This is a genomic window from Sphingomonas sp. BLHR8 (assembly GCF_056821725.1).
Window position 1 is genome coordinate 277,228 of record NZ_JBPDIM010000001.1, and the last position, 907,250, is coordinate 1,184,477.

The 907,250-nt window shown below is 67.1% G+C and carries 865 protein-coding genes, 20 tRNA genes, 3 other RNA genes, 6 pseudogenes and 4 riboswitches (2 of these 898 only partly in view); of the genes and pseudogenes, 468 read left to right on the forward strand and 426 right to left on the reverse strand.

Annotated elements, in window-relative coordinates; translation table 11 throughout:
- Positions 1–536, reverse strand: the 5' portion of a protein-coding gene (dapB, locus tag ACRYJK_RS01415) for a 4-hydroxy-tetrahydrodipicolinate reductase (RefSeq protein WP_482665807.1). 199 nt of this gene lie to the left of the window's left edge; 536 of the gene's 735 nt are visible here — the first part of the coding sequence; its start codon is at positions 534–536; the stop codon falls past the left edge of the window.
- A gap of 370 nt (positions 537–906) precedes the next feature.
- On the opposite strand from dapB, the gene ACRYJK_RS01420 reads away from it, so the two are divergent.
- Entirely contained in the window at positions 907–2,082 is a 1,176-nt protein-coding gene (locus ACRYJK_RS01420; protein ID WP_482665808.1) for a sulfotransferase family protein, read from the forward strand.
- Between the two features lie 20 nt (positions 2,083–2,102).
- On the opposite strand, the gene ACRYJK_RS01425 is transcribed toward ACRYJK_RS01420, so the two are convergent.
- From ACRYJK_RS01425 to ACRYJK_RS01465, 9 genes are all read right to left on the reverse strand, one after another.
- Positions 2,103–2,465 carry a HesB/IscA family protein gene (locus ACRYJK_RS01425; RefSeq protein ID WP_482665809.1) on the reverse strand — a complete coding sequence of 121 codons (363 nt, stop codon included), beginning with the start codon at positions 2,463–2,465 and terminating at the stop codon, positions 2,103–2,105.
- The gene (locus ACRYJK_RS01430) at positions 2,465–2,959 is read right to left on the reverse strand and encodes an SUF system Fe-S cluster assembly protein (RefSeq protein WP_482665810.1); all 495 of its coding nucleotides are present in this window, start codon (positions 2,957–2,959) and stop codon (positions 2,465–2,467) included. The genes ACRYJK_RS01425 and ACRYJK_RS01430 overlap by 1 nt, the downstream gene beginning before the upstream one ends.
- Positions 2,956–4,167 (reverse strand): cysteine desulfurase, encoded by a 1,212-nt coding sequence (locus tag ACRYJK_RS01435; RefSeq protein ID WP_482667368.1) that lies wholly within the window; start codon positions 4,165–4,167, stop codon positions 2,956–2,958. Before ACRYJK_RS01435 ends, ACRYJK_RS01430 begins: the two co-directional genes overlap by 4 nt.
- A 101-nt stretch (positions 4,168–4,268) precedes the next feature.
- Positions 4,269–5,018 (reverse strand): SufD family Fe-S cluster assembly protein, encoded by a 750-nt coding sequence (locus ACRYJK_RS01440; RefSeq protein ID WP_482665811.1) that lies wholly within the window; start codon positions 5,016–5,018, stop codon positions 4,269–4,271.
- Positions 5,006–5,479 carry a hypothetical protein gene (locus ACRYJK_RS01445; RefSeq protein ID WP_482665812.1) on the reverse strand — a complete coding sequence of 158 codons (474 nt, stop codon included), beginning with the start codon at positions 5,477–5,479 and terminating at the stop codon, positions 5,006–5,008. Before ACRYJK_RS01445 ends, ACRYJK_RS01440 begins: the two co-directional genes overlap by 13 nt.
- Positions 5,476–6,219 (reverse strand): Fe-S cluster assembly ATPase SufC, encoded by a 744-nt coding sequence (gene sufC / locus ACRYJK_RS01450; protein ID WP_482667369.1) that lies wholly within the window; start codon positions 6,217–6,219, stop codon positions 5,476–5,478. The genes ACRYJK_RS01445 and sufC overlap by 4 nt, the downstream gene beginning before the upstream one ends.
- A gap of 2 nt (positions 6,220–6,221) precedes the next feature.
- A complete protein-coding gene (locus ACRYJK_RS01455) occupies positions 6,222–6,605 on the reverse strand; it encodes an endonuclease domain-containing protein (RefSeq protein ID WP_482665813.1) in 384 nt (127 codons plus the stop codon).
- Between the two features lie 158 nt (positions 6,606–6,763).
- Positions 6,764–8,248 (reverse strand): Fe-S cluster assembly protein SufB, encoded by a 1,485-nt coding sequence (gene sufB, locus ACRYJK_RS01460; protein ID WP_482665814.1) that lies wholly within the window; start codon positions 8,246–8,248, stop codon positions 6,764–6,766.
- On the reverse strand, positions 8,245–8,679 hold the full coding sequence (locus ACRYJK_RS01465; protein WP_482665815.1) for an RrF2 family transcriptional regulator: 435 nt from the start codon (positions 8,677–8,679) through the stop codon (positions 8,245–8,247). The genes sufB and ACRYJK_RS01465 overlap by 4 nt, the downstream gene beginning before the upstream one ends.
- Before the next feature lie 272 nt (positions 8,680–8,951).
- On the opposite strand from ACRYJK_RS01465, the gene ACRYJK_RS01470 reads away from it, so the two are divergent.
- The 8 genes from ACRYJK_RS01470 to queE all read left to right on the forward strand — a co-directional run bounded on the left by ACRYJK_RS01470 (position 8,952) and on the right by queE (position 18,590).
- Positions 8,952–10,019, forward strand: coding sequence for a quinone-dependent dihydroorotate dehydrogenase (locus ACRYJK_RS01470; RefSeq protein WP_482667370.1), 1,068 nt, complete (start codon positions 8,952–8,954; stop codon positions 10,017–10,019).
- A 31-nt stretch (positions 10,020–10,050) separates the two neighbouring features.
- A complete protein-coding gene (ggt, locus tag ACRYJK_RS01475) occupies positions 10,051–11,868 on the forward strand; it encodes a gamma-glutamyltransferase (protein ID WP_482665816.1) in 1,818 nt (605 codons plus the stop codon).
- A gap of 71 nt (positions 11,869–11,939) precedes the next feature.
- On the forward strand, positions 11,940–13,706 hold the full coding sequence (locus ACRYJK_RS01480) for an AMP-dependent synthetase/ligase (RefSeq protein WP_482667371.1): 1,767 nt from the start codon (positions 11,940–11,942) through the stop codon (positions 13,704–13,706).
- A gap of 248 nt (positions 13,707–13,954) precedes the next feature.
- Positions 13,955–15,145: an acetylornithine transaminase gene (locus ACRYJK_RS01485; RefSeq protein ID WP_482665817.1), complete on the forward strand. Its 1,191-nt coding sequence runs from the start codon at positions 13,955–13,957 to the stop codon at positions 15,143–15,145.
- Entirely contained in the window at positions 15,142–16,068 is a 927-nt protein-coding gene (argF, locus tag ACRYJK_RS01490) for an ornithine carbamoyltransferase (protein WP_482665818.1), read from the forward strand. The genes ACRYJK_RS01485 and argF overlap by 4 nt, the downstream gene beginning before the upstream one ends.
- A 63-nt stretch (positions 16,069–16,131) precedes the next feature.
- Positions 16,132–17,073, forward strand: coding sequence for an Hsp33 family molecular chaperone HslO (locus ACRYJK_RS01495; RefSeq protein ID WP_482665819.1), 942 nt, complete (start codon positions 16,132–16,134; stop codon positions 17,071–17,073).
- Between the two features lie 165 nt (positions 17,074–17,238).
- Complete coding sequence (gene queC / locus ACRYJK_RS01500) at positions 17,239–17,940, forward strand: 7-cyano-7-deazaguanine synthase QueC (protein WP_482667372.1); 702 nt, start codon at positions 17,239–17,241, stop codon at positions 17,938–17,940.
- Positions 17,937–18,590 (forward strand): 7-carboxy-7-deazaguanine synthase, encoded by a 654-nt coding sequence (queE, locus tag ACRYJK_RS01505; RefSeq protein WP_482665820.1) that lies wholly within the window; start codon positions 17,937–17,939, stop codon positions 18,588–18,590. The genes queC and queE overlap by 4 nt, the downstream gene beginning before the upstream one ends.
- A gap of 23 nt (positions 18,591–18,613) precedes the next feature.
- On the opposite strand, the gene ACRYJK_RS01510 is transcribed toward queE, so the two are convergent.
- Positions 18,614–19,027 carry a hypothetical protein gene (locus tag ACRYJK_RS01510; protein ID WP_482665821.1) on the reverse strand — a complete coding sequence of 138 codons (414 nt, stop codon included), beginning with the start codon at positions 19,025–19,027 and terminating at the stop codon, positions 18,614–18,616.
- 32 nt (positions 19,028–19,059) lie between these two features.
- Positions 19,060–19,713: a lipoyl(octanoyl) transferase LipB gene (gene lipB / locus ACRYJK_RS01515; protein ID WP_482665822.1), complete on the reverse strand. Its 654-nt coding sequence runs from the start codon at positions 19,711–19,713 to the stop codon at positions 19,060–19,062.
- Between the two features lie 124 nt (positions 19,714–19,837).
- On the opposite strand from lipB, the gene ACRYJK_RS01520 reads away from it, so the two are divergent.
- Entirely contained in the window at positions 19,838–20,629 is a 792-nt protein-coding gene (locus ACRYJK_RS01520) for a hypothetical protein (protein WP_482665823.1), read from the forward strand.
- A gap of 36 nt (positions 20,630–20,665) precedes the next feature.
- Here ACRYJK_RS01520 and hemF read toward each other — a convergent pair whose 3' ends face one another.
- Positions 20,666–21,577 carry an oxygen-dependent coproporphyrinogen oxidase gene (gene hemF, locus ACRYJK_RS01525; RefSeq protein WP_482665824.1) on the reverse strand — a complete coding sequence of 304 codons (912 nt, stop codon included), beginning with the start codon at positions 21,575–21,577 and terminating at the stop codon, positions 20,666–20,668.
- Positions 21,578–21,831: 254 nt separating this feature from the next.
- Here hemF and petA point away from each other — a divergent pair, with 254 nt between their 5' ends.
- From petA to ACRYJK_RS01540, 3 genes are read left to right on the forward strand one after another with little or no spacing between them, the layout of a single operon-like run.
- Positions 21,832–22,395, forward strand: coding sequence for a ubiquinol-cytochrome c reductase iron-sulfur subunit (gene petA / locus ACRYJK_RS01530; RefSeq protein WP_482665825.1), 564 nt, complete (start codon positions 21,832–21,834; stop codon positions 22,393–22,395).
- An 11-nt stretch (positions 22,396–22,406) separates the two neighbouring features.
- Positions 22,407–23,741, forward strand: a complete 1,335-nt coding sequence (locus ACRYJK_RS01535; RefSeq protein WP_482665826.1) for a cytochrome b — start codon at positions 22,407–22,409, stop codon at positions 23,739–23,741.
- 16 nt (positions 23,742–23,757) lie between these two features.
- On the forward strand, positions 23,758–24,573 hold the full coding sequence (locus ACRYJK_RS01540; protein ID WP_482665827.1) for a cytochrome c1: 816 nt from the start codon (positions 23,758–23,760) through the stop codon (positions 24,571–24,573).
- Between the two features lie 441 nt (positions 24,574–25,014).
- On the opposite strand, the gene ACRYJK_RS01545 is transcribed toward ACRYJK_RS01540, so the two are convergent.
- A complete protein-coding gene (locus ACRYJK_RS01545) occupies positions 25,015–25,809 on the reverse strand; it encodes a DUF1134 domain-containing protein (RefSeq protein WP_482665828.1) in 795 nt (264 codons plus the stop codon).
- Positions 25,810–26,042: 233 nt separating this feature from the next.
- Between ACRYJK_RS01545 and ACRYJK_RS01550 the strand changes: the two genes are divergently transcribed.
- A complete protein-coding gene (locus tag ACRYJK_RS01550) occupies positions 26,043–27,566 on the forward strand; it encodes an acyl-CoA synthetase (protein WP_482665829.1) in 1,524 nt (507 codons plus the stop codon).
- On the forward strand, positions 27,563–28,384 hold the full coding sequence (locus tag ACRYJK_RS01555) for a crotonase/enoyl-CoA hydratase family protein (RefSeq protein ID WP_482665830.1): 822 nt from the start codon (positions 27,563–27,565) through the stop codon (positions 28,382–28,384). Before ACRYJK_RS01550 ends, ACRYJK_RS01555 begins: the two co-directional genes overlap by 4 nt.
- On the opposite strand, the gene ACRYJK_RS01560 is transcribed toward ACRYJK_RS01555, so the two are convergent.
- From ACRYJK_RS01560 to ACRYJK_RS01595, 8 genes are read right to left on the reverse strand one after another with little or no spacing between them, the layout of a single operon-like run.
- Positions 28,381–29,082, reverse strand: a complete 702-nt coding sequence (locus ACRYJK_RS01560) for an ATP12 family chaperone protein (RefSeq protein WP_482665831.1) — start codon at positions 29,080–29,082, stop codon at positions 28,381–28,383. The two genes, ACRYJK_RS01555 and ACRYJK_RS01560, sit on opposite strands and share 4 nt — an antisense overlap.
- A complete protein-coding gene (locus ACRYJK_RS01565) occupies positions 29,079–29,291 on the reverse strand; it encodes a hypothetical protein (RefSeq protein WP_482665832.1) in 213 nt (70 codons plus the stop codon). The genes ACRYJK_RS01560 and ACRYJK_RS01565 overlap by 4 nt, the downstream gene beginning before the upstream one ends.
- The gene (locus tag ACRYJK_RS01570; protein ID WP_482665833.1) at positions 29,288–29,956 is read right to left on the reverse strand and encodes an HAD-IA family hydrolase; all 669 of its coding nucleotides are present in this window, start codon (positions 29,954–29,956) and stop codon (positions 29,288–29,290) included. The genes ACRYJK_RS01565 and ACRYJK_RS01570 overlap by 4 nt, the downstream gene beginning before the upstream one ends.
- Positions 29,949–30,548, reverse strand: a complete 600-nt coding sequence (locus ACRYJK_RS01575; protein ID WP_482665834.1) for an FMN-binding negative transcriptional regulator — start codon at positions 30,546–30,548, stop codon at positions 29,949–29,951. Before ACRYJK_RS01575 ends, ACRYJK_RS01570 begins: the two co-directional genes overlap by 8 nt.
- The gene (locus ACRYJK_RS01580; protein WP_482665835.1) at positions 30,548–31,669 is read right to left on the reverse strand and encodes an RluA family pseudouridine synthase; all 1,122 of its coding nucleotides are present in this window, start codon (positions 31,667–31,669) and stop codon (positions 30,548–30,550) included. Before ACRYJK_RS01580 ends, ACRYJK_RS01575 begins: the two co-directional genes overlap by 1 nt.
- Entirely contained in the window at positions 31,666–32,034 is a 369-nt protein-coding gene (gene crcB / locus ACRYJK_RS01585; RefSeq protein WP_482665836.1) for a fluoride efflux transporter CrcB, read from the reverse strand. Before crcB ends, ACRYJK_RS01580 begins: the two co-directional genes overlap by 4 nt.
- Positions 32,035–32,088: 54 nt before the next feature.
- The gene (locus ACRYJK_RS01590; RefSeq protein ID WP_482665837.1) at positions 32,089–32,532 is read right to left on the reverse strand and encodes a PilZ domain-containing protein; all 444 of its coding nucleotides are present in this window, start codon (positions 32,530–32,532) and stop codon (positions 32,089–32,091) included.
- Between the two features lie 8 nt (positions 32,533–32,540).
- Positions 32,541–33,860 (reverse strand): FAD-dependent oxidoreductase, encoded by a 1,320-nt coding sequence (locus tag ACRYJK_RS01595; RefSeq protein ID WP_482665838.1) that lies wholly within the window; start codon positions 33,858–33,860, stop codon positions 32,541–32,543.
- A 181-nt stretch (positions 33,861–34,041) separates the two neighbouring features.
- Here ACRYJK_RS01595 and ACRYJK_RS01600 point away from each other — a divergent pair.
- The 14 genes from ACRYJK_RS01600 (at position 34,042) to ACRYJK_RS01665 (ending at position 49,784) form a co-directional block, all read left to right on the forward strand.
- Positions 34,042–34,115: transfer RNA gene (locus tag ACRYJK_RS01600), tRNA-Gln, on the forward strand.
- Positions 34,116–34,261: 146 nt separating this feature from the next.
- Positions 34,262–35,314 (forward strand): PAS domain-containing protein, encoded by a 1,053-nt coding sequence (locus ACRYJK_RS01605; protein WP_482667373.1) that lies wholly within the window; start codon positions 34,262–34,264, stop codon positions 35,312–35,314.
- A gap of 49 nt (positions 35,315–35,363) precedes the next feature.
- The gene (locus ACRYJK_RS01610) at positions 35,364–36,137 is read left to right on the forward strand and encodes an enoyl-CoA hydratase/isomerase family protein (protein WP_482665839.1); all 774 of its coding nucleotides are present in this window, start codon (positions 35,364–35,366) and stop codon (positions 36,135–36,137) included.
- A 65-nt stretch (positions 36,138–36,202) separates the two neighbouring features.
- Positions 36,203–37,129, forward strand: coding sequence for a non-homologous end joining protein Ku (gene ku, locus ACRYJK_RS01615; RefSeq protein ID WP_482665840.1), 927 nt, complete (start codon positions 36,203–36,205; stop codon positions 37,127–37,129).
- 6 nt (positions 37,130–37,135) lie between these two features.
- The gene (ligD, locus tag ACRYJK_RS01620; RefSeq protein ID WP_482665841.1) at positions 37,136–39,760 is read left to right on the forward strand and encodes a DNA ligase D; all 2,625 of its coding nucleotides are present in this window, start codon (positions 37,136–37,138) and stop codon (positions 39,758–39,760) included.
- A 144-nt stretch (positions 39,761–39,904) separates the two neighbouring features.
- Complete coding sequence (locus ACRYJK_RS01625; RefSeq protein WP_482665842.1) at positions 39,905–40,828, forward strand: DUF808 domain-containing protein; 924 nt, start codon at positions 39,905–39,907, stop codon at positions 40,826–40,828.
- Positions 40,829–40,836: 8 nt separating this feature from the next.
- A complete protein-coding gene (gene cysD / locus ACRYJK_RS01630) occupies positions 40,837–41,739 on the forward strand; it encodes a sulfate adenylyltransferase subunit CysD (protein WP_482665843.1) in 903 nt (300 codons plus the stop codon).
- A gap of 2 nt (positions 41,740–41,741) precedes the next feature.
- Complete coding sequence (gene cysC, locus ACRYJK_RS01635) at positions 41,742–43,547, forward strand: adenylyl-sulfate kinase (protein ID WP_482665844.1); 1,806 nt, start codon at positions 41,742–41,744, stop codon at positions 43,545–43,547.
- Positions 43,544–44,266, forward strand: coding sequence for a 3'(2'),5'-bisphosphate nucleotidase CysQ (locus ACRYJK_RS01640; RefSeq protein WP_482665845.1), 723 nt, complete (start codon positions 43,544–43,546; stop codon positions 44,264–44,266). The genes cysC and ACRYJK_RS01640 overlap by 4 nt, the downstream gene beginning before the upstream one ends.
- Before the next feature lie 68 nt (positions 44,267–44,334).
- Entirely contained in the window at positions 44,335–45,687 is a 1,353-nt protein-coding gene (locus tag ACRYJK_RS01645; protein ID WP_482665846.1) for a glycosyltransferase, read from the forward strand.
- Positions 45,684–46,613 (forward strand): glycosyltransferase family 2 protein, encoded by a 930-nt coding sequence (locus ACRYJK_RS01650; RefSeq protein ID WP_482665847.1) that lies wholly within the window; start codon positions 45,684–45,686, stop codon positions 46,611–46,613. Before ACRYJK_RS01645 ends, ACRYJK_RS01650 begins: the two co-directional genes overlap by 4 nt.
- Positions 46,583–47,806 (forward strand): bifunctional PIG-L family deacetylase/class I SAM-dependent methyltransferase, encoded by a 1,224-nt coding sequence (locus tag ACRYJK_RS01655; protein WP_482665848.1) that lies wholly within the window; start codon positions 46,583–46,585, stop codon positions 47,804–47,806. The genes ACRYJK_RS01650 and ACRYJK_RS01655 overlap by 31 nt, the downstream gene beginning before the upstream one ends.
- Positions 47,803–48,756 carry a glycosyltransferase family 2 protein gene (locus tag ACRYJK_RS01660; protein WP_482665849.1) on the forward strand — a complete coding sequence of 318 codons (954 nt, stop codon included), beginning with the start codon at positions 47,803–47,805 and terminating at the stop codon, positions 48,754–48,756. The genes ACRYJK_RS01655 and ACRYJK_RS01660 overlap by 4 nt, the downstream gene beginning before the upstream one ends.
- Positions 48,753–49,784, forward strand: coding sequence for a hypothetical protein (locus tag ACRYJK_RS01665; protein WP_482665850.1), 1,032 nt, complete (start codon positions 48,753–48,755; stop codon positions 49,782–49,784). Before ACRYJK_RS01660 ends, ACRYJK_RS01665 begins: the two co-directional genes overlap by 4 nt.
- On the opposite strand, the gene ACRYJK_RS01670 is transcribed toward ACRYJK_RS01665, so the two are convergent.
- The 5 genes from ACRYJK_RS01670 to ACRYJK_RS01690 are packed head-to-tail and all read right to left on the reverse strand — an operon-like array spanning position 49,733 to position 54,524.
- Positions 49,733–50,584 carry a hypothetical protein gene (locus ACRYJK_RS01670; protein WP_482665851.1) on the reverse strand — a complete coding sequence of 284 codons (852 nt, stop codon included), beginning with the start codon at positions 50,582–50,584 and terminating at the stop codon, positions 49,733–49,735. The genes ACRYJK_RS01665 and ACRYJK_RS01670 overlap by 52 nt on opposite strands.
- Before the next feature lie 4 nt (positions 50,585–50,588).
- Complete coding sequence (locus ACRYJK_RS01675) at positions 50,589–51,818, reverse strand: toxic anion resistance protein (RefSeq protein ID WP_482665852.1); 1,230 nt, start codon at positions 51,816–51,818, stop codon at positions 50,589–50,591.
- Between the two features lie 26 nt (positions 51,819–51,844).
- Positions 51,845–52,852: a bile acid:sodium symporter family protein gene (locus tag ACRYJK_RS01680; RefSeq protein ID WP_482665853.1), complete on the reverse strand. Its 1,008-nt coding sequence runs from the start codon at positions 52,850–52,852 to the stop codon at positions 51,845–51,847.
- Entirely contained in the window at positions 52,849–53,619 is a 771-nt protein-coding gene (locus ACRYJK_RS01685; RefSeq protein WP_482665854.1) for a TIGR02186 family protein, read from the reverse strand. The genes ACRYJK_RS01680 and ACRYJK_RS01685 overlap by 4 nt, the downstream gene beginning before the upstream one ends.
- Positions 53,610–54,524, reverse strand: coding sequence for a sulfite exporter TauE/SafE family protein (locus tag ACRYJK_RS01690; protein WP_482665855.1), 915 nt, complete (start codon positions 54,522–54,524; stop codon positions 53,610–53,612). Before ACRYJK_RS01690 ends, ACRYJK_RS01685 begins: the two co-directional genes overlap by 10 nt.
- Positions 54,525–54,618: 94 nt before the next feature.
- Here ACRYJK_RS01690 and ACRYJK_RS01695 point away from each other — a divergent pair, with 94 nt between their 5' ends.
- From ACRYJK_RS01695 to nhaA, 5 genes are all read left to right on the forward strand, one after another.
- Positions 54,619–55,740 (forward strand): ABC transporter permease, encoded by a 1,122-nt coding sequence (locus ACRYJK_RS01695; protein WP_482665856.1) that lies wholly within the window; start codon positions 54,619–54,621, stop codon positions 55,738–55,740.
- 5 nt (positions 55,741–55,745) lie between these two features.
- Positions 55,746–56,735: an ABC transporter ATP-binding protein gene (locus ACRYJK_RS01700; RefSeq protein WP_482667374.1), complete on the forward strand. Its 990-nt coding sequence runs from the start codon at positions 55,746–55,748 to the stop codon at positions 56,733–56,735.
- Complete coding sequence (locus tag ACRYJK_RS01705; RefSeq protein ID WP_482665857.1) at positions 56,735–57,679, forward strand: MlaD family protein; 945 nt, start codon at positions 56,735–56,737, stop codon at positions 57,677–57,679. Before ACRYJK_RS01700 ends, ACRYJK_RS01705 begins: the two co-directional genes overlap by 1 nt.
- The gene (locus tag ACRYJK_RS01710; RefSeq protein WP_482665858.1) at positions 57,679–58,296 is read left to right on the forward strand and encodes an ABC-type transport auxiliary lipoprotein family protein; all 618 of its coding nucleotides are present in this window, start codon (positions 57,679–57,681) and stop codon (positions 58,294–58,296) included. The genes ACRYJK_RS01705 and ACRYJK_RS01710 overlap by 1 nt, the downstream gene beginning before the upstream one ends.
- A gap of 88 nt (positions 58,297–58,384) precedes the next feature.
- Entirely contained in the window at positions 58,385–59,677 is a 1,293-nt protein-coding gene (gene nhaA, locus ACRYJK_RS01715; protein ID WP_482665859.1) for a Na+/H+ antiporter NhaA, read from the forward strand.
- A gap of 24 nt (positions 59,678–59,701) precedes the next feature.
- Here the strand turns inward: nhaA and ACRYJK_RS01720 are convergent, their stop codons facing one another.
- Together ACRYJK_RS01720 and ACRYJK_RS01725 are read right to left on the reverse strand one after the other, a co-directional pair.
- On the reverse strand, positions 59,702–60,649 hold the full coding sequence (locus ACRYJK_RS01720; RefSeq protein WP_482665860.1) for a glutaminase: 948 nt from the start codon (positions 60,647–60,649) through the stop codon (positions 59,702–59,704).
- A gap of 63 nt (positions 60,650–60,712) precedes the next feature.
- Positions 60,713–62,152, reverse strand: coding sequence for a sigma-54-dependent transcriptional regulator (locus ACRYJK_RS01725; protein WP_482665861.1), 1,440 nt, complete (start codon positions 62,150–62,152; stop codon positions 60,713–60,715).
- A gap of 178 nt (positions 62,153–62,330) precedes the next feature.
- Between ACRYJK_RS01725 and ACRYJK_RS01730 the strand changes: the two genes are divergently transcribed.
- Genes ACRYJK_RS01730 through ACRYJK_RS01755 form a run of 6 tightly spaced genes read left to right on the forward strand, consistent with a single transcriptional unit; the run spans position 62,331 to position 66,574 of the window.
- The gene (locus ACRYJK_RS01730; protein WP_482665862.1) at positions 62,331–62,450 is read left to right on the forward strand and encodes an aa3-type cytochrome c oxidase subunit IV; all 120 of its coding nucleotides are present in this window, start codon (positions 62,331–62,333) and stop codon (positions 62,448–62,450) included.
- Positions 62,451–62,454: 4 nt separating this feature from the next.
- On the forward strand, positions 62,455–63,576 hold the full coding sequence (locus ACRYJK_RS01735; protein WP_482665863.1) for an NAD(P) transhydrogenase subunit alpha: 1,122 nt from the start codon (positions 62,455–62,457) through the stop codon (positions 63,574–63,576).
- 44 nt (positions 63,577–63,620) lie between these two features.
- Positions 63,621–63,902 (forward strand): NAD(P) transhydrogenase subunit alpha part 2, encoded by a 282-nt coding sequence (locus ACRYJK_RS01740; RefSeq protein WP_482665864.1) that lies wholly within the window; start codon positions 63,621–63,623, stop codon positions 63,900–63,902.
- A 58-nt stretch (positions 63,903–63,960) separates the two neighbouring features.
- Positions 63,961–65,400 carry an NAD(P)(+) transhydrogenase (Re/Si-specific) subunit beta gene (locus ACRYJK_RS01745; RefSeq protein ID WP_482667375.1) on the forward strand — a complete coding sequence of 480 codons (1,440 nt, stop codon included), beginning with the start codon at positions 63,961–63,963 and terminating at the stop codon, positions 65,398–65,400.
- A complete protein-coding gene (locus tag ACRYJK_RS01750) occupies positions 65,397–65,855 on the forward strand; it encodes a GNAT family N-acetyltransferase (protein ID WP_482665865.1) in 459 nt (152 codons plus the stop codon). The genes ACRYJK_RS01745 and ACRYJK_RS01750 overlap by 4 nt, the downstream gene beginning before the upstream one ends.
- The gene (locus ACRYJK_RS01755) at positions 65,855–66,574 is read left to right on the forward strand and encodes an aspartate/glutamate racemase family protein (RefSeq protein ID WP_482665866.1); all 720 of its coding nucleotides are present in this window, start codon (positions 65,855–65,857) and stop codon (positions 66,572–66,574) included. Before ACRYJK_RS01750 ends, ACRYJK_RS01755 begins: the two co-directional genes overlap by 1 nt.
- A gap of 21 nt (positions 66,575–66,595) precedes the next feature.
- On the opposite strand, the gene ACRYJK_RS01760 is transcribed toward ACRYJK_RS01755, so the two are convergent.
- Positions 66,596–67,045, reverse strand: coding sequence for a DUF2147 domain-containing protein (locus ACRYJK_RS01760; RefSeq protein WP_482665867.1), 450 nt, complete (start codon positions 67,043–67,045; stop codon positions 66,596–66,598).
- A gap of 148 nt (positions 67,046–67,193) precedes the next feature.
- Between ACRYJK_RS01760 and ACRYJK_RS01765 the strand changes: the two genes are divergently transcribed.
- The 24 genes from ACRYJK_RS01765 (at position 67,194) to gcvPB (ending at position 95,629) form a co-directional block, all read left to right on the forward strand.
- Positions 67,194–67,550 (forward strand): hypothetical protein, encoded by a 357-nt coding sequence (locus ACRYJK_RS01765; RefSeq protein WP_482665868.1) that lies wholly within the window; start codon positions 67,194–67,196, stop codon positions 67,548–67,550.
- 38 nt (positions 67,551–67,588) lie between these two features.
- Complete coding sequence (locus tag ACRYJK_RS01770) at positions 67,589–68,347, forward strand: motility-associated ABC transporter substrate-binding family protein (RefSeq protein ID WP_482665869.1); 759 nt, start codon at positions 67,589–67,591, stop codon at positions 68,345–68,347.
- Positions 68,348–68,546: 199 nt separating this feature from the next.
- Positions 68,547–69,053, forward strand: a complete 507-nt coding sequence (locus ACRYJK_RS01775; protein ID WP_482665870.1) for a division/cell wall cluster transcriptional repressor MraZ — start codon at positions 68,547–68,549, stop codon at positions 69,051–69,053.
- Complete coding sequence (rsmH, locus tag ACRYJK_RS01780) at positions 69,050–70,033, forward strand: 16S rRNA (cytosine(1402)-N(4))-methyltransferase RsmH (RefSeq protein WP_482665871.1); 984 nt, start codon at positions 69,050–69,052, stop codon at positions 70,031–70,033. Before ACRYJK_RS01775 ends, rsmH begins: the two co-directional genes overlap by 4 nt.
- Positions 70,030–70,458, forward strand: a complete 429-nt coding sequence (locus ACRYJK_RS01785; protein WP_482665872.1) for a hypothetical protein — start codon at positions 70,030–70,032, stop codon at positions 70,456–70,458. The genes rsmH and ACRYJK_RS01785 overlap by 4 nt, the downstream gene beginning before the upstream one ends.
- Complete coding sequence (locus tag ACRYJK_RS01790) at positions 70,455–72,320, forward strand: peptidoglycan D,D-transpeptidase FtsI family protein (RefSeq protein ID WP_482665873.1); 1,866 nt, start codon at positions 70,455–70,457, stop codon at positions 72,318–72,320. Before ACRYJK_RS01785 ends, ACRYJK_RS01790 begins: the two co-directional genes overlap by 4 nt.
- 29 nt (positions 72,321–72,349) lie before the next feature.
- Positions 72,350–73,780, forward strand: a complete 1,431-nt coding sequence (locus ACRYJK_RS01795; protein ID WP_482667376.1) for a UDP-N-acetylmuramoyl-L-alanyl-D-glutamate--2,6-diaminopimelate ligase — start codon at positions 72,350–72,352, stop codon at positions 73,778–73,780.
- Positions 73,777–75,168: a UDP-N-acetylmuramoyl-tripeptide--D-alanyl-D-alanine ligase gene (locus tag ACRYJK_RS01800; RefSeq protein ID WP_482665874.1), complete on the forward strand. Its 1,392-nt coding sequence runs from the start codon at positions 73,777–73,779 to the stop codon at positions 75,166–75,168. The genes ACRYJK_RS01795 and ACRYJK_RS01800 overlap by 4 nt, the downstream gene beginning before the upstream one ends.
- Positions 75,168–76,238 carry a phospho-N-acetylmuramoyl-pentapeptide-transferase gene (gene mraY / locus ACRYJK_RS01805; protein ID WP_482665875.1) on the forward strand — a complete coding sequence of 357 codons (1,071 nt, stop codon included), beginning with the start codon at positions 75,168–75,170 and terminating at the stop codon, positions 76,236–76,238. The genes ACRYJK_RS01800 and mraY overlap by 1 nt, the downstream gene beginning before the upstream one ends.
- Complete coding sequence (gene murD, locus ACRYJK_RS01810) at positions 76,235–77,569, forward strand: UDP-N-acetylmuramoyl-L-alanine--D-glutamate ligase (RefSeq protein WP_482665876.1); 1,335 nt, start codon at positions 76,235–76,237, stop codon at positions 77,567–77,569. The genes mraY and murD overlap by 4 nt, the downstream gene beginning before the upstream one ends.
- On the forward strand, positions 77,566–78,813 hold the full coding sequence (locus ACRYJK_RS01815; RefSeq protein WP_482665877.1) for an FtsW/RodA/SpoVE family cell cycle protein: 1,248 nt from the start codon (positions 77,566–77,568) through the stop codon (positions 78,811–78,813). The genes murD and ACRYJK_RS01815 overlap by 4 nt, the downstream gene beginning before the upstream one ends.
- Complete coding sequence (murG, locus tag ACRYJK_RS01820; protein ID WP_482665878.1) at positions 78,810–79,985, forward strand: undecaprenyldiphospho-muramoylpentapeptide beta-N-acetylglucosaminyltransferase; 1,176 nt, start codon at positions 78,810–78,812, stop codon at positions 79,983–79,985. Before ACRYJK_RS01815 ends, murG begins: the two co-directional genes overlap by 4 nt.
- On the forward strand, positions 79,982–81,409 hold the full coding sequence (murC, locus tag ACRYJK_RS01825; protein WP_482665879.1) for a UDP-N-acetylmuramate--L-alanine ligase: 1,428 nt from the start codon (positions 79,982–79,984) through the stop codon (positions 81,407–81,409). The genes murG and murC overlap by 4 nt, the downstream gene beginning before the upstream one ends.
- Positions 81,410–81,509: 100 nt before the next feature.
- The gene (murB, locus tag ACRYJK_RS01830) at positions 81,510–82,412 is read left to right on the forward strand and encodes a UDP-N-acetylmuramate dehydrogenase (protein ID WP_482665880.1); all 903 of its coding nucleotides are present in this window, start codon (positions 81,510–81,512) and stop codon (positions 82,410–82,412) included.
- Positions 82,409–83,335 (forward strand): D-alanine--D-alanine ligase, encoded by a 927-nt coding sequence (locus ACRYJK_RS01835; RefSeq protein ID WP_482665881.1) that lies wholly within the window; start codon positions 82,409–82,411, stop codon positions 83,333–83,335. Before murB ends, ACRYJK_RS01835 begins: the two co-directional genes overlap by 4 nt.
- The gene (locus ACRYJK_RS01840) at positions 83,332–84,270 is read left to right on the forward strand and encodes a cell division protein FtsQ/DivIB (RefSeq protein ID WP_482665882.1); all 939 of its coding nucleotides are present in this window, start codon (positions 83,332–83,334) and stop codon (positions 84,268–84,270) included. Before ACRYJK_RS01835 ends, ACRYJK_RS01840 begins: the two co-directional genes overlap by 4 nt.
- 4 nt (positions 84,271–84,274) lie before the next feature.
- The gene (ftsA, locus tag ACRYJK_RS01845; protein ID WP_482665883.1) at positions 84,275–85,525 is read left to right on the forward strand and encodes a cell division protein FtsA; all 1,251 of its coding nucleotides are present in this window, start codon (positions 84,275–84,277) and stop codon (positions 85,523–85,525) included.
- Between the two features lie 106 nt (positions 85,526–85,631).
- Positions 85,632–87,434, forward strand: a complete 1,803-nt coding sequence (ftsZ, locus tag ACRYJK_RS01850; protein WP_482665884.1) for a cell division protein FtsZ — start codon at positions 85,632–85,634, stop codon at positions 87,432–87,434.
- Positions 87,435–87,512: 78 nt separating this feature from the next.
- Entirely contained in the window at positions 87,513–89,561 is a 2,049-nt protein-coding gene (locus tag ACRYJK_RS01855; RefSeq protein ID WP_482665885.1) for a tetratricopeptide repeat protein, read from the forward strand.
- Between the two features lie 10 nt (positions 89,562–89,571).
- Positions 89,572–90,753, forward strand: a complete 1,182-nt coding sequence (locus ACRYJK_RS01860; protein WP_482665886.1) for a deoxyguanosinetriphosphate triphosphohydrolase — start codon at positions 89,572–89,574, stop codon at positions 90,751–90,753.
- Between the two features lie 71 nt (positions 90,754–90,824).
- Positions 90,825–90,912, forward strand: a riboswitch (glycine riboswitch).
- Positions 90,913–91,021, forward strand: a riboswitch (glycine riboswitch).
- A gap of 73 nt (positions 91,022–91,094) precedes the next feature.
- Positions 91,095–92,246 carry a glycine cleavage system aminomethyltransferase GcvT gene (gene gcvT / locus ACRYJK_RS01865; protein ID WP_482667377.1) on the forward strand — a complete coding sequence of 384 codons (1,152 nt, stop codon included), beginning with the start codon at positions 91,095–91,097 and terminating at the stop codon, positions 92,244–92,246.
- Positions 92,243–92,614, forward strand: a complete 372-nt coding sequence (gene gcvH / locus ACRYJK_RS01870) for a glycine cleavage system protein GcvH (protein ID WP_482665887.1) — start codon at positions 92,243–92,245, stop codon at positions 92,612–92,614. The genes gcvT and gcvH overlap by 4 nt, the downstream gene beginning before the upstream one ends.
- A gap of 19 nt (positions 92,615–92,633) precedes the next feature.
- Positions 92,634–93,992 carry an aminomethyl-transferring glycine dehydrogenase subunit GcvPA gene (gcvPA, locus tag ACRYJK_RS01875; RefSeq protein ID WP_482665888.1) on the forward strand — a complete coding sequence of 453 codons (1,359 nt, stop codon included), beginning with the start codon at positions 92,634–92,636 and terminating at the stop codon, positions 93,990–93,992.
- Positions 93,989–95,629 (forward strand): aminomethyl-transferring glycine dehydrogenase subunit GcvPB, encoded by a 1,641-nt coding sequence (gcvPB, locus tag ACRYJK_RS01880; protein WP_482665889.1) that lies wholly within the window; start codon positions 93,989–93,991, stop codon positions 95,627–95,629. The genes gcvPA and gcvPB overlap by 4 nt, the downstream gene beginning before the upstream one ends.
- 10 nt (positions 95,630–95,639) lie before the next feature.
- On the opposite strand, the gene ACRYJK_RS01885 is transcribed toward gcvPB, so the two are convergent.
- Positions 95,640–96,098: a methyltransferase family protein gene (locus tag ACRYJK_RS01885; protein ID WP_482665890.1), complete on the reverse strand. Its 459-nt coding sequence runs from the start codon at positions 96,096–96,098 to the stop codon at positions 95,640–95,642.
- 85 nt (positions 96,099–96,183) lie between these two features.
- Here ACRYJK_RS01885 and ACRYJK_RS01890 point away from each other — a divergent pair, with 85 nt between their 5' ends.
- Complete coding sequence (locus ACRYJK_RS01890) at positions 96,184–97,041, forward strand: TonB family protein (protein WP_482665891.1); 858 nt, start codon at positions 96,184–96,186, stop codon at positions 97,039–97,041.
- Here ACRYJK_RS01890 and ACRYJK_RS01895 read toward each other — a convergent pair.
- Complete coding sequence (locus ACRYJK_RS01895) at positions 97,038–97,952, reverse strand: DMT family transporter (RefSeq protein ID WP_482665892.1); 915 nt, start codon at positions 97,950–97,952, stop codon at positions 97,038–97,040. The two genes, ACRYJK_RS01890 and ACRYJK_RS01895, sit on opposite strands and share 4 nt — an antisense overlap.
- A 41-nt stretch (positions 97,953–97,993) precedes the next feature.
- A complete protein-coding gene (locus ACRYJK_RS01900; protein ID WP_482665893.1) occupies positions 97,994–98,824 on the reverse strand; it encodes a class I SAM-dependent methyltransferase in 831 nt (276 codons plus the stop codon).
- Positions 98,825–98,985: 161 nt separating this feature from the next.
- Here ACRYJK_RS01900 and ACRYJK_RS01905 point away from each other — a divergent pair, with 161 nt between their 5' ends.
- Genes ACRYJK_RS01905 through ACRYJK_RS01915 form a run of 3 tightly spaced genes read left to right on the forward strand, consistent with a single transcriptional unit; the run spans position 98,986 to position 100,348 of the window.
- Positions 98,986–99,180: a hypothetical protein gene (locus ACRYJK_RS01905; protein ID WP_482665894.1), complete on the forward strand. Its 195-nt coding sequence runs from the start codon at positions 98,986–98,988 to the stop codon at positions 99,178–99,180.
- Between the two features lie 2 nt (positions 99,181–99,182).
- The gene (locus tag ACRYJK_RS01910; protein ID WP_482665895.1) at positions 99,183–99,857 is read left to right on the forward strand and encodes a M15 family metallopeptidase; all 675 of its coding nucleotides are present in this window, start codon (positions 99,183–99,185) and stop codon (positions 99,855–99,857) included.
- The gene (locus ACRYJK_RS01915) at positions 99,857–100,348 is read left to right on the forward strand and encodes a group III truncated hemoglobin (protein ID WP_482665896.1); all 492 of its coding nucleotides are present in this window, start codon (positions 99,857–99,859) and stop codon (positions 100,346–100,348) included. The genes ACRYJK_RS01910 and ACRYJK_RS01915 overlap by 1 nt, the downstream gene beginning before the upstream one ends.
- Here ACRYJK_RS01915 and ACRYJK_RS01920 read toward each other — a convergent pair.
- The 9 genes from ACRYJK_RS01920 to ACRYJK_RS01960 all read right to left on the reverse strand — a co-directional run bounded on the left by ACRYJK_RS01920 (position 100,345) and on the right by ACRYJK_RS01960 (position 109,927).
- A complete protein-coding gene (locus tag ACRYJK_RS01920) occupies positions 100,345–101,862 on the reverse strand; it encodes a TadA family conjugal transfer-associated ATPase (protein WP_482665897.1) in 1,518 nt (505 codons plus the stop codon). The two genes, ACRYJK_RS01915 and ACRYJK_RS01920, sit on opposite strands and share 4 nt — an antisense overlap.
- Positions 101,863–102,061: 199 nt before the next feature.
- Positions 102,062–102,313, reverse strand: coding sequence for an ATP synthase F1 subunit epsilon (locus tag ACRYJK_RS01925; protein WP_482665898.1), 252 nt, complete (start codon positions 102,311–102,313; stop codon positions 102,062–102,064).
- A 49-nt stretch (positions 102,314–102,362) separates the two neighbouring features.
- On the reverse strand, positions 102,363–103,847 hold the full coding sequence (gene atpD, locus ACRYJK_RS01930) for a F0F1 ATP synthase subunit beta (RefSeq protein ID WP_482665899.1): 1,485 nt from the start codon (positions 103,845–103,847) through the stop codon (positions 102,363–102,365).
- A 32-nt stretch (positions 103,848–103,879) separates the two neighbouring features.
- Positions 103,880–104,764, reverse strand: coding sequence for a F0F1 ATP synthase subunit gamma (locus ACRYJK_RS01935; protein ID WP_482665900.1), 885 nt, complete (start codon positions 104,762–104,764; stop codon positions 103,880–103,882).
- A gap of 76 nt (positions 104,765–104,840) precedes the next feature.
- Complete coding sequence (gene atpA, locus ACRYJK_RS01940) at positions 104,841–106,370, reverse strand: F0F1 ATP synthase subunit alpha (protein WP_482665901.1); 1,530 nt, start codon at positions 106,368–106,370, stop codon at positions 104,841–104,843.
- Between the two features lie 8 nt (positions 106,371–106,378).
- On the reverse strand, positions 106,379–106,933 hold the full coding sequence (locus tag ACRYJK_RS01945) for a F0F1 ATP synthase subunit delta (protein WP_482665902.1): 555 nt from the start codon (positions 106,931–106,933) through the stop codon (positions 106,379–106,381).
- Positions 106,934–107,104: 171 nt separating this feature from the next.
- On the reverse strand, positions 107,105–108,178 hold the full coding sequence (locus ACRYJK_RS01950) for an acyl-CoA dehydrogenase family protein (RefSeq protein ID WP_482665903.1): 1,074 nt from the start codon (positions 108,176–108,178) through the stop codon (positions 107,105–107,107).
- A 41-nt stretch (positions 108,179–108,219) separates the two neighbouring features.
- A complete protein-coding gene (locus ACRYJK_RS01955; protein WP_482665904.1) occupies positions 108,220–109,419 on the reverse strand; it encodes an acyl-CoA dehydrogenase family protein in 1,200 nt (399 codons plus the stop codon).
- 205 nt (positions 109,420–109,624) lie between these two features.
- Positions 109,625–109,927 (reverse strand): hypothetical protein, encoded by a 303-nt coding sequence (locus tag ACRYJK_RS01960; protein WP_482665905.1) that lies wholly within the window; start codon positions 109,925–109,927, stop codon positions 109,625–109,627.
- 243 nt (positions 109,928–110,170) lie between these two features.
- Between ACRYJK_RS01960 and ACRYJK_RS01965 the strand changes: the two genes are divergently transcribed.
- From ACRYJK_RS01965 to ACRYJK_RS01985, 5 genes are read left to right on the forward strand one after another with little or no spacing between them, the layout of a single operon-like run.
- Positions 110,171–111,334 (forward strand): isovaleryl-CoA dehydrogenase, encoded by a 1,164-nt coding sequence (locus ACRYJK_RS01965; protein WP_482667378.1) that lies wholly within the window; start codon positions 110,171–110,173, stop codon positions 111,332–111,334.
- Positions 111,331–111,639: an alkylphosphonate utilization protein gene (locus tag ACRYJK_RS01970; protein ID WP_482665906.1), complete on the forward strand. Its 309-nt coding sequence runs from the start codon at positions 111,331–111,333 to the stop codon at positions 111,637–111,639. Before ACRYJK_RS01965 ends, ACRYJK_RS01970 begins: the two co-directional genes overlap by 4 nt.
- Positions 111,636–113,225, forward strand: a complete 1,590-nt coding sequence (locus ACRYJK_RS01975; protein ID WP_482665907.1) for a carboxyl transferase domain-containing protein — start codon at positions 111,636–111,638, stop codon at positions 113,223–113,225. Before ACRYJK_RS01970 ends, ACRYJK_RS01975 begins: the two co-directional genes overlap by 4 nt.
- A gap of 10 nt (positions 113,226–113,235) precedes the next feature.
- Entirely contained in the window at positions 113,236–113,583 is a 348-nt protein-coding gene (locus ACRYJK_RS01980; RefSeq protein WP_482665908.1) for a DUF3088 family protein, read from the forward strand.
- 6 nt (positions 113,584–113,589) lie between these two features.
- The gene (locus ACRYJK_RS01985; RefSeq protein WP_482665909.1) at positions 113,590–115,440 is read left to right on the forward strand and encodes an acetyl/propionyl/methylcrotonyl-CoA carboxylase subunit alpha; all 1,851 of its coding nucleotides are present in this window, start codon (positions 113,590–113,592) and stop codon (positions 115,438–115,440) included.
- Here ACRYJK_RS01985 and ACRYJK_RS01990 read toward each other — a convergent pair.
- Together ACRYJK_RS01990 and ACRYJK_RS01995 are read right to left on the reverse strand one after the other, a co-directional pair.
- On the reverse strand, positions 115,437–116,924 hold the full coding sequence (locus tag ACRYJK_RS01990) for an FGGY family carbohydrate kinase (protein ID WP_482665910.1): 1,488 nt from the start codon (positions 116,922–116,924) through the stop codon (positions 115,437–115,439). The genes ACRYJK_RS01985 and ACRYJK_RS01990 overlap by 4 nt on opposite strands.
- Positions 116,921–118,333, reverse strand: coding sequence for an FAD-binding oxidoreductase (locus tag ACRYJK_RS01995; protein WP_482665911.1), 1,413 nt, complete (start codon positions 118,331–118,333; stop codon positions 116,921–116,923). Before ACRYJK_RS01995 ends, ACRYJK_RS01990 begins: the two co-directional genes overlap by 4 nt.
- A gap of 149 nt (positions 118,334–118,482) precedes the next feature.
- Between ACRYJK_RS01995 and ACRYJK_RS02000 the strand changes: the two genes are divergently transcribed.
- Positions 118,483–119,916: a DEAD/DEAH box helicase gene (locus tag ACRYJK_RS02000; protein WP_482665912.1), complete on the forward strand. Its 1,434-nt coding sequence runs from the start codon at positions 118,483–118,485 to the stop codon at positions 119,914–119,916.
- A gap of 49 nt (positions 119,917–119,965) precedes the next feature.
- On the opposite strand, the gene ACRYJK_RS02005 is transcribed toward ACRYJK_RS02000, so the two are convergent.
- The 3 genes from ACRYJK_RS02005 to ACRYJK_RS02015 are packed head-to-tail and all read right to left on the reverse strand — an operon-like array spanning position 119,966 to position 122,892.
- On the reverse strand, positions 119,966–121,531 hold the full coding sequence (locus ACRYJK_RS02005) for a hydrolase 1, exosortase A system-associated (protein WP_482665913.1): 1,566 nt from the start codon (positions 121,529–121,531) through the stop codon (positions 119,966–119,968).
- The gene (locus ACRYJK_RS02010; RefSeq protein ID WP_482665914.1) at positions 121,528–121,800 is read right to left on the reverse strand and encodes a phosphopantetheine-binding protein; all 273 of its coding nucleotides are present in this window, start codon (positions 121,798–121,800) and stop codon (positions 121,528–121,530) included. Before ACRYJK_RS02010 ends, ACRYJK_RS02005 begins: the two co-directional genes overlap by 4 nt.
- A 36-nt stretch (positions 121,801–121,836) precedes the next feature.
- Entirely contained in the window at positions 121,837–122,892 is a 1,056-nt protein-coding gene (locus ACRYJK_RS02015; RefSeq protein ID WP_482665915.1) for a GNAT family N-acetyltransferase, read from the reverse strand.
- Positions 122,893–122,954: 62 nt separating this feature from the next.
- Here ACRYJK_RS02015 and ACRYJK_RS02020 point away from each other — a divergent pair, with 62 nt between their 5' ends.
- The 12 genes from ACRYJK_RS02020 to ACRYJK_RS02075 all read left to right on the forward strand — a co-directional run bounded on the left by ACRYJK_RS02020 (position 122,955) and on the right by ACRYJK_RS02075 (position 138,390).
- Entirely contained in the window at positions 122,955–124,496 is a 1,542-nt protein-coding gene (locus ACRYJK_RS02020) for an acyl-CoA ligase (AMP-forming), exosortase A system-associated (RefSeq protein ID WP_482665916.1), read from the forward strand.
- On the forward strand, positions 124,493–125,734 hold the full coding sequence (locus ACRYJK_RS02025; RefSeq protein ID WP_482665917.1) for a pyridoxal-dependent decarboxylase, exosortase A system-associated: 1,242 nt from the start codon (positions 124,493–124,495) through the stop codon (positions 125,732–125,734). Before ACRYJK_RS02020 ends, ACRYJK_RS02025 begins: the two co-directional genes overlap by 4 nt.
- Before the next feature lie 108 nt (positions 125,735–125,842).
- Positions 125,843–126,490 (forward strand): XrtA/PEP-CTERM system exopolysaccharide export protein, encoded by a 648-nt coding sequence (locus tag ACRYJK_RS02030; protein WP_482665918.1) that lies wholly within the window; start codon positions 125,843–125,845, stop codon positions 126,488–126,490.
- Positions 126,491–126,518: 28 nt separating this feature from the next.
- Entirely contained in the window at positions 126,519–128,030 is a 1,512-nt protein-coding gene (locus ACRYJK_RS02035) for an XrtA system polysaccharide chain length determinant (protein WP_482665919.1), read from the forward strand.
- A 22-nt stretch (positions 128,031–128,052) separates the two neighbouring features.
- Entirely contained in the window at positions 128,053–129,105 is a 1,053-nt protein-coding gene (locus ACRYJK_RS02040; protein WP_482665920.1) for a P-loop NTPase family protein, read from the forward strand.
- Positions 129,102–130,802 carry a hypothetical protein gene (locus ACRYJK_RS02045; protein ID WP_482665921.1) on the forward strand — a complete coding sequence of 567 codons (1,701 nt, stop codon included), beginning with the start codon at positions 129,102–129,104 and terminating at the stop codon, positions 130,800–130,802. Before ACRYJK_RS02040 ends, ACRYJK_RS02045 begins: the two co-directional genes overlap by 4 nt.
- Before the next feature lie 15 nt (positions 130,803–130,817).
- On the forward strand, positions 130,818–131,843 hold the full coding sequence (locus tag ACRYJK_RS02050; protein ID WP_482665922.1) for an XrtA/PEP-CTERM system-associated ATPase: 1,026 nt from the start codon (positions 130,818–130,820) through the stop codon (positions 131,841–131,843).
- Between the two features lie 4 nt (positions 131,844–131,847).
- A complete protein-coding gene (locus ACRYJK_RS02055) occupies positions 131,848–132,726 on the forward strand; it encodes an XrtA system polysaccharide deacetylase (protein ID WP_482665923.1) in 879 nt (292 codons plus the stop codon).
- Entirely contained in the window at positions 132,723–133,751 is a 1,029-nt protein-coding gene (locus ACRYJK_RS02060) for a FemAB family XrtA/PEP-CTERM system-associated protein (RefSeq protein ID WP_482665924.1), read from the forward strand. Before ACRYJK_RS02055 ends, ACRYJK_RS02060 begins: the two co-directional genes overlap by 4 nt.
- Positions 133,748–134,944, forward strand: a complete 1,197-nt coding sequence (locus tag ACRYJK_RS02065; RefSeq protein ID WP_482665925.1) for a TIGR03087 family PEP-CTERM/XrtA system glycosyltransferase — start codon at positions 133,748–133,750, stop codon at positions 134,942–134,944. The genes ACRYJK_RS02060 and ACRYJK_RS02065 overlap by 4 nt, the downstream gene beginning before the upstream one ends.
- On the forward strand, positions 134,941–136,476 hold the full coding sequence (gene xrtA / locus ACRYJK_RS02070) for an exosortase A (RefSeq protein WP_482665926.1): 1,536 nt from the start codon (positions 134,941–134,943) through the stop codon (positions 136,474–136,476). Before ACRYJK_RS02065 ends, xrtA begins: the two co-directional genes overlap by 4 nt.
- 18 nt (positions 136,477–136,494) lie before the next feature.
- On the forward strand, positions 136,495–138,390 hold the full coding sequence (locus ACRYJK_RS02075; RefSeq protein WP_482665927.1) for an XrtA/PEP-CTERM system amidotransferase: 1,896 nt from the start codon (positions 136,495–136,497) through the stop codon (positions 138,388–138,390).
- Between the two features lie 6 nt (positions 138,391–138,396).
- On the opposite strand, the gene ACRYJK_RS02080 is transcribed toward ACRYJK_RS02075, so the two are convergent.
- Positions 138,397–139,722, reverse strand: coding sequence for a dicarboxylate/amino acid:cation symporter (locus ACRYJK_RS02080; RefSeq protein ID WP_482665928.1), 1,326 nt, complete (start codon positions 139,720–139,722; stop codon positions 138,397–138,399).
- A gap of 84 nt (positions 139,723–139,806) precedes the next feature.
- Positions 139,807–141,285 (reverse strand): S41 family peptidase, encoded by a 1,479-nt coding sequence (locus ACRYJK_RS02085; RefSeq protein WP_482665929.1) that lies wholly within the window; start codon positions 141,283–141,285, stop codon positions 139,807–139,809.
- A 250-nt stretch (positions 141,286–141,535) separates the two neighbouring features.
- On the opposite strand from ACRYJK_RS02085, the gene ACRYJK_RS02090 reads away from it, so the two are divergent.
- Positions 141,536–142,027, forward strand: a complete 492-nt coding sequence (locus ACRYJK_RS02090; protein WP_482665930.1) for a hypothetical protein — start codon at positions 141,536–141,538, stop codon at positions 142,025–142,027.
- 6 nt (positions 142,028–142,033) lie between these two features.
- Here ACRYJK_RS02090 and ACRYJK_RS02095 read toward each other — a convergent pair whose 3' ends face one another.
- Complete coding sequence (locus tag ACRYJK_RS02095) at positions 142,034–142,495, reverse strand: hypothetical protein (RefSeq protein ID WP_482665931.1); 462 nt, start codon at positions 142,493–142,495, stop codon at positions 142,034–142,036.
- A 343-nt stretch (positions 142,496–142,838) separates the two neighbouring features.
- Here ACRYJK_RS02095 and ACRYJK_RS02100 point away from each other — a divergent pair, with 343 nt between their 5' ends.
- The 9 genes from ACRYJK_RS02100 (at position 142,839) to ACRYJK_RS02140 (ending at position 146,607) form a co-directional block, all read left to right on the forward strand.
- Positions 142,839–143,876 (forward strand): DNA cytosine methyltransferase, encoded by a 1,038-nt coding sequence (locus ACRYJK_RS02100; RefSeq protein ID WP_482665932.1) that lies wholly within the window; start codon positions 142,839–142,841, stop codon positions 143,874–143,876.
- Positions 143,873–144,076: a hypothetical protein gene (locus ACRYJK_RS02105; RefSeq protein WP_482665933.1), complete on the forward strand. Its 204-nt coding sequence runs from the start codon at positions 143,873–143,875 to the stop codon at positions 144,074–144,076. Before ACRYJK_RS02100 ends, ACRYJK_RS02105 begins: the two co-directional genes overlap by 4 nt.
- A gap of 180 nt (positions 144,077–144,256) precedes the next feature.
- Entirely contained in the window at positions 144,257–144,604 is a 348-nt protein-coding gene (locus ACRYJK_RS02110) for a hypothetical protein (protein WP_482665934.1), read from the forward strand.
- A gap of 12 nt (positions 144,605–144,616) precedes the next feature.
- Positions 144,617–145,018, forward strand: coding sequence for a hypothetical protein (locus tag ACRYJK_RS02115; RefSeq protein WP_482665935.1), 402 nt, complete (start codon positions 144,617–144,619; stop codon positions 145,016–145,018).
- A gap of 5 nt (positions 145,019–145,023) precedes the next feature.
- Positions 145,024–145,554 (forward strand): hypothetical protein, encoded by a 531-nt coding sequence (locus ACRYJK_RS02120; RefSeq protein ID WP_482665936.1) that lies wholly within the window; start codon positions 145,024–145,026, stop codon positions 145,552–145,554.
- A gap of 61 nt (positions 145,555–145,615) precedes the next feature.
- On the forward strand, positions 145,616–145,870 hold the full coding sequence (locus ACRYJK_RS02125; protein WP_482665937.1) for a hypothetical protein: 255 nt from the start codon (positions 145,616–145,618) through the stop codon (positions 145,868–145,870).
- Positions 145,860–146,105: a hypothetical protein gene (locus tag ACRYJK_RS02130; RefSeq protein ID WP_482665938.1), complete on the forward strand. Its 246-nt coding sequence runs from the start codon at positions 145,860–145,862 to the stop codon at positions 146,103–146,105. The genes ACRYJK_RS02125 and ACRYJK_RS02130 overlap by 11 nt, the downstream gene beginning before the upstream one ends.
- Positions 146,102–146,506 carry a thermonuclease family protein gene (locus ACRYJK_RS02135; protein WP_482665939.1) on the forward strand — a complete coding sequence of 135 codons (405 nt, stop codon included), beginning with the start codon at positions 146,102–146,104 and terminating at the stop codon, positions 146,504–146,506. The genes ACRYJK_RS02130 and ACRYJK_RS02135 overlap by 4 nt, the downstream gene beginning before the upstream one ends.
- The gene (locus ACRYJK_RS02140) at positions 146,485–146,607 is read left to right on the forward strand and encodes a hypothetical protein (protein ID WP_482665940.1); all 123 of its coding nucleotides are present in this window, start codon (positions 146,485–146,487) and stop codon (positions 146,605–146,607) included. Before ACRYJK_RS02135 ends, ACRYJK_RS02140 begins: the two co-directional genes overlap by 22 nt.
- On the opposite strand, the gene ACRYJK_RS02145 is transcribed toward ACRYJK_RS02140, so the two are convergent.
- The gene (locus tag ACRYJK_RS02145) at positions 146,604–146,783 is read right to left on the reverse strand and encodes a hypothetical protein (RefSeq protein ID WP_482665941.1); all 180 of its coding nucleotides are present in this window, start codon (positions 146,781–146,783) and stop codon (positions 146,604–146,606) included. The two genes, ACRYJK_RS02140 and ACRYJK_RS02145, sit on opposite strands and share 4 nt — an antisense overlap.
- A 123-nt stretch (positions 146,784–146,906) precedes the next feature.
- Here ACRYJK_RS02145 and ACRYJK_RS02150 point away from each other — a divergent pair, with 123 nt between their 5' ends.
- The 4 genes from ACRYJK_RS02150 (at position 146,907) to ACRYJK_RS02165 (ending at position 150,981) form a co-directional block, all read left to right on the forward strand.
- Complete coding sequence (locus tag ACRYJK_RS02150) at positions 146,907–147,077, forward strand: YegP family protein (protein WP_482665942.1); 171 nt, start codon at positions 146,907–146,909, stop codon at positions 147,075–147,077.
- Between the two features lie 258 nt (positions 147,078–147,335).
- The gene (locus ACRYJK_RS02155) at positions 147,336–149,813 is read left to right on the forward strand and encodes a DNA polymerase III subunit beta family protein (RefSeq protein ID WP_482665943.1); all 2,478 of its coding nucleotides are present in this window, start codon (positions 147,336–147,338) and stop codon (positions 149,811–149,813) included.
- A gap of 62 nt (positions 149,814–149,875) precedes the next feature.
- Positions 149,876–150,511 carry an ATP-dependent DNA ligase gene (locus tag ACRYJK_RS02160; RefSeq protein ID WP_482665944.1) on the forward strand — a complete coding sequence of 212 codons (636 nt, stop codon included), beginning with the start codon at positions 149,876–149,878 and terminating at the stop codon, positions 150,509–150,511.
- 11 nt (positions 150,512–150,522) lie between these two features.
- Complete coding sequence (locus tag ACRYJK_RS02165; RefSeq protein WP_482665945.1) at positions 150,523–150,981, forward strand: hypothetical protein; 459 nt, start codon at positions 150,523–150,525, stop codon at positions 150,979–150,981.
- 138 nt (positions 150,982–151,119) lie between these two features.
- Here the strand turns inward: ACRYJK_RS02165 and ACRYJK_RS02170 are convergent, their stop codons facing one another.
- The 40 genes from ACRYJK_RS02170 to ACRYJK_RS02365 form a co-directional block, all read right to left on the reverse strand.
- Positions 151,120–151,923, reverse strand: a complete 804-nt coding sequence (locus ACRYJK_RS02170; protein ID WP_482665946.1) for a hypothetical protein — start codon at positions 151,921–151,923, stop codon at positions 151,120–151,122.
- Between the two features lie 3 nt (positions 151,924–151,926).
- A complete protein-coding gene (locus ACRYJK_RS02175; protein ID WP_482665947.1) occupies positions 151,927–152,304 on the reverse strand; it encodes a hypothetical protein in 378 nt (125 codons plus the stop codon).
- Positions 152,294–152,497, reverse strand: coding sequence for a hypothetical protein (locus tag ACRYJK_RS02180; protein ID WP_482665948.1), 204 nt, complete (start codon positions 152,495–152,497; stop codon positions 152,294–152,296). The genes ACRYJK_RS02175 and ACRYJK_RS02180 overlap by 11 nt, the downstream gene beginning before the upstream one ends.
- A complete protein-coding gene (locus tag ACRYJK_RS02185) occupies positions 152,475–152,873 on the reverse strand; it encodes a hypothetical protein (RefSeq protein WP_482665949.1) in 399 nt (132 codons plus the stop codon). The genes ACRYJK_RS02180 and ACRYJK_RS02185 overlap by 23 nt, the downstream gene beginning before the upstream one ends.
- Positions 152,870–153,304, reverse strand: coding sequence for an Ntn hydrolase family protein (locus ACRYJK_RS02190; RefSeq protein ID WP_482665950.1), 435 nt, complete (start codon positions 153,302–153,304; stop codon positions 152,870–152,872). Before ACRYJK_RS02190 ends, ACRYJK_RS02185 begins: the two co-directional genes overlap by 4 nt.
- Positions 153,301–153,528 carry a hypothetical protein gene (locus ACRYJK_RS02195; RefSeq protein WP_482665951.1) on the reverse strand — a complete coding sequence of 76 codons (228 nt, stop codon included), beginning with the start codon at positions 153,526–153,528 and terminating at the stop codon, positions 153,301–153,303. Before ACRYJK_RS02195 ends, ACRYJK_RS02190 begins: the two co-directional genes overlap by 4 nt.
- Complete coding sequence (locus tag ACRYJK_RS02200) at positions 153,521–154,141, reverse strand: glycoside hydrolase family 19 protein (RefSeq protein ID WP_482665952.1); 621 nt, start codon at positions 154,139–154,141, stop codon at positions 153,521–153,523. Before ACRYJK_RS02200 ends, ACRYJK_RS02195 begins: the two co-directional genes overlap by 8 nt.
- Positions 154,134–154,592: a hypothetical protein gene (locus ACRYJK_RS02205; RefSeq protein WP_482665953.1), complete on the reverse strand. Its 459-nt coding sequence runs from the start codon at positions 154,590–154,592 to the stop codon at positions 154,134–154,136. Before ACRYJK_RS02205 ends, ACRYJK_RS02200 begins: the two co-directional genes overlap by 8 nt.
- Positions 154,589–154,987: a hypothetical protein gene (locus tag ACRYJK_RS02210; RefSeq protein WP_482665954.1), complete on the reverse strand. Its 399-nt coding sequence runs from the start codon at positions 154,985–154,987 to the stop codon at positions 154,589–154,591. The genes ACRYJK_RS02205 and ACRYJK_RS02210 overlap by 4 nt, the downstream gene beginning before the upstream one ends.
- Complete coding sequence (locus ACRYJK_RS02215) at positions 154,984–156,534, reverse strand: SGNH/GDSL hydrolase family protein (protein ID WP_482665955.1); 1,551 nt, start codon at positions 156,532–156,534, stop codon at positions 154,984–154,986. The genes ACRYJK_RS02210 and ACRYJK_RS02215 overlap by 4 nt, the downstream gene beginning before the upstream one ends.
- Positions 156,535–156,547: 13 nt before the next feature.
- On the reverse strand, positions 156,548–158,839 hold the full coding sequence (locus ACRYJK_RS02220) for a hypothetical protein (RefSeq protein WP_482665956.1): 2,292 nt from the start codon (positions 158,837–158,839) through the stop codon (positions 156,548–156,550).
- Between the two features lie 3 nt (positions 158,840–158,842).
- Positions 158,843–163,582: a peptidoglycan DD-metalloendopeptidase family protein gene (locus tag ACRYJK_RS02225; protein ID WP_482665957.1), complete on the reverse strand. Its 4,740-nt coding sequence runs from the start codon at positions 163,580–163,582 to the stop codon at positions 158,843–158,845.
- A gap of 1 nt (position 163,583) precedes the next feature.
- On the reverse strand, positions 163,584–164,294 hold the full coding sequence (locus ACRYJK_RS02230; RefSeq protein ID WP_482665958.1) for a hypothetical protein: 711 nt from the start codon (positions 164,292–164,294) through the stop codon (positions 163,584–163,586).
- Positions 164,295–164,429: 135 nt separating this feature from the next.
- Positions 164,430–165,248, reverse strand: coding sequence for a hypothetical protein (locus ACRYJK_RS02235; protein ID WP_482665959.1), 819 nt, complete (start codon positions 165,246–165,248; stop codon positions 164,430–164,432).
- Between the two features lie 36 nt (positions 165,249–165,284).
- Positions 165,285–166,472, reverse strand: a complete 1,188-nt coding sequence (locus ACRYJK_RS02240) for a hypothetical protein (RefSeq protein WP_482665960.1) — start codon at positions 166,470–166,472, stop codon at positions 165,285–165,287.
- A 3-nt stretch (positions 166,473–166,475) separates the two neighbouring features.
- Positions 166,476–166,685: a hypothetical protein gene (locus tag ACRYJK_RS02245; RefSeq protein WP_482665961.1), complete on the reverse strand. Its 210-nt coding sequence runs from the start codon at positions 166,683–166,685 to the stop codon at positions 166,476–166,478.
- 20 nt (positions 166,686–166,705) lie between these two features.
- Positions 166,706–167,179, reverse strand: coding sequence for a hypothetical protein (locus tag ACRYJK_RS02250; RefSeq protein ID WP_482665962.1), 474 nt, complete (start codon positions 167,177–167,179; stop codon positions 166,706–166,708).
- A complete protein-coding gene (locus ACRYJK_RS02255; protein WP_482665963.1) occupies positions 167,176–167,514 on the reverse strand; it encodes a hypothetical protein in 339 nt (112 codons plus the stop codon). The genes ACRYJK_RS02250 and ACRYJK_RS02255 overlap by 4 nt, the downstream gene beginning before the upstream one ends.
- 3 nt (positions 167,515–167,517) lie before the next feature.
- Positions 167,518–167,772, reverse strand: coding sequence for a hypothetical protein (locus ACRYJK_RS02260; protein WP_482665964.1), 255 nt, complete (start codon positions 167,770–167,772; stop codon positions 167,518–167,520).
- 13 nt (positions 167,773–167,785) lie between these two features.
- The gene (locus tag ACRYJK_RS02265; protein ID WP_482665965.1) at positions 167,786–168,814 is read right to left on the reverse strand and encodes a major capsid protein; all 1,029 of its coding nucleotides are present in this window, start codon (positions 168,812–168,814) and stop codon (positions 167,786–167,788) included.
- Between the two features lie 23 nt (positions 168,815–168,837).
- Positions 168,838–169,227 carry a head decoration protein gene (locus ACRYJK_RS02270; RefSeq protein WP_482665966.1) on the reverse strand — a complete coding sequence of 130 codons (390 nt, stop codon included), beginning with the start codon at positions 169,225–169,227 and terminating at the stop codon, positions 168,838–168,840.
- Between the two features lie 12 nt (positions 169,228–169,239).
- Complete coding sequence (locus tag ACRYJK_RS02275; protein ID WP_482665967.1) at positions 169,240–169,800, reverse strand: hypothetical protein; 561 nt, start codon at positions 169,798–169,800, stop codon at positions 169,240–169,242.
- A 56-nt stretch (positions 169,801–169,856) separates the two neighbouring features.
- A complete protein-coding gene (locus tag ACRYJK_RS02280; protein WP_482665968.1) occupies positions 169,857–170,771 on the reverse strand; it encodes a S49 family peptidase in 915 nt (304 codons plus the stop codon).
- The gene (locus ACRYJK_RS02285; protein ID WP_482665969.1) at positions 170,768–172,426 is read right to left on the reverse strand and encodes a phage portal protein; all 1,659 of its coding nucleotides are present in this window, start codon (positions 172,424–172,426) and stop codon (positions 170,768–170,770) included. Before ACRYJK_RS02285 ends, ACRYJK_RS02280 begins: the two co-directional genes overlap by 4 nt.
- Complete coding sequence (locus tag ACRYJK_RS02290) at positions 172,423–172,686, reverse strand: hypothetical protein (RefSeq protein ID WP_482665970.1); 264 nt, start codon at positions 172,684–172,686, stop codon at positions 172,423–172,425. Before ACRYJK_RS02290 ends, ACRYJK_RS02285 begins: the two co-directional genes overlap by 4 nt.
- Before the next feature lie 10 nt (positions 172,687–172,696).
- Entirely contained in the window at positions 172,697–174,817 is a 2,121-nt protein-coding gene (locus ACRYJK_RS02295; RefSeq protein WP_482665971.1) for a terminase gpA endonuclease subunit, read from the reverse strand.
- Positions 174,753–175,421, reverse strand: coding sequence for a hypothetical protein (locus tag ACRYJK_RS02300; RefSeq protein ID WP_482665972.1), 669 nt, complete (start codon positions 175,419–175,421; stop codon positions 174,753–174,755). Before ACRYJK_RS02300 ends, ACRYJK_RS02295 begins: the two co-directional genes overlap by 65 nt.
- A gap of 124 nt (positions 175,422–175,545) precedes the next feature.
- A complete protein-coding gene (locus ACRYJK_RS02305) occupies positions 175,546–176,226 on the reverse strand; it encodes a hypothetical protein (protein ID WP_482665973.1) in 681 nt (226 codons plus the stop codon).
- Positions 176,226–176,426, reverse strand: a complete 201-nt coding sequence (locus ACRYJK_RS02310) for a hypothetical protein (protein WP_482665974.1) — start codon at positions 176,424–176,426, stop codon at positions 176,226–176,228. The genes ACRYJK_RS02305 and ACRYJK_RS02310 overlap by 1 nt, the downstream gene beginning before the upstream one ends.
- Complete coding sequence (locus ACRYJK_RS02315; protein WP_482665975.1) at positions 176,423–176,755, reverse strand: hypothetical protein; 333 nt, start codon at positions 176,753–176,755, stop codon at positions 176,423–176,425. Before ACRYJK_RS02315 ends, ACRYJK_RS02310 begins: the two co-directional genes overlap by 4 nt.
- Positions 176,748–177,773: a helix-turn-helix domain-containing protein gene (locus ACRYJK_RS02320; protein WP_482665976.1), complete on the reverse strand. Its 1,026-nt coding sequence runs from the start codon at positions 177,771–177,773 to the stop codon at positions 176,748–176,750. The genes ACRYJK_RS02315 and ACRYJK_RS02320 overlap by 8 nt, the downstream gene beginning before the upstream one ends.
- On the reverse strand, positions 177,770–179,197 hold the full coding sequence (locus tag ACRYJK_RS02325; protein ID WP_482665977.1) for a DnaB-like helicase C-terminal domain-containing protein: 1,428 nt from the start codon (positions 179,195–179,197) through the stop codon (positions 177,770–177,772). Before ACRYJK_RS02325 ends, ACRYJK_RS02320 begins: the two co-directional genes overlap by 4 nt.
- On the reverse strand, positions 179,197–179,628 hold the full coding sequence (locus ACRYJK_RS02330) for a hypothetical protein (protein WP_482665978.1): 432 nt from the start codon (positions 179,626–179,628) through the stop codon (positions 179,197–179,199). The genes ACRYJK_RS02325 and ACRYJK_RS02330 overlap by 1 nt, the downstream gene beginning before the upstream one ends.
- Positions 179,625–180,182 (reverse strand): hypothetical protein, encoded by a 558-nt coding sequence (locus ACRYJK_RS02335; RefSeq protein WP_482665979.1) that lies wholly within the window; start codon positions 180,180–180,182, stop codon positions 179,625–179,627. Before ACRYJK_RS02335 ends, ACRYJK_RS02330 begins: the two co-directional genes overlap by 4 nt.
- Positions 180,182–180,595, reverse strand: coding sequence for a hypothetical protein (locus ACRYJK_RS02340; RefSeq protein WP_482665980.1), 414 nt, complete (start codon positions 180,593–180,595; stop codon positions 180,182–180,184). Before ACRYJK_RS02340 ends, ACRYJK_RS02335 begins: the two co-directional genes overlap by 1 nt.
- A 181-nt stretch (positions 180,596–180,776) precedes the next feature.
- Positions 180,777–181,007, reverse strand: a complete 231-nt coding sequence (locus ACRYJK_RS02345) for a hypothetical protein (protein ID WP_482665981.1) — start codon at positions 181,005–181,007, stop codon at positions 180,777–180,779.
- A 177-nt stretch (positions 181,008–181,184) separates the two neighbouring features.
- The gene (locus ACRYJK_RS02350; protein WP_482665982.1) at positions 181,185–183,806 is read right to left on the reverse strand and encodes a DNA methyltransferase; all 2,622 of its coding nucleotides are present in this window, start codon (positions 183,804–183,806) and stop codon (positions 181,185–181,187) included.
- On the reverse strand, positions 183,803–183,931 hold the full coding sequence (locus tag ACRYJK_RS02355; protein WP_482665983.1) for a hypothetical protein: 129 nt from the start codon (positions 183,929–183,931) through the stop codon (positions 183,803–183,805). The genes ACRYJK_RS02350 and ACRYJK_RS02355 overlap by 4 nt, the downstream gene beginning before the upstream one ends.
- Positions 183,928–184,341 (reverse strand): hypothetical protein, encoded by a 414-nt coding sequence (locus ACRYJK_RS02360; RefSeq protein WP_482665984.1) that lies wholly within the window; start codon positions 184,339–184,341, stop codon positions 183,928–183,930. The genes ACRYJK_RS02355 and ACRYJK_RS02360 overlap by 4 nt, the downstream gene beginning before the upstream one ends.
- Before the next feature lie 208 nt (positions 184,342–184,549).
- Positions 184,550–184,759, reverse strand: a complete 210-nt coding sequence (locus ACRYJK_RS02365) for a hypothetical protein (RefSeq protein WP_482665985.1) — start codon at positions 184,757–184,759, stop codon at positions 184,550–184,552.
- A gap of 83 nt (positions 184,760–184,842) precedes the next feature.
- Between ACRYJK_RS02365 and ACRYJK_RS02370 the strand changes: the two genes are divergently transcribed.
- On the forward strand, positions 184,843–185,130 hold the full coding sequence (locus ACRYJK_RS02370) for a hypothetical protein (protein ID WP_482665986.1): 288 nt from the start codon (positions 184,843–184,845) through the stop codon (positions 185,128–185,130).
- Positions 185,131–185,382: 252 nt separating this feature from the next.
- Here the strand turns inward: ACRYJK_RS02370 and ACRYJK_RS02375 are convergent, their stop codons facing one another.
- Positions 185,383–185,592 (reverse strand): hypothetical protein, encoded by a 210-nt coding sequence (locus tag ACRYJK_RS02375; RefSeq protein ID WP_482665987.1) that lies wholly within the window; start codon positions 185,590–185,592, stop codon positions 185,383–185,385.
- Between the two features lie 42 nt (positions 185,593–185,634).
- Here ACRYJK_RS02375 and ACRYJK_RS02380 point away from each other — a divergent pair, with 42 nt between their 5' ends.
- The 17 genes from ACRYJK_RS02380 (at position 185,635) to ACRYJK_RS02460 (ending at position 196,121) form a co-directional block, all read left to right on the forward strand.
- The gene (locus ACRYJK_RS02380; RefSeq protein WP_482665988.1) at positions 185,635–186,420 is read left to right on the forward strand and encodes a S24 family peptidase; all 786 of its coding nucleotides are present in this window, start codon (positions 185,635–185,637) and stop codon (positions 186,418–186,420) included.
- Positions 186,421–186,481: 61 nt separating this feature from the next.
- Positions 186,482–187,246 (forward strand): hypothetical protein, encoded by a 765-nt coding sequence (locus ACRYJK_RS02385; RefSeq protein WP_482665989.1) that lies wholly within the window; start codon positions 186,482–186,484, stop codon positions 187,244–187,246.
- 86 nt (positions 187,247–187,332) lie between these two features.
- Positions 187,333–187,584, forward strand: coding sequence for a hypothetical protein (locus ACRYJK_RS02390; RefSeq protein WP_482665990.1), 252 nt, complete (start codon positions 187,333–187,335; stop codon positions 187,582–187,584).
- A complete protein-coding gene (locus tag ACRYJK_RS02395; RefSeq protein ID WP_482665991.1) occupies positions 187,581–187,934 on the forward strand; it encodes a hypothetical protein in 354 nt (117 codons plus the stop codon). The genes ACRYJK_RS02390 and ACRYJK_RS02395 overlap by 4 nt, the downstream gene beginning before the upstream one ends.
- Complete coding sequence (locus ACRYJK_RS02400; protein WP_482665992.1) at positions 187,931–188,080, forward strand: hypothetical protein; 150 nt, start codon at positions 187,931–187,933, stop codon at positions 188,078–188,080. Before ACRYJK_RS02395 ends, ACRYJK_RS02400 begins: the two co-directional genes overlap by 4 nt.
- Positions 188,073–188,462 carry a hypothetical protein gene (locus tag ACRYJK_RS02405; protein ID WP_482665993.1) on the forward strand — a complete coding sequence of 130 codons (390 nt, stop codon included), beginning with the start codon at positions 188,073–188,075 and terminating at the stop codon, positions 188,460–188,462. Before ACRYJK_RS02400 ends, ACRYJK_RS02405 begins: the two co-directional genes overlap by 8 nt.
- Positions 188,463–188,482: 20 nt before the next feature.
- Positions 188,483–189,259 carry a hypothetical protein gene (locus ACRYJK_RS02410; protein WP_482665994.1) on the forward strand — a complete coding sequence of 259 codons (777 nt, stop codon included), beginning with the start codon at positions 188,483–188,485 and terminating at the stop codon, positions 189,257–189,259.
- A gap of 30 nt (positions 189,260–189,289) precedes the next feature.
- Entirely contained in the window at positions 189,290–190,525 is a 1,236-nt protein-coding gene (locus ACRYJK_RS02415) for a recombinase RecT (RefSeq protein WP_482665995.1), read from the forward strand.
- A 92-nt stretch (positions 190,526–190,617) separates the two neighbouring features.
- Positions 190,618–190,998 carry a hypothetical protein gene (locus ACRYJK_RS02420; protein ID WP_482665996.1) on the forward strand — a complete coding sequence of 127 codons (381 nt, stop codon included), beginning with the start codon at positions 190,618–190,620 and terminating at the stop codon, positions 190,996–190,998.
- On the forward strand, positions 190,995–191,246 hold the full coding sequence (locus ACRYJK_RS02425) for a phosphopantetheine-binding protein (RefSeq protein ID WP_482665997.1): 252 nt from the start codon (positions 190,995–190,997) through the stop codon (positions 191,244–191,246). Before ACRYJK_RS02420 ends, ACRYJK_RS02425 begins: the two co-directional genes overlap by 4 nt.
- A 65-nt stretch (positions 191,247–191,311) precedes the next feature.
- A complete protein-coding gene (locus ACRYJK_RS02430) occupies positions 191,312–191,617 on the forward strand; it encodes a hypothetical protein (protein WP_482665998.1) in 306 nt (101 codons plus the stop codon).
- A complete protein-coding gene (locus ACRYJK_RS02435) occupies positions 191,614–191,757 on the forward strand; it encodes a hypothetical protein (RefSeq protein ID WP_482665999.1) in 144 nt (47 codons plus the stop codon). The genes ACRYJK_RS02430 and ACRYJK_RS02435 overlap by 4 nt, the downstream gene beginning before the upstream one ends.
- Positions 191,757–192,716, forward strand: a complete 960-nt coding sequence (locus ACRYJK_RS02440; RefSeq protein ID WP_482666000.1) for a phage Gp37/Gp68 family protein — start codon at positions 191,757–191,759, stop codon at positions 192,714–192,716. The genes ACRYJK_RS02435 and ACRYJK_RS02440 overlap by 1 nt, the downstream gene beginning before the upstream one ends.
- Positions 192,716–193,150: an ASCH domain-containing protein gene (locus tag ACRYJK_RS02445; RefSeq protein ID WP_482666001.1), complete on the forward strand. Its 435-nt coding sequence runs from the start codon at positions 192,716–192,718 to the stop codon at positions 193,148–193,150. Before ACRYJK_RS02440 ends, ACRYJK_RS02445 begins: the two co-directional genes overlap by 1 nt.
- 94 nt (positions 193,151–193,244) lie before the next feature.
- Positions 193,245–194,870 carry an ATP-binding protein gene (locus ACRYJK_RS02450; RefSeq protein ID WP_482666002.1) on the forward strand — a complete coding sequence of 542 codons (1,626 nt, stop codon included), beginning with the start codon at positions 193,245–193,247 and terminating at the stop codon, positions 194,868–194,870.
- Positions 194,867–195,052 carry a hypothetical protein gene (locus tag ACRYJK_RS02455; protein ID WP_482666003.1) on the forward strand — a complete coding sequence of 62 codons (186 nt, stop codon included), beginning with the start codon at positions 194,867–194,869 and terminating at the stop codon, positions 195,050–195,052. Before ACRYJK_RS02450 ends, ACRYJK_RS02455 begins: the two co-directional genes overlap by 4 nt.
- A gap of 22 nt (positions 195,053–195,074) precedes the next feature.
- Positions 195,075–196,121, forward strand: a complete 1,047-nt coding sequence (locus tag ACRYJK_RS02460) for a tyrosine-type recombinase/integrase (protein ID WP_482666004.1) — start codon at positions 195,075–195,077, stop codon at positions 196,119–196,121.
- A 24-nt stretch (positions 196,122–196,145) separates the two neighbouring features.
- Here ACRYJK_RS02460 and ACRYJK_RS02465 read toward each other — a convergent pair.
- The 10 genes from ACRYJK_RS02465 to nusB form a co-directional block, all read right to left on the reverse strand.
- Positions 196,146–196,221 (reverse strand) — tRNA-Phe (locus tag ACRYJK_RS02465).
- A gap of 95 nt (positions 196,222–196,316) precedes the next feature.
- Positions 196,317–196,514, reverse strand: coding sequence for a DNA gyrase inhibitor YacG (locus tag ACRYJK_RS02470; protein WP_482666005.1), 198 nt, complete (start codon positions 196,512–196,514; stop codon positions 196,317–196,319).
- The gene (locus ACRYJK_RS02475) at positions 196,504–197,460 is read right to left on the reverse strand and encodes a ribonuclease (protein WP_482666006.1); all 957 of its coding nucleotides are present in this window, start codon (positions 197,458–197,460) and stop codon (positions 196,504–196,506) included. The genes ACRYJK_RS02470 and ACRYJK_RS02475 overlap by 11 nt, the downstream gene beginning before the upstream one ends.
- Positions 197,453–198,025, reverse strand: a complete 573-nt coding sequence (locus ACRYJK_RS02480; protein WP_482666007.1) for a Maf family protein — start codon at positions 198,023–198,025, stop codon at positions 197,453–197,455. Before ACRYJK_RS02480 ends, ACRYJK_RS02475 begins: the two co-directional genes overlap by 8 nt.
- 88 nt (positions 198,026–198,113) lie before the next feature.
- Positions 198,114–198,359, reverse strand: coding sequence for a translation initiation factor IF-1 (infA, locus tag ACRYJK_RS02485; RefSeq protein WP_482666008.1), 246 nt, complete (start codon positions 198,357–198,359; stop codon positions 198,114–198,116).
- A 106-nt stretch (positions 198,360–198,465) separates the two neighbouring features.
- The gene (locus tag ACRYJK_RS02490) at positions 198,466–199,308 is read right to left on the reverse strand and encodes a transcriptional regulator (RefSeq protein ID WP_482666009.1); all 843 of its coding nucleotides are present in this window, start codon (positions 199,306–199,308) and stop codon (positions 198,466–198,468) included.
- On the reverse strand, positions 199,305–200,456 hold the full coding sequence (locus tag ACRYJK_RS02495; protein ID WP_482666010.1) for a GNAT family N-acetyltransferase: 1,152 nt from the start codon (positions 200,454–200,456) through the stop codon (positions 199,305–199,307). Before ACRYJK_RS02495 ends, ACRYJK_RS02490 begins: the two co-directional genes overlap by 4 nt.
- A gap of 140 nt (positions 200,457–200,596) precedes the next feature.
- Positions 200,597–202,714 carry a sodium-translocating pyrophosphatase gene (locus ACRYJK_RS02500; protein ID WP_482666011.1) on the reverse strand — a complete coding sequence of 706 codons (2,118 nt, stop codon included), beginning with the start codon at positions 202,712–202,714 and terminating at the stop codon, positions 200,597–200,599.
- A 313-nt stretch (positions 202,715–203,027) separates the two neighbouring features.
- Positions 203,028–203,927: a thiamine-phosphate kinase gene (gene thiL, locus ACRYJK_RS02505; RefSeq protein WP_482667379.1), complete on the reverse strand. Its 900-nt coding sequence runs from the start codon at positions 203,925–203,927 to the stop codon at positions 203,028–203,030.
- A complete protein-coding gene (nusB, locus tag ACRYJK_RS02510; RefSeq protein WP_482666012.1) occupies positions 203,924–204,430 on the reverse strand; it encodes a transcription antitermination factor NusB in 507 nt (168 codons plus the stop codon). Before nusB ends, thiL begins: the two co-directional genes overlap by 4 nt.
- A gap of 49 nt (positions 204,431–204,479) precedes the next feature.
- On the opposite strand from nusB, the gene ACRYJK_RS02515 reads away from it, so the two are divergent.
- A complete protein-coding gene (locus ACRYJK_RS02515; RefSeq protein WP_482666013.1) occupies positions 204,480–205,577 on the forward strand; it encodes a DUF2332 domain-containing protein in 1,098 nt (365 codons plus the stop codon).
- Here ACRYJK_RS02515 and ACRYJK_RS02520 read toward each other — a convergent pair whose 3' ends face one another.
- Genes ACRYJK_RS02520 through ACRYJK_RS02530 form a run of 3 tightly spaced genes read right to left on the reverse strand, consistent with a single transcriptional unit; the run spans position 205,578 to position 208,122 of the window.
- Complete coding sequence (locus ACRYJK_RS02520) at positions 205,578–206,924, reverse strand: low temperature requirement protein A (protein ID WP_482666014.1); 1,347 nt, start codon at positions 206,922–206,924, stop codon at positions 205,578–205,580. It abuts the gene before it with no gap.
- A complete protein-coding gene (locus ACRYJK_RS02525) occupies positions 206,921–207,847 on the reverse strand; it encodes an alpha/beta fold hydrolase (RefSeq protein WP_482666015.1) in 927 nt (308 codons plus the stop codon). Before ACRYJK_RS02525 ends, ACRYJK_RS02520 begins: the two co-directional genes overlap by 4 nt.
- The gene (locus ACRYJK_RS02530; protein ID WP_482666016.1) at positions 207,844–208,122 is read right to left on the reverse strand and encodes a BolA family protein; all 279 of its coding nucleotides are present in this window, start codon (positions 208,120–208,122) and stop codon (positions 207,844–207,846) included. The genes ACRYJK_RS02525 and ACRYJK_RS02530 overlap by 4 nt, the downstream gene beginning before the upstream one ends.
- Before the next feature lie 100 nt (positions 208,123–208,222).
- Between ACRYJK_RS02530 and ACRYJK_RS02535 the strand changes: the two genes are divergently transcribed.
- A complete protein-coding gene (locus ACRYJK_RS02535) occupies positions 208,223–208,795 on the forward strand; it encodes a molecular chaperone DnaJ (RefSeq protein ID WP_482666017.1) in 573 nt (190 codons plus the stop codon).
- A gap of 18 nt (positions 208,796–208,813) precedes the next feature.
- On the opposite strand, the gene ACRYJK_RS02540 is transcribed toward ACRYJK_RS02535, so the two are convergent.
- Positions 208,814–209,164, reverse strand: a complete 351-nt coding sequence (locus ACRYJK_RS02540) for a DUF1428 domain-containing protein (protein ID WP_482666018.1) — start codon at positions 209,162–209,164, stop codon at positions 208,814–208,816.
- A gap of 72 nt (positions 209,165–209,236) precedes the next feature.
- Between ACRYJK_RS02540 and cobS the strand changes: the two genes are divergently transcribed.
- The 3 genes from cobS to cobT all read left to right on the forward strand — a co-directional run bounded on the left by cobS (position 209,237) and on the right by cobT (position 213,334).
- Entirely contained in the window at positions 209,237–210,241 is a 1,005-nt protein-coding gene (gene cobS, locus ACRYJK_RS02545) for a cobaltochelatase subunit CobS (protein ID WP_482666019.1), read from the forward strand.
- A gap of 88 nt (positions 210,242–210,329) precedes the next feature.
- Entirely contained in the window at positions 210,330–211,448 is a 1,119-nt protein-coding gene (locus ACRYJK_RS02550) for a hypothetical protein (protein WP_482666020.1), read from the forward strand.
- A 53-nt stretch (positions 211,449–211,501) separates the two neighbouring features.
- A complete protein-coding gene (cobT, locus tag ACRYJK_RS02555) occupies positions 211,502–213,334 on the forward strand; it encodes a cobaltochelatase subunit CobT (RefSeq protein ID WP_482666021.1) in 1,833 nt (610 codons plus the stop codon).
- Positions 213,335–213,340: 6 nt separating this feature from the next.
- Here cobT and ACRYJK_RS02560 read toward each other — a convergent pair whose 3' ends face one another.
- Positions 213,341–215,722 (reverse strand): TonB-dependent receptor, encoded by a 2,382-nt coding sequence (locus ACRYJK_RS02560; RefSeq protein WP_482666022.1) that lies wholly within the window; start codon positions 215,720–215,722, stop codon positions 213,341–213,343.
- A gap of 165 nt (positions 215,723–215,887) precedes the next feature.
- Between ACRYJK_RS02560 and ACRYJK_RS02565 the strand changes: the two genes are divergently transcribed.
- Entirely contained in the window at positions 215,888–217,258 is a 1,371-nt protein-coding gene (locus ACRYJK_RS02565; protein ID WP_482666023.1) for a class II 3-deoxy-7-phosphoheptulonate synthase, read from the forward strand.
- Between the two features lie 25 nt (positions 217,259–217,283).
- Here ACRYJK_RS02565 and ACRYJK_RS02570 read toward each other — a convergent pair whose 3' ends face one another.
- The 4 genes from ACRYJK_RS02570 to ACRYJK_RS02585 all read right to left on the reverse strand — a co-directional run bounded on the left by ACRYJK_RS02570 (position 217,284) and on the right by ACRYJK_RS02585 (position 220,936).
- A complete protein-coding gene (locus ACRYJK_RS02570; protein ID WP_482666024.1) occupies positions 217,284–218,060 on the reverse strand; it encodes an enoyl-CoA hydratase in 777 nt (258 codons plus the stop codon).
- Complete coding sequence (locus ACRYJK_RS02575) at positions 218,057–219,145, reverse strand: enoyl-CoA hydratase/isomerase family protein (RefSeq protein ID WP_482666025.1); 1,089 nt, start codon at positions 219,143–219,145, stop codon at positions 218,057–218,059. Before ACRYJK_RS02575 ends, ACRYJK_RS02570 begins: the two co-directional genes overlap by 4 nt.
- On the reverse strand, positions 219,142–219,687 hold the full coding sequence (locus tag ACRYJK_RS02580) for a hypothetical protein (RefSeq protein WP_482666026.1): 546 nt from the start codon (positions 219,685–219,687) through the stop codon (positions 219,142–219,144). The genes ACRYJK_RS02575 and ACRYJK_RS02580 overlap by 4 nt, the downstream gene beginning before the upstream one ends.
- Positions 219,688–219,790: 103 nt before the next feature.
- Positions 219,791–220,936 (reverse strand): acyl-CoA dehydrogenase family protein, encoded by a 1,146-nt coding sequence (locus tag ACRYJK_RS02585; RefSeq protein ID WP_482666027.1) that lies wholly within the window; start codon positions 220,934–220,936, stop codon positions 219,791–219,793.
- 155 nt (positions 220,937–221,091) lie between these two features.
- On the opposite strand from ACRYJK_RS02585, the gene ACRYJK_RS02590 reads away from it, so the two are divergent.
- Positions 221,092–222,219, forward strand: a complete 1,128-nt coding sequence (locus tag ACRYJK_RS02590; protein WP_482666028.1) for an alcohol dehydrogenase catalytic domain-containing protein — start codon at positions 221,092–221,094, stop codon at positions 222,217–222,219.
- Positions 222,220–222,260: 41 nt separating this feature from the next.
- On the opposite strand, the gene ACRYJK_RS02595 is transcribed toward ACRYJK_RS02590, so the two are convergent.
- Positions 222,261–223,193 carry an acyl-CoA thioesterase gene (locus ACRYJK_RS02595; protein ID WP_482666029.1) on the reverse strand — a complete coding sequence of 311 codons (933 nt, stop codon included), beginning with the start codon at positions 223,191–223,193 and terminating at the stop codon, positions 222,261–222,263.
- Between the two features lie 114 nt (positions 223,194–223,307).
- On the opposite strand from ACRYJK_RS02595, the gene ACRYJK_RS02600 reads away from it, so the two are divergent.
- Positions 223,308–225,035, forward strand: a complete 1,728-nt coding sequence (locus ACRYJK_RS02600; protein ID WP_482666030.1) for a class I adenylate-forming enzyme family protein — start codon at positions 223,308–223,310, stop codon at positions 225,033–225,035.
- Positions 225,032–226,264, forward strand: a complete 1,233-nt coding sequence (locus tag ACRYJK_RS02605; RefSeq protein WP_482666031.1) for a TetR/AcrR family transcriptional regulator — start codon at positions 225,032–225,034, stop codon at positions 226,262–226,264. The genes ACRYJK_RS02600 and ACRYJK_RS02605 overlap by 4 nt, the downstream gene beginning before the upstream one ends.
- On the opposite strand, the gene ACRYJK_RS02610 is transcribed toward ACRYJK_RS02605, so the two are convergent.
- Positions 226,227–227,360 carry a S1C family serine protease gene (locus ACRYJK_RS02610; protein ID WP_482666032.1) on the reverse strand — a complete coding sequence of 378 codons (1,134 nt, stop codon included), beginning with the start codon at positions 227,358–227,360 and terminating at the stop codon, positions 226,227–226,229. The genes ACRYJK_RS02605 and ACRYJK_RS02610 overlap by 38 nt on opposite strands.
- Before the next feature lie 131 nt (positions 227,361–227,491).
- Here ACRYJK_RS02610 and ACRYJK_RS02615 point away from each other — a divergent pair, with 131 nt between their 5' ends.
- The 7 genes from ACRYJK_RS02615 (at position 227,492) to trxA (ending at position 238,878) form a co-directional block, all read left to right on the forward strand.
- Complete coding sequence (locus ACRYJK_RS02615; protein ID WP_482666033.1) at positions 227,492–229,807, forward strand: sensor histidine kinase; 2,316 nt, start codon at positions 227,492–227,494, stop codon at positions 229,805–229,807.
- Positions 229,804–230,256, forward strand: coding sequence for a tRNA (adenosine(37)-N6)-threonylcarbamoyltransferase complex ATPase subunit type 1 TsaE (gene tsaE / locus ACRYJK_RS02620; RefSeq protein WP_482666034.1), 453 nt, complete (start codon positions 229,804–229,806; stop codon positions 230,254–230,256). Before ACRYJK_RS02615 ends, tsaE begins: the two co-directional genes overlap by 4 nt.
- Positions 230,256–231,242, forward strand: coding sequence for an aminoglycoside phosphotransferase family protein (locus ACRYJK_RS02625; RefSeq protein WP_482667380.1), 987 nt, complete (start codon positions 230,256–230,258; stop codon positions 231,240–231,242). The genes tsaE and ACRYJK_RS02625 overlap by 1 nt, the downstream gene beginning before the upstream one ends.
- Positions 231,224–231,961, forward strand: a complete 738-nt coding sequence (locus tag ACRYJK_RS02630; protein ID WP_482666035.1) for a nucleotidyltransferase family protein — start codon at positions 231,224–231,226, stop codon at positions 231,959–231,961. The genes ACRYJK_RS02625 and ACRYJK_RS02630 overlap by 19 nt, the downstream gene beginning before the upstream one ends.
- Complete coding sequence (gene addB, locus ACRYJK_RS02635) at positions 231,954–235,010, forward strand: double-strand break repair protein AddB (protein WP_482666036.1); 3,057 nt, start codon at positions 231,954–231,956, stop codon at positions 235,008–235,010. The genes ACRYJK_RS02630 and addB overlap by 8 nt, the downstream gene beginning before the upstream one ends.
- Complete coding sequence (addA, locus tag ACRYJK_RS02640) at positions 235,007–238,495, forward strand: double-strand break repair helicase AddA (RefSeq protein WP_482666037.1); 3,489 nt, start codon at positions 235,007–235,009, stop codon at positions 238,493–238,495. Before addB ends, addA begins: the two co-directional genes overlap by 4 nt.
- Positions 238,496–238,557: 62 nt before the next feature.
- Positions 238,558–238,878 (forward strand): thioredoxin, encoded by a 321-nt coding sequence (gene trxA / locus ACRYJK_RS02645; RefSeq protein WP_482666038.1) that lies wholly within the window; start codon positions 238,558–238,560, stop codon positions 238,876–238,878.
- A gap of 115 nt (positions 238,879–238,993) precedes the next feature.
- On the opposite strand, the gene argJ is transcribed toward trxA, so the two are convergent.
- Positions 238,994–240,214: a bifunctional glutamate N-acetyltransferase/amino-acid acetyltransferase ArgJ gene (gene argJ / locus ACRYJK_RS02650; RefSeq protein ID WP_482666039.1), complete on the reverse strand. Its 1,221-nt coding sequence runs from the start codon at positions 240,212–240,214 to the stop codon at positions 238,994–238,996.
- 124 nt (positions 240,215–240,338) lie between these two features.
- On the opposite strand from argJ, the gene ACRYJK_RS02655 reads away from it, so the two are divergent.
- From ACRYJK_RS02655 to ACRYJK_RS02690, 8 genes are all read left to right on the forward strand, one after another.
- On the forward strand, positions 240,339–240,626 hold the full coding sequence (locus ACRYJK_RS02655; protein WP_482666040.1) for a hypothetical protein: 288 nt from the start codon (positions 240,339–240,341) through the stop codon (positions 240,624–240,626).
- Between the two features lie 98 nt (positions 240,627–240,724).
- Positions 240,725–243,472: a preprotein translocase subunit SecA gene (gene secA / locus ACRYJK_RS02660; RefSeq protein WP_482666041.1), complete on the forward strand. Its 2,748-nt coding sequence runs from the start codon at positions 240,725–240,727 to the stop codon at positions 243,470–243,472.
- Between the two features lie 50 nt (positions 243,473–243,522).
- Positions 243,523–243,810, forward strand: coding sequence for an exodeoxyribonuclease VII small subunit (locus ACRYJK_RS02665; RefSeq protein WP_482666042.1), 288 nt, complete (start codon positions 243,523–243,525; stop codon positions 243,808–243,810).
- Between the two features lie 66 nt (positions 243,811–243,876).
- Positions 243,877–244,743 carry a polyprenyl synthetase family protein gene (locus ACRYJK_RS02670; RefSeq protein WP_482667381.1) on the forward strand — a complete coding sequence of 289 codons (867 nt, stop codon included), beginning with the start codon at positions 243,877–243,879 and terminating at the stop codon, positions 244,741–244,743.
- A 19-nt stretch (positions 244,744–244,762) separates the two neighbouring features.
- Positions 244,763–245,266 carry a pantetheine-phosphate adenylyltransferase gene (gene coaD, locus ACRYJK_RS02675; protein ID WP_482666043.1) on the forward strand — a complete coding sequence of 168 codons (504 nt, stop codon included), beginning with the start codon at positions 244,763–244,765 and terminating at the stop codon, positions 245,264–245,266.
- 72 nt (positions 245,267–245,338) lie between these two features.
- Positions 245,339–246,073: a peptidylprolyl isomerase gene (locus tag ACRYJK_RS02680; protein WP_482667382.1), complete on the forward strand. Its 735-nt coding sequence runs from the start codon at positions 245,339–245,341 to the stop codon at positions 246,071–246,073.
- Positions 246,074–246,113: 40 nt separating this feature from the next.
- Entirely contained in the window at positions 246,114–247,139 is a 1,026-nt protein-coding gene (gene queA, locus ACRYJK_RS02685; RefSeq protein ID WP_482666044.1) for a tRNA preQ1(34) S-adenosylmethionine ribosyltransferase-isomerase QueA, read from the forward strand.
- A 59-nt stretch (positions 247,140–247,198) separates the two neighbouring features.
- A complete protein-coding gene (locus ACRYJK_RS02690; RefSeq protein ID WP_482666045.1) occupies positions 247,199–248,236 on the forward strand; it encodes a bifunctional transcriptional activator/DNA repair enzyme AdaA in 1,038 nt (345 codons plus the stop codon).
- Here ACRYJK_RS02690 and ACRYJK_RS02695 read toward each other — a convergent pair.
- A complete protein-coding gene (locus ACRYJK_RS02695) occupies positions 248,233–249,171 on the reverse strand; it encodes an L-threonylcarbamoyladenylate synthase (RefSeq protein WP_482666046.1) in 939 nt (312 codons plus the stop codon). The two genes, ACRYJK_RS02690 and ACRYJK_RS02695, sit on opposite strands and share 4 nt — an antisense overlap.
- 107 nt (positions 249,172–249,278) lie before the next feature.
- Here ACRYJK_RS02695 and ACRYJK_RS02700 point away from each other — a divergent pair, with 107 nt between their 5' ends.
- Together ACRYJK_RS02700 and ACRYJK_RS02705 are read left to right on the forward strand one after the other, a co-directional pair.
- The gene (locus tag ACRYJK_RS02700; RefSeq protein ID WP_482666047.1) at positions 249,279–251,018 is read left to right on the forward strand and encodes an acyl-CoA dehydrogenase; all 1,740 of its coding nucleotides are present in this window, start codon (positions 249,279–249,281) and stop codon (positions 251,016–251,018) included.
- Positions 251,008–251,814: a transglutaminase-like domain-containing protein gene (locus tag ACRYJK_RS02705; RefSeq protein ID WP_482666048.1), complete on the forward strand. Its 807-nt coding sequence runs from the start codon at positions 251,008–251,010 to the stop codon at positions 251,812–251,814. The genes ACRYJK_RS02700 and ACRYJK_RS02705 overlap by 11 nt, the downstream gene beginning before the upstream one ends.
- A gap of 14 nt (positions 251,815–251,828) precedes the next feature.
- Here the strand turns inward: ACRYJK_RS02705 and dinB are convergent, their stop codons facing one another.
- Entirely contained in the window at positions 251,829–252,911 is a 1,083-nt protein-coding gene (gene dinB, locus ACRYJK_RS02710; RefSeq protein WP_482666049.1) for a DNA polymerase IV, read from the reverse strand.
- Positions 252,912–253,002: 91 nt separating this feature from the next.
- Between dinB and ACRYJK_RS02715 the strand changes: the two genes are divergently transcribed.
- The 4 genes from ACRYJK_RS02715 to ACRYJK_RS02730 all read left to right on the forward strand — a co-directional run bounded on the left by ACRYJK_RS02715 (position 253,003) and on the right by ACRYJK_RS02730 (position 255,646).
- Positions 253,003–253,076 (forward strand) — tRNA-Gly (locus ACRYJK_RS02715).
- Positions 253,077–253,224: 148 nt separating this feature from the next.
- The gene (gene mscL, locus ACRYJK_RS02720) at positions 253,225–253,650 is read left to right on the forward strand and encodes a large conductance mechanosensitive channel protein MscL (protein ID WP_482667383.1); all 426 of its coding nucleotides are present in this window, start codon (positions 253,225–253,227) and stop codon (positions 253,648–253,650) included.
- Positions 253,651–253,670: 20 nt separating this feature from the next.
- Positions 253,671–254,014, forward strand: a transfer-messenger RNA (tmRNA) gene (gene ssrA / locus ACRYJK_RS02725).
- Positions 254,015–254,335: 321 nt separating this feature from the next.
- A complete protein-coding gene (locus ACRYJK_RS02730; RefSeq protein WP_482666050.1) occupies positions 254,336–255,646 on the forward strand; it encodes an amidase family protein in 1,311 nt (436 codons plus the stop codon).
- Here ACRYJK_RS02730 and ACRYJK_RS02735 read toward each other — a convergent pair.
- From ACRYJK_RS02735 to ACRYJK_RS02750, 4 genes are all read right to left on the reverse strand, one after another.
- Positions 255,643–256,071 carry an ASCH domain-containing protein gene (locus tag ACRYJK_RS02735; RefSeq protein ID WP_482666051.1) on the reverse strand — a complete coding sequence of 143 codons (429 nt, stop codon included), beginning with the start codon at positions 256,069–256,071 and terminating at the stop codon, positions 255,643–255,645. The genes ACRYJK_RS02730 and ACRYJK_RS02735 overlap by 4 nt on opposite strands.
- Positions 256,068–258,194, reverse strand: coding sequence for a GNAT family N-acetyltransferase (locus tag ACRYJK_RS02740; RefSeq protein ID WP_482666052.1), 2,127 nt, complete (start codon positions 258,192–258,194; stop codon positions 256,068–256,070). Before ACRYJK_RS02740 ends, ACRYJK_RS02735 begins: the two co-directional genes overlap by 4 nt.
- 39 nt (positions 258,195–258,233) lie before the next feature.
- Positions 258,234–258,306 (reverse strand) — tRNA-Thr (locus ACRYJK_RS02745).
- Between the two features lie 54 nt (positions 258,307–258,360).
- Positions 258,361–259,296 carry a hypothetical protein gene (locus ACRYJK_RS02750; RefSeq protein WP_482666053.1) on the reverse strand — a complete coding sequence of 312 codons (936 nt, stop codon included), beginning with the start codon at positions 259,294–259,296 and terminating at the stop codon, positions 258,361–258,363.
- Positions 259,297–259,325: 29 nt separating this feature from the next.
- On the opposite strand from ACRYJK_RS02750, the gene ACRYJK_RS02755 reads away from it, so the two are divergent.
- The 14 genes and pseudogenes from ACRYJK_RS02755 (at position 259,326) to ACRYJK_RS02820 (ending at position 270,645) form a co-directional block, all read left to right on the forward strand.
- Positions 259,326–259,907, forward strand: a complete 582-nt coding sequence (locus ACRYJK_RS02755) for a NifU family protein (RefSeq protein ID WP_482667384.1) — start codon at positions 259,326–259,328, stop codon at positions 259,905–259,907.
- A gap of 11 nt (positions 259,908–259,918) precedes the next feature.
- Entirely contained in the window at positions 259,919–260,518 is a 600-nt protein-coding gene (locus ACRYJK_RS02760) for a malonic semialdehyde reductase (protein ID WP_482666054.1), read from the forward strand.
- Positions 260,519–260,532: 14 nt separating this feature from the next.
- Positions 260,533–261,123: a tRNA (adenosine(37)-N6)-threonylcarbamoyltransferase complex dimerization subunit type 1 TsaB gene (tsaB, locus tag ACRYJK_RS02765; RefSeq protein WP_482666055.1), complete on the forward strand. Its 591-nt coding sequence runs from the start codon at positions 260,533–260,535 to the stop codon at positions 261,121–261,123.
- Positions 261,120–261,626 carry a GNAT family N-acetyltransferase gene (locus tag ACRYJK_RS02770; RefSeq protein ID WP_482666056.1) on the forward strand — a complete coding sequence of 169 codons (507 nt, stop codon included), beginning with the start codon at positions 261,120–261,122 and terminating at the stop codon, positions 261,624–261,626. Before tsaB ends, ACRYJK_RS02770 begins: the two co-directional genes overlap by 4 nt.
- A 42-nt stretch (positions 261,627–261,668) precedes the next feature.
- Complete coding sequence (locus ACRYJK_RS02775) at positions 261,669–262,133, forward strand: Ros/MucR family transcriptional regulator (protein ID WP_482666057.1); 465 nt, start codon at positions 261,669–261,671, stop codon at positions 262,131–262,133.
- Positions 262,134–262,226: 93 nt separating this feature from the next.
- Positions 262,227–262,640 (forward strand): annotated as a pseudogene (locus ACRYJK_RS02780) (Fur family transcriptional regulator); the annotation flags it as partial.
- Between the two features lie 127 nt (positions 262,641–262,767).
- Positions 262,768–263,571 carry a lysophospholipid acyltransferase family protein gene (locus ACRYJK_RS02785; RefSeq protein WP_482666058.1) on the forward strand — a complete coding sequence of 268 codons (804 nt, stop codon included), beginning with the start codon at positions 262,768–262,770 and terminating at the stop codon, positions 263,569–263,571.
- 11 nt (positions 263,572–263,582) lie between these two features.
- Entirely contained in the window at positions 263,583–264,911 is a 1,329-nt protein-coding gene (miaB, locus tag ACRYJK_RS02790) for a tRNA (N6-isopentenyl adenosine(37)-C2)-methylthiotransferase MiaB (RefSeq protein WP_482666059.1), read from the forward strand.
- Positions 264,908–265,903 (forward strand): PhoH family protein, encoded by a 996-nt coding sequence (locus tag ACRYJK_RS02795; protein WP_482666060.1) that lies wholly within the window; start codon positions 264,908–264,910, stop codon positions 265,901–265,903. The genes miaB and ACRYJK_RS02795 overlap by 4 nt, the downstream gene beginning before the upstream one ends.
- A complete protein-coding gene (gene ybeY / locus ACRYJK_RS02800) occupies positions 265,903–266,421 on the forward strand; it encodes an rRNA maturation RNase YbeY (protein WP_482666061.1) in 519 nt (172 codons plus the stop codon). The genes ACRYJK_RS02795 and ybeY overlap by 1 nt, the downstream gene beginning before the upstream one ends.
- A gap of 7 nt (positions 266,422–266,428) precedes the next feature.
- Positions 266,429–267,361, forward strand: a complete 933-nt coding sequence (locus ACRYJK_RS02805; protein WP_482666062.1) for a hemolysin family protein — start codon at positions 266,429–266,431, stop codon at positions 267,359–267,361.
- A 47-nt stretch (positions 267,362–267,408) separates the two neighbouring features.
- Complete coding sequence (locus ACRYJK_RS02810; protein WP_482666063.1) at positions 267,409–268,572, forward strand: glycosyltransferase family 4 protein; 1,164 nt, start codon at positions 267,409–267,411, stop codon at positions 268,570–268,572.
- A pseudogene (locus ACRYJK_RS02815) lies at positions 268,527–269,843 on the forward strand (replication-associated recombination protein A). The gene ACRYJK_RS02810 and the pseudogene ACRYJK_RS02815 overlap by 46 nt, the downstream one beginning before the upstream one ends.
- A 43-nt stretch (positions 269,844–269,886) precedes the next feature.
- Positions 269,887–270,645 (forward strand): metallophosphoesterase, encoded by a 759-nt coding sequence (locus tag ACRYJK_RS02820; RefSeq protein WP_482666064.1) that lies wholly within the window; start codon positions 269,887–269,889, stop codon positions 270,643–270,645.
- Between the two features lie 6 nt (positions 270,646–270,651).
- Here the strand turns inward: ACRYJK_RS02820 and hslU are convergent, their stop codons facing one another.
- The 6 genes from hslU to wecB all read right to left on the reverse strand — a co-directional run bounded on the left by hslU (position 270,652) and on the right by wecB (position 276,929).
- Positions 270,652–271,956 carry an ATP-dependent protease ATPase subunit HslU gene (gene hslU / locus ACRYJK_RS02825; protein ID WP_482666065.1) on the reverse strand — a complete coding sequence of 435 codons (1,305 nt, stop codon included), beginning with the start codon at positions 271,954–271,956 and terminating at the stop codon, positions 270,652–270,654.
- Positions 271,957–271,966: 10 nt separating this feature from the next.
- Positions 271,967–272,533, reverse strand: coding sequence for an ATP-dependent protease subunit HslV (gene hslV / locus ACRYJK_RS02830; RefSeq protein ID WP_482666066.1), 567 nt, complete (start codon positions 272,531–272,533; stop codon positions 271,967–271,969).
- 31 nt (positions 272,534–272,564) lie between these two features.
- The gene (locus ACRYJK_RS02835) at positions 272,565–273,638 is read right to left on the reverse strand and encodes a mannose-1-phosphate guanylyltransferase (protein WP_482666067.1); all 1,074 of its coding nucleotides are present in this window, start codon (positions 273,636–273,638) and stop codon (positions 272,565–272,567) included.
- Positions 273,635–274,375: a class I mannose-6-phosphate isomerase gene (locus tag ACRYJK_RS02840; RefSeq protein ID WP_482666068.1), complete on the reverse strand. Its 741-nt coding sequence runs from the start codon at positions 274,373–274,375 to the stop codon at positions 273,635–273,637. The genes ACRYJK_RS02835 and ACRYJK_RS02840 overlap by 4 nt, the downstream gene beginning before the upstream one ends.
- Before the next feature lie 141 nt (positions 274,376–274,516).
- Entirely contained in the window at positions 274,517–275,785 is a 1,269-nt protein-coding gene (gene wecC / locus ACRYJK_RS02845; protein ID WP_482666069.1) for a UDP-N-acetyl-D-mannosamine dehydrogenase, read from the reverse strand.
- Complete coding sequence (gene wecB, locus ACRYJK_RS02850; protein ID WP_482666070.1) at positions 275,766–276,929, reverse strand: non-hydrolyzing UDP-N-acetylglucosamine 2-epimerase; 1,164 nt, start codon at positions 276,927–276,929, stop codon at positions 275,766–275,768. The genes wecC and wecB overlap by 20 nt, the downstream gene beginning before the upstream one ends.
- A 132-nt stretch (positions 276,930–277,061) precedes the next feature.
- On the opposite strand from wecB, the gene ACRYJK_RS02855 reads away from it, so the two are divergent.
- The gene (locus ACRYJK_RS02855; RefSeq protein ID WP_482666071.1) at positions 277,062–278,336 is read left to right on the forward strand and encodes a nucleotide sugar dehydrogenase; all 1,275 of its coding nucleotides are present in this window, start codon (positions 277,062–277,064) and stop codon (positions 278,334–278,336) included.
- Positions 278,337–278,373: 37 nt separating this feature from the next.
- Here ACRYJK_RS02855 and asnB read toward each other — a convergent pair whose 3' ends face one another.
- The gene (gene asnB, locus ACRYJK_RS02860; RefSeq protein WP_482666072.1) at positions 278,374–280,308 is read right to left on the reverse strand and encodes an asparagine synthase (glutamine-hydrolyzing); all 1,935 of its coding nucleotides are present in this window, start codon (positions 280,306–280,308) and stop codon (positions 278,374–278,376) included.
- 157 nt (positions 280,309–280,465) lie between these two features.
- Between asnB and ACRYJK_RS02865 the strand changes: the two genes are divergently transcribed.
- On the forward strand, positions 280,466–281,527 hold the full coding sequence (locus tag ACRYJK_RS02865) for an EpsG family protein (RefSeq protein WP_482666073.1): 1,062 nt from the start codon (positions 280,466–280,468) through the stop codon (positions 281,525–281,527).
- A gap of 10 nt (positions 281,528–281,537) precedes the next feature.
- On the forward strand, positions 281,538–282,662 hold the full coding sequence (locus tag ACRYJK_RS02870) for a glycosyltransferase family 4 protein (protein ID WP_482666074.1): 1,125 nt from the start codon (positions 281,538–281,540) through the stop codon (positions 282,660–282,662).
- Here the strand turns inward: ACRYJK_RS02870 and ACRYJK_RS02875 are convergent.
- On the reverse strand, positions 282,659–283,936 hold the full coding sequence (locus ACRYJK_RS02875; protein ID WP_482666075.1) for a sugar transferase: 1,278 nt from the start codon (positions 283,934–283,936) through the stop codon (positions 282,659–282,661). The two genes, ACRYJK_RS02870 and ACRYJK_RS02875, sit on opposite strands and share 4 nt — an antisense overlap.
- Positions 283,937–284,064: 128 nt before the next feature.
- Here ACRYJK_RS02875 and ACRYJK_RS02880 point away from each other — a divergent pair, with 128 nt between their 5' ends.
- The 4 genes from ACRYJK_RS02880 to ACRYJK_RS02895 all read left to right on the forward strand — a co-directional run bounded on the left by ACRYJK_RS02880 (position 284,065) and on the right by ACRYJK_RS02895 (position 289,669).
- On the forward strand, positions 284,065–284,892 hold the full coding sequence (locus tag ACRYJK_RS02880) for a polysaccharide biosynthesis/export family protein (protein WP_482666076.1): 828 nt from the start codon (positions 284,065–284,067) through the stop codon (positions 284,890–284,892).
- Positions 284,889–287,093, forward strand: coding sequence for a GumC family protein (locus tag ACRYJK_RS02885; protein WP_482666077.1), 2,205 nt, complete (start codon positions 284,889–284,891; stop codon positions 287,091–287,093). The genes ACRYJK_RS02880 and ACRYJK_RS02885 overlap by 4 nt, the downstream gene beginning before the upstream one ends.
- A 63-nt stretch (positions 287,094–287,156) precedes the next feature.
- Positions 287,157–288,314, forward strand: a complete 1,158-nt coding sequence (locus ACRYJK_RS02890) for a tetratricopeptide repeat protein (RefSeq protein WP_482666078.1) — start codon at positions 287,157–287,159, stop codon at positions 288,312–288,314.
- Entirely contained in the window at positions 288,311–289,669 is a 1,359-nt protein-coding gene (locus ACRYJK_RS02895; protein ID WP_482666079.1) for an O-antigen ligase family protein, read from the forward strand. The genes ACRYJK_RS02890 and ACRYJK_RS02895 overlap by 4 nt, the downstream gene beginning before the upstream one ends.
- Here the strand turns inward: ACRYJK_RS02895 and ACRYJK_RS02900 are convergent, their stop codons facing one another.
- Positions 289,670–290,848, reverse strand: a complete 1,179-nt coding sequence (locus ACRYJK_RS02900; RefSeq protein ID WP_482666080.1) for a vWA domain-containing protein — start codon at positions 290,846–290,848, stop codon at positions 289,670–289,672.
- Positions 290,849–290,962: 114 nt separating this feature from the next.
- Here ACRYJK_RS02900 and ACRYJK_RS02905 point away from each other — a divergent pair, with 114 nt between their 5' ends.
- A complete protein-coding gene (locus ACRYJK_RS02905) occupies positions 290,963–292,366 on the forward strand; it encodes a methyl-accepting chemotaxis protein (protein WP_482666081.1) in 1,404 nt (467 codons plus the stop codon).
- Here the strand turns inward: ACRYJK_RS02905 and ACRYJK_RS02910 are convergent.
- The 5 genes from ACRYJK_RS02910 to ACRYJK_RS02930 form a co-directional block, all read right to left on the reverse strand.
- Positions 292,363–293,205, reverse strand: coding sequence for an AAA family ATPase (locus ACRYJK_RS02910; RefSeq protein ID WP_482666082.1), 843 nt, complete (start codon positions 293,203–293,205; stop codon positions 292,363–292,365). The genes ACRYJK_RS02905 and ACRYJK_RS02910 overlap by 4 nt on opposite strands.
- Positions 293,206–293,286: 81 nt before the next feature.
- Complete coding sequence (locus ACRYJK_RS02915; RefSeq protein ID WP_482666083.1) at positions 293,287–293,952, reverse strand: DUF6975 family protein; 666 nt, start codon at positions 293,950–293,952, stop codon at positions 293,287–293,289.
- A 196-nt stretch (positions 293,953–294,148) separates the two neighbouring features.
- Positions 294,149–296,200 (reverse strand): RNA polymerase sigma factor RpoD, encoded by a 2,052-nt coding sequence (rpoD, locus tag ACRYJK_RS02920; RefSeq protein WP_482666084.1) that lies wholly within the window; start codon positions 296,198–296,200, stop codon positions 294,149–294,151.
- A 90-nt stretch (positions 296,201–296,290) separates the two neighbouring features.
- Positions 296,291–298,126, reverse strand: coding sequence for a DNA primase (dnaG, locus tag ACRYJK_RS02925; RefSeq protein ID WP_482666085.1), 1,836 nt, complete (start codon positions 298,124–298,126; stop codon positions 296,291–296,293).
- A 41-nt stretch (positions 298,127–298,167) separates the two neighbouring features.
- Entirely contained in the window at positions 298,168–298,623 is a 456-nt protein-coding gene (locus tag ACRYJK_RS02930; protein ID WP_482666086.1) for a GatB/YqeY domain-containing protein, read from the reverse strand.
- Positions 298,624–298,779: 156 nt separating this feature from the next.
- On the opposite strand from ACRYJK_RS02930, the gene carA reads away from it, so the two are divergent.
- From carA to ACRYJK_RS02955, 5 genes are all read left to right on the forward strand, one after another.
- A complete protein-coding gene (carA, locus tag ACRYJK_RS02935; protein ID WP_482666087.1) occupies positions 298,780–299,955 on the forward strand; it encodes a glutamine-hydrolyzing carbamoyl-phosphate synthase small subunit in 1,176 nt (391 codons plus the stop codon).
- Positions 299,952–300,167, forward strand: coding sequence for a hypothetical protein (locus ACRYJK_RS02940; RefSeq protein ID WP_482666088.1), 216 nt, complete (start codon positions 299,952–299,954; stop codon positions 300,165–300,167). Before carA ends, ACRYJK_RS02940 begins: the two co-directional genes overlap by 4 nt.
- Positions 300,167–303,499, forward strand: coding sequence for a carbamoyl-phosphate synthase large subunit (gene carB / locus ACRYJK_RS02945; protein ID WP_482666089.1), 3,333 nt, complete (start codon positions 300,167–300,169; stop codon positions 303,497–303,499). Before ACRYJK_RS02940 ends, carB begins: the two co-directional genes overlap by 1 nt.
- A gap of 80 nt (positions 303,500–303,579) precedes the next feature.
- Complete coding sequence (gene greA, locus ACRYJK_RS02950) at positions 303,580–304,056, forward strand: transcription elongation factor GreA (protein ID WP_482666090.1); 477 nt, start codon at positions 303,580–303,582, stop codon at positions 304,054–304,056.
- Positions 304,053–304,670, forward strand: coding sequence for a rhomboid family intramembrane serine protease (locus ACRYJK_RS02955; RefSeq protein WP_482666091.1), 618 nt, complete (start codon positions 304,053–304,055; stop codon positions 304,668–304,670). The genes greA and ACRYJK_RS02955 overlap by 4 nt, the downstream gene beginning before the upstream one ends.
- Here the strand turns inward: ACRYJK_RS02955 and ACRYJK_RS02960 are convergent.
- From ACRYJK_RS02960 to ACRYJK_RS02980, 5 genes are all read right to left on the reverse strand, one after another.
- Positions 304,660–304,893 carry a DUF4170 domain-containing protein gene (locus ACRYJK_RS02960; RefSeq protein WP_482666092.1) on the reverse strand — a complete coding sequence of 78 codons (234 nt, stop codon included), beginning with the start codon at positions 304,891–304,893 and terminating at the stop codon, positions 304,660–304,662. The genes ACRYJK_RS02955 and ACRYJK_RS02960 overlap by 11 nt on opposite strands.
- 82 nt (positions 304,894–304,975) lie before the next feature.
- Positions 304,976–305,329 carry a hypothetical protein gene (locus tag ACRYJK_RS02965; RefSeq protein ID WP_482666093.1) on the reverse strand — a complete coding sequence of 118 codons (354 nt, stop codon included), beginning with the start codon at positions 305,327–305,329 and terminating at the stop codon, positions 304,976–304,978.
- A complete protein-coding gene (locus ACRYJK_RS02970) occupies positions 305,326–305,682 on the reverse strand; it encodes a hypothetical protein (RefSeq protein WP_482666094.1) in 357 nt (118 codons plus the stop codon). The genes ACRYJK_RS02965 and ACRYJK_RS02970 overlap by 4 nt, the downstream gene beginning before the upstream one ends.
- The gene (locus tag ACRYJK_RS02975; RefSeq protein ID WP_482666095.1) at positions 305,679–306,062 is read right to left on the reverse strand and encodes a phage holin family protein; all 384 of its coding nucleotides are present in this window, start codon (positions 306,060–306,062) and stop codon (positions 305,679–305,681) included. Before ACRYJK_RS02975 ends, ACRYJK_RS02970 begins: the two co-directional genes overlap by 4 nt.
- 2 nt (positions 306,063–306,064) lie before the next feature.
- Entirely contained in the window at positions 306,065–306,568 is a 504-nt protein-coding gene (locus ACRYJK_RS02980; protein WP_482666096.1) for a hypothetical protein, read from the reverse strand.
- A 185-nt stretch (positions 306,569–306,753) separates the two neighbouring features.
- On the opposite strand from ACRYJK_RS02980, the gene eno reads away from it, so the two are divergent.
- The 4 genes from eno (at position 306,754) to ACRYJK_RS03000 (ending at position 311,391) form a co-directional block, all read left to right on the forward strand.
- The gene (gene eno / locus ACRYJK_RS02985) at positions 306,754–308,040 is read left to right on the forward strand and encodes a phosphopyruvate hydratase (protein WP_482666097.1); all 1,287 of its coding nucleotides are present in this window, start codon (positions 306,754–306,756) and stop codon (positions 308,038–308,040) included.
- A 47-nt stretch (positions 308,041–308,087) separates the two neighbouring features.
- Positions 308,088–308,423: an FtsB family cell division protein gene (locus tag ACRYJK_RS02990; RefSeq protein WP_482666098.1), complete on the forward strand. Its 336-nt coding sequence runs from the start codon at positions 308,088–308,090 to the stop codon at positions 308,421–308,423.
- 506 nt (positions 308,424–308,929) lie between these two features.
- Positions 308,930–309,997: a pyruvate dehydrogenase (acetyl-transferring) E1 component subunit alpha gene (pdhA, locus tag ACRYJK_RS02995; RefSeq protein WP_482666099.1), complete on the forward strand. Its 1,068-nt coding sequence runs from the start codon at positions 308,930–308,932 to the stop codon at positions 309,995–309,997.
- On the forward strand, positions 309,997–311,391 hold the full coding sequence (locus tag ACRYJK_RS03000; protein WP_482666100.1) for a pyruvate dehydrogenase complex E1 component subunit beta: 1,395 nt from the start codon (positions 309,997–309,999) through the stop codon (positions 311,389–311,391). The genes pdhA and ACRYJK_RS03000 overlap by 1 nt, the downstream gene beginning before the upstream one ends.
- Before the next feature lie 21 nt (positions 311,392–311,412).
- Here ACRYJK_RS03000 and ACRYJK_RS03005 read toward each other — a convergent pair whose 3' ends face one another.
- From ACRYJK_RS03005 to ACRYJK_RS03015, 3 genes are read right to left on the reverse strand one after another with little or no spacing between them, the layout of a single operon-like run.
- Entirely contained in the window at positions 311,413–312,099 is a 687-nt protein-coding gene (locus ACRYJK_RS03005) for a TadE/TadG family type IV pilus assembly protein (protein WP_482666101.1), read from the reverse strand.
- Positions 312,090–312,632 carry a TadE/TadG family type IV pilus assembly protein gene (locus ACRYJK_RS03010; RefSeq protein WP_482666102.1) on the reverse strand — a complete coding sequence of 181 codons (543 nt, stop codon included), beginning with the start codon at positions 312,630–312,632 and terminating at the stop codon, positions 312,090–312,092. Before ACRYJK_RS03010 ends, ACRYJK_RS03005 begins: the two co-directional genes overlap by 10 nt.
- A 56-nt stretch (positions 312,633–312,688) precedes the next feature.
- Positions 312,689–314,602: a TadE/TadG family type IV pilus assembly protein gene (locus ACRYJK_RS03015; protein ID WP_482666103.1), complete on the reverse strand. Its 1,914-nt coding sequence runs from the start codon at positions 314,600–314,602 to the stop codon at positions 312,689–312,691.
- A gap of 108 nt (positions 314,603–314,710) precedes the next feature.
- On the opposite strand from ACRYJK_RS03015, the gene ACRYJK_RS03020 reads away from it, so the two are divergent.
- Together ACRYJK_RS03020 and ACRYJK_RS03025 are read left to right on the forward strand one after the other, a co-directional pair.
- On the forward strand, positions 314,711–315,322 hold the full coding sequence (locus ACRYJK_RS03020) for a hypothetical protein (protein ID WP_482666104.1): 612 nt from the start codon (positions 314,711–314,713) through the stop codon (positions 315,320–315,322).
- Between the two features lie 39 nt (positions 315,323–315,361).
- Positions 315,362–315,853 carry an EF-hand domain-containing protein gene (locus tag ACRYJK_RS03025; protein WP_482666105.1) on the forward strand — a complete coding sequence of 164 codons (492 nt, stop codon included), beginning with the start codon at positions 315,362–315,364 and terminating at the stop codon, positions 315,851–315,853.
- Here the strand turns inward: ACRYJK_RS03025 and trmFO are convergent.
- Complete coding sequence (gene trmFO, locus ACRYJK_RS03030; protein ID WP_482666106.1) at positions 315,850–317,187, reverse strand: methylenetetrahydrofolate--tRNA-(uracil(54)-C(5))-methyltransferase (FADH(2)-oxidizing) TrmFO; 1,338 nt, start codon at positions 317,185–317,187, stop codon at positions 315,850–315,852. The two genes, ACRYJK_RS03025 and trmFO, sit on opposite strands and share 4 nt — an antisense overlap.
- A 57-nt stretch (positions 317,188–317,244) precedes the next feature.
- On the opposite strand from trmFO, the gene ACRYJK_RS03035 reads away from it, so the two are divergent.
- On the forward strand, positions 317,245–317,892 hold the full coding sequence (locus ACRYJK_RS03035) for a lysoplasmalogenase family protein (RefSeq protein WP_482666107.1): 648 nt from the start codon (positions 317,245–317,247) through the stop codon (positions 317,890–317,892).
- 3 nt (positions 317,893–317,895) lie between these two features.
- A complete protein-coding gene (locus tag ACRYJK_RS03040; protein WP_482666108.1) occupies positions 317,896–318,870 on the forward strand; it encodes a CorA family divalent cation transporter in 975 nt (324 codons plus the stop codon).
- On the opposite strand, the gene ACRYJK_RS03045 is transcribed toward ACRYJK_RS03040, so the two are convergent.
- Together ACRYJK_RS03045 and gyrA are read right to left on the reverse strand one after the other, a co-directional pair.
- Positions 318,838–319,167: a DUF952 domain-containing protein gene (locus ACRYJK_RS03045; RefSeq protein ID WP_482666109.1), complete on the reverse strand. Its 330-nt coding sequence runs from the start codon at positions 319,165–319,167 to the stop codon at positions 318,838–318,840. The genes ACRYJK_RS03040 and ACRYJK_RS03045 overlap by 33 nt on opposite strands.
- Positions 319,164–321,926 carry a DNA gyrase subunit A gene (gene gyrA, locus ACRYJK_RS03050; protein WP_482666110.1) on the reverse strand — a complete coding sequence of 921 codons (2,763 nt, stop codon included), beginning with the start codon at positions 321,924–321,926 and terminating at the stop codon, positions 319,164–319,166. The genes ACRYJK_RS03045 and gyrA overlap by 4 nt, the downstream gene beginning before the upstream one ends.
- Positions 321,927–322,198: 272 nt before the next feature.
- Here gyrA and ACRYJK_RS03055 point away from each other — a divergent pair, with 272 nt between their 5' ends.
- Entirely contained in the window at positions 322,199–323,383 is a 1,185-nt protein-coding gene (locus ACRYJK_RS03055) for a hypothetical protein (protein WP_482666111.1), read from the forward strand.
- Between the two features lie 61 nt (positions 323,384–323,444).
- On the forward strand, positions 323,445–324,857 hold the full coding sequence (locus ACRYJK_RS03060) for a sensor histidine kinase (RefSeq protein WP_482666112.1): 1,413 nt from the start codon (positions 323,445–323,447) through the stop codon (positions 324,855–324,857).
- Position 324,858: 1 nt separating this feature from the next.
- Here ACRYJK_RS03060 and ACRYJK_RS03065 read toward each other — a convergent pair whose 3' ends face one another.
- Both ACRYJK_RS03065 and gltX read right to left on the reverse strand, forming a co-directional pair.
- The gene (locus ACRYJK_RS03065) at positions 324,859–326,145 is read right to left on the reverse strand and encodes a citrate synthase (protein ID WP_482666113.1); all 1,287 of its coding nucleotides are present in this window, start codon (positions 326,143–326,145) and stop codon (positions 324,859–324,861) included.
- Positions 326,146–326,232: 87 nt separating this feature from the next.
- On the reverse strand, positions 326,233–327,672 hold the full coding sequence (gltX, locus tag ACRYJK_RS03070) for a glutamate--tRNA ligase (RefSeq protein ID WP_482666114.1): 1,440 nt from the start codon (positions 327,670–327,672) through the stop codon (positions 326,233–326,235).
- 123 nt (positions 327,673–327,795) lie between these two features.
- Here gltX and ACRYJK_RS03075 point away from each other — a divergent pair, with 123 nt between their 5' ends.
- Positions 327,796–330,036 carry a ComEC/Rec2 family competence protein gene (locus tag ACRYJK_RS03075; RefSeq protein WP_482666115.1) on the forward strand — a complete coding sequence of 747 codons (2,241 nt, stop codon included), beginning with the start codon at positions 327,796–327,798 and terminating at the stop codon, positions 330,034–330,036.
- Here ACRYJK_RS03075 and lexA read toward each other — a convergent pair.
- Genes lexA through ACRYJK_RS03090 form a run of 3 tightly spaced genes read right to left on the reverse strand, consistent with a single transcriptional unit; the run spans position 330,016 to position 333,272 of the window.
- Positions 330,016–330,681, reverse strand: coding sequence for a transcriptional repressor LexA (gene lexA, locus ACRYJK_RS03080; RefSeq protein ID WP_482666116.1), 666 nt, complete (start codon positions 330,679–330,681; stop codon positions 330,016–330,018). The genes ACRYJK_RS03075 and lexA overlap by 21 nt on opposite strands.
- A 57-nt stretch (positions 330,682–330,738) precedes the next feature.
- Positions 330,739–331,335, reverse strand: a complete 597-nt coding sequence (locus tag ACRYJK_RS03085; RefSeq protein WP_482666117.1) for an anthranilate synthase component II — start codon at positions 331,333–331,335, stop codon at positions 330,739–330,741.
- A gap of 11 nt (positions 331,336–331,346) precedes the next feature.
- Positions 331,347–333,272 carry a peptidylprolyl isomerase gene (locus tag ACRYJK_RS03090; RefSeq protein ID WP_482666118.1) on the reverse strand — a complete coding sequence of 642 codons (1,926 nt, stop codon included), beginning with the start codon at positions 333,270–333,272 and terminating at the stop codon, positions 331,347–331,349.
- Positions 333,273–333,444: 172 nt separating this feature from the next.
- Between ACRYJK_RS03090 and tpiA the strand changes: the two genes are divergently transcribed.
- The 3 genes from tpiA (at position 333,445) to ACRYJK_RS03105 (ending at position 336,472) form a co-directional block, all read left to right on the forward strand.
- The gene (gene tpiA / locus ACRYJK_RS03095; RefSeq protein WP_482666119.1) at positions 333,445–334,188 is read left to right on the forward strand and encodes a triose-phosphate isomerase; all 744 of its coding nucleotides are present in this window, start codon (positions 333,445–333,447) and stop codon (positions 334,186–334,188) included.
- A gap of 95 nt (positions 334,189–334,283) precedes the next feature.
- Positions 334,284–334,736 (forward strand): preprotein translocase subunit SecG, encoded by a 453-nt coding sequence (secG, locus tag ACRYJK_RS03100; protein WP_482666120.1) that lies wholly within the window; start codon positions 334,284–334,286, stop codon positions 334,734–334,736.
- A 104-nt stretch (positions 334,737–334,840) separates the two neighbouring features.
- Complete coding sequence (locus ACRYJK_RS03105; RefSeq protein ID WP_482666121.1) at positions 334,841–336,472, forward strand: CTP synthase; 1,632 nt, start codon at positions 334,841–334,843, stop codon at positions 336,470–336,472.
- A 51-nt stretch (positions 336,473–336,523) separates the two neighbouring features.
- Here ACRYJK_RS03105 and ACRYJK_RS03110 read toward each other — a convergent pair whose 3' ends face one another.
- Entirely contained in the window at positions 336,524–337,021 is a 498-nt protein-coding gene (locus ACRYJK_RS03110) for an Hsp20 family protein (protein ID WP_482666122.1), read from the reverse strand.
- Positions 337,022–337,492: 471 nt separating this feature from the next.
- On the opposite strand from ACRYJK_RS03110, the gene ACRYJK_RS03115 reads away from it, so the two are divergent.
- The 5 genes from ACRYJK_RS03115 to ACRYJK_RS03135 are packed head-to-tail and all read left to right on the forward strand — an operon-like array spanning position 337,493 to position 345,134.
- Positions 337,493–338,743, forward strand: a complete 1,251-nt coding sequence (locus ACRYJK_RS03115) for a lipoprotein-releasing ABC transporter permease subunit (RefSeq protein WP_482666123.1) — start codon at positions 337,493–337,495, stop codon at positions 338,741–338,743.
- Positions 338,736–339,413, forward strand: a complete 678-nt coding sequence (locus ACRYJK_RS03120) for an ABC transporter ATP-binding protein (RefSeq protein ID WP_482666124.1) — start codon at positions 338,736–338,738, stop codon at positions 339,411–339,413. Before ACRYJK_RS03115 ends, ACRYJK_RS03120 begins: the two co-directional genes overlap by 8 nt.
- On the forward strand, positions 339,410–339,940 hold the full coding sequence (locus ACRYJK_RS03125; RefSeq protein WP_482666125.1) for a glutathione peroxidase: 531 nt from the start codon (positions 339,410–339,412) through the stop codon (positions 339,938–339,940). Before ACRYJK_RS03120 ends, ACRYJK_RS03125 begins: the two co-directional genes overlap by 4 nt.
- 10 nt (positions 339,941–339,950) lie before the next feature.
- Positions 339,951–343,499: a DNA polymerase III subunit alpha gene (gene dnaE / locus ACRYJK_RS03130; protein ID WP_482666126.1), complete on the forward strand. Its 3,549-nt coding sequence runs from the start codon at positions 339,951–339,953 to the stop codon at positions 343,497–343,499.
- Between the two features lie 30 nt (positions 343,500–343,529).
- A complete protein-coding gene (locus tag ACRYJK_RS03135; RefSeq protein WP_482666127.1) occupies positions 343,530–345,134 on the forward strand; it encodes a long-chain fatty acid--CoA ligase in 1,605 nt (534 codons plus the stop codon).
- A gap of 444 nt (positions 345,135–345,578) precedes the next feature.
- Here ACRYJK_RS03135 and ACRYJK_RS03140 read toward each other — a convergent pair whose 3' ends face one another.
- The 3 genes from ACRYJK_RS03140 to ACRYJK_RS03150 are packed head-to-tail and all read right to left on the reverse strand — an operon-like array spanning position 345,579 to position 347,992.
- The gene (locus tag ACRYJK_RS03140; RefSeq protein ID WP_482666128.1) at positions 345,579–346,661 is read right to left on the reverse strand and encodes a PA0069 family radical SAM protein; all 1,083 of its coding nucleotides are present in this window, start codon (positions 346,659–346,661) and stop codon (positions 345,579–345,581) included.
- A gap of 40 nt (positions 346,662–346,701) precedes the next feature.
- Positions 346,702–347,238: a 16S rRNA (guanine(966)-N(2))-methyltransferase RsmD gene (gene rsmD, locus ACRYJK_RS03145; protein WP_482666129.1), complete on the reverse strand. Its 537-nt coding sequence runs from the start codon at positions 347,236–347,238 to the stop codon at positions 346,702–346,704.
- Between the two features lies 1 nt (position 347,239).
- Positions 347,240–347,992, reverse strand: coding sequence for a pseudouridine synthase (locus ACRYJK_RS03150; protein WP_482666130.1), 753 nt, complete (start codon positions 347,990–347,992; stop codon positions 347,240–347,242).
- A gap of 334 nt (positions 347,993–348,326) precedes the next feature.
- Between ACRYJK_RS03150 and ACRYJK_RS03155 the strand changes: the two genes are divergently transcribed.
- Both ACRYJK_RS03155 and ACRYJK_RS03160 read left to right on the forward strand, forming a co-directional pair.
- Positions 348,327–348,767, forward strand: coding sequence for a response regulator (locus tag ACRYJK_RS03155; RefSeq protein WP_482666131.1), 441 nt, complete (start codon positions 348,327–348,329; stop codon positions 348,765–348,767).
- A gap of 49 nt (positions 348,768–348,816) precedes the next feature.
- Entirely contained in the window at positions 348,817–350,556 is a 1,740-nt protein-coding gene (locus ACRYJK_RS03160) for an AmpG family muropeptide MFS transporter (protein WP_482666132.1), read from the forward strand.
- On the opposite strand, the gene ACRYJK_RS03165 is transcribed toward ACRYJK_RS03160, so the two are convergent.
- The 6 genes from ACRYJK_RS03165 to radC all read right to left on the reverse strand — a co-directional run bounded on the left by ACRYJK_RS03165 (position 350,508) and on the right by radC (position 355,987).
- Positions 350,508–351,809: a bifunctional folylpolyglutamate synthase/dihydrofolate synthase gene (locus ACRYJK_RS03165; RefSeq protein ID WP_482666133.1), complete on the reverse strand. Its 1,302-nt coding sequence runs from the start codon at positions 351,807–351,809 to the stop codon at positions 350,508–350,510. The two genes, ACRYJK_RS03160 and ACRYJK_RS03165, sit on opposite strands and share 49 nt — an antisense overlap.
- Positions 351,809–352,666, reverse strand: a complete 858-nt coding sequence (accD, locus tag ACRYJK_RS03170) for an acetyl-CoA carboxylase, carboxyltransferase subunit beta (protein WP_482666134.1) — start codon at positions 352,664–352,666, stop codon at positions 351,809–351,811. The genes ACRYJK_RS03165 and accD overlap by 1 nt, the downstream gene beginning before the upstream one ends.
- Positions 352,667–352,698: 32 nt before the next feature.
- Entirely contained in the window at positions 352,699–353,373 is a 675-nt protein-coding gene (pyrF, locus tag ACRYJK_RS03175; protein ID WP_482667385.1) for an orotidine-5'-phosphate decarboxylase, read from the reverse strand.
- On the reverse strand, positions 353,370–353,726 hold the full coding sequence (locus ACRYJK_RS03180) for a lipopolysaccharide assembly protein LapA domain-containing protein (RefSeq protein WP_482666135.1): 357 nt from the start codon (positions 353,724–353,726) through the stop codon (positions 353,370–353,372). The genes pyrF and ACRYJK_RS03180 overlap by 4 nt, the downstream gene beginning before the upstream one ends.
- A gap of 56 nt (positions 353,727–353,782) precedes the next feature.
- Entirely contained in the window at positions 353,783–355,099 is a 1,317-nt protein-coding gene (purB, locus tag ACRYJK_RS03185; RefSeq protein WP_482666136.1) for an adenylosuccinate lyase, read from the reverse strand.
- Between the two features lie 189 nt (positions 355,100–355,288).
- On the reverse strand, positions 355,289–355,987 hold the full coding sequence (gene radC / locus ACRYJK_RS03190; protein WP_482666137.1) for a RadC family protein: 699 nt from the start codon (positions 355,985–355,987) through the stop codon (positions 355,289–355,291).
- An 89-nt stretch (positions 355,988–356,076) separates the two neighbouring features.
- On the opposite strand from radC, the gene ACRYJK_RS03195 reads away from it, so the two are divergent.
- The 5 genes from ACRYJK_RS03195 to ACRYJK_RS03215 all read left to right on the forward strand — a co-directional run bounded on the left by ACRYJK_RS03195 (position 356,077) and on the right by ACRYJK_RS03215 (position 358,774).
- Entirely contained in the window at positions 356,077–356,523 is a 447-nt protein-coding gene (locus ACRYJK_RS03195; protein ID WP_482666138.1) for an AtpZ/AtpI family protein, read from the forward strand.
- Positions 356,524–356,528: 5 nt separating this feature from the next.
- The gene (locus ACRYJK_RS03200; protein ID WP_482666139.1) at positions 356,529–357,311 is read left to right on the forward strand and encodes a F0F1 ATP synthase subunit A; all 783 of its coding nucleotides are present in this window, start codon (positions 356,529–356,531) and stop codon (positions 357,309–357,311) included.
- Between the two features lie 40 nt (positions 357,312–357,351).
- Complete coding sequence (locus ACRYJK_RS03205) at positions 357,352–357,579, forward strand: F0F1 ATP synthase subunit C (RefSeq protein ID WP_482666140.1); 228 nt, start codon at positions 357,352–357,354, stop codon at positions 357,577–357,579.
- A gap of 72 nt (positions 357,580–357,651) precedes the next feature.
- Positions 357,652–358,152 carry a F0F1 ATP synthase subunit B family protein gene (locus ACRYJK_RS03210; protein ID WP_482666141.1) on the forward strand — a complete coding sequence of 167 codons (501 nt, stop codon included), beginning with the start codon at positions 357,652–357,654 and terminating at the stop codon, positions 358,150–358,152.
- Positions 358,145–358,774: a F0F1 ATP synthase subunit B family protein gene (locus ACRYJK_RS03215; protein ID WP_482666142.1), complete on the forward strand. Its 630-nt coding sequence runs from the start codon at positions 358,145–358,147 to the stop codon at positions 358,772–358,774. Before ACRYJK_RS03210 ends, ACRYJK_RS03215 begins: the two co-directional genes overlap by 8 nt.
- A 15-nt stretch (positions 358,775–358,789) precedes the next feature.
- Here ACRYJK_RS03215 and ACRYJK_RS03220 read toward each other — a convergent pair whose 3' ends face one another.
- On the reverse strand, positions 358,790–358,960 hold the full coding sequence (locus ACRYJK_RS03220) for a hypothetical protein (RefSeq protein ID WP_482666143.1): 171 nt from the start codon (positions 358,958–358,960) through the stop codon (positions 358,790–358,792).
- A 79-nt stretch (positions 358,961–359,039) separates the two neighbouring features.
- Between ACRYJK_RS03220 and uvrC the strand changes: the two genes are divergently transcribed.
- A complete protein-coding gene (gene uvrC / locus ACRYJK_RS03225; RefSeq protein ID WP_482666144.1) occupies positions 359,040–360,953 on the forward strand; it encodes an excinuclease ABC subunit UvrC in 1,914 nt (637 codons plus the stop codon).
- Between the two features lie 129 nt (positions 360,954–361,082).
- Here uvrC and ACRYJK_RS03230 read toward each other — a convergent pair whose 3' ends face one another.
- Entirely contained in the window at positions 361,083–362,291 is a 1,209-nt protein-coding gene (locus tag ACRYJK_RS03230; protein ID WP_482666145.1) for a saccharopine dehydrogenase family protein, read from the reverse strand.
- Between the two features lie 64 nt (positions 362,292–362,355).
- Between ACRYJK_RS03230 and ACRYJK_RS03235 the strand changes: the two genes are divergently transcribed.
- Complete coding sequence (locus tag ACRYJK_RS03235; protein WP_482666146.1) at positions 362,356–363,339, forward strand: threonine ammonia-lyase; 984 nt, start codon at positions 362,356–362,358, stop codon at positions 363,337–363,339.
- A gap of 18 nt (positions 363,340–363,357) precedes the next feature.
- Here the strand turns inward: ACRYJK_RS03235 and hemA are convergent, their stop codons facing one another.
- Together hemA and murI are read right to left on the reverse strand one after the other, a co-directional pair.
- On the reverse strand, positions 363,358–364,572 hold the full coding sequence (gene hemA / locus ACRYJK_RS03240) for a 5-aminolevulinate synthase (RefSeq protein ID WP_482667386.1): 1,215 nt from the start codon (positions 364,570–364,572) through the stop codon (positions 363,358–363,360).
- Positions 364,573–364,631: 59 nt separating this feature from the next.
- Positions 364,632–365,432 carry a glutamate racemase gene (gene murI, locus ACRYJK_RS03245; protein ID WP_482666147.1) on the reverse strand — a complete coding sequence of 267 codons (801 nt, stop codon included), beginning with the start codon at positions 365,430–365,432 and terminating at the stop codon, positions 364,632–364,634.
- A gap of 125 nt (positions 365,433–365,557) precedes the next feature.
- Here murI and plsY point away from each other — a divergent pair, with 125 nt between their 5' ends.
- The 3 genes from plsY (at position 365,558) to topA (ending at position 369,971) form a co-directional block, all read left to right on the forward strand.
- Positions 365,558–366,163, forward strand: coding sequence for a glycerol-3-phosphate 1-O-acyltransferase PlsY (gene plsY / locus ACRYJK_RS03250; RefSeq protein ID WP_482666148.1), 606 nt, complete (start codon positions 365,558–365,560; stop codon positions 366,161–366,163).
- On the forward strand, positions 366,156–367,268 hold the full coding sequence (dprA, locus tag ACRYJK_RS03255; protein ID WP_482666149.1) for a DNA-processing protein DprA: 1,113 nt from the start codon (positions 366,156–366,158) through the stop codon (positions 367,266–367,268). Before plsY ends, dprA begins: the two co-directional genes overlap by 8 nt.
- A 96-nt stretch (positions 367,269–367,364) precedes the next feature.
- Positions 367,365–369,971 (forward strand): type I DNA topoisomerase, encoded by a 2,607-nt coding sequence (gene topA, locus ACRYJK_RS03260; RefSeq protein ID WP_482666150.1) that lies wholly within the window; start codon positions 367,365–367,367, stop codon positions 369,969–369,971.
- Between the two features lie 20 nt (positions 369,972–369,991).
- Here topA and era read toward each other — a convergent pair whose 3' ends face one another.
- The 3 genes from era to lepB are packed head-to-tail and all read right to left on the reverse strand — an operon-like array spanning position 369,992 to position 372,458.
- Entirely contained in the window at positions 369,992–370,912 is a 921-nt protein-coding gene (gene era / locus ACRYJK_RS03265) for a GTPase Era (RefSeq protein WP_482666151.1), read from the reverse strand.
- Complete coding sequence (gene rnc / locus ACRYJK_RS03270; RefSeq protein WP_482666152.1) at positions 370,909–371,598, reverse strand: ribonuclease III; 690 nt, start codon at positions 371,596–371,598, stop codon at positions 370,909–370,911. Before rnc ends, era begins: the two co-directional genes overlap by 4 nt.
- Positions 371,595–372,458: a signal peptidase I gene (lepB, locus tag ACRYJK_RS03275; protein WP_482666153.1), complete on the reverse strand. Its 864-nt coding sequence runs from the start codon at positions 372,456–372,458 to the stop codon at positions 371,595–371,597. The genes rnc and lepB overlap by 4 nt, the downstream gene beginning before the upstream one ends.
- A gap of 98 nt (positions 372,459–372,556) precedes the next feature.
- On the opposite strand from lepB, the gene pgi reads away from it, so the two are divergent.
- From pgi to alr, 12 genes are all read left to right on the forward strand, one after another.
- Positions 372,557–374,077, forward strand: a complete 1,521-nt coding sequence (pgi, locus tag ACRYJK_RS03280) for a glucose-6-phosphate isomerase (RefSeq protein ID WP_482666154.1) — start codon at positions 372,557–372,559, stop codon at positions 374,075–374,077.
- Positions 374,074–375,420: a glutathione-disulfide reductase gene (gene gor / locus ACRYJK_RS03285; protein WP_482666155.1), complete on the forward strand. Its 1,347-nt coding sequence runs from the start codon at positions 374,074–374,076 to the stop codon at positions 375,418–375,420. Before pgi ends, gor begins: the two co-directional genes overlap by 4 nt.
- A gap of 69 nt (positions 375,421–375,489) precedes the next feature.
- Positions 375,490–377,016 carry an acyl-CoA carboxylase subunit beta gene (locus tag ACRYJK_RS03290; RefSeq protein ID WP_482666156.1) on the forward strand — a complete coding sequence of 509 codons (1,527 nt, stop codon included), beginning with the start codon at positions 375,490–375,492 and terminating at the stop codon, positions 377,014–377,016.
- Positions 377,017–377,230: 214 nt separating this feature from the next.
- Positions 377,231–377,680 (forward strand): methylmalonyl-CoA epimerase, encoded by a 450-nt coding sequence (gene mce / locus ACRYJK_RS03295; protein WP_482666157.1) that lies wholly within the window; start codon positions 377,231–377,233, stop codon positions 377,678–377,680.
- The gene (locus tag ACRYJK_RS03300) at positions 377,677–378,465 is read left to right on the forward strand and encodes an enoyl-CoA hydratase-related protein (protein WP_482666158.1); all 789 of its coding nucleotides are present in this window, start codon (positions 377,677–377,679) and stop codon (positions 378,463–378,465) included. The genes mce and ACRYJK_RS03300 overlap by 4 nt, the downstream gene beginning before the upstream one ends.
- A 1-nt stretch (position 378,466) precedes the next feature.
- Entirely contained in the window at positions 378,467–380,677 is a 2,211-nt protein-coding gene (scpA, locus tag ACRYJK_RS03305; RefSeq protein ID WP_482666159.1) for a methylmalonyl-CoA mutase, read from the forward strand.
- A complete protein-coding gene (bioB, locus tag ACRYJK_RS03310; protein WP_482667387.1) occupies positions 380,677–381,687 on the forward strand; it encodes a biotin synthase BioB in 1,011 nt (336 codons plus the stop codon). The genes scpA and bioB overlap by 1 nt, the downstream gene beginning before the upstream one ends.
- A gap of 523 nt (positions 381,688–382,210) precedes the next feature.
- Entirely contained in the window at positions 382,211–384,256 is a 2,046-nt protein-coding gene (locus ACRYJK_RS03315) for an ATP-binding protein (protein WP_482666160.1), read from the forward strand.
- Positions 384,253–384,609: a tRNA-binding protein gene (locus ACRYJK_RS03320; RefSeq protein ID WP_482666161.1), complete on the forward strand. Its 357-nt coding sequence runs from the start codon at positions 384,253–384,255 to the stop codon at positions 384,607–384,609. The genes ACRYJK_RS03315 and ACRYJK_RS03320 overlap by 4 nt, the downstream gene beginning before the upstream one ends.
- A complete protein-coding gene (locus ACRYJK_RS03325) occupies positions 384,609–385,043 on the forward strand; it encodes a DUF488 domain-containing protein (RefSeq protein WP_482666162.1) in 435 nt (144 codons plus the stop codon). The genes ACRYJK_RS03320 and ACRYJK_RS03325 overlap by 1 nt, the downstream gene beginning before the upstream one ends.
- 77 nt (positions 385,044–385,120) lie before the next feature.
- Positions 385,121–386,734 (forward strand): MFS transporter, encoded by a 1,614-nt coding sequence (locus tag ACRYJK_RS03330; protein ID WP_482666163.1) that lies wholly within the window; start codon positions 385,121–385,123, stop codon positions 386,732–386,734.
- Complete coding sequence (alr, locus tag ACRYJK_RS03335) at positions 386,731–387,795, forward strand: alanine racemase (RefSeq protein ID WP_482666164.1); 1,065 nt, start codon at positions 386,731–386,733, stop codon at positions 387,793–387,795. Before ACRYJK_RS03330 ends, alr begins: the two co-directional genes overlap by 4 nt.
- Positions 387,796–387,866: 71 nt before the next feature.
- On the opposite strand, the gene ACRYJK_RS03340 is transcribed toward alr, so the two are convergent.
- Both ACRYJK_RS03340 and ACRYJK_RS03345 read right to left on the reverse strand, forming a co-directional pair.
- Entirely contained in the window at positions 387,867–390,818 is a 2,952-nt protein-coding gene (locus tag ACRYJK_RS03340; RefSeq protein WP_482666165.1) for a TonB-dependent receptor domain-containing protein, read from the reverse strand.
- 553 nt (positions 390,819–391,371) lie between these two features.
- Entirely contained in the window at positions 391,372–394,416 is a 3,045-nt protein-coding gene (locus ACRYJK_RS03345; RefSeq protein ID WP_482666166.1) for a TonB-dependent receptor domain-containing protein, read from the reverse strand.
- A 228-nt stretch (positions 394,417–394,644) separates the two neighbouring features.
- On the opposite strand from ACRYJK_RS03345, the gene phaR reads away from it, so the two are divergent.
- From phaR to ACRYJK_RS03365, 4 genes are all read left to right on the forward strand, one after another.
- Complete coding sequence (phaR, locus tag ACRYJK_RS03350; RefSeq protein WP_482666167.1) at positions 394,645–395,160, forward strand: polyhydroxyalkanoate synthesis repressor PhaR; 516 nt, start codon at positions 394,645–394,647, stop codon at positions 395,158–395,160.
- A 45-nt stretch (positions 395,161–395,205) separates the two neighbouring features.
- Positions 395,206–396,741, forward strand: coding sequence for an aminoacyl--tRNA ligase-related protein (locus ACRYJK_RS03355; RefSeq protein ID WP_482666168.1), 1,536 nt, complete (start codon positions 395,206–395,208; stop codon positions 396,739–396,741).
- 102 nt (positions 396,742–396,843) lie between these two features.
- Positions 396,844–398,196, forward strand: coding sequence for a M28 family peptidase (locus ACRYJK_RS03360; RefSeq protein ID WP_482666169.1), 1,353 nt, complete (start codon positions 396,844–396,846; stop codon positions 398,194–398,196).
- Positions 398,196–400,493 (forward strand): ribonuclease R family protein, encoded by a 2,298-nt coding sequence (locus ACRYJK_RS03365; protein ID WP_482666170.1) that lies wholly within the window; start codon positions 398,196–398,198, stop codon positions 400,491–400,493. Before ACRYJK_RS03360 ends, ACRYJK_RS03365 begins: the two co-directional genes overlap by 1 nt.
- Positions 400,494–400,497: 4 nt before the next feature.
- On the opposite strand, the gene ACRYJK_RS03370 is transcribed toward ACRYJK_RS03365, so the two are convergent.
- A complete protein-coding gene (locus tag ACRYJK_RS03370) occupies positions 400,498–400,959 on the reverse strand; it encodes a universal stress protein (RefSeq protein ID WP_482667388.1) in 462 nt (153 codons plus the stop codon).
- 91 nt (positions 400,960–401,050) lie between these two features.
- On the opposite strand from ACRYJK_RS03370, the gene ACRYJK_RS03375 reads away from it, so the two are divergent.
- From ACRYJK_RS03375 to ACRYJK_RS03385, 3 genes are all read left to right on the forward strand, one after another.
- Positions 401,051–402,376, forward strand: coding sequence for a pyruvate dehydrogenase complex dihydrolipoamide acetyltransferase (locus ACRYJK_RS03375; RefSeq protein WP_482666171.1), 1,326 nt, complete (start codon positions 401,051–401,053; stop codon positions 402,374–402,376).
- The gene (lpdA, locus tag ACRYJK_RS03380; protein ID WP_482666172.1) at positions 402,373–403,782 is read left to right on the forward strand and encodes a dihydrolipoyl dehydrogenase; all 1,410 of its coding nucleotides are present in this window, start codon (positions 402,373–402,375) and stop codon (positions 403,780–403,782) included. The genes ACRYJK_RS03375 and lpdA (ACRYJK_RS03380) overlap by 4 nt, the downstream gene beginning before the upstream one ends.
- Positions 403,783–404,359: 577 nt before the next feature.
- Positions 404,360–405,676, forward strand: coding sequence for a Xaa-Pro dipeptidase (locus ACRYJK_RS03385; RefSeq protein WP_482666173.1), 1,317 nt, complete (start codon positions 404,360–404,362; stop codon positions 405,674–405,676).
- A gap of 6 nt (positions 405,677–405,682) precedes the next feature.
- On the opposite strand, the gene ACRYJK_RS03390 is transcribed toward ACRYJK_RS03385, so the two are convergent.
- Complete coding sequence (locus ACRYJK_RS03390; RefSeq protein WP_482666174.1) at positions 405,683–407,902, reverse strand: coiled-coil domain-containing protein; 2,220 nt, start codon at positions 407,900–407,902, stop codon at positions 405,683–405,685.
- 164 nt (positions 407,903–408,066) lie between these two features.
- Here ACRYJK_RS03390 and ACRYJK_RS03395 point away from each other — a divergent pair, with 164 nt between their 5' ends.
- From ACRYJK_RS03395 to ACRYJK_RS03430, 8 genes are all read left to right on the forward strand, one after another.
- Positions 408,067–409,383: a hypothetical protein gene (locus ACRYJK_RS03395; RefSeq protein ID WP_482666175.1), complete on the forward strand. Its 1,317-nt coding sequence runs from the start codon at positions 408,067–408,069 to the stop codon at positions 409,381–409,383.
- Between the two features lie 183 nt (positions 409,384–409,566).
- Positions 409,567–411,015, forward strand: coding sequence for a histidine kinase dimerization/phospho-acceptor domain-containing protein (locus tag ACRYJK_RS03400; protein WP_482666176.1), 1,449 nt, complete (start codon positions 409,567–409,569; stop codon positions 411,013–411,015).
- Positions 411,016–411,064: 49 nt separating this feature from the next.
- A complete protein-coding gene (locus ACRYJK_RS03405; protein WP_482666177.1) occupies positions 411,065–412,033 on the forward strand; it encodes a polysaccharide deacetylase family protein in 969 nt (322 codons plus the stop codon).
- 62 nt (positions 412,034–412,095) lie between these two features.
- A tRNA-Ile gene (locus ACRYJK_RS03410) sits at positions 412,096–412,171 on the forward strand.
- 27 nt (positions 412,172–412,198) lie between these two features.
- Positions 412,199–413,077, forward strand: coding sequence for an HpcH/HpaI aldolase/citrate lyase family protein (locus tag ACRYJK_RS03415; protein ID WP_482666178.1), 879 nt, complete (start codon positions 412,199–412,201; stop codon positions 413,075–413,077).
- A gap of 853 nt (positions 413,078–413,930) precedes the next feature.
- Positions 413,931–414,506: a hypothetical protein gene (locus ACRYJK_RS03420; protein ID WP_482666179.1), complete on the forward strand. Its 576-nt coding sequence runs from the start codon at positions 413,931–413,933 to the stop codon at positions 414,504–414,506.
- 206 nt (positions 414,507–414,712) lie between these two features.
- Positions 414,713–415,585, forward strand: a complete 873-nt coding sequence (locus ACRYJK_RS03425; protein WP_482666180.1) for a sensor histidine kinase — start codon at positions 414,713–414,715, stop codon at positions 415,583–415,585.
- Entirely contained in the window at positions 415,582–416,232 is a 651-nt protein-coding gene (locus ACRYJK_RS03430) for a response regulator (protein ID WP_482666181.1), read from the forward strand. Before ACRYJK_RS03425 ends, ACRYJK_RS03430 begins: the two co-directional genes overlap by 4 nt.
- A gap of 318 nt (positions 416,233–416,550) precedes the next feature.
- Here ACRYJK_RS03430 and ACRYJK_RS03435 read toward each other — a convergent pair.
- Positions 416,551–416,627 (reverse strand) — tRNA-Pro (locus ACRYJK_RS03435).
- Between the two features lie 53 nt (positions 416,628–416,680).
- Entirely contained in the window at positions 416,681–417,139 is a 459-nt protein-coding gene (locus tag ACRYJK_RS03440; protein WP_482666182.1) for a JAB domain-containing protein, read from the reverse strand.
- Between the two features lie 142 nt (positions 417,140–417,281).
- Between ACRYJK_RS03440 and thyA the strand changes: the two genes are divergently transcribed.
- The 4 genes from thyA (at position 417,282) to ACRYJK_RS03460 (ending at position 422,020) form a co-directional block, all read left to right on the forward strand.
- Positions 417,282–418,214, forward strand: coding sequence for a thymidylate synthase (thyA, locus tag ACRYJK_RS03445; RefSeq protein ID WP_482666183.1), 933 nt, complete (start codon positions 417,282–417,284; stop codon positions 418,212–418,214).
- Between the two features lie 88 nt (positions 418,215–418,302).
- A complete protein-coding gene (locus ACRYJK_RS03450; RefSeq protein WP_482666184.1) occupies positions 418,303–419,610 on the forward strand; it encodes a thiamine pyrophosphate-dependent enzyme in 1,308 nt (435 codons plus the stop codon).
- Positions 419,611–419,669: 59 nt separating this feature from the next.
- The gene (locus tag ACRYJK_RS03455; protein WP_482667389.1) at positions 419,670–420,674 is read left to right on the forward strand and encodes an alpha-ketoacid dehydrogenase subunit beta; all 1,005 of its coding nucleotides are present in this window, start codon (positions 419,670–419,672) and stop codon (positions 420,672–420,674) included.
- 2 nt (positions 420,675–420,676) lie between these two features.
- Positions 420,677–422,020, forward strand: coding sequence for a dihydrolipoamide acetyltransferase family protein (locus ACRYJK_RS03460; protein ID WP_482666185.1), 1,344 nt, complete (start codon positions 420,677–420,679; stop codon positions 422,018–422,020).
- On the opposite strand, the gene ACRYJK_RS03465 is transcribed toward ACRYJK_RS03460, so the two are convergent.
- The 4 genes from ACRYJK_RS03465 to ACRYJK_RS03480 all read right to left on the reverse strand — a co-directional run bounded on the left by ACRYJK_RS03465 (position 422,017) and on the right by ACRYJK_RS03480 (position 429,741).
- Positions 422,017–427,041: a hypothetical protein gene (locus tag ACRYJK_RS03465; protein WP_482666186.1), complete on the reverse strand. Its 5,025-nt coding sequence runs from the start codon at positions 427,039–427,041 to the stop codon at positions 422,017–422,019. The genes ACRYJK_RS03460 and ACRYJK_RS03465 overlap by 4 nt on opposite strands.
- A gap of 57 nt (positions 427,042–427,098) precedes the next feature.
- Positions 427,099–428,193 (reverse strand): hypothetical protein, encoded by a 1,095-nt coding sequence (locus tag ACRYJK_RS03470; RefSeq protein ID WP_482666187.1) that lies wholly within the window; start codon positions 428,191–428,193, stop codon positions 427,099–427,101.
- 83 nt (positions 428,194–428,276) lie between these two features.
- Complete coding sequence (locus tag ACRYJK_RS03475) at positions 428,277–428,756, reverse strand: hypothetical protein (RefSeq protein WP_482666188.1); 480 nt, start codon at positions 428,754–428,756, stop codon at positions 428,277–428,279.
- Positions 428,746–429,741, reverse strand: coding sequence for a hypothetical protein (locus tag ACRYJK_RS03480; RefSeq protein ID WP_482666189.1), 996 nt, complete (start codon positions 429,739–429,741; stop codon positions 428,746–428,748). Before ACRYJK_RS03480 ends, ACRYJK_RS03475 begins: the two co-directional genes overlap by 11 nt.
- Positions 429,742–429,863: 122 nt before the next feature.
- On the opposite strand from ACRYJK_RS03480, the gene ACRYJK_RS03485 reads away from it, so the two are divergent.
- Together ACRYJK_RS03485 and ACRYJK_RS03490 are read left to right on the forward strand one after the other, a co-directional pair.
- Positions 429,864–431,042, forward strand: a complete 1,179-nt coding sequence (locus tag ACRYJK_RS03485) for an AI-2E family transporter (RefSeq protein WP_482666190.1) — start codon at positions 429,864–429,866, stop codon at positions 431,040–431,042.
- Positions 431,043–431,136: 94 nt separating this feature from the next.
- Positions 431,137–431,213, forward strand: a tRNA-Asp gene (locus tag ACRYJK_RS03490).
- Here the strand turns inward: ACRYJK_RS03490 and ACRYJK_RS03495 are convergent.
- The 4 genes from ACRYJK_RS03495 to ACRYJK_RS03510 all read right to left on the reverse strand — a co-directional run bounded on the left by ACRYJK_RS03495 (position 431,202) and on the right by ACRYJK_RS03510 (position 432,658).
- Positions 431,202–431,432, reverse strand: a complete 231-nt coding sequence (locus tag ACRYJK_RS03495) for a DUF2842 domain-containing protein (protein WP_482666191.1) — start codon at positions 431,430–431,432, stop codon at positions 431,202–431,204. The genes ACRYJK_RS03490 and ACRYJK_RS03495 overlap by 12 nt on opposite strands.
- The gene (locus ACRYJK_RS03500) at positions 431,429–431,971 is read right to left on the reverse strand and encodes a 5-formyltetrahydrofolate cyclo-ligase (protein WP_482666192.1); all 543 of its coding nucleotides are present in this window, start codon (positions 431,969–431,971) and stop codon (positions 431,429–431,431) included. The genes ACRYJK_RS03495 and ACRYJK_RS03500 overlap by 4 nt, the downstream gene beginning before the upstream one ends.
- 202 nt (positions 431,972–432,173) lie before the next feature.
- On the reverse strand, positions 432,174–432,485 hold the full coding sequence (gene zapA / locus ACRYJK_RS03505; protein ID WP_482666193.1) for a cell division protein ZapA: 312 nt from the start codon (positions 432,483–432,485) through the stop codon (positions 432,174–432,176).
- Positions 432,485–432,658, reverse strand: coding sequence for a hypothetical protein (locus tag ACRYJK_RS03510; protein ID WP_482666194.1), 174 nt, complete (start codon positions 432,656–432,658; stop codon positions 432,485–432,487). The genes zapA and ACRYJK_RS03510 overlap by 1 nt, the downstream gene beginning before the upstream one ends.
- A 135-nt stretch (positions 432,659–432,793) precedes the next feature.
- On the opposite strand from ACRYJK_RS03510, the gene tkt reads away from it, so the two are divergent.
- The 25 genes from tkt (at position 432,794) to ACRYJK_RS03635 (ending at position 458,494) form a co-directional block, all read left to right on the forward strand.
- Positions 432,794–434,779, forward strand: coding sequence for a transketolase (gene tkt, locus ACRYJK_RS03515; protein WP_482666195.1), 1,986 nt, complete (start codon positions 432,794–432,796; stop codon positions 434,777–434,779).
- Between the two features lie 5 nt (positions 434,780–434,784).
- Complete coding sequence (gap, locus tag ACRYJK_RS03520) at positions 434,785–435,795, forward strand: type I glyceraldehyde-3-phosphate dehydrogenase (RefSeq protein ID WP_482666196.1); 1,011 nt, start codon at positions 434,785–434,787, stop codon at positions 435,793–435,795.
- Between the two features lie 8 nt (positions 435,796–435,803).
- The gene (locus tag ACRYJK_RS03525) at positions 435,804–437,015 is read left to right on the forward strand and encodes a phosphoglycerate kinase (RefSeq protein ID WP_482666197.1); all 1,212 of its coding nucleotides are present in this window, start codon (positions 435,804–435,806) and stop codon (positions 437,013–437,015) included.
- Between the two features lie 22 nt (positions 437,016–437,037).
- Positions 437,038–437,943: a fructose bisphosphate aldolase gene (locus tag ACRYJK_RS03530; RefSeq protein WP_482666198.1), complete on the forward strand. Its 906-nt coding sequence runs from the start codon at positions 437,038–437,040 to the stop codon at positions 437,941–437,943.
- A 16-nt stretch (positions 437,944–437,959) separates the two neighbouring features.
- Positions 437,960–438,670, forward strand: coding sequence for a thiamine phosphate synthase (thiE, locus tag ACRYJK_RS03535; RefSeq protein ID WP_482666199.1), 711 nt, complete (start codon positions 437,960–437,962; stop codon positions 438,668–438,670).
- Positions 438,671–438,767: 97 nt separating this feature from the next.
- Positions 438,768–439,331, forward strand: coding sequence for an elongation factor P (gene efp / locus ACRYJK_RS03540; protein ID WP_482666200.1), 564 nt, complete (start codon positions 438,768–438,770; stop codon positions 439,329–439,331).
- A gap of 42 nt (positions 439,332–439,373) precedes the next feature.
- Positions 439,374–440,192: an inositol monophosphatase family protein gene (locus ACRYJK_RS03545; RefSeq protein WP_482666201.1), complete on the forward strand. Its 819-nt coding sequence runs from the start codon at positions 439,374–439,376 to the stop codon at positions 440,190–440,192.
- An 85-nt stretch (positions 440,193–440,277) separates the two neighbouring features.
- Positions 440,278–440,652, forward strand: coding sequence for an NADH-quinone oxidoreductase subunit A (locus tag ACRYJK_RS03550; protein WP_482666202.1), 375 nt, complete (start codon positions 440,278–440,280; stop codon positions 440,650–440,652).
- Positions 440,649–441,200 (forward strand): NuoB/complex I 20 kDa subunit family protein, encoded by a 552-nt coding sequence (locus ACRYJK_RS03555; protein WP_482666203.1) that lies wholly within the window; start codon positions 440,649–440,651, stop codon positions 441,198–441,200. Before ACRYJK_RS03550 ends, ACRYJK_RS03555 begins: the two co-directional genes overlap by 4 nt.
- Complete coding sequence (locus ACRYJK_RS03560) at positions 441,197–442,039, forward strand: NADH-quinone oxidoreductase subunit C (RefSeq protein WP_482666204.1); 843 nt, start codon at positions 441,197–441,199, stop codon at positions 442,037–442,039. The genes ACRYJK_RS03555 and ACRYJK_RS03560 overlap by 4 nt, the downstream gene beginning before the upstream one ends.
- Positions 442,039–443,265, forward strand: coding sequence for an NADH-quinone oxidoreductase subunit D (locus tag ACRYJK_RS03565; RefSeq protein ID WP_482666205.1), 1,227 nt, complete (start codon positions 442,039–442,041; stop codon positions 443,263–443,265). Before ACRYJK_RS03560 ends, ACRYJK_RS03565 begins: the two co-directional genes overlap by 1 nt.
- 162 nt (positions 443,266–443,427) lie before the next feature.
- A complete protein-coding gene (locus ACRYJK_RS03570) occupies positions 443,428–444,138 on the forward strand; it encodes a complex I 24 kDa subunit family protein (RefSeq protein ID WP_482666206.1) in 711 nt (236 codons plus the stop codon).
- Positions 444,135–445,439 (forward strand): NADH-quinone oxidoreductase subunit NuoF, encoded by a 1,305-nt coding sequence (nuoF, locus tag ACRYJK_RS03575; RefSeq protein WP_482666207.1) that lies wholly within the window; start codon positions 444,135–444,137, stop codon positions 445,437–445,439. The genes ACRYJK_RS03570 and nuoF overlap by 4 nt, the downstream gene beginning before the upstream one ends.
- The gene (gene nuoG, locus ACRYJK_RS03580) at positions 445,439–447,445 is read left to right on the forward strand and encodes an NADH-quinone oxidoreductase subunit NuoG (protein WP_482666208.1); all 2,007 of its coding nucleotides are present in this window, start codon (positions 445,439–445,441) and stop codon (positions 447,443–447,445) included. Before nuoF ends, nuoG begins: the two co-directional genes overlap by 1 nt.
- Positions 447,442–448,497: an NADH-quinone oxidoreductase subunit NuoH gene (gene nuoH, locus ACRYJK_RS03585; RefSeq protein WP_482666209.1), complete on the forward strand. Its 1,056-nt coding sequence runs from the start codon at positions 447,442–447,444 to the stop codon at positions 448,495–448,497. Before nuoG ends, nuoH begins: the two co-directional genes overlap by 4 nt.
- Entirely contained in the window at positions 448,494–448,979 is a 486-nt protein-coding gene (gene nuoI, locus ACRYJK_RS03590; protein ID WP_482666210.1) for an NADH-quinone oxidoreductase subunit NuoI, read from the forward strand. Before nuoH ends, nuoI begins: the two co-directional genes overlap by 4 nt.
- Before the next feature lie 90 nt (positions 448,980–449,069).
- Positions 449,070–449,678 (forward strand): NADH-quinone oxidoreductase subunit J, encoded by a 609-nt coding sequence (locus ACRYJK_RS03595; protein WP_482666211.1) that lies wholly within the window; start codon positions 449,070–449,072, stop codon positions 449,676–449,678.
- Positions 449,675–449,980: an NADH-quinone oxidoreductase subunit NuoK gene (gene nuoK / locus ACRYJK_RS03600; RefSeq protein ID WP_482666212.1), complete on the forward strand. Its 306-nt coding sequence runs from the start codon at positions 449,675–449,677 to the stop codon at positions 449,978–449,980. Before ACRYJK_RS03595 ends, nuoK begins: the two co-directional genes overlap by 4 nt.
- Positions 449,980–452,064, forward strand: coding sequence for an NADH-quinone oxidoreductase subunit L (gene nuoL / locus ACRYJK_RS03605; RefSeq protein ID WP_482666213.1), 2,085 nt, complete (start codon positions 449,980–449,982; stop codon positions 452,062–452,064). Before nuoK ends, nuoL begins: the two co-directional genes overlap by 1 nt.
- Positions 452,061–453,596 carry an NADH-quinone oxidoreductase subunit M gene (locus tag ACRYJK_RS03610; protein ID WP_482666214.1) on the forward strand — a complete coding sequence of 512 codons (1,536 nt, stop codon included), beginning with the start codon at positions 452,061–452,063 and terminating at the stop codon, positions 453,594–453,596. The genes nuoL and ACRYJK_RS03610 overlap by 4 nt, the downstream gene beginning before the upstream one ends.
- Positions 453,596–455,029, forward strand: coding sequence for an NADH-quinone oxidoreductase subunit NuoN (gene nuoN, locus ACRYJK_RS03615; RefSeq protein ID WP_482666215.1), 1,434 nt, complete (start codon positions 453,596–453,598; stop codon positions 455,027–455,029). Before ACRYJK_RS03610 ends, nuoN begins: the two co-directional genes overlap by 1 nt.
- Positions 454,918–455,775: a biotin--[acetyl-CoA-carboxylase] ligase gene (locus ACRYJK_RS03620; RefSeq protein ID WP_482666216.1), complete on the forward strand. Its 858-nt coding sequence runs from the start codon at positions 454,918–454,920 to the stop codon at positions 455,773–455,775. Before nuoN ends, ACRYJK_RS03620 begins: the two co-directional genes overlap by 112 nt.
- Before the next feature lie 14 nt (positions 455,776–455,789).
- Entirely contained in the window at positions 455,790–456,569 is a 780-nt protein-coding gene (locus ACRYJK_RS03625; protein WP_482666217.1) for a type III pantothenate kinase, read from the forward strand.
- A complete protein-coding gene (locus ACRYJK_RS03630) occupies positions 456,566–458,185 on the forward strand; it encodes a ribonuclease J (RefSeq protein WP_482666218.1) in 1,620 nt (539 codons plus the stop codon). Before ACRYJK_RS03625 ends, ACRYJK_RS03630 begins: the two co-directional genes overlap by 4 nt.
- A 9-nt stretch (positions 458,186–458,194) precedes the next feature.
- Positions 458,195–458,494 carry a DUF1467 family protein gene (locus tag ACRYJK_RS03635; RefSeq protein ID WP_482666219.1) on the forward strand — a complete coding sequence of 100 codons (300 nt, stop codon included), beginning with the start codon at positions 458,195–458,197 and terminating at the stop codon, positions 458,492–458,494.
- Here the strand turns inward: ACRYJK_RS03635 and ACRYJK_RS03640 are convergent.
- The 6 genes from ACRYJK_RS03640 to ACRYJK_RS03665 all read right to left on the reverse strand — a co-directional run bounded on the left by ACRYJK_RS03640 (position 458,430) and on the right by ACRYJK_RS03665 (position 463,929).
- The gene (locus ACRYJK_RS03640; protein ID WP_482666220.1) at positions 458,430–459,215 is read right to left on the reverse strand and encodes an ABC transporter ATP-binding protein; all 786 of its coding nucleotides are present in this window, start codon (positions 459,213–459,215) and stop codon (positions 458,430–458,432) included. The genes ACRYJK_RS03635 and ACRYJK_RS03640 overlap by 65 nt on opposite strands.
- Complete coding sequence (locus ACRYJK_RS03645; RefSeq protein WP_482666221.1) at positions 459,208–460,179, reverse strand: iron chelate uptake ABC transporter family permease subunit; 972 nt, start codon at positions 460,177–460,179, stop codon at positions 459,208–459,210. Before ACRYJK_RS03645 ends, ACRYJK_RS03640 begins: the two co-directional genes overlap by 8 nt.
- Positions 460,176–460,991, reverse strand: coding sequence for an ABC transporter substrate-binding protein (locus tag ACRYJK_RS03650; RefSeq protein ID WP_482666222.1), 816 nt, complete (start codon positions 460,989–460,991; stop codon positions 460,176–460,178). Before ACRYJK_RS03650 ends, ACRYJK_RS03645 begins: the two co-directional genes overlap by 4 nt.
- Positions 460,988–462,859 carry a TonB-dependent receptor gene (locus ACRYJK_RS03655; RefSeq protein WP_482666223.1) on the reverse strand — a complete coding sequence of 624 codons (1,872 nt, stop codon included), beginning with the start codon at positions 462,857–462,859 and terminating at the stop codon, positions 460,988–460,990. Before ACRYJK_RS03655 ends, ACRYJK_RS03650 begins: the two co-directional genes overlap by 4 nt.
- Before the next feature lie 95 nt (positions 462,860–462,954).
- A riboswitch (cobalamin riboswitch) is annotated at positions 462,955–463,144 on the reverse strand.
- A gap of 26 nt (positions 463,145–463,170) precedes the next feature.
- Entirely contained in the window at positions 463,171–463,752 is a 582-nt protein-coding gene (folE, locus tag ACRYJK_RS03660; RefSeq protein WP_482667390.1) for a GTP cyclohydrolase I FolE, read from the reverse strand.
- Positions 463,753–463,838: 86 nt separating this feature from the next.
- Positions 463,839–463,929, reverse strand: a tRNA-Ser gene (locus ACRYJK_RS03665).
- 119 nt (positions 463,930–464,048) lie between these two features.
- Between ACRYJK_RS03665 and ACRYJK_RS03670 the strand changes: the two genes are divergently transcribed.
- Entirely contained in the window at positions 464,049–465,008 is a 960-nt protein-coding gene (locus ACRYJK_RS03670) for a peptidylprolyl isomerase (RefSeq protein WP_482666224.1), read from the forward strand.
- On the opposite strand, the gene ACRYJK_RS03675 is transcribed toward ACRYJK_RS03670, so the two are convergent.
- Positions 464,993–465,133, reverse strand: a complete 141-nt coding sequence (locus ACRYJK_RS03675; protein ID WP_482666225.1) for a hypothetical protein — start codon at positions 465,131–465,133, stop codon at positions 464,993–464,995. The two genes, ACRYJK_RS03670 and ACRYJK_RS03675, sit on opposite strands and share 16 nt — an antisense overlap.
- A gap of 113 nt (positions 465,134–465,246) precedes the next feature.
- Here ACRYJK_RS03675 and ACRYJK_RS03680 point away from each other — a divergent pair.
- A tRNA-Thr gene (locus tag ACRYJK_RS03680) sits at positions 465,247–465,321 on the forward strand.
- Between the two features lie 29 nt (positions 465,322–465,350).
- Here ACRYJK_RS03680 and ACRYJK_RS03685 read toward each other — a convergent pair.
- Both ACRYJK_RS03685 and ACRYJK_RS03690 read right to left on the reverse strand, forming a co-directional pair.
- The gene (locus ACRYJK_RS03685; protein WP_482666226.1) at positions 465,351–465,587 is read right to left on the reverse strand and encodes a hypothetical protein; all 237 of its coding nucleotides are present in this window, start codon (positions 465,585–465,587) and stop codon (positions 465,351–465,353) included.
- 8 nt (positions 465,588–465,595) lie between these two features.
- Positions 465,596–467,020 carry a M20/M25/M40 family metallo-hydrolase gene (locus ACRYJK_RS03690; protein WP_482666227.1) on the reverse strand — a complete coding sequence of 475 codons (1,425 nt, stop codon included), beginning with the start codon at positions 467,018–467,020 and terminating at the stop codon, positions 465,596–465,598.
- A gap of 132 nt (positions 467,021–467,152) precedes the next feature.
- Here ACRYJK_RS03690 and ettA point away from each other — a divergent pair, with 132 nt between their 5' ends.
- Complete coding sequence (ettA, locus tag ACRYJK_RS03695) at positions 467,153–468,832, forward strand: energy-dependent translational throttle protein EttA (RefSeq protein ID WP_482666228.1); 1,680 nt, start codon at positions 467,153–467,155, stop codon at positions 468,830–468,832.
- Positions 468,833–469,006: 174 nt separating this feature from the next.
- Here the strand turns inward: ettA and ACRYJK_RS03700 are convergent, their stop codons facing one another.
- The 3 genes from ACRYJK_RS03700 to ACRYJK_RS03710 form a co-directional block, all read right to left on the reverse strand.
- Entirely contained in the window at positions 469,007–469,330 is a 324-nt protein-coding gene (locus ACRYJK_RS03700) for a hypothetical protein (protein WP_482666229.1), read from the reverse strand.
- Between the two features lie 77 nt (positions 469,331–469,407).
- Positions 469,408–470,163 carry an NYN domain-containing protein gene (locus ACRYJK_RS03705; RefSeq protein WP_482666230.1) on the reverse strand — a complete coding sequence of 252 codons (756 nt, stop codon included), beginning with the start codon at positions 470,161–470,163 and terminating at the stop codon, positions 469,408–469,410.
- Between the two features lie 40 nt (positions 470,164–470,203).
- A complete protein-coding gene (locus tag ACRYJK_RS03710) occupies positions 470,204–470,827 on the reverse strand; it encodes a carbonic anhydrase (RefSeq protein WP_482666231.1) in 624 nt (207 codons plus the stop codon).
- Between the two features lie 103 nt (positions 470,828–470,930).
- Here ACRYJK_RS03710 and lipA point away from each other — a divergent pair, with 103 nt between their 5' ends.
- Together lipA and ACRYJK_RS03720 are read left to right on the forward strand one after the other, a co-directional pair.
- Positions 470,931–471,878, forward strand: a complete 948-nt coding sequence (gene lipA / locus ACRYJK_RS03715) for a lipoyl synthase (RefSeq protein WP_482666232.1) — start codon at positions 470,931–470,933, stop codon at positions 471,876–471,878.
- Between the two features lies 1 nt (position 471,879).
- Complete coding sequence (locus ACRYJK_RS03720) at positions 471,880–472,392, forward strand: type II toxin-antitoxin system RatA family toxin (RefSeq protein ID WP_482666233.1); 513 nt, start codon at positions 471,880–471,882, stop codon at positions 472,390–472,392.
- On the opposite strand, the gene ACRYJK_RS03725 is transcribed toward ACRYJK_RS03720, so the two are convergent.
- Both ACRYJK_RS03725 and ACRYJK_RS03730 read right to left on the reverse strand, forming a co-directional pair.
- Positions 472,332–472,844, reverse strand: coding sequence for a CinA family protein (locus ACRYJK_RS03725; protein ID WP_482666234.1), 513 nt, complete (start codon positions 472,842–472,844; stop codon positions 472,332–472,334). The two genes, ACRYJK_RS03720 and ACRYJK_RS03725, sit on opposite strands and share 61 nt — an antisense overlap.
- Entirely contained in the window at positions 472,841–474,025 is a 1,185-nt protein-coding gene (locus ACRYJK_RS03730; protein WP_482666235.1) for a bifunctional 2-C-methyl-D-erythritol 4-phosphate cytidylyltransferase/2-C-methyl-D-erythritol 2,4-cyclodiphosphate synthase, read from the reverse strand. Before ACRYJK_RS03730 ends, ACRYJK_RS03725 begins: the two co-directional genes overlap by 4 nt.
- A 116-nt stretch (positions 474,026–474,141) precedes the next feature.
- On the opposite strand from ACRYJK_RS03730, the gene dusB reads away from it, so the two are divergent.
- The 5 genes from dusB to hflX all read left to right on the forward strand — a co-directional run bounded on the left by dusB (position 474,142) and on the right by hflX (position 480,786).
- Positions 474,142–475,143, forward strand: a complete 1,002-nt coding sequence (gene dusB / locus ACRYJK_RS03735; RefSeq protein WP_482666236.1) for a tRNA dihydrouridine synthase DusB — start codon at positions 474,142–474,144, stop codon at positions 475,141–475,143.
- A gap of 93 nt (positions 475,144–475,236) precedes the next feature.
- Complete coding sequence (locus tag ACRYJK_RS03740; RefSeq protein WP_482666237.1) at positions 475,237–477,423, forward strand: sensor histidine kinase NtrY-like; 2,187 nt, start codon at positions 475,237–475,239, stop codon at positions 477,421–477,423.
- Between the two features lie 18 nt (positions 477,424–477,441).
- Positions 477,442–478,815: a nitrogen assimilation response regulator NtrX gene (ntrX, locus tag ACRYJK_RS03745; protein ID WP_482666238.1), complete on the forward strand. Its 1,374-nt coding sequence runs from the start codon at positions 477,442–477,444 to the stop codon at positions 478,813–478,815.
- Positions 478,816–478,906: 91 nt separating this feature from the next.
- Entirely contained in the window at positions 478,907–479,413 is a 507-nt protein-coding gene (gene hfq / locus ACRYJK_RS03750; protein WP_482666239.1) for an RNA chaperone Hfq, read from the forward strand.
- A complete protein-coding gene (gene hflX / locus ACRYJK_RS03755) occupies positions 479,410–480,786 on the forward strand; it encodes a GTPase HflX (RefSeq protein ID WP_482666240.1) in 1,377 nt (458 codons plus the stop codon). The genes hfq and hflX overlap by 4 nt, the downstream gene beginning before the upstream one ends.
- Here the strand turns inward: hflX and mazG are convergent.
- From mazG to ACRYJK_RS03800, 9 genes are all read right to left on the reverse strand, one after another.
- Entirely contained in the window at positions 480,777–481,556 is a 780-nt protein-coding gene (mazG, locus tag ACRYJK_RS03760) for a nucleoside triphosphate pyrophosphohydrolase (protein ID WP_482666241.1), read from the reverse strand. The genes hflX and mazG overlap by 10 nt on opposite strands.
- Positions 481,557–481,708: 152 nt before the next feature.
- The gene (locus ACRYJK_RS03765; protein WP_482666242.1) at positions 481,709–482,641 is read right to left on the reverse strand and encodes a cation diffusion facilitator family transporter; all 933 of its coding nucleotides are present in this window, start codon (positions 482,639–482,641) and stop codon (positions 481,709–481,711) included.
- Positions 482,641–483,423 (reverse strand): MBL fold metallo-hydrolase, encoded by a 783-nt coding sequence (locus ACRYJK_RS03770; protein WP_482666243.1) that lies wholly within the window; start codon positions 483,421–483,423, stop codon positions 482,641–482,643. Before ACRYJK_RS03770 ends, ACRYJK_RS03765 begins: the two co-directional genes overlap by 1 nt.
- Positions 483,420–484,190, reverse strand: a complete 771-nt coding sequence (locus ACRYJK_RS03775; protein WP_482666244.1) for a TatD family hydrolase — start codon at positions 484,188–484,190, stop codon at positions 483,420–483,422. Before ACRYJK_RS03775 ends, ACRYJK_RS03770 begins: the two co-directional genes overlap by 4 nt.
- Positions 484,190–485,728 carry a methionine--tRNA ligase gene (gene metG, locus ACRYJK_RS03780; RefSeq protein ID WP_482666245.1) on the reverse strand — a complete coding sequence of 513 codons (1,539 nt, stop codon included), beginning with the start codon at positions 485,726–485,728 and terminating at the stop codon, positions 484,190–484,192. The genes ACRYJK_RS03775 and metG overlap by 1 nt, the downstream gene beginning before the upstream one ends.
- Before the next feature lie 39 nt (positions 485,729–485,767).
- Complete coding sequence (locus ACRYJK_RS03785; RefSeq protein WP_482666246.1) at positions 485,768–486,667, reverse strand: hypothetical protein; 900 nt, start codon at positions 486,665–486,667, stop codon at positions 485,768–485,770.
- Positions 486,664–487,302, reverse strand: a complete 639-nt coding sequence (gene tmk, locus ACRYJK_RS03790; protein ID WP_482666247.1) for a dTMP kinase — start codon at positions 487,300–487,302, stop codon at positions 486,664–486,666. Before tmk ends, ACRYJK_RS03785 begins: the two co-directional genes overlap by 4 nt.
- The gene (locus ACRYJK_RS03795; protein ID WP_482666248.1) at positions 487,299–488,162 is read right to left on the reverse strand and encodes a septal ring lytic transglycosylase RlpA family protein; all 864 of its coding nucleotides are present in this window, start codon (positions 488,160–488,162) and stop codon (positions 487,299–487,301) included. The genes tmk and ACRYJK_RS03795 overlap by 4 nt, the downstream gene beginning before the upstream one ends.
- Positions 488,146–489,240: a lytic murein transglycosylase gene (locus ACRYJK_RS03800; protein WP_482666249.1), complete on the reverse strand. Its 1,095-nt coding sequence runs from the start codon at positions 489,238–489,240 to the stop codon at positions 488,146–488,148. The genes ACRYJK_RS03795 and ACRYJK_RS03800 overlap by 17 nt, the downstream gene beginning before the upstream one ends.
- Positions 489,241–489,328: 88 nt before the next feature.
- Here ACRYJK_RS03800 and ACRYJK_RS03805 point away from each other — a divergent pair.
- Positions 489,329–489,418 (forward strand) — tRNA-Ser (locus ACRYJK_RS03805).
- A gap of 2 nt (positions 489,419–489,420) precedes the next feature.
- Here the strand turns inward: ACRYJK_RS03805 and ACRYJK_RS03810 are convergent.
- From ACRYJK_RS03810 to ACRYJK_RS03830, 5 genes are all read right to left on the reverse strand, one after another.
- Positions 489,421–490,068: a DUF2726 domain-containing protein gene (locus ACRYJK_RS03810; RefSeq protein WP_482666250.1), complete on the reverse strand. Its 648-nt coding sequence runs from the start codon at positions 490,066–490,068 to the stop codon at positions 489,421–489,423.
- A 61-nt stretch (positions 490,069–490,129) separates the two neighbouring features.
- Positions 490,130–490,206 (reverse strand) — tRNA-Arg (locus ACRYJK_RS03815).
- A gap of 101 nt (positions 490,207–490,307) precedes the next feature.
- On the reverse strand, positions 490,308–492,965 hold the full coding sequence (ppdK, locus tag ACRYJK_RS03820; protein WP_482667391.1) for a pyruvate, phosphate dikinase: 2,658 nt from the start codon (positions 492,963–492,965) through the stop codon (positions 490,308–490,310).
- A 112-nt stretch (positions 492,966–493,077) separates the two neighbouring features.
- The gene (glyS, locus tag ACRYJK_RS03825; protein WP_482666251.1) at positions 493,078–495,207 is read right to left on the reverse strand and encodes a glycine--tRNA ligase subunit beta; all 2,130 of its coding nucleotides are present in this window, start codon (positions 495,205–495,207) and stop codon (positions 493,078–493,080) included.
- Positions 495,204–496,109: a glycine--tRNA ligase subunit alpha gene (locus ACRYJK_RS03830; protein ID WP_482666252.1), complete on the reverse strand. Its 906-nt coding sequence runs from the start codon at positions 496,107–496,109 to the stop codon at positions 495,204–495,206. The genes glyS and ACRYJK_RS03830 overlap by 4 nt, the downstream gene beginning before the upstream one ends.
- Positions 496,110–496,274: 165 nt before the next feature.
- Between ACRYJK_RS03830 and ACRYJK_RS03835 the strand changes: the two genes are divergently transcribed.
- The 7 genes from ACRYJK_RS03835 (at position 496,275) to ACRYJK_RS03865 (ending at position 501,222) form a co-directional block, all read left to right on the forward strand.
- Complete coding sequence (locus ACRYJK_RS03835; RefSeq protein WP_482666253.1) at positions 496,275–496,478, forward strand: helix-turn-helix transcriptional regulator; 204 nt, start codon at positions 496,275–496,277, stop codon at positions 496,476–496,478.
- Entirely contained in the window at positions 496,456–497,109 is a 654-nt protein-coding gene (locus ACRYJK_RS03840) for a hypothetical protein (protein WP_482666254.1), read from the forward strand. The genes ACRYJK_RS03835 and ACRYJK_RS03840 overlap by 23 nt, the downstream gene beginning before the upstream one ends.
- Before the next feature lie 68 nt (positions 497,110–497,177).
- On the forward strand, positions 497,178–498,131 hold the full coding sequence (locus ACRYJK_RS03845) for a TraB/GumN family protein (protein ID WP_482666255.1): 954 nt from the start codon (positions 497,178–497,180) through the stop codon (positions 498,129–498,131).
- Positions 498,132–498,229: 98 nt separating this feature from the next.
- On the forward strand, positions 498,230–499,057 hold the full coding sequence (locus ACRYJK_RS03850; RefSeq protein ID WP_482666256.1) for a TraB/GumN family protein: 828 nt from the start codon (positions 498,230–498,232) through the stop codon (positions 499,055–499,057).
- Between the two features lie 122 nt (positions 499,058–499,179).
- Entirely contained in the window at positions 499,180–499,821 is a 642-nt protein-coding gene (locus ACRYJK_RS03855) for a 50S ribosomal protein L25/general stress protein Ctc (RefSeq protein WP_482666257.1), read from the forward strand.
- Positions 499,822–499,887: 66 nt separating this feature from the next.
- Positions 499,888–500,445, forward strand: a complete 558-nt coding sequence (gene pth / locus ACRYJK_RS03860) for an aminoacyl-tRNA hydrolase (protein WP_482666258.1) — start codon at positions 499,888–499,890, stop codon at positions 500,443–500,445.
- A gap of 60 nt (positions 500,446–500,505) precedes the next feature.
- Positions 500,506–501,222 (forward strand): hypothetical protein, encoded by a 717-nt coding sequence (locus ACRYJK_RS03865; protein WP_482666259.1) that lies wholly within the window; start codon positions 500,506–500,508, stop codon positions 501,220–501,222.
- A gap of 6 nt (positions 501,223–501,228) precedes the next feature.
- Here ACRYJK_RS03865 and ACRYJK_RS03870 read toward each other — a convergent pair whose 3' ends face one another.
- From ACRYJK_RS03870 to mutL, 3 genes are all read right to left on the reverse strand, one after another.
- Positions 501,229–502,794: an alkaline phosphatase D family protein gene (locus tag ACRYJK_RS03870; protein WP_482666260.1), complete on the reverse strand. Its 1,566-nt coding sequence runs from the start codon at positions 502,792–502,794 to the stop codon at positions 501,229–501,231.
- A gap of 87 nt (positions 502,795–502,881) precedes the next feature.
- Positions 502,882–503,982, reverse strand: a complete 1,101-nt coding sequence (ychF, locus tag ACRYJK_RS03875) for a redox-regulated ATPase YchF (protein WP_482666261.1) — start codon at positions 503,980–503,982, stop codon at positions 502,882–502,884.
- Between the two features lie 59 nt (positions 503,983–504,041).
- On the reverse strand, positions 504,042–505,835 hold the full coding sequence (mutL, locus tag ACRYJK_RS03880) for a DNA mismatch repair endonuclease MutL (RefSeq protein ID WP_482666262.1): 1,794 nt from the start codon (positions 505,833–505,835) through the stop codon (positions 504,042–504,044).
- Positions 505,836–506,001: 166 nt separating this feature from the next.
- Between mutL and ACRYJK_RS03885 the strand changes: the two genes are divergently transcribed.
- The 6 genes from ACRYJK_RS03885 to ACRYJK_RS03910 all read left to right on the forward strand — a co-directional run bounded on the left by ACRYJK_RS03885 (position 506,002) and on the right by ACRYJK_RS03910 (position 511,890).
- Positions 506,002–507,048, forward strand: a complete 1,047-nt coding sequence (locus ACRYJK_RS03885; protein WP_482666263.1) for a rod shape-determining protein — start codon at positions 506,002–506,004, stop codon at positions 507,046–507,048.
- 22 nt (positions 507,049–507,070) lie between these two features.
- Positions 507,071–507,961: a rod shape-determining protein MreC gene (gene mreC, locus ACRYJK_RS03890; protein WP_482666264.1), complete on the forward strand. Its 891-nt coding sequence runs from the start codon at positions 507,071–507,073 to the stop codon at positions 507,959–507,961.
- Positions 507,958–508,473, forward strand: coding sequence for a rod shape-determining protein MreD (locus ACRYJK_RS03895; RefSeq protein WP_482666265.1), 516 nt, complete (start codon positions 507,958–507,960; stop codon positions 508,471–508,473). Before mreC ends, ACRYJK_RS03895 begins: the two co-directional genes overlap by 4 nt.
- Positions 508,470–510,614 carry a penicillin-binding protein 2 gene (mrdA, locus tag ACRYJK_RS03900; protein WP_482666266.1) on the forward strand — a complete coding sequence of 715 codons (2,145 nt, stop codon included), beginning with the start codon at positions 508,470–508,472 and terminating at the stop codon, positions 510,612–510,614. The genes ACRYJK_RS03895 and mrdA overlap by 4 nt, the downstream gene beginning before the upstream one ends.
- The gene (rodA, locus tag ACRYJK_RS03905; protein WP_482666267.1) at positions 510,611–511,726 is read left to right on the forward strand and encodes a rod shape-determining protein RodA; all 1,116 of its coding nucleotides are present in this window, start codon (positions 510,611–510,613) and stop codon (positions 511,724–511,726) included. Before mrdA ends, rodA begins: the two co-directional genes overlap by 4 nt.
- An 88-nt stretch (positions 511,727–511,814) precedes the next feature.
- Positions 511,815–511,890, forward strand: a tRNA-Lys gene (locus ACRYJK_RS03910).
- 155 nt (positions 511,891–512,045) lie between these two features.
- Here ACRYJK_RS03910 and ACRYJK_RS03915 read toward each other — a convergent pair.
- A complete protein-coding gene (locus ACRYJK_RS03915) occupies positions 512,046–513,113 on the reverse strand; it encodes a polysaccharide deacetylase family protein (RefSeq protein ID WP_482666268.1) in 1,068 nt (355 codons plus the stop codon).
- Positions 513,114–513,274: 161 nt separating this feature from the next.
- Positions 513,275–513,381, forward strand: a riboswitch (SAM-I-IV-variant riboswitch).
- 76 nt (positions 513,382–513,457) lie between these two features.
- Here ACRYJK_RS03915 and ACRYJK_RS03920 point away from each other — a divergent pair.
- The 3 genes from ACRYJK_RS03920 (at position 513,458) to ACRYJK_RS03930 (ending at position 516,522) form a co-directional block, all read left to right on the forward strand.
- On the forward strand, positions 513,458–514,411 hold the full coding sequence (locus ACRYJK_RS03920; protein WP_482666269.1) for an alpha/beta fold hydrolase: 954 nt from the start codon (positions 513,458–513,460) through the stop codon (positions 514,409–514,411).
- Complete coding sequence (locus ACRYJK_RS03925; protein WP_482666270.1) at positions 514,408–515,565, forward strand: trans-sulfuration enzyme family protein; 1,158 nt, start codon at positions 514,408–514,410, stop codon at positions 515,563–515,565. Before ACRYJK_RS03920 ends, ACRYJK_RS03925 begins: the two co-directional genes overlap by 4 nt.
- Positions 515,566–515,667: 102 nt before the next feature.
- Positions 515,668–516,522 carry a SapC family protein gene (locus ACRYJK_RS03930; protein ID WP_482666271.1) on the forward strand — a complete coding sequence of 285 codons (855 nt, stop codon included), beginning with the start codon at positions 515,668–515,670 and terminating at the stop codon, positions 516,520–516,522.
- Positions 516,523–516,678: 156 nt separating this feature from the next.
- Here ACRYJK_RS03930 and ACRYJK_RS03935 read toward each other — a convergent pair whose 3' ends face one another.
- The gene (locus ACRYJK_RS03935; protein ID WP_482666272.1) at positions 516,679–517,515 is read right to left on the reverse strand and encodes an N-formylglutamate amidohydrolase; all 837 of its coding nucleotides are present in this window, start codon (positions 517,513–517,515) and stop codon (positions 516,679–516,681) included.
- A gap of 76 nt (positions 517,516–517,591) precedes the next feature.
- Here ACRYJK_RS03935 and ACRYJK_RS03940 point away from each other — a divergent pair, with 76 nt between their 5' ends.
- From ACRYJK_RS03940 to ggt (ACRYJK_RS03955), 4 genes are all read left to right on the forward strand, one after another.
- Positions 517,592–517,972 (forward strand): response regulator, encoded by a 381-nt coding sequence (locus ACRYJK_RS03940; RefSeq protein WP_482666273.1) that lies wholly within the window; start codon positions 517,592–517,594, stop codon positions 517,970–517,972.
- A gap of 52 nt (positions 517,973–518,024) precedes the next feature.
- Positions 518,025–518,099, forward strand: a tRNA-Val gene (locus ACRYJK_RS03945).
- A 611-nt stretch (positions 518,100–518,710) separates the two neighbouring features.
- Positions 518,711–521,638: a TonB-dependent receptor domain-containing protein gene (locus ACRYJK_RS03950; RefSeq protein WP_482666274.1), complete on the forward strand. Its 2,928-nt coding sequence runs from the start codon at positions 518,711–518,713 to the stop codon at positions 521,636–521,638.
- A gap of 2 nt (positions 521,639–521,640) precedes the next feature.
- A complete protein-coding gene (gene ggt / locus ACRYJK_RS03955; protein ID WP_482666275.1) occupies positions 521,641–523,428 on the forward strand; it encodes a gamma-glutamyltransferase in 1,788 nt (595 codons plus the stop codon).
- 135 nt (positions 523,429–523,563) lie between these two features.
- Here the strand turns inward: ggt (ACRYJK_RS03955) and ACRYJK_RS03960 are convergent, their stop codons facing one another.
- The 5 genes from ACRYJK_RS03960 to ACRYJK_RS03980 form a co-directional block, all read right to left on the reverse strand.
- Complete coding sequence (locus ACRYJK_RS03960) at positions 523,564–524,805, reverse strand: NAD(P)/FAD-dependent oxidoreductase (RefSeq protein ID WP_482666276.1); 1,242 nt, start codon at positions 524,803–524,805, stop codon at positions 523,564–523,566.
- A gap of 10 nt (positions 524,806–524,815) precedes the next feature.
- Entirely contained in the window at positions 524,816–525,472 is a 657-nt protein-coding gene (locus tag ACRYJK_RS03965) for a 3-oxoacid CoA-transferase subunit B (protein WP_482666277.1), read from the reverse strand.
- On the reverse strand, positions 525,472–526,179 hold the full coding sequence (locus ACRYJK_RS03970) for a CoA transferase subunit A (RefSeq protein ID WP_482666278.1): 708 nt from the start codon (positions 526,177–526,179) through the stop codon (positions 525,472–525,474). The genes ACRYJK_RS03965 and ACRYJK_RS03970 overlap by 1 nt, the downstream gene beginning before the upstream one ends.
- A gap of 114 nt (positions 526,180–526,293) precedes the next feature.
- Complete coding sequence (locus tag ACRYJK_RS03975) at positions 526,294–529,032, reverse strand: TonB-dependent receptor domain-containing protein (protein ID WP_482666279.1); 2,739 nt, start codon at positions 529,030–529,032, stop codon at positions 526,294–526,296.
- Positions 529,033–529,058: 26 nt separating this feature from the next.
- Positions 529,059–530,585, reverse strand: coding sequence for a hypothetical protein (locus tag ACRYJK_RS03980; RefSeq protein ID WP_482666280.1), 1,527 nt, complete (start codon positions 530,583–530,585; stop codon positions 529,059–529,061).
- A gap of 165 nt (positions 530,586–530,750) precedes the next feature.
- On the opposite strand from ACRYJK_RS03980, the gene ACRYJK_RS03985 reads away from it, so the two are divergent.
- A tRNA-Pro gene (locus tag ACRYJK_RS03985) sits at positions 530,751–530,827 on the forward strand.
- A gap of 96 nt (positions 530,828–530,923) precedes the next feature.
- Positions 530,924–531,538, forward strand: coding sequence for an NADPH-dependent FMN reductase (locus ACRYJK_RS03990; protein ID WP_482667392.1), 615 nt, complete (start codon positions 530,924–530,926; stop codon positions 531,536–531,538).
- Between the two features lie 13 nt (positions 531,539–531,551).
- On the opposite strand, the gene ACRYJK_RS03995 is transcribed toward ACRYJK_RS03990, so the two are convergent.
- From ACRYJK_RS03995 to ACRYJK_RS04010, 4 genes are read right to left on the reverse strand one after another with little or no spacing between them, the layout of a single operon-like run.
- Positions 531,552–532,370 carry an HTD2 family dehydratase gene (locus tag ACRYJK_RS03995; RefSeq protein ID WP_482666281.1) on the reverse strand — a complete coding sequence of 273 codons (819 nt, stop codon included), beginning with the start codon at positions 532,368–532,370 and terminating at the stop codon, positions 531,552–531,554.
- Positions 532,367–533,908, reverse strand: coding sequence for an acyl-CoA dehydrogenase family protein (locus tag ACRYJK_RS04000; RefSeq protein WP_482666282.1), 1,542 nt, complete (start codon positions 533,906–533,908; stop codon positions 532,367–532,369). The genes ACRYJK_RS03995 and ACRYJK_RS04000 overlap by 4 nt, the downstream gene beginning before the upstream one ends.
- Positions 533,901–535,097 (reverse strand): CoA transferase, encoded by a 1,197-nt coding sequence (locus tag ACRYJK_RS04005; RefSeq protein ID WP_482666283.1) that lies wholly within the window; start codon positions 535,095–535,097, stop codon positions 533,901–533,903. The genes ACRYJK_RS04000 and ACRYJK_RS04005 overlap by 8 nt, the downstream gene beginning before the upstream one ends.
- Positions 535,098–535,106: 9 nt before the next feature.
- Positions 535,107–536,279, reverse strand: a complete 1,173-nt coding sequence (locus ACRYJK_RS04010) for an acyl-CoA dehydrogenase family protein (protein WP_482666284.1) — start codon at positions 536,277–536,279, stop codon at positions 535,107–535,109.
- An 86-nt stretch (positions 536,280–536,365) separates the two neighbouring features.
- Here ACRYJK_RS04010 and galE point away from each other — a divergent pair, with 86 nt between their 5' ends.
- A complete protein-coding gene (gene galE, locus ACRYJK_RS04015) occupies positions 536,366–537,367 on the forward strand; it encodes a UDP-glucose 4-epimerase GalE (RefSeq protein ID WP_482666285.1) in 1,002 nt (333 codons plus the stop codon).
- Here the strand turns inward: galE and ACRYJK_RS04020 are convergent.
- From ACRYJK_RS04020 to fliE, 17 genes are read right to left on the reverse strand one after another with little or no spacing between them, the layout of a single operon-like run.
- Positions 537,364–537,726 carry a hypothetical protein gene (locus ACRYJK_RS04020; protein WP_482666286.1) on the reverse strand — a complete coding sequence of 121 codons (363 nt, stop codon included), beginning with the start codon at positions 537,724–537,726 and terminating at the stop codon, positions 537,364–537,366. The two genes, galE and ACRYJK_RS04020, sit on opposite strands and share 4 nt — an antisense overlap.
- The gene (gene fliD, locus ACRYJK_RS04025; protein WP_482666287.1) at positions 537,723–539,309 is read right to left on the reverse strand and encodes a flagellar filament capping protein FliD; all 1,587 of its coding nucleotides are present in this window, start codon (positions 539,307–539,309) and stop codon (positions 537,723–537,725) included. The genes ACRYJK_RS04020 and fliD overlap by 4 nt, the downstream gene beginning before the upstream one ends.
- 42 nt (positions 539,310–539,351) lie before the next feature.
- Positions 539,352–540,488: an EscU/YscU/HrcU family type III secretion system export apparatus switch protein gene (locus tag ACRYJK_RS04030; RefSeq protein ID WP_482666288.1), complete on the reverse strand. Its 1,137-nt coding sequence runs from the start codon at positions 540,486–540,488 to the stop codon at positions 539,352–539,354.
- A complete protein-coding gene (locus ACRYJK_RS04035; protein WP_482666289.1) occupies positions 540,485–541,270 on the reverse strand; it encodes a flagellar biosynthetic protein FliR in 786 nt (261 codons plus the stop codon). The genes ACRYJK_RS04030 and ACRYJK_RS04035 overlap by 4 nt, the downstream gene beginning before the upstream one ends.
- On the reverse strand, positions 541,267–541,536 hold the full coding sequence (gene fliQ, locus ACRYJK_RS04040) for a flagellar biosynthesis protein FliQ (RefSeq protein ID WP_482666290.1): 270 nt from the start codon (positions 541,534–541,536) through the stop codon (positions 541,267–541,269). The genes ACRYJK_RS04035 and fliQ overlap by 4 nt, the downstream gene beginning before the upstream one ends.
- Entirely contained in the window at positions 541,533–542,294 is a 762-nt protein-coding gene (gene fliP, locus ACRYJK_RS04045) for a flagellar type III secretion system pore protein FliP (RefSeq protein WP_482666291.1), read from the reverse strand. The genes fliQ and fliP overlap by 4 nt, the downstream gene beginning before the upstream one ends.
- The gene (locus ACRYJK_RS04050; protein WP_482666292.1) at positions 542,287–542,559 is read right to left on the reverse strand and encodes a flagellar biosynthetic protein FliO; all 273 of its coding nucleotides are present in this window, start codon (positions 542,557–542,559) and stop codon (positions 542,287–542,289) included. The genes fliP and ACRYJK_RS04050 overlap by 8 nt, the downstream gene beginning before the upstream one ends.
- The gene (gene fliN / locus ACRYJK_RS04055) at positions 542,556–542,876 is read right to left on the reverse strand and encodes a flagellar motor switch protein FliN (RefSeq protein WP_482666293.1); all 321 of its coding nucleotides are present in this window, start codon (positions 542,874–542,876) and stop codon (positions 542,556–542,558) included. Before fliN ends, ACRYJK_RS04050 begins: the two co-directional genes overlap by 4 nt.
- A complete protein-coding gene (locus tag ACRYJK_RS04060; protein ID WP_482666294.1) occupies positions 542,873–543,712 on the reverse strand; it encodes a FliM/FliN family flagellar motor switch protein in 840 nt (279 codons plus the stop codon). The genes fliN and ACRYJK_RS04060 overlap by 4 nt, the downstream gene beginning before the upstream one ends.
- Entirely contained in the window at positions 543,709–544,260 is a 552-nt protein-coding gene (locus ACRYJK_RS04065) for a flagellar basal body-associated FliL family protein (protein WP_482666295.1), read from the reverse strand. The genes ACRYJK_RS04060 and ACRYJK_RS04065 overlap by 4 nt, the downstream gene beginning before the upstream one ends.
- An 8-nt stretch (positions 544,261–544,268) precedes the next feature.
- Entirely contained in the window at positions 544,269–545,246 is a 978-nt protein-coding gene (locus ACRYJK_RS04070) for a flagellar hook-length control protein FliK (RefSeq protein ID WP_482666296.1), read from the reverse strand.
- A complete protein-coding gene (locus ACRYJK_RS04075) occupies positions 545,234–545,626 on the reverse strand; it encodes a hypothetical protein (RefSeq protein WP_482666297.1) in 393 nt (130 codons plus the stop codon). The genes ACRYJK_RS04070 and ACRYJK_RS04075 overlap by 13 nt, the downstream gene beginning before the upstream one ends.
- Positions 545,623–546,942: a FliI/YscN family ATPase gene (locus tag ACRYJK_RS04080; protein WP_482666298.1), complete on the reverse strand. Its 1,320-nt coding sequence runs from the start codon at positions 546,940–546,942 to the stop codon at positions 545,623–545,625. The genes ACRYJK_RS04075 and ACRYJK_RS04080 overlap by 4 nt, the downstream gene beginning before the upstream one ends.
- Positions 546,939–547,418: a FliH/SctL family protein gene (locus ACRYJK_RS04085; RefSeq protein WP_482666299.1), complete on the reverse strand. Its 480-nt coding sequence runs from the start codon at positions 547,416–547,418 to the stop codon at positions 546,939–546,941. The genes ACRYJK_RS04080 and ACRYJK_RS04085 overlap by 4 nt, the downstream gene beginning before the upstream one ends.
- A gap of 35 nt (positions 547,419–547,453) precedes the next feature.
- Entirely contained in the window at positions 547,454–548,464 is a 1,011-nt protein-coding gene (locus ACRYJK_RS04090) for a flagellar motor switch protein FliG (protein ID WP_482666300.1), read from the reverse strand.
- Positions 548,457–550,022, reverse strand: a complete 1,566-nt coding sequence (gene fliF / locus ACRYJK_RS04095) for a flagellar basal-body MS-ring/collar protein FliF (RefSeq protein WP_482666301.1) — start codon at positions 550,020–550,022, stop codon at positions 548,457–548,459. Before fliF ends, ACRYJK_RS04090 begins: the two co-directional genes overlap by 8 nt.
- Before the next feature lies 1 nt (position 550,023).
- Positions 550,024–550,338, reverse strand: a complete 315-nt coding sequence (fliE, locus tag ACRYJK_RS04100) for a flagellar hook-basal body complex protein FliE (protein ID WP_482667393.1) — start codon at positions 550,336–550,338, stop codon at positions 550,024–550,026.
- Between the two features lie 234 nt (positions 550,339–550,572).
- Here fliE and ACRYJK_RS04105 point away from each other — a divergent pair, with 234 nt between their 5' ends.
- Positions 550,573–551,382 carry a flagellin N-terminal helical domain-containing protein gene (locus ACRYJK_RS04105; RefSeq protein ID WP_482666302.1) on the forward strand — a complete coding sequence of 270 codons (810 nt, stop codon included), beginning with the start codon at positions 550,573–550,575 and terminating at the stop codon, positions 551,380–551,382.
- Between the two features lie 80 nt (positions 551,383–551,462).
- On the opposite strand, the gene ACRYJK_RS04110 is transcribed toward ACRYJK_RS04105, so the two are convergent.
- From ACRYJK_RS04110 to ACRYJK_RS04135, 6 genes are all read right to left on the reverse strand, one after another.
- Positions 551,463–552,176 carry a sigma-70 family RNA polymerase sigma factor gene (locus ACRYJK_RS04110; RefSeq protein ID WP_482666303.1) on the reverse strand — a complete coding sequence of 238 codons (714 nt, stop codon included), beginning with the start codon at positions 552,174–552,176 and terminating at the stop codon, positions 551,463–551,465.
- Between the two features lie 11 nt (positions 552,177–552,187).
- On the reverse strand, positions 552,188–554,260 hold the full coding sequence (flhA, locus tag ACRYJK_RS04115) for a flagellar biosynthesis protein FlhA (protein ID WP_482666304.1): 2,073 nt from the start codon (positions 554,258–554,260) through the stop codon (positions 552,188–552,190).
- A 2-nt stretch (positions 554,261–554,262) separates the two neighbouring features.
- Positions 554,263–555,063, reverse strand: a complete 801-nt coding sequence (locus ACRYJK_RS04120) for a transglycosylase SLT domain-containing protein (protein ID WP_482666305.1) — start codon at positions 555,061–555,063, stop codon at positions 554,263–554,265.
- A 112-nt stretch (positions 555,064–555,175) separates the two neighbouring features.
- Positions 555,176–555,418: a hypothetical protein gene (locus ACRYJK_RS04125; protein ID WP_482666306.1), complete on the reverse strand. Its 243-nt coding sequence runs from the start codon at positions 555,416–555,418 to the stop codon at positions 555,176–555,178.
- Positions 555,415–555,675 (reverse strand): flagellar biosynthesis anti-sigma factor FlgM, encoded by a 261-nt coding sequence (locus tag ACRYJK_RS04130; protein ID WP_482666307.1) that lies wholly within the window; start codon positions 555,673–555,675, stop codon positions 555,415–555,417. Before ACRYJK_RS04130 ends, ACRYJK_RS04125 begins: the two co-directional genes overlap by 4 nt.
- 38 nt (positions 555,676–555,713) lie before the next feature.
- Entirely contained in the window at positions 555,714–556,163 is a 450-nt protein-coding gene (locus ACRYJK_RS04135; protein WP_482666308.1) for a flagella basal body P-ring formation protein FlgA, read from the reverse strand.
- 117 nt (positions 556,164–556,280) lie between these two features.
- Between ACRYJK_RS04135 and flgB the strand changes: the two genes are divergently transcribed.
- From flgB to ACRYJK_RS04210, 15 genes are all read left to right on the forward strand, one after another.
- On the forward strand, positions 556,281–556,631 hold the full coding sequence (gene flgB, locus ACRYJK_RS04140; RefSeq protein ID WP_482666309.1) for a flagellar basal body rod protein FlgB: 351 nt from the start codon (positions 556,281–556,283) through the stop codon (positions 556,629–556,631).
- The gene (flgC, locus tag ACRYJK_RS04145; protein WP_482666310.1) at positions 556,628–557,029 is read left to right on the forward strand and encodes a flagellar basal body rod protein FlgC; all 402 of its coding nucleotides are present in this window, start codon (positions 556,628–556,630) and stop codon (positions 557,027–557,029) included. Before flgB ends, flgC begins: the two co-directional genes overlap by 4 nt.
- Positions 557,026–557,628 (forward strand): flagellar hook assembly protein FlgD, encoded by a 603-nt coding sequence (locus ACRYJK_RS04150; protein WP_482666311.1) that lies wholly within the window; start codon positions 557,026–557,028, stop codon positions 557,626–557,628. The genes flgC and ACRYJK_RS04150 overlap by 4 nt, the downstream gene beginning before the upstream one ends.
- A gap of 18 nt (positions 557,629–557,646) precedes the next feature.
- Positions 557,647–558,837: a flagellar hook protein FlgE gene (locus ACRYJK_RS04155; RefSeq protein WP_482666312.1), complete on the forward strand. Its 1,191-nt coding sequence runs from the start codon at positions 557,647–557,649 to the stop codon at positions 558,835–558,837.
- On the forward strand, positions 558,834–559,550 hold the full coding sequence (locus ACRYJK_RS04160; protein WP_482666313.1) for a flagellar basal body rod protein FlgF: 717 nt from the start codon (positions 558,834–558,836) through the stop codon (positions 559,548–559,550). Before ACRYJK_RS04155 ends, ACRYJK_RS04160 begins: the two co-directional genes overlap by 4 nt.
- A 20-nt stretch (positions 559,551–559,570) precedes the next feature.
- On the forward strand, positions 559,571–560,359 hold the full coding sequence (gene flgG / locus ACRYJK_RS04165) for a flagellar basal-body rod protein FlgG (protein WP_482666314.1): 789 nt from the start codon (positions 559,571–559,573) through the stop codon (positions 560,357–560,359).
- Complete coding sequence (locus tag ACRYJK_RS04170) at positions 560,356–560,925, forward strand: flagellar basal body L-ring protein FlgH (RefSeq protein WP_482666315.1); 570 nt, start codon at positions 560,356–560,358, stop codon at positions 560,923–560,925. The genes flgG and ACRYJK_RS04170 overlap by 4 nt, the downstream gene beginning before the upstream one ends.
- Positions 560,926–560,937: 12 nt before the next feature.
- Entirely contained in the window at positions 560,938–562,023 is a 1,086-nt protein-coding gene (locus ACRYJK_RS04175) for a flagellar basal body P-ring protein FlgI (protein WP_482666316.1), read from the forward strand.
- Positions 562,020–562,286 (forward strand): rod-binding protein, encoded by a 267-nt coding sequence (locus ACRYJK_RS04180; protein ID WP_482666317.1) that lies wholly within the window; start codon positions 562,020–562,022, stop codon positions 562,284–562,286. Before ACRYJK_RS04175 ends, ACRYJK_RS04180 begins: the two co-directional genes overlap by 4 nt.
- Positions 562,283–563,569: a FlgK family flagellar hook-associated protein gene (locus ACRYJK_RS04185; RefSeq protein ID WP_482666318.1), complete on the forward strand. Its 1,287-nt coding sequence runs from the start codon at positions 562,283–562,285 to the stop codon at positions 563,567–563,569. Before ACRYJK_RS04180 ends, ACRYJK_RS04185 begins: the two co-directional genes overlap by 4 nt.
- Positions 563,569–564,342, forward strand: coding sequence for a flagellin (locus ACRYJK_RS04190; protein WP_482666319.1), 774 nt, complete (start codon positions 563,569–563,571; stop codon positions 564,340–564,342). Before ACRYJK_RS04185 ends, ACRYJK_RS04190 begins: the two co-directional genes overlap by 1 nt.
- Positions 564,343–564,417: 75 nt before the next feature.
- A complete protein-coding gene (gene motA, locus ACRYJK_RS04195; RefSeq protein WP_482666320.1) occupies positions 564,418–565,284 on the forward strand; it encodes a flagellar motor stator protein MotA in 867 nt (288 codons plus the stop codon).
- Between the two features lies 1 nt (position 565,285).
- Positions 565,286–566,119 (forward strand): flagellar motor protein MotB, encoded by an 834-nt coding sequence (locus ACRYJK_RS04200; protein WP_482666321.1) that lies wholly within the window; start codon positions 565,286–565,288, stop codon positions 566,117–566,119.
- 229 nt (positions 566,120–566,348) lie between these two features.
- Positions 566,349–566,747 (forward strand): hypothetical protein, encoded by a 399-nt coding sequence (locus ACRYJK_RS04205; RefSeq protein ID WP_482666322.1) that lies wholly within the window; start codon positions 566,349–566,351, stop codon positions 566,745–566,747.
- Positions 566,744–568,921 (forward strand): hypothetical protein, encoded by a 2,178-nt coding sequence (locus ACRYJK_RS04210; RefSeq protein ID WP_482666323.1) that lies wholly within the window; start codon positions 566,744–566,746, stop codon positions 568,919–568,921. The genes ACRYJK_RS04205 and ACRYJK_RS04210 overlap by 4 nt, the downstream gene beginning before the upstream one ends.
- Before the next feature lie 69 nt (positions 568,922–568,990).
- Here ACRYJK_RS04210 and ACRYJK_RS04215 read toward each other — a convergent pair.
- Positions 568,991–569,080, reverse strand: a tRNA-Ser gene (locus tag ACRYJK_RS04215).
- Between the two features lie 149 nt (positions 569,081–569,229).
- On the opposite strand from ACRYJK_RS04215, the gene hspQ reads away from it, so the two are divergent.
- Positions 569,230–569,586, forward strand: coding sequence for a heat shock protein HspQ (hspQ, locus tag ACRYJK_RS04220; RefSeq protein ID WP_482666324.1), 357 nt, complete (start codon positions 569,230–569,232; stop codon positions 569,584–569,586).
- On the opposite strand, the gene ACRYJK_RS04225 is transcribed toward hspQ, so the two are convergent.
- On the reverse strand, positions 569,583–570,446 hold the full coding sequence (locus ACRYJK_RS04225; protein WP_482666325.1) for an ABC transporter permease: 864 nt from the start codon (positions 570,444–570,446) through the stop codon (positions 569,583–569,585). The two genes, hspQ and ACRYJK_RS04225, sit on opposite strands and share 4 nt — an antisense overlap.
- Before the next feature lie 98 nt (positions 570,447–570,544).
- Here ACRYJK_RS04225 and ACRYJK_RS04230 point away from each other — a divergent pair, with 98 nt between their 5' ends.
- The gene (locus ACRYJK_RS04230; protein WP_482666326.1) at positions 570,545–571,285 is read left to right on the forward strand and encodes a GcrA family cell cycle regulator; all 741 of its coding nucleotides are present in this window, start codon (positions 570,545–570,547) and stop codon (positions 571,283–571,285) included.
- 65 nt (positions 571,286–571,350) lie between these two features.
- Here ACRYJK_RS04230 and ACRYJK_RS04235 read toward each other — a convergent pair whose 3' ends face one another.
- The gene (locus tag ACRYJK_RS04235) at positions 571,351–573,423 is read right to left on the reverse strand and encodes a S9 family peptidase (protein WP_482666327.1); all 2,073 of its coding nucleotides are present in this window, start codon (positions 573,421–573,423) and stop codon (positions 571,351–571,353) included.
- 106 nt (positions 573,424–573,529) lie between these two features.
- On the opposite strand from ACRYJK_RS04235, the gene parE reads away from it, so the two are divergent.
- Positions 573,530–575,512: a DNA topoisomerase IV subunit B gene (gene parE, locus ACRYJK_RS04240; protein WP_482666328.1), complete on the forward strand. Its 1,983-nt coding sequence runs from the start codon at positions 573,530–573,532 to the stop codon at positions 575,510–575,512.
- Positions 575,505–576,839 carry a serine hydrolase gene (locus ACRYJK_RS04245; protein WP_482666329.1) on the forward strand — a complete coding sequence of 445 codons (1,335 nt, stop codon included), beginning with the start codon at positions 575,505–575,507 and terminating at the stop codon, positions 576,837–576,839. The genes parE and ACRYJK_RS04245 overlap by 8 nt, the downstream gene beginning before the upstream one ends.
- On the opposite strand, the gene apaG is transcribed toward ACRYJK_RS04245, so the two are convergent.
- The 3 genes from apaG to ACRYJK_RS04260 form a co-directional block, all read right to left on the reverse strand.
- Complete coding sequence (apaG, locus tag ACRYJK_RS04250) at positions 576,836–577,234, reverse strand: Co2+/Mg2+ efflux protein ApaG (RefSeq protein WP_482667394.1); 399 nt, start codon at positions 577,232–577,234, stop codon at positions 576,836–576,838. The two genes, ACRYJK_RS04245 and apaG, sit on opposite strands and share 4 nt — an antisense overlap.
- 106 nt (positions 577,235–577,340) lie before the next feature.
- Entirely contained in the window at positions 577,341–578,534 is a 1,194-nt protein-coding gene (locus tag ACRYJK_RS04255; protein ID WP_482666330.1) for a type III PLP-dependent enzyme, read from the reverse strand.
- Between the two features lie 134 nt (positions 578,535–578,668).
- Positions 578,669–579,859 (reverse strand): carboxynorspermidine decarboxylase, encoded by a 1,191-nt coding sequence (locus ACRYJK_RS04260; RefSeq protein ID WP_482666331.1) that lies wholly within the window; start codon positions 579,857–579,859, stop codon positions 578,669–578,671.
- An 81-nt stretch (positions 579,860–579,940) separates the two neighbouring features.
- On the opposite strand from ACRYJK_RS04260, the gene recO reads away from it, so the two are divergent.
- Positions 579,941–580,684, forward strand: coding sequence for a DNA repair protein RecO (gene recO / locus ACRYJK_RS04265; RefSeq protein ID WP_482667395.1), 744 nt, complete (start codon positions 579,941–579,943; stop codon positions 580,682–580,684).
- A gap of 74 nt (positions 580,685–580,758) precedes the next feature.
- Complete coding sequence (locus ACRYJK_RS04270) at positions 580,759–581,187, forward strand: MAPEG family protein (RefSeq protein ID WP_482666332.1); 429 nt, start codon at positions 580,759–580,761, stop codon at positions 581,185–581,187.
- Here ACRYJK_RS04270 and ACRYJK_RS04275 read toward each other — a convergent pair.
- Genes ACRYJK_RS04275 through ACRYJK_RS04295 form a run of 5 tightly spaced genes read right to left on the reverse strand, consistent with a single transcriptional unit; the run spans position 581,184 to position 586,503 of the window.
- Positions 581,184–582,251, reverse strand: coding sequence for a class I SAM-dependent RNA methyltransferase (locus tag ACRYJK_RS04275; protein WP_482666333.1), 1,068 nt, complete (start codon positions 582,249–582,251; stop codon positions 581,184–581,186). The two genes, ACRYJK_RS04270 and ACRYJK_RS04275, sit on opposite strands and share 4 nt — an antisense overlap.
- Complete coding sequence (locus ACRYJK_RS04280; RefSeq protein ID WP_482666334.1) at positions 582,248–583,579, reverse strand: NAD(P)H-hydrate dehydratase; 1,332 nt, start codon at positions 583,577–583,579, stop codon at positions 582,248–582,250. The genes ACRYJK_RS04275 and ACRYJK_RS04280 overlap by 4 nt, the downstream gene beginning before the upstream one ends.
- An 11-nt stretch (positions 583,580–583,590) precedes the next feature.
- Positions 583,591–583,923: a hypothetical protein gene (locus ACRYJK_RS04285; RefSeq protein ID WP_482666335.1), complete on the reverse strand. Its 333-nt coding sequence runs from the start codon at positions 583,921–583,923 to the stop codon at positions 583,591–583,593.
- Positions 583,920–584,861, reverse strand: a complete 942-nt coding sequence (locus tag ACRYJK_RS04290) for a 4-(cytidine 5'-diphospho)-2-C-methyl-D-erythritol kinase (RefSeq protein ID WP_482666336.1) — start codon at positions 584,859–584,861, stop codon at positions 583,920–583,922. Before ACRYJK_RS04290 ends, ACRYJK_RS04285 begins: the two co-directional genes overlap by 4 nt.
- Positions 584,836–586,503 carry an electron transfer flavoprotein-ubiquinone oxidoreductase gene (locus ACRYJK_RS04295; RefSeq protein ID WP_482666337.1) on the reverse strand — a complete coding sequence of 556 codons (1,668 nt, stop codon included), beginning with the start codon at positions 586,501–586,503 and terminating at the stop codon, positions 584,836–584,838. The genes ACRYJK_RS04290 and ACRYJK_RS04295 overlap by 26 nt, the downstream gene beginning before the upstream one ends.
- Before the next feature lie 118 nt (positions 586,504–586,621).
- Between ACRYJK_RS04295 and ACRYJK_RS04300 the strand changes: the two genes are divergently transcribed.
- Genes ACRYJK_RS04300 through ACRYJK_RS04320 form a run of 5 tightly spaced genes read left to right on the forward strand, consistent with a single transcriptional unit; the run spans position 586,622 to position 591,355 of the window.
- Positions 586,622–587,386, forward strand: coding sequence for a uracil-DNA glycosylase family protein (locus ACRYJK_RS04300; protein ID WP_482666338.1), 765 nt, complete (start codon positions 586,622–586,624; stop codon positions 587,384–587,386).
- Positions 587,383–589,140 (forward strand): lytic transglycosylase domain-containing protein, encoded by a 1,758-nt coding sequence (locus ACRYJK_RS04305; protein ID WP_482666339.1) that lies wholly within the window; start codon positions 587,383–587,385, stop codon positions 589,138–589,140. The genes ACRYJK_RS04300 and ACRYJK_RS04305 overlap by 4 nt, the downstream gene beginning before the upstream one ends.
- A 60-nt stretch (positions 589,141–589,200) precedes the next feature.
- Complete coding sequence (locus ACRYJK_RS04310) at positions 589,201–589,836, forward strand: glutathione S-transferase family protein (protein WP_482666340.1); 636 nt, start codon at positions 589,201–589,203, stop codon at positions 589,834–589,836.
- A gap of 16 nt (positions 589,837–589,852) precedes the next feature.
- Complete coding sequence (locus tag ACRYJK_RS04315; protein WP_482666341.1) at positions 589,853–590,959, forward strand: S-(hydroxymethyl)glutathione dehydrogenase/class III alcohol dehydrogenase; 1,107 nt, start codon at positions 589,853–589,855, stop codon at positions 590,957–590,959.
- A gap of 24 nt (positions 590,960–590,983) precedes the next feature.
- Positions 590,984–591,355, forward strand: coding sequence for a VOC family protein (locus ACRYJK_RS04320; RefSeq protein WP_482666342.1), 372 nt, complete (start codon positions 590,984–590,986; stop codon positions 591,353–591,355).
- A gap of 273 nt (positions 591,356–591,628) precedes the next feature.
- On the opposite strand, the gene rpmE is transcribed toward ACRYJK_RS04320, so the two are convergent.
- The 15 genes from rpmE to ACRYJK_RS04395 all read right to left on the reverse strand — a co-directional run bounded on the left by rpmE (position 591,629) and on the right by ACRYJK_RS04395 (position 606,080).
- Complete coding sequence (gene rpmE, locus ACRYJK_RS04325; RefSeq protein ID WP_482666343.1) at positions 591,629–591,859, reverse strand: 50S ribosomal protein L31; 231 nt, start codon at positions 591,857–591,859, stop codon at positions 591,629–591,631.
- Positions 591,860–591,966: 107 nt separating this feature from the next.
- On the reverse strand, positions 591,967–592,452 hold the full coding sequence (gene fabZ / locus ACRYJK_RS04330; protein WP_482666344.1) for a 3-hydroxyacyl-ACP dehydratase FabZ: 486 nt from the start codon (positions 592,450–592,452) through the stop codon (positions 591,967–591,969).
- Positions 592,453–592,482: 30 nt separating this feature from the next.
- Entirely contained in the window at positions 592,483–593,169 is a 687-nt protein-coding gene (locus ACRYJK_RS04335) for an OmpH/Skp family outer membrane protein (protein WP_482666345.1), read from the reverse strand.
- Positions 593,170–593,171: 2 nt separating this feature from the next.
- On the reverse strand, positions 593,172–595,841 hold the full coding sequence (gene bamA, locus ACRYJK_RS04340; protein ID WP_482667396.1) for an outer membrane protein assembly factor BamA: 2,670 nt from the start codon (positions 595,839–595,841) through the stop codon (positions 593,172–593,174).
- Positions 595,842–595,982: 141 nt separating this feature from the next.
- Entirely contained in the window at positions 595,983–597,098 is a 1,116-nt protein-coding gene (gene rseP, locus ACRYJK_RS04345) for an RIP metalloprotease RseP (RefSeq protein ID WP_482666346.1), read from the reverse strand.
- Positions 597,091–598,251 (reverse strand): 1-deoxy-D-xylulose-5-phosphate reductoisomerase, encoded by a 1,161-nt coding sequence (gene dxr, locus ACRYJK_RS04350; RefSeq protein ID WP_482666347.1) that lies wholly within the window; start codon positions 598,249–598,251, stop codon positions 597,091–597,093. Before dxr ends, rseP begins: the two co-directional genes overlap by 8 nt.
- Entirely contained in the window at positions 598,251–598,973 is a 723-nt protein-coding gene (locus tag ACRYJK_RS04355) for a phosphatidate cytidylyltransferase (protein ID WP_482666348.1), read from the reverse strand. Before ACRYJK_RS04355 ends, dxr begins: the two co-directional genes overlap by 1 nt.
- Entirely contained in the window at positions 598,973–599,668 is a 696-nt protein-coding gene (uppS, locus tag ACRYJK_RS04360; RefSeq protein ID WP_482666349.1) for a polyprenyl diphosphate synthase, read from the reverse strand. The genes ACRYJK_RS04355 and uppS overlap by 1 nt, the downstream gene beginning before the upstream one ends.
- Positions 599,665–600,222, reverse strand: coding sequence for a ribosome recycling factor (gene frr / locus ACRYJK_RS04365; RefSeq protein WP_482666350.1), 558 nt, complete (start codon positions 600,220–600,222; stop codon positions 599,665–599,667). The genes uppS and frr overlap by 4 nt, the downstream gene beginning before the upstream one ends.
- Before the next feature lies 1 nt (position 600,223).
- Positions 600,224–600,949, reverse strand: coding sequence for a UMP kinase (pyrH, locus tag ACRYJK_RS04370; RefSeq protein WP_482666351.1), 726 nt, complete (start codon positions 600,947–600,949; stop codon positions 600,224–600,226).
- Between the two features lie 156 nt (positions 600,950–601,105).
- Positions 601,106–601,978, reverse strand: a complete 873-nt coding sequence (locus ACRYJK_RS04375; RefSeq protein WP_482666352.1) for an SIMPL domain-containing protein — start codon at positions 601,976–601,978, stop codon at positions 601,106–601,108.
- A 135-nt stretch (positions 601,979–602,113) separates the two neighbouring features.
- On the reverse strand, positions 602,114–603,040 hold the full coding sequence (gene tsf / locus ACRYJK_RS04380) for a translation elongation factor Ts (protein ID WP_482666353.1): 927 nt from the start codon (positions 603,038–603,040) through the stop codon (positions 602,114–602,116).
- 111 nt (positions 603,041–603,151) lie between these two features.
- A complete protein-coding gene (gene rpsB, locus ACRYJK_RS04385) occupies positions 603,152–603,994 on the reverse strand; it encodes a 30S ribosomal protein S2 (protein ID WP_482666354.1) in 843 nt (280 codons plus the stop codon).
- A gap of 473 nt (positions 603,995–604,467) precedes the next feature.
- Positions 604,468–605,241 carry a CDP-alcohol phosphatidyltransferase family protein gene (locus ACRYJK_RS04390; protein WP_482666355.1) on the reverse strand — a complete coding sequence of 258 codons (774 nt, stop codon included), beginning with the start codon at positions 605,239–605,241 and terminating at the stop codon, positions 604,468–604,470.
- The gene (locus ACRYJK_RS04395; protein WP_482666356.1) at positions 605,241–606,080 is read right to left on the reverse strand and encodes a phosphatidylserine decarboxylase; all 840 of its coding nucleotides are present in this window, start codon (positions 606,078–606,080) and stop codon (positions 605,241–605,243) included. Before ACRYJK_RS04395 ends, ACRYJK_RS04390 begins: the two co-directional genes overlap by 1 nt.
- Positions 606,081–606,252: 172 nt before the next feature.
- Between ACRYJK_RS04395 and ACRYJK_RS04400 the strand changes: the two genes are divergently transcribed.
- On the forward strand, positions 606,253–607,473 hold the full coding sequence (locus ACRYJK_RS04400) for an NADP-dependent isocitrate dehydrogenase (RefSeq protein WP_482666357.1): 1,221 nt from the start codon (positions 606,253–606,255) through the stop codon (positions 607,471–607,473).
- 63 nt (positions 607,474–607,536) lie between these two features.
- Here the strand turns inward: ACRYJK_RS04400 and ACRYJK_RS04405 are convergent, their stop codons facing one another.
- Positions 607,537–610,404: a M16 family metallopeptidase gene (locus ACRYJK_RS04405; RefSeq protein ID WP_482666358.1), complete on the reverse strand. Its 2,868-nt coding sequence runs from the start codon at positions 610,402–610,404 to the stop codon at positions 607,537–607,539.
- Positions 610,405–610,469: 65 nt separating this feature from the next.
- Between ACRYJK_RS04405 and ACRYJK_RS04410 the strand changes: the two genes are divergently transcribed.
- Entirely contained in the window at positions 610,470–611,288 is an 819-nt protein-coding gene (locus tag ACRYJK_RS04410; RefSeq protein ID WP_482666359.1) for a carbon-nitrogen hydrolase family protein, read from the forward strand.
- Positions 611,289–611,414: 126 nt separating this feature from the next.
- Here ACRYJK_RS04410 and ACRYJK_RS04415 read toward each other — a convergent pair whose 3' ends face one another.
- Both ACRYJK_RS04415 and ACRYJK_RS04420 read right to left on the reverse strand, forming a co-directional pair.
- Complete coding sequence (locus ACRYJK_RS04415) at positions 611,415–611,669, reverse strand: hypothetical protein (protein ID WP_482666360.1); 255 nt, start codon at positions 611,667–611,669, stop codon at positions 611,415–611,417.
- Positions 611,670–611,895: 226 nt separating this feature from the next.
- Complete coding sequence (locus ACRYJK_RS04420; protein ID WP_482666361.1) at positions 611,896–612,729, reverse strand: NUDIX hydrolase; 834 nt, start codon at positions 612,727–612,729, stop codon at positions 611,896–611,898.
- 84 nt (positions 612,730–612,813) lie between these two features.
- Here ACRYJK_RS04420 and ACRYJK_RS04425 point away from each other — a divergent pair, with 84 nt between their 5' ends.
- On the forward strand, positions 612,814–613,461 hold the full coding sequence (locus ACRYJK_RS04425; RefSeq protein WP_482666362.1) for a DUF4126 domain-containing protein: 648 nt from the start codon (positions 612,814–612,816) through the stop codon (positions 613,459–613,461).
- Positions 613,462–613,478: 17 nt separating this feature from the next.
- On the opposite strand, the gene ACRYJK_RS04430 is transcribed toward ACRYJK_RS04425, so the two are convergent.
- From ACRYJK_RS04430 to ACRYJK_RS04470, 9 genes are all read right to left on the reverse strand, one after another.
- Positions 613,479–613,554 (reverse strand) — tRNA-Ala (locus ACRYJK_RS04430).
- A gap of 68 nt (positions 613,555–613,622) precedes the next feature.
- Positions 613,623–614,591, reverse strand: a complete 969-nt coding sequence (gene trxB / locus ACRYJK_RS04435) for a thioredoxin-disulfide reductase (RefSeq protein WP_482666363.1) — start codon at positions 614,589–614,591, stop codon at positions 613,623–613,625.
- Between the two features lie 23 nt (positions 614,592–614,614).
- Positions 614,615–615,361, reverse strand: coding sequence for a proteasome-type protease (locus tag ACRYJK_RS04440; RefSeq protein WP_482666364.1), 747 nt, complete (start codon positions 615,359–615,361; stop codon positions 614,615–614,617).
- On the reverse strand, positions 615,358–616,203 hold the full coding sequence (locus tag ACRYJK_RS04445) for a transglutaminase-like domain-containing protein (protein WP_482666365.1): 846 nt from the start codon (positions 616,201–616,203) through the stop codon (positions 615,358–615,360). The genes ACRYJK_RS04440 and ACRYJK_RS04445 overlap by 4 nt, the downstream gene beginning before the upstream one ends.
- 130 nt (positions 616,204–616,333) lie before the next feature.
- A complete protein-coding gene (locus ACRYJK_RS04450; protein WP_482666366.1) occupies positions 616,334–617,275 on the reverse strand; it encodes an alpha-E domain-containing protein in 942 nt (313 codons plus the stop codon).
- Positions 617,272–618,696, reverse strand: coding sequence for a circularly permuted type 2 ATP-grasp protein (locus ACRYJK_RS04455; RefSeq protein WP_482666367.1), 1,425 nt, complete (start codon positions 618,694–618,696; stop codon positions 617,272–617,274). The genes ACRYJK_RS04450 and ACRYJK_RS04455 overlap by 4 nt, the downstream gene beginning before the upstream one ends.
- A gap of 99 nt (positions 618,697–618,795) precedes the next feature.
- Entirely contained in the window at positions 618,796–620,292 is a 1,497-nt protein-coding gene (locus ACRYJK_RS04460; RefSeq protein ID WP_482666368.1) for an SPOR domain-containing protein, read from the reverse strand.
- Complete coding sequence (locus tag ACRYJK_RS04465) at positions 620,289–620,954, reverse strand: ribbon-helix-helix protein (protein WP_482666369.1); 666 nt, start codon at positions 620,952–620,954, stop codon at positions 620,289–620,291. Before ACRYJK_RS04465 ends, ACRYJK_RS04460 begins: the two co-directional genes overlap by 4 nt.
- Before the next feature lie 17 nt (positions 620,955–620,971).
- On the reverse strand, positions 620,972–621,697 hold the full coding sequence (locus tag ACRYJK_RS04470) for an AAA family ATPase (RefSeq protein WP_482666370.1): 726 nt from the start codon (positions 621,695–621,697) through the stop codon (positions 620,972–620,974).
- 179 nt (positions 621,698–621,876) lie between these two features.
- On the opposite strand from ACRYJK_RS04470, the gene ACRYJK_RS04475 reads away from it, so the two are divergent.
- Positions 621,877–622,860, forward strand: a complete 984-nt coding sequence (locus tag ACRYJK_RS04475; protein WP_482666371.1) for an SPOR domain-containing protein — start codon at positions 621,877–621,879, stop codon at positions 622,858–622,860.
- Here the strand turns inward: ACRYJK_RS04475 and serB are convergent.
- The gene (gene serB, locus ACRYJK_RS04480; RefSeq protein ID WP_482666372.1) at positions 622,850–623,713 is read right to left on the reverse strand and encodes a phosphoserine phosphatase SerB; all 864 of its coding nucleotides are present in this window, start codon (positions 623,711–623,713) and stop codon (positions 622,850–622,852) included. The two genes, ACRYJK_RS04475 and serB, sit on opposite strands and share 11 nt — an antisense overlap.
- Between serB and miaA the strand changes: the two genes are divergently transcribed.
- The 4 genes from miaA (at position 623,706) to ACRYJK_RS04500 (ending at position 627,260) form a co-directional block, all read left to right on the forward strand.
- A complete protein-coding gene (miaA, locus tag ACRYJK_RS04485) occupies positions 623,706–624,674 on the forward strand; it encodes a tRNA (adenosine(37)-N6)-dimethylallyltransferase MiaA (protein ID WP_482666373.1) in 969 nt (322 codons plus the stop codon). The two genes, serB and miaA, sit on opposite strands and share 8 nt — an antisense overlap.
- Positions 624,675–624,683: 9 nt before the next feature.
- Positions 624,684–625,697 (forward strand): ketol-acid reductoisomerase, encoded by a 1,014-nt coding sequence (gene ilvC / locus ACRYJK_RS04490; RefSeq protein ID WP_482666374.1) that lies wholly within the window; start codon positions 624,684–624,686, stop codon positions 625,695–625,697.
- A gap of 93 nt (positions 625,698–625,790) precedes the next feature.
- Positions 625,791–625,877: transfer RNA gene (locus ACRYJK_RS04495), tRNA-Leu, on the forward strand.
- Positions 625,878–626,042: 165 nt separating this feature from the next.
- Positions 626,043–627,260, forward strand: a complete 1,218-nt coding sequence (locus ACRYJK_RS04500; RefSeq protein ID WP_120717166.1) for a tyrosine-type recombinase/integrase — start codon at positions 626,043–626,045, stop codon at positions 627,258–627,260.
- On the opposite strand, the gene ACRYJK_RS04505 is transcribed toward ACRYJK_RS04500, so the two are convergent.
- Both ACRYJK_RS04505 and ACRYJK_RS04510 read right to left on the reverse strand, forming a co-directional pair.
- Positions 627,261–627,464: a DUF5818 domain-containing protein gene (locus ACRYJK_RS04505; RefSeq protein WP_120717167.1), complete on the reverse strand. Its 204-nt coding sequence runs from the start codon at positions 627,462–627,464 to the stop codon at positions 627,261–627,263.
- Positions 627,464–628,048, reverse strand: a complete 585-nt coding sequence (locus tag ACRYJK_RS04510; protein WP_234024754.1) for a lytic transglycosylase domain-containing protein — start codon at positions 628,046–628,048, stop codon at positions 627,464–627,466. Before ACRYJK_RS04510 ends, ACRYJK_RS04505 begins: the two co-directional genes overlap by 1 nt.
- Before the next feature lie 130 nt (positions 628,049–628,178).
- Here ACRYJK_RS04510 and ACRYJK_RS04515 point away from each other — a divergent pair, with 130 nt between their 5' ends.
- From ACRYJK_RS04515 to ACRYJK_RS04535, 5 genes are all read left to right on the forward strand, one after another.
- Positions 628,179–629,090 (forward strand): DUF7146 domain-containing protein, encoded by a 912-nt coding sequence (locus tag ACRYJK_RS04515; protein ID WP_482666375.1) that lies wholly within the window; start codon positions 628,179–628,181, stop codon positions 629,088–629,090.
- A 71-nt stretch (positions 629,091–629,161) separates the two neighbouring features.
- Complete coding sequence (locus ACRYJK_RS04520; protein WP_482666376.1) at positions 629,162–633,394, forward strand: strawberry notch-like NTP hydrolase domain-containing protein; 4,233 nt, start codon at positions 629,162–629,164, stop codon at positions 633,392–633,394.
- Between the two features lie 104 nt (positions 633,395–633,498).
- Positions 633,499–635,472 (forward strand): ParB/RepB/Spo0J family partition protein, encoded by a 1,974-nt coding sequence (locus ACRYJK_RS04525; protein WP_482666377.1) that lies wholly within the window; start codon positions 633,499–633,501, stop codon positions 635,470–635,472.
- 192 nt (positions 635,473–635,664) lie between these two features.
- The gene (locus ACRYJK_RS04530; protein WP_120717171.1) at positions 635,665–636,021 is read left to right on the forward strand and encodes a bleomycin resistance protein; all 357 of its coding nucleotides are present in this window, start codon (positions 635,665–635,667) and stop codon (positions 636,019–636,021) included.
- 141 nt (positions 636,022–636,162) lie between these two features.
- Positions 636,163–637,503, forward strand: a complete 1,341-nt coding sequence (locus ACRYJK_RS04535) for a dihydrolipoyl dehydrogenase family protein (protein WP_482666378.1) — start codon at positions 636,163–636,165, stop codon at positions 637,501–637,503.
- Here ACRYJK_RS04535 and ACRYJK_RS04540 read toward each other — a convergent pair.
- A complete protein-coding gene (locus ACRYJK_RS04540; RefSeq protein WP_057883273.1) occupies positions 637,500–637,904 on the reverse strand; it encodes a MerR family transcriptional regulator in 405 nt (134 codons plus the stop codon). The two genes, ACRYJK_RS04535 and ACRYJK_RS04540, sit on opposite strands and share 4 nt — an antisense overlap.
- Positions 637,905–638,053: 149 nt before the next feature.
- Between ACRYJK_RS04540 and ACRYJK_RS04545 the strand changes: the two genes are divergently transcribed.
- From ACRYJK_RS04545 to lpdA (ACRYJK_RS04570), 6 genes and pseudogenes are all read left to right on the forward strand, one after another.
- Positions 638,054–638,371, forward strand: a complete 318-nt coding sequence (locus tag ACRYJK_RS04545; RefSeq protein ID WP_482666379.1) for a hypothetical protein — start codon at positions 638,054–638,056, stop codon at positions 638,369–638,371.
- The gene (locus tag ACRYJK_RS04550; protein ID WP_120717174.1) at positions 638,371–638,598 is read left to right on the forward strand and encodes a GDCCVxC domain-containing (seleno)protein; all 228 of its coding nucleotides are present in this window, start codon (positions 638,371–638,373) and stop codon (positions 638,596–638,598) included. The genes ACRYJK_RS04545 and ACRYJK_RS04550 overlap by 1 nt, the downstream gene beginning before the upstream one ends.
- Positions 638,599–638,791: 193 nt before the next feature.
- A pseudogene (locus ACRYJK_RS04555) lies at positions 638,792–639,241 on the forward strand (ArdC-like ssDNA-binding domain-containing protein); the annotation flags it as partial.
- A gap of 327 nt (positions 639,242–639,568) precedes the next feature.
- Positions 639,569–640,204 carry a cation diffusion facilitator family transporter gene (locus ACRYJK_RS04560; protein WP_120717221.1) on the forward strand — a complete coding sequence of 212 codons (636 nt, stop codon included), beginning with the start codon at positions 639,569–639,571 and terminating at the stop codon, positions 640,202–640,204.
- Complete coding sequence (locus ACRYJK_RS04565; protein WP_482666380.1) at positions 640,201–642,156, forward strand: FTR1 family protein; 1,956 nt, start codon at positions 640,201–640,203, stop codon at positions 642,154–642,156. Before ACRYJK_RS04560 ends, ACRYJK_RS04565 begins: the two co-directional genes overlap by 4 nt.
- 102 nt (positions 642,157–642,258) lie before the next feature.
- Complete coding sequence (gene lpdA / locus ACRYJK_RS04570; protein WP_482666381.1) at positions 642,259–643,668, forward strand: dihydrolipoyl dehydrogenase; 1,410 nt, start codon at positions 642,259–642,261, stop codon at positions 643,666–643,668.
- 112 nt (positions 643,669–643,780) lie between these two features.
- On the opposite strand, the gene ACRYJK_RS04575 is transcribed toward lpdA (ACRYJK_RS04570), so the two are convergent.
- The 8 genes from ACRYJK_RS04575 to ACRYJK_RS04610 all read right to left on the reverse strand — a co-directional run bounded on the left by ACRYJK_RS04575 (position 643,781) and on the right by ACRYJK_RS04610 (position 656,571).
- Positions 643,781–644,374: a cation diffusion facilitator family transporter gene (locus ACRYJK_RS04575; protein ID WP_199504789.1), complete on the reverse strand. Its 594-nt coding sequence runs from the start codon at positions 644,372–644,374 to the stop codon at positions 643,781–643,783.
- On the reverse strand, positions 644,371–646,938 hold the full coding sequence (locus tag ACRYJK_RS04580) for a heavy metal translocating P-type ATPase (protein WP_199504788.1): 2,568 nt from the start codon (positions 646,936–646,938) through the stop codon (positions 644,371–644,373). The genes ACRYJK_RS04575 and ACRYJK_RS04580 overlap by 4 nt, the downstream gene beginning before the upstream one ends.
- A 34-nt stretch (positions 646,939–646,972) precedes the next feature.
- Positions 646,973–650,224 carry an efflux RND transporter permease subunit gene (locus ACRYJK_RS04585; RefSeq protein ID WP_199504787.1) on the reverse strand — a complete coding sequence of 1,084 codons (3,252 nt, stop codon included), beginning with the start codon at positions 650,222–650,224 and terminating at the stop codon, positions 646,973–646,975.
- A 91-nt stretch (positions 650,225–650,315) separates the two neighbouring features.
- Positions 650,316–651,512 (reverse strand): efflux RND transporter periplasmic adaptor subunit, encoded by a 1,197-nt coding sequence (locus ACRYJK_RS04590; protein WP_482666382.1) that lies wholly within the window; start codon positions 651,510–651,512, stop codon positions 650,316–650,318.
- Positions 651,513–651,522: 10 nt separating this feature from the next.
- Positions 651,523–652,752: a TolC family protein gene (locus tag ACRYJK_RS04595; protein ID WP_370592433.1), complete on the reverse strand. Its 1,230-nt coding sequence runs from the start codon at positions 652,750–652,752 to the stop codon at positions 651,523–651,525.
- Positions 652,753–652,978: 226 nt separating this feature from the next.
- Positions 652,979–653,326, reverse strand: a complete 348-nt coding sequence (locus ACRYJK_RS04600) for a hypothetical protein (RefSeq protein WP_199504784.1) — start codon at positions 653,324–653,326, stop codon at positions 652,979–652,981.
- A gap of 207 nt (positions 653,327–653,533) precedes the next feature.
- On the reverse strand, positions 653,534–654,934 hold the full coding sequence (locus ACRYJK_RS04605; RefSeq protein WP_131621726.1) for an aldehyde dehydrogenase family protein: 1,401 nt from the start codon (positions 654,932–654,934) through the stop codon (positions 653,534–653,536).
- Positions 654,931–656,571, reverse strand: coding sequence for an acetolactate synthase large subunit (locus ACRYJK_RS04610; protein WP_482666383.1), 1,641 nt, complete (start codon positions 656,569–656,571; stop codon positions 654,931–654,933). The genes ACRYJK_RS04605 and ACRYJK_RS04610 overlap by 4 nt, the downstream gene beginning before the upstream one ends.
- 487 nt (positions 656,572–657,058) lie before the next feature.
- On the opposite strand from ACRYJK_RS04610, the gene ACRYJK_RS04615 reads away from it, so the two are divergent.
- Positions 657,059–657,478: a CBS domain-containing protein gene (locus tag ACRYJK_RS04615; RefSeq protein WP_482666384.1), complete on the forward strand. Its 420-nt coding sequence runs from the start codon at positions 657,059–657,061 to the stop codon at positions 657,476–657,478.
- Between the two features lie 156 nt (positions 657,479–657,634).
- Here the strand turns inward: ACRYJK_RS04615 and ACRYJK_RS04620 are convergent, their stop codons facing one another.
- Positions 657,635–658,321: an NAD-dependent epimerase/dehydratase family protein gene (locus tag ACRYJK_RS04620; protein ID WP_370592431.1), complete on the reverse strand. Its 687-nt coding sequence runs from the start codon at positions 658,319–658,321 to the stop codon at positions 657,635–657,637.
- A gap of 219 nt (positions 658,322–658,540) precedes the next feature.
- Entirely contained in the window at positions 658,541–658,879 is a 339-nt protein-coding gene (locus ACRYJK_RS04625) for an ArsR/SmtB family transcription factor (protein ID WP_482666385.1), read from the reverse strand.
- 406 nt (positions 658,880–659,285) lie between these two features.
- Here ACRYJK_RS04625 and ACRYJK_RS04630 point away from each other — a divergent pair, with 406 nt between their 5' ends.
- From ACRYJK_RS04630 to ACRYJK_RS04685, 12 genes are all read left to right on the forward strand, one after another.
- Positions 659,286–660,443 carry a hypothetical protein gene (locus ACRYJK_RS04630; protein ID WP_160611831.1) on the forward strand — a complete coding sequence of 386 codons (1,158 nt, stop codon included), beginning with the start codon at positions 659,286–659,288 and terminating at the stop codon, positions 660,441–660,443.
- A gap of 59 nt (positions 660,444–660,502) precedes the next feature.
- On the forward strand, positions 660,503–661,852 hold the full coding sequence (locus ACRYJK_RS04635; protein ID WP_482666386.1) for a hypothetical protein: 1,350 nt from the start codon (positions 660,503–660,505) through the stop codon (positions 661,850–661,852).
- 8 nt (positions 661,853–661,860) lie between these two features.
- A complete protein-coding gene (locus tag ACRYJK_RS04640; RefSeq protein ID WP_202390390.1) occupies positions 661,861–663,120 on the forward strand; it encodes a serpin family protein in 1,260 nt (419 codons plus the stop codon).
- Positions 663,117–665,483: a hypothetical protein gene (locus ACRYJK_RS04645; protein ID WP_482666387.1), complete on the forward strand. Its 2,367-nt coding sequence runs from the start codon at positions 663,117–663,119 to the stop codon at positions 665,481–665,483. The genes ACRYJK_RS04640 and ACRYJK_RS04645 overlap by 4 nt, the downstream gene beginning before the upstream one ends.
- Complete coding sequence (locus tag ACRYJK_RS04650) at positions 665,476–666,687, forward strand: hypothetical protein (RefSeq protein ID WP_482666388.1); 1,212 nt, start codon at positions 665,476–665,478, stop codon at positions 666,685–666,687. Before ACRYJK_RS04645 ends, ACRYJK_RS04650 begins: the two co-directional genes overlap by 8 nt.
- Entirely contained in the window at positions 666,684–667,403 is a 720-nt protein-coding gene (locus ACRYJK_RS04655) for a hypothetical protein (protein ID WP_160611835.1), read from the forward strand. The genes ACRYJK_RS04650 and ACRYJK_RS04655 overlap by 4 nt, the downstream gene beginning before the upstream one ends.
- Positions 667,393–669,312, forward strand: a complete 1,920-nt coding sequence (locus tag ACRYJK_RS04660) for a hypothetical protein (RefSeq protein WP_160611836.1) — start codon at positions 667,393–667,395, stop codon at positions 669,310–669,312. Before ACRYJK_RS04655 ends, ACRYJK_RS04660 begins: the two co-directional genes overlap by 11 nt.
- On the forward strand, positions 669,309–670,145 hold the full coding sequence (locus ACRYJK_RS04665) for an META domain-containing protein (protein WP_482666389.1): 837 nt from the start codon (positions 669,309–669,311) through the stop codon (positions 670,143–670,145). Before ACRYJK_RS04660 ends, ACRYJK_RS04665 begins: the two co-directional genes overlap by 4 nt.
- The gene (locus ACRYJK_RS04670; protein ID WP_160611838.1) at positions 670,142–670,975 is read left to right on the forward strand and encodes a hypothetical protein; all 834 of its coding nucleotides are present in this window, start codon (positions 670,142–670,144) and stop codon (positions 670,973–670,975) included. Before ACRYJK_RS04665 ends, ACRYJK_RS04670 begins: the two co-directional genes overlap by 4 nt.
- Before the next feature lie 77 nt (positions 670,976–671,052).
- Positions 671,053–672,000, forward strand: a complete 948-nt coding sequence (locus ACRYJK_RS04675; protein ID WP_482666390.1) for a hypothetical protein — start codon at positions 671,053–671,055, stop codon at positions 671,998–672,000.
- 5 nt (positions 672,001–672,005) lie between these two features.
- Positions 672,006–672,449: a hypothetical protein gene (locus ACRYJK_RS04680; RefSeq protein ID WP_482666391.1), complete on the forward strand. Its 444-nt coding sequence runs from the start codon at positions 672,006–672,008 to the stop codon at positions 672,447–672,449.
- 635 nt (positions 672,450–673,084) lie between these two features.
- Entirely contained in the window at positions 673,085–674,287 is a 1,203-nt protein-coding gene (locus ACRYJK_RS04685) for a tyrosine-type recombinase/integrase (protein WP_482666392.1), read from the forward strand.
- Positions 674,288–674,419: 132 nt separating this feature from the next.
- On the opposite strand, the gene ACRYJK_RS04690 is transcribed toward ACRYJK_RS04685, so the two are convergent.
- The gene (locus tag ACRYJK_RS04690) at positions 674,420–676,525 is read right to left on the reverse strand and encodes a helix-turn-helix domain-containing protein (protein ID WP_482666393.1); all 2,106 of its coding nucleotides are present in this window, start codon (positions 676,523–676,525) and stop codon (positions 674,420–674,422) included.
- A 252-nt stretch (positions 676,526–676,777) separates the two neighbouring features.
- Positions 676,778–677,020: a hypothetical protein gene (locus ACRYJK_RS04695; protein WP_482666394.1), complete on the reverse strand. Its 243-nt coding sequence runs from the start codon at positions 677,018–677,020 to the stop codon at positions 676,778–676,780.
- A gap of 235 nt (positions 677,021–677,255) precedes the next feature.
- Between ACRYJK_RS04695 and ACRYJK_RS04700 the strand changes: the two genes are divergently transcribed.
- Positions 677,256–678,086: an HNH endonuclease gene (locus tag ACRYJK_RS04700; RefSeq protein WP_482666395.1), complete on the forward strand. Its 831-nt coding sequence runs from the start codon at positions 677,256–677,258 to the stop codon at positions 678,084–678,086.
- Positions 678,087–678,265: 179 nt separating this feature from the next.
- Here ACRYJK_RS04700 and ACRYJK_RS04705 read toward each other — a convergent pair whose 3' ends face one another.
- From ACRYJK_RS04705 to ACRYJK_RS04815, 23 genes and pseudogenes are all read right to left on the reverse strand, one after another.
- Positions 678,266–678,649 carry a DUF3768 domain-containing protein gene (locus ACRYJK_RS04705; RefSeq protein WP_482666396.1) on the reverse strand — a complete coding sequence of 128 codons (384 nt, stop codon included), beginning with the start codon at positions 678,647–678,649 and terminating at the stop codon, positions 678,266–678,268.
- Positions 678,646–678,834: a hypothetical protein gene (locus ACRYJK_RS04710; RefSeq protein WP_482666397.1), complete on the reverse strand. Its 189-nt coding sequence runs from the start codon at positions 678,832–678,834 to the stop codon at positions 678,646–678,648. The genes ACRYJK_RS04705 and ACRYJK_RS04710 overlap by 4 nt, the downstream gene beginning before the upstream one ends.
- 318 nt (positions 678,835–679,152) lie before the next feature.
- The gene (locus ACRYJK_RS04715; protein WP_482666398.1) at positions 679,153–679,362 is read right to left on the reverse strand and encodes a hypothetical protein; all 210 of its coding nucleotides are present in this window, start codon (positions 679,360–679,362) and stop codon (positions 679,153–679,155) included.
- A gap of 21 nt (positions 679,363–679,383) precedes the next feature.
- Entirely contained in the window at positions 679,384–682,416 is a 3,033-nt protein-coding gene (locus ACRYJK_RS04720) for a type I restriction endonuclease subunit R (protein WP_482666399.1), read from the reverse strand.
- A complete protein-coding gene (locus tag ACRYJK_RS04725; RefSeq protein ID WP_482666400.1) occupies positions 682,413–683,036 on the reverse strand; it encodes a retron system putative HNH endonuclease in 624 nt (207 codons plus the stop codon). Before ACRYJK_RS04725 ends, ACRYJK_RS04720 begins: the two co-directional genes overlap by 4 nt.
- Complete coding sequence (locus ACRYJK_RS04730; protein WP_482666401.1) at positions 683,033–684,280, reverse strand: AAA family ATPase; 1,248 nt, start codon at positions 684,278–684,280, stop codon at positions 683,033–683,035. The genes ACRYJK_RS04725 and ACRYJK_RS04730 overlap by 4 nt, the downstream gene beginning before the upstream one ends.
- On the reverse strand, positions 684,277–685,539 hold the full coding sequence (locus tag ACRYJK_RS04735; RefSeq protein ID WP_482666402.1) for a restriction endonuclease subunit S: 1,263 nt from the start codon (positions 685,537–685,539) through the stop codon (positions 684,277–684,279). The genes ACRYJK_RS04730 and ACRYJK_RS04735 overlap by 4 nt, the downstream gene beginning before the upstream one ends.
- Positions 685,536–687,545: a type I restriction-modification system subunit M gene (locus ACRYJK_RS04740; RefSeq protein ID WP_482666403.1), complete on the reverse strand. Its 2,010-nt coding sequence runs from the start codon at positions 687,543–687,545 to the stop codon at positions 685,536–685,538. The genes ACRYJK_RS04735 and ACRYJK_RS04740 overlap by 4 nt, the downstream gene beginning before the upstream one ends.
- Complete coding sequence (locus tag ACRYJK_RS04745) at positions 687,545–687,718, reverse strand: type II toxin-antitoxin system Phd/YefM family antitoxin (protein WP_482666404.1); 174 nt, start codon at positions 687,716–687,718, stop codon at positions 687,545–687,547. The genes ACRYJK_RS04740 and ACRYJK_RS04745 overlap by 1 nt, the downstream gene beginning before the upstream one ends.
- Before the next feature lie 216 nt (positions 687,719–687,934).
- The gene (locus tag ACRYJK_RS04750; RefSeq protein ID WP_482666405.1) at positions 687,935–689,998 is read right to left on the reverse strand and encodes a DUF262 domain-containing protein; all 2,064 of its coding nucleotides are present in this window, start codon (positions 689,996–689,998) and stop codon (positions 687,935–687,937) included.
- A 116-nt stretch (positions 689,999–690,114) separates the two neighbouring features.
- Entirely contained in the window at positions 690,115–690,867 is a 753-nt protein-coding gene (locus tag ACRYJK_RS04755; protein ID WP_482666406.1) for an ArdC family protein, read from the reverse strand.
- A gap of 31 nt (positions 690,868–690,898) precedes the next feature.
- A pseudogene (locus ACRYJK_RS04760) lies at positions 690,899–691,108 on the reverse strand (nucleotidyl transferase AbiEii/AbiGii toxin family protein); the annotation flags it as partial.
- A 4-nt stretch (positions 691,109–691,112) separates the two neighbouring features.
- Entirely contained in the window at positions 691,113–691,901 is a 789-nt protein-coding gene (locus ACRYJK_RS04765; RefSeq protein WP_482666407.1) for a type IV toxin-antitoxin system AbiEi family antitoxin domain-containing protein, read from the reverse strand.
- 165 nt (positions 691,902–692,066) lie between these two features.
- Positions 692,067–692,687 carry a thermonuclease family protein gene (locus ACRYJK_RS04770; RefSeq protein ID WP_482666408.1) on the reverse strand — a complete coding sequence of 207 codons (621 nt, stop codon included), beginning with the start codon at positions 692,685–692,687 and terminating at the stop codon, positions 692,067–692,069.
- Positions 692,668–693,813 carry a hypothetical protein gene (locus ACRYJK_RS04775; RefSeq protein ID WP_482666409.1) on the reverse strand — a complete coding sequence of 382 codons (1,146 nt, stop codon included), beginning with the start codon at positions 693,811–693,813 and terminating at the stop codon, positions 692,668–692,670. Before ACRYJK_RS04775 ends, ACRYJK_RS04770 begins: the two co-directional genes overlap by 20 nt.
- A gap of 183 nt (positions 693,814–693,996) precedes the next feature.
- Positions 693,997–694,242, reverse strand: a complete 246-nt coding sequence (locus ACRYJK_RS04780; protein ID WP_062900403.1) for a helix-turn-helix domain-containing protein — start codon at positions 694,240–694,242, stop codon at positions 693,997–693,999.
- A gap of 460 nt (positions 694,243–694,702) precedes the next feature.
- Positions 694,703–695,020: an ATP-binding cassette domain-containing protein gene (locus ACRYJK_RS04785; RefSeq protein WP_482666410.1), complete on the reverse strand. Its 318-nt coding sequence runs from the start codon at positions 695,018–695,020 to the stop codon at positions 694,703–694,705.
- An 80-nt stretch (positions 695,021–695,100) separates the two neighbouring features.
- Positions 695,101–695,388, reverse strand: a pseudogene (locus tag ACRYJK_RS04790) (ATP-binding cassette domain-containing protein); the annotation flags it as partial.
- The gene (locus ACRYJK_RS04795) at positions 695,385–696,482 is read right to left on the reverse strand and encodes an ABC transporter permease (RefSeq protein WP_482666411.1); all 1,098 of its coding nucleotides are present in this window, start codon (positions 696,480–696,482) and stop codon (positions 695,385–695,387) included. The pseudogene ACRYJK_RS04790 and the gene ACRYJK_RS04795, both read right to left, overlap by 4 nt.
- A 108-nt stretch (positions 696,483–696,590) precedes the next feature.
- Complete coding sequence (locus ACRYJK_RS04800) at positions 696,591–697,484, reverse strand: efflux RND transporter periplasmic adaptor subunit (protein WP_482666412.1); 894 nt, start codon at positions 697,482–697,484, stop codon at positions 696,591–696,593.
- A 20-nt stretch (positions 697,485–697,504) separates the two neighbouring features.
- Complete coding sequence (locus ACRYJK_RS04805) at positions 697,505–697,657, reverse strand: hypothetical protein (protein WP_482666413.1); 153 nt, start codon at positions 697,655–697,657, stop codon at positions 697,505–697,507.
- A gap of 184 nt (positions 697,658–697,841) precedes the next feature.
- On the reverse strand, positions 697,842–698,324 hold the full coding sequence (locus tag ACRYJK_RS04810; RefSeq protein ID WP_482666414.1) for a DUF4126 family protein: 483 nt from the start codon (positions 698,322–698,324) through the stop codon (positions 697,842–697,844).
- Positions 698,325–698,484: 160 nt separating this feature from the next.
- A complete protein-coding gene (locus tag ACRYJK_RS04815; protein ID WP_482666415.1) occupies positions 698,485–698,622 on the reverse strand; it encodes a hypothetical protein in 138 nt (45 codons plus the stop codon).
- Between the two features lie 797 nt (positions 698,623–699,419).
- On the opposite strand from ACRYJK_RS04815, the gene ACRYJK_RS04820 reads away from it, so the two are divergent.
- The 22 genes from ACRYJK_RS04820 (at position 699,420) to ACRYJK_RS04925 (ending at position 718,929) form a co-directional block, all read left to right on the forward strand.
- Entirely contained in the window at positions 699,420–700,676 is a 1,257-nt protein-coding gene (locus ACRYJK_RS04820; RefSeq protein WP_482666416.1) for a TonB-dependent receptor domain-containing protein, read from the forward strand.
- Between the two features lie 17 nt (positions 700,677–700,693).
- Positions 700,694–701,188, forward strand: a complete 495-nt coding sequence (locus tag ACRYJK_RS04825) for a hypothetical protein (protein WP_482666417.1) — start codon at positions 700,694–700,696, stop codon at positions 701,186–701,188.
- Between the two features lie 195 nt (positions 701,189–701,383).
- Positions 701,384–701,695: a YerC/YecD family TrpR-related protein gene (locus ACRYJK_RS04830; protein WP_482666418.1), complete on the forward strand. Its 312-nt coding sequence runs from the start codon at positions 701,384–701,386 to the stop codon at positions 701,693–701,695.
- The gene (gene hisG, locus ACRYJK_RS04835) at positions 701,692–702,579 is read left to right on the forward strand and encodes an ATP phosphoribosyltransferase (protein ID WP_482666419.1); all 888 of its coding nucleotides are present in this window, start codon (positions 701,692–701,694) and stop codon (positions 702,577–702,579) included. Before ACRYJK_RS04830 ends, hisG begins: the two co-directional genes overlap by 4 nt.
- Positions 702,576–703,841, forward strand: coding sequence for a histidinol dehydrogenase (hisD, locus tag ACRYJK_RS04840; protein ID WP_482666420.1), 1,266 nt, complete (start codon positions 702,576–702,578; stop codon positions 703,839–703,841). Before hisG ends, hisD begins: the two co-directional genes overlap by 4 nt.
- Positions 703,838–705,313, forward strand: coding sequence for an imidazoleglycerol-phosphate dehydratase HisB (gene hisB / locus ACRYJK_RS04845; protein WP_482666421.1), 1,476 nt, complete (start codon positions 703,838–703,840; stop codon positions 705,311–705,313). Before hisD ends, hisB begins: the two co-directional genes overlap by 4 nt.
- Positions 705,310–705,897 (forward strand): imidazole glycerol phosphate synthase subunit HisH, encoded by a 588-nt coding sequence (hisH, locus tag ACRYJK_RS04850; protein ID WP_482666422.1) that lies wholly within the window; start codon positions 705,310–705,312, stop codon positions 705,895–705,897. The genes hisB and hisH overlap by 4 nt, the downstream gene beginning before the upstream one ends.
- Complete coding sequence (locus ACRYJK_RS04855) at positions 705,894–706,625, forward strand: 1-(5-phosphoribosyl)-5-[(5-phosphoribosylamino)methylideneamino]imidazole-4-carboxamide isomerase (RefSeq protein WP_482666423.1); 732 nt, start codon at positions 705,894–705,896, stop codon at positions 706,623–706,625. Before hisH ends, ACRYJK_RS04855 begins: the two co-directional genes overlap by 4 nt.
- Positions 706,612–707,379, forward strand: coding sequence for an imidazole glycerol phosphate synthase subunit HisF (gene hisF, locus ACRYJK_RS04860; protein ID WP_482666424.1), 768 nt, complete (start codon positions 706,612–706,614; stop codon positions 707,377–707,379). The genes ACRYJK_RS04855 and hisF overlap by 14 nt, the downstream gene beginning before the upstream one ends.
- Entirely contained in the window at positions 707,376–707,984 is a 609-nt protein-coding gene (gene hisIE, locus ACRYJK_RS04865; RefSeq protein ID WP_482666425.1) for a bifunctional phosphoribosyl-AMP cyclohydrolase/phosphoribosyl-ATP diphosphatase HisIE, read from the forward strand. Before hisF ends, hisIE begins: the two co-directional genes overlap by 4 nt.
- Before the next feature lie 260 nt (positions 707,985–708,244).
- Positions 708,245–709,750, forward strand: a complete 1,506-nt coding sequence (locus tag ACRYJK_RS04870; RefSeq protein ID WP_482666426.1) for an anthranilate synthase component I family protein — start codon at positions 708,245–708,247, stop codon at positions 709,748–709,750.
- Positions 709,751–709,755: 5 nt separating this feature from the next.
- A complete protein-coding gene (locus ACRYJK_RS04875) occupies positions 709,756–710,370 on the forward strand; it encodes an anthranilate synthase component II (RefSeq protein ID WP_482667397.1) in 615 nt (204 codons plus the stop codon).
- Positions 710,367–711,431: an anthranilate phosphoribosyltransferase gene (gene trpD / locus ACRYJK_RS04880; RefSeq protein WP_482666427.1), complete on the forward strand. Its 1,065-nt coding sequence runs from the start codon at positions 710,367–710,369 to the stop codon at positions 711,429–711,431. Before ACRYJK_RS04875 ends, trpD begins: the two co-directional genes overlap by 4 nt.
- Complete coding sequence (gene trpCF, locus ACRYJK_RS04885; RefSeq protein WP_482666428.1) at positions 711,424–712,782, forward strand: bifunctional indole-3-glycerol-phosphate synthase TrpC/phosphoribosylanthranilate isomerase TrpF; 1,359 nt, start codon at positions 711,424–711,426, stop codon at positions 712,780–712,782. The genes trpD and trpCF overlap by 8 nt, the downstream gene beginning before the upstream one ends.
- Complete coding sequence (gene trpB, locus ACRYJK_RS04890; protein WP_482666429.1) at positions 712,779–713,966, forward strand: tryptophan synthase subunit beta; 1,188 nt, start codon at positions 712,779–712,781, stop codon at positions 713,964–713,966. The genes trpCF and trpB overlap by 4 nt, the downstream gene beginning before the upstream one ends.
- Positions 713,963–714,751 carry a tryptophan synthase subunit alpha gene (gene trpA / locus ACRYJK_RS04895; RefSeq protein ID WP_482666430.1) on the forward strand — a complete coding sequence of 263 codons (789 nt, stop codon included), beginning with the start codon at positions 713,963–713,965 and terminating at the stop codon, positions 714,749–714,751. Before trpB ends, trpA begins: the two co-directional genes overlap by 4 nt.
- Positions 714,752–714,820: 69 nt before the next feature.
- Positions 714,821–715,156, forward strand: coding sequence for a polyhydroxyalkanoic acid system family protein (locus ACRYJK_RS04900; RefSeq protein ID WP_482666431.1), 336 nt, complete (start codon positions 714,821–714,823; stop codon positions 715,154–715,156).
- Positions 715,157–715,202: 46 nt separating this feature from the next.
- Positions 715,203–716,222, forward strand: coding sequence for an NAD-dependent epimerase/dehydratase family protein (locus tag ACRYJK_RS04905; RefSeq protein WP_482666432.1), 1,020 nt, complete (start codon positions 715,203–715,205; stop codon positions 716,220–716,222).
- A gap of 3 nt (positions 716,223–716,225) precedes the next feature.
- Positions 716,226–717,026, forward strand: coding sequence for an undecaprenyl-diphosphate phosphatase (locus ACRYJK_RS04910; protein ID WP_482666433.1), 801 nt, complete (start codon positions 716,226–716,228; stop codon positions 717,024–717,026).
- Between the two features lie 224 nt (positions 717,027–717,250).
- Entirely contained in the window at positions 717,251–717,688 is a 438-nt protein-coding gene (locus ACRYJK_RS04915) for a DUF2059 domain-containing protein (protein WP_482666434.1), read from the forward strand.
- 62 nt (positions 717,689–717,750) lie between these two features.
- Positions 717,751–718,212, forward strand: a complete 462-nt coding sequence (locus ACRYJK_RS04920; protein ID WP_482666435.1) for a hypothetical protein — start codon at positions 717,751–717,753, stop codon at positions 718,210–718,212.
- Between the two features lie 45 nt (positions 718,213–718,257).
- Positions 718,258–718,929, forward strand: coding sequence for a glutathione S-transferase family protein (locus ACRYJK_RS04925; RefSeq protein ID WP_482666436.1), 672 nt, complete (start codon positions 718,258–718,260; stop codon positions 718,927–718,929).
- 3 nt (positions 718,930–718,932) lie between these two features.
- On the opposite strand, the gene ACRYJK_RS04930 is transcribed toward ACRYJK_RS04925, so the two are convergent.
- Positions 718,933–719,127, reverse strand: coding sequence for a hypothetical protein (locus tag ACRYJK_RS04930; RefSeq protein ID WP_482666437.1), 195 nt, complete (start codon positions 719,125–719,127; stop codon positions 718,933–718,935).
- Between the two features lie 95 nt (positions 719,128–719,222).
- Positions 719,223–719,960, reverse strand: a complete 738-nt coding sequence (gene ubiG / locus ACRYJK_RS04935; RefSeq protein ID WP_482666438.1) for a bifunctional 2-polyprenyl-6-hydroxyphenol methylase/3-demethylubiquinol 3-O-methyltransferase UbiG — start codon at positions 719,958–719,960, stop codon at positions 719,223–719,225.
- Positions 719,961–720,087: 127 nt separating this feature from the next.
- On the opposite strand from ubiG, the gene ACRYJK_RS04940 reads away from it, so the two are divergent.
- A complete protein-coding gene (locus tag ACRYJK_RS04940) occupies positions 720,088–721,344 on the forward strand; it encodes an aspartate kinase (RefSeq protein ID WP_482666439.1) in 1,257 nt (418 codons plus the stop codon).
- A gap of 48 nt (positions 721,345–721,392) precedes the next feature.
- Here ACRYJK_RS04940 and ACRYJK_RS04945 read toward each other — a convergent pair whose 3' ends face one another.
- Positions 721,393–721,761 carry a UrcA family protein gene (locus tag ACRYJK_RS04945; protein WP_482666440.1) on the reverse strand — a complete coding sequence of 123 codons (369 nt, stop codon included), beginning with the start codon at positions 721,759–721,761 and terminating at the stop codon, positions 721,393–721,395.
- 221 nt (positions 721,762–721,982) lie between these two features.
- Between ACRYJK_RS04945 and ACRYJK_RS04950 the strand changes: the two genes are divergently transcribed.
- The 8 genes from ACRYJK_RS04950 to ACRYJK_RS04985 all read left to right on the forward strand — a co-directional run bounded on the left by ACRYJK_RS04950 (position 721,983) and on the right by ACRYJK_RS04985 (position 732,203).
- A complete protein-coding gene (locus ACRYJK_RS04950; protein WP_482667398.1) occupies positions 721,983–722,960 on the forward strand; it encodes an NAD(P)H-dependent flavin oxidoreductase in 978 nt (325 codons plus the stop codon).
- Between the two features lie 96 nt (positions 722,961–723,056).
- Entirely contained in the window at positions 723,057–724,031 is a 975-nt protein-coding gene (locus ACRYJK_RS04955; RefSeq protein WP_482666441.1) for a hypothetical protein, read from the forward strand.
- 79 nt (positions 724,032–724,110) lie between these two features.
- Entirely contained in the window at positions 724,111–726,399 is a 2,289-nt protein-coding gene (gene ptsP / locus ACRYJK_RS04960; protein WP_482666442.1) for a phosphoenolpyruvate--protein phosphotransferase, read from the forward strand.
- Between the two features lie 123 nt (positions 726,400–726,522).
- Complete coding sequence (locus tag ACRYJK_RS04965; protein ID WP_482666443.1) at positions 726,523–727,458, forward strand: helix-turn-helix domain-containing protein; 936 nt, start codon at positions 726,523–726,525, stop codon at positions 727,456–727,458.
- A gap of 18 nt (positions 727,459–727,476) precedes the next feature.
- Positions 727,477–728,433 (forward strand): tetratricopeptide repeat protein, encoded by a 957-nt coding sequence (locus ACRYJK_RS04970; RefSeq protein WP_482666444.1) that lies wholly within the window; start codon positions 727,477–727,479, stop codon positions 728,431–728,433.
- Positions 728,414–729,373, forward strand: coding sequence for a tRNA lysidine(34) synthetase TilS (gene tilS, locus ACRYJK_RS04975; protein WP_482666445.1), 960 nt, complete (start codon positions 728,414–728,416; stop codon positions 729,371–729,373). The genes ACRYJK_RS04970 and tilS overlap by 20 nt, the downstream gene beginning before the upstream one ends.
- Before the next feature lie 144 nt (positions 729,374–729,517).
- Positions 729,518–731,401, forward strand: coding sequence for an ATP-dependent zinc metalloprotease FtsH (gene ftsH, locus ACRYJK_RS04980; RefSeq protein ID WP_482667399.1), 1,884 nt, complete (start codon positions 729,518–729,520; stop codon positions 731,399–731,401).
- A 223-nt stretch (positions 731,402–731,624) separates the two neighbouring features.
- Positions 731,625–732,203, forward strand: a complete 579-nt coding sequence (locus tag ACRYJK_RS04985; RefSeq protein WP_482666446.1) for an outer membrane protein — start codon at positions 731,625–731,627, stop codon at positions 732,201–732,203.
- A gap of 103 nt (positions 732,204–732,306) precedes the next feature.
- Here the strand turns inward: ACRYJK_RS04985 and ACRYJK_RS04990 are convergent, their stop codons facing one another.
- Complete coding sequence (locus tag ACRYJK_RS04990) at positions 732,307–734,988, reverse strand: TonB-dependent receptor (protein ID WP_482666447.1); 2,682 nt, start codon at positions 734,986–734,988, stop codon at positions 732,307–732,309.
- A 388-nt stretch (positions 734,989–735,376) separates the two neighbouring features.
- Here ACRYJK_RS04990 and ACRYJK_RS04995 point away from each other — a divergent pair, with 388 nt between their 5' ends.
- Complete coding sequence (locus ACRYJK_RS04995) at positions 735,377–738,388, forward strand: TonB-dependent receptor (protein ID WP_482666448.1); 3,012 nt, start codon at positions 735,377–735,379, stop codon at positions 738,386–738,388.
- A 55-nt stretch (positions 738,389–738,443) separates the two neighbouring features.
- Here ACRYJK_RS04995 and ACRYJK_RS05000 read toward each other — a convergent pair whose 3' ends face one another.
- A complete protein-coding gene (locus ACRYJK_RS05000; protein WP_482666449.1) occupies positions 738,444–738,653 on the reverse strand; it encodes a DUF1674 domain-containing protein in 210 nt (69 codons plus the stop codon).
- 29 nt (positions 738,654–738,682) lie between these two features.
- On the opposite strand from ACRYJK_RS05000, the gene ACRYJK_RS05005 reads away from it, so the two are divergent.
- Positions 738,683–740,005: an RsmB/NOP family class I SAM-dependent RNA methyltransferase gene (locus ACRYJK_RS05005; protein WP_482666450.1), complete on the forward strand. Its 1,323-nt coding sequence runs from the start codon at positions 738,683–738,685 to the stop codon at positions 740,003–740,005.
- Here ACRYJK_RS05005 and ACRYJK_RS05010 read toward each other — a convergent pair.
- Complete coding sequence (locus ACRYJK_RS05010) at positions 740,002–741,522, reverse strand: replicative DNA helicase (RefSeq protein ID WP_482666451.1); 1,521 nt, start codon at positions 741,520–741,522, stop codon at positions 740,002–740,004. The two genes, ACRYJK_RS05005 and ACRYJK_RS05010, sit on opposite strands and share 4 nt — an antisense overlap.
- A gap of 98 nt (positions 741,523–741,620) precedes the next feature.
- Between ACRYJK_RS05010 and ACRYJK_RS05015 the strand changes: the two genes are divergently transcribed.
- Genes ACRYJK_RS05015 through ACRYJK_RS05040 form a run of 6 tightly spaced genes read left to right on the forward strand, consistent with a single transcriptional unit; the run spans position 741,621 to position 745,809 of the window.
- Positions 741,621–742,106, forward strand: a complete 486-nt coding sequence (locus ACRYJK_RS05015) for a UPF0262 family protein (protein WP_482666452.1) — start codon at positions 741,621–741,623, stop codon at positions 742,104–742,106.
- Between the two features lie 10 nt (positions 742,107–742,116).
- A complete protein-coding gene (locus ACRYJK_RS05020; protein WP_482666453.1) occupies positions 742,117–742,806 on the forward strand; it encodes a GH25 family lysozyme in 690 nt (229 codons plus the stop codon).
- Positions 742,803–743,246, forward strand: coding sequence for a cytidine deaminase (locus ACRYJK_RS05025; RefSeq protein WP_482666454.1), 444 nt, complete (start codon positions 742,803–742,805; stop codon positions 743,244–743,246). Before ACRYJK_RS05020 ends, ACRYJK_RS05025 begins: the two co-directional genes overlap by 4 nt.
- Positions 743,246–743,800 (forward strand): dCTP deaminase, encoded by a 555-nt coding sequence (gene dcd / locus ACRYJK_RS05030; protein WP_482666455.1) that lies wholly within the window; start codon positions 743,246–743,248, stop codon positions 743,798–743,800. Before ACRYJK_RS05025 ends, dcd begins: the two co-directional genes overlap by 1 nt.
- Before the next feature lie 16 nt (positions 743,801–743,816).
- Positions 743,817–744,992 (forward strand): saccharopine dehydrogenase family protein, encoded by a 1,176-nt coding sequence (locus ACRYJK_RS05035; protein WP_482666456.1) that lies wholly within the window; start codon positions 743,817–743,819, stop codon positions 744,990–744,992.
- 4 nt (positions 744,993–744,996) lie between these two features.
- A complete protein-coding gene (locus ACRYJK_RS05040; protein ID WP_482666457.1) occupies positions 744,997–745,809 on the forward strand; it encodes a thioesterase family protein in 813 nt (270 codons plus the stop codon).
- A 42-nt stretch (positions 745,810–745,851) separates the two neighbouring features.
- Here the strand turns inward: ACRYJK_RS05040 and ACRYJK_RS05045 are convergent, their stop codons facing one another.
- Positions 745,852–746,403 carry an EF-hand domain-containing protein gene (locus ACRYJK_RS05045; RefSeq protein ID WP_482666458.1) on the reverse strand — a complete coding sequence of 184 codons (552 nt, stop codon included), beginning with the start codon at positions 746,401–746,403 and terminating at the stop codon, positions 745,852–745,854.
- A gap of 149 nt (positions 746,404–746,552) precedes the next feature.
- On the opposite strand from ACRYJK_RS05045, the gene ACRYJK_RS05050 reads away from it, so the two are divergent.
- Genes ACRYJK_RS05050 through ACRYJK_RS05070 form a run of 5 tightly spaced genes read left to right on the forward strand, consistent with a single transcriptional unit; the run spans position 746,553 to position 749,684 of the window.
- Positions 746,553–747,155: a LemA family protein gene (locus ACRYJK_RS05050; protein WP_482666459.1), complete on the forward strand. Its 603-nt coding sequence runs from the start codon at positions 746,553–746,555 to the stop codon at positions 747,153–747,155.
- Positions 747,156–747,170: 15 nt separating this feature from the next.
- Positions 747,171–748,001: a TPM domain-containing protein gene (locus ACRYJK_RS05055; protein WP_482666460.1), complete on the forward strand. Its 831-nt coding sequence runs from the start codon at positions 747,171–747,173 to the stop codon at positions 747,999–748,001.
- On the forward strand, positions 748,001–748,684 hold the full coding sequence (locus tag ACRYJK_RS05060) for a TPM domain-containing protein (protein WP_482667400.1): 684 nt from the start codon (positions 748,001–748,003) through the stop codon (positions 748,682–748,684). Before ACRYJK_RS05055 ends, ACRYJK_RS05060 begins: the two co-directional genes overlap by 1 nt.
- Positions 748,681–749,232: an NUDIX hydrolase gene (locus ACRYJK_RS05065; protein WP_482666461.1), complete on the forward strand. Its 552-nt coding sequence runs from the start codon at positions 748,681–748,683 to the stop codon at positions 749,230–749,232. The genes ACRYJK_RS05060 and ACRYJK_RS05065 overlap by 4 nt, the downstream gene beginning before the upstream one ends.
- A 17-nt stretch (positions 749,233–749,249) precedes the next feature.
- Positions 749,250–749,684 carry a hypothetical protein gene (locus ACRYJK_RS05070; protein WP_482666462.1) on the forward strand — a complete coding sequence of 145 codons (435 nt, stop codon included), beginning with the start codon at positions 749,250–749,252 and terminating at the stop codon, positions 749,682–749,684.
- Positions 749,685–749,694: 10 nt separating this feature from the next.
- Here ACRYJK_RS05070 and ACRYJK_RS05075 read toward each other — a convergent pair whose 3' ends face one another.
- The 14 genes from ACRYJK_RS05075 to ACRYJK_RS05140 all read right to left on the reverse strand — a co-directional run bounded on the left by ACRYJK_RS05075 (position 749,695) and on the right by ACRYJK_RS05140 (position 762,017).
- Entirely contained in the window at positions 749,695–749,973 is a 279-nt protein-coding gene (locus ACRYJK_RS05075; protein WP_482666463.1) for an ETC complex I subunit, read from the reverse strand.
- Positions 749,974–750,005: 32 nt separating this feature from the next.
- Positions 750,006–751,016, reverse strand: coding sequence for a polyprenyl synthetase family protein (locus ACRYJK_RS05080; RefSeq protein WP_482666464.1), 1,011 nt, complete (start codon positions 751,014–751,016; stop codon positions 750,006–750,008).
- A 39-nt stretch (positions 751,017–751,055) separates the two neighbouring features.
- Positions 751,056–752,384: a sensor histidine kinase gene (locus ACRYJK_RS05085; protein ID WP_482667401.1), complete on the reverse strand. Its 1,329-nt coding sequence runs from the start codon at positions 752,382–752,384 to the stop codon at positions 751,056–751,058.
- A gap of 58 nt (positions 752,385–752,442) precedes the next feature.
- Positions 752,443–753,108 (reverse strand): response regulator transcription factor, encoded by a 666-nt coding sequence (locus tag ACRYJK_RS05090; protein WP_482666465.1) that lies wholly within the window; start codon positions 753,106–753,108, stop codon positions 752,443–752,445.
- Between the two features lie 70 nt (positions 753,109–753,178).
- Positions 753,179–753,613, reverse strand: a complete 435-nt coding sequence (locus tag ACRYJK_RS05095; protein WP_482666466.1) for a hypothetical protein — start codon at positions 753,611–753,613, stop codon at positions 753,179–753,181.
- 125 nt (positions 753,614–753,738) lie between these two features.
- A tRNA-Val gene (locus ACRYJK_RS05100) sits at positions 753,739–753,813 on the reverse strand.
- A 258-nt stretch (positions 753,814–754,071) separates the two neighbouring features.
- Positions 754,072–754,344, reverse strand: a complete 273-nt coding sequence (locus ACRYJK_RS05105) for an HU family DNA-binding protein (RefSeq protein WP_482666467.1) — start codon at positions 754,342–754,344, stop codon at positions 754,072–754,074.
- A gap of 181 nt (positions 754,345–754,525) precedes the next feature.
- Positions 754,526–756,922: an endopeptidase La gene (gene lon / locus ACRYJK_RS05110; RefSeq protein ID WP_482666468.1), complete on the reverse strand. Its 2,397-nt coding sequence runs from the start codon at positions 756,920–756,922 to the stop codon at positions 754,526–754,528.
- A gap of 160 nt (positions 756,923–757,082) precedes the next feature.
- Positions 757,083–757,418, reverse strand: a complete 336-nt coding sequence (locus ACRYJK_RS05115; RefSeq protein ID WP_482666469.1) for a YbaB/EbfC family nucleoid-associated protein — start codon at positions 757,416–757,418, stop codon at positions 757,083–757,085.
- A gap of 15 nt (positions 757,419–757,433) precedes the next feature.
- Positions 757,434–759,161 carry a DNA polymerase III subunit gamma/tau gene (locus ACRYJK_RS05120; RefSeq protein WP_482667402.1) on the reverse strand — a complete coding sequence of 576 codons (1,728 nt, stop codon included), beginning with the start codon at positions 759,159–759,161 and terminating at the stop codon, positions 757,434–757,436.
- Between the two features lie 181 nt (positions 759,162–759,342).
- Positions 759,343–759,440: signal recognition particle sRNA small type (gene ffs / locus ACRYJK_RS05125), an RNA gene on the reverse strand.
- A 37-nt stretch (positions 759,441–759,477) separates the two neighbouring features.
- The gene (locus ACRYJK_RS05130; protein ID WP_482666470.1) at positions 759,478–760,545 is read right to left on the reverse strand and encodes a serine hydrolase; all 1,068 of its coding nucleotides are present in this window, start codon (positions 760,543–760,545) and stop codon (positions 759,478–759,480) included.
- A gap of 54 nt (positions 760,546–760,599) precedes the next feature.
- Positions 760,600–760,935, reverse strand: coding sequence for a 2Fe-2S iron-sulfur cluster-binding protein (locus ACRYJK_RS05135; protein WP_482666471.1), 336 nt, complete (start codon positions 760,933–760,935; stop codon positions 760,600–760,602).
- Complete coding sequence (locus ACRYJK_RS05140; RefSeq protein WP_482666472.1) at positions 760,932–762,017, reverse strand: cysteine desulfurase family protein; 1,086 nt, start codon at positions 762,015–762,017, stop codon at positions 760,932–760,934. Before ACRYJK_RS05140 ends, ACRYJK_RS05135 begins: the two co-directional genes overlap by 4 nt.
- 117 nt (positions 762,018–762,134) lie before the next feature.
- Here ACRYJK_RS05140 and ACRYJK_RS05145 point away from each other — a divergent pair, with 117 nt between their 5' ends.
- Entirely contained in the window at positions 762,135–762,791 is a 657-nt protein-coding gene (locus tag ACRYJK_RS05145) for an alpha/beta hydrolase (RefSeq protein WP_482666473.1), read from the forward strand.
- 5 nt (positions 762,792–762,796) lie between these two features.
- On the opposite strand, the gene ACRYJK_RS05150 is transcribed toward ACRYJK_RS05145, so the two are convergent.
- Together ACRYJK_RS05150 and ACRYJK_RS05155 are read right to left on the reverse strand one after the other, a co-directional pair.
- The gene (locus ACRYJK_RS05150) at positions 762,797–762,964 is read right to left on the reverse strand and encodes a hypothetical protein (protein WP_482666474.1); all 168 of its coding nucleotides are present in this window, start codon (positions 762,962–762,964) and stop codon (positions 762,797–762,799) included.
- 42 nt (positions 762,965–763,006) lie between these two features.
- Entirely contained in the window at positions 763,007–763,300 is a 294-nt protein-coding gene (locus ACRYJK_RS05155; protein ID WP_482666475.1) for a hypothetical protein, read from the reverse strand.
- A 240-nt stretch (positions 763,301–763,540) separates the two neighbouring features.
- Between ACRYJK_RS05155 and rpiB the strand changes: the two genes are divergently transcribed.
- The 5 genes from rpiB to ACRYJK_RS05180 are packed head-to-tail and all read left to right on the forward strand — an operon-like array spanning position 763,541 to position 766,736.
- Positions 763,541–764,002, forward strand: a complete 462-nt coding sequence (gene rpiB / locus ACRYJK_RS05160; RefSeq protein WP_482666476.1) for a ribose 5-phosphate isomerase B — start codon at positions 763,541–763,543, stop codon at positions 764,000–764,002.
- Positions 763,999–765,312: a serine hydroxymethyltransferase gene (glyA, locus tag ACRYJK_RS05165; RefSeq protein ID WP_482666477.1), complete on the forward strand. Its 1,314-nt coding sequence runs from the start codon at positions 763,999–764,001 to the stop codon at positions 765,310–765,312. The genes rpiB and glyA overlap by 4 nt, the downstream gene beginning before the upstream one ends.
- Positions 765,313–765,315: 3 nt before the next feature.
- On the forward strand, positions 765,316–765,528 hold the full coding sequence (locus tag ACRYJK_RS05170; protein WP_482666478.1) for a hypothetical protein: 213 nt from the start codon (positions 765,316–765,318) through the stop codon (positions 765,526–765,528).
- Positions 765,529–765,543: 15 nt separating this feature from the next.
- The gene (nrdR, locus tag ACRYJK_RS05175) at positions 765,544–766,005 is read left to right on the forward strand and encodes a transcriptional regulator NrdR (protein ID WP_482666479.1); all 462 of its coding nucleotides are present in this window, start codon (positions 765,544–765,546) and stop codon (positions 766,003–766,005) included.
- Complete coding sequence (locus ACRYJK_RS05180; RefSeq protein WP_482666480.1) at positions 766,002–766,736, forward strand: RNA methyltransferase; 735 nt, start codon at positions 766,002–766,004, stop codon at positions 766,734–766,736. Before nrdR ends, ACRYJK_RS05180 begins: the two co-directional genes overlap by 4 nt.
- A gap of 130 nt (positions 766,737–766,866) precedes the next feature.
- Here the strand turns inward: ACRYJK_RS05180 and ACRYJK_RS05185 are convergent, their stop codons facing one another.
- Positions 766,867–767,196 (reverse strand): chorismate mutase, encoded by a 330-nt coding sequence (locus ACRYJK_RS05185; protein WP_482666481.1) that lies wholly within the window; start codon positions 767,194–767,196, stop codon positions 766,867–766,869.
- Positions 767,197–767,404: 208 nt separating this feature from the next.
- On the opposite strand from ACRYJK_RS05185, the gene rpsD reads away from it, so the two are divergent.
- The 7 genes from rpsD to ACRYJK_RS05220 all read left to right on the forward strand — a co-directional run bounded on the left by rpsD (position 767,405) and on the right by ACRYJK_RS05220 (position 774,672).
- A complete protein-coding gene (gene rpsD / locus ACRYJK_RS05190) occupies positions 767,405–768,016 on the forward strand; it encodes a 30S ribosomal protein S4 (RefSeq protein ID WP_482666482.1) in 612 nt (203 codons plus the stop codon).
- Between the two features lie 143 nt (positions 768,017–768,159).
- Positions 768,160–769,881 (forward strand): M28 family metallopeptidase, encoded by a 1,722-nt coding sequence (locus ACRYJK_RS05195; protein ID WP_482666483.1) that lies wholly within the window; start codon positions 768,160–768,162, stop codon positions 769,879–769,881.
- A gap of 5 nt (positions 769,882–769,886) precedes the next feature.
- Positions 769,887–770,867: an agmatine deiminase family protein gene (locus tag ACRYJK_RS05200; protein WP_482666484.1), complete on the forward strand. Its 981-nt coding sequence runs from the start codon at positions 769,887–769,889 to the stop codon at positions 770,865–770,867.
- A gap of 30 nt (positions 770,868–770,897) precedes the next feature.
- Positions 770,898–772,109, forward strand: coding sequence for a hydrolase (locus ACRYJK_RS05205; protein ID WP_482666485.1), 1,212 nt, complete (start codon positions 770,898–770,900; stop codon positions 772,107–772,109).
- Positions 772,110–772,122: 13 nt separating this feature from the next.
- Positions 772,123–773,139 carry an arginine N-succinyltransferase gene (locus ACRYJK_RS05210; RefSeq protein ID WP_482666486.1) on the forward strand — a complete coding sequence of 339 codons (1,017 nt, stop codon included), beginning with the start codon at positions 772,123–772,125 and terminating at the stop codon, positions 773,137–773,139.
- Positions 773,136–774,401, forward strand: coding sequence for an N-succinylarginine dihydrolase (locus tag ACRYJK_RS05215; RefSeq protein ID WP_482666487.1), 1,266 nt, complete (start codon positions 773,136–773,138; stop codon positions 774,399–774,401). Before ACRYJK_RS05210 ends, ACRYJK_RS05215 begins: the two co-directional genes overlap by 4 nt.
- A gap of 40 nt (positions 774,402–774,441) precedes the next feature.
- The gene (locus ACRYJK_RS05220; protein WP_482666488.1) at positions 774,442–774,672 is read left to right on the forward strand and encodes a hypothetical protein; all 231 of its coding nucleotides are present in this window, start codon (positions 774,442–774,444) and stop codon (positions 774,670–774,672) included.
- Between the two features lie 20 nt (positions 774,673–774,692).
- Here the strand turns inward: ACRYJK_RS05220 and ACRYJK_RS05225 are convergent, their stop codons facing one another.
- From ACRYJK_RS05225 to dapA, 5 genes are all read right to left on the reverse strand, one after another.
- Positions 774,693–776,066: an L-serine ammonia-lyase gene (locus tag ACRYJK_RS05225; RefSeq protein WP_482666489.1), complete on the reverse strand. Its 1,374-nt coding sequence runs from the start codon at positions 776,064–776,066 to the stop codon at positions 774,693–774,695.
- A 40-nt stretch (positions 776,067–776,106) separates the two neighbouring features.
- Positions 776,107–778,542, reverse strand: a complete 2,436-nt coding sequence (locus tag ACRYJK_RS05230; protein ID WP_482666490.1) for a hybrid sensor histidine kinase/response regulator — start codon at positions 778,540–778,542, stop codon at positions 776,107–776,109.
- A 45-nt stretch (positions 778,543–778,587) separates the two neighbouring features.
- Entirely contained in the window at positions 778,588–780,666 is a 2,079-nt protein-coding gene (locus ACRYJK_RS05235; RefSeq protein ID WP_482666491.1) for a M13 family metallopeptidase, read from the reverse strand.
- Between the two features lie 99 nt (positions 780,667–780,765).
- Positions 780,766–781,248 carry an SsrA-binding protein SmpB gene (smpB, locus tag ACRYJK_RS05240; RefSeq protein ID WP_482666492.1) on the reverse strand — a complete coding sequence of 161 codons (483 nt, stop codon included), beginning with the start codon at positions 781,246–781,248 and terminating at the stop codon, positions 780,766–780,768.
- The gene (dapA, locus tag ACRYJK_RS05245; RefSeq protein WP_482666493.1) at positions 781,248–782,123 is read right to left on the reverse strand and encodes a 4-hydroxy-tetrahydrodipicolinate synthase; all 876 of its coding nucleotides are present in this window, start codon (positions 782,121–782,123) and stop codon (positions 781,248–781,250) included. The genes smpB and dapA overlap by 1 nt, the downstream gene beginning before the upstream one ends.
- A 130-nt stretch (positions 782,124–782,253) precedes the next feature.
- Here dapA and ACRYJK_RS05250 point away from each other — a divergent pair, with 130 nt between their 5' ends.
- Positions 782,254–784,269, forward strand: coding sequence for a lytic transglycosylase domain-containing protein (locus ACRYJK_RS05250; protein ID WP_482666494.1), 2,016 nt, complete (start codon positions 782,254–782,256; stop codon positions 784,267–784,269).
- A gap of 2 nt (positions 784,270–784,271) precedes the next feature.
- Positions 784,272–784,766 carry a transcription elongation factor GreB gene (gene greB / locus ACRYJK_RS05255; RefSeq protein WP_482666495.1) on the forward strand — a complete coding sequence of 165 codons (495 nt, stop codon included), beginning with the start codon at positions 784,272–784,274 and terminating at the stop codon, positions 784,764–784,766.
- Between the two features lie 18 nt (positions 784,767–784,784).
- Here greB and ACRYJK_RS05260 read toward each other — a convergent pair whose 3' ends face one another.
- From ACRYJK_RS05260 to aspS, 4 genes are all read right to left on the reverse strand, one after another.
- Complete coding sequence (locus ACRYJK_RS05260) at positions 784,785–785,717, reverse strand: hypothetical protein (protein ID WP_482666496.1); 933 nt, start codon at positions 785,715–785,717, stop codon at positions 784,785–784,787.
- Between the two features lie 8 nt (positions 785,718–785,725).
- Positions 785,726–786,514, reverse strand: coding sequence for a polyphosphate kinase 2 family protein (locus ACRYJK_RS05265; protein ID WP_482666497.1), 789 nt, complete (start codon positions 786,512–786,514; stop codon positions 785,726–785,728).
- Positions 786,511–787,374, reverse strand: coding sequence for an alpha/beta fold hydrolase (locus ACRYJK_RS05270; protein ID WP_482666498.1), 864 nt, complete (start codon positions 787,372–787,374; stop codon positions 786,511–786,513). Before ACRYJK_RS05270 ends, ACRYJK_RS05265 begins: the two co-directional genes overlap by 4 nt.
- Before the next feature lie 66 nt (positions 787,375–787,440).
- Entirely contained in the window at positions 787,441–789,249 is a 1,809-nt protein-coding gene (gene aspS, locus ACRYJK_RS05275; protein WP_482666499.1) for an aspartate--tRNA ligase, read from the reverse strand.
- Positions 789,250–789,353: 104 nt separating this feature from the next.
- On the opposite strand from aspS, the gene rnd reads away from it, so the two are divergent.
- Together rnd and ACRYJK_RS05285 are read left to right on the forward strand one after the other, a co-directional pair.
- A complete protein-coding gene (gene rnd, locus ACRYJK_RS05280; protein WP_482666500.1) occupies positions 789,354–790,556 on the forward strand; it encodes a ribonuclease D in 1,203 nt (400 codons plus the stop codon).
- A 2-nt stretch (positions 790,557–790,558) separates the two neighbouring features.
- Positions 790,559–790,873 (forward strand): I78 family peptidase inhibitor, encoded by a 315-nt coding sequence (locus ACRYJK_RS05285; protein ID WP_482666501.1) that lies wholly within the window; start codon positions 790,559–790,561, stop codon positions 790,871–790,873.
- Here the strand turns inward: ACRYJK_RS05285 and ACRYJK_RS05290 are convergent.
- The 4 genes from ACRYJK_RS05290 to ACRYJK_RS05305 are packed head-to-tail and all read right to left on the reverse strand — an operon-like array spanning position 790,870 to position 796,390.
- Positions 790,870–792,348, reverse strand: coding sequence for a Ppx/GppA phosphatase family protein (locus ACRYJK_RS05290; protein ID WP_482666502.1), 1,479 nt, complete (start codon positions 792,346–792,348; stop codon positions 790,870–790,872). The genes ACRYJK_RS05285 and ACRYJK_RS05290 overlap by 4 nt on opposite strands.
- Positions 792,341–794,446 (reverse strand): RNA degradosome polyphosphate kinase, encoded by a 2,106-nt coding sequence (locus tag ACRYJK_RS05295; RefSeq protein ID WP_482666503.1) that lies wholly within the window; start codon positions 794,444–794,446, stop codon positions 792,341–792,343. Before ACRYJK_RS05295 ends, ACRYJK_RS05290 begins: the two co-directional genes overlap by 8 nt.
- Complete coding sequence (locus ACRYJK_RS05300) at positions 794,446–795,108, reverse strand: P-loop NTPase family protein (protein WP_482666504.1); 663 nt, start codon at positions 795,106–795,108, stop codon at positions 794,446–794,448. The genes ACRYJK_RS05295 and ACRYJK_RS05300 overlap by 1 nt, the downstream gene beginning before the upstream one ends.
- A gap of 7 nt (positions 795,109–795,115) precedes the next feature.
- A complete protein-coding gene (locus ACRYJK_RS05305; RefSeq protein ID WP_482666505.1) occupies positions 795,116–796,390 on the reverse strand; it encodes a heavy-metal-associated domain-containing protein in 1,275 nt (424 codons plus the stop codon).
- A gap of 63 nt (positions 796,391–796,453) precedes the next feature.
- Here ACRYJK_RS05305 and purM point away from each other — a divergent pair, with 63 nt between their 5' ends.
- The 3 genes and pseudogenes from purM (at position 796,454) to ACRYJK_RS05320 (ending at position 799,220) form a co-directional block, all read left to right on the forward strand.
- Complete coding sequence (gene purM, locus ACRYJK_RS05310) at positions 796,454–797,569, forward strand: phosphoribosylformylglycinamidine cyclo-ligase (RefSeq protein ID WP_482666506.1); 1,116 nt, start codon at positions 796,454–796,456, stop codon at positions 797,567–797,569.
- Positions 797,562–798,137, forward strand: a pseudogene (gene purN / locus ACRYJK_RS05315) (phosphoribosylglycinamide formyltransferase); the annotation flags it as partial. The gene purM and the pseudogene purN, both read left to right, overlap by 8 nt.
- A 114-nt stretch (positions 798,138–798,251) precedes the next feature.
- Positions 798,252–799,220 (forward strand): NAD(P)H-dependent flavin oxidoreductase, encoded by a 969-nt coding sequence (locus ACRYJK_RS05320; RefSeq protein ID WP_482666507.1) that lies wholly within the window; start codon positions 798,252–798,254, stop codon positions 799,218–799,220.
- Between the two features lie 58 nt (positions 799,221–799,278).
- Here ACRYJK_RS05320 and ACRYJK_RS05325 read toward each other — a convergent pair whose 3' ends face one another.
- From ACRYJK_RS05325 to ACRYJK_RS05370, 10 genes are all read right to left on the reverse strand, one after another.
- Positions 799,279–801,228: a potassium transporter Kup gene (locus tag ACRYJK_RS05325; protein WP_482666508.1), complete on the reverse strand. Its 1,950-nt coding sequence runs from the start codon at positions 801,226–801,228 to the stop codon at positions 799,279–799,281.
- Between the two features lie 8 nt (positions 801,229–801,236).
- Positions 801,237–801,872: a tetratricopeptide repeat protein gene (locus ACRYJK_RS05330; RefSeq protein WP_482666509.1), complete on the reverse strand. Its 636-nt coding sequence runs from the start codon at positions 801,870–801,872 to the stop codon at positions 801,237–801,239.
- Positions 801,869–802,300 carry a cytochrome c-type biogenesis protein gene (locus ACRYJK_RS05335; RefSeq protein ID WP_482666510.1) on the reverse strand — a complete coding sequence of 144 codons (432 nt, stop codon included), beginning with the start codon at positions 802,298–802,300 and terminating at the stop codon, positions 801,869–801,871. Before ACRYJK_RS05335 ends, ACRYJK_RS05330 begins: the two co-directional genes overlap by 4 nt.
- Positions 802,297–802,827, reverse strand: coding sequence for a redoxin family protein (locus ACRYJK_RS05340; RefSeq protein ID WP_482666511.1), 531 nt, complete (start codon positions 802,825–802,827; stop codon positions 802,297–802,299). The genes ACRYJK_RS05335 and ACRYJK_RS05340 overlap by 4 nt, the downstream gene beginning before the upstream one ends.
- Complete coding sequence (locus ACRYJK_RS05345) at positions 802,824–804,758, reverse strand: heme lyase CcmF/NrfE family subunit (protein WP_482666512.1); 1,935 nt, start codon at positions 804,756–804,758, stop codon at positions 802,824–802,826. Before ACRYJK_RS05345 ends, ACRYJK_RS05340 begins: the two co-directional genes overlap by 4 nt.
- The gene (gene ccmE / locus ACRYJK_RS05350) at positions 804,755–805,207 is read right to left on the reverse strand and encodes a cytochrome c maturation protein CcmE (RefSeq protein WP_482667403.1); all 453 of its coding nucleotides are present in this window, start codon (positions 805,205–805,207) and stop codon (positions 804,755–804,757) included. The genes ACRYJK_RS05345 and ccmE overlap by 4 nt, the downstream gene beginning before the upstream one ends.
- Before the next feature lie 5 nt (positions 805,208–805,212).
- A complete protein-coding gene (ccmD, locus tag ACRYJK_RS05355) occupies positions 805,213–805,350 on the reverse strand; it encodes a heme exporter protein CcmD (RefSeq protein ID WP_482666513.1) in 138 nt (45 codons plus the stop codon).
- A gap of 5 nt (positions 805,351–805,355) precedes the next feature.
- A complete protein-coding gene (gene ccmC / locus ACRYJK_RS05360) occupies positions 805,356–806,072 on the reverse strand; it encodes a heme ABC transporter permease CcmC (protein ID WP_482666514.1) in 717 nt (238 codons plus the stop codon).
- An 87-nt stretch (positions 806,073–806,159) separates the two neighbouring features.
- Positions 806,160–807,209, reverse strand: coding sequence for a Leu/Phe/Val dehydrogenase (locus ACRYJK_RS05365; RefSeq protein WP_482666515.1), 1,050 nt, complete (start codon positions 807,207–807,209; stop codon positions 806,160–806,162).
- Between the two features lie 106 nt (positions 807,210–807,315).
- Positions 807,316–807,392, reverse strand: a tRNA-His gene (locus ACRYJK_RS05370).
- Between the two features lie 106 nt (positions 807,393–807,498).
- Between ACRYJK_RS05370 and ACRYJK_RS05375 the strand changes: the two genes are divergently transcribed.
- Entirely contained in the window at positions 807,499–808,167 is a 669-nt protein-coding gene (locus tag ACRYJK_RS05375) for a prolyl hydroxylase family protein (protein WP_482666516.1), read from the forward strand.
- Positions 808,168–808,171: 4 nt separating this feature from the next.
- Here the strand turns inward: ACRYJK_RS05375 and ACRYJK_RS05380 are convergent, their stop codons facing one another.
- Positions 808,172–808,900: an SIMPL domain-containing protein gene (locus ACRYJK_RS05380; protein WP_482666517.1), complete on the reverse strand. Its 729-nt coding sequence runs from the start codon at positions 808,898–808,900 to the stop codon at positions 808,172–808,174.
- A gap of 125 nt (positions 808,901–809,025) precedes the next feature.
- On the opposite strand from ACRYJK_RS05380, the gene ACRYJK_RS05385 reads away from it, so the two are divergent.
- The 3 genes from ACRYJK_RS05385 to ACRYJK_RS05395 all read left to right on the forward strand — a co-directional run bounded on the left by ACRYJK_RS05385 (position 809,026) and on the right by ACRYJK_RS05395 (position 812,674).
- Positions 809,026–810,816 carry an ABC-F family ATP-binding cassette domain-containing protein gene (locus tag ACRYJK_RS05385; protein WP_482666518.1) on the forward strand — a complete coding sequence of 597 codons (1,791 nt, stop codon included), beginning with the start codon at positions 809,026–809,028 and terminating at the stop codon, positions 810,814–810,816.
- 77 nt (positions 810,817–810,893) lie between these two features.
- Entirely contained in the window at positions 810,894–811,463 is a 570-nt protein-coding gene (locus ACRYJK_RS05390; RefSeq protein WP_482666519.1) for a helix-turn-helix domain-containing protein, read from the forward strand.
- A 17-nt stretch (positions 811,464–811,480) separates the two neighbouring features.
- A complete protein-coding gene (locus ACRYJK_RS05395) occupies positions 811,481–812,674 on the forward strand; it encodes a glycosyltransferase (RefSeq protein ID WP_482666520.1) in 1,194 nt (397 codons plus the stop codon).
- Here the strand turns inward: ACRYJK_RS05395 and mmsB are convergent.
- From mmsB to ACRYJK_RS05410, 3 genes are all read right to left on the reverse strand, one after another.
- Complete coding sequence (gene mmsB, locus ACRYJK_RS05400; RefSeq protein WP_482666521.1) at positions 812,655–813,518, reverse strand: 3-hydroxyisobutyrate dehydrogenase; 864 nt, start codon at positions 813,516–813,518, stop codon at positions 812,655–812,657. The genes ACRYJK_RS05395 and mmsB overlap by 20 nt on opposite strands.
- Before the next feature lie 16 nt (positions 813,519–813,534).
- Entirely contained in the window at positions 813,535–815,070 is a 1,536-nt protein-coding gene (locus tag ACRYJK_RS05405; RefSeq protein ID WP_482666522.1) for a CoA-acylating methylmalonate-semialdehyde dehydrogenase, read from the reverse strand.
- 226 nt (positions 815,071–815,296) lie between these two features.
- Positions 815,297–815,980: a DUF937 domain-containing protein gene (locus tag ACRYJK_RS05410; protein ID WP_482666523.1), complete on the reverse strand. Its 684-nt coding sequence runs from the start codon at positions 815,978–815,980 to the stop codon at positions 815,297–815,299.
- Positions 815,981–816,122: 142 nt separating this feature from the next.
- Here ACRYJK_RS05410 and ACRYJK_RS05415 point away from each other — a divergent pair, with 142 nt between their 5' ends.
- Positions 816,123–816,503 carry a DUF3597 domain-containing protein gene (locus ACRYJK_RS05415; protein ID WP_482666524.1) on the forward strand — a complete coding sequence of 127 codons (381 nt, stop codon included), beginning with the start codon at positions 816,123–816,125 and terminating at the stop codon, positions 816,501–816,503.
- Between the two features lie 53 nt (positions 816,504–816,556).
- Here the strand turns inward: ACRYJK_RS05415 and ACRYJK_RS05420 are convergent, their stop codons facing one another.
- Both ACRYJK_RS05420 and ACRYJK_RS05425 read right to left on the reverse strand, forming a co-directional pair.
- Positions 816,557–817,084, reverse strand: a complete 528-nt coding sequence (locus tag ACRYJK_RS05420) for a GNAT family N-acetyltransferase (RefSeq protein WP_482666525.1) — start codon at positions 817,082–817,084, stop codon at positions 816,557–816,559.
- Between the two features lie 8 nt (positions 817,085–817,092).
- Complete coding sequence (locus ACRYJK_RS05425; protein WP_482666526.1) at positions 817,093–818,679, reverse strand: phosphoenolpyruvate carboxykinase; 1,587 nt, start codon at positions 818,677–818,679, stop codon at positions 817,093–817,095.
- 224 nt (positions 818,680–818,903) lie between these two features.
- Here ACRYJK_RS05425 and ACRYJK_RS05430 point away from each other — a divergent pair, with 224 nt between their 5' ends.
- Genes ACRYJK_RS05430 through ACRYJK_RS05455 form a run of 6 tightly spaced genes read left to right on the forward strand, consistent with a single transcriptional unit; the run spans position 818,904 to position 822,607 of the window.
- A complete protein-coding gene (locus ACRYJK_RS05430) occupies positions 818,904–819,341 on the forward strand; it encodes an HPr kinase/phosphorylase (protein ID WP_482666527.1) in 438 nt (145 codons plus the stop codon).
- A 9-nt stretch (positions 819,342–819,350) separates the two neighbouring features.
- The gene (gene rapZ, locus ACRYJK_RS05435; protein ID WP_482666528.1) at positions 819,351–820,310 is read left to right on the forward strand and encodes an RNase adapter RapZ; all 960 of its coding nucleotides are present in this window, start codon (positions 819,351–819,353) and stop codon (positions 820,308–820,310) included.
- 12 nt (positions 820,311–820,322) lie between these two features.
- Positions 820,323–820,748 carry a PTS sugar transporter subunit IIA gene (locus tag ACRYJK_RS05440; protein WP_482666529.1) on the forward strand — a complete coding sequence of 142 codons (426 nt, stop codon included), beginning with the start codon at positions 820,323–820,325 and terminating at the stop codon, positions 820,746–820,748.
- A complete protein-coding gene (locus ACRYJK_RS05445; RefSeq protein WP_482666530.1) occupies positions 820,745–821,020 on the forward strand; it encodes an HPr family phosphocarrier protein in 276 nt (91 codons plus the stop codon). The genes ACRYJK_RS05440 and ACRYJK_RS05445 overlap by 4 nt, the downstream gene beginning before the upstream one ends.
- A 4-nt stretch (positions 821,021–821,024) precedes the next feature.
- A complete protein-coding gene (locus tag ACRYJK_RS05450; protein WP_482666531.1) occupies positions 821,025–821,852 on the forward strand; it encodes a TrmH family RNA methyltransferase in 828 nt (275 codons plus the stop codon).
- A 26-nt stretch (positions 821,853–821,878) separates the two neighbouring features.
- Positions 821,879–822,607: an META domain-containing protein gene (locus ACRYJK_RS05455; protein WP_482666532.1), complete on the forward strand. Its 729-nt coding sequence runs from the start codon at positions 821,879–821,881 to the stop codon at positions 822,605–822,607.
- 6 nt (positions 822,608–822,613) lie between these two features.
- Here the strand turns inward: ACRYJK_RS05455 and ACRYJK_RS05460 are convergent, their stop codons facing one another.
- The 4 genes from ACRYJK_RS05460 to yajC are packed head-to-tail and all read right to left on the reverse strand — an operon-like array spanning position 822,614 to position 827,061.
- The gene (locus ACRYJK_RS05460; RefSeq protein ID WP_482666533.1) at positions 822,614–824,023 is read right to left on the reverse strand and encodes a DNA recombination protein RmuC; all 1,410 of its coding nucleotides are present in this window, start codon (positions 824,021–824,023) and stop codon (positions 822,614–822,616) included.
- Between the two features lie 51 nt (positions 824,024–824,074).
- Positions 824,075–825,052, reverse strand: coding sequence for a protein translocase subunit SecF (secF, locus tag ACRYJK_RS05465; RefSeq protein WP_482666534.1), 978 nt, complete (start codon positions 825,050–825,052; stop codon positions 824,075–824,077).
- 13 nt (positions 825,053–825,065) lie between these two features.
- Positions 825,066–826,670: a protein translocase subunit SecD gene (gene secD, locus ACRYJK_RS05470; RefSeq protein ID WP_482666535.1), complete on the reverse strand. Its 1,605-nt coding sequence runs from the start codon at positions 826,668–826,670 to the stop codon at positions 825,066–825,068.
- Between the two features lie 52 nt (positions 826,671–826,722).
- Positions 826,723–827,061: a preprotein translocase subunit YajC gene (yajC, locus tag ACRYJK_RS05475; protein WP_482666536.1), complete on the reverse strand. Its 339-nt coding sequence runs from the start codon at positions 827,059–827,061 to the stop codon at positions 826,723–826,725.
- A 226-nt stretch (positions 827,062–827,287) separates the two neighbouring features.
- Here yajC and ACRYJK_RS05480 point away from each other — a divergent pair.
- The 3 genes from ACRYJK_RS05480 (at position 827,288) to ACRYJK_RS05490 (ending at position 829,118) form a co-directional block, all read left to right on the forward strand.
- Positions 827,288–827,364, forward strand: a tRNA-Pro gene (locus ACRYJK_RS05480).
- 109 nt (positions 827,365–827,473) lie between these two features.
- Positions 827,474–828,232, forward strand: a complete 759-nt coding sequence (locus ACRYJK_RS05485) for a histidine phosphatase family protein (protein ID WP_482666537.1) — start codon at positions 827,474–827,476, stop codon at positions 828,230–828,232.
- Positions 828,225–829,118 carry an NAD(P)H-hydrate dehydratase gene (locus tag ACRYJK_RS05490; protein ID WP_482666538.1) on the forward strand — a complete coding sequence of 298 codons (894 nt, stop codon included), beginning with the start codon at positions 828,225–828,227 and terminating at the stop codon, positions 829,116–829,118. The genes ACRYJK_RS05485 and ACRYJK_RS05490 overlap by 8 nt, the downstream gene beginning before the upstream one ends.
- A 23-nt stretch (positions 829,119–829,141) precedes the next feature.
- Here the strand turns inward: ACRYJK_RS05490 and ACRYJK_RS05495 are convergent, their stop codons facing one another.
- From ACRYJK_RS05495 to ACRYJK_RS05520, 6 genes are all read right to left on the reverse strand, one after another.
- A complete protein-coding gene (locus tag ACRYJK_RS05495) occupies positions 829,142–830,002 on the reverse strand; it encodes a CheR family methyltransferase (RefSeq protein WP_482666539.1) in 861 nt (286 codons plus the stop codon).
- The gene (locus ACRYJK_RS05500; protein WP_482666540.1) at positions 829,999–831,105 is read right to left on the reverse strand and encodes a chemotaxis protein CheB; all 1,107 of its coding nucleotides are present in this window, start codon (positions 831,103–831,105) and stop codon (positions 829,999–830,001) included. The genes ACRYJK_RS05495 and ACRYJK_RS05500 overlap by 4 nt, the downstream gene beginning before the upstream one ends.
- A gap of 2 nt (positions 831,106–831,107) precedes the next feature.
- Positions 831,108–831,473 carry a response regulator gene (locus tag ACRYJK_RS05505; protein WP_482666541.1) on the reverse strand — a complete coding sequence of 122 codons (366 nt, stop codon included), beginning with the start codon at positions 831,471–831,473 and terminating at the stop codon, positions 831,108–831,110.
- Positions 831,474–831,548: 75 nt separating this feature from the next.
- Positions 831,549–831,989, reverse strand: coding sequence for a chemotaxis protein CheW (locus ACRYJK_RS05510; RefSeq protein ID WP_482666542.1), 441 nt, complete (start codon positions 831,987–831,989; stop codon positions 831,549–831,551).
- The gene (locus ACRYJK_RS05515; protein ID WP_482666543.1) at positions 831,986–834,061 is read right to left on the reverse strand and encodes a chemotaxis protein CheA; all 2,076 of its coding nucleotides are present in this window, start codon (positions 834,059–834,061) and stop codon (positions 831,986–831,988) included. The genes ACRYJK_RS05510 and ACRYJK_RS05515 overlap by 4 nt, the downstream gene beginning before the upstream one ends.
- A gap of 54 nt (positions 834,062–834,115) precedes the next feature.
- Complete coding sequence (locus ACRYJK_RS05520; RefSeq protein ID WP_482666544.1) at positions 834,116–834,763, reverse strand: histidine phosphotransferase family protein; 648 nt, start codon at positions 834,761–834,763, stop codon at positions 834,116–834,118.
- 102 nt (positions 834,764–834,865) lie between these two features.
- Between ACRYJK_RS05520 and ACRYJK_RS05525 the strand changes: the two genes are divergently transcribed.
- The 4 genes from ACRYJK_RS05525 to mtgA all read left to right on the forward strand — a co-directional run bounded on the left by ACRYJK_RS05525 (position 834,866) and on the right by mtgA (position 837,882).
- Entirely contained in the window at positions 834,866–835,813 is a 948-nt protein-coding gene (locus ACRYJK_RS05525) for an RluA family pseudouridine synthase (protein ID WP_482666545.1), read from the forward strand.
- Between the two features lie 67 nt (positions 835,814–835,880).
- Entirely contained in the window at positions 835,881–836,786 is a 906-nt protein-coding gene (gene rpoH / locus ACRYJK_RS05530; RefSeq protein ID WP_482666546.1) for an RNA polymerase sigma factor RpoH, read from the forward strand.
- A gap of 15 nt (positions 836,787–836,801) precedes the next feature.
- Entirely contained in the window at positions 836,802–837,155 is a 354-nt protein-coding gene (locus ACRYJK_RS05535) for a DUF3147 family protein (protein WP_482666547.1), read from the forward strand.
- Positions 837,156–837,225: 70 nt separating this feature from the next.
- Positions 837,226–837,882: a monofunctional biosynthetic peptidoglycan transglycosylase gene (gene mtgA, locus ACRYJK_RS05540; RefSeq protein WP_482667404.1), complete on the forward strand. Its 657-nt coding sequence runs from the start codon at positions 837,226–837,228 to the stop codon at positions 837,880–837,882.
- 51 nt (positions 837,883–837,933) lie between these two features.
- On the opposite strand, the gene ahcY is transcribed toward mtgA, so the two are convergent.
- The gene (gene ahcY / locus ACRYJK_RS05545; protein ID WP_482666548.1) at positions 837,934–839,352 is read right to left on the reverse strand and encodes an adenosylhomocysteinase; all 1,419 of its coding nucleotides are present in this window, start codon (positions 839,350–839,352) and stop codon (positions 837,934–837,936) included.
- Positions 839,353–839,448: 96 nt separating this feature from the next.
- Positions 839,449–840,012: a YqgE/AlgH family protein gene (locus tag ACRYJK_RS05550; protein WP_482666549.1), complete on the reverse strand. Its 564-nt coding sequence runs from the start codon at positions 840,010–840,012 to the stop codon at positions 839,449–839,451.
- Between the two features lie 120 nt (positions 840,013–840,132).
- Between ACRYJK_RS05550 and ACRYJK_RS05555 the strand changes: the two genes are divergently transcribed.
- From ACRYJK_RS05555 to ACRYJK_RS05565, 3 genes are read left to right on the forward strand one after another with little or no spacing between them, the layout of a single operon-like run.
- Complete coding sequence (locus ACRYJK_RS05555) at positions 840,133–840,612, forward strand: redoxin family protein (RefSeq protein WP_482666550.1); 480 nt, start codon at positions 840,133–840,135, stop codon at positions 840,610–840,612.
- A 38-nt stretch (positions 840,613–840,650) separates the two neighbouring features.
- Positions 840,651–842,108: an AMP nucleosidase gene (locus ACRYJK_RS05560; RefSeq protein WP_482666551.1), complete on the forward strand. Its 1,458-nt coding sequence runs from the start codon at positions 840,651–840,653 to the stop codon at positions 842,106–842,108.
- Positions 842,109–842,139: 31 nt separating this feature from the next.
- Entirely contained in the window at positions 842,140–842,973 is an 834-nt protein-coding gene (locus ACRYJK_RS05565; protein WP_482666552.1) for a MipA/OmpV family protein, read from the forward strand.
- Positions 842,974–842,983: 10 nt separating this feature from the next.
- Here the strand turns inward: ACRYJK_RS05565 and ACRYJK_RS05570 are convergent, their stop codons facing one another.
- The 8 genes from ACRYJK_RS05570 to ffh all read right to left on the reverse strand — a co-directional run bounded on the left by ACRYJK_RS05570 (position 842,984) and on the right by ffh (position 851,214).
- Positions 842,984–843,757: an alpha/beta fold hydrolase gene (locus ACRYJK_RS05570; RefSeq protein ID WP_482666553.1), complete on the reverse strand. Its 774-nt coding sequence runs from the start codon at positions 843,755–843,757 to the stop codon at positions 842,984–842,986.
- A gap of 2 nt (positions 843,758–843,759) precedes the next feature.
- Positions 843,760–844,785 carry an aspartate-semialdehyde dehydrogenase gene (locus ACRYJK_RS05575; RefSeq protein WP_482666554.1) on the reverse strand — a complete coding sequence of 342 codons (1,026 nt, stop codon included), beginning with the start codon at positions 844,783–844,785 and terminating at the stop codon, positions 843,760–843,762.
- A 51-nt stretch (positions 844,786–844,836) separates the two neighbouring features.
- Complete coding sequence (locus ACRYJK_RS05580; protein ID WP_482667405.1) at positions 844,837–847,095, reverse strand: DPP IV N-terminal domain-containing protein; 2,259 nt, start codon at positions 847,093–847,095, stop codon at positions 844,837–844,839.
- A gap of 237 nt (positions 847,096–847,332) precedes the next feature.
- Positions 847,333–847,713, reverse strand: a complete 381-nt coding sequence (rplS, locus tag ACRYJK_RS05585) for a 50S ribosomal protein L19 (RefSeq protein ID WP_482666555.1) — start codon at positions 847,711–847,713, stop codon at positions 847,333–847,335.
- Positions 847,710–848,456, reverse strand: a complete 747-nt coding sequence (gene trmD, locus ACRYJK_RS05590) for a tRNA (guanosine(37)-N1)-methyltransferase TrmD (RefSeq protein WP_482666556.1) — start codon at positions 848,454–848,456, stop codon at positions 847,710–847,712. Before trmD ends, rplS begins: the two co-directional genes overlap by 4 nt.
- On the reverse strand, positions 848,453–848,920 hold the full coding sequence (gene rimM, locus ACRYJK_RS05595) for a ribosome maturation factor RimM (protein ID WP_482666557.1): 468 nt from the start codon (positions 848,918–848,920) through the stop codon (positions 848,453–848,455). The genes trmD and rimM overlap by 4 nt, the downstream gene beginning before the upstream one ends.
- A gap of 200 nt (positions 848,921–849,120) precedes the next feature.
- Positions 849,121–849,660: a 30S ribosomal protein S16 gene (gene rpsP, locus ACRYJK_RS05600; RefSeq protein ID WP_482666558.1), complete on the reverse strand. Its 540-nt coding sequence runs from the start codon at positions 849,658–849,660 to the stop codon at positions 849,121–849,123.
- Between the two features lie 45 nt (positions 849,661–849,705).
- Positions 849,706–851,214, reverse strand: coding sequence for a signal recognition particle protein (gene ffh / locus ACRYJK_RS05605; protein ID WP_482666559.1), 1,509 nt, complete (start codon positions 851,212–851,214; stop codon positions 849,706–849,708).
- 205 nt (positions 851,215–851,419) lie between these two features.
- Between ffh and dapF the strand changes: the two genes are divergently transcribed.
- The 5 genes from dapF to ACRYJK_RS05630 all read left to right on the forward strand — a co-directional run bounded on the left by dapF (position 851,420) and on the right by ACRYJK_RS05630 (position 856,297).
- Positions 851,420–852,244 (forward strand): diaminopimelate epimerase, encoded by an 825-nt coding sequence (gene dapF, locus ACRYJK_RS05610; RefSeq protein ID WP_482666560.1) that lies wholly within the window; start codon positions 851,420–851,422, stop codon positions 852,242–852,244.
- Complete coding sequence (gene mtaB / locus ACRYJK_RS05615; RefSeq protein WP_482666561.1) at positions 852,241–853,509, forward strand: tRNA (N(6)-L-threonylcarbamoyladenosine(37)-C(2))-methylthiotransferase MtaB; 1,269 nt, start codon at positions 852,241–852,243, stop codon at positions 853,507–853,509. Before dapF ends, mtaB begins: the two co-directional genes overlap by 4 nt.
- Complete coding sequence (ftsY, locus tag ACRYJK_RS05620; RefSeq protein ID WP_482666562.1) at positions 853,509–854,435, forward strand: signal recognition particle-docking protein FtsY; 927 nt, start codon at positions 853,509–853,511, stop codon at positions 854,433–854,435. Before mtaB ends, ftsY begins: the two co-directional genes overlap by 1 nt.
- Entirely contained in the window at positions 854,432–855,076 is a 645-nt protein-coding gene (locus ACRYJK_RS05625) for an inner membrane-spanning protein YciB (RefSeq protein ID WP_482666563.1), read from the forward strand. Before ftsY ends, ACRYJK_RS05625 begins: the two co-directional genes overlap by 4 nt.
- Positions 855,077–855,244: 168 nt before the next feature.
- A complete protein-coding gene (locus ACRYJK_RS05630; RefSeq protein WP_482666564.1) occupies positions 855,245–856,297 on the forward strand; it encodes a hypothetical protein in 1,053 nt (350 codons plus the stop codon).
- Positions 856,298–856,342: 45 nt separating this feature from the next.
- Here ACRYJK_RS05630 and ACRYJK_RS05635 read toward each other — a convergent pair whose 3' ends face one another.
- Positions 856,343–856,969 carry a superoxide dismutase gene (locus ACRYJK_RS05635; RefSeq protein ID WP_482666565.1) on the reverse strand — a complete coding sequence of 209 codons (627 nt, stop codon included), beginning with the start codon at positions 856,967–856,969 and terminating at the stop codon, positions 856,343–856,345.
- Positions 856,970–857,072: 103 nt separating this feature from the next.
- Positions 857,073–858,104 carry a phage shock protein operon transcriptional activator gene (gene pspF / locus ACRYJK_RS05640; RefSeq protein WP_482666566.1) on the reverse strand — a complete coding sequence of 344 codons (1,032 nt, stop codon included), beginning with the start codon at positions 858,102–858,104 and terminating at the stop codon, positions 857,073–857,075.
- Positions 858,105–858,529: 425 nt separating this feature from the next.
- On the opposite strand from pspF, the gene pspA reads away from it, so the two are divergent.
- Genes pspA through ACRYJK_RS05675 form a run of 7 tightly spaced genes read left to right on the forward strand, consistent with a single transcriptional unit; the run spans position 858,530 to position 861,237 of the window.
- Complete coding sequence (pspA, locus tag ACRYJK_RS05645) at positions 858,530–859,195, forward strand: phage shock protein PspA (protein ID WP_482666567.1); 666 nt, start codon at positions 858,530–858,532, stop codon at positions 859,193–859,195.
- Between the two features lie 5 nt (positions 859,196–859,200).
- Complete coding sequence (pspB, locus tag ACRYJK_RS05650; protein WP_482666568.1) at positions 859,201–859,572, forward strand: envelope stress response membrane protein PspB; 372 nt, start codon at positions 859,201–859,203, stop codon at positions 859,570–859,572.
- Position 859,573: 1 nt separating this feature from the next.
- Complete coding sequence (gene pspC / locus ACRYJK_RS05655; protein ID WP_482666569.1) at positions 859,574–860,005, forward strand: envelope stress response membrane protein PspC; 432 nt, start codon at positions 859,574–859,576, stop codon at positions 860,003–860,005.
- Between the two features lie 27 nt (positions 860,006–860,032).
- Positions 860,033–860,380: a hypothetical protein gene (locus ACRYJK_RS05660; RefSeq protein ID WP_482666570.1), complete on the forward strand. Its 348-nt coding sequence runs from the start codon at positions 860,033–860,035 to the stop codon at positions 860,378–860,380.
- 2 nt (positions 860,381–860,382) lie between these two features.
- Complete coding sequence (locus ACRYJK_RS05665) at positions 860,383–860,610, forward strand: hypothetical protein (RefSeq protein WP_482666571.1); 228 nt, start codon at positions 860,383–860,385, stop codon at positions 860,608–860,610.
- On the forward strand, positions 860,607–860,792 hold the full coding sequence (locus ACRYJK_RS05670) for a hypothetical protein (protein WP_482666572.1): 186 nt from the start codon (positions 860,607–860,609) through the stop codon (positions 860,790–860,792). Before ACRYJK_RS05665 ends, ACRYJK_RS05670 begins: the two co-directional genes overlap by 4 nt.
- A 31-nt stretch (positions 860,793–860,823) precedes the next feature.
- The gene (locus ACRYJK_RS05675; protein ID WP_482666573.1) at positions 860,824–861,237 is read left to right on the forward strand and encodes a SufE family protein; all 414 of its coding nucleotides are present in this window, start codon (positions 860,824–860,826) and stop codon (positions 861,235–861,237) included.
- A 5-nt stretch (positions 861,238–861,242) separates the two neighbouring features.
- On the opposite strand, the gene ACRYJK_RS05680 is transcribed toward ACRYJK_RS05675, so the two are convergent.
- The 7 genes from ACRYJK_RS05680 to recA form a co-directional block, all read right to left on the reverse strand.
- Complete coding sequence (locus ACRYJK_RS05680) at positions 861,243–861,776, reverse strand: J domain-containing protein (protein ID WP_482666574.1); 534 nt, start codon at positions 861,774–861,776, stop codon at positions 861,243–861,245.
- Between the two features lie 81 nt (positions 861,777–861,857).
- An RNA gene (gene rnpB / locus ACRYJK_RS05685) (RNase P RNA component class A) lies at positions 861,858–862,284 on the reverse strand.
- 27 nt (positions 862,285–862,311) lie between these two features.
- Positions 862,312–863,004: an N-acetylmuramoyl-L-alanine amidase gene (locus ACRYJK_RS05690; protein ID WP_482667406.1), complete on the reverse strand. Its 693-nt coding sequence runs from the start codon at positions 863,002–863,004 to the stop codon at positions 862,312–862,314.
- A 58-nt stretch (positions 863,005–863,062) separates the two neighbouring features.
- On the reverse strand, positions 863,063–865,735 hold the full coding sequence (alaS, locus tag ACRYJK_RS05695; protein WP_482666575.1) for an alanine--tRNA ligase: 2,673 nt from the start codon (positions 865,733–865,735) through the stop codon (positions 863,063–863,065).
- Between the two features lie 203 nt (positions 865,736–865,938).
- The gene (locus tag ACRYJK_RS05700) at positions 865,939–866,799 is read right to left on the reverse strand and encodes a class I SAM-dependent methyltransferase (RefSeq protein WP_482666576.1); all 861 of its coding nucleotides are present in this window, start codon (positions 866,797–866,799) and stop codon (positions 865,939–865,941) included.
- The gene (locus tag ACRYJK_RS05705; RefSeq protein ID WP_482666577.1) at positions 866,796–867,203 is read right to left on the reverse strand and encodes a VOC family protein; all 408 of its coding nucleotides are present in this window, start codon (positions 867,201–867,203) and stop codon (positions 866,796–866,798) included. Before ACRYJK_RS05705 ends, ACRYJK_RS05700 begins: the two co-directional genes overlap by 4 nt.
- Complete coding sequence (gene recA / locus ACRYJK_RS05710) at positions 867,196–868,275, reverse strand: recombinase RecA (protein WP_482666578.1); 1,080 nt, start codon at positions 868,273–868,275, stop codon at positions 867,196–867,198. Before recA ends, ACRYJK_RS05705 begins: the two co-directional genes overlap by 8 nt.
- A 156-nt stretch (positions 868,276–868,431) precedes the next feature.
- Here recA and ACRYJK_RS05715 point away from each other — a divergent pair, with 156 nt between their 5' ends.
- Genes ACRYJK_RS05715 through ACRYJK_RS05730 form a run of 4 tightly spaced genes read left to right on the forward strand, consistent with a single transcriptional unit; the run spans position 868,432 to position 874,146 of the window.
- Positions 868,432–870,726: an ATP-dependent helicase gene (locus ACRYJK_RS05715; protein ID WP_482666579.1), complete on the forward strand. Its 2,295-nt coding sequence runs from the start codon at positions 868,432–868,434 to the stop codon at positions 870,724–870,726.
- Positions 870,727–870,751: 25 nt separating this feature from the next.
- The gene (locus tag ACRYJK_RS05720) at positions 870,752–872,020 is read left to right on the forward strand and encodes an MFS transporter (protein WP_482666580.1); all 1,269 of its coding nucleotides are present in this window, start codon (positions 870,752–870,754) and stop codon (positions 872,018–872,020) included.
- A gap of 23 nt (positions 872,021–872,043) precedes the next feature.
- Positions 872,044–872,970 (forward strand): cysteine synthase A, encoded by a 927-nt coding sequence (cysK, locus tag ACRYJK_RS05725; protein WP_482666581.1) that lies wholly within the window; start codon positions 872,044–872,046, stop codon positions 872,968–872,970.
- 18 nt (positions 872,971–872,988) lie between these two features.
- Complete coding sequence (locus tag ACRYJK_RS05730) at positions 872,989–874,146, forward strand: cell wall hydrolase (RefSeq protein ID WP_482666582.1); 1,158 nt, start codon at positions 872,989–872,991, stop codon at positions 874,144–874,146.
- Here the strand turns inward: ACRYJK_RS05730 and ACRYJK_RS05735 are convergent.
- From ACRYJK_RS05735 to rph, 3 genes are all read right to left on the reverse strand, one after another.
- The gene (locus tag ACRYJK_RS05735) at positions 874,143–875,711 is read right to left on the reverse strand and encodes a phospholipase D-like domain-containing protein (RefSeq protein ID WP_482666583.1); all 1,569 of its coding nucleotides are present in this window, start codon (positions 875,709–875,711) and stop codon (positions 874,143–874,145) included. The genes ACRYJK_RS05730 and ACRYJK_RS05735 overlap by 4 nt on opposite strands.
- A gap of 94 nt (positions 875,712–875,805) precedes the next feature.
- The gene (rdgB, locus tag ACRYJK_RS05740; protein WP_482666584.1) at positions 875,806–876,435 is read right to left on the reverse strand and encodes an RdgB/HAM1 family non-canonical purine NTP pyrophosphatase; all 630 of its coding nucleotides are present in this window, start codon (positions 876,433–876,435) and stop codon (positions 875,806–875,808) included.
- 2 nt (positions 876,436–876,437) lie between these two features.
- Positions 876,438–877,154, reverse strand: a complete 717-nt coding sequence (gene rph / locus ACRYJK_RS05745; RefSeq protein ID WP_482666585.1) for a ribonuclease PH — start codon at positions 877,152–877,154, stop codon at positions 876,438–876,440.
- Between the two features lie 72 nt (positions 877,155–877,226).
- Here rph and hrcA point away from each other — a divergent pair, with 72 nt between their 5' ends.
- Both hrcA and grpE read left to right on the forward strand, forming a co-directional pair.
- Complete coding sequence (gene hrcA / locus ACRYJK_RS05750) at positions 877,227–878,264, forward strand: heat-inducible transcriptional repressor HrcA (protein WP_482666586.1); 1,038 nt, start codon at positions 877,227–877,229, stop codon at positions 878,262–878,264.
- The gene (grpE, locus tag ACRYJK_RS05755; protein WP_482666587.1) at positions 878,261–878,827 is read left to right on the forward strand and encodes a nucleotide exchange factor GrpE; all 567 of its coding nucleotides are present in this window, start codon (positions 878,261–878,263) and stop codon (positions 878,825–878,827) included. Before hrcA ends, grpE begins: the two co-directional genes overlap by 4 nt.
- A 207-nt stretch (positions 878,828–879,034) precedes the next feature.
- Here grpE and ACRYJK_RS05760 read toward each other — a convergent pair whose 3' ends face one another.
- From ACRYJK_RS05760 to dnaK, 4 genes are all read right to left on the reverse strand, one after another.
- Positions 879,035–879,472, reverse strand: coding sequence for a vgr related protein (locus tag ACRYJK_RS05760; protein ID WP_482667407.1), 438 nt, complete (start codon positions 879,470–879,472; stop codon positions 879,035–879,037).
- A 58-nt stretch (positions 879,473–879,530) separates the two neighbouring features.
- Positions 879,531–880,043, reverse strand: a complete 513-nt coding sequence (locus tag ACRYJK_RS05765) for a copper chaperone PCu(A)C (protein WP_482666588.1) — start codon at positions 880,041–880,043, stop codon at positions 879,531–879,533.
- Between the two features lie 61 nt (positions 880,044–880,104).
- Positions 880,105–881,208, reverse strand: coding sequence for a molecular chaperone DnaJ (gene dnaJ, locus ACRYJK_RS05770; RefSeq protein WP_482666589.1), 1,104 nt, complete (start codon positions 881,206–881,208; stop codon positions 880,105–880,107).
- Positions 881,209–881,264: 56 nt separating this feature from the next.
- Entirely contained in the window at positions 881,265–883,220 is a 1,956-nt protein-coding gene (gene dnaK, locus ACRYJK_RS05775; RefSeq protein ID WP_482666590.1) for a molecular chaperone DnaK, read from the reverse strand.
- Positions 883,221–883,422: 202 nt separating this feature from the next.
- On the opposite strand from dnaK, the gene ACRYJK_RS05780 reads away from it, so the two are divergent.
- Entirely contained in the window at positions 883,423–884,415 is a 993-nt protein-coding gene (locus tag ACRYJK_RS05780) for an MBL fold metallo-hydrolase (protein ID WP_482666591.1), read from the forward strand.
- Here ACRYJK_RS05780 and ACRYJK_RS05785 read toward each other — a convergent pair.
- Positions 884,375–886,684, reverse strand: coding sequence for a patatin-like protein (locus ACRYJK_RS05785; protein ID WP_482666592.1), 2,310 nt, complete (start codon positions 886,682–886,684; stop codon positions 884,375–884,377). The two genes, ACRYJK_RS05780 and ACRYJK_RS05785, sit on opposite strands and share 41 nt — an antisense overlap.
- 75 nt (positions 886,685–886,759) lie before the next feature.
- Between ACRYJK_RS05785 and ACRYJK_RS05790 the strand changes: the two genes are divergently transcribed.
- Positions 886,760–888,931: a primosomal protein N' gene (locus ACRYJK_RS05790; RefSeq protein WP_482666593.1), complete on the forward strand. Its 2,172-nt coding sequence runs from the start codon at positions 886,760–886,762 to the stop codon at positions 888,929–888,931.
- 15 nt (positions 888,932–888,946) lie between these two features.
- Here ACRYJK_RS05790 and ACRYJK_RS05795 read toward each other — a convergent pair whose 3' ends face one another.
- The 9 genes from ACRYJK_RS05795 to ACRYJK_RS05835 form a co-directional block, all read right to left on the reverse strand.
- Positions 888,947–889,258 (reverse strand): hypothetical protein, encoded by a 312-nt coding sequence (locus ACRYJK_RS05795; protein WP_482666594.1) that lies wholly within the window; start codon positions 889,256–889,258, stop codon positions 888,947–888,949.
- A gap of 64 nt (positions 889,259–889,322) precedes the next feature.
- The gene (locus ACRYJK_RS05800; protein WP_482666595.1) at positions 889,323–890,210 is read right to left on the reverse strand and encodes a UTP--glucose-1-phosphate uridylyltransferase; all 888 of its coding nucleotides are present in this window, start codon (positions 890,208–890,210) and stop codon (positions 889,323–889,325) included.
- The gene (gene msrA, locus ACRYJK_RS05805; protein ID WP_482666596.1) at positions 890,207–890,755 is read right to left on the reverse strand and encodes a peptide-methionine (S)-S-oxide reductase MsrA; all 549 of its coding nucleotides are present in this window, start codon (positions 890,753–890,755) and stop codon (positions 890,207–890,209) included. The genes ACRYJK_RS05800 and msrA overlap by 4 nt, the downstream gene beginning before the upstream one ends.
- A gap of 16 nt (positions 890,756–890,771) precedes the next feature.
- A complete protein-coding gene (locus tag ACRYJK_RS05810) occupies positions 890,772–891,881 on the reverse strand; it encodes a M48 family metalloprotease (protein WP_482666597.1) in 1,110 nt (369 codons plus the stop codon).
- 4 nt (positions 891,882–891,885) lie between these two features.
- Entirely contained in the window at positions 891,886–893,598 is a 1,713-nt protein-coding gene (locus ACRYJK_RS05815) for a long-chain-fatty-acid--CoA ligase (protein ID WP_482666598.1), read from the reverse strand.
- Positions 893,599–893,674: 76 nt separating this feature from the next.
- Positions 893,675–894,562 (reverse strand): tyrosine-type recombinase/integrase, encoded by an 888-nt coding sequence (locus tag ACRYJK_RS05820; protein ID WP_482666599.1) that lies wholly within the window; start codon positions 894,560–894,562, stop codon positions 893,675–893,677.
- Complete coding sequence (hemW, locus tag ACRYJK_RS05825; RefSeq protein WP_482666600.1) at positions 894,559–895,782, reverse strand: radical SAM family heme chaperone HemW; 1,224 nt, start codon at positions 895,780–895,782, stop codon at positions 894,559–894,561. Before hemW ends, ACRYJK_RS05820 begins: the two co-directional genes overlap by 4 nt.
- A gap of 121 nt (positions 895,783–895,903) precedes the next feature.
- Positions 895,904–897,706, reverse strand: a complete 1,803-nt coding sequence (locus ACRYJK_RS05830) for an acyl-CoA dehydrogenase C-terminal domain-containing protein (RefSeq protein WP_482666601.1) — start codon at positions 897,704–897,706, stop codon at positions 895,904–895,906.
- Positions 897,707–897,773: 67 nt separating this feature from the next.
- Complete coding sequence (locus ACRYJK_RS05835; RefSeq protein ID WP_482666602.1) at positions 897,774–898,196, reverse strand: MerR family transcriptional regulator; 423 nt, start codon at positions 898,194–898,196, stop codon at positions 897,774–897,776.
- 162 nt (positions 898,197–898,358) lie between these two features.
- Between ACRYJK_RS05835 and purF the strand changes: the two genes are divergently transcribed.
- Entirely contained in the window at positions 898,359–899,819 is a 1,461-nt protein-coding gene (purF, locus tag ACRYJK_RS05840) for an amidophosphoribosyltransferase (RefSeq protein ID WP_482666603.1), read from the forward strand.
- Positions 899,816–900,526 (forward strand): SDR family NAD(P)-dependent oxidoreductase, encoded by a 711-nt coding sequence (locus tag ACRYJK_RS05845; RefSeq protein ID WP_482666604.1) that lies wholly within the window; start codon positions 899,816–899,818, stop codon positions 900,524–900,526. The genes purF and ACRYJK_RS05845 overlap by 4 nt, the downstream gene beginning before the upstream one ends.
- On the opposite strand, the gene ACRYJK_RS05850 is transcribed toward ACRYJK_RS05845, so the two are convergent.
- Genes ACRYJK_RS05850 through ACRYJK_RS05860 form a run of 3 tightly spaced genes read right to left on the reverse strand, consistent with a single transcriptional unit; the run spans position 900,523 to position 904,890 of the window.
- A complete protein-coding gene (locus ACRYJK_RS05850) occupies positions 900,523–901,920 on the reverse strand; it encodes a cryptochrome/photolyase family protein (RefSeq protein ID WP_482666605.1) in 1,398 nt (465 codons plus the stop codon). The two genes, ACRYJK_RS05845 and ACRYJK_RS05850, sit on opposite strands and share 4 nt — an antisense overlap.
- Positions 901,913–902,947, reverse strand: coding sequence for a 2-oxoacid:ferredoxin oxidoreductase subunit beta (locus tag ACRYJK_RS05855; RefSeq protein ID WP_482666606.1), 1,035 nt, complete (start codon positions 902,945–902,947; stop codon positions 901,913–901,915). Before ACRYJK_RS05855 ends, ACRYJK_RS05850 begins: the two co-directional genes overlap by 8 nt.
- Positions 902,944–904,890, reverse strand: coding sequence for a 2-oxoacid:acceptor oxidoreductase subunit alpha (locus tag ACRYJK_RS05860; RefSeq protein WP_482666607.1), 1,947 nt, complete (start codon positions 904,888–904,890; stop codon positions 902,944–902,946). Before ACRYJK_RS05860 ends, ACRYJK_RS05855 begins: the two co-directional genes overlap by 4 nt.
- A gap of 131 nt (positions 904,891–905,021) precedes the next feature.
- Here ACRYJK_RS05860 and ACRYJK_RS05865 point away from each other — a divergent pair, with 131 nt between their 5' ends.
- A complete protein-coding gene (locus tag ACRYJK_RS05865; protein WP_482666608.1) occupies positions 905,022–905,999 on the forward strand; it encodes an alpha/beta hydrolase in 978 nt (325 codons plus the stop codon).
- The gene (locus ACRYJK_RS05870) at positions 905,996–906,496 is read left to right on the forward strand and encodes an RNA pyrophosphohydrolase (RefSeq protein WP_482666609.1); all 501 of its coding nucleotides are present in this window, start codon (positions 905,996–905,998) and stop codon (positions 906,494–906,496) included. Before ACRYJK_RS05865 ends, ACRYJK_RS05870 begins: the two co-directional genes overlap by 4 nt.
- On the opposite strand, the gene ACRYJK_RS05875 is transcribed toward ACRYJK_RS05870, so the two are convergent.
- Positions 906,433–907,149, reverse strand: a complete 717-nt coding sequence (locus ACRYJK_RS05875) for a uracil-DNA glycosylase (protein WP_482666610.1) — start codon at positions 907,147–907,149, stop codon at positions 906,433–906,435. The two genes, ACRYJK_RS05870 and ACRYJK_RS05875, sit on opposite strands and share 64 nt — an antisense overlap.
- Before the next feature lie 23 nt (positions 907,150–907,172).
- On the opposite strand from ACRYJK_RS05875, the gene folK reads away from it, so the two are divergent.
- Positions 907,173–907,250: the start of a 2-amino-4-hydroxy-6-hydroxymethyldihydropteridine diphosphokinase gene (gene folK, locus ACRYJK_RS05880; RefSeq protein WP_482666611.1), read on the forward strand. It continues 429 nt past the right edge of the window; 78 of the gene's 507 nt are visible here — the first part of the coding sequence; it begins with the start codon at positions 907,173–907,175; the stop codon falls past the right edge of the window.

The following is a 907,250-nucleotide window of genomic DNA, read 5'->3' on the forward strand; positions in this document are numbered from 1 at the left end:
AAGCCGATGGCGCCAGAACGGCGTGCGCCCGAACGGCCGCACCGCTCACCATCGCGCAGCTCGGCGAGGGGTGCCCGACGCCCCGCCGCAGCCGCTTCGCCGAGCAGGAGCGCAGTGCCGGACGGCGCGTCGACCTTGTGCCGATGATGCATCTCGGCAATCTCGATGTCCCACTCCGGGCCGAGCTTCGCCGCAGCCTCGCGCACCAGCCGCGCCAGCAGCGTGACGCCGAGCGAGGTGTTGCCGGTTTGGAGCACGGCAATTCGCTCCGCGGCCTGGTCGATCGCCGCGTGATGTTGCCCGTCAAGCCCGGTGGTGCCGATCAACAGCGGCGTCATCGTCTTCACTGCCGCTTTCAGCGTTGCGGGAAAGGCGTCGGGGCTGGAAAAATCGATCAGCACGTCGCTGTTCGTCGCCAGCGCGACGGCGTCACCACCGCGTTCAACTCCCGCGCAGGCGAGCGCCGCCTCGCCTGCCGCAGCGGCGATCGCCCGCCCCATGCGCCCGTGCGCGCCGATGATGCCGATGCTGGTCATGCGCGCCGACCTAGCCGTGGTTGCAGATGCGCGAAAGGGCCGCCGGGACTTGCCCGACGACCCTTCCGACATGGTCAGCGACCGGAGGTTGCCCAGCCGGAGCGCTATCAGCGCAGGGCGTCAGACGCCGCGCGCGCTCCGAAAGAACCTGACCGATCTCCTAGCTGAACCATGAGACATCGGATCACCTCCTTTCGCTGAAAGTTGTTGGGCATGTGCAGCTCCCTAAAGGTTCGGCACATGATGAATGTGGCGTCGCCGGGACTCGCTGACAAGACTTGAACTTGGCGGAAAAGCCGTCACACTCTTTCGCTCCGCGCGGCAGCACGATCGCGCTACATGCCTCGGAGAGCCTGCCATCGCCGCCAACTTGTCGCCGGACGATGAAGGCGCGGCCCGGCGTCAACGGCTCAACCAATGGCTCGACACGGCGTGGCGGCGGGGGTGGTCGCAGCGTCCGACTTTGGATCCGGCCGACCTCCTGCGGGCCGCGGGCGGCGCCGATCGAGATTTCGGCGATCCGGATCGCTGGCGCCCGCAATTTAACCGCCTTTGCGAAGGGCTGGGGCGGGACGCCCGGCTGACTCCCCTTGGCCGCACCATCGCGCATGGGCAAATCGTCGCGGCGCTGAATGGGCGGGCGGCGATGCAGCGGCTGCTCGCCCGCCATCCCGAGATCGAGACGCTGCCGATCGCACCGCCGATTATCATCGCCGGGCATATGCGGGGCGGCACGACGCGGGTGCAGCGCCTGCTCGCCGCGGACCCGGCGCGGGCGGGCACCAGGCTGTGGGAGAGCTGGACGCCCGTCGGCCGTTCACGAACCGTCCGCTGGGCCCGCGCGGTCGTCGGCTTGGGCCTCGCCCACCATGTCGCGCCGGCGATGCGCGCGGTACATCCGACCGAAGTGGGCGCCATCGACGAGGAGTTCGGTTACCACGCGCTGTCGCTGTGGGGGTCGCTGTTCGAGGCGCAATATCGTTTGCCCGATTACGCGCGCTGGTGCGAAAATGCCGACGCGCGCGGCGTTTATGCCGACTTCGCGACCCTGCTCCGCATCCAGCAGTGGCAGCGCGGTATGCGTCCAGGTGACACGCCTCGACCGTGGGTCCTGAAGCTGCCACAGCTCGTTCAGGACCTCCCAACGGTGTTGCAGGCGCTGCCCGAGGCGCGGCTGGTGCTGGTGACGCGCGAACGTGGCGCGGTAGTCGCGTCCGCCGCATCGCTTGTGGCGACGCAGCGGCGGACTCAGAGTGACGTGGTCGACCTGCACGAGATCGGCGCCGATTGGTCACGCAAGGTCGCGCTGCGAGAGGAGCGGCTCGCCCAAGCGCGCTCGATCGCAAAAGGCGCGGTGGCGGAGGTCGACTTCGCTGAGCTGGACGCCGACTGGGAGGCGGCGGTGGAGCGGCTCTACGCCGGGCTCGGCCTCACACTGGGCGACACTGCGCGCGCAGCAATGCGGCGTTACGTGCGCAAGGCCGAGCGCGAGCCGCGCCATCGTCATCGCTATCGCCCTGCGGACTTTGGTCTGGCCCCTGCCTAGCCTTCCGCGGACAGGCCGCTTCAGACTGTGAAGCTCTCCCCGCAGCCGCAGCTGCCTTTGGCGTTCGGGTTCTGAAACACGAAGCCCGCGGCGAAGTCGTCCTCGATCCAGTCCATCGTGCTGCCGATGAGGTAGAGGAGCGAGCCGCCATCGACGAACAGCGTGCCGCCGGGGGTGTCGATGCGCTCGTCGAAACCGACCACCTCGCTGACATAATCGACCGAGTAGGCAAGCCCCGAACAGCCGCGGCGGGGGGTGGAGAGCTTGACGCCGATCGCCCCTTCCGGCGCATCGGCCATCAGCCCGGCAATGCGCGCCTCCGCCGCCGGGGTGAGCGTCAGCGCCGCGGGGCGCGGGCGGGCAGTGGTCGTCGTCGCGCTCATCACAGCATCCCCAGCTCGAGCCGCGCCTCGTCGCTCATCGCCGACGGGTTCCACGGCGGATCCCAGACGAGATCGACGTCGACCAGTCCCACCCCCGGCACCGCGCCGGCGCGCAGCTCGACCTCGGCTGGCATCGATTCCGCCACCGGGCAATGCGGCGTGGTCAGCGTCATGCGGATGGTGACATGCCCGCCTTCGCCCACGATCACGTCGTAGATCAGCCCCAGGTCGTAGATGTTGACCGGGATTTCGGGGTCGTAGATTTCCTTGAGCGCGGCGACGACCGCCGCCTGCAATTCGCCGCCGGGCGCGATCGGGTCGGGCTCGGGCGGGGTCGCGGCGAGGAAGCCGTCGAGATAGTCGCGCTGGCGCGGCGCCGGTACCGCCGGCTCGGGTGCCACCTCGGGCGGGGGCGCGATGTCCGACACGCGGGCGCGCGGCGGTTTGTCCACCGCCTCCACCGTTTCGGTCGCAATCGGGCGAGGGTCGTTCATCCGAAAATCCTCCGCACTCTGACGATGCCGTCCACGAGTGACGCAATGTCGTCCCTATCGCTGTACGCAGCGAAGCTTGCCCGCGCGGTCGCGCCGACGCCGAGCGTGCGCATCAGCGGCTGCGCGCAATGATGGCCGGCGCGCACCGCGACGCCCGCTTCGTCCAATATGGTGCCGACATCGTGCGGATGCACCCCGTCGACGTTGAAGGCCAAGATGCCCGCGCTGTCCTCCGGCCCGTACAGGGTGACGCCGCCGATCCCGCGCAGCGCTTCACGCGCCTCAGCGACGAGCGCCGCCTCGTGGCGTTCGATCGCGTCGCGGCCGACCGCGTCGATCCAATCGAGCGCGGCGGCAATCCCGGCGGCCTCGACAATGGCGGGTGTGCCCGCTTCGAACCGCTGCGGTGGAGGGGCGAAGGTCGTGCGCTCGAACGTCACCTCGTCGATCATCGCGCCGCCGCCCTGCCACGGCGGCATGGCGTCGAGCAGCTCGCCGCGGCCCCACAATGCGCCGATGCCGGTCGGGCCGTACATCTTGTGTCCCGAGCAAGCGTAGAAGTCGCAACCCAGCGCGGCGACATCGACCGGCATCCGCGCCGCCGACTGGCAGCCGTCGAGCAGCAGCTTCGCGCCCGATCGCCGCGCCAGCTCCGCCGCGCGCGGCACGTCAAGCACCGAACCGAGCGCGTTGGAAACATGCGCCAGCGCGATCATCCCTATTCCGTCGCCGACCAGCGCCTCCGCCGCGTCGAGGTCGATGCGACCATCCGGGGTGAGCGGGCAGACCGCGACCTCCCATCCGGCGAGCTGCCAGGGGACGATGTTGCTGTGATGCTCGAGTTCGCTCAGGAGCACGCGGCGCGGGCGGCCCTTGGGCGAATAGCGGTGGGCGACGAGGTTGATCGCCTCGGTCGCGCCGCGTGTGAAAACGATCTCGTCAGCCACCCCGCCGAGGAACCGCGCCATGCGCTCGCGCGACGCTTCGAAGCTGCGGGTCATCGTCGCCGAGCGCGCGTACACGCCGCGGTGCACCGTCGCATACTCCGCCCCCATCGCGCGCACCGTCGCGTCGATCACGGACTGCGGCTTGTGCGCGGTGGCGGCGCTGTCGAGATAGTGCCAGCCGTCCGCGAGCGCCGGAAACTGCGCGCGTAGTTCCTCCCCGAGGCGGGGAGGGGGACCATCCGCAGGATGGTGGAGGGGCAGGTGCGGCGTTGCCGAACCGACGGCGGAGAGCTCGGTCGAGGGTGCCCCTCCACCAGCTTCGCTGGTCCCCCTCCCCGTGCCGGGGAGGATTTGGGTGTCGCTCACAGCATCGCCTCCAGTGCGGCGTCGGCGCGCGCGGCGAGCGTGTCGGCGTCGCCAGCGCCCTCGAACGCTTCGGCGAGGAACGCCTGCAGCATCAGCCGTCGCGCGGTCGCAGGGGGGAGGCCCCGCGCGGCGAGGTAGAACAGTGCGTTGCGGTCGAGTTCGCCCACGGTCGCGCCGTGGCCGCACTTCACGTCGTCGGCGTAGATTTCGAGGCTCGGCACCGCGTTGGCGCGCGCCCCGCGGTCGAGCAGCATGGCCTTGAACGACTGCTCGGCGTTGGTCTGCTGCGCCCCGCGCGCGACGCCGATGCCGCCGAGGAAGCTCGCCTGCGCGCGCCCGCCAGCTACCGCGCGCACCGTCTGCTGGGACGTCGCGCCGGGTTCGAGGTGGCGAATGTCGGTGACGATCTCCAGCCGCTGCGTTCCGCTCGCGAGGATCGCACCACCGACCTCGCAATGCGCGCCTTCGCTGAGCAGCGCGGTCAGCTCGACGCGGGCATAGTCGTGCCCCGCAACCAGGGTGTGGAGGTCGAACCGCCCCCCGCGCGCAATGTCGACGTGCAGGCGGACGATGCCGTGGTCCGGCACCGCGTCGACCACCCGCGCCGCCCGCTCAGCCGCAGCGACGACGATCCGCTCAGGCTCAGCCAGCGCAGGCCAGGCGCGTGCCACCGCCTCGTGATCGGCGTAGCGCCACGCTTCGTCGCGCGGGGAGGGGAGGGTCGCGCTCAGCGTCACGGGCGGCACCGAACCCGCGTGAGGTCGCCATTCTGCGTCAGGCGATCCCCGTCCGCGGACAACGACCAGCGGTAGTCGCCCGTCCAGCGTTCGCCTTCGCCCGCCAGCGCCAGCGTTACCCGCAGCGCGCCGTCGCTATCGACGACCGATTGAACCTCGCCTTCGCTTTCATAGAAGCGGACGCTCCGCTCGCCGATTTCGAGCCGGCCGTCGTCGAAGCTCGTGCCGCACTGCTCGCCGGCCATCCCCCAAGTGCCGCGAAAGCGCGCTGGGATGGTGGCAGAAGGCGCCTTTGTTTCAGCCCTCGGGGCGTCGGTCGCGCTCCGCGTCGGGGCGGGGCGCGTCGCCTCGTCGGCGGCCGCGCCGCGCGTCGTTTCGACGGTGGTGGCGGTGGTCGTCGCTTCCGACTGCTGGCAGCTCGCCACCAGCGTCACAGCACCGACCAGCGCGAGGCGGTGGATCATGCTCATGCCGCGATCGCCTCATAGCCTTGCTGTTCGAGTTCGATCGCGAGTTCGGGTCCGCCCGAGCGGACGATGCGTCCGCCGGCGAGGACGTGGACGAAGTCGGGGCGGACGATGTCGAGCAGCCGCTGATAGTGGGTGATGAGCAGCACCGCGCGGTCGGGGCGGCGCATGATCTGGTTGATGCCATCGCCGACGATGCGCAGCGCGTCGATGTCGAGCCCGCTGTCGGTCTCGTCGAGGATAGCGAGGGAGGGGCCGAGAATGCCGAGCTGCACCATCTCCGCGCGCTTCTTCTCGCCGCCCGAAAAGCCGACGTTCACCGGGCGCTTCAACATTTCCATGTCCATGCTAAGCCGCGCGGCTTCGGCGCGGGCGAGGCGCAGGAAGTCCGCCGCGCTCATGGGCGCTTCCCCGCGCGCGACGCGCTGCGCGTTGAGGCTCTCGCGCAGGAACTGCACCGAGCTGACCCCGGGGATCTCGACCGGGTACTGGAAACCGAGGAACAGCCCCGCCGCCGCCCGCTCGTGTGGTTCGAGTGCGAGGAGATCCTGACCGAGGAAGCTGACGCTGCCCCCCGTCACCTCATAGCCCGGCCGCCCCGCCAGCGTGTAACCGAGCGTCGATTTCCCCGCCCCGTTCGGCCCCATGATCGCATGAACCTCCCCCGCGTTGACGGTGAGGCTGAGGCCGTTGAGGATCGGCGTATCCGCGACGGTGGCGGAGAGGTTATCGATGTGGAGCATGCTCATCTCGAAAGCCCCTCCCCTTCAGGGGAGGGGTTGGGGTGGGGGCCCGCTGGCTCGCGCAGCGCGAGCGACAGGGCGGTCACAACGCCTTCGATGTTGTGCATCACGTCAGCATTGGAGACGCGGAAGGTGCGGTAGCCGAGCTCGGCCAACGCCTGCTCGCGCGCCAGGTCGACGGCAGGATCGTCGTGGGTGTCTCCATCGACTTCGACGATCAAGCGCGCGGCCGGACAAACGAAGTCCGCGATGTGATGACCGATCACTTGCTGGCGGCGAAACTTGTACCCCTCCAGCTGACCGTTGCTGAGTGCACGCCACAGGCGCTTCTCGGGCTCCGTCGGGTTGTTGCGCATGTCGCGGGCGCGGCGCTTCAACTCGTCCAAAGTGTGAACCGAGAGACCCCACCCCCGACCCCTCCCCTGAAGGGGCGGGGAGTTTAGGATGCGCGCATGGTCGCGGAGCGAACGGTGCGGCCTGCTCAACCCCTCCCCTTCAGGGGAGGGGTTGGGGTGGGGTCTCTCGTCAGGGCGGGCCGTCGCCATCACCCCACGCTCCCCTCAAGCGAAATGCCCAGCAGCTTCTGCGCCTCGACCGCAAATTCCATCGGCAGTTGCTGCAGCACTTCGCGGGCGAAGCCATTGACGATCAGTGCCACCGCCGCCTCCTGATCGAGGCCGCGCGACATGGCATAGAACAGCTGGTCGTCGCTGATCTTGGACGTCGTTGCTTCATGCTCGATCGTCGCGGAGGGGTTGGCGACTTCGATGTAGGGGATCGTGTGCGCGCCGCACTGGTCGCCCAGCAGCAGGCTGTCGCACTGGGTGAAGTTGCGCGCGCCCTCCGCCTGCGGGGCCACGCGGACGAGGCCGCGGTAGCTGTTGTCGCTGCGGCCCGCGCTGATCCCCTTCGACACGATGGTCGAGCGCGTGCCGCGGGCGTTGTGGATCATCTTGGTGCCGGTGTCGGCCTGCTGCATGTTGTTGGTCAGCGCGACCGAGTAAAATTCGCCGACGCTGTCCTCACCATTCAGCACGCAGCTCGGGTATTTCCAGGTAATCGCGCTGCCGGTCTCGACCTGCGTCCAGCTGACCTTCGACCGCGCGCCCTGGCACAGCGCGCGTTTGGTGACGAAGTTGTAGATGCCGCCCTTGCCCTCGGCATCACCGGGGTACCAGTTCTGCACGGTCGAGTATTTGATCTCGGCATCGTCCAATGCGACCAGCTCGACCACGGCGGCGTGGAGCTGGTTTTCATCGCGCATCGGCGCCGTGCAGCCTTCGAGATAGCTGACGTAGCTGCCCTTGTCCGCGACGATCAGCGTGCGTTCGAACTGGCCGGTGTTCTCAGCATTGATGCGGAAATAGGTGCTGAGCTCCATCGGGCAACGCACGCCCTCCGGAACGTAGACGAAGGTGCCATCGGAAAAGACCGCGCAGTTCAACGTCGCGAAATAATTGTCGCGCATCGGCACGACCTTGCCCAGCCATTTGCGGACGAGCTCGGGATATTCGCGGATCGCTTCGGAGATGGGGCGGAAGATGACGCCCGCGGCCTCGAGTTCCTTGCGGAAGGTGGTGGCGACGCTGACGCTGTCGAACACCGCGTCGACCGCGACCTTGCGTGCGCCCTCGACCCCGGCGAGCACCTTTTGCTCCTCGATCGGGATGCCGAGTTTTTCGTAGGTGCGGCGGATTTCCGGGTCGAGCTCGTCGAGGCTCGCCAGCGTCGGCTTCTTCTTGGGCGCCGCGTAATAATAGGCGTCCTGGTAGTCGATCGGCGGCACGTTGAGCTTGGCCCAGTCGGGCGGGGTCAGCGTCAGCCAATGCCGGAACGCCGCCAGCCGCCATTCGAGCATCCATTCGGGCTCGTTCTTTTTGGCGGAGATGTAGCGGACGGTGTCCTCGTTGAGGCCTTTGGGCGCGAATTCCTGCTCGACGTCGGCGGTGAAACCCCATTCGTAGGTTTCGAGCCGCTTGGCGGCGTCGCGCGCTTCCTGATCGAGGACGGGGGCTTCGGGGGCGTTCATGGCGTAGGCTCCGGCGCGAGGGCGGCGCAGGCTGGGGCAAAGGCGGTCAGCGGCACGCTCGCCAGCGCATCGCGTACGAGGCCCGATACCCCGCTCCAGCGCGCGCGGATGCGGCAGTGGTCGTCGAGCACGCAGCGGTGGCGTACGTCGGCGTCGAGGCAGGTGGTGAGCGCAATCGGCCCCTCGATCGCCTCGACGATGTCGGCGAGGCTGATGTCGGCGGCCTCCCGCGCGAGCCGCACCCCGCCGCTCACCCCGCGCGAGGAGGCAAGAATCTGTGCGCGGACGAGTTGCCCGACGAGCTTGTTGACGGTCGGCGCGGGAATGCCGGTGCGCGCCGAGAGCGACCCCACCGTCGCACGCACGCCCCCCTCCGCCGCGAGCGCGGACACGAGGAGAACGGCATAGTCGGCGGCAGTGCTGACGCGCATGGAAGCTCGCGATTTGGAAATGCGACCGTCGCGGTCGTGATTGGCAAATAGTGTAGCGGTGAGGTTGGCGCAACCGCTTCTCCCTCCCCCTTGTGGGGGAGGGCCGGGGTGGGGGCCCGCTCGCGTCTGCGAGCGAATGAGACTTCGTCCGACGCCGCTGTCTTTTGGGCCGCGGACGCGGCCCAGCCCCCTCCCCAACCCCTCCCCACGAGGGGGAGGGGCGCGAGTTGGGTCGCTTGCGTCCGTTCACTTGCCGCGCCATCGCGCAGATCATGCTGTTCCGCCTCGCCAAGCCGCTGATCCACCGCACCGACCCGGAGCTCGCGCATCGAGCGACGATCGCCGCGTTGGCGCATCTGCGGCCGGGCGATTTGCCGGCCTATGACGCGCGGTTGGCGGCGCGCGTGGGCACGCTGACCTTCGCGCATCCGCTGCTGCTCGCAGCCGGGTTCGACAAGGATGCGCGGGCGGCGCATCGGCTGGGGTCGCTCGGTTTCGCCGGGGGCGAGGTCGGTACGCTGACGCCGCTGGCGCAGGCGGGCAATCCGCAGCCGCGACTGTTCCGCCTGACCGAGGACCGTGCGGTGATTAACCGCATGGGGTTCAACAATGATGGCCAGCCGGCGGCGCTGCATCGCCTCGCGCTGCTGCATGGGCGGCCGGGGCGAGCGCCGGTCGGGGTCAACATCGGCGCCAACAAGGACAGCGCCGACCGCATCGCCGATTATGCTTGCGGGGTGCAGGCGATGGCGGGGGTGGCGGATTGGCTGACGGTGAACATCAGTTCGCCCAACACGCCCGGCTTGCGTGCGCTGCAGGACGAAGGGCAGCTCGACGCGCTGCTGAGCGCGGTGGTCGAAGCGGCGCGAGAGGTGGATGCGCCGCCAATCTGGCTCAAGGTCGCGCCCGACCTCGACCGCGAGGGATTGGCGGGGGTGGTGCGCGCCGCGGTCGATCACGGCCTCGACGCGATCGTCGTCGGTAACACCACTATTCAGCGCCCGCCGCTCCACAGCGCGGACGCATTAGAGGGCGGGGGGCTGTCGGGGGTGCCGCTTGGCCCGATTGCGCGCGCGGCGCTGATCGAGACGCTGGCGGTCGCCGACGGGGCGATCCCGATCGTCGCCGCGGGTGGAATCGCCAGCGCGGCGGACCTGTGGGACCGTCTCGCGCTGGGGGCGAGCGCGGCGCAATTCTATAGCGCGCTGGTCTATGCGGGGCCGAGCCTGCCCAAGCGGATAGTGCGCGATCTGCGCGCGATGCTCGACCGTTCCGGCGTCGCCGATGTGGCGGCGCTGATCGGGTCGCGGCTCGTCCCGCCGCCGGTGAAGGGCAATTGACCGCGCGCGCGAGACGGTTACCGTTTCAACTATGTTGCATGCCATCCGCACTTCGCTGAGCGCGGCGATCGCGCTCGCCATCGCCGCCCCCGCACTCGCTCAAACCAGCCAGGTGCCGACCGCTCCTGCCGCCGCCGACGCGACCACCGCGCCGCGCATCACCGGCACGTTCGAGCGCGGCGCGCAGGTGGCGAGCGGCGAGGCGCTTGTCTCCGCCGCCGACCCGCGTGCGAGCGAGGCGGGGGCGGAGATGCTGCGCGCGGGCGGCAGCGCGGCGGACGCGGCGGTGGCGACGATGCTCGCGCTGACGGTGGTCGAACCGCAGTCGAGCGGCATCGGCGGCGGCGGCTTCTTCGTCTATCGCGACGACAAGGGCGAGGTGACGACCATCGACGGGCGCGAGGTCGCACCCGCGGCGGCGCGCGCGACGCGCTTCCTCGGCGCCAACGGTCGCGCGATGGGCATGGACGTGGCGGTGCCAGGCGGGCTGTCGGTCGGCGTGCCGGGCAGCGTCGCGCTGGCGGCGGAGGTGCATCGCCGCCACGGCCGCCTCCCCTGGGCGCAACTGTTCGCCCCCGCCATTCGCCTCGCGCGGCAGGGCTATACGGTGTCGCCGTGGCTCGCTGCGTCGCTGCAGGGGATGGAGCGGCGCTGGGCGGACTTCCCGCAGATGCGCGCGATTTGGTTCATCGACGGCCGTCCGGCGCGCGCCGGCGAGACGATCCGCAACCCGGCGCTGGCGGCAACGCTCGAGCTGGTCGCACGGCGGGGACCAAGCGCCTTCTATACAGGCCCGGTGGCACGGCAGATCGTCGCGGCAGTGCGCAGCGCGCCGCGCAATCCCGGTGACATGACCGAAGCCGACCTCGCCGGCTATCGCGTGGCGCCGCGCGATGCGCTGTGCACCACCTATCGCGCGCACCGCATCTGCACGATGGGGCCGCCGTCGTCGGGCGGCACCACGGTGTTCGCAATGCTGGGAATGCTCGAGGGTTACGACCTCAAGGCGATGGGGCCGACCAATCCGATGAGCTGGCATGTCATGCGCGAAGCGATGCGCCTCGCCTATGCCGACCGCGATCTCTACGTCGGCGATCCGGGCTTCGTCGACGTGCCGACCGCGGGGTTGATCGACCGGGGCTACCTCGCCGGGCGCGCGCGCCAAATTTCGCCGTTCCGCGCGCTTGAGCGGGTGACGCCCGGGACGCCGCCAGGGGCGCAGCCGCGCACCGGCACACCGACCAACGAAGTGCCCTCCACCTCGCACTTCGTCGCGGTCGACCGCGCGGGCGGCGTCGCCAGCTGGACCAACACCGTCGAGGGCGTGTTCGGCAGCCAGCTGGTCGCGGGCGGGATGGTACTCAACAACGAGCTCACCGACTTCTCGCTCACCCCCACGCGTGCCGACGGTGCGCCGGTCGCCAATCGCGTCGAGCCAGGTAAGCGGCCGCGATCGTCAATGACGCCGACGATCGTCTTCGCGCCCGACGGGCGTCCGCTGATGGCGGTCGGCTCCGCCGGGGGGCCGCGCATCATCATGCATGTGCTGAAGAGCATCGTCGGCGTGGTCGATTTCGAGCTGCCCGTCGATCAGGCGCTGGCGCTGCCCAACCTCTACATGGCGGGGGATGGCGACATCATCGAAAATACCCAGCTCGGCCGCACGCTCGCGCCGCAGCTGGCGCCGTTCGGGCGCACCATCGTCACCGCCGAGCTGGGGTCGAAGATCAACGCCGCGCTTGCCGCTCCCGATGGGCGGTGGACCGGCGCTGCCGACCCGCGCAGCGTCGGCGCGGTGAGCATCGCCGCGACCGGCACCCCGCGCGCGCCGGCGCCGACGCGCCGCTGACCCGCCCCCTCCCAGGAGCCATAGCTTTGCCTAAGCCCGCCCGCATCGACGGCTACCCCAATCTGGTCGCGATGTTCCTCGACCGCGCCGACGCGCATCCTGACCTGCCGCACCTGTGGCATAAGGCCGATGGCACCTGGCATCCGCGTAGCTGGGGGGAGACGCGCGAGACCGTGGCGCGGCTGGCGGCAGCGCTGCGCCGGCTCGGGCTGCATCCCGGCGACCGCGTCGTGCTGGTGAGCGAGAACCGGCCCGAATGGTTCATCGCCGACCTCGCCATCATGGCGGCGGGGTGCGTGACGGTGCCGACCTACACCACCAACACCGAACGCGACCACCTCCACATTCTCGAGAACAGCGGCGCGCGGGCGGTGATCGCCTCCACCGCCAAGCTCGCGAAAACGATCCTCCCCGCGACGCTGCGCGCCGATGTCGATGACCTGATCGTGATGGAGGATTTCCCCGTCAGCCAGCAGGGCGCGCCACAGGTCCACCGCTGGGACGCGTTAATCGCCAGCGTGACCGATGTCGCTGCTGCCGACGCGGCGATGCGCGAGACCGCTGCGCGGCTGAAACGCGAAGACCTTGCCTGCCTCATCTACACCTCTGGCACAGGCGGCGCGCCGCGCGGAGTGCGCCAGCATCACGGCGCGATCCTTCATAATGCCGAAGGCGCAGCCGCGGTGCTGGTCGAGGATTTCGACGTGCGGGACGAGGTGTTCCTCTCGTTCCTGCCGCTGAGCCATGCTTACGAACACACCGGCGGGCAATATCTCCCGCTCGCAGTGGGGGCGCAGATCTACTACGCCGAGGGGCTCGAGAAGCTCGTTTCCAACATCGAGGAGACGCGGCCGACGGTGATGGTCGTGGTGCCGCGCCTGTTCGAGGTGATCCGCGCGCGCATGATCAAGGCGGTCGAGAAGCAAGGCTCCTCGGCGCAGTATCTGCTCAAACAGGCGCTCGACCTCGGCGCAAAGGATTATGATCGCAAGCTCAGGCTTTGGCATCGGCCGATGGACTTCGTGCTCAACCGCACGCTGCGACCCAAGATCCGCAAGCGCTTCGGCGGGCGGCTGAAGGCGATGGTGTCGGGCGGCGCGCCGCTCAATCCCGACATCGGCGTGTTCTTTCACTCGGTCGGCGTGACGCTACTGCAGGGCTACGGTCAGACCGAGGCGGGGCCGGTGATCAGCTGCAACCGCCCGCGCGCCGGCATCCGCATGGACACCGTCGGCCCGCCGCTCAAGAACACCGAGGTGCGGATCGCCGAGGATGGCGAGATCCTGGTGCGCGGTGAACTCGTCATGCACGGCTACTGGCAGAACGAGGCGGAGACGCGCCGCGTTCTCAAGGACGGCTGGCTCTACACCGGCGACATCGGTGAGTTCGATAAGGCGGGGCGGCTCAAGATCACCGATCGCAAGAAGGACCTGATAGTCAACGACAAGGGCGACAATGTCTCGCCGCAGCGGGTCGAGGGGATGCTGACGCTGCAGCCCGAGATCGGCCAGGCGATGGTCTATGGCGACCGCCGCCCGCACCTCGTCGGCATCCTCGTCCCCGACGCGGAGTGGCTGGCGGAGTTCGCGCCGACGCTGGGCATGAAGGCGAGCGACGCCGCGCTGATGCAGCGCCCCGAACTCCGCACCGCGCTTCGCGCCGCGGTTGACCGCGTCAACGCGGGGCTGAGCGTGGTCGAAAAGGTGCGCAAGTTCGACCTCGCCGACGAGCCCTTCTCGATCGAGAACGAACAGATGACCCCCTCGATGAAAATCCGCCGCCACGTGCTGGGCAAGGTGTACGCCGACAAGATCGCCGCGCTCTACGGGCGGGAGTAACGTGCACCCCCTCCCCCTTGTGGGGAGGGGGAGGGGCGGGGGCCCGCTGGCGTCTGCGAGCGGCTGAGACTCCCGGCGGCGCCACGCTATGATGTTCACGAGCCGCAGACACGGCTCGGCCCCCACCCCCGGCCCCTCCCCACAAGGGGGAGGGGAGGCTGGCCGTCGACAGGCTCCCTTGCCCCCCACGCCCCCTCCGCCTACAGCCGCGCGCATCTTTTCACTGCCAGCATAAAGGCCGCGCACCCATGTCGATCACCCCGCTGATGCCCGTCTATCCGCGCTGCGGGTTCAGGCCGGTGCGCGGGGAGGGGTGCCATCTGATCAGTGAGGACGGCACCCGCGCGCTCGATTTTGCGAGCGGCATCGCGGTCAATCTGCTCGGCCACGGCCATCCGCATCTGGTCGGCGCAATCCAGCGGCAGGCGGCGACGCTGATGCACGTCTCCAACCTCTACGGTAGCCCGCAGGGGGAAGCGTTCGCGCAGCGGCTGGTCGACACGACCTTTGCCGATACGGTGTTCTTCACCAACTCGGGCGCCGAGGCGGTCGAGTGCGCGATTAAGACCGCGCGCGCCTACCACCAGAGCCAGGGCAGCGAGCGTTACGAGATCATCACCTTCGTCAACGCCTTCCACGGGCGGACGATGGCGACGATCAGCGCCTCCAATCAGGAGAAGATGCACAAGGGCTTCCTGCCGCTGCTCGACGGGTTCCGCTATGTCGAGTTCGATGACCTGGCCGGCGCGGAAGCGGCGATCAACGACAAGACCGCGGCGTTTTTGGTTGAACCGATCCAGGGCGAAGGCGGGGTGCGCCCGGCGTCGGACAAGTTCATGCGGGGCTTACGCGAGCTTGCCGATGCCCACGGCATCCTCCTCATCCTCGACGAGGTGCAGTGCGGCGTCGCGCGTACCGGCAAGCTCTACGCGCACGAGCTTTACGGCATCACGCCCGACATCATGGCCAGCGCCAAGGGCATCGGCGGCGGCTTTCCGCTGGGCGCGTGCCTCGCGACCGAGGCTGCGGCGCGCGGCATGGGCATCGGCGCGCACGGCTCGACCTATGGCGGCAATCCGCTGGCGATGGCCGCAGGGCAGGCGGTGTGGGACGTGGTGGCGAACGACGCGTTCCTCGCCCGCGTCACCGAGATGGGTGAGCGCCTGCGCAGCCGCCTCGAACAGTTCATCGGCAACTACCCCGACCTGTTCAAAGGCGTGCGGGGCAAGGGGCTGATGCTCGGGCTGATGATGACGCATGAGACGCGCCCGTTCGTGGCGCATCTGCGCGACAACCACGGGCTGCTCACCGTCGCTGCGGGCGAGGACACGATGCGCGTGCTGCCGCCGCTGGTGATCGAGGACGCGCACATCGAAGAGTTCATGGAGCGGCTGTCGGCGGGCGCGGCGAGCTATCAGCGGCCCGCCGCGGCGGCATGATCCGCCACTTCCTCGAGCTGGGCGACGCCGGCGGTGATGCCATCGCCGCGATGATCGGCGACGCCATCGACCGCAAGGACGCGCGGGTCGGTTACGCCAAGGGCCGCGTTGACGACGACCGCCCGCTCGACGGCGCGGTGCTGGCGATGGTGTTCGAGAAGAACTCCACCCGCACGCGGGCAAGTTTCGACCTCGCCATGCGGCAACTGGGCGGCAGCGCGATGGTGCTCGACGCGGCCTCGACGCAGCTGGGGCGGGGGGAGAGCGTCGAGGACACCGCGCGCGTGCTGTCGCGCTACGCCGACGCGATCATGGTGCGCACCGACGACCATGCCAAGGTCGAAGCGATGGCCGCGGCGGCGAGTGTGCCGGTCATCAACGGCCTGACCGACGCCAGTCACCCCTGCCAGATCGTCGCGGATCTGCTGACGCTCACCGAACATCGCCTGCCGCTGCCGGGGCTGGAAGTGGCGTGGTTCGGCGATGGCAACAATGTCTGCCACAGCTGGATCGACGCCGCCGGGCTGATGCGCTTCAACCTGCGCGTCGCCTGTCCGGAGGGCTATGATCCCGACCCGGCACGGGTCGCTTTGGCGCAGAGCTATGGCGCGCGCGTCGACCTGCTACGCGACGCGCAAGCAGCGGCGACGGGCGCGGACGTACTGGTCACCGACTGCTGGGTGTCGATGGGGCAGGGCGATGCCGACCGTCGCCTCGCCGACATGGCGCCGTTCCGGGTCGACGAGGCGTTGCTCGAGTCGGCGCGACCCGGCGCTCCCTTCCTCCACTGCCTCCCCGCACATCGCGGCGAGGAGATGACCGCGGGCGTGATCGACGGGCCGCAAAGCCTCGTCTGGGACGAAGCAGAGAACCGCGTCCACGCGCAGAAGTCGATCCTGCGCTGGGTGTTCGGGCAGATCTAAAGGCGGGGTGCGGCCGTCGCGCGCCGAACTAGCAATCGCGGCGCCCGCCCCCATATCGCCGCGATGTCCGAACCGACCCCCATCCCCGCTGCCGAAACCGTCGCCGATCGCGTGTTGAGCTTCACCCTGTCGCAGGATGACGCGATGGGACGAGTGGTGCGCCTCGGGCCGGTGTTGGAGACGATCCTGTCGGCCCACAGCTACCCGCCGGTTGCCGAACGTCTGCTCGCCGAAGCGCTGGTGCTGACGACGCTGCTCGGCGCAGGCATCAAGGACGAGGCGGGGCAGATCACGTTGCAGGCCCAGACCCAGGCGGGCGCGATCAGTCTGCTGGTGTGCGATTATCGCGGCGGCGAACTGCGCGGCCACCTCGCCTTCGATGCGGGCGCGCTGGCGGACCTCGGGCCGCAGCCGGACCTTCCGGCGCTGTTCGGCGACGGGTTCCTCGGCATCACCATCGAAGATTCGCTGGCGGGCGGCCGTTATCAGGGCATCGTCCCGCTCGAAGGTGCGAGCCTTGCGGAAGCTGCCGAGCGATATTTCCGCCAGTCGCTGCAGCTTCCAACGGTCGTGCGGCTCGCCGCAGGGCGCGACGACGATGGCTGCGTGGCGGGCGGCGTGCTCATGCAGACGCTCGCCAGCGGCGAGGTTGGGCATGAGCGGATCGAGGTTCGAGAAGAGTTGCGCGGTCCCGCCGATCTGCTGTGGGAGCATGTCGCAACGCTGGCCGAGACGATCTCGCCGGCGGAACTGATCGATCGACGCCTCTCGCTCGAGGCGCTGGTGTGGCGGCTGTTCCATGACGAAGGCGAGGTTCGTGCGGCGCTGGGGCCGGCGCTGACGCGCGGTTGCCGCTGCGACCCCGACTATCTGGCGTCGGTGCTGGCACGCTTTCCGCAAGAGGATCGCGCGGAGATGATCGGCGATGACGGCATGATCGGGGTCGATTGTGCATTTTGCTCCCGCCGCTTTGCGCTCGACCCGGCCGCGCTAACTTCGGCTTAACCAATTTCTGTCACACGGCGGTCTGTGACCCCTCTTCATCGAGGCTCACTTCCTCCCTAGCGATCCGCACTGGATCTGACTCGGCCGCGTCTCCCTGAGAGCGCGGCCGTTTTGTCTGGCGGGGCGGTGGCGTCTCACGTCGCATCGCCCTACATGGCCGCGGCCATGACGCTCGATCCCAACCTCGCCGTCGTCCTTCTGTCGGGCGGCCTCGACAGCGCCACCTGTGCCGCGAAGGCGCGCAGCGACGGGCGGAAGGTCATCGCGTTGACCATCGATTACAGCCAGCGCCACGCTTGCGAGTTGGACGCCGCAGCCAGGGTCGCGGGGGCGATCGGCGTGGTCGAGCATATCGTGCTCCCGCTCGACCTCCGGCGGTTCGGTGGCTCGGCGCTCACCGACGATGCGGTGGATGTGCCCAAGGATGGCGTCGCGGCGGACAGCATCCCGGTCACCTACGTCCCCGCACGCAACACGGTGTTCCTGAGCCTTGCGCTGGCGCTGGCGGAGGCGCGGGGGGCAAAGCACATCTACATCGGCGTCAACGCGCTCGATTATTCGGGCTATCCCGACTGCCGCCCGGCGTTCGTGGACGCGTTCGCAGACCTTGCCGCGCTGGCGACGCGGGCGGGGGTGGAGGGCGATCCGTTCGTGATCGAAACGCCGCTGCTGCATCTCGACAAGGCGGGGATCGCGAAGCTGGCGGACGAACTTGGGCTCGATGCAGGCCTCACCTGGACCTGTTATGACCCCGTCGGCGATCGGCACTGCGGCGCCTGCGATGCCTGCCGCCTGCGGCACAAGGGCTTTGTCGAGGCGGGCCTTCCCGACCCAACCGGCTACGCGGTCGCGCCGCCTGCGCCGTGAGCTACGCGGTCAAGGAGATGTTCCTCACCCTGCAGGGGGAGGGGGTGCACGCCGGGCGGCGGGCGGTGTTCTGCCGCTTTGCCGGCTGCAATCTGTGGTCGGGGCGCGAGGTTGATCGCGCCGCTGCCGCCTGCACCTTTTGCGACACCGATTTCGTCGGGATGGACGGCGAGGGCGGGGGCCGCTTTGCCGATGCGCAGGCGCTCGCCGACGCAATCGCCGGGCGCTGGGGCGAGGGCGTGGAGCGACGCTTCGTCGTGCTCACCGGCGGCGAGCCGATGCTTCAGGTCGATGCGCCGCTGATCGATGCGCTCCACGCGAAAGGATTCGAGATTGCGATCGAAAGCAACGGGACGCTACCCGTCCCGCGCAGCATCGACTGGATCTGCATCAGCCCCAAGGGCGCCAACCCGGTGGTGCAGACGAGCGGCGATGAGCTGAAGCTCGTCTGGCCGCAGGCGGGGGTCGATCCGGCGGTGATCGAAGCGTGGGACTTTGCGCATTTCCTGCTGCAGCCGCGCGACGACGCGGCGCTGGCGGGGACGACGTCGGACCCGCTCGCCAACGCGCGTGCGTGCATGGCGCTGATCGATCAGCGTCCCCGCTGGCGGCTGTCGCTGCAGACGCACAAGCTGCTCGGCATCGCCTAGGGCTCGGCGCCCCGGCGGGTCGGTCAGTTCTTCGTATCGGCCTTGGCGGGCGGTGCCTTGGGCGCAGGCGCGGGCGGACGGATGACCGTGTCGCCGGCCTTCGGTGCTGCATCGGCCTTGGGCTCGGCCGCCGCGCTGGGCGATGTCGGGACGCTGCGCACCGGCGCGCTGCCGCTGGCCCGTGCGCCGGTTGCGCCGTCGACGCTCTCGGGCTCGGCCAGGCTGGGTGCCGAGACCGGCGGTCCGACCGCCGTTGACGGATCGACCGCGGTGAGGTCGCCCTGGCTTTGTTCGAGGGGCACGATGTCGTCGCTGACAGTGCCCGGCTGGACCTCGACATTGCTCATGATGACCTCGTCGCGCGCGCCTTCGCCTTCGATGATGTTGCATCCGGCAAGCGCTAGGGTCGCGAGGAGGGCGAGCGGGCGTCGGGTCATGCCGCGCGGCATCCGCCGCGGGCCGGGCGCTGTCAAGGCTCGCTGCCGCCGACGCGACTGAGGAACGTCGGTAGCGCCTTGGCCAACGCCGCATCGAGCGCCGCCATGTCCGCCGGTCGACCGAGCGCGCGAAGGCTCGTCACGCCGAACTCTGCGATGCCGCAGGGCACGATCCCGCCGAAATGCGACAGGTTGGGATCGACGTTGATCGCGATGCCGTGGAGCGTCACCCAGCGTTTGACGCGCACGCCGATCGCGCCGATTTTGGCTTCGCGCCCCGCTGCATCGTCGCACCAGATGCCGATCCGCCCTTCTGCTCGACGCGCCACGACGCCAAGCTCGGCGAGCGCGTCGATCGCCCATCCCTCGAGCGCGTGGACATAGGCGCGGACGTCGCGGCCGCGCGCCGCGAGGTCGAGCTGGACATAGGCGACGCGCTGCCCGGGTCCGTGATAGGTGTATCGGCCGCCGCGACCTGCGGCGTGAACCTCGAACCGCGGATCGATCAGCTCGTCGGGATTTGCGCTGGTGCCCGCGGTATAGAGCGGCGGGTGTTCGAGCAGCCAGACCCGCTCCTTCGCGCCAACGTCACGGATCGCCGCGGCGCGCGTATCCATGTCCGCCAGAGCGTCGGCATAAGGGGTGAGTCCGGGCGACACGATCCATTCGGGCAGCGCAATTTGCATGGCGCGCACGTAGTCCCGACCACGGACGTCGCGCAACGGGTGGACTGAACGCGCGCCGCTGCTAGGGTCGGACACGGGTCCGTTCCGCTACGGAGCGGCGGGGTTAACGGTGCAGGGGGTCGTCATGCATTTCTCAATCGGTGAAGCCTGGAGCCAGGCGATGCAGTTCCTTCGGGAAAATCTGCGCATGCTGCTTCTTTACGTCGGGCTTCCGGCGGTGCTGTTTCCGTTCGTCCAGCGACTGATCGTGGGTGAAAGCGGTGCGGAGGCGATGCTCCAGTCGGGCAACACCGACCCGCTCGTCGCACTGCAGGCGATGTCCGGGGGAAACATCGCGCTGACGCTCGCCTTTGCGGTGGTATCCGGCGGCCTCACCTTTGCCGCCTACCGGCTTGGACTTGGCTATCGTGAAGCGCCGGGGTCCGTAATCGGCTGGGGCATGACGGCCATGGCGCTGACCATCCTCGCGCTGATTGTTCTGCTGCTGCCGCTGATGATCTTGCTCGGGTTGTTGAGCGGGGGAGCGCTAATGGCTGGCGCAGGCGCTGGGCTGGCCGCACTGGGGCTGCTGCTGGTGCCGGTCCTCATCTGGCTGTTCACGCGGATCGTGCTGACGCAGCCGGCGATGGCCGACGCGCGATCGGCCAATCCGCTGTACGGCATCGCTCAATCGTGGCGTCTGACGGCGCCGGTGCAGTGGCGCGTACTTGGCTATGTCCTGTTGCTCATCGTGGTGGGGTTCGTGCTCGCGCTGCTGCTCGCGGCCGTCACCACGCTGTTCGCGGGGGCGGGCATTGTGGGTGAATTGCTGGCGAATCTGCTGCTCACGGCGCCCTTCAGCATCCTGATGGTCGCGATCTACGCCGGCCTCTACCGCGCCATCGGTCCGAGCCGGACGAGCGAAGTCTTCGCCTGAGGTGAATGGGGAGGGGGCGGTGCTACCCGCCGCCCCTCACACCCACTCGGCGACCGGCGGCAGGCTCATCAGGATGGCGTCGATGTTGCCGCCGGTGCGCAGACCGAACAGCGTGCCCCGGTCATACACCAGGTTAAATTCGGCATAGCGCCCGCGCCAGACGCGCATGCGATGAAGCTGCTCATCGTCGAAGGGCGTCGTCATCCGCGCCCGCACGATCCGGGGATAGGCGTCGAGAAAAGCCTCCCCCACGCCTTGCGTGAACGCGAAATGCCGGTCGAACATGGCATCGCCGTCGGCTTCGAGATGGTCGTAGAAAATGCCGCCCACGCCCCGCGCGACGCCGCGGTGGGGGATGAAGAAATACTCATCTGCCCATTTGGCATAGCGATCGTAGACATCCGGGCCAAAGGGCGCGCATGCCGCACGTAGTCGCGCGTGAAACGCCGCCGTATCCTCCTCGTACGGGATCGGCGGGTTGAGGTCGGCGCCGCCGCCGAACCAGCTCTTGGTCGTGCGCAGGTAGCGCGTATTCATGTGCACCGCGGGCACGTGCGGATTGGCCATGTGTGCGACCAGGCTAATTCCCGTCGCGAAGAAGCGCGGGTCTTCCGCCGCGCCGTGAATCTGCCCCGCGAAGTCGGGCGAGAAGTTCCCGCCTACGGTCGAGACGTTGACACCGACTTTCTCGAACACGCGCCCCTTCATCACCGCGCGGACGCCGCCGCCCCCGCCGCCCTGCTCATACGCGCCGGGGATCACGTCCGGCCCTTCGCGGTCCCATGCAACCCGCTCGAAGTGCGCGTCGCTCCCGGCCTCGCGTTCGATCGCCTCGAACTCTGCGCAGATCCGGTCGCGCAGCGACTCGAACCATTGGCGAGCCGCCGCCTGCTGCGCGTCGTGCGGGCGGACGGGTTCGGCGGTTGCGGGACGATCGTCGGCGATCACGGGAACGCTCCTGCGAAGGGGGAGTGGAGGGGGCGCCATGTCCCTGCCGCTACGGCGCGCGCGAGGCAAGGCCGGTGCGCGAACGCGGGTCAGGTGCGGCGCGAAATGGCCATTGGCAACCGCACGGCGCCTCGCTATCAGCGCGCCAAATCGCCGTGGCCCGCGTGGGCTGATGGCGGTCAGGGGTTCGCGACATTGGCGCGATGGGCGTGCGGGGGCGGTCTGGCCCTTGCAGCAACGACTGAAGGGTTTCGATGGCAGAGGTTCTTCCTCCCGAGCAGGTCGACGGTGAAGGCGAAGGCGTCCGTCGCCGCGATTTCATCCATGTTGCGGCGTTGAGCTTCGCCGGGGTCGGCGCGGCCGCCGCCGCTGCGCCGCTGCTCTACCAGATGGCGCCCTCTGCCGACGTGCTTGCACTGTCCACGACCGATCTCGACCTGTCGGCGATCCAGCCGGGCCAGTCGATCAAGACGACCTGGCGCAAGCAGCCGGTGTTCGTGCGCAACCTGACCCCGGCGGAGCAGCAGGCGGCCAATGCGGTCGCGGTGGGCTCGCTGCGTGACCCCGAAACGCTCGCGCAGCGCACCAAGCCGAGCCATCAGAACTGGCTGATCACGCTTGGCGTCTGCACCCACCTCGGCTGCGTTCCTCTGGGCGCTGCGGAGGGTGAAGCGCGCGGCGATTTCGGCGGCTATTTCTGCCCGTGCCACGGTTCGCACTACGATACCGCGGGTCGCATCCGCAAAGGGCCGGCGCCCACGAACCTGGTCGTGCCGCCCTATGAATTCACGTCGCCCACCGCCGTGACGATCGGCTGAGGAGGACCAAGATGAGCTTCCCCTGGGCCAAGGAATATACCCCGCGCGCGCCGCTGATGCGCTGGCTGGACGATCGTCTGCCGCTGCCGCGGATGGTCTATAATGCGGTGGGTGCCGGCTATCCGGTGCCACGCAACCTCAACTATTTCTGGAATTTCGGCGTCCTCGCCGGGTTCGCGCTGGTGCTGCAGATCGTCACCGGCATCGTCATCTCGATGAGCTACGCCGCCAACACGGCGGTCGCGTTCAACAGCGTCGAACATCTGATGCGCAACGTGAACGCGGGCTGGCTGCTGCGCTACGCGCACATGAATGGCGCGAGCTTCTTCTTCATCGTCGTCTACATCCACATCTTCCGCGGCCTGTATTACGGTTCGTATAAGGCGCCGCGTGAGATGATCTGGCTGCTGGGTGTCGTCATCTTCCTGCTGATGATGGCCACCGCGTTCATGGGCTACGTGCTGCCGTGGGGGCAGATGAGCTTCTGGGGCGCACAGGTGATCACCGGCTTCTTCTCGGCGATCCCGCTGGTCGGCGAACCGCTGCGCCAGTGGCTGCTGGGCGGCTTCGTGCCGGATAACGCCGCGCTCAACCGGTTCTTCTCGCTCCACTATCTGCTGCCGTTCGTAATTGCGGGGGTCATCATCCTCCACATCTGGGCGCTGCATATTCCCGGTTCGAACAATCCGACCGGGATCGAGGTGAAGAGCCCGCGCGACACCGTGCCGTTCCATCCCTATTACACCGCGAAGGACGGGTTCGGGCTGGGCGTGTTCCTGATCGCCTTTGTTGCGGTCACCTTCTTTGCGCCGAATATGCTCGGACACCCGGACAACTACATCCAGGCCAACCCGCTTTCGACGCCGGCGCATATCGTACCCGAATGGTACTTCCTGCCGTTCTACGCGATCCTCAAGGCCTTCACGATCAACTTCCTGTGGATCGACGCGAAGCTGTGGGGGGTCATCGCGATGTTCGGGTCGATCGCGCTACTGTTCTTCCTGCCGTGGCTCGACCGTTCGCCGATCCGGTCGGCCAACTATCGCCCGATCTACCGCAAGTTCTTCTGGGTGCTGGTCGCCGACGTGCTGCTGCTCGGCTATTGCGGTCAGAAGCCGGCGGAGGAGCCGTGGGTTCTGATCAGCCAGCTTGCTGCGCTCTACTATTTTGCGCACTTCCTGATCATCATGCCGATCATCTCGCGGCTCGAGACGCCGGAGCCGATGCCGAGCTCGATCACTGCGTCGGTGCTGGGTGAGGACCCCAAGGGCACGCACGGCGCCACCGAAGCGGCTCCCGGCATGCCGCCCGTCACCGCGGCACCGCCCGCCGCTGCCACCGTCTGATAGGGACCGAAGTTCGATGGTTCGTCTGTTTGGGTTCCTCGCCGGACTGGTGTTCTGCACCGCGCTGCTGATGGCGCTGATCTTCACGCCGCGCGGTGCGACCGCGCACCCGGAAGCGGCCTTCCACCAGCATCCCCGGGCAGCGCATCTCGCGAGCGAAGGGGCATTCGGTCACTTCGATCGTGCGCAGCTTCAGCGCGGGTTGAAGGTGTACAAAGAAGTCTGCTCGGCGTGCCACGGCCTCAGCCTGGTCGCGCTCCGCGACCTCTCAGCCCTCGGCTACGACGAATCGCAGGTGAAGGCGCTGTCGGCGCAGTTCCAGGTGCCGGGCATCAACCCCGACACGGGTGAGCCGGCGACCCGCCCGGGGACGCCGGTCGATCATTTCCCCTCGCCCTATCCCAACGAGATCGCGGCGCGCGCAGCCAATAACAATGCGCTGCCGCCAGACCTCTCGCTGATCACCAAGGCGCGGGAAGGCGGCGCGGATTATGTTTACTCGCTGCTGACCGGCTATCGCCCGGTGCCGGCCAACCTGCCGCGAGAGCTGCGGCCGGGAACGGGACTGCACTATAATCCGTGGTTCGCGACCCTCAACCTCGCGATGGCACCGCCGCTGACCAGCGAAGGCCAGGTGACCTTCGACGACGGGACCCGCGCGACGGTCGATCAGATGGCCAAGGACGTCTCGGCGTTCCTCGTCTGGACGGCGGAGCCGAAGCTCGAGAACCGGCTGCGCACGGGTTGGGCGGTGCTGGCGTTCCTGATCGCGCTGACGACCCTCGCCTACCTGTCGTATCGCACGATCTGGGCGGACAAGAAAAAGCACTAAGGCTGGCAAGCCTTCAAGAAGCAGGAGGCGGCGGGGCGATGCTCCGCCGCCTTTCTTGTTTCGGTCTGCCAGCTTTGGGCGCGGTGGTGGAAGGCAGCTGCGCAACGCCACCCAAGCCGGCATTCAACGTTGCCCTCAGACTGGTGAGCCGCGAGCGTTCAGGCGACGTGGTGGGGCTCGTGCAAACGACGCCTCTTCGCACCGAGCCGCAACTGCGTCACTGGGCAAAGCCGTTACGTCTCATCGCACGAGTGGGGCGCCATCGTTTGACGCTGCGGACGACGCGCAAAAAATCAGTCAGCAACATGGTTGCACGCGGTTGGAAGCGCCGGACGCAGAGCCATGGCCGTTCGCGCCGTCTTGCTCCAGGCCAGGCCCCAAGCCGCACCCCGTACACGGGCGGCCGGATTTCTCGTCATGCCGGTCCGGAACCGTCCTGCGCTAGAATGGAAGCCAGCGCTGATTGCGGCTGAACCGCATATAGCCGACGTTGAGGCCAAGGCGTGCGCCGACGCCCATGCGCACCGGAATGAGCACGACGTCGCCGCGCCGCAGGTAGCTCGCGTTAAAGCCGCCCAGGAGATAGGCGGCGCCTTCGCCGGCCGGGAAGCGGTTGAACAGGTCGGCGGTGTCGTAGAGGTTGTAAACGAGGACGAAGGTGCTCCCCGCATTGGCGCCCGCATCGACGCCGATCGACGGCCCGGTCCAATAGACGGGGATTTGTCCTTCTACGCGGTGGTGCAGCGTGCCTGAACCGTAGCGGACGCCAAAAATCAGCGCGCCGCCGGCTTCACGGCCGACGATATAGGCGTTGGGTTCGCCCTGTTTGCGCAGGATGTCTTCGATCATCGCTGCAAGTCCCTCGGCGCCACGCCCGAACACGCCCTCCGCAGCGCCGATGAGGTCGTCGCGCTGATAGGTTGGCGCGTCCCCGGGGATCGCCGGTGCCTCCGATGCGGTTGTGGGCGCCGATGCGGACGTCGCGCCCTCGCCGGGAGCGGGGGGCGGGGCGGGCGCGGGGATGGGGGCGACCGGCGGCTCCGCTTCGACCGGCGGTCGGGCGTCGCTCGGCGGAGGCGTTGCGGGGCGGGGGGCGTCGAGATCGGCGTCGATCACGCTGTTGGGATCGACCTGCCGCACTTGCGCTGCCGACGGGGCCGCAACAATCGCGATGGCAAACGCCGCCAGCCAACCCCCGGCGCGATGGCGCAAAGCCTGACGCAAGCGTAACAGCATGATCGTCCCCCAAAGTTTGCCTTTAGTAAGCATGAGGGGGCCAGGCTGTCCAAGCGATGAATCAGCGATAGGGCGACGCGGCGGCGCGGCGGCCGGCTCGGCCAGTGCGTCCACCAGGCCGCGCGACGGAGATTGTGGCCCCCACTGCGATTGACGCTCGCCCCGCGCCCGAGCAGTTTGGGAACCGGCAGCGCGCCCGAAAGAGACGTGCGCAGGGATGAGAGAGGCTGTTCATGCACCCGCGAAACATTGCGCGCGAGAGACCCGAGCACCCGGCGGTCATCGACGCCGGCACCGGCCGCACGCTGACGTTCGACCAGCTCGACCGCGGCTCCAACCGCGTGGCCCATTTGCTGCGTCGCGACCGCGTGGCCATCGGCGATGCCGTTGCGTTCCTCGTCGAGAATGTGCCCGAATATTTCATGCTCACCTGGGGAGCGCAGCGCGCCGGCGCCTATTTCGTCTGCATCTCGACCCGGCTGACGAGCGCGGAGATCCAGCATATCCTCGACGATAGCGGCGCGAAGCTGCTCATCGCGAGCGCGACCCTCGCCCCGGCGGTGGCGGATGTCCGCTTTGTCGGATCGCGCTACGCCTTTGGCGGCGACATGGCTGGTTGGCCGCGGCTCGAAGAGGCGCTCGATGCGATGCCGGACACGCCCATCGCCGACGAGCGCGCAGGGTTCGACATGCTCTATTCGTCGGGCACGACCGGCCGGCCCAAGGGGATCAAGGGCGAGCTTCCCGAGGATCGCGCGATCGACGCGCCGAATGTGCTCGCGGGCATTTGTCAGGCGTTCGGGATCGGACCCGACACCGTCTATCTGACGCCCGCGCCAATGTATCATGCAGCGCCGCTACGCTGGTCGATGAACGCGCAGCGGCTCGGCGCGAGCGTGGTGCTGATGGACCACTTCGACCCCGAGGCGACGCTCGCCGCGATCGACCGCTATCGCGTCACTGCGGGCCAGTTCGTTCCGACGCACTTCATCCGCATGCTAAAGCTGCCCCAGGAGGTGCGCAGCAAATATGACGTGTCGAGCATCAAGCTCGCCATCCACGCCGCGGCGCCGTGCCCGGTGCCGGTCAAGCAGGCGATGCTCGACTGGTGGGGGCCGGTCATCCACGAATATTATGCCGGCAGCGAGGGCAACGGCATCACCTGGGCGACGCCCGCCGACTGGCTGGCGCGGCCGGGAACGGTGGGGCGCGCAATCAGCGGCGTGCTGCACATCTGCGACGAAGAGGGCAACGAGCTGCCACCGCGCAGCGAGGGGCTGATCTATTTTTCAGGCGGCAGTGCCTTTACCTACCACAATGACCCGGAGAAAACGGCGGAGGCGACCAATGCCCACGGCTGGACCACGCTCGGCGATATCGGCTGGGTCGATGAGGACGGGTTCCTGTTTCTGACCGACCGCAAGAGCTTCATGATCATCTCCGGCGGCGTGAACATTTACCCGCAGGAGATCGAGAATCACCTGATCGCGCACCCTAAGGTGGCCGACGTCGCCGTGATCGGCGGGCCGCATTCGGAGATGGGCGAGGAGGTCGTCGCCGTGGTCCAACCGGAGTCGCTCGACGATGCGGGCGACGCACTCGCGCAGGAACTCGGCGCCTGGTGCCGCAGCGCGCTGTCGGGCGTGAAGACGCCGCGCCGCTTCGAGTTTCGCGAAGAGCTCCCGCGGCATCCCACCGGCAAGCTCTACAAGCGGCTGCTGCGCGATGAACTTTGGGCGAAGGAGCGCGCGAATTGACCGAATGGCGAGATGCGGAAGGGCGGGCGCATATCGCGCTCGCCGAGGATGGCGTGGCGCAGGTCCGGCTGACCCGGCCGGACAAGATGAACGCGCTCGATCCGGCGATGTTTGCTGCGATCATCGACGCGATCGATGCGCTTGGCCGGATGGCCGGGCTGCGCTGCGTGGTGCTGTCGGGGGAGGGCCGAGCGTTCTGCGCGGGGCTCGATCTCGCTTCCATGGCCAGCGGCGGTGCGAGCGCGGGACTCGACCTGTGCGATCGCACGCACGGGCAGGCGAACCGCTTTCAGCAGGTCAGCTGGGGCTGGCGCACGCTCGCCGTGCCAGTGATCGCGGCGGTGCATGGCGTCGCCTTTGGTGGCGGGTTTCAGATCATGTCCGGCGCTTGCGTGCGCATCGCCGCGCCCGACACGCGCATGGCGATCATGGAGATGAAGTGGGGCCTCGTCCCCGACATGGGCGGCATTGCGCTGTGGCGGGGCACGGTGCGCGACGATGTGCTGCGCGAGCTGACCTACACCGCGCGCGAGTTTACCGGCGCCGACGCCGAGCGCTGGGGCCTCGTCACGCGCTGTGTAGAAGATCCGCTGGCGGCGGCGACGGCACTGGCGCAGGACATCGCTGCGCGGAACCCGGACGCGGTGCGCGGGGCAAAGCGCCTGATCAACGCCATGCCGGACGAGCCCGCGGCCGCGCTGCTGATGGCCGAGAGCGTGGAGCAAAAGGCGGTGATCCGCACGCCCAACCAGCTCGAAGCGGTCATGGCCGGGATGCAGAAGCGCCCCGCGCGGTTCGAGGATCCGAGCGTCCTCTAGCCTGCGTCGTCGTCGAGCAGGCGGAGGAAGGTCGCGGCGGCGTCCCAGTCGCGGCGGCGGGCGTCGCGCGCGGCCTTTGCCTCCGCGTCCTCGCCCCAGCGACGCTCCTGCCAGCGTTCGTCGATGGTCACCGCGTCCCAGCCCCGCTCGCGAGAGACGGCGCCCGCTTCCAGCGCCAGCGCAGCCACGAGGCTGCCGCCGATGGTCACCAGCGGGGCCATCGCGGCGAGGCGGAAGGGGGGAAGGGCGGCGAGTGCGTGGCTGAGCCGAGCGATGGTCTCCGGCGGCTGGTCGACGGGCATGATCCCGCTGGCGGTGACAAAGTGGACGTCGTAGCGGGCGCGTGCCCAGTCGAGCAGCGTCTCCCAATATTCGGCTTGCTCGTCCGCGAGCGCGGGATCGTCGGCGCGGTAGCACAGCAGATCGCTCGCGGCGTAACGCGCGAGCGGCGCGGCGAACGCCGCCGGGTCGGGTTCCACCAGATCGAGCGCGGCGTTGGCGAGACCGGTGAGCGGCATCGCGCCGGGCTCGATCGTATCGCCGACCTCGCGCCACTCCGCCGCGACACTGTCGGCGAGTATGCGAGTGGCCAGGTACAGGGCCGCGCGGCCCGGCGTGCGGACGGGCCGACCATCGAGGGCGATGGCATGGCCGCGCGGATCGTCGATCACGTCGACGCGGCTCCAAAAACGCTTCATCGCGGGTCCTCCGGCGTTCGCCAGCGGTGGGTGAGCGCAGGCACGAGCCAGACGATTCCAACCAACCCCGCTCCTACCAGCGGCACCGCCGCGGTGAGCGTGTCGGTGTCGACGCCTCGGCGAACGAACAAATATCCCGCCATGGCGAGCAGTGCCGCCGAGCCGACGCGCAACGCTGCGAGCAGGAGGAAACGACCGCGTGGGCTCATGCGAACCAGTCCCGTAGTTGCTGGGCGATGTGCAAAGGTTCGGCAGCGATGGCCTCGGCGCCGGCGGCGCGTAGTTCTGCGTCGTCGTGATAGCCCCAGGCGACGCCGAGCGCGCGCGTTCCTGCGGCGAGGGCCAACCCCATATCGTGCGCGGTATCCCCGATCATGACCGTCGTGGCGGCGGACGAGCCGACGTCGGCGATGGCTGCGAGCGCCATGGACGGGTGCGGCTTGGATGGGTGCCCGTCGGCGGTCTGCAAGGTCGCGAAACGGGCTGGCAACCCATGCTGCCGCAGCAGCCGGTCGAGCCCGCGTCGCGATTTGCCCGTGGCGATCCCCAGCGTCCAGCCGTCCGCGGCGAGTTCGTCGATCAGCTCGACGATGCCGGGAAACAGCGGTTCGGGTTCGGCGCCGGCGGTGCGCGCTTCGAAATAGGCTTCGCGATAGGCATCGGCGAGCTGCTCCACCTCGGCTTCATCGGCGTCGGGAGCGAGGCGGGCGATGGCGATGGGCACGGACAGGCCAATGCCGCGACGGATCGCGGTGGGCGGCGGGATGGCGCGGTCAAAGGCGGCGAAGGCGCGCTCGACCGCTTCGACGATGGCGTGCTGGCTGTCGGCGAGCGTGCCGTCGCAATCGAACAGGGCGAGAATCGTCCTAGACATCGGTGACAGCCCGCATTCGGGTGGCGAGCGCACCCCCGCCGCGCTGATCGAGGGCCGCGGCGACACACTCGCGCACCGTAGCGCCTTTGTCCTGGCTCAGCTTTTCGGTGTAGCGCCAGCCCGTTACATGCAGCGCGAAGCCGGCGATCCCGCGCAACAGTCGCGCAACGTAGGCGGGATCGGTATTTGTGCGCAGCCACGGCGTCGTCGCTGGCTCACCCCAGCGGGCCAGGGCGTCGATATGCGCGAGCATCGCTTGCTCGTCGATTGCGCTGATGTGGCCGTCGACCTCGAGCGCGACATAATTCCACGTCGGCACCTGCGGCGTGTCGAGGGCATACCAGGTCGGGCTGATATAACCGTCCGGCGCCAGAGTCGTGAACAGCGCGGTCGCGCCGGCGAGGTGCGGGGTCGCGCGATTGGACTTGGCGATGTGGAAGTGGAGCGCACCGTCTGCGCTCAGCGTCATCGGAACATGCGCCACCATCGGCCCGTCAGCAGTCGAGACGAACAGGCTGCCGAACCGGTTGGCGTCGAGGGCGTCGCCGAGCGTGAGGTCGCCGCGACCCCGAAAGCGCGGGTCAGGGTGCATCAGCGCGGCCGCTTGGGACGCCCGGGGCCACCCCCGCCGCCCCCGCCGCCGCCGCGTGAGCGGCGTTCGCCGCGCCGTTCCTTGCGCACCGTCTTGGCATGCGCGCGAGCGCGGGCCTTGGCCGCATCGGGGCGAGCCGTGGACAGCGGCGTCACCGGGGTGGCGTCCGCATCGGCGAGCTCGAAGCCCAGGTCCGCGACGCTTTCGGCGAAATGGCCGGGAAGGTCGGCGGTGATCTCCAGCTTGCCGCCCGCCGGGTGGTCGATGCGAAGGCGGCGAGCATGGAGGTGAAGCTTGCGCGAGATGGTGCCGGTGAGGAACGCGGCCTTGCCGCCATATTTGCCATCCCCGACAATCGGATGGCCGATCGCCGCCATATGTGCGCGCAGTTGATGCGTGCGGCCCGTAATCGGCTGCAGGGCGACGAAGGCGGCCTGGTTGCCGGCGCGATCGATCACGCGATAGCGGGTGACTGCGCTCTGTCCATGCTCCTTGTCGACGTGCATTTTCTCGCCGCCACTGCCGGGCTGCTTGGCGAGGGGGAGGTCGATCTCGCCCGCCTCCACCGACGGCACGCCGACGACGATCGCGAGATAGGTCTTGCGCGTCGTCCGCCCTGCGAACGCGCGGGAAAAATGCGCCGCGCTGCCCGGCGACGCCGCAACCAGCAACACGCCCGACGTGTCCTTGTCGAGCCGATGCACCAGCCGCGGACGGGGCGCCTCGTCGCTCTCGACCAGCCCGTCGAGCAGGCGGTCGACGTGCGCGGTGGTGCCTGACCCGCCCTGAGTCGCCAGCCCAGGGGGTTTGTTGAGGACAATGGCGTGGTCGTCGCGGTGGATGACCATGCCGCGGATCAGCGCTTCATCCTCTTCGCTCAGTGGCAGACGCGGTCGTGGCGCGCGCTTGGTCGGGCGATCGTCCGGCAGCTTGAGGTGGAGTTCCTGACCCTTCTCGATCCGCGCGTTGGCTTCCGACTTTTCGCCGTTCACGCGCACCCGGCCGCTGCGCAGCCACTGCTGCAACGTCGCCTGCGTGACCTCAGGGTGGTGACGCCGGAACCAGCGGTCGAGCCGGATGCCGTCGTCGTCCGCGGTGACGCGAACCCGCTCCTCGCTCATGCGCCACGTCCTATGACGAGGCCGAGCGCCAGCAGCGCCAGGCCGCCAACGACCGACGCGACGATATAAGCCCCGGCGAGCGCAGGGCGCCCCGCCTCCATGAGCTGAACCGTTTCAAGACTGAAGGCCGAAAAGGTCGTGAACCCCCCCAGCAGCCCCGGAGCGAGGAACAGTCGAAGGCTGGCGTTCGGCACGCTCCGCTCCACCCACGCGACGAGCAGGCCCATCACGAGCGCGCCGACGAGGTTCGCGATCAGGGTTGCGGTCGGCCACCCGCCCGGCGCAGCGGGCAGCGCCCGACTGAGTGCAAAGCGCAGACCCGCGCCCACGGCGCCACCGGCCATGACTGGAAAAAATGGCGACATGCGCTGCCCCTAGCCGGGCCCGGCGCGGGCGTCACCCCTCGCGGACTGTGCCGGTCAGCCGGCGTTCGCGCATCCTGCGGTGAAGTCGGGGTAGGCGCGGGAGATGTGATCATGGATCGAAGGATGGAGCGGCATCAACCATTCACAGCCGAAACTCGCCCCGTCGACCCAGCGGATCATGCCCTCAAGCGCAGCAAATTCCGGCAGCTTCACCCAGATGCGCTCACCGCTCTCGAGCCGGCTCAACGTCTCGCCGCGGCAGCCGGTGCGCGACAGGTCTCGCAGGGTGATGTGAAAGGGCGTGCGTCCCGATCGACGCAGCGATGCCGGTATCGCGACGTGTCTCCGTTCCGCGACCCGCCGGTTGTCGGCGGCCGGGCTCCGCGCGGTATCCGTGACCCAGTCGTGACGGAACTCTGCCATCGTGATCTCGCGCTGCACCACTCGCCGTAGCGAGCCGTCAACTGGTCCCGCGCCGATCATGATGGTGAGCCGCAAAGAAAGCGTTAAGCGGGGGGCGTCGGCGCCCGGGCAGCGTCGATGAGCGTGTCGAGCGTCACGAACTTCTCGCGCGGAGCATCGCGGCGCGCGGCGGCGATCTCTGCCGCGTCGATCCGTTGCCAGTCGCGAAAGGTGACTATGTCGAGGCCGCGTTCATCCGCGAGCCGATCGAGGCCCGCCCGTCCGGGCCGACCGGCATCGCCCGCCCCGGCCCAGTCCTCGACGATCGCCTGCGCGACATTGGCGCCGTCCGGTTTGTTGGTGCCGATCGTGCCGGACGGTCCGCGACGCGCCCATCCCGCGCAGTAGAGCCGGGGTGCGATCCGGCTGGTATCATTGGCGAACCGACCGCGCGCGTCGTCGAACGGCACGCCTTCGATCGATGGCGTTCGATAACCCACACACGCCACTACCAGCGAGGCAGGGACGGCGTAGGTCTCGCCCGTGCCGACGGCGGCGCCGCTGTCGTCCAAACGAGTGTGCTCCACGATGACCCGCTCGGCCCGCCCGTCGCCCTCGATCGCGACGGGGCGCGCAAAGAAGTCGAAGTGAATTGTAATCTGCGCGTTGCGCGGGTTCCGGGCATATTCCCGCAGCAGCTGTACGGACTTGCGCTGGCCGGGCTCGAGCTGCGCATCGCTGGCGTCGGCTGGCAGGTCGGCGGGATCGACCCGCGGCGCGGCGCGCTCTAGCTGTCCGAGTTCGCCAAGCTCCTTGGGCGTCATCGCGATCTGCTGGGGACCGCGGCGGCCGAGGATGTGGATGTCGCGCACCCGCGATTGCTCAAGTCCTTCGAGCGCATGGGCGACGATATCGCTGTCGGCCAATTCCGCACGCGATTTGGCGAGAATACGTGCGACGTCGAGGGCGACATTGCCATTGCCGATCACCACCACTCCTTCTCCGCCCAGCGGCGGGTCGAGCTCTGCATGGTCGGGATGGCCATTGTACCAGCCGACGAACTGCGCGCTGCCGACCACTCCGGGTAGGTCTTCGCCGGGGACGCCAAGCGAGCGGTCGGCGGGCGCCCCGGTCGCCAGCACAACCGCATCGTAAAGTGACAGCAGCTCGTCGATGGCGATATCGCGGCCGAGTTCGACGTTGCCGACGAAGCGGACATTGTCGGTCAACGCGACCGCTTCGTAGCGGCGCGCGACCGCCTTGATCGACTGATGATCGGGCGCGACCCCGCTACGGATGAGCCCGAACGGCACCGGCAGCCGGTCGATGAGGTCGATCGCGACCGCGTCGCCGCACAATTTCTGCAGTGCTTCCGCCGTATAATATCCGGCCGGCCCGGAGCCCACGATCGCCACATGTCGCATCGCTGCCGCTCCTCTTTCGCGTGCCGCACCATCGAGGATGCTACGCTGCTTCCGGGCGGAGGCAAGGGCGCGACGATCAGGCGACGGTTCCGCGCCGCGTCATCGGGCCAGTCCCGCGGCAGGCCGCCACCGGTGGGGGGCTTGACCCCGTGTCCTTCCTAGCTAAACGGCCCCGGCGCGTTCCCCCGTCCTCTAACGGTAAGAGAGCGGACTCTGACTCCGTCAATCGTGGTTCGAATCCACGCGGGGGATCCAGCGCGATTGATCGATGTTGCAACGCGTCGGCATGGCGTTGCGCGCTTTGTTGCGCTAACGATATGTTTATGGCTGACTCTTCCGATGCTCAACCGGCTGTTGTAGTGGGTGCGCGCCCTTCTGTTGGTGTCGGCACGTTGGCCCCGGTGACGTTCGGGCCGACCTCCGATCTCGAATGCCGTCCGCTCAGCCGTGGCGATGAGGGCGTGATCACCTTTCTCGACGCGGCGGGGTCGTCCGCGACGTCCGCGCTCATGTCGCTGCTCGACCAAAGCGACGACTGCGTAAAGTTCCTGCGCCCCGATGGCTCGCTCACATACATGAGCTGCAGCGGCCTGCGGGTAATGGAGATCGACGATTTCGCACCGCTTCAGGACAAACCCTGGCCGTCGCTCTGGCCGGAGGATGGGCAACAGGTGGTCAAGGAATCGATCGCCGCCGGCGCCCGCGGCGAACATGGCGAGTTCGAGGCCTTCTGCCCGACCGGCAAGGGCACCCCAAAATGGTGGCACGTGACGGTGTCACCGATCTTCGGGCAGGATGGTCAGGTCGCCGCATTGCTTGGAAGCTCACGCGACATCACCGAACGCAAGCAGCGCGAGGAGGCGATGCTCGCGACCATGACCGAAATGCGCCACCGCCTGCGCAACGCCTTTTCGATCAGCGCGTCGATGGCGATGCTGAGCGCGCGCGAGACACCTGAAGCCGAGGCATTCGCGCGCGAACTGGCGAGCAAGCTGTCGCGCCTTGCCGATGTGCAGTCGGCGCTGATCGACGGCGGGGGCGGCGCCCGGCTCAGGCAATTGATGCGGCGGATTGCCGAGGCGTTCGACGGCGGAAGCCGTTTCGACCTCAGCGAAATGGACGACTGCCGACTCGGGGAGAATGCCGCGCGGGCGCTCGCGCTGGTGGTGGGAGAACTGTGCACCAACAGCGTCAAATACGGCGCACTGGGGAGCAGCGGTTCGGTGCGGGTGAGCGCGCAATGCCTGCCGGGCGAGGGGTTGAACATCGCTTGGCGCGAAACCCGCGGCGACGATGGTCCGGTCGCAACGGTGCTGGGTGTCAAACAGCATAGCGGTGGCGAAGGGCGCGGGTTGCAGGAGCGTATGCTGCGCGCCGTCGGTGGGTCGATCGAAGCGAGAGTGACCGCGACCGGCTACGAAGCGGACATCCACCTGCGCGACGTGGCGCGGTGACCCCGGTGGCGGGCAAGGTTCACCGCCTCGGCGACAGGATCGTCGGGGCATGAGCGTCTCGATCCTCGCCCGCGACGTCGATCACGTCCGCACTCTGACGTTCGCCAATCCGCCGCTTAACTTTGCGAGCGAGGCGCTGCTGTCTGCCATCGCCGACGCGCTCGAGGCGGCCGATGCGGATCCCCACGTGCGCGCTGTCGTGCTGTCGGCGGGCGGCAAGACCTTTTGTGCGGGAGCCGATCTGGTAGACCCCCAGGGCGTCGGCGGCCAGGCGACGGACGGCGAAGACCCGCTGACTCGCTTCTACGCGCAGGCGGTGCGGCTGTTCGGCACGGTGAAGCCGATCGTCGCCGCCGTGCACGGCGCGGCCGTGGGCGCGGGGCTGGGGCTTGCGCTGGTGGCGGATTTTCGCGTGGCGAGTGCGGGTGCGCGCTTTGCGGCGAATTTCACGCGGCTGGGCTTCCATCCGGGGTTCGGGCTCACCCACACGCTGCCGCGACAGATCGGGCTCCGCGCCGCGCATGAAATGATGCTGACCGGCGATCGCTATGGTGCCGAGCCCGCCTTTGCCTGGGGGCTGGTCGATCGACTGGCGGACAATGCGTTGGCCGGAGCGCAGGCGCTCGCAGCGACGATCGCGGAGGGCGCGCCGCTGGCGGTGCAGACGACCCGTGCGACCATGCGCGCCGGGCTGCAGGACGCGGTGCGCGTGGCGCTCGCGCACGAATATGCTGAGCAGGTGAAGCTCCGGAAGACCGCCGACTATGCCGAGGGGGTCGAGGCGGTGTTCACACGCCGCACGCCGCGCTTTGTCGGAGCGTGAATCGGAACCGGCGCTGCGTCTGCGGCTTGTGACTCACTGGGGCTAGCCAAACGGGGGACAGGACGATGCCGGCGCGTGCTTATTGGAAAGGCCAGCTTCGACTGGCGCTGGTGTCGATCCCGGTCGAAATCTACCCTGCGACCAAGTCCGGCGCGTCGATGTCGTTCCGGCAAATCCATGAACCGACCGGCAAGCCGATCAAATATGAAAAGGTCGTCGCCGGCGTCGGCGCGGTCGACAAGGAAGAGATCGTCAAGGGCTACGAGCGCGACAAAGGCGAGTTCGTCTTGCTGACCGACGCTGAAATCGAAGCGGTCAAGATCGAGAGCCGCAAGACGCTGGAGCTCGTCCAGTTCGTCGATGTGCACGACATCCCGGTGCTCTATTACGAGAAACCTTATTTCGTCGTGCCCGCCGACGAGCTCGCGCACGAGGCGTATATCGTGCTGCGCGAGGCGCTGAAGGCGGAGAAGAAGGCTGCGATCGGCCAGCTGTCGGTGCGCGGGCGAGCAACGCTGGTGGCGCTGCGCGCGTGCGGCAACGGCATCGTTCTCGAAACGCTGCGCTACGCCGACGAGGTACAGAAGGCGCAGAGCTACTTCCGCGAGATCGACGAAGGCGAGGCGGACGAGGATCTGCTGGCGCTGGCGACGACGCTGATCGAAAAGAAGTCCGGCGACTTCGAGCCCGAGAAATTCCACGACCGCTACATCGACGCCCTGAAGGGTCTGATCGAGAAGAAGGCGGCGGCGAAGGGCGCGACGATCATCGAGGACGCCGGCGACAGCGCGAGCCCGCGTGGCAGCAACGTCATCGACTTGATGGCCGCGCTCAAAAAGTCGGTCGGGGGCGACGCCCCCACGGCAGCCAACGACGACGAAAAGCCCGCCAAGGCAGCCAAGTCGGCGGCAAGACCCAAAGCCACGAAAAAGGCGAAACCGGCGGAGGACGAGGAGGCAGCGCCCGCGCCCAAGAAGCGCAAGGCGGGCTGATCCGCCGTGGCGAAGCGCAAGTCCCCCGCTGCCGCCGCGCCGGACAAGGCGGCCTCGGACCCGCTCGCCGCCTACAATGCCAAGCGCGATTTCGGGCTGACGCCGGAACCCGCAGGCGAGGTCGCGCCGAGCGCGAAGGGCGACCGCTTCATCGTCCAGAAACACGCGGCGACGCGGCTGCACTGGGACTTGCGGCTTGAGGTCGACGGGGTGCTCAAGAGCTGGGCGGTAACGCGCGGGCCGTCGATCGACCCCGACGACAAGCGGCTGGCGGTGCGCACCGAAGACCATCCGATGTCCTACGCGGACTTCGAGGGGAACATCCCTAAGAAGGAGTATGGCGGCGGGACGGTGATGCTCTGGGACCGGGGTAGCTGGGCGCCTATCGCCGGCAAGAGCGCCAAAGACCTCGACGAAGGCCACCTCCACTTTACGCTCCAGGGCGAGCGGATGAAGGGGGAGTGGCTGCTGATCCGCCTCAAGCCCCGACCGGGGGAGAAGCGCGAGAACTGGCTGCTACGCAAGATCCGCGATAGTGAATCCCGCGAGGGCGACGTTCTTGTCGACACCGCGTTGACCAGCGTGCTGACCGGGCGGACGATGGCGGAGATTGCGGCGGATACCGCCAACACGCAGCCGCTCGCGGGCAAGGACGACCGAGCCTTTGCCAAGGCGATGGAGGCGGCGGCGACGCGCAACGCGAGCGTTTCCAAGCGGCGGCGCAGCAAGACCCCGGAACAGCCGCCCGCCTTCCGCCCGCCGCAGCTGGCAACGCTGGTCGACGATGTTCCCGCCGGCAACGGCTGGATGCACGAGATCAAGTTCGACGGTTATCGCGCGCTGATCGCGACGGGCGGCAGCAAGGTGACAGTGTGGACCCGCAACGGGCTCGACTGGACCGAGAAGTTTGCGCCTTTGGTCGGTCGCTTCGCCGCGCTCGACCTGCCGCCAGCGTTGATCGATGGCGAGATCGTGGCGCTGGATGCAGCGGGCAACCCGGATTTCTCGACGCTACAGAACGCGCTGAAGCGCGGGCACGGGGCGGAAAACCCGAACCACCCGCTCGCCTTCTTCGCGTTCGATCTGCTCGAGGTCGATGGCGAAGATTTGACCGCGCTGCCCAACATCGTGCGCAAGGAGCGGCTCGAGGCGCTGATGGGCCATGCGCAGCCGCCGCTGCACGTCGCCGACCACCTGCTCGGGTCAGGCGAGAAGCTGTTCGCGGCGATGGGGGCGGCGGGGCAGGAGGGGATCATCTCCAAGCGCATCGACGCGCCCTACCACTCGAAGCGCACCAAAAACTGGCTCAAGATCAAATGCACCCGACGCGGGACGTTCCGGATCATCGGCATGTCGCGCAGCACGACCAAGGCGCGCCCGTTCGCGTCGCTGCTGCTCGCGCGTGAAGAGGGGGGCGAGCTCGTCTATGCCGGGAAGGTCGGCACGGGTTTCGACAACAACACCATCGATGCGCTGTCGCAGCGGCTTGAGGGGCTGATCGTCGAGGAAGCGCCAGTGGCGGTGCCGCGGGTCGAAGCACGCGGCGCGCGCTGGGTGCGGCCCGAGCTTACGGCCGAGGTCGCCTTTGCCGAGATGACCGGTGAGGGCCGCGTTCGTCACGGCAGCTTCATCGGACTTGTCGAGACGAAGGCGAAAGGTAAGCGCGCGAAGACGGAGGCCCCCGCCGCGGAAGCGCCCGCCGCGGAAGCAGTCGTCGAGAAGGTCGCCAGGAAGGCGCGCGCCAAACCCGCCGTCGACCCGCTCGCCGACACCGGGGTGCGGCTGACCAATCCCGACCGGGTGGTGTTCCCCGAAACGGGCGAGACCAAGGGCGAGCTTGCGGCCTATTACGCCCAGGTCGCGGGGATCATGCTCCCCCACGCGGGCGCGCGGCCGGTCAGCCTGGTGCGCTGCCCGCAGGGGCGCGGCAAGAAATGCTTCTTTCAAAAGCATGACGCGGGCTCGTTCGGCGCGGAGGTGAAGCAGGTTCCGATCCGCGAAAAGGACGGCAGCAGCGAAGATTATCTCTACATCGACACGCCTGCGGGCCTCGTATCGTGCGTGCAGATGGGGACGATCGAGTTCCACGGCTGGGGGGCGCGCGCGGATGATGTCGAACATCCCGACCGGATGATCTTCGACCTCGACCCCGACGAGGGCCTCGATTTCGGGGATACCAAGGACGCGGCGGCGCATCTGCGTCGTCACCTCGCCGACCTCGGTCTCGTCAGCTTCGCAATGCTCTCGGGCGGCAAGGGCGTGCACGTCGTGGTGCCGCTGACCCCAGGCCACAGCTGGGAGGTGCACAAGGATTTCGCCCGCCGCTTCGCCGAAGCGCTCAGCCTCGCCGAACCCGACCGCTTCGTCGCGACGATGAGCAAGGCGAAGCGCGTCGGGCGCATCTTCATCGACTGGCTGCGCAACCAGCGCGGCGCTACCGCCGTACTGCCCTATTCGGTGCGCGCACGCGAAGGCGCGCCAGTGGCGGCGCCGGTGACATGGGAGGAATTGGCGAAGATCGACACCGCGGCGCGCTGGACGCTGCACGATGCCACCGAACTCAACGAGCGTGCGGCGACCAAGGCGCTCAAGGGCTGGGGCTTCGCCGCGCAGAAGCTGCCGGGGGTCTGACAGCCGGTCGCAGCGTGAGTGCGGTTTCCGGTGGGGTGGTTCGCCCGTGGCGCGATGATCTCGCAACGTCCCTTTGCGCGCCCTCCTGGATCGGCTAGCGCAAGCGCCGCGCATGGTGGCGCGATGTTGCTTTGAGGGGTTTGAATGCCGTCGGGTCTTGCTGCGCTGCTGGATGATGTCGCGGTGATCGCGCGTATGGCGGCGGCTTCGGTCGACGACGTCGGGCTCGCCGCAGCCAAGGCGGGGTCGAAAGCGGCCGGCGTGGTGATCGACGACGCGGCGGTGACCCCCTCCTACGTCACCAACCTGTCGCCCGACCGCGAAATTCCGATCATCGCCAAGATCGCGCGCGGATCGCTGTTCAACAAACTCGTCATTCTGCTGCCGGTGGCGCTGCTGCTGAGCGAGTTTCTGCCGTGGGCAATCACGCCGCTGCTGATGGTCGGCGGCGCCTACCTCTGCTTCGAAGGCGCGGAGAAGGTGATCGAAAAGGTCACAGGCGCCACGCATGGCGAAACGCTCGACGGGCCGATCGAGGACCCGGTCGCGTTCGAAAAGGAGCGGGTCAGCGGCGCCATTCGGACCGACTTCATCCTGTCCGCGGAGATCATGGCGATAGCGCTCGCGGAGATCGCGGACACGGTGCTGTGGGAACGTGCGTTGGTGCTGGGGCTCGTCGGCATTGCTATCACCCTCCTCGTCTATGGCGCGGTCGGGCTGATCGTGAAGATGGACGACATCGGCTTGCACCTCAGCCGGCGCAGCAACCCCGGCTCGCAGCGTCTGGGTCGCACGATGGTCAGGGCCATGCCCAAACTGCTCACCGCCCTGTCGACGATCGGCACCGCGGCGATGTTGTGGGTCGGCGGGCAGATCCTGCTGCACGGGATGGGCGTGCTCGGCTTTCACGCGCCCGAAGATTTCGTGAAGGGGATCGCGTCGTCGATCGGCGGCGGCGTGCAGGGCTGGCTGGTGAGTGCGCTCATGTCGGGGCTGTTCGGACTGATCGTCGGCGGGATCATCGCCGCGGTCATGCACAAGGTGCAGGCCTTGCGGGGCACGCACTGACGGCGACGATGACCAGGACCTCGTCCGCGCTGCTCGACCTGCTCGAGGCCGAGGCGATCCATATCTTTCGCGAGACGACCGCGCAGGCGCGCGCGCCGGTGCTGCTGCATTCGCTGGGGAAGGACAGCGCGGTGATGCTGCGGCTCGCCGAAAAGGCGTTCGCGCCGGCGAGCTTGCCGTTCCCGCTGCTGCACGTCGACACGACGTGGAAGTTCGCTGCGATGTACGGCGCACGCGATGCGCTCGCGACGCGCCACCGGGTGATCGTCCACCGCAATCCGCACGCAGTCGCGGACGGCATCAACCCGTTTGACCACGGCGCGCGGCACACGGACCTGTGGAAAACCGAAGGGCTTAAACAGGCGCTGTCGGCGGGTGGTTTCGACCTCGCCTTCGGTGGCGCGCGACGCGATGAGGACCCGGCGCGGGCCAAGGAGCGGGTCGTGTCGATCCGCGACGCAGGGGCGCGATGGGACCCGCGTCGTCAGAGACCCGAGCTGTGGTCGCTCTACAATGCGCGCGTGGCCGCGGGCGAGAGCGCGCGCGTCTTTCCGCTTTCCAACTGGAGCGAGCGCGACGTGTGGTCGTATATCGCTCGCGAGGACATCGACGTGGTCCCGCTCTACTTTGCGACGGTGCGCGACGTGGTGCGGCGGCCGGGCGGCTGGATGATGGTCGATGACGAACGCTGCCGCTTGTTGCCGGGAGAGGTCGCGGAGCGGCGTCGCGTCCGATTCCGCACGCTCGGCTGCTATCCGCTCACGCTCGGGGTCGAGAGCGAGGCCGAGACGGTCGACGCGATCATCGAAGAGCTCGCCGCGACCCGGACGGGGGAGCGCGCGGGGCGCCTGATCGATCGCGACGGAGCGAACGCGGGGCTCGAAGCGCGCAAGCGGGCGGGATATTTCTGATCGTGTCGGCAAGTCCGCTGCTTCGCCTGGTCATCTGCGGCAGCGTCGATGACGGCAAATCCACGCTACTCGGGCGGCTGCTCGCCGAGCTTGGCGCGCTGACGATCGAGCAGGCGGAAGCGGTCGGGCGCGCCGGGGGCGATCATTCGGCAGTGCTCGACGGGCTCGTGGCGGAGCGCGAGCAGGGCATCACGATCGACCTTGCCTGGCGTGGGTTCGAGACGGCGCAGCGGCGCTATCGCGTCGCCGATGCGCCGGGGCACGAGCAATATACGCGCAACATGACGACCGCGGCATCGACCGCCGATGCGGCGCTGGTGCTGGTCGACGCGCGCGCCGGCATCGTTACCCAAACGCGGCGCCACTTGCGCATTTGCGCGCTGATGGGGGTTGGCGACGTTCTCCTGCTGGTGAACAAGCTCGACCTGGTGGCGGACCCGCGAGCCGGCTTTGCGGACATCGCGGCGGAGTTCGCCGGGCTCGCACACGAATTGGGCTTTGCTCGTGCGCAGGCGTTGCCGGTGATCGCGCGCGATGGCGACAATTTGTGCGCGCGAGGTGATCGGCTCGCCTGGTGGGAGGGGCCGACGCTGGTTGAAGCGCTGGACGCGCTGGAGCCGCCCGCATCCGACGCTGGCGGCACGCTGCTGGCGGTGCAGTGGGTGGCGCGCCAGGCGGGGGGCGGGCGGGCGCTGGCCGGCACGCTTCGCGGGGGAGCGTTGAGCGTTGGCGACCGCATGCGGCTCGCCGGCGGCACGGGAGCGTCGACGACGGCCGCCGAGCTGTGGTGTCGCGGTGTCCGCAACTCCCGCGCCGAAGGGGGCGACCCGGTCGCCGTGATCCTCGATCCGCCGCTCGATGCCGGTCGCGGTGCGGTGCTGCTGGCCGACGCCGCAGAGCTCGACAGCGCCGACCAGTTCGAGGTCGACCTTCTCTGGTTCGCGGAAGATCCGCTGGTGGTCGGTCGCGGCTACCGCATGCAGCTCGGCGCGCAGGAAGCGGTCGCGGTGGTGCGCGCTCCCGACCATGTCGTCGACGTCGATAGCGGCACGCATATGGCCGCGCGAACGCTCGCCACGAACGACATCGGCGTTGCGAAGATCGCCTGCGACACGTGCCTGTCGTTTCGGCCCTATGCGCAGGATCGCGCGTTTGGCGGCTTCATCCTGATCGACATGGATAGCCAGGCGACGGTGGGCGCGGGGATGATCCGTCACGCGCTTTATCGGTCGAGCACCGTTCGCCCGCAGCCGGTGACGATGACCCCGCAGGCGCGCGCGGCGCTGCTCGGACAGCGGCCGCGACTGGTTTGGCTGACCGGCCTGTCGGGGGCGGGTAAATCGACCATCGCCGATGCGCTCGACCGTGCGCTGGCCGCAAAGGGGCGCCACGCCACGCTGCTCGATGGAGATAATCTGCGCCACGGTCTCAACCGCGATCTGGGCTTCACCGAGGCCGACCGGATCGAGAATATCCGCCGCGCGGGAGAGGTCGCTCGGCTGATGGTCGATGCCGGGCTGTTCGTGATCGCGGCCTTCATTTCGCCCTATCGCGCCGACCGGGCGTTGGTCCGCGCATTGCTGGGCGATGACCGGTTCATCGAAGTGCATGTCGACGTGCCGCTCACCGAAGCGGAGCGCCGCGATCCCAAGGGCCTGTATCGCCGCGCCCGGGCCGGGGAGATCGCCAACTTCACCGGCGTCAGCAGCCCTTACGAGCCGCCCGAAGCGCCCGATCTGCGCATCGACACGAGCGTCACCAGCGTCGATGATGCCGTGGCGATGATCCTTGAGCTGCTCCGCGCATGACCGACGCCGAACTTGCCGCGGATATCGCGCAAGGGGCGGGCGCGCTGCTGCTGGACCTCCGGCGGCGATTGGGCGGATCGCCCGATTGCGGGGCGCGGGCGGATCGGTTGGCGGACGACTTCATCACGCAGCGTCTTTGTGCAGGCCGCCCGGACGATGCGCTTCTTAGCGAAGAGCATGGCTGCGACGGCACCCGCCTGACGGCGCGGCGGGTTTGGATCGTCGATCCGCTCGACGGGACGCGCGAGTTTGCGGAAGGTCGGGACGACTGGGCGGTGCACGTCGGTCTCGCAATCAATGGGCAGGCGGTTGTCGGGGCCGTGGCGCTGCCAGCGCGAGGCCTCACGCTCCGCTCCGACGAAGCGCCCAAACGCGGCGAGGCTCCGGCTCGACCGCGGATTCTCGTCTCGCGGACACGACCGCCGGTCGAGGCCAACCGGCTGGCAGCGGGACTGGGCGGTGTACTCGTGCCGATGGGTTCGGCAGGCGCCAAGATCGCCGCCGTCATTACCGGGGAGGCCGACATCTACGTCCACAGCGGTGGTCAGCATCAGTGGGACAATGCCGCGCCGGTGGCCGTTGCGCTTGCAGCAGGTCTCACTGCGACCCGCATCGATGGCCAGCCGTTGCGGTACAACGAAGAGTCGACACGGATCGACGACCTGCTGGTGGCTCCCCCGGATCTTCACGCGCGCGCGCTTGCGATCCTGCGAAGTTAATCCGGGCACTTGGACGCGCCGCGCGCGTTCATAGTCCGCGCGACGCCGTGCGCGCTGGGGAGGTCCGCTTGCTCGTCAACATCATAACGATCGCGATGGTGGCGCTGATCGTTGTAAATCTGCTCGCATTCGCGGCAACGCTGCTTGCCCGCCTGCCCTTGTCCGGCGCGCGAGCCGGGGGCGATGTACGGGCGCGCGTCGGGCCCAACTCGCCCCCCCACGTATCCGTCCACATCGCCACCTATGACGAGCCGCCGACGATGGTGATAGCGACGCTCGACGCACTGGCAGCGCTGGACTACCCGTCGTTCGACGTGCTCGTCATCGACAACAACACGCCCGATGTCGCCGTGTGGCAACCGGTGGAAGCGCACGTCAAAATGCTGGGTCCGCGTTTCCGTTTCCTCCATCGGGACGGTGTGGTCGGCGCAAAGGCGGGCGCGCTCAACATCGCGCTTGATGCGACGCGCAGCGACGCGCGCTACGTCGCGGTGGTCGACGCCGACTATCAGGTGACACCGGATTTCCTCACCCTCGCCGTGGCCGAGGCGGAGGGGAGTGGTGCGGACTTCGTGCAGTTTCCGCAAGCCTACCGCGGAGTGGGTCGTGCGCAGGCGGTCGAGCGTGAATTGCGCGCCTATTTCCAGCGCTTCCCCATCGCCGCCAACGCGGCGGGAGCGCCGCTGCTGACCGGGACGCTGAGTCTGATCGATCGCCGAGCGCTTGCGGCGGCGGGCGGGTGGCCGACCGCGACCATCACCGAAGACGCCGAGCTCGGCGTTCGCCTGTGGAGCCTCGGCCTCAACGGTCGCTACGTCGATCGGGTCGTCGGTCACGGTTTGCTGCCGGTCGATCTCGCGGGGCTGCGGGTCCAGCGCCAACGTTGGGTGGCCGGCAATGTGCAGACGCTGGTCGACATGCTCCGCCAGCGCCGATGGGGTCGGCGCGGTGTTGCGGCCGTCGTTGCTCAACTCACGGCTTGGCCGAATTTCGTCGCCGTGCCCGTCGTGGCCCTTGCATGGCTAGCGCTCGCCGGCGACGACATGCCGATGGCCTCTTTTGTCGCGCTCATCGCCAGCGTTACGCTGTTCGGGACGCTTGTCGTGCTGGCCTCGCGTGCGATTGCGATGAGCGAGCCGCGGCTGCTGCTGGTGAAAAGCGCGCTGTTGTGGACGTCGAGCGTCGCGTGGTGGCCGGCATTATTCGGACGGGCGCTGCGCTTTCGTCGGACACCCAAGACGAGGCAGATCGTCGCGCGCGGTCCGATGGTCGACACATTCGGCTCTGCCCTGGCATTGGTCGTTGCGGTTGCGCTGGCCGTGCAAGGCTGGTCGATCGCCGCCGCGCTGACCGCGCTATGTGCGGCGGGTCTCGTCACCGGTCCGATCGTCGATCGATCGCTGCGATCCGCCGCCGCATGAGGTCGGCGATCGTCATCCCGACCTATAATCGGGCGCATCATCTGCCGCAGGCCGTCGAAAGCGCGCTGGCGCAGGTGCAGCACGACGTGCTTGTCGTGGTCGTCGACGACGGATCGAGCGATGCGACGCGTCAGGTGGTGGCGCGCTGGTTCGACCATCCGCGCTTCGTTTACGTCGCCTTGGGCGCCAACACCGGTACGGCGGGGGCGAAGAATGTCGGCCTTGCGCTGACGCCGTGCGACGCAATCAGCTTTCACGACAGCGACGACATTCCGCACCGCGACAAGATCCTGCGGCAGCAGCGCATCCTGACGCGCACCGACCTCGGCGCCGACCCGTGCCTTCCCTGGCACCTCGCCAGCAAACAGGCGCCGGGCGGGGCGGCGGCGATCGACGTTGTGCTCACCGCGCATCGGTTCGTCATGGCGGACGGGTCGAGCGCGCGGATCGCGAGGACGCTGTCGCTGCTCGACGATTTTTTCCCAAACCTTCAATTCGGCAGCGGGCCGCTGGGCGACTGGGTGCTGGTCAACTCCGGGCTGTTCCGCCGCAGCCTGTTCGACCGCATCGGCGGCTTTCGCGACAGCGTCGAGGAGGATCGCGACCTCCGCAATCGCGCGCTGATGGCGGGGGCGAATATCTGGTTCATCGACGACGTGCTGCTCGATAAATATGAGCAGGGCGACAGCCTCACCGCGTACGCCGCCACCGGCTACCGCAGCGAAAGGCGCGAGGGCGACCGCGCCGCGGTGTGGGAGACGATCGCGCGCTGGAAGTACGGCGGCGGCTGGGAGGCGGTGCCGATTGATCTGCCCGACGTGGGCCTCGCCTTCGTCTCCGCGCCGAAGCGGCTGGCGCTGCAAGACGCGCTGCCGATGACCGACACGACGCGCGCGTGGCTGACCCGGGCGCTGGCGGCGGCATGAGGATCGAGGCGGGCGGGCTGGTCGTGCTCGCGCCCCACCCCGACGACGAGGTGCTCGGCGCCGGCGCGATCATCGCGCGTGCGGCAAGGGCGGGCGTTGCGGTACGGGTCGTTTTGCTGACCGACGGCAGCGCCAGCCACCCGCACGCGGACGGCCTCGCCGAGCGGCGGCTCGCCGAGACCTACGCCGGACTGGGCGAGCTGGGCGTCGGCGAGGAGGCGGTGACGGCGCTGGGCGTGGCGGATGGAGCGCTCGACGCGGCCGCCCTCGACCTGGCGCAACTCCATAAAGCCATACCGCCCGACGCGACGCTGCTCGTTACCGATCCGAGCGACGGCCACGACGATCACCGCGCGGCGTTCGGCGTCGCGAGCCGCTTGCTGGGCAAACGGTTGGGCGCGGCGCTGTGGGTTATGCCGATCAGCCAGCGCGTCGATGGCCTGTTCGAGGCGCGCCCGCGCTGGCAGGCGATCGATGTCGGCGACGAGCGCGAGGCCAAAGCCCGCGCCATCGCCGCGCATGTCAGCCAGACCACCGACCCGAGCGGCTTCACCCTTGCGGCCGGCGTGGTCGAGGCATTTCTCGCTTTCGAATATGTCGCGCCGGTCGTGCTGCCGGGGGAGGGCGGGGCGGTTGGCGCGGCGCATTTCGATGCGATGTTCGAGAGCGACGCCGACCCGTGGGGCTATGACCGCGAATCCTATGAGGCGGACCGGTTCGAACGCACGCTCGCCGCGCTGCCCGCCCGACCGGGGCGTCTGTTCGAGGCCGGTGCGGCGGCGGGCGCCTTGACCGAGCGATTGGCGCTGGTCGCCGACGAGGTGGTGTCGGTAGAGGCATCGGCGGCGGCGGTCGCGCACGCCCGCGAGCGGGTGCGGGGTTTCGACAATGTCACCCTGCTTCACGGTGCGCTGCCTTTGGCGATGCCACCGGGGCCGTTCGACACGCTCCTGCTCTCCGACATGCTCTATTACCTCGGGCTCGAAGGGGTGATCGATCTGGCGCGGCGCTGCGATGCGGCGGCGGCGGCCGGTGCGCGCATCGTCGCGACCAACTATCTCGGCGAGACCGAATGCGCTTTGAGTGGCGACATGGCGGCGGAAGCGCTGATCGCGCACCTCCCCGGCTGGCGCCGGATCGATGTAACGCGCACCGACCGGCTGCGAATCGACGTGTTCGAGCGCGCACCATGATCGTCGCCATCCCAGCGCGCGACGAAGCGGCGCTCATCGGTCGCTGTCTCGATGCGCTGATGCCGCAGGGGGCGGCGGTGCTGGTGCTGGTCAACAATGCGACCGACGCCACTGCCGCCATCGCCCGCGAGCGGGGTGCGGAGGTGGTCGAGGTCACGCTCGACCCGCCGGGTGCGGGTTTTGCGCGGCGGATGGCGCTGGCGCTCGCGGCGGACCGTGATGAGCGCATCGCGACCACCGATGCCGACTGCGTGCCTGACCCCGACTGGATCGCGCAGATGGAGGCGGCGCTCGACGGGGTCGATGCGGTTGCAGGGCGGGTCAGCGGCGACTGGGCGGAGCTGCAGCACCAACCCCCGGAGGCGTTGCAGATCGGCGATCTCGAGTGGCGCTACCTCGCGCTGCGGGCGGCGGCGGAGGCGCGCTTCGACCCGCGTCCCCACGATCCCGCGCCCCGTCACGCGCAGCGCTGCGGCGCGAACATCGGCATCACCCGCGCGGCGTTGGAGCGTGTCGGCGGCGTGCCTGCGATAGCGAGCGGCGAGGACCGCGCGCTGCTCGCCGCGCTCGATGCGATCGATGCGAGGGTACGGCACGCGGTCGGCCCGCACGTCACCGCTTCGGGGCGACAGGTGGGGCGCGCGAGCGGTGGCATGGCGGACGCGCTCGCGGCGCGCACGAACGCTGAATATCGGAGCGACGAGCAGTTCGAGGATGCCGAGACGCTCGTGCACCGGGTGCGGGTGCGCGCCGCCGGACGTGCTGCGTGGACGGCCGGCGTGTGGCCGGACTTCGCGCAGGAGCACGGCGTCGCTTCCGTGACGTCGCTGCCGCATTTCGGCGCGACCTGGGCGGCGGTGGAGGCGGCGACGCCCGCGCTCGCGCACCACCCGCTCGACGTCGCAGCTCTGGAGCGCGCGGTCGCGCGATTGGAGGAACTGCTCGCATGATCGACCCGCTGCCCGCCATCGCCGCGCTCGACGAAGGCCTCGACCGCGGGACCGCGCACCCGCGCGAGGCGGTGGCGCTGCTGCGCGAGGCTGGCTGGCTGGCCGAGGCGGTCGAGGCGGCGCGCGCGGACGGATGGGAGCTTGCGTTTCACCGACTGTTTGCGCTCGGCGGCGTCAGCGTCGCGATGGCGCGGTTGTTTGAAGGGCACCTCAACGCGTTGCGGCTGGTCGACGATTGTGGCGATCCGGCGCAGCGCGAGCGTGTGGCGCGGGCGGCGCGGGCGGGCGCCATGCTGGGCGTGTGGGGCGCCGATGCGCCGGGCGCGGGGGTGACGTGGGACGGCGCGCGGTTGCACGGCGCCAAGGCGTTCGCCTCGGGGCTTGGCGCGGTAACCGGCGCCATCGTCACCGCGCGGACCGAAGCGGGGTTGCAGATGCTGCTGGTCGATGCCGATGATGCCGCGCGGCACCGGCCCGACCAGTGGGACGTCATCGCGATGGTGGGCAGCGCCTCGGGCGGGTTCGACTGCGAGGGGTTGGCGGGGGAGCCGCTAGGCGCGCCCGACGCGATGCTGGCGGAGCCGGCATTCCACGGCGGCCTGTGGCGGCTCGGAGCGGCCTATGCCGGCGCAATGGCCGACATTGCGCGCGGTGCCGCGACGTGGCTCGATGCGCGCGGGCAGGCGGGCGACGTGCGCCAGAACCACCGGCTCGGGCTGGTCGCGATCGAAGCGGACGGCGCGCGGCTGTGGGCGCGCCACGCCGCGCACTCCGTCGAGACAGGCGGCGATCCCGACCGCGGGATCATGGCCGCGCTTCAGGCACGCGAGGCGATCGAGGCGGCGGCGCTGCGGCAATTTGCCCTGGTCGAGCGTATCGTCGGGACCGCGCTTCACGCGCGTGGGTCGGCGCTCGGGCGGCGCATCCGCGACCTGCGCTTCTATCTGCGCCAAGCCACGCTCGATGCGAAGCTCGACTATTCGACCGCGCTGTGGCGGGGTCGGGCGGGGGCGTCGCTCTCGCCGTAGCGGGATTCGAGGTAGCGCGAATGGCTCGCGAGCCGGTCCATGTCGCGCGCGGCAAGGTCGCGGCTGAGCCGATCGATGGCGCGATCGACGCTGGCGAGGCCGTCGATGAGGTCGCGCTCCGCCACCCGGCCGTTGCGGTCTTCGCGCCGCATGGCGGTGGGAACCGACTGGTAGCTGCGGATAAGTTCGGGCAGCTCATCGCCGACGATGCGCCGCGTCTCGACCGCTTCGGGCGACGCGCCGCCGAGCGCTTCCAATTGCGGGCCGAGCTGGGCGATACGCTCGCCGATGCTGTCGACCAGCGTCTGCGCGGGCGCGGGGAGGGCGCGGCGCTGCTGGCCGAGCCAGACGTTGGTCCGCTCCGCGATCTGCGCGACATCGGCGCGGCCGAGGTCGGCCGGACGGAGCGCTTTCTCCTTGCCGAACGACAGCGCGATCGGGACCAGCAAAATCGCCAACAGCATCATCAGCGTGAAGCCGATGATGCCGATGCCGCCGAGGAGGCCCGACGCCACCGCCGCGCCGATCACCAGCGCGAGGAGGCCACTGAAATAAGCGATCGCCACCCGCTTCGCCCGCCGGGCGAAGCCGCGCTTTTGCGCTTGCACCGGCCGCGCGATCGCCGCGCTGCGCTGGCGGCGGAGGGCGACTTCCGCACTTTCCACCGCCGTGCTGACCGACTGGCTACGCGGCAGCGGGCCGATCGGCTGCGGCAGCGGCTGCAGCGATCCCGCCGTCGGCTCGACCGGCGCGAGCGTCGGCGCCATCGGTGGCGCTGCAGGGCGGACGGGCTCGCTCAAGCGGTCACCCCTCGATCGCCGCAAGCGGGCTGTCGCGGCCGGTCAGCTGCGCCTGCGCCTGGGCCTGCCCTTCGGCGCGGGCGATGTAGCCCTTGGACTTCTCGACCTCGACCGACAGCGTGTCGATGGTCGTCTTCATGCTGTCGAGCGCCTTCAGCTTGAACGTGTCGACCGCGTCCATTGTGTCGTAGATGTTCTGGAAAGCGCGCTGCAGCGTCTCCATCGGGATGGTCGAGGCGGCGGCCTGCTCGTGCACCCGCTGCGTGTTTTCCTTGAGCAGCTTGCCGGTCGAATCGATGATCCCCGCGGTGGTAGTGTTGAGCGCGGTGATCTGCCCGAGCACCAGCTTCTGGTTGGTCATCGCCTGCGCGACGGTCACCGCCGTGCGCAGCGCGGAAACGGTGGTGGTCGACGCGCGATCGACGCCCTTCACCAGCTCGACATTGTTCTTCTTGACGAGGTCGAGCGCGAGATAGCCCTGCACGCTCACGGCCAGCTGGGTGAGGATGTCCTGCCGCCGCTGGCGCACGTAGAACAGCGCGCTTTCGCGAATGGTGCGCGCCTTGTCGGGGTCGGTCGAGTCGAGCTCCGCCGCCTTCGCCTCGAGCTGCTCGTCGAGCTTGCCCGCCATGTGCGACATCTGTTCGAGCCGCCCCATTGCCGCCCACAGATTCTGCCGCTCGACATCGATGTCGGCATTGTCCTTCATCAGTTCGGTCTTGCCGCTGGCGAGCCGGGCGAGGATCGCGCTGATGTGGCTCTGCGCGCTCTGATATTTGTCGAAGTAGCTGCGCAGCGATCCGCCCATCGGGATGATGCCGAGCAGTTTGCGCCCGCGGATCTTGCCCGCGCGGCCGGGGTCCAAGTCCTCCACCACCTGCCGTAGCGCGACGAGGTCCTGGCCGACGTTGCCGTCGCGGTCCATCGCCCGCACTGGGCGGTCGAGGAAGCGGTTGGACTGCTGCGCGGCGGCCGCGATCTCGGACCGGCCCATGTTGGTCAGCTGATCGACCTTGCGCCCGAATTCGGGGCTGTTGGTGTCGGCGGCGACGAGTTCGTCGACAAACGCCTCGACCCGCTTGTCGAGTTCGGTGCGCACCTCGTCGCCGATGCTGACGAGGCCCGCGGCCTTGGCGGGGGCAACCGCGGGCACGGGCTTGGGCGGATCGAGCGTGAGCGCCGGCTCGGCTTCGGCGAGTTTGGTCGGCAGCGGGGTCGAAAGCGGGTCGCTCATGTCGTCTCCGGTGATAGGGCCGTGTTCTAGTTAGATAAGACAGCTTCGCGCCGCAAGACTTCCGCCGCGTTGCGCCTTGCCAGCGGCGGCGCGATCCAGGCGGAAATCATCAATTGCGCGAGATGATAGGCGAGGATCGGCAGCAGCACCATGCCGGCGACGTTGGCGGGAAACATCAGCGCCGCGAGCGGTGCGCCGACCGCGATCGACTTATGTGCGCCGGAAAACAGGATGGCGGTGCGGACGTCGCTGCGCTGCGACACAAGGCTTCCGACGAACCAGGCGCCGCCAAAGCCCGCCGCCAGCATTGCGGACACCGCGACGGCGAGGATGGCGAGCTCGCCAGCGCCGAGCTTGCTCCAGATGTCCTGCACGACTGCGGCGGAGAAGGCGACATAGACGGCGATGGCGATGGCGCCCTGATCGATGCGCTTGACCAGTGCGGCGTTGCGCATGGCCCACGGACGTGCCCAACGCTGGATGACCTGGCCGATCGCGAATGGCAGCAGCAGGATCAGCGCGACACGAACGGCGAGACTCGCGCCAAGGCTCACGCCGCCCGCCGTGCCGGCGAGCAGCGCGAACAGCGAGGGCGTCACCAGCACTGCGGCGAGATTGTCGAGCGCGCTCGCCACGACCGATAGTGCGACCGCTCCGCGCGCGAGGCTGCAGTAGGTCGTGGCCGACTGCACCGTGGTGGGCAGCACGCCGATGTATAGGAAGCCGAGCGCGACCATCGCCGGCAACGCCCCGTCGGTCAGGCGCCACAGCGCGAACCCGATTGCGCCCATGATGCCGAAGACGAACAGGGCGATCGTGCCCTGCGTGCGCCAGTCGCGCAGACCGTCGATGACTTCCGCCCGGGGCAGGCGGATGCCGTGGAGGAGGAAGATGACGAACACCGCGCCGGATGACACGAGGTTGGCGACCGCGACCTCTCTCCCGCGCACCGGGAGGACGCTCGCCAAAGCGACCGTCGCGATCAGGACGAGGATGAAACGGTCCGGTACGAGCCAGCCGATAACGCGCTTCATCGACGTCCGAACCACCAGCCTGCCGCGAGCCCCATGCCCACCGCCAGCGCGATCGCGACGATGCCGTAGAGTAGCCCCCAGTTGGCGGCCGCGTCGGCGATGAAGCGGTCGACCCCGGTCTTGCGGATCCGGATGTCGCGGGACGCCACCGCCAGCACGTCGCCGCCGCGGATCAGGTAGGTTTCGGCCGTATATTCCCCCTCCGGCACCTGCGCCGGGATGGCGAGGCGCGCGCGGTAGAGTACGCCGTTGGTGATCTCGACCGCGTTCTCGCGCTCGGCGAACAGCCCGCCGCGGCGGAACAGGTCGACGAACCCCGCCTCCAGACGTCGAAGCTGTTCGCCCGACGAGAAACCCGATGGCGACAGCGCAAGGTTGCCGAGGCCAAGCTCGAACACCGCCGCCGTGCGTTCATCGACGATCCGCTCGACCGGACGCGACGATGCGAGCGCGTAAAAGCCGGGAGCCGAGCCGAAGCGAACGCTGTCGGCATTGACCCACACACCCGCCACGCGCTGTTTCTCGCGCAGCCGGACGGGCGCCACTGGGCCCTTGATCACCACCACGATGTCGCTCCGCTGGTCGTCGGGCGCGCGGCCGTCGGGGTAGAGGATGGCGCCGAACAGCAGCAGATCTTCGCCGGTGAAGCTGTACTTGATTTCGATTTCGCGCACCGACACGTCGGGCACCAGCACCGGCTCGCGCGCCGCCTGCGCCGGCACGGCGAGCGCGAGGGCCAAGCCTGTGACAATTGCCCTCACATCCATTGCACCGAATAGATTTCGTCGGGACGCCAGACGAGGCCGAGCCCCATGCGCACCGCGACCGCGAGCACCAGCAGCGCCAGGCCAAGCCGCAGTTTCACCGGGTCGATACGCAGGGCCAGCCGCGCGCCGAATTGCGCGCCGATCACGCCACCGATCAGGAGCAGTAGCGCGAGCACGATGTCGACCGCGTGCGTGGTGACGCTGTGGATGAGCGTGCTGGCGATGGTCGTGAACAGGACCTGGAACAGCGACGTGCCGACCACTACCCGCGCGCTCATGCCGAGGATGTAGAGCATCGCCGGCACCATGATGAACCCGCCACCGACACCGAGCAGCATGGTCAGAATGCCGGTCAGCACGCCGAGCACGAACGGCGCGATCGGCGACAGGTACAGTCCCGACGCGCGGAAACGATAGGGCCAGGGCAGGTTGGCGACGAGCGGGTGGTGGCGGCGCTTGCGCGCGGGAACAGGTTTGTCGCCGCGCCCGGCACGAAATGCGGCGAGGCTCTCACGCAGCATCAGCGTCCCGATCCAGCCGAGGAGGATGAGGTAGGTCGCGTTGATGACGAGGTCGATCTGGCCTGCGCCCTGCAGCCATTCGAACAGCCATGCGCCGAGCAGCGACCCGGCCAGCCCGCCCAGGATCAATACCCCGCCCATTTCGAAATCGACGCCCTTGCGCCGGACGTGCGCGGTGACGCCGGAGACGCTCGACCCCGTCACCTGCGTGGCGGCAGAGGCGGCGGCGACGGTCGGGGGAATGCCGTAGAAAATGAGCAGCGGCGTGGTCAGGAACCCACCACCCACCCCGAACAGGCCCGACAGCAGTCCCACCATCCCGCCGAGCAGGATGATGACGAGCACGTTCACGCTCATGTTCGCGACGGGGAGGTAGAGCGCCATGGCCGCGCGTTCTAGGCAAGCGCGGCGCGGGGCGGAAGGGCGGTGCGTTGAAAAGCGCTTGCCCCCGGCGGCCCGCCCGCGCACAAGCGTCGCAATGGGTCTGGCTGCCGAATATGCGTTCGAAGGGGACGGCAGCGACGGCGTTCTGCGGCTTTCCGGCCGCTACACGCTGGCGCGCATCGGCGGTATGTATGATGCGCTGATGGGCGATCTTGCGCGGCGCGGTGGCATCGCGCGCATCGACCTCAACAATGTCGAGCGGATCGATACCGTCGGTGCGTGGCTCGTCGAACGTATCGTCAAGGACACCGGGGCCGAGCTCGACGGGGCCAGCCCGGATGCGCAGCGGCTGATCGAAACGGTGCGGAACGCCGACCAGCCGGTGCGGCTGCGTCCCGACCGGGCGGGGCGGTTTTCGCGCTTTGTCGAAAGCGTGGGCGCGGCGCTGACGCTGATCGCCCGCGAATTCATGCAGCTCGTCGCCTTCCTCGGCGGGGTGCTGATCGGGCTCGGTCGCGTGCTCATGCGACCGCGGCGGCGCATCCGCTGGTCGGCGTTGATATCGGCGATGGAGTCGGTCGGCGTGACCGCTCTGGCGATCATCGGGCTGATGCTGTTTCTGATCGGCATCGTCATCGCGCAGCAGGGCGCGGTACAGCTCGAACAGTTCGGGCTTGAAATCTTCACCGTCAACCTCGTTGGGCGATCGTCGGTGCGCGAGCTGGGCGTGCTGATGACCGCGATCATGGTCGCGGGGCGATCGGGCAGCGCCTTTGCCGCGCAGATCGGCACGATGAAGCTGACCGAAGAGGTCGACGCGATGCGCACCATCGGCGTCGATCCGACCGAAGCGCTGTCGGTGCCGCGGGTGCTGGCGACGATCATCATGATGCCGCTGCTGGGGTTCTATGCCGCGGTGTGGGCCATCATCGGCGGCGGCGTGTTCAGCTGGGTCGGCCTCGGCATCCCGCCGCTGACCTACCTCCAGCTGCTCCGCGACATCATCCCGATGACCGATTTCTGGGCGCTGCTGATCAAGGCGCCGGTGTTCGGCCTGATCGTCGCGGTGACCGGCTGCTATCATGGCTTCGAGGTCAAGGCGAACGCGGAGGAGGTCGGCCGCCGCACGACCGCGGCGGTGGTGCAGGGCATATTCCTCGTCATCATCCTCGACGCGTTCTTCGCCGTGTTCTTCTCCTCGATCGGGTGGAACTGATGGACCTGCTCCAGATCGACGAGAGCGAAGAAGAGGTCCCCGCGCTCGACGAGGCGATGGAGGGCAACCTCGCCATCCGGGTGCGCGGCCTGTCGAACGCCTTCGGCGAAAACTACGTGCACCGCGACCTCGATCTCGACGTAAAGGTCGGGGAGATCATGGGCGTCGTCGGCGGGTCGGGCACCGGCAAATCGGTGCTGATGCGCTCGATCATCGGGCTGCAGCAGCCGGTCGCGGGCGATATTCAGATATTCGGCCAGCACGCTAATGGCGACGGTGACCCCGAAACGATGCGGGAAGTGCGCCGGCGCTGGGGCGTGCTGTTTCAGGGCGGCGCGCTGTTTTCCACGCTGACGGTGGCTGAAAACGTGCAGGTGCCGATCAAGGAATATTATCCGCGCTACGACCAGCGGTTCCTCGACGAGATTGCGGCCTACAAGGTCGTGCTGGCGGGTCTCCCCGCCGATGCGGGCCCCAAATATCCCGCCGAGCTGTCGGGCGGCATGATCAAACGCGCGGCGCTGGCGCGGGCGCTCGCGCTCGATCCTGCGCTGCTGTTCCTCGACGAACCGACCGCGGGGCTCGACCCCATTTCGGCGGCGGCGTTCGACAAGTTGATTCGCGAGCTGGCGGACACGCTGGGACTGACTGTGCTGCTGATCACCCACGACCTCGACACGCTGCACCGCGTCTGTGACCGCGTGGCGGTGCTGGCGGACCAAAAGGTCATCGCGGTTGGGACGATCGATGAGCTGGTTGCGACCGACCACCCCTGGATTGCGGAATATTTCGGCGGCCCGCGCGGTCGCATGGCGGCGGGTGCGAACAGCGCTTTGGCGGGCGCGGACACCACGGCCGAAGTCCCGTCGATCGATGACACTGCCCACCCAGACCGCAGACCGCTATCGTCCGAAGCGAATGTGACGTCGGCCGACGATCGCGCTCGCCCCGCAGAGGCGGACGCCGCGGCCCGACGACCCGAGGATCAAAGCTGATGGAAACCCGCTCGAACAACCTCCTGGTCGGCACCGTCGCGCTGTTGCTGCTGTTCGCGATCGGCGGTTTCACGGTCTGGCTCGCCAACGCCGGCAGCCGAAACCGGGTCGAGTATGACATCTTCTTCAGCCAGGAGGTCTCGGGCCTCAACAAAGGCTCGCCGGTCAAGATCAAGGGCGTGCCTGCGGGGCAGGTGAAGGACATCAAGCTGTGGCTGCCCGACCCGCGCTTCGCGCGGGTGCGGATTGAGGTCGATCCCGATACGCCGGTGCTGCAGGGCACCACCGCGGCGATCAGCGGCGTCGGCTTCACCGGGGTGAGCGAAGTGGCACTCGACGGTGCGCGTCCGGGCGCCGCGCCGATCACGGCCATCGGCCGAGCCGGCCGGCCTGAAATCCCGACCCGGCTCGCGGGGTTGGGCGAAATCCTCAACACCGCGCCGCAATTGCTGCAGCGCATCAGCGACCTCACCGAACGGGTCGGCCAGCTCGCCGACGACCGCAATCGCGAAAGCCTCGCCAGCATCCTTACCAACTTCGATCGCATCTCGGGCAACGTCGCGGATACGACGCCGCAGCTCGATGCCGCGCTGCGCGATGCGCGCATCGCCGCGCGTCAGGCGGGCGAGGCGGCGGCGGCGGTCGGGCGGCTCGCCGACAGCACGCAGGGCCTCGTCAACGAGCAGGGTCTTCCGATCGCTCGCGATCTGCAGCGCTCCGTCGCGTCGGCGCAGCAGTCGATCGCGTCATTGCAGGCAGCCATCGCGGAGGCGCGCCCGGGGCTGCAATCGTTTAGCGAGCGCACCATCCCGGAAGCGAATGCGCTCATCCGCGACCTCCGCCAGACCAGTCAGGCGCTGGGATCGGTCGCCGAGCGTATCGATACGCAAGGGGCGGGCGGCGTGCTCGGCACGCGCCTTCCCGATTACGAGGGCAAGAAGTGATGAAGCCGAACGGACGCGACACGATGACGCGCGCGAGCGCATTGAGCGCGGTGGCGGGCGCGGCGCTGCTGCTGTCGGGCTGCATCAGCCTCACCCCGAAACCGCCGAAGAGCCTGCTCTCGCTCAGCCCCGCGTCGGGCGGCGTCGCGGCGGGCACCGAACGGCGCGGCGCGGTCAATGCGGCGCTGACCATCCTCGTGCCGACCGTGCCGCAAAAGCTCCGGACCCAGCGCGTGCCGGTGACCACCGCCGGCACCGACATCGCCTATGTGAAGGATGTGCAGTGGGTCGAAGCGCCTGCGCGTCTGTTCCAGCGGCTGCTGTCCGAAACGGTCGCCGCGCGTGGCGGACGGCTGGTGCTCGACGAAAGCCAGTATGTCGCTGGCCCCGGCGAGCTGCTGGCGGGGCAGTTAATGGACTTTGGCGTCGATGCGGACCGGATGGAAGCGGTCGTCACTTACGAGGCGCAGCGGCTCACCAATGCCGGCGCGAATGTCGTGCAGCGTCGCTTCGAAGCGCGCGTGCCGATCTCCGCGGTGGAGCCGGTCGGAGTAGGCCGCGCCCTCAACGACGCCGCGAACCGCGTCGCAGCGGACGTCGCCAGCTGGGTAGGCTGACGCGCGCGGGAGCGCACACGGCGATTTCGAGCCATAAACTGCCGGCGCTGCGGTTGGCGTAACCGCTTCAACGGGTTAAGGCCCGGGGATGGCCAGTTTCCCGGTGAGTAGTGAGCCGCGCAGCGTTGTTGCGCGTTTTTTGTCGAGTGAAGCCGCGGGCGGCATCCTGCTGATGCTTGCAGCGGCGGCCGCTCTGGTCGTCGCCAACAGCTCTTTCGGCCCGGCATTCCACCGTTTCCTCGAAGCGCCGATCCTGCCGCCGATGAGCCAAAAGCTCGGTCCGACGACGCTGCACCTGCTCGTCAACGACGGGTTGATGGCGATATTCTTTTGGTTTGTGGGACTGGAGATCAAGCGCGAGTGGGTCGATGGCCGCCTTGCCACCTGGCAGCAGCGGCGTCTCCCGATCGTCGCCGCCATTGCTGGCATGGTCGTGCCTGCCGCTATCTATCTGCTCGTCGTGCGCGGCGAACCCGGCCTCGCCAACGGTTGGGCGATCCCGGCAGCAACGGACATCGCCTTTGCCATCGGGGTGCTGTCGCTGCTTGGCACGCGCGCGCCGGTATCGTTGAAGCTGTTTTTGGTGACGGTTGCGATCGTCGACGACATGGGCGCGGTGGCGATCATCGCGCTGTTCTACACCGCCTCGCTGAAGTTGTGGGCGCTCGCGGCGGCGGCGGTGATTCTGGCCGTGATGTTCGGTGCCAACCGCGCCGGTGTCCGCCACCTTGCCTTTTACGCCGCCGGCTTTGCCGTGCTGTGGTGGGTGGTGCTCCAGTCGGGTGTGCACGCGACCATCGCCGGGGTGCTGGCGGCATTTACAGTGCCGCTGATCCCGACGCCGCACGGGCCAGATAGCCCGGCGAGCCCTCTGCACACGCTCGAACATGCCCTGGCGCCCTGGGTGGCGTTCCTGATCGTCCCCGTGTTCGGCTTCGTCAACGCCGGGGTGCGCGTGGTCGATTTGCCGGCGGAGGCGCTGCTGGCGCCGCTCCCGGTCGGGATCGCGCTCGGCCTCTTCCTTGGCAAACAGCTCGGCATTCTTGGCGCGGTGTGGGTGGCGGTGAAGTCGGGCTTCGCGCAGCGGCCGCGTGGCACGACCTGGCCGCAGATCTGGGGCGTGTCGCTGATGTGCGGCATCGGCTTTACGATGAGCCTGTTCATCGGCGGTCTCGCCTTCCGTGAACCACTGCTGATCGAAGAGGCGAAGATCGGAACGCTTGGCGGCTCGCTGCTGTCGGCGCTGGTCGGCTATGCGGTCATGCGCTTTGTCCCGCTGCACCCGCGCCACGCGGAGTATCAGCTGGAAGACGCGAGCGAGATGGTGAGTGAGGGCGACATCGACGCGGAGGGTGAGCCCGAACCGGCGGTGACGCGCTGATGCCTCGCGCGCCGGGGCACTCGCTCACGTCTGCGGGGTGAACAGCGACCAGTTCATCGCCTCCGACAGGCGTTCGAGCGCGACGCTCGCGAGCTTTGAATTGCCGCGCTCGTTGAGGCCGGGGGACCAGGCGGCAATGCTCGCCACCCCGGGCACGATCGCCAGGATGCCGCCGCCAACTCCGGATTTCCCTGGGATGCCGACGCGAAAGGCGAACTCGCCCGAGCCATCATAGTGACCGCAGGTAAGCATCAGCGCGCTCACGCGGCGGGCCTGCTGTTCACTGAGCATCCGCGCGCCAGTGCCGGGCTTAACTCCGCCGTGCATCAGATAGCGCCCGGCATGGGCGAGCTGCCGCACGTTCATCGCAATCGCGCAGGCGTTGAAATAGAGCCGCAGCGCCGGGCCGACCGTCGCAACCGTGCCATAGCTTCGCATGAAGTGGGCGAGCGCCGAATTGCGGTGGCCGGTCGCGGCCTCGCTCTCCGCGACTTCGGCGTCGATCACGATCCGTTCGTCACCATCGGCATCGTCCCCGGCCAGACGCCGCACGAAGTCGAGCAGCACGCCCGACTGCGTGGCGGCATCGCTGCCCGCGACGAGGACGTCGGCGACCGCAATGGCGCCGGCGTTGATGAACGGGTTGCGCGGGATGCCATGCTCGCTTTCGAGCTGGACGATCGAGTTGAAGGCCGACCCCGACGGTTCTCGGCCGACGCGCTGCCACAGATCGGCGCCCACCCGCCCGAGCGCCAACGTCAGGGTGAAGACCTTGCTGATCGACTGGATCGAAAAGGGGGTGCGGGCGTCGCCGGCTGATACGCAGGTGCCGTCGGCGGTGACCACGGCAATCGCGAACTGGTCCGCTCGTACGCGACCGAGCGCAGGGATATAGTCGGCGACCCGACCACGGTCCGCTTCCGCGGCCATCGCAGCGGCGATGACGTCGAGCTGTTGTTGAAGGTCGGTCACGGCTCAGGTCATGCCGGGGCAAGAGCCTTGGAGCAACCAGCGCCGATCGCGCGCGGCGCCGGTTCACGCGGCGGCGTCGTCGTTCCCGATTTCGCTGAGTTTGCGATAGAGGGTGGAGCGGCCGATGCCGAGGCGGCGTGCAACCTCGCTCATGCGCCCGCGATAATGCGATATGGCGAGGCGAATGATGTCCGCTTCGATCGCATCGAGCGGGCGGAGATGCCCGTCGGCGTTATAGATGGCGATGGCCGGCACCGTATCCATGCGTTTGGGGGGCGGGATCGGAGCGCCGATCTTTGCCGTCGCGGACCCGCATCGCAGGTGGTCGGCGCTTAGCGCAGGGCCCGGGTTTGTGGCGGCGGCGCGGGCGATCACTGACCGGAGCTGCGCCACGTTGCCGGGCCAATCGTGTGCCATCAGCGCCTCGATCGCGTCGGTCGTGAAGCTGCGCGGTGCCGACGGGACTGCGGCGTGAAGTTCGGTCAACGCCTCCCGCGCCAGGTCGGCGATGTCATCGCGCCGGTCGCGGAGGGGCGGGACCCCGATCTCGATGACGCTCATCCGCGCGGCAAGATCGTCGCGCATTGCATGTCGTGCGGCGAGCGTACGCAGATTGGTCGAGGTACAGGCGATCAACCGCGCCTCGGCGCGCTGGAGATGCGCGCCGCCGAATGGCGTCAGCCAGCCGCTGCGCAGCCATTCCGCCAGCCGAGCCTGCGCGTCGGCGGGCAGTCGATGGGCATTGGCGATGATCAGCGTCCCGCCGTCCGCCTGGGCAAGAACCCCCGTGCGTCGCTCGAAAGCGCCGGCGAAGGCGCCCTGCTCGAAACCGAAAATCAGCGGCGCAATCATCGCGCTGGCATGGTGGGCGCAATCGAACCGCACTGCCGGCTTGCCACTGGTGCCGGCGTCGTCGCGGTGAATCGCCGCGGCGACGAGACTGCGGCCGGTCCCTGCGTCGCCTTCGATAACCACCGGCGCCCGCGTGCGGGCCGCTTTCCGGGCCGCAGCGATGGTTTTCTGCATCGCGGTCGACCGGGCAACCAAGCCGTCGAGGCCCTGGGGTTGCGTCCAGTCGAGCGACAAGGCCTGATCCGGGGTGTGGCCCTGTTCGGCCGCGGCAATGGCTGTCGTCAGCGCTCGATCAAGCCGCTCGGCGGTCAGGGGCGCCGCAACAAGGTCATTTACCCCCGCCGCCAGGGCGTTCAGAAGGCCCACAAAATCTTTCGCATCCGCGCCGTGGATCAGCACCGGGATACCGGGATGCCAGTCGCGCAGCGCACGCACGCCGCTCGCCAGCTCGGTTTGAGGCAGGGCCGCTTCCACGAGAACCGCGTCCAGCAGTACGCCGACCGTCCCCGCCATCGTGGCGAGCGCCTGCGAGACAGTGGCAGCGCGCTGCACCTTCCACCCGGCGCAGCCGAGCATCGATGCGACGAAATGCCCACGCGTCTCGTCCGAGTCGATCAGCAGCAGTAATCGTTCGCCGTGCAGCGTCGCCAAGGCTCAATCCCGTCGCGCAAGGGAAGGATCGACCCGCCCCCCATTGACCGACGTAGTTAGCGACCAAGGGTAAAGTCGCCCTTAAGCGTGAGGTCGATGCTTGCGAGCGAGCCGAAGCATGGGCAAAGACGGAAGGCAGCGACGCGGCAAGCCTGCCGCAAGAGAGATAGAGGGGCCGATGGCGCACAATGATCTGAGCGATGCCCAGGGGACCTACGGCGGGTTTGTCGGGGTGGCAAAGTGGGCGACTTTGATCGTGGCGGCGCTGGTCGCGTTCGTCATCATCCTGATCAGCTGACCCGATGAAGGCCACTGTCCTGCGTGAGACTGCCCCCGCCGAGACGCGGGTGGCCGCAACGCCGGAGACAGTGAAGAAGCTGGCGGCGCTGGGCCTTTCCATCGCCGTCGAACGCGGCGCGGGGGCGGCGGCCGGCATCCGTGACGAGGACTATCGCGCTGCGGGCGCCGAGGTCGCCGATCGCGACGTTGCGCTCGATGGCGCGGCGCTAATCCTTGCCGTGCAGCCGCCTGAGCCGTCCGCGCTCGCCGCCGCGGCGCAGGGCGCGCGCGTGATCGCCATCTTCGATCCGATGCGGCAGCGAGCGCGGGTCGATGGCTATGCCGATGCGGGATTGGAGGCGTGGGCGGTCGACCTGATGCCGCGCATCACGCGCGCACAATCGATGGACGTGCTCTCCAGCCAGGCCAACCTCGCCGGCTATAAAGCGGTGCTGGTGGCCGCCAACGCCTTCGGCCGCGCGCTGCCGATGATGATGACCGCAGCGGGCACGATCAGCGCGGCACGGGTGTTTGTCATGGGCGTGGGCGTCGCGGGGTTACAGGCGATCGCGACCGCGCGGCGATTGGGCGCGCAGGTGAGCGCCACCGACGTTCGCGCCGCCACCCGCGAGCAGATCATGAGCCTCGGGGCCAAGCCGATCTTCGTCGAAAGCGTCGCCGGCATCGAAGGCGAGGGCGCCGGCGGCTATGCCACCGAAATGTCGCCCGAATATCAGGCAGCGCAGGCGGAGCTGGTGTCCGCGCACCTCGCCAAGCAGGACATCGTCATCACGACGGCGCAGATCCCGGGCCGCGCGGCGCCGCGTCTGATCAGCGATGCCCAACTTGCGACGATGCGGCTGGGCAGCGTGGTCGTCGATCTCGCGGCCGAAACGGGGGGCAATGTCGAAGGCGCAGTCGCGGGGGAAACCGTCGAGCGTCACGGCGTCCAGCTGATCGGCGCACGCAACATGGCCGCCACGCTGCCCAGCGATGCAAGTGCGCTCTACGCGCGCAACCTCCACAACCTCATCGCCGCCTTCTGGGACAAGGAGCGCGGCGACGTGGTGCTCGACGACGAGATCGGCAGCGCCATTCGCCTCACGCAGGGCGGCGTGATGGTCAACGAAAGGCTGCGGGGGTGAGCGACAACGGCGCACGACCGCGGCGCGGGGAAGGGTAGGGCCGCGTGGACTTCATCTCGATCCTGTCGATCTTCGTGCTGGCCTGTTTCGTCGGCTATTATGTCGTGTGGAGCGTCACCCCGGCGCTGCATACACCGCTGATGGCGGTCACCAACGCGATCTCGAGCGTGATCATCGTCGGCGCGCTGATCGCCAGCGCGGCGTCGGGAAGCGCCGCGGCGAAGTGGCTCGGGCTGGCGGCGGTGGTGCTGGCGAGCATCAACATCTTCGGCGGCTTCGCGGTCACCGAACGCATGCTCGCCATGTACAAGAAGAAGGAGCGCTGAGGCTGTGGCGTTGAGCCTTCCCGACCCGGTGCCTCCGACCATCGCCGAGCCGGGCGGGCTGCCTCAACTCGGGGAACACGCCGCGGCGAACCCCTGGGCGACGCTCGCCTACCTCGTCGCGGGGGTGTGTTTCATCCTCGCGCTGCGGGGGCTGTCGCATCCGACGACGGCGCGGCGGGGCAACATGCTCGGCATGGCGGGCATGGCGTTGGCGGTGGGCACCACGCTCGTCACGCACGAGCTGGCATCGTTACCGGAGATCCTTGCCGCGATCGGCATCGGCGGGGCGATCGGCTGGATCATCGCGCGGCGTATCGCGATGACTGACATGCCGCAGCTGGTGGCGGCGTTCCACAGCCTTGTGGGCCTCGCCGCGGTGCTGGTCGGATGGTCGGCCTACCTGAACCCGCTGGCGTTCGGCATCGCTGAGCCGGGCGGGGCGATCCACACGGTCAGCCGGGTCGAGCTGGCGCTGGGCGTCGCCATCGGGGCGATCACCTTTTCGGGCAGCATCATCGCTTTTCTCAAGCTAGCCGGGAAGATGAGCGGGAAGCCCATCCTGTTGCCGGGGCGGCACGTCATCAATCTCGGCACGCTGGCGGCGATCGTCGGGCTGACGGCGGCCTATGCGCTCGACCCGAGCGGCACGAGCCTCCCTTATCTCGCGATCATCACCGTGCTCGCCTTCGCCATCGGGTTTCTGCTGATCATCCCGATCGGCGGCGCGGATATGCCGGTCGTGGTGAGTATGCTCAACAGCTATTCGGGCTGGGCGGCGGCGGCGATGGGCTTCACGCTCGGCAATACCGCGATGATCATCACCGGCGCGCTGGTCGGCGCGTCGGGCGCGATCCTCTCCTACATCATGTGCCGCGCGATGAACCGAAGCTTCATCAGCGTCATCGCCGGGGGCTTTGGCGCCGAGGCGGGGGGAGGCGACGCTGCGGCGGCGACCGACCGTCCGTGGAAGCGCGGCTCCGCTGAAGATGCCGCCTACATGATGAGCCAGGCCGAAAGCGTCATCATCGTCCCCGGCTACGGCATGGCGGTGGCGCAGGCGCAGCACAGCCTGCGTGAGATGGCGGACCTCCTCAAGAAGGAGGGGGTCAGCGTCAAATACGCCATCCACCCCGTCGCAGGACGTATGCCGGGGCACATGAACGTGCTGCTCGCCGAAGCGAACGTCCCCTATGACGAGGTGTTCGAGCTCGAGGACATCAACGGCGAATTCGCGCAGGCCGACGTCGCCTTCATCATCGGCGCCAACGACGTGGTGAACCCTGCGGCCAAGAGCGATCCGAAATCGCCGATCTATGGCATGCCGGTGTTCGACGTCGACAAGGCCAAGACGGTGTTCTTCATCAAACGATCGATGGGCGGGGTCGGCTATGCCGGCGTCGACAACGACATCTTCTATCGCGACAACACGATGATGCTGCTCGCCGATGCGAAGAAGATGGTCGACGACATCGTCAAGGCGTTGGGTTCCGGGCATTGAGCGACGCGCGCCGCCACCGCATCATCCTCGACGAGACACCCGATGCCGACGTTCGCGAGGCGGTGCTGGCGCCGCTGCGCGACTATAACCGGGGGCGGGCGGGGGACGGGCGGCACGGCCGCTTTGCGCTACGGCTCGAACGCGACGGGGAGACGCTCGAAGGCGGGCTGTTCGCGAGCCACGGCTATGACTGGTGCTATGTCGACCTGCTGGTCGTGCCCGACGCGCTGCGGGGGACCGGGGTGGGCTCCGAGTTGATGGCGGCGGCCGAGGAGGAGGCACGCCGTCGCGGATGCGTCGGCATCTGGCTCACCACCTTTTCATTCCAGGCAAAGCCGTTTTACGAAAGCCTGGGCTTCAGGGAATTCGGGCGGCTGGACGATCATCCGGTCGGCCACAGTTGCCATTATCTGCACAAGCGGCTCGATACGCCGACGGTGTCGAAGGGGGATTGATGCGGACGCTTGGGATCATCGGCGGCCTCGGTTGGTCGGCGACCGAACGATACTATCGGCTGATCAACTCCGAAGTGCAGCGTCGCGTCGGGCCGGCCTGTTCGGCGCCGCTGCTGATCGACAGCCTCAATGCCTGCGATCTCCAGCGCCTGTCGAGCGATGCGGAGTGGGACCGCGCGGCCGAACGTCTGATCGCCAGCGCGCGTCGGCTGGAGCAGGCAGGGGCGAGCGCGCTGCTGATCGCCGCCAATTCCATGTACAAGGTCGCCGATCGTGTCGCGGCTAGCATCACCATCCCGCTGATCCACATTGTCGATCCTGTGGGGGAGGCGATGAAGGCGCGCGGGATCAAAACCGCAGCGCTGCTCGGCACCGCCAACGTGATGACCGAACGTTGGTATCGTCAGCGTCTCGTCAGCCATGGCGTCAGCCTCATTCCCGCCGACCCGGCGGTGGTCGAGCGGGTCGACCGCATCATCTACGACGAGCTGATGCGCGGCATCGTCAACCGCTCGTCCGAGCGGGAACTGCGGACGATCATCACCCAGTGGGACCAGCGGGACGTTGATGCGGTGGCGCTGGCATCGACTGAGCTTTCGATGCTGATCGATACCGAAGCGAACGTGCTGCCGATCTTCGATTCGGCAACGCTCCACGCGCGTGAGGGCGTCGAGTGGATCCTCGGCGACGCGGACGAGGCGGCGGCCGCGGCGGAGTGACCGCGACCGCCGTCGCGCGCGTCAAGAGGCGCGGATGAAGCTCACCTCGCGGCAGAAGACCGCGACGCATCCGCGCATCTTCAGCCCGTTGCCGCTGGGCACGAGGTTGGCGGTGAAGTGCCGCCCGTCCTGCGGACTGTAGCCGGGCCCCGTCCACCGGTTGCCTCGCCACGTCAGCGGCCCGAAGACCGTCAGCCCCGCCACGCGGCGCGTTCGCAGGTTGCGATCGGGGTTGCGGACATCGCGAGCATCGGCCGGCGTTCCCGCACCGAGGCGATCGACCGTACCGCACAGCTTGTCGCCCTGGCAGCGCGCAAAGCGGATGGTTGCGCCGTCGAACCCTTCGGCGAGGCGCCACACGCCGGTGGGAACGGTTGCGGGCGGCGATGCCGCGCTGGCTGGCGCCGACGATGCGGCCGGAGCGGACAGCAAGAGCAGCGCCGCGGTGGCGATCGAGGTACGATATAGCATGAAATCCCCTTGGCCCGTCGATCGGGAAAGCCTGCGTTGACTTGTGCGACGTGACGCTATGATTAACTGCAATGGTATGACCAACCCAATGTTCTCGGCGGACCCTCGGGCAACGGGGGCCTCACCTGTCACCGACGCGCGTGATCAGGTGCACTCGCCGCTCGCATCGGAGGACGCGCGTCGGCGTCTGCTGCTTGGTGCGGGTGGCACGATCATGATGCTGTTCGTCGTGACGATGACCGGAGTGGTGACGCGCCAGGCGCGCGAGAGCGCCAGTGCTCCTGCGCAAGCCGCTGCCGCTGCTGCGGCTGCGAGCTCGACCGCGTCGCCCACGCCCCCGTCCAATGCAAGCGCCTCCACCGACCCGCTCGGGGACGCGGCGCCCCTGGCAAAGGGGAAGGCGCCGGTAGGAACACCTGCGCCGGCTCCGACGGTTGCGCCCGCGACCGACGTCGGGGTGCAGGACCTTCCCTCCGCGACAGCTCCGGTCAAACCGCGACCGTGATCGGAGCGCGCAGGCGGGCCTGGCTGCTGCCCGCTGTGATGGCGGCACTCGCGGCGCTCGGGATCGGATGGGCGGTTGTCGCGCGCGATGGCGCGGGTCAGGCGAGTCCGCCTCCGTCAGCGGCGAAGAGCCCTGCGAAACCGCGCGTCCTGCTGCTGACCGGCGTGCCGCTGGCGGTGCCGCCCGACGCAAGCGCGCCCCTCGCGGGGTTCGCGGACGGCCCGTTGCTCGCCGAGGCGCGTCGCTCTTTTGGCATCGCGGAGGCGGACACACTGCCGCCGCCGGCGGGTTCGTCCGCACCGACCTGGTGGATTGCCCACCCCCGCGCGCTGCCCCCGGAGGGATTGGTCGCGATCGACGAGCATGTCCGATCCGGCGGGACGGTCCTCATCTTTGCCGACGGGCTCTATTCCGGCGAGCTGGCGCATCCGATCGGGGACCCCCGCAATCCGCCGGTGACCAGCCTGCTGACGCCGTTGCTCACCCGCTGGGGGCTCGTGCTCGACGCGCCGGAAGCCCTGTCCGCTCGCGAGCTGCAGGTGACGGCGGAAGGTCAGGCGGTGACCGTGCGGTCGCCGGGGCGACTGACCATTGAGCGTCCGCAAGAACCGTCGGCGGCAGCATCATGCCGGCTGAACTATGGCGGCCTGGTGGCGCGCTGCGATGTTGGGCGAGGCCATGCCGTCGTGGTGGCCGATGCAGACATGTTGGTGGAGCCGCTCATAGACGGGGTCGCGGCCAACCGGACCTGGGTCATACGTCAACTTGGCGACCTCATCTCACATCAGCGCGAATGAAACGCCACGGAAACGGAGATGGAACAAAAGGACAAAATCCCCAAACTGAAGGTAAAATCCCCATAAATCCCCCTTGATCCCCAGTGCGGTTGGGATAGGAAGTCCTTGGAGACGGGAGTCTGCCGGGGGGAAGTCAGCGTACATGCCGTGCTGATGGCGCCTCGATCGGCTCCCGTGTGGCAGGGGAAGGCACGCGAACATGGGGGGGAACGCTGTATTTACCGGCGTCGTCCTGACCCGGGTCGACGACAAGGGACGCCTCGCGCTCCCCGCCAGCCTGCGTAATTCGATTCCCGCCGAGGCAGGCGGTCGCATCTACATCGCCTTCCACGAAACGATGCCTTGCCTGATCGGGTCGGGCGCGGATTTCCCAACGCGGCTCGAGGCATATCTCGACGCGCGTGAGGAGGTCGCGATCCGCCGCAATCAGGATTTCGACCGCAACGCTGCAAGCCTGCGCCTTTACGGTGGTGAAAGCGTGCCGATCGACGGGTCGGGCCGCTTCACCATGCCCGAACTGCCCGCTGCCATTCAGGGCCTGGGCCAAGAGTTGCTAATGATGGGGCGCGGCCCCTATTTCGAGATTTGGGATCTCGAAGCGCTGCGGTCGAGCGACGATCCCGCGCTGGCTGACGCCCGCCGCTTTGCCGAGGGCGCGGTGCAGCTGCGCGACAAAAGCCCGCCGCGGCGGGGGCGGGGGGCGTGAGCGATGACGCGCGCCGACATATCCCCGTGCTGCTCGACGAGGTGGTGGCCGCGGTCGACCCGCGGCCAGGCCGCCGCATTCTCGACGGCACATTCGGCGCCGGCGGCTACACCCGCGCCTTCCTCGACCGGGGGGCGGACGTGATCGCGATCGATCGTGACCCCAGCGCCGTTGCGGCGGGACAGGCGCTCATGGACGCGAGCGGTGGTCGGCTGACGCTGGTCGAGGGACGCTTTGGCGAGCTCGACTCGATCGCCGCCGGGTGCGGCGCCGCGGTGGATGCGGTCGTGCTCGACATCGGCGTGTCATCGATGCAGCTCGACCAGTCGGAGCGCGGCTTTTCGTTTCAGGCCGATGGTCCGCTCGACATGCGCATGGCGGGCACCGCCAGCGACGAGACGAGCGCAGCGGAGTGGCTCAACCACGCCGAAGAAAGCGATATTGCCGACGTCCTCTACCATTATGGCGAGGAGCGGCAGTCGCGGCGGGTGGCGCGCGCGATCGTCGCGGCGCGGCCGCTGGCGACGACCGGCGACCTCGCCCGCGTCGTGCGCAAGGCGCTCGGTCACGCGCCGGGTGCGCCCAAGGATCCGGCGACGCGCAGCTTTCAGGCAGTGCGAATTCACGTCAACGACGAGCTGGGCGAGCTGGGGCGCGCGCTCGCGGCGGCGGAGCGGCTGCTCGGCGAGGGCGGACGGCTGGCGGTGGTCAGTTTTCACAGTCTCGAAGACCGGGCCGTGAAGCAGTTTCTCCGCGCGCGCAGTGGCGGCGACGCCGCCCCGTCGCGGCATTTGCCCAGCGCCTCGAATGCCAAGGCGCCGACCTTTACCTCGGTCAGTCGGGCCATCCGTCCGGGCGAGGTCGAGCTTGTCCGCAACCCGCGTGCCCGATCGGCGACGCTTCGCTTTGCCACCCGCACCGCCGCACCGGCCTGGCCGGCGGCACCCGCAACCCACCGCCAGGGGGAGACTGCACGATGAGCTATGCCGTCCGGAAACTTCAGGGTTTCGGCCTGATCGTCCTGCTCACCCTGTTCGTGCTTGGGGTATATGCGGTGAACCTGCGGGTTTCGGCGACGCTGTCGGAGTTGCGCAAGGTCAACGCCGAGATTGCTCAGCTCGAGGCAAGCAAGCGCGTCATCGAAGGCGACATCGCCGTCGTAGCCAGCGCTCGCCAGCTCGATCGCTGGAACCGCGATTACTTCGGGCTGGTTGCTCCGCAGGCGCAGCAGTTCGTCGAAAGCGAGCGCATGGCGAGCGCGCTCGATACACTCCGCCCCATCGGTCCGCCGCAGCGCAGTGCGCCGGTGCTGGCTTCGGCCATTCCTGACGAAGAGGTGGCGCCGGCACGCGTGACGTTGCAGCGGGTGGCGATGACCAGCATCGAAGGGCCGGTGCTGCGGTGAACGCGATCGCGCGCCCGTCGGTGATGCAACGCGCCGATGCGCGGCTGCGCTTTTCGCGCGTGGCGGAACAGCGGCTGCGCTGGCTGATGCTGGCGGCGCTGGGGGTCGCGGCGATCTTCATCCTGCGCATCGGACAGATCGCGGCCGGATCGTTGTTCAGCGATGCGCAGGCCCGTTCGCCGGCGGTGGGCGGGCGCGCCGACATCATCGACCGCAACGGCGTGCCGCTGGCGCGCACCATCACCGTCTCGTCGATCCGGGTGAGCAAGCCACGGCTGATGGGCAGCCCGCAATTGCGCGCCCGCCAGCTCGCGGCGATCTTTCCCGACACGAGCGAAGCGGAGTTCCTTCGCCGCCTGACGATGCGGTCTAGCGATTTCCTCGATACCGGCGCCAGCGGCGCTCAGGTCGCGCAGGTCGAGCCGCTGCTTGCGCGATATCGCCGCGATCGCGACGCCGACGCGTTCGCTGCGGCCATGGCGAGCGCGTTCCCGACGCGCGACGAGGCGGCGTGGAAACGGCGCATCCTGTCGAAATCAGGTGCGGTCATCCGTCACCGCGCGACGCTCGCGCAGCTGAACGCGGTCAACGAACTCGCCGACATCGCCTTCGAATATCCGCGTGAGCAGGACCGGCTCTACCCGCAGGGGCCGATGGCCGCGCATCTGCTCGGCTTCGTGACGCCCGGGCGCGGCGGGGCGATGGGGGTCGAGCGCAGCTTCGAGCGACAACTGTCAAATGCGAGCGGCGCCCCAGTCCAGCTTGCGCTGGACGCGCGGGTTCAGGCCGCGCTCGACCTCGAACTGAGCGATGCGGTGACCAAGCTCCAGGCCCAGGGCGGGGCGGGGGTGGTGCTCGACGTCAGCAACGGCGAGGTCGTGGCGATGGCGAGCTACCCGACCTTCGACCCCAACGACGTGCATTTCCCGACCGCGGAAGCGCAGTGGAACGGCGTCACTTACACGACCTACGAACTGGGCTCGACCTTTAAGCCGATTACCGTCGCGGCGGCGATGGACGCGGGCGTCGTGACCGACCTTGCGAAACGATATGATGCGACCCGGCCGGTGTCGGTTGGCGGCCACCAGATCCGCGACTCGCACTCGATGGGGCGCTGGATCAACGTCCCTGAAACGCTCATCCATTCATCAAACGTCGTCACCGCCCAGATCGCCGACAAGCTGGGGGCGGAACGGTTGCAGGCGACGTTCCGCGCGCTCGATTTCGACAAGCGGCCGAGCGTGGAGATCAACGAGCGTGGGCGCCCGATGTGGGCGTCCCCGTGGGGCCGCGCGACGACGATGACCGCGGGTTTCGGTCACTCGATCCAGGTGACGCCGCTGCACCTTGCCAGCGCCTATGCCGCGCTCGCCAACGGGGGCATCTATCATCCGCCGACCCTGCTCAAACGGCCGGCGGGGCCGGTGCCCGGGCGGCGGGTGTTCACCGAACAGACGAGCGCACGGATGCGTCAGCTGCTCCGCCTGATCGTCAGCGACGGCACGGGCAGCCGCGCCGATGCGCCGGGCTACCTCGTCGGCGGCAAGACCGGCTCGGCCGAGCGTGCGGTGGGCGGCCGCTACGTCGGCAACAGTGTCGTCGCGACGTTCGCCGGCGTGTTTCCGATGAACCGCCCGCGCTATGTCGTGCTGGTGATGATCGACCGCCCGCCGGGCAATGAATATTCGCTAGGCCAGCGCACGGCGGGCTTCACCGCCGCGCCGGTGGTGCGCAAAGTGGTCGAGCGGATCGGGCCGCTGGTCGGCATCTTCCCCGACACCCGCCGCGATCTCGACCTCAGCGATCTGACGCCGCTGCTGTGGCGGCCTCGCGCTCAGGCCAGCGGCGCGTCGGCGCGGTGAAAAGCTTAGGCGACGTCCTCCCGGCCGGCATTGGTCCGTTATCCGCGGAAGCGGCGGCGGTGCCGGTCGCGGGCGTCGCCATCGACCATCGTCAGGTCGCACCCGGCTATGTCTTCGGCGCCTTTCGCGGGAGCCGCTTCGACGGCGAAACGGTGATCGCGGCGGCTGTCGCACGCGGTGCGGTGGCGGTGGTGGCGCGACCGGAAGCTGACGTCGACGGTGCCGTCCATATCGCGAGCGACGAGTCCCGCCGCACCTTTGCCTTGCTGGCCGCGCGCTGGTTCGATCGCGCCCCGGCGACGACGGTTGCGGTCACCGGCACCAACGGCAAGACGTCCACGGTCGAACTGCTGCGGCAAATCTGGGCGCTGTCGGGCGAACGCGCCGCATCGATCGGGACACTGGGCGTGACCACCGCCAGCGGCACGGTCACGACCGGGCTCACGACGCCGGACATCGTCACCTTTCTCGGAAACTTGGCGGGTCTTGCGGCGGAGGGGGTCACCCATTGCGCCTTTGAGGCGTCGAGCCACGGGCTCGACCAGTATCGCACCGAAGGCCCGCGCATCGCGGCGGGCGCGTTCACCAATCTCAGCCGCGATCACCTCGACTATCATCCCGACATGGACGCCTATTTCGCGGCGAAGATGCGCTTGTTCGATGAGGTCGTCGCCGACGACGGCGCGGCGGTGGTATGGGCGAATGATGCGTGGTCCGCGCAGGCGTTGGCGCACGCGCGGCGACGCGGCCTCGACACCTATGCGGTCGGTGAAGCGGGAGAGTTCCTCCGCCTCGTCCAGCGCGAGCCGACGGCGCTCGGCCAGCAGCTGACGGTCGACGGTGCAGCGCTCGGGCGATCACGGCGGGTGATGCTCCCGCTGATCGGGGCCTATCAGGCGGCCAATGCGCTCACGGCCGCCGCGCTCGCCATGGCGACCGGCACCGACGCGGGCGCGGCGCTCGACGCCGTGCAGCGTGTGCAGCCGGTGCGCGGGCGGCTCGAACGCGCGGCGGTCACGCGCGAGGGGGTGCCGATCTATGTCGATTATGCGCACACGCCCGAGGCGTTGACCGCGGCGCTCGCGGCGCTGCGGCCCCATGCGGGCGGGAGGCTGATCTGCGTGTTCGGCGCCGGCGGCGACCGCGATGGCGGCAAGCGAGCGCCGATGGGCGCGGCGGCAGCGCGCGATGCGGATGTGGTGATCGTCACCGACGACAATCCGCGCGGCGAAGACCCTGCGCTGATCCGGCGCGCCGTGCTTGCCGGTGCCCCCGGCGCACGCGAGGTCGGCGACCGGCGGGCCGCGATCGCCGCAGCGGTGGCCGAGGCCCGCGCGGGCGACATCATCGTCGTCGCCGGCAAGGGGCATGAGCGCGGCCAGACCGTCGGAGCGGGCGAGGCGATGCGCGTGCTGCCCTTCGATGATGCGGTCGTCGCGCGCGAGGAGGCGGGCGCGTGAGCCTGTGGACCGCCGCCGAAATCGCCGAAGCCACGGGCGGCGTCGCCGGCGCGGACTTCACGGTCACCGGCGTCACCTTCGACAGTCGCGAGGTCGCATCCGGCGACCTCTTCATCGCGATGGTCGGCGAGACGATGGACGGCCATCGCTTCGTCGACGGCGCCATGGCGGCCGGTGCGGCGGGATTGATCGTCGACCGGGACGTGCCCCATCCGCATGTGCGCGTCGCCGACACGATGGCGGCGCTCGAGGCGCTTGGCCGTGCCGCCCGCGCGCGCACCAGCGCGACGGTGATTGGCGTCACCGGCTCGGTCGGCAAGACCGGAACCAAGGAAGCGCTCGCCGCCGCGCTCGACCGCGATTGCCCGGGCGAAGTGCATCGATCGGTCAAGAGCTACAATAATCACACCGGCGTCCCGCTCAGCCTCGCGCGGATGCCGCGCGATGCGCGCTACGCGGTGCTAGAGATGGGGATGAACCATGCTGGCGAGATCGCCGCGCTGACGCGCATGGTCCGCCCCCACATCGCGCTCGTCACCACCATCGCCCCGGCGCACATCGAGAATCTAGGCTCGATCGAGGCGATCGCCGACGCGAAGGCGGAGATCTTCGAGGGGTTGGAGCCCGGCGGGGTGGCGGTCCTCCCGTACGACAGCGCCCAACTTGATCGCCTGCGCGCGGCAGCGGAGCGGCTCGGGGCGCGCATCGTCACCTTTGGCACTCGCGAGGGCGCCGACGTCCGCGCGCTCGATTGGGTGGGCGATCCGGACACGGGGGGTAGCCTCGTGACGGCGCAGGTACACGACGCGACCTTGTGCTTTGCGCTGTCGCAGCCAGGCGATCACTGGGTCGTCAACGCGATGGGGGTTCTCGCCGCGGTGCAGACGGCGGGCGCGGACCTTAACGCCGCCGGGGTCGCGCTGGCCGACCTGCCTGGCATGGCCGGCCGAGGTGCGCGGCACCAGCTCGCGGTGGATGGCGGCGAAGCGCTGCTGATCGACGAAAGCTACAACGCCAACCCGGCGTCGATGGCCGCGACGCTCGCCAACCTCGGTCATATCGCCGCAGGCCGACGCCTCGCCGTGCTGGGGGCAATGAAGGAATTGGGCGAACAGGGGGCGCAGTTGCACGCCGATCTCGCCGCGCCGATCGCCGCGGCGCGCGTCGATCGCCTGTGGCTGGTGGGCGATGAAATGACGCCGTTGGCCGAGGCGCTTGCGCGACTACCCCTTGAGCGGCGACCCGAATTTGATCATGGCGCCGACGTCGAATCGGTCCTCGCGGCGCTGCGCGAAACATTGCGACCGGACGATGTCCTGCTCATCAAGGGGTCCAACTCGGTTGGCCTCGGTCGGCTGGTCACGGCGCTGACCGGCGAGGATGGCTGATGCTGTACCTGCTCGCCGAATGGTTGGGGTTTCCGGGCCCGCTCAATCTCGTCCGCTACCTCTCGTTCCGTTCCGGCGCGGCGATCGCGACAGCTTTGTTGATCGGACTGGTGCTCGGCCCCAAACTGATCCTCATCCTGCGGGTGCGCCAGGGCAAGGGCCAGCCGATCCGCGAAGATGGCCCCCAGAGCCACCTCGCGAAGCGGGGTACGCCGACCATGGGCGGGCTGCTCATCCTCGCATCGCTGCTGATTTCGGCGCTGCTGTGGATGGACCTCAACAACGTCTTCGTCTGGGCATGCCTGTTCGTCGCCTTCGGGTTCGGGGCAATCGGGTTCCTCGACGACCTCGACAAGGTGCGCAAGAATTCGCACCAAGGCGTTTCGGGCAAGGTTCGGCTGGCGATCGAATTCGCCATCGCCGCAGTCGTCGTATTCGTGATCGTGGAGCGGACGGGCACCGAGCTTTATCTGCCCTTCGCCAATCAGATCGTGATCGATCTGGGGCCGCTCTATTATGTGTTCGCGATGGTGCTGATCGTGGGCTTCGGCAATGCGGTGAACCTCACCGACGGGCTCGACGGGCTGGCGACGTTTCCGGTGATCATGACCGCGCTTGCGTTTCTCGTCATCACCTACCTGACCGGCAATGCGAAGTTCGCGGAATATCTCGGCATCGCGCATGTCCGCGGGGCGGGGGAGCTGGCGATTTTCTGCGGGGCGATCATGGGGGCGGGCCTCGCCTTTCTGTGGTTCAACGCGCCGCCGGCGGCGATCTTCATGGGCGACACCGGCAGCCTCGCGCTCGGCGGGGCGCTCGCCACCATCGCCGTCACCGCGCAGCATGAGCTGATCCTGCCGCTGATCGGCGGGCTGTTCGTGGTAGAGGCGCTGTCGGTCATCATTCAGGTGTTCTGGTACAAGCGCACCGGCAAACGCGTCTTTCGGATGGCGCCTATCCACCATCATTTCGAGCAGCTCGGCTGGCCGGAATCGACCGTGGTTATTAGGTTCTGGATCGTGTCGATCGTGCTGGCGCTGGCGGGGCTCGCCACGCTCAAGCTGCGGTGATCACCAGCGACGCCTTTTCTGGACAGCGTTTCGTCGTCGTCGGGCTGGCGCGCAGCGGCCTTGCTGCGACCCAGGCGCTCATCGCCAGCGGAGCGCATGTCACGGCGTGGGACGACCGCCCCGACGCGCGGGAGGCGGCGGCAGCGGCCGGCGCCCTGATCGCCGAGCCGGGGCCGGGGGCATTCGATGGCTGCGACGCACTGGTGCTGTCGCCGGGCATCGACCCGAAGCGAAGTCCTGCGGGGCTGGAGGCTCGCGCGGCGGGCGTTCCGATCATCGGCGACATCGAACTGTTCGCGCGAGCGCGCGCATCGCTGCCGCCGCACCGGCTCGTCGGCGTAACTGGCACCAACGGTAAATCCACCACCACGGCGCTCATCGCGCACTGTCTGGAGGTCGCGGGCCGCCCGACCGCGATGGGCGGGAATATCGGTGTCCCCGTGCTGGCGCTGGACCCGCTGCCTGAAGGCGGGGTCTACGTCCTGGAACTGTCGAGCTACCAGATCGACCAGACGCAGACGCTTGCCTGCGATGTCGCGGTGTTGACCAACGTGACACCCGATCACCTCGACCGATATGACGGCGACATGCGGACCTACGCCGACGCCAAGGAGCGACTGTTTACGCTGCAGGCCCGCGACGGCGTGGCGATCATCGCGACCGACAATGGCTGCTCGCGTGACATCGCCGGGCGGGTCGGTGATCGTGTCTGGCGGGTGTCGGCGCTCGACGTGATGCGCGATGCGCAGGCGGAGTGGCCGTCGCTCGCCGGACCGCACAACGCTGAAAACGCCGCCGTCGCGCGAGCCGCGCTGATCGCTCTCGGGCTGGACGAAGGCGACATCGACATGGGATTTCGCAGTTTTCGGGGGCTGCCACACCGGATGGAGCGCGTCGCGCAGGTCGCGGGCGTCACCTATGTCAACGACAGCAAGGCCACCAACGCCGACGCCACCGCGCCCGCGCTTGCGGCATTCCCGCGCAGTGACGGGCGGGCCCGTCTGCACTGGATCCTGGGGGGGCGGGCGAAGAGCGACGACCTCGGTGCCTGCCGGGCGAGTTTCGGCGATGTGGCGCGCGCGTACGTGATCGGTGAGGCGGCGGAGTCCTTCGCGAAGGTTCTGACGGCCGCCGGGGTCGAGGTCGTTCAAAGCGATACCCTCGATCGGGCGGTCGAGGATGCGGCCGGGGCCGCGCATCCCGGGGACGTGGTGCTGCTGTCGCCCTCGGCGGCGAGCTTCGATCAGTTCAGCGACTTCGAAGCGCGCGGCGATGCGTTCCGGCGGTATGTGACGGACCTTGCCGCGCGCGTGAACGGGGAGGTTCGATGAACGTCGATGATGCAGAGCGGGGAGTGGTCGCGTCGCCGGTGATCAGCGCCGACCTTCTGGTCCACCGCCGCCGCCCGGCGCCGCTCAGCCGCGCCGACCGGAGCCCGCTGGCGCGATGGTATGCGGAGGTGGATCGGGTATCGCTCGGGCTGATCCTGTCGCTGATGGCGATCGGTCTGCTGGCGGTCGCGGTCGCATCGCCGGTGGGGGTGCAGTCGCTCGAGCGGATCGCGGGCGGTGGCGTCACCTACCCGCCGCTCTACTATTTCTGGCGGCAGATTTTCTGGGTGGCGACCGGGATCATGATCCTGCTCGCGGTGGCGACGCGCAGCAAGGCGGAGATCAAGCGGATCGCCTTTTGGGGGCTGATCATCGGGGTGATCGCGCTGTTCGCGGTGCTCGTCGTCGGCACGGGCGCGAAGGGGTCGGTGCGCTGGCTCGGGAGCGGGGGCTTTCGGGTTCAGCCATCGGAGTTTCTAAAGCCGGTGTTCGCGGTTGCGGTCGGCTGGATCCTCTCCTGCAAGGTGGAGGACGACAAGCTGCCGGTGTTCGCGCTCAGCTTTGCGCTGACGCTGCTGATCGTGATGCTGCTCATGCTGCAGACGGACCTTGGTCAGTCGGTCCTCTACCTCGGCACGTGGATCGCGCTCGCCTTTGTCGCCGGCCTGTCCCTGCGCAGCATCGGCCTCGCCGCCGCCGGCGGGCTGGTCGGCGTCGGAGTGGCGTATCTCACCTATGATACCGCGCGGCGCCGGATCGACAGCTTCCTGTTCGGGGAGGGCGACACGCACCAGGTCGACCGGGGGCTCGACACGTTGAGCAATTCGGGGCTGATCGGGTCGGGTCCGTTCAGCGGCACCGCCAAGTTTCGCTTACCCGAAGCGCACACCGACTTTATCTTTTCGGTCATCGGCGAAGAGTTCGGGCTGATCGCCTGCGCCGGCATCCTGATCGTCTACGTCGCGCTGGTTGTCCGCACCATTCAGAGGCTGCGAGAGGAACGCGACCAGTTCGTCATCCTCGCCGGCGCGGGGCTGATCCTGCAGTTTACCGCGCAGGTGTTCATCAACATCGCCGTCAACCTCCAGATCGCGCCGACCAAGGGGATGACGCTGCCGTTTATCAGCTATGGCGGGTCGTCGTTGTGGGCGCTCAGCCTGACGATGGGGTTGCTGCTCGCCTTGACGCGCCGCAACCCCTATCGGGCAAGCCATCGCAACGCGCCTCTGTGGAACCCACGATGACCATCACCCGCCATTTCCTTCTCGCGGCCGGCGGTACGGGGGGGCACATGATGCCCGCCTACGCGCTCGCGCGCGAGCTGATCGCGCGCGGACATCGCGTGGCGCTGGTGACCGACGCGCGGGGTGCGCGCATTGGCGGGGCGCCCGACGAGCTGGCGGTTCACATCCTCCCCGCCGGGCGACTGGGCGGCGGGCCGATCGGATGGGCAAAGGCTGCGCGTGCGATCTGGCAGGGGCGAAACGCCGCCAAGGGGCTGATCCGTGAATTTCAGCCTTCCGCGGCCGTCGGCTTTGGCGGTTATCCGGCTCTCCCGGCGCTGCTCGCGGCGCAAGCCATGCGGGTACCAAGCGCCATCCACGAACAGAATGCCGTGCTCGGTCGCGTGAACCGGCTGCTCGCGCGGCGGGTCGCCTGCATCGCGACCGCTTACCCGAAGGTGCAGCGCATTCCGGACGGCTGCGCGGACAAGGTGACGCTGGTCGGCAACCCGGTGCGCGAAGAGGTGCTGGCGCTGCGCACCAAGGGCTATCCGCCCTACACCGACGCCGGAGTGCTGCGCATCCTCGTGACCGGGGGCAGCCAGGGCGCGGGGATTTTCGCCGACGTGGTGCCGCAGGCGCTGTCGCTGATGCCGACGTCGCTGCGTCAGCGGCTGCAGGTCACTCAGCAGGCGCGGGCGGAGGATATCGATCGCGTGCGTGCCGCCTACCGCGACCATGCCATCCCGGCGGAGGTCGCGACCTACCTCGACGACATGCCGGCGAAGCTCGATTGGGCGCATCTCGTGATCGCGCGCGCGGGCGCGTCGACGGTCGCCGAACTGACGGTGGCCGGGCGTCCCTCGATCCTCGTCCCGTTGCCGATCGCGACGGATGACCATCAGACCCACAATGTCGAGCAGCTGGTGGCGGCGGGCGGCGGTTGGGCCATCGCGCAGCCGCAATTCACCGTCGCCGAACTCGCCAAGCGCGTGCAGCGGCTGGCCCACGACGGCGAAGCCCTAGAGGCGGCGGCGACGGCGGCGCTCTCCTGCGGTCGTCCCGACGCGACCCGCGACCTTGCAGACCTCATCGAACGATGCGGCGGCGCGGGCGACATGCAGGCGATCCATCGCTTCGATGCACAGGCGAGCGGAGCAGTCGCCGCGACGTCGGGAGCGTTCGTCCGGTGAAGGGCGTCGCGACCGACATCGGCACCATCCACTTCGTCGGCATCGGCGGCATCGGCATGTCCGGCATCGCCGAGGTGATGCACAACCTTGGCTACCTCGTGCAGGGCAGCGACATGGCGGAGGGCTATGTCGTCGAAGGACTGCGCGCGCGGGGTATCCCGGTGACCATCGGCCATGCCGCGGAGAATCTGGGCGATGCGGCGGTGGTGGTCACCTCGACCGCGGTCAGCCGGAAAACCAACCCGGAGGTCGAGGCGGCCTATCAGCGGCGCATCCCCGTCGTGCGCCGGGCGGAGATGCTGGCCGAACTGATGCGGCTCAAATCGACGGTCGCGGTGGCAGGGACCCACGGCAAGACGACAACCACCAGCCTCGTCGCATCGCTGCTCGACGCGGGCGGGCTTGACCCCACGGTTATTAACGGTGGGATCATCAACCACTACGGCTCCAACGCGCGGCTCGGCGCGTCCGACTGGATGGTGGTGGAGGCGGACGAGAGCGACGGCAGCTTCCTGCGGCTCGACGGGACGGTGGCGGTGGTCACCAACATCGACCCCGAACATCTCGACCATTGGGGCGACTTCGACGCGGTCAAGGACGCCTTCGTCGAATTCATCGAGAACGTGCCCTTTTACGGCGCTGCCATCCTCTGCCTCGATCATCCGGAGGTGCAGGCGATCGTTCCGCGCATCCGCGACCGGCGCATCATCACCTACGGTTTTTCGGCGCAGGCCGATGTGCGCGGCACCAATCTCGAGGTCGTGCCTGGTGGTAATCGCTTCGACGTCGTGGTGCGCTCGGGTGAGGGGGAGAGCCGCACGATCAGCGGCGTGACGCTGCCGATGGCCGGACGGCACAATGTGCAAAATGCGCTCGCCGCCGTCGCGGTCGCCACGCACCTCGGGGTCGACGATGCCACGATCGCGCGCGGCTTCGCAGCGTTCGAAGGCGTCAAGCGGCGCTTCAGCCATGTCGGCGACGTCGCGGCCGACGGTGGCAGCGTGCGCATCATCGACGATTACGCGCACCATCCGGTGGAGGTGCAGGCGGTGCTCGCCGCGGCGCGGGAAAGCGCGGGCTCGGCGCGGGTGATCGCGGTGGTTCAGCCGCACCGCTACTCGCGCCTGTCGCACCACATGGACGCGTTCCAGCAAGCCTTCAACGATGCGGACCGGGTGCTGGTGCTGCCGGTCTACGCCGCGGGTGAAGCGCCGATCGAGGGGGTCGACGCGGGCGCGCTCGCGGCAGGGCTCAACGCGCGCGGTCACCGCGCTGCGGTGGCGGTCGACGGGCCTGATGCGCTGGTGGAGCGGCTGCGTGACGATCTGGCGAGCGGACAGCTCGGCGCCGGGGACATCGTGGTGTGCATGGGCGCCGGCGACATCACCAAGATCGCCGCTGGTATGGCGGAGCGTCTGCGGTGAGTGCAGTCGTTCTCAATCGTCATGCTGAACTTGTTGCAGCATTCACCGCGAACGCTGCGACATGGACCCTGAAACAAGTTCAGGGTGACGGTGCGCTTTAATGGGCGATGTGACCTTCGACCTCCCCACACCTCGCGGCAAGCTCACGCCCGCGGCGCCGCTGGCACCGTTGACCTGGTTCAAAAGCGGCGGCGCGGCACAGGCCTTGTTCGAGCCGGCGGACGCCGACGATCTGGCGACGTTCCTCGCCGCGCTGGACCCCGCAGTGCCCGTGCTGGCGCTCGGACTGGGGTCGAACATGATCGTGCGCGACGGTGGGTTTCCCGGCGTCGTGGTGCGGCTGGGCAAGCCGTTCGCCAAGGTCACGCGCGTCGATGCGACGACGCTCGATTGCGGCGGTGGGGCGAGCGGTATCCTCGTATCGTCGACAGCGCGCGACGCCAGCATCGGCGGGCTCGAGTTTCTGCGCTCGATCCCGGGCACCGTCGGGGGCTTCGTGCGGATGAATGGCGGCGCCTACGGTCGCGAAACGGCGGAAATGCTGGTCGACTGCGACGTGGTGCTGCGATCGGGGGAGCGCCGCACGCTGGCGCCGGAGCAGCTCAGATACAGCTACCGCCATAGCGAATTGCCCGATGGCGCGATCGTCGTCGGCGCGCGCTTTCGCGGGGTACCGGCGGAGTCCGCCGCGGTGCAGGCGGAGATGGACCGCATCGCCGCCGCGCGTGAGGCGTCGCAGCCGCTGCGCAGCAAGACCGGCGGATCGACCTTTAAGAACCCGCCAGGCGACAAGGCGTGGCGGCTGGTCGATGCGGCCGGCTGTCGCGGGCTGACGCTGGGCGGCGCGCAGGTCAGCGAGAAGCATTGCAATTTCCTCATCAACACCGGCACTGCGACCAGCGCCGATATCGAGGCGCTGGGTGACGAGGTGCGTCGCCGGGTAAAGGAAGCGGAGGGGGTGACCCTCGAATGGGAGATCGAACGCGTGGGGTTGGCGAAGTGAGCGAGCGCGGGCCCTGGCACGTCGCCGTCCTGATGGGCGGCTGGTCGAACGAGCGCGAGGTGTCGCTGACCAGCGGCAAAGGCGTCGCCGAAGCGCTGCGCAGTCGCGGGCATCGCGTGACGGAAATCGACATGAACCGTGACGTCGCCGAGCGCCTCGCCGAAGCCAAGCCCGACGTGGTCTTCAACGCGCTGCACGGTGTGCCGGGGGAGGACGGCTCCGTGCAGGGGATGCTCGACCTGATGGGGCTCCCCTACACCCATTCGGGCCTCGTCACCTCGGTCATCGCCATTGACAAGGAGCTGACCAAGCAGCGGCTCGTCCCGCACGGGATTCCCATGCCGACCGGGACCATTGTCACCAGCGAAAGTCTGTTCGAAGGCGATCCGCTGCCGCGTCCTTATGTGCTGAAGCCGGTCAACGAAGGGTCATCGGTCGGCGTCGCGATCGTTGCCGAAGGAGGCAACTACGGCGATCCGATCGGTCGCGACACCGTCGGTCCCTGGCAGGAGTTCGCCGAGCTGCTCGCCGAACCCTATATCAAGGGCCGCGAGCTGACCGTGGCCGTGCTGGGCGACGAAGCACTGGCGGTTACCGAACTCAAGGTGCCAAGCGGTTTCTACGACTATGACGCCAAATATACCGCCGGCGTTACCGAACATGTCTGCCCGGCCGACCTGCCGCCAGCGATTGCGCAGCGGATGATGGACCTCGCGCAGGAGGCGCATCGGTTGCTCGCCTGCCAGGGCGCGTCGCGCAGCGATTTCCGCTGGGACGAGGAGCAGGGTGAGGGCGGCATCTACTTGCTCGAGGTCAACACGCAGCCGGGCATGACGCCGCTGAGCCTCGTGCCGGAACAGGCCAAATATCGCGGCATCGCCTATGAGGAGCTGGTCGAGCGACTGGTCGCAGCGGCGCTGTGAGCCGGACGGGCGCCCGTACCCAGACGGTGCGCCGCGGTGCCGCGCCGGCGCGGTCGCGCGGCGCGGCCAAGCGCGCGACGCGCCGCCCGCTCGGCCCGCGCCTGCTCGAACGTCAGCCGCTGCCGCCGCATGTCGTGCGGCGGATCATGGTGACGCTGCTGACGCTGCTGTTCATCGCTGCGCTGATCGGACTGGCGGTCGTCACCGGCGCCGCCGCGTTCGTTCGGGACGAGGCGGTGGCGGCGGTGGGGCGTGCGGGGTTTTCCGTGAAGCGGATCGAGGTGGTGGGTGCGAACCGGCTCGACCGGCTCAAGGTCTATGATGTCGCGCTGCGTCAGAAGGATCGCTCGATGGCGGCGTTCGATCTGGAGGAGGTACGGCGCGAGCTGCTGGCGGATGGCTGGGTCGCCGACGCGCGCGTGTCGCGTCGCCTGCCCGACACGCTGGTCATCGACCTCGTTGAGCGCAGCCCGGTCGCAGTGTGGCAGCGCGCCGGTGGACATGTGCTGATCGACGCGAGCGGGCGGCCTTTGCCGGACGTTGCGCCGGGTGCGGTGCCGGGCTTGCCGGTGCTGGTCTCCGATCAGCCGGCGCGCGACCTCGCCGCTTATCAGCGGCTGACCGCGGCCGCGCCCGCCTTGCGCGAGCAGATTACCGGCGGGGCATGGGTTGGCGAGCGACGCTGGAACATCAGTTTCCGCAGCGGCGAGACGCTGCTGCTTCCCGAAGGCGAGGCCCGCGCAAAAGATGCGCTGACCGAATTCGCGCAGATGGACGGCACGTCGCGTTTGCTAGGACGTGGCATCACGCGCTTCGACATGCGGGTTCCGGGTCGGTTGGTCTATCGCCCGACCCGCGAAGGTGACCTCGGCGACCTCGGCCTGGTCACCGGCAGCGACCGTGCGGTCGTGCCCGCCGCGAAGGGCGAGAACTGACGCGATGGCCGCCCCGCGCATCGAAACACTCTACACCGCGATCGACGTCGGATCGTCGAAGGTCGCAGTGGTGATCGCGGGCGCCACCGCCGACGGTTCGCTGCACGCGCTCGGCACGGGGGTGCGTGAGACGATCGGCATGCGGCTCGGCAATGTCGTCGACCTGCAAGCAGTCGACCGCTGCGTGCGCGAGGCGCTGGAACAGGCGGAACGCGTCGCCGGGGTCGAAGTGCAACAGGCTTGGATCGGCTTCGGCGGCCCGTCGGTGACCAGCCGCAGCCTGCTCAACGAGATGGGGCACGGCCGCGGACAGATCGAAGCGGACGACGTCGAGGAACTGCACGAGCGCGCGCGCGAAGCGCTGCCGCGCGAGGAGCGGGCGATCCTGCACGCGCAGCCGGTCTATTATGTACTGGACGGCAATGCGGGGGTGCGGGAGCCTGTCGGGCTGATGGCCGACCGGTTCGGCGTCGAGATTCACCTTGTCGAAGCCGATCGCGGGCCGGTCGCCAACCTCATCTCCGCCGTGCGCGCGGCGCATGTCGACGTTCGCGACGTCGTATCGACGACGATGGCGGCGGGCATCGCCTGCCTCACCGACGAACAGCGTGAGCTTGGCACGGCGCTGATCGACGTGGGGGCGGCGCTCACCCGCGTGGGCGTCTTCGCGGGTGGCATGCTGGTGGGGATCGTGACGCTCCCGACCGGCGGCGGCGACATCACCGACGCCATCGCCAACCAGTTCGGCACACGCCGCAGCGTGGCCGAACGGGTGAAGTGCTTTTACGGCTCGGCCTTGTCGTCGCCGCGCGATCATCAGGACAGCATCGCCATCGGCGAAGCGCCGGGCGATGCAAGCGAGGCGAAAATTACGCGCGCCGAACTCAATGCCGTCATTCGCGCGCGGCTCGACCGCGTCGCGCCCGAAATCGGGCGTGCGCTCCGCCAGCTCGGCTTCGACGATCCGAGTGAGCGGCAAATCCTCCTGTGCGGCGGCGGCGCGGAGCTCAAGGGGTTGAGCGAGTATCTGCAAGGCGCGCTCGGCGGGACGGTGCGGCTGGCCAAGCCGCGTTCGCTGACAGGCATGCCGGTGGCGCACGACAGTCTCGTCTTTGCCACCGCGGTCGGCACGATATTCTACGCTGCCCAGCCGCCCGCCGACATCCGTCCGACCGCCGGGGAGCGATCGCGCGGCGTCGCTCCGGATGCCCGATGGTGGCAACGCCTGATCGCGATGTGGCAGCGTGAGAAATGAGATTTTGTGGCGCGAGCACGAAAAAGGATTCAAACAGGGTCGAGAATGTGCGAACGCCACTGGTTAACGAGGAACATGCGGCAACAGTCGCGCGGGGAGTAAGCATATGGCCATCAACATCGGTCTGCCGCACCTGGAAGGTTTGAAACCCCGCATCGCGGTGATCGGCGTCGGCGGCGCGGGCGGCAACGCCATCGCCAACATGATCGCGGCCGAAGTGCAGGGCGTCGACTTCCTCGTCGCCAACACCGACGCTCAGGCGCTGTCGGCAAGCGAGGCGGCCAACCGCATCCAGCTCGGCGCGCAGATCACGCAAGGTCTGGGCGCAGGCGCGCAGCCCGAGGTCGGCCGCGCCGCTGCCGAAGAAGCGATCGCCGAAATCGAGCAGGCGCTCGAGGGGATGCACATGGTGTTCCTCGCGGCGGGCATGGGCGGGGGCACCGGCACCGGCGCCGCCCCGGTCATCGCCAAGATCGCGCGCGATCGCGGCATCCTCACCGTCGGCGTCGTAACCAAACCGTTCAGCTTCGAGGGCAATCGGCGGATGCGTTCGGCCGATGCCGGCATCGAGGAACTCGAGCGGCACGTCGACACGCTGATCGTCATCCCGAACCAGAATCTGTTCATGATCGCCGAGGCGAAGACGACCTTCATCGAGGCGTTTCGCATGGCGGACGAGGTGCTGCAGCAGGGTGTGCGCGGGATCACCGACCTGATGGTCATGCCCGGCCTCGTCAATCTGGACTTCGCCGACGTGAAGTCGGTCATGCGCGACGCGGGCAAGGCGATGATGGGCACCGGCGAGGCCGAAGGTGACGGCCGCGCGCTTGCCGCCGCGCAGCAGGCGATCGCCAACCCGCTGCTCGACGGCGTCAGCATGGCTGGCGCAAAGGGCGTGATCATCTCGATTTCGGGCGGCGAAGACCTCGGCCTGTTCGAACTGCAGGAGGCCGGCGACCATATCCGCGACCTCGTCGACCCGGACGCGAACATCATCTGGGGGTCGGCCTTCAACCCGCAGCTCAACGGCAAAATCCGCGTGAGCGTGGTCGCGACCGGGCTCGAGACCCCGGATGAAGCGAACGTCGAGCGGCCGGCGCTGTTCGGCCAGCGCGCCGCAGCTCCGCAGCGCTCGGCGCCGGGTGCCGGCGTCGGTCTGGCTCCGAGTCCGGTGCTTGGCACGGGAGCACCTTCGTTGGGCGCTGGCGCGCCATCGCTCGGTGCCGGTGCGCCGTCGCTGGGTGCGAGCATGTCGGGGGGTGCGGCCGCATCGCCTGACCGCGCGGAGGCTGCTCCGGCAGATACAGCTCGGGCCGAGGATGACGGATCGGAGGCCTCGCCGACGCTGACGCCACCGACGCGTGCGACCGCTGAGCCTCAGCGCCCGGCGGTGGCGGATGCTGACCGGACGCCCACGCTGCGTCCTGCTCGCGAGCAGACGGGGGCTTCAGCGCCCGCTCCGGGCTGGTCGCTCCCGGTCGGAGAGCCGCAGGCGGATGCGATGGGCCGTCCGTCGGCGCCGTCCCCGGCTGCCAGCGCATCGAACGCTGCGGTGCCGCCGCAGCCAGCGCCGACGCCGACTCCGACGCCGACGCCACCGCCCGCGCCTGTTGCCCGCTACAGCGATTTTGGCGACGAGGGCGATGACGAACTGCTTTTGGACGACAGCGCCCACGCACCGACGGCGGCGGACATGGGGCTGACCCGTGCGGCTCCCAAGTCGCCCGCGCCAACCGCGAAGTCTGCGGCTGCGGAGCCGGCCAAGCCCGCCGGGGCGACTTTGTTCGAGCGAATGAAGCACCTCTCGCGCCTGGAATCGAACAAGTCGGGCAGTGGCTCGGACGATGATGACGATCCGGACGGCTTCCCGGCGATGCCGAAGTTCCTCGGGCGGCAAAGCAATCAGTAGGCTGCGATACGTTGAAAGGGCTAATTTGCGCGCCGGGGTGGACGTGACCACCCCAGCGCGCTTTGCTAGAGGGCGGGTATGAGCCCGCTTGTTTCGCGCGTCCGCCGCGCCCGTCCCGCCGCGATGATGGCGCTCCGCATCGCCGCGCTGCTCTCGGTTTCCGTCGCGCCCGTGGTGGCGTCTGCTCAGGTGGTGGCGAGCGACGGCGGCCTCTCCGCCGAGCAGCTCGCGCGGGCGAATGCACAGTCCCAGCTTGGTTCGGCGTTGCAGAGGGTGGCGGCGAACGGCAGCGACGGCTTCGCTCTGGCGCAGGCAGGGCGCGCGGCGTTGCAATTGGGCGATGCGCGGGCGGCGCTGGGCTTCCTCGGGCGTGCCGAACAACTTCTGCCGCGCGACCCCGGAATCAAGGCTGCGCTCGGAGCGGCGATGGTCCAGCTTGAGGATCCGACCGCGGCGTTACGCTACTTCGATACCGCGGCGCAGCTCGGGGGGATCGAGCGAATCTATCTTGCCGACCGCGGGCTGGCTTATGATCTGCTTGGCGATCAAGCGCGGGCGCAGGCCGATTATGCGGTCGCCATGCAAAGCGCGCCAAGTGCCGAACTGACCCGCCGTTATGCCCTGTCGCTCGGGATTTCGGGTCAGTCCGACCAGGCGATCCTGATGCTCGCGCCGCTGCTCCGGGCACAGGACCGTGCGGCGTGGCGTTCGCGGGCGATGATCCTCGCGATGAACGGCCGCCCGGACGAGGCGCGGCAGATTGCTCGGACGACGATGCCGAGCGAACTTGCGCAGGGGCTAGATCCTTATTTCGCGCTGATGGATCGGCTGACCGCTCCGCAGCTTGCAGCAGCTTCGCATTTCGGGCGTTTTCCGAACTACGACGTGTTGCGCGCGCAGCCGTCGCGGGCGGAGGCGGTCCGGCTGGCGAGCGCGGCAGCCGCTCAAGCCGCAGCGCCGCAGCCCGCCGCGGCGCGCAGCAGCCGGGAAAGGGCGCGCAACCGCCGCGAACGGTCGCGTCCGGGCGAAAACTCGCCACTGGCGAACAGCCGCATCGCCCGGAACGATCGCAGTAATGGCACCCGCGAGATCGTGGCCGTCCGCGCCGCATCACCCGCGCCCGCGCCCGCTCCTTCGCCCGCGCCCGCTCCCGTTACGGCGCCTGCTCCGGTCCGGGTGGCAAGCGCGGCGATCCCGGCACCGTCGCCGACTCCCGGCGTAACGTACGCCGCCCCGGCGCCTGCGCCGGCGGCCATCCCCGTCGTGTCTCGCAACGCGCTGCCGGGCGGTGTGGCGACGCCCATACCGACCACGTCGCCGGGTCGACTGCTCGAGCCACCGTCCACGGCGCCATCGCCGGCGGTGCGCGCAACACCGGTGCCGCCGTCGCAACCGTCGCTGTCCCCGCCAGTCGCCGGGAGTCCGTCCGCGACCTTCGCACCGACACCGACGCCGACCCCGCAACCTCAGGCCGCTGCGCAGCCTGTCGTCGCGCCGCCCGCGCTCGTGCCGGCTCCGCAGGTGCAGCCGGCCACCCCGTCCGCCAGCACCACCGTCATCGCTGGCTGGAACCTCGGCTCGGTCGTCAACTCACTGACCGTTCCTTCGGAGGAGCACGCGCGGGGACAGCAGGGTTTGACCGCGACGGAACTCCAGTCGATCGCCGACGAACGACGCCGCCAGCAGGCCAACGAGGCGGCCGAACGCCGCCGACGCCAGCAGGCCGAAGCGGCGGCGACGCGGGCGCGCGCTGCCGAAGCGGCGCGCGCGCGGGTGGCGGAAGCCGCCGCCGCACGCGAACGGGCGGAGGAGGAAGCCAAAGCTCGCGAAGAAGCCGAGCGGCGTCGCCGCCACCCGGCACGTACCTGGGTTCAGATCGCGACGGGCAGCGATGCGGCGCGGCTTGCAAGCGACTGTGCGCGTCTGCGCCGCAGCCACAGCGCCGCGTGGGACGATCAAAGCTGCGCGACGGCGGAATGGGGCCGCACGCGCCGTCTGGTGGTCGGCCCGTTCCGCAACGTCGCTGCGGCGCGCACCTGGGAGCGCGCCTACAAGGCGGCGGGCGGCAACGCCTTCGTCTGGACCAGCGAGGTGGGCGAGGAGGTGACGCCGGTCGGACGGCGTTGATCTGCCGGCGATGATCAGCGATCGCCCGCTGGCGCGCCTCGCCAGCGATCCGACCAAGAGTCGCGGGCGCCTCTATCCGGAACGGTCGGAGACCCGCGGCCCGCGCGACGCGTTTCAACGCGACCGCGATCGCATCATCCATTCGATCGCGTTCCGCCGCCTACGCCACAAGACGCAGGTGTTCATCGCGCCCGACGGCGATCACTATCGCGTCCGTCTGACGCACAGCCTTGAAGTCGCGCAGATCGGACGGACCATGGCGCGCGCGCTGGGGCTGAACGAGGATCTCACCGAGGCGCTGTGCCTCGCCCACGACATCGGCCATCCGCCGTTCGGCCACGCAGGGGAGGACGCGCTGGAGGCGTGCCTCGCCCCGTTCGGCGGTTTCGACCACAATGCCCACACGCTGCGGGTCCTGACGCAGCTCGAAAGCCCCTATCCGCGTTTCGATGGGCTCAACCTGACGTGGGAGACGCTGGAGGGGCTCGCCAAGCACAACGGCCCGATCACCGCGCCGACATGGGCGATGCGCGAGGTCGATGCGGCATTTCGGCTCGACCTCTCCACCCATGCGTCGGCGGAGGCGCAGGTGGCGGCGATCGCCGACGACATCGCCTACGACAATCACGACATCGACGATGGTATCCGCGCGGGGCTGCTCGACCTCGAAACGCTGCTCGACCAGCCGATGATCGCGCGCGGCTATGCCGAGGTGGGCGCGGACTATCCCGACGTGCCCCGCTCGCGCCGCCTGCGCGAACTGATCCGTCGGCAGATCGGCGCGATGGTAAGCGATCTCCTCGCAGCGAGTGTCGAACGCGCTGCCACGCTGGGGGTCGACAGCGTCGATGACGTGCGCGCTGCGAAGGAGGCGGTGATCGGCTTTTCGGGAACGATGGCCCGCCAGGAGCGCGACCTCAAACGCTTCATGTATCGCACGCTTTATCATCACCCGAGCCAGATCGCCGCTGCCGATGCGGCGCGAGAGGTCGTGGCTCGCCTGTTCGAGACGTACGCCAACGACAGCTCCGCGATGGGCGGCGCGTGGTGTGAACATTGCCCGGAGGACGACACCGCGCGAGCGCGGCACGTCGCCGACTATATCGCCGGCATGACCGATCGATTTGCGGTGCAGGCGCTGGCCGCCTTGCACGGGCGGGCGGCCGTGCCGGACGCGCTCGCCTACGTCTGACGAGTTGACAGCGGCGGGCGCGCGAAGCAGGGCAGAGGCGTTCGCCGGCCTCCGCCCACAGTGGGGAATCGGCGCACGCCGCGGGAGAAGGCGGGGCAACCCGTCGCCGAAGGAGCAACCGCCCCGGAATCTCTCAGGTCACCGGACCGCGGCGTTGCGAGTGGACGCTCTGGAAAGCGGACGGCGGCTTGCGAACCGTCGTCCCACCGAAGGGGTAAGGGCGCATCGCGCCTCAAAGCTCTCAGGTGCCGAGGACAGAGGGGGCAGGGCGATCGAACGGGCCAGTGCGCTCGCGCGAGCCTTGCGACCGGAGCCGAGGGAGAGCCAGCGTGACCGACCTGATGCAGGAAGAACCCGAATTCGTCGAGCACGGCCCGGAGGCGCTGCCGCTCGACGGCTGGCATCGTGCGCAAGGCGCGCGAATGGTCGAGTTCGCGGGCTATGAAATGCCCATTCAGTATGACGGCATCATGGCCGAACATCAGTGGACCCGCGAACATGCCGGGCTGTTCGATGTCAGCCACATGGGTCAGCTGATCGTGGAGGGTGACGGCGCTGCCGCCGCGCTCGAAACGCTGCTGCCGGGCGACATTGCCGGACTGAAGCCGCGGCGCATCCGCTATTCGCTGCTGCTCGACGAGGATGGCGGCATCCTCGACGACCTGATGGTCACCAATGTGAGCGCCGCGGATGGGGCGGCGCGTTACTATGTCGTCGTCAACGGCGCGACCAAATGGGACGACATCGCCCACCTGCGCGAACATCTCTCCGACGACATCACGCTGACGCATCTCGACGATCAGGCGCTGCTGGCGCTGCAGGGGCCGGAAGCGGCCGCGGCGCTCGACACGATCTTCCCCGGCCTGTCGGACGAACTGGTGTTCATGCAGGGCACGTCGCGCGAATGGTGCGGCGTGGACATCGGCGTCGGCCGGTCGGGCTACACTGGCGAAGACGGGTTCGAGCTGTCGGTGCCGGCGAGCCACGTCGAACGGCTGGCCGACGCGCTGGTGGCGTTGCCGCAGGTCAAGCCGATCGGCCTCGGCGCGCGCGATTCGCTGCGGCTCGAAGCAGGACTGCCGCTCTACGGCCACGATCTATCACCGGAGACGACGCCGGTTGCGGCGGACCTCGGCTTCGCGCTGTCCAAGCGCCGCCGCGAGGAGGGGGGCTTTCCGGGCGCGACCCGCATTCTTGCCGAACATGCGAGCGGTGCCGCGGAGAAGCGCGTTGGGTTGATCGTGGAAGGCCGCCAGCCGGTGCGCGAAGGCGCGATCGTGCGCGGCGACGACGGGGCGGAGATCGGCCGCGTCACCTCCGGCGGGTTCGCTCCGACGCTCGGCGCACCGATCGCGATGGCCTACGTCCCCGCCGCGCTGGCCGCGCCGGGAACCGTCGTAACGCTGGAGCAGCGGGGCAAGCCGCACCGCGCCACGGTCACGGCTATGCCGTTCGTTCCGCACAAATATGTCCGCCAGGGAGGCAGCAAATGACCCGCTATTACACCCAGGAACATGAATGGCTCGACGTGGAGGGCGACACCGCCACCGTCGGCATTACCGACTATGCGCAGAGTCAGCTCGGCGACGTGGTGTTCGTCGAAGTGCCCAGCGCCGGCACGCAGGTGAGCAAGGGCGGCGACGCGGCGGTGGTCGAATCGGTGAAAGCCGCGTCCGACGTCTACGCCCCCGCCTCGGGCGAAGTGACTGAAGGCAACGCCGCGCTCGAAGGCGAGCCCAGCCTCGTCAACAGCGCCGCCGAGAGCGACGGATGGTTCTTCCGCATGCGCCTCAGCGACACGAGCGAGCTCGACGGCCTGATGGACGACGCCGCCTACCGCGACTTCTGCGCAAACCTCTGACGAAAGACTGGGCCTGACGATGCGTTACCTGCCGCTGTCCGACACCGACCGCGCCGCGATGTTGGATGCGGTGGGGGCGTCGCAGATCGACGATCTGTTTGTCGACATTCCGGCCGACCTTCGCCTTTCCGGCCCGATCGAGGGGCTGCCGCACCACGCCTCGGAGCTGTCGGTCGAGCGGCAGATGAAGGCGATGGTGGCCAAGAATATGGTTGCCGGGGACGTGCCCTTCTTCCTCGGTGCGGGGGCGTATCGGCACCATGTGCCGGCGAGCGTCGATCATCTGATCCAGCGCGGCGAATTCCTCACCGCCTACACCCCCTACCAGCCCGAAATCGCGCAGGGCACGTTGCAGGTGCTGTTCGAATTTCAGAGCCAGGTCGCGGCGCTGTTCGGCTGCGATGTCGCCAACGCGTCGATGTACGACGGCTCGACCGCGACGTGGGAAGCGGTGGTGATGGCGCGCCGCGTCACGAAGCGCAGCAAGGCGATCTTCGCCGACGGTGTGCACCCGCACTATGTCGCGGTGGCGCAGACGATGGCGCGCTATACCGAGGATAGCGTCGAGACCTCCGCGCCCAAGCTCGAGGCGGACCCCGACCTCGCCAGCCTCGCCGCGCGGATCGACGATCAGACTAGCTGCGTCGTCGTGCAATATCCCGACATCCTCGGCCGCGTCGCGGACCTCCGCCCACTCGCCGAAGCAGCGCATGCCAAGGGCGCGCTGCTGGTCGCGGTGGTGACCGAGCCGGTCGCGCTGGGGCTGATCGAGGCGCCGGGCGCGATGGGCGCGGATATCGTCGTCGGCGAAGGGCAGAGCCTGGGCGTCGGGCTCCAGTTCGGCGGGCCTTACGTGGGCCTGTTCGCCTGCTCCGAAAAGCTGGTGCGGCAGATGCCGGGGCGGCTGTGCGGGGAGACGGTCGACGCCGACGGCACCCGCGGGTTCGTGCTGACGCTCTCCACCCGCGAGCAGCACATCCGCCGCGAGAAGGCGACGTCGAACATCTGCACCAACAGCGGGCTGTGCGCGCTGGCCTTCTCGATCCACATGACGCTGCTCGGCGACGCGGGCCTGACGCGGCTGGCGGAAATCAACCACGCCCGCGCGGTCGTGGTGGCGGAGCGATTGGCGAAGCTGCCGGGCGTGACCCTGGTCAACGATCATTTTTTTAACGAATTCACGCTTGACTTGGGGCGCGAGGCGCGGCCGCTGGTGCGCGCGTTGGCGGACAAGGGCGTGCTCGGCGGGGTGTCGCTCGGGCGGCTCTATCCGGGTGAGGCGGCGCTGGAGAACGGGCTGCTGGTGGCGGTGACCGAGACGGTGACCGACGCGGATATCGACGAGCTCGAAGGCGCGCTCAAGGAGGTGCTGGCATGAATATGAACCCCTCCGGCTGGCGCCCCGAGATGGGCGAAGGCGGCGGCACCGACGCCAGCGGCCGCCCTGCGACGCACAGCGGCAACCGCGCGCTGATGCTGGAAGAGCCGCTGATCTTCGAGATCGGCTCGGCCGAGCGCACGGGGGTCGATTTCACCGACTTCGCCGACGCCGACACGCCCGCATCGCGGCTCCCCACGGCGCTGCGGCGCACCAAGCCGACCGGCCTCCCCGGGCTCAGCGAGCCCGAAACGGTGCGCCACTACACCCGCCTCAGCCGGCAGAATTACGGTATCGACCTCGGCCTTTTCCCGCTCGGGTCGTGCACCATGAAGCACAACCCGCGCCTCAACGAGCGCATGGCGCGGCTGCCGGGCTTTGCCGACATCCACCCGCTGCAACCGCAATCGACGGTGCAGGGCGCGCTGGAGGTGATCAACGAACTCGCGCACTGGCTGATTACACTGACCGGCATGCACGGCGTCGCGATGACGCCCAAGGCTGGTGCGCATGGCGAGCTGTGCGGCATCCTGTGCATCAAGGCGGCGCTTGAGGATCGGGGCGATACGCAGCGCAACGTCATCCTCGTGCCGTCGAGCGCGCATGGCACCAACCCCGCCACCGCCGCCTTCGCGGGCTTCAAGGTGGAGGACATCCCCGCCACCGCCGATGGCCGCGTCGATGTGGCGGCGCTCACCGCGCGGCTCGGCCCGGATGTCGCGGGGGTGATGATCACCAACCCCAACACCTGCGGCCTGTTCGAGCGCGAGTTCAAGACAATGGCGGACGCGGTCCACGCCGCGGGCGGCTACGTCTACTGCGACGGCGCCAACTTCAACGCGATCCTCGGGAAAGTGCGCCCCGGCGACCTCGGCGTCGATGCGATGCACATCAACCTCCACAAGACCTTCTCCACCCCGCACGGCGGCGGCGGGCCCGGTTCAGGGCCGGTGGTGCTGTCCGAGGCGCTGAGCCGCTACGCCCCGCTCCCCTACACCGCACGGACCAAGGACGGCGTGGTTCACCTGGTCGAGGAAGAGGACGCCGGCGTGTTCGCGCGCGAGCATTTCGGGGAGCCGCACAAGAGCTTCGGCCGCATGTGCGCCTTCCACGGGCAGATGGGCATGTTCACTCGTGCGCTGACCTACATCCTCAGCCACGGCGCCGACGGGTTGAAGCAGGTCGCCGAAGATGCGGTGCTTAACGCCAACTACGTGCTGCGCGGCATGGAGGATTTGCTCGAGGCGCCGTTCGGCAAATCGGGCCCGTGCATGCACGAAGCGCTGTTCAGCGATAAGGGCCTCGCCCAGGGCTTCTCGACGCTCGACATCGCCAAGGGGCTGATCGACGAGGGTTACCACCCGATGACAGTGTATTTCCCGCTGGTGGTGCATGGCGCGATGCTGGTCGAACCGACCGAGACCGAGAGCAAGGGCGATCTCGACAAGTTCATCGCCGCCTTCCGTTCGGTCGTCGCTCGGGCAAAGAACGGCGAGGAAGCGCTGAAATCCGCGCCGCATCACGCGCCGCGCCGCCGCCTCGACGAAACGCTGGCCGCGCGCAAGCCCAAGCTCGGCTGGCGGGAGGAGGTGGCAGCTGCCGGCGAACCGGCGCTGAGCGAGCAGGGCGGGCGCTAGGCCTCTGAGGTCAAAGCCAGCGTCGCACGCGGCGGCGGTACGCTTCGTACCGTTCGCCGAGCGTACGGGAGAGATAATGCTCCTCGGCGCGGATCACCGTGCGGTCGATGATCGCCGCGGCAACGATTGCGCCGATCGCCACCGGCAACGAACCGAACCACGCGGCCACGGCAAGGCAGAGGAGCAGCATGCCGAGATACATCGGGTTGCGCGTGACCCGGTAGGGACCCTCCTCGACGACGGTGGCGGTCCCGGTCCACGGCTCCGGATTCTCCCCCACCCGGCGAAACCCAAGCAGCGCCGCGCCGACCAGCCATATGCCCGCGAGCGCCAGCGGAATTGCCGCGTAGTGCCATAAGCCAAGATCGTCTCGCGCAAGGCCGAAGAGGCGATGTGCGAGGAAGCCCAGCAGTACAAAGCCCAGGAACGCCAACGGCGGAGGAAAGCGGACTTGCGGATGGTCGGCCATGGCGGCAACCTACATCGCGGGCGCATCGGCCGCTAGGCCGGTAAACGGGACCCGGTCGGGCTGAGCGGTGAGGGGGAGGACTGATATGGCCGGTGTGCGTTTCGGTGACCGGGCGGCCGTGCCTGGCTTGATCCTGCTTGCTTTGACGAGCGTTCCGGCAGGCGCGCAGCAAGTCACGGAGCTGCGGCCCGTCCCCGGCTCTGCTTGGCAGGTCAATGTTGAGGACAATGGCTGCACACTGTCGCGCAGCTTCGGCACCGAGGAGCAGCAGGTCGAGCTGATCCTGCACAGCGCCGGTGGGTTGGGGCAATTCGAGATTGCCCTCGGCGGCCGCGGGGTGACGGACCTTGCGCGTTCCGGGACGGCAATGCTGCGGGTCGACGGCCAGGACGCACCGTCAGTGGTCGGTCTGGTGACCCTGCCGCCAAGTCAGGTATTTCGATATGGAGCGGTGCGCATGGCGGGCGACCATCCCGGCTGGAAGACGCTTCGGTCCGCTGGTGTGCCGGTGGAGATTGTCACGCCTCAGCAGAGCTACCGCTTCGTGGGCGCCAGCTTTCTCGGCGCCATGCGCGCGGCCTACAGTTGCCTGGACACGATTTGGCGCAACGATGGACTTGACCCCGCCGTGGTGCGGTCCGCAGCGACGCTCGCAACGCCCGAGGGCGATCCCGCGAGATGGGCCACAGTTGATGACTATCCCGTAATGGCTCTACGCGAGGAAGCGCAGGGCCGGACCGTTTCCCGCCTGCGGGTTGAAGCCGACGGCCGAGTCACGGCCTGCCATGTCGCTATATCCTCCCGCAACACAGTGCTCGACGCGCGATCGTGTCGACTTTTGCAGGATCGGGCGCGGTTCCAGCCGGCGCGCGACGCGAACGGGGCGCCTGTTGCAACAGTAGTGGTGCGATCAATCAACTGGATGTTGCCGGGGCGGCTTTAGACGGGTGCCGCGGGCCGTCGTCGGTTCCGCACTCCCTCCCGCCACAGGATGATCAGACCGCTCGTGACGATGATCGGCGCCCCGATCAGCGTCGTCGTGGCGGGGAGGGTGGCGAAGGCTAGCCAGCCGAGCAGGCTCGCCCAGATCAGCGAGCTGTAATCCATCGGCAGCACCACGCCGACCGGCGCCAGACGCAGCGCGGCGGTGAGCAGGATCTGCGCGACGCCGCCCGCCAAGCCCGTCGCCAGCAGCAACCCGAACGTCGCTGGATCGTGCGCGCGTCCGAACCACAGCATCAGTGGCGCAAGCGGGACAAGCGACAGCAGGGTGAACCAGAACACGGTTCGCGTTGCCGGTTCCGTTGCGCCCAACTGGCGGACGAGGATGGTGACGGCGGCGGTCATCGCCGCGCCCGCCAGCGCAACCGCCACACCCGCGCCGTGCCCGGACAGTGCCGCCCCGCTCGGATCGACGACGATCAGCGTGCCTGCAAGGCCGAGCGCGATCGCACTCCACCGCCAGATGCCGACGCGCTCGCGCAGAAACAGCGCCGCGGCGACCGTGGCGAACAGCGGCACCGTGAAGCCGATCGCCGTTGCCTCCGCCAGCGGCAGCAGCGCCATGCCGGCAAAGTTCAGGCTCATCGCGATCAGTCCCACGACCATGCGCGAGGCGTGCAGGCGCATGCGATCGGTGCGCAGGCTGGCGAGGCCCGGACCGATCGCGGCCCAACCCAGGATGAGGGGCAGCGCGAGCAACTGTCGGTAAAATACCGCCTCGACCGCGTGCACGCCGCGCATCGCACTGAGCTTTACCAGCGTAAACATGCACGACAGCGCGGCCGCCGCCCCGAGCCGCATGACGATCGCCAGGATCGGGCGCGGCTCGACGGCTGTCGGCGCCGAAGGCACGGATGGTGCCGGCGTCCGGGATGCAGCGCCTGGGGGTGGAGTCACTCGGGCTTGATGAACAGCAGCGTCATGCGGTCGCTTTCGCCGATCGCGCGCCAGCGTGCCGGTTCGGCATCATCGGCGGCGCCGCGCAGCACGGGCGGCAGCGTCCAGACCCCGCGCGGGTGGTTGGCGGTATCGCGCGGGTTGGCATTGATCTCGCTCTCGCCGACCAGGCGGAAACCGGCGGCCTCGGCCAGGCGAACCACGGTCGAGCGCTTTACATAACCGCTCGTTTCTTCCTCGGCGGTTGGTCGGCTTTCCGGCAGGCGATGTTCGACGACGCCGAGGCGGCCGCCGGGCTTCAGCATCGCAAAAGCCTGCGCGAAGGCGTCCGCAGCGGGCCCCTCACCACGCATGCGGAAATTGTGGACGTTGCGGAACGTCAGCACGACGTCCGCGCTGCCGGGGGCAACAGCCGGATTCGCACTTGAACCCGCGCGAGGGAACTCCGCGTAACCGACATGCGCGGGATTGCCGAGCGCCTCGGCCGCGCGCCGGGCGCCGTTCAGGCCGGCGCCCCAAGCGCCTGCGGCGGTATAGCGACCACCATTGGCCGTGAGCGGGATGAGAATCTCGCTATACCAGCCGCCGCCCGGCACCAGTTCGACGACATGGTCGATCGGACGAACGCCGAAGAAGCTGAGCGTTTCAACCGGATGCCGCCAAACATCGCGTTCGCGGTTGGCCGCGGTGCGAGTCGGCGCGGCCACCGCCTGCGCGATCGCGCTGCGCTGTTGCGCCGTAAGGCGCGGCGCCCGATCCGGCACGCTCCCGATTGGCGCGCAGGCCATTAGGGTGAGGGTGGTGGTGGCGAGGATCAGCGCGCGCATCGGGAGCTCCGGTTGAGGGGGGGGCGGATCGACCTTGTGGGCGGGGGCGGTGGGCGATGCAACCCGGGTGCGCAAGTGTTCCTGCCGCTCATCCGGCCGCAGGCGAGCAACGGTGGATGTTGGGCATGGCGCGGGCGAGGCGAACGGATTAGATTGCGACGATGATCGCTCTAACCCCTGCCTGGGCCAGCGCAGCCGGCGGCACGGTGCTCGCAATCGCGTCGATGGTCATGGAACGGCGGCGCTTGCGGCGCGTGCGACTCGACCGGGTCGGCTTCATGCCGTGGAGCGGGCTGACGCTGCTCGGCATCGGCATCGCGCTCTATGGCGCGGCGATCGCCATCAAGGGAGGGTGACGATGCAGCTCGACCGGCGGTCCTTTCTCCTGTCGAGCCTGGCGCTGGCCGGCTGCGCGGCGGTGCCGCGCCTGCCGACCGCCGCCGTCGCCATGCCGGTCGATCCGGCGGCCACCGCGCGGTCCGACCTCGTCTTTCTTTCCTCCGAAGTGCCCGGCCTGCGCTTCGACGTGCGCTATGCGACGAGCAGCAATTTCATGGGTCGGCTGCTCTACCCGCCGGGGGCGAGGCTGATGGCGCAGCGCCCGGTGGCGGCGGCGCTGGCGAGGGCGCAGGCGGCGGCGGAGCGAGATGGCTACGGCCTGCTCGTGTTCGACGCCTATCGCCCGTGGCGCGTCACAAAGATGATGTGGGACGAAACGCCCCCCGGCCGGCGTGAATTCGTCGCCAATCCCGCGACGGGCTCGCGCCACAATCGCGGCTGCGCCATCGACGCGACGCTGCATCGCGGCGGAGTTGAGGTGGCGATGCCGAGCCCCTATGACGACTTCACCCCCGCGGCCTATCGCAATTACTCGGGCGGCACCGAACAGCAACGAGCGGAGCGCGCGCGGCTCGAACACTACATGACCGACGCAGGCTTTGTCGGGCTTGAGAACGAGTGGTGGCATTTCGACTGGGCCGGATGGCGGCAGTATCCGATCCTGGACGCGCCGTTGAGCGGGGTGGTGGTGTAATGGAAGAGGCAGCAGCCCGGCCCGCAGACGCACACGAACATGCCGCCGCCATGCGCGCGCGCAAACGTGCGCAGGCAGAAGCGGCGGGTGTCGATGCAGCCTATATCTCGACACTGGTCGAGAGCTTTTACGGCCGCATTCGCGACGATGCACTGCTGGGGCCGATTTTCGCTGAGCGGATCCACGACTGGCCTGTCCACCTGGAGCAGATGAAACGCTTCTGGCGCTCGATCCTGCACAACAGCGGCGAGTTCACCGGCAGCCCGATGCAGAAGCATATCGCGATTCCGTCGCTGGAAGCGTCGCATTTCGCGCACTGGCTTGAGCTGTTCTACGCGACGCTGCGCGACATCGAACCCGATCCGCGGGCGACAGAATTGGTCGCGGCGCGGGCGAGGGCGATTGCCGACAGCCTGCTGACCGGCATCGCCATCCAGCGCGACGGGTTGGCCGGGGCGCGGGCCGGGGAAAGCCTGCCCAAGGTCGCCTAGAGGCACGCCTCCAGGAAGGGCTGGTCGAACCCGAACATCCGCGCCTTTTCGAGCGTGTAGGGACGCATCCCCAGTGCGCGATATTCGCCGATGATGCGGCCGTCCTTGTCCTCGTCGAGATATTCGAATTTGAACAGTTCCTGCGTGACGATGACGTCGCCTTCCATGCCGATCACTTCGGTCACGGACGTCACGCGGCGCGAACCGTCACGCAGACGCTTGATCTGAACGATCAGGTCGACCGAGTCCGCGATCTGGCGGCTGATCGCCTCCTTCGGGATCTTGATGTCGCCCATCAGGATCATGTTCTCCATACGCCCCAGACACTCGCGCGGACTGTTGGCGTGGAGGGTACACATCGACCCGTCGTGACCGGTGTTCATCGCCGCGAGCAGGTCGAAACACTCCTGCCCACGGATTTCGCCGAGGATGATGCGGTCGGGACGCATACGCAGCGCGTTCTTGACGAGGTCGCCGATGGTGATCGCGCCCTGACCTTCGAGGTTCGGCGGGCGCGTTTCGAGCGGCAGCCAATGCGGCTGCTGCAGCCGAAGCTCCGCCGCGTCCTCGATGGTGATGACGCGCTCGCCCGGGTCGATCATCTTGGACAGGGCGTTGAGCATCGTCGTCTTGCCCGAGCCCGTACCGCCCGAAATGACGATGTTCATGCGGCACGCGCCCGCGATCTTGAGTGCGGTGCACATCTTGTTCGACATCGCGTTCCAATCGCGTAGCATGTCGAGCGTGATCGGTTTCGCGGAAAACTTACGGATCGAGATGGCGGTGCCGCGCAAGCTTAACGGCGGCACGATGACGTTGACGCGGCTCCCGTCCTTGAGCCGCGCGTCGGCCAGCGGCGTGGTCTGATCGACGCGCCGGCCGACTTGGTTCACGATGCGCTGCGCGATCTGGAACAGATGCTCCTCATCGCGGAACACCACGCCAGAGAGGGTCAGCTTCCCCTTCTTTTCGATATAGGTCTGATCGGGGCCATTGATCATGATGTCGCTGACATCGGCGTCGTTGAGCAGCTCTTCGAGCGGGCCGAAGCCGAGCAGCTCGTCGACCAGAACCTTTTCGAGCGCGAACTGCTCGCGCCGGTTGAGCGTGATCTTGAGCTCTGCCAGCACCTCGAGGATGATCGGCCGAAATTCCTCGGTCAGCTCGTCCTTGCTGAGCGTCGCCGCGGCTTCCGGGTCAACGCGTTCGAGCAGGCGCGGCAGCACCTGTTCCTTGATCTTGTGAACGCTTTGCTCGAACCCCTGCGGCGACGCGACGTCGCTGTGGTCGGACGCCATGCGATGGTTGAGCCGAGCCATCGCGTCTTCGGCGTTCAGCGGGCGACCAGCATTCTCCGGGGGGCTGGCGGCGGTTGCCGCGGCCACCGCAGCCGGATCGATCGGCGGGAACTGCTTGCCGCCCTCCTCGCGCACCGCGCCACCCTGCATCGGTCGCGCCACACCAAAGGCGGGGCGCGCTCCGGCCAACCCGGGCTTGCGTCCGAATGCGCTCATCGATCGGCCTGTCCCTGACTGCTCAGCCGCAAAGTTGCGACGGCTTTCGCCGCGCTGCATGCCGTCAGGGTGGTTAATATAAGCATAAACGGCGCCGCGCGGACCTCGCGCGACGCCGTTCAATAATGTGCAGAGCTGTCCTGTTGCGAAGCTGGAAGTGACGCGGCGAGCGTGCACAGCGTGTCGCAAACTTCAGGCGTTAGCCGACCTTTTCCGCAAGGATGGTCAGCCCGCGTTCGTTGACCTCGGCAAAACCGCCTTCGATGGCGAGCGTCTCGATCTCCCCGCCAGGCGCGCGCTGGATGCCGATCGCGCCGGGCTTGATCGTCGACATGAAGGGGGCGTGCCCCTCGAGCACGCCAAAGTCGCCTTCACTGCCGGGAACGGTGACCATATGCACCTCCTCCGAACGGACGAGGGCGGTGGGGGTGACGAGTTCGAAATGCAGCATGGGATCGGGTTCCTGCCCCCCTCCCGCATGGGGAGGGGGAGGGGAGGAATCAGGCCTCGGCGGCCAGCTTCTCGGCCTTGGCGACCGCTTCGTCGATGCCGCCGACCATGTAGAAGGCACTTTCGGGGAGGTGGTCATATTCGCCGTCGACGACCGCCTTGAACGAACGGACGGTGTCCTCGATCGCGACGAACTTGCCGGGGATGTTGGTGAACACCTCGGCGACGTGGAACGGCTGGCTGAGGAAGCGCTGGATCTTGCGCGCGCGGGCGACCGTCAGCTTATCCTCTTCCGACAGCTCGTCCATGCCGAGGATGGCGATGATGTCCTGCAGCGACTTGTACTTCTGCAGCGTTTCCTGAACCCGGCGGGCGGTTTCGTAGTGCTCCTGCCCGACGACACTGGCCGACAGCACGCGGCTGGTCGAATCGAGCGGGTCGACCGCCGGGTAGATGCCGAGCTCGGAGATCGCGCGGCTAAGCACGGTCGTCGCATCCAAGTGCGCGAAGGAGGTCGCCGGCGCCGGGTCGGTCAAGTCGTCCGCGGGGACGTAGATCGCCTGCACCGAGGTGATCGAACCCTTGTTGGTCGAGGTGATGCGCTCCTGGAGGGCGCCCATGTCGGTCGACAGCGTCGGCTGGTAACCCACCGCGCTCGGGATACGGCCGAGCAGCGCGGACACTTCCGAACCCGCCTGGGTGAAGCGGAAGATGTTGTCGACGAAGAACAGCACGTCCTGCCCTTCCTGATCGCGGAAATATTCCGCGATGGTGAGGCCCGACAGCGCCACGCGCGCACGCGCGCCCGGCGGCTCGTTCATCTGGCCGAACACCAGCGCCACTTTGGAGCCGTCGGGGGTCGGCTTGCCGTCGGCGTCCTTGGCGATGACGCCCGCGTCAAGGAACTCGTGGTAGAGGTCGTTGCCCTCGCGGGTGCGCTCACCCACGCCCGCGAACACCGACGTGCCGCCGTGGCCCTTGGCGATGTTGTTGATCAGCTCTTGGATGAGCACGGTCTTGCCGACGCCCGCGCCGCCGAACAGGCCGATCTTGCCGCCCTTGGCGTAGGGGGCGAGCAGGTCGATCACCTTGATGCCGGTGACGAGAATCTCAGTCTCGGTCGACTGGTCGACGAACAGCGGCGCTTCGGCATGGATCGGCGCGGTGGCGGTCGCGTTGACCGGGCCCATCTCGTCGATCGGTTCCCCGACGACGTTGAGGATGCGCCCCAGCGTCTGCGGGCCCACCGGCACGCGGATCTGGCTGCCGGTGTCGGTCACCTCCTGTCCGCGGGTGAGGCCGTCGGTCGCGTCCATCGCGATGGTGCGCACGGTGTTCTCACCCAGGTGCTGCGCCACTTCCAGCACGAGGCGCTGACCGTTGTTGCTGGTCTCGAGCGCCGACAGGATCGCGGGCACATTCTGATCGAACGCCACGTCGACGACGGCGCCGATGACCTGACTGATGCGACCGACGTTGTTGGTCGTCGTCGCGCCAGTGACCGGGGTGGGGGCGGTGGGAGCTGCGGTGGCCATGATGTCCTGCCTTTGCGTAAAGTCGGTCGAGGTCAGAGCGCTTCGGCGCCCGAGATGATCTCGATGAGTTCCTTGGTGATCGCGGCCTGGCGGCTGCGGTTGTACTGGATGGTGAGGCGGTTGATGAGGTCGCCTGCGTTGCGCGTCGCATTGTCCATCGCGGTCATCGACGCGCCCTGTTCGGACGCGGCGTTCTCCAGCAGACCCTTGAAGATCTGGATGGTGACGTTGCGCGGCAGCAGGTCGGCGAGGATCGCTTCCTCGTCAGGCTCATATTCGACCACCGCCCCGCCGCTGGTCGGCTCGGCCGCGCCCGTCGCGGGGAGGGCGACGGGGATGATCTGCTGCGCCGTCGCTTCCTGCACCAGCGCGGAACGGAACTTGGAGAAGAACAGGTGCGCGACGTCGAACTCGCCGGCCTCGTAAAGGTCGAGCACTTCGCGCGCGATCTCCTGCGCCTGGTCGAAGCCCACCTCGCGCACGCCCGCAGTGTCGTAGGTCGCGCGGGTGGTGTCGGCGAACAGGCGGTTGATAACCGGGCGGCCCTTCTTGCCCACCAGCAGGAAGCGCACGGTCTTGCCCGCCGCGCGCAGCTCATGCGCCTTGTCTCGCGCCGCCTTGACGATGTTCGAGTTGAACGCGCCCGCAAGGCCGCGGTCGCTGTTCAGAACGACCAGCAGGTGCACCTGATCGCGCCCGTTGCCGCCGAGCAGCATCGGCGCCGATGCGCTGCCGCCGACCCGCGCGGCAAGGCTCGCGACGACCGCTTCCAGGCGCTCGGCATAGGGGCGCCCGCCCTCCGCCGCGGCCTGGGCCCGGCGCAGCTTGGCCGACGCGACCATCTTCTTGGCCTTGGTGATCTTCTGGGTCGATTTGACCGAGGAGATGCGGCCTTTGAGTTCCTTGAGGGTGGCCATTCAACTCTCTTGCGTCATGCCGAACATGTTCAGCATCCATGGACCCCGGATCAAATCCGGGGTGACGGAACTCCGGTTATGCGAACTGCTTGCCGAACGACTCGAGCGCGTCCTTAAGCTTGCCCTTGGTGTCGTCCGACAGGTCGCGGGTGTCGCGGATGTCGGCGAGGATGCCGGCGTGCTCGCGGCGGAGGTACGCGAGCATCGCCTCCTCGTAACGCGACACGTCGGTGGTCGCGACATTGTCGAGGTAGCCGTTGGTGCCCGCCCAGATCGACGCGGTCTGCTCTTCGAACGGCATCGGCTGGAACTGCGGCTGCTTCAGCAGCTGCGTCAGGCGGGCACCGCGGTTGAGCAGGCGCTGCGTTGCCGGGTCAAGGTCGGAGCCGAACTGCGCGAAGGCCTCCATCTCACGATACTGGGCGAGCTCAAGCTTGATCGAGCCCGAAACCTTTTTCATCGCCTTGGTCTGCGCAGCGGAGCCGACGCGGCTCACCGACAGGCCGACGTTGATCGCCGGACGGATGCCCTGGTAGAACAGGTTCGTTTCGAGGAAGATCTGCCCGTCGGTGATCGAAATCACGTTGGTCGGGATGTACGCCGAAACGTCGCCCGCCTGCGTTTCGATGATCGGCAGGGCGGTCAGCGAACCATTGCCGTTGGCGTCGTTCATCTTCGCCGCGCGCTCGAGCAGACGGCTGTGCAGGTAGAACACGTCGCCGGGGTAGGCTTCGCGGCCCGGCGGACGACGCAGCAGCAGCGACATCTGGCGATAGGCGACCGCCTGCTTGGAAAGATCGTCATAGACGATGACGGCGTGCATGCCGTTGTCGCGGAAATATTCGCCCATCGCGCAGCCGGTGTAGGGCGCGAGGAACTGAAGCGGTGCCGGCTCCGACGCGGTCGCGGCCACGACGATGGAGTATTCCATCGCGCCATTTTCCTCGAGCGCGCGGACGATCTGCGCAACGGTCGACCGCTTCTGCCCGACCGCAACGTAGATGCAGTAGAGCTTCTTCGATTCATCGTCTCCGGCGTTGGCGGTCTTCTGGTTGATGAAGGTGTCGAGCGCGACCGCGGTCTTGCCGGTCTGGCGGTCGCCGATGATCAGCTCGCGCTGGCCGCGGCCGACGGGCACCAGTGCGTCGAGCGCCTTGAGACCGGTCTGCACCGGCTCGTGCACCGACTTGCGCGGAATGATGCCCGGCGCCTTCACTTCGACGCGTTCGCGCGTCACGTTCTCGATCGGGCCCTTGCCGTCGATCGGGTTGCCGAGCGCGTCGACCACGCGGCCGAGTAGGCCCTTGCCGACCGGCACGTCGACGATGGTTTCGGTGCGGCGGACCGTGTCGCCCTCGCGGATTTCGGCGTCGGAGCCGAAGATCACGATACCGACGTTGTCGGCCTCGAGGTTGAGTGCCATGCCCTTCACGCCATTGGCGAATTCGACCATCTCGCCCGCCTGAACCTGGTCGAGGCCATGGACGCGCGCGATGCCGTCGCCGACCGAGAGCACCTGGCCGATTTCGCTGACCTGGGCCTCATCGCCGAAGGACGCGATCTGGTCCTTGATGACGCGGGAAATTTCTGCGGCGCGGATATCCATCGGGGTACTTAGCCTTTCATCGCAGCGGCGAGGGCGTTGAGACGGGTGCGGATCGAACTGTCGAACAGCTTCGAACCGACCTTAACGATAAGCCCGCCGAGCAGATCGGGGTCGACGCGGCGGTCGATGTGGACCGCACGGCCGAGACGGGCGCGAAGCTGCTGGCCGATGGCATCGGCCTGCGCGTCGGTGAGGGGGTGGGCGGAGACGACTTCCGCGTGCGATTCGCCGCGGTGCGCGGCGGCCATGCTGCTGAACGCGCGGGCGATGTCTGGGAGCGCCGCAAGGCGGCGGTTCTGCGCCAGCACGCCGAGGAACTTGGTGGTCAACAGGTCGAGTCCGAGCTCGCTCGCGACTTTCGCCAGCGCGTCGCCCGCTGCGCCGCGGTTGACGCGCGGGCTGACGATTAGCGCGCGCAGCTCCGCCGATTCGCCGATCGCGGCGGTCAGGCGCTGAAGGCTCTGTTCGACCGCGGGGAGCGCCTTGTCGGCCTCCGCGAGCTCGAACAGCGCCGACGCATAGCGTCCGCCTAAGCTCGCCTGAATACCGCTGGAACTCTCCACGGACGCACGACCCTTCGCTGGGGGATGGCTTACAAACCCGCGGGGGCGCAGCGAGTGCGCCGGGCGATGAACAGCCGTGCCGTTGGGTCGGCGCGCGACTAGCAGCGACTCCCGCGCTTTGCAAGGCGGGGTCGTGCGAACCCCTCCCCACGAGGCGCGGGGAGGGGAGAGTCAGTACCCGCTCAGCGTCGCGTAACGATCGCGCAGATAGGCGCTGGAGCCCCAGGCGTTCTCCAGTGGGCGCGCGCGCTTGAGGTAAAAGCCGACGTCATATTCGTCGGTCATGCCGATCCCGCCATGGAGCTGGATCGCCTCGCGGCTCATCTGGTGGAGCGTGTCGTTGGCCCGCGCCTTGGCGAGCGCGGCGGCGACGCCCGCATCGCCCCCGGCGTCGAGCGCGCCCAGCGCTGTCTCGATCGCCGAGCGCGTCAGCTCGATCTCGGTAAACAGCCCGGCCATGCGGTGCTGCAACGCCTGGAACGTCGCCAGCACTTGCCCGAACTGCACGCGCTGCTTGAGGTAGGCGAGGGTGGTGTCGAATGCCTCGCGGCTCATGCCGAACATCTCGCACGCGGTGAGCACGCGCGCCACGTCGAGCACGCGGTCGGTGAGGGCGTCGCCGCCGCCGTCGAGCTTTTCCGCCGGAGCGCCGTCGAAGCGCACCATCGCATGGCTGCGGAAATCAACCATTTGCCGCCGCTCGCGGGTCACGCCCTCGGCGCTGCCGTCGACCAGATACAGCCCGTCAGTCGCCGCGACGACAAACAGGTCGGCGCTGTCACCCTCCGCGACGAAGGCTTTCTCGCCGGTGAGCTTGCCGCCCGCGACGCGCGTCGCGATCTTGTTTGGGTCATGGCGCGGACCTTCGTCGAAGGCGAGCGTCGCCGTCTTGCTGCCGTCGGCAAGCGCGGGGAGCCACGCGGCCTGCTGCGCGTCGGATCTGCCCATGCGCAGCGCGGCCACCGCGATCGATGTCGCGACCAGCGGCGACGCGGTCAGTGTGCGCCCAAGCTCCTCGATGACGAGGCCGAGGCTGCGCCAGCCAAAATCGCTGCCGCCGTGCGCTTCGGGGATGACGACCCCGGTCCAGCCCATCTGCGCCATTTCGGCATAGACATTCGCGTCATAGCCGCGCGCTTCACCGGCATCGCGAACGCGGCGCCACGCGCTGGTCGGGCTTTCGTTGTTGACCCAGTTCTGCGCCATATCGCGCAGCATCGTCTGCTCTTCGCTCAATTGGGCCATCGGGGCCTCTCTCCCTGTCAATTCGGTGCGCAGGTCGGCGCTTACTGGTGGTCGAGCATCCCGAGGATGCGCTTGGCGACGATGTTCGTCTGGATCTCGGTCGAGCCGCCGTAGACCGTCGTCGCCTTCCCGAAGAGCCAGGCGCGGGTCGCCTCCAGCTCCTCCTGCGTGAAGCCGTCGCCCTCCCAGCCGAGCGCCTGCATGCCGCGGATCTCGATCACCATCTCCGCCTTATCCTGAAGAAGCTTGGTGCCGCTGGTCTTGAGGATCGAGGAGGCTTCGGACACGCCCTTGTCCGCAGCGACGCGCATCGCGGTCTGCATGAATGCGGCCCAGTCCATCTCCCACTTGGCGATGCGAGCGCGCAGATCGGGATTGGCGATGCGACCCTGCTCGTCCGTGCCGTAGGCTTCCTTGGCGAGCGCGGGCAGCGACACCCCGCCGCCCAGCGCGCGTCCGCCACCGGCGAGATTGGTTCGCTCGTGCTGAAGGAGGCGTTTGCCGATCGTCCAGCCTTCGCCTTCCTTACCGATCAGGTTGGTCTTCGGCACCTTCACATTGGTGAAGAATGTCTCGCAAAATGGCGACATGCCGCTGATCATCTTGATCGGCTTCACCTCGACGCCAGGCGAATCCATGTCGATCAGCAGAAAGCTGATGCCACCCTGCTTCTGCGTCTTGTCGGTGCGGACGAGGGCGAAACATTTGTCCGCCCACTGACCGCCGCTGGTCCAGGTCTTCTGGCCGTTGACGATATAATGATCGCCCGCATCGTCGGCGAACATCTGCAGGTTGGCGAGGTCGGAGCCAGCGTTCGGCTCGCTATAGCCCTGGCACCAGCGTACCTCGCCGCGGACGATCGCGGGGATATGCTCGGCCTTTTGCTCCTCGCTGCCATATTCGAGCAGCGTCGGGCCGAACATCATGACGCCCATGCCGCCGATGGGGTTGGAGGCGCCGGCGCGCGCAAACTCCTCCTGCACGATGCGCGCCTCGGCCTTGCTGAGGCCGCCGCCGCCATATTCCTTGGGCCAGGTCGGTGTGCCCCACCCCTTGTCGCCGACCGCCTGCCGCCAAGCTTCGCGGTCGGGCGACTTGTCTGTCGGCGCCTCCAGCGCGGAGCGCGACAGGTCGATGCCCTTCAGCGAGGCGGGGAAATTGGCCTCGAGCCAGCCGCGCACCTCCGAGCGAAATGCGTCGAGGTCCGTCGCGTCCGCCCGTTCGTCCAACATCGTCGCCATTTTGGCGCTCCTCCTCATTCCCGCGAATCTGCTTTCAGCGGACGATACTGGAGTTTCGAAAAGCGGCAATGGCGCGTTCGCCCGACGCTAGGGCATGCCGCTACTCGGGCGCATCGAGCTCACAGCAAAACGCCGCCCGGTCGCTGGGACCGGACGGCGCTTCGTTGACGGTTCCAAACCGAAGCGGCGCGAACGCCGCCTCAGCTCAGTTGGTCTTGGTGGTGGTGGTCGACGTGGTGGTCGCAGCCGGAGCGGCGCCCACTTCGCTCGGCGTGATTTCGCCGTTGTCGTCCATCGCGTTGGCCTTTTCCTCGCCCGCGGCTTCGATGCGGTCGGCCTTGTTCTCGAGCGCCTGCTCAGCAGCGGCGGTCGGAGCGGCGTCGGCCTGCTCGCGAACGGTGTCCGCCTGCGCTTCGGCGGCGTCTTCGACCGCGTCGGCTTCCTGGCTCTGGCACGCCGAAAGGGCGAGGGCGGCGGCCGAAACGGCCATGATCAGCTTGATACGCATGTTCACTTCTCCCCAAAAGGAAACCTGCCACAACCGCCTCGGACCACCAGGGTGCCGCCTCGCTTGCGCAGCAGGTCGCGCCCGGAAACCGAACGTCGACTTGAGCGCGAACCTAATGCCGGTTTTTTCTAGTGCAAGAGTGGAGATATGCGCTTTGCGACAAAACGTTGATAAGGACCGCCGTTCGCGTTGAAATTCGACGAGTGGTTGCGCCGGTTCGCGCGGCTCGGCAAGAGCGCGCTCATGACCCAATTGCTCGACTTTGCGCTCGGCGAAGGCGCCGACATGATCCGCGACACGACCGAACGCTTCGCGCGGGAGAAAATCGCGCCGCTCGCGGCCAAGATCGACGCCGACGACTGGTTCCCGCGCGACGAGCTGTGGCCGGCGATGGGCGAACTCGGCCTGCACGGCGTCACGGTGGACGAAGCGGACGGTGGGCTGGGGCTCGGCTATCTCGAGCATGTCGTGGCGGTGGAGGAGGTCAGCCGCGCCTCCGCTTCGATCGGGCTCAGCTACGGCGCGCATTCCAACCTGTGCGTCAACCAGATCCGTCGCTGGGGCAATGCGGATCAGAAGGCGAAATATCTGCCGAAGCTCGTCTCGGGCGAACATGTCGGCAGCCTCGCCATGTCGGAGGTGAGCGCGGGCAGCGACGTCGTCTCGATGAAGCTGCGCGCCGACGCGGTCGACGGTGGCTATCGCCTCAACGGCACCAAATTCTGGATCACCAACGCCGCCTATGCCGACACGCTGGTGGTCTATGCCAAGACCGCCCCCGAAGCGGGCAGCCGAGGTATCACCGCGTTCCTGATCGAGAAGAGCTTCCCCGGCTTTGCGATCGGGCAAAAGATCGACAAGGTCGGCATGCGCGGTTCGCCGACGTCGGAGCTGGTTTTTAACGATTGCTTCGTGCCGGAAGAGAACGTCATGGGCCCGCTTCACGGCGGGGTCGGCGTGTTGATGAGCGGGCTGGACTATGAACGCGTCGTGCTTGCGGGCCTGCAGATCGGGATCATGCAGGCGTGCCTCGACACCGTGCTCCCCTACGTCCGCGAACGGCAGCAATTCGGGAAGCCGATCGGTTCGTTCCAGCTGATGCAGGCCAAGGTCGCCGACATGGTCGTCGCGCTGTCGACCTCGCGCGCCTATGTCTACGCGGTGGCGAAGGCGTGCGATGCGGGGCAGACGACTCGCCATGACGCCGCGGGCGCGATCCTCTACGCCAGCGAAGCCGCGGTGAAGGTCGCCAACGAAGCGATCCAGGCGCTGGGCGGCGCGGGCTATACCAAGGACTGGCCGGTCGAACGCTATTGGCGCGACGCCAAGCTGCTCGACATCGGCGCCGGCACTAACGAAATCCGCCGCATGCTGATGGGCCGCGAACTGATCGGGGCCGCCGCGTGAGCGCCGAGGACGATTATGTCTATGACGAGGTGAGCGGCGACTGGCTTCCCGCTGCCGAACTGGCGGCGCGCCGAGCTGCCGACAGCCACGTCGAGGTCCGCGACGCCGTCGGCAACCTGCTGGCGGACGGGGATCAGGTCACCTTGATCAAGGATTTGGAGGTGAAGGGCGCTGGTCAGACCCTCAAGCAGGGGACGCTGATCAAATCGATCCGGCTGACGGGTGATGCGCAGGAAATCGATTGCAAATACCCCGGCATCAGAGGCCTTGTCCTCCGCGCCGAATTTGTGAGGAAGCGGGCGTGAGCGCGCCTGTCATCGGCTCGCCGGTCGACGCGGCGTCGCCCCGCGCGGCGCACAATCGCGCTTTGGCGGAGGAACTACGGTCGCGCGTTGCTCGCGCCGCGCTCGGCGGTGACGAGCGCGCGCGGGATCGGCACACGTCGCGCGGCAAGCTGCTCCCGCGCGACCGGGTGGAGCGGCTGGTCGACCCGGGTTCACCGCTGCTGGAACTTTCGCAGCTCGCCGCGAACGGGCTGTACGGCGACGAAGTGCCGGGCGCGGGGATGATCTCCGCGATCGGGCAGGTCGCAGGGCGGCTGTGCATGATCGTCGCCAACGACGCGACGGTGAAGGGCGGCACTTACTACCCGCTGACGGTGAAGAAGCATCTGCGCGCGCAGGAGATCGCGATGCAGAACCGGCTGCCGTGCATCTACCTCGTCGATTCGGGCGGCGCCAACCTGCCGCATCAGGCGGAGGTGTTCCCGGACCGGGATCATTTCGGCCGCATCTTCTACAACCAAGCGAACATGAGCGCGGCGCGCACTGCGCAGATCGCCTGCGTGATGGGCAGCTGCACCGCGGGCGGCGCCTACGTCCCCGCCATGTCCGATGAGACGGTGATTGTCCGCGAGCAGGGCACGATTTTTCTCGCCGGCCCGCCGCTGGTGAAGGCCGCGACGGGGGAGGAGATCAGCGCCGAAGCGCTCGGCGGCGGCGACCTTCACGCCAAGAAATCGGGCGTGGTCGACCACCTCGCCGCCGACGACATGCACGCGCTGACGATCGTGCGCGATATCGTCAGCCACCTCGGCGAATCGGGCAGCGACGCCGACTTCGTGGCGCTGGAGGGCGACGATCCGCTCTACCCGGCAGAGGACCTCTATGCGCTGATCCCGGAGGATGTGCGCGCGCCCTATGACGTACGCGAGGTGATCGCGCGGCTGGTCGACGGCTCGCGCTTCCATGAATTCAAGGCGCATTACGGCACGACGCTGGTGTGCGGCTTCGCACATATCCGCGGGCAGAGCGTCGCCATCCTCGCCAACAACGGCGTGTTGTTCAGCGAAAGCGCGGTGAAGGGGGCGCACTTCATCGAACTCGCGCAGCAGCGCGGCGTGCCGTTGCTGTTTCTGCAGAACATCTCGGGCTTCATGGTCGGCGGCAAATATGAGGCGGAGGGGATCGCCAAACATGGCGCGAAGCTCGTCACCGCCGTCGCCACCGCCACCGTGCCCAAGATCACCATCCTCATCGGCGGCAGCTTTGGCGCGGGCAACTACGGCATGTGCGGGCGGGCTTATTCGCCCAACTTCCTGTTCAGCTGGCCCAACAGCCGCATCAGCGTGATGGGCGGCGAACAGGCGGCGAGCGTCCTCGCCACCGTCCACCGCGACGCCGCGAGCTGGACGCCGGAGGAAGCGGAAGCCTTCAAGGCGCCGATCCGCCAGAAATACGAGGACGAGGGCAACCCCTATTACGCCACCGCGCGGCTGTGGGATGACGGCGTCATTGACCCCGCGCAGACGCGCGACGTGCTCGGCCTGGCGCTGGCAGTATGCGGCGGCATGCCGGTCGAAGAGACGCGCTTTGGCGTATTCCGGATGTGATGGCGACCAAATGAAAGATACTCTCTTCCTCCTCGACGCCTCCATTCCCGACCCTGCGGGCACGGACGGGGAGCGGTTCTGCAAGGACTGTCTGATCGTCGATGGCCTGCTCGCCGCCTTTCCCGAGCGCGCGGCCAACATAGAGGTCGTGCGCGTCCCCTATCCGCGCCCGCGGGAGGCGGTGGTGGCTGTGGCGGGGGAGGAGCTCCAGAACCTGCCGCTGCTGATGTTCGCCGACGGTGACGATGACGGAGAGGCCGACGCGCACCACGACGGTCGTGCCTTTGCGACCGACATCAACGCGCTGCTCGACGCGCTTCATTCGCGGCATGGCTTTCCGCGGCGGCTGGGAGCCTAGGACCCGATGATCACCTCGCTCCTCATCGCCAATCGCGGCGAGATCGCTTGCCGGATCATCCGGACCGCGCGCCGGCTCGGGATCGCGACGGTGGCGGTCTATTCGGACGCCGACGCGGACGCGCTGCACGTACGAGAGGCGGATCGGGCGGTGCACATCGGCCCCGCTGCGGCACGGGAGAGCTACCTTGTCGGTGAGCGCATTATCACCGCAGCGCAGCAGTCGGGCGCGCAGGCGGTTCATCCGGGCTACGGCTTTCTCTCTGAGAACGCCGAGTTTGCTCAGGCGGTGATCGACGCTGGGCTGATCTGGGTCGGGCCCAACCCTGCGAGCATCACCGCCATGGGCCTCAAGGACGCGGCCAAGAAGCTGATGGCCGACGTTGGCGTGCCGGTCACCCCCGGCTATCAGGGCGACAATCAGGACGCCGCCTTCCTCGCCGCGCGCGCGGCCGAGATCGGCTATCCGGTGCTGATCAAGGCGGTCGCCGGCGGCGGCGGCAAGGGGATGCGGCTGGTCGAGCGCGCCGACGCCTTTGCCGATGCGCTCGCCTCCTGCCGGCGTGAAGCGGCAGCGTCGTTCGGCAACGATGTCGTGCTGATCGAGAAATATATCGAACGCCCGCGTCACATCGAAGTGCAGCTGTTCGGCGACAAGCATGGCAACATCGTCCACCTGTTCGAGCGCGACTGTTCGCTCCAGCGGCGGCACCAAAAGGTGATCGAGGAGGCGCCGGCGCCGGGGATGGATGCTGCGACGCGCGCGGCAGTGTGTACTGCTGCCGTCAACGCCGGGCGGGCGGTCGACTATGTCGGTGCCGGCACGATCGAGTTCATCGCTGATGCGAGCGAAGGCCTGCGCGCCGATCGCATCTGGTTCATGGAGATGAACACGCGGCTTCAGGTCGAACATCCGGTGACCGAGGCGATCACCGGCGTCGACCTCGTCGAATGGCAGCTGCGCGTCGCGAGCGGCGAGCCGCTTCCCGCGACGCAGGATGAGCTCGCCATCGACGGCCACGCGATCGAGGTGCGGCTCTACGCCGAGGATCCCGCCAAGGGCTTCCTCCCCGCGACCGGCAAGCTTGAGGCGCTGCACCTCTCGCCGCTCGCGCGGGTCGATACCGGGGTGGAGGAGGGCGACACGGTGACGCCCTATTACGACCCGATGATTGCGAAGCTGATCGTGCATCGCGATAGCCGCGACGCCGCGCGCCGAGGGCTGATCGCTGCGCTCGAAGATGTGCTGGTGGCGCCGCTGCGCACGAACCAGGGCTTCCTCGCGCGCTGTCTGGCGGATGAAGCGTTCGCTGCGGGCGACGTGCACACGGGGCTGATCGCGGAGCGCGGCGACGCCCTGATCCCCCCGGCCGAGCCGAGCGCGGAAGCAAGCGACGCCGCGGCCGCCCTGTTCCGCGCGGCGCGCGTCGGCTCGCCGGTCGGATTTCGCCTAAATCGTGCGCCCGAAACGCGCATTCCGCTGTGGCACGATGGCATCGAGGTGCGCGGCGATCTGCTTGCGAACGCGCGCGGGGTCGCGGCACAGCTCGATCAGGAGCGCGTGGTCGTCGCCGATCAGGGGCACAGTCGGCTCTTCACTATCACGCCCCCGCGCGGGCAGGGCGCGCACGCGGCAGGTGATGGTGCGATCGTGGCGCCGATGCCGGGCAAGATCATCGCGGTCGAGGTCACCGAGGGCCAGCGCGTCGCCAAGGGCGACAAGCTGTTGACGCTCGAAGCGATGAAGATGGAGCACAGCCTCACCGCCCCATTCGACGGGGTCATTGACGAGCTCAGCGCCACCGCCGGCGCGCAGGTGCAGGTCGACGCGGTGCTGGTAAAGGTGGTCGCCGACTAACGCTCGCTCGACCGTAACGTCCGCTGCAAGGCATCACGCCACGCGACAAGGCGTGCCGCGCGGACCTCCGCGGACCTTGTCGGGCGAAAGCGCACGCTCGCCCCGCGCATCGCATCGGCGGCTTGCGCGAGGGTGGCAAAGCGCCCGCTACCCACGCCCGCGAGCATCGCCGCGCCGAGCGCGGTGGTCTCGACCATCGCGGGCCGGTCCACCTCCAGCGCCAGCATGTCGGCGAGGTCCTGTGCCAGCCAGTCGTTGGCGATCATCCCGCCGTCGACGCGGAGCTCCGCCCACGGCGCCCCGTCCGCTGCGAACGCGGTCATCAGATCATGTACCTGATGCGCCATCGCCTCTAATGCGGCGCGGGCGATGTGCGCGCGCGTCGCGGCGAAGCTCAGCCCGTGGATGCTCCCCCGCGCCGCCGCGTCCCAGTGCGGCGCGCCGAGCCCCGCCAGCGCGGGGATGATGACCACCCCCGCACTGTCCGTGACGCTGCGCGCCAGTGCCTCGCTCTCCGCGCTGTCCTCAAGGAGGCCGAGTCCGTCGCGCAGCCACTGGATGAGGCTGCCGGCGACGAACAGCGATCCTTCGAGCGCATAGTGCCGCTCGCCCGCGACCGCGTGCGCAACGGTGGCGAGCAGGCGGTTGGCTGACCGCGGCCGCTGCGTGCCCGTCGCGGCGAGAATAAAGGCGCCGGTGCCGAACGTGGCCTTGACCTGACCCGGCTCCAGGCAGCCCTGCCCGATCAACGCTGCCTGCTGGTCACCTGCGATCCCGGTGATCGGAATCGGCCCGCCGAACAGCGCAGGGTCGGTGGCGAGGTCGGCGGGGGTCGAGCCGACGATGTCGGGCAGCCACCCGCGCTCGACGCCGAACAGGGCCAGCAACCCGGCGTCCCAGTCGCGCCCGTCGAGCGCCATCAGCATCGTGCGGCTGGCGTTGCTGACGTCGCTGACGTGCGCGCCGCCGGTGAGCCGGTGAACAAGATAGCTTTCGACCGTCCCCATCGCCAGCCGACCGCCCGCTGCGCGCAGTTGCGGCCAGTGTTCGAGCGCCCAGCGCATCTTGCTCGCGCTGAAATAGGGGTCGAGCAGCAGCCCGGTCGTGGCCTGCACGCGGGGCTCCTCGCCCGCGTCGCGCAGTGCGGCGCAGGCATCGGCGGTGCGCCGGTCCTGCCACACGATGGCGGGGGCAAGCGGGGCGCCGGTGACGCGGTCCCAGAACAGCACCGTCTCGCGTTGATTGGTGATGCCGATGGCGGCGACGCGCGCCGGTCCGCCGGCGGCTGCGACCATCGCGCGGGCGCAGGCGAGCGTCGCCTGCCATATCTCTTCGCCGTCCTGTTCGACCCAGCCGGGCTGCGGGTAGCTCTGGCGGATGGCGCGCTGCTCCACCGCGCGCACGCGGCCGTCGGGCGCGAACAGCATGGCGCGCGTCGAGGTGGTGCCCTCGTCGATCACCAGCAGCGGACGATCGTCGCTCACGGAATGAGCACGCCGGGGTTGAGGAGGTTATCTGGATCCATCGCCGCTTTGAGCGCGCGCAAGAGCGCGATGCGTTCGGGCGGGTCGGTGCGGGCGAGCAGACTGCGCTTGTCGCGGCCGATGCCATGTTCGGCGCTGATCGACCCGCCCCGGGCGATCGCCTCGGCATAGACAATGGCGCTCGCCGCCTCGCCATGGTCGACGATCCAGCCCGCGGCGTCGCTGCTTGCGGGCGGGCGAAGGTGAAAGTGAATGTTGCCGTCGCCGAGATGGCCGAAGCCGAGTGTGGTGACGTCGGGATACGCCTCTGCAACCGCCAGCGGCGCTCGTTCCAGAAAGTCGGGCATCGCCGCCACGGGCACCGACACGTCATGGGGGATGAGCGGGCCGACCGCGCGCTGCGCTTCGGGGACGCTTTCGCGAAGGCGCCAGAGGGCGTCGGCCGCCGCTTCGCTGGGCGCGAGCGCGGCGTCGGTGGCGATGCCGCGCTCGAACGCGACGCCGAGCGCGGCCTCGAGCGCCGGTGCGGGGGACAGGTCGCGCGCGACGCTCACCGCCTCCACCAGCACATGCCAGGGGGAGGCGCTGGCGAGCGGCGCGCGGGTACCGTGGACGTGGCCCAGCACCAGCGCGACCGCAGCGTCGGGAATGATCTCGAAACCCTCGAGCGCGGTGCCGAGCGCATCGTCGAGCAGGTGAAGCAGCGCCAGCGCCGCGTGCGGATCGGGCACGCCGACCCACGCGACCGAACGCTCCACGACCGCCGGCTTCAGCGCCAACGTCGCGGCGGTGACAATCCCGAAAGCGCCTTCGCCGCCGATGAACAGCTGCTTGGCGTCGGGACCGCGATTGTCCTTGGCGAGCGGCGCCATCATGTCGAGCACCGACCCATCGGCGCGCACGACCTCCAGCCCCAGCGTCAGCGCGCGCGTCGTGCCGTGACGCAGCACCTGCGTTCCCCCCGCGTTGGTGGCGACGAGACCGCCGACCGTCGCGCTCCCTTTGGCGCCGAGCGATAACGGGAAACGGAGACCCGCCTGCGCGGATGCGGTGTGCAAATGTTCGAGGATCACCCCGGCGCCCGCGCGCGCGATGCGGGCCTCCCCGTCGATCGAGAGCACGTCCATCCGCCGCAGCGACAGCAGCAGCGTATCCCCGGTCCCGGGTGGCGTGGCGCCTGCAACCTGGCTCGTATTGCCGCCCTGTAGAGTCAGCGACACCCCATGCTGTGCCGCGATGGTGACGATGCTCTGCACCTCCCCCGTCGAGCGCGGCGAGAGCAGGGCGAGCGCCCATCCGTGCACTCGCCCGCGCCAATCGGTCAGCCAAGGCGCCATGTCGTCGGCGTCGGTGGTAATGCGACCAGGCGGGAGCGCGGCGTCGAGTTCGCCGAGGACGGGGTGAAGCATGCGCGTATTGAGACGGCCTATTGAGGCGATGCAAGCGCTCGCTGCGGGACTGGGCGGCGTCGCACCTTGCTTTTTCCGCCGGTTGCGCCTAGCCGGACGCGGTCTTCGGCGCGGGATGCGTGCCCTGCTGCGCGCCCTGTGAGTATTTAATGACCGACGGCCAACCCGTTTCCTTCGCCGACCTCGGCCTGTCCGACGAGCTGCTCGCCGCCGTCATGGCGTCTGGCTATACCCACCCGACCCCGATCCAGGCGGCTGCGATCCCGCAGGTGCAGATGATGCGCGACCTGATCGCGATCGCGCAGACCGGCACCGGCAAGACGGCGAGCTTCGTGCTGCCGATGATCGACATCCTGTCGGCCGGACGTGCCCGCGCGCGCATGCCGCGCAGCCTGATCCTCGAACCGACCCGCGAGCTCGCCGCGCAGGTGGCGGAGAATTTCGAGAAATACGGCAAGAATCACAAGCTATCGATGGCGCTGCTGATCGGCGGCGTGCAAATGGGCGATCAGGTGAAGGCGCTCGAAAAAGGCGTCGACGTGCTCATCGCGACGCCCGGGCGGCTGATGGACCTGTTCGGGCGCGGCAAGATTTTGCTCACCGCGGTCGAGCTGCTAGTGATCGACGAAGCCGACCGCATGCTCGACATGGGCTTCATCCCGGACATCGAGGAAATCTGTCGCAAGCTACCCAAGCAGCGGCAGACCTTGCTGTTTTCGGCGACGATGCCCCCGCCGATCAAGAAGCTCGCCGACCAGTTCCTCACTAACCCGCGTTCGGTCGAGGTGGCGCGCCCGGCGTCGACCAACCTCGACATCACGCAGGCGCTGGTGATGGTCGACGAACGCAGGAAGCGCGACGTGCTGCTGCAGCTGCTCGACCATGATCCGGCGATGACCACGATCGTCTTTTGCAATCGCAAGACGACCGTGCGCGACCTTGCCAAGACGCTGAAGCGGGATCGATTCAAGGCGGGCGAGATCCATGGCGACATGGATCAGTCGGACCGGATCAGGGAGCTGGAGCGGTTCAAGGCTGGCGAGATCAACATTCTCGTCGCGTCGGACGTCGCCGCGCGCGGGCTCGACGTCAAAGGCGTCAGCCACGTCGTCAATTACGACACGCCCTGGCACCCCGACGATTATGTCCACCGCATCGGCCGCACCGGCCGCGCGGGGGCGAAGGGCGACGCCTACACCTTCGTCACCGACAAGGACGAAGAGGCGATCGCCAACGTCCAGAAACTGATCGGCGTGCAAATCCCCGTCAGCGACCGCTTCGGCAAGGCGGCGAAGCGCGAAGAACTGACAGACACGGAGTCGCTGCGCGAGCAGGACGAGCGTCCCGCAAAGCGCGCCAGAACGGAACGTCCCCGTCGCGACGAGCCGCGCCGCGAGCGCGAAGAAGCGGACGCGCCGCGCCGCGAGCGGGGCGAACGCCGGGGACGCGACGCTCGCAAACCGCGCGACGATCGCGGGGCGCCAGAGGAACGCGAGCCCGCCTTCGAAGCGCCGCTGGTGGAGGATGCCGCGCCCGACTGGAACGGCCCGCGCCCGAGCTTCCTCGACTTCGGTGCGACCTGAGCGATCGCGCTCCGGTCAGGTAATCGACGGGCCTAGCGCCTGACCGCGCTCACCCATCGCCGCTCAACGCGGCGCTGATCTGTGCGCGTAGCCACTCGCGCGCGCGTTCGTCGGCAAAGCTGTGGCTGCCGCTGTCGATGCGTTTAACCGTGAGGCCCCGCGTCGCAACGTTGCGCTCGAACGCACGCGCGACCCGGTCGCGGCCCGCCAGCAGGACCTGCACGTTTCCGGCCGCCGCCAACGCTTCGGCTAAGCGCCCCGCCAGCGCTGCGGGCGGTGTCTCGACGCGACCGGCGCGGGCGAGACCGCGCGCCAGCTTGCGCAGGTCCACCCCGCCCCGCATCAGCCGCCACCATTCGGAGGGTTGCCGCAACTTGGCCATGTAGCGCGCGCGGATGTCGGCTGCGGAGGGAAGGGGGGCGGCATCTTCGCGCTCGGCGCGTTCCGTGCCTTCGTCATCGTCGAGCGTCCACGGGTTGCCCAGCAGCAGAGTGTCGATCCCAGCCGACCGCCCGAACAGCGCCAGTGCTGCGGCCGCGTCGCAGTTGCCGAATGCCACGATGCGACGGAGTTGCGGGCAGGCTTCGCGCAATGCGCTGACCGCGGCGGCGATGTCCGGTGCGCTGGAGAGGAAGCCGCCGTTGACCCCTTCGCTATCGCCTACCCCGCGCCGATCATAGCGCAACACCGGCCAGCCCGCGCCGGCGGTCGCAGCTGCCAATTCTGCCATGCCGCGATGCGCACCGCAGCGAATCTCGTTGCCGCCCGACACGATCAGCAGCCCGCTCGTGCCCGGCGCGGGGTCGAGCGTCGCCATGCAGCGGACACCCTCGACCTCGAACGTCAGCGGATGACGGCCGTCGCGGGCAGGCTGCGGCGGCGGGCGGCTCGCGGCCGAGGTCGCAACGACGCGATGGTCTCCTGACCCCTCGCGCCGGGTATCGATCGAGTGCCGCGTGAGCAGGTTGTCGGCCCAAGCTGCGATGTCCGCGGCCATCGCCTCCGCCATCGCGGCATTCTCGCCCGGTTCGCTGCGCAGCCACAACGCGGAACCCGCCATCTCGGCCGGCGTGACTTCGCGCAATGGCGTCACGGCGGCCGGGGTCGCCGCTTCGAGTCCGTCGAGCAGCACACCTGTGAGGCGATAGCCGCCGAGTTCGACCCATCCGTCGCGCGCTGCATTGCGCAGTTCGTCGGCGGTGATGGCCTGCCCCGCCTCGCGGTCACCCGCAATCCGCGTGCGCACCAGCGCCCGCACCAGGCTCGCGCCCGCGACCGGCGCCATTCGCCACCAGCCACGCGCGCCGATGGCTGCGTCGTCGATCAGCGCACCGCCGCGCCAGCTTGCTACGATTGTGGGCTCCTCCGCCCGGGCGACATCAGCGAGAGCCTCCTGCCACCGCTCCAGCGTGGCCTCGTCGTTGGGGAGCAGGCTGTCCCCTTGTCCGGGGAGGTCAGGCAGCGCGCTCGCCATGCCGCGCTTCGCGAGCGCCCGCATCGTCAGCGCGAGCGTGCGCCGCATGCGGTTCGCCTCGTCGAACAATGGGGGGACGATCAGCACCCGCACCAGCGCATCGGCGGGGCCGAAGCGCAGGGTGGGGGCGGCGGGCGTCACTCCGACAACTTGCCGGCGATGAAGTTTCGCAACGCGCCGAAGGTCTCGAACATGTCGATATCGACCTCGTCATCGTCGATGATGATGTCGGTGCGATCCTCGAGTTCGGTCAGCATTGTCGCCACGGCCATCGAATCGAGTTCGGGCAGCGCGCCGAACAGCGGGGTGTCGGCGTCGAACGTCGCGACCCGGTCGGCATCGATGCCGAGCAGGTCGACCAGCACGCCGCGCAGCGCCTGATCCGCGCGTTCCTGCCGTTCAACGCTCATCGACGATCCCTTGTCCAAACCTGATCGGGGTGCGCGCTATCCCACCGGGGCGCCGCTCGCAAGCGCGGCGCCGGGGCGCGAGCGGAGCACTTTCCGAGCAGCGACCTTCGCGATCGCCGGCCATGCTGCGGGCCGCCGCGGGTTCAGCGCGACGATATGGTGCAGCGGATCGACCCGGTCCGACCAGTCGTGCTTGTACGGGTCGTCGCCGGTTCCGAAATCGATCTCGCGCGCGCCGTCCGCGACACATGCCGCGACGAGCGCGTGGGTGAGCAAGGTTCCGGGCGATCGCCGGTCGTGGTCGGGGCGATGCGCGAGCTTGTGGATGAAGGCGCGGGTCCGCTCCATCGTCCAGAATTGCGCCGCGATGACCTCGCCTTCGTGCGTCAGCAGCCCCAGCCGCATGCGCCCGGCATCCGCTTCGTGCTTGGCGAACGCGCGCAGCAGGTCGGGTTGTCCTTCCGCGACTTTCCAGCTCGCCCCATAGACGTCCTCGAACGCGCGCCAGTCGGCATCGCGAAAGCTGCGTTCGATGCGGATGGCGGCGCCGAGGTCGCGCGCCTTGCGCTTGACGGTCGATCGAAGGCGACCGGGGCGGGTCGCCCACCAGGCGTCGAAACCCTGGTCGCCGATCACGAGGCGATGATTTGCGCTGGTCGTTGCCGCGTCCACCAGCCACCCCGCGCGTCGCAGCGCGGGGGTCAGCCATGTCCGGTCGCCGTCGCGAACCGCCGAGAGATCCAGGCGCGACGCGATCGCCAGCAACTGGCGAGCGACGTCCTCCGCCAGCGCTGCGGTGAGCGCCGTGTCACCGACCGTCTCCGGTCGCCAGCCAAAGCTATACCAGTTGCTGAGCGACTGGAGCCTGCGAATGTTCGCCGTACCGCGAAGCACCCACCACTGCGTCGCGCCGTTCCGGGCTGCCTTGAACGCATGCGCCTGCTCGCCCGGGGGGAGCGCATCGGCGAGGAGGCAAAACCAGCTCGTCCGGGAGAACGGACCAAGCTCGCCAGGCGGTAGGCGGTCGAGCGCATCGGCTCCGGCGGCGATGGCATCGGCAAGGTTCAACTGATATTCACCCCTTTGCCCCATGCCCCGGTGGCGTCTCGCAGGAGGGCGAGGGGGCCATCGTCGTTTCAGTATCGCCGGAAATCATGCTCGAACCCTTAAGCGCGTCTGTCCGTCCTATCGACCATGTCCTTGCGGGGGATGCGGACGCGCCGGCGTTGCTGCTGCGCGACCGCACGATCGACTATCGCTCGCTCGAACATGCCGTTGGGCGGGTGGCGGCCTGGCTAGCCGACCGCGCGGAACCGGGGGCGAGGGTGGCGAGCTGGGTGGGGAAGGGCGCGGTGGCGTCGGTGATGCCGCTCGCTGCCCCGCGCGCCGGACTGGTCCATGTTCCCATCAACCCGGGGCTCAAACGTGGGCAGGTGCAGCACATCCTGTCCGACTGCGGCGCGGTGCGGCTGATTACGAATGCGGGTCGTGCCGCGACGCTCAATCCGGGCGACCTCCCGTCCACGACGCACATCGCCGACGAGCAGGCGGTGGAAGCGGTGCTGTTCGGGCACGGGCCGGCGCTCGCCCGGTCACACGCCGATCCGCAGGCGCTGGCATCGATCCTCTACACCTCCGGATCGACCGGACGGCCCAAGGGCGTGATGCTCAGCCATGCCAATCTGTGGCTCGGCGCCGAGGCCGTGGCGGAATATCTCGAGCTGGCACCGAGCGATCGCGTGCTCGGCGTGCTTCCGCTGTCGTTCGACTACGGCCAGAATCAGCTGCTCTCGACGTGGGCCGCCGGCGGCAGCGTCGCCCCGCTCGACTATCTCAGCGCACGCGACGTCATCCGGGCGGTCGAACGTTTCGAGATCACCACGCTCGCCGGTGTGCCACCGCTGTGGGTGCAGCTGCTCGATAGCGATTGGCCGGCGGAGACCGCGGCGCGGCTGACCCGCCTCACCAACAGCGGCGGCGCGCTGACCCGCCGGCTAGTGCACGAGCTGCGGCAGCGGTTCGCGAACGCGCGCCTGTTCGCCATGTATGGCATCACCGAAGCGTTCCGTTCCACCTACCTCGAACCCGAGCTGATCGACGCCCGGCCCGAATCGATCGGCAAGGCGATCCCGCATGCAGAAGTGCTGGTGGTGCGCCCCGACGGCAGCATCACCGACCCCGACGAACCGGGCGAGCTCGTGCATTGCGGTCCGCTCGTCGCGCAGGGTTACTGGCGCGATGCGGAACGAACGGCACAGCGCTTTCGCCCCGCGCCGCCCGCGTCGCGTTACGGCGGCATGGCGGTGTGGAGTGGCGATCGCGTTCGCCGCGATGTCGATGGCTTTCTGACCTTCATCGGCCGCGACGACGAGATGATCAAGGCGAGCGGCACGCGCATCAGCCCGACCGAGATCGAGGAGGCGGCCGAAGCCACCGGCCTCGTCTTCGAAGCGGTCGCGTGCGGCGTCACCGACCCGGCCAGCGGGCAGGCGATCGCGCTTACCGTCCGGCCGCGCGGGCCGATCGAGGGCGATTTCGAGGCTCAGCTTCGTGCGGCTCTGCGGGCGACGCTGCCGAACTTCATGCAGCCGCGCGACATCATCGTGCGCGCCGATCTGCCACGCAACGCCAACGGCAAGCTCGACCGTGTGACCATCTGCGGCGACATGCGCACGCGCATCGAGGTGACGCCGTGAAGGCGAAACCGCACGGACCTGTCCCCGCAGGCTACGTCGCCGACGAACAGGGCGTGCTGCGTATCGGCGGGATGAGCGCGCTTGCGCTCGCCGACCACGGCACGCCGCAATTCGTCTATGACCTCGCGCTGGTGGCGGCACGCGTGCGCGCGCTGCGGCAGGCGATGCCGCCGGACGTCGCCATCCATTATGCGATCAAGGCCAACAGCCATCCCGATCTTCTCGCCGCAATGGCGGGCATGGTCGACGGCTTTGACGTGGCGAGCGGCGGGGAGCTGCACATGGCGGTCGCCGCGGGCATGGCGCCGCAGCGGATCAGCTTCGCCGGTCCGGGCAAGCGCAACGATGAACTGACCGCCGGCATCCGCGCCGGGGCGACCGTCAACGTAGAGAGCGAAGGCGAGGCGGAACGCGCACTCCACATCGGCCAGACGCTCGACCTGCGCGCGCAACTGGCGGTGCGGGTCAACCCGGACTTCGAGCTCAAGGGGTCGGGCATGCGCATGGGCGGCGGGGCCAAGCCGTTCGGCGTCGATGCGGAGCGGGTGCCCGACCTCATTCGCCGTATCGTAGCGGAGGGCGGCGATTACCGCGGCCTCCATATCTTCGCGGGAAGCCAGGCGCTGGATGCCGATGCGCTGATCGAAGCGCAGGCCAATACGCTCGCACTGGCGGCGCGCCTTTCCCAAGCGGCTGGCGTTGCCCCACCGCATCTCAATCTCGGCGGCGGGTTCGGTGTTCCCTATTTCGCCGGTGACGCCCCGCTCGACGCTAGCCGCATCGGGGCCGCGCTGGGTGAGGCGCTGGCGGCTCGACCGGCGATCCTCGGTGCGACGCACATGGCGATCGAGCTGGGGCGATACCTCGTCGCGGAAGCGGGCGTGTATCTGACGCGCGTGGTCGACAGGAAGCAGAGCCACGGGGAAACTTTCCTCATCGTCGACGGTGGCCTGCATCATCAACTGGCGGCCAGCGGGAATTTCGGCACCGTCATCCGGCGCAACTACCCGATCGCGATTGCGGGGCGGTTCGCGGACGAGCCGGACGAAATCGTTCACGTCGTCGGCTGCCTGTGCACGCCGCTGGACCGGCTGGGGGATGCGGTGGCGTTGCCGCGCGCCGATGTCGGCGACGTCGTCGCCATCTTCCTTGCCGGAGCCTATGGCGCGAGCGCGAGTCCGACCGCCTTTCTCGGACATCCGCCGGCGATGGAACGGGTCATCGGCATCGCCGGTTGAATGGGATCGGCGCCACGAAACGGCTAACCTGATATTCACCCTTATGCGCGAAACGAGGCGATGCCGCGTTGCGTCGTCCGCGCGTGCGGCATTGGAGTGATCGTGGCCATGACCAGCAAACGCCAGTTTTATGCACTGATCGCCGGGGTGAGCCTGTCGGCGATGGCGCTCGGCGGTTGCGCGAGCACGGCGCGGGCACCCGAATTGCCGCCGGCGAGCTTCGTCACCGCGCATGAGGGGCCGGGCGAGGAATATGTCATTGGTCCGCTCGACGAGCTGACCGTGTTCGTGTGGCGCAATCCGGAACTCGGCGGCAAGGTTCAGGTGCGACCCGACGGCCGCATCACCACCCCGCTGATCTCCGACCTGCCCGCTGTCGGGAAAACGCCGACGATGCTGGCGCAGGACATCCGCGTGCAGCTGTCGCGGTATATCAACGATCCGATCGTCAGCGTGATCGTCAACCAGTTCAGCGGCACATATTCGCAGCAGGTGCGGGTCATCGGCGCGACCGAGCGGCCGGCGTCGATCCCGTTCCGTGCCAACATGACGCTGCTCGATGCGATGATCGCTGTCGGTGGATTGGGTGAGCTCGCCTCGGGCAACCGCGCGCGGCTCGTGCGATATGATCGCGGCACCGGTCGGCAGGATGAATTCTCCCTGCGCATCAACGACCTCATCCGCCGCGGCGACACCAGCGCGAACGTGCGCCTGCAGCCGGGGGATGTGATCATCATCCCCGAAAGCGCCTTCTGATGGCAGACGCGCGGGAGGGAGCGGCCGCGTGACGTCGCTGCTCGACGAACTCAAGATCCTGCTTCACGGCATTTGGCAGCGTCGCTGGCCGGCGCTCGGCGTCGCCTGGGGACTGTGCGTGCTGGGCTGGCTGGTTATCGCCATGGTGCCGAGCCGCTATGAATCGAAGGCGCGCGTCCAGGTTGAAGTGACCGACGTCGTGGCTGAGCCCGGGGCGATGCCGCTCGATACCCAGCGGCGCTTCGATACGCTCAAGGACTCGCTCACCTCGACGCGCAACCTGGGGGAGGTCGCGGTCGCGGCGGGCATGATCGACCGCGCCAGCGACGATGCGGCGCGCGCTCGCGCGGCGATGGAAATCCAGCAGGCGACGACGGTCACCTCGACGCCGAACAACGTCATCGAATTTGCGGTCACCGTCGGTGGCGGCGGGCGCAGCGACGCACAGAACATGGCGCTCGCTCCGCGCATCGCCAATGCAATGATCGCGCAGTTTCGCGATGCGCAGATGCGCGACGGGGCTGCGGGAGCGGAGCAGAACCTGCGCTTTCTCGACGCGCAACTGGCGGAGGTCCAGGGCAAGCTCACCCAGGCGGAGAGCGCACGTTCGGCGTTCGAGGCGCGCAATTTCGGTCTGCTGCCGGGCGCGGGGTCGGCCTCCAACCGGCTCGACGCTGCGCGTGCGGAGCTGTCGCAGATCGATACGCAACTGGTGGCGGTCAACAGCCAGCTCGCCGCGACCCCGCCGACCATCGTCACCCCCGGCAGCGTCAGCACGCCGGTCGGCGTCGGCGTCGCACGGCAGCAGCTCGCCAATGCGGAGGCCGAGCTGTCGGGCATGCGCGCGCGCGGACTGACCGCGCAGCATCCCGATGTCGTCTCGCTGCAGGCGCAGATCGCGGCGCTGCGGGCGCAGGCGGCGCGTGAGACGGTGGCGCCGGTGCGGACGGCGGGAACCAGTTCGCCCAACCCGACCTACGCCGGCCTCGCCGCCCAGCGCAGCGCGCTTGGTTCGCGGCGAGCGCAGCTTCAGGGCGAAATCTCTCGGATCACCGCGGCGCGCGTGCAGGAGCCGGCGGTGGCGGCCGAATATGACCGACTGACGCGCGAATATACCGTGCAGAAGGAACAGTTCGATCGGCTCACCGCCCGGCGCGAGCAGATCCGCCTGCGCGGCGCGGCGGAGCAGAATGCCGACGCGGTGCGCATCACCGTGCTCGACCCGCCCAGCGTTGCCACCAAGCCAACGGCGCCTAACAAACCTTTGCTCAATCTGGGCGTGCTGCTGGCCGGCCTGGCCGGGGGTGTCGCAGCCGCCTTTGCCATGGGGCAGATGCAGACGACCTATCCCGCGGCCGCAAAGCTCGCGCGGGCATCGGGGCTGCCGGTGATCGGGTCGGTGACCGAAATCCTGACGCCGCAGCTTATTGCAGCGCGGCGCCTGCGTCTGCGGCGTTTCGCGTTGGGTGCAGCCGGGCTAGTCTGTGTCGCGCTGGCGGTGACGGGACTCGAAATCGTGCAGCGCGGCGGGCTCGGATGAGCGCGTGGGCGAGGATGACCACATGAGCCAGCTACCCCCAAAGCCCCCGAAGCGCTCGCTGCTCGAACGTGCCGACGATCGGTTCGATTTCGGCACGTCGCTGCGGCGTATCGAACCCGGCAGTCTCGACGATGACGGGTCGGCGGTGATCGACGGCGCCGCCCGACGCGCCAAGTCCGACCCGACGCGTCCCGCCGCCCGAGTCGCGGATGATGCGCCGAGCAAGCCGCTCTCGCCGCGGCCATCTCCGGCGGCGACCGAGCCGTCTCCACCCGAAGATGGCGCACCCGCCTTCGCCGCGCCCGCGCCGAGCGCTCGGGCGGCCCCGCCGCAGCCGCACCGTCGGCTGGTGCCGCGTGGCGGTCGTATCGCGTTCGCGCCGGAGATGCTTGCCGAGCAGCATCTGATCGATCCCGCCAACCCGAGCGGGCCGCTGGTTGAGGAATTCCGCCTCATCAAGCGTCAGCTCCTGCGCAATGCGGCGCAGCTCGCCGACGGGCGACGTGTCCTGATCACCTCGGCGCAGCCGGACGAGGGAAAGACGTTCACCGCGCTCAACCTCGCCATCAGCCTGGCTGCGGAGACCGATCTGTCGGTCGTGCTGATCGACGGCGACACCGTGCGCAGTGACCTGTCCGCGACGCTCGGCATCGACGAGGGGGACGGTCTCCTCGAATGGCTCGCCGACCCGAAACTCGACCTCGCGTCGCTGATCGTGCAGACCGATCTGCCGCGGCTGGCTGTGCTCCGCGCCGGCCGTCCGACGCCGCGCGATGCCGAGCTGTTGGGATCGCCGCGGATGGGGCAGCTGCTCGACGCGCTCGAAGCCGACGCCCCTGAGCGCATCATCCTGTTCGATTCGACGCCGCTGCTCGCGACCGCTTCGCCGGGCGTGCTGGCACAGGCGTGCGGGCAAGTGATCGTCGTCGTGCGCGCGGACGTCACACGGGAGTCGGCGCTGCGTGACGCGGTCGGTGTGCTGGGTCAGCACGACGCGGTGTCGCTGTTGCTCAACCGCGTGCGGTTTACGCCTGCCGGAAGACGCTTCGGCAGCTATTATGGAGAGGGACAGTGACCCGTCTCCGCGCTCGACATGGGTCCGTGCTGCTCGCTTCCACGATGCTGGTCGTCGGGTCTGCGGCGGCGGCGCAGGACAGCTCGTCGCCTCTCGGAGCCGGCGGCAGCGCCGACCCCGTCTCCACCGCCGCGACGGAGGACGGCCGCGCCGACCGCGCGCCACGAACGCAACGGCGCCGGGCGAGCGTCGAACCTTACGTCGAGGTGGGGCAGATCGTGTCGGCGGAGCTCGGCGGGTCGGGCGATGTCCTCACCTACACGACGGTCGCCGCGGGGGTGGACGCGTCGATCGCGACCGCTCGTACGCAGGGTGCAGCGTCGGTGCGATATGAACACCGCTTCGGCTGGGGCGACCGCGCGAGCAACGGCGATATCCTCACCGGGGCGTTGCGCGGGCAATATCGCATGACGCGCAACCTGTCGCTCGAAGCGGGCGCGATCGCCACGCGCTCTTCGATCGACGGCGGCTTCGGCACCCCCGACCTGGGCTTCGCTGATGGCGGCGTGAGCCGGGTGTACAGTGTTTATGCGGGGCCGACCTATGCCGGGCGGGTCGGCGACCTCGACGTCGGCGCGGCCTATCGTATCGGCTACAGTGCCAGCGACTATGACCTGCCTGCCGCGACGCTCGGTCGAACGGTGCCGCGGTTCGAGGATGCCGTCACCCACTACGCGGTTGCCAGCCTTGGCATGCGGCCAGGCCCCCGCCCGTTCGGCTGGACGGTGAGCGCCGGCTATGAGCGTGAAGACGCCGGCCAACTCGATCAACGGTACGAAGGCGTCTATGCGCGGGGCGACGTGACCGTCCCGGTTTCGCCCACGCTCGCGCTGGTCGGCGGCGTCGGTGTCGAGCGGATCGAGGTCAGCTATCGCCCGCCCTTGCTCGATCCGGCCACCGGCACGCCCGTCGTGGACGCGGGCGGTGGGCTGGTGGTCGATCCGTCCGCGCCGCGGCGCATCGCCTTCGACACGTCGGGTCTCATCTGGGACGCGGGGGTGATGTGGCGTCCGAGCCGCCGCATGAGCCTCGAGGCGCGGATCGGCCGGCGCTATGACGACTGGAGCTATACCGGCAGCTGGAGCTTCCAGCCCAACAGTCGGACGAGCTATCAGCTCGGCGTCTATGATCGCATCGGCACCGTCGGGCGCGGCCTGACGGGGGCGCTGGTTGCGCTGCCCACCGATTTCGCGGGGGTCATCCGCAATCCGATCGACGGCAGCCTGACCGGCTGCCTGTTCGGCGCGCAGGATGCGCAGTGCCTCAACCCGCTCCTCGGTAATCCCGCCGGGCTCGCCTATCGCAACCGCGGGGTCGTCCTGACCGCGTCGCAGCAGCGCCGGTTGTGGACCTTTGGCGTCGGGTTCGGTTACGATAACCGCAGCTATCTCGATGAGAGCGCGGGGCTCCTTTCAACGCTCGCGGGCGATGACGAAACCTGGTTTGCCTCGCTCAGCGCGTCGCGACCGATCGATGAGCGGACGGCGTTCTCCTCGAGTCTCACCTGGCAATATTATGATGCCGGGATCAGCGACGCGGACGCGTTCAGCGCCGGGGCGAACGTCGCCCTGGCGCGCAATTTCTGGCGCAACCTGTCGGGGCAGGCGGCGCTCGGCCTCAACATCATCGACGCACAGGGGTTCAACACGCGCTATTATCTGAGCGCGTTGCTGGGCGTGCGTTACAACTTTCAGTGATCGGGATCGATCGGCATGTATGACCAATATTATCATCTGAGCGGTCGACCGTTCCAGCTCACGCCCGACCCGCGCTTTTGGTTCGAAAGCGCGACGCATCGCACCGCCATGTCGTACCTCGGCTACGGCCTGGCGCAGGGTGAAGGCTTCATCGTCATCACCGGCGAAGTGGGATCGGGCAAGACGACGCTGGTCGGCCATGTGCTCCAGTCGATCGACTCGTCGCGCCTGACCGCGGCCCGGCTGGTGTCGACCAAGGTGGCGGACGCCGACCTGCTGCGGCTGGTGGCCGACGCATTCGCAATCCCGATTGCTTCGCCGGCCAAATCCGCCGCGCTCGCGGGGATCGAGGATTTTCTCCACGAAGAGGCGCGCGCGGGTCGGCGCGTGCTGCTAATCGTCGACGAGGCACAGAACCTCGACGTTAGCGCGCTCGAAGAGCTGCGCATGCTGTCGAACTTTCAGCTCGGCGAAGACTCGCTGATGCAGATTTTCCTGCTCGGCCAGCCGGAGTTCCGCGACACGCTCGCCTCGCCCCAGCTCGAACAGCTGCGCCAGCGCGTGATCGCGACCCATCATCTCGAAGCGATGCTGCCGGAGGAGGTCGAGCCCTACCTCATCCACCGTCTGACGCTGGTCGGCTGGCGCGAGGATCCGGCGTTGAGCCCCGACGCCTATGACGCGATCTGGCACGCCACCGGCGGGATTCCCCGCAAGATCAACACGCTCGCGTCGCGCCTGCTGCTGCACGGGGCGGTGGAGGAAAAGCACGAAATCGACGCGCGCGATGTCGAGCAGGTGATGGCCGACCTCGACGACCGTCCACGTGCCGTGCCGGCGCCGGCACCCGCCGTCGCTGCCCCGGCGGCAGGGGCGGGTGGCGCGGATGCGGCGCAGTTTGCCGAGATAAGTGCGCGCGTTGCCCAGCTGGAAGCGCAGCTTGCCGACCAGGATGCGGCGCTGCGTCGCGTGCTCGATCTGCTGATCGCCTGGGTGGAAGACGAACAGCGCCCGGCGCGACCCAATATCCGCGCCGCGTGACGCGATGGCGTCACCGCCCGCGCCGCCGGAGCGCATCGTCAATGCGCTGTCGATCGACGTCGAGGACTGGTTCCAGGTCGGCGCGTTCGAGCATGTGATCGACCGTGCCGACTGGTCCCGGCTCGAACATCGCTTCGTTGCAAACACCGAACGGGCGCTGGCGCTGTTCGAGCGCTGCGGCGTCCAGGCGACCTTCTTCACCCTCGGTTGGGTGGCGGAGCGCGCGGGGCCGCTGATGCGGCAGATTGTCAGTGCGGGGCACGAACTGGCCAGCCATGGTTGTGATCATGCGCGCGTCCATAGCCTGACGCGTCAGCAGTTTCGCGAGGACCTCGCCAAGACGCGAGCCATTCTCGAGGATGCGGGCGGGGCTGCGGTCACCGGTTACCGTGCGCCGAGCTTTTCGATCGACCAGCGCACGCCCTGGGCGCACGCAGAACTCGCCGAGGCGGGCTACGCTTATTCGTCGAGCGTGGCGCCGATCGCGCATGATCATTACGGCCTGCCCGACGCGCCGCGCTTTGCCTGGCGACCGGTTGCCGACGCGCCTTTGATCGAGCTGCCGCCGTCGACGATGTCCGTGTTCGGAAAGCAAGTCCTGCTGGGGGGCGGCTTTTTTCGCGCGCTCCCCTATCGAATGAGCATAGCCGGGGTGCGGGCGGCCAATGCGGCGGGGGAGCCTGCGGTCACCTACTTCCATCCGTGGGAGCTGGACCCGGATCAGCCGCGAGTCCGCGCGGCGCCGCTGCGTTCACGCCTGCGCCACTATGCGATGCTGTCGTCGATGGAAGGGAAGCTCGAACGGCTGTGCCGCGACGCGGCCTGGGGCCGGACCGACGACGTGATCAGGTCGCGCGCGCGCCGACTGATGGAAGCGTCATGACCGTCGCGGTCCGCGAGGCCACCGCCGCCGCCGACGCACGGGTCGAAGCGTGGCTCGAACAGCAGGCCGACGCCACCATCTTTCACACCCCGCGCTGGGGTCGCGCGGTCGAGCGCGGCGCCGGCCAGCGTTTCGCGCCGCTGCTGGCGGAGGAGAGTGGGGCCGTGACCGGCTGGCTCCCGCTGACGCATGTGCGCAGCTGGCTGTTCGGCGATGCGCTGGTGTCGAGCGGCTTCGCCGTCGGTGGCGGGATGATCGGCGATCACAAGGCGCTCGATGCGCTTGGCGATGCCGTCGTGACGCAGGCGAGGGCGCTTCGGGCGAGGGGAGTGGAGCTCCGCGGTGGGTACCTCCCGAGCGAATTTACAGCCGATGATGCCACCAATGTCGGCTTCGTCCGCGCGCTGGCTGAGACCCGCGAGGCGGAACTCGCAGCGATCCCCCGCAAGCACCGCGCCGAGGTCCGCAAGGGTCTGGCGGCGAAGCTGACCGTCGCCACGGGGCGCGACGAACGGCAGCGACTCGAGCATTATCGCTGCTATGCGACGAGCGTCCGCAACCTCGGCACCCCCGTCTTCCCGCGCAGCCTGTTCGACGCGGTTCTCGACGCGTTTCCCGACGCCGATATCCTCACCGTCTCGCTCGACGGCGAGCCGCTGGCGTCTGTGCTCAGCCTCTACTGGCGCGGCGCGGTGATGCCCTATTGGGGCGGCGGGACCCGCCAGGCGCGCGGGCTCCGCGCGAACGAACGGATGTATTTCGAGCTGATGGACCACGCCCGGGCGAGGGGGTGCACGCGGTTCGACTTTGGTCGATCGAAGGCAGGCAGCGGCCCCGCCGCGTACAAACGCAACTGGGGCTTCGATCCCACCCCGCTCACCTACGGACAATGGGCGAGCGATGGAGCGCCGCGCGACGTATCGGCGCAAAGTCCACGCTATCAAATGATGGTCAGGACGTGGCGGAAACTCCCGATTGGCCTCGCGAATTCCGTCGGACCTGCCATCGCGCGTCAACTCGCATGACGGGCACGCTGTTCATCGCGCACCGCGCACCTTGGCCGCCCGACCGCGGCGACCGCATTCGGTCATGGCAGTTGTTCCGGCATCTGTGCGCGCAAGGTCCGGTCCACCTCGCAGCGCTTGCCGACAGCGAGGCCGAGCGGGCGGCGGCGATCGACAAGCTGGCGCCGATGGCGGACAGCACGGCGATCATGGTACGCCGTCGCGGCAAGATGACGGCCTTCGCGTCGAGCCTGCGGACGGGTCGCCCCGCGTCGGTCGAGGCTTTTTTCGATCGCCGCCTGCAAGACCACATCGCAAAGCTCCTGGCGACCGACGCCATCGACCGCATCGTCTGCTTCTCCGGGCAAAGCGCGGCCTATGTTCCTGCCCAATGGCGGGGGCGCTGGCTGATGGACTTCGTCGACGTGGATTCGGCAAAGTTCGAGGCCTATGCCGCGGCCGGTGGATTGCTCGCACCGCTGTTCGGATGGGAAGGTCGCCGGCTCGCGAAGTGGGAGGCAAAGGTTGCTCGACGGGTGGATGCCAGCCTGTTTGTCAGCGAAGCCGAAGCCGCGCTCTTCCGACAACGAAGCGGGGTTTCCAGTCGTGTCCACGTGGTCGGCAACGGCATCGACACGGATTATTTCGCGCCCGACGCCAGCTTCCTGCCGTTGCCCGAGAACCGCGCGGGGCTGATCGTGTTCACCGGCCAGATGGACTATCCGCCCAACGTCGAAGCGGTGACCGTCATGGCGCGCGACGTGCTCCCTCGGCTCAGCGACGCGCGCTTTGCCATCGTCGGGCGAGCGCCGACCGCTGCCGTGCGGGCGCTCGCATCGCCGCGAGTGGAGGTCACCGGGGAGGTGCCCGACGTCCGTCCCTCGCTCGCCGCGGCGGACGTTGTAGCCGCGCCGCTGTCGATCGCGCGGGGGGTGCAGAACAAACTTCTCGAGGCGATGGCGATGGCGAAGCCGGTCGTCGCCAGCCGGGCCGCGCTTGCCGGCATCGCTATCCGCGAAGGCGAGCATGCCATCGCCGCGGACGGGGCCGAAGCCACGGCGAGCGCGATCGCGGCGCTGCTCGCGGACCCGGAGCGCGCCACCCGCATCGGCGCCGCCGCTCGGCAGCTGATGATCGACCGTTACGGCTGGGACGCGCAGTTGGCGCCGATCGACCGGCTGCTCGCAGCACCGGCGGAGGGAGTCAGCGCGTGAACAAAGGCGCCGCCGCCGTCCGCACCGCACGCCCGGCATTGTCCAAGGCGTGGCACGCCCCGCTGCGCGTCTATGCGGCGTTGGTGAGCGGGCTGCTGCTCGTATTCCATCGCGACCTCTTCACCCTGTTCGATCAGTGGAACCAATCGACCTTCAACCATTGCTGGCTGATCCTGCCGATGGTCGGCTGGCTGATCGCGCGGCGCCGCGAGACGCTGGCGACGCTGGAACCCGCGGCGTCGACGAAGGGGCTGGTCTGGGTGGCAGCCGCCGGCCTGCTGTGGCTCGCGGGCGAGCTGGCGGGGGTGCAGCTGCTACGGCATGCCGCGCTCGTCGCCATGCCGGTTGCGCTGGTGCCCGCGCTGTTCGGCACGCAGGTGACGCGCGCCCTGTTGTTCCCGCTCGCCTTCGCGCTGTTCATGATCCCGATCGGCGAGGAGCTGGTGCCGACGATGCAGCGGGTGACGGCCGAGCTGATCATGCCGATGCTGCACGTGTCCGGGATTCCGGCGGCGCTCGACGGAATCTTCATCACCACCCCGCGCGGCTATTTCGCCGTGGCGGAGGCCTGTTCGGGCGTGAAGTTCCTCGTCGCGATCGCCGCGTTGTCGACCCTTGCCGCGCATCTGTGGTTCCGGCGACGATCGCGGCAGTTCACCTTTGTGGCGTTCGCCCTTCTCGTCGGCATCATCGCCAACGCGGTACGCGCGTGGGGTACGATCGTCATGGCCGAAACGTGGGGCACGCGCTTCGCGGTGGGCGCCGACCACCTGATCTACGGCTGGGTCTTCTTCGCCATCGTGATGGCGCTTGTCGCGTGGGGTGCGCGCCCGTTTGTCGAGCGCAGCCCGGACGACGCCGACGCCCCTCCACCGGAAGCATTGGCGCGTTTCGCGCCGCGCGTCAGCGGCCACCTGACGGGCGTTGCCGTGGCGGCGGCGCTTGCGTTGATCGTGCCGGTCGCGTTCGGCCTCAACAGCGCCGCCCGCAGCCTGCCGATTGCCCTGGTGAGCGCGCCGATCGTGCCCGGCTGGGAGCTGCTGCCCGACGACGTGGGCGCGGCGGACAATTGGCTCGCGCACTATGCCGGCGCGACTCAGCGCCGCGACTGGCGCTATCGCGACGCGGCGGGGCGAATCGTCACGGTGACGCTCGCCGCTTATGCCCGGCAGAGCGAGGGCGCCGAAATCGTCGGCTTCGGGCAAGGCGCAGTCGCGCCCGATGGCGACTGGCGCTGGGGCGGCAATCTGCGCCCGATCGGCCCGATGGCCGTCGAGCAGATCGTCCGGGAGGCGGCCGTGCGCGACGTCGCGCGGCTCTATCAGGTCGATGGCGAGCTGACTTCGGATGCCGCCCGAGTGAAGTGGGCGACGCTGCGCGCGCGTGCGTTTGGCGGCGATCCGCGCGCCTGGGCGATGCTGGTGAGCGCCGCCACCATGTCGGACAGCTCGGGCCGCGGCGTCGTCGCGTCGTTCATCGACGCAGCCGGTGGCGCGCAGGCGCTGGCCGAGCGCTTGACCGCCGGCGACTGAGCGTCGAAGCGCAACGCCATGTGCGGCATCGCCGGTCTCTATCATCGCGAGCAGCCCCGCCCCCTTCCCGAGGAACGCGTCGCGGCGATGATCGCGACGCTGGTCCACCGCGGGCCGGACGGGGCGGGCCTCTGGAGCGCACCGGGCGTCGTGCTCGGTCACCGGCGGCTGTCGATCATCGACGTCGCCGGATCGCCGCAACCGATGCCGAGCGCCGACGAGCGGTTCCACATCAGCTACAATGGCGAGATCTACAATTACCGCGCGCTCCGCACCGAGCTGGAGCGGGGCGGGGCGGTATTCCGCACCGATGGCGATACGGAGGTCATCCTCGCCGCCTATGCCGCCTGGGGCCCGGCCTGCCTCGACCGGCTGGAGGGCATGTTTGCCTTTGCCATCCATGATGCGCGCAACGGCAGCCTGTTCCTCGCGCGCGATCGGCTCGGGGTCAAACCCCTGTTCTACACGACGCTGCCCGACGGGACGCTGGCCTTTGCGAGCGAGCTGAAGGCGCTGCTGACGCTGCCCAACCTGCGGGTCGTCGCCGATGTCTGCGCGGTCGAGGATTTCCTGGCCTTTGGCTATGTCCCAGACGATGCATCGATCGTCAGCGGCGTGCACAAGCTTGCTGCCGGCCATTATTGGCATTTGCGCCGCGACGGGCACCCGGCCGAGCCGAAGCGGTGGTGGGCACCCGACTTTTCGCGCAGGATCGTTGCCACCGAAGCGGAAGCGGCGGAGCATCTGACGCACCTGCTGCGCGCGGCGGTCCGCAGTCGGATGGTCGCCGACGTGCCGCTCGGCGCGTTCCTGTCCGGCGGGGTCGATTCGAGCGCGGTCGTCGCGATGATGGCCGAAGCCAGCAACACCGCCGTCAAAAGCTGCGTGATCGGCTTCGACGATCCGTCGCTCGACGAAACAAGCTACGCCGATACCATCGCTCGACGGTTCGCCACCGATCATGCGGTGCGTATGGTCGGTGCGGATGATTTCGCGCTCGCCGATACGGTCGCTTGTCTCTGTGACGAACCGTTCGCCGATGCCTCCGCCCTGCCGACCTACCGGGTGAGCGAGCTGGCGCGGGAGCGCGTCACCGTCGCGCTGTCGGGGGACGGTGCGGACGAAGCGTTCGCGGGCTACCGCCGTCTCGTCTTCCAGCATCAGGAGGAGCGCGCGCGTCGCTGGCTCCCGGCCGAACTGCGGCGTTCCGTGATCGGCCCGCTGGCGGCGGCATGGCCTGAGCTGGGCTGGGCGCCGCGCCCGTTGCGCGCGAAGGCGACGCTCACCAGCCTCGCCCACAGCGGCGCGGAGGCCTACGCGCGATCGATCGGCGTCACGTCACCCGAATTGCGCGCGGCGCTGTTCACGTCCGCGGCTCGAACGGCCTTGCAGGGCCATGTCGCGGAGGAACGCTGGTGGCGCACGATGGCGGAGGCGCCCGCGACAGAAGCGCTCGATGCGGCGCAATATGCCGATCTGCTCATCGCGCTGCCGGGTGACATTCTGACCAAGGTCGACCGGATGAGCATGGGCGTCAGCCTGGAGGCGCGCGAGCCGCTGCTCGACCATCACCTCGTCGAATTCGCCGCGACCCTACCCGCGTCGATGCGGGTGCGCGGGCGGCAGGGCAAATGGCTGCTCAAACGATCGCTCGAAGGCGTGCTGCCCAACGATGTCCTGTATCGACCCAAGATGGGTTTCGTGACGCCGATATCGCGATGGTTTCGCGGGCCGCTGGCGGGCGAGGCGCGGCGCTTGGGCACCAGCGAGACGCTGCAGGCGACGGGTTGGTTCGACATGGAGCGCCTTCGCCGACTGGTCGACGAACATCAAAGCGGCCAGGCCGACCGCGCCCGTCAGATCTGGCAGTTCTTCATGCTCGAGAAGAGCCTGCGCAATATCTTCGGCATCTGATCGGCATCAGGCCTCGGCGACGTCATTGTCACGCGAACGGGCGTCGATCACCGTCGCCGCCGCGATATCGTTGCTGACATTGCCGAGCGTGCGGATGATGTCGGGCAGCGTCTCGACCCCGACCAGCAGCGCCAGCGGCGCGACCGGTACGCCCATGGCAACCGCGATCGGCGCGATGGATGAAAAGAAGCTGATCGTTCCAGGCAGGCTTACCGCGCCCAGCGTCGTCGTTGCGGCGACCGCGACACCGACCGCCAGCGTTCCCGGCGTCAGCTGCACGCCGGTGAGATAGGCGATGTAGATCGCCACCGCGAGGTTCATCGCCGGCCCGGTCGAGCGAAACAGCGCCACCGCCAGCGGCAGCGTCACCTCAGACACCGCCGGGCGGACACCGAGCGCGGTCGCGCCTTCGACCATCGCCGGAAGCGACGCGAGCGAGCTTTGCGTTGAAAAGGCCACCGACTGCGCGGGAAGGACGGCGCGCGCGAAGGCGCTTAACCGCCGCTTTCCAAAGAACGCCGCCATCGGATAGGCGAGCGCCCACACGAGCACGCCGATCGTCGAAACGATGAGGATGTAGTGCAGATACACGCCGATCGCGGCGGGTCCGACGGCGATCGCGGTCACGAATGCAAGCGCAAACACGCCGACGGGCGCGATCCGCAACACCCAGCCGATCATGACCAGCATGGCGTCGGCGAGCGCGGCGAACAGGCCGCTCAACCGGTCGCGGCTGGCCGGTTCGAGCCGGGTGATCGCCAGCGCGAAGACCCCGGTGAAGATGATCAGCGGCAGGATGTCGGTTTCCGCCGCGGAGGTGATGGGGTTGGTCGGGACCATCTTCTTGATGATCTCGGTGAAGGGCGGCACCTGGCCGACGTCAGCGCTGGCAAGCCCGGCGGCGAGCGCGGAGCGGGCGGCTTCGGGCACAGGAAACCAGCCGAGCAGCAGCGGGGTCACGATTGCCGCGAGAATGGCGCCGGTCCACAGGACCGCGAAGAACAGTGCGATCGATGCGCCCGCGATGCGGCCGGCGCGCGCTGCGGCGACCGATTGCACGATGCCCGTGACCAGCATCGCGACGACGAGCGGAACGATGGTCATCTGCAACGCGCGCAGCCACAGCGTGCCGATTACGTCGAGCACGGGTCGAAGCCCCGCCGCGAGGGCCGGGGCATATTGTCCGAGCAAGATCCCGCTCGCCACCCCGGCCACGAGGCCGCCGAAGATCGCGAGGGGGGAAATGCGGGTGAGCGCCTGAATCGGCCGCGTGGCGCCCGGCAAAGCGGCGTGGGCGGGGGAGGCGGGCGGCGTTGCGGGGGGCAGGTTCACATGTGCGAATGTGCCGGTGACCCGCTCCCCGCGCAAGCGGGGAAGCGAGCCACCGGCAATATTGTTACGCGATTGCCGAGACGATTAGAATGCGCCCGGGTTCTCGCGAGCAAAGGTCGACGCGCGCGGGCCGCGATCGACGACGCTGTTGTCGCCATAGCTGCGGACGGTCGCGCCCAGCGTGCCAACGCCCGCATCGGCGATGGGCGTGCAGGTGCGGCCCGCGAGGAAGTCGAGCGCAACGCGCAGCGACTGTTCGCGCGGGTCACCCAGCTGATAGGCGACTTCGTCGCCCGACCGGCAGCTGTTCGGCACCTTGCCTGCGAGACCATTGTAGTAATCGCGCTGGCCGGCGGCATTGGCGGTCGCGAACGCCACGACCCGCATGCGGTCGTCGCATGCCGGCCGGTCGAGCGCGATCTGACCGACGGGCTTGCCGTAAGTGTTGCCGCCGATCAGCGCCATGTTGCGACCGAGATAGGGGATCTGCGAGTTGATCACCAACTCGCTCGCCGACGCGGTGCCGCCGAAGCCGATGAAGGCGACGCGGGTCGGCGCAATCGACTGCGGCTGCGGCTGGAAATAGCGCACCGTGTCGTTGTTCGACTTCTCCGGTCGGAACACCGTGCGCGACAGGACATCGGTGGTCGAGCGGTTGGCGCCCAGGAGGTCGCCGACCAGATCGCCGATCCGCACCAACCCGCCACCATTGTAGCGAAGGTCGATGACGATCTGCGTGATGCCCTGCGCCTTGAACTGAGCAAAGGCGTCGCGCAGTGGTCCTTCCGCCGAGCCGATGAAGGTCCGCAGATTGACGTAACCGACCTTGGTGCCGCCGTTGTCGAGGATCTTGACGCCATAGCGGGGCGACACGGGCAGCAGATTGTAATCGGCCTTCGCCACCGACACTTCGCGGACGTTGCCGCTGGTATCGCGCACGCGGAAGATCCGGGTCACGCCGACATCGTCCGGACCCAGTGCCTGCCCAATGCCCGCGGTCCCCTCCGCCGCGACAATGTCGCTGACGTTGCGCAGCGTGCCCGAGGTCGTGCCTATGGCAAGGATTTCGTAACCGCGATCGATCCCGGCGTTGAGCGCCGGCGCATTTTCGAACGCCTCCGCAATGAACAGGCGCTTCGTCGGATCGAGCGCGAAGCGCACGCCGATACCAGCGGTCGAACCACTGTTATAGTAGGCATTCTCCTCGGCGATCGAGGTGATGTAGGTGAAGTAGCGGTCCTTGCCCTGCGCGCGCGCCGGTGCGACCAGCGCGTCGATATAGTCCTGCACCGTCGCATAGCTCGCCGGGTTGACGCCTTGCGCCAGGTCCTGCGGCGCGAACAGCCACCATTCCTGGATCGTCTGGAGCGCAAAGGCCTTGCGGTCGGAGAGGGAACAGCCGGCGGTGGGCGATGGGGTCGGCGCGGGCGCGGGCGCCGGCGCCGGCGTCGGTGTCGGCAGCGTGTTGGTCGGGGGCGGCGTGGATCCGGTACCGCCAGAACCTCCGCACCCGGCGAGCAGCATCGCCACGATCGAAACCGAACTCACCAAGCCTTTGCGCATCACACCATCCCTTGCTGAACGAGCGTCGTTCCGCGCCCTTTCGAAATCGTCTTTGGGCGAGCCTGTCACGTTCCGCGCACAATGTCCACGTGGACCGAAACTTGCGTAGACTTGCATCAAGTCGGCAAAACGCGGTCCTAATTGAGTTTCGAGAGGGCCGGGACGGCAAGCTGTTGCGACGCCACGAAAACGCGCGTGCAAGGTTGGCGGGGCCGTCGAACCAGGGGAGGGCCTGGATGCGGCGGAGGCCGTGGCGCTGCCGGTCGCACTGGTCGACATGCTGGCAGGCAGCTTCAGGCCGACCGCGCTTGCGGATTGCGGCGGCACGCTCGACCGTACGCGCATGTTGCGCGACTATCTGGACCGGCACCTCGGCGATCCACAATTGTGCGCGAGCCGTGTCGCCAGCGCGCTCGATTTCGGGGTCATGTCGGACGGTGCGGTCATTCAACCGGTCACCTTCGACGCCTATGCCAACGTCGATTACGAACTGTCGCTAGTCTCGGACAACGGCTTTCGGATGAAGCTCGACCGCGCCGCGGCCTCGCCCGGCGTCCCCGATCGCTTGCGCCTTGACGGGAGCGCTCTGGCTGAGACCGGCCTGGCGCGCTTCGCCGTTCCGCCGAGCCGTGCCCGTCGTCGGCACGCGCTGGAAGCGCAGGTGCCAAGCGTCGCCGGCGCAGCCGCTGGCCACTATCGCGACGCGGTCACGGTGACGATCAGCCCGCGCGTGGCCGGCTGAGCGCGCTCAGACCGGCGAGATGGTCACCACCAGGCGGACCGGCGCAATCGGATCGGCAACGGCGTAATCGGCGAGGCGCCAGCTGCGCTCCAGCCGCGACGCCTGATGCTGTACAAAGCGATATTCGCCGTCGCTGGCCTCCCCCTGCTGGGTGCCGGCGAACAGCGTGCCGGCCGTCACATTGTGAACCCGCGCCCGCACGACGTAGCCATTCGCAGCATTGCAGGTCTCTCGGATCATGCCGAGGTCGAGGCTTCCGCCGCCACTGGGCAGCGCAATATCCTCGGGCGCGCTGATGCGGCAGAAAGGCGCGACCTGTGCGCGGAGGTTGATCGCGACACTGTCCGACGCGGTCGCTGGCGTCGCCGCAAATGCTGCGAGCGCAACCGGCGCGAACAGTCCGACTTTCACAATAAAGCGTAGGCGCATGACGATCTCCTTGGCGGAGAGCGTCGCGACGCAAGTCACGAAAGCGCGTTCAGAACCTACGTTAAGACAGCGGAAACATCTGGTCAGATCGGCGTTACCGGCACCGCTTGAACCGGCCCTGCGTGATGACCGCGCGAATGGCATGGCCGGCGTCGAACGGAGCTTCGGCACCGCGGAAATGCTAACCGAGAGAGGTGGTGCCCAGGGACGGGGCGCGGCAAGTGCCCTCAGTCAATGGCTTAGCGGTTTCCAACCCCCCGCCGCGACCAACGGATTCCTGCGGCGTCCGCTCCACCCGGTTTCCAACCTTTCGCCCGCCGGGAGCGCCACGTGATGCGCTATCTCGACGTGTGCGCGGGCGTGTTGGCGGCAGACGCATGACATGGCTATTCGTGCCCTCTCCCTATGCGCCGGCGTCGGAGGCCTCGACCTCGGCGTCCACATCGCCGAGCCCGACTTTCGCAGCGTCTGTCACGTCGAGCGGGAAGCTAGTGCCGCAGCAGCTTTGGTCGCGTCGATGGAAGCGGGGCGGCGGGCTCCGGCTCCTATCTGGAGCGACGTGCGAACCTTCGACGCTCGCGCCTGGCGTGGAGCGGTGGATTGCGTTCTGTCGGGCGATCCCTGCCAGCCCAATAGCGTCGCCGGCCAGCGTGGGGGAGCCGACGACGACCGATGGCTGCTCGATCGCGTCATTGAAATCTTCGACGAAAGCGGGGCTCACACCCTGTTCCGCGAGAACGTCACGGGGAACGCCAGCGGACAGCTCGCGGTTGCCATCCCGGCATTGGAGCGATTGGGCTGCCGCGTTGCGGTCGGAATATTCAGCGCGGCCGAGGTCGGCGCCTCGCACCAGCGCGAGCGCCTGTTCATCCTCGCCAAGCGTGGCGTACCCGACGCTCAACTGGCAGGAGGCGTCGCAAAGCTGGTCGACCCCGCGTGCATCGGATGGGGAGAAGGGCGGGCCGAATATGGTCTTTGGCGCGGGCGGGACTCCGCTGCCCTCGCAAGCGGCCCACTGGCCGACGCCAGCGGCGCGCGACTGGAAGGGCGCGAACAGCGAAGCGCACGTCACCACGAACGGGACGGGCGCGATGCACATGGACCAGCTTCCGAACGCGGTAGCGCATGGCTTCCCCCATTCGCCCCCGGTCCCGCCGATGGACGATGGCCCGCCATCCTCGCCGAATACCCCGCCCTTGCCCCGGCGCTTGAACCCGGCGTTCGTGGAATGGCTGATGGGCTGGCCCACCGGGTTGAGCGGCTTCGACACTGCGGCAATGGCGTCGTGCCCCTCGCCGAAGCCGTTGCGTGGGTGCGGCTGCATGCGCTGCTGGACGGCGACGATGCGCGCGGAGCTCGATGCGCTGCTGGCCATCGATGCGCCAGCGCAGGCGAGTTTGCTGTGAGCGCCGCAGCATGACCTGCCCCCGCTGCACCACCACCCCGCACGACGGCGGGTCCATTCCACCCGCGTTCGCCGGGCGCATCGTCCGCGTGACCTGTCGCGACGGTGGTTCCGACGTGGGTGTTGCCGAGGTGTTCCGCTGGCAATGGGCCGGGCTGGAGCCGCTCAACGGCGACGTGATGGCCGCGCGGATTGAGCCGGGGCTCGCCGCATGACCCCGCCCACCTTCGCCACCCGCGCCGAGCTTACTGCATGGTGCCGCCGCCGCGCCGCGACCGCAGACCTCACCGCGCCCGATCAAAGCGCGCAGGGCCGTGCGCGAGCCCAGCTCGACGCGCTCGCCGACATTCGCGCCGCCTGTGCCGCGCACCCGCATTTGCTGAAAGGACCTACCGATGAAGATCACGAGCGTCACCTATCGCGCCCTGCGGACGGGCAGCGGTTACAACAACGTCGCGGTCGAAGCGTCGGCAGCCGTCCCCGATGACCGGGACGCCGATGATGTGCTGCACAACCTCAAGGCCTGGGTCCACCAGCAGATCGACGACCGCCTCAAGGCCGACGAATACACCGACACGCTCGTCACCCTTCGCGACCGGGCGGCGTGGCAGAAGCAGGAAGTGGCGCGCCTTGAGCGCCGCGCCGACGCCTTCCGTGAGCTGTTGAAAGACAAGCCGCGCCTTGCCGAACTCGCGCGCGCCAACGGGCTCGGCGGCGACGCGCTGCTGCTCGAAACCATCTGAAAGGACCGACCGATGAGTGAGACTGTGACGTCGTGGTGGACGGAGGAGGATGTGGAGCAACAGCGCCGCCGCGAACAGCTTGCGACCCGCATTCTGATGTTCGCGGATTTGCTGGGAACGAACCCACTTCCCGGCGAAGACGGGGACATCGCGTACGACCTGCTTCGCGAGGCGGCAGCGCGGATCAGCAGCGACCGTCTGCGCTTCGCCGCCCTCTCCGCCATGCCGCGCCCCGACGATGCGCTGCGGGAGGCGCAGGCGGAGAGGGCGCGGTTGCGGGCAGCGTTGGAGGCATGGATTGCATACGACAGCGGGGACGACAATCGCCCCAACGCTGGGGTGCAGATGATGCTGGATTATGACCACGCCCTCACGCTGACTCGCGCCGCCCTCGCCAACGGGGAGACGCGGTGATGGGGATGAGCCCCACAATCCTAACCGCTGACGGCCTCTACTTCGATTTTCTGAACCCGGCCCCGGAGAGCATCACGCTCGAAGCGGTCGCGCGCGGCTTGTCGAATATCTGTCGGTTCAACGGGCAATGCCACCGCTTCTACTCGGTCGCGGAGCATAGCGTGCTGGTGAGCCTTCGCGTGCCGGAACAAGACGCGCGCGCCGCTTTGCTACACGACGCGGCGGAGGCGTTTATCGGCGACGTGACGAAGCCGTTGAAACGGCTGCTCCCCGACTATCAAGCAATCGAGCAGCGGGTGGAGGCGGCGGCGTTCGCGCGCTTCGGCGTTTCACTCCCGCTGCCCGAAAGCGTAAAGCGTGCCGACCGCGAAATGCTCTATGTCGAGCAGCGGCAGGCGATGCTCAATGCGGACGGCTGGACCTCTACGGCAGAAACCGACGACGTGCCCGATCTGGCGTTCCTTTCGCCCACCGACGCCTATGCCGCGTTCATGGCCAGGGCTCGCGAACTCGGCATCGGGGAGGCCCAGCCATGACCCGCCCCGACTATCCGAACCGCCAAGCCTACCGCGCGGCCATGCGCCGGTGGAGGGGGTGATGGGGGCGGCAAACACCCCCGAAGCGGTGGCGCAGACGCTGACGCCGGGCCAGAGGCGCGCGGTGCTGGCGATGTCGGCGGAGTGGCAACAGCCAGGTCGATGCAGGCGATTCTCCGCGAGCGACGCGTGGAATGTGGAGGCCAACGGCTGGGCCGAAATGAAAACGCAAGCGGGCTATATCTCGCTTTACCGCCTCACACCCCTCGGCCTCGCCGTCCAAGCCCGCCTGCGGGAGATCATTGATGCTGGATGAGAAACCCACTCCGAATATTTTGGCCGAAATCGCCGCTAACCTCACCAGCGCGCAACGGTGCATCATACTTGGGCAGATGGTCGAAATACCGCCCGAGGAAGCGCAACAGCTGATCGACCTTGGGCTGAAGCTGCCCGAGCGCGAGGAGCAAGTCCTTGTGACGCGCCGCTGGTGGCCGATCACCGTCGCTGGTCTTGAGGTTCGCGAGTTGCTGATCGGAGGCGCTGAAGCATGATCGACACCCCGCCCGCCATCGAATGCCCCGCGCCGGTCGTGGTCGACGGTGATACCATCGCCTGCCGCTCTCCAACGCGAGGCCGCTACCGGGTGCGGCTGCTGGGCATCGATTCTGCCGATCATCCGAACAGCGCGCCGTGTCGCGAGGGGCGACCGGGCTACGTCTGCGACGCCGATCTGTTCGCGTCCGCGCGCGCCGCGTTGCGCCGCATGGTCGACGGGCACGCTGTCACCTACCGGCAGTTCGGGACCGATCGCTGGCGCCGCCCGCTGGTCGTGGCCTCTGTCGGCAGTCGTAACCTGTCATGCGCCATGCTCGAGGCGGGGGAGGTTCGCTACAAGCCGCTGTGGGACAACGGCGGGCGCATCGCTGCGGCGTGTCCGGCGGTCGCGCGGTGAAGCGTCACGGCCTCTCCGCCACCGAATGGGCCATCGTCGCGCTGTTCGCGGCGTTGACGCTGTGGCAGGTCGCCGGGTGCGTAGCGGTGGTGGTGGGCTAAATCACCCGCCGCACCCCCGCGCACCGATACAGCGCGTTGAGGGAAGCGTGGAGCGACTGCCCGCGGCCGATGGAGTTCTCCGTCCGCAGCGCCTGCCAGTAGTGGACGCACCACGTCCCGCACTCCGGCCCGTGAAGCGCGGCGAGCAGCGCCAGCATTCCGCGCGGTGAGCGCACGCACGCCCCTCCTCTTGGTCGGGAGCCCGCGCCCAGCTCGCGGATACAAGGACTGGACTCTCGTTCGATTTTCATACTGCCTGTTCCCGTCCGGCAGCTTGCCGGTCCCTAGGAGCAGTGAGCATGTATTTTCAAATCTTCATCGACGCGCAGGGGTATCACCGTTGGCGCTTGAAAGCCGCCAACCATGAAATCGTGGCGCAGAGCGAGGGCTACGTTTCCCGAGCCGGCGCGCTCAACGGTATCTCGGCCGTCATGGCAACGACATCGGAGACGCCGGTTTACGAGGCCTGACACATTGCTTGGCGGCGCCGCGTTGCGCCGCCAAGCGAACATAAAACCACGCAATAGGTCAAACTTGGGCACGAGAAATAAAAAAGCGGTTCTTCAGCGCATACCCCGCCGTCGCCGCCAAGTAAGGACCCGCGTTTTATTTGCATTCCACGCATCTAAAGCGCGCGTTGACTGTTGACATTGCATCCCGGCGCGCCCACGTCGCGACAAGTCGGAGCTGGCCGCCCGACGCTGCAACTGGCCGATAGGAGCGACACAATGTCGAACGTCACGAATCCCGCTGCCGTCACCATCGCCCGCGCCGACCTGGCGCCAGCGCTCAAGCTGATGCTGCGCAACGTCTATGAGCGTCGCAATTCGATCCCGATCCTCGATAGCGTGCTGATCGAACCTGCTGGCGAAGGCATGGCGCGCATCCGCGCCACCGATCTCGACATGCAACTGACCGTCAAGGTGGCGGCCGAGTGGCAGGCTGCAGTGCCGCTATGCATCGCGCTGCCGTCGCTTGAGGCGTTCGTCGCCAAAGCTGCTGGCGACACTGTGTCGCTCGCCTGGTCGGGCGAGCTGGGCAGCGGCCGCGACACGATCGCTAAAGCGACAGTCGCCGCGGGCGATGCACGCCTTTTGGTCAAGGCGTTCGATCCTGGCGATTACCCTGCGCTTGCCGCCGCGTTCGCCGTAAGCGACGTCGACGCGGGCGCCGACATTCCGGCCGAACAGCTGCGCACGGACCTGGAATCGGTCGCCTTCGCCATGTCGACGGAAGGAACGCGCTATTATCTGAACGGGGTCGAGCTTAGCGCCAGCGCCGGGCGAATGACGTTCGCCGCGACCGACGGCCATCGCCTCGCCACGGTCGAGCGCGGCAACGCATTCGGGGATGACGTCTCGTCGACCATCATCCCGCGCAAGGCGGTGAAGGCCGTGTTGGCCATGCTTGCGAAGCTGGAGGGGGAAAGCGCGAGCGTCTGCGTGTCGCGGAGTAAGGTGCGTGTGCGCGTCGCCGCGGTTGAGCTCGAGAGCAAGCTGATCGATGGCACCTATCCCGACTGGCGGCGTCAAATTGTCGCGACTGTGACGCCGCGTGATTGCACGTTCACCATTCCGGCCGACGATCTTGCACGCGCTGCGACCGCGATGCCAAAGGGCGGCCGCAATGCGGTCGTGCCGATGCGGATCGAGGGACACGGCAATGCGCTGCGCTATGGCAAGCCGGGCGATGATGGGTTCGCCGCCGCTATCGCCGGCACCGTCGACACGCTGCTGAGCGAGGCAAACGCCACGTTCAACGCGCGTTATGTCGCCGATGTCGCGAGGCTGGGGAAAGGCGGCGCGGTGCGCATCGCGTGCGAAAGCGGCGGCGCTGGGCCCGGTATAGTGACGATCGACACCCGGCCCGAGCTGACCGTCTATCAGATGCCGGCGCGTTGCGAGGGTGCGCTTCCCGCCCCGGCGCCTGTCAACGCGCCGCCCGCATGGCGCGTTGAGCCCGCCGCACCTGGGCAGGCCGCCGACCTGTGGGACGTGCATCCGAGCGCCGACCATCATTCGCCCTATGGCTCAGGCTATGGGCGAAGCGTGACGATCCACGACAAGGCGCGCGCCGCGACCAACGCTGAGTGCACGGCTTACATGGCCGATCTCGCGCGGCGCTGCGGCATGGCCGTGCCCGACCTTGGCGAGGCCAAGCTGCTGTGGATCGACGTCGACGGCGCGCCTGTCTGCGCTGGCGCGACGTTCGGTTCGGTCAAGGGCCGCAACGGCGTCGAGAGTTACGTCGAGGGCGCGCTCTCCATCGCGATGCCCGGCGCGCGCGACGCGATGCGTAGCACGGTGCTGTGGTCGACCGATGATGGCGAGACGTTCGCCGCGGTGACGGCCGACAAGAAGGGCGCGCTGCCGATCGCCGCGGAGAAGGCGCCCCGCAAAGCGCGGGCGCCGCGCAAGGCGAAGGTCGCGGCCCCTGCGGCGGTCGACTCCGCCGATGCTCCGGCGCCTATGGTCGAGAAACCGCGCGTGCGCTTCACCGGCGCAATGGCGCGCGCGGCGATGGCGGAGTTGAGCGCCGGCTTGGAAGCGCTCGAGGCGGTGGAATCGCACGTCACCCCCGTATCGGCGGACAAGCCTGCCGCCCCTATCGCGGCACAAGCGCAGGCGCGCGCATCGCGTGCCGTGCGCGAGCGGCTGGTGCGCGCCTATCTTCGCCAGCGGCAGGGGAGGGGCGTGGAGCGCGCAAGGGCGACGCAGCTCAATGCTTGGCTTGTCGATGCCCGGGACTCGGCCGGCCGCAACACGATCGCGAGCGGCGCCCGCGTTCGCAAAGCCGAGACGGACGCACGGCTCGCCTGCATCCGCGCCGACCAGGCTGAGGCGCGACGCGACCGGGCGAACGCGCGGCACCGCCGGTCACTCGCCTTCGCTCTCCGCTATCGCGCGCACGCAGACGCTGCGCGGCGTGCACTGAAAGGCGCGGAGCAGGCGGCGCGCATTGTTCACCGCAACGCGCCCCCACCCGCCGATGATCTGGCGCGCGTCATTGCAGACCGCGACGCGGCGAAGGGGCGGGTGGAAACAATGACGCGCGCCATCGATCAGCAGCGCGCGGCGGTCGACCGCCTAGCGGGCGAGCTCGAGGCGATGGCGACGCGCGCTGTGCGCGCCGAGGCGGCGTTGCGAGCGGTCGAGGCACGCGCCGAACGTGGCGACGTTCCCCCGCCCGCGGCGTTGGCAGCGTGACCCCCTCCATCGGCGGACAAGCGGGGGCGGGATACGCCGCCCCCTCTATCAGGGGAATGAACATGCCCACCACGGCGATGTGTCAGCTAGCGAGCGACTGGCGCGGCGACGTGCTCGAGCCCGGCGTCATGGCGGAGGAGAAGATCGATGGATGGCGCGCGGTCTACGCGCCCGACCATCTCGATCGCTGGCAGTTGTGGAGCCGGAACGGCGTGCCGCTCAAAGGCGTCGGGCATATCATCGCGGCGCTGGACGCGGTGCGCGAGGCGAGCAACGTTGCGCTGGTGATCGACGGGGAATTGCTCGTCGGCGGCACGCTCGCGGCGACGAAGACGCATTGCGAGCGCGGCTGGCGAAGCGGCGACGCAGGAACGCTTCATGCGTTTGACGCCCTCCCGCTCGACGAATGGCGCCGCGGCGGGACCGACACCCCCCTCTATCGGCGGAAAGAGCAGCTGCGGGGGGCTATCGGCGGAATGAGCGGAGACGGCGCCCCGGTGCGGCTCGTTGCTGACCGCTGGTGCGCGACGCGCGACGACGTCGAAGCGATGGCAGGGGAGGTTTGGCGCCGCGGCGGCGAGGGCTTGATGCTCAAGGACGCCGAAGGGGGCTATCGGCGGAGCCGGAGCCGCGACTGGCAAAAGGTGAAGCACCCGCACTACGTCCCCGGGCGTGGCATCTGCGTGCCGGTGCATTGAGGGAGGAAGAGATGGCCGGAATCGAGAATATGCGTCCGGTGGCGGCGATCGAAGACGAGCTGCTAGGCCTTATCGCTATCGCTCAGCGCCTCAACCCCGGTGGCACGAAGCTCGCGCAGATCGAGCTCAAGCGGAAGCTGCGCAAGATGATCGCCAAGGCCGAAGCGCGGGGCGAGGGTGAGCCGAAGCGCTTCATCCAAGCATTCGGTCCGACCGTCACCTTCAATGGCTGGCTGATCGCACAGATCGAAGGCGCTCACTGGCACAATGAGCTGTGGGAGAGCGACGCGGGCGCCTACATCGTCGTCTCGTGGAACAATGACGATCGGGAGCAGCGGGTCACGGTGGTCGAGCCTGGGGCCGACGAGGAGGGGCGGCGGCGCGCGGTCCTCGACGAAATGAAATGGAGCGATGCCGCGCTGCGCGAGCTCAAGAAGCTAGGCTGGTCGACCGAACGTTACGTCGACTGACCCCCCTATCGGCGAACAAGCGGGGGAGGGGCATATCAGGGGAATGGGCAGATGCCCGGCCGGGGCGGAAAGGGCGAACACCCCGGCCGGACACGCCCCGCGCGCGAGGACCGCCCCCGCGGTCGCGCGCTGAGCTCGTCAGATGATCGACGCGATCTCGAAATCGGCGGCGAAGCGGCCCGGCTTTTGCGCGCCCGACGGCGCGGGCATCTGCTTGAAGCGGCCGAGATAGGTCTTGCGGTTACGGCGCGGACCCGGCGCCGGGTCGAAGCAGCAGTGGATCAGGCCTCGACGCCCCTGTCGCTCGAGCAGTTCCTGGAGCCCGCCGTCGAACAGTTCGTTTTCGGTAATGTTCGCGAGCCGGAAACCGATGGTGCGGAGGACCGCGCCGGGCGTCGTCTCGGCCACGCCGAAGCGGCTAAGGTCGACCCCCCCCAGATCCTCGACGCCATACTCAAAGGTTTTTTCGTAGAAACGCGAGAAGCTCACCTTGCGTCCGATGATCAGCGCGCCCGCTCGCAGGGGCCGCGTCATGCCGGCGACGTCGATGCGCCAGTGACCGGCGGTCACCGCGGCGGGAAGTTCGTGGTGGCTGTGGAAGAGGTCGCGCCAGTCGGTTGCGCCCGCCTCCCGGATCGGCACTACGCCGCTGTCGTAGGCCGCGCTGCCACCGTCGACGTCGGCCGCCACGACCCCCAGCCGCACGCGGATTGTTGCGCCGGGATCGGCGTTCGTCGAGACGAGCGAAACGAAATCGACCGGTCCTTCGCTTATGCTGACCGTGCCTTTCGCATTAAGGTTCGCCGTCCCACTGCTGCGCCAGACGAGGCCCGGCGAGGCGGGATGCGCGAGATGGGCAGCCGGGGCTTCGGAAAGCTCGTTACCCGTCGCGGTGACGGTGATCGCCCGCGGCGCGAGCAGGAACGGCGTTCGGATCGGCATCGTCTATCCCCACAGGGTCCAAGAGGTCGCCCCGGTTTCTAGGTTCACGGAGGACTGACCGATGAGCACGGGCCGGTCAGCCTCGCCCTCGGGGTCGACAATGCGAACGGTGATAGGCCCAAAAGCCGGATCAAGGGCTTCGTCGGCGTAGCCCTGCACGATGATGCCCCACCGGCGAGCTTCGCGGGAGAGAAGCGCGAGGCGCTCGTCGGCGATGGCTTGCGCGTCCCGAACGTCAGCGAAGAATGTCGGCACCGGCGCGTCGGCTGTCATGTCGCGGGCGAGCTTCCCGTGCGCGGCATCGACGTTGGGGTTCGGCCCGGCCGTGGCGAGCCGGAACTCGGCTGTGACGAACCCGATGCGGGCGGCGTCAGCGGGCATCGCGGCACTCCACCTTCACCCCCGCGTCGCGCATCCACCGGCACGCCGCGTCCATTCTGCGGGCCGTAGAGCGCCCCCACGCATCGAGCGCGCTGACCCACGCCTCGTAAGCCGCTTCGCTCTCCAGCGCCTCCACAGGCGGCTCCGGGCGCGGTTCGCGGGCGAACAGGTCAGCGGGCGGGTTGAGCGCCACGACAGACTGGCGTGTCGCGCAGGCCGGGCTCAAGACACAGACGAACGCGAGCGCGATCAGACGGGCGTGCATCGGGAAGGTGGCGGGTCGCATCGGTCAGTTCCTTTGTTCGGGCCGCGTCGGCAGCATCACCAGCGGCAAGCTCGCGCGCGCGGGTGACGGTGGCAGCGGCCTCGCGGGTGCGCTGTGCGGCGTCGGCGCGGGCTTGGGTGGCAGCGAGATCGCGTCGATATTCGCGCACCGCATCGGCGCGGGTGAGGCGGTTGGCGAGGCCGAGCAGCGCCAGCACCGCCACGACCAGCAGGATCGCAGCAGCGGGGCGCGAGAGGCGGTTGCCGACGACCGTGCTGGTCAGCTTGGCGAGGATGGTGATCATGCGTTGGAGCCTTCTTGTGTGAGGTCCATGACGGTCACGACACCGCCCGTTCCTGTGTCGCGCCGGGCTGCAATCGCGACGGCGGCGACCGGTTCGCAGCCCGCCTCCATTGCGCCAATGGCGAGGTCGAACCCCGTCCCGATCGCCACCGGCAACTCGCATGGTTGAGCGAGCAGATTGGCTTCGTAGATCGTCGCAGAACCGAAACCGGCGACAAGGAAGGACGTGCCCTCATCGATCGAGGGCTTGTCGCCGCCCTTGTTGAACCATTCGATGGCAGCCGCAAAATCGTCGAGCGTTCCTGCGACCCCAATCACTCGCCCGTCGTCGAGACGCGCCAGCTTGACGATGCTCTCGCTGACAATGGTGCCGCGCCGGGTTGCGCGTCCGTCAGCAGCCATGGTGCGCCCATCGGTGGCAATGGTCGTCACTGATCCGCCTCCGTCGTCGCGACAGGATCGGCGGGCGTGCCGGTCGGGCCGCGCGAAGGGATGCGCAGGATGCCGATCAGCCCGCCGGTGATCGTACCCAGCCCAAAGGTTTCGATGTTGCCGAGATTGCCGAACGTCGCGGCGGCAATCGCCATGCCGAACACCGCCACCAGCGCGCCAAGCGTCGCGAGATAGGCGGTGAGCTGTTCGCGCCCGCTATTCACCGGTCCACCCTCCGTCGAAAAGCGCGTCCTGAAACGCGATGGCATAGACCGCGATGGTCGCCGCCTTGTCGGTGCCGTTGATGATTTTCCGCGCGGTCATGAACTGCGCATAGGTGCCGAGCTTGCGGGGCAGGGCCTTGGCGAGCGTCATGCCGGTGAACCAGCCGTGCTCCATCCCCTTCCGCATGATTTGCGCGGCGATGTCGGGCAGCAGCGCCATGTCCGGCTCAGCCTCGAGCGGCACCCCCAGCGCCTTCCCCGCGCGGGCATAGTTGGCCTTCCAGGTGAGCTGCACGTAGCCCCGCCCGCAGTAGCGCACGCCGTCCCCCGGCGTCGTATTGCCGTGCTTCCGCGCCACCGCAGGGCGAGCACCGGTCACGTCGTACATGCGCGTCAGATAGGCCGCGCCGCCGCGTTCTTTGACCGGCTGCATGGTGAAGGCCGTCTCATGCCATGCCGTCGCCAGCGCGTAGGCGGTCCAGCTCATCGGCCAGCCCTTGCACGCGGCGAGGATCGCTTTGACCCCATCGACCTGTTCGGCGGTGAACCGGCGGCGCTGTGTGTCCGAGCCGAGCTTGACCCGGAGCGTCGCCCAGAACTTGGCGTTATCCATCGTCGCCTCCTGTCTTTTCGTCGAGTTTCCGCACGAGGTCGTCGGCAACCGGGTCGCGGCGCTGGATCGTCTCCACGTCGGCGAGCAGCTTGCGGCGGGCGATGTTGAGGAGCGCGTCGCGGGCTTCGGGGACGGCGCGCAGCCCGGTCGCACCGACAATCACCGCAATCGCCATCGCCGACAGGACGCCGAACCGGTCAGTGAGCGCCAGCGCTATGACGGCATTGGCCCCGCCGATGAGCGCGCTGATGCCGAGGTCGCGGCGCACGTCCGCCCATCCCTTGCCATCATCGCGCAACGCCGCCGCGCGCCATGCCGCACCGAACGCCAGCCCGACGATGACCGCGCCCAGCCGCAGGACACTGTGCGGCTCGATCATCTCGGCCAGCAGGGCGGCAAGGGTGGGCGCGGCAATGGGCGCGGCCTTTGCGGCGACGCCGTGCGTAATCATGCAAGCCCCGCGTCGAGCAGCGCGAGCACGAACATCGACACCGCGATGCCAAGGCTCAACGCGACGATGCGCTTGGGGCGATGGGAGCGCGATGCCGCGCGGATTGTGAAGGCCGTCGCGAACGCGCCCCACAGCACGGCGATGGGCCACTGCTGCAAGGGCGGGCTGTCTGCGCCGATGATATTGTTGCCGCCCCACAGCAGCCATGCGCCGATCAGCGACGACGCTAGCCCCGCGATGCCCCACGCGAGCGCGTTGAGGCGCGGACGATGCGGTGGGCGCTCGACGGGCGAAAACCACACCGCCAGCGCGTCGAGCGTCACCAGTCCGCCGGTCACCATCACGACCGCTCGCATGGTGCGAAGCGCCGCCTCGATCAGCAGGGCGTCGGTCATGTCGAACCCGGTGTGGGCGCGAGCGCCGCGATCGGCGCGTCGAGCCTGTCAGCCAAGCGCCGATAGCCCGCGTTGTTGGGGTGCAGGTTCATGTTGGCGTCGACGAAGAACGCCTGCCGGCTCGCGGTACCGAACGGAACAAACGGCGTGTGCCGGTGGAGGTCGAAGCTGTCGAGTCCCCAGATGTCGGCCATTTCCAGCAGCGCGTCGGCAACGTGACGGACCGTCACTGTGCCCCCGCCGCTGGGGCTGTAGGGTCGGCTCTGGTCGTTCAGCTCCTTGAAGTTGATCGGAGTGACGATCAGGAATCGGGCGAGCGGAAAAGCCGTCGTGATGTTCCGAAAGCCGACGTTGAGCGCACCTCGCACCGTCGCCGGGTCTTCACTTGTGACAGTGCCCAGTTGGCAGTCGGCACCCGGATCGTTGACCCCCATATGCAGGAAAAAGGCGTGCAGCGTCGTGATGCCTCGCGCCGCAAGATCCTGTTTGAGGGTGGCGGATCGAGTGGCGAAGCTGGGATAGCTGGCATCAAACTGGGAGCGATAGCGCAGCGACGCCCCGCCAATGCCAAGGTTCTCCATCTTGGCAAAGCCGTGGCGTTGCTTGATGAGATCGAAATGGGTGACGAGGCCCGGAGCCGACTTGCCCTGAACGATGCTATCGCCCATCACGGCTGCGTTGAGGCCGGCCCACGAACGCGCTGCAGTCGCGGTCGGCGTCGGTGAGGTCGCCAGCCCCGTCACCTGGTCGGCGTTGATGCGCAGGTCGGGAATGCGCTTGGCGAGGCCCGCGGGCTTGTAGGGCACAAACGAGGCGGGAAGCTGTGTCCCCTCGACCAGCATGATCTTGTCGAACTTGATGCCCGCGCCCGGATTGTCGCCCATTTCGACGTTGAAGCGAACGAAAGCGGTGTTCGCGCCTACGGGCCACTGCCCCGGACCGTAGGCGGTGTGCGGGTAGCCTCGCAGGAAGTTCTTGTTGGCGTCGTATTCGGCGCGGATGCCCCGCTCGACGATGTAGGTCGTATTGGCCTTGACCGGGATGAAGTCAGTGGCGCGATACATGCCGCCCGCGCTGGTGCCTCCCTGCGCATCGGTCAGCGCCTGATTGGTGAGCGTCGTGTAATCGTAGAGGTTGACGCTGCCGGGGATCGGCTCGCCGTCGACGAACGTCGACTTGATCTCGTCGGCTGCTGCCTCAGCGCGCTGCGCTGCGTCGGTGGCGGCGGCACCGGCGACGCTGGCATACCAATCCGCACGCTCCCATCCGGTCGCTGTCCGCTGATAAAACCCGTTGGCGGCGTCCGCCGCAGAGCCGTTGTTGCGATACACCACCGCCAGCGCCCCGACCGCAGGAGCCGACGCACCGTCGCGGTCGGCGATCGTGGCGAAGCGCAGCATCCCCGATGAGGCGCTTGCGATCAGATCAAGGAGCGTCTCGCCTGGAACGCGGGCCAGCGACGTCGGTGCGCCGACCTTCTCGGCAAATAGACGCACTTGTCCAAGCTCCGTGGCGGTCGCCAGCGGGGCGGTCGAAAGGTCGGCCATTGCTGTCCTCGGATTAGGCGACGCGCACGGTCGCGGTGCTTCTGAAAATCTCGATGGCCGCTCCGGGCCCTGCGTGGGTGAGAGCGGCCTGGAAGCGCACGTCGTAATTGCCCGCCGCCAGGCCGCCCACCGTCTGGTTGAACAGCGCGCTCCCCGGCCGGCCGCTGAAGTCGGACGGATACCATTCACTGTCCGAGCCGACGACGTCCGGCCGCGCCGTCCAAACGTTGGCGCCGTGCGGCGATGTCTCCCAGCGCCCGACCAGCCCCACCGAGACGGAGGTCGACGCGGTCACCGAATAGCTGGCCGGGAATGTCGCTTCGATGGCCTGCCCCTCCGCAAGCGTGACGGTGAAAGGACCGGCCACAACCGCCATCGCGGTCGAGTCGACTGTCGGAAAGGTCGACGTGGATGCGGTCTTTGCGCCATCGCCGCCGGTTTGGGGCGCCGGCGACGGTTCGCGGGTGAAGAGAACCTTGTAGGGCCCGTGCGCGATGCCATCGACCCTGACCGTGATGTGTATTGACCCTGTGGTGGCGCCGGTGACTTCGATCCGCCCGCGGTTTGGGGAGCCGGGCGTATTGTCGACCGTCGCCTGCACGTTGTCGGTCACGATCTGAAAGCTCACACCCGCCAACGCCCGAATGTCCACGCCGCCGCGCCGCACATTCACCGTGAGGGTCCGGGGAAACTGCTTCGGGAGCGGCTCGCCGCGATAATCGGTGTAGATGACCTGTGCCTGTGGAGGCGTGATGTCGAGTTGGTATGTCGCCTCTTTGACGTCGGCTGGGGTGGTCTCAATGTAGCCCGACGAGGCGAGATCCTCGCCGCGCCAGACAATCGGCGCCCCGTCTATGGCGAGCGCCTGGCCCTCGAACCGATATTGGACATTGCGCTCGTCAAAATAGAGCGAGCCGATCGGCACCTGGGTGGAGGGAGGGTCCGGCGCACGAATGGTATCGATGCCCGAGCCGCCCGCAAGATTGCGCCAAAAGTCGCTGTCGTCGCCCGGGCGGTTGCCGCTGGTGGCGATCGGATGCTCGTAAATCCAGCGCGATCCGTCGCCCAAGGAGACGATGTTACCGTCGCGATACGTCTCTTCGCCCCGCCACACGCCGACCTCGACCGGCTGTGCGTAGAAGGCGATTTCCTCGAGGCTATGCACCCGCCAGCTTTTCGCACCCCCCGCCACAACGCGGCGATACGGCGGCGGGGTATCGCCTTCCACGGCCGACGTAACCAGCGGGAGCCGGCGCCCCAGCGTATCGAGTGTCAATGTCGGATTGCCGACCGCGATGCGATGCGCGCGCAGCTTGCCCAGTCCGTCGAATCCACAAACCGCATTGAGCGGGGCGATCATTGACCCCGCCAACTCCCCGAACGTCATTTGTTCGGTGACGTAGATACCGACCTCGCCACCACCGGGCAGCATCGCGGCAAAGGCGTCGAGTGCGGCCATCGATGCGCCGTCGACCGAACCTTCTACGTCGAGCACGTCCGCCACCATCTGCAGCAGCGCGCCGGTGCGCAGCGCCTGACCCGGCGCCGCGACCTCACCCACAACGTCGGCGGTGATGATGCCGTATTGCGGCGCCCCCAGCCGGATCATCCCCGCCGCCAGCGACGTAGCCCACTCGCCGCCGCGCAGCGCCGCGGATTTTAGCGCCGCATAATCGGGATAGTCGGCAACTGCCGGGCCGAACGGGGCGGCGCGCTCGTAAAGTGCGTCCACGCTCGCCAGCGGGCGCGCGGAGAACTGGTAGATATTGTCATCCGCGTCGAGCAGCAGCGGCTCAACGTTCCAGCACCGCCCGAGCAGCCACGGCTTCGGCTTCCCTTTTAGCGAGGCTGGGCCCTCCGTCCCGCCTGTCCCCGCGTAGGCGACCCGCAGCACCGTCGCGTCGCCCGCGACCCGGCCGGCGCGAGCGGTCAGCTTGACCGTTCCGCCATCTCGCTCGAATCGGACTACGGTCCCGTCGAGGACGATCCGAAGCATGTCCAAGGACGCACCGGCCCGAACGGTGATCGGCGCATCCTGCCACCGCATCGCCAGCGCGCCAGGATAGTGCGCCGCGATGCGCTCGGCTGCGAGCTGCATCATCGACTGCTCGGCATCGCTCTCGCCACCGAAGCTGTCCGCGCCCTCCCACCACGCAATTCCGACGCTTCCCGCGCTGGTGATCGCCGGATACCACACCGAGCCGCTCCAAGACGTGAGCGCCGAATCCTCGCGGTTGCACAAGCGAACGACAGTCCGACTCGCCGACGCACGGTCGAGGGGGCGGACTTCGATGGCGACGAACATGCGCTAGACCATCTGCGCCATGGTGAAGCCCCTTCCGGTGCTGGAGTTGTCATTAAGGCCGCGAAGCTCGCGCGAGAGATCGCTGGAAAGCCCAGTGAAGCCGCGATTAAGCGCATCGATCAACGCCGCAGTCTGCGCGTCGATTGCGCCCACGACGCGGGCGTTATCCATGATCGGGTCAGCCTTCGGCGCGCCACTCGGTCCAAACGGGCTGTCGCGGTTGGCGGCGATCGACGCGATGTTGGTTTCGGCGTCGATACGCGTTTTCGTGAGCGCCGTGACCTCGTCGAGCAGGCGAAAATAGGGCGATTGCGATCCTGAAAACTGGCGCTCGATCCCCAGCAGCGCGCGGGCGGCGCCGGCAAAGTCGTCGTAGGCCGAACGATCCCCAGCCTTCACCCGGGCAGCGAGCTTCTCATAATCCGCAGAGGCGAGAGCGCGACGCTCGCGCAGCGACCGGGCGTCATTGTTGACGGTCAGATCATCGAACAGGCCCTTGAGCGACGCCGTGACCTTTTTCCCCGCCTCTTCCACCGCTTTGGCGCGCTCGATGCCGTAGAGCTTCTCGAGGCTCGCATATTCCTGCGCGCTCGCGCCCGCCTCCTTGAAGATGCCCTGCAGCTGGACGAACTCGCGGTCGAGCGTGTCGAGCGCCGCGCCGACCGGATCCTCGTAAGCCTTGAGCCGCTGGAAGACGCTGTCGAAGCGCAGCGCCTTGGATAGCTGCGCATCGATGTCCTTGCCCGCTTGGAGCAGACGCTGAGCGCCCTGGCTGATCCCTTTCAGGGCTCCGTCCTGGATGGCGTTGAGGATGGCAACGCGGGCCGCCTCGTTCGCATCGGTGCCGTCGTAGAGCGTATCTCGCGCCGCGGTCGCCCGCTTGGCGCTCGCATCGACGCCGGGCGTCCCAATGACGCGATAGTAATCCTTATACTTGCCGATCGACACGCCGAAGCTACCGACGCTGCCGCCAAGCTGTTCGGCGATGCGCGAAAGCCCCGCCTGGACATTGGTGCCGATGCCGTTGACCGCGGCGATCGATGCGGCGTCGTTGCCCTTGGCGGAGAATGCGCCGTCCACGCTGGTCAGCGTGCCGCCCGCGCGCTCCTTTTTCTGCAACATGCCCCCGAGGACACTCCCAAGGATGCCGCCAACTACGCTACCAATCGGTCCCGCCGCGCCACCAATGGCGCCGAAAGCATTTTTCGCAGCTGCCGTTAGGGCTTTGCCAGCGATACCTCCAAGCGCGCCGCCGACCTGCCCTCCGATCGACGACGCACCGCCGCGGTTGCCGAGCAGCAGCGACGCGGCGCTGCCGCCGATGGCCGCGCCTTGCATTCCGCTCGACGTTAGACGTCCGGCGAGCTTGGCGATCGGCGAGCTCTCGCCAAGCAGCCCCTGCAAGCTTCGCGTCACAAGCCGCGCGACCGGGCCGAATGGATCATTCGCCTCAGCTTGGTTCGCGGGGCGCCGGCCTGTGACGACAATGTCGGCGTTGTCGTTGGCGGCGGCGCGACCGCTCATGGCAAGCGACACAAGCTCGGTGACGCTGGCCATCGTCATCTGGCCTTTGCCGTCAAATGTCGGGTCGTTGGCACCGGCAAATCCGCGCGGTTGAAAAAGCGCGCTTCCCGCCCGGTCCGCCGTCGCCGCCAGCCGCGTCAGCGCATTCGCCGCTTCCGTCGACGTGCCCTCGACCAGCCGGTCGGCGCGGGCGCGCGGATTGTTGCTGATCTGCGCTTCAATGTCGCGGAACGCATCGCCGAACAGGCTGTCGGTGATCGACCGCGCGAACACGTCGTTGAACTGCTTGCGGATGCTGTCGAGCCCGTTGAGGAGCGCGCCGCGCGCGTCCTCGGGCATTTGCGCGAAGGTCTGCTCCACGGTGCCGCGCAGCGTGTCGAGTTCCTGCAGCTGTGCGCGCACCGACCGGCCGGCGCGATCCGCACGCTCGGCTTCGCGAGCGATCTGCTGGCGAAGCGCGAGCTGCTGAAACAGCGCATTGTATTCGTCGGCGCGGATGTTGCGGCGGCGAAGCTCAACCTCGAGCTGATCGGTGTTTTCAACGCCAAGCTGGCGCATGATGTCGAACTGAAGCGCCAGCGCTTCGGCGACATCATCCTGCCCCTGCGCGCGCAGGCGTACGAGCTCAAGGTCGCGCTCGCCGTCGGCGGTGCGGTCAACAATGGGCCTGCGCAGAAACTCGGGGATCAGTTGATCGCGCGTCTGCCGCGCGCTGGCGATGGCATCGTTTAGCGCGCGCACCTGGTCCGCGCCTAGCCCGCCCTCGCGCAGCTTCGCCTGTGCGTCGGCGATGATCCGGTCGAGGTCTATCGTCGCTGCGGTGGCGCGGTCGATGTCCTTCGGCATGGCGTCGAATTGCCCGCGGAGGCCCGACGCGCGCTCGGCGATGTTCCCGATGCTGCGCTGGAGAGCTTCGGCGGCGCGCTGGCGCTCCTCCGCTTCCCGCTGCGCTCGCTCCGCGGCTCGGTCGGCGGCCTGCGAGGCCGCAAGCGCGTCCGTGGGGTAGGCTCCCTTGAGCGGGTCAACGGCGCGTCCATTGCGGCGAACTTCATAGTGCAGGTGGGGGCCGGTGGAGCGACCTGTATTGCCGCTCAGAGCGATCTGCTCGCCAGCCTCGACGCGGGCGCCCCGCTCCCTGGTCGCGCGGAGCAGATGCGCATAGCGCGTCGTCGTCCCACCTCCGTGATCGACGATCACATAATTCCCATAACCGCCGGGATCGTTGCCGACGTGGATGACGGTACCTGCGGCCGCCGAGCGCACGGACGTGCCCACCGGCACAGCATAGTCGACGCCCCCATGCCGATGCGTTGCACGCTGTTCGTTGAACCGGCCAGTCAGGCGCCCGCCAGCGACCGGAGAGATAAAACGGGCGGTTTCGCCGCCTGATGCGCGCGACTGGCGCTCCCTTTCCCGGACCGCTTCCAATTCCCGGTCCCGCGCACGGCGGGCGCGCTCAAGCTCTTGCGCATACTGCGCGGCGGACTTGGCGCCAGACGCGAATGCCCGCCTGAGACGGTCGCTTTCGGCCGTAAAGCGATCTTCCGCCGCCCGCTGCGGGTTGCTCGCCCGGTCGACGTTGCCTTCGATGATCGGCACTTGCGCCAGTCGCAGACCGCGTTGCGCTTCGGCGATGCTTTGGCGGATGGCCGGCAGCATCGCGCGCAGGTTCGCGAGTTCATTGTTCGCGATGGCCAGCGGATCGGTGCCGCCGCCGGCGCCACGCGACGATTGCATCGCTGCTGCTCGCTGCACCAGCATGTCCTGGATGCGCGCCTCGGTCTGACGAAGCGTCTGCTCCGTCATGGACAGGCGCTCCTGCGCCTCGACACGCGTCGCCTCCGCCGCCGCCAGCGACGATTGCGTCTGGCGCTCCTGCACCTGATTAAGCTGGCGGAGCGCCGCGGTCAGCTCGCGCGCCTTGCTCGCGTGATAATCGAGCGCGTCGCCACTCTTCTTCCCGGCTTCATCGCTCTTGAGGAGCTTGTCGATCAGCCCGCCCAGCGCGAAGCCGCCGATGGCGACTGCAACGCCCCACGGCCCCGAAAGGAATGTGCCAAGCGCGCCAAGCCGAGCGAGGGACTTGTTCGTCGCGCCCTCGAAGCTGCTCAGCGCGAAGCCGAGCTGCGGCAACTGTTGGGCAAAGATCGTGCCCGCACGCTGGCCCGAAGCAAAGCCGACCGCCACGTCCTGCAATTGCTGACCAACTTGGACCATGGCCTGACGCTGTGCGCCCGACCCCGCCACAACCTGCCGCGTTGCGGCCTGCTGCATGAGCGCATATTCGCGCGCGCTGATTGCGCCTTGGTCGTAGAGCGCCTTCGCCTCGCTTAGGGTGCGAGCGACGCGAAGTTGGCTGGCGTATAGCGGGTCCAGTTCGGCGCGCAGATCCTGCACACGCCGGATGAACTGCTCTTTGGCGCGATCGGCCGCAACAAATGCGGCGGCGGATTGCTGTGCGGAGTTACCCATGGCGGTCAGGCCCGCGCCGGTATTCTTCGCGATTGCCTCCAAGAGCCGCGCGCCGTCGGCGGCTCCCTTCTCGGCGGCGCGGAGACGGTTCAAGCCTTCCGCCGCGCGCTCCGCCGCCGCCTGCTGTTCGGCCAGCGCGGCCAAGGCGCTCGACCCAGCCCCTCGCGACGTTGCCGGGTTGGCCAGCCCCGGCGCCACGAAGCGATTGATCGCGCTCTGTGCTTCTCGCGCCGCGACCTCGGAGCGCGCCGCTTTGGCCTGTTCTGCGTAGAGAGCTGCGTACGACGTCCGCAGCGCCTCGTTCCCGCGCACCGCCTGCTGCGCAGCGTTCTCGACCAGCGTGAAGGCGCGCGCGCTTTCTGCCGCGCTTTCCGCTACCCGCTGCGCCTCAATAGCAGCGGCGCGATAGGACTGTGCGGCGGTCCGGGTCGCGTCACTGGTGTCGCCAGTCCGCCGCGCCACGTCGCCCGCCGCGGCGGCCATGATGCCCAGCGCGTCCGCCTGATAGCGCGCGGCCGCAGCCGCCTCGCGCATCTTATCGCTGCCAAAATCGATCTTCTGCGATCCGATGCCCGACAAGGCCCGGTCGAGCGCGGTCTTTGCGACGTTGCCCGCTTCCTTGAAGCCGCTGTCAAAAAGCTGACGAACGCGGCTCATCGACGACGATGCGTCGACTTCGAACTCGCGGAACCCCGAACCGTCCCACTCAACCCGCAGGAACGCGGGGAAGGGCGTGCCTACCGCCATGCTATGCGCTCCTTTCGAGTTGCTGGATGACCATCGCCGGCAGCTTCGCCTGCCAGCTCGACACGATGACGCGGACATCGACCCGCGCCGCGCGCGACGTGCGCGGGATCGCCACGAACGCCACGATGAAATCCTTCTCGCGTTGACCCGCGCGCACCTTGCCCGTTTTGGTGCGCGCCTTGGCCTTGCCGCGGATGCCGACGGCGCTCACGGTCGCGCCCTTCACGACCAGAAGGGGCCGCCCATTGACGCCTTTCACGAGCGTAAGCGGGCCGATCTTCTGTTCGAACCCTTCCGACCGGTAGCGCTCCGGCGTCATGCGTAACCGCCCCGCCTTGCGCGGAATTTCGTCGGTTGCGATCCACAGCCAGCGGCCCCGCCGCGGACGTATCTCCGCCCCTTCGGTGTAGGAAAGGATCGCGCCAACCGTGCGCTCGGACCGGCTGCGCAGGTGAAGGTTGCCGGACGCTCGAAACCCGTTCGGTAGCGCGCGAACGCCGCCTTTTTGCTGATTGGAGCCGTAGCCGATCGCGAAGCCGAGCCGCCCAAGTCCGGCAGCTGCGAACCGTTGCCTGACCTCGCCCAGCGCCTGGCGCGCTGCGCTATGGGTTGCGACGAGCGCGGCCGCTTCGGCGCGCACGCGGGCGTTGGCGCGGAAGGCGCCGAACTCGCGGGAGGTTGGGACGCGAAGCGCCGACTTAAACCGGCTCACCCTTCTTCGCGCGCTCCATCGCGCCGGCGAGTATCGCCCACGCTTCGATCAGCAGCACGGGCTGGTCGAGCAGCCCTCCCCCATCCGGCCAGACGAACCCCGACATTCCGCGGTCGCATTGCCGGATGACGCGGATCAGTCGCCAGCATTGGGGATGGACGAGGGCTCGGGGGTTGGCTCGAAAGTCGCCGATGCCGGGGATGCACCATCCATCGTCGCTGTCGCCGTCGAATCGGTGGGGGTCGGCGTCGATTGCGGCGGCGATGCGGAGTTTTTTTCCGCGCTCGCGCTCAGGAACATGCGGTCCATCGCAGCGCGCGCCAGCTCGCCGTAAGCGATGACGCCCGCCTTCCTGTAAGCGGCTTCGAGCACATCCTCGATCGCGGCGACCGTCTCGATGTCGATGATGCCCTCGCGCTTGCGCAGCGGCACCGCGTCGAGATTGTCCCACCCCTCCAGCGCGACGGCGAGGATCAGGCGCGGGACGGCGCGGTTGTAGGCGACGTTGGCGCGCGTCATTCGCCGCAGCGGCGCCCAGTGTTCGGCAATGCGCTCGGATAGCTCCGCGACGGCCGCGGCGTCGGGATGATCGAACACCGGAGCAGGGGGGCGCTCCTCGCCCTCCGCAAGCTGCGCGATCTCGTCGCGATGCGCGTCAAGCGCCTGCTCGTGTTCGTCGAGCGCATCCCAGAAAGCGTCGAGCCGCGCTACCGCGTCCTCTGCCTCCTCCGAGCCGTAGAGCGCGCGGGCGGCGCGGCGCATCTCGTCGCGCTGCGCCGAGCGGTCGTAGAAGCGCAGTCCCGCTTCGATGCACTCATCTTCGAACCGCTCCTTGTCGAAACGGCTGATGGCGCGAAGGCGGAAGGTCGGCGGCGCGTTCTCCGCTTTGAGGGCGGGCGGGGTGAAACGCTGAACCTCTTTCGAGGACAGCGGGATTTTCTGCATCGGAACCATGCGGGGGCGGTCCTTTTGTGGCCGTCAGGCCGGGTTTCACCAGTAAGGGAAGATGATCGACACCGACTTGTTGAAGGCATCGATCAGCAGGTTCTGATCTTCGGTGACGATGGTGCCGCCGAGGCTCGGACCCGCGTGCTGGAAGCGCGCATCGGGGATGATAACCGCGACGGTCTGACCCGACGCGCTGCCCCACAGAGCAAAGAACGGCTGCTGCTGCTGCGCATCGGCAAGCGCCAGCGTGTCGAACTCCGCCTTGGTGTAGCTCTGCATCTGCACCGTCAGCGACTTGGTGAGCCCGACAAGCTCCGCCGCACCCGAGCCGTCGGGCTCGTTCGGATCCGGCGCTGCCTCCGCCGTCGCGCCGAGGTCGAGCGTGAAGCCCGCGCCGGCAACCTTCTTCATCGCCAGATACTGCTGGCCATCGCGGAACTTCGGCGTCGTGCCCAGCGCCGGAACGGCCGGCGTCACTTCATCGACGATCTGCATGAGGCGGCCGGTCATGGTGAACCGGAACGTCGGCACCTGCGCCTGGTCGCGGGTCGAGGTCGGCACCACCACCTGCAGCCCCGACACGGCGAGGTCGAACAGATCGTAGCGCTTGCCGCCGATCCACACCTTCGAGGACAGCGGCAGCGGGTCGGCGCCGCCAAGCGTCGACTGATAGGCGAGCTGCTTGGGGAACTGATAGTTGCCCGCCGCGGCGTTCGCCAGCGCGCGCGCCAGCGCCACCACCTTGCCCGCGGTGTTGCCACGAACGCCGATCAGGCTTTTCGGCTTTGCGCCGAGCCCAGCGAGGTCGACCAGCAAGCCCTTGTAGAGGTCCGCCGTCGCCGCCAGCCCGGCGCCGCCGGTGAAGCCTGTCGTGGTGCTTGCGGTGAGCGCTTCGGGTGCGGCGGGCACCGCGGTGGCGAGGCGCGTTTCGACCATCTTGGCGGCGGTCAGTAGGATGCCCGGCACGAACGTGCCGGCGGCGGGCACGTCGGTGCCGCCGGGGCCGCGCAGGTTGACGTTGAAGCTAAGCTGCACCGCGCCCCGTCCGGCGACTTCCGGCGCGTTGCGCTCGAGCGAGCCGGTATATTCGGTGTTGTCGACCGTGACCGAACTGAGGTTGAGGTTGAGATCGCTGACCGGGAGGAGGTTTGCGGCCGGGTCAAGCATGGTGCCAGCGACGGTCTGCGCAATGATCGCGACCGCCGTGTTGCGCGCCTTGAGCGTCGGCATGGCTTAGGCTTCCTTGTTGCTGGCCGCGCGCGGCGCAGGGGTTTCCGGTTCGGCGCCTTCCGGCACCACTTCCTCGCGCTTCATGCGCGGACGCACGACGGCGGCATCGACCGCTTCGTCGGCGCTTTTGCCCGCCTTGATCGCGTCGTGGAGCTTGTTGAAATCGACGCTGCCGGTCGGCAGCACCGGCGCGGTGTCGATGGGCGTGCCCATGATGCTCGTTCCTTTGCTGGTCAGAAGGTCTGGCCTCCGCCACCGACGATCGTGAACGGATCGCCGCGGGGGGTGAGAAATGCGGTGCGGAATTGGACCACGGCCCAGCCGACATCCGGCGACGACTGTTCGGAGCCGTCCATGCCTTCGGGTTCGATGTCTTCCACCCGGTCGCCAAGCGTCGGATCGCCATCCGCGTGCAGCGCAGCGATGATCTTGGCGATGTTGATCTGGTTGACGGCGTCGATGCTGTTCGTGCCGTCGAGCCCGGAATAGCAGTCGCATTGGAGCGTCGCGTTGTAGCGCGCCTGGCTCATATTCTCGTCGGGGCTGATGCCGACATCGACGAGGCGAATGATGACCGCGGGGAGCTCGGCTTCGGTGAGCGCCTCTTGGTCGGAGCGGTCGGCGAAAATATGCGCATCGGGCAGCGCAGCGGCGAGAACGTCGCGCACCGCCTCGACGATCTTCATGGTCGCCGGGAGGGCGGTCATGCCGCCGCCCGCTTAACGCGAAACACCCATCCGGACCCGGCGGCGTTCAGCGCCACTTCGACCGGCTGGAAGGTGTCGCCTGGCTGCGAAGGGATGCGAAGGCGGGTGAGGGCATCGGGCCGTGCCGCAACGTGCGTGCGAAACAGCTCGACGTGAATATGCTGGATGACGACGCCTGTCTGCCCACCGGCACCTTCGGCTTCCCGGTGATCGACGAACGCCGGGACGTCGCGCCACGCATCGGCGGGCGTCGCGCGGTATTCGATCATGTCGCCGAGGGCCTCGGCCGTCGCGCTATCCAGTGCGGCGGTGAGGCCCTCGAGCGGAGTGGGCATGGCTTACGCCGGCGCCCCGTCGGTGTCGTCGCTGACAGGCTCATCCTGCCCGGCACTGTCGGCGCGGACAGGCTGCGTGAGCTTGCCGGGTGCCGTCTTCTTAAAGCCGGTCGGGGGGGCGATGGTGTCGTCGTCGACCAGCGCCTGAATGTGCTCGCGCGGGACCGCGACGCTCTCGCCCTCGTTGAGAACGAGCATGCCGGTGGCGGTGGAGAGGATGCGCAGCTTGCGCGGCTTGACGGTGATGGTGTCGGCCATTTCCGGGATATCCTTAGACCGTGGCGCGCAGAACGAGGTCCGGGCGCGCGTTGACGAACAGCGGGTAGGCGTAGATTTCGGGCTGCACCCACTGCCGCTTGTTGCTCTTGTCCTCCTCAAGGAAGGGGTAGTAGCGACGGCCGTCCTGCCCGATGAAATCGAGGCTTTCGTTCATCGGCCCCATGACGTGCTGGAACATGCCCGGGACGCCGACGGGGAACAGGATCGCCTCGTTCGAGGTGACCGAAATGCCGCCGGTGTCGAGCCCGCGGTAGTGGTGCCACGTCACCCCGCCGAACTCGAAGCTCGACCACAGCATCTCTTTGCGGAGATCGGCCGCTGCCGCCTGGTTGAGGTAAGTCGCTTCAAGCGCCTTGTGGCCCGTCAGCGCAAACCAGAAGTCGTCGCCGCACAGAGCATGGATCTTGAAGCGCGGGCTGTTGCCGGCACCGCTGGCGCGCGCAATCGCCATCGCCATCGTGGCGATGGTCTGGCGCAGCGCTCCGACCGTCTTGGCCTGGTCGCCGAGCCCCAGCGTCACAGCGCTCGGCTGCGCAATGCCGAACTCGGTGTAGAAGTTGGTGAGGACGGTGGTGCCGTCGGCGTCCACGACGATGCCGCGGAGCGCGCCGAGCCGCATATGCTCTTCGGTCGCCTCGACGTCGTCGATGTTCGCTTGCTGCATCTTGGCGATGCGGCGCAGCACCGCGTCTTCGTCGCTCTCGTCTTCCCACGGCACGATGCGCGAAAGCTCGTGCGCGAAAAGCTGGCGCCCCTTGGCAACGCGCGGGATGCGGAACGGGCGCGCGTCGGCGTCGTCCGGCTTGCCCATCTCGATCGGCGCGCCACGGAGCGTGGTGCGGATCAGCGAAAGCTGGCCGCGCGAGCTGCCAATATACACCGTGTCGGTGTTCACGGGAGTCGGCTCGAAGCCGATGATGCTGTCGAGCATGTTCGGCTTGTAAGGGCGGCGCTCGATCGCGCGGAGCTGCGCCGCAGGGGTGAAGGCATCGCCGCCAAAAACGGCCATCGAAATCGGCATGGTGGTGTTCCTTGCGTGAAGGGTCAGGCCGCGTGCTGCGGAAGGACGCCCATGCCCTTCGCCCGCAGGGCGTTGAGCGCGTTGAGGCGGTCGGCGGCGGCGATCCCGTTCTTAAGGATCAGGCGCTCGCCGTTGACGGTGGCGGGACCGCGCACCGTGGCGACGGTGGTGACGTCGGCGGTGGTCGCGTCGATTTCGTGGCCGAGGATCGCAACGGCGGTCTGCGCACCGTTGGCGAGCGCGACGTCGTGCGCGACGTACTTGCCGCTCGCCGTGATCTTGCCGAGCACGGTGCCGGGGAGGAGCTTACCGGCGCCACTGGCGACGATGATCTCCTCGTTGATGATGTTGAGCGGGCCGCTCTCGCCGAGATAGCAGAACGAGCGCTGGTTGTTCAGGCTGATGGCAGGCATCGATCAGTCCTTTCAGCGATGCGTGGTCGGGGTCGCGGCGAATGCGCGGTCCCAGCGGGCGTCGACGTCGGCCTTGGCGGACGGCTTGGACGCCGCCGCCTCATCAACGTCAGGGTTCGGGGTGGCGGCGAGCGCCTCACGCATCTGCGCGCGCCCGCCTTCTTCGGCCGCGGCGCGCTGCGCGTCGGGGTCGAGGGCTTCGGCCTTCGGCTCGTTCGCGAGCAGGCCGGTGATCTCGTCCGCGCCCATGCTCGTCGCGAGAAAAGCGCAAGCCTTGGCTTCGCGGCCGGCGAACAGCGGGTGGCTGGTGACCGCCTTGAAGCGCTCACGCTCCGCAGCGACGCCCGCCTGATAGGCCGGCGACGTGGCGTCGATGGTCGGGGTCTCGGTGCCAGCGTTGGCCGCGGGCGCCGTCGTCGGGTTCGGCATCGTGTCGTCCTCTTCTTCGTCCGGCGCCGCGTCCTCTTCTGGGGCGGCGGGGATGGTCGTTTCGTCCACCGGGCTCTCCGGCGTCGGTTCGGTCTGGGCGCGCGCGGAGGCGGCCCGCAGCGCGTTGAAGCGCGGGCTCGACATGACTGTCGGTCCTTTCATGGGGCCGCGTAGCGGCGGTTGAGCCGACAGGCGTTCGCCTACCGGCGGGTGAAGGTCAGAAACTCGTCCCAAGCATCCGGCTCGCGACGGATTCCGTCGATCAGGCCCAGCCGCAGCGCGTCGGCCGCGTCGAGCACTTCGCCCTCGGTGGCGAGCGCGGCGGCGGCGTCCATCCGGCGCCCCATGCCGACGAACTTGGCAAAGCGCTGGCGCACCGTCTCGCACTGCCCCATCAGCATTGCGAGCGTCGCATCGTCGAGCGGCTCGAGCCGACCGCCCCGCGCCTTACGCTCGCCAGCGCGAATGATCGTTGGCTTGATGCCGGCCTCGCTCAGCGCGGCGGTGAAGTCCATATGCACCACGACGCAACCGATTGAGCCGGTCTGCGCTCCCTCCGGCGCATAAACGCGATCGCACACGCTCGCCATCAGGCACGCCGCCGAGCAGGCCGTCTCATTGACGTAGGCCCACACCGGCTTGTTCGCTGCATTCTCGCTTCGCGAGCCGAGCGCGATCTCTTCGGCGAGCGCGAACATGCCCGCGACCTCGCCGCCGGGGCTGTCGATGTCGAGCCAGATACCGCGCACGTCCGGGTCGGCGCGCGCCGCGCGGAGCTTGCGGGCGATGCCATCATAGCCGGTGATCCCCGACATCGGGTCAACCCAGCCACTCTTGTGCACCAGCGTGCCTTCGACATTGATGACCGCGATGCCCTCGGTTACGGGGCACAGCTTATAGTCGTCGCCGTGGCGTCGCGTCGCGTCGCTGGCGAGCGCACCCAGCCTGTTGGCCTCCAGCGTCACTGCATCGATGCGGTCAAACTCGGCGAGGCCCATGCGCTGCGCGACTGCGGCGACGATGACCTCGGCCTTCGTATGCTCGACCGCCAGCGGCGTGTTGAAGACGCGCGACGCGAGGTTCGCGAACGTCTTGGGGGCAGGGCGGCCCTTCATGCGTCGGCTTCCTCCATCTCATCTTCAGCATCCGGGTCGACCGCGGCGGGTTCAGTGCCAGGCACGCCCGGCGGCACCGGTTGCGGGCTTTCGGGCAAGCCCATGCGTTGGCGGGTGCGCCGGATGCGAAGCTCGCTGCGAAATACCTCGCGCAGGTCGCGGCCATCCTCGGCGGCGAGGAACTCCGCTGTCGTGCGGCCCGCCGCGGTATCGAGGTCGGCGGCCTTGGCCTCCTTGAGCGGGTCGATGCTGCCGCGGCCGGGACCGAACCATTCGCACAGTGTCAGCTCGGCGCGGAACTTGTAGAAGTTCCACGGCCCGCCGGGGATCGCGGTCTTGCCGATCGCCACGCTCTCCTCGAGAAACGCGGAGAAGATCGGGGTGCAGAACTGCTGCGTGAACATCCACCGATCGTCGAGCAGGCCGCGCCAGATTTCATTGAGCAGCGTGCGCGCGCTCGAATAGTTGATGCTCGACCAGTTTTGCGAGAGCTGCGGGTAGCTGATACCCAGCGCCGCGGCGATGCTGCGCAGGCCGGTCGCTTGGAAGTCGGGGTAGTGCGCCGCCGGCCGGGCCGGTTGCGTGAAATCAAAATCCTCGTTCGGCAGCAGGTGCAGGGTCCGCACTCCGTCGCCGAAGCGGATCGGGTGCGATTCGCGGTAGCTGATGTTGTCAGCGAGCGTCCAACCCGACCCCTCGTCGGTGATCGGCGCCATCGCTTCGCCGACAGTTTCGGATGGCGAACTTGTCTTGAACGTCGCGGCCATGACCGCGTTGAGCAGCGCCGCCTCGAGCTCCGCCTCATCATACTGGTCGAGCATGCGCATCCGCTTCAATGCGGAAACCAGCTTACTCACCCCGCGCTTCTGGTCGGCGCGATCGGCACGGAACACATGCACGAAGATCGGGCGCCCGGTCGGGCCTTCGCGAGCGATGCGCTCCCACTCAAAGCTCTCGCGGCCGCCGCCCGCCTCTGCCGGGTGGCGCTTGCGGACGTGGTAGGCAATCGGCGCACCGTTGCGGTCATATTCGACGCCCGCGACGAGGCGGCGGCCATTTTCCAGCACGGTGTTGTCGGGCTTGCCCTGCGGGTTGCTCAGCCGGTCGGGGTCGATCAGCCGGACGCAGGTGCGGTAGGCGCTGGCGCGGTCCAAGAGCTGGATCACCGCCGCGGCCTCCCCGTCGCGCCAATAGTGCATGTAGGCGGTGCGGACGATCTCGCCGAAGCTGTGACGGCGCTCCGCATCGCAGAAGCGGCGCGGGTCGCGATCCCAGATGTTGAATTGTTGCTCGACGCCCTGCGCCCAATCGTCGGCCCAATCGGCGCTTTCGCCCAGCACCTCGAAGGCGGGTTGCGCCATGAGGCGGATGCGCGCGCCGACCACCATTTCCGTGCGGCGGTCGAGCGCGCCAGCGATGACCGGGTTGTTCTGCGTGACATGCCGCGCGCGGCCCACCATCGTATCACGACCGGTGTTGGTCTGATCGTCGATGCTGCGCAGGCGTGGTGACCAGTCCGCGGTGTTCCGGTCAAAGCCCGCCGCATCGTAGGCGCGCTTCCCGCCCAGCGAGCGCACCAGCGGATCGCCCGCGAATGCCTGAGGCTTGAGCGTCGTCGTGACCGGGCCAAGCCCGGCCGGGGTGAGGTCGCTCACATGCGCGCCCCGATGGCAAACCGACGCGGCCGCCCGGTCGCGGAAGCGTCCGCCGTAGCGCGGAGGTCAGTCAGCACCGTTTCATGCTCGGCAATCATTCCGCGCAACTCGGCGAGCGTCGGATTGGACTTCACGATGCGACGTCCGTCCCGCCAGACCTCGCGCACCATCTCCCCGCTCGCGAGGCTCAGCGCCGCGGCGCGGAGCGCGGCGAGATTGGCGGTCGTTTCCGCAATCTGCTCTTCGATCGTCGTCGCCATGCGTTCCTCGTCAGCGGTTCAAGTTTTGGAAGCGGTCCAGCAGAGTCTGCCGGGCCGTGGTTGCCGGGGCGCCTTCCGCCTCGGCCGCAAGATCACCCCCTTCCTCGATCAGCGACACCGGCGTTGCCCACGCGGGCAGCCGGGCCGGGTTGTCCCATTTGAGGTCTTCGCGATCCGGCTGGAGGAGCTGACGCCCCGCCTCGGCATAGCCGGCAAGGTCCAGGCTCTCATTCGGGCCGTTACGAACCCATTCCTTGCCGACCAACTGCTCGGCGAAAAACTCATCGATGTGTCGCGGGTCGATACCGCGCGCGAGCGTTACGGCCCCGCCCGAGCCATCCGCGACGGCGAGGCGCGTGTGGACCAGCTCCTTCAGCTTGTGCACGCCCAGCGTGTATTCGCTGATCGCGGGCTTCACCGGCCGCCCTGCTTCATCCTTGCTCACCACGCGGGGCGTATCGGGCAAGATCGGCGCCTTCGTCGACGTCGAGCCCTTGACCAGCTTCACTTTGGACCACGGCCGGGTCGGCGACCCCCAATAATGGCCCGCCCGCAGCATCCGTCGTGCGAATTCGCGGGCCTTCCACGTCACGTTGCCGTCGCCGCTATCGATCATCGTCACCGCAACCGGCATGGCCTTAGTCGGGTCGGCCTGCAGGGGCAGTCGGCGCGTCACCACCTGATCCTCGATCACCGACCAATCCTCGATCGACGTCGGTGGCGCGATGTCACGCAGCGTTCCGTCCGCGTGGCGCCGCTGGCGTATGGTCAGTCGGTCGATCAGCGCGCCGCGGTTCTCGAGATCGAATCCCCAGAAGGCGACGTCGAACTTGCCGCCGCCGACGTCCACCGACGCGACGACGAACCGCACCCACGGCGGCACTTCGCCGACATCGAAGTCACTTTCCTTCGCGCGCGCCTTGATCGTGCCCGGGTCCGCCGCGCCCAACGCGGACGTGCCATCGAACACTTCCCCGAACATCTTGACCAGCACTTCCTTGAGTTGCTGCGGCTGGCGCGTGTCCTCGAACTGGATCGTCGCCTGCTCGAGCTCGCGCGCCAGCTCGGACAGACTGGCCATCTTGAGCAACAGTGCATGCACCCAGAAACCGCGGGCGGCGTTCGGCTCAATCTCCCCCTCCGGGCCGTCAGCGCCCAGCGTCTGACCGCGGTGAAGCCACTCCACCTTGTCGATCATGCTGCGACGCTCGGTATCGGTCAGCAATGAGCCGCAGTGCGGACACAGCATGTGCGCCGTCTCCTCCGCCGCCTGAATTCGCCGGTCGCGGCTCCAGTCGACCCCGCTGTCATAGGTCAGCGTGAAACGCTTCACCGACGGCCAGAACCGCGTGGGGTAGGGCGACGCCCACTCTCCGCACGCCGCGCAAGGCATGACCGCGATGCCGCGGCTGCTATCGAGCCACGCGTTGGCAACGCCTTCGGTCCACCCGCCGTCGGGGTGGCTGGCGATGAAGCGCTTGGCCTGGTTGCCCAGCGCGCGGCTGCGGATGCGCGCCTGCTGTTGCATCGACCGACGCCAGCGCGGCGCGTAGCTGTCGATCTCGTCGACGAAGATGAAGCCGCCCTGCCGGTTCGTGATCGTTCCGGCGCTCGTCCCCATGAACTCGACGGTGCGCCCCGCGATGCCCTTGAGCATCAGCTTGCTGCCCGGGTCGACCTTTGGCGCCAGCTCGGGATGATCGGCGAGCATCGGGTTAATGTTTCGCTCGACGTAGGTCTGCGCCTCGTCGCGCGATTTCAGATACCACAGCACGTCGACCATCGGGCCGCTGCGGATCAGACGAAACAGGTAGTTCTCCGCCACCACCGTGCCGCCCGATCGAGCCGGCTTCGGCATGACGACCTCACGCACCTCGGCATCGTCGAGCGCGTCCATAGGGCCGACGTTGTAGGGCGTGACGCTGCGCGACCATGGCACGCGTGCCCCACCCTCCCCGCCGGGCAGCGTGCGGTATCGCTCGGCACACTCAACCGTCGAGATCGTTTCCGGCGGCAGGATGTGGGCCAGCGCTGGGAGCGCGACGGCCGCCGGGGAGGCGTAGAAGCTACCCGCGGCTGCGGCGGTTGCCACCTCGCGCAGCCCGGCGCGGGACGGCAGCGCTATCCGCATCGAACTCTCCGACAAAGGCGACCGCGGCGGCATGAAGCTCGCGCGCAACATCGGCCTGATAGTCGCGCACCTGCTGCGCCACCGCGGCGGGCAGACGGCCATTGGGGTCGACCTGTCCGATCATGCCCCGCAGTGCTGCACCAAGTCGCAGGGTCAAGCCTTCAACGAAAGCACGCACCTGTTGGGCAGGAATGAGATCGCCCTGCGCCACGCGGATCTGATCCGCGCGCGCCACCGCGGCGAGCGCGTCATTGACGTCCCGATAGCTTTGCAGGCGCTCGCCTTCGGGAACGATCACACCGGCGAGCCGCGCGACCTCCTCGTGTTGCTCATCCTCGCGCTCGGCGCGCTCTCGCGACCGGCGGATGAGGTGGTCAATCGCCTGGCGGACGTCGAACAGATGGTCGACCCCGGGGCCGCCGCGCTGCTGGAAGGGAAAGTCCGCATCCGGCTTGATGTAGGTCGCCATGAGGTTGCGATCCGTCATGCCGAGGATCGCGGCCAACTCTTTGAGGTTCGCGGTCTGGCCGCGCTTCGTCGTCTTGCGCGCGGCGGTCCAGCGTTCAATCTGCCGTTGCGGGTCGATACGCGAGGAGGCGGGCACGATCAGCGAACCTTCGCTGACGAAGCGCGAAAAGCAGCGATTTGGGAGCCCCGTTCGGCTGCAGACGCAATTCCAAACGGTGGTGACTTTTCGCTCTTACGAATTCTCGCGTCAAGCCCCCCCCTCATTTGATCGATCCGGCTAGGAAGGGCGCAACCTGATCGCGCAACTGCAGTGCAGCCCACTGGATGACAGCGCGGGCGCGGGACGATGCTACGCGGGCCGCGCGGGCCGCGTCAACTAGGGGGCGTTCATAGAGCACGCAAGCATCCAGCGCGGGCAGGAACTCGGGCGCCACGCCCTCGCGCGCAAACCTAAAATTGATGCGCGCCTCCGCCTCGCGATCAGTGCGCGCCATCGAGCCGTAGAGCGCCTCACCGGCACCGCCGTCGCGCCCCAGCGCGGTCGTGACGAAATGCCCCTCAAGGCCGGAACGCTCCCACTGGTCGCGGTACCAGCGGCACGCAGGCACGGTGTCATCGGTCAGCACCCCCGCAGCGTAGAGCCGGACGATCGCCGAACCTTGCACCCGGCGAACAGTCGTGACCTGCCGCTCCTGATAGGACTCGCGCAACGCCGGAGTTGAGACGAACTCGCCACCGGCGAGCAGTTCAGGGGTAGGAGGCACAACGATGTCTTCCGCATTCACCCGCCCGCCCATCGCGGCCTGCTCGACCGCCAGCGCGCGGATGCGCTCGCGCTCGCGCTCATCGGCATCGCGGGCGAGCAGCGCCTTGACCCGCTGCGCCTCCTCGCGCCGTGCGGCGTCCCAACCGCGCGCATCGGGCTTCCCCCGCGGTGCCATCAGCTCCCCCTCCGCTTCCCGTAAAGCTCTTCGCCGAGCTGATTGGCTTTCGCCTGTTGCACCCATCCAAGATGCGCCGGATTGATGACGAGCAGCCCGGTTTGCTGCCACACCTCGGCACAAGCCTGTCGACCGATGGCCGGATCGGCTTCGCGGCACAGCGGCGCGAGCGTTGCGAGAGGGGAGCGATATCCCTTCACGCGGCATCGTTCCGCAGCAGCGCCGCTGCCGTCGCTCGAGCGCGCTTGGCTTCGCGCGCCTCGGGTTCAACACTGGCGATGATCTCGGCGGCAGTCGGCATGAAGCGGCAGGTCCGCAGGCAGCGGATCGTCGCGGTTTCGATCAGTGCGCTCGGCAATTCGGCGAGCGCAAGGAGTTGGTCCGCGAGCCACAGCGCCGCCTCTCGCTCGGTCATCTTGCCGAGCGAGCCGGCGCGCGGCAGCGCCGTGCGGAGCCTGCCGAGCATCTTGCCGAGCTCGGCTTCGTTGGCGGGTGCCGTCACCGCGTCGATGATCGCGAGATCAGCCACAAGCGACGCTCGCTCGCCAGGCGTCGGGATCGGCAACATCGCGGTCGGCATGGACGAGCATCGCTCGATCAGGCGGCGACTCTGCGGCGACAACGCTGCCAGCGGCGCGGTCGAGGATGGCGCGCATGATTGGGTCGCTGGTGGCCTCGCTGCCGTTGGAATGATCGCGGTGGTCGTCATACTGGCCCTCGTTGATCTTGGTCACGCTGTCGGGTCGGAGGAAGAAATCGATGTTGGCTCGCCAGCTCGACCCTTGCCGTCGACCCAGCAGAAACGGGGACCGGGGGATGCGCTCGATCGCTTGGCGCACCGCGTCGAGGCCGTCAGCAGCGAGGCGAGCGTTGAGCTTGCGGCGTCGCTCGGCCGTCAGCTTGGCGCATTTCGGCAAGCCGGTTCGTTCGGCCATGCGGTTCCAGTCCGCCAGCACGGTTTCGGGATCGGGCTCGGCAGGGGGTGAGGGGTCGGCGGGCAGTGCCAGCATGCGCGGCGGTGCGCCCGTGTTCGCGTCCGCTTCGCGCGCACGTTCAATCGTAGGATGCGAAGCATCCGTAGATTGATATATTGGTTCATATACTGGTTCCGTGACCCGTTTTTGGGTCAGTTTAGAGGAAAAAACGGGTCTCTTTGCCTCGCAACTGACCCGTTTTTGGGTTGGTTCAACTGACCCGTTTTTGGGCCTGTTATCTCCGTCAAGTGACCCCTTTTCGGGTGCGTTATCGCCCCCAATAACTGACCCGTTTTCGGGTTCGTTTCCGAGAGTCAGGCGATAGACCTTGACCTGCCCGGTGCGTCCCTTCGTTTCGCCGGTGTCGATAATGAGGCCCGCGTCGACAAGGCGCGCCAGCGCGGCGTAGACCGTCTTGCGATTGAGGCTCGTAACCTCGCTGATTTGCGTCACCGACGGGAACGCTTCGTAGGCCGGCGCGCGCACATCGTTGGCGAGCGCGAGCAGCACTAGCTTCTCGGCTGGCGTCTGGACGGAAGCCGCAAATGCCCAGCGTATCGCGTCGAAGCTCATTCCCGCCCCCTGACCGCCGTATAGGCACCGTAGAAGCGAGCCTCGGTCGTGCCAGCACGAGCGTGCCGCGCCTTCGCTGTAATGAATTCAATGACGTGGCGCGCCGCGTCGAGGCGGTTTTCCCACTCCGCGTGCTTGTCGGTGCCGCGCTCTGGCTCCTGAAACTCGAGATAGTATTCGGGGCGATACAGGAACATCACCGTGTCGGCGTCCTGCTCGATCGAGCCGGATTCGCGAAGGTCGGACAGCCGCGGCCGCTTATCCTCCCGCCCTTCGACGGCACGGCTGAGCTGCGAGAGTGCGACGATCGCAATGCCTAGGTCCTTCGCCAGCAGCTTCAGCGATCGGGTAATCTCGGAGACATCATTGACGCGGTTTTCACCGGCCTTCTTGCCGCCGCCGACCATGAGCTGAATATAATCGACGATCAGCAGTTTGAGCGGAGTGTCGCGCCGCTCGAACGCGCGTGCCTGCCGACGAACCAATGCGGTGAGCCCGGCCGGCGTGAGCGATCCCTGCGCATCGACCACGAGGGGGAGCGCCTCGAACCGCTCAGCCGCCTCCGCCATTTTGTCGATGTCTTCGGGGCGCTTGACACGTCGCTCGCGGATTGCAGCAAAGGGGATGCCGCGGTCGTAGCGTTCGTCATAGCAAAGGTCGCAGACGAAGCGCTCGCCAAGCTCCTCCGTGCTCATCTCGAGGCTGACGATCAGCGTTGGATGGCCCTCGCACGCGGCATGAAGCCCCAACCCGGCGCCGACGACCGTTTTGCCCATGCCTGGCCGACCGGCGATGACGAGAAGATTGCCCGGTCGCAGCTTGCCGACCGCCTTTGTGATCTCCGGGATGCGCTGGATGGCAATGCCGGGGACGTCCTGCCCCATGCCGTCGATGATCGAGCGCGCAGCGTCCGCAAGGGTCTCCTTGCGCCTATCCGTCTCGCGAAACGCATAGAACTGGTCCATTGCGGTTTCGATGGCGGTGTGGACGTCGAGGTCCGTGGCGCGACCATCATCCGCGATCGTCAGCGCATCGCGCAGTTGCTCTTGCAGCAGGCGTCGCGCTGCGAGCTCCCAGATCTGCCGCGCGAGGTCGAAGGCCGCGATCAAGCCCGCAGCCGATCCGGTGAGTTGCGCTAGCCAACCCGGCCCGCCCAGCGACTGCATAGCCGGGTCGTCCTGAAAAAATGGGCGGAGCGTGATCGGGTTGGCGGCGCGGCCTTCGCTCACCAGCTCGACGATCTTTCCAAACACGCGCTGATGCAACGGTTCGTGAAAATGCTCGGCTACCAGCGGCACCCTGATCTCGGTCACAATCCGATTGTCGATCATGCACGCGCCGATAAGCGCAGCCTCCGCTTCCAGGTTGGCCAGCGGCGGCGCATAGGACGTCGGGTGGAGGTTGGGCGGGTCGTGGCGCGACATCATCGCCGTCCCCGCGCTACGCGCAGTCTGCCGGACACCTCGTGGCGCGAACGCGGCACTGCGCTGTCTGCGGTCGCTGCCTGATGTTCGCACCCGACATCGCCGCGCACGCCGCATTTGAAGCACGGGTCACGATTGACGACGCGCAGGACGAGATCGTCGGGGGAGGGCGGTGGCAGGTCAGCGGTCGGGGCCTGTCGTGCGCTGCGCACCGTCCGGCCGTCAGCAATAAGCTGAATTGCGTCGATAATTCCGTCATAAGGCGCGCGGGTGACCCAGATATGCCCCTGAGCCTGCAGTTCGCGCAACGCATGGCCGGCGACCGATTGGTGCGTTCCGATCGCGCTCGCCATGACGGACGTGCGCGGCAGCGGCGCGCCCACGTCGGCGAGTTCTTTCAAATGCTCGAGCAGGCGTTCGGCGACGGTCATGCGGCGCGCGCTCCGGTAAGCGGCGGCAGCAGCACTTCGCTGGCGCGCCAGGGCGGCGTAACCCCGTGGAGGTCGCAGGCGTAATCCAACAGCCCGATCGCGTCGGCCTCGTCATCGTTGCGCGGCTTCATGCCGAGCTGGCGGCAGCGTTCGATTGTCATGCGCTTCAAATCGGTGCGCCCGGCGCGCGGCTGTTTGCCGATGAAGTGCCGCCGCCACGTCGCCTGGTTGGTGAGGCGCATCGGCACGCCCTTGGCCTCCGCCCAGCTCTCGGCGTGCGCGGTCAGGCCATACATAGTCATGAGCGTGTCGAAGGTGGTGTGTCCGCCCAGCGCCTGCGGTTGCAGCGGCTCCTCGACGTGGATCATGTCGAACCGGCCGACCGAATGAAGGTCGCTCATCAGCATATGCACGCGCGCGAAGCACCGCCCGCGCCCGGTCAGGCGACCGTCGCCCAGCGATTGCGAGCCGTAGGCGGGCAGGGCGGAGGTACCGTCCCACCACGCCCAGCCGGCGTTCGCTTTCGAAAGGTCGAAGGCGGCGATGGCCCTCATCAGTTGACGGTCGCCAGATGGATCGGTTTGCGGTCGACGAAGCCGACGACCTCGTTCGCGGGCGCGGCGCCGTCCCACTCCTCGTCGCTCGTCTCGGCGCGGTCGACGAGATCGCGGGTGATGCCGATCCCCATCTCGTCGAGCATGCCCTTGAGCGAGCGCAGATAGTCGTCGCGCTTCTCGTCGGACTGCTTGTCGAGCCAGAAAGCGAGCCGCGCCGCCTTCGTGTCGACGTGGCACTCGTTCTTGATGGCCTTGTAAGCCTCGCTCATCGACTGAGCGTGTTCGCCGACCTTTTCCTCGCCGGTCTTCACGTCGGTGCGCAGGAGGCGCGCGGCGCGCTTATAGTCGGGGGTGGGGAGGGCGCCGCCATTCTGCGGGCCGTCGTCGTCCTTGCGCTTTGCTCGCGCCATGGTGGTCATCCTTTCAGGTGGAGGGGTGCGGCGGGCGTCGATTTCAGGGCCGCGTTCGCCATCAAAGGCAGGCCGGGAGTATCAGCCACGCGCACCGCGCCCCGGTGCCGTATGCTCGACCGGATCGACGCTCTAAGGACGCCGCCGCGGCGCCCCGGTGAAAGGGTAAGGGCCGGGCGCGTCACAGCGCGCCTCGCTGCCAATGAGGCTCGTCCCACCAGCGCCACTCGACGGCGCCGTCGGACCCGTGGCGGTAGTAGCGCGTGCGCCGTTCGTGAGGACCGAAGTAGTTGAGCGTCAGCGCCGGGCCTTCGGAAAAGCCGACGATGCGATGGATATGACCGGGCGCGATGATGAAGCTGTCGCCGGGATGACGCTCGATCGTCGTGATGCCCGCGGCCGACGATAGCACCTCCTCGACATACCCCCCCCCCAAGGATCGTCGTGGCGATCGCCATCGGGTGGTCGTGGAAGTCGCCGTCGCCAGTCTCGATATGATTGAGGAACGCGTTCTCGCCGAAGCCGTCCGGCGCTGACGGCAAGTGCCAGCGGATAAAGCCGGGGCGCAGGTGTTCGATGTGGAGCGCGCTCATGCGGCCGCTCCCATAGGCGCCGGGGCAGCGCGATTTGGACCCCCTTCGGTCATCAGATCGAACAGCGACGGCACCGCCGCCTCACGCTCTGCCTCGGCGAGGTAAAGGCAGGCGTGCTGCCAGTAGTCAGGATTGAGCTCGCTTCCGGCCCCGCGCCGACCCTTCAGAAGCGCGCGCATTGGCACAGTGCCGAGCCCGGCGAACGGGTCGAACACCAGTTCACCCTTCATGCTGTAGCGGTCGATCAAGCGGTCGACGATGTCGAATTGCAGCGGGCAGATGTGAGGTTCGCGGCCCTTGGTGGCCTGCTCCGCGTTGAGCGTTCGCATCCGCGCGACGTCGTCCCAAGTGTTCGGATCGTGCGCGCCTGGCGCAAGGCTCATGAAGGTGCGCGGCAGATGGCCACGGCCGTCGTTCCGCTCGCGCGCTTCGATCAGCTCGCCGATCTCGACGTGTGCCTCGTGATCGTGGATCAGCGACCGGCTTTCGGTCATGAACTGCTTGACGAGCGGTCCCACGGACATGCCCGCAAAGCGATCAACGTGCGCCGCGAGCTCGTCGGGGGAGAGGGGGCGATTGCCTGACGAACGCCAGAAGGAATGGGCGTCGATCTGCCACCGCGCGAGGCTGTAGTCGGCAGGATCCTTTTGCACCGGCTTGTCCGCGTAGCCACGGCTGCGATCGCTCTGCGGCTTGCGCATCAGCAGGACATATTCGGGCGAACCAACGCCCATTTTCGTGCCGTCTTTCAGCATCTCGCTGTAGGAAAGGCGGTAGGTCTGATTGTTCTCGCGCACGACGTCGGTGTTGACGTGGATCATGCCGAGATATTGGAACCCGTGCGCGATGTAGTGCGCGATGCATTTGGCGTGGAACGGGTTGACCGTCGGCACGCCCTCGCCCGTGACGTTCCCGAACAGGATGCGGTCCTTGACGTGCACACAGGCAAGCCGACCCGGCGCGAGGATGCGCAGCAGGTTCGGCGTCAAGTGGTCCATCTGCGCGAAGAAGTGCGCATCGTCGTCGGTATGGCCGAAATCATTGTAGCTTGGGGTGTATTCATAGTGGTTGGAGAAGGGGATCGAGGTTACGATCAGGTCGACCGACCCGGTTTCCATCCGTGCCGTCTCATCGACGCAATCGTTATTGACGAGCCGCCAGCCGGAGCCTTCGACCTCTCGACGTTCGCAGCCGATCGAACGGGTGAGCGCCGCGGCACTGGCGTCATGGGTGAGCCCATGCTCGCGGATGATCTCGGACATGCGTGCGGTGAGCTCCTCGTGGCGCGCCCACTTCGCCAGCAGGTCGCGGCGAACCTCGTCCTCCGTTTCGGCGTAAATGATGTCGATGATGACGGGCGCAGTTTGCAGAAAGCGGTGGAGGCGGTGGATCGCCTGGATGAGGTCGTTGAACTTAAACCCGACGCCCGCGAAGATTGCGCGGTGACAGTGGCGCTGCAGGTTGGTGCCCGAGCCGAGCATCACCGGCTTGGCGGCGAGCAACCGCAAATCGCCGTCGGCGAACCTGCCGATGATTGTCTCGCGCTCGTCGAGCGGCTGTGAACCGAACACCGCTTCGCACCCGGGCAGGGCGGCGGTCAGCGCACGGCGCTCGTCCTCGAGGTCGTGCCACAGCACGAAATGATCGTCGGGGCTCTCTGCCACGATCTCGGCGACCTTCGCGATGCGGGCATCGAGCGTCCGCCGCTTCTCCCGGCTGGCCTCGACGACGCCCAACGCGGTGTCGCGAAGCAACCGGCCCTGACCGTTGCTGTCCTCGCCTCCCGCGATGTCGCACTCGACACGATGCCAGCGGACCTCGATCGGCGGCAGATCATAGCCGGCGTCGTCAAAGCCAAGATCGGACGGGCGTTGCAGGAAGATGGCCCAACTATTGAGCCACAGCCAGAACTCCGTCTCCTTGTGCGGATAGAGGGTGAGGTCGTTCGCCTTTTCGCTGTTGCGCTGGAAGAAGCGAGTGAGCGCCTGGCCGGTGTCCATGATGCCGAGAAACCCGGCGTAGTGGATCAGCTCTTTGTAGCGATTTGGTGAAGGCGTAGCGGTCGCGACGAAACGATAGGGCACCGCCTGGAAAAGCGGCAGAAACTCCTGAAACGTCTTCGACCCGTAGCTGCGCAGCACGCTCGCCTCATCGAGGCTGGCGACGGCGAAACGGGAGACGGTGATCTTGCCCTCGCGGACGCTCTCGTAATTGGTGAGAAAGATGCCGCCTTGGTCGCCACTCGCGACGATTTCATCATCCGACTGAACGAAGCGCAACGACAGCCCGAGTTTGGCGGCATCGGCGATGAACTCGCGTCGCACGCCGAGCGGTGCCACAATTAACGCATCGGGCATGAACCCGTCGCGCGCGGCGAGCTTGCGCAGGATGATGTCGCAGATCAGCAGCTGCTGGATCGACTTGCCAAGGCCGAACGCCTCGAACAGTGCCCGTCGCCCGCCCTCGACCGCCCACCGCACAACGTGGCGCTGATGGTCTTTGAGCGGCCGGCCGTCGGCGAGATGCGTCGGCACATCGTCGAGCGTGCACGGCAACCCCGCGATCTCGGCGCGCGGCACCTTCGCCTCGAGGAAGGCGCGATAGCTGCTCGCGCTCACGCCCCTGCCTCATCGGTTTCATCCCACCCGCGAGCAGCGTTGAGCGCGCCCATGATGAAAGCCCCGAGCGTCGCGCCGATCAGCACGCCGATGATGCAGCCCGCGAGGAAGGGCGCGCCGATCATGCCGCCGCCCTCCGAGCGTTACGGAGTTCTCGGTCTTCGCTCTCGACAATCTCAACGCCGCCGGGGCTGTTGGGATGGCGGGCACGGGCGTGAGCCGCAGCAAAGTCGATGCAATGCTCGGCGTGCGTGTCGTGGTCACCGTCGTCGCGATCGGGCGCGATATGCTTGCCGGTGCCATCGATCATCCGAGACGTGATGCACTCGGGCAGCACGGGCAGCAGTGCGGCGAAAGCGGACAGCGGCATCATCGCCTCGCCGCGCGCATAGGTGCACAGCGTCGAGTATGGGATGTTGCTGTCGTGGGCGATCGCTTTGAGGGTGAGGCCAAAGCGCAGCGGGTCGGACGCGACCGCGAATGCCGCTTTCTGTGCGGCGAGCGTGCGATGCAGGATCGGGCAATCGGAAGCCATGATGCTATTGCGCTCCGTCGCTATGAAGGGCGGCATGGGAGGAGGGATCGAAAGGGCGCCCGGCGTGGGCATGGGGCTTCACGCCGGGCGCAGGGAGCGCGACGGGGGTCTTCGAACCGTCGCGCGGGAGAGCTGTGTTGAGCGGGCGCAGCATTGCGAGGCTCGCGCGCGCCAGAAAGTCGTGCGGGGCGGGGAGGGCGGGCATCGCTCAGTCCCGCCGCCAGTGACGACCGAGGGCGAGGCCGATCATCCAGGCGACGACCACGCCACACATCAGGCAAAGAAAGCGAGCATCGCCGCTCCATGCGCGGATATCGAACTCGGCGAGGAGAAAGGCGCCAATCAGATACGCGCCCGTCATCGCCACCAGCAGCGGCCCAAGGAGCGCCGTCGCCAACAGCGCGAAGACGCGGATCATCGCGCCAGCCCTCCGGGGGCGGAACTTGACGCCCCGCCCGCTTCGGCCATCCTGCGGTTGTCGAGACTCGCAGGGAGGATGGAATGGACCCGATCGACGAGATCGAAGCTCGGATGCGCACGCACGAAGACTTGCTGCGACAGCTTTTCGCGATCGTGTTGGCGGAACCCGGTAATGATTACCGGCGCACCATCGAGGACTTGCGCACCCATTTCAGCGCAGACCTCGCGGCCGGTCGAAGCGGATCAATTCGCGGAGGCGGCGACCCCAGCTATGAGCAACGCTTCGCGGCGCGTCGTCGTGAGCTGGCCGAAGACTTTTTCGCCAAGCTGCTGCGAGCGTTGGAGGGACGAACGGAGCCGACTCACTAGCGACCGGGTAAATCGTGCGAACGCCGTCCCCGAAGCGGATAGGGTGGCCCTCGGCCGCGGCGTCAGTGCCGGCGTCGATCTGCGGGTAGGAAATCCCCAACTCGGCTGCGATTGCTCCAAACGACCGTCCCGTCTGCGGCGTCAGTGTCGGCACGCGTCGCCGCAGCTCCGCCCGCGCAGCCGCACGTCCCGCAAGAGCACCCACGACTGCCGCCACGCCCTGGCGGGCGATCATCGCTTTCAGCGCCGGGCTCATGCGGCGGCCGCTTCGGCTGGAACGAAATCCCGCATGAACTGGCGGACCTTGTCTTCGGTCTCCGGCCAAAGCCGTCGTTTTCTCCCGCCCTCCCCCCGAAGCTGTCGGACGAGGTGGCGGTCGTTGAGGGCCATTTCGCCGAAGCGGGTAGCGGCCATCTGATGGACGTCGAGGAACGCCTCGATTTCGGGAAGCAGGTCAGCCATGACCACGGTGGATAGGTGTGACATATCACACCGTCAAGTGTGATGTTTGCCACCTGTGCGACCGTTGCCCGCGTGTGCGACAACACACTTATGGCGAGACGCTTCCCGATCGAGACGGCGCAGGCTGCCGTTCGCGGCCTCATGGAGCGAGCCGGCGACAAACCTAAACCGCTTGCGCGCACGCTGGGTCTCGGTGAAACGGCCGTTAGGGACGCCTTAGACCCCACACGCAAAACGATGTCGGCGTCGTTTCTTGAAAAGGTCGCTGCCCACTATGGCGTCGCCATGGAGGCAATTCTCGATGGGACGGCTGGCGACACCCTCAAGGCGAGTAACGGTAAAATCGTTCCCTTCGAAGGTGCGGCCGCTTCCCGCTTAAAGACGGACCTCCCTGTTTTCGGCACCGCCTTAGGCGCCTCTGTTGTCATCGACGGTGTTTCGATCGAGCAGACGCATTTGAACACGGGCGATGTCGTGCACTATGCGAAGCGGCCCGCGATATTAGACGGGAGGGCGGACGCTTACGGCCTGTATGTCCAAGGGTCGTCAATGGACCCGGTGCATCCCGAAGGATCTTTAATCTTGGTCGAGGCGAAGCGGCCACCGAAGGTCGGCGACGATGTGGTCATCTATCTACGCGCCAACGGCGATGGCGATGATGGGGACGACGGAGAAAGGGCCAGATCGGTTATCGTCAAGCGATTGCTTCGTCGCACGGCTACGTTTGTCGAGCTCCGGCAGTACGATCCGCCTGGTGACTTTCGCATCTCCACGCGAGACGTCCTTCGAATGCATCGCGTGCTGACGTTGGGAGACTTACTTGGATGAGGAGCGGACCAATCGTCACGCCTGACGCCTGCGGATTTGAGCGGGGCATTCGGAGGCCGCAATGACCGACAAGCGGGTTACGGAATCGCGCCCAACGCCATTTCCGTATTGGGCTTATGGAGCCGCGGCGTCGATTGCCGGTCTGCTCTGGGTGGTAGCCCCCAACCTTCCCACAGGAGCCCAGCTTACTCACTCAAGCGAAATCGACCAATGCACGCGCCGAGTCGAGGCGAAACTCAAAGCTCCGTCGACGTTGCAGATTATCGACAGTGGATATTATGAACGAACCACGACTTGGGACGAGGTGGAGAGTGAGTGGCGCTCTATCGTCTCAGTCGATGGCGCGCATCGAGGCTCACAGCCAAAAATTGGCACTGCCTTTGTCGAGTATGATGCCGAAAATAGTTTCGGCGTTCCTCTCAGGGCGACCGAATACTGCTCGCAGCTGATAGTCAGTGGCCTTGAACCGATTGATGTCGAGCCGAGGCTGGACCCGCTTCCTTTGGCAACTGCCGCCCCGCCGCGATCCGCGCCGAGCACGGTCACAAGGCGAGCAGAACCTGCGGACGAGGACCCCTACTGCGACCCTCTAGTCGATGACGCCTGTTACGGAGACGACGGCGGCGACATCCCGCCTGAGATGGCGACCTCATCAGCTCAGCCGAAAGCCGCTTTAACGACATCGAACAGCGCCACCCTGTCAGTCGATCGCCCTGCGCTCACGGGTGAGCAGCCTTGCCCATCTGCCGAGTCAGGATGCGAGAGCAGAGCGCCAACGCCTGAGCAGTCGAGCGGCGAGCGAAAAGACCATCCCGAACAAGTGTGACGCGTCACACGTTTTTGCTTGACGGGGTGTGATAAGTCACACTACGTAGCTCCCCACAGCGCCACTCCGGCGCGTGGGAGAGCATCGTGCAACAGCCCGACGAACCGCGCATCGACCTGACCCTGCCGGGCTGGGCCCTGACCTACGACGTCGACTGTGCAAACGAGGTCGGCGAACCCGACAAGCGTGACTGGTATGTGTCCGGCCCCGCCGGTGAGCGTGCGGACGTCTGCGGCGGCAGCTACGGTCCGCCCAGCCCGGTCGACATTGCCCGCGCCGTAGTGCGCGCCGCCGACGACGCGGCCGTCGGCGCTCTCGTTGGGAGCGTCGCGGCATGACTGGTTCGACGACCCACTTCATGCCCGGCTCCCTCGTTGAGTCGGATATTCCGTTTCATCCGGGGGTGTTTGAGGCTGTCACCATTCCCGGCGAGGCGCCCGTTCGTTTCGGCACCGCGCCTGGCTTTGCCGTTGCGTCGCAGACCGAACCCCGCCTCGCGATCGCGCTGATGCTTTGGGGTCCAGGCGCTGGCCGGGGGAGTCTCGGTCTCTGCCACAACATGTCGCCAGACATGGCCCGGAAAGTCGTTGCGGCGCTTGAGGGCGCGATCGCGCAGGTCGAGGGAAAAGTCGCATCAATGGCGGCCGACGCCATTGCGAAGGCGACGCGCGACGGGGACTCGAAGTGACCGCCGCCGTCACCGCGCTGTTCGCCGGGCTTCTGATCGTCGGCTCGCGCATCCTCTACGTCGAGCTGACCCGCAAGCTGGACCTCCCGCACGAGGACCGCGCCTTCCGCGTCGGTGCCGATCTGTGGGACACCGCTGATGCGTAGCTCCACCCCCTACGGGACGCGCACCGCCGCACCTGGCGCGCGCTTCGATGGCTATTCCGTCGAGGAGCCGACCGCCGGCCTCTACGCCTTCCGCCTCGTGAGGGGAGGGGTCAGGACGGGGGTGCGGATCTGGTTTGGCCCCCCGTCCGACCCCGTCACCGGCGACGTCATGGACCGCTCGCACCGCTGGCAGGCGACCGCCAACGGCGCGCCGATCGACTTGGACCGTGTCTGGCCCGCCTGCGGCCGGGAACCCATCGACCAGCGCGAATACGACCACCTGCTGGCGCTGCAACGCTGGGGCGAAAGTCACGACCCCGACGGTGCGCTCGCCAACCCCCGCCGCCGCATCGACCCCCTCACGGCACCGCTGCCGATCTGAGCGCTGAAAGGAGCTTTCCCATGACCGTTATCCAGCGCGCCCACGCCCTCTCGTCTCTCGACACCAACCCTATGCCGCCAGTCGCAGGCCCGGGGACGTCGCCGCGAGGCCACAACCGGCCGCCTCTCGACGAGGAAGTTCTCGACCAGCTCGAGGCTGCGATCGAGGCCGACGAGAGCCTGACCGCCAAGATGGCGGCGCTGCTCGAGCGCGAAGACGCGATCGTCGCCGAGTGCGAGAACGAAGAGCAGGCTGGGCGCTACACCGACGCTGCGAAACAGGCGGCGACGTGCCGCAAGCGCATCGAGGCGCTGCGCGAACCGCTGAATCGACCGATGCTCGATGCGACGCGCGCATTGAAGGCGCGCGCTGATGCGAAGGCCGCGCCACTGCTGCGGATCGAAGCCAAGCTCAAGGATGCGATACTTGCGTTCGAGCAGCGTCGCCGTCGCGACGCGGAAGCGGCCGCCCTTCGCGCCGCCGAGGAAGAGCGGGCGCGCCGCGAGGCGGAAGCGCTCCCCAACCCGGCGGCCGACGCAGAACCGGAGTCTGCGCCAGCACCACCGCCCGCCGCACCGGCCACGACGCCGATCCGCGGCGACCTGGGCGGGCGCGCCACCATCGTCGAGCGCTGGACCGGCGAGGTCGTGAACGTCCGCCAGCTGCCTGACCGGCTGCTCAAGCACCCCAAGGTCGTCGAGGTTCTGAACACGCTGATCGCCGCCGAAGCCCGAGGCGGCGCCCGCGAGATCAAGGGCGCCCGCATTTTCACCGTTTCCAGCGTCGCCACGCGCTGACCCCCCCCCCCCCCGCACAGGAGAATGAATATGGCATCTCGCGCCCTTTCCCCCATGCCAGCCGCCAGCGTGGTTACCGCTCAGGACGGCACCCCGTCGGACAAGCTGCGCTTGCAGATCGCGAGCCGACGCGACCAAATCAGCAGCGCCCTGCCGGCGCACATTACGTTCGAGAAGTTCCAAGCCGTCATTATGACCGCGGTCGCAAGCGACCCGGACCTTCTGGACGCTGATCGCGGGTCGCTCATCACGGCGTGCTATAAAGCAGCCCAAGACGGCCTGTTGCCTGACAAGCGCGAAGCCGCACTCGTCATCTTCACCACTCGCAAACAGATCAACGGTCGGTGGGAGTCCGTAAAGCTCGTGCAGTATATGCCGATGGTCTACGGGCTACGGAAGAAAATCCTCCAGTCGGGCGAAGTCATCGACCTGAAACCGGGCGTCGTCTACCGCGCTGAAGTTGAGCGCGGGCTCTTCATTTACGAGGAGGGTGTTGACCGAACCTTGCGTCACCGCCCGGCGCTCGACCTGACCGACGAGGACATGTCAGACGACAACATCGTCGCGGCATACTCGATCGCCACGCTCAAAGGCGACGCCAATCAGCCGCCAATGCAATCGTACGAAGTCATGCGTCGCTCCGAAATCAACCGCGTGCGCCAGACGAGCCAGACGGGCGCGATTGGCAGGACGACGCGCGACGGCAAAGCGATCGAACCCAAGGGGCCGTGGGTCGACTGGTTTCCCGAGCAGGCCAAAAAGACCGTGATGCGTCGCCACAGCAAGACGCTTCCCATGAGCGGCGATCTGATAGACGTCGAAGCGCGGAGCGATAGTGAGGGCGAGCTCATCGCTGGCACCGCTCTTGACATCGCCACCGCTCCGCAGTCCGACGCCGCCCCGCTTCCGAGCCGCAACAACGTGCCGGCGCTGTCCGACGCCCACGATCCCGAGACTGGGGAGCTGGTCGGGGACTCCGCCGCTGCTCCGGTGCCGGATCCTGACGAAGAACGGCGCATTGCGGAGCAGCTCGACAGCGCCACCTTTGCCGCGGTCGATGGCACCGCAGATGACGGCGCTCCGAACTATGAGGATGCGCCGCCGAAGCCTGCGAAACTCGCGGACGCGCTTAAGGCGGTCGGCAAGGTTCCCCTCCCGGAACTTGACGCGCTGGTTCAGTCCTACCGCCAGCGGCTGAGCGTCGCCGATTTTGACGCGCTGGTTAGCGAGGCCGGCAAGCGCGTTGCGGCAGCGGAGGCCAAGTGATGCCGCGTCGTCAGTGCGCCACGCTTGCATGCGAAGCGCAGCTCAACCGAAAGAACAGGTCCGGCTACTGTCGGGGATGCTTCAATCGGGCGATGGCGGCGCGACCGGACATCTGCGCAAGGCAGCGCACCGGCATTCGCAAGCGGTGGGCCGACCCTGACTACCGCGCTCGGAAAATCGCTCAGTTGCGGATTGTTGCCCACACTCCGCACGCCACGGCGCGCCGACGCGAAACCGCAAAGCGCATCCGCCTGTGGGAGCAGGGCCACCAAGCACTGATCGGCAACGCTGCGGCGCGCGCGAAAGCGGGGAGACACGGCTCCAACACGAAGCTCGCGCATATCCCGGCGGATCTGCGGCCCATGTATCGCGAGCTCACCAGGTCGGGGTTGACCGCTGCGGAGGCTGCGTCGGCGATTGATCATCACGCCACGGTCGAACTTGAGCGGATGCGTCGAAGGATGGCCGCGTGACCCCCGCCGACGCAACCCGCGTGCGCCAGATCATCGCCGAAACGCTCGGCGTGGGCGTGGAGCGCGTCATAGACAGCGCGACGCTTGCCGACCTTGGCGCGGATGAGCCCGACGTGATCGAGGTCGCCATGAACGTCGAGGATGCTTTCGCCGTCGATCGGTGGAGCGACGACGCGACCAACAGCCTCGAAACCGTCGTCGACGTGATCGCCGCGCTTGAGCAATCGCTGGTGGCGGACGCCGCCTGACCCCATCGCCACCCGCAGGCGCACCCCCGGCGCGGGCAGAGATTGCCGGGGGAGGGAGAGATGAGATGAGCGAACGCAAGCCGAACAATTTAGGTGTGGCCGTGGGGGATTGGGTTACCGGAGCAGCCATTTGGGGAAAACCTCAGCAGGTTAGCGCCGTGACGCCTTGGACCTATACAATCGGCGACCGCCTTTGTCGCACTCGACCGGAGATCGTTTCCGACACTGAGGAGCGCGCGATGGCCATGAAGACTCGCATTAACTCCGCGCATGCGGAGCGACAGCGCAAGTGGGCTGCAGCAAGCGCAGAATACACGCAGACCGTCGCAAAGCTGCGCGATGAGTATGGCGTGCCGGACGGTGACGCATGACCCCCGCGCTGACCCCGATCCGCATGGACACGCGCCCCCAGCGCGACCGTGAAGCGCAGCGCATCCGCCGCGACCGCAACGCACCGTGGGCCGACAATCCGCGCCCGTCGCTGTGGCGGCGACTGACGGGGAGGGGGTGATGGCTGACGGCACCAAGATCGAATGGGCCGACGCGACGGTGAACGCGATAAACGGCTGCTCCCTGGCGTCGCCGGGATGCACTAACTGCTACGCGATGAAGCAGGCGCATCGCTTCCCGATCCGGCAGGGCCTCACCCAGCCGAGCAAGGGCGGCATGGTGTGGACCGGCGAGGTGCGCTTCGCCGAGGATCAGCTGCTAAAACCGCTGCGCTGGCGCAAACCGCGATCGATATTCTGGAACGCGCACGGCGACACCTTCCACGGAGCGGTGCCCGACGAGTGGATCGACAAGGTCTTTGCCGTTTGCGCGCTCACCCCGCAGCACCGGCACATGATCCTGACGAAGCGCAGCGCGCGGATGCGGGAGTATATGAGCCGGCGCGCGGGTGACTGGATGATGGTTTGGCCCGACGCATTCGAAGCAGGCGCTCTGCCGATTTCTCGTCATGAGCAGCGGCTTCGGATGGGCCAGTTCATCGGCGCGGCCCTGCCCGGCGGGACGGTGACGTTTCCTCTCCCCAACGTCTGGCTTGGCGTCAGCGCCGAGGACCAGAGCCGCTGGGATGAGCGGACGGCTGATCTCAAGGCCACACCTGCCGCGGTGCGCTTCGTCAGCGCCGAACCGCTGCTGGGGCCGATCGAAGGCGACATGCGGGGCCTCGATTGGGTCATCGTCGGCGGCGAGAGCGGCCCCGGCGCGCGGCCGATGCACCCCGACTGGGCGCGCTCGCTGCGCGACCAGTGCGAGGCGGCGGGGGTCGCGTTCCACTTTAAGCAGCACGGGGATTGGCAACCAATCCTATCGGCCCCTCGTCCGCGGACGGTTGCGATGCACGGGCGGCGCTTTGACGGAGCGGCGATTCACAGCTTCCCTGACGGGCAGGTCGCCGTTCGCGTCGGCAAGCGCGCCGCCGGTCGCCTGCTCGACGGGCGCGAGCATAATGGAGTCCCCGCCTGATGCGCGCTATCTCCCTTTGGCAGCCTTGGGCCAGCGCGGTAGCACTCGGCTATAAGCGACACGAAACGCGAAGCTGGTCGACGCGCTACCGCGGGCGGATCGCGATACATGCCGCCAAGCGATACACGCTGACCGAGCGGGACGCCGCGCTGCGGTTCGCACGCGCGATTGGCGACAACCGGCTGCGCGATGGCCCCCTCGGGGCGATCGTTGCGGTGGCCACGTTGGCGGATTGCGTGCCGACCGACGATCTCATGCTCGAACTCGAAACTGACGGGCCGGACTGGATGCTTGGCGACTTCACGCCGGGACGGTTCGCATGGCGGCTCGATGACGCGCGCGCGCTGCCCGAGCCTATCCCCTTCCGGGGCGCGCAGGGCTTCTTCGCCGTGCCAGATGATTTGCTCGCAGGCGCCGCGCAGGGGCCCGCCTGATGGACGCGATCGACCCCGCACGCCCGCCGCACGACCCGGTCGCGCACGCGCTGTTTTACGCCACCGGGTGGCGTGTGCTTCAAGGAGGGCGCCAGTGAGCTTTCCGATTCCGATTGCAGCCTTGGACGACCGCATGGCGTTCGTCGGCACGTCCGGCTCAGGCAAGACCTATGGCGCGGGCACCTGTGTCGAGCGGTTGCTCGATAGCGGCGCGCGCGTCGTCATTGTCGACCCGCTCGACGTGTGGTGGGGTCTTCGCTCCCTCGCAGATGGCTCGCCGTCCCCTTTCAACCTGCCGATTTTTGGCGGCGCGCATGGCGACTTGCCGCTGAACGAACAGGCGGGCAAGCTGATCGGCGAGACGGTCGCGACGATGGCCGAGAGCTGCATCGTCAGCCTGGGTGCGCTCGGCACGAAGGCGTCGGAGCGGCGCTTCATGCTCGCTTTCCTCGAGACGCTTTATCGGAACGCCAGCGGCGACCCGATTCACTTGATCTTCGACGAAGCTGACCTTTGGGCACCGCAGAAGGCATCCGAGCCGATGCTGCAGAGCCGGATGGAGGAGATCGTTCGCCGCGGGCGCGTGAAGGGCTTTATCCCTTGGCTGATCACGCAGCGCCCGGCGGTGTTGTCGAAAGACGTGCTGTCGCAGGCGGATGGCCTTGTCGCGTTCAAACTCACCTCGTCGCAGGATCGCGACGCGATTGGCGCGTGGATCGAAGGACAGGCCGATAAGGGCGAAGGTCGGGAAATCCTCGCCAGCCTGCCGACGATGGAGAAGGGGCAGGCGGTCGTGTGGCTGCCGGGGCATGGCAAGCTGGCGACCGAGCGCTTCCCTGCCAAAGCGACCTTCGACAGCTCGCGCACGCCGAAGCGCGGCGAAGTGCGGCGCACGGCATCGCTGAAACCGCTCGACCTGGGCGCGTTGCGCGGGCGGCTCGCTGCGATTGAGGACGATGCGAAGGCGAATGATCCCGCTACGCTGAAAACCGAGGTCGCCCGGCTGACCCGCGAGCTGCGCAAAGCCGAAAAGGCGAAGGCTCAGCCGGAACGTGTCGTCGCCAACGCAGACGAGATCGCTGCGGCACGAGCCGAAGGCGAGCGCGCCGGGTTCGCCGCAGCGACGGCCGCGATGCAGGCGGCACTCAAGGCGCTGCGACCCGGCAGCGGCGCAACTTCCGATCGCACCATCCCCGCGCCGGCATCGCGCGCCACTCCGGCGCCCAAGCCCATCGTCCAGGTGGGCGAGGTTCCATCCGGCGGCGCGAAGCCGCTTGCCGCCCTCGCAAGTGTCTATCCAAGCGGCATGACCGAGGCGAAATGGGCGCTTGCCGCCGGGTTTAAGCGGAGCGGCGGGACGTGGGGCACCTACAAGGGGCGCCTCAAAGCCGCGGCCCTTATCGAGCGACGCGATGGCTTTTGGTTTGCGACGGAGACCGGAGCGAAGGCGATTGGGGACGTGCCGACGCTACCGCCACCCGGCCCTGACCTCGCGCGCTGGTGGGCTGGCCGACTGTCCGGCACGCCCAAACTGGTCGAAGCACTGTTGGACGCACACCCGCAGCCCCTGTCGCGCGATGATCTCGCCGCGGCAGTCGGCATGGTGGCGAGCGGGGGGTCGTTCGGCACCTATCTCGGGAGACTTGCAACGCCCGGCATCATCGTTCGTGAAGCCGGTATGGTGCGGCTGTCCGACGACATCATGGGCGAGCGTCCGTGACAGCGCCGGCGCGTATCACGCAAGCCGATATGGAGCGCGCGACCAAAGCGGTTGCGGCGGCTGGCTTCGCGCGTGCGCGCATCGTCATGGATTTGCGCCGCGAGCGCATCGAGGTCATCGTTGGCGAGCCGGTCAATGATGCGCCGGAGCCGGAGGAGGAGTTCCGCCCCGATGACGCCTAAGCTCCCTCGCCACGTGTATGCCGTGAAAGATCGTCACGGGCGCACCCGCTATCGGTTCATCCGCAAGGGGTTCGGCAGCGCCTACCTCGCCGATTCTCCGGGCTCGCCGGAGTTCCACCGGGCCTATGCCGAGTTGCTGGCGCGCGAACCGAGACAGGCTCAGCCAGTGCTCGCCGCAACCCCTGCGAAGGCCGGCACCTTCGACGCCGTGTTCGCGCAATACCGGGCTTCACCAGGGTGGCAGCGTCGGGCCGACCGAACGAACCTGATCCAGTGCCGCTTCCTCACGCGCTTCGCGGACACGCGCGACAAGATCGGTCGCCGTTATGGCGTCTGGCCCGTCGACAAGCTGGTCGTGCCGGTGCTCGCCACCGCGCTCGGCAAAATGCACGAAACACCCGCGCAGGCCAACTATCTACGCAAGGCGCTCAACGGCTTCTTCTCGTTCGCGATCACCACCGGGGCCATAAAGGAAAACCCGATCCGCTACGTCAGGCGCTTTGCCGAGGGACCGGGGCACACGGCATGGGATGAAGCCGACATTGCCGCCTATCGCGCCTACCACCCGCTCGGCTCGATGGCTCGGGCCATGCTGGAACTGACGCTCAACGTCGCCGGCCGTCGCTGCGAGATTGCCACGATGGAGCGAAGCGCGATCCGCGGGGGGCGCATACACCTGCAGCACGCCAAGAATAACGATGCGACCAGCGTGCCGCTGCTGCCGACCACAAAAGCGGCGCTCGACGCCCTCCCTGCCACGTCCATCCGCTACCTGATCACAAACAGCTATGGGCGGCCGTTCAGCGTCGAAGGGCTCGGCAACAAGGCGCGCGCATGGTGCCGCGCGGCGGGTCTGGAAAACCGGTCGATGCACGGGATTAAAAAAGCGCAATCGCGGCGTCTCGCGGAGAGCGGTGCCACCGACGCGCAGGGCCGTGCGGTGACGGGCCACAAGAAGGATGCGACCTTCGCCTACTACGCCCAGTCGGCCAATCGCGCTGCGCTGGCGGATGCTGCGGTTTCCAACCTTCGGTCCCGCTTCGATTTCCAACCCGAGGAGAATGGCTGAAATGCTAGTATTTCAGCGTGGTAATGGTGCCCAGGGACGGGATCGAACCGCCGACACTGCGATTTTCAGTCGCATGCTCTACCAACTGAGCTACCTGGGCGCGTCGCCTGCTGGACGCGGCAATGCGTCGCGACGGGCGTCGGAGTGGCGCCTATAGGGACGGGTCGGCGGCTTTGTCCAGCCCTTCGCGAGCGCTTACTCCTGCGTGGGCGCGACCGCGTCGGGATCGGCGTCGGGGTCCACCGGGGCGCCGGCGATACGGTAATCTTCGCCGAACCAGGCGATCAGATCGCGATCGCGGCAACCGCGCGAACAAAATGGACGAAAGTCCCGCGATTGCGGCTTTCCGCACACCGGGCAGGGCCGCGAAGCTGGGGTCGTTTCAGTGGACATCGCCGCGACCGATGCCGCGTTCGCGGTCCGCTCGCAAGCGCACCGCGCGCCCGAGGCCGCGCTCCAGCGCCGCGATGAGAGTCGGCCGCGCCTCGAGCCAAGCCACCTCCGCCGGATGCGTGACGAGCGTAAGCTCGCCGGTGCCGCGCGCGCGTTGCGCGGTTCGGAGCAGTCCGAGCGCGGCGCTTGCGACCGGCTCGAACCGAGCACGTTCGAGCAGCGACACGCCCTCGCGCGGCGCGACGAAGTGCAGCAGACCCCCCTCATGGGCTCGGATCGCGCTGAAGTGGTCGGGCACCGCCTCGCCGATCGCCGCCTCGATCTGACGGCGCTCGGCGCGCGTCTGCTCGCGGGGCAGATCGACGACGATCTGTCCGCCTATCCCCCAGCGGCGCGCCGTCCGGGCCGCGGCGACGGCGCCGGGGCTGGCCAATGACCGCGACGGTTCGCCGTCGATGTCGATGGTGACGAAGGCGGCGGTCTGTTCGATGCGCAGCACCCCGCCGGGGAAGCTATCGACGCCGCTCTCTGCAGCCGCGACCAGTTCGCTCCACCCCGCCGCGTCCAGCGCTCCATCCTCGACCCGGACCGGTGTTGCGCGCACGCCGCTGGCAGCCAGCACGTCGAGGAGCGTCGATTGGGACGGCGCATCGCCGGTGACGACAGCTCGCGCGCGCTTGACGAGGTCGCGTTCGGGTAGGGCGCTGCGGTTGACGCGCCAATGGAGGAGCGCGCCCTCGCTGGCTCCGGTCGGCACGACAATGCTGAGCTCGCGCCCGTCATCGAGGCGGGCAACGCCTTCGCGCGTCGATACGATCTTCGCCGCGACGACATCGCCAGCGCCAAGTTCACCGTCGCGTCGCGTCAGGCTCGCGACGATGGCGCCGCCATCGACCAGCGCGGCCCGGGTTTCACCGATGCCGCGCTCGACGAGCCACTCAGGCAATCGCCAGCCCCGACGCGCGCAGCAATGTGCGCGTTTCGAACAAAGGCAGGCCGACGATGGCGCTGTGACTGCCGCTCATCCACCGGCAGAGCGCACCCCCGCGCCCCTGGATGGCGTAGCCGCCCGCCTTGCCGATGCCTTCCCCCGTGGCCGCATAGTCGGCGATTTCGCCCTCGGTCAGTGCGGGCAGCGCGACAATGCTCGTCACCAGCCGCTCGCGCACGCGACCGTCCGGAGCGGCCACCGCAACCGCGGTCGTAACTTTATGCCGGCGCCCGGAGAGGAGGCGCAGGCACGCCGCGATTTCCGCCTCATCCGCGGCCTTGGGCAGGATGCGGCGACCGGCTGCCACGACCGTATCGGCGGCGAGCACCACCGCACCAGGATGGCGCGCTGCCGCGATCGTCAGCTTTTCGCGCGTCACGCGCCGGGCGTATTCGGTCGGGAGCTCGCCGCGTTTCGGCGTTTCATCCGCATCGGGCGGGTCGACCGCGTCCGGCACGACGCCGATCTGCGCCAGCAGCTCACGCCGGCGCGGCGACCCGGACGCAAGCACGAAGCGCACAGCGCCCGCGTCAGCCTGTGATGGCGTTTCGTGCGTGTCGCTCATCGCTCGGGTGTCGCCCGCCGTGGCGAGCGCGCGCGTTGAAGGCTCAGCTCATGCCCGGACCGCCGCGGCCCGGCATGTAGCGATAGGCGATGCGCCCCTTGGTCAGGTCATAGGGGGTGAGTTCCACCAGCACCTCGTCCCCGACGAGCACGCGGATGCGGTGCTTGCGCATCTTGCTGGCGGTGTGGCCGAGGATCTCATGCCCGTTTTCCAAGCGGACGCGGAACATGGCGTTGGGCAACAGCTCCACCACTTGCCCACGCATTTCCAGAAGTTCTTCTTTCGCCATCCAACCTCTTGTCGTTCGAAGCGCAGTTGAGCGGCTCCCCGATTTGCCGGCGCGCATAGCGGATGGCGCGCGGCTTGGCAAAGGGCGCGTCGGGCGGTCCTTCCCGCTACACCAGCCGCAGCCTTCGTGCCGCACGCCACAGCGTCGTTTTCGTGCGTGCGTGCTTCGGCCAGCGGGGCGGGGGCGAGGGGGAGAAGCCGCGCTGGCGCAGCCAGTGGTTGGCGACATGCGCCTCGCTCTCGCGGTAGCTCCACTCCGACCGCCAGGTGATCGACAGGGAGATCGCCGGTGCGTCGCCCACCGTCACGAAATGCGGCGCCATCACCGGCACCAATATCGCCTGTCCTGGGGTGAGGCGGTGGGGCGTGCCGCCGGCGCGCATTTGCTCATGCCAGAACAGCCCCCGATGCCCGCCCGCATGATAGCGTTCATGCTGTTCCGGCGCGGCGTAGCGCGCGTCGGCCTGCGGGAACACGGTCATCACCTTCTCGCCGGCGAGGTGCAGCAGGATATTATGCTCCGGGTCGAAGTGATACGGGGTCATCGACCCCGGCGACGAGACGAACACAAATCCTTGCCGGGTCAGCATGTCGCCGGTGCGGGGAGCGACGACATCCTCGATCTCCGCCAACAGCGCGTCGAGAAGCGCGGCGTAGGCAGGAACACGCTCGATATTCTTGAGGACCGCCCAGCTGCGGTTGTCGGCGATCGTGGGGATGGTGTCGCCGATGCCGAGTCCGTTGGCGGGCGCATCTTCGGGCAGGGTCGCGACGTCGATGTCGCTGCGGTTGAACTCGACCTGCGCCGGGGGCAGCGCCTCCCCCAATGCCGCGAGGGCGTCGAGGCTGAGCAGCGGGTGATCGCCAAAAGCGTGCGCGAAGCTGGCGGCGTGATTGGGATAGGCGTCGGCGATGGTCGCGCGCGCCGCCGCGTCAAAGGCATGAGTCATGTTGCTGGGCCCTGCGGGTGACGCCACGCCTTGGCGCTATGCCAGGCGCGCGTGGCGGCGTGCGCCGCGTGAAACTGAAGGCGGGGGGCGAGTCCCGGCAACGGCAGCGCGTAACTCGCGACCGCGCGGCGTTCGCTCCACAGACTGTCGATCATCGGGTGATCGGCCACCGCGAGGCTGTCGGTCCGCCGGCAGTCCAGCAGACGCGGCAGGCTTTCGCGCTGAATCAGCACACCCGGGGAGAAGCGGGCGTAGCGTTCGTCGTAAGCGGTCTTGAAGGTGAAGGCGTCGCCGCCCTCCACCAGCGTCACCAGCATCGCGACGTCGCGCCCGTCGAGCGTGATGGCGGTCACCGCGACGCGCCCAGCTTGGTGGATTGCCCTGAACCCGTCGAGGCAGAAGCGGCGCGTCGCGTCAGCCGATGCCAGCGCCGATCGCGCACTGCCCTTCCACCCCGACGCCTCCAGCGCCAGAAACCGCTCGATCCAGCCTGGGCCGTGCGCTTCGACGGCAAGGTCAACGGCAAGCTCGCCCAGCTCGCCGAGCCGGCTCCATTGCCGACGCAGCTCCTTGCGCTTTTTGGAGCGAACGGCCTCGTCCCAATAGTCGGCGGCGCCGCGATCGGTGTCGATCATCGCCCGGGCGTGGGCGTCATGCGCGCGAAGGGGGAGATTGCGCGCCAAAGCGGCGATTTCCAGCCCTCGTGCGGTCGCAGTCTCGGAAGGGAGCTCGGCAACGCAGAATTGGGCAGCGCGAAACTGCGCCCCGAGGCGATCGATCAACGCGCCCCAGGCGGATGCTTCCGTATCCGCGCGAATTGCCACCGGCGGCAGCAACCCATTCGGGTGCCGAAAGGTCGTGACGCTGCGGATGGGGGCGCGGCCGTAGCGTCGGATCGGGGCGAGCGCGAACAGCGCGACCCCATCGCCCCCGCAGTCGCTCACTTCGGCGATAACCGGCGACGAATCGCCCAACCCGGCGTCGATCGCGCTGCGCAGCATGGCGGCCCGTGCAAAGGGGTTGGGATCCACCGAGCGCGCCGCGATCGTATCGAGCCTCTCCCAATCGCCGTCGCTCAATGCTGCGGGTTGGTGCCACCGCACGCTCAGCGTCGCGTCGTCGCGGTCGAGGGCGGGGCGGGCGTTCATCGTGTCGCTACCCTAGCGTGGCAGCCGTTACGGAGAGGTTTAGCGTTGGCCGCTCGGTCCTCGCGCCCTCTGAGCCAAAGCAAAACGGGCGGGGGCTCATCGCCCCCGCCCGCTTGAAAGGCTGCCCGTGGGACAGGCTCCTATCCCCCCGCATGCCCCGCGAGCGCGGCGAGCAGCAGGATGGCAACGATGTTGGTGATCTTGATCATCGGGTTCACCGCCGGCCCTGCGGTGTCCTTGTAGGGATCGCCGACGGTGTCGCCGGTCACCGCGGCCTTGTGGGCTTCGCTGCCCTTGCCGCCGTGGTGGCCGTCCTCGATATATTTCTTGGCGTTGTCCCACGCGCCGCCGCCGCTCGTCATGCTTAGCGCGACGAACAGCCCGCCGACGATCACGCCGAGCAGCAGTGCGCCGACCGCAGCGAAGGCTTCCGCCTGGCCCGCCACCTGCGCGATCACGAAATAGACGACGATCGGCGCCAGGACCGGCAGCAGCGACGGGATGATCATCTCCTTGATCGCCGCCTTGGTGACGAGGTCCACCGTGCGTGCATAGTCGGGACGGCTGGTCCCCTCCATGATGCCCGGGTTGGACCGGAACTGGTCGCGCACGTCCTTAACGACGTCACCCGCGGCGCGGCCCACCGCGGTCATGCCCATCGCCCCGAACAGATAAGGGAGGAGCGCGCCAAGCAGCAGTCCGACGATGACGTAGGGGTTCTCGAGGCTGAAGTTCACCTCCAGCTGCGGGAAGAACAGCCGTAGGTCGGTGGTGTAAGCCGCGAACAGCACGAGCGCGGCAAGCCCCGCCGAACCGATGGCATAGCCTTTGGTCACCGCCTTGGTGGTGTTGCCAACCGCGTCCAGCGCATCGGTCTTCTCCCGCACGCTGTCGTCGAGCCCCGCCATCTCGGCAATGCCGCCGGCGTTGTCGGTGACCGGACCATAGGCGTCGAGCGCGACGACCATCCCGGCCAGAGCCAGCATCGCGGTCGCGGCGAAGGCGATGCCGATCAGCCCCGCGAGCTGATAGGTGAGGATGATGCCGATGACGATGACGATCGTCGGCAGCGCGGTCGCCTCCAGGCTCACCGCGAGGCCCTGAATGACGTTGGTGCCGTGCCCGGTCTCCGACGCTTTGGCGATCGAGCGCACCGGGCGGTAGTTGGTGCCGGTGTAATATTCGGTGATCCACACGATCAGCCCGGTGATGGCGAGGCCGGTGAGCATGCACCAGAACAACTGCATGCCGGTGAAGCCGCCCGTTCCATCGAGTCGCGCGCCGAGCACACGGTTCATGTCGCCCAGCGCATATTGCGTGGCGAGGTAGATCGCCGGGATCGACAGCAACGCGGTGACGAGGAAGCCCTTGTACATCGCGCCCATGATGTTGGTGCCGCCCCCCAGCCGAACGGCGTAGGTGCCGATGATCGAGGTGAGGATGCACACCCCGCCGATCAGCAGCGGCAGGCTCATGAGGTTGGTGAGCATGCCCCCCGCGGCGGTGCCGACGAGCAGGCCGATCAGCACCATCGTCGCTCCGACGGTGACGACGTAGGTTTCGAACAGGTCCGCGGCCATCCCCGCGCAGTCGCCGACATTGTCGCCGACGTTATCGGCGATCACCGCCGGGTTGCGGGGGTCGTCCTCGGGGATGCCGGCTTCGACCTTGCCGACGAGGTCGGCGCCGACGTCGGCAGCCTTGGTAAAGATGCCGCCGCCGAGGCGCGCGAAGATCGAAATCAGCGACGCACCGAACGCGAGCGCGACGAGCCCGTCGATAACTACGCGGTCATTGGCAGCACGCCCGCCGATCTCGGTCAGATACCAGAAGAAGCCCGCGATCGCGAGGAGCGCAAGGCCCGCCACCAGCAGCCCGGTGATCGCCCCCGCGCGGAAGGCGAGGGTGAGGCCCTGTTGCAAGCCGCTCTGCGCGGCCGCAGCGGTCCGCACGTTCGAACGCACCGAGATGTTCATCCCGACATAGCCGGCAACGCCTGACAGCACCGCGCCAAGCACGAACCCGACCGCGCTCGTCAGCCCGAGGAAATAGCCGACCAGCACCGCGACCACGACGCCGACGATGGCGATTGTGCGATATTGCCGCCCGAGATAGGCGCGCGCACCCTCCTGAATGGCGCCTGCGATCTCCTGCATCCGCGCGTTGCCCGCGGGCGAACGCAGCACCTGCTGGCTGGTGACGGCGCCGTAGAGCACGGCCACCAGGCCGAGCAGGATGGCGATGAGACTCAATGTCATGCGAACACGGACCCCTTCCCAAGCGGCGGACGTCGCCCGTGTCGGGCCTACCGCCCGCCGTACGATCGCCGCCAAGTTTCAATGCGATGACTAAGCCGAGCACTGCTTGGATGAAAAGCGGAATTTGGCGCGGGTCGTGCGGCGATGAGACCGTGCCGTCACCTTCCCCCTCCCCCTTGTGGCGAGGGTGGGGTGGGGGCCCGCTCGCGTCCGCGAGCGTATGAGACTCGTTGGAGGTTGCGCTAGGCTTCTTCACGAGCCGCGGACGCGGCTCGGCCCTCACCCCCGGCCCCTCCCTACAAAGGGGGGAGAGCTAATGCTCCCATCCGAGCGAGCCCGTGACCGCTACCCCGTCAAGCATCAGCGGTGCGGCTCCGCGTGCGCGAACGTAGCCAATGCGCGCAGCGGGGCAGGGCGGCGCCACGCCCGGGGGCAACGTTGCGAGCAGGGCGTAATCATCGCCCCAGCGCAGCGCCGCGTTGGCGATGTCGGCGGTGATCGACGCGGCGAAGGGGACCGGGGCGCGCTCGATCGCCAGCGTGACCCCGCTCGCTTCCGCGATGTGCGTGGCGTCGCGGAGCAGGCCGTCGCTGACGTCGCACATCGCGCTTGCGCCTGCCCTCGCCAGTGCCTGACCCTCGGCAAGGCGCGGCGTCGGGCGGAGGAAGTGCGTGACCTCGCTGTCGGTCGCGGCACCGGCGCCGGTGAGGTGGCGGTAGGCGGCGAAGGCGGCGCCGATCTCGCCGACGAGCCATAGCGTGTCGCTCGGCCGCGCACCGCTGCGCGCAGGAGCCCCACGCGCCGCGCGCCCGATAGCCGTCAGTCCCAGCACGCGCGCACTGCCGGGGGGAACCGCACCGCTATCGCCGCCCAGCAGCGGCAAGTCGAACCTCGCGCACACCTGCGCCAACCCCTCAGCGAAGCGGGCGTCCCAGGCGCTATCGCCCGCGAGCGTAAAGCCGAGCAGCGCGCCGACCGGCGTCGCGCCCTTGGCGGCGAGGTCGGAGAGGTTGCGCGCAACCAGCTTCCACGCGACGTCGGCGGCGTCGCCATCGCGGAGCCAATGCACCCCCTCGATCATCATGTCGTGAGTGAAGACGAACGTCTCGCCGCCCACGCTCAGCACTGCCGCGTCGTCATTCAGCCCGCGCGCGGCGGGGTGGGTGGCGAGCGAGCGCAGCCGCTCGATCCACGCCAGCTCGCCCGCGATCAGGCGTCCCCCGCGGGCGCGGGCTCCGCCCGCTCCGCCTTGGCCAGCGCGTCGAGGATGCCGTTGACGAACCCCGCCTCGCGTGCCTCGTGAAACGCCTTGGCGACCTCGACATATTCATTGATCGTGGCGCGCGCGGGCACGTCGGGGCGGGCCATGATTTCGTAGGCGCCGACGCGCAGCACCGCCTTCATCGCGCGGTCGAGCCGGTTGAGGCGCCATCCTTGCGCCAGCCGCGCCGACAGGGCGGCGTCGACATCGGCGAGGCGGGTGATCGTGCCCGCGACGAGATCGTCGAAAAAGGCAAGTTCGGCATCCGCATATTCCGCGTCGTCGAACGCTTCGTCGTCGATGACGCTGCCGATGCGGTGGTGGTGAAATTCGTGGATCAGCTGCGCGGGCGGGGTCGCTTCCATGTCATGCTGGTAGAGCGCCTGCACGGCCGCCAGCCGCGCCGCCGCACGCGCGGCCGCGCGCGAACGGGGGGAGGGGGAGGGTCGAGACATGCCGCCCCTCTAACGCTAAGCTGCACCTCTGGCGAGGGGAGGCACGCGGGTGCGCAAGGCGTACGAATTTGTCGACATTGCGATCGCCGGCGACGGCGCGGTGGCGACCGCCTTTGCCAACCAGGTCGCCTATTGCGAGGCCAATGCCGCGCCGATCACCGCGCGAGTTGTGGGCGCGCTGGCGCTGTTGCTGCGCGAGCCGCGTCATCCCTTCCTCAAGCGCATCGCAAGCTGGCAGGGGGCGCCGCTCGCCGACGCACTGCCGTTGCGCGCGGCGGGCGGCCTCCACGCGCTTTACCGCAGGGGGGCCGCGCCGGAGCTGGCGCCGCTCTACGCCGGCGATGTCGCGCAGGTCGCGGACGCTGCGGCAATCATTGCGCGAGTGATCGAGGCGCACGGCGATACGCTGATGCCGTGGCTCGACGGCCCGCCGCAGACCAACGAGGCGGGGCGATCGTCGAGCTACGTCCAGGCGCTGCTGTGGCTGACGTCGCAGGGGCTGCCGCCGCGCTTCGAGCTGCTCGAATTGGGGTCCAGCGCGGGCATCAACCTGATGCTGGCGCATTATCGCTACGACCTCGGCGGGGTGACGGTGGGTCCGGCAGACGCGGCGCTGTCGTTGACGCCCGAGTGGGAAGGCCCGCCGCCGCCGGACGAACGGTTCGAGATCGTCTCGGCGCGCGGTTGCGACGTGGCGCCGATCGACCTCACCCGACCCGCTGAGGCCGCTCGCCTCGCGGCGTACATCTGGCCCGAACAGACGCAGCGCTTCGCCCGGCTCGACGCAGCGGTGACGCTGGCGGCGTCACTCCGGCCCGACGTAGCGCAGACGAGCGCCGCCGATTTCGTCGAGGCGGCGCTCGCCGAACCGCAGCCGGCGGGGGTCACGCGCGTCGTCATGCATTCGGTGGTGTGGCAATATATTCCCGCCGATCAGCAGGCGCGGATCGAGTCGGCGCTGGCGGCGGCCGGAGTGCGGGCGACTCCTGAGCGACCGATCGCGCACATCTCGGTCGAGGCCAATCGCACCGTCCATCGCCATGAAGTGCGCGCGCGTTACTGGCCGGGCGGGGCGGATGATGCACTCCTCAGCCTCAGCCACGCGCACGGCGCCTCCTATCGCTGGCTGGGCGGCGCGCAGGCGTGACTATTCGCCCGCATGCCCCTCGCGTGCGCGCAGCCGGGCCCGCGCTCGGCGGGTGAGCCACCCAGGGACCGCGACGCCATGGCGCTCGAGCCGGTCGATGAAGCCGCCGCGAAAGGCGAGCCATTCCCACACGGCGATGGCGATGAAGACTGCCGCCGAGAGGCTCGCCAGCACCAGCGTCTGCGGCTTCAACACCCACCCGACGACGCCCACTAGCACGAACAGCCCCGCGCCGACGAGGTGCGAGAGCGGATACTGCCGGCGCTTGCTCGACAGACGCTTGAACAGCGCGGTGCCCAACACGAAGGCAAGCGCGCCCAACGTGATGATCAGCGTGTAAACGTGGCTCGCGGGTTCGAGCGGGTGGGTGAGGCTCATCTCGTCGCTGACCGCGATCAGGATGATCCCCGCGACGATCGGAATATGACCGTAAGTGTAGGCGGTACGCGCGACACGGCCCGTATCGTCATGCTCCTCGATGAAATCGGAGCCGCGCTCGGCGCCGATGTCGAAATACACCCACCACATCGCAAACGACGACAGCACGGCCACCGCGAGCGCGAGCCCGCTTTCGTAATCGAGGCCCGCGTCGGTAAAGGTGGAGCCGGTGACGATGATGCCTTCGCCGAGCGCGATGATGATGAACAGCGCGCAGCGTTCGGCCATATGCTCGCCCGACAGGTGCCAGTCCTGCGTCTGCGATGCGCCCAGCAGCGGCACGCGGAAGCGGAGCAGCGGGGCGAGATATTCGAGGGCGATCGCGCCGCCCCACCAATAATATCGCTCGTCGGGCGGCCGGCTCGCGCCCCACAGCCACAGCCCCGCCGCCAGCATGAGCCAGATCGTCGCGCGCAAAAAGCCCTGCGACGTCGCGCGGTTCGCACCGCGCAGCGCATAGATCATGAACCCGTTGCGGCCGATCTGGACCAGCACATAGGGCAGCGCGAACATCATCGCGTTTTCGGCAAAGGCGGTTGGGATCGCCGCGGCGGCGATCAGGCTTCCCAACATGGCGAGCCCGAGCATGAGGCGCACCGCCGCCCGGTCGGGGTCGACCCAGTTGATCGACCAGGTGGTGAAGTTCCAGGTCAGCCAGATGGCGAGGAACAGGATACCCGTCTGCGCCGCGTGCGCCCAGTCGGGTTGTTCCGCCAGGTGGTGCGCCAGCTGGGTGATGGCGAACACATACACGAGGTCGAAAAACAGCTCGATGAAGCCGACCTTGCCCGAATCTTCGGCATCGCTGTCGCGGACCAGGCTGTTTTCGGGCAGCGGGTCGCTTTCGGGGGCCGGCTGCGGGGCGTCCCGCTTGATCGGTTCCAGCGATGTGTCGCGAGACCCGGTCACACGCGCTCCGGGTGCGCGGCGAGCCAGCGGGTCATCGCGGCGGTGACGATGTCGGGCACTTCCCACGGCACGAAATGACCGACGCCGGGCACGCGTTCGATGGTGAGGTCGGTGACGTAGCTATCGAGCCCGTCGAGATTGCACGGCGGCAGCGCGAGATCGTCCATCGCCCAGATCACCAGCGTCGGGATGGTGAGCGGCGGGAAGGGCGCATCGACAAAGGCCGGGCGCTCAGGTGCAACATCGTCCTCGGCCGGAATGGCCAGCTGCGTCGCGCGATACCAGTTGAGCATCGCCATCGCCGCGCCCGGCCGCTGCCAGTCGGCCAGCAGACGGTCGCGCTCGGCATCGGGCATGGCGGCGCTGCGTTCCCAGCTGACCCCCTTTTTCAGGATGCCGACGAGGCCCTCGCGCGCGATCAGCTCGTCGTTCGCGGGGTCGCGGAAGGTCCGCATATACTGGCTGGCGCGGCGTTGTTCGGGGTTGTCGAGCAACAGCTTCGCGAACAGGTGCGGGTGCGGCGCGTTGGCGATCACCGCCCGGCGCACGCGGCCGTTCATCTGCGCCGCCAGCGCCACCCCCCAAGCGATCGCGCCGCCCCAGTCGTGACCGACGATGGTGAAACGCTCGATCCCCAGCGCATCGGCGAGCGCGAAGATGTCGGCGATCAGCTTGTCCGCGCTGTAGCTGTCGACGCCCTCGGGCTTGTCCGAGCCGCGATAGCCGCGCTGGTCGGGGGCTATGCAGCGGTAGCGATCCGACAGCGCGACGAGTTGATGCCGCCAGGTGCGATGCGACTCAGGAAAGCCGTGGAGAAAAATCAGCGCCTCGCCATCGCGCGGGCCGATGTCGACAACGTCGAGGCCGACGCCCGTGCTAAGCTCGACTCGGGTCTGCGGAAAGTCGGCGATATCTGTGGTCATGCCGTCTCTCCCGGAGCGATGGCGCGGATGGCGAGGGCGTGGATGCGCGTCGCGAGCAGGTCGGCGAGCGCCGCGTTAACCGCACGCTGCCGTGCGACGCGGCTCATGCCGGCGAAGGACGGCGCCTCGATCAGCACCGAAAAGTGGCTTTCCCCGCTGCCGTCATCGCCGGCGTGGCCGCGATGTTGAGCGCTGTCGTTGCTGACTTCCAGCCGCGTGGGCGCAAGCGCGGCGGTGAGGCGGGCGTGAATTTCGGACGTGATCGGCGTGGTCATAGGTTCGGTGTAGCGTGCCCGCCGCCGAGGTCGACCGCTTATGCTGCAATCAAGGTCAGTCGCCCTCGACAGTAGCCGTCATGCTCCCCATCTGGCCGCGATGGCATCGCGTCCGTCCCCTCGCTTCCATGGCCGCGTGCCGTCGCAGCAGCCCTGCGCCGCGCCGGGCTGCGAAGCCGCAGGCGAGTTCCGCGCGCCCTCGGGGGAGCAGCCGACCGATGGCCCGCCGCGCTGGCGCTGGCTGTGCCTTGATCATGTCCGCGCGTTCAACGCGAGCTATAATTTCTTCGACGGCATGAGCCCCGACGAGATTGCCGACGCGCAGCGGCCCTACGCGGGCTGGGAGCGCGAGACGCGCGCCTTTGCCTCGAGCGGCGCCGATCAGCCGCCGCGCTGGGCGGACTTTCGCGATCCGATGGACGCGCTCGGCGCGCGTTACGCCGCCTACCGCCGGCCGCCCCCTTCAGCGCGCTTCACGCCCGACGAACAGCGCGCGCTACGCGAACTCGGCCTCACCGAAGACGCCGACCTGCGCGCCGTCCGCCAACGCTACAGCGAGCGCGTTCGCCGCTTCCACCCCGACCGCAACGGCGGCGATCGCACTCACGAAGCCGCGCTCACCCGCACGATCGACGCGTGGACGACGCTACGCAAGGCGCGCGCGTTCGCGTGAGGTTAGGTCGGGCACCGTTCATGCGTCGAGCAGCGGCGTGAACCCGCCGTAGATCATGCGGCCTCCGTCAAACGGCATCTCGCCCAGTTCCGCCATGCGGGGATCGGTCTGCATGCGCTGCCACGCGGCGTCGCGGGTCGCCTTGTCGGGCCATTCGATCCAGCTGAACACAACAGTCTCGCCGGAGTCGGCAGCCACGGCACGGCGGAAATCGGTGCGTTTTCCATCGGGCACGTCGTCGCCCCAGTTTTCGGCAACGCGGGTGGCGCCGAATTCGCGGAAGAACACGGCGCTCCGGCGCGCGTAGTCGGTGTAGGCTTCGCGTTGGTCGTCGGTGACAGCCGCTACGAACCCGTCGATATAGCTCATCGCCCGCCTCCTCGATGGCAATGGGTGCGCGCGGAGCTTGACCTTTGCGACACCGGTAAGCAAGCGGCGGGGATGGCCGATAATCTGACCCAGACCGATGCCCGCGGCGCCACCGTGCTCGCCGCGCCCGACCGCGAGGTCGACGTGCGCGAGATGTTCGGGCTTGACATCGATATGGCTGTGCCCGCCTTTTCCGAAAAGGACGAGCGCGTCCCCGATCTCGACGCGGCCTATGTCTTCGATCCGGACACGACGCTAGCGGTGCTGGCGGGGTTCAAGCACAACCGCCGCGTGATGGTGCAGGGCTATCACGGGACGGGCAAGTCGACGCACATCGAGCAGGTCGCGGCGCGGCTCAACTGGCCGTGCGTCCGCATCAACCTCGACAGCCACGTCAGCCGCATCGATCTCGTCGGGCGCGATGCGATCGTGCTGCGCGACGGGGTGCAGGTGACCGAATTTCGCGAAGGACTGCTCCCCTGGGCGCTGCAAACGCCGACCGCGCTGGTGTTCGACGAATATGACGCGGGCCGTCCCGACGTGATGTTCGTCATCCAGCGCGTGCTGGAGGCGGAGGGCAAGCTGACGCTGCTCGACCAGAACCGCGTCATCCGTGCGAACCCGTGGTTCCGCTTGTTCGCGACCGCCAACACCGTCGGCCTCGGCGACACCACCGGGCTTTATCACGGCACGCAGCAGATCAACCAGGGTCAGATGGACCGCTGGAACATCGTCGTGACGCTCAACTACCTCCCCGCCGCGACCGAAGCGCAGATCGTGCTGGCGAAGTCGGGCGAGATGGACGCGCCCGACGGCAAGGCGCTGGTCGAGAAGATGGTGAAGGTCGCCGACCTGACCCGCCAAGGCTTCATGAACGGCGACATATCGACGGTGATGAGTCCGCGCACGGTGATCAGCTGGGCGCAAAACGCGCTGATCCTCGGCGATGTCGGCTTCGCATTTCGCCTGTCGTTCCTCAACAAATGCGACGAGAATGAACGCGCGGTGGTCGCCGAATATTATCAGCGGGTGTTCGGCACCGACCTTCCCGAAAGCATCGTCCACAAGGCGGCATGAAGGTCCGCCCTTAACGCAAAGAGTTTGTTGACCATTTTTGGGCTAGTCCTGCCGGTCTGCGATGTCCGGTCAGCCCAAAGGTGTGTCGATGACCAAGATTTATGCGGTGGGTGCGCTCAACGCGCTGGTGTTGCTGGGGAGCGTGTGGCTCCTCGTCACCACGGGCCTTTACGCGACGACGTTCGGCATGCTCCTGCTGCTGGCGGTCGTGATCGGCGCCGCCGTCGGTGCCTGGGCGATCCGCCGCATGCTGCAGGCCGAAGCGGCGACCACCCCGGTGGCCGCGCACATCGACGATGCCCAGACCAGCGACCCGACCCCGGTCGAGAGCGCACCGCGGGCTCGCTTCGGCCAGCGTTTCGCGCAACGTCGATCCGACCTCGACGCGACGGACGAGCCGGCGGACGAGCGCGTACACGATCGTCTCAACCGCCTGACCGCGCGGCTGCACGAGACCGTCGCGGAGGAGGCCGTCGCGCCCCTGCCCGTTCTTGGCGAGGTCGCCGATGGCGACACCGACCCGACCCCCGAACCCGCGCGCGCGGAATTGGCGAGCCTGGTGCCGGGCTTGCGCTATGCCGCGGACGAGGACGAAGAAACCGAGGAGGACGGCTGGGACGAGGCCGAGCCGGTCGATCTCGAAGCCGACGATGACGGACTCGACGTCGACGAGGGCGCTTATGCGACGATGTCGTCGCTGGCGCTCGCGCATTTCGACGATCACAGCGACGATGCGGACGAAGAGGCCGCGGAGGATCTCGACCGGCCTCTAGACCCGATGGGCGATGTCGCGCTTGGCCGCGACGCGCTCGCGCCGGTCTCGCCGCTCGTTGATTCTTCGCTGCGCCGGCGCGAACCGCTGTTCGCCAATGCGTTCGACCCCTCCGACGAGTCGGAGGAAGACGACGCGTTCGTCGCGGACGCCGACGATGAATATTATGACGAGCACGACGAAGCGGCGGTCGCCGTCGATCCGGGTGTTGCGTCGGCGCCGACGACCGTTGCCGATCTGTCGAGCGTGATTGCCGCACTCGACCGGGCAGGGCTTGGCGATGCCGAAGATGTGGCTGCGTGGAGTGCGCTGCTGTCCGGAATGGACCCGGCCGACCCGGTCTCTCCCGACGACGCAGCGGCGTTTCGCGACTGGCTGCTGGCTCAGGTGCCGACCAGCGTCGCTGATACGATGTTCGCGCCCCGCGCGGCCTGATCTCGGGGGCTAGCCCCCTTGGCGGGGCACCGCGCGCCGCGTAAGCGGGCGCGATGGCCGCAGACACCCCCGCCGACGAGCTGAAGCACGCGCTCACCGGGGCGGCGCGGGCGCTCACCCGCGATGCGGAGGTGGACGTCGCGTTCACGAGCGACGGACCGCACGCCGTCGGCCGCTCGCTCAAGGTCATGAATGTCCCCCGGCTGTTCAGCGCGCGCGACGTAGCGCAGGCGCGGGGGCAGGCGGACACGTTGGCGCTGCGCCAGCGCCACCATGACGCCGCCTTGCATGTCCGCTCGCGGCCGAGCGATCCGGCGGCGGCGGCGGTATTCGACAGTCTCGAACAGGCGCGCGTCGCCGCGCTTGGAGCGCGTGCTTATGACGGCATCCGCGCCAACCTCGACGCGGAGGCGGAGCGGCGGTTTGCCGCCGACCCGATCGCGCGGGCGCGGGCGGCGAGCGACGTGCCGCTCGCCTCGGCGGTGGAGCTGATCGCGCGCCAGCATTTTGCGGGGCTGGCCCGCCCCGCTGCCGCCTCGAACGCGCTCGATCTTGTCGCCGCCGACATCGAGGCGCGGGCGGACGACGACCTCGCGACGTTGCGAGCGACGCTCGACGATCAGGCGGGCTTTGCGCGCCATGCGATGACGCTGCTCGAACATCTCGGCCTGATCGACCCCGCCAGCCCGCTCGAACCGACCGATCCCGACGAGGGCAGCGAAGACCCGGACGACAACGCCTCGGATCAGAGCCAGGACGACGATCGCGATGCCGATGGCCTGGCCTCGCAGGCGCAGGTCGAGGCTCGCGCCGAACCGCGCACGGGCGACGAAAGCGACAGCGAGGACGGCGAGTTCGAGGGGGAGTTCGAAGACGGCGACGACGAGGAGGGCCTGGGCGAGGAAGGCGACGAGGCACCCATGCCGGTGCGCCCCAACCGGCCGAGCGCAGACATTCCGGACTTCAACTATCGCGTCTTCACGCAGGCGCATGATGAGGAGATTGCTGCCACCGAACTGTGCGATGCCGATGAACTAACGCGGCTGCGCGGCTTCCTCGATCAGCAGCTGGTGCCGCTGCAATCGGCGGTGACCCGGCTCGCCAACCGGCTGCAGCGCAAGCTGATGGCGCAGCAGAACCGCGCGTGGGAGTTCGATCAGGAGGAGGGCATTCTCGACGCGGCCCGGCTCGCGCGGGTGGTGGTCAACCCGGGCCTGTCGCTCAGCTACAAGCGCGAGCGCGACACGGATTTCCGCGATACGGTCGTGACGCTGCTGATCGACAATTCCGGTTCGATGCGGGGGCGGCCGATCTCGATCGCGGCAATCAGCGCGGACATTCTCGCACGGACTCTCGAGCGCGTCGGCGTGAAGACGGAGATTCTCGGCTTCACCACGCGCACGTGGAAGGGCGGGCTCGCGCGAGAAGAATGGCTTGCGGCGGGGAGACCGGCGCATCCGGGGCGGCTCAACGACATCCGCCACATCGTCTACAAACGCGCCGACGAACCCTGGCGGCATGCGCGCACCTCGCTCGGTCTGATGATGCGCGAAGGCCTGCTCAAGGAGAATATCGACGGCGAGGCGCTGATCTGGGCGCACAGCCGATTGATCGCGCGGCCCGAAGAGCGGCGCATCCTGATGGTCATCTCCGACGGATCGCCGGTCGATGACTCAACCCTCAGCGTCAACGCCGCCGGCTATCTCGACCAGCATCTGCGTCAGGTGATCGGCTGGATCGAAAATCGCTCGCCGGTCGAGCTGGTCGCCATCGGTATCGGCCACGACGTGACGCGCTGGTATGCGCGCGCGGTGACCATCATGGATGCCGAACAGCTCGGCGGCGCGATCATCGATCAACTCGCCGGGCTGTTCGACATCGGGTGATTCCGGTCAGAACCGCTTGCTGAGCTCGAACGAGACCACTCGGCCTGCCGGATCGAGATAACCCGGCTGGTAGCGGGTGGGCACGATGCCGTTGGCGTCGCGCACGTTGATGCGATCGTCGAACAGATTGTCGACCGCGACGCGCACGCGGGTCCCCTTCAGCACCGGCAGCGACGTCGTCAGGCCCGGCACGCTGTCGAGGTCCGCGAAAAGGCGGAGGTTGACCGTCGTCAGCGGCGAAAAGTCGAGCGTTCCCGCCGAACCGCCGTTTACCTCAGTGCCCGTGCGGTAGGCGGCCGACAGGCGCGCGCCCATGCCGCGGTAGAACACGCCGCCCTCCAGCTCGATCAGGTGGCGCGGCGAACCGCCGTTGAAGTCCGTGCTGTCGCCGTTGAGCAGGTCGAGCACAGGCAGGCCGGGGCGGATCAGCACCGTGTCCTCGAACCGGACGGTGTCGTAGAGACCGATCGACCAGCGCCCGCCGGCCATGCCGCCGCCCGGCCCGCCAAAGCCGAAGCCCATGCCGCCGCGTCCACCGCGCCCGCCGCCGGGGCCTGCGCCGGGCCGCCCGCCGCCGGGCGCCCCGCCCGCTTGCCCTCCACCCGGCCCCGCCGCCGTTTGGGGCGGTCGGCCGAACGATTCGGAATAGTTGAACCCAAAGCGCAGCTGGCTCTGGCGGATGGTGTCGAACGTCACGCTGCGCTGGTCGACGCTGACGATGCGTCCGCTCGCGTCCCGCACGACCCGGCCGGGGAAGGCGGCCTCGATCTCGGGCGTCAGGAGGGGAAGGCTCGCGGTGACATCCCGGCTGCGCACGCGACTGTAGCTCGCCGAAAAGCGCAGGTCGGTATCGGGGATCGGCGTCAGGGTCGCGCCGATGCGGAAATCGCGACGGCGCTCCGCCAGCAAGGCTGGGTTGCCGCCGGTGGTGACGTCGACGAACACGGTTTCCCCGCGCGTGAAGTCATAGACCGGCTGGAAGGGCGTGGTGATGAGCGGCGCGCCCAAAGCCGCGATCCCCGGCGCTGCCTCGTCGAGCGTGAAATTGCCCGAGATGTTGAGGATCCGCACCGGGCTCCACGCAAAACCGATGACCGTCCCGCTGAGGTCGCCGAAGTCCGACACCTGGCGGAAGGTCTGCGTGACATTGGCCGAGAGATTGCCAAGGAACGGCAGCACCTCCGCATCGCGGTCGGCGATGGGTAGGTCGAGCGACAGGCTTTCGCTGAACGTGCGGCGCCCGAGGTCGGTGGGCGTGACGATGCCGTTGCGATCGCTTTCCGCGGTCAGCTCGACGCCAGCCCAGCCGAGGCTGGCGGTCGCGCGCACCAGCCCGGCGGGGAGGCGGAACAGCCCCCCGCTCGCGACGAAGCTCGCATCCCCCGACCGCGTTCGCGAACGGCTGGTGAGGATGCCACCGGCGTTGAGATCGGTGCGCGACCGGCCCAGCGTCTGGTCCGCGTTCGCCGTCAGCGACAGGCGCCAGCGTGACACGACCGTGTCGGCCGCGATTCCGGCGTGCAGCGTGTCGGTCACCGACCGTCCGTTGAGTACGCGGTCGAGATCGGTGCTGTCGCGGCCGATGCCGGTGTTGAGGATCGACCGCTGCGCGCGGAGGTTGAGGCTGCCGCCCGCGGGGCCGCCAAAGCTGGACGAAATCGTGCCATCGGCGACCAGCGTGTCGCTTTCGCCGATCAGCGTGCGGATGTCCGGGAAGGCGGTGCCAATGATGTCACGCTCGGCCTCGGTCAGCGCGGTGTTGCGGTTGTGCTGACCCGACAGGCTGATGCGGCTGCGCCCGGCGACCCGCGCGTGCGTGATCTCTCGCTCGTGGAGGCTGCGGCCGGGATCGGTGGTAAAGCCATGCTCGAGGTTCAGCGTCGTCGCGGTGAAACCGTCGCGCAGGATCAGGTTTACCACCCGCTGGCCGAGCGAGTAGCCGTAGCTGAGCGCGACTTCCTCCGGGTAAACCTCGAACCGCGCGATCGCGTCGGGCGGCAGGTTGCGGAATTCGTTGAAGCCCGACACCCGCCGACCGTTGATCAGCACGATCGGAAAGCCGCCGCCCCCGCGCGCGGAATTGCCGCGCACGCGCGGGCCGAGGTTGGTCAGCAGCTCCGCGATGTTGCGCGCGCCGTAGGTCGCGATTTCCTGCGGGCTGATGACCTCGTCCGGCGGGTTGCTGGCGACGATCGGCACCGAAGGCGCGGTGACGACAATGTCGCCCTGTTCGGCCTCCTGGTCCTCGTCGGGCTGGGGTTCTTCGACCGGCGTCTGGGCTGGCGGCGCGGTCGGGGGGGCGGGTTGTTCACCGGCAAATGCAGGAGCTGAAAGCGCGAGGGCGAGAGTGAGGCAGCTGACGCGCGCCGCGCCGGTGAAAAATCGCATGACTGATGTCGGACCTTGTAATGTGAAACGGTCGCCCTGAGGCGTCGCAGATGGCGGCGAGCCGCCGATAATGGAGCGATTCCTAACCCGCGATGAAGCGAGGCATTAGCATCTGAAGCGCCTTTTGGCTAAAGCCGCGCGAGGAAAGAGCAGGAAAGCGCATCATTGACGTCGATTTGGACCCCCGACAGCTGGCAAGGCCACGAGGCACGGCAGCATCCAAATTGGCCGGACGCAAGCGCGCTCGACGCCGCCGTGGGCGAGCTTTCGTCCCTGCCGCCGCTGGTCTTCGCCGGCGAGGCGCGCGCGCTGGAACAGGAGCTGGCGGCGGCGCAGGACGGGCGCGCATTCCTGTTGCAAGGCGGCGACTGCGCGGAAAGCTTCGCCGATTTCCACCCTGACACCATTCGCGACACGTTCCGCGTGATGCTGCAGATGGCGGTCGTCCTGACCTATGCCTCGCGCCTGCCGGTGGTGAAGCTGGGGCGGATGGCGGGGCAATTCGCCAAGCCGCGCTCGAGCGATGTCGAGGTGCGCGGTGACGTCGCGCTGCCCGCCTATCGCGGCGACATGGTCAACGGCATCGACTTTACCGCGGAGGCGCGCACGCCCGACCCGGCGCGGATGCTGCGCGGCTATGCGCAGGCGGCGGCGACGCTCAACCTGCTGCGCGCCTTTTCCCAAGGGGGCTACGCCAACCTCCAGCAGGTGCACGCGTGGACGCACGACTTCATGGGCCGCTCGCCCTGGACCGAACGTTATCGCGACATCGCCGACCGCATCGGCGACGCGCTGGGGTTCATGGCCGCGTGCGGGATCGACGCCGAAAGCGTTCCGCAGCTGCGCACGGCGACGATCTACACCAGCCACGAAGCGCTGCTGCTGCCCTATGAGCAGGCCATGACGCGGCAGGACAGCCTGACCGGGCGCTGGTACGACACGAGCGCGCATTTCCTGTGGATCGGCGATCGCACGCGCTTCGAAGGATCGGCCCATGTCGAGTTTCTGCGCGGGGTCGGCAACCCGGTCGGAATGAAGATCGGGCCGACGACCGAGCCCGATGTGCTCGTGCGCCTGCTCGACACGCTCAACCCGGGGCGGACGCCGGGGCGGATGACGCTGATCGCACGCTTTGGCGCGGACAAGGTCGAGGCGCTGCTGCCGCCGATCATTCGCGCCGTCGTGCGCAGCGGCCATCCCGTGCTGTGGAGCTGCGATCCGATGCACGGCAACATGGTCAAGGCTGCGAACGGCATGAAAACCCGCCCGTTCGACCGCATCCTCGCCGAAGTGCGCGGCTTTTTTGCCGCGTGCCGGGCGGAGGGCGTGTTCGCCGGCGGCATCCACGCCGAAATGACGGGCAAGAACGTCACCGAATGCACCGGCGGCGCGGTCGCCGTCACGGAGGCCGGGCTCGGCGAACGCTATCAGACGCTGTGCGACCCGCGGCTCAACGCGGCGCAGAGCCTCGAGCTCGCTTTCCTGCTGGCGGAGATGATCGCCGGCGAACTGAAGGACCGCCGCGCCGCCGCCTGACCGCGCGGCCGGGTGTGGTCCCGGCCTAGCGCCCCGACCAGACCCCGGCGCGCTTCTCGACGAACGCCGCCATGCCTTCCTTCTGATCCGCGGTGCCGAACAGCGCGTGGAACAGCCGGCGTTCAAAGGCGACGCCCTGCGCCAGCGTCGTTTCGAACGCCGCGTCGACCATCTCCTTGGCGGCAATGGCGGCGAGCGGAGCCATGCCGGCGATGGTCGCCGCGATCTTCAGCGCCTCGTCGACCAGGCTTGCGGCGGGGACGACGCGCGCGACGAGGCCCGAGCGTTCGGCCTCCTCTGCGTCCATCATCCGCCCAGTGAGGCACATGTCCATCGCCTTGGCCTTACCCACCGCGCGGGTCAGGCGCTGCGACCCGCCCATGCCGGGAGTGACGCCGAGCTTGATCTCGGGCTGGCCGAACTTCGCGCTGTCCGCGGCGATGAGGATGTCGGCCATCATGGCGAGCTCGCACCCGCCGCCCAAGGCATAGCCCGACACCGCGGCGATCCACGGCTTGCGCGTCGCGGTGACGCGCTCGTAACCGCGGAAGAAATCATGCGCGTACATGTCGGCAAAGCCCTGGCTCGACATCTCCTTGATGTCGGCGCCCGCGGCGAACGCCTTGTCGCTTCCGGTCAGCACCAGGCAGCGTTGGTCGGGATCGCGGTCGTAATCGGCCAGCACCGCGATCAGGTCGTCGAGCGTCTGCGTGTTGAGCGCGTTGAGCGCCTCGGGGCGGTTCAACCGCACCAGCGTCACGGCATCGTGCCGCTCGACCAGCAGCGTCGCGAAGTTGCTCATAGCGGTGTCCATTCCTGATCGGCGGGGAGGGGGGCGAAGATCGCGTCGAGGAGGTCGTCGGTGACGCCCTCGGGGGTCGCCGGGTCCCAGCGCGGGGCTTGGTCCTTGTCGACGATCACCGCGCGCACCCCCTCGGCGAAGTCGGGTCGGGTCAGCACGCGGCTGGCGATGCGATACTCCATGGCCATGTTGGCGGCGAAGTCGGGGAGGGTGCGGCTCGTCGCCAGCTGGCGCAGCGCGACCTTGCAGGTCTGCGGGCTTTTGGCGCGCAGCGTCGCCAGCTCCTTCGCCGCCCAGTCGCTGCCGTCGGCTTCGAGCGCGGCGACGATGTCCTCCAGCCGGTCGCTGGCGAACAGGCGGTCGATGTGGCCCGCATTGTCGGCGATGCGCGCCGGTGGCGGGGTGGCTGCAAGCTCGCCCAGCACCGTCTCAGGTGCTTCGCCTGCGGCGATGCGGCGTTTGGCTTCGGGCAGCGACGCGCTCTCGAGATAGTGGGTGGCGAGCCCCGCCCACAAACACTCCGCCCCGTCGAGCCGCGCGCCCGTCAGCGCGAGGAACGCGCCGATGCGCCCCGGCAGGCGCGACAGATACCAGCCGCCGCCGACGTCCGGGAAAAGCCCGATCCCCGTTTCGGGCATGGCGAGCCTGGTGTTCTCGGTCGCGACGCGGAAGCGTGCCGGCTGGCTGATGCCGACCCCGCCGCCCATCGTGATCCCGTCCATGAACGCAACCACCGGCTTGGCGTAGGTGAAAAGGAGGTGATTGAGCTGATATTCTTCGGCGAAGAAGTTGCGCCCCGATGCGCCGCCGTCGTTCAGCGCCGAATCACGCAGAAAGGCGATGTCGCCCCCGGCACAGAAGCCGCGCGAACGCTTGGCAACGCCGTCGGGTGCGGGGGCATGGTCGATCATCACCACGTCGACCGCCGAGTCCTCGGCCCAGCCGATCAGCGCGCGGGTCATCGCCCGGACCATGTCGAGCGTCAGCGCGTGGAGCGCGGCCGGCCGGTTGAGCGACAGCCAGCCCGCCGCCCCCTCGCGCCGGGCCAGCACACTGTCGCTGGCGGCGGTTGCCGGTATCGTCACGCGACCTCGACCGTGATAGTGTAGCGGTGGGTCTCTGCGCCGTCCTTGGCCCGGCCGCGCTGATAGACCTCGATCGTGTAGTCGCCGCTGGTCGGCGCCTTGCGGCTCCAGCGCTGCCCGTCAGTCATCGCGCCGACAAACAGCTGATCCCCCGCCGCCCCGCCGGGGGGTGTGACATTGAAATAGGGCATGACCCCGCCGCCCTCACGGGTAACGGTGATGGTCTGCCCGGCCTCAGCGCTGAAGCGGTGCCGCACCATCGCATCGCCGGTGACGCTGCCGGCGAACTGCTGCCGCTGCGCAGCCGCGGCCGTCGAGCTGCTGCCGGTCGAGGCAGCGGTGTCGGTCGCGTTTGTCGTGGTTACCTGCGCCGCGGGGGTGCTGGCCGCGGGTGCGCTCGCTTCCGCGGTGGTGCCGGTCGGCGTCGCAGCGGTGGTCGTCCGTGTCGTCGTGGTTTCGGTGGTCGTCGTCTGCGGCCGCTCGCACGCAGTGAGCGCGAGCGCGGTGGCGGCGACGCCGATCAGACGCAGGGACGGGGTCATGGAGAAGCTCCTCAAACGCAAAAGGCCGCCCGCCCCTAGCGAATCCCCACGGCAAAGGGGAGGGGCTCGCCTGCCAGAGACGCAGACAAGCTAGCGTCGTCGATCACTGCCGCAGCAGGTCGCGTCCGACGATCATCCGCATCACCTGGTTGGTGCCCTCGAGGATCGAATGCACCCTGAGGTCGCGCCAGAAACGCTCGATCGGATAGTCCTTGAGGTAGCCGTAGCCGCCGAACAGCTGCAGCGCCTTGTTCACGATTTCGCTGCCGTTGTCGGTCGCGAGCCGCTTGGCCATCGCCGAAAAACGCGACTTGTCGGGCGCATTATCCTCGACCTTGCACGCCGCCATGTAGAGGAGCACGCGGGCGGCTTCGAGGTCGGTGGCCATGTCGGCGAGCATGAACTGCGTGTTCTGGAAATCGGCGATCGGCTGGCCGAACTGCTGCCGGTCCTTGGCATAGGCGATCGCCTCATCGAGGCAGCGCTGCGCCCCGCCGAGTGAGCACGCCCCGATGTTGATCCGCCCGCCGTCGAGCCCGGCCATGGCGAAGCGGAACCCGTCGCCCTCCGCTCCGACGCGGTTGGCGACGGGCACACGCGCGTCTTCAAAGATCAGCTGCGCGGTGGGCGACGCGTTCCAGCCGAGCTTCTTTTCAGGCGCGCCGAACGACAGCCCCGGCGTGTCCTTGTCGACCACGAGGCAGGTGATCCCCCGCGCTTTTTCCTCGCCCGTGCGGACCATCACCACATAGACGTCGTTATAGCCCGCGCCGGAGATGAACTGCTTGGTACCGTTGATGACATAATGATCGCCGTCGAGCCGCGCGGTCGTCTTGAGCGCCGCCGCGTCGCTGCCCGACCCCGGCTCGGTCAGCGCATAGCTCGCGATCTTGTCCATGGTGACGAGGCCGGGGAGGTAGCGGCCCTTGAGCTCGTCCCCGCCGAACCGCTCGATCATCCACGCCGCCATGTTGTGGATCGAGATAAACGCGCTGGTCGCCGGGCAACCATAGGCCATCGCCTCCATGATGAGCGCCGCCTCGAGCCGCCCGAGCCCGATGCCGCCGCTCGCCTCGGGGAGGTAGATCGCGCCGAAGCCCAGCTCCCCCGCCGCTTTCCACACGTCGACAGGGTAATGGCTCTCCTCATCCCACTTCGCCGCAAACGTGGTGATGCGGTCGGCGGTAAAGCGCTGCGCCATCTCCTGAATGGCGAGCTGGTCGTCGTTAAGCTGAAAGGCGTGAGTCATGGCCGCAGCGCTTAGCGGGGAAGGCGAGCGCGTTGAAGGGGGGGCTTCCGTGAAGCCCCTCCCTTTCAGGGGAGGGGGAAAGCCATGTCGCACCACCGTTGCCGCCGCCACCCACGCTGCTACCATCGCCGGCAACGACACCACGAGGAGCCCCCATGACCGACCTCCCCACCGATGGCCGCGAGCTTGTCTCCACCGCCACCGACGACGGCCGCATCCGCCTCGAGCTGCGCCCGCAGACGATCGCCCCGTTGGGCGAGGATGAGGTGCTGATCCGCGTCGAGGCGACCCCGGTGAACCCCTCCGACATGGGGCTGCTCTATTCGATCGCTGACCCCGCCACCGCCCGCCGCGACGGCGACGCGCTGACGCTCGACATCCCAGAAAAGTGGCGCCGCGCGGTCGCGGGGCGGCTCGGTCAGGCGATGCCGGTCGGCAACGAAGGCGCCGGCACCGTCGTCGCGGCGGGCAGCTCACCGGCGGCGCAGGCGCTGGTCGGCCGTGTCGTCGCGACCTTCGGCGGGGCGATGTACCGCAGCTACCGCACCGCGCGGGCGAGCGACTGCCTCGTCCTGCCCGAAGGCGCGAGCGCGGTCGAGGGGGCCTCGCTCACCGTCAATCCGCTCACCGCGATGGCGATGGTCGGGCAGATGCGCCGCGACGGCAAAGCGTCGCTGATCCACACCGCCGCCGCCTCCAACCTCGGCCAGATGTTGGTCCGCTACACGCAGAGCGAGGCCGTGCCGCTGGTTAACATCGTCCGATCCCCCGCGCAGGTCGAGCTGCTCCGCGGCCTCGGCGCGACCCACGTCATCGACACCAGCGCCGACGGCTGGAACGAGGCGCTGGTCGACGCGCTGGTCGAGACGGATGCGACGCTCGCCTTCGACGCGATCGGCGGCGGGCGCCTCGCCGGGCAGTTGCTGGCCGCAATGGAGGCGGCGCAGGTCCGCAAGGGCGCGGCCTATTCGGTCTATGGCACCAACGTCTGGAAGCAGGTCTATATCTACGGTGCGCTCGACACCGGGCCGACCGAGTTCACCCGCAACTTCGGGCTGCAGTGGGGCATCTCCGGCTTCCTACTCACCCCCTATCTGATGAAGGCCGGCGCCGAAGAGGTCACGGCGATGCGCGAGCGGGTCGTCGCCGAACGCGCCACCACCTTCGCCAGCCACTACACGCGGACGGTGAGCCTGTCGGACATGCTCGATCCCGAAGTCACGCAGGCTGCCGCCGCGAAGAGCACTGGCGCCAAACTGCTGATCGACCCGAGCCGGGGTTGAGGAAACTCTCCCCTCCCCACGAGGGGGGGGGGAGCAATCCCTCACACCCACGGCGCCTTCTCGCCCTCGGGCGGGCGGTAGCGGATGAGGCCTTCCTGCGCGGTGCTCGCCACCAGGCGGCCGTCGCGGGTGAAGAATCGGCCGCGATTGAACCCGCGTCCGCGGCCGGCCCAGGGGCTGTCGGTGGCGTAGAGCAGCCAGTCGTCCATGCGTACGTCGTCATGAATCCACAGCGCATGGTCGAGGCTGGCGGTGAGCATCCCCGGCTTGGTCCAATTGACCCCGTGCGGCAGCACCGACGTGCCCAGCAGCATCATGTCCGACGCGTAGGCGAGGATCGCGCGGTGGAGCGCGGGGTCGTCCCCCGCCGGCGCGCCCAATCGCATCCAAGCGTGCATCAGCGCGGGCTGCGGGGTCGGGCGCAGGAGGCTGCGGCGCTCGACGGGGCGCACCTCGATCGGACGGGTGCGTTGGAAGCGGGTCATCATCGCTGCGGCGCGCGGGTCGGCCTCCGCCTCGATCCGCTCGACCTCGCTCATCAGGTCTTCGGGCGGGGGAACGTTGGGCATCGGTTCGTCATGCGCGAACCCGGGTTCGAGCTTGTGGTAGCTCGCGCTCATGGTGAGGATCGGGCGCCCGTTCTGCGCGGCGACCACCCGCCGCGTCGAAAAACTGCCGCCGTCGAAGTCGGGCTCGACGCTATAGTCGATCGGCAGCCCCTCTTCGCCCGCGCGCATGAAATAGCAGTGCAGCGAATGGAGCAGGCGTGACGCATCGACGGTGCGGTTCGCGGCGACGATCCCTTGCGCAATCACCTGCCCGCCGAACACGCGCCCGACCCCGCCCGGCTGCGGCGCGCCGGTGAAGCGCAGATCGCCCGCCGGGGCGAGGTCGAGCATCGCCAGCAGCTGCGCGACGCGGCCTTCGATGGTGGGGGAGGGTTCGTCGGTGGAAAGGGGGTCGTGCTCGCTCATGGCCGAGCGGGTTAGCGGCGCGCGCGTGCCGCCGCCATACCCTGTTTAAGAAACTGCTCGCATGGGCACGGCCTCCGGCCTACGCTCGCCGACAAAAGATATGAGGGAGAGCGAATGACGACCCACGCGACGCCGCTTACGGCGCCTGGCCCGTCGTGGCCGGCGCTGAGCCTCGCCGAAGTGGAGGCGCGGCTCACCGCGCCCGGCGCGCCGTTCGAGATGGCAACGCTCGACATTCGCGGCGTGCCGACGCGGGTATGGAAGAACGCGCCGCCGACGATGCTCGCGCTGTTCGACGTCGCGCGCGGATGGGGGAGCCGTGAGTTCGCCATTCTCGGCGACGAGCGCGTCAGCTACACCGGCTTCGTCCGCGCGGTCGGCGCGCTGGCGCAGGCGTTGCACGAGCGCGGCGTGGCGAAGGGCGACCGCGTCGCCATCGCCATGCGTAACCTCCCCGAATGGCCGGTGGCGCTGTTCGCCGCGGCGGCCTGCGGAGCGATCGCGGTGCCATTGAACGCCTGGTGGACGGGGCAGGAACTCACCTACGCGCTCAAGGACAGCGGCGCGACGCTGCTCATCGCCGACGCCGAGCGCATGGCGCGCGTCGCGCCGCACCTTGCCGAGCTACCCGACCTCACTCACCGCATCGTCACACGCGGGGAGGCGGAGGAAGCGGAGCGGCTCGACGCCCTGATCGGCGCGCCGAACGATTGGGCGAACCTCCCGGACACGCCGCTGCCTGCGGTCGATCTTGCGCCCGACGATCACGCGACGATCTTCTACACCTCGGGCACCACCGGCCACCCGAAGGGCGCGCTCGGTACGCATCGCAATCTGATGACCAACATCCTCTCGGGCGGCTACGCCGGCGCGCGTAACTTCTTGCGCCGCGGCGAGCCGATCCCCGAGCCGCGTCCGCGCATCAGCCTGACCGTCATCCCACTGTTCCACGTCACCGCCTGCAGCGCCGGGCTGATGGGCCTCATCGCGAGCGGCGGGACGATGGTGCTGATGCATCGCTGGGACGCGGTCGAAGCGATGCGGCTGATCGAACGCGAGCGGGTCAACATGACCGGCGGGGTGCCGACCATCGCCTGGCAGCTGATCGAGCATCCCGAACGCGACCGCTACGATCTCTCGAGCCTCGAGATGGTGTCCTACGGCGGCGCCCCGTCCGCGCCCGAGCTGGTGCGGCGGATCGCCTCCGACCTCAAGGCGTCGCCCGGCAACGGCTGGGGCATGACCGAAACGATGGCGACCGTCACCAGCCACACCGCCGAGGACTATCTCCACCGCCCCGACAGTGCGGGCCCGCCGGTGCCGGTGAGCGAACTCGCCATTCGCGACCCAGACACGCTCGTCCCGCTGCCGGTGGGTGAGGTGGGCGAGCTGTGGGCAAAGGGGCCGCAGATCGTCGTCGGTTACTGGAACAAGCCGGAAGCGACCGCGGAAACCTTTGTCGATGGCTGGGTGCGCACCGGCGACCTCGCCCGGCTCGACGAGGAGGGGTTCCTGTTCATCGTCGACCGCGCCAAGGACGTCGTCATTCGCGGCGGGGAGAATATCTACGCGGCCGAGGTCGAGAACGCGCTCTACGAACACCCGGCGGTGAGCGATGCGGCGGTGGTCGGCATCCCCCACCACACGCTCGGCGAAGAGCCCGCGGCGGTGGTCCGCCTGATGCCCGGCGCCCATGCCGACGAGGCCGAGCTGCGCGCCTTCGTCGCCGAGCGGATCGCCGGCTTCAAGGTGCCCGTCCGCGTTCTCTTCCTCGACGAAACGCTGCCGCGCAACGCCAACGGCAAGATCCTCAAACGCGAACTGAAAGCGCTGTTCGCATGAGCGTGGAGGCTGCCGTCGAACCCCGCGCCCAGCGTTCGACGGGACGCTTCAAGGCCAAGCAGCAGGCGGTGCTGGATGCGGCGTCGGCCTTGATCAACGAGCGCGGGGCGGGCGGGCTGACCCTCGCCGCGGTGGCTGAGGCGGTCGGGCTCAACACGGCCAGCGTCACCTACTACTACCCCCGTCGCGACGACCTCGCGCTCGCCGCCTACGCTCACGCGCTCGACCGGATCGAGGCGATGGTTGAGGAGGCGGGGGAGGCACCCGACCCGCGCGCGCGCCTGGCGCGCTACGTCGCGCTCAACGTCGAACGCTTCGGGCGCGTGCTGGAGGGGGAGGAGCGGCCGATCACCGTCCTCTCCGACATCCGCACCATGTCCGATCCCGTCCGCCGCGAGCTATCGGACCGCTACCGCGTCATCCTGCGGCGCGTGCGCGGCTTCTTTGGCGAGGATGGCGACACTGCCGCAAAGCGCACCAACATCGCCCGCGCGCACCTGTTGCTGGAGGCGGTCTACTGGATGCCGGCGTGGCTGCAGGGTTACGCGGTGAGCGATTTTCCGCGCATCATCGACCGGCTGTCGGACCTGCTCGCGCGTGGACTGCGCCCGGCGAATTCGCCGCTGGCGCTTCCCGACCCTGCCGAGCCGGCGAGCGACGAAGGTCCGCAGCAGCGATTCCTCCAGGCGGCGACGCGGCTCATCAACGAGCGTGGTTATCGCGGTGCGTCGGTCGAGCGGATCGCGGCGGAGTTAAATGTCACCAAGGGCAGCTTCTACCACCACCTCCCCGCCAAGGAGGATCTGGTGATCGCCTGCTTCCGCCGCAGCTTCGACCTCGTCACCGCAGCCCAGCGCGCGGCGGAGGTGACCGGCGGCAGCCATGCCGAGAGGCTGCTGCGCGCTCTGTCGCAGGTGATCGACGTGCAATTCTCAGATGCGGGGCCGCTGCTGCGCACCAGCGCGCTGCAGGCGCTGCCACTGTCGATGCGCGGCGATGTGATTGAAGGGTCGAACCGCATCGCGCGCCGCTTTGCAGGGACGATCGCCGACGGCATCGCCGACGGCTCGCTGCGCGCGGTCGATCCGCTGCTCGCCGCGCAACTGCTGATGCCGGCGATCAATTCCGCGTACGAACTGCGCGGCTGGGCGGAGGCGGGGGAGGGGCGCGCCGCCGCGCGCGACACCTATGTCAGCCTGATGCTGGGGGGGCTGACACCGGAGCGCTGATCGGCTCGGCGGGCTGGACCCGCGCCGGGTCGGGCCGCAGCCAGAACAGGACAATGGCTCCCACCAGCAGTGCGGTGGCTGCCACCGCCGCAGGCGTACGGCGCTCGGGCCGGTCCAGCAGATGAAAGGTCAGCGCCGCCGACGCCGCTACGCTCGCCAGCGCCAGCGCCAGCGCCGCGAGCGCCAGGACGTTGATCTCTTCCCGCCGGGCCGCGCCCTGCAACCGCTCGATCTCGAGCGCTTCGGCTTCGCGCGCGCGCGCCGCGGCCTGCTCACGCGCCACTTCGGCCGACCTCGCCTGCGCTGCGTCGCGATTGGCGGCCGCCTGCCGTTCGGCGGGCGTCGGGCAGCGGTCGCCGGCGTTGGTGAAACTCTGCCCGGCGCCGCGCAGGAACCGCGTGAGTTCGGCGCTGGAAATGGCGAAGGAGAAAGGCGAGTCGCCCTCGTCCGCCCGGCTGACGAAGCTGTTGACGCCGATGACGCGGCCGCACCCGTCGATCAGCGGCCCGCCCGAGTTGCCGCGCGCGATGTTGGCGTCGTGGACGAGCGCGTCGATGCCGGCGATGCGATCCTTGGACGCGACAATGCCGTCGGTCGCGACCGGCGCGCGCGGCTGGATGAAACCGTTTATGTCGCGCGCGGTGGCGAGGTCGACATTGCCCGGATAACCCAGCGCGAACACTGGCGAGCGCTGTGCGACGGGGCCGGTATAGACGCTGACGACCGGCAGGCGTGCGCCGCGCACCGCGATCAGCGCGAGGTCGCGTTCCTTGTCAAGCGCGACCAGCCGCCCCTCGACGCTGCGCTGGCCCTGCGCGGGGACGACGCCGATGATGACATTGTCGGGATATTGCACCGCGTCGGCGACGACGTGCGCGTTGGTAACGATGCGGTCGGGCGCGACGGCAAAGCCCGAGCCGTGGCCGAAGCCCACCACCTCCCCGCCCATCACCGCGACGGTGACGACACGGACGATGGCGCGTTCGGCGACGCCGACCTGGTCGACTTCGGCCGCGGCCGGAGCGACGGGCGCGCTCTGGGCGAGCGCGGGGGCGACGGCGAGCGCGAACAGCAGCGCGGCGATGCGGGCAAGCATGGGGCGAGCGGTGGCGAGCCTGCGCCCGGCGGTCAAGTGCTGCACCTAGCCCGTCGACGGATGCCGCGTTAGAGGCGGCGGATGCCCCCGCTGCCGCTCTCCGTTCCGTTACGAGTCCCCGCTCGCTCACGATGAACCTGCTCGAATCGACGACCATGCTGACCATCGGCGTGCTGCTCGCGCTGTGGACGCTGGCGGCGGGCTGGGGCCTCGCGCGCGGGCTCTCGCAGCAGCGCCGCGCCGGTTTCGTCACACGCCGTGCGGAGCAGCTCGCGGCGCTTGTCGACCTCGCCCCCGCGCTGCCGCTGATCGTGCGCGCCGACGGGCGGCTGGAAGGGCCGGGTGCGGTGGCGCCGCTGTTCGGCCTCGAACGACTGCCGGACACCATCGATGGCCTCGGCGCGGCGGGGGAGGCGGGGCTGGACCCGCGCACGTTCCAACTGCTGGCGGCGGAGGTCGTTCAGGCGCAGCGCACCGGCAAGGCGTTTCGCCTGACGCTCACGGCCAGGGATCGCCGCCGCGCCATCGCGGTCGCCGGCGCGCCCGCGCCCGAAACGCTCGGCAGCGGCGGCAGCGCGCTGCTGTGGGTCAGCGACGCCAGTGAACAGGCGGCGCGCGAACATCGCCTCACCCGGGAACGCGAGGACGCGATCGAAGCGTTCGACGCGCTGTCGGCGGTGATCGAAGCCGCGCCGTTTCCGATGTGGTTTCGCCAGGAGGACGGCGCGCTGGCGCTCGTCAACGGTGCCTATGTCGCCGCCAGCGAAGCGCGCAGCGCCGATGCCGCGGTAGGGCGCCAGATCGAACTGGTGGAGCCCGTGCGCGGCCTTTCCGCCCGCGACGCCGCGCTCCAGGCGGCCGGCCAGGCGGAGCCGGTGTCGCGCGTCGTCCCGGTGACGATCGGCGGTGAGCGGCGCGTGCATGAGGTGGTCGACGTCGCGGTGCCCGGCATCGGCATCGCCGGCTACGCCATCGATCGCCAGTCGCTCGACGACGCTCTTGCGGAGATCGCGCGCGCGGTGGCTGCGCGCCGTACCATGCTCGACCAATTGAGCGCCGCCGTCGCCGAATTCGGACCCGACCGCAGCCTCATCTTCTGGAATCGTCCGTTCCTGCGGCTATTCCTCCTCGATGAAGGCTGGGCGGGGAGCAGCCCGGCGTTCGAACGCGTGCTCGATCGGATGCGCGATGCGGGTCGCGCGCCCGAAACCCGCGACTTCCCCTCGTGGCGCAAGGAGCGGCTCGGCTGGTTCGCCCTGCGCGAGACCGAGGAGGAAAGCTGGCACCTGCGCGACGGGACGCACCTGCGCGCCATCGCTCATCCAAGCGCGGACGGCGGACTGCTGCTGCTGTTCGAGGACCGCACCGAACAGACGCGGCTCGCGTCCGCGCGCGATACGCTCGTGCGCGTGCGCAACGCGACGTTCGACAATCTCTTCGAAGCGGTCGCGGTGTTCGCGCCGGATGGGCGGCTGCATCTGTGGAACCAGCGCTTCCGCCGCCTGTGGGGGCTCAACGAGGAATATCTCACCGCCTCGCCGCGCCTCGATGCGCTGCTGGAGCGCGCCGGCCAGCGGCTCGCCGACCCGCGCCAGGCGGCGGTGGTGCGCCAGATGGTGATCGGCGCCACCGCCGACCGTCAGCAGCGATCCGGGCGCATCGTCATGTCCGATGCGCGCCAGTTCGACTTTGCCACCATCCCGCTGCCCGACGGCAACGCGCTGCTCACGCTGATCGACGTCACCGACAGCCGCCGCATCGAAACCGCGCTGCGCGAGCGTGCCGAAGCGCTGGAGGCGGCGGACAAGGTGAAGTCGGACTTCCTCAGCCGCGTCAGCTACGAATTGCGCACGCCGCTCACCTCGATCGGCGGTTATGCGGAAATGCTCGCGGGCGGCTTCGCGGGCGAGCTGCCCGAAGCCGCCCAGACCTATGTCCGGGCGATCATGGACTCGACCGAACAGCTGGGGACCCAAATCGGCACCGTGCTCGACCTCGCCCAGACCGAAGCCGGTCATATGCCGCTGGAGGCGCGGGCGATCGCGCTCCCCGACTTTCTCGCCGATGCACTGCGCCGGGTGGAGGGCGCAGCAGCGCGCGCCGAGGTGAAGATCACGCGCGACGTGCGGGCGTCGGTCGGGCGGATCGATGGCGACGTCGCGCGGCTCGGTCAGGCCTTCGATCAGCTGCTGCTCGCTGCGCTCGGCAGCTTCGCCGATCGCGACTGGCAGCCCGAAGGCGGGCGCCGGGTGCTGGTCTTTGCCGAAGGCGACGCCACGCAGGCGCGGATCATCCTGTCCGACAATGGCCCGGGCGCGCAGCCGCAGGGGACGCTCGGCATCGGCGTCGCGCTCGCGCGCCAGCTGATCGAGGCGCATCGCGGGACATTCGAGCAGCAATATGTCGCCGGCGAAGGTGCGATGCTGACGATCACGCTGCCGCGATGAGCGACGAGCCGCTCGAATATGGGCTGAGCGATCTGCCGCGGATCGGTGCGGCGATCGCGGCGGTGCTGCAACCCGGCGATGTCATCGGACTCTCGGGCGACTTGGGCGCGGGGAAAACCGCGCTCGCACGCGCAATTCTCGCGGCGCTGGGGCTCGCTGGGGAAGCGCCGTCGCCGAGTTTCGCCATCGTCCAGCCCTATGATGCGCCGCCGCTGCGGCTGCCGCTGTGGCATGTCGACCTCTACCGCATCGACGACCCGGACGAGACGGTGGAGCTGGGCCTCGATGAAGCGCGCAGCGACGCGGCGCTGTTGGTGGAGTGGCCCGAACGCTGGGGCCGCCATGCCCCGCGCGACATGGTGCGGCTCTATATCGCCGGGGCGGGCGAGCGGCGTCGCTTGACAGTCGAACTGCCCCCCGCTTGGGAACCGCGATGGCCGCACCTTTGATGACCCCGCCCGCCGCGGCGCGACCCTTTCTCGACGCCGCCGGCTGGGAGGGCGCGACCTTCGCCCCGCTCGCCGGAGACGCATCGTTCCGCCGCTATTTCCGCGTGGAGCGGGCGGGTGAGCGCGCCGTGCTGATGGACGCGCCGCCGCCGCACGAAGATCCCCGTCCGTTCATCGCCATGGCCGAATATCTCCAGGGCATCGGCCTGTCGGCGCCGCGCATCCTCGCGCGCGACCTTGATCACGGGCTGCTGCTGCTCGAGGATTTCGGCGACGACCGCCTGCGTGAAGCGCTCGACGACGCGCCGGAGCGGGAGGGCGAGCTCTACACGGAGCTTACCGATCTGCTGGTCGCGCTCCACGCCGCGCCGACCGCTGCGAACCTCAAGCCGCATGGCCTCGAGCATTGGCTCGACGAGGTCGAGCTGTTTCCCGCATGGTATGCGCCGGCGGTCGGGCTTCATCTCGACGGCGGTGGGTATCGCGATGCCTGGCGGGAGGTGCTGCAGCCGGTGGACCGCGACGGGCTCGCCCGCGTCACCGAACTGCGCGATTTCCATGCCGAGAACATCATGCTGCTCTACGGGCGCGAAGGTCCGGCGCGGTTCGGGCTGCTCGACTTTCAGGACGCGCAGTGCGGCCACCCCGCCTATGACCTCGTCTCGCTGTTGCAGGACGCGCGGCGCGACGTGAGCCCGGCGGTCGAGCGCGCCAGCCTCGCGCGGTACATGGCGGCGACGCGGCAGGGCGACGCGTTCGAGCGGGCCTACTGGGCGCTCGCGGCGCAGCGCAACGTCCGCATCCTCGGCGTATTCTGCCGCCTGTGGAAGCGTGACGGCAAGGAAGGCTATCGCCGTTTCCAGCCGCGCATGTGGGGCCTCCTCGAACGCGACCTCGCGCATCCGACGCTCGCGCCGCTGAAGGCCTGGTTCGATGCGAACGTGCCGCTATCGGCGCGGGCCGACGCATGGCGCGCCTTCGCGTGACGCAGGTCGACAGCGCTTTCGTGCTCGCTGCGGGGCTGGGCAAACGCATGCGTCCGCTCACCGCCACGCGGCCGAAACCGCTGGTGCGGGTGGCGGGCAAGGCGCTGATCGACCATGCCTTCGACCGGATCGAAGACGCCGGCGTCCCCCACGTGGTCGTCAACGCGCACTACCTCGCCGACGCGCTCGAAGCGCATGTCTTGGGCGCGCGGCGGGAGCGTGCGTTCGCGATCGACCTCTCCGACGAGCGCGACCAGCTGCTCGAGACCGGCGGCGGCCTCGTTCGCGCCTTGCCGCTGCTGCGCGGCGATCCGATCCTCACCGTCAACAGCGACAATATCTGGACCGACGGGCCGACCAACGCCATCCGCCGCCTGACCGAACGCTGGGACGATGCGGCGATGGATGCGCTGCTGCTCGTGGTGCCCCAGGCCCGCGCGGCGGGGCACCGCGGGCCGGGCGATTTCCACATGGCGAGCGATGGCCGCCTCGCGCGTCGCAAGCCCGGCCGCGTTGCCCCCTTCGTTTACACCGGCATCCAGCTGATTGCTCGCCGACTGTGCGACGACGCGCCGGAGGGGCCATTCTCGACCAACATTCTCTGGGACCGTGCGGCGGCGAACGGGCGGCTGTTCGGCCTCGCCCACGATGGCGCGTGGTTCGACGTCGGCAGCCCCGCCTCGATCCCCATCGTCGAAGCGGCGCTCGATCATGGCTGAACGCGCGGTGCGGCCTTCGGTCTTCACCATCGCGGTTCACCAGCCGTTCGCCGACGCGCTCGCCGACGGGGTGCTGGCACGGTTCCGCGATGCCGACCTCGGATTGGCCAGGGGGCTGATCCTGCTGCCCAACGCGCGCGCGGTGGAGGCGGTGCGCGACGCGTTCGTCCGCGCAAGCGGCGAGGCGCTGCTGCTCCCGCGACTGCTCGCGATCGGCGATGGCGACCTCGACGCCCGCGCGGGGGCAACCTTCGACCGGCTGGCGATCGACGCGGAGGAAAGCCCGCTGCCGCTGGCGGTCGACCCCTGGCGACGGCGGCTGGTGCTGATGGACCTCATCGCCGCGCGCCGCCCGCACCTGGGCGCGGCCGACGTGTTGCGCCTCGCCGATGCGTTCGCGCGCGCGATCGACGCCTGCGCCGTGGAGGAGGTGGACCTCCGCTCGCTGCGCGAGCTCAACATTGCGGAACGGCTCTCACAGCATTGGGAAGAGAGTCTCGGGGCATTTCTCCAGCTTGCCGACGCCTGGCACGGCTGGCTGGCTGAGGCAGGCCTCGTCGACCGCGCCCAGCGCACCAACCTCGCGCTCGATCGCACGGCCGCGCGGTGGCGCTCGTCGGGGTTCGATCACGACTTCGTTGTGGCGGCGGGCATCACCACCTCCGCTCCCGCGATCGCGCGGCTGCAGCGCGTCGTCGCGGCCCATGAACGTGGCGCGGTGGTTTTGCCGCACCTAGACCTCGCGCTCGACGAGGAGGATTGGGCGGCGCTCGGAAACGATCCGCAGGCGATCGCCCGCGCGGTCGCGAAAGGCGAGGACCCCGGCCCCCGCCCGCGCGAGCTCCACCCGCAATATCATCTGAAGCTGCTGCTTCACCGGCTGGGCGTGCACCGCGGCGAGGTGCGGGCGTGGCCCGGTCGGGCGTCGGAGCCGGGGCCAGAGAGCCGCGTGACGCTGGTCCACCACCTGCTCGCGCTGCCCGAGCGCACGTCGCAGTGGGCAACCCTCCCGCGCCGCGCGATCGACCCGTCGGGGATCGTTACCGTCACCGCCGACACGGCGGCGGAGGAAGCGCAGACGATCGCGGTGCTGATGCGCGAAGCGCTGGAGACGCCCGGCCGGACGGCCTCGCTCGTGACCCCCGACCGCGGCCTTGCCGCGCGCGTTGCGCGCCACCTCGCGCGCTGGGGCATCGTCGCCGAGGATAGCGCGGGCGCGGCGCTGTCGGCTCTGCCAGCGGGCGAGCTGCTGCTGGCGATCGCTCGCGCCGCCGCCAGCGACTTCGCGCCCGTCGAGCTCATCGCGCTGCTGACCCATCCCGCGGTTCGGCGCGGCGAGGGGCGACTCCGCTGGCTCGATCTCGTCCGAGACCTCGACCTCGCGCTCAGGGGACCTCGCCCGGCGCAGGGGCTGGCGGCGCTCGGCGATTGGATCGCCCGCACGGACGAACGCAACGTGTCGAAGCGCCTGCGCGAGGCGTGGCCGGAGATGGTCGCGCCATTGCGCGCGCTCGACGCCGCACTGGCCGCACAGCCGCGCCTTTCCCTCGCCGACGCGCTGGAGGCTCTGCGGCAGGCGTTGCTCGACCTCTCGGGTGACGACGTGTTCGCACACGCGGACGGGCGCGCGCTTGGCGAAACGCTCGACGCCCTGCTGGGGGAGGCGCACGCCGTCACGCGCCCGGTGGAGGTGTCCGGCCTCGGCGACCTGCTGCGTGTCATGCTCGATGCCGTCAGCGTCCGGTTGCCTTATGGCGGGCATCCGCGGCTCGCGATCCGCGGCCTTCTCGAAGCGCGGTTGCAGCGCTCGGATGTGACCATCCTCGGCGGCCTCAACGAAGGGCAGTGGCCCGCCGCGCACCAGCCCGACCCCTGGCTAGCGCCGCTCGTCCGGCGAACGCTCGGGCTTCCCGGCACAGATCGCCAGGCGGGCCTTGCCGCGCACGACTTCGCTTCGGCGCTGGGGGCGAGCGAGGTCATCGTCACCCGCGCCCGGCGCGACGGCACGGCGCCGACCGTCGCCTCGCGGCTGCTGCTGCGGCTGGAGGCGCTGGTCGGCGATCCCGATGCGCTCGCCGGCCAGGGCCGCTCCTGGCTGGGGCTCGCCCGCGCGCTCGATGCCCAGCGTCACGATCGACCGATCGCGCGTCCGCAATTCGAACCGCCGCCGCACCGTCGCCCGCGCCGCATCTCGGTGACGCAGGTCGAACAGCTGCTCGCCGATCCGTTCAGCTTCTACGCGCGCGTCGGCCTCGACCTGCCGTCGCTCGATCGGCTCGACGCCCCGCTGGGGCCTCCGACGAAGGGCAATCTCCTCCACGCCGTGCTTGAGGCGTGGGTGCAGGGGGGCGCGGATTCGCTCGACGGGCTCATGGCCATCGCCGACGCGCATCTTGCCGCGCCCGGCATCACCGACGCGGTGCGCGCGCTGTGGGGTCCGCGCGCGAAAGCGGCGCTCGAATGGGCGGGAACGACGATCATCGCCGCACAGCGCGAAGGGCGCAGCCCCGCGGTGGTCGAGCGCAAGGGCACGCTTGCGATTGGCGATGTGACGCTCAGCGGCAAACCCGACCGCATCGACAGCCTGCCCGATGGCACGTTGGCGGTGGTCGATTACAAGACCGGCACTTCACCCAAAAAGGTCGCGGTCGAGGCCGGTTTTGCTCTGCAACTCGGGCTGCTTGGCGCGATGGTCGAGCGGGGCGGCTTCGGCGACGATAGCACCGCCGAAGTGAGCGGCTACGAATATTGGCGGCTGCGTCGAAGCGATAAGGGCGCGTTCGGATATTGCGAGGCGCCGTTCAGCGCGAAGGGCAGCGTCCAGGCCGACAACTTCGCGGACCTTGCGCTGCGCAAGACCGAAGCGGCCGTGCGCACCTATCTGATCGGCGACGAACCCTTCGTCGCCAAACTCCATCCCGAATGGGCCCCCTACGGCGACTATGATCAGCTGATGCGCTTCGAAGAGTGGAACGGTCGCGACGGCGAGCCGGTCATGCCCGCGCATGCCGAACCCCCGGCCGACGCGGCAACGGGGGACGCATCGTGAGCCGGCTCGTGCGCCTCGACCGCGATCAGTGCATCGGCGTCGATCCCGAACGCAATGTCTGGCTGTCGGCCTCCGCCGGTTCCGGCAAGACGCAGGTGCTGACGACGCGCATCATGCGGCTGCTGCTCGACGGCGTGGCGCCCGAATCGATCCTCGCCATCACCTTCACCCGCGCCGGGGCGAGCGAGATGGCGCGCCGCATCCGCGAGACGCTGGCGCTGTGGGTGCGCCTGCCCGAAGCCGACCTGCGCGAACGGTTGCAGGCGGGCGGCGTCGGTGAGGGCACCTACAACCCGGCGATGATCGACCGCGCGCGCCAGCTGTTCGCCCGAGTGATCGACGCGCCCGGGGCGGGGCTGCAGATCCAGACCATCCACGCATTTTGCCAGACCCTTCTCGCCAGCTTCCCGGAGGAGGCGGGCCTCGCCCCCGGTTTTGCTCCGCTCGACGAGGTGGAGGCCGAGGCGCTGCGTCAGCAGGTGCTGACCGACATGCTGCGCGCCGCGCGGAGGGATGGCGACGACGCGTTGCTGCGGCGGATCGACGCGCTGGCAATGACGCTCGGCGAATGGGGGGCGAGCGGTTACCTCCAGCGCTGCGCCGCCAACGCCCGCGCGCTTGGCGACTTGCCGGTTGCGCTGCTCCCATGGCTGCGCTCGCATTTCGAGCTCGACCCGCACGAGAGCGAGGCCGACCTCGCCGCGCGATTGCTTAGCGACGCGGCGATCGACCGCCCCTGCCTCGACCGCGTGCTGGAGGCGTTCGGCACCAGCGCCGATCAGCTCAAACGTCGCGAGAAGCTGCGCGCTTTCCTCGCGGCGGATCTCGCGGATCGGGCCGCGCATGTCGAGGACCTCTACACGGTGTTCTTCACCGACAAGGGGACACCGCGCGATGCCGTCCGCGCCGGCTTCAAGGCGTGCGCGGGCGATGCGGAGGCGGTGTCCGCCCGCGTCGCGACGGCCCGCACCGCGCTCGCCGCGCACCGGGCCTGCCAGCGCGCGGCCGACGCGCTCGAGGTCGGCCGCCGCTACGCCCAGCTTTACCGTGAGGCCAAGCGCGACGCGAACCGGGTCGAATTCGACGACCTGATCGATCGCACCCTCGGTCTCCTCGAGGACAGCGCCGGCGACTGGATTCGCTTCAAGCTCGACCAGCGCATCGACCACATCCTCGTCGACGAAGCACAGGACACCAACGCCCGCCAGTGGGCGATTGTCTGGGACCTGACCGAAGAGTTTTTCGCGGGCGAGGGCGCGCAGGACGCGGCGCTGCGCACGCTGTTCGTGGTCGGCGACTACAAACAGGCGATCTACGGCTTTCAGGGGACCAATCCCCGCCATTTTGAGGCAGCGCGGCAGCGCTTCACCGCGGCGGGCAAGGCGGCAGAACGGCCGTTCGCGCCGGTCGGCATCTCGACCAATTTCCGCTCGTCGCCGGCGGTGCTTGAAGCCGTGGACGCACTGATCGCGCAGGCGGGTCACGAAGCGCTCGGCCTGCCCGACGCGCCCGCGCGCCACATCGCTGCGGGCGACGACCTCCCCGGCCGGGTGGCGCTGTGGCCGCCGGTGGTGCTCGCCGATGGTGCCGACGCGGCGGACGATCGCGACAGCGACGAGGAGGAGGGCGGCACGCTCGCCGAGCGCACCTGGATCGACAGCGCGACGCGCCTGCTTGCCGCGCGCATCGCCCGCACGGTGCGTGGGTGGATCGACGACGGCATCGACGGCGCCCCGGTGCGCGCGGGCGAGGTGATGATCCTGGTCCGCCGCCGCAAAGACCTCGCCGCGCTGCTCGTCGCGCAGTTGCTGGAGATGGGCGTGCCGGTGGCCGGCGTCGACCGGCTGACGCTCGCCGCGCCGCTCGCCGTGCGCGACCTCCTTGCCGCGATGCGCTTTGCGGTGCAGCCGCTCGACGACCTCAACCTCGCCAACCTGCTCGTCTCGCCGCTCGTCGGCTGGTCGCACGACCGGCTGGCCGAGCGCGCGTGGCGCAAGGGGGACAAGGGCGCGGCGACAGGATCGCTGTGGCGGCATCTGCGCGCTCAGGCCGATCTCGCGGAAGAGCTCAAGCCGCTCCACGACCTGCTCGATCTCGCCGGCTACACCGGCCCGCACGCGTTTCTCGAGACAGTGCTGTCCGGCCCGATGGAGGGGCGCGCGCGGCTGCTGGCGCGCATGTCGCCGGCGGCGCTCGATCCGGTCGAGGCGCTGCTCAGCCAGGCGATGGAGCATGAGGCGCGGCACGGCACCTCGCTGCACCGCTTCCTCGCGGCGATGGACGCGGGGTCGATCGAGCTGAAACGCGAGCTCGACAGCGGCGAGGATGCCGTGCGGGTGATGACCGTGCACGGCGCCAAGGGCCTCGAATCGCGCATCGTCATCCTCGCCGACGCGACCGATCGCAAGCAGGCGGACCGCGGCGGCGATGCGACCCTGCCGCTCGGCGATGCGCAGGGCGACGACCAGGTGCCGATCCTCGCGCCGAGGAAGGCGGAACGGCCGCCGATGCTTACCGCGCTCGCCGAACTGCGCGCCGAGGAACAGCGGCAGGAGGATCTGCGCTTGCTCTATGTCGCGATGACCCGCGCGCGCGAGATGCTGTTCGTGGGTGGTGCCGCGCCGACCGAACGCGGCAAAGACACGGTCGACGAGGCGGCCATCGATGCGAGCTGGTACGGCGCCGTGCGCGAGGCGCTGACCTCGCTCGGCGCGCAGACGGTCGACACCGGCGGCGTGTTCGCCAGCGAATATCGTCATGCGATCGCCTCGAAGGCGGCCCGGTCGGCACCCGTTACAGCGCCCGAGCCTGCACGGGCGCCGGTCGCGCTTCCCGCTTGGGCGACGCAGCGCCCGCGTGCCCAAGCGCGGCCGTTGCGCCCGCTCGCGCCATCGCGACTGACCGATGCGGAGGCGATGGCGGTCCCGGCGCCGCCCGCCTCGGGCGATCCCGATGCGCGGCGCGCCCGCGATCGCGGCGTCCTGATGCACAGCCTGTTCGAACGCTTACCCGCGGGCGACGCACGCGCTCACGCCGATGCGATGCAGTCGTGGCTGGCGCGCGCCGCACCGCAGTTCGAGGATGCCGAGCGCGCGGCGATGGTCGATGAGGTGCTCGCCATCGCCGAGGACCCGCGGCTTGCGCCATGGTTTGGTGCCGATGCGCTGGCGGAGGTGCCGTTCTCCGCGCTGGTCGACGGGCGCGTGATCGCCGGCAGCGTCGACCGGCTGTGCGTCACGCCGACCACCGTCGATATTCTCGATTTCAAGACCGGCGCCGCGCCCGCCGGCGCGAGTGCGATCCCGCGCGCCTATCTCGCGCAAATGGCCGCCTACAACCGCGCGCTGGCGACGATCTATCCCGGCCGCAGCGTGCGAGCGGCGCTGCTCTACACCCGCGCGCCGCAGCTTTTTCTCCTGTCGGACGACGCACTCGCCGCCGCATTGCCGACGCTCGCGCCATCGGAGGGCTCGGATGAGGCTTGAAGGGTGCGCCCCCTCGACCCTATTTTGCTCGACGACACATAGTTTGAACGGGACTGACATTCATGCCGACCAAAGCCATCACCGACGCCAGCTTTCAGTCGGACGTGCTCAACAGCGACGTTCCGGTGCTGGTCGATTTCTGGGCGGAATGGTGCGGCCCGTGCAAGATGATCGGCCCGGCGCTCGAGGAGATCAGCGATGAGCTCGCGGGCCGCGTCGTCATCGCCAAGATGAACATCGACGACCAGCCCAACACCGCCGGCCAGCTCGGCGTGCGCGGCATCCCGACGATGATGCTGTTCAAGGGCGGTCAGAAGGTCGCCGAAAAGGTCGGCGCCGCCCCCAAGAGCGCACTCAAGGGCTGGCTCGAAAGCGCGCTCTGACCGAGAGTCGGCGCCCCACCGGACGTGATCCGGGGCAGGGCTTCTCCTTCGAGGTCGCGTATCCAGCCCCGGCCCGGATCGCGTCCGAGCCGACGTCGTGTGGAACGACCCGGCCTTAGCTTCGATAGTCGGCGTTGATGCTGATGTATCCGTGCGTGAGGTCGCAGGTCCAGACGGTGGCCGCGCCATCGCCCAGGCCGAGGTCGGCGTGGATCGAGACCTCGTCCCCGCGCAGGTGCGCGGCGACGGGCGCTTCGTCATAGCCCTCGACTACCATGCCGTCGCGCGCAACGGTGACACCGCCGAAGCCGATTGACAGGCGATCGCGGTCGGCGGGTTCGCCGGCCTTGCCCACCGCCATGACCACCCGCCCCCAGTTGGCGTCCTCGCCGGCGATGGCGGTTTTCACCAGCGGTGAATTGGCGATCGCCAGCGCCACCCGTCGCGCGCTGTCGTCGCCCACCGCCCCGGTGACGCGCACTTCGATGAACTTGGACGCGCCTTCGCCGTCCCGCACCACCAGCTGGGCAAGCTCGAGCGCAACCTGCTCGATCGCGGCGTAGAGCGCATCCGTCCCCGCATCCTCCCAGCGCGCCAGCTCGGCGTGCTCCGCGGCGCCGGTGGCGAACAGCAGCACCGTGTCGCTGGTCGAAGTATCGCTGTCGACGGTGATGGCGTTGAAGCTCCCCGCCGTCGCCCGCGTCAGCATCGCCTGCAACAGCGCCGGCGCGACCTTGGCGTCGGTGAAGATGTAGGCGAGCATCGTCGCCATGTCGGGCGCGATCATGCCCGAACCCTTGACGATCCCGACCACCGCCACCCGCTCGCCCGCCACGGTCGCGCAGGCATGGGCGGCCTTGGCGAAGGTGTCGGTGGTGCCGATCGCATCGGTCGCCTCGCGCCAGCTTGCCGGCGCCGCCGCGAACGCCGTCGCTAGGCCGCGCTGCGCGATGTCGAGCGGCAGCGGCACGCCGATCACGCCGGTCGAGGAGACATAGACCTCATTGCCAAGGCAGCCCACCCGTGCGGCCGCGTCGGCGACAATCCCCTCCACCGCGGCGCGCCCGCGCGCGCCGGTGAAGGCGTTGCTGTTGCCCGCATTGACCACCAGCGCCCGCGCGCGGCCGTGGGGGAGGGCGGCGCGGCCGAGTTCGACCTCGCTCGAACAACAGATGTTGCGCGTGAACACCCCCGCGACCGCGGTCCCCTCGGCCAGCAGCGCCAGCGTCAGATCGGCGCGGTCCCAATCCTTGTACCCCGCCCGCGCCACACGCAGCTCCACCCCGCGCACGGGCGGCAGATCGGGAAAGGGGCGGGCGAGGGGACTGACGTTCATGCCATGCCGGTGCGACAAGCATCCCGCGCGATCAAGGGGGTGGCCCGCGTTGCTGTGGAGCCGTGTCGGGCGGGGTGACGCGCCGCGAACGATCCGCTAAGCGCACGGCAAGCTTTGCGATGCTATGTCGCGGAGTGATGGGGTGTGCCGGTTGCTGAAGCTGCTTGCGATGATGTCCGCGCTGTTCGCGGCCCTGGGTGGGCCCGCGGCGTCGGCGCGTGCGCAGACGCCGAGCGTGGCTCAGTCGGTGCAGGCGATCGGAGCGGTCGCGGCGGTCATCACCGCCCAGCAGCCCATCACCGCGCGCCCCGCACACAGGCTGCCGCCGCTGGCGCGGCAAGCGAAGGCGGCGAGCGCTCTTCCGGTCATGCGGGCGGCGCTCCGCCACCGTCCCGAGGTTCGGCGCGAATAGCGGACGTCCGCGCGCTTCGCGGCGCGCGCTGATCGTCGCTCTACTCGTGAACTCAAGCGGACGGCTTTGCAGGGCCGCCGCCACCCCAGGATATTCCCATGCTCGGCACTATCGCCAAGTCGCTGTTCGGCTCGTCCAACGACCGTTACGTCAAATCGCTCGGCAAGATCGTCAATCAGATCGCCGGTTTCGAGCCATCGCTGCTCGGACTTTCCGACGACGAGCTGCGCGGCAAGACCGACCAGTTCAAGGCGCGGCTGGCCGGGGGCGAAACGCTCGACGACATCCTTCCCGAAGCGTTCGCGGTGGTGCGCGAGGCGGCCAAGCGCACGCTCGGCCAGCGCCATTATGACGTGCAGATGATCGGCGGCATCGTCCTCCACCGCGGTGAAGTCGCGGAGATGCGCACGGGTGAGGGCAAGACGCTGGTGGCGACGCTCGCGACCTACCTCAACGCGCTTGAGGGGAAGGGCGTCCACGTCGTCACCGTCAACGACTATCTCGCCCGGCGCGACTGCGACTGGATGGGGCAGGTGTATCGCTTCCTCGGCCTCACCACCGGGGTGATCGTGCCAAACCTCACCGACCAGGAACGCCGCGACGCGTATAATGCGGACATCACCTACGCGACGAACAACGAACTTGGCTTCGACTATCTGCGCGACAACATGAAATATTCGCGCGAGGAGATGGTGCACCGGCCGTTCAACTTCGCGATCGTCGACGAGGTGGACTCGATCCTGATCGACGAAGCGCGCACGCCGCTGATCATCTCGGGGCCGACCGACGACAAGTCCGAAATGTACATCGCCGTCGACGCGCTGGTGAAGCAGCTGGGCGAACCCGACTACGAAAAGGACGAAAAGCAGCGCAACATCACGCTCACCGAAGAGGGGACCGAGCGCGTCGAGCGATTGCTCGAGGACGCCGGGCTGCTGCATGGCAGCAACCTCTATGACATCGAGAACACGCAGCTCGTCCACCATGTGAACCAGTCGCTGCGCGCCAACGTCCTGTTCCGCCGTGATACCGACTATATCGTCAAGGACGGCAAGGTCATCATCATCGACGAATTCACCGGCCGCATGATGGACGGGCGGCGCTGGTCGGACGGGCTCCACCAGGCGGTCGAGGCCAAGGAGGGCGTGCGGATCGAGCCCGAGAACCAGACTTTGGCGTCGATCACCTTCCAGAATTATTTCCGCATGTATCCCAAGCTCGGCGGCATGACCGGCACCGCCGCGACCGAGGCGGCGGAGCTGCACGACATCTACAAGCTCAACGTCGTCGAGATCCCGACCAACCGTCCGGTCCAGCGGATCGACGAGGAAGATACCTTCTACAAGGACACGAACGACAAGTTCCGCGGCATCGCCAAGACGATCCGCGAACATGCCGAGAAGGGCCAGCCGGTGCTGGTCGGCACGGTGTCGATCGAAAAGTCCGAGCTCCTCTCGCAATTCCTCAACGAGGAAGGCGTCGCGCACAAGGTGCTGAACGCCCGCTATCATGAGAGCGAGGCGCACATCGTCGCGCAGGCGGGCCGCGCAGGTGCTGTCACCATCGCCACCAACATGGCGGGGCGCGGCACCGACATTCAGCTCGGCGGCAACGTCGAGTTCCGCGTCGCCGACGAACTGCTCGAAATGCCCGAAGGCCCCGAACGCGACGCCGCGATCGAGCGCATCAAGGCCGAGGTCGAAGCCGAACGCGAGGCGGTGAAGGCCGCAGGCGGGCTGTTCGTTCTCGCCACCGAACGCCACGAAAGCCGCCGCATCGACAACCAGCTGCGCGGCCGTTCGGGCCGTCAGGGCGACCCCGGCCTGTCGCGCTTCTACTTGAGCCTCGACGATGACCTGATGCGCATCTTCGGGCCTGACACGGCGTTCGCCAAACTGATGCGCTCGAACCTCGAGGAAGGCGAGGCGCTGCCGCCGTCGCGCTGGCTGTCTAAGGCGATCGAAACCGCGCAGAAAAAAGTCGAGGCGCGCAACTACGACATCCGCAAGCAGGTCGTCGAATATGACAACGTCATGAACGACCAGCGAAAAGTCGTGTACGAACAGCGCAGTGACATCATGGACGCGGACGCGGTCGACGACGTGCTGCACGACATGCGCCACGAAACGGTCAATGCGCTCGTCTCCGACGCCTGCCCGCCGGGGAGCTATCCCGAACAGTGGAACCTCGATGCCCTGCGCGAAGCGGCGCGCGAACTGCTGGGCGTCGATGCGCCGGTCGACGCGTGGGCGAACGAGGATGGGCTCGACCCCGAGACGATCGAGGAGCGGCTCGCCCAGCTCGCCGACGAAAGCGTCGCGGCGAAGGTCGCGGAGGCCGACCCCGACACGTGGAAACAGGTGGAAAAGTCGATCCTTCTCCAGAATCTCGACCACCACTGGAAGGAGCATTTGTCGACGCTCGACGCGCTGCGGACGGTGATCTTCCTGCGCGCCTATGCCCAGAAGCAGCCGATCAACGAATATAAGCGCGAGGCGTTTCTGCTGTTCGAGCGGATGCTGCAGACCATTCGCGAGGATGTGACCAAGACCGTCGCCCACGCGCAGCTGCGCTACGAGGAGCCGGCGCTGCCCGATCTCCCGGACTTCCTGACGACGCACATCGATCCATTTACCGGCGAGGACAACACCCGCGACTTCGACGGCGGCGCGGCAGGCACGGTTACCGCGACGCTGCCGCCGATGGCGATCGTGCGTCCGGACATGCCGGAACTGCCGGAGCTCGACGGCGGGGTGGAGCCACCGCTCAACCGTAACGCGCCCTGTCCGTGCGGGTCGGGGCGGAAATACAAGCATTGCCACGGGGCGATCGGCGCTCAGGCGTGAGCGAGGGTGCGCTTGACCGGGGTGGAGGCGCTCGCCACAACGCTCCGGTGATGCCCGACACTCCCGACACTCCCGCCGCTTCCGCCCCCGCCGCCGCCACCGCCACCGACGTCTCCGCGCTGACCTTTGAGGCGGCGCTGGAGGAATTGTCGACCATCGTGCGGCGGCTGGAGGCGGGGCAGGTGCCGCTCGACGACGCCATTGCGCTGTTCGAACGGGCGACGCTGCTCAAATCGCATTGCGACGCTCGCCTCGCTTCGGCGGAGGCGCGGATCGAGCAGATCCGGTTGGGCCAGGACGGCCAGCCCGCCGGCGTCGCGCCTTTCGACGGCGCCTGATCGCCCGCGATGCTGGACATGGACGCGGGCGAACGGACGGTCGACATGAGCAGGCTCAGCGCGGCGATGGCCGATTGCGCGGCGCGCGTCGATGCGGCGTTCGACGCCCTGCTGCCGGTGCCCACCGATGCGCGCGCGCCGCTCTATGAAGCAATGCGTCACGCCGCGATCGGCGGCGGCAAACGACTTCGCCCGTTGTTGGTGGAGGCGTCCGCGCGGCTGTTCGCGGTGGACCGCGACTGCGCGATGCGCGCCGGCCTCGCAGTGGAGGCGATCCACGTCTACTCGCTGATCCACGACGATCTGCCGGCGATGGACGATGACGATGTCCGACGCGGCAAACCGACCGTGCACAAGGCGTTCGACGAAGCGACCGCGATTCTCGCCGGCGATGCGCTGCATGCCTTTGCTTTCGAGATCCTGACCGAGTCCGACACGCACGCCGACCCGTTCGTGCGCTGCGAGCTGGTCACCGAACTCGCCCGCGCCGCCGGACCTTCGGGCCTGGCGGGCGGGCAGGTGATGGACCTCGCCGCCGAACAGCTGAGCTTCGACCTCGCCACCGTGACGCGGCTGCAGCAGATGAAGACCGGCGCGCTCATCAGCTGGTGCCTCGAAGCGGGCGCGATCCTCGGCCGGGTGCCGCCGGAGGGGCGTGCACCGCTGCGTGGCTATGCCCGCGACATCGGGCTCGCTTTCCAGATCGTCGACGACCTGATCGACGTCGAGGGGGATGCGGCGGTCGCCGGCAAGGCGGTCGGCAAGGACGCCGCGGCGGGCAAGGAAACCTTCGTTTCGCTGATGGGCGTAGATCGTGCGCGGCAGCAGGCGCAGGCGCTGACCGACCAGGCGATCGCGCATCTCGAAGGGTTCGGCGAAGAGGCCGACCTGCTGCGCGACATCGCGCGCTATATCGTCGCACGCGATCACTGACTGAAGGGGGCGGGGGTTGATGAAGCGCGTCGGCATCTATCCAGGCACGTTCGACCCGATCACGCTCGGCCATGTCGACATCATCCGTCGCGGTGCGAAACTCGTCGACGAGCTCGTCATCGGTGTGTCGACCAACCCCAGCAAATCGCCGATGTTCACGCTCGACGAGCGGATGGCGATGGTCGCGCGCGAGTGCGAGGGGCTCCCCGGCACGATCCGCGTCGTCAGCTTCGATGCGCTGCTGATGCATTTTGCCAAGGCGCAGGGGGCGAGCGTCATCGTGCGCGGTCTGCGCGCGGTCGCCGACTTCGAATATGAGTATCAGATGGCCGGCATGAACCAGCAGCTCGACGATGAGATCGAGACGGTGTTCCTGATGGCCGATGTCGGCCTCCAACCGATCGCCTCGCGACTCGTCAAGGAAATCGCGCTGTTCGGCGGCCGCATCGACGCATTCGTCCCGCCGCGAGTCGCCACCGAACTCTACGCCCGCGTGGAAAGCGTTGGACGGCGCGGGTCATGAGCGGTTAAGCGCCCGCCGGCCATCGCGCACGGCAACGTTGGCGCGCCCGGCGTGAAAATTGTGAGTGTGGGAATGTCGTTGAAGCCTGTTCGCCTGATCCTTTCCGCCGCGCTGCTGTCGCTGACCGCCGCGCCCGCGCTCGCGCAGACCGATCCGGTGCGTGACCAGGCGCGCGCCGATGCGACCGCTGCGGAAAGCGCACGGCTGTCGCCGCCGGCGATCGCGCCGGAGGGGGTGCTCAACAATCCCGAGCAGATGCTAGCGCTCGACCTGTCGAGCGGGGGGCGCGTGGTCATTCAGCTGCGGCCCGACGTCGCGCCGCAGCATGTCGAGCGGATCAAGAGCCTCACGCGCGCGGGCTTCTACAACGGGCTCACCTTTCACCGTGTGATCGAAGGTTTCATGGCGCAGGGTGGCGACCCGCTCGGGAACGGCACCGGCGGCAGCCAGCTGCCCGACCTTCCGGCGGAGTTCAACGGCCTCCCGCACGTGCGCGGGGCGCTGTCGATGGCCCGGTCGACCGAACCCAACAGCGCCAACAGCCAGTTCTTCCTGATGCTGCTCCCGCGCCTGACGCTCGACCGCAACTATACCGTGTTCGGGCGCGTAGTCAGCGGGATGGACGTGGTCGACCGCATCCAGCGGGGCGAGCCGCCGGCGAATCCGACGCGCATCGTCCAGGCGTCGGTGATGGCCGACCAGCGTCCGCTGCCGCCGGCGAGCGCACTCAACGCCGACGCCGCGCTGCCGCCGCCGGCCCCGCCCGCGCCGAGCGTCGATGAACTGAACGCCCCTCCGGGCAACTGACCGCGAACGCAGCCGCGGCCGCGCGGGGAGCTTTGCGCGCGTGCGCGTCGACCTGTTCGACTTCGACCTGCCCGCCGAGCGGATTGCGCTGCGCCCGGTCGCACCGCGCGATGCCGCGCGTATGCTCGTCGCCGGTTCCGGCGCTGCCATCGCCGACCACCATGTTCGCGATCTTCCGCAGCTGCTGCGGCGCGGCGATGTGCTGGTGTTCAACGACACCCGCGTCATTCCCGCTCAGCTGGAGGGGGTGCGCGGTCTGGCGAAGGTCGGCCTGACCCTCCACAAACGGCTCGGCCCGCGCCGGTGGGAGGCCTTTGCGCGCAATGCCCGGCGTCTCCACCCCGGTGACGAGATCGCCTTCGCCGGCGGTGTCGCGGCGCGCGTGGCGGAGCGGGGCGCGGACGGCGCGGTCGTCGTCGACTTCCTCGGCGACCAACCCGTCGAACTACTGCTCGAACGCGCCGGCACCATGCCGCTGCCGCCCTATATCGCCCGCCGCCGCCCCGCCGACGCGCGCGACGCCGACGACTATCAGACGATGTTCGGCAAACGCGACGGCGCGGTCGCGGCCCCGACCGCCGCGCTCCACTTCACGCCCGCGCTGATGGCGGCGCTCGTCGAAGCCGGAATCGCGCACGAACGGCTGACGCTGCACGTCGGGGCTGGAACCTTCATGCCAGTGAAGGTCGACGACACCGCCGACCATGTCATGCACAGCGAATGGGGCCGGCTCGACGCGGACGTCGCCGACCGCCTCAATGCGGTGCGCGACGCGGGCGGTCGGATCATCGCCGTCGGGACCACCGTCCTGCGCTTGCTCGAAAGCGCCTGGGCGGGCGACCGGCTCGCCGCGTTCGAAGGGGATACTGCGATCTTTCTCCAGCCCGGCGTGCGGATCCGCAGCGTCGATGGGCTGATGACCAATTTCCACCTGCCGCGCTCGACCCTGCTGATGCTGGTCGCGGCGCTAGTCAGCATGGAGCGCATGCGCGAAATCTACGCCCACGCCATCGCGCACCAATATCGCTTCTACAGCTACGGCGATTCGAGCCTGCTGATCCCCTGAACCGTTTTGACCGCAAGCTTCGGGATGGAGCGCCGACGCGGGCACGCTAGGGTGATCGCATGACCCCGACGATCGATCCAGCCGCAGCCCTCGCCGCCTGGCAAGCGCGCGATCGCAGCGCCGACGGGCGCTTCGTCGTCGCGGTTTCGACCACCCGAATCTACTGCCGCCCGAGCTGCCCCGCGCGCCATCCCAAGCCCGAACATATCCGCTTCTACGCTGCGCCGGGCGACGCGGAGGCGGCGGGCTATCGCGCCTGCCTGCGCTGTCGCCCCGACGGGGTAGCACGCGACGAGGCGGCGGTGGCGACCGCGCGCGCGATGCTCGACCGCGCCGACGACCGTGCCCTGTCGCTGGCGGAGCTCGCGGCCGCGACCGGCTACAGCGCCGCGCAGTTGCAGCGCATCTTCACCCGCGCCGTTGGGCTGTCGCCGGCGGCCTATGCGCGCTCGCGCCGTCACGCCCGCGCCGAAGCCGCGCTCGCCCAAGCGCCGAGCGTCACCGACGCGATCTACGCCGCGGGCTACGCGGCACCGAGCCGTTTCTACGCCGACAGCGCGCGGCGACTGGGGATGACGCCGTCGGCCTGGCGCGCGGGCGGGAGGGGGGTGACCGTCCGCTGGGCGGTGGTCGACAGCGCCTTCGGTCCGGCGCTGATCGCCGCCACCGACCGCGGCATCTGTCGCCTGTCGTTCGACGAAGGCGAGGCCGACTTGCGCCAACGCTTCCCCAACGCCGAGCTGTCCCCCGCCAGCCTCGACGATCCGATCATCGCCGCCGCTGCCGCCGCGATCGGCGATCCCGCGCGCGCCGCGGACGTGCCGCTCGACGTCGCCGGCACGCGCTTCCAGGAGGCGGTGTGGGCGGCGTTGCGCGCCATTCCGCCGGGCGAAACGCGCAGTTATGCCGAGATCGCCGCCGCGGTCGGCCGCCCGGCCGCCGTGCGCGCGGCCGGCAGCGCCAATGCCGCCAACAATGTCGCAGTGCTCATCCCCTGCCACCGCGTCGTCCGCAGCGACGGCAGCGCCGGCGGCTACGCCTATGGCACCGAACGCAAGCAGGCGCTGCTCGCTCGGGAGCGGGCGGGCGAGGGCTAGGCCGCCGCGCGGCGCAGGCGGTCGTTGATCGCGGCGCCCAGCCCGTCGGCGGGGATCGGCGACACCGCGATGCGCGGCCGCTCGCTCGCCGCGGCGGCGTGGAGCGCGTCGTAGAGCGCGGCCGCTGCCTCCACCACGTCTCCGGCGGCACTCAGCGGATAGTCGCCCGCGCTCGTGCCGAAGCTGATCCAATATTCGTCGCCCGCCGGTGCTTCGGCGTCGAGCCGCAGCGGCTTGCCCGGCGCATAGTGGCTGGCGAGCATGCCCGGCGCGACAACGCCCGCGGCCGCGTCGGCGCCCAACACCGGCACCCCCCCGATTGCGGCGAGCCGATTGCGGTCGACGGGGCCGTCGCGCAGCACGCGTATGGCTTCCCCGTCGCTGGCGACGATGGTCGATTCGAGCCCCTGCGCGCACGCGCCGCCCTCGATGATCAGCGGCACGCGCTCGCCCAGCGACCGCGCGACATGTGCCGCGCGCGTCGGGCTCACCCCCCCGCTCGCGTTGGCCGACGGCGCGGCGAGCGGCGCTCCGCTCTCGCGCAGCAGCGCCTGCATCGCCGGATGCGCGCTCACCCGCAGCGCCACGGTGGGCAGGCCGGCGGTGACGATGGCGGCGATGCCCGCACTCGCCCGCAGCGGCAGGACCAGCGTCAGCGGCCCGGGCCACAGCGCCTGCGCCAGCGAGCGGCTGACCGGGTCGAAGCTCGCCAGCGCCTCCGCCGCGGCGAGGTCGGCGACATGCACGATCAGCGGATTGAAATCGGGCCGCCCCTTCGCCGCGTAAACCTGCGCCACCGCACGCGCATCGCGAGCGTCCGCGGCGAGGCCATAGACCGTCTCCGTCGGCACTGCGACGATCCCGCCGGCGCGGATCAGCGCCGCCGCACGGGCGATGTTGGCCGCATCGGCGGGAAGGATTAGGGGCGCGGTCACGCTGCCGCCTCTAACCTTGCGCTGCGTTCGTGCGAAGCCATTTGAGTGGCACCCCGCCGGTCGCTACAGCCGACCGACCACCGCCCATTCGATCCGAGGTTCCCGCCATGGCCTTCCGCCCCCAGTCCCGCGAGCAGCGGTTCGTGCTCGAACATGTCGCGGGCATCGCCGACCTCGCCCGGACCGAACGCTTTGCCGAAGCGACACCCGACATGGTCGACGCGATCCTCGACGGCATCGGCCAGCTCGCCGCCGCCGAATATGCGCCGCTCAACCGCAAGGGCGACATCAACCCGCCCAAGTGGAACGCGGGCAGCGTCACCATGCCGCCGGGCTTTCGCGAAGCCTATCGCGCGGTCGTCGACGGTGGCTGGGGCGCGCTCGACGGGCCGGTCGAATATGGCGGGCAGGGCCTCCCCTTCAGCCTCGCCAATGCGGTGATCGAAAGCCTCGGCACCGCGAACATGGGGCTGACGCTGATCAACATCCTCACCCCCGGCGCCATTCACGCGCTGATGGCCTATGGCAGCGATGCGCAGAAGGCGCTGTGGCTACCCAAGCTCGTCAGCGGCGAATGGAACGGGACGATGAACCTGACCGAACCGCAAGCCGGTTCGGACGTGGGCGCGCTCACCACGCGGGCGGAGCCGATTGCCGACGGGGAGCATGCCGGGCTCTACCGGATCACCGGGCAAAAGATCTACATCACCTTCGGCGAGCACGACCTCACCGACAATATCGTCCACCTGGTGCTGGCGCGGACGCCGGGGGCGCCGGCGGGGACGAAGGGAATCTCGCTGTTCCTCGTGCCCAAGCTGCGGCTCGATGCGGACGGGCGCCCCGCGACGCCCAACGGAGTCGTCTGCCGCTCGATCGAACATAAGCTCGGCATCCACAATTCGCCGACCTGCGTGATGAGCTTCGGCGAGGATGGCGAGTGTCTGGGTGAACTCATCGGCGCGGAATATGGCGGTATGCGCGCGATGTTCGTGATGATGAACGCGGCGCGGCTGCTGGTCGGCAACCAGGGCGTGCACATTGCCGAGCGGGCGACGCAGGCCGCTACCGACTACGCGCTCGAACGTCGCCAGAGCGCGCGGGCGAGCGACCCCGCGTCGGGTCCGGTGCCGATCGCGGAGCATCCCGACGTGCGCCGGATGCTGCTGCGCATGCAGGCGCTGACGCAGGGTGCGCGCGCGCTGGTCTATTATAACGCGGGGCAGATCGACCGCGGCGCGCTGGGCGATACGGCCGCGGCGATGCGCGCCGACGTGCTCATCCCGCTGTCGAAGGCATGGTGCACCGACATCGGGGTCGAGGTCGCGAGCATCGGCGTGCAGGTGCACGGCGGGATGGGCTTCATCGAGGAGACCGGCGCCGCGCAGCATTATCGCGACGCCCGCATCGCCCCGATCTACGAAGGCACCAACGGTATTCAGGCCGCCGACCTCGTCGGGCGCAAATTGGGGCTCGGCAACGGTGCTGCGCTCGATACGCTGCTTGCGGATGTGAAGGCCGGCGCGGCGGGGGAGGGCCACCTCACCGCGCTCGCCGACGCGTGCGCGGACGTGGCCGCGTGGATGCGCAGCGCGAGCGTGGACGACCGCCTCGCCGGCAGCGTCGACTTCCTCGCCATGTGCGCCGTCGCGGTCGCCGGCTGGCAGATGAAGGTGCAGCTCGAGGCGCTCGAGAAGGGCGGGGGCGACCCCGACTTCTCCGCCGCGAAGCGCGCCGCCGCGCGCTTCTTCCTCGACCGCATCGTGCCCGAGGCGCTCGGGCGCAAGGCGGGGGCGATGGCTGGCGCGGGCGACCTCTACGCGCTTGAGGCGGGGCAACTTGTCCTCTGACCCCACCACCAGGCTGCGGGTCGACGTCGCGCTGGAGTATGACTTCCCGGCGCCCGCCAGCGTCCTTTTCGCGATCGAAGCGCTCGATGGCCAGTGCCAGCGCGTAGGGCAGGAGGCGCTGGTCGTCGACGGCGCGCTTCTGCCGTCCGCCGCCGACGTCCACGACCTCGCCCGCTATCGCTGGCACGAGGCGGGGGCAGGGCGGCTGTCGCTGAGGTACCGGGCAGAGGTGGAGGTCACGCGCCCGCGCCACGCGCTCGCCGATCTCCCGGCGACGCCGCTAAGCGCGCTCCCGGCGGAGGTCGCGCCCTTTCTCCTCGCCAGCCGCTATTGCACGCCGCAGCGGTTCGGCGCGGCGGTGGCGGACCTGTTCGGCATCGCCCCGGGCGTGGTCGCCGATGGTTCGACCATTGCCGCGATGCGCGACTGGGTCCGCGAGCATCTGAGCTACGTCCAGTCGAGCGACTGGAACACCACCGCCGAAGACAGTTTCGTCACTCGCGAAGGCGTGTGCCGCGACTATGCGCATCTGCTGATCGCTTTCGCGCGCGCGGCCAATGTGCCCGCGCGCTTCGTATCCGCCTATGCCTGGCAGCTCGATCCGCCCGATTTCCACGCGGTCGCGGAGGTGTATCTCGACGGCGCCTGGCGGCTGATCGACGCGACCGGCATGGCGCCCGAAGACACGCTGATCCGCATCGCCCACACCCGCGACGCGATCGATGCGAGCTTCATGACCATCTTCGGCAGCGCCGAAATGATCGACCAAAGAGTGAGCGTCACCGCAATCAACTGACGCGGCGACCGCGCTTATCCAGCAGCGAACAGCGGCAGTTCCTGCGGCGCGCGATCCGCGTCGTCGGCGCCTGGAAATCCGCTGACGCTCACCCCCAGCAGCCGCGCCCCCATGGGGAGGGGGAGGGCGGCGTCGAGGATGGCGCGCGCCCGAGCGAGGAGCGCGGCGTGCGCCGTCACGCGCTCGCCGCTGTTGGCGCGCGTGATAATGCGGAAATCGGCGAACTTGATCTTGACCGTCACCGTGCGCGGCGGCGGGTGCCCCTCCAGCCGCGTCCACACCGCATCGACGATCGTCGCCAGCGCCGCGTGCAGGTCTTCCGCCCGGCTGAGGTCATGGTCGAACGTCCGCTCCGCGCCGAGCGACTTGCGCACGCGGTCGCTTCGCACGGGGCGATGGTCGATGCCGTTGGCCATGTCGATCAGCACCTGTGCCCCCCGCCGGAAATGCGCGTCGAGCAGTTCGCGCGGCGCGGCGGCGAGCTCGGCGCAACTGGTGAGGCCGAGCGCCTCGAGCCGCGCTGCGGTGACCGGCCCGACGCCGTGCAGGCGCTTGACCGGCAGCGTGTGGACGAATGCCGCTTCACGCCCCGGCGGCACCACCGTCAGCCCGTCGGGCTTGCGATGGTCGGAGGCGAGCTTTGCCACCAGCTTGTTGGTCGCCACCCCGGCCGAGGCGGTGAGCCGCGTGACATCGAGGATCCGTGCGCGCACCGCTTCCGCCGTCGCCGTCGCGCTGCCAAAGCCGCCGCGGTCGCTGGTGACATCAAGATAGGCCTCGTCCAGACTCAACGGCTGCACCGCGTCGGCGACCTCGGCAAAGATCGCGCGGATCTGCTGGCTGACCTCGCGGTACACGTCGAACCGCGACTTCACGAAGATGAGGTCGGGGCACAGCTTCGCCGCCGTCAGCGACGGCATGGCGGAGCGCACGCCATAGCGCCGCGCCTCGTAGCTTGCCGCCGCAACCACCCCGCGCAGCCGCGAGCCGCCGACCGCGACCGGCTTGCCGCGCAGCTCGGGAAAGTCGCGCTGCTCGACGCTCGCGAAGAACGCGTCCATGTCGACGTGGATGATCTTGCGCAGCGGCGCGGTCATGGCGACGTGCGTTCTACACCTGTTCCGCGACCGACGCAAAACCCCGGCTTGCGCGCGCGCCGCCTCCGTGGCATCCGGCGCGGCGAAGCGGGCGGGTATAGCATAGTGGTAATGCTCCAGCCTTCCAAGCTGGCTAGAGGGGTTCGATTCCCCTTACCCGCTCCACCTCTCCCTTCCGCACGCCGCCGCCATAACCCGGCCGCCGCGCACAGGCCGGTCACGCGGCACGCCCTGTCCCGCCTCGCTTGCCAGACGCGAGCAGCGACGGCAGGTTCGCCCCCAATCTCGACGCAAAGGGGGTCGCAAAATGGGCATGATGGGCGAATTTCGCGAGTTCATCGCCAAGGGCAATGTTCTCGACCTCGCAGTCGGCGTCATCATCGGCGCCGCCTTCGGAAAGATCGTCACCTCGCTCACCGAGGATGTGTTGATGCCGATCATCGGCGCGGTCTTCGGCGGAGTCGATTTCTCGAGCCAGTTCGTCCGCCTCGGCCCGCTCCCGGCCGGCTTCACCGGCGACGCGACAAATTACGCCGCGCTGAAGGCGGCGGGGGTGCCGATGATCGGCTATGGCGCGCTGATCACCGAGCTCATCAATTTCCTGATCCTCGCCTTCATCATCTTCCAGATCGTGAAGTTCGCGAACCGCGTCATGCGCCGCGGTCCCGACGCGCCCGCCGGCCCGACCGAGGCGGAGCTGCTCGCCGAAATCCGCGACGAGCTGCGCCGCCGGCCGTAACCGCGCGAGGCTCCGCGTCGCCCCTTGGCGGCACGGCGCCGCTCGACTATATCCTCTCGTGCCGGCTTGCCGGCTATGACGATAAATGGTGGCGTGGAATAGTCACAGCGGACCCGGGGGCAGTACCCGGCGGCTCCACCACCGACTGCGGTTCGCCGCGGTCGATGACGGGGCCGAACCAGGATCGACGTGTGGTGAAAGACGCAGACTTTCGTTCGGGCTGAGTAACCCGTTAAAGGCTCAAATCCACAAGTGCCAACGACAACGAGGCGCTCGCTCTCGCTGCGTAGTGGAGGACCTCACGGTCTGACATAACAAGGCAAGAGCGCGGTTCGGACCGAACCGGGCAACAGAATCGGAAACCAGCGGTTCGGGGGGTGCCGGGCAACAGAAACCCCCCACTTCCCCCAACTTTTCGCTTCCTCCGTCATGCTGAACTCGTTTCAGCATCCAAGCGCGCGCCGCGTCATGGACCCTGAAACAAGTTCAGGGCGACGAGTAACTATGATGGCCCGTCACCCCGGACTTGATCCGGGGTCCAGCTGGGCGAGCCACCCACGTCGCGCAGAAAGCGGGGCCCCGGATCAAGTCCGGGGCGACGAGCGTGTCTCGCGCCTCCCTCTCGACACGCCCCCGCCTTTGCCCGATGCTCCCCCGCCAACGACAAGGGGGAGGGGGCCGACACATGACCGCACCACAGCGCGGCGCCGTTGCGACGCGCGACGCCATCGTCGCCGGCGAAACCACCGCGCTCGCCGAGTGCGAGGCCGCCATCGCCCGCATCGAGGCCGCCAACCCCACGCTCAACGCGGTTATCGTCAAACGCTACGACGAAGCGCGCGCCGAAGCCCGCGCCGCCGACGAAGCGCTCGCGAACGGCCAGCGCCTCCCCCTTCACGGCGTGCCGATGACCATCAAGGAGAGCTTCCAGCTCGCCGGCACCCCCGCCACCTGGGGCTTTACCGAGCACGCCGGCAACGTCGCCGCCACCGACGGCAGCACCGTCCGCCGGTTGAAGGCCGCGGGCGCAATCATCCTCGGCAAGACCAATGTCCCCGTCGGCCTCGCCGATATTCAGAGCGTCAACCCGATCTACGGCCGCACCGTCAACCCGCACGACCCGAGCCGCACCAGCGGCGGATCATCGGGCGGCGCCGCGGCGGCGCTGGCGAGCGGCATGGTTCCCCTGGAGCTCGGCACCGACATCGGCGGGTCGATCCGCACCCCGGCGCACTTCTGCGGCGTGTTCGGGCACAAATCGACCTACGGCGTCATCCCCTTGGACGGCCACCCCTTCCCAGGCACCGATGGCGCGGACCGGCCGCTGTCGGTGGCGGGGCCGATGGCGCGCGAGGCGCGCGACCTCGCCGCCGCCCTCGATGTCGTGACCGCCCAGCCGCTCCCCCGCCCGCGCTGGGAGGGGCTCGCCGGCCGCCGCCTGCTGCTGGTGACGCAGCATCCGCTCGCGCCGCTGATGGGTGCGATCCGCGACGGGCTGGAGGCGACCGCCGCGCGCGCCGAAGCCGCCGGTGCTACCGTCCTGCGCGCGCATCCGGGCCTCCCCGACCTCGCCGCGCTGACCACCGCCTATATGTTGATGCTCAACATGATCGTCAGCAACGGCGGCCCCGCGCCCGACGGGCACAAGCCGACGGTCGAGCAATGGTTCGCGCTATGCGACGCCCAGGCGCGTTACGAGCGGCAGATGGCGGCGCTGTTCGAGGACATCGACGCGATCCTGATGCCCGTCCACGGCACCACCGCCTTCCCCCACGACGACGAACCCGACCTGCGCCAACGCAAGCTTATTATCGACGGCGAAGAAACCCGCTTCGCCGCCCAGTTCGGCTGGATCGCCGTAGCCACCTTCTGCGGCCTCCCCGCCACGAGCGCCCCCATCGGCTGGCACGAAGGCCTGCCGTTCGGGATGCAAGTGGTGACCGCGCGGGGGCGGGACCATGAGGCGATTGCGTTGGCAGAGGCTCGGGAAAGCTAAGCCTTCGTTTGTCGACTAAGTCGAGCGACTTCTGCATCCGACAGCCGTGTCATCACCTGCGGCGGGTGAAAGCTGGGCCGAAGCTCTTTCAACGTTTCTACCGGGATTGACCGGAGTCGCATGATGTTGCTGATTTTGATCGCAGTTATCGTACTGACGCCGGAGGAGTATGCGTCGAACTCATGTCGACTCAATGCCGTTTCTGAGCCGTATGCATCCCATATCTCGTCCGGGGCACCGACGCTGACGCCCTTAACGATTACCGTTCCCTCGATACGACCGACAGGTTGCGTAACGTAGACCCAAAGACGCGTACCGAGGTTTAGTCTGGGTGTGCGGCGACGTATCTCTACGGTCTTTGAGCCCAAAAAGATAGCCCGCGCAAAGCATGGCTTTATCGAAATGACAAATTCGTCTGGGGTCATACCGACCTTCGCCAACCGATATCTACGATCTTTTCAATCAGTCTTGTCGAGATGGTCGTGGATGTAATGAGGTTCTGCCCGCCAACAGCCCCAATATCTCGAAGCACCCTCAATTTAACAGGTACAGGTAACTGTAGCACGTTATCGAATGTCGTGAGCAGGGCCCGGTCGCCTGCAGCAAAACGATCGGGGTCGTCGACAACAAGGAGTTGTGCAGCGTTTCTCGAAACCAAATGTTTGGGAACGATTGTTCGATCAACGAGCCGGGCAATCGCGACGATTGCACCCCTGCCACCCGACCTGATCGATTCATAAAACAGCACAATCGAGCCGGGATCTAACGCTTTCATTCCCACGACTCTGCTAACGTATCCCCGCAGGTTTGCGAACGCGACGTGACGCTCGTGTAGAAAGTCAAAGCTGCGATTCTGCGCCGTCCCTAAAAGCTCATCGGCGTATGCCTTTTGGATAGGCACGATCACCCCTATCGTGTTCCTTAGAACGACGATAGAGGGGCTAAAGTATTCGCCGACCCGGTCGTATGGTAGTTCGAATGTACTATTATGGCCAAACGAGACTTTAAGCGTTGTTTCGGTGGTAGTCGGAAGGATCGCAGGAAGTTCGACGCCAGTGTGCCTCCGAACTTCAGCGACAGTCGTCGCCCACGTAGCGTGCGTGACTGGATGCCCTACCGCGAGCTTCGTGAGCACTGACGGTTCGGAGGTTGCGATAAAACCACGCGCTTTTAGCGCATGTCTGAGAGCGGACTGACTGGGGTCGGCATAAATATCAACAAGGACGGGTCCAGAACGAGACGCTGCAGCGAGAATCGTGTCGATGAGTGTGTCGGCAAATAGAGAGAACTTTGGGTGATCCTCATCCGCGACGAGTACAGCCCGACATCTGTCCTTCACGGACTGCCCAAACAAAAGTGCACTAACGGCGACGACGCCATCAACTGACTCGACTGCGGAAATTAGAGATTCTTGGCTATTGGTGTCGGTGATGAAGTCAACTATTTTCGAACCTATTTGAGGGCAGGTCTCGAAGTACGTCTCGAGTTGCGAACTCGAGACCGTCCGGAGCGCGAAGTCGACACCCTGTCGATCATTGGTCGCTCCCTGGCCCTTTCGTTGGGGCAGGATCTCAATTGCTTCGTTGAGGGAGATTATGTCGATGCCAAACCGTGCAAACAGCTTGTCACGTGCGCGAAGAAGTGAGGAATCGCGCGTGACGAAGGCCGAGGCATGGGCCAAGGCCGCATGCGCGATGTGCCTCGCGTCGCTGATAGATTGAGCGGAATAAACGTCGGCCCGTCCGTCCTCGACAAAAATAGTGTGATGGATGTCATTCGCGAGTGCATCGCATGCCGCCGAGTCTACGCTCATTAGGCGAGGGAGTTGCAAGGCGAACTGAAGGAGTGTGTCGTTCGCGCTGTCGCTCGCGGTCCGGTGCAGCTCGCGCGTGAATTCATCGGAGACCGCTAGCCGGATATCATGTGCCAGACCGGCTGAGAAGAGCCGGCCGGCCTTATCCGCAAAACTCCGATCTCGAACTAGGTCTAGTAGCACGTTCAGGTCGAACGCGTAGACTGATCGACCTTTTGCAGCTTTGTGCAAAATTGCGGGACGAATTGCGTGGCCGGTGCGGAGTCCCGGATGTGAAAACAGGGTCTCCGAGGACAACTCGCGAATGTGGACCAGAATATTCCGTTTACGAGCTGATCCTCCGGGTCGTTGTGCCTTCTGAACGAAACCGTGAGACCGATAGAACGCCAACGATGTTGAAAGATCATCACGTATGTCGGCGCGGACAGTCTGAAAGCTGAGGCGCTCCAATCGGTCAATCAGGTACGAGAGTAGCTCCCCCGCTAAGCCACGCCGCCGCCACTGTTTGTGCACTACAATCTGCTGAACTTTAGCATGCGGGTATGATCCGCCGTAATGCAAATACCCAATGAGCTGTTTGTTTTCGATCAAACCGAGGACACGGTTCCTGTGAAGAGCCTCCTCGAAAGCACTTGAGCGCCAGAAGCCCACCGCTTCACGCTCTTGGTCCGCCAGCGCCACCATTTCTGCCAGATGGCTGCGAAGTCGTTGAGGGTTTTCTTCGATGACGGGCACGAAAGCTTCCGCGAACTGTCGGGTGAATCTCAACTCCGGTGCCGCGTGTCCGACTCGAACGGACGACCTACCGCTTACAAGGCGGTTGCTCTACCAGCTGAGCTAACGCGGCGTGCCGGGTGGGGCGGCCTTGGGTGGCGGCCCTTGGCGCGGGCTCGCGATAGCGTCAGGTGATGCCAAAGGTCCAGCCTTCGCGTGCGGCGACCTCCGCGGTCATCGGGGCGGGGTTCCACAGCGCGGCGTCGTCGGCGACCACGCGCAGCCAGGCGGCGGTGATCAGCGCGTCGGCGCGGTGGTCGTCGATGGCGCCATGCCAGTCGGTGCGCGCCCCCAGCGCGGTCAGCGCCTCCGCCAAGGCCGCATGGTCGCGCACCTTGCTGCGCGAGGGCGGCAGCCCCGCGGCGCGCGCGGCGAGGCTGGTGTAGATCTCGATGATCGCGGTGCCTCGGGTCGGCAGCGGGTCGAACGGCCAGAACGGCACGCGGCCCGCCAGCCGGTGAAACAGCCGCATCCCCGACAGCGAAGCCTTTCCCACCTGCGCCGCGCCGACAAGGTTGAAGCTGCTCGCCGAACGCGCCTGTCCGCTCGCGCGCTGGTGGTGCTCGACCACCCGCAGCCGGCCGATGCCGCCCCCGAACAGCGCCCCCTCGCGCCCGCCGTGCCGGCGAAAATAGGGGCTGAGGTGCGCCGCATCGATCAGGCCGAGCGCGGTGAGGTCGCGCTCGTCCGCGCTCAGCGCCTCGACCAGCGCCCACAGGCCGCGCGGGGTGTCGGGGGCGTCGGCCCAGCCGGGGAAGTAACTTTGCACGTCGCACCAGGGGAGGGTGGGGGAAAGGTCGAAGCCGATCAGCGTGTCCGCTCCGCTCGCCGCTTCGGCTTCGATGAAGGCCAGCACCTCGGCGCGGCTCCAGCGCAGGCCGTGGGCAGGCTCGATCAGCTCGACCGGCGCGTCGGCGCGCGCGCGGGCGAGCGCGATGCCGCGCGGGCGCGCACCCTTCGCCCCGGACCAGTCGATCGCAACGAAGGAGGAGAAGCGCGTCACGCGGGGGTGAGTGGGGGCGGCGGCGCCGGGTTGCAAGTTGCGGGAGATGGTCGCTTGCAAGCGGCGCGCGGCCTCGCCACATGGCGGGCATGCTCATCGAAACCGAACTCACCCCCAACCCGGCGACGCGCAAATTCCTGCCCGGGCGCCCCGTCAGCCCCTCGGGCCCGCTCGACTTCGCCAGCCCCGAAGCCGCTGCCGCGTCGCCGCTGGCGGAGGCGCTGTTCGACCTCGGCGACGTGACGGGGGTGCATTTCGGCACGGATTTCGTGTCCGTCAGCGCCGCTCCGGGTGTAGACTGGGTGACGCTGGAAGCCGACGTCGCGACGATCCTCCTCGACCACTTCACCGCAGCGATGCCGCTTATGCGCGAAGATCGTGAAGGTAACGGCATCAAAGTCCCCGCCGAACACGACTCGCAGTTCGCCGTCGATCCCGCCGATGCGGACATCGTGGCGCAGATCGAAGAACTGCTCGACAGCCGCGTCCGCCCCGCCGTCGCCAACGACGGCGGCGACATCAGCTTTCGAGGCTATGAAAAGGGCCACGTCTATCTCGCCATGCACGGCGCCTGCGCGGGCTGCCCATCCTCCACCGCGACGTTGAAGCACGGGGTGGAGTCGCTCCTCAAACACTACGTCCCCGAAGTCGTCGCCGTGCACGCGGTCTGAGGGGGGCGGAGATGACGACGAAAGCTCCGCTCGACGACCGGGCGCTCGACCAGCTGTTTCGCGAAGCGCGCACTTACTACGGTTACGATGACCGCCCGCTCGACGACGAGACGCTCGAACGGCTGTGGGACCTCGTGAAGATGGGGCCAACCAGCGCCAATTCGCTCCCCGCGCGGATCGTATGGGTAAAGAGCGCGGAGCAACGCGAACTGCTGGCAACGAAAGTCAGCGCCGGAAATGCGGACAAGGTGCGCTCCGCGCCGGTCACCGCGATCGTCGGCATGGACATGGAGTTTTACGAAGAGCTCCCTTGGCTGTTCCCGCACGACGATGCGCGCAGCTGGTTCGCCGGGAATGATGCGGCGATCCAGGCGACGGCGTTCCGCAACAGCTCGTTGCAGGGCGCCTATCTGCTCCTAGCAGCGCGGGCGTTGGGGCTCGACTGCGGGCCGATGTCGGGGTTCGACGCGGACGCCGTGCGTGAGGCGTTCTTCGCCGACCAGCCGACGGTGAAAGTGAACTTCATCACCACCATCGGCTACGGCGACCCGGCGAGCCTGTGGCCGCGCAGCCCGCGGCCGGAGTTCGCTCGCTTCAACCGCATCGTCTGACGGGCGGGGCGCGGGTGCGGACGCTCGTCTTTGACACGGCCACGCGCGCATTGTCGATGGCGCTGTTCGAGGACGACGCACTCGTCGACTACCATCACGAAGACGTAGGTCGCGGTCACGCCGAGCGCCTGATTCCGACGATCGCCGCACTTGAGGGTGGGGGGCGCGCGGAACGCATCGCGGTCGGCTGCGGCCCTGGCAGCTTTACCGGCACACGGGTCGCGATCGCCGCGGCGCGCGCCCTCGGCTTTGCGTGGGGCGCGACGGTGGAAGGGTTCGACACGCTGGCCCTCATCGAAGCGGACGCGCGTCGGCTCGGCGCCGAAGGCCAGATCGCGGTGATCGCGGAGGGCGGCCACGGGCAATGGCTGACCCGTTACCCGGGCGAACCGAGCCGCGCGATGAACCCGGCGGAGGCGTGGCAGACCGTGCCTGACCTCGCGCTCGTGGGGGATCGCGCCGCACAGTTCGCCGAAGGTCGCGAAATTCGCGTCCTCGCCGGTGCCGCAGATGCGCGCGCATATCCGTGGGTTGTCCCGGATGCGCGCGGACTTTCGGTGGCGCCCCGTTACGCACGCGCACCCGACGCGCGACCAGCGCAGTGAGCGAAATCCGCCGGGTCGGCCTTGACGCCGTCGACCGCATTGCAGCCGTCTCCGAGCGTGCGTTCGACCCGCGCTACGGCGAACGCTGGACGGCCGCCCAGTTGCGTAGCGGTTTCGCAACGCCGGGATATGTCATCCTCGAAGTGGCTGAGGAGGACATGTGTCGAGCATTTGCCGTCATCCGCACAGTTGCCGGAGAGAGCGAACTATTATTGCTGGCAACAGATCCTGACCATCGCCGACAGGGGCTCGCCGGCCTGCTCATCGAGCGATGGAAAGAGGAGGTGGGCGGCGGAACCCGTCGGTTTCTCGAAATGCGTGCCGACAATCCGGCGCGGAAATTATATGAGCATTTTGGATTTCGGGAGATTGGCCGGCGTCCAAACTATTACACCGGGGCCGACAACCAACTGCGCGATGCGATTACGATGGAGCATTTCGTTAAAGAGTCGCTGAGCAAATTCGCGAAAAGTGAAAGCGTTGCGCGCAATCTCAAGACCTGATAAGCGCAACGACGTATTTTTGCCCCATGATAGGAGGCCTGAGTGGCCGACACCGACAACAACGCCGAATTTCTCGCGACGCTCACTGCCGACATCATCTCGGCGCATGTGAGTAACAATAATGTCGCAAGCGACGAATTGCCGAATCTCATTCGCACCGTTCACGACGCTTTGTCCGGTCTTGGACAGCAGCAGGCCGAAGCTCCGCGAGAGAAACCGACTCCTGCGGTGTCGGTGCGCAGTTCGGTGAAGCCCGACTATCTTGTGTGTCTTGAAGACGGCAAGAAGATGAAGATGCTGAAGCGGTATCTGATGACGCGCTACAATATGACGCCGGATCAGTATCGCTCGAAATGGGGTCTTCCGGCCGACTACCCGATGGTGGCTCCGAACTATGCCGACCAGCGGCGCACGCTCGCGAAGTCGATCGGTTTGGGGTCGAAGGGGCGCGGTGGCGGTCGCAAGCCCGGATCGACGCGAAAGGGTACCGCGACCAACGGCCGCTAATGCGATAAGGATGTGAAGGCGCCGTCCGGCTTGTGAGCCGTGACGGCGCTTTCTATACCGGCGGCATGCCTTTCCCCGATGAGCATCGCTGACATGCCGCCCCGCATCGACGTCGAGGCGCTCTGCGCGCAAAAGGGATTGCGTATCACCGAACAGCGTCGCGTCATTGCGCGGGTGATCGGCGATAGTGTGGATCACCCGGACGTGGAGACGCTACACGCACGGTCGGCCGCGATCGACCCGGGCATTTCGATCGCAACGGTGTATCGCACGGTGCGTCTGCTCGAAGAAGCCGGCGTTCTCGACAAACATGACTTCGGCGACGGTCGGTCGCGATATGAGGCGTCGGGTGAGGTTCACCACGACCACCTGATCGACATCGAAAGCGGTCGGGTGATCGAGTTCAACGACGCCGACCTTGAAGCATTGCAGCGGGTGATTGCCGAACGGCTCGGATACCGCCTCGTCGACCATCGCATGGAGCTGTATGCGGTGCCGATCGAACGCGATGCCTCTGTAACGCCGCGCCCGGTGGACCAAGCCGAAGCAGCGGTCGACGCCTTGCATGTCGGCGGAGCGACGCATGTCCTCGGCGACACGCAGCGCGATGCTGACCCACGCCCCGAACTGCCGCATGGCGTCCCTGCTGACGGCACGCCGAAAGGGCGTTGACGCTCTCCCCTGGCTCGCCTGGGGCCGGGTCGGAGCGATCGCGGCCTGGCTTGTGCTCGCGCTCGTTTGTCATGGCGCGTCGCGGCTTTTGCGCGGACCATCGCGCTGGCCGCAGCGCTTCCTGGCCGGTGTGACGCGGATCGCGGGTGTAACGGTCGAAGTGCGCGGTCAACCCCTCCGTCGCGACGTCTTGTTCATCGCGAACCATATCAGCTGGCTCGATATCGCGGTGCTTGCGGGGAAGACTGGCAGCGCCTTCGTCGCCAAGGCGGAGGTGGCGCCGTGGCCGATCATCGGCTGGCTCGCGACGATCAACAATTCGGTTTATGTCGAACGCGGCGCGCGTCTGGATGTTGGTGCACAGGCGTTGGCGCTGGGAAATGCCCTCACCACCGGTCAGCCGGTCACCCTGTTTCCGGAAGGCACGACGGGGGACGGCTCGCAAATGCTGCCGTTCCGGTCGTCGCTGATTGCCGCGGTCGCGCCCCCTCCCGCGGGGATCGCGATCCAGCCCGTCGCGCTCGACTATGGCTCCGACGCCATGGCGATCGCTTGGGTGGAAGATGAGCCCATCGGCAGTAACGCGATCCGCGTGATGGCGCGCCGACGACCGATCAAGGTGGTACTGCACTTCCTCGAACCACTGCCGACCGCAGAATTCTTGGACCGCAAGGCGATCGCACGACATGCTCGGCAGGAAATTGAAGCCGCGCTGATGGCGCCTGCAAGCCGGACAGAGGGTGACGACCACCACTCCGCGCGCTAAGGCCGCAAGCAATGCGCAAAACTCCGCAAACCTTTCACGTGAAATCGTTCGGTTGCCAGATGAACGTCTATGACGGCGAGCGGATGAGCGAGCTGCTTTCCGCGCGCGGTATGGTGGCCGCGTCGGCCGACGATGCGGAGCTGATCGTCCTCAACACCTGTCACATCCGCGAAAGGGCGACAGAGAAGATCTACTCGGAGATCGGTCGGATCCATCATCGTGATGCCGGGCCAGCGATGGTGGCCGTGGCCGGGTGCGTGGCTCAGGCGGAGGGCGCGGAAATCGCTCGTCGCGCGCGGGTCGACGTGATCGCAGGACCGCAGACCATTCACCGACTGCCCGAACTGATCGACGCCGCGGTCGCCTCGCGACGCCCTGCGGTCGATACCGACCTCCCGACACTGGCCAAGTTCGAAGCGTTGCCGGGACGGCGGCGGCAGGGCGCGAGCGCTTTCCTGACGGTGCAGGAAGGGTGCGATAAATTCTGCACCTATTGCGTGGTTCCCTACACGCGCGGGGCGGAAGTCTCACGACCGTTTGCCGCGATCATGGACGAGGCGCGCACGCTCGTGGACCAGGGCGCGCGGGAGATCACCTTGCTCGGTCAGAATGTGAACGCCTGGCGCGGCGAAGATGACGTAGGTCACGAGGTCGGGCTGTGCGGTCTGATCCGCGCGCTCGATCGCATCCCCGGCCTGGCGCGCATCCGTTACACGACGAGCCACCCCAACGACATGACCGACGGCCTCATCGCCGCGCACGGCGATGTCGCATCCCTGATGCCATTCCTGCATTTGCCGGTGCAATCGGGAAATGACCGCGTGTTGAAGGCGATGAACCGCAGTCACGCTACCGACGGCTACTTGCGCTTGCTCGACCGCGTTCGCCGGGTGCGTCCCGATATTGCTTTGTCGGGCGACTTCATCGTCGGCTTTCCGGGTGAAACCGACCTCGAGTTCGAAGACACGCTCCGGCTGGTCGACGCGGTCGGATATGCGCAGGCCTTTAGCTTCAAATACAGCCCGCGACCCGGCACGCCGGCGGCACAGATGGAGGGGCAGATCCCTCACGCGGTGATGGACGAACGTCTCGAAGCGTTGAACGCGCGGCTCGATCGCGATCAGGCGGCCTTCAACGCGGCGAGCGTTGGTCGAACCTGCGATGTGCTGATCGAGCGCGACGGGCGTTTGCCGGGGCAGAAATTGGGCAAATCGCCCTGGCTGCAGTCAGTGCATATCGACGGCGCCACGCTCGGGATCGGGGCTCTGGTCACTGTCGAGCTGACGGCGGCCGGTCCGAAATCGCTCGCCGGGCAGCTGGCGATGAGTGAGGCCGCATGAGCCGCAAGGTCGCTCCCGCCAGACCCGGCGATCGCAGCCGTGCCGACGTCAGTTTTGACAAACCGCAGCTGTTGTCGCGCCTGTTCGGCCTCTACGACCAGAATCTGATCGCGCTCGAAAACCGCTTGGGCGTGTACATCACGGCTCGGGGCGACAAGGTTGGTCTGGAAGGGCCGGCGGAGAATGTCGCGGTCGCGCGCGATGTGCTGCTTGACCTCTACCGCCGCATCCAGCGCGGCGAGGAGGTGGATGCGGGGCTGATCGATGCGGTGGTCGCGATGCAGGTTGAGCCCACGCTCGACGGGGTCGTGCGGCAGGAGGCGCCTGATAGTCCGCAGTTGATGATCCGCACGCGTAAGAAGACGATCGTCCCGCGGTCGACCACGCAGATCGCCTATATGGAGAGCCTGCGCCGCGACGACATTATCTTCGCACTGGGGCCCGCGGGTACGGGCAAGACCTATCTCGCCGTTGCCCAGGCGGTGGCGCAACTCATCACCGGGAGCGTGCAGCGGCTGATCCTGTCCCGCCCCGCGGTCGAGGCGGGAGAAAAATTGGGCTTCCTCCCCGGCGACATGAAGGACAAGGTCGATCCTTACCTTCGTCCGCTCTACGACGCGCTCAACGACTGTCTGCCTGCGGAACAGGTCGAACGCCGCATCGCCAGCGGTGAGATCGAGGTCGCGCCGCTCGCCTTCATGCGCGGGCGCACGCTCGCGGACAGCTTCATCATCCTCGATGAGGCGCAGAACACGACGCCGATGCAGATGAAGATGTTTCTGACCCGTTTCGGGCAGAACAGCCGCATGGTCGTGTGCGGCGACCCTAATCAGACCGACCTCCCGGGCGGCACCGAAGCGTCGGGGCTTAACGACGCGGTTCGTCGCTTGGAAGGGGTCGAAGGGTTCGGCACGGTTCGGTTCGGTCCGGGCGACGTGGTGCGGCATCCTATCGTCGGCCGGATCGTCGAAGCCTACGAAGGCCAAGCCTGATGCCGCTCGACGTCGCGGTGGACCGCGGCGCCGTGTGGGAAGAGGGCGATCGACACTGGGCCGCCTGGTGTATGAAGGCGGCGACGGCGGCGTTGCGCGGCGCCGGTCTCGGGCGTCTCGTCGAAATGGACGCTGAAATCGCGATCCGGCTGGCCGACGACAAGGAAGTGCGGGCGCTCAACGCCCAGTATCGCGGCAAGGACCGACCGACGAATGTGCTCAGCTTCCCACAGCTGACGCCCGGGGAGATTACGTCGCACGAGCCCTGCGAACAGGAAATCCTTCTCGGCGACCTGATTCTTGCGCGAGAGACCGTTGTGCGTGAGGCCTCGGAAAAGAGTGTCCCACTGGAACATCACGTCGCGCATCTTATTGTGCATGGCACGTTGCACCTGATCGGTTACGATCATCAGGACGACGCGTCGGCAGACGCAATGGAACAGTTGGAGCGCACCGTACTGGCCGAGCTGGGGATCGACGATCCCTACGCCTCGGCGGACGGGGTTGGGGAGGAGTGAGATTTCAATGGCGAACGCCGCCAGATCGGAGGGCGACAGTCGCGGGCGCCTGTGGAAAAGCTTTCGCACGCTGATGTTCGGCGACGCGGCCGAACAAACGCTGCGCGAACAGATCGAAGAAAAGATTGCCGAAGCGGACGAGGACGAGAACGCCTCAGCCAACGCCAGCAATGGCGATAACGGCGATCTGAGCGCCATTGAGCGCGAAATGCTGCGCAACATGCTGAGTTTTGGCGACAAGACTGCCGACGACGTGGCGGTGCCCCGCGGCGACATCATCGCGCTCGCCGAAACAGCAAGTTTTGACGACGCCGTAGCCGCGTTCGAGGACGCCGATCACAGTCGCCTGCCGGTTTACCGCGGGAGCCTCGACGAAGTGGTCGGGATGCTGCACGTCAAGGACCTGTTCGGCATCATGGCGCGCGACGATCAGCGGCCCGCGTCGCTGTCGGCGATTCTTCGCCAGCCGCTCTACGTGCCGCAGTCGATGTCGGCGATGGAGCTGCTCGCCGAAATGCGTGCCAAGCGGGTGCACCTTGCGATCGTGCTCGACGAATATGGCGGTACTGACGGGCTGGTGACCATCGAAGACCTGATGGAGGAAATTGTCGGCGACATCGAGGACGAGCATGACGACGCGCCCGTCGTGCTCATCCAACTGCTCGACGACGGCATCTGGGAGGCCGACGCGCGTGTCGAACTTGAGGATCTCGCGCGTGATGTCCACCCGGTGTTCGCCATCCATGACGAGGAGGTCGACACGCTGGGTGGTCTCGCTGCCATGACCGCCGAGCGGGTTCCTGCGGTGGGCGAGGTGGTCGCGCTCGATAGTGGCTGGCGGCTGGAAATCCTTGCGGCCGATGAACGGCGCATCGAGCGGCTCCGCATTCACGCGCCAAGCGAAGCAATGATCGGAGAGTTCGCCGGTGGCGAAATCTGACGCGGCTTCGCGTTGACAGTCGGGAACGAGCGGGTAGGCCGCCAGCGATGACCGACCTTCCGCTGCGGCTGGCGCTTTTCAGCGGCAATTACAATTATGTGCGCGATGGCGCGAACCAGTCCCTCAACCGACTGGCGGCGCATGCCCTGAACCGCGGCGTCGGTCTGCGCGTCTATTCACCGACGACGGATACGCCGGCGTTTCCACCCACGGGTGACCTGGTCAGCGTGCCCTCGACCGCACTGCCGTTCGGTCGGGGGGAGTATCGCCTCGCGACGGGGCTCCCCGCATCCGTGCGCGCCGATTTGGCCGCGTTTGCGCCGACCATCGTGCACACCAGCGCCCCGGACATCCTGGGCCACCGCGCGGTCACCTGGGCAAAAGCCAACGGCCTTCCCGTTGTCGCGTCGGTGCACACGCTGTTCGAAACCTACCTCGCTTATTACAAGGCGCAGTTCCTCGAGGGCGCGGCGGTCGCGCTCCTTCGTCGCTACTATAATCGGTGCGACGCGCTTTTGGTGCCGTCCGAACACATAGGCGAGCGACTGCGGGGGCAGGGGATCACTGCGCCGATCGACGTCTGGTCGCGTGGGGTGGACCATGAACGCTTTAATCCCGCCCGGAGAGACCTCGCGTGGCGGCGCTCGCTCGGCCTTCGCGACGATGTGCCGGTGGTCGGCTTCCTGGGCCGGCTGGTGCTCGAAAAGGGGCTCGACATGTTCGCAGCCACCGCCGCCGAACTCCGCCGCAGGGAGGTGCCGCATCAGATTTTGGTCGTCGGCGACGGGCCGGCTCGCGCCGATTTCGAACGCGAGCTGCCCGGCGCCGTCTTCGCCGGTTTCGTGACCGGGGACGACCTCGCGCGGGCGGTGGCCTCGTTCGACATCTTTCTACAGCCATCGGTGACCGAGACGTTCGGCAATGTGACGCTCGAGGCGCAGGCGGCGGGCGTGCCGGCGGTGGCCGCCGATGTGCCAGCGGCGCGGTCTATCGTCCTCGACGGGGTCAGCGGCCAGCTGGTGCCCGCCTATGATCCCAAGGCCTATGCCGACGCCATCGCCGGCTACGTCGCTGACCCGCAAAGCTTGCACGCCGCGTCTGCAGCAGCGGTCGAGCGGGCGAAAGCATTCGATTGGGAGGTCATCAACGACCGCGTCGTCGCCGTATGGCAGCGCGAGGTCGCGCGCGCACGGTCGAGGGCCGCTGGATGATCGATGCCGCCCCGCTGGCCGAGCGCATGCGGCCGCGGCGGCTCGAGGACGTCGTCGGGCAGGAGCTTCTCACCGCCCCCGATGCCCCGCTTGGTCGGATGGTCGCGGCGCGGCGGATCGGCTCGCTGATCCTGTGGGGGCCCCCGGGAACCGGTAAGACCAGCATCGCCCGTTTGCTCGCCGAAGCCGGCGGGCTGCGCCAAGTCAGCCTGTCGGCAATTTTTTCGGGCGTAGCTGACCTCAAGAAGATGTTCGCAGACGCGGCTGCCGCGCGGGCGCTGGAAGGCCCGACGTTGCTGTTCGTCGACGAAATTCACCGCTTCAATCGGGCGCAGCAGGACGCGTTTTTGCCGGTCGTCGAGGATGGCACGATCATCCTCGTCGGTGCGACCACCGAAAATCCGTCCTTCGAACTCAATGGCGCGCTGCTGTCGCGCTGCCAGCTTTTGATCTTGCGAAGGCTCGACGAGGTCGCGCTAGCGGAGCTGCTGACGCGGGCGGAAACGGCGCTTCAACGCAGCTTGCCGATCGACGAGGCTGCGCGAGACATGCTGATCGCGCTCGCCGATGGTGATGGCCGCTTTCTGCTCAATCAGGTCGAGCGCCTGGTCGACCTCCCGGAGACGACCAGGCTGGGCCCGGAGGGGCTGGAAGCGCTGCTGCAGCGGCGCCCTGCCGGCTACGACAAGGATCGAGAGGGGCATTACGGGCTGATCTCCGCGATGCACAAGGCGATGCGGGGGTCGGATCCGGACGCGGCCCTCTACTATGTCGCGCGGATGCTCCGCGGCGGCGAGGACCCGCTCTACGTCGCGCGCCGCATCGTCCGCTTCGCCAGCGAGGATGTCGGGCTGGCCGACCCGCAGGCGCTCGTTCAGGCGATGGCGGCGGTTGAAGCCTACCGGCTGCTCGGCTCCCCCGAAGGTGAGCTGGCGATCGTCCAGGCCTGCATTTACAACGCGACCGCGCCCAAATCGAACGCGGTGTAAAAGGCGGAGAAAGCCGCTCGTCGGCTCGCTGAAAGCGGCGGCAGCGTCGCCCCACCCGCGCATATCCTGAACGCCCCGACGAAGACGATGAAGGCGATCGGCCGCGGCGATGGCTATCGATACGATCACGACCAGCCGGACGCCTTTTCCGGCCAGGACTATTGGCCAAGCGAGGTTGGACGCCACACGCTCTACGCGCCATCTGAGCGGGGCTTTGAGGCGCGCCTGCGTGAACGTCTCGCCTGGTGGGCGGCTCGACGGGCAGAGCGGAGCGCGTCCTGACCCTTGCGTTCGGCCCGACCGAGCGCCACATCGCGCGGCGCCGATGGTCTTCTCCCTTTTTCGCAAAACGCCGACCGTACCTCCGCCCGCCGTCCCACCGGGCGAGCGGGTCTATGCGATCGGCGACATCCATGGGCGTGACGATTTGTTCGCGACCTTGCTCCACCTCATCGAAGACGATCGGGCGGCTGCCCCGTCGCTGAAATGCACGTTGATCCTGCTGGGTGACCTGATTGACCGCGGACCCTCATCCAAGCAGGTGATCGCGCGAGCGATGCGGGTGCGGTCGGAGTTCGACGCCTTCCACCTGTTGCTCGGCAATCATGAGGAGGTGTTCCTCAAGGCGCTGCGTGGGTCGCGCGAATCCATTCGCTTCCTCGTCAAACAGATGGGCGGGAGCGCGACCATCGCCAGCTACGGTCTCAACGGCGCACGTTACGAGGCGATGGACTTTGACGAGTTGAGCGAAGTGTTTCCTCCGCTCGTTCCGACCGAGCAGCGGCGATTTCTGGAGCAGGGCGAAGGGTGCGTCGTCATTGGCGACTACGCATTCGTCCATGCCGGCGTCCGCCCGCGCATCCCGCTCGACGCACAGCAGGGCAGCGATCTGCGCTGGATCCGCGGCGATTTTCTCGACTATCGGGGCGCGCACGACAAGATCATCGTGCATGGTCACACCATCACCCCGCAAGTCGAGGACACAGGCGTGCGCATCGGCATAGACACGGGCGCATTTTCGACCGGACGATTGACGGCGCTCGTGCTTGAGGGCGCCGATCGTCGCTACCTCGCGACGAGCTGAGCGGCTCTAAAGCACATATTTGCTGAGGTCGGTGTTGGTGGCGATCTCGGCGAGTTCGCGTCGGACATAGTCGGCATCAACGCGCACGGTCTCGCCCGTCCGGTCCTCTGCCTCGAAACTCAATCCCTCGAGCAAGCGCTCCATCACCGTCTGCAAACGACGAGCACCGATGTTTTCGACTTGCGCGTTGACGCTCGCCGCCACGCGCGCGAGTTCCGCGATCGCGTCGGAGGTAAATTCGACGGTGACACCCTCGGTCTCGAGCAGGGCGCTATATTGCCGGGGTAGCGCCGCGCGGGTGTCGGTGAGGATGGCGACAAAATCCTCTTCGGTCAGCGCGGCCAGCTCGACCCGAATGGGCAGGCGGCCCTGCAGCTCCGGCAGCAGGTCCGACGGCTTTGCGACGTGAAACGCGCCGCTGGCGATGAAGAGGATATGGTCGGTCTTGATCGGCCCGTGTTTGGTGGCGACGGTCGTTCCCTCGATCAGCGGCAGAAGGTCGCGCTGCACGCCTTCACGACTGACCGAGCCGCCGCGCACGTCGCTGACCGCGATCTTGTCGATCTCGTCGAGGAACACGATACCGTTGGCTTCGGCATCGGCGATCGCCACGCGTGCTACGTCGTCATTGTCGAGCCGACGGTCCTGCTCTTCCTCGACCAGACGCTTCCACGCTTCGCCGACCTTCAGCTTGCGTCGCCGTTTCGGACCGTCGCGTCCGAGCGCCTTGCCGAGCATGTCGCCGATATTGATCATGCCGACGCCGCCTACCCCCGGGGGCATCTCGAACGGCATCTGCGGCGTCTCGGAAATTTCAATCTCGACTTCCGCCTCGTCGAGCGCGCCCTCTTCAAAACGCTGCCGAAAACTGGCGCGCGTCGCCTCGCTCGACCCTTTGCCGGTTAGCGCGTCGAGCAGCCGTTCCATCGCGGCGGCTGTGGCCGCTTCGCGCACCGCTTCGCGACGACGCTCGGTTTCGAGCCGCACTGCCTCCTCGACCAGGTCGCGCGCGATCTGTTCGACGTCGCGCCCGACATAGCCAACCTCGGTGAACTTCGTCGCTTCAACCTTCACGAACGGCGCGTCCGCAAGCTTGGCGAGCCGGCGACTGATCTCGGTCTTGCCGCAACCGGTCGGGCCGATCATCAGGATGTTCTTGGGCGTGACCTCGTCGCGCAGTTCAGGCGCGAGGCGCTGGCGGCGCCAGCGATTGCGCAGCGCAATGGCGACGGCCCGCTTGGCATCGCGCTGCCCGATGATGTGCTCGTCGAGGGCGGCCACAATCGCCTTTGGCGTCAACTGGTCGTTCAATGAAGGGTCCTCAATCGGAGCTTGCTGGCGCCGCGATGTCGATCGCCTCCACGGTGAGCTGGTCGTTCGTGTACACACAGATGTCGGCGGCGATGGCCATGGCCTTGCGCGCGAGCACCTCCGCGTCCGCCTCATAATCCGAGAGCGCACGGGCCGCGGCGAGCGCATAGTTGCCACCCGACCCGATCGAGACCACGCCGTGGGCCGGCTCCAGCACGTCGCCGTTTCCGGTCAGCACCAGCGTCAAGTCCCGGTCCGCGACGATCATCATCGCTTCGAGGTTGCGGAGATATTTGTCGGTCCGCCAATCCTTGGCCAGCTCGACCGCGGCGCGCAGTAGCTGGCCGCGGTGCGCCTCCAGCTTACGTTCGAGCCGCTCGAACAGCGTAAAGGCGTCCGCGGTCGCACCGGCAAAGCCCGCGATGACGCTGCCGTCATGCAGGCGCCGCACCTTGCGCGCGTTCGGCTTCATGATGGTCTGGCCCATAGACACCTGGCCGTCGCCGACAATGACGACACGATCGGGCTTGCGCACGGCGAGGATGGTAGTGCCGTGCCACGGGGACGAGGATGTCATGTGGCGCGATATGGGACCGGCTGGTGCGGCTTCAAGCGGAGGGCGTTGCTTTCCCGTCGCGACGCTTGGCTTCGGCAACCAGCCGTTTCACGTCCTGCGCGCGGGCGCGAGGCAGCACCATCACTTCGTCCGCCGTCGCAACGACGATCAGATCATCGACGCCCAGCAGGGAAATGCGAGGACCGCCCGCCGAGCGCACCAGATTGCGGCGTGCATCGAGGATGATCGCGCCTTCGTCCGCGACATTTCCGTCGACGTCCTTGGGGGAGAGGTCGTAGATCGCTGACCAGCTGCCGACATCCGACCAGCCGGGGTCGGTGGGCACGGAAACCACGCGGCCGCTCCGCTCCATCACCGCATAGTCGATTGAATCGGACCGGGCCGCGTGAAAGCTTTGGCTCTCCGGGCGGACCGTTCCCCCCTCGCTCGACGCTTCGGCCATCGCCTGCGCGACCGGAACGGCAATCTCACCCGCATGCTCATCCAGCGCCGCCAGATACGCATCGGCGCGCATCAGGAAGATGCCGGCATTCCAGTAATGGCCGCCGGCGTCGATCATCGCCTGTGCGCGGTCGGCATCGGGCTTTTCGATAAAGCGTTCCACTTGCCGCACCGCCTCGTCCCCATGGCAAGCGATGTAGCCATAGCCCGTCTCAGGACCGGCGGGCGCGATGCCGAACGTTGCCAGCGCGCCGCGCTCGACCGCCGGGGTCGCGTGCTCGACGGCGGCGTGAAAAGTGGCGGGGTCGCTGATCACATGATCGGACGGCATGACGAGCATCATCGTCGCATCCGCTCCGACCGCATGTGCGGCGAGCGCGATCGCCGGCGCGGTATTGCGCGCGGCCGGCTCGACGATGATGCGCGCGTCTTCGATCCCGGCGCTAGCCAGATCCTCCGCGACATGCGCGACATGGCCGAAACCGCACACGATGACCGGAGCGTCATAGCGGCGACGGTCGGCGACGCGGGCCAGCGTCGCTGCAAACATGGTGCGGTCTTCCACCAGCGGCAGAAACTGCTTCGGTCGGCGGTCCGTCGACAGCGGCCAGAGCCGGGTGCCAGAGCCCCCGGACAGGATCACGGGCACGATTGTCGCTCTCATGCCGAACCCCCCTTCGCCCAAGCGACAGCAACGTTGACGCCCGCAGGAATTTCGACCCGCCCAGGGTCATCCGTGCGAGCGCATTCGCCGACCTGCACCGTCTCATCATCAACTCGGCACGAGCCATCCAGAGGAACGACGTAAATCGGGCTGGGCAGTTTCAGCGATGCGCTCCCCGGCCCCTCGATGCGACGCAAGCCGAAATGCGGACCGTCGACGAGCAGCGCGTCGCCGCTCGTCCCTACGTGACGATCGCGGCTGCTTCCCCCGGCGCTCGTCCGCGCGACGGCGAGACCATCGTCGAGATGCAGCTCGCGCGGGCGGCCATAGTCGTAAAGGCGGTAGGTGAGATCGACGTTCTGCTGCACCTCAAGGATGATGACATCCCCGCCGATCGCGTGAATCGTGCCCGCATCATTGTAGATGAAGTCGCCCGCGCGCGCTGGGCGCCAGTCGATCATATCTTCGATCGCGCCTGAGAGCGCCGCCGCGTGGAGCGTCTCGACCGTCGCGTCGCGCTTGAGCCCGACGCCGACTTCCCCGGCCGGACCGGCGTCGAGCACCAGCCAGCATTCTTCCTTGCCGCGCGTAAAGCCACGCTGTTGCGCTTGGGAATCGTCGGGGTGAACCTGAACCGACAGCCGCTCGGACGTGAAAAGATATTTGATCATCAACGGGGCGTCGTCGCCGGCCGGATCCTCGAACCAAATTTCGCCGACCGATTCGCCCTGTGGCACAGCGAACGCAGGCGGCAATTGGGTTCGACCCCACGGTTTGTGAACGATGCGCGTGGCCAGTTTCATGGGTAGCGGAAACTCCGATCACAGGGACGGCTGCGATCGCTCTACACCTGATTGCCGGGGTACCAAAGCCGTCCCCTAGGGCACCCAGGCACCCCGCGTGTCGTACACGGTGGAGCCGGCGCGTTCTTCGGGCGGCACCGATTTGAACAAGTCATGGTCCACAAGCACGATCAACAGGTCCGCCTGTGCCAGCGCATCGTCGAGGTCGACCAGCCGCGCGCCGGTCTCCGCCAGCGCCGAGGGCAGGGTCGAGACGAAGGGTTCGACGATCATCACCCGCTCCCCGTGCGTGCGCGCGAGATTGAGAGCCACGTCGAGCGCCGGACTCTCGCGAAAGTCGTCGATGTTGGGTTTGAAGGCGAGCCCCAGGCAGGCGATCTGCGCGTCAGGCTTTTTCGCGATTGCCTCGGCGGCGAGGCGCAAGGCGCGACCGGTCACGTAATCGCACTTGGCGTCGTTCACCTCCCGCGCAGTGCGGATTAGGCGAGCGGTCTCGGGCGCGCTGGCGACGAGAAACCATGGATCGACGGCGATGCAGTGCCCGCCGACGCCCGGGCCTGGCTGCAAGATATTGACCCGCGGGTGCCGGTTGGCGAGGCGAATGACCTCCCAAACATCGACGTTCAGATGTTCTGCGAGCATCGACAATTCATTGGCAAAGGCGATGTTGACGTCGCGGTAGCTGTTCTCGACCAGCTTCACCATCTCGGCGGCGCGCGCCGTCGTGGTAAGACAAGCGCCCCGGACAAAGCGTTTGTAAAAGCTCATCGCCTTACGGGCGCAGCGGGGCGTCACGCCACCGATGACCCGATCATTGTCGACCAGCTCGATGAGGATGCGACCGGGGAGCACTCGCTCGGGGCAGTAGGCGACGGCGATGTCCGCGGCACCATCGGTCATACCCGGCACGGACAGGTCCGGACGTGCGGCGGCGATGCGCTGGGCGATCGCGTTGGTCGTGCCGACCGGAGACGTGGATTCGAGAATGACGAGATCGCCGCGTTTCAGCACCGGGGCAATGGTGTCCGCCGCCGCTTCGACATAGCTCGTGTCCGGGGTCCGGTCATCACGGATGGGTGTGGGGACGGCGATTACGAAAACGTCGGCTTGCGGGGGCGTGGTCGACGCGGTCAGCAGCCCACGCGACACGACGCCCTGAACCAACCCGTGGAGGTCCACCTCCTCGATGTGCACCCGTCCGTCGTTGACCGTATCGACGACGTCGCGGCTGACGTCGACGCCGACGACCCGAGCACCGCTCCGCGCGATCACCGCGGCGGTGGGGAGGCCGATGTAGCCGAGCCCAATGACCGTGACCTGCAATTCAGTCGAGGGCGTGGACATGCCCGATGATCCTCGCAATTCGCTCGGCCGCGTGGCCGTCGCCGTATGGATTGTGCGCCCGCCGCATGGCGAGCCGCATGGCCTCATCATCGAGCAAGGTGAATATACCGGAAACGATGCCGTCCTCGTCCGTGCCGACCAGCCGGGCGGTGCCGGCGGCGACGCCTTCCGGGCGCTCGGTGGTGTCGCGCATAACGAGCACGGGCTTGCCGAGGCTGGGCGCTTCCTCCTGCACACCGCCCGAGTCGGTCAGCACCAGTTCCGCCTTCGCAAGGAGCGCGACGAAGTTCGCATAGTCCAGCGGGTCGATGAGCGCGACATTGTCTCGGTCTCCCAGCATCGGCTCCATGACGGGTCGAACCTGCGGGTTGGGGTGGACGGGAAAGATGATGGCGACATCCTCGCGCTCGGCGATGCGGCGCAGCGCACGCCCAATGGCCTTCATCCCCTCGCCGAAGTTCTCCCGGCGGTGCGAGGTGACGGCGATGATACGCTTGGATTGAAAGCGTTTTGCCAACGGCAGCAGCACATCGGCGAGCTCAGGCTCGGCTTCAATGCGCTCGCGCATCGCGAGCAGCGCGTCGATGACGGTGTTGCCGGTCAGGTGGATTGTGTCCTCGTCGACATTCTCCCGCCGCAGCGCCGCCGCGGCTGTCTCCGTCGGCGCGAAATGGAGGTCGGCGAGGACGCCGGTTACGCGGCGATTGCCCTCCTCGGGCCAAGGCGAATATTTGTCGCCGGAGCGAAGGCCAGCCTCGACGTGCCCGACTGGAATCTTTCGGAAGTACGCCGCGAGGGTGCAGATGGCGGTGGTCAGCGTATCGCCATGGACCAGCACCCGGTCTGGCCTGATTTTGTCGAGACACGGGCCGAAGGTCGCCAGAATGCGGGCGGCCAGCGTGTCGAGCGACTGGCCGTCGGTCATCAGGTCGAGATCATGGTCGGGCGTGATTGCAAAGGCGCGAAGCACTTGATCGAGCATGCCGCGATGTTGCGCGGTGACGACAACTTTGACGTCAAGGTCGCCGCGCGCCCGGAGTGCGGTCACGACGGGCGCCATCTTGATGGCCTCCGGCCGAGTTCCGAACGCGAGCAGGATCGTTGGTCGGCGCGGGCTGCGGGGTGGTCCGGAGGGGTCGGGCATTGTCCCCGTATAGGCGGGTCAGGCCAAGAAAGTGTCAACGCCGATTGATTGCACCGGCGGCCCCATGCCGCTAGGGCGCAGGCCGCTCGCAATGGAGCGCGCGCGCTCGCTCAACAGATAAGAGGTTGCAAAATGGCTCCCACGGTGCAGCGCGTGGCTGTGATTGGGCTCGGTTACGTCGGGCTTCCGCTGGCGGTCGCGCTCGCGAAGAAGTTCGAGACGTGGGGGCTGGACGTCGCGAAAGGGCGGATCGCCGAGCTCGAGCAGGGCTACGACCGCACGGGGGAAATCGACCGTGACCGCCTCGAAGCTTCTTCGCTGCGGCTGACCAGCGATCCTGGCGAAATCCCGCCCGCCGATTTCTATATCGTCACCGTCCCGACGCCGATCGACGAGCAAAACCAGCCGGATCTGCGGATGGTCGAGGCAGCATCGCGCACGGTTGGCGCCATGCTTCACGCTGCCATGTCCCCCATCGTGGTTTACGAAAGCACCGTTTACCCGGGCGTGACTGAGGACGTTTGCGCACCGATTCTTGAGCAAGTATCCGGGCTCAAGTGCGGTGTCGATTTCTGGCTCGGCTACTCGCCTGAGCGCATCAATCCGGGTGACCGCGAACATACGATCGACAAGATCACAAAGGTCGTGTCGGCGCAGACTCCCGAAGCGCTCGACCGGGTCGCGGCTCTTTATGATGCGGTGACGAGCGGCGGGGTATTCCGTGCCGCATCGATCCAGGCTGCCGAAGCCGCCAAGGTGATCGAAAATGCGCAGCGCGACATCAACATTGCCTTCATGAACGAGATCGCACAGATTTTTCAGAAGCTGGACCTCAGCGTCTGGGACGTGCTCGACGCAGCCCGCACGAAGTGGAATTTTCTCCCCTTCTCCCCGGGGCTCGTCGGCGGGCACTGCATTGGCGTCGACCCTTATTACCTCAGCCATCGTGCTTCAGAACTTGGCCACGATCCCAAGGTCATCTTGGCCGGTCGCGCGGTCAACGACGGCATGGGCGCATGGGTCGCCGACCAGATCCACGCCGCATCGCGCGGCGGCGGGCGCAGGGCGCTCGTCCTTGGACTGACGTTCAAGGAAGACGTGCCCGACCTGCGCAACAGCAAGGTCGTCGACGTGATCAACGGGCTGAAGGGCCACGGATATGACGTGACCGTGCACGATCCGCACGCCGATCCCGAAGAAGCGACGCACGAATATGGGCTAACGCTGAGCGGCGACGATGCGCTACGATCGGACGCGCCCTATGATCTCGTCGTCGTCGCGGTGCCGCATGCGCATTATCGCGAACTTGGCGTGGAAACGATCGCCGCGCTGCGTCGGGATGGCGGTGTGCTGGCCGACCTGCGCAATCTCTTCCCCGGTGACGCGACGGTCGACTGGCGGCTCTAACGCTTTGCGGCCGGCGTCGACCGCGCCTGGGCCGGCGTCAGTGCGGCTGTTCGCGCCGCCAGGCTTCGAACATGAGCAAGGTCCACAGCTGCGGCGTCCAGCTGCGCCGGCCCGATTGATGTTCGTCCCAAAGCCGGGTCACCCGCGCAACGTCGACGAGCTGCTGCTCGGCTAGGACCGTCGGATCGAGGAGGTCGCTGGCCCAGTCGCGCAGAGGGCCGCGCAGCCAGTCTCCTACGGGGATGCCAAACCCCATTTTGGGCCGGTCGACCAGCGCCTTGGGCACGTGGCGATAGAGGATCTGACGCAGCGGCCATTTGGTCTCGCCATTGCGGACCTTATAGTCGAGCGGCAGCCGCCAGGCATGCGCGATCACGTTGGCGTCGAGCATCGGGACGCGAGTTTCGAGACTGCAGGCCATGGCGGCGCGGTCGACCTTGGCGAGAATGTCGTCGGGCAGGTAACCGACGCTGTCGAGCGCCATCATCCGTTCCACCGCTGTAGAGGGCGAGCCCGGGGGCGGCAGCGTCCGGAGCACGCCCGGCGACAGCGCAATATCGCGCATGTGCGGCAGCGTGATGAGCTGTTCGTAGAGCGCGTCAGCATCGCGCGCCCCGAGCATGGACGCGCCCTTGTGCACCTTGTCGCCGAAATTGCTCACCCGGGCCCGGCCGGCGATCCCGCCCAGCCGATCCCATACTGACAAGGGAACGGCACCCAACGCAGCGCCCAATGCCGAGCGCAGAGGGCCGGGTACCCGTCGCAGCCCCCCCCACATGCGGTCGGTGAAGAGATACCGATTGTAGCCGCCGAACAATTCGTCGCCGGCATCGCCAGACAACGCGACGGTCACATTTCGCCGCGCCATCTGGGCAACGAGGAAGGTCGGCACTTGCGAAGAGTCCGCGAACGGTTCGCTGTAGATCGTCGGCAGCCGCGGAATGACGTCGAGTGTCTCCTGAGGCGAGACATAAAATTCATGGTGGCGGGTGCCGAGGTGCTGGGCGACCGCCTTCGCATGCTGAGCTTCGTCGTAACCGCGCTGATCGAAGCCGATGGTGAATGTCTCGACGGGCCGGTTCGACCGCGCCTGCATCAACGCCACGACCGTCGATGAATCGATGCCGCCCGACAGAAAAGCACCCAGCGGCACGTCGGCGATCATCTGCCGGGCGATGGCGTCGGACAGCACCCGTTCGGTCTCGCTCACGGCCTCTTCGGGCGAGCCGAGAAACGGGTCGGCGCGCGCCTCGACAATGACGTCGGCAAACGACCAGTAGCGACGATCACCCGCATCGCCGCTCGGGTGAATCGTGGTGATGTGGCCGGGCAGAAGCTTCGCAACGCCAACATATATGGTCAGCGGCGCTGGGACGTAGTTCAGCTGGAGATACTGGCCAAATGCGTCGCGATCGAGCGTCGCCACGAATTGCGGATGGCGCTGCAACGCGGCCAGCTCGGAACCGAACAGCAGGCAGCGTTCGTCCCCTTCGCCGAACCAGCCATAGTACAGCGGCTTCTCGCCGACCCGGTCGCGCGCGAGGGTGAGGGTGCCGTCGCGCCGGTCCCACAGGGCGATTGCCCACATCCCCTTTGCCTTGCGCAGCGTCCCGTCGAGGCCCCAGCACTCGATCCCGGCCAGCAGCACCTCCGTGTCGGAGTGCCCCCTCCATTCCGGCGCTGCGCCGCTCTGCTCAAGCTCGGCGCGCAATTCCGGGAAATTGTAGATTTCGCCATTATAGGCAACGACATACCGACCGGAGGCGGAATGCATCGGCTGGGCTCCGGCGGCGCTCAGGTCGATAATCGCCAATCGGCGATGGGCCAGAGTTACGCCGGCCGCGGCATCAGCCCACACGTCACCGGCGTCCGGCCCGCGATGACGTACCGCCTCCGCCATGGCCAGGCCAAGGGCGCGATCCGCCACTTCATTTCCGCCAGATGGCCGCCAAAATCCGGCAATCCCACACATGCGGCCGCGCGCCCCCTTTCGTTTCGCTGTACTGACAACAAGCTCCCCCTCCGGGTACGAGGGCGCAACTCACGGTCGTACTGCTCCTAGCAAGACGTCGCGACAGTCGATAGGGGAGCCGACATGTTCGCCGCGAAGCCATTCCAGGGATAAGCGCTTGTTCGTCTATTGGCTGCTTCTCGCATTTCCGTCGCTGTTCGTCCTCGGCGCGAGCACGCGCTCGGCGATGCGGCGGGGCGGCCTGGCTGCACTCGGCCTTGCCGCCTTCATGCTTTACTACGTGCTGCTGGCCGGGCTGCGCTATCAGACCGGCGGCGACTGGCTGAATTATCAGAATATTTACGACGCCATCGATGGCCGCGGCCTCGGCTTTGCGATGACGATGACCGATCCATTGTTCGGACTGCTGAACTGGATCAGCGCCGAATTGTCGCTCGGCATGTTCCCGATCAACTTCATTTGCCCCGCGATTCTGCTGGCCGGCGTAGTATCTCTGGCACGCCGGACCCCAAATCCATGGCTCGCAATCACGCTCGCGGTTCCGTACATTCTGATCGTCATCGGCTTTGGCTATATCCGCCAGGCGGCGGCGATCGGGTCGCTGATGATCGGGATCAACGCGCTGATCGAGCGACGAATGTTCGCGGCGGGCTGCTGGGTCGTGAGTGCGATCTTGTGGCACGCGACCGCGATCGTGGTCCTCCCCGTGCTCGCGTTGGCGATGGGATATCGACACCGTGGCGCGCTCGTCGCGATCATCGTGCTGTCGGTACCGCTGTACATTTTCGTGCTGAGCGGTCGCTTCGAGCGCTTCGAGGCATACACGGATGGGTCGATCTCTTCAGCAGGCGCACTGGTTCGCCTGTTGATGGGCGCCTGGCCAGCGCTGATACTACTGTTCAATCGACGAAAATTGACGACGACGCCGTTGGGCAGTGCGGTGTGGACCGCGATGGCGGCAACGGCGTTGATCCTCCCCGTTGTTCTCCTCGTCCGACCGGACCTTTCGACGACCATTGACCGCATCGGGCTCTATTTCGTTCCTGTCCAGGTGCTGGTGTTCGGCTATCTCACGACCTTCTTTGGGACAAAGGTGCAAGGGCGCTTCATCGTCGGACTGGGCGCGATCTTTTACTGCATCATGATCCAGCTGACCTTCCTGAACTTTGGGGTCCACGCCGAACTGTTTCGTTACAAGTCCATATTTGTGAACTTTTGAGGCGCGCACGATGGCGACGATCGTGGTGTCAGCAAATCAGGCGTGGAATCTGGTCAATTTCCGGACCGCCGTTCTTTCCGCGCTGGTGGCGGACGGGCATCGCATCGTCGCGCTCGCGCCACCAGATCCGGTGGCACAAGCGGCGCTAGCGCGATTGGGCGTTGAATTTCACGCGCTGACCATCGACGCAAAGGGCGTTTCGCCGCATCGCGACGCCGCGCTGACCGCGCGATATTACCGCGCTTTTCGAACGCTGAAGCCAGCGGCCTATCTCGCCTGGACGATCAAGCCCAACATCTACGGCGGGATCGCTGCCGGGCTGGCTGGAGTGCCGTTCATCCCCAATATCTCCGGCCTCGGCACGGCGTTCATTCGGGAAAGTCTTCTGACCCGAATCGTGCGCGGCCTGTACCGGGTCGGCCTCCGATCGGCCGACACCGTGTTCTTTCAGAACGAAGACGATCGCCGGATGTTTGTCGATATGGGTCTCGTGCGGCCGTCGAAGGCGGTCCGGATCCCGGGTTCGGGCATCTCGGTCGAAAGGTTCGTCCCCCCCGAGAACGAAACTCGCGCTGCGCCCAAATTGTTCTTGCTCGTCGCGCGACTGTTGGGCGACAAGGGCGTGCGGGAGTTTGTCGACGCCGCGCGGAGCATTCGCTCCCGCCGCCAGGATATGAACTTCGGTCTACTAGGCGCCGCCGACGCCGAGAACCGCACCGCCATCAGCTCTGCCGAGCTGTCTGCCTGGGTCGCGGAGGGGGTGGTCGAACATTGGCCGCCGGTCGACGATGTCCGCCCGATGATGCTCCGCGCAGATGCCGTGGTGCTCCCCTCCTACCGGGAAGGCGTCTCTCGCGTTCTGCTGGAGGCGAGCGCGCTGGCGAGGCCGCTGGTGACCACCGACGTCCCCGGTTGTCGCGACGTGGTGGAAGATGGAAAGACCGGGTTTCTGGCGCAGGCGAGGGATGCCTCCTCACTCGCGCAGGCGATGGAGCGGGTGGCCGATCTGCCCGATGCAGACTGGCGAGCGATGGGCGCGGCCGGTCGCCGCAAGGTCGCAGACGAATTCTCAGAAGCGGCCGTCGTCGCCGCCTATCGCAACGCCCTGTGTAAGGCGTGGGCGCGCGCTACCTAACGCGCGCCGTGCCCGGTGACCATCGTCTTCAGGGTCTTGAAGACGATGAAGAGGTCGAGCCGCAACCCAAACTGTTTGATGTAGTAGAAGTCATATTGAAGCTTCTCGTCCACCTCGTCGAGCTGTGCGACGTGGCCTTGGTTGACCTGCGCCCAACCGGTGATCCCGGGAACGACGACGTGGCGGAAACGATAAAAGGGAATCTCGCTCTGATACCAGGCGGAGAGCGCCCGCGCTTCCGGCCGGGGGCCGATGAAGCTCATTTCGCCGAGAGCGACGTTATAGAGCTGGGGGAGTTCATCGAGCCGGCTTTTGCGCAGGAAACGGCCGAGGCGTGTGACCCGGGTGTCACCGGGCTTGGTAATCGCCGCGTCGATGGCGGTGCTCCCCATCTGGTCCGCATCGACGCGCATGGTGCGAAATTTGTAGCAGGTAAACGGAACGCCGCGATAGCCGACGCGGACCTGACGAAACAGGATCGGTCCGCGCGAGTCCAGCGCAATCGCCAGCGCAACGATCGCCATCACTGGCGCGAACAGGATCAGCAGCGGAAACGCCAGCAGCCGGTCACCGACCTGCTTCGCCTTCAGGTACGCGAGTGTCGGACCCAGCATGCCGAAGTTATTCTCGGACAGGTGGTCGAGCTTCGTGCGGCCGGTCAGCGATTCGTAGAGGTCCTTGCTGTGAAACACGGGCAGACCGCTCAGCGCGTAATCGGCGATGGCGGCTTCCCACCGGTCGTCATGGTCGTGCCGAAGATCGCAGGCAATCAGCGCACAACCTTCGGCGTCCGACGGTTCCCGCACAATGCGCGTGCGAATGGTCTTGAGCTCGAGCAGCTCGCCTGCCTGACCGCCCTCGATGACCCCGACCAACAGATCATCGTCACGCTGCAAGAAGAAATACACCGCGTAAAATGCGATGATCGCCAAGACGAAGGAACTCGTCATCATGCCGCGGGAATAGGGCACGCGCCAAAGCAGAATGACGATCAGCGCGAGACCGTAAGCAGCGAAAAGGCAGGGGAGGATCGTGTCGCTGCTCTGCACGCCGGGAAGCGCGCTCATATTCCGGTTCAGCCAATGGGCGGCGATCAGCGCTGCGATCACGGCCACCGCCGTCGTCGCCGCCTCGCGGTGAAGGAACGGCAGGCCACGCACGACGGCCGTCGAGATCAACGGAATGAGGACGGCAAAGAAAAGGATTGCAATGAGTTGCAGGAGCGTGTTCGAACGTAGCGAACGTCCGGGCAAGCGTGTCGCACCAGTGAACATTGAATGAGCTTGTCCTGAATTCACGACGCGCGAACAGGGCGCACGCGCCGCTTTGGACCGGTCACGCTCGCCACTTCATGGGCGGCACATATAATGCGCGCAGCGATGGTGGCAATCGGGCGGCATCGATGGCCGATGAGTGCGACGCGCTCCGACTGCAGGCTGGCGCGTTGCATCGTCCAACGTCTTGGGCCAAAGAGCGCAGCCATCGGTTTGGAGCTTGCGGATTGGCTGTGTCCTCATTTCCCCGCCATCAGGGCGTGACACGAGCGTTGCTCGCTGGCGTTATCGTCCTGGCAATCAGCGGCTGCGTTACTCGTCAGAAGGTCATCCCGTACGATGATCGGGGTACCATGCAGGCCCCGACGACCTCTGTCACGCGCGGGATCAGCGATCAGATCGGCGTGCTTGGTCCGCTGGATGTGCTGCAGATCACGGTATTTCGCGTCGCTGACCTCAGCGGAGAGTATCAGGTATCGCCAACAGGCGACCTGACCATGCCGCTAATCGGCAACCTGAACGTGCGCAACATGACGACGACGCAGCTTCAGACGCGGCTGCAGGAACTGTACGGCGCGCGCTATCTGCGCAACCCGAGCATCATCGTTGCTCAGAAAACGACAAATCAGCGCGATTACACGGTCGAGGGTTCGGTGGCATCACCCGGCCTGTTCGCTGCGACCGGCTCCACGACGCTGCTTGAGGCGATCGCGCAGGCGAAGGGTCTGCGCGAGGACGCCAACCCCCGCCGCGTCGCGATCTTCCGCCAGATCGACGGGCAGCCCATGGTAGCGGCGTTCGACCTGACTGCAATTCGCTCAAATCAGAGCGTCAACCCGCGGGTCTATCCCGGCGACATCGTCGTTGTGGATTCATCCGGTGGACGAGGCGCTTACCGCGACATCATCAACGCGATCCCTGTGCTCGCGGTCTTCACGGGCCAGGTTCTGCAATGAATACTCTGATCACGCCGGCCGGGATGACAATGGCTCCGGGAGCGTCGCTGGATGGCAAGGCCGACGGGGGCGATGCCGGCCTGTTCGACTTTCACACGCTCGCGCGCATCTTCGCCGAGCGGAAGTGGCTCCTGCTTGGTGTTACCGCATTGGGCCTGGCGGCGGGCATCATCGCATCGCTTCTGATCACGCCGCTTTACCGCTCGACCGCGACCATCGAACTCAACCCGCCGCAGGTGGAGGTGTTCGGCGGACGTGGCGAGGAGGGCGCCAACCAGAATACTCGGTCCGTCGGCACGGCCGAATTCGTCCAGACGCAGCTTGGGCTATTGCGGAGCGACGCGCTGGCACTTCGCGTGGCGCAGCAGCTCAACCTTGCGGCCAACCCCGCGGTCGCGCCGGAAACGCTCAGCCGCGCGCAGCGGAACGAAGCGGCCGCGAAATATGTGAAAGATGCGCTGCGGATCGAATCGGTCCGGGAGAGCATGCTGATCTCGGTCGGCGCGGTGTCGCCGGACAACCAGCTCGCCGCGCGGATTGCGAACGCGACCGCGGAAAGCTTCATCACCACGACGCTCGAGCGCCGCTACGACAGCAGCTCCTACGCGCGTAATTTCCTCCAGACGCAGCTCGCCACCACCAAGGATGCGCTCGAGCAGTCGGAGCGTCGCCTCAACGATTATGCCATCCGTTCGGGCATCATCCGCACCGGTGGGCGGACGACCAGTGGCACGGCCCCGTCGGAGTCCGACACGATAAGCGTGTCGAACCTCACGCAGTTGAACCAGGCGCTGAATGAGGCCCGCATTCGCCGCATCAACGCAGAACAGGCCTATCGCTCGGGCGCCGCGGGTCAGGCGCAGGTGCCCAACGCCGCGGCGGAGGGACTGCGTCAGCAGCGCGCGTTGCTGCAGGCGCAATATCAGGAAAAGTCGCGCACATTCCTTCCGGATTACCCCGAAATGCGCGAGTTGAGGACGCGGATCGACTCGCTGGATGCCGCGATCGCCCGGGAAAGCTCCACCGCCGGCTCGAGCACGCGCGAACGACTGCGTGCAGAATATGAGGCCGCTTCGCGCGCGGAGCAGGCGCTCGCGCAGCGAGTCAACGGGCTTCGGTCCGAGGTTCAGTCGGAGCGTGGACGCTCGATCGAGCTCAATATCCTGCAGCGCGAAGTGGACACGAACCGCGACCTCTACGACGCGCTTCTGCAGCGTTATAAAGAGATCGGCGTCGCCGGGGGTATCGGTCAGAGCAATGTGTCGCTGGTCGACCGCGCCGAAGTCGCGCGGGCGCCGTTCCGTCCGAATCTCGGGCTTAACATCGCGCTTGGGCTCCTCGGCGGTTTGCTGGTCGGGGCCGCGCTCGTCCTGTTCCTCCACCTCCTGTTCGACAATGTGACCACACCGGACGACGTGCGGGAGAAGGTCGGCCTGCCACTGATCGGCGTCGTGCCCGCGGAAACCGAAGGGCTGACGCTTGCCGAGGCGCTCGAGGATCCGAAGTCGCACATTTCGGAGGCCTATTTTTCCGCGCGCACCGGTCTGCAGTATGCCGGTGCGGATGGGCCGCCGCGCTCCCTGTTGCTCACCTCCACGCGTCCGGGGGAAGGCAAGTCGACCTCCAGCTTCGCCATTGCCCGGAATTTCGCCAAAGGCGGTTCGCGCGTCCTGCTGATCGACGCGGACATGCGAAAACCGACTTTCCAGTCCGGCGATCGCGAAAGTCGAGGGCTGGGCCACCTGCTGCAATCGTCCGATCCCTTGCTGAACTTTGTGCAGCCGACGCAGACCGACAATTTGCAGTTGCTCCCGGTCGGACGCTTTACCGGCAGCCCCGCCGAACTCCTCGCGTCCGTTCGTCTCAAGAGCCTTATTCAGGAGGCGGCGCGCGAATTCGACATGGTCGTGATCGACGGTCCGCCAGTGTTGGGCCTCGCCGACGCGCCCCTGCTGGGCGCGCTGACGGAGGCGACCCTCCTTGTCATCGAGAGCGGCGAGACGCGGACCGGAGCGGTCAAGGAAATGCTGCGTCGCCTTCGCGCGTCCGGCACCAACGTTCTCGGCGCGCTTCTCACCAAATATAATCAGGGCCGCTCCAGCTACGGTTATTACAACTACAGCTATCGCTACGGCGGCGAGGACGTGGGCGGCCGCGTTTCGAGCGATCGTACGCGTACACTCGACATCGTTCGCGACTAATCCATGCGCAGGGGGAGGAAACGCGTTCGCGGGGCCGCGACGTCGCTGTCCCGTGGCGGGCTGATGGCCGGGGCAGGCGTGCTCCTGATCGGCGCGGCGGCTGCACTCAGCGGCTTTGCGGTCAACCTCGCCAACAGCCGCGACCTGCCAACCGGTCGCATCCCATGGTCGTCGGGTTCGATGGAGGCCAGCCATCTACGCCTGTCCTTCCGTGAGCAACAGGGGCGGAGCGACCGTCGACTTGCTGAGAGAGCCCTTGCCGCAGCTCCGTCGACACCGCTGGGGTACGAGCCCTACCTCTATGTCGGCGCCGAAAGGGTTCTCGCGGGCGATGCGCGTGGGGAGGCGCTTGTCCGGGAGGCCATTCGCCGCAACCCCCGTTCGACCCATGCGCGCGGGCTGCTGCTGCGCTATTATGCACAGACCGGCAACCTGCCGCGGGCGATCGCGGAGGTCGCGGGACTGGTTCGCCTGTCACCCGACGAGGCCAGCGAGCTGGTCTTCGCCATCGGCAGTCAGATGCGAACGCCGGCAATGATCGACGACGCGGTCAATGCGCTTCGTGGCACCCCGCGTCTCTACCCTTCGCTGGTGAACGGTTTTGTCCGACAGCAACCCAACGCCGCGCTGGTGGCGGCCTTGCGTGACCGGCTACCGCCCCGAGCGGTCGCAAGTCAGGACGTCTCGCGACCACTGGTCGACGCGCTCGTCGGCACCGGCGACTACCGCGGGGCGCGACGGATCTGGGCCAGGAGCTTTGGTACGAACGGCCAGGCCGCGCTGCTTTACGACAGCGCCTTCCGCGACGGCCGCGCGCCGCCGCCGTTCAATTGGTCGTTGACCCAGAGCGACCTTGGTGTCGCAGAGCGGCAGCGCGGCGGCGGCGTCTATATCGAGTATTTCGGCCGGGAGGCTGGAACATTGGCGCAGCAGATAACCGTCCTCCCCCCGGGGAAGTATCGCCTTGCCGCGCGGTTGCTGCCGGGTGAGAGTCTCGCGGAAAAGCTGTTTGTTCGCGTGTCCTGTGCGCGCACCGACAGCCTCCTGGAACTCGCGGAATTGCGTCCCGCCATCGATCGCGAAACCGTCGTCGCCGTCGATTTTGCAGTGACGCCAGCGTGTGATGCGCAAAAGGTCGAGATCATCGGACGGCCCGGAGCGGCACCTGGTTCGGCCACTGTCGTCGTCCGAAACATGGGGTTGGAGCGCGTCGGCGGATGAAGTCGCTGTCTGGTTACGAATTGACGCTGCTCGGCTTGTTCGCGGCGACCCTCCTTCTCGGAGGGGCGAGTGCGGCCGGCTTCGCTGGCAATCTGGCGCTTCAGATCGCCGCGCTCGCGGTTTTGGCGTTCGCGTTGGCCACCGGGCGCGTTGGACGGGTCCCCAATCGCGGATTGGCGCTTTGGTTCATGGCGCTGGCCGGTGTTCTGCTGCTGCAGTTTCTCCCTTTGCCGCCGATGATCTGGTCGGCGCTTCCGGGTCGAGAGGGCGTCGCTTCAGGTTTCGAGATGCTGGGGCTCAAGGGGATGCCTTGGCAGCAGTGGTCGCTTGCCGCGGATCGGAGCCTAGCCAGCATGACGTGGTGGTTGCCGCCCTTGGCGCTGTTCCTCCTCATGCTCGACGATCGCGGCCCCGACTCTTGGCGAGCAGCATGGGTGGCGAGCGCCGTGGCGGTCGCCTCGATTGCTCTTGGCGCGTTGCAACGGCTGGGCGGCGGGGCAGGCTACCTTTATCGCGTCACCAACGACGGATTTGGCGTGGGGTTTTTCGCCAACACCAATCATCAGGCGAGCTTCATGCTGTGTGTGCTGGCGCTGATCACGGGCCTCTATGCTTCGGCGGTCAGCGCGCCTCGTCGCCAGCGCGGCATCGGCCCCGCCTTCTACTGGGCTGCGGTTTCGCTGCTCGTTGTTGGCGTCCTGCTAAGCGGGTCGCTGGCGGGCATGCTATTGTTGATCCCGGTCGGCCTAGCCTGCGCTCTGATGCTGTGGCGCAACATCGCGCTCAACCGCTGGACTGTTCTCGCTGCGGCACTCGGGGCTTTGGCGATCATCGCATTCATGTGGCTTGCCCCGATCGAGAATGATCTGCGTGATGGAGCACAGGCCATCGCCGGCATTTCCCGCCGGGACTTCCTCGACAAGGGTCTGATCATCGCGCGGGACTTCGCGCCCGTCGGGACGGGCCTCGGCACTTTTTCCCTGATCTACCCCTGGTACGAGCAGTTCGACCAGGTGACGCCCACTTTCGTTAATCACGCCCACAATGATGTGCTCGAGGTGCTGATCGAGCTAGGGCTGCCGGGCGCGATCCTGATGCTGGCCTTTGCGGCCATCTGGGCGCGGCTGAGCTGGGCGATCTGGCGGGCGCGCGACAATTTCGGCGCGATGGCGGGATCGATCATCGTCGGCACGCTGCTGGCGCACAGTTTCGTCGATTATCCGTTGCGGACTGCAGCATCAGCAAGCGTCTTCGCCCTCGGTCTCGCCATGATGATCCGGCCGCAGCCGGTGCGGGGGCGGTCGAGGCGCGAAGAGCGCGGCCCGGTCGAAAAGGCTCCGATGATCGCAATTTGATTAACGTTTGCGGGTCAGCTCCCGCATTGCGTTATCGAGCCCGTCGAGGGTGAGCGGATACATCCGCCCCGCCATCAAATCGCGGATCATCCCGGTCGACTGCGAATAGCCCCAATGCGCTTCCGGCATCGGGTTCAGCCACGCCGCAGCAGGGTATGTCGTGGTCAGCCGCTGCATCCACATCGCACCCGCCTCATCGTTATGATGTTCGACGCTGCCGCCAACATGGGTGATCTCGTAGGGGCTCATGGCGGCGTCGCCGACGAAGATCAGTTTATAATCATGGCCATATTTGTGGAGCACGTCCCAGGTGGGCGTCCGCTCGGCAAAGCGACGACGGTTGTCCTTCCACACGCCCTCATAGGGACAGTTGTGAAAGTAGAAGAAATCGAGGTTCTTGAATTCACTCGACGCCGCGCTGAACAATTCTTCGCAGATGCGAATGAAGGGGTCCATCGATCCCCCAACATCGAGGAACAGCAGCACCTTGACCGCATTGTGCCGCTCCGCGCGCATGCGAATATCGAGCCAGCCCTGACGCGCCGTGCCATCGATCGTCGCATCGAGGTCGAGCTCGTCGGCGGCGCCGTCGCGCGCGAAACGCCGAAGGCGACGGAGCGCTACCTTGATGTTGCGCGTGCCCAACTCGCGGGTGCTGTCGAGATTGCGAAACTCGCGGCGGTCCCATACTTTCACGGCCCGTTTGTGCCGGGATTCCCCGCCAATCCGAACGCCCTCCGGGTTATAGCCGGAGTTACCGAACGGGCTGGTGCCGCCCGTCCCGATCCATTTGTTTCCGCCTTGGTGCCGCCCTTCCTGCTCCTCCAGTCGTTCGCGCAGGGTCTCCATCAGCTTTTCCCAGGAGCCGAGCGCATCGATTTTCGCCATTTCCTCGGGCGTCAGATATTTCTCGGCCACAGCACGGAGCCATTCTTCCGGGATGTCGGCCTGAGCTTCGGACCAGCTCGTTTCCAAGCCGCGAAATGTCTTGGCAAACACCTGATCGAAGCGGTCGACCAGCCCCTCGTCCTTCACATAGGTGGCGCGGGCGAGGTAGTAGAATTCCTCCGGGCGACGCGCGATGACGTCGCGGTCCAGCGCTTCGAGGAGGGTCAGATGCTCCTTGAGACCGACCATGATTCCGGCGCTTCGCAACGCTTCGAGAAATCCGAGGAACATGCGGCATGCGAAGCATAGCGGCGCGAGGCAGGCAAGCCATCGGCAGCGTTGAGAGCACGTTAACGGAGCTTCGTTATCGCACGTTCAGTTTCGCATCGACCTCGAAGGATAACCATGGAGCATAGCGCGATCACGGCGGTCGCCGCCACGCTGGACCCGCGGGTGGCTGACGAGATCGGCGACCTGGCTGTCGGTTGCGTGGAAGTCGGCGGCCAGATCGATGCGGTCAAGTCGGCGGTCGCCGCTGAACTCAAGACGCTCGACGAGATCGAGGCCGTGACTGCCGAGCTTGAGGCCGATCAGGCGCAGGTCGCGCGCGCGACCGAGGAAGCGAAGCTCCTGTCGGCCAAGGCGACGGAGAATATCTCGTCGAGCGCCACCCAAATCACCACTGCGGTCGGCGAATTCGCGCAGCTGGCTAAGCTCGTCGAACGGCTCGGCAGCCATGTCGTCGACTTGGCCGCCGCACTCGATCAAGTGCGTGCCGCCTCGGGTACAATCGATAATATCGCGCGGACGACCAACATGCTGGCGCTGAACGCCTCGATCGAAGCCGAACGGGCAGGGGATGCCGGGCGGACGTTTAAGGTCGTCGCAAGCGAGATCAAGACGCTCGCTGCCAACACGCGCGCGGCCACCGACGAGATAAAGCGCACGATCGCAGGCCTGTCCAAAGAGGCGGAGGAACTGGTCGACGATATCCGAGAGGGGGTTTCCGAAGGCCATCGCGCCGAAGCGGGTATGGAACGGATTACCGACGCGCTCCGGCAGGCAATCGAACTGGTCCAGCTTGTGGACGGCCAGAGCGACCAGATCAGTCGCAGCGCGTCGCTGATCCACGGTTCGTCGCAGCAAATGCGCACTGCACTGGGCAACTTCGCGTCCACTGCGCGCAGCAATGCCGATCGTTTGCTCGTCGCGCATCAACGGGTCGATGATCTCGAGGCGCTGGCCAACAAAAGCTTCAACGACGTCATCGGCGCGGGCGTGTCGCCTGCCGACAGCATGATGATTGCCGCGGCGCAGCAGATTGCCGCAGAGGTCGGGACACTCGCGGAGCAGGCTCTTGCGAGCGGGGAACTCGACCTTCCGTCGCTGTTCGACACGCAATATGTCCCGATCGAAGGTTCGCAGCCACCGCGTTTTCGTAACCGATTCACCGACTTCGCCGATCGTTACTGGCGGCCGGTATTCGATCTCGTCGCGGAAACGAACCCGAACGTCATCGGCGCCGTCGCGACCGACATGAACGGCTATCTGCCGACGCATCTTTCACGCGTGTCACGCGCGCCGACGGGCGATCCGCAGCATGATTCGCGCTACTGCCGCAACGGGCGCATCATCTGGGCACCCATCGACGCGAAGGCGAAACGGAGCGAAGCGCCGTTTTTCCTAGGCGTCTATCGGTACGACGACGACGGGCGGGCCTGGGTCGTCGTTCGGAACGTCTATATTCCGCTTTACATCGCCGGCAGACGCTGGGGCGACGTCGAGATCGCCTACACCCGCGAGGACTAGCTCTGCCGACGGGCCATGAAGGCAAGCCGCTCGAACAGCATGACGTCCTGCTCATTCTTCAGCAGCGCCCCGTGGAGCGGCGGAATGGCGCTGCGCGGATCGCGCGATTGCAGCGTCTCAAGCGGCATGTCCTCCGCCAGCAGCAGCTTCAGCCAGTCGATGAGTTCGCTGGTTGACGGCTTTTTCTTGAGTCCCGGGACCTCCCGGACCTCGTAAAAAATATCGAGCGCTCGCGAAACAAGTCGCTTCTGGATGTCCGGGAAGTGCACGTCGACGATCGCTTCCATCGTCTCGCGATCCGGGAAGCGGATATAGTGAAAGAAACAGCGACGCAGGAACGCGTCGGGCAGGTCCTTTTCGTTGTTGGACGTGATCACCACGATCGGCCGCTCGCGCGCTTCGACGCGCTCGCCGGTTTCGTAGACGTCGAACGCCATTCGATCGATCTCTTGCAGGAGGTCGTTCGGGAATTCGATGTCGGCCTTGTCGATCTCGTCGATAAGCAACACGGGCAGCGAGGGCGACGTAAACGCCTCCCACAGCTTTCCGCGGCGGATGTAATTGGCAATGTCGTGCACGCGCGCGTCGCCGAGCTGGCCATCGCGCAGGCGCGCCACCGCGTCATATTCGTAAAGGCCCTGCTGCGCCTTTGTGGAGCTCTTCACATTCCACGTGATTAGCGGCGCGTTGGCAGCGCGGGCGATTTCCTCGGCAAGGACGGTCTTGCCGGTGCCCGGCTCGCCCTTGACCAGCAGCGGGCGGCGTAGGGTCACCGCGGCGTTTACGGCGACTTTGAGGTCGTCCGTCGCAACATAGGTCTGCGTACCTTCGAATCGCATCCGCGGGGTCCCTCACAAGCCGTTGCGATGGCGTTAGGCGGGCGAGGGGGCTGCGGGCAAGCGTCGCGAGGGGCGGCGACCTCAGCCGGTCGAGCGGGCAAGCTCGCGGCTGGCGAGCAAATCCCACAGCCCGCGATGCTGCATCAGCAGCTGACGCGCGCCAAACAGCACCGCGCGTCCGCCGCCAGCATGATCTTGAAGATCGATGATCCGCCGGGTGCTGGGAAGGTCGGGGAGGAGCAGTGCGGGTGGCTCCACATCGAGCCGCGCCGCGGCGCTGTCGAGCACGGCGCGGATTGAACGCCAATCGATCGTCAGAGCGATCGCCGCGCCCAGCGCGGTACCGCTCCGCTCGGACCGGGCGAGCGTTGCCATGGCGTGCGACTGGGCCGCGACGGTCTGTTCGCAACTTTGCTGCCCGACCGTGCTCGGCATCGGACCTGCAGCGACGCCAAGGTGCGAAAGATAGGCGCGCTCGCGAGCGAAACCCTCAACCGCAATGTCGAACCATTGGCGGACCGATCCATCTGCGGTCGTGAGCGAGGCCAAGCCGACGAGGCCGGGCGATGCGCCGTGAAGCAGCGAGAGGAAATGCACGGCATCCGCGAGATTGCGGGTGGCCTCCCGCCCCTTCACGAGGTTGCCCGACTCAACATATGGGTGCGCAAGCGTGCCCTCGCGCGTCATCAGCGCGTCAAACTGATCGCACAGGGACGCCGACTGAATATCGCGCGCGGTTTCGACCATCAAATCACTCGCATTGCACGTCGCGGCGGCCAATTGGGCCCCCGGATTACACGTGGCTTACGCCGACCATCGTAAAGGCGGCGTTTATGCGGGTGTCCCGATCTTGGATCAGAGCTCTGTCCGTCGCGACATTAGGGCGGCTCGCGCCCTCGGGCCCCAGAAAAAGGCCCGCCCCTTCTCAGGGCGGGCCGTCCGCTCACTGGTCGAGAAAGCTGCGCATCTTTCGACTGCGGGATGGGTGCTTCAGCTTGCGGAGCGCCTTGGCTTCGATCTGCCGGATGCGTTCACGCGTCACGCTGAACTGCTGACCTACCTCTTCCAGCGTGTGGTCGGTGTTCATGCCGATACCGAAACGCATGCGCAGCACGCGTTCCTCGCGTGGGGTGAGACTCGCCAGCACGCGCGTCACCGTTTCCTTGAGGTTCGACTGAACCGCAGCGTCCACCGGGATGACCGCGTTCTTGTCCTCGATGAAATCACCGAGGTGGCTGTCTTCCTCGTCTCCGATCGGCGTTTCGAGACTGATCGGCTCCTTGGCGATCTTCATCACCTTGCGCACCTTTTCGAGCGGCATGGAGAGGCGCTCGGCCATCTCCTCCGGCGAAGGTTCGCGGCCAAATTCGTGAAGGAACTGGCGGCTGCAACGGACCAGCTTGTTGATCGTCTCGATCATATGCACCGGAATGCGGATGGTGCGCGCCTGGTCGGCGATCGAGCGCGTGATCGCCTGCCGGATCCACCAGGTTGCGTAGGTCGAGAACTTGTAGCCGCGGCGGTATTCGAACTTGTCGACCGCCTTCATCAGGCCGATGTTCCCTTCCTGGATCAGGTCCAGGAACTGCAGCCCGCGATTGGTGTATTTCTTGGCGATGGAGATCACCAGCCGCAGGTTCGCCTCGACCATCTCCTTCTTGGCGATGCGTGCCTCGCGCTCGCCCTTCTGCACCATGTTCACGACGCGGCGGAACTCGCCGAGCGCCATGCCGGTCGATTGCGAAATGTCGGCGATTTCCTGGCGAATGCGATCGACGGCCGCGCCTTCCTTCTCGGCGAAGGCCGCCCACTTCTTGTCGACCGACGCGACGTTGGCGAGCCAGTTTTCGTCGAGCTCCGACCCCATGTAACGGTCGAGGAAATCCTTGCGCGGGACGCGGTGACGCTCCGCCAGGCGCAGCATCTGCCCGCCGAGCGCAGTCAGGCGCCGGTTGAAGCTGTAGAGCTGATCGACCAGATATTCGATCTTAGCGTTGTGAAACTGAACGCTCTCGACCTCGGCGGTGAGCTCGTCGCGCAGCCGCTGATATTTCTTCTCCTGCGCCGCCGGATAATCGTCGCCGACGCCCAGCGCGGCGAGCCGCGCGTTCTGCAGTTTGGTGAAGTCGCGATAGAGCTTGGTGATCGCGGCGAACTTCTCGATCGCCTCGGGCTTCAGCAGCTCTTCCATTGCGGCGAGGCTGAGGGTGTTGTCCTCCTCCTCTTCCTCGAACGCAGGTCGCGCACGGCGTTCGGTGAGGTTGCCTTCCTCATCCTCGTCAGCGGTCGCCTCTTCGGGCTCGTCCTCGTCCTTGAACGAGGGGCCCGCGACCTTTTCGCTGATCTCCGGCTCTTCGCCTTCCTCGCCCTCTTCCTCGTCGGTCAGCTGCTCGGGCGGCGGATCCTTCTGCAACATCGCTTCGAGATCGATGATCTCACGCAGCTGCATTTCGCCCGCGTTGAGCGCGTTCGACCATTCGATGATGGCGTGGAAGGTGATCGGGCTTTCGCATAGCCCGCTGATCATCGTGTCGCGGCCGGCCTCGATGCGCTTGGCGATCGCGATCTCGCCCTCGCGGCTGAGTAGCTCCACCGCGCCCATCTCGCGCAGATACATGCGGACCGGATCGTCGGTGCGATCGACGGTCTCTTTCTTCTTTTCCGGCACCGTGATCGACGGCGACGAACCGATCGGATCGATCTCGTCGTCGGCGTCGTCCTGCGCGCCCTCTTCCTCCTCGGCGTCCTCGTCCTTTTCGACGATATTGACGCCCATCTCGGAGATCGCCGACATCACGTCCTCGATCTGCTCCGACGAGAGCTGGTCCTGCGGAAGCGCTTCGTTGAGCTCGTCATAGGTGATGTACCCGCGCTTCTTGGCGCGGGCGATAAGCTTCTTCACCTTTTGATCGTTGAGGTCGATCAGCGGCTCGTCGCCAGCCTGCTGTTCGATATCGTCGTCACCCATGCCGTTGTCGCTCGCCTTGTCGATCATGCCGCTGCCTCACCGTGGGGCAGACACGTAGCAGGACACCCGCACATCCCGCCAAAAGTGTCGCGCATATGGGGGGAGTCGGACCAGCGATCAAGACGCGCTAGTATTCCGACGATCTCCAAAAACGCTCCTAAACTCAGCAATCTCATCGATCAATTCGTCAATCATCTCGCGGATTCGCTTACGATTGGCCTCAGCTTCAACGTAGGTCGCCTCGTCAAAGCCTTTCGCCAGTCGATCATTCGCCGCGACCAAGTCGCCCTGCAACTGGCAAAAGCGTAGTATCATCTCTGCCGCTTTAGGAAGTGTCTCGCGTAGATGGTCTTTATCCTTGGACCATGGAAACATCAGGTCCTTTGTGACGTCAATTCCTCTTACAATCGTGGTTCCATTGACTTCGATTATCTCTTCAACGGCATCGGCCCTGGACGCAGGGTTACCCATGACGTGATCTACGATAGCAGACTGCCAACTCTTGAAATGGTCGTCGAGATGGCGGAAGCCGCTCAGCATCTCCAAGCTTGCGTAGGCCAAATCTGGGACTTGCGACAATCCGTAAAGGACTGATCGGTCTAGCTTCTCGGTCAGGGTCGCATACGTCAAAGGCGGCAGTGTGACCGCATTCTCCACAACCCTTCTGTGGTCCTTACGCCAGCCAAACTCGTCGAAGAAATGTTCCAGAAACCAACCGCGATATATGGACCGAATACTTGCGTTCTGAATTTGGGACGCGCACTCGATCAGGCCCTCCTTAAAGGCCGCGCGTCCGTCAGGGAGGGTAACATCCTCTGAGGCGTGTTCGGACTGGTAGAGATAGGACGGCAACGGTGACGCCGACACGATGACGTCGTCGAACGCCTGTCTGCCGCCTTTTTGCAGCAGATCGTCCGGATCGTTCCCGTCAGGCAAGAGTGCGATCTTAACCGAATGGCCAGGACGAAGCATTGGCAGCACCCGGCTCGCTGCCCGCCTCGCCGCCTTCTGCCCGGCCCCGTCGCCGTCGAAAGCGAGGATTGGCACGGGCGAGTGTTTCCACGCGAGCTCGATCTGATGTTCGGTCAGTGCCGTCCCCAGCGGCGCGACGGCCTCGCCGATACCCGCCTGGTCGAGCGCGATTACGTCCATATAGCCTTCGACGATGATCAGCCGCCCCGCCTTGCGCGCGGCCTCGCTGGCGCGGTCGAGATTGTAGAGCTGGCGTCCCTTGTCGAAAATCGGCGTGTCGGGACTGTTGAGATATTTGGGTTCGCCCGGCCCCAGCAGACGCCCGCCGAACGCGATCACCCGTCCGCGCACATCGCGGATGGGGATCATCAGCCGCCCGCGGAACCGGTCGTAGGGCTCGCGCGCCTTTTCGCCCGTTTCGGCTTCGGGGGCGATGAGCATGCCGGCTTCGACCGCCATCGCATCGCCAAAGCGCGACAGCACCTCGCGCATCCGTTCCTTAGCGTCGGGCGCAAACCCGAGCCCGAAGCGAGCGATGCTCTCGAAGCGAATGCCACGACGTTCGAGATAGGCGCGCGCCTCCGCACCCTCGGGCGCGTTGAGCAGTTCGCGATACCAATTCGCCGCCGCTTCGGTGACGTCGCGCAGCGAGTGTGCTCGCTCTGCCGCCTGCGCCGCGCGAGGATCGGGCGCGGGCATCTCCATCCCCGCTGCCGCCGCCAGCTCCTTTACAGCGTCCATGAAGGGGAGGCCGCGATAGTCGGTCAGCCAACGGATTGCGTCACCATGCGCCTGGCATCCGAAGCAATGGTAGAAACCCTTGCTGTCGTTGATGTGAAAGCTGGGCGTCTTCTCGTCGTGAAACGGACAGCACGCCTTATATTCGCGGCCCGCGCGCGTCAGCTTCACGCTGCGCCCGATCAGCCCGGACAGCGAGGTGCGCGCGCGCAGTTCGTCGAGCCATTGCGGGGACAGCGCCATGGGGGGTTAGTGCGCCCGCCGCGCCCGCGCCGCAAGCATGCTCAACCGCCCAGCGCCGCTTTCACCCGCGCGCTCGCAGTGCCCATGTCAATGACGCTACCGTGGCGCGCCTTCAGCTGCCCGACGACGCGGCCCATGTCCTTGATCGAGCTCGCGCCCGTCTCCGCCACGACCGCCTGGATCGCGGCGTCGAGTTCGGCCTCGCTCAGCTGCTGCGGCAGGAACGCCTCGATGTAACCGATCTCGGCCGCCTCCGCCGCGGCCATCTCGGGGCGATTGCCGCTTTCGTAAAGCGCGATCGATTCGCGGCGCTGCTTGACCATCTTCTGCAGCACCTCGACGACGACCGAGTCATCGTCGCCGCTTGCGGGCTTGGTGCGCAATTCGATGTCGCGCTCCTTCAGCTTGGCGAGCATCAGCCGCACCGCGGCCAGCCGCGGCTTGTCGCCGGCCTTCAGTGCCTCGACCTGCGCGGACTGGATGGCGTCACGAATCATCGGCGGACCTGCTTGGCTGGGGACTGTCGGGAAAGGAGCGCTCGTAGCCGCATTCGCGTCCCGCCGCCAGATTGCGCCCGCCCGCGCTAAGGCATAACTGCTCGGTCGTTTAGCCACCCGACTCGGGTGTGCGCTCATACGACGGAGAATGACGCGATGGCACCTGCCGCAGCATCCGCTGCCCCCGACGGTGCGACCGGCGTCATCGCGCTTGCCGACGGCACGCTGATCTGGGGTCACGGCTTCGGTCGCACCGGCGATGGCGTTGGCGAACTGATCTTCAACACGGCGATGACCGGCTATCAGGAGGTGATGACCGACCCCTCCTACGCGGGTCAGATCATCACCTTTACCTTTCCGCACATCGGTAACGTCGGCGCCAATGACGAGGACGTCGAAGCGCCGCGCGCCCATGCGGTCGGCTGCGTGGTGCGCGAGCTGCCGACGCGGCCGTCCAACTTCCGCAGTCGCCGCACGCTCGGCGAATGGATGGCGGGCGCGGGGCTGATCGGCATCGCCGGCGTCGACACCCGCGCGCTCACCCGCCGCATCCGCGAGAGCGGCGCGCCGCATGCGGTCATCGCGCATGCGCCCGACGGCCAGTTCGACACCGCCGCCCTGGTCGCCAGGGCGCTTGAGTGGCCGGGGCTGGAGGGGATGGACCTCGCCGCCCGTGTCACCGGCGGGCGCGAGGCGAGCTGGTCGGGCGGTGCCTGGGCGCTGGGGCAGGGCTACGCCACGCATGGCGACGACGACGCGCGCCGCCCGCATGTGGTGGCGATCGATTATGGCGCGAAGGACAGTATCTTCCGCCGTTTGGCTCACGCGGGCGCGCGGGTGACGGTGGTGCCCGCGGCGACCAGCGCGGCGGAGATCATGGCGCTGAAGCCGGCGGGCGTCTTCCTCTCCAACGGCCCCGGCGACCCCGCCGCCACCGGCGCCTACGCGGTCCCCGTGCTGCGTGAGTTGATGGAGCAAGGCGTGCCGATGTTCGGCATCTGCCTCGGCCACCAGCTGCTCGCGCTGGCACTGGGCGGGCGCACGATCAAGATGCACCAGGGCCACCGCGGCGCCAACCACCCCGTCCAGCGCCTGAGCGACGGCGCGGTCGAGATCACCAGCATGAACCACGGCTTCGCCGTCGACACCGCGAGTTTGCCGGAAGGCGTGACGGTGACGCACACCAGCCTGTTCGACGGCTCGAACGCGGGCTTCGAATGTGCCGACAGACGCACCTTGGCGGTGCAGTATCACCCGGAGGCTAGCCCGGGGCCGCAGGATAGCGATTACCTGTTCGCACGGTTTATCAGCTCGCTAGGAGTAGCGTCATGACCCAATGGGAATATCGCGTGCTCGTCTGGGCAGGCAGCGTCTGGACCAACAAGGGCGAGTGGTCGCTAGATCCGATCAAGAACAAGTCCACCGAGGAAGCACTCAACCATATGGGCCGGGAAGGCTGGGAACTGATCGGCCTGGGCCCGGTCCACGGCGCGGATCAGTCGGTCGGCTACATGTTCAAGCGGCCCGTCGGTGACATCCGCTAATGCCCAAACGCACTGACATTTCCTCCATCCTCGTCATCGGTGCGGGGCCGATCGTCATCGGGCAGGCCTGCGAGTTCGATTATTCGGGCACGCAGGCGATCAAAGCGCTGAAGGACGAGGGGTATCGCGTGATCCTCGTCAATTCGAACCCGGCGACGATCATGACCGATCCGGATCTGGCCGACGCGACCTATGTCGAGCCGATTACGCCGGAGATGGTCGCAGCGATCATCGAGAAGGAGCGCCCCGACGCGGTGCTGCCGACGATGGGCGGGCAGACCGCGCTCAACACCGCGCTGGCGCTCGCGCGCGATGGCACGCTCGACAAGTTCGGGGTGGAGATGATCGGCGCTCGCGCCGAAGCCATCGACATGGCCGAAGACCGGCAGAAATTCCGCGAGGCCATGGACCGCATCGGCCTCGGCTCCGCGCGTTCGGCGATCGCGCATAATATGGACGAGGGCTGGGCAGCGCTCCACAAGGTCGGACTGCCCGCGATCATCCGCCCGAGCTTCACGCTGGGCGGGACCGGCGGCGGCGTTGCTTACAACCGCGAGGAGTTCGAGGCGATCGTCCGCGGCGGGCTCGAAGCGTCGCCGACCACCGAGGTGTTGATCGAGGAATCGCTGCTCGGCTGGAAAGAATATGAGATGGAGGTGGTCCGCGACCGCGCGGACAATGCCATCATCATCTGCTCGATCGAAAATGTGGACCCGATGGGCGTGCACACCGGCGACAGCATCACCGTAGCCCCGGCGCTGACGCTGACCGACAAGGAATATCAGATCATGCGCTCGGCGAGCATCGCCGTGCTGCGCGAAATCGGCGTCGAAACAGGGGGTTCCAACGTCCAGTTCGCCGTCAATCCAAAGGACGGCCGCCTGATCGTCATCGAGATGAACCCGCGCGTCAGCCGTTCGTCTGCGCTGGCGTCCAAGGCTACCGGCTTCCCGATCGCCAAGGTCGCGGCGAAGCTGGCGGTGGGCTACACGCTCGACGAGATTCAGAACGACATCACCGGCGCCACCCCCGCCTCGTTCGAACCGACGATCGATTACGTCGTCACCAAAATCCCGCGCTTCGCCTTTGAGAAGTTCAAGGGCGCCGAACCGTTGCTGACGACGGCGATGAAGTCGGTCGGCGAAGTCATGGCGATCGGGCGCAATTTTGCGGAGTCGCTGCAGAAAGCGCTGCGCGGGCTGGAGACGGGACTGTGCGGGCTCGACCCGGTCGAGCACCTCGTTGGCGCCTCGCGCGAACAGCTGTTGTCCGAGCTCGCCAAGCCTACCCCCGACCGGCTGTTGGTCGCGGCGCAGGCACTGCGCGAGGGGATGAGCGTTGAGGAGATCAACGCGGTTACCCACTACGACCCGTGGTTCCTCGACCGCATCGCGGAGACCGTGGCGGCGGAAAATGAGGTGCTGACCGACGGCCTACCGCGCGATGCGGTGGGCTTGCGGCGGCTAAAGGCGCTCGGTTTCTCCGACAAACGCCTAGCGCGGCTGGCGTTGCGCTCGGCGCACGTTCGGCCGGGAATGGCGCGCGCTGCGGCGCGAGGCTCGGGCCTGCTCCACGACGCGCTGGTGGCGATGACCGGGGGTGTCACCGAAGCCGAGGTGCGCGCGCTGCGCCACCGGCTCGGCGTGCGCCCAACCTACAAACGCATCGACAGCTGCGCGGCGGAGTTCGCGGCGATCACCCCCTATCTCTACTCGACCTACGAGGCGCCTGCGTTCGGGGCAGGGGACGACGAGGCGGACCCGACCGAGGCTACCAAGATCGTGATCCTCGGCGGCGGGCCGAACCGTATCGGGCAGGGGATCGAGTTCGACTATTGCTGCTGCCACGCCTGTTTCGCGCTGAGCGACGCGGGGTTCGAGACGATCATGGTCAACTGCAACCCGGAAACGGTGAGCACCGACTATGACACCTCCGACCGGCTTTATTTCGAGCCGCTCACCGCGGAGGATGTGCTCGAGCTGCTCGAAGTCGAGCGCAGCCGCGGCACGTTGCTCGGCGTCATCGTTCAGTTCGGCGGGCAGACGCCATTGAAGCTCGCCCGCACGCTTGAGGAAGCTGGGATCCCGATCCTCGGCACCTCCCCCAACGCGATCGACCTTGCCGAGGACCGCGAGCGGTTCGCGGCGCTGGTGCACAAGCTCGGCCTCAAACAGCCCGAGAACGGCATCGCGCGAAGCCGCGAGGAAGCGCTCGCGGTGGCGGAGCGCATTGGCTATCCTGTGCTCACGCGGCCTTCCTACGTGCTTGGCGGGCGGGCGATGGAGATCGTCGACAGCCCCGCGCAGCTCGAAGCCTATATCGACACAGCGGTGCAGGTCTCGGGCGATTCCCCGGTGCTGATCGACCGCTACCTGCGTGACGCGATCGAGGTCGACGTCGACGCCATCTGCGACGGCGAACAGGTCGTCGTGTCGGGTGTCATGCAGCATATCGAGGAGGCAGGGGTCCATTCGGGTGACAGCGCCTGCTCGATCCCGCCCTACAGCCTGCCCGCCGATATCGTCACTGAGATCGAACGGCAGACCGCCGCGCTGGCCGGCGCGCTCGGGGTGCGCGGCCTTATGAACGCGCAGTTCGCGGTGAAGGACGGCGAGGTTTACCTCATCGAGGTGAACCCGCGCGCCAGCCGGACGGTGCCCTTTGTCGCCAAGGCCATCGGCGCCCCGATCGCGAAGATCGCCGCGCGCGTTATGGCGGGAGAGCGTCTCGTCGACCTGCCGCCGGTGGATCAACACGTCCCGCATGTCGCGGTCAAGGAAGCGGTGTTCCCCTTCGCGCGGTTCCCCGGCGTCGATCCGGTGCTCAGCCCCGAGATGCGCTCGACTGGCGAAGTGATGGGGATCGCCGATGCCTTTCCGGCTGCGTTCGCGAAAGCCCAACTCGGAGCCGGCGACGCGTTGCCGCGCAGCGGCCAGCTTTTCGTGTCGGTCAAGGACAGCGACAAGCCGCGCGTTCTGCCAGCCGTTGAGCGACTGATCGAACTCGGTTGGAGCGTGATCGCAACCGGTGGCACGGCCGACTACCTCGCCTCGCGCGGGCTGACCATTGAGCGGGTCAACAAGGTCGCGGAGGGGCGGCCGCACATCGTCGACCGGATCAAGGACGGCGATGTGCAGCTGATCTTCAACACCACCGAAGGCTGGCAGTCGCTCAAGGATTCGGCGTCAATTCGCGCGAGCGCGCTGCAACAGCGGCTTCCCTACTACACCACGGCGGCGGCGTGCGATGCGGTCGCGCTGGCGATCGTGGAGGCGCAGGGCAGGGTTGAAGTGCGCTCGCTGCAATCTTATCATTCGGCGATTGGCGTTTAGCGCCTTCCCAAACATGGACGCCGCCCGACGCGCCCGCGTGGCGCGACGTGTGGCTTGATTGACAAGACAAGGTTCAAGCGATGGCGAGTGTCGAAAAAGTCCCCATGCTGGCCGAAGGCTACGAGCGGCTGACGAAGCAGCTTGCGACGCTGAAAGCCGAGCGCCCGGGGATCGTCGATGCCATTGAAGAAGCTCGCGCGCACGGCGACCTGTCCGAGAACGCCGAATATCATTCCGCGAAGGAGCGTCAGGGGCAGGTCGAAGCTTCGATCGCCGATCTCGAGGATCGGTTGAGCCGCGCACAGATCATCGACCCGACCACGCTTTCGGGTGATCGGGTCGTGTTCGGCGCGACCGTGAAGCTGAAGGACGAGGATGACAAGGACATCACTTATCAGATCGTCGGGCAAACCGAGGCCGACGCCAAGCTCGGCCGGATCAGTTACAACTCGCCGCTCGGTCGCGCGCTGATCGGGCGCCGGGTCGGCGACGAAGTCGAAGTGACCGTCCCGTCGGGTGACCGCTGGTTCGAGGTCGCCGAAATCGCGTTCGTGTGAGCGCGCCCGACGCGCTTCGTGCGGCCCCGGCCACGCTCTCGCTGCTCGCGTTGACGACGCTCGTCTCAGTCGGGGCCTGGTTTCTGTTCCCAGAGGCGGTGACGCTCGGCGCACTGGTCCCGGCCCGCTTTGGGGGTGAGGCGCTGACAGGCGCGGTGCCAGCGTTGCTCACGCCGTTCACGGCGGCGTTGCTGCACAGCGGGTGGATGCACCTGCTGTTCAACATGATTATCTTGCTCTGGGTCGGCCGCGCGGTGGAGGCGGCGACGGGGCAGCATCTCCTGATTTTGCTTTACGTTGCGGGTGCAGCCATGGGCGCGCTTGCGTCCTGCCTACTCGACCCCTCGTCCAGCGTCCCGCGTATTGGCGCGTCTGGCGCGGTGTCAGCCGTGATCGCTGTCTATGCGATGATCTTCTCGCAGCAGCGTGTCACATCCGTAGCTGGGCTGCCCCCTTGGGTGGTGAGGGCTCTTTGGCTGGGAGCCGCCTGGGTGGTCATCCAGATTCTGATCGGCTTCGCGACGCCAACGATCGACGTTGGCGCGCATGTCGGCGGCTTTCTTGCTGGCTTGGTTTTGGCGCGCCCGTTGCTCAAGTTTCGCTTCAGGCGTTAGTTGCCGGCGCTTTGAGGTCGGGCTCCAGCAGCCGGTGAAGGTGCACCACGACGTAGCGCATTTCCGCGTCGTCCACCGTCCGCTGAGCCGCGGCGCGCCACGCCTCTTCCGCCGTCGCGTAATCTTCGAACAAACCGACAAAGTCGATTTTCGACAGATCCTGGAAGTCGAGGGTGCGCGGATCCTTGACGCGACCGCCAAACACCAGATGCAATTTGCTCATCATCGTCTTTCAGGCTTCAACGAGAAAGGCGGCCCGCTACCAGACCGCCTTTCCGAGAGCAATCATCGCGAACGGGTAGGTCCTAGTCGAAGCCTTCCTGATATTCGTCCGAGATGTCGGCCCGCTCCTTGCGGGCGTTGGCTTCGCGGATCACGAGCGCGACAGCCGCCCCCGCCGCGATCGCCAGGCCTGCGGTGATGAACGGATGACGGCGCGCGACACCGGCCGACCGGCGTGCAAGATCAATCACTTCATCTGCAGCAACGGCCGCATGGTCGGTCACAAAGTCGGCGCCATCCCGTACGGCCGAGCCCGTCGCCCGGGTCGCCGACCGCGCCGCGTCTCGCGATGAGCCATAAGCATCCATCACCCGGTCGAGCGCGGCATCGAGCATCTGCTGCGCGGCACTGGAAGATTTCCCCCGCAACGCCATCATTTCTTCTTCTCCGTAAGACTGTCGACGACGGACGCGAACGTGTCCGAAAGCCACTGACGCCATTTCGGCCGCTCGTCCCCGACGACGTCGCCCAGCCTTCGGGCGATTGGGTCTCGCAGGAGGTACGCGACGACCATCGCAGCGCCAAGAGCCGCAATGCCGGGGCGCTCGCGCACGGTCCGAACGGCACTGTCAGCCGTGCTCTCGGCTGCCGCCACGGTCTTGTCCGTGGCAAGGCTCAAGAGGTTCGAAGGGGCAACGCTCGCCTTCAGGTTGGAGGTTCCGGTGCGGAGCCGATCCCGTTCGACCCGAGCGCGCGTTACGGCCGCGCGAAGCCGGTCGATGTCACTCATCGTTTCACCGTTTCGATGACTTCGGAGATACGGCCGGAACCGGAGCGGATCATGGAATACCCGATCCCCGCAACTATCGCGCCCACTGCAGCCATGATTAGAAAGGCCGCAAGCCACGAAGTCGCATCGGCCAGAGCAACGAGAATGGCGCCGAGCAGCATCGCCAAGAGGATGAGCCCGCCAACGACGGCCACCCCAGCGCCCACCCCAGCTGTCTTTGCGCCGGACGCCGCTGTCGTGGCCGCCAGCCGGACAACGTCCTTTTCAGCCTGAAAGCTGGTTCCGATACGTTGCTTGAGCGTCGAAGCGGCCTGCGCCGGCGAGCTTGCGCTCGCCGGCGTCGGGCTGTCCCAAGCCGCATCTGCTGCGGTTTGGGCCACGATCAGTAACGGCTGTTCGAGCTGGAGAAGAGCTTCGACAGCATGAAGCCCACCACCGCAGCGCCAGCGACGGCGATCGCGGGGTTCTTGCGGACGGCATCGCGCGCCGCGTCGGCGAGTTCGTCAACGCTCTTGTCGTTGAGCGCGCTGGCCGCCTGATCGATCTTGGCCGAGGCGCGTCGGGCATAGTCGCCATAGGTCGCGCCGAACCGTTCATCGACCTGCGGTGCCACGTCGCTGATCGCCCGCGAGACCGAATTCAGACCGTCCGCCGCGAGCGTTTTGCCGCGGCTTGCCGCGTCCTTCGCCTTGTCGCCCGCCTGGCTCGCATAGGCCTTTGCCGAGTCGCTGAGTTCGCCGGCCTTGCGTGTGGCTTCGTCCTTGATCGTCGAACCGGTCGACGCCAGCGACTCGCGCACCGCGGAGGTCGACGTTGAACCTGCCGGCTTCACGGCCGACGTGTCGCTGAATTTGTTGCCGTTGTTCTGGCTGCCGGTGGTGTCCATTAGTTCACTTCCTTCCGAATCCGGGAGCGTTCGCCCCACTCGTCACACCGAACGGCTAAGGGGTTGAACTGGTTCCGCGCATGTAACGAAGCGCAATCCGCCCGCGCTGTGCGGATTGCGGAGCGAGGGGAGGGGGCCTAAGCGCCCGTCCCATCTCCTGTGTTCCCGTCGAGAAAGGCCGCCCCATGACCATCATCGTCGACTGCGTCGCCCGTCAACTTATCGATAGCCGGGGGAACCCGACCATCGAAGTCGACGTGCACCTCGAAGATGGCAGCATGGGCCGTGCGATGGTGCCCTCCGGCGCTTCGACCGGCGCGCACGAGGCCGCTGAGCTGCGCGACGGTGACAGCGCGCGCTGGGGCGGCAAGGGCGTCGAGAAGGCGATCGAGGCCGTTCACACCGACCTCGCCGAAGCCGTGATCGGCCTCGACGGGACCGATCAGCGTTCGGTCGACGCGGCTATGATCGAAGCCGATGGGACGCCGAACAAGTGCCGTCTCGGCGCGAATGCGATCCTCGGCATCAGCCTCGCCACGGCCAAGGCTACGGCCGATTCCGTCGGGCTCCCGCTTTACCGCTATGTTGGGGGTGTCGGCGCCAATGTATTGCCGGTGCCGATGATGAACATCATCAACGGCGGCGCGCACGCCGACAATCCGATCGACTTTCAGGAGTTCATGATCCTCCCCGTGGGTGCGGACAGCTTCTCAGAGGCCATGCGCTGGGGCACCGAAATATTTCACGCGCTCAAGAAGCAGCTCAACGCCGCGGGCCTTTCGACCGGCATCGGCGACGAGGGCGGATTTGCGCCGAACATCGCCAGCAGCCGCGAAGCGCTCGATGCGATACTGCGCGCGATCGAGGCGGCGGGGTATCGCCCCGGCGAAGACATTGCGCTCGGCCTCGATTGCGCGGCGACGGAGTTCTTTGAGGGCGGCCTCTACCGCCTCACCGGCGAGGGGCGCACGCTGTCGGCCGACGAGATGGCGGGCGAACTTGCCGCGCTGGTCGATGCCTACCCGATCATCACGATCGAGGACGGCATGGGCGAGGATGACCGCGAAGGGTGGAAAATTCTCACCGACCGCATCGGTGACCGCTGCCAGCTTGTCGGGGATGACCTGTTTGTTACGAACAGCGCCCGCCTGACTGACGGCATTCGCGACGGCCTCGCGAACTCGCTGCTGGTCAAGGTCAATCAGATCGGCACCCTGACCGAGACGCTGGAGGCGGTCGAGCTGGCCCAGCGTGCGGCTTACACCGCAGTGATGTCGCACCGCTCCGGGGAGACGGAGGACGCGACCATCGCCGACCTCGCCGTCGCGACCAACTGCGGCCAGATCAAAACGGGCAGCCTCGCGCGGTCGGATCGGCTTGCCAAATACAACCAGCTGCTGCGGATCGAAGAGGCGCTGGGCGCGTCGGCACGCTACCCGGGGTGGAGCGCTTTCGCGCGCGCGCGGCGTTGATCGGTTGCGCCTCGCTCGCAGTTCCGACTTGACGGTCCGCGCTCGGCATGATTCCTGACCGCATGGCGATGCGAGGTCATATCAGGCGGTCGGGCGGCACAGGCTGGTGGCACTGGGCGCTGGCGACGCTGGCGGTCGGCATCGCGCTGTTGTGGTTGCTGTTCGGCTCGACCGGCTTGTTCGCGTGGAACGACTATAACCGCGAGCTCCGGCAGCGCGAGGCGCAGCTGGTCCGGCTGCACGAGGAGCATCAGGTGTTGCTCAATCACCAGCGCCTGCTCGACCCCAAGCGCTCCGACCCTGACCTTGGCGAGGAACTGGTGCGCGAGGAACTGAACCTCGTCCACCCCGACGACGTCGTCGTGGTGCTGCCAAAGCGGTAGGCCCGCGCGCCCTACGGGTGTGTGACTGGTTCGTACACGATATCCACGGCACCCCAGGTCGTCTCCTGTACGAAAACTCGGGCTTCGCTATCGTAGCGGATCAAAAGATGCCGATCGTCCATCCACGTCAGTTCAGCCCACGGTCCTTGCCAACTGCCGCGTCGCGCCCCGCCGTCGGCGACGAAGGCGTTCCCGGCACCGTTAAATAACGAGGGGTCAATTGAAATTTGGGTCGTGTAGTCGGTGGTGGCTCCGCAATCGCGCATGAACATGATGGCGTGATGCGCCCCACCTGGCGATCGAACGTCGGCAACCCCCTCATTGGAACACATGAAACCGCACCCACCGAGCAAAAGGGGAGCCGGTAGCAGTGCGAGGCGGACCATCGTCGCAGATTACCGCGATAAACTCTAACCGCAACCGGGCGCACCAGGTTGCCACGCCCCGCCGCCGCTCTCTATAGCCCTTTGCAACCCAGCCAGGCTGACCCAAGGAGAGCGCCCGTCGTGGCCAAAGCCCGTCCTGCCAGCGCCGCGCCCGCGCCGGCGCCCGCCGCCGTTCCCGCGACCCCTAACCGCGAGCGTCCGCCACAGCCGCAGCGGCATGTTGCCGACCTCGAAGAGATGCGCCGCTACTATCGCGAGATGCTGCTCATCCGCCGGTTCGAGGAGAAGGCGGGGCAGCTCTACGGCCTGGGGCTGATCGGCGGCTTCTGCCACCTCTACATCGGGCAGGAAGCGGTCGCCGTGGGGCTCCAGTCGGCGCTCGACGGCGACAAGGACAGCGTCATCACCGGCTACCGCGACCACGGGCATATGCTCGCCTACGGCATCGACCCCAATGTCATCATGGCCGAGCTGACCGGCCGCGCCGCGGGCATCTCCAAGGGCAAGGGCGGTTCGATGCACATGTTCAGCGTCGAACATAAATTTTACGGCGGGCATGGCATCGTCGGGGCGCAAGTCGCGCTCGGCACCGGCCTCGCCTTTGCGCACAAGTATCGCGAGGACGGGGGTGTCTGCCTCGCCTATTTCGGCGACGGCGCGGCCAATCAGGGACAGGTGTACGAGAGCTTCAACATGGCCGAGCTGTGGAAGCTGCCGATCATCTACGTGATCGAGAACAACCAGTACGCCATGGGCACGTCGGTCAATCGCGCGTCGGCGGAGGACCAGCTCTACCGCCGGGGGGAAAGCTTTCGCATTCCTGGGATCCAGGTCGACGGCATGGACGTGCTCGACGTGCGCGGGGCAGCCTCCGTGGCGCTCGACTGGGTGCGCAGCGGCAAGGGCCCGATCTTGCTCGAACTGAAGACCTACCGTTACCGAGGCCACTCCATGTCCGACCCGGCGAAATATCGCAGCCGCGAGGAGGTGCAGGCGGTGCGCGAGAAGAGCGATCCGATCGAGGGGCTCAAGGCCGAACTGCTCGTCGCGGGTGCGACGGAGGATGAGCTGAAGGGCCTCGACCAGGAAATCCGGCGTATCGTAAGCGAAGCCGCGGACTTCGCCGAAAGCGCGCCCGAACCGGACCTGTCCGAACTCCACACCGACGTGTTGGTGGAGAGCTACTGATGGCCGTTGAACTCAAGATGCCTGCGCTCTCTCCAACGATGGAGGAGGGGACGCTTGCCAAATGGCTGGTCAAGCCTGGGGACACTGTGAAGTCCGGTGACATTCTCGCCGAGATCGAGACGGACAAGGCGACGATGGAATTCGAAGCAGTCGACGAAGGCACCGTCGGCGAACTGCTCGTCGCGGAGGGGACCGAGGGGGTGAAGGTCGGGACCGTCATCGCGACGCTGAGCGGGGAGGGTGAGGCGACGGCGGCGCCTGCTTCCGCCGCTCCGGCTCCCGCTCCCGCCGCGCCGGCTCCTGCTCCCGCTGCTCCGCCCGCTTCGGCGGAGGCGCTGCAGGAAAAGGAGATCGTCACCCACGACGCTCCGCAGGCGCCTGAAGCGACAACGGCCGAGGCAGCCCCGGAGGGCGCGACGATCACCGTGCGCGAGGCGTTGCGCGACGCGATGGCGGAGGAGATGCGCCGCGACGAACGCGTCTTCGTCCTGGGCGAGGAGGTCGCGGAGTATCAGGGCGCCTACAAGGTGACGCAGGGCTTGCTCGAGGAATTCGGGGCAAAGCGCGTGATCGACACGCCGATCACCGAATATGGTTTTGCCGGCCTGGGCGCGGGCGCGGCGATGGGCGGCTTGCGGCCGGTGGTCGAGTTCATGACGTTCAACTTCGCGTTGCAGGCGATCGACCACATCATCAACTCGGCGGCCAAGACCAACTATATGTCGGGCGGGCAGATGCGCACCCCGATCGTGTTCCGGGGGCCCAATGGCGCGGCCAGCCGGGTGGGCGCGCAGCACAGCCAGAACTTCGGTCCCTGGTATGCGAGCGTGCCCGGGTTGATCGTCATCGCGCCCTACGATGCGGCGGATGCGAAGGGGCTGCTGAAAGCGGCCATCCGCAGCGAAGACCCGGTCGTGTTTCTTGAGAACGAACTGGTTTACGGCCGCAGCTTTCCCGCGCCGCCGCAGGGCGACGAGGTGCTCCCGATCGGCAAGGCGCGGGTGCATCGCGAAGGCGGCGACCTCACCATCGTCAGCTATTCAATCGGCGTCGGACTGGCGTTGGAGGCGGCGGAGACGCTGGCCGGTGAGGGGATCAGCGCGGAGGTGATCGACCTGCGCACGCTGCGTCCGCTCGACGCCGACGCGGTGCTGGCGAGCCTTGCCAAGACGCACCGGCTGATGGTGGTTGAGGAAGGCTGGCCGACCTGCTCGATCGCCAGCGAAATTGCCGCGCTGGCGATGGAGCGGGGCTTCGACGACCTCGACGCGCCGGTGCTGCGCGTCACCGATGAGGACGTGCCGCTCCCTTACGCCGCCAATCTTGAAAAGGCCGCGCTGATCAGTGCGGAGCGCGTGGTCGAGACTGCGCGCCGCCTTGTTCGCGGCGGCTGAATGTCGCCCGGTGCGTCGCGGTCAGGGGACGCGGCGCACTGTGCCGCAGTTGCTCATCACAACCGCGTTGTCGGGGTTGTAGACCTGCGTTGTATCGCGCTGGTCGCGCACGTCGACGGCCGCTTCGTAACTGACCTTGCGCGTCCATCCGAAGGTGCGCAGCGGCAGGACGATTGGCTGATAGGTATATTCGACCTCGACGAACATCACCGGGATCCCATCTGTCGCGGCGATGCGGGCGCTCGGCGGCCCCATGCCGGTTACGCTCGTCGTCGTCGCTCCGTCCCCTTGTTTTTGATAGGCTGACGCGAGTTCCAGAGCGCCGTAGCAGCGCTGCCATCGCACCGTCTGGCCGTTGCCCGCATCGTTGACCTGCAGGCTCGACAGGATGATCCGTCCGTTCGTTCGAATGTCGAGCCGACCGCTCTGCACTTGTGCGCCCGCGAAGACGTCGTTTATGTCGCTCTCACGGATCTGGGGCAAGGCGAGGTTGCTACCCGACGCGATGCGCGACGCGTTATCGGCGACCGATAGCGCGATGTTCGAAATCCGCAGGTTCACCACCGCCATGTTGGCGAGCTCGAGCCCGGTAAAGCCCGCCAGCGCCAGCAGCGGAACGGTGAACGCACCTTCGATCAGCGCGATACCGCGCGTATCGCGGACGAGGCGACGCAGCAGGCGAGGCATGGGAAGGCTCATCATCCGCATCGCACCACTCCCGCGCTGCGTTGCGCCTGTTCACCATAGGGCTGGTTGCGGAGGATCGTCTGGGCCTGCATCCGCGTCGTCGAGCTCTGGCCGATGAAACGCCAGACCGGAAACAGCCGGCGATACTCCGCCGTCACTTGGTATAGCACGACGTCGTTGGCTCCGCCGCGGCCGGAACTCCCCGGGCTGGCATCCCAGGTCGAGTTGTTGTTGACGTCCGTAAAGCATTCGCCGGAATCATAGCGGTTGTTGCCATTGGCGTCGGTAAATGCCTCAGGTTTCGACACGTCGCCGAAAGACTCATAGTTGGCGCGCGAAAAGCTGAGTGTCACAAATTTCGCGAAGCCGCCCAGTTCCTGGACCACGCGATTGTCGACCGTAGCGATGTCGTCGCCACTTTCGAGACTGTTTGCACGACCGGCCGACTGCACTGCGCCATAGAGCGTTCCCCGGATGTATGCCTGCAACGCGTAATCGAAGATACCGACGATCAGCATGAGCAGGATCGGCATCAGCAGCGCCAGTTCGATCATATATGCGCCGCGTCGGTCGGACCGCAGGCGCGCGACGCGTCGGGATGCTCCGCGTATCATGACTGCAGCCTCAGGCGCGCGATGCGCTTGGCGATATTCTGGAATTGGGTGCGCAGCTCGGCGCTGTTGGCCGCGGCGAACGAACGATCGCCACTGGCGCACGAGCGCATCGTTTCGTCGAGCCCATCGGGGCCGAAACTCACAAACCAGATCGTGATGTTGCGTGCTTTGGCCGCATCGCACAGGGCGAGAAGCCGGGCGTTGTGCCGGGCAGTCAACTGGTTGGGATCGGCGTTGCCGAGAACGCGGCGCTCGAGCGACTCCTGACCCTGGTGGCTGACCACCCGCATGTCCGGCGACATCAGACCGTCGGTCATGAAGAGGATGTGGCGACTGATCGGCAGGTTGTTAGGGGCGGTCGCATTGGTGTCCCGCCACGGGCCGGTGGGGGAGATCATGCGCGCACCCCACGCCATCCCGGCATCGTGATAAGTTCCGCCGACCGCACTCAAGCCATTGATAGCGGTTACGAAATCTGCACGCTCGAACGTGCGCAGCGGCGTGACAGCCGTCGGGCACGCTGGAAAGCCGCCGTTGACGACCGACGAAGCCGCGTAGTTCGGCAGGTTGGTCGTAATCTCATAGACTTCGGGCGATGCGCTGGTGGCGACCGGCCAGCCATTGCTGTCGACCGCGCGGGGGTAGGTGAAGGCGGGCACCATCGCACGCCAGCGGGTGTCGTCGTCGCTCGGTATGCGATCCACATCCAGATCGATCGCACCCGGCGGCACCGCGGATGAGGCAGTGAACGCCTGGGTCGCGCGCTCGCGCACGCAGCCATTCCATGTGCCGACCACCTGATCCGCCTTGAACCCGATCGGCAGGGACAGCGAACCGCCAGTCTTCAGCCCCGACGTGTCATATTCGACCATCCGATACTGGTAGTAATATCGCAGCGTTCGTGACGTGGCGGTCTCCTCGACATAAGTCCGCGACCGCACGCGCTGACGGCATTGATTGTACGACCAGGTATAGGAAAACTCACGCTGCACGCGCGGCTGATCCGATTCCGTAATGAAACGACGGTCGGTCGAGCTTACCTCTTCGATCCGCACCGTTTCGACTGGCGAGCCGGTGGGTGACGTTTCGAACGTCGTGGTCGTTGGGCAATTCGACGACGACGTGACATTGTTGAGTGTCTGCCCCGTATTCGAGTAGCTCGACCACCCGCTCACATTTTCGTAGGTGATGCTGGGGCCGCTGCTCGCGACGACGTCCGTGCGAATGGTGCGCGACGGTATCTCTGATGTGTTCGCGATATAGCTGGGGTTGAGCGCCATCAGCGCCGAACCCACGTTCACTGACGACGAATATGGCACAATCCCCAGCCGCAAGCGCGAATTGCCGCGCTCGGATGCAGCGAGCGTGTCGTAAAACGCCACTGCTTCGCGCTTTAACGCCGCAATGCGGGTCTCGCTGCCCATCGCCGAATTCATCGACCCGGTTACGTCGAGCACCATCATCACATCGGTGTTCGGCATTTCGAACCGAGCCGAACAGGATACGCTCAGATTGAAATCATCGCTGTCGGTCGCAGCGTTGAAGCCCGCCATGATGATCATCGGCAGCTTCGTCCGCGCGGTGGCGGCGACAGTGCTCGGGTCAGGCAGCGTCGGCAAGAACGTCGTGTCCCGGCTGCCGTAGATGCCGGGCCGATAGTTGAAATTGAACATCCGTTCGGCGCGGGCCCTTGCCTCCGTCGTAAAGACCGTCCCGGTCATGGCTCGCCGACCGGCAAGCACCCCGGCATCGCACGCCTGCTGCAGCCGACCTCTGGCCATATAGGCGCGGCTCATGTCGACCCCGGCACCGATCGTGATCAGGATCGGGACGAGCATCGCTGCCACCATATACATGATGTTGCCACGCTCGTTCCGACGCAGTCGGCGGAGGATCGAAATGAGCTTCATCGGCGCCCCAGTGCCCGTGACGTGCCAAATTGCACGAGTCCCATCCCGCCGCTTGCCGCAAACAGCGTTGTTGTGCGGTTCGCGCAGATGGTAACGGCCGCGTTAACGATGCCTCCGCCCGCGCCCCCCCGTCCTCCTGCGACCCTCTTCACGCTCTCCCACCATCTGGTGCGACCAACGGTCGACGTGCGCGCCCGCGCGGCAACCGATGCACTGTCGGCGCTCGACGAGGCATTACGCGTCGCGCAAAACGGCGCCCGCGATCCGATGCTGCGTCAGATCCGGCTGCGGTGGTGGTCTGATCAGGTCGAACAGCTTCGACCCGGTGATCGCCCGCCCGACCCTACGCTCGCACGCGTCGCCCGCGACCTTATCGCGCGCTTCGACGGCGAAAGCCGCGCGCGCCTGTCGCAATGGGCCGCAAATCACGATGACCCGGCGGCGCGCGGCGAAGGACTGTTCGCCATCGGCGCGCATTTGCTCGGCGGCGCTGAGGGTAGGGCAGAGGGTGGCCTGTGGGGGCAAACCGCGGCCGCACTGGAGGAGGGTGCCGCGCCTCGCCTGTTCCCACCGCTCGAGGCGCGCGCTGCGACACGGGGCCTCGCCCCACCTCTGCGCATCATGGCCGCGCAGGCGCGCGACGTGGCTCGGCGGGGTGGGCGCAACGCACCCCTGCGCGATCAATGGATCAGCTTGCGGGTCGGATTGCTCGGCCGCTAGCAGCCGTTGCGAGTCGTGTTCGACGAGGGGGGAAGGGGCATGCGGATTTTAGTGGGTGCGCTCGCCGCAGCGGCTTTGCTGCTGGGCGGATTCTTTCTCTGGAGCGCCACGTCGCAGCCCGTGCCAAAGCTCAGCGCCGCTGCGGCGCCCGCCCCGCCCGAGGCTGCCGACCCGTTGGCGCTGCCCACGGGCGATCCTGCGGCCCGGGGCGCACCCCCGCCCGGCCTTCCCAAAGCCAACCCCCTGTCGCGCGAGCAGCGGCGCTTTCAGCGCTACGATCGCAACCGCGACGGCGGCATCACGCGAGTGGAGATGCTATCGACGCGCAGCAGCGCCTTCCGTCGGCTCGACAAGGACGGCGACAATCTGTTGAGCTTTGAGGAATGGGCGGTGCGCACCGGTGACCGCTTCGCCGAAGCCGACCGCGACCGTTCGGGTATCGTCACCCCCGCCGAATTTGCCCGGACAGCGCCCAAGCCGCGCACCGCCGCGCCACGCTGCCGCTGTCCGGCGGACGCCGAGGCCGACTAGGCCGCCTTCGCCTTCCAGGCCGCGAGCGAGGCCTGCGCGCGCTGCGCATAGCCACGTTTACGGTCGGCCTTGCGGACATCTTCGGCGAGCGGCGGGAACAGGCCGAAATTGACGTTCATTGGCTGATAGGTCGCGCTGTCAGCACCCCCGGTGATATGCCCTGCGAGCGCGCCCAGCGCGGTATCGGCCGGAATCGGAACGGGCGTCTCGCCCCGCTTCTCCGCAATGACGTAGCGGGCGACCGCGAGCCCGATGGCGGCGCTTTCGACATAACCTTCGCAGCCGGTGATCTGCCCGGCAAAGCGGATGTGCGGCATCGATTTCAGCCGCAGCGTGGCATCGAGCAGCACCGGCGACTTGATGAAGCTGTTGCGATGCAGGCCGCCCAGACGCGCGAATTCCGCCCGTTCGAGGCCGGGAATGGTGCGGAACAGACGCACCTGTTCGGCATGTTTAAGCTTTGTCTGAAAACCCACCATGTTCCACAATGTGCCGAGCGCGTTATCCTGCCGCAGTTGCACGACGGCATAGGGCCAGCGCCCGGTCCGTGGGTTATCGAGTCCGAATGGCTTCATCGGCCCGTGGCGCAGCGTCTGCACGCCGCGAGAGGCCATCACTTCGATTGGCATGCAGCCTTCGAAATAGGGGGTGTTCGTCTCCCACTCCCGAAACTCGGTCTTCTCGCCGTTCAGCAGGCCGGTCACGAAAGCGAGATACTGCTCCTTGTCGAGCGGGCAATTGATATAGTCTTTGCCGTCGCCCATCGGCCCAACCTTGTCCCACCGGCTGGCCATCCACGCGATATCCATGTCGACGCTGTCGCGATGCACGATCGGCGCGATCGCATCGAAGAAGGCGAGCGAATCTTCGCCGGTCGCCCGAGCGATCGCTTCGGCAAGTCCGGGTGCGGTGAGCGGTCCGGTGGCAACGATCGTCGCACCTTCCGTCGGCAGCTCATCGACCCGCTCGCGCACCAATGTCACATTCGGGTGCGAGGCGAGGGCCTGCGTGACCCGTGCCGAAAAACCATCGCGGTCCACCGCGAGCGCCGACCCGGCTGGAACCTTGGTCGCATCAGCGCTGGCCATGATCAGCGATCCGAGCTCCCGCATCTCACGATGGAGCAGGCCTACCGCGTTGGCCTCCGCGTCGTCCGAGCGAAAGCTGTTCGAACAGACCATCTCCGCCAGCGCGTCGCTGTGATGTGCTGGCGTAGTCTCACCACCGCCGCGCATCTCCGACAGGCGCACCTGCAACCCGGCTTCGGCGAGCTGCCACGCTGCCTCACTGCCGGCGAGCCCGCCGCCGATGACATGGACATCATGCGCGTTCATCAATATCCCTCGGTCCTGTTTAGGCCGTGCCACGCGCACATCCTTGGGGGGAGAGACGTGCACCTGGGCCTGTTTGCCGCGGCGATGTTCGCCGGCGCGGCGTATCTGTTCGTCCCGCTCCTAGGCGTCGCCGGCCCCGCTGTCATCGCCTGGAAGGGGGCGGGCGTCGCATTGCTTGCGCTGTGGGCGTGGCTGGCGCGGCGCGACCGGATCGGCCGCACCATCGCCCTCGTGCTGGCGCTCGGGGCGGTCGGCGACATCCTGCTCGACGCTGTCGGGCTGGAGGTCGGGGCCGCAGCGTTCGCGGCCGGGCACTTGGTCGCGATCCTGCTCTATCTGCGACATCGCCGCACGCCACTATCCGCGTCGCAGCGCTGGCTGGCGATGCTGCTGATACCTCTGTCGCTGATCATCGCCGCGGGGCTTCTGCGCGGACAGGATGGGCTGGCGGGCGCCCTGCTTTACGTAGCAATTGTCGCGGCGATGACGGCGGCGGCGTGGTGCAGTCGCTTCTCGCGCTATCGCGTGGGGGTGGGAGCGGTCCTGTTTCTCGTCAGCGACCTCATTCTCTTCGCGCGCCTCGCCGGACACATTGAGCCGGGCGTGGGCGGTGTGCTGGTATGGAGCGCCTATTTCGGGGGTCAGGCGTTGATCGCGTGGGGCGTGGTGACATCGGCTGTCCGTCCGGCCGCTACGGAGCGCTAACGGTTGGAACTGAAACCCACGCCCGCCGGGCTGCGCGCGATCCTCTATGATGCGGAAGGTCGCGACCGCGCGCTGGAGATCGCAGAAATCGAGTTTGATTCGATGACCGATTCGCAGCTGCTGTGGATCGACGGGCCAGTCGATGCTTTCAATCCGTCGGTCGAGCTGCCCGAACAGATACGGCAGGCGATGGGCGAAATCTTGCAGAACGGCCCGACCATTCGCATCGGCGGCGATCTTTACTGGTTCACCGTCCCCGCGTGCCCCGATCGAAAGACGGAAGCGGGGACGTTCGTCAGCTTCATTGTCTGCGGCAAGAGCGTTCTCGTGACGGTTCGGCAGACCGAAGCGGACGCCTTCAATCGCTTCATCGACACCGATCGCGGTGAAACGCTGAAAGGTCAGCTGTCCGCGTCGTCGCTGTCGGCGGCACTGATGATGTCACACCTCGGCGATTTTCAGCGACAGATTTCTTTGATCGACGATGAGGTCGATTCACTCGACGATGCGATTTTGCGGTCGCGGGAAAAGGGCGACCCATTGCGCAAGCTCGCCACGCTGCGACGCCGGCTCGCTGCGGTGCGTCGTGCGCTCGCAGGGCACCGCAGCGTGATGCAGTCGCTCGAACGCGCCGATTTCGCGCCGATGATCGAAGACGCCGACGAGCGGCACTTCGACAACCTCTACGCGCTTTACCAGCGGCTGGAGGACGAGGTCGCGCGCGGCCGCGACGCGGTGGTGGCGAGCTTCGACATCTATGCGACGCGAGTGGCGCAGGACACCAACGAATTGCTGCGCGTGCTGACCATCGTCACCGTCGTGCTCGGCATTGTCGGTACCATCGCCGGTGTGTTTGGGATGAATTTCGAAATCAGTTTCCTGCCCGGCGACCAGCTCGGCTTTCTGATCGTCGTGGCCATGATGATGGCCCTGTCCTTGCTATTTTTAGCCTACGGGCGCTTGCGTAAATGGTATTGAGCGCTGCTCGGCGCTCATGACGGCCCCCCTGGGGAGGGGAGCGTAGAGGTGCGGGAACAGCGCCCCGCCGCGCGACGGCTCCCAGCGCAAGCCATTGATCGCGCCGAGGTCGACGGTCAGCACGACGACCTCGCGACAGTCGGAATAGTGCCGCTCAAGCGTGCTTTCGAGCTGTTCGGCGGTCGAGAGGTGGATGAACCCGTCCGCGAGGTCAGCTGCCGTCCCGGAGTAGTGCGTGCCGATAAAGCTGGCCCACTCATCGGGACGGAGGACCTTATATGCGACGCCTGCGGTCATTCCTCCTCCGCGCTGCCGGGTGGTTCGATATCGGGCACGTCGGCAGTGCGGTCGGGCACGTCCGCGCCCACCAGATCGCCGCCGTCGAGAGCCTCTTCCGCGTCGTCGCCGCGGTCGGCGAGGCGCGCGGCGCTGACGACATGTTCGTCGTCGGCGACGTTGAACAGCCGCACCCCCGCGGAGCCGCGCCCGATCACCCGCAGGCTTTCAAGCGGCAGGCGGATGAGCTTGGCTTGGTCGGTCACCAGCATCAGTTGGTCGCTGCGCGTCGCGGGGAAGCTCGCCACCACCGCGCCGTTGCGCTCGATATTGTCGATGTTGGTGATGCCCTGACCGCCGCGCCCGGTGCGGCGATATTCGTACGCGCTGGAGAGTTTGCCGTAACCGTTGGCGCACACGGTGAGGATGAACTGCTCGCGCTCCGAGAGTTCCTCAAAGCGCGCTGGTTCCATGGCGGGCTCGCCTTCGCGCTCAGGCTTCCAGGGCGCGTAGCGGAGATACTCCTCGCGCTGCTCCATCGTCGTGCCGACGCGGTGCAGGATAGAGAGCGAGATCACCTCGTCCTCACCCTTCAACGTCATGCCGCGCACGCCGGTTGAGGTGCGGCTCTGAAACTCGCGCACGTCGTCGGCGGAGAAGCGGATCGCCTTGCCGAAGCGCGAGGCGAGCAGGACATCGTCACCCGGATCGGCCAGCGCGACCCCGATCAGCCGATCGTCGCTGCCTTCGTCGAAGCGCATCGCGAACTTGCCGTTGCTGGGCACGTTGGCGAACGCGTCCATCGAATTGCGCCGGACATTGCCCTTGGCGGTGGCGAACACGACGTGTAGGTCGCTCCACACCGTCTCGTCCTCGGGCAAGGCGACGACGGTGGAGATCGTCTCCCCCTGCGCCAGCGGCAGCAGGTTGACCATCGGCCGTCCGCGCGTGGCGGGCCCCCCTTCGGGCAGGCGCCACACCTTCAGGCGATAGACCTTGCCGCTGGTCGAGAAAAACAGCACCGGATTGTGCGTCGAGGTGACGAACATCTGCGCCACCGCGTCTTCTTCGCGCGTTGCCATGCCCGCGCGGCCCTTGCCACCCCGGCGCTGCGCTCGGAAACTGTCGAGGCTGGTGCGCTTGATATAGCCGTCATGGGTGACGGTGACGACCATCTCCTCGCGCTCGATCAGGTCTTCGTCATCGATGCCGTCGGCGGCGGGCGCGATCAGCGTGCGGCGCGGCGTGGCGAACGCGTCCTTCACCGCCACGAGCTCGTCGCGCATCACAGCGTAGAGCTTGGCGCGGTCGCCGAGGATGGCGAGATAGCCTTCGATCGCCTCGGCCAGCACCTTCAGCTCGTCGCCGATTTCGTCACGCCCAAGCGCCGTCAGACGGTGCAGGCGCAGCTCGAGGATCGCCTTCACCTGCAATTCGGAGAGCCGATAGACCTCGCCTTCGATCTCGCCCTCGATCGCTTCGACCAAGCGAATGTAGGGAGCGATTTCGGCAACGGGGAACGGCTTGGCGAGCAGTTTGTCGCGGGCGATCGTCGGCGTCGCGCTGCCGCGAATGATCGCCACCACCTCGTCAAGATTGGTGACTGCGATCACCAGGCCGAGCAACAGATGCGCCCGATCGCGCGCCTTGTTGAGCTCATACTTCGTGCGGCGGGTGATGACCTGTTCGCGAAAGGCGACGAAGCTCGTCAGTATGTCGCGCAGCGACAGCGTTTCGGGCCGCCCGCCGCGAATGGCGAGCATATTCGCGGGGAAGCTCGACTGCGCGGGGGTGTGCCGCCACAGCTGGTTGAGCACCACTTCAGGCGTTGCGTCGCGCTTCAGATCGATGACGATGCGGACACCGTCGCGGTTCGATTCGTCGCGGATGTCGCTGACGCCTTCAATGCGGCGTTCCTTGGCGGCTTCGGCAATGCGCTCGACCAGCATCGATTTGCCGACCTGGTACGGAATCGCCTTGAGGACGATCGACACCCTGTCGCCGCGGCCCTGCTCGATTTCGTGATGCGAGCGCATCATGATCGACCCGCGCCCGGTGGCGTAGGCGGCGCGGATGCCCCCCTGGCCGAGGATCATGGCTCCCGTCGGAAAGTCCGGGCCCGGCACGATCTCCAGCAGCGCCGCGTCGTCGGTCGCCGGATTGTCGATCAGCGCGAGGCAGGCGTCGATCACCTCGCCCAGATTGTGCGGCGGGATGTTGGTCGCCATGCCGACCGCGATGCCGCCCGACCCGTTGACGAGCAGATTGGGGAAGCGCGCCGGCAGCACCGTCGGCTCCATCCGGCTCGCGTCATAGTTGGGGGTGAAGTCGACCGTATCCTTGTCGAGGTCGTCGACCAGCACCATCGCCGCCTTGGCGAGGCGCGCTTCGGTGTAACGCATCGACGCCGGCGGATCGGGGTCCATCGACCCAAAATTGCCCTGACCGTCGATCAGCGGCAGCCGCATCGACCAGTCCTGCGTCAACCGCGCGAGCGCGTCGTAGATCGCGCTGTCGCCGTGCGGGTGGTAGTTACCCATCACGTCGCCGACGATTTTCGCCGATTTCTTGTAGGCACGGCCCGGCACGAACCCGCCTTCGTCCGCGGCGAACAGGATCCGGCGGTGGACCGGCTTCAACCCATCACGCACGTCCGGCAGCGCGCGCGCGACGATCACCGACATCGCATAGTCGAGATAGCTCGACTTCATCTCCTCGACGATGTTGACGGGCGAAACATCGGAAGGGGTGGGGGTCGGCGAAACGGTGTCGACGCTCAAGAATCAGGCCCTTGTGGCAAAGCTATGACAAGTGATCGGCCCTAGCCGGGGGGCGCCGGAAAGGCCAGTCGACGCGGCCAGTCACGGCGCGGATTCGTGCCCTTATGCGTCGAAGATTTCTTCACTCCGCGCGCGCGATACCCGATCGAGCGTTCCCGTGATCGCTGCTCCGCTCTTAGACGGTGATGGCGGCGTTTCGTCGGCCGGCTGCGGCATCGCGCGATCAATCGCACTGTCAACCGCGCGCGGCTTTGCTAAGCGGTGCGCGCACCATGACGTTCGCCGCTCTCTTGTCCGCACAGGACCTCGTCGATGCGCCGACCCAGCCGGGCGGCAGCGGAACGTTGCGCGCGCTGCTGCCGGTCGCGGGGATGACGATTATCGAGCAGCAGGCGGAACGCGCGCGCGCGGCGGGCGCGCGGCGGCTGATGATTCTGGTCGACGGCGTCCCGGCGGCACTCACCCAGGCCTGCGATCGCATGCGCGCGCGCGGCAGCGACGTGGAGCTTATCCGCGACGGGGCCGACATCGCCGACCTGCTGCAACCGAACGAACGGCTTTTGCTGGTAGCGGATGGTCTAGTCGCGGGCGACGGCGTCTGGTCGGCGGTGGCGAGCGCGCGCGACGCCGCCTTGCTGGTCACCAGCGACACGCTCGCCACGCGCGACCTCGAACGGCTCGATCCGGAGACGCGCTGGGGCGGACTGGCGATGCTGGGGCCGGGGGCCGGAGAGCGGCTTCGCGACTTGCCGGAAGAATGGGACCCATTGCTCGCGGCGCTTCGCCAAGCGGGACAGGACGGCGTGCCGCGCCTGCCGTGGGACGCCAGCCAGTTTGCTGCCGGCGAGCTCGCCATTGCCGGATCGGACGAAGTCGCCACGCTCGTCGAACAGCGCATCATCGCCACGCGTGACACCCGCGATCGCGGGTGGGGGGAGCGGTGGCTGATCGCGCCCGTGATCCGACTCATAGGTGGTTGGCTGCTGGCACGCCCTACATCCGGTCTGTGGGCGCGCGGGCTGGGCGTTGCGCTGCTGGCGGGGGGGACCGGCGCCATGCTGGCCGGCGCCTGGTTGCCCGGCGTGCTGGCCGCCTGGTCGAGTTTCTGGGCGACCGGCGCCGCGCGGTTCGTGGCCCGGTTCCGGCCCGAACCCCGTTGGGCTGAGAGGGCTGCGCTCGTCACCTTGGTGGTGGGCTTCGGCGCGCTCGCGCTCGCCGAGCGAGGGGCGAGCATCGTGCCGCCAGCGCTCGGTGACGGAGGCGTCGGGGTGGCGTTGCTCGCGCTCTTCGCCCCTCGCGTGGTCGCCGAGGGCGATGACCTGGGTCATCCCGACGTCGCAGCTCTGCTCCCGGCGGTCGCGCTCGCGGTGCTTGCGCTCGGCCATGATCTCGGCGGACTGGCGCTCAGCGTCGCGCTTGCAGCCTACCTCGGCTGGCGCTGGTTTATCCGCTCTTAACCCTCGTCGGTTAGACCGCCCGTGTGGCTGGCACTCCCCTTCTTGGCGCGAGCATCTGCGTATGACTGCCGTGGCGCGCGCCAGCGTGTCCGCGGACGGCGTGCTGCTGAGCGCGGGTAATGACGTGCTCGACCTTCAGCACGCGGCCGGAGGCGACCTTGGTGGCCCACTGCTGCTGCCCGCACTCGCCCGGGTGGCGCGGCTTTCGTTGCGCCTCGGCCAGCCGATCGAGCGCGCAGTTGTGCTCGGCGACGTCGCAAGCGACATTTTCGCTCACGCGCGGGTGTTTCCGACCGGCGACATCGCGCGAGTCGAACTGATCGACTGGCGAAAACGAGAGGCGGTCGCTCTTGATGCAGCGCCGCCCGCCCCGCTTCCTCAGCGCGCCGTTCCGCCCGGCATGGTTCGCTGGGCGAGCGACGTGCGGCTGCGGCTGGTGCATGTCGAAGCCGATCCCGCATGGGGCCTCGGCGAGACGCGCTGGCTGGGCCGCTCCTTGGCGGAGCTGTTTCACCTGCTGCCCGACCGGCACGGCGCGCTGCCGTTGCTCGTTGCCTTGTCCCGCCAGGCGGACATGCGCCAGCAACCCGCCAGTCTTGCGGCGGGCCCGGCGGCCGGGACGCTTCTTTCGCTCGATGCCAAGGCCATGTGGGAGGAGGACCAGTTCGTCGGCTTCACCGGCGCCGCCGCCCCGGTCGGCTTTGGCCAGCTTCCCGCCGACGTGTCGGCGCCGAGTGCCGCGGCCGCGCCGCTCGGGGCGGGCGGGGGCACCGATCTTCTCGGCCAGCTCGACGCGCGAAGCTTTGCGCTGCGCATCGACGGTGCATTGCGCCGGCCGTTGGGTCGCATCATCGCCAACGCCGAAACCATCGCCGGGCAGCGGGAGGGACCGGTTCGCAGCGAATATGCGGGTTACGCCAGCGACATCGCGCTCGCCGGCCGTCACCTGCTCGACCTCGTTGACGATCTCGCAGACCTGCAAGCGGTCGATCGCGAGGGGTTCACCACCGCGCGTGAGCCCGTCGACCTTGCGGACCTCGCGCGGAGGGCGGCGGGGCTTCTGGCGATGAAGGCGGAGGATCGCGGCCAGCGCATCGACCCGCCGCACGCCAACGAGACCGCGCCGGCGATCGGCGAGTTCCGACGCGTGCTCCAGATCCTGCTCAACCTGATCGGCAATGCGATCCGCTATGCGCCGGAAAACAGTGCGATCTGGCTGCGGGTCGAAGCGGATGAGGCGAATGCCCGCGTCACGGTGGCGGATCAGGGCCCCGGCATCCCACTCGAACAGCAGGACCGTCTGTTTGAAAAGTTCGAGCGACTGGGCCGCACCGACGCGGCCGGGAGCGGTCTTGGACTCTACATCTCGCGCCGGCTTGCGCGGGCGATGGGCGGAGAGCTCACCGTCGACAGCGGCGCGGGGCAGGGCGCGCGCTTCACGCTGACCCTGCCGCGCGCTCCGATGAGCGGCTAGCTCAGCCGCGCGCTTCGACCGGAACGTAATCGCGCTGGGTCGGGCCGGTGTAGAGCTGGCGCGGGCGACCGATCTTTTGCGCCGGGTCCGAAATCATTTCATTCCACTGCGCAACCCAGCCCACAGTGCGCGCGAGTGCGAACAGCACAGTGAACATCTCGGTGGGAAAGCCGATCGCGGACAGGATCACACCTGAATAGAAGTCGACGTTCGGGAACAGTTTTTTCTCGATGAAATATTCATCGTTGAGAGCCAGTCGCTCAAGCTCCAGCGCAACGTCGAAGATCGGATCGTTGACCTTGAGCGCGTCGAACACTTCGCGCACCGTCTCCTGCATCACTGTCGCGCGCGGGTCGTAGTTCTTGTACACGCGATGGCCAAAGCCCATCAGGCGGAACGGGTCATTTTTGTCCTTGGCTCGGGCGATATAGTGCGGGATGCGGTCAGGGGTGCCGATTTCGCGCAGCATGTTAAGCGCGGCCTCGTTGGCGCCGCCATGCGCGGGCCCCCACAGGCAGGCGATGCCGGCCGCGATACATGCGAACGGGTTGGCTCCCGACGACCCGGCGAGCCGCACGGTCGACGTCGACGCATTCTGCTCATGGTCTGCGTGAAGGATAAAGATGCGGTCCATCGCCTTTTCGACCGCAGGGTTCACCTCATAAGGTTCGGCCGGCACGCCGAAGGTCATGCGCAGGAAATTGCCGGTATAGGACAGCGAATTGTCTGGATAGACGAACGGACGGCCCACCGAATACTGGTAGGCCATCGCCGCGATCGTCGGCATTTTGGCGATCAGCCGGTGCGACGCGATCTTGCGCTGCTCGGGATCATGAATTTCGGTCGAGTCATGATAGAATGCGCTGAGCGCGCCGACGACACCGCACATGATCGCCATCGGGTGCGCGTCGCGGCGGAAGCCGCGGTAGAAGGTCGCGAGCTGTTCATGGACCATCGTGTGCCGGGTGATGGTATTGGTGAAGCTGTCGAGCTCACCCTTGTTCGGCAGTTCGCCGTTGAGGAGGAGATAGGCGACCTCCATGAAGGTCGACTTTTCGGCGAGCTGGCCAATCGGATAGCCGCGGTGCAGCAGCACCCCCTCATCGCCGTCGATATAGGTCAGCGCGGATTCACACGCTGCGGTCGACGTGAAACCCGGGTCGTAGGTAAACTGCCCGCTCTCCGCGTAAAGTTTGCGGATGTCGATGACCGACGGGCCGACTGTCCCTTCGAGGACGGGCAGGTTGATGGTCTTGTCACCAGTGGAGAGGTTGGCGGCGTCGGTCATCTGGCGTGGCCCTTCGCAGTGGCGGTCGCCGCGTTCCGCCGCAGCCCCGCGAATTACAAAGCCTCGCCAATGCGGCGAGAAGGTTGCTTACCGCGATAGCGCCGCAGCGATGCGATGCAAGCTTTCGTCCCGCCCGAGAAGGGTCAGGACGTCGAAGATCCCCGGCGATTCCGCGCGACCCGTCAACGCAGCACGAAGCGGCTGCGCAACCTTGCCAAGCCCGAGACCCGCATCCTCCGCAACGCCACGCACTGCGGCCTCGACACTCTCCGCGGTCCATTCCGCCAGCTCGCCGAGCCGGGCATGCGCCGTCGCCAACACGCCATCGGGAGCGTTGGTAAGCAGGCTCGTCGCCTTCTCGTCGAAATCGAGCGGGACGTTGGCGAAGAGGAAGGCTGCGCCCTTCGCGACATCGTTCAGCGTGGTGGCACGCGGCGTGAGCACCGGCATCGCCTCGGCCAGCCTGGCGGTCGCATCGGCAGGCAGCGGCTGCCCTGCGGCCGTCGCACGCTCAACTACCAGCGCCGCAAGCCGCGCGGGGTCGCTCGTCCGCAGGTAATGCGCGTTGACGTTATCGAGCTTCTTGAGGTCGAACCGCGACGGCGAGCGGCCGACGTCATCGATATCGAACCAGCGCACCGCATCGTCGCGCGCGATGATCTCGTCATCGCCATGGCCCCATCCGAGCCGCAGCAGATAATTGCCGACCGCCTCGGGCAGCATGCCCAGCTCGTCGCGATAGGCATCCACCCCCATCGCACCGTGACGCTTGGACAGTTTCGCGCCGTCGCTGCCGTGGATCATCGGCACATGGGCATAGATCGGGATCGGCCAGCCGAGGGCCTCGATCAGTGCCACCTGACGAAAGGCGTTGGAGAAATGATCGTCGCCGCGAATGACGTGAGTGACCCCCATGTCGTGATCGTCGACCACCACCGACAGCATGTAGGTCGGCGTGCCGTCAGAGCGGAGCAGGACGAAATCGTCGATCTCGCCGGCGCTGACGCTGACTTCGCCCTGCACATGGTCGGCAATGCTGATCGCGCCCTCGCGCGGAGCCTTTAGGCGCACAACGCTCGGTGCGTCGGGGGAGGGCGGTGTGGCGCCGTCGCGATAGGGGCTGTCGACGCGAAACGGACGTTTCTCCGCTGACGCTCGCTCGCGCATCGCGGCGAGCTCCTCCTGAGTCAGGTAGCAGCGATAGGCGTGACCAGCATCGACCAGGCCCTGTGCAATCTCCGCATGCCGACCCGCCCGCGCGAATTGGAACGTGGCCTCGCCATCCCAGTCGAGCCCAAGCCAGCGCATGCCATCCAGGATCGCCTCGACGGCCGCGTCGGTCGAACGCGCGCGGTCGGTATCTTCGATCCGAAGCAGGAACTTGCCTCCGGTCCGGCGTGCGTAGAGCCAGTTGAACAACGCCGTCCGCGCACCGCCGATGTGCAGAAAGCCCGTCGGCGAAGGTGCAAAGCGCGTGACGACGGGGCGGTCACCGGCGCTGGCGGGACGGTCGGCGGTTGCGTTCAAGGCGCGCGTCTCACATGATCGGCCACGCCGCGTCGCGGGGCATCGGCGACGCTGGCTCGGGCACGGTTGTCGGGGCGAACGACGCGAGCCATTGAGGACCGCGACGCGAAGGGGGCGTTTAGCATGGCGTCCGCGCCGCTTCAATTCGACAGCCCCGACTCACCCACGCCATTTTACGAAGCGCCCACCAAGGAGCGGTGGTGGCCGCGAACACGCGCTGCGGCGGAAGCGTGGCTGGAGCGCGAACGCGACCAGTTGCCGCTGTGGCTTCCTGTCGTCTTCGGGGCCGGCATCGCCGCGTGGTTTGCGCTGCCGGGACCCCGCGCATGGCTTGGCCTGTGCGTGCTCGCGTTCGGCTTGGCATTGATCGGGACGGCGCTGGACGCGCGCCGGACGCGGCTAGGACGCACGATCCTTACCGGCGGGCTGCTTCTCGCACTGGGTGTCCTCGCCATCTGGTGGCGCAGCGAACGGGTGGCCGCGCCGATCCTTGCTCGACCTGTCGTTGTATCGATGCAGGCGCAGGTGCTCGGGGTCGAGCGGCTGGTGGCGCGGGAAAGCTGGCGGTTGATGCTCGCCCCGATCGGCCGCCCGGACCTCCCGCCGCGCGTGCGCGTGTCGCTTCCGCTCGACAGTCCCGGGAGCGCGAGCATTCGCAGCGGCGATGCGATCGCGCTGCGCGCTCGGCTCGTGCCGCCGGCGGAAGCTTTGCTCCCCGGCGGATACGACTTCGCCCGCCGCGCCTGGTTCGAGCGTATCGGCGCCAGCGGCCGATTGCTGGGCGAGGTGCGACGGATCGAGCGGCCGCACGACCCTGCGCCCGCGCTGCGCGAACGGCTGACGACGCATGTCTTGAGCCGGGTTGGCGGTCCGCAGGCCGGCATCGCAGCGGCGCTCGTGACCGGCGACACAAGTGCGATCGGCGAGGCGGATGCGGAGGCGATGCGGCGCGCAGGACTTGCTCACCTCCTTTCGATCTCGGGTCTGCACGTTACAGCCGCGGTGGGGCTCGCAATGAGCGCAACGCTCGCGCTGCTAGCGCTGTGGCCGTGGCTGACGCTGCGCATCCGCCTGCCGCTGGTGGCCGCGGCGGTCGGCGCCCTGGTTGGGTTGGGCTACACGCTGCTCACGGGAGCACAAGTGCCGACGATCCGTTCGCTGGTGGCGGCGATCCTGGTTCTGACGGCACTTGCAGCAGGGCGCGATCCCTTGTCACTTCGATTGGTCGCGGCCGGCGCCTTTTTCGTGCTGCTGCTGTGGCCCGAATCGATCGTATCACCGAGTTTTCAGCTCAGCTTCGCGGCGATCGTTGCCATTGTGACGCTGCACGGCGCGCCGAGGGTGCAGCGGCTGCTCGAACGCCGTGCCGAGCCGTGGTGGGCCGCTTCGCTCCGCTGGCTGGTGGGCGCTATTCTGACCGGGCTCGCGGTGGAGGCGGCGTTGGCGCCCATCGCCCTCTTCCATTTTCACAAAATGGGACTCTACGGCGCGCTGGCGAACATCGCCGCAATCCCGTTGACGACGGTGGTCATCATGCCCGCGCAAGCCATCGCGCTGATGCTGGATTCGTTCGGCGCTGGCGCGCCCGCATGGTGGGTTTCGGAAATTGCGCTCGGCGGACTGTTGCGGCTCGCCCATCTGGCCGCCAACGCGCCCGGTTCGACGCTGATGCAGCCGATCTACCCAACTTGGCTGTTCGTTATGGGTGTGGCTGGCGGGCTGTGGGCGACCCTGTGGCGCGGGCGTCATCGTTGGATCGGCGTGCTGCCGTTCGCAGCAAGTCTCGTCGGCCTTTCGCTGCAGACCCCGCCCGATCTGCTGGTCACCGGCGATGGTCGCCACGTCGCGGCGCGCATGTCGAACGGGTCGGTGGCGTTGCTGCGAGATCGCGCTGGCGATTATGTCCGCAGCCAACTGGGCGAGGCCGCCGGGATTGATGAAGACTTGCCGGCGATCGACACGCAGCCAGGGGCCTCATGTAACGAGGAGGCCTGTCAGTGGCAGCAGCCGGCAGGCGAAGGGCAGACGATGCGCGTCCTCGCCATCCGCGGCAACGTGATGCTCAATTGGCCCGAACTGGTGGCGGCCTGTCGGGCAGCGGATATCGTCATCGCCCCGCGCCGGCTGCCCGACGCCTGCAGCCCGCGCTGGCTGAAGCTTGATCGAGCCCGCCTGCGCAACAGTGGCGGGGTTGCGATCCACCTCGCGGACCGGCGCGTGGTAGCTGTTCGCGATGACGCACCGTTGGCCCCGTGGCGGGTCGCCCCCCGCGTCGCGCCCGCCTACAGTCCGCGGGGCGGGGACCGGATTAAACCCGCACCCCCGGCGAGCTCTCCCGCAAGCTCAGTGGTAACGCCGCAATAGGCCAGCCAGCCGACCCTGGATGCGCACGCGCTTTGCATCATAATATTGCGGTGCGTAGGTCGCATTCGCGGGGTCGAGCCGAACCTTGCCCCCCTCGCGCCGGAAATATTTGAGCGTCGCGTCCTGCCCGTCGATCAGCGCCACGACAATGTCGCCTTCGCTCGCCGTCGCGGCCTGTTCGACGAGGGCGTAATCGCCGTCGAGGATCCCCGCCTCGACCATCGAGTCGCCCGACACTTCGAGAGCATAGTGTTCGCCCGGGCCGAGCAGCGCCGCCGGCACAGGGAGTTGCGCCGCATCCTCGAACGCTTCGATCGGCACGCCCGCGGCGATCCGCCCGTGCAGGGGCAATTCGATCACAGCATTATTGTTTGCGGCGCGCGGAAGAGGGCGATTGGCCGACGCGTTCGACCGGGCCGGCGGGACCGCGGCTTCGGGCGTGCGCACCACCTCCAGCGCGCGGGCACGGTTGGGAAGCCGCCGCAAAAAACCGCGCTCCTCCAGCGCTCCAATCAGGCGGTGAACGCCCGATTTAGATTTCAGGCCAAGCGCTTCCTTCATCTCCTCGAACGAGGGAGAGACACCGCTGTCACGCAGCCGGTCTTCGATGAAACTGAGCAGCTCATGCTGTTTGCGCGTCAACATCGCCTTACCCCGACCGTGGAACGTCAGTGGAACATCTAGGCAACCTCGATGTCGCCGTCAATCATGTTCACGGTTGTCACGACAAAGGGCGACAAAGTTCGCGACCAGGTCAAGACCGTGGTCGGTGGCGATGCTCTCCGGATGGAATTGCACGCCGTGGATCGGCAAGGTCGGGTGCCGCAATCCCATGATCGCGCCGTCGGCCGTCATGGCGTTCACGCTGAGTTCGTTCGGGCAACCCGCTACGACGAGACTATGGTAGCGCGTGACCGTCATGGGGCAGGGTAGTCCCGCGAACAGCCCGCTGCCGTCGTGGTCGACGGCCGACGTCTTGCCATGCATCATATGACCTTCGACGACAGCCGCGCCGAAATGCTGCGCGATGGCTTGATGGCCGAGGCATACGCCAAGGATGGGGATGCGCTGCGCGATGCAGGCGGCAACGACCTCCGGTGTGCACCCCGCCTCCTCCGGTCGGCCTGGCCCCGGCGAAATCACAACGCCCGCAGGGAGATCGGCGAGCGCTGCCGCAGCGGTGGTCCGGTCACAGCGTTCGACGATGGTTCGGCCGCCGACGCCCTCCAGATAATGGACCAGATTGAAGGTGAAGCTGTCCTGGTTATCGATGACGAGGATGGGGATGCGGTCGACCAACTCTCAGCAAATCAATTGGTCGGCTGAGCGGCGCCACTCAGTTCACGGCGCAGGCGCCCAACCGCGGCCTGATCAATGCTGATCGGTGCGTAGCGGCGCGCGGCGTTCAGCAGCGTTTCCACCATCTCACTGCCCAACGCCTGGCCGAACTGCGTCTTGACCGCCTGGCGCAGCGCCGGATTGGAGGTAGCCGCCGCCGCCTCCGAACGATCGGCGCGGATCACCATCCAGCCGGTCCGGTTCGGAAGTTCGAGGGTGCGAGCTTCGCCGGGGGCGAGGCTGAACAGCAGCGCGATCTCCGGCGGAACGCCTCGCCCGCCGGCCGTGGCGATCCGCTGGCCGCTGATCGGCTGAACGCTTGCGCCCGCGCCATTTGCTCGCGCAGCGGCGGCCAAATCGGTCCCTCGTTCGACCGCCTGTGCGATCGCGCGCGCTTTCGTCCGCGCCGCGCGATTGCCCTGATCGAGCCGCCAGTCGGCGATCACGCGATCGCGGATGTCCTGCAGCGGGGGCGGGGCGGAAGGGAACACGCGAGCCAGCTCGATCAGCGCGAATTTTTGCGCGTCGCCTTCGCCGATCGGCACGATGCGCCCCGGCTCCCCGTCCTGAAGCGAAAAGCCGGCCTGGCGCACCGCGACCGCCTCGGCATCGCCGCCGGGCGCGCTGGCTGCGAGCGGCTGGGTCTCCACCACACGCAGCCCATTGGCCTGAGCAACCTCGTTGAGTGTCGCGCCCCCGCCAAAGGCGTCCTGCACCGTGTTGAAGCGCTGGGCGACGGCTGCGCGGCGCTTTTCCGTTTCAATCGCGCGCCGCAACTCACCGCTGGCCTCGGCGAGCGACTTCCCCGCCTGACGATCGATCGCCTCGAGCTGTAGGACGGCGAAGCCAAGTGGTACCGCAACCGGGCCCGTAACACCGCGTGGCGCGAGCGCAAAGGCGGCACGGGCGGCCTCCGCGCTTGTCGACCGAGCGAGTTGTTGCTGGTCGCTCGCTGCGACCGGCGATGCCTCCAGGCCGGCCGCACGCGCCGCAGCTTCGAGCGAGCCGGTTCGCGCCGCAGCGGCGATCCGGTCCGCGGTCGCGCGGTCGCCAGCGATGACCTGACGGAACCGCCGGGTTTCGGTGGGCGCGAATTGCGCGCGGTTCGCCTCGTAGCGCTGCGCGATCTCGGCATCGGTCACGGCGACGGCAACATCGCTCGCCGCCGGATCGAAGATCGCGTAGCGCAGGATCCGGCGCTCCGGCAGCGCATAGCGTGCCCGCTGCGAAGTGAAGAAGCTTTGCAGCGTCGGCTCGTCGGGGCCATTCTGGGGCGCCGACTGAGCCGCGGGCACGAACACCGCGCGCCCGAACCGCCGCTCCAGCAGCATCGAGGTGTAGGCGTCGGTCATCGCCTCGGGCGCGCCAGCGACCTGTGCACCCGGCGCGAGCAACTGGCGCGCGATCATACTGGTGCGAATCTGGTTGCGCAAATCGTCAGGCGTCAGACCCTGACTGCGCAACGCCGCTTCGAAGGTCGCCTGATCGAAGCGACCGCTCGTTCCGAAGAACGCCGGGTTTTGCGCAATCACCGCATCGACCGCACTCGGATCGACCGAGATACCAAGGTGGTCGGCATATTGAGTGACCGCCGACAATTCAGTTACTTCGCGCAGGATGCGGTCGAACGCGCCGCTCGCGGCAAATGCTTCGCGGGTGAGGCCGGGCTGCGTCTGTTGCGCTTCACGGTAGGCCGCATCAAAACGCCGCCGTACGTCGTTAAGCGCAATCTGTTCGCGACCGACCCGGGCAATATGACCTTCGCTGACGGTTCCGCCGCCGCTGCTCATCCCCTGCACGTCGGCCATCGCGAACGACACGCCCATGAGGACCAGAAACGCGAGGGCGAGGCCCACACCGAGCTTGGAGCTGAACATCCGCCGCAGCGAGGTAATCATCGTCGTCCCAGGTCCCGGTATGAAATGTCGCGCTAATGGTGCGGCGCCGCGGCTTTAGGCTGCACGCCGTGGCGCTTCAAGCCTGACGCCGCGCGCCGGGCCGGCGCTTGAGGGAACGAGCGCGCCCCGCTAGTCGCGCCGCAACGATGCGCCACGCCCAGGGAGATAAGAATTGCGGACCCCGCTGATCGCCGGCAACTGGAAGATGAACGGGCTCTCGGCCAATGTCGCCGAAGCCATCGCGATCGCGGACGCGGCGCGAGAATTCGCTGACGTCGAAGTCGCCATCTGTCCGCCGGTGACGTTGGTCGCTGCGACAGCGCAGGCCCTGGGTGAGCGCGTCATGGTCGGCGGACAGGACTGCCACGCGGCGGCGGGCGGGGCGTACACGGGATCCGTCTCCGCGCCGATGCTCCGCGACGCCGGTGCTCAACTCGTGATTGTCGGTCACAGCGAACGTCGTCAGGGCTGCGGCGAAAGCGATGCGGATATCCGTGAAAAGATCGCGGCGGCGCGTTCGGCTGGCTTGCGCCTCATCCTCTGCGTTGGGGAGCCGCTTGCAGTGCGCGACGCCGGCGAAGCCGAAGCTTATGTCCTGCGCCAGCTGCTCGCGTCGTTGCCGGAGGAGGGCGCCGCCGCTGACATCGACATCGCTTACGAGCCGATCTGGGCGATCGGGACGGGTCGCGTCGCGGCTGTCGAAGACGTTGCGACCATGCACCGCGCCATCCGCGACGCTCTGGGGGAACGCGGGCGCGATAGCCGAATCCTCTATGGCGGGTCCGTGAACGGGGAGAACGCGGGCGCGCTCCTCGCGGTTGAAGATGTCGATGGGGCGCTCGTCGGCGGGGCGAGCCTGACCGCGAAAGCATTCGTGCCGATCATCGCCGCGGCGTCAGGTGCGGCACGCGGTTGATCGCACCGCCACCGTCGCGTAAGGCGCGCGGCGATGCCACGGGGCGCGGACGCCGCGCCGCCACGGGCGATATTCGGTAAGGTTGCACGGTCACGATGTTTGCGTTTCTGCTCGTCCTCCAGGCGCTCGTCGCTGCGGCGCTGATCGCCGTGATCCTGATGCAGAAATCGGAAGGCGGAGGCCTCGGCACCGGCGGCAGCCCGACCGGTTTCCTGTCCGCGCGCGGTGCGGCGGACTTCATGACCCGCACGACCGCAATCCTCGCTTCGCTGTTCGTGGCGCTCTGCATCGCGCTCGCCGTGCTGGCGTCGGTGCAGCACAAGGCTGGCGTGATCGACACGCGCGGCGTCGGCGGCGGGACTGCCGCCCCGGCGCTGCCGACTGCGCCCAGCACCCCCGCGGTGCCCGTCGGCGGCGGTGCGCCGCTCAACCCGGTGCAGGGTGTCCCCGCGATCGGCGTTCCGGCGCCCGCCGCCCCGGCCTCCGGTGTCGGGACGAACGCGCCAGCCCCCGCGGCGCCAGCCTCGAGCGTTCCGGTTCAGAAATAACCTCCGCCTCGCCCACGGCGAGCGGTTTCATGCGATCTGGTGCAGGGCGTCCGTGCCGGGGACGCTTGCGCCTCGCCCTTGCCCGGCGCTAGGCGACTCTCCCCATGGCTCGATATATTTTCATCACCGGCGGCGTGGTTTCGTCGCTCGGCAAGGGGCTCATGGCGGCAAGTCTGGCGGCGCTTCTCCAGGCGCGCGGCTACCGCGTCCGCATCCGCAAGTTCGATCCCTATCTGAACGTCGATCCGGGCACGATGTCGCCCTATCAGCATGGGGAGGTCTACGTCACCGACGACGGGGCGGAGACCGACCTCGACCTCGGCCACTATGAGCGGTTCACCGGCGTCGCATCGCGCCAGAGCGACAATATCACCTCGGGCCGGATCTATCAGACGATCATCCAGCGTGAGCGGCGCGGCGATTATCTTGGCGCCACGGTTCAGGTGATCCCGCACGTGACCGACGCGATCAAGGCCTTCGCGCGTGCGGAGACCGACGATCTCGACTTCGTCCTGTGCGAGATCGGCGGGACCGTGGGCGATATCGAATCGCTGCCGTTTATCGAAGCCATCCGGCAGTTGCGCAACGAACTGGGCCGCAACGAAAGTATCTCGATCCACGTCACGCTGGTGCCTTTCGTCGCGGCGGCCGGCGAGCTCAAGACCAAACCGACGCAGCACAGCGTGCGTGAGCTGGCTTCGCTCGGTGTACAGCCTGACGTGCTCGTCTGCCGCACCGAACACCCACTCCCCGCCGGCGAGCGCGCCAAGATCGCGCAGTTTTGCAACGTTCGCCCCGAAGCGGTCATCCCCGCACTCGACGCGCCGTCCATCTATGCGGTGCCGTTGCAGTATCATGCCGCGGGCCTAGACGATGAGGTGCTTCGTGCCTTCGGCATCGAACCGCAGGGCGAGCCCGACCTCGGCCGCTGGGTGGACATCAACGATCGCCTCGCCAACCCGGAAGGCGAGGTCACGGTTGGCGTCGTCGGGAAATATGTCGGCCTGCCCGATGCGTACAAATCGCTCAACGAGGCGCTGGTTCACGGAGGCATCGCCAACCGGGTCAAGGTCAACATCCGCTGGATCGACGCCGAAATTTTCGAGCGCGAGGGGAGCGACGTCGCAGCCGAACTTGAGCCGATGCACGCCATTCTGGTCCCCGGCGCGTTCGGCGAGCGCGGCGCGGGGGGCAAGATCGAGGCGATCCGCTTCGCGCGCGAACGGCAGGTGCCCTATTTCGGCATCTGCTTTGGGATGCAGATGGCCTGCATCGACGCCGCGCGCGACGGGGGCGTCAGCGGTGCCTCCTCAACCGAATTCGGCCCGACCGATGAACCGGTCGTCGGCCTCATCACCGAATGGATGAGCGAAGAAGGGCTGCAACGTCGCGAGGAGGGTGGCGACCTTGGCGGAACCATGCGGCTCGGCGCCTATGATGCGGAGTTGTCCGGCAACAGCCGTGTCGCGAGCATTTATGGTGGCACCGAGATTTCCGAGCGGCACCGGCACCGTTACGAAGTCAACGGCGGCTATCGCGCTGCGATGGAGCGCAGCGGGCTCGTCTTTTCTGGCATGTCACCGGATGGGCTGCTTCCGGAAATCGTCGAGCGCCCCGACCACCCCTGGTTCGTCGCGGTGCAATATCACCCCGAACTGAAGTCCAAGCCCTTCGACCCCCATCCGCTGTTCGCCAGCTTCATCGAGGCGGCGGTCACGCAAAGCCGGCTTGTCTGATACGAAAAGGGCGCCGCCATGTCGGCGGCGCCCCCATCCGTTACGCCACCATCAGGTGGTCGGCGTCTCACCCTCTTGCTCGGAAGAAGGCGGAGCGTTGTCGATGGTCGTCGCCTGCGAGCCGCCGCCGATGTTGATCGTCTGCGGCTTCAACGCCTCGGGAATCTCGCGCACGAGGTCGATCGTCAGCAACCCGTCGGCGAGATCGGCGCTGGTCACGCGCACGAAGTCGGCGAGGTCGAAGCGACGCTCAAAATTGCGATTGGCGATGCCCAGATGCACGAACTGGTTGCGCGCGGGTTCAGCGTCAGCCTTCTTGCCCTTCACGATCAACGCATTCTGCTGCGCCACGATCTCCAGATCTTCGCGACGGAACCCGGCGACCGCGACGGTGATACGGTAGCGGTTCTGGTCGAGCCGCTCGATGTTGAACGGGGGATAATTGTCGCTGCCCCCGGTGCCGGTCTGGGTCGCATTTTCCAGCGCTTCAAACAGCTTGTCGAAACCCACGAAGCTGCGCCGGTAAGGGGTGAAATCAAAACGGTTCATCGGTCGTCTCCCGTAGCAAGATGACATGTTCGGCCCCGCGTCTGCGCGAGCCAGGCTGAAGGCCCGGACGGCGCCTTCGCGAATGGATTTGGGGGAGATGGTCACAAGTTCAAGTCGCCGTAGTGCGACGAAAAAAGCCCCCGGATCGAACAAGCGATCCGGGGGCCGTTTCGCGTCATCCTTCCCCCCGGAGGATGCCGCGCGGCAGCCAGCGTCGAGCGGCGCCGCAACTCCCCGGACCTGACCGCTGAAGCGAAACAGGTTCGGAATAGGGCAAAGGCTATGCGGCAGTTCGCGGCCTGTCACCTGTCTCGCGCAGGGAAGGCGACGTTTTTGCCGAACAGTGTGGAATTGCTGCAACAACGGTGCGGAGGCCCCTTCTGGCTCCGGGGGCTTGGCGAAGCATTCACCGAGCCCTAACGCGGCAGTGCCGGCGCGCCCGGCGTGTCAGAACCGGGACGCCCTCCGCCGATGCTGCTTGCTGCCCACGAACGGCTGATCATCAAACGCTATCTCCTCCCGCAAAAGGGGGAGGGCTTCATCTTCGTTGCCGCGATCTTCAGCTTCGTTGCCGTGCTGCTGGGCGTGGCCGCGCTGGTCATCGTGATGAGCGTCATGAACGGCTTTCGCGCTGAGCTGTTTGACAAGGTCGTCGGCCTCAACGGCCACGCCGTCGTGCAGGGCTACAACGGGCGTATCGACGACTGGCGGCAGGTGCTCGATCAGGCGCGGCGCACGCCCGGCGTCACCAGCGCGACGCCGATGATCGAACAGCCGCTGTTCGCGACATTCCAGGGACGCGCCGAGTTCGCGCTGGTGCGCGGGCTGCAACCGCAGGACATGCTTGCCAACCCGGTCATCAGTCGCAAGGTGGTCGCAGGTTCGCTCGAGGGCGTCGCTCGCAGCGAGGACATGGTCGCGGTCGGCTCGGGGCTTGCCACCAATCTCGGCATCACCGTCGGTTCGCCGATCACGATCATCAATCCTGCGGGGCAGACCACGCCATTCGGCGTCGTGCCGCGGCAGGTCGGCTACACCGTCGGCGCGATCTTCGAGACGGGTGTGTTCGAATTCGACAAGGCCTACGTCATCATGCCGCTGAGCACTGCGCAGGTGTTGACGCTGGCGGGCGATAGCGTCGGCGTGATCGAGCTGGACACGCGTGATGCCGACGCGGTGCAGGCGATCACCGAACCGCTCGGCCGCGCGGTCGCGTCGAAGGGGATCGTCCGGACCTGGCAACAGATGAACTCGTCGCTGTTCGAGGCCCTAGCGGTGGAGCGCATTGCGATGTTCGTCATCCTGTCGATCATCATCCTCGTCGCCGCGTTCAACATCGTTTCGTCGCTGATCATGCTGGTGAAGACCCGCACCCGCGACATTGCCATCCTGCGCACGATCGGTGCCGAGCGCAGCTCGATCCTGCGCGTCTTCCTGACCATCGGCACGAGCATCGGCGTGCTCGGCGTCATCGCCGGGTTGCTGGTCGGGTTCGTGTTCCTGTTCTTCCGCCAGAGCGTCGTGAACGCGATCCAATATGTGACAGGGCAAAATCTGTGGGACCCCTCGATCCGCATGATCACGGAATTGCCTTCGCGGCCCGATCCGGTGGAGATCATCGTCATCGCCGTGATGGCGGTCCTGTTCAGCTTTCTCGCGGCGCTTTATCCGGCGCTCAAGGCGGCCAATACCGACCCGGTGCAGGTACTGCGCTATGAGTGAGACGATCCTCACCGCGCGCGACTTGCGTCGCAGCTTCGGTTCAGGCGACGCGCGGGTCGACGTGCTGCGCGGGGTCGATCTTGATCTGCTCCCGGGCGAGATTGTGGCGCTGCTCGGTCCGTCCGGTTCAGGCAAATCGACGCTGCTGCAGGCGGTCGGGCTGCTCGAGGGGGGCTTTGACGGCGCACTGTCGATCGAAGGCGAGGACGCCGCCACGCTCGACCAGCGGGGGCGCACCGCGCTGCGTCGGGCGAAGATCGGCTTCGTCTACCAGTTCCATCACCTGCTGCCCGATTTCAGCGCGGTCGAGAATGTCATGATGCCGCTGCTGGTCGGTGGCGTAAGCGATGTTGCTGCGCGTGAGCGTGCCGGTGAATTGCTGTCGTCGCTGGGCCTTGGCAAACGGCTGTCGCATCGGCCGTCGCAGCTGTCGGGCGGCGAACAGCAGCGCGTCGCCGTCGCACGCGCGCTGGCGGTGCGGCCGCGGCTGATCCTCGCCGACGAACCCACGGGCAACCTCGACGAACGCACCGCCGACGTGGTGTTCGACGAATTTGTCGGCCTGGTGCGCGCGGAAGGATCCGCCGCACTGGTCGCCACGCATAACGAGCGACTGGCCGAACGCATGGACCGCGTCGTGCGGCTGCAGGACGGACGTCTCCAGCCATGACGCGCTTTACCGACTTCACCGTCGCGGACCCGACAGGGGCGCCCGCTGCCCTCGAATCCTATCGCGGACAGGTGGTGCTGGTCGTGAACACCGCTTCGCAGTGCGGGTTCACGCCGCAATATGCGGAGCTTGAGCAGCTACAGCGCGACTATGCCGACCGTGGCTTTGTCGTGCTTGCCTTCCCCTGCAACCAGTTCGGCGCGCAGGAGCCGGGCGATGCGGCGGAGATCGCCCATTTCTGCACCACGCGCTACGACGTAAGTTTCCCGGTGATGCGCAAGATCGACGTCAACGGGCCGAACGCCGATCCGCTGTACGACTGGCTGAAGGCAGAGCGCCCAGGCCTGCTCGGCAGCAAGGCGATCAAGTGGAACTTCACCAAGTTTCTCGTCGACCGGTCGGGCAAGGTCGTGAGCCGGCACCCACCGCAGACGAAGCCGGACGCGTTGCGGCAGGAGATCGAAGCGCTGCTGTCGCAGACCGGTTTAAGGCCGCCGGGCCTAGCCGAATCTCGCCCGCGCCCCTAGCGTCGGACCAATGCCGCACGCGCCCCACGTCCCCCTTCGCGTCTTCTCGAGCTACACCATGCTGGAGGGGGCGATCGAGCCGAAGGCGATCGCCAAAGCGGCCAAGCGGCACGGGTTTCCGGCGGTCGCGCTGTGCGACCGCAACGGGCTTTATGCGGCCATGGCCTTTTCGGACGCCTGCGAGGCGGCGGGGGTGCAGCCGATCATCGGCGCACTCGTCAGCGTCACGCGCCCCGACGACGTCGCGGCGGGGCAGGGTGGGGTCGACAGGCTCGCGCTCTACGCGCAGGACGACGCGGGCTACGCCAACCTCTGCCGCATCGTCAGCGACGCCCACCTCTGTCCTGAAAGTGGCTGCGAGCCGCAGGTCACGCTGGACCAGCTGGGGGAGCGGAGCGAGGGGCTGATTTGCCTCACCGCTGGCGGCGAAGGCGCGCTGGCGCGGCTGCTGGCAGAGGGCCAAGGGGAGGGGGCGCGGCGTTACCTCGACCGGCTCGCGCCGCTTTTCCCGGGTCGGCTGTACATCGAACTGTCGCGGCGCGACGATACCATCGAGGACGCGGCGGAGGACGCGTTGATCGACCTCGCCTACGCGGCCGACTTGCCGCTGGTCGCGACCAACCCCGCCTGCTTCGACGAGCCCGAATTCCACGCCGCGCACGATGCGTTGCTGTGCATCGCCCAGTCGGCCTACGTCGATAGCGCGGAGCGTCGTCGCAGCTGCCCGCACGCCTACCTCAAGAGCGCGGACGCAATGGCGGAGATATTTGCCGACGTCCCCGAAGCGCTCGCCAACACGCTGGTTGTGGCGCAGCGCTGCGCGGTACGCGCGCCGTCGCGCAAGCCGATCCTCCCCTCGATCGCCGGCGACCGCGACGCTGAAGCCGAGCAGCTGCGTCGCGACGCGCATGCCGGCCTCGTCGATCGGCTGCGCGCGATGGAAGCGCTCGACGGCGGATCCCCCCGCACCAGCGAGGCGCTGGAGGCGGCCTACCCCGAATATTTCGAACGGCTCGCGTTCGAAACCGACGTCATCGTCGGCATGGGCTTCCCGGGCTACTTCCTCATCGTCGCCGACTTCATCAAATGGGCGAAGGCGAACGATATTCCCGTCGGTCCCGGACGCGGGTCGGGAGCGGGCAGCGTCGTCGCCTGGGCGCTGACCATCACCGATCTCGATCCGCTCAAGCTGGGGCTGCTGTTCGAACGCTTCCTCAACCCCGAGCGTGTGTCGATGCCCGACTTCGACATCGACTTCTGCGAAACGCGGCGCGGCGAGGTGATCCGCTACGTCCAGCAGAAATACGGCCGCGACACGGTGGCGCAGATCATCACCTTTGGAACGATGAAGGCGCGCGCAGTCCTCAAGGACACCGGCCGCGTGCTGCAGATGGGCTATAACCGCGTCGACCGGCTGGCGAAGATGGTGCCCAACCATCCCACCGACCCGTGGACGCTCGAACGCTCGCTGGGGCGCGGCAGCGACAAGAATGGCCGGCCGCACGTCGCCGCGCCGGACTTCCTCGCCGCCTACAAGCAGGAGCCCGAGGTTCGCCGGCTGGTCGACATGGCGATGCGGCTGGAAGGGTTGCCACGGCACAGCTCGACCCACGCGGCGGGGGTGGTGATCGGCGACCGTCCGCTGGCGGAGCTGGTCCCGCTCTACCGCGATCCGCGCTCCGACATGCCGGTGACTCAGTTCGACATGAAATATGTCGAAGGCGCCGGCCTCGTGAAGTTCGACTTCCTCGGACTCAAGACGCTGTCGGTGCTGAAGGAGGCGGTCCGGCTGCTCGAGGAGCAGGGCACACACATCGACCTCGACGCGCTGAGTTGGGACGACCCGGAAGTCTATGCGCTCCTCCAGCGTGGCGACACGGTCGGCGTGTTTCAGCTGGAATCGGAGGGAATGCGGCGCACGCTCGCGGCCGTGAAGCCGACCAGCTTCGGCGACATCATCGCGCTCGTGTCGCTCTACCGCCCCGGCCCGATGGACAATATTCCGAGCTTCGGCGCGCGCAAGAACGGGCGCGAGGACATTCGCTACCCGCACCCGCTGCTCGAACCGATCCTCAATGAAACCTACGGCATCATCGTCTATCAGGAACAGGTGATGCAGGCGGCGCAGGTGCTCGCGGGCTATTCGCTCGGCGAAGCGGACCTGCTGCGCCGCGCGATGGGCAAGAAAAAGAAGGAGGAGATGGACGCGCAGCGGGCGCGGTTCGTGGACGGCTGCGGCAAGAATGGCATCATCAAGGAAAAGGCCAACGAGCTGTTCGATTTGATCGACAAGTTCGCCGGCTACGGTTTCAACAAGAGCCACGCAGCCGCCTACGCGCTGCTCGCTTATCAGACAGCTTGGCTCAAGGCGCATCATCCGCACGCATTCTTCGCCGCGTCGATGAGCTTCGACATCGATGTTACCGACAAGCTCGCGCTGTTCGTCGACGACGCGCGGCGGTCGGATGTCGTTGTGGCGCCGCCCTGCCTCAACCAGTCGCGCGCGGCCTTTTCGGTCGAGCGCGTGGGTGAGGGGTGGCAGGTGCGCTACGGCCTCGGCGCGCTCAAAGGGGTCGGCGAAAAGGCGATGGAGACGGTCGTCGCGGAGCGCACTCGCGGCGGCGAGTTCCGCAACCTCGACGATTTTGCCGAACGCATCGACCCGCGCCTGCTCAATCGCCGCCAGATCGAGGCGCTGGCCGGCGCGGGCGCCCTCGACGGGCTCGGACACGAACGCGCAGCGGTGTTTGCGGGGGCGGAGACATTGCTTGCGGCGGCAGCGCGCGCGGCAGAGACACGCGAGAGCGGGCAGGGCGGTCTGTTCGGCGGGGATGTCGCGACGATGCCCGCGGTGCACCTCCCCGCCGCGCCCGCCTGGTCGCTCGCCGAGACGATGGCGCGGGAGAAGGACGCGTTTGGCTTTTATTTTTCGGCGCATCCGGTCAGTCGCTACGAGCTGCTCACCACCGCGCTGCGCACCCGCGAATATGGCAGCCTCGCCGGCGACACCCCCGCCGCGCCGGGTGAGCGCCGCGCGGCGACGATGGCGGCGCTGGTCGAAAGCGTGAAGTGGCGCACCTCGCAGCGCGGCAACCGCTACGCCATGCTGATGCTGTCCGACCGTTCGGGACAATATCCAGCGAGCTGCTTCGATGCCGGCACCGGCGAAGCGCTGGAGGCGATGGCCGAAAGCGGGGCCTGCGCGCTGCTCCAGGTCGAGCTCGACTGGCGCGAGGGGGAGGAGACGCCGCGCGTCACGGTGCGCAGCGCAGAAGATCTTGAGCGCCGCATGGCGACCAGCGCGCTCGCGCTAACGGTGGAGATCGAGAGCGCGGCGCCGGTGCCGACGCTCAAGCGACTGGTGGCGGAGGCGCGCACCGGGCGATCGTCGATCCTCGTGCGCGTGGTCGCCAACGACGGCAGCGACGCGCCGATTGCCGAGGCGCGGCTGTGCCAACGCTGTCATTTCGATCAGGAGGACGTGCATCGGCTTGAGCGCATCGACGGAGTGCGGCACGTTCGTCTCGCACCCGCTCCTGCGCGCGCCGCGTCGGGGTGAGGGAGACACAAGAACGGGGAGACTGATTTGATGCTGCACGGGACGATGCAGGACCGCCCGCTGGTCACCACCGCGCTCATCGATCACGCCGCGCGGGAACATGGCGCGCAGGAGATCGTGACGCACTGGGCTGATGGCCGCGACGAACGCACCGACTGGGCGGGCGTGCACCTCATCGCGCGGCGGATGGCGCAGGCGCTGACGGCGCACGGCATCGCGAGGGGCGACCGCGTCGCGACGCTGGCGATGAATCACGCCCATCACCTCGCCGCCTGGTATGCGACCGCCGGGGTAGGCGCGGTGCTACACACGATCAACCCGCGACTGTTCGACGATCAGATCATCTACATCGTCAATCACGCCGAAGATCGCGTGCTGCTCTACGATGCGGCCTTTGCTCCGATCGTCGAGCGGTTGCGGCCGGAACTGCCTTGCGTCGAGCGCTTCATCTGTTTCGATGGCGCCGGGATCGCGGGCGACGAGCCTTTCCTCGACTGGCTCGCCCCGCACGATGGCGACACGCGTTGGGTCACGGTGGACGAGCGCGACCCCTGCGGGCTGTGCTACACCAGCGGGACGACCGGTCATCCCAAGGGCGTGCTCTACCAGCACCGCAGCAACGTGCTCCACGCCTTTGCCCTGCTGCAGCCCGACGTGTTCGGTCTGTCGAGCCGCGCCTGCGCGTTGCCGGTGGTGCCGATGTTCCATGCCAATGCCTGGGGCCTGCCCTATGGCGCGGCGGCGACGGGCGCGAAGCTTGTCTTTTCGGCGACCAACGACGCGCCGACGCTGTGGCGCCTGATCCGCGAGGAGGGGGTGACCCACAGCGCCGGCGTCCCGACCGTCTGGCTCGGCATGTTTGCCGACCTTGACGCCAACGGCGGCGACTACGGTAAGCTCGAACAGGTCGTGATCGGCGGTTCGGCTGCGCCGCGCGCGATGATCGAGCGGCTGATGCGCGCAGGCGTGAGCGTCGCCCACGCCTGGGGCATGACCGAAACCTCCCCCATCGGAACCATGGGCGCGCGCCCCTACGGCTGGGATGCGCTGAGCTTCGACGAGCAGGTCGACGTCGTGGTTAAGCAGGGTCGCGTGCCGTTCGGTGTCGAGCTCCGGCTGGTCGACGATGACGGTCGCGAGCTGCTCCGCGACGGCAAGACTAGCGGGCGCCTGCAAATCCGCGGGCTGTGGATCATCCAGCGCTACTTCAAGGCCGACGCGGACGCGGCGGATGCCGACGGCTGGTTTGACACCGGCGACGTCGCCATCCTCCACCCCGACGGCACGATGCAGATCGCCGACCGCGCCAAGGACGTCATCAAGTCGGGCGGCGAATGGATCAGCTCGATCGAGCTCGAGAACGCCGCGGTCGGTTGCGACGGCGTTGCCGAAGCCGCTGCCGTCGGCGTCGCTCACCCGCGTTGGGATGAACGCCCGCTGCTGCTGGTCGTGCGCAAGCCCGGCAGCGCGGTCACGCCCGAACAGATCATCGACCACCTCTCCACCCGCGTAGCCAAATGGTGGCTGCCGGACGAGATCAAGTTCGTCGATAGCCTGCCGCACACGGCGACGGGCAAGCTGCTCAAGCGACAGCTGCGCGACGAATATCGGGACTATCGCCTGAGCGGGACGTGAAGCGCGGGTCGCGCGGCGGTGGCGTCCGCCGTGTGATCAGTGAGCGCGAATGACGGCGGCGCCGCGCGCGCGCACCACGCCGCCGATCCACAATCACAACGCGGCGCCAGATTGGCCGCGCCAAGCGCGAGAGCGGCGCAACGAGTTTCGTCGCTAGCATAGCCTCGACCACCAGCGAGACGTCCCAGAGTACCAGCGCTGCGCCACCTTCGAAGGCCCCGGCGAGGAACAGGAACTCGACCCCACCGAACAGCATCGCGATCGAAAGCATGACAACGATGACGTGACGCAAGCTCGCCCGCTCCAACCACGCCGCGGCGGGGACCGTGACCCAGCCGTGAAGCCCACGCGCGCACGCAAGATCGGGTTCGCGCACGCACGCAACAAGCAGCAATAACAGCACCCACGTCATCGGCACCTCCACCGCGTGCCAGCAGAGGCGCATTAAAGCGCCAACGCAAGCTGGCCGTCGCGGGGCGGTGGTCGGAACAGGTCGTTGCGCAGCGGGACATAAGGCCGGTCGATCCCATGCGCACGCGCAGCGCGGTTAAATCGCGTGCGGATGAGGTCGGACCAGATGCCTTCGCCCTTCATCCGGCTGCCGAACCGCGGGTCATTATCGCGCCCGCCGCGGATTGCCTTAACGATGTGCATGACCTTGTCCGCACGTTCCGGATAGTGCGCGGCGAGCCAGGCGCGAAACAGCGGCGCGACCTCCAGCGGCAGGCGCAGGACGATCCATGACGCGCGATATGCGCCGGCCTCCGCAGCGGCGGCGACGATCGCCTCGATCTCATGATCGGTGATCGCCGGAATGATCGGGGAGACGTTGATCTGCACCGGCACCCCCGCGTCGCTGAGTGCCCTGACCGCAGCGAGTCGCCGCGCGGGATGCGCTGCGCGCGGTTCGAGCGTGCGCGCGACCTTTGCGTCCAACGTCGTCACCGAAATCGCCACCGCGAGCAGGCCGCGCTCGGCCATGTCGGCGAGCAGGTCGATGTCGCGCAGCAGCCGGTCCGATTTGGTGGTAATGATCAGCGGGTGATTGGACTCGCTCAGCACCTCGATCACGGCGCGGGTGATACGATGTTCGCGCTCGATCGGCTGATAACCGTCGGTGTTGGTGCCAATCGCGATTGGCGCGGGCGTGTAACCGGGCCTCGACAGCTCCGCGCGCAACAGGGCCGCCGCCTCCGGCTTGGCAAACAGCTTCGATTCGAAGTCGAGCCCGGGCGACAAATCATGGAAGGCGTGTGTCGGCCGCGCGTAGCAGTAGATACAGCCATGCTCGCACCCGCGATAAGGATTGATCGAGCGATCGAAACCAATGTCCGGTGACGTGTTGCGCGCGATGATCGTGCGCGGTCGCTCGAGGGTGACTTCGGTCCGGAGTTTAGGCGCGGCGCCGTCGATCTCCCCGCGCGCGTCGAGCCAGTCGCCATCCACTTCGCGCTCGGCAAGACCGAAGCGTTGCGAAACAACGTTGCCGGGCGCGCCGCGGCCGGAAAGCGGAGGAGGGGTGGGCATGGTCCCAACCTACCATTCCGACGGAACATAGCAAGAACGACTAACCGGATGCCTCGAACAAGTGGAGCACTGCACCCCCGACCCTACGTTCGCCAATACGTGCGTAAGGGATGTCGACGTGGACGCCGACAGCCTCTTCGAAAGCGAGCATCGCGGAGGCGTTGATCCAGCCGTGCGCGCTCAGTCCCGCGGCGAAGGCGGGCCAATCGAGCGTGCGATATGGCGGGTCGGAGAAGATCAGATCGCACGCAAAGGGAGCGACCGCGCGGGCGGCATCGGCCGCGACGATCTTTGCGTCGACGGCTTCGAGGACGTGAACGTTGGCGCGGATTGCGCGGAGCGCCGACGGATCGCGCTCGACCAGCACCGCCGCCGCTGCGCCGCGTGACAGCGCTTCGAGCCCGAGCGCTCCCGACCCGGCAAACATGTCCGCCACGCGGAGGCCGGCGAAGCCTCCCAGCCGGCTTGCGAGCATCGAAAACAAGGTCTCGCGTGCGCGGTCGGCGGTGGGTCGGGTCGCTGCGCCCGCAGGCGCGGTCAGCCGCCGACCGCGCCACTGCCCGGCGATGATCCGCATCTCAGCGCGGCTTTGGCAGGCTCGCGACGAGCTTGGCGAGCGCGGCGGGCTTCACCTCGGCGATGCTACCCGGGGCGGACTCACCCAGTGTGAACGGGCCGTAGCGCGTGCGGATGAGCCGCCCGACGCGCAACCCGAGATATTCGAGCACGCGCCGCACCTCCCGGTTCTTGCCCTCGGTCAGCGTCAGCTCGACCCACTGATTGCGCCCGGTGCGACGTTCGAGATTAGCGTCGATCCGCCCGTAGCGGACGCCCTCCACCGTGACCCCTTCGGCCAGCTCCTCGAGCTGCGCCTGGCTGATGTCGCCAAAGGTGCGCGCGCGGTAGGTGCGCTCGACCCCGCTCGACGGCAGCTCCAGCGCGCGTTTCAACGCACCGTCGTTGGTCAGCAGCAGCAGCCCTTCGGTGTTGAGGTCGAGCCGCCCGACCGGCATCAGCCGCGGCAGCCCCTCGGGAAGGACGGAATAGATCGTCGGCCGACCCGAGAAGTCACGCTCGGCGGTGAGCACGCCGTTCGGTTTGTGAAACAGGAACAGCCGCGCCGCTTCGGGCGCGTCGACCGGGTGGCCCTTGACGGTTACGCCGGTGAGGTCGGCGAGCAAGGTGGCAGGCGTCGTCACGACTTCATCGTTGAGCGCGATGTGGCCATCGGCGATCATCCGTTCGATGTCGCGGCGGGAGGCGACGCCGGCGCGGGCGAGCAGCTTGGCAATGCGATGCAGCCCGTCCTCGCGCGCGCTGTCGATGCGCACCGGCGCGGGTTTGCGCGGCCTGGCGGGATCGCGGGCGGGTCGTCCGGGGGGGCGCCGATCGGTACCGCGTGACGGTTCGCCGGACGGGGGGCGGGGCGTTTTGGCACCGCCGCCCGGACGTGGACGAGCGGGGCGGTCCTCACCTGCCGAGCGGTCGGCCGGCGGCCTCGCGGACGGCTTGCGCGGGCCGGCGGGGCCGCGGGGGCGAGTGGGGCGGTTGGGCACTGTGGCAAACTCGTCGCAGAGGTGAGACAATCCGTCTCTCCGCCGGGCCTATGCCGGAACCGCCGCGACTTGGCGAGCGTATAGCGGCCGATAGGGAGGCGCCGCGTCAATGGGTTTGTTCCGCCGCAGAAAACGTCGCATCACGCGGCTGCTGGTGGTCCAGGATGAACCGCTCATCGCATTCGACAACGAATATGCGCTGAAACAGGCCGATTTCGAGATTGTCGCGACGGTCGACAATGCCGAACAGGCGCACCCGTTTATTGATCCGGAACAGATCGACGCGGCCGTCCTCGATGTCGGCCTTGCGGGGGAAGCCAGCGGACTCGACATCGCCAGCATCGCCCGCGCGCGCGACATTCCCGTGCTGTTCGTCACCGGCAGCTGCCCTGACGGTGCGCGCAATTATGCCTATGGCTGCCTCAACAAACCCTACCTGCCCGGCGACCTCGTCGCTGCGATCGAGGCGATCGATTGCATCCTGCGCGGCGAATCGCCCAAGACTGTGCCGGCCGGTCTGACGCTGTTCGTCGACGCCGCCGCGGCATAACGTCGCGGATCACTGGACGGGCGGCAAAAAGCGCATAGGGTGCGCCCCCTTGACCGAAGGGGGATCGATGAACGCCAATGTGGTGACCGAACCGGCTGAGCCGCTGAAGGGGTGGGCCGCGCTCAAGGCGGGACTCCGCAACCGCAAGACCATCGTCATGCTGGTGTTCGGCTTCTCGGCAGGGCTGCCCTACACGCTGCTGCTGGGAACGCTTAACGCTTGGCTGGGGGAGGCCAAAGTCAGCCTCGCGACGATAGGCATATTGTCGTGGATCGGGCTCGCCTACGCGTTCAAATTCCTGTGGTCGCCGCTGGTCGACCGGGTCGCGCCGCCGCTGCTCGCGCGGCTCGGGCGGCGACGGTCGTGGCTGCTGCTGTGCCAGGTGGTGCTCGCGCTCACCTTCATCGCGCTGTCGCGGATCGACCCGGTGCTCTCGATCGGCAGTTTTGCGCTAGTGGCGGTGGTCGGCGCCTTTTTCTCCGCGACGCAGGACGTGGTCATCGACGCCTGGCGCATCGATGTCGCCGACGAATATGCGAGCGTCGACCTCCTCTCGACGCTGTATCAGTTCGGCTACCGCACCGCGGCGCTGATCGGTGGCGCGCTGGCGCTGATGTTCGCGGCGCGCGTCGATTGGCCAACCGTCTATTTCGTGATGGGGCTGACGATGCTCCTGCCGATCATCGCCACCTTTGCAGCGCCCGACACGCCGCGGGCGGAGGCACTCGACGCGCAGGACCGCGCGCTCGCCCAGCCCGGGGCGGTTCATCCGCGCCTGCGGGCCATCGCGCTTGCCGTCGTCGTGCTGTGCTGGGCGTGGGCGATCTGGACCATCGGTCGGTTCATGTATGTGATCCTCACCGCCGACCCCAACGCCCCCGACAAGCCGGTCGCGGGAGATTTCATCAAGGAGGTCGGGCCGTGGATCGTCGTCGCGACGGTGGTTGTGCCCGGTGTCGTCGCAGCCGTTCTTAACAGCATCGTCGCCCGAGGGCAGGGGTTGCTCGACGCCGCGTCGCCGGCGCGCTCGGCGGGCCGTCGCTTTGCCGACCATGCCTATTCGGCGCTGGTGTCGCCGATGGCGGAGATCGTGGGGCGGCTGCGGTGGGGCGCGCTGCTCGTGCTCAGCCTGATCCTGTTCTACCGCATCTGCGATTCGATCTGGGGGCCATTCGCCTTTCCCTTCTACCTCGAGGAACTGAAGTACACGAACGACGAGGTGGCGTTCGCGTCGAAGATCTTCGGCGTGCTGATGACCATCCTCGGCATCAGCTTCGGCGGGCTGTTGCTGCTGCGGCTGGGACGGATGCCGACCCTTGTGATCTCCGCGATCGTCGCGGCACTCTCCAACCTGCTATACGCCGACCTGGCGATGGGCGGGCCGTGGATCGACATGATCGCACGCTCGACCGGCATTGCCTGGCTGGCCGAACTGCTCGGCTCGGACGCGCGGATGACGCGGCTGCTGTTCGCGATTTCCGGGGAGAATATCGCCGGCGGCATGGCCGGCGCGGCGTTCATCGCCTATCTTTCGTCGATCACCGCCAGGGAACATAGCGCGGTGCAGTTCGCACTGCTGTCGTCGCTGACGTTCCTTGTCGGGTCGCTGGGGCGGGGCGCGCTGGGTGAATGGATCGAGGCGGACGGTTACGCGCCGGTGTTCCTGTTCACCGCGGCAATCGGCGGGGTGGCGGTGTTGCTCTCGCTGCTCGAATGGGTGCGCCAAAACCGTGCCGCGCGTCAGTCCGGTGCCTCACCGTTGAGCGCCAGCACCTCGCCCGCCAAGTAGAGCGAACCGAGGATCGCGGCCGGCTGCGCCGGGTCGAGCACCGCGAGGGCTGCGGCCACATCCGGTGCGACCGACGCCGCGACGCCGGCATCGCTGGCCATGGCGGCGATCGCCTCGGGCGAGTGGCAGAAGTGGTCCGGCACCGGCACCGCAACGATCCGCTCCGCGACCGGCGCGAGCGCGGCGATGAAGCCCGCGGCGTCCTTGTTGGCGAGCATGCCTAGGACGATCTGTATCGGCTCGGCGCCGGCAAAGAAGCGCGCAAGGCGGTGCGCGGCGTCCAGATTGTGCCCGCCGTCGAGCCAGGTCGCGGCTTGTCGCCCGGCGGTCAGCGGCCCGCACGAGAGGCGCTGCAGGCGGGCCGGCCAGCGGGCATTGCGCGCCGCTTCCGGCGCGAAGCGAAGCCCGGACTCGCGCGCCATCGCGACTGCCAGTGCAAGATTGTCGAGCTGGTGATCGCCCGCCAGCGATGGCATGGGTAGGGCGATCACCCCATGCGCGTCGCGATAGAGAATGGCGTCGCCATCGCAGGCGACGTGATAGTCGGCGCCCGCTCGCACGAGGGGTGCGCCAACGCGCTGCGCGACAGCGGCGATCGCTTCCGCCGCGGCCGGAGCGTAGCTTTGCGTGACGAGCGGCACGCCCGCTTTGGCGATGCCGGCTTTCTCGAACGCGATCCGCGCCATCGGGTCGGTCGGCACGCCCGGTTCGGGTGCCAGCAGGAACTCCGCATGATCGATGCCGAGGCTGGCGATGCCGGTCACCGCCGGACGCTCGATCACGTTGGTCGCGTCGAGCCGTCCGCCCAAACCGACTTCGACGATGCACGCGTCGGCAGGCGTGCGCGCGAAGGCGAGGAAGGCGGCGGCGGTTGTCACCTCGAAAAAGCTCGCGCCCAGCCCGTCGGCCGCGTCGTTGACCTCCGCCAGCAATGGCGCCACCGCCGCGTCGTCGATCAGTCGCCCGGCCAGCCGGATCCGCTCGTTGAAGCGCACGAGGTGAGGGCTGGTGTAGGCGTGCGCGGTCAGCCCCGCGCCCTCCAGCATTGCGCGCAGGAAGGCGACCGTCGAACCCTTGCCGTTGGTGCCGGCGACATGCAGCACCGGGGGCAGCCGACGCTGGGGGTTGCCGAGGGCCTCCAGCAGCGCGCGGATGCGCTCCAGCCCCAGCACGTCGCGTCCCGGCGAGCGAAGCGTCAGCCGGTCGAGCTCGCGCTGGACCGCCGCGTCCGCCGAGCGCGCCCCATCGGCCATCAGGCTGCGGCGGCGGCGGGGCTCAGATAATCGAGCAGCCGCGCGATCGTTGCCTTCATCTCGTGACGGTGCACCACCGCATCGATCATGCCGTGATCGCGCAGATACTCGGCGCGCTGAAACCCTTCGGGCAGCTTTTCGCGGATCGTCTGCTCGATCACGCGTTGCCCGGCAAAGCCGATCAGCGCGCCCGGCTCCGCAATCTGCACGTCGCCGAGCATCGCATAGCTCGCGGTCACGCCGCCGGTGGTCGGATCGGTGAGGACGCAGATGTAGGGCAGGCGCGCGCGCTTCAGCTGTTGCAGGGCGACGGTGGTGCGCGGCATCTGCATCAGGCTGAGGATACCCTCCTGCATTCGCGCGCCGCCCGCCGCGGTGAAGGCGATGAAAGGCACGTTGCGGCGAACCGCCTCCTGCGCAGCGGCGACAAAGCCTTCGCCGACCGCCGCGCCCATCGACCCGCCCATGAAGGCGAAATCCTGCACCGCGACGACCGCGCCGTGCCCGTCGATCGTACCGAACGCCGCTTGGAGCGCGTCGCGCGCTTCGGTATTGCTGCGCGCGACCTTCAACCGATCGACATATTTCTTCGTATCGCGAAATCGCAGCGGATCGTCGGGCGCCTTGGGAAGCTCGATCAGATCGACGCTGCCGTCATCGAACAGCTGCGCGAAGCGTCGCGCGGCGCCGATGCGGTCGTGATGGTCGCAGCGCGGGCAGACGTTGAGATTGTCTTCCCACTCCTTGCAGAACACCAACTCCTGACATTTCTTGCACTTGTGCCAGAGATTGTCCGGCGTCGCGGAGGGCTTGGCGATGAAGGGGATCGCGTTGCGAACGCGGTTGATCCAGCTCATGGTTGGCTTCTTTTCGGATTAGGCAGAGATGGTCAGAGCGTCGCGCCAATGGCGCGGGCGGCTGCGTCAGGATCCGGCGCTTGCGAGATCGGCCGACCGATCACGAGGATCGACGCTCCCGCGTCGAGCGCCGCGCGCGGTGTCGTCGCGCGCTTTTGGTCGCCCAGAACGCCGTTGGCCGGCCGCACGCCCGGCACCACGAAGAAGCCGCGCGGCCAACGCGCCCGTGCCGCGGCAACCTCGTTGCCCGAACAGACGATCCCGTCCACACCCGCCTCGCAGGCGAGATCGGTCAGCCGCTCGACCTGGTCGTGGACGCTACCGGTGACGCCGCCGCGGTGGAGATCGGCCTCGTCAAGGCTGGTGAGCAGAGTCACCGCCACGACCTTAGTGCCGGCCGGCGCCGCGGCCTTGGCGTCTTCCAGCATGGCGCGTCCGCCCCCGGCGTGTACCGTCAGCACGGCCGGTTCGAGGATGTGCAACGCCTGCACCGCCTTCGCGACGGTGTTGGGAATGTCGTGCAGCTTGAGGTCGAGGAAAATCGGCTTTCCGAGCTTCGCGACCTCAAGCACGCCGTGTTGGCCGTTCGCGCAGAAAAACTCGAGCCCGAGCTTGTAGCCGCCGACATGCGCTGCAACCCGACGGGCGAGCTGCAGCGCATCGTTGATCCGCGGCGTATCGAGCGCGAGGTAGATCGGCGACATCAGACGGTCGGACGGCCCGTCACCGGATCGATCGGGCGCCCGGTGACCGGATCGACGCTGTGGCCGGTGGCCGGATCAATCGCGGGGGTAACGCCCGTTGCCGTCGTGCCGCGCAGCTGGTCGATCGTCTGCTTCTGGTTCTCGATGCGCCGGTTCATCCGCCAGCGATTGGCGCTCATCATCAGCCATGTCGGCAGGAAGCCCAGCAGGAACGAGGTGAGAATCACCACCGCAAGCGAGGTGTCGGCGCGCACGCCGCTATCGAAGGGGATCAGCGTCACCTCGACCGGATCGGCGTTCATGAAGGCAAAGATGGTCACCGCGACCGCGACGACGACCCAAAGGATAGTGCGCATGTCTCACTCCCCAATCCACTCGCGGCCTCAGCCGCCCCGCGTGCTGTCTAGCGCCTTCAGACGCGCCCGAACACCCGCCTAAAGATCGTGTCCACATGCGCGAGATGATGGTCGAGGTTGAACAGCGCCCGAATCCCCGCCTCGGGCAGCGCCGCGGTGACCTCCGCATCGGCGCTCAGCAGGTCGGCGAGGCTTTCGCGGCCCTCGCTCTCCCACACCTTCATCGCGTTGCGCTGGACGAGGCGGTAGCTGTCCTCGCGGCTGAGGCCTGCCTGCGTCAGCGCGAGGAGCACACGTTGCGAATGGACGAGCCCGCCCATCGCGTCGAGGTTACGCTGCATGCGTGCCGGGTAAACCACCAGCTTGTCGATCACCCCGGTCAGTCTCCCGAGCGCGAAGTCGAGCGTGATGCACGCGTCCGGCCCGATGTAACGCTCGACCGACGAGTGCGAGATGTCGCGCTCGTGCCACAGCGCCACATTCTCGAGCGCCGGCGTGACATAGCCCCGCACCATCCGTGCAAGCCCGGTGAGATTCTCGGTCAGCACCGGGTTGCGTTTGTGCGGCATCGCCGACGAACCCTTCTGCCCCGGCGAGAAATATTCCTCGGCCTCGAGCACCTCGGTGCGCTGCAAATGGCGCACCTCGACCGCGAGCCGCTCGATCGACGACGCGACCACGCCCAGCGTCGCAAAGAACATCGCGTGCCGGTCGCGCGGGATCACCTGCGTCGACACCGGCTCGATGGCGAGGCCGAGCTTGTCCGCAACATGCGCTTCGACGCGCGGATCGACATTCGCGAAGGTGCCGACCGCACCCGAGATGGCGCAGGTCGCGATCTCCTCGCGGGCCGCCATCAGCCGCTTCCTCGCGCGCTGAAACTCCGCGTGCGCCTGCGCGAGCTTGAGGCCGAAGGTGGTCGGCTCGGCGTGGATGCCGTGGCTGCGACCGATGGTGGGGTTGAGCTTATGCTCGAACGCGCGGCGTTCGATCGCGGCGAGCAGCGCGTCCAGACCCTCCACCAGCAGGTCCGCCGATCGTGCCAGCTGCACCGACAGCGTCGTGTCGAGCACGTCGCTCGACGTCATCCCCTGATGCATGAAGCGCGCGTCTTCGCCGACCTGCTCCGCGACCCAGGTGAGGAAGGCGATCACGTCGTGCTTGGTCACCGCCTCGATCGCGTCGATCGCCGCGACGTCGATCGCCGGATTGGTCGCCCACCAGTCCCACAGCGCCTTGGCCGCGCTCTGCGGCACGACGCCGAGGTCGGCGAGCGCATCGGTCGCGTGCGCCTCGATCTCGAACCAGATGCGGTAGCGCGCCTCCGGCTCCCACAACGCGGTCATCGCCGGGCGGGAGTAGCGGGGAACCATGCGGGCATTCCTTCGAGTTAGCGGAGAGTCGCGCGCCGATAGCAGGGCGGACGCGTCAGCGCATCCCGCTCAAGTCCTGTTCCGGTCACCCTGAAGGCGTTTCAGCGTCCGGGCGGCGAGCGCAGGCGGTGGATGCTGAAACAAGTTCAGCATGACGAGGCCTGGCGGGAGGAAGCCGCCCGGCGCCCACTAGATCAACCCCGCGCTGCGCATCGAGGTGATGCGGCTTTCATCGCCGCGAGCGACGATGACATGGTCGTGCAGCGCAATGCCGAGCGGCTTGCAGGCGGCGATGAGGGCGCGGGTGACGGCGATGTCCTGCGAGCTGGGGGTCGCATCGCCGCTCGGATGGTTATGCGCGACGATGATCGCCGCCGACCCGAGCTGGAGCGCACGCCGCACAACCTCTCGGACGTAAATCGCCGACTGATCGATCGAACCTTCGCTGACGACCTCGTCGCGAATCAACTGGTTGCGGCTGTCGAGGTGGAGGATGCGCACGCGTTCGTTAAGGTGCTGCGCCATCGACGCACGCAGATAGTCGACGAGACCTTGCCAGTTGCCGAGCACAGATCGTTGCGCGACTTCGCCGAGCAGGACGTGCCGCACAGCCCCGTCGAGCGCGCGCAGCATCGCCACCACCGAATCGCCGACATAGGGCACCGCCTTCAACGTGCCCGCGTCCGCCGCGAGCAGCGGGCCGAAGCCGCCGAACTCTGTCAGCAGCTGCTTTGCCAGCGCCTTGGTGTCGCGGCGGGGGATGGCGAGGCTCAGCAGATATTCGAGCAGTTCATAGTCGTGCAGGCTGTCCGCCCCCGCTTCGATGATGCGCGCACGCAGGCGCTCGCGGTGGCCGGCGTGATCGGCAGTGCGGTCGGTGTCCCCCATCGCGTGGGCTTGTGACGCCCACCGACGACCGCTGCAAGCAGGCTGGCGTTGTTGACTTGGCGGCACCCCGCGCTTAAGGGGCGCGCGTCTTGCCGGACGGGGCGTGGCTCCTTGCATTTCAGGTTCAGCGTGAGCGGCTTGCCGCGGCGCTGCACTTCAGGCGACAGGGCGCGGACGTGACGAACGGACAGGACGAATTTCCGCAGATCGGCGAAGATCGGCGTCTCGACAGCCTCGATGAGCGGCTGGAGAGGCTGGAGCAGAATGAAGCTACGCGCACCGGCGCGGGGCGGCGTCAGGGACAGGACCAGAGCGAACGGCTCGGTAACCGCGTCCTCGCCGACCTGATCGGTGGCATCGCAGGCGGCGCCTTGATCGGCTGGGTCATCGACCTCGCTCTCAAGACCGCGCCGTGGGGCCTCATCATTATGCTCTTCGCCGGGATCGCGGTGGCGTTTCGCAACGTCATCCGCACCGCGAACAAAATCAGCCGCGATGCGCAGGCGCGCGCCGCGAACGATGAAGGCAGGGGTTGAACGACGTGGCGGCAGAAGGCGGCAAGATCGATCCGATGCACCAGTTCGAGGTGCAGCCGGTCGCGCCGATGTTCGAGCTGTTCGGGCGCGAGGTGATGCTCACCAACAGCGCCATCTGGATGCTCGCCGCGGCGGTGCTGCTGTGGCTGTTCATGCTCGGCGGCATGAAGCGTCAGCTCGTCCCCGGCCGCTGGCAGGCCGCAGTCGAAAGCTTCACCGGCTTCATCGACAACATGCTGACCACCAACGTCGGGCCGGAGGGGCGCAAGTTCGTCCCCTATGTCTTCACGCTGTTCATGTTCATCCTGTTCGCGAACATGATCGGGCTGCTGCCGCTGGGCGCGCTCGGGCTGCACCCGTTCACGGTGACGAGTCATCTCGCGATTACCGGCATTCTCGCCATCATCAGCTTCGGCATCGTGCTGCTGGTTGGTTTCGCGCGGCACGGTTTTCACTTCTTCTCGCTGTTTGTGCCGCATGGCGCGCCCAAGGTGATGCTGCCGCTGCTGGTGCCGATCGAGTTCATCAGCTTCATGATCCGCCCGTTCAGCCTCGCGTTGCGGCTGTTCGTGGCGATGACCGCCGGGCACATCCTGCTGAAGGTTCTGGCGGGGTTCGTCATCAACGGCACCAACGCGGGCGCGGGCTACGGCGTACTGGTCGGCGTGCCGTCGTTCCTGCTGATGACCGGCATTTCCGCGCTCGAGCTGCTGGTGGCGGGCATCCAGGCTTATGTTTTCGCGCTGCTGACGTCGCTGTACCTCAACGACGCGGTCAACCTTCACTAAACCTCTTCGATCTCGAAGTTTTTCAACGGAGTTCTCTACGATGGACATGGAAGCTGCCAAGATGATCGGCGCCGGCATTGCGGCGCTGGGTGCGGGCCTCGCCTCGCTCGGCGTGGGCAATGTGTTCGCAAGCTTCCTCGACGGCGCGCTGCGCAATCCGGCGGCTGCCGACGGCCAGTTCGGCCGCCTGATGATCGGCTTCGCCGCGGCGGAGCTGCTCGGCCTGCTGGCGTTCGTCGTCGCGGTCATCCTGCTGTTCGTCGCCTGACGAATTGATGTTGCCGGTGGGAGCGCTCGTCGCTCCCGCCGCATGTTTTTCTCGACGTAGAGGGCCCGCCCGATGCCTCAGATTGGTCAGCTGACGGAAGACAGCTGGTATCTGATCTCGCAGATCTTCTGGCTGTTGCTGGTGTTCGGCGGGCTGTTCTTCGTCGTCGGTCGCGGGATGGTGCCCAAGGTGATGTCGACGGTCGACCTGCGCGACCGGACCATCGCCGACAACCTCGCCGCCGCCAAGGCTGCGCGCGATGCGGCCGACGCGGCGGAAGACGACTGGCGCCAGCGCCAGAACGCCGCGCGCGCCGATGCACAGGCGCTCGTCAACCGCGCCAAGGAAGACGCCGCCAAGCGCACCGAGGCGCGTCTGGCGGAGGTCGATGCCGGGCTCGACACTCGCATGGCCGAGGCTGAGCGAGGCATCGCCGACGCCAAGAGCAACGCCCTGCGCGAGGTGGAGGGCGTCGCTGTCGAGGCAACGCAGGATGTGGTGCAGCGGCTCACCGGGCAGCCGGTCGATGCGGACGTGGCGCGCAACGCGGTGAAGGCACAACTCCATGGCTGATCCGATCATCTTCGCTGTCGCCACGACGTCCGCTCCCGTTGTCACGGGCCCGCACGGTGATGTGACGACCACGACGACTACCGCTCACGCCGAAGTGCCCGCCCACGGCGCCGCGGAAACGCACGGCGACCCGTCGATCGGAGGTGTGCTCAACGCGACGGTGATCGTCTCGCTGGCGATGCTGGCGCTGATCGGCATCATGCTGTGGAAGAAGGTGCCGGCGATGGTCGGCCGCATGCTCGACGGGCGCATCGATGCGATCAAGGCGCAACTCGACGACGCGGCCAAGCTGCGTGCCGAGGCCGAAGCGTTGCGCGGCGAATATCAGGCCAAGCTATCCGCCCTCGATAGCGAGACCGCGGAGATGCGGGCTCGCGCGCAGGAGGAGGCCGAAGCGCTCGTCTTCAAGGCGCAGACCGACGCGGAAGCGCTGGTCGCTCGCCGCCAGACGATGGCCGAGCAGCGCATCGCCGCTGCCGAACGCGCTGCGGTCGCCGAAGTGCGGGCCACCGCCAGCCGCGCCGCGGTCGGTGCCGCGCAGCAGCTCATCGCCAACGGCCACGGCGCCGCGTCGCGCGACGCCATCGTGGACCGCTCGATCGCGGACCTCGCCAAAATCTGAGGCTGCGCGCGGCGACTACCGCGTGTAGCTTTCCAGCAGGCCCCAGCGGGTGCAGCGCCACGTTTCGATCGACCGCGTTTCCCCAGTGGCCTTGTTGCCGTACCACCGCCGCTCGACCCCCTCCGCCCACTCGGCGGCGGCTTTGATGTCATAATGGCCGCGGTCCACGATGACGCCTTGTTCCATGGCGCCCTGACATTTTGAACAGCTCGGCATCCAGTCCTCCCGCTGGCGTCGTCGGTCCGCCGCGCCTAACTGCAAGACGATGACACCCCCCGCCGACCGTTTCAATGAAGAGCGCTCGACCTTCACCGTCCGCGGTGAGGGGCAGCCCGACATCGAGGCGGGGGTGGAGGCCATCCGCGCTACGGTGAAGACGCTCCGCCCGGTGCCGGGCGTCTACCGCATGCTCGATGCGCGCGGCGAGGTGCTGTACGTCGGCAAGGCGCGCGCGCTCAAGAACCGGGTCACCAACTACACCCAGGTCGCGCGGCTGACCAACCGGCTCAAGCGCATGGTCTCGCAGACGCGCGGCATGGAGATCGTCGTCACCGCCAGCGAGGCGGAGGCGCTGCTGCTCGAGGCGCAGCTGATCAAACGCTACCGCCCGCCGTACAACGTCCTGCTGCGCGACGACAAAAGCTTCCCGTTCATCCTGCTGCGCGCTGACCACGCCTTCCCGCGCGTCCAAAAGCATCGCGGCGCACGCCGGGCCAAGGGGCAGTATTTCGGACCGTTCGCCAGCGCCGGTTCGGTCAACCGCACGCTCAACGCGCTGCAGAAGCTGTTCCTGCTGCGGAGCTGCACCGACAGCTTCTTCGCCAACCGCGACCGACCGTGTCTGCTCTACCAGATCAAGCGCTGCTCGGCGCCGTGCGTCGGCCGCATCGACAAGCCTGCCTATGACGAGCTGGTCGAAGATGCGCGTCAGTTCCTCGCCGGCAAATCGACGCGCACGCAGGAAAAGCTCGGCGCGGCGATGGCCGCGGCGGCGGAGGGTCAGGATTACGAGCTTGCCGCGGTGTACCGCGACCGGCTGCGGGCGTTGACCTTCATCCAGGGTAGCCAGGCGATTAATGCCGAAGGGCTTGGCGACGTCGACGTCTTCGCCATGGCGGGGAAGGGCGGCGCGGTCTGCATCGAAGCCTTCTTCATCCGCGGCGGGCAGAATTGGGGCCACCGCAGCTTCTTCCCCGCGCACACTCAGGACGTCGGCGACGATGCGATCCTCGCCAGCTTCCTCGTGCAATTCTACGACGGCGTGCCGCCCCCGAAGCTGCTGCTGGTCGACCGCGAGCCTGAGGGCTGCGAGCTGCTGGCTGAGGCGCTGAGCGAACTCGCCGGGCGGCGCGTCCAGATCAGCGTCCCCCAGCGCGGCGACCGGCTGCGGTTGCTGCAGCAGGCGCAGCGCAACGCGGTGGAATCGCTCGAGCGCAAGGTGGCGCAAAGTTCGACGCAAGCCTCGCTGCTCGACCAGCTTGCCGGCCTGTTCGACCTCGACGCGCCGCCGCAGCGGATCGAGGTCTACGACAACAGCCATATTCAGGGCACCAACGCGGTCGGCGCGATGATTGTCGCCGGGCCCGAGGGCTTCACCAAGGGCGCCTATCGCAAATGGAATATCCGCCGCGCGGAGACGGTGCCGGGTGACGATTTCGCCATGATGCGCGAGGTGTTCGAACGGCGCTTCACCCGCGCCATGGCGGAGGACCCCGACCGTGAGAAGGGCGAATGGCCCGATCTTGTGCTGATCGACGGCGGCAAGGGGCAGCTCTCCGCCGCGCGTGCGACGCTGGAAGCGATCGGGGTCGAGGATGTGGCGCTGGTCGGCGTCGCCAAGGGACCGCACCACGGGCGCGAAGGGCGCGAGGTGTTTCACCTCCCCGACGGGCGCGAGATCACGCTGCCGCCGAACCATCCGGTCCTGTTCCACGTCCAGCGCCTGCGCGACGAAGCGCACCGTTTCGCGGTGGGCGCGCACCGTCAGAAGCGCGCAAAGTCGCTGACCAGTTCACCGCTCGACGAGGTGCCCGGGATCGGTCCGGCTCGGAAAAAGGCGCTGTTGATGCACTTCGGCACGGCCCGGGCGGTGCGTGCGGCGAGCCTCGAGGACCTACGCAAGGCTCCCGGCGTCAATGCCGCGACCGCTCAGGCGGTGCACGACTTCTATCATCCTTGAAGTGCCATCGCCCTAGTCCGTCACCCTGAACTCGTTTCAGGGTCCACGCGGCGGGGCGGCCTGTGGATGCTGAAACAGATTCAGCATGACGGATATCGAGGGGCTAGGCGTCCGGAACGGGGCGGCCGGTTAGAACGCCAGCGGCCCCTCCAGCTCCTTGACCTGCCACGGCAGCCCGTGCGCGTTGAGCATGTCCATGAACGGGTCGGGATCGAACTGTTCCATGTTGAACACACCCTCGCCGCGCCATTGGCCGGTCTGCATCATCGCCGCCCCGATCATCGCAGGCACGCCGGTGGTGTAGCTGACCGCCTGATTGCCCGTCTCGGCGAACGCGTCCTCATGGTCGCAGATGTTATAGAGGTAGAGCGTCTTCGCTTCCCCATCCTGGCCAACGCCGGTGGCGATCACGCCAATGTTCGTCTTGCCCTTGGTCGTCGCGCCGAGCGACGCAGGTTCGGGCAGCACCGACTTCAGGAATTGCAGCGGCACAATCTCGACGCCGTTGTGCATCACCGGGTCGATCCGGGTCATGCCCACATTCTGCAGCACGGTCAGGTGCTTGATATACTCGTCGCCGAAGGTCATCCAGAAGCGCAGCCGCTTGATCTCGGGCAGGTGCGTCGCGAGGCTCTCAAGTTCCTCGTGGTACATCAGATACATGTTGCGGGTGCCGACACCCTCGAAATCGAACGCCTGCTTGGTCGCCATCGCCGGTGTTTCGACCCACGCCCCGTTTTCGTAGTGCCGCGCCGGCGCGGTCACCTCGCGGATGTTGATCTCGGGGTTGAAGTTGGTCGCGAACGCCTGCCCATGGTCGCCGCCGTTGCAGTCGAGGATGTCGAGCGTGTCGATGCGGCTGAAGTGATGCTTCTTGAGCCAGGTCGTGAACACGCTGGTGACGCCGGGGTCGAACCCCGACCCCAGCAGCGCCATCAGTCCCGCCTGCTTGAAGCGGTCATGATAGGCCCACTGCCACTTATATTCGAACTTCGCTTCGTCGCGCGGCTCGTAGTTGGCGGTGTCGAGGTAATCGGCCGCCGCCGCCAGGCAGGCCTCCATGATGTTGAGGTCCTGATAAGGGAGGGCGAGGTTGACGACGAGCTTGGCGCCGCTCTCGCGGATCAACGCGGTGGTCGCGGCGACGTCGTCCGCGTCGATCTGCGCGGTCGCGATGGTCACTCCGGTGCGCGCCTTCACCGACTCGGCGATGGCATCGCATTTGGACTTGGTGCGGCTGGCAAGCGTGATGTGCGGAAAGATGTCGGCGTTCATCGCCATTTTGTGCACCGCGACCGACCCGACGCCGCCCGCTCCGATCACAAGCACCTTGCTCACCCGCTGCTCCTTCGCTCAAGGCGGACGCTGCGCCGCCGCTTCCGCCGTGCCATAAGGGAAAGAGATGCCGAACCCCACCCCCTTATCCGCCGATCGTCAGCCCACGCGCCAGGGCGTGCTCGACGCTGCGGCCAAGGTCGCCGCGATCCTGCCGCCGACCCCGCTGCTGCCGCTGGAGGTCGAGGGCGTCACGCTCTGGTGCAAGGCGGAGTGCCTCCAACCGATCGGCGCGTTCAAGATCCGCGGCGCCTGGCATCGGCTGACGGATCTGTCTCCGGCGGAGCGCGCACAGGGCGTCGTTGCGTTCTCCAGCGGCAACCATGCGCAAGGGGTGGCGTGGGCGGCGAAGCGGCTGGGTGTGCCCGCCACGATCGTCATGCCGCTCGATGCGCCCGCGAAAAAGGTCGGCAACACGCGCGCGCTCGGGGCAGAGGTGGTGCTTTACGACCGGTACAGCGAATCGCGCGAAGACATCGCCGCCCGCCTTGCCGACGAGCGTGGCGCGACGGTGGTGCCGAGCTTCGACGATGCATGGGTGATCGAAGGGCAGGGCAGCCTCGCGGTCGAGGCGGCGGCACAATTGCAGGCGCTCGCCGGGCGCGCCCCGGCCGAGTGGGTGGCATGTTGCGGCGGCGGCGGGCTGGCGAGCGGCATCGCGCTCGCCTCGCCCGGCGTGGCGCTGACGATTGTCGAGCCGGAGGGCTGGGACGACGCGGGCCGGAGCTTGCTTGCGGGCTACGCGGTGCCCGTCGCCGCCAATCCGCCGCCTACGCTGTGCGATGCCATCCAGACACCGATGATCGCCGACCGCACGCTGGCGGTGCTGAGCGCCGCTGGAGCGCGGGCGGTGACGGTTAGTGAGTCAGAAGTCGAAACCGCGATGCGCTCTGCCTTCGATCGGCTGCGGCTGGTCGTCGAACCGAGCGGCGCCGTGGCACTGGCCGCGGTGCTGGCTGCAAAGGTCGAACCGCGCGAAGGACTATGCCTGACGCTGTCGGGTGGGAATGTCGACGCCGACGTTTACGCGCGGCTGTTGGCCCAGTCCTAGCTCTCGATGGGCGGGACGCTAAGCCGCCTTTCGCATCTCCAGTCGTTCCCAGATTTCGCTCAGCGCGTCGACGAGCTCGCGCATCATCGCTTCGTCGTGGCTCGGGCCGGGGGTGAAACGCAGTCGTTCGGTCCCGCGGGGGACCGTGGGGAAATTGATCGGCTGCACATAGACACCATACTCGGCGAGCAGGATGTCGCTAATCCGCTTGGCGCGCACGGGATCGCCAACCATCAGCGGCACGATATGCGTTTCCGAGGCCATCACCGGCAGCCCCGCGTCCGCCATCATCGCCTTCAACCGCGCCGCCGCTGCCTGTTGCCCCTCGCGCTCGACGCTGGAGGCTTTGAGGTGCCGCACGCTTGCCAGTGCACCGGCGACGAGCACCGGCGACAGCGACGTCGTAAAGATGAAGCCGGGGGCATAGCTGCGCACGACGTCGACGATGACCTGATCAGCGGCGATGTAACCGCCCATGACGCCGATCGCCTTGGCGAGCGTGCCTTCGATGATTGTTACCCGGTCCGCCACGGCGTCGCGATCGGTGATGCCGCCGCCGCGCGGGCCGTACATCCCCACCGCGTGCACCTCGTCGCAATAGGTGAGCGCGCCATATTTGTCGGCGAGGTCGCAAATGGCGTCGATGGGCGCAATGTCACCGTCCATCGAATAGACGCTCTCGAACGCGATCAGCTTAGGCGCGTCGGGGTCCGCCTCCGCCAGCATCTCCTCGAGATGAGCGAGGTCGTTGTGGCGAAACACGCGTTTCTCGCAGCCGGCGCCGCGAATCCCCGCGATCATCGAAGCGTGGTTCAATTCGTCGGAAAAGATGATCAGCCCCGGCAGCACCTTGCCCAGCGTCGACAGCGTCGCTTCGTTAGAGATGTACCCGGAGGTAAACAGCAACGCCGCCTGCTTGCCGTGCAGGTCGGCGAGTTCGGCCTCGAGGTCGAGGTGATAGTGCGTGTTGCCGCCGATATTGCGCGTGCCGCCCGAGCCCGCGCCGACGTCGTGCAGCGCGCCCTCCATCGCCGCGATCACATCCGGATGCTGGCCCATCGAGAGATAATCGTTCGAGCACCAGACGGTGATCGGCTTAGGCCCGTTGTGCCCGGCGAAGCAGCGCGCGTTGGGGAACATCCCCTTGTTGCGCAGGATGTCGATGAAGACGCGATAGCGACCTTCGGCGTGGAGCCGTTCGATCGCGCGCTCGAACTGATGCTGATAGTCCATCGTGCGCAGCCGCATAGCGCCCCGTGACCGCCGATGCGAGCGCGAACGACTCTCAAGAATTACAGGGTTTCGACGCGCTCCAGGCTGAAGCTGCGCAGCGCCGCGGCGAGCGTCGGGGAGACCGCCTCCGTCCCGGTGAACACCGCCCGATCGGGAGCGACGCGCTCCGCGGGGCGGTCGCCGTTGAGTACCTCGCATCGTCGCGCGATCCCGGCGCTCCCGTCGATCAGCGTGACGCTCTGTGGTGCTGCGGCTGCGATTTCGTCCGACAGCAGCGGAAAGTGCGTGCAGGCGAGAACGAGGACGTCGATCGCATCGCCGGCGGGCGCTGCGAACATCGGCGCGATCGCCGCGGCCACGGCGCCGATTTCGGTCGGCTCCCCGCGCAATTTCGCCTCCGCCAGTTCGACCAGTTCTGGCGCACCGTGGCGGACGATGGTGCAGTCGGATGCGAACTCCGCGGCGAGGCGGTCGACATAGGGCTGGCGTACGGTCGCCTGCGTGCCGAGCACGCCGATCACGCGCGTCGTGCTGATCGCCGCGGCGGGCTTGATCGCCGGCACCGTGCCCACGATCGGCAGGTCGAGGGCAGCTCGCACCGCGGGCAGGGCGATGGTGGACGCGGTGTTGCAAGCAATCACGGCGAGGCGCGGGTGGAACCGCTCGACGAGGCGCCCGAGCAGCGCCGGCACACGCGCCGCGATCTCCGCCTCGCTCTTCGTTCCGTAGGGGAAGCCGGCGCGGTCGGCGGCGTAGACCAGCGGCATATCTGGCATCCGCGCGCGGACTTCACGCAGCACCGTCAGCCCACCGACACCGCTGTCGAAGATGAGGATCGGGTCGCTGGGCGTCGGCGTCATGATGACCGCGCGCCTAGCGGGGGAGCGCGTCGCCGGGCAAGCGCGTCACGAGCAGCGCCCCCTTGTGGCGGCTACGTCTGCCGCCTACCGAACAGTCCGCGAACACGTGTGGAGGGGAACAGGGCATGATCGTCTGGACGCCGATCCTGGTCATGATCGCAGCATATCTGCTCGGATCGATACCGTTCGGGCTCCTGCTGGCGCGGCTCGGCGGGGCGGGCGACGTTCGCGCAATCGGGTCAGGGGCGATCGGGGCGACCAATGTGCTGCGCACCGGCCGCAAGGATCTCGCCGCAGCGACGCTGCTGCTCGATCTGATCAAGGGCGGCGTCGCGGTGCTGCTGGCGCTATGGTTCGCGCCCGACGCGGCGCCGGCGGCCGGTGCTCTGGCAGTGCTCGGGCACATCTACCCCGTTTGGCTGCGCTTCCGTGGGGGCAAGGGCGCGGCAACGCTGATGGGCGTCGCGTGGGTGCTCGCGCCAGTCGCCGGGCTCGTCTACGCGGTGCTGTGGGTCGGCACGGTGGCGCTGACCCGTTTTTCGTCGGTCGGCAGCATGGTTGCAGCAGTCAGCCTCCCGGTGACGTTGTGGGCGATTGGGCGGGGCGCGCTCCTACCGGCGGCGATTGCGCTCGCCCTGCTCGTTCTATGGGCGCACCGCTCGAACATCGGCCGGTTGTTCGCGGGGACCGAGCCCAAGGTCGGTCGCGCCAAAGCTCGTCCGCATGAGTGACGTGGCTACGCGCGACCGCCTGCGCCTTGCACGCACCCGGCGCGTTGGACCGGTCACCTACCGCCAGCTCGTGCGCCGCTTCGGCAGTGCTTCGGCGGCGCTCGACGCGTTGCCGCAGCTCGTTCGAAACGCGGGAGGACAGGCTTTTGCTGCCGCGCCCCTCTCGGCGGTCGAGGCCGAGATGGCCCGCGTTGCGGCGTTCGGCGCGCGGCATTTGTTCGTGGACGACCCCGACTACCCGCCACTGCTGCGTCAGCTTGAGAATGCCCCCGCGGTGCTGATCGTCCGCGGGCGGGTGGAGCTGCTGACGCGGCGCATTGTGGCGATCGTGGGCGCGCGCAACGCGTCGGCCGCCGCCTGCCGGTTTGCCCGGCAAATTGCGCAGGAGCTCGGGGAGGCGGGGGTGACCGTCGTCAGCGGGCTTGCTCGCGGCATCGATACCGCAGCACATGTCGGCGCGGCGGAGCGTGGGGACACCGTCGCGGTGATTGGCAGCGGCATCGACATCAGCTTTCCCCCGGAGAATGCGCCGCTGCAACAGCGGCTGGGCGATGAGCAGTTGGTCATCACCGAACAACCGCCCGGAGTGGAGCCGCTCGCGCGCAATTTCCCGCACCGCAACCGCATCATCGCCGGGCTTGCGCTCGGAACGCTGGTGGTCGAGGCGGCACCCCGCTCGGGCTCGCTGCTCACCGCGCGCATGGCGGGCGACGCGGGGCGCGAAGTCATGGCAGTGCCAGGCAGTCCGCTCGACCCGCGCGCGCAAGGATGCAACGGCCTTATCCGCGATGGTGCGACGCTGGTGCAGAGCGCGGAGGACGTGATCGAGGCGTTGGCGCCGATCGATCCCGCGCACTTGCGCCCCCAGGTCGCATCACCGGTTTTCGATTTTGCCGCTGCGCCGGATGAGCTGCTGGAGGAGGCATCGCCGAACAATGCAGCCCAACGTCTGTCGGCGCTCCTCGGACCGGTGGCCGTGTCGGTCGACGAATTGGCCCGGCAGTCCGGGCTTGGCGCGGCGGCGGTCGGCCACATTCTGCTCGATCTGGAACTCGCCGGGCGGGTCGAGCGTCACGCGGGAGGGCGGGTCAGCGCCATCGCTTGACCGCTCGCGACAGCCGCCCAGACTCGCACATAGGCCTGCGCGCGCACGCGTGCGTACGCGGGCAGCACGCAAGCACGAAAGAATAACTGACCCGCCATGCAGCTCGTCATCGTCGAATCGCCCGCCAAGGCGAAGACCATCGAAGGCTATCTCGGCCGCGATTTCCGCGTGCTCGCATCGTACGGGCATGTCCGCGACCTGCCGCCGAAGGACGGTTCGGTGGACCCCGACGCCGACTTTGCGATGAGCTGGGAAACCTATCCCGACAAGGCCAAGCGGCTGAAGGAAATTGCCGATGCTGCCAAGGGGGCCGAGCGGCTGATCCTCGCCACCGACCCCGACCGGGAGGGGGAGGCGATCAGCTGGCACCTGCAGGAAGTGTTGCGCCAGAAAAAGGCGCTGCCATCCAAGGTCGATCGCGTGACCTTCAACGCGATCACCAAGCCCGCGGTGACCGCCGCCATGGCCGCGCCCCGTGCTCTCGATGACGATCTGATCGACGCCTACCGCGCCCGTCGCGCACTCGACTATCTCGTCGGCTTCACGCTGTCGCCCGTGCTGTGGCGAAAGCTGCCGGGTGCAAAATCGGCCGGCCGCGTGCAGTCGGTCGCGCTGCGGCTCATCGTCGACCGTGAGCGCGAGATCGAGGCGTTCCGGGCGCAGGATTACTGGTCGGTCATCGCCCATCTCGAGCATGGCGGAACCGCGTTCGACGCGCGCCTCGTTCAGTTCGAAGGCAAAAAGCTGGAGCGCCTCAGCATCGCCGATGCGGGCACGGCTGAGCGCGCTCGGGCGGCTGTGGTGGCGGCGCGGCTGATGGTGCGCAACGTTCAAACCAAGCCGCTCACGCGCAACCCGCCGCCGCCCTTCACGACGTCGAGCCTGCAACAGGAGGCGGCGCGCAAACTCGGCTTTTCCGCGAGCCACACCATGCGCGTCGCACAGGGGCTCTACGAAGACGGGCTGATCACCTACATGCGGACCGATGGCGTGCAGATGGACGACAGTGCCATCTCCGACGCTCGCCGGGCCATCGCCGAACGCTACCGCGACGGCGGCGCCTACGTTCCCGATAAACCGAGAGTTTACAAGAGCAAGGCGAAGAACGCTCAGGAAGCGCATGAAGCGATCCGGCCGACCGATTTCACGCGCGAGCGTGCCGGCAGCGGCGATCATGCGCGACTGTACGAGCTCGTCTTCAAGCGGGCGCTGGCGAGCCAGATGGCGTCGGCACAGCTTGAGCGAACCAGTGTCGATCTGGTCGACGGCACCGGCCAGCTGGTTCTCCGCGCGACTGGGCAGGTGGTGCGCTTCCCCGGCTACCTCGCCCTCTACGAAGAGGGTCGCGATGAAGCGGCTGCGCCGACGCGCGGCAGCGACGGCGAGGAGGACGACGCTCGTCTTTTGCCTGTGATGCGCGAAGGGGATGCGCCCGCGCTGCGGGGCGCCGACGCGCATCAGCACAGCACCCAGCCGCCCCCGCGCTTCTCCGAAGCCAGCCTCGTCAAGCGGCTGGAGGAGCTCGGAATCGGGCGTCCATCGACTTACGCCTCGATCCTGCAGGTGCTGAAGGATCGTGGTTACGTCCAGCTCGACAAGGGGCGGTTCAAGCCGGAGGAAAGCGGGCGCCTGCTGACGGCGTTTCTCGAGCGTTTCTTCGCGCGCTATGTCGCAGATGACTACACCGCAGCGCTTGAGGAGCAGCTCGACGATGTCTCCGGTGGCCGGGAGAACTGGCTGAAGTTGCTCGAGACTTTCTGGCGCGACTTCAAGCCGCGCACGGCGGAGGTGATGGAGCAGCGGCCGAGCGACGTCACCGCAGCGCTCGACGAATTTCTCGGACCGTGGCTGTTTCCCGACAAAGGCGACGGCAGCGATCCGCGGCTCTGCCCAAAGTGCGGGGACGGACGCCTGGCTTTGCGAGGCGGCCGTTTCGGCAGTTTCGTCGCCTGTTCCAACTATCCCGAATGCAGCTTCACTCGGCGGTTCGGTCAGGGCGATGGCGAGGGGGGCGGCGAGGATGAGGTGTTGGGCCAAGACCCGGCTACGGGGCTCGACGTCACCCGGAAGAATGGCCGGTTCGGCGCTTACGTCCAGCTTGGCGAGGGCAAGGATGCGAAGCGGAGTTCCATCCCCGCGGATGTGGCCGGATCGCTCGACCTTGAGCTGGCGCTACGCCTGCTGGCACTGCCACGCGAGGTTGGGCGACATCCTGAAACCAGCGAGCTCATCCAGGCCGGTCTCGGCCGGTACGGGCCCTATCTCCTGCACGCGGGCAAATATACGAAGCTTGAGTCGACGCAGGACGCGCTTGAGATCGGGATGAACGCGGCGGTGACCCGGATCGCAGAAGGTAACGCTCGCGGCGGGCGCCCGGCAAGGCCGGCCGGCAAGGAGCTCGGCGCGCACCCGGTATCGGGCGCGACGATCAAATTGCTCGATGGGCGTTTCGGCCCGTACGTCAGCGACGGGACCACGCATGCGACTTTGCCAAAGAGCGCTGACAAGGATGCGGTGACGCTGGAGGAGGCCGCATCGCTGATCGACGCCAAGCTGGCCAAAGGCCCCGCGCCGAAGAAGGGCCGAAAGCCCGCTACCAAGAAGCCTGTTACGAAAAAGGGTGCAGCGACCGGTCGCGCGAAGAAAACGCCGGCCAAGAAGGCGAGCTCGCCGACAGCAGATGCGGATGGCGACGACAGCTGACGTCGCCGTCCGAGCCGCGATTACTCCACCCAGTCGAGGCCGATGTCACGGTAGAGCGCCCTGTCCTCATCCCAATCGGGCTTCACCTTGACGTGAAGGTAGAGGTGGCACGGGTGCCCTAGCTGCTCCGCGATCTCCGTCCTCGCGGCGGTGCCGATCGCGCGGATGCGCGAGCCGCCTTTGCCGAGCACGATCGCCTTCTGACTGTCGCGCGCGACCAAAACCTGCTGATGGATCTCGATGCTCCCATCCGGGCGCGTCGTGAATTTTTCCGTCTCGACGGCGCTGTCGTGGGGCAGCTCGGCGCGAAGCTGACGGAAGAGCTGCTCTCGAGTGATTTCCGCCGCCAGCAATCGCTCGCTGACGTCGCTCACCTCGTCGGCGGGAAAGTGCCAGGGTTGCGGCGGCATGCGGGTCGCGAGATGGGCTTTGAAATCGGCCACGCCGTCGCCGCTCGCTGCCGCGACGAAGAACAGTTCGTCGAACGCGAGCCGCGCGTTGATGTCGCTTGCAAGCGCCAGAAGCGCGTCCTTGCGTGCCAGGTCGACCTTGTTGATGACCAGCAGCTTCGGTTCGCGTCGCTGCGACAGGGTGTCGAGTACGGCGCTCGCCTTGGCATCGAGCCCGCGCGCCGCGTCGACGACGAACAGCAGCGCATCCGCGCCTTCGGCGCTGCCCCACGCCGCCGCGACCATGGCGCGCTCCAACCTTCGCCGCGGGGCCATGATCCCGGGCGTGTCGGTCAAGACGATCTGCGCGCCACCCTCGATCGCCACGCCGATCACCCGCGTGCGCGTGGTTTGCGGCGTGGCGCTGGTGATCGCGACCTTCTGCCCGACAAGGGCGTTTACAAGCGTCGACTTGCCCGCATTGGGCGCGCCGAGCACTGCGACAAAGCCACAGCGTTGCTGGTAGACGGCGGACGGGTCGGTTTCGGTCATAACGATCCTTCAAGCTCGGCAAGGCGGGCGGCGGCAGCACGCGTCTCGGCTTCACCCTTGCTGCTCCCCTCGCCGATCGCCTCGCCCCCTGCGACGTTCACGCTGACGGTGAAGCGGGGGGCGTGGTCGGGCCCTGACCGATTGAGCAAGCGATATTCGGGGGGTTTGCGTTTAGCGCGGGCTGCCCATTCCAGCAGTGCCGCCTTGGGGTGCTTGCTGGCGCCCGCCGGGGCCTCGAAGTGCCGGTCCCAGGCTTGCAGGACAAACGCCTGCGCCACAGCGATGCCCCCGTCGATGTAAAGCGCGCCAATCAAGGCCTCCACCACATCGCCGAGAATGTTGTCGCTATCCCGGCCGCCATCGTCATGCGCCTGCCGTCCGAGCCGGATCAGCGGCGCAATGCCGAGCTCGCGGGCGACCTCTGCACAGCGCTGGCGACTGACCAGCGAGTTGAGACGAAGTGACAGCATGCCTTCGGGCTCGCCCGGAAAGCGGCGGAACAGCGCGTCCGCGACCACCAGACCGAGCACGCGATCGCCCAGAAATTCCAGCCGCTCGTAAGTCGCGCTGTCGTTTCGTCTCTGCAAATGGCTGCCGTGGGTGAGCGCCGCGACGAACAGCGACGGGTCCGTCGGCTGATGGCCGAGCGCCCGCGTCAGCGCGGCAAGGTCCGCAGCTTCGCTCAAAAGCCTTCTCCGATGCGGTCCGCACGGGTCGCGGTGAACCACGTCCAGGGTTTGTACCAGATGGCGGAGCCGTCGGTTGAAAAGACGGTCACGAGCGCGCGACCGACCAGGCGGTCTTGCGGCACGACTCCCACCCCGGCGCCCGCCGCGGCGGGAAAGCGGCTGTCGTAGCTCCGGTCCCGGTTGTCGCCCATGACGAACATGTGGCCGGGCGGCACTTGATAGACCCCGGTGAAGTCCGCATCGGTGTCGACCAGATCCAGCACCTCATATCGCCGACCTTTGGGCAACTGCTCTTCAACCTGGGGGTAGCGACATTCCCGTCCCCCATTTGCCGCCGCCTCCTCGAACCGCGGCAGGAAACAGGGCGGCTCGCCCCGGCCGAGCATGTTGGGCGATACAGGGATGATGAAATCTGCAACGCGGCGGCGAGCGACCGCCTGTCCGTTAAGGATCAGTTGACCATCAACGACCTGCACCGTGTCACCCGGCAACCCGATCACTCGCTTTACATAGTCCGTACCGTCGATCGGGTGTTTGAAGACGACAACGTCGCCGCGCTCCGGCTGGCGATGAAATATGCGTCCGGGAATGAGCGGCCAGTTGTAGGGCACGCTGTATCGGGACCAGCCATAGCGCGTCTTGTCGACGATCAGGAAGTCGCCGACCCACAGCCGCGGCTGCATCGATTCCGACGGGATGTTGAACGTCGACACCACGAAAATGCGAATGGCCAGAACCACCAGGCCGAACCGCACGAGGAACAGCAGCATCGATCGCAGGTCCGATGGCGCTTCGCCGCGCCGCCGGGGCGTGGGCAAACTGTGCGCTTCGAGCGCGGAGGGCGGGCCATCTGCCATGCCGCGCCATGGTGCGGGTGCTCCCGCGCCGTCAAGCGCTCTGGTCGATGATTGCTCGCCGCCAGGGATGACAGTAACGCCCGAAACAGCCTCAAGGAATGAACATGAACGAAGAGCATCCTGGCTGGGCGCGCATCGCCTCGCTGGCGAACCGCCCGCCATTATCGACGCTGGTGCAGGACCGCGAACGCAACGCCACACTTGTGCGAACGCTGGCGGGGATCCGCTTCGACTGGACCCGCACGCATTTCGACGCCGAGGTGATCGGGGGGTTTCTCGCATTGGCCGAGGAACGCGGATTTGATGCGCAGCGCCGCGCGCTGTTCGCGGGCGACATCGTCAATCGGTCGGAGGGCCGCCCGGCCGAGCACACGGCGGAGCGTGGGCTTGGCTCGGACGAGGCTGTCGCGCTGGCCACGCTGCTTCACCAGCGGATGCGCGCTCTTGTTGAAGCCATCCGCGGCGGCCTGTTCGGCCCGGTGCGCTCGTTGCTGCACATCGGCATCGGCGGCTCGGCGCTCGGCCCGGCCCTGCTGATCGATGCGTTGGGCCGCGACGATGCGAGCGTGGACGTGCGAGTGGTCAGCAATGTCGATGGCGCGGCGTTGACCGAGGCGACGCGCGACCTCGATCCGCGCACCACCATGGTCGCAATCGCCTCGAAAACCTTCACCACGGCGGAGACCATGCTTAATGCTGCGTCGGCGATCGACTGGCTGCGCGAGGGCGGGGTGGAGGATCCGCTGTCCCGCGTTGTCGCGTTGACCGCTTCGCCCGACAAGGCGGTGGAGTTCGGCGTCGACGACACCCGTATTCTCCCGTTCGCACAGACCGTCGGCGGCCGATATTCGATCTGGTCGTCAATCGGCTTTCCGGTGGCGCTGGCGCTGGGGTGGGATCGTTTCGAGGAGCTGCTCGCCGGGGGGCGGTGCGTCGATGAACATTTCCGCGACGCTCGGGCAGCGGAGAATGTCCCCCTCTACGCCGCCTTTGTCGACCTGTTCTATTCGCAAGTCGTCCGCGCCGAGACGCGTGCGGTGTTCGCCTATGACGAACGGTTGCGGTTGTTGCCACCCTATCTCCAGCAACTGGAGATGGAATCGAATGGCAAGTCGGTCCGCGCGGATGGCTCGCCGCTTGGACGACCAAGCGCTCCGATCACCTGGGGCGGGGTCGGGACCGACGCACAACATGCCGTGTTTCAGTTGCTGCATCAGGGCACGCACGTCGTTCCCGTGGAGTTCGTCGCGGTGATCGAACCGGGCCACGACCTCGACGAAGCCCATCACCGCGCCCTGCTGGGCAACGCAATCGCGCAAGGCGCCGCGCTTGCGGAGGGGCGCGCCGCCGCGGACGGCAACGTCACCCATCCCGGCAACCGCCCTTCGACGACGATCCTGCTGGAGACGCTGGACGCAAGGACGTTGGGTGCCTTGATCGCCTTCTACGAGCACCGCACTTACGCCCATGCGGTCCTTCTCGGGATCAATCCGTTCGATCAGCATGGCGTGGAATTGGGTAAGGAAATGGCGAAGCGTTTTGACGATCCGGAGGCGGAGGCCGCCGACCCCGCGAGCGCCGCGCTGCTCGAGGCCGTGTTTGGCGGAGCCGCAGCATGAGCGAGTTTGATTTCGACTTCTTCGTCATCGGCGGCGGGTCGGGCGGGGTGCGCGCCGCTCGCATCGCAGCCGGCCACGGCGCGCGCGTAGCCGTCGCGGAAGAATATCGCGTCGGCGGCACCTGCGTCATCCGTGGCTGCGTGCCCAAGAAGATGCTAGCATATGCTGCGAGCTTCTCGCACGAACTCGCTGATGCGGCGGCGTTTGGTTGGACGGTGGAGGCAGCGCGTTTCGATTGGCCGAGTCTCCGCGACGCCGTTCAGAACGATGTTACCCGGCTCGAAGGTCTCTACCGCCAGGCGCTCGTCAACGCGGGCGTGAAGCTGTTCGAGGCGCGCGCGACCCTGCTCGGTGATCATCGCATCGCGCTTTCGTCGGGATCGACCGTCACCGCTCGCCATATTCTGATCGCCGTGGGCGGGTGGCCCGATGTTCCGGACGTTCCAGGCAAAGAATTCGGCATCACTTCGAACGAAGCTTTTCACCTGCCCGAATTGCCGCGCCGGATCGCCATCGTTGGCGGCGGCTATATCGCGAACGAATTTGCGGGAATATTCAACGCGTTCGGGTCAGAAGTGACGGTCGTCAACCGGTCCGACACGATCTTGAGAGGTTATGACCAGTCAATCCGTGATCGTCTGCTTCAGCTCGCAATGGCCCGCGGAATTCAGTTTCGACTAAACGCGCCGTTGGAGACAATTGAGCAGAAGGGCGACGCTTTGTCGGTACGCACAGGCGGGCGAACCCAGCCCCTCGATGCGGATGTGGTCATGTTCGCCGCCGGGCGCCGGCCGAACGTCGCAGGACTGGGGCTCGAGGCGGCGGGCGTCGCGCTCAACGATGCGGGGGCCATCGCTGTCGACCGTTTCAGCAAGACCAGCGTCGATCATATCTATGCGGTCGGCGACGTGACCGATCGGGTGCAGCTCACCCCCATCGCCATTCGCGAAGGGCACGCGGTCGCGGACACGCTCTTTGGTCATGGACCGCGCGCCATCGACCACGACCTGATCCCGATGGCTGTCTTTTCGCAGCCGCCGCTCGCGTCGGTCGGCCTCACTGAAGCGGAAGCGCGCAACCGCTATGGCACGGTGCATATCTATACGAGCGAATTCCGGCCGATGAAGGCGGTGCTGGCCGGGCATGAGGAGCGCGCGCTCTACAAGATGGTGGTCGACGCCGCTTCCGATCAGGTGCTGGGGCTACACATGATCGGACCGGAGACGCCCGAGATTCTCCAGGCCGCGGCGATCGCAGTGCAGGCGAAGCTGACGAAGGCGCAGTTCGACCAGACCGTGGCGCTTCACCCGAGCATGGCGGAAGAGCTCGTGCTGATGCGCTGACCGGCTCGGGGTTGACCCCCGGCTCCCGCCGTGCCGTAGGGAACGGCGGAACGTTGGGAGTGAAAGTGCATGTCGGCAAACATCGCCGAACTCGAGGCGCGTCGCGCGGCGGCCAAGGCGGGCGGTGGACCGCGCCGCATCGACGCCCAGCACGCCAAGGGGCGGCTGACCGCGCGCGAACGGCTCGACGTGCTGCTGGACGAGGGGTCGTTCGAGGAGCTCGACATGTATGTCGAGCATAATTGCACCGACTTTGGCATGGAGCGGACGAAGATACCTGGCGACGGCGTCGTCACCGGATCGGGCACCATCAACGGACGGCTGGTGTTCGTCTTCAGCCAGGATTTTACCGTCTTCGGCGGATCGCTGTCCGAACGTCACGCGCAGAAGATCTGCAAGGTTATGGACATGGCGATGAAGGTCGGCGCGCCGGTCATTGGCCTCAACGACAGCGGCGGCGCGCGCATTCAGGAAGGCGTTGCCTCACTTGGCGGTTATGCTGAGGTGTTCCAACGTAACGTCCTGGCAAGCGGCGTTATTCCGCAGATTTCGCTGATCATGGGACCCTGCGCCGGCGGCGCGGTCTATTCGCCGGCGATGACCGACTTCATCTTCATGGTGAAGGATTCGAGCTACATGTTCGTCACCGGTCCCGACGTCGTCAAAACGGTGACGAACGAGGTTGTGACGCAGGAGGAGTTGGGCGGTGCCGTCACGCACACCACGCGCTCGAGCGTTGCCGACGTGGCTTACGACAACGATATCGAGGCGCTGCTCGCCGCACGCGACTTCATCGATTTTCTGCCCGCGTCGAACCGGTCGGAGCTGCCTGAGTGGCCGTCGAGCGATCCGTGGGACCGTGTTGACGACAGTCTCGACACGCTGATCCCGCCGAGCGCCAATCAGCCCTACGACATGCACGAACTGATCGTGAAGGTGGTCGACGAAGGCGATTTCTTCGAGGTGCAGCCCGCCCACGCCGGCAACATCATCTGCGGGTTTGGGCGCATCGAAGGGCGCACGGTAGGTATCGTCGCCAATCAGCCAATGGTGCTCGCGGGCGTGCTCGACATCAATTCGAGCAAGAAGGCGGCGCGTTTCGTCCGCTTCTGCGACGCGTTCGAGATTCCGATCGTGACGTTGGTCGACGTGCCCGGCTTCCTTCCCGGCAGTGCGCAGGAGCACAATGGCATCATCAAGCACGGCGCCAAGCTGCTGTTTGCCTATGCCGAAGCGACCGTGCCCAAAATTACCGTCATCACCCGCAAGGCCTATGGTGGCGCCTATGACGTCATGGCGTCGAAGCACCTTCGTGGCGACCTCAACTACGCTTGGCCCACCGCTGAGATCGCGGTCATGGGTGCCAAGGGCGCGGTCGAGATCATCTTTCGCGGCATGAGCGCCGAGGAACAGGCGGAGAAGACGCGCGAATATGAAGCCCGCTTCGCCAACCCCTTCGTCGCCGCCTCCCGCGGCTACATCGACGAAGTGATCTACCCCCACTCCACCCGCCGCCGCATCGCGCTCGGCCTACGCAAGCTGCGGGGGAAGGCGCTCGAAAACCCGTGGAAGAAGCACGACAACATCCCGTTGTGAGTGTTCCTCCGGCCTTTTGCTTTTTGATGGCAGCGTTGTTTGCGGCACTTTCGCTAAACTTCTGGCGTGGGCGAAAGACCGGATATGTCGGAATTGGGATTGGCGGGGCGAGAAAGTCTGCCAACCCGACCATTTTCAAGTTCGTGATGGGCCTAACCCTTGTGGGAGCGCTTTACATGGGCGCGCTATCGCTGATTTGTTTTTGGAGAAGCCTGTGAAACTCGGACGCCTCAATCACGTCGGCGTCGCGACGCCTTCGATCGCTGACAGCATCTCCCATTACCGTGATGTCATGGGCGCGACGGAGATCGGTGAGCCGTTCGACCTGCCCGAGCAGGGGGTGAAGGTCTGCTTCATCGACACCCCCGGGGCGGGCGGCGGCGCAGGGACGCAGATCGAACTGATCGAGCCGCTCCCCGGCAACGCGACGATCGCGGGGTTTCTCGAGAAGAACCCCGACGGCGGGCAGCATCACCTCTGTTACGAGGTCTCCGACATTGCCGAGGCGCGCGCGTGGTTTGAGGGGCTGGGCAAGCGCATCCTCGGGCCGACGCGGATTGGGGCGCATGGGACGCCGATCTTCTTCGTGCACCCCAAGGACTGCCAGGGCATCCTCACGGAGATCATGGAGACGCCAAAGGTCGGCCACGGGAGCCACGCATGAGCTACGAAACGATCCGCTTCGAAACCGGCGATGACGGCGTCGCCGTGCTGACGCTGAACCGGCCCGAGCGGCTGAATGCCGCGCCGCCACAGATGTTCGACGAGATCGGCGCGGTGCTCGACGACGGGCTCGCGGGGGCGCGCGCGCTGGTGATCCGTGGCGAGGGGCGGGCCTTTTGCTCCGGCGCCGACCTTGCGGCGCGGGGGGAGCGCACCGTCAGCGGCGGGGAAGGCGCCTATCAGGCGCTCACCACCAGCTACAACCCGACGATGATCAAGCTCTCGAAGCTTGGCGTGCCGACCGTCGCGGCGGTCAATGGGCCAGCGGCGGGGGTCGGGTGCAGCCTGGCGCTCGCCTGCGATTTCGTCGTCGCGGGGGAGGGCGCCTATTTCCTGCAGGCGTTCGTCAACATCGGGTTGGTGCCCGACGGCGGCGCATCGTGGATGCTCACCCGCCTCGTCGGCAAGGCGCGTGCGACCGAGATGATGCTGCTGGGCGAGCGCATCCACGGGCCCAAAGCGGCCGACTGGGGGCTTATCCACAAATGCGTCCCCGACGATGCGGTCCACGCTGAGGCGATGGCGTTGGCGGAGCGGCTCGCACGCGGGCCGACGCTGGCGATCGGGCTGATGCGTCAGGGGCTGACCGCCGCGCTCGAGAGCGATTATGCGAGCGCACTCAACGCGGAGGCCGACAACCAGCGCATAGCCGGCGACAGCGCAGACGCCATGGAGGGCGCGATGGCCTTCCTCCAGAAACGCACTCCGAGCTTCGAGGGCCGCTGATTTGTCCACCGAACCGCGCATCGAAACCAACCTCGGCGAAGATTGCGGCGCCGCCCCGCGCGCCGAGACGAGCGCTACGACCGCCTCGCCCACCGTCGCGCACTGGCGGGAAGCGGCGGCGAGAGAGGTCAAGGGGCGCGACCTCGATTGGCAAACGCCCGAAGGTTTCGCGATCAAGCCGCTGTATACAGGGGAAGATGTTGCGCGCGATCCGGGCCTTCCCGGCTTCGCGCCGTTCACGCGCGGGGTGCGGGCGTCGATGTATGCCGGGCGGCCCTGGACGATCCGCCAATATGCGGGTTTCTCGACCGCCGAGGAGTCCAACGCCTTTTACCGCCGCAACTTGGCCGCGGGGCAAAAGGGTCTCTCGGTTGCCTTCGACCTCGCCACTCACCGCGGCTACGACAGCGATCACCCGCGCGTGGTCGGCGACGTCGGCAAGGCGGGCGTGGCGATCGACAGCGTCGAGGACATGAAGATCCTGTTCGACGGCATTCCGCTCGATCAGATGTCGGTCAGCATGACCATGAACGGCGCGGTGATCCCGATTCTCGCCTTCTTCATCGTCGCGGCGGAGGAGCAGGGCGTCGCTCAGGCGCAGCTCGACGGGACGATTCAGAATGACATTCTGAAGGAGTTCATGGTCCGCAACACCTACATCTACCCGCCCGAACCGAGCATGCGGATCGTCTCGGACATTATCGCATATACGTCGGCCAACATGCCGAAGTTCAACAGTATTTCGATCTCCGGCTATCATATGCACGAGGCCGGAGCGACGGCGGTGCAGGAGCTCGCGTTCACCATCGCCGATGGCAAGGAATATGTCCGCCGCGCGGTCGCCGCGGGGCTCGACATCGACAAGTTCGCCGGGCGGCTCAGCTTCTTCTTCGGCATCGGCATGAACTTCTTCATGGAGGTGGCGAAGCTGCGCGCGGCGCGGACGCTGTGGCACCGGGCGATGGACGGGCTCGGCGCGCGCGATGAGCGCTCCAAGATGCTCCGCACCCACTGCCAGACGTCGGGCGTTTCGCTGCAGGAGCAGGACCCCTACAACAACGTCATCCGCACCACGATCGAGGCGATGGCCGCGGTGCTTGGTGGCACGCAGAGCCTCCATACCAATGCGCTCGACGAAGCGATCGCGCTGCCGACCGATTTCTCGGCACGCATCGCCCGCAATACGCAGATCGTGCTGGCGGAGGAGAGCGGGATCACGCGCGTCGTAGATCCGCTCGGCGGCTCCTATTATGTCGAGGCGCTGACGCAGACGCTGGTCGACGAAGCGCAGGCGCTGATCGACCGCGTCGACGGCGAAGGCGGCATGACGCAAGCGGTCGTTTCCGGCTGGCCCAAGCAGTTGATCGAGGAAGCCGCCGCCGCGCGACAGGCGCGGGTCGACCGGGGCGATGACGTCATCGTCGGGGTCAACAAATATCGCCTGCCCGAAGAAGCGCCGCTCGACACGCTTGAGGTCGACAATGCGGCGGTGCGTGCGGCGCAGATCGCGCGGCTCGAACGTGTCCGCGCGTCGCGGGATGAGGTGGCGTGCCGTGCCGCGCTAGACGCGCTGACCGCAGGCGCGCGTGGCGACGCGAACCTTCTGGCGCTCGCCGTTGCGGCGGCACGGGCTCGCGCCACGTTGGGCGAGATCAGCGACGCGATGGAGGCGGCGTTCGGGCGCTATGCGACGCAGCCTGAACCTGTGCGCGGCATATATGGTCCCGCCTACGCCGGCGACAATCGCTATAATCAAGTGCGCGTCGGGGTGGAGGCGGTCGCGCGCCGGCTCGGTCGCGCGCCCAGGCTGCTCGTCGCCAAGATGGGGCAGGACGGGCATGATCGCGGCGCCAACGTGATCGCCTCGGCGTTCAGCGATCTAGGCTTTGACGTGACCAGCGGCCCGCTATTCCAGACGCCGGAGGAAACGGTTGTGCTTGCGATCGACAGCGGCGCGGACGTGGTCGGCGCGTCCAGCCTCGCGGCAGGGCACAAGACGCTGATCCCTGATCTGATCAAAGGCCTGCGCGCCGCGGGGCGCAGCGACGTCAAGGTCATCGCGGGCGGCGTCATCCCGCCGCAGGATTACGACTTCTTGCGCGACGCCGGGGTGCAGGGCATCTACGGCCCCGGCTCCAATGTGGTCGAATGTGCCGCCGACGTGCTGCGCCTGCTCGGCCACAACATGCCCCCGCTGGAGGAAGCCGCGTGATCGCCGAAGTTCGCACCGACTGGACGCGCGAGGAGATCGCCGCGCTGTTCGATCTGCCGTTCACCGAGCTCGTCTTCCGCGCCGCCAGCGTTCACCGCGCGCACCATGCGGCGGACGAGGTGCAGCTATGCACGCTCCTTTCCATCAAGACCGGCGGCTGCCCCGAGGATTGCGGCTATTGCTCCCAGTCGGTCCACGCCGACAGCGGGGTCAAGGCGACCAAGCTGATGGACGTGCGCCGAGTGCTCCAGCGCGCCGCTGAAGCGAAAGATGCGGGCTCGCAACGCTTCTGCATGGGCGCGGCGTGGCGCAATCCCAAGGACCGCGACATGCCCGCCATCGTCGAGATGGTGCGCGGCGTGCGCGCGATGGGGCTCGAGACGTGCATGACGCTGGGCATGCTGACCGACGCGCAGGCGCGGTTGCTCGCCGAAGCGGGGCTCGATTATTATAACCACAACATCGACACCTCGCCCGAGCGCTATAAAGAGGTGATCACCACGCGGACGATGGGCGACCGGCTCGACACGCTGGCGCAGGTGCGCGCGGCGGGGATCAACGTCTGCTCGGGCGGCATCGTCGGCATGGGCGAGACGCGCGAGGATCGCGTCGGCTTCGTTCACACGCTCGCGACGCTGCCGCAGCATCCCGAGAGCGTGCCGGTCAACGCGCTGGTGCCGATCAAGGGCACGGTGCTTGGCGACATGCTCGCCGACACGCCGATGGCCAAGATCGACGACATCGAATTCGTCCGCACCGTTGCGGTGGCGCGCATCACCATGCCGATGAGCATGGTCCGCCTCTCCGCCGGCCGCGAAAGCATGAGCGAGGCGACGCAGGCGCTCTGCTTCATGGCCGGCGCCAACTCGATCTTCACCGGCGACAAGCTTCTGACCGCCGCCAACGCCGGAGACGACAAGGACAGCGCCATGTTCGCGCGGCTCGGGCTGACGGCAATGCAGGGCGGGGAGCCGATGCGCATCAAAGAGCGAGCGTGCGCGGCCGAATGAGGAAGGTGATGACCTTCTGCTTCACACTTTACACTGTGGAGCTGCTTGCGTGGATTTCGTTTGCACTTTTTGCTTTGCAACTCGTTCCATGGGTGCCTGAGATTGAATACCCAGGTTGGCCGAGAAGTCGCAATCCTTGCTGAGCTGATAAAGATTGCTGCATTACCCTTCGCAATTTGGTGCGTCGCCGCGTTTTCCTCTTGCGAGTGAAGCATTGAAATTTGCCCAGCGCTGCGAAATCGCCGAGGCCCGAGGCTGGCGTTTCGAACGATGGTAGCGGAGGAGTGGTGGCATGGAAGCGAAGCGCACACCGGGTCGAATTCTCTTGTTACTCTTTAGTGTAGGATGGTTTCTCTGGACTGGCTTAGACTGGTTTGGATCCATTTTGGGGAATTGCGCCGATGACATCCGCTGCCTCGCGATGAAGCAATATGCGCCAAGCCTCATAATGTGGCGCGGGCTAGCGATCGAAGCAGGCGCACTTCTCCTTTACGCTTTCTACTCTCGTTGGCAGAGGCCTTAGATGTTCACCAAAATCCTGATCGCCAACCGCGGGGAGATTGCCTGCCGTGTCATCAAGACTGCTAGGCGGATGGGCATTGCGACGGTGGCGGTTTATTCCGACGCCGATGCGGGGGCGAAGTTCGTCCGGCTCGCGGATGAGGCGGTGCATATCGGCGCGTCGCCCGCGGCGGAAAGCTACCTCGTCGCCGACAAGATCATCGCCGCGGCCAAGCAGATGGGCGCCGAGGCAGTCCACCCGGGCTACGGCTTCCTATCCGAACGCACCAGCTTTGCCGAGGCGTTGGCGGCGGAGGGCATCGCCTTCATCGGCCCGCCGCCGACAGCGATCGCCGCGATGGGCGACAAGATCGAAAGCAAGCGCATCGCCGCCGCCGCCGGGGTGAACGTCGTGCCTGGGTTCGTCGGTGAGATCGAGGATACCGAGCATGCGGTGCGCATCGCCGGCGACATCGGCTACCCGGTGATGATGAAGGCCTCCGCCGGCGGCGGGGGCAAGGGCATGCGGCTCGCCTGGAACGAGGCCGACGTGCGCGAGGGGTTCGAGGCGACGCGGCGCGAAGGCCTCAACAGCTTCGGCGACGACCGCGTCTTCATCGAAAAGTTCATCGAAAACCCGCGCCACATCGAAATTCAGATCCTCGGCGACCGGCATGGCAACATTCTCTACCTCAACGAGCGCGAGTGCAGCATCCAGCGCCGACATCAAAAGGTGGTGGAGGAGGCGCCGTCGCCCTTCGTCACGCCGGAGATGCGCCGCGCGATGGGGGAGCAGTGCGTCGCGCTCGCCCGGGCGGTCGGCTATCACAGCGCCGGCACGGTCGAGTTGATCGTCTCGGGCGCGGACCCGACGGGGCAGAGCTTCTACTTCCTCGAGATGAACACCCGGCTGCAGGTCGAGCATCCGGTGACCGAAGCAATCACCGGCATCGACCTCGTCGAGCAGATGATCCGCGTCGCCGCGGGCGAGCGCCTCACCATGACGCAGGAGAATATCTGCATCGACGGCTGGTCGATCGAGAACCGCGTCTATGCCGAGGACCCCTATCGCGGCTTTTTGCCCTCGACCGGGCGCCTCACCCGCTACCGCCCGCCGGTTGACGGTTGGGCGGACGACGGGCCGGGGGAGGGCGGCGCGTACAACCCGCGCGGGGTCGACGGCATCCGCATCGACGACGGCGTGACCGAGGGCGGTCAGGTGTCGATGTTCTACGATCCGATGATCGCCAAGCTCATCACCTGGGCGCCGTCGCGCGACGAGGCCGCAGACCTGCAAATCGCCGCGCTAGACGCGTTCGAGATCGAGGGGCTTGGGCACAACATCGACTTCCTTTCGGCGATCATGCAGCACCCGCGCTTCCGCTCGGGCGAACTCACCACCGGCTTCATCGCCGAGGAATATCCCGACGGGTTCGAGGGCGCGCCGCCGAGCGACGAGGTGCGGCGCATGCTGACGGGCGTCGCCGCCTTCATCGCCACCGCGCACGCCGACCGCGCGCGGCGCATCTCCGACCAACTCGGCGACCGGCTCGCGCCGCCGTCGCGGTGGAGCGTCCGACTGGGTGACGCCAGCCACGATGTCGTGCTCGACGGCGACGCGGTCAGTGTCGACGGCGCGCCGCTGCACATTGCCACCGAATATCAGCCCGGCGACCGGCTGATCGCGATCGAGCTGGGCGAGGGCGACGCGGCCGAAACTTACCACATCGGCATCGCCCGCGATCGCACCGGCATGACGCTCACCACCCGTGGCGCCCGCCACCGCGTGCGCGTGCTGCCAGGTCACGTCGCCCCGCTCGCGGCGCACATGATCGAAAAGCCCGCGCCGGACCTCTCGCGCTTCCTCATCTGTCCGATGCCCGGCCTGCTCGTGCGGCTCGACGTGGGGGAGGGCGACAAGGTCGAACCCGGTCAGTCGCTTGCCGTGGTCGAGGCGATGAAGATGGAGAATATCCTCCGCGCGACCAAGGCCGGCACGGTCAAACGCGTTGCCGCGCAGCAGGGCGAGAGCCTTGCGGTCGACGCGGTCATCCTCGAGCTCGAATGAGCGCGGGGCCGCCCGCACCCCCGATCGCGTTCGACCTGTTCGCGCAGGTCGACATCCGCGTCGGCACCATCGTCAGCGCCGAAGCCTTTCCCGAAGCGCGCAAACCCGCGCTCAAACTGCGCATCGATTTCGGTGCGGACATCGGTGAGAAGCGCAGCAGCGCCCAGATCACCGAACAATACGCGCCCGATGAGTTGATCGGTCGCCAGGTCATCGCGGTCGTTAACTTTCGGCCGCGCCAGATCGGCCCGTTCATGTCGGAGGTCCTCACCCTTGGCGTGTCGGACGAAAGCGGCGCCATCCGCCTTCTCGCCCCCGACGGCACGGTGCCCAACGGCGCGCGGATGCACTGATGCCCAAGCTCTGGACGATCGGCTACGAGCAGGCGACGCAGGACGCGGTGCTGGGCGCGCTGCGCGAAGCGGGGGTGGAGGTGCTCGCCGACGTACGCCAGCTCCCGCTATCGCGCCGCCCCGGCTTTTCAAAGAGCGCGTTGCGCGCCGGCGCGGAAGGGGTCGGGATGGCCTACCGTCATTATCGTGCGCTCGGTACGCCGCCGGACGGACGCGCCGCAGCAAAGCGCGGCAACGACGCGGAACTGGCGCGCATCTATGCAGGTCAGCTGGAGCTGCCCGAAGCGATGGCAGCCGCGGCGGAACTGCGCGAATTGGCACAGGGTCATCGGGTTGCGCTCCTCTGTTACGAACGCGCGCCTGAACACTGCCATCGCCGTTTGCTCGCCGAAGCGATGTTCGCCGACTTCGAGGTTATTGACCTCACGCCGTAATCGCACGCGATTGATCTTGACGATGCGATGTCCCCGGTGCGTATCCCGGCTAAACTCGAAACGCGTTGGGGGACGGAATGGACAGCGAAGCGGAGGCTGCGGCGCTCGCGGCGCGTGAGCCGAGCGCAAGGGAGATGCGGCTGGTGATCGCCGCATCGTCCGCTGGGACGGTGTTCGAATGGTACGACTTCTTCATCTACGGCACGCTCGCCGCGATCATCGGCGGCACCTTCTTCCCGTCGGGTTCCGCGACGTTGGAGACGCTCCTGGTGTGGGCGGGCTTCGCCGTCGGGTTCGGCTTTCGTCCGCTCGGCGCCGTGTTGTTCGGGGTGCTCGGCGATAGGCTGGGTCGCAAATATACGTTCCTCGTCACCGTTACGCTGATGGGTATCGCCACGGCGGGGGTGGGGCTGATTCCGTCCGCGGAGAGCATCGGCATCGCCGCACCGATCCTCGTCCTGCTGCTCCGCATCCTCCAGGGACTCGCGCTGGGCGGCGAATATGGCGGCGCGGCGATCTACGTCGCGGAACACAGCCCGCCGCACAAACGCGGCTTCTACACCAGCTTCATTCAGGCAAGCGTCGTCGGCGGGTTCATCCTGAGCCTGGTCGTGGTTTTGTCCTGCAAGGCGCTGATGCCCGCCGAAATCTGGACGAGTTGGGGCTGGCGCGTGCCGTTCCTTCTGTCGATCATCCTTCTCGCCATATCGCTGTGGATGCGGGTCAAGCTTTCCGAAAGCCCGGTGTTCGTGGCAATGAAAGCGGCCGGCGAAACGTCGCGCCAGCCACTTCGCGAGACCTTCACCTACCCCGGCAATCCGCTCCGGCTGTTCGTCGCGCTGTTCGGTATCGCCGCGGGGCTCACGGTGATCTGGTACACCGCGATGTTCTCGGGGCTGACCATGCTGAAAGGACCGCTGCGCGTCGAAGATACGGTGGCGGAAGTGATCGTCGGGCTGGCCGCGCTCGTGGGCATGGGCTTCTTCATTCTCGCCGGATGGTGGTCGGACAGGGTGGGGCGAAAACTGCCGATCGTGCTCGGCTACGGCCTCACGCTCGCCCTGCTGTTCCCGCTGTTCCACGCGCTCGGGAGCGCCGGCCACCCAGCGCTGGCGCACGCTGCGCAGGCAAGCCCGGTGACCTTGGTCGGCAGCGACTGCCGCTTCGACCCGTTCGCGAGCAAGCAGCGTACCGAATGCGGCAAAGCCATGTCGGAACTGTCCCGCCTGGGCGTGCCTTACGCCTTGTCGGCCGGACGACCGGGTACCTTGCCTGTGCTGCGCGTCCCGGGGGCGGAGGTGCCCATCGCCGATGCCAAGGTGATCGAACCTGCGCTGACCCGGGTCGGATATGATTTTGCGAAGCATCGTCCCGGCGCCGGTCAATTGATGACCATCTTCCTCATCCTGCTCGCGCTGTCCGCTCTTTCGGGGCTGACCTATGGCCCGGTGGCGGCGCTGTTGTCGGAGTTGTTTCCGCCGCGCGTGCGCTATTCCTCGCTGTCCATCCCGTATCATATCGGTACGGGCTATTTCGGCGGATTCCTGCCGCTCATCGCGGCCTACATCGCAGCGCGAACCGGGGATATTTACGCCGGACTGTGGTACACGTGGGGGGTTGTTGCCATGGCCTTCGTCGTGACGCTGTTCCTCTTGCGCGAGACGCTGCCCCGCGCCACGCGGGGGGCGTGATCGACACGCTCCCCCCGCTTCCGCCCGCCCCCCTGCGTATTCGCCTCGATAGAGAGGCGCTGACGGCGAACTGGCGCACCCTGGCGCGCCGGTCGGGGCAGGCCGACTGCGGCGCGGCGGTCAAGGCGAACGCCTATGGCCTTGGCGCGCGTGAGGTTGTGCGACGGTTGCGGGAGGCTGGATGCCGCGACTTTTTCGTGGCGACCTGGCGCGAGGCCGCGGACATCGCCGACCTCGTCGACGGCGTGTCGCTCAGCGTGCTGCACGGCGTTCGTGATGAAGATATGGAGATTGCACGCGCCGGCTTCGCACGTCCGGTCCTCAATAGCGCCGAACAGATCGAGCGCTGGGTGGCCAGGGCGGAGGGCCGGCCCTGCGACCTGATGGTCGACACGGGCATGACCCGCCTCGGTCTGCGCCCCGACGAGTTGGGAGCCACGGCACTCGACCGCCTCCGGATCGATACGCTTCACAGCCATCTCGCGGACGCCGACGAAACCAGCGTGAGGAACCGCCAGCAGCGCGAGGCGCTCGTCGACGCGGGCGCGTACGTCGGCGCGCGGCGACTGAGCCTGTCGAACAGCGCCGGTATCTACCTCGGCGATGACTTTTGCTTCGACCTCACTCGCCCCGGCTTGGGGCTGTACGGCGGCGTCCCGCGGGCGGAAGCGCGCGGCGAAATCCTGCCTGTCGTCACGCCCGAAGCGCAATTGGTGCAGGTGCGTGCCGTTCAATCGGGCGATCGGGTCGGCTACGGCGGGAATTGGCAGGCGGACCGCGACATGCGGATCGGAATCCTCAACATTGGATATGCCGATGGATTGCTGCGCGTGTTCAGCAACGGCGTTGGTTCAGTCGGAATTGGCGGTCAGAGCTACCCCACCCTCGGGCGCGTTTCGATGGATCTCACCGCCATCGCTCTTCCGGATGCTTCCTCGGTCGGGGAAGGGGACTGGGTCACGCTCGACTATGAGCTCGCGTCGCTGTCCGCTCGCACGTCTTTATCGCAATATGAGTTGCTCACGCTCCTGAGCTCGAGGGCCGAACGTATCTGGTGCTGAGCTCCGCTGACCGAGCCACAAAAAAGGGGGCGCCGATTGCTCGGCGACCCCCATTTTTGCCTTGAGCCTGATCAGAACTTGACCCGTGCCGTCGCCGAATAGCGGCGGCCGAGGTTGTCGCTGATCGCACCGGGGATGTAATAGCCGTAATATTCCTGGCCGATCCGGTCGAACAGGTTGGTCACACCGAGCGTGAGGCGGAAGTTCGGGTTGATGTTGAAGAACACCGACGCATCCACCGTGACGTAATCGTCGTACTCGTCGAACTCACGGATATCGTTCGGCGCCGGAGCCCGGTTGAAGCGCGAGATCAGCTGTTCGCCGATGTAGTTGAAAAACGTCGCGATCCCGAAATTGTCGTCGGCATAGCGGAAGTTCAACTGACCCTGGAACTGCGGGTCACCAACGATGCCGTCCGAGCGCGCCGGCGCAACACCTGTCGTATCGACGATGCGGCGGTGCACGTAGAACAGGTTCCCGTCGACCGAGAAGCGCGCGTTCGGGCCGAGGCCATCGACGCGACGCGTGTAGTCGAGCGTTCCCTGCACCCCGGCGAAGTAGATCCGCTGGCCGTTGACGAACCCCGAGGACACACCCGGATTGGCCGGATCTGCGATCACCTGACCGGTCGCATCGCGACGGATCTGCGAGCAGAACGAGTTACCGTTCGCCGGGTCGTTCGCGTCGAACGTCTCATTGTCGAAACAGCCCGATGCGATCTGCGCCACCGAAAGGCTGGAGATCGGCTTGGTCAGATCGATATCGATATAATCGACCGTCATCGTCAGGCCGGGCACGAAGCGCGGCTGCAGCACGACACCGAGCGTGTAGGAATCCGCCTGCTCGTTATCGAGGTCGGGATTACCCCCGGAGCGCCCCGGAACGGTAGCGAGGCTCGCCGCCAGCGGCGTCGCGTTCGGGAACTTCGCCAGGAACGCGGCGCAGTTGCGCGCGCGGGTTTCCGGAACGGGTCCAGCGTTGCGGTTTGCGGTCGAGCAGAGATCCGGCACCGTGACGAACGTATTCGTGGTGGGCGAAAACAGCTCGGTGATCGCAGGCGCACGGAACGACCGCGTGAAGTTTCCGCGGAACGCCAGTCCGGCAAACGGCTCGACGAGGCCGCCCGCAGTCCACGCCAGGAACCCGCCATTGACCGTGTTGTCGACGTAGCGCGCCTTGCCGTTCAGCTCGAGCCGGTGGATGAACGAGTCGTTGTCCGGCGAAATCACCGTGACGAGCAATTCTCCGAAAACCTCGTCGAGGTTATAGGACCCGCTGTTCGGCGTGATCGCCACCGAACGACCGAGGCCGGCCTGCTGGAAGGCGTCCGGCGTAAACGACGCGCTCTCCTCGCGGTGTTCGTAACCGACGTTGAAGGCGACCGGGTTTCCGAACAGATCGAACGGCGAGCCGCCGAAGTTGATGTTGAACACCTTCTGTTCGAAGCGGCTGGCCGCGGACACATCCTGCAGGATGTAGTCGAGCGCAGCCTGGCTCGGGCGACCTTCGCCGAACAGGTTCAGCGGGACGCACGCCGGGTCGGCCTTCGGGGCGACCCCGCTTGCCGCTGCCGCATTGACCGCCGGGTTCGCGTCGCAAACGATCTGACCCGCGGCATTGCGCGTGACGTTGACCGCGTTGACGAAGTTCTGCTGATTGATGCCCTGGCCATAGTCATAGAAATCGTTGCGACCATAGACCCCGGCGACTTCCCAGTTGAAGTCACGCCCACCCAGCTGCAGGTCACCGCGCAGGCCTACGACGCCCCGGTAGAGGTCGTTCTGAGAGAAACCGGTGTTGTCCGAGAGATCGACGTTCGCACGGCTAAGCAGGAAACGCTGATAACCGTTGGTGACCAGCAGATTGCGAGCCTGCGGGGTCAGGAACGGGTTGTCGACCGAGAAGTTGAGAGCGCTGCTTGCGCCACCGAACAAGGTGGAGTTGAACGTCGGCTGCTGAACGAGCTCGTCACCGTAACCACGGTAGTAAAGCCCTTCAACGAACGCCGTCACGCCATCGGTCAGATCGTAGTTCGCGAATAGCGACACGCTTGTCCGGCGGAGGTTCGAAGTGAGCTGCGAGAAGTCGCTGAAGGTGAAGCCGTCACCGCCCGACGCGCGCGAAGCGGCGCTGTTGATCGGACCGTTGAACAGAATCCCGCGATTGTACGGGATGAGATCGCCGTTCGGACCGAACTGGTAGTTGAAGTCCAGCGGCCGAAGTGCGCCGATGTTGGCGATCACACCGCCGCGCGAAAGCGACGGGATGGTGACATTGCGCACCAGGATCGACCCCGGGAAGCCGTCGTTCGTCGCATTGTTGAACCCGATGTTGCCGTTGATGCGGCCATCGTTCGTCAGCGGCGATGAGCGGAAGTTCGTGACCAGGTTGCTGGTGCACGAGGGGCCCGGGATCGAGCAGGGGTTCGTCAGGAAGCCGAGGTTGTCCCGGTAGAAGTCGCGCGAGTTGAACAGCGCCCCGGTAACCTCTTCGTGGAACGCTGCAATCGCAACGTTCCCGCGATTATCCGGGAAGTTGAACCCGGCCGCCCCCTGCACTGCGAACGTAAAGTTGTCGCCGCGTTCCGTGATGCGGGTCGTGCCGCGCACTTCGACGCCCTCGAACCGGTCGCGCATGATGAAGTTGGTGACGCCGGCGATCGCGTCCGAGCCGTAGGCCGGCGCACCGCCGACGGAGAGGCGTTCGATACGGTCGACGAGGATTGACGGGATGATGTTAAGGTCAACCTGCGTCCCGGGCGATGCGTTGCCGAAAATCGAGATGCTGTTCGACGTGACGACGCGGCGACCGTTGAGAAGGGTCAGGTTGCGGTTGCTGCCGAGCCCGAAGGTGTTGACGAAGTTGACGCCCTGACCAAAGGACCCCTGCGCGCCCGACGGGGTCACCGACCCGCGATAGCCGGGCAGTTCGTTGAGCGCATCCGCGACGTTGGTGAGGTTGCGATCTTCGAGATACTGCTGGTTGACCGAAACCGTCGGCGCGAAGTTGGTCGCCTCCGGCACGCGCAGGCGCGACCCGGTAACGACAATCGCGCGACTGTCTTCGCTGTCGCAAACACCGTCATTATTGTCGTCGACGCAGATGGTGTCGTCACGCGCGACCGATGTTTCGTCCGCGGGGGGCGTGGTGCTGGTCGTCTGGGCGAAGGCCGGCGTCTAGATCGCGAAGGCGATGGCCAAGCTCGCCGCACCGAGAAAACGGGTCGTGCGCATGTTACTCTTCAGATGAACCCGACTTGCCACGGGTATTCACCGGACGTTCAACCGCGACTCGCGTCCGCTCGCAAGCCTTGGTTTACGGAGCCGTCACAATGGGACCTCGCTGTTGCGATTGAGCCACATTCGCTGGCGGGTCATCATAGCTCTTTCAACCCCACGACAAGGGCGTATGTGAGCCAGGCCCTATTGACGCATAACGTTAGGAGGGAAGCGTTGCCTTTCCGTCAGAGTGGTGGGGCCGGGCGCAGTTACGGGAATCGGGTTGGCTATGTGCGCAAAAAAATGGGCCACCGGTCTCCCGGTGGCCCCTTTTCTAGTCAAATCGATTGCTTCAACTTCAGAATCGGAAGGTCGTGTTCACAAAGTACGTCCGGCCGACGAAGTCGTAGCCCGAGTAGAGCGGAGCATTGCCCGTCGTCGAGAAACCAAACGCCGTGATGCGAGGCGGCTGCGTGTCGAGCAGGTTGCGAACGCCAGCGGTGAGCTGGAAATTCTCCGCCACGTTGAACTGCGCCGACAGCGTGTGGAGGAAGTAGTCGTCCACCTCTACCAGCGCTGCATCACGGTAGCTCTGCACCGTGGCTGGATCCGAAGTGCCGGTCGTCCGGTTGAATGCAAGCAGTTCGTAAGTGCCATAGCTGCCGTCAACCCAGCTGAGCCCATAGCGAACGGTCACAGGGCCGGTGCGATACGACGCGTCGAACGAGCCCACCCATTCTGGCGAAGTCAGCGCGCCGTTGGCGTCACGCTTGAACTCGTCGGGGAACAGGCGGTCCGACTGTTCTTCATATTTGGTCAGGCTTCCGTTCATCGTGAGTCGCCCACCGAGCAGGTCGGTTGCGAGACGAGCGTTGAACTCGAAACCGCGAACGATATCGGTCGCGAGGTTCACGTACCCGCTGGTGACCGTGAGGGTCCGGTTGGGGTCCCGGGTCACGAAGCGGCAGAAGCCGCTGGTCGGGCTGAAATCGACCGCATTGTAGCACCGCGACAGAATGGTCGCGCCACCCAGGCTCGACACACCGTTCTCGACGACGATGTCGAAATAGTCGAGCGCCAGTGACAGCGACGTTGTCGACGACATGCGCGGCTGGAACACCACACCGGCCGACCAGTTGCGCGACGTTTCCGCCGCGAGGCCCGTGTCGGCACCACCGCGGTTGAAGACCGTCACACCGCTGTTCTGATCGAACGTGTTGATGTCGATCCCGACCGCGGCGCAGTTCGCCGCCCGCTGAACCTGCGTCGGCGTGTACGCGGCCGGATTGGGCTGGCCGTTGCGCCGCGGGAAGCTGTCCTTATCGCACGGATCGCTCGAGCTCGCCAAGAACCCGCTGGTCGCTCCGAGAAATTGTTCAGCGAGGGCCGGCGCGCGATAAGACGTGCCATAGCTGCCGCGGATCCCGAAACCCGGGAAGAACTCCCATTCACCAGCGATCTTGTAGGTCACGTCGCTGCCGTATGAGTCGTAGTCCGTGTAACGAACCGACCCGTTAAGGTTGAGATTTTCGAAAAACGGCCGATCCGACAGGAGCGGAACGAAGAGTTCGGCGAAGACCTCACGCACCGCGTCACTGCCGCGCGTCGGAACCGAGGCCGTCAGACCAAACAGGTTGCCGCGCTGAGCATTCTCGTCCGGCGTGTCGTCGATCCGCTGACGACGATATTCGGCACCGAGTACCAACTGAACTTCACCCGCCGGCAACGTAAACAGAGGACCGTCGATCGACGCCGAGAAGGTCGTCTCACGAAAGACGTTTGTCCCGACCGTGTTGGCGACGATGTAGTCGCGGAACGCCTGCGGCAGGCGTCCACCAATCGTATCAGCATTCAGCGGCGGGGCAGCGACGCAGTTGGCGATCTGTGCCTGCGCAGCGCAGCTGAACGTGCCGTCGGGGTTCTGCACCACGTTGAGCGAAGTGGCCAACCGGTCGACGAGGAAGGATTCGATCTCGTACCGACCGTCCGTCCACGACTTGCCGGCGTAAACGTCGTAACGCCATCCGTTCATGAAAAAGTCACCGCGCAGACCAACCCCGGCCCGCACATAGTCCACTTCCTGACGTGAATCCGTGTTGCCATAGCCGACGAATGCCCGAGCGGCGATCGTCCGACCGCTGGACGTATTGGTCGGGTTGGCGAAAACTCCGTTTCGGAAAATCTCGGGAACGAGCGGGCTTCCGGTCAAGTAGTCGAGGCTCAGCTGACGATAGAGAATCGACGACGACTTGCGACGGCTGCCGAGCACTTCGGCGTATAATTCCGCGTTCCCGAGCATTTGCAGGTCGTAGGTAGCCGACAGAAAACCGGTGTAACTCTCGACCGGCGTGACGACTTCTTCCATCTGGCTGGCCGGATCGAACGTGTCACGGTCGTAAAAGCCAACCCCGAGAAAACCCGGCGTGCCGCCGCCCTGCGTCGGGAGAGCTGGAACGAAGCGGTTGAACACCCCCGGCGCCCCGCTCGTGCGCCCGATCCCCTGACGGTCGCGGACGCCGAGCGTGTTGATCGTGACGCCACCATTGTCGAGCGTGAAGCAAGTCGTGCCATCGAAACCGGCAATATCGCCCGAACCGAATTCGGACCCTTCACCGTCAAGGTAACCGCCCACCGGGCAACGTGTGAAAGCGACATCATACAGGCGGATGGCCTGGCGCTTGCGGTATTCGACCGAGCCGATAACGCTCAGGCGGTCGTTGCCGAAACCGAAGCTCGCAGACGTGCGATAGTCCACGCCCGCACCGATTTCGGGCACGTTAACCTGCGCGTTGATGGTCAGTCCACGCAGGCGATTGTCGGTGAGAATGTTGACGACGCCCGCGATCGCGTCCGAGCCGTAAACCGAGGACGCACCGGCCTTCAGAATTTCGATCCGGTCGATGATCGCAGTCGGCAGCACGTTGAGGTCGGCCGACAGAACCGACCCGCGCGTGCCGGCCGGCGAAATGCGACGGCCATTCAGCAGGACGAGGGTGCGGGCCGGGCCGAGGCCGCGCAGACCCAGCGTGTTGGCGCCGGTCCCGCCATCGGTCACGAAACCGCCATAGTAGTTGTTGATCTGGGCAGCACCCTGAGTGACCTCGGTGCTCTGAAGAGCGTCGGTCGCGCTGTTAAAGCCCGACTGAGTGATTTCCTCCGCGGTGACGACGGTAATCGGTTCGACCGTCGAATATTCGTCGCGGCGGATGCGCGAGCCGGTGACAACGATCGCACCCTCGTCCGCGTCGCACACGCCGTTGGCGTTCTGGTCGAGGCACGACTGGGTCGCGGTCGTGCTCGGAACAGTTTCGGTGGACTCGGTCGTCTGGGCATAGGCCGGTGCAGAAATTGCAAAGGCAATTGCGATGCCGGCTCCACCAACGAAGCTAGATTTGCGCATCATTTTCTCCTGGATGCTCGCACATTGTCAAAGGGCAGCATGGCGCACCATCAACCCGACCCGCACGCCTGTGACAAGCCCCGGCAGCTCTTCGGCCAAGAATGTACACGAGTGTCTCAAAATTGTCACACGGGTGTTTGACTGGCGCACGAGACATGCTTAGCTGGCGGAAGTTAAGCGTGAAGGAGCGGCATGGTTGACTCGGCGGACGCCGGCTCGGCGCCTCTTTAGATGCGGATCGTCAAGAAATACGCCAACCGCCGGCTCTACGACACGGAGCAGTCGCGTTACGTCACGCTCGACGATCTGCATGCGATGGTTCGACGCGGGGTCGACTTTCAGGTCATCGACGCGCGCACGGACGAGGATCTCACGCGGCAGACGCTGACTCAGATCATCGTCGAGGCGGAGCATGGCGCGGGCACCATGTTGCCGGTGGACGTGCTCCGCCAGATGATCGGCCTCTATGGTGGGGCCATGGAGGACATGGTGCCGCACTATTTCCGCGCGTCGATGGACCAGCTGCGCGCCAGCCAAACCCAAATTCGTGACAGTATCGAAGGCGCCGTGACGGGCACACCGTTCGAGCAGATCGCGCGCGCCAACATGGCGATGTTCGACGCGGCGACTGCGGCATTTCGATCGCCGGCTGCGGGCAAGGCCGGTGCGACCGAACCGCCGGATCCGCGCGATGCGGAGATTGCGCGGCTGCAGCGCGAACTCGACGCGCTCAAGGGCAAAGGCTAACGGCGCCTCCGACGCCAGACCATTGGCCGGACCGACGGAGTTTTCATGACCATCAAACACGCGCTCGCCACGACGCGCGCTTCCGACTTTGCCGGCTGGTATCAGGAAGTGATCGCCGCCGCGGACATGGCGGAGGAGAGCGGCGTGCGCGGGTGCATGGTCATCCGGCCGTGGGGCTATGGCATCTGGGAGCGAATTCAGCGGCTGATGGATGATCGCATCAAGGCCGCGGGTGTCGACAACGCCTATTTCCCGCTGTTCATCCCGCTCAGCTATTTCGCCAAGGAGGCCGAGCACGTCGATGGCTTCGCCAAGGAGATGGCGGTGGTCACCCATCACCGCCTGATCGGCGACGGCGAAGGGGGACTGGTGCCCGACCCCGAGGCCCGGCTCGAAGAGCCATTGGTCGTGCGGCCGACGTCGGAGACGGTGATCGGCGCGGCGATGGCACGCTGGGTGCAGAGCTGGCGCGACCTGCCGCTGATGGTCAACCAGTGGGCGAATGTCGTGCGCTGGGAAATGCGCACGCGCATGTTTCTGCGCACCGCCGAATTTCTGTGGCAGGAGGGGCACACCGCCCACGCCGATGAGGCCGACGCACGACAGGAGACGATGCGCGCGCTCGAAATGTACCGCAGCTTTGCCGAGGATGTGCTGGCAATGCCGGTCATCTCTGGCGAAAAGCCCGAGCACGAGCGTTTCCCCGGCGCCGTCGCGACCTACTCCATCGAAGCGATGATGCAGGACGGCAAGGCGCTGCAGGCGGGGACCTCGCACTATCTCGGCACCAGTTTCGCGGTGGCGGCGGGCATCCGCTATCAGACCCGCGAGGGCGGGCACGACTTTGCCCACACAACGAGCTGGGGCACCTCTACTCGCATGATCGGCGGGGTGATCATGACCCACGCCGACGATGACGGGATGCGTGTTCCCCCGGCCATCGCACCGCATCAAATCGTCATCGTACCGATGCTGCGCGAGGACGATGGCGATGCGGCCATTCTTGACTACTGCGCGTCCCTGGCGAGCGAGCTGCGGGCGAGCGCCGCGCTGGGTGAGCCTGTCCGCGCCCATCTCGACAAGCGCCCGGGAAAGAGCGCGACCAAACGCTGGGAGTGGCTCAAGAAAGGCGCTCCGCTGGTGGTCGAGGTGGGAGCGCGCGATGTCGCTGCGGGGAAGGTCGCAGTGATCCGGCGCCACGCGCTCTATCGGGACGATGGCAAGCTCGCGTCGGAGTTTCCGGATCGCGCGACGTTTGTCGCCGAGGCGCCCGCGATGCTGGAAACGCTTCAGGGCGACATGCTGACCGCCGCACGCACCCGCATGGACGGCTCGATCCGCCGCGACCTGACCGACTGGTCGGCAATCGAGGCCTACTTCCGTGAAACCGAAGTGCCCGGCTGGGTCGAAATTTCGTGGAGCCGTCCGACCGGAGCGGAGCTGGACGAGGTTGTCGAGCGGATCAAGGCGCTCAAGCTCACCGTTCGGAACGCCCCGCTGGACGCGGCTCCGGCGGAGGGCGCCTGCCCGCTGACTGGACGAACGGCGGTCGAGCGGGTGCTGGTGGGGCGGACCTATTGAGCCGCGTGCTTCCGCTGGCGCTTCACGCCGGCGGATGGCGCTGAAATGGTGGAAGCGACGCCGCGCACTTGCGGTCGGGCGCCCGGCACGCAACAAAGCGCCATGACCTCTCGCATCCTGCTGCCCGTGCTGGCGTTCGCCATCGCCGCACCCGCCGTCGCCCAACGCTCCCCCAGCCCGACCGCCAGCGTATCCGAGGCTCGGCTGCGTGCCGACCTGAATACTCTGGTCGGGTTCGGAACGCGGCACACCATGTCCGAACAGGATAACGCCTCGCGCGGCATCGGCGCGGCGCGACGCTGGGCGGAGCAGGAGCTGCGGCGCGTCGGTGCTGGCTGCGGTGGCTGCATCTCCGTCGAGCTGCCGGAACGCGTGGTGACCGGCGAGCGGGTGCCGACGCCGACGCGGCTGGTCAACGTCGTCGGAATACAGCGCGGAACCGAGCGCCCGAACGAGGTCGTCATCATCTCCGCCCATATCGACAGCCGCGGGACGGACGTGCTCGATGCCCGGGTGGAAGCGCCGGGCGCGAATGACAATGGCTCGGGAACGGCAGCAGTGCTGGAGGCGGCGCGTGTTTTATCGCAGCGGCGCTATCCGACGACGATCATCTATGCGGTGCTGTCGGGCGAGGAACAGGGGCTGCTCGGCGGGCGGCTGTTGGCCGATTGGGCAAAGGAGCGCCGCTATGTCGTGAAGGCCGTGCTTAACAACGACATTATCGGCGGCAGCCGCGGCTCGGACGGGCGCGTCGACTCAGGATCGGTGCGCGTGTTTTCGGAAGGGCCGCGTGCCGACGGCACCGACGCCAGCCGCGCGGCAGGGCGGCGCGAGGGTGGGGAAAATGATTCCCCCTCGCGCAATCTGTCGCGATTCATCGACACCATCGCGGCGCACCAGCGCGGGCTCGGTCTTGATGTGCGGCAAGTGTGGCGCTCGGACCGGTTTGGACGCGGGGGCGATCAGCTTCCCATGCAGGATGCGGGCTTTCCCGCGGTGCGTCTGACCGTCGGCATCGAGGATTACGACCACCAGCATCAGGACCTCCGCACCGAGAATGGTAAATTCTACGGCGACGTCATTGCCGAGATGGACTTCGCGTACCTCGCGCGCGTGACGCGGCTGAATATTGCCGCGCTCGACGCGCTGGCGAAGGCGCCGATGCCGCCTGCGCCACGGGTGCGCGGTGCGGTCTCGACCGACACGACGCTGGAATGGCCGGAGGTTGCCGGGGCCGCGGGCTACCGCATCTACCAGCGCGCGACCGACGCGCGGGACTGGATGCCGGTTGCTCGCGCCAACGGCACCGCGCGTAGCCATGTGCTGCGCGGCGTGCGGGTCGACGACTGGGTGTTTGGCGTGTCGGCGATGAGTGCCGCAGGCGCGGAGAGCCCGGTCGCGAGCGCCGTCCCGGGTGGTGCCTACGTGCCGCTCCCCCGCCCGGCAACGCGTTGATGGCACGACGCCCGGAGCGCCGAGGCGAGCTCCCCACGCGCGAGCAGATCCTGGACTGGATCAAGGGCGAGAAGGGCCTCGTCGACAAGCGCGACCTCGCCAAGGCTTTCGGCGTGCGTGGGCCTGCCAAGGTGCAGCTGAAAGCGCTGCTGCGGGACATGGCCAACGAAGGGCTGATCGACAGCGGCGCGCGCGGGCCGCTGACGCCTGCGGGGTCGCTGCCCAAGGTTATGGTGCTGCGCATCACCGGCCACGACGGCAGCCATGCGACCGCCATTCCCGCGCAGTGGACGGCCGCCGAACCGCCCCCGGTGGTCAAGGTGGTCGAGCGCGGGCGGCGTGGCGCGCTGGGCGAGGGGGACCGCATCCTCGCGCGCATCGAGGAGGCGGGCGCCGGTTACCGCGCTCACCCGATGAAGAAGCTTGAGTCGGCCCAAGACGAAGAGCTCGGCATCGTCGCCGCCGAGAAGACACCGAGCGGCAAGCCGATGTTCGTGCTGCGCCCGGTGGACAAGCGCCAGCGCCGCGAATGGCCGATCGCTGAGCCCGGCGAAGCGCAGGCGGGCGACCTCGTGCTGGCGCGTGTCGATGCGCGCGGACGTTCGGCCAAGGTGCTAGAGGTCCTCGGCGACCCGTTCGCGCCCAAGGCGCTGAGCCTGATCGCCATCCACAAATTCGGCATCCGTCACCATTTCGCGGACGATGTGGAGACGGAAGCTTCGATCGCGTCGCAATTGTCGCTCGAGGATGCGCGACGCGAGGATCTCACCGACCTGCCGATCATCGCCATCGACCCGATCGACGCGCGCGATCACGACGACGCGCTGTGGGCGGAGCCGGATGACGATCCGTCGAATGCAGGCGGCTGGCGCGCGGTGGTGGCGATCGCCGACGTCAGTTTTTTCGTGCGGCCGGGGGGCGCGCTCGACAGCGAAGCGCGCAAACGCGGCAACAGCGTCTATTTCCCCGACCGCGTCGTGCCGATGCTGCCGCATATATTGTCGAGCGGTGTGTGCTCGCTGAAGGCCGGCGAGGATCGCGCGGCGATGGTCTGCCATCTGCGGCTCGATGCGCGTGGGCGGATGCTCGATCATCGCTTCACCCGCGCGGTGGTGCGCCTCGCAGCGAACCTCGCCTACGAACGCGCGCAGGCGCTGATCGACGGCGATGCCCCCGAGGGGCAGGAGGCCCCGCTGCTCGCTCCGCTCAAGGCACTGTGGGGCGCGTGGAGCGCGCTCGCCAAGGCGCGCGACGAGCGTGAACCGCTCGAACTCGATCTTCCCGAACGGCAGGTGCGGCTCGACGACGCCGGCCGCATCGTCGAAGTGCGCGTGCGCGAGCGCCTGGATGCCCACCGCCTGGTCGAAGACTTCATGATCGCCGCCAACGTCGCCGCGGCAAAGGCGCTCGAGGCGAAACAGTCGCCGGTCATGTACCGCGTCCACGAGCCGCCTTCGCGCGAAAAGCTGGTGACGCTCAAGGACTTCCTCGCCACCTACGAGCAAAGCTTTGCGCTCGGCCAAGTCATGACGCCTGCGGTGTTCAACCGGCTGATCGCGCGTTTCGACGACGTCGAGGAGCGGGCGCGGATCATGGAGCAGATGCTTCGCACGCAGACTCAGGCCTATTACGGCCCCGCCAATGCCGGGCATTTCGGCCTCGCGCTGGGCAGCTACGCGCACTTCACGTCGCCCATTCGGCGATACGCGGACCTTCTGGTCCATCGCGCGCTGGTCAGCGCCTACGACCTGGAAGCTCCACCGCCGTCGGTGCAGGGCCTCAAGAAGATCACCGGGCTCTCGAAATCCGAAGGTGCGGAATTCGCGCGCATCGGCGAACTCATCTCCGCCGCCGAACGCCGCGCGATGGAGGCGGAGCGCGAGACGATCGACCGCTATGTCGCCGCCTATCTCGCGGAAAAGGTGGGGGAGGTGCTGCCGACCCGCATCACCGGGGTGCAACCGTTCGGCTTCTTCGCGCAGGTGGCGGGGCTCGGCGGCGACGGGCTGGTGCCCGCGCGCACCCTCGGCGACGAATATTTCCGCTGGGAGGAGGCCGCTCAAGCACTGGTCGGGGAAGAGAGCGGGCGGCGCTTCGTCACCGGGCAGGCAATCGACCTGCGCCTGACGCACGCCGATCCGGTCAGCGGCGCGCTGATGTTCGCGCTGCCCGACGCGCCGGAGGGTGAGGGGCCGTGGAATGTCCGCGGCGGTCCACGCGGCGCGCGCGGCGGACCTCGGCGCGTCACTACCGCGCGTCGCGGCCGACCCGCGAACATCCGCCACCAGTCGCGCTAGAAGCTCAGCTCAGCCGCTCGATGGCGTCATCGGACAGCCCGCCTGGGACGATGATCACCGGCACGGGCAACAGGCCTGCGTCGGCGCCAGTGAAGGCGCTCACCAACGGGCCGGGGGCACCGGTTGGCGCCGTAGCGAGCACGAGCGAAGTGATTTTCGCGTCTCTCGCGACCAGATCGCGCACGACCTCCGGCGGCTCGCCGCGCGCGACCGTGACCGCCGGGTCGAGGCCGTGCTCCTCGACGATCGACTGCGCGACGAGCCGCGCCTTTTCGAGCGCTTCGGCCCGCTCCTCCGCGTCGATAGTCGCACCCACGTCCGCCCACGCGATCGGGTCCGCGGGGGGCAGGGGGGCGAGAATGTGCAGGCTCCCGCCGGTCGCCTCGGCGCGGCGGGCGGCAAATCGCAGCGCGAGCGTCGCCTCGGGCGTGTCGTCGATGACGACCAGATAACCTCGGCTGCCCATAGCCCGCACGCTCCATCCCTTGACCCCGCGAGCGAGATTGGCTGGAAGGGCGCCGGCTGACAAGCCTCACCCCCACGGAGACCCGACCCCCATGCCCATCGAACTCAAAATGCCGGCGCTGTCGCCGACGATGGAGGAGGGCACGCTCGCCAAGTGGCTGGTCAAGGAGGGCGACGAGGTAAAGTCCGGCGACATCCTCGCCGAGATCGAGACCGACAAGGCGACGATGGAGTTCGAAGCCGTCGACGAAGGCACCGTCGGCAAGATCCTCGTGCCCGAAGGCAGCGAGGGGGTGAAGGTCGGCACCGTCATCGCGCTGATCGGCGAGGAGGGGGAAGACGTGGGTACCGCCGCCCCGACTACGCCCGCTGTCGCACCGTCCCCGCCCCAGCCCGAGGCAGACGAAAAGCCTGCGCCGACGTCGCCGACGCCTCCTGCGCCTCGCGCAGCTTCACCCGCCACCGCGCCAGCGCCGTCCGCTGTGCCTGCCTCGTCAGGAACGCGCATCAAGGCCAGCCCGCTTGCGCGCAAGATCGCGCAGCAGCAGGGCATCGACCTGTCGACGGTGACGGGTTCGGGCCCGGGGGGGCGCATCGTGCGCGCCGATCTCGACGCGGCGCCCAAGGCGCCTGCGACGCCGGCCCCTGTAGCGCAGCAATCGTCCTCGCAGGTCGTGGCTCCGGCATCCGCCGCGACGGCTGCCGCTCCTTCGGTGCCCGATTACGGTATCCCCTATGAAGCGCAAAAGCTCAACAATGTCCGCAAGACGATCGCGCGCCGCCTGACCGAGGCGAAGCAAACCATTCCGCACATCTACCTCACGGTGGACGTTCGCCTCGATATGCTGCTGAAGCTGCGTGGCGAGCTCAATGCGGCGCTCGAACCGCAGGGCGTCAAGCTCAGCGTCAACGACCTTCTGATCAAGGCGCTGGCAAAGGCGCTGCTGCAAGTCCCGAGCTGCAACGTCAGTTTTGCCGGTGACGAGCTGCGGCGATACAGCCGCGCCGACATTTCGGTCGCCGTCGCTGCGCCGTCGGGGCTGATCACGCCGATCATTGTCGACGCAGGCGCGAAGTCGGTCAGCGCCATCGCCACCGAGATGAAGGCGCTCGCGGACAAGGCGCGCGAAGGGAAACTGCAGCCGCATGAATATCAGGGCGGCACCGCCAGCCTCTCCAACCTCGGCATGTTCGGCATCAAACAGTTCGACGCCGTCGTGAATCCACCGCAAGCGATGATCCTCGCGGTCGGAGCCGGCGAGAAGCGCCCGGTCGTCGTCGACGATGCGCTCGGTATCGCGACAGTGATGAGCGTCACCGGCAGCTTCGACCACCGCGCCATCGACGGCGCCGACGGCGCGCAGTTGCTGACCGCGTTCAAGGCGCTGGTCGAAGCGCCGCTGGGGCTGGTCGCGTGACCTACGACCTCCTGATCATCGGCTCCGGGCCCGGCGGCTATGTTGCGGCGATCCGCGCGGCGCAGCTGGGGTTGTCGGTCGGCATCGTCGAGCGCGAGAAGCTCGGCGGCATCTGCCTCAACTGGGGCTGCATCCCGACCAAGGCGCTGCTGCGCTCGGCGGAGGTGCTGCATTATATGCAGAACGCCAAGGCCTACGGTCTCGCGGTCGAAGGCAGCGTGCGCGCCGATCTCGCCGCGGTGGTGCAGCGTTCGCGCGGGGTGGCGAAGCAGCTCAATCAGGGCGTCGCGCACCTGATGAAGAAGAACAAGGTCGCGGTGCACATGGGCGTGGCGCGACTGACCGCGCCCGGCACCGTCGAGGTCACCGGCGACAAGGGCAGCGAAACCCTCAGCGCCAAGCACATTATCATCGCGACCGGCGGCCGGGCACGCGAGCTGCCGTTTGCTCCAGCCGACGGCAAGCGCATCTGGACCTATCGTCACGCGATGGTGCCGCAGGAAATCCCGACGAAGCTGCTGGTGATCGGATCGGGCGCGATCGGGATCGAATTCGCGAGCTTCTATAACGACATCGGCGCCGAGGTGACGGTCGTGGAGATGCTCGACCGCATCGTGCCCGTCGAGGACGCCGATGTCTCCGCCTTCCTCGAAAAGGCGCTGACCAAACAGGGCATCGCCATTCACACGGGCGCAGGTGTGCAAAGCCTGACCGCAAGCGACCGTGGCGTCGTCGCCGAGATCGAGGACCGCGAGGGCAAGGTCGCTCGCCACGAATTGAGCCACGCCATCGTCGCCATCGGCATCGTGCCCAATACCGAAGACATCGGCCTCGAAACGCTCGGCGTCGCGACCGAGCGCGGGCACGTCACCACCGACCCGATGTGCCGCACCAACGTGCCCGGGGTGTGGGCCATCGGCGACATCACCGGCGCTCCGTGGCTCGCGCATAAGGCGAGCCACGAGGGCGTCATCGCTGCGGAGGCCATTGCCGTCGAGCTCGGCAAGGCGGACGTGCACCCGCACCCGCTCGACGTCCATAACATCCCCGGCTGCACCTACTGCCACCCGCAGGTGGCGAGCGTCGGGCTCACCGAAGCCAAGGCGCGCGAGGCGGGCCATGAGGTAAAGGTCGGCAACTTCCCCTTCATCGGCAACGGCAAGGCGATCGCGCTGGGGGAGGCCGAGGGCTTCATCAAGACCGTGGTCGATGCGGCCACCGGCGAGCTGCTCGGCGCGCACATGGTCGGAGCCGAGGTCACCGAACTCATCCACGGTTACACCGTCGGCAAGGCCGCGGAACTGGTGGACGAGGATTTCGCGCGCACCGTGTATCCGCATCCGACGCTGAGCGAGATGATGCACGAGGCCATCCTCGCCGCGGACGGCCGGGCGCTGCACATCTGACCGTCTCCCCGCGCCTCGCACTTTCGCTGGCCGGCGCGCTGATGCTGCTGACGCTGGCGATCGGGCTCATCGTCCGCGGCGCCCCTTATCCGCTCGATCTCTCGCTTTCGCACGCACTCGCCTTGCGGCAGGGGTGGTCGCAGCCGGTGCTGATCGAGCTGATGTGGTGGACGAGTTTCACGACCTCCGGCTGGCGCAAGTTCGCGCTTGCGCTCGCGTTGGGCGCCGCGCTTGCCGGCCGGCGTTGGCGCGCGCTGGTGCCCGGGGCGGCGGTCGCGCTGGCCGGCAGCATCGCCGAGCCATCGAAGCCGCTGTTCGGTCGAGCGCGGCCCGCCCTCGAACAGCTCGATCCGATCGCATCCGCCGCCTATCCGAGCGGTGCTGCTGGCGCGGGGGCGCTGGCGTGGACCGGCGCTCGCCTTTGCCATCACCCTTGCGGGTGCGACGGGGCTCTCGCGCGTGATGCTCGCGGTGCATTGGCCAAGCGACGTGGTCGGTGGCTGGTCGATCGGCATTGCAAGCGCCCTTCTGATCGGCGCATGGTGCGATCGACAACGGGGATGGGAGCTCAACGGTGATGCGTGCGACTTTGAAATTGGGGGTGGCCCTGGCCGCGCTGGTCGGGGCGACGAATGCGCAGGCCGACAGCGTCATCACCGCTGCGCGTATGATCGACGTCGAAAGCGGGCGTACGATCGAACACCCGGCGATCTTCGTCGGCAGCGACGGGCGCATCACGTCCATCGCCGATGCACGCACGGTCCGCTGGGGCAGCAACGTCGAGCATATCGACCTGGGTGACCGCACACTCATCCCCGGGCTCATCGACATGCACGTCCACCTGTCGTCGCTGGCGGAGGTCGGCGGCTATAACGGCCTGCAATATACCGACAGTTTCTGGCCGATCGTCGCCGTGCGCAACGCACGTGCGATGCTCGACGCGGGCTTCACGACGGTGCGTAACGTAGGCTCGGAGAATTTTGCCGACATCGGCCTCGGTCAGGCGATCGAAGCGGGCTACGCCATCGGACCGCGCGTCATCGGTGCCGGCACCTCCATCGGCGCGACCGGCGGACATTGCGACGAGACGTTCTTCCCGCCCTCGTTCGAGCGGACCGGCGGTGGCGTCGCCGACAGCGCCGATGCCTTGCGGCAACGCGTGCGGCAGATGGCCAAATATGGCGCTGAGGTCATCAAGATTTGCGCGACCGGCGGCGTGTTTTCGCGCGGGCGAGAGGTCGGTCAGCAGCAGATGAGCCTCGAGGAAATGCGCGCGGTGGTCGACACCGCGCATCTGATGGGGCTGCGTGTGGCGGCCCACGCGCACGGTGCGAGCGGCATTCGCGATGCAATCCGCGCCGGTGTTGACACGATCGAACATGCCAGCCTGGTCGACGCGGAGGGCCTGCGCCTCGCGACCCAACGAGCGCAGCCGGTGTGGTTTTCGATGGATATCTACAACACCGAATATACCCAGGCCGAGGGCCGTCGGAACGGCGTGCTCGAAGACAATTTGCGCAAGGATCGGGAGATAGCGCAGCTCCAGCGCGACAATTTCCGGGCGGCCCATCGCGCTGGCGTGCGGATGGTGTTCGGCTCCGATGCCGGGGTCATGCCCCATGCCCAGGCGCCACGGCAGTTCCGGTTCATGGTCCAATATGGGATGACACCGCTGCAGGCGCTGCAAGCCGCGACCCGCAACGCTGCGCAGGCGTTGGGCCGCGAGCGCGACGTCGGCGCGATTGCGCAGGGGCGCTACGCCGATATCGCCGCGGTGGAGGGCGACCCCCTCACCGACATCACCGCGCTCGAACGCGTGCGCGCCGTCGTGAAGGGCGGGCGGCTGGTGCCGCGCGACGCCACGCCGCAGCCTGCGGCTCCGGCCGCCGGCTAAGACCACTCAGCGTAGGCGGTCGATCGCCTGCGCCAGCGCGACGTAGATCTTGCCGATGTCGGAGGAGAGCAACGTCGCGCTGAGCCCGCCGCCCTGGTCGCCGACCATGACGCGGCGAAGCATCGCCTCGAAATCGTGGATGTACCGGCTGGCGACGGCGCGGAACTGATCGTCGCGTTCGAACCGCTCGCGCAAGGCCGACGCCTCCTCCTGCCGTAGCAGCCGGGCCGAGCGGCGGGCGAACAGCCCATGCTCGCCGTCGATGTACGCTTTCCATTCGCGCTCGGAAATCTGGTGGTCGAGCAGGGTCGCGATGTCTACGCCGGACGCCTCCAGCGCGGCACGCATCGGTTCGAGCTGAAGCGACAGGCTCTCGCTATTCTGCCGGGCGATGTCGTCCTGCGCTGCGGCGGTCGTCTGGCGTAGCGTCTCGATACGCTGTTCGAGCTGGGCGACGCGCTCCTCCATGCGCGCGACAACGTCCTCCGCCCGGTCGGCAAAGGCCGCCACGCGCGCACCGACGGCAGCGAAGCGTTCCTCCGCCTGCGGGCCGGTGGCGTCGCCAAGGGCCTGCTGCAACGCTGTTGCGATGGCGCTGCTCTGGCGTTCGCTGAAGTCCGCGACCCGCGCCTCCGCGGCCGCAATCGCCTGGTCGACCGCCACGCGGCCGTCGTCGCCCAGCGCGGGCAGCAGCGACAGCCGGGCCTCGATGTCCTGCGCCGAGCTCTGAAGGCGGGCGATGCGGTCCGCGGCATCGCTGCTTTGGGTGAGCGCTTCGGCCAAAGCGCGAACCATCGCTTCGGCATGGGCCTCCCCGGGGGCGAGCGCCGCTTCGACCCGCCCGACCTCTTCGCGCAACAGCGCCGCGTGGTCGCTCAACCGTCGAACGCTGAGCGGCAGCGCTTCGTCGGTCGTCGCGAGAACGGCGGTCACCGCATCGCGTATATGTGCAGCTTCCGCGCCCACGGCTTGAGTGCGGCCGAGAGCCCCCGCCGTTTCCGCATCCAGCGCGGCAATGGCGGCACGGGCGGCATCGGCCTGTCGCGCGACGTCATGTGCATGCTGTTGCGCGCTACCGGCGAGCTGCTCGACGTGCGCCTCGGCGTCCCGTGCTGCCTCTCCGGCCTGCCGCGCGGCCTCGGCGATTGCCGCGTCGGCGCGCGTGACCGCGACGGTGAGCGTGTCGACGCGATTATCGAGCGTCTGCGTCGCCGACGCGATCTCCGCGACGGCATGGGCATGACGCTCCCGGATAGCATCGCTCGACCGCGCGAAGCCCGCTTCGCTCTCCTCTGTCGCGCGATCGATCGCGGCGCTGAGTTCGGCCAGCAGGCTGAGCGCCTGTTCACGTTGCCGTTCGATCGTCTGGCTCATGGTGGTGGCAGCGGCCTGGGCGCGCTGCTCCAATTCATCGACCCGGCCGGGGAGGGCGGCGGCGCGTTCGCCAAGAACCGCGTCTGCGCTCACCAGTCGGGCTTCGGCCTGTTCGGCGGCGAGATGCAACGCCGCCACCCGCGATTCGAGCTGAGCGCCATGCTGGTGGGCGGCCTGGCCGGCGCCGCGGATGAGCGCGTCGATCCGCGTTGCGCCGTCTTCGAACCGGGGCAGAATCTGACCGAGCCCGGACGCGCGATCGTCGATCGCCTCCATTTCCCCGCGCAGGCGTGTGGCCGCGTCGAGAGCAATGGCGGCACGGTCGGACAGCCCCTGCGCGGCGACACCCAGGCGTTCGGCGGACCCCTCGATCGAGCTGGTGGCCTGGACCCCGCCGCGTTCCAGCTCGCCGACGATCTGCGACCATTGGTCGCGTGCGTGATCGAGCCGGTGGGCCAACCCTTCCTGCTCGCGCCGCAAGTCGCGCAGCAGGTTCAGCTGCCGTCGAACGCCTCGCTCCGAACCGCGCTCGCTCAGTAGCCAAGTGAGAGCGAGCAGCGCGAGCGGCGCAGCGGCCACGCCGATCAGTTCGACGATGGTCCGGGCAGAAAGCGCCTCGCCCCCGCCGATCAAGGTCGAGCCGACCCAGCCGATCCACGCCACTGCGATGAATGCGATCAGCCAGCCCACGCGCGGGGGTGGTGACACCGCCCCGTCGCTGTGGTCGCGGTCGGGGGGCGCGGCCGAATCCTCGGGCGCGAAGCCGTGCGTGTCGTCTTGCGCTGCCGACAACTCGCCGCCTGCGCTGGGCTCGTCCGGCCAAAGGCCGACGATTTTCTGCTCCCCCGTCATGACGTCATCTTATCGTCACGGGACGACATGACCAGTGACTTGCGACAAGGCGCGTTGCGCGGCAGGGTCGCGAGGTTCAATCGGCATTCAGTCGCGAGAGGTCAGGGATGGGAGCGATCCGGTGCTCCCCCCGTTGCGATCCGGAATGATAAAGGAGATTCAGGGTGTCTCACAGCTTTTCGCGGTTGCTGGCTTTGTCGCTGGCAGGGGCGTCGGTCGTCGCGATGGCCGCGCCGGCCAACGCGCAATCGAGCCGCCGTCAGTCCGAACAGACCCGCCAGGCCGCGCCGGCGCCGGAACAGCGGGTCAGCCGCGCGTTCCAGACGGCCTATCCTGCAGTCAACACGGCGATCACCGCGTCGAACTGGGCAGCGGCGGATGCCGCTATCGCCGCGCTGCGTGCGGTGGCGACGACCCCGTATGAACGGTTCATCGTTGCGCAGTCCGAATTCCGCGTCGCGTCCGGTCAGCAGCTCGCCGACCGGCAGGCCGCCGCAGTGACGGCGATGATCGATTCGGGCGGTATCCCCACCGCGGATCAGGCTCGGGTCTACACCGCCGGCTCTCAGATCGCCTACAATGCCCGCGATTACGCGAATGCCGCTTCGCGTGCTCAGCGTGCCATCCAGCTTGGCGCGACCGAGCCCGTGCTGGAAGAGATTGTGGTCGACGCTTTGTTCCGCTCGAACCAGACGGACGCGGGCCTAGCTCGTGTCCGGACGGCGCTCGATGCGGCGCGGGCCGCTGGGCGTCCGGCTCCCGAGAGCGTTTACAGCCGCGCGGCAGCGGCGCTTCAGAACGCCAACCGTCCGGCCGATTTGCTCAACCTGCTGATCGAGCGCGCGACAGCCTATCCCACCGCGTTCAACGTCCGCACGGCGACGCAGATCTACCTCCAGCAGACGCCGGACGATCGCGGCCGGACGATCGATGCCTTGCGCCTGATGCGCGCGGCCAATGCGATCAACGATCGCCGGTACTGGATGGAATATGCCGGCGACCTGATCGAAGACGGCGCGCCGAACGAGGCGGTCGAGGTGATCGCGGCCGCGCGGGCCGCCAACGCAGCGCCCGCCGGCGACACGACCTTCCGCGAAATGGAGACGATGGCGCGCGGCAAGCTTGCCGAAGACCGGGCCTCGCTCGCCGGAAGCGAAGCGCGCGCCCGGACCCGCCCGGACGCGCAGCTCGCGACCCGCGTCGCTGACGCATATCTGTCATGGGGGAATTTTGCGAAGGCAGAAGAACTCTACCGCCTCGCCCTCACCAAGACCGGGGCGGATACCGGGCTGATCAACACGCGTCTCGGCATCACCCGCTACCGCGCGGGCAATCGCGCGGGTGCGATCGAGGCGTTCAACGCCGTCACCGGTCAGCGCCAGGCGCTCGCGCGTCTGTGGGCGGCGCACGTGAACAGCGGCACGGCAGGCCAAGCTGCACCGGTTGCGGCGCCAGCCCCCGCGCGTCCGACCCAGAACTGAACGGTTGCGACCGTGGGGTGCGTGATCGCATCCCACGGTCCACCGATTAAATACGCTTAACTGTCCCATAGTCGGACCGGCGACGCCATCGCCCGCTATGCCAAACGGGACGTTCATTATATCGCCCGCGATATGGACCCCGCCCCTTCCGCGCGTCGATTTGATGATCGCCTGAGCGCGGTCATGGCGCTCGATCTCGACCGAACCGGAGGCCCGCTCGCGCTGTGGTCGCAATTGCTCGACCGCCTCGCGCAGGGGGGGCTTGATCGAACAGAAAGTGCGCGGACGCTGGCGGCGCTGGCGCTGGTGAGAGGGCTGATCGCTCCCAAAGCTCGCGAAGCGTCGGCCCGAGCAATCGCGGAGCGCAATCGCTCGCCTGCGCTGGCGGTGTTTCTGGCGGGCGACATCCCCGCAGTCGCGTCTGCATATTTCACGTCCGCACGGTTGCCGACCGACCAGTGGCTCACGATTATGGCCGACCTGGGGCCGGTCGCGCGCAACAGCTTGCGCCGCCGTGACGACCTCGACGCGCCGGTGGTGAGCGCGCTCGCAGCGCTGGGGCCAAGCGATACTGCCCTGCCGGATTTGCGCGTTGAAGGCGTCAAGGAGGAGCGCGACGATCTCCCGCGCACCGCTGGCACGCCCATTGCGGAATTGGTGCAGCGCATCGAGCGCTACCGCGACCGACGTGCGCGCGACCATAAAGCGGAGCAGATTTCCGCTTTTGCGCGTGCTGAGGCAGGTCGGCCCTTCGTAGCCGATGCGAACGGGTTGGTGCGCGGGCTGACCGGCACGGACCGCTCGCGCTTCGTCGGCCTCATGCTCGATGAGCTCGCCACAGCGGACACATCGGGGGTCGACGCAGGCGTCGTACGGTCTTTCGAGCGCCGCGACCCGATCGTCGGCGGACGGCTCCAGCTCGTGGGCAAAGACGGGAGCTATGACATTTGGTCGATCGCGGCCGACCCGATTTTCGACGAATTGAGCGGCCGGTTCACGGGCTACCGCGGCTTTTTGGCGCCTTTGGCGGGATCGCAGTCCCCGCTCGAAGCGCCGCCCTCGGTCGCCACCACGGTTCGGGAGATGATGCACGAGCTTCGATCGCCACTGAATGCGATTCAAGGCTTCGCGCAGATGATCGAAGGCCAGTTCCTCGGCCCGGTCAGTGCAGGCTATCGCAACATCGCGGCGCGGATCCTCGCTGACGCGGACAATTTGCGCGGCGCCTTCGAAGATCTGGACGACGCTGCGCGCGCGGCCACGCAGCCGCCGCCAGCCATCACCGGGGTCGAGAACCTCGCGGAGCATGCGCGCCGAATCTTCGCTCTGCAGCCGACGGGCGACGGGCCAAGCCCAGTGCGGGCCGATGCGCCGACGCTCGAATCGCTTCTTGAACGCGTACAGCAGTTCCTTGCCCCGGCGGGCGAACCCCTCGCAGCGAAGGTGACGACGCGAGACGACGTGGTATCGCTTTGCGTAAGCTCGCACGACAATGCGGCCACAAAAGCCGTGACGCGCTTCGGTCGGGATTTCACACAGGCGCTGGTCGCGGTGCAGGGCCGGCTGGCCGGCGGCGACGCGCAACTGGGCGACAGGGAAGCGATAGTTAACTTCTCTCGAGTAGAGGAGTAAGGAGCGCCAGGGCATCGGCGCGTTTGGCTGCCCGAGCAGCGAGGGGAGCATGCACCAGCCGGTCCGCTTTGACGAAGCCTTTGGTGCACGCTTCTCGGTCTCCGTCGACACGGAAGAAGAGTTCGACTGGGGCGGGGGGTTCTGCCGATCAAGCCATTCGCTCTCGACCATCGCGGCGCTTCGCGGCGGGCAGAGGTTCTTCGAACAGTCCGGCGTCGTGCCGCTCTATTATGTCGACGCGCCGGTGGCCCAGCGCGCGGAGACGATCGAGGCGCTCGGCGATGCGATCGTCGCGGGGCGATGTGACATCGGCGCGCATCTGCATCCTTGGGTGACCCCGCCCTATGTCGAGGCAACGAGCACCTATAACAGCTTCGCCGGAAATCTGCCGGCAGAGGTGGAGTTCGCCAAGATTCAACATCTTCGCGATCTTATCCGCAATGCGTTGGGGGTGTCGGCGATCGCCTATCGCGCGGGACGTTATGGCATCGGGGTCAACACGACAGGATTGCTCGCACGCGCAGGCTTCCGCTTCGACAGTTCGGTGCGGCCCCTGTTCAACTATCGCGCGGAGGGTGGGCCGGACTTCACCTATGCACCCATCCATCCCTATTTCATGGATCGCGGCCGCCGGATCGTCGAACTGCCGCTGACGAGCATGTACGTCGGCTGGGCAAAACGGCTCGGCGCACACGTCTGTCACCGCATGCCGCGAGTCCTCGCAAGTGCAGCGGCGCGCACCGGCCTGGTGCAGAGGATCAGCATTTCACCCGAGGGCTATCCGGCCACGCTCGCGACGCGGGCGATTGACAGCGCGATCGACACGGGGGTGCGGCTGATCAACATCTCGTTTCATTCCCCGTCGCTGGTCCCCGGCCACACGCCCTATGTCCGGTCGAACAGCGATCTCGATCAATTCTACCGGTGGTTCGATCATATCTTCGACCACTGCGCACGCGCAGGGATCAGGGCGGCATCGCTTTCTCAGATTGACCGAGCCGTCATAGCCGAACACTGAGCGTTGCAGAGCGATCTTGGCGCAGGACCCCGACGGCGTTATCGCCCCGGACCGGCAGGGCAGGGCCTGTAGCTCAATGGTTAGAGCTGGCCGCTCATAACGGCTAGGTTGGGGGTTCGAGTCCCTCCGGGCCCACCACTGCCTGTCTCGCGGAAGGAGCGGCGCATGCAGGTCACCCCCCGAAGCTGGCTGTTCGTGCCGGGCGACAGCGAGAAAAAACTCGCCAAGGCCGACTATGTCGGAGCCGACGCGCTGATCGTCGACCTCGAAGACTCCGTGAGCGTCGACAACAAGGCTGCCGCGAGAAGCATCACGAAACGGTGGCTTGCCCAACCGCGGGGGCGCGCCGAGCGCTGGGTCCGCGTCAATCCGCTGACCTCCGACCTCCTGCCGCTGGACGTGCAGGCGCTGGCGCAGAGCGACCTCGACGGGTTCATGCTGCCCAAGGCGGAAGGAGCGGAGGACATCGTGCGGTTCGCGGCTGCTCTCGATGAGGCCGGTGTCGCGTCCTCGGTCGGGATTCACGCCATCGTGACCGAAACGCCCCTGGCCGTGCTGCGACTAGCGAGCTTTGGCGACGGACGGGACGAACGGCTGCGGGCGATGTCGTGGGGCGCGGAGGATCTGGCGTCCGCGGTCGGCGCAACGGGCAATCGCCACGCTGACGGGCAGTTTCACGACCTCTTTCGCGTCGCGCGTGCGCTCACACTCGCCGCTGCTTGTGCTTGCGGCGCTGCGCCGATCGACACGCTGTTCGCCGACTTCAAGGACGAGGCGGGCCTCGAACGCGCCGCTCGCCGTGCCCGGCAGGAGGGCTTTGCTGGGATGCTCGCGATCCACCCTGCGCAGGTTGGCATCATCAACGAAGCGTTTCGCGCCACAGCCGAAGAACGCGCGTACGCGCAGCGGATCGTCGACGCCTTTGCGGCACAGCCGGGCGCCGGAACGATCGGGCTGGATGGCAAGATGATCGACCGCCCGCACCTGCTCCAGGCCGAACGGCTGCTCGCGCGAGAAGCGAGCTACAGTTTTGAGAGTAACTGAATCTATGTCGCGACTCCGTCTGCCCTGACGGCGGAGACTGGTTGGGGAAGGTAACAAACCCAGTTGACGTTTGCTCGTCGCTTGCTGCTCTCCTCGTAGGTGACGCCGTCGCGGATGAGCAGGGAAGAAACGGGGAGGCCGCATTCGCCATTGAGCGGTGCGGTTGGCTCGCTGGCAAGGATCATCGGCGGCCGGCTGACCAGCGTCCCCGCGATAGCGACCCGTTGCTTTGCAAGGATATCATCGCGCTGCGCTCCAGCTTACCGCGAGTCGACGCGGATTGCCGCGCTGCGCAAGCAAAGGGGGGAGGAGGCGCGATCCCCCGTTCTGGGGGGTGCTCGAGGATCGCCGATGGGCCATCCGTCGCAGAAACGTGGTGCACTGACGCCGAAGTCGGACCCGCAGGGGGGAGATGGACGATCGACGCCGCGGCGAGCCGATTATCGCCTCTACAGGCGCTTTTTCTTACACTTCTGCCTGCGCTGGCGCTGGCGCTGACGGCGATGGCGGTCGCCTACGCCGCGTCCCAGCCTTTCTTTGGCTTTCCGAGCGTGACATCTGCCCCATCGATCACGCTCTTTTCCCCCGTTCGCTCGCCGCTCCTGGAGGTCACTCCGTTCGGTCGGACCGTCGAGCCCGACATCCTGACGGATTATACACTGTATAACCTTTCCTTGCGCGGCAGGACCCCATCCGCGCTCAACTGGACGCGCCCCTGCTAATCATGCGATACGGGGATGTCAGTGTCGCGCTTTCGGCCACCCCCCGCGGGTTGTCGCGGCTCGGGCCCGAATTCTGGCTGTAGATCGCGGTCGGCCTGCTGTGCTTCATCGTTGGAGCCTGGGTGTGGCGGATGCGGCCGGCGGATCGCGCCGCCCAGATGTTCGCCATCGCCAGCCTTGCAGTGCTGATCGCTGCCTATCCCTCCGCCATCTATACCACTCGCGAATTGGCGCTGCCGGGTGGGCTGTTTCGCTTCCTTACCGCCTGCAACCACATCGGCGCGGGCATATTCGGTGCGGCAATGGTTTCGTTGCTGCTGATCTACCCCTGCCGACTGGTCGGCGACCGCTGGATAGCGGCCGTCTTCGCCGTCCAGTGCGGTTGGATCGGGGCCGACATCCTCGGCATCCTGCCCAACCCGCAAGTCGGTGCCTTTTTCTTCATACTGCTGAGCTTTGTCGCGATCGTTGTGTTGGCCGTCGCGCAGTATGCGATCAACCGCCATGACCCGACCGCGCGCACCGCAATGCGCTGGTTCGGCCTGTCGGTGCTGGTGGGATCGGGCATCCCGATCCTCCTGATCGTCGCCCCACCGGTCTTTGGCCAGCCCGTCGTGCTCACGCAAAGCTATGCCTTTGGCTTCTTTCCGCTGATCCACGCCGGGACCCGCGGTCGCCATCGCCCGCTACCGGCTGTTCGATCTTGACCGATGGTCGTTCTGGACCCTCTTTTACTTGCTGGGAGCGGTCACGCTGCTGGCGATGGATGCAGCGCTGGTTGCATTCGTGAATCTGGACCGCGACGCCGCGTTCAGCATCGCGCTGCTGGCGGTCGTGCTCGGCTATCTGCCGCTGCGGAATTGGGCCAACGATCGCCTGTTGGGCCGACGCGGGGGGGGAGGACGCCGCCGACATGCAGTCGCTGCTGGACCTGGTCCTGATGCCCGACCCCCGCGATCAGCGAAACGCATGGATGAAGCAGCTCGAACGAGCCTTCCGGCCCGCTGCCATCGCAGCGGGGACGGCGGTCGATCAGACGAGCCTGCTCGATCACGGCGCGGCGCTGCAAGTGCCGGCGGTCGGCCCCCTGCCGCCTCTGCTGCTGGTCCATGCCGCACGCGGACGCCGTCTTTTCGGTACCGCCGACGTGCGGGCTACGGAGCATATGGTGGTGGCGGTGCGCAGCGCCTTTCAGCGCCGCGATGCATTCGAGCGCGGCGTGCTCGATGAGCGCGGCCGGATCGAGCTCGACGTGCACGACAACCTCGGCATCCAGCTGCTGCGCGCGCTTCATTGCGACGAGCCGGCGCGCAAGAATGCCTATATCCGGGACGCGATCGGGGAACTGCGCGACATCGTCGGCAACCGGCGCGAGCACGACATGACGCTGGAGGCGCATCTGGCTGAACTGAGGCTGGAAATTGCCGACGCGGCCGAACTCGCCGGGGTGCGCCTTGTCTGGCATATCGACCTCACCCCGGTCGCGCGGGTGTCGACAGCGACGCTCAACGCGCTACGCTCGGTCCTGCGCGAAACGGTCAGCAATGCCCTCAAGCACGCTCGCCCGCAGACGATTGAGGTCAGCATCACGGGCAGCCCCGACAATTGCCTCCGCCTCCGGGTGGAGGACGATGGCTCGGGCTTCGACCCCGATGCCGTCACGCTTGGGCGCGGCCTCACGAACGGGCGCGAGCGGTTGGCGGCGATGCGCGGTTCGCTCGCCATCATCAGCGGCCCCGAAGGCACGATCGTCGACACCAGAATGCCACTGGAACCGGCCCAATGAAGAATGTCCTGGTCCTCGAGGACGTCGAGGAGACGCGCGCCTGGCTCAGGGAGGTGGTGCGCGAAGCGTTCGCGATCGGCCGCATCTACGAAGCGCGCACAGTGCGACAGGGGATGAGCATCGCGTTGTCGGAGAAAATCGATCTGGCGCTGATCGACCTCCGCTTGCCCGACGGCTCCGGCATCGACGTCCTGCGGGCGCTGCATGCCAAGCAGCCGGAGGCGGAGTGCATCGTCACCACGGTGATGAGCGACGATACGCATGTCGTGAGTGCACTGCTCGCAGGCGCGCAAGGCTTCCTGCTCAAAGACCAAACGACCGAAAGCCTGGTCGGCCAACTCAAGCGCCACGACGAGGGCATTCCCGCGCTTTCACCCTCGATCGCGCGCCGCATCATGGAGCACTTTGGCCGCACCGGCCCCGCGCAAAATCCCGCGGGGCTGCTGACCAGTCGCGAGCAGCAAGTGCTCGGGCTGCTCGGGCGAGGCCTGCGCAACGCCGAGGTGGCGCGGGAGCTCGGCCTTAGCACCGCGACGATCGGCAGCTATGTGAAGACGGTCTACAGCAAGCTCGGAATCTCCAGCCGGGCCGAAGCTGCTTGGCAGGCTAATAACCTGGGATTGGCTTACCGTCGCGGCGACGCGTGAATCACCCTACGTGGCGACAGCACGGCCCGGAGCGAAGTAGCGCGGCGTTCGGCTTCGCGCGCGCAGCCCGTCCAGAGGCTGATGCGAATGATCACAGGTTTGGCCTGTTGCGGCCGGGAGCGCATGCCAGCGCCACCACCACGTTCGCCAGCGCAAAAGGTCGGCCACGGCGCACCGCCTGGCGGTGACCCGCGAGCAATTTGCGGCACAACTTGAGCACAAAGCAGCTCGATAAGGCTCAGATCTATTCGCGACCAATTTCGCCTCCGCGACGAGACCGGCAGTTCTCGAAAACCTTGGTGCAGATCAGCGCAAAAATGGTCGGGGAGAGAGGATTCGAACCTCCGGCCCCTGCCTCCCGAAGACAGTGCTCTACCAGGCTGAGCTACTCCCCGACCGGACGCCGACTGGCCCGTTTCGGGGCCGCCCCGCGTGAGGCAGGCGCGCCCTATAGGAAGGGGCTCGCGGGCTGGCAAGCCACTAAAGCTTCCGCTTGCTCCCCGGGTCTTTGCAGCGCGCCTGCGCTCGCCATGATCGGGCGAGCGCCGTCGTTGCCCAGCGCAAAATGTTCGAGCAGGACGGCGCCGCCGAGCCGGCACATCGCTGCCAGGCGTCGTGTCACGTCGCGGTCCGCCGAGGTCGGGAGGGCGTGCCCATCGGGGTGGTTGTGGGCCAGCAGGACCCGGTCGACACGCGGCACCCCCAGCACCCGCCGTACACAGAGCGGCGCATGATTGTTGCTTGCGAGGGCACCGGCCGCGGCTACGCTGGCCTGAATCAGGCCGCGCTCGTCGAAGCCCATCGCCAGCACGATCTCAACCGGGCCATCGCAATGCGCATGCGCGATGTCCAGAAACGCGCTGGCGACAGCTTCATCGCTCGCAGGGTCGAGGGCGGCGCGCGGCACGGTCTGGAGCATTGCGGCTTCACGACACGGGTCGAAAGCGAAGCCTTGTCCAGAACGGCGCCGGAATGGAGAGGGCCAACGGGTTTTGCCCGCGAGGATTGGCGCGTTGCGTGGATGACTGTTCGCGCCTAGCGAGCGAGCGATGACGGGCGAGCATTACGAACAGCAATATCTCGACCTGATGCGGCGCGTCTGGGAAGCCGGCGATCGGCGCGTGGATCGGACCCTGGTTGGTACGCGCAGCCTGTTCGGCGAAACGCTGCGCTTTGACCTCCGCCATGGCCGTGTTCCGCTGCTCACGACCAAGCGCGTCTACTGGAAGGTCGCCGCGCGGGAACTGCTGTGGTTCCTCTCGGGCGAGCGCAACATTCGCCCGCTGGTGGAGCAGGGGGTCCACATCTGGACCGACTGGCCGCTCGATACCTACCGCCGCGCGACCGGCGAGCCGATCGAGCGCGACGCGTTCGAGGCGCGCATTATCGCTGACAAGGGGTTCGCGGAGCGCTGGGGCGATCTCGGTCCGGTCTATGGCGCGCAATGGCGGAACTGGCCAAAATATGTGGAGCGCGGTGACGGATCCTTCGCGCGCGACCCGTCCGGCATCGACCAGATCGCAGCGCTGGTCACGTCACTGAAGGACAACCCTGCCTCCCGCCGGCACCTGTTCACGGGATGGAACGTCGCAGAGCTCGATGAAATGGCACTACCGCCGTGCCACATGACCTATCAATTTCACGTGCGGAGCGATGGTGGTCTGTCCTGCCTGCTTTCGCAGCGGTCCTGCGACGTGGCGTTGGGGCTGCCATTCAACCTCTTCGCCGCCGCGTTGCTAACCGCGATGTTGGCGCAGCAATGCGACCTCGTCCCGCATGAGCTGATCTGGAGCGGGGGGGATGTGCATCTCTACGAAAATCACGCCGACCTCGTGACCGAGCAGCTTAATCGTCGTCCGGATGGAGCGCCGCGCCTTGCGCTGTTGCGGCGACCGGCGAGCATCGATGATTACCGGATCGAGGATTTTGCCGTGCATGACTACGCACCACAGGCGCATATCGCGGCGCCGGTTGCGGTGTGACGTGCTTGCCCGCATGACGCGGCGACACTAGGGCGGCGCGAAGTTTCGGCGGACTCATAAAGTCGCGCGATCGTTGGAGAGAGAGCGAATGGACAATCCCGCGCCAAACGGTCGCGGGCGCGAACGGACGGACAATCTGCCGCCGCTCGAGCTGCACGTTCCAGAGCCCCGCTTTCGGCCTGGAGACACCCCGGATTTCAGCGACGTACACGTCCCCGCGGTGGGCGAGACCGGGCGCCCGGACATCGCGGCGCACCCGTCGACCATGCGCGAGCATGCCTATGGCCTGGTCCGCGTGCTCGACGCCGATCATAGCGCGAGCGGGCCGTGGAATCCGCGGCTGTCGACCGACCGGCTGCTCGCCATGCTGCGTTCGATGATGCTGGTGCGCGCGTTCGACGACCGCATGTTCCGCGCGCAGCGGCAGGGCAAGACCAGCTTCTACATGAAGTCGACCGGGGAAGAGGCGGTCGCCGTGGCGGCGGCGATGGCGCTGGCGCAGGACGACATGTGCTTCCCCAGCTATCGCCAGCAGGGCATCCTCATCGCGCGCGGGTATCCGCTGGTCGCGATGATGAACCAGATTTACTCCAACCGCATGGACCCGCTGAAGGGCCGCCAGCTGCCGATCATGTATTCGGCGAAGGACCACGGCTTCTTTTCGATCAGCGGGAACCTCGCCACGCAATATCCGCAGGCGGTGGGCTGGGCGATGGCGAGCGCGGCGAAAGGCCATACGCGCATTTCGGCGGTGTGGTGCGGCGAGGGTTCGACCGCCGAGGGCGATTTCCACGCCGCGGCGACGTTTGCGGCGGTCTATAACGCGCCGTGCATCATGAACGTCGTCAACAACCAGTGGGCGATCTCGAGCTTTTCGGGCTTTGCCGGTGGCGAGCGCACGACTTTCGCCGCGCGCGCGCTGGGTTATGGAGTCGCGGGCCTGCGCGTCGACGGCAACGATCCGCTCGCAGTTTACGCCGCGACCGCTTGGGCCGCGGATCGCGCACGCACCAACGCGGGGCCGACGCTGATCGAGCATTTCACCTATCGCGCGGAAGGCCATTCGACCTCCGACGATCCGAGCGCCTATCGCGCAAAGGAGGAGTTCGCGCTGTGGCCGCTCGGCGATCCGGTGCTGCGGCTCAAGGATCACCTGATCACGCTCGGCGCCTGGGACGAGGCGCGCCACGACGCGCTCGCCCGCGAACTCGCCGACGAGGTGAAGCTCGCGCAGAAGTCGGCGGAGGAGAACGGCATCCTCGGCCACGGCCTCCACCAGCCGTTCCAGACGATGTTCGAGGATGTGTTCGAGGACGTGCCATGGCACCTCGCCGAACAACGCGCGCAGAGCCTCGCCGAACGGGAAGCCAAATTCGGCGCGGGAGGCGCGGCGTGAGCGAGGATGTAGCGATCGACGTTGTGGCACCCGAGGCCGGGCAGGGCGAAACGCGCACCATGAACATGATCGAGGCGATCAACGACGCGCTCGACGTGATGCTGGAACGCGATCCGTCGGTGGTCATCTTTGGCGAGGACGTCGGGTTCTTCGGCGGCGTGTTCCGCGCGACCGCGGGCCTCCAGAAGAAGCACGGCAAGCAGCGCGTGTTCGACAGCCCGATCAACGAATGCGGGATCGTCGGCGTGGCGGTGGGCATGGCCGCCTATGGCCTTCGCCCGGTGCCGGAGATCCAGTTCGCCGACTATATCTATCCCGGCCTCGACCAGCTGGTGAGCGAGGCGGCGCGGATGCGCTATCGTTCGGCGGGCGATTTCATCTCGCCGATCACGGTGCGCTCGCCATTCGGCGGGGGCATTTTCGGCGGACAGACGCACAGCCAGTCGCCCGAAGCGATGTTCACCCATGTGGCGGGGATCAAGACGGTCATCCCGTCCACGCCCCAGGATGCTAAGGGCCTGCTGATCGCTGCGATCGAAGACAATGATCCGACCGTCTTTTTCGAACCGAAGCGGATCTACAACGGTCCCTTCTCGGGCTATTATGATCGCCCGGTCGAGCCATGGTCGAAGCACGCGGCGAGCGCGGTGCCGTCGGGCTACTACCGCATCCCCCTCGGCCAAGCGAACGTGGTTCGCGCGGGTGACGCGCTGACCATCCTCACTTACGGGACGATGGTGCACGTGGCGCTGGCGGTGGTCGAGCAGGAGGGCGTCGATGCCGAGGTAATCGACCTGCGCACGCTGGTGCCGCTCGACATCGACACGATCGAAGCGTCGGTGAAGAAGACCGGGCGTTGCCTGATCGTTCACGAAGCGACGCGGACGTCCGGCTTCGGCGCGGAACTGTCGGCGCTGGTGCAGGAGCGCTGTTTCTATGCGCTCGAAGCGCCGGTGCAGCGCGTGACCGGCTTCGACACCCCATACCCGCATAGCCTCGAGTGGGCCTATTTCCCCGGCCCGGTGCGCATCGCCGCCGCTCTCAACAAAATTCTGAAGGACTGACCATGGCGCGCTTTACCTTCCGCCTGCCCGACATCGGCGAGGGCATCGCCGAAGCGGAGATCGTCGCGCTGCACGTCAAGGTGGGCGAGCGTGTCGAGGAAGATCAGCAGATCGCCGACATGATGACCGACAAGGCGACGGTCGAGATGGAATCGCCGGTTTCGGGCACGGTGCTCGAGATCGGCGGCGATGTCGGCGACGTCATCGCCATCGGTTCGACGCTGATGGTCATCGAGATCGAGAGCGCTGCCGGCAGCGAGGATGCACCCGCGGGCAAGCTCGCGACGGGCGACGTTGACGAGGTTCCGGAGGCAGCCTCCGACGCTGCGGTGATCGCTGCGGAAAATCCCGGCGTGGCGGAGGTCACCGCGCAGCAGCCGATCGTCGCGGAAAGCATCGCGCCTGAACCAGCCGCCGCGGCTCCCACCCCGGTCGCCGCGCCCGCGGCTGCGGAGGCGCCTGCGGCGGCTCAGGCGTCGGAAGCGCGCGTGCTGGCGTCGCCGGCCGTGCGCGATCGCGCGCGAGCGCTCGCGGTCGATCTCGGGCAGGTGAAGCCGTCGGAGGATGGCCGCATCCGTCACGCCGACCTCGACGCGTTCCTCCGCTATTCGGGCGGGGCGGGTTACACCGTACCGGGCGCTGCGCGCAGCGATGAGGACGTGCGCGTCATTGGTATGCGGCGGCGGATTGCGGAGAATATGTCCGCGTCCAAGCGCAACATCCCGCACTTCACCTATGTCGAAGAGGTCGAGGTGACGGCGCTCGAGGCGATGCGCGCCGACCTTAACGGCGCGCGCGGCTCGCGGCCCAAATTGACCGTGCTGCCGTTCCTGATCGTCGGCATCTGCCAGACTCTGCGCGACTATCCGATGCTCAACGCGCGCTATGACGACGAGGCGGGGGTGGTGCGCCGGTCGGGCGCGGTCCACCTCGGCATGGCGACGCAGACCGACGCCGGGCTGATGGTGCCGGTAATCCGGGACGCGCAGGCGAAGAATGTGTGGCAGCTCGCGAGCGAAATCACGCGGCTGGCGGAAGCGGCGCGCACCGGCAAGGCGAGCTCGGCGGAGCTGTCGGGGTCGACGCTCACCATCACCTCACTCGGGCCGCTTGGCGGGGTGGCGACGACGCCGGTGATCAACCGTCCGGAGGTGGCCATCATCGGCCCCAACCGCATTGTCGAGCGCCCCGTCTTCGTGGACGGCGACAGCGACCGCGTGCGGCGCGCGAAGCTGATGAACATCTCGATCAGCTGCGACCATCGCGTGGTCGACGGCTGGGACGCGGCGAGTTTTGTCGGCGACCTCAAGCGCCTGCTCGAAGCGCCGGCGCGGCTGTTCGCCTAACGCCGGTCGAGGCCGAGCCCGGCGAGGGTTGCGGCGTCGAACTTCATGCGGATCGACGCGAACCAGCCGCTGCGGGTGGCGCGGGCGGCCTCGAAATCGCGGTCGCGGTAGCCGGCGAAATTATAGCCAAGCTGCAACTGCAGATTCTCGGCGGGGACGAGCGTGATCTGCGGCCCCACAGACCAGTCGAGCGCGCGCACGTCGGTGCCGGTCCGAACGCTGCCGCCCAATCCGACGCCGATGCGAGCGTTGAGGTCGAAGCGCGCGTCCGCGCCGACGCTCGCCGACCAGCCAGCGACATCGTCGCCGCCGATGCGGTCGGAGGCGTGGCGCAGCCCGACGAACAGACCGTAGTGGCCGCGCTCCGCAACACCGCCGCCGCGGCGGGTCGCGACCGGGTCCCAGCTCAGAGCGAGGGCGTTGACGACGCGGCGCGAGCGGACGTCCTGCGCAATCGCGAGCGGCATGCCGCCAATCGGCCCGGGGAGGCCGCCGCCTCCGACGCGCACATCGTCGTCGCGGACGGTGAGCTTGTTGAGCAGTGAGAAGGCCGGTCCCGCTGGCCGATGCGCCCAGCTGAGATCGAGCGCGCTGCTGCGAACGGCAGTGCCGTTGGCACCGCGCGCGTCCTGGTGCGTGAACAGTCCGCCGAGCGCACGCCCTTCGCCGAGCTGGCGCAGCACGCCGGCAGTCGCGCCGAAGCGCGTGCCGGTGTCCGCATCGCGATACTCGACCCGGCCGGTCGCATTCCATGGCCCGCTGCGCCAGCTCGCCCCCGCGCTGACGGCGAGGAAGTCTTCGGACAGCAACGTGCCGTTACCCACGAAGCCGCCGGACGCGACCGGGTGCGCCGGGTCGAGCACCGCCGCGCGGTCGAGCCCGCTCAAGGTGCGCTGGCCGTCGACGCTGGCGTCGATGCTGAGCTCGTCGCTGACCGGGAAGGACTGGGCGAGGCCGTAGGCGGCGTAGGTGCGTGAGCCGAGCCCGCCGAAGCTCTGCTGCCCCCCGCTGGCGGTAAGGCGCGCGCCGCGCCAAGGCTGCACATCGAAACCGACGCGCGCCGTCTCCGCCGAGACGCTGCCGCCGTCGGCAATCTCGTAGGTGCCGATCAGGCGCACACCGTCGACGAGCGCCAGCCGCGCGGTGAGCGTGTGACGTTCGGGGAAATCGACGCTGCCTGCATCGCTGCCGAGCGCGAAGCTGGTCGAGCCGTCGAGCTCGAGACGTCCTTCGAAAAAACGGTGCGAGCCGCCCAGCTCTGCGAGCAGCGAGCGTCGCGCACTGCCGTCGGCGACCCGGTCGTCGGCGAAGGTCAGCCCCGCGCGCAGCGTGCTCGTATCGCTGCGCCATTCGCCAAGGATGCGCGCAGCGCGGCGCTGCGCGTCGGTGAGCTCGAACCGCTCGTCCCAGGCGCTGGCGAGGAGCGACAGATGCTCGCTGAGGCGCGCGCGCGCATCGAAGCCGAAGCGCAGGCTGCCGTTGCCGGCGAGCGGCGACTGGCCGTTGCCGAACCCCGCGCCGCGCCGCCGGATGTAGGCGAGGAGGTCGAATTCCGCTTGGTGCCGCTCGGCCTCGATCAGCCAGGCGTGGGCGGTGCCCGGCGGGGTAGTGAGCGTGCCTCCGTCGCGCTGGCGGTCGCCGTCGGTGCGGCTCAGTGCATATTCGGCCCGGACCTCGGTCGCCGCATCGGGCCGCCAGCGCGCATCGATGCCGCCCAGGTCGGTCGAACCGGCGAGCCCGGCGTCGTGAGTGACCGTTGCGCCGAGCGTGAGTGCTTCACTCGGCCGCCACTCGGCCCGACCGCCGGCGTTCCAATAGCTGTCGCCGAGCCCATCGAGTTCGTAATCGACAACGATGAAACGCGGGTTGAAGGCCTCGTCGCGGCTCAGTTGCGGTTCGCGAAAGCGGATCAGACTGCTCGCATAATCGATGTCATAGTCGATGTAGCGCATCAGCTCGCGGCGCTCGACGACGCGGTCGAAGCGCAGCCGGTCGCGCACCTCGATCGTGACGCGCTCGCTGTTGGGAAGGATGTCGCGGCGGGTGAGGGCATAGGGTCCGCTGAGCCCGTTCGCCTGCTGCTCGTCGCGGCGGTGGGTGAAGGCGCTCTCGGCCGCGAAGGCCATCAGCCGCAGGCGGGTGCCGGCAAATTCGCTGCGAAACCCGGTCAGGCTGCGCTGGAACCGCGCAAGTTCGGGTGTGTCGATGCCGGTGTCGAAATCACCATACATCGCATAGAAACGGCGACGCTCGAGCCGCAGGAACAGCCCCTTGAGCGAGGGCGCCTCGAAACCCGCTTCCGAGCGGTCGCCGTAGAGCGTGTAGTGATCGCGCAGCCCGTGCATCCCGCCGAAGCGTTCATCGGCGGCCGCGTCGTCGCTGTCGTAGCGCGCGGTCGCCTGCCAGCCGCCACCGAGCGGGCCGCGTGCGAGGACAGTGAGGCGACCGTCCACTTCGCCATCGGCGGACAAATCATCGAGCCGCTCCGAGCCGACCGCGATGCCGCCGAAGCCTGCCAACGTCCATTGGCTGACATGATTGTCGAGCCAGGCTTCGATCACCTGTTCGCTCGCCGCGTTGCGTTCGCTCAGCCGGAGCGAGATGCGCGCCATGCCCGACGTGGTGGTGGGAGCAAGCTCTACTAGCGCCACGCCGTCGTCGCCATCGACCCGCCAGCTCGCGGCGGCGCGATCGAGGCCGGAGAGCTGGCGCGCCTGTTCGGCATCGACGTCCGCGGCGGCGCGATGCGGAGGCGCGACGTGGATTGCGCCGACGGTGCCGTGCCTTACCGGCTGGCCCGCCCGGTCGAGCACGCGCATGGCAATGACCGGGCGCGTCACACCGTCGGCGATCAGTCGCGAGCGTCCCGGTACAAACTCGACCCGAGCCGCCGCGCCGCTGTAGTGGACGCTGCGCGACAATTGCGCGGCGACGCGGCCGTCGGCGGCGAGGACATCCGCGCTCAACCGGTTGAGGCCCTCCTGCAGGCGAAGCGCCCGCCAGACACTGACCGCGCGGCGCTGATCGGGCGCGGTCTGAACGCCTTCGAAGGAGAAGCTGTCGGCGGGCTGGCCGTTAAGCGCCAGCCGCACCGTCTGTCCGGCGAGGTGCCGGATTGCGACGCGGACCGCGGGCGCGCGTGGGTTGTGGTCGACAGTCGGAAAGAGGAAGGCGGCTTCCTCGCCGGTAAGCGCGAACCAATCGATGCGCCCGCCGCCGGCTGTGACGTCGTCAGCAGCGCCGCTCGGGGCGGGGGGTGTGGCGGTGGCGGGCTCCGACGCTTGCGGCAAGACAAGGTGGAAGTCGGCGCGGTAAAGAAGCCCAGCACGCCCGTCGATCAGCTGCGACCAGCCGCTCATTGCCGATCGAACATTGCCGCAGTGACCGGCAGAGGCGCCCGGGGGAAGCGCCGCGCGATCGATCGCGACGACGGTGGGGCCGCGCCGCACCCCCTCGAAATGATAACGGCCGTCGCTGTCGGTGACGGCGAACTGGCCGCTGGGCATGAGCAGGCGCACGTTCGGCACCCCGACGGCGGTGCTGGGGTCGGTCGCACAATCGCCTGCGATGACTCGCCCGGCGATGGTCACGCGATTTGAGATGTCGTCGCGCCGGATGCGAACGGTTGCCGCTGCGACCGGCGTCGGCGGGGCGCCGCGGATCGGGTCGACCATGAAGCGGTTAGTGGCCGCGCCGGGCCGGGCGTCGGGCCGGACTTCGGTCAGGTAGCGGAGCTCGCCGCTGGCGTTCGGCGCGAGGGGAGGGAGTGCGAGCTGAAACCCGTCGGCGGTGCGCATGATCGCGACGGGCGCCCCGTTCCAACGGATGCTTCCCTCGCGGAGCCGCAGCCCGGGTGGAAGGATGTCCCGAACCGTGATCGGCCCCACGGCGGCGCCCGTGTCGCGGTTGGTGACGGTGACGGCGAAGCTTACGACGTCGCCGACGCTTGCCACGGCCGTGTGAGCGGTCTTCACCACCGAAACGCCGCCGATCGGAGGATCGAGCGGCAAATCGATGCGCAGCGGGTCCGGATGCTCCAGCGCGAAAGGTTCGCCATAGGAGGCGAGATCGATTGTGAACCGGCCGCCGCCGGGGCGGGCGAGGACGCCGATCGCTTCCGGCGCGGCGGTGGAGGGCGAGAGATAAGGGCCGGGCGGCTCGATGATCAGGCGATAGCGGCCCGGCGGCATCAGCGGAAACCGGTATCCGCCGGCTACCGAGCGATATGAGGTGCCGCCGCTGTCGAGCACGGGCTGACCACTGACGATCGTGCTGGGGTAGGTGGAGATGCCGTCATCGCCGTACACGAGAGCGGGGGCGCCGGTCGTAGCATCGACGATGGAGACGCGCACGCCATCGACCGCAGCCCCGGTGCGGCTGTCGAACACGATGCCATAGGGATCGAGCAACAGTTGCGCGAAGACGCTGCCGACAGCGGGCCCATCGGGCGTTGCGATGGCGATGTCGCTCCCGGCTGGCGTCAGGGCGAGGCGGCAGTCGCCGGAGCCCGCCGTCTCCGACGCGCGTAGATGTCCGACGAATTCACCGCTGTCGGGCCCAGTTTCGACGAACAGAACGCTCTCACGGTCGCTGCTCGAGCCCGTCACCACGAGCGTCAAACGTTCGATGCTTGCCGGATCGCGATTGAGCGCGGGCGCGCGGACGACGAGGACAATCGTCTGCGATGGGCGAAACGCTTGCTGCGGCCCGATGTGGACCGGGGGGAACGACACCGGCGTCGCCGCGGCGGCGATCGTACAGCCGGCGGGCGCCAGCGAAATCGCGGTCGCACCCGACGGAGTCACCTGGTTGACGGAGACCGTGCCCGGCGCCGCTCCGCGCTCGATCAGCGGGATCTCCACCCGGTTGGAGTGCGCCTGCCGCTCGCCCTGCTCGCTCGACCAGCGCGCTTCGGCGATGTTGACGATCCGCCGGGACGCCTGCGGCGCGGCGGCGGCCGGCGTCGCGAGGCCGAGCGCCGCCAAAAGGCCGAGGATCGAACGAAGAAGACGGCGCGACATGGTTATGGCCAGTGTCGCGCGGCAGCGGACGGATCGCCGCCACCGCCGCGCGGCGGGTCAGTTGACGCGGGCGCGGAAGATCAGCGCGCGGGTGGTGCCGCCGGGAATGTCGGACAGCGTCCCCGTCACCTGCGACCCGGTGATCGTGCCGCCCGTGGCGCCGCCGCTGCACACGCCTGTGGCAGCATCGACGGTGCCGTTGAGGCGCAACGTCCCCGCTTCGATCGTGAGCTGCGAGGGCACGTTGTCGCTGATGGTGACGTTGGTGGCGGTCGCGCCGCCGCTCGCGTTGCTGACTGCGATGCAGTATTCGACCAGCGCGTTCGGGATGAACAACGGGTTGTTGGTGCCCCGGATGCTGTCGGAAATGACCCGACTGCGCTTGACCACGCTCAGCAGGGCGGCGGCGACGGTGTAATCATCGAGCGACGACAGCTCGCCCTTGAAGCCCGACGGCGTGGTGGCGACGCGCACCGCGCTCGCGAAGACCGTGTCCATCGCGGCGTTGGTCTCGCTGCCCGCCGGGGTTTCGAGAATGACTGTCCCCTGCGTCCCGGCGGTCCCCGCCTGACCAGCGGTCGACGTCAGCCGAACGCCCGCGACCTGCCCGTTGGTCACGCTCGCCGGAATGTCGCCGCGTACGAACAGCGTGACGGAAGCGCCGGCCGCGAGCTCATCGACATAGGTGACGAGCGCATCGCCTGCATCCCACTGACCGACCGTGCCGCTCGACGGATTGTCGCGATAGATGAGCGGCGCGGCGGTCAGGTCGAATCCATCGGTTGTCGATCCGTGTGCGACGGTCGAGCCGGTCGTCTGCTGACCGACGCCCAGCGCGAAGTCGAGCGGCGCGTTGGCGAGGTTGGTGAGCGTGAACGTCGTCACGGCGCCCTTCTGGTCGGGGGCGACCGTGGTCGTGCTGTTGCCCGCTTCGACCAGCGTGAAATCGACCTTCCGGTCCACGACGAACGTGTCGGAGGCGTTGGTCGCGCCCTGCGGCACGCCGCCGACCGAATAGGTGACGCCGACCGTGTTGGTGATCGACGTGCCTGCCGTCGTACCGTTCGGGGTCGTCTGCGCGAGCGCAGGGAGAGGCAGCGCGATGAACAGGCAGGCGCCGACGCGAGCCAGAGAGGAACAAATGTTGGTCATTGCGATGGTCCTTCGCAAACATGGCTCGCTCCACTGGTCTGGAGCGAACGCTTCGATCTGATTCTGAAGACGGGCGCCTCGGGTCAGCGCACGACGCCGACGAAGCTTACGGTGCCGCCCGCGCCGACCGCGATCGACTGGGTGAAGGCCCAGCGGATGTGGGTCACGTCACGCGGCTCGGCGGCGCGGTCGCTGCCGTCGGGGGCCTTCACCTTGAGCGTCGCGAGCGGGCCCCAGCTTTGCCCGCCGTCCACAGAGAAGGCCGCCCCGCCGCTCGCGCCTTCGCTGTAGGCGACCGCCTGCGGCATCGGGTTGGTGAGCACGAAGTCGTTCGCCGGACGCTGGCCGGCGTTGCGATAGTGCAGCCGGAACAACAGTCGTTCGCCCGGCACCACCGACGTCGGCGCGCTCGTCTGCGTGATGCGGCGCCCATCGGGGGTGGTGACGGTGCGCTCCACTAGCACTTCGTTGCGGATTTCTACCGGCGACGTCTGCGCCGCTGCGGGTGCGGCGCTGAGAAGCGCCGAGCACAGCGCGCCGAGAGCGAGAAGATCAGTTCGCATTGACGGTCACCTTGAAACTGATGGAGCGGGTATCGCCCGCTGGGACGGTGCCGAGCGTGACCAGCACCGCATTGGCGGCAAAGCTGCCGGCGTCGCTGTCCGCAGCGTCGGTCAGGGCCGTGGTGCCGAGCCGCAGCGAGCCCGGTACGTAGGTCGTGCCGGCTGGGATGGCGTCGCGCACTTCCAGCCCGGACACGCTGCCCGAGCCCGACGTGGTCGCGACGATGGTGTAGGTTATGCTCGCCCCGGGAATCGCCTCCGCGGTACCGAAGCTGTTGAGCACGACGGCGCTTTTCGTCAGCGCGACACTTGCCGCCGACACTTCGCTGATGCCGACCGCGTCGTCATCGCCCCCGTTGCTGCCGAGAACGGCCGTGCCGCCCCCTTCGCCGGCGTTGGCGAAGGTGGTGCCTGGGGCGCCGGTTCCGGTCCTGGAGGTGGCAATCAGCGAAACATTGCCGCGCTGTCCGTCGAGCGCTGAAGTCGGCGTCGTGGTGATGGCAAGCACGCCGATCGACGCGCCCGGCTCGAGCGTCGGATCGTTCGTGCCGAGAAGATAGATCGTGTCGGTCGCCGGGTCGTAAGTCCCGTTGTCGTTGAGATCGAGCACCAGTCGAACGACGACTGGGTCGAACTGGTCGCCGGCGATGTTCGCGTTGGTCGATAGGCTGAAGCTCTCCGCCCCGTTGCCGCTGTTGGTGAGGCGGAACCGGAGCACGCTCGCCAGCGCGCCCGGAGTTGTCGTCACCGGCGTGCCGTCCGTCCAGGAGACGGTCGGGTCGATCACCTCGTCCACTTTGAACGTGACGGTGTTCGATTGCACCGTGACCTCGCCCCCACCCTGGTCGAAGGTCGCGGTCGCGGTATTTTCGATGGGTGTGCCGGCGCGGGTCGGGGCGGCGTGCGCGACACCCGGTGCGCTGAGGAGCAGGGCTGCGCCCGCCACAGCGGTGCGCGCCCGGCCGTAAGGCAGGCTGGTCAACATGGGTCGGCTGGTCCTCCGATCGATTTCATCGGTATCGGACCGAAACCTCGAAATTCGGTTAACGGTGAGGAAGGTGGAAACGCATTGTGCGCGACCGCATGGCTGCGGCATATCGTGCGTGCATGACCGATCTCACCGCCCCCGCATCATCTGCCGAATTGACGCCCGGGCGTCCCGCGGACGTCTCCGTCGCTAGCGGGGGGGAGGGGCCGGGTTCGCCCACGGCCGGGCCTATCGACCCGCGCGTCACGTGGCTCCGCCGCCTGTTCTGGCTGATGCTCGCGGGCGTGCTGCTGGGGGCGCCGCTGGCGCTAAAGGCGGGATCGGAGGTATTCCTACCGGTAACTGCCGCTGTGGTGATCGCCATCGCGCTCGTGCCCACGCTGGAATGGCTCGAACGGCGAGGGGTGCGATCCGGGCTCGCGGCGGGGCTGTGCGTGCTGCTGTTTCTGGTCGTGCTGGTCGTGGCGCTATCGACGGTGGTGGTGCCGGCCGCGGACTGGGTGGCGGCGCTGCCCGAACGATTGCCGCGCGTCCAGGCGACGCTCGGGCCGATCCTGGACCTCTACAGCAACCTCGAGAAATATGTGAACGACGCGCTGGCTCGCACGGTCAGTGCCACCAACGTCCAGGCGCAGGCAGTGGCGATCCAAAGCGATGGTTCGGCGTTCGGCACCATCCTCTCCTCCGCACCGGCGGCGCTGGTGCAGACATTCTTTGCGCTGCTGCTGATCTTTTTCTTTCTCGCTGGTTGGACGGGGCTGCGTCGCACCACGATCAGCTCGCGCGCGAGCTTCGATTCGGCGCTCAATACCGCGCGCATCATCCAGAATGTCGTCGATGCGACTTCGGCCTATTTAACGACGATCGTGTTCATCAACGTCGCGCTGGGGCTCACCAACGCGCTGATCTTGTGGGCGATCGGCATGCCGTCACCGCTGATGTGGGGCGGCATTGTCACGATCTGCAACTTCGTGCCCTATGTCGGTCCGATCATCGCTGCCGGGCTGCTCGCGTTGGGTGGTTTGATGAGTTTCGATTCGGTGTGGCTGGCGCTGACGCCGGCGATCGTCGCCATCGTCCTCCATTTCATCGAAGCGAACCTCGTCACGCCCTATATTCTCGGGCGTCGACTGACGATCAATCCGGTGCTGATCCTGCTGTCGCTGAGCTTCTGGGGGTGGGTGTGGGGCGCACCGGGCGCGCTGCTCGCGGTGCCGATCCTGATCGTGTTGCAGACCATCCGCGCATCGCTCCGCCCGCCGGCGCTTCCCGCGCCGACCCCGCTCCCGCCGAGCTGATCGCGCGTGCTTACAGGGTAACTTTCCGACCCTTCGAGTGACTCGGGCTGTTGACAGGGTGAGCGTGCCGCCATATCGGCCCCGCCCACACCAAGCGGGTGTAGCTCAGTTGGTTAGAGCGCCGGCCTGTCACGCCGGAGGTCGCGGGTTCGAGCCCCGTCACTCGCGCCATTTCCCCGTCTCCATCCACATCAGGAGCGGCCGCAGCGGCAGGATCCAGACGATCCCCGCGACTGTATAATAGGCGATCGATGCAACTGGCGGCAGCGGGCCGATCCATTCCGCGAAGCTGACCACCGCAAGCGTCCACAGCGCGATGAACCCGACGATGCCCAGCACGCCAGCGGTTCGGCGCCACGAAGGCTGAAGCTCGTTCGCGCGGCGACTCATTCGATCCATTCCTTTTCGGTCACGATGGCGTGAAGGCGCCCGTCCCATGGATCGCACGTCACCCGGGGCAGCAGCTGCGCCGACCAGGCGATGCCGATGCGGCGGGCGTGCGGCAAGGCCACAAACGCGCGATCATAATGGCCGCCGCCCTGGCCAAGGCGGTTCATCTGTCGATCAAATCCTACGAGTGGCGCGAGAATGACCGCCGGGGTGACCACCGGCGCGTCCGACGGCGGCTGCATGAAGCCGAGCGCGCTCACGTCGGGCCGCTGATCGCCGGTCAGGCGGAAGGTCATGATATCGCCATCGATCCGGGGATGGGCGATGACGACGCCGGAACTTCGCAGCATCGCCTCGACGTCGCTCATGTCGGGCTCGCCGGCGACCGCGGCATAGGACGCGACGATCGTGCAAGGCGAGAGAGCAAGATGCTGCCGCAACAGCGCCGTCGGAAAGCGGCTGTGCCCCCTCTCTGCAACAAAGGCGCGACGGCGGGCGCGGGCGAGGCGCCGCTGCTCGGACTTGAGCGAATCGTTCATGAAGCTGGGTGACGGGACCGCGATGGCCGGTGGCTGGAATATCCTCTGACGCCTGTAACGTCAGGTGGGGACCATGTGCGTCGGGCCAGGGCCCGGGCAGGGACAGCCCCCGTGGATGTTTCTATCGCCTCAGGGATAATCGCATAAGCTCGCACCTCGCAGTGCCCGTCAGCACCGAACATAGGAGCGCTCATGCCTCCGCTCAACCGCCGGTCGCAGCCGATAGTCGATCGGTGACCGCAGCAACCCGCGCGGTCAGCTGCCGCACCCGCGCCGCAGCGTCCTCGAGGACAGGGTCCTCGACGGCGGGCGCCACGTTGGAACCGACGCGATCCGCCAGCAACAGCCCGGCCAGCACCAGCAGTCGAGCCTCGCCCGCCTCGCCGATCATGGCCTTCGCATTGGCGAAGGCTGAGTCGAGCACGGTCGCGAGCCGCTCCAGTTCCGGCTCGTCGCCATCCGCGCAGCCGAGAATATAGTGGCGGCCACCGACGATGAGCCTGACGTTCGCCATCAGCCGCGCGCTCCCAGCAATTCGTCGAGTTCAGCGACCACCGCCGCCACCTCGCGCCGTAGCCGCTCGCCCTTTGACCGATCGGCGCTGAGCGCGCTGCGCTGCGCCACCTCAAGCGCCGACACGGCGCGGTCGAGCATGGTCAGCGCCTCTTCGAGAGTTTCTCGCGACATGTCGGCCACTCTAGCGGCGCCTGCGCGGCACGCCAACTGGCTCGCGCGCCTTGACCCCTCGGGCGGACATTCGCAAAGCACCCTCGCAGGCGAATCGAGCCGCGACTTGCCCGCGAGCGGGCTCTTGGAGGATCAATGGCGGTCGAACCGCGGCAAATGGCGAACGCGATCCGCGCGCTCGCGATGGATGCGGTTCAGGCCGCCAACAGCGGTCATCCCGGCATGCCGATGGGCATGGCGGACGTAGCGACCGTGCTGTTCAGCGAATTCCTCAAATTTGATCCGGCCGATCCCGCCTGGCCCGATCGCGACCGCTTCGTGCTGAGCGCGGGGCATGGCTCGATGCTGATTTACGCGCTGCTCCACCTCACCGGCTACGATCGGCCGACGATGGAGGACATCCGCGCGTTCCGTCAGTTGGGCTCGCCCTGCGCGGGTCATCCCGAGAATTTCGAGCTGGCCGGGATCGAATGCACCACGGGCCCGCTGGGGCAGGGGGTTGCGATGGCGGTCGGCATGGCCATCGCCGAACGGCACCTCAACGCGCACTTCGGTGACGATCTGGTCGACCACCGCACCTGGGTGATCGCCGGCGACGGCTGCCTGATGGAGGGCATCAACCACGAGGCGGTGGGGCTTGCCGGTCGGCTGTCGCTGGGGCGGCTCAACGTGATCTGGGACGACAATCGCATCACCATCGACGGTGCGACCGACCTGTCGACCTGCGAGGATATCGAGGCGCGCCACGCCGCCGCCGGTTGGCACACGGTGCGCTGCGACGGGCACGACATCGATGCGATCCGGGCAGCATTGGCCGAGGCGGCGGCCGATCCGCGCCCGAGCCTCATCGCCTGCCGCACGATCATCGGCTGGGGCGCGCCGACCAAGGCGGGCACGTCCGGCACGCACGGCTCGCCGCTGGGCGATGAAGAGATCGCCGGCACGCGCAAGGCGCTCGCCTGGACATCGCATCCGTTCGAACTCGCCGACGAGATGGTCGAGGCGTGGCGGGCCGCGGGCGCGCGCGGCGCAACCCCGCACGCGCAATGGCGCGAGCGCGCGGCGGCGAGCGGTCGCCTGGCCGAACTCGAGCAGCGGCTCGCGCCCATGCCCGCGGATCGAATCGCCGAGGTGGCCGACGCGCTGGTATGCGAGCTTGCCGCCGAGCCTCAGCCGACGGCGACGCGCGCAGCGGGCGAGCGCGCCTTGAAGGCCTTCACCGCGGCCTTCCCGGCGCTGATCGGCGGTTCCGCCGACCTCACGCCGAGCAACAACACCAAGACGCCGAGCACCGACGAACTGCGTCCCGAAAGCTACGGCGGGCGGTATGTCCGCTACGGCATTCGCGAATTCGGCATGGCGGCGGCGATGAACGGGATGGCGCTGCATGGCGGCATCGTGCCCTACGGCGGCACCTTCCTCGTGTTCAGCGACTATGCGCGCCCGGCGATCCGGCTGGCGGCGCTGCAGCGCGCGCAGACGATCTTTGTTATGACTCACGACAGCATCGGCGTGGGCGAAGACGGGCCGACCCACCAGCCGATCGAACATCTGCAATCGCTCCGCATGATCCCTAACCTGGCGGTTTTCCGCCCCTGCGACGCGATCGAGACGGCCGAATGCTGGGCGCTGGCGTTGCGACGGACCGACGGCCCGTCGCTGCTGGCGCTGTCGCGTCAGGTGCTGGCGCCGCTGCGCACCGAAGGGGGGATGCGCAGCGCGAAGGGCGGCTACGTGCTTCGCCCGGCCACCGGCTCGGCGCATGACGTCACCATTATCGCGACGGGCAGCGAGGCCGAGATCGCGGTGGCGACCGCCGAGCTGCTCGCGCAGCGTGGCGTCGGCGCTCGCGTCGTGTCGATGCCGGCGACACATCTGTTCGACGCGCTATCGCTCACAGAGCAGAGCGAGATTCTCGGCGGCCCTGCCGTGCTGCGCGTCTCGATCGAGGCCGGTGCGACGATGGGCTGGCAGCGCTATACCGGCTGCGACGGGCTCAACATCGGCCTCGATCGCTTTGGCGCTTCCGCGCCCGCGCCCGACCTCTATCGCCATTTCGGCCTGACCGCGGAGGCGATCGCGCCTCGGGTGGAGGCCGCTCTCAACGCACGAAAGGATTAACATTCATGACCGCACGGGTAGCGATCAACGGGTTCGGACGCATCGGTCGCCTGGTCGCGCGCGCGATCCTTGAAAAGCCTGACTGCGGGCTGGAGCTGGTGACCATCAACGACCTGGCCGACGCCAAGTCGAATGCGTGGCTGTTCGCTCGCGACAGCATCCATGGTCGCTTCCCCGGTGAAGTGACCGCCGACGGCAGCGACATCCGCATCGACGGTCGCACCATCAAGGTCACCGCCGAACGTGACCCGGCAAAGCTGCCTCACCGCGACAACAAGGTGGATATCGTGCTTGAGTGCACGGGCTTTTTCACCGATCGCGAAAGCGCACAGAAGCATCTCGATGCGGGCGCGAAGCGCGTGCTTATCTCCGCTCCGGCGAAGGGTGTCGATCTGACCGTCGTTTATGGCGTCAATCATGACAAACTTAGCCCACAGCACACCATCGTTTCCAACGCGTCCTGCACCACCAACTGCCTTGCACCGGTTGCGAAGGTTCTGCACGAAGCCATTGGAATCGAACGTGGTTTGATGACCACCATTCACGCGTATACGAACGATCAGAAGATCCTCGACCAGATTCATCCGGACATGCGGCGTGCGCGTGCGGCGGGGATGAGCATGATCCCGACCACGACCGGCGCGGCCCGGGCGGTGGGTGAGGTGCTGCCCGAACTGAAGGGCAAGCTCGACGGCTCCGCGGTGCGCGTGCCGACGCCGAATGTGAGCCTGGTCGACCTGACCTTCACGCCATCGCGCGACACGAGCAAGGAAGAGGTCAACCAGCTGCTCAAGTCGGCCGCGGACGGCGCGCTCAAGGGTGTGCTCGATTATAGCGATGAACCGCTGGTTTCGGTCGACCTCAACCACAACCCGGCATCGTCGACCGTCGACAGCCTCGAAACCGCGGTGATCGACGGGAAGCTGGTGCGCGTCGTCAGCTGGTACGACAATGAGTGGGGCTTCTCCAACCGGATGGTCGATACCGCCGGGGTGATGGCCAAGCTGCTGGGCTGAGCCGCACCATGCCCCGCTTTCGCACGCTCGACGACCTCCCCGCCGACCTGACGGGCCAGCGCGCGCTGGTGCGCGTCGACCTGAACGTGCCGATGGCCGACGGACGGGTGAGCGACGCCACCCGGCTCGCGGCGATGGCGCCGACGGTGCGCGAGCTTGCGGGGCGCGGGGCGATCGTGCTGCTGCTGTCGCATTTCGGACGACCGAAAGGCGCCAAGAACCCAACGATGTCGCTTAGCCTCGTCATCGACGCGGTGTCGGAGGCGGTCGGCCAGGCGGCGATGTACATTCCCGAATGCCGCGGACCGGCGGCAGAGGCAGGCATCGCAGTGCTCGCCCCCGGCGACGTCGGCGTGCTCGAGAACACGCGCTTCGAGCCGGGCGAGGAGGCGAACGATCCGGAGCTCGCACGCGGCATGGCGGCGCTGGGCGACTTCTTTGTCAACGACGCCTTCTCCGCTGCACATCGCGCGCACGCCTCGACCGAAGGGGTTGCGCATCTGCTGCCGGCCTACGCGGGGCGGGCGATGGAAGCGGAGCTCGTCGCGCTGGAGCGCGCGCTCGGCCAGCCCGAGCGGCCGGTCGCGGCGATCGTCGGCGGCGCCAAGGTGTCGAGCAAGATCGACGTGCTGACGCATCTTGTCGATCGGGTCGACCACCTCGTCATCGGCGGCGGCATGGCCAACACCTTTCTCGCCGCGCGCGGGGTCGATGTCGGCAAGTCTTTGTGCGAGCACGACCTCACCGGCACGGCGCAGACGATTTTCGAGGCGGCGGAGCGGTCGGGCTGCACCATCCACTTGCCATATGACGTCGTCGTCGCGCGCGAGTTTGCGCCCAATCCGCCGACGGCGACCGTCAATGTGCACGAGGTGCCCGCCGATACGATGATCCTCGATGTCGGCCCGGCGGCGGTGGAGTCGGTGGCCGACGTGCTCAAAACGTGCCGCACGCTGGTGTGGAACGGGCCGATGGGCGCGTTCGAGACGCCGCCGTTCGATGCCGCGACGGTAGCGCTCGCACGGACCGCAGCGGCGCTCACCCGCGACGGTTCGCTGACTTCCGTGGCAGGCGGCGGCGATACGGTCGCTGCGCTCAATCACGCCGGGGTGGCCGACGACTTCACCTTCGTGTCGACCGCCGGCGGCGCTTTTCTAGAATGGATGGAAGGGCGCGAGCTGCCCGGCGTCGCGGCGCTCGAACGCGCCGCACAACGCTGACAAAGTTTCTCAGGAGCCAACGATGAACGCGCTTACCGACCACGCCAGCATGACCGCCAAGATCCGCGACGGCGAAGGCTTTATCGCCGCGCTCGACCAGTCGGGCGGTTCGACGCCGAAGGCGCTCAAGGGCTATGGCGTGGACGAGAGCGCTTACAGCAATGATGAAGAGATGTTCGGCCTCATCCACCAGATGCGCAGCCGCATCATCACCTCGCCCTGCTTCAACGGCGACCGGGTGATCGGCGCGATCCTGTTCGAACGCACGATGGACGGCGAGGTGGATGGCCAGCCGACTCCTGACGCGCTGAAGGCCCGCGGAGTGGTACCCTTTATCAAGATCGACAAGGGCCTCGAGGATGAGGCCAACGGCGTTCAGATGATGAAGCCGATGCCCGAGCTTGATGCGCTGCTGACGCGCGCCAAGGCGCTGGGCGTGTTTGGCACCAAGGAACGCTCGGTCATCAACCTCGCGAACCGCGAGGGCATCGCCGCGGTGGTCAAGCAGCAGTTCGAGGTCGCGCGGCAGGTGCTCGGCCACGGCATGGTGCCGATGATCGAGCCCGAGGTGAACATCAAGAGCGCCGAGCGCGGCGCAGCCGACGCGATCCTGCTGGACGAGCTGAAGAAGGCGCTCGACGGATTGGCCGAGGGCGAAGAGGTGATGCTCAAGCTCTCGATCCCCGAGCAGGCGGGGCTGTACCAGCCGCTGGTGGATCATCCGCGGGTGCTGCGCGTGGTGGCGCTGTCGGGTGGTTATTCGCGCCCCGACGCGTGCCGCGAGCTCGCCAGGAACCCGGGCATGATCGCCAGCTTCAGCCGCGCGCTGCTCGAGGATCTGCGTCACGGCATGAGCGCCGACGAGTTCGACCGCTCGCTCGACGGCGCCATCGCCGACATTCACAAGGCCTCGACGGTCAAGGCCTGAGCAAGCGAACGATCCCGTGACTGGCGAACCGCCTCTCGAATTCGACGACGACGCGCTGACGCTGGACCCCGAGTTCGCCTCGCGATTCGTCGACGCGCGCGGGGGGCGGGGGGCGTGCCAGCTTTATCTGATCTCCCCGCCCGAGCTCGACGACAGTTTCGCGGCGCGGCTGGAAGAGGCGCTGACGGCCGGCCCGGTGGCGGCGTTTCAGTTCCGGGTGAAGGGCATCGACCAGCATCGCGCGGCGGCGCTGGCGGCGCCGTTGCTCGACATCTGTCGCGCGCATGAGGTCGCGTTCATCGTTAACGACGACATGGGGCTGGCGAAGCGGCTCGGGGCTGATGGCGTGCACCTCGGGCAGGACGACGGCGACCCGCGTGACGCTCGCCGCTTGCTCGGGCCCGACGCGCAGATCGGCGTCACCTGCCACGCCAGTCGCCACCTGGCGATGGAGGCGGCGGAGGCGGGGGCGGATTATGTTGCCTTCGGCGCCTTCTTTCCGACGAGTACCAAACGGGTTGAACATCACGCCGAACCGTCGATCCTAGGCTGGTGGACGACGATCGCCGAGCTGCCCTGCGTGGCGATCGGTGGCGTCACCGCCGACAATGCACGCTCGCTGGCGGAGGCGGGGGCGGACTTTGTCGCGGTGAGCGGCGGCGTCTGGGCTCACCCGGATGGGCCGGCGGCGGGGGTGCAGGCGATCAACGCGGCGATTGCGCTCTAGCCACCTGCGCGGCGCTCCGCTAAGCGGCGCGCACTTCAGCGGCCAAACGTCCGCACAGCTCTTTTCATTCTCAGCTTCTCGACAAGGGACCGTCCCCATGAAGATCAGCGGCGTCGACATTCGCCCCGGCAACATCCTCGAATATGAGGGCGGCATCTGGAAGGTCGCGAAGATCCAGCACACGCAGCCGGGCAAGGGCGGCGCGTTCATGCAGGTCGAGATGAAAAACCTGATCGACGGGCGAAAGACGAACGTGCGCTTCCGCAGCGCCGACACCGTCGAGCGCGTCCGGCTCGACACCAAGGATTTCCAGTATCTCTATGCCGAGGGCGACGATCTCGTCTTCATGGACAAGGACAGCTACGAGCAGATTACCATCGCCAAGGACGTGGTCGGCGAGGCGGCGGAGTTCCTGCAGGACGGCATGGATGTGGTGCTGGAGCTGTGGGAGGAGCGCCCGATCTCGGTCGAGCTTCCGGAGCAGGTCGAGGCGACCATCGTCGAGGCCGACGCGGTGGTGAAAGGCCAGACGGCGTCGTCGAGCTACAAGCCCGCGATGCTCGACAATGGCGTGCGTGTGATGGTGCCCCCGCACATCACCAGCGGCACGCGCATCGTCGTCAATGTCTACGACCGCGAATACGTCCGCCGCGCGGACTGATCATTGAAACCTCTCCCCTTGTGGGGAGGGGGGAGTAGCGACATGGCACAATCGGGCGTCATCACTGTGATGGAGCGCGCCGCACGCAAGGCGGGGGGCAAGCTCCGCCGCGACTTCGGCGAGGTCGAGCATCTGCAGGTCAGCCGCAAGGGGCCGGCGGACTTCGTCAGCCGCGCCGACAAACAGGCCGAAGCGACGCTGGTTGAGGAACTGCGGCGCGCACGCCCCGACTGGGGCTTTCTGCTCGAAGAGGGCGGCGAGATCGAAGGGGCGGAGGGGAAGCCACGCTGGGTGGTCGATCCGCTCGACGGGACCAGCAATTTCCTCCACGGCATCCCGCACTTCGCCATTTCGATCGGGGTGCAGGACGCGAAGCCCGACGGGACCTGGGGCGATATCGTCGCGGGCCTCGTCTACCAGCCGATCACCGACGAGAGCTACTGGGCGGAGCGGGGCCGGGGCGCTTGGCGGCACGACCAGCGACTGCGCGTATCGGCGCGGCGCGAGCTGTCGGACGCGCTGATCGCGACCGGCATCCCCTATCTCGGTCATGGCGACATGGCGCAGTGGACGCGCATCTTTGGCGCCGTGGCGCCGTCGGTGGCGGGCATTCGCCGGTTCGGGGCGGCGAGCCTTGACCTCGCGTGGGTCGCGGCGGGTCGGTTCGACGGCTTCTGGGAGTCGGGGCTCGAGCCGTGGGACGTTGCCGCGGGGATGCTGCTGGTGCGCGAGGCGGGCGGCTTCGTCAGCGACTATCGCGGCGGCGAGCGGCCGATCGAGCGGCAGGAAATGATCGCCGGTAATGACGCGCTCCACAGCCGCCTTCACAAGCTGGTCGCGGGCGCGCTCCGCAACGCCTGAAACATCACGCGAACGCCCTTGTGAGCCACGCCGCTCTGACCTAGAGGGCAGCGAACCCGCGCGTTCCAGCAACAGAGTCTCCCCTTTGGTCGATCTCTCCCAATATGCGCCGATCTTTCTGTTCCTGTTCGTTGCGACAGGGTTGTCGGCGCTGTTCGTGTTTTTGCCGATGGGGGTGTCGCGGCTGACGGGCACGCACCGGCCGGACCCGGACAAGCTCAGCGAATATGAGTGCGGTTTCCCCGCGTTCGAGGACAGCCGCGGTCAGTTCGACGTCCGCTTCTACCTCGTCGCGATCCTGTTCATCATCTTCGATCTCGAAGCCGCATTCCTGTTCCCCTGGGCGGTGAGCCTGGGGGACATTGGCTGGGCCGGCTGGGCGACAATGATGGTGTTCGTGCTCGAACTCGTGATCGGGCTGGCCTATGCGTGGAAGAAGGGAGCGTTGGACTGGGAATGAGCGGTTCGATCATCCTCGACCCCGCGGGCGCACCCCCCGCCGGCAGTGAGCCCGACGCGGCGTTCTTCCGCGATTTGCAGGGCGAAGTCGACAACAAGGGTTTTCTCGTCACCAGCAGCGAAGAGCTGTTCCAGTGGGCCCGCACCGGCTCGCTGTGGTGGATGACATTCGGTCTCGCCTGTTGCGCGGTGGAGATGATCCACGTCAACATGCCGCGCTATGACATGGAGCGGTTCGGCGTCGCGCCGCGCGCATCGCCGCGGCAGAGCGACGTGATGATCGTCGCCGGCACGCTCTGCAACAAGATGGCTCCGGCGCTCCGGCGTGTGTACGACCAGATGTCGGAGCCCAAATACGTCATCTCGATGGGCAGCTGCGCCAATGGCGGCGGCTATTACCACTATAGTTACAGCGTGGTGCGTGGCTGCGACCGGATCGTTCCGGTCGATATCTACGTCCCCGGCTGCCCGCCGACGGCAGAGGCGCTGCTGTATGGCGTGATGCAGTTGCAGCGAAAGATCCGCCGCGCCGGGACGCTCGCCCGATGAGTGCTTCGCCCGCCCCCCGCGTGCGCGCTCGGCCGGAGCTTGCCGAGCATCTGCCGGCCGCGCTCGGATCGGCGCTGCTGGCGCAGACCGAACTCGTCGAGGAAACGACCATCGCCGTCGCGCGCGATGCAATCGCCGACGTGCTGACGCGACTGCGCGACGAGTTCGACTATCAACAGCTGATGGAGATCGCAGGGGTCGATTACCCGGGCCGCCCAGAGCGGTTCGAGGTCGTCTATCACCTGCTCAGCGTCACGCGGAACCATCGCCTGCGGGTGCGAGTCACCACCGACGAGATGACGCCGGTGCCGACGGTGACGGGGGTGTACCCGAGCGCTGGCTGGCTCGAGCGTGAAGTGTTCGACATGTACGGCGTATTGTTTTCGGGGCACCCCGACCTGCGCCGCATCCTCACCGACTATGGCTTCGCGGGCCATCCGTTCCGCAAGGACTTCCCGCTCACCGGCTATGTCGAGATGCGCTACTCCGAGGCGGAAAAGCGCGTCGTCTATGACAAGGTCGAACTGGTGCAGGATTTTCGCCAGTTCGATTTCCTCAGCCCGTGGGAAGGCGCGCAATATGCGCTTCCCGGTGATGAGAAGGCGGAAGGCCAGGCGCCTGGCGCGCCCACGCCGGCGACGGCGGCGGAGGCGAAGGGCGCCACCGCCCCCGCGCCGGCCCCGCCGCCGCCCAAGCCCAAGGTTACCGATACGCCGGCCGAGACCGGGGCCGACAAGGGCGCGACGGTCACCACCCATGCGCAGGCCGCCGCCACGCCGCCGATCACGCCGGTCGAGCCGGCCGCGGATGCGCCGGCCAAGCCCGCGGGAGACGCCTGATGGCGCATGTCTATGACATTTTGACGCCCGACGATGCGAAGACGCCGGGCGATCAGGAGCTCACCAACTACACCATCAACTTCGGCCCGCAGCATCCGGCGGCGCACGGCGTGCTGCGCATGGTGATGGAGCTTGATGGCGAAGTGATCGAGCGGATCGACCCGCACGTCGGATTGCTCCACCGCGGCACCGAAAAGCTGATCGAATACAAGACCTATCTGCAGGCTCTGCCGTACTTCGACCGGCTCGATTACTGCTCACCGATGTGCATGGAGCACAGCTATGTGCTCGCCGTCGAAAAGCTGCTCGACCTCGAGGTGCCGATCCGCGCGCAATATCTGCGGGTGCTGTTCGCCGAGCTGACGCGCATTTCCAATCACATGCTCAACATCGGCAGCCACGTCATGGACGTCGGCGCCATGACGCCGAACCTGTGGGTGTTCGAGCTGCGCGAAGACTGCATGAACTTCTTCGAGCGCGCGTCGGGCGCGCGGATGCACTCGGCCTATTTCCGGCCAGGTGGTGTGCATCAGGACGTGCCCTTGAAGCTGCTCGCCGACATCGGCGAATGGTGCGAGACGCGGCTGCCGAAGCTGTTTGGCGATGCGATGAGCCTCGTTACGGACAACCGCATCTTCAAGCAGCGCAACGTCGACATCGCGACGGTGAGCAAGGCCGATGCACTCGCGTGGGGCTTTTCCGGTCCCATGATCCGCGGCGCCGGCATCGCCTGGGACCTGCGCAAATCGCAGCCCTATGACGTCTATGATCGGATGGACTTCGAGATCCCGGTGGGAACGCGCGGCGATTGCTACGACCGCTTCATGGTCCGCGTCGAGGAAGTCTATCAGTCGGCGCGCATCATCAAACAATGTTTGAACGAGATGCCCGACGGCCCGATCGCTTCGGACGACCGCAAGGTGGTGCCGCCCAAACGCGGCGACATGAAGATGTCGATGGAAGCGCTGATCCATCACTTCAAGCTCTACACCGAAGGCTTCCACGTCCCCGCCGGCGAAGTCTATGTCGCGACCGAAAGCCCCAAGGGCGAGTTCGGCGTCTATCTGGTGAGCGACGGGACCAACAAACCCTATCGCTGCAAGATCCGCCCGACCGCGTTTAGCCACCTGCAGGCGATGGACTTCATGGCCAAGGGCCACATGCTCGCCGATGCGACCGCGATCCTGGGCGCGATGGATATCGTGTTCGGGGAGTGCGACCGGTGACGCTGCGGGAGACTCTTGGGGTGGCAGCGGCCACGCTACTGCTCGTCTACTATGTCGGCGACATCACGAATTTTTGGCAAGCGAGCCCACTCGTCGCGCTGATCTTGGCGCCCATGGGCTGGTGGCTTCTGGATGGATCGCATTCGAAAGGACACGCACAGCATGGCTGACGTGCACCTACCCGACGAAGCCGAGGTTCGCGCGCGTTGGTCGGGCTTTGCCTGGACCGCGGAAAATGCCGCCAAGGCGCGTGAGATCATCGCGCGCTACCCCGAGGGGCGTCAGCGCAGCGCGGTGATGCCGCTGCTCGACCTCGCCCAGCGGCAGGTGGGGGCGGAGACCAATACGCAAGGGTGGCTCCCCATCCCAGTGATAGAATTCATCGGTCGCGAGCTCGGCATGCCGTATATCCGCGTGCTCGAAGTCGCGTCCTTCTACACCATGTACAACCTCGTTCCCGTCGGCCGCTATCATGTACAGGTGTGCGGGACGACGCCGTGCATGCTGCGCGGATCGGACGACGTGTTCGCGGCGTGCAAGAACCGCGGCATGGTCAAGGGCGGGACCACCCCCGACGGCCTGTTCACGCTGACCGAGGTCGAGTGCATGGGCAACTGCGCCACGGCGCCGATGGTCCAGATCAACGACGATAATTACGAAGACCTCGACTATGACCGCACGCTCGCCATCCTCGACGCGCTCGCGGCAGGGGGCACGCCCAAGACGGGCACGCAGGAGCCCGGCCGCCATACGAGCGAGCCCGCGGGCGGCCCAACGACGCTGACCGCGATGGTCGGCGAAAATCATGACTACCGCGGCGAGTGGGGCGCACCGCAACCCGCTCCCCCGCCACCGCAGAAAGCGCCGGCATGAGCCTCGCCGACAAGGACCGCATCTTCACCAACCTCTATGGATTTCAGGATTGGGGGCTCGATGGCGCGCGCGCGCGTGGCGATTGGGATGATACCAAGGCGCTGATGCTGCGCGGGCAGGACGCGATCATCGAGGAGGTGAAGGCGAGCGGGCTGCGCGGACGCGGCGGCGCGGGCTTCCCTACCGGCATGAAGTGGAGCTTCATGCCCAAGGGGCCCAAGCCCGACCGGCCGAGCTTCCTCGTCATCAACGCCGACGAATCCGAGCCGGGTTCGTGCAAGGACCGTGAGATCATTCGCCACGATCCGCACAAGCTGATCGAGGGCGCGCTCATCGCCGGCTTCGCGATGCGCGCGCGGGCGGCGTATATCTACATTCGCGGCGAATATATCCGCGAGGCGGAGACGTTGTTCGCTGCCGTCGCGCAGGCTTACGACGCGGGGCTGCTGGGCAAGAACTCGGCAGGCTCTGGCTACGACTTCGACGTGTACGTGCACCGTGGCGCTGGCGCTTACATCTGCGGCGAAGAGACTGCGATGATCGAAAGCCTCGAGGGCAAGAAGGGCCAGCCGCGGCTCAAACCGCCGTTTCCGGCAGGGGCCGGGCTCTACGGCTGCCCGACGACGGTCAACAATGTCGAGAGCATCGCGGTGGTGCCGACCATCCTGCGCCGCGGGGCGGGGTGGTTCTCGAGCTTTGGGCGCGACAACAACAAGGGCACCAAGCTCTTTCAGATCAGCGGCCACGTCGAGCGCCCTTGCGTCGTCGAAGAGGCGATGAGCATTCCCTTCCGCGAACTGATCGAAAAGCATTGCGGCGGCATCCGCGGCGGCTGGGACAACCTCCTCGCGGTGATCCCGGGCGGGTCGTCAGTGCCGCTGGTGCCGGCACACGAGATCATGGATGCGCCGATGGACTTCGACGGGCTGAAGGCATTGGGATCGGGGCTCGGCACCGCGGGCGTCATCGTGATGGACAAATCGACCGACATCGTCCGCGCGATCAGCCGCCTCAGCTACTTTTACAAGCACGAGAGCTGCGGCCAGTGCACCCCCTGCCGTGAAGGCACCGGCTGGATGTGGCGGGTGATGGAGCGCCTGCGCACCGGCGACGCCGCGGTTGAGGAAATCGACATGCTCCACCAAGTGACCAAGCAGGTCGAAGGTCACACCATCTGCGCGCTGGGCGACGCGGCAGCATGGCCGATCCAGGGCCTGCTCAAGCACTTCCGCCCGGAAATCGAACGCCGCATCGCCGAGCGTGCGGGGCAGGGTGGCGCGATGCTGGAGGCAGCGGAGTGATGCCTAAGGTCACCGTTGACGGTCTCGAGGTCGAGGTTCCTGCCGGCGCCACCGTGCTTCAGGCATGCGAGGCGGCGGGGAAGGAAATTCCGCGCTTCTGCTATCATGAGCGGCTGTCGATCGCGGGCAACTGCCGCATGTGCCTGGTTGAGGTGAAGCCGGGGCCGCCCAAGCCGCAGGCTTCGTGCGCGCTGCCGGCGGCGGACGGGCAGGAAATCCGCACCGACAGCGCAATGGTTCGCCATGCGCGCGAAGGCGTGATGGAGTTCCTGCTGATCAATCACCCGCTCGACTGTCCGATCTGCGATCAGGGGGGCGAGTGCGACCTGCAGGATCAGGCCATCGCCTACGGCCGCGGCCATTCTCGCTATGACGAGAACAAGCGCGCGGTGACCGAGAAGTACATGGGTCCGATCATCAAAACGGTGATGACCCGCTGCATCCAGTGCACCCGCTGCGTGCGCTTCGCCGAGGAGGTCGCCGGGGTCGAGGATATCGGCGCGCTCTATCGCGGCGAAAATATGCAGATCACCAGCTACCTCGAACGCGCGGTGGCGAGCGAGCTTTCGGGCAATGTCGTCGATCTGTGCCCGGTGGGCGCGTTGACCTCGAAGCCCTATGCGTTCGAAGCGCGGCCGTGGGAGCTGACCAAGACCCCCGGCATCGACGTCAGCGACGCGGTCGGCACCAACGTGCGCATCGACAGTCGCGGGCGGCAGGTGCTGCGCGTGCTCCCGCGCATCAACGACGACGTCAACGAGGAATGGGCGCACGACAAGACGCGCCACCACGTCGACGGCCTGGTCGAGCGGCGGCTCGACCGTCCGTGGGTGCGCGTCGGGGGCGAATTGCAACCGGCGACGTGGGATCAGGCGTTCGCTGCGATCCGCGACGTGAACGCGGGCGCGTCGGTGGCGGCCATCGCCGGCGATCTCGTCGATTGCGAGACGATGTTTGCGGCCAAGGCATTGCTCGGCGCGATGGGCTCGACGCTGCTCGAAGGGCGGCAGACGGGCCTCAAATACGACGTGACCAGCCTCTCCGCGGTCAACTTCAACCCGACGATCGCGCGGGTGGAGGAGGCGGACGCGGTTCTGCTCATCGGCACCAACCTCCGCTGGGAGGCGCCGCTCATCAACACGCGCATTCGCAAGGCGGTGTGGAAGCGCCGCGTGCCCGTGTTCGGGATCGGTGCCGAGGCCGATCAGACCTACGCCGTCGACTGGCTTGGCGAGGCTGTCACGCTGCTCGGCGACTTGCCGCAGCATGTCCGCGACGCCTTTACGAAGGCGGAGAAGCCGCTGGTGATCGTCGGCGGCGCGGGGCTCGCCAAGGCGAACGGCCTCGCGCTTGGCCTCGTTGAGAGCCTCAACCTGGTGCGCGATGGCTGGAACGGTTTTGGCGTCGTGCACATGGCGGCGAGCCGGATGGGCGGGCTGATGCTCGGCTATGCGCAGCCGGGCGGCATCGCCGATATCGCCAACGCGGGGCCGAAATTGCTGTTCTCGCTCGGCGCAGACGAGGTCGACTACTCGGCGTTCGCGAACAGCTTCAAAGTCTATGTCGGCCACCACGGCGACAAGGGCGCGGCAGCTGCGGACGTCATCCTGCCCGCGGCGGCGTGGACGGAAAAGCCGGGCACGTACGTCAATACCGAGGGCCGCGTGCAGCGCAGCGAGCGCGCGGTGTTCCCGCCGGGCGACGCGCGCGAAGACTGGGCGATCTTCCGAGCACTGGCCGATGTGTTCGGCGTGAACGTCGGGTTCGACAGCTTCGACGGCTGCCGCGCGGCGATGGCCGCTGCGGTGCCAGCGCTCGGGCGTGAAGGGCTGGCCGACTACGGCTGGTCGGTGCCCTCAGTGGCGCGCGAAAGCGACGGCGCGATCAGCGGCTACCCGATCGCCGATTTCTACCTCACCAACGCCATCTGCCGCGCGTCGCCGACGATGCAGCGCTGTTCGGCCGAACTGCTCCACGGCGTCGATTTTGCGGAGGCCGCCGAATGACCGCCTGGCTGCAATCCTGGCTCGGCACCGGCCTCGGCTGGTTTGCCGGCACGCTGGCGCTGATTTTGCTGATTGTGCTCCCGCTGATGCTCGCGGTGGCGATGATTATCTACGCCGACCGCAAGATCTGGGCAGCGATCGCTCTGCGTCGTGGGCCCAACGTGGTCGGTCCGTTCGGGCTACTGCAGAGCTTCGCCGACGGGCTGAAAGTGTTCCTTCAGGAGACCATCGTCCCCTCGAGCGCGAACAAGGTGCTGTTCCTGCTCGCGCCGATCATCACCTTCACCGTCGCACAGATGGCGTGGGCGGTGATTCCATTTGGCGCGCAGCAGGTGCTCGCCGACATCAACGTCGGGCTGCTCTACATCCTCGCGATCAGCTCGCTCGGCGTTTATGGCGTCATCATTTCGGGCTGGGCGTCGAACTCGAAATATCCGTTCTTCTCCGCGCTCCGCGCCGCGGCGCAGATGATCAGCTATGAAGTGTCGATCGGCTTCGTGCTGGTGTGCGTCGTGCTGTGGGCGGGGAGCTTCAACCTCAGCGAAATCATCCGTCAGCAGCAAGGGCATGTGTTCGGCCTGCTCAACGGCTTCGGGTTCAATCCACTGCTGTTTCCGATGGCCGTGGTGTTCCTGATCAGTTCAATGGCCGAAACCGCGCGCGCGCCCTTCGACCTCACCGAGGCGGAGAGCGAGCTCGTCGCGGGCTATCAGACCGAATATAGCTCGATGAGCTTTGCGCTGTTCTGGCTCGGCGAATATGCCAATGTCATCCTCATGTGCGCGCTGAACGCCATCCTGTTCTGGGGCGGGTGGCTGCCGCCGCTGAACATCGACCTCATCCCCTGGTTCGATATTCCGGGGATGGTGTGGCTGTTCGCCAAGATCTTCCTGTTCTTCTTCATCTTCAGCTGGGTGAAGGCGACCGTGCCGCGCTACCGCTACGATCAGCTGATGCGGTTGGGGTGGAAGATATTCCTGCCGCTGTCGCTGCTGTTCGTCGTTCTCGTCTCGGGGTATCTCATGATCACGCGCTATGGGGTGCCGGCATGAGCATCGCCTACACGATCAAGTCGTTCACGCTGTGGGAATTCTTGAAGGCGCATGCGCTGACGCTGCGCTATTTCTTCAAGCCCAAGGCGACGATCAACTATCCGTTCGAGAAGAACCCGCTGAGCCCTCGGTTTCGCGGCGAACATGCCCTGCGCCGCTATCCGAACGGCGAGGAGCGGTGCATCGCGTGCAAGCTGTGCGAGGCGGTGTGCCCGGCGCTGGCGATCACGATCGAGGCGGAGCCGCGCGAGGACGGGTCGCGCCGGACGACGCGCTACGACATCGACATGACCAAATGCATCTACTGCGGCTTCTGTCAGGAAGCGTGCCCGGTGGACGCCATTGTCGAGGGGCCGAACTTCGAATTCTCGACCGAAACGCGCGAGGAATTGCTTTACGACAAGGCGAAACTGCTCGCCAACGGCGATCGTTGGGAGCGCGCCATCGCCGCCAACCTTGCCGCCGATGCACCGTATCGCTAGGGGCGCGGCACCGATGAATCAGCAGCTTCGCCCCGACGCGGGATTCCCGCGTAACGACGTCGCATCGTCGCGCGCCGCGAGGGCGATCGCGTGATCCAGACGGTCGCCTTTTACATCTTCGCCGCGGTGCTGATCGCCTCGGCGGTGCTGACCGTATCCAGCCGCAATCCGGTGCATGGCGTCCTCTGGCTGATCCTCGCCTTTTTCAACGCGGCTGGCCTGATGCTGATCGCCGGCGCCGAGTTCATCGCGATGCTGCTGGTGATCGTTTACGTCGGCGCGGTAGCGGTGCTGTTCCTGTTCGTCGTGATGATGCTGGAGGTTGACTTCGCCGCATTGCGCAAGGGCGCGGTCCGGTACCTGCCGTTCGGCTTGCTGCTCGCCGCGATCATCGTGGCGGAGCTGATCCTCGCGCTCGGTTCCTGGAGCGCGGGCAGCGTCGCGGCGCCGCGCACGGCAATCGTCCCGACCGATGTGAGCAATATCCGCGCGATCGGGCAGCTGCTCTACACCAAGTATATTTTCGTGTTCGAGATCGCGGGGATTGTGCTGCTGGTGGCGCTGATCGGCGCGATCGTCCTGACCAACCGCAAGCGGTCGAACGTGCTGCGTCAGAATGTGCGGCGTCAGAACGCTCGACTGCCGCGCGACGCGACGCGTCTGGTTACGCCCGCGATCGGGGAGGGGGTCCAGCTGTGATCGGCATGCATCACTATCTCGTCGTGAGCGCGATCCTGTTCGTGCTCGGCGTGGTCGGGATTTTCCTCAACCGGCGCAACGTCATCATAATTTTGATGGCGATCGAGCTCATCCTGCTGAGCGTGAACATCAACCTCGTCGCCTTCTCCGCGTTTCTCGGGGACCTGACCGGCCAGGTGTTCGCGATGTTAGTGCTGACCGTCGCCGCAGCGGAGGCGGCCATCGGGCTCGCCATTCTCGTCATCTATTTCCGTGAGCGCGGGACGATCGCGGTCGACGATGCAAACCGGATGAAGGGCTGATGCATCCCATCGTCGCCATCGTTTTCCTGCCGCTCGCGGCTGCGCTCGTGGCGGGCCTCGGAGGCCGCTGGCTCGGTCCGACACTGTCGAAGCTGATCACCACGGCGGCGCTGTTCGTGTCGGCGGCGCTGAGCTGGCCGATCTTCCTCGATTTCGTCGCCGGCGGCGCGCAGGCGAGCGTCGTCCCGGTGCTCGAATGGCTGCGCTCGGGCGATCTCGCGGTTGACTGGTCGCTGCGGGTCGACAGCCTGACCGCGGTGATGCTGGTGGTGATCACCACCGTGTCCGCGCTGGTTCACCTCTACAGCTGGGGCTACATGGCCGAAGACCCGAGCCAGCCCCGCTTCTTCGCCTATCTGTCGCTGTTCACCTTCGCCATGCTGATGCTGGTGACCGCGGACAACATCGTCCAGATGTTCTTTGGCTGGGAAGGGGTGGGCCTCGCCTCCTACCTGCTGATCGGCTTCTGGTACCACAAGCCGAGCGCGAACGCCGCCGCGATCAAGGCGTTCGTCGTCAATCGCGTGGGCGACCTCGGCTTCATGCTGGGTATCTTCGCGCTGTTCCTCGTGTTCGGTACGGCGTCGATCGACGCCATCAACCAGGCGGCGCCGTCCATGACCGGGTCGAGCATCGGCTTTCTGGGGCTGCGCGTCGACACGCTGACGATCATCTGCCTGCTGCTGTTCGTTGGCGCGATGGGCAAATCCGCGCAACTTGGGCTCCACACCTGGCTGCCTGACGCGATGGAGGGGCCGACGCCCGTATCGGCGCTGATCCATGCCGCGACGATGGTCACCGCCGGCGTGTTCATGGTGTGCCGGCTGTCGCCGCTGTTCGAGACCGCGCCGATCGCGCTCGGCTTCGTCACCTTCATCGGCGCCGCGACCTGTTTCTTCGCCGCGACGATCGGCGTGGTGCAGACCGACATCAAGCGCGTCATCGCCTATTCGACCTGCTCGCAGCTCGGCTATATGTTCTTCGCGGCGGGCGTCGGTGCCTATGGCGCGGCGATGTTCCACCTGTTCACGCACGCCTTCTTCAAGGCGTTGCTGTTCCTGGGTGCGGGGTCGGTCATCCACGCGATGCACCACGAACAGGACATGCGCCATTATGGCGCCCTACGGCGGCATATTCCGCTGACCTACTGGGCGATGATCGCGGGCACGCTGGCGATCACCGGGGTGGGAATCCTGGGGGTGTTCGGCTTCGCCGGCTTCTACTCGAAGGACATCATCCTCGAGAGCGCGTTCGCGAGCGGGCCGTACGGACAGATGGCGTTCTTTGTCGGCGCGGTGACCGCGCTGCTCACCAGCTTCTACAGCTGGCGTCTCATCTTCCTGACCTTTCATGGCAAGGCGCGCTGGGCGGGTTCGGAGCATATCCAGCATGCCGTGCATGCCGACCACCACGGTCATGAGAGTGCCGGCGATCCGGCCGCGGAGGACGCCGGTCACGCACCGGCAACGGCGGCTGTCGCGCGCGCGGACCACCACGAGGCGGAGGGCACATTGGGTTACAAGCCGCACGAAAGTCCGTGGACGATGCTGCTTCCGCTCGGCGTGCTGACCTTGGGCGCCATCTTCGCGGGCTTCCTGTTCCACGGGCCGTTCGTCGAAGCGGAGGAAGGCGCGCGCTTCTGGGCGGGCAGTCTCGCCTTCGACACGCATCTGATGCACGCCGCGCATGACGTGCCGCTGTGGGTCAAGCTGACCCCCGCCGCGGTGATGCTGATCGGGCTCGCCATAGCTTACCGCAATTACATTCGCGATCCGGGCGCGCCCGCTCGGATCGTGGGACGGATGCCCGATCTCCACCGCTTCCTCGCGCGCAAATGGTATTTCGACGAGTTGTACGACGCGATCTTCGTCCGCCCGGCAGCCTTGCTCGGTCGCCTGTTCTGGAAAAAGGGTGACGAGGGGACCGTCGATCGCTTCGGTCCGAATGGTGCAGCCGCGTCGATCGCGGGGTCGAGCCTGATCGCGCGTCAGCTCCAGTCGGGTTTCATCTACAGCTACGCTTTCGTCATGCTGATCGGCCTCGCGGCGCTCGCGAGCTGGCTGTTCTGGTGGCGCGGCGCATGAACGGAGTGCCCGTGCTTTCGCTGATGATCGCGCTGCCGATGGCGGCGGCGGTGGGATGCCTGTTCCTGCGCGGCGATGCGGCGCGGTGGACCGCGTTAATCGTGACGCTGGTCGAACTCGCGCTGGGGATCTGGCTCTGGTCGAACTACCAGATCGCCGGGGCGCAGTGGCAGTTCGTCGAGCGGCTGCCGATCGCGGGCAGCTTCAACTGGGCGCTGGGCATCGATGGCATCGCGCTGATGCTGATCATGCTGTCGGTATTCCTGATGCCGATCTGCATCGGAGCGAGCTGGCGCACGATCACCGATCGCACCGGGCTCTACATGGCGTGCTTCCTCGCGATGGAAGCCCTGATGATCGGCGTGTTCGCCGCGCAGGACCTGATCCTGTTCTACATCTTCTTCGAAGCCGGCCTCATCCCGATGTACCTCATCATCGGCATCTGGGGCGGCGCGAACCGCATCTACGCGAGCTACAAATTCTTCCTCTACACGCTGCTCGGCTCGCTGCTGATGCTGGTGGCGATGCTGTGGATGATTTCCTCCGCAGGCACCGGTGACATCCCGACGCTGATGCAGCACGACTTCCCGCGCTCGGCGCAGACGTTGCTGTGGCTGGCCTTTTTCGCGAGCTTCGCGGTCAAGGTGCCGATGTTCCCGGTCCACACATGGCTCCCCGACGCCCACGTACAGGCGCCGACGGCGGGTTCGGTGATCCTCGCCGGGGTGCTGCTGAAAATGGGCGGCTATGGCTTCGTGCGCTTCAGCCTGCCGATGTTCCCGCAGGCTTCCGCCGAACTGGCGTGGCTGGTCTTGGCGCTGTCGATGGTCGCGGTTGTGTACACGAGCCTCATCGCGCTGGTGCAGAGCGACATGAAGAAGCTGATCGCCTATTCATCGGTTGCGCACATGGCGATCGTCACTGCGGGGATGTTCGCCTTCAACCGGCAGGGGCTCGAAGGCGGCATCATCGTCATGCTGAGCCACGGTCTCGTTTCGGGCGCGTTGTTCCTTTGCGTGGGCGTCATCTACGACCGGCTGCACACGCGGGAGATTGCGCGTTACGGCGGGCTCGCCAACAATATGCCCGGCTACGCGCTGCTGTTCCTGCTGTTCACCATGGCCTCGATCGGCCTCCCGGGCACCAGCGGCTTCGTCGGTGAATTATTGAGCCTGATGGGCGTGTACCAGCTCAACACCTGGGCGGCGTTCGTCTGCACGACGGGGATCATCCTCGGCGCGGCCTACATGCTGTGGCTTTATCGCCGGGTCATTTTCGGGACGGCGGCGAGCGCAGAAACCGCAACGATGCGCGATCTGTCGCTGCGCGAGTGGGCGCTGCTGCTGCCCATCGGCCTCGCAACGCTGTGGATGGGGATTTACCCCGAAAGCTTTCTCGCGCCGATCCGAGATGACGTCGGTCGGATCGTCGAGCGGGTCGAGACGGCCCGGCCGATCAGCGACAGCCGGCCGACCGTGGGGCAGGCCCCGCCGGTCACCGGACATGTGCAAGCGCCGGGGGAGTCGCACTGATGGCGAAGGATTTCGCGCTCACCGCACCCGACCTCGCGCTGATCATCGGCGGGCTGCTGATGACGCTGGTGGCGGCTTTCGCGGGCGAACATCGTGGCCGGTTGCTGACATGGCTGGGGGTTGCCGTGCTGTCGGTGGCCCTAGTCATGCTCGCCGGTTTGCGCGGCATCGACGCCTTTGCGTTTGGCGAGACGGTGACCGTCGACGCGTTTGCCGGCCTGACGCGCGCGGTCATCTATGCCTCCGCGATCGCGTCGCTGGTGTTCGCCCCACGCTATTTCCGGACGGAGGGCTATCGGCCCGAGTTCCCGGTGCTGGTCGTTCTGGCGACGCTCGGCATGGGGGTGATGGTTTCGGCCCGGGACCTCATCACCCTCTACGTCGGGCTCGAGCTCAACAGCCTCGCCTCGTACGTCCTTGCGAGCTTCTCGCGACGCGATGATCGATCGAGCGAGGCGGGGCTCAAATATTTCGTGCTGGGCAGCCTCGCGAGTGGCATCCTGCTTTACGGCATCTCGCTCGTGTACGGCTTTACCGGAACCACGAACCTCCCGGCGCTCGGCGCGGCGATTGGCAGCGATGCGTCGATCGGGCTGCTGATGGGCGTGGTGTTTGTGCTTGCGGGACTCGCGTTCAAGATCAGCGCCGCGCCGTTCCACATGTGGACGCCGGACGTCTATGAGGGAGCACCGACGCCGGTCGTCGCCTTCTTCGCTACGGCGCCCAAAATTGCGGCAACCGCTCTGCTGGTGCGCGTCTGCGTGGAAGCCATGCCCGCGGCGACCCCGGCGTGGAGCCAGATCGTCACCTTCCTCGCGGTCGCGTCGATGGTGATCGGGTCGATCGGCGCAATCGGCCAGCGCAACATCAAGCGGCTGCTCGCCTACAGCTCGATCGCCAACGTCGGCTTCATTTTGATCGGGCTGGCGGCGGGGACGGCCGAAGGCGTCGCGGCGGTGCTGTTCTACCTCATCATCTATGCGATCATGACCTTTGCGAGCTTCGCGGCGCTGATGATGTTGCGTGACGATCAGGACCGGCCGATCGAGCGGATGGCCGACCTCGCCGGCATGTGGCGCAAGCGGCCTTGGCTGGCGGCGGGGCTGGCGGTCCTGATGTTCAGCCTTGCCGGGATCCCGCCGCTGTTCGGTTTTTGGCCGAAGCTGCTGGTGTTCACCGCTGCGGTCAACGCAAAGCTGGTCTGGCTGGCGGTCGTCGGCGCGGTGCTGTCGGTCGTCGGCGCATTCTACTATCTGCGGGTCATCAAGCTGATGATGTTCGACGAGCCGTCGCCCGTGGCGATGCCGGTCCGCTCTTCCGTGTGGGAGCAGGGTATCGTCGCGCTGGCGGTGTTGTTCGTGGGCGTGCTCGGTTTCGCAGTGATCGCGCCGCTCGACGTCATCACCCGGAACGCGGCAGGCGCGCTGTTCTGACCAACGTTCCTCCTGCGGCCGCGGGCGCACGCATCACGATCGTCGCAGAGACCGGATCGACCAACGCGGACCTCAAGACCGTCGTCGAGCGGCGTCAGATCTGGCGTGAAGGGGACTGGCTGGTCGCCGAGCGCCAGACGTCGGGGCGGGGCAGGCTGGGGCGCGACTGGCAGGACGGCGCCGGCAACTTCATGGGTTCGACGCTCGTTCGTTTGCGGGGCGACGACCCTGCGCCCTCAAGTCTCGCCTTCGTGGCAGGGCTGGCGCTGCATGATGCCCTGTCGGTGTCGGCACCGGCGGTCCGGTTGAAATGGCCGAACGACGTTCTGCTTGAGCAAGCGAAGCTCGCCGGGATCTTGCTCGAGCGGGTCGCGGACGCGGTCATCGTCGGGGTGGGGGTCAATCTCGCCAGTGCGCCACACCTCCCGGATCGCGCGACCACGGCCCTCGCCGACCACGGAGTCGCGGTCGAACGGGATAGCTTTGCCGACCGACTGGCCGAATATTTCGTCGCGCGCGTGGCGCAGTGGCGGCTCGACGGTTGGCCGGACCGCCTGCAGGCCGACTGGCTCGCGCGGGCGCACCCGATCGGCACGTCGATCGCCGTTTCGGGAAGCGAGGGCGGTTTCAGCGGTCGTTTCGCGGGGCTCGATCGCGACGGCGCATTGCTGTTGCGCGACGAGGCCGGCGGACTACGCCGGATCGATGCGGGCGATGTGTCGCTGCTGCCCGAAGTCGCAAGTTGAGCGGAGGTCGTCCGATGCTGCTGGCCATCGATGCTGGAAACACCAATGTTGTCTTTGCGGTGCTCGATGGGACCGAAGTGCGCGCACGCTGGCGCATCGCCACCGACGCGCGACGGACCGCGGATGAATATGCGGTCTGGCTGTTCCAGCTGATGCAGATCGAGGGAATCGCCCGCGACAGCGTCACCGACGTGGCGATTGCGACGGTCGTTCCGCGCGCGCTCCATAACCTGTCGGTGCTGGCCGAGAAATATTTCGGGCACGTGGCGCTGGTGGCGGGTCAAGCGCCGATGGACTGGTCGATCGCGCTCGACGTCACCGAACCGCGCAGCGTCGGCGCCGACCGTGTGGTCAATGCCATCGCCGCGCATGAGCGGCACAAGGGCGACCTCATCGTCATCGATTTCGGCACGGCGACGACGATCGACGCGATCGATTACAATGGGGCTTACAAGGGCGGCATCATCACACCCGGGGTCAACCTGTCGCTCGACGCGCTGGTGGCGGCGGCGGCGAAACTGCCGCGCATCGCGATCGCGAAGCCCGAGAACGCAAGCGTGATCGGCACGGACACGGAATCGCAGATGTTGGTCGGCGTGTTCTGGGGCTATGTCGCAATGATGGAAGGATTGGTCGAGCGCATGAAGAGGGAAATCGGTCGTCCGACGACGGTCATCGGCACGGGGGGCCTTGCTGCCCTGTTCGCCGAAGCGACGAACATGTTCGATGCGATCGAGCCTGATCTGACCATCGCCGGGTTGGCGATGATGCACGCGCGGGTGCGCGCCCAGTGACGCCGCGCAACGACGAGCTGCTGTTCCTCGCCCTGGGTGGATCGGGCGAGATCGGCATGAACCTCAACCTCTATGGCCACGCAGGCAAATGGCTGATGGTCGATATGGGGGTGACATTCGGTAATGCCGAATATCCCGGGATCGACATCATTCTTCCCGACATCGGCTTCATCGAAGAGCGCCTGAAGCAGCTGGTCGGCATCGTGCTGACGCACGGGCACGAGGATCATATCGGTGCCGTTGCGTATCTGGCGGCGGACCTGGGCGTCCCGATTTACGCCAACCGTTTCACGGCGATGCTTGTGCAGCGCAAGCTCGCGGAAGAGAAGATCGACCGGCGGGTGAAGCTCGTCACCTACGACGTCGATGCGCCGTTCGCGCTCGGTCCGTTTCGCGTGACCCCGGTCGAGCTTGCGCACTCGATCCCCGAAATGAACGCGCTGCTGATCGACACTGCGGCAGGCTCGGTTTTCCACAGCGGCGACTGGAAAATCGATAATGACCCGCGGCTTGGCACGCCCGAGGCGGAGCAGAACGTCCGCCGCGCGGTGGGGGACGGCGTCCGCGCGCTGGTGTGCGATTCGACCAATGTCTTCAATGCGGAGGCCGCCGGCAGCGAGGCGAGCGTCGTCGAGGGGCTGACCCGTGTCGTCCGCGACGCGCCGGGGCGGGTGCTGGTGACAAGCTTCGCCAGCAATGTGGGGCGGCTCGATACGATCGGTGAAGTCGCCAAGGCGACCGGGCGACGGCTGTGCGTCGCTGGTCGCAGCCTCGACCGCTACATCGCGACCGCCAAGGCGTGCGGCTATCTCGACCGCTTTCCGGAGACGGTCGACTGGGAGACCGCGATGCGGCTGCCGCGCGGCGAGGTGCTGATTGTCGCGACCGGAGGGCAGGGGGAGCCCCGCGCCGCGCTGTCGCGGATTGCCGAAGGGGAGCATCCGATCAAGCTCGAGCGGGGCGACAGGGTCGTGTTCTCGTCTCGCCACATTCCGGGCAATGAAATTGCGATCGGGCGGGTCATGAACCTGTTGGCGGAGCGGGAGGTCGAAACGATCACCGAACGTCAGGCGCATATTCACGTGTCCGGGCATCCGGGGCAGCCGGAACTCAAGCTGATGTACGAGTGGGTTCGCCCGGAGCTGCTAATCCCGGTGCACGGCGAGATCCGTCACCTGTTGGCGCACGCGCGATTTGCGAAGGCCAATGGCATCCCCGAGGCGCTGGTGCAGCAGTGCGGTCAGATCGTGCGCATCGCGCCGGGTCCGGCGGCGATCGTCGGTCATGCCCGTGCCGGGCGGCTCGTGCTCGACGGCGACATGATCGTCGATGCCGATGGCGGTTCGGTCAACGAGCGGCGCAAGCTCGCGGTCAATGGCCATGCGTCGGTGGCGGTGTCGGGCAGGCAGGCGGAGGTGACGTGCCGAGGACTGCCGGTCGAGCCGGAAGAGCGCAACGAGCTGCTCGCCGACGCACGCAAAGCTGCGCTCGACGCCGCGCGTTCGGGTGAGCGCGATCGCGAACGTCGACGCGAGGCGGTGCGTCTGGCGGTGCGCCGAGTGCTGACCGACTGGACGGGCAAGAAGCCGATCGTCGACGTACTCCTCCTGGACTAAGGCGCCGCCATGCAGTGGACGTCCGCGCTCGCGATCTACATCCTGTTCTGGTTCGGGACGCTGTTTCTCGTCCTGCCATTTCACGCGAGGGCGGCCGGCCGCGAAGGGCACAGCGGCGGGGACCGCCTAAGCCCCGTCGCTGGGACCGAGCCCGGCGCCCCGGAGCAGTTCAGGATTGGGCGCGCGGCGCTGCAAACGACGCTGATCGCTGCGGCGCTGTTCGGCCTCTATTACCTCAACTACGTCAACGGCTGGTTTCAGCCGAAGCTCGACCTGCAGGCCTTGGGCGCACCGCCTCTGCCGAGATGAGCAGGCGGCGGCCCACCAGCTCGACGCGCGCGACGATGCCGTAGAGGTCGGCGAGAGTCTCTGGCGTCAACACCGCGTCGGGCGCGCCGGCATCGACGATGCGGCCGTTGGCCATCGCCACAACGTGGTCGGCGAAACGCGCCGCGAGGTTCAGGTCGTGCAAGACTGCGACCACGGCCGCGCCTGCGCGGGCGCGCTCCACCAGCCACTCCATCGTCACCAGTTGCCAGGCCGGATCGAGCGCCTCTACCGGCTCGTCGGCGAGCAGGATTGGCGTCGGGCGACACATGGCGCGGGCGATCTGCAGTCGCTGGCGTTCGCCGCCTGACAGGCGGTCGCCGCGCACATTGCGCAGTAGCGCGAGGCCGGTGCGCTCCAGCGCCCTTTTTACCGCCGCGTCCGACGGGGGGCCGCGAAGCCCCAGCCGAACCAGCGCCTCGACCGACATCGACCAAGGGGTGGGGGCGCCTTGGGTTAGCCAGCCGATGCTCGTCGCGCGGTGGGGGCCGTCGGCGTGCGCCAGGTCGTCGCCGTTGAGCAGCACTCGCCCCGCGGTCGGCCGGACGTAGCCGCTTGCCACGCGAATGAGGCTCGTCTTGCCCGCGCCATTGGGTCCGATGATCGCGGTGAGCGTACCGGGCCGGGGCGCGAAGTCGATGCGGTCGAGCAGCCGCGCATGGCCGACGGTCAGGCCGACCTGTTCCAGCCGCAACTCAGTCATCACGCGCCGCTCCTCGCCACAGCAGCAGCACGAACAGCGGCGCTCCGATCAGTGCGGACAGCGTGCCGAGGTGGAGCTCGTTCGTCCCCCACGGAAACAGCCGGATCAGCAGGTCGGCGAACAGCAGCAGCAGCGCCCCCGCCGCCGCCGAGGGGAGCATCGCCGATCCCGGTGCTGCATGCCGCCCGCGCCGGACGAGGTGAGGCGCGATCAGTCCGACGAAGCCGACGACACCGGCCAGCGCTACGGCTCCACCCGCGGCGAGGCCCGCGCTGGCGACCACCCGCGCGCGCAGACGGGCGAGTTCGACCCCGGCGGCGAAAGCCTGCTCCTCTCCCAGAGAGAGCATGTCGAGCGGGCGGCGGAGCGGGGCAAGTAGCGCCAGTCCCAATCCGATCGCCGCGCCGGGCGCCAGCACGTCGGCCCAGTCGCGGTTGGCGAGGCTCCCGGCGGTCCAGTTGACGAGGTCGGCCAGCGAGAACGGATCGGGCGCCAAATTGACGAGCAACGCGATCAGTGCGCCGCTGAGCGATGACAAGGCGACACCCGTCAGGATCAGCGTCGCAGTGGAAGCGCGGCGTGCGGCGACAAAGGCCAGCGCCGCGGTCGCGGCCAGCGCGCCGGCGAGAGATGCGCCCGAGACCGCCAGTCGGTCGGCGCTGGCGAAACCGCCGTAGGCGACGAGCGTCGCCGCCGCCGCCGCGGTCGGGCTGACGCCGAGGATACCGGGTTCCACCAGCGGGTTGCGCAACAAACCCTGCAAGGCGGCCCCCGCCGCGCCGAGCGCAGCGCCGACCAGCAGCGCGCCAAAAATGCGGGGCGCGCGGATTTGCCAAAGGATGAAGCCGTCGGCGCTGCCAGTGCGTGACAGCGCAGTCGGGAGGTCGACGCGCGCCTCGCCAAAGAACAGGCTCGCCAGCGCGAGCGCGGCAAGGGCGGCCACCAACAGCAGCGCACGGCTCACGTCGCGGCCTTCAATTTGCGCAGCGCGTCGATGGTATGCGCCGTGCCGCAGGCGACCGACCGTGCGTCGAGCGACACGGTCGGCACGCCGCGAAGCGCGGCTTGCAGCGCGGGGCGGTGTGCGGGCGACCAGCGATCCTGACGGTAGCGGCGGTCGCCGAAGAAGGCGCGGACGACAAGGTCCGGCTTGTCACGGATGAGGCGTTCGACGGGCAGCGCGTGCCAACCGGGTCGCTGCTCGACCGACGACAGACCCGCCTCGCGAAACATGTCGCCGATCAATCCGTCCGACCCTGAAGTGACCGACCCCGGCGTCATGTAAAGCGCGGTGCGAGCGACGCGCGGGCGGGGGAGGGCGCGCAGCCGTGCCAATTCGCCGCGCCAGCGATCGGCGCGATCCTGGGCAGAGAGCTTCGCCCCGAGCCTTTCGAGTTCCCGGTCCACCCCATCGAGCGACTGCGGCGAGGCGAGATCGAGCACGGGGAGGCCGGCCCGGTCGAGCGCGGCGGACAGCCGCGGGCCGCCGCCGTAGCTTTGCACGACGAGCGTCGGGCGCAGCGCCACCAGCGTCTCGATGCGCGGGCGTGTGCGAGGGATGGCGCGATACGCTCGCGGCAGTTCGTGATCGGCGATCTCGGGGGAGAGCGCCGCGACCCGGCCAGGCGGGACGAGCGCAGTGATTGCGAGATCAGCGCAATAGTCCGCACTCACTATCCGGTCCCCGCGCGGCGTCGGCAGGGCGGGGCGGGCATGCCCGCACCCGCTCACCAGCGCCGATAGCGACGCCAGCGCCAGCAGCATCGCGCGACTCACCACCGGGCGCGAACCGCCACCGCAGCCGTTCGCGGCGCGCTGTTGTAGCCCGCGGCGGTCTGGTAATTGCGATCGAACAGGTTCTCGACCCGCCCTTCGAGCGTGACCTTGGGCGACAGCGCGACGCTGCCGCGCAATGACGCCAGCACATAGGGCGCGAGGCGCACGAGGTTCGCGCGATCGTCGAAGCTCGCCGCGACGTAGCGCGCTTCCGCGCCGACCGTGAAGACGCCCCCGTCATAGTCGACTGCGGCGAGCGCGGTGGTGCGGGGACGGCGGGGCAGGTCCTTGCCGACGAATGACGTGCCCTCGGACCGATCCTCCGCAATGAGGTGCGTCGCGTTGGCTTCGATCCGCCAGTGCGAGGAAACGGCAAACCGCGCCCGCGCTTCTACCCCGCGAGCGAGTGCGCGCGCGATATTGTCGTAGGTGCCGAATGGCCGCGTGCCGCCGCTGCACACGCTCGGCTGCGCCGGTCCGGAGCAGGACACGAAGTCGATCAGGTCGCGGGTTCGCCGATCGAACAGCGCAAGCGACCAGTCTATCGCGGCGTCCCGAGGCGCACGCAGCGACAGTTCGAACTCGCGCGACCGTTCGGGCGTGAGCGCGGGATTGCCGTAGGCGAACGGGTCGCTCGAAACCTGGAACAGGGTGGGCGCCTTAAACCCCTCGCCGTAGCGCGCACCCACCCGCGCGAAGGGCAGGGCCCACTCGCCCGCGAGCGCGGCGACGCGGTTCGACCCGTAACGTTCGTGCCATTCCTGCCGCACGCCGCCATGCACCGTCAGGTCGGGTGCAACCTCCGCGATCGCTTGGAGCGATAGGGCATCGCTGCGCACCAGCCCCAAGTCGCTGCCATAAGCGCTGCGCGTGGCGGCGCGGTGGCGATCATGGTCGTAGCCGCCGATGAGCCGCAGGCGGCGATTGGCCAGGCCCGCCTCACCGCGCCAGGCGATGCGGGTCGACAAACCACGGCTTTCGAACCGCGCGCGCTCGCCGGCGCGCGCGAAGGTGGCGCGGTCGGTGCGCGAGGTGGTGAAGGCGAGGCTGTGCCGCAGGCGATCGCTGCCATGTTCGGCGCGCAGCATCGCCTGCGTTTCGACGAGCCGCTGCTCCTCCTCCGTGTCGCCGAAGGTGAAGTCGGCGCGGTAGCCGTCGAGGTCGCTGCGCAGCCGCCGGCGGCTGAGTCGCGCGTCGATGGCGAGGTCGGGCGCCACCACGAGCCGTGCCGCGCCCTGCGCCTGGGCAAAGTCCGCGCCGTCGCGCTCGCTGCCCGATGCCGCGCTCGAAAAGCCGCCGGTGCGCGCAAAGGCGGCGCCGAAACCGAGCGAGAGCGGCCCGACCTCTCCCCCGAGCGTTCCGCCGGCGCGTCGACTGTCGAGCGTGCCGGCCTCCGCGCGAAGGGTAAGCCCGTCCGGCACCGCGCGGTCGACGACGATCACGCCGCCGATCGCATCGCTGCCCCACGCAACGCTCGCCGGGCCCCGCAGGATTTCGACACTCATCACGCCGTCGACCAGCAGGTTGGCGAAGTCGAACCCGCCCGCCGGTGAAGCGGCGTCGTTGGCGCGCGCGCCGTCGATCACCACCAGCGTCTGCGCCGCGTCCGCCCCGCGGAGCCGCAGTGACGACACGCCGCCGGGGGCGCCGTTACGGCTCAACACGACGCCGGGTTCGCGCGCGAGCACGTCGTCGACCGACGGCAACTGCAGCCGCTCCAGCGTCGCCTCGTCGATGAGGACGCGGCTTGCGGGTTCGGGGGCGTTCTCGTCACGGACGCCGGTAACGGTAATCGGCGTCTCCACGGCCTCATCGGCGACCGGCGAGGGGGCGGCAATGGTGAGAGCGATAATCCAGCTGGCAGACAACAGGCGATCCTTTCGCAGACGACATGAAGCCGTCTTGCGAAGGGCGCGCGGACGTGCGTCGCCTTTCGCCCGCCCGGTACACCCCGCCCGGATCGGTCAACGGCGACGAAAGGCAGGTCTCCTGGCTCGCCGGGTCATCACGCGGTCACCGCCTTCCCGATCACGAAGATCAGTGGCGAAATGGTGGCCGCACTCGCCGGTCACAGTTGCGGGGGCAGCGCCGGCGTTTCACCGGCTTCCCTCTTACTGCCCCGTTGCCGGGGCACCTCTGCGTCGCGGCGTCGTCTAGCGAGCCATCACCGTCCGTGCAATCAGCGATGACCGATGAGTTGCAGCACCTCGTCACGACTGCGCGGATCTTCGAGGAACGTCCCGAGGAGGCGGCTGGTGACCATCTCCACGCCGGGGGTGCGAACGCCGCGCGCGGTCATGCAGGCGTGGGTCGCGGAAATGACGACCGCCACGCCGCTCGGGCGAAGATTGTCCCAGATACATTGCGCGACCTCGGCCGTCAGCCGCTCCTGCACCTGCAGCCGCCGCGCGAAACCGTGGAGGACGCGCGCCAGCTTCGAGATGCCGACGACGCGGTCGGTCGGCAGATAGGCGATCGACGCGGTGCCGATGATCGGCGCCATGTGATGCTCGCAATGCGACTGGAACGGAATGTCGCGCAGCAAGACGAGCTCGTTGTAGCCGCCGACCTCTCGAAAGGTGCGCTGGAGGTGGACGGACGGGTCCTCATCATTGCCCTGACAATATTCGCGCCAGGCTTTGGCGACCCGACGCGGGGTGTCGACCAGCCCCTCCCGCTCGGGGTCATCGCCGGTCCAGCGGATGAGCGTCCGCACCGCCTCCAGCACGTCGCCCGGAATGGCCTCCCCGTTTGGGTTCACATGCTCGGCTTCGGTGTTCGAGAAATCGTCGTCGGCCAACTGTTCGCCTCTCGTCGGGATGATCGCTGCTGCCGCGCGGGCAGGCTTGGCGGAGCGGGAGGGATTCGAACCCTCGATACGGTTTTGCCGTATACTCACTTTCCAGGCGAGCGCCTTCGACCACTCGGCCACCGCTCCGCATACCTGTGAGCGGTGCGCCTAGCGATGCGCGCGCGCCGGGGCAAGGCGCAGGGCAGCTTGGCGAGCGGCACGCTGTCGTGCACCATGGCGCAAACGATGATTGGGGGGATGTCGACATGAAGAAGCGCGCAGGGTGTAAGTGGGCGCTCGCCGCCGCAGTCGCCGCAAGCGTGCCGGCGCTGGCGGCGCAGCCGGCAAGCAGGAACACCTCGGCGACACCGCCGACGCCGTCCGAGATCATCGCGCGCGCGCCGGCGAGCGAATGGCGAGTTGTCGCGCCCTCGGACATCCTCGTCATGCGCCTCGCGGCAGGGAACGGCGCCGCGCCGCGCGAGGTGCACATCCAGCTCATCGGGTCGACCTTTGCCCAGCCGTGGGTGGCGAACGTCCGCACGCTCGCGCGGGCGCGCTGGTGGGACGGGCTCAGCATCAATCGCGTGCAGGACAATTATGTCGTGCAGTGGGGCGATGCCGATGGTGAGGATGCAGCGCGGGCCAAGCCGCTTCCCCCCGGCCTCCAGCCGACCCGCCAGGCGGACTATAGCAGCGTCGTGCCGCGCGGCCGGCTGAGCGCAACCCGCGCCGACAACTACGCCGAGGTCGCCGGTTTTCTCGACGGTTGGCCGGTGGCGGCGCGTGGCGGACGGGCGTGGCCGGCGCACTGCTATGCCATGGTCGGCGTGGGCCGGGGGATGGCGCCCGACGCGGGGACGGGGGCCGAACTCTACACCGTGATCGGGCACGCACCGCGCCACCTCGATCGCAATATCGCGGTCGTCGGCCGTGTCGTGTCGGGCATCGAGCATCTGTCGAGCCTGCCGCGTGGGTCGGCGGCGCTCGGCTTCTACGAGCGGCCCGAGCAGCGGGTGCGCATCGAATCGATCCGGCTGGCGAGCGAACTGCCCGCCGACGCGCGACCGAGCTACGAATATCTCGCGACCGACACCCCGACGTTCGCGAGGTATGCGCAGTCGCGCGCCAACCGCAGCGACGCATTCTTCGTTCAACCGGCGGGCGGCGCGGACGTCTGCAACGTCACCGTGCCCGTCCGCCGCGCCCCTCAGCGCTCCCGCTGATCGGTCGGCGGGGTAGGCCCGTTGTTGCGCGCGGCATCCTTGCGTCGACGAAGGTTTGCGCGCAGCGCCTCGGCGAGGCGGCGTTCGCGCTCCTGAGCGGGGGAGGGCTGGTCGGGCGTGGTCATGGCGCGGTGATAGCGTCGTTGCGAAGCGGTGCACAGCCGCGCCTTGACACTCCACCACCCCCTCGCCATAGGCCGCGCCTGCACGGTGCCCCCCGCGGCCCGGCGATCAGGTCGCTGCTGTAGCTCAGTGGTAGAGCACACCCTTGGTAAGGGTGAGGCCGTGAGTTCAATCCTCACCAGCAGCACCATTTTTGAGGTCAGACGCTGACCTCCTCCATCACTGATTGGCTGGTGCGGCGTCAGGGCCGGGCGGCGACTGCAGGCGCAGTTCGGCGATCTCCGCCGCGGATTCACGTTCGATCCGCACGACGGCGGCATCGGCACGGCGTTCGATCTCCTGCGCGCGCGCTTCGAGGTCGGCACTGAGCTGATCGGGATCGCTGCCGCGCGCTGGCGTCGCGGCCTGCTGCTGACAGGCGGTCAGCGCCAGTCCGGCTGCGACCAGCAACGCCATCGGAGCCTTCACCGCGCGCGACCGATGTCTTCGGGTGCCTCCGCCAGCAGGCGCAGCGTCACCGCCCAAGCCGCCACCGTCTGCGCGAGCTGCTCACGGTCGACCTTGTCGAGTGTGTCGTCGGGCGTGTGGTGCAGATCGAAGTAGCGCGTGCCGTCCTGCTCGAGGTCGATCGCGGGCACACCGCGCGCGACCGTGGCGCCGACGTCGGCACCGCCGCTGGCCTCGCCAGCGCTGACGCTCACCGAGAGGGGAAGCAACGCGCGGCGGAAGCGGGCCATCAGGCCGGCATGACGCGCAATCGGCTCGGACACGGTCATGCGGAACACGCGGTCGGCGCCGAAGTCCGCTTCGAGCGCGGCCGCGTGGGGGGTGTCGCCATGACGCTCCGCATATGCGCGGCCGCCGAACACGCCCACTTCCTCGGCGCCGGCAAGGAGCAGGCGGATGGTGCGGCGGGGCCGTTCACCCTGCATGGCGAGCCGCGCCGCCGCGGTGACGATCCCGCAGCCCGCCGCATCGTCGGCGACGCCGGTTGCGAGGTCCCAGCTGTCGATATGGCACGCGGCCAGCACCGGGGGAAGCGACGGGTCGCTGCCCGGCAGTTCGGCGATCACGTTGCCGCCAAGTTGATTTTCGAGGCGGCGCGAGGCGAGGTTGAGCCGCACGCGGATGCCGCTCCCCAGCCGTTCGATCTGGTCGGCATCTGGGTTGGAGATGGCGACCGCCGGAATCGGCTGCACCCCGGCCGAGAAATTTGTCTGGCCGGTATGGGGGTTGCGGTGCTGGTCGGTGCCGATCGAGCGGATGATGAAGGCGCGCACGCCGCGCTTTGCCGCTCGGTCGGGGCCGGAGAAGCGCACCGGGCCAAAGGCGCCGTAGCTGGATCCGTCCTGCGTCCGCCGCATGGCGTGCCCGACGTAAACGATGCGTCCGCGCACGGCGCTGTCGGGTGCGGCGTCAAAGGCAGCGAGGTCGTGAAAGACGACGAGGTCACCTTCGATTCCGCCCGCCGGCGTCGGCGCGCTCCCGCCCAGCGCGGTGAGCGCCAGCGGCATCGCGTAGGGCGCAGTAATGCTGCCCGATTCGGCGCCGCGTTCCCACACAGGCATGCGGAATTCCTCGATGCGCACATTCTGAAACCCGAGCGAGCGCAGGCGGGTCACCGCCCAGTCGCGCGCGCGCGCTTCGGCCGGCGTGCCGGCGGGGCGAGGGCCGATCTCAGTCGTCAGGTCGGTGAGGAACTGCATCGCTACCGGATCGGCGAGCGCCGCGGTGCGCAGCGCGGCGGTGGTGTCGTCGGGGACGCTCGCCGGAGCGGCGACGGCGCGGAGCGGGGCCGGGGTGGGTACCGGCGCGCTTTGCGCCAGAGCCGGCGCCGAGGCGCAACCGATGAGAAGGGCGAAGGCGGTGCGACGAAGAGCGGTGGTCATGCCCCATCTCTATCGCTCCGTTGGTGACAGGCAAGCGCGGTTTGAAATGGCGAGGCCGGTCGGCTAAGCGCGCGTCAACCCGCGGGCGCTCCGCCCGCAGACCCCCCATCCGTCCAAATCCACAGGTGACCCATGGCCGCGCAATATAGTTTCGTCATGAAGGGGATGACCAAGACCTTTCCCGGCGCGCCGAAACCCGTCCTCTCGAACATCAACCTGCAATTCTATCCCGACGCCAAGATCGGGATCGTCGGCCCCAACGGCACCGGCAAATCGACGCTGATGAAGATCATGGCCGGGATCGATACCGAATTCACCGGCGAAGCCTGGGCGGGTGAGGGGATCACCGTCGGCTACCTGCCGCAGGAGCCCGAGCTCGACCCGACCAAGACGGTCAAGGAAAACGTCATGGACGGGGTCCGTCCGGTCGCCGACCTGGTCGAGCGCTTCAATGAAATCTCGACGCTGATGGCCGATCCGCCGGAGGATGCTGACTTCGACGCGCTGATGACCGAAATGGGCGAGCTTCAGGAAAAGATCGACGCGGTCGATGGCTGGACGCTCGACAACCAGCTCGAGATCGCGATGGAAGCGCTGGGCTGTCCGCCGGGCGACGCGTCGGTGGAGGGGCTGTCGGGCGGTGAAAAGCGCCGCATCGCGCTCACGCGGCTGCTGCTTGAAAAGCCCAAGATTCTGCTGCTCGATGAACCGACCAACCACCTCGATGCTGAAAGCGTCGCGTGGCTGGAGCGACACCTGATCGACTATCCGGGCAACGTGCTGCTGATCACCCACGACCGCTATTTTCTCGACAATGTCGTCAACTGGATCCTCGAACTCGATCGCGGTCGGTATTTCCCGTACGAGGGCAATTACTCGACCTATCTCGAGAAGAAGGCGAAGCGGCTCGAGCAGGAGGCGCGCGACGACGCCGGCCGCCAGAAGGCGATCAAGGACGAGCTCGACTGGATCCGGCAGTCGCCCAAGGCGCGTCAGACCAAGTCCAAGGCGCGTATCAAGGCGTTCGACGAACTGGTCGCCGCACAGGAAAACCGCACTCCCGGCAAGGCGCAGATCCTCATCCAGCTGCCCGAACGCCTCGGCGGCAAGGTGATCGAGGTGAAGGGCGTCAGCAAGAAGTTCGGCGACAAGCAGCTATTCGAAAACCTCAGCTTCACGCTGCCGCCGGGCGGGATCGTCGGCGTCATCGGCCCCAACGGCGCGGGCAAGACCACGCTGTTCAAGATCCTCACCGGGCAGGAAACGCCGGATTCGGGTGAGGTCGACATCGGGCCGACGGTGCGCATGGGTTATGTCGACCAGAGCCGCGACGCGCTCGATCCCAACAAGAATGTGTGGGAGGAGATTTCCGGCGGTCACGACATCATGACCATCGGCAAGCACGAGATGGCCACGCGCGCCTATGTCGGGGCGTTCAACTTCAAGGGCGGCGACCAGCAGAAGAAGGTCGGCCAGCTGTCGGGCGGTGAGCGCAACCGCGTGCATATGGCCAAGATGCTGAAGGAGGGCGGCAACGTCCTTATGCTCGACGAACCGACCAACGACCTCGACGTCGAGACGCTGGCGGCGCTTGAGGAGGCGCTGGAGAGCTTCGCGGGCTGTGCGGTGGTGATCAGCCACGACCGCTTCTTCCTCGACCGTCTCGCGACGCACATCCTCGCGTTCGAAGGTGACGGCCACGTGGAATGGTTCGAAGGAAATTTCGAGGCCTATGAAGAGGACAAGGTACGTCGTCTCGGCGAAGACGCGCTCAAGCCTGGCCGCGGCGCGCACAAGCGGCTGACGCGCTGACGCCCACACCAACACCGACGTCGGCGCGGACCTGATCCGAGCCAGGGCTTCGTTTCTCAAATGGTGGCGAGCAAGCCTGGCCCCGGATCATGTCCGGGCGACGAGGAGGGGGCTGCGGGCAAGAGAAAGGGCGGCTCTCGCTAGGAGAGCCGCCCTTTCTCTTTGTGCAGCCAATCAGCAGTTGCGGTTGTAATCGTAAACGCGCTGATTGTTACGATCGATGTAGTAGCAGGCGCCGCGATCGTCGCGATACCATCGGTTGCTCTGTGCGGTCGCCGCGCCGATGGCGCCGCCCGCAGCAGCGCCGACGGCCGCGCCGGTGAGCACGTCGCGTCCGCGGATCGCCTGAACGCCTGCACCCGCAGCCGCACCGATGGCAGCGCCCGAAACCGCGCGGCCGACGGTGGGATCGCTGCTGACGCTGTTGCCCCAGCGATCGGTGGTGGCGCAGCCGGCCAGCGAGACCGCGGCGGCGGCAACGAGAATGGCGTGTTTCATGATGCTCTCCGCGAAGGGATCCACGAACGGATCGAACGTCCTTCAAAACGCCCCTGAAGCCGGGGGCGTTCCGCGGGTCACCGCAAGCGGCGTACCCAAAGCTGACCTTCGCGCCGTTCGGTGGTAAAATTCGGGATCTGCGCGATCATGTCGCTCAGCCGCTTGAAGCCATAGTTGCGAGCGTCGAAACTGGATCGGTTGCCCGCGATCGTCCCGACTTCGCCCAGCTTGGCATAGCCGCGCTCGTCACGCTTGGCGGCTTTCCAGGCTTCCCCCAACAGCGTGACGACATCGTCATCCACCGGCTTCGTCGTCGCACGGGGCGAGGGCGCGGCGGCTCCACTGGCGTCGGTAATGTCCGGCTCGATCGAATTGTCGCGTGCGGCCTCGATCAATGCGTCGACATCGAGGAAGCGGTCGCAGGCAGCGCGAAAGCCCTCGGGCGTCTTGGCGCTGCCAAAGCCGTAGACCGGCAGTCCGTCCTGGCGGATGCGCATGGCAAGCGGCATGAAGTCGCTATCGCTGCTCATGATGCCAAATCCGTCGACCCGCCCACCGTGCAGCAGGTCTAGCGCGTCGATGGTCATCTTCATGTCGGTGGCGTTCTTGCCCTTGGTGATATCGAACTGCTGCTGCGGTTCGATCCCGTAGGCGTGGAGCCGTGTGCCCCAGCTCTTGGCCAAGTTAGGCTTGGACCAATTGCCATAAGCGCGGCGGATGCCGACGCTGCCGAGTTCCGCCAGCGCGGTGAGGACAGGGTCGATGCCGCTCGAGCTCGCATTATCCGCGTCGATGAGGAGGGCGATGTTTCGCTGGTTGGTCGCTTCTGCCATGGCGCCGCGCTAGCACGCGACGCCACAAGGCCCAATCATTTCAGGCCGGCGCAAATGTGCCCGCGTCGTCATCGAGCACGTAAAGCTGGCCTTCGTTGATCGCGAACCAGGCACCGTGCAGTTGCAGTTCGCCCGCCGCCTCTCGCTCGGCGACGAACGGGAAGCTGCGCAAATTGTCGATGCTGACCCGCACGCCCTCCCACTCGAGCGCGCGCTGGGGATCGGACGCGTCGCTGTCGCGCACGCGTTCGACCGCGTTGTCGATGATCGTCATCCAGTCGCCGACGAAGCTGCGTTCGGACATGTCGTCGCTGTGCCCGGCCAGCGCCGCGGCGATGCCCCCGCACTGACCGTGGCCGAGCACAACGATATGCTTGACCTTGAGACCGCAGACCCCGAACTCGATCGCCGCCGATGCGCCGTGGAGCCCGCCACCCTGCTCGAACGGCGGCACGAGGTTCGCGACATTGCGCAGCGCGAAGACCTGGCCGGGCACGGTGTCGAAGATCGTCGCGGGGTCGACCCGGCTGTCGCAGCAGCTGATGATCATCACCGGCGGCGCCTGACCATCGCTCGACAGGCTGTCGAAGCGCGCCTTTTGCTGGAGGTAGGCGGCGCCGCGAAAGCGCCGATAGCCGTCGACCAGTGCGTCGAATTCGCTCACCACCCTAGCTCCCTCCGCGTGTTGCGGCGGGGGATAGCCGACTGGGGCAGCATGGCAAGCACCGGTTGGCAAGCGGGGGTCCGGGGGCTATCTGCGCCGCATCATGAATGCTCCCGTCACGCTGACGCTCTCCAACACCGCTGACCGACCGGCGCGGGTCCGCAAGCCCGACTGGATCCGCGTCAAAGCGCCGACCAGCCACGCCTTTGCCGAGACCAAGCAGCTCATGCGCGGGCTCAATCTCGCCACGGTGTGCGAGGAAGCGGCGTGCCCGAACATCGGCGAATGCTGGTCGAAACGTCACGCGACGGTGATGATCCTCGGCGACACCTGCACTCGCGCCTGCGCGTTCTGCAACGTCAAGACGGGCATGCCGCGCAGTGTCGACCCGCTCGAACCGGAGCATGTCGCGACCGTCGCGGAGACGATGGGGCTCGAGCATATCGTGATCACCTCGGTTGATCGCGACGACCTGCCCGACGGCGGCGCATCGCAGTTCGTCCGGGTGATCGAGGCGGTGCGGCGGCGGACGCCCCGCACGACGATCGAGATTCTGACGCCGGACTTCCGCAACAAGCCGTTGAGCGCGCTAGAGGCGATCGTCGCGGCGCGGCCCGACGTCTACAACCACAATCTCGAAACCGTGCCGCGTTTGTATCCGACCATCCGCCCCGGCGCGCGCTACTACGCCTCCTTGCGGTTGCTCGAGACGGTCAAGCGGCTCGATCCGTCGATCTTCACCAAGTCGGGGATCATGCTCGGCCTCGGCGAACAGCGGCTTGAGGTCCATCAGGTCATGGACGACATGCGCGCCGCGAACATCGATTTCCTGACGATGGGTCAATATCTGCAACCGACGCCGCGCCATGCGCCGGTCATCGATTTCGTGACCCCGGAGCAGTTCGATGGCTTTGGGCGCATCGCGCGGGCGAAGGGGTTCCTTCAGGTCGCTTCGTCGCCGCTGACACGCTCCTCCTATCACGCCGGAGATGATTTCGTGGCGATGCGCGCCGCGCGTGAGGCGCAACTCGCCGGCGCGGTTCGGAGCTAGCGTGCCGCATCATCACGAACGCCGCGCGATGCCGTATCGCGCCGAGCAGATGTTCGACCTCGTCGCGGATGTCGCGCGCTATCCGGAATTCCTCCCATGGGTCGTCGGCGCCCGCGTGCGCAGCGACACCGCCCTGGAGGACGGGGGCAGCGTGCTGGTCGCGGACCTGCTGGTCGGATTCAAAGGACTTCGCGAGCGGTTCACATCGCGGGTCGAGCGGCGCCCAGCGGCCGCCGGCCAGCCCTTCCCCGCGATCGACGTCAGCTATGTCGACGGCCCCCTTTCCCACCTGCACAACAACTGGCGGTTCGAGCCCACCGAGGAGGGCTGCATGATCGACTTCACCGTCGATTTCCAGTTCCGCAACGCAATCTTTCAGCGCCTCGCCGGGCAGATGTTCGAGCGGGCGCTGCGCAAGATGATCGGCGCCTTCGAGGCTCGCGCGCTGGAGCTTTACGGCGACGGCGGGGCGGCTCCCTCAAGCAATAGTTCGAGCGCCATTCGCGCCGCCTGACGGCGGATCCCTTCCCGTCCGAGCGCCGGATCGAAATCGGCGCGAATGGTGAAGGCTTCATCCTCGGCATCGTGTCGGCTGACCCGACCGAAGATCACCGTGCCGACGGGCTTCGCGTCGGTGCCACCGCCCGGACCCGCAACCCCCGTCACGCTGACCGCGAGGTCGACGTCCGTCTGGGCCCGGACGCCGCGCGCCATCGCCCATGCCGCCGCCTTGCTCACCGCGCCAAAGGTCGCCAGCAAATCTTCGCTGACGCCGAGCACGCCGGTCTTCGTCTCGTTCGCATAGGCAACGACACCGCCTTGAAAGATGTCGCTTGCGCCCGGCACCGACGTCAGGGCCGCCATCACCATACCGCCGGTGCAGCTCTCGGCGACGGCAATGGTCAATTCGCGCGAACGGCAGAGGTCGACGACCCGCGCCGCCAATTGGTCGAGATCGTCGCTCATGCGGATGGTCCTTTGCGCGGCAGGAGCAGGCTCGCCACCGCCTGGGCCGCGAGCCCCTCGCCGCGGCCGGTGAAGCCGAGTTGTTCGGTCGTGGTGGCCTTCACTCCGACCTGCTCGATCGCGACGTTGGCGATGTCCGCAATCCGCTGTCGGATCGCTTCACGGTGCGGTCCCATTTTCGGCCGTTCGCCGATCAGCGTGACGTCGAGATGCTCGACCGTTCCGCCCGCCTCGTGAACGAGGCTGATCGCGTGCGCGAGAAACTGATCGGACGCCGCGCCCTTCCAGCGCGGGTCGCTCGGTGGGAAATGGCTGCCGATGTCCCCCCGGCTCAACGCGCCCAGCACCGCGTCGGTGATCGCATGCAGCATGACGTCGGCATCGCTGTGACCGACGAGGGCGAACTCGCATGGCACCATGACCCCACCGAGCCACACGCCATCACCCGCCGTGAGGCGATGCACGTCGAAGCCGCTACCGGTGGCGGTTCGCCACGTCGGGAGATTGTCCGCCTGCCGTGTCAGCAATCGTTCCATCCGCTCAAGATCGCCCGGCAGCGTGACCTTGTCGAGGGCGGCGTCGCCGGTGACCAGCGCGACGTCATGGCCGAGCGCACGCACCATCTGCGCATCATCGCTCGCCGGTCCGCCCGACCAGCGCTGATGCGCGGCAGCGATCACGGCACGGTCAAAGGCCTGCGGCGTTTGCACGCGGACCAGCGCATCACGGTCGACGACGTCACCCGCGCAATCTTGCTGTATCCGGACCAGCGTGTCGGTGACCGGGAGCGCCGGCACCGCGGCGACCGCGCCGCCGTCGAGCGCGGCGAGGAGGCAATCGATGACCTCTCGCGTGAGGCCCGGGCGCGCGGCGTCGTGGATCAACACCGGCGCATCATCGCGCGGCAGGGCGTCGAGCCCGGCCCGCACCGAGTCCTGCCGCTCCACGCCGCCCGCGACGCGACAAACCGTCGCCGCGAGGGTCGCCTGCACCGCCCCTCCGTCCCCATCATCGTCCGGTACGACCACCACGACTTCGCCCAGACGTGGGTGCGCGGCGAACGCGTCGACGCTCCAGCGCAACATCGGTCGACCGCCCAGCATCGCAATCTGCTTGACGCAATCGAGACCCGCGCGGCGACCTCGGCCCCCGGCGAGGATGATGGCATGGAAATGCTGCATCGGCGCGCGATGGCCTCGCCCGGGCTTCGGCGCAAGCTTGTTGACCTCACGCGAGGATGCTATCTGCCCGGCCCAAGTCGGCCGTCGTGCGGCTCGCGTTCAGCCAAGGCTCCAACATGACCGCCCTTATCAAGCCGATCGCTGTCGGTCCGGTGCGTATCGACGTGCCGGTCATCCTTGCCCCTATGACCGGGGTGACCGATCAGCCGTTCCGCACGCTTGTTCGCCGTTTCGGGTCGGGGCTCAACGTCACCGAGATGATCGCCAGCGCCGCCGCCATCCGCGAAACGCGCCAGTCGATCCAGAAAGCGGGCTGGGATCCCACGGAAGAGCCGGTGTCGATGCAGCTGGCGGGCTGCTCGCCGGACGAAATGGCGGAGGCGGCGAAACTGAGCCAGGATCGCGGCGCGGCGATTATCGACATCAACATGGGTTGCCCGGTGAAGAAGGTCGTCAACGGCGACGCCGGCTCCGCGCTGATGCGCGACCTGCCGCTCGCCGCTCGGCTGATCGAAGCGACGGTCAAGGCGGTGGACGTGCCCGTGACGGTCAAGATGCGGATGGGCTGGGACCACGCCAGCCTCAATGCGCCCGAACTGGCGAAGATTGCCGAAGACCTCGGCGCGCAGATGATCACGGTTCACGGCCGCACGCGCAACCAGATGTACAAGGGCTCCGCCGACTGGTCGTTCGTCGCGCGGGTCAAGCAGGCGGTGCGCGTGCCCGTAATCGTCAATGGCGACATCTGTTCGATCGACGATGCCCGCACCGCGCTCGACCAGTCGGGTGCGGACGGGGTGATGATCGGGCGCGGCGCGTACGGCCGGCCGTGGTTGCTGGCGCAGGTGATGCGCGGATTGACGGGAGCGGGCCCGCTCCCCGATCCGACGATTGGCGAACAATATCGCCTTGTGCGTGAACATTACGCCGCGATGATCGAGCACTACGGCCCCCGCACCGGCGTCGGCATCGCGCGCAAGCACCTCGGCTGGTATACCAAGGGGCTGCCGGCCTCGGCGGAGTTTCGCAATCGCGTCAACTTTATCGACGACCCGGCGGCCGTCACCGACGCGCTTGCGCGCTTCTACGAGCCGTGGGTCGAGCGCGAAGCAGCTTGAGCTCGCCTGAACCCGACGATCCGCTTCGAGACCGCGACGAAATCGCAACACCCGTGTTGTGGCGGCAACAATCGATGCCTAACGTCGCCGACGATGGACGCGTCGACCTCGATCACGCCTGAAGATGTGAAGGGAGGGGAGGGGCGCGCGCGTTCCCGCCTGTCCCGATCGGCCGAAGCGATCGCCGGAGCCGCCGCGCTGGTTACGCTCGGGCTGACCATCGCCACCATCGTCCGGATGCGCGACCAGACGCTCCTGTCTCCCGCGGGCGTCGCCTTTGCGCTGTTCGCGACGCTCGTTCCGGCGATGTTGCTGCTGGTGCTGATCGGGCGGCGCGTCGCCCGCGCTCGCGTGGCACGGCGGGGCGGCGGCGATGCGCGCCTTCACGTCCGGCTCGTCCTGCTGTTTTCGGCGACAGCGGCGGTGCCCACGCTGATGGTCGTGCTGCTGTCGAGCTACATGTTCCAGTCGGGCATGCAGTTCTGGTTCTCCGACCGTTCGCGCGGAATGTTCGAGAATGCGCTGGGCATTGCGCAGGGCTTTCTCGAAGCCGAAGTCCGTGACGTCGGCGCCAACACCGCGGCAATGGCGCACGACCTTCGCGCGGAACTCAACCGCGTGCCGATGAACGCGCAGCCGTTCAACGACTTCTACGTGCAGCAGGTCGTCGTCCGCGAGCTGAGCGAATCCGCAGTGCTCGAAGTGGGCGAAGACGGCATCGTGCGCACCGTCGCGCTGATCGACCCCAGCAATTCGGCCGCCACCAACCGCTTGCCGCCCGACGTCATATCCCGTCTCCGCGCTGGCGAAGAGGTCGTCGCGCGGCAGGCGGGCGATGGCGTCGAAGCGGTGACCCAGCTGCTCCCCGGCCGTCCGGTCTACCTTTACACCGCGCGCGGCGGTGTATTCCTGCCGCTGGATTCGGTCGGGCGAGCGGGCGAGGTGTTCGCGGATTACAACGTGCTGTTCGCGCGGTCGCGCAACCTTCAGTACCGTTTCCTCGCGGCGCTGTTCATCGGCGCACTGCTTCTGGTAGGGCTGGTCATCGCCGTCGCGATTGCCGTCGCCGATCGCATCGTGCGCCCGATCGACCAGCTGGTCGAGGCGACGCAGGCCGTGGCGGGCGGCAATCTCACCGCCAGCGTGCCCCACCCGAGCAGTTCCGATCCCGACGAGATCGCGCTCCTCGCGCGCGCCTTCAACGACATGACCGAACGGCTGCGAGTGCAGACGGGCGACCTCGTCGAAACGCGCGATCGCCTGGAGGAACGGCGCGCGTTTATCGAAGCTGTGCTCGGCGCGGTCGCAACCGGGGTTGTCTCGCTCGATGCGTCGCGACGGGTGATGCTCGGCAATGCCGCGGCGGCGGCCATACTCGGGCGTACGGGTGAGGACCTCGCCGGGCAGCGTCTCGACGACATCGCTCCGCCGCTGGCGACGTGGGTCGATTCTTCCGAACATGGCGCCATCGTGACGCTCGACGTCGCCGGGGAAAGCCGGACGCTCGCGGTGCGAATGACCGGCGCCGACGGGGGCAGGGTGCTCACCTTTGACGATTTGTCACAACAGCTCAGCGACCAGCGGCGTGCGGCATGGTCCGACGTTGCGCGGCGCATCGCTCACGAAATCAAGAACCCGCTCACCCCGATCCAGCTTGCCGCGGAACGGCTGCAGCGCCGCTTCGGTCCGGCGGAGGAGAAGGATCGCAGCGCGTTCGAGCGGCTGACCTCCACGATCGTCCGACAAGTCGGCGACCTGCGGCGGATGGTCGACGAATTTTCGCGTTTTGCGCAAATGCCCCGGCCGGTCTTCCGCCGCGACAGCCTGATCGACGTCATCCGACAGAGCATCTTTCTCCAAGAAATCGCGAAGCCCGATATTCGCTTCAGCTTTCACGGCCCCGACGAGCCGGTGGAACTGATCTGCGACCGGCGACTGCTGGCGCAAGCGTTCACCAACCTGCTGAAGAACGCCGTTGAAGCTATTGAACGCGGGCCGAATCGTCCCGGCGTCATCGATTGCGCTCTGTCGCGCGAAGGGGATGTCGTCCGGGTCGCGATTACCGACAACGGCGCGGGACTTCCGGCGGAGCGAGCGAGCATCACCGAACCTTATGTGACCACGCGCGACGGCGGGACGGGGCTCGGGCTCGCGGTCGTCTCCAAGATTGTCGAGGACCATGCGGGAACGCTCAGCTTCGCCGATCGCGACGGGGGCGGTACCGTGGTCGTGATCGAATTTGACACCGCGAAACTTGCCGCTCGAGCGGACCAAGGTTGAGCGAGAGGAAGGCTGACGATGGCACTCGATATCCTGGTCGTGGATGACGAAGCGGACATCCGCGAACTCGTCGCCGGCGTGATGGAGGATGAAGGCTACGCCGCGCGCACAGCCGGCAATGCCGATGAAGCGCTCGCCGCGCTCGACGAACGGCGGCCGTCGCTGGTCCTGCTCGACGTGTGGCTGGAGGGTTCGCGCATGGACGGGCTGGAGCTGCTCGACGCGATCAAGGGACGCGATCCGACCATTCCGGTGCTGGTCTTTTCGGGCCACGGCACGCTCGACACCGCGGTTGCCGCGATCCGACGGGGCGCCGTCGACTTCCTCGAAAAACCGTTCGAGGCGGACCGGCTGCTCTACCTCGTCGGGCGCGTGACCGAGACCGAACGGCTGCGTGCCGAGAACCGCGCGCTGAAAGCGCAGGCCTCGCTGGCAGACGAGATTCACGGGGTCAGTCCGGCGATCAACAACGTCCGCGCAACCCTGAAACGGGTGGCGTCGACCGGCAGCCGCGTTCTCATCAGCGGTCCCGCTGGGGTCGGGAAGGAGGTCGCCGCGCGTCTCCTGCACAATTGGAGCGGGCGGGCCAACGCACCCTTTGTCGTGCTCGCCGCAGCAAGCATGGAGCCCGACACGATCGAGGCCGAGCTATTCGGTGTCGAACGCGACGGCCAGGTGACGCCTGGCCTGCTCGAGCGCGCTCACGGCGGGACGCTGTTCATCGACGAAGTGTCCGATATGCCGCTCACGACGCAGGCCAAGATCCTGCGCGTGCTGACCGAACAAAGCTTCACGCGTCTCGGCGGGTCCCGGCTGGTGAGGGTTGACGTGCGGATCGTCTCGGCGACGTCGCGCGACCTCACTGTCGAGATCGAGGAAAAGCGCTTTCGCGAAGACCTCTACTACCGGCTCAATGTCGTGCCCGTGGTCATCCCGCCGCTGCGCGAACGGCGCGCCGACATTCCCGTGCTCGCGGAGCATTTTCTCGACCGGCTGGCGGCGGAGCGACGCGTTCCCGTGCCGCGCCTGTCCGACGATGCTCTTGCAACCCTGCAGGGCGCGAGTTGGCCCGGAAACGTCCGGCAACTGCGCAACGTGATCGAACGGATGATGATCCTCGCGCCGCAATCGCGCCTCGACACGATCGAGGTCGACATGCTGCCGAACGAGGTTGTCCACGGCGAAGTTTCGAACGACGATGGCGGCACCGCGCTGATGATGGGGGCCCCGCTGAGGGAAGCACGAGAGGCGTTCGAGCGCGAATATCTGCGAGTGCAGATTCGTCGTTTCGCCGGCAATGTATCGCGTACGGCCGCCTTTGTCGGGATGGAGCGCTCGGCGCTGCACCGCAAACTGAAACTGCTGGGCCTGACCGAAGACCGCGGCGGATGACTGCCTTGTCATGGCGGCCCGGCCACCTACACTTAGGAGGTCGTCATTGGACAATCGCACCGTCGATCGGTGCCAAGAACAGGACCGAGCTATGAGCGGCAAGATCAACAATCTGCAGGATATTTTCCTCAACCAGCTGCGGCGGGAGAAGGTGCCTGTCACCATGTTTCTGGTGAAGGGCGTCAAACTGCAGGGGATCATCACCTGGTTCGACAATTTCAGCGTGCTGCTGCGCCGCGATGGGCAGTCGCAGCTTGTCTACAAGCACGCGATTTCAACCATCATGCCTGCACCGGGATATGATCCGTCGCCGGTTCGCGAAGCGTTCGGGGCGGCGCCCAGTGCGTCACGCATGTTGCAGGCGGTGTTTCTCGCTGCGGTTCAGCGATCGGATCAGCCTGTCACCATGTTCCTCGTCAACGGCGTGATGCTCCAGGGTGACGTCGCCGCCTACGATCTGTTCTGCGTGCTTCTGGAGCGCGATGGCGCGGTGCAGCTTGTGTATAAGCATGCGATCTCCACGGTGCAGCCCAGCGGGCCTCTCAATCTTCAGGCGGACACCGACGCCGGCGCGGATACGGAAGAGGACGGCGTTTGAGTTTTTCGGCTGAGCGCGAGGAGGTCTCCCGCGGGGCACGCACGCTGGTCGTGATCCCCGACGACGTCGTGGCGGCGCGCCGCAACGGCCATAGCGGTCGTGATCGCGAGGGGCGGGTCGAAGAGGCGAGGGGACTGGCCGCCGCGATCGGGGTGGACATCGTCGATACGATCATCGTCCCGCTGCGCCGCTTGCTGCCGGCGACTTTGCTCGGACCGGGGCAAGTGGAGACCATCGCCGAACGCGCCACCCGCGACGAGGTCGAACTGGTCATCATCGATGCCAGTCTGACTGCCATCCAGCAGCGCAACCTCGAACGCACCATCGGCGCCAAAGTGATCGATCGCACCGCGCTGATCCTTGAGATTTTCGGGGAGCGCGCTGCGACGGCCGAGGGGCGGTTGCAGGTCGAACTCGCACACCTCGACTATCAGCAAGGCCGTCTTGTGCGGAGCTGGACCCACCTCGAGCGGCAGCGTGGCGGGTTTGGCTTTCTGGGGGGGCCGGGCGAGACGCAGATCGAGGCTGACCGCCGGATGATCCGCGACCGGATGGCGCGACTGCGTCGCCAGCTCGACGACGTCGCGCGGACTCGCGGCCTCCACCGCGAGCGTCGACGTCGCGCGCCCTGGCCGGTGGTGGCGTTGGTCGGCTACACCAACGCCGGCAAATCGACGCTCTTCAACGCCTTGGCGGGGGGCGGAGCGGTCGCGGAAGACGCGCTGTTCGCCACGCTCGACCCGACCATGCGCCGGGTCGAGATCGACGGCGTCGGGGCGGCCATCGTGTCGGACACGGTCGGCTTTGTGTCCGATTTGCCGACGCAGCTCGTTGCAGCATTCCGTGCGACGCTGGAAGAAGTGCGGTCGGCGGACCTACTGCTTCACGTGCGCGACGTCTCGCATCCCGAGACGCTGATCCAGCGTGACGACGTCATGAAGGTGCTGGGCGAGTTGGGCATAGGACCGCTTGCCGAGCGGGCCGGTGGCGACGGTGCGGTCGACGACAGCGGGACCCTGGGCCCGCCGATCCTCGAGGTCCACAACAAGCTCGACATGCTGCACGGTGAGGCGCGGGCGACGGCGCTCGCCGAGGCGGAACGGGTGGGGGCGGTGGCGGTCTCGGCGCTGCAGGGGGAGGGGCTGGATGCCCTTCGCGCACGGATCGCGTCATTGCTTGGCGGAGAGAGCATCGAGCGCGACGTGCATTTGTCTGCGGACGAGGGCGCGACGCTGGCCTGGCTTTACGACCATGCGCAGGTCGTCGAGCGGCGCGATCGCGACGACGGCGGGCAGGATCTGCGCATTCGCCTGTCGTCGCTCAACCATGCGCGGCTTAACCATCGGCGCAGCGCATCCGCGGATCAGGCCTGAGCGGCTTTCGCGTCTTGCCACAGCTGCTCAAGCTCGGCGAGCGTGAGCTCCGAGAGCGGTCGCGCACTCGATTGTTCGACGTGGCGAAAGCGCATCTCGAAGCGGGCGTTTGCGTCCCTCAGCGCGGCTTCGGGGTCGATGTCGAGGTGCCGCGCATAGTTGACGACCGAGAACAGGAGATCGCCGACCTCCGCGGCTCGTTCCGTCGAGGAGGTCGCGCTGTCGACCTCGGCGAGTTCTTCGTCGATTTTCGCGCGCGGACCGTCGGCGTCGGGCCAGTCGAACCCGACCCGGGCCGCGCGCCGCTGAAGCTTTTCCGCGCGTTTGAGCGCCGGCAGACCCAGCGCCACACCGGCGAGTGCGCTTTCCGCACCGGCGCGTCCGCGTTCCTCGGCCTTAATCCCCTCCCACCCTCCGCGGGGGCCTCCCTCGCCGTCGGCGCTCTCGTAGACATGCGGGTGCCGGCGGATCATCTTGTCGCAGACAGCGCTCACCACGTCAGCAAAGTCGAAGGCGCGCCGCTCCTGCGCGATGCGGGCGTGATAAACGACCTGCAACAGCAGGTCGCCAAGCTCGGATTTGAGATCGTCGAGGTCGCCGCGCGCGATCGCGTCCGCGACCTCATAGGCTTCCTCGATCGTGTACGGCGCGATCGAGGCGAAATCCTGCTCGCGATCCCATGGACAACCCAAGTCGGGATCGCGCAGGTCGACCAGCATCTGAAGGAGCGTTTCGATGCGATAGGGGGATGGGGGTGCGGGCAGCGTCATCGATGCGCTTTGCCAACCGTGCCGATCAACCTCAACCACGCTGCCCGATAATATATATTATGCAAAGTGAGACTGCCTTCGACGGTTTCAGTTATGCCGTCCCCTCCTTCAAGCTCCGGCGAAAGATCCCGGACGATCAACTCACTTTTCCGTTACCGGTGCACTTCGTTCTGTGTGCAGCCGTTGCGTTCCGTCTGGATCGTCGTGTGTGCGATCCCGTGCCGGTCATCCAGCATCTCGCAAAGCGAGTGGCGCACCAACTCGGCGTCCGCTGCGGGCTCCAGCGTCACATGGGCCGTGAGGCTGCGGTCGTCACCGGCGATCGACCAGAGGTGCAGGTCATGAACGTCGCGAACCCCCGGGACCGCCTGCATATGGGCCCGCACCTCCGCAAGATCGACGCCGCGTGGAACACCCTGCAGCAAGATATTCAGCGTGTCACGCAGGAGGTGCCACGTCCGCGGCAGGACCCAAACACCGAGCAGGATTGCGACCACCGGGTCGATCCACGACCAACGCGTTAGCATGATCAGGACCGCGCCGACGATCACGCCAAGCGAGCCGAGCATGTCGGCCCAAACCTCGATATAGGCGCCCCGAATATTGAGGCTGTCGCTGCGCCCTCCGGCCAAGATGCGCATCGAGATGAGGTTGCTGACCAGCCCCGCCACAGCGATGCCGAGCATGCCCCAGCTGTGAACCGCCCTCGGGGAGATCAGGCGGGACGCGCCCTCGTAAAGAATATATCCGGCGACGACGAACAGCAACAACGCGTTCAGTGCCGCGGCCAGCACCTCGAACCGACGGTAGCCGAAAGTGCGCCGCTCGTCCGCCGGACGCTGCCCGATCCGGACGGCCGCGAGCGCGATTGCGAGGGCCGCCGCGTCGGTGAACATATGGCCTGCGTCCGCAAGCAGCGCCAAGCTGTCGAACCACCATGCGCCCAGCAGCTCGACGAGCAGAAAGCTGCCGGTGACTGCCAGCGCGCCGGCGAGCCGCCCCGCACTCGCACCCGCACCGTGATTGTGGTCATGACCATGGCTGTGCCCGGTCGTGCGACCATGGTCGTGGCCAGGCCCCGCCATCAGACTGGCTCCGACACCCAGGTGAGACCGTCATAGCCTGGCTCGACGCCCGCCGGCAGCTCTTCACACAGCGTGCGATAATCCATCGAACCGTCCATGTGCATCAGAACCGCATGTTTCGGGCGGACCGCCGCCACGCCGTCCAGCGTCTGGGCAAGCGTCGGATGTGTGGGATGCGGTCTCCTTCGCAGCGCGTCGACGACGAACATATCCAGATCGCGGTAGAAGCTTCGCATCGCCGGCGAGAATTTTGCAAAATCGGTGGCATATCCCACCCGGCTGCCACCGGCTTCGAACAGCAGGCCACTGCTCACGATCCCGCCGTGTGGCATGTCGATGAAGCGAATGGAGATGTCGCCGATCGTAATTGGCCCGTTCAGGGGTTCGCCGTACAGGATGGCCGGGTAGGGCCCGTTCCCCTGAAACGCGTAATGGAAGCGCTGGACGAGTCGACGCCAGCACTCCGGCCGCGCGGTGCAGCGGATCGGCTCGCCCCACGCCTGGAAAAGCTGCCGAAGATCGTCGATGCCGTGCGTATGGTCGGCATGTTCGTGCGTCCACACCACCGCGTCGACACGCGGGCTTCCCGCAGCCAGCAATTGTTCGCGCAGATCCGGCGAGGTGTCGACGAGAATGGACGTCGTCTCAGTCTGAACGAGCAGCGAGGCGCGCGTACGCCGGTTGCGCGGCTCGGACGGGTCGCACTGTCCCCAGTCCGGCCCCCCCTTCCCCAGGCGCGGCACGCCCGACGAGGTGCCCGCGCCGAGCAGCGTCACCTTCACGCTGCTGCCTTTGCGAACAGACGAAAGAAGTTTCGCGTGGTTGACGCGCCGATTTCGTCGACCGTCGCGCCGCGCAGTTCCGCGAGAAACGCTGCGGTATCCGCGACGAAGGCCGGCTCGCATGGCTTGCCGCGGTTAGGCACCGGCGCAAGAAATGGCGCGTCGGTTTCGATCAGCAGCCGGTCGTCCGGCACGATCGCCGCGGTCTCCTGAATGTCGCGCGCGTTCTTGAACGTGACAATACCCGACATGGAGATATAGAGCCCGAGTGCAAGCGCCGCCTCCGCGAACGCCTGGCTTGCCGTGAAGCAGTGAATGACGCCAGTGAGGCTGGAGCCCGCCTCTTTCAGGAGCGCGAGGGTGTCGTCCTCGGCATCACGCGTATGCACGATAATCGGCAGTCCGCTTTCGGTCGCTGCGCGAAGGTGCTCGGCGAAGACGGCTTGTTGCCGTAACCGGTCGGATTTGTCGTAATAATAATCGAGTCCGGCCTCGCCGATGGCGACGATGCGCGGATGTCGGGCGCGCTCCACCAGCTTCGCCGCGTCGATGCCGGGGTGCGCATCCGCTTCGTGCGGGTGGATGCCGACGCTCGCCCAGACGTCGTCGTGGCGGGTGGCGGTCTCGAGAATATCGTCCCACTCCCGCTCGCGGGTGGCGATGTTGAGAAACCCCCTCACCCCGCGCTCCCGCGCAGCGGCAAGCACGTCATCCTGGCGCTCGACAAGACCGGCGTAGTTGAGGTGGCAGTGGCTGTCGACGAACATCAATCGACGCCGACAAGCTCAAGACGCGGAAACGCTGGAGTGGGCACCGGGAGCGAAGTACCGCACGGAACCGATTGGTCCAGTTTGGAAAAGCTGCGAGCGCTTTGGTCGGCGCCGACGAGGTCCAGCACGCTCGCGGCACCCGCCGGGATCGACCAGCTCGCCAGGATTGCCAGTCGACGGATGGCGTCGTGGGCGGTGGCGAGGATCGCGTCTGCCCGGTTAGGATCGGTCTTGCGCACGCTCCACGGGGCCTGATCAGCGATGTAAAGGTTGGCGGCATCCATCGCACGCCACAGCGCGTCGAGCGCATCGTTGATCTCGAGCGTTTCCATCGCGCCGAGCATGTCCGCGCGCGCCTGGTCGATGGCATGCAGCAACGCGCGGTCCGCCTCCCCCTCGCCTGCGCCAGCGGGGACCTTGCCATCGCAATTTTTCGAAATCATCGACAGCGTGCGCTGCGCGAGGTTGCCGAAATTGTTTGCAAGCTCCGCGTTCGCCCGCGTGACGATGGCCTCCTCGGACATGGTGCCGTCGCTCCCGAAGCGCACTTCGCGCAGCAGAAAATGGCGAACCGCGTCCGAACCGTATCGACGGGCGAGCTCGATCGGGTCGACGACGTTGCCGCTCGACTTCGACATGCGCTCGCCACGATTGAGGATGAAGCCGTGGCCGTACACCTGACGAGGCAGCGCAACCCCGGCGCTCATCAGGAACGCCGGCCAGTAGATCGCGTGAAATCGAACGATGTCCTTGCCGATGACATGCACGTCGGCCGGCCAGAAGCGCATGTCTGTTGCGTCCGGATCGGGATAGCCCAACCCGGTCAGATAGTTCACGAGCGCGTCGACCCAAACATACATGACGTGCCGATCGCTGCCGGGGACTTTGACGCCCCAGTCGAAGCTCGATCGCGAGACGGACAGGTCGTTGAGCCCGCCTTCGAGGAAACGAACGATTTCGTTGCGGCGACTTTCCGGCCGAATGAAGTCCGGATGTGCGGCGATGTGATCGAGCAGCGGCTGCTGATATTTCGACAGCCGAAAAAACCAGCTTTCCTCGACGGTCCATTCGACCGGCGTGCCCTGCGGCGACAGCTTCACACCATCGTCGCCGGCGACCAATTCGTCTTCGGCGTAAAAGGCTTCGTCGCGGATGGAATACCACCCCTCGTAGCGGCCAAGATACAGGTCCCCCGCCGCCTCCATCGCGCTCCACAAAGCCTGCGCGGCGGCGTGGTTCGCCGGTTCTGACGAGCGGATAAAGCGGTCGTAGCTGATGTCGAAGGTCGCAGTCATGTCGCGAAAATGCGCGCTCATGCGGTCGGCGAAGGTGGCGGGATCGACCCCCTCCCCCCGCGCCTTCTGCGCCATTTTAAGGCCATGTTCGTCGGTGCCGGTCTGGAACCGCACGTCGCGGCCTTCCAGCCGACGGAAGCGCGCGATCGCATCGGCGCAAATCGCCTCGTAGGCGTGACCGACGTGGGGGCGCCCGTTGGGATAGTTGATCGCGGTCGTGATATAAAAGGGCGTGGTCATGTGAGCGGGCGCTTAGCGGAGCCGGCCCGGTCGCGCCAGTCAGGCGCGACGGACGCGCGCGATCGTGGCGAGCGCGCCGCTCGTCACCATGGCGATGGTCGCGGGGTCCTCCGCCGCCGCAACCGCGTCGATGAGCGGACGAAGCTTGGCTTGCGCGTTGAGCAAGGGCTCCACGTCGCAAGCGTCCCCGTCGCGCGCGGCGCGGTGCAGCAGCGCGCTCGCCATCATCACGCTCGCGGCAAGCTTCGGCCGGTTGGTCACCCCGGTCAGCGATTTTGCGAGTTCGACGCGCAACCGGTTGTCCGGATCGCCATGCGCCGCGATTTCGCACAAGGCGCGGTCGACCGCCGCAAGGTCAAGCGCATCGAATGCCGCCGCCTCCGATGGATAGACCTCTTGCAGCGCCGCCAGCGCGCCCTCGCCTGCCGCGCCCCCCGCCGACGGACCCCGCCAGGTCAGCAGGCGACAGCGCGATCGAATGGTCGGAAGAATGCGACCGGGTCGGTGAGCGATAAGGAGAAATGTCGTCGATCCGGGCGGTTCTTCGAGAATCTTGAGCAGGGCATTCGCCGCGGCTTCGTTGCATTCGTCGATGCTGTCGATGATCGCCGCCCTGCGCTCGCCGAGCGTCGGTCGGGTTAGCACGCGACCCCGCAGCTGTCGCACCTGTCCGACGTCGATCACCGTCTTGGGCTTGCCCTTGCTCGGGCCTTCCTCGTGCACCCCCTTGATCAGCACGTCGATATCGGGGTGCGCGGCGACCTCGTCACTGATGTCGTCGTTCTCGCTCGGCCAGCTGTCCTGCACGATGCGCCACGCCGCCCGATCGACAAAGCGCCGCATCGCTGGCGAACGCGGCCCAGCGATCAGCCAGGCATGAGGTGCTCGCACGCCGGTGATGGCCGCCTCGAGCGCGCTCTCAAGGTCGGACCCGATCATGCGCCAAGCCGCGATGTGATGGCACTCATCAAGCGAGACGTCACCGCTTCGGGTTCAGCCGCTGCGTCGATGCGCACGATGCGGTCGGGGTCTTCCTGCGCTAAACGGCGGAAAGCCGCGTTGACCTCGGCATGATAAGCGGCGGTCCGTCGCTCGAATGCATCGGTCCCGCCCCGTCGCGCGCGCCGTTCGAGCGCCACCTCCTCCCCGAGATCGAGCAGCAAGGTAAGGTCGGGCATGAGGCCCCCCACGCCAGACCGGTGCACGGAGATTATATCCTCATCCGTCGGACGGTCCCCGAACTCTCCTGCGACCGCTTGGTACGCCCGGGTGGAGTCGATATAGCGGTCGCACAGCACCCAGGTCCCGGCCGCGAGCGCGGGTTCGATCAGCCGCGCGACATGCTCCGCGCGGGCTGCGGCGAACAGCAGCGCTTCGGTGCGCGGCGTGACGCCCACGCCGTCCAGCAGCAATGCGCGGATCGCTTCGCCGCCCGCGGTGCCGCCGGGCTCGCGGGTTGTTACGACCATATGGCCGCACTCGCGCAGGCGATCCGCGAGCGCGGTCAACTGCGTGGACTTGCCGACGCCCTCACCCCCCTCGAGCGTGATGAAGCGCCCTCGAACGGCCGTCACGGACCGCGCACGATGATCGCGCGAACGCCATCCCGGTGGATACGGCGCCGGGCGGCATCTGCCTCGCCGCGTGTCCCGAACGGTCCGACGCGAACGCGATGGACGGATCGGGCGACGCTGACATCACCGCCAACAGTGCCAGCCACCCGCCGCGCGGACGCCGGGTCGCGAAAGGCCCCCACCTGGACGAACCAACCGCGACCGACGGGGGTCGCCTGAACCGGGCTGGATTGTGCCGCAGTAACAACAGCCGGCGTTCGATCGGGAGCGGCGCCCCCCGTCCCCGGCCGCGGCATCGCCTGCGCGCGCTCGCGCAGGATTACCAGCAGGCTCTCGGGCGTGTCGACGCGCGCCTGAACGCTGCGGCCACCGGTCAGGGCCGCTCGTTCCGCTTCGACGGGGAACGTGCGGCGGACCCGCACGGCCAGCGGCGCCTGATCCGACCGACCGAGCTGCGCCGCGGCGCCGGGCGTGATGCCGATGAGCGCCCGTGCATCGGTCGGTCCCCGATCTTCAATCCGCACGAGCACGGTTCGGCCCGTGTCGAGACGGGTCACTTCGACATAGCTCGGCAGCGGCAGCGTGCGGTGCGATGCGCCGATGGCTGCCGACCGAAATGGCTCGCCGCTGGCCGTGGTCGCTCCCCGCCGCCCTTCGGTCGCGACGATGGCGTAGCCGACCTCGTCATAATCGAGCGTGTCGACCGGCGTATATGTCCGGCCGCCGAGTTCATCGGGCGCAGTCCCCGCTGCGCGCCCGGTTGTCACGGGCGGCGCAGAGGGCGTGACCTGTCCGCTCGCGGACGCCGCCGCGAGCGACGCTACCGCAAGCGCCAGACAGACCTCAGCTCGTAATCGCATCGCCGAGAATTCCGACCGCCAGCGCATAATGGTTGAGACAGTTATAATCGAGGATCGCACGATAGCTGCCGGAAATGAGATACCCCGTTCGCCCCGGCCCGTCGGGTTCGATCAGACTGAGCTGCGTATCGGCACTCGGCTGAAGCCCCTGAAAAACGATCCCGCGCCGCTGCCATTCGCTTACCGGCATGTAGCGGCTGTGCCGTGCAAATACGCGGGGACAGCGCGGACTGACCATCGGCGTGCCGAGACTGGCGCGGTCGAGCGATGCGGGGACGCTGACCGCGTAGCCCCATCGCTCGCCGCGCTTGTAGCCCGCCACTTCGAGATAATGCGCGATCGAAGCAAGCGCGTCCGCTTCGTTGTTCCAGATCTGCGCGCGCCCGTCGCCATCACCGTCGCGGGCAAGGCGCAGGTACACCGACGGCAGAAACTGGGGATAGCCGAACGCCCCCGCCCAACTGCCGACCAGCGCTTCGCGCGGGGTGCCACGTTCGACCATCAGCATGGCAGCGATCAGTTCGCCCTCGAACAGGTCGCGGCGTCGGCCGTCGTAGGCGAGCGTGGCGAGGCTGCGCAGCAGGTCGAAATCACCTGTCACGCGACCGTAATTGGTCTCCTTGCCATAAATGCCGAGGATGATTCCGGCAGGAACGCCGGTACGCGCCTCGATCTGTGCCAAGTGCGCACGTTCGCGGTTATAGACGACGCGGCCCTGGTTGATCCGTGCCGCATCCACATGGCGCGCGAGATAGGGCGCGAACGGTGCCGGGGGCGGGTTCGGGATAGACGGGGCATCCGACTGGCTCCGGTCCAACGCGACGACCCGGGGATTGTATGTGAGCGTCGTCGTGAGCCGATCGAACGTCGACGCGCTGACGCCGGCACGAAGGGCCTTGGGGCGGACCGTGGCGAGGTAAGCTTGAAAGCCACTTTGCGCAGGATCGGGGACATAGGCCTGCGGGGGCGGCAGAGGCTGGACCACCTCCTGCGCAGCGAGCGATGCAGGGCCGACGAGCACGGACGCGCTGACACTCGCGGCTATAAGGGCGAGCTTGGGGAGACGTTTTGCCGACATGCCGCCGGGGTAGGTCACCCACCCCCGATCGTAAAGTGTCTTGGCGCTTGGCGATGCCCATCTCCGCCGATAAAGGCGCTCGGGTCGCGGGCAGGTGGCCGAGTGGTTTAAGGCAGCGGTCTTGAAAACCGCCGTGGGTTTACGCTCACCGTGGGTTCGAATCCCACCCTGCCCGCCAGCCTACCCGGCTGCGTTAGACAGATTGGCCGGAGTGACGAGTTTGCCGACCAGCGTGCGCAGGTCGCTCAACGTCGTCTGACCCGCCACCACCTCGTGATAGCCGATGCCGGCCCGGCGAAGGGCTTCTTTCTTGACGGCGTCGCGGGCGGCGGCGTTGCCCTGATGGTGGCCGGAGCCCTGATATTCGATCGCGTGACGCGGGCGCAGCTCCTCATCGATCAGCAACAGGTCGACGCGCTTGGAATTGATACACAGAAATGCGTCGAGGTCCGAGCTGCGCAGCACCTCCCCCAACGACACCTGCGCCATCACGTGCCACTGAGGATTGCTGTCCTCGACAAGGCGATGAAGCTGTCGGAAAAGACGCGTCTCAGGCACGTTGAGCAAGCGTCGCGCGTCGTAGGTCGCCGACATGACGGTGCGGAGCTGATCTGCGGCGTCACTGCCCTTACGCTGCGGTTCCGGACGAAGCGGCCCAACCGTGGACGCCGCGTTCCGCCGCCAGCCTTCCCGAGCGGAGCGTCGATTGGGACGGAACTTCGGTCGGAACGGGCGCCTCGATTTCCGCTCGATCGCCATACCGAGCATCACGCCCACGGCGGCAGCAGCCGCCATCGGCGTGAGAAGAAGGAGATCGGCACCGATCATGCCGTCCGCCTGCCAACAGGAGGTTACCGTTCGCTTAAAGCGCGATGGCGAACGTAGAAAATGGCGCACCCGAAAGGATTCGAACCTCTGACCCCCAGATTCGTAGTCTGGTGCTCTATCCAGCTGAGCTACGGGTGCGCGGTGAGCGGGCTGTTATGCGTGCGCGGCGGCATAGGCAAGGCCTAATCGCGCGTCGCTGCAAAAAGGCTTTGCTCGCCCATCGGTCGATCGCTCACCCCTCAGCCGCGAGCAATCGCCGCCTGTGCCGCGGCGAGGCGGGCGATGGGCACGCGGTAGGGCGACGCGCTGACATAATCGAGGCCCGCAGCCTCGCAAAAAGCGATGCTTGCAGGGTCGCCGCCATGTTCGCCGCAGATGCCCAGTTTGAGGTCCGCCCTCACCCGCCGCCCCCGGTCGCGAGCGGTGAGGATCAGCTCGCCCACGCCTTCGACATCCAGCGTCACGAACGGGTCCGAAGGCAGCAGCCCGCGTTCAACGTAGCTCCCGAGGAAGCGCGCAGCATCGTCACGGCTGATCCCGAGCGTCGTCTGCGTAAGGTCGTTCGTGCCGAAGGAGAAGAATTCCGCCGCGCCGGCAATGTCCCCCGCTCGCAACGCTGCCCGCGGGAGTTCGATCATCGTGCCGACGAGGTAGTCGATCCGCCCGCCCCGCTCGGCGAACACACGTTCCGCTTCCGCCTCGATGATCGCTCGGCAATAGCTCACCTCCTCGCGGGTGGCGGCGAGCGGGATCATCACCTCGGGCAGCGGCGTGGCGCCGCTCGCGGCAACGTCCAGCGCGGCTTCGAAGATGGCGCGAGCCTGCATCGCGTAGATTTCAGGATAGGTCACCGCGAGGCGGCAGCCGCGGTGGCCGAGCATTGGGTTCACCTCATGCAACGCCGCGGCGCGTTCGCGGAGCGTCTGCGCTTTCACCCCGGCCTGCGCCGCGACCGCCTCGAACTCCTCGTCGCCCTGCGGCAGGAACTCGTGGAGCGGGGGGTCGAGCAGGCGGATGGTGACGGGCAGCCCGGCCATGATGGTGAAAATCTCGCGGAAGTCCTCGCGCTGCGCCGGGAGCAGACGCGCCAGCGCGGTCGCGCGGGCCGCCGCGTCGCCCGCCAGGATCATCTCGCGCACCGCGATGATGCGGTCGGCGGCGAAGAACATGTGTTCGGTGCGGCAGAGCCCGATGCCTTCCGCCCCGAATGCGCGAGCGGCGCGGCAGTCTTCGGGCGTGTCGGCGTTGGTGCGCACGCGCATGCGCCGCACCTCGTCCGCCCAGCCCATCAGCGTCGCGAAGTCCGCGCCCAGCTCGGGCTCGACCATCGGCACGCGCCCCGCGAGCAGTTCGCCCGTGGCGCCGTCGATGGTGACCCAGTCGCCCTCGGCAAAGCGACGCTCGCCTACGCGCATCGTCCCGGCGGCGGCGTCGATGACGAGCGCACCCGCGCCCGACACGCACGGCCGTCCCCAGCTGCGCGCGACCACTGCCGCGTGGCTGGTCATCCCGCCGCGCGCGGTGACGATGCCCCGCGCGGCGTGCATGCCGCGGATGTCCTCGGGGCTCGTCTCCACGCGGCAGAGGATGACGTCATCCCCCTCCCCCGCCCGCCGCGCGGCGGTGTCGGGGTCGAACACCAGCACGCCGCTCGCTGCGCCCGGCGATGCGGGGAGGCCGCGGGTGATGAGGTCGCGCGTCGCCTTCGGATCGAGCGTCGGATGGAGAAGCTGGTCGAGCGCGGAGGGCTCCACGCGCTGCACCGCTTCGGCGCGAGAGATCAGCCCTTCGTTGGCCATATCCACCGCGATCCGCACTTGCGCGCGTGCGGTGCGCTTGCCCGAACGGGTCTGGAGCATCCACAGCCGGCCGCGCTCGACGGTAAATTCGATGTCCTGCATGTCGCGGAAATGCGTTTCGAGCGTGTCGAACACGCCGCCGAGCTCGCCGAACGCCTCCGGCATCGCCTCCTCCATGCTGAGCGGCTTGGCCCCCGCCGCCTCACGCGCGGCGCGGGTGAGATATTGCGGCGTGCGGATACCCGCCACGACGTCCTCACCCTGGGCGTTGACGAGCCATTCGCCATACCAACGGCGCTCTCCGGTAGCCGGGTCGCGCGTGAAGGCGACGCCGGTGGCGCTGTCCTCGCCGAGATTGCCGAACACCATCGCCTGCACATTGACCGCGGTGCCCCAGTCGTGGGGGATGGCGTTGAGCTGGCGATAGACGCGCGCGCGTTCGCTCTCCCAACTGTCGAACACCGCCCCGATCGCGCCCCACAGCTGTTCGCGCGGGTCGTCGGGGAAGTCGGCGCCGGTCGCGTCGCGGACGAGGGCGCGATACTGCTCGACCAGCCCGCGCCAGTCCCGCGAGGTCATCTCCGTATCGAGGTGGAAGCCGTTGTCTTCCTTGGCTGTTTCGAGCGCATCCTCGAACGCGTGATGATCGACGCCGAGCACCACGTCGCCGTACATCTGAATGAAACGACGATAGCTGTCCCACGCGAAGCGCGAGTCACCCGACTGTGCCGCAAGCCCCTCGACCGTCGCCGCGTTGAGGCCGAGGTTGAGGACGGTGTCCATCATCCCCGGCATCGACACGCGCGCGCCCGAACGAACGGAGACGAGCAGCGGGTTCGCTGGATCGCCGAAGCGTTTGCCGGTGACCGCCTCGATATGGGCGATGCCCTTCGCGACCTCGTCGTGGAGCGCCTCCGGGATGCGCCGCCCGCCCTCCACATAAGCCGCGCAGAGCGTCGTCGGGATGGTGAAGCCCGGCGGCACCGGAAGGCCGATCGACGCCATCTCGGCAAGGTTTGCGCCCTTGCCACCGAGGATTTCCTTGGACCGTTCGGAGGTGGTGGCCTCGCCGCCGAAGAGGTGCACGGTTCCGTCGATCACGGGTCGATCCTTTCAATGCGGTCGTCGCCAGACGACCCCGCCCGCGCCCCACGGGTGCGGAAATTCAGGCTGACCTCACCAAAAGCGCGAGTTGTGCGCAGGCGTTCGCTCATCCCTCGATCTTGGAGAAATCGGCGACCCCATGAACCGCATCGCGCAAGCGAGCGAGCAGTGCCAGACGCCGGGTTCGCACCGCGGGATCGGGGTCGTTGACCATCACCGCATCGAAAAACGCATCGACCGGCGCGCGCAGGCTGGCGAGCGCTGCCATCGCCGCGGTGAAGTCCTCCGCCGCCACCGCCTCGCGCGCGCGGGGCTCGGCATCGTCCAGCGCAGCGAGCAGCGCCGCCTCTTCGGGCGCGAGATCGAGCCGCTTCCCTTCGGGGGAGGGGTTGGGGTCGGGGCTATCGTCAGACGCCGCGCCCGCCGGAGAGGCCCCACCCCCGGCCCCTCCCCTCAAGGGGAGGGGGGAGGCGGCGTCGCCCTCGGCCTGCTTCAATATATTGGCCGAGCGCTTGTAGGCACGCAAAAGATTGGCGCCGTCGTCGGTGCCGATGAACCCCTGCAACGCATGCACTCGCGCGAGGAGGCGGACGAGGTCGTCCTCCCCTAACGCAAACACCGCGTCGATCAGGTCATGCCGAACCCCCGCCTCGCGCTGCTGAACCTTCAGGCGGTCTGCGATACTCGCGAGAATGCCGATCGTATCGGCCTTCTCTAACCCGGGAGTCTTAGCAGCGCTTTCAAATAACTGACGCAGCCCCACTCGGAGGCCACGCCCCAGGATGATCGCGATGAGGCCCATCTCAGTTTGGCGAACGCCAAACGGGTCCTTGGAGCCGGTGGGGTGTATGTCACCCGCCCAATATGCTGCCCTCGTCTCGATCCGAAACGCGAGCGCTATCGCTGCACCCAAATCTGAGTCCGGAAGATCGCCACCACGAGTAGTTGGGCGATAGGTTTGCTCGACGGCTCTAGAAAGATGCTCCGGCCAACCAGCGCTCCTCAAGAGACGCCCAGATATGAGACCTTGGAGTTCCGGAAACTCCCCCACTGTCGACGAGGGGAGGTCGTTGAGAGCGTATCGACTTCCGCGGTTTACGTCATCTCTGAAGCTCTGATCTCCAGGTTTCAGTGCCTCTGCGACCTCGACCGAGAGTCGACCCACCCGCGCGACTTTGTCAGCTAAAGTCCCGAGTTTCTCTTTGTAGCGGGAAAGTTGTTCTTGTCGAAACTCCAGCGGAACCTTGAGGTCCTGTTCCCAGAAGAAGCGCGCGTCGCTGAGGCGGGCGGCGAGGACTTTTTCGTTGCCGGCGATGACCGCCGCGCCGTCGTCGCTCGCTTCGATGTTGGCGGTGCAGACGAAGGCGTTGGCGAGCTGCCCTGCCCCATCGCGGCACACGAAATATTTCTGGTTCACCCGCGCGGTGAGCTGGATGACCTCCTGCGGCACGGTGAGGAACGCCGGGTCGAAGCGCCCCAGCAGCGGCACCGGCCATTCGGTGAGGCCGGCGTTTTCGAGCACGAGCCCCTCGTCCTCGACCAGCTCGAGCCCCGCCTCCTGCGCGAGGGCCATAGCACGTTCGCGAACGATCGCGGCGCGTTCGTCCTGATCGACGATGACGTGCGCCGCGCGCAGCGTCTCCGCATAATCCTCGGCACGCGCCAGCTCGACCTCACCGCAATGGTGGAAGCGGTGGCCGGTGGTGGCGCGCCCGGCGGAGATGCCCGCGACCTCGAACGGCACGACTGCGGCTCCCAGCAGCGCGACGATACGTTCGAGCGGCCGCACCCAGCGCAGCGAGGCGGTGTCGATCGAGGCCGCACCCCAGCGCATTGATTTGGGCCAGGGAAAGCCGCGCACGATGGAGGGCACGATCTCTGCCAGCGCTTCGGCGGCGGGGCGCCCTGCCCGTTCGATCACCGCGAAGAAAACGCCGTCGCGCTCGACCAGCTGCTCGCGGGTGAGGCCGGTCGAACGCAGGAACCCCGCGAGCGCCTGTTCGGGCGCGTTGGCCCGCGGGCCCTTGCGCTCTTCCGACACGGCGGGCGTAGCGTCGGCCACGTCAGCGACCAGCAGCGCGATCCGGCGCGGGGTGGCGTAGCTGGTGATCGCGCCGTGGCTTAGCCCCGCCTTGGCGCACGCCTCGGTGAACATATGGGCGAGATCCGCGCGCGCCTTGGCCTGCATGCGCGCGGGGATTTCCTCCGACTGGAGTTCGAGCAGGAAGCTGGTCACGCCGCCGCCTCCGCGCCCTCGAGCCAGCCATTGTGCGCCATCCAGGCGCTGCAGCTCGCCTTCGCAAGGTCGCGCACGCGGCCGATGTAGGCCTGCCGCTCGGCGACCGAGATCACCCCGCGCGCCTGGAGCACGTTGAACACATGGCTCGCCTTGATCGCCTGCTCATAGGCGGGAATCGGCAGCTTTGCCTCGAGGCAATTCTGGCATTCCGCGGTCGCTTTTTTAAACAGGTCGAACAGCGTGTCGGTGTCCGCGACCTCGAAATGCCATTTCGACATCTGCCGCTCGTTTTCGAGAAAGACGTCGCCGTAGCTCATCGCCGGGAAGCCGGGGCGCGCGCTGTTGAAGGCGAGGTCGAAGATCGAATCCTTGTTCTGGATATACATCGCCAGCCGCTCGAGCCCGTAGGTGAGCTCGCCCGCGACCGGCTTGCAGTCGTAACCGCCCATCTGCTGGAAATAGGTGAACTGCGTCACCTCCATCCCGTCGCACCACACCTCCCAGCCGAGGCCCCACGCGCCGAGCGTCGGCGATTCCCAGTCGTCCTCGACGAAGCGGATATCGTGCTTAAGCGGGTCGATGCCGATTGCGTCGAGGCTGCCAAGATAGAGCTGCTGCAGTTTGGGCGGGCTCGGTTTCAGGATGACCTGATATTGGAAATAGCTGCCCAGCCGGTTGGGGTTCTCGCCGTAGCGACCGTCGGTGGGGCGGCGGCAGGGCTGGACGAAGGCGGCGTTCCACGGGTCGGGCCCGAGCGCGCGCAACGTCGTCGCGGTGTGAAAAGTGCCCGCGCCCATCTCCAGATCATAGGGCTGCAGGATGACGCACCCCTGCTCGCTCCAGTAACGGTGGAGGGTGAGGATGAGGTCCTGAAAGCTCAGCAGATCGCGGTCGGCCATGACGCCGGGCTTTGGCAAGCCGAAGCCGTGGACGCAAGGCGGGGGACAGGCGAGCCCTCCCGGCGGCGCCGATCTTTCGTGTATGTCAAACATACTTGACATGTCAGCGAATCAAGACAATATGTCAGGCATGCTTTACACGACATTCTTTGGGGAGCCGACGCGATGAACAATCGCCTGCGTGTCCTCCGCGCCGAACGAGGCTGGAGCCAGGCGGAGCTGGCGGTCCAGCTCGACGTGTCGCGCCAGGCGGTCAACGCGATCGAGACCGGCAAGCATGACCCCTCCCTCCCCCTCGCCTTTCGCATCGCGCGGCTGTTCGGCGCGCGAATTGAGGAGATTTTCGATGATGGCTTTCATGGAGCGTGATCCAATTACCGAACCGGTTGCGGCCTCGACTTCGAGGCCATTGCTGTGGGCAACGTTGCTGTCGCTGGTGGCGGTTCTGTCGGCAGGGCTAGCGACCGGCTTCGCTGTTGCGATGCTCGAGCATCGGGGCGATGGCGTCGGAGCGGTCGAAATCGGCCTGCTGGCGTTGTTCATCGTTGCCGCTGCTGCGGCAGGCTGGGGGGCGTGGCGCTTCTATCGGGGCGCTCTCGTCAGCCGGCCGATGGCCAATTCGGAGCGAAAGTCGATCTCGGTTCTGGCGCTGGCGGTCCCGCTCGGCATCGTTGCCGGATTAGCGGCAGCCGTGACCGCAGGAGAGGCGTCGCTGTTCGCCGCTGGTCCGCTGCCCGCCACGGCTGCCGTCGTCCTATCGCTTGCAGCGCTCGCGGCGATCGGGCTCAGCATCGTCTGGGTTCGTTCGATCGACGAGCACGAGCGTCGCGCTCACCTGTTGGGGGCGGAGGCGGGGATCTTCGCCTTCACTGCGTTCGCTCCAGTCTGGTGGTTCTGCGCGAGGGCGGAGCTGCTGCCGCCGGTCGATCCGCTCGGCATCTACCTGATCGCAGCTGTCCCCTACCTTATCGTCTGGCTGCGCCACCGTTATTTCGGCTGAGCGGGTCGCGCTCAGTCTTCATTCACTCGCGGTCGGGCCCTAACCCGCCGCTGCTTCGGAGAAATGCGATGTTTGTCACCCTCACCCGTCTGCGCGCTGCCCTCAAGGGCGCTGTTGCGCTCGCCCTCATTTCTCCGGTTGCGCTTCAGGCGCAACCGGCGCCCGCTCCCGCACAAACCCCCGCCGGTCCGGCGGCGAGCACCCCGTCACAGTCGCTAGTGGCCCGGCCCGCGCTATGGCGGGTGAGTGATGCCGACACGACCATCCACATTTTCGGCACCGTGCACATCCTGCGTCCGGGCACGACCTTCCTCACCGGACATGTCGAGCGCGCATTCAACGCCGCGGACACGCTCGTGCTCGAAATGCGGCAGCCCGATGCGGCTGTGATGCAACAGCGCGTTGCGGCGCTCGGTGTCGCGACCGATGGCAAGACGGTGCGCTCGCGAATGAACGATGCGCAACGCGGCAATTATGAGCGGGCGCTGACCGCGCTGGGCATTCCATCGCAGGCGTTCGATCCGCTCGAGCCGTGGATGCCAGCCATGGTGCTGGCGATGATGCCATACCAGCGGCTGGGCTACGACCCGGCGGCGGGCGTCGAGATGGTGCTCACGCGCGCGGCACGGGAGCGGGGCAAGACGCTCGCCGAACTCGAGACCTTCGATCAGCAGCTCGGCTTTTTCGACGAGATGCCGATGGAGGCGCAGCTCAACTTCCTCGACGAAGTGTCGAAACATGCGGTTGAGGCGGGGGACCGCCTGACGCCGTTGGTGACCGCGTGGGCCAACGCGGATCCAGATCGCCTCGGCGAACTGATGAACGAGGGCATGACCGACCCGAAGGTGCGGGAAATCCTGCTCACCAACCGCAACAGCGCTTGGACAACCTGGCTCCGGGACAAGCTCGCGCTGCGCGGCGGAAATTACTTCGTGGCGGTCGGCGCTGGGCACCTTGCCGGGCCGGACAGCGTCATCACCATGCTGCAGGCGCAGGGCCTCACGGTCGAGCGCATTCAGTGACGCGCCATCGGTGGGGAGTGCGACGGTTGCTGTCCGTCGCACTCCCGCCCCTGTTGCTGACGATGACGAGCGGGTGCCGAGAGGCGCCCGCTGATGACGTGTCGGCTTCCGCAGCGGATCGGGCGGCGACGCCGGCGATGTGGGAGGTGCGGTCGCCGAGCGCGCGGCTGATCATCCTCGGGACGATGCACGAGCTGCCGCCGGCGCTCGCCTGGTATCCGGGGCGGGTCGAGCGGGCGCTGCGCGGCGCCGACGAGCTTTGGCTGGAAGTGACCCCCGCCGATCTGGAGGGCGCGCCGGCGCTGGTGGCGACAAGCGCGGTCAATGAACCGGTCGCGCCCCTCAACGCCCGGCTCCCCGCACCCTTGCAAGCCCGCGCGCGGGCGCTCGCCGCGGAGGCCGGGATCGACGCGCGCTCGCTCGAACGGCTGGAGAGTTGGGCGGTCGCGATCGCCGTCAGCAATGCGTCGGGCCGTGAGGCCGGCCTCAGTCGTGACAATGGCGTCGAAGCCCGGCTGACGCGGGCGGCCGAGCAGCTTCGCAAACCCGTGCGCGGTCTTGAAACGGCGGTGCATCAGCTCGCCGCGTTCGATGATTTGCCGCCCGCAACACAGGATCGCCTGTTGGCGACCACCGTGCGGCAGGCCCCCACCGCCGCCGCGCGCTCTCTCGAACTGGTGGCGGCATGGTCTGCGGGCGATGCGGCAAAGCTCGCGAAGCTTGCCGAGCAGGCGTTGGCGGAAACGCCGGAACTGATCGCGCCGCTGGTGGACGCGCGCAATGCACTGTGGACCGAACGACTGGACGCACGGCTGCGGGGTCGCGGAACGATCTTTGTCGCGGTCGGCGCGGGGCATCTGGTCGGGCGCGGCAATGTTTTGGAGCGGCTCGCGGCGCGTGGCTTCGACGTTGCGCGCGTGCCCTGACGCGCGGCCCACATTGCCTTCGGAGCCCTTTGCCGCTAGGGGCGCCGCTTCCTGCTGCCGATGGTCATCCCTGGAGGCGTCGGCGCGAGGATCAACTGCACTTTAGTTTAGGAAATGCGACCATGAGCGAACAGCTGACGCTGTCGGCCGAACGGCGCGAGCGGGCGGGCAAGGGAGCCTCCCGCGCATTGCGTCGTGAGGGCCGCGTGCCCGCCGTGATCTACGGCAACAACGAAGAGCCGACCTCCATCCACGTCGAAGAAAAGGCGCTGGTAAAAGCGTTGATGACCGGCCACTTCTTCAACGCGACGGTCGACGTCACGGTGGGTGAAGGCGGGACGGCGACCACCACGCTCGCCAAGGATGTGGCCTTCGATCCGGTGACGGATCGTCCGCTGCACGTTGATTTCCTGCGCATCGCCAAAGATGCTAAGGTGACCGTCAACGTGCCCGTGACGTTCGTCAACGAGGACGCCTCGCCGGGCCTCAAGAAGGGTGGCGTGCTCAACATCGTCCGGCACGAAATCGAAATGGTCGTCGCCGCCAACAACATGCCCGAGTCGATCGAGGTCGACGTGACCGGCTTCGACGTTGGTGAATCGATCCACGTGTCGTCGGTCAATCTGCCCGAGGGCGCGGAGCCGACGATCACCGATCGCGATTTCACCATCGCCACCATCGTTGCCCCGTCGGCGCTCAAGTCGAGCGAAGGCGAGGCCGAGGATGCGGCGGCGGAGGGCGATGCCCCGGCGGCCGAAGCCTGATGATGTTGCGGGGCGGCGGGTGCTACTCTCGCCGCCCTGTCCCTTTCCTGGACCCGGGTGAGCGCCATGCAATTATGGGTCGGCCTCGGTAATCCGGGCGCGCAATATGCGCTGCACCGACATAACATCGGCTTCATGGCGGTCGATACGATCGCCGAGGTCCACGGCTTTTCGGCGTGGACGAAAAAGCACAAAGGCCTGATCGCCGACGGCCGCATCGCCGGCCAGCGCGTGCTGCTGCTCAAGCCGCAAACCTTCATGAACGACAGCGGTGCTAGCGTCCGCGCGGCGATCGATTTCTACAAGCTCGCGCCCGGCGGCGTCACCGCTTTCTACGACGAACTCGACCTCGCGCCGTTTCGCGTGAAGGTTAAGCGCGGCGGTGGAGCGGCCGGTCACAACGGCATCCGGTCGGTGATCGCGCATATCGGCGAAGATTTCCGACGTCTGCGCCTCGGCATCGGCCATCCCGGCCACAGGGACCGCGTGACCGGCTATGTTCTAGGCAACTTCGCCAAATCCGAGCAGGACGACCTAGCCGACCTGCTTGGTAGCGTCGCACGCGAGGCGCCGACGCTCGTAGGAGGTGACGAGGTGCGGTTCATGAGCGACCTCGGCAGATAACAGTTGCCCGAAAGATCTGCTGTATTACTGTCCCATGACACCGACACAGGAGAGGGCAGCATGTGGATCTTTCGCGCTTTGGTAACCGGCGTCGTCGCGGGTGCGACGCTGTTTGGTCTCACGGCCACCACGCAGCCGAAAGGGAAGCAGAGCTTCGGCGAGATCGATGTTGAGCGCATCAACGTCCGCGAACCCGACGGCACACTACGCTTCGTCCTGTCGAACCGCGCGAGCTTCCCCGGTCTGATCGCGCGCGGCACTGAACACGCCCATCCCGGCCGCGCCAATATGGCGGGGATGCTGTTCTTCAACGATGAGGGCACGGAGAATGGCGGGCTCATCTGGAACGGGCAGACGCGCGCGGACGGGCGCATGTCGTCGGGCACCAGCCTCACCTTCGATCGCTACGAGCAGGATCAGGTCATTCAGTTGCTCGCCACCGACAGCCGCAATGCCCAGGGGCAAAGCTCGCGGTCCGCGGCGCTGATGTTCAACGATCAGCCCGATGGCGCCATGCAGTTCGACCAGATGCCGGCGATCAACACCGCGCCGGACGACGCGACACGACGCCGCCTCTCCCAAGCGGCGAACATCGGCGGCGGTGTGCCGCGCATGTTCGTCGGCCGCAGCCGCGACGGCGCGGCGGCGATCGTCATGCAGGACGCGGCTGGCCGTCCGCGCATCATGATGAGTGTCGCCAACGACGGCACCGCCTCGCTCGATTTTCTCGACGATCAGGGACGCAAAGTGCGCTCGATCACGCCTACCGCCGAATAGGGGCCGTTAGACCGCTACCGGCGTCGTGTCGGCCATCCTCAGCCCCGGCGTCCCGAACGCGACCTCCGCCCGCGCGCGGCGGTTGAGGCGGGCGTCGGGGCGGGAGACGCGGTCGACGGTCATGAAATCGACGCCCCAGCGGTCGGCGGTGACGTCGCACACGACGTAGCCGCGCTGATCGTTGACGAATTTGAGCTCCGGATTGAACGCCATGAACTGTTCACTGCCTGAACGCAGGTCGCTGCCGTCCCCGCCCGAACTGATCGAGGTCGCGACGAACTCGCTCGCCACGATGCGGTCGCGGTGGATGAGATCGCCGGCAAAATTCTGGTGCTCGTCACCTGTCAGCACCACCGCATTTCCACGCCGCGCGAGGCTGGCGAGCAGGCGCTGGCGCGGAACTTCGTAGCCCGCCCAGCTATCCATGTTGGCGATGCGGGTCGGCTCCTCGGTGCGGCGGCGGCGGTCGAGGCTCATCGCCATGATTTGCTGCGCGACGCCGACCCAGCGCGTGTCGCGCGTGCCGAGGGCACGGTCGAGCCAGCGCTCCTGCTCCGCGCCGAGCACGGTCGCATTGGGGTCGCGCACGCCGTCGCACAGCGCCTTGAACCCGTCATTGCAGGGCTGGTCCGAGCGGAACAGCCGCGTGTCCAGCACCGCCAGCTCCGCCAGCGTGCCCCAACGGACGCCTCGGTAAAGATTGGCACCTTGCACCACAGCGAGAGGCGCCGCGCGCAGCGGCATGTGCTCCCACCACGCCTGCAGAGCCGCGGCACGGCGCAGGCGAAATATCTCGCGCGGAGTCTGTTCCTGAATGTCCTGCACCCAGTTGTTGGCGACCTCGTGATCGTCGTAGCTCATCAGGAAGGTGTGCGCGGCGTGCGCGCGCTGCAGGTCGGGGTCGCGCTTGTATTGGGCGTAACGCTGGCGATAATCCGCAAGATCGTAGGCGTCCTGCCCGTCGTGCTGACGGACCGGCACGCTTAGCCCCCCGGTGAAGTAGTTCGATCGCGTCGGCGAACCGCGATATTCGTAGATGTAATCGCCATAGTGATAGACGAAGCCGAGCTCCTCATCGCGCGCCATGTGGCGCCAGGCTGTGAAATATCCGTCCTCGTAATTCTGGCAGCCAGCAACCGCGAAGCGCAGACGTTCGTGGGCGGCATTGTCTGCCGGCAAGGTGCGCGCGCGGCCGCGGAAACTGCGCTCGCCACCCGCTGTGAAGCGATAGAAATAAGGGCGGTCGGGCTGCAGTCCGCTGACGATGACGTGGACGCTGTGGCCGACCTCGGGCCGGGCGACCGCGGTCCCTTTTTGCACCACCGTGGCAAAGCGGTCGTCGGTGGCCACCTCCCACTCGACCTCCATCGGCGCCATCCCCATGCCGCCGTGGCGGTCGTCGGGATCGGGCGCGAGCCGCGTCCACAGCACAAAGCCGTCGCTCGACGGGTCGCCCGAGGCGATGCCGAGACTGAAGGGAAAGCTGCGGAATTGCGACTGTGCGCGCAGAATGGCTGGCGCCGCGATCAGGCTCGCGCCGGCTGTGGTCAGGAACAGGCGGCGGTCAAGCATGGTGGCGTCCTTGCGGGGGCTTTGCGCGCGATGCTCTAGCTTTGCGACAGCCGTGCGTCACGCGCAACTTGCCGGCGTCGCGGCCGCTCAGACGTTGAAGCGGAAGTGCATGACGTCGCCGTCGCGCACCTGATACTCCTTGCCCTCCGCACGCAGCTTACCAGCATCGCGCGCACCGGCTTCACCCTTGCACGCGAGAAAGTCGTCGTAGGCGATTGTCTCGGCGCGGATGAAGCCGCGCTGCATGTCGGAGTGGATCGTCCCCGCCGCCTCTGGCGCCTTTGCACCGACCGGCACCGTCCACGCACGCGCTTCCTTGGGGCCGACGGTGAAGAAGGTGATGAGGTGCAGAAGGTCATACCCCGCCCTGATGACGCGTGAGAGCCCCGTCTCCGAAAGCCCCAGCCCTTCGAGATATTCCATGCGGTCGGCGGGGTCCATTGCGACCAGTTCGGCCTCGATCGCGGCGGAGACAACGACCGCCTTGGCGCCCTCTGCCGCGGCGCGCTCCATTACCCGTGCCGAGAAGGCGTTACCCTCCCCAGCCGACCCTTCCTCGACGTTGCAAACATAGAGCACCGGCTTCGACGTCAGCAGCTGTGCCTGATCGAGCACGCGGCGCTCTTCCTCGTCTTTCGGCTCGGTGAGGCGTGCAGGCTTGCCTTCGCGCAGCAGGTCGAGCGCGCGGCCGAGCACCGCGGCGCCGATCTTCGCCTCCTTGTCGCCGCCGGTCGCCTTTTTGGCGAAGGCGGGCACGCGCTTTTCGAGGCTTTCGAGGTCGGCGAGCAGCAGTTCGGTCTCGACCGTCTCCGCATCGGCGATGGGGTCGACGCGGTTGTCGACGTGCTGGATATCGTCATCCTCGAAACAGCGCAGCACATGGACGATCGCGTCCACCTCGCGAATGTTGCCGAGAAACTGGTTGCCCAGTCCCTCGCCCTTCGACGCGCCGCGCACCAGGCCGGCGATGTCGACGAAGCCGAGCTGCGTCGGGATGATCTTCTGCGACCCAGCGATTTCCGCCAGCGCGTCCAGCCGCGGGTCGGGCACGGCGACCTGTCCGACATTCGGCTCGATTGTGCAGAAAGGATAGTTCGCCGCTTGCGCCGCCTGCGTTTCGGTGAGCGCGTTGAACAGCGTCGATTTGCCGACGTTCGGCAGCCCCACGATCCCGCAGCGGAAACCCATCATTTGCTCCTGTTGTCGCGAAGCGGCGCCGTTAGCCGGTGGCGCGCGCGCTGGCTAGGTCAGCGCCGTCCGAACAGCTTTTCGATGTCACCGTGGCCGAGCTTCACCCAGGTCGGGCGGCCGTGGTTGCACTGGCCCGAGTGCGGGGTCGCCTCCATCTCGCGCAGCAGCGCGTTCATCTCGGTGACGGAGAGGATGCGGCCGGCGCGCACGCTGCCGTGGCAGGCCATGGTGGCGGCAATGTGATCGAGGCGGTCGGAGAGCGCGAGCGCCTCGCCGTGGCCGGAGAGGTCGTCGGCGATTTCTTCGAGCAGTCGGCGCGTGTCCGGGGTGCCGAGCGGCGCGGGCGTGGCGCGGACGAGCATTGCGGTCGCGCCGAAGCGGTCGAGCTCGAGGCCCATCGCAGCCAGTTCGTCGCGCGCCGCCTCAAGCCGGTCACACGCCACCTCATCCAGCTCGACCACGTCCGCGAGGAGGAGACGTTGCGCCGCGACCCCCTCCCCCGCTGCGCCTGCGCGCAGACGTTCCAGCACCAGCCGCTCATGCGCCGCGTGCTGGTCGACAATGACCAGCCCGTCTTCGGCCTCCGCGACGATATAGGTCGCCGCGACCTGCCCGCGCGCAACGCCGAGCGGGGCCTCCCTCGGAACCGGAGCGATAGCCGGCTCAGCGCGCGCGGCCACCGGCGACAAGTCCGCGAACCCGCCGAACCGGCGCGGCGCCTCGTGCAAAGTCATTGGCTCGGCCACGGCCCCGCCCCAGCCGCTCGCTGAAGCCGACGCGGGATAATGAGCCACGTCGGAGGGCATCCGCTCGCCTTCGCGTTGCCACGCCGCCATCGCAGCCGGGTCAGGCGGTTGCGCGCTGAGGTGGCCGGCTGCGTCGATCGCTCGACGCAGGCCGCCGACGATCAGCCCGCGCACGAAGGCCGGATCCCGAAACCGCACCTCGGTCTTCGCGGGGTGGACGTTGACGTCGACCGCTTCCGGCGGGGAATCGAGGAACAGCGCCAGCACCGCATGGCGGTCGCGCGCCATCAACCCGGCATAGGCCCCCCGGACCGCCCCGATCAGCAATTTATCGCGGACTGGCCGACCGTTGACGAACAGATATTGATGGTCGGCAACCCCCCGATGATAGGTCGGCAGGCCCGCCACGCCGCCGAGGGTGAAGCCGTCGCGCTCCGCGTCGATCGCGAGCCCTTGATCGACGAGCGCACGGTCGATCAGTGCGGCGACGCGTTCGGTCCGCGTTTGGCCGGGCGGGACAGCCAGCGTTTTTCGGCCATCGTGCTTCAGCGTCATGCCGATGTCCGGCCGCGCCATGGCGAGACGGCGCACGATGTCGAGCGACGCTGCATATTCGCTGCGCGGCGAACGCAGGAATTTCCGCCGCGCCGGCACGCGCTCGAACAGCCCCTCGACCGTGACGCGGCTGCCGTAGGGAAGCGCCGCTGGCTCGACGCCCAGCGTAACGCCATTGTCGATGGAGATGCGCCAGCCTTCGCCCTCCCCCGTGCGGCTATCGAAAGTCACGCGCGCGACGCTCGCGATGGATGGCAGCGCCTCACCTCGAAAACCGAGCGTTGCGACGCGTTCGATCGCCTCGTCGGGGAGCTTGGAGGTGGCATGGCGCTCGAAGGCGAGGGGGAGCTGGTCGCGCGGGATGGCACAGCCGTCGTCGGAGACGACGATCCGGTCGATTCCGCCGCTCTCGAGCTCGATGGAAACCCGCGTCGCCCCTGCGTCGATGGCGTTCTCCACCAGCTCCTTGAGCGCGCTCGCGGGACGCTCGACGACCTCTCCCGCAGCGATGCGATTGACCAGCGTTTCGGGAAGGCGCCGTATTGACATATCGGCGGTCCTAGCGCAGTCGCGGCGGCGCTGCGACCCGCTTTCCCCGCGACAATTCACCTCCCGTTGGGGCTCGCGAACTTCGTGATCGGCGAAGGCGGGTGGGGCCCATTAAGGCCGCCGTGCATCCCCTGCCCGGCGCCCACCCGCGGAGTTGATCGACCCGATGAGCCTGTTTTCCCGACTGTTCAAATTCTCGTCGAACGACATGGCCATCGACCTCGGCACGGCCAACACGCTCGTCTATGTCCGCGGCAAGGGGATCGTGCTCGACGAACCGTCGGTGGTGGCGGTGGAGACCATCAACGGCATCCGCACCACTCGCGCGGTCGGCAACGACGCCAAGATGATGATGGGCAAGACCCCGGACACGATCGAGGCGATTCGCCCGCTGCGCGACGGCGTCATCGCGGACATCGACGTCGCCGAACGCATGATCAAGGAATTCATCCGCAAGGTTGCAGGCGGCAAGCCTGCGCCGTGGAGCTACCCCGAAATCGTCATTTGCGTCCCGTCCGGTTCGACCAGCGTCGAGCGCCGCGCCATTCGCGACGCCGCGATCAACGCCGGTGCCCGACAGGCGCTGCTGATCGAGGAGCCGATGGCCGCAGCCATCGGCGCCAACATGCCGGTGACGGAGCCGGTCGGGTCGATGGTGGTCGACATCGGCGGCGGCACGACCGAAGTTGCGGTGCTGTCGCTGCGCGGGCTCGCCTACACGAGCTCGGTGCGCGTCGGTGGCGACAAGATGGACGAAGCGATCGTCAGCTATGTTCGCCGCCATCACAACCTCCTCATCGGCGAAGCGACGGCGGAACGGATCAAGAAGGATTTCGGTATCGCCCAGCGACCTGCGGACGGCCGCGGACAGATCATCCAGATCAAGGGCCGCGACCTCGTCAACGGCGTGCCCAAGGAGATCGAGATCAACCAGACGCAGATCGCCGACGCGCTCGCGGAGCCGATCAGCCAGATCATCGCGGGCGTGCGTAACGTTCTCGAGAACATTCCGCCGGAGCTTGCCGCCGACATCGTCGACCAGGGCATCGTTCTCACCGGTGGCGGCGCGCTGCTGCGCGAACTCGATGAGGTTCTGCGCGAAGAGACCGGGCTGCCGGTCTCGGTCGCCGACAATCCGCTCACCTGCGTCGCCATCGGCACGGGTCGCGCGATGGAGGATGAACTCTATCGCGGCGTGCTGATTTCGGCCTGATCGTCGAGCGGAGGCGCGCACCATGGCGCTGCCGAACCGGGGGCGTCACAGCTATGCGCGGCGAGCCCATTATGGCGCGTTCGCGGCGAACATCGTCGCCCTCGTCGGAGTGATCGTCGCAATCCTGCTAGCGGTGCTGGTGACGCGGGATCCGCCGCTGCTCGCCAGCCTGAGGACCTTTGCGACCGAAACGCTCGCCCTCCCCAATCGCGCGTTCTCAGGCGGCCGCCGCGCCGTGACCGGCACAGGCGGCGGGGTCGGAGCCTATATCGCCGCGGGATCCCAGAACGTCGAGCTGCGCCGGGAAGTGGCGGCGCTACGCGAACGCCAGGCGCGTGCCGTCGGCCTCCAGGCGGAAAACCGCGAACTGCGCGCGTTGTTGGGGCTCGCCGGGGGAGACGTTCGACCGGTGACGGCAGCGCGCCTCCTTTCCACGAGCGCCACCAGTACGCGGCGCGAGGCGGTGATCGACGCCGGCAGCAACCGGGGTGTCCGCCCCGGTCTGCCGGTGGTCGCCGCCGCCGGCGTGCTGGGGCGAACGCTCGACGTCGGGCCAAGTGTTTCGCGCGTCATGCTGATCACCGATCCGCGGTCTATCGTTCCCGCGCGGCGCGCTTCCGATTCCCTCCCGCTCATCGTGCAAGGTCGCGGCGACGCTCTTCTCGACGGGCGGATGCTCGCGAGCGCAACGGTGTTGCTGCGCGTCGGCGATGTCATCGTCGCGTCCGGCACTGGCGGGCTCTACCAGCCGCGCACACCGATCGGCCGGGTCGAGCAGGTGACACGCGACGGCGCGATCATCCGTCCCTTCGCGCTGCCGGAGTCGGTAACGGCGCTGGTCGTGCAACCATCCTATGCTGGCGATCTGCCCGCGCCGCCGGCGCGCGATGATGCGGAAGAGCGCGAGCCGTGAAAGTTCTGGCAACCGATTCCCGCGGCGATCTGCGCACGCCGCTTGGCATCGCGGTCATGCCGGTCGTCAGCGTCGCGGTCGCGTCTGCGCTGCAAGGGCTGGCATGGACCGTCAGCGGCCCGGTCCTGCCGCCGCTGGGATACATGACCTTCATCGCCTGGCGGTTGCTTCGGTCGGACCTGTGGCCGGCTTGGATCGGCTTGCCGCTTGGCGCTTGGGACGACCTCGTCACCGGGCAGCCGCTCGGCAGCGCGATGGCGATCTGGACCGCGACGGGCCTCGCGCTCGACATCAGCGACGTCCGACTGGTCTGGCGAGACCTGCTGCTCGACTGGATCATCGCGGCCGTAGCTGTCGCAGCCGCATTGATCATTGGCGCCGTATTTGCGCGAGCCGGCAGCATGACCGAGATCTTTCGCCTCATCGCGCCGCAACTTTTTGCCAGCATTTTCATCCTGCCCGCAATCATGTGGATCGTTGCGCGGCTCGATCGCTGGCGCATCCGGCGATGAGGCCGCCCTGGCGCCGCCGCGGCGCGCGTCCGCCACAGCCGCCGGTGACGGATCAGTCGCAGCAGATGATGTTCTCGCGCCGGGCGACGCTGCTGGCCGGGGGGCAGATGGCCGTCGGCGGCCTGCTGCTCGCGCGGATGGGGTATATCTCGCTGATCGACGGCGACCGGTACGCGCTGGAGGCTGAAAGCAACCGCCTCAACCTTACCCTGATCCCTCCGCGGCGGGGCTGGATCATCGACCGATACGGCAAGGCACTGGCGGACAATCGGGTCGCGCTGCGAGTGGATATCGTCAAGGATCGGCTGCGCAACAAAAGCGAGGTGCTGGCCCGGCTCGGAGAACTGCTGGGGCTCGACGCGGACGAGCTCGATCGCATCGAACGCGACCTTCGCAGCGCGGCCGGCGCGCAACCGGTCGAGGTCGCCAGCGGTCTCAGCGAAGAAGATTATGGCCGCGTGTCGGTTCACCTGCCCGAGCTGCCCGGAGTGATCCCGGCGCGCGGCTTCATCCGCAACTATCCGGCGGGCCCGTCGGTCGCCCATCTCATCGGCTATGTGGGCGCGGCGAGCGCCGACGATTACAAGCGTGAGCGCGACCCCCTGATGCTGACGCCTGGGTACAAGGTCGGCAAAGACGGCCTCGAAAAGGATTATGACCTCGCCTTGAAGGGGCGTCCGGGTGCCCGCCGAGCGGAGGTGACCGCGTCCGGCAAATTGGTTCGCGACCTGTCGACGCAGGAGGACGAGCCTGGATCGTCGCTCCAGCTCACGATTGATGCCGACCTGCAGGATTATGCGGCACGCCGGATGGGGATCGAATCCGGCTCGATGGTCGTCATCGATACGCTCACCGGCGGCATCCTGGCGCTGGTGTCGATGCCCGCCTTCGACCCCAACAGCTTCACTGACGGCATCGGCGCGCTCGAATGGAAGATGCTGCGCGAGGACGAGCGCATCCCGCTCCTCAACAAGGCGATGCGCGGGCTCTACCCGCCCGGATCGACGCTGAAGCCCATGGCCGCGATCGCGCTGCAGATGCACGGTGTGGACCCGCGCGAGCGTGTTCACTGTCCGGGTGGATACCGGCTCGGCAACCGATTTTTCCGCTGTCTCGGCACGCATGGGTCGGTCGACATGCGCACCGCCATCGCCCAGAGCTGCAACACCTATTTTTACGCGATGGCGCATCGTGTGGGATATGACGCGATCGCGCCCGTCGCTCGCGCGTTCGGTCTGGGTCAGGAGTTCGACCTGCCCGGCACGTCGCAGCGCTACGGCACCATTCCGGACAGTGCCTGGAAGCAGCGCCGCTACAAACAGGCGTGGACCGCGTCGGATTCGCTCAACGCGACGATCGGCCAAGGCTATGTTTCGGTCAGCCCGTTGCAGCTCGCGATGATGGCGGCGCGGATCGCCAGCGGACGGCAGCTGCCCCCGCAACTGCTGCTTGGAGCGGCGCGAGAAACGCAGCCATTTGATATTCCCGCCGAATATTTCGACGCCGCGCGCGACGGAATGGCGATGGTCGTCGCCGGTGGCACTGGTCGCCGCTCCGCCCTGCAGCTCGATAATGTGCAGATGGCGGGCAAGACCGGGACCGCGCAGGTGCGGGCGGGTGGACGTGGCAGCGGCAAAGGCGGCGCGTGGCGCTCGCGCGATCACGGCCTGTTTGTCTGCTACGCGCCGGTCGAAAACCCGCGCTACGCAGCGGCGGTGGTGATCGAGCACGGCATGGGCGGCGCGCGGGCGGCGGCGCCGGTCGCCAAAGACGTCTTCACTTTCCTCTACGACCGCGAACAAGCGATGAGCACGCTGCTGGCACTCGAGGCCGGCTGGGGCGGCACGCCAACCGAACGCCTGCAGCGCCGCTACAGTGCGCTCAAGGGGTCAACCACCGGCATTCCGAGCCAGGCGCCCCCCAACGCCCCCGTGGCCGCGGTCGAGGCGGCGCAGCCCGCCACGGCGCCGTCGGCGCCCCCCGCCGTGGACGCGAGCGGGGCGGTGACGTCGCCCGACGCCGCCGACTCATCCCCGCTGCCCCTGCCATCTTCCGGCACGCTCTCTGCTCCGACCCCAGCGCCCTCCCCCCCGGCATCGCCGGCCGCGCCGGACCCAAGCGGGCCGATGCCTCAGATATGAACCGCTCGCTTGTTCCCGATCCGATCCGCCGTGCGCTTCCCTGGCCGACGATCCTGCTGCTGACCGCTATGGCCGGCTTCGGCACGTTGGTGCTGTATGGTGCGGCGGGCGGTAGCCTCACCCCTTGGGCCGGCGCGCATATGACGCGGTTCGCGCTGCTGCTGTCGATGGCGGTGGTGATCTCGTTCGTTCCGGAACGGCTGGTGCGGATGGGCACGCCCGTCGCTTATGCGGTCGTCCTCATCGCGCTGATCGCGGTTGAGCTTTACGGCGCGGTTAAAGGCGGCGCACAGCGATGGCTCGACGTCGGTATCCGTCTGCAGCCATCGGAGTTCATGAAACCGATGGTGGTGCTCGTCACCGCGCAATTCTACGCGCAGCTGCCACCCTCCCACATCCGCAGCTGGCGGGCCTTGTGGCCGGCGGGACTGCTCATCCTCATGCCGATGGGCCTTGTCCTGCTTCAGCCCGACCTCGGCACCGCGATCGCCATCGCCGTAGGCGGCGTCACCGTAATGTTCCTCGCCGGCGTCAATGCGCGCCTGTTTGTGGGCGGAATTGTCGCCGGCCTGGCGGCGCTGCCGATCCTGTTCAGCATGCTCCATGATTACCAGCGCAAACGCGTGCTGACGTTCCTCAATCCGGAAAGCGATCCGCTCGGCACGGGCTATCACATCACGCAGTCAAAAATCACGATCGGGTCTGGCGGGTTTTGGGGAAAAGGGCTGTTCAACGGCACCCAGGCGCACCTCGACTACTTGCCCGAAGGGCACACCGACTTCGTGTTCGCGACCATGGCCGAGGAGTGGGGCATGTTCGGCGGCATTCTCGTGATCGGCGGCTTCCTGCTGCTGATGCGATGGGGGTGGAGCGTGGCCCAGCGCAGCCCCTCGCGGTTCGGACGGCTCACCGCCGGCGGCTTGACGATGGCTGTGTTTTTCTACGTGGCGATTAATCTGCTGATGGTCATGGGGCTCGCGCCGGTGGTCGGCATCCCGCTGCCGTTCATTTCCTATGGCGGCTCTTCGATGCTCACTGTTCTCGTGTGTATCGGCCTGATCATGGGCGTCGATCGCCAGACCAAGGCCCGCCGGGTCGGAGACTTGCGCTAGGGTGCCGGAAAGCGCTTGCACCGGTACAGACCCGATGCTAACGGCGCCGCTCCCGAACCAGCCCGCTCCGCGGCACTGGTACCGGTATGGACGCATAGCTCAGTTGGTAGAGCAGCTGACTCTTAATCAGCGGGTCCTAGGTTCGAGCCCTAGTGCGTCCACCACTCCCCGACGATATCAAACCCTTGACCGGGCGCCGCGCGGTCGTTCAGGCCGAGCTAGAGATTGCCCTCGGAGCCGGAATACACCGCCCTCTCACCGGCGGATTTAAGGCGGGCCCCGCGCTCGCTCGATGATGGCGAGCGCGCGAATGGGCGTCTCAAAACGCCATTACGTCCCCGACGACCATGACGCCTGCCAGCGCCATCGCGCTCATCACCCTGCCCGACAGCGCGGGGCGCCAGTCGCTTTCTCCGAAGCGGACGATGGCCTGTTCCCCGAGCCGCTCCCATTCGCGCCGGCGCGAAATGCGCGGCAGGGCGAGCTCGGCGTCTGTCGTGGTCGTCGACGGCGGCGCCCAGGGGCCAGCCAAGTCCTTGAACGTGGCGCTATTGGCCGATGGGTTGCCGGCGAGAAAGGCGCACAGCGACTCGAAACGCCGCTCGACGATGCGATTGCCGAGGCTACGCTGACGATGGAACAGCTCGAAGCTGTGGCTGACGAGGGTGAACGCCGGCCATGACGATCGAGCGGCGTGGCGAATCGCGGCGCGCATCTCCCGCCCGCTGATCGCCGTGAGTTGGACGTGACGCCGGCCGTCGCGCGAGCTGCCCATCGCCGCCACTGGCAGCTCGACGACGCCATGCCGCTCGAACGGCCGGATGTCCCCCGCCCTGCCGTCGATCGAACAGGCCGAGTCCGCAAAACCCGGCGTGACGCTGCTGTCATAGCGGAGCCCGACCGCCGCCAGCGCCCTCAGCGTGTCGTCGTTGGCGCCGTAATTGCCTGCGCGAAAAGCGACCGGGCGCGGAGCCCCGCTTTCGACCAGTCGCTCGATGCCCCACTGCAAAAGTGCGATCTGGTCCGCCAGCGGAAAATCGCGCATGTTGCTGCCGCGGCGTGCCGTTATCGGGTTGCGTGGAGCCGCGTCGAGCCATTCGCTGTGACAGTGGAGCTGCACGTCATGACCGCGTGCCAGAACTGGGTGCACGACGTGATCGACCGCGCGCTGGCCCCACACGAGCGCCGCCATCGGATCGACGAAAAAGACTCCGCGCTGCCCGTATCGGTCGAGCAAGTCCATCTGATGGCCGACGCCCCACAAGCTCCCGTCGCGCGCCCGGCAATCGATCGAAAGCGCCGCATTCTCCTCCACGGACGCGGCCGACCTGTCTCGCCAGGCGGCGAAATTATACTCCGTGTCGACGGTGATCAGGACAGGCAGCACAACGCATCTCCGACGTCTTCGCGGCTTGAGGTATATGCTCTCATTTTCCAGACCGTTACGATCCGGATCAATTTCCTCGCCCGTTTCAACGCGCGGCTTGACCGAAAGCGCCCGCGTCGGCATTCAGGACTCATCCGGCCCGAGGATTACAATCTTTGCGGCTGGAGCATCAAGAGTTGGACCCTTGGGTCCACGCCAACCTGCCGATCCGGGCAAGGTGGCGGTCCTGATCGGACGATGCGGCCGGATGGCAACGAAGCGGTTACGCTCGGCAGCATCGACGATCGAATGCCGAGGATGACGTTGTGCCGCTCGTACAAGATCGCCCTGTGAACCACTCAGACGTGGGTCGCACGCCGCACGATGCAGGCGACGGGCTGGCGGAGCTATGTACCAGCGCACCACTCCTCGATACGTTCAGCGAAGGGGGCGTGATCAGTTGCAGCGGTGCGCATCACCTGCCCGTGGTCGTGGTGCTCGGCGGAATCTCGGCCAATCGCTTCGTCTGCTCAGGCGGCGGGGGTGGCTGGTGGGCTGGGATGGTCGGCGAAGATTGCGCCGTCGATCCGGGCAGGCACTGCGTCATCGGCTATGACTTCGCCTCCGACCCGTCGGGATTACGGGCACCATCCAGTCATCAGCAGGCGCAGCTGTTGCACCGCGCTTTGCAGCTTCACGGCATCCAGCGCGCTGACGCCATTGTGGGGGCATCCTACGGCGGGATGGTCGCGCTGGCGTTCGCGGATTTGTACCCGGAGGCCGTCGGCCGGCTCGCCATTCTGTCCGCCGCCGCTGCGCCGCACCCAGCCTCTACAGCGCAACGTGAATTGCAGCGACGGATCGTGCAGCTCGGCATCGCCAATGGCTGCGCAGACGAAGCGCTCGCAATCGCGCGTGGCATGGCGATGACGACCTATCGAACGCGCGACGAATTCGCCGAACGCTTCAACGGCGGGATCGCGGGCGACCATTGCCTGGAGCGTTCGGACGTCGGTCGATACCTCCAAAAGCGTGGCAAGGCATTCCTCGACGTCATGTCGCCGCAACGCTTTCTGAGCCTTTCCGCCTCGATCGACCGGCACCGGGTGGAGCCGCATGCTATCCACACGCCGATGCTGCTGATCGGAGCGGACTCCGACCAGCTCGTGCCGCCCGAGCAGTTGATTGCACTCGCCGAGGGATCGAGCGGCCCGACTGATCTGCACATCCTCCCCTGCCGGGAGGGGCACGACATGTTCCTGACGCGTGCGGCGGAATTGTCGCCGATCGTGCGCGCGTCCCTGGAGCCACGCATTTGACGGCGCGACGTCATGGCGCGACCGTTGTCGCGGCCGCCCGAACCGAGTTCGACACTGCGCGTGGCAGCATTGCTCCGCCCTTGTGGGCGAGCGACACGTTCGCCTGGGACAGTCCCAGCGACAAGCCCGAATATGATTATGCGCGGACCGTTCAACCCAATCGCGACCTGCTCGCGGACACGCTGAGCGAGCTCGAGGGCGCGGCCGGCGGGGTGATCACCTCGAGCGGTCAGTCGGCGGCGATGCTCGCCGTGCTCTTGCTGCCCGCGGATGCGCTGATCCTCGCACCGCACGACTGCTATGGGGGGACATACCGGCTGTTCGATGCGCTCGCGACGCAGGGTCGTTGCCGCGTGCAGTTCGTCGATATGCGCGACAGCGCCAGCGTAGAGGCGGCCCTGGTAGAGCGACCGGCGATGCTGTGGATCGAAACGCCGAGCAATCCGCTGCTGCGTGTGAGCGACATCCGCTCGCTCGCCCGGGCGGCGAAGGCGGTGGGCGCGATCGTCGCGGCCGACAACACTCTGGCGACGCCGCTGCGCCAGCGCCCGCTTGCGCTCGGCTGCGATCTTGTGATGCATTCGACGACCAAGGCCATCAACGGTCATTCTGACCTGATCGGCGGCGCCCTGCTCGCGGCGGACCTGGCGTTGGTGGAGCGAGCGCAGTGGTGGGCGAACGCCGCAGGGCTGACCGGCGGTGCCTACGACAGTTGGCAAACCATGCGCGGGCTGCGAACGCTCGAGCTTCGCCTCGCCCGACAGGAGGCCAACGCGCGCGAGATCGCCCTGTGGCTCGACCAGCATCCCGGCGTGACGGGCGTCAATTATCCCGGCCTCGACTCCCACCCCGACCATGCGCTGGCCGCCCGGCAACAGGATGGGCCGGGTTTCATGATCAGCTTTCGGGTGACCGGCGGCAGCGAGGCGGGGGCTCGGTTCGTCGGGGCGCTCGAACTCATCACCCTCGCCTCCTCCCTTGGCAGCCATGCGACGCTGATTTGCCAGCCCTGGACGATGACCCATCGCGGGATGGCGGAGCCTGCGCGGATCGCCGCTGGCATCGATCCGGACCTGTTGCGCCTGTCGGTCGGGATCGAACATGTCGACGACCTTTGCACCGACCTAGCTCGGGGCTTCGCGGCACTCGGTTAAGACGGTGTCGCTCAAGCTTGCACGTGTCGCGCGCGCGCCATAAGGCCCGCACCCATCGCGCGTCGTCAATGGCGCGTCCGTCATTCCCAAGGGGGTTTCTTCATGGCCACCGTGCCCGCGCCGCCGCTGTTCTATCGCGACATCATTCCGCTGTCCTCCAACCAGCATGCCGACTGGAAGGTCGAGACGCAGCAGACCGCGCCGTTCCTCGCCGGCCAGCATGCCGTGCCGGTGACGGTCGACGAGTTCGTCGCCGCTTCGCGCCATTACCCGATCGTCTTCGCCTCGGGCGAAAATCCTGTGCCGCTGGCGCTGATGGGCCTCAATGAAGGGGTCAATCTGTTCGTCGGCGACAATGGCGAGCTGCTGAAGCCGACCTATATTCCGGCCTACGTCCGCCGCTATCCGTTCATCCTTCTGCGACTCAACCAGAACAGCGATGAGCTTTCGCTGTGCTTCGATCCGACCGCACCGGGGATTGGCCCCGACAAGGACGGTCAGCCGCTGTTCGACGGGGACCAGCCTGCGCAGGCGACGCGCGACATCCTCAACTTCTGCGAACAGTTCGAGCAGGCCGGCGCGCGCACCCAGGCATTCCTCGACGAGCTGCAGAAGGCCGAGCTGCTGATGGACGGTGAGGTCGCGATCAACGTCGAAGGGCTCGACCAGCCCTTCATCTACCGCGGCTTCCGCATGGTGGATGAGGAAAAGCTGCGCGATCTGCGCGGCGATGCGCTTCGCAAAATGTCGCAGAGCGGGCTACTTCCCCTGCTCTACGCGCACCTGTTTTCGCTCGGCCTGATGCGTGACCTCTTCGGCGAACAGGTGCAAACCGGCAAGATCGCGCTTCCGAACCAGACGGGGACGGGCGCTCCGGCCGTTCCCGGGGCGGCGGCAGCCAACGACGGCATCCCGCCGTCGGTCGAAGGGTTCGAAAGCGCCGAACCGACCACCTAATCGGCGGCGGCGCCCCTTGCGAAAGGCGGCCGCAATGGTTAATTTCGAAAGTGTCGCATGGGGCTCCCCCCTTAGCTCCGTGCGGCGGGCACTTTCATGGAGTGTCCACCCCTCCCTGGACCCTGGCCGCCCCGTGTGAAAACGCGGGGCGGTTTTTTATTCGGCCGCCTCGAGTGCTCGGCCGCACAAGGCGTTGGTGATCGCGTTCGCGATGCCGCATACCATCGCGCCGACCCGCTCCACGCCCGCGCTAACGGGCATGCCGTCGGGGGTCAGATAGTGATCGCGTCTCACCTCCACCTGCACGGCGCTGCGTCCGGCATTGGGTCGACCGTGGCGGGAGAGCGTGTAGGCGCCCGCATAGGGCCGGTTGCGCGCCACTTCGAAACCGGTGCCCCGGACCGTCGCCGCAACAAGCGCACTGATCGCAGGGTCCGCCGCCTCGCCGAAACGGTCTCCGACGATGACGTCGGCAACTCCCTCGCGAGCCGGGCAACTGTGCAGGTCGATCAGCACCGCAGCGCCGAACCGATGGCGCCGCTCCTGCAGCGCCGCGTCCAGAACCTCGTGCCAGGCACGATGATAATTCTCGATACGCCGTGCGAGCTCCGCCCGGGTAAGCGGCTGACGCCACAGAAGCTCGCGCTCCCCGAAGCGGGTGGGGACGATGCCCAGCCCGGCACGAACGCGAGGGCACAGCGCGCGTGCGGGGCCGCCCACTACAACCGTTCGATCGACATCGGCGGGGCCGCGGTTGAGATCGAGATGGGCTCGGCTGAGCTGAGCTACGAGAACGTCGTGGCCCGCCTGTGCCGCCGCGTGCGCCAGAAGGTCGACATGGGGGTCGGCGAGTTGCAGCAAGCGCTCGATCGGAACGCGCGCACGCGCACGATCCTGTTCGGGCACGATCTGTCCGGCATGCGGCACCGCCAGAACCACGGGCGACACGCAGCGCGGCGGGTTCATCCAGCGGAAGGGGGCGTCGGTCGGCACGGTCCGCATTTGAACACAGCGCGCGCCGCTGCGCCAGCGATGGTTTCGTTAACACCGCCGCGCTACAGCGAGCGCCATGCCGAGCCTCCGAATCTGCCTAGCTGAAGACGACGCCATCATGCGGGCCTATCTCGCCAAGGCGCTGGAACGCGCAGGCCACCATGTCAGCACCGCGGAGGACGGGCAGCAGGCGCTGGCGCTCATCGAAAGCCGCACGTTCGACTTGCTTTTGACCGACATCGTCATGCCGGGAATGGACGGCATCGCGCTGGCGCAGGCCGCGCGTCGGCTCGCCCAGCCGCCGCGGATCATGTTCATCACCGGCTTTGCCGCCGTGGCGCTGCAGGCAAGCGATGAATTGCCCGAGGCGCGCGTGCTCTCCAAGCCCTTTCACCTCAAGGATCTCGTGCGCCAGGTGGAGGCCGAATTCGCTGAAGCGCGCGCCGGCGGCTTTTAGCGATTCCCCCGCTTGCCAAGCGGAGGGCGTCCACCTAAAGCCCCGACCCGACGGGCGTGTAGCTCAGTGGTAGAGCACTGTGTTGACATCGCAGGGGTCGCAAGTTCAATCCTTGCCACGCCCACCATAAAAAGCTCGCCTTCTCAATGAGTTGGCGGGCTTTTTTTTGGCTTTGGCCGAGCACCAGTCAGTATTTAAACCAGCGATTTGCCCAGAAAATTTGGGCAAATCGCGGTCAATTTGGGCAAATTCTGGGCACGCAAATGCCCGCCGCCATGGGCTTCGCGATAGAGCGTTTGGCGCGCATCCGCATCCGGTCCATAATCTCTGCAGGCGCTTCGCTCGTTCACCTATCAGGAGGCCGGCCCGAGGTTTATGAAGAAGATCTGCGTGTGCGGGTTCTCTGGCCCACGTCGGGTGCCAAGCTGGGACCCGCGTGCGCCGATCATCGGCTTGCAACCCTCTGTGTTCTAATGACGCGTGACGGCGGTCAAACGGCCGCTCGCGTTTGACCCACGCAGACATGCCATACCCATTATTTGACAACGAGCTCGGGCTTGATACTTCCTAGCTATCAAATGAAGGGGGATTTTCGAAATGCGCGCTTGCTGCTCCTTGCTGACGTCCACAGCGCTCCTCGTGTGCGCGTCGCCGGTTTGGGCGCAGGCACAAGGCGCCGTGACGCCCCCTGCTGATGTTGCGACGCCCGACGAAGTTGTCCAAGAGAGCGACATTGTCGTGGTCGGGACGCAAATTCGCGGCAGCCGGATCAACGACGCCTTGCCCGTCACCGTGGTCGGGCAGGAAGAGATTGCCAACACCGCGGCGGTCAGCGGCGACGAGCTGTTTCGGTCGATCCCGCAGATGGGCGATGTCAGCTTCAACAGCTCCTATCTCCCCAACAGCTCGAATTCCGCGCGCGGCGACGTAGGTTCGGTCAACCTTCGCAACCTGGGTGTCGGCAACACGCTGACGCTACTCAACGGGCGCCGCATGGTGCTCCATCCCACCAGCCGCGCCGACGACAATCTGGTGCCGGTGCTGACCTACAACACCAATGCGATTCCCGTCGCTGGGGTCGAGCGGCTCGAGGTGCTGCGCGACGGGGCGGCGGCGATCTACGGCTCGGACGCGGTTGCCGGGGTGGTAAACACGGTTCTGCGCCGCGACTTCGACGGCGCCGAACTGACCGCGCAATATGGCTTCGCCGAGGGAACGTCGCTCAGCGAGCTCAACCTCAACGGCGTGTTCGGCCGCGACATCGGGGACGGGCGCGGCAACATCACGCTGTTCGCCGACTATACCGACCGCACCGCACTCGACGCGCGCAGCCAGAGCTACACCGCGTCGGACAACAAGCTGCCGCTGTTTGCGGATACGCCGTTCGCAAATGCCACCTCGCTCGACGGACGCAGCACGATCACCCCGTGGGGGTCGTTCGCGACGGTCGGCAACGTGCGCGTGACGCGCGGGACGACGCCGCTGACCAATGCGTCGGGCCAGTTTCACATCCAGCCGAACACCAATCCGGGTTGCCAGGCGGCGCTCGCAGGCGGGCTTTGCCTTGACGACGGCGCGCCGAGCACCACGACCGTCGACCGCAATCTGCGCTTCGACGCGCCGCTCGCCTACAATACGTCGGTCCAGCCGGCGGTGCAGCGGCTCAACCTGTTCCTCACCGGCCGTTACGAGGTGAGCGAGCGCGTCGAACTGTTCGGTGAGGCGGGCTACTACCGCGGCCGTTCGCAAAGCCTGCAGGGGTCGACCGGGACGCTGAGTTCGGGGCCGATCGTGGTGCCGGCGACGAACTACTATAATCCGTTCGGCGCGGCGGTGCTGAACGGGCAGACGAACCCCAACCGCCTGGCGGGGATCAACGCCCCCGCGGCGGGTCTGCCGGTCACCATATCGAGCTACAATTTCGCCGATGTCGGGCCGAACCGGGTCGAGGTCGACAACCAGCAGTTCCGGCTGCTCGCCGGGGTGCGCGTCGAAGCGCTGGGGTTGGATTGGGAAAGCGCGGCGCTCTATTCCGAGGCGGAGGTGGTCGACCAGTCCGACGGCATCAGCGCCACCCTCCTGCAGCGTCAGCTCGCCCTCGCCACCCCCGATGCCTATAATCCGTTCAACGGCGGCAACCCTGCCGATCCCTCGCTCGCCGATCCGCGCCCGAGCAGCCAGGCCGCAATCGACGCGATCCGCATCACCACCACCCGTCGCTCGCGCGCGACGCTGGCGCTGTGGGACGTCCGCGGCAGCACGCCCGACCTGTTCGCCCTGCCGGCGGGCAATGTCGGGTTGGCGATCGGCGGCGAGATCCGGCGCGAGACGCAGCGCGACGATCGCGATGCGCGCCTCGATGGAACGATCACCTTCACCGACGCGGTGACCGGTTTCGGCAACGGCAGCGACCTCGTCGGATCGAGCCCCTCGCCGGATACCGACGGTCGCCGGACGGTCGGCGCCGCCTATGCCGAACTGGCGCTGCCGATCATCTCGCCCGAGATGAACGTCCCGCTGGTGCATCGCCTCGATGTCCAGCTCGCCGGCCGGTTCGAGCATTACAGCGACGTCGGTTCGGTGGCCAAGCCGAAGATCGCCGCAGCGTGGGACGTGGTCGAAGGTGTGCGGCTGCGCGGTTCCTATTCGGAAGGGTTCAAGGCTCCGAACCTCGAACAGATCAACGCGCGGGTCGTGACGCGGTCGAACACCCGCACCGACTATATCCGCTGCGAGGCGCAGTTGCGGACCGGCGCGATCACCTCGTTCAACCAGTGCGCGCAAGGGTTCGCGACGACCGCGCAGCGATCGGGCAACCCGGACCTCGAGCCCGAGACGTCGCGCTCTTGGACCGTCGGGATCGTGCTCGAGCCGAGCTTCCTCGATGCAGTGGGCCGGGTGACGCTGACCGCGGACTACTGGAGCATCCGCCAACGCGGGATCGTCGGGCTGTTCGGCGAAGGCAACGCGCTCATCAACGATTATCTGCTGCGCACGCAGGGGCAGAGCGATCCCAACGTGATCCGCGCCGCCCCGACCGCCGATGACATCGCGCTGTTCGCCGGGTCGGGGCTGACCCCGGCGGGCCGCGTGCTGTTCGTGCGCGATCAGTACACCAACCTGCTGCCGCAGGAGGTGTCGGGGGTTGATTTCGGCCTCGTCTGGCGCAGCCCGAGCACGTCGGTCGGGCGCTTCAACCTGTCGGTCAACGTCGCCTATCTCGACAAATTCTTCCTCCAGCCGTCGCCGGCGATCCAGACCTTGCTCGACGCGCGTGCCGCCGGTCAGATCAACGCCGGGACGCTGATCGCCGAGCAAGGCGACCTCGTCCGGCGCAACGGCAAGCCGCGCTGGAAGTGGAACGCATCGCTGACGTGGGACATGGGTGACCTGCAGGTCGGCGCCTACACCCAGTACACGGGGTCGGTGCTCGACAGCGGGCTGGTCGACAGCGCGGGTGCCAACTGGATCATCGACGGCACGCAGACGGCCAACCTCTATCTCCAGTATCGCGTGCGTCAGGACGACGGCCCCGATTTCCGCTGGCGCATCGGCGTGCGCAACCTCACCGACGAGGCGCCGCCGCTGTCGTCGAACGGCTATCTCGGGAGCCTCTACAACCCCTATGGCCGTTACTGGTACACCAGCGTGCGGGTGAGCATCTGACGGTGCGGCAACGCTTCGTACTTGGTTTCGGCGGTGCCCTGGCGCTGTCGCTTGGGCCGCTGCCGTCCGCAGCGCTATTCGCCCAGACCGCGCCCGCCGCACGCCCCGCCGAAGCACCTCCGCGCGCGAGCGGCGGGGACATCGTCAGCTACGCGCAGATCCACCACCCGACGATTGGGCGGGACGGCATGGTGGTCAGCCAGAACGCCCTCGCCGCGCGGGTGGGTGCCGAAATCTTGCGCAAGGGCGGCAATGCCGTCGACGCGGCGGTCGCCACCGGCTTCGCGCTCGCGGTGACCTTGCCCCGCGCGGGCAATGTCGGCGGCGGCGGCTACATGCTCGTCCACATGGCCGCCAACGGCGCGCGTCCGGCGGAGACCATCGCCATCGATTATTATGGCCAGGCGCCTGCCGCGACGACGCCTGACCTGCTGCTCGGTGCCGACGGGCGCGTCGATCAGGCTAAGGTCATGTCGATGAAGGGCGTGGCCATCCCCGGCACGGTGATGGGCCTGTGGGAGGCACACCGTCGTTATGGGTCGCTGCGCTGGGGCACGCTGCTTGCGCCGGCAATCAGCCTCGCCGAGCGCGGCATCACCCTTTCCGACGACGAGGCGGAGGCGCATGCCGATCAGCGCGCGCTGATGGCTGACGATCCCGCCGCGACCGGGATATTCTTTCAGCGCAATCGTGCCGCATGGCGAGCGGGCGACCGCCTGGTCCAGCGCGACCTCGGCTGGACTCTGCGCCAGATCGCGCGGCGCGGACCGGACGGCTTCTACCGCGGCCCGGTCGCGGAGCGGATCGTCGCTGGCATGCGGAGCGGGGGCGGCGTGATGACGCTGGCCGACCTCGGCAACTATCGTGCGGTCGTCAGCGCGCCGCTGTGGTCGACCTATCGCGGGCATCGCATCGCGCTCATGCCGCCCGGGGCTTCCGGGGTCAGCGTTGCGCAGGCGCTCAACATCCTCGAGCGGATCGAGCCGGGCACCAGCGCGTGGGGCAGCGTCATGGCAACCCACCGGCTCGCCGAAGCGCTGAAGATCGCGGCGGCGGATCGACGGATGGTGGGGGGCGGGCCCGACTGGATCACGCCGACGACGGGGCTCGCTAGCCCGGCTTATGCGGCCGAGCGCGCTCGCCTCGTTCGCGACAACCGCGCGCTAGGCGCCGCCGACCTGCCGCGCGGCGCGCCGGAACGTTACGAAAGTCCGGACACGACGCATTATTCGGTGGCCGATCGATGGGGCAACGTCGTCAGTAACACCTATACTTTGTCAGCCAGCTACGGGGCGCATGTCGTCGCGCCTGGCACCGGCGTGCTGCTCAACAATTCGATGGGCAATCTCGCTTGGGAGCGGCGTGGCGGCGACGCCCCGGTGGCGACGCGCCCCGTGCCGGGCAAACGGGTCGGCTCCACCATCACGCCGCTGATCGTTTATCAAGGCGATCGTCCGTGGCTCGTGTCCGGCACGCCGGGCGGCGGATATATCGTCGCCACGATGGTGCAGCTGGTGAGCAACGTCATCGATCATCGGCTGAACGTGGCGGAAGCGGCGCAGCGTCCCCGCATCAATCAGGGCGGACCGGGCAGTCCGCTCGAGTATGAGGCGGGGTTCTCCCCTGTTCTCGCCGAACGCCTCGCGGCGATGGGCCACGTCGTGCGTCCGTCGAACAGCATGGGCAGCGTGCAGTCGATCATGATCGAGCGCAGGACCGACGGCGAAACAAGGTTCCTCGGCGCCGCCGACACCCGCCGCCCGGATGCGGGAGCGATCGGCGTCCGGTAACTGTGACCCCGACGCTTGGGGGCGGCGGGCGTATCTACTCCCCGCTGCGGTGACATCGTAGGAGTCGCAAGGTCAATCCTTGCCATGCCCGCCATAAACCCCGCCGCCCCCCACGGGCGGCGGGGTTTTTTGTATCTAGGTGAGCTCCTTGAGCGGGACCGCGGTGTCGGCGAGGCGTGCGGGATCGATGATCGACTGCTGTTCCACCAGTCGCCGCCCCTGCGTGTAGTCGCGGATCGCGTTCACGCAGTCGAGCGCGACAACGCGCCCTTCCCTCAGGTAGATGACGCTAAAGCTGCGGTCTTTCGGCTCGCCGCGCACAACCCCGCGATCGTGGCCGATGGCCAGCCCGACGGTCTGCAGTTTCAAATCATACTGGTTCGACCAGAACCAGGGGGTCGCGCCATAAGGCTGGGGGTCGCCGCAGATGGCGCGAGCCGCGCAGGCCGCCATGTCGGTCGCGTTCTGGACGGACTCGAGCCGGACGACCGCCCCGTCCGCAAACCGGCTGGCAAAGGCTGCGCAGTCGCCGACAGCATAGACCCGGTCGAGGCTGGTCGCGCAAAGTTGGTCGACCTCCACCCCGTTTCCGCCCGCCGCGCCTGCGGCGATGAGCGGCGCGACCTCCGGAGTGATACCGATGCCGTAGAGCAGGAGGTCGCACGGCACCTCTCCGCCATCGGTGAGCGCCACGCCGCCGACGCGCCCCTCCCCGTCGTCGATTACCTGCACCACGCCCACGCCCGTTCGAAGATCGACGCCGTGGGCGCGATGCTCCTGTTCGAGGAAGGCGGATATTTCCTCGCCGGTCGCGCGCGCCAGGACGCGCGGCAGGGTTTCGACCAGCGTGACCGCCTTGCCGAGCTTGCGCATCACGGCGGCCGCTTCGAGCCCGATATACCCGCCCCCGACGACCACGACGCGCTCGACCATCGGCAGCGCGGCGATGATCGCGTCGGCATCGGCATGCGAGCGGATCGGGTGGACGCGCCCGAGTTCGGCACCCGGGACGTCGAGCCGTCGCGTCGCGCCGCCAGCGGCCCACACGAGCGAGCCATATTCCCACGACGCACCGTCGTCGCGCAGCACGGTGCGCTGCACAGGATCGACGGCCACCACCGCGTGCCCAAGCTCGAAATCGATGCCCCGTTCGGCCCAAAAGTCGGCGGGACGCAGCAAGAGCCGATCGAAGCTTTTCTCGCCGGCGAGATATTCCTTGCTCAGCGGCGGACGTTCGTAGGGCAGCTCGGCCTCGCGCGAGAGGACTGAGATGCTGCCCGCAAAACCCAGCTTGCGCAGCGCGATGGCGGTTTGCGCGCCGCCGTGGCCGCCACCGACGATGACGACATCCGCTCGCGCTGGCTGACCGCTCGTCACCGTCGCTCGATCAGGCCGCTTGCGTCGCGAGCTGGACCGACAGCGGTGCCTCCGTCGCTGCGATCACCTGTTCCGCGGTCACGTCGGGGGCGAGTTCGATCAGCGTGAGCGTCCCCGCACGCTTGTCCACCTCGATCACGCCGAGGTCGGTGATGATGAGATCAACGACCCGCTTGCCCGTCAGCGGCAGCGAGCAGGCGTTGCGGATTTTGGGGCTGCCGTCCTTGGAGACATGGTCCATCACCACGACGATGCGCTTCACCCCAGCGACCAGGTCCATGGCGCCGCCCATGCCCTTCACCATCTTGCCCGGGATGGTCCAGTTGGCGAGGTCGCCGGAAACGCTCACCTCCATCGCGCCCAGCACCGCCATGTCGATATGCCCGCCCCGGATCATCGCAAAGCTGTCGGCGGAGGAGAAGAAGCTCGACGTCGGAAGCTCGGTGATGGTCTGCTTGCCGGCGTTGATCAGGTCCGCATCCACGGCGTCGTCATAGGGGAACGGGCCGATGCCGAGCATCCCGTTTTCACTCTGCAGCGTTACGTGGATGCCGTTGGGCACATGGTTCGCCACCAGCGTCGGAATGCCGATGCCGAGGTTGACGTAATAGCCGTCGCGCAGCTCCTGCGCCGCGCGCGCGGCCATCTGATCGCGGGTCCAGGGCATCAGGCGGCCTCCCTCTGGCGCACGGTGCGCTGTTCGATGTGCTTTTCGTTGATCGTCGCGAGCACGACCCGATCGACGTAAATGCCAGGCGTGTGGATGCAGTCGGGGTCGAGGCTGCCGGCGGGGACGATTTCCTCCGCTTCGACGACGGTCACTTTGGCCGCGGTCGCCATGTTCGGATTAAAGTTGCGCGCGGTCTTGCGAAACACGAGGTTGCCCGCCTCGTCCGCGCGCCAGGCCTTGATAATCGCGAGGTCGGCGCGGAGCCAGGTTTCGCGGACATACTCCTCGCCTTCGAACGTCTCGACCGGTTTGCCCTCCGCCACCACGGTGCCGACGCCGGTCTTGGTGTAGAAGGCCGGGATCCCCGCGCCGCCGGCGCGAATCCGCTCCGCCAGCGTCCCCTGCGGGTTCAGCTCGAGCTCGAGTTCGCCCGACAGATATTGCTGCTCGAACAGCTTGTTCTCGCCGACGTAGGACGAGATCATCTTCGCGACCTGCCGGCTTTCGAGCAGCGTCCACAACCCCAGCCCGTCGGCCCCGGCGTTGTTCGAGATGATGGTGAGGTCGGTCACGCCCGCCGCGCGCACCTCCGGGATCAGGCTCTCCGGATTGCCGCAGAGGCCGAACCCACCGCTCATGATCGTCATGCCGTCGCGCAGCAGCCCGTCGAGTGCCGCGGCGGGAGAGGGGTAGATCTTGTTCATGCGTCTCGCGTCCATGCTCGCCCACGGCGGGGCTTGCCTCTGCCTAAAGTCGCAGCGCCCGCGCGATGCAAGGCAAAAGCATCGCGCGGCGCTGAGGCGGCAGTGGGCGCGGGGTCAGAACTTCATCGTGGCGCCGAGCGAGAAGGACACGCCAACGTCATAGGCGTTGATGATCAGCTCGCTGCCGTTGAGCCGCTGCGTTTCGCGATAGTCGGTACCGAGGAGGTTGCGAGCCTCCGCCTTCAGCTCGATTATGTTATCGCCGACGGGGATACCCTGCCGCAGCACGAGGTCGAGGCGGACGCCCGGCCGTTCGATGAAGTCCGGGGTCAGGTTTGGACCTCGCTGCGTCGCGCGCGGGCTGGCATAGGTCAGCAGCAGCGCCTGCTGCGACAGCGTGTCCTCGTCCTCCAGACTGAACTGCAGGTTCACGAGGTGGCGTGATTGCCCGGTCAGCCGCAACCGCTGCGTCGTGTCGAACACCAGATTGGCGGCGATCGGCGCGGGCTGGCTAGTAAAGCTGATGGTGGTGTCGCCTTCGCGCACCTGAATGTCGCTGTCAGTGAAGGCGTAATTGCCGATCACCGCCAGGCGGCGCGACGACCAGAAGCTGCCCTCGCTACCGAGCGACGCCAGCGGAATATAGCGGCGCAGTTCGATCTCCCCGCCCCACAGCTTGGCGCGCGGTGCGTTGGCGAAGCTGGTGATGAGCGAGGACCCGAGATTGACCGCAGTCGCTTCGATCGGCTTGTCGATATGCTTGTAAAAGCCCGCGATCGACAGCTGCTGATCACGTCCGAAATACCATTCGTAGCGGGCTTCGGCATTCCACAGCGTGCTGTCGGTGAGGAACGGATTGCCGAAGAAGGTGCGCTGCGACTCGGTGTCGCGATAGGGCTGCGGCGCGAGCTCGCGGAACTGCGGCCGCGCGATGGTCTTCGACCCCGCGAGGCGCAGCTGCATGTCGTCGGCGAGGCTCCACGTCAGCGTCACGCCCGGCAGCCAGTAATCGCGCTCGAGCCGCGTCTGCGCGAGCGCCGGCTGGCCGAACAGCGCCGTCGGGGTAACCGACTGGTCGCCGCTTTCGTAACGCACGCCGAGGTTGAGCTTGAGCGCGTCGGTCAGCTCGACATCCGCCATGACGTAACCGGCGTGCGTCACCAGCGCCGCATCATAGGCTGCCGAGCCCAACCCGCCGGTGGTCTCGCGCAGCAGGATGTTCCACACCTGCGCGTTCACGTCGGACAGGAGATAGTCGATCCGCTGCTGCGCCACCGCCGCGGGCAGCGCGCCCAAGGGGAAGAATTCGAAGTCGCGTCGCACCGCGTTGCGGTCGTTGTCGGTGTAGGCATAGCCCGCCGACAGCGTGATCTCGCGATCGAACGGCAGGCGGTAGGCGACGTCGACCGCGCCGGACCACAGCGTATCGTCAAGCGTCGAGAAGCTCACACCTGCCGACTGGCCCGGCGAGCGCAGGTCGTTGACGTAATCGCCGATCGTGTCGGAGAAGGCGTAGCTGTAGCTGCGCTCGTATGGCGCATCGCGGCTCGACTTCGCCCAGCTGCCGCGCAGGTCGAGGCTGAAGTCGCCGAAGCGAAACTCGGCCACCGCCTGGCCGTCGATCAGCTGGCGTTCGTACCAACCGGTATTGCCCGTCTGTAGTGTCGCGTCCGGACGCACCGCGCTCTGGCTGACGGTGTCGAAATTATTGCCGACCGCCGCACGCGCCTCTTTCAGGCTGTCGCGGATGAACAGCCCGGTCAGGCGGAAGCGGTGGCGGTCGAGCCGTAGCCCCATCGAACCCATCAGGTTGGCGACGATGCGATTTTCGGTCGTAAGATAGCGGAAATCCGACGACGGCAGCAGTGCTTCGTTCGCGCTGCCCGGCGTGCCGGTGCGCGTGCCCGCCTGCTGACGCCCGCCGCGCGTGCGCCAGCTGTTGTCGAGTCCTCCGGTCACGACGAGGCCGAGCGTGGTGTCATCGGCCAGGTCCCAGCTCTCCCCCGCCGACAGGTTGACCGCCCAGTTGCCCGGCGTGTCACGGTTGCGCTGGATCAGCGAGGTGCCGGCGTTGTTGAGGCTGGCGGTGATGTCGACCACCTGCTGGCGCGTGAAGTTCTCGCCGATGACCAGCCGATTGCCCGAACCGATCGCCGCAGCGAGCGGTCCCGGAACGCTCCGCCGGCCGCTGTCGAAGCCCGTCCAGTCCGTCGGCGAGCCGAAGTAGGTGTAACCGAGTTCGAAGGTGGTGATGCTGTCCCCGCCGACCGACACGCCGACGTCCAGGAAGCCATCTTCCGGTGCGGAGCGCGTCGTCAGGTTGATCACCCCGCCGCCAAATTCGCCCGGGTAATTGGCCGAGAAGCTCTTCTGCACCACCGTCGACGCGAGGATCGAGGTCGGAAAGAGGTCGAGCGGCACCACGCGGCGGAGCGGCTCGGGACTCGGCAAGGGCGACCCGTTGAGCAGCGCCTGCGAATAGCGCTCGCCCAAGCCCCGCACATAGACGAACCGCCCACCGACGACGCTGAGGCCGGTCACCCGCCCGAGCGCCGCCGCGACGTCGCCCTCGCCGGTGCGCGCGATGTCCGCCGCCGACAGCACCGACACCACCGACGGCGCTTCGCGCGCCAGGTTTTCCCGGCGCCGCCCAGTGACGACAATGTCACCGGTGACGTCCGCCCCGGGGCCCGACACTTCGACCTCCTGCTGCCCCGCGGTGGACTGCGGAGCGTCCCCGCCCGCCGCCGGGTTGCTGGGCGCGACCGTGGCGATGGGGGTCTCCTGCGCCCAGGCAGGCGAGGCGAGCGCGGTGGAGCCGCACAGGGCGGCGAGCAGCAGGCGGCTGGTCATCGTGCGTTATCCGACTGGAGGAAGGTTCAGCCGGCGGCCGGGATCGACTGGCACGACATCGCGCCGGCGCCGAGCCCGCAGGTCCAGCTCTTCCACCAGTTGTCCTGATCGCCCCGTACCGCGCCGATGTAACCGGCATTGGAGAAGTAGCTCGACAGGGTCGTCGAATTGAATGCCGGGCGGCCGGTTTCATTGGCGCCGTTGACGAAAATGTTCGTCAGCGTCGACGTGCCGACCAGATTGTTGCTGCCCGCGTCAAACAGCGCCTTCACCGCCGCTGCATTGACGTCGGCGTCGTCGACGAACGGCGTCGCGCAGGCGAAGTAGAGCGAGTTGAGCTTCGGCGGCCCCTTCTCGTCGCTGCCGGTCGTCTGCACGGTCGCCGCAGTGTCGATGTCGAGGCACTGCGTGCCGGACACAACCCCGTTGACGAGCGTCGCGTCCATGCCGCCACGCAACTGAATCGGCGAGGCACTGCGCGGCGTCACGAAGGTGAAGTTCGACAGAAGCAACTCGGTGCGCGGCGTCGCGTCCACCGGCTTGTCCGTGGAGTCGCCCTCGATCAGCTTGTCGCCGCCGCCGGCCCGCTGCGTCGCGATGACGAACTGAAGCGCGCCCTTCCAGCCTGAGTCCATGTCGAGGCTGTCATCGTCGTTGCCGGTCAGCACCAGGTAGCGCCCGTTCACACGACCGCCGAACCATTCGATGCCGTCGTCCGAGCTGTTGTGCACCTGCACATATTCGAACACCGTGCCCGCGCCGACACCGCCCAGCGTGATGCCGTTGAGTTCGTTGTTGGTATCGACCTTGAAGCCCGAATGGCGGACTTGAAGGTAGCGGATCGTGCCGGAGCTGTCGTTGGCCGCGTTGCCGCCGTAGATCGAACCCGAGGTCCCTTCGACCGGCGCCTGGCACTGAACGCTGCCGCCGGTTGCGCCCGCATCGGCGCAGTCGCCAATGGGCGCGCGGCCGAGGATGACGAGCCCGCCCCATTCACCGATCGAATCCGGGGTCGACTGACCAATGACGTTGTTACGGCTGGTCATCACCACCGGCTTGGTCGCGCTGCCGTCGACGTTGAGCTGCGACCCGCGGTTGACGACGAGGAAGTCCGCGCCCGACGCGCCAAACAGCACCACCCCGGCATCGAGCGTCAATACCCCGCGCTGCGAACCCGCGATCGGCGCGTTGGCATCGGGACCCTGGTCGGTGCCGACCTGCACCTTGCCCGACAGCGAATAGATCGTGCCGGCGAGGTTCTGAAGCCTCAGCGCGCCGCCGATCGTGCCGCTGATCTGGCAGTTGCGACGGGTGTCGTTGGCGGCGACCTGGATGGTGCCGACGTCGACGGTCCCGGTTGGGCAGCTCGCCGCCGGCGTGCCGGCGGTCGGCGTCGGGGTGGGCGCCGGAGCGGGCGCGGGCGCCGGGGCCGGCGCCGGGAGAACGATCACGCCTTCGCCGGGCGAAGCCACGTCATCCGCGCCGCAGCCGGCAAGCGTGATGGCAGCGATGGACGCGCCGAGGACGGCGGTACGACGAACGTTGGAGATCATGAGTCGCGCTTCCCTGCCGGCCCATCCGGCTTGAGCGCGCCTCTGGCCGCCTTCCATGACTCAGACGTGGCAGACAGATGACCGCGGCGTGACGGTTTCGTTACGGGCCTGTGACAATGACCTAGCGCTTGCCGATGGCGCGCCATCCCCCTATCGCGCGCCAGTCGGGGAGTAGCGCAGCCTGGTAGCGCATCTGCTTTGGGAGCAGAGGGTCGCAGGTTCGAATCCTGTCTCCCCGACCATCACCCTGCTCACATGTCTTGCGAAGGGTTGGCGCGGCGCCGCTCGTCTGTGCTAGCGACCTGATCGTGGGGCCGCCTGCTTATTGCGAAGCGGCGATGCCTCGCCGTTACCGCCGCGTCGCCGAGAAGGAGTCATTCGTGATCCGCATTGTCGCAGTCGGAGGCACGGTGAACCCCGGCAGCGGGACGGAACGGGCGCTGGTGGTCGCATCAGACTTCGCGCGGCAGGCAGGAGCGGACGTGATGCTGTTCGACGGCGCCTATCTCTCCGCCCTCCCCTACTATGGCGGGCCGGGCCATGCCCCGGGGACAGGGTCAGAGCTGGTCGAAGCTGTGCGTCATGCGGATGGCCTCCTGATCGCCGCCCCCGGCTATCACGGCACCATTTCGGGCATGGTGAAAAATGCCCTCGACTTCCTCGAAGATCTCGCGCGCGACGAGCGGCCGTACCTCGATGGCAGGTCGGTCGGTCTCATCGCTACCGCGTATGGCGATCAGGCGACGATGAGCACGCTCATCACCATGCGCGGCATCGTGCACGCGTTGCGCGGCTGGCCGACGCCGATGGGCGCGACGGTGCGAACATATCGCGGGCTCTTCACCGAAGATGGACGCTGCACCGATCCGAGGGTCGAACAGCAGCTCGCGCTGGTCGGCCAGCAGGTCGTCGAAGGCGCCCGGCGATCGATGCGCGATCCCGTCGACGCCTGAACACCAGCCCCGTTCAGCTCGCGGTCGCGTGCATCGTCTCGCGACCGTCGCTCAGCGTGGCGAGCCCCAGCCCCTCCCCCTCCTCCATCGCGGCCAGCTTCAGCGGCCGATCGACAAACGCCGGCGAACTCGCGCGAAAGCGGAAGCGTCTGGGGGCACGCTCGAACACCTCGCTCGCCAGCGACAGCAGCAGCGTCGCCAGCAGCGGGCCGTGCACCACGAGCGCCGGATAGGCCTCCACCCCCCGCGCATAGGGGGCGTCGTAATGAATGCGGTGCGTATTGAAGGTCAGCGCGGAGTAGCGAAACAACAGTGCGGCGTCGGGCACGATGTCGCGCTGCCATTTCGCGCGCTCGAACGGCGACGTCGGCGGCGCCGGTGGAGGCTCCACTGGCGTCGTCCCGGGCGGCACGTCGGCACGATAGACGAGCTGCTGCACCTCCCGCACCGCGGGCTCGTCGTCGGCGAGGATGTCGTGCGCGACCGACACGAAGTGGAGCCGACCGCTCGCACCGTCCTTGTCCTTGCGCGACAGGACACGCGAGCGGCGCTCGACCTGCGCGCCGATGCGGATCGGGTGCAGGAACTCGACCTCGCTCCCCGCCCACATTCGTCGCGGCAGGCCCGCAGGCGCGCTGAGCAGTCCGTCGTCGAGCGGATGGCCATCGCGGCCCAGCGCACCCGTCCGCGCGTCGGGCGTGCACAGGCACCAGTGGATGCCGGACGGCATCAGCCCATCCCCCGGAAGGCCGGCGTCGAACGTCGCGCAGAAGCGCGCGGCGAGCGCCTCCGTCAGCACGTCCTGACTGACCCGAACCGCTTGATCGCTCACGCCCTCTTCTCCCGCAACAGACCTCTTGCGATGACCTCTGCCTGAATCTCCGCCGCCCCTTCAAAGATGGTGAGCACGCGGGCATCGCAAAGCAGCCGGCTCGCCTCATATTCGAGCGCGTAGCCGTTGCCGCCGTGGATCTGCACCGCCGCGTCGGCGCAGCTCCACGCCACGCGCGCGGCATAAAGCTTGGCCATCCCGGCTTCGATATCGCAGCGCCTGCCTTCGTCCTTGGCACGCCCGGCCGCATAGGCGAGCTCGCGCGCCATCAGGATTTCGGCGGCCATCATCGCAAGCTTGTCCGCGACGCGCGGGAAGTGCGCAATCGGCCGACCAAACTGCCGCCTATCGAGCGCATAGGTCCGGGCGACCTCGAACGCGCGGCGCGCAACCCCCACCGCGCGCGCCGCGGTCTGGATGCGTGCGCTTTCGAACGTCTGCATCAATTGCTTGAACCCGCGCCCCTCCTCACCCCCGAGCAAGCCGTCGCCGCAGACCTCGAAACCGTCGAACTGGAGGGCATATTCGCGCATTCCGCGATAACCCAGCACCGCAATTTCGCTGCCGCTCATGCCCGGTGCCGGGAACGGCGCAGCATCGCTACCCCTCGGTTTCGCGGCGAGGAACATCGACAGGCCAGCATATCCCGGCGCGTCACTGGTGCGCGCCAGCAGCGTCATCAGGTCCGACCGGACGGCGTGCGTGCTCCACGTCTTGGCGCCGTCGATGCGCCAGCCGTCGCGCGACGGTCGAGCCCGCGTGGCGACGCTCGCGAGGTCGGAGCCGACGTCGGGTTCGGTGAAGACGGCGGCGGGCAGGACGGCGCCGGCCGCGATGCGCGGCAGCCATTGTTCGCGCTGCGCATCGGTGCCCCCGGTCGCGATCAGTTCGGCTGCGATTTCGCTTCGTGTCCCCAGCGACCCCGCCGCAATCCACCCGCGCGACAATTCCTCAGAGACGATGCACATGGCGAGTTTGCCAAGGCCGAGCCCGCCGTGCGCTTCGGCAACGGTCACCCCGAACGTTCCCATCGCCGCAAGATCGTCCACGACCGCGTCGGGAATCAGGGCATCGGCGAGATGCCAGCCGTGTGCGTGCGGCAGGATGCGCTCGTCGGCATAACGACGATATTGCGCGCGCACGGCATCGAGCGTCGCGTCACCGCTGCTGTCATCCGGCTGGCGCCCGTCCAGCAGCGCATCCGCAACCCGCCGCCGGAGCGGCGCTTCCGGCGGGGGCGCTGCGAATTCCAGACCGAGCGAGGCGGGCCGGAAAGACTCGTTGGGGCCGATGGCGACCCCATGCGCCAATTGCGCCCGTGCCTCCACAATCGCGAGTTCGGCGATGTCGCGATCGTGACCAGCGCGTCGCTCTGCCCAGCGACGGACAGCTTCAATACCCGCGGCGAGCGTTGCCATCCAGGCCAAGCCGTGCGTGTCGTGCTGGGCCTCGATCCCGGGTGAGACCCCATGCCGGGTCACGACCGCTTCGCGCGCGGCTGCAACCCATGCCTGCGTCTGCGAGACCGTCTCATCCATCGGCGATCACCCCCCGCGCGTGAAGTGCTCGCACCTCCGCGTCGTCCATCGCCAACAGGTCGCGCAGGACGCTGAAGCTGTGCTGACCTAATTGCGGCGCAGGCCGCGCATCCCCGCGCTCGGCGGCCATCACATGCGCGAAAGCGCCTGCGGCCGGATATTCTGCGCCGCTCGGATTATCGGGCCGGCTGAAGATGGGATTGCCCTCGGTCCGCGCTGCTTCTTGCGCGGCTTCGAGCATGGTGCGGTAGCGGGCGTGGCATCCGCCGGCGGCGTCGAGCGCGGCAGCAAGCGCGGCGTGATCCCAGCCGGCGATCGCCACCTCGAACAGCGGATAGAGCGCGTCGCGATGGGTGAAGCGCGTTCCTTCGTCGCGCGCGAAACTGACGCTGCGTTCGGCTTCGACGGTCGCGACAGCGTCACTCAGTTGCAGAACGTCGACGACCGCACGCCACTGCCGCGGGGTGATCGCCATCAGCATGATGCGCTCGCCGTCACGCGTCACAAAGTCGCGACCGAACGCACCGTAAACGCTGTTGCCATAGCGCGGACGGTCCGTCCCGCGCAGCAGCACCTCCGCCAGCGCGCCCAGATTGGAGGCGGTGCCGATCGCCACATCCTCGAGCGGCACCCGCACCTCGCCCCCCTGCCCCGTCGCATCGCGACGTCGCAGCGCCGCCAGCAGGACGAAGGCCGCATAAGCGCCGGTGAGGAGGTCCCACGCGGGCAGGACATGATTGACCGGGCCGGGCCCCTCGCCCGTCTGAAGCGGATAACCGACCGCTGCGTTGACCGTGTAATCCAGCGCCGAACCACCGTCCGCCCGCCCCATGACGCGCACCGTCACGAGGTCTTCGCAGGATTGTCGCAGATGCTCGTGCGCGGTGAAGCCGTCCGCCGGGAAATTGGTCAGGAACACCCCCGCCCGCCCCACCAGCCGGGCCAGCAGATCGCGGCCCTCGCGCGAGGACAGGTCGATCGCCACACTCTCCTTCGCCCGGTTGAGGTTCTCCCAGTAAAGCGAGGCGCCCTCATCCGACACCGGCCAGCGGTGAAAGTCCGGGCCGCCGCCGATCTGGTCGACACGAATCACCCGCGCGCCCATTTGCGCGAGGTAAAGACCGCAGCTCGGCGCGGCGATGAATGACGACGCTTCGACGACGGTCAGCCCGCGCAGCAGGTCAAACATGCGGCGCGCTCAAACTGCCGCGGCCTCGCGTAACATGTTGCGGGCGATGACCAGCTGCAGGATCTGGGTCGTCCCCTCGTAGATGCGATAGATGCGCGCGTCGCGGAAGAAACGCTCCGCCTCATACTCTGCCAGGTAACCGGCGCCGCCGTGGATCTGCACGCATCGATCGGCGACGCGCCCGCACGCTTCGGACGCGAACATCTTGGCCGACGCCGCCTTGCGCAGGACATTCTCGCCGCGATCGGCCCGCGCGCACGCGTCTGCGATCATGCATTCGGCGGCGTAGAGTTCGGCCTCGCTGTCGGCGAGCATGGCCTGGATCAGCTGAAAATTCGCGATCGGTTCGCCAAAGGCCTGACGTTCGCGGGCGTAGCGGAGCGCCGTGTCGAGAATACGGCGGCCGTAACCGGCGCTCGCTGCCGCGACGGAAAGCCGCCCGTTGTCGAGGCTCTGCATGGCGATGGCAAAGCCGCGCCCCTCCTCACCTCCGACGAGCGCGTCGCCGGGCAGTTCAACGTTGTCGAAATAAAGGTCGCCGATGTGACTGCCCGCCTGCCCCATCTTCTTGTCGGACTTGCCGCGACTGATGCCCGGCGTGTCCATGTCGACGATGAAGGCGGACACGTGCGCGTTCTTGGGCAGCGCCTCCCGGTGGGTACGGGCCATGATGAGGCCGATTTTCGCGAACGGGGCGTTGGTGATGTACCGCTTGGACCCATTGAGCACATAACCGTTGCCGCGCCGCACCGCGGTGGTCTGCATCGCGGCGCTGTCGGATCCGGAACCCGGCTCGGTTAGCCCGAAGCAGGCGACCTCACCGGCGGCGAGCCTCGGCAACCAGGCCTGCTTCTGTTCGGCCGTGCCGCTGTTCTTGATCGCCGAACAGACCATGCCGAGGTTGATTGACGTGATCGACCGGTAGGCCGGAAGCGCGTAGCTGAGCACGCGGATCGTCTCGACATATTGCGAGATATTCATGCCCGACCCGCCGTATTCCTCCGGCATCGTCAACCCGAACAGGCCCATGTCCCGCATCTCGTCGACGATCGACGGGGGGATGGCGTCATGGGCGATCACGTCCGGCTCTGCGGGGATGAGCCGTTCGCGGACATAGCGTTTGAGCTGGTCGATGAACGCATCGAACACCTCTGCGTCCATGCCACGCGCCGGTTCGATCATGCTCGCATTCTCCGTCCCGAATCTGTGGGTGCCATCTTTACGCTCGCGCGGCTACGGGCAAGCAGGATCCGATCGAGGGAGCAACTATGTCACAGCCATTCACCGTCATGGTTACCGGCGGGGCCGGATATATCGGCAGCCACGCGGTACTGGCGCTGCGCGATGCCGGCTGGGACGTGGTGGTGGTCGACAATCTGGTGACCGGCTTTGCCTGGGCGGTTCCCGAAGGCGTCCCGCTGGTCGAAGCTGACGTCGCCAACCGGAACGCGATGGCGGAGACGATCGCGAGCTACAAGGTCGGCGCGATCATGCACTTCGCCGGTTCCGTCGTCGTTCCGGAGTCGGTCGAAAACCCCCTCAAATATTATCGCAACAACACCGCGGCCTCGGAGGCGCTGATCGAAACGGCGCTCGCTGGCGGAGTGCGACATTTCATCTTCTCTTCGACCGCCGCCACCTACGGCATCCCGGATCGGGTGCCCGTGCGGGAGGATATGCCGACCGAACCGATCAACCCTTACGGCCGCAGCAAGCTGATGACGGAATGGATGCTGCGCGATGTCGCGGCGGCCCATCCGATGAACTACGCCGCGCTCCGCTATTTCAACGTCGCGGGTGCGGACCCGGCGGGCCGGTCCGGGCAGTCGACGGCGGGCGCGACGCACCTGATCAAGGTCGCGGGCGAAGCGGCGCTCGGCAAGCGCAGCCACATCGCGGTGTTCGGCACCGACTTCGCGACCCCCGACGGAACCGGCGTGCGCGATTACATTCACGTCACCGACCTTGCCGCGGCGCACCTCGACGCGCTCGACGCGCTGATCGCCCAGCCTGATAGGAGCCACGTCATGAACTGCGGCTACGGGCGGGGCTTTTCGGTGCTGGAGGTGTGCGACGCGGTCGACCGCGTCGCTGGCGTGACGCTCGACCGGCGCATGGAGCCGCGCCGTGCAGGCGACCCGGATGCGCTGGTCGCCGACAACGCCCGCATCCTCGCGACCTTGCCGTGGCGCCCCAAACTCGACGACCTCGACACCATCGTCGCACACGCGCTGGCATGGGAGCGGCAGTTGAGCGAGCGCCGCCGCTAGGGCTTCAAGCCTCGCCACATGGCCAGCAGGTCGGCCACATCGCCGTGCGCCGCGCGCAGTGCTGACGCATCGTCCCCGCCAACGCGCGCCGCGATGCTACGAAACAGCGTCCTGAAGTCCGCCGCAAGCCGGGCATCGGCGCCATCGTCCAGCCCCTGCTCGAGTCCGTGCAGAAGGGCGAGCGCCTGGCTGCGTGGCGCGACCTGGGCGAGCGGCGAGGGCGCCGCGAGCATCTGGCCGAGCGCATCCAGCAGCTGTTCGTAAAGGATCAGCGTCAGCTCGTACGGGCTCGCCGCCGCGATCCGTGCAGCCACGGCGACACTGCGGTAGTAGGTTGCGGGCGCGACGGCCTCCCTCATCGCTCGGTCGCGTTCCACGCCGCGATCTGCTGCGTGAGATAGGCCTGGGTCGCACGAAATCCGCCCACCAGCCGATCCATCGAGGAAAAGCGCATTTCGAGCTGAGCACGGTAGGCGCTGGCTCGCCGCTCCGCGGCCGCGCGATCGTCGGCAATGCGCCGTGCTTCACCTTCCGCACTCGCTCGCGACCGCGTCAAGGCACCGTTCGAGCCGGATATCGAGTCACGCACGCTTCGCAGAATACCCGTGAGGCCCCCTGAAATGGTGACCCGCGCTGTGGCGGCCACGCCGGGCGACAGTTCGACGACAAGTCCCGGCGCACGCGAGCTCGATGGGGCCACCAGACGATCACCAAAGGCCTGCATGACTACGCCGTCGATCCGCCCGCTCGCAATCCCCTCCGGCGAAAGCGCGAGATCTGTGAGCGCATAAGCGCCCGGCAGTACGCGTCCCGGGTCACTGGTCACGCGGACTCCCGTACTGTCGCTCCTCGCCGCAGGTAGCAGTATTCTCGCGACGGCCTGCGGATCGCGCAGGAGGACCTGATCGAGTTGGGCCCGGTCAAAGCTCAGCTTGCCGTCCCGCTGCGTTTTAAGACCGAGTTCCGCAAGGGTCCCCGGCCCGTCGCCGCCGCTCCCCAACGGCGTCGTGGTCAATGTACGAAGCCGAGCGATCATCTCGCGCAGCGCCGGGTTGCCCCGCGCAGCTCCGACCGCCTCACCGGGCCGGTTGGCCGACAAGGCGGTGAGCCGATCGAGCAGCTCGTTATACGCGTCGGCAAAATCGCTGAGCAGGCTTGCGGCGGTCGTGTCCGGCCGGCTCGGGGTCAGGGTGATGCGGGCACCGGGCGCGGCGCCGGTGACGGTCAGCGTGGCTCCGCCGACGACGTCCACGAAACGGTCGCTGGCACTTGTGAGTTCGACGCCGTCGATGCGAATGCGTGCGTCGGCAGCGCTGCGGACCTTGACCGCCCCGTCGAAAAGTCCGGCGAGACGATCGTCGCCGCCTTCAACGGCGATGGTAAAGCCCGAGGCCGCGCCGCTCGGGCCGCTGATCGACAGGCGCTGCCCGCTCGCGTCGGTGAAAAGCTGCGCGCTCACGCCGGCGCCAGCGTTGGCCAGAGCGCGGGTGATGTCTTCCATCGTCGCCTCCGCCGCGATGTCGATGCGGCGGGTTTCGGTGTCGCCGACCTGAATCGCGATCGTCCCCGGACCGAAGCGCGCGCCGACGGCCTGGGGCAGCGTAACGTTCGTCTGCGAAGATGCGCGAGCGAGCACCTCCAATGTCAGCCCAGCGGCCGGCACGGCACCGCTGGCTTCGCCGACGCTGACCGCACCGCTATCGGATGGCACGAGGGTCGGCCGCAGACCGCCCGCCTGCACCCGGTCGTTCATCGCCTTCGCCAGCGCATCGAGCGCGCCGCCCGCTTCACCCAGGGCGGACAACAGCGCGCGGTTGGCGCTTTCGCGTCCGTCGAGTGCGGCTCTGGCCGGCGCGGCAGCAGCCGTGGCCAGAGATTCGACAAGCGCGCGAGTGTCGATGCCCGATCCCGCGCCGAGCGCGGTCGTGATGGATGTCGTCATGCCCCCTCCGTGCCCAGAATTACGGCGCCCAACGGCGTTGCTTTAGGCATGGCCCGACATCTCCCTCCGACCGTCGGGGTCGAACCGCAGATCGTCGGGGACTTCGACCGTGGGCGGGACGGCACTTGCGGCGCGCGCGTCCATCCGCATGACGAAAGCGAGCACCAACGCGACCGCGCGATACAGCCCCTCGTCGATCGGGTGGCCATCGCGTGAGGTGAAGTAGATCGCGCGCGCGAGCTGCGGGTAGGGGAGGATCGGCACCCGCGCCTCCGTGGCCAGCAGCCGCACCGCCTCGGCAGTCGCGCCCTTCCCTCGCGCGACGACGATCGGCGCGCGGTCCTCGCCCGGGCGGTAGCGAAGCGCGACTGCGATATGCACCGGGTTGGTCAGAATGACGCTCGCTTCCGCCACCCCCCGGCGAGTGGACGCGGACAGGAGCTCATGCCGTCGGCGTCGCTGCTGCGCCTTGGTCTCCGGCGAACCGTCGCTTTGCTTCGCCTCGTCGCGCACCTCCTGCTTGCTCATGCGCAGCCGCTTCGTTCGCTGCATCGCCTGCACCGGTGCGTCGATCAAGGCGATCAGGACGAGGCCTGCGGTGAGCCAGAGCGACCCGCCGATGAGATCGCCTGCCAGGTCGCCGGCGAACTGCTCAGCGCTGCGCACGCCCCCGCCCACGGGGACCGAAGCGCGCACGGCGATCAACCAGCCGACCACGCCGATCAGCACGACCTTCGCCAATGATTTCGCCAGCTCGATCAGCCCCTGTGCGCCGAACATGCGCTTGATCCCGGCGGCGGGGTTGATGCGGCTTGCCTTGAACGCCGCCGCTCCCCAGCGCGGCCGGATCGACCCAAGCAGGAAGGGTGAAGCGATCGCCCCTGCAACGGTGAGAGCGCACAATGCGGCCATGGGCAAAAACAGCGGGAAGATCAGCCGGGCGATCGCGTTACCGGGGTCGAAATGTGCGAGGTCTCCGCTGCTCAACCGCAAGCCGCGGGCGAGGACGTCGCCGCTTCCAGTGACGAGCGCTCCGCCCCAGCTCGACATCCAACCGACCCCGCCCGCGAGGACCAAGGCCGTCGCGAGATCGCGTGAGCTGAGCACGTCCCCTTTTTCCTCGGCGTCGCGCCGCCGCTTGGGGGTCGGTGCCTCGGTCTTGTCGCCGCCCTCGCTCACCGGCCCCTGGTCGCCATGATCTGCGCCTCCGCCTGACCTGCTGCGAGCGCCTCGTCGATCGCCGCACGGATCGCCGGAAAGCCGAGCGCGAGGAGCAACAGCCCCGCGAGCAACATCGCCGGAAAGCCGACCGCGAAGAGATTGAGCTGAGGCGAGGAGCGCGCCATCATCGCCATCGCGAGCTGCACCATCAGCACCGCTCCCAGCACCGGGGCTGCGATGGCGATGCCGGCGCTCAGCACCGCGCCGCCCAGCCCCGCCAGCCGCCCCGCCTCGTCGATGAGGCCGAGATCGCCGCCGATGGGCCAGTGCGCGTAGCTGTCGGCGATAGTCGCCATCAGCAGCAAGTGACCGTCGCCGATGAAGAACAGCAACGTCGCGATCACCGTCAGCCACTGGCCGAGCGCTTGCGTCGGACGGCCGCTCAGCGGATCGACGAGCGCGGCAAAGCCGAGACCCATCGCTCCCCCCACAACTTCTCCCGCGGTCAGAGCCGCGGCGAAGCCGAGCTGGACGGCGAAGCCGATCATCGCGCCGATCGCGGCCTCCCCCGCCACTGCGCCCACGCCAGCCAGGCTTAGCGGGTCGGGGAGGCCCGCCGGGGACACGCCGCGAAGACCCGCGATGCCGATCGCGAGCGCAATCGCGAGACGAAGCTGCAGCGGCACCTGCGCGCCCCCAAACAGCGGCGCGGCAATCAGGGCGGCGCTCGGTCGCACCAAGGCGAACAGCGCGAGGGTGAGCCACGCCTCGACATTGCCGAACGTCGCCGCTGCGTTCATCGCACGACGTCGGGGATGCGGGCAAAGACGTCGGCGGTGAAGTCGACCACCAACCCCATCATCGCCGCACCGAACAGCAGCAGGACGAGCCCCACCGCCACGAGCTTTGGTACGAAGCTGAGCGTCTGCTCGTTGATCGAGGTCGCGGCCTGGATCATCCCGAGCAGCAAGCCGACGACCAGCGCCGCCGCCAGCACCGGCGCCGACACCAGCACAAGCAACCACATAGCCTGGCCGGCCACGTCGAGCAGGGCTTCACCGTTCACAGCACGAAGGAGGAGGCGAGGCTCCCCATCACCAGCGCCCAGCCGTCGACCAGCACGAACAGCAGCAGCTTGAACGGAAGCGACACCAACGTCGGCGACAGCATCATCATGCCGAGCGCCATCAGCGTCGCGCTGACCATCAGATCGATGACCAGAAACGGGAGGAAAATGAGGAAGCCGATCATGAATGCGGATTTAAGCTCGCTGGTCACGAACGCCGGAAGCAGGATCGTGAACGGCACGTCTTCGGCGCGGGCGAAGGGTGCCGCTTCGGCGAGATCGGCGAACAGCTTCAGATCCTTTTCGCGCGTCTGGGCCATCATGAAACGGTGGAGCGACGCGCCCGCAACGGCGACGCCCTGCTCCGTCGAGATCGCCCCCGCGCGCGCGGGGGCGACCGCATTCGCCGCAATGTCGTCGATCACCGGCTTCATCACGAACGCCGACAGGAACAGCGCAAGCCCGACCAGCAATTGATTGGGCGGAGTTTGCTGCAGCCCGAGCGCCTGCCGCAGGATGGACAGCACGATCAGGATGCGGGTGAAGCTGGTCATGAGGAGAAGCACCGACGGCAGCAGCGTCAGCACGCTCATCAGCAGCAGCAGTTGCAGCGAAAGCGACAGTGGCGCCCCCGACCCCGCCCCCGCCTCCACCGCGCTGGCGACCGCGCGACCGACCGCCAGCGCCTCCCCGCCGGCCGTCGCGGCGTGTGCCGGGCCCGCCAAGGCCAGCAGGAGGACGGCGATCACCTTACGCATTGTGGTCGTCCAGCCGGCGATGGGCGAGGAGTTCGGTGCCGCTGCGGGTCATGGCGACGAGCAATTCGCGATCGCCAAAACGCACGACCGCGAGCTTTCCGGCCTGTCCCAGGGCGACCGCATCGGTGACCGCCAGCCCCGCAACCTTGGGTTTGAGGAAGGAGAGACCCTTGCCGCCTCGCTTCCACATGGCGAGCGTCGCAACGATCAGTGCGCCGGTTAGGGCGAGGCCGCCGACCAGGCGGACCAGAAACTCGGCGATCACCGCCGACGCTCCAGGGTTGGCCAGGCGTCGCCCGTCGCGGCGGCGACGTTGGTCACGCGAACAGCGAAGCGACCATCGACGCTGACCACCTCCCCCCGCGCGATCAACGCGCCATTGGCGAGGATGTCGAGCGGTTCGCTCGCGGCACGGTCGAGCTCGACGAGCCCGCCGGGTTCCAGCGCGAGGAGCTCGGCCAGCGACAGCCCCGCGCTGCCGACCTCGACCGATAGCCGCACGGGGACATCGGCAAAGGCGGCGAGGCTCGCGGCACTGGGAAGGGCGCTCGCTGCGACGCGGCTGATCGGGTCGGGGGTCATCGTTGCAATCCTTCGATGTCTTGAAGCCGCAGGACCGAGACGCCGTCCTGCTCACCGAGTTCGCCCCGCGCGATGCGGCGACCGGCGATCGCCAGCGGCACCAATGGGGGGATCTGGATGGGCAAAAGGTCGCCCTCCTCCAGCGCGGCGAGCCGCGACAGCGGGATGGTCGGCCTCGCCAGCACGACGCGGGCGTCGAAACGTATGGCTTGCGCGGCGCGGGCCAGCGTCTCCGACCACTCGCGGCACGCGCTCGCGTTGCGGGGCTCGGGCCGAGCGATGCTGCCGATGAGAGCCGGTGCGAGCCGAAGCGAGAATTCGACAGGTTCGCCGCGGGGGAAGTCGGCGACGAACTGGACGACGAGCCCCGGGGCAGGACGCTCCATCAGTTCGTCGCACCACAGCGCGCCGCACGGGAGCGCTGTCAGCCCGTCCAGGGTGAGAGCCGAGCCGATCGCCTCCGCCACCGACGTGCCCAGTTGCTCGCGGGTTGCGCGTTCGCTTGCGTTGGGACGCGGACCAACGGTTACCGGGTGGTCGCCGTTGCCGCCGAAACGCCGGTCGACGATCTGCGACACTGCCGCCGGCATGATCTCGACCCAGGCGACGGGTCCTTCACGGTCGCACACGGCAACGGCCGCCAACTGTGCGTCGACAGCGCGCCATTCAGCATCGCCGATGCGCAATTCTACCGGCGCGCGCATCAGCTCGCGGAACGCAGTCTCGAGGCGGGCGCGCAACTGCTTCCCGATCAGCTCGCCCACCCGGTCATCGGCAAGGTCGGGCTTCGCGTCAGGAAAGCGATACGGCGCCGGAATGTCGCTCGCCACGCTCATTGCATCACGAAGCTGGTGAAATAGACATCGTCGACACCGCCGAAGCCTTCGTTGCTGCGAAGCACCTGATCGATGATGCGCGTCAGGTCGCGGCGCAGGGCGCGTTTCCCCTCGCTCGTCGCGAGCGCTTCGGGGCTTTGTTCCGCCAGAGACGCGAGCACGGCCGAGCGGATCGCCATTTGATGATGCGTGACCGCCTGCGCGACGCTCTCGTCGTAAAAGCTCCGAACGCCGATGCCGAGCTGCACATAGCCGCTACCGCCGAGGTTCGAGACGAAATTGCCTTCGATTGGAATGTAGCGCGCTTGGAACAGACGCGGGTCGGGGCGGCCCCCGCGGCGCCTTGCCGCTTCGACGAGCGCTTCGTCGGCGTCCTCGCGCGCAACGAGCTGCGGCCCGTTAGGCCCCGACGCGTGTGCCGCGCGGCCCTGCCACCAGCCGACCCCTGCCCCCGCCCCGGCGACGATGGTCGCGCCGAGCAGCCCGATGACGAGACGCCCGCCGCGCTTCGTTTTCACGGGTGGCTGATCATCGGCAGCTTTGGCCATCTGGTCCCTCAGGCGTAGCGGTCGGTCCGGTCGCGGACGGACGGTTGTCGGATTCCCGCCCCCGGTCGGTGGGCGGCGACGTCCGCGGGTTCGGGCAGAGGCGAAGACGGACGGTTGTGACCCGAAGACCGCTCCCGCCCACCCGATTGACCGGACGTCACGTCGATGTTCGCAAACAGCGTGCCATGTCGGCGCGCCTCGTCGGAAAGTTCGCGCCGATGCTCGTTGAACAGCGCTTCGGCGGCAGGGGTCGCGGTCACGATTTGCACGCGCTGCGTGTCGGGGCCCTGCCCTTCGATGCGGATTTCGACGTCACCCAGATGTGCCGGGGAAAGCTTCAGCGCGATCGGTTGCTCGGGCGCGTCGCGGGCGCTCGCGACGAGGCGGGCGGCAAACGCCTCGACCCACGGCGCCGTCGTATCCAGCATGGCGGCGGCAGCTGGTGCCGGCGCGGAAATGGCTGGCGTAGGCGTGGTCACGCGAAGCTCCGGCGTGGTGACCGTCGGATCGAGCGGCTGCGCGCCAATGCTCTGCACCAGGTCGCGGGGGGCGGGGACGCTGGCGACGCTCTGCTCGAGAACATCAGGCGTAAATACATCGGCTCCGGGTGTGGCGGGCACCGATGGCCTCATCTCGATCAATGGCTGAGCGATCGGAGCCTCCGCTTGCCGCCCCCCGGCCGGCTCCGCCTTCGAAGCGTGCCGATATGGCGCCACGACGGTGGACAAACTTAGTAACGCAATCAGCGCATCGGGCGTCGGTTCGTCGTCGACCTGTCGGATTTCGGTCGCGTGAGCCGGTGTTTCCGCCTCCGTCCTTCCGGGGACCGTCGAGACTTCGGGCAGACCCTGAAGAAAGTCCTCGAAAATCTGAGAGGTCAGAATCTCCGGCATGCCAAATTGGGGCGGCGTGTTTGTTCCCACGCGCACGACAGGGTCCGCGCCCGGCACCACCGCCTGAACGAGGAGCAGGCTTAACGCTTCCACGAAACGATCCTCGCCAATGACCGCGCCTCCGCCGTGCGAGCCTCCTGGCGGGCGCGATCACTCGCGTGGTCGGTCAGCCGATCAGCGCGGACGCGGAGCTGCGATGCCCAAGCCTGACTTCGCACGCGGTCGCGTTCGCAGCGGTCGATTTCCGCGCCAAGCACGTCGATCGCGCCGTCGATGCGCGCGCGGAAAAGTCCGCAGGCGCGCAGATCGGCTCCCGAACTCGACACGCTTCGCTCGGCCCGATGCGAGACGAGTTGCGCGTGCTGACCAGCCAGCATGGTCGCACGCCCTGTCAGTCGGGCGAGGTCCGCTGCGGCCACGTTCGCCTCCCGCTGGCGAAGCCGCGCGATGCGAGCAAGCTGTCGCGCATTCATGCAAGGGGTCCGAAACGTTCGACGAGCTGTGCGACCGCATCTTCGGCCGACACCGTCTCGTCTTGCGCGACGAAAGCCTTGAGATCGGGATGCCGCTCGATCGCTTCATCGAGCACCGGGTCCACGCCCGGACTGTGTGCGCCCATCATCACCAGGTCGCGGTTCGTCTCCCACGCCGACCAGAGCGCACGAAACCGGCGCGCGGCCACGCGCTGCGTGGCGTCACTGACTGCCTCGTACACCCGGCTCAGCGATCGCCCCACGTCGATTGCGGGGTAAACGCCTGCCTCCGCGAGCGAGCGTGACAGGCAGATGTGCCCGTCGACAATCGCACGGACCGTGTCGACGACCGGGTCATCGGGATCGTCCCCGTCCGCGAGCACAGTGTAGATCGCTGTCACAGAGCCCCCGGTGCGAACGCAGCCACCCGCCCGTTCGATCAGCGACGGCAGGATGGCGAGCGCGCTCGGGGGGTAGCCCTTGGCCGTCGGCGGTTCGCCCAGCGCGAGGCCCAGCTCGCGTTGCGCATGCGCGACCCGCGTCACGCTGTCGATGATCAGCAGCACCCGCTTCCCTTCGTCGCGCAACGCCTCGGCGATCGCAGTCGCGCGCATGGCCGACCGCAGGCGCAGCAGCGGGGGCTGACCGGCAGGAGTTGCGACGATCGCAGTGCGCGAAGCGGCGGGGGAGCGCCGCACTTCCGCGACCATGTCGGCGACCTCGCGTGCGCGTTCGCCGACGAGTCCGATCACCACCGCGTCCGCGTCGTTACTGGCGATGATCCGTTGCACCAGCGTGGATTTGCCGACGCCCGAACCGGCGATGAGCGCGACGCGCTGTCCTTCGCCCATCGTCAGCAATGCGTCGATGGCGCGCACGCCGGTGCCGAACCGGTGCGTCACGCGCGCGCGTTCGAGCGGATTGGCCGGCGCGCCGGCGAGCGGCCGGCTGCTGCTGGCCAGGATCGGGCCTTTGCCATCAAGCGGAGCCCCCAACGCGTCCTGAACGCGGCCAAGCGATGATGAACCGACCCGCACCATCGCGGAGGTTCCGCTCGGCCGAACGGTCGCGCCGGGCGCGATACCATCGTTGACACCGAGCAGCAGGATTTGCGCCCTGTCATCGCGGAACCCCGCAATTTCCCCAAGGATGACGCCGTTCGCGCCGGTGACGGTAACGCCGGTGCCGACCCCGATGCGCGACAGTCCGGTCGCCTCGACCGCGCGGCCGCTGCATCGAATGACCCGCCCGACTGGCCGAGGAGAAAGCGGGGCTGTTTGAAGCTGCTCAAGAATGGACTGCGCCGCGGTGATCACTGGTCACCGCCCAGTGCGTCCAGCACCGCAGAGAAACGAACGGCGGGACCATCCTCGAGCCAACCGCCCGCCGTCCCCACCCTGAGGGTGCCGGGGGAGACGTCGTGGTCGGGCACCCATGGAAAATCCGCGCTGCCAAGCAAATCCAAGTCGTCCGGATGGATGTGGATGCGCGTGACGCAAGTGGCGTCGTCCGCAGCCCTCGCGAGGCGGTGCGCCGCGGCCTCCAACTCGCCTGCCCGGTCGACGAAGGTCTGGAACGCCTCGGCGAGCAGACGACGCACCGTGTCGGTCAGGAGGGGGGTCAACGCCTCGGCGGGCAGCGGACGCGCCTGCGTCAACTCGGCGGCCATAGCATGAAGCCGCTCGCGAAGCTGCTCGCTTTCGCTGTCGTCGATCTCCAGGACGGGGTCCACGGCGAGGGAGAACGGCGGGGCGGGCTCGGCGAACCGCGGCTGGAAGCCACGGGCGCTCATGCGGGGGCGTGCCCAGGTGACAGGCGAGACGTTTGTCATCTTCCGCCTGGATTGAGACTGATCTCTCCGGCATCAGCCATCCGCCGTGCCGTCAGGAGAATGGTTTTGCGGGCGCCATCGACGTCGGCGACAGGGGCGTTGGCCTTCTCGACCAAGGCATCGCGCACCGTGTCGGCCGCCCGCGATGACAGCGTACCGAGCAGCGCGTCGATGAAGCGCGCTGGAGAGCCGACGAGGGCCAACGCGAGGACATCAGCGTCGGTGCTGCGCACCAGCACGCCCAGGCTTTTCGGGTCGAGATCGGCGAGATCGTCGAACAAAAGGAGCGCGTCGTCGACCGCTCGAGCGATGGCGCGGTCGCGCTTGGCAAGCGCTGCGACCATGCGCTTCGCCTCGCCCGGGTCGCCCCGAGCGAGTAGGCGGGCAGCGCCCTCGGGCCCACCCGCAGCAGATAGCCCCGACCCGCCCCGTCGCAGAATGGCGCCATTGAAACGGCGGTCGAGCTCTTCGACGATGGCCGGATCGACCCGCTGAATGGTCGCGACCCGGTGCACGACTTCGAGCCGCAGGGCGTCCGGAAGCAGCGCCAGGACCTGCGAGGCCTGCGCCGGATCGAGGTGGGTCAGCATGATCGCCGCGACCTGTGGATGTTCGTCCTCCAGCAGCCCCGCGATCCGAGCGGCGTCACTCCATTGCAGCGCGGCGAAGGGTCGGCGCGTCGGCACCGGCGCAAGGCGATCGATCATCGGCGCGGCGAGGTCCTCGCCCACCGACTGCTCTATCAAGGTCCGAACACGTCCGCCCGCACGCGGTCCGCAGACGACCGGGGCGCATCGCTGGGCGACGCCGTGAAAGGCCGCGAGGCTCTGCGCGATCGCCTGTTCGTCGACATCCGTGGCATCGAGCATCGCAGCGCCGATCTGGTGTACCTCTTCGGGGTCAAGCGCGCCGAGCACGGCGGTCGCGCTGGTGTCGTCGAGGATGAGCATCAGGATGGCCGCCGCCGAGGTGCCGCCGACCTCTATGGTGCGGATCGCCTCAGCCACGGCTGGAGCCTTGGCGCATCATCGAACGCACCACTTCGGCAGCGCGGGCGGGATCCTCGGCGACGAATTCGCGAACCGCCGACGCCCGTCGCGTATAGTCCATCAGTGCCAACTGCGCCGGAGGAGCGACTTCGGATGCGTCGTTCACAGCCTCGTCGCGCGAACGACCGACGCGCCGCAAGAAGGGCCGCACGACGCCGAATAGCGCCGCAAGTGACACGATCAGTGCCACCACCGGCCCCGCCCAGCCGCGCAGCGCTTCGTCCTGCCACCACGTGGGTGTAGGCGCCTCCGTCGCGGCAGCGAAGGGGCGGCTGGCGACGACGACCTGGTCGCCACGCTGGGCGTCAAAGCCGACTGCGCCCTTCACCAGCTGTTCGATATCGGCTCGCTCCGCCGCGCTGCGCGGACGGTTGGGGCCAGCACTCCTGAGTGCGAGGGCCACCGAAACGCGAGCGATGCGTGGTGCGCCCTGACGCGTGACGCTGATCTCGCGACCGAGCGCGAAATCGCGATTGTAGCTCTCCGAGCGTCGCGGTTCCGGCGGCGCGCCGGGCGCGATCGGCGCCGGCGGAGTGAGGCTCGCTACAGGCGCCGGCGGGGGCGTGTTGCTGAGCGCTCCGGGAATGCCACCAGCGGCTGCCGCAGAGGGATCGACCGTGGTTTCACCCTGCTCCGCGCGGACGACGGCGGGCCCTTGCGGAATGACATCGCGGGTTGCCTCGGTCTGTGCGAAATCAAGTTCGACGGAAACCTCGCGCGTATAATTGTCCCGGCCGAGCACCGGCCCCAGAAGCGCGTCGATGGCGCGGACATAGTCGGCCTCGATGGTGCGACGCAGCTTGACCTTGGGATCGGTCGGGCTGCCCTCGCCCGAGAGCAGCCGCCCGCCCTGATCGGTCACAGTGACGCCACTCGCCTGAAGCTGCGGAACCGAAGCGGCGACGAGGTGCGTGATTGACTCGACCTGATCGTCCTCGAGCATGGCGTCGCCGGCGAGCGTGACCATGACCGACGCGCTCGGCGCTACCCGATCGCGGACGAACGGAGAGCGGTCGGGCTGCGCGAGATGGACGCGTGCGGATGTCACGCCATCGATCGCTTCGATCGTTCGCGCCAGTTCAGTCTCGCGCGCGAGGCGAAGATGCTCCCCCTCGACAGCACGGCTGGCGCCCATCGGCAGCGCTGCGATGGCCGGATCGGACGGCGCCTGCCGCGGCAGCCCTTCTCCTGCTAGCACCATGCGCGCCCGATGATAATCTTCGGAGGCGACGGCCGGCGCGCCGCTACCATCCGCTAGCGTATAAGGGATAGACGCTGCGTCGAGCGCTGCGGCCATGGCGGCGTGCTCTGCAGGTTCCGCACCGGCATAGAGGGCACGCTCCGGCGAGCGCGACGCTGCGGATACGATCAGCCCGAGCGCGGCAATAGCTGCGACACCCCCCAGCCATGGCGCGGCCCTGCGCACCGCCGGCGGGAGCGGGAGCGCCGCAGCACGCTCTTTCAGCTGGGCAGCGAGCCCGGCTCGCGCGGTCGGAATGGTTGCGAAGTCCGACATATCAGTCCGGCATGTTCATGACGTCGCGATAGGCGCCGAGTAGCTTGTTGCGCACCTGGAGGGTCGCCTCGAACCCGACCGAAGCTTCTTGCCGTGCGAGCATGACCGCCGCGATGTCTGTCGTCTCGCCGCGTTCGAAGGAGGCGGAAAGATCACTGGCGCGCCCTTGCACAGCGTTCACCTTGGTGACGGCATCGCGCATAGCATCGCCGAAGCCGGTCACTCCACCCACGTCCTGGGGCGCGGCGCCGCTCGCAGCCGCAGCGGCGCGCTGAAGCGCAGTATTGCTCTCGATGATGGCGGAACGCATCGACATGATGCGCTGGGTATCGATCACGGAATTGGTCCCTCCTGCTAATCGCAGAAAGAGTATTCAAACCCCGTGCCAATTCGCGCGGTGGAGTTTCGACCCTGGCATCGCACGCGCGGGTGACGGCGATCCGTCGGAACGACGAAGTTTCGACATCGCTAAATGCCGGAACGGTCCGGTCGTTACCCCTCACGTGCCGGACGAACATCGCGGCAGTCAGCTTTAACGAAGGGGACAATCATGACCGTGATCAACACCAACAGCGCCGCACTGCGTGCTCAGAACAGCGGCCGGATCGCCAATAATCAGGTGCAGAGCGCGATGGAGCGCCTCTCGAGCGGGAAGCGCATCAATAGCGCCAAGGATGACGCCGGCGGGCTTGCCATCGCCACGTCGATGACGTCGCAGATCCGCGGCATGGGCCAGGCGGTCCGGAACGCCAACGACGGCATCAGCCTCGCCCAGACGGCGGAAGGCGCGCTCAACGAGGTCACCAACATGCTGCAGCGCGTCCGCGAACTGTCGGTGCAGTCGGCATCGGGAACCTACACCGACGATGACCGCGCCAACCTGCAGGCCGAAGTTGCCGAGCTCGGCGCGCAGATCGACGACGTCATGACAAAGACCAACTTCAACGGTAAGACCGTCTTCGGCACGGCCGATCAGACCATTTCCGTGCAGACGGGGACGGGTGCGAGCGATCAGACGACGCTGACCATCACGGGTCTCGACCTTTCGGACGCGTCCGGCTCGGATATTTCGACCGTGACCGGCGCGACCACCGCCATCACGGACACCGATGCGGCCCTGAAGGCAGTTGCGACGACCCGCGCCTCGCTGGGTGCAGGGCAGAGCCGCCTTGAATCGACGGTCAACAACCTCACCAACCAGATGACCAACCTCAGCGATGCGCGCAGCCGTATCGAAGACGCGGACTTCTCGGTCGAGACGACCAACCTCGCCAAGGCTCAGATCCTCTCGCAGGCTTCGACGGCGATGCTGGCGCAGGCAAACCAGAGCCAGCAAGGCGTCATGGCCCTGCTGCGCTGATCAGAGCGCCGGCGACGAAAAGGGGGCGGACGTTTCGGCGTCCGCCCCCTTTTTCTTACGTCACGATATGCAGGACCAAATCAGCTCACGTGCGGTTCAAGCCGGGCGCGCAGCCGCTCGAGCGCAGCCTTCTTGATCTGGCAGACTCGGGCGGCGCCGATGCCCAGCGTCGCGCCGATCTCCTGCAGGTTCAGCTCCTCGACGAAGTAGAGCTGCAAGACCATTTGTTCGCGGTCGGGAAGCGCGCCGATGTGATCGCTGAGGAGTGCCGACAGCTGTTCGCGTTCAATCGCGTCGTCGGCCCGCTCGCCAGCCTCGGCGAACCAGGGCGAATGGTCCGAGTACACCTCGTCAATGGTTTCCTCACGCGCCGGTTCGCTGTCGCTGACCAGCTTGTGATAGCTCGCCGGATCAAGCCCCATCCCCGTCGCCATCTCCACCGCGTTCGGATCGCGCAGCAATTGCTGCGTAAGCGCAGCGCGCACACGCGCGAGTTCGCGACGATGCGCCATCGCCGAACGCGAAAGCGTGGCAGCGCGACGAAGATGGTCGATCATCGCCCCCCGCACCCGCACCGCGGCGTAGGTCGCGAAACTGTTGCCGCGATCCTCATACGTCCGCGCGGCCTCGACGAGCGCCACCATGCCGATCTGAACCAGGTCCGCGACGTCGATCGTCGATGCGACGCGACCATGGACGTGCCAGGCGATGCGGCGGACGAGGTTCTGGTGGTCGGCGACTAGCCGCTCGAGCCCATCGCCTGCCCGCCGCCGGGTGTAGGTGAGCGTTGACATGGCGATACTCCTCAGGCCGCTTCAGCGAGTGCGGGCGCAGCTTCCGCGGGCTCGCCGATGACGGCAAACAGCTCGACCGGCTTGCCATCCGGGATTTCGAGAAAGGATAGAGCGACCACGTCGGGGCAGCTCGGGGCCAGCAAGCGAGCCAGCGGACGGCGCAGCGCGGGCGACACGACCAGCGCCACCCGCTCCCCCCGTGCGACGCGCTCCGCTGCCGCCTGCGCGACCGCACGGACGATGCGCTGGCCGAGCGCGGGCTCGATCGGATGCGAGCTGTGCGGCGCGGCGCGCACGGCCTGGCTCGCGAGCGTCTCAAGCTCCGGGTGGAGGGTCATGACGCCGAGCGTCTGGCCGTGCGCGCTGAGGCCCTGGACAATGATCGGCGCGATGCGCTCGCGCACTCCGTCGACCCATTGTTGGGGGTCGCTGTCCGGTCGCGCCGCCTCGACCAACGCTTCCGCGATCGCCCGGCTTTGTTTAAGCGTGACGCCATCGGCGAGCAGGGCACGCGCCTGCACGGCCAGCTGCGCCGAAGTCATGGCGCCGGGCACGAGGCTCTGGACGAGTTGCGGGGCGTCGACCTTCAACGCGTCGAGCATCGCCTGCGCATCATCCACGCCGAACAGCGCATCCGCATTGAGCTCGACCATTCGATTGAGATGGGTCGCAATCACGGTCACGGCGTCGACGACGGTGTAGCCGGCGACCTCCGCCTGGGCACGCGCTTCGGCGGCGATCCAGTAGGCCGGCAGGCCAAACGCGGGGTCGGTCGTCGCACGCGCGTCGGGGATCGCCGCAGCGGCCGCGCCTGTGTCGATTGCGAGGAGATCGTCCGGGAACACTTCATGCTCGCCGACCACCGCGCCGGCGATCGCAATTCGGTAGCGCGTCGGCGACAGCGTCAATTCGTCGCGCACTCGAACGCGCGGAATGACGAAGCCCAGCTCGCGCGAGAGATTCTTGCGGATGCCGGTGATGCGCTGCATCAGCGGCGCACCGCGGCGCTCATCGACCAGTCCAACGAGGGCGATGCCGAGGTCGAGCGCGATCGCGGCGTCATCGGCGATATCGCTCCACTCGATCTGCCCTGGCGCGCGCTCTTCGACGGGGCTGACGACGGGCTGAGGGCGGGGACGCGAAAGTTTCCAGGCGAGCGCACCTGCGCCAACGGCAACCGTGCCAAGCAGGAGGTGAGGCATCCCCGGCAGCAACGCGACCAACGCGAGGATGAGCGCGACCGGCGTCCACGCGCGCGCCGTCGCAAATTGTTTGCCAATCTCTTCGCCAAGGTCGTGCGGCGATGTCACACGGGTGACAATCGCCGCGGCCGCGATCGAGAGGAGCAGCGCGGGAACCTGCGCTACGAGTGCATCGCCGATCGCGAGCACGACATAGGCGGAAGCGGCCTCGCCTGCCGAAAGCCCATGGCTGACCATCCCGAGGACGAAGCCGCCGACAATGTTGACAACGAGTATCAGAACGCCCGCGACCGCGTCGCCCTTCACGAATTTCGAGGCGCCATCCATCGACCCGTAAAAGTCGGCCTCGACGCCGACTTCCTGACGTCGGGCGCGGGCTTCGTCGGGCGTCATCAGGCCGGCCCCCAGATCTGCGTCGATGGCCATCTGCTTGCCGGGCAAGGCGTCGAGGATGAACCGGGCGCTGACCTCGCTCACCCGGCCCGCGCCCTTGGTGATGACGATGAGGTTGATGATCATCAGGATAAGGAAGACGAAGATCCCGACGGCGTAATCGCCGCCGATCAGGAACTGGCCGAACGCCTCGATCACGTGGCCCGCCGCGCCCGGGCCGTCGTGGCCGTGCAGCAGGACGACGCGGGTCGAGGCCACATTGAGCGCAAGGCGAAGCAGCGTTGCAAACAGCAGCACCGTCGGAAAGGCACTGAAGTCGAGCGGGCGTTGAACGTTGAGCGCGACCAGCAGCACGGCGAGGCTGAGCGCAATGTTGAGCACGAAGCCGACGTCGAGCATCGCCGCCGGGATGGGCACCACCATCAGCATGATCAGCAGCAGCGTCGCCAGCGGCAACATCGCGTTCTGTGCGAGTCGAGCGGGGCGCATCGTCATACCCCGTCACCGGCGAGCAGCATGAGGTAGGATAGGCGAGCGGTGGCCGGTGAGGGCATCAGCCTCGACTCCTGCCATTTGTGCACGTCGATTTCGGTGGCCGGCGGCGTTGCGGCGAGTGCTACCGGCGAAGCAGTGAACGCTGGGGGTGGCGAGCTGGCGCCTGCGTCCGCTCCGCTGCCACCGAGTTTGCGCTCGAAGCGCGCACGGATGGCCTCGAAGCTGCGCGGTGCACCGCTTCGGTCGAAGAAAACGCCGCGGTTGGCGCGGGCCGCCGCCGGGAATTGCGATGCCGCAGAGGCGTCGGGGGTCTCGCCGTGGGATACGAGGAAGCGCGCCGCTCCCGCTTTCCCCAGAAAATGCGCTAGATAGAGGTCGACCGGTTGCGCGCGACGACCGATCCGCGCTTCGAGATAGGATGCGTTATCGCTGGCGTGCGCGGCGGCCATCGACGCAGCGGCCTGGGGATCGTCGCGAAGCGCCAGGACTGCCCGGCGAGCGCCCGCGTCAGCGACCCGGAAACGCCCGTCGCGGCCCTGCTCGATCGCCGCTGCGGCCGCGCCGAGTCCGTGTGCAGCGCCGTGCGTCTTGACCGTTGCAAGCCAAGTTTGTTCGACGAACTGATAAAGCCCGCGCGCGCTCGACGTCGCTGCTTGAGCGCGCGGGTTAAGGCCGCTTTCAATCCGCGCCTGGCCGAGCAGATAGTTGAAGTCAACACCGCTTGCCCGCGCTGCGGCCGCGATGGCACCGTGCACGCGCGAGGCGCTGTGCGGCAGCGCTGAGATGGTCGTAGGCATCGTGCCGGTCCCGAAACTTACTCGGCCCTCGGCCGGTTCGGGGGTTCAGCAGCAATGGCCGTGCCAAGCGAAGAGCCGCTGACCAGTCGATGCAAATCGCCGAGCTGAGAGATCAGCGGATCTGGTAAGTGAGCGGCGCCCCTCGAAGACGCTGCGCTCGTCGCGTTGCCCCCGCGGACAGCACCGCCAGTCTGGACGAGAGCGCGTCGAGTTCGGACAATGTCTCTTCGATGCGTCGGTTGTCCGTCGCCTGCGTCGAACAGTCGACGCGGGCGAGCGCATCGCAGGCGAGATGGATCGCGGCTACATCTCCGCTCTCGACGGCGCACGAGAGGTCACGGATCAGCGAAATCATATGTCTTGACCGAGCAGTCGTTGCGCGATCGCGCTGGGATCAGGGCGATACGTGCCATCGGCGATGCTGGCCCGGAGCTCGGACACTTTCTCGAGGTCGACCGGCGCATCGCCGGGCCGGGTCGAAACAACCGTGACGTCAGGGCCAGTGGCCTGCGGACGCGACGGTTCGACACGTGTCACGACGTCGCGCGTCGACTGCGTGCGGATGTCGCGCAGTCCTTGAGGATTTGCTGGTCCGATCATGCTGGTCTCCATGGCTAGCCAACCCTGTAACGGCAGGGCCCGCGACTCGTTTAGCCGCCGCTGGCAACGCTGCCGTCCGCTTGAACAATTCCCGAGACGGGCGGCCGGTCGCGTTGAGTGCGGACCCGCACCCGCGCGCCCTCCCCGCCCCCGTCCAGCAGCGTCCCCTGCGTGGCCACCCGAAAACCACCGCGCCGGATGCTGAGTTGAACCACCTCGCCCGCGCGAACGAGCGGTGTCGACGCACCCCGCATAGCTGCGCTGGCTCCGCGACGGGGGACACGTAAAGCCCAGATCGGCCGGGAGCATCGGACTGCGACCGCTGCCGCGCTCGCATCTGCGACGTCAAGCAGTCTCTCACAGGCTGGCAGGCGCAGTCGGCGGTCGACCGGTGACGCGACGCCCGTTCCAGAGAGGAACGTCGCCACAGCTTCGTCGATGGCCTCCAGCGATTGTTGGGGCGGCTGGACCGTGGCCAGCGCGGTTGCGAACAGGATCATTCATCGGCTCCTCGAACAGGGTCGCGGAGTGGGACAGCAATCGCCGTGCCAGCCACTTGGCACGGCCTGTGCATTGCATGGTTCGACGCGGCCCGGCCGCTCCGAACGAGACATGCGATGAGCAACGCTTCGATCTTTGGCATTCACGGCACCGCGCTCGCGCTGCGATCGCAGCGGCTGGCGGTGCTGGCCTCCAACATCGCGAATGCTGGCACCCCCGGCTACCAGGCACGCGACATCGACTTTGCGGCTGCGCTTCGTTCGGTCGACCGAGGCGCGTCGACCGCACGGGCCGGAGCGGACGCACTGGCCTATCGCGTGCCGATCAGCGCCGGCCTCGACGGCAACACCGTCGAACTCGCCAGCGAGCAGACCGCATTCGCGGAAAACGCCCTCCACTACCGCACCAGCCTCGCCTTCGTGGAGGGGCGGGTGTCGACGCTGAAGCGAGCGCTCAAGGGAGAATGACGGTGAGCCTATCCGTTTTCGATATTTCCGGCCGTGCGATGTCCGCGCAACTGACCCGGCTCAACGCCGTCGCGTCAAATCTCGCCAACGCGGGTTCGACGGCGTCGAGCGAGGCCGCCGCCTACCGGGCGATGCGCCCAGTGTTTCGCACTGTCGGCGACGGCAGCGGGGTGGCAACCGTTGTGGCGGACCGCATCGCTCAAACCGGCACGCCTGAGCGCCGGCATGAACCGGGGCATCCGCTCGCCGACGGCGATGGAAATGTCTGGTCGGCGGCGGTGGATCCGACGGCGGAGCTGGTCGAGATGCTCGAAGCGTCCCGACAGTATCGCAATAACGTGCAGGTGATCGACACGGCGAAATCGCTGACGCTCGACACGCTGAGGCTTGGCCAATGATTGCCGCAACAAATTTAGCGTCGACCGCTCCGGCATCGCAGTCGCGGCGGGCACCACCGCAACTTGGGCAGGCGGACTTTCTTCGGCTGATGACCACGCAGCTCACGGCGCAGGATCCGTTCAAGCCGGTCGATAACACGCAGATGATCGCGCAGATGGCGCAGTTCAGCCAAGTGGCGGGCATCGGTGAGATGAACGCATCGCTCCGAACCCTTGTCGAACGATCCGGCTCATCGGGCACGCCCAAAGATTTCTCGGGCTGGATCGGCCGCAGCGTCCTGACGGACGACGCCCCCCTGTTCGCTGATGCCGGCGGCATATCCCGAGGCGAAGTCGCGTTCGCGCCCGACGCCTCAAACCGACGCTGGGCGCTCGTCGACGCCGCGGGCGAAGTCGTGGCCGAGGGCGAAGCGCCGGCGGGCACGACAAGCGTCCCGATTACGCTCGAACATGCTGGCCCTCTCACCCTGGTCGCACCGGGTGCGGTCCGCCGTTCGGCGTGGCTGACCGTGACCGCCGTCCAGGACCCCGCCGGCCTTCCCAAACTCGCCACACTGGCAGGCGCCATCGATCCTGCCCGTGTTCAGCGTCTTGGCTGATTTCAGGGAGTAACGTTCATGTCCTTCACAACATCTCTGTCCGGGCTGCGCGGTGCGCAGACGGACCTGTCGACCACCGCCAACAACATCGCGAACGTCGGCACGACCGGCTTCAAGCGAAGTCGTGTGGCGTTTGGCGACATCATGCCGACCTCCCGCTCCGCCCCGGGGTTGGGCGTCCGATCAAAGGAGCTGCAGCAGATCTTTACCCAAGGCGGCTATGAAAACAGCGCACGCCCGCTCGACCTTGCTCTGGCGGGACCGGGCTTCTTCGTTACCCGGGATGCGCTGAGCGGCGGCCGGACGAGCTTTACCCGCGCCGGCGATTTCAGCGTGGACGCAAATCGCTGGCTGACCGACTCGTCAGGCCAGTTTGTGCAGGTCACGGCCGCCAACGCGGACGGATCGATCCCCATCGGTAGCGTCGCGGCCGGACAGCCGCTGCGCCTCCCCGAGCGGTCGGGGCTCCCCCGCGCGACGTCGTCCTTGGCGATGAGCGTCACCCTGCCGCGCACGGGCGAGATGACATCGGCGCCGATCAACCCCGCCGATCCCGCGAGTTTCGTCGGCAGCCAGACCGTCAGCGTCGTCGATCGCGAGGGACGACGCAGCCCGGCGACCGTCTACTTCGCCAGAACGGGGCCGTCGAACTGGCAAGCGGAGGTCTATGTGGGCGGAGCCAAAGCGGCCGGCGGTCCGATCGCATTGAGGTTTGAGAACGACGTCATGACCAGCCCCGCCTCCCCTGTCGAGATTTCGGCGGGCGATACGAAGTTCGCGCTCGACCTGTCCGGCGCAACGACCGGTGACAGCATGGCAGTCGCCAGCGTGCGCGAGGACGGCTTCGCGCCAGCAGACTTCAGCGCGGTTACAGTGGGGCGCGACGGCGTCGTGACGGCAACGTTCGCGGACGGCACGACGCAGCCGCTCGGGCGTATGCTGATCGCCGACTTCGCCAATCCGATGGGGCTGTCGCAGCTCGGCGATGCGCGGTGGGGCGTCACGGGTGGCAGCGGGCCCGCTCGCGTCGTCATCCCCGGCGAGGGCGGGGCGGGCGGCGTCCAATCGGGTATGCTCGAGAGCGCAAATGTCGACCTGACCGAAGAGTTGGTGGGACTGATTGAAGCGCAGCGAAACTTTCAGGCGAATGCCAAGGCGATCGACACCGCCAATGCCATGACTCAGGCGGTGCTCGGGATCGCCCGATGAGCGCGCTGATGCACACCGCGGCGGCAGGCTTGCGTAGCGCGATGACCCGTCAGGCGGTCACCGCTCACAACCTCGCCAACGTCGCAACCCCAGGATTTCGCGCCGACCTAGACGTCGCGCAAAGCATCTGGATCGGCCGCGACAGCGCGAGCGTTCGTACGGGGCTCAACGGCATTGACACCGGCCCCGGTGCGATGACCCCGACGGGACGGCCGCTCGATGTCGCACTGGAGCGTCAGGCGCTCCTCACCGTGCAAGCCGGGAACGGCGAGGCTTATACCAGGCGCGGCGACCTGATGCGCTCGTCTGCCGGCATTCTCACAACGCACGATGGCCGCCCCGTCCTTGGCAGCGGCGGCCCGATGCCCCTGCCGGACGGTGACGTCACCATTCATCCGGACGGTCGAGTCAGCGTTACGAACGGCGCCGGGGAGGTTGCCGAAGTCGGGCGCTTGAAGCTCGCCAACCCGGCCGGCGCGGTTCTCGAGAAGGATGCGGAGGGTTTGCTACGGGCCCCGGCGGGTGGCGTGTTGCCCGAGGACCCCGACGCGCGGCTCCGTTCCGGGCATCTCGAGAGCGCAAATATCGACGCGACCGGGGCGCTAGTGGCGATGATCGACGCGCAGCGCGGCTGGGATCAGCAGTTGCGGTTGCTGACAACCGCGCGGGATCTCGACGAAGCGGGCACGAACCTCATGCGCCTCAGCAGCTGACAGCCCGAAAGGATTGAAAAATGAGCAATAGTGCCATGCATGTTGCGCGGACTGGGCTTGACGCCCAGTCGCAACGGATGCGCGTCATCGCCAACAATCTGGCGAACGTGAACACAACCGGTTTCAAGCGAGACCGTGCCGACTTCACGAGCCTTGCCTATCAGACGCTGACCGCGCCTGGTGCCGTGTCGGGCGGCGAGGATCGCTACGCGATCGGCACGCAGCTCGGCACCGGCGTCGCCATGCGAGGGACCGCGCCGATCATGTCGCATGGTTCATTCAACGTCAGCGACAACCCGCTCGACCTTGCGATCCAGGGCGAAGGTTTTTTCCAGGTCGCACAGCCCGACGGCTCGACCGCTTTCACCCGTGCCGGCGACCTCCAGCGCTCGGCGGAGGGCAAACTCGTCACCGCCGACGGTCGGGCGATCATTCCGGAGATTGCGATCCCGGATGGAGCGACCGCGATCACGATCGGGGCGGACGGCACGGTCAGCGCCTCCATTCCCGGCGAAGAGGCAGCCAGCGAGGTCGGCAAGATCGAGGTCGCACGATTTGCGAACCCGGCCGGCCTGCAGCCGCTTGGGGACAGCCTCTACGCCGCCACCAGCGCGAGCGGCGAGGCGCAGGTCGGAACACCCGGCAGCGAGGGTCGCGGCACCATCCGCCAGGGCGCGCTGGAGGGGTCCAACGTCAACATCGTCCAGGAGCTGGTCGACATGATCGAGACCCAGCGTGCCTATGAGGTGAACAGCAAGATGATCTCGGCCACCGACGAGATGCTCAAGAACGCGGCGCAACAGCTGTGATCATAGCGTTCCTGCTGGCTACGCAGCCGCTTCCGGGCGCGATCTTCGATGCCGACGGTGGGTATGTGGCGCTCGCGTCAGGAACGCGCGCGGGCCGCGTCGGGGACGTGCTGAGCGTGGTACTGATCGAGCGGACAGACGCGTCGACCGGAAACGCGACGGGCACGAACCGCAACGGATCGATGGGCCTGTCCCCCCCCACCACCGGACCGCTCGCGCTCCTGTCGGCGACGGACCTGGCGATTGGCGGAAGCAATCGCTTCGCCGGTCAGGGCACATCGAGCCAGACGCATCGCTTGAGCGGCGAGATTGCGGCGCGAGTGGTCGAGGTGCTGCCCGGCGGGCTGCTGCGGATCGAAGGCACGAAGCGCGTCCGCATCAATCGCGGCGACGAGACGCTGCGGGTCGCAGGTGTCGTGCGCGCGCTCGATATCGATCCGGGCAATCGCATCGCGTCGACCCGGATCGCGGATGGCGAGATCGGCTTCACCGGACGTGGCGAGGTGGCACGCGCTGGTCGGCAGGGATGGCTGCAGCGATTCCTTTCGATCATCAGTCCCTTCTGAGGATGTTCGTACATGTTTAAGCAGGTGCTGGCGCTTCTTACTGCGCTCCTGTCCGTGACCGCCGACGCCCAAATGATGCGAGTGAAGGATCTCGGCGCCTTCGAGGGCGTCCGGAGCAACCAACTCGTCGGCTACGGCGTGGTGGTCGGTCTGGCCGGAACCGGCGATGATAATCTTGCCTATCTCACCCAAGCAATGGCGGGGGTGAGCGCTCGCCTGGGGCTCACTCTGCCGCCCGGCGTCAGTCCGGCGCTGAAGAATGCGGCGGCGGTCATGATCACCGCCGACCTCCCCGCCATGGCGCGCCCGGGCCAGCGGATGGACGTGACCGTGTCTGCCATCGGTCGCGCACGGTCGCTTCGCGGCGGAACGCTCGTGCTGGCACCGCTGGTCGGCGCCGACGGGCAGATTTACGCGATGGCGCAGGGCAGCCTCGCCGTCGGTGGATTGGGTGTCAGCGCGGCGGACGGGTCTCAGGCGAGCGTCAACGTCCCCTCTGCCGGCCGCATACCTGGCGGCGCGACAGTCGAGCGAGCGGTGGCAGGGACTTCGGGGGGCGAGCTGCGATTCAACCTCGCGGCTGCGGATCTGTCGACGGCTCAGAGGGTTGCGACGGCCATCTCCCAGGCATTGCCCGGCGTGAGCGCGCGTGCCCGCGACGGGGTCACGGTCGTCATCGACACGGCCGCGGAGTATGATCGGGCGGCGCTGATGGCGCGGATCGAAGCGCTGAATGTGATGCCCGACGCCGCCGCCGCTCGGGTCATTGTGAATGCGCGCACCGGCACGGTGGTCATCAATGGCGCCGTCCGCGTCGCGCCCGCGGCAGTCAGTCATGGCCGTTTGACGGTCGAGGTCGACCAACAGCCGATGACGTCGCAGCCAAATCCACTCACGCGCGGGCGAACCACCGAAGCGTCGGACAGCCGGATCGCGATATCCGAAAGCCGGTCGCCGATGTTCGAAATGGCGGGCGCGTCGCTGTCGGAGATCGTCAAGGCGATCAATGACGTGGGCGCCGCGCCGGGCGATCTGGTCGCGATCTTGGAGGCACTGCATCAGGCGGGCGCGCTGCGAGCGGAGCTGGTGGTGCTATGAAAATCGAGCCGAGCGACCCTGCATCGAGGCCGCACGCATCGACCCGCACTGCTGCGGCCGGCGACGCGTTCGAGGCGATGCTGTTGAGACAGATGCTGTCGTCGATGCGCGCCGCTTCGCTGCCGCAAGGCGAGCTGGCGCAATCGGATGCGGGTCCGATGCGTGACATGCTCGACAGCCAGCTTGCGGACGCGATGGCGCGACAGATTGATTTCGGGTTCGGAACGCAGTTCGCTCGCCTTGATCCGGGGTCGGGACGTTGAGCGACCTCTTGAGGATCGGCGCGTCGGCGATCGGGGCTTATCGAAGCGCCATTGCCGTCACGTCTGAGAATGTCGCCAACGCGGAGAACGAAGGCTTCGTCCGGCGTCGAGCTGACATTGTCGACCTGCCTCCCGGCGCGAGCGGCACGAGTGGCGTCCGGCTGTCGGCCATTCACCGCGACTGGGATGCCGGGCTTGCAGCCGACCGGGATCGGACCAACGCGGACGCCGCGCGTGACCAGCTGATCGTCGACCACGCGCTCTCGATCGAAGCGGCACTGGCGCCAGGCGACGGGGCCGGGGTGGCGGCGAGGATTTCGGGCACCTTCGATGCGATGACCCGTCTGTCGAGCGACCCGGCAAGTGTGCCGTTGCGCCGAGAGATGCTGGGCGCGATCGACGAGACCTGCACCGCCTTTCGCCAGGCGGACGCTCGGCTCACCTCGCTGGTCGCGGACGTGGCGGCGCGGCGAAATGTGGCGATTAGTGATTGCAATTCGGCGCTGACCGAACTGCACGACCTCAACCGCCAACTGCGGGCAAGTGCCTCCGACCCGTCGAGGCGCGCCGCGCTGGAGGACCGGCGTGACTCCGCCCTGTCGCGTTTGAGCGGGCAACTCTCGGTAACCGCGCAGCTCTCGCCTGATGGAAGCGTCATTCTTACGCCGACCGATCCCGTCACGCTGCCCCTGCTGGACATGCGGGGGCCGGCGGTGATTACCCCCACATCCGAAGGGTTGCGCGCCGTCGGGCCGGGGGGACAGGGCCTGATCGGTGCGGGGAGCGGCGCCATCGCGGGGCTGCGCCGCGCGGATGAACTGGTTGCAGACGCGCGCGCGGCACTGGACGACTTGGCGGCGCGCTACCGTGCATTGCTCGACGATCATCAGTCGGCAAGCGCGAAACCGTCGCTGCTGGCTGGCGGGGCGGCAGGATCGCTGGAGCTGGTGGTCGCGGACCCGACCGCGGTTGCGGCGTCCGACGGGCTCCGCGCCAACGGGGCGCTGCTGGCGACGGTCGAGCGCGCATCGAGCGAGGCCCTGCTGAGCGACGCCGACGGGCTTATCGACCATGTTGCGCAAGCGACGCAGCAAGCGGAGCGGCGGGCAGCCGCGTCAGCCGCGCTCCGGGATGAGGCGGCGATTGCGCTCGACCGGTTGAGCGGTGTCGACCTCGACCGCGAGGCCGCATCGTTGATCGCATTGCAGCAAGCCTATGGCGCTGCCGCCAGGATCGTCGAGGTCGCCAAGGCGACCTTCGATACGATTGTGGGGATACGCTGATGGAGAATGTCAAAACTCAGCTGACCTCCGCACTGAACGCAAGCCGCCGAAGCGACCTCGGTCGCGCGATCGCCGAAGACCGAGCCGCGCTGCTTGACGGCCGGCGCGTCAGACGAGGCTCGCAAGACCCCGCTGCCGCCGCGCAGAGCCGCGCGATCGACCGAAGCGATGCACGCGAGAACGCGCTCGCCGCGAACCGCCGGGACCTTGCGGCAGCGCTCGCTGCGGCTGACGTCGAGCACGAAGCGCGCGTAAACCTGCTGACGCGAGGGCTGGAGATCGCGGTGGCGGCAACGAGCGAAACCTCGTCCGACACAGCGCGATCCGCAGCCGGAATCGAACTACGCGATATCGTCGGGAGGTTGCGGCTCATCGAACGCGAAGCGGCTGGGGTCGACGTGCCTATCTCCGGCGTCGAGACTGGCCGCCTGGCGCCACCGCCCGCGTTTGCGGCGACGGTGGAAACGGTTCTCAGGCAGTTGAATGCGAATGATGCGGAGGGGCTGAAAACGTCGCTCACGGCTTTGCGGGGCGCGCTGGACATTTCCAGCGACGCGCGCACGCGTGACGGCCTGCTCGCCCAGAAGCTCGAACGACTCGATGCCGAGGCGGACCTCGCGCGCATCGCCCGAGATGACGCACGCGAGCGAGCGGTCGGGATCGATCCCGCCGAAGTCATCGCGCGCCTGCAATCACGCCAGTTGACGCTCGACGCGGCGAACGCCCTGTTCGCGCGGCTCGACCGAACGAGCCTGTTCGACCTGCTGCGCTAAAAACTCGGCCACCGCCGCCGTTCTTAGTTTCGAGGGGGCGGCGGTCCCCCGGGCAAGCGCGGGGGATCAGCGAATATGTTTGCAGGTATCGGCATTGTCGTGCTGCTGGTGATGGTGTTCGGCGGGTTTCTGCTGTCCGGCGGCAGCATCAGCGTCATCCTGCACGCGCTGCCGATCGAGATGATGGTGATCGGCGGCGCCGCCATTGGCGCGACCGTGGCCGGCAATTCGCCGCGCGAGCTCAAGGCGCTGGCACGGGGCATGAAAGGCGTTTTCAAAGGTCAGCGTCACAGCAAGCAGGACTATCTCGACGCGATCCTGCTGACGTCGCGCCTGATGAAGATGCTGCGGAGTGACGGGCCTGTCGCGCTCGAACCGCATATCGAGGACCCCGCCAGCTCGGCGATCTTCGGCGAATATCCGCACCTGCTCACCGATCAGACGCTGATCCACCTGATCTGCGACACCTTGCGCCTCGTGGTCGTGTCGTCGGGGACCCTGGATCCGCGCGCGGTCGAGGACGTGATGGATAACGCCCTTCGTACGCATCATCACGACGCGCTCAAGCCCGCGCAGACGTTGCAGACGCTCGCGGACGCCCTCCCCGCGCTGGGGATCGTCGCGGCGGTGCTTGGGGTCGTGAAGACGATGGGGTCGATCGACGCACCGCCGGCAGTCCTTGGCGAAATGATCGGCTCGGCGCTGGTCGGAACGTTTCTCGGCGTCCTCCTTGCCTACGGTTTTGTCGGCCCCTTCGCCAATCGCGCACGTCAGGTGATCGAAAGCGACGGAGCGATCTATCATGTGGTGAAGCAGCTGATCGTGGCATCGCTTCACGGTCACCCGATCCCGCTGGTGATCGAGGCGGCGCGGTCGAGCCTCACCCACGACCATCAACCAAGCTTTGCCGACGTGTTCGACGCCATGCGCGCCGCCGCCTGACATGGCGAGCCCTCCCAAAAGCCCGAACCTACCCGCGACGATTATCGTCAAGAAGGTCGTCGAGGCGCAGCACGAAGCCCATCACGGCGGCGCGTGGAAGATCGCCTACGCCGACTTCGTCACTGCGATGATGGCCTTCTTTCTCCTGATGTGGCTGCTCGGCATGACTGACGAGGAGAAGCGAAAGGGGCTCGCCGATTATTTCACCCCCACGCTTATCGAATATCGGCAGTCGAGTGCCGGCGCGACGGGCATTCTCGGCGGCGACAGTATCCTGTCGGACCAGAACTTCCCGCACCTCGACGGGCAACAGGGCACGCAAGGCATCGTCATCCCACGCGACACGGCGGCCGGCGCGGAAACCACGCCCTCTCAGCCTCAAGCGGATGCGCTCAGCGCCCGCATTGCCGAGCAGTTGCGGCGCGATGCGGCTGCCTCTGGCCTCCACGGACAGGTTCGCGTGACTCCGATCAGCAACGGCGCACGAGTAGAACTGGTCGACGGACCCGATTTCGCGATGTTCGAATTGGGCACCGACATCCTGACCACCCGCGCCCGCTCTTTGTTGCGCGCGGTAGCTCGCGCCCTGCCCGCGCAAGGAACATTGTCCATCCGCGGTCATACCGACGCGCTGGCCTTTGCCGATCGCAGCGGGACCAATAATTGGCGGCTGTCGGGGGACCGCGCCGACGCGGCCCGACGCGCTGTCCGCGATGCCGGCGTTGATGAGCGCCGCATCGTGCGCATCGAAGGGGTGGCGGATCGCGAACCTCTGATCGCGGTTGACCCGCTCGACCCGCGCAATCGCCGGATAGCGATCACTCTCACGCGATGATGTCTCGGCCGTTCGCGCCAAGCCGCCCCGGGCATCCGCCCAAAGCGGAGCGCAGCCGACCACCTTGCCTCCCGCATCGCTAGACTGTCTCCGTCGCCAAGCCCGTTGCGAGAGGCGATGGGAGTAGCGTTCGCCCATGTCCTACACGATGGCCGCCCCCCTATCCGCCCCGACAGACATCGAGGCAGGCGGGCCGGTGCCAACCGGCTCGCGACCGGGGAGACATCGCGTGTTCGAGACGGCCGGCATTCCACTCCTGGCGGCACGGTGGGTGCCGTTTCAGCACGAGATCGAGATCGAGGGCGTCGATCTGGCGACTGCTCAGGTCGCGCTGCAGATCCGGGACCGGAAGGACGGCGACCGCCTGCTCGCTGCTCTGTCGCGCGTTGATGCGCCGGATTCGGAAGGGCTGAGGGTGACGAGCCGCGTGCGCGACAAGGTCCCGATCACGACCGTCCACATCCACATCGCCGAAACGACAATGGAGGCCATCGACGTCGCGAGGGAACGGGGCGAACCCGGCGGCGACGCCGTCCTCTGGTGGGACTTGCACGTGTCCCCCGCGAGCGGCGTCAAATTCGTCGCGTTCGAAGGCAGTTTCATCGTGCGCGCAGGAGTAACCCGATGACCGGAAAGAGCTTTGTACGGGTCGACCCCGAGCAGAAAACTGCGCTGCGGATCGAGGGGGCGGCGACGCTTTCGGCGATTGCCGGGCGAGCGGAGACGGCGGCGCTGACCGCGGAAGCGGCGGCCGATCGCGCGCAGGCTGCGCGACGGCTGCCTTCGGCGCCTCCGGGGCCGCCCCCGATCAGCTGCGTCCCGGACCTCGCGACAGCGGGCATCCCGACCGACGGGAGCGACGCGGCGCCGGCCATCAACGCCGCACTCGCGCGCGACGGGACCGTCGTGCTGGAGGCGGGCGCGAGTTATCATCTGGGTTCGGCGGTGATGCGCCCCTCCCACAGCCGTCTGATCGCCCGCGACGGTCCGCCAGCACGGTTGATCGCGCTCGCTGACTTTCAGGGCGGGCGCGACAACCTTTTCAACGCGCTGGTGACCAACGAACCCGGCGTCCATGATTTGAGTGTGCGGAATATCCTAGTCGACGGGCGCGGGGTGGGATTGGGGAACGTCGACACCCGCATCAACGGCTTCAAGGAGCTCGCCGCGACGCGGGTCCGGCATGAGCTCACTATGTCGCAAAACACGTCCGGCTACGGCCACTTCGTCCAGCCCCACGCGACCCGTGCGCGCGACATCCTCTACGAACGCTGCGGCACGCGCGGCTGCGAATATGGCTTTGAGCAGATGGGCGCGGACAATGTGTACGCGCTCGACTGCTGGGCGGAGGACAGCGACGGACCCGTGCCGGCTTCGGCATGGATTCACCCGGTGTCGGGATCGCGCGGAATTATTTTCATCGGCTTCCGCGCGAGCGGGCGCGTGACGAACGGCATCTCGATCCTTCACAACGAAGCGAAGGTGCAGGACGACATCCAGTTCATCGACTGCGACCTGGACGTGCGCGGGGGCAAAGCCTTCATTACCGAAGGCGACGCGCGAACCAACAATCTCAGCATCATCGGGGGGAGGCTCCGCGGCGAACAAGGGAGTATCGCCATCCGCACCGCGCTGCACGTGACAGACGGCGCCTCGCTCGAAGCGGTGAGCGCTGGAACGGTGGTCGCCCTCAGCCTCTACGACAGCGAGCTGCTGCTCGACGATGGTGGTCGCATTTTCGTCCAGACGACCGCGCCGGGTTCGGCAGGTTTCGGTGTCTCGCTCGATCCCACGTCGCGGGCGCACATTGCCGGGCAGGTGCGGGGTGTGACCCCGGTATACTACCCGCTGTCCGGTCCGGGGCTGCGCAACGTCGATTACATCGTGGAGGCTGCGCAACTCGTCGACAGAGCGTCGATCGACATCAACGCGCAGGTCACGACCGTGGCGGTGACCCATCTGGGCGCGCCGGTGCGATTTGTCGCGACGTCGGCACAGGTATATCGGGTGGAGGCTGACAACGCGAACCTCACCCTGCCGACGGGGTCGCGGATTCGCCTGCAGCGACTCGGTGGCCCGGTCACGATCGAAGCGGGGGCCGGCGTCACGCTCGCGGCGCCAAACGGAGCGGCGCTGGCGCTGGGGGGTGAAGCGATCCTCACCAAGCTCGCCGGACCGAGCAGCTGGGCACTCCAGTTGGTCGGAGATGTTGCGACCCCGACGCCTGCGCCGACACCCACGCCAACTCCGACCCCCACGCCGACGCCTGCGCCGTCTCTCGGCGAAAGCGTGCCGCTGCAATTCTTCGGAACGAAGGGGACGCTGTCCTCGCTCGACAGTGAAGGCTTCTACACCGTCACCACCGAAGCGGTGAGCGGCAACCGTGCCGTAGGTTCAAGCGCCGCGCTATCGGGCGACATTCTGGTTGAGATCGTCCCCTTGGCCGACCCGCCGAGCTTTTTTGTGAACTTCGACGACGTGATCGCCTTCGATGCCAGAAGCTATGGCGAGACCCTCGAAAGCATTCAGACGGAGGGCGGCGGCGGCGGGCCGACCTGGCTCGGGGCGTTCCGACAGGGCACCTATCAGGGTCCGCTCGCCCCCCGCGTCGGACGCTTCTACATGAGCCGCAGAGGTAGCGCTTGGCGGATCTACACAGGCAACAGCTGGGCGGAGGCATTTGCCGCGGGCCCCATCCACAACAGCACCGCCGTCGACACCCAACCCCGCTTCCTGGCGATCACCGAGATCGGCAACAATGCCCGCCTCAAGGTACGGTTCGTCCCGCTGCCGACCGCATGACGCCCACATCCCCGCGCCGCCCCCGCGGCGCGGGGGCCGCTGTGGAGCCGAGCGAGCCTGTCGGACGGGTGGCGGAGAGGGTGGGATTCGAACCCACGGTGAACTTGCGCCCACGCCGCATTTCGAGTGCGGTGCTTTCGACCACTCAGCCACCTCTCCGCAGAGGTCGGCGTCGCGATAGCGTCGCCGCGGGTCGGAGCGGGCCTTTAGCTTTTGCGCGCCCGCTTGCCAAGTGCATCGCGCGCGGGCTTGGAGCAATCGGCCGCCGCGCATATATCGGTGGTGTGAGAACGATCAGCGTCCCCGATATGCGCCGCGCGATTGCGGCCGGCCTTCCCCCCGTCGCCCGCGCCCGCTTTGGTGTCGGCGACGTTGTCCGCCACCGGATGTTCGACTTTCGCGGGGTGGTGTTCGACGTCGATCCCGTCTTTGCGAATAGCGACGAGTGGTATGAGGCTATCCCCGAAGCCATCCGGCCACGCAAGGACCAGCCCTTCTATCATCTCCTCGCGGAGAACGACCAGTCGACCTATGTCGCCTATGTCAGCCAGCAGAATCTGGTGCGCGACGACGAGGGCGGACCGGTCGAGCATCCGGCGATCGACGAATTGTTCGAAGACTTCGCCGCCGGGCGTTACAAGCTCCGACAGCGGCACCGGCATTAATTCTTGAGTTTCCAGCCGCGGCGCAGAACGGCGTAGGTCGCAATAGCGAGGACCAGGTTGACGACTGTCAGGACAACCACCCCCAACGCCAGCGGGGAGTCGCTTACGCCGATGAACCCGTAGCGAAAGCCGGAGATCGCGAAGAAGAACGGGTTCGCATGGCTCACGGCAGCGAAGGTTGGGCTCAGGCGGTCGACCGAGTAGAATGTCCCCGACAAAAGCGCGAGCGGCACGACGACGAAATTCGTTACTGCCGCCGCGTGGTCGAACTTCTCCGCCCAGATCGACGTCAGCACACCCAACAACGCAAGCATGGTAGAGCCGAGCAGCCCGAACACAACGACCGCCCATTTATGTTGGGGAAGCGCCGACACGCCGGGCCAGAACAGCATGACCAGCCAGATCGCGAAGCCGACCAGAATGGCACGGGTCACCGCCGCCGCGACCAGCGCTCCCAGCAGTTCGAGGTTCGACAGGGGCGGCATGAGATAATCGACGATTGTGCCCTGAATTTTGCCGACCAGAAGCGAGAAGCTCGAATTGGCGAAGGCGTTCTGCATCATCGCCATGATGATCAGCCCGGGCGCCAGAAAACTGGCGAAGCTCACCCCCATCGCGCTGGCCCCGCCGCGGCCGAGGGCGACGGTGAATATGATGAGGTAAAGCAGCGTCGTGATTGCCGGTGCCCACACCGTCTGCAGCTGCACCTTGAAAAATCGGCGCACCTCCTTGACATAGAGGGCTCGCAAGCCGCCCCAGTTGACTTGGCCGATCGTGCGCTCGCCTGGCGCGTGCCGCAGGTGAAGGGATGGCGCTCCGCCGGAAGCGGCCGGCGCTGCAATCTGGGGCTGGTCGTGCATGGCGATAGCGCCTATCGGCGCGGCTTGCCGCGCGCAACTGCCGCCGACCCCTGACCGGGCGGCGGGACGATCATGAAGAAAGTGATTGGCTGAACCCGATGTCCTGGACCGACGAACGTATCGCCACCCTCAAGCGGCTGTGGGAGGAGGGCCTGACGGCCAGCCAGATCGCCGAGACGCTCGGCGCGGTCACCCGCAACGCCGTGATCGGCAAGGCACACCGGCTCGGCCTCAAATCGCGCCCGTCGCCGGTGAAGTCGAACGACGACAGTGCGGCTGCGTCCGTGACGCCACCGACGCCGCCGCAAGCGGCCCCAGCGGCCGAGCCTGCCGCGCCGCCGAGGACGCCGGCAGCGCCCAAGCCGCGTGCTACTGCGGCGTCGACGCCCAGGCCTGCCCCGTCCCCGGCCGCGCCCCCGCCACCCCCTCCCCCGCCCGCGGCGCCAAGCGAGCCGTCTGAGGTTCCGTCGCAGCCTATCCCAGGCGCAGCGCCGGCGAGCAACGAGCCGAAGCTCGTGTCGATCGGTCCGGGCGGTTTCATCCGGCAGGGTCCGGGCGACCAGCAGGCACCGATTCCGCCGGCGCCGCCACGCCGACGCGTGCCCGCAAAGCCGGCGCCGGAGATCGCTGACAAGACCAGCCTCCTCGACCTCAACGATCGCATCTGCCGCTGGCCAATGGGTCACCCCGGCGAGCCCGATTTCCACTTCTGTGGCGAGGCGGTGAATCCCGGCTATCCCTATTGCGTCGACCATTGCGGACGCGCGTTCCAGGCACAGCTGCCGCGCGGCACGCGTCGCCCCCCGCCGCCGCCCTTCGGCGGCCCGCGGGTGCGATAAGCTCCTCGTTCATTCAGCGAGAATATTGATGGGGCGCGTCGCTGGTGGACGCGCCCCATTGAGCTTCAGCTACCCCGGCGTGCGACCGCTTCGGCAAGGCCGGGCACATGCTGCGCACCGGTCACCACTTGCGCGGTCGACGGCGCGAGCGCGTTGCCGATCGGTTCGGCCCGGCCACCAAGACAACCCGCCAGGAAGTTCTCCGCCACCGCCTGGAAGGCGATGTTGTTCTGCGGGCGAGCGAAGCCGTGGCCTTCATCGGGGAAGAGGACGTAGGTGACCGGCACCGATCGCCCCTGCAGCGACTGGACAATCTGGTCGCTTTCCGCCTGCTTGACCCGTGGGTCGTTGGCGCCTTGCCCGATCAGGAGCGGGCGCACGATCTCGTTCGCGCGGTTGAGCGGCGATGCACGGTCGAGAATGGCGCGGCCTTCCGCCGTCGTCGGGTCGCCCATCTGCCGATACATCCGCCGGCGACCCGCCTCCCAATAGGGCGGGATGGTCGACAGCAGCGTTTGCAGGTTGGACGGACCGACGATGTCGACGCCGCACGCAAACGTCGTCGGCGTGAAGGCGAGCCCGGCGAGCGTCGCATATCCGCCGTAGCTGCCCCCCATGATCGCGACCTTGTCGGGGCTGGTGACGCCCGAACGCACCGCCCAGTTGACTGCGTCGATGAGGTCGTCATGCATGGCTAGGCCCCATTGCATGTTGCCTGCATTGCCGAAGCGTTTCCCGAAGCCTGTCGACGAGCGATAATTGACCGACAGCACCGCATAGCCGCGGTTGGCGAGCCACTGGTGCTGCGTGTTATAGCCGTAACCGTCGCGCGCCCACGGGCCACCATGAACAAGCAGCACCATCGGCACCGGAGCTTCCGCACGGCCGTCGCGGTTGCGGTCGGCGTGCGCCGGAAGCGTCAGGTAGCTCGGCAAGGTGAGCCCGTCGCGTGAGCGAATTTCGACCGGGTGCATTGGCACCAGCGGCGCGCCGGCGAGCACCGGCCGTGGCGTGTAAAATTCGGTGACCTGCCGCGAACCGCGATCGAACAGATAGACCTTGCCCGTCTCGAACACGGGATCGACCGAAACCAGCCAGCGCGAATCGTCGTCCGTACGGCTGGTGATCGATACGTCCGCATCGCCGAAGCGCTGCTTCAGAAAATCATAGTCGCGCTTCACCTGCGGGTCCGAGATGTTCCACTGGTTGCGCAGATAATATTCGGCATAGCCCTGCACTTCGCCAGTGCGCGGGTTGGTGAGCGTGCCGGCAATGTCCGCACGCGGGCTTTCGCCGATCAACCGCCGCTGACCGGTCGCCGTGTCCTCGGCATAGAGCGCCGCCGTGTCGCGCCCGCGCGTGTCGGTCCAGTAGAGCGTGCGACCGTCGAAGGTGTATCCGGCCGGCCCCGTGCCCGCGTCCTCCAGATCGGTCGATAGAAAGGGACGCTCCTCCGCGCGGCCGTTGGTGATGCGGAACCAGTCAAGCCCGCCCTGAGCGTTAGGCTTGGCGCCCATGCGAACCGTCAGGCTGTCGTCGGCGAGGAAACCGCCCCACCCGTCGCCGTTCATGACCTGAGTCAGTTGGCCGGTCTGAAGATTCAGGCGATAGACGTCATGCCAGCGCGGGTCGCGATTGTTCAGCCCGACCAGAACCTCGTTGCGGTTGGTGTTCGACGTGCCGACGACCCGAACGCGCGTGTTCTGGAAGGGGGTCAGCGTGCGCTCCGCCCCGCCGGCGACGGGGGCGGCGTAGAGGAGGAAATTCTCGTCCCCGCCACGGTCCTGCAGGAAGATGATCTGCGAACTGTCAGGCGAGAAGAAAAATTGCGGGATCGGACGGGAGGTTGAACTGGTCACCTGCCGTGCGGCACCCGGGTTGCTGGCGGGCGCGACGAACACGTTGCGCACGCCATTCACCGGTGCCATCCACGCCACCCAGCGCCCGTCCGGGCTGAGCTGTCCAGCGGTGCGGACCGGGTTGCCGAACAACGCCTCGCGCGGGATCAGCGGAACGTCGATCGCAGCAGCGCGCGTCGGCGCGGCAGTCGATGCGGTTGCGGCGGGCTCGCCCGTCGTCGCGCACGCGCCAAGCGCCAGCGCGCCCATGGCGACGCCGGCGACCAATAGATTTCGCATGATGATCTCCCTCTGGCTTCCCCAAGCCGTAACGTCGAACCTATCGCCAAGCAGGCTTGCGTCAACCGCTTGGCGCGCTCGGTCGGCGCCGCTACGCAGAGCGAATATGTCCGACAGCCTGTTCGATGCTTCCGCCCCCTCCTCCGCTGCGAGTTACGACGCCAGCACGATCGAAGTGCTCGAGGGGCTGGAGCCGGTGCGGCGCCGCCCCGGCATGTATATCGGCGGCACCGACGAGCGCGCGCTTCACCATCTCGCCGCCGAGGTGCTCGACAATGCGATGGACGAAGCGGTGGCGGGCCACGCGACCCGCATCGAGGTGACGCTCGAGCCCGGCAATCGGCTGACGATCAGTGACAACGGCCGCGGCATCCCGATCGACCCGCACCCCAAATTCCCGGGCAAGTCCGCGCTCGAAGTGATCCTCACCACGCTCCATTCGGGCGGCAAGTTCGAGGGTAAGGCCTACGCCACCTCGGGGGGGCTGCACGGCGTCGGCGTCAGCGTCGTCAATGCGCTGTCGACCGACACAGCGGTCGAGGTCGCGCGCGGTAAGCAGCTCTACCGCCAGCGTTTCTCGCGCGGTCACGCACTGGGTCCGATCGAGAGCCTTGGCCCGACGCCCAACCGCCGCGGCACCGTGGTGAGCTTCGTCCCGGACGCGGAAATCTTTGGCGAGACCGCGCACTTCAAGCCGCAGCGGCTCTATCGGCTCGCGCGGTCGAAGGCCTATCTGTTCGCGGGGGTCGAGATCCGCTGGCGCTGCGCGCCCGAACTGATCGGCGACGACACGCCCGCCGAGGCCGTGTTCCAGTTTCCGGGTGGCCTGCTCGATCACCTCAACGAGCAGATCGGCACGCGCGAATGCGCGACCGCCAAACCCTTCGCGGGCTCGCAGGCATTCCCCGACGGCGCGGGACGCGTCGAATGGGCGATCGCCTGGCCGTTGTGGTCCGACGGTAGCTACAGCTGGTATTGCAACACGATCCCGACGCCGGACGGCGGCACCCACGAAACCGGCCTGCGTGCCGCGATCACGAAGGGGTTGCGCGGTTTTGCCGAGCTGGTGAACAACAAGCGCGGGGCGCAGCTGACGGCAGACGACGTGTTCACCGGCTGCGAATCCATGCTGTCGCTATTCATCCGAGACCCGCAGTTCCAAAGCCAGACCAAGGACCGCCTCACCTCCCCCGAAGCGGCACGGCTGGTCGAGAATGCGGTGCGCGACCATTTCGACCATTTCCTGTCGACCGACATGGAGCGCGGGCGTGCACTGCTTGGGCTCGTGCTCGACCGCATGGACGAGCGACTTAAGCGCAAGGCGGAACGCGAGGTGAAGCGCAAGACCGCGACCAGCGCGCGAAAGCTGCGCCTCCCCGGCAAGCTCACCGATTGTGCCAGCGACGGGCCGGAGGGGACCGAACTGTTCATCGTCGAAGGCGACAGCGCTGGCGGCAGCGCAAAACAGGCGCGCGATCGCAAGACACAGGCGATCCTGCCGATCCGCGGCAAGATCCTCAACGTCGCCTCTGCCAGCGCCGACAAGATCCGCGCCAACAGCGAAATCGCCGACCTGGCGCTCGCGCTGGGATGCGGGATGCGCAAGGACTGCGATCCCGACCGGCTGCGCTATGAACGCATCGTCATCATGACCGACGCCGACGTCGATGGCGCGCATATCGCGACGCTGCTGATGACCTTCTTCTTCCAGGAGATGCCCGACATCGTGAAGCGCGGGCACCTCTACCTCGCGCAACCACCGCTGTATCGGCTGAGCGCGGGGGGGCGTCATGCCTACGCGCGCGACGACGCGCACCGCGCAGAGCTGGAGGCGAGCATGTTCGCCGGAAAGCGCGTCGAGGTGTCGCGCTTCAAGGGGCTCGGCGAGATGATGCCCGCGCAGCTCAAGGAAACGACGATGGCGCCGGGAACGCGATCGCTGCTGCGCGTCACCCTTCCGCAAGAGTATGAGGAGCGCGCCAGCGTCAGGGATCTGGTCGAACGGCTGATGGGCCGCAACCCGGAACATCGTTTCCAGTTCATCCAGGCCAATGCGGCCAGTGTCGATGAGGAGGTGATCGATGCGTAGCTTTCTTTTGGTGGCGACGGCGCTCGCACTCGCCCCTCCCGCGATGGCGCAGACCGGGCCAGACGAGCCCGCTGCACCGAGCGCGACGGTGGCGTCGGACGCGCTCGACGCCGCGGCAGCGCGGCTGGTGCCTTGGCTGAAGGACGAGGCCGCCCCGGAAACGGTGTTCGCCCCCTCCTTCCTGCAAGCGGTGCCGGCCGACCAGTTGCGCGCGCTGACTGGCCAGTTGGTCGCGCAATATGGCCAGCCCCTCTCCGCATCGGTCGCGCCGAGTGGCCCCACCGCCGGCATCGTCACCATCCGTTTCGAACGTGGAACCGGCACCGGCGACATCGCCTTGGCCGCCGATGGGAAAATCGCGGGGCTCCTGCTGCGCTCGTTCAACGTCGCCGACGACACGATGGCGCGGCTCGGCCAGGAACTGGCGGCGCTGCACGGGTCGGTCGCCTGGGGGGCGTATCGGATCGGCGCCGACGGCACACCGCAGAGGCTGGCGGGAGCTAACAGCGACGCACCCCTCGCGGTCGGGTCGGCCTTCAAGCTGGCGGTGCTCGGAACGCTCGATGCAGAGATCGCGGCCGGACGGCGGCGGTGGAGCGACGTCGTTGCGCTTGATGCGCACAGCTTTCCCAGCGGCCGGCTTCAAACCTGGCCGGTCGGTTCGCCGCTGACCCTGCACACGCTCGCCGCGATGATGATCAGCATCAGCGACAATACCGCAACCGACGTGCTCATCCGCACGCTGGGCCGCGACCGGATCGAGCGCTTCGCCGCGGCGCGCGGTGGCAGTTCCGGCCCCAACGCGACGCCCTTCCTCACCACGGTCGAAGCCGGCGTGCTGAAAAGCCGCGGGCCGCTTCGCGATCGCTGGCTCGCAGCGCGTACCGCGGAAGAACGCCGGGCGGTTCTGTCGGGCGCACCGTCGGGCAGCTTTGCCGTCGATCGGGTGAGCATGGACGCGCTTGCTGGTGAGCGCCCCGGCGACATTGATCGCACCGAATGGTTCGCTTCGCCCGACAGCATGGCGAGGCTGCTCGGCTGGTTCGCGACGCGCGGGTCAACGCAATCGCGCGCGATCCTCGGTATCAGCCCGACGGTCGCAGAAACCAGCCCGACCGGCTGGCGCTATGTCGGGTTCAAGGGCGGGTCGGAAACCGGCGTCATCTCCACCAACGTCCTCGCGCAGGACGCGGCCGGACGCTGGGGCGTTGTTTCGATGCACTGGAACGATACCGCGCGCGCGGTGGACAACGCGGCCTTCGCGCAGCTTTCGAGCCGGACGACCGAGTTGCTGCGGACCGAGCTGGCGCGCTCTTCCGCGCGCTAGGCCCGCGCCACCGGGGCGGTCAGCGGGAAAACGGGGATCGCGACGATCAGCTCGCGCCCGTCAGCGCAGCGCATGCGGTAATGGCCCACCATCTGCCCGGTGGGGGTGGCAAGCGGGCACCCTGAGACATAGTCGTAACGCTCGCCCGGTTCGATGATCGGCTGTTCACCAACGACGCCCGGCCCCTCCACCACATTGGTCGCGCCATTGGCGTCCCGGATCTCCCAGCGGCGATCGAGCAACTGCACGGCCTCGGTTCGCTGGTTCTCGATCCGAATGTGATAGCTCCACATCCAGCGCCGGGCATGCTCGTCGGATGCTTCGTGAATGAAGGACACCGAAACGCGCACCATGATGCCCGCGGTTTCAGCGCTGAAGGGAAAGAATGCGGCCATCGCGTCCATGACGCGGGGATTCGCAGATGAGCAGGCCAAAGTCGATGCCAAAAACGGGCGGGCGGGGGTCTACCTCCTGCCCACCCGTCTCTGCCACCTCGCTGCGTCAGTAGAGCTTGGTCACCGTCGCCGTGCGACGCTCCACCTGCGGCTGCTCGCCGGTGTAGAGGCTGACCATCGGTTCGTCGCTGACCACGGCGACCTCATCCGACCCAAAGCCGTTGAACGCCGTGCGCATCGCGCAGCCGTAAGCGCCGAGCATCCCGATCTCGAGATGATCGCCCGCACGGACGTCATCGGGCAACAGAAACGGCCCCGCCATATGGTCGAGGTCGTCGCAGGTTGGGCCGTAGAAGCTGAACGCCGTCTCCCCCGCCGCGTCGCTGTCGCGCAGCAGCTTTACCGGAAAACGCCAGCCGATATGCGCGGCGTCGAACAGCGCCCCATAGGCGCCGTCGTTGATGTAAAGTTCGTCGCCGCGCCGCTTCTCCACGCGCACGATCAGCGAGCTATACTCCGCAGACAGGGCGCGACCCGGTTCGCACCACAGCTCCGCCGAGTAGCTGATCGGCAGGCTCTCGAAGCCGCGATGGATGACGTCGAAGAACGCCTCGAGCGGCGGAGGCTCCATGCCCGGGTAGGCGGACGGGAAGCCGCCGCCGACATCGACAATGTCGACCGTGACCGCCGCCGCCACGATCGCCGCGCGCACGCGTTCGAGCGCCGCGGCATAGGCATGCGGACTCATCGCCTGGCTACCGACGTGAAAGCAGATACCGAGCGCGTCCGACGCCTGACGGGCAGCCATCAAAAGCTCCGCCATTTCATCGGGATGCGCGCCGAATTTCGCAGCAAGGCTGAGCTTGCTGTGGTCCGAGGATACACGGATACGCACGAGCAGGTTCAGATCGTCGGCGCCGTCCGTGGCGCGCACGATCTTTTCGAGCTCTTCCATCGTGTCGAGCGAGAAGGTGCGCACGCCGTGCTTGTTGTACGCTTCGGCGATCGCCTCCTCGGCCTTGACCGGGTGCATGAAACATAGCGTCGCTTCGGGCAGCGTACGCGCCACCAGACGCACCTCCGCGATCGAGGCGACGTCATAATGCGTCACGCCCGAATCCCACAGAATGCGCAGCAAGTCGGGCGAAGGGTTCGCCTTGACCGCGTAAAGCACTTTCCCGGGAAAGCGTGCGACGAAGAAACGGGCTGCCCGTCGCGCGGCGTGCGGCCGCAGCAACGTCACCGGACCGACCGGCGAAGCGTGGGCGATCAGACCCCGTGCGCTATGATGCTCGTGCAACTCAAGAGACCCCCAAGACGGTTATTCAAGGACAAGGCTGCCTTGCGGTTATTGGGAGTCCCCATGGGGCAGCGGGGGCGCATATATGAACGGGGGTCTCCCCTGTAAAGCAGGAAATACCCCTGCTCAGTCGATCAGCTCAGCCGCGTCGCGAAATCCGCATAGTCAAACCTGCGAATGAGGCGCAGATCGTCGCTGTCGCTGTCCCACAGCCAGATGTCGGGCAGCGGCACGCCGTTAAAGGTGGTCGTCTTCACCATCGAATAATGCGCCTGGTCGAGGAAGGCGAAACGCTCACCGATCTCGCCACCGCCGGGCAGGCGGAAGTCGCCGATGACGTCGCCCGCAAGGCATGACGGGCCGCCCAGCCGCAGGGCCGCCTCCCCCGCTGGTCGTTCGAACAGCATGCCCGGGCGGTAAGGCGCTTCCAGCACGTCGGGCATGTGGCAGGTGGCACTGATGTCGGTGATGCCGATCGGCACGCCATTCTCGAAACGGTCGAGCACCGTGCCGACGAGAATCCCGGCGTCGAGCGCAACCGCCTCACCTGGTTCGATATAGGGCTGGAGCCCCGTCTCCCGCCGCAGATCGGCGAGAAAGGCAATGAGGTCGTCCCGCTGATAGTCCGCGCGCGTGACATGATGGCCGCCACCGAGGTTGAGCCACTTCAGCCGTTCGAAATGTGGCGCGAGCGCAGGCGCGACCGCGGTCCAGGTGCGCGCGAGCGGCGGGAAGTCCTGCTCGCACAGGCTGTGGATATGGATGCCGTCGACGCCGACCAGATGCTCTGCCTGCAACTGGTCGACCGGGAAGCCGAGCCGGCTGCAGGGCGCGGCCGGGTCGTAGCGCGCGACCTCCCCTTCGCTGTGCAGCGGGTTGATGCGCAGACCGACCTCGAACTCCGCCCCCTCCTGACGCAGTCTGTCGAGAAGACTATCGAAGCGCCTGATCTGAAAGGGAGAGTTGAAGATAACATGATGCGACAGTGCGCAAATTTCAGGAAGATCGTCGGCAGTGTAAGCTGCGCAATAGGTGGTGATCTCACCCGATCCGTCCGGCCGGCGATAATGGTCGTGCGCCAGCCGCGCTTCCCAGAGTCCCGACGCGCACACGCCATCCAACGCCGCCGCGACGGTCGGCCCCAGCGACCACATCGAAAACGCCTTAAGTGCGGCCAGCACTTTGGCGCCGGACCGCTCGCCAATGTCGGCGAGTACGGCCAGATTGGCGCGCACCTTCGCGGCGTCCACGACAAAGGCCGGGGAACGCACGCGGTCGAGATCGAAGCGCGCGAAAGCGCCGGGGTCGCCCGCGCGGGTTTCCATCGTGAACTGCTCCTGCCGATCGGTCGAAGGCGCCCGCATAGCGCTGGACGACGAGCCGCGCGAGTGCCAGCTACATTGGCGATGCAGCTCGACACGATCGCGACGGTCTGCGCGGTCCGCGCGCACGGCGAACATGGCGCGATCGTGCGGCTGATGACTCGGGAGGCGGGGCTCGTCGGCGGCTACGTCCGCGGCGGTCATTCGCGACGGTTGCGGCCGATCCTCCAGCCGGGGAATCGAGTCGCGGCATCGCTCCGATCGCGCACGCCGACACAACTGGCGACGCTCACGGCGGAACTCGTGACCAGCCGCGCGCCGCTGCATGAAGAGCCGTCGCTGGCGGCAGCGATCGACTGGGTAACGACGCTCACCGCCGCGGCCCTGCCGGAGGGGCAGGCCTACCCGGCGATCGCCACCGCCCTGGACGCGGTGCTCGATGTCATCGCGCTCGCACCCGCAGTGCGCGGTTGGGTTGGCGCCCTCGCGCGCTACGAGCTGGCGCTGCTCTCGTCGCTGGGGTTCGGCCTTTCGCTCGACCGCTGCGTCGCGACAGACGCGGAGCAGGACCTCGCCTGGGTCAGCCCGGCGCGTGCGGCGGCGGTGAGTGCATCGGCGGCGCGCGGGCATGAGCACCGCCTGCTCCCCCTTCCCCGCTTCCTGCAGGCGGGGGGTGCGGCGGGCGACGTCGCGGAAGGACTGGACGCGCTCAACACGACCGGCTTTTTCATCGCATCCCGTGTGTTCGAGGGCCGGCGCGACGCGGTCATGGCGGTGCGCGAACGTCTGATCGAACGGCTCCAGCGAGCGAATGCCCCGCTTGCCTGACGGTCGCGATCCGCTAGCGTCGCGAGTCGAGGGCGCGAGTGGCGCCGGTGGGGGACGGCTAGATGGACAATGACATGACGCGCGCGTTGCTGGCGCCCGCGGTAGTGCTGATCGCGTGGACGCTGCTGGTGCTCCTCTACCTCAGCATCAAACGTTTCGGCGCGTTCAAGGCCGCAGGGGTCGACGTGGGCGCACACCCCGGCGGTCGGGGCGGCGATCTCGATCAGGTGTTGCCGAAGTCCGCCGTCTGGCCTTCGCACAATTACACCCACCTGCTCGAGCAACCGACGCTGTTCTACGCGGTCGTCGCCATGCTCGCGCTGCTCGGCGCGGCGAGTCCGACCGCGGTGACACTGGCGTGGGGTTATACGCTGCTGCGGATGGCGCACTCGGTCTGGCAGATCGCGGTCAATCGCATTCCCGTTCGGCTGCTGCTGTTCACGCTATCGACGCTCTGCCTGATCGCCCTAACCGTGATGGCGCTGCGAGCGGCGGTGGCCTAGGCGCGGGTGAAGCTCCCGGCCAGTTCGATGTGTCGCGACCAGCGGAACTGGCCAATGGGCTGGACCCAGTCGAGTGCAAAGCCGCCCGCGACGAGCCGCGCGGCATCGCGCGCGAAGCTGACCGGATCGCAGCTTACATAAGCGACCCGCGCGACCGTAGACATCGCCAGATCCTCGACCTGAACTTGCGCGCCGGCGCGCGGCGGATCGAGCACGACCGCGTCGAATTTCACAAGCTCGCGCGCGGTGAGCGGGCGCCGGTAAAGATCGCGGCGCTCGACCGCGAACGGCTGCGACAGCCGGCGGGCCGCCGCGTCCAGCGCAGCGGTCGCAGCGGGATCGCTTTCGACGGCCAGCTTCACGCGAGACCCCAATTGCAGCGCGAACGTGCCGAGGCCGGCGAACAGGTCCGCAACCCTCGTCGATGCGCTGAGCGCCTCCCCCACCCGCGTGACCAGCTCCGCTTCGCCGTCCGTGGTCGCTTGCAGAAAGGCGGCGTGCGGGAGGGGCACGGAGACGGCACCCAGACGCACCGTCGCGGGGTCAGGCACCCACAAGTCCTCCGGGCCCGACCGCGTGTCGACAGCCAGCCGGGCAAGGCGGTGCGCGGCGGCGAATTCGACGAGCGCCGACTGCACGTCGTATCGGTCGGCGTCGATGCCGCGCAGCAGCAGGTCGACACCCTGCTCGGCTTCGGTGAGATGGATTGCCGCCAGCCCGCGCCACTTGGGCATCCTGCCCAGCAGCGAACGCAGCGGCGCGACCATGCCGAACAATCGCGGCGTCAGGACGAGGCACGTGTGCATGTCGACCACGTGATGCGTCCGCGCCTGGGTGAAACCGATCTGGACCCCTGCGGCCGTGCTGACGGCCTTCAGCGCTGCGCGGCGGCGAGCGAACGGTGGCGAAAGATGGGGCTCACGCAGGGGCGCCGAGAGCCCCTGCCCCGCCAGCGCGCCTCCCACGCGCTCCGCGATCCAAGCCGCATATTCCGCATCGTCGAGCTGCTGGAGCTGGCATCCACCGCATTGGGGAAAGTGCGGGCATGGCGGCGGCTGGCTCATCGCACGAGGTCGTCGGCGATAAGGTGCGCGCCAGCCTGGCGCGCGAGGCGATGGTGCCGCAGGACGGCGGCCTGCGCGGCTTCGAACGGGGGCAACCCAGCGGCAAGAGCGGCTCCGCACAGGCCCGCCAGGACGTCGCCGGTCCCCGCGGTTGCCAACCAGCCACAGCCCTGCGACGCGATTGCCGCGCGACCGTCAGGCGCCGCGATGACCGTGTCCGCGCCCTTGTAAATCACGACCGCATCGCTCCGCTCCGCCGCCGCCCGCGCCGCAGTGACTTTGTCGAGATCGGCGAGGTCGGGGAAGGCGTTGGCGAACTCCCCGGCATGCGGCGTGAGGATGGCGGCACGCCTGGGCTGCGCAGCCGCCCACGCCACGGCGTCCGCGTCGGCAACTACTGTCAGGCCCGATGCTTCGACCGCCGCCAGACGCGCGGTCGCAACATCGCCGGAGCCGAGGCCGGGTCCGATGACGATCGCGCCGATGCGTTCATCCGCCAGCACTTCGGGCGAGAACTTCGTAGCTCGAACGATGGCATAGGGGGGCGCCGGCGGCAGGCCGGAGCCGAGCAGGCGCACATATCCGGCGCCGCCGCGGAGCGCTGCTCTCGCCGCCAGTTCGGCGGCACCGGGCATCGCTCCTGCCACGACGACGACCAGCCCGCGACTATATTTGTGCGCGTTCGCAGCGGGTTCGCGATCTTCGATGCTATGCGCCACGCGAAGCTGGCTGTCGGCGCGAAGGCCGATATCCGCCACCTTCACGATGCCGCAGATCGACGCCGCCGGCTGGAGCATGTGGGCGGGCTTCAGGCCGCCGAGTGCGAGCGTCACGTCTGCCCGGACCGCGCCTTCCGCTTCTCCAGTGTCGGCATTGACGCCGCTCGGCAGGTCGACCGCCAGCACGCGCGAGGCCCGGGCCGTGATGCGAGCAAGCGCCGACTGCGTCGCGGAGTCGAGCGGCCGTGTCAGCCCCGTCCCGAAGGCCGCATCGACGACGATGGCATTGTGCGACGCATCGCCTGCGACGTGGTCGTCGACGTTCCGCCAGCGGCGAGCGTTGAGTTGGGCGAGATCGCTGACGGGCGGCGCCAAAGCGACGACGCGCACCTGCCCCCCCACCTCGCGCAAATGGCGTGCCGCGACATAGCCGTCGCCGCCATTGTTGCCGGGGCCCGCCACGACAACGATCGGTCGTCCAGCCGCGAGCCGGGCGGCAAGCCACGCGACCGCGGCGCCAGCCTTATCCATCAGGTCGGCATAGTTTCCGCCAGCTTCGACCGCTCCCGCCTCAAGCGCGCGCATTTCTGCTGCTGTCAGGATCGGCATCCCCCCCGCGATCATGGCCGCCGTGCCGGCAGAAGATAGCAGTCGTCCGCGACGGTGACCTCGGCCATTCCGTCGCTGCGCAGGAAGACGTGAGCCTCATGCGCTCCGTCCGCGCTGACGACGCCGCGCCCGTCGTCGACCCGCCGCAACCGGCGATAGCCCAGCTCCGGGCTGCCGACGATGAGCAGCATGTCGCCACGATCGACGACCGTTTCGAGCGTGCATCGCGCAGCGAACGCACCCCCGCGCGTGGCGCACGCGATAGGCTCGCCTGCCTCCGCGTCGCGGGACGAACAGGCCGTGAGGGTCTGAGCGCCGACCAGGAGCAGCACGAGCCCCCTCACGCCAGCCGCGTCGCGAGTTGCCACCAGTCGGGCCGCTGGTCCCGCAGGCGAAGCGACGCTGCATCGCGCTCCGCGGCGCTGCCGAAGATGGCGAAGCAGGTCGCACCGGAACCGGACATGCGCACCAGCCGCGCGCCTTCGCACGACGCCAGCATCGAACGCACCTCGGCAATCACCGGCGCGAGCTGGATCGCCGCGAAGGTCAGGTCGTTGCGTGCGTCCGCCATGTTCGTCCACTGCGGCACGGTTTCGAGCGGGCCGCGGTCGCGCCCGTCCCACAGGGCGAACACGTCTCCGGTGGGAAGCTCGACCCGCGGATTGACCAGCAGCACTGGCCAGTGGCGCAGCGCAGGATCGTAAAGCTGGGCAAAGTTCTCGCCGCGACCCTTCACATGCTTGGGGAAGGGGTCGAGACAGGCAGGCACGTCGGCGCCCAGTCCGGCGGCGATGCGATGCATGATCTCGTAATCGTCGGGGAGCTCCCACAAGGCTACGAGGAGGTCGATGGCCGCCGCGGCGTCGGCCGAACCCCCGCCGATCCCGCTCGCGGCCGGTAAATTCTTGACGAGCGTGATGGCAGCCCCGCGCGACGCGCCGTACATAGGTTCCCACCGTCGCGAACTGTGGAGTTGCCGCTGCTTGAAATCGGCTTCGAGATGCTCGACCCGGCGCGGCGCGTCACGGTCAAACGCGTCGTGCACCGCACGCGCTGCCCGCATGACGAGGTTGGCTTCACCGGTCGGCACGGCTGACGCTTCGGGCCCGGTGACGGTGAGACTGATGTCCTCCGCCGGCTCGACCCACATTTCGTCGCCGTCGACCGTGTGGACGAACACGGAGTCGAGATCGTGATAGCCATCGGCACGCCGCCCCCGGACGTGCAGCGCGAGGTTCAGCTTCGCCCGCGCGACCTTACATATTCGGGTAATTGGGCCCACCCCCACCCTGCGGCGCCACCCAATTGATGTTCTGATTGGGGTCCTTGATGTCGCAAGTCTTGCAGTGAACGCAATTCTGCGCGTTGATCACGTAGCGCGCGTCGTCGGGATTATCTTCGCTGCCGACCCACTCATACACGCCCGCCGGGCAATAGAGCTGCGAAGGCCCGCCATATTCGCCAAGTTCGCTCGTCTTCTGGAGCTCCATGTCGCAGACCTGGAGGTGCGGCGGCTGATCCTCCTCATGATTGGTATTCGAAATGAAGACCGAGGACAGCCGGTCGAATGTGAGCACTCCGTCCGGTTTCGGATAGGCGATGCGCGGCGCGACGTCGGACCGAAACATGCCGACATGGTCCGGCTTGTGATGCATCGTGAACGGCATCTTGAGCCCGAGATGTTCGGCCCACATGGTCACGCCCGAAAGCATGGTCCCGGCCGTGTCGCCGAATTTCTTGACGAGCGGCACGGTGTTGCGGACGCGGCGCAGTTCCTCACGGACCCAGCTCGCCTCATAGGCCTCGGTGTAGGCGTCGAGTTCGTCGCCGCTGCGGCCCGCCGCGAGCGCGCCGGCGACAGCCTCGGCTGCCATCATGCCGGACTTCATCGCCGTATGCGTGCCCTTGATGCGCGGCACGTTGAGGAAGCCGGCGCTGCACCCGATCAGTGCACCGCCCGGGAACACCAGCTTGGGCACCGACTGGAAACCGCCATCGGTAATCGCGCGCGCGCCGTAGCTGAGGCGGCGACCCCCCTCGAGGATGGCGCGAATCGCTGGATGCTTCTTCCAGCGCTGCATCTCCTGAAACGGCGATACGTGCGGGTTACGATAGCCGAGCCACGTCACGAACCCGAGCGCCACCTGATTATCGGCCTGATGGTAGAGGAACCCGCCGCCATTGGCCCAGCTGTCGCCGTTCAGCGGCCAGCCTTGCGTGTGAATGACGCGACCGGGCGAATGCTTCTCCGCCGGGATCTCCCAGATTTCCTTGACGCCCAATCCGTAGATCTGGGGATCGCTGTCCCGTTCCAACTCAAAGGTGCGCTTGACGATCTTGGTGAGCTGTCCGCGCGCGCCCTCTGCAAACAGCGTGTATTTCGCGTGGAGCTCCAGCCCGCGCGTATAGTCGGGGCCGTGACTGCCGTCGCGCCGGATGCCCATGTCACCGGTCGCGACCCCGCGCACCGCGCCGGCTTCGTCGTAGAGCACCTCTGCGGCAGCAAAGCCGGGGAAGATCTCGACCCCCAGCGCTTCCGCACGCTCACCCAGCCAGCGACACAGGTTCGCGAGGCTGCCGGTGTAGGTGCCGGCATTGTTCATGAAACTTGGCAGCAGCAGGTGCGGAAATTCGAACTGCTTGTTTTCGGTGAGGATCCAGTGGTGATTTTCGGTCACCGGAACCTCGGCGAGCGGACACCCCTCGTCGCGCCAGTCAGGCAGCAGTTCGTCCAGCGCGCGCGGATCGATCACCGCACCGGACAGAATGTGGGCGCCGACCTCCGAACCCTTTTCGAGGATGCAGACGCTGATGTCGCTGCCCGACGCTTCGGCGACCTGCTTGAGCCGGATCGCGGCGCAAAGCCCGGCGGGACCCGCGCCGACAATCACGACGTCATATGGCATCGACTCGCGTTCGCTCATGCTCGCATCTCTTTTCCGTCCGACGCGGCTTTGACCGCGCGCGCGCACCATCTGGTCGTGCTGGCAGTGCCCGTTCATTGACGGTTACGTCAACCGGCGTTTTCGTATGAAACGCCGGATGACCACGCAACTCGCCCCCGCTCCCGACGCCGCCGCGCGTGCGCTGATCGACAGCTACCTGCGCTGGTGGCGCGATGCGGGCGCGGTCGATGCCGTCAGCGATGCGCCGTTCGACTGGCGCGCGGTCCCTCTCCCGGCGACGCCGATGCGGACGCCGAGCGCCCCCCTGCCGCCCCCCGCCGCGGCCCAGCCCGCCGCCGCCCCCGTGACGGAGGCCGCGCCGGGCGATCTCGACAGCTTCGATGCCTGGCTCGCCACTGCGGTCGTCGCGGGCGGGCATGACGGTCGCCGAGTCCCTCCCGCCGGCCCGGCGGATGCGCCCCTGATGGTCCTGAGCGACGTGCCCGAGGAGGCGGATGTCGACCACGGCTCGCTCCTCAGTGGAGATCAGGGTACCTTGTTCGACGCGATGATGCGGGCGATCGGCCTTGATCGCGCAAACATTCGCCTCGCCTCGCTGGCCACGACAAGGCCGCCGGCCGGTCGCCTCGATCCACGCCAGTCGCGCGAACTGGTCGACCTCGCCGCACGCCACGTCACGATTGCCCGCCCCCGCGCGCTGCTGTTGCTCGGCCAGCAGGCGTGCGAGCTTGTCACCGGCGCGCCGCTGGGAGTGGACATCGCGCAACGTGACTTTAACCATCCCGGCGTCAAAATGGCGCCGTTCGTCATTCATCATCCCCGCGTGCTGCTCAGCCAGCCGATGCTGAAGCGACGGGCGTGGGATGTACTGAAAACGGTGCGAGAGAGTATCCGGTCATGAGCATGCTTGCTTCGCTTCGTCCTGTTCGCGCGATGGCGCTCGCGCTTCTGTTCGGCACCCCCGGCGTCGCGCACGCGAGCGACACGCGATCGACCGACAACGACGTGATGGTCCCGCCGCCGACGGCTGCCGAAATCGTGCCGACCTATCGCGCCAGCGGCAGCTTCGACTCGGCCATCGCGCACATCCGCTCGGGACGGTGGACCGATGCACGGGCCGAGATCGTGGCGATGCAGGATCGCTCGCTCGCCAACTTCGCGCTCGCGGAGCTGTACCTTGCGGCCGGCTCGCCGCGGGTGGAGGGCGATGCCCTGCGCACCCTTCTCAGCCAGTCGCCCGACCTGCCGCAAGCGCAACAGCTTGCCAATCTCGCTCGCTCGCGTGGCGTCACCGATGTCAGCATCGCCTCGGCCAACCGACTCGCCTGGGCGGGGTCGACCCCGCGACGCGGCAATCCGCGGCCGATCAGCGATGCGATCCTCGATCCCCTGAAATCGCAGATGCAGGCGCAAATCAGCGCCGACAATCCGGCCGGTGCGGAAGCGATGCTGATGTCCGCGGGCGGCGCGTCGATGGAGGCGCTGACCGAATGGCGCGCGCGCATCGCCTGGTCCTATTATATCGAGAACGACGACTTTAACGCGCGCCGGATGGCGGCGCTGGCGCAGACCGGCATGGGTGAATGGGCGGTGCAGGCGAGCTGGGCCGAAGGGCTCGCCGCTTGGCGTCAGCGCGACTACGACGCCGCGGCAACCGCGTTTCGCACGGTGAGCGCGCGGGCAAGCGATCCCGAATTGATGGCGCAAGGGAGCTACTGGCTGGCGCGGGCGTCAGTGGCGGCAGGCCGTCCGCAGGAGGCGCAGAGCGCGATGCGCCGTGCCGCCGCGAACGAGGAAACCTTTTACGGCCAGCTCGCTGCGGAGGCGCTCGCGCTGCCGCGGGCGCCCGTGTCGCTGGGGAGCGACGCGGCGGCGGACGCGCGCGTCGCAGCGCTTCCCAACGTCCGTGCGGCGCGGGCGATGGCCGCTGCGGGACAACAGCAGCTCGCCGATGAGACCCTGCGGCATCAGGCGCGCATCGGGGCACCCTCCGACCACGCTGCACTGATCCGCGTCGCGGCACAGCTCGGTCTTGCAGAAACGCAGTATTTCCTCGCCCACAACGCGCCGTCCGGCATGCGTCAGCCGCTCGCCGCGCGCTTCCCGTCGCTGAACATCGCCCCGGCGGAGGGATGGCGGATCAGCCCTGCCCTCGCGATGGCGCACACGCTTCAGGAATCGAGCTTTCGCAGCGGAGTGGTCAGCCCGGCGGGTGCCGTCGGTCTGATGCAGGTGAAACCGATCGCAGCGTCCCATATGGGTCGCGCGTCCGGGCGCGACGCGCTCACCGATCCGGCGACGAACCTGTCCTACGGCCAAGGCTATATCGAGCAGCTGCGCGACAGCAGCTTCACCGGCGGCCTGCTGCCCAAGGTGATCGCCGCCTACAACGCCGGGCCGACCCCGGTCACGCGCTGGAATGCCGAGGTGCGCGATGGCGGCGATCCGTTGCTGTGGATCGAATCGCTCCCCTACTGGGAAACGCGCGCCTATGTCGGCATCGTCCTGCGCAACCTGTGGGTCTATGAATCGGCGATGGGTGTTCCCGGCACCAGCCGGACCGAACTCGCGTCCGGGCGCTGGGCGCGGGTGCCGACGGCGCCGACGCGTCTGGCCGGCCGACGCGGCACGGCCATCGCCAGCGGTTCGGACTGACACGCGCTTGACTTGAGCCGCTCACCCCCGGACGTTGCGTGCCTACGTCCGGGGAGCGGTATGGCCATCACCTTCTACGACTATCCGCGCGCGCCCAGTCCTCGCCGGGCGCGTATTGTGCTCGCCGAGAAACAGATTCCGCACCAGACGATCGTCGTCGATCTCGCCGCGGGCGAACAGCGCGCCGGCGCCTATGCCGCAATCAACCCGGCGTTGACCGTGCCCGCGCTGGTCCTCGACGATGGCACGACGTTGACCGACAACGCGGGCATCGCCGCGTGGGCAGAGGCGGCCTGTCCCGACCCACCGCTGCTGGGAACCACGCCGATCGAAAAGGCGGAGGTGGCCAGCTGGACGCATCGCGTCGAGTTCGAATGTTTCGCGGCCATCGCCGAAGCGATGCGGAACAGTGCCGCGGCGATGAGGGATCGCGCTCTGCCCGGCCCCGAGGATTATTCGCAGATACCGGAACTGGCGGCGCGCGGGCGTGCCCGCCTGTCGCACTTCCTCGATCGCTTCGACCGGCATCTGGCGCATCGTCGCTTCGTCGCGACCGATCGCTTCACGGTCGCGGATATCGCCGCAGTGGTGGCGGTTGACTTTGCGAGGGTGGTTGGCGTGAAGCCGGTCGAGAGCCATCCGGGGATTCGCGGCTGGCGCGAAGGGCTGTCCGATCGGCCATCGCTGTCGCTCTGAACGGAGAAGAAAACGCATGAAAACGCGCGCCGCGGTCGCCTTCGCGCCGAAACAGCCGTTGGAGATCGTGGAGGTCGACCTAGAGGGACCGCGCGCAGGCGAAGTGCTGGTCGAAATCATGGCGACGGGCATTTGCCATACCGACAGCTACACGCTCGACGGGCTCGACAGCGAGGGCCGCTTCCCCGTCATTCTCGGCCACGAAGGCGCCGGCGTAGTGCGCGAGGTTGGCGCGGGCGTGACCAGTGTCGTGCCGGGCGACCATGTCATCCCGCTCTACACGCCTGAATGTCGCCAGTGTAAATCCTGCCTGTCGGGCAAGACCAATCTCTGCACCGCCATTCGCGGGACGCAAGGGCTTGGCGTCATGCCCGACGGCACCAGTCGCTTTTCTTATAAGGGGGAGATGCTGCACCATTATATGGGCTGCTCGACCTTCTCGAACTTCACCGTGCTGCCCGAAATCGCGGTGGCAAAGATCGACCCCGCCGCGCCGTTCGACAAGGCCTGTTACATTGGCTGCGGCGTGACGACCGGGGTCGGCGCCGTCGTCAACACCGCCAAGGTCGAACCCGGTGCCAATGTCGTGGTGTTCGGGCTCGGCGGTATCGGCCTCAACGTCATCCAGGGCGCCAAGCTGGTAGGCGCAGAGCGGATCGTCGGCGTCGACATCAACCCCGATCGCGAGGCGTGGGGTCGCCGCTTTGGCATGACCGATTTTGTCAACCCGCGCGATGTGTCCGACGTGGTCGCGCATCTCGTCGCGTTGCTCGACGGCGGCGCGGATTACAGTTTCGACTGCACCGGCAACACCGACGTCATGCGCCAGGCGCTCGAATGCTGCCATCGCGGCTGGGGGACGAGTATTATCATCGGCGTCGCCGAAGCCGGCAAGGAGATCGCAACCCGTCCGTTCCAGCTGGTCACCGGTCGCAACTGGCGCGGCACGGCATTCGGCGGTGCCAAAGGTCGCACCGACGTGCCCAAGATCGTCGACTGGTATCTCAAAGGGAAGATCGAGATCGACCCGATGATCACGCACGTCATGCCGCTGGAAGAAATCAATCGCGCTTTCGACCTGATGCACGCGGGCGAGAGCATTCGCAGCGTAGTCGTATATTGACCCGCAACTAAGGGAGGAGAGCCCGTGTACAGTCACATGATGGTCGGATCGAACGACATCGACCGTTCAAAGAAATTCTACGACGCCCTCTTCACGGCGATCGGCGGGCGTGAAGGCTTCGTCGATCCCAAAGGGCGACTGATGTATCTCCACAACGGCAATGCCTTCCTCGTCAGCAAACCGATTGACGGTCAGCCTGCGACGCACGCCAACGGCGCTACCGTCGGCTTTGCGATGGACAGCCCGGAGCAGGCCGACGCCTGGCACAAGGCTGGGCTCGAAGCCGGTGGCACTGCGATCGAAGATCCGCCCGGCGTGCGCGAGAGCATGAACATGTACCTCGCCTACCTGCGCGATCCCGACGGCAACAAACTCTGCGCGCTGCATCGGATGTGAGGGTCGGCTGACGCTGCGAGGCGATCCTAGCCCCTCCCCTGGAGGTGAGGGGTGAAGTCGCGACCATCTGCGAGGGCGCCCTCCCCCTCCGTCAGCCCGGACGTGATCCGGGGTCCCGCTTCTCTGCTGGCTCGGCAAAGCGAGAACCGGCCAACCCGAATCGAGGCCGAGGCGGCGCTGCGATGTGCGCGCCGCGTCAAGGCGCCGACGACATGAAGACGAAAAAGGCCGCGCCCCAGACAGGAGCGCGGCCTTTCAAATACCGTCCGGCGATCAGCCCTTCTTGAGGCTGAGCCCACCGAAGCGCTTGTTGAACTTCGCCACCTGACCGCCGGCGTCGAGCAGGCGCTGGTTGCCGCCGGTCCAGGCCGGGTGCGCGCTCGGGTCGATGTCGAGCTGCAGCGTGTCGCCTTCCTTGCCCCAGGTCGAGCGGGTCTCGAACACGGTGCCGTCGGTCAGCTGCACCTTGATCATGTGGTAGTCGGGATGGAGGTCCTGCTTCATGATATTCGTCCTCGATTGTCGGCTGGTTTCCGACCAGCCAAAGTTGGCGCGCGCTTAGCGGGCCCGCGTGAAAGAGGCAAGGCGCTGCACCGGCGACGACCGCCCCGTCAGGCGGGCGGGTCGGCGATCATCGCGGTGAAGCGTGCTTCGGCCGCAAGCTGCCCGTCGATCTCCGCGCGGCCCGCGAACTTGCAGATCGCGCGCTTGGCCTGAACGATTTCGGCATAGAGATGAAGGAGGACGCCGGGTTCGACGGGCTTGCGGAACTTCGCATCCTCGATCGTCATGAAATAGACGAGCTTGCCCGCATCGGCGAGACCCATGCTTTCGATGGCGAGAACGCCCGCCGCCTGCGCGAGAGCTTCGACGATCAGGACGCCGGGCATAATCGGACGCCCAGGGAAATGACCGGCGAAAAACGGCTCATTGATGCTGACCGCCTTGATCGCGTGGATCCGCTCGTTTGGAACGATCGTCTCGACCCGGTCGACCAGCAGCATCGGATAGCGATGCGGAAGCAACGCCATCACCCGGCGGACATCGCATGCGCCGGCAGTGGGGGTGGACGTCTGCACGCCCGCCCCCGTATCCACGGATCGACCCGATGCGCCGTCCGCCATCGATCAGCGCGTCTGCGGCTGCGGCGTCGGCGCCTGCGGGGTGGCGGGCTGCGCCGGCTGCGCAGCCTGAGCTCGCTGCTGAATCAGCGACCCCGGCTGGTAACCCGCCGGCGGCGTGATCGTAACGCTCGGCACCAACCGGTTGAGTTCGCCGACCACGGCCGCGTTCATGTTGGTCGCCGCCGACGCGTAAACGACGGCGTCGCTGGTGATCATCACCTGCACTCCGCGCGCCGTCGCCGCAGCCTGGATCGCCTCATTGAGGCGCAGCGTCACCTGCTCGCGCGCATAGGCACCAGCCAATTCATAGGGCTGGCTGATGCGGGAGAGCTCCTGCTGAGCAGCCTGGCCACGCGTCTGATAGGCCTGCGCCGCCTGCTGCAGCGCGGCGTCGTTGCGCGGCGTGCGCGCCTGCTCCTGCTGCACGCGCTGAGCGAGCGTGTTGAGCTCGGTCTGCAACGCCTGACCGCGCGTCTGATGCTGCTGGATCTGCGCAGCATAGGTGGTGCGGATTTGGTTGATCGCGTTCTGGTAGGCGCTCGACGACGACAGCACCGCGTCGACGTTCACCACGCCGACGGCAGGCGCGGCGGTGGCGGCGCCGCGGCTCTGCGCAGCGGAAACCGCCGGCGCCGCAACCGCCAGCGCGGCGAGACTGGCGGCGACAAGCCGCATCGAAGTGATTTTCATCATCAGAAGTTCGTTCCCACGTTGAAGCTGAAGGTCTTGGTGTCGTCACCGGGCTCGCGCAGCACGGCGTAGGCGAAATCGATGCGGAACGGGCCGAACGGCGAGCGCCAGTTGACCCCGGCGCCGACCGACACGCGCGGGTTCGGCGTGTTGCCGAGGAAGCGTTCGTCAAACGGACGGATACCCGCAAAGCCGGTCGGGCAGACGTTGAATTCGCCGGTCGGTGCGCCCGTCGCCGGTACCGTTTGCGTTCCGAACTGCGTCTGACCCGTCGCCTGGTTGCGGCACAGCGTCTTGTAATTGCCATCGGTGTCGCGGAAGCTCGCCAGCGTCGTCAGCGTCGGGGTCGCGACGTTCCACACCGCACCAACGTCGACGTAGATCGACGGCCGAAGGCCCATCTCCCGCGCACCCGAACCGAGCGGAATGTCGAGCTCGAGACGGCCGTGGTAGTAGGCTCGCCCACCGAGCGCATCGTCGATCGCGCGATCGCGGTCCTCGCTGATCACCGGCGCCGCCGGATTGGTGAGATCGATGTCGGTGTAGCGGATGACGCGCGGACCGACCCCGCGAATGTCGAACCCGCGCAACTGCGGTTCGCCCAGCTGGAAGCGGTCGGTCAGCCGCACCTGGTCCGCGCCGAGCGGCACGTTGTTGCTGCCGAACGGGTGGATGTAACCACCGTCCAGATAGGCCGAAAGCACGAAGCGACCGCCAAGACGAAAGTGCTTCGACGCCTGCGCGACCGTACGCAGATAGCTGACGTCGCCGCCTAGCCCCGCAAAGTCCTGGCTGAGCACAAGGCTCTGGCCCCGCGATGGCCGCAGACGATTGTCGCGATCGTCATAGACGAGCGAATAGCCGAGCAGCGACGTGGTGCGCTTGCCGATCGCCTCGCACAGATAGCGACCGGCGATCAGTGGATCGCACTGCCCGTTGAAATAATAAAGATTTTCGTCGAGCGACACGTCGTCGAAGTTGAGCGTGTAGCTGCCAAGCAGAGACAGATATTCGCTGAGGAGCACGCCCACGCGGACGGTCCCGCCCGTGGTTGTCTGCTGGAACGTCGTCTGCCGGGTATTGTTCAGGAAGTTGAAGCTGTTGAGGTCGCGCAGATACACCTGCGCCGACAGCGACAAATTCCGGTCGAACAGGTAGGGCTCAGTGAAGCCAAGCTCGAGCGCCTTGGTGAAGCTCGAATAATTGACCGACGCCGACAGCGTCTGCCCGAGGCCGCGGAAGTTGCGCTGGCGGATCGAACCCTGCAGCACGAAGCTTTCGATCGACGAGAAACCTGCGGACAGCGACAGTTCGCCGGTCGCGCGGTCTTCGACGTTCGCGTTCAACACTACGCGATCCGGCGCCGAGCCGGGCTGCTGCTCGATCTCGAAGTTTTCCTGGAAATAGCCGAGCGAGTTAATCCGGTCCTGCGTCCGACGAACGGAGAAGCTGTTGAAAGCATCGCCTTCGTTCAAGCGGAATTCGCGCCGGATCACCTTGTCTTGAGTGATCGTGTTGCCGTTGACGTTGATCGCCTCGACATAAACACGCGGCGTTTCGTTGACGTCGAAGGTGATCGACATGGTGCGATCTTCGCGATTGCGCTCGAACCGCGGCCGGATGTCGGCAAAGGCATAGCCGAGGAGGCCCGCCGTCTGGCTCAGGCTTTCGACCGTGTCTTCGACCAGCTTGCCGTTGTACCAGTCGCCTTCGCGCATCGGCAGCAGACGCTGCAGCGCCTCCGGCGTGAAGTCGCGCAGCTGGCTTTCGACGCGGACTGGGCCGAACCGATAACGCTCGCCCTCCTCCACCACATAGGTGATGATGAAGTCCTGATTATCGCTGGTCTGCTCAGCGACCGCCGACACCACCCGGAAATCGGCATAGCCCTGCGTCAAGTAGAATTGCCGCAGCTTTTGCTGGTCGAACGCGAGGCGGTCGGGGTCATAGGTCGTGTTGCCCGACAGAATGGAGGTCAGCCGCCGCTCCCGAGTCAGCATCTCGTCCTTGAGATCGCCATCGGAAAAGGCTTCATTGCCGATAATGTTGATCTGCCGCACGCGGCTGCGCGGGCCTTCGCTGATCTCATAGACGATATCGACGCGGTTCTGGTCGAGCCGCACCAACTGCGGTTCGACGGTCGCAGCAAACCGCCCCTGCCGCTTGTAGAGCTCGATGATGCGCGCAACGTCGGCGCGCACGCGGCTGCGCGTGTAAATCTGCCGCGGCGCGAGGCGCAGCTCCGGCGTGATCTTGTCGTCCTTGAGCCGGCTGTTGCCTTCGAGGATGATGCGGTTGATGACCGGGTTCTCGGTCACCTGGATGGTCAGTGCACCGTCGTTGTCCGTGATCTGGAAGTCGGCGAACAATTCGGTCTGCGCGAGGCGACGAAGCGCTGCGTCGAGCACCGCGGCGTTATACGCCTGCCCGACGCGCAGGTCGGCGTAGGCCCGCACGGTATCCGGCTCGAGCCGCTGGTTGCCGGTCACCGTGATCGAACGCACCGTCTGCGCCGGTGCAACCGCGGCCTGCGTCGGCGTCAACGGAGCCGTATTCACCGTCCCCGCGGGCGCGGTTGGCTGGGCGACGGGGGTTGTCTGCGCGAGCGCGACGCCCGGGAGCGCACTGGTCGAGATGAGCAACAGCAGCGTGGTGCGGGCAGAGGTCTTCAGCGTCACGAAATCCGTCCTAATCTCAACGCGAAACGCGCTGTAATGCCATCGCGGTTGCAGGGCGAGACGGCGTTGCGCAGGCGCTTGCGCCTGTCGCATCGCCCGCTTGATCCCGGGCGCGGCCCCTGTGCCCCAAGCGCGTCACCCGATCAACCCGGACAGGCGCTGCCACAACCCGATGTTGCCGAGGTCGTTGATCGTCACGACCACCATCAACGCCAGCAGCATCGCAAAGCCAAGCCGGTATGCGGCGGCCTGCGTCGCGACCGAGACCGGCCGCCGACGGATCGCCTCCACACCCATGAAGAGGAGATGTCCGCCGTCGAGCATCGGCAAGGGAAGCAGGTTCATCACCGCGAGATTGAGCGAAATGAGCGCCGCGAACAGCAGCAGCGCACGCCAGCCGAGCGTCGCCTGTTCCCCCGAACTTTTCGCGATCGCGACCGGTCCGCCGAGTTCGCTGATCGAGCGACGGCCGGTCACCATCTGGCCGATCACCGCCCCGGTCTGCTTGAGGATCATCCAGCTTTGCTGAACGGCGACGATCGGCGCCTCCACCACGCCGACCGAGCGCATCCGCACTTCCCCGCTGCGGATGCCGATAAGGCCGCGGTCGTAACGGTTGCCGAACCGGTCCACCATCGGCGAGCGTTTGGGCACGATGTCGACCGTCTGGCGTGCCCCGCCACGCTCGTAGGTAAGCGACAGCGTCTCGCCCGGGCGATGGACGACGAGCGGGGCAATATCGGTGTAGCTTTCGATCCGCTCGCCATCGAGCGCGACGATGCGATCCCCGGGGATGAGACCAGCCTCCGCCGCCGCGCTGCCCGCCACGACCGACCCGACCACGGGCTCCGCGCTCGGCTTTCCATAAACCAGCGCAAACGCCGACAGGATGAGCAACGCGAGCGCGAGGTTAGCGAGCGGCCCGGCAAAGACGGTGATCGCGCGTCGAGGGAGCGACGCGTTCAGAAAGCCATCGCTCGGCGCTGACTCGGACGATGGCCCCGACGCCGGCCCTTCGTCGCCCGCGAACTTCACATATCCGCCGAGCGGCAGCCATCCCACCTTCCACCGCGTTCCGGCGCGATCGGTCCAGCCAGCGACCTCTCGACCGATCCCGACCGAAAAGGTTTCTGCGCGAATGCCGCATTTGCGCGCCACCCAATAGTGCCCGAATTCATGGATGAACACGAGCGGCGCCAGCACGGCGACGAACGCCAGCAGCGTGAAGAGCAGCGACGGCGCTTCAAGCATCTAGGGCGGGAGGGAGCATGCTCGACATCTGCGCCCGCGTTTCGCGATCGAGGCTGAACACCTCATGAAGCGTCGCGGGCGCGGTCGGGCTATGCTGGTCCATCAGATGCTTCACGCGGTCGACGATATCGAGAAAGCCGATGCGCCCTTCGAGAAAGGCGGCGACCGCCACCTCATTGGCCGCGTTGAGCTGCGCGGGGCGCCCGCCCCCCTCTGCTATGGCGGCTCTCGCCATCGCCGTCGCAGGGAAGCGCACTTCGTCGACCGCCTCGAAATCCAGCCGCCCGATGCGCGCGAGATCCAGCCGCTCGCACGGCGTGTCGATGCGATCCGGCCAGGCGAGCGCGCTGGCGATCGGCACGCGCATGTCCGGCGGCCCGAGCTGCGCGATCGTCGATCCGTCGACATATTCGACCATCGAATGCACCACCGACTGCGGGTGAACGACGATGTCGAGCCGGTTGAGGCCCACGGGAAAAAGATGATAGGCCTCGATCAGTTCGAGCCCCTTGTTCATCATCGTTGCGCTGTCGACGCTGATCTTTGCGCCCATCGACCAGTTGGGGTGTGCCACCGCCTGCGCCGGGGTCCGCATCGCCAATTCCTCAAGCGGGAGGTTGCGAAACGGTCCGCCGCTGGCGGTCAGCGTGATCTTTGCCACCCGCTCGAGGTCGCCCGATAGGCACTGGAAGATGGCGTTATGCTCAGAGTCGACGGGGAGGATCGTGGCGCCCGATGCCTGGGCCGCAGCCATCATCAGCGCCCCGGCCGCGACCAAGCTCTCCTTGTTCGCGAGCGCCACGGTCTTGCCCTGTTCGATTGCCGCCATGGTCGGGGCGAGGCCGGCGCAGCCGACAATCGCGGCCATGGTCATGTCGACGTCGAGCCGCGCCGCTTCGACAAGTGCGCGCGGTCCGGCCGCGACGACAATGCCCTCCCCCGCCAGAGCCTTCCGGAGGTCGCCGACCAGCGTCTCGTCGCCGATCACCACGACCTGCGGGCGCAATTCCTTAGCCAGCGCCGCGAGCTGCTCGACGTTAGTTTGCGCCGTGAGCGCGACCACATTCCATTGATCGCGATGACGCCGGACAAGGTCGAGGGTGGAGCTGCCGACCGAGCCCGTCGCGCCGAAAACGGAGATGGTGCGCGCCATCAGTCCACTACCAGCCAGTGCAGGACGACCCACCCCAGCGCGCAGGCGGCGCAGACGAACAGCAGGCCGTCGACTCGATCGAGCACGCCGCCGTGCCCCGGGATGAGGCGGCTGGAGTCCTTGACGCCTGCGCGCCGCTTCAGCCAGCTTTCGTAAAAGTCCCCAATCTGCGCGACGATGGCAAGCCCCGAACCCATCGCAAAACCTGCGGCGATCCTGGGCGCGGTCCAATCGCCATGATAGGCGAACTGACCGTTCCACCACGCCCCGCCGAGGCCCGCCGCGATTATCCCGCCGACGAGGCCCGACCATGTCTTGGACGGACTGATGCGCGGCGCAATCTTGGGGCCACCCAACGTCCTGCCCGCAAAATAGGCGCCCGTATCGGTGAGCACCGTCACCAGCAGCGGCAGCAGCAGGTGCGGCAGTCCGATGCGGCGAAAGACGATCAACGTCATCACCGCCACCGCGACGAGCGCAATACCAAGCAGCACCTGTGCGAGCCGTGAAACCCCCGTGAACCCGATCCGCGCGAGCCGGACCCATTCAACCAGCGCCGCCACGCCGACGGCCATGGCGAACAGTTCGAAGACAGTCCCGCCCAGCCATGCCGCCGCCGCAGCGACCGCCAGCATGGCAATCGCCGATGCGACACGAATGCCCAGATCCGACCGCTTGCCTGCAGCACGGGCGGGCGAGGTGACTACGCTCGGCACCCCCATCAGAGCGCTCCGTAGCGCCGTTCGCGCCGCGCGAACTCCGCGCACGCGTCAGCAAGATGCTGCGGCGAAAAGTCGGGCCACAATGTGTCGACAAACAACATTTCCGCATAGGCCGCCTGCCACAGCAGGAAATTCGAAAGCCGCACTTCGCCGGACGTGCGGATAAGCAGGTCGAGCGGCGGCAGGCCGGCGGTGTCGAGATGCGCCTCGATCGCCTCGCAGGTGACCGGCTCGCCCCGCTCGGCAACGCGTTGAGCTGCCCGCACGATTTCGTCCTGCGCGCCGTAACCGAGCGCCACCGCCAGAGTCGTCCCGCTGTTCCCGGCGGTGCGTTCGAGGGCGTCCTCCAGCAACGCGCGCGATTCCGCGTCGAAGCGCGTCAGATCGCCGATGATGCGTAGACGCACCCCGGCTTCGACGAATTCCTCGAGATCGCTCGCGATGAAACGTTTCATGAGCGACATGAGATCGCTCACCTCGGTCTCCGGGCGGCGCCAGTTCTCGCTCGAAAACGCGTACAGCGTCAGCGCCTCGATGCCCAGATCGCCGGCGGCGCGGACGACCCGGCGCACCGCTTCCACGCCGGCGCGATGCCCCGCCACGCGCGGAAGGAAGCGCTTTTTCGCCCAGCGCCCGTTACCGTCCATGATGATCGCCACATGGCGCGGGGTGGACCCGGGACGCGGGACGGTCACTGGCCGAGAATTTCCTTTTCCTTCGCCGCCGACGCCGCGTCGATGTCGGCGATGGCTTTGTCGGTGAGCTTCTGCACCTCAGCCTCGAGCTTTTTCTGCTCGTCCTCGCTGATCTCGCCCTTCTTTTCGTCGACCTTGAGCGCGTCGTTGCCATCGCGACGCACATTGCGAACCGCGACGCGCGCCTTTTCCGCATATTGCCCTGCGAGCTTCGACAGCTCCTTGCGGCGCTCCTGCGTCATCTCGGGGATCGGCAAGCGCAGCGTCTGTCCATCGACGATCGGGTTGAGCCCGAGGCCAGCGGAGCGGATCGCCTTGTCGACCGGGCCCACGTTCGATTTGTCCCACACCTGCACCGACAGCATGCGCGGTTCCGGCGCGGTCACGCTGGCGAGCTGATTGATCGGCATGTGGCTGCCGTAAACCTCGACCGTCACCGGATCGAGCATGGCGCTGTTCGCGCGCCCCGTGCGCAGCCCCGCGAGGTCGCTTTTCAGCGCGTCCACCGCGCCGTTCATCCGCCGCTCGATGTCGGCCTTGTCATATTTCGGCATCTCAACTCTCCGTGTTGGCGACCGTGGTGGACTTCGCTTCGCCGCGCAAGACACGCGCGAGATTGCCCGGCTCGCGCACGTTGAAGACGACGATCGGGATGTCGTTGTCGCGGCACAGCGCAACCGCGCTCGCATCCATCACCCGCAAATTGTCGGCGAGCACCCGATCGTAGCTCAGCCGGTCATAGCGCGTCGCGTCGGGCACCAATTTCGGGTCGGCATCATAGACGCCGTCGACGCTGGTCCCTTTGAACAGCGCGTCGCAGCGCATTTCGGCCGCGCGCAGCGCCGCGCCGCTATCGGTAGTGAAGAACGGCGAGCCGACCCCCGCCGCGAAAATCACGATGCGCCCCTTTTGCAGGTGCCGCTGCGCACGGCGGCGGATGACCGGCTCGCACACCGCATCCATCTGCACTGCGGACTGAACCCTCGTGTCGACCCCGATCGATTCCAGCGCGGACTGCATCGCGAGCGCGTTCATGACCGTCGCGAGCATGCCCATATAGTCTGCAGTGGCGCGTTCGATGCCCTTGGCCGCGCCAGCCATCCCGCGGAAGATATTGCCGCCGCCGATCACCAGGCACAGCTCCAGCCCGGTGTCGCGCGCGGCCTTCACCTCCTGCGCCAGCGCAGCCACCGCATCGGCGTCGATGCCAAAGCCCTGCGGCCCCATCAACGCTTCCCCCGACAATTTGAGGAGGATGCGATGGTATGGCGGCTGACTCATGAGAAACCTTGATTTGCTGGGGCGCCCACCCCGCTGGCACGCGCAGGCGAGCGCCTAGACCAGCACGGCGGCAGTGCCAAGCCGCGAGCCCATCGACAGGTCGCTAAGGCGAGAAGGGGCCGGCGCGAAAGATCCTGCGCGGGTGCGCAGGTCTTTTCAGGTCAGCGAGTAAATGACGCAGGCGGTGTCGCTGATGCGTTGCAGGGGCGGACGCAGTGTGACGATATTGACCGGCTCGGCTGCTCCCGCGCCGGGCGGGGGCGGCGCTGGTGGTGGCGGGGGCGCCGGTGGCGGCGGCGGTGGCGCGCCGCCAAAGCTCTCGGAAACATCCCGCGAAGCTGCGCTCCCGGTGTAGCTCGGCCAACCCGCGAGCACGTCGGTCCGGCAGACGCGGCCCGAGGGGTCGATGATCTTGACCGCGCCGAGCGTCGCTCCAACCGCCCGAGCGGACTCGGTGGCGCGACCTCGGGCGTCCTGCGCTGCGGCGACGGCCATGCGGGAGAGCGTCGCGCTGTCGGGCAGTAGCGACCATTGCACCGGAGTCACCAAAGTCGGACGAGCCGCCACCACGGTCGCGTAAACCGGCTCGATGACGGCGATGTCGAGCACGGTGATCATCACCGTGCCGGTCACCTCGTACCGTTCGATGCGGTCGGGCCGCGGGCGGACATTGCCCTGCTCGTCCCTGTACTGCTCGAAAATCGGCCGCGTACTGAAGGTGGTGGTGAATTGGACCCGCTGCGCCCCGTGCTGACGCAGCGCCACATCCAGCTCACGCGAACGGCGGTTGGCGAGATCGGTTGCGTTGGCCGGATCACGCGCGAATTCGGTGAAGGTGGCGACGAAGCTCGCGCGATTGGCGGGCAGATCGGCGTGGACCGATCCCATCGCAGCGATGACGGGATCGCGCATCCACCATGGGGCGGGAACGTAGCGCGCGCCAAGCTCCGCTGGCGGAACCTGCGCGGCAGCGGCGGTCGCCGTGGCCGACATCACCGCGCCCAAAATCAGCTTTTTGAAAACGCCCATCGCTCAACCCCCCTCGGCGATTGTTCGACCGATGTATGCGTGGACACGGCGGGGCTGACCAGCCGTTCGGCACAAAAAGAAAAGGGCGGCCCCGACGGACGCCCTTCTCTGTTCGATGATGCGCGAAGCGAGCGATCAGACGCCCGCGGCGGCGGCGACTTCGGCGGCGAAGTCGCTCTCTTCCTTCTCGATGCCCTCACCCAGCTGCATCCGCACGAACTTGGTGAGCGTGATCGTCGCGCCGGCGTCCTTGCCCGCGGCGGCGATGACCTCGGCCACCGGGGTCTTGCCGTCCATCACGAAGGGCTGGCTGAGCAGCGCGTTTTCCTTGCGGAACTTGGCCATCGCGCCGTCGACCATCTTGGCGACGATGTCGGCGGGCTTGCCGCTCTCCGCCGCCTTTTCCTCGGCGATGGCGCGTTCACGCGACACGAGGTCGGCGTCGAGCGCTTCACCGGTCAGCGCCAGCGGGTTCGCAGCCGCGACGTGCATCGCCAGCTGCTTGCCGAGCTGCTGCAGCGCGGCTTCGTCGGCGCTCGATTCGAGCCCGACGAGCACGCCGATCTTGCCCATGCCCGGCGCCGTCGCCGTGTGGACGTAGCTGACGACGGTGCCTTCGCGCACCTCGACCAGCTCGGCGCGGCGCAGCGTCTGGTTCTCGCCGATGGTGGCGATGTTGTTCGTCAGCTTTTCCTCGACCGTGCCGCCGCCGGGGTAGGCAGCAGCCTTGATCGCGGCGACGTCGGTCGCCTTTTCGTCGAGCACGAGCTGCGTCACCGACCGAACGAAGTCCTGGAACTGTTCGTTCTTAGCGACAAAATCGGTTTCGGAATTGACCTCGACCAAAGCGCCGCGGGTGCCGCTGGTTGCTGCACCGACGAGGCCTTCGGCGGCAACGCGGCTCGCCTTCTTGGCGGCGGCGGCGAGGCCCTTTGCGCGCAGCCAGTCGACCGCGGCTTCGACGTCACCATTGGTTTCGGCGAGCGCCTTCTTACAGTCCATCATGCCGGCGCCGGTGCGCTCGCGCAGATCCTTGACGGTAGCAGCCGTAACTTCGGCCATGCTGTTCACTCCTGATGAGTTGGGATGTGGCGAAGCCGCCGCGGCGTTTAGACCTGCGACGGCTGCGCGAAAGATTTACGACGGGCGGAGCGGAGCCCCGCCGTCCCCGCTTCAGGCCTGGGCAGCCTCGGCCGGCTGCGCGTCAGCGCCGGCGTCGAGCGGCATCGACTCGGACGGCGCGGTGTCTTCGACCGCAGCATCGTCACCCAGCGCGGCTTCCGCCGGCGGCTCGTCCATCGAACCGATGTCGAAGCCTTGGTTGGCCATATTGTCCTGACCACCACGGGTCGCCGCCTGCGCGATTGCTTCGCAGTAGAGGCGGATGGCGCGGCTCGCGTCATCGTTCGCCGGCACCGGGAAGGCGATGCCGTCGGGCGACGCGTTCGAATCGAGGATCGCGACGACCGGAATGCCCAGCGTATTGGCTTCCTTGATCGCCAGCATTTCCTTGTTGGCGTCGATCACGAACATGACATCGGGGATGCCGCCCATGTCGCGGATGCCGCCGAGGCTCGCTTCAAGCTTGTCGCGCTCGCGAGTCAGCTGCAGCGCTTCCTTCTTGGTGATGCCCGCAGCGCCGTCGGCCAGCTTTTCCTCGAGTGTCTTGAGACGCTTGATGGAATTGGCGATTGTCTTCCAGTTGGTGAGCATGCCGCCCAGCCAGCGGTGGTTGACAAAATGCTGCCCCGACTGGCGCGCGGCGTCGGCGACGGCTTCGCTCGCCTGACGCTTGGTGCCGACGAACAGCACCTTGCCGCCTGCGGCGACGGTCGAGTTCACGAAATCAAGCGCGCGCTGAAACAGCGGCACGGTCTGCGACAGGTCGAGGATGTGCACGCCGTTGCGCTGGCCGAAGATGTACGGCTTCATGCGCGGGTTCCAGCGATGCGTCTGGTGGCCGAAGTGAGCGCCGGCCTCGATCAATTGCTGAAGAGTGACGGTGGGAGCCGCCATAGGTCATTTCCTTCCGGTTAGTCCGCTGGCGGGCAAGAAACCGCGTCCGTCACGAACGCAGCACCGGTATGTGACCCGCCATGTGGGTTGAACGGCGCGCGCCTAGCCTAGCCACGCTTGAAATGCAAGCGCGCCAGCTCTGCCGCGCCCCCTCTCCGTGGGTTGCCGCCGGGCGTTGACACGGTATGTGTTCAGGAACATAACGAGAACTACGAGCGGTGCGAGCCTCAATTGTTCGGTCGGAGTCGATCCAAACCAACGGTTGCGGGCGGCGGGGGAGAGAAGAATGGCGACGGTACTGGTGACCTTGTTGTTTGTGGCGCTGCTCACGGCGGGAGGGATCGTGTTGCACCGCGAGCTTAGTCGCCCGCTCGATCTGGCGTGGCGCGACACGCGGTTCGTTGCTGCGGTGTACGGGATCGAGGTTGCACGTCGCGCCTCGCCAGCTCGAGCGTTTCGAGCCGCGGCTTCGGTTAACCCGCGGCCTCTGCTCGCCGCCGCTTGACCCGCCCGTAGGCGAGCGTCGCGAACGGCAGGCAAAGGATGTAGAGCAGCGTCAGGGCACCGATCGTCCACCAGGGGTTGGTGACCAGCGCAGCACCGAGCAATCCGACCGCCGCCAGCGCCGGCAGGCGCCATGCCTGCGGCAGACGGATGCTCGTCCAGCTATAGGTGGCAAAGCTCGAAATGAGCATCGCGGCGGTCACCGCCGTCCAGGGCATGACCAGCCACCAGTGGCGAAAGATTTCCTCGCCCGTCGCCAGCCACGCGACCAGCGGCAGCAGCGCCATGCCGGCCCCCGCGGGCGCGGGCACGCCGGTGTTGAAGCCCGCCGATTTGCGGGGTTGATGCTCCACGTCGATGTTCGAATTGAACCGCGCGAGGCGAAGCGCCGCGCAAAGGGCGTGGGCCAAGGCAATCGTCCAACCGAATTTCGGCGCCGATTGCAGCGACCATAGATAGAGGATGACAGCAGGCGCCACGCCGAATGCGATTACGTCCGACAGCGAATCCAGCTCGGCGCCGAAGCGGCTGTTGGCTCGCAGAAGGCGCGCGACCCGACCGTCCACCCCGTCGAGCATGGCAGCAACCACGGTCGACGCGACCGCCAGCTCCCACTGGTCGGAAATGGCGAACCGAACGGCGGACAAACCAAAGCACAGTGCCAACGCGGTAATGGCATTCGGCGCGAAGCTGCGCAGTGGGATGCCGCGCGCCGTGCGGCGGACGGGCGCGTTGTTCGACATCAGCCGGCGATGCCCTGGCGTGAGCCCGCGTCTCCGATCCGCGCGAGGATCGTTTCACCTGCCACTGTGCGCTGGCCCGACAGGACAGCAGGTTGCGTGCCGACCGGGAGGTAGACATCCACCCGGCTGCCGAAGCGGATAAGCCCGACGCGCTGACCCACCTCGACCTGCTGCCCGGGCTTCACAAAGCCAACGATGCGCCGCGCGACGAGACCGGCAATCTGCGTGAACCCGACCTTCACCCCGTCGTCCCGCTCGATCAGGAAATGTTGCCGCTCATTGTCTTCGCTCGCCTTGTCGAGTTCGGCATTGAGGAAGACGCCGGCGACATAGTGACGGCGGCTGACCGTGCCGCTGACCGGCGCGCGCTGGATATGAACGTCGAACACGCTCATGAAGATTGAGACGCGGGTTACCGGCACATCGTCCATCGCGCCCGCCCCGACCAATTCGGGCGGCGGGGCTGCGCGATCGATCATCGTGATCAGCCCGTCCGCAGGCGCGACGATCAGCGCCGGATCGGTCGGGGTGGACCGAATGGGATCGCGGAAAAACGCGGCCACCCACAGGGTGATGCCGGCCATCGGCCAGGCGAGCGTCTCCCACGCCATCCATGCAAAGAACAGCGTCAGCGCGGCGGCGATCAGGAGGAAACGACGGCCTTCCGGATGGACCGCCGGGCGTAGCCAGCGCGCCCGGGCGCCAGGCTGGTTCGTGGGTGTCGGCAGCTCGCTCGCCGGGTCGTCGGACGGAAGCGGCGCCGCATTTCGGGCGCTGTCGGCGGTCGCCATCTTCACCTCGGGCGGCGGCGCGTCGGGAAGCAGGTCGTTGGGCATCATGCTCCAGAGGATTGCTAATTGTTCACCGTCCCTAGAGGGTCGGCAAGAGCGGCACAATGCGCCTTCACAACGGGTCCGCCGGTTGCACCAAGGGCGCCCTCGTCCTAAAGGCCGCGCCAAACGCCCGGTCGATGCGGGCGCGGCTCCCCATCAGATGAGAGAGTAGGTTCGCATGGCGAAGATCAAGGTCAAGAACCCGGTCGTCGAGCTCGACGGCGACGAGATGACGCGGATCATCTGGCAGTGGATCCGGGAGCGCCTGATCCTCCCCTACCTCGACATCGACCTCAAATATTACGACCTCGGCGTCGAACATCGCGACGCGACCGCGGACAAGGTCACTGTCGACGCCGCGAATGCGATCAAGGAACATGGGGTGGGCGTCAAATGCGCCACCATCACCCCCGACGAAGCGCGCGTCGAGGAATTCAAGCTCAAGAAAATGTGGAAGTCGCCGAACGGCACGATCCGCAACATCCTCGGCGGCGTGGTGTTTCGCGAACCGATCGTGATCGACAACGTGCCCCGGCTGATCCCCGGCTGGACGAACCCGATCGTCGTTGGGCGCCATGCCTTTGGCGATCAGTATAAGGCCACCGATTTCCTCGTCCCCGGCCCCGGCAAGCTGCGGCTCGTGTGGGAAGGCGACAATGGCGAGAGCATCGATGAGGAGGTGTTCCACTTCCCATCGAGCGGCGTCGCGATGGGCATGTACAACCTCGACGATTCGATCCGCGACTTTGCGCGCGCGTGCATGAACTACGCGGTCGGGCGCGGCTGGCCGCTGTATCTGTCGACCAAGAACACCATCCTCAAGGCCTATGACGGACGCTTCAAGGACATCTTCCAGGAAGTTTTTGACAGCGAATTCAAGGATAAGTTCGCCGCCGCTGGCACGGTGTACGAACATCGCCTGATCGACGACATGGTGGCATCCGCGCTCAAGTGGAACGGCAAGTTTGTTTGGGCATGCAAGAACTACGACGGCGACGTGCAGTCGGATCAGGTCGCTCAGGGCTTTGGTTCGCTCGGACTGATGACGTCGGTGCTGCTGTCGCCCGATGGAAAGACGGTCGAAGCCGAGGCGGCGCACGGGACCGTCACGCGCCACTATCGCCAGCATCAGCAGGGCAAGGCAACGTCGACCAATCCGATCGCGTCGATCTTCGCCTGGACGCAGGGCCTGTCTTATCGCGGCAAGTTCGACGACACGCCCGACGTGGTGCGCTTCGCCGAAACGCTCGAGCAGGTGTGCATCAAGACGGTCGAGGGCGGTGACATGACCAAGGACCTCGCCATCCTGATCGGCCCCGATCAGAAGTGGCTGACCACCGAGCAATTTTTCGAGGCGATCGTCCGCAATCTCGAAATCGAAATGGGACGTTGGAGCTGAACTAGCCCGACCAAAACCTGGAGGGGCCGGCTGCGGAAAACCCGCTGCCGGCCCCTTTCGCGTTCAACGACCCTCAGGAACAACCAGCACCGGTCGCCCATTGCCAGGCGCCAGATAGCGCTGCGCGAGCACGCGGAGGTCGGCGGGCGTCGTACCCGACAGGTCGACCAGATAGCGGCGCAAATCCTCGACCTGCGAAGGATCGCGCAAGGCGCGGTCGGTCTGGTTCATCCAGAACACGTTGCCGGTCGCGGCGCGAATGACTTGCTCGCGTGCGGGTCCGATCGCGCGACGGATCTCGTCGTTCGACACGTCGGCGCGAGTCAATTCCTCCGCAATCGACCGCGCCGTATCCAGCAGCAGCTGGGTCTTGTCCGGCGGCACCATCCCACCGACGAAAATATAGCCAGCATTCTTAAGCACGCGGTTGGGATTGCTGACGACTGCCTGGCTGTAGCTCGCCCCCGCCTGGTCGCGCAGACGTTCGTACAGGCGATTGTTGAACACCGCGGCGAGGATCTCGAGCTGGCGTTCGGTCCGCGCGTCGAGCGGCGCGATCGTCGCGCCGGTCGGGTAAGCGATGATCGCCGCCGCCTGGCCTGCCCCTCCGGAATGCCGCAAGGTGGTCGGGGCAGCAGGTCTGGCCGCGAGCGTTACGTCATAGGGGGTTGAGCCAGCATTGCGCCGCGGCAGGGCCCCGAACGTCTCACCCAGCAGGCGGTCGAGCCCGAGGTTTGCGGTATCGCCGAAAACCTGCACCTCGACCGGTCCGCTCGCCAGGATCGGCGCCCAGAACGCCCTGAAGGCTTGCGGCGTCAGCGCCGAGACCTGCTCGCGCGTCGGGGCGGCAAAGCGCGGATCGCCGCCGTACAGCAGCGCATCGAGATCGCTTTCGATCACCCCCATCGGCGAGGAGCGGCGGGCGTTGAAGGTCAGCAAGGTGCCAGCACGAAGACGCTCGACCGGGGTCGCATTCCAACCCGGTGCGGCGAGCTTCGTCGCGAGGAAGCGCAGCTGGTCGGCCAGGTCGGCGCGATTTGTTTCCGCGGTCAGAACGAAGGCGTCGTCGTCGACCCGAAAGCCCATCCCGATTGCCCGACCGGCCACCATGCGATCGAGCGCACTTTGGTCGAACCGACCGATCCCGGACTCAACCAGCGCGCCCTCGCCCGCCCAAAGCAGATTGGGGCGGCGCGGATCGATGCCCTGGCGACCCGTGCCAAATCGGACGCGGATGCGCACCTTGTCCGGCTCGATCGCGGTCTCACGGACAAGCGCCTTTACTCCGTTCGAAAGCTCGACCGCGTCGAAGTCGGTCCCCGCAAAGCGCGAACGCGAGAGAACGCGGCCGGGTGTGCCGAGCGCCGGCAGATCCGCGATCCGCACCGCCCGCGTGGCGCCCGAAGCCGCCAGCGCGCGCGCCTCCCCCGTCACCGCCCGGGCGAGCGTCGCTTCGCCCCCGCTGACGTGCGTCGGGCTGACCAGCACGGCCCGCTGCGTGCCGCTGAACAGTGTCCGCAGGTGGCGCTGGATGTCCGCCGGCGTCACGCGGGCGACCATCGATCGCCAAATCGCGAGCGCATGATCCGGCGACGTCGTTGTTTCGCCGATGTCGACCGCCTTGATCAGGTCGTCGGCCTGCTTCGTGCCCGGTTCATTGACCGCGTTGGCTGCCTGCACGGAGAGGAAGCTGTCCACTTCGGACGCCTCGCGGGCGATCTCCGCCGCGGTCGGCGGCGTTGCAAGCGAGGCGGCAATCACGCTGCGCGCATCGGCGATCGCCCCTGCCCAATCGCTCCCGATCGGCGCGACGGTCATCGTGGTGATCCAGGCAGAGCGCGAGATTTTCTCGTCCTGACCGTTCGCGACGACGAAACGGCCGCCGTTGCGGGCGCGCTCTTCGAGGCGGCGATTGAGGATCAGCATGGCGAGCGTGTCGCGCATCAGCCCATGCGTATATTCGACCGTGTCCGTCACCCGCGTCCATGGACGCACCCAGCTCAGATTGGCGACCAGCGGCAGGCTTGGCTCGACAACTACCGATGCCAGCGGTTTGGACGGGTCGGGCCGACCGAAATCAGGTTCAATGCCCGCCGAGCCGGCAACGCGCCAGCTCCCGAAGTGCTGGACGATCGCCTCTTCGAGCACCTTAGGCTCAAGGTCACCGGCAATCGCGATGACGGTGCGCTCGGGGCGATACCAGCGCGCGTGAAACGCGGAGAGGCTTGCGCCGTTGGCAGCACCGAGCGTGGTTTCGCTGCCGATAATCGGATGCTCGCCGTAACGCTGCCCGGCGAAGAGATGCTCGCGGGTGGCCGTGGCGACACGGAATGCCGGACCATCGTTCTCGCGCCGCTCCGCAAGCACGATTGGCCGTTCGGCGTTGACGGTCGCATCGGTCAGCACCGGCGCACGCATCATGCCCGACATCAGTCGCAGGCTTTCATTGAGAGAGGCAGCGGTGCCGGTCGGAATGTCGAGCTGATACACCGTCTGCGTAGCGCTGGTCGACGCGTTGGTGTCGCTGCCGAAAGACACCCCGAGCCGCTGCCACGCGCGACGCGCTTCACCGCTTTCGAGATATTGCGACTCGCGGAACGCCAGATGTTCGATCAGATGCGCCCAACCGGCCTGGCCCGGCTCCTCCATGAGCGATCCCACGTCGACCCGCAAGCGGATCGAAACCTGCCCCGGCGGCACCCCATTACGGCGCACCGCGTAGCGAAGCCCGTTGGAGAGGGTCCCAAACTGCCAACCTTCGTCCCGCGGGATGTCACTCCCAGCGTACAGCCATGCGCTGCGATCGATCGCAGGCGTCGCGGACGGTACCGAAGCGCGCGGCGGCGTCGGTTGCGCGTGACCAGGCGCTCCGCCGAGCAGCGAGACCGACAGGGCGAGGACGCTGAGCGCGCCAAGACGAACGGAGGCCATGGGCCGCGGCATAGGTGGATCGACTTTCGCTTGGCTGAATGGAGTATCGGACCTAACCACCGGCTATGGCCATCACAACCGTCGCGCTCGCGCAGTGCCGCAGCCACTGGGACGTTTCGATCAATATCGAAACGCTGGAGAATGCGGTCGAGGCCGCCGTGGGCGGCGGCGCGGCCATGATGTTTCTCCCGGAAATGGCCGGACTGCTGGACCGCGATCGCGCGCGGGCGGCGGCTTCGGTCACGACCGAAGACGATAGCCCATACGTCATGGCAGCTCGCCGTCTGGCGGCACGCCATCGCTTGTGGCTTCATCCAGGGTCGCTGCCGGTGATCGGCGAGGATGGACGGTGGCGGAACCGGTCGCTGGTCATCGACCCATCGGGCGACATCGTTGCGCGATATGACAAGATTCACTTGTTCGACATCGACCTGCCGAGCGGCGAAAGCTGGCGGGAGTCAGCGGCGTACGCGCCGGGCGACGATGTCGTTATGGTTGAATATACACCAGTCGGTACGCTCGGCCTTGCGACCTGCTACGATGTCCGGTTTCCGGAACTGTTCTTGCGATTGCGTGCGGGCGGGGCGGACGTGATCGTCCTCCCCTCGGCGTTCACGGTGCCGACCGGACAGGATCACTGGCACGTCCTCGTCCGCGCACGCGCGCTCGACAGCGGCTGCCACATCCTCGCACCCGCGCAAAGCGGCGCTCATGCCGATGGTCGCGACACCTACGGCCACAGTCTCGCCGTCGACCCTTGGGGACGAGTGCTGGCGGACCTTGGCGGCGACCTCACTGTTACGATGGTGCATATCGACGCGGACGTCCGCACCGACGTGCGTCGCCGCCTTCCGCTCGAGAGCCACCGACGAGGAAATCTCTAACGAGGCTGCGACCTAGTCCGCGCGACGGCAGGCGAGCCGAGAAGAAGACAACAGGCGAGCGTCACAAAGAAAAAGCCCCCGCACCGAAGTGCGAGGGCTCCATCAAACCGTGATTCGCTTCGCAGCTTACGGGCTGGTCGGCGTGGTGTCGCGGCCGTCGACGGCAATGATGATGCCGGCGATGATCGCAGCAGCAGCGAGGATGGCGAGCAGCCAGCCGCCGCCGTTGCCTTCGCCACGACCTTCACCCATCGCCTGCGCGTCAACCACCTGGGTGCCGGCGCGAATTCCGTCGTACTGGGGAGCGGCCGACGCAGCGACCGGCGCCATCACCATCGAGGCAGCAGCAAGCGCCACCGATGCATTCTTCATGAAGGTCATTCCTATTCTCCACTGGCTTCACGGTTCAGCTTTATTGGGCGGCACGCCGGGCCCGACGTGCAACCAAAACCGCAATGCGCGGCCCTAGTAGCTAGTCTCACCCGAACTCGCAACCCCAAGCTCGCCTCACCTAATGCCGAAATCCCTTAAAGGTTTCCGCGACACATGCGGGAAGACGAGTTGTGCGATATATTGGCCACAGCTTGCCCTGACCTTAACATTAGCGTCAGCCACGGTCCGTGCGCGACGCGATCTCCTGAGTGATCGGATATCCGCAGTCTCCGCGAATGCACAGACGTGATTCGCCCCGAACATGCGCGATCCATGGCGTGACCCGTTTCGGAGCAAAGCGGCTCGCGTCTGTTTTCGCGGAACGCGCATCCGTCCACTGTGCGACGCGCTCCAGTACCCGTCGCGTCGGGAAAATCAGGCTGGCGCCTCCTTCGGCGGCGCGGTGAAGCAGTTGCGGCGCGCCCAACCAGAACGCATCGGTCGATTCGACGCGGTCGGCGATTGCCTCCTGATCCGAGCGACCGGTGGCAATGTAGAATCGCGCGTCGAACACGCGGCTGTGGTTGAAATTCGGCCGCCAGCGCGTGAACGGCGTCAGCGCGGTCAGATCGAGATCACGCCCACCGTCGGGAAGCACCTCGCCCAGCGACGCGCCGGCGTGGAGCGCCTCGCGCCAACGTGCGATTTCGTGAGCCGCGGCCTCGATCCCGATGGCGACACCGGTCTCCTCGATCGTCTCGCGCACTGCGGCCACGCGCGCTGCCGCGTCATGACGATCGAGGTGGGGGGCGATGATGGAGGCCAGCTGCCGATCGCCCTCGTCAATGCGACCGCCGGGGAACACGGCGGCACCGGCGGCGAAGCTCATCCGCGCGGAGCGCTGCACAAACAGCGCTTCCATGCCTGCATGCCCTTCGCGAAGAACGACAAGCGTTGCAGCTGGGATGGCGGGGACGAGGCCCGCCTCATCGTCATCGTCGCTGAAGACATAGCCGGGCGCCTGCCGTTCAGCCTCTGCCTGATCTTCGGGCGTCCACTCGTTCCGCATCGCCGTTACTTGCTCGCTCCCTGGGGTTGAGGCAAGCAGAGCGCCATTCGTCCGGCCAACGGCACGGCGGGAGGGCGTCACGACATGAGCGGACTGGACCTGATTGCGCTGGCCGGGAGCTTCAGCCTGTTATCCGGCTGGCGGCTTTATTTCACGCTGCTCGTCGCGGGCGGCGCCATGCGGGTGGGCTGGATCGACTTGCCCGAGAAGCTCGCGGCGCTCGACGTATTGGCCAACCCCTGGGTGCTCGGCATCGCCGCCATCGGCTTCGTGGCGGAGTTTTTCGCCGACAAGATCGCGTGGCTCGACAGTGCCTGGGACGCCCTCCACAGCTTCATCCGCCCGCTCGGCGGCGCGCTGTTGAGCCTCGCCATCGTCGACCCCGGCGATCCGGCGTGGCAGGTCGTGGTGTTCCTGCTCGGTGGCGGCGCGGCGATGCTGAGCCACGGCGTCAAGGCAAGCAGCCGCGCCGTGGTCAACGCGAGCCCGGAGCCGTTCAGCAACGCCGTCGTCTCGGCAGGGGAAGACGTTGCCACCGCAGGGCTTGCGGCGCTGGCGCTCGCCAATCCGGAAATTGCGGCGGTGCTGGCCGTGACGATGCTCATCGCCTCGATCGTCGCGCTGTTCGCGCTGCGCCGGATGGTGCGGCGGATCGGCGCCAATCTGAAGCGCGGCCCGGCGGCAATGCTCGGGCTGGAGCGCGCGCCCGGCGCCCCAGATCAGCACGTCTAAAAATGTCGGAAGTCCGGTGGTGGAGCCGAGGGGAATCGAACCCCTGACCTCTGCAGTGCGATTGCAGCGCTCTACCATCTGAGCTACGGCCCCGCCGGTGTGTGGCGCGCCTTAGACGGCAGTTTCGCCGCCTGCAAGGCGCTTTTCACACGAACGGCATCTCACCATGTCGCGGCGCCCGCGCTAGCATCGTGGGCGAGATATCGCTCCGCATCGAGCGCGGCCATGCACCCCATCCCGGCGGCGGTGACGGCCTGGCGATAGACCTTGTCGGCAACGTCGCCCGCCGCGAAGACGCCCGGGATGCGCGTGTTCGCGGTGCCCCTTTCGACCAGCAGATATCCGTCCTCGTCGAGGTCCAGCTTACCGGCGAACAGTTCGGTCGAAGGCTTATGGCCGATCGCGACGAACGCCCCGTCGGTCGCGATGTGCGACGTTTCGCCCGTGACCGTGTCGACCAGATCGACGCCGACGAGGCCGCTCACCACCCCTTCACTGCCGACGAAGCGTTCGACCCGCTTGTTCCACAGCGTGGTGATGTGGGGGTGTTGCAGCAGCCGGTCCTGAAGGATTTTCTCCGCGCGGAGCGAATCGCGGCGGTGGATCAGCGTGACGTCCTGGCTGTGATTGGTGAGGTACAGCGCCTCTTCCACCGCAGTATTTCCCCCGCCGATCACCACGACCTTCTTGCCGCGATAGAAGAACCCGTCGCACGTCGCGCACGCCGATACGCCCTTGCCCCCCAGCTCCTTCTCGCCCGGGACGTCGAGCCATTTCGCCTGCGCGCCGGTAGCGATGACGACGGTCCGCGCCCGATAGACGGTCCCCCCGTCCCCCACCGCGCGAAACGGACGCGCGTTGAGGTCGATATCGACGATCTGATCCCACACCATGCGCGTGCCGACATGTTCGGCCTGCGCCTGCATCTCCTCCATCAGCCAGGGACCCTGGATGGCGCTGCGAAAGCCGGGGTAGTTCTCGACGTCGGTGGTGATGGTGAGCTGGCCACCCGGTTGCAGCCCCTGCACCACGACCGGATTCATCCCCGCGCGCGCTGCGTAGATGGCGGCGGTCAGCCCCGCCGGCCCCGAGCCGATGATCAGCATCGCGGTCTCGATCATTTCAGCCATGTCGTCTCCGGGTTTCGCCGCGTTCAGCTCGCGGCGGGAAGATAGTCGGGCAGATGGGCGAACGCTTCGAGCAGCCCCTCCCCCCATGCCGCCGAGACGGCGCGAAACTCTTCATCCTGCGTCTCGATTCGGCGGCGCACCGAGAAGCGCAGCTGGTCGCGCGGCAGCACCGCGAGGTCGAGCGGCATGCCGACGGAGAGATTCGATTTGATCGTCGAATCCATCGACACGACCGCGGCATTCACCGCGTCGACCAGGCTCGTCTGCGGGGTGATGACGCGGTCGAGGATGGGCTTGCCATATTTATGCTCGCCGATTTGAAGAAACGGCGTGTCGCGCGTGGCTTCGATGAAGTTGCCTGCAGAATAGATGAGGAAGATTCGCGGACGCCCGCCTCTGCGCTGACCCGCGAGAATGAGCGAGGCACCGGCGCTGATACCTTGCGCCGCGACGGCCCGGCCATGGGTCGCCTGCATTTCGCGCATGGCCTCCCCCACGAGCTCCGCTGCGCCGTAAAGGTTTGCGGTCGACATGATCGACACGACATCTTCGCCGAGCATGTGCCGGTCGAGCTGGGACTGGAGCCGCGTGACGATCCCCTGCGTGATCGACAGGTTGCCGGCGGTCATAAGGACCAGCGCACGTTCGCCCGGCTGTTCCCAGGTGAACATTTTGCGAAACCGCGAAATATTGTCGACGCCGGCATTGGTCCGGGTGTCGGCGAGGAGGACAAGCCCCTCCTCGACGTTGATCGCCACGCAATAGGTCATTGCTGCTGCTGTTCCTGTTGGCCGCGGCCGGGCGACGGGGCTGGCGATTCAGAACCCATCATGACCTGCGAAGGCTGAGCCGCGTCGCCGTTCCGTCGTGGTCGCCGGGTGTCTTGCGCCGCGCGCATCCGGCCAACCTGCACAAGCTGTTCGTCCCCCGGCTGGGCGAGTGCAATGCGGACGTCCGCGTCGACCCCGCTGGCGCTGCCGCCGAACGCATGACCGCGCACCGGCGCCGCGTCGCGCGCATCGAGGCCGGTGGTCAGACGCACATAGCGCGCGGTCGGGCAGAGGTTGGCGGAGGGATCGAAGCCCACCCAGCCCAACCCCTCGACCCAGGCTTCCGCCCAGGCGTGGGTCTCGTGCAGCGGGTGCCCCTCATCCTTGGCGAGCAGATATCCGGTGACATATCGGGCTGGCACGCCGTGCGCCCGCGCCGCGGCGACGAACAGGTGCGTCTGGTCTTGGCAGACGCCGACGCCGCCGTTCAGCGCTTCGATGGCCGTGGTGCTCGTGTCGGTCACGCCGCTGACGTAGCGCAGACGGTCGTGCACCGTCTGACGCAATTGGTGCAGCCACGCCAGCCGTTCGCCCTCACCCGGCGCCGGCAACAGCTCGCGGATCGCCCGGTCGGCCTTGGTGTAGGGGGTTACGCGGCAAAAGATATCGGGCGCGAGCCGAACGGTGAGGCCGGTCACCAAACCCGCGCGGTCCTCCGTCTCGACCAGCCCCTGTGCGACGATCTCGACGTCGCCGGGCGGCACCGGGGCGGCCCAAAGCCCGGCCCCCTCGCCATAGCCCGTTTCCGTCGACGGAGCGAGATCGACGCCGTTGACGGTCACCGCCCAGCGTTTGATCGCGAGCGCGTCGTGCGGCTCCGGCCACAGTCGCAGCGCCAGCGAAAGCCGGCCCGAGCCGCGCGGAAAATGATAGACCGTGCGGTGCGTGACGACGAGACGCAGTCGTTTCGCTTCAGACGAAATGATAGGCCTCCCCGATGTCGCGAGACGCGCGGTCGAGTTCGCCGAGCGATTCGAGCACGAATTCGTGCAGACCATATTGGAAGATTGCGCCGGCTTTCATCCGCTGAAGGCGGGTGTCGAGCCGCGCCACTGTCCGGTCGGCCTCCTGCTCGCCGCCGACGCTCTCCGCCAGCCGGCCGAGATGATAGCGCAGCTGGCCGACGCTGTAGGCGAGGCTTCGCGGAAAAATTCGGTTGATCAGCAAGAAGTCCGCGATGTGCCACGGGCGGACATTGTCGCGATAGACATGATAATAGGCGCGAAGTCCCGACACCGTCTGCAACAGCGCATTCCAGCGATAATGGTCGCGGTGGCCGCCCATCACCTCTCCTTCCGGAAGGAGAAGATGGTAATTGGTGTCGAGCAGGCGAAGCGTCAGCCCCGACCGCTCCACGGCGCCGCCAATGCGCAGGAAGTCATAGCCTTCGTTGCGCAGCATCGAGGTCGAAACAGCGCCGCGGAAGCGCGCGACATAGCCCCGCGTCCAGTCGATCAGCTGCGGCAGATCGCGCACCGCGCGCTCGGTGTTGAGCCGTTCGAGCTTTCGCCAACCGTCGTTTAACGCCTCCCACATCTCCGCGGTGAGCGCGGTGCGGACCGCGCGGCCATTGGCGCGGGCGCGGTCGAGACTGGCGCGGATCGAGGACGGGTTGGCGGGGTCGAGCAGCAACACTGCCACCGCGTCCGCCTCGCTCACTTCCGCGCCCCGCTCGACATAGCGTTCGCAGCCCGCGACGCGCAGCACCGATCGCCAGTCGTCGGCACTGATGCCGTCGGGCAGCATCGAAAGCCGCCGCCCGAACATCAGGAGGCGCCCGGTCGCATCGGCGCGTTCGGCGTACCGAGCGAGCCAGTAAAGATTGGACGCCGTGCGCGAGAGCATTTCGGTCATGGCTCAAGCACCCAGCTGTCCTTGACCCCGCCCCCTTGCGAGCTGTTCACCACCAGCGACCCCGGCGTCAGCGCAACGCGAGTGAGCCCGCCGGGGACCAGCCGAATTTGTTTCCCGACCAGACAGTAGGGCCGAAAATCGACGTGGCGCCCGACGATCTCCGCCGCGCCGTCGTGCCCCTCCGCCAGCGTGGGCGCGGTCGAGAGGTCGAGCGTCGGCTGGGCGATATAATTGTCCGGGTTCGCGCGGATGCGCTTGGCAAAGCTCTCGATCTCCGTCTGCGTCGCCTTGGGCCCGATCAGCATGCCGTAGCCGCCCGATCCATGCACCTCCTTCACCACAAGCTCGCCGAGACGGTCGAGGACGTGAGCGCATTCGTCGGGATCGCCGCAGCGCCATGTCTGCACATTCGGCAGCAGCGGGTCCTGCCCGAGGTAAAAGCGGATCATCGCCGGCACGAAGGTGTAGATCGCCTTGTCATCCGCGATTCCCGCGCCGGGCGCCGAGACGATCGTCACCTGCCCGCTGCGGTAGGCGTGGAACAGCCCCGGCACCCCGAGCAGCGAGTCCGGCCGAAAGGCGAGCGGATCGAGATAGGCATCGTCGATACGGCGATAGATGACGTCCACCCGCCGGGGGCCGGCGATGGTCTTCATCTTGACCCCGCCTTCGTCGACGAAAAGGTCCGCCGGCTCGACCAGTTCAATCCCCATGAGATCGGCGAGATAGCTGTGTTCGTAATAGGCGGAGTTGAGCGGCCCCGGGGTCAGCACCACTGCCGTCGGATCGCCGCGCGTCGTCGGCGGCGCAACCTCGCGCAACGTATCGAACAAAAGCTGGGGGTATTGCTCAACCGGACGCACCTGGCCGCCAGTGAACAGGGTCGGGAACATCCGCTGCATGATCGCGCGGTTTTCGAGCATGTAGGAGACGCCCGACGGGGTCCGGCAATTATCCTCGAGCACGGCAAAATCGGTGGCGCCGGTCCGCACGATGTCGATGCCGACGACGTGGCTGTAGACGCCGCCCGGTGGGTCGAACCCCAGCATCTGCGGCACGAACGCGTCATTGTCGTAAACCAGCTTCGCCGGCACGATGCCCGCGCGCACAATCTCACCGCGATGATAAATGTCGTGGATGAAGGCGTTGAGCGCCCGCGCGCGCTGCCGGATGCCCTGATCGAGCCGGCTCCATTCGCGCGCCGAAAACACGCGGGGGATGAGGTCGAAGGGGATCAACCGTTCGGGATCGCCGCCTTCGCCATAGACCGCAAAGGTGATGCCGATGCGGCGAAAGATCGCCTCGGCTTCCTCGCGGCGATGATGCAGACCTTCGATGCCGACTTCGTCGACCCAGCGCGCGACATCGGCGTAGGCGGTACGGGTGTAGCCCGCTTCGTCACGCCATTCGTCGAACGCCATCCTGCCTACCGCCCCGCCCTGTGTCGCCGTGTGAAGCCCGCCGCTTAGGCGCGCGGCAGGTTCCCGGCAAGGTGGCGACGAACCGGCAGCGACGCGCCTTTAGCGAGCTGCGACCTGCATCCCGCCCCGAGCGGCCGCGACGCGCGCGGGCGCGGCCCGGCTGGCCCACAGCACCGCCTCGCGTGCCGGCATGGCGCGGACGAAGCACTGGCCGCGTCCAAGCGCCGCGCAGGCGCGCGCCGCCTCGCCCTGCGAGCCGAAGCCCGACAGCGACAGACGGTAAAAGGTGCGGCCTCCGACCGTGGCACGCGTCGTCACCGCCCGATGCTGGGCGAGCGAGGCGTTGGAGTTGCTGAGACGCGACCATTCGCGCCGAGCGGTCGACGCCTGTTCGAACGCCGCGAGCTGCACGCCCCAGCGCCCTGCCTGCGCTCCGGTCGGCGCGGGAATGCGAACCGATGCTGCAACACGGCGCGGTCGCGCGGAGCGGAATGGGCGGGTGATGGTCGCCACGATCCGCTCGAGAACGCTGTTCGAGCCCGCATTTTGTGCGGTGCGCGTCGGCAGTGGTTGCACGACCGGAATCGAAACGAAGCGGATTGTCGGCGTTGAGACCGCCGCGAGTTGGGTCTCCGGCGCAGCCACGGGTGCGGCCGGCGCGCTGGCGAGCCCCACAGCCTCTTCGGCGACGGCCGGCGCCGGGGCGGGCATCGTGGGGAGCGCAGGAGGCGCGGGCGGCGCCTCGGCCAGCTGTTCGCGCACATTGGGCGAAAGCGCCGCGGTCTCGGGGCGCGGCGCGTAAAGCGCCAGCGGCGCCGGATCCTCGCTCGCGGCGAGCCGCGGGGCACGCACATGCCCGTCGAGGGCGAGCCGTTGCGGCATGCCGGCGTCCTCGACCGCTTCCCTGCCCAGCAGGGCGGCGATACGTCCGCGCGCGGGCCCAGCCTGCGCCAGTCGCGCCCATTCCGTCATGCGGCGCTCCGACGCCTCCGGCCCCATATCCTGCGCAGCGATCAGGCGAGCTTCGAGCCAGCGGCCCGCCAGCGCATATGCGAGTGCCAGATTCTGCCGATCGCGCGCTGTCGCATCCTCGGCGCGCGCGACGTTGCTCAGCACCATCACGGCGCGTTCGGGCGAACCCGCCAGCGCTAGCGCGAGTCCATAGTCGGACGCCGGAAGCCGCTCCGCATGACGCTCCACCAGCGCCAGCGCGTCAGGCGCGCGATCGTTGGCGATCAAGGCCATCGCCGCGCCAATGATCGTGCGACTGTCGCTCGCCCCGAGCGCGATCGCCGCATCGAGGCTTTGATCCGCCGACACGTAACGCCCGGCGGTCAAGTAGATGCGGCCCAGCAGCGCGCGATGCTCGACGTTGCTCGGGTCGGCCGCGACGGCGGCCTCGGCGCTCGCGATCGCGCGATCGATCCGTCCGCGTGCGAGCGCGCGCTGCGCGTCTTCCGCCGCACGAACCGCGGCAGCCGCATTGACTCCCACGTCGCCGGCGTCGGCGTGGACCAGTCCAACCGGACCGATGCCGATCGCCAATAGCCCGACCGACGCAGCGAGCTTCCATTGAATGCTGGCTGAGAGTTTCATCGTCCGGATCCTTCCGACGGGTTCTTCGCCAAATGCTGATCGAGCAACTGCACCAGAAGCTGCTGTGCGGAGAGGTTGTGCGTCGCCGCCGCGAGCCGCAGCCGCATGTGGCGTTCCGGATCGAGCCGAAGCGTGAAGGCGTAGCAGCCTCGCGTCCCCGGCTTCACTCGGGGCGCGCGCGGAACCGCGAGGCGACGAACCGGCGCCGAATCCGCCGTCGACATCGGCTGGTGCGTCGGCAGCGGCTGGTGCGTCGGCGCAGGTTCGGGCAGCGGCGTTACGTTCAGGCTCGCTTCGATCGCCTGGCGCTGTTCGATGGCCGGGCTGGCGACGGGGCCAGGGACCGCGACCTTGGGAACGATCGGCGCCACCTCGGCGGGATGCCGATCGAGCGCGCTTTCCATCTCGCGATGTGAGAGCCCCGCCGCATCGTCGCGGCCCATCGGGGTCAACCCATGGTCGAATGCGCGCGGCGTGTCGGCGCCGGGGGTCACCGGATCGACATCATAGCCCATGTCGTTCCAGCCAAGGTCGTCATGATGCGCTACCGCGGCCTGTCCGAAGCCGCCGATGGGCAGCTGGCGGCGCATGGCCGGACGCGCCGCCCCCTTACGGGCGAGCAGTCCGGCGGACAGCGATGCGATGGGTTTGGCGTCGGCCATGTCCGTTCGCTCCCCGCTCAACCGGCCACGCGGCGGCCGAAGCCCCCGCCGATCGGGCGGATGGCGCCCGGAGCGACCGAATGCGCGGACATGGTCGGCGCGCTGAACACGGTGCGCCGGAAATTCTTTTCGAGCCGGTCGGACACATAATCCCACAGCGCCACCACTTCCTGGGCGGAGCGGCTGTTGGGGTCGACCTCCATCACCGTGCGGCCGTCGATCATCGAAGCGGCGAAATCGGTGCGGTGGTGCAGCGTCACGGGCGCTACGGTGCCGTGTTGCGACAGGGCGACCGCCGCTTCGCTGGTGATGCGGGCCTTTGGCGTCGCGGCGTTGACGACAAAGATCAGCGGTTTGCCGGCGCGATCGCACAGATCCACCGTCGCCCCCACGGCACGCAAATCATGCGGGCTCGGACGCGTCGGCACGACGATCAGCTCCGCCACCGAAATGACGCTCTGAATGGCCATGGTGATTGCCGGCGGCGTGTCGATGACCGCGAGCTTGAACCCCTGCTGCCGCAGGATGTCGAGGTCCGACGCAAGCCGCGCAACCGTCGTCTGCGCAAAGGCGGGATATTCGCTCTCGCGTTCGTTCCACCAGTCGGCGAGGCTGCCCTGGGGGTCGATGTCGATCAGCACAACCGGCCCCGATCCGGCTCGCTGCGCCTGGACAGCGAGATGTCCCGACAGGGTCGTCTTGCCCGACCCGCCCTTCTGCGAGGCCAACGCCAATACGCGCAAAGTCCGTCCCCTGTGTTCGAAACCACCCCTTGGTCAGGCTCGCTTCTTGGCGTCGTCGCCCTAAGATAGGGTTAATGAAAGCCGCCGAGACTCGCCCGGCGACCGTCGGTCGATTATCGTCGAAGGCAAGGCAAACAGGGGCACGACGAATGACAGGCTTGCGAGCGGCAGCGGCTCTGATGGCGACGGCGTCTCTGTTCATCGCGACGCCGGCCATCGCAGACGTGCTGGCGGGTGTGACCGCATGGGAACGGGGCGACTACGCCACTGCGGTGCGCGAATGGCGACCGCTCGCAGAACGGGGCGATGCCGACGCACAATTCAACTTGGCTCAGGCCTACAAGCTCGGGCGCGGGGTCCCGATCGACCTCGAGCGCGCGGCGGAATTGTATCGACGAGCTGCGGTGCAGAACCACTTGCAGGCCGCCGATAACCTGGGGCTCGTCCTTTACGATCTGCAGCGGCGGGAGGAGGCGATGCCCTATCTCGTGCAGTCGGCCGACCGTGGCGAGCCGCGCGCGCAGTTCGTGCTGGGCGCCGAGCTCTTCAATGGCGAGCGCGTGTCGCGCGACTGGCCGCGCGCCTATGCGCTGATGAAGCGCGCCGCGGACCAGGGGCTTGACCGCGCCACCGCCGCCCTCGCGCAGATGGACGGCGCAATTCCGCTGGCCCAGCGGCAGCAGGGTCTCGAGCTGGCAAGGCGCATGGAAACGGGAGAGCGAAGCGCGCGGCTGGCCGCGGTGTCGGGGGCGGCGACTTCGCCGAACCAGCCCGTGACCCGCCCACTCCCGACACCGCCCGCCGCGACCGCACCTGCACGCGCACCGGCTTCGACAACTAGCGCCGCGTCAGCACCGCGCGCAGCGCCGCCCTCGCCAACGCGTCCGACGCCGCCCTCCCCTGCGCCGCGCAGCGCAGCACCCTTGAGCGCGTCGGCGCCTGCTAGCACCGGACGCTTCCACGTCCAGCTCGGCGCATTTTCGACGCGGCAGCGCGCGGAAGCGGCCTGGACCGGATTTCGCGGGCGCTTGAACGGCGCTCAGCCGCGCTATGTGGCGGCGGGGTCTGTCACGCGCCTCCAGGCCGGACCGTTCGCCACGCGTGCCGATGCCCAGGCGGCATGCGCGCGGGCCGGGGGCGGCTGTTTCATCGTCAGTCCCTGACCCACGCCTCCTCGGCGAGGCCGTAGGCGTAGAGAGTGGCGCGATGATCGGTGTGACGGATGGCCCCATGCGCGGCCTCCGCCGCGATCGCGTGGGGACGATAGGCAACCGCGAAGCCCGCCGCGCGAAGCATCGGCGCATCGTTGGCCCCGTCCCCGATCGCCAGCACCGCGCTTCGATCGACGCCGCCGGCCACCTCGCGCTCCAGCGTCGCGAGCTTCGTTCCGGCGTCGACGATTGGCGGGGTCACCCGCCCGGTCAGTGCGCGGTCCTCGACCTCGAGCTGGTTGGCGATCGCCGCGTCCATGCCGAGCATGGCGGCGACCGGCTCGGCGAAGCGCGTGAAGCCGCCCGACACCAACAGCGCCTTCGCGCCCAGCGAACGGAATGTGCGCACCATCGTGCGCGCGCCGGGTGCCAGCCGCACGCGTTCCGTCAAGCATCGGTCGATTATCCCCGCGGGTAGCCCCTCGAGCAGGCGCACCCTCGCAGCAAGCGCCTCGGGAAAGTCGAGCTCTCCGCGCATCGCGCGCTCGGTGATCTCGGCCACGGCAGGCTTGATCCCGGCATAGTCGGCCAATTCGTCGATGCATTCGACGGTGATCATGGTCGAATCCATGTCGGCAACGATCAGGCGCGGCAGCGGCGCCGCATCGTCCCGAACGAGCACGTCGACACCTTCAAGCAGGGCCTCGAGCGCGACCCGCGCCTCAACCTGGGGCACCGCGGTGCGAAGCTGTGCCGCACGGCCGTCGAGGATCGCTCCGACCTCCGTCGCGGAGATGCGATCGGCGGCGCGAAATAGCGTCTCTCGGTCGAGCGAGCCCGGTGCTACCAGTGTGACGATGCGCAAACGCGAAGCTCCTCTGCCGCCGCTGGTGCTGATTGCAGGCCCCACCGCCAGCGGCAAGAGCGCGCTCGCGGTGCGGCTGGCGCAGGCGCTAATCGCGCGCGGAGGCCGCGCGGCGGTGGTCAACGCCGATGCAAGCCAGATCTACCGCGACATCCCGATTCTCACCGCGCAACCGACGGCAGCGGAGCGGGACGGCATCGCCCACCACCTGTTCGGCGATACCGACGCGTCGATCCCCGGCAGCGCGGCGGATTGGGCCGCGCGTGCGAACGCCGTCATCGCGTCGCTGAGCGACCGCGTCACTTTACCCATCCTCGTCGGTGGGACCGGCCTCTATTTCCACACGCTGCTCGACGGGATTGCGCCGGTGCCCCCGATCGACCCCGACGTGCGCGACGCGGTCCGCGCTTTGCCGCAGGCCCATGCCTACGCCGCGCTCCGGGTGGAGGATCGCGAGGCTGCCGAGCGCCTCGCGCCCAACGACCGGACGCGTGTGTGCCGCGCGCTCGAAGTGGTGCGCTCGACCGGCAGTCCGCTGGCCGACTGGCAGCGGCAGCGCAGCGGAGGCATCGCCGCCGGGGTCGCGCTTCACCCGATCGTGCTCACGCCATCGCGCGAATGGCTGCGCGTCCGGGTTCGCGAGCGCCTCGAACGCATGGTCGAGCGCGGCGCTCTGGAGGAAGCGGCGAAGCTTGCGGCGCGCGGGCTCGACCCCGCCCTCCCCGCCATGCGCGCGATCGGCGTACCCGAGTTCATCGTGGCATCGCGCGACGAGGCCACGGTCGCCGAGGCGGCCGAGGCCACCGCGCTTGCCACCGGGCGCTACATCAAGCGTCAGGACACCTGGTTCCGTCACCAGCCGCCGCGGGACTGGCCGCGGATCGCCGACCTCGATCAGGCAGCGCATGCGGTCGATGCGCTGGCCGCTAAGCTCGTTGACTTGGCGTCGAGCGCTTCATAGCCCTTTGCCATGCAGATTTACCACGAACGTGACGCCGACCTCGAGCTTATCCGTGGCCGGCGGGTCGCGATCATCGGCTACGGCAATCAGGGGCACGCGCACGCGCTCAACCTGCGCGACAGCGGCGTGGCAGACATCGTCGTCGGCGCACGGCAAGGCTCGGTGAGCGGCGGGCGGGCGACGGCGGACGGGTTCCGCGTGCTGCCCACCGAGGAAGCCTGTGCGGCAGCCGATCTCGTGATGCTGCTCGCGCCGGACGAGGCGCAGGCGCGCATCTACGCCGACGAGATCGCGCCCAACCTGCCGCAAAACGCTGCGCTCGCCTTCGCGCACGGTCTCGCGGTGCACTTCGGGCTGATCACGCCGCGGCCCGACCTCGACGTTTTCCTGGTCGCGCCGAAAGGCCCCGGCCGCGCAGTGCGCAGCGCCTATGTTCGCGGCTCGGGTCTCCCCTGCCTGTTCGCGGTGGCACAGGAGGGGCAAGCCAACGGCAATGGCAGCGCGAAGGCCCTTGCGCTCGCCTATGCCACGGCGATCGGCGCGGGGCGCGCGGCCATGCTCGAGACGAGCTTCCGCGAAGAATGCGAAACCGACCTGTTCGGCGAGCAGGCGGTGCTCTGCGGCGGCATCAGCAACCTCGTCATGGCCGGGTACGAGACGCTGGTGGCGGCGGGCTACCCGCCGGAAATGGCCTATTTCGAGTGCGTTCACGAGGCAAAGCTGATCACCGATCTCATGTACGAACGGGGGATCGCGCGCATGCGGGAAGCGATCAGCAACACCGCCGAGTTCGGTGACTATGTTACTGGACCGCGGCTCATCGACGATCATGTCCGCGAACAGATGCGCGGCGTGCTGCAGGACATCCAGAGCGGACGGTTCGCGCAGCGACTAATGCTCGACACGCAGGTCGGCGGACCGCAGATGCACGCCGCCCGGCAGCGGCAGCGCGCGCATCCGATCGAAGCCGTTGGGCAAAAGGTGCGTTCCATGATCCCCGACCTTCGCGACGAAGCATCCTGAAAGGTCTTCTCACGCGAAAATATCCGCTCTTCCTCAGCCCCGCCCATTGACACCCCTCCCCACCCCCGCCTAAGCGCCCCGCCTGCCTGACGTGCCCGGATGGCGGAATTGGTAGACGCACCGTCTTCAGGTGGCGGCGCTGGAAACGGCGTGGAGGTTCGAGTCCTCTTCCGGGCACCATTTGTTCTTCTCACGTTCTCCCAAATAGTCTATAAAAACCGCAGAAATCCTAGGGAATTGGCCCTCGGATAGTGCCGGACCGTCCCGCGTTTTCCCGGGGGTTCCGCACATTTTTGCGGGCCTTTTGCGGGCTTTGCAAAAACCGCATTGAGAAAAGGCCCGCACGTGCCTCTGACCGAGACTCGGCTTCGCGCCCTCAAACCCAAGGACAAGCCCTACAAGGTGGCTGACGACCGTGGCCTCTACGTAGAGGTCACTCCTTCGGGCGGGAAGCTCTGGCGGTTTCGCTATCGCATCGGCAAGCTCGAGAAGAAGCTTTCAATCGGAAACTATCCAGACATCAGCCTTAAGGATGCGCGCCAAGCCACCTACGAGGCGCGGCAGGCCGTCGCCCGGGGAGGCGATCCGGCGCTGGAGAAGCGGAAGCAGAAGATACGCTCCGAGTTCCTGTCCGCGCAAACCTTCGAAGCAGTCGCCCGCGAGTACATCGAACAGATGATGGTTCAGAACGGCCGGGCCGAAGGCACGGTCGTCAAGGCGAACTATTTTCTGGACCAGCTTGCTCCGGCTATCGGCAAGCGGCCCATCGATCAGATCGAACCGTTCGAAATTCTTGCCCCGCTCAAGCGGCTTGAGGCGCAGGGAAAGCACGAGACAGCCAAGAAGTGTCGATCATTCGCCGGTCGCGTGTTCCGCTATGGCGTGGCCACGACGCGCTGCCAGGCTGACCCGACGAGTATGCTGAAAGGAGCGTTGGTGACGCCGCGAGCAACGCATTACGCGGCGATCATTGAACCGACTGAGCTCGGCGGCCTTCTCAGATCGATCGATGATTATACGGGCTATCCGATCACCAAGTTCGCCTTGCAGATCGCCCCCCACGTGTTCGTCCGGCCTGGTGAACTTCGGCACGCGGAGTGGCACGAATTCGATCTGATCGAAGGAATCTGGAAGATACCCGCAGGCAAGATGAAGGCCCGCCGAGCCCACGCCGTCCCTTTGTCAAAGCAGGTCGTCAATCATCTGACCGATCTGGCTGAAATGCTCGGCTATGACGGTTACGTATTTCCTTCGGCGCGGACGTCCAAACGGCCAATGAGCGAGAACACGCTCAACGCCGCGTTTCGCCGGATGGGTTATTCGAAGGACGAAGTCACTGCACACGGCCTCAGAGCGACCGCTTCCACCCTTTTGAACGAATCCGGCCTCTGGAATCCGGATGCGATTGAGCGGGCGCTTGCCCATGGCGATAGCAATGCGGTGCGGGGTGTTTACCACCGAGGAAAGCACTGGGACGAACGGGTGCGCATGGCCCAATGGTGGAGCGATCATCTGGACCAGCTAAAAGCAGGTGGCCGCATCCTCAACCTTCGGGCGGGATGATCAGGCGCTCGCCGTGCCGATCCAATCTGTCCGCAGGCGATCCAAGCCGTGGCTTTCACCCTCGGCCGTCACCTGATTGCCAATCATGTCACCATCGGGCTCGCAACCTACGAGCACCCAGTGAACTCCGGCTTCGGTCACGATTGCATAGCCGCGCGGGCCGAGTTCGAGCTTGCCCGTTATGCGCCTGCGATTAGTCGTCATTAGTTGGCGTAACTCATCCAGCGTTCGAGCACGCTTCGAACATAACCGGGCGTCTCGCGATTTCTTGGAATTCCGCCCGCCTTCGTCACGGCGCCGGGTCCAGCGTTGTATGCGGCAAGGGCGAGATGCACCGACCCAAACCGATCGAGCATCTGTCTGAGATAGCGCGCACCACCATCGATGTTCTCCTGCGGATCGTGTCGGTTCGCGACGCCGAGTTCGCGGGCGGTGGCCGGCATCAGTTGCGCAAGACCTGCTGCGCCTGCGGGACTGACCGCAAGCGGGTTGAACCGGGATTCCGCCCAGATCAGAGCCTGAAGAAGCCGCGGCGGTAGGCGATACCTTAATTCGGCTTCGCGGATGAGCGGCAGGTAGATCGCTTCTCGATAGCCGGGAACGACTGCGCGGAATGCAAAAGTGCTTTCCTTCGAGCGTGGGCTGCTCTCGCTGCTGAAGCTTCCTGCGCCTGGGTCCCCCGCCGTGCCATGGTCGTGATCGAAAATTCGAAATTCCTGAGCGAATGCTCCTTCGCCGGCCGTCAGGCTCGCTGCACAGATCAAGCATGCAATGAACCGGCTTACCATTTCGCGTTCTCCTCGATTGCACCGAATCGCAAGAGAACATAAAAAGAACATCAACCTGTAGGAAAGCGATTAGAACATCACAAAGAGGAGAGGCAGCGCTGGGGAATAGCAGACGATACGGAGTCTTCCGATGCAGTCCCGAAGTGAAGGTCAGAACACACAATCCCTCGAAGCAACTGCTCGCCAGCTCTGCAAAAGCCGCGGCGGGCGCTGGTCCGGTTTCAAGGGCATGGCTCGGTGCCCGGCTCACGATGATCGCACTCCCTCGCTCGGCGTCACGCTGGGCCGACGTGCTATCCTGTTCCATTGCTTTGCCGGGTGCGACCAAGCGAGCGTGATTGACGCTTTCAGAAGGGAGGGGCTTTCGCCCTCTCAGCTGTTCGACGGTTCTCCGCTGAATGCCGCGGAATCGAAGATTGAGCTATCGCCGTCGCGAAGTGCGCTCCGGACATGGCGCGGCGCCTCCCCCCTGATCGGCAGCCCGGCCAAAGCTTATCTCGAAGCGCGCGGCATTACGGCTGTCTCGCCCGCGCTGCGCTTCAACAGTCGAACGCCTCTCGGACCCAAAGGCCGCGCGCAATTTCTGCCAGCGATGATTGCAGCCGTCAGCCTTGACGAAGGTCCGATCGCTATTCACCGAACATTTCTCGATGCGGAGGCGCCCAGGCTTGCCACATTCGACGGTCCCAAGCGCGCACTCGGTGCGCTCCGAGCAGCCGCCGTCCGACTGTTCCCCGCGATCGATGGAGTGCTTGGCATCGCCGAAGGTGTCGAAAGCGCGCTCTCGGCCCGTGCACTCACCGGCGTTCCATGCTGGGCAACGCTGGGTAATGAGCGCTTTGCGCTCGTCTCGATCCCGCAGAGCGTCACCGAGCTCCATCTCTTTGTCGATTACGATGCAGGCGGCAAATTGGCGGCGGAACGCGCGCTACGGAGCCATGCGCTCGAAGGCCGGACTATCCATGTCCGGCGTCCTTCAAAGCGCGAGACCGACTGGAACGACGAACTGGTGAACTGGCTCGCCCGCAAGCAGGCTTCCTAGAGAAGAGAGAGCTTTGGCCTCGTGATCGGCAGACGGCTTCGTGCCCGATGCCTCCATCAGGAGAACCCAAAATGCTTCAGTTCGAACTCTTAGAACCCGACGCCGAACCTCGTGCTCACCTATTGCCTGTGACGATCGGCGATCGGATCGCCTCTCGTCTGGTCGACGGCTACCATCTCACGCGTAGCTCCATTTCTGCGCTTTTTGCCGAAGAGACCGGGATCCAGAGCTGGGGGACGGCTTGGTCCATCGACGACTACAACGATGCGATCGAGATTGGCGCGCTCCTGTGGCTGAAGTCTCACGGCCGGATTACGCTCGATACAGCGATCCATGAGGCGGACGCGCGCTTCGAATGGCTCGATACCGCGTTGCCTGCCCGTCATGTGCGTAGCGAGGCGCAGATCGAGCTGCAGCAGTTCTCGACCCCGCCCATGCTGGGCTGGCTCATGGCGCGAGCGGCCCAGCTTCGCTCATGCGACCTGGCTCTTGAGCCCTCCGCAGGTAACGGTGCGCTCGCCCTGTGGGCGGCGATGCAAGGCTGCGACCTCGCTCTCAATGAAATCGATCCTGATCGGCGCCTGTCCCTTGCCCATCTGTTTTCCGACGCAACAGTGACCGCCCACGACGGTGAGGTCATCGACCATCTCCTGACCCACAGGCCGCCCACCGTCGTCCTCATGAATCCGCCGTTTGCGCGCAGTCGCGAGCGCGGGGTCAGTGCGGCAACGGCGTTGCGCCACCTTCGCAGCGCGTTCCGTCTCTCGAAGAGCGGCGCTCGCCTCGTCGCGATCATGCCGGAAGGTTTCAATGCGTCTCGCTTCGCCAGCTCATTGAGCGATGCCAGACTGCGGCTTGATGTGCGCATCGCCGGCGCGTTCCGGAGAACGGGCACAGGCATTCGCGTGCGCATGGTGGTGTTCGACAAGGCCGTCGACGACCAGCCGGTGGTCACTGCGGAAGCGGACGATTTGTCCGATCTGGCAACGCTGATCGGCCGACTCCCGCCGCGCCCTCGCGATACTCCGGAAGTTCCCGTGCTGACCGCGCGGCCCGCGACCGGCATTTTGAGAAAGCCAGCGAACGCCCGGCCGGCGGCTCCGTTTGCAACTCGCCCCGCAGCTGGCGAGCCGTTCGAAGAACTCGGCTATGCTACCCTCGAGGAGCCAGCGCCCGTTCCGGAGCAGACAGGGATCTATCTCCCTTATCGCCCGAGCCGGATTCGGATCGAGGGCGCGCCGGTCCATCCGACGCCGCTCGTGGAGTCCATCGCGATGGGGTCGGTCGCGGCTCCGATACCGACCGTGCGGGCAAAGGTGCCTGCCGACTGGCGAACACGCGAACTGCTTTCCGAAGCGCAACTCGAAACGCTCGTCTATGCCTGCGAGGCGTTTTCGCACGATCTGCCAGGGCGCTTCCGAGCCACTCAGGAAGGAACCACGCTCGAGCAGGCCGAGGATGGAGCCCGTTATCGTCAGGGCTTTTTCCTCGGCGACGGCACCGGAGCGGGAAAGGGGCGGCAGATCGCGTCGGTGATCATGGAACGCTGGCTTGACGGCGAACGCCGACACATCTGGATTACCAAGAATGAGGCGCTGCTCGAGGATGCCCGCCGCGACTGGGAAGCACTCGGCGGCATGCGCCTCGACATTCAGCCACTCTCCGGTTGGAAGCTGGGAGTACCGGTTCGTTGGTCCCAGGGGATCCTCTTCATTACCTATCCGACGCTTCGCTCGGGTCGCGCAGACGATACGCGGCTTGACCAGATCCTCGCTTGGACTGGCGATGATTTCGAAGGCGTGATCGCGTTTGATGAGGCCCACGCGATGGCCAACGCCATAGGCAGCCGTAATGCGCGCGGCGCTTCCAAAGGCTCCGAACAGGGCATGGCTGGACTAAGACTGCAGAACCGGCTTCCTCGCGCCCGGATCCTCTACGCCTCGGCTACCGGCGCTTCGGACATTTCCAACCTCGGATATGCGACCCGCCTCGGCTTGTGGGGAGCCGCAACCGCTTTCCCGACACATGAGGCGTTCACGACCGAAATCCGGGCAGGCGGTGTCGCGGCGATGGAGCTCGTCGCCCGGGATCTCAAGGCTCAGGGACTTTACCTCTCGCGCGCGTTGTCCTTCGCGGGAGTCGAGTACGAAATCCTCGAGCACCGTCTGACTGATGCCCAAGTCGCGATCTACGATGCCTATGCCGAGGCCTGGGCGATCATTCATCGCAATCTCGACGAGGCGCTCCAGGCCACCCGGATCGTCGACGAGGACAGCGGCGATACGCTCAACCGCAACGCGAAGGCTGCCGCGATTTCGATCTTCGAAGGCACCAAGCAGAGGTTCTTTGCTCAGCTCCTGCTCTCCATGAAACTCCCGAGCCTGGTCCCCGCGATGGAGGAGTCGCTCGCGGTCGGCGACTCGGTTGTCGTGCAGCTGGTCTCGACGGCCGAGGCGATGCTCGACCGCCGCTTGGCCGATCTCACTCCCGAGGAACGCGAAGCGCTCGATATCGACCTTTCGCCGCGCGAGTACGTCATCGACTATCTCGCCCAGAGCTTCCCCACTCGTCTGATGCAGGTCTTCACCGACGAAGACGGCAATCTGCGTTCCGAACCGATGAGCAACGACGATGGTAATCCGGTCATGTGTCCACGCGCCGTCGCCGCGCGCGATGCACTGATCGAACAGCTCTGCGGTCTGCCGCCGATCGCAACTGCGCTCGATGCGATTATCGAACACTTTGGAACCGGCAGCGTCGCCGAAGTGACGGGCAGGACGAGACGACTGGTCTTGGGGCGGGACGGACAGCAGCGGCTCGAACGCCGCGGCGGTTCGGCCAATGTTGCCGAGGCTCAGGCCTTCATGGATGGCGCCAAGCGCATCCTGGTCTTTTCCGACGCCGGCGGAACGGGCCGTTCCTACCACGCCGACCTCAATTGCGAAAACCGGCAGCGGCGCGTGCATTTCCTGCTCGAGCCGGGGTGGCGCGCCGACAATGCAATCCAGGGCTTGGGCCGGACCAATCGCACCAACCAGGCTTGCGCGCCGCTGTTCCGACCTGTGACCACGGATGTGAGGGGTGAGCGGCGGTTCATCTCGACGATCGCCCGGCGGCTCGACAGCCTCGGTGCGCTCACCCGCGGACAGCGGCAAACGGGCGGACAGAACCTGTTCGATCCGGCCGATAATCTCGAAAGCGATTACGCCAGAGACGCGCTGACCCGCTGGTTCCACCTGCTATACGACGGCAAGCTCGAGGCCACGAGCTTCGCCGGGTTTGTGCGTCAGACCGGTCTGCGGCTCGAAGGCCCCGAGGGTGGTCTTACGGACGACCTGCCCTCGATCCAACGTTGGCTCAACCGCGTGCTCGCGCTGCGGATTGGGATGCAGAACGCGATCTTCGACGAATATCTTGCTCTGATCGAAGCGCGCGTAGAGGCCGCCCGCGAAGCGGGAACACTCGATCTCGGGCTCGAAACGGTCAAGGTCGACAGCTGTCGAGTAATTTCGGATCAGATCCTTCGCAGCGACCCGCTCACCGGTGCTGAAACCCGCCTCCTCTCGCTGGAGATCGAGCGGCACTTGCGGCCGCTGCGCTTCGAGCGGCTCGCGCGACTGAATGACATTGGCTCGCCCGATGGCATACCCCTGCACAATGCACGCTCCGGCCGCGTGGCGCTCAGCGTTCCCGCGCGCCGTTTGATTGCCGACGACGGCGGTGTGATCGAGCGGCGGCGTCTGCTGCGTCCGCTCAAATCCGCCAACTGGACCCGCGAGGCGCTCGCCGAAAGCGCTTGGGAGGCCATCGATCCGGCTTCGTTCGAACGTCTCTGGCGCGCGGAAGAGATCGAAGCCGCGAAAGAGCCGGTCCGCGAACGCGTGCACCTCGCAACCGGGCTGCTACTCCCGGTCTGGAAGCGCCTGCCCGGCGATCACGTGCGCGTAACCCGTATCGTCTCGGCCGACGGGGCCTCCATCATCGGCCGCGAGGTGGTGGCCGCGGATATCGCCAAGGTGTCGGAGACCTTCGGCCTCGGCAACTCGGCCTTGCCTACTCAGGGTGAATTGGCCGCTCTCGTCCTGTCTAGCGGCACCGCACAGACCTTGCAGAGCCATGATCCGCTGATCGTCAAGCGCAGTCTCGTCGGTGGTGAGCAGCGCATCGAGCTCACTGGCTTCGCGCCCGATCGGCTCGACTGGTACAAGGCCAAAGGCTGCGTCACCGAGATCATCCGCTACCGAACGCGCTTGTTCGTGCCTGTGCCCAATGGGGCGGCCATTCTTCAAGCGCTCGCCCCCTGATCAGCGGCAGCACGTCCCACAGCAGAGAGAAGAGAGTGCCATGGGCTGGCGAACCTTGTGGGATGCACCCGCACCGGTTCGTTCAATCCATCAGGAGACGATCGATGATCCAGTCCATTCCCTTGAAGAAGCTCGTCCCGAGCCCACGCAACGTCCGGAAGGTGAGCGATGCCACTGCCGATGCACAGCTCAAGGCCGATATCGCGGCCCGCGGCCTCCTCCAGAACCTCGTCGTGCGCAAGGCTGCGCGCGGCAAGTTCGAAGTCGAGGCCGGCGGCCGGCGGCTTGCCGCGTTGCAGTCGCTCGCCGAGGACGGCGCAATTCCCACAACCCACGAAGTGACCTGCCTCGTCATTGAAGGCGACGAATGCGAAGTGCGCGAAGCGAGCCTGGCCGAAAACTTCCAGCGCCTGGCGATGAATCCCGCTGACGAAGCGCAGGCATTCGCCGCAATCATCGAAGCGGGCGCCACGACCGAGGACGTCGCCCGGCGCTTCGGCCTGACCGTCCGCTTCGTCGAAGGCCGACTGCGGCTCGCTTCGCTTGCGCCGTGCGTCTTCGAAGCGCTGGCGGAAGGCGCGATCACGCTCGACATGGCCAAGGCCTATGGCGCGGTCTCGGACACCGAGCGGCAAGCTCACGTCTTCGCCGAGCTGCAAGATGCCTGGTACCAGATCACGCCCGATACGATCCGACGGATGGTGCTGGACGCGACCGTGCGCGGCGGCGATCCGCGCGCGATCCTGGTCGGTCGCGAGGTCTATCTCCAGGCCGGCGGGCGGATCGAGCGCGAGCTTTTCGACGACGATGCCAGCGAGAGCTGGGTCGATATCGCGCTGCTCGAGGGTCTCGCTCACAAGAAAATGGAGGAGGCAGCGAGCGTCAAGGCGCGCGAACTCGGTCTTGCTTGGGTCCGTCCGACGCTCGGGGCCTATGTCTGCCACGATCTGATCGAGGGGCTCAGCCGCCTTTCCGCCGAGCCGGCCCCGTTGAATGAAGCGGAAGCTGAGGAACTTTCGATACTCGAGGCAGACTACGACCGTGAAGCGGCAGTCCTCGAGGACGAGGACAGCAGCGAGGAGGAGGTCGCGAGAGCCGAGGAGCAACTGGCCCGCATCGATCGGGCGATGCGAGCGCTCAATGATCGCCCGCCGGTGCTTGCCGACGATCTGAAGGAAGAAGCGGGGGCGTTCCTGGTCCTGTCGCGCGGTGGCGAGCCTACTCTTGTTCCGCAGTACTACACGGAAAGCGAGGTGGCACAGCCGGACGAAGGCATCATCGAGCCCGTCGAAGATGGCGGCGATGCGTCGGGCAAGCCTGCAACCTATTCGCAGCGGCTGCTCGACGAACTGGCGATGCAGCGCCGCGACGTCCTCGCCATCCATCTCGCCAACGACCCCGGCCTGGCGCTCGACCTCATGATCTTTACGTTGGCCGATGCCGATGGTCACGACTGGCGCGCCAAGAAGGCGGTCACGATCTCTGGGCCGACTGCGAACGGCCCGGTCTCGGGATTTGAAGCCAAAGATGCTCCGGCGAGTGCGGCGCTAGCGGAGTTCACTGGTTCGCTCGACGAAAGCTGGCGCGCCGGCGCTTCGGACGTCGAGCGATTTGCCGCCTTTCGGGCACTCCCCGAAGAGGCGCGCAGCCTATGGCTCGGCTTCGTGGTTGCCCGCACGCTCATTGCCAGCCTCAACATCGATGCGGAGCGCGGACTCCCACTCCACGACGCACTGGGCGCCTTGCTTGAGATCGAGATGGCGCACTGGTGGAGGCCGACGGCTGCGAACTTCTTCGATCGCGTGCCGAAAGCGCGCATCCTCGAAGCCTTCGATGCCGTGGGCGGGCCCGAGCTTGTCAGCCGCTATGCCGGTTCCAAGAAGGCCGATCTCGCATCGGCTGCCGAACGAATCTTCTCGGGCGAGTTCATCGGCGAGGCGGAGGTGAAGCAGCAGGCGTTGGCCTGGGTTCCAGCCGTCATGCGTTTCGGCACTCCGAGGGAAGAACCCATCGGCAACGATGAAACGTCTGCTGAGTCGGAAGACGCCAACGACGAATTGACCGAGCAAGCTGCCTGACCCTCCTGACAGATCGGCTTGCGCGGTCGGCGGTCCGTCCATTTTTGGACGGGCCGCCTTTGGTCGTTTTGGCCAAGTCTGAACCGTCAGTCGTTCTACCTAGTGGATGAGACGTCCTCGCTAGATAATCAGCAGGAGCGCCGTTGCGAACGTCTGCCTGGAGCTCCATGATGAGCAGCGAGGGGATGCGAGATCGATCACGCCACAGCCAACCTGCCGTCGAGGGATTTTGAGGTCACCTCAATATTTTACGCCAAGCTGGGGTTCGAGCGGGACTGGCGGGATGACGGCTGGATGATTTTGAAGCGTGACAGCGTGATCCTGGAGTTCTTCCCGCATCCAGACCTGAACCCAGCCGAAAGCTGGTTCAGCTGTTGTCTTCGGCTTGATGACGTGGCCGCGTTTTACTCGGTCTGTTTAGACGCTGGAGTGCCAGAGCAATGTTGGGGTCACCCCCGGGCTCAGCCCCCGCAGCAGGAAGATGGCGGTCTCCTGATCGGAGCCCTGATCGATCCAGACGGAACCCTCATTCGCCTTATTCAAAACTGATTGCCGCGCCGGCTTTCAAGGTCACCAGAAATCGACGAGCGCATTGATTGTCAGCGGGGTCACACCCCAGTGGACAGCCTTTGATCCTCTTGGGGAACCCGTACCAACTATTGCATCGTTCCTCTCTTGAGGAGCGCGCAAATGCACTACGATTTGATCATCATCGGCACGGGCACTGCGGCAATGGTCGCAGCGATGCGGGTGCGCGATGCAGGTTGGGCGGTTGCTGTAATCGACGAGAAGCCGTTTGGCGGCACTTGCGCCTTGCGCGGTTGCGACCCCAAGAAGATGCTCGTCTCGGGCGCAGAGGTCATCGATGCGGAGCGCCGGATGAGCGGACACGGCGTCGACGGTGATTTGCGGATCGACTGGCCGGAATTGATCGGTTTCAAGCGCACCTTCACCGATCCCGTGCCGGAGAAGCACGAGCACCGCTACCGCGATAAGGGCATCGACACTTTTCACGGTGCGGCCAAGTTCACCGGCCCGAACTCCCTCAAGGTCGATGCAGCAGAGCTAAGCGGCCGTCATGTTCTGATTGCCTCGGGCGCCGCACCCGTGCCGCTCGGTATCCCGGGCGAGGACCATCTGGTCGATAATGAGTTCTTCCTGGCCATGGAGCAACTGCCACGGCGGATCGTCCTGGTCGGCGGCGGCTACATTGCAGCGGAGTTTTCCCACATTGCCGCACGCGCTGGCGCCAAGGTGACGGTGGTCCAGCGCAGTCCGCGCATGCTGACGCACTTCGAGCCGGAGCTCGTCGGCTGGCTGACGGAGTCGTTCGACAGTATCGGGGTGCAAGTCCTGACCGATACGACCGTCGTTGCGATCGAGCGCAAAGACAGCGGATTTGTCGTGCATGGCGAAAGGGGTGACGACAGGATCGCCGTGGAGGCCGACCTGGTCGTTCACGCCGCCGGCCGCGCCCCTGCACTCGACCGTCTGAACCTCGAAGTCGCCGATGTTGCTGTCGCTCAAGGTCGGCTCAAACTCAACGAGTACCTGCAAAGCGTGACAAACCCGGCAGTATATGCGGCCGGCGATGCTGCCCAGCAGGGACCGCCGCTGACGCCTGTTTCGAGCCATGATGCGAAGGTGGTCGCGGGCAACCTGCTCGAAGGCAACCAGCGAACGCCGGACTATCGGGGCGTGCCGAGTGTCGCCTTTACGCTTCCGCCGATTGCAGCTGTGGGCATGGGCGAGGACGAGGCGCGCAGATCGGGAGCGCAATTCCGGTTGAAATGCGAGCGCGCTTCGCGCTGGTACACGGCGAGGCGGCTTGCCGAGCCGGTTTACGGATACAAGACGCTGGTCGAGGAAGGCACGGGTCGAATTCTGGGTGCGCACCTCGTCGGTCCTCACGCGGACGAGGTCATCAACATCTTCGCCCTGGCTATCCGGCACAATCTCACCGCCGATGATCTGAAGAGCACCATGTTTGCTTATCCTACCGGGGCATCGGACGTAGGCTACATGCTCTAGGGGGCAACGCCGTCCAGCATGTCGATGACCGGACAGTCGGGCACGTGCCCACCCGAACAGCGCTCGACCGTCGAGGCGAGCAGTCGCTCCAGTCGCTCGAGGTCCGCCATTTTGCGCCTGACCTGGTCCAGATGATGAACCGCGATTTCGCGAACTTCGTCGCAGCACGCCTCTTCGGGGCCGCCCAGTTCAAGGATGGCGCGCACTTCGCCAGGCGTGAAGCCAAGCTCCCTCGCCCGCTTTATAAAGCTCAGGGCCCTGACATGCTGGTCGGTAAAGACCCTGTGGCCGCCTTCGGTTCGATCGGGCTCGGCGAGCAGGCCAACTTTTTCGAAGTAGCGAATTGTCTCGATATGCACGCCTGTGCGGCGGGCGAGTTCGCCTATCGAAAGACCGCCCACGCAGAAACTCCTTGATCCTGTAGCGACTACAGGTGGCACATAGCGCCGAATCGCGCTGGAGACGAGACCTGACTGATCGAAGTGCCCCTTCCGTTATCCGACTGCAGGGACCCGAGCGAGGCGTCGCTGCCGTTGGAACGGCAGCCAGCTTGACCGCCCTGTTCTCTGCTGCTGCGTGCTGCGTGCTGCCTCTCGCGCTCGCCGGGCTAGGGCTCGGAGCAGGCGGTCTCGCTATATTCGTCCCCTACCGATGGCCGATGACAATCATCGCCTCGGTTCTGATCATTGCGGGTTGGATGCTCTACTTGCGCAAGCATCGCGCTTGCTCTGCTGACGCGGACTGTGCGGTGCCGGCGCCAAGTCGAGCCACGCTGGCGATGCTCGTGGGTGCGACGGTGATCGTCGTTATCAGCGCGTTGTGGGGTTTTATCGAGCAGCCGCTGATGCGCGTGCTGGGCGGCGCGTGATGCAGACAACCTCTACCATCACATGTCCCAAGTGCGGCGGCACTTCGGTCGAAACAATGCCGACCGATGCCTGCTGGTTTTTCTACGACTGCCGCCATTGCGGCGTGAAGCTCAGACCGCTTTCCGGCGATTGTTGCGTCTTCTGCTCCTTCGCAGATGTTCCGTGTCCGCCGATCCAGGAAGCCCAACAGTCCGGTTCGCCGTCCGGATGCTGCGGAGCTGGATAGCAGATATCCCCCGCGCCGCTCCGCTCGAGGCGGAGGACGCCGGTCGCACCTATGCGACTCTTGGGCGAGATCTACAGTCTCTCCGCACTATTCGTCGCAGAGCGCAAAGCTGACACGACGTCCAGATGAGAGGAAAGAAGGCTTCTTCTGATTGCCACGGGACAACCTCGTTCCGGCAATCGGGAGACACCTTATGTCCAGGTTTGAACGCCGCAGCGGCGGGCAATCCCCTGCTGCGCAAATCACCTCTGTGATTATCGAGAAACTCGAGCAGGGAACCAGACCATGGGTAAAGCCATGGCGCGGGGTACCGGTATCACGACCCCTGCGCAGTTGCGGCACGCCCTATCGGGGCATGAACACCTTCTGGCTGTGGATGATCGCCGAAGCGGCCGGGTTTCTGTCGCCCTACTGGATGACATACCGGCAATGCCAGAAGCTCGGCGGGCAGGTCCGCAAGGGCGAGAAGTCGACGATCGCGATCTTCTACAAGAGCTACGACAAGCAGGTGGAGCGCGAAGATGGCGAAGAAGGCACCGAGACGCGGCGTGTCCTGAAGGCCTATGCGGTCTTCAACGCCGACCAGTGCGATGGCTTGCCTGAGATGTACCGCGCCAGGCATGAACTCGAGCCGGTCGAGCCTGTGGCGGCGATGTTCGCTAGCATCAGGCCGGGTGGCGAAGTCCACATCGCGGATTACGCTCACCAAAGCGGCGCGTTGATGCGTGCGCTGTTCCGCCTGACGGTCCAGGCGATCGACGGCCTGGCAGACACCCAGCCAAACGCAGACGGGGCGTTGGAGAGCATCCTTTCCGACTATGATGAGGCCGCCGTCGCACCTCAAGCCGTCGTGCCGACCGCCACCGGTGCGATCAGCCTCTTCAAGGCGATAAGGCCAATCCAAAACAATTGCGACACGTTCGCAGAAAGGGCTTGATCCTCCAGCGGCTGGAGGTTGTAGGGACCGGCAATGGAAGCGAACGAATCAGACGGCTGCGGCTGCACCGGCGACACCAAGCGGGCCCAAACCGATCCCGCGTACCGCCGCGCGCTGTGGTGGGTGGTCATCCTCAATGTGGGCTTTGGCCTCGTCGAGATCGTCGGCGGATTCATCGCCAACAGCCAGGCGCTGAAAGCTGACGCGCTCGATTTTCTCGGTGACGGCTCGATCACTTTCGTCGGTCTGCTCGCTCTCGGATGGGCGGCATCCACCCGGGCGCGAATAGCGATGACACAGGGGCTATTTCTCGGCGCGCTCGGCCTCGCCGTCATCGCCATGGCCATTTGGCGCGCTCTGAACGCCATTCCGCCGGAGCCCGAGCTGATGGGGGGCATCGGCATCGCAGCGCTGATCGTGAACGTGACCGCGGCCCTGATCCTCGCTCGTTTCCGGGACGGTGGCGACGCACAAGCCCGAGCGATCTGGCTGTTCTCGCGCAACGACGCGATCAACAACGTGGCGGTAATCGCGGCAGCTGCGCTCGTCTTCTTCCTCGACAGCGCGTGGCCCGACATCATCGTGGCTGCCGTAATTGCCGTAATTTTCCTGCAGTCGGCGTGGGAGATCATCCGAGACGCTGGCGGCGAGTTGCGTGCGAAGGCATGACGACTTTCCGCTACCTCAGGGCGTTGGCCCTCGCGCTTCTGCTCGGCTGCGTCCTCGCCGCTCCGGCCCGTGCGCAGACGGCGCCGGCTCAGACCATATGGCGTCTTCTGGACTATATCGCAGTCGATTACGCAGGTGCGGTCTCTGACGGCCGAGTGGTGAACGAGGCCGAATACGTCGAGATGGTGGAGTTCTCCGCGAGCGTGCGCCAGCGCCTCGGCGAGCTAGCGCCAACCGAAGCGCGCGCAAACCTGCTGCAAGGAGCAAAGCGACTCGAGGCCGATATCGCTGCGAAGGCGGCCCCGGAAAGCATCGCCACGTCGGCCCGGGAGCTGGGAAGAGTCCTTTTGGCTGCCTACCCGGTGCCGCTTGCCCCGTCGAACCTGCCCGATCTCAGCCGAGGCGCAACGCTCTATGCTCAGAACTGCGCCAGCTGCCATGGATCGATGGGCGACGGGCGAGGTTCGGCGGCAGGCGGCATGGACCCGCCTCCGATCGGCTTCACCGACGAGGCTAGAGCGCGTGAACGGAGCCTCTTCGGCCTCTATCAGGTCATCGAGCAGGGCCTCGAAGGCACGGCCATGCCTTCCTTTGCACAGCTCAGCCCTGATGACCGATGGGCGCTCGCATTCCACGTTGGCCGCTACGCGTATCCAAACAAGCTTGCTCGCTCTGGAGAGACGGCCTGGTCGAATGACGATGCACTGCGCCGACTGATCCCAAACATGACTGCCTTGGCCGGCATGACCCCGGCGCAGCTCGAAGAGAAGCTGGGAGCTGAGAAGGCGCGGGCCGTCACCGCCTACTTGCGCGGCAATCCAGAGGCTCTTTCCGGACCGGAGGGCTCACTCAGTCTGGCCAAGGAGCGATTGCAGGAGGCGCTCGACGCCTATGAAGCTGGTCAACGGGCGAGAGCAACTGACCTGGCGCTTTCTGCCTACCTCGACGGTTTCGAACCCGTTGAGCCGCTCCTGACGGCGCGTGATGCTTCGCTGATGAGGCGGATCGAAGGGGCGATGGCCGAGCTGCGCGCCCGCATCGGCCGCGGCGCGCCGGTAGACGAGGTGCGAGCGCAGGTCGCGATAGTACAGACCCTCTTCACAGACGCCGAAGTTCAGCTCAGCCCCGATAAGGCCAGCGCTGCATCCAGCTTCTTGGGTGCCTTCACCATTCTTTTGCGCGAAGGACTGGAGGCGCTTCTCCTCGTTATCGCGATGATCGCGTTCCTCAGGAAGGCCGATCGCCAGGATGTGCTGGGCTATGTTCATGGCGGGTGGGTGGCAGCGCTGGTGGCTGGCGTAGCCACCTGGGCGGCAGCGACGTATTTGATCAGTGTAAGCGGGGCGAGCCGCGAGCTGACCGAAGGCTTCGGTTCGATCTTGGCTGCGATAATACTCCTGTCGGTCGGAATCTGGATGCACGGGAAAGCCCAGGCCGGGGCATGGCAGCGCTACATCAACGAGCGGCTCAGCAAGGCGCTCTCGAAGCGGTCTGCCTGGTTCCTGTTTGGGCTTACCTTTCTCGTCGTCTATCGCGAAGTGTTCGAAACGGTTCTCTTCTATGCAACGCTCTGGAACCAGGGCAATTCTGGCGCTGTCGCCGCGGGAGCGCTCGCGGCCATTGTTCTGCTTGCAGTGATCGCCGTCGGAATGCTCCGTTACAGCCGGAATATTCCGATCGCGAGGTTCTTCGCGTACAGCTCCGCCCTCATCGCCATCTTGGCCGTCGTCCTCGCCGGCAAAGGCGTAGCGGCCCTTCAGGAGGCGGGGTTGATCGACGTGCAGCCCCTCGCACTCGTGCCGCGGATCGACCTGCTCGGCCTCACCCCCACGGTGCAGTCAGTGCTCGCCCAGTTGGTCATGCTGGCCGCGGTGCTGTTCGGCTTCTGGTACAATCGGCGAGTGGCCCGAAAGAGCATCCCGCCCGGCGTCCGCCCCGCCAATTCGATATAATCGCGATGTGGCATTGGGCAAAGCAGCGCGCGTCGGCTGCTGCGGACCGGTTCGCCATGAGCGGCGTTCACTTCAAAAGATGTGGCTACCAAGGATCCACGGATGAGCGACGACTTCGATATCATCGTAATCGGCGGTGGCACCGCGGGCTACCCAGCAGCCATCCGCGCAGCTCAGCTCGGGATGAGCGTCGCCTGCATTGAACGTCGGCCCACGCTGGGCGGCACCTGTCTTAACGTCGGCTGCATTCCCTCCAAGGCTCTTCTCCATTCCACGGAATTGTTCGCCCAAGTGAGCGAGGGACTGGAGGAGCACGGTATCGGTATCGGCGGGGTCGCCTTGAACCTGGGCCAATTGATCAGCCGCAAGGATGAGGTCGTCACCGGACTTACCAAGGGCGTCGAGCACCTGTTGAAGAAAAACGGCGTCGAATGGGTGAGAGGAAGCGCGCGGTTCGAGGCTGCCGACCGGCTCACCGTTGACTTGGTCCAAGGCGGCGCCCGATCGCTGACCGCGAGCAAAGGCATACTCGTCGCGACTGGGTCCGACGTGGCGCACCTGCCAGGGATCGATATCGACGAGATGAGCATCGTCTCCAACACCGGCGCACTCTCCTTAACGAGGGTGCCAGAGCATCTGGTCGTGATCGGCGGCGGCTATATCGGCCTTGAGCTTGGCTGCGTCTGGCGGCGTCTAGGGGCCAAGGTCACGGTGATCGAGTTCCTCGAAAGTATCGTCCCCAGCATGGATCGCGAAATTGCGCGGCATCTGCTCAAGGCACTGAAGCAGCAGGGCCTGGAATTTCATTTCGAAACCAAGGTAACCGGTGTCGAGAAGCGCCCTGACGACCTGCTCGTATCGGTCGAACCGGCTCAAGGCGGCGAAACCGGGACGCTCACCGCCGATGTCGTACTCGTCGCGGTGGGGCGCAGGCCGTACACCGACGGCCTGGAACTGGAGCGGGTGGGAATCACGCTGGATCCCAAGGGGCGCATTCCGGTCGAGCTTGGTTTCAAGACTCAGGTTTCAGGGATTTACGCGATTGGCGATGTGATTGCCGGACCGATGCTCGCGCATAAGACGACCTTGGATGGGGTGAGGTGCGTGGAAGGGATCGCCGGACGTTACGCTGGGGTAGACTACAACACCGTGCCGGCCGTCATCTACACCTCGCCCGAAGTCGCGAGCGTTGGACAAACCGAGGAGCAATTGAAGGCTGCTGGTGTCGAATACAAGTCTGGCACATTTCCATTTTTGGCGAACAGCCGCGCGCGCTGCAACGGCGACACCCGTGGAATTACCAAGCTGCTGGCGGATGCGAATACCGATCGTCTGCTCGGCGCCCACATCATTGGCCCAGACGCCGGCACAATGATCCCGGAAGCGGTGCTGTTGATGGAATATGGCGGAACGACCGAAGACCTCGCGCTGACGACCCATGCACATCCCACCTTGCCGGAGTCGCTGAAGGAGGCGGCTCTCGTCTTGCTTGGGCAAGGTATGCACATATGACCCGCGCGGGATTGGTCTTTAACGACGCGATCGAAACCTCTCGAACGCTCCAATTTGTCCTGACGCCGGGGGGGATGGCCCAGTTTTTCTGTACGAGCAGAGCGGTTGAGAATTACTGATGGGTGTCCTTGTGAGCATCACGCAAGATCTCGATCCCACCATAAACCGCGATGCAGGCGACAGCGATGCCAACAATCAAATCAGGCCAGTTCGCCCCTGTCAGCATGACCGCGATTCCCGCAAGGACGATGCCGCCGTTCGAGACGAAGTCATTGAAGCTGAACGTCGTTGCCGCGCGCAAATTGACATCCTTGTTCTTCAGTTTGTTCAGCAGGCGCAGGCACCACAGATTTACGACAGCAGCCACGATCGCCATGCCGATCATGAGCGCGCCGCCGGGAGTCGAGCCGTTGAGATAACGCTGCACAGCATCGGCCATCACACCGACGGCGAAGATCAGAAGCATCACGCCTGAGAATCGCGCGGCGCCTCGTTTCCAGCGACGTGACCGCGTCAGCGCCAACAGGCTCAAAGCATAGACAACTGCGTCCGAGGAGTTGTCGACACCGTTGGCCAGGAGTGCATTCGAATCCCCCAGAAAAGCCGTCACGAAAAAGCCTGCGGCGATGGCGACGTTGAGCGCCAGGACCAGCCACAGGGTCTTTCGTTTGTCGGCCGAGCCGAGATCGAAATTGGCTTCGCTCATCCCTTGCGCTCCTTTGTGGCCGGTTTCCCGGCGAAAGGCACCTCTCGAAACGCCAGAAGCCGCAGCGCGTTGAAGACCACGATCAACGTCGATCCCTCGTGGGCAATGACGGCAGGCCCGATCCCAAGCCCGAGTATCGTGGCAGGCAGCAACACTGCCACCACACCCATGCTCACGAACACGTTCTGGCGGATGATCCGCCGCGTGCGCCGGCTAAGATCGACCGCGAACGGCAGTTTGGACAGGTCGTCGGCCATCAGCGCGACATCGGCGGTTTCGAGCGCCACGTCGGACCCGGCCGCTCCCATCGCAATTCCGACCGTGGCCGTGGCAAGTGCGGGCGCATCGTTGACGCCGTCACCGACCATCGCGACTTTGCTCTCCGCTGCACGGAGCTTCTTGATCGCCTCGACCTTGTCTTCGGGCATGAGATCGCCCCAGGCGTCCTCAATGCCGACGCTCGCGGCGACGGCCTTGGCGACAGGTGTCGCATCGCCCGACAGCATGATCATTCGCGTGATGCCGAGTTCGCGCAGGCGGGCAGTCGTTGCGGGAGCCGCCGACCGAGGAGTATCCATCAGCCCGATTACGCCAAGGTACCGCGCACCCTGGCGAACGATCATAATGGTCCGCCCCTGGGAACGCAGTTCATCCGCCGAGGCCTTCACTGCATCGGGAAGCGGTTCGCCGCCCGCCTCGGCAAAGAGTTCGTCGCGTCCGATGTGAACGGTCTGGCCGTCGACGACGGCTTCGACACCGCGTCCCGTGATCGATTTAAGGTCGGTCGCCTTCGCGGCCGGGCCCTTGAGCCGCTCCGTCCCATCGCGGACGATCGCCGCGGCGAGCGGATGGTCGCTGAGCGCTTCCACCGCGACCGCCGTCTGCAACAATTCTTGCTCCGTTGCATCGGCCGCCGCAACGACATCCGTCACGCGCGGCCGCCCTTCGGTCAGGGTTCCCGTCTTGTCGAACGCAATAGCGCTCAGTGCGCCCAGGTTCTCGAGCGGCCCGCCGCCCTTCACGAGCACCCCGCCGCGCGCCGCCCGTGCCACGCCCGACAAGACCGCGCTCGGTGTTGCGATCGCGAGAGCACAGGGGCTGGCCGCGACCAGAACAGCCATCGCCCGATAGAAGCTGGCACTGAAGGGTTCGTCGATCACGACCCATGCGAACAGCAGCAGCACCACCAGTCCGAGAACGACCGGCACGAAAATGCGCTCGAACCGGTCGGTGAAGCGTTGAGTGGGAGACTTCTGCGTCTCCGCTTCGCTGACGAGCTTCACGACTTTGGCTAATGTCGTGTCGGAGGCGAGACGGGTGACCTGGATTGCCAGTGCGCCAGAGCCGTTGATCGTGCCCGCGAATATTCTGGACGTGGCCGCGACGCTGTCCGCTGCGGCCGCAGCGGCTGCCGGATCCTCTACCGGCTGCTTGTCGACCGGAACGCTTTCGCCAGTCACCGGCGCCTGGTTGACGCTGCTGGTGCCTTCGATCACGAACCCGTCAGCCGGCAAGCGCTCGTTGGGTTTGACGACGACAATGTCGCCGACGACCAGCGCCTCGACAGGCACTTCCTCGGTGGCGCTGCCGCGCCGCACGACCGCCGTCTGCGGCGCGAGCTCTGCCAGCGCTTCGATCGCCTTCTTGGCGCGCCCCATGGCATAATGCTCGAGCGCGTGGCCAAGGCTGAACAAAAACAGGAGCAAGGCCCCTTCGGCGAATTCCCCCAACAGGGCCGCGCCGGCGGCCGCGACGAGCATCAGCGTATCGATCTCGAAGCGGCGCAGTTTGAGGGAATCGATAGCTTCGCGGACAGTGAAGAACCCGCCGAAGAAGTAGGCGGCAAGGTAGAGCGCAGTGGAGACAACCTCCGGCGCGGCGTCGGCCCAGGACAGTGCAAATCCGATAGCGAGCGCGACGCCGGAGATGAGCGCAAAATACAATTCGGTGTTCGACCCAAATACGCCGCCGTGAGCGTGGCCCCCGCCCTCGGTATGATCATGGGAGTGCTCGGCATCTTTGGCGTGGTCGTGCGCGTGCTTGCCGGCGGGAGTAGCAGTCGGGGTCGTAACCGGATCGGGAGAAGCGCCCGAAGCCTCTGTAGCGCGCGTGTTCGAGCCTCGGCGACTTACGCCGAGCGAGGCAAGCGCCGACGTTATCTCTGCTTCGTCGACGAGGCTCCGGTCGAACTCCACTCTCAGAGCTCCGCTACCCGTTGCTTGCGCCTCGAACACGCCCTCGATGCGGCACAGCGTTTCCCCAACGGTCCGCGCCCGCCGCTCCTGCTCGATCCCCTCGACCTGCCACACGAGGTGCCCAAAGCGAGCGGTCAGCGCGGCCCCGGCCGCGCGCGCCGCCTTGCGTATCTGTTCCAGCCCGACCTTCTCCGGATCGTAATGGACACACAGCTTTGCCGGCTCGTCCCCCATCGCAGCGATCACATGCGCGTCACGCACGCCGTCACGCTCGGTCAGCTCGTCAAGCAGCCTCGCGACACAGCGATCCGCTTCATCGGGAACTGTCGGGAGAAGGAGCGGAAGGTCGAGGCGTGTGCGTGTCGTCACAAAGTGTTCTCCTCGAAGACAGGTCTTGGACGGATCATGCTGGCAGCGGTTCCGACCCAGGTATTCCGTCCTCGAAATCGCCCGGCTGATGGGGCTCCCCGCGCTTCCTCAGGATGAGATGGCTGATCGCGGGAAGGACGTAGAGGGTCATGATGGTGGCGACGATCAGGCCGCCGATGACCACGATCGCGAGCGGCTTCTGGACCTCTGCCCCTCGCCCGGTGGCCAGCGCCATGGGCACGAAGCCTATCGCCGGCACGATGCCGGTCATCAGCACCGCGCGGACCCGCTCCAGAGTGCCTTCGACGATCGCTTCGTCCACCGGTCGTCCAGCATCGATCCGCTGACGGACGCTGGTCATCACCACGAGACCGTTGAGCACGGTCACCCCCGATAGCACGATGAAACCGACCGCCGCCGAGATCGAGAACGGCAAGCCCGCCAGCGCCAATCCAAACGCGCCACCGGCGAGCCCCAGCGGAACCGCCGAATAGACGGCCAGCGAAGAGCGCAAATTGCGCACCGCCAGGAACAGGATGCCAAAGATGAGCAGGAATACCACTGGCACGATCAGGGTGATGCGCTGCGAGGCTGCCTGCAAATTCTCGAACTGCCCTCCCCAGGTGATGGTGACACCGGGTGGAAGCTTAACCTGCGCGACCCGCTCCTGCGCCTCCTCGACATAGGAGCCGAGATCGCGGCCCCTCACATTGGACTGCACGACGACTCGGCGCTGTCCGTTCTCACGGCTGACCTGGTTCAGGCCTTCGGACGTTCGGAAGGCGACCAGCTCGCGCAGCGGGACGGACGTTCCGGCACCGGAAGCACCTTCGGGGAGCTGCACGGGAAGCGAGCCGACCACGTCGAGGTCGTCACGGTTGAGATTGTCGAGCCGGACGATGATGTCGAAGCGGCGGTCACCCTCGAACACCAATCCGGCTTCGCGTCCGCCCAGGGCCGCCGCGACCGTGTCGGTCACGTCCTCCATGGCCAGGCCGTAGCGAGCGATCGCTTCGCGATCGAACTGCACCTCAAGCGTGGGAAAGCCCTCGGTCTGTTCGACCTTCAGATCCGCAGTTCCCTCGACACCGCTCATCGCGGCTGCGACTTCGCCCGCGACGCGATTGAGAACGTCCATGTCGTCGCCAAAGACCTTAACCGCGATGTCGCCGCGGACACCGGCGATAAGCTCGTTGAAGCGCAGCTCGATCGGCTGGCTTGTTTCATAGGCGTTGCCGACGAGGCCCCCCAGCTTGTCATCGATCCGGGCGAGAACGTCCTCGCGGCTGTCGACTCCGTCCGGCCACTCGTCGCGCGGCTTCAGGATGATGAAGGCATCGGATGCGTTCTGCGGCATGGGATCGGAAGCGACTTCGGCCGTACCCGTCTTCGAGTACACATAGGCCACCTCCGGGAGGCTGGACACCGCGCGCTCGACCGCCAGCTGCATCTTGGTCGACTGCTCGAGCGAGGTCGAAGGTACGCGCAGCGACTGCATGGCAAGATCGCCCTCGTCGAGGGTGGGAATGAATTCGCGCCCCAGACTTGTGAAGACAAGAAAGGCTGCCGCCATGGTGGCCAAGCCGCCACCAATCCACGGCCAAGGCCGCTGGACCACTCGGCGCAGCACGGGTTCGTACCGCTCCTTGTACCAGGCAACCGCCTTGACCTCTTTCTCCGCGACCTTGCCGCGTATGAGGACGGCGACCATCGCCGGCACGAAGGTCAGCGACAGGATGAAAGCACCCACCAGCGCCAGCATGACCGTGATCGCCATCGGCGAGAACGTCTTGCCCTCGACTCCGGTGAAGGTGAGCAGCGGCGCAAAGGTGAGCAGGATGATTGCCTGGCCGTAGATGGTGGGCCGGAGCATCTCCTTGGAGGCTTCGAACACTTCGTGAAGGCGCTCCGGCAGGCTCAGCAGGCGGCCCTCATGATGCTGGCGCTCCGCCAGCCTGCGCAGGCAATTCTCGATGATGATGATCGATCCATCGACAATGAGGCCGAAATCGAGTGCGCCGAGGCTCATCAGATTGCCCGACACGCCGAAGCGATTCATTCCGATCGCCATGAACAGGAAGGAAAGCGGGATCACGAGCGTCGCGATGATTGCCGCGCGGATATTGCCAAGCAGCCAGAACAGCACCGCTGCCACGAGCAGGGCTCCTTCGAGCAGGTTCTTCTCGACGGTTCCGATCGTTGCTTCGACCAGGGCGGCGCGATCGTAGACCACGTTCACCGCGATGCCCGGAGGCATCGACTTCGCGACCTCCTCCAGCCGCTCGCGCACGTCTTCGGCAACGATGCGGCTGTTCCCGCCCAGCAGCATCAGGGCCGTCCCCACGACCACTTCGCGCCCGTTCATGGAAGCCGAACCGGTCCTGAGATCGCCGCCGCTTTGCACGGTCGCAACGTCGCGGACGAGCACGGGCACCCCTCCACGGGTTCCTATGGCCGTTCGGCCGATCTCGTCTTCGGTGCGAATGCGGGCGTCCGCTCGCACCAGAAAGGCTTCGCCGGCGCGCTGCACGAAGTTGGCGCCGATCGAGATGTTTCCGCGCTCGAGGGCCTCGGCGAGCTCAGTGAACGAGACGCCGTAAGCCGCCATGCGGCTTGGGTCGGGCTGGACCACCAGCTGTTTTTCGTAGCCGCCGATGGAATCGATCCCAGCAACCCCTTCGACACTGCGGAGCTGCGGCCGGACCACCCAATCCTGGATCGTCCTCAGATAGGCTGCCTTCTGCACATCCGTCGTTAGCCGTTCCCCATCGGGTGTGAGGAAGTCGCCGTCGGGCTGAAAACCGGGTTGCCCGGCGATCATCCTCGACTCTTTGGACAACGGCCGTTTGTAATCGACCGTCCACATCAGGATTTCGCCGAGGCCGGTCGACAGCGGGCCCATCTGCGGCTCGACCGCTTCGGGAAGGCTCTCGCGTGCCTGGTTGAGGCGTTCGGCAACTTGCTGCCGCGCGAAGAAGATATCGACGCTGTCCTCGAAGATCACCGTGACCTGGCTGAAGCCATTGCGCGAGATCGAGCGCGTGCTTTCTAGGCCGGGAATCCCGGCCATCGCCGTCTCAACCGGAAACGTGACCAGCCGCTCCATGTCGAGTGGACCCAAGGCCGGCGCCTGGGTGTTGATCTGCACCTGCTTGTTGGTGATGTCCGGCACTGCGTCGATCGGCAGGCGGAATAGCTGGTAGGCGCCATACGCCGCAACGAGCAGGGTAAGGGCGATGACCACCCAGCGAAATCGGACCGAAGCGTCGAGAAGACGATCTAACATAAATACGTTCCTGGGAGGCGTAAGCGGTCGGCAATGCCGAGATCAGCATCGCGGGCGCGGCCGAAGCCTCGAAAATGGGGAGGTGCCTGTATCAATGCTCGGCTTCGCTGGCGCCAAGCTGCGACTTGAGAACGAATGCGCCTTCGGTGGCGATCACGGCGCCGGGCTTGATGCCTCCGAGAATCTCGATTCGGCCACCGCTGCGTTGACCCGCGGTCACGGGGGTCGCCTGGAAGCCGCCATTCACCTGGACGAACACGACATCGCGGCCTTCCACCGATTGGACGGCACCCTCCGGGATGACGATGCGATTTCCAGTCGCGCCACCACGCGGCGTGATCCGGACCCGAAATGCCTGGCCCTGGGTCAGCCCGGCAGGAATGCCCGACGGAGACAGCACCACGGTTGCGGCGCGGCTCTCGGTGTCGAGCGAGGGTGTGGTCGATCGGACCACCGCATCCAGGGTCGCCCCATCGCCCAGCTCGATCACGGCCCGATCGCCTGGGCGGATGCGCTGAGCGTCTGACCACGGCACCGCCGCTTCGATCTGGACGCTGCGCGGGTTGGCGACCTCGAACAGCTCGGTCCCGGCCGATACAAAAGCGCCAAGCTCCGCATCCATCTTGGTAATCCGGCCGCTGATCAGGCTGCGGACGGCAATGTGCCGTCCGTCTGAGGTCACCCCGGCCGCGGTCACCGCCGCCTGGGTGCGGCGCAGCTCCGCCTGAGCCTGCGCAGCCTCGGCCTGGGCAGCCTCGAGATCCTGCCGAGCGGTGATCTTGGCATCGAACAGACGCCGCTCACGATTGAGCGCGGCGGCCGTCGCCTGCGCGCGGGCTGTGGCCGAAGCGCGCTCGGCCATGATCGCGGCCGCTTCGCGACTCTCGAGCAAGGCGACGGTCTCACCGGCACCGACTCCATCGCCGAGGCGCTTGTAGATGCTCGTGATCGCACCGTCCGCCCGAGCGGTCAGGGACGAGCGACCGGTCGGGGGAGCGGTCGCGGTCGCCTGGGCAAGGATTTCGGATCCAAGCGAGCCCGCAGTAATACGCTCGGTCCGAATTCCGACCGCGTCCAGATTTGCAGGCGGAACCGCCACAAACCCTTCGGGTCCGTGCTCCTCCTCGCCCTCTTCCTCGCCCGCCTCGGCTTCTTCGGCAGTCGCACCGGCTGCGGTCGGCTCGTCCGTAGCACGGCCGATAAGTATGCCGCCAACGCCCGCCAGCAAGGCGATGCCTCCGGCGATGGCGATGAGCTTTTTGCGATCATCAGTTGGATTGAGGTCCATGGTCGTGTCCTTACTGCGCTGTCGCGCGCGCGAGTTCCGCGGTGGCTTCGGCCTGCGCCAGGCGAGCTTCGATCAGTTGGGTCTCGGCACTTGTCAGCGCGGCTTGCGCATCAAGCAGCTCGATCAGCTCGATCTTGCCAGCCTCATACGATAGCTGCGCCAGCCGCAGTGCTTCACGTCCCTCGGGGATGGCTCCGCGTTCGAGCGCTTCGACACGCGCGTTGGCTGCGCTGAGATTGGCCGTCGCGTTGGCGATCCGGGTGCTGGCCCCCACACGCGCACTGGCCCGCTCAGCCTCCGCGGCGCGGATTTCGGCTCGAGCTGCCTCGATATTCCCGCTGTTGCGGTCCCTGATCGGCAGCGGCATCGAAAACCCCGCGACAAGCGCCTGATCGCCAAGCTCCTGGACATGGCGGATGCCAAGTCCAACCGCGGGATCGAGCCGTCGCTCCGCAAGCTGTTGCTGGAGACTCGCCTCGGCCAGAGCGAGCTGGGCATTGGCGAGCCGTACGTCCAAGGATTCGACCGGTAAGTTTGTGTTTGGGATCGGCTCGCCGAGGTCGCCCGCAATCGAACTGGGAGCTGTGTCTGCACCGAACAAAGCCGCAAGGGTACGGCGTGACGCGGCTTCTTCGGCTTGCGCGCCGCGAAGCTCTGCCGCGGCCTGGCTGGCTGCGGCCTGCGCGCGAAGCGCACGCAGTGGCGGCTCCCGGCCAACTTCGACCAGAATGTTGGCGATCCGTGCGAGCTCGCGCGACCTCTGCTCGTTCTCGGCCGCGATACGCAGCCTCTCGCGCGCCGCGACCGCTGTCGCAAACTGTTGCCTCACCGATCGGGCCAGTTCCGCGCGCGTGACGAGCAAGCGTAGCTCGCTCACGGCGAGCTCGGCGCGTCCGACGGCCTGGCGCGCGGATCTCCGGCCTCCCAAGTCGAGCCGCTGATTGACCGCTACGGTCACCTCAGTGCTTTGCAGCCCGCTCAGTTCCCCGGTGCCCAGAAAGTTCTCAACCTCGACGCTGAGTTCGGGGTTGTCTCTGAAACCCGCCTGACGGAGCCTGCCCTGCGCCGCCGCGACGGATGCGCGCGCCGATGCGATTGCCGGCGACCGTGCCTCCGCCGCGCCCAGTGCCCCTTCGAGGGTAAGGTTATCGGGCAAGGGCTCGTCGCTCGGCACCAGCAGCAACGCATCGTTCCCGGTGCGATCGATCGGCGCGGGTGGACCTATGGTCGGCGAACCCACCTGGGGCGTTGTCGGTGAGCTTACTTGCGCCAGTGCCGCAGCGGGGCCGTAGCCAAGAACTGCAGCAGCAATAACAAGCCGAGCAACTTTGCTCGTGCGACCAATCGCGTTCGATCGCGGGGCAGGAATCCGGCACCAAACGGCGCGGACTCGCATTCGGGAAACCATTGTCGGAGAGCTCCTCTGCTGACACAAAACACGTGCTGCGACAGCAGCACGGAAAGTGTCAGGCCCGAGGTGGCTCTTTATCTAAGGTGATTTCAACTGCGCTGAGCGCAACCATCGGCAGGGCAAAGTGCAGCGTGGTCGCCGCCAATTGCTCCGCCACGTAAGCCTCTCCACGATCCAGCGGAGCCACATTGTGACAATGGCCGTGCGCGCACAGTGCGTTCTGTTGCGCGTCGTCGCCGGACTCTTCGGGTGCTGGCGAAGTATCGACCGACTGGATAGCCTGTTCCACCGAGGTTCCCACATCATCGCACGCAACCGCATCGGACGCGCCGCCGAAAACTACGGCGAACAACAGCAGCAGAGCCGCGAGTGCCCGAAAAGGCGAGGTTGAGCGGAGCGTCATGGACCGCGCGCCATTGCCACTGAAAGCGAACTGAGACAACACCAAAACACCGTCTCGACTCAGATTAACAGTGGAGAGTGGGGAACGAAGAAATAGGCGCATGGGGTCACTTTTCGCTGCATTCTCGGCGCGTGGATCGTTGGAGGAGCGCGGGAGCGTGACCGGTCCATTGCCTCGATGTTAAGTTAGTGACGCCATGAGCAGCGCCTACGGTAGATTACAATTATGCGGTCTGTTCAGAACCACCATCTTCTCGTCGCTCATATCCGCCATCGTGTAGCCGATGCCCCCCGTCCCCAGTCCCGATTGTCGGCGACCTGCGAACGGCATCCAGTCGACGCGGAATGCGGTGTGGTCGTTGATCAACACTGTGGAGCCCGATAGGCGCTCGACACAATGATCGGCGATGTCCAGTCGCTGGGTAAATACAGCGGCCTGAAAGGAATAAGGCAGCTCGTTCGCCTGGGCAATTGCTGCGTCGATACTGTCGTATCCGTAGACACACACCACGGGTCCGAACACCTCCTCTCGCGAAACCTTGGCGTCGCGGGGCGGATCGACCAGAACGGTGGGATGATAGAGCGTCGGGCCGATGCGCTTCCCGCCTGCGGCCAGTCTGGCACCATTCTCGACGGCGGCAGCGACCCAGGCTTCGACCCGGTCGACCTCGGCAGGGCGGATGAGAGGACCGCACTGCGTTTCCTCTTCAGTCGGATCTCCCACCCTCAGTGCCTCTGCGCCCGCGGCCAGCTCGGCAGCGAAATCCGGCAGTTCGGCGCGCGGAACGAACACCCGCTGGACCGAAACGCAGACCTGGCCAGAATGATAAAAGCCCCCTTTCAGGAGCGACGGAATGACGTTCTCGTGCGAAACACCTTCATCGACGATGACCGGTGCCGCGCCCCCATGTTCCAGCGCCACGCGCGTACCGGGTGCGAGCCTGGAACGAAGCATCCAGCCTACTCTCGCTGACCCGATGAATGAGAAGAACGCTGTTCGCGGATCCGTGACCATTTGCTCGGCGACATCGTTCGTGCAGGGTACGAAGCGGCACCATTGTTCGTCGAGACCTGCCTCGTAAAGGATTTCTACGAAGCTCTTGCAGGACAGGGGCGTATCCTTGGCCGGCTTCACCAGAACGGGGCACCCGGTCGCCACCGCGGGGCCCACCTGATGGGCGATCAGATTTAGCGGATGATTGAATGCCGAAATCGCGACCACAGGTCCGATCGGCTCCCTGAAGGTGTAGGCTCTGCGGCCTGCGCCTGCCTCGGTCAGGTCCATCGGGATCTGGCGCCCGCCGCTCGCGAACAGTTCATGCACGCAGAGTTCGACGCTCTGAATGGCGCGGCTGGTTTCGGCACGGGCGTCGACAAGCGGTTTCCCGCCCTCGCGTGCAATCTGCATCGCAAGCGTTTCGGCACGCTCGCGCATGAGCGCGCCGGCGCGTTGCAAAATGGCAATCCGCTCATGAACCGGAATCCACGCCCGCCGGTCTTCGTGCAATGCGCGCGCCTCGTCGAGCCAGCGGTCGATCAGCGGCCACTCGACCAGGTCCACGCTGCCGATGCACTCCTGGTCGTAAGGGTTGAGGACCTGCCAAGTCATTGGGGGCATTCCATCGCGCTCAGCTCATCGATCAAAACTTTGCGGTTCTCGGAGTAATCTACCGGCAGATCCACGAGGTGAACGCCGCCGCTCTCGAACGCATCGTTCAGGGTCGGAACCAGTGCTTGGCTGCTGTCGATCCGGTGGCCCGTCGCGCCATAACTTTTCGCGTAAGTGACAAAATCCGGGTTCGCGAAGCTCAGGCCGTAATCGGGAAACCCAAGTTGCTCCTGCTTCCACCGGATCATCCCGTAAGCGGCATCATTCAGAATGAGCACAACCAGGTTGAGGCCAAGCCGGACCGCGGTTTCTACTTCCTGCGAATTCATCATGAACCCGCCGTCGCCGCAAACGGCCAGCACACGGCGTTCTGGCCAGAGCATCGCCGCCATCATGGCCGAGGGCAGCCCGGCTCCCATCGTCGCCAGTGCGTTGTCGACCAGAATGGTGTTGGGCTCATGCGCGATGTAATTGCGGGCGAACCAGATCTTGTAGATACCATTATCGAGCGCCACGATGTCGTCCCGCCCCATGACCTGGCGCACATCGGCAACCACGCGCTGGGGTATGACCGGGAACCGTGCATCGTCGCTGCCGCGACGGATATGCGCGGCGATTTCTTCGTGCACACCGGCATAAGCTGTCAGGTCGCACGGCTGCTTGCCGCGAAGCCGCTCTCCCAGACCTTCCACCGACCCAGCAATATCGCCGATGACCTCCAGCTGCGGAAAATAGACCTGGTCGACCTCGGCGGCCTTGTAATTGATGTGAATGACGGTTTGCCCGCCGGGCTCCATGAAGAAGGGCGGCTTTTCGACAACGTCATGGCCGATGTTGACGATCAGATCGGCGCGCTCGATGGCGCAATGAACATAGTCGTCCGAAGACAATGCCGCGGTGCCGAGATAGAGCGGACTCGCTTCGTCGAGCACCCCCTTGCCCATCTGGGTATCGAAGAACGGAAACTGGGTATCGTCAACAAACTTGCGGAGCGCTTTGCAGGCGCTGCGCCGGTTGGCTCCGGCTCCCACCAGAAGGAGTGGGCGTTCGGCGGCGAAGATCCGCTCGGCCGCTTCATCGAGCGCGGCATCGCCCGCCATGGCGTAGTGTCGCGGGTGAGGCGCAACGACGGGTTCCGACGTTTTTTCCTCCGCGATATCCTCGGGCAACTCCAGCAGTACTGCGCCGGGTCGTTCTTCCTGCGCCCTTCGAAAACCCTCCCGAATTAGGGACGGTATGCGATTACCGTTCACGATCTGCTTTGCCATTTTGCATAATGGGGTGAAGAGCGCGACCACATCGACGATCTGGAACTGGGCCTGCTTCGAGACCTTGATGGGCTTCTGCCCGGTAATGATGACGAGGGGGAAAGCGCCTAGCGCAGCGTAGGCGGCCGGCGTTGTAAGGTTAGTCGCCCCCGGTCCCAACGTCGCCAGACAGACGCCGGGTTTTCCGGTGAGGCGACCATATGTCGCTGCCATGAAACCGGCTCCCTGTTCATGGCGGGTGACGATCAATCTGATCGAAGATGTGCGAAGCGATTCAAGCAAATCCAAATTCTCCTCACCGGGCACGGCAAAGATGTATTCGACACCTTCGGCTTCCAGGGCGGCGACTAGGAGATCGGATGCTTTCATCAGCAAAGTCTTTCTTGCGTTGTTTGTTCGCAGGCCTGCTGCAGTAGCATTCCGTTGTCTGGCTTGATGGGACACCAGCCACGAGCACAGGGGTAATCTTAACAGGCTCGTGCACCAATTGCAGGAGAAGCCGCCATGACCCGTGCGAGTAGATAACAACGATGCCGTTGGTTCACTGTTCCGCCAACGTCCGAGGACCGCTGTCTTAGCTCACGACTCGGGGAAAACCGCTCTGCTTTCGCCGATCCACGGCAGACCGCCTCTATCCGGTTCTCGACGCAAAGCTCGAGCCTTTGGCCTCCCTTCGATCGCAGACCCAACTCAGGCGCTTCAACGACGCTTATATGGATCTTCGTCCGAGTGGCTGCTCGTCGGTCGAAGGCACCATATCATCGGACCGAAAGGAACGAGGGGGCAGGGCCCTGCGTTAAACGAGTGAGCGCGCCATAGCAGCGCAACCATTTGCCAAAGACCTAGGAGAGATGACGTGGAAATTCGCGAACTGATGACAAAGGATCCGGCATGCTGCAGCCCGTCGGACAGTGTGAAGGAAGCGGCTTCGCTGATGGCAAGCAACGACTGCGGTCAAATTCCCGTGACCAACGCGGAAGGCGAGCTGGTCGGCGTCATTACCGATCGCGACATCGCTTGCCGCTGCGTTGCGGAAGGCAAATCTGCCGAAACCCTGGTCGAAGACATCATGTCCTCTTCACCCATCACAGTGACCACCGATGCCAGCGTTGCTGAATGCTGCAAAAAGATGGAAGACAATCAGGTTCGTCGCCTTCCGGTGGTCGACGATGCGGGCAGGTGCTGCGGGATCGTGTCACAAGCGGATATCGCGCGGCATGCTGGTGAGCATCAGACAGGGGATCTCGTGCGCGAAGTGTCGGAGCCGGCGCAATAATTTGCTTTTGGCGCATATGCTAAAAGCGGCTCCGCTTCGCAATTGAACGCTCGCGCATCTTTGCTGCCTCACGCTATTCAGCGTGAGGCAGCATTGATACCCTAGGCTTTAAGCGGTTCGGCTGGTTCTGGTGCAGATTCGACGGCGGGATTGAGCTTATTTGCTTTTGTACCATTTCTGCGGATCCGCTTTGAGCGCCTTGACGATCTTGGGAAGCGTCTCGCGAAGGGAGCGCTTCGGCCGCCATCCGATGAGCCGCCTAGCCCGATCGTTGGTGACGATGTAATGGGAGCTCGCCTCGTCGATCATCCACTGCTGGACGAACTGCTCGTCTCCAAGCACCTCGTTCTGCAGCCATGCACCGACTTTGGCGACGCCTTTGGGAATCCGGACCGTCGTCCATTCCTTGCCGTGTATTTCGCAATGCACGGTGTCTTGGATCTCGGCGTATCCCACGGCGTCCGACTCCCCGATCAGCAGCGGCAGCTCCGAGGGCAGATCTTTGCGGTGTTCGACGACCCTTGCGAAAGCTTCGGTTAGATCGTCCAGGTGCACCCTGGATTGCGCTGCCCAGAGCATTCCCGCATACAAATGCGCGATTGTCCGGTGTTCGTACACGCCCGCTATCTGCTCGGCCAGGAAAGCGGAGTGGCCCATGTCGTCGTAAACACCGGCGATCCGCAGGAATACTACCGGTATGTGCCGGTGCACCTCACGGAGCAGTTCTTCGGTCTGCAGTTTTGACTGCGAATATGGCCAAGTGGGACCAAGTGGCGACTCCTCGTCGATCCGCTCTTCAAGCCGCGCCGTCGGCTGATGCGCGAGCATGGTGCTTGCGAACACGAACCGCTCGACCTCGAAGACTGGAGTGCCTCCATTAGCCGCTTCGTGCCTTGGACGGTGATTTTCTCGTACAGCGGGTTCGGCTCTCCCGTGATGTCGTAATAGGCAGCAAGGTGGATGACTGAAGCGATCCGGCCGCCGAACTGGTCCCGAACCTTCTTCAACGCGGTTTCCACGCCCTCGTCGGTGCCGAGATCCAAGTCGATTATAGTCGCTGGTTCAGAGGGAGGTGATCCACCAGCCCGCACCACCGCAGCAATTTTCCATCAGGAAGCCTACCAAGCCATTCATGGCGCCGTAGTCGGCGGTGTAGATGAGCGAGCGGCCTTCCCGGCGCTGCTGGATCAACCCCGCGCGCGTAAGGTGGGCCAAGTGAAACGATAGCGAGGAGTTCGGAATGTTGAGCGTTTCGGCGATGCCGCCCGCCGGCATGCCGTTTTCGCCCGCCTGAACGAGCAGGCGAAACAGTTCTAGGCGATGCTCCTGGGCAAGGCCGGCGAGAGCCTTGACCGCCCAAGAAGAGTTCATTTCCATCAACCTCGAAATATAAAAACGCATATTTGGCGTCAAGATTTATTTCGATAATGATCGAAATACGCGCCATGCCATCGGATCTTGATGGTTGAATCGGGGCCCGCCGGTGCACTCAGGACAACGCCTAAAACGGGGCAAACTTGCTGCCGAGTCCTAAAGGCTTCGGAGCGAAAGCTTACTGTGATGTGGGTTGTTGGGGCCGCTGGAAGAGCTGAAGAGCGGCGCGAGCAGCGGACCGAGCCGAAGGTCAACGAGCGCACCCAGCCGAGGGTTGAAGGCTATTGGCCCGGGTCCCGGCTGAATTGCGAAGCGCCAGCATTCCCGGGCGCGACAGGGGTCAGACCTGATTTATCAATGGTTCAGAGAGGCTTGACTAGCTTCATGTAACATGAGGAGCCGCCCTATTACCTGCCATCTTACAGCTGTTCTCATGATGCTTTCAGCCTGTTCGGATGGGGCTTCCATTTCGCAGGCCGAACAAGGTCAAACATACGCCACCATTCTCGAGGCGCCGCCCTATGCGCCGGTCGCCCGGATTGGGCCAGAACCCTATTCGCCCACGTTGCAAGATCGTCGCTGGCGGTTTGCCGACAGGCTGGAGGAACGACATCTGCCCCTGTTGCGCCGCCTCAAGCGCGGCGAGATCGGAAACTTCGGGGGAATTGAATGGCGCTGGCGCGACGGGCCGGAGAATGACGGCCTGGGCAAGGTCACGGGTGTCGCCTATTTCCTGAACGAGCCTGCGGCGACCTTGCGGCGTTATACCAGCAATTCGCTGTTCCAGCCTGCCACAGCCGGCTTCGCTCGCACCGACCAGGACCGCGTCGCGCGCGAGTGGGCTGGCCGTATCGGTGACGGTATCGCATCGCCCGGGTTCGGAAATATGAGCGTACCGTGGTTAAACATCGCGGTGCCACGCGCCGAGTTCGAAGCCATGCGGACCGCGAAGCGATGGAATATCCCCCCCAACCTTGTTCTGCGTTTCAGCGAATGGGCAGAGCCAGATCTCCCCGCTGTTCCCGATGATTTAAGGCACTTGATCCGCTACTTCCCGTACGAACGGACGCTGCCCGGTCCCACGCCAGACTTGGCAACCTACGATGCGATCGTGCTGCGCGACGGATGCTTTTTCATCGACGAAGAAGGCGCTGACGATCCTTTGGCGATGTTCCCACTCGGCGTCGGCGTCTACCGCGATCGCGAGGGGCATATGGCTTTCCGCTCCCGCCATTCCGCTAACGCGCGGCAATTGGCCCGCGTCGGTACCCGCATGCAGCTCGGCTATCGCGCAGAAGTGGCAGAGCCTCCGCCGGCGCTCATCGAAGCCTGCGGGCGCCACCGCGTGGTAACGGTCAAATCGCTCGATCAAGCGGCGGGCTATGGCGGGGTGTGGTTTGCGGTGAAGCAGAACGCCGCGCGCGAAGGGCTGAGGAAGGGGGAAGCGCTGCGCCAGGCCAATGATTGCCTGCTGGAGCAAGAGCGTGTGCTGGCGGACAAAAGGCTTCGCGGCGGGAAAGCCGAGCCGCAATGGTGCGAGATGGCCAACCCCATCCCGCCCACTCCACCAGTGGAGCCGGATGCGGGATGACAAGCATGAATTTGAAACGATCGACTTACTCTTCCGCGCTCGCACTAAGGCGTCTGGCGTTGCCGTTCCTTGCAGTCATGGCGAGCGGTGGTTGCACTGAAACGGCGAATACGGCCTCCGTGGAAACACTCGGACAGCCGTTCAGGGCGGAATTTGATGAGCGGGGTCTCGCCACGATCCTCGATGCGCCTCCGGCCGAATCCACGCCGGTGCAGCCGGGCGATCCGCCGCCGCGCACGGCCGAGCAGATCGCGGCTGACGAACAATTCCAGCGAGTCGTGGATTTTCAGGGGCGGGTGAGTGACGACGTGGCGGAGCTTTCGCGCCGGCTCGAGCGCGAGGAGCGCGGTAATTACGTCACCGTCTATTACGACAATGAGGGCGATCCCTCGGTCGTCTTCCAGTTTCTGCGCGACGGTCCAGAGACTTTGCGCAAATACACGCAGCACCCGCGCTTTTTCGCGGAGAACGTGCGCTGGTCAATGGAGCAGTTGCAGGCCGATGCGCGATGGATGTGGGAGACCTTTCGCGAGGACCGCGTGTTGCGCTCGGCCGGGACCGGAGGGGGCAATCAGGTGACAGCAGAAATCAGCGTGGCGGCGGAAGAGTTCCGCGCGCTGGTCGCTCGCAAGTGGGTTACGATTCCGGAATCGGTGGAGCTGCAATTTCGGGCGCCGCCGGTGGTGCCGCTGGTGAATCCCCCGGTGCCCGCAGCACGCGATGAGGCCGTGCCCGCGGCGGTCGCGCCGCATATTCGCATCTTTCCCCGGCATGACCGGCCCGCAGGACCGGTCAACGCCATCGGCAGCCGGGTGAAAGTGGTGCTGAAGGATGGCTGCTTCCGCGCCGCGGATCGCGACAATTCTCTGGTGCTGTTCCCCTTCGGCGCAAATCTGTTCGTCGACAGCGAAAGCTACCTCGCCTTCGGCGACGAGGAAGTACCGGGCTACGCAAGGGTTGGCGAGACGGTGCAGTTCATGGGTTCGGTCAATGAAGTGACCGAGCCGGAATTGGTCGATCCGATCCGCGCAGCGTGCGGCCCGGGCAAGGTCATCAAGGTGGAAGGGCTTGAAAGCGCCGCGGCGCGTAGCGAGCAGCAGGTGAGCGATGGCGAGGTCAACGCCATGCGCTGGTTGCGCGACAGCTACGGCCTCGACGAAGCGCAGGCGCGGCGTGCCTATGCTTGGCTCGAGCAGCGGCAGGCGGGCCGTCGGCAAACCGGGCCGGACGGCGTGCTAATGCCCCCGATCGGCGCTTCGATGGTCATTATGAGCCCGCCTTCCCCCGTAATGGACCCAGCCATATGTCCGCCGGGCAGCAGCCTCAGTTTCGGTCTGTGCCGAACGCCCGAGGGCTATCTGCGCCCGATCCCCGAGTGGCTCGCCGAATTTCTGGAGCAGGATCGATGAGAACAGCAATGCTCACCGTGGCCATCGCAGTCACTCTCGCGGCGTGCACGACCACTCCGGCGCAAAGTCCGGGCAATGCGGCAAACGAGGCCATCCCGTTCGACCTGACTTCAGGCCAGGCGAAACTTGCCGCAAGGCTCTATCCCGAGCTGGCCGAGGCGGCCGGGCCAAACGACAATCTGTTCATCTCTCCGCTGTCGCTGAGCGAAGGGCTTGGTCTCGCCCTGTTGGGTGCGCGCGGGCAGGCCGAAACGGAAATGCGTGCGCTGCTGGGATGGGACGCGGCCACTCGGCCGGAACTGCTGGTCAATGCCTACGACGATTTCCTGACCGAGACAGGCGACGACAAAGTATCGCTGTCGGTCGCCAACGCGCTTTGGCTCTCGGACGAGCTGACCTTCGAGGAAGACTATCTGCAGACCGTCCGCGCGGCGTTCGGCGCAACTGCGGACACGGTCGATTTCGGCGGCGCCCCGCAAGGATCGGCGGACCGGATCAATGGCTGGGTTGCGAAGGCAACGCGTGAGCGGATCACCAAGATCGTCGATGCCAGCGGCTTCAACGATCTTACTTCCGCAGTCTTGACGAATGCGGTCTGGTTCAAAGCCGACTGGACCGTGCCCTTTGAGGATGGCTCGTTGAGCGAGTTCACACGCGGGGACGGCTCGAAGGTTGCGGTCCACATGATGGAGCGGCTCGCGCCGCTGCAATATCGCGAGACCCGCGACGGACAAGCGGTGGCATTGCCCTATGGCAAGAGCCAGCGCTTCGTGATGGAAGTCTTTCTGCCGAAGGATGCCCAGACCCTGAGAAGGTGGGAGCAGAACCTTCACGCACTTTCGTTTATGCTTGCCGATCAGGGCAGCGATGCGAAGTTCGATTTGGGCGCTTCAACAGAGCAGACCATTCTGCTGCGTCTGCCGCGCTTCGAAGCGCGCTTCGACGAAAGCGTAAAAGGCGCGCTCATTGCCGCCGGAATGCCCTGCGCCTTCGCAGAAGCATGCGCGAACTTTTCCGGCATGGCCAACGCGCCGCTCAAGATCGACGATGTCGCCCACGCAACCTTCTTGCGGGTCGATGAAGAAGGCACCGAGGCGGCAGCGGCAACGGCTGTGAAGATCGTCGTGGTTGGCGCGCGGTTGGTGCCGGACGTGCCCCGTATGATCGTTGATCGGCCGTTCCTCGTCACCATCCGCGACCGGGCGAGCGGCGCGCTAATCTTCTTCGGTCGCATCGCTGACCCGACCCCGGTGGAGAAGGCGTCATGAACCGTTTCATCCTTTCCGCGAGCGCATTGGCCTTCGCACTGGCGCCGCCCGCCCAAGCGCAGGAGGAAAAGCCGCTTTCCGAAACCTGCCCGAATCTCACCGCCGAAGAGATCGACGGCATCGAGAATTTCAAGGGCGAGTTCGCCGAAACCGCTTGGTATGCCCGCGCCTATTGCGTGAGCGTGGAGGAGGCGCACCGTCGCATCGAAATCCAGCTGCGCGGCTCGATCGGCCCGCGCACCGAACCGGGGCCGCCGCCGCTGCCCGCGGCGCCCGACGATTCCATCGGTAATCTGCAAGGCGTTCTTCGCGAGAAGGAACCGGACACATTTGCCGGGCTGTGGATTCAGCACGAGCCGACCTATGGCGTGGCGGTCGCCTTCACCCGCGACGCGGCGGCGACTTTGGCGAAGTATACCAGCGACCCGCTTTTCCTCCCGATCGAACGGCCCGGGCCAACGGTAATAGAACTGCGAGCGACCCAGGATCGACTGGTGAAAGACCTGTCGCGTCTCGGCATCAGCTGGTTTGGCGCAGGCAGTAACGAGATGACGGGCACAATCAGGATCACTCTTGGCCAGAGCGCCGATCCGATCCGCGAGGCAGCTGCGCGCGGAGAAATCGACCTGCCGGATTACGTCCTGTTCGAGGAGCCGGACCCGTTTCCCATCCCCGCGCCGCCAGTTCCGCCGGGCGACACGCGCATCAAAGGCTTCCCGCAGTTCGCATACCGCACCGATGGTATGCCGCGCACGCTGGCCGGGGTGCCGGACGTTCCCGCGAGACTGACTTTACGCGACGGGTGCCTGTGGCTTCATCCCGAAGGCGAGGAGCCGAAGATTGCGATATGGGAAAAGAGCCAGGCGCTCGACCTCACCGATCCTGAGCGCGTGGCGGTGATGAACCGGTTCTCCGGGGCGAAGGTCTTCGCGAACAGCGATGTCGTGCTGATGGGCCTTCAGCCGGGCGAGGAGATCCCGCCGGCCAAAGCCAACGGCGCAGACGGATGCCCGGGTCCCTATCGCGTCGTGCGCGGGATCACGCCGCGCGAAGTCTGGGACAGTCAGCGCAAACAGTCGGCTCTGGCCGAACGCGAACGCGCGCTCGGCAGCCGGGTAGCGGCGGAAGCCGACTACGCTGCCGATATGGCGCGACTGGCCGAATTACAGGCCTGGCGGGAAAGCAGGATGACGGAACGCGGCGATGTCGTCGCTGCGATCTGGATCGATGAGCATCAGGCGACCGCCCATGTTTTTCACACCGACGCGGTCTCGCTCGATGCCCTCGCACCCGCCGCGCTCCGGCCATTCGTAACGGGGCAAGTAGTGCCGCATGGGGCGAATGCACTGAATGCCGCACGCGACGACATTGCCGCTCAGTTGGCCGCACTCGGTCTCGAGGCTCAGATCACCATCAGCGAGATCGAAGGCTATGTCGGTGTGCGTCCCGAAGATGTGCGCGCAATCTCCGACGCGGCAGTAGCGGGCAGGATCCACTTCCCGGCGTTGGTCCGGCTGGCGATGGATAACCAGTCGGCCATTTACTGGCAGGATATTCCGATCCGCCGCGACCCGGAAGCGGTTTGGTATCCGCTGGAAGCGCACCCAGACTTCTCGGCCATCCGTGCGCTAGTCGAGCAGACGCCGATCATGCGGCCCGAACCGCCACGCCCCGGCGAGACCGACAGCCGCTGGGTCGCAAGCAAGCCCTCCAGAGCCGGATCGCTGCAACAGACGCATTTTCTCGTGGCCTACGGCCAGACGTTGGACCGGATTCAGAACCTTCGACGCGCAGGCTACGACCCGATCGAAGCACTGGAGTCCATGAACGGGCGGGCAACGGTCGAAAAACGCGCGGTGCTCGCCACCGATATCGTGATCGCCGAGCCGGTGGGGATCGAGATGTTCCACAACGGGCCTGACGGCTTCACATCCACGGTTCGCTGGCGAATAGTCGAAACCTTGTCGGGCGCCGCTACTCCCGGCAGCGAGCTGCGCCAGCGGCTCGCCTCGGGCGAGCGCCTGAACGAGGCGGGGGAGCGCGTTTACGGGCAGGCGATGGACGAGCCGGTGTTGCTGCCCGGTCTGCCCAACTCGCTCGAGCCGGGCTCGCGCTGGGTGCTGCATCTAAATGACGCCCTCTATCGGCACTCGGCCTATGTCCAGGGCGGAGAGGGCGTCGCGCGCACCGAAGGACGCTGGTTCGTCTCGATACCCTGGATGCCGCCCTCGCGCATCGACGAGGATGGCATCGTGCGTCCGGTCTCTCTCCATCCGGAACCGATCGCGCTCGACGAACTGCGCGAACGATTGGCGCCCATCGCGCGTGCGTTGCGGATCGAGGAGGGTGAACGAAATGATTAGACCAGTCCTGATCGCGTTCCTCATCGCCGTGTGCGCGGTGCCCGAGGCCGTAAACGCCTGCACGTATAGCCAACGCCCTGAACCCGTCGGTCATGCCAGCGGCCAGTATTTCGCGAATGAAATGCTGGACGCGGCAACCTACGCCGATCTGGTGCTAGTGGAGGATGACGGCACCAGAGGCGGTGACGCGCGTCCGACCGGCATCATCACCGTACGCACCATCGCGCGGTTCAAGGGCAGGAGCGCCGACCGGTTCACCCTGTTCGGTACGCCATCCGACAAGGAAGGCATCTTCTCCGCGCCCTTGCAACATTTTACCAGCGAGACGGGCCAGGTTACGCCGTTCTCCTTCAGTGAAGAACGGCCCTCGCAATTGTTCCGGGAACCGGTCGCCGAAGGCTCCCCTCCACCTCCCCCTCCGCCCATGACGAGTTGCAGCCCGCCCGGTCTCACCGCCGAGACCGGGCGGTTTTACGTCGTCCTCCGCGATGCCGAGGGCAGGGTTCTCAACCGATTGACCATGAGCGACGGAAGGGCCAGCGCGCCCAATCATCCGGCGTTCGGCTTCGTGCCCGTCGTACTTTCAGATGAGGACTTCTGGCTCTATTCGGTGCGGCTTGCAGCGTATCGCGATACGTCCGACACTACGATCCAGCTCCTTCATTTGCGGCCCGGCAGTTCTCCCGCCGGCGTTGAGAAAGGTCTGCGCGGAGCCGGCGCAACGATCCACGCGGCCTATTATGCGCGCGGCAATTTCGTTGAAGAAGTTCGTCCGGCACCGCACGAGCAGGAGCGCCCCTGGCTAGAGAAAGCGAGCACCTATCTCGATTCCAGCCGGCGGGGACGCATTGGCGATCCGCATCATGGCGCGGCTGAATTCCTGCGCGGAAAGCTCGGCCCGGACAGTGTCTATGGCACCGGCCTTGGCTACCAGGTGGCCCAAGCGTTCACCCGATCCGTGCGCGAGGTGCAGCAAGCGACGGCCGCTCCTCGCTTGGTCGCCGTCGAAGTCGCAGGGGATCCCAGCGCATTCGCTGGCTTACCTTTCGTCGATCGGACCGGGCCACTCGATCGCGCGGTGGATCGCCTGCCGCAAGTCAACGGCGCGGACGAAGCCGCCACTTTTGCCATTATGCAGCGGATCGAACGCGACATTTGGCTGCTCAATGGCGGGAATGGCAACTGTCAGGGCACGTTGCCGTGAAGATCTACCTGACCGCCTTGGCCGCGTGCTTGCTCACAGGCTGCGGCGAACCCACCGATATCGTCGTGCCTGAACCGATAGACCACTTGTCCGGGCGCATCTCCTACGATGGGTTTGGGTTCCGATTTCCTCGTGGTCTTGAAGTGGAGGGTGCGCTCGAAGAGTGCCCGAGTAGAGCTATCGAATGCCCGCTCGGCGATGACAGCACGCATCTAGTCTGGCGCGCAGGCGACGTGCGGTTCGATTACGTTCTGGATCATTACGGCGGCGTGCCCATGAGCGACGATTGGGGTGAGAAGATAACGATCAATGGCATGCCTGCATTCCGCAAACATCTGCCCGATGGCGCCACGCGCTATCTGATTACCAATCATGCCAAGGGTGCGGAGAGCGCCAGAGTCGCGATCTGGAAGGAAAAAGAAGAACCGATTTTTTGGGGCACGTGCCGCAGCGATGCGGGATGCGAGGCCGTGCTTCAGACCTTGGCGACGGTGGGCATGCGGAGCGCAGCGCAGGATTGCGCGGTGATGTTTCCTCAGCCACCCAAACAGTGGGTGCCACCGCCGGGATACAAGCCCCTCGCAGAGACCCTTCCAACACCGCAAGCGCCCCGACAAGCCCGCGAAGACTTGCGCCCACCTGCTCCGCCACCGCCGCCCGCACCACGTCCGCCGGGTGCCGAAGAAATCTGCAAGGACTACATCAATGCGGCTTAGAGTCTTTGCCCTTCCGATGCTGCTGGCTGCCACGCTGGCCGGTTGCAAGACCAGCGAAGGGCCGACGGTCGGGACGGCCGCGGCCCTGCCCCCGCCTCCGCCCGGCCAGTTCGCTCCGATGACCGACGCGGTGAGAGAGCTCTACGGCGAGTGGCGCCCACTGTCCGGACCAGGCGTATCGGAAATGGATCGCCTGACGATCTGGAGTCCGATGTTTTCGTGGGGCAGCGGATGCAACGTCTCGCAGGGACAGCTGCGCGATCTGGGCGAAAATCGCTTCACCATCGAACACGGGTTTGGCGGGCTTCCCGAAAATTGCCGATCCCTTTCTCCTCTGGCTCCTTTCGATGGCGCAGACGTGGCGATCACAATGCCAGATAGTGAGACATTGCGCGTCGAACGGGGCGGCGAGACATGGCTGTTCGCCAAGGTCGATGTCGCCGGGACTCACCCTAGCGAAGACTTCATTCGCGGCGAATGGTTGCTCGCCGATATGCGCGGGCGCCCCTATCGCGGTGACGAGTTGACCCGCGTGACATTCGGTTCGGAATATCGAGTGGACGCGGCCAATTGCTCGGTCGCAACGAATGCCTGGTTCAGCGACCGCGATTGGGAGGTTCGGGTCGCAGGCTCCTATGTTCGTTTTAGTGACCGGTGCCGCACACGCACCTTGGGCGACCGCCTGGCGAAACTCGGCACAGCGGCATCCTATCGCGCCGAGCCAGTCGAAACGCGTATGACGCTGCAAATCGCTGGCCATCGCGCCACGCTGGTTCCAGCATCCCGCTTTCCTGAACTGGCAGGCGACGCTGAAGCCATACCACCCCATCCGTGGGCGCAGGAACTTGCCCAGGCTGCGGCCAGACTTGAGGGTGAGAAGCGGGATGCGCTCGCCTTGCGTGCCGTGGGGCTGGGCGGCGAAGGATCGCCCGAGGTCGAAACGCCAGCCGATCCGCGCCGTCTAGCGTTTTCGGGGCTGACGGCATGGCAACACGCGCAGGCTCTCGAGGCGGGGCTCTTACCGGCCCCGCTCGATCCGCCTGAAGGCTTGCGCCAGCATCTGGCGTCCGCGCCCATCGTTGCGCTTGCGGCGCTGGAAGGAATTCGGCCTGTCGATCGCGGCGATGGCTTGTCGCTCGATTACCTCTATCGCGTGCGCGAAAGCTGGCGCGGCGGGCAACGGGCGGGAGACCTGTTGATCGTGCGCATGCCGCCACTGGAGGGCAAGAGCCGCTCGCCACTCATCACACCCGCACCGGGGGACGAGGTGCTGCTGCTGGCGAGCAGGAGCGGCTATATCGCCGGTCGTCTTTTCGAGGGAAATCCTCCTTCCGCCGATACGCGGGTTGTGCAGATGACACTGCCGTTGATGCGGATCGTGGAAGGCAAGCTGGCCGAAGCCGTCGATGGCGCGAACGTGCTGGGGGCGGCAGGTTTCGCGGGAACGAGCGTAGATGACGCGCGCGAGCTGGCGCGGTCGGTGGAGGAGGGAATGAAAGCTATCGCGCCTCCGCGCCCGGTGGACAATTTCGGCAACCCCACGGTTCGGCGCTACTTCATCACCAAGATTGGCGAGCGGGAATTGCCGGATCCTACCCGGCTTTGGATAGAATACGTTTTCGGCGCGCCGCGCGGTAACGGTGGCGTGACTGCTTATTTCGACGGCTGCACGCCCGTCAGTCGCCAACTGCACCTGGGCGAAGGTATTTGGGCCGCAAGCGCGGTGGCCTGCCCCGGAAAGCTTCCCAACGGCGCACCGATCACCGAACCTGCGGTGGCCGAAGCCGTTCGCTGGATCGAGGACAACTACTTCCCCGACATCATCTGCGTCAGCACGTGTCCCAAAGATCCGGAATACACCGTGCCGCTTCCCGGTGGTGAAGTGATTATGCGCGCGATGCTGCAATGAGGGCCTGGGTATCCTTACTCGCTGTCATCCTGTGCGCCTGCAATCCCGCGCCCGATAGGACCGCGGGCGCTAACCTTAGCGAGGATATCGACCGTCATATCCGCTCGCTGGAAGATCTCAAAGGTAGCTGGCGGGTGGTCAGCATCGATGGCGAGGCCCTGCCCGAAATGGCGGAGGAACCCTTCATCGCCATCTCAAGCGACGCGATCGGCGGTTCGATCGGTTGCAACGCGTTCGGCGGGCTGGCTCTTCTTTCCGAGGGCCGCATTGCGGCGCATAGCTGGGGCGGTGACGCAATGGGGTGTCCAGGGCGGCTGAACGAGCAGGAGCAAGCCATCTCGGAGCTGTTCCTTGCCAATCCGCAGGTGCTGCTCGAAAATGATCAACTGGAGATCCGTTCATCCGCCCATCGGTTGACGCTGAGGCGGACGCGCCGGGCGAGTGATTCAGGACTATCGCCCGATCCCATGCGCATCCCCGTCGCCGGTCCGGTCTCGCAGAAACTGGCCGACACGCGCTGGACGATCAGCCGCATCGATGGCCAGACGGCAAGCTCGAGTCCCTCCGACAGGCACCTGCCCTTCTCGCAGGACGGATGGCAAGGGCTGGCTTCGTGCGCCACGCTGTTTGGCACCTATGCGATCCAGGGAGACCGTCTGCTGGTCGAAGACGAGATTGGCGCCACCGAGCAGAACTGCACCGGTGAATACCTCGCTCTCGACGACGCATTCGCCGATCTCATGCGCTCCGATCCGCGTTATCTTGTAGGGCCGAACGGAGAACTCCTCATTGCTGGCGGCGGACATGTGCTGATCGGCAATGCGGAGCGATGATGCGTGTTTTTATTTCCTCGGCGATGGCTGGTTTTCTCGCGGCCTGCTCGCAAGTGGATGACACGGCTACGCTGTGCACGTTCGACGAGAATGGGCGAATGATCATGGAAGCAGGCAACCTCACGGCCGCTTGTGAGGAACCGGCAGCGATCCCGATCGGTGCAACGCAGGAGCGCAGCGGTCGTCTCACGATTCAGGAAGCGCATTTGCCGCCGCCATTCTCCGATCTCGACAAGGAATGGCCGCCCCAGCCGGTGACAGACAAGCCGAAGCTGGTCAGGCCTTCCGTGCCGCCCGATCTTTCCTACTACATCCGCGCGTTTCCGCAGGCGGAGGAACCGGCAGGCGACGTTCTCGATCTCGGCAGTCAGCACACTATCGTGTTGCGGGATGGCTGCTTCTTTCTCGACCGGGAGGGCGATAACGATCCGTTGGTCCATTTTCCTTACGGAACTGCGCTGACTATCGACGATGAGGGCTATCTGGCTTTCGGTTCCCGATACGAGCCAGACAGGATGGGAACCGTTCGGGTCGGTCTTTCGGCAGAAACGGGATGGTTCAGCGAACCCTCTGCAGCCTCGCCTGAACTGGCGGCAGCTTGCGGGGACCACAAGGTCGTCAGCGTAACGACGGTCACCGACCCGTTCGCCTGGCCCGAACGCTTCAACCCGGCACTGCGCCGCTACGGCGAACGTAGTGGCGACCGCCCTGCACAGATAATCACGCGGGCCAATGCCTGTGCTGTCCGGCAGGCGCAGCGCGAGGCTGACCGCCGCCTGCGCGACCCAAACCTCGAACCGATCGACTGCAATCGCTTTCGGGGATTTTGAATGCTGAGCACCCAGCAACAATTTCGCGACGCCAGACATAGGCGGAACGGGGCGTACGCAGAAATGGTTGGACCAGCATGAAAGGGATTTTCTGCTCTGTCCTCGCCGTGACGCTTTCCGGCTGCCTCGCACCCCTTGAGACCGAGATCGAAACCGAGCGCGGCGAAACGGCGTCGTCGCTGCCTGTCATTCTGCATGCCCGGTCGGACCTTGCGATGGAGGCGCGCATATCGGGCAAGATCACACGAGCCGGATCGTGCCTTTATCTCGAGCATGCGCCAGGAGAGCGCGCCCTCATCCTATGGGGCGATGACGATGTGCGCGTTGCGCGGCTCGACGACACCGACTGGCTTGTGAACAACTACACCTCGGGGTTGCGGATCCGAGAGGGGGAAACGGTCCGCGGGGGCGGTCGGTTCTATCCGTCCGATGCCGATCTGGCGGAATTGGCAGATGGCGAGATTCCTGCCGATTGCACCGGCCCCGCCGTTCAACTCTATGCCATCGCGAAATTCGATCCTTCGAAACCGGGCGGCATCCCTGATCCGCCACCGCCACCGCCGCCCGCTCCATCGGCTCGGGATACGCTGCTGTCGCAGGCTTTCGACAAGCACTGGGACAACCAGCGGTGGCCGCGACGGACGATCAGGAACGTAGCTGACCCGCGCGAAGCGATGTTCGCCTACATTCTCGAGAACTATGAGGGCCGCAAAGGCGATATGCATAGCCATTTCTGCCTCCGCGCTGCTGAGGACGAGCTGATTGGAAGGCTCTCGCAGCGTTTCGGTCCGCTTTACTCCGAAGCGGATTGCTCATGGAGCGGTCCGGGCGTGGTTCTGACGGCCAACGGCGAAAGCGCCATGTATGTCGATGCGCGGATCGATTGCTCAGGCGATCGGGGTTTCTGCGCGGGTTCGGGAGGCGCAACCTACGGCAACCTCGGTGCCGAGCATGGTGCCTATCGTCTGCGACGCAAGGGCGACGGATGGGAGATCGAGAAGCTGGGGCTGAGCGTGGTGTCGTGAATTAGATGAAGATAGGCATTCTCCTTCCCATCGTCCTGCTGGCAGGATGCCAAGCGGAACCGCCTCCGCCCAAAACCTCCCAGCAAAACACATCGACGGTCGAAGCGCTCTCGGCCTTCGTGCTTGTCCAGGACGTTGGTGGGTGGGAAGGGCCGGCCGTCGGGATCAATGGTTCATTCGCGGTAAAGGACGATTGCCTCGTGTTCGAAACCGGGCAAGTCGCCATGACGCCTATCTTGCCAGCGGCCTCGCGTCTCGAACGCACCAGCGATGGCGGCCTTGCAATCGTCCTGGAATTGGGCGGAGCTCGTGACACGGTCCTTCTTGGCCGCTCGTTTGCGCTGGCGGGCGACGTCATAAGTGCGACCGCCGCTCGCGAACTCTCCAGTCAGGTCATTCCCGATCGCTGCCCGTCCACCGTCCTGAGAACCGCCGGAGTCCGTCAATGATCAAGCCATTGGTCCGCAATCGCCAGAGCCGCACGCTGTTTCTCGCGGCCGAGCCCCGTATTTGGCCTCACGATCTCGCCGGCTGCTCTGGCCCAGGGCGACAATCTCCGAAGCCAGCAACTCTCTCCTCGCGCCGTACCTCACCTCCGGACCCCTCGAATGACGCCAAGGGCGTCGCATGTTGTTTGGGATTTGCGATAACTGCAGCCGAAGCGCAGCAACGCTTGGTATTATCGACTGGGCGGACGAACCCCCCTTCCAATGAGGGCGGTCTCATGTAACTGGCGATCAGCTGGCCACCGCCCCAAAAGCGTACGCGGAGTCCCTAAAAAGGCATCGAACCAATACGTTAGTGGCCGTTTGCGGGCCCTTTCCGGGCTTTTTCGGAAAACCAAATTAGGGAAGTGCCTGTTACAACAGCAGAAATTACCGACAATTGGATGCCTCTTCTGGCACCAAAACTCCTGCGGGAGTGGCGTCAAAAACCTTGAAAAAACCGCAGAATTCTGCCATTTTTGGCTGGATTTTGATGCCGCGTATTTCACGCTGATTCAGGCCGTGCCCCCACAATCAGGGGCGTGGAGCGGGGCATATGCCCCCTCATGCCCCTTTCTGGCGAAAGGTCATGCCTCCAAATGTCACTGACAGCCTTGCAAATCCGAGCTTTTTCGCCCGGTGCTACCGCCTACAAGCGCGCCGATGAGCGCGGCCTCTACCTCGAAATCTTCCCCAAAGGCTCGAAGCTCTGGCGGCTGAAGTATTATGTAGGCGGCAAAGAAAAGAGGATCGCTCTTGGTGCCTGGCCGGAAGTTAGTCTTCAGGCGGCCCGTCTCGAGCGCGACGAACTCAGGCTGCGTATTGCCAAGGGCGAAGACCCTGCTTTGACCCGGAAGAAGAACAAGGCGACGGCCAAAATCAGCGCCGCCAACACGTTCGAGTCAGTTGCCCGCGAGTACATCGAGAACAAGATGGTCGGCGAAGGCCGCGCCGAGGCCACGCTGCTAAAGGCACGCTGGTTCCTCGATCTGCTCAAGCCCGCGATCGGGCACATGCCGATTTCGGATGTCGACCCGCAAATGATGCTCGCCCCGCTGAAAAAGCTGGAGGCGCGCGGCGACCGAGAGACTGCCAAGAAGTGCCGCTCCTTCGCAAGTCGGGTGTTCCGCTATGGCGCAGCGACTGGCCGCTGCACCACGGACCCGACAGCGATCCTCAAAGGCGCACTGCTGACGCCGCAGGCGCGGCACTATGCAGCAATTCTGGAACCGGAAAAGCTGGGCGAGCTGCTTCGCGCCATCGACGCCTTCGAATGCTACCCCATCACCAAGCTTGCGCTGAAGGTCGCCCTGCACATTTTCGTCCGACCGGGCGAGATGCGGTACGGCGAGTGGCAGGAGATCGACTTCGATAAGGCAATCTGGACGATCCCCGCTGGCAAGATGAAGGCGCGGCGCACCCACGCTGTGCCCTTATCACGCCAAGTGCTTGAACTGCTCACAGAGCTGAAGGCGATCACCGGGGGCCAAGGCTACATCTTTCCAGCCTTCCACACCCGGCTGCGCCCGATGAGTGAGCACACCATCAACGCATCGTTCCGGCGCATGGGCTACAGCAAGGACGAGATGACCGCGCACGGGTTCCGCTCAACGGCATCGACCCTCCTCAACGAAAGCGGGCTCTGGCACCCCGATGCCATCGAACGCGCACGGCCCCACGGCGACAGCAATGCCATTCGCGGCACCTACAACCGAGGCCAGTACTGGGATGAGCGGGTCAAAATGGCGCAGTGGTGGAGCGATTATCTGGATGGCCTAAGGGCGCGCGAGGTGCAGCACTAGGTCCGCCAAGGCAACGACGACCTAAGCCAATCAGCATTAGGCGCTTAGGTCGTCGATCTATGCCATTTCTACCGCAGACCAGCCTAGAATTCCGATGGTCCAGTCTGAGATGCGGGGTCCAGCAGCAGGGTGTTAATCGTCCTCTGAGAAGGAGGATGTCACAAGCAATGCCTCGACCACGATTTGGAGCCACAGCGCCTTGACTTGGCTTTCCACCTTGGTGGCGGTCGCAATGGCATGAGTGTCAGTGTCGAAATGGTCTTGGAATTCCTGAGAGACATCCACCCTGTAGCCGCCACCCGCGCCATATCGGTTGTAACAAGTTTGCCATAATGCGCTGGCCTGACTCTGCAGGTGAGGTGCGTACAGCATTCGGCCTGCAAGCGCGACACGAGACAGAAGTTCCTTGCGCCACTCCTGCAACTCCTCGCGCAGGTTCTCAAGAAACTGCGCGACGTCGGCCAGGTGGCCGAATTCGTCATTCAACCCTTCAATCGCCTCATCAATACGCACGAAAATCTCGTTCGTCCGGAGATTGACGTCGCGGCGCACACCTTGGCCGAGGATGTGGGCAGCGTTGAACTGAGGCCAGTCACCGTGCCGACTTACCGATGCTGCGACCGAACTCTGATGCGTGTTCTTCACTTCAGCGACAAGATTTGACGCGGCTGGACGAGTTACCGGTGGCAGCTCGCGGAAACGATTGGCGGCCTTACGCATCGTATCCGCAATGGCCGTGCGTGCTTCACGGGTCTTCGCGACATCGGCGTTGATAACTAGCGTCTCTGCTGCCTCGACGTGACGTTGGATGCGAACCACTTTCGCGGCGCGGATCGCGCCAACGCGTTCGATCAACCAGGTCCAGATCAGCTCTGGCGAATCCTCCTCCACGTGGAAGAAGTTCACCGGTGCCGCTGCGAGACCTTCCGTTGCAAACTGCTGATCAATTTGACCCTCCCTTATCGCGTAACCCTCTTCGGCGGAACTGGGTCGATTCCCCATATCATCGATTATCTTCAGAGCCTCATCGTTGCGCGGTAGCGCAAGGAGGCAGATGCGTTCTTCAGCAATAGCGTCAATGCCAGCATCGACCGTATCTCGCATGATCGACAAGGGCACATTTCCTGGCGCGTCGGAGAATGAGCAACAGAGCACTGTGACCGTGCGCTCGTCCTCGATCCGTTTCATCAGATCTGCGCGCTGGGTCGTACCTTCCACCCCCTTGGTATCGATCACGCTCAACGCGTAAGGTGTCTCGCGCAACACTTCGAGCGGCAGAAGTACGGTGATACGCTCCGGCACCGAAAAATCGGGGTGCTGGCCGTAGTTGATGCGGCTGATGTTTTTCGAAAGCCAGTCCATGCTATCCTCAACATCCTTTGACAGGATGATTTGGGTGCCGGTCCGGCTTTCCAGCTTCATCCGCGCCACAACCTCAGCAATCGCAGCATCGACGTCGCCAACGCGGTCGATGAGCTCCTTAAGGTGGTCGATGGTGGTAGGCTTCTCACCTGCCTTACGTGAGCGCACCGTCACACGGCGAACGTCAGCCATGTTACGGATGACACGGTCCAGCTCACTCGGAAGCCCGCCCTTGCCTGACGCCACGCCATTGACCAGGTCCGAGACCAGCATACGAATGTCGTCCTCGTCCATGCTATCGACCGCGATACCAAAGGCAGGGGCAATCTTGATGGCGACTTCGCAGACGGTCGTGCGACCGCTGCCGGTTGGGAAGACGCTCATCTTCTTCTCACCATCGGGCACCAAAAGGTTTGTAACGAGCGATAGCGCGGTCGTCTTGCCGACGCCGATCTCGCCCATAAACGCTATCCCGTGTTCCGTGTGGCGAATGAAATCGACGTCGCTGAACAAGCGCTTGCGCAAGTTATTCAGCGGGTTCTGCAAGATTGGGTCGAAGTCGTCGCTCTTCTCAAAGGCCTCGAGTGTCTGCAGCGCCTGCTCGGCAGCCCAAATGGCTTCGCGCTCAGGATGCCGAAAATCAGGGCGGCTGAGATGAAACCACTTGCGCGAGAAGAACTCAACTATCGCTTCACCGAGGGGTGTTCCCAAAGCGTCGAGGTAACGCTTTGCCATTTTCGGATCAGCGGATTCTGACGCCTCCAGCCTAGATAAGACACTTGGACTGATCCCAAGGGATGCTGCCAAATCGGCTTGACGAACCTTCGACTCCTCTCGCGCCATCCGCAACAGCGTAGTCGGGATTTGGTCATCCATGCGTCGCACTCCTAACGAATTTGTGAATGACGTCTCCTATATTCCCACCTCCGTGCGAATGCAACCACTGAAAGTGTATTTTTTATGTGAATGTATTCTCTATCGTGATCCAATTGCGTCGGGCACGCCCCTCGTTTCTGTCCCGAACTCCCGAAGCTATAATCTAAGGGGAAAAGGTGCCATGGGCCACCACCACTAGGCTTGCCCTTTTGGTGCCTCCAGCATCTTTGGTGCCTCCAGCATCGCCGGGCGCTAAGCGCCCGGGCGCCCATCCTTCGCCTCGTCGTCGAGCGGCGTCCGCAACACGATCCGGCCATTGATCGGCACGACCTCAAGCTGCAGCGACAGGCCTTTGCGGTCGCGGTGGAACCATGCGGCACCGATCTTGGTCCAGAAGGCTTTCTCGCCGCGATTGCTGACATGCCAGGCAATGAAATCCGGAGCCTTGGGCTCGGGCGCTGTGGCGGGTGCGGGTGCTTGTGAAGTGCGGGCCATGAGATGTTCCTTTCGTGTTGGTGGCTCGTTGCACCAAACAGAAGGGCAGCGCGGCAAAGGGCGCGGGGTCATGTCCAACACGGGTGACTGCCAGGAACCGGCGCGGGCCGGACATTGACCCTCGCCTGCGCGCGGCCAGTGCGGGTGCTCAAAACGAAGCGGCCAGACCGATGGACACCTAGGCTGCCCCCATCCCCCGCTTGCACCACGCTGCGCTCTGCCCCAAACCCTTGTCATGGCAATGGAAGGCACCGCGCGGAAACGCTGGAGCGAGGAGGAGACGGTCCTCGCGCTCCACCTCTATTTCCAGCTGCCGTTCGGGAAGCTGCATTCGGGCAATCCGGAGATCCAGGCGCTGGCCGCTACCATTGACCGTTCGAACAGCTCGGTGGCGATGAAACTATGCAACTTCGCCAGCCTCGATCCCAAGATCACCGAGAGCGGGCGCAAGGGGCTGGAAGGTGCATCGAAGCTCGACCGCGCCACCTATGCCGAGTTCGGGCAGGATTGGTCGGGTCTGGTCGCGCGCGCCGAAGAGATGTGGGCTAGCCAGGTCAACCGCCAAATCGCCGCAGCGCAATTGCCGCCGTCCGCCAGCCATCTCCTCCACGAGAAGTGCAGCGAGTTCAAATTCGAGCCGTGGCAAGGCGAGTCCACGACACAGGCCATCATTAACCAGTGGGTTGGCCAGGAGTTCTTCCGCCGCGCGGTGCTCGCCAATTATGAGGAGGCCTGCTGCATCACCGGCATCGCCGATCCGCGCCTGCTGACCGCCAGCCATATCAAGCCATGGGGCAAGGACACCCAGAACCGCCACAACCCGGCCAACGGCTTGCTTCTATCCGCCACGCTCGACCGCGCCTTCGATCGCGGGCTAATCACCGTGGACCGCGCCCGCCGTATCCATGTCTCGCGGCAGCTGCGCGACAGCCGCAGCCGGGAGACCCGCGACTATTTCCAGCAGTTCGAGAAGGCCACGCTGCGCCCGGCGGCAAGGTTCGATCCGGAACCGGCCTTTCTCGACTGGCACAATGAACACTGCTTTGTAGATCACCGCGCCGCCTGACGTGTCAGGCGGCGCGCTTGGCCAGCCCGCTATCCCTCGACCACATCAGAACAGGGACAGCTGCGCCTCCTCGCCTGCGACGAACATGACGGGCGGACCGGCCATCACAAACTCCCGTCCGGCGTGACGCACCGAAAGCAAGGCGCGAGGGTTCCACCGTGTGGGACAGGCGAGCCATGTCAATACTCGCTCGCGAACATGATGGTCAGCACCCGCCGGGTCACGGCGGGATCGGCAGGGTCCTCGCTTCCGAACCGCAGCTCGCGGTCATAGGCATCGATCTTCCAGAACACGGTCACGGCAACATCAACAGGCCGCGAAGTCGACCAGAGACCTTCCACCCCCCGATAGATCGCCCCGAAGTCGCGTTCGCCATAGGGATCATTGTCGAGCGTGAAGGCATCAAAGGTCTCGACCAGCTCGCGCAGCCGCGACTGATCGGCCTCAGGCAAGGCCCGAATGCCCTCGGTCGCTACCACCAAACTGGCAATCCCCATGGCGCGGCGCGCCAGATCATTGAGCCGCGCAATCCGCTCGGCCCGCGACAGCACCGCGCCGCTCATGATGCAAGGCTCCCACCGCACTCGCACAGACGCACCAGCTCGCCAAAATCCTCGCGCTCCCCCAGCTCGTCCGCCAGCTGATGCACCGCTACCAGCGGCAAGCCGTTGTCATGCGCCAGCATGCCCAGCCAGTCCTCCCGGCACTCGGCCCCGCATGCGCGGTAATTCAAGATCAGATCACCCATGGTCCAAACTCCATCCGGCAAAGCCGCAAGCGTCACGCGGCATGCGGCCCTGCCTTCCGGCGAGGATGGGAGGGGGAGGGAAAACCCCAATCGATGCCCTGGCGCGGGCCAGCGGGCGAAGCCCGCCACACGGGGGCTCGATTGGGGTTTGGGAACGAGAGGGCAAAGCCTTTGGCGTTCCCCTCAAGGGTCGCCGCAGCGCTCCGCACAGACAACGGCGCCCTTGCACGGCGCGAAGCCGCCGGACGCCCTGCGCGCGGACCAAGTGGGCCAGCGGGCGTTCGGCAATGAGAGAGGCCAGAGCGCCTCCGGATTAGCTCAGGAACGCCGCGCCCTCAGGAGCATGGCCACCGGCCATGCGGGACAGAGCGCGTCCGCCAGAAACTCCCGCTCCGCTTGTACACGCTCCTGATCGTCACCCGAATGGGCCGGGACTAAAGGCCCGGTCCGCACCAGCGGATAGAGCAGGTTGCCCGGCAGGGTAGCGCAGAAGAAAATGAATATCTTCTCCACATCAATATCGACCACAACAGCCTGACACAGTTAGCATCAATTCTGTGACCTTCGCAATTTTGAATAGGCTTCAGTTGAAAGCCAATTGGTAACTAGCCCTTGAAATGCTTTATCATTCATGAATCGTACGAAGATCTCCTCATTCTGATCCATGCGCTCAACAAATAGCGCTTCAAGCAAATTCTTGAACAACAGCTCGAATTTTTCGCCCGGGTTCGCAATGGCTGCTTGCCGCAAATTGGCGTCGGCCATTGCTGCCTCAACGATCTGATCGAAGAACAACTGGTCGGCATTGTTGAAATCAGTACCAAAGCGGTCATTTACGACATCAATTAGTCGGGAAAGGGGTACTTCCTCGTCGCGCGCCACCTTCGAGCCAACAGAGGATGGGCCGTCGAGCTTATTGGCAGTCCCTTCGGAAAGGCTGATTGAGCCCTCACTGACCTTCTGAAGGCGATAGTAGTCGAGCCGGACGTCGTCGTCGAACTGATAAGAGGGGCTGCCTCCCTTCTTTGGCAGCTTCGCGGCCAGATGACGCAGGAAGACGTACAACTTCTCCAGATCAGAATCCTGATATGGAATGATCTGGCTCAGGAAGCTGTAGAGACTGCCAAATGCCAGAATCTTTCCACGCAACACCTCGGCGTCGGCCGGATCGGATTTCGCAAGATCAGAGAAATTGGACACTGGCCGATCGATAACGGCATTCATTTTCTGGTGATCGGCCGGGCTCTGCTTCAGCTTGGGCTTGAAATAAATTTCTGAGAAAAGGTCAACATCGCTCAGGGCGTAAATGCCGCTCGAATCCAGTTCGCCTTTGATCTGATACATGCGGTTCGGGTCGACTTCTTCGCCGATCTCTGCGCCTTCATAGTAGGTTTTGAAGGCCTCCTGAATCTCGCTGCGGTCGTTCACGAAATCGAGAATGAACGTATCTTCCTTGAAAGGGTGCGTGCGATTGAGCCGAGATAGGGTCTGGACGGCCTGGATGCCTGACAGGCGTCGGTCGACATACATCGTGTGGAGAAGCGGCTGGTCAAATCCGGTCTGATATTTCTCCGCGACTAGCAAAACCTGATATTCGGACGTCGCGAAAACGTCGGGCAGCTCCTTTTCACGGACACCAAGATTCATTGCCTCCTCGGTATAGGTGACATCGGAAAGCTTGTCGTCGGCCACCGCACCCGAGAATGCGACTAGCGATTTGATCGCATACCCCTTCGCCTTGATGTACGCGTCAAAGCTCTGCTTATAGCGCACTGTTTCCAGCCGGGAGCCGGTCACGACCATGGCTTTGGCGCGGCCGCCAACCTTGTGTTGCGTGGCTGAATGGAAGTGCTCGACCATTACCTCGGTCTTTTGGGCGATATTGTGCGGATGCACCTTCAGGAAGCGAGCCAGCGCCAGTGCCGCCTTTTTCCTGACCACGTTTGGATCGTCGTCACTGGCCTTTAATAACCGGAAATAGGTGGCGTAGGTGGTGTAGTGCTTGAGGACATCGAGGGTGAATCCTTCCTCGATAGCTTGGCGCATTGTGTAGCTGTGGGCCGGTTTGCCGCCATTCCCAAACACCGCCAATGTCTTGTGCTTCGGGGTCGCGGTGAACGCAAAGAAGCTGATATTTGCCTGGCGACCGCGCTTCGCCATGCTGCGAAACAGCTCGTCTTCGCCCACGCTTTCGTTCTCGGCCATATAGCGCTGTGCCTCTTCGCGCAGCCGCTGCCCGCCAAGGACTTCCTTCAGGTCCGTCGCCGCTTCACCGCCTTGTGAGCTGTGCGCTTCATCGATGATGACTGCAAAATTCCGGGTCTTGAGCACCCCGTCACCATCGTCCCCCCGCTCTTCCGCCAGCCGGATCAGCTGGCGCGAGACAAACGGAAACTTCTGCAAGGTCGTGATGATGATCGGCACTGAGCTTTCGAGCGCTTCCGCCAGCTGCCGGGAATTGTCGTCGATCTTCTGCACCACCCCGTGCTTGTGCTCGAACTGATAGATCGTATCCTGCAACTGCTTGTCGAGCACCACGCGATCGGTGATGACAATGACACTGTCGAACACCCGGTCATTGGCGCTGTCGTGCAGCGACGCAAGGCGATGAGTAAGCCATCCGATGGTATTGCTCTTGCCGCTGCCCGCCGAATGCTCGATCAGATAATTGTGGCCTGGGCCTTCGGACTTCGCCTTCGCGACCAGATCGCGGACGGCCTCGAGCTGATGGTAGCGCGGGAAGATCAGAGTTTCCTTCTTGACCTTTCGGCCCGCGTCATCGCGTTTTTCTTCCACCTGCAAATGGATGAACCGGGCCAGCAGATCGAGCAGGCTGTCTCGCTGGAGCACTTCTTCCCAAAGGTAGGCCGTGCGATAGCTCCGGCCCTTCGGGTCAGGTGGATTGCCAGCGCCGCCGTCGTTCCCGCGATTGAAGGGCAGGAAGTGTGTGGCTGGTCCTGCCAACCGCGTCGTCATGAATACCGCATCGGTATCGACGGCGAAATGCGCGAGGATCCTCCGCTTGAACTCGAAAATCGGTTCGCGCGGATCGCGGTCACGGCGGTACTGGCGAATGGCATCCTCAACGGTTGATCCCGTCATGGCGTTTTTCAGCTCGACAGAAATCACCGGAATGCCGTTGACGCTCAGAACCAGGTCAAGCTCGTTGTCGTTGCTCAGCGAGTAGCGAAGCTGACGCGTGACGCTGACGATGTTGGCGGCATAGCGCGCTTCCAGCTCTGCGTTCAGATCATGCGCGGCCTTGAACGTGGCTACGCGCAGTGTTTTGCCATAGCATTTGAAACCGTGCCGCAGCGTGGCAAGCGAGCCATTGGCATCGATCCACTTGACCAAGTCGGCCAGTACCTGCGCACCGGTCTTGTCGCCATGGAGCGCCTCCAGCGCCTTCCATTCTTTCGGCTGGGTGGCGCGGATAAAATCGAGCACAGCGTCGGGGAAGATGGCAGATGCACGGTCGAACTTGTCCGATGCGATCGAGGCATAGGGATTCGCCAGTAGTACCCCCTCGACAACGATCTCGAAGGCTTCTTCGGTATGGCGGGCGGGCTTTGCGTGGGTCATGCAGCCAACCTCTTTCTCAGGAACCAGATAGCAACAGGCCTAAAGGGCAGGAGTTCATCTACACTGGTCTCGTATTTGTCTATTTCTGCGCGAACCTGATCATTACTGGGTTTTTTTGTGCGCCACCAATCGAGCACAGCGTCAAGTGCGCCTTTTCGGCTGTTCTTCAAAACCGCAATGTTGAGATTGAGAACACTATCTAGCTGTCCATCAAATACCTTGTCATCGGACCGAATCTCGCCGTTGCTTCGATATTTGATGCGGGCTTCGATATCGTGCGCGGGTGTCGCGGGGTTCCACTGCAAATCCTGATTGGCCTTGCGGTTGTCGCAAGTTTGGCCATCGGGCTGCGCTCCGTGCCCGCCAAGGCAGGCGCCCAAGAGATTGTCGTAGTTCAATTGCAGATGCGGGTAATTCGCCTGGCATTGCCAGTGCTCGATCTTCATCTTCTGGCCGTCGGCGATAATACGCCCCATGCAATAGCAACACAGACCTCGTTGCTCGGCCACCAGTGCGGCGCGCAGCGCATCCTTGCCCTGATAGTTCTGGTAGAAGCTGTGTTCCATCGCCCGATGCGCGGTAAGGCAGGCAGGCTCATCGCCCTTAGCAATGGCCCTCATTCTGCACCCTCATCCAGAAAATCGAGCAAGAGCCGCGCGCGCGTGATTTCGGGATCGCCGTCACCAATTTCCGTGGCCAGCGCGTCGATGGCCTTGCGCGCCTCTGCACCTTTCTCTTCGCCGATGAGCGACGCGATAACGTCAAGCTTTGCCGCAACTTCGGCATTGCGCGGCGGAGTATCCATTTCTTCTTCAAGCAACCGGCTGGAATCGACGCCATAAGAATGCCCCGGGCTATAGACCTTGCCGCCATCGATTTTGCGAATTTGATCGGGTTTGATTTCACCGAAAATCTGCGGCGAATGGGTCGTCGCAATAAACTGGCAGTTGCGGAATGTTTGCGTAAGCAGGCTGGAAACCTGCCGCTGCCAGCTCGGGTGCAAGTGCATATCAAGCTCGTCGATCAGGACGACCGCTACGCCATCGCGCACGGGATCGTCCAATCCGGGATTGGCCTGCGACAACCGGCGGGCAAGATCGAGGGCAAGCGCCAGCATCCCGCGTTCGCCTTCGGATAGGTGGCGCACGTCCAGTTCCACGCTACCTTTGGTGATCAGCAGGCGCGGTTTTTCGTCTTCGTTGGTGGCGCGAAGATCAGTGCAAGTCGGCAAAAAACGCGCGGCGGCGGACTTTAGCGCGTCGAGGTGCAGCCGTGCGCGCGGCAGTTCTTCGGCTAAGGCTTCCTGCGCCAGAATCCACGACGCAATATCAGCCAGATGGAGCGCGCGGACAGTAGAGAGCGCATCGGCATAAGCGATGGCTTGGCCCGTGGTCGTGCGGCCTTTGTTGATCCGTTCGTCCGTGGGGTGCGACCGGCGAACTCCGAAAAACAGCGCCAGCGGCTGGCTGCCATCCTTGTCCACCTTCGGCCAGGGCTGCGACATTTCCTCCTGATCGGGCAAAGTCATCGCGCCCGCGCGCACGGAGCCTTCCTGATCCGGCACGTATTTTTCGCGCGGCAGGTGCATGAGGAAATGGCGTGCGTCATCGGCAAACTGAAAGTCCAGACGCACGGTTAGGGCCGGACTGCCGATGCGCGTATCGTCTTCAGTAAAGGCGATAGGTAAGGCTTTGCTGGCCGTGAACTTGGGCATCACGCGCGACAGGGAAATGCGCAAGGCCTCCAGCACGCTGCTCTTGCCCACGCCGTTGACGCCGACCAGCAGGGTGAAGGACGGATCGAGTTCGAACGAGGCATGTTCGAAGCCGCGCAGGTTGGTCACATCTAGCTTAGTGATCTTCATGCGGCCTCCGGGATGGCAATTTGGCCGGTGACGGCGGCGGCGATCAGGGCGCTGCGGCGTTCTTTCAGCAGGGTGATGGAGCGTTCGGTGGCGGTAGCCAGCTTGTCGATTTTCACGCGCTCTTCGGCGATGTGGGCGACGATCAGTTCTTGCTCGTCAAGCGGCGGCACCGGGATGCCAAGTGCTCCCAGCACGCCTGTTTCAAGCTTTTTGGTTCCGTGGGCAGATGAGTCTGCCTGATCGACAAGGTATTGTGTCGCCCCTTCCAACACGGCTTTCAGAAAGCGCGGGCTGATACGTTCGTCACAGCGCAAGGCCTTCATGTCCTGATTGATCGTGACCGGTACAGTGTTGATGGCGGTGGGGAAGCTGTGTGCTAAGATCATCCCCCGAACCACAATAAGAACGGCCCCTTCGTCGATCATCTTTAGGGCACTGTTGGCCAAAGCCTGCTCTGAAACATGGTCTTCGGCGTCGGTGATGAAGTCACGCTTCATGTCCTTGGGCGAAACCCAGGGAATTTTTCCGTTCCAATATTCCTCCTTCTTGGTGTCGGGTGTCGCGCCGCCCATGAACGAAACCAGAAAGCGCAGCGGGACCGATGCCCAATGCTCGGGAATATCGCCGAGCCAGTCTATGCCAGAGGGGCGCAAGGGGGCGGAGCGGTCCAGCCCGCGCATGACCACCTCTGCCACCAGCGTCCGCCGCTTTTCGGCCAGCAGGCCCAGCAGCTTCTGCTTGGCCTCAATCAGGGTGTCGATTTGCGCGGCATTCTCGTTCAGAAATTTGGCAATTGAGTTTTGAACGTGGATGGGAGGGTACGGAACGCGCAGCGACTTAAGTTCATCTGTACTTAGCTCCATGAATGTCGAGCCACGGCCTAAAGTTTTCAGATAGGCGTTGTTCGCATTTAGCCAGTGAAAATAGAACTGGGGGTCAACGCCCGATCCTGGTTCAAGCAAGAAACACCCTTGATTGGAGCACAGTTCGACCTCTGCTACGGCAAGTTGGCCGATTGGAGCGCGTTTGGTGAGAACGACCGTTTCGGGCGGCGATAATCGCGCGCTGCAACTCCTCAAGCCGTCATCCGTGATGCGGCGCTTCGTACCGACTATCTTCCCGTCTTTCGCCGCGCTGACATCCTCAGGCGTGACCCAAAAGATATCACCATCCCAGTAGTCGGGATTGCCACTTTCCGGCGTCGCGCCGCTTCCGATTGAAAACAGATGCCGAATGGCGATGTTCGGAAACGCGCTCACTTCGTCACCTCCTGCAAAAGGCGCAAGATTTCCTCTTCTGCCTGCTTCAGCTCAGCATCGATCACCGCCAGCGGGCGCGGCGGGGTGAACTTGTAGAAGTGGCGGTTGAAGTTGATTTCATAGCCCACCTTGTCCTTGGTCCGGTCCATCCAGGCATCGGGCACATGGGGCAACACTTCGCGCGCGAAGAAGGCGTCAATATCGACCTTGAGCGGAATATTCTCGAAATCGCGCAGATCGGGATCGGGTTCAAACCCCTTTCCCTTGCGCACCTTTTCCGCCGCCGCATCCTTGGTGGTGAACACGCTCCGGAACAGCTTTTCGTCTGCTGCGCGCCACTTCGATCCGCGCTGCTTCAGAACGCGCTCGATGGATTTTGACACGGCATTCCAGTCCATCAGCGGTTCGCGGCCAAGCTCCTTGTCGATCGCCTGAATGTCGTCGAGCAGGTGGGGCGCGGCATCGAGGAAGCGCGCCTTGTCTTCTACCGTCATCTGATAACGCAGCCGCAATGGCCGCTCGACCGTGACGCGGGTGTAGCCGAAATCGTCATTGTCGAAGATCTTGGACTGCTCGCCTTGGGCAAACTGACCATAGCGACGAACGATATCGGCAATCTGATCCGGCTCGTCCGGACGGTCATCGCCCTCAAGTGCAGGCCCCTCGCCGATCTTGCGCCGCTTGTCGCCCTGGCTGCGGCGCATCGGAATCCAGGTGTCGCGCGCGTCGACCAGCTGGATCTTGCCCTTGCGGCCCTTTGCCTTACGGTTGGTGACGATCCAGATGTAGGTGCCAATGCCGGTGTTGTAGAACATCTGTTCCGGCAGGGCGATGATCGCCTCCAGCATGTCTTCTTCGATGATCCACTTGCGGATGTTGCTTTCGCCGCCGCCAGCGCCGCCGGTGAACAAGGGCGAACCGCTGAAGACGATGGCTGCGCGCGAGCCGTACTTTTGCTTGGCAGGGGCATGGTCTTCAAACTTCGAGATCATGTGCTGCAGGAACAGCAATGACCCATCGTTCACACGCGGCAGCCCGGCATGGAAACGGCCAGACTTGCCGCGCACGTGCTCGGCCACGATTTCCTTCTGCTGCTTCTTCCAATCCACACCAAAAGGCGGATTGGCGATGAAGTAATCGAACCGGTTCTTGCCCTCATCTGCGAACTTGTCGTCGGTAAATGTATCACCGAACTGAATGTTCTCGCCGTGCCCGTTGTGGTCGACCTGCTTCATCAGCATGTCTGACGCGGCAGTGGCGAATGCGCGCTTGTTGTAATCCTGGCCGTAGACATACAGCTTCGCGGGCGAATTGTGCCGCCGCATATAAGCCTGCGCCTCCGCCAGCATTCCGCCCGTGCCGCACGCTGGATCAAGGATGGTGCGGACTGCGCCTTCTTTCACGAAAAGGTCGTCATCATCGTAGAACAGCAGGTCGACCATGAGCGTGATGACCTCACGCGGCGTGAAGTGGTCACCGGCTGTCTCATTCGCCAGCTCGTTGAAGCGCCGGATCAGGTTTTCGAAGAGCAGCCCCATCTGGTCGTTTCTGACCTTGTTGGGGTGGAGGTCGACCGCTGCGAACTCCTTGACGATCAGGAACAGGATGCCCGCCTCGTGCATCCGCTCGATCTCTGCTGTGAACTCGAAATAATCAAAGATCCGCCGGACGTTGGCGGAGAAGCCATTGATGTAGGTTTGCAGGTGCTGGTTGATGTTGTCCGGGTCGCCCAGCAGGCGTTTGAAGTCGAGCTCCGACCGGTTGTGAAACCGGTGGCCAGAAATCCGGTTTAACGCGCTATCCAGCGCATCACCCTCGATTTTACCACCGGCACGGCGCTTCGCTTCGGCCACCACCGCTTCTTTCGTATCGGCCAGAACGCAATCGAAGCGGCGCAGGACGACCAGCGGCAACATGACGCGCTCGTATTGCGGCGGGCGATAGGGGCCGCGTAGCAGGTTGGCGATTTCCCAGATCAGATTGGCGAGGTCAGTGTGCGTGGCCATCAGGCCGCTGTTCCGTTCTTTTCGCTCTGGGCCGAGAGCCGTTCGTACTCCTCCACCGACAGGACGATCACGACAGGTCTGCCGTATTTGTCGATGGAAACAGGAGCTGCGCGCGCCAGATCAATCAATCGCCCAAAGCCATTTTTAGCGTCGCGCGCCGACATATGCCGCATGTGCCCCTCCAGAGTTGGAGCTACTTTAGCCATCTTTTGGGGAGACTCAACTGAGCAAAGCAGGGTGGACGAGCACACGATGTAGTAGCCCCTAGTTCATCTTCAGCAGATCAACGATAAACTTCCCAAAATATCGAGCTATATAAAAGTGAAAAAATCCGATTATAAAAATACTTATCGAATCAATTAGAGTGAAAAAACCATTTAGGGCGTCATTTATATTGGAGAAAATTTAATCGATAGTTCTTCCTCTAGCCCGAGTTCTGATAACGCAAACTTAAGGCGCTCAAATTTACTTTTAGAGTCGATATTTCCTTCTATGAAATAGTTATCTGCGATTTGCACAGCCTGGCGCAGCTCACTGGGATTGGAAGCCAATTGCAACCTTTCTATGAGTCGACTTCCATGGAATGCCTCAGGCTGGAGGAGCAGCAATTGCTCGAACACCTGCGCATAAAGCTTGGCGACCTGCGTCACCTCCAACCGGCTTCCGAGGAACACGGCGTAATCGAGGCGCTTATGGCGGGGCTCTTCGGCGTCGAAGATGCTGATCTCATCGCCTTCAACATCCATCGCGGTGTCTACATTTGGTGCCGGCCAGACGTCGAGGAACCGTTTTGCTATGCGCTCAGCACGCGCTTCAACCTCAGCAACTCCCCAGCGGTCGAGCGCCTGAAGGTCGCGGTTCAACCAGAGACGGCTGAAGCGATAGCCCTGCTCCCCACCCCCATCATTCATGTCACGCTTCTCGGCAAAGGTTTTGTTCCCGAGGCGCCCGTTGTTGCCGGAAAGCGTGAGGTTTCCTGCCGTGTTGAGGTACTTCTCGCTCAGCAGGGCATATTCTTCCGTGTCTAGCCCACCTTGCCATGCGGGATCGGGATTCTGCGGGAAGATATGCTCGATGGTGATGTCGGGGGTCGTGACGTCGACAGGCTCACGATTGTTGTGGTTTTCCAGGCGCTCGAAAAAGTAAGTCCGGGTCCGGCTCTTGGTGCTGTAAAGGTCCTTCTCCCTCAGCATTGCGATGACTTCGGCATCACGGGGGAAGCGCTGGGTGCCGGTGCGCTGCATCAACGATCGCTCGATCGACGCGACGTAGTCGGCGGGATCGACCCGCTCGTACAAGCTCATGAATATCTTGTTCAGAGCGTTGGTCGGCAGGCTGAGAATAAATCTCCGCCAGACATAGCTTTGCACAAGCCGTAAGATCGCTGTGAACTGGTCCCTTGTGATGATGTTCTTCGAATAATCCCGGTAGACTGGCATCAGAAAGGGGTATGCAACGTTGATCTCAAGTGTCTTTATATAGTCCAGTTCGTGCGAAATGGTCGCATCATTTTCTAGACTTGGGTTTAGAAGCTTTGCGTAAACGTAGGACAGTTCAAGAATTTCATCGAGAGCATCTGTAAGCTCTTGTGAACTAGGAAGCGGGAAGCGTTCTTTGAACTTCTCGTAGACCGCGCCCTTGTTCGGAATTTCCTTCTGCTTCAGCGTGAGGAAGTCGCGGATGAAATCGGAAACGCGGCTGTCGTTGACCTCAAGATTGCGGGCGTTCGCTTCGATAGGCTCCCAGAACTTCCGGAAAATCTGCTCCTGCTCACGGCGCGCCAGCCCCATGAGAATGTAATTCCGAATGAGGTCGGCTTGTGACAGCTCCAAGCCAGTCGAGTTGAGGCTCTCGAAGATGCGCTGTGGGTTGTCCTTCCCCCGTTCCAGCGCAATCTCAACGAATATGAGCTTCGTCAGACCCTTCAGAACAGTGTCGAAGTTGCCCTCGCTGATCCGGCTTTCAAAGAAGCGGAAGTTTTCCAGCAGCCGCGAATAGCCCGAGACCTTCGCCCCCTCTTTGGGGTCCATGATCTGGCGAAGGGCGGCCTTGTTGTTGTCCGTGGGCTTCAGCTTCAGCTTCTCAGCCTCATCCGCGAACTCATTGATCAGGTAAGTCTTGTAGATGCGCTGGGCCTGCTGATCGCGGCCGGTGGCAAGCGCGAAACGATAGAGCGCGACAAGAATCAGCGTTAGCGTCGTAAGGCGCTGCTGGCCGTCAATTACGGTGAGCTCACGCAAACCGGAAACCGTGTAGACGTCGTCATGGACATACACGATGCTACCGATGAAGTGCCCTGACACGGCCTCGTCGGTGCCAACGGCAATGATATCGTTGAACAGCTGCTGGCACTGGACCCGCGTCCAATCATAGTTTCGCTGGTAGACCGGAATTGCAAAGGCGGTCTCACTGCTTGCGAGGAATCGATCTACCCTCGTTTCAGCTGCTTTCACTCGACACCCCCGAATTGCTGTCAGTTTTCTGATGATTAAGGGAGAACGTTCCGCATGTCATGTCTCGCGATGTCCATGTCGAAATCGCGCGCTTTCATCATTTGAAAGGGGCTACCTTACTGCTCTCCCAACCACTCCGCCGCCTTCGCCGCCGCGCTGGCAGCGGTGAAGATCGCCCGGTTGTCGCCCTTGAGCACTTTCAGCCAGCTGGCGAGGTAGCAGGCATGATCCGGACGCGGGGTGACCGACAGGCCAAGGTCGCCGCACAGGAAGGCTGAACCAAGCTCGGCGACCAGCTCCTCCATGGCATAGGCCTCGTCACCGAAGCGCTTGCCGAAGGTGCGGGCGAGGCGATGATCGGCCCCGGTCCAATGCACCAGCTCGTGGAGCAGGATGGCATACCAGTTCTGCGCCGCGCTGGCGGTGTCGGTGGCGAAGAACCGCTCACGGTCGGGCATGGTGATCATGTCGGTGGACGGGGTATAGTGGGCGCTGTCGCCCTGGATGCAGATGGCAGCTCCGGTGCCAGCGATGAAGGCCTCGACATCGGGGATGGGATCGAAGGCCTCGGCTTCCGCCACCTCGGGCAAGGCGTAGCCCTCGACCTGCGCGATGTTGAACACGTGCGAGCCCTGCGCGAAGATCCGGCCTGCGCCCTCGCGCGCCTCGTCTTCACTGCCCTCGGCCTTGTCCAGCACCTTGTAGAACACGATCGGCGAGGCCTTCTCGCCCTTGCGAACCTGTGCGCCTAGCGACTGCCACTGGCGGTAGGTTGCCCAGAGACCGTGGCCGAAGTCCTGCGCCTCGGCGCTGGCCCAGAGGGCGAGGACATTGACGCCGCGATAGGCCTTGCGGGTGACCGCATTCATGGGCCGGGTCAGCGGGGCGCTGCTGCGGTGCCAGGGGAGCGTCTATGGCCTTGAGCGATGTGGCGCGGTCCTCGACCGGCAGATAGGTCAGATCAATATCGACAGACAGGCGCGGCATGTCGCGCACAAACAGATTGATCGCGGTCCCGCCCTTGAGTGCAAATGCCTGCTCCCTGGCGACGAAAGGGATGGCGCGGATCAGGAGCGCGACTTGCTGCCGGTAGGTATCGAGGAAAGGCATTCCCTCATTGACCTCCCAGGTCAGACGGGACGGTTATCTGGTATGTGGGATCGAGCTTGCCGCCTTTCACGAGAACGCGCTTGCCCGCTCCAAGATCGACCCGCTCCATGTCGAGCCGGGATCGCCAGGCATGGCGGTGCCGGTCAGCAAAGAAGAAGAAAAGCCGCTTCACCTTCACGCTGGCGCAGGCCTCGAGCAGAGTCTGCAATCGACGCGGACTGAGGTCAGTCATGCCCTCCATCAACATATCGACCTGATGGAAGCTTTCGCGGTGCGGGAGCTCGTCGAGAAGTTCGAGCAGCGCACGCTCCTTGCTGGAATATCGTATAGGGAGGCTCATGCTGGCGGCACTGTACATCACAGGTTGCGGCGCTGGTGGAGCATCAGCATCGCTCGGAAACAGGCGCAGGCTGTTGTGCCACTGGAAGTCTATATCGAGGGGCAGGTCGGCCAGCCAGGTCGGGGCGCGTGTCGGTCCATAGATGTGGACCTCGCGCATCTGCGCGGAGAAATAATGCGCATAGCCAAGCTCCTCGAGCGCGGTGCGCCCGCCTACGGTGAGCGGCAGACCCATGAGGTATTGAAGCGATATGACGACCTGTTCCCAAGTCAGCGGGGATTGGGATCGGCGATAGACGCGGCGCGCTGGGCTATGGAGCCATCCCGCACGCACATATTGGCTGCGCAGTGCAGAAGAATAGCCTTGGTCCTCTAACCAGGCAGCATCCACCAGCAGCCCATCGGGGAGCTTTTGCTGCAGCTGGTTTAGCTTTCCATCAAAACGCGTAGCCATGCTTAGCCTTATGGCACATTTTCAAACTAACGTCCAGTTTAAGTTTGATCGATTTCGCTAAGTTAGACTTAGCATTTTTTTTCATTGTTAAACCAGAGGCATCGGCGTCGTGGTTCTCGATGCCCCACAGATTGGGGTGCGCGCCGAAAACTCGGCAACCTCAAGTCAGATCAATTGCCCTTGTCCCTCAGACACCTTGCTCCGACGTCTCTGCCGACGCTTGAAACTCCATGGCGGCTCGGGATTGTCCATCGCCCAAAGGCCTCGCCGATCACGCCGGGCATCGTCTTGCGCCGCAAAATACTCCGTCTCGCGGTCGAACGTGTATTGCTCGGCCACCCAGGCCCAGCCGTTCACAATCATCTCTAGCTCGATGTTGCGCGTGACGGGGCGCGGTCGCTTGACCGACCCGCCGCCACGCTCGCCCTCGTGGTAATAGTCAACCGCCCCGACATCCATCTGCTCGGTCAAGAATGCCATGCACAAGATCCGTTTGTACGGGTCGACGGGCATGTAGCCAGTGGACTCCTTGCCGATTGGGTGGAGCCGAAGCTCTTTGCCTGCGACAAGACCTGCCAGAAAGTCCCTGGCTTCCGGACCGAATGGCTGCTCCATTTCGGGCGCGTCGATGAACGCAAAGCGGAACGGAACGCGCTCGACCCAAGCCCGGCGATAGGGATGCCAGACGCTTGCCAGAAAGCCATCGCCGTCGAAGACTTTTCGGACGGTCGCCTTGAAAACGTCGTCGGGACCTGCAGGACCCGGATCATCGGGTACGATGATCATGCTGACCTACCTCGACGAATGCGGTGTCGTTTCTTCTCTTGATCGATTGTGCGGGCTTTGGGCGCGAAGGCGATTGACCGGTCCCAGGCCAACGCCGGAGCCAAGCAAAGCGCTGAGGATCATGGTGGAGAAGGTATTCGCGGATGCGATGCTGCTCCTCAATGGGGGAGCGCATCAGCAGCCCGCGCAAATCATTGTCGATCGTTTGGCGCGAAGCGCCAAGGCTCTCGGCCTTGGCATACCATTCGTGCCCTGCTTGGAGGTCACCAAACTCGATGTGGACTGCGCCCAACAATGTGCAGGGCCTGTAGTCGCTCGGGGTCAATCCATGCGCTTCGCTAGCCAACGCCTTCGCTTCGTCGAGGCGGCGCAGGTCACGCATTGCTCCGCCGCGCGTTGTTGCAAGGGCCGAATGTAGTTTGGGATTTGGACCGATCTGCGCCCGCGCTGCTGCGGTCAGGCTCAAGGCTTGCTCGGGTTCATCTGCCTTGCGCCAATGCGCGCTCGCGTTCACGGCATCCCAGGGCTTACCGCTGGTTTCCCATGCTTTTGTGAAGGCTTCCGCTTCCAATGCATGGAAGGCTTTCTGCAGCGCGTCTGTCCAGCAGTCATCGGCTTCGGTCTTCAGCCATGCGACGTCCTCGGCCTTGAGGCGCTGCCGATTGGCGACTTGCCTGAGTAGCGCCATCACGCGCGGATAGTCCTCGCTTTCGACATATCCTATGCCGAAGCGCTGCCGCAGCTCCCTTGCTTCCCGCTTTCGCCGCAGCTCGGGATCGTTCACCATGGCGGCAAAGGTCTCCTTGATCGCAGCGGCTTTTGCCTCTTCGCATGCCGCCCGCTCTGCCGCATCCTTCACGGCCTTGGCCGAAGCTTCCTCAATGCGTGCTGCCTGCTCCCGCTCGGCCCAGGAGGAAAACTCTCCTTGAGTGATCTTGCCATCGGACAAAGCGCAGAGGGCGTGAAGACCCGACGCGACGAGAAACTGCCGCTGCAACGCGGTCACTTGCTCGCCGGAATCGATCTTCAACAAGATCCCATTCAAGCGAGCCCCTAATTGAGACGCGCCGGGCAGGTCCTCCAGAAGATAGCGTTTCGCCAAATCGCCGCGCAAAGATTGTGTCATAGCCCTTCGCTACGTCTGGGGTTATGCGCACTGATGGTATCTACAACTCAGATATCGCGCAGCTTTCTATGTGCCACACCGACCTTTTGGATCTCTTAACATCTCCGGGTTGAGTCGTTGCCGGAGCGGGACGCTGCTGCGGCACACGGAAAGAGCTGGAAGCCAAAGCTATATTGATTGGCCTTAGAAGACGTCCTCGATCGAGGGGCCACGCTCTCGCGGCCCGATCTTGATATCGAGATCGAGGCTCGCGATCACGCGGAGCAGCGTACCGAGCTTTACTCCGACGCTGCCGTTCTCGATGGCTGATATGGTTTTCTGCTGTGTGCCGGAGATACCGGCCAGCTCTGACTGGGTCATTCCCTGCCGCACACGCGCGCTCTGGATGATTGCACCTAGCTGCCTCGGGAGCCTTACAAGCTGATCCATCACTGCCTCCCTTGGTCATTCTATACCCTATAAGGTATAAATCCGCAATATACCCTGTGGGGGATCAACCTGCCGCTTTAGACAGCTCTCCGAGCGGGGGAGCATGGTCAGCAGTTCATGGCCGTAGGTGCCATGTCATGGCGCGATCAAATTGTGGGGACCCAAAGCCGGTACGTATTGCAACAAACAGTCACAAATAAATCGAACCAAAAACTCGCATTGGAACGAGACACCGTGCAACATGATGAATGTGCCTGAAACAGCGCTTAGAGACCCAAGTCTTGTAAGCAATTCAGACTTGAAGCATGACAAGTGGCATTTCAATCTTCGAAATGTGTATATAGCAAGTATATCAAATACTTGCTTTTTACTTGTTTGTCCCTTTCCGGGCACCATTTTTCACCAGGATTTTCTGCCATTTTCCTGGAATTTCGGGCGGGCGCCCCTTTTGTTTCGCTGATCATGAGCGGACGATCTTGCCGTCGAGGAGCTCAATCCGGCGCGCGCATTGAGATGCGACATATTCGTCGTGAGTGGATATCAGGAAATGGGTCGCCATGCTTTGGTTGATGGACCGGATAAGGGTCATTAGCTGGTCGGCGGATTGGCGATCCAAATTTCCGGTGGGCTCATCGGCCAGAACCAGAACCGGATTGTTGATAAGTGCGCGCGCCACGGCAACGCGCTGGCGTTGGCCACCCGACATGGCGGCGGGACGGTAGTCTCTGCGATGGGCGAGCCCCATGGCCTCCAGCAATTCGGCGGCGCGCTGCCGCATGACATGATTTCCCGTCCGGCCGCAGCGGCCGCGGGCATCATCACGTTTTCCCGCGCTGTCAGATCGGGCAGAAGGTGGTGGAACTGAAAGACAAAGCCGAGGTGCTTGCTACGAAACTCCGTCCGCTCCGGATCGCTGGCGTGCATGAGATCAATGCCCAGCATCTCGGGGCTGCCACCGCTGGCGCGCATGAGCGTGCCGAGAATGGTTAGCAACGTGCTCTTTGCCGAACCAGACGGACCCAACAAGGCCGCCATTTCGCCGGAAGCCATGGTGAGATCGATCCCTTTCAGAACCTGCGCTGCCGCCTCCCCTTCACCAAAGGTCTTGGTCAGACCCGAAACCTTCAAGATCAGCTCGTCGCTCATGAGCCGATAGCCTCCACCGGATCGATCCGGGTCGCCCTGCGTGGTGGGAGGATCGAGGCGGCCATGGCAGCAGGCGTGGTCAAGCCGATCGCAAGTAAGAAATCGCCTTGCGTTCGATCGATCGGGAGTCCGCCGCTGGTGATTTCAGTCACGGGCGGCAGGGGAAGCAGGACCAGCCACGCGACCCCCGCTCCCACGAGTGCACCGACAAAGCCGATCATCCTGCCTTCCAGCACGTAGACCGAGACGATCAGTCGCTTGCTCGCCCCCATGGCGCTCATGATACCGATTTCCGATTGGCGCCGCACGATCGACAGCAGCATGGCGCTGGCTATGCCCACCAGGATGGTGATGAGGGCGAATGCCTTGATGATTGTCCCCGTGCGCGCCTGCGCGTCCAGCCCCTCGAACAACTGGCTATTGTCTTCGGTCCATGCGGTGGCCTTGAGACCTGTGGAGCGGCGGAGCCGGGTCGCGACTTCGCCCGCGTCGGTGGCAGGTTCCACCTTTACTTCAATTCGCGAGATGCCGGTGGGAAGATCGAACAGCGCGCGAGCCGTGGTAAAGTCCATGTACACCGTTTGGCGATCGGCGCTGGCGATCCCCAAGGTGAATATGCCGCTGATCCGAAAACTGCGCGACCGGTGGCGCTCCGATGTCAGGCGCACGACCTGTCCGACACGAAGGCCGAGATCCTCTGCGAGGCGGCTGCCGCTCAGTATCCCGTCGGTGGACAGGCTGCTGCTGCCTTGAACGATGGCTGTCCTGACGTCCGCAATGGCGGAAAGCTTCCCGGGCATAATCCCGATGACCCCGACCGGCGCGAGAGCCTGCCCCCGCTCGACATAGGCCGATCCGCGGATCTGAGGCGAGACGGCGGTCACCGACCGTTCCGCTTCGATGATGGGCACCATCGGCTGCCAGATGGCGATCTGTTCTCGGCGGCCGAGGTCCTTTTGCAGCACAACCAGCGATCCGGCCTGAGGGCGGACGATATCTGGATCGCGATCGCGCATTTCCAGTACGACGTGCGGGATGCTGCCCACTGTGCGCAAGGTAAGCAGCGTAGCGAGACCGCCGATCAGTGCGCTCATGAAGATGAAGACGCCGACCCCAGCTCCACGCCCGAGATCAGGAGCGCCGTCTGGCCAGGCTCGGACAGCAAGTGGCGGACGGCGAGTTTGACCGCATAGGGGCTCGTTCTAGCTCGCTGTCCGCACCTTGACCTTATCGCCAGGCTGGGCCGTAACCGGGTCAGCGAGGATGCGCTTTCCAGATCTCAGGCCGCTTGTGACGATGACGCTGTCGGCGGGCCAGTCGATGAACCCGATCCGCCTCGCCGCCACTACGCCATCCGTCGAAACGATGTGGACACGTGCCTCCCGCCCGGATCCGATGATTGCACTGCGCGGGACGCTGAGCGCGTTTTCTCGCTCATCGATGATGATGTTGACGGAAACGGTCAGCCCGGAGGGGGCATCGGGCATGGCATCGCGGAGCGTGAGTCGGACTTTGCGGGCGCCCGTGGCGGGATCGACGCGCGGTTCGATATGCTCGACCGTTGCTCGGATCTGGCGCTGCTGGCCCGGCAGGTCGACCAGAGCCGACATGCCGGGCGTGATTTCGGCCGCATAGACCCCGTCCACCTCGACCGTGACTTCGGGGCTGTTGAGATCGGCCAAGCGGTAGATGATACTCTCGATACCCACCGTCTGGCCGGGATCGACAGGGCGTTCGAGGATCACTCCGGCAAACGGCGCGCGTAATATCCGGCGGTCACGCAGTTCCCGCGCCGGTAGCACGCCAGCGCGCCGGCGTTCGAGTTCACGCTCGCCTTCCACGACCGCCAGGCGCCGTTGTTCGACCTCGCGCTTCGTCGCGAATTCTCCGAGAGCCTGGAATCGAGCCAAGTCGCGGCGGGCCTGCGCGACGGTTGCCTGCTGCGTCTGAACAGCGGCTTCAGCCTCCGATATCGCTGCGGTTTCCGGAGCATCATCAATGCGCGCAAGCACTTGCCCGACAGTGACGCGGTCCCCGACATCGAACGGCAAGCTGATCAGTTTTCCGCCAACGGTTGGCTGGATGTCGACCTGCAACCGCGGCCGGACCCGCCCATTCACCCGAGCAAGCGTTGTGCAGGAGCCATTTCGATCAGGACTGCAGCGACTTCCTTGTCGCGGGGAACCAGAAACCAGTAAGCGGCCACTGCCAGCAGGCCCAACGCCAACGATCCCAGAAGCAGTCGTGTGGGCCGTGTCTTCATGGCCATGTCCGAGCACCTCATCGGCATCGGACAACCGGCCCCAAGTCGCTCGATAGTCTCCCCGCGTCGGCCTTATCTCCCGGAAGCGGGTTGCCTTTGACGATTGACTGACCGCCGGCGGGGTCCTCGGGAGTTTCGCCTCATCCGGGTGTCAGGAGCAGTTTCCTGTCTGCGTCCTCAGGATCTGGTGTTATGGGCGGGCATCACCTCCGCCCGATCGTCCGAACAAAGTGGGATTTGCGATGGCAAGTCCGCTGCCGAGAACAACCGCGTCTTCGACGAAGCCGGTTACCGTCTGCCCGTAGCGGCGCATGGCGGCGCAACGCAGACGCCAGCCGATGTAGGACGAGGCAAGTGCGCTGCCGACCGCCACGGCGGCGCCAAACGCCTTCTTGTCACGAGGTGCCAACGCGGCGCCCGAATAGGCAGCGGTGATGATGCGAACCGCGAGGCCTGCCGGGACTACCCGGTCGGGCGCTGTTTTCATCTTGTCTCCCGCCATCTCGGCGGCGGCGAGCGCGGCGGTCCCGCCGGCGACCACGGGGTTCAAAAGCAACTTCTGCAGCGGCAGTTCGGGAGGGATTTCCTGTCTGCGCGTGGCCAATGCAATCGCGGCGAGAGGCGTGATGCCTCGCTGACCTGCGACGAGGCCGATAAGGAATGAACGTAGCACGCTTGCCTCCGGAGCCTGTCTTTCGGAGCTACAATCCATCGCCCCGCCCCGGTATCCGCCCCGCCGAAAGAGCGGTGCGAAAATGCGCCAGCCCTTCGGCGAACATTGGTGCTGCGACGGGCCGTAACGATCGGGCCTTCAAGCTGACACCGACTGAAGCCTAGCGGCTCAACAGCGCCCCTTGCTTCACCGCGAGGGCGATGCGGTCGAGCGCGCCGAGGTCGACGATTGGGTCCCGTTGCACGGCGATGAAGCTCGCCTCCGCGCCTTCCTGCGCGGCCCGCCAGCCCCGGAGCATGACGCCCAGTTTACATTCGCCATATCGCTAATTTAAGTGCCCTTGGTCAGCGTGCAACTTGGCCCCGTCCTCGCCGTCATCGCGCTCCTATGGCGCGCGCTCGTGCCGGGCGGAATGATGGTCGAGGCGCGTCCGCAAAGCATCGCGGTGACGTGGTGTGGCGGCGTGGGCGCGCAACAAGTCGTCGTGTCGATCCCGTGATCACATGACGAACGGGAATCCCGACAGCCGACGAAGGAGCGCGCCGCCTGTGCCTTCGCGGCGCTGGCGATGGGGGCGGCGCCACCAGCCGGCGCGGACATACCAGCGCTCGTCGTGGCCTCCAGCGTCATCGCTCGACCACAGTATCGCGACAGCACGCCCCTCGCCCGCCGCACAGATAGACCACCCGCGCGCGCACCGCCGGTCCGGGGCTGATCTGACCGCGCCCGTACCGGCGCGTTCGCTCCGTCCACCGACATTTTTCATTCCGCGAGGTGCTCCATGGCTCACGCCCTCCCTAAGCGCGCGCTTTTCGCGCTTGCCCTTTCTCCGTCCACCGTTGCCGTCGCTCAAACCCCAAACGGCAACGATATCATCGTCATCGCCGAACCGCGCCAACCCCAGCGCGATGCACTTGATCCTGCCGCCGCACCGTTGCCGGCACCCGATGCGACGGCCGCCGCCGCGCGCCTGCCCGGTGGCGCAGTAGTTGGTAACGGCGCCCTGTCGGGGCAGGTCCAGCAACGCGGTCTGTTCGGCGAACGGTTGCGTCTGACCATCAACGGCCAGCGTTCGCCGGCGGCGGGCCGAACGCGATGGACCCAGCCTTCCACTACTCTCCGTCGCTACTGGTCCAGAGGATTGAGGCCGCGCGGGGCGCAGCGCCCGTCAGTGCCGGGCCGGCGCTTGGGAACGCGATCGACGCGCGTCTGAAGTCCGTGCCCTTCGCCCATGATTCGACCGCAGTCCCGCACCTCGACATGTCCGTGCAGGGCCGCTCCGCCGACCGGGGCTGGGCCGTGGGCGGCATATCAGGGGGCGCCACGGACCGCGTCGGGTTCGGCGTCCTCGCCAGCCACGAACGCGGGGGAGATCTGCGTATCGGCGGAGGCGGGTGGGCGCTCGGCACCCGCTACGACCGGGGGCTGATCGGCGCGGAGGCGGGCTGGCGCGCACCCGGAGGCGAGCTGTCCGTCGAATGGCGGCACCAGCACACCGGGCCGACCGGCAACCCGGCCTTCGCGCTCGACATCGTCTACTTTCGCGCCGACACAGCTCAGGCGCGCGAAGGAGTCGAGCTTGCTCCCGGCACTTCGCTCGAAGCCGCGCTCGGCACCGGGCTGGTCGAGCACAGAATGGACAATCAGACAGTGCGCGCTGCGCCTGCCAACCCCGCGGGCCGCCGCCGCACCGACACGGTGGCCAGCACCGTGTCGGGCCGCGTCGTCCTGTCGCGCACGACGAACGGCGCGGCCGTCCGATTAGGTGGCGACGGCGAGGTAGTCGACCGGAGGATCGTCATCGCCAATCCCTCCGCTCCCGCCTTTCGCATCGAAAGCCTCGTCGAGTCGGTCATGGCCCAGGCCGGCGCCTTTCTGGAGGCCGAAGTGCCGCTCGGTAGCGTCACCCTTGAGATTGGAGGGCGCGTCGACCGCCATGCCGCGGATGCCGGCGCTCCGCGGCTTGGTACGGTGCCAGCTGGGGTGCGCGTGCTCGCGGACCGCTTTGCCGCGGCCGACCGGACTTGGCGCGCGACCACGGTTGACGCCGTCGCGCGGCTGTGGGGATCGGGGAGGATTGCGCCGCGGCTGACGCTCGCACGGCGCACCCGCGTGCCGACCCCCGTCGAACGGTTCATCTGGCTGCCCACAGAGGCGAGCGGTGGGCTGGCGGATGGCAACATCTATGTCGGCGATCTCGGTCTGCGCCCGGAGGTGTCATGGCTCGCCGAGGAAGGCGTGGACATTCGCATCGGCGGGCTGACGCTGAAGCCTTCGGTCCACGCTCGGCGTGTCGACGGCTCCATCCAGGGAGCCCGGTCGATGCGACGCCGGGCGTCGCCGACAGCGTGATCGAGCAGGTCGCCGCCATGAGCGGTGACCCGACGCCGCTGCGCTTTGCCAATGTCGACGCGTCGATCGTCGGCGCGGATGTCGCCTTCAAGGGGAACCTCCGGCGAGGTTGGTCCATCGAGGGCGTGGCGAGCGTTGCGCGCGGTCGTCGGCGCGACGTCCAGGACGCGCTCTATCGCATCGCGCCCGCGCGGCTGTGGAGTCGGCTCGCATGGGACACCGCGCGCGGAGGTGCGGGTGTCGATGTCACGATCGCCGCGCCGCAGCGGAGCGTCGCACGCGCGAACGACGAACGCGCGAGCGCTGGCTATGTCGTCTTGGGTCTCTCGGGTTCTCTGAAGCTCACACGGAACCTCCGCGTGCTCGGCGGAATCGAGAACCTGTTCGACCGCCGGTACGCCGACCACCTGTCGGGCGTAAATCGCATTGCCCGGAGTGACGTCGCGGTGGGCGAGCGCCTGCCTGGCGCCGGTCGAGGCGTTTGCCTCCGCCTTGCGGCAAGTGGCATTTAGCGGGCGCCACCGAGCCCGGGGACAAGGCGCGCTTGGCAGCCCATGGTCCCCGGGCAATGGCTGCACTGCGCGGCCTGTTCCGGCCAATCACTTGCTGCGGAGCGGGAGCGGTATTGGGCTTCACTTTCGGGTTGCTTGCCTGGCGAAAGGCGCTAAAGGCGTCGCTCCTGTTCCAACGTGGTGTAACGCTAACACATGGTTTCGTCGATCGCTCACTTGCGCTCTGCGCCCCTCACCCGCGATCTGGCGGACTCGCTCGCGCGGGTGTCCAGCGGCGAAGAGATGCTCGCAGTGTTCGCCGATCTATGCACGCCGGCGGAGGTGCAGGCGATGGGCGAACGCTGGCACGTCGCCCGGCTGCTGAACGAGGGAAAAATGACCTATCGCGAGATCCACGACGCGACCGGCGTCAGCACGACGACGATCGTCCGCGTTGCGCGCTTCCTGCGACAGGAGGATTTCGGCGGTTACCGGCTGCTCCTCGCCAAGGCGGAGCGTGCATCGTGATCGAAGCGCCGCGGCTGCACATTGCCATCCAGAAGTCCGGACGCCTCGCCGAACAGTCGCGCGAACTCCTCAAGGAGTGCGGCATCCGCTTCAGCGAAGGCGTCCGCGGACGGATGACCGCGCGGGCGGAGAATTTCCCCCTCGACCTCATGTTCGTGCGGGACGACGACATCCCGACCTTTGTCGCGGACGGCGTGTGCCAGCTGGGCATCGTCGGGCTGAACGTGCTCGAGGAGCAGGACGCGGCCATCGCCGACCGCCTGCAGCTCGTGACGAAGCTCGGCTTTGGCTATTGTGACCTGCGCATTGCCGGGCTGGCCAGCGAAGGGCCGCTCAACCTGTCTGACGTCGACGGTCAGCGCATCGCCACCAGCTACCCGCGGCTCCTGTCGCGTTTCCTTGCCGACCGCGGCCTCCACGCCGAGATCGTCGAGATGCAGGGCGCGGTCGAGATTGCGCCCCGGCTCGGGATCGCGCGCTTCGTGTGCGACCTCGTCTCGAGCGGCGAGACGCTTCACGCCAATGGGCTAAAGGCGTTCTGCGATGTCCTCGCGAGCGAGGCGGTGCTGGTGCGCACGGGGGGTGCCATGTCACCCGAGCTCGACCGGCTCGCTCATGCGCTCGCTCAGCGGATCGACGGCGTGCGGACGACCGCGGGCAGCAAATATATCGTGCTCAACGCACCCGAGAGCGCGGTCGCGGCAATTTCGAACATCCTGCCGGGAGTTGAAGCGCCCACCGTCGTGCCGCTGATCGGGCGGCCGGGCTATGTCGCGGTCCAGGCGGTGTGCCAGGAATCGGTGTTCTGGGAGACGCTCGAGGCGCTCAAGGCGGCCGGCGGTTCGGGCATCCTCGTCATGCCGATCGAAAAGATGATGCTATGACGCGGTTCGACTGGGCAGATGAGGCCGCGCGCGAACAAGCGCTGGCCCGCCCTGCCGCACGCTCCGATGATGCGCTGTTGGCGCGCGTGAGCGACATCGTTGCGCAGGTGCGGTCGGACGGCTGGGCGGCGGTGAACCGTCTCGCGCGCGAAATCGACGGTGCGCCGCCGCGGACGGTGTCCGTGGCGGAGGCGGCGCCGACGGCGCGTGCGGCGGTCTCCACCGAAGCGCAGGCGGCGATGGCGCTCGCGGCCGAAAATATCCGCGCCTTTCACTACGCGACGATGCCTTCCGACATGACGGTCGAGACGACCCCCGGAGTGCGGCTGACGCAGGCGTGGCGACCGCTCGACCGTGCGGGTCTCTATGTCCCCGGGGGGAGCGCGCCGCTGTTCTCGACGCTGCTGATGCTCGGTATTCCGGCAAAGGTCGCGGGCGTGCGCGAGCTGGTGGTAACGACGCCGCCGACGCAAAGCGGTGCGCTGGACCCGGCCATCGTGCTCGCCGCCGAGCTGTGCGGGATCGAAACCGTGTGGCTGCTCGGCGGTGCGCAGGCGATCGCGGCCATGGCCTTTGGCGCGGGCGAGGTTGCGCGGGTCGACCGCATCTTCGGCCCGGGCAATCGCTGGGTCGCCGCGGCCAAGACGATGGTCGCGGGCATGCCCGGAGGTCCGGGGATCGACCTCCCCGCAGGTCCGAGCGAACTGATGGCGATCGCCGACGACAGCGCGAATCCTGCCGTGGTCGCCGCCGACCTGCTCAGCCAGGCGGAGCATGATGCGGATGCGCAGGTGCTGCTCGTGTCCCCTTCGGCGGCGACGCTCGACGCGGTCGAACGTTGCTTTGCCGACCAGCGCGCGACGCTGCCGCGCGACGTGGCGCCGCTGCGCGCGATCCTGTGTAGGTCGTTGGGGGAGGCGGTGGAGATCGCCAATCTTTACGCGCCCGAACATTTGTCGCTCGCCTGCGACGGAGCTGGGGAGCTGACCGCTTCGGTTCGGAACTGCGGTGCGCTGTTCGTCGGGCATGACGGTGCGGAGAGTTTCGGCGACTACCTGACCGGCGGCAATCACGTGCTGCCAACCGACGGCGCCGCGCGCTTTACCAGCGGCGTCACGGTGCACAGTTTCCTCAAACCGATCACCGTGCAGCAGATCGACCGCGACGCCGCGGCGACGCTGGCTGAGCCCGCGGCGCTGCTCGCGCGGCTCGAAGGACTGGAGGCGCACGCCCGCGCCGCCGAAGCGAGATTGCGGCGATGACGGCCAAGTTTCCGTTCCTGCGCGATGGGCTGCGCTCGACCGGCGGGCCGCCGCCCTCGCCCTCGCCGCTGTCGGTGCGTGCGGCCGAGCTTTACGCACAATCGGCGGAAAGCGTCTGCGATGTCGCCGGGCTGGCGGGAGCGCTCGACCTCCTCATGCCGCTGCTTGGCGGGGATCGGCGCATCGCGCTGGTCGCCGCGCCCTTCGACCCTGCCCTTCCGCTGTGGGCGGCGGCGGCGGCGCATCATGGGCTGCCGTTCGAGTGGCTCGACGAGTTGCCCTCCCCCGCGGACGGAGGCTGGGCGATGATCGGACTCGGGCTCGATCGTCGGCTCACGCCAGCATCGGCGGAACAGGCGCGCGCCGTCGCCACCGCGCACCGGCGCAGCCTTGTCCTGGCGGATGCGCGCTTGAGCGATGCGGTAAACGGCGACCCGGCTCGGGGCGAGGCCGACAATTTGCTCACGCTCGGCTCGCTGACATGGCCGGGCGGCGCGCAGGACGACGATGTCGCGGCGATCATCGGACCGCCCGCCCTGATGGAGGTGCTGCGACTCTATGCGGCGCGGCGGCCGCTCCCCTCAGCCATCGCGGAGGAAGCGCTGCGCCGGCTCGGCGCGGAGCGGTTGGCGATCGCGGCGCACGAGGCGCATGCGCTGGCCGAGGAGGTGGCGCGCGTGGCTCAGGTGCTGGCGGGGCGACCGGGGGTGAGCGAGGCCATCGCCGCGTCCCCGCTGTTGCTGCTGCGCGGCAACGATCCCGCGAAGGCGCTCGCCCGCTGGGGCGTGACGCCGGCGTCGCGGACCGACGAAGAAGCCGCGATCGACCTCAGCAGCGAAGCCACGCGTCGGGCTGTGCTGGCAGCGTTTGGCGCTGGCGAGAGCGAGGCGCGCGCACGCGTTGCGACGCGGACGCGTTTGACCGCGGAAACGCGCATCGCCGTCCGCGTCGACCTCGACTCGCCAGCGCCGCGCGAGATCGCGACCGGCGTGCGGTTCTTCGATCATATGCTCGACCAGGTCGCGGCGCATGGCGGTTTTTCGCTGGTGCTGAGCTGCGAGGGCGATGTCGATGTCGACGCGCATCACAGCGTCGAGGATTGCGCGATCGCGCTCGGAGAGGCCCTGCGTGAGGCGCTGGGCGACAAGCGCGGCATCGATCGCTTCGGCTTCGTCCTGCCGATGGACGAAAGTCGCGCCGAGGTGCTGATCGACCTGTCGGGCCGCCCCTATTGCCGGTTCGATGGCGCGTTCAGCAGCGAGCGGGTCGGCGACCTGCCGCTCGAGATGGTGCCGCACGTCTTCCGTTCGCTCAGCGACGCGATGGCGGCATCGCTGCACGTGCGGGTCGACGGAGAGAATGACCACCACAAGGTCGAGGCCTGTTTCAAGGCGCTGGGCCGCGCGCTGCGGATGGCGGTCGCGCGCGAGGGCGGGCGCGACAGCGTGCCGTCGACGAAAGGCATGCTTTGAAGCGCGTCGCCCTCCTCGACCTCGGCTACGGCAACACGCATTCGGTCGCGCTCGCGTTTCGGCGGCTCGGCTGCACGGTTGACCTTGTCGAAGACCGCGACGCGGCCGCCACTGCGGATCGGCTGGTGCTTCCCGGTGTGGGCGCGGCGGCGGCGGCGATGCGCGCGCTTGGCGAACGCGATCTCGTCGGCGTCATTCGCGAGCGCACGGCGCCGACCCTTGGCATCTGTCTCGGCATGCAGCTCCTGTTTGCGAGCAGCGAAGAGGATGGCGGCACGCCGCTGATCGGGCGCCTGCCGGGGAACGTCACCCGGCTGCGCCCCGAAGCGGCGGTGGTGCCGCACATGGGCTGGAGCCGGCTGACGACCGCATCGCCCGACACGCCGATTGGCCAAGGAAGCTACATGTACTTCGCGCACAGCTATCGCTGTCCCGACCACCCGAGCGTGATCGCGGTCACCCACTACGGCGGCGAAGTCATTCCCGCCGCGCTCCGCGACGGTCCGGTCTGGGGCGTGCAATTCCACCCGGAGCGCAGCGCCGAGGCAGGGGCGGCGCTCCTCGAAGCGTTCCTCGCGTCATGATCGTCGTTCCGGCCATCGACCTCGTCCGCGGACGTTGCGTGCGGCTCGCGCAAGGCGATTTCGCGCGCGAGACCCGCTACGACGCTTCGCCGCATGCGGCGCTCGACGCATTCGCCACGGCTGGCGCACGGGAGGTGCACGTCGTCGACCTCGACGGCGCCCGCTCAGGGCGAGCGGTGCAGCATGACCTCCTGCGCTCGCTCGCCACGTCCGCGCGGGTGGCGCTGCAGGTCGCGGGTGGCGTGCGGTCGGCGCAAGACGTGGCGTCGCTGCTCGACGTCGGCGTCGCGCGCGTGGTGATCGGGAGCATGGCGCTGGCGCAGCCCGACCTGTTCGAGGCGCTGCTGAGCGAGCATGGCGCCGACCGTCTGGTGCTCGCGCTCGACGTCCGCGTGAGTGATGATGGCGTGCTGCAAATCGCGCGTCACGGTTGGCAATCGGTCGATGCCGCTTCGTTCGACGAAGTGATGACGCGTCATCCGGGGCTCCGCCACATTCTGGTCACCGACATCGGCCGCGACGGGATGCTTGGCGGACCGAACCTCCCCCTCGCCCGCCGCATCGTCGCGCAATATCCACACGTTGCCCTGCAGGCGTCGGGCGGCGTCGGCGCACTCGACGATATCGACGCGCTGGCCGCGACCGGCGCCGCGCGCGCGATTGTCGGCAAGGCGCTGTGGGAGCGCCGCTTTACGCTCGAGGAGGCGATTGCCCGTGCCGGCGGTTAGAATCGTCCCCTGTCTCGACGTGGCCGATGGCCGGGTGGTCAAGGGCATGAAGTTCCGCAACCATCGGGACGTCGGCGACATCGTCGACCTCGCGCTGCGCTACCGCGACGAGGGCGCGGACGAGCTCGTGTTCTACGACATCGTCGCCAGCGCGGACGGAACGACGGTTAGCGCCGCCTGGGTCGAACGGGTGGCGGCGGTGATCGACATTCCCTTCGCCGTTGCGGGTGGGATCGCCGACGTGGCAGCCGCGCGGCGCATCCTTGCCGCGGGGGCGGACAAGATTAGCATCAATTCCGCCGCCATCGCCCGGCCCGAGCTGGTGTCGGAACTTGCGGACGCATTCGGCAGCCAATGCGTCGTGGTCGGCATCGACAGCCAGCGCGACGGCGATGGAGGGTTGCACGTCCGGCAATATACCGGCCGCGCGGAAACCGACCGCCAGACGGGTCTGGCGACGCTCGAATGGGCTGCGGAGGTCTCCCGTCGAGGCGCGGGCGAGATCGTGCTCAACTGCATGAACCAGGACGGCGTGCGCAGCGGATATGACCTCGATCAGTTGCGGCAGCTGGCGGCGGCGGTCCGTGTGCCGGTGGTCATCTCCGGCGGAGCTGGCGCCCCGGAGCATTTCGCCGCAGCCTTCGCGGCGGGCGCGAGCGCGGCGCTGGCAGCATCGATCTTCCACGACCGAATCGTGAGCATTGCCGAGGTGAAGGCTCACCTCGCAGCCGAGGGATATGAGGTGCGCCGATGACCGTCGCCGCTGACACCATCGCGTGGGACAAGATGGGCGGCCTCCTCCCCGCCATCGTGCAGGACGCGCTCAGCGGAGCGGTGCTGATGCTCGGTTACATGAACGAGGAGGCACTGGCCCGCACGCGGGCATCGGGCCTGGTGACATTCTACAGCCGCTCGCGCGAACGGCTGTGGGTGAAGGGCGAAACCAGCGGCAACCATCTCCGCCTCGTCGACATCGCGGTCGATTGCGACGGGGACGCGCTGCTGGTGCTCGCCCGGCCGACAGGTCCAGTGTGCCACACGGGTGCCGAAACATGCTTCGCCGATACGTCGCGCACCCTCCTCGGGCAGCTCGAGCAGCGCCTGCACGAGCGCGCCCGCCTCCCCGTCGACCAGAGCTACACCGCCCGCTTGCGGGAGTCTGGGGTGGTGCGGGTTGCGCAAAAGGTCGGCGAAGAGGGGGTCGAAGTCGCACTCGCCGCCGCCACCGCGAGCGACGCGGACGTCGTCGGCGAAGCAGCGGACCTCATCTATCACCTGCTGGTGCTGCTGATGTGTCGCGATCTCCGTTTTACGGACGTGCTGGCCGAGCTCGCCCGGCGTCAGGAGCGCGATGCGTGAGCCTGTTTCTTTTCTTCCGCGCCCGCGCGGGGTTGACAGTGCGCACGGGCTTGGGCTGAGTGCGTGCGATGTTCTCGAACGCCCCCTTCACGACTTCGGCCGCCCGCGACGGTGCTCGCCGGTGGTGGCGCGTCGCGGAACGATGGCGCGCGCGCGACTGACACCCGAGAGGTAATCAGACGTCGAGGCCCGCGCTCCCCCGCGGGCCTTTTCATTTTGCGCTTCCGCATCGGAAGTTTGCGCAAGGCTTCGCCATGATCATGACCGACACAGTTTTCGCCGCGCCGCGCCCGGCAATCGCCACGCGCACGGCTACGATCGCCCGACGCTTCGAGCCTGCCGCGCTGGCGGCCGCACTCGACGCGCGACTGTTCTTCGCACGCACCGGACAGAGCGCGATCGTCGCGCTGTCGACCGCGCTCGACATCGAAGCCACCGCCGAGCGAGCGGTGCTGCGGCCCAACAACGCGACCGGTGCGATCTTCGCCGATGTACTGGCCATGAAATTTGCGAGCTATCGTTCGAACGGCGGTCCGGAATACGCGTTCACCTTCCCCCGCTGCTCATCGCCCTTCGAGGACGAGCGCGCGAGCGCGGTTACCGCCATCGATCTGCTCGAGGCGGGGGTCCGCCTTGGGGGTGAGGCGGAAGGCGGCAACGCGTCTCCGCCGCTCATCGCGCTCGGCGTGCTGTCGTTCGACCATGTCGACATGTTCGAGCCGCTGCCCGCCATGCCGGAGAGCGATTTTCCCGACCTCGGCTTCTCGCTGCTCGACGCCTATGCGCGCTTCGACGAGGACGGGGCCGCCACGATCGTCGCGGTCGCCGCCGGCAGCGACGCCGACGCGCGGGCGGAAGCGAAACTGGCTGAGATCCTGGCGAAGATCGACGCCTGCGACCCGGCTGCAAGCCACACCGCCGCGCCCTCCCCATGCGAGGCGGTGGCGCAGCCTGACGATGCAGGTTTCGCCGACGTCGTCCGCCGCATGAAGGCGCACATCGCGGCCGGCGACATCTTTCAGGCGGTGCCGAGCCGGCGCTTCACTGCGCCCTGTCACGATGGCACGGGCGCATTCGCTCGCCTTATCGCCCGCGACCCCGCGGCCTATCATTATCGCTTCGTCACCCGGGCCGGCGAGCTGATCGGCGCATCGCCCGAAACCGCGGTCGAGATCCGGCGCGACGGCGGCGCGCGCAAAATCATCGTGCGGCCGATCGCCGGCACCCGTCCGCGCGCCGACGATCCGGCGACCGATCAGGCGCACATGATCGACCTCCTGCAGGATGAAAAGGAGCTCGCCGAGCACATGATGCTGGTCGACCTCGCGCGCAACGACGTGGCACGCGTCGCCAGGCCGGGGACGCGGCAGGTCAGCCGCCTGCTCGACGTGGTCCGCTTCGCCGACGTGATGCACCTCGAATCCACCGTGGAGGGGGAGATCGACGACGCCGTGTCGCTATCGTCCGCCATCCGGGCGTGCCTCAACGTCGGCACCCTCTCCGGCGCGCCGAAGCTGCGCGCGACCGAGCTCATCCGCGACATGGAGGGCGGGCGGCGTGGTCCCTACGGCGGGGCGGTCGGCTTCGTCTGCGGCGACGGGACGATGGACCTCGCCGTCGTCATCCGCTCCGCGCTGATCAGGGATGGCGTTGCCGAGGTGCGTGCCGGGGCGGGCATTGTCGCCGACAGTGACCCCGCGAGCGAGGTAGCGGAAACGTCGGCCAAGGCATCGGCGATGCTGCGGGCGTTGGGAGCGGTGTCGTGACGATCATGATCGACAACCGCGACAGCTTCACCTTCAACCTGGTCGATGCGTTCACGCGGGTCGGCGCGCGGATGCGGGTGCTGCGCAACGATATCGCGCCGGACGATGCCATCGGACACGCGGTCGCCGATGGTGAAGGCATCATCATCTCGCCCGGGCCGGGAACACCCGAGGACGCGGGCTGCTGCATCGACCTGGTGCAGCGCGCCGCCGGCGCGGTCCCGGTGATCGGCATCTGTCTCGGCCATCAGGCGATCGTCGCCGCGCGCGGCGGGCGGGTGGAGCGTGCCGCATCGCCCTCTCACGGCAAGGCGAGTGCGCTGACGCACAATGGCGGGGGGCCGTTCGCGGGGCTCCCCCAGCCGCTGACCATCGGCCGCTATCATTCGCTGTGCACCAATGTCGGCGCGCTCCCCTCCGGCCTCACCGTGGACGCGACGCTGGAGGGGATGGCGATGGCCATCCGTGACGAGGGCGCCGGGCAGATCGGGTTGCAGTTCCACCCGGAATCGATCCTCACCCCCGACGGCGACGCGCTGATCGACAATCTCTATCGCTGGTTGCGCGACTGGAGACCCGCGGGCGTCAAACCGGCTTTGGCGGTGGAGGCGGCGCGATGAGTGCGCTTGCTGACACGCTCGCCCCCCACCGCCTGCCCCCAGACCGCGGGCCGGTGGCGAACCCCCTCCCCCGCCTGCTTGAAGGTCACGACCTTAGCGCCGACGAAAGCGAGCTGCTGTTCGAGCGGCTGGTGCTCGGACGGCTGACCGAAGCGGAGATCGCCGCGCTGCTCGTCGCGCTGCGGATGAAGGGGGAGACGGATGCGGAGATGCTGGGCGCAGCGCGTGCGCTCCGCAATGCCGCCCTATCCTTCCCGCGCCCCGACTATCTGTTTGCCGATTGCTGCGGAACGGGCGGCGATGATTCAGGGCTGATCAATGTCTCGACCGCGACCGCATTTGTCGCCGCCGCCTGCGGTCTGCCGGTCGCGAAACATGGCAATCGATCGGTGTCCAGCCTGTGCGGGTCGGCGGACGTGCTGGAGGCGCTGGGCGCGCGCATCGAGATCGAAGCCGACGCGTCGCGGCGCATTCTCGACGAGGTCGGCTTCTGCTTTCTGTTCGCGCCGCAATATCACCCCGGCATGCGCCACGCGGGCGGGGTGCGGCGCCAGCTCGCGGTCCGCACGGTGATGAACCTGCTCGGCCCGAGCCTCAATCCGGCGCGACCGCCGGTGCAGATGATCGGCGTCGCCGACCCGACGAAGGTCGCGACGATCGCGCGGCTGGGGACGGAACTTGGCGTGGAGCGCACGCTGGTCGTGCATGGCAGCGGCCTCGATGAAGTCGCGCTTCACGGTCCGACGCAGGTCATGGAGAGCACCACAGGCGAGCTGGCCGTGCGCACGATCACGCCCGAACAGGCGGGGCTGGCGCGCGCTCCGTTGTCCGCCGTCACCGGGGGCGACCCGGCGACCAACGCCGAACGCCTGCGTGCCCTGCTGAACGGCGGGGGAAGCGACGCCGAGCGCGGCATCGTCGCCATCAACGCGGCGGCCCTCCTCGAAACGGCGGGGGTGACGCCCGACCTCGCATCGGGAGCGAAGCGGGCGATGGACACATTGAAAAGCGGACGGGCGGGCGCCGTGCTGCGAGCCTATGTGGAGGCGAGCCATGACTGACGTGCTCGCGCGCATCGTCGAGCGCAAACGCCGCGAAGTCGCTGAGCGGCTGGTCGGCACGCCCACGGCCGAGCCCACCGCGCGCTCGCTCAGCGCGGCGCTTGCGCGGCCGGGGGCGCGCTTCATCATGGAGGTGAAGCAACGTTCGCCCTCCGGCCATCGCAGCCGGGCGACGCTGGAGCAGGCGGTCGCGGCCTACGCCCCGATCGCCGATGCGATCAGCGTGCTTACCGACGGCGAGGATTTCGGCGGCTCGCTCGACGATTTGCGCCGGGTCCGGGAGCGGTTCGACGGCCCGATCCTCGCAAAGGATTTCATCGTCGATCGCCGTCAGGTCGCGGAGGCGCGGGCGCATGGCGCCGATGCGGCGCTGGCGATGATGTCGGTGCTCGACGACGACAGCGCCCGGCGCGTGCTCGACGAGGCGCGCCGGCTCGGCATGGGTGTGATTATCGAGGTGCACGACCAGCGTGAACTCGATCGCGCACTCGCGCTCGATCCCGCGATTGTCGGCATCAACAACCGCGACCTCACGACGCTGGGAATCGACCTCGCCACGACCGAACGGCTGGCAGCGCAGGTGCCTAACGACGTGCTGGTGATCAGCGAATCCGGCATCATGTCGAACGCGGACGTGCGACGACTGAGCCCGATGGTCGACGCCTTCCTCGTCGGGTCGAGCCTGATGGCGGCAGACGACATCGCTGCCGCCGCACGCCGGCTGGTGTTCGGCGAGGTGAAGATCTGCGGCCTCACGCGGGCCGAAGATGTGGTGGCCGCGGCCACGGTCGGCGCGACCCATGCCGGGCTGGTCTTCGTTCCCGAAAGCCCACGCGCGCTCGACTTGGAGGCGGCGCGGCCGCTCGCGACGGTCGCGCGCGCGAACGGGCTTCGCACCGTCGGTGTGTTTCGCGGCGCTCCGGTTGAGGAGATTGTTGCGATCGCACGCGAACTGGGCCTCGACGTCATTCAGCTGCATGGCCGGGACGACCTGCGCCACGCGGCCACGCTCAGGCAGGCGCTGCCCGAGGTCGAGCTGTGGGGGGTGTGCGAGGTGGACGGCGCGGACGCCCCGGTCGGCGCCCTCGGGGTCGATCGCATCATCTACGATTCGCCCGGGGGCGGAACCGGGACGGCGTTCGACTGGTCGGCGATCAAGGATCGCTCCGACCTGCCAAGCAGCATCGTCGCGGGCGGCATCTCTCCGGAAAACGCACGCACGGCCGCTGCGCTCGGGGCCTTTGCCATTGACGTAAGCTCGGGTGTCGAGCGCGCACCCGGCATCAAGGACGCCGATCGGTTGCAGCAATTGTTCGCGGCGATCCGCCCCGCTTCGAGGAAAGATACATGAGGCAGTCCGGCCGTTTCGGCCGCTTCGGCGGCATTTTCGTGCCCGAAATCCTGGTCCCCGCCTTGGAAGAGCTCGAGGCCGCGTTCCTCGACGCGCAGGTCGACCCGGATTTTCAGGCGGAGCTGGCGGGGCTGCTGGCCAACTACGCCGGCCGCCCGACGCCGCTGACGCTGTGCCGCAATCTCGGCGCGGGGCGAGCGCGCATCTACCTCAAACGTGAAGACCTGCTTCACGGCGGCGCGCACAAGACCAACCAGGTGCTGGCGCAGGCCCTGCTCGCGCGGCGGATCGGCAAGACCCGGATCATCGCGGAGACCGGCGCGGGTCAGCACGGCGTCGCCACCGCGATGGCTGCGGCGCTGTTCGGGATGGACGCGACCATCTACATGGGCGCGGTCGATGTCGAACGCCAGCAGCTCAACGTGTTCCGCATGGAATTGCTCGGCGCACGCGTGGTCCCGGTCGAGACCGGCGACCGCACGCTCAAGGACGCGGTCAACGAGGCGCTGCGCGACTGGTCGGCGAATTTCGAGCGCACTCACTATATCCTCGGTACCGCCGCCGGGCCGCACCCGTTCCCGCTGATGGTTCGCGAATTTCAGCGCGTCGTCGGCCGCGAAGCGCGCGAGCAGATCCTCGCAACCGAAGGTCGCCTGCCCGACGCGGTGGTCGCCTGTGTCGGCGGGGGTTCCAACGCCATCGGCATCTTCGCGGACTTCATCGCCGACGAACATGTGGCGCTGATCGGGGCCGAACCCGCGGGCAAGGGGCTCGACGGGCACGAACATGGCGCCACCATCCTGCGCGGCCGGCCGGGCATCCTCCACGGCGCCGAAACGCTGCTTCTCCAGGATGAGGATGGCCAGATTTCGGACAGTTGGTCGGTGTCCGCCGGCCTCGATTATCCCGGCGTCGGACCAGAGCACGCGCATCTCAAGGACATCGGGCGCGCCGATTATGTCGGCGTGACCGATACGCAGGCGCTCGACGCCTTCGTCGCGCTCGCCCGGCAGGAAGGCATCGTCGGTGCATTCGAAAGCTGCCATGCGCTCGCGCATGCGCTGGCCATGGCGGAGGAGCGGCCCGACCAGGTCCTGCTCGTCAACCTCTCCGGCCGGGGAGACAAGGATATGGGCCAGGCGCAGGCCTTGCTCGGCGATCGCTTCCGGGGGGAGCGGGCATGAGCCGTTTCGACACCATGTTCGCGCGAACGGCCGAGGCCGGCGAAACGGCGCTCGGCGCATTCTTGATGCTCGGCGACCCGCATGCCGAGGGCACCCTGGCTGCGGTCGACGCGGTGGTAGCGGGCGGTGCAGACTTTCTCGAGCTTGGCATTCCGTTCAGCGATCCGGTGGCTGACGGTCCCGTCATACAGGCGGCGGCGATCCGTGCGCGCGCGGCTGGCGTGACGACAGCGGACTGCATCGCCATCATCCAGCGCATCCGTGAGGCGCACCCGCACGTGCCGATCGGTATCCTCACCTACGCCAACATCGCCGTCGCTCGCGGCTTTCATCGGTTCGTCCGCGATCTGCGTGCGGCCGGGGTCGATGCGCTGCTGGTCGCGGATATTTCGTCGCTGGAGGCCGGCCCCTATGCAGCAGCCGCGCGCGAAGCGGGGCTCGACTGGGTGATGATCGCCGCCAACACCACGCCCGAACCGGCGTTGCGACGCATCGCGGAGGCGGCGTCCGGCTTCACCTATGTCGTCGCCCGCCCCGGCGTGACGGGGACCGAAACCAAAGAGTTCGATCACGCGGAGGTCATCGCAACGCTGTCACGCTGTGGCGCCCCCCCGCCGGTCTTCGGCTTCGGCATCTCCTCCCCGGCGGCCGTGACCGCGGCGCGGGCGGAGGGCGCCGCGGGGGTGATCTGCGGTTCCGCCATCGTCGATCTGCTCCATCGCACAGGCCCTGCGGCGGTGACGCCTTTCGTCGCCGCACTCAAAGCTGCGTGCCGGTCCGGCTGAGCGCTTGCTTGCGTTTGCGCGAGCCGGCCCCACGTTGCGGGCGAGGCTTTGCTACTGAAGGACGATGCCATGCAGCCGATGACCGTGCGCTTGCCCCACAAGCTGTCCCGCGAGGAAGTAAAGACCCGCCTCCAGTCGCGCATCGGCGAATTGCCCAATCATATCCCCGGCGGCTTCGCCACGGTCGACGCCAACTGGACCAGTGAAGATGAGATGGCGCTGCGCGTCGGCGCGATGGGACAGGACGTGGACGCGCGCCTGTTCCTCGAACCCGACGCGGTGCGCGTCACCTTCACGCTGCCCGCCGCGCTCGTTTTCTTTCGCGGCCTGATCGAGAAGACGGTCGAGCAGCAGGGTGCCCGTCTGCTGTCCGACAAGCGCGATCCGGATACGAAGGCGGGCTGAGCGAGCGCCTTGCGTCGCGCGACGCGGTTGGGCATGGCGCGAGGCCATGATCGAGACCGCGCCGCCGACCGCCCTCCCCCCGGCCCTTCCCGCCGCCAGCGCGGTGCGCACGGTCGAACCCGCGCTGTTTGGAAAGCTCGTGGCGCTGTACGGTGGCGGTGGATTTATCGGGCGTAGCGTCGCCGAAGCACTCCTGCGTGCCGGTGCGCGAGTCCGCATCATCCAGCGCCATCCGGAGCGAGCGTTCGAGGTGCGCGCGCTCGCCAACCTCGGGCAATTGCAGTTCGTTGCCGCGGATGTCGAGCGCGACGGCATTGCCGCACGAGCCGCACAGGATGTGGACGCGGTCGTCAATCTGATCGGGCATTTCGGCGGCGATCTCGAGCGGAATACCGTCGGCACTGCCCGCGCCATCGCCGAAGCTGCTGCCGCGCGCGGCATCCCCATGGTCCACGTCTCCGCAACCGCCGCCGATGAAGCCGGCGAAGCGGGCTACGCTCGCGCAAAAGGACGGGCGGAGCGTGCGGTCAACGAGGCGCACCCCGCCGCGACCATCCTGCGCCCCTCCACCGTATTCGGCCGCGACGATCAGTTCATCAACCGCTTTGCGGGACTCATCGCGCGGCTGAAGCTGCTGCCGATCATCCGCAGCGACGTGCGGTTTCAGCCGGTGTTTGTCGGTGATGTGGCGGCAGCGGTGGCGGTCGCCCTTGGCGACCCCGGCCAGCACGGCGGCAAGACCTACACGCTCGGCGGGCCGCAGACGCTGTCGATGCGCAAGCTGCATGAATGGTTGGCGGCCCAGATCGGTCGCAAGGCGCATTTCGTCGACGTGCCCGATGCCGCCGCCGCCGCAGGTGTGAAGGCGTTCGGCTGGCTGCCCGGCGCGCCCATCACGCAGGACCAGTTCACCTTGCTGCAGCGCGATTCGGTGGTGCCGGAGGGCGCGGCCGGCTTCGCTGACTTGGGGATCGTTCCGGTCGCGCTCGAAAGCGTCGCCGCGGGCTGGTTGGAGCGATACCGGCCGACCGGACGCTTCGCCCGCAAGGTCACGGCCGCCGCCTGACCCATGTCGCCGACGCTGATCGCGCTGATCCTCGGCATCGTCGAGGGGCTGACGGAGTTCCTGCCGGTCTCCTCTACCGGCCATCTCATTCTGGGCGGCGAGCTGCTCGGCTTCAGCGATCCCGGTTCGGTTACCTTCAAGATCGCCATCCAACTCGGCGCGATCCTCGCCGTGCTGGTCGCCTACTGGCGCCGCTTCTACGCCGTCGGAACGGGGCTGCTGCGACGCGATGCGGACGCAATCAAGTTCACGCGCAACATCCTCATCGGTTTTCTGCCCGCCATGCTGATCGGGGCCGTCGCCTATGATGCGATCCGCGCGGTGCTGCAGTCGCCGGAGGTGGTCGCGGTCGCGCTGATCGTCGGCGGCATCGCCATCCTCGCGCTCGAACGCCTGGTCCGCACGGTGCGCTTCGACAGCGTCGAGGCGATGCCGCTACGCACCGCGGTCGCAATTGGCTTCATCCAGTGCCTCGCGATGATCCCCGGCGTGAGCCGGTCGGGCGCCACGATCCTCGGCGCGCTCGCCATGGGCGCCGAGCGGAAAACGGCGGCGGAGTTCAGCTTCTTCCTCGCGGTGCCGACGATGGCGGGAGCGACCGCCTATGCGCTCTACAAGGATCGTGCGCTGTTGAGCGCGGACGACCTCGGCATGATCGCGATAGGTTTCGGCGCGGCGTTCATCGTCGCGTTGCTCGTGGTGAAGGCGTTCGTCGCCATCGTGGCCCGCCACGGTTTCGCGCCATTCGCCTGGTATCGTATCGTCGTCGGCACGCTGGCGCTGGTGTGGCTGCTGAACCGCTGATGCGCGCTTGCCCCTGCGCCGAAGGTGCGTAACATCGCTCGCAGTCGCACTTTTCGTGCGAAACGGGGGCAATCATGCGTATTCTGATCACGGCGGCATTGCTGGCTTGTGTCGCGCCGTCGACGGCGTCGGCACAGGCGGCAGCGGCTGAGGCAACGCCCGCGGCCAGCACCGCCGGCGATATCGACCCGGCCCGTCTCGCAGTCGCAAACCGCCTTGCGCTGATGATGATCGCCGCCGACGGGAGCGGACCGGTGCGCGATATGGCGCTGGCGGCATTCGACGCCGAGATAGCGCTGCTGCGCGAGAATGACGAGTTCAAGACGATTTCAAGAGAGAACGCCGCGGCGCGCCGTCTGATGGATCGATTGGCGACCGATGTGCGATCGACGACGTTGAATATGTTCAACGCGAATGCGCAGGCGCAGCGTGACGACCTTGCCGCGGCGTGGGCCCGCCGCTTTAGCGTGAGCGAGCTGACGGAAATCGAGGCATTTAACGCTTCCCCGGTGGGTCGCCGCTTACTCGCGGAGCAAAGCCAGATCGCGCGGGAGGTTGCCCAAGGTCGCGGCGCCAGAGCGCTGCAAGCGGCCATTGAGCGCGCGACTCAGCCGATCATGGCGGCGTTCATGCGCGACGTGCAGGCACTCGCGCGAAAATGACGTTCAGGGGCGGGACAGTTGCGCAGCTTTAAACGCGCTGCAGTCGACCGTCGGAGTGTCTCATGCGCGCGTTGTTCCTTCTCCCCATCGCCCTCGCCGCGACGCCTGTGGCCGCGCAGGAGCGATCAAGCGACGCGGAGATTGCGCGCGGCGCGGAACGCGCGGCGTCGGTGCTCGAAGACCCGCGCAATGCCGACGCGATCGCCGACGCTGTCGGCGGGATGACTGAAGCGATGATGCAATTGCCCGTCGGCGGCCTCATCGAGGCGATGCGCAAGGCTCATCCGCGGGCGGCGCAGGATTTGCCCCGCGTCGATCGCAACGCGACCATTGCGGAGATCACCGGGAGCGATCCGACCCTCCCCGGCCGCGTCGCGGAGGGCACGCGCACCGGCAGCGTCGTCGCCGGTGCGGCGATGCGTGAGATGGCGCGGATGGCGCCGGTGCTGATGGCGATGGGCCGCGACATGGCGGCGCAGATGGAAGCGAGGATCGCCACCGCGCGGAGCCAGCGGGGCGAGTAATCCGGCCCTTCCCTATGCGCGGCGCCGGCGGCTATGGCGGCGGGGATGTGGCACCTCTACCAATTCCCCCTCTGTCCCTTTTCCCGCAAAGTCCGCCTGATGATGGGCGAAAAGGGCATCGCGTACGAGGCGGTCACCGAATATCCCTGGGAGCGGCGGGCGGCGTTTCGCGACATCAATCCGGCCGCTTCGACCCCGGCGCTGACCGACCCCGATCGTGGGCTGAGCCTCGCCGAGTCGACTGCAATCTGCGAATATTTCGAGGAAGTCGAACCCTCCCGTCCCCTCTACGCCGGCAGCGCGGCGCAGCGGGCAGAAATTCGTCGGCTGATCGCGTGGTTCGACCGCAAATTCTACAATGAGGTCGGTGCGCTTCTGCTTCAGGAAAAGATGATCAAGCGGCTGTTCCTGCGCCAACCCCCGGACGCAACGCTGCTTCGTCATGCGATGCGCGGCGCGACCGAGCATCTCGACATGCTCGGCGGGTTGCTCGACGAACATCGCTGGATCGCGGGCGCGACGCTGTCGATGGCCGATCTTGCCGCAGCGGCGCACCTATCGGTCGCCGACTATCTCGGCGGCATCGACTGGTCGGGCCATGACACGGTGCAGGACTGGTATGCGGCGCTGAAAAGTCGCCCGAGCTTCCGCCCGCTGCTCGACGAACGCATGGGGACGTTGCTGCCCCCCGCGCACTACGCCGACGTCAATTTCTGAGCCTTAGTCCGCGGTCGCGCGCTCGATCGCCGGTGCGGCCTTCAATTTGGCGGCGCGACGGCGAGCCAGCACGCCTTCGGCATGCCAAGCATCCGCTGCGGCGGTCGCCACCTCGCGCACGCGCTCCAGCGGGGAGGCGGCGGCACGATCCCGGTGGATCCGCTCCTGCGTGTCGCACAGGTCAATCGAGGGCTGCATCCGGTCGCTCCGTCTGACGACGCCGCGCCAAGCATCCATAAACCGCGCCGCCCCTATATAGGGGCGCGGCGCTCGAATGTAACCGCACAGGCGGATCAGGCCCGGCCGAGCGTCATCAGATAGTTGAGCGCAACGCTGCCGCCAGTACGGAACCCGCCGCGGGAGAGATCGAAGTTGAGCCCGGTCACGTCGCTCACCTCGAGCCCCGCCGTGCGGGCCAGCGCGGTGACTTCCTCGGGCGTCAGAAAGCGGGACCAGTCATGCGTGCCGCGTGGAACCGCGCCGGTCATCTCCGCCGCGCCGACGACGATGGCGCGGCTGGCACTGGTCCGGTTGGGCGTCGACAACACCATCACGCCCCCCGGCGCCAGCCGACGGGCCAGCGCTTCGAGAAAGCGGCCCGGGTGGTCGACATGCTCGATCACCTCAAGCGCGGTTACCAGGTCGAAGGTGCCGAGTTCTTCCCCAACCGCCGCATCGGTGATGTCCGCGCGGCGATAGTCGATCGCCAGCCCTGCCCCCACCGCGTGAGCGCTCGCGATGGCGATGGTTTCGTCCGCGGCGTCGATGCCGGTGACGCTCGCGCCCATGCGGGCCAGCGGCTCGGTCAGCAGGCCCGCACCGCAGCCCACATCCAGCGCGCGTTTCCCGGCGAGCGGGCGGCGCACGTCGGGTTCCATCCCCCACGCGCGCTCCAGCGCAGCACGAATGTAGGCGAGCCGGGGCGGATTGAGCCGATGCAGCATCGCCGAACTGCCCTTGGGGTCCCACCAGTCGGCGGCGAGACGGCCGAAATGTTCGGCTTCGGACGAGCGGATCGATGAGGCGGACATGGAGCCTCGCTTAGCGCAGATGCGATGTCCTTTCCTACTGCCATCGTGACGTCCGGCTTGCCAAGCGGGGGCGGGACCGCCAGAGCCGCGCGCGACGTCCGGCGAGGAGGGGGCAGCGGCAGCGACGATGGCGCGTATCGTGATGAAGTTCGGCGGAACGTCGATGGCCGGAACCGAGCGTATCCGCACGGTCGCCGCGCTCGTTCAGCGCGAGGCGCAGGCGGGCAACGAGGTCGCCGTAGTGGTGTCCGCTATGACCGGCGAAACCGACCGCCTCGTCGCCTTCTGCCGCGATGCCAACCCGCGTTTCGACCCCGCCGAATATGATGTCGTCGTCTCGTCGGGCGAGCAGGTCACGTCCGGGCTGCTTGCGCTCACGCTGCAGGGTCAGGGACAGCCGGCACGCAGCTGGCTGGGCTGGCAATTGCCGGTGGCGACCGAAGGCACCCATGCCAAGGCGCGCATCGCCGACATCGACACCGCCGCCATGCGCGAGCGAATGAAGGCGGGCGAGGTCGCCGTCGTCCCGGGCTTTCAGGGCATGATGGCCAACGGCCGCGTCTCGACGCTCGGGCGGGGCGGGTCGGACACGAGCGCGGTTGCGCTCGCCGCTGCGCTCGAAGCGGACCGCTGCGATATCTACACCGATGTCGACGGGGTTTACACGACCGACCCGCGCATCGTCGCCCGGGCGCGCAAGCTCAGCCACGTCACTTATGAAGAGATGCTGGAGCTCGCCAGTGTCGGGGCCAAGGTGCTGCAGACGCGGTCGGTGGGCCTCGCCATGAAGATGGGCGTACGGGTGCAGGTTCTGTCCAGCTTCGTCGAGCCGGGGCGGGCGCCCACTCCCGGCACGCTTATCGTCAGCGATACGGAAATCGAGGAACTCAGCGTGGAACGTCAGGTCATCACCGGCATCGCCTACGACAAGAACGAGGCGAAGGTCATCCTCACGCGGGTCGAGGATCAGCCCGGCGCGGTCGCCAAGATTTTCGCGCCGCTCGCCGAAGCCGCGATCAACGTCGACATGATCATCCAGAACGTCGGGCGCGAGAAGGGCGAGACGGACGTCACCTTCACCGTGCCTCGCGCCGATCTCGCCAAAGCGCTGGAAATCCTCGAGGCCGAGCGGGAACGCATCGGCTACAACCGCCTCCTCCACGAAAGCGGCATTGCCAAGGTGTCGGTGGTGGGTGTTGGCATGAAAAGCCACGCCGGCGTCGCGGCGACGATGTTCGAGGCGCTCGCCGCACGCGGGATCAATATTCAGGCGATCTCGACCAGCGAGATCAAGATCAGCGTGCTGATCGAGGAGGATTATACCGAACTGGCGGTGCGCGTCCTCCACTCGGCGTACGGCCTCGACGCCGACGACGGCAACTGACGGCGAAGGGCCGGGGCACGGCGCCCCGGCTCCCCGCCGCCAAACAGGTCAGAACGACCGGATCCCGAGGTCGGCCCGCCGATTGAGACCGGCGCGGCGCGAACGGCCACCTTCGATCAGCGCCAGCAGCGCCGGCGCGCGTACCTGACGCGCGATCTCCGCCATCGCGTCGCTGCGGCAACGCGCCTCGGCGACCATGTCCTGAATGCGCCGCGCGCCCGGCGTGTAGCAATGGACGCGGACCGCGCGATCGATGACGCGGTGCGCGCGCTCGGCTCCGGCGCTGTCGTCGAGCGGGTGACTCGACAGATCGATCGTGGTGCGGCCTTCGCCGTCGACAGTGGAGGTCCCAGCCGCAGCGACGCTAGGCATGAAAGCCAGCGCAGCGGCGCAGGCGGTGACGGTCAGCTTGCTCATCTATCGTCTCCTCGACAAGCGCGCGGCGGGGAGAGCCCTGTATGTGTGGCGCTGCCGCACGGCCCTCTGGCGGCCGATCGCTGCAATCGCGTGCTGCTTTTGCGACAGACGAGTGACGTTACGGAATTGGTCGATAATCGATCGTCCTTGCGGATAGCCCGTCGAGCCTTCATGGCAACGCGATGCTCGACCGAAACGATTTTCCGACCCTTACCGCGGCGATGGACCGCGGGATTCGTTTCCTCGGCTCCGAACTCGCCATCATGTGCGGAGCGATGTCGTGGGTCAGCGAGCGCAACCTTGTCGCTGCGGTCAGCAACGCGGGCGGCTTCGGCCTCATCGCCTGTGGCGCGATGACCCCGGCGCTCCTCGACGCAGAGATCGCCGCGACCAAGGCGCTCACCCGTCGGCCATTCGGCGTCAACCTCATCACCATGCACCCCGAACTGGGCGCGCTGATCGATGTGTGCGCGCGCCACCACGTCAGCCACATCGTTCTCGCCGGCGGCCTGCCGCCCAAGGGCAGCATCGAACAGATCAAGGAGAGCGGCGCGCGGCTGGTGTGCTTTGCGCCCACGGTCGCGCTCGGCAAGAAACTGCAGCGATCGGGCGTCGACGCGCTGATCATCGAAGGGTCCGAGGCGGGCGGACACATCGGGCCGGTGTCGACGAGCGTGCTCGCGCAGGAAATCCTGCCGTCACTCGCAAAGGACATCCCGGTCTTCGTCGCCGGCGGCATCGGCACGGGGGCGGCCATTGCGGCCTATCTCGACATGGGCGCGGTCGGCGTTCAGCTCGGTACCCGCTTCGTGTGCGCGACGGAGAGCGTCGCCCATCCCAATTTCAAGCGCGCCTTCATTCGCGCGTCGGCGCGCGACGCGGTGGCGAGCGTTCAGATCGACCCGCGCCTCCCCGTCATCCCGGTGCGTGCGCTGCGCAACGCAGGCTGCGACGCGTTCACCGCCAAGCAACGCGAGGTCGCGCAATCGCTCGACGAAGGAGCGCTGGCGATGACGGAGGCCCAACTGCAGATCGAACATTATTGGGCTGGTGCGCTGCGCCGCGCGGTCATCGACGGCGACATCGAACATGGCAGCGTGATGGCGGGTCAGTCGGTCGGGCTGGTGACGCGCGAGGAGCCCGCGGCGGACATCATCTTGGAGCTGGCCCGCGATGCCGAAGCGGCGCTGCGTCATTGATCGACGGCAGCTTTTGGACAGTCTGACGTCGCGCCATTGACTTTGTGCGCGGCTCGATTCAGCCCTGCACGCGACCGAGTTGCGGAGAGACAAATCGTGATGCTGACCCCCGAACATGACGTGCGCCTGCGCCGTTTCGCGAAGCTGGCGATGGCCGGTGGCGCCACCCTGGCGCTCGCCGCCTGCGCGGCCAAACCCCCGCCCCCACCCCCGCCGCCGCCGCCGCCGGTCGTCGTGGCTCCGCCCCCGCCGCCGCCGCGCCCCTATCCGCCGAACAGTTCGGCGCCGAACCTCCTGATCCCGTCGCTCGATGCCGCCGGCCGTCGCTTGACGCCGAACGTCGATCTCACGCCCGCGCAGGCGTTGTGGCAGCTGCGGATCGCGCTCAACGTCGCGGCGCTCAATTGCCGCGGCCTGGGCTATGAGACGCTGATCCCCGATTATTCGAAGTTTCTGACCAACAACCGTCGTGAGATCGCGGCGGCGGAGCGCACGGTGATCGCCGATCAGCGCAAGCTCAATGGTGGCAACGGCATTTCGCAGCGCGATGCCCTGTCGACGCGGCTCTATAATTATTTCGCGCAGCCGCCGGTGCTCGCGTCCTTCTGCCCGACGGCGGTGCGCGTGGCGAGCGCCGCCGCAACCGAGCCGCGGGCGAATATCCTCAGCTTCGCGTCGCTGCGGCTGACGGAGGTCGATCAGCCGTTCGTGACCTTTTACAATGACTACGCCCGCTATCAGGCGGACCTGGCCGACTGGATCAGCCGCTACGCGCCGCAGCCGGCGACCGCGCCGGTGGCGACGGGCGCGCCGGTCGATGCGACCCTCGTGACGACGCCGCCGACGACGAGCGCCCCGCTCGCCGTGCCCGCGCCGACGCTGCCGCCGCAGCAGCCGACGGCGGGGCTGCCGACGCCTTCAGTCGGGACGCCGACGGTTCCGCTGCCTCAGCCCCAACCGCTGCCGGAGCCGTTGCCTCAGCCAACGATCCAGCCGCTTCCCCAGCCGCAGCCGGTGCCGCAGACGACCGTGCCCGTCCCGCCGGGCACCACCACGCCGCAGGCACGGTAGAGATGTCGCCCCCGCCCGGCAGCCGGACGAGCTCCGGCTGGCGGCGGGGGGCTCCCTCTGCTAGGCGCGGGATCGCTTCATGACGACGCCCCCGCCCCCCAGCTCGGCCGCGCGCGCCGCGCGCGAGATTCTGCGCAACCTCAACGCGGTGATGGCCGCCGACAGCCCGGCGCAGGCCAAGCTCAACCACACCGTCCAGCTCATCGGCGAAGCGCTCGATAGCGAGGTGTGCTCGGTCTACCTCCTGCGCGACGGGTTGCTCGAACTGTTTGCGACGCGCGGCCTCAACCAGAGCGCGGTGCATGTGACGAAGCTCGCGCTGGGCGAAGGGCTGGTCGGAACGATCGCCCGCAACATCGAAACGATGAACCTCGCCCAGGCGGCGGCGCACCCCGACTACGCCTATCGTCCCGAAACGGGCGAGGAGCGGTTCGCGAGCTTTGCGGGCGTGCCGATCATCCGCAAGGAACGCAGCGTCGGCGTGCTCGCGGTGCAGCATGCCGAACCGCGCGGCTATGACGAAATCGAGATCGAGGCGCTTCAGACGGTGGCGCTGGTGCTGTCGGAGCTGATCGCCAACGCGCAGCTGATCGACCCGCATGACGCGGACGCCGCGGCGACGGACACGGCCGCGCTGGAACGCGGCGGCCTGCGCCTGGTCGACGGCATGGCCAAGGGCGTCGCCGTCTTTCACCAGCCGCGCGTCACCATCGAACATACGCTCGCCGACGACATCGAGGTCGAGCGCGCGCGCGTCTATCACGCCTTCACCAAGATGCGCGATCAGATCGACCGCATGGCGAGCCAGGCCGAATTCGGCGTTGGCGGCGAGATCGACGAGGTCATCGAAACCTATCGCATGTTCGCCTACGATGAAGGCTGGTCGCGGCGGATCAACGAGGCGATCGACAGCGGGCTGACTGCGGAAGCGGCGATCGAGCGCGTGCAGCAGCGCACGCGCATGCGGATGCGGCAGATCGACGATCCGCTGCTGCGCGATCGCATGCACGACCTCGAGGATCTGTCGAACCGGCTGATCCGAATCGTCTCCGGCCAGATCGGCACCGCCGCGCAGAGCGGCCTGCGCCAGGATTCGATCCTCATCGCGCGCAACCTCGGGCCGGCGGAGCTGCTGGAATATGATCGACGGCGATTGAAGGGCGTGATCCTCGAGGAAGGGTCGCTCACCGCGCACGTAACCATCGTCGCGCGCGCCATGGGTGTGCCCGTGCTCGGGCGGGTCCGCGACATCCGCAATCGCACCAACGAAGGCGACCTGCTCCTTCTCGACGTGCCCTCGGCGATCGTTCACATTCGCCCGGAACGCGCCGTTCTCGACGCGTTCGAGGCACGGCTGAGCCAGAGCGCGGCACGTCGCGAGCGTGTCGCCGCGCTGCGCGACGTCCCGCCGGTGACCCGCGACGGGCAGCGGATTACGCTGATGGTCAACGCCGGTCTGCGTGAAGACCTGACCGCGGTCGACCTGACCGGCGCCGACGGTATCGGCCTGTTCCGCACCGAATTTCAGTTTCTCGTGTCGGCCACCCTCCCGCAACGCGAGCGTCAGCAGCGGCTGTATCGCGACGTTCTCGACGGCGTGCACGGCAAGCCGGTCGTCTTTCGCACGGTCGACATCGGCGGCGACAAGGCCCTTCCCTATCTCTCGCAGCAGCAGGACCGGGAGGAAAATCCCGCCATGGGCTGGCGCGCGCTGCGGCTTGCGCTGTCGCGTGAGGCGCTGCTCAAGGTGCAAGCCCGCGCGCTGCTCGAGGCGGCGGCGGGACGCACGCTCGACGTGATGTTCCCGCTCGTCAGCGAACCGTGGGAATTCGAGGCGGCACGGGCGATGTTCGAGGAGCAGCGTGCGTTTCTCGCAGGCCGTGGCCGCAAGCTGCCGGCAAACATCCACTATGGTGTGATGCTGGAAGTGCCCGCGCTGGCCGAGATGCTCGACGTCCTGCTGCCGCGCGTCGATTTCTTGTCGGTGGGGACCAACGATCTGACGCAGTTTCTCTTCGCCGCCGATCGCGCCGACCCGCGTCTTGCCGAACGCTATGACTGGCTCTCGCCGGCAATCCTGCGCTTTCTGCGGCGCGTGGTGCGGGCGTGCGACGCGGCGGGCGTGCCGGTCGCGGTGTGTGGGGAGATGGGCGGTCGCCCGCTCGAGGCGATCGCGCTGTTGGCGATCGGCGTACGCCGCCTTTCGATCACCCCGGCCGGCGTCGGCCAGGTGAAAGCGATGGTGCGCAGCCTCGACCTTGCCCCGCTGGCGACCGAGATGGAGCAGTGGCTCGACGAGGGACGCGCCGACATTCGTCTCGCGCTCCAGCAGCGGGCCGACGAACGCGGCGTCGATCTCGGCGCCTGACGTCACCAGCCGCGCGGCGTGTCAGCGCCCGCTTTACACGTCGCACCGCTTTTTGCTTGTCTGCGCATGCTGATGTACGCCGACAGCGCGCGACCGACCGTTACCGATGGAATTCAAACGCGAATGAGCGAAGCCGATCCCCAAATCCCCGAAGAGTCGACCGCACCCCAGCAGATCGGCGACCGGCTGCGCGCTGCGAGAGAGGCGCGCGGACTCTCGCTTGCCGAAATGGCGGAGCGCACCAAGGTCAATCAGCGAATGCTGTCGGCGATCGAGCGGCACGCGCTCGATGAAATGCCGGTCGGACCCTATGCCGCGGGCTTCGCGAGGGCCTATGCGCGCGAACTCGGACTCGATGAACAGGCTGCCGCGAGCGAGATGCGGAGCGCGATGGATTCGCGCAACCAAATCGCGCTGCGACCTGCCCCGATCTTTGAGCCTGCCGACGAAAACCGCGTCCCGACGGGCCGGTTCGCGTTGAACGCGGCGATCGCGGGCGCAGTCCTGCTGGCGGCCTATTTCGGCTATCAATGGTGGGCCAACCGCCCTGCGACGACCGAAGCGGAAGCAGTGGAGACGACGCAGGCGTCCACCGATGCCCCGGCAGCCTCCCCCGGTGGCCTTGCAGCCGCGCCGACCCCTGCCCCGGTCGATCCCGCGACGGCCGCACGCTTTGCCGGCCCGCTCCGCATTGCCGCCACCGAACGCGCGTGGTTCAGCCTGGAGGACGTCAACGGTCGCAGCGTGTTCGATCTCAGCCTCGCGCCAGGCGAGTTCTACACCGTGCGCGAGGCGCAACGATCGCTCAAGCTGCGGACCAACAATCCCGCCGGGCTGCGGCTAGTGGTTGGTGACAACCGGCTCCCCCTCGGTACCGGCAGCGTCGCGTCGGGCGTCGGACTTGATGCGGCATCGCTCGCGCAGCGCGCGGCGCAGACGGGATCGGCGGCAGCGTCGGTTCAGGTAGGGACCACTACGCCGACGGTCATTGCACCTGACATGAGCGTTTCGCCGGACGCCGCGCCGGGCGTGCGCCCCACGCCGAACAGCGCTTTCTAAGAGGAAGACAGGACCAGCATGACCCGCCGCCCGATTGCCTTTGCCACCGCCGCGCTGATGCTCGGCACCTCCGTTCCGGTCGTCGCGCAGACCGCCGACCCGGCGGAGGCGGCACGACGGATCGACCGGCTCGAGCGCGAATTGCGCGCAGTGCAGCGGCGCGTGTTTCCCGGCGGCGAGGGCGGTCTTGTCCAGCCGCAGAGCGGCCCCCCGCCGGCAACCCCGGCGTCCGTCGGAACGGCGGCGTCGGTGGACCTCGCGCCACGGCTCGATGCGATCGAAGCGTCGCTGACGCGCCTCACTGGCGAGGTCGAGCAAATCTCCTTTCGTCAGCGCGAGCAGCAGGGCGCAATCGAGCGACTCCGGGCGGATTTGACGGCGCGCGGTGCGACCGGCACCGACAGCGGGACCAATGTCGTGCCGAGCCCCGCGCCGGTCGGAGCCACGCTCACGCCGACGCCCACGTCAACGCCGGCTCCCGCGCCGACCAGGGCGAGCACGCCAGCGGCCGCCGCCCCCGCCCCCACCGCTGCCAGCAACGCCGCGCGTCGCGCGCGCGTGGCGGCGATCGAAGTGCCCGCATCGGGCAATGCCGGAGAGGACGCGTACCTCTACGGCTATCGCCTGTGGGAAGCGCGTCTTTATCCGGAAGCGCAGGCGCAGCTGCAGACCGTGCTGACCCGCTATCCGACGCATCGCCGCGCGAGTTATGCGGGCAACCTCCTCGGTCGCGCCTATCTCGACAACGGGCAGCCGACGCTCGCGGTGCGCGCGCTGTACGACAATTTCCGCGAACGTCCGCGCGGCGAGCGGGCCGGGGAATCGCTCTACTATATGGGGATGGCGCTGATCGCGCTGAACCGTAAGCCCGACGCCTGCCGGACCTTCACGGAGTTCGACACGAACTTCGGCACGACCGCGAGCGCGGCGTTGAAGGCGCAGGTGGCAGCGGCACGTGGCCAGGCGAGCTGCTGAGCCACTCAACGCCGAGTATCTCCGCCGTCACGTTACGGCCCTGATCGGCGAAGCGGCGAGCGTTCGAGACCGTTTCGGCATCGCTGTGTCCGGCGGCGGCGACAGTGTCGCGCTGCTCGCCCTGGCGGCGCACGCCTTTCCCGGACGGGTGGAGGCCGCAACGGTCGACCATGGGCTACGCCCGGAGGCTCAGGCTGAGGCAAATGCCGTCGCGGTACTAGCGGCGACGCTAGATATGCCGCACGTGACGCTGCGCCCGGGAAAGCGCCTCGAACGCGGAGATCAGGCAACCGCACGCGCGGCACGGTACACGCTGCTCGATGGCTGGCGGGCCGAGCGAGGCCTCGACTGGGTCATGACCGCGCACCATGCCGACGATCAGCTGGAAACGATGCTGATGCGCCTCGCGCGCGGCAGCGGTGTTGACGGGCTCTCCGGCATTCGGGCCCGCAGCGGTCACCTGCTGCGTCCCCTCCTGGGGCGGCGCCACGCGGAACTGACGCACTACTGCGCGGAGCATGGACTCGCCTGGTGCGAGGATCCGAGCAACGTCGACGAACGCCACGATCGCGCCCGTTTCCGCGCAGCGATTGCGCGGCTCGATGGCCTGATCGATCCGGTCAGTGCGACCCGCAGTGCAAGCGCGGCCGCCGCCGCCGCGCAGGCGCTCGACTGGGTGACGCAGGAACTCGCGCGCGAGCGGCGCAAGCGACGCGAATCGACGATCGAACTCAACGTCACAGAACTGCCCGACGAACTCGTCCTGCGGCTTTTCAAAAGCGCGCTCGGCGAGCCTTCGCCCCGCGGCGAAACGCTGGAGGCTGCGATTGCCACGCTGCGCTCGGGGCGGCGCACGACGCTCGGCCAGTTCATCGTCGATCCGATCGACGCTGCGGGGCGCTGGCGGTTAACCCTGGCGCCACCGCGCGCTGCTAAATAGGGGGCGCGTTGTCTTGTGGGGGGGCGGGACCCCTCCTACATTTCGTGCGTCACAAGCGCGCCCGGCGGGGCGCTCCGGAGAGCAAGCAGCGTGAACGATCCCAAGCCGAATTCGAAGCCTCCTGCGGGATGGGCGAAGACGCTGATGATCTGGTCGGGGATCATCCTCGCGGTGCTGATGGTCACTCAGCTGATGGGGGGCAATGCTCGCACCGCCAACGCGATGCCCTATTCGGAATTCAAGACGCGGCTCGCTGCGGGCGAAGTGAAGAGCGTGGTGCTCAGCGACACCCGGATCACGGGCAAACTTGCCGATGACAAGGAATTCACCGCCAACCGCGTCGGCGACACCGAGCTCATCAAGGCGCTGCAGGATCGCGGGGTCGAATTCGACGGCGCGCCGCAGAGCCAGCCGTCGATGCTGCTGTGGATGTTCGCCCAGATTGTGCCGTTCCTGCTGTTCTTCGCGATCGGCTACTTCATCTTCAAGCAGGTGCAGAAAAACTCCGGCGGCGGCGCGATGGGCTTTGGCAAGTCCAAGGCGAAGCTGCTGACCGAAAAGCAGGGCCGCGTCACCTTCGACGATGTCGCCGGCATCGAGGAAGCGCGTGAGGAACTGCAAGAGATCGTCGAGTTCCTGAAGGACCCGAGCAAGTTCAGCCGCTTGGGCGGGTCGATCCCCAAGGGCGCGCTGCTGGTCGGCTCCCCCGGGACGGGCAAGACGCTGCTGGCCCGCGCAATCGCAGGTGAAGCGGGCGTGCCGTTCTTCACCATTTCGGGCTCCGACTTCGTGGAAATGTTCGTCGGCGTCGGTGCCAGCCGCGTGCGCGACATGTTCGAGCAGGCGAAAAAGTCCGCGCCGTGCATCGTGTTCATCGACGAAATCGACGCCGTCGGTCGGCACCGTGGCGCCGGCCTCGGCAATGGCAATGACGAGCGTGAACAGACGCTCAACCAGCTCCTCGTGGAGATGGACGGGTTCGAGGCCAACGAAGGCATCATCATCATCGCGGCAACCAACCGCCCCGACGTGCTCGATCCGGCGCTGCTTCGTCCGGGCCGTTTCGACCGCCAGGTCGTGGTGCCGCGTCCCGACATCGAGGGCCGCGTCAAGATTCTCGAGGTGCACAGCCGCACCAAGCCGCTCGCGCCCGATGTCGACCTGCGGCGCATCGCGCGAGGCACCCCGGGCTTTTCCGGCGCGGACCTCGCCAACCTTGCGAACGAAGCGGCGCTCCTCGCCGCGCGGAAAGGCAAGCGCCTGATCGCCTCGGCCGAGTTCGAGGAAGCCAAGGACAAGGTCATGATGGGCGCAGAGCGCCGCTCGATGGTGATGACCGAGGAAGAAAAGAAGGTCACCGCCTATCATGAGGCGGGTCACGCGCTGGTATCGCTGCATGTCGAGGGCTGCGATCCGCTGCACAAGGTGACGATCATCCCGCGCGGCCGCGCGCTGGGCGTGACCTGGAACCTGCCCGAACGCGACCGATTCAACATGAGCATGAAGCAGATGAAGGCGCGCCTTGCGCTGGCCTTTGGCGGACGCATTGCGGAACAGCTCATCTACGGTGAGGACGAACTCAACACCGGCGCGTCGAACGACATTCAGCAGGCGACCGATATGGCTCGCGCGATGGTCATGGAATATGGCATGTCGGACAAGCTTGGCTGGCTGCGCTATCGCGACAACCAGGACGAGGTTTTCCTCGGCCACAGCGTTAGTCGTGCGCAGCACATGTCCGAGCGCACCGCACAGCTGATCGACGAGGAGGTGCGCCGTCTCATTGAGGAGGCGGAGGGTCAGACGCGCCAGGTGCTGAGCGACCATATCGACGAGCTTCATCGGCTCGCCGAGGCGCTGCTCGAATATGAGACGCTGTCGGGCGAGGAAGCGCGCTTGGTCATTGCCGGTGGTGGGGTCGATCGTCCGAGCGATCCCAAGGCTGGTGAGCCGCGGGCGATCGACGGCCACGTCGGCTCGGTTCCGCAGGTCCGCCGTCAGCCCCGGCTCGGCGCGACCCCAGCCTGATCGCTCGACCTGGATGAAACGCCACGGCTGTTCACGTCAGTGACAGAAACCGTGACGCTTTCGTCACAGTCGCGCTTTTGTTCGAAACTTCTCTGGAAAACTGGCAACCGCATCCCAAATCGTCGGTTGTGAAGGCATCGCGCAGATCGGAGCATAATCCGGGTGCGTGGACAGCGAGGAACAGTCCGCGCTGAGTATAGAAACGAAAGAGGCTCTCCCCACCATGAAGAAATTTGCATTTCTTGCAGCTGCGGCGGTTGCCGCGACCCTGCCGACTGTCGCTTCGGCGCAGGAAACTGCGCCCGACGGTTCGCCGGCGTTCGGTTTTGAGCCCTATGTCGCTGTGACCGGCGGCTACAACAGCTATGATCGCGACGCCTACGGTGTTCCGGCCTATGGCAACGGTGGCCGTTACGAAGGTGCCTTCATCGAAGGCGCGCTTGGCGCGAACATTCCGCTCGGTCCGATCGTGGCCGGGGTGGAAGGCAACGTCGCCAAGGGCATCAACGGTGACATCGACTGGCGCTACGGCGTGGCGGGTCGTCTCGGCGTGCGCGCCGGCGACAGCGGCCTCGTTTACGGCAAGGCCGGGTACGAGTGGACCAACTTCAACCGCGGCGCGGCGTCGGTCACCGGCGGCGACTTCGGTCAGGAAGTCTATGGTCTCGGCGTCGAAGTCGGTCCGCGTGACATCGGGCTCGGCGGCGTGAGCACCAACTCGGGTGTCCGCATCCGCCTGGAAGCGAACACCGGCGACTTCCAGACGATCCGTCCGCAGGCGGGCGTGGTGTTCCACTTCTGATCGGAACCGATCGCTAAAGAAAAGGGCCTCCCGAGCGATCGGGAGGCCCTTTTCATATTGGGGTCGGAAGGGGGCGCCGCCCCCCTCCCCTTCCCCCCTCGGCTCAGAAAGTGAAGCGCGCGGCAACACCGTAGGTGCGCGGCTGGTTGGGATAGCCGCTGAAACTTTCGTTCTGTGCCACCGACGGAAAGACCGTCGTCAGATAGCGGCTATCGAGCAGGTTGCGGCCCCACAGCGACAACTCGAGCCCGTTGGTCAGGCCGAGGATCACCGCGGCATTGAGATTGTCGATCTCCCGGCTGACGTTCGGGACATTCTCGGCTACCTGCACCTGGCTTTCGTAGCTGTAATCCGCACGGAAGGTCAGGGTCGAACCGCCGGCGAATTCATGGACATATGCACCGCCGAGGCTGAAGCCCAGCTGCGGAATCCCCGCCGGGGTCGCGCCCGACAGGTCGAGTTGAGGCCCGCCCTGCTGCGGAGTGGGCAGGCCGGGGATGGCGATGCCGGTGCTGACAAAGCTGTCGTATTTCGGATCGAGGTAGGTCACGGCCAAGGTGATCGTCAGCGGATCGATCGGCCGCACCGACCCGTCGAACTCGATACCGCGGACCGACTGCTGCCCGGCGTTCGCCAGCGCGAAGCCGGTGCCGGTGAAGATGTTCGACTGGAAGCCCTTCAGCTTCTGGTCGAACAGCGCGATGTTGAACGCGACGCGGTCGAACTGCGCCTTGAGGCCGAGTTCGATAACTTCCGCCTCTTCAGGGCCGGCAAAGCGCGAGCCGGTGCTGAGATTAGGCACCGCCAGCCCCGCCGCGCGGATCGGCGAGGATGCCGGATTGGTGACCGGCGAACCGGGAATGAAATCGCCAGCAAAGGGCCTCGAGTCTCGCGAGAGGTTGAAGCTGCTCGCTTTGAAGCCCGTGGCGTAGGTCGCGTAGACATTGACGTTGTCGGTCAGATCGTACGCGGCGCGAATGGTGTAGCTAAGATTGTCGTCGTTGGTGCGCCCGTCCTCGACCGCATTCGGGAAGTTGAGGAACGGCGGCAGGAACTGCAGCGGACGGAGCCCGAGTAGCGGGTTCACCGCCGGGTTGGCGGCATTGGCATTGCCGAACGCGGTTGCGCCAGCCTGCACCTGTGCGAAGCCCGCCGGATTCGCAGCGGCAAAGGCGGCGATCTGCTGCGCGTTGGCGGCACCGGGCAAGCGGAGGAGCTGGCCGACGGTGGTCGCAATGCCCTGATTGATGATCGCCTGACGTCCGATGGCGGTCAGGTCGAGACCCGAGAACACGTCGGTCGAACGCACGTCCGATCGGACCTGCTTGCGATCCTCGGTGTAGCTCAACCCCAGCGTCAGGGTCAGCCGGTCGGTGACGTCGAAATCGACGGTGCCAAACAGCGAGAAGGCTTCGTTCGAATAGTCGAACGTGCCGAACAGCCCCTGCCCCGCCGCGAACAATGTTCCGTTGGGAACACCGAGCAGTGTCTCGAGCGCAGGAACGCTCGACGCCCCGTTGGTCTGCGACTGGATCAGGAGGTTGGCGTAGGGACGGAAAGCCGTGCCGTAGGACAGCGCGTCGGTCGTAGTGATGTCTTCGTTGAAATAGAAGCCGCCGACGAGGAAGTTCAGCGGGCCGTCGAAGTCCGACGCCAGCCGCAATTCCTGCGTAAAGGTCTGGATGTCGAGCGCGTTGCGGTTTTGACCGATCAGATCGGCACTGGTGAAGTCGCTGTCCTGGTTCGTACGGCTGCGCACTTCACGATAGGCGGTGATCGACGTCAGCGTCATCGGCCCGAATTCATAGTCGGCCTGCCCCGACACGCCCCAGTTGCGGATGTCGTTTTCGGAGACGAAGTTGTTGTAGACTTCGTAGCTGTACGGGTTCTGCGGATCGATGCGCCCGCCCACCGCGAACACGGCCGCGCCGGTCGGTCCGTTGATGATGTTGGCGGCGATGCAGCAATTTTCGTCGATCTGGTCGATGTCGCCGATCAGGCGCAGCTTGAAGCGGTCCGACGGCTCCCACAGCAGCTGCCCGCGGAAGCCATAGCGGTTGCGGTCATTGAAATCGGTGTTGAGATTGAGGTCCTGCGCGTACCCGTCGCGGCGGTTGTAGTTGCCGTAGAGGCTGAACGCGAGCGTGTCGCTGATCGGCCCGGTGACATCGGCGCGCGCGACGATGGCATTGTAATTGCCGTAGCTGAGCTCGGCGTGGCCGCCCCAGTCGAACTGCGGCTCCTGCGTCACGATCGAGATGATGCCCGCGCTGGCGTTCTTGCCGAACAGCGTCGACTGCGGGCCGCGCAGCACTTCGATGCGGCGGATGTTGGGCAGGTCGCCGATTTGCGCGGCGGAACGCGAGCGATAGACGCCGTCGATGAACACGCCGACCGACGGTTCGATGCCGGCGTTGTTGGCGCCATTGCCGAAACCACGAATGATGAAATTGGTGTTCGCGCTTGACTGGAGCTGCGCCACACGGAGTGAGGGCACGAGCGACTGCACGTCGATCAGGTCGCGCGCCTGCGCTTGCTGAAGCGTTTCCGCCGTGGCGACCGAAACCGCGATCGGCGTGTCCTGCAGCGTCGCTTCGCGCTTGGACGCGGTCACGATGATGTCGTTGCCCGCGTCGTTGCTCTGGTCATCGGCCTGATCCTGCGCCTGCGCGCCCGTCGGCGGAGTGTTGCCCGGCGGGGGAACCGCCGCGTCCTGGGAAAAGGCAGGCGTGGCAATCGCCAGCGCAATCAGGCTGGCGCCGTGCCGCACGGGATAAAATTTCATCGAGCTCATCTCCAAACAGACCGCTGCGTCTCAGGATGCGATGGTCCTGGTGCATTGGCGCCCATCTCTGGCGCGCTCCCCGATTTCGTCAACGGCGCAAAAACCGGTCGGTAGATCGACAGCCCGGTCCGTGGCAGAAAAGTCACTACTCTAGGAACGCTGCATCATACCGACGTTTCGACGGCCGTCCCGAACGGGCAGTCTTTTCTGGATTGACGACCATCTCGATAGCTCGCAAACCCGGCGCAGCGACCACGGCCATCAGATCGTGTGCGTCGGCGGAGCCTGTGTGACCGGGCTGCGACCATCTCCCCGCCCCGACGGCGCCTCCGCGCCGGACGACGTGCACTCCGGCGCCCGCGCGGCCGGAGCAGAAGGGGAGATGATCATGCGGACCATTTGGACAGCGAGCCGACAGTTCAGCGGCGCATCGCTACTGGCGCTCGCGCTTTCCTCCCCGGGGCTGGCGCAGACGACCGATGCCAATGCGACCGGCGATCCTGTCAGCGCCGCCGAAGCGCAACAGGCGACGCCGCCCGAGGACCAGGCGGGCGATATCATTGTCACCGCACAGCGTTCTTCACAGCGACTGCAGGATGTCCCGATCGCCGTCAGTGCCTTCTCGGCGCAAAATCTTGAGCAGCAGCAGATCCGCAATACGTCCGACCTTCAGCTGTCGCTGCCGAACATCACCTTTTCCAAAGGCAATTTTACCGGCGCCAGCTTTACCATTCGCGGCATCGGCGACCTGTGCGTCGGGGTCAGCTGCGACAGCGCAACCGCGATCCACATGAACGACGCGCCGCTGTTTTCCACGCGCATTTTCGAGACCGAGTTTTTCGACCTCGAACGGGTCGAGGTGCTGCGCGGACCACAGGGCACGTTGTTCGGTCGCAATGCGACATCCGGGGTGATCAACTTCATCACCGCCCGCCCGGACCCCGACGCCTTCGGCGCGGCCGGCGAATTCGAATATGGCAATTACAACAGCATCAAAGCGCGCGGGATGGTCAATGTGCCCATCGGCGACAACGCGGCGATCAGGGTCGCGGGCATTTACCTCAATCGCGATGGTTACACCCGCAACCTCTACGACAACACGCGGATGGACGGCCGCGACCTGTTCGGGGTGCGCGGGTCGTTCCGCTGGGAGCCGAGCGATCGCACCACCATCGACCTGATGGGATATTATTTCCGCGAGAACGACGATCGGATGCGAATCACGCGCCAGCTGTGCCAGCGCGACCCGACGGGGGTGCTCGGCTGCCTCAACCAGTCGCGCGATGCGCAGGTGACGAACGGCAATTCGACGGTCGCTGCGGTGCTGACCAGTCGTGAGTTCTTCGCCATCCGCGGCATCCCGACCGCCTTCGCGCTGGGCAGCCTCTACGGCACCGACGTTTACGCCAACTCGGTCAACCCCAGCGACGTGCGCGAGGTCAACACCGACTATCCGTCGCTCTATTACGCCGACGAAATGATCTTTCAGGCGTCGCTTCGCCAGGATCTGGGCAACGGCCTGTCGGTGCGACTGCTCGGTAACTATCAGGAAACCGGCGTCGACAGCAGCCAAGACTATAATCTGTCCGTGCAGAACCGTGCGCTGGCGACTCCCGGCCTGACCGTACTCGCGGGCGCTGCGGCGGGGGCGATCCCCGGCCTTCCCGCCGCCTATTTCCGGCCGATCGCACAGGCGCTGATCCCGGGCGGGCCGGGTGGTCAGCTCTGCACGTCCGCGGCCGAGCCGACCAACACCGGCGCGTTCGGCGGCAGTGCGGTATGCGCGCAGACGCCGCTCGATTTCGACCGGTCCAATGCGTACACCCGCAGCTGGTCAGCCGAGGGGCTGATATCGTCGGACTGGGATGGGCCGTTCAACTTCCTCGTAGGCGGCATCTACAGCTGGCTGCGTCTCACCGAGAACAGCTATTATGTGAACGCTTTCCAGCTCGACTATGCGGCCGGGCTGCTGGGGGCGTTCAGCGCGTTCACCAATCCCCCCGCGGCGGGTGGGCCGCTGCCGCCATCGTTCCTCGCATCGCCCTTCTACCGCAACAACACCAACAATTTCCTCGCAACGAGTTACGGGCTGTTCGGCGAAGCCTATGTCGACCTCGCCGATCGGCTGAAGCTGACGCTCGGCGTGCGGTACAATAACGACCACAAGGAGATCAGCGCCCGCACGACGCTGGCGAGTTTCCTGACGCCGTTCGGGACCAGCCCTGCCGACGCGTCGCCATATCTGGGCGCATTCGATGCCGACCCGGCGACCGCCGGCAATCAGCCGTTCCAGGTGCGCGAGGCGAATTTCGACGCGATCACCGGGCGGGCGGTCCTCGACTTCCAGGTGACGCCCGACAACCTCCTCTACGTCAGCTATTCGCGAGGGTATAAATCGGGAGGTATCAATCCGCCGCTGTCGCCGATCTTTGCCGTGGCCGAAAGTTTCGAGCCGGAGTCGGTCGACGCATTCGAGATCGGCTCCAAGAACACGTTCGGCGGGCTGCAGCTCAACCTCACCGGTTTCTATTACCGCTACAACGGTTTGCAGCTGTCGCGCATCGTCGCGCGAACGTCGGTCAACGACAATGTCAGCGCCAACATCTGGGGCGTCGAGGCGGAGGCGATCATCCAGCCGACGCGCGACATGCTGGTCAACCTCGGCTTCTCCTACCTCAATACCGAGGTGTCGGAGGACAAATTCCTGCCTAATCCGCGTGACCCGGGCGGCGGCCGCGCGGATGCGGTGATCATTAAGGACATCACCAACGCGTCCCACTGCGCGGTCGCCTCGCGCGCGGGCAGCGTCGCCGGCGTCAACGGCTTCGTCACGCAGATCAACAACCTGATCAACGCCGGCGCCATCCCCGGTGTCTCACCCGGCGCAGGCCTGCGCGGTCCGCAACCCTTTGGCCCGACCAGCGGCATCGCCTCGACCGGCGCGTTCAGCATCTGTGCGGCGCTGCAAGCCACCGCCGCGACCGTCGGGCCGGCGTTCGGCGGCATTGAATTCTATGGCGCAGGCGTGCCGGTGAACATCCGCGGCAATCAACTGCCGCAGGCGCCGACGGTGAAATGGAGCGCGGGCGCCCAGTACACCTTCCGCTTCGATAACGAGATGACGCTCGTGCCCCGCGTCGACGTAACCTACACCGGCGACAGCTACGGCAACATCTTCAACGGCAACGTCAACCGGATCGAAGGCTATGCCCAGGCCAATGCGCAGGTCCAGCTCAACGGCCCGTCGAGCCGCTGGTACGCGCGTGCATTCATCCAGAACATCTTTGACAGCAACGCCACGACCGGGCTCTACGTCACCGACGCGACGTCGGGGAACTTCACTAACATCTTCACGCTGGAGCCGCGCCGCTACGGGGTGGCGGTCGGCTTCCGTTTCTAGACAACCGCATGAGAAGTGCCCGTCGGGAGATTCGCCGACGGGCACTTGCGGTGCCTCAGAAATCGATCGCGATGCCCTTTTTCTCCCAGTCGCCGTAGCGGACCGGGTCGGGACGGCCCTTTTCCGCGCGCCCTTCGTAGGTCACTGTCCGGGGCGCGGGCGGGGGGCTGGACGTCCAATGCGCGGGCGCGCTGACGCCCGGCGGGCGGCGCGTGGCGCGCGGCGTCGTCGCACGCGCGTCACGGTCGGGGGTGGGCTTGTCCATGCAAGCGATATAGGGCCGCGGGATACGCAATGCCATCGCGACGCCCCCCTCCCCCGCACCGCCGTTCGACACGCCCGGCGACGAACGAACTTGACGCGCCAGGCGTCCCGGCACGCGCAGCGGCGCTTCGCCTGCTCGACGCGGTATTTCGCCGGGCCGAGCCGCTCGATGCCGCGAGCCCCAATGTGCTGCGTGCCCTCGCGCCCAACGACCGTGCCCTCGCCGTCGCGATCGCCACCGAAGTGTGCCGCCACGCGGTGTCGCTCGACGCACTGATCGACGCCCAGACACGCGAGCCGCTCGGCCACGACCTCAAGGTGCGACAGGCGCTGCGGATCGCGCTGGTGCAGGCGCTCGGCCTGCGCGTCGCGGAACATGCGGCAATCGCGACGGTGCTGCCGCTGCTGAGCGGCGGGCCGCGCCGCCTGCTTCATGGCGTGTTCGGCGCGGTGTTGCGCAGCGGCGTGACGCTCCCGCCGGTGCCTGAGCTGCCGCTCGCCGTTGCCGAACGGTGGGAGGCGGCGTGGGGGGCGGAAGCATGCCGCGCCATCGCCGCCGCGCTCGCCGCGCCACCGCCGCTCGACCTCAGCTTGCGCGATGCGAGCGAAACCTCGGCTTGGGCAGAGCGCCTTGGCGCGACCAGCGTGGCGCCAGGCCATCTCCGGCTCCCGCGCGGGAGGGCGGTGGTCGATCTGCCCGGCTTTGGTGACGGAGCGTGGTGGGTGCAGGACCTCGCCGCATCGCTGCCTGCGCGGCTGCTGGGCGACGGGGGCGGACGGCGGGTGCTCGACGTGGGGGCGGCGCCGGGGGGCAAGACGATGCAGCTCGCGGCCGCGGGGTGGCAGGTCACCGCGCTCGATGCATCGGCACGCCGCGCGCAGCGGCTGCGCGACAACCTCACGCGCGTGGGGCTCGACGCGGAGGTGGTCGTCGGCGACGGGCGCGCGCTGCCGCCGGACCGGCAGTACGACGCCGTGCTGCTCGATGCGCCGTGCAGCGCAACCGGGATCGCGCGTCGCCATCCCGACGTGCTCCACCGCATCGACGCACGCGACATTGACGACCGCGCGGCCTTGCAGGTGGAGCTGATCGACGCAGCCGCGAGGGCAGTGCGGCCAGGCGGACGTCTCGTCTTTGCGACCTGCAGCCTCGAACCCGAAGAAGGCGAAGCACAGCTCGAGCGCTTCCTCGCAGCGCATAACGACTGGCGGCTGGCCCCGGTCACCGCCGACGAACTGCCCGCGGGTCTCGCGCCGACGGCCGACGGAGCGGTCCGCACCCTGCCCTCCATGCTGGCGGAGGTGGGCGGGCTCGACGGCTTCTTCATCGCCCGGCTGGAGCGCGCGGGCTAGTCGTCCTCGTACGCGCCGTAGCGGTCGTCGGCGAGGTCGCTGAACTTCGTCACCCGCGCTTCGAAGTGCAGACGGACCTTGCCGGTCGCGCCGTGCCGCTGCTTGGCGACGATCAATTCGGCGAGGCCCTGCACGCGTTCGAGCTCCGCCGCCCATTTGGCGTGGTCGTCGAACACCTTGGCATCGTCGCCATCGACCGGCCGCTTGGGTTCGCGCGAGTTGACGTAATATTCCTCGCGGAACAGGAACAGTACCATGTCCGCGTCCTGCTCAATCGAGCCGGATTCGCGCAAGTCGGCGAGCTGCGGGCGCTTGTCCTCACGGCTTTCGACCGCGCGGCTCAGCTGCGACAGCGCCAGCACCGGCACGTTCAGCTCCTTCGCCAGCGTCTTAAGGCCGCGGCTGATTTCGGAAATTTCCTGGACGCGGTTGTCGCCCGACCGGCTCGCACCCTGCAGCAGCTGGAGATAATCGACGATGACCAGCCCGATCCCGTGCCGCCGATGCAGCCGGCGTGCGCGGGTGCGCAGGCCCGCGATGGTCAGCGCGGGCGTATCGTCGATAAACAGCGGCATCGACTGCAATCGCGCCGCGGCATCCGCCAGCCGATCGAAGTCGCCGTGGCTGATCTTGCCCATGCGCAGCGCTTCGGAACTGATGTTCGCCTGTTCGGCAAGGATACGCGTGGCGAGCTGGTCGGCGCTCATTTCGAGGCTGAAGAACACCGCCTTGGCGCCCATGTTCTTTTCGGGCGGGATGCCGTCGGCCTCGTCGCGCATCCAGCGGTCGGCCGCAGCATAGGCGATGTTGGTCGCGAGCGAGGTCTTGGCCATGCCCGGACGCCCGCCGAGGATAAGCAGGTCCGACGCGTGCAGCCCGCCGATCTTGGCGTTGACCGAAGCGAGGCCCGTGGTGACGCCCGACAGCGACCCGCCGCTGTTCAGCGCCTTCTCGACGTTCGCGAGCGCCACCGACGCCGCCGCGCCGAGGCTGCGCGCCTGACCGAGTTCGGTATCGCCGCCCGCGACGCGGTAAAGCGCGGTCTCCGCCTCCTCGATCTGCGTGTGCGGGTCGATGCTGTCGCGCGTGTCGGTTGCACGGTCGACCAGCTCCCGCCCCACGCCGATGAGCGCGCGAAGCAGCGCGAGATCGTGGATCTGCCGGGCGAGGTCACGCGCACCGATCAGTCCGGCCGCGCTGCCCGTCAGCTGCGCCAGCCAGCCCGGCCCGCCGAGCGCACGCATCCCCTCGTCCGCCTCGAAATAGACTTTGAGCGTGACCGGGTTGGCGACCCGGTTGTCGCTGACGAGCACGCTGATCCGCTCGAACAGTCGCTGGTGAAGCGGCTCGAAAAAATGCTGCGGCTCGAGCGGGACGGGCAGGTCCTCGAGCACACGATTGTCGATCATGCACGCGCCGAGGAAGGCCGCCTCCGCCTCCAGATTCGCGGGCAGCGTCGGGGTCGCCGGCTCCGCCGCAGCGGTCTGGTTTGCGGGAATCGGAAGAGCGGCGGCCATGTCGCGACCCTCACGCGCCCAGCCGCGCGCCGTCAAGTTCGCCGCATCGCAAAGCTGTGGATATCCGCAATGCGCTGCGGCAAGAACGCGCCGACACCATGACCGACCCGCGCATCATCCACATCGAACTCGACGAAGCGACGGTCGTCCGGCGGAGCGACGACGTCGAGCAGGAGCGCCGGATCGCGCTGTTCGACCTCAAGGAAACCAGCCATTTCCGACCGCTGCGCGTGCATGACGGCGATGATTATGCCGGCCCCTGGCGGCTTTCGCTCGCGGTGCATGACGGGCGGCTGGCGATGGACATCGCTCGCGAGGACGGTGCGCCGTGGGAGCGGCTGGTGATCGGGCTCGGCCGCTTCCGCCGCCCCGTGCGCGAATATTTCGCGATCGTCGACAGCTATTACAAAGCGCTTCGGTCCGCGACGCCCGACCAGATCGAGACGATCGACATGGCCCGGCGCGCCATTCACAACGACGCCGCGCAGATGCTGGTCGACCGCCTCGCTGACAAGGTCGAGCTCGATTTCGACACCGCGCGGCGATTGTTCACCCTAATCTGCGTGCTGCATATCCGTGGCTGAGCGAGGGTTGATGAAGGCGGCGATGCTGATCGCGCTCGCCGCGCTGATAGGCTGGGCGCTGTGGGCGATGCGGGCCGACCGGTGGCGCCCCGATGCCGCGAGCGTGGGCGCGCAAGGCGTCGCGCTCGGCACCGCCAACCGGCTGCTGACCGCCGACGCGCTGAAGGCTGCGGGCGCGCGCTTCGTGTACCTCGACGCGACCCGCGGCACCCGGCTGGAGCGAGGCTTCACGGACTTGCTCGACGCGACCCGGCGCAGCGGGCTGCCGACCGGCGCGATCCATCACTATGAACTGTGCACGCCGGCAGCGGAACAGGCGGCGGCATTCGTGACGCTGGTGCCGCGCGACGGCGACAGCCTCCCGCCATTGGTGATGATCGAGGATCAGCCCGACTGCCAGCGTCCGCCCTCCGCGTCACTGCTGCGCGCCGAACTGACGACCTTCCTCGGCCAGGTCGAAACCCATGGCGAGCGACGCGCAGTGATCGGCGTCGCGCCCGAGCTTGCGGAGCGATACCCGCTCGGCGCGATCCGGCGCGAACGGTTGTTGATCTCTCCGCGAACGCCGCCCGAGTCCGACGCGGGCCCTCGCCGCTGGGCGGTGTGGCTGGCCAACGATCGCACGCAGCTCGACGGGGTGGAGGGGCGCGTGCGCTGGCTGGCGCTGCGCCGCGATCTCGGGCAGGAGACGCGGCGATGACCCGCGACGAGTTGATCACCGCCGCCCGCGCCGCGGCGGCGCACGCCCACGCCCCCTACTCGCGCTTTGCCGTCGGCGCGGCGCTGCTGCTCGACGACGGGCGAGTGGTGAGCGGCACCAATTTCGAAAATGCGAGCTATGGCCTCTCCTTGTGCGCGGAAACCGTCGCACTCGCCAAGGCCAACAGCGACGGCGCGCTACGCCGGGTCGTGGAGGTCGCGGTGATCGGCGGCGCCATGGACGGCGCGGGCGGCCTGTCGAGTGCCGACCCGGTGCGCCCGTGCGGCCGCTGCCGCCAGATTTTGAACGAGGCGGCGAGCCTGTCGGGGCGGGACCTCACCGTGCACTGCGCCTCGGGCGACGGCCGCGTCGTCGAAACGCACCGCCTTTCCGACCTCCTCCCCCACGCCTTCGGGCCGGGCGACCTCGGGATCAGCTGATGGCCATCCTCTCCGACCGCTGGATACGCGAGCGCGCGCTCAAGGACGGGATGATCGAGCCGTTCGTCGAGGCGCAGCGGCGCGATGGGTGTATCAGCTACGGCCTCTCCTCCTACGGCTATGACGCGCGCGTGGCGGATGACTTCAAGATCTTCACCAACGTCGACAGCGCGGTGGTCGACCCCAAGGACTTCGCCTCCAACAGCTTCGTCGATCGCAAGACCGACGTGTGCGTCATCCCCCCGAATAGTTTTGCACTTGCGCGCACTGTCGAATATTTCCGCGTGCCGCGCGATGTGCTGGTGATCTGCCTCGGCAAATCGACCTATGCCCGCTGCGGCATCATCGTGAACGTGACACCGCTCGAACCGGGCTGGGAGGGGCACGTCACGCTCGAATTCTCGAACACTACCCCGCTGCCGGCGAAAATCTATGCCAACGAGGGCGCGTGCCAGTTCCTCTTCCTGCAAGGAAACGAGCCGTGCGAGGTGAGCTACGCCGATCGGGCGGGCAAATATATGGGCCAGCGCGGCGTCACCCTGCCGCGCCTCTGACGAAAGCGAGATGACCATGGCGACCCACGAGCGCGAACATGACCTGATCGTCTGGGGCGCCACCGGCTACACCGGCCGGCTGGTCGCGGAGTATCTCGCCAGGCGACAGGCCGAGGGCGACCGCACGCGCTGGGCGATGGCCGGTCGCAGCCGCGCGAAACTGGAGGCGGTGCGCGAGGAGATCGGCGCCGCGGCGGGCGTGCCGCTGATCGTCGCCGATGCCGACGACCCCGCCAGCCTCGACGCGATGACGCGTTCGGCGAAGGTGATCGTCACCACCGTCGGCCCCTACCAGCTCTACGGCGATGCGCTGGTGGCGAGCTGCGTCGCCAACGGCACGGACTATGCCGACCTTTGCGGCGAGCCGGCGTGGATGAAGGCCAAGATCGAGCAGCACCACGGCACCGCCAAGCAGACCGGCGCGCGCATCGTCTTTTCGTGCGGTTTCGACTCGATTCCGTTCGACCTTGGCGTCAGCGTGCTGCAGGCGGAGGCGATCGAGCGCTTCGGCGCGCCGGCACCACGCGTCAAAGGACGGGTGCGCGCGATGCAGGGCAAGTTTTCCGGCGGCACCGCGGCGTCTCTGCGGGCAACGCTGGCTGCCGCAGCGAAAGACCCGAGCGTCATTGCCGCGCTGACCAATCCCTTCGCGCTTACGCCGGGCTTTAGCGGGCCCGACCAGCCGCGCGGTGACGCGATTGAATATGACGCGGGCATCGGCAGCTGGGCGGCGCCCTTCGTCATGGCGGCGATCAACACCAAGAACGTCCACCGCACCAATTTCCTGCTCGGCCATCATTGGGGCGAGGATTTTGTCTATGACGAGATGATCCTCACCGGCCCTGGCGAGGCTGGCGAAGCCGCGGCAAAGTTCGTCGCGTCGACGCCGATGATCGGCACCCCCAACGACCCCGCCCCCGGCGAAGGGCCGACCCGCGAAGAGCGCGAGGCCGGGTTCTATGACGTGCTGTTCGTCGCAGAATGGCCCGACGGGCGACGCCTGCGCCTTTCGGTCAAGGGCGACAAGGATCCGGGCTATGGCTCGACGTCCAAAATGCTCGCGGAAACCGGTTTGCTGCTCGCCGAATGGGACGCGCCGGGCGGCGTCTATACGCCGGGCGGGCTGATGGGTCTGAAGCTCGCCGATCGGCTGGAGGCGCGCGCGGGCCTCAGCTTCACGGTCGAGGGCTGACGCGGTGAGCGACGGCGAAGCAATGGCGCACACGACCCTCGATCAACTGCTGCGCCAGTCGGACGCGGAGGGCGATGTTCGCCGCTACCACCTTGGCAGCGACTGGATGCAGGGGCGCACCGCCTATGGCGGCATCAGCGCAGCCGTGGCGCTCGACGCGGCGATGCGTGCGCACCTACCGCACGCCCCGCTGCGTACGGCGCAGGTCAGCTTTGTCGGGCCGATCGGCGGCGAGGTGCGCGTCGCATCACGAGAACTGCGCCGCTCCAAATCGTCGCTCTTCGTCACCGCGGAGGTCGACAGCGAAGCCGGCTTCGGCACCAGCGCGACGTTCAGCTTCATGTCGCCGCGGACCTGCCACGTCGACCTCGACCAGCTGTCGCCGCCCGACATCGCCGATCCGGACGCGCTCGAAGGCGTGCCCGACCACCCGATGCGGCCGGCTTTCACGCGCAAGTTCGACATGCGCCCGCGAAATGGTCCGGGGTTCGGCCACGCCCAGCCGAATGCGGACGTCGTCACCTGGGTTCGCTGGGTTGACGAGCCCGCCGCGCCCGCCACGCTGTCACTGCTCGCCCTGGGCGACGCGCTGCCGCCGGCGGCGATCACCCTCTTCCGCGAATTCGGGCCGGTCAGCTCGTCAACCTGGACGCAACATTATCTCACCGACGACCCGAGCACCGACGACGGCTGGTGGCTGCTGTCGAGCCGCTCGCACTGGGTCCGACGCGGATTTTCGGTCCAGGAAATGCAGATCTGGAACCGTCGGCGTGAGCTGGTCGCCGTCGGCAGCCAAGGGGTCGCTCTCTACGTGTGACCATTGGGGGCGACCCGGACGCCGCCCCCGAAGCGATCCGTCTCAGCGTTGGCGCTGCTGCCGCATCGTGGTGCGATGCTGCGTCCGTTCGGCCTGCGTGACCGTGCCATCACGATTTGCGTCCATCGCATCGAAGCGGGCGTAGGCGTTATTCACAAACGCCTCGCGGGTCAGCTGCGTCGTCGCCGACCCGGCGTGCATTCCCGCGCGACCACCATGGGCCCTCATCCCGCGGCGGGGTTCGGACCCCGTCGTCCCGCGCGCCTGAGCGCGGCCCGCATGTCCCGCATCCCATTCGGCGCGCGAGATCATACCGTCGCGGTTGCTGTCGAGTTGCGTAAAGCGTTCGCCCTGACGCTGCTCGCGCCGCAACGTGACGTCGCCCGCATCGATCTTGCCATCGCGGTTGGCGTCCATCCGGTCGAACAGCGCCGCCGCGCGCTCGCCGACCTGCGCGCGGCTCTCATCCGCGCCCCCGAAATAACGACCGCGTGCATCGCCCGGAACGGACTGCGATGTGGCGGTCGGCTGCTGCGCCGCGGCTCCGGCGCTCAGCAGAGCGACCGCGACGGCGGTGATTGCGATCCTGCGCAAGGTTGGTTCTCCTGGCTTTTGAGATTGCCCCATTCATGCCTGTCCGACTCTGACGGGGGTCTGAACGCAGGCAACCGATCGTTGCGCCCTGCGTAGGAGCGGCATACAAAGCGCTCGCCGCCGCACGGCGATCGTAGGGGGAGGAAATCATGTTCGACCGTCGACTCGCTACCGCGCTGATGGTGCCGGTTGCCGCCGTCAGCCTCGCAGGCTGCGGCATCAATTCGGTGCCGACCCGCCAGGAGGAGGCGAAGCAGGCCTGGGCCAATGTGCAGGCGGCCTATCAGGCGCGCGCCGACCTCATCCCGCAGCTTGTCGGCACCGTCCGCGGCGCAGCGCGGATCGAGGAAGAAACGCTCACCAACGTCATCAATGCCCGCGCCCGCGCGACCCAGGTCACGGTCAACGCCGACCAGCTGAGCGATCCCGCCGCGGTCGCACGTTTTCGCGAGGCGCAGGGCAACGTGTCCTCGTCGCTCAGCCGGCTGCTGGTGACCGTCGAGCAATATCCGCAGCTGCAGAGCCAAGGCCGCTTCGCCGACCTGCAGTCGCAGCTCGAAGGGACGCAGAACCGCATCACGATCGCCATTCGCGATTACAACGAAGCGGTGCGTCGGTATAACACGACCATCCGCACCTTCCCCGACGCGATCGGCGCCAAGGTCATTCACGGCGCGCAGCCGATGCAGCCCTATGAGGCGGTCTCGCCGAACGCGCAGAATGCGCCGACGGTCGATTTCGGCGTCAAGTAAGCGGTATCGCGCGGCGTGACCCGCGCCTTCCCCGCCCCACTGTCTGCGACGGTCGCGCGCTGGCTGGCGCTCGCGCTGCTGCTGTTGTGCGGCGCGGCGGCGAGCGCGCAGGCGCTGCGCTTTCCCGAGCATCGGGGCCGGTGGGTCGTGGACGAGGCCAGCATCCTCTCCGACGCGACCGAACAGGCGCTGTCGCGGCGGCTGTTCGACTTTCAGCAGCAGACTCAGCGACAGGTGGTGGTGGCGACGGTGCCATCGCTCAACGACCAGCCGATCAACGACTATGCCTATCAGCTTGGCCGTGTCTGGGGCATCGGCGACGCCCGCCGCGACGATGGCATCCTGCTGCTGGTCGCGCCAAACGAGCGCAAGGTGCGGATCGAGGTGGGCGATGGCCTCCAGCCGATCCTGACCGACGCCCTGTCGGCGCGGATCATCCGCGATGCGATCACGCCGCGATTCAAGGCCGGTGATTTCGACGGCGGCGTCACCGCGGGGGTCGACCGCATCCTCGCGCAACTGCAACTCCCGCCCGAACAGGCTCGCGAGATCGCCGCGCAGTCGCAGGCGGCGGCAGACAATGGCGACGGGGGCATCCCGATCGGCTGGATCATCTTCATCGTCATCGTCGTGCTGATCATCGTCATGAGCAACCGTCGCAACCGCGGTCGGGGTTATCGCAGCGGCTGGGGCGGGCCGCCGGTCATCATCTGGGGCGGCAGCCCCTGGGGCGGCGGGGGCTTCGGCGGCGGCGGGTTCGGCGGCGGTGGCGGCGGCGGCGGCTTCGGCGGCTTCTCTGGCGGCGGCGGCGGTTTCTCCGGCGGCGGCGCGAGCGGGGGCTGGTGATGCGCGCGACGTGCAACTTCTCCGCCGAGGATCATGCGCGGGTCAGCGATGCGGTCCACGCGGCCGAGGCGACCAGCGATGGCGAGATCGCGGTCATCACCGCCGGCCAGTCGGACAGCTATGCCGATTGGGCGATGACGCTGGCGGCGCTCGCTGCGGCAGCGGTGCCGCTGTGGGCGGCGCTGTGGCCCGAGTGGCTGACGCGGGTGGTCGACCTGCTCACCGGCGGCTGGCGGAGCGAGCTGACGCCGCGTGAGATGCTCACCGCCGCGGCGCTGTTCACGCTGCTCAAACTGGGTTCGGTGCGGCTGATCCTTGGCTGGATGCCGCTGCGGATGGCGCTGGTGCCGCCGGGGATGAAGCGGCGACGGGTGCGTCGCTCTGCCGTGCGCGCCTACCGCATCGCGGTCGAGGCGCGCACCCGCGCCGCGACCGGGGCGCTCATCTACCTCAGCCTCGCCGAACGGCGCGCCGAGATCGTCGCCGACGATGCCATCACCTCGAAGGTCGGGCCGGACCCTTGGGGCGATGCGATGGCCGCGCTGATCCAGCATGTCCGCGATGGCCGCGCCACCGACGGGCTGGTGGCGGCGGTGGGCATGATCGGGGCGACCATCGCGGCCCACTTCCCGCGCAGCCGCGACGACAAGAACGAGCTTCCCGACCGGCTGATCGAGCTGTGAGCGACCCCGCCCTGCCCCCGGCGGAGACGCGTTGGGAGGGTCGCTACATCGCCGTCGAACAGCGCGGGACTTGGGAATATGTGCGGCGCGCGCGCAACATCCGCGCCGCGGTCATCCTCGCCATCATTGACTCGCCCGAGGAGCGGTCGGTGCTGCTGGTCGAGCAGTATCGCGTGCCGCTCGGCAAGCGCTGCATCGAGCTTCCCGCTGGCCTGATCGGCGACGATGGCACGGTCGAACCCGCCGCGACCGCCGCCGCGCGCGAGCTCGAAGAAGAAACCGGCTACCGCGCCGGCACGCTCATCGACGCCGGCGAGTTCTACTCCTCGCCGGGAATGGTGTCGGAGAGCTTCACGCTGTTCGTCGCCCGTGACCTCACCCGCGTCCACGGCGGCGGCGGGGTGGCCGGGGAGGATATCGTCGTGCACCGCGTCGCACTCCCTGCCCTGCCCGATTTCATCGCGGCCAAGCGCGCCGAGGGGTGCGGCATCGATGTCAAACTGCTTCTATTGCTCGGCCTGCCATCGCTGTGGCCAACCCCGGGCTAGCGAGGGGGAACTGACCGATGGGGCTGTTGATGTTCGCGGCAGTGTTGCTTGCCACCCCCGGCGATATAGCTGTGACGACGGCCGAGCCAGTCGCGCCCGCGTTGCGAAGCGAGGCGTTTCGCGCACGATGCCCCGGCGTGGGTGTCGAGGTGCGTGATTACGGGATGCCGCGCCCCGCCCGGTCCGCCAGCGTTGCGTTCAACGGCATCGCTTTGCGAGGGGCGGTTGCGGCGGAGGTCACGCAATTCCTCAACGTGCCGGGCGCGGCGTACCGCATCGCGGTGAATTGCCCTCAGCGTCCGGGGGCCGTCCAACTGTTCCTCTATCGGGCACGTCGCGGCGATGGCGACACGCCGCTGTTCGAACTGAAGACCCTACGCTTCGAGCGCGGGGCGGCGGTCCTCATCCGCGATGAAGGCGCGATCGCGCCCGCCGACTTCTTCTTTCGCTGAACGCGCTCGATCAGCGAAAATTGTCGGCGTAGGCCTGAATTTTCAGAGTCTTGGGAGGCGTCACGATCTCCTCCACCCGGAGACCTGCCTTCTCAGCATAGGTGAGCGCTGCCTCGCGCGTCGGGAAGCGCAGCACCACCTGGCGCTGGGTATCGCCGCTCCCGGCCCAGCCCATCAGCGGGTCGGCGCGCTTGGGCTCCTGCGGCTCGTGCTCCAGAATCCAGCGCCCGGCCCGCGCCTTGCCGGATTGCATGGCGTTTTTCGGTTCCTGAAACAGTCGTGCGTCCATGGCGTCCCGCCTATCGCCCGCGGCGCGCACGTTCAATAGGCGCGCGACACCGCGAACTCGGCCGCCTCCACCAGCGCGGACTTCGCCGTCGACGGGGCGAACTCGGCGAGCGCATCGATTGCGCGCTGCGCGTACAGCCGCGCGCGCTCGAGCGTGTCCGAAATCGCGCCGTGCCGCTGCAGCAAAGCGGTCGCGTGGGCGAGATCGTCGTCGCTGATGCGGTGCCCCGCCATCGCCGCGTTCCAGAACACGCGCTCCTGCTCATCACCGCGTGCGTGGGCGAGGATCACCGGCAGCGTCACCTTACCGTCGCGGAAGTCGTCGCCGACGCCCTTGCCCATCGTCGCCGCATCGCTCGTATAGTCGATTGCGTCGTCGACCAGCTGAAACGCGACGCCGAGATTGCGGCCGTAGGCGTCGAGCGCCTCCTCGACGCGCTCGTCGCGTTCGGCGACCACTGCGGCGATGCGGCATGCGGCGGCGAACAGCGCAGCGGTCTTGGCGGAAACGATGTGGAGGTACGTCTCCTCGCTCGTCGTCACCCGACGCTGCGCCGAAAGCTGCGCCACCTCCCCTTCCGCGATCACCGACGATGCACGGCTGAGGATGCGGAGCACCTTCAGGCTGCCGTCTTCGACCATCAGTTCGAACGAGCGGCTGAACAGGAAATCACCCACCAGCACGCTCGCCGGATTGCCCCAGATGATGTTGGCGGTGCGGCGACCGCGGCGAAGCTCCGACCCGTCGACGACATCGTCGTGCAGCAGCGTCGCCGTGTGGATGAACTCGACCGTTGCGGCGAGCAGATGCTGCCGCGTGCCGCCATAGTCGAGCAGGCGCGCGCAGGCACAGGTCAGCATCGGTCGCAGGCGCTTGCCGCCGCCGGCGATGAGGTGCCCGGCAAGCTCCGGGATCAGCGGGATGTCCGACTGCATCCGCGCGAGGATCACCTGATTGACGGCGTTCATGTCGGCTGCGGTCAGCGCCAGCAGCGCATCGAGCGAAGGTGGTGTCGCCCGGAGCGGGTGGAGAGTTGCGCTCATGTGCCCGCGCCTTGCGCGCTCCCAGCGGTTTTCGCAACCTCAACCATCGGCGGCGGGGAGCGTGACGATCACGGCCAGGCCGCCAAGGTCCTCGCTTTCAGCGACGCTGACCGTCCCGCCATAGGTTTCGACAACGTCGCGCACGATCGCGAGGCCGAGGCCGGTGCCGGGCTTGTCGGTGTCGAGCCGGACGCCGCGGCGAAACAGTTTCTCCCAATCCGCTTCGGGGATACCGGGTCCGTCGTCCTCGATCGTCAGGCGGATGCAGCGCGTGCCGTCGCGGGCTTGCCCGATCGCCTCGACCGTCGCGAACACGCTGCCGCCGCCATATTTTGCGGCGTTTTCAAGGAGGTTGCCGACCACCTCGTCGAGGTCCTGCCGCTCGATGCGGGCGCGCAGTTCGTCGTCTCCGTCGGCGTCGAAGCGCACCTGGGGGTAAAGCCGCGACACCGCGCGCTCGACACTCTCCACGCTGGCCATGACATGGGCGCCGAGCAGCGCCTGCCCGCGCCGCCCCGCCGCGCGCGCCCGCGCGAGATGGTGGTCGACATGGCGCCGCATCGCCGCCACCTCGCGCACCACGGCGGTGTCGAGGTCCTTTTCCTTCGCCGTGGCGGCGTTGGTGAGCACGGTCAGCGGCGTTTTCAGCGCATGGGCGAGGTTTCCGGCGTGACGGCGCGCCTCCTCCGCCTGGCGGTCGCTATGTTCGATCAGTTCGCCCAGTTCGTCGACCATCGGTCGAACCTCGGTCGGCATCGAGGCATCGAGCAGCGAGCGGTCGCCCTGCCGCAGCGCGGCGATGCCGCTGCGAATTCGCCGCAGCGGCCACAGGCCATACACCGTCTGCAACGCCGCGAGCACCGTCAGCCCGAGGCCGAGGATGGCAAAGCTGCGCACGATGACCCGTCGTACCTGCGCCAGTTGCGCGTCCAGCGCCGCGCGGCTCTGCGCCACCTGAAATCGCCAGATGACGGGGGAATTGGGCAGCACGACATCGCGTTCGACCACCCGCAGCGGCTCGCCCGGAAATTGCGTGCTGTCATAGGCGTGGACGGCGTCGTCGCTGTGCACCTCGCCGGTCATCAAAGTGCGGTCCCACAGCGAACGCGACGCCGCGGTCGGCGCGCCCGTCCCGCTGATCTGCCAGTAAAGGCCGCTGTAAAGTTCGATGAAGCGCTGCTCGCTCGGCTGCTGAACAAGCATGATGCGGCCCTGCGGCCCCACTTCCGCGTTGCTCATCAGCGCCTTCAGCAAATATTCGAGATTGTTGTCGAAGTTGGTCGTGATCGTTTGCGAAACGACACGATCGAGCGCGAAACCGCCGCCCGACAGCAACAGTGCGATCCACGCCGCCGCAATGCCGATCATGCGGCGCCCGAGCGAGAAATTGCCCTTTCGCCGACGCCGCGCCGGCGCGGCGACAGCGTCAGCCGAGCGGATCGTCAAGCTGATAGCCGAGTCCGCGAATGGTGGTGATCACATCGGCCCCGAGCTTCTTGCGAATGCGCGTCACGAACACCTCGATGGTGTTCGAATCGCGATCGAAGTCCTGATCGTAGATATGTTCGATCAGCTCGGTGCGGCTCACCACCTTCCCCTTGTGATGAAGGAGGTAGGACAGGAGCTTATACTCCTGCGCGGTCAGCTTCACCGGATCGCCGGCGCGGGTGACGCGGCCCGAGCGCGTGTCGAGCCGCACATCGCCCGCCACCAGTTCGGACGAAGCATTGCCGCTCGACCGGCGGATCAGCGCGCGCAGACGGGCGATCAACTCTTCGGTCTGGAACGGCTTCGCCAGATAATCGTCGGCGCCCGCGTCGAGCCCGGCCACCTTGTCCGACCAGCTGTCGCGCGCGGTCAGCACCAGCACGGGGAAATTGCGCTTTTCCTTGCGCCAGCGGTCGAGCACGGTCAGCCCATCGACCTCCGGCAGCCCCAGATCGAGGATGGCTGCGTCGTAATTCTCGTTCGCGCCGAGATAGTGCCCGTCCTCGCCATCGGTGGCGAGGTCGACGGCATATCCCGCGCCCTCCAGCGTCGTTTTAAGCTGGCGACCGAGATTCGGTTCATCTTCGACGATCAACAGGCGCATCGATTATCAACCCTCCCCGATACAGTCTCGCGTGTGGCAACAACCGCGCATCCGGGCAAGCGTGATGGCATCAGGGCTGGCGACCGACCACCCGTCCCGTCCGCGCGTCGACCAGCACCACCACCAAGCTCCGCGCGTCGATGAAGCGCAGCACGTAGATCTGTCGGCGCATCTCGAACCCGGCAACACCGATATATTCCATCTCGTCATAGGGGGGCTGAGACCGCACCGACGCGAGGATTTCAGGAAAGGGACGACCCATGCGCGGGGCCGGCCGGTCCATGTCGAACGGCGACATTTCGGGCGCCGGCATCCGCGGACGCGGCGGCATGGATCGTGGTATCAGAATCTGGGTTGAACTGCTGGACGTTGCGGCCGGCGGGCGCGTGCGCGGCGCCGGCTGCGCCTGCGCCGGTACAGCCACCGCCGCGCTGATCGCACCCACCAGCCCGAGCAGCGCCGGGCGCCGCAGCCGTGCCATCAGAGGGGGGAGAAAATTGCGCACCCGACCAGCGATCCATCCTATGCACCACCCGATCGGCGATGTGCCGACCAGTTAGCGGTCAAGCATTGAATAGCGTATGAATGTGGGCGCCAGCCTCTGGCAAGCCTGCTCGAACTTGAGGAAAATGGTGGGCGCGGCAAGGATTGAACTTGCGACCCCTGCGGTGTGAACACAGTGCTCTACCACTGAGCTACGCGCCCGCCAGATCGCGCCGGGGAGCCCGACGCCTTGGGGTGCGCGCGCTCTAGCGAGCGGCGCTGGCGAAGGCAAGGGCGTCGGGGGCCTCCTTCCGACCCGTGCGGCCGCACTAATCGCGTCCCCCGTCGGCGATGGCTTCAGAAACGTCTCGCCTGAGGACACGCCAAGTCAACGCCCCCCCCCGATACCGCCGAAACGCAAAGCGGCGCGGAGTGGTGCCACTCCGCGCCGCCATGTCTGTGCCGAAAGGCGCGCGGGTCTTAGTTGACCGCGTCCTTGAGGCCTTTGCCCGCCTTGAACTTCGGCTGGGTCGACGCGGGGACCTGCATCGGTTCGCCGGTGCGCGGGTTGCGACCGGTCGACGCCTTGCGCTTCGAGACCGAGAAGGTGCCGAAGCCGACGAGGCGCACGTCGCCGCCGTTCTTCAGCTCCGACGCGATGCTGTCGAACACCGCATCGACCGCACGCACCGCATCGGCACGGGCCAGGCCAGTCTGCTCCGAAACGGCGCCGATTAGTTCCTGCTTGTTCATGACTCGCTCTTCCCCTTGTTTCCGTACGCCCGACGGGAACCCCCCTGAATCGGCGTAGCCGGCGCGCACTAAGGACGTGAAAGCGGGCCGTGTAAAGGGGCGACGAACGGGAGATGCCGTAACGACACAGTTCGCCGGTGCGCGGCCGCCCGGAACGTGGCCCGGGCGGCCTGTGCGACCGTCAATGATGGCGCGCAGTCGCCGCGTCGACGGCGCTCGGCGGCGCCGCGGCGAGGAGGTCGTCCGCCTCGCTCCACTCGATCGCCTCGAGCGGGGTGACCAGCGCCCGCGCCAGCACCTCATCGACGTGGCGCACCGGCACGATCTCGAGCCCCTCGAGGATGGCAGCGGGCACCTCGGCGAGGTCCTTGGCGTTTTCCTCGGGGATCAGCACGGTCTTGATCTGCCCGCGCTGCGCCGCCAGCAGTTTTTCCTTGAGCCCGCCGATCGGCAGCACGCGCCCGCGCAGCGTCACCTCGCCGGTCATCGCCACGTCGCGGCGCACCGGCACCCCCGACAGCGTGGAGAGCATCGCCGTCACCATGCCGATCCCCGCCGACGGCCCGTCTTTGGGGACCGCGCCTTCGGGCAGGTGAACGTGGATGTCCTTCCGCAGGAACAGGCTCGGTCGCACGCCATAGGCCGGGGCGCGGGCCTTCACGAAGCTCATCGCCGCCTGAACCGACTCGTTCATGACGTCGCCGAGCTTGCCGGTGGTCCTGACCTGCCCCTTGCCGGGCACGGTGACCGCCTCGATCGTCAGCAGTTCGCCGCCGACTTCGGTCCAGGCGAGCCCAGTGACGGCGCCGATCTGGTCCTCCTCTTCCGACACGCCGTAGCGGAATTTGCGCACCCCCGCGAACTCACCAAGATTGGCGGCGTCGATGGTGATGCTGTCGGCCTTTTTCTCGAGGATTCGCCGCAGCGCCTTGCGCGCCAGCCGTGCAATTTCACGCTCCAGCGTCCGCACCCCCGCCTCGCGGGTGTAGTAGCGGATGAGGTCGATCAGCCCCTCGTCGGTCAGCGTGAACTCGCCCGCCTTCAGCCCGTGCGCTTCGATCTGCTTGGGCAGCAGGTGGGTGCGCGCAATCTCGAGCTTTTCGGTCTCGGTATAGCCTTCGAGGCGGATGATCTCCATCCGGTCGAGCAGCGGCTGCGGCAGGTTGAGACTGTTGGCCGTGGTGACGAACATCACGTTCGACAGGTCGATGTCGAGTTCCAGATAGTGATCCTGGAACTTGTCGTTCTGTTCGGGGTCCAACACCTCGAGCAGCGCCGCCGCCGGATCGCCGCGATAATCCTGGCCGAGCTTGTCGATCTCATCGAGCAGGATCAGCGGGTTCATCGTGCCCGCCTTCTTGAGGTTGGAGACGATCTTGCCCGGCATCGAGCCGATGTAGGTGCGGCGGTGGCCGCGAATCTCGGCCTCGTCGCGCACGCCGCCCAGCGACTGGCGCACGAACTTGCGCCCCGTCGCCTTGGCGATCGAGCGGCCCAGCGAGGTCTTGCCCACCCCCGGCGGGCCGACGAGGCAAAGGATCGGCCCCTTCAGCTTGTTGGTTCGCGCCTGCACGGCGAGATATTCGACGATGCGCTCCTTCACCTTTTCGAGCGCATAATGGTCCTCGTCGAGGATCGTCTGTGCGGCTTCGATGTCGCGGCGCAGCTTCGACTGCCTGCCCCATGGCACGCCCAGGAGCGCGTCGAGATAGTTGCGCACGACCGTCGATTCGGCGCTCATCGGCGCCATCGCACGTAGCTTCTTGAGCTCTGCGATCGCCTTGTCGCGCGCCTCGCGCGGCAGCTTGGCCTGCTCGATCTTGAGCTGAAGCTCGGCTATCTCGCCCTCGCCGTCAGGGTCGCCGGCGCCGCCCAGTTCGCGCTGGATCGCCTTGAGCTGTTCGTTGAGATAATATTCGCGCTGGGTCTTCTCCATCTGCCGCTTCACGCGGCCGCGAATTTTCTTTTCGACCTGAAGCGCGCCGAGTTCGCTTTCCATCAGCGCCATGATCCGCTCGATGCGCGCGCGCACGTCGAGCTCCTCCAGCACCGCCTGCTTGTCGGCGATTTTGATGCCGAGGTTGGCGGCGATCGAGTCGGCGATCTCGCCCGCTTCCTCGAGCTGCTCGACCTGGGCCACGGTATCGTCGGACAGTCGCTTGTTGAGCTTGGCATATTCGCCAAACTGCTCCGCTGCATTGCGCGCGAGCGCGGCCAGCTCGGCACTCTCGTCCGCCACTTCGCTGACGGGCTCCACCTCCGCTTCGAGGTGGGCGCCCAGATCGTTCATCGCGACGAGACGCGCGCGCGACTTGCCCTCGACGAGGACACGGACGGTGCCGTCGGGCAGCTTCAGCAGCTGCACGATCGTCGCGACCACCCCGACCGGGAAGAGATCGGCGGTCTGCGGATCGTCCTGGCTCGCGTCGCGCTGAGCGATCAGCGCCAGATCCTTCGACCCCGCCATCGCCGTTTCCAGCGCCGCCACGGATTTGGCTCGCCCGACGAACAACGGCACCACCATCTGCGGGAAGATGACGATGTCGCGCAGGGGAAGAAGCGGCAGGGTTTCGGTCATTAGCGGTCGTTGGCTTTCGGGAGAGGGTGCGGGCGTTGGTCCGCGTTCAACGGAATATGGTGCGCTGCAGCGCGCGTTCAATCGGCGCGCATCGGTGACAACGGAGCCCCACGTCGCCCCGGACCGAGGCGACGTGGGTGTGGGTTGCCGCGTGCCGTCCTCAGCCGAACGGCAGCTTCATGCCGGGGGGCAGCGGCAGGCCCTGCGTGACCTTGCCCATCTCCTCGTTCGAAGCGGCGTCCGCCTTGGTGCGCGCATCGTTGAACGCTGCAGCGACGAGGTCTTCGACCATCTGCTTCTCCGACGGGCGCAGCAGCGATTCGTCGATGGTGACGCGGCGGATGCGGCCCTTGGCGGTGGCCAGCACCTTCACCATCCCACCGCCTGCGGCGCCTTCCACCTCAATCGTGTCGAGCTTCGCCTGCGCCTCGTTCATTTGTTCCTGGATGCGCGCGGCCGCCTGCTGCGCAGCGGCCATCATCTCGTTCATGTCCATCGAAAACTCCTGTTCTTACTCGGATTGGGTTGACGGCGCCGCGATCTCGGCATCCGGAAAGGCTTCGCTGAGCGCCGAGACGACCGGGTGCGCGCGCACCTCGGCAAGCCGCGCCTCTTCGGCGGCCTGCGCCGCTTCGGCGAGGGTCGGGGCGCCGGGCTGGTCGCTCAACACCACCTTCCAGTGCGAGCCGAGACTGCGGCGCAGATCGCCTTGCAGGTCGCTCGCGTCAGCGTCGGTGAAGCGGTCGTGCCGCTGAAGTTCCAGCGTTCCAGCCGCATCATAGTGGACGACGCGACCGCTGCGCCGCAGGTTCGACGCGCGCACCAGCGCCCCCGCCTGCCCCAGCACCTCCACAAGCGCAGCGAAATTGTCGGGGCCGGCGGGTGGCGGCGCCGGAGCCGGAGCCGGGGCGGGCGCGAGTGCGGGCGGTGGCGACGCGGTCGGCGTTCGAACCGGCTCGCTCGCCGCTGGCGTCGTCTCCGATGCGGGCGCGAGCGCGGGCGTCGGCGGCGGCGGCGATGGCATCGCGCCCCCCTGCCCGCTCAACAGCGCGGCGAGCGCGTCGGGGTCGGGGAGGGTCGCCGCGTGCACCACGCGCAGCAAGGCCATCTCCAGCGTCGGCAGCGGGTCGGCGGCTTCGCGCACCTCGCTCATCCCGCGAAGCAGGATCTGCCACAGCCGCTGGAGCCGGCCGATCGACAGCGCCTCGGCAAACTCCGCGATCGCCGCCTGCGCATCGCCGGGCTGCGCCGGGTCGTCCACGCCCGACACGCGGCGAAGCGTCACGGCATGGGTCAGCGCCAGCAGCGAGCGCATGATCGCGGTCGGGTCCGCGCCGTCCTCATAGGTTTGCCGCGCCGCTTGCAGCGTGCCGGGGCCGTCCGCTGCGACCAGCCGAGCGAACAGGCGCCGCGTCGAGCGCGTGTCGGCGAGGCCCAGCATCGCCTGCACCTGCGTGCCCACGACCTCGCCGTCGCCCGCACTGTCGGCGTGCGCGATGGCCTGATCGAGCAGCGACAGCCCGTCGCGCACCGATCCTTCCGCCGCGAGCGCGATCAGTCGCAGCGCCTCGTCGTCGATCGGCACATGTTCCGCCTGGCAGACACGCGCGAAATGATCGGCGAGCGTTTCCGGTGCGACACGGCGGAGGTCGAACCGCTGGCACCGCGACAGCACCGTGACCGGCACCTTGTCGACCTCGGTCGTCGCGAGGATGAATTTGACATGCGGCGGCGGCTCTTCGAGCGTCTTCAACAGCGCGTTGAAAGCGTGCTTCGAAAGCTGGTGCACCTCGTCGACAATGTAGATTTTGTAGCGCGCGCTGACCGCCGAATATCGCGCCGCTTCGATGATCACCTCACGGATGTTGTCGACGCCGGTATGGCTCGCGGCATCGATCTCGATGATATCGATGTGCCGCCCCTCGGCGATCGCGACGCAGGGTTCGCACACCCCGCACGGATCGGTGGTGGGACCGCCCTGCCCGTCGGGGCCGATGCAGTTGAGCCCTTTAGCGATCAGCCGCGCGGTGGAGGTCTTTCCGACGCCGCGCACGCCGGTCATCAGAAATGCGTGCGCCAGCCGACTGCGCTCGATCGCGTTGGCGAGGGTCCGCACCATGGCGTCCTGGCCGATCAGTTCGGCAAAGGTCTGCGGCCGATATTTGCGCGCGAGCACGCGGTAGGCCTCCCCGCCGCGCGGGGCGGGCGGGGCTTGCTCGGGCAATTCTATGCCAAGCATCGGCGCATCGTCACCGGTCGCCGCCTCGGGCACCAGTTCCTCGGGATCGGCGGGAGAATCGCTCACGGCCGTGAACATAGGGGGACGGTCGGCTTTGGGGAACGGGGCCATTGGCGCAATCGGCGCAGCCGAGGGCCAAGGATCACGGACCGGCCCGAGTCCATTTCGCGACATCATGTGGAGAGGTGGGAGCCGGAACGACCCGCCGCGAATTCGTTGCGGCTGCTTCCTTCCGGACCTGACCGGGTTGGCGAAGACGACGTCCGCCCGACTCCCGCGCCACATATGGCGGGGGGCCGGGCGGCGCGCAAGGGCGCTATTTCGCCGGAGCAGTCGTCTCGGCCGCCGGAGCCTCACGCGTTCGCGGCGCTGCGGCCTTGGTCGTCGCGGTCTGCGTAGCGACCGCACCGGCGCTGCCGGGTGAGGTCAGCACCCGCCCGAACACGCGACCGACATCGGCGAGCGCGGCGTTGGCGGCCTCCTCGCTGGCGTCGGTCTCGTCCAGATAGACCGTGAACAGGTGGCTAATGGGCGCATTGCCGTCGCGGTTGGCGGCGATCCAGCCGACATCGTTATAGCTGCGCGTGCAGGTGCCGGTCTTCTCGCCTGCCCGCACCGTCTCCGGCAGACCCGAGCGGACGCGGTTGAGCCCGGTTTGCGCGTCGCGCGTCCAGCCGATCAGCCGCTGCCGAGCAGTGTCCGACAGCGCCTCGCCCGCAAACAGCGAGCGCAGCACGGTGAGCATGCCCACCGGCGTCGCGCTGTCTTCGTTGCTGGCCCGCGCATTCTCGTTGAGCACGCCTTCGCTGCGATCGACGCGCACCTGGCCATTGGCGCCGAGCGCGTCGGCCTTGGCGCGATAGCCGTCGTAGCTGCCGACCAGCGTCAGCAGCAGGTTGGCGGCGGTGTTGTCGCTGTTGACCAGCGCGGCATCGAGCGCGTGGGTGACGGTGGTGGTGCCACGATCGCCCTTCAGCCCCGCCTGAAGCACGTCGCTGTGCGGCACGACCTGATCCTTGCCGTAGGCGATCTCCTGCTCGGGCCTCACCCGCCCGGCGTCGATTTCTGCGAGCACCATGCCGGCGAGCGGCAGCTTGAAGGTCGAGCAGATCGGGAAACGTTCGCCTGCACGGTGCGCGACCAGCACATTGCCTGCCGCGTCGGTTAGCAGCACGCCCAGCCGCCCGCCGACGCGCGCCTCGATGGCCTTGATCTCCGCCTCCGCCTGCGCCTCCCCACGTGGAGCGGGGGCGGCGGTTTGGGAGGTCGACGTGGTGCGCGTTTCGCTCTTGCCTTCGTAGGGGGTGTCGGTGCCCTGCATCCCGCACGCCGCGAGCGACAACGCCAGCGCACCACCAAGTCCGAACCGCATCCACCCGTTCATTCGCTCGACCCCTCCGGAAAGTTCGGGGGCTCAACGCAGAGAGCGCGTTCAGGTTCAGAAACGCTGCGCGTCGTGCGCCTCCGCCGGGATGCGGACCACCAGCGCGTTGGGCAGATCGGCGAGGCGTAACTGGCAGGCTAGCCGGCTCGTCCGCCGCGCCCCCGCGGCGAGGTCGAGCATATCCTCCTCATCCTCGCTCGCGCGCGGCAGAGCTGCGAAGGCGTCGGCGTCGGCGATGACGACGTGGCAGGTCGAGCAGGCCATCTGCCCCTCGCACGTCCCCTCCAGCGGCATGCCGACGCGCTGCGCGAGGTCGAGCAGCGTCTCTTCGCCCTCGCGCGGCTCGGCCACCGTCTCGCGCCCGTTGGCTTCGATGAAACGAATGGTCACGCTGCGAACCGCTCCTGCACGTCCGCCGCGGCGAGCAATGCGTCGATGCCAGCGTTAAGTTCGGCCTCGGTCGTGTAGCGGCCCCAGCCGATGCGCATCGCGCCGCGCGCTTCCTCCGCCGTCCGCCCCATCGCGCGCAGCACGTGGCTCGCCCTGCCCGACCCGCTGGCGCACGCGCTCCCGAGCGAAAAGGCGACGTCACGCGCGTCGGAGAGCACTCGCGAGGCGTTGACCCCGTCCTTCCGCAGGTTGAGGTTGCCGCGGTAGCGACGCTCGGTCGAGCCGAGGATCTCCCAGCCCGCAAAGCGCTCGGCCGCCATCTCCCACAGCCGCGTGACGTGCGCGTGGTCTTCGTCCCACCGCTCCGCGCACAACCGCGCCGCCGCGCCAAAGCCCGCCACCAGCGCAGGCGAAACGGTGCCCGCGCGATGCCCATGCTCCTGCGAGCCGCCCACCAGCAGCGAGGGCAGTTCGACCCCGTCGCGGATCCACAGCGCGCCGATGCCCTTGGGGCCGTGCAGCTTGTGCGCCGATAGCGCGACGAGGTCGACGTTGGCGGGGATCGCGACGCGGCCATAGGCCTGCACCGCGTCGCACAGCAGCAGCGAACCCTTGGCATGGGCAGCGTCGGCGTAGGCCTCGACCGGCTGAATGGTGCCAACCTCGTTGTTGACGAGCATCACCGCGACGAGCCCGCCGTCGGGGATCAGCGCCGGGTCGGGCGCGCACGCGACGCCATCCGCATCGACCGGCAGATCGACCCCGCCCGTGCGCTCCATCGCCGCGCGCACGGCGGCATGTTCGATGCTGAGCGCCGCCTTGGGCCCCGCGCTCATGCTCATCGCCCAGTTGAGAGCCTCGGTCGCGCCCGAGGTGAACACGACCTGCCCCCCCGGCGGCAGCAGCGCCGCCACGGCATCGCGCGCGCCCTCCACCATCACCGACGCCGCGCGACCCGCGCGATAGGGGCTCGCCGGATTGGCGAACCCGTCCCCCTCGCCCGGACCCGACAGCCACTCGAGCATCGCCGCCTTCACCTCCGGCGCGATCGGGGTGGTCGCCTGATAGTCGAGATAGATCATCTGTTGAGAATCGCTCGCAAAACTTGCGGTTTTCCGCGCTCGCGGCTATAGCGCCGACCAACGCAAAGCGGGAGGGGGGTGCCCCACCGCACGCTCACCCTGTTGCGAGTCTCGCCCATGCCCGACGTCATTTTTCCCGGCCCCGAAGGCCGTCTCGAAGGCCGTTTCTCGCCGCCGCCGCGCCCGCGCGCGCCGGTCGCGCTGATCCTCCACCCGCACCCGCACGCGGGCGGTACGATGAACGACCGCATCGTCCAGGCGCTCTACAAGACGTTCGTGCGGCGCGGCTTTGCGACGCTGCGATTCAACTTTCGCGGCGTTGGGCGGAGCCAGGGGACGTTCGACAACGGCATCGGCGAACTCAGCGACGCGGCATCGGCGCTTGACTGGGTGCAGTCGATCCACCCGGAGGCCCAGACCACCTGGGTCGCGGGCTTCAGCTTCGGCGCGCTCATCGGCATGCAGCTGCTGATGCGCCGGCCGGAGGTGCGCGGGTTCATCTCGATCGCCCCGCCCGCGAACATGTACGACTTCACCTTCCTCGCGCCCTGCCCGGCGTCGGGGATCATCGTCCAGGGCGTCAACGACGAGGTGGTGAGCGCGGCGTCGGTGCAGAAGCTGGTCGACAAGCTCCGCACGCAGAAGCACATCACCATTCACCACGACGAGATCCCGCGCGCCAATCACTTCTTCGAAAACGAGCTCGACGTGATGATGCGCTCGGTCGACAATTATCTCGACATGCGCCTCGCGCCGGATTCGCCAATCCGCTGACGCTTTCAGCCGGGGAGCGGCACCAGCCAGATCGCGACGTTCAGCGCCGCGACCAGCGCCGCCCCGGCCATCAGCCACCCGCGCTTGCGCTCGCCCCGCCGCAGCAGGACGACCGCGCCGACACCGAGCGCGACGGCGGCAAGCATGAGGATGCTGAGGATCGTCCCGGACATGGGTCTGCGTCAAAGCGCAAGGCGGCGCCTAGGTGCAAGCTTTCAATTCGGCATGCCTTGGAAAGCGTACTGCCATTCGAGCACGCCCCACACGCAAATCGCCACGATGGTTACGCTCAAAGCTGCAAGCAGACGCAAATCGGTATCCACCATCCCAATGTTGAACAGCGCAAGCGTCGCGACGACGGCGGCCGTAACGGAAAACAGGACAACGGCGGCCGTAACGGAAAACAAGGAGTGGGTCTCAAGCCAAGCAGGTGCTTGAGGCGAGTTTATCGTCAACCCCCCGTAAAGAAGGAAGTCGAGAAGAGCCGCGACGGGGATAATTGCGAGCACGCAAGTCCACATTGCTGTTCACCCTTTGGCTCGTCACTCTAGCTCGGCTCAGCCGGATGGTTAGGTTCAACTCGCCGCGTAGGTCAGCAGCGCGATCGTGAGAGGCACAATCGAACTGGCGAGTTGCGTGGCGAGGCGGGTCAGCATTGCGCGATCCTAGCGGCACCGAGGTTACCGAAATCTTGGCGAGCGCGACGCTAGGCGCTGGCATCATCGCGCTCGCTCGCCTAGAGCGACGCCATGCCACTCGCCCCCACGTCCATCGCGCTCGCCAGCGATCACGCCGCGGTCGAACTCAAGGCCGCGCTCGCGGACTGGCTGCGCGAGGCGGGGCACGCGGTGACGGACCTCGGTCCCGACAACGACGACCGCGTCGACTATCCCGATTACGGCGCCAAGCTCGCGACGGCGATCGCCAATGGCGATGCGGAGCGCGGCATCGCGCTGTGCGGATCGGGCATCGGCATCTCGATCGCGGTCAACCGCCACCGTGCCTGCCGCTGCGCGCTCGTGTCCGAGCCGCTATCGGCGGCGCTCGCGCGTGAGCATAACGACGCCAACGTCCTCGCCATGGGCGCGCGGCTGACCGGCATCGACATGGCCAAGGCCTGCATCAGCGCCTTTCTCACCACTGATTTCGCAGGCGGTCGCCACGGCCCGCGCGTCGCCAAATTGAGCGCCCTCACCCCGGAGCCCCTATGACCGTCGACACGCTGACCCGCCCCGCGCTGCGCCCCGCGGACTTCTTCACCGCCAGCCTCGCCAGCGCCGACCCCGCGGTCGCGCAGGCGGTACGCGACGAACTGACGCGCGAGCAGTATCAGATCGAACTGATCGCCAGCGAGAACATCGTCAGCCGCGCGGTGCTGGAAGCACAGGGGTCGGTATTCACCAACAAATATGCGGAGGGCTATCCCGGTCGCCGCTATTATCAGGGCTGCGGCCCGTCGGACGCGGTGGAACGGCTCGCGATCGACCGCGCCAAGCAGCTGTTCGGCTGCGACTTCGCCAACGTCCAGCCGCACTCGGGCGCGCAGGCGAACGGCGCGGTGATGCTCGCGCTGCTGAAGCCCGGCGCGACGATCATGGGGATGAGCCTCGACGCCGGCGGGCACCTCACCCACGGCGCGCCCCCGGCGATGTCGGGCAAATGGTTCAATGCCGTGCAATATGGCGTGCGGCAGGACGATCATCTGGTCGATTTCGAGCAGGTCGAGCGACTGGCGAAGGAGCATCGTCCGGCGCTGATCATCGCCGGCGGCTCGGCCTATCCGCGCACGCTCGACTTTGCGCGCTTCCGCGCCATCGCCGATGACGTCGGCGCGCTGCTGATGGTCGACATGGCGCACTTTGCGGGGTTGGTCGCGGCCGGCGAGCACCCCTCCCCCTTCCCGCACGCGCACGTCGTCACCACCACCACGCACAAGACGCTGCGCGGTCCGCGCGGCGGGATGATCCTCACCAACGACGAAGCGCTCGCGAAGCGGATCAATTCGGCAGTGTTCCCGGGGCTGCAGGGCGGGCCGCTGATGCACGTCGTCGCCGCCAAGGCGGTCGCCTTCGGCGAAGCGCTCGAACCGGGCTTCAAGGACTATGCAAAGGGCGTCATCGCCAACGCGCGGGCGCTCGCGGGGCGGTTGAAGGCGCGCGGTGCGGACCTCGTTGCGGGCGGCACCGACACGCACCTCGCGCTCGTCGACCTGCGCCCGCTCGGGGTGACGGGCCGCGATGCCGACGAAGCGCTCGAGCGGGCCGGCATCACCTGCAACAAAAATGGCGTGCCGTTCGACCCGCTGCCCCCGGTCAAGACGAGCGGCATCCGCGTCGGTTCGCCCGCGGGCACCACGCGCGGCTTCGGCACCGCCGAGTTCGAGGCGGTCGGCGACATGGTCGCCGACGTGCTCGACGGCCTCGCCCGCACAGGGGAACATGGCGATGCCGCGGTCGAAGCCGACGTCAAATCCCGCGTTCGTGCGTTGTGCGAACGTTTCCCGATTTACGAAGGACTCTAAGCCATGGCGCGCAACGATCTGTCGGACCTCGCCAGCGACGCCGCTGTCGAAGTGAAAGCGATGGCTCGCGAAGGCTGGGCGCGCCCGTCCTCGCGAAATGTCGTGAAGTTCGGTGCCGCCGGGGCGGTCGCGGGAATGGTGCTGCCGATCGTCACACTGCCGGTCGGTCTCGCCGCGGGCGCGGGCTACGCGCTGTGGCGCGCTGTTCGCCGCTGATCCGACGGAGCATCGATGCGCTGCCCGAGCTGCGGTCACGACGTCAGCCAGGTCAAGGATAGTCGCCCCACCGACGACGGCAGCGCCATCCGCCGCCGCCGTCAATGCGAAGCGTGCGCGGCGCGTTTCACGACGTTCGAGCGCGTGCAACTGCGCGACATCACGGTGGTCAAGTCGGACGGCAGTCGCGAACCGTTCGACCGCGACAAGCTGGCGCGCTCGATCGCCATCGCCTGCCGCAAACGCCCGGTCGACGCGGCGGGCGTGGATCGCATCGTCTCGCGCATCGAGCGCACGTTGGAGCTGGGTGCGGAGGGCGAAGCCTCCACCACCGACATCGGCCGCGCGGTGATGGACGCGTTGCAGACGGTCGACAGCGTCGCCTTCATCCGCTTCGCAAGTGTTTACAAGGATTTTGCACAAGCCGCTGATTTCGAGGAATTTGCCGCGTCTGTGCGTGAAGTCGGCGGGCGATGAACCGCCCTGCAATCGTGCTCGTCCGGCCCCAGCTTGGCGAGAATATCGGAGCAGTCGCGCGCGCCATGCTCAACTTCGGTCTCGACGAGCTGCGGCTGGTGTCGCCGCGTGATGGCTGGCCCAATCCCACGGCCTGGCCGAGCGCCGCGGGAGCGGATCGGGTGCTGGACGAAGCCCGCTTATTCCCGGACGTGGCGAGCGCCGTCGCGGACTGCGCCCAGGTCGTCGCCACCACCGTCCGCCGCCGCGGGCTTGTGAAGCCGGTGGTCGATGCCGAAGGCGCGGCGGCATTGGTTCACGACGAACGGGGCAAAAGCGCCTATCTGTTCGGACCCGAACGCTCGGGGCTCGAGACCGATGACGTCGCGCTGGCCCGCACGATCCTAACAGTTCCGATCAACCCCGAATTCGGCTCGCTCAATCTGGCGCAGGCGGTGATCCTCGCCGCCTATGAATGGTCGAAACCGCTCGCCGCGCGCGAGGACGCGCCGCTGATGCAGCCGCCACGGCTCGACGACGCGCCACCGGCCCGGCAAGAGGCTTTAGACGGGTTGGTCGAAGCGATGCGCAACGCGCTCGACCGCCGTGATTATTTCCAGCCGCCCGAACGGACCGGCGCTACGATGCGCTCACTCCGCACGCTGCTGACCAAACCGGGCTGGAGCGAGAAGGAAGTGCAGATGATGCGCGGCATCGTTACCGCACTCGACCGCGGGCGACGTGGGGGGTGACCGCGCTGCGCAGAGAGCTTGGCGGACCTGAAGCTACAAGATGACGGTTTTCAGCCCCGTCATGCTGAACTCGTTTCAGCATCCAGCGGCGGGAAGCCACTTCTGGACCTCCGAAGCTTACGAGGACGCCCTACCCCGACGGCGTGAGGGCGCCCGCCGTCCGCTCGTCGAACAGCGTCAACTCATAGGCAATCGACGCTTCGACCAGCCGCTCCCAGATGTCTCCGATCGGTTCTGGCGGAAGGCCGCGGGCTTCGGCTTCGCGGCAGGCGGCGGCGATGACCGCCGCCTTGCGATCCTCGTCGCGGACCGTCGAACGCTCGGTCTTGATGCGCGAAGCGGCGCGCATATAACCGAACCGCTTGGCCAGCAGCTCCACCAGTTCGGCGTCCAGCGCATCGACGCCCTCGCGCACCTCGGTCATGGTGGAGCAGGCTTCGGGCGGGAGCGTGTGCGACATGGCCTCGCCTTTAGCCGCTGCGGGCGGGCTGTCGAGAGCGATTGGTTGACCTTGCGCGCCACTTCGCCTAGGCGCGCGGCCTTCCACACATGGACCCCGCACCCCGGTGAAGCGGCGGTCGCGTCGGCGCCTTTCGGGCTCCGACGGGTGGCTCCGGGCTTGCCGCGCGCAATCGTGCGTTTCGCGGCACAACACGATGGAGTGACAGATGTCGAAGCGCCACAGCGCCAAGTACAAGATCGACCGCCGTCTCGGCGAAAATATCTGGGGCCGCCCGAAAAGTCCCTTCAACAAGCGTGAATATGGCCCCGGCCAGCACGGCCAGCGCCGCAAGAGCAAGGTCAGCGACTTCGGCATCCAGCTGCGCGCCAAGCAGAAGCTTAAGGGCTATTACGGCGACGTCACCGAAAAGCAGTTCAAGCGCGCCTATTCCGAAGCGTCACGGATGAAGGGCGACACCAGCCAGAACCTGATCGGCCTGCTCGAGCGCCGCCTCGACGCGGTGATCTACCGCGCGAAGTTCGCGCCGACGATCTTCGCCGCGCGCCAGCTCGTCAGCCACGGTCACGTCGTCGTCAACGGCACTCGCTGCAACATCGCCAGCCGCCAGGTGCGTCCGGGCGACGAAATCACGCTGGGCAAGAAGGCGCAGGAAATGGCGCTGGTCGCCGAAGCGCAGTCGCTGCCCGAGCGCGACCTTCCCGACTATATCGCGGTGGACGGCACCAAGGCGACCTTCACGCGCGTGCCGACGCTCGACGAAGTGCCCTACCCGGTGAAGATGGAACCGAACCTGGTGGTCGAATTCTACTCGCGCTAATCGAACGACATTCGCGCTGATCGCCACGGCGATATCGGCGGAGGAGGGCGGGACCGGCAACGGCTCCCGCCCTTTTTCGTGGCTTGCGAAGGGGTCGGGATGCGCTAGCGTGGGGATCAGTCCCCATATGCCTGAGGTCCTCCATGCGCCTTTCCCTCCTCCTTTTCGCCAGCCTTTCCGCGATCGCCGTCAGTGGCTGCACCGCGCTCAGTCAGGCGACCTCCACGGCCTCCGATGTGCTGCTGATGCGCGACGTCGTGCGCGCGACACAGGGAGCGGTGAATGCGCGGCAGGTCAACATCAACGAAACGACGTTCCGCGACGTCACCACCCGCCTCGCCTCCGACGAATTTGAAGGCCGCGCCCCCGGAACGGCGGGGGAGGAGAAAACGGTCAACCTGTTGATCGAACGGTTTCGCGCGTTGGGGCTGCAGCCGGGCAACAACGGCAGCTGGACGCAGACGGTGCCGCTGGTCGAAGTCACCGCGAGTAACTATTCCCCGATGGTCTTCCGCACCCCGCGTGGGGAGCAGCGACTGGCGCAGGCGGACGATTTCGTCGCCGGCAGCTATCGTCTCGTGCCCAACACTCGCATTGCGAACAGCGACGTCGTATTCGTCGGCTACGGCATCAACGCGCCCGAGAAGGGCTGGAACGATTATGCCGGGGTCGACGTCCGCGGCAAGACGGTGGTCATCCTGATCAACGATCCCGACTGGCAGACGCCGGCCGTCGACGGCCCGTTCAACGGTCGCGCGATGACCTACTACGGGCGCTGGACCTACAAGTTCGAGGAGGCGGCGCGTCAGGGCGCAGCGGCGGCGATCATCGTTCACGACACCGAACCCGCCGCCTATGGCTGGAACGTCGTGCGCTCGTCCTGGACCGGCCCGCAATATACCGCGGCGGCGGCCGACAACCACATGAGCGAGACGCAGGCCAACGGCTGGATGCAGCTGGAGCGTGCACGCGGGCTGTTTGCCGCGTCGGGGCAAAATTTCGATGCGCTGCGCGACGCGGCCAAGCGTCCGGGTTTTCGCGCGGTCCCGCTGACCGGCACAACCATGTCGCTGTCGTTCGACAACACCATGCGCACGACGCCGTCGCGCAATGTCGTGGCGATGATTCCCGGGCGCCGGCGGCCGAACGAATATGTCCTCTACACCGCGCACTGGGATCATCTCGGGCGCTGCGAGCCGAAGGACGGCGACGATATCTGCAACGGCGCGGTCGACAATGCGACCGGCACCGCAGGCCTCGTCGCCCTGGCCGAGGCCCACATGCGCGCCGGCGCGCCCGACCGCAGCATCGTTTTTCTGGCGGTCACCGCGGAGGAATCGGGGCTGCTCGGCTCCGAATATTATGCGGCCAACCCGGTATTCCCGCTCGGGCAGACGGTCGGCGGGGTCAACATGGACGCGCTGTCGCCGGCCGGCCCGGCGCGCGACGTGACCGTGATCGGCCGCGGCAAGTCGGAGCTCGACCAGTATCTCGCCCGTGCGCTGGCGGCGGAGGGCCGCGTGGCGGCCAACGAACCGACGCCGGAAAAGGGCTTCTACTATCGCTCCGATCATTTCAGCCTCGCCAAGCTGGGCGTGCCGATGATCTACTTCGATGGCGGCGAGGATCTGATCGACGGCGGCCGCGAAGCCGGCGCGGCGGTCAACGCCGACTACACCGCCAATCATTATCACGGTCCGTCGGACGACGTGGGCATCATCCGCCGCTGGGACGGGATGATGGCGGACCTTCGCCTCTATTATCGGGTGGGGCGCGAGCTTGCCATGACCACCGCCTGGCCCAACTGGGTGGAGGGCGACGAGTTCCGTGCCGCCCGCGATCGCAGCCGCGCCGCCGCTCGCTGACGGTCGTGCCGCGTTACATCGGACCGGCGCCCGAATGGGCGCCACAGGAACTGCTGTGGATTGGCTTCCCGGCCATCCCCGCCGAGTGGGGCGACGCGTTCGAGCCCGCGAGGGGTGAGATTGCCGCATTCGCCCGCGCAGTCGCCGAAAGCGGGCAGCACACCAACCTGCTGTGCAACAGCGAGGCCGACGCCGCCATCGCGCGCGATCTGGCGGGCGATGCGGCGGAGGTGCGCGTGGTGCCGCTCGGCGACGTGTGGCTGCGTGACACCGGGCCGATCACCACCGGCACCGGCTCCGACCGCCGTGCCCAGATTTTCCGCTTTAACGGTTGGGGCGGGAAATATCTGATGCCCGGCGACGCCGAGCTGGGCGAGCGGCTGGCCACGAACCGCGCGCTTCCCGTCGAAACGCGCGACTGGGTTCTGGAGGGTGGCGCGGTCGACTGGGACGGCGCGGGCCGACTGGTGACAACCGAGCAATGTTTGCTCAATCCCAACCGCAACCCGTTGATGTCGCGAGAGGATGTCGAGCAGGACTTGCGTGACGCGTTGGGCGTGCGCGATATCCTGTGGCTTGTCGAGGGGCTCGTGGCCGACCACACCGACGGCCACGTCGACAATCTCGCGCGCTGGGTCGCGCCGGGACGGCTGCTGGTGCCGCAGCCAACGGGGGACGACGATCCCAACACACAGATTTACGCCGATGCGCATCAGCGGGCCGCGGCGGCAGGGGTGGATGTCGTTACCCTCCCCTCCCCGGGCCGTTACGAGGTGGACGGCGAGGTCGCGCCGGCGAGCCACATGAACTTTGCCATCACCGAACGCCTGATCGTGGTGCCCGCCTACGGGACCGGCACCGATGACGCGGCGGTGGCGCGGCTCGCTGAGCTGTTTCCCGACCGGCGCGTCGTCGCGCTGCCGGCGCGCGCCTTGCTTGCCGGCGGCGGCAGCTTTCACTGCTGCTCGATGCACCTGCCGCGTTGACCCGCGCGCCCGCCGGGATAGAGCGGGCGCATGTTGAGCGAACAGGAACAGCGCGCACTGGAGGCGATCGACGGGGCGGCGATGCTCGCGCGGGTCGAGCGCTGGTGTGCGATCAACAGCGGGTCGACGAACCTCAGCGGACTTGCCGCGATGGCCGACCAGCTTGCCGACGCCTTCGGCGCCCTGCCAGGGCAGATCGCCCGTCACGCGCCTGCCCCGGTCGAGAGCGTCGCGGCGGATGGAAGCCGCGTGAGCGCGCAAGCGGGCGATCATCTCCTCGTATCGGTGAGGCCCGATGCCGCGAGGCGGATCCTGCTGACCGGGCACATGGACACGGTTTACTCGGCCGATCATCCGTTTCAGTCGCTGCGCTGGACCGCACCCGGCGTGCTCAACGGTCCCGGCGTCGCGGACATGAAGGGCGGCATCGCGGTCATGCTCGCCGCCTTGCAGGCGATCGAAGCGGCGGGGGTGGACGCGGACTTCGGCTACGACGTCCTTATCAACAGCGACGAGGAGGTCGGCTCGGCGAGCAGCGCGCCGCTGATCGCGCACAGCGCACGCGGCAAGCTCGCTGCGCTGACATTCGAACCGGCGATGACTCCCGACGGCACGCTGGCCGCGGCACGTCCGGGAAGCGGCAATTTCTCGTTCGAAATCCGGGGTCGCGCGGCGCATGCCGGGCGCAATCCCGAAGACGGGCGCAACGCTCTGGTCGCCGCTGCCGATCTGGCGGTCCGCCTCAAAGCGGGCGTGCGCGATGGCCTCAGCGTCAATCCCGCCCGGATCGACGGGGGGAGCCCCAACAATGTCGTGCCCGACCTCGCCATCCTGCGCGTCAACCTGCGCCCGCGCGGTGCCGAGGAACTTGAGGCGGCAGAACGGCTCATCGCAGGCGCGCTGGCCGACGTTGCCGTCCTGCACGAGGTCATGATTCATCGCCACGGCGGCTGGGGCCGACCACCCAAGCCGGTAACGCCGGAGGCGGAACGGCTGTTCGCGCTGGTGGAGGGCGCGGGTGCGGACCTCGGCCTTTCGATCGAGCGCCGTGACAGCGGGGGCGTGTGCGACGGCAACAATATTGCCGCTTGCGCTGTGCCCGTGATCGACACCATGGGCGTGCGCGGCGGGGCGATCCATTCGGAGGAGGAATATCTCATCTCCGACAGCCTGGTCGAGCGAGCGGGGCTTGCGGCGGTGACCATGCTCCGCCTGGCGGAACGCGGACTCGGCGACGTTTGATCAGGGGGCTAATTTGAGTTTCGTCATTCGCGCCGCGACCGGTGCCGACCTGCAACCGATGTACGAAATGGCGAAGCTGACCGGCGGCGGCTTCACCAACCTCCCACCCGACCGAAAGGCGCTGAAGGCCAAGCTCGCGCGGGCGGAGGAGGCATTTGCTCAGGCCGACGACGGCCCCGAAGACCGGCGGTTCGTGCTGATGCTGGAGCATCGCCCCACCGGCGAGGTTCGCGGCACGTCGCAGATCTTCACGCGCGTCGGCACCGATTGGCCATTCTACTCGTACCGCATCGGGACCATCACCCAGCACAGCAAGGAACTTGGCCGGACATTTCGGGCGGATACGCTCAGCCTCGTCACCGACCTTGAAGGTTCGAGCGAAGTCGGCGGCCTGTTTCTCCATCCCCACGAACGCGCCGGCGGGTTGGGCCTGCTCTTGGCCAGGTCGCGCTACCTGTTCGTGCGCGCGCATCGACCGATCTTTGCCGACCGCATCCTCGCCGAACTGCGGGGCGTGATCGACGATGCCGGGGGGTCGCCGTTCTGGGACGGCGTCGCGGGCAAGTTCTTCGGCATGACCTTTCAGGAAGCGGACACCTTCAACGCCTTGTATGGCAACCAATTTATCGCCGACTTGATGCCCAAGCACCCGGTCTACCTCGCCATGCTCAACGAAGCCGCACGGCATGTCGTCGGTCTGCCGCATCCGAGCGGCCGCGCCGCGATGCGGATGCTCGAGAACGAGGGCTTCGCCTACGAGAAATATGTCGACATCTTCGACGGGGGCCCGACCATGATTGCGCCCACCGATCGCGTGCGCGCCATCGCCGAAGCCGCGGATGCGGCCGTGACCGGCGTCACGAGCAATCCGACGGGCACGCGGGCGCTGATCGCGACGGGGCGCTGGTCGGACTTTCGTTGCGCCATCGGCGTCATTGAAACGCAGGACGGCGGCGTCACTATCGATGAAGATGCGGCCGCGCTCTTGGGCGTGGAGGCTGGCGACCGCGTGCAATGGATTGCCGCATGACGCTCACCGAAATCAATTTCGACGGCATCGTCGGGCCGAGCCACAACTACGCCGGACTCTCCCGCGGCAACATCGCTTCGTCGAACAATGCCGGCGCGGTTTCGTATCCGCGCGCCGCGGCCCTGCAAGGTCTCGCCAAGATGCGGCGGGTGATGGAACTGGGCGTGGTCCAGGGCTGGTTCATGCCCCTCGACCGGCCCAACCGCCGCTGGCTCGACCGGCTTGGCACCGACCTGGCCTCGGCGGAGCCGCACCTGCGCGCTGCGGCCTGGAGCGCCTCGGCGATGTGGGCGGCGAACGCTGCGACCGTCAGTCCGGTGCCGGATACCTCCGACGGCCGCTGTCACCTCACCGTCGCCAATCTCGTCACCATGCCGCACCGCAGCCACGAATGGCGCGGCACGTTGCAGCAGCTGTCGCTCGCCTTCGCCGATCCGAACGCGTTCGCCGTGCACGGTCCGGTCGACCCGCCGTTCGGCGATGAAGGTGCGGCCAACCACATGCGGCTCGCGCCCGCGCATGACGCACCAGGCCTCGAAGTGTTCGTCTACGGCCGCGACGGAGGCGGGTTCCCTGCGCGCCAGCATCGCGAAGCCAGCGCGGCGGTAGCGCGGCGGCATGGGCTCGATCCCGAACGCGTGCTGTTGATCGAGCAGGCACCGCGCGCGATCGCCGCCGGCGCCTTTCACAACGACGTGGTTGCGGTCGCCAACGGGCCGGTGCTGCTCGCTCATGAAGCCGCATTCGCCGACCGCGATGGCGCTCTGGCGGCGATGCGCGCCGCCGCCCCGTGGATGGAACTCGTCGAAGTGCGGGAGGCGGACGTGCCGCTGGCCGACGCCATCCGCGGCTATCTGTTCAACGGGCAACTCATCACCCGCCCGTCGGGCGGCATGGCGCTTGTCATTCCGACCGAGGCGGCGGAGACCCCCTCCATCGCGCGCTGGGTGGAACGCACGCTCGCTGCCAACGGGCCGATCCGCGAAGTCGTGCCGGTCGACGTGCGGCAGTCGATGGCCAACGGCGGTGGGCCGGCGTGCCTGCGGCTGCGCGTCGTGTGCGACCCACAGACGGTCGACCCGCGCTTCATCGTAAATGCCGACCGGATGGCGCGCGCCGAAGATGTGGTCGCGCATCACTGGCCGGAAACAATCGCGCCCGCCGACCTGTCGAGCGCTCGCTTGGTCGATGTTGTTCGCGCTGCCCGCGCCGCGCTTCTCCAAGCGCTCGACCTGACCGAACTTGTGCGTGAAGATGGTTAAGATGCTTTAAACTTTTGCATGCGGCGCGCAGCGTCCCGCCATGCGCCGCATCAAACGCCTGTTCCAGATTCGCACGCGCCTCGATGCCTGCCTCATCATCTATGCGCTTTCGCTGGGCGTGGTGGAGCGCGGCATCCACTATCTGGAGCAGTATCCGGGTATCGGCGGTCAGTTGCTATTCGCCGCCTGCACCGGCTCGATTTTTCTGGGCGGGGCGAAGATCTTCGATGCGCTCCGCTACGAAGCTCAGGGAAGCTTGCCGACGAGCTAACGGTCAGCCGGCGCCCGCTCTCAACATTCGACGACGTTGACGGCGAGGCCGCCGGTCGACGTTTCCTTATATTTGGCGCGCATGTCGCGACCGGTCTGCCACATGGTGGCGATGACCTTGTCGAGGCTCACGATATGGCTGCCGTCGCCAATCATCGCGATGCGGCTGGCGTCGATCGCCTTCACCGCCCCCATGGCGTTGCGTTCGATGCACGGGATCTGGACGAGCCCGGCAATCGGGTCGCAGGTGAGCCCGAGATTATGCTCCATCCCGATTTCGGCGGCATTCTCGATCTGCGAGTTGGTGCCGCCAAGCGCCGCGGTGAGCCCCGCCGCCGCCATCGAGCAAGCGACACCGACTTCCCCCTGGCAGCCGACTTCGGCACCGGAAATGGAGGCATTGCGCTTGTAGAGCGCGCCAATCGCACTCGCCGTGAGGAGAAAGTCGCGCACGCCAGCACGGTTGCCACGGCACATGCGCTCATAATAGCGGATGACGGCGGGGATGACTCCGGCCGCGCCGTTGGTGGGCGCGGTGACGACGCGTCCCCCGGCGGCATTCTCCTCGTTCACCGCCATCGCCCAGAGGTTGATCCAGTCGAGCCCGGCCAAGGGTTCGGACAGCACGCCGGCATCGCGCGCGCGCAGGCTTGCAGCGATGGCCGGTGCGCGCCGTCGGACGTTGAGCCCGCCCGGAAGCACGCCTTCGGTGCAGCAACCCGCATCGATCGCCGCGCCCATCGCGTCGGCCACCGCATCCAGCCGCGCGTCGATTTCGGCGTCGTCGAGCAGCGTCCGCTCGTTCGCCCGCATCAACTCTGAGATGGAGAGACCGGCGTCGACCGCCATTGCCAGCAGCTCCGCGCCGTTGGTGAACGGGAAGGGGAACGCCGCCTCGGGTAAATCAGCCCTGTTCCCGGCGCGCATTTCGTCTTCGTCACGGACGAAACCTCCGCCGATCGAGAAATAACAACGCGATTCCAGGACGGCCCCGCTCGCGTCGCGCGCGATGAGGCGCATGGCGTTGCTATGTTCCGGCCGTCGTTCACGCCGCAGGAACAGAAGGTCGCGATTTGGCAGAAAGTCGATGTCCTGTGCGCCGAGGCGCAGCCGCCCCTCCCTCTCCGCGCGCGCCCAGACGGCGCCGATGGCTGCGGCACTGGTGGTCGGCGGATGCTCCCCCGCGAGCCCGGCGACGATCGCGCGGTCGGTGGCGTGGCCCTTTCCGGTGAGCGCGAGGCTGCCGTAAAGTTCGGCGCCGACCGCCGCCACCCGGTCTAGCAGCCCTAGCCCGGCCAGCCGGTCGACGAAGGCCCCCGCCGCGACCATCGGCCCGGTGGTGTGCGACGAGGACGGGCCAACCCCCAATTTGAACAGCTCGAAAGTCGAAATCATCGCGCTGACGTAGCGGAAATGGTTGCGACTGCAACCAGCGTCAGGTGCTGCCGCGAATGTCGTTCACCGCGTCGCACAGTTGCGCGACGGAGAAAGGTTTCGCGAGGAACGCGACGTTGGAAAGCGCGATCGACTGTCGAAGCTGCTCCTCGGCATAGCCTGACATGAACAGCACCGGCAGGTCCGGGCGCTTTTCACGCAAGCGCGTGGTCATCGTCGGGCCGTCCATCTGTGGCATCATCACGTCGCTGACGACGAGGTCGATATTGGCCTGCTGCGCGACTTCCAGCCCCTCCTCGCCATTGCTGGCGGTGAGCACGGTATAGCCCGCGCGGGTGAGCGCGCGTTCCGCCACGGCACGCACCATATCCTCGTCCTCGACGACGAGAATGGTGCCGCTCCCCCATCCCGAAGCGCTGGCTTTCGGGGCGGGCGGAGTCGCCGGGGTGCTCTCCCCCTCCCCTCGGTGGACGGGCAGGTACACGGAAAAGGTCGTGCCCTTCCCGACTTCGCTGTCGGCGAAAATGAAGCCGCCGGATTGTTTGACGATGCCATAGGCCGTCGCCAGCCCGAGGCCGGTGCCCTGACCCACATCCTTCGTCGTGAAAAACGGCTCGAAGATTTTGGGCAGCACGTCGGGCGGGATGCCCGTGCCGGTGTCCGCGACCTGCAGCAGCGCATAATCGCCCGGCGGCATTGCCGGTTCGCCCAAGGCATCCACCTCACTGGCGCCGACCGCGCGCGTCGACAGGGTAACCGTGCCGCCGCGCGGCATCGCGTCGCGCGCGTTGACGACGAGGTTGAGGATAACCTGTTCGATCTGGGTCGGATCGGCGCGCACCGTTTCGACGCCGCGCCCGTGCTTGACCGCCAGCGTCACGCCATTGCCCAGCGAGCGTTCGAGAAGGTGGGTCACATCGGCGACGATATCCGACAGCGACACGGTCTGCGGACGCAGCGTCTGTTGCCTCGAAAAGGCGAGCAGCTGGCGGGTCAAGTTCGCCGCCCGATGAGCGTTGCTCTTCAGGCCCTGAAGGTCCTCGTAATCGCTGTCGCCGGAGGCGTGTCGCAGCAGCAGCAGATCGCAACTGCCAATGATCGCGGTGAGGATATTGTTGAAGTCATGCGCGATGCCACCCGCGAGCGTGCCGACCATCTGCATCTTGGTCGCCTGAGCAACCTGCTGTTCGGTGGCAGACGTCGAGGGGTTGGCGGTCGGCTCGACTGTCAGCAAAACGGTCGCGTCTCCCACGCCGCGCACGCCCGAAAGCCCCAGCGTGAGCGTACGGTCGGGGGCGGCCGCCGCGCGCACTGCGAGGCTCGTGTGCGCGCCGTTGCCGCGGGCGTTCCGGCGCACCGCCTCTCCCAGCGCGGCCTTGTCCTCGCCGATGACGAGATCGCTGGGGTAGCTCGGCATCGGCCGGTCGGCCGGTACGCCGAAGACCTCCACGAACGCAGAATTGACCAGGCGGAAGCGGCCGTCGCGGTCGACCAGCGCCAAAGCCACCGGCATCGTCAACACAAGCCGCTCGACCTGCTCGGCGGCGAGCGAGCGTTCGCCGACCGCCCCGTCGTCGTCGATCAGCAGCAAGAGCAACGGCGACGCGTCGAGATCGCGATCCAGCGCAACTTCGATCAGGCGCACGGGTGGCGCTGCGATCGCCTGACCCGCGGAAGCGGCGCCAGCCTCCCGGCTGAAGCGCAGCACGCCGTGACGGTCGACCCGCAGCCATTGGGCGAAGTCGGAGCCCTCGACTGGTTCGGCCAGGTTCGCAGTGGCGCGCAGACGAAAGGCTTCGTTGCTGGCGCGGATGGTGCCGCCGGCGCTCACCAGTGCGGCCATCAACCCCGCTTCGCCGAGGGCGATGCCGGCGCGGCCGCGCAAACCTTCGATGATCTGCAAGGCGGGGTCGAGCCGCTGGTGACGACGAAAGCGCCAGACCAGGTGATCGGCGGCGCGGCCCGCGCGCGCCACGGCGCCCGATGCGCTGCCGCCCTCGACCGGAAAGTCCGCCACCGCCGCTTCGCCGTCACGCCACGCCGTTCGACCCGCATCGGCGATCAGCGCGAGGGTGGCGGCATCGACCGGAAGCGCGACCGGGCTGGCCTCGGCGCCGAACCAATCGACGAAGCGGTCATTCGCGCACACGACCCGTCCGGCGCGATCGGTGACCGCCAGCGCGTCGTCGCTCGCGTCCGCCACCGCCCGCGCGAGCACCCAGTCGTTGCGGTCTCCGCCTGCGATCGGCGCTGCGAGGGTCATGCCGCGCGACCGCACGCGAGCGTTCGCCGCCAAAAGCCCTGACGCGACACCCAGTGTCACCGCGGCCGCCCCGCCCGCCAGCAATGCTGAGCCGCCGAGCCAAGCGACAAGGCCGAAGCTCGCAAGCGCGGCGAATGCGATGGCGAGCAACGCCGATCGGTCGGCCCCTGCCGGGATCGACGCGAACGGATTGGGGGCGGCGCGGTCGGTCATGTCGTCTCGCGCAATGTCGGCACCGCCCCTTCGCGTTTCAGCGCCTTACCAGACGCGGACGCGCTCCGCCGGCGGAAGGTACAGGCGCTGGCCAGCCTGCACATTATAGGCTGCGTACCACGGGTCGAGGTTGCGCACGACCCAGACGCGCTGGATCGACGGCGAGTGAGGATCGGTGGTCAAACGCTGCAACAGGTTCGCATCGCGGTAGTTGCGACGCCACACCTGCGCCCAGCCGAGGTAGAAGCGCTGGTCGCCGGTCATGCCGTCGATCACCGGTGCCTCGCGCCCGCCGAGCGAGTGCTTGTAGGCGTCATACGCGATGGCGAGGCCGGCAAGGTCGCCGATGTTTTCGCCCAGCGTGAACTGGCCGTTGATCTTCTCCCCCAGCACATCGTAGGCGCCATATTGCTCGACAAGGCGGCGGCCGGCAGCCGTGAACGCCGCGACATCCGCCGGGGTCCACCAGTCGCGCAGACGACCATTCTCGTCATATTTGGCGCCCTGGTCGTCGAAGTGATGGCTGATCTCGTGACCGATGACTGCACCGATCCCGCCGTAGTTAATCGCCGGGTCGGCATTCGGGTCGAAGAACGGCGGCTGCAGGATCGCCGCGGGGAAGACGATCTCGTTCATGCCGAAATTGGCATAAGCGTTGATCGTCATCGGCGTCATGAACCATTCCCAGCGCCGCAGCGGCTGGCCGATCTTTGAGACCATGTCGGCAAAGTCGAACGCGTTCGACCGCCACGCATTGCCGAACGCGTCGTCGGCGCGGATGTCGAGCCCGCCATAATCGCGCCAGCGGTCGGGGTAGCCGATCTTGACCGTGAAATTGGCGAGCTTCGCCCGGGCACGCGCCTTGGTCTGCGGCTGCATCCATTCGAGCCCGTCGATGCGCCGCCCCATCGCGTCGAGCACATTGCGCACCAGCTGGTCCATCGCCGCCTTCGTCGCGGGCGGATAATGACGCGCGACATAAATCTGGCTCAGCGCGTCGGGCAGCACGCCTTCGGTGAAGCGCACGGCGCGCTTCCAGCGCTCCTCCCGCTCGGGCGTACCCGACAGCGTCTTTTCGTAAAAGTCGAACTGCGTCTGGCCGAAACGCTCGGGCAGATAGTCGGCATAGGCGCCGAGGCTGCGCACGAGTAGCTGGTCCTTGAGAACCCCGACCGGCGCGCGTGCGAAGGCAGCGTCGATCGCGCGCACCGCGGTCGGCTGGCTGACCAGCAGCGAATCCTGCCGCATGTTGAGGCTCGCCAGCGTATCGGCGAGCTTCAGGTTCGGCGCCAGCCGGGCGAGGTCGGCAAGCGTCAGTTTGTTGTAGGTCTTGGTCGCGTCGCGGCTGTCCACGCGGGTCCAGTGCGCGCGAGCGATGCCGGTCTCGAAATCGAGGATCGCACGCGCGCGGGCTGCGGCGTTGGCCTCGCCCGCGTTGGTGAGCATCGTCTCGAGATAGCGCAGATATGCGGCGCGCGCCGATGCGAAGCGTGCTTCGGTGCCCAGATAATAGTCGCGGTCGGGCATGCCGAGGCCGCTCTGGCCGACGGTGACGATGTAGTTTTCGGGGTTGCGATCGTCCTGCCCGACATAGGCACCAACCAGCTGGCCGATGCCATGACGGCGGGCGTCCGCGCTCAAGCCGAGGTAGTCGGCTTTCGTGCGGATACCGCGAACGCGGGTCAGCCACGGCTCGATCGGTGCGAGGCCGCGCGACTCGATCGTCGCGGTGTCGAGATAACTCGCATAGGCGCGGCCGATCTGGCTCGACGTATCGCCGCGCGCTTCGTCGAGGATCGCCTTGGTGCGATCGAGGCTGAGGTCGGCCAGCTGCGCGAACATACCGTAGTTCGACTTGTCCGACGGAATCGCCGTGGTGCGTGCCCAGGTGCCGTTGGCGAAGGCGTAGAAATCATCGCCCGGCGCAACTGCGCGATCCATGCCCGCGGTGTCGAAGCCGTAGGTGCCGAGCTGCGCAGTCGGCGTCGGCGTCGGCGCGAGGGCCGGCGCGGCGGCCTGGGCCGGCACTGCGGTCGCAGTCTCGACCGGGGCGGCGTTGTAGGCGCAGGCGGTCAGCGCCGCGCTCGACAGGGTGCAAAGGGCAAAGATCTTGACCAGGCGCATCGCGCTCTCTCTCCCATCGGCGACGCGGGGACAGCGCCACCATTTCGAGAAAGCGCCTAACGCGCCGCGCGGGGCGCGGCAACGGGTTTGCGGAGTATCCTAGCCCCGTTCCCGCAGGATCCGTTGCGCGTCGCGTTTCCAGTCGCGTTCCTTGATATGCTCGCGCTTGTCGTGCGCCTTGCGGCCCTTCGCAAGCGCCAGTTCGACCTTGGCGCGCCCCTGGCTGTTGAAATAGACGGTGAGCGGGACGAGCGTCATGCCTTCGCGCGCGACCGCGCCATGCAGCTTGCGAATTTCGCGCGCGGACAGGAGCAGTTTGCGCGGCCGGCGCGGTTCGTGATTGTGGCGGTTACCGTGGCTGAATTCGGGCACGTGGCTGTTGATGAGCCACACCTCCCCGTCCTTCACCTCCGCGTAGCTGTCCCCGATCGAACCGTCGCCGAAGCGCAGCGATTTGACCTCGGTGCCCTTGAGCGCGATGCCGGCTTCGAACACCTCGTCCACGGCATAATCGAAGCGCGCGCGGCGGTTGTCGGCGACCACCTTTACCTTGTCGAAGGCGGTGTGATGGGGGCGCGCCATCAGCAGACACCTGCGCTGGAGAGTGCTGCATGGATGGCGGCGCGCGCGCCCTCGTTGGGCGCGGTGATCGGCAGGCGCACCTCCGGCGTCATCCAGTCGTGCAGCCTTGCGAGCGCATATTTGGCGGGGCCGGGGCTCGCGTCGGCGAACATCGCGCCGTGAAGCGCAAATAGCTGCTCGTGCAGCGCGCGCGCGTCATCCCAATGCCCTTGAGTGCAGGACTTGGCAAAATTCGCGCATAGCCGGGGGGCTACGTTGGCGGTGACCGAGATGCAGCCGACCCCGCCCATGACCGCGTGGGGCAGCCACAGGTCGTCATTGCCCGACAGCTGGCAGAAGTTTTCGCCGATCAGTTCGCGGTGGCGGGTGACGCGGGCGAGGTCTCCGCTCGCATCCTTGATCGCAACCACGCGCGGGTGCGCGGCGATGAGGGTGAGCGTTTCGGGGAGCAGATCGGCGACGGTGCGACCGGGGACGTTGTAGGCCACGATCGGCAGCGCGGAGGCGTCGGCGAGCGTTTCGAAATGGCGCGCCAGCCCCTCCTGGCTCGGCTTATTATAATAGGGCGCGACGACGAGTGCCGCATCGGCGCCCATCGCCGCGCAGCGCTCGAGGTGACGCAGCGCAGTCGCGGTGTCGTTCGACCCGGCGCCGGCAATCACCGGCACGCGTTTGGCAGCGACGTCGACCACGCGGGCGACCACGGCATAATGTTCGTCGTAACTGAGCGTGGCGCTCTCGCCCGTGGTGCCGCACGGCACCAGCGCGGCGCTCCCCTCCCCCACCTGCCAGTCGACCAGCCGTTCGAGCGCGGCGAAGTCCACCGCTCCGTCGCGAAACGGGGTCACCAGGGCGGGAATGCTCCCGGCAAACATCGCGTGCCTCCTTTACAGCCGCTTTGGCCGGTCCCTATGGAAGCGGCAGGGGTTTCGAGAGCGTGGCGCTCATCGTGCCGCGCCACTATGTTCAGCGCTCCATAAGGATCGCTCGGAGAGAATGGCAAGCATGGTTCGACGTTCCGCATTCCGCCGCCTTTCCCGACAGCTGTGCGTGGCGATGCCGCTGCTGGGAACGCCCGTAGCGCTAGCCGCGCAGGACATGGCGACTGCGCCGCGCATGGGCATGGGTTCGGTCGCGCCGTCGGTCACTTCGCCGTCGAACGTGGCCGGTGCCGTCGCCGAATGGCAGTCGCTGACCCGCGATCCGCGGCCCGGCTTTGATCGCGTCGCGCGCTTTCTGATGGCCAATCCGGGGTGGCCGCAGGAGACGGAACTGCGCCGCGCGGCGGACACCGCGCTTGACCCGAACAGCTATATCCCCCCGCTTGCCGCGACCTATTACGACCGGTTTCAGCCGACCAACGCGGCCGGTTGGCTGCGTTATGCGCTCGCGCTCCAGTCGGCGGGGCGGAACGCCGATGCTGTTACGGCCGCGCGTCGCGCCTGGGCCGCCGGCGCCTTGTCCGATGTCGAGGAGGCCCGGCTTCAGGCAACGTTCCCGGGGGCACTCGGCGCCGCGGATCATGACGCGCGCATGGAGCGGCTGTTGTGGAGCGGGTCGACCACCGCCGCCGAGCGGGTCGCGTGGATGACCAGTCCCGCAAAGCGCGCCACCTATGCCGCTCGCCTGGCGATGCGCCAGCGCGCGACCGCCGCCGCACTGCGCGCCGCGGAGGCGGAAGCGGCAGACCCGACGCTGACCCGCAGCGATGCAGGCTATATCGCCGACAAGGCACTGTGGCTGTCGAGCATGGGCCGCGGCGTGGAGGCGGGCGCCCTGCTCGCCGGACGTGGCCCGCTGCGCGCGCCTCCGCTCGATGCCGACGCCTGGATTTCGCTGCACGTCGACGTCGCCCGCGCCGCGCTGGCGGCCGGGCGTCCCGAGCAGGCCTACCAGATTGCGCGCCGCGTCGATGATGCCCTGCCGCCCGGCGCGCAGATCCTGCAACAGCCGATCGGCGTGCGGGACGCCTACACCGACGCGGTGTGGCTCGCGGCGACCACCGCCCATCACCAGCTGCGTCGCCCGCGTGAGGCAGCGTCGCTGTACGAGCTCTACTCCGGGGGCGGACGGTCGCCGCAGGTGCAGGCGAAGGGACTGTACTGGGCAGGTCGCGCTGCGGCGGCGGCGGGCGATGGCGCCGCGGCCAACGGCTATTTCACCCGCGCCGGTCGCCATTTCGACCAGTTCCACGGCCAGCTCGCGCTCGAGCGGCTGGGTCAGGCGCAGCCGCGACCGGCGGCGGCGACGGCCAGCTTCTCGCAAGCCGAACGCAATGCGTTTTTCGACAGCAGCCTCGTCCGCGCGGCCCGGGTGCTGGGCGAAACGGGCCAATGGCGCGACCAGAGCCTGTTCGTCCGGGCGATCGCCAACAACGCGACGAGCGACGCGGATCATCATTTCGCGGGGGAGCTCGCCCGGCAGATCGGGCGTCCCGACCTGGCCGTCATGGTCGGACGCAGTGCGCGGCTGAACGGCCTCGACGATTATGTCCCGGTCGCGTTTCCGACGATGGCGGTCCCGCCGGGGCATGAGGGCAACTGGACCTTCATCCACGCCATCACCCGGCAGGAAAGCCAGTTCGATCGTGCCGCCATGTCGCGCGTCGGCGCGCGCGGCCTGATGCAGCTGATGCCAGGCACCGCGCGCGAACAGTCGGGCAAGCTGGGGCTCGGCTATAATCTCGACGCGCTGACGACCGACACGCAGTACAACATCATGCTCGGCTCGAGCTATTTCCAGCGCATGGTGAGCTACTATGGCGGCAGTTATCCGCTGGCGGTGGCGGCGTACAACGCCGGGCCGGGCAATGTGAACCGCTGGCTCAACAGCATTGGCGATCCGCGCACCGGGCAGATCGACATCCTCGACTGGATCGAGGCGATCCCGCTCAGCGAGACGCGCGGCTACGTCCAGCGCGTGCTCGAGAATGCGGTGGTGTACGAGACGATGCGCCCGGGCCAGACCGGCGAGGTGCGCAACCGCCTGTCGCAGCTGCTCGGCAAGCGCAGCCCCGGCTGAGCGTGGCCGACGCCGGGGCGCCTGCGCGCGCCAACTACATCACGCCAACAGGCTATGCCGCGCTGCGCGAGGAATATGAGCGGCTGCTCGGCACCGAACGCCCGGCGATCGTCGAGGTGGTAAGCTGGGCCGCGGGTAACGGCGACCGCAGCGAAAACGGCGACTATCTCTACGGTCGAAAGCGGATGCGCGAGATCGACCGGCGCCTGGGCTGGCTGGCGCGGCGGATGAAGGCGGCGAAGGTGGTCGATCCCGCGGCTCAGCCGGACCGCAACCGCATTTTCTTTGGCGCCACCGTCGAGATCGCCGACGAGGACGACGCCCGTCGCACGCTGACCATCGTCGGCAACGACGAAGCCGACGCCGGCGCAGGCCTCGTCGGCTGGGATTCACCGATCGCCCGCGCACTGCGTGGGGCGCGCGTCGGCGACCTGCGCCGCGTCCAGCTCCCCGCTGGCGAGCGCGAATATGAGGTGATGGCGATCCGCTATCCGTAAACGCGGCGGCGTCGGTGCCTAGTCCAGTGGTTCCCCCTCGATGCGTCCGCCGCGCGCCAGGTCCAGCGTGATCGCGCCGCTCGCGTCCATGCGCGCACGGCTCCGCTCGCTGAGAAGCCGATCCATCCGCTCCTCTTCGACGTAGCGGCCGCGGTCGCAGACGACGATCGGTTTGACGCCATCGGGCACGATCGAACCGATCGGCTCATCCCGCTTCAGCCAGGCGGAGCCGGCGACGCAGCCCGAGCTGTAGTGGAGGCCGATCCCTCCAATCGCCAGGTGGATGGGCCGGTCGGCGGGCACCGCGCGGCCGTCGATCCGCACCACCCGCCACGCGCCCCACGGCGGCGGCACGCGCGGTCGCGGCGACCAACCGCCGGGGTTGGAGACGATGCCCTGCCGCCGCAGCACCAGCGCGCCCTTGTCGGAGGCAATCTCGACGCCATCCGCGACGACGCGCAGCGCCGTCCGGCTTTCCAAGACCGGAGCCACGAGGCTCTCTGCCTCACTCAGCCCGCGCGCGCACATGGGGACGGGCTGGTCCACATAGCTCGGCGGTCGCTCAGGCAGGGGCGCCGGTTCCGTGCCCGTCGCAGTCTGTCGGTAGCCGAACGGTCCCATCGAAACGCACTGCGACGTCGCCGACACCTCGCCGTTGCCAAAGATCATGCGGATGGGCGGGCTGCCATCCTGATCGCGGTCGGCGCCGGCAGGCGGCAGCGCAACGTGAAGCGACCGCCCGGCCGCGTCACGCGAGGCGACGACGGTCCATGCGCCCCACAGCGAGTCCGTCGCGGTCGCGGTGCGTTGCGGCTCCCCCGCCCCGTGCGAGTCTGGCTTCGCCGGCGGCTCAGAAGCCTCGCGGGGTGATGACGGAGCGTTATTGACGTCCGCCGCGCACCCCGCCGACAGGAGCGCCATAGTCGCAAGGACGCCAATCGCTGCCCGCATCGTCACGCCTACGTTCCCTCGCCCGATCGATAGCCGAACGCCGCTTGTGCCAGCGCCACCACCGCCGGGTCAGCCGCCGGCGGGGTGAGGTCGAGCTGCTGTTCGAGCGCATCCGCGATATAGGTCAGCGCCGCCAGACGCGCGCCTTTCTTGCGGTTGCCGTCGATTACCTTCCACCGTGCCGCGCGGGTGTCGGTGCGCTCGAACATTTCGGCATAGGCGGTCAGATAGTCGGCCCGGCGCGAGCGATTGCGGTAATCATCGACGCCCGTTTTCCAGCGCTTCCAAGGATCGTCCAGCCGCGCCGCCAGCCGACGATCCTGCTCCGCTTGACTCACATGGACGAACAGCTTGAGGATCTGGACACCGGCGTCGCGCTGCTGTTCTTCAAAGGCGTTGATTTCGTCGTATCCGCGCCGCCACTCCTTCGGCGTCGCGAAGCCTTCCACGCGCTCGACCGCGACGCGGCCGTACCAGCTGCGGTCGAATACCGCGATTTCGCCCGCACCGGGGAGCCGGGTCCAGAAGCGGTAGAGGAAGTGTCGATCCTTTTCGGGCTGCGTCGGGGCGCCGATCGGGTGGACCTCGAACCAGCGGGGATCCCAGCGTCCGCACAGCGCGCGAATGATGCCGCCCTTGCCCGCCGCGTCCCACCCCTCGAACACGATCATCGTCCGCGCGCGCGTGCCGATATGCGCGGCCTGAAGCCGCTCCAGCCGGTCCTGCAGGGCCTCCAGCCGCTCGGCATAGTCGTCGCCGTCGAGACCGCGCTCATAGTCGGTGAGGTCCACGGTCATGCGGCAAGCTCCTGGTCGAGCAGCGCCGCGATCCGTCCCGGCGCCTCCATCGGAATGAAGTGGGTGTGGTCGCTCCAGTGCAGGTCGCGCCCGTCGGCAAAGCGCGCGGCGAGGTCGGGCGGGGTCGGGCTGACGGAAAAATCGAGCGGCTGCCCCCGCTCCCCCGCCCGCCCGCGCACCACGGTCACGGGGGCGCGAACGGCAGCCATGTAAGGCGCAAGCTCCTCGGTCACGCCGCCCAAGTAAGCGCTGGTCTCGGTCAGCGGATCGCAGGCGAGCTTGAAGCCGCCGTCGGCCGGCACCAAGCCGTGCGCCGCATAGTCGCGCAGCACGCGTGGTTCCCACCCAGCGTAAGGGTCGCGGCTGGCGTAGGCATCGACGAAGCCCTCCGCGCTGTCGAACGCGTTGCGGCGGCGCGCGGTGAAGAAGGCCGACGGGTCGACCGCGGCTAGCTGCTCTGCGGTGAAGCGCGGGGGTATGACCGGGTCGATCATCACCAGTCGCGCGACCCGGCCGGGCCGCTCCGCCGCGAACAGCATCGCGACGAAGCCGCCGAAGCTGTGACCTGCAACGAGCGCCGGCGCGGCGTCGGCGGTAACGTGATCGAACCACGGCAGCATTGCGCGCGCGGTGGCGATCCAGTCGCGATTGTCGCTCCCCGGCGAAGCGCCATGCCCCGGCGTGTCCGCCGCGAACACCGGCCCGTCGTGGCCGAGCCGCTCCACCACCGCGTCCCACAGGTGGCGATGGAACCCCGTCGCATGGAGCAGCACGAGCGGCCGCCCCGCCGCACCCTCCCGCCAGCTCGCCCACGCGATGTTGCCGGTGGCGGGCGTGGCGGGATGCTCGGGCGGTGTCATCCGGTCAGGGATGACGCAAGCGCGGGTGAAGGGCAAGCCAGCCGTGCCCCGCCGGGAGAGCGAGCGTTACTTCGGCCCGTCGAGCGCGGCGCCGTCCAAGCAGATGTGCAGTTCCTTGAGCTGCTTGTCCGCGACTGTGCCGGGCGCGTTCATCATCAGATCCTCCGCCTTCTGGTTCATCGGGAACAGCACGACCTCGCGGATGTTGGGCTCGTCGGCGAGCAGCATGACGATGCGATCCACCCCCGGCGCCGAGCCACCGTGCGGCGGGGCGCCATATTTGAAGGCGTTGATCATGCCTGCGAAGTCGCGATCGACGTCCTCGCGCGTGTAGCCCGCGATCTCGAACGCCTTGTACATGATGTCCGGGCGGTGATTGCGGATCGCGCCCGACGACAGCTCCACCCCGTTGCAGACGATGTCATATTGCCAGGCGAGGATGTCGAGCGGGTCCTTGGTCTCCAGCGCCTCGAGCTCGCCCTGCGGCATCGAGAAGGGGTTGTGGCTGAAATCGATCTTGCCCGTGTCCTCGTCGCGTTCGAACATGGGGAAGTCGACGATCCAGCAGAAGCGGAATTCGCCCGGTTCGATGAGGCCCAGCTGCTCCGCGACCCGAGTGCGCGCCGCCCCGGCGAGCTTGACCGCCTTCGCTTCGGGACCGGCTGCGAAGAAAATGCCGTCGTCGGGGCCGAGGCCAAGCTGCGCGATCAGCGCACGCGTCGCCTCTTCGCCGTGATTTTTGGCGATCGGCCCACCCAGCTCGCCACCCTTTTGCGTGATGTAGCCGAGCCCGGCATGGCCTTCGCCGCGCGCCCATTCGTTCATGTCGTCGAAGAATTTGCGGCTCTTGTCCGCAGTACCCGGCGCGGGGATCGCGCGCACCACACCACCGTCGCCGACGATCTTGTCGAACAGCCCGAAGCCCGAGCCGCGGAAATGGTCCGAGACGTCGGTGATCTCGATCGGGTTGCGAAGGTCGGGCTTGTCGCTGCCGTAGCGGAGCATCGCCTCGCGATAGGGGATGCGCGGGAAGCTGCCCGCCGGGGTCACCTGGCGACCGTCGGCGAACTCCTCGAACACGCCCGCGAGCACCGGCTCGATCGCGTTGAACACATCGTCCTGCGTGACGAAGCTCATCTCGAAATCGAGCTGGTAGAATTCGCCCGGCGAGCGGTCCGCGCGCGCGTCCTCGTCACGGAAGCAGGGCGCGATCTGGAAGTAACGGTCGAAGCCGGCGACCATCAGCAACTGCTTGAACATCTGCGGCGCCTGCGGGAGCGCATAGAATTTGCCGGGATGAAGGCGTGAGGGCACGAGGAAATCGCGCGCGCCTTCTGGGCTCGACGCGGTCAGGATCGGTGTCTGAAATTCGGTGAAGCCCTGTTCGATCATCCGCCGCCGCAGCGAGGCGATCACGTTGGAGCGCAGCAGGATGTTGCGATGCAGCCGCTCGCGCCGCAGGTCGAGAAAGCGGTATTTGAGACGGATGTCCTCGGGATATTCCTGCTCCCCCGCCACCGGCAGCGGCAGTTCGGCGGCGGCCGACTGGACCGTGACGCCGCGCGCGAACACCTCGATCTCACCAGTCGGGAGATTGGCGTTGACCGTGCCGGCGGAGCGCGCCTTCACCTCCCCGTCGATGGTGACGACACTCTCGACCCGTGCCGCCTCGAGGATCGGCAAGGCCGGGCTGTCGCTGTCGGCGACGATCTGCGTGATGCCGTAATGATCGCGCAGATCGATGAACAGCACGCCGCCATGGTCGCGCTTGCGATGGATCCAACCCGACAGGCGAACGCTGCCCCCGACGTCGGCGGCGGTCAGCTGGGCGCAGTTGTGCGAGCGATAGGCGTGAAGCGTCGATGCGGTCGTCATGGCGCGGCCTTGAGCGCGGGGGGGCGCATTTTGTCAACCGCGCGCGGGTGCCGAGCGCCACGCGGTTTGCGGAATCCGGCAAAGCCGATAAACGCGCGGCAGCCATGCCCGATGTGAACCTGATCACCGACACCGCCGCGCTCGAAACATTCTGCGCCCAAGTGGCAGACGCCGACTTCATCGCGGTCGACACCGAATTCATGCGCGAGTCGACCTATTACCCCGAACTCTGCCTGATCCAGGTCGCCAGCCGCGATCATGCCGCGGCGATCGACCCGTTGGCCGACGGCATCGACCTCAGCTGCCTGCTCGACCTGCTGGTCAACCGCGAAGACCTGCTCAAGGTATTCCACGCCGGCGGGCAGGATGTGGAGATCATCTACAACCTCACCGGCAAGACGCCGCACCCGATCTTCGACACGCAGATCGGGGCGATGGCGCTCGCGCAGGCGGAACAGCTGGGGTATTCGAACCTCGTCGAAAGCTGGCTCGGGATCAGCCTCGATAAAGGCGCGCGCTTCACCGACTGGTCGCGCCGCCCGCTCGACAAGCGCCAGCTCGACTATGCCATCGCCGACGTGACACATCTCGCCAAGATCGTGCCGATGATGCTCGACAAGCTGCGCAAGACCGACCGCGGTCACTGGCTGGACGAGGAGATGGAGAAGCTCGCGGACCCCGCGAACTACGCGCTCGATCCCGACGATGCGTGGCTGCGGATCAAGGCGCCGACCAAGAAGCCCGACGTGCTCGGCCGGCTGCGCGCGCTGGGCGCGTGGCGCGAACGCGAGGCGCGCGGCAAGAACCTCCCCCGCGGCCGGATCGCCAAGGACGAAACGCTGCTCGAGATCGCGGCGCATCCGCCGCAGCGCCAGGAAGATCTCACCCGCATTCGCGGTCTGTCGCCCGCCTGGCGCAACAACGACATCGGAGCGCGGCTGATGGCGGCGCTAGCAGGGGCAACCAATGTGCAGCGGGACGAGGCACCCTGCCCTCCGCGCGGACAGGGGCTCGGCAAGGAGGGCGTGCTGGTCGCCGACCTCCTCAAACTGCTGCTCAAGATTCGGGCGCGCGAAATGAATGTTGCCGCCCGGCTGATCGCGCGCAGCGACGAGCTTGAATCGCTGGCTTGCGGCGTGCGGGACGGCCTTTCGATCCTCACCGGCTGGCGGCGCGACGTGTTCGGACAGGACGCGCTGGAACTGGTCGAGGGGCGGCTCGGTTTCACCGTGACCAACGGTCGGCTCAAGATGATGCGCGGCGCTCAAACGAACGGCGACGACGTGAGCAGCGATAAGGGAGATTGACGATGCGCGTAATGGCCGCAGCCGCGCTGGTGGCGCTACTGGGCGCGTGCGCCCCGGTCGAGCGCGAGACGACCACCGGCCAACGCGAACCCATCTCGCTGCGCGATGAAGGCGATGAATGCGGCGCGTCGCTGGTCGCGACCTACGTCGGGCTCAACGCGACCGATCAGGTCAAGCGCGATGTCGCCGCGCGGTCGCAGGCGAAATCGCTGCGCTGGATCGGCCCCAATGATGCGGTGACGATGGACTATCGCCCCGACCGGCTCAACGCGAACCTCGACGCAAACGGGCGCATCGTTCGGCTGAGCTGCGGTTAGGCGACGACGCGGTAACCACGCCCGAGCGCATTGGCGAGCTGACGCAGGCGTTTCTCCACCTGTTCGCCGGCGAGCGCGCGCGCCTGCGACGAGAGCTTGAGTTCCACCGTGCCATCGGCGCCCAGGCGCAAATCCGTCGTCGAAAAGACATGCGGCGCGCCGCCCGACAGGCGCTCGGCGAGCCGGACGGCCAGGCCCCAGTGACTTGCGCGGACGAGGCGCGCGTCGTGGCGAGCATCCGCCTCCGTCACCGCCCGGCCGCTGCCCCCGGCCGCTGCGTGAAGCGCCTGCGCGAGCACCAGTCGGTCGGAGAGGTCGATCCCCAGCCACGGGCCGTGGAGGGCGATCTCGACCGCGCGTTCGGGGCGGAAATCCGGGTTCGCGCTGAATGCGACCTCCGCCATCATTCCCGCAGCGAGACGCAGCCGCCGGGCCTCGGCATCATCGTCGCCGAACAGTGGCGCGATCCAATCGTCGACGGCGCGACCGTGCGGCGCAAAGCGGGCGAAGCGCCGCCCCTCATGCTCCGCCGCGACCAGCAGCGGATCCTGCGCGCGAACGGGCGCGCTCATCGCGTCGTACAGCAGCCCTTCGCGCAGGCCGGCGGTCGAGACGATGAGGTCGCTTGGTTCCAGCGTCCGGGTCAGCGCGACCAGCAGCGCCGCCGCGTCCGCCATCGAATCGGTGCGGCTCGTCGACAGGCCCTTCATCGCCTCCAGCGTCGCGAGGTCGGTCGCGGCGAGGCGGCGCGCGATGCGCGGCACGCTGTCGAGCGGAAAATGGTGACCCGACACGACCGGCAGCGGACAGCGGCGCATCATCATGTCGTAGCGCGCCAGCGCCCGCCACGAGCCGCCGACGAGATATAGCGGGAGGTTGCGGTCCTCCGCCGGCCAACCCGCGCCTTTCAGCAGCTTGGCAATGGTGCGTGAAAAGGATTTGCCCGAATCGCGGCGCAGCGCCGGGAGCCGCAGGACGCCGAGCGGAAAGCTCGAATGGTGCCGCGTCTCTCCGCCGCCGATGCGGACGAGCTCAAGGCTTCCGCCGCCGAGATCGGCGACGATCCCGTCGGCGCGCGGAATGGCGCAGATCACGCCGAGGCCAGCGGCCCGCGCCTCCTCCCGGCCAGAGAATAGCTCGACGTCGAGGCCGATGTCGCGTGCGGCGGCGAGGAACGCATCGCCGTTTTTCGCATCGCGCACGGCGGCGGTGGCGACCGTCCGCACGCTCGACAGCTCCATCGCGTCGGTCAGCGCACGGAAGCGTGCGAGACCATCCAGCGCGCGCCGAAATCGCTTGGGCGGGATCGACCCGGTGGTCGCGAGTTCGGCGCCCAGACCGACCGCGAGCTTTTCGTTGAAGACCGCGAACGGCGCGCGCTCCGCTCCGGCGAAGACGACCAGCCGCACCGAGTTGGAGCCGATGTCGATGATCGCGCGCCGCGCCTCCGCCACGTCGCTGCCCTGCTCAACCAAGCGCGTCCCCCACGTCCAGCACCGGCACGTCGCTGCCGCCGCCAAGCTCGCCCCGGCCCGACAGCGACGGGTTGGTCATGAAGTATCGGTGCAGATTGAAGGGGCGCTCGCCGGGGTCGACGCGGACGTAACGTCCGTCGCTTTCGAGCCGCCAGCTTTGTTCGGTGTCGAGCAGATTGGCGGTGAGCACCTGGTCCAGCACCTGATCGTGGACCGTCCGATTCTCGATCTCCGCCAGATATTCGACGCGGCGGTCGAAATTGCGACCCATCCAGTCGGCGGACGACAGGAACACGCGGGCGTTCGGATTGGGCAGCGCGTCGCCGTTGCCGAAAGCGACGACGCGACTGTGTTCGAGGAAGCGGCCGACCACCGACTTGACGCGGATATTCTCCGACATGCCCGGAACGCCCGGCCGCAGGCAGCAGATGCCGCGCACGACCAGTTCGATTTCCACCCCGGCGCGGCTTGCTTCGTAGAGTTTTTCGATGATCGGGCCGTCGACGAGGCTGTTCATCTTCGCCCAGATGCCCGACCCTCGACCGGCGCGCGCGTGCTCGATCTCGACGTCAATCAGCGCCATCAGCTGATCGCGCAGGCCGAGCGGGGAAATGGTGATCCGTTCGAGATCGCGCGGCTCGATATAGCCCGTGATGTAATTGAACAGCTGCGCCGCGTCGCGACCATAGGCGGGGTCGGCGGTGAAAAAGCTGAGGTCGGTGTAAATGCGCGCGGTGACCGGGTGGTAGTTGCCGGTGCCGAAGTGGCAGTAGGTGCGATACCCGCCGCCCTCGCGCCGCACGACCATCGACACCTTCGCGTGCGTCTTCCAGTCGATGAAGCCGTACACGACCTGCACGCCCGCGCGTTCGAGCTGCGCCGCCCAGTGGAGGTTCTGCTCTTCATCGAAGCGGGCCTTGAGCTCGACCACCGCGGTGACCGATTTGCCCGCCTCGGCCGCCTCGATCAGCGCCCGGATGACCGGTGATTGGTCGCCGGCGCGGTAGAGCGTCTGCTTGATCGCCAGCACATCGGGATCCGCCGCCGCCTGCCGCAGGAACGACAGCACGACGTCGAAACTCTCATACGGGTGATGGACGATGATGTCCTTGGCGCGGATCGCCGCGAAACAGTCGCCGCCATGATCGCGAATGCGTTCGGGAAATCGTGCGGAATAGGGCGCGAATTTGAGCTCCGGGCGATCTTCGCTGACGACCTCCGCCAGCGCGCCGATGCCGATCACGCCCGACAGGGTGATGATCTCGGGCGCCTCCGCCTCCGCCTCGTCGAGGAGGTCGGCGCGCAGGCCGTCGCTCATGCCGGCGTCGATCTCGAACAGGACGACACGCCCGCGGCGGCGGCGGCGCAGGACGGTTCGGAAATGCTGGACGAGGTCTTCCGCCTCCTCCTCGATTTCGATGTCGCTGTCGCGGATCAGCCGGAAGCGCCCGTGCGCGGTCACGGCGAACCCCGGAAACAGCCGGTCGGCGAAGAGCGCGATCAGCGTTTCCATGGCGATGTAGCGCACCGGGTCGCCGTCCAGCCGGACGAAGCGCGGCACGGCGGGCGGGATCATCACCAGTTCGCGCACGTCCTCCCCGTCGCGCTCGAGCGCAAAGATCGCCGCCAGCCCCTTGTTGGGGATGAACGGGAACGGGTGCGCCGGATCGAGCGCCTGCGGCGTCAACAGCGGAAAGATCTGTTCGACGAAGAGCGGCTCAAGCTCGGCCCGCAGCGGTTCCGCGTCGGCGAGCTGCGTGACGACCTCGATCCCCGCGTCGGCGAGTTCCCCGCGCAGCGACGCCCACACGTCCTGCTGTTCGGCGACCAGCGCCTGAGCGGCGCCGGTGATGAGCTTGAGCTGGCGGCCGGGCGTGAGGCCATCGAGCGACCGGCTTTCGACACCCTGCAGCTTCTGCGCCTTGATCCCGGCGACGCGGACCATGAAAAATTCGTCGAGGTTGTTGCCCGAGATCGACAGGAAACGCAGCCGTTCGAGCAGCGGATGCGCGGGGTTCTGCGCCTCCTCCATCACCCGCCGGTTGAACGCTAGCCACGACAGTTCGCGGTTGAAGAACATGGACGACGGTCCCGCCATCACGCTGCAACCGCGCCGATATCGATAAGCCCGGCCGACGCGAGCATCGCCCGAACCGCGGGGAGCCCGGAGCCGCCGCCGGCGGCCAGATGCGCGCTCAATGCATCGCAGACCGCGGCGACCGCGACGTGACTGCGCTCGACCCGCGCCGCGATGTAGCTGGCGGCGGGTTCGCCCAGATGGCTTCCGACCCGCGACGCCGCGTCGACCACCCTCGCCCGCACTTCGCAGGGGTCGAGCCGGCCGACCTCGACCCGGGTCGCGCTGCCGAGGCGGGTGCGCAAATCGGGAAGCGCGCGGCTGTCGATCGAAAAGTCGGCGCGCGCAATCATCAGCAGCGGCGCCGCCTCCTCCCGCGCGCGGTTCCAGGCGTGGAAAAGATCGTCGTCAGAGCGTTGCTCGATGTCGTCGACCACCGCGTAACCGCGCGCGCGCAGCGCTTCTCCGATCAGGGTACGCCCCGACCTGGGTGGGCCGACGAGCAGCGTTGCAACGTCGGGAGTGCGGTCGAGATCGAACAAGGCGCGCGACAACTGCGCCAGCGACGCGCCCACGACCAGTTGCCGCTCCGCCCGCCGCCAGCCGAGCGGGAGGCCGAGCTGGGTCGGGCGCGCCGTGTCGCAGGCCGCGCGATCGCCGAACAGCGGCAGTTCGTCGTTCATGCGGGGATCAACGCGCGATGCGGAAATTTCCGCCTTCGGATGCGACGCGCCAGCCGGCGGACGACAGCGCACTGCGAAGCGCGTCCGAATCGCCCCGGAAGCGGACGCGCACCACGGACACGCCGCCGATCGCCGCGCTGCTGGTCGCCGCGCTCTCCACGCCGGCAATCCCGCGCAAGGCCGCCTCCGCCGCATTAACCGAGGCGTCGGTGGGGGTTTCGACCTGGATCGAGAAGCTGTTGGTCTCGACCGCCGGCGGCGTTTCGACGGGCGCGCTGCCGCTGGCAGCGTCGGGCTCCGTGCCCGGCGTTGCGGAAGTGGGGCTTTGCCCGCCTTCGGTGGGGCGCGCGGGGACGGGCCGGGGCAGCGTCGCGGGGACCGGCACGGGATCGGGGATCACCAGAGACGGATCGGTTCGCAGCCGCCCGTCGGCCAGCGCGGCGAGATAGATGGCATCGACGCGGCGCACGCCTTCATCCATCAACCGCGGCAGCCCCGCGGGCGAGTTGGTGGTCAGCGCCGCCGTGCCGAGAAGTTCGTTATCCGGCCCGTAACGTGCGGCAAACCGAGCGGTGATAGGGCCGCCGGGATAGCTGCGCTCGATCCGCACGGTCGGAATCAGGACGTCGCTCGCGCCATATTGGTCGAGGATGTCGCGCCACCAGCGACGCTGACGCCGCTGCGCCTGACCAGGATTGAGCAGCAGCAGGTCCGAGCCGTTGCCGGCGGTGCGGACATAATCGACGCTGCTGTCCGACGTCCGGAACTCGGCCCACGCGCGCTGCCATTCGCTGCGCGACGCAAAGGTCTGCGGCACGCCCGCTTCGATCACCACCGGCATCACGAGGTACGGAGGCGAGCGGAAGATGCGACCGGAGGTGCCGAGGATTTCCCCGGCGCGGGCGCGGTCGAACTGCACGCCGAGTGTTGCGACGTAACGCCCCGGACCGATTTGTTCGCGTTCGACGACGATCGCCGAAACGATGCCGTCCAGCACCGAATCCGCCAGTTGCGGAGCGGTGGCGCCGCCGTTGGTCTGTTTGAACAGCGCCTCCCAGCCTTTGCGCTGCGCCTCGCGCCAGCCGTTGAGGCGGGCCTCCTCCGCCGTCTCCCCCTTTTCATCGACCTGGATGCCTGCGACGGCGAGGTCGTTGGAACTGCCGATCGGCTGAATCCCGCGATTGCCGGGCTCGATCTGCGCCTGAGCCGCACCGACCGCAATCAACGCGGCGCATGCGGCAACCATCGCCGCGCGGCGCACAGAGGGACGAGAGCTCAACATCGCGCGCGTCTTTTGGCGATTGCGGCGTGGAAATCCAAGGGCCTTGTCGCTAGCAGCGCAGGCATGAGCGACCTCGACGGCCACCGGCCCGGAAACGAACCCTATACCTACGCCGATGCGGGCGTTTCGATCGCGGCGGGCAACGCGCTGGTCCGGGCAATCGCGCCGCTCGCCCGATCGACACGACGGGCGGGCGCGGACGCCGACCTGGGCGGATTCGGCGGGGTGTTCGATCTCAAAGCCGCCGGCTTTCGCGACCCGCTGCTCGTCGCGGCCAACGATGGCGTCGGCACGAAACTGAAGCTCGCGATCGAGCATGACGCGCATGACCATGTCGGCATCGACCTCGTCGCGATGTGCGCCAACGACCTGGTCGTGCAGGGGGCCGAGCCGCTGTTTTTCCTCGATTACTACGCGACCGGCAAGCTCGACCCGGCGGTGGCGGAGCGGGTCATCGCGGGGATAGCGGAGGGGTGCCGGATCGCCGGCTGCGCGCTCATCGGCGGCGAAACCGCCGAAATGCCGGGGATGTATGCTGGCGAGGATTATGACCTCGCGGGCTTTTGCGTCGGCGCGGTCGAGCGCGAAGACCTGCTCACGGGCAGGAACATCGCGCCGGGCGACGTGCTGATCGGGCTGGCGTCGAGCGGGGTTCACTCCAACGGGTTCAGCCTCGTGCGGCGCCTCGCGGCGGACAAGGGCTGGCGCCTCGACCGCCCCGCCCCGTTCGACATCGACGTGCGGCTCATCGACGCGCTGATGACGCCGACGCGCATCTATGTCGCTTCGCTGCTGCCCCTGATTCGCGCCGGGCAGATCAAGGGGCTGGCGCACATCACCGGCGGCGGGCTTCTCGAGAATATCCCGCGCGTGCTGCCGCATGATGCTCATGCGATGGTCGACGCCGACGCTTGGCCGCTGCCGCGACTGATGGCATGGCTGCAGGCGCAGGGGGCGATCGAGCCGGAGGAGTTCGCACGCACCTTCAACGCCGGGATCGGCATGGTCGCCATCGTCGCAGCGGAGGATTGCGAGGGGGTCATCGCTGCCCTGACCACTGCCGGCGAGCGCGCGCAGCGCATCGGTGAAATCGTCGCGGGCGTGCGCGGCTGTACCGTCACGGGCTCGGCCGAAACCTGGTCGGCGCGCGGCTCCTGGCGCGCGGAACATCATGGCTGAGGCGCGCAGCCCGCGCCGCGTTCGCGTCGGCGTGCTGATTTCCGGCACGGGCACCAACATGGCCGCCCTGCTCTACGCGAGCCGTCTGCCCGACTGCCCGTTCGAGATTGCTGTCGTCCTCGCCAATGACGAGACGGCCGGCGGATTGGCGCTCGCGCGTGCCGAGGGGGTGCCAACCGCCGCGAAGTCGCACCGCGGGCTTGCTCGCGAGGAGCATGAAGCATGGCTCGACGCCGAGCTTCGCGCCGCGGGCTGCGGTGTCGTGGCGCTCGCCGGCTATATGCGCGTGCTCACCCCCGGCTTTGTCAGCGCGTGGAGCGGCCGGATGGTCAACATCCACCCTTCGCTGCTGCCGCGCCACCCCGGGCTCGACACGCACGCGCGGGCGATTGCGGCGGGCGATGCGCAAGCCGGATGCACCGTGCATCTCGTCACCGCGGAACTCGACGCCGGCCCCACCCTCGGGCAGCTGGCCGTCGCCATCCAGCCGGACGACACGCCCGAGACGCTCGCGCGCCGCGTGCTGATCGCGGAGCATCAGCTCTACCCGCGCGCGCTCGGGGCGCTGTGCGATAAGCTAAGATCAACGCTCGGATAAGCGCAACGCCCTCCGCGACCCGGGCTTGCTCGACTTCACGTTGACGTTAAGGTCAGCTTCGACCCCTGCGACCGGAGTGATGTGATGCCCCTGCCCGCCCTGTTCGATCGCCTCCGCCTGCCGGTGATCGGCTCGCCGCTGTTCATCGTGTCGGGGCCGGACCTTGTCATCGCGCAGTGCAAGGCGGGGATCGTCGGCAGCTTCCCTGCGCTGAACGCGCGACCGCAAAGCCAGCTCGACGAATGGCTGCATCGCATTACCGAGGAGCTCGCCGCGTACGACCGCGAAAATCCGGACCGCCCCGCCGCGCCGTTCGCGGTCAATCAGATCGTGCACCGCTCGAACGACCGGCTCGAAGCCGACCTGATGACCTGCGCCAAGTGGAAGGTGCCGCTGACGATCACGTCGCTCGGCGCGCGTGAGGATCTTAACCAGGCAGTGCACGCTTGGGGCGGCATCACCATGCACGATGTCATCAACGACCGCTTCGCGCGCAAGGCGATCGAGAAGGGGGCGGACGGCCTGATCCCCGTCGCGGCGGGCGCGGGCGGGCACGCGGGCACGCTGTCGCCATTTGCGCTAATGCAGGAGATTCGCGCCTGGTTCGACGGGCCGATCGCGCTGTCGGGAGCGATCGCGCACGGTCGGTCGATCCTGGCGGCGCAGGCCTTGGGTGCGGATTTCGCCTATATCGGCAGCGCCTTCATCGCCACCCGCGAAGCGAACGCGGTCGACGGTTACAAGGACGAGGTCGTCACCGCGAGGGCCAGCGACATCGTCTATTCCGACCTCTTCACCGGGGTGCACGGCAATTATCTGCGCGGCTCAATCGAGCGCGCGGGGCTCGATCCCGATCATCTGCCGTCGGGCGACCTCAAGACGATGAACTTTGGTTCGGGCGGCAATACCGACAAAAAGGCGTGGAAGGACATCTGGGGCTCCGGCCAGGGCGTCGGCGCGGTGCGGGAGGTGGTGCCGGTCGCGGCGCTCGTGGACCGGCTCGAGCGCGAATATCGCGACGGCTACGCCAGCCTGCAGGCGCGCGTGCGCTAGGTGAGCAATTTAAACCACACCCGCCGCCCCGGCGTTGCGCTCTGCCGCGAACGCGCCGCTAAATCTCGACCTGGCTGCCAAGCTCCACCACGCGGTTGGTCGGGAGCCTGAAGAACTCCATCGCGCTTTCCGCGTTGCGCAGCATCCAGGCGAACAGCTTTTCGCGCCAGATCGCCATGCCGGGCTTGCACGACGCGAGCAGCGTCTGGCGTGAGAGGAAAAAGCTCGTTTCGATCATGCGGAACTTGGGGCCGCATGCCGACATGTCACTGAGCGCCGCGGGCACATCGGGTGTCTGCATGAAGCCGTAACGCAGGACGACGCGGCGGAAACCGTGGCCCAGGTCCTCGATCGAAGCGCGCTTTTCCTCATCCACGAACGGCACGTCGCGAATTTCGACGGTCAGCAGGACAACGCGTTCGTGGAGCACCTTGTTGTGCTTGAGGTTGTGGAGCAGCGCTGCTGGCACTCCCGATGCGGCGCTGGTCATGAATACAGCGGTGCCCGGCACGCGCGTGGCGCTGCCCGCCGCGCTTTCGACAAACAGCGGCATCGGCATCGACCCTTCGGCGAGCCGATCCTGCATCAGCTTGCGCCCCTTTGCCCAGGTGGTGAGCAGCGTGAAGATGGCGAGGCCGACGATCAGCGGCACCCAGCCACCCTGCGGCACCTTCATCAGGTTGGAGCTGAAATAGGCGAGGTCGACCGTGAAAAAGATCGCGATCAGCAGCCCCGCGACGATGCGGTTCCACTTCCACAGGCTGAACAGCACCACCGCCAGCAGGCAGGTGTCGATGAACATCGCGCCCGTGACCGCGATGCCATAGGCCGCACCGAGGTTGGACGAGGTGCGGAACGCCAGCACCAGCAGCAGCACCGCGATCATCAGCGCCCAGTTGAGGCTGGGGATGTAGATCTGCCCCGCAGCGTGCTCCGAGGTGTGGGTGATCCTGAGGCGCGGGATGAAGCCCAACTGAATCGCCTGCTGGGTCAGTGAGAAGGCCCCCGAAATCACCGCCTGGCTCGCGATCAGCGAGGCGAGGATGGCGAGGATGACGAGGCCGATGCGGAACTGTTCGGGCGCGAGCAGGAAGAACGGGTTCTTCACCATATCCGCCGCATGCGCCGCATCGCCCGACAGGATCATCGCCCCTTGGCCGAGATAATTGAGCATCAGCGCGACGAGGATCAGATACCACGCCCAGCTGATCGGCTTGCGCCCGAAGTGCCCCATGTCGGCATAGAGTGCTTCGGCGCCGGTGATCGCCAGCACCACCGCGCCGAGCGCGACGAAACCGCCGAACCCCGTCTCGGCGAGGAACAGGATCGCATGATGCGGCGACAGCGCGCCGAGCATGGCGGGGTTCTGCAAAAGCTGTATCGACCCCAGCACCGCGATGGTGGTGAAATAGGTGACCATGATCGGCCCGAACAACGCGCCGACTTTCGCGGTGCCGCGGGACTGGATGAGGAACAGGCCGACCAGCAATCCCACTGCGATCGGAAGCACGAAGGGCTCGAACGCGGGGCTAACTTCCTTGAGGCCCTCTGACGCCGACAACACCGACATCGCCGGCGTGATCATCGAATCGCCATAGAAGAGCGCGGTCGCGAAAACGCCCAGCACCACGATGGGCGCCGTCCAGCGCCGGCTGCCTCCGGTCGAGCGGTTGATCAGCGCGAGCAGCGCGAGGCTGCCGCCCTCCCCCTTGTTGTCGGCGCGCATGATGATGCTGACATATTTGAACGTCACCACGATCATCATCGACCAGAAGATGAGGCTGAGGACGCCGAAGACATGCCCGGCCGTCGGCGCCATCGGGTGATGGCCGACGAATGTTTCGCGAAAGGCGTAGATCGGGCTGGTGCCGATGTCGCCGAACACCACGCCCGTCGCCCCCAGCATCAGCTTGGGCAGGCTGCCCCCCACATGATGCCCACGCTCGTCGGGCAATCCGGACGGGTCGGTCGCGACCGGCGTGTCGGGCGCGTCGTCGGCATGGATCATCGGAAGCGTCACTCCGAGTCGGGAGGCGGTGGTGTAGGCTCGCGCGGGAGAGTTGCAAGCACGCGTTCCGCCCGCGGTCGCCACCATGCATCACGCGGCGCGGCGGCGAGCAGCGGTTCGACGAGCGCACGCGCCTCCGCAGGCTCCGTTTCCGCGAGCGCAAGTGCGCGAAACAGCACCGGCGCCGGACTGTCTGGCGCAAGCATCTGCGCGCGATCGAACGCCACGCGGGCCGCGGGGGACAGCTTGCCATCGCTGACTGCCGCAAGGGCGTTGGCGTAGCCCAGCCAGAGGTCGGGGTCGTTTGGGCGACGATCGATCGCTCGTTCGAGCATTCGCGCCGCGTCGGCGGAGCGATCCGTGCGGATCAGCCCGTCGGCAAAATTGAGCAGCCCCGTCGACGGGTTCCCGCGCTGCGTGAAACGCGCCCGCGTGTCGTCGATCGGCGCGCCGAATTGCGCCGGGGTCGCGACCCGCGCCGACGTGCCTTCGATCCCCGGCCAGCCCATCAGGAAATAGGCGGCGAGCCCGAGTGCCACGGTCGCGAACAGCGGCGCGCGCGCCCGCGGCTGCCGCGGGTGTGCCCACCACAAGGCCCCGATCACGGTCGCTCCGATCAGAAGGATGAGGATCGTCGTCTTCACGCCTCAGCCCCCCTCCCCCGGCGCCGAAAGCGTCGTGCGGCAATCCACAGCCCCGCGCCGAGCGCCACTATGGGCGCCGCATACAGCAGAAATGTAGCTGGCGTCAGCGGCGGGTCGTAGGTCACCCACAGGCCGTAGCGTCCGATCAGCCAGGCGCGCACCGCGTCAGGGCTTTCGCCCGCGGCGATGCGACTGCGCACCTCGTGCCGCATGTCCCCCGCCAGCGGCGCATCGCTGTCGATTAACGATTGCCCCTGACAGACGAGACAGCGCAGCGTGGCCATCAGATCATGCGCCACGCGCTCCTTCGCCGGATCGGCAATCTGCGCATAAGCGTAGGGCGCGGGCGGTACGTCCTGCTGCGCTTGCGCTGCGACCGGAATCGTCAGCGTCACGGCCAGCGCGAGGAGGAACGACCGCGCAGTCATCGCGCTGCGCCTTGCAGAGCCGCCAACAGGCGCGGCCGCTCGGCGGGCGTCAGCGGCCCCTGATGCTGCATCACGATCCGCCCGGCGCCATCGAGCACGAAGGTTTCCGGCACCCCGGCCGCGCCAAGCTGCATCATCGCGCTACTGCGCACGTCGTTGCCGATCGCGATATAGGGATTGCCCGTTTCGGCGAGGAAGCGATCGAGCGCCGGCGCGCTGTCGCGGATGGCGATGCCGACGATCGGCACCCCCGCCTCGCGGAGTCGTTCGAGTTCGGGCGCTTCGGCGCGGCACGGCACGCACCAGCTGGCGAACAGATTGACGAGCTTGGGGCGGCCGTCGCTCAGCAGGGCCGGGGTGACGCCCGGTCGATCGGCTCGTGCCGCCGGCAGGTCGATGGGCGCAACCATCGCCCCGACCTGCGCGGACCGCACGGACACCTCGCCGGGATGCGCGAGGCGCCAGGCGAACATGATCGCGAGCAGGCTCAATATCGCCAGCGGCAGCCAGATGATGGGACGCTTCATGCGTAGCGGCTCACGAACGCCGATTGGTGGCGGCGCGCACGCCAAGCCCGCATCGGCTGCAAGCGGCCGATCAGCGCGAGCACGCCGCCGAGGGCGATCATCACGCCGCCGACCCAGATCGCCCACACGAACGGTTTCCACCAAAGCCGCAGTGGCCACCGTCCGTCCACCATCCCCGCGCCCAGCACCGCGTAGAGCTGACCATCCGCTCGCGTCGCCAGAGCTGCGACCGATGTCTCCATCTGCGGCCGGGCGAAGCTGCGCGCCTGTGGGCGCAGCACGACGGTATCGTTGCCGCGCGACAGGCGTACCACGGCTTCGAGGGCGGTGAAGTTCTCGCCGACGCGCGGCCGTACCTCATCGAGCCGCGCCTCCCACCCCGCCACCCGCGTCACCTCGCCCGCGCGCAGGCTCGCCAGACGTTCGGAGGTGAACGCGCTCTCGCTCGCCATACCCGCGAGCGCGACCGCGACCCCCAGATGGGCGATCACCATCCCACAAAGGGTGAGCGGCGCGCGCGACAGCTTGCGCCCCATCAGCGGCACCAGCGACAGCAGCGCAAGTGCGGGGGCGAGCGCAAGACCAGCGAGCGGCAGCACCCGGATGCCGGGGGCGAGCAAATAGGCCGCTGCGCCGCTCGCCAGCGTCACCCCTGCCATGACGGGCAACCACCGCCGCGCGCGTTGCGGGCTGTCTTCTCGCCAACGCAGCAGCGGCCCGATCATCAGAACCGCCACCATGATCAGCGCCGGCACCCCCGCCGCCGCATTGAAATAAGGGGGACCAACCGAGATGCGCGTGCCGAGCGCCTCGGCGACGATCGGGTAGAGCGTGCCGACCAGCACGATGAACAGGATCGCGGTCAGCAGCAGATTGTTGACGACGATGCCCCCTTCGCGGCTGAACAGGGCGAAGCTCTTTCCCTCCCGCACCGCGCCGGCGCGCCAGCCGAACAAGACGAGCGCCGCGCCGATGTAGATCACCAGCAGCGCGAGGATGAACGTCCCGCGCTGCGGATCGACCGCGAAGCTGTGCACGCTGGTCAGCAGCCCCGAACGGACGATGAAGGTGCCGATCATCGACATCGAAAAGGCGATCACCGCGAGCATCAGCGTCCATGCGCGCAACGCGTCGCGGGTCGCGGTGACGCTCACCGAATGGAGGAGCGCGGTCGCAGCGAGCCAGGGCATCAGCGATGCGTTCTCGACCGGGTCCCAGAACCACCAGCCCCCCCAGCCGAGCGTGTAATAAGCCCAGTAGCTTCCGGCGACGATGCCGAGGGTCAGGAACACCCAGCTTCCCAGCACCCACGGTCGCATGGCGCGCGCAAAGGCGGGGCCGATGACCCCGGTCACCAGCGCGCCGACGGCGAAGCTGAACGCGACCGACAGCCCCACATAGCCGAGGTAAAGCGTCGGCGGATGGAAGGCGAGACCTGGGTCCTGCAGCAGCGGGTTGAGGCCCATGCCCTCTGCCGGCGCAGGATAGAGCCGCGAAAAGGGGTTCGATACGAGCAGCAGAAACGCGAAAAAGCCGAGGCTGAGCGCCGCCTGCGCGCTCAGCGTCGCGGTCAGCGTCGGCCGGTCGAGACGCCGTTCGAACAGCGCGACCCCCATGCCCGACAGCGACAGGATCGACAGCCACAGCAGCATCGACCCTTCGTGATTACCCCACGCGCCGGTCAGCTTATAGAGCAGTGGCTTGTCGACCGCGCTGTTGCGCGCGACGAGATCGACCGACAGGTCGGTGACGCCGAACAGCCAGATCAGCAGCGCGAATGCGAGAAGGGTCAGCGCCCCCTGAGCGACCGCCAGCGGCCGCGCGCCCATCACGGCTTCACCGGTGCGCAATTCCCGGACGCCGACGACGAGCTGCAACAGCGCGAGCGCTGCCGCCATCCACAGCAGCGCATGACCGATTTCGGCGATCATGGCCGGGGTGCGTCGCTCGCGCGGCGTGCCGCTTGTTGTTCGATCGCCCGCGTCATCTGCGGCGGGACGTAGTTTTCGTCATGCTTGGCGAGGATATGGGTCGCGACGAACACGCCGTCGGGTGCGAAATGGCCGTCGGCGACTGCCCCCGCCCCCTCCGCGAACAAGTCGGGCACGATCCCGCGATAGCGCACGGGCAACGCGGTGGTGCCGTCGGTCAGACGAAAGCTGAGGTCGAGGCCGTCGCCGGCGCGCACCAGGCTGCCGCGTTCGACCATGCCCCCCAGCCGCACGCCGCGGCCCGGTGCCACCGACTGCGCCTTCGCCTCCGTGGGCGTCAGGTAGAAGGACGCCTGCGACTGCAGCGCGTAAGTCGCGATCAGCCCGGCGATAATCACCGCCGCGACCGCGCTGATGCTGAGGATCAGCCGCTGTCGTTTGGGCGCCATCGCCATCAGTCGCGCCCTTTGATGCGCTCGGCCTGCGCTTCGGCGCGGCGCATGCGCAGCCAGCTCCAGCCGATCGTCCCGAAGGTCACGACCGCGCTCAACGCATAGGCCGCGATGACATATTCCCAGTTTGGCGGCATCATGAGGCTCAGTCCGCGGCCAGGCGGCGGAGGCGCGCGTCGATGCGGATTTCGGCGATGACCGCACGCATCCCCATCAGCACCAGCGCACCGAACAGCAGGCTGAACCCGACCACCGTCAGGCCCAGCGGCCACAGAAGTTCGGGCGCGATCGCGCTCTTGCCGACGCTGATGCTCGCCGGCTGATGGAGCGAGCGCCAGATCACGACCGACCGGTTGATGATCGGCAGGTTGATCGCGCCCAGCAGCGCGTAGATCGCCGCCGCCCGGCTGACCGCGCCCTTGCTGCCGTCGAGGCTCGTGAACGCGATATAGCCGATGTAGAGGAATAGCAGGATGAGCATCGACGTCATCCGCCCGTCCCATGCCCACCAGGTGCCCCACGACGGCTTGCCCCAGATCGAACCGGTGGCGAGACACAGCGCGGTGAACAGCGCGCCCGGAATGGCAATCGCCCGCGCGGCGATGCCCGCCAGCGGATGGCGCCAGATCATCTGCACCAGCCCCGCGATCGCCAGCCCTGCCCAGCCGCCCATGCCGAGCCAGGCGGCGGGGACGTGGACGTAGAGGATGCGCGCCGCATTGCCCTGTTTGGCCTCGGGCGGGACGAGTGCCAGGCCCCCGTAACTCCCCGCGAGCACCAGCAACACGCCAAGGCCGAGCAGCCACGGGGTCAACGGCTGCGCAATGCGCAGGAACCGTGCCGGATTCGCGAATTTGTGCACGTGCGCGCCGTTACTCCGCCGGGCGGGCGTTGTGAAGGGTGGGGTTGTGATGGGCCTGTGCTCCCCCTCCCCACAGGGGGGCGTCGGTTACCGCCCAATCCGCGCCCGTGCCATCGCGTCGGCGACGTCGCTGGCGGGGCGGCGTTCTGCTTCGCTGGTGGCCCAGATCTCGTCGAGCCGCGCGGGAATCTTCGCAATGCGGGTCATCACCTCGTCGCGGCCGCCCTGTCCCAGATATTCGAGACCGACGTTGATGATCCCGCCCGCGTTGATGACATAGTCCGGCGCATAAACGATGCCGCGGTCGAATACGCGCTGCCCGTCGGCGGCGGTGGCGAGTTGATTGTTCGCACCGCCGGCGACGACGCCGGTCTGGAGCGCGGCAATGCTCGCTTCATCGAGGATCGCGCCCAATGCGTTCGGGCTCAGCACATCGCAGGGCAGCGACAGGATCGCCTGCGGATCGGCGACCTCTGCCCCAAGTTCCTGCGCGAGGCGTTCCGCGCGCGCCTGGTCGACGTCGGCGAGCGTCAGTTTCGCGCCGTCCGCCGCAAGCTTGCGTGCAACGCCGCCGCCGACACTGCCGACGCCCTGCACGGCGACATGGACACCCGCCGCGCTGTCCTTGCCGAGGCCGCGCTTGATCGCCGCCAGCACGCCCAGATAGACGCCGTGCGCGGTGAACGGGCCCGGATCGCCGCCCGCGCTCCCCTCCGCGGCGGGAAGGCCGGAAACGTGGCGCGTCGCACGGCCGATCGCGATCATGTTGTCGACCGACATGCCGACGTCCTCGGCCGTCACATAGCGCCCGCCGAGCGAGTCGACGGCGCCTCCGAACGCGGCGAGATATGCGTCGCTCTTGTCCGCGCCGGGCGCAGGGGCGAGCAATACCGCCTTGCCGCCGCCCAAGGGCAGGTCGGCCATCGCATTTTTGTAACTCATCCCGCGCGACAGCCGAAGCGCGTCGGTGATCGCGGCTTCCGGGTCGGCGTAGTGCCAGTAGCGCGCGCCGCCCGCCGCCGGCCCACGGTGCGTCGAGTGCACTGCGACCACCGCAGTCAGCCCCGACGGCGCATCGCGAAAGATATGCACCCCTTCATGATCGTCGAAATCGGGCAGGGTCCAGGGGGCAGTCACGACAGGCGCACTCCGAAGCTTGGGAGGGGGAAATGGCGCATTCGCCTACTCAGGCGTGCGGGCGTCGTCCACTCAGTTTCATCTGCAACGAATTGAGGATCGCGCGTGGGGCGACCGACGGGGTTCGAACCCGCGACCCCCGGTACCACAAACCGGTGCTCTAACCAGCTGAGCTACGGTCGCCACGCGCGAAAGCCCGGCCATGAGGCGGGGCCGGGGCGCGATAGCGGCGCCCTCCCCCAAGAGCAAGGGCGCTTCGCATTGAAGCTGGCGCGCGCTAACAGCGGGCATGCTTTACGACCTCGGCAGCAGCGGCGCGGCGACGACGTGGGACCGCCTCAAAGCCGCGAACGGTGTGCGCTGTGTCCCGGACAGCCGGTTGCAGCAGGCGTTCGTGCCCAAATTCTGCGACGACCAGAGCTGCGCCGCGTTGATCGACCGCATCGACGCCGCAGTGCGACCGTCCACCATCACCGACGACATCGGCGACCCCGAATTTCGCACGAGCCAGACGGGCGACCTCAACCATGGCGACCCTGTTGTCGCCGCCCTCGACGCACGGTTGGCGGAGCTGACGGGGATCGACCCGGCCTGCGGCGAGCCGTTGCAGGGGCAGCGATATGATGCGGGGCAGCAGTTCAAGGGCCACACCGACTATTTCGAGCCCATGGGCATCGATTATGAACCGCATACGCGGGTGTCGGGGCAGCGAACGTGGACGGCGATGCTCTACCTCAACAGCGTCGAAGCCGGAGGGGCGACGCGGTTCGCTTCGATCGAACGCACCTACCAGCCGGAGCGCGGCAAGCTCCTCCTCTGGTGCAATTTAACGCCCGAAGGCCAGCCCAACCCCTGGACGCTTCACCACGCGATGAAGGTCCGCAAAGGGCGCAAATATGTGATCACCAAATGGTACCGGGAGCGCCCCTGGCCGTGGCCGAACGGCGCCCCCGGTTAAGCCATCAGCGCTCGAGGCGGTACTGGAAGGTGAGCAAAAGGTTGCTCTGGACCTGCCCCGGGCTGACCGGCGTCGCCTCTACGCGTGAGGCGGTGACCGCAATCGCATCCGCTGCGTAAGGCATCGGCCGCGCATAGCCGCCGCCTTCGGTCACGCTCACCAGCCTCGCCCCGCGGGCGCCGGCAAGCCGCGCATATTCGGCCGCGCGCGCTTCCGCCTTGCGCATCGCGCTCGCCCGCAAGCTCGCGAGCCCCTCCTCCGGCTGGTCGAGATAAAAGTCGGGGCCATCGAGATTATTGCCCCCGGCTTCCACCAGCGCATCGAGCAGGCGACCCAGATTGGTGATATCCGCCGTTCTCACGCGAACCTGGTTGGTGACCTGGTAGCCAGTGAAACGCGGTGGTTCGCCGCGTTGCGTGGGCGTGTGATCATATTGCGCCGACAGGTTGATTCCGCTGGTCTGGATGTCGCGCTCGGGCACGCCGCGGGCACGGAGTGTGCGCACGACCTGCGCCATGCGCTCGGCATTCTGGCGCATCGCTTCGACCGCGGTCGGCGCTTGCGTCGTGACTCCCGCCCCGACCGACGCGCGATCCGGCGCGCGCCGCATCGTTTCGGTGATCGAGAAGGTCAGCAGCGGATCGCGGCTTTCGGACATGCGCACTTCCCCACTCGTCTGCGCGGCGGCGGGGGCAACCCCCATCACCAGCGCACTCGCCAACAATGCTTTCATCGCAACGCTTCGCATCACCATCTCCTTCAGCCGCCGGCATAAAGCAGCGCCATGACAAAGGCATGAACGCACGAGCGCACGCCGCGTGCCTTGGCGACACGCCGCCGCTCGCCTAAGCGGCGCGGATGGCAGCCCCGCTTCTCTCCTGGGAAGGGCTCGGCCTGGTGCAAGGCGCCGGCTGGCTCTTCCGCGACCTTGATCTTCACATCGGCGCGCGCGATCGATTGGCCCTGATCGGCCGCAACGGTGCGGGCAAATCCACCCTGCTCCGGTTGCTGGCGAGCCGCATCGAGCCCGACGAAGGCAAACGCACCATCGTCCCCGGCACCAGGGTCGTCATGCTCGAGCAGGAGCCGAGCTATGCTGGTTGTCGCACCCTCCACGACTTCGCGACCGGGGGGGCGGATGCGCCCGCCGCGCACGAGGTCGCGGCGATCGCCGATCAGATCGGGATCGACCTCACCCGCGATGCGGCGACCGCCAGCGGCGGGGAACGACGGCGCGCAGCGCTCGCGCGTGCGCTGGCGAGTTCGCCCGACATCCTGCTGTTGGATGAGCCGACCAACCATCTCGACCTTGCCGCGATCGACTGGCTCGAAGGGTGGCTGGGTCGGTTTACCGGCGCCTTTGTCGTCATCAGCCATGACCGCACCTTCCTCACGCGCCTGACGCGGGAGACATTGTGGCTCGACCGGGGACGTATGCGGCGGAAAGCCGTCGGGTTCGGCGGCTTCGAGGCGTGGATGGAGGAGGCCTATGCCGAAGAGGCGCGGGCCGCCGAGAAACTCGACGCCAAGCTCAAGATCGAAGCCCATTGGCTCGCGCGCGGGGTGACCGCGCGGCGGAAACGCAATCAGGGCCGGCTCGAAGCGCTGCACCGCATGCGGGAGCAGCGCGCCGCGATGCTGGCGCCGGCAGGGACCGCGCGGCTGGGCCTCGCCAAGGACGAGGTCAAAACCAAATCGGTTATCTCCGCCGACCGCGTCAGCAAGCGCTACGGCGATCGGGTGATCATCCGCGATTTCACGTTCCGCGTGCAGCGGGGCGATCGCATCGGCCTCGTCGGAGCCAATGGCGCCGGCAAGACAACGCTGCTCAAACTTCTGACCGGCGAGATCGCGCCGGACGAGGGCAGTATCACGCGCGCGAAGACGCTCGACGGGATCGTCATCGATCAGCAGCGCAGCCTGTTGTCTCCGGAAAAGCGCGTGCGCGACGTCCTGGCCGACGGCGGCGACTGGATCGAGGTGCGCGGCGTCAAGAAACATCTGCGCGGCTATCTCAAGGATTTCCTTTTCGACCCGTCGCTGGTCGACGCTCGGATCGGCACGCTTTCCGGGGGCGAACAGTCGCGGCTGCTCCTCGCGCGCGAATTTGCGCGGGAGTCCAACCTGCTCGTGCTCGACGAGCCGACCAACGATCTCGACCTCGAAACGCTCGACCTGCTGCAGGAAGTCATCGCCGATTATGAAGGCACCGTCCTGCTCGTCAGCCACGACCGCGATTTCCTCGATCGGACGGTGACCGTGACGCTCGGGCTCGACGGGTCCGGGCATGTCGACATCATCGCCGGCGGCTATGCCGACTGGGAGGCGAAGCGGTCCGCCCCGCGCACCGCGCAGCGGAACCCGGCGCCGAAAACCGCCGGCGCGACCCCCGCCCCGACCGCCCGCCGTGCCAAGTTGAGCTACAAGGACCAGCGCGACCTCGATCTGCTCCCGGCCCGTGTCGATGAATTGGGAGAGGCGATCGCCACCACGGAAGCCAAGCTCTCCGACCCCGACCTTTACGGCCGCGACCGCGCCGCGTTCGACCGCCTCAATACGGAGCTCCAGCAACTGCGCGACGAGCGTGACGCGGCGGAGGAACGCTGGCTCGCTCTCGCCGAGATGGCGGACGCGCTCGCCGCGACGTAAGGCCCCGCGCCGAACCATTGACGCATCTCAGAGCCGTTGGCACCATCCGGATTGGTTCGAAGCAAGGGGGCGTTGCGGTGCAGAATGAACTGAGGCGGCTCAGGCTCGATCGCGGTATGACGCTTGCGGAAGTCGCCGCGCGCGCCCGACCGCGCACCACGGCACAGACGGTGGGGCGGCTGGAGACGGGAAATCGAACGCTCAGCGTGCCGTGGCTGATGCGGCTTGCGCCCGCGTTGGGCGTCGACCCTGCCGCCTTGGTTGGAGGCGCGCCGCTGAATACCGAGCTCCCGGTCGTTGCGGTGCTGAACGAGGATCGGGTCCAGCCCGTCGCGCGCGCCCGATCGACGCGCGCGCCGATGCCTTCGGGCGACATGGTCGCGCTCGACATCGCGCAATCGGTCGGAGATTATCGTGCCGGGGATCGTGTCTGGTGCCGCCGCGTCGAACCGGATCGGTTCGCAAGCGCGCTTAACCGGGACGTGCTGGTGGCGAGGGGCGGCGGCCGTTTCTCATTCGGTCGGCTGATCGCGATCGACGACGGCCGCCTGCAACTCGTTCCCCTCCGCGCCGGCGCCCGGCAGGCCGTCGTCAATCGACCCGAATGGATCGCCCCGGTGGTCACGCTGATCCGCGAATACGCGTGAGCGGCGGTGGCCCGGCCATGCGCGTTCTGCAACTCACCTCGCTCTTCCCGACCCCGTCACGTCCCAACTTCGGGATTTTTGTGGCGCGATCGACCCAGGCGCTCGCCAGACAGCCCGGAGTCGAGGTCGAGGTGATCGCACCGGTGGCGCGGCCGCCGTGGCCACTCTCCCTGCTCGCCCACTATCGCACCACGGCGGAGCCTGGCGTCGACCGCTTGGATGAAACCATCATGGTTCACCGTCCAAGTTTCACGACGCTCCCCCGCATCGCGCGCTTCGATGCTGCGGCGATGGCCCGCGCGGCGCTCCCGATCGCTCGCCAGATTGCCCGCGAACGCGGCATCGACGTCATCACCGCCGGTTTTTTCCATCCCGATGCCGCGGCGGCTGCGACGGTCGCCCGACACCTGGGGTTGCCGTTTACCGCGACCGCGCGGGGGAGCGACATCATGTTTTGGCGACGGCGACCCCCTATCCTCGCGCAAATGCTGGACGCGGCGCATCGCGCCGAACGCATCTTCGCGGTCAGCGCCAGCCTCGCCGAGCACATGACCAAGCTCGGGTTTCCCGCGAAGAAGATCGTCGTCCGCTACACCGGTCTTGATACGTCGCGCTTCAACGCCGCGGGGCGGGACGAGGCGCGGCGGCGGCTCGACATCGGCCCCGGACCTGCGCTGTTGACGGTGGGGGCGCTGATCCCGCTGAAGGGCCACGCGATCGTGCTGGAAGCTCTTCCGACGCTGCGCGAGCGTTTGCCCGCCTTGCGCTGGTTCGTCGCAGGCGCGGGCTCCGAGCTGGCAGCGCTGCAACGCCGCGCTCGCGAACTCGGGGTCGACGAAGCCGTCACCTTCCTCGGTGGGCTCGCGCATGGAGATGTGCCAGCCTGGTTAAAGGCGGCGGACCTGATGGTCCTCCCGACCGAACGCGAGGGTCTCGCGAACGTATGGGTGGAGGCGCTCGGTTGCGGAACGCGCGTGGTGACCACCGACATCCCGTCGGCCCGCGAGGCGGTCGAACGGGCCGAAGACGGCGCGCTCGTCAAACGCGAGCCGGCTGCACTCGCCGCGGCCATCGAAGCGCTGCTGGATCAGCCCCACGACCCCGCCCGCCTGGCGGCTCGAACGCACGCCCGCTTCAACTGGGACGACCACGGCGCTGCGTTGGCCGCGCAACTCCGCGCGGTCGCCGGCCTCAGCGATAGCGGCGAATGATCGAGGAGAAGTCGAGCGAACCGTCGATCGCTTCGTAAAGCTCGGTCGCGCGTTCCCCCATCGGCACTTCCGCGCCAACACTCTGCGCCGCCTCCATCGCCAGCCGCATGTCCTTGAGCATCAGCGCCGCAGCAAATCCGCCCTGATAGTCGCGGTCGGCAGGGCTGTCGGGGCCGACGCCGGGCATCGGGCAGTAGCTGGTGAGCGACCAGCTCTGACCCGAGGACACGCTCGCGATGTCGTAGAAGCGCGCCGGGTCCAGCCCGAGCTTCTCCGCCAGGGCGAACGCTTCGGCGGTGGCGGCCATGGTCGCACCGAGGATCATGTTGTTGCAGATCTTGGCCGCCTGTCCCGCCCCATTGGCGCCGGCATGAATGACCGCCTTGCCCATCGCGGCGAGGATCGGCTCGGCGCGCGCGAAGCCGTCATCGCTGCCGCCGACCATGAAGGTCAGCGTGCCGGCGTTCGCCGCCGCAATACCGCCGGAGACGGGGGCGTCGACCGCCTCCAGACCTGCATCGCGGGCGCGATCTGCATTGGCGCGCGCGGTCGCGACGTCGATGGTCGAACAGTCGATCAGCAGCGTCGACGGCGCCACATGGGGGATCACCGACTCGGCATAAACCTGCGCCACGTGGCGTCCGGCCGGCAGCATCGTCACGATGGCGTCGACGTCCCGGACCGCCGCGGCGGCATCCGGCGCGGCCTTGCAGCCGGCCCCGACCGCACGTTCCAGAGCGCCGCGATCGAGATCGAACGCGCGCACATCATGTCCCGCCTTGGCGAGGTTCGCGGCCATGCCGCCGCCCATGTTGCCGAGGCCGATGAATGCGATGCTGGCCATGACCCGCCCTTCCCTGTCAGCGCATGGTGGGGATGACGAACGCATCCCCTGAAAGGCGCGCGGGGCCGCCATCTTCGGCGACGGTGCACATGGCGCTGTCATCGCCCGGCCAGCGCTGCGTCACCGTCTTGACCTTGGTCCAGAAGCGCACCCCCTCCATGCCGTGCTGGTTGACGTCACCGAATGCGGAACGCTTCCAGCCGCCGAAGCTGTGATAGGCGACCGGCACGGGGATCGGCACATTGATGCCGACCATGCCGACGTTCACACGCGCGGCGAAGTCGCGCGCGGCGTGGCCGTTGCGCGTGAAAATCGCGACGCCATTGCCATACTGATGCTCGCTCGGCAGGCGCAGAGCGGCCTCGAAATCGGGAACGCGGACGATCTGCAGCACCGGGCCGAAGATTTCCTCCTGATAGCTTTTCATCTGCGGCGTTACGCGATCGATCAGCGTCGGGCCGACAAAGAAGCCCTGCTCGTGACCCTGCAGCGTGAAGCCGCGACCATCGATGACGATCTCCGCGCCCTCATCGGCGGCGGTCTGAATCCAGCCTTCGACCTTGGCCTTGTGCGCGGCGGTGACGACCGGGCCATAGTGCGCGTCAGCGTCGGTCGAGACGCCCACGCGGAGCCCCTCGATGGCAGGGATCAACTTTTCGCGCAGGCGGTCGGCGGTGGCGTCGCCCACCGGCACCACCACCGGCAGCGCCATGCAACGCTCCCCCGCCGAGCCGAACGCGGCGCCGGCGAGGTCGTTGACCACCTGGTCGAGGTCGGCATCGGGCATGACAATGCCGTGATTCTTGGCCCCGCCCATCGCCTGCACGCGCTTCCCCGCCGCGACGCCGCGGTTATAGACATAATGCGCGATGTCGGACGAACCGACGAAGCTCACTGCGCCGATGGCGGGGTGGTCGAGGATGGCGTCGACCATCTCCTTGTCGCCGTGGACCACCTGGCAGATGCCTTCGGGCAGGCCGGCTTCGAGCAAGATTTCCGCGAGCTTGACCGGCAGCGACGGATCGCGTTCCGACGGCTTGATGATGAAGGCGTTGCCGCAGGCGATCGCGACACCGCTCATCCATAGCGGGATCATCGCGGGGAAGTTGAACGGGGTGATGCCCGCCCCGATGCCGATCGGCTGGCGCATCGAATAAACGTCGATGCCGGGTCCCGCGCCCTGCGTATATTCGCCCTTCAGCGCGTGCGGGATGCCGCAGGCGAATTCGATCACCTCCAGCCCGCGCTGAATGTCGCCCTTGGAGTCGGCGATGACCTTGCCATGTTCGCTGGAGAGGAGACGGGCGAGCTCGTCCATCCGAGCTTCGACCAGCTCCTTGAAGCGGAACATGACGCGTGCGCGGCGTTGCGGATTGGTTGCCGCCCATTCGGGCTGCGCGGCCTGCGCGGCGGCGACGGCGCGATCGAGAACCGCCTTGTCGCCGAGCGCCACACGCGCCTGAACCGACCCCGCATTTGGATCGAAAACGTCACCATGACGGGCGGCTGGGGCGCTGGCGCCGCCGACAATGAGGTGGTCGATCTGCCGCACGTGTCGTTACTCCTGAAACTGTCCGCCTCGAGCCCTAGCGTCACACCCCCGTAGCGCCAAGATGCGGGCGGGCGAGTTACATCGCCCGCCCGCTTCAAAGGTCGGTGTCATCCGTTCTTGATGAGCGATGCAACGCTGACCGCAACCATCAACGCCATCACGACCAGCCACAGCCGTGATTGCAGCGCCTCATGGCGCGCCCTTTTCTCCGGGTCCGGGAACGGCGTCAGCGCCGACCTCCCATCATGCCGCCGAGGATCTGGGTCAGCGGGTTGTTCGATCCGCCGGCGATGCCGCCCAGAATATCGCCGAGACCGCCCATTCCGCCGGCCGGCGCCTGCTGCTGCAGCGGGCGGCCACCGCCCATCGCAGCGCCGATCACCTGGCCGAGGATGCCGCCCAGACCGCCGCCCGCTGCCGCGCCGGGCAAGCCGCCACCCATGCCGCCGCCGGCACCGCCGCCCAGCACATTGCCGAGGGCTCCGCCAAGACCGCCGCCCTGGCCGTCACGACCGCGCGTGGCGAGATAACCGCCGACGAGCATGGCGACGACCGGCAGCAGCTTGCGCAACGTCGCCGGATCGATCCCCGTCTGCCCCGCCGCATGGTCGGCGACCTGTCGGCTCACGTCCTTCGTGCCGAAAATCCCGCCGAGGAGGTTGTTGCCCTGGACGACGTTGGTGGGCTGATCGCCGACGACCGATTCAGCGAGCATCGGCCCGCCCATGCCGCCGAGCATGGCCTCGATGGCGCCCGCGCCGCCGCCGGTTTCGGCCTGACGCTGAAAGCCGCCAAGGATCGCCGGAAGCAGCGCCGCCGCGCCGGTCGAAGCGGTCTGCTGGTCGATCCCGAGCTCGCGCGCGGCTGAACTGAGTGCGCCGGACTGTGCCAGCATCGAAGCGATATCCATGAATGAAGGCTCCCCGAAAAAGCAGCGCCGGCACGAACCCTTTCGCGCCGACGGCGTTATCGCAGTGGAAGCGCCGGGCGGTTCAGTTTGTTCCTTTGGACTCCGCGCGCCGTTGGGCCCTGAAGGGCGATAGGGAGGCGAAATGAATATTTTCTCGAGCATCAAAAATGCGATCTTCGGCCGTCGCGACGAGGCGAACGCGCAGGCGGCGAACCCTGCCACGACGACGACCACCACCACAGCCGCCGCACCGGTGCAGGAAGAGGAAGTCGACGTCGCTGCGGTTCTCGAAGCCAAGGCGCAGGCCAAGGGCGGCAACCTCAACTGGCAGAATTCTATCGTCGACCTGATGAAGACGCTCGACATGGATTCGAGCCTCGATAACCGCAAGGCGCTGGCGCAGGAGCTGGGTTACCAGGGGCCGCTCGACGGCAGCGCTGACATGAACACCCGCCTGCATCGCGCGGTGATGAAGGCGCTGTCGGTCAACGGTGGCAAGGTTCCGCCGCAGATGATGGACTGAGCCAGCACCGTAGAACGTTGGGAGGGGCGTCGCGACACCGCGGCGCCCTTTTCTTATTTGGCGGAGGGCAGAGTCTTGCTGAGGACGACGAATGCGAGATCGTCTCGGCGCGGTCGTCCGAAACGTTCGTCACCATAGGGAAAGGGTTCACGATCGCCTGTCCGGCGATAGCCCTTACGCTCGTACCAGCCGATCAGCTTTTCGCGCTGTGCGATGACGGTCATCCGGCACTCAGTGAAGCCCCGGTCGATTGCCGCCCATTCGGCCGCCGTCAGCAATCTCGCCCCGACGCCCGCGCCCTGCCGGTCGGGCGCGACGGTCACCATGCCGATATACGCATAGCCGTCGCGAGGCTCGATCGCGACGCACCCCACCATTTCGGGGCCATCCTCCAGGACAATGATGCGATTGGCGTCGTTCGCCAGCAGGTCGCGCAGCATCGTCTCATCGATGCGCTGCCCGTCAAGCAGATCCGCCTCGTGCGTCCAACCCACGCGCGCGCTGTCACCGCGATACGCGGACTGCACGAGCGCTACCAGCGCGGGGAGGTCGGCGGCGGTCGCGTCGCGCACCGCCGCCATCGCGCCGGTCAGGCCGCCACCCGCGGCGCGGCTTCACGCACACCCGCATCGACATGGTCCGCAAACTGCGCGAAGTTGGCGACGAACTGATCGGCCAGCTTCTTCGCCGTCGCGTCATAGGCCGCCGAGTCGGACCAGGTCGAACGCGGATCAAGGATTTTGCTGTCGACGCCAGGCACCGACACCGGGACCTTCAGACCGAAGATCGGGTCGGTGCGGAATTCGGCCCGCGCGAGGCTGCCGTCGAGCGCAGCATTGAGCAACGCGCGCGTCGCCTTGATCGGCATGCGGCTGCCCGTGCCGTAGCTGCCGCCGGTCCAGCCCGTGTTGACCAGCCAGCAGGTCACCCCGCCGCGCGCGATACGCTCCTTGAGGAGGTTGCCATAGACGCTCGGGTGGCGCGGCATGAACGGCGCACCGAAACAGGTCGAGAAGGTCGCCGTCGGTTCGGTGACGCCGATCTCAGTTCCCGCCACGCGCGCGGTGTAGCCCGACAGGAAATGATACATTGCCTGCTCGGGCGTCATCTGCGCGATCGGCGGCAGCACGCCGTAAGCGTCGGCGGTGAGCATGATGATCGTGCGCGGAACCGGGCCCATATTGTCCGCGCTGGCGTTCGGAATGAACTCCACCGGGTACGCGCCGCGGCTGTTTTCTGCGAGGCTCGCGTCGTCGAGGTCGATCTCGCGCGTGACCGGATCGATTACGACATTCTCGAGCACGGTGCCGAAACGCTTCGTCGTCGCAAAGATTTCGGGCTCCGCCTCGGCCGACAGGCGAATCATCTTGGCGTAGCAGCCACCCTCGAAATTGAAGACCGCGGTGTCCGACCAGCCGTGCTCGTCGTCACCGATCAGCGTGCGGCTGGCATCGGCGCTGAGCGTGGTCTTGCCGGTGCCGCTGAGGCCGAAGAACACCGCCGTGTCGCCATCGGGGCCGATATTGGCCGAACAATGCATCGGCATGATGCCCTGCTCCGGCAGCAGATAGTTGAGGAGGCCGAACACCGACTTCTTCATCTCACCAGCATAGGCGGTTCCGCCGATCAGGATGAGCTTTTCCATAAAGTTGACCGCGATCACCGTTTCGCTGCGGCAGCCGTGACGCGCGGGGTCCGCGCGGAAGCTCGGCAGGTCGATGATGGTATATTCGGGCGTGAAGGCAGCGAGCTGCTCGCGCGTCGGCCGCACCAGCATCGTCCGGATGAACTGGTTGTGCCAGGCGAGTTCGTTGATGACCGTCACGTTGACCCGGTGCTCGGGCTGCGACCCGCCGAACAGGTCCGCAACGAACAACGTCTCCTTGTCCGCCAGCGCCTTGAGGAAGTCCGCCTTGAGCGCCGCGAAATGCTCGGGGCTCATGGCCTGGTTCACCTTGCCCCACCACACCGTGTTCTCGGTCTCGGCATCGCGAACAATATATTTGTCCTGCGCCGACCGCCCAGTATGCGCACCCGTCGCGACGACGATCGGACCATCCTTGGCGATGACGCCCTCGCCGCGCTCTATCGCGTGTTCGACCAGCGCCGGGGTCGACAGGTTGCGGTGAACCGTCGCGCGCGTCTCCACCTCAGTGCCACCAATCGAAAGGGTCATCGTCGCGCTCGCCTTCTTCAGTTGTTGCGCCGTTGGCCCGTGCCTCCCCAAGGGGAGGCCGGGCGGAACAGCCACGCCGGTCACGATCGCGCACGCCGGACGGCGGGCCGCGTAATGGGGCTCCCCCCTAAATAATGTGCCGTCACGGGTCAAACCTCGCTGACGGGCCTGCCTCCCCCGCCCGACCGCTTGCGGCGCGCGTCGGGCTTTGCTTGAGACGCCCGATGGACGACGAACCGCCCGCCCATATCCACGGCAGCGCAGTGCTGTGCGGCGACCGCGCGGTGCTGATCGTCGGGCCGCCGGGTAGCGGCAAAAGCGAACTCGCGTGGGCGCTGATCCGTGACAGCGCACGGCTCATCGGCGACGACGCGCTCGTGATCGACTTGTCGCCGCCCTTCCCCACCGTGTCATCCGCTCACACCGGAAGCCCGCGTCTGTGGCTCGCCGGACTCGGCGCGATCGACCTTCCCTGCGCCGCGGGCGCGCATCCGATCGCGTTGGTCGTAGAATGTGCGCCGGGCTACCGTCCCGATCGCACCGGGATCGACATCGACATCGCCACGGTCGCGAACCGGCGCCTGCCTGCGTTTCGAATTGACCCGTTTCTCTCTGCGGCGGTGGATCGGATCGCACTGGCGGTCGAACGCTGGGGGCTCTAGGACGCAGCCATGACGGCACCTGATCCGGGATCGCCCGCCGCGGTCGCCCCCTCCAGCGCTGCGCCGCGCATCCTCTTGGTGACCGGCATGTCCGGCGCCGGCGCATCGACGGCGCTGCGCGCACTGCAGGACATGGGATGGGAGACGGTCGACAATCTCCCCATCAGTTTGCTCGACCCGCTGCTGCAGACGCCGAACCTTGCCGAAGACGGGGCGCTGGACCGCCCGCTCGCCATCGGCATCGACGCCCGCACCCGCGGCTTCTCCGCCGAAAGCGTGCTCGCCACCATCACCGCCTTGCGGGAGCGCGGCGATGTCGAGGTCGAAACGCTGTTTCTCGACTGTTCCGGCGCGGAACTGGAGCGGCGCTTCTCGGAAACCCGACGTCGCCACCCGCTGGCGCTCGACCGACCCGCGTCGGATGGCATCGCGCGCGAGCGTGAAATGCTCGAACCGTTGCGGCGCTGGGCGTTCGCGATCATCGACACGACCCATTACACCGCGCCCGAACTGACGCAGGATCTGCGGCGGCGCTTCACCCCGGGCGCCCGACCAGGTCTGACGGTGACGGTGATGAGCTTTGGCTTTGCCCGCGGCCTGCCGCGCAATGCCGACCTCGTCTTCGACATGCGTTTCCTGCGCAATCCCTACTGGGACCCCGAACTGCGGCCCAAGACGGGACGCGATGCGGAGGTTGCGGCCTACGTCCGGGCCGACCCTGCGTATGAAGAGATCGTCGCCCGCATCGAAGGGCTGCTGACGGCGATGCTGCCGCGCTATGCGGAGGAAGGGCGGAGTTATCTGACGATCGCCATCGGCTGCACCGGGGGGCGCCACCGGTCGGTGCATGTGGCGGAGCGCATCGCGGGGACCATGACGGGCATCGGTTTCGCCCCGTCGCTCATCCACCGCGACCTCGATCGGACGCAGCCGCAACCGAGCCTTGAGACGACCGGCGTCTCGGCCTAAAGGGCCGCTTCCATGCCCGTTCCTCCCCCACCCGCCATTGGCCTGGTGCTCGTCACCCATGGCCGACTTGCCGAAGAATTCCGCGTCGCGATGGAGCATGTGGTCGGACCGCAGCGATCGATCGCCTGCGTCTGCATCGGCCCCAACGACGATATGGAGCAGCGCCGCAGCGAAATTGCGGATGCGATCGCGACGGTGCGCGGACCGGGCGGCACCATCCTGCTGACCGACCTGTTCGGCGGCACGCCGTCCAACCTGTCAATCTCGATGCTCGAGCCGGGTGCGGTCGAGGTCATCGCCGGCGTCAACCTGCCCATGCTGATCCGGCTCGATTCCGCGCGTCGCAGCATGAACATCACCGATGCCGTGCGTGCCGCTCGGGAGGCGGGACAGAAATATATCTCGGTTGCTTCCGAACTGTTGAGCTCGATCGCGTGAGCGCGAGCGAGACCGTCGAAATCTCCAACCTCCGCGGGCTGCACGCGCGCGCCAGCGCGAAATTCGTCAATCACGTCGCGGCGCTTCCCCCGGGCCTTCGTGTCGAGGTCGAAAAGGACGGTCACCGCGTGGCGGGAACGTCGATCATGGGGCTGATGATGCTGGGGGCCGCGCGCGGGGACACCATCACCATCCATGTGGACGGTGAAGGCGCAGAGGCCGCCTTGCTGAAACTCGCCGGGCTGGTCCGCGACCGCTTTGGCGAGGACTGACCCGGTGGAGCCGCCACCGCTGCGCCGGATCGACAGCGTGGCCAACCCGTTGGTGAAGGCGGCGCGAAGTCTGCGCGACAAGAAACATCGCCGCGGTACGGGGCTGTTCCTTGCCGAAGGACTGAGGATCGCGACCGAAGCGCGCGAACAGGGGGTGTTGCCGGTCCAGCTCTTTATCGGGGACCACGCCGACCGTCATCCCCTGATCGACGCCCTCATCGACGAAACCCGAGCCGCGGGGGGAGACCCCATCGTCGCCAGCCGCGACGTGCTGGCAAAGCTGTCGGGCAAGGACAATCCGCAGAGCGTCGTTGGCATCTATCGCGAACGATGGGCCGCTCTCGAACAGCTCGACCGCACGCGCGCGCCGATCTGGTTCGTCGCGCAGGCGATGCGCGACCCGGGCAATCTCGGCACCTTGCTTCGCACCGGCGATGCGGTCGGGGCCGGCGGCGTGATCCTGATCGACGACTGCGTCGACCCCTTTTCGGTGGAAACCGTCCGCGCCAGCATGGGGGCACTGTTCACACAGGCGATCACGCACAGCGACTGGGATGGCTTTCTCGGCTGGCTCCGGCGGGGCGCCGGCCAGCTGATCGGCACCAGTCTCGCACCGGGCACCGTCGACTATCGCGACGCCGCCTATGCATCGCCATGCTTCGTCCTGGTCGGTAACGAGGCGCGCGGACTGCCGTCGAGTTATGAGGACGCCTGCGACATGCGCGTGCGCATCCCAATGCGAGGGCGCGCCGACAGTCTGAACGCGTCGGTCGCGGCGGCCGTCACCGCCTATCGCGTGGCGGACATTCTCGAACGAACGCGCGTTGGGTGATCGACTTAACTTACGACGAGACGTCCATGTCCAAGTTGATCTTGCGCCTGGCCCTGCTGTCGCTGCCCGCTTTCGCAGCCGGGGCTTGCGCCTACCCTTCGCCGCAGTCGGCAGAGGCTCCCTCCCCGGCGCGCCCGCCGGTGACCGCACAGGGCGCCTATCTGGCGGTCGGGACCGAACCGTTCTGGACGCTGGAGATTACTCCCAGCCACATGACCTTCAACGAAATGAACGGTCGCAATGTCCGAACGCCGACCCCGCGTGTGATCCACGGCTTCGCAGGCGAGATTTACAATGGCCGCGATCTCTCCGTAAACATCGTCCATGCGGATTGCAGCGACGGGATGAGCGACCGTGTGTATCCCGACCGAGTGCAGGTGACGGCCAAGGGCCGGCAGTACGAGGGGTGCGGCGGGGAGCCGATCACGCTGCAGGAGCGCGCGTGGCGCATTCGCAGCATCGACGGCGGTACGGTCCCGGGCAATGCCGACGTGGCGACCGTGCGGTTTGACGGGTCGCGCCTTTCCGCGACCGTGGGCTGCAATCGCATGAGCGCGCCTTATACGCTGCAACGCGGTCGCCTCGTCGCCGGCGCAGTGGCGTCAACCCGAATGGGATGCCCCGACGCTCTCGCCAGGCTAGAGTCGCGGTTCGGCGCGATCATGGCGGAGCCGCTGGCGGTCAGGGGCACGTCGTCGGGCGGCTACACGCTGCAGAACGGCATCGGCCGCATCGAATTGTCGCGCGCGGAATAGACGCGTTCAGCTCGTGAGGTCGACCAGTTCGGTTGGCGAGGAGTCCGTGCTCGCTGCGAGCTTGGTCAGCGGGCGCGCCGTCTGTTCACAGCCAGTGCTGAGCGGGATTTCCTTGCCCCCGGTCTCGATGTCCAGAGCTTCGAACCGGCGCGCCTGCGTCAGCACCTGACTTTCGAAGCTGCCGACAAACTGGTTGTAGCGCGACACGGCCTGGTCGAGGCTGCCGCCGAGCTTCGACAGGTGGCCGCCCATCGTGACCATCCGCGCATAGAGGTCCTTGCCGAGCGTGCCGATCTCGCGCGCCTGACCGGCCAGTTTTTCCTGTCGCCATACCCCGGCAACGGTGCGCGCAATGGCGACGAGGTTAGTCGGCGTCGCCAGCAGGACGCGCTTCTGAAAGGCGATGTCCCACAATCCGGGCTCCGCCTCCAAGGCGGCGGCAAGGAAATGTTCGCCGGGGATGAACATGATGACGAAGTCGGGCGCGTCGTCGAACTGGTCCTGATAGGCCTTGCCGCCGAGCGTCGTCACATGCGCCTTGATGTCGGTCGCGTGCCGCGCGAGGTGCGCTGCACGTTCATGATCGGGCGCGCCGTGTGCATCCTGGTAGGCGTTGAGCGAGACCTTGGCGTCGATCACCAGCGTCCGCCCGCCGGGCACGCGCACCACCGCATCTGGGCGCAGACGACCGCCCTCCCCCTCGACGCTGACCTCGGTCGAAAAGTCGACATGTTCGGCGAGGCCACAATGCTCGAGCACATTGCGCAGCTGCTGCTCCCCCCAGCGCCCCCGCGCCTTGGGGGCGTTGCGCAGCGAGTTCATGAGGTTGCTCGCGCTCTCGCGCACCGCCTCCTGACCCCGCCGCATATCGTGCATCAGCGCGTGGAGGCTGCCGTAGCTTTCGCGTCGTTCGGCCTCGACCTTGGCAACCGCATCCTCATAGGCCTTGAGCCGGTCGTGGACGGGCGCGACCAGCGCCTTCAACTGCTCGCCCGCTGCCGCTTCCGACGCCGCGAAGCGTTCGCCAGCCTTGTCTAGAAACTGCGCCTGCGCTCGGTCGAGCAGGCGCGCGCCGACCTCCTGGAACTGCGCGGCGAGCGCGTCACGCGCCTGCGTCAGCGCCTCCACCTGCGCCGCGTGCGCACGTTCGCCGGCGTGGAGCTGCGAGCGCAACCGCTCAAGCTCCAGCGCATGCCCTTCCCGCTCGCGGCTGGCGGTCTCAAGATCGCGCACCGCGGCGCGCCAGCGATCGGCATGCGCGTCGCGATCGCTTTTCAAGGCATCGCGTTCAGCGCCGAGCGCGGCCGCCTCGCGGGCCGCATTGGCGCCAGCGCGCGAGCCCAGTAGCCAGCCGATCAGCGCCGCCCCGCCACCGATGGCAATGAGCAGAACGAAGTGCGCGGCGGTCAGTGTCATCCGCGGAACATCGCGGGAACGACGGACGCCGTCAAGCGCCCGTCGTCACCCTCACACCACCGCGCCGGCGTGCGGATCGGCGGGAGCGGCGGGCTTCGCGGCCTTGTCGTCGACGGCGACAAAGCTGTCGGGGCCAACCTTCAGCCAGACGAGGATGGCGCAGGCGATGTAGATCGAGGAATAGGTGCCGATCAGAATGCCCAGCAGCATCGCAGCGGTGAAGCCAAAAATCACCGGCGGGCCGATCAGCAGCAGCGCCGCGAGCGCTGCGATCATGGTCAGGCTGGTCATCACCGTGCGCGACAGCGTTTCGTTGACGCTGAGGTCGAGCAGCTCGATGATCCCCATCCTTCGATACTTGCGCAGATTCTCGCGCACGCGGTCGTAAACGACGATGGTGTCGTTGAGCGAATAGCCGACGATGGTCAGCAGCGCGGCGATGACGTTGAGGTCGAATTCAAGCTGAGTCAGCGCAAAAAAGCCGAAGGTCAGCGCGACGTCATGAAACAGCGAAAACAGCGCGCCGACGCCGAACTGCCATTCGAACCGGAACCAGATGTAGATCGAAATCGCCAGCATCGCGAGCGCGAGGCTGATAGCGCCGGTGCGGAACAGCTCGTTCGACACCTTGGGGCTGACGGTCTGGACGCCGCCGGTCTGAGCGGTTGGAAACGCCTGGCGGATGCCCGCCACGAGCCGTTCGCCTGCCGCGTTACTCGCCGCTTCGCCGCCCTCGGGCACCGCGGTACGGATTGAGACGACGTTCGACGTGCCGAACTGCTGGATGACCGGGTCGCCCAGACCAATCGCCGCGACTCTCTGACGGACCTGATCGATTGGCGGCACACCTTGCGGAAAGGTCACCTGCACCGACTGTCCGCCAGCGAAGTCGATCCCGACGTTAAGGCCCCGCACCGCGACCAGCGCGATGGAGCCCAGGATCATCAGGATGCTGACCGCCATGGCGATCGTCCGCCACTTCAGAAAGCCGATGTTGGTGTTGTCGGGGACAAGTTTGAGAAGGCGCATATCCGTCAGCCCGTCAGATCGTCAGCGCAGCGGGGCGCTGCTTGCGCAGGTAGCGCGCGACCATCAGCCGCGTCACGGTGACCGCGGTGAATACCGAGGTGACGATGCCGATGGTCAGCACCACAGCAAAGCCCTTGATCGGGCCGGTACCGAAAAAGAACATCAGCGCTGCGGCAATGACGTTGGTGATGTTCGCGTCGAAAATCGCGCGGCTCGCTTCCTGATAGCCGGTTTCGACGGCGGACACGACCTTGCGCCCGCGCCGAAGTTCCTCGCGGATGCGTTCGTTGATGAGCACGTTGGCATCGACCGCCGCGCCGATCGTCAGGACGAACCCGGCGATCCCCGGCAGCGTAAGCGTCGCGCCCATGATCGCCATCGCGGCGATAACCAGGAAGATGTTCGCGACCAGCGCGATGTTCGCATACACTCCGAAGCGGCCGTACACGACGAGCATGAACACCAGCGTGAGCAGCGTCGCGATGATCGCCGCGATCGCGCCCGCACGGATCGAATCGGCGCCGAGTTCCGGCGTGACGGTCCGTTCCTCGACCACCGAAAGCTTGACCGGCAACGCGCCCGATCGCAGCGCAATCGCCAACTGGTTGGCGCTGTCGACGGTGAAGCTGCCCGAAATCTGCGCGGCGCCGCCGTTGATCGGTTCGTTGATCGTCGGCGCGGACAGGACCTTGCCGTCGATCAGCATGGCGAAGCGCTTGCCCGTGTTTTCGCGCGTGACACGCGAGAAGACGGTGGCGCCCTCACCATTGAACTGAATGTTGACCACCGGCTGGCCGCTCTGCTGATCAAAGCCCTGATTGGCGGCGGTAAGCTGGTCGCCGGAAATGATCGCCTGGCGCCCCACCACCTCGAAATTCGCACTGTCGGCATAGGGGGCGACGACATATCCGAGCGGCGGATTGCCCGCGGCGGCCGCTTCGCGCACGCCCGGGCCGTCATTGACCATGCGGAACTCGAGCCGCGCGGTCTGCCCGAGCAGATCCTTGAGCGCCTTCGGATCCTGCAGGCCCGGCACCTGCACCACGATGCGATCGTTGCCCTGCAACACGATGGTCGGCTCGCGCGTGCCGAGCGCGTTGACGCGACGCTCGACGACGCTGCGCGCCCCGGCCATAGCCTCGCCCACGAAGGTGTTGAATCCCGCCTGGGTCTGGGTGAGGACGAAACGATTGCCGTCGCGCACCTCGATATCCCAGGTTCGGCTGCCCGAAAGCCCGGCGCCGGTGGTCAACGGGTTCAGCCGCTCACGCACGGCGTCGATCTTGGTGGTGTCGCGGACGAGGAAGGACACGCTGTTGCCGGTGCGGGAGACGGCGCCAATCTCGATATCATCGGCGGCGCCCGCTTCGCCCCGCATCGCGGCACGGATCGAGCGCTCCATATTGTCGAGCCGCTGCGTGCGCACGTCGTTGACGTCCGCTTCGAGCATGATGTGGCTGCCGCCGGCAAGGTCGAGGCCGAGGTTGACGCGCGGTTGCATCCACGCCGGCAAGCCGCTCGTCCAGGCAGGGGGGACGAGGCTCGGCAGCGCAATGAGGAGGCCGGCAATCACGGTCCCGACGATCGCGAGGACCTTCCAGCGGGGGAAATCAAGCATGGCCGGACATTACTCGTGCGTTTCTTTCCAATGCAGCGGATCGCGCAAGGCGTCAGTCGTTGGCGGGCTTGGCAACCGGGCTGCGCACTTCGGAGATGGTCGCCTTGACCACCCGCACGCGCGTGTTCGCGGCGACTTCGACCTCAACTTCGTCGTCGGTCACCTTGGTCACCTTGCCGATGAGACCGCCGGCGGTGACGACGGTGTTGCCACGCGCGATGCTCGCGACCCGTGCCGCATGTTCGCGCATACGCCGTTGCTGCGGGCGGATCATGAGGAAATAGAACACCGCGAACATCAGGATCAGCGGCACGACGTTCAGCATGAAGGCGGCGAACCCTCCCCCGGCGGCGGGGGCGGCGGCAGCGGTGAAGATCGAGAGGGCGGACATCGATGTGGCCTTCGCAGCAAACGACGCGCTTACCGCCGTGCAATCGCTGCAACCGACGTCAGGCGCGTAAATGACGGATCGCCCGCATCGCCTATGCGCAATGCGGCACCAATGGCGGGGCGCCTAACAGCAAGCCCCCGAACGCGCAACGTCGACGCAGACACGGGCCAGCCCACGCACGCAGCTTGCAACCGCCCGCCCGACCGGCTAGCGGCGCGCCCACGGTCGGGACGTAGCGCAGCCTGGTAGCGCATCACACTGGGGGTGTGGGGGTCGCAGGTTCGAATCCTGTCGTCCCGACCAAATCTTCATCGTCATACCCCGAGGCTCGACCGGCCGACGCAACGCTTCCGTCCGGGCGGGGTTGTCGCCGCATGCAACCGACTATCGCTACCACCCGGAGCCCATTGTCATGACCCCGCGCTGGCCTTCGGTGCTGTGGGTCGTCCGCCACGGACAGAGCGCGGGCAATGTCGCGCGTGACGAAGCCCATGCGGCAGGCTCGCTGCGGATCGAGCTCACCCATCGCGACGTCGACGTGCCGCTGAGCGATCTCGGCCGCGAGCAGGCGACAGCACTCGGGCACTGGTTCTCGCAGCGCGACGAGCGGCCCGACGTCATGCTCGCCTCCCCCTATGTGCGGGCGCAGGAGACGGCCAAGCTGTTCCGCGCCGCGGGCGGCTGCCACCCCGACGAGCCGATCTGCATCGACGAGCGGCTGCGGGAAAAGGAGTTCGGGATCCTCGACGGGCTGACCACGCCCGGAGTGGCGGAGCTGCTGCCCGATCAGGCGGAGTTTCGCCGGTTGCTGGGCAAATTCTATCATCGCCCGCCGGGGGGCGAGAGCTGGTGCGATGTCATCTTCCGCCTGCGTTCGCTGCTGGACACGGTGTCGCTGCACTATGGCGGACGGCCGGTGATGATCGTCGCGCATCAGGTGGTTGTCCTCTGCCTGCGCTACATCATCGAGAATTTGAGCGAGGCGGAAATTCTCGCAATCGACCGCGAGGGCGACGTGCACAATTGCGGCGTGACCGAATATCGCTTCGACCCGGCAGCGGGGAAGGACGGCAACTTGAAGCTCAGCGCCTATAACGTCACCGCTCCCCTAGAGGCGGATGATACGGCGGTCACGTCGGCGCCCGACGTGATGGTGGCCGCGCGTGGCTGAGAGCGGGACGACGCCGCTCGACACGACCTGGCTGCGGCGGCACCCGCTGCCGGAGCACCCCGACGGCACCGACAAGAACAGTCGCGGCCGCGTTCTCGCGGTCGGCGGATCGCGGCTGGTGCCCGGCGGGCTGAAGCTCACCGGCGAAGCGGCGTTCCGCAGCGGGGCCGGAAAGGTCCAGTTCGCGACGATTGAGGCATGCGCCATCGCGCTCGGCATGGCCGTGCCCGAAGCGGGGATGATTGGGCTCGACGAGGGCGAGGACGGCGAGATTGCCGAGAGCGCTGCCGACCAGCTCGCGCGTGCCGTTAAGTCCTGCGACTGCCTCGTGCTCGGCCCGGGCATGGCCAAGCCGGAGCCGGCGCGGGCATTGTTGCGCGCCTTGCTGGCGGAACCGCGCGAGTGCCTGTCGGTGCTGCTCGATGCCGCTGCCATCGGTGCGGCCGCCGAGGAAGCGGCATTGCTGCGACCTTATGCCGAGCGGCTGGTGATCACCCCACACACGGGTGAGATGGCGGCGCTGCTCGGGGTCGAGGCGGATGCGATCGATGCGGACCGCGAAGGCCACGTGCGCGATGCGGCCGAGCGGTTCGGCGCGGTGGTGCTGCTGAAGGGAAGCTCGACGCTCTTGGCAACCCCCGATGGCGAACTGCTCGAATATGCGGGTGGCGGCGTCGGATTGGCGACCGGGGGCTCGGGCGACGTGCTGGCGGGGATCGTCGCGGGTCTGTTGGCGCGGGGACACTCCCCGCTCGAAGCGACCGCCTGGGGGGTGTGGCTGCACGGCGAAGCGGGCCGGCGATTGGCCGAACGCCACGGACCGATTGGGTTCCTCGCCCGGGAATTGTCGCCGCTCGTGCCCGGATTGATGCGCGGCGTCCTTTAAGGGGAGGCCGCCGCTTCGAGCGGTCAGGCCGCGCGCAGGTTCGACATTGGTCGGTCCGACGACTTTGCCCGCCGGTAAAAGCCGCGACAGTCGCCAGCGGGGACCAGCGGGGAGCGCTGCGATCCGTGATCGATCGTCGTCTCAACCGCGCCGAGCATCAGCAACCCGTCCGGTGACAGCGCGTCCGCCAAGCGGCCAAGCGCGAGCGAGCGCGATTGCGGCGTCAGATAATAGAGCAGGTTGCGACACAGGATCAGGTCGAACGGTCCGGGTGGCAGCGGGTCGGTGAGAAGATTGTGCTCCATGAAGCGCACCCGCTCGCGCAACACGCCGCGCAGCAGCCAATCCGACCCGTCCGGCTCGAACCAGTCGATCATCGCGCGCGCGGGCAGACCGCGCTGCACCTCGAAGTGTGAATAGCGCCCGGCTCGCGCAGCGGCGATCACCGACGGACTGATGTCGGTCGCGACGATGCGGACATCCCAGCCCGCCCACCGCGTGGGCGCGTCGGCGATCATCATCGCCAGCGAATAGGGCTCCTGCCCGGTGCTACATCCCGCACACCAGATCGACAGGCTCTTGCGCGCCTCCCGCGCGGTGCGCAGCAGCTCGAACGCGCAGCTGTCGATTTCGCGAAACGAATTGATGTCGCGGAAGAAGTAGGTCTCGTGGTTGATCATCGCGTCGATCACCTGGTCGATCAGGCGGCGATCGGACGAGCCGGCGAGTTCGACGACGAGCGCTTCGATCGAGGGGAGACCCCGCTCGCGCAGCAGCGGCTGCAACAGCGTGTCGATGCGTGCGATGCGATCCGGGCTGAGCGAATGGCCGGCACGCGCTTCGAGCAGTGCCGCCAGGATGCGGTGCGGCGCGCCGACGCTCATGCCGCGGCCCCATAGGCCTTGAGTGCGACCGATCGCGCGATGGCAATCCCGATGTCTTGCGGCGAAAGGCTCGCCTGGGCCAGCCCCGCCGCGACCACCGCCCCCGGCATGCCCCAGACGACAGAGCTCGCGGAATCCTGCGCGATCAATTGACCGCCGCTCGCGCGCAGGGACTGCGCGCCGATCAATCCATCCCGCCCCATGCCGGACAGGATCACGCCAAGCGTCGACGCGCCGTAGACGTGGCCCAGGCTCGCCAGCATCGGGTCCACGGAGGGCGTGATGCCGGTCGGCGCAGGTTGCCGGTCGAGGATGATGCGAACGCCACGAGTCGACTGCACCACGCGCAGATGCGATTCGCCATTGGCGACGTAGATCCGGTTCGGTTCGACCGGCATGGCATCGTCGGCAATCGCCACGTCCCGACCCGTCGCGCGGCTGAGCTGATCAGCGAAAAAACTTACGAAGCTTGCGGGTAGATGCTGGGTGACGAACAGCGGACACGCGAGGTCGCGGGGGAGTTCGGCCAGCACCGCGTGCAGCGCGGCAATCCCTCCGGTCGATCCACCGATGCCGATCGCGGAAAAGGGCTGGAGATGAGCCACTTCGCCGGCGGGCGGGTCGCGGACCGGAGCGGGCGCCACGACCGTCTCCGACAGCGCGAGCAGGCGGCTCGTCAAAATGGTCGAGAAGCTGCCGGCAAAGGTCGCGCCGCCGCCCGGTTTGAGCAAGGTTTCATGCGCGCCGCGCGCGAGCGCCTCCACCGCCATCGCGCCTTCCGAGGCGCAATTTGCGGACAGGATCAGGATCCGCATCGACGGCGCGGACCGGAGAAACGCGGGGATGGCATCCACCCCGTGCATGCCCGGCATTTCGAGATCGAGCAGCGCAACGTCGGCTTGCTCGCGTTCCAGAAAGCGCAGCGCATCCTCCGCGCGCGCGCAGCTCGCCACCACCTCGAACCGGCCGTCGGTCGCGAGAATACGCTCGAGAATCGACCGTACGACGATGCTGTCGTCGACCAGCATCACCCGCACCGGCGACCGTGGCGTCACGCGTGCGATGCGTCCGGAAGAGGGCGACGGCGCGACGGTGGCGGACATGATCAGCCGACGCCGACGATTTGCAGTTTGCGCTCCAGCGTTTCGCGGTCGAATGGCTTCATGACATATTCGTCCGCGCCATTTTCGATGGCCGCGCGGATGTGCGCCGTGCCGCTTTCGGTCGTGCAAAAGATGATCTTCGGCCGATGAACCGACGGCGCTTCGTTCAGCGCGCACAGGAATTCCATGCCGCCCATGACCGGCATATTCCAGTCGAGCAGGACGACGTCGAAGGCTTCCCGGCCGCACGCGTCGAGCGCGATGCTGCCGTCCTCGGCCTCCTCCACGTCATGACCGATGGTCTCGATGATGTGCCGCGCAACCTTGCGGATCACCTTGCTGTCATCGACGATCAGGCACTTTGCCATCGTCCAATCCTTCGTTGTGGGCGATCCCCCGATGCCCGAGCATCACGGGAGTAGCCGGAGAGCGTCACTCAAGCGTTAAGCCGCCGCAGCCGTCCCGGCGTTCGCGAGCGCAACAAACGCACCCGGGTCGACGACGAGGATGCTCTCCCCATCGACCTCTCCAAGCGACGGCTCGAGCGCGCGCCACGCCGGCGACAGGTTGCCGATGACCTTGCGCGGCGGCTTCAGCGCGCGCACGTCCTCCGCCCGGTCGAGCGCCAGCGCATAGCCGTGGCCGTCGTGGCTGGTGAGCGCCATATAGGGCGGAGGCGCAGCGCTGTTCTGGCCAACCATGCGGCGCGCGTCGAGCAGGGTCAGCACCCGGCTGCGGATGGGCACGAGGCCGATCACCTCCGCCTCCGCGCCGGGGACCGGCGTCACCTCCCACACCGGCACAACTGCCTCGATCGCGTCCGCGGGAAACGCGACGCGGTCCGTTCCGAGGTGGACGATCAGGTGCAGCCGGTCGTCGGTCATGCCACTCCCTCCGAAACAAGTGCGCGGTGCGCCGAAGCGACGATATGATCGGGGCTGAGCATCTCGACGATCTCTTCGCCGATCATGGCGATGCCCGTCCGCGCCGCATCGCCATCGCTGCCGAGGCGCGTCTCCAGCGACGTGATGGACCCCAGCTCGCGAGTGGCGAGGCCGGCAATGCGCTGCTGTTCGTCGCGAAGCAGGATCACCGTCAGCGTGGAGTGCGCGCCGGTGCGAGCGGCCGCATCGAACCCGCCGACGATCGGCACCAGCTCCCCATCGAATTGCAGCACCAGGCCATTGCCCACCCGCTGAGGCGGCGGGCCGTTATGCCGGACAAACCGTTCGACCGATCGCATCGGCAGCGCTTGCAGCATCTCCCCGCCGAGCGGTCGCAAGGTGATCCATTCGCTGACGATGCGGTCAGGGGCGGTCGGCGACGGCGACGCCTCGCGTCGCGGTTCGATCAACGTCCGCCGCACGATCGCCTCCACATCGAGCAGGAGCAGCGGCTGGCCGCTGTCGGGCAGGCTCATGCCGCGAAACAGGCCGCTGCGCGCGACCACCGGCGGCAGTGGTTTGATGACCAGCTCCTCGTGATCGAACACATCGTCCGCCTCCAGCGCGACCGTGCCACCGCCGGCGCGCACGATGAGGATGACGCGTTCATCAGCCGGCGTCGTGCTGGGCTGGAGATCGAGCACATCTTCGAGCGCCAGCAGCGGGTGCAGCTCGCCACGCACGCGCACCAATCCCGCTCCGCCGGCGACTTCGCGGTCGACCCCGTCGCCGGCCGCGAGCAGCACTTCGGCGATGGCGCCGCGGGGTATCGCAAAGCAGCGCTCGCCGACGGAAACGGCGAGCGCACCGACGATGGTCAGGGTGAGCGGCACCTCGAGTGCGACGGTCAGCCCTTCACCCGGCCGGTTGTCGAGGCTGACGTGACCGCCGAGCCGCTCGACGTTGGCCCGCACGACGTCCATTCCGACACCCCGCCCCGAGATGTCGCTGATGCGCTCGCGGGTGGACAGGCCGGGCAGAAAGATCAGCTCGTCGATGTTGCGTTCGGTCATCTGCGCCAATGCCGCGGCGTCGATCCGACCGTTGGCACGCGTCCGCTCGACCAGCGCGGCACGGTCGATCCCGCGCCCGTCGTCGCTGATCCGGATATAGATGCGATTGTGACTCGAGGTGGCGGCGATGGTCAGAACCGCGGCCATGTCCTTACCCGCGCCGACGCGGGCGGCGGGGTCCTCGATCCCGTGATCGAGCGCGTTGCGGACGAGATGGAGCAGCGGGTCGCGCAGCGCCTCGCCCATCTCGCGGTCGATCTCGACCTCTCCCCCGCTCACCTCGAGATGGACGCGTTTGTCGAGTTCGTCGGCGAGCTGGCGCACGAGCCGCGGGAGCGGCGCGAACAACTGCCGCAGCGGCACCATGCGCATCTTGCCGACGAGCGTGCGAACGTCGGCAAGTTGCTGCGAGATGCGGTCGAGCGCCATCATCGCCGCCGGGTCGGCGCTCAGCCCGCGCAGCTGCGCCATCGCATCGTTGCGCGCGAGAACGAGGTCGCTGACCGAACTCATCAGCGCATCGACGAGCTCCAGCGGGACACGCACCGACCGCCAGGCATCCGGCAACAGCGCGGCGGCATCGATGTCCGCCTCCGCCGTCGGACGCGCCTCGCCACCGCCCTGCCCGTCATGCGCGGCGGCAAGACGCTGCAGGAGCGCGGTGTCGTCGCCCGCCCCCTCGGTTCCATCGCTGGCGAGGTGCGCGGTAATGGCGCGAAGCTCGGCGACGGCGGCGAGCACGGCAGACACACCGGCGTGCCCCGCGACAACGCCACGATCGCGGCAGGCGGCGAGATAATCCTCCGCCGCGTGCGCGATGCGTCCGATCCGCGGGAGATCGAGGAAGCTGCTGCTCCCTTTAATGGTATGGATCGCACGAAAAATCCGGTCGAGCGCCGCCCGGTCGTCCGGCGCTTCTTCCCAGGTGACGAGGTCGCCGGCGACTTCCTCGGTCAGCTCGAGCGTTTCGCCGACAAATTCCCGCAGCAGTCCGTCCATCGCCAACCCACCTCGCCAGGCCCTCCCTGTGCCCGCGGGAGGGTTAAAGGCGGGTTAGGAGGCGCCGGGCACGCGCGTCAGCGATGCACCGATCAGGATTTCGGCCGCGCCTTCGGGACGCGCCATCTCGACACGCCCGCCACAACCCGATGCGAGCCGCCGCGCGAGAGCGACGCCGATGGTCTTGGCGGTGAGCGGGGCGTCGCTGGTGATCGCCGCGACCAGCGTCGGGTCGATGACGATCCGGTCGCCATCCCCCCGGACGGCGAGTTCCCATGCCGCCCCCTGCCCTTCGGCGGCGAGCCCCACGCGGCCACCGCGGATCAGACTTTCGACCACCACCTGCCCGAACAGCAGCAGGATCCGCGCCGCAGCCTTGGGCACGCTGCGCCGCTCGCCGATCCAGTCGATGGTGACCGCGCGGCCTTCGCTGGCGAGACCCGAGAGGGCGTCGATGATGTCGTCGGGCGCGATGCCCTCGCCATATCCCGAAGAGCTGCCATAGGCGAGGCGCGAGAATTTGAGCCGGCCGATGGCTGCGCGCGAACTGCTTTCCAGCAGCTCGACGAAGCGCGCCCGCATGGCAGGGTCCTGTTCGTCGGCCAGCAGCTCCAGACCGTTGCCGAACGATCCCACCGGCGACAGGAGGTCGTGGCACAGGCGGGAACCGACCAGGCTGGCGAAATCGATGGCGTCATCCATGCGTGCCGGGGTTAGGCGGGCGAAAGCCGCTCGGCAAGGCAGGACGACGCGCGGTTGGCTGGCCGCTTGACCCCCGCGCCCAGCACCCTACCCCCCCGGCACATGGACGATGATCGCCACCGCCAGCTGGACATTGCGCAGGACGCGGTGGGCGATCGCTGGGACCGCGCGATCGCCAAAGCATCGGGCCTGTCGCGCGAGCGGGTCAAGGCGCTGCTGCAAAGCGGCGCCATCCATGCGCTGGACGCCGCGCCCCTGACCGCCAGCGGCAAGGTCGCAGCGCCGGTGCGGCTGATCATCGAAATGCCCCCGCCCGTCCCGCTCAACGCACGGGCGGAGGACATCGCGCTGACCATCGTTCATGAGGACGAGGATCTGATCGTCGTCGACAAGCCGGCAGGTTTGGTCGTCCACCCGGCCGCGGGCCATGCCGAGGGCACGCTCGTCAACGCCCTGCTCCACCACTGCGCGGGACGATTGTCGGGCATTGGCGGGGTGGAGCGGCCGGGCATCGTCCATCGTATCGACAAGGACACGTCCGGCCTTCTGGTCGTGGCCAAATCCGACGCCGCGCATGAAGGGCTCGCACGACAGTTTGCGGACCACAGCCTCGAACGCGCTTACCTCGCCGTCGTCGCCGGCTTGCCGCTCCCACGTCAGGGAACGGTCGACGCGTCGCTCGGACGATCGCAGCACGATCGCAAGAAAATTGCCGTGCAGCCTGCCGATCGCGGAAAACGCGCGGTGACGCATTACCGCGTCCTCGAACCCTTGCGGAGTGCGGCGCTCGTCGAATGCCGGCTCGAGACGGGGCGCACGCATCAGGTGCGCGTGCACATGAGCCACATCGGCCACCCGCTCGTCGGCGACCCGACCTATGGCCGTATTGGAAAAGCGCTTCGCGAGACGCTGGCACGCATCGGTTTCGCGCGGCAGGCGTTGCATGCCACGACCCTCGGGTTCATTCATCCGGTGAGCGGGGCACGAATGTCGTTCACCAGTGACTTGCCCGGCGACATGCAGGCCTTGTTAAGAGCCTTGCGGTCATGAAAGACAACGGCAAGCGCAGCTGCTAAGAGATATTGCTGCCCGCCAGCTAAGGACACCCCCCGCCGTCATGGCCGATAAAGAACGCCTCCCTGCCACCATGCCTTCGCTCGGCACCGAAGCCGGGCTTAACCGCTATCTCTCCGAAATCCGCAAATTCCCGCTGCTGACCCCGGAGCAGGAATATATGTTGGCGAAGCGGTATCAGGAGGATGGCGATCAGGATGCGGCGGCGCAGCTAGTGACGAGCCACCTGCGGCTCGTCGCCAAGATCGCGATGGGCTATCGCGGCTACGGCCTCCCCGTGAACGAGCTGATCGCCGAGGGGAACATCGGGCTGATGCAGGGGGTGAAGAAATTCGACCCCGACCGCGGTTTCCGCCTCGCGACCTATGCCATGTGGTGGATTCGCGCCTCGATCCAGGAGTTCATCCTGCGCTCGTGGAGCCTCGTCAAACTGGGCACCACGGCCGCGCAGAAGAAGCTGTTCTTCAACCTTCGCCGGATGAAAAATCGTCTGTCGGCGTTCGAGGACGGCGATCTCAGCCCCGAAAACCTTCGCCAGATTGCCACCGACCTGGGCGTGACCGAGGACGAGGTGACGTCGATGAACCGGCGCATGGCGCTGGGCGGCGACACCAGCCTCAACGTGCCGATGCGCGACGACGGCGAAGGTCAGTGGCAGGACCTGCTGCGCGACGAGGACCAGTTGCAGGACGAACGCGTCGCGGATGCGCAGGAGCGTTCGCAGCGCAGCGCCCTCCTCAACGAGGCACTGGGCCGACTCAACGACCGCGAGCGCGACATCCTGACGCGCCGCCGGCTGGTCGATGACCCGCAGACGCTCGAGGAGCTGAGCCAGGTCTATAATGTAAGCCGTGAGCGAGTGCGCCAGATCGAGGTGCGAGCGTTCGAAAAGCTGCAAAAGGCGATGCTGACCATCGCCGAAGAACGGCGCCTGCTGCCCGCCGACTGACGCCGGACACGGGGGATGAGCTGGCAGTTGATCGTGCGCGCGCTGGTGTCGGCGGCGCTGGTCGTCGCGATCGCGCACGTGTCGAAGCGATTCCCCGGCTTGGGTGGTCTGATTGCCTCGCTTCCGCTCATCTCCGTGCTGGGCATGATGTGGCTGTGGCACGATCGCGCCGACCCGGAGCTGCTCGCCGCCCATTCGACGGCGACCTTCTGGTATGTGATCCCGTCGCTGCCGATGTTCCTGCTGATACCGGCGATGCTGCGCGCGGGCTGGACATTCTGGGCCGCGCTCGGCGCAGGGTGTTTGCTGACCATCCTCCTCTACGCCGCGACGGTGGCCATCGGAACACGGCTTGGCCTCCCGCTCTGATCGTCGAGCCCGCGCCGGGGGCAGCGTGGCGGCACGCCCGACGCGCGGGCGTCACCCGCTCGCCTATCGTCTGGGCTGGCTGATCGGGAAGAGCCTGCTGATCTTCATCGTCGGATCGGTGATCTGGGTGCTGGCCTACAAGTTCATCAACCCACCGGTGACGGCGACGATGCTGCTCAATCGCGACGGCATCCGGCAGACGTGGCGACCGCTCGAGCGGATCGATCCCGTCGTCCCGCAGGCGGTGATCGCGGCGGAGGACGCGCGCTTTTGCGCGCATCGGGGTTTCGATACCGATGCGATCGCCGCGGCCTTCGTCCGCAACCTTTCCGGCGGACGCATCCGCGGCGGGTCCACGATCTCGCAGCAGACGGCGAAGAACGCGTTCCTGTGGCAGGACGGCGGCTATTTCCGCAAAGCGCTGGAGGCGTGGTTCACGATGCTGATCGAGGCGATCTGGGGGAAGGCCCGGATCATGGAGGTGTATCTCAACATCGCGGAAACCGGCATCGGCACTTATGGCGTCGAGGCCGGCGCGCAACGATACTTCCGCAAGAGCGCCGCGAACCTGTCGCGCGCCGAAGCCGCTCGCATCGCGGCGGTGCTCCCCCTGCCGCAGCGCCGTGCGGCCATCGCACCGAAGGGTTTCACGCGCCGTTACGGTAACGCCATCGCCGCGCGCAGCCGGACCGTGGCGCAAGAGCGCGGCGACGCCTGCCTGCGCTGACGCGTGTGCTCCACGGCTGGGCGGACGCCACGGCGCCCGCCCCCCGACCGATCAGTAGCGGTAGTGGTCCGCCTTGAACGGCCCCTGCTGCGGGACGCCGATGTAGGCCGCCTGCTTGTCGGTCAGCGTGGTGAGCTTCACGCCCAGCTTGTCGAGGTGCAGCGCCGCGACCTTCTCGTCGAGATGCTTGGGCAGGACATAGACGCGGTTCTCATACTCCGCGCTCTTCTGCCACAGCTCGATCTGCGCCAGCACCTGATTGGTGAAGCTCGAGCTCATCACGAACGACGGGTGGCCGGTCGCGCAGCCGAGGTTCACGAGGCGGCCCTTGGCGAGGATGATGATCTGCTTGCCATCGGGGAATTCGACCAGATCGGTGCCCGGCTTGATCTCGGTCCACTTGTAGTTGGACATCGCCGCGATCTGGATCTCGCTGTCGAAGTGGCCGATGTTGCAGACGATCGCCATCGGCTTCATCGCCGCCATATGTTCGGCGGTGATGACGTCTTCGTTGCCCGTCGCGGTGACGAAGATGTCGCAGCGTTCGACCGCCTCCTCCATCGTCACGACCTCATAGCCTTCCATCGCCGCCTGCAGCGCGCAGATCGGGTCGATTTCAGTGACCATCACGCGCGCGCCACCCTGGCGGAGCGAGGCGGCCGAGCCTTTGCCGACGTCGCCGAAGCCCGCAACGCAGGCGATCTTGCCGGCGAGCATAACGTCGGTCGCGCGACGGATCGCGTCGACCAGGCTTTCCTTGCAGCCGTAGAGGTTGTCGAACTTCGACTTGGTCACGCTGTCGTTGACGTTGATCGCCGGGAACGGGAGCTTGCCGTCCTTGGCGATCTGGTAGAGCCGGTGGACGCCGGTGGTGGTTTCCTCGCTGACGCCCTTGATCGCATTGACCGTGCGGCTGAGATAGCCGGGCTTGGCGGCGAGGAACGCCTTCAGCGCACGCTGGAACTCGACCTCTTCCTCGTTCGCGGGCTCGGAGAGTTCGTCGCCCGCCTCGACCCGCGCACCCCACAGCGCGAACATGGTCGCATCGCCGCCGTCGTCGAGGATCAGGTTGCAGGTGCGGTCATGCTGGTCGTTGGTCGACCAGTCGAAGATGCGCCCGACATAGTCCCAGTAGTCGGCAAGGCTCTCACCCTTAATCGCAAACACCGGAACGCCCGTCGCGGCGATGGCGGCCGCGGCGTGGTCCTGGGTCGAATAGATGTTGCACGTCGCCCAGCGGACTTCGGCGCCGAGCGCGGTCAGCGTCTCGATCAGCACCGCGGTCTGGATCGTCATGTGCAGCGATCCGGTAATGCGCGCGCCCTTGAGCGGTTGCGAGGCACCATATTCCTCGCGAAGCGCCATCAGCCCCGGCATTTCGGTTTCGGCGATGCGGATTTCGGCGCGGCCGTAATCGGCCTGCGAAATATCGGCGACGACATAGTCATGCGAGGCGGCGGTAGTGGCCACGGCAAAAGCTCCAGCAACAGACATCAGGGATTGCCGCGCGCTGTAGCGCCCGGGCGGAAAATCGCAAGGCGCGTATAAAGACGCCTTTATATGCGGTCAGGCATGGCCGCCGTGCGAGACCAGCCGCGTGGGGTCGATACCATCACGGACAAAGGTCGCGGCCCAACGCGCGTCGGGTGCGAGGTCGAACAGGGTTTCATCGTCGAGGTCGGTAACGTGCCAGCCGCCATCGGCGACCTCTCGCTCGAGCTGGCCGGCCTCCCACCCGGCATAGCCCAGCGCCGCGAACCAACGCGACGGCCCGCGACCGTCGGTGATGGCGCGCAGCGCATCGTGCGTGACGGTGAGACCGAAGCGCCCGGCGACGTCGATGCTTCCCTGGCCGCTCCAGTCGAGGCTGTGGACGACGAATCCCCGGCTCATCTCGACCGGCCCGCCCATCAGGATCGGGTGATCGCCGCCGACCGACCCTTCGATGCCCGTCTGTTGCAGCAAATCGTCGAACATCATTCCGCTCAGCGCGGAGCAGCCGACGCCCATCGCCCCCTCCTCGTCGTGAGAGACGACGGCGATGACGCTCTGCTCAAAGCGCGGATCGCCAATGCCGGGGAGCGCCAGCAAAAGCCGGCCGGTGAACCAGCGGGGGTCGGGGTCACGCATCGGTGCAGGTGACCCGTCGCGCCGACCGCTGTCAATCGCGGCACGCTTGGCACCGGACAGGGAACCAGCCAACGCGCCCAGCGCTTGCTCACCTCGAACCAGCAGACAGGAGCTTCACCCATGGCCATCGAAGTCGGACAACGTTTTCCGTCCCTCACGCTCACCAAGGTTACCGACGACGGCCCGCAGCCGGTGTCGAGCGATGAATATTTCGCCGGCCGCAAGGTCGCGCTGTTCTCGGTCCCTGGCGCCTTCACCCCGACCTGCTCGGCGAAGCACCTGCCGAGCTTCGTTGAGAACCGCCAGTCGCTGACCGACAAGGGCATCGACGAGGTTTGCGCGACCGCGGTCAACGACCCGTTCGTCATGCGCGCCTGGGGCCAGCAGAGTTCGGCCGAGGGCATCACCATGCTCGCCGACGGTAACGGCGAGTTGGTCGAGGCGCTCGGCCTGTCGATGGACGGGTCGAAATTCGGCATGGGCAAGCGCGGACAGCGCTTTTCGATGATTGTCGACGACGGCGTGATCGCTCAGCTCAATGTCGAAGCGCCGGGCGACTATCGCGTATCGAGCGCCGAGCATATGCTCTCGCAGCTCTGACCGGTTGTCAGGTTGGCGACGGCGGCATAGGCGGGGCCATGCGCAAGGATGATCCCGCCGCTGCCGTCGCCGGCATTATCGATCAGCTTCAGCGTCGCTACGATGCATCCGTCTCCCGGCTGCGCGAAGCGGTTGCCGCCTACGTCGCAAGCGGCAAGAGGCCCGATCCGTTGCTGCGCCGCGGCGGCGCCTTTACCTACCCCGAGTTGCGTATCACGCGCCTCGGCGCGCCGCTCAAGGGCGGGCGCACGGTCGCGTTCGGCAGCCTGCCCGAACCGGGCAGCTACGCCACCACCGTCACCCAGCCCGAGCTGTTCGCACCCTACCTTACCGAACAGCTTCGCCTGATTGCGGAGCATTATGACGTGCGCTTCGAAGTCGGGGCGAGCGAGCAGGAAATCCCGTTCGCCTACGTGCTGGATGGGCTCACCGGGGGGGCGCTCGGCGGTGTTTCGCCGGTGGAGCTCGCCGAACATTTTCCGGCGACCGAGCTGGCGCACATCGGCGACGAGCTGGCGGACGGATTGTTTCTGACCGCAGGTAACGAAGCGCGCCCGCTCGCGTTGTTCGACGCGCTGCGCACCGACTTCAGTCTTGCGCGACTGCGGCACTACACCGGCACGCCGCCCGCGCATTTCCAGAAGTATATCCTGTTCACCAACTATCATCGCTATGTCGATGAATTCGTCGCCTGGGCAACGCGGCAGGTCGGGCGGGAGGGCTACACGGCCCTGTCGGGGGCGGGTGGCCTGATGATCGACCGCGAAGGCGGCGATGCGGTGCAGCTGGTCGGCGACAGCGCCTGGCGCCGCCATCAGATGCCCGCCTACCACCTGATGCGCGAGGATGGGGCAGGGATCAGCCTCGTCAACATCGGCGTCGGGCCTTCCAATGCGAAGACGGTCACGGATCACCTCGCGGTGCTGCGGCCCGAGGCCTGGCTGATGATCGGGCACTGCGGCGGACTCCGCCCGACGCAGCGCATCGGCGACTATGTTCTCGCCCACGCCTATCTGCGCGACGACCATGTGCTCGACAGCGTGCTCCCGCCCGAGATTCCGATTCCCGCCATCGCCGAGGTGCAGATGAGCCTCGCCGAAGCGGCGGAGACGGTATCGGGGGAGAGCGGCGCCGACCTCAAACGACGCATGCGCACGGGCACGGTCGTGACCACCGACGACCGCAATTGGGAGCTGCGCTACTCTGACAGCGCGCTGCGCTTCTCGCAGTCGCGCGCGATTGCTATCGATATGGAGTCGGCCACCATCGCCGCGCAGGGCTATCGCTTCCGCGTTCCCTACGGCACGCTCTTGTGCGTCAGCGACAAGCCGCTGCACGGCGAATTGAAACTGCCGGGGCAGGCCAATCAGTTTTACGAGGAAGCGATCGCCGCGCACCTGCAGATCGGCATTCACGCCATCGACCGCCTCCGCGCCGAGGGCGCGCGCCTGCATTCGCGCAAGCTGCGCGCCTTCAACGAACCGCCCTTCCGCTGAGCGCGACCGTCGGTCGCCGGAGATCAAAGCTATGCGCAAGTCCCTCCTCGCCGTCGCCGGCCTTACCCTGATGGCTGGGGTCCCCGCCATCGCGCAGGAAGCGACCACCCCGTCGTCGACCGCTGGGGCTGACGAATATTTCGAGGCCGGGGCGGGCCTGTTCATGCGGCCGCGCTACCCCGGTGCGGGCAGCGTCCGGATCGCCCCCCGCCCGACCTTTGGCGGCATCGCCGATCTCGACCCCAGCGACCGCCTCGCTGGTGGCGTGCGCGAGGGGTTGCGCTACAACCTCGTCTCCCCGCCGGAGCGCGTGGGCTTCGGCCCCGCAGTGCGCCTCGACTTCGGCCGCACCCGGCGCGACGCGGATCGCTATACACCCGGCCTTGGCAAGGTCGGGCTCGGGCTCGAACTCGGCGGCTTCGCGCAAGTCGCGCTCGTCCCGGACACATACGCGCGCGTCGAAGCGCGCCAGGCGGTGACGGGTCACGAGGGGCTGATTGCCGACGCGACCCTCGAGAGGGTCTGGCGCTTCTCGGAACGCGGGGCGCTCCTCACGGGCGTTCGCGCGCGCTACACCGACGCCCGCTACAATCGCGCCTATTTCGGCGTCACGCCGGCGCAGTCGCTGGCCTCGGGGGGGCGCTTCGCCCCCTTTGCCCCCGGCGGCGGCGTCAGCGAGGCGGGTGCCGGAGCGACACTCTATTTCCCCATCGCCGAACGCTGGAGCGGCTCGATTGCGGGCGACTACGCGCGGCTGATCGGTCCGGTGAGCGCCTCCCCTGTGCTGCGCGATCGGGACGGGTCGCGCGACCAGATCTCCGCCAGCCTCGCCGTGACCTACCGGTTTCGGCGTTCGCGGCGGTGACGCGTTCGAGCTAGGCGAAAAATCGGCTGAGCGCTTCGCCCAGCGCGGGCTCGGTCACGCTCGACATGTGCGTGCCCGGGATCCACTCGAGCGTCGCGTCAGGCAGCAGCTCTGCCAGCTTTTCGGGCGAACCGTTGTCACGATCGTCGCGCCCTGACAGCACCAGCGTCGGCATGGTGATGCGCGACAGCTGCGCGACGTCGATGTCGCCCAGCGCGCGCAGCAGCAGCGCCGCGGCGGTGCGGTCGACCTTCATCGTCTTCATGAAGCCAACCGCCATATATTCAGGGTCGCCGCGCTTTACCTCGTCGAAACGTTGAAGCGCGCCAAGGAAGAACCCGCTCCGCCGGTCCCAGTCCGCCAACCCGTCGAGCCCCATGCCCACCAACGCCAGCCTGCGCGGCGCGACGCCCGACAAGACTGCTTTGACGGCCGTCCGTCCGCCCAGCGAAAAGCCGGCCAGGTCGAAACTTCCCGGCCCCAACCCGAGCGCCGCCAGCAGGTCCTCCAGATCATTGACCAGCATATCGGTGTGATAGCGTGCCGGGTCGTGTGACCGTTCGCTGAGGCCGTGCGCGCGCAGGTCGGGCATGATGACGCGGAAGCCCGCGTCGGCGAGCTTTCGTGCGGTCCCGAACTTGATCCAGTTCATCACCCCGTCGGAGAACAGCCCGTGCAGCAGCACGACCGGGCGACCGCTGCCCATTTCCCGCCACGCGATGGACGTACCGTCGCGCGTGCTCAGGCGATGTTCGGTCGGCGCAGGTGCGGTGGACGTCGTCACGCTCACCCTTTCTTGAGGTGGCGGCGGCCGAGCAGCTCGGCAATCTGCACCGCATTGAGGGCGGCCCCCTTGCGCAGGTTGTCGCTCACGCACCACAGCGACAGGCCGTTGTCGACCGTCGGATCGTCACGCACGCGGCTGACGAAGGTGGCGTCGTCGCCGGCGGCCTCGACCGGGGTGACGTAGCCGCCGTCCTCGCGCTTATCGATCAGCATCACGCCCGGGGCTTCGCGCAACAGCGCCTGCGCCTCCTCCGCGCCAAGTTCGCGCTCGAACTCGACGTTGATAGCCTCCGAATGGCCGACGAAAACGGGCACGCGCACGCAGGTCGCGTGGACCTTGATCTTGGGGTCGAGTATCTTCTTCGTTTCGACCACCATCTTCCACTCTTCCTTGGTCGAACCGTCGTCGAGGAAGCTGTCGATGTGCGGAATCACGTTGAACGCGATCTGCTTGCTAAATTTGGAGACGTCCTTTTCGTCGCCGACGAATATCTGGCGGGTCTGGTTGAACAGTTCGTCCATCCCCTCCTTCCCCGCGCCCGACACCGACTGATAGGTCGCGACCACGACGCGCTTGATCGTCGCGGCATCGTGCAGCGGCTTCAGCGCCACGACCATCTGCGCCGTCGAGCAGTTGGGGTTGGCGATGATATTCTTCGCGGTGTAGCCGTCGATGGCGTCTGCATTCACCTCGGGCACGATCAGCGGAACGTCGGGGTCCATGCGGTAGAGCGAGCTATTGTCGATCACCACGCAGCCAGCGGCGGCGAATTTGGGCGCATAGACCTTGGTCGCTTCCGATCCGATGGCGAATAGCGCCATGTCCCAGCCCGCGGGATCGAAATGCTCGATATTCTGCACCTTGGCAGTGCGTCCGCTGTCGCCGAGGTCGATCACCTCCCCCACCGAGCGCGACGAGGCGAGCAGCGCGATCTCGTCGAAGGGAAATTGCCGGTCGGCGAGGATGTTGACCATCTCGCGCCCGACATTGCCGGTCGCCCCGGCGACCACCACCCGATAACCCATGTGCTGACTGTTCCTTCGTGCGCGGACGGAGAGAGGAGCGCGACCCGCGACTTAGGGTCGCGGTATCGCTTGTCCAGTCGTCGCCGCCGGCGCGGTGTGGCGCTCGAGGAAGTTCAGGATCGTGCGCCAAAGGTGCACCTGGATCGCCTCGCCCGCGAAACCGTGCGTCTGGCCGGGGTAGAACATCATCTCGAACGGGCGCCGGTTGGCCTGCATCGCCGCGGCAAAGGCGGTGCTGTTGTCGAAGATGACGTTGTCGTCGCTCATCCCGTGGAGCAGCAGCAGTGGGTCGCGGATGCGCGCGGCGTCGTCGATCGCGTCGGCGCGCGCATAAGTTGCCGCGTCCGCCTGCGGCATGCCCAGATAGCGTTCGGTATAGTGGGTGTCGTAAAGACCCCAGCGCGTGACCGGCGCGCCCGACACGCCCGCGGCGAACACACCCGGCGCGGCGCCGAGCAGCTTCAGCGTCAGGTACCCGCCGTAGCTCCAGCCATAGGTGGTGATGCGCTGCGGATCGACGAAGGGCTGCTGCGCCAGCCAGCGCGCGCCGAGCAGCTGATCTTCGACCTCGACCGTGCCGAACGCGCGATACATCTGGCGGCTGAAGGCGACGTTGCGGTTCTCGACCCCGCGGTTGTCGATCTGAAACACGATCCACCCGCGCTGGACGAGCATCTGGTGCACCGCCGACGTCCAGCTGTTGCGCACCTGCTGCGACGTCGGGCCGCCATAGTGCGAGAAAAATACGGGGTAGCGCCGCCCCGGCTCCATCACCGGGGTGAGCAAGCTGTAGTGCAACGTCGACCCGTCCGCCGCCGCCATCGTGCCGAAGGTCGGCGTGCGGTGCGCGGCGAGGAACGGCGCGTAGGGGTGCGTGGCGTCGAGGCGGTTCTCGAAGATCCACGACAGCCGCTGGCCCTTCGAATCGGCGAGGTAGTATTGGGGCGGCTGCGACACCGAACTGCGCATCATCACCAGCCGCTGCCCGCTTTTGTCGGCATAGGCGCCGGTCGAGAAGCCGCGCTCGCTGATGCGGGTGAGGCGGCCTGGTCGGCGCAAATCGAGAAGGTCGATCTGCGTTTCGAGGACGCTGTCGCGGTTGGTGGTGAGCCACATCCGCCCACGCGTCTCGTCGATGCCGGCGATGCCGAGCACTTGGTAGTCCCCACGGGTGAGCTGGCTCCAGCGCCCGTTGCGAAGCCGCCAGAGATGGCCGTTGCCGTCGCGCTCCGACCACCAGATGAGGCTGCCATCCTTGAGGAAGCGGTAGTTGTCGGAAAGGCTGACCCAGGTCGGCGACGTCTCGCTGAACAGGATGCTCGACGCGCCCGTGGTGGGATCGACGCGCAGCATGTCGAGCCGCTTCTGATCGCGCGTCTGACGCTGGACATAGAGCCAGCGGCCGTCGGGTGCCCAGTCGACGCGGGCGAGGTAAATGTCGGGATCGGCGCCGAGATCGACACGCACCCCCTGCCCACCGCTCGCCGGGATGATGTGAAGTTGCGTCAGCACATTGGGCGTGCCCGCGGCGGGGTAGCGCTGCTGATAGCTGCGCGTACTGCCCGCGCCGATCGCGGTGCGGGTGACCGTGCCGACCGGCGCTTCGTCGAAGCGCTGCACCGCGAGCAGGCGATCGTCGGGCGACCACCAGTGGCCGGTCATTCGGCTCATCTCCTCCTGCGCGACGAACTCCGCCTCACCCCAATAGACGGTGCCGCCGCCGTCGGGGGTCAGCCGGCGCTCAGTGCCGCTGGCGACATCGAGCGCGTAGAGGTTCTGCCCGCGCACAAAGCTCACCGCGCTTCCGCGGGGGGACACGGTGGGGTTCAGCTCGCCCGCGGGGTTGGCAATCAGCTTGCGTGGGCTGCTGCCGTCGATCGGCGCGAGGTAGAGCGCGCCGTCGATCGGCACGAGGATGCTGCGCCCGTCGGGCGACCATTGGTAGCGCAGAATACCCTTGATACTGCCGACCCGCGCGCGCTCGCGCTGCATGCGTTCGGCTTCGGTAAGTTCGCCACCGCCGAGCTGCGTGCTGTCGACCAGCATGCGCGAGAAGCCGGTGACGGTGTCGACCGCCCACAGATCGTAGCGGTCGCGATCCTCGACGCGCGGCCGCAGCACGGTCATCAGTCGACCGTCGGGCGACAACGCCACCCCCCGCGGCGCCGCTCCCGCGAGGCCGGGCGAAGCGAACACTCGTTCAAGCGTCAGCTGCTGCTGGGGCACGGGGGCCGGGGGGGGCACGGGCAATTCGGCCACCGGCGCGGACGTCGCCGCATGCGTCGCCGGCGATGATGCTTCGACCGCCATCTCAGGCGTTCCCGCCAAAGCCGACCCCGACATCAACACCGCCACCCAAGCCAGTCCCCGCCACCGCATCACATGCTCCCGTCATCTCCGTGGGCATGCTGTATCGATAGCGGGCGGCTTGGCAAGAAAGCCCTGCCCCGGATCAAGTCCGGGCCGACGTGGTGTTGGGTGCGAGGTAGATGCGAAAAAGGCGGGGGCTTTCGCCCCCGCCCTTTCGTCATCGCGCTTTCGCGACGATCAGCCCTCGGCCGACTCGCGATTGTCGCGGCGTTCGGCGATGCGCGCGCTCTTGCCGCGGCGGCCGCGCAGATAATAGAGCTTGGCGCGACGCACGGCGCCCTTGCGGACGACGGTGATGCTGTCGATGTTCGGCGAATAGAGCGGAAACACGCGCTCGACGCCCTCGCCGAAGCTGATCTTGCGAACAGTGAAGTTCGAGCCGATGCCCTTGTTCGACCGCGCGATGCACACGCCCTCATAAGCCTGGACGCGGGTGCGGTCGCCTTCGACCACGCGCACGCCGACGCGCAGGGTGTCGCCGGGCCGGAAATCGGGAATGGCGCGGGCTTCGGTGGCCTTCGCGACCTCTTCGGCCTCGATCTGTTGCAGGAGGTTCATGCCTCTTCCTCTGTCTCTCGCCGCGCGCCAGAGGCAGGCTGAACCCGAACACCCGAATGGCGCTCCCAAAGGTCCGGCCTGCGTGACCGTGTGTCCTCGATCGAGCGGGCATGGCGCCACGCCGCGATCCTGGCATGATCCCCCGATCGCAGCACTTCGGGGATCGTGCGCCCTTCCCACTCGGCGGGCCGGGTGTAGTGCGGGTACTCAAGGAGGCCGTTCTCGAACGACTCCTCTTCACCGCTAAGGGCGGCGCCCATTACGCCGGGAAGCAGCCGAACGCAAGCATCGAGCAGCGTCAGCGCCGCCATCTCCCCGCCCGAAAGGATGAGGTCGCCTACGCTGATCTGCTCGATCTGCGGCCGCGCCTCGAACAGGCGTTCGTCGAACCCCTCGAACCGCCCGCACAGGATGATCGCGCCGGGCCCGGCGGCAAGCTCACGCACCCGCGCCTGGGTGAGCGGCGCGCCGCGCGGGGTCATGGCGAGGACCGGCAGGTTAGGCGCGGCGGCAACGGTCGCGTCGAGCGCGCGCGCCACGACGTCGCACTTGAGCACCATACCCGCCCCGCCGCCCGCGGGCGTGTCATCGACGGTGCGGTGCCGGCCCTGCGCGAAGTCGCGCATCTGCACCGCGTCGAGGCTCCACCGCCCCTCCGCCAGCGCCCGGCCCGCGAGGCTCACGCCGAGCGGCCCGGGGAACATCTCCGGGTAAAGTGTGATGATGCGTGCGGTGAAGGTCACGGCAGGTGCGCGGGTTCAATCAGGACACGGGTGTCGTCGAACTCGGGCGCAGCTTCGCGAGTGAAGGGGACCATCAGGGTGCGGCCGTCCTCGCCCTGAATGTCTAAGATGTCGCCGGCGCCGAAGTTTTCGACGCGCACCACGTTGCCGAGATGCTCACCGCCGGTGGTGATCGCGGCGAGGCCGATCAGGTCGTGGTGATAGTACTCCCCCTCCTCCAGCGGAGGCAGCGCGCTGCGGGGGACGGTCAGCTCGGTGCCCCGCGCGCGTTCGGCGGCGGTGCGGTCAGCGATCTCGGCAAAACGCGCGATGGCGCCGCCCTTGTCGGCGCGGATCGCTTTCAGCGTCAGCGCGGCGTCGTTGAAGCTGCGATAGCGTTTGAGCGCGTTCGCATCCTCGCCGAAGAGTTTTAGCCGGACCTCGCCCGCCAAGCCGTGCGCGCCCGTGATGACGGCGAGCGTCACAGGGCGTTGGGCGCGCTCGGCCTGTCCCACCTCCAGCCCCTCCCGCAGGTGGGACAGGGACGAAGTGGCCGTTGGCTCGGACGTGCCCTCTCCCCTCCCGCTTGCGGGAGGGGTCGGGGGTGGGCCGGGTCGAGCGCGGGCGTCGGTGGCTCCGCGCCCACCCCCAGCCCCTCCCGCAGGCGGGAGGGAAGGTTTCGGCATCAGCCCTCGGCCGGAGCCTGGGCGCTTTCGCCGTCAGCAGCTGCGGCGGTGTCGCCGGCGTCGCTGTTCGGCGTCGCTTCGTTGGCGGTCGTGTCCGCGGCGGCGGCGTCGGTCGAAGCCTCCGTCGTGGCGTCATCCGCAGCGGCAGGCGCTTCTTCCGCGACCGGCGTCGCGGCGGCTTCGGCCTTGGCTTCCTCGGCAGCCGCGAGCTTGGCGGCGCGATCCTCGGCTCGCTCCTTGGCCTTCTGACCCGGCTCCGCCTTGTTCGGATTGCTGCGCGCGGCGCGTTCCTTGACGCCCGCGGCATCGAGGAAGCGGGCGACGCGGTCGGTCGGCTGCGCGCCGACGCTGACCCAGTGCTTCGCACGCTCGACATCGAGCTTCACGCGCTCGGGATTGTCCTTGCCGAGCAGCGGATTGTAGCTGCCGATGCGCTCGATGAAGCGGCCATCGCGCGGGCTGCGCGAATCCGCCACCACGATCTTGTAGTAAGGACGCTTCTTGGAGCCACCGCGCGACAGGCGAATGCTGGTTGCCATCTGTTTCGTCTTCCTCTTCTGAATGAGTGAGCGCCGCAGCGCTCGTTATTTCTTCTGTTGATCGAGAAGCTTCTGAAGGTCGGGCGGGAGGTTGGTCGGCATCGCCCCGCCGCCGAGCCCGGGGAGCGCGCCCGCGCCGCCCCCTGCCCCGCCACCGCCGAGCAGGCCACCGAGGCCACCGCCACCACCGAGCATGCCGCCAAGGCCGCCTTTGCCCCCGCCGCCGAACAGCGCGCCGAGCCCTTTGAGGCCGCCCATCTTTTTGATCTTCTTCATCGCGCCTTCCATCTCCTGATGCATTTTCAGGAGGCGATTGACGTCCTGCACGGTCGTGCCGGAGCCCTTGGCGATGCGGATCTTGCGCTTGGCGTTGATCAGCGAAGGCTTGGCGCGCTCCTTGGGCGTCATCGACGTGATCATCGCGTCCATGCGCAGCAGCACGCGATCGTCCATGCCGCTCTGCGCGAGCTGCGCCTGCGCCTTTTTCATGCCGGGCATCATGCCGGCGATGGCTCCGATGCCGCCCATGCGGCGCATTTGGCTGAGCTGGCCGCGCAGGTCGTCCATGTCGAACTGACCCTTGGCGACGCGCATCGCGAGCTTTTGCGCGTCCTCCTGCTGAATGACCTCCGCCGCCTTCTCGACGAGGCTGACGACGTCGCCCATGCCGAGGATGCGTTGCGCGACGCGCGCGGGATGGAACGGCTCAATCGCGTCCATCTTCTCGCCGGTGCCGGCGAACTTGATCGGCTTGCCGGTGACGGCGCGCATGGAGAGCGCCGCACCACCGCGCGCGTCGCCGTCCATGCGGGTGAGCACGACGCCCGACAGCGCGATGTCGTCGGAGAAGCGCTGCGCGACCTGCACCGCGTCCTGCCCGGTGAGCGCGTCGACCACGAGCAGCGTCTCGGTCGGCTTCGCGTCTGCCTCGATCGCGCGCATTTCGCCCATCAGCGCGTCGTCGACGTGGAGCCGACCCGCAGTGTCGAGCATCAGCACGTCGTAGCCCTGCAGCTTTGCCGCATTGAGCGCGCGCCGCGCGATGTCGACCGGCGGCTGGCCCGCGACGATCGGCAGCGTGTCGACCCCGACCTGCCGGCCGAGCGTCGCCAACTGCTCTTGTGCCGCAGGACGGTTGACGTCGAGCGAGGCCATCATGACCCGCTTGCCGCTCTTTTCCTTGAGCCGCTTGGCGAGCTTGGCGGTAGTGGTGGTCTTGCCTGACCCCTGCAGCCCGACCATCATCACCACCGCAGGCGGCACGACGCCAAGCTCGAGGTCGCTGGCGTCGGAGCCGAGCATCTCGGTCAGCGCATCGCTGACGATCTTGACCACCTGTTGCCCCGGGGTGATCGAGCGCAGCACGTCCTGACCGATGGCGAGTTCGGTCACCTGGTCGACGAAGCTGCGCACCACCGGCAGCGCGACGTCGGCTTCGAGGAGCGCCACGCGCACTTCGCGCATCGCTTCGCGCACGTCGGCTTCGGTGAGCGCGCCGCGGCCGCGCAGACGCGAGAAGACGTCGCCGAGCCGATCGCTCAAACTGTCGAACATGCGTCCATCCTCAGCCCACGACGCGACAGCGTCCACAACACGACAAAAACGCCGGCGGGCGAAACCTCGCCGGCCAGCGTCGGACGCGCAAGGCGTCCCGTCGCGCCCCCGTTAGCGATATGCGCGGAATTTCGCAAGCATCTGCCGACGCGCGCGCCGGGACACGACGTTTACGGGCGGGGTTCGCATCATTAGATGCCCGCGCATGGGCCGGTTCCGCTTCATCAAGATGCACGGGTTGGGCAACGACTTCGTCGTCATCGACGCGCGCGTAGAGCGGCAGGAGATCACGGCGGCACGCGCGCGGGCGATCGCCGACCGGCACCGCGGCGTCGGCTGCGATCAACTCATCCTACTCGATCCGCCGCCGCCTGGCGCGAAAGGCGTCGCGGCGACGATGCGTATCTTCAACCCCGACGGCAGCGAGGCGGAGGCATGCGGCAATGCCTCACGCTGCGTCGCGACCCTGCTGCCGGCAGGCGCGCGCATCGCAACCCGCGGCGGTGAGCTAGCGGCGGAGATTGTCGCGGCCGGGGTCACCATCACCCTCCCCCCGCCGCGCTTCGACGCCGCGAGCGTTCACCTCGCCTACCCCGCCGACACCGCGCCACTGCCGATGGCGTGGGGGGATCTGGCGGACGGGTGGACGGTCGACGTCGGTAATCCGCACATCGTCTTCACCGTCCCCGATGCCGACGCAGTGCCGCTAGCGACGCTCGGGCCGGAGGTCGAGCACGACGCGATCTTCACGAGGGGAATCAACGTCGGCGTCGCGGAGGTCACCGGCCCGTCTACGCTGAAGCTGAGGGTGTGGGAGCGCGGAGCGGGGGTGACGCAAGCGTGCGGCACTGGCGCCTGCGCCGCGGCTGTGGTCGCGATCCGGCGGCGGCTCGTTGCCTCCCCCGTCGAGGTGACGCTGCCCGGCGGCACGCTGACCATCGACTGGGCGGGCGGCGATGCGCCGATCCGCATGACCGGCCCGGCGACACGCGTGTTCGATGGCGAAGCGGACTGGGCAGCGTTCGCGTGACCACGCTCGCCCCGCCCCGTCCCGATGCGCGCGTCCGCGTGGAGAGCTTTGGCTGCCGGCTCAACATCGCCGAATCGGCGCAGGTCGAAACGATGCTCGCCGCCGAGCCGGTCAATCGGCGGCGCATTGTCATCAACGGCTGCGCGGTGACCGGCCAGGCGATGGCCGACGCGCGCGCGGCGGCGCGGCGGGCGCGGCGCGCCGACTCGGACGCGGAGGTCATCGTCACCGGCTGCGCAGCGCAGGTCGACCCGGCCATGTTCGCCGTCATGCCCGAGGTCGATCGCGTGCTCGGCAATGCGGAGAAGCATGACGCGACGGCTTACGCGCCCGGAGCAGCGCGGGTGGCGGTCGGCCCCGCGCTCGCCATCGCGCGCACCGCGCCGCAGTTGCTGCCCGCCTTTTCGGCCCATGCGCGCGCCTTCCTGGAGGTTCAGAACGGCTGCGATCACGCCTGCACTTTCTGCGTCATCCCGAACGGGCGCGGGCGATCGCGTTCGGTGCCCGTGGCCAGCGTCGTCGCGCAGGCAAGGGCGCTGACCGCAGCGGGCCACCGCGAGCTGGTGCTGACCGGGGTCGACCTCACCAGCTACGACGATGCGGGCACGCGGCTGGCGGGGCTGATCGCGGCGATCCTCGAGGCGGTGCCGGCGCTCCACCGGCTGCGGCTCGGGTCGATCGATCCGGCGGAGGTGGACATGGCGCTGTTCGACCGCCTCACCCGCGAGCAACGCGTGATGCCGCACGTTCACCTGTCGCTGCAGGCCGGCGACGACCTCATCCTCAAGCGCATGCGGCGACGGCACAGTCGCGCGGCCGCCGTCGAGCTGTGCGCGGCTCTGCGGAGCGCACGCCCCGGCATCGCGATCGGCGCCGACCTGATCGCCGGTTTCCCGACCGAAGACGAAGCGGCGGCGGCGCGCACACGGGCGTTGGTCGCGGACTGCGGGCTCGTGAGTGCGCACGTCTTCCCCTATTCACCCCGCCCCGGCACCCCCGCCGCGCGCATGCCGCAGGTGCCGAGCGCTACGATTCACGCCCGCGCCAGGGCGCTCCGCGCTCTCGCCGGCGCCGCAACACAGGCCTGGCTCGCGGCGCAAGTCGGCACGACCCTATCGCTGCTGGTCGAGCGTGACGGCCTGAGCGGACATGCCGAGAATTTCGCGCGCGTACGCATCACCGCGCCCGCCGAGCCCGGCAGCATCGTCGCCGCGCGCGCAATCGCGGTTGACGGCACGACGCTCGTTGCGGAGAGGCTCGGCTGATGGAAAGCGACACGCCGAAAAGCTGGAGCGACCGCCTATTCGGCGGGCTGCGCCGCACGTCCGACCGGCTGGGCGACAATCTGTCCGGGCTGTTCGGCGCGGGCGGACGGCTCGACGACGAGACGCTCGACCGGATCGAAGAGGCGCTGATCGTCTCCGACCTCGGCCCGGCGATGGCGGGCCGCGTGCGCGCGAAGCTCGCCAGCGACCGCAGCGACGAAGCGGGCGTGCGCGCGTTGATCGCGCAGGAGATCGCCGCGACGCTCGGCCCCGTCGCGCAGCCGCTGGAGGTGACCGCCTTCCCGCGGCCGCAGGTCATCCTCGTCGTCGGCGTCAATGGGTCGGGCAAGACGACCACCATCGCCAAGCTGGCGCATAATTTCGTCGAGCAGGATTATTCGGTGATGCTCGCGGCGGGGGACACGTTCCGCGCGGCGGCGATCGGGCAGCTCAAGACCTGGGCGGATCGCATCGGGGTGCCGATCGTCACCGGGCCCGAGGGCGGCGATGCGGCGGGGCTGGTGTTCGACGCGGTCAAGCGCGCGACGGCCGAGGGCACCGACGTGCTGATCGTCGACACCGCCGGGCGCCTCCACAACCGGCGCGAGCTGATGGACGAACTCGCCAAGATCAAACGCGTGCTCGGGCGGCTTAATCCGAGCGCGCCGCACGACGTCGTGCTCGTGCTCGACGCCGCTACGGGACAAAATGCGCTGGCGCAGATTCAGACCTTTCGCGAGCTCGCGGGCATCACCGGCCTCGTCATGACCAAACTCGACGGCACCGCGCGCGGCGGGGTGCTGGTAGCGGCGGCGGAGCAGTTCGGCCTTCCCGTCCATGCCATCGGCGTCGGCGAGCGGATCGACGACCTCCGCCCGTTCGACCCGGCGCAGATCGGCGCCGCCATCGCGGGGCGGATGGCATGAGCGAGGAGCTGCCGCAGGATGAGGTGATCAGCGCCGATGCCAAGGCGCGGCATGCGCCGGGCTGGCTCAGCTATGCCATCGACTACGGACCGCTGCTGATCTTTTTCGCGGTGTTCCGCTGGCAGAAGGCACCGGGGCCGGTGGCGACCACCGCCGCCGCGGTCGAGGCGACGCTCGCCTTCATGGCGGCGATGCTGGTGGCGATGGCGGTGGCGCGCTGGAAGCTGGGGCGCATCTCGCCGATGCTGTGGATGTCCGGGTTGCTGGTGGTGGGCTTCGGTGCGCTCACCGTCTGGTTCAACGACCCCAAGTTCATTCAGATCAAACCGACGATCATCTATGCCGGCTTTGCCGCGGTGCTGCTCGGCGGCCTTGCGTTCGGCAAAGCGCTGATCAAGCCGCTGCTCGCCGCCGCCTTCGAAGGATTGACCGAGCGAGGCTGGTGGCTGCTGTCGCGCAACTGGGGCCTGTTTTTCGCCGGCATGGCGCTTCTCAACGAGCTGTTGCGCTACACCCTGAGCTTTGATGACTGGCTGACCGCGAAAGTGTGGGGCGTCACCGCGCTGTCGCTGGTGTTCGCGCTCGCACAGCTGCCGTTGATGCTGCGCCATGGTTTGAGAACTGACGCCTCCACGAACTGAGCGGCGTTCGCGACTTCATTCTCCATTCATGACGAGAGGAAAACTATCTCCTCGGAAATTGGGGGAGCTAATATGTTTTCGACCGCGACACTCATCGGGCTGGCACTTGCACCGGTAGCTCAGACGCCACCTGTTGCGCCAACCGCGTCAGCGACCCCAGGCGAGACGGTGACAATCGAACCCGTCCGCGCGCCAGCCGACCGGGCCGAAGCCCTGCGCATCGAGGCGGAGTTGCTGCAACGGGTTCATCGACATCCGTCCGTGCCCCGCTACCAGTCGGTGGTCGACAGCTTCACCTTGCCGACCGACCTTCCCGCGGTCGCGCTGACGCCCGGCGGGCCGAGCGGGCTGGACGGGGTCGAACGCTGGCGCATGGAGATTGCGCCCGGCGTAGCGTTCCACCTCTATACCGATGCGGTCGGAACCGCTGCCGCCCCGCGCTTTGCGCCGGTGATCGCCGAAATCGCGCGGCGTGTGGCGCAGACCGCGGGCGTGCCGGTGACGAGCGTCAGATGGGATGACCTCATTCTCGTCGGGAGCCAGGAGACGGCGCAGAGGATCGCGCGAAGCGGCAAAGGCAAATGGCCGATCGTGCTCAATGCGGACGGGACGATCGGCATCAACACCATCACTGCGCTGACCGGGCTGGTCCCGCACGAGCTTGCGCACCGGGCGAACCCGACCACGCAGCTCGTCAACGGCGCCCCCCAGCCGCGCACGCCGCTTTGGTTCGGCGAAGGTCATGCGGACTGGATCGAGGGGGTCGTCGCCGCGAGCTTCCCGGAATTCGCCCTGGCCCGCCGCTACAGCGAAACCGCGGAGCGATTGTCCTACGGCGCCGTCTACCAGCACGTCGATGTCGGCAATTTCCGGCGCGGCCGCCCGACGGACGCGGCCATCCAGCGGCAGGTCTCCGCCGAAGAATTCGCGGAGTATAAGCGCGCCGGACGACTTCCGCCCCGGCAATACACGTTCAGCCCTGCAGAACTCGACCAGAGCAATTTCACCGGAGCGCATTACTTCGGCGCCGGGTCGGTGTTTCGGTTTGTCGAGCGGCGCGCGGGGCGCGCGGCGGCCATGCGATGGATCGCGGCGCTGGCGGCCATGGAAGGACCGCTCACGACCGAGCGCATCGTCGCAGCGGCCGAACGTGAAGCGGGCGTCGACATTCGCCCGCTGCTTCAGCCAGGCTACGACCACCGCACCGTCGACGCCGCCTGAACATCCAGCCCGTCCGCCGCGGGCTGCGGCGGACGGGCCAGTCGCTCAGCCGCGCTGATCGGCGCAGGCGGTCGCGTCGCGGTCGAGGTTTTGCGCGACGAATTCCCAGTTGATCGCCTTTTGCAGCAGCGCGTCGAGGTAGCCGGGGCGCGCGTTGCGATAGTCGATGTAATAGGCGTGCTCCCACACGTCGATCGTCAGCAGCGGCCTCATGCCGTCATAGACCACCGGCGTGTCGGCATCGTGCAGCGACGTGATCTTCAGCTTGCCGCCGTCGTGCACCAGCCACGCCCAGCCGCTCGCGAAATGGCCGACCGCCTCTTTCTTGAGCGCGTCGAGCATGGTCGCAGTGTCGCCCCAACCGTCGTTGATCAGCTGCGCGAGCTGACCAGTAGGCTGCTGCTGTTCGGGGCTGAGGCACTGCCAGTAAAAGCTGTGGTTCCAGATCTGCGCGGACTGGTTGAACAGCCCTTTGTCGCCGCCGGCGTGCGCGGACTTGATCACTTCGACCAGGCTGGCACCCGACAGGTCGCTCTTGGCGGCGACCAACTCGTTGGTCTTGTCGACATAGGCCTTGTGGTGCTTGCCGTGGTGGTAGTCGAAGGTTTCGGCCGAAAGCGTGTCGCCAAAGGCATCCTTGGCGTAAGGGAGATCGGGCAGGCGGAAGGTCATCTCTCGGCTCCTTGATTGTGGCTCGCTTGGCCAACGCGCGAACTGCCAAGGCGATGCGACAGCAGCGTGTCGGGGGCAAGGGGGGCCACGGGGGGCAGCCGACTCAGCCGGCCAAGCCGTGCTTCTTGAGTGCGTGGCGGAGTTGGTCGTAGGTCAGACCGAGCGCTGCGGCGGTGGCACGCTGATTGTAGCGGCAGCGCGCATAGGCTGCCTCCAGCAACCGCTTTTCGTAGGCGTCGACCGTCGCGCGCAGGTCGGTCACCGGGCCATCTTCCGCTGGCGGCGCGGTTACCGGCGCCTGCGCCGGAGCGGTGCTCACGGTCGGGCTGGTCGTCGCCGCCGATGCCGCACGTGGCGCCCAGTCGCTGGCGAAGGGATCGAGGACGATCGTGTCGACCGGCTTGCCGGCCTGCCCCCAGCGATAGACCGATCGTTCGACCGCGTTGCGCAATTCGCGGACGTTGCCGGGCCAGTCGTGCCCCTGAAGCAGCCCGCGCGCGCGGTCGCTCCAGCCGGGCCAGCTCTCCCACCCAAGCTCCGCTGCCATGCGCTGGCCGAAATGGTCGGCCAGGACCATGACATCGCCCTCTCGCACGCGCAGCGGCGGGAGCGTGATGACCTCGAACGAAAGCCGGTCGAGCAGGTCGGCGCGGAACCGGCCCTGATCGACCATCGTCGGCAGATGTTCGTTGGTTGCGGCGACGATACGTACGTCCACCCGCAACGCCTTGGTCGCGCCGATGCGAGTCACCTCGCCATATTCGACGGCGCGCAGCAGTCGTTCCTGAGCCCCGTTGGAGAGGGTGGCGAGTTCATCAAGGAACAGCGTCCCGCCGTCCGCTTCCTCGAACCGGCCGGGCCGGGCCCGGGTTGCGCCGGTGAAGGCACCCGCTTCGTGACCGAACAGCTCCGCCTCGATCAGCGTCTCCGGCAGCGCCGCGCAATTCATGGTGATCAGCGGACCTGCCCAGCGGGGGCTGTGACGGTGCAAACGTTCGGCGATGAGCTCCTTGCCGGTGCCGCGTTCGCCGATGACCAGCACCGGCCGTGTCAGCTCGGCGGCCGCCAGCGCGCGCTCGACGCTGTCGAGAAAGGCGGAGGATTGTCCGACAAAGCGGGGGCTTTCGCGCTGCATACGGCGTGGTGGCGCAAATTCCCACCCGTTGGCAAGACAGCCCAATCGTGATGAGGTCGCCGACCCAAGTTTTGGCTCGCATTGGCACTTGGCACGCTCGTTGAATTGTAGCGGGCATGTTCGGTCACAACCACGAAAGCCGTCATGTTCCGACGAACCTCCTCCCGGCTCTGGCCGGTGGTCCTGCTACTGGCGCTCGTCGCGCTGATGCGGACGCCGGTGCCGGACAGCTGGATCGCATCGTCGGACGCCTTCGCGCCGTGGCCACCCCATTCTCAGTTCGCTCGGGACTCCAGACCCGGGCGTCCGACGGCGCCGGAGCAATATCCTTCCCTGCCGCGCTCCGGCGCCGTCCCCTTTTTTCCGATTTGACCCCTTCGCCGGACGCGGTGAAGGTCCTTTGCGCGCGCTTTGAGGACATATTGATGGGCATATTCTCCCGCACTCGCGACATCATCGCGGCCAATTTCACCGACCTGCTCGACCGCTCGGAAGATCCGGCGAAGACGATCCGCGTCATCATCTTCGAGATGGAGGAAACGCTGGTGGAAGTGCGCGCGTCGGCCGCGCGGACGATCGCAGATAGCAAGGAACTGCGTCGCCACATCGCGAAGCTGGCGGAGATGCGTGACGGCTGGAACGAAAAGGCCGAGCTCGCCCTCTCGCGCGACCGCGAAGACCTCGCGCGCGCTGCGCTCGCCGAGCGCAAGAAGGCGAGCGAGATGATCGAGCGGCTCGAAGCCGAATGCGCGCTGCATGACCAGACGCTGGCCGGATATGAGGGCGACATCGCCAAACTGCAGACCAAGCTGCGCGAAGCGCGCAGCCGACAGGCGAACGTGTCGACCCGCCTCGAAAGCGCGGAGAACCGCTTTCGCCTGCGGGAAATGACGCATGGCGAGCGCACCGCTGACGCGCTGAGCCGCTTCGACGAGCTCGAACGCCGCGTCGACTGGGCGGAGGGCCGCGCCGACGCCGCGCTGATGGGCGCGCCGCGCAGCCTGGAAGATGAATTCACCGAATTGCGGGCCACCGACGAACTCGACGACGAGCTCGCGGCGATGAAAGCGCGACTGAACAAGGGGAGCTGAGGGTCATGGACGACATCATCGGGATTATTGGGGGGCTGCTGCTCGGTGCCGCGTTCCTGATCGGCCTGCCGTGGATGATCCTCCACTATATCACCAAGTGGAAAAGCGCGCAGACGCTGCCGGTCGAGGACGAGAATCTGCTCGAGGAGCTTTACGACCTCGCACGGCGCCTCGAGGATCGGGTGCACACCGTCGAACGGATCATTGCCGCGGACAACCCGGACTGGCGCCCAATGCTCGCCGACCGTCGCGGACGCGATGCACTGCCGGGGCCGGACGAGGCGGACGACATGCGCCCCCGCCGCCGCCGCCCCGAAGACTTCGACGATGAACTGGGTCGCCTGAGCACACGGCGCTCCAGCGAAAGGAGCCGCTGACATGACGCGCCGTCGCCAACCCAAATCCCTGGCGGAGTGGACCGATGCGCCCCGACGCCAAGCCCGCCGCACGACCTTCTACCGGGACAAGGTCAACGGCAAGGTTGCGGGCGTCTGCGCAGGGCTCGCCGACTATACCGGGGTCGACGCGCTGTGGATCCGCGTCGGGCTGGTGGCGCTGGTCCTCGCGGGGTCCGGCCTCCCCCTCCTCGCCTACATACTCATCGCCATCATGGCCCCGGTGCGGCCGGTCGGACTTTATGAGGACGAGGACGAGCAGCGGTTCTGGCAGGGGGTGCGCGCCAATCCGCGTCGCTCCGCTCGCGACGTCCGTGCCAGTTTCCGCGAACTCGATCGCCGCCTCGCCGACATCGAACTGATGTACACCAGCAAGAACCACCGGCTCGAAGCCGAGATCGAAAAGCTCCGCTAAGCGCCGAGTAACGAGAAGGTTTTCGCCATGAACCTGACCGTCATCCTGTTCTTCATGATCGTCGTCGGCATCCCGGTGATCGTCAGCTACTTCAACGACCGCCACAAACGCGAAATGCGCCTGCGCGAACGCGAGATCGAGGTGCTCGGCACGCAAACCGCGGAAAAGGCCGCGCAATATGCGGCGCACACCGAACAGCTCGAACAGCGAGTCCGAGTGCTCGAACGTATCCTGACCGACCGCGGCTTCGGCCTCGCGCAGGAGATCGAGGCGCTGCGCGGCCCGGAGCGCCCGCTGTCGGGGGCACTGCCCACCGACCGCGGCGTGCCTCTGCCGCGGTTCACCAACCGCCAACCCGTCGCTGAAGGAGAGTGACGATGATCGACCCGACCATCACGCTGAGCATTGCGCTGAGCCTGCTCGCGACCACCGCCATCGTCGCACTGGCGGGCCTCAAGGCATGGCACGGCTGGCTGGACCTGCGTCGCGCCGAGCTCGACCGTCGGGCGAGCCCGCGCGGGGACGCCGGGTCGCGCATCGACCTGTCCGACCTGCGCGAACGGGTGCGCAAGCTGGAAGCGATCGCCGCCGGGGTCGACTTGTGACGCGCGAAGTCATGATCCGCGAGCGCGTCACCGAGGCGGGTATCGGCCTTGGCAGCGCCATTGCGGTGGCGATTTCGTGGAGCCTGCACAAATCGATCGTCTGGGCCGCGGTGCATGGTGTGCTGTCGTGGCTCTACGTCGGCTACTATGCCCTCACCCGACCCGGCGGCCTTTCCGGCTGACGCACGCGTTGCGGACCGCTAGGGAGCGGACATGCTCCCTCCCCTCTCCGCCATCGCCGACGATTATGAGATGCTCGACGCCGATGATCGCTACCGTCTGCTGATCGACCTCGGCCGCGCACTCGAAGATATGCCCGATGCGCTCAAGACCGACGCGACGCTGGTGCGGGGCTGTTCGGCAAGCGTCTGGCTCTACCCCACGCGAGTCCCCGACGGAACGCTGCATTTCCTCGCCGACAGCAATGCCGCGATCACCAAGGGGATCGTCGCCTTGGTGCTGGCAGCAGTGCAGGACCAGCGGCCGGAGGCAATCGGCGCGATGGACATCCCTGCGGCGCTGGCACCGTTCGATCTGTCGAACCAGCTCAGCTCGAACCGGACCCAGGGCGTGCCCAACATGATCGCGCTGATCAAGGATTCCGCCGCCCGCGCCGCTGCCGCCTGATCGGCTCAGCCCTTCCAGCTTTTCCGTTCGTCAGCCAGGCGCAGGATCTCGAACGCCGCCTGCCCGGCATGAAAGCGCTTTGCGGCTTCGGGATCGTCGGGACGCACATCGGGGTGCGTCTCCTTGGCGAGCGCCCGCCAGGCCTTCCGCACCGCGTCGAAGTCGCAGTCGGGTGGCAGGTCGAACAGGTCGAGCGCGCGCATCTCGTCGGCGCTGCGCCCTTCATCCCCGCGCGCCGCCCATTGCTGATGCTTGGACGTGGCAAAGCCCGCTGCCGTCCGACGCTCGTCCGCCTCGCGCGCTGCCGCCTCCTCCGCCGACAGTCCTTCGAAATAGTCCCAGCCGCGGTTATATTCCGCCGCGTGCGGCTGACAGAACATCCACCGTTCTGGACTGTTGGGCGCCTTGGGCGCGGGGCAGGTGGCGGGCTCGGTGCAGCCGTGCCGGTCGCAAAGGCGTACCTCGGTCGCGGCGCGGGAGCCCTCATAGGGCCGCCAGCGGGGGAAACCCCAATCGTCCTTGCGTGTCGCTCGTGCCATCGGACCCATGTAGCGCGGGAAACCCGCGCGTCCAACGTCGCAGAAATCGAGCCTGCCTTCAGATCGACTGCAGGCGCGAAAATTGCCAGAGGGCCTGTAAGCCGGGTTCTGTCCGCACGCCGGTTCCCGTGAGGGCTTCGCGCGCGGGGCGACCATTCCTCTAGGCGCGCCGTTGCCGACGCGCTCCAGCAGCCAACCCGGACGACATGGGCGGCAACCCCGCCCGCGCCGCGCCCCTTGCGAGGCAACGACGCACGCCATCCCTATTCGGCCTTGCTCCCGGTGGGGTTTGCCGAGCCGCTTCGGTTGCCCGTCGCGCGGTGCGCTCTTACCGCACCCTTTCAGCCTTGCCTGTGCGGGAGAGCGAACTCTCGCGCCATCGGCGGTCTGCTCTCTGTGGCACTGTCCCTAGGGTCACCCCCGCCGGGCGTTACCCGGCACCGCGATTGCATGGAGCCCGGACTTTCCTCCCGCGGGCGAACCCGCCGGCGGCCGCCCGGCCCTCTGGCGGGAGCGCGTATAGCACAAAGCCTGATTATTGCGAGGCGGTGCCGCCCTCCGGCTGCGGCAGCAGCAGGCCGAGCAGGGTCGCGCGGGTTTCGCCGTCGATGGTACCGTCGAACAGTTCCGGCCGGAAGCGGCGCTGAAACGCCACCGTCGCCGCAAGGGGGTCGGTGATGTCGTAACCGAAGCGTTCGAGCGCGAGGAGGAAGCCCGCGTCGCTCCACATCGGGTCGGTCAGCCGCTGGCGCGGGCGCGGCAGGGCGAGGCGGCGCTTCGCCAGCTCCTCCCACGGGAACAGCTCGCCCGGGTCCTGCTTGCGGGTCGGCGCGATGTCCGAATGGCCGACGATGTTGCCGCGTGTGACGCCGTAGCGCGCCTTGATGTCGTAAACGAGCCGCATGACGCTCGCCATCTGCTCATGCGGGAAAGGCCGGTAGCCGAATTCGTGCCCCGGATTGACGATCTCGATCCCGACGCTGGCGCTGTTGACGTCGGTCACGCCGCGCCAATAGCTGCGCCCGGCGTGCCAGGCGCGCTTGACCTCATCGACCATGTGCACGACCTGGCCGTCTTCGGCGACGACATAGTGGGAACTGACGCCTGATTCCGGATTGGCGAGCCAGTCGATCGCGCTCGCCGCATCGGCCATGCCGGTATAGTGCAGCACGATGATCGAGACCGGCGTGCGCCGCTCGTCGAAATTGGGCGAATAGCGCTGGATCAACTGTTGCACAGGCGACGGGATGGCACCGCCCTCGCCGCCACGCAAGCGCCAGCGCGCCTCAGCCGGCGATCGCCTGACGGATCGCGGCGATGGCCGCATCCGCCGACGCGCCATCGGGCCCACCGCCCTGCGCCATCGTCGGCCGCCCGCCGCCGCCCTTGCCGCCGAGCGCCGCCACGGCCGCCTGCACCAGCGTCACCGCGCTGATCCGATCGCTGACGTCATCGCTCACAGCCACTGCTACCGAGGCACGGCCGTCGTTGACCGCCACCAGTGCCGCGACGCCGCTGTCCAGTTGCGACTTGAAGCTTTCGACCGCGCCGCGCAGCTCCTTGGGGTCAAGCCCCTCGACGCTGCGCGCAAGGAAGTTGACGCCCGCGATCGTCTCCACCGCTGACGACCCGGCGCTGCCGTCCGATGCCCCGCCGCCCAGCGCCAGCTTGCGCTTGGCGTCGGCGAGCTCGCGCTCGGCCTTGCGTAGCGCGTCGGTCAGCGCCGCCACACGCGCGGGCACGTCGTCGGGCGAGGTTTTGAGGCTCGCCGCCGCCGCCTTCAGCGCATCCTCGCGCTGCGTCAGATAGGCACGCGCCGCTTCGCCGGTCAGCGCCTCGATCCGGCGGACACCGCTCGCGACCGCGCCTTCGCTGACGATCTTGAACAGCGCGATGTCCCCCAGCGCGCGCACATGCGTGCCCCCGCACAGTTCGATCGACCAGTTGCGACCGTCGTCGCCGGGGCGACCCATGGAGAGGACCCGCACCTCCTCGCCATATTTCTCACCGAAAAGCGCCATCGCGCCCGCGGCGATGGCGTCATCGGGGCTCATCAGCCGCGTGCCGACCTCCACATTTTCGCGGACATGGCGGTTCACCTCGGCTTCGATCGCGGCAATGTCCTCGCTCGAGAGCGCGGCCGGATGCGCGAAATCGAAGCGCAACCGATCCTCGGCGACGAGGCTGCCCTTCTGCGTGACATGCTCGCCCAGCCGGTGACGCAGCGCCGCGTGCAACAGGTGCGTCGCGCTGTGGTTCGCGCGCACCCGGTCGCGCCGCGCCTCGTCTACCTCGAGCGCGATCGCGTCGCCCACCGCCACCCGCCCGATCGCCACCCGCACCTTGTGGGCGTGCAGCTTGCCGAGCGGCTTCGCCGTGTCGTCGACAATCACGTCGATCGACTTGCCCGATCCTGCCGCGGCCGTGATCCGCCCCGCATCGCCAACTTGCCCGCCGCTCTCCCCATAAAAGGGCGTCTGGTTGGCGAGCAGCCAGCCTTCCTCACCCGCCTCAAGGGCCTGAACCTCCGCGCCGTCCTTGACCAGCGCGAGCACCAGCGCTTCGCCCTTCGTATCGGTGTAGCCGATGAACTCGGTCGCGCCGTGCGCCTCGCTGAGAGCGAACCAGACCTCGTCGCTGGCACGCGCGCCCGAGCCCTTCCACGCCGCAGCCGCCGCCGCCTTCTGCACCGCCATCGCCGTGTCATAGCCGGCGCGGTCGACGCCGATGCCACGCACGCGCAGTGCATCTTCGGTCAGGTCGTAAGGGAAACCGTAAGTGTCGTAGAGCTTGAACGCGGTCTCGCCGGGCAGCGTGCCGCCCTCGCCCATGCCGACCGTTGCTTCGTCCAGCAGCCGCAGCCCCTTGCCCAGCGTTTGCCGGAACCGGGTTTCCTCCCGCGCGAGCGTTTCCACCAGCAGCGGCTGCGCGCGGACCAGTTCGGGGTAGGCGACCCCCATCTCCCCCACCAATGTCGGCACGAGCCGGTGAAGCAGCGGCTCGTCCGCGCCCAGCAGATGCGCGTGGCGCATGGCGCGGCGCATGATCCGCCGCAGCACATAGCCGCGACCCTCGTTGGCGGGCAGCACCCCGTCGGCGACGAGGAAACCCGACGAGCGCAGATGGTCGGCGATGACGCGGTGGCTCGCCCGGGCGTCGCCCTCGGCCTCAACCCCGGTCGCCTGCACCGAGGCGGCGATCAGCGCCTTGAACGTGTCGGTGTCGTAATTGTCGTGCACGCCCTGCATCACCGCGGCGATGCGTTCGAGGCCCATGCCGGTATCGATGCTCTGCCGCGGCAGGTCCCGCACGACCTCCCCCGCCGCCTGCTCATACTGCATGAAGACGAGGTTCCAGATCTCGACGAAGCGATCGCCGTCTTCGTCGGGCGAACCCGGCGGGCCGCCCGCGATGTGCGCGCCGTGATCGTAGAAAATCTCGGAGCATGGCCCACACGGACCATCGTCGCCCATCGCCCAGAAATTATCCTTGGTGGCGATGCGGATGATGCGATCGTCGGGGAGGCCTGCCACCTTGCGCCAGAGCGCGGCGGCATCGTCGTCAGTATGATAGACGGTGACCAGCAGCCGGTCCTTGTCGAGCCCCCATTCGCGGGTCAGCAAATCCCACGCCAGCTCGATCGCGCGTTCCTTGAAATAATCGCCGAACGAGAAATTCCCGAGCATTTCAAAAAAGGTGTGATGCCGCGCGGTGTAGCCGACATTGTCGAGGTCGTTATGCTTGCCGCCCGCACGCACACATTTCTGGCTCGACGTCGCGGTCTGATAGGGTCGCGTCTCTAGGCCGGTGAAGACGTTTTTGAACGGCACCATGCCCGCATTGACGAACATCAGCGTGGGATCATTGTTGGGAACGAGCGGCGCGGACGGCTCGACATGATGCCCCGCAGCGGCGAAATGCTCGAGGAAGGAACGGCGGATATCGTTGGTCGACGTCATGCCCGCGCGATAGGCGGCGGCGGCGACGGGAGCAAGATTTGCGGCCGGGCTCCGTCCGGCGCTCGGCCGCGCGAGTTGACGCCAATAGGGAAGTGCGGATCGAATTGGGCAGTCGATTGAGCGCCGAATTCAGCAGCACCGGCCCCGGCGGCCTGGGCGGATCGCCAGAGTGTAGATCCAACCGGCGCGGTAGCGATTCGTCATCAAGCGTTCGCGCGGGCGGAGATGATCCAGATCGCCGCATTGAAGCGGACTTCCTGATCGAAGCGGTGCGCCGCGATGACCTCGCGCATCGCGTCGGTGAAGGCAGCGCGCTCGGCGTCGTCCTCGAACGAAGCGAGCGCACTCGCGGTCGAACCGATCCGCGTGTGAAAGGCGAGCGCATCCGCTTCCGGATCGGTGCCGCCACCGGTGACGAAGGGCACCTTATGCGCGTGGCCTACCACATCGCGCCATCCCGCAGCATTGAGGATGGCGCTGACGCGATTGAGGTTGGCAAAGGCGAAGGGGCCCGGTGCATCATCGGGGCTTGCCGGGCCATCGGGAAGCAACGGCGCGAACGCCTGCGTCCAGCTGTTTTCGCTGCGCGAGCGGAAACAGCTGAACACCAGCTTTGCGCCGGGAGCAGCCCGCCCGCGAAGATGCGCGAACGCCGCGATGGGATCGTCGAAGAACATCACTCCATGCCGCGAGACGATGAGGTCCGGACGCCAGGCCGGGTCCTGCCATCGTGCCGCATCAGCCACCGCGAAGCGGCAGCGCGATACCTCAGCCGCGCGCTCACGGGCCACGTCGATCAGATCGGGGGACAGATCGATGCCCAGCACGTGTGCGTTGTCGAGCCTTTCTGCCAACGACAGCGAAAGCGAACCTGCACCGCAGCCCACATCCAGCAGCTGCAGCGCGTCCCCGACGCGCGGCTTGTCCCTGGGCGCACGATCGAGCAGATCCACAGCAGCGTCGACCAATAGCGACCCGATGCTCGTGAAGGCGCGGTCAGTGCGCCGCCATTCCGCCGCCCACGTCTCCCCGACGCGGCCCTGCCAGTCTGCTGTGGTGGTCATGCCGCGTCTGGGTCGCCGTCATATCGAAACAGCGCGACACGATGGCCGTGCGGCGTCGATGCCTCGAACCGGCGGCCGCCCGGAAAGTCGAACGCGGGCATGGTGATCAGTCCGCCCGCAGCGACGACCGCCCGTTCGGCCCTGTTCAGGTCGGCGACAGCAACGCCGATCAGCGCCGCCGACATCGCGCGCTCCGCAACGTCGGCGGAATCGGCGGCACCCGGTCGGTCGACCGCGACGAGGCCGAGTTCGCAACCGCCGTCATGCGAGCTCGCATAGCCATCGCCGTAGGCGGTGAAGGCCCATTCGAACGCCTGTTCGAAAAACGCGCGCTCGCGCGCGACTTCGGCGACGGGGAGCTCGACATAGCCGAGCCGCCCCGCCACCGCGGCGCCGTCATTCATCGTCGAGCTCGTCCCCGTCGGGCCCGACCATCATTTCCTCCGAGACCTTGTCGGTCTGCGCGCGGATCGCCTTTTCAAGGCGCTCCATCACGTCCGGATGTTCCTTGAGGTAGGTCTTGGCGTTCTCGCGGCCCTGGCCGATGCGGATCGAGTCGTAGCTGAACCAGGCGCCCGACTTCTCGACCAGTCCCGCCTTCACGCCGATGTCGAGGATCTCGCCGACCTTGGACACGCCCTCGCCATACATGATGTCGAACTCAACCTGCTTGAACGGCGGCGCGACCTTGTTCTTGACCACCTTCACGCGCGTCGCGTTGCCGATGATTTCGTCGCGATCCTTGATTTGGCCAGTGCGGCGGATGTCGAGCCGCACGCTGGCGTAGAATTTGAGCGCATTGCCGCCGGTCGTCGTCTCCGGATTGCCGTACATCACGCCGATCTTCATGCGCAGCTGGTTGATGAAGATCACCATGCAGCGCGAGCGGCTGATAGACCCCGTCAGCTTACGCAACGACTGCGACATCAGTCGCGCCTGCAGGCCGACGTGGCTGTCGCCCATCTCGCCCTCGATCTCGGCGCGCGGCACCAGCGCGGCGACCGAGTCCACCACCAGCACGTCGATTGCGTTCGAGCGCACCAGCGTGTCGACGATCTCGAGCGCCTGTTCGCCGGTGTCCGGCTGCGACACGATCAGCTCGTCGATGTCGACGCCCAGTTTCTTGGCATAGACAGGGTCAAGCGCATGTTCGGCATCGACAAAGGCCGCGGTGCCGCCCGCCTTCTGCGCCTCGGCAATCGTGTGCAGCGCGAGCGTGGTCTTGCCCGAACTTTCCGGGCCGTAGATTTCGATGACGCGCCCGCGCGGCAGCCCGCCGACGCCCAGCGCGATGTCGAGCCCGAGCGAGCCGGTCGAAATCGCCTCGACCTGCATCGCCTCTTTCGAGCCCAGTTTCATCGCCGAGCCCTTGCCGAACGCGCGGTCGATTTGCGCCAGAGCCGCGTCCAATGCCCGCTGCCGTTCCGCGCTCTGCGCCATGCCGTCACCTCCAATGAGTTTGAGCTGCGCCGCCATGGCCGCCTCTCCTTTTCGCCTCTAGTGCGTCGCCCGCAGCCCCGCAACGGCGCCGCAACCCGAGCGATGTATCGACTTTGTTCCACCAGAACAAGGGGCGAACTTTGCTGGCGCTGAAACTTGCGTGCGGGCACGCGAACGCCTAGCCGCGAGGGCGTGAGCACGCTCCCCGCCCGAACCGACGCCACCCCCGCTGAGGCCGCCGAACCGCCCTACCTGCGCGGCCTCAACCCGCCGCAACGCGAGGCGGTGCTGACGACCGAAGGCCCGGTGCTAGTGCTCGCTGGGGCCGGTACAGGCAAGACCAGCGCGCTAACCGCGCGCATCGCGCACATCATCGCCAGCCGGCGCGCCTACCCCAGTCAGATCCTCGCGCTCACCTTTACCAACAAGGCCGCGCGCGAGATGCGCGAGCGCACCGAACGCATGCTCGGCCCGATGGCGGAGGGGATGGGATGGTTCGGCACATTCCACGCGATCGCCGCCAAGATGCTGCGCCGTCATGCCGAACTGGTCGGACTGCACAGCAATTTCTCGATCCTCGACGTCGATGACCAGTTGCGGGTGATCAAGCAGATTCTCTCTGCGGAGAATGTCGACGACAAACGCTGGCCTGCGCGACAGTTCGCAGGGCTGCTCGACCGCTGGAAGAACCGCGGGCTGACGCCGGACGAGGTGAGCGCCGGCGACGACGACGGCTTCGCCCACGGCAAGGGACAGCGACTTTATACCTTGTATCAGGAGCGGCTGAAGTCGCTCAACGCCTGTGATTTCGGCGATCTGCTGCTGCACATGCTGGTCGTTCTGCGCACCCATCGCGACGTGCTGGAGGAGTATCACCGCCGCTTTCGCTACATCCTTGTCGACGAATATCAGGACACCAACCAGGTCCAGTATCTGCTGCTGCGGCTGCTCGCTCAGGGGCACAAGAATATCGCGGTGGTCGGCGACGACGACCAGTCGATCTATTCATGGCGCGGCGCAGAAGTTGCCAACATCCTGCGGTTCGAAAAGGATTTTCCGGGCGCCAAGGTGATTCGGCTCGAGCAGAATTATCGCTCAACGCCGCACATTCTAGGCGCGGCGTCGGGGCTAATCGCCAACAATGGCGAACGGCTCGGCAAGACGCTTTGGACCGAGGTCGACGCAGGCGAGAAGGTGCGCGTCATCGGCGTGTGGGACGGCCCCGAAGAAGCGCGCCGCGTCGGGGAGGAGATCGAGGGGCTGATGCGCGACGGCGTCTCCCCCGACCATGCCGCGATCCTGGTGCGCGCGAGCTTCCAGACGCGCGAGTTCGAAGAGCGATTCGTCCAGATCGGCCTCCCCTATCGCATCGTCGGCGGCTTTCGCTTCTACGAGCGCGCGGAGATTCGTGACGCTATCGCCTATCTCCGGCTGATCCACCAACCCGCCGACGACCTCGCGTTCGAGCGCATCGTCAACACACCCAAGCGCGGGCTGGGCGACAAGGCGATCGCGGCGGTGCACGGCGTCGCGCGCGATGCGGGCGTCCCTTTGCTCGGTGCGGCGGCGATGATCGCCGATAGCGACGAGGGCACCCCACAGGCCCGCCGGGCGCTCGGAAATTTTGCGCAGAATATCGTCAAGTGGCGCGACGCCGCCGCGGCGATGCGCCATCCCCAGTTGATGCAGCTGGTGCTCGATGAGTCGGGCTACACGATGATGCTGCAGGCGGATCGCAGCGCGGAGGCCGCGGGGCGGCTCGACAACCTCACCGAACTTGTCCGCGCGATGGAGGAGTATGAGACGCTCGAGGCATTCCTCGAGCATGTCAGCCTGGTGATGGACAATGAGGCGGCGGCGGAGGAGCCGAAGGTGACGGTCATGACCGTCCACGCCGCCAAGGGGCTCGAATTCGACCACGTCTTTCTCGCCGGGTGGGAGGATGGTCTCTTCCCCTCACAGCGGGCGCTAGACGAAGGCGGGGCGGCGGCGCTCGAGGAGGAGCGGCGGCTCGGTTATGTTGCGATCACGCGCGCCAAGCGACGCTGCACCATCCTCCACGCCGCCAATCGCCGCGTCTATGGCCAGTGGCAGAGCGCGATCCCTTCGCGCTTCATCGCCGAGCTGCCCGACGATCATGTCGAGAGCGAGACCACCATGTCGGGCGGCGAGTCGCTGTGGCGCGCCAACTGGACGCAGGCGGCGGACCCCTTCGCCGACGTCGCGCGCGGCACCGGGCGCGGGCCGGGCTGGAGCCGCGCCAAGGCGATCGGCTTCGACCCCGCGCCCAAACGCGTCGCAGAGGCGCGCGGCAGCGCGGTCAGCTTCGGCAACCCAGGCCGCAGCGACCTCGCCATCGGCATGCGCGTGTTCCACGACAAGTTCGGCTATGGCACGATCGGCGACATCGAAGGCAACAAGCTCACCATCGATTTCGAATCCGGCTCGACCAAGCGGCTGCTCGACAGCTTCGTGACGCTCGCGTGATGCGCGATACGCTATCGGGCGAGCGATGAGCGACACCGCGGCAGTCGCCCCGCACCCGCTGCGCATCGCGGCCTATCGCCATTATTTGCTGGCGCGCTTTGCCTCGACGATCGCGCTGGCCGGGCTGACGCTGATCATTGGCTGGCAGATGTACCATCTCGCGCGGCTCACCATGTCGGTGAAGGAGGCGACGTTCCTGCTCGGCATGATCGGCGTCGCGCAGTTTGTGCCGCTGTTCCTGCTGACGCCGGTCACCGGACTGGTCGCGGATACGGTCGACCGGCGATGGGTGACGCGAGCAACCACGGCGCTGATGCTGCTCGTGGCGGTGGGGCTGGCGGCAGCCACGCTCACCGACCGGATCAGTATCCCGCTCCTGTTCGCCGCGGCGGTAGCGATGGGGATCGCGCGCGCCTTTTCCGGACCGGCGTTCAGCGCGCTGGCGCCCAATTTGGTGCGGCGCGAGCAGCTGCCGACTGCGATCGGCCTGTCGTCGACGGTATGGCAGGTCGGCACCATCGCCGGCCCGAGCCTCGGCGGTGTGCTCTACGCTGCCCACCACAGCCTCACCTATACCGTCTCAGCCGTGCTCTACGTTATCGCACTGGGGTTGTTGTTTCTGATCCCGAAGGTCCCCCAACCGCCCGCCCAGACCGACCAGCGTCCGCTCGAACGGATGCGCGAGGGGTTTCGCTACGTCCGCACCAACCGGCTGGTGTTCGCGTCGATCACGCTCGACCTGTTCGCAGTGCTGCTCGCCGGCGCGACCGCGCTGCTGCCCGTGTTCGCGCGCGACATCCTGCAGACCGACAGCGCCGGACTCGGCATCCTCGCGGCAAGTATGGGGGTAGGCGCGGCGATCGTGGCGCTGCTGTTCGCCTGGCGGCCGATGAGGCATGACGTCGGCACCAAGATGTTGGCCGCGGTGGGGGTGTTCGGGGTCGCCGTGATCGTTTTTGGCCTCTCGCGCAGTTTCTGGCTGAGTGCCGCTGCGCTCGCGGTCGCCGGGGCGGCGGACATGGTGTCGGTCTACGTCCGCTCCTCGCTGATCCAGCTCCACACCCCGGACGCGATGCGCGGGCGGGTGAGCGCGGTGTCGCAGCTGACGATTTCCGCGTCGAACGAGCTTGGCGAAGCGGAAAGCGGGCTGCTCGGCTCGGTGCTCGGTCCGGTCGCGGCGGTGGTCGTCGGGGGCGTCGGCGCGATCCTCGTCACCGCGCTCTGGGCGTGGCGATACCCGGAGCTCAGGCTTGCAAAGAGCTTTGATCCGCCCGACATGACGCGAGCCGACTGAAGCACTGCCGGAGCCCCGACCCCATGAAAGCGCAATCGATCCTCGCCACGATCGGCAACACGCCGCACGTGCGCATCAACCGCCTGTTCGCCGATACCGGGCACGAAGTGTGGGTGAAGTGCGAGCGGGCCAATCCGGGCGGATCGATCAAGGATCGCATCGCGCTATCGATGGTCGAGGCGGCGGAGGCGGACGGGCGGCTGCGTGCCGGCGGCACGATCGTCGAACCGACCAGCGGCAACACCGGCATCGGTCTCGCCATGGTGGCAGCGGTCAAGGGCTATGACCTCGTCCTAGTCATGCCCGAATCGATGTCGCTGGAGCGGCGGCGGCTGATGCTTGCTTATGGTGCGCGCTTCGATCTCACGCCGCGCGAAAAGGGCATGAAGGGCGCGATCGAGCGCGCGCAGGAGATCGTTGCGGGCACGCCCGGTGCCTGGATGCCACAGCAGTTCGAGAATGATGCCAATATCGACGTGCACCTGCGCACGACCGCGCAGGAAATTCTCGCCGACTTCGCCGACACGCCCCCCGATGTGCTGATCACCGGCGTCGGCACCGGCGGGCACATCACCGCCTGCGCTCGCGTGCTCAAGGCGCAATGGCCGCAGCTCAAGGTGTTCGCGGTTGAGCCGACGCTGTCGCCGGTCATTTCGGGCGGAGCGCCGGGACCGCACCCGATCCAGGGTATCGGCGCCGGCTTCGTTCCCGCGAACCTCGACACGTCGGCGATCGACGGTGCGATCCAGGTCGAAGCGGAGGCTGCAAAGGAGATGGCCCGGCGTTGCGCTCGCGAAGAGGGCATGCTGGTCGGGATCAGTTCGGGCGCCACGCTTGCGGCCATCGCGCAGAAGCTTGCGGAGCTTCCGGCGGGCAGCCGCGTGCTCGGCTTCAACTACGACACGGGCGAGCGCTACCTGTCGGTCCCTGACTTCCTGCCGGAAGCCTAGGGGCAACGCGGCAAGCTCATGCGGCATCGTCGCTCGCGTCGGGACGCGCCGCTGGGCGTGATCCTGCTGGTGCTGATCGTCGCCCTTGCTGCGGCGATCGGGCCGTTGATGCTGGGCGGCCGTGCGGAACCGGCTGCCCTGCCCCCTCCCGGCGCCGCGCCGCCCCCGGTCGAGCCCGTCACCCTGCTTCCGGTGACACCGCAGGATGCGCGAGCGCTCAATGCCGCGCAGCCCTTTGTCGCGGCGAGCAACCCGCCTGCATCGCCATTCCGCTTTGCCGGCACCATCGAGGATAATGCGCGCGCCACCGACTGCCTGGCCGCCGCCGCTCTTTACGAGGCGGGCGACGACTTCGAAGGTCAGCGCTCAGTCATCCAGGTGGTGCTCAACCGCGTGCGACATCCGGCCTACCCCAACACCGTCTGCGGTGTTGTGTTTCAGGGGTCCGAGCGGTCGACGGGCTGCCAATTCACCTTCACTTGTGATGGAGCGCTGAACCGGCGCTATTCATCTGCCGCGTGGGAGCGTGCGCGCGGCAATGCGATCGCCGCGCTCTATGGCTCGGTCGATCCGAGCGTAGGACTGGCGACTCACTATCACACCGACTGGGTGCGTCCGGTCTGGAGCGGTTCGCTCGACAAGGTGGCGCAGGTCGGCACGCACCTATTCTTCCGCTGGCCCGGCTGGTGGGGCAGCGCGCGCGTGATGCGACGAAGCGGTGGGGCGGGTGAACCGGCCATCGGCAAACTCGCAGGGCTGTCGCCGTTCCACGCGGCGGCAACCGGGATCTACCCGAACGTCGCCGTGGCCGCGTCCGATGCCGGCGCCGCTAGCGAGGCCGAGCTCGCAGCGGTCGCTAAGGGCCCGGTGCGTCAGACCATCGTCGCCGCGGCGCCCTTCGAGCTTGGCGACACGATCATCCTGACGCTCGGGCCGCGCGCGCCCGAGACCTTCCCCGCACTGGCCGAGCAGGCCTGCGGCGGACGCGAATATTGCAAGGTCATGGGTTGGTCGGATCCCGCCAACGTGCCGACGGGCGGGGCGATCGGCGATGCGGCGCGCGCGGCGATGAGCTTTTCTTACCTGCGCAACCGGGCGAGCGGCCTCGAACGCGCGCTCTGGAATTGCACTCAGTTCCCGCGCGACCAGCGCCAGCAGTGCATGCGCCGGGGCTAGCTGCGCTCGCGCTGCTTCGCCAGCCGCTCCAGGCGGCGGGCGCGGCGCACCCGCAGCGCGCGGCGGCCCTGCTGCCACCCCTTCCACAACCCACGCCGGTTCCATGGTTCGAGGAAGCCGTCGGCCGCGTCGGGGTCCAGCAACTCATTGTCCGCGATGAAGCGGTCGAAGCGACCGGGCGGGGTCAGATCCAGCAGTTCGAGGCGACGGCGGCCGGGCGCAGTCATGGCTTCGATCGCGCCGATCAGCGATCCGCCCGCCGCCTCGATTGCTTGGGCCATCTCCTCCGGGCTGACGCCGCAATGTTCGGCCATCAGCTTCCCACGAACGCCGGCGATTGCCGGGATCGTATCGCGATTGGCGGGCAGCGCGGCGTCGATCGCGATGTCGCATTCGCTATCCAACCCGAGCGAACGGTTGTTGAGGTTGGCCGAGCCGACGCGCAGGAAGCGATCATCAACGATCGACACCTTGGCATGGACGTAGATGTCCTGGCCCCCCGCGGTGACAGGCACATAGATGCGAAAGCGGTTGAGCCGATCGACCCGGCCGATCGCGCGGGCTAGGCGGACCCGGGCGGCATCCATCGCGCGCTGTTCGAGCCAGCCGTCCGCGGTGCGCGGCATGACGAGGACGATCTCCGGTGGATCATCCTCCCGCATCCGCGCCGCGATGCCAGCGGCGATCTTGCCGGCGGTGAAATACTGGTTTTCAATATAGATGAACCGCCGTGCCGCAGCGATCATGTCGAGAAACAGCGCTTCGACCTCGCGCACTTCGGTCCGGTTGCCATAGGCGGGCCGCGTGCGGGCGACGGCCACGTCCACCTCTTCGAACGAGAGGGCGAGGTCGTCCGGCCAATGCTCCGGGCAGGTTTCGATGGCGCCCAGTTCCTCACCCGTCGCGTCCTGCCAGCGGTCGCGCCCCAGTTCGGCGAGGCGGCCTGCAACCGGACCGTCGAGGACCATCGTCACATCGTGCCAGGGCGCATAGGTTTTGCCGCTTGGCAGGCGTCGCCGAGGCTCATCGTCGGCATGCTCGCATCGGTCCCAGCGCGCGCCGGAGATATCGATCCCGCCGCACACGGCGAGGCAGTCGTCGATCACCACCACCTTTTGATGGTGGCTGCTGCCCACCGGGTGGGCGCTGTCATAGCGGTAGCGGATCGCCGGAGCGACCTTCCACCGTGACAGCCACATCAGCGCCGACGGTCGGAGGAACTGGCGCATGGCGGCGAAGCTCCACTTCAGGATGTCGATTTCCCGGCGCGGATTGCGCTTGGCCAGGCGCAGCATGAACGCGCCGAGCGTTTCGCCCTTGCCCCGCTCGTCGGGCTCAAGCGGAATGCGAACGTCGAAATCCCAGCCGATGATGAGAATGCGTTTCTCGGCCGCCAGCATCATCTCGCGAACGAAATGATAATAGTCGGCCGCGTCGATCACGACAGACGCACGCGCGCTGCGTGCAATCGTCCAGCAGTTCCGCTCCGCCTCTACGATCGGCAGCAACATCGGGCCGGCATCGTCAATTCGGCTTGCTTCCATGTCCGATGCCGCCCCGGCCACGCCCCCCTCAGGCCCGTGATCCAAACACCCGCTCCCCAATGATCGCAGTTTGCGCTCTACCCAATGGCGGAGCTTTCGCGCAACGTCCGGCCCGTCAGTCGACAGGCATCGCACTTCCGACAAGCTTGGCGAAGGCACGGGCGCGGTGACTGATGGCGTGCTTCGCGTCGGGGTCCAGTTCTCCAAAGCTTTCCTCGCGGCCCATGGGGACGAACACCGGATCGTATCCGAAGCCGTTGTGCCCACGTGGCGGCCAGGTCAGCGTGCCGTCGACACGACCCTCGAACAGCGCCTCCGCCCCATCGGGCCAGGCGATGGCGAGGGTGCAGACGAACTGCGCGGAGCGATCGACCTCCGGCCCCTGCGCCGCGAGCAGGCCTTCGACCTTGCCCATGGCGAGATACCAGTCGCGCCCGCCTGGCCCTTCGAAACTTTGCCGTTGCGCCCAGTCGGCTGTGTAAACCCCAGGCCGGCCGCCAAGGGCGGCAACCTCCAGCCCGCTGTCGTCGGCGAGCGCGACCATCCCGCTCGCTCGAGCCGCTGCGTGCGCCTTGATGCGAGCGTTCTGGCGGAAGGTTTCACCATCCTCGATCGGCTCGGGCAGGCCGAGCGACCCGGCGCTGACCGGCACGATGCCATAGGGGCCGAGCAACGCCGAAATCTCGCGCACCTTGCCTTCGTTGTGGCTGGCGATGACAAGCTTGCCGGGATCGAGTCTGCGCATCCTCAGCGCCCCGTCGCCCGGTCCTGCGCCGCAAAGATTTCGCCGCAGCCAATCCTCGCCAGCCGCAGCAGCCGCAGCAGCGCCTCCTCGTCATAGGGCGCGCCCTCCGCAGTCGCCTGAACCTCAGCCAGCCGCCCGTCGCCAAGGAGGACGAAGTTCGCGTCCGCGTCGGCGCTTGAATCCTCGATATAGTCGAGATCGAGCACCGGCACCCCGCCGACGATCCCGCAGCTCACCGCCGCGACCTTGGTGGTGATCGGATCCTCGCTCAGTGCACCCCCCTTGATCAGCCCGTCGATCGCAAGCCGCAGCGCCACCCAGGCGCCGGAGATGGCCGCGGTGCGCGTGCCGCCGTCGGCCTGGATGACGTCGCAATCGAGCGTGATCTGCCGCTCGCCGAGCTTGGCGAGGTCGGTCACGGCGCGCAACGAGCGCCCGATCAGACGCTGGATTTCCTGCGTCCGCCCCGATTGCTTGCCCTTCGCTGCCTCGCGCTGGCCGCGCGTGTGCGTCGCGCGGGGGAGCATGCCATATTCGGCGGTGACCCACCCCTGCCCCTTGCCGCGAAGCCAGGGCGGCAGCCGCTCCTCCACGCTGGCGGTGACCAGCACCTTGGTATCGCCAAAGCCGACCAGCACGCTCCCTTCGGCGTGGCGGGTGAAGCCGGTTTCGATGCTGATTGCGCGCATGGCGTCCGCCGCGCGACCGGAGGGGCGCATGAACTTCTCCTGTGATCTCGAATGGCGCCGGGCATAGGCGCGCTTCGTTTGCGGCGCTAGATAGGGTGAGCGATGAAGCCGAACATCACCGACCTCAGCGACCGCGCGCGCGACATTTTCTCCGCGGTCGTCGAAGCCTATCTCAGCGAAGGGCAGCCGGTGGGATCGCGCACCCTGTCGCGTCGCGCGAACCTCAACCTCTCGCCAGCCTCGATCCGCAATGTCATGCAGGATCTGGAGGAGGCGGGGCTGCTCGCCGCGCCGCACACCAGCGCCGGACGGATACCGACGGAGATCGGTTTGCGGCTGTTCGTCGACGGCATGATGCACGTTGCCGAGCCGTCCCTCGAGGATCGCGCGCAGATCGAACAGTCCGTCGCCGACGGGCCGGTCGAGAGTGCGCTTGCGAACGCCACGGCTGCCTTATCCGGCCTGTCCGCGTGCGCGGGGCTCGTGATGGTGCCGCGGGCCGAGCGCGTGTTGAAGGAAATCGCCTTCGCCCCGCTCGCCGACGGACGCGCGCTCGTCATCCTGGTCGGCGCCGACAATTCGGTGGAGAACCGCGTCATCGATCTGCCGCCCGGCACCGATCCGGCGACACTGATCACCGCCGGCAACCTGCTGACCCGGGCGGTCGGCGGGCAGACGTTGAGCGCCGCGCTGACGAACGCTCGCAACGCGCTCGCCCAGCAGCGCAGCGCCATCGACGCGGCGGCCGCCGACCTTGTCGCGCGGGGGCTGGCGGCGTGGGGCGAAGACGGCACCGCGCGGCCGGTGCTGATCGTGCGCGGTCAGGCGCGGTTGATCGACGAAAGCGCGGCGCGCGATCTCACCCGCGTGCAGACGCTGCTCGACGAACTCGAAACGCAGGGGCAGATCGCGCAGTTGCTCGCCTCCGCCGGTGAAGGGCAGGCGACGCGCATCTTTATCGGAGCCGAAACGCGGCTGTTCGCGTTGTCGGGTTCGAGCCTGGTCGCGGCGCCCTGGCATGGGCGCGACGGCCGGGTGGTGGGGGTGGTCGGCGTGATCGGCCCAACCCGCCTCAATTACGCGCGGATCGTCCCCATGGTGGACTTTACCGCCCAAACGCTGGCAAGGCTGACAGGATGAACGACACGACCAACCCCTCCCCCGCCGCCGATAACGAGGCGGCCGCCATTGCCGCCGAAGCCGCTGCGGAAGCGCAGGCATCGCCGGCCGCCACCGATGATGCATTCGCGGCGCTTGAGGCGCAGCTCGCCGAGGCGAAGCAGGACGCGCTCTACGCCCGCGCCGAAATTCAGAACGTGCGCCGCCGCGCGGAAAAGGAAGTGGCCGATGCGCACGCCTATGCGGCCACGCGGTTCGCTCGCGACATCCTGTCGGTTGCCGACAACCTCAGCCGCGCGCTTGATTCGCTCCCGCCCAGCGCGCGCGAGGACGATGCGTGGACGCCATTCATCACCGGCATCGAAGCGACCCAGCGCGAACTGCTGTCGGTGTTCGAGCGCAATGGCGTGAAGCGTATCGAAGCGATGGGCCAGCCGCTCGACCCCAACCTCCACCAGGCGATGATGGAAATCCCCCACGACGAAGCCACCCCCGGTACGATCGTGCAGGAGATTCAGGCCGGCTATCAGATCAAGGATCGGTTGTTGCGGCCGGCACTGGTTGGGGTCGCGAAGGGGGGTTGAGAGCGGAGCGTAGCACTTGCTCCGCTCGGTGAATTTGGCGGTGCAACATGATAAAATCATGTTGAGTAACGATGCGCCCCGAACGCCCGAATTCCGTACTTTGGCGAGTGTTCACGAATAGTCCCGCTATTTCGCCGTCAAAGTCGATGATGCGAAGCTTGCTGTGAACAATATCCGCGCGAGCTTTTCGTACATCGTCAGCCGATTTCAAAGCGTCGCAGATACAACTTCACCGCTGCCAAACGGCAGGACAGCCTCATAGGCGCTCAACCCCGGCTTCCCGGAGACCGCTATGCCCTGGCGGAGTAGGAAGGCGTGGCGGACGATTTCGGCTTGCTGTTCCAGACCATAGGCGTCGAACGGCTTCCCCCGCTCCAGCACATAGTCGTAGCGCACGAACGGGTGGCGCATCAGGGGCAAGTACCAGCGCCCCCGGGTTTGCGTCTGCCAGATGTGCGTCAGCTCGTGCAGCAGCAGCCCTTGTCGCCCAGTCGGCGCAGCGCAGAAATCTTCGCAGAAAAGGTCGCCGTGCGGGTGGAAATGGATACGCCCCATCGGCGCCATCACCACGTTGCGCGGCTGGAAAAACGCCCAGCGACGGTTAACCAGCTCGACCCCGTCGAGGTCGATGGCGTCGCCGAACATGCTGCGGGCGAGCCTAACCTCCTGCGCGGTCAGCCCGCGACGCTCGCTCACCAGCGGATCAGTGGCCGCTATGTTCGCCGCCACCCGAAGCCGACGCGCTCCCCATCGGTGTCGGCGTGGTCGGGCTGAAGGTGAACACCACCGGCAGATTGCCGCCGTCTTCGAAATGCAAAAGGATCGTCGCGCGGCCATTCGTGCGCGCGGCTTCGCTCGGGCCGTAGAGCATGAGGTGCTTGCCGCCCTGGCGGAATACGACTTCGCCATCGGCCGGGACCGAGACCCGTGCAAGCGGCACCATCTCCATGACGCCGTTATTCATGCGGCTTTCGTGCATTTCGACCCGATCGAAGTCGGGCGAACTCGCGCGCACGATAACCCGTGGGCTCGGCCCGGCGGCAAAGGTGAAGTAGGCGGCCGAGGGAGCGTCCGGGTTGGCGTTCGCGCGCAAGACCGCGCCCCGCACGCCATAGCCGCCGGCGAGCGCCGTATCCGCGCTTTCACCGCCTCGTTGGCACCCCGTCACCGCGGTCGCAGCCATGGCCAGCGAGGCGATCATCCACGTTGCACGCATCGAACTTCCCACCCTCTCACATGCTCGCCTCGGTCGCGCGTTTGCACGACCAATCTCCGGCTTAGCCGCCCCACATGCCCTTCACCTTGTCGAAGAAGCCTTCGGGCTCCTCGTCCTCGGTCTCACGCAATTGCTCGAGCAATTCGCGCTGACGGGCGCTCAACTTCGTGGGCGTCGTTACGGCGACCTCGACGATCAGGTCGCCACGGCCGCGGCCGTTCAGCACGGGCATCCCGCCACCGCGAATGCGAAGTTGTTTCCCGGACTGGATGCCTGCGGGCACGCGAACCTCATGCGCCTCCCCCCCTAGCCCGTCGAGCTGCAATGTTCCGCCAAGGGCCGCCGTCGCGAAGCCGACCGGCAGCCGCGCCATCAGCGTCGTGCCCTCCCGTGCGAAGGTCGGATGCGCCGCCACGTGCAGGAAGATGTAGAGGTCGCCGGGCGGAAGCCCGCGCGGACCCGCTTCGCCTTCCCCGGAGAGGCGGATGCGCGTGCCTTCGTCGACGCCGGGCGGGATGTTGACCGACAGCGTCTTGCGACGGTCGACGCGGCCTTCGCCATGGCAGCTGCCGCAGGGATCGGCGATCACCTCGCCCCGGCCACCGCAGCTCGGGCACATCCGCTCGACCATGAAAAAGCCCTGCTGCGCGCGCACCTTGCCATGGCCGGCGCAAATGCCGCAGCGCTTGAGCTGCGTGCCCGGCTTGGCGCCGCTGCCGGAGCATGTGGCGCAGGCGACCGCGACTTCGACGTCGACCTCCGCCTGCTTGCCGGCAAACGCCTCCTCGAGGCTGATCTGCATGTCGTAGCGGAGGTCGGCGCCGCGCGCCGGCCCCCTCCGCGGCCCCGCGCCACCGCCGAACGCGCCGCCGAAGATGGATTCAAAGATGTCGCCGATGTCGCCGAACTCGGCCCCGCCCGCGCCCATGCCTCCATTCTGGAACGCCGCTTTGCCGAAGCGATCATATGCCGCGCGCTTCTGCGGGTCCTTCAGGCAGTCATAGGCTTCGTTGACCGCCTTGAAGCGCGCCTCGCTCTCCGCGCAACCCGGGTTGCGGTCGGGGTGAAAGCGCATCGCCTGACGGCGATAGGCGGATTTGAGCGTGCCGTCGTCACAGGTCTTCTCGACCTCCAGCAGCTCGTAATAGTCGATGTCGAGGCTCATTTCGGCGCGTCGTCAAAGGAACGGGGGCGACAGATCTCTCCGCCGCCCCGCGTTCGTCAGCCCTTGTTCGCGTCGGAGTTGGTGTCGTCGACCTCGGAGAACTCCGCGTCGACCACATCGTCCTGCGACGCAGTGCCGGTGGCTGCAGCATCCGCCGCCTCGCCGCCCGCGGCACCAGCGGCCGCGCCGCTCGCCTGCTCGCGCTCATAGATCGCCTGGCCGAGCTTCATCGCCGACTGCGAGAGGTTGGTCGACGCATCGCGCATCGCCGCCGCATCGCCGCCTTCGATCGCGGTCTTGGTGCTGGCGATGGCCGCCTCGATCTCGCTCTTGAGCGCCGCATCGACCTTGTCGCCATGCTCGGCGAGCTGACGTTCGGTGGTGTGGACAAGGCTCTCGGCGTTGTTCTTGGCTTCCGCCGCCTCGCGCCGCTGCTTGTCCTCATCGGCAAAGCGTTCGGCGTCCTTGACCATCTGGTCGATGTCGGCGTCGCTGAGCCCACCCGAGGCCTGAATGCGGATCTGCTGCTCCTTGCCGGTGCCCTTGTCCTTGGCGCTGACGTTGACGATGCCGTTGGCGTCGATGTCGAAGGTGACCTCGATCTGCGGCACGCCGCGCGGCGCGGGGGGGATGCCGACGAGGTCGAACTGGCCGAGCAGCTTGTTGTCCGCCGCCATCTCGCGCTCGCCTTGGAACACGCGGATGGTCACCGCCTGCTGATTGTCGTCAGCGGTCGAGTAAGTTTGCGACTTCTTGGTGGGAATGGTCGTGTTGCGGTCGATCATGCGCGTGAACACGCCGCCGAGCGTCTCGATACCGAGCGACAGCGGCGTCACGTCGAGCAGCAGCACGTCCTTGACGTCGCCCTGCAGCACGCCCGCCTGGATGGCGGCACCGATCGCGACCACTTCGTCAGGGTTGACGCCGGTGTGCGGCTCCTTGCCGAAGAAGTTCTTCACCACTTCGCGGACCTTGGGCATGCGCGTCATGCCGCCGACGAGCACGACCTCGTCAATCTCCTCATTCTTGAGGCCCGCGTCGGCCATCGCCTTCTTGCAGGGCTCGAGCGTGCGCTGGATGAGGTCATCGACCAGCCGCTCGAGATCGGCGCGGGTCACCGTTTCGACGAGGTGCAGCGGGGTGGTGGCGCCACCCTCCATGCGCGCGGTGATGAAGGGGAGGTTGACCTCGGTCGTCTGCGCTGACGAAAGCTCGATCTTCGCCTTTTCGGCCGCTTCCTTCAGCCGCTGCAGCGCGAGCTTGTCGGTGCGGAGGTCGATGTTTTCCTTCGCCTTGAACTTGTCGGCGAGGTAGCCGACCAGCTTGGCGTCGAAATCCTCACCGCCGAGGAAGGTGTCGCCGTTGGTCGACTTCACCTCGAACACGCCGTCGCCCACCTCGAGGATCGAGATGTCGAAGGTGCCGCCGCCGAGGTCATAGACCGCGATCGTCTTGTTTTCCTGCTTGTCGAGGCCATAGGCGAGCGCCGCCGCCGTCGGTTCGTTGATGATGCGCAGCACTTCGAGGCCCGCGATCTGGCCGGCGTCCTTGGTCGCCTGGCGCTGGGCGTCGTTGAAGTAGGCCGGGACGGTAATGACCGCCTGCGTCACCTTTTCGCCGAGATACGCTTCGGCAGTTTCCTTCATCTTCTGCAGCGTGAAGGCCGAGATCTGCGACGGCGAGTAATCGGTGCCGCCCGCATTGACCCAGGCATCGCCGTTCTTGCCGCGGCTGATGGTGTAGGGGACGAGGCCCATGTCCTTCTGGGTCATGGGGTCGTCGAAGCGGCGGCCGATCAGGCGCTTCACCGCGAAGATGGTGTTGTCGGGATTGGTCACCGCCTGGCGCTTGGCCGGCTGACCGATCAGGCGTTCGCCGTCCTTGGTGAAGGCGACGACGCTCGGCGTCGTTCGCGCGCCTTCGGCATTTTCGATGACCTTGGGGCTGCCGCCCTCCATCACCGCGACGCAGCTGTTGGTGGTGCCGAGATCGATGCCGATGACTTTCGCCATGAACGTGTAACCCTCTCAGAAATCTAAGGACAGAATGCGGGAGGGTGCGGCGTAGCCCTGGCCTTGAAAGACCGATTGCCAGACGCCACCCCCCGGTGCTGAGCGCGATATAGGTCGTGCTTTTTGAGCGACAAGACGACGCCGCCCCGCGGTGCGAGGTTGGCGCTGGTATCCGAGCGCGGCGCGGCCTAGCCTGCGCGCCATGAAGCGCTTTGTCTGGCTGTCGATCGCCCTCCCCGCTGCCGCGTTCGCGCAAGGCTCGCCGCCATCGCCCGCCCAGACGCCGCCCACTGCCGCCGCGGCGCCGTCGCCGACTCCGGCGAGCACCGACCGCTTTGCGAATGTTCGTGTCGAACCGCGACTGCTGGCGCCCGGCGTTGCCATGCTGACCGGCGCGGGTGGCAATATGGCGGTCGCATTTGGCGACGGGCCAACGCTGCTCGTCGATTCACAGTTCGCAGAGCTCGCCCCGCGCATCGAAGCGGCGATCTCGACATTGACGCCCCGCGCGGTCGGGACGCTGCTCAATACCCACTGGCACGCCGATCACACGGGCGGCAACGCCGCGTTCGCGCGGACGGGCGCGACCATCGTCGCCCATGCCAACGCCCGGCAGCGCCTTGCCGCTGGGCAAATGCTGCGCGGGCGCGCAGTGCAACCCGCGACCCCGAGCACGCTGCCGAGCGTCACCTTTGCCGACGTGGGCGGCACCCTTCACACCGGGGGCGGTGCGGTGCGGGCGCGATATTTCCCCGCGGCGCATACCGACGGCGATCTCGTCCTCTTTTTCGAGCGGGCCAATGTCATCCACATGGGCGACATATTTTTCAACGGCGGCACCTTCCCCTTCATCGACCGTGAATCCGGCGGCAGCGCATCGGGCATGCTCGCGGCCGTGGAAGCCGTGCTCGCCCGCAGCGACGATGCGACGCAGATCATTCCCGGACATGGCCCGCTCGCGCGCCGGTCCGACCTCATCGCCTATCGCGACATGCTTAAATCAGTGATGAGCCGGGTCAGCGCCGAACGCGCGCGAGGGCGTAGCTTGGCGCAGGTGATCGCGACGAGGCCGGCGGCGCAATGGGATCGCTTCACCGACCCGTTCATCACCGCCGACGCGTTCGTCACGGCGGTGTGGGAGGACAGCGCGATCCCTAGGCCGAACCCTCGACCTCGCCCGCCAGCTCGTCGATAAGTTCGCGCACTTCGGTCAAGCGCTCCCGCTCCTCATCGAGGATGGCGGCAAAGGCTTGTGCCTGAAACGCGGCGATCTCCGTTTCGTGGAGCCCGGCCGGAACCGAACTCGATACGATCGCGATCAGCCGCTCCGCCGCATGGAGGCGGCCCCAGAGATAGTCGTTCTCTCGGAAAGAACGGCTGAAAAAGGCGCCGAAGCTGTTGAACTGGATGCCCTTCAGCGTGGCCTCCACCCCGCCCACCCGCAGCGCGACCGCATCATCGGGAGAGATGCGATCGACCTTGATCGGGTCGAACTCGCCATCGCCCTGTCCCTGGAGCAGCGGCAGCGTCGCCGCATCGTAAAAGGCAAAGCCGAGATAGGCGTAGAGCAGCGCCCGCCGCGCCGCCTTGTCGACATCGCCCAGCGCCCGCGCGATCGCGCTGTCGACCGCTGCGTCGAGCGATGCAAGGTCACGCAGCCCAGCGATCCGAGCGATGAGGTCGCGTGCATCCTGGGCGTCTGCCTCGCCCACCGCCAACCCGGCATACCAGTCGGTCGCCAACCGCTCTTCATAATTGCCGCGCGCCTGGTGGATGGTGTCGCGCACCATATCCTCCTGCGCCATCAGCGCGTCGTGATCGTCGCGGTTGGCGGCCAATTCGTCGAGCCGGCGTGCCAGCTCCGACAGACGGCGAATACGGAAGGAAATGTCGTGTGCGCGGAGGAAATCGCCCACTGCCGGCGCCTCACGCCCGCGGCTTTCGAGCCGGTCGGCGCCGATCGTGGACACCGCCTGCGTCATGCGGGCGGTCCATAACGTCAGGTTACGGCCCGCCGGATCATAGGCCGTGGCGATGCGCGCAAGCTCGTTGATCGCGCCCGCCAGCTTGAGGTGGCCGTAGCCGAGGAAGCCGTAGCCCGCTTCGTCCCGCGCCCGCTGCTGCACTGACCGTCGCCAGCTCGCGAGCCTGGCCGGGGTGGGGCGGTCGAGAAAAAAGGTGAGACCGAGCGCGGATTCGACCCGTTCTTCGACCTCCGGCCGCATCGCCGCGACGATCCGGCGCATGGTGGCGATCCGCTCGCTCATCAGCGACAGCGCCTCGACATTGTCGCGGATCGGCTGCGAGCGCGGCAGGTCGGACAGCGCCTTGAGAATGGTCTGGACGAACCCGGGCAGCGGAGCGTCCTCACCGTCCCCGTCCGCTCCGGACGCGCCGAACCCGATCGACGGGCGGCCAGGCTTGGGATCGATATAGACGACGCGCCGGTCCACCTCGCGCCGCGCCTTGCGTTCGCGCAGGGCAGCGATCGCCGGTTTGAACGGCGCGTTCGCGAGCACGGACCCGTCGATCAGCACCCGGCGCTCCGCATATTCGGCGTCTTCGCCGAACAGTCGGGAGAGGAACGCGCCCCGCTGTAGCCACGCGCGGTCGCGCGTGGTCAGCACGCGGTCCAGCTCGTCAACGCGAAAGGGGGGGAAGGCCCCCGGAAAGCTCGCCGACGCGCGCGCGGCAAAGGTGAGCGCGATCGGATCGAGCGACGCATGGCTGCCCCCCGCGTGCCGAAAGGCGATCGTCACGCGATGTTCGCTCTCCCGCACAATCGGCGGGCTATTGAGCCGCATCACCCGATCTTCGCCGGCATAGTCCGTTGCGGTAAGCGCCAGGTCGAGCGGCAGGCCGCCGGGCACCAGCACCGGCCCCTTCGGTCCCTCCGCCATCGCGTCGAATGCATCGAGCAGCATCGCGCACAAGGTTTCGCCACCGAAGGGCGGCTCGAACCATCGCGCGCGGACGAACTGCGAGACTTTCGCGCTGACCTCGTCGCGAGCGCCGCGTTCCACCGTGGCATTGATCTCGCCGCCCGCGCGCGCCGCCCACCACGCGATCGGCTGCGCCCAGATTTTGCTGAAACGCGAGACGGGCCGCGCGTCGGGATCGAGCAATTCGCTGACATCCGCCCGTGTCAGCCACAGGTCGGTGAGCGGCTCGAGGCTCTCCCCACATGCAAGCGCGCGGGCGAGGAACGCGGCGTTGATGCCGCCAGCACTCGCCCCGGTGAGGATGTCGGTCACCACCCGCAGTCGCACCGAACCGGCATTCGCGAGACGGTCAAGCAGCGCACGATAGACGTCGGCGACGCCCCCCGCCGGCTCCGCGCGATCAAGCGCCATGCGGCTCGCGCGGGTGAGGTGCCAGACCTCCTTGGTGACGCCGTGCATATACACTGCGAGGCTGATCCCGCCGTAGCAGACGAGCGCCAGCCGCAGTTCCTTTTCGCGCATGACAGGGGCCTAGCACCCCCGCCGCCGCACGCCACCCCCTCGCTTCATCGGCATGCACGCGGTAGGGCGAGAGCCATGACCCGCCTCCGCATCGTGCTCGCCACCGGGGCGCTGGGTCCGCTCGACTACCGCGCGCCCCATGGGCTGCAGGTGCCGCCGGGCAGCTTCGTCGAAGCGCCACTCGGACCCCGGCGGATGCTTGGCGTGGTGTGGGGCGATGACGCTTCCGACGCGCTCGCCGCGGATCCGGTGGGCGACAATCGCCTGCGCGAGATCCTCGGCGTGCTCGACGTGCCGCCGCTGCCCGCCGAGCTGATGCAGACGATCGCTTGGACGGCGGATTATTACCTCGCTCCGGTCGGCGCCGTGCTGCGCATGACGATCCCCTCCGCGGCATTCGACGCCGGCGGACGCCCGCAGCCGATCTACGCCCTCTCCGGCAAGGCGCCGGGGCGGATGACGCCGCAGCGTGAGGCGGCGATGACGGCGATTGGCGCCACCCACGGCACGATCGGCGACCTGCGCGATCTGACGGGCCAGAGCGACAGCGTGCTGAGGGGTCTGATCCGCGACGGCGTGCTCGCGCAAATCGCGCTGACCAGCGATGCCCCGCCCCCGCGGCCGGACCCCGACCACGCTGCGCCTGCGCTCAACGAAGCGCAGTCCGACGCGGCATCGCGCCTGCGCGGAGCGATCGGCGGCGGTTTCCAGCCGTTCCTCCTCGACGGCGTGACCGGTTCGGGCAAGACCGAGGTGTATTTCGAAGCGGTCGCCGAGGCGCTGCGCGCGGGCGGGCAGGTGCTCGTCCTCCTCCCCGAAATCGCACTGACCGAACCCATGCTCAAGCGGTTCGAGGCACGTTTCGGCTGCGCGCCGGTCGCATGGCATTCCGGCCTGCGCCAGTCGGAGCGGCGGCGCGCCTATCGCGCCATCGCCGACGGCAGTGCCGGGGTCACCATTGGGGCTCGCTCTGCGCTGTTCCTCCCCTATCGCAACCTGTCGCTCATCGTCGTCGATGAGGCGCACGAAGCGAGCTTCAAGCAGGAGGACGGCGTCCACTATCACGCGCGCGATGTCGCGGTGATGCGCGCGAAGTTCGCGCAGGCGCCGATCATCCTCGCCAGCGCCACGCCCGCGATCGAAAGCCGGGTTCAGGTCGCGTCCGGCCGATATGAAGAGATCCGCCTGCCCGCCCGCTTCGGCAGCGCGGTCATGCCGTCGATTGCCGACATCGACCTGCGCGAGACCCCGCCCGAGCGCGGCGCCTGGCTCGCCCCGCCGCTGGTCGAAGCGATCGCCGCACGTCAGGAGCGCGGCGAGCAAAGCCTGCTCTTCCTCAACCGCCGGGGTTATGCGCCGCTGACGCTGTGCCGGACCTGCGGCCATCGCTTTCAGTGCCCCAACTGCACCGCCTGGATGGTGGAGCATCGCCTGTCGCGACGGCTCGCCTGCCACCACTGTGGCCATGTCATGCCGCCGCCGCGGGTCTGCCCGGAGTGCAACGACGAGGACAGCCTCGTCGCCTGCGGACCCGGTGTCGAACGCATCGCGGACGAGGTGAAGCTGCGCTGGCCCGAAGCGCGCACCGCCATCGTCACGTCCGACACGCTCTGGTCGCCGGAACGCGCGGCGGAATTCGTGAACGCGATGGACGCCGGCATGATCGATATCGTCGTCGGCACGCAGCTGGTAACCAAGGGCTATCACTTCCCCAACCTGACCCTCGTCGGCGTGGTCGATGCGGACATCGGGCTGTCGGGAGGCGACCTGCGCGCGTCGGAGCGAAGCTTTCAGCAGATCGCTCAGGTCGCCGGACGCGCCGGGCGCGGCGACAAGCCGGGCGAGGTGCTTGTGCAAACCCGGGCGCCGGAAGCGCCGGTGATCGCCGCGCTGATCGCAGGCGATGCGGAAGCCTTTTACGCGGCGGAAACCGACGCGCGCGCCGAAGCGGGGATGCCGCCGTTCGGTCGGCTCGCTGCGATCATTGTATCGAGCGAAGACGCCACCGCCGCCGAAGCGACCGCCGCCGCGCTCGGCAAAGCACGTCCGCAGGCGGACGGCGTCGACATCTATGGCCCCGCCCCCGCCCCGCTCGCGATGCTGCGCGGCCGCCACCGGCACCGGCTGCTCGTGCACGCGACGCGCGCCTTTCCATTGCAGCGGCTGTTGCGTGACTGGTTGGGCAGCCTCGCCTGGCCAAGCCGGGTGCGGGTCGCGGTCGACGTCGATCCCTACAGCTTCGTCTGAGGTCGGCGGCGGACGTTAGCGAACAGGAGTGTCGCGCAGTTCCGCGATCTCGGCCGCAAGCCGTTCGGCGCGCACGCACGCCTCAGTATCGCCACGCTGGCAGCGGTCCGCCTGTCGCGCCCGATCGCGCTCGAGCCGACCGATTCGCGCCTCACGTTCGCGCAAGCGCCGGCCGAGATTGCGATCCGCCTCCGACTGGCTGGTGGTCGTCCAGTCGACGACCTGCCCCACCGCGCGCACCGGCGCTGTGATGATGTTGGCCGCGGTCGAAAGGCAGCCGCCTAGCAACAGGGCTGCGGGCGCAAGAAAAATCAGCGAAACGCGCATGGCAGCACCCTCAACAGCTCAGCCTGACCGCCAAGTGAACGCCGCCGATCGTTGCGGCGAGATGTCATCGCTCCGCGAGCAGGCGAGACAAGGACTGGCGCAGCCCCGGTCCGATCGCTTCGCGTGACAGGCCGACCGCGACATTGGCTTCGACATAGCCCTGATGCGAGCCGCAATCGAACCGTTGCCCGGCAAAGGTAACGGCGTGGAATGGCTCGCGCCCGATCACCGCCGCCATCGCGTCGGTCAGCTGGATCTCGCCTCCCGCTCCGCGCGGGACATCAGGGAGCGCGCGCATGACGCCGGGTGAGAGGATGTAGCGGCCCGACACGATCAGGTTCGACGGCGCCGCTTCGACGTCCGGCTTTTCGACGAGCCCGCGCACCTCGGTCAGTGCGCCCCTGGCTTGCCCGGGATCGATCACGCCGTAGCTCGACACCGCCTCCCGCGGCACTTCGAGCACCGAAATGAGGTTTCCCCCGACCTCCGCATGAGCGTCGGCCATCTGCTTGAGGCAGCCGGGGGTTCCCAACATGAATTCGTCGGGCAACAGCACCGCGAAGGGCTCGTCGCCGACGATCTCCGCCGCGCAGCCAACCGCATGGCCCAGCCCCAGCGGTTCCTGCTGGCGAATGAACACCGCCGCACCCGGCGGCAGTCGAGATCCATCGAGCACATCGAGCGACTTGCCGCGCGCGGCCATCGTCGCTTCAAGCTCGTAGGCGATGTCGAAATGATCCTCGATCGCGCCCTTGCCGCGGCCGGTGACAAAGATCAGCTGTTCGATCCCCGCCTCAATCGCCTCATCGACAGCATATTGGATGAGCGGCCTGTCGACGATCGGCAGCATCTCCTTGGGCACGACCTTCGTGGCGGGCAGGAACCGCGTGCCGAGACCGGCGACGGGAAAGACCGCCTTGCGCACCCGGCGCCGCGAGGACGCGTCGCTCACGATTGCGGAGCCAGCTTGTCGGCGTGGGTCTTGGTCAGCTTGGCGAGCTTGGGCGGAATGACCGCGAGACAATAGCCGTTGCGCTGTCCTTCGCCCGACCAATAGTCCTGATGATACCCCTCCGCCGGCCACCAATCGCCCTGTTCGATGGTGGTGACGATCGGCTGCGCGTGGTCGGCCTGCGCCCGCGCGATCGCGGCACGGGCCTCCGCCTCCTGTCCGGCCGACTGCGGGAAGATCGCGGTCCGGTACTGCGTGCCGACATCGTTGCCCTGCCGGTTGAGCTGGGTCGGGTCGTGCGTCGCAAAATGCACGTCAAGGAGGTCGCCGTAGCCGATCTCCGCCGGGTCATATTCGACCCGGATCGCCTCGGCGTGCCCGGTAGAGCCGCTGCAGACCGCCTTGTAGGTCGGGTTGGCAACCGAACCGCCGATGTACCCGCTCTCAACCGCCTTCACGCCGCGCAGCCGCTTGAAGACAGCCTCCGTGCACCAGAAACACCCACCGGCGAAAATCGCGACTTCGCCGCCTGCGTCTTTACTCATTTAAATGATCCCGGGGTCAGTTGCCGTTGGTTGGGGATGTGGGGGCGTCCGACGCGCCCGGCAACGGCTGCGGCCTGGTATCGTCGCTCGCGCCGGAGCGCCGTCCGAGCAGCGCCGGCCGCGCCCGCGGATCGCTGGCGAGCGTCGCGCGCATCGCGTGCTGCTCGGCCTCCACCGCGATGACGCGTTCGCGCCACGGCGAATGGGTGCGGCCGAACGGATGCGGACTGTCGTTGTTGGGACCGAACCGCTCCCAGAACGCAATCGGTGCCCGGGGGTCGTAACCGGCCAGCTGCAGGAGCCAGACTGACAGCCGATCCGCCTCCTCCTCCATCGCGCGCGACAGCCTCGTGTAGCGCCGGAGGTAGCGGCGATAGTCGCGCGGCGTGCCCGACTGCTCGGTGCGTTCGCGGTGACGCAGGATGTTGTGCGCAAGTTCATGCGCGATCACCGCGGCGAGTTGATCGTCGCTGGCTTCGGTAAACTGGCTCATGCCCGCGGTCACCTGAACGATCTCGCCATCGGCATAGGCCTGCGGGTCGTCCTCGGTCACCACTTCGAAGCGGGTTTTGCACCCCGGCGTACCGACCAGCCGCACCGTACGCCGCGTTGCGTCCGGCTGCACGAGTTCGACCTCGACCGAGCCGGTCGCAAGCGCGCCATCGATGACGCGTTCCGAATTGGCGAGCGCGAGGCGTTGCTCGCCGTCCGCCGACAATGTCAGGGGCGCCATCCCGGCGATGGCGGCAATGCCCGTTCCGGGGCGGATTTCCGCCCTCGACGCAGGGCTTCCGGGCGCGACTGCGGCGACGAACAGCGACGCGCCGGGCGGGATGCCCCACGCGCTGCGGACGTTCTGGCGGATGCCTTTGCCGTACTGACCTAGCTCGCCGAGCGTCCAGCCCAGCGTGGGCGCGGCGTCGCACCAACCTGCGGCAGCAGCGGCCCCCGACAGGCGATGGCCGATGCGGATGACCCGCTCCTCCATCTTGCCCAGCTTCGCCAGCCGCTCGTCGATCGAAGGCCGCTCCGACCGGCGCGACTGCGCATCGGCCGCCTGCGGCACGAACGCCAACGCCAGCGCGAGCGTCGCGACCCAGCCTGTGCCCCGCACCCGAGCGCGCATCCCGTCAGCCCCCTTGCGCCACTTCAGCACGCAGCGCCTTGCGGTCGAGCTTGCCGATCATCGTCTTGGGCAATTCGCTACGGACGACCACGCGGTCGACCCGCTCATGCTTGCCAAGCTGCCCATTGAGCCAATCGCGCAACGCGTCCTCGCCGCAGCCGGTCGCGTCATCCTCGAGCGTTACGTAGGCGCGGGGGACTTCACCGCGATAGGGGTCGGGCACCCCCAGCACCAACGCCTCCTTGATGCCGGCGTGCTTGCGCATCGCCGCTTCGATCGTGCTCGGATAAACCTTGAATCCGCCGACCGCGATCATGTCTTTCAGGCGATCGACGATCCGGATGTAGCCGTCACTGTCGATCGTGGCGACGTCTCCCGTGCGTAGCCACCCGTCGGACGTGAAGCTGTCGGCGTCGGCCTCGGGCCGGTTCCAGTAGCCCTGCATGATCTGTGGCCCCTTCACGAGCAACTCGCCCGGTTCGCCGTCGGCGGCGGGGCGCTGGCTGTCGTCACGATCGGCGAGACGCACGCGCGTGCCGGGAAGTGGCTGGCCGATCGTCCCCGGCTTCCCCCCGCTGACATAGGGGTTGACCGACACGACCCCGCTGCTTTCGGTGAGGCCATAGCCTTCGACCACGCTCGACTGCGTCGCCGCCTCGAACCGCGCCTTGAGTTCGGGCGGCATCGGCGCACCCCCCGAAATGCACACGCGCAGGCTCGAAAAATCGGTCTTGCCGATGTCGGGGTGGTCGAGCAGCGCCTGAAACATGGTCGGAACGCCCGGCAGCGCGGTCGCACGGGTGCGTTTGATCGCCGCCAGCGTCGCACCGGCATCGAAGCGGGGCAGCATCACGATCCGCCCGCCGTTCATCACCGTCCGGTTGAGCACACAGGTGTTCGCGAACACATGGAAGAATGGCAGCACGCCGACGATACGATCATCCATCGCGCGATCGTGGTCGATCGCGACGACCTGTGCCGCATTGGTGCTGAGGTTCGCGTGGCTTAGCCGCGCGCCCTTTGGCGTGCCGGTGGTGCCGCCGGTGTACTGGATCAAGGCGACATCGTCGGGCGAGACGTCGGCGCGCGTCGGGCGACCGTCATTGTCGATCAGCGCGGAGAAGCGGCAGATGCGCGGATCGTCGGGGACCGAGATCACCTCGCGCGACTTAAAATAGTGGAACAGCGCCCGCTTCACGCCGCCGAGGCCGCCGGCGACCGACCCGACCACCAGACGCTCGAGCGAACTCGCCTCCAGCACCTTGAGCGCATTGGGCAGCAGCGCCTTTGCCGACAGGGTGAACAGGATGCGCGTCCCCGAATCCTCGACCTGGTGCGCAAGTTCCTCAACGGTGTAGAGCGGGGAGAAATTGACCACGGTCGCCCCAGCGCTCAGAGCGCCGTAATAGGCCGCGACATAATGCGGCACGTTGGGGAGGTAGAGGCCCACCCGGTCGCCCTTCCCCACGCCCAGATCCTGCAATCCGCGCGCGACGCGGCGCACGCTCTCCAGCACCTCGGCGTAACGATAGTTGCGCCCATAAAAATCGATCATCGCGCGGGAGGCATGCCGCGCCGCCGACCGCTCGAACATAGCGACCAACGTGGTCGGCTGGAACTGTTCGTCCCACGCGACCGGATGGTCGAACCGCGCGGCATAGTCGAAATCATGCCAGCGACGTGCGCTTTCGGCTGCAGGTTCGGCGCTTTCGATCATCTCTCTCGCTTTGCGTCTTGAGCCGCTGTTGCGGCTTGCCACTGAGATAGCGGGGCGGCGCGGCGTGACAAGCCGCCTAGCCGCGCGGGTGGGCGCTGGCGTAAACGTCGAGCAACCACGCGGTGTCGACGCCGGTGTAGATCTGCGTCGAACGCAGGCTCGCATGACCGAGCAATTCTTGGAGGCTGCGCAGGTCCGCCCCTCGGGCCAGCAGATGCGTCGCAAAGCTGTGGCGCAGCGCGTGCGGCGTGGCGCGCTCGTCGAGGCCGAGGCTGCGGCGCGCGCGGCGCACCGCGCGGCGGACCACGGCGGGGTCGAGCCGATCCCCCCGCGCGCCCAGAAACAGCGGCGTGTCGGCAGCGATGCGAAACGGTGCCGCCTGAGCGTAAGCCCGGACCGCATCGCGTACGACCGGGAGCAGCGGGACCGCGCGGGCTTTGCCCCGCTTGCCCGTCACGCGCAGCACATCGAGCGCGGCGAGTGCGTCGCCATTCAGCGCCAGCGCTTCGGCCACGCGCAAGCCCGCACCGTAAAGCAGCAGAACCAGCGCCAGATCACGGGCACCGATCCACGGCGCGCTCGCCTCGTCGCGGGCGTCGTTCGCGAGTGCGTGAATGTCGCTCGGCGCGACCGGTCGCGGGAGGCCGCGACGCACCTTGGGGCCGCGCACCGCAGGCAACGCTTCGCGCTCGCCGCGAACAAAGCGCAGGAATGCACGCACCGCCGACAGTTCCCTCGCCGCTGAACTCGCGGCAAGCCCCCCCGCGCGCCGCTCGGCAAGAAAAGCGCGCAGCGTCGTCGCATCCACCGCACGCAGCCGCGCCTCATCGACCGTGGCCGCATCATAGCTCGCCAGAAATGCACGCAACCGCTCGGCCGCGGCGACATAGGCACGCACCGTGTGGGGCGAGCGGCGTTGCTCCAGCGCCAGCCTGTCGTGCCAGCGCGCCAGCAGGGCCTTCACGGCCGCGCCGCCGCGACGTCGCGCCCGGCAACAGCAACAGCAGCATCCGTCGAAGGCGCCGGCGCGGACACCTCTCCGCCCAGCACGATTTCGCCAAGGATATGGTCGAGCAGCAGTCGCCCCGCGCGACGGACACGAAGGCGGTCCCCTTGCTGCGCGACCATCCCCATTCGCGCCAGGCGCTCGACCGCAGATTCATCGACGAGCGCGTTCCGGGGCACGCCGCTCAGCGCGGCGATGCGGGCGAGTTCGACGCCCTCGACCAGCCGCAGCCCCATCAACAACGCTTCGTTCGCGCGGGTAACGGGGTCGAGCGACACCCGCTCCTTCACGCTATGCCCGTCGCGCTGGACCGCCGCGATCCAGTTTTCGGGTTTGCGATGCCGCACCCGCGCTTCGCCGAGCGCACGGCCATGCGCGCCCGGCCCGATCGCGAGATGATCGTCGTAGCGCCAATAGTGGAGATTGTGCCGACTCTCCTGCCCCGGCGCGGCGTGGTTCGAGATTTCGTACGCCGGCCGCCCCGCCGCAGCGGTCATCGCGTCGGTCGCGGCGTAGATGTCCGCTGCCAGCTCCTCGTCGGGCAGCGCCAGCTGGCCTTTCGCCGCGAGCGTCGCAAAGCGTGTGCCCGGCTCGATCGTCAGCTGGTAGATTGAGATGTGCCCGGTGCCGAAGGCCAGACCACGCGCCAGTTCGGCCTCCCAAGCCTTGAGGCCCTGTCCCGGACGCGCTGCAATCAGATCGATGCTGACCCGCCGGAAATGCCGTTGCGCGAGATCGAGCGCGGCAAGGCTCTCGCTAAGCCGATGCACCCGTCCGAGGAACGTCAGCGCCGCATCGTCGAGCGCCTGCAGCCCCAGCGACACGCGGTTGACCCCGGCCACCGCCAGACCGGCAAAGTTCGCCGCCTCGACCGAACTCGGATTCGCCTCCAGCGTAATTTCGACATCGGGTGCGAGGTCGAAATGCCGCCCCGCCGCATCGATCACCGCCGCGACGGTGGCGGGCGGCATCAACGACGGCGTGCCGCCGCCGAAAAAGATGCTGTCGACCGTGCGCCGTTGACCGAACCGCGCCGCCTCATGCGCTAAGTCGGTCAGCAGCGCATCGCGCCAAGCCGCCTGGTCGACGCTTGCGCGGACGTGGCTGTTGAAATCGCAGTAGGGGCATTTGGCGACGCAGAACGGCCAGTGGACGTAAAGGGCGAGTGGGGTGGACACCCGCTCACCTTACCCTCTCCCACCCCGCCCCGTCATGCTGAACTTGTTTCAGCATCCGCCGCGGCGGTGCGGGACGGACCCTGAAACGAGTCCAGGGTGACGGAAGCTGGCTACGCCACCGTCACGCCGCGACGAAATGCTCCGGCGCCAGCCCCATCAGCGCATCCGCCCCCGCCTCGATCTCGCGCCGCAACGCGCCGGCCTGCGGCATCACCCGCTCGGCAAAGAAGCGCGCGGTGGTGAGCTTGGCATTGTAGAAGGTGGCATCGCCAGACCCGGCGCTCAGGCCCGCACTCGCCGCCCTGGCCATGCGCAGCCACATCAGCCCCAGCGCGACGATGCCCACGATGTGCATGTAGGGATGCGCGCCCGCGCCGACGTGGTTGGGGTTGGCCATGCCGTTCTGCATGAACCACATCGTCGCCGCCTTAAGCTCGCCATTCGCCTTTTCGAGCCGCGTCGCAAAGTCGGCGAGGTTGGCGTCGCTCTTCGCCTCCGCGGCCTCGGCGTCGACCAGCGCGAAGAAAGCCTGGATCGCGCGCCCGCCATTCTGTGTGAGCTTGCGACCGACGAGGTCCATCGCCTGCACGCCGTTGGCGCCCTCGTAGATCATCGTGATCCGGGCATCGCGCACGAACTGGCTCATGCCCCATTCCTCGATGTAGCCGTGGCCGCCCAGCACCTGCTGCGCATCGGTGGCGATGGCGTAGCCCATGTCGGTGCCATAACCCTTAATGACCGGGGTGAGCAGGCTGATCAGGTCGTCGGCGGCCTGGCGTTCCTCGTCGGTTGCCGCGTGGTGGCTGAGGTCGACCTGCAGCCCGCCCCACAGGCACAGCGCGCGAAGCCCCTCGGTCACCGCCTTGGCGCGCATCAGCATGCGGCGAATGTCCGGGTGGACGAACAGCGGATCGGCCTTCGCCTCCGGATCCTGCGGCCCGGTCAGCGCGCGGCCCTGTCGCCGCTCCTGCGCATAGGCGACGGCGTTCTGATACGCCGCGTCGCCCTGCGAGAGGCCCTGAATGCCGACCCCCAGCCGCGCCGCGTTCATCATGATGAACATCGCGGCGAGGCCCTTGTTCTCCTCGCCGACAAGGTAACCCGTCGCGCCGTCATAGTTCATGACGCAGGTGGAATTGCCGTGAATGCCCATCTTGTGCTCGATCGAGCCGCAGCTGACGCCGTTGCGCGCGCCCAGCGAGCCGTCGTCGTTGACCAAAAACTTGGGCACAATGAACAGGCTTATGCCCTTCACCGTGTCCGGCGCGTCGGGCAGCTTGGCGAGGACGAGGTGGACGATGTTCTCGGTAAGGTCGTGCTCGCCCGACGAGATGAAGATCTTCGTACCCGTCACCGCATAGCTGCCGTCGCCGTTGGGCACCGCGCGCGTGCGGATGAGGCCGAGGTCGGTGCCGCAATGCGGCTCGGTGAGGTTCATCGTGCCGCCCCATTTGCACGACCCCATCGACGGCACATATTTCGCCTTCTGCTCGTCCGACCCCTTGGCGAGGATCGCTGCGACCGCGCCCTGCGTCAGCCCCGGATACATGGCGAAGGCCTGGTTGGCGGCGTTGGTGAACTCCTCCATCACGCAGCCGACGACGTGCGGCATGCCCTGCCCGCCGAACTCTTCCGGCAGCGTCAGCAGCGGCCAGCCGCCCTCGACGAACTGGTCGAACGCGGACTTGAAGCCGGTCGGCGTGGTGACGCTGCCGTCCGGGTGGCGCGTGCAGCCCTCGCGATCGCCGACCGCGTTGAGCGGCGCGAGCACGTCGCCGCAAAAGCGGCCGGCCTCCGCCACCACCGCTTCGACCATGTCCGGGCTCGCCGCCGCGAAACCGGGCAAGTTGGCGTAGCGTTCGAGCCCGATCACCTCGTTGAGGATGAACATGGTGTCGGTGACGGGGGCCTTGTAGCTCGGCATCGAAATGTCCTTGGTGTCGATGGTTGGGAGAGCAACGCCCGACCTTGCGTCGGGTCGCCTGAAATTCTCAGTGTTTGTCGCGGGCGGAGCGAACGATATCGATGAACTGTTCGAGCTCGTCGATCGAGCTGTCGATGTCGGCGCGCTGCCCTTTCAAAAACTCGATCCGCTCGCGGCAGCGGTCGATCGTCACCTGCCGCTGCGTCCGGCGATCGTCGCCGACATCGTAGAGGTCGATCATCTCGCGAATGGCGGACAGGCTGAAGCCCACCCGCTTGGCCCGCAGGATCCACGCCAGCCGCGCACGATCGCGCTTCGAGTAAATGCGGGCGATGCCGCGCCGAGCAGGCGCGATCAGCCCCTCGTCCTCATAGAAGCGCAGCGCGCGCGCGGTAACGCCGAACTCCGCCGACAGGTCGGTGATCGAATAATGTTCGCGGCCGGCCTCGTCGACCGTGTCGATATGCGATTGGCCATATTCGCTCGCCATGGCCCGATGGCTAATTGACGTTGACGTGAACGTCAACCGGCCGGCGCGGACAGCGCTCCCCCTTCGAGACATCCGAGCGACGATACGGGGGCGACAAGTGAGACGCGCGTTCCTATATGCGCCCCACCCCCGCGGTCCCCGAATCCACGAAAGCGCGCGCTCATGCTGACGACGCATCCGTTCGACGACGACAAACTGCGCGAAGAGTGCGGCGTGTTCGGCGTCTATGGCACCCCCTCGGCGTCGGCCATGACCGCGCTCGGCCTCCACGCGCTGCAGCACCGCGGACAGGAGGCGGCGGGGATCGTCAGCTTCGACGGGGTCGAATTTCATGCCCGCCGGGCGATGGGTCACGTCGCCGGCAATTTCGACAGCGGGCCGGTGATCGACAGTCTCTCGGGCACCAGCGCGGTCGGGCACGTGCGCTATTCGACGACGGGCGCGTCGGCGTTGCGCAATGTCCAGCCGCTGTTCGCCGACCTGTCCTCGGGCGGTTTCGCCGTCGCGCACAACGGCAACCTCACCAACGCCGCGAGTCTGCGCCGGCAACTTGTGCGGCGGGGTTCGATCTTTCAGTCGACCAGCGACACCGAATGCATCATCCACCTCGTCGCGACGTCGGGCTATCGGACGCTGATCGACCGCTTCATCGACGCGCTCCGCCAGATCGAGGGCGCTTACAGCCTCATCTGTCTCACCGCCGAAGGCATGATCGCCTGCCGTGACCCGCTCGGCGTGCGCCCGCTGGTGATGGGGCGGGTGGGCGATGCCGTGCTGTTCGCCTCTGAAACTGTCGCCTTCGACGTGGTTGGCGCCGAGTTCGTCCGCGAAGTCGAGCCGGGTGAGCTGATCATCGTCACCGACGGCGAAGTTCGCTCCCACCGACCCTTCGGCAGCTACCAGCCGCGCCCCTGCATTTTCGAGCACGTCTATTTCTCGCGCCCTGATTCGATCGTCGGCGGCACCAGCGTCTACGCGGTGCGCAAGGCGATCGGGGCGCAGCTTGCGCTCGAATCGCCGGTCGAGGCCGACCTCGTTGTGCCCGTTCCCGACAGCGGCACCCCCGCGGCGATCGGCTTTGCGCAGGCGAGCGGCATTCCCTTCGAGCTCGGCATCATCCGCTCGCACTATATCGGCCGCACCTTCATTCAACCGGGCGACCAGGTCCGCCACCTCGGCGTCAAGCTCAAGCACAACGCCAATCGCGCGCTCGTCGCGGGCAAACGTATCGTCCTCATCGACGATTCCATCGTGCGCGGCACCACCAGCCTCAAGATCGTGCAGATGATGCGCGAAGCGGGCGCGGCGGAGGTGCACATGCGCATCGCCAGCCCGCCGACGCGCCACAGCTGCTACTATGGCGTCGACACGCCAGAGCGTTCCAAGCTGCTCGCCGCGGTACATAATCTCGAGGAGATGAAGGCCTATATCCAGGCCGACAGCCTCGCCTTTCTGTCGATCGACGGGCTGTATCGCGCCGTCGGGGAGAGTGGCCGCGACCCGGCCCGCCCGCGCCATTGCGATGCCTGCTTCACCGGCGACTACCCCACCCGCCTGACCGATCAGGACGAGATGGGCGAGCCCGACCAGCTCGCGCTGATCGCCGAGCGCGTCGCCGGATGAGCGGCGCATTCGCAGGGCGCGTCGCGCTCGTCACCGGCGCCAGCCGCGGGATCGGCGCCGCCATTGCGCATTCGCTCGCCGCGCGCGGCGCGCATGTCATTCTCGTCGCGCGCAAGGCGACCGACCTCGAAGCGGTCGAGGACGCCATCCACAGCGCAGGTGGAACCGCGACCATCGTCCCGCTCGACATCACCGATGGCGAGGGCGTCTCCCGACTCGCCGGCGCGGTGGCGCAGCGGTGGGAGCGGCTCGACATGCTGGTGCTCAACGCCGCCGGCCTCGGCACGCTGGCGCCGCTCGCGTCGTCGGACATGGCCGAGGTCGGCCGCCTGTTCACCCTCAACGTCATTGCCCAGCACGGCCTGATCGCCGCATTCGAGCCGCTGCTGCGCCGAAGCGATGCCGGCCGCGTCGTCGCGCTGACGAGCAGCGTCGTGCGCACCCCGCGCGCCTACTGGGGACCCTACGCGGCGTCGAAGGCTGCGCTAGAGAATCTCATCGCGACGTTCGGCGACGAAATGGCGCGCATTTCCAACGTGCGCACCGCGATTGTCGACCCCGGCGCCACCCGCACCACCATGCGCGCGCGCGCCTTCCCCGGTGAAGACGCGCTGCGGGTGAAGGAGCCGGCGGTGGTCGGCGAAGCGGTCGCCGATCTTCTCGCCAGCGACTTCGCCAGCACCGCCTTCGTCCGCGTCGAAGGCTAGGCCTCCCGCGGCAGCGCGGCGTAGGCCGCGAGCGCCCGCTCGCGCGCTTCGCGATGGCCAATGCGCGGCGGCGGATAGTTCGCGGGCCGCACCCCGGCGGCCTCGGGATCGTGGATGACCTCGCTCGAGAGGTGCGCCAATTCAGGCACCCAGCGGCGGATATAGTCGCCCGCGGCGAACTTCTCCGACTGGCCGATCGGCGCCATGATCCGGCTGAACATGCTCGAGTCGACGCCGGTGCCCGCGACCCACTGCCAGTTGGTGCAGTTGTTGCCGTAATCGGCGCAGACCAGGCAGTCCCAAAACCACTCTTCGCCAAGTCGCCAGTCGATCAGCAAGTGCTTGATGAGGAAGCTCGCGGCGATCATCCGCACGCGGTTGTGCATCCAGCCGATCGCCCACAGCTGGCGCATGCCGGCATCGACGATCGGGTAGCCGGTTTCACCCCGCTGCCACACGGCGAGGTCGGCCTCCGCCTCCGCCCCCTCGCGCCAGCGAAACGCGTCAAACCGCCGCCGCCCATTGACCCGCGCGTAGTCGGGAAACTGCACGATCAGATTCTGCGCAAAGTCCCGCCACGCCAGTTCCGAGGCCCACGTCGCGCTCCCCGCCGCGCCGCCCTGATGCCAAGCCTGCGCCGCGCTGATCTCGCCGAAATGGAGGTGCGGCGAGATCGCCGCGGTGCCCGGCTCCGAGGGCAGATTGCGCGCGGTGGCATAGGCCGCAACGCGCCCGCGGAAGGTATCGAGCCGCGCCGCCGCGCCCGCTTCGCCGGGCTGCCACATCTCGCGCAGCCCGCCCGCCCAGTCGGGCCGCGTCGGCAGCAGATCCCAATCGTCGAGTCGATCGCTGCGTGGCCATGCCGCCGGTGCTGGTACTCGCTCAGGGGCGGGCTGCGGCTTCGGCGGCGGCATGCGCGACGACAGCGCGCGCCAAAACGGCGTGTAGATGCGATAGGGTCGCCCGCCGGTCGTCACGCTCCCCGGCGGCGCCAGATAATTGCCGTCGTGCAGGACAAGGTCGAGCCTTTCAGCCACTGCCGCCTCAGCCGTGCGCCACCAGCTCTCGTAGTGCCTCAGCGCATGCACTCGCGTCGCGCCGACCTCCGCCGCGACCTCGGCGATGACGTCCGCCGAAGCGCCCCGCCGGAGGATCAGCTGCGAACCACGTTCCGCGAGCGCCTCGCTTAGGCGCGCAAGGCTATGGTGCAGCCACCAGCGCGATGCGCCACCCATCGGCCGCACGCCCGGCCCGACGTCGTCGAGCACGTAGAGGGGCACCACCGGCCCCTCTTCCGCGGCCGCCAACACCGCCGCCTGATCCGCAAGCCGCAGGTCGCGCCGCAGCCAGAGAATGGTCGGCGTGTCGCTCACGCGCGCGGTCGGCTCAGACAATGCGCGGCTGCTTTTCGACCTGCCAGGTCTGGCCCTTCTTTAGAAGCGCGGAGAGGTCGGCGGTCTTGCCTTCGCTCGCCGCCGCATTCTGCGCCATCACCGCCGCCTCGAACGTCGGACGCGGGTCGTCGTAGAGGACGCCCAAAGCGATCGGAAACTCACCGAACGGCATGTCGATCAGCATGTTCGCGACCGCGCGGTTGGTGACGTCATGCACCAGCACCCCCGCCCCCTGCCAGTCGCCGTCGGTCACATCGACCACCCGCAGTTCGAGCCGGTTGCGATCGAGGCTCAACCCCTGTGTGCCCTTGTTGAATAACATCGGCTGGCCGTGGCTCACCCACAGTTGAAGATGCTGGTTCGCCTTTTCGGTGAAACCTGCGAACACGTCGTCGTTATAGACGATACAGTTCTGATATATTTCGACAAAGGCCGCGCCCTTGTGCGCGTGCGCGGCCTTGAGAACATTTGGCAGCTCTTTGGCGACGTCGTAGGCGCGCGCTACGAACCGCGCGCCCGCGCCGAGCGCAAAAGCCGCCGCCTGCGCCGGGCGATCTACCGAACCGTAGGGCGTCGAAGGCGTGCGCGTCCCGACCGCGCTGGTGGGCGAATATTGACCCTTGGTCAGCCCGTAGATCTCGTTGTTGAACAGCAGGATCTGGCAGTCGAGATTGCGACGCAGGATATGAAAGCTGTGGTTGCCTCCGATCGACAGCGCGTCGCCGTCGCCGGTGATGATCCACACGTCGAGCTCCGGATTGGCGAGCTTCACCCCCGTCGCCACCGCTGGCGCGCGACCGTGGATGGTGTGGAAACCGTAGGTATTCATGTAGTAGGGGAAGCGCGACGAACAGCCGATGCCGCTGACGAACACCGTTTTGGCGGGGTCGGCGCCAATCTCCGGCATGGTGCGCTGCACCGCCTTGAGGATCGCATAGTCGCCGCAACCGGGGCACCAGCGAACCTCCTGGTCGGTCTCCCAATCCTTGGGCGACGATGCGCGAGCGATGGGGGTCATGTCGTTCATGGGTTCACCGCCTCGGGGCTGGGCAATTGGGTTTCGCTGTATTCTACCTCTTCGGGCGCATCACCGGTGCGGTCGAGTTGGCGGATCGCTGTCTCGATCTCACCGATGGTGAAGGGCTGGCCCGACACCTTGTTGAGCGGCTTCGCATCGACCAGAAATTGGTCGCGAAGCAGCGTCTTCAGCTGGCCGGTATTCATTTCTGGAACAATGACATGCTCGAAACTCTTGAGCAGCTCGCCCAAGTTTGCAGGCAGCGGCCAGATGTGGCGGATGTGGATGTGCGCCACCGAGGAACCGCGGTGGCGTGCGCGCCGCACCGCCTGCGCGATCGGGCCATAGGTCGAACCCCAGCCAACGATGGCAATGCCGTCGCCGGCCGCGCCTTGCTCGACCTGCTGATCGGGCACTGCGATACCGAGCACCTTGTCGCGGCGGATTTCAGTCATCGCTTGATGGTTGCTCGGCGAATAATCGATGTTGCCCGTGCCCGCCGCCTTCTCGATGCCGCCGATGCGGTGCATCAAGCCGGGTGTTCCCGGCTTCACCCACGGCCGCGCCATGCGCTCGTTGCGCGCGTATGGGAGGAAGCCGTCGGCCGGCGCTTCGGTCGTAAAGCGCACGGGGAACCGCTCGTAGCCTTCGAGGTCAGGCACCTTCCACGGCTCGGCGGCGTTGGCGATGTAACCGTCGGTGAGCAGCATCACCGGCGTCATATACTGCACCGCAATGCGGCATGCCTCGATGGCGCAATCGAACGCGTCGCCGGGCGAGCGCGCCGCAATCACCGGCAGCGGCGCGTCGCCGTTGCGGCCGTACACCGCCTGATAGAGGTCGCTTTGCTCTGTCTTGGTGGGGAGCCCGGTCGACGGCCCCCCGCGCTGCGAATTGACGATCACCAGCGGTAGCTCGGTCATGATCGCGAGGCCCATCGCCTCGGTCTTGAGCGCAATCCCCGGCCCCGACGACGAGGTCACGCCGAGGCTCCCCGCATAGCTCGCGCCGATCGCGCTGGCGATCGCGGCGATCTCGTCCTCGGCCTGAAAAGTCGTGACGCCATATTCCTTGAGGCCGGAGAGGTAATGCAGGATCGAGCTCGCCGGCGTGATCGGATAGCCGCCGAAGAACATCGGCAATCCCGCAAGCTGGGCGCCAGCAACGAGGCCGAGCGCCACGGCTTCGGCTCCGGTCATCGTGCGATAGAGGCCAGGTGCAACCGGCGCCGGCGCGATATGCGTGCGGTGCAGCTGACCGCCCAGCTCCACCGTCTCGCCATAGGCGTGGCCGGCGTTCAAGGCGGCGATATTGGCCTGCGCCAGCTCCGCCTTCTTGGCGAACTTGCCCTCGAGCCACTTGATCAACGGCGCCCGGTCGCGGTCAAACATCCACAACGCGAGGCCGAGCGTCCACATATTCTTGCAGCGCAGCGCCTCTTTGTTGCCGAGGCCGAAGGGCTTCACCGCCTCCAGCGTGCGCGCGCTGATGTCGATCGGGATCAGGTTGAACGCCGCGAGGCTGCCGTCCTCGAGCGGGTTGGCGTCATACTTCGCCTTGTCGAGGTTGCGCTTCGAAAACTCGCCGGTGTCGGCGATGATCGTACCCCCCGGCACCAGCGCGGCAAGATTGGTCTTGAGCGCCGCGGGGTTCATCGCCACCAGCACGTCGGGCGCATCGCCCGCGGTTTCGATGACGTCGGAGCCGAAGTTGATCTGGAACGCCGACACCCCGAACAGCGTCCCCTGCGGCGCGCGAATCTCCGCCGGAAAGTCGGGGAAGGTGGCGAGATCGTTGCCGGTCAGCGCGGTCGACAGCGTGAACTGGCCGCCGGTGAGCTGCATCCCGTCGCCGCTGTCGCCGGCAAAGCGCACCACCACCGACTCCCGCGGCGGTAGCGCGTTCGCCTCGGCAGCGGTGATTTCCGTAACGGCGGGAACGGCCTCGGCCATGAACGATGCAACCTTTTCGCGAGTTTTGCGCAGTCGTCCGGCCATACGCCCGCTAGGCAAGCCGCGACAAATGGATTTTGCTGGCCTAGCGTCGAGCGCGCAAGAGCCACGACGACAACGGGAGAGCGGTGATGAGCGAAGCGACGACCAACGATGGCGCACCTTTCGTGCGCGCCGACGTGCGGGCTTTCCTCGACTTCCTCAACGCGCAACCCGGCCCCAAGATGCACGAGATGAGCGCCGCCGACGCGCGCACGATGTTTCGCATGATGCGACCGATCGCCGATGAGGACGCTCGCCCGCTCGCGGTCGTCCGAGACCTTAGCTGCCCCGGTCCGGCGGGCGACATCCCGCTGCGCCTTTACGACGCGCGGGACCATCGCGGGCCGGGGCCGGTGATGGTGTTCTTCCACGGCGGCGGCTTCGTCATCGGCGACCTCGATACGCACGAGCCCTTCTGCGCGCGCATGGCGGAGATGCTCGATGTCCCGGTCGTCGCGGTCGACTACCGCCTCGCGCCGGAGCATCCCTGGCCCGCCGCGCCCGAGGATTGCGAGGCGGCGACCCGCTGGACCGCCTCCTCCCCCGCTGAGCTGGGCCGCCCCGCCACCGCGCTCTACCTCTCGGGCGACAGCGCCGGTGGCAATCTCGCCATCGTCACGGCGATGGCCTTGCGCGATAATCCCGCGCCGGTGGCGGTCGCGGCGCAGCTTGCCATCTACCCGGCCGCCGACATGGCCAACGAACATCCGAGCTTCGACGATTTCGCCGAAGGCTATCTGCTGACGCGCGAGGGGATGCAGTGGTTCGGCGAGGCCTACGCCCCCGACCCCGCGCACCATCACACGTCGCCTGCACTGCACAGCCAGAAGGGCATGCCGCCGACGGTGGTCGTCACCGCCGGTCTCGACCCGATCCGCGATCAGGGTCGCGCTTACGCCGCGCGCCTCGCGCAAGATGGCGTCACGCACATCTTTCGCGAGGCGGCAGGGTCGATCCATGGCTTCGTCCAACTGCGCAAGGCGATCCCCTCCACCGCCGCCGACATCGACGGCATGATCCTCGCCTTGAAGAGCCTCGCCGACGAAGCCGCCGGCGCGGCCGCATGAGCCACGAGGATCTCCCCTACCGCCCCGGCGTCGGCGCGATGGTCGTCAACGCCGAAGGCCGCGTCTTCGTCGGACGGCGCATCGACAACAAGGAACTCGACGCCTGGCAGATGCCCCAGGGCGGCGTGGACGACGGCGAGGAGCCCGAGACCGCGCTCTACCGGGAGCTCGAGGAGGAGACCGGCATCAGGCGCGAGCATCTCGAGCTGATTGCCTGCTGCCGTGCGCCCTACGATTACGACATTCCCCATGCGGTGGCGAAGACCCTGTGGGGCGGCAAATATCGCGGCCAGCGCCAGCATTGGTACCTGCTGCGCTTCATCGGTCGCGATGCCGACGTCGACATCGAACAGCCGCACCCCGAGTTCAACGACTGGCGCTGGAGCGCGATGGAAGAGCTGCCCGAGCTGATCGTGCCGTTCAAACGGCCGCTCTACGAAGCGCTAGTCGCCGAATTCGGCCCGCTCGCCGCCGCCCGCACAAGCGCATCCCGCTGAGCGATGGCGGTGCGGACCGCCGCTTGGAACATCGCAGGCGTCAGGCGCCCGGTGTTCTGATTATAACGCGAGCAGTGATAGCTATCGACCAGCACCATCCCGTCGGGCAGCCGGTGCACCGCGCCGTGGGCGAAGGGGTAAGCGCTGAGCCGCCCGCCCGCATTGCGCACCGCGGTGTCGTGGGCGATGCGCCCGAGCGCGATCTCGACCCTGAGCGTCGGCAGCGCCGCCCGCTGTGCCGCATAAAAGGGCGCGCAATTGGCGACCTCGCTCGGCTCGGGCTTGTTCTGCGGCGGCAGGCATTTGACCGAATTGAGGATCGCCACCCCGATCAGCTCGAAACCGTCGTCGGGTTCGGCGCGGTAGGTGCCGCGCGCGAGCCCGCACTTCAACAGGGTATCGAACAACAGATCGCCCGCGTAATCGCCGGTAAACGGCCGCCCGGTGCGGTTCGCGCCATGCTTGCCCGGTGCGAGCCCGACGAAACCGAGCCAGGCCTTAGGATCGCCGAATGCCGGCACCGGCGCGTTCCACCAGTCGGGATGCTCCAATCGCAACGCCTCGCGCAGAGCCACCAGCCGCGGGCAGCGGGGGCAGTCGGCCGACGGCTCATGCTCTGGCACCGGCGTCTGAAAGGGGATGGGGCGCTCCATTTTCATCGCCTTGGAGCCACCCGGTGAGCCGCGCAAGCGGCGCGCCGTGGCTCTACGCCATCGGCCTCGGCTCCAACCGCCGTCACCACCGTCACGGTTCG

Bases quoted from the DNA above. Each gene is read 5' to 3' on its own strand.
- ACRYJK_RS02805 (WP_482666062.1), top strand. From the start codon at position 266,429: ATGGCGAACGCCGCCAGATCGGAGGGCGACAGTCGCGGGCGCCTGTGG.
- ACRYJK_RS05765 (WP_482666588.1), bottom strand. From the start codon at position 880,043: ATGCGTGCAACGTGGATGATCGCCTCGCTGGCCATGGCTGCGACCGCG.
- ACRYJK_RS03110 (WP_482666122.1), bottom strand. From the start codon at position 337,021: ATGAACCGTTTTGATTTCACCCCTTACCGGCGCAGCTTCGTGGGTTTC.
- ACRYJK_RS02760 (WP_482666054.1), top strand. From the start codon at position 259,919: ATGACGACGAAAGCTCCGCTCGACGACCGGGCGCTCGACCAGCTGTTT.
- ACRYJK_RS04775 (WP_482666409.1), bottom strand. From the start codon at position 693,813: ATGACACAATCTTTGCGCGGCGATTTGGCGAAACGCTATCTTCTGGAG.
- ACRYJK_RS05395 (WP_482666520.1), top strand. From the start codon at position 811,481: ATGCGCGTTCTGCAACTCACCTCGCTCTTCCCGACCCCGTCACGTCCC.
- ACRYJK_RS04410 (WP_482666359.1), top strand. From the start codon at position 610,470: ATGGCCATCACAACCGTCGCGCTCGCGCAGTGCCGCAGCCACTGGGAC.
- infA (WP_482666008.1), bottom strand. From the start codon at position 198,359: ATGGCGAAAGAAGAACTTCTGGAAATGCGTGGGCAAGTGGTGGAGCTG.
- ACRYJK_RS04710 (WP_482666397.1), bottom strand. From the start codon at position 678,834: ATGGGTGATCTGATCTTGAATTACCGCGCATGCGGGGCCGAGTGCCGG.
- ACRYJK_RS02440 (WP_482666000.1), top strand. From the start codon at position 191,757: ATGGCTGACGGCACCAAGATCGAATGGGCCGACGCGACGGTGAACGCG.
- ACRYJK_RS05535 (WP_482666547.1), top strand. From the start codon at position 836,802: ATGAGCTGGCAGTTGATCGTGCGCGCGCTGGTGTCGGCGGCGCTGGTC.
- alaS (WP_482666575.1), bottom strand. From the start codon at position 865,735: ATGACGTCGACCAACGATATCCGCCGTTCCTTCCTCGAGCATTTCGCC.
- ACRYJK_RS05060 (WP_482667400.1), top strand. From the start codon at position 748,001: ATGCGCGCGACGTGCAACTTCTCCGCCGAGGATCATGCGCGGGTCAGC.
- ACRYJK_RS04120 (WP_482666305.1), bottom strand. From the start codon at position 555,063: ATGCCTACGACCATCTCAGCGCTGCCGCACAGCGCCTCGCGCGTGCAC.
- ACRYJK_RS03005 (WP_482666101.1), bottom strand. From the start codon at position 312,099: ATGCGGATGATGAGCCTTCCCATGCCTCGCCTGCTGCGTCGCCTCGTC.
- ACRYJK_RS04965 (WP_482666443.1), top strand. From the start codon at position 726,523: ATGAGCGAAGCCGATCCCCAAATCCCCGAAGAGTCGACCGCACCCCAG.
- ACRYJK_RS02870 (WP_482666074.1), top strand. From the start codon at position 281,538: ATGGCGACGATCGTGGTGTCAGCAAATCAGGCGTGGAATCTGGTCAAT.
- ACRYJK_RS04825 (WP_482666417.1), top strand. From the start codon at position 700,694: ATGAGCGGTGACCCGACGCCGCTGCGCTTTGCCAATGTCGACGCGTCG.
- rpoH (WP_482666546.1), top strand. From the start codon at position 835,881: ATGGCCGATAAAGAACGCCTCCCTGCCACCATGCCTTCGCTCGGCACC.
- ptsP (WP_482666442.1), top strand. From the start codon at position 724,111: ATGACGACGCCCCCGCCCCCCAGCTCGGCCGCGCGCGCCGCGCGCGAG.
- ACRYJK_RS02570 (WP_482666024.1), bottom strand. From the start codon at position 218,060: ATGAGCAACTTCGCGACGCTGCTGGTCGAGCGGCACGATGCCGTGACG.
- phaR (WP_482666167.1), top strand. From the start codon at position 394,645: ATGCGGATCGTCAAGAAATACGCCAACCGCCGGCTCTACGACACGGAG.
- ACRYJK_RS02905 (WP_482666081.1), top strand. From the start codon at position 290,963: ATGGAGCATAGCGCGATCACGGCGGTCGCCGCCACGCTGGACCCGCGG.
- ACRYJK_RS01915 (WP_482665896.1), top strand. From the start codon at position 99,857: ATGGAAGAGGCAGCAGCCCGGCCCGCAGACGCACACGAACATGCCGCC.
- hspQ (WP_482666324.1), top strand. From the start codon at position 569,230: ATGCGCCGCGCGATTGCGGCCGGCCTTCCCCCCGTCGCCCGCGCCCGC.
- fliD (WP_482666287.1), bottom strand. From the start codon at position 539,309: ATGACGACATCCATCACGACCGCGCTCGGCGCGGGATCGGGCATCGAC.
- lon (WP_482666468.1), bottom strand. From the start codon at position 756,922: ATGACCGAAACCCTGCCGCTTCTTCCCCTGCGCGACATCGTCATCTTC.
- ACRYJK_RS04510 (WP_234024754.1), bottom strand. From the start codon at position 628,048: ATGGTAAGCCGGTTCATTGCATGCTTGATCTGTGCAGCGAGCCTGACG.
- smpB (WP_482666492.1), bottom strand. From the start codon at position 781,248: ATGGCGCGCCCCCATCACACCGCCTTCGACAAGGTAAAGGTGGTCGCC.
- ACRYJK_RS04730 (WP_482666401.1), bottom strand. From the start codon at position 684,280: ATGAAGATCACTAAGCTAGATGTGACCAACCTGCGCGGCTTCGAACAT.
- ACRYJK_RS03990 (WP_482667392.1), top strand. From the start codon at position 530,924: ATGCCTCGCCGTTACCGCCGCGTCGCCGAGAAGGAGTCATTCGTGATC.
- ACRYJK_RS01785 (WP_482665872.1), top strand. From the start codon at position 70,030: ATGAGCTATGCCGTCCGGAAACTTCAGGGTTTCGGCCTGATCGTCCTG.
- ACRYJK_RS04705 (WP_482666396.1), bottom strand. From the start codon at position 678,649: ATGAGCGGCGCGGTGCTGTCGCGGGCCGAGCGGATTGCGCGGCTCAAT.
- ACRYJK_RS02630 (WP_482666035.1), top strand. From the start codon at position 231,224: ATGGCGCGCCTTCGCGTGACGCAGGTCGACAGCGCTTTCGTGCTCGCT.
- ACRYJK_RS03625 (WP_482666217.1), top strand. From the start codon at position 455,790: ATGCTGCTGGCCATCGATGCTGGAAACACCAATGTTGTCTTTGCGGTG.
- ACRYJK_RS05105 (WP_482666467.1), bottom strand. From the start codon at position 754,344: ATGAACAAGCAGGAACTAATCGGCGCCGTTTCGGAGCAGACTGGCCTG.
- parE (WP_482666328.1), top strand. From the start codon at position 573,530: ATGTCCGACAGCCTGTTCGATGCTTCCGCCCCCTCCTCCGCTGCGAGT.
- ACRYJK_RS04625 (WP_482666385.1), bottom strand. From the start codon at position 658,879: ATGCGTTTTTATATTTCGAGGTTGATGGAAATGAACTCTTCTTGGGCG.
- recO (WP_482667395.1), top strand. From the start codon at position 579,941: ATGCAGCTCGACACGATCGCGACGGTCTGCGCGGTCCGCGCGCACGGC.
- ACRYJK_RS05720 (WP_482666580.1), top strand. From the start codon at position 870,752: ATGAGCGACACCGCGGCAGTCGCCCCGCACCCGCTGCGCATCGCGGCC.
- fliE (WP_482667393.1), bottom strand. From the start codon at position 550,338: ATGTCGATGCGTTCCGCCATCATCGAGAGCAATACTGCGCTTCAGCGC.
- ACRYJK_RS05455 (WP_482666532.1), top strand. From the start codon at position 821,879: ATGTCCAAGTTGATCTTGCGCCTGGCCCTGCTGTCGCTGCCCGCTTTC.
- ACRYJK_RS05380 (WP_482666517.1), bottom strand. From the start codon at position 808,900: ATGAAAGCATTGTTGGCGAGTGCGCTGGTGATGGGGGTTGCCCCCGCC.
- ACRYJK_RS01685 (WP_482665854.1), bottom strand. From the start codon at position 53,619: ATGGATGTGAGGGCAATTGTCACAGGCTTGGCCCTCGCGCTCGCCGTG.
- pspB (WP_482666568.1), top strand. From the start codon at position 859,201: ATGGACGACATCATCGGGATTATTGGGGGGCTGCTGCTCGGTGCCGCG.
- ACRYJK_RS02135 (WP_482665939.1), top strand. From the start codon at position 146,102: ATGATCGACACCCCGCCCGCCATCGAATGCCCCGCGCCGGTCGTGGTC.
- ACRYJK_RS04200 (WP_482666321.1), top strand. From the start codon at position 565,286: ATGGCGAGCCCTCCCAAAAGCCCGAACCTACCCGCGACGATTATCGTC.
- ACRYJK_RS04415 (WP_482666360.1), bottom strand. From the start codon at position 611,669: ATGACCTTCATGAAGAATGCATCGGTGGCGCTTGCTGCTGCCTCGATG.
- ACRYJK_RS02535 (WP_482666017.1), top strand. From the start codon at position 208,223: ATGGCATCGCGTCCGTCCCCTCGCTTCCATGGCCGCGTGCCGTCGCAG.
- ACRYJK_RS01560 (WP_482665831.1), bottom strand. From the start codon at position 29,082: ATGAAGCGTTTTTGGAGCCGCGTCGACGTGATCGACGATCCGCGCGGC.
- ACRYJK_RS04900 (WP_482666431.1), top strand. From the start codon at position 714,821: ATGCAGCCGATGACCGTGCGCTTGCCCCACAAGCTGTCCCGCGAGGAA.
- rpmE (WP_482666343.1), bottom strand. From the start codon at position 591,859: ATGAAGCAGGACCTCCATCCCGACTACCACATGATCAAGGTGCAGCTG.
- ACRYJK_RS02890 (WP_482666078.1), top strand. From the start codon at position 287,157: ATGGCCGGGGCAGGCGTGCTCCTGATCGGCGCGGCGGCTGCACTCAGC.
- ACRYJK_RS03475 (WP_482666188.1), bottom strand. From the start codon at position 428,756: ATGCGAACTGATCTTCTCGCTCTCGGCGCGCTGTGCTCGGCGCTTCTC.
- ACRYJK_RS05830 (WP_482666601.1), bottom strand. From the start codon at position 897,706: ATGCCGAGCTACAAGGCCCCCGTCACCGACACCATGTTCATCCTCAAC.
- ACRYJK_RS01485 (WP_482665817.1), top strand. From the start codon at position 13,955: ATGTCGATCACCCCGCTGATGCCCGTCTATCCGCGCTGCGGGTTCAGG.
- ACRYJK_RS03725 (WP_482666234.1), bottom strand. From the start codon at position 472,844: ATGAGCGACGATCTCGACCAATTGGCGGCGCGGGTCGTCGACCTCTGC.
- ACRYJK_RS05080 (WP_482666464.1), bottom strand. From the start codon at position 751,016: ATGAGCGCAACTCTCCACCCGCTCCGGGCGACACCACCTTCGCTCGAT.
- ACRYJK_RS02305 (WP_482665973.1), bottom strand. From the start codon at position 176,226: ATGGCACCGCGGGGGAAGCCCGATGCGCGCGGTTGGGACGCCGCACGG.
- ACRYJK_RS05580 (WP_482667405.1), bottom strand. From the start codon at position 847,095: ATGGCGGTCGAAGCATCATCGCCGGCGACGCATGCGGCGACGTCCGCG.
- rodA (WP_482666267.1), top strand. From the start codon at position 510,611: ATGAACCGCTCGCTTGTTCCCGATCCGATCCGCCGTGCGCTTCCCTGG.
- ACRYJK_RS04645 (WP_482666387.1), top strand. From the start codon at position 663,117: ATGAACCGTTTCATCCTTTCCGCGAGCGCATTGGCCTTCGCACTGGCG.
- ACRYJK_RS05090 (WP_482666465.1), bottom strand. From the start codon at position 753,108: ATGCGCCTGTTGATCGTCGAAGATGAACCGAATCTCGGTCGCCAGCTT.
- ACRYJK_RS04425 (WP_482666362.1), top strand. From the start codon at position 612,814: ATGAGCGGACTGGACCTGATTGCGCTGGCCGGGAGCTTCAGCCTGTTA.
- ACRYJK_RS01860 (WP_482665886.1), top strand. From the start codon at position 89,572: ATGATCAGCGATCGCCCGCTGGCGCGCCTCGCCAGCGATCCGACCAAG.
- ACRYJK_RS05785 (WP_482666592.1), bottom strand. From the start codon at position 886,684: ATGCGCGAAAAGGAACTGCGGCTGGCGCTCGTCTGCTACGGCGGGATC.
- ACRYJK_RS02930 (WP_482666086.1), bottom strand. From the start codon at position 298,623: ATGATTCGTGACGCCATCCAGTCCGCGCAGGTCGAGGCACTGAAGGCC.
- secF (WP_482666534.1), bottom strand. From the start codon at position 825,052: ATGCGCCTTCTCAAACTTGTCCCCGACAACACCAACATCGGCTTTCTG.
- nuoL (WP_482666213.1), top strand. From the start codon at position 449,980: ATGCATCCCATCGTCGCCATCGTTTTCCTGCCGCTCGCGGCTGCGCTC.
- ACRYJK_RS03315 (WP_482666160.1), top strand. From the start codon at position 382,211: ATGTTCACCAAAATCCTGATCGCCAACCGCGGGGAGATTGCCTGCCGT.
- fliP (WP_482666291.1), bottom strand. From the start codon at position 542,294: ATGCGTAAGGTGATCGCCGTCCTCCTGCTGGCCTTGGCGGGCCCGGCA.
- ACRYJK_RS03970 (WP_482666278.1), bottom strand. From the start codon at position 526,179: ATGAACAAGATCTACCCCTCTCCCGCCGCGGCACTCGACGGGCTGCTG.
- nuoF (WP_482666207.1), top strand. From the start codon at position 444,135: ATGAGCCTCGCCGACAAGGACCGCATCTTCACCAACCTCTATGGATTT.
- accD (WP_482666134.1), bottom strand. From the start codon at position 352,666: ATGAGCTGGATCAACCGCGTTCGCAACGCGATCCCCTTCATCGCCAAG.
- ACRYJK_RS05340 (WP_482666511.1), bottom strand. From the start codon at position 802,827: ATGAAGCGTCCCATCATCTGGCTGCCGCTGGCGATATTGAGCCTGCTC.
- ACRYJK_RS03670 (WP_482666224.1), top strand. From the start codon at position 464,049: ATGAAGAAGCGCGCAGGGTGTAAGTGGGCGCTCGCCGCCGCAGTCGCC.
- rnd (WP_482666500.1), top strand. From the start codon at position 789,354: ATGCCCGATGTGAACCTGATCACCGACACCGCCGCGCTCGAAACATTC.
- ACRYJK_RS05230 (WP_482666490.1), bottom strand. From the start codon at position 778,542: ATGACCGACCGCGCCGCCCCCAATCCGTTCGCGTCGATCCCGGCAGGG.
- ACRYJK_RS03705 (WP_482666230.1), bottom strand. From the start codon at position 470,163: ATGGCAGAAGCGACCAACCAGCGAAACATCGCCCTCCTCATCGACGCG.
- rsmD (WP_482666129.1), bottom strand. From the start codon at position 347,238: ATGCGGATCATCGCCGGGCAGTGGCGCGGTCGGCGGCTGACCGCGCCT.
- ACRYJK_RS02590 (WP_482666028.1), top strand. From the start codon at position 221,092: ATGACCGACCTCCCCACCGATGGCCGCGAGCTTGTCTCCACCGCCACC.
- ACRYJK_RS05460 (WP_482666533.1), bottom strand. From the start codon at position 824,023: ATGACACTGACCGCCGCGCACTTCGTTCTGCTCATTGCCATCGGTGGC.
- ACRYJK_RS02410 (WP_482665994.1), top strand. From the start codon at position 188,483: ATGACCGTTATCCAGCGCGCCCACGCCCTCTCGTCTCTCGACACCAAC.
- trpB (WP_482666429.1), top strand. From the start codon at position 712,779: ATGAGGCAGTCCGGCCGTTTCGGCCGCTTCGGCGGCATTTTCGTGCCC.
- ACRYJK_RS04020 (WP_482666286.1), bottom strand. From the start codon at position 537,726: ATGAGGGAGGCCGTCGCGCCCGCAACCTACTACCGCAGTGTCGCCGTG.
- ACRYJK_RS05730 (WP_482666582.1), top strand. From the start codon at position 872,989: ATGCGGCATCGTCGCTCGCGTCGGGACGCGCCGCTGGGCGTGATCCTG.
- ACRYJK_RS05150 (WP_482666474.1), bottom strand. From the start codon at position 762,964: ATGTCCGGGACGATCCTCAGCATCCTCATGCTTGCCGCCGTCGCGCTC.
- ACRYJK_RS04295 (WP_482666337.1), bottom strand. From the start codon at position 586,503: ATGAGCGAACGCGAGTCGATGCCATATGACGTCGTGATTGTCGGCGCG.
- ACRYJK_RS05680 (WP_482666574.1), bottom strand. From the start codon at position 861,776: ATGGCACGAGCGACACGCAAGGACGATTGGGGTTTCCCCCGCTGGCGG.
- ACRYJK_RS05425 (WP_482666526.1), bottom strand. From the start codon at position 818,679: ATGACCCTTTCGATTGGTGGCACTGAGGTGGAGACGCGCGCGACGGTT.
- ACRYJK_RS02490 (WP_482666009.1), bottom strand. From the start codon at position 199,308: ATGACTCATGCCTTTGACGCGGCGGCGCGCGCGACCATCGCCGACGCC.
- ACRYJK_RS02160 (WP_482665944.1), top strand. From the start codon at position 149,876: ATGCCCACCACGGCGATGTGTCAGCTAGCGAGCGACTGGCGCGGCGAC.
- ACRYJK_RS01935 (WP_482665900.1), bottom strand. From the start codon at position 104,764: ATGGCCACCCTCAAGGAACTCAAAGGCCGCATCTCCTCGGTCAAATCG.
- ACRYJK_RS01465 (WP_482665815.1), bottom strand. From the start codon at position 8,679: ATGCGCGTCAGCACTGCCGCCGACTATGCCGTTCTCCTCGTGTCCGCG.
- flgB (WP_482666309.1), top strand. From the start codon at position 556,281: ATGAGCAACGCTTCGATCTTTGGCATTCACGGCACCGCGCTCGCGCTG.
- ACRYJK_RS03425 (WP_482666180.1), top strand. From the start codon at position 414,713: ATGCAGTCGCTGCTGGACCTGGTCCTGATGCCCGACCCCCGCGATCAG.
- ACRYJK_RS05015 (WP_482666452.1), top strand. From the start codon at position 741,621: ATGACCGACCCGCGCATCATCCACATCGAACTCGACGAAGCGACGGTC.
- frr (WP_482666350.1), bottom strand. From the start codon at position 600,222: ATGCCGAAATATGACAAGGCCGACATCGAGCGGCGGATGAACGGCGCG.
- ACRYJK_RS02445 (WP_482666001.1), top strand. From the start codon at position 192,716: ATGCGCGCTATCTCCCTTTGGCAGCCTTGGGCCAGCGCGGTAGCACTC.
- ACRYJK_RS02290 (WP_482665970.1), bottom strand. From the start codon at position 172,686: ATGGCGACGACGATCGAAGAGCAGATTGCGGAAACGACCGCCAATCTC.
- rseP (WP_482666346.1), bottom strand. From the start codon at position 597,098: ATGCTTGAAGCGCCGTCGCTGCTCTTCACGCTGCTGGCGTTCGTCGCC.
- ACRYJK_RS05845 (WP_482666604.1), top strand. From the start codon at position 899,816: ATGAGCGGCGCATTCGCAGGGCGCGTCGCGCTCGTCACCGGCGCCAGC.
- ACRYJK_RS02260 (WP_482665964.1), bottom strand. From the start codon at position 167,772: ATGGCCGACACCATCACCGTCAAGCCGCGCAAGCTGCGCATCCTCTCC.
- ACRYJK_RS02360 (WP_482665984.1), bottom strand. From the start codon at position 184,341: ATGGCTTCCGATTGCCCGATCCTGCATCGCACGCTCGCCGCACAGAAA.
- hrcA (WP_482666586.1), top strand. From the start codon at position 877,227: ATGAAGCCGAACATCACCGACCTCAGCGACCGCGCGCGCGACATTTTC.
- purF (WP_482666603.1), top strand. From the start codon at position 898,359: ATGCTGACGACGCATCCGTTCGACGACGACAAACTGCGCGAAGAGTGC.
- ACRYJK_RS04575 (WP_199504789.1), bottom strand. From the start codon at position 644,374: ATGAGCGAAGCCAATTTCGATCTCGGCTCGGCCGACAAACGAAAGACC.
- ACRYJK_RS01580 (WP_482665835.1), bottom strand. From the start codon at position 31,669: ATGAGCGAGGAGCGGGTTCGCGTCACCGCGGACGACGACGGCATCCGG.
- ACRYJK_RS05075 (WP_482666463.1), bottom strand. From the start codon at position 749,973: ATGGACGCACGACTGTTTCAGGAACCGAAAAACGCCATGCAATCCGGC.
- ACRYJK_RS05495 (WP_482666539.1), bottom strand. From the start codon at position 830,002: ATGAGCGTCGGCGCGCCGCACCGCATCCTGGCGGCACTGCTCGAAGCG.
- ACRYJK_RS05575 (WP_482666554.1), bottom strand. From the start codon at position 844,785: ATGGGTTATCGGGTGGTGGTCGCCGGGGCGACCGGCAATGTCGGGCGC.
- ACRYJK_RS04375 (WP_482666352.1), bottom strand. From the start codon at position 601,978: ATGGGCGTTTTCAAAAAGCTGATTTTGGGCGCGGTGATGTCGGCCACG.
- ACRYJK_RS04780 (WP_062900403.1), bottom strand. From the start codon at position 694,242: ATGGATCAGCTTGTAAGGCTCCCGAGGCAGCTAGGTGCAATCATCCAG.
- ACRYJK_RS04945 (WP_482666440.1), bottom strand. From the start codon at position 721,761: ATGAGCAAGCTGACCGTCACCGCCTGCGCCGCTGCGCTGGCTTTCATG.
- ACRYJK_RS03870 (WP_482666260.1), bottom strand. From the start codon at position 502,794: ATGCTTGACCGCCGCCTGTTCCTGACCACAGCCGGCGCGAGCCTGATC.
- ACRYJK_RS03120 (WP_482666124.1), top strand. From the start codon at position 338,736: ATGAGTGAGACGATCCTCACCGCGCGCGACTTGCGTCGCAGCTTCGGT.
- sufC (WP_482667369.1), bottom strand. From the start codon at position 6,219: ATGCTCCACATCGATAACCTCTCCGCCACCGTCGCGGATACGCCGATC.
- ACRYJK_RS05010 (WP_482666451.1), bottom strand. From the start codon at position 741,522: ATGGCCGCCGCTCTTCCGATTCCCGCAAACCAGACCGCTGCGGCGGAG.
- ACRYJK_RS04010 (WP_482666284.1), bottom strand. From the start codon at position 536,279: ATGATCGAACCGGCGCGTGGCATGGACGCAGAGGTGTTCGATGCGTTC.
- ACRYJK_RS01735 (WP_482665863.1), top strand. From the start codon at position 62,455: ATGAAGGCCACTGTCCTGCGTGAGACTGCCCCCGCCGAGACGCGGGTG.
- ACRYJK_RS05385 (WP_482666518.1), top strand. From the start codon at position 809,026: ATGGCAGCCCCGCTTCTCTCCTGGGAAGGGCTCGGCCTGGTGCAAGGC.
- ACRYJK_RS05035 (WP_482666456.1), top strand. From the start codon at position 743,817: ATGGCGACCCACGAGCGCGAACATGACCTGATCGTCTGGGGCGCCACC.
- ACRYJK_RS04640 (WP_202390390.1), top strand. From the start codon at position 661,861: ATGCTCACCGTGGCCATCGCAGTCACTCTCGCGGCGTGCACGACCACT.
- cobT (WP_482666021.1), top strand. From the start codon at position 211,502: ATGGCCGCAGACACCCCCGCCGACGAGCTGAAGCACGCGCTCACCGGG.
- ACRYJK_RS02405 (WP_482665993.1), top strand. From the start codon at position 188,073: ATGCGTAGCTCCACCCCCTACGGGACGCGCACCGCCGCACCTGGCGCG.
- tsaE (WP_482666034.1), top strand. From the start codon at position 229,804: ATGAGCGACGAGCCGCTCGAATATGGGCTGAGCGATCTGCCGCGGATC.
- dxr (WP_482666347.1), bottom strand. From the start codon at position 598,251: ATGGCGCGCACCATCTCCGTTTTCGGCGCGACGGGCTCGGTCGGCAGC.
- coaD (WP_482666043.1), top strand. From the start codon at position 244,763: ATGAAGCGCGTCGGCATCTATCCAGGCACGTTCGACCCGATCACGCTC.
- ACRYJK_RS05860 (WP_482666607.1), bottom strand. From the start codon at position 904,890: ATGGCCGAGGCCGTTCCCGCCGTTACGGAAATCACCGCTGCCGAGGCG.
- ACRYJK_RS04725 (WP_482666400.1), bottom strand. From the start codon at position 683,036: ATGAGGGCCATTGCTAAGGGCGATGAGCCTGCCTGCCTTACCGCGCAT.
- ACRYJK_RS01545 (WP_482665828.1), bottom strand. From the start codon at position 25,809: ATGCTGTTACGCTTGCGTCAGGCTTTGCGCCATCGCGCCGGGGGTTGG.
- ACRYJK_RS05430 (WP_482666527.1), top strand. From the start codon at position 818,904: ATGGACGACGAACCGCCCGCCCATATCCACGGCAGCGCAGTGCTGTGC.
- ACRYJK_RS03140 (WP_482666128.1), bottom strand. From the start codon at position 346,661: ATGCCCACCCCTCCTCCGCTTTCCGGCCGCGGCGCGCCCGGCAACGTT.
- ACRYJK_RS04000 (WP_482666282.1), bottom strand. From the start codon at position 533,908: ATGGATGAGACGGTCTCGCAGACGCAGGCATGGGTTGCAGCCGCGCGC.
- ACRYJK_RS04235 (WP_482666327.1), bottom strand. From the start codon at position 573,423: ATGCGAAATCTATTGGTCGCCGGCGTCGCCATGGGCGCGCTGGCGCTT.
- ACRYJK_RS03835 (WP_482666253.1), top strand. From the start codon at position 496,275: ATGAACAATCGCCTGCGTGTCCTCCGCGCCGAACGAGGCTGGAGCCAG.
- ACRYJK_RS04210 (WP_482666323.1), top strand. From the start codon at position 566,744: ATGACCGGAAAGAGCTTTGTACGGGTCGACCCCGAGCAGAAAACTGCG.
- ACRYJK_RS02960 (WP_482666092.1), bottom strand. From the start codon at position 304,893: ATGAGCAAATTGCATCTGGTGTTTGGCGGTCGCGTCAAGGATCCGCGC.
- ACRYJK_RS05560 (WP_482666551.1), top strand. From the start codon at position 840,651: ATGCGCAAGGATGATCCCGCCGCTGCCGTCGCCGGCATTATCGATCAG.
- pth (WP_482666258.1), top strand. From the start codon at position 499,888: ATGCAATTATGGGTCGGCCTCGGTAATCCGGGCGCGCAATATGCGCTG.
- ACRYJK_RS04675 (WP_482666390.1), top strand. From the start codon at position 671,053: ATGAAAGGGATTTTCTGCTCTGTCCTCGCCGTGACGCTTTCCGGCTGC.
- mazG (WP_482666241.1), bottom strand. From the start codon at position 481,556: ATGACGCTGCCCGCACCCCCATCCCCCTATCGCATCGAAACGCTCCTT.
- ACRYJK_RS02265 (WP_482665965.1), bottom strand. From the start codon at position 168,814: ATGCCGATTTCGATGGCCGTTTTTGGCGGCGATGCCTTCACCCCTGCG.
- ACRYJK_RS01575 (WP_482665834.1), bottom strand. From the start codon at position 30,548: ATGCACCCTGACCCGCGCTTTCGGGGTCGCGGCGACCTCACGCTCGGC.
- mreC (WP_482666264.1), top strand. From the start codon at position 507,071: ATGGCGCTGCCGAACCGGGGGCGTCACAGCTATGCGCGGCGAGCCCAT.
- ACRYJK_RS05180 (WP_482666480.1), top strand. From the start codon at position 766,002: ATGAACCGCCCTGCAATCGTGCTCGTCCGGCCCCAGCTTGGCGAGAAT.
- ACRYJK_RS03830 (WP_482666252.1), bottom strand. From the start codon at position 496,109: ATGGCCGACCGCGATCTGCTGAGCTTTCAGGACCTCATCCTCACCCTC.
- gcvPB (WP_482665889.1), top strand. From the start codon at position 93,989: ATGAATATGAACCCCTCCGGCTGGCGCCCCGAGATGGGCGAAGGCGGC.
- ACRYJK_RS03840 (WP_482666254.1), top strand. From the start codon at position 496,456: ATGATGGCTTTCATGGAGCGTGATCCAATTACCGAACCGGTTGCGGCC.
- ACRYJK_RS02610 (WP_482666032.1), bottom strand. From the start codon at position 227,360: ATGCTTGCCCGCATCGCCGCGCTGCTGTTCGCGCTCGCCGTCGCCCCC.
- ACRYJK_RS04280 (WP_482666334.1), bottom strand. From the start codon at position 583,579: ATGCCGATCCTGACAGCAGCAGAAATGCGCGCGCTTGAGGCGGGAGCG.
- ACRYJK_RS03460 (WP_482666185.1), top strand. From the start codon at position 420,677: ATGGCGCGCTTTACCTTCCGCCTGCCCGACATCGGCGAGGGCATCGCC.
- ACRYJK_RS02040 (WP_482665920.1), top strand. From the start codon at position 128,053: ATGAGCCAGCTACCCCCAAAGCCCCCGAAGCGCTCGCTGCTCGAACGT.
- ACRYJK_RS05675 (WP_482666573.1), top strand. From the start codon at position 860,824: ATGCTCCCTCCCCTCTCCGCCATCGCCGACGATTATGAGATGCTCGAC.
- ACRYJK_RS04465 (WP_482666369.1), bottom strand. From the start codon at position 620,954: ATGGCCGACGCCAAACCCATCGCATCGCTGTCCGCCGGACTGCTCGCC.
- ACRYJK_RS04940 (WP_482666439.1), top strand. From the start codon at position 720,088: ATGGCGCGTATCGTGATGAAGTTCGGCGGAACGTCGATGGCCGGAACC.
- ACRYJK_RS03560 (WP_482666204.1), top strand. From the start codon at position 441,197: ATGAGTGCTTCGCCCGCCCCCCGCGTGCGCGCTCGGCCGGAGCTTGCC.
- ACRYJK_RS01595 (WP_482665838.1), bottom strand. From the start codon at position 33,860: ATGCGACATGTGGCGATCGTGGGCTCCGGGCCGGCCGGATATTATACG.
- ACRYJK_RS02940 (WP_482666088.1), top strand. From the start codon at position 299,952: ATGACCCAATGGGAATATCGCGTGCTCGTCTGGGCAGGCAGCGTCTGG.
- ACRYJK_RS01610 (WP_482665839.1), top strand. From the start codon at position 35,364: ATGAGCGTCTCGATCCTCGCCCGCGACGTCGATCACGTCCGCACTCTG.
- ACRYJK_RS04590 (WP_482666382.1), bottom strand. From the start codon at position 651,512: ATGGACCTCAATCCAACTGATGATCGCAAAAAGCTCATCGCCATCGCC.
- ACRYJK_RS03325 (WP_482666162.1), top strand. From the start codon at position 384,609: ATGCCCAAGCTCTGGACGATCGGCTACGAGCAGGCGACGCAGGACGCG.
- ACRYJK_RS04700 (WP_482666395.1), top strand. From the start codon at position 677,256: ATGGCAATGGAAGGCACCGCGCGGAAACGCTGGAGCGAGGAGGAGACG.
- ftsY (WP_482666562.1), top strand. From the start codon at position 853,509: ATGGAAAGCGACACGCCGAAAAGCTGGAGCGACCGCCTATTCGGCGGG.
- ACRYJK_RS02785 (WP_482666058.1), top strand. From the start codon at position 262,768: ATGGCGTCCCTGCTGACGGCACGCCGAAAGGGCGTTGACGCTCTCCCC.
- gcvT (WP_482667377.1), top strand. From the start codon at position 91,095: ATGCAGGAAGAACCCGAATTCGTCGAGCACGGCCCGGAGGCGCTGCCG.
- ACRYJK_RS05000 (WP_482666449.1), bottom strand. From the start codon at position 738,653: ATGGACAAGCCCACCCCCGACCGTGACGCGCGTGCGACGACGCCGCGC.
- ACRYJK_RS04060 (WP_482666294.1), bottom strand. From the start codon at position 543,712: ATGAGCGTGGCGAGCGACATTCCGGCGCCGTATCGCTTTCCTGACGCG.
- ettA (WP_482666228.1), top strand. From the start codon at position 467,153: ATGGCCGCGCAATATAGTTTCGTCATGAAGGGGATGACCAAGACCTTT.
- ACRYJK_RS03105 (WP_482666121.1), top strand. From the start codon at position 334,841: ATGGCTCGATATATTTTCATCACCGGCGGCGTGGTTTCGTCGCTCGGC.
- trxA (WP_482666038.1), top strand. From the start codon at position 238,558: ATGCCGACCAAAGCCATCACCGACGCCAGCTTTCAGTCGGACGTGCTC.
- ACRYJK_RS05195 (WP_482666483.1), top strand. From the start codon at position 768,160: ATGCGCCTTTCCCTCCTCCTTTTCGCCAGCCTTTCCGCGATCGCCGTC.
- ACRYJK_RS01760 (WP_482665867.1), bottom strand. From the start codon at position 67,045: ATGCTATATCGTACCTCGATCGCCACCGCGGCGCTGCTCTTGCTGTCC.
- ACRYJK_RS05835 (WP_482666602.1), bottom strand. From the start codon at position 898,196: ATGGCGAGCGAATATGGCCAATCGCATATCGACACGGTCGACGAGGCC.
- ACRYJK_RS02185 (WP_482665949.1), bottom strand. From the start codon at position 152,873: ATGATCACCATCCTCGCCAAGCTGACCAGCACGGTCGTCGGCAACCGC.
- ACRYJK_RS01910 (WP_482665895.1), top strand. From the start codon at position 99,183: ATGCAGCTCGACCGGCGGTCCTTTCTCCTGTCGAGCCTGGCGCTGGCC.
- ACRYJK_RS01695 (WP_482665856.1), top strand. From the start codon at position 54,619: ATGGGTCTGGCTGCCGAATATGCGTTCGAAGGGGACGGCAGCGACGGC.
- ACRYJK_RS01660 (WP_482665849.1), top strand. From the start codon at position 47,803: ATGATCGTCGCCATCCCAGCGCGCGACGAAGCGGCGCTCATCGGTCGC.
- secG (WP_482666120.1), top strand. From the start codon at position 334,284: ATGTTTGCGTTTCTGCTCGTCCTCCAGGCGCTCGTCGCTGCGGCGCTG.
- ACRYJK_RS02175 (WP_482665947.1), bottom strand. From the start codon at position 152,304: ATGCCCGCTGACGCCGCCCGCATCGGGTTCGTCACAGCCGAGTTCCGG.
- ACRYJK_RS01625 (WP_482665842.1), top strand. From the start codon at position 39,905: ATGCCGTCGGGTCTTGCTGCGCTGCTGGATGATGTCGCGGTGATCGCG.
- ACRYJK_RS02085 (WP_482665929.1), bottom strand. From the start codon at position 141,285: ATGCGCAAAGGCTTGGTGAGTTCGGTTTCGATCGTGGCGATGCTGCTC.
- ACRYJK_RS04785 (WP_482666410.1), bottom strand. From the start codon at position 695,020: ATGCGGCAGCGCGCCGCCGAATTGCTGGAGGCCATGGGGCTCGCCCAT.
- ACRYJK_RS04125 (WP_482666306.1), bottom strand. From the start codon at position 555,418: ATGATTTCGCTGATCCGTGACCTCTCGTGCGCCGTCGAGAGCGGAGAT.
- ACRYJK_RS03330 (WP_482666163.1), top strand. From the start codon at position 385,121: ATGGACAGCGAAGCGGAGGCTGCGGCGCTCGCGGCGCGTGAGCCGAGC.
- ACRYJK_RS04795 (WP_482666411.1), bottom strand. From the start codon at position 696,482: ATGAGCGCACTGATCGGCGGTCTCGCTACGCTGCTTACCTTGCGCACA.
- fliF (WP_482666301.1), bottom strand. From the start codon at position 550,022: ATGTCGGACTTCGCAACCATTCCGACCGCGCGAGCCGGGCTCGCTGCC.
- ACRYJK_RS01920 (WP_482665897.1), bottom strand. From the start codon at position 101,862: ATGAGCGCATTCGGACGCAAGCCCGGGTTGGCCGGAGCGCGCCCCGCC.
- ACRYJK_RS02030 (WP_482665918.1), top strand. From the start codon at position 125,843: ATGACCAGCAAACGCCAGTTTTATGCACTGATCGCCGGGGTGAGCCTG.
- trpD (WP_482666427.1), top strand. From the start codon at position 710,367: ATGAGTGCGCTTGCTGACACGCTCGCCCCCCACCGCCTGCCCCCAGAC.
- ACRYJK_RS03090 (WP_482666118.1), bottom strand. From the start codon at position 333,272: ATGATTACCTCGCTGCGGCGGATGTTCAGCTCCAAGCTCGGTGTGGGC.
- ACRYJK_RS04650 (WP_482666388.1), top strand. From the start codon at position 665,476: ATGATTAGACCAGTCCTGATCGCGTTCCTCATCGCCGTGTGCGCGGTG.
- ubiG (WP_482666438.1), bottom strand. From the start codon at position 719,960: ATGTCCGCCTCATCGATCCGCTCGTCCGAAGCCGAACATTTCGGCCGT.
- apaG (WP_482667394.1), bottom strand. From the start codon at position 577,234: ATGGCCGCATTCTTTCCCTTCAGCGCTGAAACCGCGGGCATCATGGTG.
- ACRYJK_RS01520 (WP_482665823.1), top strand. From the start codon at position 19,838: ATGCATTTCTCAATCGGTGAAGCCTGGAGCCAGGCGATGCAGTTCCTT.
- ACRYJK_RS04680 (WP_482666391.1), top strand. From the start codon at position 672,006: ATGAAGATAGGCATTCTCCTTCCCATCGTCCTGCTGGCAGGATGCCAA.
- ACRYJK_RS03775 (WP_482666244.1), bottom strand. From the start codon at position 484,190: ATGTTCGTCGACAGCCACTGCCACCTCAACTACGCCGGTCTTGTCGAG.
- trmFO (WP_482666106.1), bottom strand. From the start codon at position 317,187: ATGAACGCGCATGATGTCCATGTCATCGGCGGCGGGCTCGCCGGCAGT.
- ACRYJK_RS04175 (WP_482666316.1), top strand. From the start codon at position 560,938: ATGTTTAAGCAGGTGCTGGCGCTTCTTACTGCGCTCCTGTCCGTGACC.
- ACRYJK_RS04695 (WP_482666394.1), bottom strand. From the start codon at position 677,020: ATGGCCCGCACTTCACAAGCACCCGCACCCGCCACAGCGCCCGAGCCC.
- ACRYJK_RS03795 (WP_482666248.1), bottom strand. From the start codon at position 488,162: ATGCGATTACGAGCTGAGGTCTGTCTGGCGCTTGCGGTAGCGTCGCTC.
- ACRYJK_RS03015 (WP_482666103.1), bottom strand. From the start codon at position 314,602: ATGAAGCTCATTTCGATCCTCCGCCGACTGCGTCGGAACGAGCGTGGC.
- ACRYJK_RS04245 (WP_482666329.1), top strand. From the start codon at position 575,505: ATGCGTAGCTTTCTTTTGGTGGCGACGGCGCTCGCACTCGCCCCTCCC.
- ACRYJK_RS04405 (WP_482666358.1), bottom strand. From the start codon at position 610,404: ATGGCCTCCGTTCGTCTTGGCGCGCTCAGCGTCCTCGCCCTGTCGGTC.
- ACRYJK_RS03525 (WP_482666197.1), top strand. From the start codon at position 435,804: ATGCCCCGCTTTCGCACGCTCGACGACCTCCCCGCCGACCTGACGGGC.
- ACRYJK_RS04460 (WP_482666368.1), bottom strand. From the start codon at position 620,292: ATGAAACTCTCAGCCAGCATTCAATGGAAGCTCGCTGCGTCGGTCGGG.
- ACRYJK_RS05285 (WP_482666501.1), top strand. From the start codon at position 790,559: ATGCGCGTAATGGCCGCAGCCGCGCTGGTGGCGCTACTGGGCGCGTGC.
- lipB (WP_482665822.1), bottom strand. From the start codon at position 19,713: ATGCAAATTGCGCTGCCCGAATGGATCGTGTCGCCCGGACTCACCCCT.
- ACRYJK_RS05005 (WP_482666450.1), top strand. From the start codon at position 738,683: ATGCCATCGCGACGCCCCCCTCCCCCGCACCGCCGTTCGACACGCCCG.
- mutL (WP_482666262.1), bottom strand. From the start codon at position 505,835: ATGTCAATACGGCGCCTTCCCGAAACGCTGGTCAATCGCATCGCTGCG.
- ACRYJK_RS04550 (WP_120717174.1), top strand. From the start codon at position 638,371: ATGCAGACAACCTCTACCATCACATGTCCCAAGTGCGGCGGCACTTCG.
- ACRYJK_RS02755 (WP_482667384.1), top strand. From the start codon at position 259,326: ATGCTCATCGAAACCGAACTCACCCCCAACCCGGCGACGCGCAAATTC.
- ACRYJK_RS05815 (WP_482666598.1), bottom strand. From the start codon at position 893,598: ATGATCGAAAGCGCCGAACCTGCAGCCGAAAGCGCACGTCGCTGGCAT.
- lexA (WP_482666116.1), bottom strand. From the start codon at position 330,681: ATGTTGACGCGCAAACAGCATGAGCTGCTCAGTTTCATCGAAGACCGG.
- ACRYJK_RS03400 (WP_482666176.1), top strand. From the start codon at position 409,567: ATGGCGCTCGATCTCGACCGAACCGGAGGCCCGCTCGCGCTGTGGTCG.
- argJ (WP_482666039.1), bottom strand. From the start codon at position 240,214: ATGAACGTCAGTCCCCTCGCCCGCCCCTTTCCCGATCTGCCGCCCGTG.
- ACRYJK_RS02820 (WP_482666064.1), top strand. From the start codon at position 269,887: ATGGTCTTCTCCCTTTTTCGCAAAACGCCGACCGTACCTCCGCCCGCC.
- ACRYJK_RS02595 (WP_482666029.1), bottom strand. From the start codon at position 223,193: ATGAGCGAGCACGACCCCCTTTCCACCGACGAACCCTCCCCCACCATC.
- rpoD (WP_482666084.1), bottom strand. From the start codon at position 296,200: ATGATCGACAAGGCGAGCGACAACGGCATGGGTGACGACGATATCGAA.
- ACRYJK_RS03180 (WP_482666135.1), bottom strand. From the start codon at position 353,726: ATGCGCACTATCCTTTGGGTCGTCGTCGCGGTCGCGGTGACCATCTTT.
- ACRYJK_RS02240 (WP_482665960.1), bottom strand. From the start codon at position 166,472: ATGCCGACGCTCAAGGCGCGCAACACGGCGGTCGCGATCATTGCGCAG.
- cysD (WP_482665843.1), top strand. From the start codon at position 40,837: ATGACCAGGACCTCGTCCGCGCTGCTCGACCTGCTCGAGGCCGAGGCG.
- ACRYJK_RS02150 (WP_482665942.1), top strand. From the start codon at position 146,907: ATGTATTTTCAAATCTTCATCGACGCGCAGGGGTATCACCGTTGGCGC.
- ACRYJK_RS04905 (WP_482666432.1), top strand. From the start codon at position 715,203: ATGATCGAGACCGCGCCGCCGACCGCCCTCCCCCCGGCCCTTCCCGCC.
- ACRYJK_RS05700 (WP_482666576.1), bottom strand. From the start codon at position 866,799: ATGACCACCACAGCAGACTGGCAGGGCCGCGTCGGGGAGACGTGGGCG.
- ACRYJK_RS04225 (WP_482666325.1), bottom strand. From the start codon at position 570,446: ATGCACGACCAGCCCCAGATTGCAGCGCCGGCCGCTTCCGGCGGAGCG.
- ACRYJK_RS05415 (WP_482666524.1), top strand. From the start codon at position 816,123: ATGAATATTTTCTCGAGCATCAAAAATGCGATCTTCGGCCGTCGCGAC.
- ACRYJK_RS03545 (WP_482666201.1), top strand. From the start codon at position 439,374: ATGGCACAATCGGGCGTCATCACTGTGATGGAGCGCGCCGCACGCAAG.
- ACRYJK_RS02980 (WP_482666096.1), bottom strand. From the start codon at position 306,568: ATGGACACCACCGGCAGCCAGAACAACGGCAACAAATTCAGCGACACG.
- ACRYJK_RS05520 (WP_482666544.1), bottom strand. From the start codon at position 834,763: ATGGATGACGCCATCGATTTCGCCAGCCTGGTCGGTTCCCGCCTGTGC.
- carB (WP_482666089.1), top strand. From the start codon at position 300,167: ATGCCCAAACGCACTGACATTTCCTCCATCCTCGTCATCGGTGCGGGG.
- nuoH (WP_482666209.1), top strand. From the start codon at position 447,442: ATGACCGCCTGGCTGCAATCCTGGCTCGGCACCGGCCTCGGCTGGTTT.
- ACRYJK_RS02000 (WP_482665912.1), top strand. From the start codon at position 118,483: ATGACCGACGGCCAACCCGTTTCCTTCGCCGACCTCGGCCTGTCCGAC.
- ACRYJK_RS01640 (WP_482665845.1), top strand. From the start codon at position 43,544: ATGACCGACGCCGAACTTGCCGCGGATATCGCGCAAGGGGCGGGCGCG.
- ACRYJK_RS04820 (WP_482666416.1), top strand. From the start codon at position 699,420: ATGGACCCAGCCTTCCACTACTCTCCGTCGCTACTGGTCCAGAGGATT.
- ACRYJK_RS02015 (WP_482665915.1), bottom strand. From the start codon at position 122,892: ATGGGGCAAAGGGGTGAATATCAGTTGAACCTTGCCGATGCCATCGCC.
- ACRYJK_RS04005 (WP_482666283.1), bottom strand. From the start codon at position 535,097: ATGTTTGACCTGCTGCGCGGGCTGACCGTCGTCGAAGCGTCGTCATTC.
- ACRYJK_RS04190 (WP_482666319.1), top strand. From the start codon at position 563,569: ATGGAGAATGTCAAAACTCAGCTGACCTCCGCACTGAACGCAAGCCGC.
- ACRYJK_RS03155 (WP_482666131.1), top strand. From the start codon at position 348,327: ATGGGTTTGTTCCGCCGCAGAAAACGTCGCATCACGCGGCTGCTGGTG.
- ACRYJK_RS05215 (WP_482666487.1), top strand. From the start codon at position 773,136: ATGACGCTCACCGAAATCAATTTCGACGGCATCGTCGGGCCGAGCCAC.
- ACRYJK_RS03675 (WP_482666225.1), bottom strand. From the start codon at position 465,133: ATGACCACGCCCGACCAGCCCTCCCCCGCTCAGGAGCGCGAACGCCGC.
- secD (WP_482666535.1), bottom strand. From the start codon at position 826,670: ATGCTTGATTTCCCCCGCTGGAAGGTCCTCGCGATCGTCGGGACCGTG.
- ACRYJK_RS03210 (WP_482666141.1), top strand. From the start codon at position 357,652: ATGCCTCAGATTGGTCAGCTGACGGAAGACAGCTGGTATCTGATCTCG.
- ACRYJK_RS03420 (WP_482666179.1), top strand. From the start codon at position 413,931: ATGCGGCCGGCGGATCGCGCCGCCCAGATGTTCGCCATCGCCAGCCTT.
- ACRYJK_RS03810 (WP_482666250.1), bottom strand. From the start codon at position 490,068: ATGATCGGTGCCGATCTCCTTCTTCTCACGCCGATGGCGGCTGCTGCC.
- ACRYJK_RS05795 (WP_482666594.1), bottom strand. From the start codon at position 889,258: ATGCGCGTTTCGCTGATTTTTCTTGCGCCCGCAGCCCTGTTGCTAGGC.
- nusB (WP_482666012.1), bottom strand. From the start codon at position 204,430: ATGTCTCGACCCTCCCCCTCCCCCCGTTCGCGCGCGGCCGCGCGTGCG.
- ACRYJK_RS02810 (WP_482666063.1), top strand. From the start codon at position 267,409: ATGACCGACCTTCCGCTGCGGCTGGCGCTTTTCAGCGGCAATTACAAT.
- cysK (WP_482666581.1), top strand. From the start codon at position 872,044: ATGAAAGCGCAATCGATCCTCGCCACGATCGGCAACACGCCGCACGTG.
- ACRYJK_RS02355 (WP_482665983.1), bottom strand. From the start codon at position 183,931: ATGATCGGCGCGCCCTTCCTCGCGGGCTGCATCATCGGCGTGCTGATC.
- murB (WP_482665880.1), top strand. From the start codon at position 81,510: ATGGGCGATGTGACCTTCGACCTCCCCACACCTCGCGGCAAGCTCACG.
- era (WP_482666151.1), bottom strand. From the start codon at position 370,912: ATGACCGAAACCGACCCGTCCGCCGTCTACCAGCAACGCTGTGGCTTT.
- ACRYJK_RS02335 (WP_482665979.1), bottom strand. From the start codon at position 180,182: ATGAGGGCCATCGCCGCCTTCGACCTTTCGAAAGCGAACGCCGGCTGG.
- ACRYJK_RS03940 (WP_482666273.1), top strand. From the start codon at position 517,592: ATGCCGAGCCTCCGAATCTGCCTAGCTGAAGACGACGCCATCATGCGG.
- nuoN (WP_482666215.1), top strand. From the start codon at position 453,596: ATGGCGAAGGATTTCGCGCTCACCGCACCCGACCTCGCGCTGATCATC.
- miaA (WP_482666373.1), top strand. From the start codon at position 623,706: ATGCGCAAACGCGAAGCTCCTCTGCCGCCGCTGGTGCTGATTGCAGGC.
- ACRYJK_RS04875 (WP_482667397.1), top strand. From the start codon at position 709,756: ATGATCGACAACCGCGACAGCTTCACCTTCAACCTGGTCGATGCGTTC.
- hemA (WP_482667386.1), bottom strand. From the start codon at position 364,572: ATGGACTATCAGCATCAGTTCGAGCGCGCGATCGAACGGCTCCACGCC.
- atpA (WP_482665901.1), bottom strand. From the start codon at position 106,370: ATGGATATCCGCGCCGCAGAAATTTCCCGCGTCATCAAGGACCAGATC.
- hfq (WP_482666239.1), top strand. From the start codon at position 478,907: ATGAGCGGCAAGATCAACAATCTGCAGGATATTTTCCTCAACCAGCTG.
- pspA (WP_482666567.1), top strand. From the start codon at position 858,530: ATGGGCATATTCTCCCGCACTCGCGACATCATCGCGGCCAATTTCACC.
- ACRYJK_RS03980 (WP_482666280.1), bottom strand. From the start codon at position 530,585: ATGATCTCCAACGTTCGTCGTACCGCCGTCCTCGGCGCGTCCATCGCT.
- ACRYJK_RS05875 (WP_482666610.1), bottom strand. From the start codon at position 907,149: ATGGAGCGCCCCATCCCCTTTCAGACGCCGGTGCCAGAGCATGAGCCG.
- ACRYJK_RS04395 (WP_482666356.1), bottom strand. From the start codon at position 606,080: ATGATGCCCAACGACCTGCTTCCCGACGCGCCGCCGCCCGAGGTGAAG.
- ACRYJK_RS05205 (WP_482666485.1), top strand. From the start codon at position 770,898: ATGTTGAGCGAACAGGAACAGCGCGCACTGGAGGCGATCGACGGGGCG.
- ACRYJK_RS02220 (WP_482665956.1), bottom strand. From the start codon at position 158,839: ATGTTCGTCGCCATCGAAGTCCGCCCCCTCGACCGTGCGTCGGCGAGT.
- ACRYJK_RS01730 (WP_482665862.1), top strand. From the start codon at position 62,331: ATGGCGCACAATGATCTGAGCGATGCCCAGGGGACCTACGGCGGGTTT.
- ACRYJK_RS04305 (WP_482666339.1), top strand. From the start codon at position 587,383: ATGAGCATGCTTGCTTCGCTTCGTCCTGTTCGCGCGATGGCGCTCGCG.
- ACRYJK_RS05270 (WP_482666498.1), bottom strand. From the start codon at position 787,374: ATGACACCGCCCGAGCATCCCGCCACGCCCGCCACCGGCAACATCGCG.
- ACRYJK_RS02370 (WP_482665986.1), top strand. From the start codon at position 184,843: ATGGACCCGATCGACGAGATCGAAGCTCGGATGCGCACGCACGAAGAC.
- atpD (WP_482665899.1), bottom strand. From the start codon at position 103,847: ATGGCCACCGCAGCTCCCACCGCCCCCACCCCGGTCACTGGCGCGACG.
- ACRYJK_RS04270 (WP_482666332.1), top strand. From the start codon at position 580,759: ATGACGCGCGCGTTGCTGGCGCCCGCGGTAGTGCTGATCGCGTGGACG.
- ACRYJK_RS04275 (WP_482666333.1), bottom strand. From the start codon at position 582,251: ATGAGCCAGCCGCCGCCATGCCCGCACTTTCCCCAATGCGGTGGATGC.
- ACRYJK_RS02115 (WP_482665935.1), top strand. From the start codon at position 144,617: ATGAGTGAGACTGTGACGTCGTGGTGGACGGAGGAGGATGTGGAGCAA.
- ACRYJK_RS02235 (WP_482665959.1), bottom strand. From the start codon at position 165,248: ATGGTTCCGATGCAGAAAATCCCGCTGTCCTCGAAAGAGGTTCAGCGT.
- ACRYJK_RS05265 (WP_482666497.1), bottom strand. From the start codon at position 786,514: ATGACCGTGGACCTCACCGACTATGAGCGCGGTCTCGACGGCGACGAC.
- ACRYJK_RS05140 (WP_482666472.1), bottom strand. From the start codon at position 762,017: ATGATCTATCTCGACTATCAGGCGACCACCCCGATCGCGCCGGAGGTG.
- ACRYJK_RS03700 (WP_482666229.1), bottom strand. From the start codon at position 469,330: ATGAAACACGCCATTCTCGTTGCCGCCGCCGCGGTCTCGCTGGCCGGC.
- ACRYJK_RS02730 (WP_482666050.1), top strand. From the start codon at position 254,336: ATGACCGCACCACAGCGCGGCGCCGTTGCGACGCGCGACGCCATCGTC.
- ACRYJK_RS05145 (WP_482666473.1), top strand. From the start codon at position 762,135: ATGCCCGACGTCATTTTTCCCGGCCCCGAAGGCCGTCTCGAAGGCCGT.
- ACRYJK_RS02655 (WP_482666040.1), top strand. From the start codon at position 240,339: ATGTCGCGGAGTGATGGGGTGTGCCGGTTGCTGAAGCTGCTTGCGATG.
- ACRYJK_RS03345 (WP_482666166.1), bottom strand. From the start codon at position 394,416: ATGATGCGCAAATCTAGCTTCGTTGGTGGAGCCGGCATCGCAATTGCC.
- ACRYJK_RS04475 (WP_482666371.1), top strand. From the start codon at position 621,877: ATGGCGACGGCGTCTCTGTTCATCGCGACGCCGGCCATCGCAGACGTG.
- ACRYJK_RS01960 (WP_482665905.1), bottom strand. From the start codon at position 109,927: ATGCGTATCAAGCTGATCATGGCCGTTTCGGCCGCCGCCCTCGCCCTT.
- ACRYJK_RS02875 (WP_482666075.1), bottom strand. From the start codon at position 283,936: ATGTTCACTGGTGCGACACGCTTGCCCGGACGTTCGCTACGTTCGAAC.
- ACRYJK_RS03115 (WP_482666123.1), top strand. From the start codon at position 337,493: ATGCTGCTTGCTGCCCACGAACGGCTGATCATCAAACGCTATCTCCTC.
- hslV (WP_482666066.1), bottom strand. From the start codon at position 272,533: ATGACATCCTCGTCCCCGTGGCACGGCACTACCATCCTCGCCGTGCGC.
- ACRYJK_RS04400 (WP_482666357.1), top strand. From the start codon at position 606,253: ATGGCGAAGATCAAGGTCAAGAACCCGGTCGTCGAGCTCGACGGCGAC.
- ACRYJK_RS02050 (WP_482665922.1), top strand. From the start codon at position 130,818: ATGTATGACCAATATTATCATCTGAGCGGTCGACCGTTCCAGCTCACG.
- ACRYJK_RS05375 (WP_482666516.1), top strand. From the start codon at position 807,499: ATGCTTTACGACCTCGGCAGCAGCGGCGCGGCGACGACGTGGGACCGC.
- ACRYJK_RS03510 (WP_482666194.1), bottom strand. From the start codon at position 432,658: ATGTCGCGAGAAACTCTCGAAGAGGCGCTGACCATGCTCGACCGCGCC.
- ACRYJK_RS05185 (WP_482666481.1), bottom strand. From the start codon at position 767,196: ATGTCGCACACGCTCCCGCCCGAAGCCTGCTCCACCATGACCGAGGTG.
- ACRYJK_RS01905 (WP_482665894.1), top strand. From the start codon at position 98,986: ATGATCGCTCTAACCCCTGCCTGGGCCAGCGCAGCCGGCGGCACGGTG.
- ACRYJK_RS01755 (WP_482665866.1), top strand. From the start codon at position 65,855: ATGCGGACGCTTGGGATCATCGGCGGCCTCGGTTGGTCGGCGACCGAA.
- dusB (WP_482666236.1), top strand. From the start codon at position 474,142: ATGACCGCCCTTATCAAGCCGATCGCTGTCGGTCCGGTGCGTATCGAC.
- ACRYJK_RS03235 (WP_482666146.1), top strand. From the start codon at position 362,356: ATGCCGAACCCCACCCCCTTATCCGCCGATCGTCAGCCCACGCGCCAG.
- ACRYJK_RS05050 (WP_482666459.1), top strand. From the start codon at position 746,553: ATGTTCGACCGTCGACTCGCTACCGCGCTGATGGTGCCGGTTGCCGCC.
- ACRYJK_RS05115 (WP_482666469.1), bottom strand. From the start codon at position 757,418: ATGGACATGAACGAGATGATGGCCGCTGCGCAGCAGGCGGCCGCGCGC.
- ACRYJK_RS02255 (WP_482665963.1), bottom strand. From the start codon at position 167,514: ATGCCCACTCCGCTCGAGGGCCTCACCGCCGCACTGGATAGCGCGACG.
- ACRYJK_RS04075 (WP_482666297.1), bottom strand. From the start codon at position 545,626: ATGAATGCGCGACAGCTTGCTCGCATCGCGCGGCTTCGCCAGCGGGAG.
- ACRYJK_RS02395 (WP_482665991.1), top strand. From the start codon at position 187,581: ATGACTGGTTCGACGACCCACTTCATGCCCGGCTCCCTCGTTGAGTCG.
- ACRYJK_RS01995 (WP_482665911.1), bottom strand. From the start codon at position 118,333: ATGCTTCACCCCGTCCTCGGCGAACTCGACGCCGCGCTCCCGCCTGGT.
- dprA (WP_482666149.1), top strand. From the start codon at position 366,156: ATGAGTGACGTGGCTACGCGCGACCGCCTGCGCCTTGCACGCACCCGG.
- ACRYJK_RS04505 (WP_120717167.1), bottom strand. From the start codon at position 627,464: ATGACGACTAATCGCAGGCGCATAACGGGCAAGCTCGAACTCGGCCCG.
- trxB (WP_482666363.1), bottom strand. From the start codon at position 614,591: ATGGCTGAAATGATCGAGACCGCGATGCTGATCATCGGCTCGGGGCCG.
- dnaK (WP_482666590.1), bottom strand. From the start codon at position 883,220: ATGGCGAAAGTCATCGGCATCGATCTCGGCACCACCAACAGCTGCGTC.
- ACRYJK_RS04160 (WP_482666313.1), top strand. From the start codon at position 558,834: ATGAGCGCGCTGATGCACACCGCGGCGGCAGGCTTGCGTAGCGCGATG.
- ACRYJK_RS03125 (WP_482666125.1), top strand. From the start codon at position 339,410: ATGACGCGCTTTACCGACTTCACCGTCGCGGACCCGACAGGGGCGCCC.
- ACRYJK_RS03290 (WP_482666156.1), top strand. From the start codon at position 375,490: ATGTCGGCAAACATCGCCGAACTCGAGGCGCGTCGCGCGGCGGCCAAG.
- wecC (WP_482666069.1), bottom strand. From the start codon at position 275,785: ATGTCCACGCCCTCGACTGAATTGCAGGTCACGGTCATTGGGCTCGGC.
- ACRYJK_RS02605 (WP_482666031.1), top strand. From the start codon at position 225,032: ATGAGCGTGGAGGCTGCCGTCGAACCCCGCGCCCAGCGTTCGACGGGA.
- ACRYJK_RS04180 (WP_482666317.1), top strand. From the start codon at position 562,020: ATGAAAATCGAGCCGAGCGACCCTGCATCGAGGCCGCACGCATCGACC.
- dnaE (WP_482666126.1), top strand. From the start codon at position 339,951: ATGCCGCACGCGCCCCACGTCCCCCTTCGCGTCTTCTCGAGCTACACC.
- ychF (WP_482666261.1), bottom strand. From the start codon at position 503,982: ATGGGTTTCCGCTGCGGGATCGTGGGGCTGCCGAACGTCGGCAAATCG.
- addB (WP_482666036.1), top strand. From the start codon at position 231,954: ATGGCTGAACGCGCGGTGCGGCCTTCGGTCTTCACCATCGCGGTTCAC.
- ACRYJK_RS02580 (WP_482666026.1), bottom strand. From the start codon at position 219,687: ATGACCCCGTCCCTGCGTCTGATCGGCGTCGCCGCCACCGCGCTCGCG.
- dinB (WP_482666049.1), bottom strand. From the start codon at position 252,911: ATGACCGCGCCGCTGCGCAAGATCATCCACGTCGACATGGACGCGTTC.
- ACRYJK_RS04420 (WP_482666361.1), bottom strand. From the start codon at position 612,729: ATGCGGAACGAGTGGACGCCCGAAGATCAGGCAGAGGCTGAACGGCAG.
- argF (WP_482665818.1), top strand. From the start codon at position 15,142: ATGATCCGCCACTTCCTCGAGCTGGGCGACGCCGGCGGTGATGCCATC.
- ACRYJK_RS02065 (WP_482665925.1), top strand. From the start codon at position 133,748: ATGACGGGCACGCTGTTCATCGCGCACCGCGCACCTTGGCCGCCCGAC.
- ACRYJK_RS04815 (WP_482666415.1), bottom strand. From the start codon at position 698,622: ATGCTCCGGGGCTGGCGGGCCGCGCAGGAAGGCGCGGAGGCGAGCTTC.
- ACRYJK_RS03470 (WP_482666187.1), bottom strand. From the start codon at position 428,193: ATGACCAACATTTGTTCCTCTCTGGCTCGCGTCGGCGCCTGCCTGTTC.
- ACRYJK_RS04135 (WP_482666308.1), bottom strand. From the start codon at position 556,163: ATGATCCTGTTCGCAACCGCGCTGGCCACGGTCCAGCCGCCCCAACAA.
- ACRYJK_RS04155 (WP_482666312.1), top strand. From the start codon at position 557,647: ATGTCCTTCACAACATCTCTGTCCGGGCTGCGCGGTGCGCAGACGGAC.
- ACRYJK_RS04565 (WP_482666380.1), top strand. From the start codon at position 640,201: ATGACGACTTTCCGCTACCTCAGGGCGTTGGCCCTCGCGCTTCTGCTC.
- ACRYJK_RS05295 (WP_482666503.1), bottom strand. From the start codon at position 794,446: ATGGCGGGACCGTCGTCCATGTTCTTCAACCGCGAACTGTCGTGGCTA.
- metG (WP_482666245.1), bottom strand. From the start codon at position 485,728: ATGACCACGCCCTTTTATATCACGACCGCGATCAACTATCCCAACGGG.
- ACRYJK_RS05130 (WP_482666470.1), bottom strand. From the start codon at position 760,545: ATGAACGGGTGGATGCGGTTCGGACTTGGTGGTGCGCTGGCGTTGTCG.
- ACRYJK_RS04630 (WP_160611831.1), top strand. From the start codon at position 659,286: ATGATGCTTTCAGCCTGTTCGGATGGGGCTTCCATTTCGCAGGCCGAA.
- ACRYJK_RS02795 (WP_482666060.1), top strand. From the start codon at position 264,908: ATGAGCCGCAAGGTCGCTCCCGCCAGACCCGGCGATCGCAGCCGTGCC.
- greA (WP_482666090.1), top strand. From the start codon at position 303,580: ATGGCGAGTGTCGAAAAAGTCCCCATGCTGGCCGAAGGCTACGAGCGG.
- pspC (WP_482666569.1), top strand. From the start codon at position 859,574: ATGACGCGCCGTCGCCAACCCAAATCCCTGGCGGAGTGGACCGATGCG.
- ACRYJK_RS05335 (WP_482666510.1), bottom strand. From the start codon at position 802,300: ATGACTGCGCGGTCGTTCCTCCTCGCGCTGGCCGTGACGCTGACGATT.
- ACRYJK_RS04260 (WP_482666331.1), bottom strand. From the start codon at position 579,859: ATGGAAACCCGCGCGGGCGACCCCGGCGCTTTCGCGCGCTTCGATCTC.
- ACRYJK_RS03075 (WP_482666115.1), top strand. From the start codon at position 327,796: ATGGCGTCCGCGCCGCTTCAATTCGACAGCCCCGACTCACCCACGCCA.
- ACRYJK_RS04310 (WP_482666340.1), top strand. From the start codon at position 589,201: ATGGCCATCACCTTCTACGACTATCCGCGCGCGCCCAGTCCTCGCCGG.
- ACRYJK_RS03495 (WP_482666191.1), bottom strand. From the start codon at position 431,432: ATGAGTCGCCGCGCGAACGAGCTTCAGCCTTCGTGGCGCCGAACCGCT.
- ACRYJK_RS03930 (WP_482666271.1), top strand. From the start codon at position 515,668: ATGGCCACCGTGCCCGCGCCGCCGCTGTTCTATCGCGACATCATTCCG.
- ACRYJK_RS04740 (WP_482666403.1), bottom strand. From the start codon at position 687,545: ATGGCCACGCACACTGACCTCGCCAATCTGATCTGGGAAATCGCCAAC.
- ACRYJK_RS05810 (WP_482666597.1), bottom strand. From the start codon at position 891,881: ATGCGCGCTCGGGTGCGGGGCACAGGCTGGGTCGCGACGCTCGCGCTG.
- ACRYJK_RS02895 (WP_482666079.1), top strand. From the start codon at position 288,311: ATGAAGTCGCTGTCTGGTTACGAATTGACGCTGCTCGGCTTGTTCGCG.
- ACRYJK_RS03320 (WP_482666161.1), top strand. From the start codon at position 384,253: ATGAGCGCGGGGCCGCCCGCACCCCCGATCGCGTTCGACCTGTTCGCG.
- miaB (WP_482666059.1), top strand. From the start codon at position 263,583: ATGCGCAAAACTCCGCAAACCTTTCACGTGAAATCGTTCGGTTGCCAG.
- eno (WP_482666097.1), top strand. From the start codon at position 306,754: ATGACCATCATCGTCGACTGCGTCGCCCGTCAACTTATCGATAGCCGG.
- ftsH (WP_482667399.1), top strand. From the start codon at position 729,518: ATGATCTGGTCGGGGATCATCCTCGCGGTGCTGATGGTCACTCAGCTG.
- ACRYJK_RS02295 (WP_482665971.1), bottom strand. From the start codon at position 174,817: ATGCGGATAGCGCTGCCGTCCCGCGCCGGGCTGCGCGAGGTGGCAACC.
- hisIE (WP_482666425.1), top strand. From the start codon at position 707,376: ATGACCGTCGCCGCTGACACCATCGCGTGGGACAAGATGGGCGGCCTC.
- tkt (WP_482666195.1), top strand. From the start codon at position 432,794: ATGGCGGTCGAACCGCGGCAAATGGCGAACGCGATCCGCGCGCTCGCG.
- ACRYJK_RS03365 (WP_482666170.1), top strand. From the start codon at position 398,196: ATGGCACGACGCCCGGAGCGCCGAGGCGAGCTCCCCACGCGCGAGCAG.
- ACRYJK_RS02075 (WP_482665927.1), top strand. From the start codon at position 136,495: ATGTGCGGCATCGCCGGTCTCTATCATCGCGAGCAGCCCCGCCCCCTT.
- ACRYJK_RS04685 (WP_482666392.1), top strand. From the start codon at position 673,085: ATGTCACTGACAGCCTTGCAAATCCGAGCTTTTTCGCCCGGTGCTACC.
- murG (WP_482665878.1), top strand. From the start codon at position 78,810: ATGACCATCACCCGCCATTTCCTTCTCGCGGCCGGCGGTACGGGGGGG.
- ACRYJK_RS02735 (WP_482666051.1), bottom strand. From the start codon at position 256,071: ATGACCCCAGACGAATTTGTCATTTCGATAAAGCCATGCTTTGCGCGG.
- ACRYJK_RS03685 (WP_482666226.1), bottom strand. From the start codon at position 465,587: ATGGCGTTGCTGGTCGCAGCCGGACTGGCGCTGACCGCCTGTCAGCAG.
- sufB (WP_482665814.1), bottom strand. From the start codon at position 8,248: ATGAACGCCCCCGAAGCCCCCGTCCTCGATCAGGAAGCGCGCGACGCC.
- ACRYJK_RS04525 (WP_482666377.1), top strand. From the start codon at position 633,499: ATGATCCAGTCCATTCCCTTGAAGAAGCTCGTCCCGAGCCCACGCAAC.
- ACRYJK_RS05320 (WP_482666507.1), top strand. From the start codon at position 798,252: ATGCCCCTGCCCGCCCTGTTCGATCGCCTCCGCCTGCCGGTGATCGGC.
- ACRYJK_RS04670 (WP_160611838.1), top strand. From the start codon at position 670,142: ATGATGCGTGTTTTTATTTCCTCGGCGATGGCTGGTTTTCTCGCGGCC.
- ACRYJK_RS04585 (WP_199504787.1), bottom strand. From the start codon at position 650,224: ATGTTAGATCGTCTTCTCGACGCTTCGGTCCGATTTCGCTGGGTGGTC.
- ACRYJK_RS03885 (WP_482666263.1), top strand. From the start codon at position 506,002: ATGAGCCTGTTTTCCCGACTGTTCAAATTCTCGTCGAACGACATGGCC.
- ACRYJK_RS01890 (WP_482665891.1), top strand. From the start codon at position 96,184: ATGGCCGGTGTGCGTTTCGGTGACCGGGCGGCCGTGCCTGGCTTGATC.
- ACRYJK_RS02385 (WP_482665989.1), top strand. From the start codon at position 186,482: ATGACCGACAAGCGGGTTACGGAATCGCGCCCAACGCCATTTCCGTAT.
- ACRYJK_RS01650 (WP_482665847.1), top strand. From the start codon at position 45,684: ATGAGGTCGGCGATCGTCATCCCGACCTATAATCGGGCGCATCATCTG.
- rph (WP_482666585.1), bottom strand. From the start codon at position 877,154: ATGCGCCCCTCCGGTCGCGCGGCGGACGCCATGCGCGCAATCAGCATC.
- ACRYJK_RS05235 (WP_482666491.1), bottom strand. From the start codon at position 780,666: ATGCGCCTGGTCAAGATCTTTGCCCTTTGCACCCTGTCGAGCGCGGCG.
- rpsP (WP_482666558.1), bottom strand. From the start codon at position 849,660: ATGGCAACCAGCATTCGCCTGTCGCGCGGTGGCTCCAAGAAGCGTCCT.
- ACRYJK_RS03500 (WP_482666192.1), bottom strand. From the start codon at position 431,971: ATGAACGATTCGCTCAAGTCCGAGCAGCGGCGCCTCGCCCGCGCCCGC.
- ACRYJK_RS03965 (WP_482666277.1), bottom strand. From the start codon at position 525,472: ATGCCCTGGACCCGCGATCAGATGGCCGCGCGCGCGGCGCAGGAGCTG.
- plsY (WP_482666148.1), top strand. From the start codon at position 365,558: ATGATCGTCTGGACGCCGATCCTGGTCATGATCGCAGCATATCTGCTC.
- mscL (WP_482667383.1), top strand. From the start codon at position 253,225: ATGATGGGCGAATTTCGCGAGTTCATCGCCAAGGGCAATGTTCTCGAC.
- ACRYJK_RS03300 (WP_482666158.1), top strand. From the start codon at position 377,677: ATGAGCTACGAAACGATCCGCTTCGAAACCGGCGATGACGGCGTCGCC.
- ACRYJK_RS04105 (WP_482666302.1), top strand. From the start codon at position 550,573: ATGACCGTGATCAACACCAACAGCGCCGCACTGCGTGCTCAGAACAGC.
- ACRYJK_RS03555 (WP_482666203.1), top strand. From the start codon at position 440,649: ATGAGCGGTTCGATCATCCTCGACCCCGCGGGCGCACCCCCCGCCGGC.
- trpCF (WP_482666428.1), top strand. From the start codon at position 711,424: ATGACTGACGTGCTCGCGCGCATCGTCGAGCGCAAACGCCGCGAAGTC.
- queC (WP_482667372.1), top strand. From the start codon at position 17,239: ATGACGCTCGATCCCAACCTCGCCGTCGTCCTTCTGTCGGGCGGCCTC.
- ACRYJK_RS03055 (WP_482666111.1), top strand. From the start codon at position 322,199: ATGACGTTCGCCGCTCTCTTGTCCGCACAGGACCTCGTCGATGCGCCG.
- nrdR (WP_482666479.1), top strand. From the start codon at position 765,544: ATGCGCTGCCCGAGCTGCGGTCACGACGTCAGCCAGGTCAAGGATAGT.
- ACRYJK_RS04990 (WP_482666447.1), bottom strand. From the start codon at position 734,988: ATGAAATTTTATCCCGTGCGGCACGGCGCCAGCCTGATTGCGCTGGCG.
- ACRYJK_RS02670 (WP_482667381.1), top strand. From the start codon at position 243,877: ATGGCCGATTGCGCGGCGCGCGTCGATGCGGCGTTCGACGCCCTGCTG.
- ACRYJK_RS02415 (WP_482665995.1), top strand. From the start codon at position 189,290: ATGGCATCTCGCGCCCTTTCCCCCATGCCAGCCGCCAGCGTGGTTACC.
- msrA (WP_482666596.1), bottom strand. From the start codon at position 890,755: ATGAGTAAAGACGCAGGCGGCGAAGTCGCGATTTTCGCCGGTGGGTGT.
- ACRYJK_RS03845 (WP_482666255.1), top strand. From the start codon at position 497,178: ATGTTTGTCACCCTCACCCGTCTGCGCGCTGCCCTCAAGGGCGCTGTT.
- flgC (WP_482666310.1), top strand. From the start codon at position 556,628: ATGACGGTGAGCCTATCCGTTTTCGATATTTCCGGCCGTGCGATGTCC.
- ACRYJK_RS04355 (WP_482666348.1), bottom strand. From the start codon at position 598,973: ATGGGGGTGCCGAGCGTAGTCACCTCGCCCGCCCGTGCTGCAGGCAAG.
- purM (WP_482666506.1), top strand. From the start codon at position 796,454: ATGAGCGACCTCGACGGCCACCGGCCCGGAAACGAACCCTATACCTAC.
- ACRYJK_RS02170 (WP_482665946.1), bottom strand. From the start codon at position 151,923: ATGCCGATCCGAACGCCGTTCCTGCTCGCGCCGCGGGCGATCACCGTC.
- ACRYJK_RS01690 (WP_482665855.1), bottom strand. From the start codon at position 54,524: ATGGCGCTCTACCTCCCCGTCGCGAACATGAGCGTGAACGTGCTCGTC.
- ACRYJK_RS02900 (WP_482666080.1), bottom strand. From the start codon at position 290,848: ATGTTCCTCGGATTTCTCGAAGCGTTGCGAAGCGCCGGAATCATGGTC.
- ACRYJK_RS03485 (WP_482666190.1), top strand. From the start codon at position 429,864: ATGACCGATCTCACCGCCCCCGCATCATCTGCCGAATTGACGCCCGGG.
- ACRYJK_RS03610 (WP_482666214.1), top strand. From the start codon at position 452,061: ATGAACGGAGTGCCCGTGCTTTCGCTGATGATCGCGCTGCCGATGGCG.
- ACRYJK_RS05510 (WP_482666542.1), bottom strand. From the start codon at position 831,989: ATGACCGACGACCGGCTGCACCTGATCGTCCACCTCGGAACGGACCGC.
- ACRYJK_RS02880 (WP_482666076.1), top strand. From the start codon at position 284,065: ATGGCCGATGAGTGCGACGCGCTCCGACTGCAGGCTGGCGCGTTGCAT.
- ACRYJK_RS03065 (WP_482666113.1), bottom strand. From the start codon at position 326,145: ATGACCGACGCCGCCAACCTCTCCACTGGTGACAAGACCATCAACCTG.
- ACRYJK_RS03530 (WP_482666198.1), top strand. From the start codon at position 437,038: ATGAACGCGCTTACCGACCACGCCAGCATGACCGCCAAGATCCGCGAC.
- ACRYJK_RS02540 (WP_482666018.1), bottom strand. From the start codon at position 209,164: ATGAGCTATATCGACGGGTTCGTAGCGGCTGTCACCGACGACCAACGC.
- ACRYJK_RS03165 (WP_482666133.1), bottom strand. From the start codon at position 351,809: ATGGCCGATGGGGCGCGCTCGGCGGACGCGGCGGTCCAGCGCGAGCTC.
- ACRYJK_RS05705 (WP_482666577.1), bottom strand. From the start codon at position 867,203: ATGAATGACGGCGCCGCGGTGGCGGGGCGGCTCGGCTATGTCGAGCTC.
- ACRYJK_RS05635 (WP_482666565.1), bottom strand. From the start codon at position 856,969: ATGACCTTCCGCCTGCCCGATCTCCCTTACGCCAAGGATGCCTTTGGC.
- ACRYJK_RS02010 (WP_482665914.1), bottom strand. From the start codon at position 121,800: ATGAGCGTTGAACGGCAGGAACGCGCGGATCAGGCGCTGCGCGGCGTG.
- aspS (WP_482666499.1), bottom strand. From the start codon at position 789,249: ATGACGACCGCATCGACGCTTCACGCCTATCGCTCGCACAACTGCGCC.
- dnaG (WP_482666085.1), bottom strand. From the start codon at position 298,126: ATGGCGCTGTCCCCGCAATGGCTCGACGAACTGCGCGCGCGCACCTCG.
- ACRYJK_RS02325 (WP_482665977.1), bottom strand. From the start codon at position 179,197: ATGTCGCGCCACGACCCGCCCAACCTCCACCCGACGTCCTATGCGCCG.
- ACRYJK_RS02225 (WP_482665957.1), bottom strand. From the start codon at position 163,582: ATGGCGGTAGGCACGCCCTTCCCCGCGTTCCTGCGGGTTGAGTGGGAC.
- yajC (WP_482666536.1), bottom strand. From the start codon at position 827,061: ATGTCCGCCCTCTCGATCTTCACCGCTGCCGCCGCCCCCGCCGCCGGG.
- ACRYJK_RS05420 (WP_482666525.1), bottom strand. From the start codon at position 817,084: ATGGCGGCGGTGCGCGACGCGACCGCCGCCGACCTCCCCGCGCTGGTA.
- ACRYJK_RS02585 (WP_482666027.1), bottom strand. From the start codon at position 220,936: ATGACTCACGCCTTTCAGCTTAACGACGACCAGCTCGCCATTCAGGAG.
- ACRYJK_RS05300 (WP_482666504.1), bottom strand. From the start codon at position 795,108: ATGAACGACGAACTGCCGCTGTTCGGCGATCGCGCGGCCTGCGACACG.
- ACRYJK_RS04335 (WP_482666345.1), bottom strand. From the start codon at position 593,169: ATGAAAATCACTTCGATGCGGCTTGTCGCCGCCAGTCTCGCCGCGCTG.
- ACRYJK_RS03865 (WP_482666259.1), top strand. From the start codon at position 500,506: ATGTGGATCTTTCGCGCTTTGGTAACCGGCGTCGTCGCGGGTGCGACG.
- gcvPA (WP_482665888.1), top strand. From the start codon at position 92,634: ATGCGTTACCTGCCGCTGTCCGACACCGACCGCGCCGCGATGTTGGAT.
- ACRYJK_RS05440 (WP_482666529.1), top strand. From the start codon at position 820,323: ATGCCCGTTCCTCCCCCACCCGCCATTGGCCTGGTGCTCGTCACCCAT.
- ACRYJK_RS05515 (WP_482666543.1), bottom strand. From the start codon at position 834,061: ATGGACGGACTGCTGCGGGAATTTGTCGGCGAAACGCTCGAGCTGACC.
- ntrX (WP_482666238.1), top strand. From the start codon at position 477,442: ATGGCACTCGATATCCTGGTCGTGGATGACGAAGCGGACATCCGCGAA.
- rpiB (WP_482666476.1), top strand. From the start codon at position 763,541: ATGCCACTCGCCCCCACGTCCATCGCGCTCGCCAGCGATCACGCCGCG.
- ccmD (WP_482666513.1), bottom strand. From the start codon at position 805,350: ATGATGCCGCCAAACTGGGAATATGTCATCGCGGCCTATGCGTTGAGC.
- ACRYJK_RS03355 (WP_482666168.1), top strand. From the start codon at position 395,206: ATGACCATCAAACACGCGCTCGCCACGACGCGCGCTTCCGACTTTGCC.
- recA (WP_482666578.1), bottom strand. From the start codon at position 868,275: ATGGCGGCGCAGCTCAAACTCATTGGAGGTGACGGCATGGCGCAGAGC.
- ACRYJK_RS01985 (WP_482665909.1), top strand. From the start codon at position 113,590: ATGATCACCTCGCTCCTCATCGCCAATCGCGGCGAGATCGCTTGCCGG.
- nhaA (WP_482665859.1), top strand. From the start codon at position 58,385: ATGGCCAGTTTCCCGGTGAGTAGTGAGCCGCGCAGCGTTGTTGCGCGT.
- dapF (WP_482666560.1), top strand. From the start codon at position 851,420: ATGGGCCGGTTCCGCTTCATCAAGATGCACGGGTTGGGCAACGACTTC.
- tsf (WP_482666353.1), bottom strand. From the start codon at position 603,040: ATGGCCGAAGTTACGGCTGCTACCGTCAAGGATCTGCGCGAGCGCACC.
- ACRYJK_RS02155 (WP_482665943.1), top strand. From the start codon at position 147,336: ATGTCGAACGTCACGAATCCCGCTGCCGTCACCATCGCCCGCGCCGAC.
- flgG (WP_482666314.1), top strand. From the start codon at position 559,571: ATGAGCAATAGTGCCATGCATGTTGCGCGGACTGGGCTTGACGCCCAG.
- ACRYJK_RS05790 (WP_482666593.1), top strand. From the start codon at position 886,760: ATGACCCGCCTCCGCATCGTGCTCGCCACCGGGGCGCTGGGTCCGCTC.
- ACRYJK_RS05780 (WP_482666591.1), top strand. From the start codon at position 883,423: ATGAAGCGCTTTGTCTGGCTGTCGATCGCCCTCCCCGCTGCCGCGTTC.
- ACRYJK_RS05485 (WP_482666537.1), top strand. From the start codon at position 827,474: ATGACCCCGCGCTGGCCTTCGGTGCTGTGGGTCGTCCGCCACGGACAG.
- ACRYJK_RS02615 (WP_482666033.1), top strand. From the start codon at position 227,492: ATGAACCTGCTCGAATCGACGACCATGCTGACCATCGGCGTGCTGCTC.
- ACRYJK_RS05070 (WP_482666462.1), top strand. From the start codon at position 749,250: ATGGGGCTGTTGATGTTCGCGGCAGTGTTGCTTGCCACCCCCGGCGAT.
- pgi (WP_482666154.1), top strand. From the start codon at position 372,557: ATGAACATGAACGAAGAGCATCCTGGCTGGGCGCGCATCGCCTCGCTG.
- gcvH (WP_482665887.1), top strand. From the start codon at position 92,243: ATGACCCGCTATTACACCCAGGAACATGAATGGCTCGACGTGGAGGGC.
- ACRYJK_RS01565 (WP_482665832.1), bottom strand. From the start codon at position 29,291: ATGAGCCCACGCGGTCGTTTCCTCCTGCTCGCAGCGTTGCGCGTCGGC.
- ACRYJK_RS04560 (WP_120717221.1), top strand. From the start codon at position 639,569: ATGGAAGCGAACGAATCAGACGGCTGCGGCTGCACCGGCGACACCAAG.
- ACRYJK_RS04830 (WP_482666418.1), top strand. From the start codon at position 701,384: ATGGTTTCGTCGATCGCTCACTTGCGCTCTGCGCCCCTCACCCGCGAT.
- ACRYJK_RS04110 (WP_482666303.1), bottom strand. From the start codon at position 552,176: ATGTCAACGCTCACCTACACCCGGCGGCGGGCAGGCGATGGGCTCGAG.
- ACRYJK_RS01955 (WP_482665904.1), bottom strand. From the start codon at position 109,419: ATGGCGACGATGTTGGACGAACGGGCGGACGCGACGGACCTCGACGCA.
- ACRYJK_RS04665 (WP_482666389.1), top strand. From the start codon at position 669,309: ATGAGGGCCTGGGTATCCTTACTCGCTGTCATCCTGTGCGCCTGCAAT.
- ACRYJK_RS05855 (WP_482666606.1), bottom strand. From the start codon at position 902,947: ATGAACGACATGACCCCCATCGCTCGCGCATCGTCGCCCAAGGATTGG.
- ffh (WP_482666559.1), bottom strand. From the start codon at position 851,214: ATGTTCGACAGTTTGAGCGATCGGCTCGGCGACGTCTTCTCGCGTCTG.
- radC (WP_482666137.1), bottom strand. From the start codon at position 355,987: ATGGGGGACACCGACCGCACTGCCGATCACGCCGGCCACCGCGAGCGC.
- ACRYJK_RS03370 (WP_482667388.1), bottom strand. From the start codon at position 400,959: ATGGGCAGCCGAGGTTATCTGGTCGTCATCGACGACACGCCCGAGGCG.
- ACRYJK_RS03415 (WP_482666178.1), top strand. From the start codon at position 412,199: ATGCAGGTCACCCCCCGAAGCTGGCTGTTCGTGCCGGGCGACAGCGAG.
- dnaJ (WP_482666589.1), bottom strand. From the start codon at position 881,208: ATGAGCCTCGACATCGACTATTACGAGCTGCTGGAGGTCGAGAAGACC.
- ACRYJK_RS02600 (WP_482666030.1), top strand. From the start codon at position 223,308: ATGACGACCCACGCGACGCCGCTTACGGCGCCTGGCCCGTCGTGGCCG.
- ACRYJK_RS05500 (WP_482666540.1), bottom strand. From the start codon at position 831,105: ATGTCCGCCACCGTCGCGCCGTCGCCCTCTTCCGGACGCATCGCACGC.
- ACRYJK_RS02270 (WP_482665966.1), bottom strand. From the start codon at position 169,227: ATGCCTGCCATCAGCCTGAACAACCAGCGCTCGTTCTGCTATCTCGGC.
- ACRYJK_RS05325 (WP_482666508.1), bottom strand. From the start codon at position 801,228: ATGATCCATGCCGACGACGCGCCCGACACGCCGGTCGCGACCGACCCG.
- ACRYJK_RS04390 (WP_482666355.1), bottom strand. From the start codon at position 605,241: ATGTCGAACAACGCGCCCGTCCGCCGCACGGCGCGCGGCATCCCACTG.
- rdgB (WP_482666584.1), bottom strand. From the start codon at position 876,435: ATGCGCAGACTCGATCCCGGCAAGCTTGTCATCGCCAGCCACAACGAA.
- ACRYJK_RS02275 (WP_482665967.1), bottom strand. From the start codon at position 169,800: ATGTCGAGCCCGCGCTTCAACGCGCTGCGGGCCGCCTCCGCGCGCGCC.
- ACRYJK_RS05120 (WP_482667402.1), bottom strand. From the start codon at position 759,161: ATGCTTGGCATAGAATTGCCCGAGCAAGCCCCGCCCGCCCCGCGCGGC.
- gor (WP_482666155.1), top strand. From the start codon at position 374,074: ATGAGCGAGTTTGATTTCGACTTCTTCGTCATCGGCGGCGGGTCGGGC.
- ACRYJK_RS03635 (WP_482666219.1), top strand. From the start codon at position 458,195: ATGCAGTGGACGTCCGCGCTCGCGATCTACATCCTGTTCTGGTTCGGG.
- ACRYJK_RS04660 (WP_160611836.1), top strand. From the start codon at position 667,393: ATGCGGCTTAGAGTCTTTGCCCTTCCGATGCTGCTGGCTGCCACGCTG.
- ACRYJK_RS04915 (WP_482666434.1), top strand. From the start codon at position 717,251: ATGATGATCGCCGCCGACGGGAGCGGACCGGTGCGCGATATGGCGCTG.
- ACRYJK_RS05625 (WP_482666563.1), top strand. From the start codon at position 854,432: ATGAGCGAGGAGCTGCCGCAGGATGAGGTGATCAGCGCCGATGCCAAG.
- ACRYJK_RS03045 (WP_482666109.1), bottom strand. From the start codon at position 319,167: ATGACCGCAGGCGTCGCATATAAGGTCCTCCGTCCCGATGAGTGGGCC.
- ACRYJK_RS01885 (WP_482665890.1), bottom strand. From the start codon at position 96,098: ATGGCCGACCATCCGCAAGTCCGCTTTCCTCCGCCGTTGGCGTTCCTG.
- rpsB (WP_482666354.1), bottom strand. From the start codon at position 603,994: ATGGCGGCTCCCACCGTCACTCTTCAGCAATTGATCGAGGCCGGCGCT.
- ACRYJK_RS01665 (WP_482665850.1), top strand. From the start codon at position 48,753: ATGATCGACCCGCTGCCCGCCATCGCCGCGCTCGACGAAGGCCTCGAC.
- ACRYJK_RS02470 (WP_482666005.1), bottom strand. From the start codon at position 196,514: ATGTCCACTGAAACGACCCCAGCTTCGCGGCCCTGCCCGGTGTGCGGA.
- ACRYJK_RS03385 (WP_482666173.1), top strand. From the start codon at position 404,360: ATGCGTGCGACTTTGAAATTGGGGGTGGCCCTGGCCGCGCTGGTCGGG.
- ACRYJK_RS02340 (WP_482665980.1), bottom strand. From the start codon at position 180,595: ATGGCGCGAGCAAAGCGCAAGGACGACGACGGCCCGCAGAATGGCGGC.
- pspF (WP_482666566.1), bottom strand. From the start codon at position 858,104: ATGCAGCGCGAAAGCCCCCGCTTTGTCGGACAATCCTCCGCCTTTCTC.
- ACRYJK_RS01510 (WP_482665821.1), bottom strand. From the start codon at position 19,027: ATGACCCGACGCCCGCTCGCCCTCCTCGCGACCCTAGCGCTTGCCGGA.
- ACRYJK_RS01495 (WP_482665819.1), top strand. From the start codon at position 16,132: ATGTCCGAACCGACCCCCATCCCCGCTGCCGAAACCGTCGCCGATCGC.
- ACRYJK_RS03060 (WP_482666112.1), top strand. From the start codon at position 323,445: ATGACTGCCGTGGCGCGCGCCAGCGTGTCCGCGGACGGCGTGCTGCTG.
- ACRYJK_RS02120 (WP_482665936.1), top strand. From the start codon at position 145,024: ATGAGCCCCACAATCCTAACCGCTGACGGCCTCTACTTCGATTTTCTG.
- ACRYJK_RS02430 (WP_482665998.1), top strand. From the start codon at position 191,312: ATGAGCGAACGCAAGCCGAACAATTTAGGTGTGGCCGTGGGGGATTGG.
- ACRYJK_RS04440 (WP_482666364.1), bottom strand. From the start codon at position 615,361: ATGACCTATTGCGTGGCGATCAACGTCGAGGAGGGGCTTGTCCTCCTC.
- ACRYJK_RS02060 (WP_482665924.1), top strand. From the start codon at position 132,723: ATGACCGTCGCGGTCCGCGAGGCCACCGCCGCCGCCGACGCACGGGTC.
- ACRYJK_RS03640 (WP_482666220.1), bottom strand. From the start codon at position 459,215: ATGACTGAGTTGCGGCTGGAACAGGTCGGCCTGACCGTCGGCCATGCG.
- ACRYJK_RS05305 (WP_482666505.1), bottom strand. From the start codon at position 796,390: ATGTTGAGCTCTCGTCCCTCTGTGCGCCGCGCGGCGATGGTTGCCGCA.
- ACRYJK_RS05505 (WP_482666541.1), bottom strand. From the start codon at position 831,473: ATGGCAAAGTGCCTGATCGTCGATGACAGCAAGGTGATCCGCAAGGTT.
- ACRYJK_RS04855 (WP_482666423.1), top strand. From the start codon at position 705,894: ATGATCGTCGTTCCGGCCATCGACCTCGTCCGCGGACGTTGCGTGCGG.
- ACRYJK_RS01675 (WP_482665852.1), bottom strand. From the start codon at position 51,818: ATGAGCGACCCGCTTTCGACCCCGCTGCCGACCAAACTCGCCGAAGCC.
- ACRYJK_RS03480 (WP_482666189.1), bottom strand. From the start codon at position 429,741: ATGTTGACCAGCCTGCCTTACGGCCGGGCGCGCACCGCTGTGGCGGGC.
- mmsB (WP_482666521.1), bottom strand. From the start codon at position 813,518: ATGGCCAGCATCGCATTCATCGGCCTCGGCAACATGGGCGGCGGCATG.
- ACRYJK_RS05250 (WP_482666494.1), top strand. From the start codon at position 782,254: ATGGTTCGACGTTCCGCATTCCGCCGCCTTTCCCGACAGCTGTGCGTG.
- ACRYJK_RS02250 (WP_482665962.1), bottom strand. From the start codon at position 167,179: ATGACCGCCCTCCCGGCGACCATGAAGATCGTCGAGGCGGTGCGCGAC.
- ACRYJK_RS03000 (WP_482666100.1), top strand. From the start codon at position 309,997: ATGGCCGTTGAACTCAAGATGCCTGCGCTCTCTCCAACGATGGAGGAG.
- ACRYJK_RS05870 (WP_482666609.1), top strand. From the start codon at position 905,996: ATGAGCCACGAGGATCTCCCCTACCGCCCCGGCGTCGGCGCGATGGTC.
- ACRYJK_RS01965 (WP_482667378.1), top strand. From the start codon at position 110,171: ATGACCCAATTGCTCGACTTTGCGCTCGGCGAAGGCGCCGACATGATC.
- ACRYJK_RS02215 (WP_482665955.1), bottom strand. From the start codon at position 156,534: ATGGCCGACCTTTCGACCGCCCCGCTGGCGACCGCCACGGAGCTTGGA.
- ACRYJK_RS04455 (WP_482666367.1), bottom strand. From the start codon at position 618,696: ATGGCGTTCGACGAATGGCGTGACGAAGCGGGCTACACCCGTACCGCC.
- hisD (WP_482666420.1), top strand. From the start codon at position 702,576: ATGACGCGGTTCGACTGGGCAGATGAGGCCGCGCGCGAACAAGCGCTG.
- ACRYJK_RS04755 (WP_482666406.1), bottom strand. From the start codon at position 690,867: ATGAATGCGGTCACCCGCAAGGCCTATCGCGGCGTCAATGTCCTCGCC.
- ACRYJK_RS03205 (WP_482666140.1), top strand. From the start codon at position 357,352: ATGGACATGGAAGCTGCCAAGATGATCGGCGCCGGCATTGCGGCGCTG.
- flhA (WP_482666304.1), bottom strand. From the start codon at position 554,260: ATGCGCCCCGCTCGACTCGCACAGAACGCGATGTTGCCGCTGGCGACG.
- ACRYJK_RS05410 (WP_482666523.1), bottom strand. From the start codon at position 815,980: ATGGATATCGCTTCGATGCTGGCACAGTCCGGCGCACTCAGTTCAGCC.
- ACRYJK_RS05345 (WP_482666512.1), bottom strand. From the start codon at position 804,758: ATGATCGCCGAAATCGGTCATGCGCTGCTGTGGATGGCGGCAGCGCTC.
- ACRYJK_RS02330 (WP_482665978.1), bottom strand. From the start codon at position 179,628: ATGACCGTCGCCGAACGCCTGCTCGAGCATTTGAAAGAACTCGCCGAC.
- ACRYJK_RS03020 (WP_482666104.1), top strand. From the start codon at position 314,711: ATGCCTCCGCCCGCGCCCCCCCGTCCTCCTGCGACCCTCTTCACGCTC.
- ACRYJK_RS01950 (WP_482665903.1), bottom strand. From the start codon at position 108,178: ATGGCCCAATTGAGCGAAGAGCAGACGATGCTGCGCGATATGGCGCAG.
- ACRYJK_RS02855 (WP_482666071.1), top strand. From the start codon at position 277,062: ATGGCTCCCACGGTGCAGCGCGTGGCTGTGATTGGGCTCGGTTACGTC.
- ACRYJK_RS03570 (WP_482666206.1), top strand. From the start codon at position 443,428: ATGGCTGACGTGCACCTACCCGACGAAGCCGAGGTTCGCGCGCGTTGG.
- ACRYJK_RS02365 (WP_482665985.1), bottom strand. From the start codon at position 184,759: ATGATCCGCGTCTTCGCGCTGTTGGCGACGGCGCTCCTTGGGCCGCTG.
- rplS (WP_482666555.1), bottom strand. From the start codon at position 847,713: ATGAACCTCCTGCAACAGATCGAGGCCGAAGAGGTCGCGAAGGCCACC.
- ACRYJK_RS04930 (WP_482666437.1), bottom strand. From the start codon at position 719,127: ATGCAGCCCTCGATTGACCTGTGCGACACGCAGGAGCGGATCCACCGG.
- ACRYJK_RS04920 (WP_482666435.1), top strand. From the start codon at position 717,751: ATGCGCGCGTTGTTCCTTCTCCCCATCGCCCTCGCCGCGACGCCTGTG.
- ACRYJK_RS01775 (WP_482665870.1), top strand. From the start codon at position 68,547: ATGGGGGGGAACGCTGTATTTACCGGCGTCGTCCTGACCCGGGTCGAC.
- ACRYJK_RS03375 (WP_482666171.1), top strand. From the start codon at position 401,051: ATGCCCATCGAACTCAAAATGCCGGCGCTGTCGCCGACGATGGAGGAG.
- ccmE (WP_482667403.1), bottom strand. From the start codon at position 805,207: ATGGCGCCCAAACGACAGCGGCTGATCCTCAGCATCAGCGCGGTCGCG.
- ACRYJK_RS03135 (WP_482666127.1), top strand. From the start codon at position 343,530: ATGCTGCACGGGACGATGCAGGACCGCCCGCTGGTCACCACCGCGCTC.
- ACRYJK_RS05525 (WP_482666545.1), top strand. From the start codon at position 834,866: ATGGACGATGATCGCCACCGCCAGCTGGACATTGCGCAGGACGCGGTG.
- rapZ (WP_482666528.1), top strand. From the start codon at position 819,351: ATGACGGCACCTGATCCGGGATCGCCCGCCGCGGTCGCCCCCTCCAGC.
- ACRYJK_RS02530 (WP_482666016.1), bottom strand. From the start codon at position 208,122: ATGACCACGCCGATCACGTCCGAAATTCACGCCCGCCTCACCGCCGCG.
- ACRYJK_RS05260 (WP_482666496.1), bottom strand. From the start codon at position 785,717: ATGCGGGCAGCGATTGGCGTCCTTGCGACTATGGCGCTCCTGTCGGCG.
- carA (WP_482666087.1), top strand. From the start codon at position 298,780: ATGGCACCTGCCGCAGCATCCGCTGCCCCCGACGGTGCGACCGGCGTC.
- ACRYJK_RS05550 (WP_482666549.1), bottom strand. From the start codon at position 840,012: ATGCGTGACCCCGACCCCCGCTGGTTCACCGGCCGGCTTTTGCTGGCG.
- ACRYJK_RS02560 (WP_482666022.1), bottom strand. From the start codon at position 215,722: ATGCGATTTTTCACCGGCGCGGCGCGCGTCAGCTGCCTCACTCTCGCC.
- ACRYJK_RS05225 (WP_482666489.1), bottom strand. From the start codon at position 776,066: ATGATTTCGACTTTCGAGCTGTTCAAATTGGGGGTTGGCCCGTCCTCG.
- ACRYJK_RS02020 (WP_482665916.1), top strand. From the start codon at position 122,955: ATGCTCGAACCCTTAAGCGCGTCTGTCCGTCCTATCGACCATGTCCTT.
- ACRYJK_RS01680 (WP_482665853.1), bottom strand. From the start codon at position 52,852: ATGAAGCGCGTTATCGGCTGGCTCGTACCGGACCGTTTCATCCTCGTC.
- ACRYJK_RS02375 (WP_482665987.1), bottom strand. From the start codon at position 185,592: ATGGCTGACCTGCTTCCCGAAATCGAGGCGTTCCTCGACGTCCATCAG.
- ACRYJK_RS04035 (WP_482666289.1), bottom strand. From the start codon at position 541,270: ATGAACGCAGCGGCGACGTTCGGCAATGTCGAGGCGTGGCTCACCCTC.
- ACRYJK_RS01770 (WP_482665869.1), top strand. From the start codon at position 67,589: ATGGCGGCACTCGCGGCGCTCGGGATCGGATGGGCGGTTGTCGCGCGC.
- ACRYJK_RS02435 (WP_482665999.1), top strand. From the start codon at position 191,614: ATGACCCCCGCGCTGACCCCGATCCGCATGGACACGCGCCCCCAGCGC.
- ACRYJK_RS03450 (WP_482666184.1), top strand. From the start codon at position 418,303: ATGGACAATCCCGCGCCAAACGGTCGCGGGCGCGAACGGACGGACAAT.
- ACRYJK_RS02835 (WP_482666067.1), bottom strand. From the start codon at position 273,638: ATGAGAGCGACAATCGTGCCCGTGATCCTGTCCGGGGGCTCTGGCACC.
- ACRYJK_RS01550 (WP_482665829.1), top strand. From the start codon at position 26,043: ATGCACCCGCGAAACATTGCGCGCGAGAGACCCGAGCACCCGGCGGTC.
- ACRYJK_RS04300 (WP_482666338.1), top strand. From the start codon at position 586,622: ATGACCACGCAACTCGCCCCCGCTCCCGACGCCGCCGCGCGTGCGCTG.
- ACRYJK_RS04605 (WP_131621726.1), bottom strand. From the start codon at position 654,934: ATGACTTGGCAGGTCCTCAACCCTTACGACCAGGAGTGCATCGGCAGC.
- ACRYJK_RS04870 (WP_482666426.1), top strand. From the start codon at position 708,245: ATGACCGACACAGTTTTCGCCGCGCCGCGCCCGGCAATCGCCACGCGC.
- grpE (WP_482666587.1), top strand. From the start codon at position 878,261: ATGAACGACACGACCAACCCCTCCCCCGCCGCCGATAACGAGGCGGCC.
- ACRYJK_RS03765 (WP_482666242.1), bottom strand. From the start codon at position 482,641: ATGGCGGGGCCTGGCCACGACCATGGTCGCACGACCGGGCACAGCCAT.
- ACRYJK_RS01540 (WP_482665827.1), top strand. From the start codon at position 23,758: ATGGTTCGTCTGTTTGGGTTCCTCGCCGGACTGGTGTTCTGCACCGCG.
- ACRYJK_RS04065 (WP_482666295.1), bottom strand. From the start codon at position 544,260: ATGGCCAAAGCTGCCGATGATCAGCCACCCGTGAAAACGAAGCGCGGC.
- ACRYJK_RS03430 (WP_482666181.1), top strand. From the start codon at position 415,582: ATGAAGAATGTCCTGGTCCTCGAGGACGTCGAGGAGACGCGCGCCTGG.
- murI (WP_482666147.1), bottom strand. From the start codon at position 365,432: ATGACGCCGACGCCCAGCGACCCGATCCTCATCTTCGACAGCGGTGTC.
- dcd (WP_482666455.1), top strand. From the start codon at position 743,246: ATGGCCATCCTCTCCGACCGCTGGATACGCGAGCGCGCGCTCAAGGAC.
- ACRYJK_RS02965 (WP_482666093.1), bottom strand. From the start codon at position 305,329: ATGATGGCGTTGCGGGGGAAATCTTCCAGTGCCGCGCAGCAGATGCTC.
- ACRYJK_RS02125 (WP_482665937.1), top strand. From the start codon at position 145,616: ATGGGGGCGGCAAACACCCCCGAAGCGGTGGCGCAGACGCTGACGCCG.
- ACRYJK_RS04315 (WP_482666341.1), top strand. From the start codon at position 589,853: ATGAAAACGCGCGCCGCGGTCGCCTTCGCGCCGAAACAGCCGTTGGAG.
- thyA (WP_482666183.1), top strand. From the start codon at position 417,282: ATGACGGGCGAGCATTACGAACAGCAATATCTCGACCTGATGCGGCGC.
- ACRYJK_RS02055 (WP_482665923.1), top strand. From the start codon at position 131,848: ATGGCGTCACCGCCCGCGCCGCCGGAGCGCATCGTCAATGCGCTGTCG.
- crcB (WP_482665836.1), bottom strand. From the start codon at position 32,034: ATGTCGCCATTTTTTCCAGTCATGGCCGGTGGCGCCGTGGGCGCGGGT.
- ACRYJK_RS05085 (WP_482667401.1), bottom strand. From the start codon at position 752,384: ATGATCGGCATTGCGGCGGCGTGGATCGCACTGTTGCTGTCGGGCGGC.
- ACRYJK_RS03730 (WP_482666235.1), bottom strand. From the start codon at position 474,025: ATGCAGCATTTCCATGCCATCATCCTCGCCGGGGGCCGAGGTCGCCGC.
- ACRYJK_RS02680 (WP_482667382.1), top strand. From the start codon at position 245,339: ATGTCGTTGAAGCCTGTTCGCCTGATCCTTTCCGCCGCGCTGCTGTCG.
- ACRYJK_RS01705 (WP_482665857.1), top strand. From the start codon at position 56,735: ATGGAAACCCGCTCGAACAACCTCCTGGTCGGCACCGTCGCGCTGTTG.
- petA (WP_482665825.1), top strand. From the start codon at position 21,832: ATGGCAGAGGTTCTTCCTCCCGAGCAGGTCGACGGTGAAGGCGAAGGC.
- ACRYJK_RS02910 (WP_482666082.1), bottom strand. From the start codon at position 293,205: ATGCGATTCGAAGGTACGCAGACCTATGTTGCGACGGACGACCTCAAA.
- ACRYJK_RS02165 (WP_482665945.1), top strand. From the start codon at position 150,523: ATGGCCGGAATCGAGAATATGCGTCCGGTGGCGGCGATCGAAGACGAG.
- ACRYJK_RS05865 (WP_482666608.1), top strand. From the start codon at position 905,022: ATGAGCGAAGCGACGACCAACGATGGCGCACCTTTCGTGCGCGCCGAC.
- gap (WP_482666196.1), top strand. From the start codon at position 434,785: ATGACCGCACGGGTAGCGATCAACGGGTTCGGACGCATCGGTCGCCTG.
- ACRYJK_RS02690 (WP_482666045.1), top strand. From the start codon at position 247,199: ATGACCCCGACGATCGATCCAGCCGCAGCCCTCGCCGCCTGGCAAGCG.
- wecB (WP_482666070.1), bottom strand. From the start codon at position 276,929: ATGCCCGACCCCTCCGGACCACCCCGCAGCCCGCGCCGACCAACGATC.
- ACRYJK_RS02495 (WP_482666010.1), bottom strand. From the start codon at position 200,456: ATGAACGCCCGCCCCGCCCTCGACCGCGACGACGCGACGCTGAGCGTG.
- ACRYJK_RS02320 (WP_482665976.1), bottom strand. From the start codon at position 177,773: ATGAGCTTCGACGCGATACGCTGGGCATTTGCGGCTTCCGTCCAGACG.
- ACRYJK_RS02110 (WP_482665934.1), top strand. From the start codon at position 144,257: ATGAAGATCACGAGCGTCACCTATCGCGCCCTGCGGACGGGCAGCGGT.
- ACRYJK_RS02500 (WP_482666011.1), bottom strand. From the start codon at position 202,714: ATGACATTGAGTCTCATCGCCATCCTGCTCGGCCTGGTGGCCGTGCTC.
- ACRYJK_RS03565 (WP_482666205.1), top strand. From the start codon at position 442,039: ATGGCGCATGTCTATGACATTTTGACGCCCGACGATGCGAAGACGCCG.
- ACRYJK_RS04085 (WP_482666299.1), bottom strand. From the start codon at position 547,418: ATGAGCGCCCGTGGCTTCCAGCCGCGGTTCGCCGAGCCCGCCCCGCCG.
- ACRYJK_RS04520 (WP_482666376.1), top strand. From the start codon at position 629,162: ATGCTTCAGTTCGAACTCTTAGAACCCGACGCCGAACCTCGTGCTCAC.
- ACRYJK_RS01980 (WP_482665908.1), top strand. From the start codon at position 113,236: ATGAAAGATACTCTCTTCCTCCTCGACGCCTCCATTCCCGACCCTGCG.
- topA (WP_482666150.1), top strand. From the start codon at position 367,365: ATGCAGCTCGTCATCGTCGAATCGCCCGCCAAGGCGAAGACCATCGAA.
- ACRYJK_RS04610 (WP_482666383.1), bottom strand. From the start codon at position 656,571: ATGAAAGCATCCGATCTCCTAGTCGCCGCCCTGGAAGCCGAAGGTGTC.
- ACRYJK_RS04910 (WP_482666433.1), top strand. From the start codon at position 716,226: ATGTCGCCGACGCTGATCGCGCTGATCCTCGGCATCGTCGAGGGGCTG.
- uvrC (WP_482666144.1), top strand. From the start codon at position 359,040: ATGACACCCCCCGCCGACCGTTTCAATGAAGAGCGCTCGACCTTCACC.
- ACRYJK_RS05660 (WP_482666570.1), top strand. From the start codon at position 860,033: ATGAACCTGACCGTCATCCTGTTCTTCATGATCGTCGTCGGCATCCCG.
- ACRYJK_RS02665 (WP_482666042.1), top strand. From the start codon at position 243,523: ATGCCCGACACTCCCGACACTCCCGCCGCTTCCGCCCCCGCCGCCGCC.
- ACRYJK_RS03785 (WP_482666246.1), bottom strand. From the start codon at position 486,667: ATGATCGGGTCCGACCTTGAGAGCGCGCTCGAGGCGGCCATCACCGGC.
- ACRYJK_RS04805 (WP_482666413.1), bottom strand. From the start codon at position 697,657: ATGGCCATGAAGACACGGCCCACACGACTGCTTCTGGGATCGTTGGCG.
- hisB (WP_482666421.1), top strand. From the start codon at position 703,838: ATGACGGCCAAGTTTCCGTTCCTGCGCGATGGGCTGCGCTCGACCGGC.
- ACRYJK_RS02990 (WP_482666098.1), top strand. From the start codon at position 308,088: ATGATTCCTGACCGCATGGCGATGCGAGGTCATATCAGGCGGTCGGGC.
- ACRYJK_RS03390 (WP_482666174.1), bottom strand. From the start codon at position 407,902: ATGACGGGGGAGCAGAAAATCGTCGGCCTTTGGCCGGACGAGCCCAGC.
- ACRYJK_RS01480 (WP_482667371.1), top strand. From the start codon at position 11,940: ATGTTCCTCGACCGCGCCGACGCGCATCCTGACCTGCCGCACCTGTGG.
- ACRYJK_RS03690 (WP_482666227.1), bottom strand. From the start codon at position 467,020: ATGACCACCGCTCTTCGTCGCACCGCCTTCGCCCTTCTCATCGGTTGC.
- ACRYJK_RS05555 (WP_482666550.1), top strand. From the start codon at position 840,133: ATGGCCATCGAAGTCGGACAACGTTTTCCGTCCCTCACGCTCACCAAG.
- pyrH (WP_482666351.1), bottom strand. From the start codon at position 600,949: ATGAGTCAGCCGCCATACCATCGCATCCTCCTCAAATTGTCGGGGGAA.
- ACRYJK_RS05020 (WP_482666453.1), top strand. From the start codon at position 742,117: ATGAAGGCGGCGATGCTGATCGCGCTCGCCGCGCTGATAGGCTGGGCG.
- ACRYJK_RS02380 (WP_482665988.1), top strand. From the start codon at position 185,635: ATGTTTGCCACCTGTGCGACCGTTGCCCGCGTGTGCGACAACACACTT.
- ACRYJK_RS01445 (WP_482665812.1), bottom strand. From the start codon at position 5,479: ATGAGCATGATCCACCGCCTCGCGCTGGTCGGTGCTGTGACGCTGGTG.
- ACRYJK_RS02885 (WP_482666077.1), top strand. From the start codon at position 284,889: ATGAATACTCTGATCACGCCGGCCGGGATGACAATGGCTCCGGGAGCG.
- ACRYJK_RS03215 (WP_482666142.1), top strand. From the start codon at position 358,145: ATGGCTGATCCGATCATCTTCGCTGTCGCCACGACGTCCGCTCCCGTT.
- ACRYJK_RS04130 (WP_482666307.1), bottom strand. From the start codon at position 555,675: ATGGAGACCAGCATGATCGGACCAGCAAATCCTCAAGGACTGCGCGAC.
- ftsA (WP_482665883.1), top strand. From the start codon at position 84,275: ATGGCCGCCCCGCGCATCGAAACACTCTACACCGCGATCGACGTCGGA.
- ACRYJK_RS05760 (WP_482667407.1), bottom strand. From the start codon at position 879,472: ATGTTCGGCGACGCCATCGACCTCGACGGGGTCGAGCTGGTTAACCGT.
- ACRYJK_RS02130 (WP_482665938.1), top strand. From the start codon at position 145,860: ATGCTGGATGAGAAACCCACTCCGAATATTTTGGCCGAAATCGCCGCT.
- ACRYJK_RS03975 (WP_482666279.1), bottom strand. From the start codon at position 529,032: ATGACCAGCCGCCTGCTGCTCGCCGCCCTGTGCGGCTCCACCGCGCTC.
- mrdA (WP_482666266.1), top strand. From the start codon at position 508,470: ATGAGGCCGCCCTGGCGCCGCCGCGGCGCGCGTCCGCCACAGCCGCCG.
- ACRYJK_RS02200 (WP_482665952.1), bottom strand. From the start codon at position 154,141: ATGGATAACGCCAAGTTCTGGGCGACGCTCCGGGTCAAGCTCGGCTCG.
- ACRYJK_RS04230 (WP_482666326.1), top strand. From the start codon at position 570,545: ATGTCCTGGACCGACGAACGTATCGCCACCCTCAAGCGGCTGTGGGAG.
- ACRYJK_RS03010 (WP_482666102.1), bottom strand. From the start codon at position 312,632: ATGATCGAACTGGCGCTGCTGATGCCGATCCTGCTCATGCTGATCGTC.
- ybeY (WP_482666061.1), top strand. From the start codon at position 265,903: ATGCCGCTCGACGTCGCGGTGGACCGCGGCGCCGTGTGGGAAGAGGGC.
- ACRYJK_RS02915 (WP_482666083.1), bottom strand. From the start codon at position 293,952: ATGGTCGAAACCGCGCGCGATATTCAGTCGGCGTCCCTGTGCGATCAG.
- ACRYJK_RS02700 (WP_482666047.1), top strand. From the start codon at position 249,279: ATGGCCTTCCGCCCCCAGTCCCGCGAGCAGCGGTTCGTGCTCGAACAT.
- ACRYJK_RS02420 (WP_482665996.1), top strand. From the start codon at position 190,618: ATGGCGGCGCGACCGGACATCTGCGCAAGGCAGCGCACCGGCATTCGC.
- ACRYJK_RS04765 (WP_482666407.1), bottom strand. From the start codon at position 691,901: ATGGCTACGCGTTTTGATGGAAAGCTAAACCAGCTGCAGCAAAAGCTC.
- ACRYJK_RS04770 (WP_482666408.1), bottom strand. From the start codon at position 692,687: ATGATCATCGTACCCGATGATCCGGGTCCTGCAGGTCCCGACGACGTT.
- ACRYJK_RS04450 (WP_482666366.1), bottom strand. From the start codon at position 617,275: ATGACCGAAATGCTCTCGCGCACGGCGTCCAATCTTTACTGGCTCGCT.
- dapA (WP_482666493.1), bottom strand. From the start codon at position 782,123: ATGTTTGCCGGGAGCATTCCCGCCCTGGTGACCCCGTTTCGCGACGGA.
- ACRYJK_RS03025 (WP_482666105.1), top strand. From the start codon at position 315,362: ATGCGGATTTTAGTGGGTGCGCTCGCCGCAGCGGCTTTGCTGCTGGGC.
- ACRYJK_RS04515 (WP_482666375.1), top strand. From the start codon at position 628,179: ATGCAGTCCCGAAGTGAAGGTCAGAACACACAATCCCTCGAAGCAACT.
- zapA (WP_482666193.1), bottom strand. From the start codon at position 432,485: ATGGCGAACGTCAGGCTCATCGTCGGTGGCCGCCACTATATTCTCGGC.
- ACRYJK_RS03455 (WP_482667389.1), top strand. From the start codon at position 419,670: ATGAACATGATCGAGGCGATCAACGACGCGCTCGACGTGATGCTGGAA.
- lepB (WP_482666153.1), bottom strand. From the start codon at position 372,458: ATGGCAGATGGCCCGCCCTCCGCGCTCGAAGCGCACAGTTTGCCCACG.
- ACRYJK_RS03800 (WP_482666249.1), bottom strand. From the start codon at position 489,240: ATGTCGGCAAAACGTCTCCCCAAGCTCGCCCTTATAGCCGCGAGTGTC.
- ACRYJK_RS01925 (WP_482665898.1), bottom strand. From the start codon at position 102,313: ATGCTGCATTTCGAACTCGTCACCCCCACCGCCCTCGTCCGTTCGGAG.
- efp (WP_482666200.1), top strand. From the start codon at position 438,768: ATGAAGATCAGCGGCGTCGACATTCGCCCCGGCAACATCCTCGAATAT.
- mraY (WP_482665875.1), top strand. From the start codon at position 75,168: ATGCTGTACCTGCTCGCCGAATGGTTGGGGTTTCCGGGCCCGCTCAAT.
- ACRYJK_RS02525 (WP_482666015.1), bottom strand. From the start codon at position 207,847: ATGACCACAGATATCGCCGACTTTCCGCAGACCCGAGTCGAGCTTAGC.
- ACRYJK_RS05170 (WP_482666478.1), top strand. From the start codon at position 765,316: ATGGCGCGCAACGATCTGTCGGACCTCGCCAGCGACGCCGCTGTCGAA.
- ACRYJK_RS03220 (WP_482666143.1), bottom strand. From the start codon at position 358,960: ATGGAACAAGGCGTCATCGTGGACCGCGGCCATTATGACATCAAAGCC.
- fliN (WP_482666293.1), bottom strand. From the start codon at position 542,876: ATGACCCCCGACCCGATCAGCCGCGTCGCAGCGAGCGCCCTTCCCAGT.
- galE (WP_482666285.1), top strand. From the start codon at position 536,366: ATGTCACAGCCATTCACCGTCATGGTTACCGGCGGGGCCGGATATATC.
- trpA (WP_482666430.1), top strand. From the start codon at position 713,963: ATGAGCCGTTTCGACACCATGTTCGCGCGAACGGCCGAGGCCGGCGAA.
- ACRYJK_RS02105 (WP_482665933.1), top strand. From the start codon at position 143,873: ATGACCTGCCCCCGCTGCACCACCACCCCGCACGACGGCGGGTCCATT.
- purB (WP_482666136.1), bottom strand. From the start codon at position 355,099: ATGGTTCCCCGCTACTCCCGCCCGGCGATGACCGCGTTGTGGGAGCCG.
- ACRYJK_RS04950 (WP_482667398.1), top strand. From the start codon at position 721,983: ATGGACCGCGGGATTCGTTTCCTCGGCTCCGAACTCGCCATCATGTGC.
- ftsZ (WP_482665884.1), top strand. From the start codon at position 85,632: ATGGCCATCAACATCGGTCTGCCGCACCTGGAAGGTTTGAAACCCCGC.
- secA (WP_482666041.1), top strand. From the start codon at position 240,725: ATGCTCGGCACTATCGCCAAGTCGCTGTTCGGCTCGTCCAACGACCGT.
- ku (WP_482665840.1), top strand. From the start codon at position 36,203: ATGCCGGCGCGTGCTTATTGGAAAGGCCAGCTTCGACTGGCGCTGGTG.
- ACRYJK_RS01815 (WP_482665877.1), top strand. From the start codon at position 77,566: ATGAACGTCGATGATGCAGAGCGGGGAGTGGTCGCGTCGCCGGTGATC.
- ACRYJK_RS04690 (WP_482666393.1), bottom strand. From the start codon at position 676,525: ATGGATGACCAAATCCCGACTACGCTGTTGCGGATGGCGCGAGAGGAG.
- ggt (WP_482665816.1), top strand. From the start codon at position 10,051: ATGTTGCATGCCATCCGCACTTCGCTGAGCGCGGCGATCGCGCTCGCC.
- ACRYJK_RS02245 (WP_482665961.1), bottom strand. From the start codon at position 166,685: ATGGGCACGCCCATCGACACCGCGCCGGTGCTGCCGACCGGCAGCGTC.
- ACRYJK_RS01855 (WP_482665885.1), top strand. From the start codon at position 87,513: ATGAGCCCGCTTGTTTCGCGCGTCCGCCGCGCCCGTCCCGCCGCGATG.
- ACRYJK_RS03465 (WP_482666186.1), bottom strand. From the start codon at position 427,041: ATGTCGCGCCGTCTTCTTCGTTCGATCCTCGGCCTTTTGGCGGCGCTC.
- ACRYJK_RS03405 (WP_482666177.1), top strand. From the start codon at position 411,065: ATGCACCAGCCGGTCCGCTTTGACGAAGCCTTTGGTGCACGCTTCTCG.
- ACRYJK_RS04995 (WP_482666448.1), top strand. From the start codon at position 735,377: ATGCGGACCATTTGGACAGCGAGCCGACAGTTCAGCGGCGCATCGCTA.
- ACRYJK_RS01535 (WP_482665826.1), top strand. From the start codon at position 22,407: ATGAGCTTCCCCTGGGCCAAGGAATATACCCCGCGCGCGCCGCTGATG.
- ACRYJK_RS05025 (WP_482666454.1), top strand. From the start codon at position 742,803: ATGACCCGCGACGAGTTGATCACCGCCGCCCGCGCCGCGGCGGCGCAC.
- ACRYJK_RS02625 (WP_482667380.1), top strand. From the start codon at position 230,256: ATGACCCCGCCCGCCGCGGCGCGACCCTTTCTCGACGCCGCCGGCTGG.
- ACRYJK_RS01900 (WP_482665893.1), bottom strand. From the start codon at position 98,824: ATGCGCGCGCTGATCCTCGCCACCACCACCCTCACCCTAATGGCCTGC.
- nuoG (WP_482666208.1), top strand. From the start codon at position 445,439: ATGCCTAAGGTCACCGTTGACGGTCTCGAGGTCGAGGTTCCTGCCGGC.
- ACRYJK_RS03855 (WP_482666257.1), top strand. From the start codon at position 499,180: ATGAGCGAACAGCTGACGCTGTCGGCCGAACGGCGCGAGCGGGCGGGC.
- ACRYJK_RS03740 (WP_482666237.1), top strand. From the start codon at position 475,237: ATGGACGCGTCGACCTCGATCACGCCTGAAGATGTGAAGGGAGGGGAG.
- ACRYJK_RS01710 (WP_482665858.1), top strand. From the start codon at position 57,679: ATGAAGCCGAACGGACGCGACACGATGACGCGCGCGAGCGCATTGAGC.
- ACRYJK_RS02970 (WP_482666094.1), bottom strand. From the start codon at position 305,682: ATGAGTGACATCGACCGGCTTCGCGCGGCCGTAACGCGCGCTCGGGTC.
- glyA (WP_482666477.1), top strand. From the start codon at position 763,999: ATGACCGTCGACACGCTGACCCGCCCCGCGCTGCGCCCCGCGGACTTC.
- rpsD (WP_482666482.1), top strand. From the start codon at position 767,405: ATGTCGAAGCGCCACAGCGCCAAGTACAAGATCGACCGCCGTCTCGGC.
- ACRYJK_RS01570 (WP_482665833.1), bottom strand. From the start codon at position 29,956: ATGTCTAGGACGATTCTCGCCCTGTTCGATTGCGACGGCACGCTCGCC.
- lipA (WP_482666232.1), top strand. From the start codon at position 470,931: ATGAATGCTCCCGTCACGCTGACGCTCTCCAACACCGCTGACCGACCG.
- ACRYJK_RS01470 (WP_482667370.1), top strand. From the start codon at position 8,952: ATGCTGTTCCGCCTCGCCAAGCCGCTGATCCACCGCACCGACCCGGAG.
- ACRYJK_RS04985 (WP_482666446.1), top strand. From the start codon at position 731,625: ATGAAGAAATTTGCATTTCTTGCAGCTGCGGCGGTTGCCGCGACCCTG.
- ACRYJK_RS04745 (WP_482666404.1), bottom strand. From the start codon at position 687,718: ATGCGGCATATGTCGGCGCGCGACGCTAAAAATGGCTTTGGGCGATTG.
- ACRYJK_RS04720 (WP_482666399.1), bottom strand. From the start codon at position 682,416: ATGACCCACGCAAAGCCCGCCCGCCATACCGAAGAAGCCTTCGAGATC.
- ACRYJK_RS04925 (WP_482666436.1), top strand. From the start codon at position 718,258: ATGTGGCACCTCTACCAATTCCCCCTCTGTCCCTTTTCCCGCAAAGTC.
- ACRYJK_RS04150 (WP_482666311.1), top strand. From the start codon at position 557,026: ATGATTGCCGCAACAAATTTAGCGTCGACCGCTCCGGCATCGCAGTCG.
- ACRYJK_RS02280 (WP_482665968.1), bottom strand. From the start codon at position 170,771: ATGAAGGGCCGCCCTGCCCCCAAGACGTTCGCGAACCTCGCGTCGCGC.
- ACRYJK_RS03360 (WP_482666169.1), top strand. From the start codon at position 396,844: ATGACCTCTCGCATCCTGCTGCCCGTGCTGGCGTTCGCCATCGCCGCA.
- ACRYJK_RS04600 (WP_199504784.1), bottom strand. From the start codon at position 653,326: ATGACGCTCCGCTCAACCTCGCCTTTTCGGGCACTCGCGGCTCTGCTG.
- ACRYJK_RS04535 (WP_482666378.1), top strand. From the start codon at position 636,163: ATGCACTACGATTTGATCATCATCGGCACGGGCACTGCGGCAATGGTC.
- ACRYJK_RS02210 (WP_482665954.1), bottom strand. From the start codon at position 154,987: ATGACCGACGCCCTGCTGATCGAGGCGGCGCTTCGCACCATGCGAGCG.
- asnB (WP_482666072.1), bottom strand. From the start codon at position 280,308: ATGTGTGGGATTGCCGGATTTTGGCGGCCATCTGGCGGAAATGAAGTG.
- ACRYJK_RS04970 (WP_482666444.1), top strand. From the start codon at position 727,477: ATGACCCGCCGCCCGATTGCCTTTGCCACCGCCGCGCTGATGCTCGGC.
- ACRYJK_RS02550 (WP_482666020.1), top strand. From the start codon at position 210,330: ATGACCAAGATTTATGCGGTGGGTGCGCTCAACGCGCTGGTGTTGCTG.
- nuoI (WP_482666210.1), top strand. From the start codon at position 448,494: ATGAGCATCGCCTACACGATCAAGTCGTTCACGCTGTGGGAATTCTTG.
- ACRYJK_RS05565 (WP_482666552.1), top strand. From the start codon at position 842,140: ATGCGCAAGTCCCTCCTCGCCGTCGCCGGCCTTACCCTGATGGCTGGG.
- ACRYJK_RS02205 (WP_482665953.1), bottom strand. From the start codon at position 154,592: ATGATTACGCACGGCGTCGCCGCAAAGGCCGCGCCCATTGCCGCGCCC.
- lpdA (WP_482666381.1), top strand. From the start codon at position 642,259: ATGAGCGACGACTTCGATATCATCGTAATCGGCGGTGGCACCGCGGGC.
- ilvC (WP_482666374.1), top strand. From the start codon at position 624,684: ATGCAGATTTACCACGAACGTGACGCCGACCTCGAGCTTATCCGTGGC.
- ACRYJK_RS05220 (WP_482666488.1), top strand. From the start codon at position 774,442: ATGCGCCGCATCAAACGCCTGTTCCAGATTCGCACGCGCCTCGATGCC.
- ACRYJK_RS01430 (WP_482665810.1), bottom strand. From the start codon at position 2,959: ATGAACGACCCTCGCCCGATTGCGACCGAAACGGTGGAGGCGGTGGAC.
- motA (WP_482666320.1), top strand. From the start codon at position 564,418: ATGTTTGCAGGTATCGGCATTGTCGTGCTGCTGGTGATGGTGTTCGGC.
- ACRYJK_RS05665 (WP_482666571.1), top strand. From the start codon at position 860,383: ATGATCGACCCGACCATCACGCTGAGCATTGCGCTGAGCCTGCTCGCG.
- ACRYJK_RS01425 (WP_482665809.1), bottom strand. From the start codon at position 2,465: ATGAGCGCGACGACGACCACTGCCCGCCCGCGCCCCGCGGCGCTGACG.
- cobS (WP_482666019.1), top strand. From the start codon at position 209,237: ATGGCCGATAATCTGACCCAGACCGATGCCCGCGGCGCCACCGTGCTC.
- ACRYJK_RS02100 (WP_482665932.1), top strand. From the start codon at position 142,839: ATGGCTATTCGTGCCCTCTCCCTATGCGCCGGCGTCGGAGGCCTCGAC.